Consider the following 922,746-nt stretch of genomic DNA (forward strand, 5'->3'; position numbering starts at 1 on the left):
TAAGCACTCTATCTCCTGCAACCACACAGTCTAGTACCCCGCCACGTTTTGACGCTTGATAAGCAACCAATGTATTTTTACCCAGTCGCTGTGCCCATAATGGCGCTAGTCCAGTATGAGCCGAACCCGTAACTGGATCTTCATCACCACCATTGGCAGGCCAGAAATAACGTGAAATAAAATCGTAGTCTTTGTAGTCAGCAGATTTAGCCTGACAAGTGACAACCACATCGAGAGGCGCAAGTTGTTTTAGCGCGTCATTATCACGCTCTACATTTAACACGTCAGATTCCGAGTCATAAATCACAAAATATGCCTGTGAGTTTTTATAGACTTCAATAGGGACAATAGACAATCCTGCCAGCAAACTATCAGGGATATCACTGACTTTCTCAGGCTTAGTATTGGGAAAATCCATCTGTATTTTATCATGATCGGTTTGCTTGACCGCTAAAACCCCAACTGCTTCAGCTGAAAACTTAATAGACGTCAAAGTAGGGTTTTTCTTAAACAGTACAAAGGCAGAAGCCAAGGTCGCATGACCACAAAAATCAATCTCCGTAAGCGGTGAAAACCATCGAATATGACAAGTGCCTTTATTATCCAAGACTATAAAAGCCGTCTCTGATAAATTATTTTCAAAAGCAATAGATTGCATGAGTTTCTCAGACAACCAACTTTCTGTGATAATCACTGCCGCTGAATTGCCTTTAAACACAGTATTAGTAAAGGCATCGATAACATTGATTTCTAATTGCATATTACGCTCTTATTTTTATGATAGGGATATCGCTGATTTACGGTAAAAAACACACTACTGTTAATAGAAGTAGAATGAAATTTCACAGCCTTTATAAGGCTCTATCTAAAGGATTGTCGCATCGGTTTGAAGAGCTTATATTTGTAGAAAATAACTTGGTATTTATCATCCTCTGTATTTTCCTACAGACTCTCGAGCTTATCTTTTGCACATCAGTATACATCTTTGAAAGATTTGCATTTACTATTTGGCGATTATAGACAGAGTACAATCATAGCTAAGGCAATATCTGAGGCGCGATATAATCGGTCAAATTAATAGTGGCTATTTTCTCAGCCCAATCTGACTCAGTTGGATGCGGTAAACTATCTAAAACCGTCAAAGGCTTCTGATAAATTATTTTAAAAGCATCCATAAACCCAATTGCGGTATCGCCGCAAGGTACGATGATAATATCAGGTGGCGCTTGCTCAAGTACTTCAGTTAATCGGCTCACAAAGTCTTTAAAAACACCGTTTTTCTTCAAATCCACAGGTACTTTATTCGGATTACTTTGATTTAAATTTTGTTTGATAGCTGCCAATTCATTCACTTTTGCTAAGTCTTCACTATTTAGAGCGCAAGGGTAAAACGCTTTATTTAGTGGCAATGTAGAGCAGTTCAAAATACCCAGTGGCTGATAATTTAGTGCTTTGATATTACAGCCTAATGGAAATTGGGCATCAAAATCCTTTAAATACCCTTGAGTCATCAAAAATTGAGTGAGCTCAAGCGCCGACTCGCCTGCCGCTGGATGCTGATGGAGATATTCATTGATATAGGGAGATTCTAGAATAAATAACACTTTTAACTTTTTCACATCCTCAATCAAGTTAAATACTTTATATTTTTCTAAAGACATAGCCATTCTCCTTATGCCATTGATAGCTATCAGTTTTATGATATTCGTTTTTATTATAGAAGCAGATACGTAAAAAAGCACCCTATCGAGTCTGCCTCAATAGGGTGCTTTTTATTTAACGAACAATAAAAGCCAACACGAGAATTTAGATATCAAACTCAAGCGCTCTATCGCCCTCGCTATCTTTGATGCGCGTAGGCAGACCAATTTTATTCAATAGATTGATAAATGGCTTGGCATCAAGCTCTTCAACGTTGACCATTTTGCCTGCATCCCACTCGCCTGTAGCAACTAGCATCGCCGCGGCGACTGGTGGCACGCCTGCAGTATAAGAGATACCTTGACTACCAACTTCATTATAGGCATCTTTATGATCTGCGATATTATAGATAAATATCTCACTATCGACGCCATTAATCTTGCCTTTGACCTTGTCACCGATACAGGTTTTACCGGTGTAATTTGGCGCAAGTGAACTTGGATCTGGTAGGACCGCTTTTACTACTTTTAATGGGATAACTTCTTGTCCTTCAGCAGTCATCACTGGCTGCTCAGACAATAAGCCCAAGTTTTGTAGAACGGTAAAGACATTGATATAGTGCTCACCAAAGCCCATCCAAAAGCGAATATTTGGCACGTCTAAGTTGGCTGATAAAGAATGCACTTCGTCATGACCACTTAAGTAACTGTTTTGCACACCAACAACAGGCAAGTCATCTGTACGCTTTACTTCAAACATCTTGTTAGACTGCCACTTACTGTCCTGCCAAGAATAAACCGTACCAGTAAATTCACGGAAGTTAATCTCAGGATCAAAGTTGGTGGCGAAGTATTTACCATGACTACCAGCATTAATATCAATAATATCAATATCAGTCACTGAACCTACATCCATCATGTCATAACCAAGACGTGCATAGGCATTGACCATACCAGGATCAAAACCTGCACCTAAGATCGCAGTGACATTATTATCGGCACAACGCTGTTTACGCTTCCATTCATAGTTGTCATACCATGGCGGCGTCTCGCAAATCTTGCGAGGATCTTCATGAATAGCGGTATCAATATATGCTACGCCAGTCTCAATACAAGCTTCCAATACGGTCATATTCACAAATGCCGAACCGACATTGATAAGGATTTGAATACCCGTATCTTCAATCAGCTGTATCAGCGCTTGGGTATCCATGGCATCGACTTCATGCGTATGTAGTACCGCTGGTTGCTTAAAGCTGTTCTTTTCTATAACGCTCTGAGCGATGGCATCGCATTTATCTTGGGTACGTGAAGCGATATGAATCTCGCCAAGTACGTCATTATGCATCGCACATTTATGCGCGACTACTTGAGCGACGCCGCCAGCACCGATAATAAGTACATCTTTTTTACTAGGCTTAACTTGTTGGTTTGTGTTCAAAGAACAATCCTCCTTTGTGTCCCTGTCGATACCATTGATATTGGCTATGCAAAACAGAAACGAGTGAATGATATGCGTGAATTAAAAAGGAAGACCGAGGAAAACCCACGCACCCGTTAGACAAATCCTACTGTGTTTGCCAGTAGCAATTATAACAATTTTTACTGACTTTTCGGCAAAAATTACAACATAACTTAAAAACGTCAAAGCGAATAAAGATTTATAGATAGTTGTTTGGCATTACCATTTGGTCATGCCAAATATGCGTCTAATAGCGTTATGACAAGCTTGCCTTATAATCTTGATAATCAAACTCGCGTTGGATATCGATACTGCCATCTAAGCGGCGAATGACAATCGCTGGCATATTCACGCCATTAAACCAGTTTTTCTTCACCATGGTATAGCCTGCTGCGTTACCAAAGGTAACGGTGTCACCTACTTTTAGCTTATTTGGCAAGGCATATTCACCAAAGATATCGCCTGCCAAACAAGAACGACCATAGATAATCGTATTATTAGCTGATTTAGCGTTCTCGCTTATGGGTGCAATGTTGGTAGGGTCGATATCAAGAGAGGCGATATTAATTAAATCACTATTAACAGCCGCTATCGGCGCTGACTCACGGTAAATCAGCAAATCAAGCATATGTGCTTCAATGGATGAATCTACTACTGCTAGGTTTTTTTCATTGTGCATCGTATCTAAAACGCTTGTGACTAGCGTACCAGCACCATGAATACTTGCCTCACCCGGCTCTAGATAAACTTGTACGCCATATTTTTCACTAAAGCCTTTTAACCTGTCAGCCAGTTTCTCTAGTGGATAATCAGGAGCAATAAAATGAATACCACCGCCCAAACTGACCCATTCAAGCTGCTGCAAAACATCACCAAATCTGGTTTCGATATCAGCTAAGCTGTCACTAAACGCCTCAAAGCTGTCATTTTCACAGTTGTTATGAATCATGACACCGCTAATATCACTCAACACGGCTGCAATTTTATCTTTATCATGCTCGCCAAGACGACTAAACGGACGCGCAGGATCGGCAATGATAAATGACGAATTACTGGTCTTTGGATTTAAGCGTAGTCCGACTGGGATGTTTTTTGCTGATGCTTCACCTTTAAAAGCATTTAACTGCGCGATTGAGTTAAAGATAATCTTATCGGCGTAGCTGAGCACTTCAGGCATCTCATCCGCGCTGTACGCCACGCTATAGGCGTGAGTTTCTTTTTTATCTTTGCTACTAGCGTCGCTATTATTACCAAAAGTCTCATAACCCAATCTGACTTCATTTAGCGAAGATGACGTTGTACCATGCAGATAAGGCTGCATGATATCAAAAACGCCCCAAGTCGCAAAACATTTGAGCGCAAGCAGTGCTTTTGCGCCAGACAACTCGCATAGGCGAGCGATAATCTGCATATTGGCGACGATTGCGGCTTCATCAAGCAAGTAATATGGCGTTGGTGGTAATGATGACTGAGTGTTTTGTAGCGAATTTTTTGTATTCATAAGGTTTACCTAATAGCTGCTGCTCGTATCATGACAGACATAAATATTTGCGCTATAGTAGACTAAATCTATCATAATTAGAATAGCTTATGTCTCTCTCAACCGATTATTCCACCTCAAAAAGCCATGCCAATTTATCGTCACTTGATCCAAAAAACATAAGTTTAGAGTATCTCGATTCAGAGGCGTGTGCCGTATTGGATTTTTGGTTTGATAAGGACAATGAACAGTATTGGTTCGAGCAAAGCCATGAATTTGATCAGCAAATAAAAGAGCGGTTTGGTAAAATTTGGCAAGCAGCAAAGCAAGGGGAATGCGTCACTTGGCGCATTTCAGAAGCAGCAACCGACTGCAATAGCTCCATTACCGCTTTGGCTGGGCGTCTGGCAGAGATCATCGTTTTAGATCAATTTTCACGCAATTTATGCCGCAATAAAGCGGAGGCGTTTGCGCAAGATGGTATGGCGCTGGTGTTGGCTCAAGAAGTCATATTGCAGCCACATTTTTCTACCTTACCAATGACATGGCGCAAATTTGCTATTATGCCGTTTATGCATTCAGAATCTTTAAGGATTCATAGTCGCTATCTGCCATTATTTGAGCAGCTCGATGATGCCATTACGTTAGATTTTGAGCAGCAGCACAAAGAGATTATCGAGCAGTTTGGGCGTTACCCACATCGCAATAACACGTTAGATCGCGAGTCAACAGATGAAGAAGAAGCCTTTTTGCAGCAGTGGAACTCGTCGTTTTGACGCGGTAACGCTTTTATAGTGGATTGGCCATTATATAAAACAAGGGCTGAATCAGATAACTGGTTCAGCCCTTGTTTTATAACTTATTCTATAATAAGTCTTTTAGATCACGCAATTAATTGTTCACAGCACCAGTTTTAAAGGTAAAGCTCTCACGCTCTGTGGCTTTGCTATCGACTAAGATATCAAAGCTGACACGGTAATCACTATTGCCATGTAAACCACAATTTGCGTCTTTTTTACTGGTGCTTGTACAGCTTTTCAAATTGTCCGTAATGGGCAAGATGAACGCTTCGTTCGCTGGTAGCTCATATATGGTGTTTTTATGGGGATCTTGGCGATAATCTAATATCTCAATGGGCACATCCATATTACGCTGTATATCATGGAATTTAACATTGCTGATATCAATCGTTTGAGCAGACGGCATACTGACATAAATAGGCTGTCCGATAGGATCAGTTTGTAAGTCACGACCTGTTCCTTTGACCGGACTTGGCGTTTCGTTATACAACGCAGTGACGGTACCGCTGACCCCTTGGCATGGATAAGTGAATATTCCTGCTACCGTATTATCTTCGGTCGCCTGCGTCGCTGAGGCATGGTTGACTAATATATAACCTTGATTATTAGCCGTATCCTTACCAAAAGGCTTATAGGTGACCATGCCCGTCCCTGTCAAACTTGAACCTGGTAGCATCAAAGAACGCAGATGATAAGGCGCTGCCAATAACGACTTAGCCATTGAGCCTGCCATTATATCAGAGCCTATAATATTGCCTACCGAGCTATAGTAAACCGATTGGGCAATATTCTCAGTCACCCCATATCGGGCGTTGCCATATTTTGCCTGTAATAACCGGTCTGTGAAGCTAACGCCCCTAAAGAACGGGTTATTATCACCTGTGACGTTTGCGATATCCGCAATCTTATTTTCATAATGTGGACTAAAAGTAGTCGGTGTACTGTTAGCAAATACGTGCTTGATGTATTTGGCATGTTGAATCGCAATATTATCCAGTGCGGTGTCAGCGGACAAGCCACCAAGACCACAGCTGGTACGCGCTAGACTAAAGGTATTACTTGCGATTAATGCTGCTTGTGCCTCATTGTCGCTTGCCACATTATCAGGCTTATCAGTCGAGGTATCATCAGGGCTAGCAGCAGGTGCTGTTGGCTCTGGCGTAACGTCGTTAGCGCTATTATCTGAGTCTCCGCCACCGCCACAGGCCGTTAAAAAAGCCGTTAATAATATGATTGCAGCGAGGTTTTTTTCTGGCAATTTAAGGGTCATCTCTTATCCTGTAAGATAGTGCCGTGGTTATTATGAACAATCATTCGGGTATAACGGATATTATCGAATGTCATTTAATAAAAAGTATAAAGCTTTAGGAAATTACTATATTTGACCAAAATACGTTTATTATAAAATTAATAGATGTTTTTACTTAGGCTATTTATTTAGATAAATCAGCCACTCTCTATCCACTCTTAACTCTCTAACGCCTTTCTCACTGGTGCAAAGCTGCGTCTGTGCGCGGCTAATACACCATAAGTTTCGATTGCCTCCATATGTGCGCGTGTTGGATAGCCTTTATGCTTGGCAATGCCATATTCAGGATGCTTAGCGTCAAGCGCGTACATGGTTTTGTCACGGCTAACTTTTGCCAAAATACTGGCAGCGGCAATACTGGTATGACGAGCATCACCCTTGACCCATGCTTGACAGTCAACTACTTCTTCTTCGACACCAAGTTCTACGAGCCTTGCATAATTCAATTCAGGACAGCGATTCCCATCGAATAAAACTTCAGCATGCAGCTGATGTATGTCTTGTGCCATGTCATTCAAATGATAAGCAATGACCTCTAACATTATCTCAGTACATAAACGCATCCCAAGCATGGTAGCTTGTAAGATATTCAATTGGTCAATCACTGCCGCTGGAATATCAGCAATGACATAACCAATGGCATATTGCTGAACCAAGGGATACAGCATATCGCGCTTTTTTTCGCTCAACTGCTTGGAGTCCGTCAGTATCGATAAGGGCGTATCTTTGAGAGGCTGCCCTTCAATCAGTCCTGACCAAACACGTGGTAATATTGCCGACGCAACATTCACACTACCCAATAACGGTCCACGCCCTGCTTCATCGACACCAATCTGAAGCACTGAGCTCGTATCACTCTGTGCAATAGTGTTCGAATATTGCGCAAGTAATTCGTTGATATTAAGTTGACCAGATAAATAAATGGGAGATGCCAAATTAATATATTGTCCTTTTATATCAATCTGTTCGATACTGCGTTCAATTTTTAAAAGGTTACTCTCTATATGTAGCATGCTATTCATTAATTTTATTGTCTTATTTTATGAAATGAAAAGGTATGTAATGAATTTTCTTACTAGATCTGCGGCGTTTTCGACAGATAATTTTGCAGATACCATTGTTCAATCACGCTATTGGCAGGTTGATGATTGCTTTGCTGTTGCAAAAGATGCTTGGTCTGAATCAGCGCATTCAATTGCTCCGCATAAGCACGTGGCTGCAAAAGGCGCATGACGGTACGGCAGATATTGTCACCACTTGCCTGCTCTTGAATAAGCTCCGGTACGATCGCGGTAGCTGCCAAAATATTTGGCAAACCCACATAGGGCACTTTGACTAGACGTTTAGCAATCTGATAGGTTAGCTGATTCAGCTGATAGACGACGACCATCGGACGCTCAAGTAGCATCGCCTCAAGCGTTGCGGTACCTGAGGCTAACATCACAATATCTGATGCCGCCATCGCCTGCTGACTAAAGGTTGGCTGGCTATCATCATAGACCACCACGATGGCGGCACGCAGCTGCTCTGAGCGCTGATCAATCACATCTTGGACGATATATTGATGGTTTTGATCGACAGTTGGGATGATAAAGCAAAGCTTTGGGTCCAATAAAAGCAGCTTTTGGATACCGTCCAGCATCAAGGGTAAAATAGCCGTTATTTCACCGCGGCGTGAGCCCGGCATCACACAAATAAGCTGACTGACCTCATCAAAGCGTTCGATAAAAAACTGCTGTAAGCCATCGTTGTGCCAGACCAGCTCACTACGGCGCTGATTGATTGGTATGTCGAGCAGTGACTGGTCAATGGTATGCATCAGTGGATGCCCAACGCATATCGCCGGATGCTTATAACGCTCGTAAACAGGCAGCTCAAACGGAAACAGGCACAATACCAAGTGGGTTGCCGCTTTAATATTATGAATACGTGACTCGCGCCAAGCCCAGATAGAAGGACTAACATACTGCACGCAAAACACGCCTTTAGGCTTTAATTTTTTAGACACTCGTAGATTAAAATCAGGGGCATCTATGCCAATAAACCAATCAATATCCGCCTTTTTAAAAGCAGCCAGCAACTCACGACGCGCCTTAAGCAAATCAGGCAATTGCCCCATGACTTCTACCAGACCCATCACTGCCAAACGGGACAATGGAAAAATACTATTAAGCCCTTGTTCCTGCATTTTGGTACCGCCCACTCCGACCCAAACGATGTCATCACGTATATTGTTCATCTGCTGCATAAAATCTGCACCCAGACTGTCTCCTGATATTTCACCAGCGACGATACCGATAACGAGCGGCTCACGCGCTACATTAGCCATCTCGTGAGTATCAAATGGCACAGTTATATCAGTCTGAAGCGTATGGTTATCGGTCATGAAAAGCTCTTAATAATAAAGTGTTACAGTGAAAGTCGTACAAGGGGAAAAACATGGATATTATAAAATATAACATGGGGTATCTATTATAGGATACGCACCATCATAATCAGCGGCGTTTGTGGTGCTCAAATTCAGCTATTTATACTGCCATCATACGTGACGATGATAAAAATAGCGAAGCTGCCCGAAGAAATACAGTGGCATAAACGTCTCTTTATCCTACCTATAATCATCAAGTATAACCAAGTTTTCGCATCAGCATTCCAGTTATCAGTCAATTAACTGCTTGACTGCCCTTGTCAACTGGTACTTTTGTCCGCATAATGAAAGTCCCTATAAATCAGCTAGACGATATATAATCATGATAACAACCGCTACCCATAATGCAGAAATTGACGACGTGAATATTGAAAAATTTATTCCATTAATCACACCCAATGAGCTAAAAACCGAACTTCCTTTATCAAACGAAGCCTATAAAACCGTTTTAAATGGTCGTCACACTATCCAAAACATCTTGGATGGCAAAGACAAGCGTTTGTTTGTGGTTATTGGTCCATGCTCTATTCATGACATCAAAGCCGCTCATGAATATGCTGATCGCTTAGCCATATTGGCGAAAGAGATTGAAGACAGCGTATTCGTTGTGATGCGTGTCTATTTTGAGAAGCCGCGCACGACCGTTGGCTGGAAAGGCATGATTAATGACCCTGATATGAATGACAGCTTTGATATCGAAAAAGGTCTGCGTACAGCCCGTAAGCTACTGCTTGATCTCAATGAAAAAGGACTACCTTGTGCTACTGAAGCGCTTGACCCGAATACACCGCAGTATATGCAGGACTTGATCAGCTGGTCAGCGATTGGCGCACGTACGACCGAGAGCCAAACGCACCGTGAGATGAGCTCAGGCTTATCATGCCCAGTCGGCTTTAAGAATGGTACTGATGGTGGCATGACTGTTGCGGTTAACGCCATGCAAGCGGTAAAAGCGGGTCATAGCTTTTTAGGTCTTTCTTCAGATGGTAAAGTGTCTATCATCAAATCTAAAGGCAATCCTTATGCTCACGTGGTATTACGCGGTGGCAATGGTAAGCCTAACTACGATGAAACAGCAGTCGCTCAAGTAGAAGACGCGCTTGCCAAAGGTAAAACCAGTAGCAAGATTATGATTGACTCAAGTCATGCCAACTCTGGTAAAGACCCTTACTTGCAACCGATGGTGATCCAAAACGTCGCAGAGCAAATCAGAAATGGTAACAAGTCCATCATTGGTATGATGATTGAGAGTCACTTAAAAGGCGGTCGCCAAGAGCTGACTGCTGATTTGGATGCGCTCGAATACGGCATGTCAATTACTGATGGTTGCCTAGATTGGGACAGCACGGTCACAGCACTACATAACTTACGTGATATGGTCAAAGACATCCTACCTAACCGTTAATAACTGCTTATCCAATAATAGCTGCTTATTAAAAAAGCCCGTTTGACACTAAATTGTCAGACGGGCTTTTTTCATGTTTAAGATTATGACTTTAGTTTTCTAAGACAGCTCTATGCAGTCGCTGTACCCAGCACACTGCTTAGACTCTCATGCACATGCTTAGAGGATACTTGCTGCTGCACATCGAGCAGCTGCGAATGAGCCATTTGACGGCGTGGCTCAGCTAACGTATTCCAACGTGCCAATACTTGTAGTAGGCGCGAGGCTATCATCGGGTTAGAATCATCTAGTTTCTTAATCACGTCTGTATAGATATCCAAACCTTGTTGCGTCCATAATGCAGTTGGCTGCGAGGTAAAAGCGCTGATAACTGAACGTACGCGATTGGGCGTATTCCAATCGAAATCTTCATGTGCTAATAGTGATTTAATAACATCAGCATTGACGTTGTCAGCAGATGCTTGGACACTAAACCATAAATCAATCACCAAATCATCGGCTTGAAAACGCTGATAAAAATCTGCCAAGTACGCATCAGCATTTGCCACTTGATGATTGACCATGGCCTTTAGTGCCCCAAAACGTTCCGTCATACAGCTGGCATTATCATACTGCTGCTGTGCCCACTCTACAGCGCCTTCCACGTTCGCGCTCAATGCCATATCTAGCACCACATTACGTAGTGCCCGTTCACCACGGGCTTCTGCACTATCTTCATAGGAGTGCAATGGCAGTTGCTTGTAAAGCATTTCCCATTGATCTTTTAACGCCTCTGCTAGCTGCTGATACAAACCTTCACGCTGCGCTTTGACCACTTCTGGATCATAATCTTCAGGAATAGCAGCCGCCAACTCTTGAGCTGATGGAATATCAAGTAAACGCGCTGCTAGCATTGCATCTTCACCTGCGAGCACTGGCAATGTCTGCGCCAATGCCGCTAGATAAACATCAGGATTGCTCTTTGTGCCTTGGGTGGGCAACAAAATACGGTTGACCAGCATCTGCGTCACTTGCCAACGATTGAAGCCATTGGTTTCATGTTTAAGTAAAAATGCCAAATCTTCATCTTGATAATCATAATTCAGCTGTACAGGCGCACTAAAATCACGTAGCAAAGACACCACAGGCTCAGCACTTACGCCTTCAAAAGTAAAGGTTTGTATAGCTTGGTCTAATAGCAACATACGCTCAGCAATAATTTTGCCGCTTTCTTTATCAAATAATGCCGTTGCAACTGGAATTGGCAAGGGTTTTGGCGTATCAAAGCCGCTGACATGGCGAGTTTTCTGATTTAATGTAATAGTTAACGTTTGCGCAGCACTGTCATAGTTTTGATGACCGGACACCACTGGCGTACCTGGCTGGCGATACCAATCGATAAATTCTTCTACTTTACCGTTAGTAATACTAAGCGCAGATAAAAAGTCTTCAACCGTCACCGCTTGACCATCATAACGACGGAAATACTCGTCCGTCCCTTTTCGGAAATCATCAGCGCCCAAGGTATTGGCTATCATACGTACAATTTCAGCGCCTTTTTCATAGACGGTGGTGGTATAAAAATTATTAATCTCAACAAAACTCTCAGGACGTACAGGATGGGCAAGTGGTCCTGCATCCTCTGCAAACTGATGGGCACGCAAAGTCGCGACATCATCGATACGTTGCACCGCGCTTGATTGCTGATCCGCTGAAAACGATTGATCGCGGTAGACGGTAAAGCCTTCTTTTAAACATAACTGAAACCAGTCACGACAAGTAATCCGATTGCCTGTCCAATTATGGAAATACTCATGGGCGATAATAGCTTTTACGCTAAAGCTACGGGTATCAGTAGTGGTTTCGGGGCTCGATAATACACAGGCAGTATTAAAGATATTTAGCCCTTTATTTTCCATCGCACCCATATTAAATTGACTGACCGCAACGATCATATAACGGTCTAAGTCATAAGCACGACCGTAATTGACTTCATCCCATTGCATCGAATCTTTGAGTGCTTGCATACCAACATCACACTTATCGATATCAGCTGACTTTGCATACACTTCAAGCAAGACTTCTCGACCTTCACTGGTCGTATAACTATCCGCTAATACATCCAAGTCAGCGACCACACAAGCAAATAGATAGCTTGGCTTATTGGTCGGATCATGCCAAATCGCATAATGGCGGTTTGGCGCATCGATCATCTCCCCCGCTTCAACCAAATTACCATTGGCTAGTAGTGTTGGATAGCGCTTGTCTGCTTCAAGGCGAGTGGTAAATATCGCGAGTACGTCAGGGCGGTCTGGATAAAAGGTAATTTTACGGAAACCTTCCGGCTCGCACTGGGTGACAAACATCGTCTCATCACCACTGCCCGCCATATAAAACCCCTCAAGGGCAGTATTGGTCTGTGGACAGATACGCACTTGTAGCGCCAATGTCAACTCATCAGGAGCATCACTAATCGTAAGCTTACCTGCTGACAGCTCATAGCGTTCAGCACTCAATGCCTCACCATTCATCATAAGAGCCAACAGCTCTAAATCTTCACCAAATAAAACGATATCGCCTGCGCTTTGACGTACCATCTTTAGAGTACTGTCTACCTGTGCATGGTCTTCAAATAACTTGATATCTAAGCTGACAGTTTCAACATCGAAGCTTGGCTTTTGATAGTCTTTTAAATTGATTTTACTGGGTGCATGGAGAGGTACATCAGGCATTTCAGCATTGATGATTTGCGCATCGTTTTCAGCGGTAGACATATAGATTCCTATTGGTTTTTATGATGGTTATATTTATAACAGCCTTTATAGCGAGACTTAAGCGACACTTCGATACTGTCGCAATACCTATGTAAGATACCTAAATACATTGACTTAAAGCGCCAAATTTCAAGGTGACTACTAAATTAAAATAAGAAAGGTAACGATGGTAAGAATCCCTATATAATGGCGTAAATATTGGCGTAATGCGCATTATATCTATTTGTAAACTCTAGAATTATTTACAGTAATAGTACTTACATAAAGTAACATTTAGTATATTATAGATAGCAATTGCCTAAGTTTTATCGTAAGCAGTTTACAACAACAAATCTAATTCATTAAAATTTTTGGAGCTTATTATGTCAACCAGTTTTTCAAAAATCGCTGCCCTCGCTGTATTATCAAGTGCTGTTGTTCTAGCATCAGGTTGTGCCACTAAGCGTGCCACTTCTGAAGTCGTCGTTGCCCCTCTAGGTATCCCAGGCGGTCAAGTTGGCTACAATGGTGCTGTTATCGTAGACAACTCAAACGCAGTTATTACCGGTGCTGAGAACATCCAAGCCGTTGTATACTTTGCCTTTGACAGCAGTGCGATCACTTCACAATCTGCAGGTGTCTTAAACCAACACGCGGGTCTGTTAAAATCTAACCCAAATGCAGGCGTAGTTATCGCGGGTCACACCGATGAGCGCGGTAGCCGTGAATATAACATCGCATTGGGTGAGCGCCGTGCCCAAGCAGCACGTGATTATCTTGCAGCACAAGGCGTTGCAGCAAATAATATCCGTGTCATCAGCTATGGCGAAGAGCGTCCTGCTGCTGCCGGTACGAACGAAGATGCCTATGCCCAAAACCGCCGTGCTGAACTGTCTTACTAAGCATATAGCATAAGACATTATAAGCATTCAAAAGCCCAACAAGCCTATTGTTGGGCTTTTTGTTAGGCTAAGATAAATCACGATATAAACCATAAGTTTCTACAATATACAGACTATGCAAAACTTAATGCTACACGATATTCTCTATACTCAGCTCGACCCCATGACAATGACATGGTGTGCGACTGCTCAAGTGCGCCCTATCCAGCCTTACTATGATCAAGCAGCCGATGCTCACTTATCTGCTCCTCAGATTGCTCGTCATCAGCGCCAGCAGCAACGTGCAGGTGTAAGGCTATTATTGCAGGCATTGCTCAAAAGACTGGATATCGTCGATTGTTTAGATGAATCAAATTTTCCTTATCGACTCACTCATAGCCAATATTATGTGTGTTTTAGCCATACCAATGGCAATAATAAAAATGCTACTCGAATACAAAATGATATAGAAAACTCAGACATACCATACGTCAAGGTCGCTGTCGTTATCAGTCGCCATCGTCCCTCGGGTATTGATATCGAAGTCAATGCCGTGAAATGGCAGGTAGCAAAGCGGTTCTATCATCCAAAAGAGCTGGCTATCTTGCAAGCATTGCCAATGATACAGCGTAACTCTGCCATAAGATGGCTGTGGCAAATAAAAGAGAGCTTTATTAAGATACATCAATATACGCTTGCCCAAGGTTTAGGCATGGATTATTCCGCCATCATTTACGATTTACTCAATCAGCCTATAGAAACCCTACCCTTGCTTACTCTGACTGACGATAAGACTAATTATCGCATCTCTGTTATTTCCTCACAGCAAACTGTTATTGTTTATTGATAAATCTCAAATACATGATAATAAATGATATTTATTACTTTATTTTAGACATAAAAAAACGACCCTCAAAAGGATCGTCTTTTTATACTTATTCTTCTGTTAACAACAGCACTCAGACTGTCATTAAATTAGAAGCGGTAAGTTGCACCAACTTTAACAATTGGCAACCACTCAAGAAATTTTTCGTCTTCCAATTCTTTCTTAATTTGAGCTTCAGCAGCTGCACCGTTTGCGCCAGTGGCATTAACAGTAGCAGTCGTTTTACCCATATAAGCTGCACCTAGCTCACCGAATAAACCAAAGTTATTAGTGATATTAGGACGGAAGCCAATAGTAGCATAAGGAGCTAATTTATTACGATGCTCTAAATCAGCTGAAACACTACCAACATTTAATTGGTCACCACGTGAAGCATCATAGTCACCATTTGTAGGAGTGCCAACAAAATATTTTTTGCCATCTACAGGATAATATCCATTAGGACCAGCATCTCTTGCATTAGCTGTGGCAGTGATTTCGTTATCAGGAACGATGATACCAGCACCCATAGTGAACCAGTTCGCCATAGGACGTAATTGGACGCCTAGGTACGGGTTGCTAAAGTCAGTATCTACATCGTAGTTTACATCGTTAGCATCAAAGTCACCGCCGAATAATTCAGCAGCATCGCCACCTGCCCAACCAGCTTGAATTTCAGTTTTGTCGTTTAAGCCCCAAGCGATGTTAGCACCATAACCTAAAGTACCAGCTTCAGCACTGATCGCTGCTGGATGAGTAACAGTTTGGAAGAAAGTCTTAGTACCGCCAACAACTGCACCAGTGGTGTTACGTAACACACCAGCATCTGCATTATAGGCATAACCAGCGTCTGCTTGATAAGCAACTGCTACTGGCTCAGCTTCGTATACAACAGCGTCATTGCCATCAATAACAATAACTGGATCAGCTGCAAGAGCAGCAGTTGAGGCTAAAACGGCAGCAGTGATTGCTGTTAATTGAATAAGTTTCATAATTACTCTCCTAAAGTATGAAATAACGCGCCCATAAAAAAATGAAAATCTAACTTTTTAAACAATCATTTTGATGCGAGGATTAAAACAATTTTGGCTCAAAAAGTCACCCCTAAAGATGCACTTTTTATTTACCATTATGTAAAGATTGCATAGATATTGTAATAATTACTACACCAGCCCGCAATACTTCGCCCTTTTGTTACACAATGCTATTAAAGCCACCGCGCAGCCTACACATGATTATTGGAATGCTTAATGCTCATGTAAAGGTATTACAAAATATGTCTACATGATGAAGCATCTTGAGAAATAACGCAATAACAGTTATAGAGTTAATTACTACAGATTGTTGTACTTTGTGACTGAACGTATCTAATCTTGCTAAGAAAACCGAAAAATTCTCAGATAATTTTGTTATAAATCCACGCAATGTAAATACGTTACTATATAATGAGAGGTAGGGTTGTCTAAGGGTTATATTGTGCTAAATTAGAGTCAGTAAGCCAATTACTGTATGCCTTTGCGCTTATTCATTTTTAGCCTTATCGCCTTGACTGTTCTGCTCTATTTTTAGAGGCGATTATATCTATAATGATATAACTACTTGCTTTGTTTTTTTATTATTACTGAGTCATTTATATGCCTAAAGTATCATCGATTACTCGTGTGCTAGAGATTATTGAGGCGGTATCTTATGCCTCAAAGCCGATTTCGCCACTGGAGCTATCGCAGGAGCTTGATATTCCGAAGCCAACCATTCATCGATTGATTCAAAATCTGGTTGATGAAGGGTTTGTGACAATTGATATTGGCGGCGGTATTATACCGGGTAAACGCGTACGCAATTTGGGTGTTGAGCTTTGGCAGCAGCGACTGTTCTTTAATGAACGTCAAATGATTTTGCAAAAACTGGTCGATGAGCTAAAAGAAACCTGCGGTATCGGTGTTCCTTATCACATGAATATGATCTATACCAACCGCGCACAAACGACCTTGCCGATACAGATTTATTTACCAGTGGGCGCAAAGTCGCCAATGTGGTGTACAGCAACTGGGAAGCTGTATTTAAGTCAGTTGCCGAGTGCAAGCCGCGAAAAAATACTACAAAATTTGTCACTAGATAAGTTCACTAAAAACACCATCACTGATATCGACAAATTAAACGCTGAGCTTGATCGTATCGCTGAAACAGGCATAGGTATCGATAACGAAGAGTTTATCTCTGAGATGGTGGCAATCGCCGTACCGATACGGGATAGGAAATCACGCTACCTTGCTTCGCTATATCTGCATGCACCGACCATACGGGTGTCTTTAGATGATCTTTTAACCTATGTGCCACGACTGCAAAAAGCGGCGCAAGATATTCAGTCTCTGGTCTATGAGCTGCCAAGTTAAATGCCTTGATATAAACTAGAAATAAGTCAAAAAAAAGGTCTGCACTATTACCACAATGCAGACCTTTTTTATTTGTGTGCTTGATAATTTAAGACAATACAGAGCTGTCGTGACGCGCCATAATGCTAGAAAAATCTCTATCGCCATTCTCGATCGTATGCGCGGCATAAAGCTCAGTTGCTTTAGCGCCCATTGGTGTCTCTACATGCGTATCTTGAGCGGTTTGCATGGCAAGGTTAAGATCCTTTTGCATCAGCTTACTCATAAAGCCGCCTTGATAGCCATTGCTCGATGGGACATTTTCCATCACTTGCGGATAAGGATTGTAGACCTCTAGCGTCCAGTTACGACCGGAGCTTTGTAGCATGATATCGGATAGTACCTTTGGATCGAGACCATTTTTGACACCCAGATTAATCGCCTCTGCCGTTCCTGCCATCAGAATTCCAAGCAGCATGTTATTACAGATTTTAGCCACTTGTCCTGCGCCATGCTCGCCTGCGTGGAAGATGTTTTTACCCATCACAGCCAGTATCGGCTCAGCTTTGGCGAAGGCTGCATCGTCTCCACCAACGATAAAGGTCAATGTGCCAGCGATAGCGCCACCTGTACCGCCAGAGACTGGCGCATCTAAAAAATCAATACCAAGCTTACTTGCAACTTCTGCTACTTTCCTAGCATCAGCTGCTGCTATGGTACTGCTATCGATAACCAAAGTACCTTTTGGTAAGTCTATAAGTAGACCGTCAGAGCTACCTTCTCCTAGATAGACAGAATGCACGTGCTTGCCAGCAGGTAACATACTGATAATTACTTGGGCATTTTGAGCAGCATCTTTCGGACTCTCTGCTATATTGGCACCCGCTTGTTGCAAGCGCGCGGTCGCCTCTACAGATAAATCATAAACCGAAAGCGTATAACCTGCCTTTAACAAGTTTTCTGCCATTGGACCGCCCATGTTACCTAGTCCAATAAAGGCAATATTTGGCTTTGCTGTATTACCATCATTATCAGTCGTAGTTGTACTACTTGAACCTGTATCCTTTGTAGCCATCTCATCGCTCCTTGATGATTGATTATGCAATTAGTTTTAATTTTTCAAATTTCACTTAATCTAGTCACTTAATCCAGTTAAGTTGGCTTAAATCAGATGCTAAATATCTGGTTAGCGAACCGCTTCATTACCCAATGCAGCAGCGCTAAGCCAATCGTCTAAAGGATGCTCGCCTTTAGCATATGGATTGGTAAAATGCTGCTGGATATAATCTTGTCCCTCTGCGCTCAAGCAGTCCGCTAACGTACGAGACCAGTTTGGCGTGCGATCTTTATCAATCAATAACGCACGTACGCCTTCCTTAAAATCAGGGTTAGCCGCACAATGTACAGCGACATTGGTCTCTAGGTACAAGACTTGCTCTAGCGATAAATCCGTCACCTTATGATATAGCGCATAGGTCAATGCCGCAGTCACTGGACAGCCATGTCGATAGGTTGCAATGGCTCGTTGTGCCCAACTGTCGGCAGCAAAATCTGTATCAAGCTGTGTGAGCGCCTCATCACTTTGTAATAGCGCATCGATATCACCCAAACCGCCTCTGTTCATTAGTTGCTGAATAGCACACCAATGCTGCGCAAGCTTACTAGCAGGCAATTCAGCAACAGGCTGCGCCGCCAATGCTCGACTCACGATACTATAGGCGCTATTGTTGTCACATTTATCCGTACTATTAGCTGCAACCTGCCAATCGCTCTGTTTTAAACTTTGTATGACGGCATCATAATCACTACTGGCGACAGCATACTCTGCAAGGTTAGCCAACATTGCGTCGCTACCATTACACATTGCACCTGTCAGCCCTAAGAATAAACCAGTTTTGGCCGGCATGCGTTGCAAAAACCAACTGCCAGAGGCATCAGGGAATAGACCAATGGTAATCTCAGGCATAGCAAAACGGGTACGCTCAGTGACCAAGCGATGGCTACAGCCTGCCATCAAACCCATACCGCCGCCCATAATGATGCCGTCACCCCACAAGATTAACGGTTTAGGATAAAAGTGCATTTGTCGATAAAGACTATATTCATGACCAAAAAAATCTGTCGCATAAGGATTTGGCATAGGCGCTGTTGCTGACATACTGTCATATAACCTACGAATATCACCGCCTGCACAAAACGCTTTGTCGCCTGCGCCTTTTAATAGCAATGCCACCACTTGCTCATCACCTTGCCACTGCTCTAGTTGTTGCGATAACAATTGACACATCTCAACGCTCAAGGCATTAAGAGATTTGGGCATATTTAACGTCATTATCCCAATAAGGTGATCACAATCTGTCGGCTCGGTGCTGAATAATACCGGCGCGTCTGATATGCCTTCTATAGCTGCTGTCATAAATGTGACCTACAAATATTAAAAGAAAAATAGTATCATTAAGTTTGATTTTATGGCGTTTATTTATTTTGCCAAACAGGCTTAAGCTTCTCTAAAAATGCTTGCACACCTTCGCGCTGATCTTCAGTATCGAACAATTTAATAAAGGCTTCACGCTCATGGATAAGGTTTTGCGCAGGCGGCGTGTGTCTTGCTGCTTGAATAAGTGTTTTGGAATAACTGACTGCAACTGGTGATTGTTTAGCGACTTTTTTCGCTAATGCCTGAGCTGCTTGCAACCCCTCACCTTTTGCAGCAACTTCTTCGACTAAGCCAATGCGTAGTGCAGTCTCGGCATCGACACGCTCGCCGCATAATATCATGCGCTTTGCCCAACCCTCGCCTACTAAAGCTGTTAGATTTTGAGTGCCACCGGCACACGGCAACAAGCCAACACCTGTCTCAGGTAAGGCCATTTGAGCATGATCTTCTGCGATACGGATATCACAAGCGAGCGCACACTCAAGACCACCGCCCATCGCATAGCCATTGATGGCAGCGATGCTCACGCCACGATAAGCTGACAGTGCTTCGAACGCTTCACCAAACGCTATCGCCATACTGATTGCGCGACCTTTATCGCCATCTGCAAAATTATTTAGATCGGCGCCCGCTGAAAAGAATTTCTCACCATCACCATGAACGATTAGTGCATATACCTCATCATTAGCATTGAGGTCAGTGACCAATTGCTTAAGCGCCTTAAGACTGTCCATCGTCCACGTATGAGCAGGTGGGTTGTTTAGGGTTAATGTCGCAGTATGACCATCAATCGATAGTTTTAAGTTGGTATAATCCGTCATGAGCAAACATCCTTATCATAAAATCATTTTATTCATATAAATAGTTAGCGCAGTTGGCTCAATGCATCATCTTGTAATAGCTGGCGCGAGACAATCACGCGCATAATTTCATTGGTACCTTCCAAAATCTGATGCACACGCAAATCTCGCACATGACGCTCAAGCGGATACTCATTGAGATAGCCATAGCCACCATGTAATTGTAGAGCTTCATTGGCTACATCAAAACAAAGATCGGTCGATAAACGCTTTGCCATCGCACAATAAGTAGAGGCTTGCGCATCCTTATGGTCGACTTTGCTCGCCGCTAAATACAGCATTTGCCGTGCCGTGATGGTTTGAGTCAACATATCGGCAAGCTTAAACTGTACCGACTGTAAGCTGGCAATCGGGCTGCCAAACTGACTGCGCTCTTGTACATAATTGGTCGCTGTTTCAAGCGCCGCTTGCGCCGTACCTACCGCACAGATACCGATATTAATCCGGCCACCATCAAGCCCTTTCATGGCGATACGAAAGCCTTGACCTTCCTCGCCAATGAGGTTCTCTACTGGCACTTTGACGTCTTTAAAGCTAATGGTACGCGTCGGCTGCGCTTTCCAGCCCATTTTATGCTCGTTTTTGCCGTATTCAATACCAGCACTATCGGCATCAACCACAAATGCTGAAATCCCCTTTGGTCCTGCAGCGCCCGTACGTGCCATCACTACCAACACATCAGTTGAACCTGCCCCTGAAATAAAGGTTTTTTCACCGTTAAGGACATAATACTCGCCTTGCTTCTCCGCTTTAGTACGTAATGATGCGGCATCAGAACCGGCATTAGGCTCCGTCAAACAGTAACTGCCTAGCCATTCACCACTAACCATATTGGGCAAATATTTCTTGCACAACACATCGCTACCAAACTCACCAATCATCCAGCCTGCCATATTATGAATACTCATATAAGCAGCTACTGCGGTATCACCCCATGCTAGCTCTTCAAAAACCATGGCAGAATCTAAACGCGGCAAGCCCAAGCCATCATACTCAGGGTTGGTGTATAACCCTAAAAAGCCAAGCTCGCCTGATTTTTTGATGACATCAATCGGGAAATGCGAGGTGCGATCCCATTCAGCAGCATTGGGCTTTAGCTCTTTTTGGGCAAACTGTCTGGCGGTTTGGCGAAAGGCAATTTGGTCATCGGTTAATGAAAAATCCATGGGGTCATCCTTTTGCATGCAAAACAAATATGGTGGAGAGAACTGAATAAATCATCAGTTTAATATTATTCATACCGTGTATTTTATACAGTATAGCAGCGGTATAACGACAATCATAAAATCATACTTTTCTAGCAAAAAATCTATTAAGCAAGATTGACGTTAGACCGCAAATATAGTGGATTGATTATTAAATTGAAATAGTTGTATTGACGCCGCGACTTGCTTCATCATCAAACCAGCGCGCCGTCACGGTTTTAGTTTGGGTATAAAATTGCACCGCTTGCTTACCATAAGGACCTAAATCACCAAGCTTACTAGCACGTGAACCTGAAAACGAGAACATCGGTAGTGGCACAGGAATTGGCAAGTTAATACCGATTTGACCGACTTGGATATCTTGCTGGAACTTATGCGCGGCAGCCCCTGACTGAGTAAAGATAGCGGTACCATTACCATGCGGGTTGGCATTGAGCAGCTCAATTGCCTCATCTAAGCTATTGGCACGCATGATGCACAGTACAGGTCCAAAGATTTCTTCTTTGTAAATTTGCATGTCGCTTGTGACGTTATCAAAGATAGTTGGACCAACGAAGTTGCCTTTCTCATACCCTTCAACCGTAATACCACGACCATCAAGCAATAGACTGGCTCCCTCTTCTACACCAGTACCAATCAAATGCTCAACACGCGCTTTTGCTGCAGGAGAAATCAGTGGACCCAAATCTTTATCGTGCTTACCGGCTGAGACGATTAAACCTTCTGCTTTGGCCTTGATGTCATCAATCCACTCACCAGCAGCACCGACAAGGACAACGACAGACAATGCCATACAACGTTGACCAGCAGCACCAAATGCGGCACCTGCTAGCTGATTAAGAGTCTGCTCTTTATTGGCATCTGGCAGGATAACGCCATGGTTTTTTGCGCCCATCATACACTGAGCACGTTTACCTGATTGACTGGCACGCTCATAAACGTGTTTACCAACGTTGGTCGAACCTACAAAAGAAACTGCTTTGATATCGGGATGATCACAAATGGCATCGACAGTGGCTTTGCCGCCATGTACGACGTTTAGCACGCCTTCAGGTACGCCCGCTTCAATAGCAAGCTCAACCAAACGCATGGTCACCATCGGATCTTGTTCAGAAGGTTTTAAGATAAAAGTATTACCCGTGGCAATCGCCATTGGAAACATCCACAGTGGAATCATCGCTGGGAAGTTAAATGGTGTGATGCCAGCACAAACGCCAAGCGGCTGCCAAATGCTATAGGTATCAACGCCTGAGGCAACGTTTTCAACGAAGTCGCCAATCTGCAGGTTTGCAATACCTGCTGCATGCTCAACCACTTCTAAACCACGGAACACATCACCGCGCGCATCAGCAATAGTCTTGCCCTGCTCTGCAGTCAAGATCTCTGCTAATTCATCCATATGGTCGCGAATCAGTGCTTGATACTTTAAAAAGATACGGGCACGAGTGGTAATTGGTGTTTTGCGCCACGTTTGAAAAGCCGTTTGAGCGGCAGCGACTGCTTGATTGATTTCATCGTCTGTCGTTTGCGGTACCTTGGCAATGACTTCTTGAGTGGCAGGATCGGTAATATCAATCCATTCGCTAGTATTAGAATCAACAAATTGACCATTGATGAGCTGCTTGACGTGGTGCATAAGATATCCTTATCTTGTTTGTAAGACCGCCATTAGGTGACGGCTTAGAATTTTGAAGGCTTTGAGTTTTAAAACTTTAAATTTAAAAACTTAGAATTTATCATTCTGTCATATAATTTTAAAATGATTTATTTCGTATCATTATTGACTATAACAATAAAACAATTTTAGGGTCAAGCCCTTTATGCTGCTTTTAGTAAAGTTAACGTTAATGTCCGATTTATCTACCATAACCCATAAGCTATTAACGACAATAAAAAAGCCCATGAGCATTCATGAGCTTTTTTAGATAAAGGTAATTTTAAAACGTGCCTGAAAATGCGCCTAGTAATCTTTCATAGATTGCTTGACCGCATCAATAGCCGTTGGATTATCAAGGGTAGACATATCACCAGTGGGTTTATCCTCTGCTAACGCCCGAATGGCACGGCGCAATATCTTACCAGAGCGCGTCTTTGGCAATGCTTGCGGGAAATAGATCGCAGCAGGTCGTGCGATACCACCCAAAGATTTTACTACCGCGCCAATTACTTGCTGCTCAAGGCGGAAGCGGTTTTCAGTGGTTGCCACCAGTTCATGATCTTTTAACACACAAAAAGCAATCGGCAGCTCGCCTTTTAGCTCATCTTGAATACCCACGACCGCACACTCTGCGACCTCTGCATGCATACTGATCGCCTCTTCAATCTCTTGGGTGCCCAGTCTATGACCGGCGACGTTAATGACATCATCGGTACGCCCAAGAATATGAAAATAACCGTCCTCGTCAACGACTGCATAGTCTGACGTCGAATATTGATTGCTATCCGCTAAGCTAAAGTAGCTATCAATAAAGCGCTTATCATTACCCCAAACTGTGGTCAAACAACCCGGTGGTAAGGGCGCACGAATCGCCAGTAAACCTTTTTCGCCTGCTTTACACGGCTCGCCAGTTTCTTCATTGATGACCTGAGCATCGTAGCCATACATAGGATAGCCAGGTGAGCCTTGTTTGTGCGGTTTATCAGCGAACCTAGGAGTATTACTCAAAATAGGCCAACCCGATTCTGTCTGCCAATAATGGTCTAAAATCGGTACGCCCAAATGCTTGGTCAGCCAGCTGGCAGTAGACTCATCTAGTGGCTCACCTGCCAAAAAGAAGGATTTGACGCTTGAGACATCGTAGCGCGTCATCCATGTCTCATCTTGCTTTTTGAGCATACGCACACCAGTCGGTGCAGTAAACAAAATATTGACCTTGTTGGCTTCCACAATTCGCCACCAGATACCAGGGTTTGGCAGATGCGGTAAGCCTTCATACATAACACTGGTCATGCCAGCGAGCAATGGCGCATAGATGGTATAAGAATGCCCAACGGCCCAACCGATATCAGATATCGCCCAAAACGTCTCGCCTGCCTTACCGTCGTAGATATAGTCTATTGATGTGGTCAGTGCTACTGCATGACCGCCCGTATCACGCTGCACGCCTTTTGGTGTGCCCGTCGTACCAGAGGTATAAAGCAGATACGATGGCGTATTAGACTCAAGCCATACAGGCTCGACGATAGCATTGGCTTCACAGCTGATACGGCGCTCAGTGGCATAATCCACATCTAGCTCTTTTACGTCAAACGGCAAAATACCACGATTAACCACTACTACATGCTCAGGCTTGGTGGTTGCTTGCTCAATACCTTGATTGACAAGGTTTTTATAATTGACGACTTTACCACCACGCAAACCTGCATCCACTGTGATGACCATTTTTGCTTCAGCATCATCCATACGAATGGCTAAATTATGGGCAGCAAAGCCACCAAACACCACTGAATGCACTGCACCGATACGCGCGCATGCCAGCATTGCATAAGCGGCTTCTAAAATCATCGGCATATAAATGATGACACGATCGCCCTTCTCAATACCGTGACGCTTTAATACATCGGCAAAATAATTCACTTCTTTATAAAGGTCGTTATAAGTCAGGCGGCGCTTAGTATAGTCGGTATAGAACTCAACGTTATTACCCAAGTCTTTAAAAGCATCGACTACAGCAGGATAGGTTTCTACGAGTTCTTGATTAATCTCTGATGACAGCCAAATAAAAGCATCCTGTTCTGCACGTTCTGCAAGATGACGATCGACACAGTTATAGCAAAGATTGGTTTCGCCGCCAACAAACCACTGCGCAAATGGCAAATTACTATCATCAAGGATTTGTTCAGGCTCTTTATGCCAATAAATACGCTTGGCTTGCTCAGCCCAAAACTCTTCTTTATTTTCAATAGAAGACTGATAAATCTCAGCAAAGGTTTGAGTCGTATTTAGTGCTTGAAATGTTGGGGCTGACGTTTGATTGGTCACTGCGGTGGCGGTTTGCGCGCTCATAATAGCTGTCCTTAGCATAAATGATGGGTAATGCGATGTGATTTGTCCGATAATATCATAATATAAGACTGGCTATCCCGGCCAGCTATCCTTACTAAATCAAAAAAACCGATACACTACGTATCGATTTAGTGTGTATCGGTTTAAAATGTAGCAGAGCCAATCATAAAGGTCAACTATTAAGCCTGTTATCTGCTTAATAGTTGAATTAGTTTAAAAAAACTATACCTCGCTCTGATTGGCATACATCTCACGCATCACTTTTTTATCGTGTTTACCAACAGAGGTCTTTGGTAGTTCATCGACAAACTTAAACTGACTAGGTATACCGTATTTTGGAATGATACCACGGGCTACTGCCTGCTCTGCCAGCGCTTTGATGTCATCAACTTTGGTATCTTGGCAATTTGGTTTGAGTACTACTAATGCTAATGGACGTTCGCCCCATTGCTTATCACGTACCCCAATCACAGACACATCCGCCACCGAAGGATGTAGCGATAGAATCGTCTCAATCTCTAGTGAAGATATCCACTCGCCACCTGACTTAATCACATCTTTTAAGCGATCGGTGATTTTGATATAGCCATCAGGGCGTATGTAGGCGATGTCTTGGGTATGCATGTAGCCGTTTTCCCATAGCTCTTTGCCAGCGTCATCATTTTTTAAATAGCTTTGGGTCAACCACGGTGCGCGTAATACCAGCTCGCCAGTATTGTCCTGACCTGTACCAACTGGCTGATTGTTCTCTCCCCATACTTGAGCATCAACCATAAGTACAGGCTTACCCGTCATACAGCGGCGAGCAATATCCTCTTCTTCACTCAGCTGGGGCTCATTGAGGCTAAAGTCAGTCAGACTGATTAGAGGTGCGGTCTCCGACATGCCATAACCGGTATAAACTTCAATACCCTGATCCATCGCCGCTTTTGCCAAGCCTTCTGTCAATCGTGAACCACCAATAATCATTTTTAGACCATTAAAGCTGGTACCGCGGTCTTGCGCTTCTTTGAGTACCATTTGCAAAATTGTCGGTACACAGTGGGTGATGCTGACCTTTTCATTGATAATCAAATCCATCAACAAATCGGGTGCATAACGACCAGGATATACTTGCTTTAGACCTGTCATAGTAGCTGTAAACGGAAAGCCCCACGCATGGACATGGAACATCGGGGTCATTGGCATATAGACATCACCATAGCTGACGCCTTGTTTATTTGGCAACATACCAATCGACGCTGCTTCCGTCAGAGTATGCAGTACTAACTGACGATGGCTAAAGAACACGCCTTTCGGATCACCTGTCGTACCTGAGGTATAAAAAGTTGTAGCAATGGTATTTTCATCAAAATCTGGGAAATCAAAATGGTCATCAGCAGCATCAAGTAGCGCCTCATATTCACCTTTGACACGGTTCTGGTTACCCCCGAATACGCCCTCAGAGGTCACACCATTATCATCTAACCAAATAATATGCTCAATGCTGGAGTTTTCAAACTGATAATCTTTGACCAACGGCGCAAATTCAGAGTTGAGTAGCAGCACCTTTGGTTTCGCATGATTAATGGTATAAAGGATTTTGTCAGGTGATAGACGAATATTGACCGTTTGCAAAATATACTCTGACATCGGCACCGCAAAGTAGGATTCAAGATAGCGATGACTGTCCCAATCCATCACAGCGACCACATCACCAGCATCCAGATTTAAGCCGTCTAAAACATTCGCCAAACGATTGATACGGTTAAATAAGTCTTTATAAGTAAAACGTTTTTTATCTGCATAAACGATTTCTTGATCTTGTGATACGGTTTTGGCGCGGTTTAATAACTGCTTAACCAATAGCGGAAAATCATAGGCGGATGGCGCACTGTGATAGATATTTGACATAAGTTTGACGTCCTTGTTTATAGTATTTTTGAGTGCAGATAAAAACCAATTGATTGGATATCAGTCGTGATTACATAGTGATGTTTTTATCAATAACCTCTTGATAGTAAGAAAAAACCAGCTTCATGTAAAGGCATGACACATAAGTGGCACAATACTCATTGTTCGAAAATAATCGTTTCTCGATTGCTTAGCTTGTGATAGCTTATTTTATCTCTTATGTTGGTTTGTCTGGTGTTAGCTTGTCTGGCATTAAGCAGGACGCGGTTTTGTTTTTATCATGCCAAAACTTGCGACCAAAATTGCCAATACTTGTACGAATAATAATAGCCAAACGGTTAATGACCATTGTCCACGTGCATAAACGATACCGCACAGCCATGCACCCATCGTGCCGCCCGCATAATAAGCCATGTAATATAAACCTGAGGCTAATGAACGTCCGTTTTTGACATTGACGGCGATATAGCTAATGGTTGCTGCTTGGGTAACAAAAACACCTGACGACATAATGGCAAGCCCAATAATAATGCCCCATAATGGCGTGACCAGCGTTAATAACGCTCCAAGCATCGAAAAAATCACTGCCACTCGAACGGTGCGGGCTGCCCCAAATCGACGTAATAATGTCGTCGACAATGGCGTGATAATCACTCCGATTAAATACACCGCAAAAATATTGGCAAGCGCGCCAGTGCTAAGCTCGTAAGGCGTGCCAGCAAGATGTAGATTGATAAAGGTAAAGCAACCAACGAGCGAAAAAAGCACACAAGCACCGAGCAAACATGCGGTTACCACATAACGATTGGTCAAATGCTCACCAAGCGTCTGCATCGCTGAGCGGAAATTTGGATTGGCTACAAAATGCCGCGACGATGGCAACATCTTGCCAACCCATAGTGCACCGATAAGCGTCATCGCTGACATCACATAATAGCCTGCACGCCAGCCAATAAACTCGTGCAGATGCCCCAGTAAGAACCGCCCCATAAAGCCGCCAAGTACCGAGCCTGAGACATAGAATGACATCAGCTCTGTGACAGCTCGCCCCTCGAACTCCTCACCGATATAGGCAATGGTCACAACCGTAATGCCTGGGACAGACAATCCTTGCATAAAGCGCCACATACCAAGCCAGCCAATACTAGGACTTTGGGCGATTAAAGCAGTAGGTATCGCTAAAAACAACAGTGCCCCAACGATAAAAGATTTGCGCCCGACCGCATCAGATAGCATCCCTAAAAACGGTGACATAATGGCAATCGCCATCACTGTTGCGCCAACAACCATCCCTGCCTGCACTTCAGTCGCTGAAAAATCTACCATCAATACTGGCAATACCGCTTGAATAGAATACACCTGCAAAAAGGCGAACATCCCAATCAGACCAATAGTTAACTTCAGCACCCATGAGGGCGAATCAAAGGGTATCTTTGTCGTGTTATTATTTATATGATTATTCAAAAGAGTACTGACTATAAAAAGGCTCATTTAGCTTAGGCTAATTGGGCGTGGGTGATAGAAATATGGCAATAGTACACAAAATATCTAACCTAATAACTGTAAAAATCATGACTCAACATCAAAAAAATTTAATGAATAAGACTTTAATCACAATATTGTCTATTAAAGTCTTATTCATTAAAGCAGCTGGATTTCAAAGCCAATAATTCTCAAAGAAGTTAAGTTGCATTTTATCACAGCACATAACAAACACAGGTTGCGCTATGTTACAAAACAGCATTCAACACCATAATGGCAGTAGCCTGCAAATATAAGCCTATAACTATAAAAAGGGCTTATAAAGTGCTCAATAGTAAACCGTGAATAAACTCAATCGTCTCTTGAGTCAGCGCAGGTAGGGTGCTATTTTACAGTCCCTTCCAATGTATGGCGTTCAGCAGTAACACAAATGATGTTAAAATAACGATTTGTCCGTATTTTACCTACAGTGTTGCCCGTAATTTCAGCCATATGTTGCCTAAAACGCTATGCTTAATTTTAAAAAGGATGTAAGTCATGATTAACACCAAAATATACAAGTCCGTTTATACCTTGGCTGAAAAGCTACTAGAAGCCGATAGAAAAGGACATCAAGAAGCCTTTAATTGGCTATATAGCGAGTTAAAAGCGATTTGTGTCGATAATGAAAATACCGATAAAGACCATCCAGAGCAATGGGAAACGCTAGCCGACTTCACTGCAGAGTTAGATGAAGCGTTGGTCATTTATGATAAGGCACTTGAAAAAGCCAAAGCCATCAACTCAAAAGACCATCTGTCATCCATTGCGTTTTCTATGGCAGTTATCCAAGTTGAATTGGGGCAAAAAGAAGCTGCAATTACCAGCCTGCAGAACGCAAAAATTACCGCCAATAAAATCGAAGATAAAGAGTTTAAAGCGGAAATAGATGAATTACTTACCAAATTGTTAGCAGAGTAAACAACTCAAACTTTCGATCCGGTGCCAACACAACATCAAATCAATACATTTCTACATTCGTATATTGATACACATCCTGCTATCTTTTTTATGGCAAACTTTGTATACCTATACATAGGCATAAGCGTTTATATATCAGCAGCCGTATAACCACTAAAATAGTTAAAAAAATAAACCATAAGGACGAGTATTAATGAGCGATAAAATCATAGATTTGGGTGCAGGATTTTGGAACATTCGTGGTACGTTTCGTTTAGGCGGTGTGCTGAATATCGGTACACAATGCTCATTGGTTAAGCTTGCCTCTGGACGATTTGTTTTTTTAGACAGCTATACCTTGACTGATGACGTGCGAGCGCAAGTGATGGCACTGACTAATAATGGACAAGATGTCGAAGCGGTACTTAATTTGCACCCCTTTCATACTGTCCATTGCGCGCAAATGGCAAAAGACTTTCCGCAAGCGACTTTTTATGGCAGTAGTCGGCATCAGAAAAAAGTACCTGAAGTACAGTGGGCAGACGATTTGGTCGAAAGTGATGCGGTCGCTGAGCGTTATCCTGAGCTTAAGTTCTCATTGTCACAAGGGGTTCACTATATCGCACCTAATGAGATGATTCATGCAGGTTCGCTGCTGGCATTCCATCCTGCTAGCAAAAGCTTACACGTCGATGATACTTTTATGAGTCCGCCTACAAAGCTATTAGAAACAGTGTTACCTGAATTATTGCTACATCCTACTACCAAAAAAGCACTAAAAAATGAGTCAAATGCTGGCAAATAGTATTGTGATTGGGCGAGCAACTTGGCAGATGACTGGCGCGATGTACGCAACTTTTGCGCAGCACATTCTTATTTAGTAAAGTTTAAAAACGGTGAGTTTGAGAAAGCATTATTAAAAGCGATTGCAAAAGCACGACCTAAGCTTGAAAACGCGTAATGGTTGATTGGATAAACGATAAAAAAGGCTACTAAAATAGGTAGCCTTTTTTATTGCGAAACCCTGTTTGCAACGTCGGGTAACTTATATGGTACTGTCTTGAGTGGCGTTGCTAACCATATCTAAACTTGAGCAACCTGTTAATAACATAACTGCCATAACAGCTGATGCGCTCATTTTGCAAACGCATTTTATAATATGACTCTTTAATAATCTTGAAGTTAATTTAAATAGTTTTCACTAGAACAGCATAATATTAATCGTAAATTAACAATGATGCTAAGTAGATCACAACATCCTGTCTTATTTAAATTGCCTTTCAAAATAGAGAAAATATGTTATGAAAATTATGATAATAACGCTGCAAGCTCATCCTTATTCTCGATAATGTCTGCCAATGTATAACGTTCAAGCACGGCAATAAATGCTGTCAACGCTTCAGCAAGCACCTGTTTTAGCTGACAGACCGGACTGATAATACAGCCTGAAGCTATGTGACTTACAGTTTCATCAATCAGTTTTAATGACATATCGTTGACGCTAGCGTTCTTTTCATCATTTATTACAGCACTATTAATATCAGCGATCGAGCTGTCCGATGAGTTTGTAGAAAAGCACTCAACCAAAGCAAAATCCGGCTCTATCTGTTTAATCAATTCACCCAAATTAATGTCTTTTGGCGCGTGCGCTAAGCGAATACCGCCATTCTTACCGCGCACACTATCGATATAACCAAGCTGTCCGAGCTGCTGGATAATCTTGGTCAAATGACTTTTAGATATATGATAGCTATTGGCAATATCACTGATATTTGCCAATAGCGTCGGCTCGGGCTTAGTCGCCAAATATATTAACGAGCGCAGTGCATAATCACTGTAATTGGTCAATCGCACCTTAAAGTGCTCCTATTTTTAATGGTTTATTCATTTATTCTAAGGGCTGTGCTAGATAAGTAAAGTGATTTAAAATCGCTTTATAAAAAGAAATGGATTGAATGTGGAATAACGCCCCAAGCTTATCGAATCAGTTATTATCCGCTCTCACAAAAGCAGTAGAAATCCACTGCTTTTATCGACTTAGACTATTTATGTATAAAAACCATCAGGAGTCTAAAGAGAGAAATAGAAGTTAATGAATGCTATTCTGTCAACAAAAGCACCCTATCGTTGTCTATTTTGAAGTGCTTTAACTACAGTAGCTTAGCATAATAATGAGAACCAAAAAGGCAGCTAATACTGCTCGATGAAATTCCAATTAACCAGTATAACAACCTCACCCATATTCGGTTAAATTTGCTACAATACGCCCAATTTTGATTTACTATTTTACTAAGTCTTATATCAACTGATTTTATCAATATATTGAGAGCATGTTATGGGTTTTAATTGCGGCATCGTCGGTCTACCAAACGTGGGTAAATCCACCCTGTTTAACGCCTTGACCAAAGCGGGTATCGCCGCTGAAAACTTTCCATTTTGTACCAAAGATCCCAATACGGGTATCGTTCCAGTGCCTGACCCACGTCTAAAGAAACTGGCGGATATCGTTAACCCTGAGCGCGTACTACCAACGACGATGGAATTTGTTGATATCGCAGGTTTGGTCGCTGGTGCGTCAAAAGGCGAAGGCATGGGTAACCAATTCTTAGCCAATATTCGTGAGACCGATGCGATTGCGCACGTGGTACGCTGTTTTGATGATGACAATGTCGTACACGTTGATGGTCGCGTTAGCCCTATCGACGACATCGAGACCATCAATACTGAATTGGCATTAGCCGATTTAGAAGCGGTTGAGCGCGCGATCTTTAACTTGACCAAAAAAGCCAAAGGCGGTGATAAAGACGCTGGCGCTATGCTTGATATCTTCAAAAAAATTGAGCCATTATTAGCAGAAGGTCAAGCCGCACGCGCCGCCAATCTTGATGCTGATGAGAAAAAACTCATCAGGAGCTATGGTTTAATTACTCTGAAGCCTACCATGTATATCGCTAACGTCTCTGAGGACGGCTTTGAGAATAATCCTTACTTAGATGCCGTACGTAACTATGCGACTGGCGAAGATTCTATCGTTATCGCATTGTGTAACCAAATCGAATCTGAAATTGCCCAGCTTGATGAAGATGATAAAAAAGACTTCTTGGCTGAAATGGACATGCTCGAGGCCGGTCTTGACCAAGTCATTCGCGGTGGTTATGATTTGCTTGATATGCAGACTTACTTTACCGCTGGTGTGAAAGAGGTGCGTGCATGGACAGTAGCCGTTGGCGCAACCGCACCTCAGGCAGCTGGCGTGATTCATACTGATTTTGAGCGTGGCTTTATTCGTGCTGAAGTCATTGCTTATGACGACTTTATCGAACATAACGGCGAAAAAGGTGCTGCTGCTGCCGGTAAATCACGCTTAGAAGGCAAGACTTATATCGTACAAGATGGCGATGTGATGCATTTCCGTTTTAATGTTTAAAGCTTAACCTTTAATACTAGACAGCATGTTTACACAGTCTTAGCATAGAACAACCAAAAGCCAGCCTTGATGCTGGCTTTTTTTATTATACTGGGAGCGACAACAGTTAAATAATAAAAATAACGGACTATAAACTATGCTCACTCCTATCAATAAACCACTTAATAGCCGTAGCCATTGGGCAAAACTATTTAGTGCCCAGCGTTTAGGCAGTCATAAAAAAGCCCCTGCTCAAGATACTGCGCGCTCTTCTTTTCACAAAGATTATGACCGATTGGTGTTTTCGCATTCCTTTCGTCAACTCAATCAAAAGACCCAAGTCCATCCATTGACCAATCAATTGGGCATTCATACCCGACTTACACATTCACTAGAGGTTTCTTGCATTGGGCGCTCTTTAGGGATCATGGCAGCCGAGAAGCTACATGACAAACTAGAAAGTGGTTTACCTGATGGTGTCACGCCAGCTGATGTGGGTGTGATTGTACAAGCAGCGTGCCTCGCCCATGATATCGGCAATCCACCCTTTGGGCATGCAGGAGAATACGCCATTCGCGATTGGTTTATGCATCCTGACCGTCAGGCTATTTTGCAAAATCTGAATAATAATGAGCAATTAGACTTGTTGGCTTATGAGGGTAATGCGCAAGGATTTCGCATACTCATCCGTAATGAGCATCACCCTGATGCAGGTGGTATGCGCTTGACTTGTGCCACGCTAGGCGCGTTTATGAAATATCCTTGGCTTGCGACGCATAGTAATAATGACACTCAAAGCATTCATCAAAGTACTCCGCACAGCAGGATATCAGCTAAGGCACAAAAATTTGGCTGCTTTTATAGCGAAGTCGTACAGTTAGACGAGTTAGCAGCATGCTTGAATCTACCTCGCTCAGAGCAGCATGACGGTTATGCTCGCCATCCCCTCGCCTATTTGTTGGAAGCTGCTGACGATATTTGTTATGCGCTGATAGACTTAGAAGATGGTATCAATCTAAATATGCTTACCTACAATGAGGTGGCTGCTATCTTCTATGAGCTGATTGGCGAGCGTCCTAGCACTATCAGCCTGCCTACACATATGTCCGTCAGGCAGCATCTGGCATCACTACGTGCACGGGCAATGATGCGATTGGTCAATACCGTCACCGATGCGTTTGTTGATAATAGTGATGCGATGCTAGCGGGTACACTGCAAGGCAGTCTATTTACCCATTGTGATGCGACCGTTCGGCATGGTATTACCCAAGCCAAAGAGTTAGCACGTGAAAAAATTTTTAACCACCCAAGTAAAGTGCGCATGGAACTAATGGCCAATCAATGTCTACATCGCCTGTTGGATGCTTTTATGCCGTTAGCTTGGACAAATGAGACAAGCACACCGATGTCCTTTGAACAACAGCGTTTGCTCATGTTGCTAAAGCCACATCTTGATGAGCATCACCGTGTTTTAACAGATAATATTTATCAAAATATGCTCAATGTCTTAGACTTTATAACGGGCATGAACGACCATGAAGCTTATCGACTGGCTCAAGAGCTACAAGGACATTGGGGGACTGTTGTTTAAAAGCGACATTTAAGCGTATTTCATTCGTATTTTTGCAATGAAATGAGTATGATAGACATCTATCAGTTAATTTTGAAATATTATGAGCAGTCGCGAACAAAAAAAACTTCAAACTCGGCACGCCTTTTTTAATGCAGTGCTTGATTTATGTATGACAGGACAATCTTTTAGCTCTATTAGCCTCAGACAAGTCACGCGCGAGGTTGGTGTCGTGCCGACCGCATTTTATCGCCATTTTGATGATATGGAATCGCTCGGTCGCGCTTTGGTGATTGAAGAGTTAGGTGGTACATTAGCCACTTTGAGTGAGAGTTTGCATATTGGACGTAAACGAAGCTTTGAGCGTCAAATCGCCAAAAGTATTCAGCTATTCTTGCATATGGTCAGTGAGCAACCCTACTATTGGCAGTTTTTGGTCAGTGAGCGCTATGGTGGCTCGGACGCCGTCCGTAAAGCCATCAATGAGCTTATTAAACAGCATGGGGGAAGCTTAGCAGACGATTTGGCGTTACAGCCTGCTTTTACACACATTAATACTTATGATCGTAGACTGCTGGCTGAGGCTGGGGTCAATATGTTTTTTTCTTGGATTATTGATTGGCTAGAGCTGACTTATACTGAAGATCATGATGATGAAGTCGACTTGGCTGAAATTGAACAACGAAAGCAACTGATGCTACATAATTGTACACGCCAAGCACAGATGTTGTTTTATGGCGCTTATAATTGGAAATCTACTGAAGAAACTCATTTAAGTGATTAATAAGACATATATTTGGTTGTTTTTGATGATTATCGTTTAGTGGTAATCATCAAAAATTCGGTCGAAATGCCCAAAGTCGTTGCGTCACCACGCGGACCTCTTTGGGCTTTTTGTTATCAGCATTATTGCTATTTTCCGTAACATCAGGAGCAGTCTTGCTAATCATGATGGTTGCATAGCGTTGTCTTGCTTGACCAACAGTTGCATTATCCGTAGCAGTGATCAGTGCGGTAAAAGCTTGGCTATCAACTGCCAGGAGTGGCGCTAGTGCTTTTCGTTGCTTCTCATTTAAACTACCTAATATTGGCAGCTGCCATATCTCATCAATAGACTCGACTACTTGCTTTTCCCGCAGGTCAACGATGGTTTGCATTTGCTGGCTAGTCGCGCCGTCGATTAGAGCAGCAAGTATCACCGGACTGGCTGTATTCATATTAATAGGTAAATAATGTGGCACTACTGTGATGTAAGGTCGTAGCACTGCCAATACTTCCACATTGATGCCTTTCACATTTTGCAGCTGATCAATATTGACCAATCGTTGATTGGGCACGTCGCTATCTGCTGAGCTATTAGACTGCTGGTTATAAACCGTACTTTCATCGCCGCCATCTTGATAAACCTCACTGTCTGCATCTTGATAATCAAGAACAGCAATAGCAATATCTGGCGCCAAATTCAATTGGGTTAATAGCCGTTGAAACACTGCCAAAGCATTACTATCAACTGCGCCGTTTTGATATAAATTATTGATATTAAAGCGACTGGCTTCATCACGTATTTCAATGCCAATACTATGTGTGCCCAAGGTATAAGGGGGTACAGGCTTTGCCCAGATATCTTGCGTACTATCAGTGTCATTTAGATTAGCATCGGCACGAATCATCGTAACCGCTAGTTGCTGACCAGCATCGATATCTTGTAAGAGCTGGTTTTGATCAAACAACAAACCGCTGCGTCTAATCGCAATTTTTTGGCTGGCAAGCATCGCCCCTGCAACCACCGTAATACTAACCACTAATAACAAAATGGTAAGTAGCGCGACACCACGCTGAGAGTCGGCTTTCATAGGCATAACTGGCATGCTTGGCATATATTAAATTCCATTCCCTGAATTATTATCTACATTGCCATTGGCAGCATCATTGTTACTTGCGCCATTACTATTGCCATTGCCATTGCCATTGCCATTGCCATTGCCGTTAGAATTATCAGGAGTATTATTTTTATTGGCACTATTATTTGGTATTGGCTGAGGAGCAAGCGCCCATTGCCAAGTGATCGGCATATCTTGATAAGTGAAAGTGATAGCAACTCCTTTCGGTAGCAGCACACTCTCAGGCTGAGCAGTGATTGACGCCGCCCCTTGTCCAAATTGGCTATTCAAGCTGGCACTGTTACTATTACTGTCTTCATTAGGAAACTTTGTACTTATTTCTGGCAAATACGCTTGCCATTGCCCTGCTGTCACTCCTTCCAGCAAGACACTATCCAAACTGGTGCTATCACTACCTCCGCCTATACTGGCATATTGACGGCGAATCAAACGCTCATCAGCAAAAATATATTCGACATGCTGCATACTAGGACTGCTTTGATATCGAGGATCAGGATCAGCAAAACGGACAAAGCTGACACGTGCCCTATCCAGATTCATAAAAGGTTCAGGCGCAGGCTGTAGTGCATTTTCTTGATTGCTATTATTTGCATTATCAATATTTAAAGCACTGGCAATTTGAGTATCTACTGCTTGATAAGGAACGATTTGCCCCATATCTTGCTGTAGCTGCAGATAAGCATATTGCAAAACGGCTAAATTATCTGCATGGAACTGGGCACGTTCTCGAGCACGGTTGACGCTATCAAACACCTGCCAGCCTGCCACTGCTAGCATCGCAAATATTGCCATGGCGACCATCAGCTCAAGTAAGGTAAATCCATGCTGCGATTTCACAGACTACCTCCATTTGGGTTTGAGCCAGTCAAGTCCAAACTACCTATATCTTGCTTTGAGTTGCTCAGTATCACATTGATATCATTGACTGCGGTACGCGTTTGACCATCTATGATAGGTGCAACGGCGATATTCACCTCTTTTAATGCTGGCGTTATACCCTGACTCACAGTCATCGTAATTTGCCAGTCGCGACCTTGGGCATTGATTGTCTGGGCACTATTAGCAGTTAGCCAGGTGTCTTGAATACGTAAGTCAGCAGCAGCGTTTTGGGCAACAAAATGCGCAAGCGTACGTGTCCGTAATACATCGACTGAGCTTAAATAAGCACTACTGGCACGGCTCGCAGCCACTGCCACAACCGCTAAAATCGCTAGAGCAACCATCACCTCAATCAAGGTAAATCCGCTCTCATGCTTTGGTAGGTTTGGCTTTCGGTTTACATGGTTAGGTTTGGCTCTGTCATTATTTATCATCAGTTATTGCCCTTGACCTATCGATATACTGCCATCGGGCATAATCGTAATGACCTCACCTACCAGACGCGAATTATGGCGCACTTCAATGGTCACCGGTGCTGCTTGCCCTGTGCCAAACCATAATACTTGCGGCACTGTTTGATCTGTAAACCAAGGTTGCAGTGCTTGGATTTGTCCTCTATTTGACATATTACCAGCATCTAGGCTTTGTATGGCTAAGCTCACCCCAGCAGGCAGCTCAAGTAAAGTGACTTCGGACTCAAGCTCCCAGCTTGGTGTTGGTAATTTATCTTTAATCCCACTAGACATACTGGATAAATCGGCAGATAGCTCCATTGAATTTTTAGGCGTGCCATTTGTATTAGAAGATATAGAAGCGTCAGTTTGATAAGCCACATAAGGATTAGATAAAGTGACTATAACCGGAGTTACTTGACCTTGCTTATTGGCTTGCAGACTCAAACCCATCGGCTGCATACGTTCAGCCGATAACAGCCTAACATAGCTTAATGAATCCGTCAGATGCTCATAAAAAGCGCGATTTTTACGCGATTCACTACTACCTACTGATAAGCTCATTATGCCAGCGAATATAGACAAAATAACCACGACGACGACGATTTCAACCAGTGTAAAGCCAGCTTGGGTATGATGATGTTTCATTGGTGATGAGAGTTTTGACATACAAAAGTCATCTTGAATGGCGTCATTCTTTTAAAAATGACGTTATATTGGGTGAGATATAAAACAGGAGAGAGGATTGATCGTATCAAGTAAAAGTTAATGTGCTGCTATATAGCATATAACAACACAGATTTTTATAAAATAACGACTCATGGTTTTCACGTTACAGTAAAAACCTAATAATTGGTGTTGCGATGTTCCTCTGACTCAGTATCAATCTGTTCGACCAATTCCTGCATGTCCTCATCCATCACTTCATCCTCAGCCGCCGGGTAATGGCTTGGCAGCTCTAGCATTTGTTGGACAAAGGCATAACGCAGAGTGTCGCGGCGTCCCAAATAACGCTGATAAAAACTTGAGTTCAACAGCCCTGCACCGCCCTGACCCATCGCCCAGATAGAAGATAGATAATCACGCGTGCTTAAGCTACTGTGCTCATCCTTCAGATAAGCACTGATGATATCAATCAAGCGCTTCATGCGCTGACGGCGAATATCATAGAGCTCACCAAATAAGCGATTAAGACCTGTCACTGATGCCGCCAAACGCTCTTCGATTTGATTAAGTAGCATGGCCTTTTGTGGATTAAATAATTGCTGGAAAATCATACGAGCGACGCCTGCTGATGGGCAATCGTCAATACGATTAATCTCAAACAGCTGCTCTTCATAACGAATGATAATACGCAGATAGAGCTCATCTTTACTAGAGAAATGCTTATACAATGTGCCTTTAGCCAAATCAAGCTGGTCTGCCAAGCTGTCTAAAGTGATGTCGCCATCGCCTGACTCAAGTAGCAATTGCTCTGCCATTGCTAAGATATTCTCTTCTCGTACCTTGAATTGATGCTGACGACTCATAACTTCTCCTAAAACTTGACAATATCATGCATATGACCACAGTTCGTATTGGCATATCGGCATTCGGAGTATCAAATACTTCAAAGACTGCTTGACGAACACAATAAAGAAATATGCGTATGTTTGCTAAATAATCATTTATAATCATGTACTTATATTTAACGTTGCAAGACGGCATGCATAAAACAGCTGCCACTTGCAAGAAATGACTGAGTGGTCATAGCATAACCATTTTAATGATACTGTGCTAGTAAATTCTCAAAGTTTTTTGCAGTTAGTGTACCGACCTCTGCGCTACTGCAGCCATACATCTCTGCAATACAACTGGCGACATAAGGCACGTAAGCTGGTTCATTCGGGCGACCACGTTTGGGGACAGGCGCTAGATAAGGGCTATCCGTTTCGATCAATATCCTGTCTCTTGGCATATTTTTTGCCGCATCTTTGATATTTTGCGCGCTTTTAAAGCTGACAATGCCTGAAAATGAGATGTAAAACCCTAAGTCTAAGGCATGTTTTGCGGTTTCCCAATCTTCGGTGAAACAATGAATAATGCCATGCTCAGCACCTTCTGCTTTTAAAATATCAATCGTATCTTCTTTAGCATCACGCATATGGATGACAAGCGGTTTTTTTAGACTTTGGCTGGCATGAATATGACGGGCAAGGCTGGCTTGTTGCGCTTTTTTATTTTCTGTCGACCAGTAATAATCAAGTCCCGTCTCCCCTATTGCCCACACATGGTCAGCGCTAGCCGTTTCTATCAAACGTTCAACGGTTGCAGATTGTAAAACGCTGATATCTTCACAAGGGTGAATACCAACGCTCATGCCAAGATTGAGCGTTTCATCGCCATAAATCTTGACGATATTGGCAATCTCATCATATTCAGCAAAATCACACATAATTGCCATCGCGCGAGTGACATTGGCTTCTTTCATCGCGGCAATTGCGCCAGACAATTGACCATCGTATTTGGTCAAATCTAAACGGTTAAGATGGCAGTGGCTATCGGTAAACATAAACAATCTCGTTATAGTCATTTTTAAAAATTATTGGGATAAAAATTTCAATTTGTATGGTATTTATTGTTTTGAAGCGGGCACTTTTCAAGCGCTGCTTAACAAACTTACTTTTAAGGCAATGGCATCTTTTAATATAGCGGCACTACTAATGCAAAGGTACCACGCGCATCACCTCTTCCATGGTCGTTACCCCTTCACTAATACGCTTCGCACCCGATAAGCGTAATGGCTGTACACCTTCACGGTATGCTTGCTGCTTAAGCGCATCTAAATTGGCATCAGCAGCGACCAGTTTTTTCAACTCATTTGATAATGGCATAATCTCATAAAGACCAATACGACCTTGATAGCCAGTATGACGGCAATGCTCGCAACCCTGTGCCTTATAAATCTGCGCTGGCACGGACGCGCGCCACGGCTGTACTAATTCTTCCCATTGAATGGCAATCTCGCTATCTGCCGTAACATCCACGGCTTGCTTACAATGTGGACATAATGTCCGTAACAGACGCTGTGCCATGATGCCCAAGATAGTCGCTGAGGTCAAAAAAGGCTGAATACCCAAATCGTGCAGTCGAGTAATTGAACTTGGCGCATCATTGGTATGTAAGGTTGAGAGCACCAAATGCCCTGTCAAAGACGCTTGGACTGCCATATTGGCGGTCTCAGCATCACGAATCTCACCAACCATAATAATATCAGGGTCTTGACGCATTAAAGAGCGAATACCATCAGCAAAATGTAAATCAACCCCTGGATTGACCTGCATTTGGTTAAAAGCTGGCTCAATCATCTCAATCGGATCCTCAATAGTACAGACATTGACTTGCTCAGTGGCGAGCTGCTTGAGCGTACTATATAAAGTGGTCGTTTTACCTGAACCCGTCGGACCGGTAACCAATATAATGCCATTTGGATGCGCGGTCAGCTCGTGCCAAGTCTCCAGCTGCTTACCTGACAAACCAAGCTGAGCAAATGAGCGTACTAGTACCTCAGGGTCAAATACCCGCATAACCAACTTTTCACCAAAGGCAGTCGGCATCGTGGATAAACGCAGCTCCGTCTCTAAGCCTTTTGGTGTACGTGTTTTTAGTCGCCCGTCTTGTGGTTTGCGTTTTTCTGCAACATTGAGCCGTCCCAAGATTTTAATACGTGCCGTTACCGCCACTATAATAGCGAGTGGCATCTCATAAACACTATGCAGCACCCCATCAATGCGAAAACGCACCTTGCCCGTCTCACGACGTGGCTCTAAATGGATATCACTGGCGCGCTGCTCAAAGGCATATTGCAACAACCAATCGACGACTTTGACAATATGTTGGTCATTGGCATCGGGGTTGGTATTGTCCCCTAGCTGTAATAGTGCTTCAACATTAGTGATATCAGATGCGGCACGTTTATGTAGTGAGTTCGCCCCTGCAATCGCTTGCGTGACTTGGTAAAATTCTTGCCGATAGCGATTGATTTGTTCAGGATTAATAAAGACTGTACGATAGCTTTTTGACTTAATGAGCTTTTCAATATTGCCATGCCAATCGGTATAAAATGGCTGATCGGTACCTATAACCACCTCATCAAGCGTTACTTCAATCGGCAAAATATGCTGCGATCGTGCATACTCAAACGACATCAGCTGCGTCACTGCCGGTACATCGACTTTTAACGGGTCAATACGGACAAGCGGCATATCTGCTTTGGCAGCCAACCATTGATTGAGCCATGCCAAAGTTAATTTATTTTCAGTATTATTATCAAGTGCATGACTATTAGGCAGACCAAACTCACTTATAGTCAATAGCGGATGCTGACCCTTAGTGCGGCGGCTGGTAATGACGAGATTATAACCCCGTTGGTCTATCACTCGATCTGCCAGCAACTCATCAAGGCACCAACGCAAATCAATTACTATCGAATACTGTTGAGCAGGCATATTTTTTCTTCTTTTATGGTTTAAAGCATTTGTGCAATGTCGATATTCATCTTACCTCTTAGACTATATTGTGTCGATATCCGTTATCTGTAATTCACCTGGATCTATCAACCGAAAACTTACATCAACAGATTTATAGCGCATGATAAATGGTGTATGTGTCTCTTTACGACGATAGGCAGGGCGTGGGTCTTGGGCTATCAATGCTTTGATATTATCGAGATCAGATATAAGTAACTGTTTCTGTATTTTATCAATGACCGCTTTTATCGTTGCTTTTTCATTGTGAGCGGTTTTTTCTGCTTCATTATGAGTATGTTGCTTGTCTATAATTTGCACAAACTGCTCATAGGCAACTTTAGTGACAGTCACATCCAACAAATGCGGCGCAGAGGGCGCAAAGCCGCTTTGTGCATCAGGTAACGCATCACTATAAGCCACATAAGGCTTGATATCGATGATTGGCGTACCATCTATCATATCAGCACCGCTAATGATAAGTAGCACCCGTCCTTCTACAATCTCAATAGCTTCAAGCTTAACCACAGACAATCCAAGCGCTGAGGGTCGATACATACTGCGACTGGCAAACACGCCTATCTTTTGATTGCCGCCCAAACGCGGCGGTCGCACTTGCGCACGAAAGCTGCTATCCGCTTTATTAGCCTGTTTATCTTTATACAAATAGTTGTGATGAAACTGCCAGCTGACCCAAATATGGCTAAAATCTTCCAAACCAACAAACGCAGCTGGCGTATCATAAGGCGCAATCATCTCAATCACGCTGGTCAATGCAACCAGATTTGGCTGTCTTGGCGCGCCAAACTTCTGTGAAAGCGGCGCACGATGGTAGCCGATAATTGGTGCTATATGATTACTCAATGAAGAAGCAGTCTGACAAGACATAAATCAAATCCAAAAAACAAGGTTTTATAGTTCCACATAAGCGCTATACAAGCCATCTGTGACTAATTATAGATAATAACTCACTAACGATATTCCATTTTATCATGCTATACCAAAGCCGCTTGACGGATTTTTATTTTAAAGTTTGTTATGATGAGCGAGAAATTTATTGAGAATGGCTTGCATTCATCATTAATGGCTTAAAAATCGCGGTCATGCGCGCCGCATCACCTTATAACGCCGAATAATAATGTTAAAATAACAGAGTGATGGCTTAATTAGCATTGATAGCATTCATCTTCTATTAAAATTTTGCACCATTTTGACTTTATCATGAAAAATGGGTATTCAGCATTTATTTAGATTGATACAGATTACCACTTACTAACGAGGAATTTATGTCAAAACTTCGCACCGAAACGGTTACAGAGGTTCATCATTGGAATGATGCACTATTTAGCATCAAAACCACACGCGACGACGGCTTGCGCTTTCGCAATGGCGAGTTTGCGATGATTGGTTTGGTCGTTGATGGCAAGCCGTTGCTGCGCGCTTACTCGATTGCCAGTCCTAACTATGAAGAGCATTTGGAGTTTTTCTCCATTAAAGTGCAAGACGGTCCTTTAACGTCTCGTCTGCAACATATCAAAGTTGGTGATGAGCTATTGGTCAGTAAAAAACCAACGGGCACTTTGGTATTAGATGATCTATTACCGGGTAAAAACCTTTATATGCTCTCAACTGGTACAGGTGTTGCACCATTTTTAGCATTAGCACGTGACCCTGAAGTCTACGAGCGTTTCGAAAAGGTCATATTAGTGCATGGTGTGCGCGGTATTAGTGACTTGGCTTATCGTGACATGTTCGAAAACGAGCTGCCGAATGATGAAATTTTTGGTGAAGATTTCCGTAAGAAATTCATCTACTACCCAACGGTCACTCGCGAAGAATTTAGAAACACTGGTCGTATTACCGACTTAATGAAATCTGGCAAATTTTTTGAAGATATCGGACTGCCTCCGATGAACAAGGAAGATGATCGCGTCCTAATCTGCGGTAGTATGCCATTTAATGCTGAAGTCTCAGCTATTTTGAATGATTTTGGTCTAACAGTATCACCGCGTATGGGTGTTCAGGCAGATTATGCGGTTGAACGCGCCTTCGTTGGTTAAAATCTAAACTTTTATTCAAAATACAATAAATAATTCTTGACGCTCAAAAATAGGCTGCTATAATACGCAGCCTATACAGAGATAACCCTGTAGCCCAATTCGATAATGTTTGCAGTATATAAACTTTATCACCTAACACGCCGGTGTGATGGAATTGGTAGACATGACGGATTCAAAATCCGTTGCCTTTAAAAGCGTGTCGGTTCGAGTCCGACCACCGGTACCAATTAGCAGTACAAGTAAGTTCGAGAATGACCAATTAGCCCATACGTTTAAAGCGTTTGGGCTTTTTTGTGTCTGTAGTTATCTGTATAAAACTGAGATTAATAACAATAAACTTAACAGTAATGACCCTTTTTACTGTTTTCATTAGTTAAAATGACTGTCTAACGATAAAAGTTAAGATTGGAGACGCTGTTAGAAAGTCAGGTTCTAATATGGTCTAGGCGATAAACCATTACACTTTCTCTGTTTCAGGCTTAGATATCGCTCGCCATAAAATCACAAATAGCGCGTCAAATTCTGTGTTTATCGGCGTATTGGTCTGCCGCATAATATGCATAAAACCTAGACGGCTGATAAAACCCATAAACACATCAAACAAAATATATAGCGGCACACTGTCATTCAATACACCCCGTTTTTGCCCATCTTCTAATACATCCAAAAATGCACCAATCAGCTCTTTATTCTCATAAATAGCAATACTGCGAATGCGGGATACCGATATCGAGGACAGCACCATCACTGCATCTGGATGGCTGTCGACAAAATCAAAACATACCCAGAGTGTCTTGCGCAATCGATCTTTTACGCTATCAATCCCTTGTAAGTGATCCATGATTCGCTCAGCCAGCCTACCAAGCACGATATCCATAATTGTATTAAACAGGGTTTGCTTATCACCAAAGTATTTATAGAGCGTTTGCAATGAAACGTTGGCAGACTTTGCAATTTGAGCCATCGTTACTTCACTAGGGTCGAAGCCTGCGAACACTTTACGAACCGCTTGCTCAATCTTATCCAAGGTGGCAGGTCGCATATCTGATAAGGGCGCTAAATGTTGAGAGGTCTCAATACCATCCTTTCGCTTGACTGTCCTCATTGTCATTACTATTTACTCCCTTGTAATCTACTTAGACTAGAGTCAATCTCTTCACTCAATAAGCCACTTTTATCTAAGGTAAGATGTATTACCATTTATTTTAAACGTATTGAATAAAGCAGTTTGGTCATCTAGTATATCTTCTACAAGTTTTTATTTTAAAGAGTTTTTAATACCTAACTAAAGGGTAATATAAATTACCCTAAATTCAATTTCTATATAATTACTGTCAAGGATGGACAACATGAGTATTGAAGCATTTACCTCAAACTGGATGACCGAAGAACACAGCATGGTATATGACAGTGCTTTGAAGATGTTTAAAAGTTGGGAGGATAAAGATGAGCAGTGGCGTGAAAACGGCATGATTGACCGTAAAGCTTGGAACGAGGCAGGCGATATGGGGTTTTTATGTGCGTCAATGCCTGAAGAATATGGCGGTGGCGGTGGTGATTTTGGTCACGAAGCCGCTATTTTGTTAGCTCAGGCACAGGCTAACCAAGCTGGTTTTGGTGGTATGGTCCACTCAGGTATTGTAGCGCCATATATTTTAAAGCACGGTACTGAAGAGCAGAAAAAAGCATGGCTACCTAAACTGGCTACTGGCGAATCTGTTGGCGCTATCGCAATGACAGAACCAACGACAGGCTCTGACTTACAGGCAGTCAAAACCTACGCGGTGAAAGATGGTAACGACTACATTATCAATGGTTCAAAAACGTTTATTACTAACGGTCAGCATACCAACCTTATCGTTTTAGCTTGCAAAACGGATCGCGATCAGGGTGTTTCCCTGATTGTGGTCGAAACTGACGCTCTAGAAGGTTTCTCACGTGGTCGCAACCTCAAAAAGACCGGTCTATCTTCTCAAGATACCTCAGAGCTATTCTTTAGTAACGTCCGTGTCCCACAGAAAAATGTATTAGGCGGTGTTGAAGGTCTTGGCTTTATCCAAATGATGCAAGAGTTGCCGCAAGAGCGCCTGATTATTGCGCTAAGTGGTTGCGGTGCTATCAAACTGGCTTTAGAGTTGACGCTTGAGTACGTAAAAGAGCGTGAAGCTTTTGGAAAGTCAATTTGGAAGTTCCAAAACACGCGCTTTAAGCTGGCTGAAGTTCAAGCTGATTACCTAGCCGTAAAGGCTTTGTGTGACTCTGCTGTTGAAGCGATGATTAATGGCACTTTAACTGCACCGCAAGCGTCATTAATCAAGTATTGGGTGACCGAAAAACAGTGCAATGTCATGGATGAATGCTTACAGTTATTCGGTGGTTACGGCTATATGACAGAGTACCCAATCGCTCGTATGTATGCTGATGCTCGTGTCCAAAAAATCTACGGCGGCACTAATGAGATTATGAAGGAGCTTGCCTCACGCTTTATGTAATAGGACTGGGTGAAACCAAATCGATATATGAATGTTATTAAGCATTATATGAATGTTATTAAGTATTGAATTGAGGAGAGTACGTTCTCCTCAAAACTTTATTTAACGAATATCCAATGAAATATTAAAGGGATTTATTATGACTGAGATCGCTTATATTTATGATGCTATCCGCACCCCACGCGGCAAAGGTAAAAAAGATGGCTCCCTCCATCAGGCGTCACCTATCTGGCTTGTACGCACGCTACTAAAAGAGATGCAACAACGCCATAATTTAGATACCAGTTTGGTAGACGACATCATTTTAGGCTGTGTGACACCAGTCGGTGAGCAGGGTTCTGATATCGCACGCATCGCCGTTATCGACGCCGATTGGCATGAGAGTGTGGCAGGGTTAACGCTGTCACGCTTTTGTGCGTCTGGTCTCGAGTCAATTAACCTTGCGGCAACCAAAGTCATGTCTGGTATGGAAGACTTAGTCGTTGCCGGTGGTGTTGAGTCAATGAGCCGTGTACCAATGGGTATGGATGGCGGCGCTTGGTATATGGATCCACGAGTAAACGATGCCGTTCAGTTCGTACCTCAAGGCGTTGGCGCTGATACCATCGCAACGCTAAAAGGCTTTAGTCGTAAAGACGTTGACGAGTTTGCATCAGAATCACACAGAAGAGCCGCGGCGGCATGGGAAAAAGGCTACTACGATAAATCAGTGGTTCCAGTCAAAGATTTAAACGGTTTATTGCTATTAGATAAGGACGAAACCATTCGCCCAAACACGTCAGTAGAAACTTTGGCTGGCTTAAAACCTTCATTTATGATGTCCGGTAAAATGGGCTTCGATGGCGTTATTCTTGATAAATACACCACTATTGAAAACGTCAACCATGTTCATCATGCGGGTAACTCATCGGGTATCGTTGATGGTTCAGCATTGTGTCTTGTGGGTAGTAAAGCTGCTGGCAAAAAAGCAGGTCTAAAACCACGCGCTAAAATAACGATGGCATCTGTGATTGGTTCAGAGCCAACCATCATGTTGACTGGCCCTACCCCTGCCTGCAAAAAAGCACTGGCTAAAGCCGGTATGACTGCTGCTGATATCGACCTTTGGGAAATCAACGAAGCATTTGCTGCTGTGCCGCTTAATACCGCTGATGACTTTGGTCTCTCGCTTGATATCGTCAATGTTAATGGTGGCGCTATCGCTATGGGTCACCCACTGGGTGCGACAGGCGCAATGCTGCTGACCACGGTGCTTGATGAGCTTGAGCGCCGCGATTTAAAAACAGCAATGATCACACTGTGTGTCGGCGGTGGTATGGGTATTGCTACCATTATTGAGCGTGTTTAAGCCTCAAATATTACCTATATATGGACAAACCTACGCATAGAAAATAAGGATATCGAATGAACACAAACAGCGTAAATGCCATTAATGAATTAAACAGTTTTTCAGCAGAATCAGACAACGGTATTATCACGGTTACTATCGATCAAGCAGATCGTAAGATGAATGTCATCGGTGATGGCTTTAATGACGCCTTTGCCAAATTGACGGATGCTTTTGTCAATGACCAAGAAGCAAAAGGTTTGATCCTCACGTCTGGTAAATCAACCTTTGTAGTTGGCGCAGATATCGACCAACTAGCCACTATTGAAACTGCTGAGCAAGCGTTTAACTTGGTTGAGGACTTAAAAACTAGCCTACGTACACTTGAAACGTCAGGTAAGCCAGTGGTTTCTGCTATTACTGGTACGGCATTAGGTGGTGGTTTAGAGCTTGCGTTAGCCTGTCATTATCGCATCGCCATTGACTCTCCAAAGACCGCGTCTAAAACCCAGCTGGGTTTACCTGAAGTTAAACTAGGCCTATTGCCTGGTGGCGGCGGTACTCAGCGTCTGCCACGTCTGATTGGTATTCAAAAAGCACTTGAGATGATGACGCAAGGCAAAGCGCTTAGCCCACAGCAAGCCGTTGACATTGGTCTTATCCATGATGTGGCTCATGACAGTGATGAGCTTATCAGTAAGGCTAAAGCGTGGATTAATGACAATCCAAAAGCTCAGCAACCTTGGGACAAAAAAGGCTTTAAAATCCCAGGTGGCGACAGCAAACATCCTAAAGTAGTACAAGTATTTTCGGTTGCGCCTGCGATGGCAAATCAAAAGTCGCACGGCAATTATCCGGCAATCACCCATATCTTATCTAGTGTCTTTGAAGGCTGCCTAACTGATATCGATAACGGTCTTAAAATCGAATCACGCTTTTTTGTCGCTTGTGTATTATCAGACGTGTCCAAAAATATGATCAATACGCTTTGGACACAGTTAAATAGTATTAAAAAAGGTCAGTCACGCCCAGAAGGGTTTGAGCGTTCTAAAGTAAGCAAAGTCGGTATCCTTGGTGCTGGCATGATGGGTGCTGGTATCGCTTACGTCTCAGCTAAAGCGGGTATGGACGTAGTATTATTAGATACGGCTATCGAAGGCGCTGAAAAAGGCAAAAACTATTCTACTAAGTTGCTAGACAAGGCGATCAGCCGTGGTCATTCAACATCAGAGAAAAAACAAGCACTGTTAGACCTTATTAAAACCACAACGTCTTATAACGATTTAGAAAGCTGTGATTTAATTATCGAAGCGGTATTTGAAGATGTAGACATCAAAGCTGAATGCACGCGTAATGCTGAAGCAGTAATTCCAGAAAATACCGTTTATGCGTCAAACACGTCTACATTACCTATTACTGAACTTGCCAAAGCCAGCAAGCGTCCAGACCAGTTTATCGGTCTACATTTCTTCTCGCCAGTAGATAAAATGCCATTGGTTGAGATTATCGTGGGTGAAGAAACGGACAATGCAACGTTAGCCAAAGGCTTTGATTATGTCGGTCAAATCGGTAAGACACCTATCGTTGTCAATGACAGCCGCGGCTTCTACACTTCTCGCGTCTTTGGCACTTATGTCTCAGAAGGTATTGCCATGTTAAGTGAAGGTATTCACCCACGCAGCATCGAAGTGGCTGGTATGAAATCAGGTATGCCGATGCCACCACTCGCACTGCAAGATGAGGTGTCACTGAGCCTGTCATTACATGTCATGCAGCAAACCAAGCGTGCCTTAGAAGCGCAAGGCAAAACCTTTACACCGCATCCAGCCATGCCAGTGGTAGAAAAAATGGTCAAAGAACTTGGCCGTGAAGGTAAAAAGGTTGCTAAAGGCTTCTATGAGTATCCAGAAAATGGTGAAAAGCATCTATGGCCTAAGCTCACTGAGTTATATCCAGCGACAGATGAGCAGCCGTCTCAGCAAGACTTGGTAGACCGCCTACTTTACGTGCAAGCCAATGAGACCGCGAAGTGTTTCGAGGAAAACGTCGTACGTACGGTAGCTGATGCAAACGTAGGTTCAATCTTCGGTTGGGGCTTTGCACCGAACCAAGGTGGTACGCTTCAGTTTATCAACTCAGTAGGCGTTGATAAATTTGTTGAACGTAGCCGCGAGCTTGCTAGCAAATATGGTAAACGGTTTGAACCGGCTCAAATATTAGTGGATATGGCTTCAAGTGGTGAGGAGTTTGTTGATGGCTAATCAAGTTGATACTATGAAAAACTGCCTACAGGGGCTGCGCGTTGTTGATTTGACGCGCAACCTACCAGGGCCTTTTGCCACGCGACTGCTTGCAGACTTAGGTGCAGAAATCATCAAAATCGAGCCAAAGAATGGTGATCCTGCCCGTGCCTTTGGCGAGCTGTTCACCGCGTTAAACCATGGTAAAGAGACTCAAAAAGTTGATTTTCGTGATCCAGCAGGTATTGAAACAATCAAAACGCATCTTAAAGATGCCGATGTGATGCTTGATAGTTTTCGCCCAGAAGTGCTTGAAGGTATGGGGCTGGACGCTAAGACCCTGCATGCTATTAATCCAAAGCTGGTCATGGTATCGATTACGGGTTATGGCGTTGTTGATGGCGAGAGCATTATCCATGATTGGGCTAATAAAGCTGGTCATGACATCAACTTTATGGCGATGAGCGGCGTGCTTGATCAGCTCAAAACCGCAGATGGTGATCAAGCAATGCCTAATATCCAGTTTGCAGATTTGGCAGGCGGCAGTGATACGGCAGTCATTACCCTTTTGGCTGCCGTGTTGTCAGCACAGCGCACGGGTAAAGGTCGTCACGTTGCGGTCAGTATGACCCATAGCTTGTATCAACATCTGGTCATGCCAAAAGCGACTGGTAAGTTGGTTGCAAGCTTTTCTAGTAAAAACCCAAAGCCGGAGCATGATTTTTTAGGTGGTCTACTACCCTGCTATCGTTTGTACAAAACAGCAGATGATCGTCATATGGCAGTCGGCTCTTTAGAGCTAAAGTTTTGGCAAGGTTTATGTGACGTATTAGAATTACCTGAGCTCAAAACTAAGCATTGGCAAATGGGTGTCATGCCTAATACCAGAGACAGCCAAGAAGCGGCGCAATTGGTCGCTGATACCTTTGCCAGTTATGGTCTTGCTCACTGGCAGCAGGTTTTTGAATCGGCAGATGTGTGTGTTACGCCAGTCCTGACGCTAGAGGAAGCGCGCGCGCACCCTTTATTTACGCACCAAGATGAGCATGGTGCAACATTAGGCTGGCAGTAAAATGATATACTAAGGACGCTGTTTTAAAGTTAATCGTCAAAAACAAAAGAAGGTTTAGGCTGCAAAAAATCGTTCATGATACCAACATTAAAAATATCAGCAGCAGCAGTATCGACACGATGGACACAAAAGGCTATATAAAATCTTTGTCGTTAAAGCAGATCTAAGTCTGACTAACGAGGAAGGCTTGCAATTTTGCAAAGAAGATTTGACGGGATGTAATAGTTATCGCGGTGATAGCAATGAGACACCGCACGTTAACCTAAAACATTATTTGCATTGTTGTTTTTAATTATCTTTATTCAGGCATTTTGAGACATCAAAATAACCACTAATAATTACTCATTTAGTTAAAAGCAGTCGTTGTCAGTACCATGGGCAAGTATTTAATACCTATTAAGTTGCTCTAAGCGAATCTATACAGGCATTACAAACTTAAGCAAAACAAATACCAACGCATAAACAAAGTTAAAAACGATCCCAATAAGGATCATCGCCAAAACGCTCAGCGATAAAATCGATTAGATAACGGCAGCGCTGCGATAAGAAACGGTTTTTGGGATAAACAGCATAAGCATTTAAAGTCGGCAATTGATACTGCTGCATGATGGGCACAAGTGCACCACTGGCTAAGGTTTTGTAAGTAATAAAATTGGGCAAAAAAGCGATTCCATGACCTTTTACCGCCATTTCTCGTAAAAAGTCGCCATTATTGACCTTTATTTTTGAGTTGATAGCGACTTGGTGCTTTTTACTTTGCTCATCTATGAGCTCTATCGTGCTAGATTTGTTTAGACCGTATTGTAAAAACTCATGCTTGGCAAAATCTTCTAGAGTAGTTGGTGTGCCCATTTTACTCAAATATTCAGGGCTGGCACATAAGGTATAGCGAATCAGCGCCAGACGTTTGGCTTGATAGCTTGAGTCCTGCAGTTCTCTAATACGAATCCCCAACTCAAACCCTTCTTCAACCAAATCTGTATGCCGATCAGAGAAATCGAGCTCAAAGTTCAAATTGGGATGCTGATTGGCATATTCATCAATGACATCATTTAGATGCATCAAGCCAAATGACAATGGCGCGGTTACTTTTAAGGTGCCCTCGATACGCGTGGGCGCACCACTGGTTTCTTCGTTTAGGGCGTCAACTTCGCTCAGTATATTGTTCACCTTTTGGTAATACTGCTCACCGGCTTGGGTTAAGTTGGATTGGCGCGTGGTGCGGCTAATAAGTTGACTGCCCAAGCGCGTCTCTAAATCCTTGAGACGACGGCTAACCGCTGATTTGGCAATATTTAGTTGTTCGGCAGCCTTGGTAATGCTGCCAGCTTCAACAATGCGTACAAACATTGCCATGTCTTCTAATTGTCCCATATAAAATGCTCCTTAACTGTTCTCTAAATAAGAACTGTTATTTGCGATTATTACGGTTTATCTATACGTGGTCAACAATTAAAATATAATCATTACTTAGCGACATATACACGATTTAGATCCACATTGTGACATTTTTGGAGAATCACTATGGATAAATTACAAGAGCTTAGCGCCCCAATTGGTCGCCTATTTTTATCAATGATTTTTATCTTTTCAGGCTTTACCAAAATCACAGGCTACGCTGCTACTCAAGGTTATATGGAGTCGATGGGCGTACCGGGTATGCTATTACCGTTGGTGATTGCCCTTGAGTTATTTGGTGGCATTGCTATTTTGCTTGGTTTTAAAGCACGCCTGATTGCGTTATTGTTCGTGGGTTTTAACATTATATCAGCACTGCTTTTCCATCAGTTCTGGATTGATGAATCACAAATGAACCCGTTTATGAAAAACATCGCGATAGCAGGTGGTTTCTTGATGATTTTTGCTCATGGTGCAGGCGCTTATTCGATTGATCACAGCAACACGCGTAGATAATTGCCTATAACTAAAAATAAGAAAACAATGGTTAAACGTGTATTTATACTCACTTATACTTATGACAGCTCCTTATCATGACAACTAACGCTCACAGCCCATCTAATGATAACTTACCAAGTTTTTGGCAGCGTCATCAAACGCCTGTGTTATTGACAGTGGTTGGCGGTGCCATTGATACCATTGGTTTTATCACCTTATTTGGTTTCTTCACCGCACATGTCACGGGTAACTTGGTAATCGCGGGCAGTGGCTTGGTTAAAGGTGAAGCCGGTCTATGGATTAAACTTGCCGCCTTACCGTTATTTATTTTGACGGTCATGGTGACCAAGATATTTATTGACCATAGTAAAAATAAACAGCTAACGCTGAGCCATTTATTCTTAGCGGAAGCATTTTTTCTGACCACTTTTATGATTGCCGGTTTGTACTATCAGCCTTTTGTCGATGCTGGTGATATAACCGTGGCGATAACGGGTGGATTAGGTTTAATTGCGCTGGCGATTCGTAATACCGCTAGTAAAACGGTGATTAAGCATATGAGTCCGACAGTATTGATGACAGGTAATACTACGCAACTGGGTATCAATCTGACCGATTACTTGGTCAATCGCACAGCGGACAATCGCAAAAAACTGGCACACAGCTCAGTATTGGTATCTAGCTTTTTAGTAGGCGCATTAGTGGGTGCGTTGTTATATATGCAGCTAAGTTTTTGGGCAGTAGGCTTATTTGTTTTGCCCGTGCTGTATCTATCAGTTAGGGCGCGTGATAAAGACTTTTTACAACATATTGCGTAATGGATTTTTGGGCTTAATAACAACCGTTTATGCAACTGACCCTGTTATAGATTTCATGATTCTACTATGAATATGTGGCGCTATCTCTGCCATCCAATTGTTATAAAAAAAAGAATAGTTAATTGCAGTTAACGTTGTTTATCTATTAGAGGACAACAATTATAATAGACCCATTGTTTAAACAAGTTAATTAATAATAAATTTATAGACATTTAACCTATTAATATCTAAGGATAAATTATGAAAACGATCTATCATGCAGCAGACTCTCGTGGCGATGCCAACCATGGCTGGCTAAAAAGCAAGCACACTTTTAGCTTTGCTAACTATCATAATCCAGAACGTATGGGTTTTGGTGCGCTACGCGTCATCAATGATGACTTCGTCATTGGTGGTCAAGGCTTTGGTAAGCACTCACACCGCGATATGGAAATTATCAGTATTCCTTTATCAGGTAAGCTCGGTCACGGCGATAACATCGGTAATAATGGCATCATCGAAACCGGTGAAATCCAAGTCATGTCAGCGGGTACTGGTATCACGCACAGCGAAATGAATGGCGATGACAAAGAAGAGGTGAAGTTCCTACAGATTTGGGTTATTCCAAATAAAATGAACGTTGAGCCTCGTTATCAGCAAGTTCGTATGGACGATATCCTAAAGCCAAATGAGTTCAATCAAGTATTGTCACCCAATGCTGACGATGCAGGCGTATGGATTCATCAAGATGCTTGGTTTAGCATGGGTGATTTCGATAAAGGTGTTACCCATACCTATCAGCTAAAAGATCCTAACAATGGTGTTTATGTCTTTGTCATTAGCGGTAAAGTTGTCGTAAACGGTAACACTTTGGATACACGCGATGGCCTTGGTGTTTGGGATACTAAGAACTTTACGATGGACGTCATCGATGATGCTAAAGTATTGCTAATGGAAGTACCAATGAGCTAATGGACGCTTCAACGCATTTTAATTTATCTATACTAAAAGATAATTATTGGAAGTGTAGATACTGGATATAACCATTAATAGTACCGATCATTTATTAGTTCGAATCAATTTATATTAACCATGTGGAGAAATACTATGTCAGACCTAAATACCTTACAACAACTTGCTGAAAAACGCCGTTCTATCTATGCGTTGAGCAATCAATTACCCGTATCGAATGACGAAGTCGTTAAGTTGGTTGAGCATGCAATCTTGCATACGCCGTCGTCGTTCAACTCACAATCGACGCGTGTTGTCGTATTGTTTGGTGAAGAGCATCAGAAACTGTGGAATATCACTGAAGAGACGTTACATGCAATCGTTGGTGATGAAGAGAAGTTTAAATCAACAAAAGACAAAATCGCGGGCTTTAAGGCGGGTGCAGGTACAATCATGTTCTTTGAAAATCAAAGTGTCGTGAAAAGCATGCAAGAAAACGCGCCGTTATATGCAGATAAGTTCCCCATTTGGGCACATCAAACCAACGCGATGCATCAGTATGTTATTTGGACGGCTTTGGCCAGTATCGACGTTGGCGCAAATCTGCAACACTATAATCCTATTATCGATGACAAAGTTGCTGAAGCATGGAATATTGACAAAGACTGGACGCTAAACGCTCAAATGGTATTTGGTGCTATCGAGCAGCCTGCAGGCGACAAAACGTTTAAGCCTGTTGAAGAGCGCATGAAAGTATTCGGTTAATATCGCATAGTTTTCAATACTAAGCTGCTCACAATATAGACAATAAAACCGCTATCGAAATATCTTAGCGGTTTTATTGTTTTGACATTCTTTATTGGCTTAAAAAAGCCTCCTTATTGGAGGCTTTTCTGTGTACAGATTTTGAGCATTATTGCGGTAACAAGACATGCTTGCTCTTTTGATAAGCTGATAGACCACCTGCGCCCAACTCTCGACCAATACCACTTTGCTTAAACCCGCCCCAGCCTGCTTCTGCCAATACTATTTGTTGCTCATTTATCTAAATACGACCTGCTTGGATTAATGTCACCTCAGAAGGTTTTAACAGTACGGTACAGCCTGCAGCCAATGCAAAGGCTAATTTCCAAGAGTGGCTACCATTGGAAAATTCCACGGGACAATAAGCATACAGATATCAACGGGTGTAAGGTCGATAGGCTTGAGTAGCGACATCTACTGCTATATCTACGCGGGTTTTTGTGCTCAGTCTGGTCGTAGTAATCACCTCTCCTGAATTTGGGTAATATAATGCATAAGTATCTTTCTCATCATCTCGGTCTACCGCTTCAATAGCTACCTTTAATCAGGCACAACCGACTGCTGGCATAGCATTACGCACAAGCACATTTTTTAATACAACAGATGCGCCACAGTGGTAATGACCACCAAACTGATCAGCGTGCGCAGAATAAAAATCATAAATAGCTCTAGCACATTCAGCTTAATGTTTGATTTTAGAATCAGCGCCCCTACTTCAGACATATAGATAATCTGGGTAATAGAAGCTGCACCAACGATAAATCTTGTCATCTCACTCTCAATACTTTTACCGACCAAAGCAGGCAGATACATATCGGCAAAGCCCATAATCATCGCTGGAGCCGCTTCAGTAGCCTCTGGAATTTGCAGCAATTCAAGCACTGGTACGAGCGGTGACGACAACCAATTAAATACCGGCGTGTACTCGGCTAAGCCAAGACCGATGGTACCGATAGCAAAAACCACCGGAATTAAGCCAAAATAGATATCAAACAAGTTCTTTAAGCTGTGTTTAAAAACTTTACCCAAGCTTGGCATAGAGTGCGCGCGCGTAATTGCACGGTTGAGCGCCCATTGATAGGTGGTGTACTGAGCCGGAATCTCCTCATCAAGCATGCTTTTGCCAGAGTGATAAGTATCAGGCTTTAGCGACAGTGGTGGTAGGCGCGGCATGATAATGGCAGCAATAAAGCCCGTTAAGGCAATGGTCAGATAAAAATATACAAAGTTATTGTCAACGCCGATGGTTTTGGCTACCACATAGGTAAAAGCGATGGAGGTGACCGAAAAAGTCGTTGCGATAATGGCTGCTTCGCGCTGACTGTAGTAGCTTTTATCGTACTCTTGCATGGTGACAAGCAAACCGATAGATGCGGCGCCAAACCAAGAAGACATAGCATCGACAGCTGAGCGACCCGGCAACCGGAACAGTTTGACAAACACCTTACTCGACAAGGTACCCAAAAATTCCATCAAACCAAAATCGGTCAAAAACGGCAATGATAAAATGGCAAAAAAGAACAAAGGAATCAAAATAGGAGTCAGGTCTTCAAAAATCACGCCGCCAGTATTGCGGTTGATAATAAACTCAGGTCCGATTTGTAGGTAAATCATCCAAACAAACAGCGCCCCTAAAAACCGCGCGGCTAGCCAAAACAAATCAACATCAAACAACTTTGCGCGCATAGAATCTGCTGGCATATTAGGCTTCAAAACTTTGACCGCTAATGCCCCTAAAAAGGAGACTGTAACAATCGCTAATGCAGCATAAACAACATGACCTCCGATCAATGCTTGCAAGGTATCGGTCAGTACGCCCAATAAAATAGTTACCTTGCCGTCCCATTGAAACGGGATGATAAATAACGCAATACCCAATGCTGAAAACAGCAAGAACTTTCACATTGCGGCGCGCCACTGTGCGCCTTGCGGGGTCTCTGACACATTAACATGATTGCCCAATATGGGCTGCTGCGATTGATCAATAACATTTGACATCTGATTCCTCCTTGATAAGCGACGATCGCCAATTTTTCCCTTTGGCGGTCTGACCAATGCTCGGATTGAGTGAATTGGTCGGATCTAATTTTATTAATTATTTTTAGTACAAATCAATATTCAGCTAAAGCAGGTAAACGTCTTACCCATTTCAAGAAGAAATTCATCAGCTTCATCAATTTCATAAATCATCGGTTGTGTGCCTTTAATGTCTTTTTTTAAAGCGTCGAGCAGTTGCTGTTTGGCTGTGATTCTGCGATAGCCTGCGCCAAATCCTGCGGCTAATGGCTCAAAGTTCGGGGTTTTAATATTGACCCCAATCAATGGTAAGCCGCTCTCTTCCATATAGCGGCGAATCTCACCGTAACCTTGGTTGTTCCATAACAGTACAATCAACGGTAGCTCAAGCTCGGCGGCGCAGATTAATTCTGCGATGGTAAACTGAATGCCACCATCGCCAATCAGACTCACAACCGGCGATTTTGAGCCAATCATGGCACCAATCGCAGCAGGCAAACCATAACCCAAGGTGCCAAAGCCAGTCGACGAGTTAAACCATCGGCGCGTGGCTAAAGCCTCAAAACCAAGGTTGCCACTATAGACAGGCTGGGTTGAATCGCCAACGAAAATGACGTCTTTCACTTCGTCTCTGATCAGCTTTAGTAATGCATTTTGACCAGCAAAGTCTGGCGTCATTTTTTCTATCAACGCCTGCTTTACCTTTGCTACTCGCGGTGCGGCTTGATGATTCAGCGGTTGATTTTCTAAGCGCGTACATAAACCGCTGATAGCCATTTGCGCATCAGACAATAGCGCAATATCTGCTCGAAAAGGACGCTGTAATTGCTGAGCATCGCAATCGATACGAATCAGCGTACCATTGATTTGGAACCCACCATTAAAGAAAACGTCATAATCAGTCTCGCCAAGCTCCGTACCAATCGCCAATACTAAGTCGGCCTCGCTAATGACAGCGCGACCAACATCCAATGACTGATTGCTACCCAAACTCAGCGGATGAGCAGGCGGCAGTAAACCTTTGGCATTGATGGTCAAAAACGTCGGTGCATCGATAAGTTCTGCCAGTTTTTGCGCGTCATGATTAACATCAACGCAGCCACCGCCATAGAGCAATACTGGATTTTTTGCGCTTTTAAGCTGCTCAATAATCAAATCCAATTGCGCAGGATGAGGTAGCGGTTTGTTTGCTTGTAATTGCGCCAAAATATTACTAGCAGATTGGCTGTTTAGAGAAGCATCTATCTTATTTAGCTTAGGCGGCTTGGCGACATGACTGGCATCAGCAGTAATCACATCAATAGGCAGCTGGATATGCACCGGTCCCGGACGCGTGCCATTAAATAACGCAAAAGCTTCAGCGATGACTTTGGGTAATGACTCAGGCTGCCAGATGGTTTTGCTCATAAGCGCAACCTTACTGACCATACCTTGCTGATCATGCAGCTCATGCAAGTGCCCTTCACCGCTACCGGTATGCTGCACTTTATTGACACTAGATATCACCAGCATCGGTATAGAATCTGCCAATGCTTGCGCCATCGCCGTCATGATGTTGGTCATGCCGGGACCGGTGATAATAAAGCATACCCCAACTTTACCAGAAGCGCGGTAATAACCATCCGCCATAAAGCCTGCGCCTTGCTCATGACGCGGTGTCACGTGGCGGATATCGGTATTGGGCAGGCCACGATATAGCTCGACCGTATGTACGCCCGGAATACCAAATACCGTCTCCACCCCATAATACTCTAGCCACTGTACGAGTAGCTCACCGCAAGTTAGAGATGAGGTAACTAGCGCAGATTTTGGCAATGAAGAAGGCGTTTGTGGAAAATGCGTCATGAGTTAATCATCCTAAAAAATTCAATAGCAATTAAATAAGTCGTTCAGTATCAAATCCAAGCTAAACCCAAACTGACCTTTAATTCCTTATAAAAGGCAATTTAAGATTATAAGTTATGCTCAATAAATGGCTTTGACCTTATCGTCATAGCGCACGCCCGGTAGGATACATAGCATCTCAAATAGCAGGTTCGCGGCTAGTACCGAGGTGTTACCAAACGGGTCATACGGCGGTGACACTTCTACTAAATCGCCACCGACCACATCAAGGCCACGCATACCGCGAATGATTTCGATACCTTGAGTTGACGTCAAGCCACCGATTTCAGCGGTTCCCGTACCCGGTGCAAAAGCAGGATCAATCCCATCAATATCAAAACTTAAATAAACAGGGCCAGCGCCTAATTTTTCGCGCACTTCTGCCATCAATGGCGTCAGCGACTTGTACCAGCATTCCTCAGCAGGCACTACGCGAAAGCCTTGCTCGGTTGACCAATCAAACTCTTCAGCACTATAACCCGTACCACGTAAACCAATTTGTACCACACGATTACCATCGATGAGGTTCTCTTCAACTGCGCGGCGGAACGGCGTACCATGGGCAATTTTTTCGCCAAACATCTCATCATTGATATCAGCATGCGCATCGATATGCACCATGCCGACAGGGCCATGTTTTTTGGCGAGCGCACGCAAAATAGGCAGTGCAATCGTATGATCACCGCCTAACGTTAAAGGAATAGCGCCATGACTGACGATTTTATCGGTATAGAATTTCTCAATAATATCGACGCTTTTTAGCAGGTTAAAGGTATTGATAGGAACGTCGCCAATGTCAGCGACTTGCAAAGACTCAAAGGGAGCGGCACGAGTGGCGACGTTATAAGGACGAATCATGCGTGATTCATCGCGAATCTGTCTCGGACCCAATCTTGCACCGCTACGGTTTGATGCGCCAATATCTAAAGGCACCCCAACGAAAGCCACATCCAGCCCTTCAGCATCGGCTTGGGTTGGCAGGCGCATCATAGACGCAAAGCCGCCAAATCTTGGCATGTCGTTGCCGCTTAATGGTTGATTGAATTTCATCACTCACATCCTTGTATCGATTGGTCAAAACAGACAATTTGTCTATATTACTTTTATCTATGCCACTTTTTATATACTTCTGACAATACCTAAATATCAACAGGTAGACCATGGTAAAATTTAGAAGTAAACTTCTGATTTTTCGTAGTAACTTTGATTTATTCGTTATTTATAGAAGTTTTACAGAAAATTGGTTAAGACAATAGATACGGGGACATGACTTTCGATGCTAGATGAATTGATAAAAATAGACATCAAAACCCTGCGGAGCTTTATGGCCATCGTGGAGTGTCAGGGCGTGACAGCCGCACAGTCTCGCTTAAATGTGACGACCTCTGTTATTAGTGGTCATTTGACTCATTTAGAAGACCGCTTGGGAATGACACTTTGTCATCGTGGGCGCGCGGGTTTTAAGCTCACCGAAGATGGGGCAGCGGTTTACGAGGCTTGCTTAAGTTTTACCGAAGCGGTGGCAAGCTTTCAGCATCAACTGCATTATATTCGGCAACTGGATTCGGTGCGTGGCGGTCATATTCGATTATGTTTGATCGATCAGATGCCAACGGTTTTTTATGATGCGTTACGTCAGTGCTTGGCTGCGAGCTATCGTAATAATCCATTGATACATTTTTCTATCGATGTGCAAAGCCCTGAGAGTATGCTTGATAAGCTTTTAAGTAATGAAAGTGATATTGGCGTGGGATATTTTGGCAGCTTCCCACCCCTATTAACTTTCCAGCCAGCATTTATCGAAAAGCAAGTGGTTTGCTGTGGACGTGAGCATCAGCTATTTTATGAGGCGGAAGGGTTAACCTTTGAGGGTTTGGAACAAAACTATCCATGGATAAAACGAGGCTATATTACTGATTTGAGTATCAATCATGTCCGCCCAAAAACTTTAAGCGCCACCACTTACCATATGGAGGCGACCGCGCAATTAATTTTGGCAGGTCATCATGTCGGCTACTTGCCCAATGATTTGGCAAAGCGTTATGAAGAGATGGGGATGATGAAAATACTACTGCCCAATGAGGCAAGTTACGAGGTCAAGCATCATTGGGCCTATCGAGAAAACTTACATAAGCACGTCGCTGATTTTTTAGAGCAGATGATTAGCCTATTACGAAAAAACCCCTTTAAAGAATGAATATTCTTTAAAGGGGTTTATGTAGCCGTTATTTAATTAACTGCTTGCGCTTTTTGATGCTTACGGACGCTAGACCCATCTTTGCGCGTAATCGTTATCCCTGTAAAGCCAAACAATATCGTCAGTAGCAGTGATAAATAGCAGAAGAACGCATAAGGTAGATAATCAAGCACTGGCACACCTAACGCTTGGCTGATAAACACACCGCACACACTCCATGGTACAAGTGGATTGATCACTGTACCGGCATCTTCAATGGTGCGCGACAGATTTTTTGGATGCAAGTTCAAGCGCTCAAACGTCGGACGAAATGCTGTACCCGATAAAAGAATACTCAAATACTGCTCACCGATGAGGACATTGATACTGAGTGCTGACATGGCAGCAGCAAAAATAGCACGTCCTGCTGTCGTTAAACTGTCTTTAATACCAGATAACAATGCTGGCAAGATACCCAACGCCGTCAGCAATCCGCCTAAACTCAGCGCCAATATTACGATGGCTTGAGTAAAGAACATACTTTGCACACCGCCACGCGACAGCATACCGCCCACTTCACCAAGCTCCAATGACTCTGCGGGTGTATAACCTGCAAAGAAATAACCGCCCAACTGCCCAACGTTTGGCGTGCTATGCATATAAGTAATGATAATTGCCACAGCAATGGTACAAATAATGGTGTAAATGGCATTAACTCGAAATAGAGCCAGCGCAATCAAGACCACAAATGGCAATACCGCATAACCATGTACCAAACCACTGTCAATCAATTGTCCTTTTAGCACCGTTACTTGACTTAAATCTGAGCCAGCCGTCTGTCCAGAGAAAAACCAAAATAATATAACCGTTAATATCCATGCCGGCACTGTGGTATACATCATATTGCGTATATGCTCGAACAAATCGATGCCTACAACGGCTGAAGCAATGGTACAAGTATCCGATAATGGCGACATTTTATCACCAAAAAACGCCCCTGATACTACAGCGCCTGCCGCTATCGCAACATTAGCATCAAAGGCATCACTCATACCAATGAAAGCCACGCCAAGCGTCGCAGCAGTCGTCAAACTACTGCCTAGAGCAATACCGATAATAGAGGTCAACACAAAGGCGGAGATATAATAATATTGCGGAGATATCAGCTCAAAACCAAAATACATCAAGGTTGGAATAGCACCAGACATCATTAAGGCGGCGACCATCAAACCGATAAAGAAGAATAAATAGATCGCACCAATACCGCGCATAACGCCGGATGCCATTTGCGCTTGCATGTCATCAAAACTTAATCCTTTAAATATACCAATGCCTAGCAGGACACAGATAGCGAGGATTAATGATAAATGCGGTACCCAGCCAAAGCCAATCATGGTAACGCCCATGATAGCAATGACAATGGCTGAAATCATAAATGCCAATTGCGGTGAGATTTGGGTTAGAATTTTTGGAGGCATCACACATCCTTAGAGTGCCAGTAGAGTCTGGCAACAGGGTTTGATTTTAGGGTGACAAGTTTAATCAGTTGCTAGCAGTATTGCTACTCTGATTATTTGGTGAGTAAGCTGTCGGTCTTGGCTGCCATGACAAAATCATTGCGATGCAAACCTTTAATACTGTGCGACCACCAAGTGACTGTCGCCTTGCCCCACTCTACCAATATGCCCGGATGATGCCCTTCTGCCTCAGAAATCTCAGCAAGCTCATTGGCAAATGCCATTGCTAAGACAAAGTTCTTAAATTTATATTGACGCTGTAATTGCTTGATGCCATCGATTTCAATCAACGTCCACTCTGGAATTTGTTGTAATAACTCTGTTGCTTCGCTGTCGCTGACTGTTGGTGCGCCAATACGGCAGGCTTCACAGCTGGCTTGTGATAATGTCGTCATGATAATATCCTTTTATATTAACTATTGGTTTTTTAATAAATGTACGTCCGTGTTGACGTTGGTTCCTTTTTTACTTATAAAAAATGCACTATCTATTAAGCGGTTTTGATAGCATATGTTGGCTCAAACAGTCCTAAACTCATCGCCTTTTTTACAGCGCCCATAATGTCGCTATTCACGATATCAAATAACGTATCCAAATCGTTAATTGCATAATAGATAGGCTGAATTTGATCAATACGGTAAGGAGTGCGCAATACGTCAATCAAATCAAACGCACGACAGTCCGGTTCATCGCTTAGGGCATAGATGGTTTCAGACGGCGAGCTTAAAATGCCGCCACCATAAATCTTGCGGGTTTCTTTGGTCGCGCCCATTAGACCAAATTCGATAGTGAACCAATACAGGCGTGCTAAATAAAGACGCTCTTGCTTAGTCGCATTGAGACCAAGCTTGCCATAAGTCTCATTAAAAGTTGCAAACGCAGGATGGGTCAGCAGCGGACAATGTCCGACGATTTCATGAAAAATATCTGGCTCTTCGATATAATCCATATCATCAAAGCGACGGATAAAGGTCGCAACCGGAAAGCGTTTATCAGCTAAGAGTTTGAAGAATTTACCGAAGCTGATTAACGCTGGTACAGCAGCGGTTTGCCAACCAGTCGTCGCTTGCAATACTTCATCAATATCTTGTAGTTGCGGAATATGCGTACGCGATAGCTTGAGTTTCTCTAAACCCTCAAGATAGGCTAAACTGGCACGATTGGGTATTTGCTTGGCTTGACGTTCAAGCAGTGCTTGCCACATCGCGTTTTCATCGTCACTATAATGAATATGACCATCTGGCTGACGTGATACGTAAGGTTGCTTCTTCTGAGTTAAATGATGAGTAGAAGCTTCAGTGCTTAAAGAATTGCTACTGAGAGGCTTTATGTACGCAGTTGTCTGGTGACGGCTTTCCATGCCTAGTTTCCTTATATTGCAATGAGTCCAATACCTTGGTATCAGTCATTTGCTTTATCTACTTTGTCTGCCTCGCTTTTAACGTTTATTATTAATAGCAGAGTAACAAAGGTAGTAAGGACAAGATAAACCCCTTTCATCTTGCCCTTTTGATACTTGTTTAAAAATGCTTTTTTAAAGGCACTTTTAAGAAATCTCTGAAAATTATGGCGCTTCTGTCTCTATCTCTGTCTGACCAACCATACCGCGGCGTACTTGGTCGCGCTCGATTGATTCAAACAATGCTTTAAAGTTACCTTCGCCGAAGCCTTCTTCGTAGTCGCCTTTACGCTGGATAAACTCAAAGAATACTGGGCTACCTAAGATAGTTTCAGAGAAAATCTGTAGTAGCAGACGCGGAACATCGCCCTCGGTCGTGCCATCTAACAAGATACCGCGCATCTGTAGCTCAGAGATATTCTCGCCATGACCTGGTAGACGCTCATCAAGCATCTTATAATAAGTATCATTTGGTGCCGTCATGAGTGGAATGCCCATCTCTCGCAATTTGTCGATGCTAGACAATAAATCATCACTCAATAGCGCGATATGCTGGATACCTTCGCCATTAAATTGCATTAAGTACTCTTCGATCTGACCGCCGCCCTGCTTCGACTCTTCGTTCAATGGGATACGAATTTTGCCATCAGGCGCCGTCATGGCTTTACTGGTCAAGCCAGTGTATTCACCCTTAATATCGAAATAACGGATTTCACGGAAGTTAAAGATACGCTCGTAGAAGTCAGCCCAGTAAGCCATGCGCCCACGGTAGACGTTATGCGTTAGATGGTCGATGACTTTGAAGCCAAAGCCTTTTGGATGCTTATCAACATCAGGCAGATATTCAAAATCGATGTCATAGATAGAATTACCAGCGGTAAAGCGGTCGATAAGATAAATGAGCGAGCCACCGATACCTTTGATTGCTGGTAGACGTAACTCCATCACCCCTGTTTTTACATCGACTGGTTCAGCACCGTTTTCGATCGCCAAATCATAAGCTTGTTGGGCATTTTTTACACGAAAACCCATGCTACAAGCACCGGCGCCATGCTCACCTAAAAAGTAGCTGCCATGGCTTTTTGGCTCACGGTTTAATATGAGGTTGATGTCTCCTTGGCGAAACAAGGCAACATCTTTTGAGCGGTGATTGGCGACATGGGTAAAGCCAAGGTTGCGAAACAGCTCTTCGACAAGCTCAGGCTCTTGTGAGACGAACTCAACAAAATCGAAGCCTTGTAGGCCCATAGGGTTGTCAAATAAATCTGCCATTGTCATCATCCTTAATTGCAATTGGTGGTATAAAGCGCTAAAAATCAGCTAAAAATAGATTTCATCAATCATTCTTATTGACGATGCATTTATATTAGATTAGCTTGATTTATAAGACTAATCGTATTTTTTGATTTATTTATCAGGTTTACTTATGAATATTAGCATTCGCCAACTCACCGCTTTTATCAGTGTCGCTGATAATGGCAGTTTTACTCGTGCCAGTGACCAAATGCATTTGACCCAATCTGCGGTCAGTGGATTGATAAAAGAGCTCGAATCTAGCCTTGGCATCGTATTATTTGATCGCACCACACGCCAGCTGTCTTTGTCGGCAGTCGGACGTCATCTGTTGCCGCAAGCGCGGCGCATTCTGAATGAGATGCAGCTGTTTGAAAATGAAGCCAGTAGCTTAACGAGCTTAGCGCAAGGTCAGGTCAGGCTCGCTGTATCACAGTTTGCGGCCTCCTCTATGCCAGCGGTTATCGCTCAGTTTGCCAAAGAATATCCTGAGATTAGCGTGTCTTTGCTCGATTGCTCAGCAGAAAATGTCTTAGAACACATTCAAAACATTGAGGTGGATTTGGGCGTGGGCACTGAGCTTGAATTTATGGACGCTGAAGATGACATCAGCGCCGATTTGTTATATCAGCTGCCATTCTGTGTGGTCATGCCTGATAGTCATGCTCTGGCACGTAAATCTGAGATTGTTTGGCAAGATTTGATTGATACGCCGCTCATTACCCTGCAAGGTCCATTTATTGAGCAAGTGACCGCAGAGCTTGATGAGCGTATCGCAAACCACATACAACAAGCACGCTATAAAGTAAATTTTATGTCGACAGCGCTCGAGATGACCCGTCAAGGCTTTGGTATTACCTTGTGTCTGCCTTATATGCCTGAGGTGATAGACTGGGTCAGCGCTAATGGTTTGCAGATGCGACCTTTGACGCAACCTGTCAAAATGCGCCGATTCTTTATTTACCAACGTTCATCGCGAGCTTTATCGCCGGCGAGTATCGCTTTTAAGCATTTTTTGCAGGGCTACTTTGCGACCCATTTTGATGATTTGCAAAATATTTAACAGCCAGCTTTATACCCCTTATCAAAGCAATTTAAACCATGATTCAAGAAAAAATGATATCACTAGGCAAAAAATGCATGAATTGGTGAGGATAATGGAATCTAACATTGAGTTAATGCCCAAACTGGTTTATGCTTTTTAGCGCCTCAACTTATACCTTTGTACTTATATCCCTTGTAAGGAAAACACATGTTTGAACGTATCGATTACTATGCCGGCGACCCAATCTTAGGATTGATGGACAAATTTGCAGCCGATAACAACCCAGATAAAGTCAATTTGGGTGTCGGTGTCTATTATGACGAAGATGGCAAAATGCCAGTACTTGAGTGTGTGAAAACCGCTGAACAACGTATTGCTGACCCTATCTCGCCGCGTCCGTACTTACCAATGGCAGGTTTACCAGGACATCGCAAAGGCTGTCAAGAATTGCTGTTTGGTAAAGACGCTCAGATTTTACAAGATGGCTTAGTGGCTACTATCGCGACCATCGGTGGCTCTGGTGCACTAAAAGTCGGCGCAGAATTCATCCACGAATGGTTCCCGCAGTCTAAGTGTTACGTGAGCGACCCTACATGGGGCAATCACATTGCTATTTTTGAAGGGTCTGACGTCGAAGTCGGTAAATACCCGTACTACGATACTGCTACTGGTGGCATCAAATTTGATGAGATGATCGCGTTTTTTGAGACATTGAATAAAGATGATGTTCTGCTGCTTCATCCTTGCTGTCATAACCCTACGGGCGTTGATTTGACTCGCGAGCAATGGGATCAAGTCCTAAACGTCATTCAAGCACGCGAGCTGATTCCGTTTATGGACATCGCTTATCAAGGCTTTGGTGAAGATATGGACAGCGATGCTTACGCGATTCGTAAAGCCGTCGATATGGGTCTGCCATTGTTTGTGAGTAACTCATTCTCTAAAAACTTATCGCTATATGGCGAGCGTGTCGGTGGTCTATCAGTTGTTTGCCCAACGGTAGATGAAACTGATCGCGTCTTTGGTCAGCTGAACTCTACGGTACGTCGTATCTACTCAAGCCCGCCATCACATGGTGGTCGCGTGGTTGATATCGTTATGAACGACGAAGCGCTACATGAGCAATGGGTTGGCGAAGTATATGCGATGCGTGACCGTATCAAATCTATGCGTACCAAACTCAAATCAGTATTAGAAGAAAAAATCCCAGGTCGTAGCTTTGATTACTTGACCGCCCAGAACGGTATGTTTAGCTTTACAGGTCTAACGCCTGAACAAGTTGCACAACTACAAAGCAAGTATGGTATCTACATGGTATCGAACTCGCGTATGTGTGTTGCCGGCTTAAACAGTACCAATATCGACTATGTTGCCAATGCGATGGTTGACGTTTTAAAAGATTAATTCCCTCATCGCTTTTATTAAAATATAAACAAAGGCTAAGTATCATTACTTAGCCTTTTTTCATGCGTTGGATTTCGTAGTGGTGATATTTTTAGCAAAAACAATAACCAAATAGCTTTTAGTCTCGGTCAAAACTCAATCAATTTATAGAACGAGCACATAAAAAAACTTGCAATCGATTACGCTATAAATTACATTATACGTAAGTAGTTAATTATAACGTAATTTAATATTCGCTTTAGCAAGGAGCCGATCATGTCAACGATTGACAAAAACCTCTCATCTTTCCTCGATATTGCAACCGATTCTGACTTCTCTATTCATAATCTGCCTTATGGCATTTTTAGTGAAAGTACTGACGGCAAACGTCGCGCTGGCGTGGCTATTGGTGAGCAAGTATTAGACTTATCGGTACTTGAAGCTGAAGGGCTATTGAGTTTAGACGGTGGTTCATATTTCGATCAAAACACGTTAAACGCCTTTATTAATTCTGGTCGAGACAATTGGAGCAAAGCGCGTAAAACGATTCAAACGCTACTCTCTAGTGATTGCGATACTTTACGTGACAACACAGATTTGCAGCAAAAAGCCCTATTTCAACAATCAGATGTCACTATGCATTTGCCGGTTCAAGTGCCCGGCTTTACCGATTTCTATTCGTCTAAAGAACACGCAACCAACGTCGGTACTATGTTCCGTGACCCAAGTAACGCCTTATTGCCTAACTGGACTGAGATGCCAGTAGGTTATAACGGACGCGCCAGCACCGTCATCGTCAGTGGTACAGATGTGATACGTCCATCGGGTCAGCTAAAACCCAATGCCGATGACCGCCCTATTTTCTCACCTTGTAAGCGTCTGGACTTTGAGCTTGAAACGGCATTTGTCGTTGGCAAAGGTAATAATATTGGTCAACCAATTGCCGTAGATAATGCTATTGATCATATTTTTGGTATGGTTTTGCTAAACGATTGGTCAGCTCGTGACATTCAAAAATGGGAATATGTGCCGTTAGGTCCATTTAACGCCAAAACTTTTGCCTCTGAAGTGTCTCCTTGGATTGTGACGATGGAAGCCTTAGCACCGTTCAAGATGCCATGCCCAACGCAAGAACCAAAGCCGCTTGCTTATCTAAACGAAAAAGACAGCAATAATAGTTATGATATCCATTTATCAGTAGAACTATTGCCTGAAAATGCTGAAGAAGCAACGGTGGTTTGCGAAACCAATTTTAAATATATGTACTGGTCAATGGCGCAGCAGTTGACTCACCATACTATTACTGGCTGTAAAGTAGAAGTGGGCGATATGATGGGTTCAGGGACTATCTCAGGACCGACGCCTGATTCTTATGGCTCGATGTTAGAGATTGCGTGGAATGCAACCAAACCTGTCACCCTCCAAGGCGGTAAGACACGCAGCTTTATCGAAGATGGTGACACGGTCATCATGAAAGGCTATAGCGAAAAAGATGGTATTCGTGTTGGCTTTGGTGAAGTACGCGGCAAAGTATTGCCTGCCCTTACCTTCGATTTTGACAAATAGTACTTATTTGTCGACCTTTATATAGTAAACGTTTATGTATAAAAAGGCGTGCAAACGATAGCGTTACGCTGTTAGGTGTCAATGATTTATATTCATAATTACTAACAGCCAACCGATTGATACAAATTGTACGCCCTATCAAAAGGAGTTTGATATGAGTTTTAAAATTGAAAAAATCCATCATGTGGCCTATCGCTGCAAAGACGCTAAAGAAACCGTTGAATGGTATAAAAAATATCTGAATATGGATTTCATCCTAGCATTCGCTGAGGATCATGTACCTTCGACCAAAGCCTTTGACCCTTATATGCATGTGTTTTTAGATGCGGGCAATGGCAATGTATTGGCATTTTTTGAAGTGCCTAATCAGCCTGAAATGGGCTTTGACCCTAATACGCCAAGCTGGGTACAACATCTAGCGATGAAGGTAAAAGACCGTGATGCCTTAATGGCAGCTAAAAAGCATTTGGAAGAAAACGGCATCGACGTGGTCGGTGTGACGAATCATGGCATCTTCCATTCTATCTATTTCTTCGATCCTAATGGACATCGTATGGAGCTTACTTACGATGATATTACCTCAGAAGAAAAAGTTTCGATGATTACTGAAGAGATGAAATATGAGATGCTGGACGAATGGTCACGTACCAAACGTGCGCCAGCACATACTCAGTTTTTACATGCAGAGGAGCTGGCTGAAGCACGAGAAGTCGCGCCTGCCGGTGAGTAATATTTTTTAGCGTTTAGATTATTCTTTATAAAATAGCTAAGATAATTTTTAGCTATTTTACGAGCTACACTATTTGATAACGTTGTGCAATTGCTAATATTTGCTCGACCACATTACGCTGATCACTCATGGGCAACTGCTCTGTGGTACCAATAATAGTAATGGCATACTCTAATGGCACGCTATCGGTTGATAGCTTGCTATTACTTGATGGACTTATATTGTTATCACGCTGCGGTATGATAACGGGAATAGTAATCGCATTAATCCCCATTAACATATCACCAGTAACAGTCGCATAGCCTTGGGTACGAACTTTCGCTCGCAACTGGTTAAAGTGCTGCCATTTCTCCGTTATTGCTTGCTCTTGCTTCGCCTGCCATTCTGCGATGACCAAGGGTTTGATAATGGTATCTGGCTGATAGCTTGCGAACAAATGGCCTGTAGCCGACGTGGTCAAGGGCATACGCGATCCGATACGAGTAATAATACTAATAGCGCTATCTGGTTCAACAGATTGAATGATAATAGGACCTTCGCTAAACCATTTAGCGATTTGTACACCACAATTAAGCGTGTCTTTGATCTCATTAGCAATATGCGTCAGACGATCCAAGATATTATTTTGATTAAACCCACTATGACCTACTGCTCCTAGCGCGCCCATTGCATGAACTCTATCACCAAGTCCATAACGTCCATCACTGAGCTGGCGAGCATAGTGTTTACGAATAAGACTGACCAAATAACGGTGGCACTTTGCTGGATGCATTTGCATGGCTTGTGCAATATCCTTTAGCATCATCGGCTCATTACAATCGATGAGCACGTCTAATATCGACAGCCCAATCTCAAGCGATTGTACGCCGCCTTGGTTTTTATTCATCGTAGGAAGATTTTCTATCAGGTTTTCAGCTGCTGGCATGGTTTACTCTGTGAATGATTAACTGAATGCGTTATCAATACAATATTAGAAAATTGAAATAAAGACTTAATGTCATAATAGGTATCTTTTACTCTTTAAGACATTAGTAAGCTCAGTAATTATAACCCTTTATCTTACTCACAACACAGCATAATAAAAGGAATGCATATGATGACACTTTATGGCTACTTTCGCAGTAGTACCTCTTACCGTACACGTATCGCAATGAATTTAAAGCAGTTAGATTACGATTACATTGCGGTTAATTTAGCAAAAGATGAGCAATTAGAAGCCGTCTTTCAATCTATTAATCCTCAAGGCTTGGTACCCGTCGTACAAGTAAATGATTTATGGTTGTATCAAAGTCCTGCTATTTTGGAGTGGTTAGAAGAGGTCTACCCTGAGCATCCTCTGTTGCCCAAAGACGCAGCAGGTCGCATGCAAGTAAGGGCTTTGAGCGCTATGATTGGCTGTGATATCCATCCGCTAAATAACCGACGTGTTTTGCAGTATCTACGTAATGAGCTGTCAGTAGATGAAGATCAAGTCATGGCTTGGTGCCATCGCTGGATGAGTGAAGGTTTTGACGCTCTCGAAAAACGCTTGGCACAAGACAAAACACGCGGTAAATTCTGCTATGGCGACAGCCCTACTTTTGCAGATTGTTATCTGATTCCGCAGGTCTCTTCTGCCGAACGCTTCAAGGTAGATCTCAGTGCTTATCCAAATATCGTTGCGATCGACGCCCACTGTCGAACATTAAAGGCTTTTGCCGACGCCGACCCTATGGTGCAGCCTGATGCACCAAATGCTTGATATAAGCTGCAAAAAAGCCTCCTAAATCGGAGGCTTTTTTCTGAAAATATAGTGGTGCTATTGCCATTTATACTCTCTAACTTAAAGTATGGAAAATAGGCTATTCAAATATTCATATCATATTGTGTTGCAGCCACTGTTTTTATGGGTACTGCGAACAGCCAAGCCGTACCACAATTACAGTAAAAACAGCCATCTTTAAATTCGACAATATAAGCGGTAAAATCGTTACCACAATGATCCATCATCGCTTGTTCGTCACTGTCATCATCGACTGCGCACCATATTTGTTTGTCACCTCGTGCAAGCAATGCGCGTGTTAAATCGCTTCCTCTCAACTCATTATTCATACCCAGCTCCTTAACTTCTCTCACCATAGTTTGAGCTATTCGTCATGAAATATAGGGTTTTCTATACTGATATTTATTAATGATCTTTATCGTTGCTAAAGCGATGAGCTTAATATAAGCGATGCAAATCCATTTGCTACTCATCTGTACCCATCAAAAATTATGCCTATATTTAACGATGATTTACCTTTCTTGCTCTATTCTATAAACGCTTTGTATCCTAGCTGTCTTATTGTAACGCTATGCAAGCAAAAGTGTAACAACCAGATATAGTATTTCCGATGAATGGTCAAGATATGAATATGAACGGTCAGTACATTTAAAAATATTACTAAGTGGCATGCATATTTATCAGATTTGGCACCTTATAACCTAATAGTTCTTTGAATATTATCGATTAAATGAACGATGATGATGCACTATCGATATTAAATTTTTAGAATAGTTTTCAGTAGTTAAAAACCCTAATGAAAATCTTGTTTTTTATTAACCTATGTAACATTTCTCAATTTTTGAGTGAGTATTAGAGACCAAAATCGGTGCGAAAAATCAGGTAAAATAGTTTTATGACAATACATGTTACAACAACAAACACTAAGCCTGCCGTTAGCCAATCTAACCTTCGCAAAATCATTCATATCGATATGGATGCTTTTTATGCCAGTGTAGAACAGCGCGATTTCCCTGAGCTACGTGGCAAGCCATTGGTGGTTGGCGGCGATCCCAATGGTCGCGGTGTGGTTGCGGCAGCCAGCTATGAAGTTCGTAAGTTTGGCGTACGCTCCGCCATGTCATGCTATGAAGCCAGAAAGCGCTGTCCTGACGTGATATTTGTATCGCCGCGCTTTGATGTTTACCGTGCTGTTAGTGTTGAGATACGTCGTATCATGCACAGTCTGACCCCACATGTTGAGCCGTTATCATTAGATGAAGCCTATTTGGATGTTACTGGATTGTCTGTTCATCAAGGCTCAGCCACGTTAATGGCAAATTGGTTACGAGCGCAGATTTTAGAACAAACGGGTCTAAACGCCTCTGCCGGTGTCTCATTTAATAAAATGCTGGCGAAAATTGCCTCTGATATTAATAAACCTAATGGCACAGCGGTCATCACGCCAGCGGATGCTGATGCCTTTATCAGCACTTTGCCTATTGAACGCTTCCACGGTATTGGTAAGGCAACGGCCAAACGCCTGCATGCAATGGGTGTTAGTAACGGCGCTGACCTTCGGCGTACGCCAGCTGCCATACTAGTCAATGAGTTCGGTAAGCGTGGACAGTTTTATCATGATATCGCTCATGGACGTGACGAGCGTGCGGTCAAGTCTGAGCGTACACACAAATCGGTTGGCTCTGAGACTACGTTTAGAGAAAACTTAACGGATGATAATGAACTAAAAATACAAGTCTATGAACAAAATGCTGATGCCTTTAGTCAGCTGCACAAAAAACAGCTCATTGCCTATACTATTACTCTAAAGGTCAAATACGCAGATTTTACTCAAGTCACGCGCTCGCATACCTTATCGAAGGCATTTGATAGCGCAGAATCCGCTCACTTTTGCTTAGATAAGCTATTTTTGGACATTCCGCGTACTCTTCCTATTCGATTGGTTGGTGTGACATTTTCCTCACTGACATCTGCAACGCAAGTCACGCCACAATTAAATTTATTTGAATGATTTTTCGCCTGAATTCTTTAGAGAGTTTTCCTAAATAAATATCTCAATTTTTTACTTAGGCTATTTTATTTATATTTAGAGGTAAATAAAAAAGTCCTACTTAGTAAAACATTCTTTCATATCCTCATTTCTGCTACAATTGCCTTCAAAATTCCCACCTATCGAAAGACTTTCTTATGACTGATTCTGAACCTCAAACCTTAAATAATAACTCTGAAATTACTGCCAGTCATAATGACGATATTTTAGAGTATCTAAGTGTTGATGATTATGATTATGAACTACCAGACCAGCTGATTGCCCGTTATCCATTGGCACAGCGCTCCGCGTCAAAGCTACTTTATTTGCCTGCTAACAATGCTAATCGTCAGGTTGAAGTTGAAGATAAGCTGTTTTCTGAGTTGCCAGAATTACTTAATGCAGGCGACTTGATTGTTTTTAACGATACCAAGGTGATGAAAGCGCGCTTATTTGGTCAAAAAGATACCGGTGGAAAGATTGAAGTATTAATAGAGCGTTTGGTCGCTCTATCCGACTTAAATAGCGCGGATCTAGACACAATAACGTCAAACTCTGACATCATAGACATGAAGGTTATTGCAAAAAAGCATATCGCTCTTTGTCATGTTAAAGCCAGTAAAGCGTTGAAGCTTGGACAAGGTCTTGTACTTGCTGATAGTCATATGACTGGTGTCATGATTGGACGCCAAGAGAACTTATTTATCTTGGCTTTTGATACGCCCATTTTGCCTGACTTAGAGCGTTATGGTGAGCTGCCTATTCCACCCTATTTCGAACGCCATGCCGATGCGACCGACAATACTCGCTATCAGACTGTTTTTCATGACCCTGCTAAGCTTGCCAGCGTCGCTGCCCCGACAGCAAGCTTACATTTTGACGATATTGTATTAGAAAAGCTGGCGGCAAAAGGTATTCAAACCGCTTTTGTTACACTGCATGTCGGCGCAGGTACTTTTGCTCCGGTAAAAACAGAGAACCTGCTGAATCATACGATGCATAGCGAATATGCACACCTGCCTCAAGCCACTGCCGACCTTATCAATCAGACCCATGCCAATGGCAAGCAAGTCATTGCTATTGGGACTACTGTCACACGTGTCCTTGAAACGGCCTACCAACAAACTGCAGTCGATGGACAGCCGCTCTCTGGCTGGGCAGGTGATACCGAGATTTTTATATATCCCGGTTTTGAGTTTGGCGTCGTAGATAAGCTACTGACCAATTTTCACTTGCCAAAGTCTACGTTGCTGATGCTAGTATCCGCATTTGCGACAAAAAAATCTATTGAAGAAGCTTATCAACATGCCATCGAATCCGAGTATCGATTTTTTAGTTATGGTGATGCCATGCTGCTTGATAAAAAAGTTGACTGATGTGTGTAAATATTAAACATGCAATTGAACTATTGGTCACAACAGCAGTGGAATAAACTGGTAAACTAAACAGTATTTTGTTATAACAACACAGACAACTTCTACTCCAAAGGGCTGCATATGTCTTGTCATTTATCTTATCGCTTGACTAGCATACATCGCGCAGTATCGATGGCATTGTTTTATTCAATAAGTTATGCAGCCTTAGTATCTAGCGCCCAAGCAGCAAACATTGGCAAAACAGTTGTTATTTCAGCTCAGCACGAACCTTTAGTTGCCAGTATTATGGTCACTGATATTGAAAACACGGATTTTTCAGCCAGTTTGGCAAATTCTGCCATTTATCAGCAAATGGGTCTAACCCCAACTGATTCCATGATCGTACGCTTTCATCCGACTTCAGCTACAAGTGGTCAAGTTTTTATTACCACCACCAAGCCTATGTCCAAACCCTTTGCTGATGTGGTTCTAGCAATTAATGATGGCAATCAGCGTAATGTTATTCCAAAAACATTACTGATGCCGCTTAATGATAGCTTGCCGATTGCGACTTCTAAAAATATCGTAACAGGCGCAAAAAAGCCTAATTTACCCGTGGTTTCTACAACTAACGCGCAGCCATTGACGGTTAGAAATGGTGCACCGCCACCTTTATTATCATCTGGTTCATCGAAACCTACACTAAAGGCTGAAACATTACCCGAGCGCAATGTTCAATCGCCGAATATACGAGTACCTGTTATTCAAACGCCAAGTATCCAAGCGTCAAGCTCACAAATACCAAGCCTTCAAGCAACAGCTATACCCTCTGGCTTACCAACAGCAGTTGCAACAACGACACAAAGCAATATCACAACCTATGCGCCTAGCCGTTTAGAAAACGGTCGATTAAATAATCCTATTGATATAAAAAACGATAGTGTCATGGCGGGCGCAAATAATGACAATAATACAGCTTTAACCGTTTCATCAAATAGTACGCTTTCTGCTACTAGCGAGATTGATAAACAGTTCGATATTTTAAATATACAAATTACTCGTCAGATACAGCCGAAGAGTCAAAACAATACAGATATGATGGTTGCTAGTCCTATGGCGCTCAAAACCCTGACGCCGAATGAAGCAGCTTTCACCAATAAAAATAAAGCTATTATCCCAAATGATAGTAATAATATGGTCGCTACAGCCCCACTCAACAATATTCCCCCTAACTCGAATGTTTGGCAGAAAGCAGTGACGCCTAAAACGTCGGCCGCAGCAAAAAACACTTCAAGCCAAGTATCAGATGAGTCAGCTAGTAGCGAGATCAATTATACCGTGCAGCGTAACGACAACTTGTGGGTGATTGCACAGCAAATCGCAGAGAAGAACAATATCGACGTTCAAACCGTTATGAAAGAAATTCAGACGCAAAATCCTGACGCTTTTATCAATAGAAACGCCAATCAATTAAAAGCAGATGCACAGTTGAGTTTACCTAATTATGATGCGCTACCTTCCCAGCAAAAACTTGAAGCTGCTATCAGTGCTCAAAGGCAATATAGAGGCGCCAATACACCTGTCGCAAAAAAACCAACTGCATCAAATCCTGTGTCCAAAGGTGACAATACGCAAGCAACAAAACATACTGAAAAGCCGGCGACCACTAAGACTCAAATTTTACCAAAGGCGCAGTTTTCTGTCCTTGCTCCCGGTCATGAAGGCAGCGCAGATGGCACTAAAACCAAAGCAGGCATGGCAACAGGTAACGGACTTAGCATGGAAGTGTTAAGCCTGCTTAAATCATCAAGACAAAGTACCGCTTCACAAGCGCAGCAGTTATCAAAAACTAGTGGTACGCTTGAGAGCTATACTCGCAAATTACAATTACAAAATCGAAAACTGGCTGAGCTGCAAGCTCGTCTCAAAAAATTACGCAATCAATAACTGCCTAACAGATCAATGCAAGCAGCTCTGATCGTAGGCGTGGGAGTAACTATGGACAATATGCTATATATCATCGCCGGATTGGTGGTTATTTTACTCGTTGCGGTCTTGGTCATGCGCAAAAACAAAGCGCAAAAGCCATCAGAGCATTTGAGTACAAATACTGGCAAAATTGAGCCCTTATCGAAGCATGCTGCTTCTAGAAGTACGCCTACTCAAACAGCTATCAATCATGAGAAAAGGTTTGATCATATTGAGATTGCTCAACGTTTTATGGACCAACAGCGCTATGATAAAGCGATTGAAACGCTCAATCGCGGCTTAAGCGAAAAGCCAAATGATAGCCAATTATCTCTCAAGCTCCTTGCGGTATATGCCACGATAGATGAGTCTGAGAATTTTAATAAAGTCTATGATGCTATTAAAGCAAATAATGATGACAAAAGTATCGCACAAGCTGATGAGTTAAAAGCTTTGCTGACTGAAGAACAAAACCAAGTCGATAAGCGAACATTGCCAGCAGATAATAGTCAAAGCGCTAAATTTGAAAAACGTATATTAGCAAATAATAATCAAAACGCTGGATTTGAAAGTTTAGATTTCGATTTACCGACCAATAAAGCGAGCAGCAATAGTCCCGTCCTTGATACTAATACGGTTCAAAATGTTGAATACAAAAACGACTTGTCAGAGGCTACTAATGAAACCTTAGCAGCTTCGAATGCTTTTGATGATAATAATTTCGATGATATTGAGCAAGCGTTTGATCTTAGTCTGAGTGATTTAGAAGATGGCACTAATAAACCTGTCCATACTAGTAATAACTCGGTATCTGTCACCACGCTTGATGTAGTAGATGAAGATATTTTTGCGCCTGCAACTGTGGTTATAGACACTGACAGCGACACTGATAATAGCCCTAGTACTGACAGCGATTTTGATTTTGAGTTATCTGAGCACAGTCTTGCATCTATAGAGGCTCCCACCAATGACGCTACCGATGACGCTACCGATGACGCTACCGATGATAGTTTTAACAGCAGCTTAAATGAGCTATCATTAGAAGATGACTTTGTCTTAGATTTAAACAGTGACGCCGATACCAATAACGTTATCAATAATGCACCTGCCACAACAGAGACAATTTATTTAGATGATGACCATCTGACCTTATCTTTACACAGTGATGATGTGTCGAATGAGACGCCAGATCAAATAGAAATTCAGCATTCTATTGTCGAAGATAATTTTGAAGATTTTAGTTTCGAAGATATCAGTATTGAAGATGCAAATATTGAAGATACAAGCGCTGAAGAAATAGATATCATAAAAAATGAGTCCGACGCTTCTAGCAGTGCCCCTACTACTCTGATGTTCGATGATGATACGGTAATAGACGATGATTTTGACTTTGATTCTTTATCTTTATCAGAGTCTACAACAGCAAGCACGCCAGTTGAAGTTGATAGCGAATATGCCAATACTCATCTCGACAATGCTATTGATATAGCTCCTGCAGCTGACACTAGCAGTACTGAAGATTTTTCGTCACGGTTCGCAGCAGATTTTGATTTTGTTAAATCCTTAGATAGCAATCAAGTCACGCTAGATTTAGCAGGTCAATACGTGCAACTTGGCGAATACGATAGTGCCAAACGCCTACTCAATGAAGTCATTGCTAAAGGCAATAGTGAACAGCAGCAGCAAGCACAACGATTGCTTGATCGCACTGCTTAAAATGACTGGTGTGATAGCGAGTATTCTAGCCACTTAGAATACTCGCTGCATTTATAATAATGGTGCTTTTTCTATCTCTTTTCTTTCAATAATTCTGCTCTATCGTCTATTCAATTTAAAACCAATACAGTGCACTCATCTATGACAAATACAATCCCTGCACCTATTCAACTTATTTATGCTGGCGGCACTTTTGGGAGTTATGGTCGTCCATTAGCGCCGCTATCAGCAGAGGTTTTTTTGCCAACTTTGCAGCAACTACTGGCAGAATCGGATAATGCGCTTAATCTATCGCCCATTGCTTGGCTTCACAATACTCTAATTAAGGACAGCAGTCAGTTTACACCCAGTGATTTTGTGCATTTTTACCAGCTTTTACTGTCGGCATATCAACAAGGCAGTAGACGTTTTGTGTTAATTACGGGCACGGATACACTCAGTTATTTGGGAGCGTTCTTAGCAGAAGCCTTTGCAGGTAGCGATATTTGTATTGTCGTTACTGGTAGTATGCGTCCGCTCCTAGATAGTGAGGAACTGCACTCTTATAAAGTAGATGCACAGAGTGATGCTTGGAACAACCTTACTGACTCGTTAAAGCTAGCAAGTGCAGGTGAATCTGGGGTGAAGATTGCCTTCGGCGGCGAATCATGGCCAGCGCAAACAGTACAAAAAATACATAGCCATGACTTTATGGCATTTACTGGTCACTCTAGAGCGGCTTATCCTGCCAATAGTTATGTCAAAAGCTTGCCAGATACTCATCGGCAGCATTGGCTTGATGACCAACAAGATATTAGTGCTGAGATTGCAGTTCGTGCCGAGCACGCTTACGTTCATGCATTGTACTGCTTGCCCAATGCAACCGACGCATTAAACCAACAGCTGCGCGCCTTATTATCACAGCCGCCTTGTGGCATTATTTTATTAGGCTATGGTGCTGGCAACGTTCCTTACTCAGTAGAGTTGGCAGAAGCCTTGCAACTGGCTTATGAAAAAGGTCATATGGTCGTATGCGCTAGCCAATCGCCGTTTGGCGGCGTAAGTGACACTTATGCTGCGGGCAGTTGGCAATACGATTATCAAGTGGTTGCAGGCGGTCGTTTAACCATTCCGGCCATTTATGCACGCTTGCTATGGTTACTGCTACGCTACGATAGCCCAGCAAGGCGTCGACAACGCTGGTTAAATAACGTCCAGCAAACGAGCACCAGTATCAAAAAACGCTAAACCATCACTCATAAACTTTGTATAAACTCCAAAATGACCATATCCGTAAACGCAAGTAACGAAGCAAAGCGTCCAACCTATACCTTAGCCATTGCTATTGAATTTTTGGGTACTCACTATCATGGTTGGCAACGCCAAAGAGAGGTACTTGGCGTACAAGAAGCGTTAGAGACCGCCATTAGTACTGTTGCCAATGAACCAGTAGAAGTGATTGCTGCAGGGCGCACAGACTCAAGTGTTCATGCTGGTAATATGATTGCCCATTTTGTTACTCATGCTTATCGACCCTCGCACAATTGGCTACGTGGTGTAAATAGTCTTTTGCCTGATGATATCGCTTTACGCTGGGTTCAGCCGATGCCTGCTGACTTTCATGCGCGTTTTGCCGCAATTGCTCGTCGTTATCGTTATGTTACTCTCAATCAAACTCAGCGTCCTGCCATCCTCAACCATCAAGTGACACATATTCACGAGCCGCTTGACCTAAAAGCCATGCAGCTTGCAGCATCTGATATCGTTGGTACACATGATTTTAGTAGCTACCGTGCTGCCGCTTGTCAATCTAATCAGCCCGTGCGCCATATTAGCCATGCCAATCTTTTTACTCATGGTCAGTTTATCGTCTTCGATATTCAAGCTGATGGATTTTTGCACCATATGGTGCGAAACCTGATGGGCACGTTATATGCTATCGGCAGACACGAGTTAGAACCGGCTGACTTCTTAAAGATTTTGGCTAAAAAGAATCGGACGCTCGCACCACCAACTGCTTCAGGTGATGGCTTGTATTTCATTAATGCCTATTATCCTGAGCATTTTCAAAACTTACTGCCCGATGCGCCGCTCACGCCTATTTGGCTCAACCTTCCCGATTAAATTCATATAATCTGACATACATATCACTTACAGGCTGTCAAGTAAAAATCAGGTTCCGTATTGCTTTAATCTGCTAACTTACGTATAATATGGGCTTATTTTAAATTGATTGATGATACAAATTATGGCAAAAGACGAGATTATTGAATTTGAAGGCGAAGTCATTGACACCCTTCCAAATACTTTGTTTAAAGTTCGTTTAGAAAACGGACACGAAATTATTGCGCACATCTCAGGTAAGATGCGTAAGCATTACATCCGAATTTTGACTGGTGATAAAGTTAAGGTTGAGATGACACCTTATGATTTGTCTAAAGGTCGCATTACTTACCGTGGTAAAAACTAAATTCTTATCTACTAAGATAGTTATAAGAGCATATGTATAATGCTTGAGTGGTTTAACTGATAATAATAATGATACTGCTAACCTACTCATTATTGCCTATCATATTTTAGTAAGTTAATATGTTTTTTACCATAAAAAATACCGCTAGATATCAGCGGTATTTTTTTGTCTAAAATTTAGCCGTTATTTAAATTCAACAGTTGCACCACTTTGTATCACCCCAAGTAATGCAAGCGCATCCCAATTGGTTAGACGTATACATCCCGCTGATGCCTGACGACTGATACGAGCAGGATCAGGCGAACCATGAATCCCATAAGACGGCTTACTGAGTCCAATCCATACCGAACCTACAGGGTTGTTAGGACCGGGTGGTAAAATAGACTTGCTGCCGTTCTCTGCTGTATAAGTATAATTGGGCTCGTGTACCTTAACTGCAACTGTATGCGTACCTGTTGGTGATGGCGTCGCTGTACTTCCTACTGTGGTTGGATAGCTAGCAACCAAGATGCCTTTATCATCATATGCATACAATGTTTCGGTAGTCTTATCAGCAACCACTCGACTAACAGGTTTGATATTAGGATTGCCTGGATTGTAGACAGTAATGGTTTCGCCTACTGCAAATTTAGCATTAGGATTGAGCGCCTTAAGATAACTTTCACTGATATGAAACTTTTCCGCTAAACCTTCAATGACAGTTTCATAGTACATCCCTTCAAGCTTGGATTTGGCTTCTGCTCCTGCTGGAATAACCGTGGTTTTTATATTGATATCTGCATCAGTGAGCTGATAGTTGACCAATACCGGTTGTGCCATAAGCTTATCATTCTTGGTCAATGCCTGCCACGTCTCAATATTCAATGTATCGGTCACTGCCAACCCATTTGCCATCTGAAAAGCCTGCATCGCCTTACGAGAGTTCTTTCCCCAATAGCCATCAACTGCACCAACACCATTTTGATGCCAGTTTAATAGAGCTTGCAGCTTAGTGGTAGTATCACGATTTCTCTTCATACCTTGTTTCCAAGTAGCACTATTTACCTTTTGCGCCTCCATTGGTAGATTTTCAGTGGTATATTTTATGGTCGGTAAATACTTATTCAACGATACTGCTGTCTTACTTTTACCAGCAACTTTTTGACTTACGCCATTGGTTACTGGGCTGACATCGTTGTTATTACTAGTTACTTGATTTGTATTATTGGACTCTATGCTCTTAGTGGCAGTACCTTTTGCACTTCCTTCGACCGTGTCATTTTTGACATCGCTCGTTACTGCAATACTTTGCCCCATAAATAAAATGGTCGATAGACCAAGCGCTGCGATTGCCGTGCTGATTTTGGTCAATTGATACATGTATTACTCCAATTTGTTAAGTTATATTTTTTATTACAAACAACTTATAAGTAATTATAAAATTATTACCATTAATGCCCAATTAGGATTATATAATTAGTTCAACATACCATATGTCCATGTCAAAAAGCCTGTGACTAGTATAGGACTGATTTTACAATGTGGATTGAGCCAGTAGATATTAATTTATCTAAACCAGTTATAGATAAGCTATGGTGACATATTCCCATGTGAGCATATAACAGCATTGTGTTAATAAGCGCATTAGACTGCAGTATCTGTGTTAAAACAAATGCTTTTATGCAGCTTTCTGTTTAAAGACGTTAACATTAAAAGCGAACAGTAAAAAACCCACAACTTGCTTAGCAAATTATGGGTTCATTATTATAAATTTTCAAAAATTCAGATTAGGATAAAGTAATCTCTATTAAATCAGTTTTGCCAATACGGCTTGCCCCATTTGCTGACAACCGACTTGTATAAGTCCAGCTTCATTACGATCCAAGATATCGACCGTACGTAAACCATCATCAAGCACATCACTGACCGCTTGTTCAATCGCTTGTGCTGCTGCTTCTTGTTTAAAAGTATAACGTAACATCATAGCGACTGATAAAATGGTCGCTAGTGGATTGGCTATATCTTGTCCTGCGATATCAGGCGCTGAACCATGACAAGGCTCATACATGCCTTTGCCCGCTTCATCAAGGCTGGCTGATGGCAGCATGCCAATAGAACCCGTCAGCATCGCTGCTTCATCAGATAAGATATCACCAAACAGATTACCAGTGACCATAACATCGAACTGTTTAGGGTCTTTAATCAGCTGCATACAAGCATTGTCAGCATACATATGAGATAACGCCACATCGCTATACTCTGACTGCTGTAATTCAATCATCGTCTGTTTCCAAAGCTCAGTAACTTCCAATACATTGGCTTTGTCGATAGAGCAAACTTTGGCAGCGGTTCCTGCTGCTTGCGCGCGTGTTTGCGCCAATTCAAAAGCAACTTTGCCGATACGATTGATTTCGCTGGTGCTATACACCATAGTGTTATAGCCTTGCTGCTCACCATTTTCTAGTGTACGAATACCGCGCGGCTCACCAAAATAAATACCACCAGTCAGTTCACGCACGATCAGCAAATCTAAGCCTGAAATAATCTCAGATTTAATGCTTGAAGCATTCACAAGCTGCGGATAAAGTTTGGCTACACGCAGATTGGCAAACAAACCAAGCTCACTACGGATTTTTAGCAAACCGCGCTCAGGACGTTTGCTACGTTCGATACCATCCCACTTAGGACCACCAACTGCACCTAATAACACTGCATCTGCTGCGCGTGCACGTTGTAGCGTCTCTTCTGGCAAAGGTTCACCTGTTGCATCAACTGCCACACCGCCGATCAATCCAGACTCAAGGGTAAAACCTAACGCAAACTTATCATTGACAGCGTTCAGCACATCAATGGCCTGAGTCATGATTTCAGGGCCAATACCATCGCCCGCTAATGTTAAAATCGTTGCCATACTGGTCCTTGAGGTTGAGTAAATTTATATTTCTATAACTTATTTTATGCTTGCTTTTGTTTTTAGCTAATAACGACAGGCTTTTAATAATTATACTTTGGCTTTTACCTTTACTTTTGATGGCACTGATGCCGCCTTAACGATACTGGCTTCTACAAACTCTCCTTGATGCTCAGTGCCAATCTGCTTGCAAAAGCGGCGCTGCACGGTATTGCCTTGATAAAGCTCAACACATAAAGGCTCTGGCGATGCTGTATCTAACAAGCTACCGGAGCTCTGGCCAGACTTTTTTTGATAAGCACGCAGCTGATAAGTGCCGGGGCCAGCAAAGTCATGAATCATAGCAAAACGCTCGACATAACCTAGATTATTTTCTGGATAAAAATTAACGTGCACTTCACGTTTAGCGGGTTTGACCCGAGCATAATAGTTAATAAGATTTGGCATAGCAGACGCTGATAATGGCACAATCTTAATGGCATTATTATGAATAAGCGGCGTCATATCCATCGTCATAGCAGCTTGAGAATGCTTACTTCCTGTACGAGTTTTATTGTTTTGGCTCACAGCATTCATCGCAACCACCATGGTGGCATTCACAGGTTTATGATTTTCAGGCGATATCACCATCGTGCGATCTATCTTTACAATCTCACAGTGGTAGGTGCCGACACAGGCAATATTTACCTCGCCAGCAATGGGCTTAATAGTACCCGTCCATACCTTTGCGCTTTCTGCTTTATCTATCTGTTGATAGCCTGTCAATGCCTGACAACCAGATAATAAGGTTATGGCAATAGCTGTACTTGTCCATACCGCAAAACGTATTTTATTCATAATGGTGGCTACTATTTATCAGATGGAAATATATAATATAAGAATAGATTACCGTTCATTTTAGCCACTTAGTCGCCATAACTCAACGCTGTATTAGCGCTAAGCTCGTTTTTATGGCGATTCATATTCGTTATTAATCGTTTGCCATTAGCGGTTTTATTTCATGCTTAAACACTAGGCTCTGACTTCATTAAATATCCAAGGCGTTTTTTGCATCATTTTTTGCTCGTATTCTTTAATAGCATCGCTTTGCTGCAACGTCAGTCCAATATCATCAAGACCATTTAATAGGCAATGCTTACGGAAGTCATCGACTTCAAACGCATACTCTTCGCCAGTTGGGGTGATGACCACCTGACGCTCAAGATCTGCAGTCAATTCATAGCCTTCGTTGGCAAACGTGGCTTTCATTAGGCTATCAACGATTTCTTCATCCAATACAATCGGTAGCATGCCATTTTTAAAACAGTTGTTATAAAAAATATCGGCAAAGCTTGGTGCAATGACTGTACGAAAGCCATACTCTGAAAGCGCCCAAGGCGCGTGTTCACGGCTAGAGCCACAGCCAAAGTTACGGCGCGCCAGTAAGATACTAGCGCCTTGATATCGTGGTTTATTTAAAATAAAGTCAGGATTAATAACACGTGTGCTATTGTCTTGACCCGGATAGCCTTCATCCAGATAACGCCAATCATCAAATAAATTGACGCCGAAACCGGTACGCTTAATAGACTTCAAAAACTGTTTTGCGATAATCTGGTCGGTATCAACGTTTGCGCGATCAAGTGGGCAAACGATACCTGTTTGGGTGTTATAAGCTTGCATAGTATTTCCTATCAATATTGTGCTTATTATTAAATGACGCGTAATAACTAAAAAGTTCGCACATCCACAAAATGACCCGCCAATGCCGCTGCCGCAGCCATTGCTGGACTGACCAAATGCGTACGACCACCATTGCCTTGTCGACCTTCAAAGTTACGATTGGATGTCGAAGCACAATGCTCTTGTGGTTCAAGCTTATCAGCATTCATCGCAAGGCACATCGAGCAGCCAGGCTCACGCCATTCAAAGCCTGCATCCGTAAACAAAGCATCTAGGCCTTCTGCTTCTGCTTGTAATTTAACTTGTCCAGAGCCCGCAACGACGATGGCTTCTTTAATAGTATCAGCCACTTTACGACCTTTGATCACGGCTGCGGCATCACGCAAATCTTCGATACGTGAGTTGGTACAAGAGCCAATAAAGATACGGTCCAGCTGAATATCGGTAATTTTTTGACCCGCCTCCAAACCCATATAGGTATAAGCACGCAACCATCCTTCTTCTTGTGCTTCATCTATCGCTTGATCAGGCGTTGGCACTGACTGTGTGATATCAACCACCATCTCAGGCGAGGTACCCCAAGATACTTGCGGTGCAATTTGGCTACCATCAATCTCAATCACGCTATCAAACACAGCGTCATCATCTGAGTAAAAAGTACGCCAGTAAGCTTCTGCTTGCTGCCATTGTGACTCGTTCGGCGCATATGGACGACCTTTAACATAGTCAATCGTCGTATCATCGACTGCAACCATACCCACGCGTGCGCCCGCTTCAATCGCCATATTACAGACGGTCATACGACCTTCCATGCTCATGTCTTCAAATACTTGACCAGCAAATTCAATCGCATGCCCTGTTCCGCCAGCAGTACCGATTTTTGCAATGATAGCAAGCACCACATCTTTTGAGGTTACGCCAGCGCCAAGCTCACCCGTGACGCGGATTTGCATATTCTTTGATTTCTTTTGAATCAAACACTGGGTTGCTAATACGTGCTCAACCTCAGAGGTACCGATACCATGTGCTAAGCAGCCAAGTGCTCCGTGCGTGGCAGTATGCGAGTCGCCGCAAACAACTGTCATACCAGGCAATACCAAGCCTTGCTCAGGACCGACGACATGCAAGATCCCTTGACGAGCATCATTAATCGTAAACTCAGCGATATCAAATTTGCTGCAGTTTTCATCTAAGGTCAGTACTTGTAAGCGCGAGACCTTATCCTTGATACCTGCTACACCTTCTGAGCGCTCTTTAGTGACTGTCGGTACATTATGGTCAGGGCTTGCAATATTAGCCGACAGACGCCACGGTGCTCTATTAGCCAACTCCAAACCCTCAAATGCTTGCGGACTTGTTACTTCATGTAGCAAATGGCGGTCGATATAAATCAGGCTCGAACCATCATCACGCTTGGTGACTTCGTGAGCATTCCAAAGTTTGTCATATAACGTTTGACCGGCCATATTGCTATCCTTTTTAGTGGCTAATGACTTTATTCTCATTTACTAAAACCCTAGTACTAGGACCATAGTTTGCTATGGTTTTATCTGTTACTTACTAATGGTTGCGATAATAGATGCCTAAAATAAGATTTATGGCGCAGATTATCAAGTAAATACAATAAATATGTCTAAAATACGTTTCGATGTCTTGTGATTATAGCAGGCTAATCCTATAATAATAATTGATGATTCTTTCATAGTTGCAAACTTTTATTTCTAATACATTATGATTGGGTCAGCCAACTTTTATTTATAGCTCGTTATGTAGCTAAGGACATCGGTGTGAATACCACAAATTTGACGACATTCGTGACTGTGATGAATACAGGTAGTATTTCGGGTGCAGCAGAAAAGCTTTTTATTACTCAGCCTGCGGTCAGTAAACGCATCAAAAACTTAGAAGATGAGTTTAATATCACGTTATTTGATACGGTGGGTCGCGGTATTGTCCCAACTCAAGCAGCCAGTGAGATGTTACCTCATGCCAAACGATGGCTTGAAGACTACGAAAACTTTAAAATCAATCTACAGCACTCTAAGCATATTGTATCCGGCAAACTTGTCATTGGTACTAGCCATCATATAGGCTTACACCATCTCGCCCCTGTTCTTAAGCATTTTATCCAAGCCTATCCTGCCGTACAGCTAGAGGTACATTTCGTCGATTCAGAAACCGCACATAAAGCGGTACTTGATGGTGACTTATCTCTAGCCTTTTTGACCCTACCACCCGTTTATGACAAGCGTTTAACCTATCATACCCTGTGGTCAGATCCACTTTACTTTATGACTGGTACCTTATCACCTTTGGCCAGTAAATCTAATGTGACACTAGAGCAATTGGCACGTTACCCTGCTATCTTGCCATCTGCCAATACCTTTACCAGTCAAATTACCTTGGCTGAATTTGCCAAACACAATCTAAAGCCTTATGCCACTATGAGCACCAACCCACTTGAATCTATTCGGATGCTAGTGTCTGTAGGACTTGGTTGGTCAGTATTGCCGCAAACGATGATTAGCCAAGACTTAGAGCGTATTGATATGGCAGATAATATCGAATTACAGCGTCATTTAGGCGTGGTAATTAACCCAAAACTGACCCAATCAAACAGCGTAACTGCACTATTAGATTTGCTAGCACCCATTGAATAACGGTGCTATGAAATAACAGGTCATTCAATAAAAACTCCTAGTCTAGTGTGGTTGGATAGCTAAGATAAAATAACTTTCTAAAATATTACTCGCTGAAAGATACTGAGTTAGCATTTATGACGCTCATACGTTATAATGCCTCTGACGTTTTTTATAACATAATTTTACCCAACTGGCACTGATAATCATATATTGAACATCTCTAGTAATATATGATAGTAAACAGTAGGTTTAATGGTTTTAAATGATTGGTTATATAAGCGACTAATATTTGGCAAGTGATGAAGAGATGATGGCATTTAACATAGCAACACAGAAGTATATTTGCCCTTTTCTATACAACATTGTTTGATAAGTATTGGTCCTAAAACAGCATCAATCATATAAAACTAACAGAAGATATTGAATAAAAGCCATTATGTCCTACTTAATGGCTTTTTTTGTCTTTAGATATTGTTTCTAAACATCGTCTTGCAAGACTTAATTTTTCTCGTTAAAAATAATGACAGCCAACAACGTTGGTTAAGGACTATTTATATGAACGGAGTTTCTAGTGGCGTGCTGATATCACTTGGCGCCTATTTCTTAGTGATGATCGGGATTGGGGTTTATGCTTATTTTAAGCAAGCCAATGATACCGAAGGCTATATGCTTGGTGGTCGTAGTCTCGGTCCTGCGGTAACCGCTTTATCCGCTGGCGCATCAGACATGTCCGGTTGGTTATTACTTGGTTTACCGGGTTATATGTATGCCGATGGCGTCGTGAGTATCTGGATTGCCCTCGGTTTGACATTGGGTGCATTTTTAAACTATATCATCGTGGCACCGCGCTTACGTGTTTACACTGAAATTGCAGATAATGCCATCACATTACCTGACTACTTTGCAAATCGATTCGAAGATAAGTCGCATATGCTGCGTGTTATCTCAGCAGTTGTAATTATTTTATTCTTTACTGTTTATACAGCAGCTAGCTTAGTTGGTGGTGGTAAACTGTTTGAAAGCTCACTCAACTTATCTTATACCACAGGTTTGTGGGTGACTGCTGGTGTGGTTGTCGCCTATACTCTATTTGGCGGCTTTTTAGCAGTGTCAATGACTGACTTTGTACAGGGCATTATCATGCTATTTGCGATGGTTATCGTACCTGTTGTAGCCTTCACTGATCTTGGCGGAATTTCAGCCACAACTGAGGCGGTCAGGAACATTGATCCAAGCTTACTTAATGTCACCAGTGGTATGACGATCCTTGGTATTGTTTCGTTAATGGCTTGGGGTTTGGGGTACTTTGGGCAGCCGCATATTATTGTACGCTTTATGGCTATTCGCTCAGTCAAAGATATACCAACGGCACGTAACATTGGTATGAGCTGGATGATTGTGAGTCTAATTGGTGCATTGATGACTGGTTTTGCAGGTCGTGCCTATGTACAAAAAACAGCAATGACTTTAGATGATCCTGAAACTATCTTCTTAGTATTCACCCAGTTCTTATTCACGCCATTAGTTTCAGGCTTCTTGTTAGCCGCTATTTTAGCCGCGATCATGAGTACAATCTCATCACAGCTATTGGTCGTATCAAGCTCACTAACCAAAGATGTGTACAAGCTATTTTTTGATAGAGACGCACCAGAAGCCCGCCAAGTAATGGTCGGTCGTCTTTCAGTTATCGTGGTCGCCGTCGTTGCTATTTTGCTGGCTTCTAATCCTGAAAGCTCTGTATTAAGTTTGGTCTCTAACGCTTGGGCAGGATTTGGTGCGGCATTTGGACCGTTGGTTATTTTCAGTCTTATCTGGCGCGGTATGAACCGAAACGGTGCGGTTGCTGGTATGGTCGTTGGTGCATTAACTGTCATCTTATGGATCTATGGTCCTTTCCAGATGAATGGTATGGCACTAAATAGCTGGTTATACGCTATCGTTCCAGGCTTTATCTTAAGTACTATTGCCATCTTTGCTGTAAGTATTATGACAGGTGGTCCAAAAGCCTCAGTCTCAGCGAAGTTTAAAGAAATGGAAATGAACTTAGATCAATAAGCACTTTTTAATTACTGCTGTTAAATTAGAAAACCTCGCTACTGTTATAGTAACGAGGTTTTTTATTGTCTGATTAAATATCACTGGGTTATTTCAATGCTAACTGCCTCTATATCATCAATTTGCGTGATAAAAAGGCAGTTAGCAACCCTCTACGTCTATTACTCTGACAGTTACTACTTATTTATTTTTAAATAGATGCAGTATCACTAGGCTACTTCTTGCAAATCTCTATACTACCTAATAATAGCAAGTAGTAAATCTTTATATAAATAGCATTCAAATCTCAATATTAACGTACCGTTTCTATCTATTTCTATAGCTATAGAAATAGCTATTAGGTTTTTCCTCGATTCATATATATAAGAAAGCGACCCTTAATGGATCGCTTTCTTATGTCTAACTCAGTTGTCTATAATAACTTTTTACTTTCCTTGATAAGAAAGCTTCATACCAAGAATGTAACCATCATTATCTTGGAAATCACCAACGATTTGTTTGGTTGGTAATTGACCTTTGGCATCACCGAACCATAAGTATTTACCACCGGCTGATACCGCCCATTCAGGAGTAACATTGTATTTAGCACCTAAACCAACACTGTAGTAGCCATCAACAGGACCTAGTGACGTTGTTGGATCACCAGCACCGCTATCCCAACCAACCGTACCACTAACCGCTAAAGCTGGCGCTAAACGCTTGGCAATACCAAGCTCTACTTGCCATTGATCTTCGTCATACTCTACTAAGGCTAAGCCATCAGGACCATATGCAGGGTTGTTTTTGCTTACTTCATTATACAAAGGTGGAGTAATTTTGAAGTCGCCCCATGGCACCCAACGTACTTTTGCAGTGGCTAAAGTTGTTGGATTAACACCTGTTTGAAAATCGAAGTTTACCGATTTTGGAGTGGTGATTTCCATAGTATTGGTTTGAGTTGCAGCAGCCGGATTACCCGCTAATAGACCTGCTAATGGATATGTTTCAGAAATATTCATATCATGGTCAATCTCTGAACGGTAGGTAAGTGCCGCTTTTAAAGCAATTTCGGGTTTACTATAGGAAGCGCCTACTATATAACCATAGTCCTGATCTGGACTGATATGTGAAGTATAACCTGTAGCAGGTCCATAAGCGCTACCGCGTAATTTTACATCAGCTTGCACACGCTGAGCGACTGGACCGCCATAGATTTGAAAGTTTTTAGTGGCGCCAAGTTTCATGCCCATGATAGCTGTAATACTCTCAGAACGAACTTCAACATTCGTGCCTTCAGTATTGGCAAGTTGACCAGCAGCGTAACCATTTAAACCCACTAAAGGAGCCAATTGCGCCTCACCAGCAGCAACTTGCGCTTTACCAGCATTGATTTGAGGACGTAAAACGGGTTCAAGAGCTGGGTTTGCTGCAATTGCTGCTTCACCTTGCCTGATTTGTTGTCTTCCTGCTTCCAACTGTTGCTGCACACCTTTAACGTATGTGTCGAGTCCTGCAGCGCTAGTAATCGTTTGCCCTGGAACTTTTCCATCTAGCTGTTGTGCAATAAGACCATCTATTGCTGCAGTTGGCGCACCAGTAAAGTTATTATCTCCAGTATAAGCAGCAGCAGCACCAAATGGCTCATCATATAAGATACCGACACTAAAAGTATCGTTAACATCTGCTTTTACACCATAGCGAAAGAAGTCATAAGATTCAGCGATATCACCTGTACTATTACCTTGAATATAGCCTGCATCATCACTAGCAACACGTCTGTTATCAAAGCCACTAACGTCTGCGTCAATATAGGTATAGACTGCTTCAGCGTAGGTGCCATCTTGTAGGAATGCTGTGATATCTTGACCTGAGCGATCAAGACCTGCAGCGTTAGACATACTGGCTATAGAAAGAGTAGCTATCGCTACAGCAAGAGTTTTTAAATGAAAAGTAGCGCGCATTGGGTATCTCCAAACATCCTAGTTGTTAAATCATTTTCATAACTCATATTCAGCATTGTTGCTTAAAATATAAACTTATGTAAACGACGTCCTGAATGAATAGTAATCACTTTTTGACACTAAAACAACACTTAAAACACTTTATTTCTTAATAATGACTGTTCAGTACATTTATCTAGACCTAAAGCAAACGAACAAAAATACAAAACAAATATTCATAAAGTAATTCATAAATTGTAATTTTAGCAAACTTAAATCTAATAGTTAGTAATTCTAGATTTTTAATTTAATACATAAAAAAACGACCCCTTAAGGATCGCTTTTAAAATTGTTAAAACAGTATTATTTAAAGTAAAGGCATAAGCGCTTAGTTAAAATTTTGCTTGGCTTGATAAGATAATTTTACACCAAGAGCAAAGCCATCATTATCTTCAAAGTTACTGACAACAGTTTTACTAGGTATCTGACCTTGGGCATCACCAAACCACAGGTATTTACCACCAGCAGAAATAGCCCAGTTATCGGTCAAATTATACTTTGCACCAAGACCAGCGCTATAGTAACCTTCAATAGGACCTAGTGACGTAACTGGATTGCCAGCACCACTATCCCAGCCAACCGTACCGGTCACTGCTAATACTGGTGTTAGACGTTTAGCAAGACCTAATTCAACCTGCCACTGATCTTTATCATAGCTAACCAAATCTAACCCTTCAGGAGGAATACCAGGCTGACCTGCTAATTTTTGGCTAGTCTCATTGTATAATGATGGTGTAATCGCAAAATCACTCCATGGTACCCAGCGTACTTTTGCTGTAGCTAGCATCGTAGGATTAATACCCGTTTGGAAATCAAAATTCACTGATTCAGGGGTAGTGATCTCAATATTATCGATTCTATTTGGCGAAAGACCAACTCTCTGAGCGAAAGGATAGATTTCTGCAGCCTGTGTATTATGCTCAATTTCTGAACGATACGTTAGAGCAGCTTGTAAGGCAATTTCAGGCTTACTGTAAGCGACGCCAGCTAACCAACCATAGTCCTGATCAGCACTGATATTGGTAGTATAACCATTAGCGATACTATAAGCAGTTCCACGCAATTTCACATTGGCTTTCACACGTTGAGCTACTGGACCACCATATACCTGGAAGTTCTTATTTTCGCCAAGTTTTGCGCCAACAATGCCAGTGATGCTTTCAGTACGAACTTCAACATTGGTACCTTCACCATTTCTAGGTGAAAGAGGGTTTTGATCTACAAAGTCATTCTTACCACTATAGTCAGCTGCTGCACCAAAAGGCTCGTCATATAAAACACCAACACTAAAAGTGTCGTTGATATCCGCTTTTACACCATAACGAAAAAAGTCATAAGACTCAGCAATATCATCAATCTCTTTACCTGACGAATCTTTACCAGTGACATCGCCATCAATATAGGTATAAACCGCTTCAGCATATACACCATTTTGTAAAAACGCCGTGATATCTTGACCTGAACGATCAAGACCTGCAGCACTCGCAACACTAGCAATAGAAAGAGTAGCAATAGCTACCGTGAGGGTTTTAAGATTAAAATTTGCGCCCATTGTGTATCTCCAAACATCCACGTTGTTTACCGCTATCCCGAACTTTGTTAGGTAGACGGTACTTAAGGGGAAGGATACTAATGTTTTTAATACACTAAAACAACATTATTTCTCTAATATGACTGGATAGTCACTGCAAGGTAGTTTTATTCGAAAATACACATATAAATTCATTCAAAATAATTCAGTTTAGTCGCTGTTTATGTATGGCATATTATGGTTAATAATGGGGTGGTCTGTCTGCCATAACGTCAAAAGGTGCCACGCCTGCTTCTTCATCTTGGCTTTCAACTTGTTTATAAATAAATTGTAATTGTCGTTGTAGCGTTTGGATATGTTTGTCTTGACGAGTAATGACGTCGTCAAGGCGTTCTACGGTCAGCTCAAGATGAGACATATTCATCTGCAGTTCGACTAACTGTAATTGTAAATCAGCTTGTGTGGCTAAGCTGTCGATTTGCGGCTTGGATACACTGTTATTTTTTGGATTTGCTTCATTCATATTTTTCTCAATACTAGATGCTATGGCTAACGATGGCTAAAGCCTTGATAAGATGTTCTACATTGCTTAATAAATTAATCGTCATAAAATCGTGCTGATAAATCTATTTACGCACGCTACAGTTACGTGGCAGCATGTTATACTGCTACAAATTTTGCAACAACCCCTACCTCACTATTATATAAGCTTAAGATACTCTATGGCACTGATACATTTAAAAGATATTCACTTAGCCTTTGGCGTCGCTCCTGTCCTTGATGGTATTGACTTTGCTATCGATTCAGGCGAGCGCGTGTGTTTAATTGGTCGCAATGGCGAAGGCAAATCCACCTTATTTAAACTGATTAATGGCACATTGTTGCCTGATAGCGGCGAAGTTATTATTAACAATAGTGTACGCGTCGCTATGCTCGAGCAGGATGTACCTGAAACCAGCGGTAGAATTTTAGATATCGTTATGGGTGGCAGCAAACGCACTGCCGAGCTGCTGATTAATTATAATGTGCAAACTGATTTATGTGCCAATGGTGACATGGATGCCTGCGAGCGTATGGCAGACTTGCAGCATGATATCGATGCGGTACATGGTTGGGATTTAGAGCGCGAAGCAACACGTCTTATCACGACAATGGGTCTCGATCCAGACGATGACTTATCATCACTATCTGGTGGTCGTAAGCGCCGTGTTTTATTAGCACGCTCGTTAGTAACTAAACCTGATGTACTGCTTCTCGATGAACCGACCAACCATTTGGACGTTGATAGCATTGAGTGGCTTGAGCGCTTTTTATTAGATTGGCAAGGTCTGACATTATTGTTCGTTACCCATGATAGAGCATTCGTGAATAAATTATCGACTCGTATCATTGAGCTTGACCGTGGTCAATTGACCAGCTATGACGTCACTCAAGGTGAAGGTGGTTATGCACGCTATCAAGAGCTAAAAGAACTACAGTTACTAGCTGAAGAGAAGAACAATGCCAACTTTGATAAAAAATTGGCACAAGAAGAAGTTTGGATTCGCCAAGGTATCAAAGCACGCCGTACCCGTAACGAAGGTCGTGTCCGTGAGCTCAAAGCGTTGCGTGAAGAGCGTAGCGACCGCCGTGAGCAAGTCGGTAATGTCAATATTACCATGGGTCAAGGCGAGAAAAGCGGCAAGCTGGTCTGCAAAGTCAAAAATCTACACCTACAATATGATGACCATGTATTGGTCGACAATTTTAGCACTACCATCATGCGCGGTGACAAAATCGGTATCGTCGGTCCGAATGGCGCAGGTAAAACCACGCTTATTAAAGCCCTACTCGATATGTCAGACGATGATGTGATCAAAACAGGCAGCGTTGAATTAGGTACTAACTTAAAAATTGCTTTCTTTGACCAGCTGCGTGATCAGTTAGATTTGGAAGCCAGTGTGGCGCAAAACGTCTCAGAAGGTTCTGACTTCGTCGAAGTCGGCGGTCGTAAGACGCACATTATGAGCTATCTACAAGATTTCTTATTTGCGCCAGAGCGTGCCCGTACGCCCGTTAAAGCATTATCAGGTGGTGAGCGTAACCGCGTGCTACTTGCTAAGCAATTATTAAAACCTGCAAATATCCTCGTACTCGATGAGCCAACCAACGACTTGGATATGGCGACACTTGAGCTACTAGAAGAATCAGTCGCCAGCTTTGGTGGTACGATTTTGCTCATTAGCCATGATCGCTCATTTATGGACAATGTCGTCACTTCTACTTGGGTATTTGATACTGATGAAGATGGCAAAGGGACGGTCAGCGAGTATGTCGGCGGCTATCAAGAGTATTTGGTACAAAAGAATCGCGAAGAAGCTTCTAAAGCAGCTAAATCTTCTAATAGTAATACTACTGCCAACAGCAAATCTGTTAATAAATCAGCAGCAGTAGCGAAACCTAATACTGCTGCTAAAAAGCTTAACTTTAATGACCAGCGTGAGCTTGATGCGTTACCAAAAGAGATCGCTGCTTTAGAAGCGGAACAAATGCAACTAGAAGAAAAGCTAGCCGACGGTACTTGGTTTAATCAAGATTTTGATGCGGCAACAGCTGCTAGTGAGCGACTGCTTGCCATTGAAGATGAGATGATGATTAAGCTTGAACGCTGGAATACGCTTGAGAGCTAATCTAAATCTTTATGCATGTAATTATCATCATTTTATAATATAAAGTGGTGATAATAGCGTCACAGCGACTTACAAAGTAGTGATGTGCTGAAAGTTAGTGAACATTGTCGTAATTTCAAGTATCATTCGCTATTGCCGAATACCCTTATCATTTATAAGGTCATTATCTATAACATTTTTGTTGATATAAAGCTGTTATTAAACATTGATAATTAAGGTGTTATGTCTTAATTACTTTGTTTAACGCTGAAGCGTGCCCTATCAAGGTTGCTTTATTTTTAACACAATAATTTATTTTATGACCAAAATAGCTTAGAATAGCAACAATTAGCAAAATTAGGCACAGCTAACGTGGCTTGATAATTGTTTCTATTCTAAGTCACAAACCCAGTGTGGGATAATCCCATTTCATTCACCTGGAGGAAGTATTAATGAGCCATGCCGAAGGCGTTAACGTACAACGCCGTAGAGTTCTGATTGCCTCGACTGCCGTAATTGGTGCAGCTGGGGTAGCTGCTGTGGCAACACCTTTTGTCCGCTCTTGGACCCCAAGTGCTAAAGCTGAAGCTGCTGGTGCAGCAGTGACCCAAGATATTGGTTCTATCGAAGCAGGACAGATGATTGTCGTCAAATATCGTGGCAAACCCATCTTTGTGGTTAAGCGTACTGAAGAGATGCTGACGTTGCTTGAGTCAGTAAAGCCATTATTGTCTGACCCTGATTCTAGTGCCTCTTTGCAACCTGAGTACTGTAAAAATCCTGAACGCTCTATCTCACCAGAAGTATTGGTGGTAGAAGGCGTCTGTACACATTTAGGCTGTGCACCAAACTACCGTCCTGATGTTGGCGCAGCCGATTTAGGTGGTAATGACTGGTATGGCGGGTTTTTCTGCCCCTGTCATGGCTCTAAATACGATTTAGCGGGTCGCGTTTATAGTGGCGTACCTGCACCGCTTAACTTACCTATCCCAGAGTACAACATGGATGGTACCATCTTGACGATTGGGGAGGCTTAATATGAGCATGGGTAAAAAGTTAATGCATTGGGTGGACGCGCGCTTTCCTGCGACTGAAACCTACGAATATCATATGTCAAAGTACTATGCACCAAAGAACTTTAACTTTTGGTACTTCTTTGGCGTGTTATCAATGGTCGTGCTGGTCAACCAATTGGTGACTGGTATTTGGCTAACAATGATGTACAACCCAAGTGCCGAAGGGGCATTTGCGTCTGTTGAATATATCATGCGTGATGTTAAGGGTGGCTGGCTCATCCGTTATATGCACTCGACTGGCGCATCTGCGTTCTTCGTAGTTGTTTACTTGCATATGTTCAGAGCCTTGCTATATGGTTCATACCAAAAACCGCGTGAACTTATTTGGCTTATCGGTATGGGTATTTACTTAGCATTGATGGCAGAAGGTTTCTTCGGTTACCTACTTCCTTGGGGCAACATGTCGTTCTGGGGTGCTCAGGTTATTCTAAACCTACCTGCGGCTCTACCAGTCATTGGCGATGGTCTTGCTGAATGGGTTCGTGGCGATTACATTATTTCAGGTATCACGCTAAACCGCTTCTTTGCTCTACACGTTGTGGCGATTCCGCTTGTACTTGTCGGCTTAGTCTTTATGCATTTAGTGGCTCTGCATCATGTGGGTTCTAATAACCCTGATGGTATTGACATTAAGAAGCTAAAAGACAAAAACGGTGTGCCATTAGATGGTATCGAATTCCATCCGTACTACACCGTACACGATATGGTTGGTATTGTTGTCTTCTTTATCTTATTCTTTGCTGTGGTATTCTTCTTCCCAGAAGGCGGCGGCTTCTTCCTTGAGCCACCAAACTTTGAAACTGCAAACTCACTAAAAACACCAGCGCATATTGCACCGGTATGGTACTACACGCCTTTCTATGCCATCTTACGTGCCGTTCCTGATAAGCTTGGTGGTGTGATTGCGATGGGTGCTGCTATTGCCGTATTGTTCTTAATACCTTGGCTTGATAGATCGCCAGTACGCTCGATACGTTATAAAGGCATTTTATCTAAAATCGCTTTAACCGTGTTTGCTATTAGTTTCTTAGTATTGGGTTATTTAGGTGCGACACCTACCACCCCAACAGCAACTATAATGGCTCGTATCTTTACCATATTGTATTTCTTGTTCTTCTTATTGATGCCGTTTTACACTGCCATTGAGAAGTGTAAACAGCCACCAGAACGCGTTACCGGAGGTCACTAATGAGCACGCTAATTAAATCCCTAGCAGGTTTGGGCTTAGGCGCGGCATTAACTTTGACTGCTGGTAGCGCTCTAGCAGCAGGTAGTGGCTGCGGTACGTTTACCAATGCTGAGGGCATTGTAGAGCATTTGGCTTGTAGTACAGCGCCTATTGATTTTACCAATAAGGGCTCACTACAAAACGGTGCTAAGACGTTTATGAACTACTGTGCTGGGTGTCACTCAGCCAAGTACGTTCGTCACTCACGCATCGCTAAAGATTTAGAGATTCCACCTGAGCTGGTCGAAAAGTATTTGATGGTGACGACCGATCAGATCGGTGATCATATCGATGCTGAGATTGACCCTGAAGTACAAGCCTCATGGTTTGGCGCGGCTCCTCCAGATTTGTCGCTTGAAACCAGACTGCGCGGCGATGATTGGGTTTACACTTACCTATTGTCTTTTTACGAAGATCCAAGCCGTCCTTGGGGTGCTAATAACTTAGTCCTCGCAAATGCGGCAATGCCTCACGTTTTGCATAACATGCAAGAAGAGCTGAGTCAGGAAGAGTTCGAATCTGAAGTAGGTGACTTGGTTAACTTTATGGCATGGATGGCAGAACCTGTTCGTCATGACCGTAAAGTGATTGGTTTCTTTGTGATTTTATTCTTACTTGTCTTATTGATTCCAGTTTACTTGCTTAATAAAGAATTCTGGAAAGATATCAAATAAGCGATATTGATAATCGAGCAAGATATTAGTATAAAAAAAGCACTGCTTCGGTAGTGCTTTTTTATGCTTTAAACATTTATAAATCAGCCACAAAAGCGAGCTAAGCGCCAATTTTTTAAGCGACAGTGTTTACGTACGCTACCTTGATAAACACAGCAACATTGTTTACGATGGCAGGCTTTACTATTAACATTAGGCTTTCATGATTGATGCGAATGACATTCCAAGTAGTCAGCTAATTTTATACGCTGATGACGGCTACGACAGTCATGTGGTGCGCCTATTGCTTGAAGAAAAGAAGCTCGCTTATTATTTATCACGTTTGCATTCTGAGCGTCCTGAGGATTTAACCGAGCTAAACCCTTATCATACTTTACCTGTCCTACAGCAGCGTGAGATTGCGCTTTATGAGATTAACGTCATCTTTGAGTACCTTGAAGAGCGTTATCATGCCAATAAGCTCTTGCCTGAGACGCCACAAGAGCGGGCACAATTTCGCCAGTTAGCATGGCGTATTCAGCGTGATTGGCTCTCACTCGGTAAGCGATTGCTTATGCATCCAGACAGCTTTAATAAAGCTCAAGCGGTTATGGCTAGAAAACAGCTGAGCGATTCGCTCATCACTATATCACCATTATTTGCGCACAAGTCTTACTTTATGGCAGATGAGTTTGGCTGGTGTGATGTGCTGCTAGCACCTTTATTATGGCGATTGGAAGAGATGGACATTGAGCTACCACGCGCTATCAGTCGCCCTATGTTTGACTATCAAAAACGGGTCTTTGAGCGAGATAGCTTTCAAAAAAGCGTGCGTTAATTAGACAACAGTCAAATGCTGCCTTAAAATAACAAATAATGAAGCGCAAATGAATTTCTGCAAATAATCTTTTGCCGCTGATACCTTTTAACCCTTACTTAATACCGTCAATATAGGAAGCCAAAGATGAGCGAAGAAACCACATCTATTACTCCAACACGTCCTTATATGATACGTGCCTTGTACCAATGGATAGAAGACAATGCGCTTACGCCGTATCTGATGGTCGATGCAACCGCCGATAATGTTCAAATTCCAAAAGAGCATGTGCAAGATGGTCGTATCGTGCTCAATATTGCTAGCCGTGCCACTGGTAATATGAGTATGGAGAATGACTACATTCATTTTAGTGCGCGATTTGGCGGTGTATCACAAGAGATCTGGGTACCGCTCACAGCAGTGCTGGGTATTTATGCAAAAGAGAATTCTCAAGGGATGTTTTTTGACCCCAATGAATATGACAATTATGTGCCTGAAGACGATGCTGTTGCGAGTAGCAGCTCTAAAACAAACGTAGCAGCTCCTAAGCCCAAACGTGATAATAAAGCCGGTTTAAAAGTATTAAAATAACAAAATATATCGTATAAAAAAGCTGAGCATATTAAATATGTTCAGCTTTTTTTATTGCCAGCCCAAAAGTGGTGATAACCTTAAACGATTAGGTTCTTGGTAAGGTCACACCGCGCTGTCCTTGGTATTTACCGCCGCGATCTTTATAACTCGTCTCACAGACATCATCAGCATCACTTTGGAAAAATAGCATTTGCGCAACGCCTTCGCCAGCATAGATACGCGCAGGAAGATTGGTGGTATTACTAAACTCTAAAGTCACATGCCCTTCCCACTCAGGCTCAAGTGGTGTGACATTGACAATGATACCGCAGCGGGCATAGGTTGATTTACCAAGGCAAATAGTCAATACATCGCGTGGAATACGGAAATATTCCATCGTACGAGCCAATGCAAAAGAATTAGGCGGAATAATACATTCGTCACCGATGACATCAATAAAGCTTTTTTCGTCAAAGTTTTTAGGGTCCACAATTACTGAATGTACGTTGGTGAAAACTTTAAATTCAGGCGCGCAGCGTACATCATAACCATAGCTTGAGGTACCGTAACTGACCAAACGCTCACCGGCATCATTAAAACGTACTTGACCGGCTTCAAACGGCTCAATCATGCCATGTTCTTGAGCCATTTTACGAATCCAGCGGTCAGACTTGATAGACATTGTTATTCCTTAGCAGATATAAAATAAAACTTATAATATGAATGGTGTTTTGATAGCGACGATTATACGGAATTGAGCGCTCAATTTATAGGCTTGGCTACGTTTAAAATAAATCTCTGGTCAAAATGATAATCGCCTACCATTTTGCATAATGATCTTCTGCCAGTCCCATCACATTATCAAGCTTAATCACCTCTTGTTTGATTCGAATCTCACCATTATAAAAACCAAGCCATTGCTCAAAAATACTGGCAACGATACCAAAGTTATCGGTCTTCTTATAAACCGTCATAGGTGTAAAGGTTAAATCAATATCAACATTGCTCCAGCCAAGGTTTTGATGATAGATATGCCAAGGCTGCGGTGTGTCATCTAACCTATTAGCAACAGTGTCTTGCTGATTGGATGGCAAATTTAGTGCATCACGAAGAAACATAACAGGCGGTAAATAACATATCTGCCCATCTAGCCAGCACGCATTTTCACTAGTGCCCGTTTCATTAACACCCATCGATAAGTTCAATGTGAAATGACGACCATCTGGCAAATAGCTATTGATACATGTCCAAAACCAATTGGTCTCATGACGCATATATCCAAGTGTCCAATCTAAATTGGCAATAGTGTCATCATTGAATGATATTTTCTGAACTTGTTGTCCATTATTAAACGTTGAATTGGCCTTAATAGCTAAGTGACCTACGATTTTGGTAAGCGGCTCTTTTTGCGTAAAAGTCCAGCCACGCCTGCCAGTCGGTGTGCAGACCGCCAAAGGCTGCGACTGCCGCTGTAACGTTGCTTCAATAGCCAGATACTGACTATCTAACACAACGTTGACTTGTGGCGGGGTAAAATCTAACGTCAATGTCAGATTGTTATGTCTAAATGCCATCTGCCCTTGATAGCAACTACCCTCTAAACGCGTATCAAGCGTCAAAGGCTGCAAGGCTTCACACACCTCTATCTCGTTTGTTTCATCATTATAAAGATAAACAAAAGCACTCGTCGCAAGCTTAATAGTCGCCAGTGCCAAGCAGACTCGATAAGGTGGTTGAATGATTTGAATAAAGCAGAATTGATTGGCTTTTAAATCTTTACGCCAATTGGGCAGAGGTTTTTGTGAGATAAGGTGACTGTGATAATCTAAATAATTGATGTTTTTAACTTGGGCAAAAATACCAGAATAAGGCTGACCGTTTTGGACTAGTTGGTCGAGCACCGCTGGTTTCAATTTATTAGAGATATCAGCAAAAGGTTGATGATGATTGTTTTGAGTCATAATGGCAGCGTCCTAGCCAAATTTATACCAAGAGTTAAGCAGTTTGTTATGTAATGGCTATTGCTAATTAATACTTTATTATAATAGCAAACAATAGCCCATTAAAAATAAAAACGCTGTGATTCCTAGTAGGAAACTATAACCATTAAAAAATACGCTTATCATTAACCGGTTTGGCAAACTTATTAATATTGGTTTCAATATTTTTGGCAATACTCAGATAGTAAGACGCAAACTCATCGTTGACTAATACGCTTGGCTCACCTTTATCTACCTGTGCACGAATAGCACTTGCCAGTGGAAGCTGTCCTAATAGCGGCACTTGATATTGCTCAGCGATCTTTTCGCCGCCGCCCGTACCAAAGATAGCTTCAGTATGATTGCAGTTACTACAAGTGTGCAGCGCCATATTTTCAACCACGCCAAGCACAGGAATATTGGTTTTGTTAAACATCTCAATGCCTTTTTGGGCATCAAGTAACGCAATATGCTGCGGCGTAGTCACAATGACAGCGCCCGTCACCGGAATACGCTGAGCAAGGGTGAGCTGAATATCACCGGTGCCTGGTGGCATATCAATGACTAAGTAATCTAACTGTGGCCAATTGGTTTGATTATATAGCTGCATCAACGCGCCGGTCGCTTTTGGACCGCGCCATGCGATAGGCGTATTATCACCATCAAGCAAGCTGCCAATCGATAACATCGCTAGTCCATGCGCATTAATTGGCACAAACTGCTCATTTTCAAGCTCAGGTCTGACACTATTCACACCTAGCATCGCTGGCATACTGGGTCCATAAATATCAGCATCTAATACACCAACGCGGTTGCCGAGCTTTTGTAATGCCAAGGCGATATTGACAGTAGTGGTTGATTTTCCCACGCCGCCCTTACCAGAGGCAACGACAATGATATGACGAATACGCGGATGAGCGGACAACGACGCTTGGGTAGGAGCTTGCTTAGTGATAGGTGGTTCAGCATTTACCGTACTATCATCGCTTTTGGCAACAGGTTTACTATGACTATCCATCGCATTGGTGGTTTTTGGCATTGCTTTTGGCAAACTTGAGCCTTCACCTTTCATCGGCGCTGGTATCCGAACATTCATATGAATGCTTTGAATACCATGCGGCTGTAATAACTGCCCAAGCGCTTGCTGAATGGCCTCAGGATCGCTTTCATGTGGCAGACGCAACTCTAATGTCAGCTCACCACCATTACGCTCAAGCCCAGTGACCATCGTAGCAATACTGCTATCCCCAACATGATAACCCAGCAATACTTTATCAACAGCGCTATCAAGCGCAGCTTTATGCTCTGGAGTTTCCTTTTGTGCGGTGGGTTTTTTCTTCATAAAATTAAACATAGCGACCGTGACTGCCTATACAAGTGGGTTGGTATGCTAAAAAGTATTATTAATACTATAACGAGAATAATTAACGATAGAAGCCATAAGCTTTTTAGCCAAACCTTTTATCGTGTCAGTGTAGCTCAATTGCAAGCATAAAAAAACCATGATGCCAGTAAGACAGCATTTTGCGTACAGCTTTGAGCCTACGGTATCATCGATATCAAATAACATAGATGAATTACTTTATGACACGAGACAAGGATAAATTTGTTTAATAAAAAAGACAAGCTTGCAGCTTATCATCACCACAGACATCATACTCATTACCAATACCAATACCAGCGACACTATGAAATCACCGCGAACACAGCACGAGGGAATACCGAAGCAAGCGTCCCCTGAATATCGGTATTTATATACACAAATATCGTCGAGCGATTGGGCAGCTGCTCTAATAACTGCCAAGCAAGTTTGGGTTTAATCAGCGCGATGATATCAGCGATATCTATAGGACGTAACGTCTGCACCGCATCAATCGCGCGCTTAAAATCCTGTCTTTCAATAGTATCGCTTAACTTTATTGATATGTCTTTATTATTCATCACCTTATCCCTGCGCCCAAGATAGCCCAACGAGCGCTCATAAAAAAGAGCCAATATCATTGGCTCTGGTCAATATAAAGATAAACCCTAGTCGATTGGTCTTTTTTAGCAAGCTCATACAGTTAAGCTGACTGACCAAACAAGTTCTTAATTCGTACTATTAATTCATAAACCAGCCGTGGCTTGCGACAATCGATTGTCCGGTAAAGACATTGCTTGGAAATGCAGCCAAAAATAAAGCCAGTTGAGCAATGTCATCAACCGTAGTAAATTCTTTATCAACCGTATTAACGAGCATAATATCGTTCACTACTGACTCTTCGCTAATGCCTTTTTCAGCCGCTTGTTGAGGGATTTGTTTTTCGACTAAAGGCGTTTTAACAAACCCTGGGCATATCACATGCGAGCGTACATTATGGGCAGCGCCCTCTTTTGCCAATACGCGACATAGACCTAGCAAACCGTGTTTGGCTGTGACATAAGGCGCTTTAAATAATGAGGCTTCATGTGAATGCACAGAACCCATATAAATCACTGTGCCACCTTTGTCATCTTTATACATATGCTGTACGGCAGCTTTGGTGGTCAAAAACGCCCCATCTAGATGAATGGCGAGCATTTTTTTCCAATCTTCAAACGCCATTTTATGGATGGGGTCAATGATTTGGATACCGGCGTTAGATACCAGAATATCAATACCGCCAAAGGTATCGACCAGTTTCTGAACACCGTCATTAACAGCAGTTTCAGACGTTACATCCATCGCAATTGCAACGGCACGCCCGCCTGCGGCTTCAATAGCATCAACGGTTTTCTGAGCCGCTTCAATATTAATATCAGCAATACCGACTGCAGCGCCCGCCTTGGCATAAGTTTCGGCAATATCACGTCCGATACCGCTGGCAGCGCCTGTGACCAATGCTACTTTGCCGGTCAAATCCTGTTGTAATTGGGTCGCCATATATTATCCTTAATAATAGGTGATGGTGTGTAGTGATGAGTAGTAATGAATGAAGCCTATAAATAAGCCACTAAAATATAGTGGCTATTAAACAATTTACTAATCAGTATTTGAACTATTGAGTGGTTTATCAAAGCTATTGAGCAATGCTCACTGGTGTTTTTTCTTGTAGCTCATCGAAGCTAACACCATCTGCAAGCTCAACCAATTTTAGGCCATTATCAGTCACATCAAGTACCGCAAGCTCTGTGATAATACGATCAACCACGCCTTTCCCGGTCAGTGGTAATTCGCAATTGGCAAGGATTTTTGGCTCGCCGTGTTTATTAACTTGCTCCATGAGCACAATCACACGCTGTACGCCTGCGACCAAATCCATCGCGCCGCCCATGCCTTTAACCATTTTTTTGGGAATCATCCAGTTTGCCAAATCGCCTTGCTCTGAGACTTCCATCGCGCCCAATATCGCAAGGTTAACATGACCGCCACGAATCATCGCAAACGACTCTGAACTACTAAAATAACTCGCACCTGATTCGGCAGTGACCGTTTGTTTACCTGCATTGATCAAATCTGCATCGACGTTTTCTGCAGTAGGAAACTCGCCAATACCTAATAAGCCGTTTTCTGACTGTAGCCAGACATCGACGTCTTTAGGGATATAGTTTGCAACGAGTGTCGGTAGACCGATGCCTAAGTTAACATAATAACCGTCTTGTAACTCTTGTGCGGCACGCTGTGCCATCTGCTCTCTTGTCCATGCCATGGTAGCTTCCTTAATTTTTACAATATTCTATTACTATAAATTTAATAATTTATTAATCATGCTGTAATCGCAATGACTAAACACCTTCAACCGCTTTAGTCGTGGTTTTTTCGATACGCTTTTCAGGACTGCTGTTCAATACGATACGCTGCACAAAGATACCCGGCAGATGAATCTCATCAGGATTTAAAGTGCCAGTTTCTACAATTTCTTCAACTTCAACAATGGTAATCTTGCCCGCCATCGCGCAGTCTGGGTTAAAATTACGCGCTGTTTTATTAAAAATTAAGTTGCCTGCCTTATCGGCTTTCTGCGCTTTAATCAATGACACATCAGCGCGTAATGAATGCTCAAGCACATAAGTACGACCGTCAAATTCGCGGGTTTCTTTACCTTCAGCAACTAAGGTGCCAACGCCAGTTGCGGTATAAAATGCCGGAATACCTGCACCACCTGAACGCAGTTTTTCTGCCAATGTCCCTTGCGGAGTCAGCTCAACTTCCAACTCGCCTGCCAAGTACTGGCGCTCAAACTCTTTATTTTCACCCACATAAGATGAGATCATTTTTTTAATTTGGCGCGTCTGTAATAACAATCCCAAGCCAAAGTCATCGACACCAGCGTTGTTACTGATGCACGTCAAATCTTCAACACCACTATCCCGCAATGCTTCGATTAACGCTTCAGGAATACCGCATAGACCAAAACCACCGATCGCCAGCGTTTGTCCGTCACGCACAACACCACTCAGCGCCGCATCTGCGCTGTCATACACCTTTGATTGACTCATGCTTATCTCCTTGCACGTCTCATTTTTATTATTTACATTGATTCATTATAGGTTTTGCTTATTCAAGCGAACACTAGACTACCAATCAGTTTTATATTTAAAGCAATACAATTTATATCACTATAAAATCTAGAGTACAGCTGTAATAACTTAACATATAATTCTAGCAGCGACTAGACAATAATATAAAGCGCGTACAAGGCAGCGCAGCTTGAGCAATATGGGTAAGGTTACCATTCTAATTGTCTAAAATAATGTTTGATAAAATACGTTAAATCGCCCGTTACGTTTAATTTTATTGACCTATTTCTCTATGCCCTGCATACTCTCAGGCTTAACTTAGCCAAGGAGGGCGGTCATGTTTAGCACACTTGCTATTATTATTACTTTACTACTTTTGATGTTCTTTGCTTATCGCGGTTATTCCGTACTGATTTTAGCGCCAATTATGGCTGCTTTAGCCGTACTGCTTTCAGGTGATTTTTTAAGCAGCATTCCTGCTTATACTGATGTCTTTATGGGCGCATTGAGTGGCTTCCTACTCAAATTCTTTCCTATATTCTTACTGGGCGCACTCTTTGGCCGTTTGATGGCAGATTCTGGGGCGGCAACAGCGATTGCCAAAACGGTGGTCGAAAAGCTTGGCGCCAGTAAAGCGATTTTGGCGGTTATCTTAGTTTGCGGTATTTTGACCTATGGCGGTGTGTCACTGTTTGTCGTGGCATTTGCTATTTATCCAATCGCCAAAGACTTGTTTAAAGCTGCTGATATTCCTAAGCGCTTGATTCCAGCAGCGATTGCCCTAGGTTCGTTTACCTTTACCATGACAGCATTACCTGGCACGCCTGCCATTCAGAATGCTATTCCGATTCCTTATTACAATACCAACGTATTTGCCGCACCTGTCTTGGGACTTATTGGTGGTACGATCATGTTTGTCTGTGGTTGGTTGTGGTTGCAATCGCGTGCCAGAAAAGCGAATGCCGCTGGTGAAGGGTATGGTCAGCACGATGAGAGCGATGTAGGCGGTGTTGGTGGAGGCGCAGCAGAGACCAACTTGCTTAGTACACATCATACCTCATTCACCGTTGCGATGATTCCTCTGATACTGGTCATCAGTTTGAACGCTTTACTGACTTACTTTGTCTTCCCATCGATGGATTTTAGTAGCCTACAGACTCAGTTCCCAGATTTGAATATCGCAGGTTCACTTGGGCTATGGTCGATCATCCTATCATTGGTTGTAGCTTGTATCGTGCTAATCGTCATGCGTCTCGGTCATTGGACCAACCTACAAAAAACCATCAACCGCGGTACTTATGACTCGATGTTACCGATCTTTAATACCGCGTCGGAAGTAGGCTATGGTGCCGTTATCGCGTCATTAGCAGGCTTTCTTCTCATTCGTGATAGTATCTTGAATCTAACGCCAGACAATCCACTCATCTCAGAAGCAGTCGCTATGACCACGCTGGCTGGCATTACTGGCTCATCATCTGGTGGTTTGAGTATCGCACTTTCAACCTTGGGTGAAGACTATCTAAGAATGGCAGTAGCAGCTGGTATTGATCCAGAACTCATGCATCGAGTGGCGGTAATGGCAGCAGGCGGTTTGGATACCTTACCACACAGTGGTGCGGTCATTACCTTGTTGGCCATTTGTGGTCTGACACATAAACAGTCCTACTTAAACTTGGCAATGGTCACCATGATTATTCCACTGATTGCTGTTGTCGTTGTCATTACCTTGGGCACGATGTTTGGTTCATTTTAATTGGGTTGAATCAGTAAAGCATATAATGGATTCAATCTAAAAAAGGGACAGCTTCCCTGTTGTAAAGCGCTCATAAAACCCCCGCTAAGCAAAAGCTTAGCGGGGGTTTTATGAGCGCTTTATAAGGATTTACTATGTTGGACTTTTATCATAAATATCAATAAATACATTACACTTATCATAACGTACTACTGGTATAAACTTTTCTTGCTTGCTGTGCCTACGCAGACAGAGTCTACGAATAATTAATACCAGTAGCGCTGCACTCTTCTAAAAGTGAATCAACTATAGCGCTTATTACCATATTAATTCGTAAGCAATATCACAAATTTAGCCGAATTACGGTATCATAGGCACACTTTTTCAATTTCTATTGATAACCAACCCGTTTATATAAGAATATAGGTGATGAAAGTGCGTGAGATTTTAGTAACCAGTGCCCTGCCCTACGCCAATGGAGACATCCATTTGGGGCATCTTGTAGAGTATATCCAAACTGATATTTGGGTGCGATCGATGAAGGCGCAAGGTCATAAGGTGACTTATGTCTGTGCGGATGATGCTCATGGTACTGCCATCATGCTCAAAGCCGAAGACAATGGCGTCACGCCAGAACAGCAAATTGCCAATGTGCAAGCTGCTCATGAAGCCGATTTTGCTAAATTCTTGATTAATTTTGACAATTATCATTCAACGCATTCAGAAGAAAATCGGGAATTTTCTGAGCTAATTTATCGCCGCCTTAGAGATGCAGGTCATATCTCTACTCGTGATGTGGAGCAGCTATTTGACCCTGAAAAACAGCTGTTTTTAGCCGATCGTTTTGTTAAAGGTACCTGCCCTGAGTGCGCCGCTACCGACCAATATGGTGATAATTGTGAAGTTTGTGGTACGACTTATGATGCGACAGAACTTAAAGATCCGTACTCTACGTTATCAAATGCGACGCCTATTCTAAAGACTTCAAAGCATTATTTCTTTGATTTACCAGAGTTTGAGCAATTTTTAAAGGATTGGACGCGCAGTGATAATCGCTTGCAAACCTCAGTTGCCAATAAGCTACAAGAGTGGTTCGATGCCGGCTTGACCAGTTGGGATATCTCGCGTGATGCGCCTTACTTTGGCTTTCAAATTCCAGACACGCCAAGCGATGAGCCAGATAAATACTTCTATGTATGGCTAGATGCGCCTGTTGGCTATATGGCAAGCTTTCAGAACTTGTGTGATAAACGTGCAGGTACAGAAGAGGCTCTAGACTTTGACCATTATTGGGCGCAAGAAAACGAGCATAAAACCGAAGTGTATCACTTCATCGGTAAAGATATTGTTTACTTCCATGCGCTATTTTGGCCTGCCATGCTTGCTGGTAGTGAACTCCGTACACCAACCGGCGTCTTTGCTCATGGCTTCTTGATGGTCAATGGCGAAAAAATGAGTAAGTCGCGTGGCACCTTTATTAAAGCCGACACTTATGCTGAGCATTTGCATCCTGAGTACTTGCGTTATTACTTTGCGAGTAAGTTATCTGACAAAGTCGAGGACATTAACCTTGATTTAGAAGACTTTATGCAAAAGGTTAACTCTGATCTCGTTGGTAAAGTAGTCAATATCGCCAGTCGCAGCGCTGGGTTTTTGGTCAAAAAGTATGATGGTATTCTGACAGATGTCTGTGCTGAGCCAAGCCTATTAGAAGACATCACCAAGACGGGCGATGAGATTGCTGCGGCTTATGAAAACCGTGAATTTTCTCGTGCCATGCGCCTGATTATGCAGTGTGCTGATAAAGCCAATGAATACATCGATGACAAAAAACCGTGGGCGCTTGCCAAGGTTGAAGGCGCAGAGCAAGAAGTTCAAGATATCTGCTCTGTGGCAATCAATATCTTCCGTCAATTGATGGTATATCTTGCGCCTGTATTACCTGAGCTGACTGCCAATGCTAAAGAGTTCTTGAACATTGATGATTTAAGTTTTGCCAGCCGTAATGAGTGGTTGCTTGGTCATCAAATTAATAAGTTTAAACCACTGATGCAGCGTATTGAAGAAAAAGATATTGCAGCGATGGTTGAAGAGTCTAAAGCCTCATTAGGCGTAATGGCGACATCAACCGCTAGCCAAGACGAAAAACCAGCGACCAAGAACACGCAACCATCAGCGAAAGATGTCGATGCAACTACAGACCAAGAAGACTATATTGGTATCGAGGACTTTGCCAAAGTCGAGATGAAAGTCGCTCATGTGATCGCTTGCAACCATGTCGAAGGCGCGGACAAACTGCTTCAGTTCACACTAGACGTTGGTGAAGTACAACCTCGCAACGTCTTTAGCGGTATTAGCAAATTCTATGAGCCTGAGCAACTACAAGGTAAAAAGGTCATTTGCGTGACCAATCTGGCACCGCGTAAGATGAAATTTGGCATATCAGAAGGCATGATATTGTCGTCAGGCGACCCGAAAACAGGTCTGGTGGTAATTACCTTACCTGATGAAGCCGTTATCGGTGATTCACTTGCTTAAAAACGTTAAATTAATTAAGTAATAATAAAAGAACAAAACAAAAAACGGTCTAAATAGACCGTTTTTTATGTTAAAAAGAATAGAAAGTAAGCTTGCTGTTTATCTGGTCAAAATATCAATGATCTGCAACGTATCATTAACGACCGTCACAATTTTATTTTCTGGCGTGCGAATACGAACGTAACGGTCATCATAACGGTCTAAAATTACCGAACGATCATAAATATCTCTATCAATTTTGCCGACGACTCTGTAACCGTATTGATCGAGATCACGCTTGAATGAGGCGTTAGAGTTAGCATGACGATAAGCATTAATGTTAGGCTGGGCATTGCTGCTATAACCATTTTTAAATTTATATTTTTCTGACTGATGCCCCTTGATCTGTACTTGTTCATGCTTATCTTTACCGACATACGCAGATTTGCCCTTGCCATGATTATTACCGTGACCCTCTTTTGCCATAGCAGGTAAGGAAATCAATGAGATCGCTGTAATGCCAGCGATGGTTAATAACTTAAGATTAGTAGTGTTCATAATGTCATCCTTAAAATATTCATTTGAAAAAGATTAAGTAGATGGTAGAGTCTGTTGAACATTCACTAATGTCAGCATGATTAATGTCAGCATGATTAATGTCAGCATGATTAATAATGATATGGATTTCAGACTCACTGTAACTTTCGTATAAAAATTAGCTTGCGTTAATTATAAAGTGCGTTTGTAATCGCTGAATTGCTGGTTTGTGCGTTTTTTAAGCAGAGTTTTGCCGAATAAAGATGATTTTGCCAAATAAAACAGTCAATACTTGCTTTAATAACACTGGTGACGCATACGCTTTAATTTTTTATTGCGATAAGTTACATTACTGTCATAATATGAACATAATGATCAATGGATTGATTACTTTGATGTTAGCCCGTTATCTCAGCATTCACATAACATTGACTCGGGTAACCTGCACTTTCTAACCTACGAGCCACTATAAAATGATTTTTGCTACTACTTTACGCTTTAGCCTACTTGGTGCTGCGATGAGCGCCGCGCTTGGATTATCAGCCTGCTCTAAACCTGCAGATACTACAACGACTACCGATGACAGTACCACTACTGCTCAAAAACCTGCCAAAACATTGGCAATCACTCAAATCGTTGAGCATCCCTCATTGGATGATATGCGTCGTGGCATTATTGATGAGTTGGCGGATAACGGTTATGTCGAAGGTCAAAATCTAAAGGTTAATTTTCAAAGTGCGCAAGGCAATACGGCAACCGCAGGACAAATTGCCAAGCAGTTCGTCGGCGACAATCCTGATGCCATCGTTGCTATCTCAACCCCATCGGCACAATCTATCGTCTCTGCAACCACGACCATACCAATTATATATACCGCCGTCTCAGACCCACTGGGTGCCAAATTGATCACTGCAGATGGTAAACCCTTTCAAAGCAATTTGACCGGATTATCAAGCCAATTGCCATTAGAGCCACAGATAGATTTGCTACAAAAAATCAAGCCTGACCTCAAAACCATTGGCTATGTATACAGTCCTGGTGAAGCCAACTCGGTATCATTGCGTGATGCGCTTAAAAAAGCGCTGCCAGCACGTGGCTTATCATTACTAGATATTCCAGCCAACCGTCCAACAGATATCGGTATGGCGACACGTAGCTTACAGGGTCGCGCAGATATTATTTATACCTCGTTTGACAATAATGTTGCCTCAGCCTTTGAAGCCATGGCACAAGCTGCCAATGAGCTAAAACTGCCTATTGTTGCCTCTGATGAATTCAGTGTCCAACGCGGCGCCACAGCAGCACTTGGTGTCAATGATTATGACTTTGGTCGTACAACAGGTAAGATGGTTTATCGCATTTTAAATGGTGAGGCGGTCAGTACCGTTAAGCCTGAAGTGATGAACGAATTGACGCTCTACGTTAGCCCTAAACATGCTAAAACGCAAGGTGTAGTACTGTCAGATGAGCTGTTAAAAAATGCTATTAATGTCGATGAAAAAGTAAAAACTGCCAGCAAATAATCGCTGTTAGATAAGAGTGAATACGCAGTAGATAGCTTATAATTTATAACAAACACTGTTTATAACCGCAGTACGTAAGACCTTCTATCTATCTTTTATATAATGTACGGACACATTATTACTTTCAGGAGTAAGACCCATGTTGTATCAGAATCGTTTTGCCAAAGCTCTTTTATGGGGCGGTATATGTACCGCTATTTTGACTGGTTGTAATCAGCCAGCTAAAGAAGGTACCGCGACTGATGGTACTGCGGGCACCGATACCACAACAGAAATGAAAACGGTGGCTATTACCGCTATCGTTGAGCATCCAGCACTTGATGCCGTACGTAAAGGCGTAATCGATGAGCTAAACGATGCCGGCTTTAAAGATGGTGAAAACCTGAAAGTTAACTTCCAAAGTGCTCAAGGTAATACTGCCACTGCTGGTCAGATTGCCAAGCAATTCGTCGCCGACAATTCAGACGTTATCATTGCTATTGGTACGCCATCGGCTCAATCAGTCGCTGCTGCAACCAGCAGTATCCCGTTAGTGTTTTCAGCAGTTACTGATCCGGTTGAAGCCAAACTGGTCTCAAAGCTTGATGGTTCTGGCACCAACGTCACTGGTGGTTCTGATGCGCTTCCTTATGAGCCACAAATTGACTTGATGCGCCAAATTATTCCTAGTCTCAAAAATGTCGGCTACGTCTATAGCCCAGGTGAAGTTAACTCAACGATTATCCTAAAAAATCTAAAAGAAAAACTGACGCCACTTGGCATCAAAGTACATGAAGCCCCTGCCCAGCGTAGTACTGATATTGCGATGGCAGCACGTAGCCTAGAAGGTAAGGTCGATATGATCTATACCTCAACGGATAATAACGTGGTTTCAGCTTATGAGTCACTATATCAAGCCGCTAAAGAAAGTAAGATTCCGTTAATTGCCTCGGATACCAGCTCAGTTGAGCGCGGTGCCATCGCAGCATTGGGCGTCAACTACTATGATCTTGGTCGTGAAACTGGCAAAATCGTTGTACGTATCCTAAATGGTGAAAAAGCAGGCGCAATTCCCGTATACACGCCAAAAGTTCTTGACTTATATGTCAGCCCAAAACATGCTAAAGAGCAAGGCATCACTTTGCCACAAGCGGTTATTGATAAAGCGAAAGAAGTGGTAGAGTAACTGCCTTTTACCTAATCAGTATAAAACAAACAGTAGATGATAATGTTGATTGCGCAAGCTGTCATTATCGTCTACATTAGCTTTACCTTGCTATTTATTGGTGCGAATTATTGCTACAAACAAAACCCAGCTATGTGTCAGTAGGCTGGGCTTGTTGTTTAAAGGCTTTCAATAAGCAAAGATTATGATCATTTATGACAGTGATCGGTTGCGCTTTACCCTAGCTGCAGATTATACAATCTGTTAAATTCACCGCCTAAGTGTTTGGCTTGTAGATGATGCTGATATATGCCACTCATCTCAACCTCATGGTTCTCTAAACACTTGGTTATGACTTACTGATCTCTTATGTCTTTAATTGCTTTTTTTGGTGCACTTGAAAGTGGTCTGATTTATGGCCTAGTGGCGCTTGGCGTCCTTATTTCATTTCGTACCCTCGACTTCCCTGATTTGACCGCTGACGGCAGTTTTCCATTAGGTGGTGCGGTCGCTGGCATCTCTATCATCGCTGGTGTCAATCCATGGCTTGCTTGCGCCTTTGGTATGCTAGCCGGCTCAATTGCCGGTATCGTCACTGCTTGGTTGCACGTTAAGCTTGGCATATTACAGCTCCTTGCCAGTATCTTGGTGATGGTTGCGCTCTATTCTATCAACCTACGTATTATGGGTGCGCCAAACTTGCCGCTGTTGGGTGAAACGACTGTCTTTAGTACCTTGGTCAATGATGGCAATGGCTATTGGATGCGCTGTCTGATCATTGGTATTGTCGTGCTATTGGCCATGTTATTTTTAAATTGGTTTTATAGTACCGAAACCGGTCTCTCTATGCGAGCAACCGGCTCAAACCTACGTATGGCGCAAGCACAAGGTATCAATACCTCATGGATGACCATCATTGGTATGGCAATCTCTAACGGTTTGATTGCTTTAGCTGGCGCGCTTTTTGTCCAGACCCAAGGTGGCGCAGATATCTCAATTGGTATCGGTACTATCGTTATTGGTTTGGCAGCGGTCATTATCGGTGAGACGATTATTCCAGCTAAACGCATTTGGCTGATTACTTTTGCGGTGGTCGTCGGTGCGGTATTGTATAAGCTGTTTATTCAAGTGGCACTATCGAGCGATACGCTACGTAGTATCGGCTTTGGGCCGCAAGATTTGAACTTGATTACTGCCCTACTCGTGGTATTGGCATTGGTATTGCCAAAAGCTAAAAATAAATTCTTAAGTCGTAAAGTTCGGGCTTAATGTCAATGTGCACCCATAAGGAATAATAATTATGATGCAAGCTACAGATTTGCGGTTGACCTTTAATCCTGGAACGCCCATTGAAAACCCTGCCCTACGTGGTATCGATTTAAATATCGCTGATGGTGAATTTGTCACTGTCATCGGTACCAATGGCGCGGGCAAATCGACCTTTTTAAACGCGGTCAGTGGTACCACTCGCGTCGATAGTGGCTCAATCTTACTAAATGGCATTGATGTCACCAAAAAGACCGCGCACCAGCGTGCTCATTGGGTGGCTCGTGTATTTCAAGACCCAATGGCGGGAACTTGTGAAGCGTTAACGATTGAAGAAAACATGGCGCTTGCCTATAAACGCGGTGGCAAACGTGGTTTAAACTTTGCTCTAAACCAAAATAACCGTGACTTATTTCGCGAAAAATTGTCGGTCTTAAAACTTGGGTTAGAAAATCGTTTGACTGACCGCATGGGTCTGTTATCCGGTGGTCAGCGCCAAGCGGTTAGCCTATTGATGGCATCACTACAGCCTTCTAAGATTCTTTTACTGGATGAGCATACGGCGGCGCTTGATCCTAAAACTGCCGCTTTTGTGTTAGAGCTAACCGATAAAATTGTCACTGATAATCAGCTTACCACTATGATGGTCACGCACTCTATGCAGCAGGCATTGGCGCATGGCACGCGTACCGTGATGCTACATCAAGGTCAAGTGGTATTAGATGTGGCTGGTGATAAACGTCAAGGCATGACTGTGCATGATTTACTCGATATGTTTGAGCAAACGCGCGGCGAGAAAGTTGATGATGATAGTTTGATTTTGAGCTAACCGATAACACGTATTTTTTCGAGTATAAATAAAAAACGCCTACGATGAAGTAGGCGTTTTTTGCTTTTGGTTTACGATAAAAATAATAGCTGATCGTTATTCCCAATTGAGAATCTAACGTCACTATAGTTAAAATACCCTAAAAACGCTACGGTACTGCGGGTACAATTTTTTTGCAGCCTCTGTCTGCGTAGGCACAGCAAGCAAGAAAAATTGATGCCAGCAGTACATAATATGTCGATATTACTTTTCATTGACTATATCTTTTGAATCAGCTCGCTTTTTATATACCAAAGCCCTCTACTCATCAGCCAAGCCTGATTTTCTTTGAGGTTTTTGTTATTGATAAGTAATGATAGCACCACTTTGCCACTAGCCATTATATAGTAAGCGTTTATACATCTGCTCTTAGTAAAATGACCGTTATCTATCAGCACTCGCTTATAAGGTTTATCATGCGCAAAATTCCTGTTTATATACACCCTGCAGCGGGTTGGCCTGCACTGATTGCCTCTACGCGTACCTTAATGGATTACAAGGCTTTTTTGCGCGGCAGTATCAGCGTCTTACATAGCAATCAGCCAAAGGACGGCTTTGATTGTCCGGGCTGCGCATGGCCGGATCACAAGTCAAATAAGGCCATAGATGTCTGTGAAAACGGTATCAAAGTCATCGCCAGTGAAACGATGAACAGACGAGCAGACGCAACTTTTTTTGCTAATAATACAGTCACAGCGCTACAAGGCTGGTCAGGCTATGAGCTTGAACACAGTGGACGCTTATCAGAACCACTCTATTATGATGCTGCTCAAGACCGCTATCTGCCGATTTCTTGGCAAGCGGCTTATGAGATTATCGCTGAGCAATTAAAAAAGCTTGATTCGCCAGATGAGGCACTATTTTATACCTCAGGACGGGTGACCAACGAGCCTGCTTTTATGTTTCAACTATTTGTGCGCTGTTTTGGCACTAATAACCTACCTGATTGCTCAAACATGTGTCATGAGCCAACGTCAGTGATGCTTGGTAAGCAGTTAGGCATCGGCAAAGCAACCGTAATATTGGAAGATTTTGAGCAGGCTAAGCTGATCTTATTGTTTGGGCAAAATCCTGCAACCAATCACCCACGTATGCTTGAAATGCTCGCCCATGCCCATAAGCAAGGCTGCCGCATTGTCTCTATCAACCCCATGCGCGAACAGGGTCTAAGCAAGTTTAGAAACCCACAAAAACCCTCCCATATGGCAGCAGGTCAAAGTGATGAGATGGTCGATGAGGTTATCCAAATACAAATCGGTGGCGATGCGGCTTTATTAACCGGCATGGCTAAATGGCTCACCAAAAACGGTAAAATGAACAGTGGTTTTATTGAGCAGCATACCTCAGGCTATGACGCTCTGGATGCTTGGTTACGTCAGCAATCTTGGACGGATGTAGAGCTTGGCTGTGGCATTAGTAAAGCAGAGATTATTACGCTTGCAAAGTTGGTTGCTGAGAGTCCAGCAACGATTTGTACATGGGGCATGGGCATCACTCAGCATGTCCAAGGCGAGGATAATGTTGCCATGATTACCAACTTGCTGCTGCTAATGGGTATGATTGGTATCGATGGTGCAGGCGCATCGCCTGTACGTGGACACTCAAACGTGCAGGGTGATCGTACCATGGGTATTCATGAACGTCCTAAGCAGAGCTTGCTTGATAGTCTTGAGCGCGTTTTTAAGCAGCCGATGCCACAAGAAGATGGGCTTGATGTCATCGCCGGTGCAAAGGCACTAATAAAAGGCGACATCAAAGCCTTTGTTAGTATGGGTGGCAACTATGCGGTTGCCGCGCCAGATAAAAGTGCGATTCAAGCGGCGCTGACTACCACTCAGTTAAATGTCTTTGTCGCAACCAAGCTTAACGAAACCATGCTCTATCCGGGTAAAAATAACCTTATCCTGCCTTGCATCGGTCGTACCGAGCGCCTCATCACTGATAAAGGTGAGCAGTTTGCCACTATTGAGGACTCAATGTGTCAAGTTGTGGCGACCAGAGGACGCATAAATCCTATCAGCGACGCGCTAAAATCCGAAGCGCAAATCGTTGCAGATATGGCAACTCATGTACTTGGAATTGAATCCTCAATTCCTTGGCAAACGATGAGTAAGGATTTTGATATTATTCGTGATTATATTGCGCAAGCGATTGAAGGATTTGAGGATTTCAATCAGCGTATTCGTGCTGCTGAGCGTGGTTTTCACTTGTATCATGCGGCGCGCCATCGGATTTGGAATACGGATAGTGGCAAAGCACAATTTGAAGTACCGCAATATCCGATTACCTACGTTACCGCGCAAATGGCACAAACGACATCCGATTATCAAAATAATTCAGTAAACAATCAAACCTTTGATATGAACCAGTCTGCTGAGCAAAACTTCTGGCAACTAACCAGTGTCCGTAGTCATGACCAATTTAATACCATGATATTCGGCTTTCAAGATCGCTACCGACAGACTGATCGTCGTGATGTGCTCTTTATGCATCCAGATGAAATCAGTCGCTTAGGTTGGCAAAAAGGCGATCAAATCATGGTATCGCGCCAAGACAGTCAAAATGCTGAGCGCACGTTAGGACCTTTAATACTGACAGAGATGGATATTGCAGCGAATGCAGTGGCAACCTATTATCCTGAATGTAATGACCTGCTTGATTTGGACAGTCATGCGCCGGAATCCAGAACACCTGCTTATAAGTCTGTTACCGTGGTATTGAAGTGTCTTGAACAAAGCAGTATGGCAACTGCCATATGATGGGTGTCTCGGCACCAGGACTTTTATTTTATTAATAACACAGGCTAATAAGCACTCACAATGGCAAACAAACCTCACTTGGCTGCAGAAGATAGCTTTAAGAAAGATGCGCCATTGTCACGGCTACATGTGGCATATAAACACAGCTATACATCAGATGCATTTTTAGATGCTGCTAAGAATGCGCCGCTGGATATTGATACCAAGTCAGGAATGTTGGCTGTTGAGGCAGCTGTAGCCATTGTGATTAATGGCATTCACTACGCTGTCTTGATGGCAAGTCCTTATCAACTCGAATACCTTGCCATCGGCTTTTTATATAGTGAAGGATTGATTCAGCATAGTCATGAATTACTAGATTGGGATATTACTCAATTAACAGACGATGAAAGTTATCAAGACTTTACTCCTGATTCTTTCATTCAAAATTCTTCTAATAAAGATTCTCTTAATTCTAATTTGACTGATGAGCTTATAAGCTTGGATCAGCTCTCAGAGCAGCTACAAGACTATGATATATACGTGGTCGAGCTAGTCTTAAACCAGCGCTGTCATCAGCGTATTCAAGCGCAAAAACGCCAACTGGCAGGACGCACAGGATGCGGTATGTGCGGCATAACGGGTTTAACACAAGCACTACCCGATCTAAGTAAATATCAGATAAACAAGCCATTGCTTAGTAGAGCGATGCCTAGTCTTGACGATTTACTGAGTATACAGGCACAAATCAATGTAGCCCAGCACACCCATCAGCTCACAGGCGCTGTCCATGCTGCTGCAACCCTATACGAGCAGCAGCTGTACCTATTTGAGGACGTAGGGCGCCATAACGCCCTCGATAAGCTCATAGGATGGCAGTTGCATCATAAGGCAGAGGTTGACTATGTGCTAATGACTTCGCGTTTATCGATTGAGCTGGTACAAAAATCCATTCGTAGTCGTATACCTTGGCTGATTGGTATGTCTGCACCGACCAGTACCGCGGTACGTGTTGCCGAGCGTTATGGCTTAGGCCTAGCAGGATTTTTACGTGATAACCGCGTGACTTACTACGCAGGTTATGCCGACTCTTAAAATACGTAGGCCCTCTTCTACTCTAATGTTTGAACACATTCTTTGTCTAACCACTTCCATCAAACTTTGTTTTTTAATATCTTCCTCATCTGTCGAACAGACTTTTCAATGGTCAGATTTATATATCATTATTTATAATAATTGACCATAAAATTTGTGATTGATAGCAGAATAGGTTAGTCTTAAGGCACAAACATGTTACTAATATTTAACATTACTGTAGTTTTAATTATCAATGCTACGTATGTCAGGTTAAATGCTTAGACATTTATCACCTGCCATCACGATTACGGATTATGTGTATAAGACCATAGATGAGTAAAACAATACTCGATCCATGGTTATATATATCTGATACACGCTATCTAAACCTAGCATAAGTCAAGCAGTTGCGACTTACCGCTCATCCGTATTATTGCTATAGATGCTTGTACAAGCCTTTATCAGCAGCCAGCTATATCACGTATGCATCATTCGTAGTGTAATGGTTCAGCCATTTACAGACGCATATCGAGCGTTGCCCCTATGATTTTTGACATATCTTTCATAATTTATGATGAAGTCATAAAGAGGCAAAAGCCATCCGCTTTCAATTTTTTTTGTGACGTTTCATCTCGTTGCGTGCTACCGATAATTGACCTATAGGCTTAATAGGTCGTTTTTGCATACCTCATAGTTTGGGAGAATACGTTTTAATCTACATTTTACTTATAACAATTGCGAGGTAGGAATTTGAAAACTGAGTCATTGTTCCAATTTTCAGCATTAACCATCATTTTGCTATTACTGGCATTTTATGGTGGTACTTATCTGCTGTCATTATTAATAAAAAAAGATAAGGAGACGACCTCAGGCTTTATGGTCGCCGGTCACAACGTCGGTTTTGGTATGGGTGCTGCTAGTATGACCGCTACTTGGATCTGGGCAGCGTCATTTTATGCAGCTGCCACATCCGGCTATAAATATGGCGTCTCAGGACCATTGCATTATGGTTTTTGGGGTGCCTTGATGATTTTATTCATCTACCCTTTTGGGATGCGATTTCGTGAACTTGCCCCTAATGGACATACCTTGGGTGAACTTATTCACGCCCGCCACGGCTCATCAAGCCAATTAATTTTAGCCATATCTAACCTTATGGGCAGCTTAATTAGCTTGATGGTCAATTTCACCGCTGCTGGCGCATTGGTATCAGTATTATCACCTTTGTCATTCCAAACAGGGGTGATTATCGCTGGCGTCGGAGTGCTAAGCTATACCTTAACTTCTGGATTTCGTGCTTCAGTGTTCACCGATTTTGCCCAATTGGTCGCGTTAATGGCGATTGGTGTCATCATTATACCAGCGGTACTGTTTTCCATGGGTGGTCCTTCTGTCATGGTCAGTGGACTTTCAAATCTAACCTTGCAGCAACAAGACTTCTTTTCATCTGAAGCCTTTTTTCAGCAAGGTGCGCCTTACTTCGTCGCAGTATTGGCTTATGCTATTGGCAATCAAACCATTACCCAGCGTCTATTTGCCATTGATAAAAGCAAAATTAAAGCAACCTTTATTACTGCTACTGTCGGCTATGCCGGTATTGTAATTGGTCTCGGCATGATTGGACTTATGGCATTAACCATAGGTATTGAGCCGCTTAATGGCAATATGAATAATTTGATTCCGCAAATGGTCAGCACTTATCTACATCCGGTATTCATTGCCTTATTCTTTATCTTGGTTATTGGTGCCCTGTCCTCAACGGCTGATTCAGATTTATCAGCACTATCTACCATTATGATGGCTGACATTTATGGCAAGAATATTGCCAAAAAAGGCGGCGTAAACCCAAAAACCATGATGCTTGTCGGTCGCGGAACCATGATTGTCGCTACGGCTGCCGGATTGATTTTTGCCAGCTTTAAGCTTGATATTCTCGTGATGCTGGTTTTCGTCGGTGCATTATGGGGTGCGATTGTATTCCCAGTGATTGCCAGTGTGTTCTGGAATCGCGTGACAAACACTGCCTTTACCTCAGCCGTCATCGTCGGATTATTATTATTCTGTATCGCTCGCTTTGAGCTCATACCTATCATTGGCGTTACGGCGCTATTTTTTGAAGTATTGGCAAGCGTTGGTGCTGCTGTGGTGATTGGACTCATGGTATTTGGCTTTTTAGGTCGAAAAATGGCTGTAGCAGCTGCCGCCCTCACACTGATACTGATGCTGATATTTGCCACTGGTTTCTTACGTCAATATATGGTGCTGCTTGCATCACTGACCGCTTATGGTGCCAGTACAATCGTCTGCGTCATTATCAGCCTCATGAGCAACGAGCATTTTGACTTTGACCTTATTAAACAGCGCGTTGGCGACTATGACAATAAACCCAACATACCGCCGACAACCAACGTTCAAAACTAGATTTATATCTTATCGACGTTTTAATGAGTTTTTTAATGGCTTGATGTATTCATCATTCATTTTTAATACCTAAAATAAAGGAGTTAATATGGAAACCACGTTTTTTTATGGGCTTTATATCTTAATCTGGCCAGCAATCACGCTGGGTGTACTGATACTTATTTGCACTGCGACTTATAGAGATGTAAAAAAGGCTGTAGATAACAATAAAAGTATCGTTTAGCGGCTTAATTGAGGCTAGGATTTATCGTGATATGACGCTAAATAGACCTAACCTGATAAATAATTGGTCTTTATATCAAAAAGGGCTTGTAATTTAAATTATATTTGCTAATATAGGCGTCCTTGATTGGCTGGGTGGCAGAGTGGTCATGCAGCGGACTGCAACTCCGTTAACGCCGGTTCGATTCCGACCTCAGCCTCCAATTATTTAGGTTAAAAATTTATTAGGATTTATATTAATTTTAGCTTGCTTTATTAATGTAAATGCTTATAATAGCGACCACTATCTAACAAGTAGAAAGCTTACTTATTAGATAATACAAGTTTTGCCCGGGTGGTGAAATTGGTAGACACAAGGGATTTAAAATCCCTCGCTAGTAATAGCGTGCCGGTTCAAGTCCGGCTCCGGGTACCATTACATAGTCCTATACTAACTTATAGAACAGCTAAAGCCCCTGATATCAGGGGCTTTGTTGTATCTGGCGTTCTATACTGTCCTATGAATCTATCCTAATCCATGCACTTTGAGTATACTGTCAAGTATACCGAGTTTTGAGTCTACTCATGGAGACGTAGGATATGGAAAGAAAAGCGATCAGTTCAGACCGAAGCATTAGCAGTCATAAACCTGAAGATAAGAAGTACTTCGTTGCTGTCAAAAATCATCCCAAACTCTTCTTAATGGTGCGTCCTACTGAAACCAAATCATGGATGTATCGCTATTACCCACCTTCAAACCCCAAACAAAGTATTATCTCCATCGGTATATATCCAAGTATCTCATATGCTCGTGCCTGTGAAGTTTGGCGTGAGTATGAAGATCTTTTAAGCAAAGGCATTGATCCTAAAATCCACCGTGAAGATATAAAGAAAAGTTTTATTAGTAAAACTAAAAACTCTTTTAATCACTTTGCTTGGGAATACTTCGATACTCTTGAACAGAGTCAAAAAGGTAATACGCTCATTCGTAAGAAGGGTCGCTTGGAGCTTATATGCTCCTACATAGGTAATGAGCCAATTAGCGAAATTGGCTCTCCTAGAATGCTTGAAGTGCTTTTAGATATTCAAGCCAAGTCTTTAAATAAAGACGACAAGCCTACTGACAAAGCTGAACGCTGCGCAGGCATCGCTAGTGATGTATTTGTTTATGCTAATGCTCGTGGGTTTTGTAGTAGCAACCCTGCGGCGCTTATTAAAAGCCAATTAGCTAAATCTAGTTACGGTCATCGTCCAGCTGTTACCAAGCCGAAAGACTTAGCCAAGTTACTGCGAGCTATTGAAACGATAGAGGGTGATCCAAACACCATTAACTCCCTTAGGCTATTAGCGCTTCTCTTTGTTCGCAATGGTGATTTAAGACGTATGTGCTGGATTGATCTAGACCTAGAGGCTGGCAGGTGGCGGTTAAAGCCATTGAAAGGACAAGGCAAGGTAAATATGGTCAAGGACATGGTTGTTCCCCTACCTCGTCAAGCCGTAGCTATATTGCGTGAGCAACAAAAGATTAATGGGCATACCGAGTATGTCTTTTTTAGCCAGACGGCAAAAAAGCATCAGATCATATCTGACGCTACTGCTAATAAGCGTTTAAAGGATTTAGGCTATAAAGACATACATTGTGCTCATGGCTTTAGAGCGACAGCGAAGACCATCCTACAAGAGCAGTTAAAGTATCCGCTTGTTCTTGTTGAGATGGCTTTAGGTCATACTACTAAAGACCCTAATGGAACTGCTTACGGTCGGTTTGAATACATCGACGATCGTAGCGACATGATGCAGAAATGGGCAGACTATCTAGATGCTTTACGAGAAGGTAGAGATACGGCAAAGTTTAAAGCAGATGCAGAAGATAAAGCTAATCCTACCACCCAGCTGCAAGCATTGATCGCCCAGCTAGGAAAGGATAAGGTTTTAGAGCTATTGTAGAAGAATAAATAGCTCATATTAAACTTTCTTTGAAGCACTCACTTTTAAAAGTATTGAATTATATATCATATACGAAAAGGCTATTTTCTATTTAGAACCACCAGTGACGAATATTTAAGCGATGAATTATGTCAGATCATTATTACGATATAGTCTAGTTACTTTAAAAACGATACAGTACTGCTAGAATGAATTTTTTGAAGCCTCTGGAGTGCAAAGCGCACAGCAAACGAGGAAAATTCATACCAGTAGTACGTCGCTACTAACGTATCGATTTTATTTGGTACAGACTATACTATTAATAAACACTTTCGCCCATCTGCTTTTCCAAGCCCTGTCTAATAAGCCCCATTACATAGGGTAAATCAGAAATATCGCTCAGCCCAATCTCAGCATCACCATTACCCCAGCGACCAAGACTGCTAACATCTCTAGCCATTTCTTTAGGATCATTTAGCTCATGAAAACGTAGGTTAATAGATAATCTCAATTTGCTTTTTAGTGGCACTACATCAACAAAATTAGTTTCTGCTTTGAATGCGACATATAGCTTTAAGATATCTTCAGTAACGCTAGGATCAAGAGCCATTACTTCTTTACGAAGCTGCTGAAAGAGATCATACATTGGCGCATCTTCAGCAAGATGAACATGGTCTGCCAGCGTATAGCCTTCATGCTGTAAAGGTATATCAATATAAGCCTGTAATATACTCTCTGGTAAATGAGGTGCCACCCATACTTCAATAGCGCGATTGGCAAGTTTTCTAGCTCTCGCGCTAATTGCGCTTTCATTCCATACGCTACAGCTTCTTAGATCTTCGTTAAGTACAAGTGGACTATTTTTAAAACCACCTGTCATATCACGCTTTTCAATAAATGGGCGGTCACTGTACTCAGAGTTATAACCAGTTAGTGTTAGGTTGCCAAGTGTATGCAAATAGGTTGCATGCACTTGTTGCCAGTCAGCGCCAAGCTCTTCTTGCCACTGCTTCGAAAGCCTTTCATTCTGAGGCATGATATGCTCAATAGTATATTCATCTACTAAAACATGCTCTTTGCGCTCAAAATTCTCGAAACGACGTAACCAGTAAGTGCGGCTACGGAAGTTATATAAGTCACGAATAACGAGTTCACGCTTAAATTCATCGTCATTTGGGAATCTTTTATAAGAACGTAATCCGATCAAGTGAGCTTTGATACTCTCTAAATAACGATCTTTATCAAGCGCTTTATGAAAAGTTGCAAAGGTTTTATTTAATGAATTTGTAGGGATTGCACATACCGCACGACGGAAAACATACGATTCAATCAGGCGTACCGCATTATAGAAGTCATCTTTGCTAAGCTGTTCTAGACTATAGTCATGATAAAGTTCAAGTAAGAAAGGATAAGCAACATCAACTTTGAGCTCACGCAAATCTTTAAATGCCACTGCTAGTTGTTTATCAGTTTCTTTGTCTAGTGCCATTGCACAGAAGTATTTAGCGAAAGAGTGAATGTCGGCAACCAGTTGATCTACATTTGATCCTTTTGCTTCAAGTCTTTGAGCATGCTGTTTAAAGGCCTCATATACACCATCAAGCCTAGGAATATCACCTGTTTTTACCGTCAAATAGTGACGCATAAAGCTATCGAAGTAATCACCATAGCTCTCCTGACCAAACTCGACCTCCATAGGCCGCCAATGGTCATAATAGAGATCAGCTTGATGATCTGGCTCCAACCCCATCAATACAAAGTTGCGAATTAAATCAGCTTGGCTCAGTGCTTTGCCAGTAGAGTTCATGCTCTCAAAAATCAACTGTGGATTATCTTGATCTCGACTCAAAGCAATATCAACAATAATTACCTTTGCTAGACCACGGCAGAGCTGCTCTAAATTGCCATTTAGTTTTGCTATCTGTGTATCAAAGAAATCGAAGTTCTCTTTAATTCGTAAAGAGAACTTCTGTGGCAGTGACTTTTGTGTCACTAGGGATAAGAAACTATCTTTGTCAGTCTGCGTTAAAATCAGTTTATATCCACGCTCACCGTCTTCTAATGGATTTAGCAGATAGTAATTGCGCAGTTTTTTAGCAGAGAATCCCTCAACAGGTTCAGTATCGCCAAGGTGACGAGATAAAGCTTCTAAAAGAAGCATAGCTGTTGTTAATCTTTGCTGACCATCAATTACCAGTAAAGGTGACTGGCTAGAAACCTGATATAAGCCCTTCTCGATATAAACTACAGAGCCAATAAAATGAGCCCCAACAGCATCATTATTGCCTGCGCGCATGATATCATCCCACAATTGACGGCACTGCTGTTCAGTCCACGAGTAGGTGCGCTGATATATAGGAATAATAAATTGTGGTGATTTCTTTAAAAAATCGAGTAGTTTGGCTTCTGTTGCTTTCATAATAGTGATCCTATCCTCAAATCCAACTTATCCATTGTTTTTATAGTTGTCTACTTAGCTATTAAATTATTTCAGTGATTATTTTAAAAATCAAAATCACTACTAAATGAACGTCTTACTGTATATTTAAGCGATTTGTATTCTTTGTAGTGAGAAGTTCCGCCTACTTTTTCTTCTAGCTTTAAAATAACCTCTTGACCGTTAAGCTCATCGATCCTACGTGTGAAAATCAAGTTTACCTGCTGCTCACGCGCGCGTGGGTTTTCTGAGCGTAAATCGAATGTCATCTCATAGCTATCTGAGATCAACTCACCTGATTCAGTGTAGACACCTACTCTCAGTACGCGAGGCTGATTTTTTTCAGTGACAGGGGTACTTTGGTATAAGCTAACGGTAAGCTCCTCTGTAGTAATTAAAGAGTTCGATCCGCGTAAAATATCCACTTCAACTGCTGTAGTATCACTTTGCCTTTTTTTATTAATGCTAACGACGGGCACGACAACTTCCTGTAATGATGCTCCGCCATGTACAAATCGACTTCCCGAGCCACTAAGTCTTAAGCGATTAATCGACTTAGGTATCTGCACTTCAACATCACCAATTAAACCGAGCGCTTCAGAGCTAAACTTATGCAAGCTTGGTGAATCAACTAGCCCCTTACCCAGTATAAATCGACGATCTCGATATAGTATTTCTTTACCTTTGGGCTCTGCGCTCGAAAAGTCGCTCTCTTCTATGGCACGGTTTTGGTATATAAAGCCATGATCAGCCGTTATTAAAATGTTATTAGCATTAGCTGCTGCTAATTTCTTAATGATTTTCATTAAATCGCTAAGCGTCTTTTCTGCCGCTTCAAACGCTTGCCCTTCAGAGTGCATTTTATCGCCAGTATGATCAATCCGATTATGATAAATATAAATGACGTCATTAGCTTTTAACAGCTCTCGACTACCCTCTCTATTGAGCTGCATAAAATTATCGGCAGTGATCGCATCTCCTCGATCTTGCAACGCAGCTTTAAGTATCTTACTTCTGTTAGATGTCCCCTGAGAGCTTTGTCCATTCACAAGCACTGTGCCTGAAGTGTTGTCTGCTATGGATAATGTATCGTTCGGTAGGAGCGCTGCCATACCAAGCTGAGTATAGCTAGGTAGCATAGACAACATAGGCGCTATATCAGCACTGTAGCGATCTTCTTGACGTATTAAGCTGACTAGTTCATCCGCTATCTCATAGCGCATGGCATCTGAGATAATGACGTATATCTTGTTGTTGTTATCTAGAAACGGTTTCACCCAATGACCAAAAAAGTTATCCTGTCTGAGAATTGGCGCAGCATTCCATTGGCTTTCAGATTCTACGAATTCCTGAAAGCGATTACCTAACTTAAGCAAATAGTTATTAGAGTATATATTCTCTATTTTATCGTTGAGGTGGTTGAGAAGTGATACTTCTCCAGACTCAAGTTTGTGGTAGATAAACTTACGATAAAGTTGATCAAGCTTGTACCAAGACTGGGTATAACGCTCTACCCCTTGTACAAGGCTATCCATATCGATTTTGACTTGATTAAAAGTAGCTATAAACTGCGCTGCATTATCAAGGGCTTGATAGGTATGCTCAAACTCAGCGTACCAGTGACTCTGACGACGCTGGCGAATCCAAATAGCCATTTGTTCAGCGGTAAAGTCACTTTGTAAGACTGCATTAGCTAGCGCGCTAATTATCTTGTTATCAATTAAGCGGAAGTAGTCTATATCGATGAGCTGTTTAAAATCTCTACTACTAAGATCATCTCTAATATCAAGATCATCAGAAAATTTATCGGATAACATCTCAAAGCTGTCTTTATATTGTCTACTGTCTTTCCAACGTTTCAGAAATACCAAAGCATCATTGGACAGCTTTACCTGACCATCAGTTGCCATTGCATAGCTAGATTTAAAGAGTTCAATGGCAAAATCATGAATACTAGGCTCAGTAGAGTTATAGCCATAGTAGCGATTCATTTGCTCCCAGAAAAAGCCATCAAGAGCAGATCGACTAATCAGGCTCATTTTTTCACCTTTATCATTGGCCAAGTCCTGCAACAGACTCTCAACGACTGTGTCCATTTTAGGCTCGCTCTTAGCACAAACAGCCAGCATCTTTAGCTGAACCATACCTGAGCTATCACTGGGCTCTATAAGCTTACCTAGAGCATCTTTACGGCTTTTAGCGCGAAAGAACTCTGCATGATCTTTTAAGACCTCTGCAAACTCAATACCTAATGATAGCTCCGAGAGCCAGATAGCAACTTGGTCAGTACGAAATTCGCCGTGAGCCAGCTGCACATCCAATAGCCAATTATCTAATAGCGCAGGCTGAGCACCTGCACGATAAAGCAGAAACTTTTGATTTGGCTGCTCACGTATTATTTTATATTTAACACTGAACTCATTATTATCTAGGACAATTTTTTCAATATCTTCTAGTACTAGACTGTCAAAGTCATCACGCAGCTCATGCTTGGCATCGTACCAAAAAACGATACGATGTCTTTTGAAGAGCTGCTGTAATGCGTTGATGATGCGATCATTCATTAGCTAAGCCCCGTTACTTTCTTTAATGCCTTACCAAATTTAGGGTAGTTTACTTTTACACCATCATCTAGGTCTATCTCTATCTGTTTGGTCGCTAACGGGTACAGTACGTCGCGCTCATAATCTTCCATCTCTGTGATCATTTTATTAGTGACATCTAGTTTCTTTTGTGCTTTTGTCTTTTCACTTTGGCTTTGACTGGCACTAATATTGATCGCACTAAGCTGGTCTTTATAAGCATTAAGCTTAGTACGGAACTCACGTAGATAGTCATTGAGCACGACACTCACCGTATCTGGCTGATAGCGATGCATGTAGATAAGCGCACTGAAGTTGCCACTGCTGAATAGCCAATATATCGGACGTTTCTTATAGCGTTTTACGTGATCGTCATAGAAGTCTTTTAGGAAATAGTCACGGATATCGCGCGGCTTGTCATTCTTACCAAGTGACTGCTCAATGAATTGCATATTGCTTTCATACTGCTCTTCACCAAAAGCCACTTTGATGAATTTACGGAAGCGTTCAACAATATCATCACTGAACCAACCATCGTCTAAGATAGGAATGACATTGTTTTTATCAGGTGTGAAGCTTGGATTAGGTATCTGTTCAAAATACTGCTCTATTTTGTCACCTTGATTGGCAAGTATCAGCCCAGGCTTGTCTAAGCTATAGCGACCAAACATACAGCCGACGGCATACGAGATCAGCTCACGCATGGTATCAGCTAATAATAAGGCTTCTAGCTCTGCGGATGTCTTATCACCACCGTAACGATAGTACGGATTACAAGTCAAAGTGATTTCTTTAAGAGGCACTTCTGGTGTTAACTCATCTTGTAGACCATAAGCGTTTATTAATATATGGTTATTTTTCTCTTCTAATCTTTTAATCTTATCTGTCATTGCCTTGCTATGTTTGCGTACTTCTGCATAAGCATCCGCTAATGCTAGCTTTCGATACTGCCCTTCAAGTAATGGTAAAGCTGTAAACTCCCAAGATGTTTCGAAAGTGTCCCAATCAAATTTTGATAGAGAAATACATACTTTTACATTTGAAGATATGTCTTGTTGAATACTTTTACTAAATGGCATTACTGGGATACGTCCAACATCTCTAGGTTGATAATTTAACGTATCATTATACGCAGCTAGAAAAAGATCAGATATTTTTGAGCATAATATTCCAGTATTGATCTCCATATCTAGTTCTGCATCAGAAAATATAGAAGACCCACCCGAATCAAATAAAAATCCTTTCCGAGAAACTCTAGCTGAAAAATTATCGTCCCCAATAGCTGAATATGTTATTGCTGGTTTAAAATAAAACTCTTCTGCTCGAACTGAGGCTTTAGATTTTCCTCTACTGTTAATATTCCCTTTTATTTCTCTACCATTATATTCCCAGTTTATTAGGCTCTCATTAAAACCGTACCACTTCCTGAAGCCACCACCCTTATTATAAGGAAACCACTTCTTCTTAGAAGTTTCAGCCTCAAAACTATCAGCTATATTAAAACCTACTTTATCTATCGATATTTCAGTCCATATACGTAAAAAACGCTCATTATCTGCAGTTGTCATTCCAGTCTTAACCTCAGCAATGTCATACAGCAATGATGCCTTATAAAAAACATCTAAAGCGCTATTAGACAACCAATATGCAATAGGGTTGCCAGGTATTTTTTTAAAATTTAAAGCTGAGGCATTGAAAACGCATTCGTAATCAACATTGCTAATGCAATTTTGTAAAGCCTTCTCTTTTTCATGTTCATTCATACCTTTAACTAAACGTAAATATCTACCACTATAATTTAAATGCTGTAAATTTTTTATAATAAATGCTGTTGTCTTTACTACCTCTCCATCAATACTATCGAAAGCTCTTGCTCCTAGATGAGCCATAGAAGTAATGGCAGTTTGCTCCAGAATTTTTTCACGTAAGGCTTTGTATGCAGCTATAAACATCCAACTGTGCATAGTTATCATTGCTATTAATCCTCTCTTTTTCACGAGAGTAAGATTACGCTCTATAAACATTGCAAATAAGTCTTGCTTACTTATAGGGTATGACTTTTTTGCCCAATCTCTTAATCTTTTGTTCATGCCAGTACTGCCCATGTAGGGCGGATTCGCAACGACAACATGATACTGTGGGCTTAGATATTCTGCCTGCTTTAAAAGCTTAAGCACCTTTTGATGGGTATGACCTAAGAATAACTGCCCTGAGACATCAGTCGCTTCTAACTGATCTAAGATGCTAGCAACGTCTTTTAGCTTTGTTCTGATCAACGAGCCAAAATTATCCACCTCATCAAACTGGCGCAACGTTTCCTTTAAGTCAGCCGTAAATAAATCACGACCGATAAAGTCCATATACTCATCAAGCTCATCATCAAAACTAATAGGCTCAAGCACACAGATATTTGGACGGATACCCGTACTAAAAAATCGACGGTGGCGAGCTCTTGCCTTCATAGTTAAGGTAAACGCCGCTAGCTCACCTGCTCGTTCATCAATCTCAATGCCATAAAGGTTGTGAGTTAAGATAAGCGAAGGTATTTCTGCTGCATCATAGCCTTGCTCTTCATAAATGGCGTATAGCAAATCAAAGGCATAAGTCAGCATGTGACCTGAGCCACATGCTGGATCACAAATTTTGAGATCTTCTGGACGCTCTACCTTTAGATAATCGGAGTCATCATTATCATCAGCAGGCTTTATGTAATACTCCATACTGTCTGCTAACTTGGACTCTGGGTGATTAAGCAGCCATAAGCGTCCAAGTGAGTTCTCTACCAGATAACGTACGATCCAATGCGGCGTGAATAGCTGAGTAGCCGCTGGAATATTTTCTGGTGTCACTTTCTCATTTTTCTTTAGTCTTGCAAATACATCGTCTTTTTTATCTGATATATAAAACTGATACAACCAACCGATTATTTCAACATCTTTACAAGCGCTCGCTGGCATGGCCTCACGCATCTCAGTCAATAACGAGCTACTAGATAATAAATCATCAGGCATTAGCAGCTCTGTAAAGTCGTCGATACGCTGAAATAGGAATGGCATGGACTTATGCCACTGATTACAGTAAGCGACCAGTAGCAGACGATATACCTCTGCTTCAGGATTTTGACTAGGTGCTCTACCATTTAATAGATTAAGAATTTTCTCACGGGCTGCTTCTGATACCACTCGCTCATCGATTTCTCCAGCTTTTGCAAGTGCCAACACTTCAGGCTGAGTATCTTCGGCAGCAGCAGAAACCACAAGGGCTCGATTATAGCGATTCATATCCATGAAGCGAAGTGCACAGAATCGATTAAACCAGATGTATGCGATACGCTCGACAACTTCCTGTTCGGACTGTTGCTTAATTAGATCCTCTAGCTTTTTAATGGCGCTAGGATTCTCACGTCTGGCTAGGCTTTCTTCTGCGCGTACAAATCTGAGCTTAGTGGCGACTTGTTCAATCAATGTGACGCGAGCCTGTTGAGCAAATTTCTTTAGTCTATTGGTTTCCATTAAACGTGAATCCTTTTGCCTTTACGTATTTCATTTAGCAACGTTTGACTCATGACTTGCAAATAGCGTTCTACATCCGCTTCAGTTTCTAACCACGCTCGGTCATAAGGTACATTTATTTGACTTGCAGCTACGTACTCAATTTTAGGCTCGCTAACTTGCGGAGGTTCGGGTGTGTAGATCTCATTTTCAGTGACGCCTGTAGCACTTGGCTTTACTGGCATTGGTTTAGGCTTAGGTGTCGCCATCACTACCATTTTTTGTAATAGGTTTGGATAACCTGTTTCTTTGAAAAAACGTAGTCTTTCATTAATCGTAGCAATTAATGCTTGCTCATTAATGCTTTCAATAACTCTACTATACGGAGCATCGAGATCTGCCTTTCTAACATCTGGTAGTATTTTATACTCGTCCATTTCTTGCATACGTGACTGCATTTGTTTGACTGATTCAATAGATTCAACCCGAGCTCGATTCAAAGCCTCATCAACTTTAGCTTTAATGCCATTTAATAAAGCTTTTATTTTTAGGATTTGACCACTTTTATATACGGAGCTATCACCTAGGGCCGTTTCGAGCACCCTCACCTGATCTCTTTCTATGTAATCAAAATTAGCAGACTGATCTTTCAAGAAATTCTGAGCGTTATCATATATTTCTCTTTGAGAGCCATTCATAAAATTGTAAATAGGATCTATCAGCTGCTCTTTCATCTTCAAAAGATCATCTTCAATATCGTCATTAAGATCAGTTAAAAACCATGCATAGGACGATTTTGAAAGTTTTTTGATGCGCTGAATAGCGGGTTCTAATGCCCTCAGGAACGGATATCTTGTAGACTGGGCATACCAACCCTCTAAATCTTGTAACATCTCTTTGAAAGCATCAATGGTCTCATTGCCTAGTGCTTTTGCCTCATTGTTACTAGCAGGTTTAGCAAAAAAATCTTCATAAAACTCTTTGAGACGACGAACTTGTGACGAAGAAAAGTCAACTTGAGGCTCTAATACCAAATTGCTTTGACGTTGACTATTTACTAAGGCACGCGCAAGCTCTCTATCCTCAAGTATGCTGCCATCCATTCGAACTTCGACCTTGCCATTTACACATAGCTTTGCAAGGGTGCTGAGTACAGCAGCGTATGACCATCCGTATGGTTTTTTTTCAAACTGTTCTAATAATCCTTTTACTGTCGTCCGTATAGCCGCACTAGCATTTCTTTGGATAAAAGATAATACATCACGCTCTGGCTCGGCTAATGCCGCCATATCGGCACCCAGCATGTCTTGTTGGGTAGAGTCGAGAATCTTAGCAACATCAGCCTCTGTGTAAGATGCATCGCGTAGCATACGTAGATGAGGGTATGATCTAGAAACAAGCTCATTGAAGCCTTTCTCGATACGTAATTGGGCGTCTTCTGAGCTAACATTGATCTCTGTACCTGCTACGAGCAGTTTTGCCTGACTCATGAGACTTTTTATTCGCTGTAGCAACTCGGCCTGGCGCTTAGTATTTTGTTGTCCTTTCTCGCCTAAGATACGTTTTACCGTCTCTTGCTGAGCAATAGAATAGTTTTGCCTGACATATTTCTCTGTACGTTTGTACATCGTTATATCACTCATCAAGCGAGAGTCGGCTGGCAAGATTACAAATAACTCATCGCTAGAGAAGTTAGATTTATTAGACATCATCTCGTCATTTTCAGCATGCTCATAAAACGGGCTAATGACATTGATACCTATCTCGTATTCACGACCGTATAACTTATCATCAAGCTTTCGTGAGAAAGAATAGTCTTGTCCTTGGCTACCTGATGCGCCGCTACTGTAACGAATCTTGCGACTTTTAATCACTTGATCAAAGATTATGCTTTCAAGCTCACTAGCCACATCAGCTGCTTCTACTTCCGTATTTTTTATCTCTTCTTCAATATCTTTTTCTTCGTCCGTCAAATACTCGTACATATCTCCTGTACGTTGTACATAGGTCTCGTCCTCTAGTAGATTAAGCGCCTCTTCAACACGCTGACGGAGTACAGCTACATCCTCACTAAAGCTACTTAGCATTAAGACACAGATATTACGAATTGTGGATTTGAATCCATCAACATATTTCACTAAAAACAAGGCTTTTAAAACTTGAACAGCGAATTTATTATCTAAATGGGTTTCTGCATTGATGACAGCTCGTTGGATGTTGGACTTCAATGCGGTACGAATACCTTCAAACATTAAATCAAAAGTTGCTAGCTGACCTATGTCATGATCACCTACTTTTATTGCTACTTGTTGAAACACACCCAACATCGAACGCTCACCAACTGAGCTATGCTTACCCTCAAAAGCATTATGTAATGATAGATCAGCAATCGCAGACTGAAACAAGCTGAACTGGTAAGGGATGAATGGATAGCTGTTTATAAAGTGTTCTTTGTCTTTAAAATTTCTATATGTCTGTGATCCATCAGCGAAATCAAATAGCGTTTTGAAATTGTTTGACTGATTATCATATATGCCTGATAACAACTGAGCGCCTTCATCAGTCTTAACGAGAAGACGCTTTTGAATAACCTCTGCTACGTTGGCACTGGTTAGCTTCATACGGTTAGCAAAGCGAGCTTGAATTTTTGAAAAGTCATTACTTTGTTGCTTACCCATCTCACCAACAACAGTTCCCATATCTTCTTGGGCGGTCACAATAATCCAAGAACGCCCACGAGACTTGGTCGCTAAGCTCTCAGCGATAGTCTGAAGGTTGGTCATAAGCTTGACGTTTTCAGCTATATATTGCCCCACCTCATCAACAAAGAAATTTAGACGAAACTCAGTGTAGCCATGTTCTTTAATCTGACGCTCAATATAGTCATCAACTTGAGAAGCAAAATCTTCAATCGATACATGATACTGACTACGGTATTTATCTAAAATACCCATAGCTAGTGCCTGATCTTCTCCAGTAACCTGACTATAAGCTTGAGCAATATTCTTTGCTTCAAGTATTGCCTGCTCACGTCCTTTTTCCCAAGGCTTTTTAGCGATAGGTTCATATGCCTCTTTGAAGCTACCATAAAGTTTTCGACTATCGAGGTCACGTTCAAACTGAGCAATATGTCCTTGCTTACCGTAGTAGCCACACATTTCATCAAAGACTTTAACAAATACTGCCAATAAAGCATCAACCTGTGTCTTACTAATGACGTCTGCTTTTTGATCAATGTTAAACAAAATGCTTTTAGAGGGAATCGCAACAGCGTTTTTGATACCAGAGCTCAATGCATCATTGTCACCACATTTAGGTAAGAATAACTCCAGTGCTGATGTGTTATCTATTTGGCGATTCTCAAGTAATAGCGCCAACATTTTTAATAAGTGAGATTTTCCCGAACCAAAAAACCCAGAAAGCCAGACACCATTAGCAACCTGATAATCATTGTAAGCATCAAAAAATGATATTAGACGATTCTCTACCTCATCTGTTAATACGTACTCTTCTAACTCTAGGCGTAGGCTGGCTTCATCGTCAGCTTTAATTACACCTTCAATTGGACGGTTTACTGGTTTTTGAAATATTGTTTTAAGGGCAGTCATATCTGTCTCATTATGCTTCACAGTGATAAATATTGAATGCTCGATAGTATTTGTCATCATGCAGTCTGCCAAATAAATCAAGCGATGCGCCAGACTCTAAAGAATGAGTATAGGCTCCTGGAAAAAAGATAACGGTTGGTTTTTCTTTTGCTGTACTTTGTAAGTTATTTAAAACGTTATGTGAACGTATATATGGGAAAACCTCGCCAACACCAGATAGAAAAAGAACATCGTATTCTGTACTACTTAGCTTGTTAGCAATCGCTGGTGCCAAATGAGACTCAGGATCTAAGACTCCTTGAAGCAGCTCTTTCAGCTGTTCTTTGTCAATCTCCTGTTCCATTTCTAGTATCTGATCAAAAATCTCGCGTTCTTTAAGTAGCTCTATAGACAGATCGTACAAATTTATAGCCAAGATATTGATACCATTCTTCTGTAACTGCTTAGTTAATTGATCTTCAAGGCGCATCATCTCGTTTGATTCTTCAGGCCTAAAAGGACAAATGAAAAATGGAACCTCATTACCTAGACCTTGCATCTTAAGGAAATGCTCACTTGAAATAACAGAAAAAAGATGGTCATAACTTTTTTTATCACATGCTTGTACGTTGCTCATAGTCATGACAGCACTCCCTTATATTGCATTTTCAGAAATCGTGAAGTATTTGATATCTCTACTATCATTATGCTTTATGGTTTCTATTAGTCTTGAGCTCAACATAGTGGCTTGAATGTTGTTTTTGCTATCTAAGAAATTGGCATCACGAAGCATTTTAAATAATACTTGTCTAAGCTTTTTCCTCGTACTTATACTTAAGCTATCCAGCTCACTATGCCAGTCACATTTTCTATTCAGAAACGTATCAAAATCTGAGTGCTGAAGGTCTGGTTTGAAAGTGATAAAGCGCTCTCGTAGCACTTCAGTAGCAAAATCAGCAATGAAGTGATAATAACGACAAATTGCAATCCACAGTATATAGGCTTGTTCTTGGCGCTCAGACTCTATAAGTAACGTAAGCTCATCAATATTAAGTGTTCTCAAGCGAGCTATAATTTCATGGCTCAGCCTTTTAAGTGTACTTAATGCTCTAGATTGAAGTAAATTCTCAGCAATCACTTTATCTTTCACTAAACCCCAGTCGCCTAATTCAAGATATAACTTGGCTATCGTTACTGACTCTGGCTGTAGCAGCGCACCAGCTGTAAATGACATATTGTATTTTTGGCTATTCATCTATTTTTAACCTGCTTAAAAAAACGCTTAACCTGCATTTAGAGGTTGAACGTTTTTGATAATGCTTATTGTTTATTGCTATAAAGTAACGCAGGCCAGTATTGTACATGGTTCTGTATATTGCTTAAACATTATGTATATAATTGAGGTATGCTGAAGAAACTGTAGAGCTAAACTTAGTAAACTAAGAACTCGACAAAGAGTTTACCATCACAAAGAAAATTAGAACTTATAGTACAGAATTTAAAGCAGAAGCCGTTAAGAAGATAGTGGACAATAACGGTAATATTTCAGCGACTTCAAAACAGCTAAGCACAGCCATGTAAACGTTATCCAACTGGCATAACCAAGCCAATCAAGACAAGCTTGTCGGTACGGAACAATATGATCCGCTTATGGCGGCTCTTCTGTTATCTGTTTAATAAGCGTACTGATCACAGCTAGGTTGATCGCCATTATCACAAGCTTTACTATACCAATCTCTTGACTGCTTTTTATCTTGAAGAACACCTCTGCCCTCAAAGTACATTAAACCAAGACTATTTTGAGCTAAGGCATATCCTTGATTGGCCGCCTTCAAATACCATTTGGCTGCTTTTACGTTATCCTTACTAACGCCAGCACCTTTTTCGTACATATCACCGATATTATTTTGAGCCCCAGCATCTCCTTGATAGGCAGCTTTTAAATACCAATCCATTGCCTGATCATAATCCTTTTTAATGCCTCTACCGTTATGATACATCCATCCAAGATTGTACTGCGCATCACCATACCCTTGATCAGCAGCTTTCCTGTACCATTCAACTGCTTTAACAGAGTCTTGACTAACGCCGTCAGCGTGCTCGTACATCCACCCAATATTAAATTGAGCCGATGCATTGCCTTGTTCTGCTGCCTTCTGATACCACTCAAATGCTTTAGCAGTGTCTTGAGCAATACCACTACCTTCGTCGTACATCACACCAAGGTTGAATTGAGCTGATGCCCTCCCTTGATTAGCTTGTACACTCGTCGTAGTAAAGTCTGCTGCAACAACAGGTACTTCAAGCCCTACTAACAAGCCTAAAACTATTAACCTGTAAAGAAACATCTGCCTTAGCGTTTGTAGATTCATATTTATTCCTTTTCAACTATCCAATATCTGGTCTGCTAAATAATCTGGCACACCTAAGAAGTATCCCTTCATCGTCATCCGATCAAAGCTATAAATATGAGCGTGAGGCGCTTCTTTACAGCGCCCTACCAACGGCGGCATTTGATCTGGCTTACCGTTAGCAAGCTCTATCAATCCTGAGCAAATTGGACAAGTTGCAGTAAACTCTGTGACTCTCGCTACATTCAGCCTATCTTTATCCCAATACATCTCAATATCCGCATTAACGACATTAATATTTGCAAAGAACATAGGCGCTTTAATAACACGGTAATAAGGCAGTCTATATAACGGCACAAAGAAATATCGCCAATTAAGGTAAGCCAAAGGAATGAATACCACAAAAATTATGGCTTGCCAAAGCTTAAAATTTGGCAAATCGCTTAGTAATAAGATAACGAGTAACGAAAATATAGCAATAAGGATATCTACTAAAAAACTCAGCATCAGCAGAATCATTAGCAAAACGCCTCGAAAGCTTAAGATCTTTAGCTCACCCTTTTTGAAGAAAAGACGAGTGAATAAAGATGGCTTAATCTCAGAAGTCGCTTTGCGCTCATAAGTAATACTACTTAAATCCTCATCATCCTCATCATTCTTATCAGACTCAAAGACAGCAGATCCAGCTATCTGCTCTTCATCTACTTCCTCATTTTCAATAGCTTTAATGCTCATCCATACTAGGGTTCTGTTCTTAGCACCACCCTCTGACACAGATGAGATCACTTCTGGCAAATAACCTATATCATTAAACGCCTGTTCACAGTCTGGTTGTGACTCAATAAACCTTATTAACTCTACATTTAATCTATCCGTTTTTATTTTGGTTTTAGCAATTTCACTGCTCACAGTATTTTCATTTACGCCTCTAGCTTTGGCGTAAATAACTTGCCTCGATAACTTCTCAGGCTCAAAATCTTCGTCCGAATATTTCAGTTTGTTGAGCTGTGCGTCAACTATTATTCTTAGACAATGATCATAAAAAGTATTTCTTGGGAAATTAAGTAATTGTTTCTTGAGCTCCTCAAAGACATCTAAGTGTATGTTTTTCATAGGTAAGTACCGATTAAGACCCTATTATACCCCCAATAGCAGTCTGTTTTAGAGGCAGAATTCTTCTCATAATTACCTCACTCTTAACCAACTAACAAGAGGATGGTAACTATGTCAATGTCAATCGCTGTTAATGAGCAAAAGCAAATCGTCAATGTTAAGCAAGTCGAGCGAGGGCTGGCTTGTATGTGTTTTTGCTTTGAATGTGGTGAGCCTGTAGTGGCTCGTAAAGGTGACAAGAATGAGCATCATTTTGCGCATCTTAACAATAAAGAAAGCTGCACTATTCACCCTGAAAGCATCCTACACAAGTTTGCTAAGCAAGTCATTATGCAAGAGAGGTATTTAACGCTACCATCCCTACCTGATGATGAAAATAGCGAGGATAAAACTTGGGAGTTTGACCACCTAATCGAAGAGCAAGCTGTTAGCTGTATTCGACCGGATATAGTCGCAACGGTAGACGGGGAAATGATGTTTATTGAAGTTGCTGTGACTTCTTTCATCGATACTGATAAATCAGATTTTATTAAGCAATTGGGTATCAAGACCGTTGAAATCGATTTGAGGGAAATCATCGCACAAGGTATTGAGTTGCCGAGTGAGGAAGCAAAGGTTCATATTTTAGACTGTGCCAGTAATAAACGGTGGATATTCCCAGCACCGAAATCTTTAACAATACCAGTAGCCCCTACACCATTACCTGAGCCTCTCTATAATTGCCAGAGCAGCACTGATGAGAATAGCAATGGAAGCTTTGACAAAGGCTATACGATCTATCGCTTTACCATCAATCATGCTTGGGTCGACGTCAGAGTCTTTAATTCAGGCATGGTATCTATTAAGTGTGTGACCTACAACCATGATGTTATTGAAATACTAAAGCAATGGCGTAACGAAGGCGGTGGTCAGTACAATCAAAAATATAAGTCATGGAATTACTTCAAACCATTTTCAGACACCGTCTTTCAGCGACTGCAAGAAATGGACATGACCCCTACTGCTTAAATATGATTCTATTTGATAATACGGAGAATAAAACTATGACACTCACTACTATGCTACTAATTACAATACTGCTGATATTAGCCATGCTTGTATGGGCTATACAACGGATACAATTACAAAATAAGGCTTTGCTACAAAGTGAACGAGATGTTGCGCAAATTAGGAACGATATGCTCGAAAGAGAAGCAGGCTTTCAACAGCAATTAGCAAAAGACATTAAAGAGGCTCAAAAGCGTTCCAACAATATGCAGCGCAATGTGCTAAAAGGTCAAATTGGCGAACAGTTCACGCCCTTTATTACTGACTTTCCTTACAACCCTTCAGACTGCCGATTCATGGGTGAACCGATTGACTACGTCATCTTCCAAAACTTGCATGAATGCGCCGATGGCAACGTGCCTATCGAGGACGTGCATCTCATTATTGCAGAAGTTAAAACAGGGAATGCTAGGCTAAACCAACGGCAGAAGATTATTAAACAAGTAATCGAAAATGGGCAGGTTAGCTTTAAAGAGCTTAGGATAAAACACTGTGAAGATACGGAAGATATGCGTGTGAATGTTAGTGCCTAGTTCAGTCTTTCTATTCACTCCAACCTTTATATATACAGTCTCTATAATCTTCTTAAAACATATTTACTGGAAAAATAAAGACCATTCATTAATCTCTAGGGAGACACTTAAGTAATTGTTTTATATAGATATTTAATGATAAAAATTCCATTAATAGTCTTTTTTAATGAAAAGACTATTTTTGCAACAGCATTAATCCTAAATAAAACACGATACATTCTTAGTCAAAATGTATTAATCATAGAAGCATGACAGTTGCAAGTATATGACATTCATTACCAGCAAATTCAATTTCATATAAAGGGGATTTTCATCAATGATATATATAGGGGCTATTTAAATAGTACAAACAATCGTATAAAGTTATCCAAGGTAGAAGCTGAAAATTTATCATACTTCAATAAAATTAAACGACCAGCGCTAGATCTTATATCAAATCAAATACATGTTGAGTTGTTGGAAAAACCAGCACGTGAACAGTTATCTATCTCAAAGTCAGCTTAGTGACCTAATACTAAGGATTTCTATCTAACTCCGAGCATTCTACTATTAACTTGTCAGATTCTTATCTACAAGTTAATACATCTGAAACACCCTACAAAAACTCTTTCCAAGATTATATTGAGCTATTGCAAGTATTATAACAAAGTGAACCTTAATACACTCAATAATACTACATGTACATTAATATGCTATATTATCATGGAAACCACAATATTTTGTTAAAAGTGACTTAATATGATTACTTATATTCGCTTTAATAATTTTTACTCTTACTCAGAGTCTACTGAGGTGTCATTCTCTTTGGGTAAGCAACCTACTAAGACTGACTATGATTTTTATGTTGATACCACGCAAGACCAGTATCGACTAAATAAAGTCACAGCTGTTCTTGGCGCGAATGGCTCCGGTAAAACGCAGCTATTAAAAGCCATTGCTTTTCTTCGTTGGTTTATGTGTGAATCTACTAGCAGCCTTGACTCAGAGCAACCTATTTCTTTTAGCCAATTTGCGCTAAGTAATGATGAATTTTCTGAATTTGAATTTGGTTTTTTACTTAAAAATGCTGATGGCATTTATGATGAGTATCGCTATGAGCTAACGTTGACACAGCATAGCGTGGTTAAAGAGGCATTATACAAAAAGACCAGTAGCCAATTTAGCTATGTATTTATACGTCATCATGACGGTGACAAGCTTAGCTATAAGCATCGTAACTTTGTCATTCCCTCTTTAGCTGATGATGTGAAAAAAAACGCCTCACTTATCAGCTATGCCAATTTGCTCGATGAGCCATTGGCAGAAGCCATTTTTGATATGTTCAATCACTATAAAACTAATGTAGTCTCAATGGGTAGGCTTGGTAGCCTTAGCCAATCTATACCTGAAATGACAGAATTATTTGCTAGAGATGATGGTTTAAAACAAACCGCTGAAAAGCTACTTTGTCAGTTCGATACGGGCATCGATGAGATTAATATAAAAAGCGTGATGATGGTAAACGAGGGTAAACAGCAAGAAGTACTGCTACCTTTTGGTGTTCATAAAGTGGGTGATGAATCATTTGAGCTTATGATTTATGAAGAGTCTAATGGTACACAATCAGCCTATAGCTTGCTTGGGCTCATATTGCCAGTGCTTAAGAATGGTGGTGTGGCCATTATTGATGAGCTTGATAATGACTTACACCCCCTACTGTTACCTGCCATTTTTGATTTGTTTCGCTCATCGCATCATAATCCTCATAATGCTCAGCTTATTTTTAGTTGCCATACCCCTGAGGTGTTCAACTTATTAAACAAGCATCAAATTTATTTGGTCGAAAAATACGAGCAAGCTTCAGAATCTTGGCGGCTTGATGAGATGGAAGGGATTCGTAATGATGATAACCTTTATGCAAAATATATGGCTGGCGCATTTGACGCGATACCAAATCTATAAGGGGTTAGATTATGGCAAAGCGCAAACCTACTAGATCAGTCAACAAAACCACCCTACTCGTGATGGGTGAAGGTGAGCATGACAAGGCATTTTTAAGTCACATGAAAGGTATCTATCATGAAAGGCGCTCTGGCAGTAAAATTACGCTTGATTTTTCGAGTGGTGGCTCTCCACACGATATCATCAAGGACACAGTTAAAAAGAGTCGTCACGTTGATTATGATCAGAAGTTTATTCTGATGGATAGTGATGTTCCTGTTGAGCAACAAGATATTAAAGTAGCTAAAGATTCAGGTATCACCATGTTATACTCAACACCACTATGCCTAGAAGGCATGTTGCTTAGCATACTGAAACAGAATATTCCTCATACCGCGCAAAAGTGTAAGAGTCTGTTGCATCCACAATTATCCGATAATCCAGCGTTACCGAAAAGCTATGATCCCTTATTCGCTAAGCCAGTGCTTGATGGGACCAATCATGCCACAGTCGTAACGTTACGCTCATTATTAGGCATTAAACAAAAAAAATAACCGTCTCACTTTTAAGTAAGACGGTTCACTTAATAACTAAGCTGATCTTGCTTCAATTTTTTCATTAATCCACTCTGCAATCTCACTTGCTACCCAAGCTACCCTCACTTGTGTCAGTTGCACCTTTTTAGGGAACGTTGGATCATATTGAGCAGAATTTACATCGGCCATTGCATAGATAGTCGAGCGGCTGATACCTGTATATTCTTTAACGGCTTTGAGGCTAAGTAGCTGAGGAATATGGTTGCATTGCTCAATAAATGGTTGTGCTATATTTAAGTTTTCCATGATTATCTCCTTGTGAGTGAATGAGAGCGTCTGTTCTCATACAGTTACGGAGTCCCATATTTATTTACGGCGTCCTATGCTGTCCTAACGCTTCCCTTATTTAAAGCAATAAAAAAAAGAGCTGGATCATCCAGCTCCCTCTTATGTTGCATATGAGCTTTAACCACTTCAGCTCACAACAGTCACGCTCTGCCGTAGACCTTGTTCAATGCTATTCACGTTATGAGTTACTAACCCATTCTGATAGCTACCCTGCTGATTGCTACTGACGTCATCTGTCTCAACTGGATAAAACTCTTCAGCGACTTCTGCTAGATCATCAGCATCAATCTCAAAGCATGAATTCACATAGCCTTGTCTTGCAGCCTGCTCTAATGCAGCCTGATCAAAGCCGTGTTCACTAAGCTCTGCATCTATCGCTTGCGCATCCTGCACCGCTTGCTTAAGTGTCACACCATCACGCAAGGTTAAATCCACAAAGTAAATTGGGGTGCGATAGCTTTGTGTCGTGCTTTTGCCTCTCAAGGTTAATTGCAGTGGCAAGCATGAAAGCTTATTACCGGATACTGCTGCAAAGTAGCTGAGCCTTGCTGCTAGTGTGCGAATACTATTAAAGCCAGTTGTCCGAAAGATGAATGTGCCCAGCTCATCGTCCTCAGAGAGATTGGCGTACAGTCTGCCATACGGCTTACAAGCACCGCCTTGCGCCAGTGGACAGCGATCAGGCGATGGGCAGGGATGGCTTTCAACGCCTTTACTGGTGCGCCGCTGACACTGCTCACCGTCACCGACGCATAGTGGGCGTCCGGTCTGTCTATCAAATAGCGTGTACTCAGCTCGTAGATTAAGCTCAGGATCGTTAAACAGCATGCGAACTGGTATTTGCCGCAGCTTGCCTTCATTATTTGCGCGTAGCTTTTCATCGAGTGGATGATTGATCCAGCCATCCTTGTTTTGAACTTGGCTGGTAATCGTAAATTGATCGTCTTTAGCAGGTAAGCGTTTGCCATCTTTTACAATGACACGCCCAATGCTGATACGACCTAAAACTGGCGGGGTAATAGTGAGACCTTTAATCATGGTGATATTCCTTTTGTGTTTTATTTTAGCCATAAAAAAGCCCACCTGTGATAGGTGGGCGGTTATGCGCGTATTTGATTGAGTGGATTAATTTATGGATTATGATTGATGACGGATTATTGGCTCAGTTATCGTTAAGGATGACAAAGCGACGACTGCCTTGACGGGTTTTACTAAACTGCTCGAGCAACTCAGGATGCGCTTTGGTTAGTGCTTTACTATCAAGACTGACACTGTCTTTAGAGCGCTTCCAAGAGATAGCGCCTTTCTTAAATACCGCAATCTCATTGTCTTGAATTAAGCTTTGCAGTTGATGCTTCACTTGGTCATGACGCTGCTCTAACTCTTGCATATAGTCACGGTAGCTAAGCAATTGCTCAAACAGTTTATTAGCACCGTCATCATCCGTTAGATCAACTTTGCTTGAGGGCTCAGGGGTTGGATAAAGCTGTTTTAATGCTCTTGCTGCGGATTCCGAATGATCAGGAGTTGGAGGCGTGTCCGTTGCTACGTATTGCCAGAACAGATGCTCATGCTCCATGATGGATGCAATCAAGTATTCATCACGCTCAACTTTATAAATCTTCGCTTCGTGTCCACAAAGCAGAACGCAAATATGCGCCGCAGCTTTACCCGTGACCGCCAGTTGATGTTGTACTTGGCAAGTGACATAGAGCGGTACGCCATGCTTCCATAGCTTGGCACCATGTTCACCAGCAGTTTTACATTCCAGTATCTGTACCTCGTCATTACCAGTGATTGCATAGTCTAAGTTCGCCAGCATAAATGGCTGCTCAGGATGCTGCAAGATGGCATTGACGCGGCGCACCTTATTGCCGGTATACTCTTGATAGTATTTAGCGACCATCGGCTCTAAGGTATTGCCCCAATACAATGGCGAGTACCCTTCGATGCTCTCATCGATATCAGAGTCGATACGACCGGTCTTAATCATCCATAGCTCCAGCATAGACAAATAAGGATGGATACCACAAGCGGCAGCAGCATCAGAGCTGCCAATACCTTGTCTGCGTACTTGTAGCCAGTCCTCATGGCTCAAAGATTTGGTATTGACCAAACGTTTAGCAGTGGTTGATTGATGAGCAGACGGCTTAACGGGTTTGCTCTCTAGCTTGGACTTCGGCATATCTTCGATACCATGCTTAGTCTTTATTGGCGTCTTAATCTTAACAGTAGTGCGCTTGGTGTGTCTTGGCTGAGTCGTCGTGTTTAATGCGATCATGTTCATAGTGAATTCCTTCGTTAGATTTATTATTGGTTAAATAAACGGCATAAAAAAACCACGCTTGAAGGCGTGGTTGATTGTTTTGTCAGATTTTAAACGTCGATAATTAGGCAAGCATTAGCAGCGATTGCTCTAAACCTTTTTGCTTAAGCTTAGCCCCAGCACCGAACCATGCTGAGTTCAGGCGATTGTCCGTATTCATCGCACGCCTTTCATGATCAACGTACTCCGTAATGCTGCACAGCAAACCGTAAGCCGTATCACGAGCGGCGTCGAGTGTGGCACCGCGTCCTTGACCGTTAAACATCTGCATCACTTGATTCATCGCTTTAGCATTAGGCACAGCGTCTTTCTCTTTCTTAGCACGGTTAAATAAAATGATGTCATTGTCCTGATCATTGAATACACGGCTAAGATAATTGGCTGCTTCTGCTTGGGTGACACGGCGCTCTGATAGCTGCTTCATCTCATAAGCGTGCTCATCCCATTGTTTGACGGATACACCTAATTGCTGCTTAACCTTATCGGCATCAAAGGAGGTGGAATGCGGTACTTTCACCATGCCGCCATTGCCGTTGGCAAGGCTGATCGCTAGAGTGTTATTACAGACCACACGAATAGAGGTGAACTGAGCAGTAGTCGCTAACGTCCCATCACAAGCCGTTGCCAGCAAGAGATAGCCATTACTGACATCTTTACCTTTAAGCGTTGCTGACTGGCCTGTACGTGCTAATGCCCATAGCTTACGCCCGCCCTTTAGAACACCTGCGGTCTCAAGCTCAAAGTCCGATTGCTCGGTAAGATCACGATAGAATTCTAAAATCTCACGCGGCTGTACTTCTTGATAACGCTGACTGACCACTGATAACGGCTCAAAGTTATCGCTACGGTACAACACCTTTTGCTCGGCAAAGGGCAGAATCAGATTGTGCCCTTTATCATTACTAGCCATGTAGCTGACGTCCGATGATTCAATACGCCAGTCCATACCTGCTTGCTTTGCCCAGATCTCGATAGGCTGCTTGGGAGCCAGCTCGTTTCCAAGACCGTGCCAGGGCGTGTCACCGACGTAGGCAATTGATTCTAATAAATGTGCCATTATAATTTTTCCTTTTAGATTTGATTATGAGTATTGGTTATAGGGGTGCTTTAGATGGTGAAGGTTCTTGAGCAGGTATTGCAGGTATAACTAGGCTTTACTGCCAAAACGAGTAAGGGTGGCTGCTGTAGCTTGTCTTTGGCCAAGCTGATTGCTGAGGCAAGGGCCGTACCTACCACCACACCGATAGCTGAATTGATTTTGTAGTACCTGCAGATGCTTACACCAAGCCCTGATAGGGCAGATTGTGAGCACAGTTGCTCAAAAATACTAAAGGGACTGTCAGTAACCGTATTGCTTGTGACGTTGGCTGAATGACAGTGTGGACAGATCGGTCTCATAGAGAACTCCATAAGTTAAGCGCATAAAAAAAGGCCTGCAATTAAGCAGACCTTTGACTAGGATGAATTAGGGTTAAACAGACAGGTAAGCGAGGCTACCTGTCTTATCTCATAGGGATAGTATATACCTGAGATTATTTTACTATGGGCGGTAGTCCGCGACGTTTAGAGGTTCTATAAATACCATGACCAAAGGTGCGCATGTTTGGTAGCCACAGTTTAAGTTGCTGCTCATCTTTACTTGGCTTAGTTAAATATAAAGCTGAAGCTATAGCGTTTTCGACTTCCTGAGGGTTATCACGATGAATCATGCCGATACCTAATTTGCCGTATTGTTGGTACTTCTGCTTACGCTCTGGATCGTGGTAGTTATAGTACTCACCTAAACCCGCTGTAATCATTTTCCATTTTTCACCAATCTCTTTAGCTAGATACCAGTCATTGTCCCTTTTCGAGCCATCGAACATCAACAGTAAATGACAGTGTAATCCACCGTTCACTCCTCCTTGCTCAACTGCCCAAGCATTGCCATGCAAATGCTCAAAGCAAGTTTTCTTATTACCGATAAGCTCCCGTAGCTTATTCATGTGATCATCAAAGTTCTCGATAGATACATGGTGGCTCGTCTGCTGTGCGTATTTTAAATCGATACGCACAAATAGTAGTCTTGAGTAGTGAGTAGTCAGATTACCTACGTAATTCGCTAAATTATTTCTATTTTGCGACTCCTGATAGCTAAACGTAATGCGTTCACGCTCAATATCATTTCTATAGCAGGATAACGTAGCGATAAACCGCTGGGTTTTATCATGATCCCAGACGACGTCAATTGGATATGATTCACCAACTATAGCGTTGGTGCTATATACAAATGCGACAACCGGCTGTGAATAAAATAGCTCAGTATTGAAGTGTGTCATGAACGGATAATACAATCCGTTCAGTTGAGTTTTGACATCATCAAAGCTTATGGTATTTGCCAATATGGCTGTGACCAGATTATGGACATTAGCAACAACTTGAGGTTGGTTGAAGTTTGAATACGGCATGATTGTGATCCTATTAAGTTAATGTTCATAGGGTCAGGTCAGTCCGTATTTTTATAATGTTGGCTGCTGAGAGGTCAGCTCTCAGCATTAGAATAAAGCACCTAGTATATTCAATAATATAAATAACCCACTAAGCATGAGCTGCTGTAGTGCAGCTATTTTCCAACTAGCATTGGAGAATGACGTAAGGACTAATTGGAAATTGCCTTATGCTACAAGCCGATGGTTTGAATGGAGTTAGCATTTTTAGATATGTAACATTTTAGGTATGTTTTATAAGCTCAAGCTCTTATTCTGTGGTAGGATACCTTGAGAATACAATACGTTTTAATAACGTTTTAATAACGTTTTAATAACGTTTTAATTGCCATTTTTTAGTTAACTAAAGTCTGGTTTTTATTATTTTGGAGATAGAAAGATGAGTGAAGCTGAGGCTCGAACTGAAGTTAAGCGGTTAAATCGGACTCAAAAAAATGCAGAATATATCGAAAAGAAGATCAATAGTCTTAGTTTTTATAGCGCCTATTGGTGTTTATTTGAATTGCGATCTTTATATGCACTCCCTGAAAAACAGATTTTAAGAGACGACACTCGCGTTAAATCAAAGTTAATTCATATCTTAAAAAAGGCAAACTGTAACCCTAAAAAATTGGATGAAATCTTACAGACGAGCGCTGACGAAAGCATACCTCTATCCTACGTCAGATGGTTTTATGAAGACGACAGAGCGGCTTTATGGATAAATATGGTTTTGAAAAAATATAATGCAGCGAGCGATTATATACAAACAAAATCAGACATTGCGATTTTTGCCCATAACCTTATTTTCAATTCAAATATTCGTATTTCAGGAAGAGAAATTCATATAGGGTCTGATTCTTACAACGACGCTTTAGTACTGAATAAAAAACAAGTTTTAGGTTTTTTAGAACAAGCTTACGTTCGTAGTAAAGTTGGCTTAGGGAAAACAAAATGGATGGATAGTCGCAATGATATTCAGGTTAATCATTTATACCAGTATATGCAAAAACCCTGCGAACTTATTAAGCTAAACGTTGTTACGTTCAGTCCTAGCCAAGCTTTGATTTGTGCTGATACTATTGCTATAAAAGAATCAGATAGGGTTAGTAGGCTTAACCATATGCTGGCTTCACTAGATTATTGGATGTTTGATACTTATTGGTTTAATGAAGATGGTGTCGTGCTAGGCAAGGACAATAACAGAAGTAAGTTTCTAGAGATGATGAAGAATGTCTCCAATTCAAAAGCTAACCGTATTAACGATAAAAATATAAAGAAAAAAGGCTTAGTACTTACCAGTGCAAACAAGAAAACCCTCAGTCTGATTGCTAAAAGACAAGGTAAAACTCGAGCGCAAATGCTTAACGATATCGTTGCCAGCTACAACCAAACTTTTTTCTCCGAAGTACCTAAAACCACTAGAGCTACTGGTGCTTATATAACGGGCGACTATGGAAAACCATATACAGACACATTTGAAACGCAGCAAAGCCTAAAAGCTAAACAGGCTAGCTCTGAGACTATGTTAGTAGATAGTGATAGCGAGGAGAATACAGAAGATGTTCCTGGCACTGATATATTAGAACCAGCAACAGGCATTGAACGTAAAAACCGCAAGTGTGTTGAATATGCTGAGATTGATGAATGCGTTAAGAACGATGAGCAAATCGAGAATGACAAGCAAGTCAAAAATGCTAAACCAAAGGATTTCGATAATCGATGTAAAAACTTAGAAGACGCTGATAATAGTGCTACTGGCAAATTAACAGATGAACTCATTCTTGCTATCACTCCAAGCAAAAACATTGATACACCTGTAGACATCTCTACAATTGAAACTGTACAGCCTGTGACTAGCTCACATGATACTGAACATATTTCAGCTTCAGATGAGAATCTTCACAACATTGATGATAAAATATATGATGACGATCCTTTTTTGATAAACGCCAGGCTTATAAGCAAAAGGCTGGAAGAACATAAGCAAACCAATTAGTACTGATAGTAAAGCTATCAGATCTCTGTTACGAAATTACTATAAAACTGAAAAACTAATCTTAAGTATACTCACAAGTATACCGAACTATACTTCTAAATATTTATCCTTATATATCAAATACTTAATATCATACTACCGTTCCGGCTCCGGGTACCATTATATTGAAAGGCTTCCAAGAAATTGGAAGCCTTTTTCTTATTGTATATTATTAACTTTCTGTAGCTACCTCTTACCTCTACTATCAGCAGATTATGCTGTAATTCTAATGAGAAATTCAGGCATAAAAGCCACCAAGCGCTTTAATAATATCGTATTCTTTGTCGTTACGTGTTCCATGAATAGACATAGATTATATCCTCTAAATTATTAATCGATTGAAATAGCATCACTTTATTTATTTAGAAAGCACTAGCTAATGATAGTCGTTAGATAACACAAGTCCTTATTCAACCTGCTTGTTTCATACAAGTTTTTTAGCTACAGTTAAAATTCTTATATTAAATAATGACGATGAACCGTCAAATAAAAACAATCTTTCATAAGCTGGAGTACATTATGGAGCTAAATCTGAATGAGCTCTCCGATAAAAACAATTTAAATAGTCATCATGGCGAACATATTATCCTGCGTCTGACTTATGTTAGCCGCTATAACACCGAAAATTCAAATATCGAAGTAGCACGTATTCTTGAGCAGGCGCAGCGTAATAATGAGCGCAATGGTATTACTGGTGCATTAGTAATTAATGAAAACTATTTTCTCCAAGTTATTGAGGGCGCAAGACCAGTTATTAACAATCTGTTAAAAAAATTGATTGAGGATAAGCGACATTTTTCTTTGCAAATTATTGAGTGCCGTGAAATTGAGGAACGGCATTGGAATAAATGGTCAATGAAATATTTAACGGCTAATGATCAGAATAAAGAGTATGTTCTGAAATACTCAGCCAGCAATGAATTCAACCCTTACCTAATGAGTACTTCTCAAATTACAATGTTTATAGACAAGCTATCAAAACTTCAAGAGCGACAAGAAAAACGTGAGTCTAAGATGAAAAAATCTTAGTCTTTGACCAGACGATTAGAATGGGTATATTTTATAGGTAAGAAGAAATTAATCGTCTATTGTATAGCCTACTATATAAGATGCTATACCTAAAAAACGCCCAAAATAAAGGGCTGACAGTCTATGACGGTCAGCCCTTTATCGTTGTTTGGTGGAGATGGCGGGAGTTGAACCCGCGTCCGCCAGCATTACGCTCATGAATCTACATGTTTAGTTTCTGTCTTTAATTTTAGTCTGCACCGATCCGACAGTCAGGATGGATTAGCCGATTCTCTACTTTTAAACCCAAGCAATTGAGACAATCACTTGTGGCGCTTCTACATGCGGACGCTTCAACTTAGTTGACCAACTGTAGATGATCAGCAACCAAGCAAACAGGGTTTAAGCTGCTAGAGCGTAATTTTCGTCGTTTGCGACTATAACAATATATGTTTGATTAACGAGAGGACATATACTCTCGACATGCATCATTGAGTTTCATCACCAGCGTCGAAGCCAGAACATCCCCAATAAGGTCGATGATTATATAGCATATATACGGCTGCTTGCAACCTATTAGAGCTCTGTATTACATTACGTTACAGCTCAACCATCTAAGCCAGTATGGTATTTAACCATTTACCGATATTTTGAATCTGCGGCATACATACCTGATGTGCCATAGGATAGGTATGATAAGCAACACTATATCCTTTCTCTGATAATAACTGCTTTGCTTGTTCGCCTAGTATAACGGGAACAACTGGATCATGCGTACCATGCTCAATCAAAATGGGCATATCTGTGTTGGCAGCACTATAGCGAACGCTGTCGTTGGTTGCAAAGTAGGTAGAAAGCGCCATCAAGCCAGCCAAGCGCTGTGGGTAACCGAGTGCCACATGATACGCCACTGCCCCGCCCTGCGAAAATCCTGCAATCACAATATGTTCAGGTTTCACACCGCGCTCGATTTCACGAGCAATCAAGTCATGGATTTGTTGTGCGGACTCTTCAATCTGCGCAATATCAACTTTGCGCTCAAGGCTCATCTCCAAGATGTCATACCATGCGGGCATGACCATACCGCCATTGACCGTCACTGGGCGGTTGGGTGCATGCGGAAAGATAAACCGCACTGCCATTCCATCCGCTAAGCCGAGCTGCGGTACGACTGGCTCAAAGTCATGACCACTAGCACCCAAGCCATGCAGCCAAATGACAGCTCTATCTATTTTTTTCTGTGAGGGATTGTGCTCGACAATAACGGCATCTAAATACTTATTCATTAATTATCCTTAATGAGAGTCAAAATTTAAACAAAATTAATATTACAAAATTACTTTGGTTGTCATCATTCCTTAAACATAACCCTATATTTTAGGAACTAAGTCAGTAACCATAAAATTAGTAATGATGATTTATGCACATTTATGAGGGTAGTTTACATGACAATTTCAAAAAATTCAGCGAATGAGCGGGCGAAGCTGCATAACGCAGTGATGAATAGATTCAGACGCCAAGGTTTTACTTTACCTTTAGCCATTATCAGCACTTTTTTATTAATAGGCTGTAATGAAGATGACGGTTCATCAATGATCGTACCACCTACTCTACCGCCAACGATTGAACCTATACAGTCGCTAGCTTATACCTATGGTGTTCGACCATTTTATCTGGTCAACGATATGGATGACAGCCCGCTAAAAGATGAGTTGCTGGCATGTAAGGGTCAAACACCTAGCAAGACAGATTTCTCTATCGCCCATCGCGGCGCGCCTCTACAATTTCCTGAGCATACTTATGACGGTTATGTAGCGTCAGCACAAATGGGTGCAGGCATTTTAGAGTGTGATGTGGCTTTTACTAATGACGGTGAGCTGGTATGTCGCCATGCCCAAAACGATTTGCATACTACGACCAATATTGTCGCCACGCCATTAGCGAATCAATGTAGTGTCCCACCTATAATAGATGCTAATGGAACTCTCACCAATGCGGCCGATATTGAATGCCGAACTTCAGATATTAGCGTAACAGACTTTAAAAGTCTGACGGGAAAAATGGACGCCGCTAATCCAAAAGCCACCAGTATTAGCGCCTACATGGATGCGACAGCGCCATGGCGCACCGATTTATATTCACAAAATGGTGAGGTATTGACATTAAAAGAGCATATAGCACTTGCCAGTAGCTTGGGCATGAAGCATACACCTGAGCTCAAAGAACCCGTGGTTACTATGCCATTTAATGGATATAGTTTAGATACTTATCGTCAACAGCTAATTGACACTTATAAAGTTGCAGGCGTGCCCGCCAGCGATGTATACCCGCAGTCATTTAATCTTGCAGATATTGACTATTGGATTAATAACGAACCGAACTATGCCACCAATGCCGTCTACCTCATCGATGATAGCAACGAGAGCGCGGCGGGTAAAATATTTGATAAAAACGACCCAACGACGTGGAAGCATTCATTGGCTGAGCTGAAAGCGCGCGGCGTTAATATCATTGCCCCCGCAACTTGGCTATTGGTTACCAGCGATGGTAATGGCAAGCTGCTACCGTCGGCATATGCCTTGCAAGCCAAAGCCAATGGCCTCGACATTCTCACGTGGTCGCTTGAACGGTCAGGGCCATTAAAAAGTGGTGGTGGCTGGTATTATGGTGGGCTTAGCGACGCCATTAATAATGATGGCGACATCATGAATGTCATTGATGTGCTGGCGCAAGAAGTTGGAGTGAAAGGCACCTTTTCAGATTGGCCAGCAACGGTCAGTTACTATGCCAACTGTAAAGGTTTGAAGTAATATAAAGGGTCAACCCTACTCATATTTTAAAGACATAGAGACATTAAGTAATCGATTGGACTGGTTGCTTAATATCCGCATTTTGACCACGATGACGCAGATAGTGATCCAGTAACACAATCGCTAACATAGCTTCGGCGATAGGTGTTGCACGTACACCAACGCAAGGATCATGACGACCTTTGGTCAGCATCTCAACCGCTTCCCCCTCTGTATTGATACTCTTGCCAGCCGTAGTAATACTAGAGGTTGGCTTCAATGCAATACTGACACGGATATCTTGTCCTGACGAGATACCACCCAAGATGCCGCCTGCATGATTGGCAGTAAAACCCTCTGGCGTCAGCTCATCACGAGAGCTATGCCCAAATTGTCCTGCCACTGCCATACCATCACCAATCTCAACACCTTTAACAGCATTGATACTCATCATGGCATGGGCAATATCGGCATCTAAACGGTCAAAGACAGGCTCACCAAGTCCAACTGGTACGCCGCTTGCAATAATCTCAAGACGGGCACCACAGCTCGTACCTTCACGGCGTAAACTATCTATCAAGGTCTCAAAGCGACTGACAGCATCCGCATCCGCACAGAAAAACGGATTACTATTCACAAAATCCCAATCGATTGTGCTTGAGTTTAGGACATCACTGTACTCATTACCAATTTGGGTCACATGACCACGGATTTGCACACCTAAGCGCTCTAGCAAGTATTTCTTGGCGATAGCACCAGCAGCGACACGCATGGCAGTCTCACGCGCCGATGATCGACCACCGCCACGATAGTCGCGAAAGCCATACTTCATACTATAAGTATAATCGGCATGACCGGGGCGAAAGGTATCTTTAATTTCACCATAGTCTTTAGATTTTTGATTGGTATTACGAATCAGTAGACCGATAGAAGTACCTGTCGTTTTACCTTCAAAAACGCCAGAGATAATCTCGACTTCATCAGATTCACGGCGCTGGGTCGAGTACTTAGAAGTACCCGGTTTACGGCGATCCAAATCTATTTGCAAGTCGGCTTCGGATAAGGCTAAACCTGGTGGCACGCCATCGACGATTGCTAACAAACCTGCACCATGCGACTCACCGCAGGTGGTGACGGTAAAGACCTGACCAATACTGTTGCCTGCCATATTTATCCTTAAACAAATGAAGTCGATTTTTGACTGTTTTAATTATAGTATCAATCGTGATTTATTGATTGCTATCTAGTAACTGTACATAATTGGCGAATAATGAGCGATAGCTCATAAGCTCATCATAGGTAATCGCAAAGATGCCATGACCGCCATGAGCAAACCTTAGCCAATCAAACTGAATCTCAGGATAAGCTTGTTTTAACGCCCACTCGCTATCACCCACTTCACAGACTAGCAAACCTTCGGGGCTTAGATAATCGGGTGCTTCAAACAAGATACGATGTACCAAGTCTAAACCATCTTGACCAGCAGCAAGCGCATGCTCAGGCTCATATAAAAACTCTGGTGGCAAATCTGCCATGATAGCGGCATCAACATAAGGAGGATTGGTTACAATCAGCTCATATTGATTTTCGGCAGGGATTTTGGCAAATAAGTCAGACTCAATTACATTGACTTGATGACCAAGGTCATGATGATCGACGTTGACCATCGCGACTTCTAGCGCGCCTTTATCAATATCTACAGCATCAACCAGTGCATCGACAAAACGGGTCGCCAGCGCGATAGCAATACAGCCAGAACCGGTACATAAATCTAAAATACGCTCAGGCTGTGATAGCTGTTTAATTTCTAAGCCATGATCATAAAAAGCTGGCGCTTGATTATTGACACTTACGCCTATTGGTTTTGCCAGCTCGCTCACTTCAAAATATGGGTGGAACTGCTGACGAATCAATTCAGCAATAGGTGAGCGAGGAATCAATACGCGCTCATCGACATAGAACGGCAAATCACAGAAATAAGACAGATTAATCAAATAGCTTAATGGCTTACGCTCAGCGATACGCTCTTCTAACAAGCTTAAAACCAATTGCTTCTCTGAAGTGGTCAAACGACAGTCCAGAATCTGATCATTGGCGGACCAATCCAAAGACAAAGAATGCAATACAATCGCAGATGCTTCAGCAAACTCATCGGTGGTGCCTTGGGCGACAACCACATCATAGTTACGTAATTGCGTCACTGAAAAACGAATAAAGTCACGAATAGTGACCAGTTGCTCACGTGCCTCTTCAAGCTCCGCACGCAAAGTCGCAAATTCATCGTGCTCACCGACCAGCCCTGTCTCTAAATCGTATTCCATATCATCATTGATACCTTGTGACTCATCATCATTAAAGTATTGATTTTGAAATTCTTCTGCGCTCATTACTTGGTCTTCTGACATATCGCACCTTGCTGATTACATGCTCACTGACTACATGCGGATGGGTTAAATCGCTTTCAATGATTTCACTGAACAGCCAATTTATTAAATAAAAATCTCGTTCCACATTATAGACGGAAACAAGATGATGCGCCAATGACTGTGTTTTTTACTTCAACAAAATCTCCAGCAGTATTTACAATTAAGTAGCCCATGGCTTTAACAGAAGGGTTAAAAAGGCTGATTTAGCATAGCCATATAACACTATCTTAAAGCTCATAACGTATTGTGGTAACTGTTAATTGAGTGGAAAAGGCAACCCTACCCTGACTCAACTCTTGCTTAATTGTAGTGAATACGTCAACTGTTGACGTTTGGCAAGTCTTAAACGAAAAAATATGTGTCAAAAGTTTGCGAAGCATCCAAATTATGCGCATAATAGCCTCATTAGCAGCCACCACAAGTATATAAATATGATGAAAATAAAACCTCTTATCACCGCTATATCTATCGCTGTTGTTAGTATGAGTGCTATTGCTGCACCTACTGATGGTACACGCACTTTACCTGTACGCACAGCTGACTCGCTTCCTAGTATTGCGAAAAAAGTCAGTCTGAATGTGCAAGAAAGCCGTAGTAGCTCAGTCGTCGACTCTAGTACGACCGTAAAGCTAGATACGAATAAAGCCAAATCAGCGGACCGTATGACCCAGCTGATTGATGCCAAGCAGGACGCTGAAGTGAAAGCATCGGTCGCCGTTACCGCTGACAATATGACCGTAGAGGAATTGACTCGTAAGGATGAGCAATCAGACAGTGACGATATTAGCGAAGGTCAAGCGGTATCAGCACCTAGCTCTGCGATGGCTGATAGTGCAACGGATACTTCTATCAAAAGTATCGCCGATGTTGATGGTAAAAAACATACCACGCTGAATTTGTCTAATTATGCCAAACAAGTAAACGGTGCCACATGGACACCGAGTATGAAAGTTAACTCAGCTATGACTATCAAAATGCAGGCGCTGCTCGATTGGAATCATGCGTCTCCGGGCGCTATTGATGGCGGTTGGGGCATGAACAGTAAAAAAGCACTGATCAACTTTCAAACTATGCAAGGCTTGCCAGCAAACGGTAAGATGGATCAAAAAACATGGGATGCTTTAAATAAAAATATTCCAGCTAACAAGCCAGTTTTAGTGACGTATACCATCACTGAAGATGATGTGAATACCAATTTTGCTACTATGCCTGCAGGCTCAGAAGCCAAGTCAAAAATGAAAGGCTTGTACTATCAAGACATCAAAGAGATGTTTGGTGAGCGCTTCCATATGGATGTGCGTTATTTAGACAAGTTAAATAAAAACAAACAATATAAAGCGGGTGAAACCATTACTGTGTTAAATACGCGTGCTCCGCTTAAGCAGCGTATCAATCGTGTCGTCGCCAATAAAGCCGATAAAACCCTTTATGCTTATAATGATGACAAGCTGGTTGCAACCTATCCTACAACCGTCGGTAGTGACAGCACGCCATCACCACAGGGCACCTTTAAAATCGTTAATAAAGTAAAAATGCCGTGGTATAAAGCAACTGTTGGCGAAGGCGCAGATAAAAAAGTACATATGTTACCACCAGGACCGAACAGTCCCGTAGGTGTGGTATGGATGGGCTTATCTAAACCTTCTTACGGTTTACATGGCTCACCTAAGCCAGAAGGTATCAGTCGCCAAGCATCAGCAGGCTGTGTGCGTTTGACTAACTGGGACGTTTTAGAGGTTTATGCCAATATCGAAAATGGCGCAACCGTTGAGCTAAAATAGTTCAATAGATAGTACGCAATAAAAAAGACCTTGATCATCGTATCAAGGTCTTTTTTTATTATATTCCAAAAGATTCAGTACCAAAATTTTAGATGTAATAAATAAAATGAATAGCATATATAAAATGCTCGATTAAATGATACTACGATCTTTTTTACCACGAACTATGCTTTGTAACCCTCTTCATTACCTGTAATGCTGCCAATTTTTTTGGTGAAAAATAATGCTGTGGGAATAGAAACTAAGAAACCGATAGCGACTGCTATTTGAATATGCGGAATCTGGTTAAAACCCATGACCAAAGCGCCGATCATAAAGAGACCGATGATGACAGTTGCTGCCATTGAATAGACAACAGAAAAAAGTGGCCAGTTCATAACTTATTCCTTACTTTTATTATGGGTATAACTACTTTATACACTATATCCACACTAATAGTAAGTCTTTTATTATTTATGCTCAGCCTAATCATAGTAAATAATTACTATTGATAACCTTATTATAAGTATTGACTTATAATAAGTGTTTTTACTAACCTCAAACCGCCTTTTATTTAAAAGTTTTCCACCCTTTGTACTGGTCTAATTTTATTCAGGAAGACCTATGACTACGTGCTTATTTATCCTTGCTATTGAAATATTCGACTGACAATCTAAATAAAATTGTCTGGTTTATAATAAAAAATGAATAGGGTTTACCATGTATTTACTTAGGAATCTTCAACACCCTTGGCACGTTTGTGCTAAAATCGCTTGCAAAATTATTTTACTTATTCTACTAAATACATCCGTCAGTAAGGAGCCGCTGTGAGCCAGCCATTTCGCTCAGCCGATATTCGTCAAGCTTTTATCGATTTTTTCATAAGCAAGCAGCATACCCCCGTCGCCTCATCGAGTTTGATTCCACACAATGACCCGACATTGCTATTTACTAATGCTGGTATGAATCAGTTTAAAGAGACCTTTTTGGGTATGGAGCCGCGTGATTATACGCGTGCGGTAACCTCGCAAAAGTGCGTACGTGCTGGTGGTAAGCATAATGATTTGGATAACGTCGGCTATACGGCGCGCCATCATACGTTTTTTGAAATGCTTGGTAATTTCTCTTTTGGCGATTACTTTAAGCAAGCCGGTATTGGTTATATTTGGGAATTTTTGACCTCGGACGAATGGCTAGCAATCGATAAAAATCGCTTGTATGTGACCATTTATGAGACTGATGACGAAGCCTTTGATATTTGGCATAAAGACATCGGTATCCCAAGCGAGCGCATTATCCGTATTGGCGATAATAAAGGCGCGCCTTACGCCTCTGATAACTTTTGGACCATGGGCGATACCGGTCCATGCGGTCCTTGTACCGAAGTATTTTATGACCATGGCGCTGATATCGAAGGCGGTTTACCGGGTACGCCTGAAGAAGACGGCGACCGCTATATTGAGATTTGGAACTGCGTCTTTATGCAGTTTAATCGTCAAAAAGACGGTACTATGCTGCCGCTACCAGCCCCAAGTGTTGACACTGGCATGGGACTTGAGCGTATCAGTGCCATCATGCAAGGCGTACATGGCAACTATGAGATAGATTTATTCACTCATTTAATGGATGCGGCGGCTGAGATTTTAGAAATTGAGAATCAGCAACAGTCATCATTAAAAGTCATTGCTGACCATATTCGCGCTGTTTCATTTTTGATTGCTGATGGCGTCACTCCAAGTAATGAAGGTCGCGGTTATGTGCTACGCCGTATCATTCGTCGTGCAGTACGCCACGGTAATAAGCTTGGTGCCGATAGCGATTTCTTTTATAAAATGGTCGCACCGCTTGTCGCTGAGATGGGCACTGCCTATCCTGAGCTAAAAGACAAACAAAGCGTCATTGAAAACGCCATTCAAAAAGAAGAAGCCCAATTTGCTAAAACCTTAGCACAAGGTTTACGCCTGCTTGCCAGCGAACTTGAAGGCTTACAAGATGGTGACACCCTCTCTGGCGAAGCGGCATTTAAGCTATATGATACCTATGGCTTCCCTGTTGATTTGACTGCTGATATCACCCGTGAGCGCGGTATCGTAATTGATGAAGCGGAGTTTGATGAACATATGCAAGCACAGCGTGAACGCGCGCGTGATGCAGGAAAATTCGACGTCGATTATAGTAGTGTCATACAAGTAGAAAACCCAACCACCTTTATCGGTTATGAGCAGCTTGAAGAAGAAGGTGTCACGATTGATGCGCTGTATCAAGATGGCAATCCAGCCGATAGCCTAACTGAAGGTATGGAAGGTGTCGTAGTACTTGACCGTACACCGTTTTATGCTGAAGGTGGTGGTCAGGTTGGTGAGCTTGGTGAAATCCGCACCGCGACTGGCGTTTTTGAAGTGCAAGACACCAAAAAATCTGGTCAAGCCATCATTCACTATGGTGTCGTGACCATGGGTGACATTAGCACTAAGCAAACCGCTGAAGCACAAGTACTCTCTAGCATCCGTGCGGCCAGTGCCAAAAACCACTCTGCCACGCATCTCTTACATGCTGCATTAAGAGAAGTATTGGGTGATGAAGTTACGCAAAAAGGCTCGCTAGTATCAAGCGAAGTATTACGTTTTGATTTCTCCTATGACAAGCCCGTCAGTACTGCTGAAATTACGCGTATCGAACGCTTAGTCAATGAGCAAATTCAAGCCAACACCCCTGCTCGCATCGAGAATATGTCCATCGACGAAGCGATGAAACAAGGTGCAATGGCATTGTTTGGCGAAAAATATGGCAGTGACGTTCGCGTCTTAACCATGGGCACTGACAGTATCGTCGATGGTCAACGTAAGCCCTTCTCTATTGAGCTTTGTGGTGGTTTGCACGTTAAACGTACCGGTGATATTGGTGTGTTAAAAATTACCAGTGAATCAGGTATTGCGGCTGGCATCCGCCGTATTGAAGCCGTCACTGGCATGAATGCGATTAAAAATATCCAGCAAAGTGAGCAGCAGCTGAGCGAGCTTGCCAGTCAGCTAAAAGTAAAACGTCCAGAGGTTGCACAGCGCGTGCGTACCATGGCGGATAAGCAGCGCGAACTTGAGAAACAACTAGAGCGTTTAGAGCAAAAAATCGCCAGCGCCCAAGCTGCAAACTTGCTTGATGACGTGCAAACCATCGCTGGTACGCCAGTACTTATCAGTACATTAAGCGGTATCGATGGTAAATCTATCCGTACGCTAATGGACGATATCAAATCAAAACTACCAGATAGTGTGATTGTATTGATTGGTGATAAAGATGAGCAGTTAGCACTAGCCGCCAGTGTGGCAAAGTCTGTGACTGCGAAAGTAAAAGCCGGTGACATCATTCGTCATTTGGCAGGTGAGCTGGGTGGTAAAGGTGGTGGTAAACCTGACTATGCTCAAGGCGGCGCGCCAAAAGCTGCCAATACTAGTGCGGTTGTCAATGCCCTACCTGCTTGGATTGCGGACCAGCTTGGCTAATACCTTAAGCTGAGCAATATTGTACTAAATCAGAGATAAGATACGCGATTGGTTATAACGGTTATAACCAATCGCCATGTATCTAATGTCTTCTGATACTTAAATTTACGACGCTAATATGATATAAAGGTCAACGCTTAGACTTATTTCAGCGTATGAAGTCTATTGGCATAATAAGACAGTAAACCATCAAAAAGTAAAACAAAGGGCGCAGTTCTTATAATCTGGCTTTATCGTTATTAAAATCAATCTAGCACTTAATTTAGACAGTGCCATGATGAATTGATGTCTCTCAATAACAGATAACCATTGGTGAATAATAGGTAGATTTTTATGGCGTTAATAGTACAAAAATATGGCGGCACCTCGATGGGCAGTATCGACCGCATCAAAAACGTCGCCAAACGAGTCAAACGCTGGCATGACAATGGTCATCAAGTGGTCGTTGTCGTGTCTGCCATGAGCGGTGAAACCAACCGTTTGATTGATTTAGCACGCCAAATCAGTAGCCAGCCCGATCCTCGCGAATATGACCAAATGGTCTCAACCGGCGAGCAGGTGTCTATCTCACTGCTTGCCATGGCGATTAAAGAGTTAGGTATCGGTGCACGTTCATTTACCGGTCGTCAAGTCGCTATTAAAACCGATAATGCTCACAATAAAGCGCGTATCGAAAGTATCGATGACAAAAACATCCGTGAGCAGCTAGATGCCGGCAACGTCGTTATTGTCGCAGGCTTCCAAGGTATCGATGAAGAAGGCAATGCGACGACATTAGGGCGCGGCGGCTCTGATACGACAGGCGTGGCGATTGCCGCGGCTTTAGGCGCGGATGAATGCCAAATCTATACTGATGTTGATGGCGTCTATACCACTGACCCGCGCGTCACCTCAAAAGCCAAAAAACTTGAAAAGATTACTTTTGAAGAAATGCTTGAGATGGCAAGTCTTGGCTCTAAGATTTTACAGATTCGCTCAGTAGAGTTCGCTGGCAAATACGGCGTACCGCTGCGCGTATTATCTAGCTTTGATGAAAACAACGATGGTAGCTTCGACCAAGAATTTCAAGACAATGTCGGCACCCTAATTACGATAGACGAAGGAGACAATATGGAACAGGCAATCATCTCAGGTATCGCTTTTAATCGAGACGAAGCAAAAATCGTCGTACGCGGTGTCCCTGATCACCCTGGCATTGCTTCTGCTATCCTCAGCCCTATTGGCCGCGCCAATATCGAAATTGACATGATCGTGCAAAACCTATCTACCAATGGTATGACTGATTTTACTTTTACCGTTAATCGTACAGACATGGAAAAAACCATGAAAGTACTAGAAAGCGAAGTCAAAGATGAAATCGGTGCTAAAGAAATATTGGCCAATGATGAGGTGGTTAAAGTCTCATTAGTCGGCGTCGGCATGCGCTCGCACGCAGGTGTTGCTAGTCTTATGTTCCAAACCCTTGCGGAAAACAACATCAATATTCAAATGATATCGACCAGTGAAATCAAGGTATCTGTTCTTATCCAAGAGCAGTATCTGGAAAAAGCGGTAAGATCACTGCATACGGCCTTTGGTCTTGATCGTGAAGACGGTGAAAGCAAAATCGCTGGTTTATAAGAATGAGCGTATGAACACTTTACTAAAGCCGTATAAAAATAATAGGCTTTAACATTTGTTCAATAGACTGCGATTTATTATTTTTAATAATGCTTAATACTTAATTAAATAGGGTCTTATTAAGACCCTATTTTCTTTTTTTATTATTGCTAAGGTTATTATAAAACCAATAGTTTTGTGAAAACCCGTGACAGTATCTGTTATGCCCCCTATAATGAGGGTTTCATTTGGGCTAAATGAATTTATCTATCATTATCGCTATTAGCATCCTATTTTGGGTAAAATTTATAAAACAATGTTTATGACATTTACTTTATAACAGCTGCCTATTTTGTGCAGCGATAATGTCCTGTAATTGAGACGCAATCTGATGAGTAATAATCTGTTGATGCGACATAAGGAGTGTGACGCATGTTAATTTTGACACGCCGCGTGGGCGAAACGCTAATGATTGGCGACGAGGTCAGTGTGACTGTCCTAGGTGTCAAAGGCAATCAAGTACGTATCGGCGTTGATGCGCCAAAAGATATTGCCGTACACCGCGAAGAGATTTATCAGCGCATTCAACATGAGCGCACGGTACAGTCGCAAATGCAGCATCTTGAGCAAGGCAGCTTTGCGCCTTCATTTGATGATGAAGACTATTTTAATCGCTAACCTGTTAGCTTCATATCCAACTATCAATAATCATTAAGCTTGTATCAAGCATGCTAGTTTTGGCTTTTTAACAGCTTTGAGGTCATTTATTTATGAGTATCCGCCAATCAGATGTATCGGCTCTACTTAATGGTTTGAATAAAAAAGCCATTGGATTCAATGATGTCATCAGTTTTATTGATGATTTTTATCGTTATGCGCCAGCGCCTTTTGTGAATGGCATGGCACATAATGCTGCTGGTGAAAACGAAGGCAGCGCCAAGATTTTTGGTTTTGCAAAGCATCACGGCTTAAATCAATTAGATACGCTAAAGTTGTTTGGTGAGCATTACCAAACGGTTCAAGCGACGCCTAAAGGAGTTGATCATCCCAATATTCGCAATTTTTTACATTGGGGCTGGCAAGGTTTTTTAATGGAGAAGAATCCATTAACACTGCGCCCCAGCGTAGATACCAGCACGCTTTAATGGTTTATGATTGACGATTATAAAAAAGCCACACTATGATGATAGCGTGGCTTTTTTTATGCTTCATTTTTTATCAGTGCATTTACATAGTAAGTCTATTTATCGCGAAACTTCACGGGCTGTACCGCGCCTTTCGGATTGGGCATATTGGGATAATGATGTTCATGTTCAACATCACATTCAGCACCAACGACCGAACCATCTTCTCTGACCGGCTTATGAATATAGCCAGTTCGCTCAGCAGGCGCCAGATGTTCATGCTCCCATACCATCACGGCTTGCATACAGGTATCGCGCTGCTCAGCAGTCAGCTTACGACCGTCTTGCCATTTGCCAAGCTCAATTGCCATACGAAATTTATCGACCACTTCAGGTGTTAGGCTTGCTAATATCGTTTGTTTATCCATCGTGCCTACTCTCCACTACTATTTTTTATATCACATTTTTGTCTAATAAAGACGCTTATTCATCGTCCATGATATCATCATCAGCGTCGAGACTGAATTCCTCAGCATGCACATTCCAGTGTAACTTCGTCCGGCACGCTTCATAAAAGTCAAACCCTGGCGGATGTAGCAAGGTTAATTTGTCCGGATGCTTACGAATATATAGACGCTGCTCTTGTTCAAGCGGCGTGCTGGGTTTACCGTCAGCACTGACCATCGGCTGGGTGCGGTTGTCCTCATGAATACGAATACAAATTTCGCTGGTGCCACTGACCACAATAGGGCGACTTGACAGCGTGTGCGGGTGCATAGGCACCAAACATATGGCATCCATGCTTGGATGGATAATAGGACCACCACCAGAGAGCGCATAAGCTGTCGAGCCCGTCGGTGTCGCTACGATGAGACCATCACTATGCTGCCGATAGACATCATGCCCATCGATTTTCATCTGAAAATCAATCATATGGACAGACTTACCAGCGTGCAATACGATATCATTGAGTGCCATGTCTTCATGAATAATCTTACGACCTTCACGAATCTCCATCGTCAGTAAAAATCTATGGTCTAACTGATAATCGCCCATCAGTACTTGTCGTAGCTTGAAAGCAGCCTCATCAGGTTTGACATCGGCTAAAAAACCAAGGCGACCACGGTTAACCCCCAAGACAGGTACACGATAGCGCGCTAGTGCTTCGGCAGCATGGAGTATAGAACCATCACCGCCAACCACGATGACCAAATCACAAATCTCGCCGATAAGGCTACGCTTAACAATTTTGACTCTCTCAATATCAGTGAGATTCAGAGTTGGCAAGTTAGCGGTTTGCACATCCATAATCAACGTAAGGTTCATGTCGTTAATTATCTGGGCAATCTGCCCAAGACTTTGGGTTACACTGCGCTTTCCGGCACGACCCATCAAGCCAATACGGCGAAAAGCTGGATTTTTGATAGCGTGGAACAGCTCTGATTCATGTAGGTGCGGCAATCTTGCGGACTGCGCTGAGGTTTCCATAAAACGACTCGGCATGATGGTAAATTACAGAGTAATGATAACGAGAAATGGGCGTTTAGACTAGCCTGTTTATCAATTATCGTTGTTAACGGTCGTAATTGACCCCATATAAAAGCCAACATGCGCTGTTTCGGGCGTATCTATTTAGCTATTTGATATCGCTGTGTATAGGAGCAATAATCGACTCAATAGTTGCGCAAAGCCTTATACGCTGTCACGTAAACACCGTTGACAATAATGGCGATTTTGCTAAAGTAGCTGACATAACTATTATTTATATTTCATTGAGGACAACTTTATGGCCAATCCTATTGTCAGTCGCGCAGAGCTTGCCGTCGGCGGTGCGCCGATGACAGTGAAGGGCGTGATTCAAAAAACCAGTTTATTGCTTGGCTTATCGGCGATTACTGGTATTGGATTTTTCTTTTATGCGTTGATGGCAGGTTTATCACAAGGTTTTATCACGATGGCAGCCTTTGGTAGTATGTTTGCTGCTTTCGGCTTAGCGATTTTCATTACCTTTAAACCGCAAAAAGCTAAGACGCTCGCCGTACCTTATGCTTTATTAGAAGGTATCTTTTTAGGTGGCATCTCGCTATTCTTTATGCGCATGTACCCAAGCGTGCCTGTCACTGCGATGTGTGCGACCTTTGTCACCGCAGCCGTAATGCTAGGGCTATACCGTTCAGGTTTGGTTAAAGTGACTGAAAAATTCCGCTCAATCGTCACCTCAGCCTTGATCGCTATCATGCTAGTTTATGTGGCGCAGTGGGTACTTTCTTTAGCATTTGGTTCAAGCTTGCCTTTCTTGTTTGAAGGTGGCGCTATCGCTATTGGCTTTAGCTTATTTGTGATTGTTATCGCCTCTTTTACGCTGTTATTAGATTTTGATAATATTGAGCGTGGTGTGGCAATGGGTGTGTCAGAAGACTACGAATGGTTATTCAGTATTGGTCTTCTTGCAACGCTAGTGTGGATGTATATCGAATTTATGCGTCTATTAAGCTATCTACAAGATTAGTCAAATAGCTGTTCGATAGTCATTGAAATAAAAAAACCGTCTTTTATAAAGGCGGTTTTTTTATGGGTAATCTTCAGAAATTTGTTTAAATGAGTTTAAGCTGGTTTAAATTAAGCACGTTTTAGACGCAGCGCGTTTAATACGACAAATAACGAGCTTAGTGACATGCCAATAGCAGCAAGCCAAGGTGGCACATAACCCAAAGCTGCTGGTATCAATACACTACCATTATAAATAAGTGCCCAGCGCAAGTTTTGTTTGATAATACGTTTGGTTTTATCAGCGATACGTTTCGCCGCAATAATAGCTTCGATTTGTCCGTTTAGGATAATACTATCACTAGATACTTGCGCCAAATCTGCTGCACCGGCAATCGAGGTTGAAACGTCTGCCGCTGCCAATACTGGCGCATCATTAATACCATCACCAACCATCAATATTACTGCACCTTGAGCTTGTAGCTGTTGAATATGTTTGACCTTGTCCATTGGCGACAGACCGTTATACGCAGACTGCATACCCAAATTTTCAGCCATTACCAAGGCTTGCGGACTTGGGTCACCTGTGAGCATGACAGGCTCGATACCTAGTGCTTTCAGGCTATCGAGCATAGATTGAGCGCTATCACGTACCTTATCATTAAAATAAAAACATGCCAGTGCTTGCCAGCTTGCTGATTCATCCTTTTGATAAGATAAGACTACCGCTGAGCTGGCGCGCTCGGCAACTAAATCAATCATTAAGTCGTTATCCGCATTGGCAGCATTATTCATTATGTCTAAAGCAAAATCTACATGACCAATACGATATAGCACACCATCGATCATTGCTTCCACGCCACCTGCTGGATAATGCTGCAGCGCTTGTGTCGCTGGCAGATGCAGCTGATAGGCAGCGGTCAGTAGCGCATGAGCAATCGGATGGCGACTGCCTACCTCTAACGCCGCCGCAATGGCCAATACATTGTCTCTTTGCTCATCTGCCTTTGTGATGACACCTGTATCAGTAAGTAGCTTAATGTTTAATAAATTGGGCTTACCATAGGTCAAGGTTCCCGTTTTATCAAATGCCACATGGGTAATTTCAGCAAGCGTTTGTAGGGTATGCCCGCGCGTCGTCAAAAACCCATAACTAGCCAATCTATTGGTCGATACAGTAAGCGCAATTGGTGTTGCTAAAGACAGCGCACAAGGACATGTCGCGACCAATACCGCCACCGTTGCCCAAATCGCTTGGCTTGGGTCAACGATATACCAGCCAATAAATACCAAGACAGATAATACTAAAATACGCGCCACAAACCAACGTGCTAGCTTATCTGCTTGCTGGGCGAGTTTTGGCTTTTCACTCATTGCCCGATTCATTAGCCTGTCAATCAAACCGATTTGGCTGTCTTCTGGTAGCGCTGTGACCAACATCTCAAATGGTTGGCTGTCGTTTTGTGCACCGCCGACGATATAGTCGCCTTGGGGCTTAGTGATTAAATCACCTTCACCTGTCAGTAGGCTTTGAGAAACTGTGGCGGTTGAACTGAGCAAGATACCATCACTGATAATCTCAGAACCTGCCTCAACCATGATGATGTCGCCCACTTGCAAGCTATGAGCGGTCACCATCTGCTTTTCTTTTGCCTCATCGTTTGTATTTGAGACAGTTAATCGTTGCTGACGAGTCTGCTGCCATTCTTGAGCAATACGTGATGTTAACTGATAGACATTAGCATCCATACTTTGCGTAAAATTAGGCGTAGCACTCACTGTACTTTGACTATTTACCTCATTACCAACTACGATAACAGCCCCATTAACAGCTCCATCATCAACCTTATTAACAGACTCTTCGCTTTCTTGTTTAAGCGAATTTTTCTGAACGCTATTTTGTTCTAATAGCTGCAAAATACTTGCAGCAGAGTCTTTGTCTTCAGCAATTTTCTGTACCAATACTGGCTCAACTACCACCAAATCGTTTGCCATAGTTGCCGCTTTTAGGCGCGCATTGTGCTCAATATAACGACCTGCCAGCAAGAAGAAAATAAACATACTGACTGAGTCGTAATAGGTCTCCCCTTGTCCAGTAATGGTGGCAAATAGACTGGCAAAAAATGTGACAATCAAGGCAATACTAACGGGCACGTCCATATTGACTTGGCGAGCACGAATCGCTGACCATGCTGACGTAAAAAATGGTACACCGGCATAAAAGAATACTGGCGTACTGACGAATAAAGACACCCAACGCAAAAAATCGCGCTGAAATATCAGCATATCGCTATATTCACCGAAATAAATTGCCACGGCATACATCATCGCTTGCATTGAGCCGAGTGCCGCGATGCCAAGCCTTATTAGCATTTGGTTGTTATGACGTGCTAGCATGGCTTCGTGGGTATCTTGCCGATAAGGCTTGGCTTCATAGCCAATTTCATTGATAACCGCAAGAATCCGGCTAATCGGTAGCTTGGTCTCATCCCAAATCACCCGCATGCGTTGATTGGTCAAATTAACCTGACATTTACTGATGCCATCCAACTCATCCAGCCGCGATTCAATCAACCACGTACAAGCGGCGCAGCGCAGATTATTGACAGACAACTCTGCTACCGACATACCGTCTTGGGCGTAGACAAACTGTGATTTTATTTCATCATGGTCATAAGCTTCAAGGCGGGTCATCTGAACGGGTAAGCTTGCCGTACGGTTAATCTCCGAGCGATCAAGATAATATTGCTCAAGCCCCGCTTCCACGATACTTTGTGAAGCTAACTGGCAGCCCATACAACACATCTCACGCGATTTACCTAATATATCGGTATGAAACGGCGGCTGCGGCACGGGATCACCGCAATGAAAGCAATGACCCGCCAGCGGCAATACCAGACCGTCAATAATAGAATTGTCTTGATAATGAGTATTGGTTTTTGATGACCTTGGTAATGTCGGTGATGTTGGCGGCATAGGAGATGGAATACTGGACATAATCGCACTTATTTCCTTTAGACAGAACATTGAGTAAATAGCTTTAAATCAAGGCTCTATCATCTGATCTACTCGATATCGAGAAAACCACTATGTTTGATGTATATTGGTTAACTGACTACTATATTTGGGGCTACGCGACATTGATGGTTATGCTTCTTTAAGATAGTGCGTGTTAATGCAAACCATTACTCTTATTCAAAATTGAGACAGTGTTACGACAATAAGAGGTGGCGGACACTTTCAAATAACCATCATTGCTTTTATAAAGATTATACTATAAGCACAGGCTCTCAGCAGTATAACTCCTGAGTGCTGAGAGCAAATGAATGCCTGCGTTGATGATGATAGATTGAAAAATTTGTCAATTTGCGTCATTATGAGGCAGTTTTTCATCCCAAAATGGTGTGTCATCAGTGCAAAAATCTAATTCTAAGCAACCACAGTCCTCTAAGCCTGCTATCAATACGCTACCTTCCCAGCAGCGCGGTGTGGTGTTTAGTAGTATTTTATTAATTGTTGTCATCGCTGGGATGGTGCTATTAGCACTATACTTGGTCAAACTTGATCGCACCATTACTCACAAGTTTGAGGGTAAACGCTGGGATATTCCTGCCAAAGTATATTCGCAGCCATTAGAGCTGTATCAAGGCGCCAACGTCGATAAAGACACGATGAAGAAGTGGCTTGAGCTACTTAACTATCAAAGTAATAAAGCCTATGATCGCACGGGTACTTATCATAAATCAGGTAATACCTATTTTATTCATACACGTGGATTTACTTATAGCGCTAATGATATAGACCAAGAGCAAGTCATCAAAATGACTATTGCTGGTGATAAGATTGAGTCAGTACAAAGTACTGTGGCGGCGAAAACCGGCATTATCCGTCTTGAACCGGTGAATATCGGTGGTATTTACCCAGATAGTAATGAAGACCGTATGGTTGTCTCGTTAGATCAAGTACCGCAGCCGCTTATTGATGCGCTGATAGCGACAGAAGATCGTGGTTTTTATGAACATAAAGGGGTATCGATACGTGGTATCGCTCGTGCAGTCATCAATAACTTCTCTGGTGGATCACGTCAAGGTGGCTCGACCATCACCCAGCAGCTGATCAAAAACTTTTATCTGAATTCAGACCGCACAATGAAGCGTAAAGCCAATGAAGCCTTGATGGCTGTGCTACTTGAGCTGCATTATAGTAAAGATGAGATTTTGCAAGCATATCTCAATGAGATTTATCTGGGTCAAAATGGCAAACGCTCTATCAATGGTTTTGGGTTGGCATCACAATTTTATTTTGATAAGCCGCTCAATGAGCTGCGCCTAGATCAGCAAGCACTGCTTGTCGGTATGGCAAAAGGACCGAGCGTTTATAATCCGCGCCGCCATCCAAACGATTCAAAGGCGCGTCGCGATGTTGTGCTTAGCAATATGTTGGCCGTCGGCTCGCTCAGTCAAGAAGAATACGATAAAGCATTAAAAAATTCACTTGGGGTAGTTGATAAGCCTGTTGAAGGTAAAAGCCAATTCCCTGACTTTTTAGATATCGTCAAGCGTGAACTAAATAAAGTCTATTATTCCGATGATCTCAAAAACGAAGGTCTGATTATTATTAGTACGATGGACCCTATTGCCCAGTTGGCAGCGGACAAAGCGGTTGAGAGAAAGCTTGGCGAGCTACGCCGTAGTGGTAGCAAAACCAAAGATTTACAAGGGGCGCTGGTCAGTGCCAACCCTGAGACGGGTGAGCTGGTTTCTGTTGTCGGTAGCGGCAGCGAATTTACTGGCTTTAACCGTGCGGTCGATGCCAAACGCCAAGTGGGCTCATTATTAAAGCCGATTATTTATATGACCGCTCTCGAAAGTGGTCGCTATAATTTGGCAAGTTCGGTTGATGACTCCCCTATTACGGTCAGTCTAAGCGACGGTACCGAATGGAATCCCAAAAACTATGACAATCGTGATCATGGGTACATACCCTTTACCACAGCGCTGTCGCAATCTTATAACCATAGCGCTGTTCGCTTAGGGATGGAGTTTGGAGTCGACACCTTTGCCAAGCAATTAAAACGTATGGGCGTTAAAGAGAAAATACCCCCTTATCCTGCGGCATTATTGGGCTCAGTCAATCTAAGCCCGATGGACATGCTTGGTGTCTATCAAGTATTTGCAACGGGTGGTTTCCGTACGCCTATTCACAGTATCCGTAGTGTGATTGATGATCGCGGTAGTATTTTGCAGCGCACAGGCTTAAATACTCAGCGCAGCATTCCGCCTGAGACCAACTTTTTAATTAATTATGCGTTGCAAGATGTGGTCAAGAACGGTACAGCTAGACGCGTGCAATCGCTTGGTAGCAATCTAAACCTTGCGGGCAAAACAGGTACTACCAATGATTACCGCGATGCGTGGTTTGCCGGTTATAGTGGCAACTATGTCAGCGTGGTTTGGGTTGGACGTGATGATAATAAACCGATTGGGCTTAGTGGCGGCAGCGGTGCTTTGCCAGTTTGGGTTGATTATATGAATCGTCTAAAACTGACACCTGTTGCGCTACCAGAGCCAGAAGGCATCGAATGGCTATGGTTAGAGAACAACTCAGGCAAGCTGTCTAATGAGCGCTGTGCCAGCGCACGCTACTTGCCTGTTATGTCAGCATATTTGCCTCAAGAAGCCAGCAGCTGTGCGATTGGCTTATACCAACAGGATCGTGCGCGCGAGCAGATGCAGTGGCAAAATCAGCAAGGCAATATCAACAAGCAACGTCGCCGTGAAGGATTAGAGATTCCAGATGGTGAGGCTATTGATAATAACAGCAGTGATGCCGAGCAAGACGGTGATACACCCAATCGTGTAGATACTTGGTATGATCGTGCTGTTGAATGGTTTTAGTGAACTGCTTCTATTTCAGTCGTGATAGCTGAAAATTCGACTTTAAAGGTTAGTAGCTGAACGATTTTAAGATTTTTAAAACTTAGAAAGGGTTCTAATATGGCGTTATCTATATTGCAAGCGTTGTTGACTCAGCAGACGATTGAAGCTCAGTCCAAAAAACAGCCAAAGCATTTGCATACAGCTCTTTTAATTAGCGCTTGTTTTGGCATGCTAAGTTTAAGTGCTTGTCAGACTGCACCAACTTCAATAAAATCGCCTTCTGCTCAAACCTTACCATCAACCAGTAGTCAAAAAACGACGCAACCTGAACAATCCACAATAGTGACGCAAACCCCTCGCACTGATCATAGTGGTTATGAAAGTGTTGAGAGTACTGAAGCTTATAAGACTGACGATAATTATCCTATCGAGCCTTATCATCCACCTGTATCAATAGAGTCGCCAACGGAATCGGTAACAGAAAAGCCACCTGTAATCTTGGGGTCTAATCAAAGCACGAGTCAAACTCCGATCGTAACTCAGCCTGATACCGTGATCCTTACGCCTGCTCGTGAAGATGAAGTGATATATGTGCCATCTATCCCGTCGCATAATGAGCTACTAGAGCGTGCGCGGCAGAACTCGCAGCGCAGTCAGAAAACCACCAACAATAATAGCAACTTGCCCGCCTTTCGTAACCTGATGCAAGTGGGCACTGAGCAATTAAAGGCAGGCAATTTAAATGGCGCTGAGAGCAGCTTTACCCGAGCTCAGCGCCTAGCACCTAAATCATCAGCGGTATATTTTTATCTTGCGCAAGTGGCACTCAAAAAAAACCAACCGCGTAAGGCTGAAGCAATGGGACGGCGTGGGCTTAGTGTTTCTCAAGACAGCAGTCGCCGCCGTGCGTTATGGCAAATTATTTTACAGTCTGGACAAGCACAAGGTAATGCACGGGTCATAAAAGAAGCCAAACAAGCATTACGCTAACAGTATTATCTTTTTGATTAACCATGACGACTGACTATATAAGCACTAAAATAGGCTTTTATAGTCGGTCGTTAATTTTTATTATCTATTTTTTATTTTGAAACAAGGTTACTTTTATGGCATGGCAACAACTTCACTTACAATGTGAAAAAGACAACGTAGATCTTGCTGAAGCACTACTATTAGAAGCAGGCGCGCTATCTATTGCACTTGACGATGCAGGCGACCAACCTTTATTTGAGCCACTTCCTGGTGAATCACCACTATGGGACGAGGTAATTTTAACAGGGCTCTTCGATGCTACGATAGAGACTGGAACTCGTGATGTTATCGAGCAACTCAGTCATGAGATTGCAGCCCAAGTACAGGCGAGCCGTAGTTGGGTAAGTGCTGTCGATGACAAAGATTGGGAGCGTGAATGGATGTCCAATTACAAACCCATTGAGTGTGCCAATGACTTGTGGATTGTACCTAATTGGCTGACTCCGCCTAATCCTGAAGCGACAAACATCATAATGGATCCAGGCTTGGCATTTGGTACTGGCTACCATGCGACCACTCGCCTATGTCTTGATTGGCTAACTGAGCAGGACCTTACAGATAAAGTAGTGATTGATTATGGTTGCGGCTCAGGTATCTTGGGTATCGCTGCCTTATTATTAGGCGCGCGCCATGTTTATGCGGTGGACATTGACCCGCAAGCGGTACTGGCAACCAATCAAAATGCAGCACGCAATTCGGTCGACAATCGTTTGCAAGCGTTTTTACCAGAGGACTTTACTGCCTTTTGGCAACAGCAAAATATAGCGCCTGTAGAAGTGATGGTTGCCAATATTTTAGCCAAGCCACTGATAGGTCTAGCGCCTTATTTTGTCACCTTGATGGCACCAAAAAGTCGTATCGTCCTTGCCGGTTTGATTGAATCACAAACTGAGCAAGTGACCGAAGCGTATCAGCCTTATTTTGCGCTTGATCCTAAGCATGCTTTTACTGCACAAGAAGATCAACATTGGCAGAGATTGTCTGGTACATTTACAGGCTAGCAACATTAAATTACATCTGTTACGATAGAGTAGTAGTTAAATGTTGTGTATTTGGCGCTACTCTAGAGTTGCCTGTAGTTTATAATTAATAATACTTCAACAATGACATTGAAGTAATTGGCAGCGGTTGGTGAGTGGCTATACGGTATTCCTACTGATACCTTTTTGGATTCAACTCTATGACCACACCCATTAAAACCCAGTGTCCTCATTGTCATACCATTTTTAATATAAAAAATACCCAGTTAAATCAAAAAACCGCGACAGTCTGTTGTGAACATTGCCAGCAAATGTTTTTGGTGAATAACAATCTTATCGTCACTGCTGATATAGACAGCAATCATAAGCTGACAGGTACAGAAGTTTCTAGCGAGCGTGATAAGAAAATTAATGACAGAACCTCTCATAAGAAACATTCTATTTTAGCTGCTGCAAACTCAAATGATACAGATATCCTAATTCATGACGATATGATACATGATGACATGATTCATGACGATATCGATATTGATATTGAGGCATCTGCTGACAAGAGTCTAGAATACGACTCACTAGATAGTATGGATGCGTGGCTTACACAAGCCACTGATAACAATAACGCTACCCAAAGCGCTCTATCAGCAAGAAGTACTGCGAAAAAATTAGATAAACATTCAGATACATCTATTGATTTATTTGAAGAAACTTCTACCTCTACTAAGCATTCAAACCGTTCTCCTTCATCCGCAGAAGTGGCTTTAAGCTCAACGGCGGCTAACAGTATTCATGCCAATATTGATAATGATGCTGATGACTCGTGGCTCGAAAAACTGCTGAAAGAACAGCACCCACCCGAAGATACGCCAACCAATGATACTGATTTATCGCAATTACTCATTAGTATGGGCGTCGACTTTAAAGAGGAAGACCGTAGTAAAGCGGCATATGCCAAAAGATTACAAGCGCAAGCCAAATTCTCACCAACACCATCCCATCGTTCAGTAGCTTCATTACTATGGACATTAGGCTGTTTGGTGCTAGTACTACTACTTTTTGCTCAGTACATTATGTTTAACTTAAATAACTTAGTTAAAAATCCTGCACATGCTCAGCGCTTACAGACGATATGTACGATTGCAGCTTGTAGCCTGCCCAGTGCTGACTTGACTGCATTAACTCTGAGTGACATCAGATACCGAGCCGGTCAAATAAACAGTGCAGCTGATTCTAGTGATATAAGTGCTACTCTAAATAACCAAAGCTCACAAGCACAGCTATATCCTCATATAAAAGTCAGTGTATATGGTGCCAATGCGCTGATTGGTGAGTTTATCGCTCCACCAGATAAGTACTTGGTTGGTAAACAAAGTCAATTAGCTTCTAATGGTCATAAGCAGTTACTCTTTACGGTACCTATTGCCAATGCTCAAATTAGTAAAATTGCTATTAATCCCATTTACTGATGTTCGCTGACTGATATTCGCTCATTAACCTCATCTTCTTAAGATGATCGCTGCTGATTTTGATATAATAGCCAACGAGAGCCTCATGGTTTTACTCTTTAACCCCAAGGACATTATCTTATGACACCACAGGCACAGTACAATGCCAGTCATGTTAACAAAAGCGCTGGTAATCTTGATTATTATGAAGAGGACTACCATCGCTCAATCCGTAATGTGGAATCTGCTTTAGATGACACAGGTCATGCGCATGAGCCATTACGGATACATGTTGAACGTGTGGTGCGTCAATATTTTGCAATGTTAGGTGATGAGATACCAACTGAATTATATGAGCTTATTTTAAAAGAGATAGAGCAACCTTTGCTGTCTGTGGTGTTAGAAAAGAGCCGTGGTAATCAAACCAAGTGTGCGCAGATTTTAGGTCTAAATCGCGGTACACTACGCAAAAAGCTCAAAATATATGGTTTAATGTAATACTATAAATAATGTTTTTGATAAATCTGACTTATTAATAAGTACCATCAATCCTATTTATGAAACGCTTACCTACCCTAACTGATATTATGTATGGCAGTTTGTAGTTTATGATCTTATCACTCACGATATGCTCTATACTGATTGTCATTGTTACCTTGCCAGACGTTTACGTCAGGCTTTTTTTATGGAAATTTTTTTATGAGTAAAGCCCCACTAGCACTACTGTCGGTCTCCGATAAATCCAATATCGTTGAGTTCGCTCAAGGTCTGATTAAAGCAGGTTTTGGTCTGTTATCGACTGGCGGTACTTTCCGTTTACTCACAGAGCATAATGTCGCTGTCACTGAAGTATCAGACTATACGGGTTTCCCTGAGATGATGGATGGTCGGGTCAAAACGCTTCATCCCAAGATTCACGGTGGCATTTTGGGACGCCGCGGCACAGATGATGCGGTGATGAGTGAGCACGAGATTGAGCGTATTGATTTGGTAGTCGTAAACCTTTACCCATTTGCAGAAACGATTGCCCGTAGTGACGTTACCATGAATGATGCCATCGAAAATATCGATATTGGCGGACCTACGATGGTACGTTCAGCGGCAAAGAATCATGCACATGTTGGTATTGTGACTGATCCAGCTGATTATACGCGTGTACTTGAAGCCTTGGGTGATGGTACGACACTGACCCATGCCTTACGCTACGATTTAGCGGTCAAAGCGTTTGAGCATACGGCACAATACGACGGGATGATTGCCAACTTCTTAGGCAGCCGTGTTAACGAGAATCAAGAACCGGAAGATTTTTCACGTACCTTTAACGTTCAGCTAGAAAAACTGCAAGACCTGCGCTACGGTGAAAACCCGCATCAAAAAGCAGCGTTCTATGTTGAAAACAATGCTTTAAAAAGCAAGCAAGCATCTATTGCTACTGCTAAGCAATTGCAAGGCAAAGCATTGTCTTATAACAATATCGCCGATACTGATGCCGCGCTTGAATGTGTGAAAGCTTTTAGTACGCCTGCCTGTGTGATTGTAAAGCATGCCAACCCTTGCGGCGTTGCTGTCGACACTGATCAAGTAGCAGCATATCGCACTGCGTTCAGCACCGATCCTGAATCTTCTTTTGGCGGCATTATTGCTTTTAACCGCCCATTAACACTTGCCGCTGCTAAAGCCATTATCGACAATCAGTTTGTTGAAGTCATTATTGCCCCAAGCATTGAAGACGGTGTCCTTGAAGCGACAGCTAGCAAGAAAAACGTGCGCGTTTTGGTCTGCGGCGACTTGCCAGCACCTGAATTACGTGACCGCCAGCTTGATTACAAGCGCATCAATGGTGGCTTACTGGTGCAAGAGCAAGATTTAGGGTTAATTACTGCCAATGACTTAAAAATCGTCACAGACGTGCAACCAACCGAAGCACAAATTGCTGACTTACTGTTTAGCTGGAACGTTGCAAAATACGTCAAATCTAACGCCATCGTTTATGCTAAAGGTCAGCGTACCATTGGTGTCGGCGCAGGTCAGATGAGCCGTGTTAACTCAGCTCGTATCGCTGCTATTAAAGCGGAGCATGCTGGACTTGCAACCGAAGGCGCGGTTATGGCATCTGATGCTTTCTTCCCATTCCGTGATGGTATCGATAACGCTGCCGAAGTAGGTATTGCGGCGATTATCCAGCCGGGTGGCTCTATGCGTGATGATGAAACCATTGCTGCTGCAAATGAGCACGGTATCGCCATGGTATTCACCGGTATGCGTCATTTCCGTCATTAATTTGTGATTGAGCGCTATTCTCATTAAAAACTCATCCTCTTGAATAAAAAAAGCCACTGTATGATTACAGTGGCTTTTTTTATGTTTAAAAATAGATTTATTTAGAATGGATAGCGCACAAAGTACTTATCGTCCTTGAGCATTTTCCATATTGGCTTTATTAATCTCAACCTTATACACCAAACGCAAATAGTCTAAGTAATCTTGCAACTGATCTTGACCTAAATTATCACGGATAATCGCTGCCGTTTGCGCTCTTTGGTCTGCAGATAATGGCGATTGCTGGTCTGTTTTGATACGATCACCAACCAATACGGTTGCACCCATCTCTGTTTTGCTTGCCACAGCAACCACAGCCTTCTCAGGTGCTTGCTTACTAAACGCTAAGCCGCGCTCTTTTTCTGTCAATTGCGTGGTCTGACGGTTGACTTTACCAAGTGCCTGGAACGTTACTGCCTGCTTATTGATATCGGCGGTAGTTTTGATGCCGGTGGCAAGTTTTTTCGCATCATTTAATGCTAAATCACTGGCTTTTTGCTGACGCAGTAGCTGCGTAATTCTAGGGGTTGCAGCAGATAAAGACAGTGTTTTGGTCGGACGATAGTTACTTGGCTGTACCCAGACTGTGCCATTACCAACCTCGATGCCTGCTGTGACCGCTTGATCTTGAATGGTGAACTCATCAAACGCTTGTTTAATCACGGCTGGCTGCGCTAGAACAGATTTATTGTTCTCTTTGCGGTAATCTTTAAGACGTTTTAATGACACATTTTCTTGCTGAGCAATATCTTCAATACTAAACCCATCTGCCGCTAAATCGTTAATTGCCGTTACTTTGTCAGCGTAGATTTCTTGACGCTTGTACTCTTTTGCTTTGGCAGTTAACTCATCACGCATACTCTCAAGGCTTGGTATTTTTTTACCATTATCTTCAGTCACCGTAAATATCTGATAACCAAAGCTGGTCTTCACCGGTACGCTGACATCACCTACACTCAAGCCTTCTAACGCTTTCTCTACCGCAGCAGCGTCGTTGCCAAATACCGACGGATTAAAGCGTCCGATATCACCGCCTGTTTCCCCTGATGGGTCATCTGACTCTGTCTTAGCAACCTTTGCAAAAGCTTCACCTTTGGCAAGACGCGCTTTAATTTTATCAGCACGTGCTTTGGCATCGCTACCAGTCAATAAGATTTGGCTGATCTTACGCTCATCGACGACAGCAAGGCTTTGCTTATAGGCTTCATATTGCTGCTGTAAATCCTCTTTAGTGACTTCGTTTACTTGGATGGTCTGAGGGCTAAGCTGCAAATAAGCCAAATCGACCATAGCGGCACTTTTTAGCGTGTCTTTATTGGCATCATAATACGCTTGGATGTCGTTTTTGTTTAATGTTACTTTTGATACATAATCTTGCCAGTCAAAACGATGTAGCCAAATATTGCGCGACTCTAGCTGTAAATCAATCAGCTGGCTGACCGCTTTCATAGGATAGGCAGCAGTACCAACGATACTGGCATTCAGCTGATCTAAGCTCAACTGATTGCGGAACTCATCAAACAGCTGGGTTTTTGTCATATTACGTTGACGTAAAAAGCTTGCAAACTGATCATTTGAAAACTCGCCATCTGCACCTTTAAAGATCTCTTCTTGACGCAAAAGACGATTGATGGTGTCATCAGAGACGGTCATGCCAAGCTTGCCAGCCTGCTGCTCTAGCAAGGTGCGATCAATCAGACCTTTTAACACCTGCTCATGTAGCACATCTTCATTTAATAAACTGGCATCATCAACTTGGTCCAAAAGCTCAGTACGGCGATTGTTTACCGCAGTCTGATACTCTGATAGGCCGATACTCGCGTCCCCTACCTGAGCGATCTGATTGGGATCGACATTACCCCCAAAGTAGCTTTCGACGCCCAATAGAGCGAGCGGCGATAGGCATAAAATCAATAAAATGCGACCCGGCCAGCTTTTTAAAAAATCGCGCAATTTATCCATAGTTATCTCTGCTTTATTAACCTATATTGATGAAAAACCATTGTAATACTATTAATAATATCAACGCTCTACAAGCTGGCAATGGTAAGAAAATGGTAAAACTAACAAGGGGTGCATTTTATTATGGTCGCTCAAGGTGGATAACGCCGTCTTGATTCGAACAACATCTCTATCGCGCGCCCTATGATACGTGATTTTTCATGCAGACTCAAAATATTCAGGCGATATAATACAAACTATAGCACTAAAAAAAGCACCTAATATCTAGGTGCTTTTTTGATGAGTCGCTCATAGCTGTTATGAGGTGTCACCTTTTATTACTTTATCATCAACAAACGCAGTTTTTATTCGTGTATCACGTCATAAGCTGCGACTGTCTTTAAATAGATACGGCTTAGTTCAAGCGCTCTTTTAGGTTTTTACCAGCTTTAAAGCTTGGTACTTTGCTGGCTGGGATGCTTAGCTCTTCACCAGTCTTAGGGTTACGGCCAGTACGTGCTTTACGATCTTTTACGCTAAAAGTACCAAAACCAACCAGTGAGATGCTATCGCCAGCTTCTAGAGCTTCGCCAACGCTTTCCATAACGGCATTCAATGCTTCGCCAGCTTGAGTTTTATTTAGACCACTTTTCTCAGCAATGCTATCAATTAATTCTGACTTATTCATAAAATTTCCTTCAAGTTTTAGGGGGTAAAAAAATGCTCACGCCAAGCATTGTATCGCTCTCAGAGTACTTAAGCAATAAAAACCACTTGGCTCATATATAAACAGGTTTTGCTTTGTTATCGCCTTTATAGCAAGGCAACATAAGGAGCGCAAGCAATTTTACATATTTTTGTGCACTCTACAACGTATTTGACACCCAATGTTACCTAAACCTGCTGCAATATGATGACAAAAACGCTATTTTAGCTTTTAATTTGTGTCTTAGCTTTTATTTACTGAACGCTTATCTAGACGCTGATGTTTATCAACACCAACTATAATACTCAACGCATAAAATAAAAGAATTATTGTCAGGTAATAATTTTGCAACTGACAGAAACCCGCGTTACTTTTTATCATAAAGGCGTTACTATAAGCGCAATGTCATTGCACACTTTGGGTCGGTTTCAACCCTTACTTATCTTCTTATGTTTTATTTGAACAATAAAAACGGATTATCTACATGAAGCGTTCTACGTTGTCTCACTCTTTTCTTAATGTCATTTTGGTGTTTATCGAATCGGCGCTGACCCTATTGTTACGTTTAGATCCAGAACTCCGTAAAGCCGCTTATCCACTTGCTAAGCAAGAAACTGTCGTTGCGCTTAGATTATATCTACCACACGTAGAGGTGTTCGCTACTTTTAGTACCAAAGGCGTGTTATTAGATGACAGGCTACCTATTGGTCGCAGTGAGCCTGATGTCGTGATCAATGCTTATAGCCTGCAAGTGATTAACGCCATTACCACGCATGATAGTGAAACAACTGAAAAGCTGCAAATGCGTGGTGAAACGGTACAGGTTCAGCTAGTTAAGCAATTTATTATGCAACTTGGTCTAGGTAGCTTAATTCAAGGCTTAATCAAAAAGATTAAGGGCGGTAAAAGCAAGCCCAAGCCGACCGAAGCGGAAATGGCAGATAAAAAAGAAAGCTATAAGCTACGTATTAAAGAACAGCAAATCGAAATTACCACTTTGACCATCAAAAATCGTGAGCTCGAAATCGCTGTCAAAGAGCTACAAAGCAAACAAAAGACTTTTATCATCACGACAATAATTGCTTCTATCATTGCTCTTGCTGCCATCATTGCACTGTTTGTGATGAATTAATGTTCAAAAAATAACCTGATGTATAGATGATTTATTAAAAATATCTCTTAAGAGCGTTTGATATGACAGATCGTCTATCAAGCGCTTTTTTCGTTTTATCTTCAATCATTGTTTTTATCAATCATCGTCATTAATATCACTAACCATTCAACCACACTTTAATCTTGACTAAATTACTCGGGATTGAGTATAATTACCTTATCGTTGCACACATCGGGTAAACCATCTGTTGTTTAATAACGATAAGACACACTTAGTCGACAGATGATTTTTCTTATTAGCAGCATAGCTATTTATATGTGACTGGCTATATCTTAACCATCTGACCGATACTAAGATCGTTGTTAAATAAAATTATCCTTAAAAAGTTTGGAGATAACACATGCGTTTAACTACTCGAGGCAGATATGCCGTGACCGCTTTGCTAGATTTGGCATTACAAACCAGCCAACAAGAAAGCGCGGTGTCTTTATCCGACATTGCCAAGCGACAGTCCATTTCTATATCCTACCTTGAGCAGTTATTCTCAAAACTTCGTAAGCGTGGTTTGGTCACTAGTATTCGCGGCGCAGCAGGTGGCTATTATTTAGCAAAGCCACTTGATCAGATTGATGTGATGAGTATCATTTCTGCTGTCGATGAATCGGTCAATGCCATGCAGTGTGAAGGACGCGGCGACTGCCAAGGTGGTACAATGTGTCTGACCCATGATTTGTGGTGTGCCTTATCAAATCATGTAGAGCAGTACTTGAAAAATATAACATTAGCGCAATTATTAAACATGGAGCATGTGCAGTCTGTATCAGATCGGCAGCACAGCGATGCTCTAAAAGATATTTCTATAAAAGACATTAACACTATTACTTTATCGACCAGCGAGGCAAACCCAGCATGAGCCAACATAACACCCTTATATATTTAGATTATGCCGCCACGACGCCAGTTGCTAAGTCAGTCGCTGCCAAGATGAGCGAATATCTGACGGTAGATGGCATCTTTGGTAACCCAGCATCACGCTCGCATGGCTACGGCTGGCAAGCAGAAGAAGCGGTAGAAACGGCTCGTCAGCAAGTTGCTGAGGTCATCAATGCTGATCCTCGCGAAATCGTCTTTACCTCTGGTGCGACAGAATCTGATAACTTAGCCATCAAAGGTGCTGCTCATTTTTATCAGTCTCGTGGTAAGCATATTATTACCAGTAAAATTGAGCATAAAGCGGTATTAGATACCTGCCGTGAGCTTGAGCAAGAAGGTTTTGAGATTACGTATCTTGAGCCGCAGCCAAGCACTGGCATGATTTTACCAGAGCAAGTAAAAGAAGCTCTGCGTGAAGATACTATCTTAGTGTCTCTCATGATGGTGAATAATGAGCTTGGTACGGTGACTGATGTTACAGCGATTGGTGAAATCACGCGCGAAGCGGGTGTTATTTTTCACGTTGATGGCGCACAGTCTGTTGGTAAAGTACTTATCAACCTTGCAGAGATGAAAATTGATTTAATGAGTTTCTCAGGTCATAAAGCTTATGGTCCTAAAGGTATTGGTGCTCTATTCGTTAGTCGCAAGCCGCGTATTCGCCTAAAAGCCGAGCAGCATGGCGGTGGTCATGAGCGCGGTATGCGTTCAGGTACTTTGCCGACTCACCAAATCGTAGGTCTTGGCGCAGCATTTGAGTTAGCTAATCAGCGCTATCAAGAAGACCATGCTCATGCGGCAAAATTACGCCAAAAACTGTGGGATGGTCTACAAGATATTGAAGAGATTTATCTAAACGGTGATTTAGAGAATAGTGTCCCTAATATTGTAAATATCAGCTTTAACTTTGTTGAAGGTGAGTCTCTGATGATGTCGCTAAAAGACTTAGCTGTCTCATCAGGTTCAGCGTGTACCTCAGCGACTCTTGAGCCATCTTATGTCTTGCGCGCTATTGGTCGCCCAGACGAGTTGGCACATAGCTCAATCAGATTTAGCTTTGGTCGTTATACTACTGAAGAAGACATTGATACGGTTATCACCCAGATGCATCAAGCTGTTGATAAATTACGTGCGCTATCGCCACTTTGGGATATGTATCAAGAAGGCGTTGATTTAGATTCAGTAGAATGGTCTGAGCACTAATACTACATTTAAGCTTTATAATTTAAAAAATAATGGCAACAGCGATATTTTTATTTACTTTTTTTACTAAACATAAAAATATCGCCATAGCTAATGAATCAGACAATTATACATTAAGTGTTTGACCCCAATTATCGATGAGCCAGTAACCCATTAACAAAGACAGTCATTAAATGACAGCTCATCATCTAACCAGGAGAAAACCCCATGGCCTATAGTGACCAAGTTATTGATCATTACGAAAATCCACGCAACGTTGGCAATCTTGACAAAAATGCCAAAAACGTCGGCACTGGTATGGTCGGCGCACCAGCCTGTGGTGATGTTATGCGTTTACAAATCCAAGTCGATGATAACGGTATTATCGAAGATGCACGCTTCAAAACTTACGGCTGCGGTTCAGCCATTGCTTCAAGCTCGCTCGTTACTGAGTGGCTAAAAGGCAAAAGCTTGGATCAAGCTGGTGAAATTAAGAACAGTCACATTGCTGAAGAATTGGCATTACCACCAGTAAAAGTGCATTGCTCAGTCCTTGCAGAAGATGCTATTAAAGCGGCTATTAGCGACTATAAAGGCAAGCATGTTCCTGCTTAAGTATAGTCGTCGTGAAAATGACCGGCTATATTAAGCCATGTATAAGCGGTTTGATATATAGTATTTAGCAACTTGTTCTCTGTATGAAAGCGCAAGCTGCCAAAAAGCGGCTAACGCCAAGGAGGTGACAATGACGCTTATGTAATTGTCACCTTTTATTTATTTCGTTATTTATTTTGAATTTTTATCCCTATTATTGATAGTCAATGGGAGTTGGCATGATTGAAATGACAGAACGCGCCGCCCAACATGTGCGTGAGTTTTTGGACAATCGCGGCAAAGGCGAAGGCATACGCGTGGGTATTCGCACGGCAGGATGTTCAGGCTTGGCTTATGTTTTAGAGTTCGTCGATATCCCTGATGAAAACGACACCCGTTATGAAAGCCTTGGAGTCAGTATTTTTATTGACCCTAAAAGCTTGGTATATCTCGATGGTCTATTAATGGATTATGAAAAAGAAGGTCTCAATGAAGGCTTTAAATTCAGTAATCCTAACCAGAAAGGCGAATGTGGCTGCGGTGAGTCTTTTACGGTGTAACCGTTTTTACTATACAAAATAGAAGTCCTTAAAATAATAAATAAAATAAAGGCAGACGATATGACAGACAACGTATTAGAACCACAGTTTGATAATTTTTTTGCCTTATTTGAGCAGCCTGTACAGTTTGAGGTTGTACAAGACAATTTGGATCAGCGTTTACGTTTTTTGCAAAAACGCTATCATCCTGACAATGTCGCAAAAAATATATCCAATATTGCAAAAGCACAGCAGCAATCTGAGCAAGCATCAGCGCTTATTAATCAGGGCTATCAAACTCTGAGTTCGCCTGATAGTCGAGCCAGCTACTTGTTAGATATGGCAGGTCAAGCGCAAAGTCTAGAGCATTCCATCGCAGATCTGGACTTCTTAGAAGACGCTATGGAAATGCGTATGGATTTGGATGACGCTATTGGTGCTCAAGACATAGCAACGCTAAAGCAGTTACATCCACAGATTATAGAACGTCTAGCAAAGCAGTCAGCAAGCTTTAAAAACGCTTATGAGTCTCAAGACTGGCAAACCGCTATTGATTCTACCCAAAAGCTGAAATTTCTGGTGAAGTTAAATGCTGACGTCGTGACAGCCATTGATGGAATTTCGGCAGCTACACATTTAGATGATGATGATTTATATGTGTAATTAATGCGCTTATTAGTAGCGTTATTATTGAATATAATAATAACGGCTCAATTTATAATACGTTTTAGAAGTTTTAAAAAGCGACGGTTAAAGTAAGACCAATTATCTCGTATAATCTTGACTCTAAAAGCCTTTAATGGCTAGTTTCTATATTCAAACATTTATAGCAAAACTATTTTATGTTGTACTAACGATAGTCTATTTATCGCCTTTGTATCATTTCACTTATTCATTTTATCTTTGAGTTATCTTATGTCCTTAATGCAAATTGCTGAACCCAATCAAAGCACCCGACCTCACGAGCATCGTTTTGGCCTAGGCATTGACCTTGGTACCACGCGATCATTGGTCGCCGTGGTACGCTCAGGCAAGGCCCAAGTTTTGCAAGCAAGCACAGCGACAGATACCTTGTTGCCTTCTGTGGTGTATTATCCAAGTGAAGGTAGCCCATTGGTTGGTTCGGATGCCCTCGCCCACGTAGTAGATGATCCAAAAAATACCATTATTTCAGCCAAGCGCTTTATGGGTCGTAGCCAAGCTGATATCAAATTCTCTCATCCTTATGAGCTAAGCGGTGGTAAAGATGAGATGCCAGCTTTTGTCACTGCGCAAGGAGCCGTATCTCCTGTTGAAGTATCAGCGCGTATCTTAGCAGCGCTAGAACAGCGTGCTGCTCACGCATTGCCTGAGGATAGCATTCAAGGTGCGGTCATTACCGTGCCTGCCTATTTTGATGAAGCACAGCGTCAAGCTACTAAAGACGCCGCTCAAGCAGCTGGCATCAAGGTACTGCGTCTGTTGAACGAACCTACTGCAGCTGCGGTTGCTTATGGACTCGACCAAGCAACTGATGCAGGTATCGAGAAACATTACCTTATCTATGATTTGGGCGGCGGTACGTTTGATGTGTCGATTTTGAAACTAAACGATGGCGTTTTTGAGGTGCTAGCAACAGGTGGTAATAGTGCACTTGGTGGTGATGATATCGATCGCTTATTGACCAATTGGCTGATCAAGCAGTTGAATATCGATCCTAAAGACGTCAGCCTGCATGATAAGTCAATCCTTGCTCAGCAAGCCAAAGCTTATAAACAAGCACTGACGGACACTGAGCAAGTCGATATTGATATCGTCGTGAATGAGCAATCTTTTAAGGGCATATTGCGCCGTGAAGATTTATTAGTCATTGTAGACCCAGTGAGTCGCCGCACCTTGAGCGTTTGCGAACAAGTCTTACGTGATGCTAAACTTTCAACATCTGACTTAGATGAAGTTATTTTAGTTGGCGGCTCGACCCGCATGCCTGCTGTTAAACAAGTGGTTACTGATTTTTTTGCAAAGCAGCCCCTTTGTCGATTAAATCCAGATGAAGTCGTTGCTTTAGGTGCTGCACAAACTGCGCATCAATTGGTCAACGGTGATAGTGATAATAATTTATTGTTGTTAGATATCACTCCGCTATCGCTTGGTCTTGAAACCATGGGCGGTTTGGTTGAAGTGCTTATCCCGCGTAATACCCCTATTCCAGTTAAGAAACGCCAAATATTTACCACTTATCAAGATGGCCAGACTGGCATGATGATTCATGTGGTACAAGGTGAGCGCGAGACTGTCGATAACTGCCGCTCACTGGGACGCTTTGAGCTATACGGTATTCCGCCTATGAAAGCGGGATTTGCGCGAATCGAAGTGACTTTTAGCATTGATGCTAATGGGCAACTGACAGTGAGTGCACAAGAAACCACTACCAAGACCGAAAGTAAAATTGAGATTGTGCCCTCTTATGGCTTGTCTGATGAACAAAAAGAACAGTTACTCATTGCAGGATTTAAATACGCTGAAGAAGACAAGAACGCGCGCTCATTGATTGAAACCAAGGTTGAATCAGAACGTGAGATACTGGCACTGCAATCGGCATTGAAAGATTTTGATGCTTTACTTTCAGAAGATGCTAAGCAGTCTTTGGCACACACTATGCAAGACTTGCAAGCTGCGCTTGATACCAATGACTTAACCCTTATTGATGCAAAAAAGCTGGCGCTTAAACCGCATAGCGACGCCTTTGCTGCTCTTATCATGAATCAAAGCGTCAAGACCAGTATGGCAGGTACCAGCGCCAAAGACTGGTAAAAGAAATGCTTTACCATATTACTGACGTGTCGAATTAAGCATATTTTTATACTTTTAGATGTTATTTTAAATGGATTAGCACCGGATAGACTACCTTATGCCAAAAATCACTGTACTACCCCATCATGAAATTTGCCCCAAAGGCATCGAAGTTGAATTAGCAGCAGGCGAAAACTTATGTAAAGCCTTACTCGAAAAAGGCATCAAGATTGAACATGCTTGCGAGATGTCAAAAGCTTGTACGACTTGCCATGTCGTAGTGCGTAAAGGTTTTAATAGCTTAGATGAGATGGATGATATCGAAGCTGACTTACTCGACCGTGCTTGGGGGCTGGAACCTGATTCACGCTTGTCTTGTCAGGTAATGCTTGAGGATGACGATTTAACCATCGAAATTCCTAAGTACACTTTGAACCATGCCAAAGAAAATCACTAATTATTGATGACTTTATACTCATAAAAAAGCCAACTATATCTTATAGCTGGCTTTTTCCTATTCCAATATCTGATACTTTAAATAATCACAATCTATTCATGAGCAAAGAAAATTATTTACTATCATTATAGTATTGCTATAAATTATTTATGCTTCCCTTCTTTTTTGCTGGCTGCGTCAATTTTAATAGCGACAGATTTTTCTTCTTGCTCAATACGTGCAAGTGCAAGATTAAGACGACTTCTAATATCTTGATAATCGTTATCTTGCATGTCTCTAAAGTTCAAATGCAGATTAAAACCTGGAAGCGTGTGGTCTACCCATTTCGATAACTTGCCTTTATTTTCATCTGGATCTAATACTTTCCAAGCACTTACTTTATCATCAAAACCTTTTAGCGGGAAAGCACCTGCGTATTCGCAGTCAAAATCATGAGCGATATAGTCGTGAGTGCTCTCGCTAATGTATATTTCACCCTTACCAGCGACAGCTTCAAGCCTTGAAGCCAGATTGGCCTCTTTGCCAATCAGCGTATAGCTCAGACGATTATTACTACCAAAGTTACCAACATGACAGTAGCCTGTGCTAATACCTACGCGTATATATAATCCCTCAAAGCCCATCAGTCGCCATTTTTGCCTCAATGTGCGCATTTCACGGCGCATATCTATTGCCATAGCTACACAATCTAGGGCATCTTGACGCGGACCACGGCTATTTGGCTCTCCAAAAAAACACACCATGCCATCACCAATAAACTTATCTAATACTGCCCCATGTTTATTAGCGATCAAAGTCATACAGTGCATATAAGTGTTTAAAATATCAGCCAAATTATCTGCACTTAAGCTATCAGACAGCTCAGTGAAACCAACGATATCTGAAAACATAATCGTCAACTTAGCGCGTTTATTAGCGACAGTAACTGGACCGTCCGCTTTGACAATAGGCTCCCATACTTGCGGTGGTACGAAACGTGTCAACTTATTGATTACCGACACCATCGTACTTAAGCGCCCAACCACTTGCTCAGCCCGTGCCTCATAATGGATATACTCATAATATATATGGCGAAAGTGACAAAGCATTACGATCATCGTTGCTAGCAAGATGATAGGCGTTATCCAAGTGGTGTGACAATCTATCTCGGCACTACTCAAAATGACACTAACGTAGTAAAAAATAATGATGGTAACGATGGATACAGAAACCAGCTTTAGATGATTCTCAGGGCTGCTAATAATAATACGCAATCCGATCAACGACGCTAAACTTAATGAGATAATAGGACAAAGCTGAATGGAACCAATAACAGAAGACAATAAAATAATAACTATATTAGACGTCCAAAAGCTTTTTTGACGACGAAAGTTATAAACTAAAATCATCAGGCTAGGTAAGCAGACGACGATTAAAAGTGCCATTGAAGTTGGACTGAAGTCAAAATGGATAGCGAGCAGTATCACGCTGAGTATGAGAACAAAGATTTCAGGATAATCAAATCGACAGACATCTGTACCCTGTATAGATTTTTTTGGGCTAAAGGTGTCTAAAAGTGCCATGAGAGCTATTCGCTTAAATCAGTAAAATCATTGAAAGTACTCATAAAGATAGTATAGATAATGTACCTTATCCTTATAAAAAATATTTATGCTTATAAATAATATAAGAGAAATTAAACAGTTAACTTGCATATTATACGTTCTAATCTTAGTAACAGCTATGTCATTGAGTCCTCAAAGTATACCGTTTGTCATTTATTTTGTTACCAAAGCCAATGAAATCATCATCTCAAGACCTTTGTACTAAACATAAATATCAAGTTAAAGCTAATGGCAAAAAAGCCAGATAATATATCTGACTTCTTTTAACTGACATGTACCAAACAATGTTAAAACTATCAATAAGTAGTTAATTACATCTGCCAATCAAACGGCATTTGATGATGACCGCGCAGTGCCATCATCAAAGTCTGTTGCATTTGCGCCAATACTTCTTTGCTATAAGGCACTGCAGGAACGCCCCATACCGGATTTGGCCACTGCATATCGTTTTGATAGCGGACAATATGATGAAAATGAAGCTGTGGTACTTGATTACCGAGTGCTGCCACATTCATTTTATCTGCCTGAAAAGTTTTAGCGAGCTGACTTGATAACCAGCTCGATTCACGCAAAAACTGCGTTTGGTCTGCCTCAGACAATTCATACAATTCTTTGATGCCTGATACTCGTGGCACCAATATCAACCATGGAAACTGGCAATCATTGATTAAGCGACAGGTTGATAGTGGAAAATCACCCACTAAAAAACTATCGGCAGCAAGTTTATGATGAAGTTGGAACATAATGGCGGTTCTCTTGTTATGAAACTCAAGTAAAAGAATAAGAAAGATTAGGCTTAACATTTAAAACAGATATTTAAGGTAAAAATACAGTGACGCTATTTTATCAGTTATCCAATCGATAAAATAGCGTCATGATTTATTGTCTAAATGTCCTGCTTTTTAAATCTCTTAGTCTATAAGGTAAAGGTTAAACAGCTATTTTCCATGGTATATAGTGATGATTGAATATCCTAAACCGACTCTACCACCATATGCTTGCTAAAATAGCTTAATAACTCTTGAATCACCGTGACACGCTGCTGCGGTGTTGCCAATTTATCAGCATCCTGATAGCGAATGCCAGAAGCACCATTCATACGATAGTGCTGCCCATTTGCTTGAATTAGTTTAATAATCGCCAAAGCATCGACCGGGGTATCGGGTGCAAACTCTAATGTCATGCTATTACTATTGGCATCAATTTTATTAATTTTCAAAGGCTCGGCTTGTATGCGTAGACCATGAACCGCAAATAACTGCTTGGTCTGCTCTGGCAAAACACCAAAACGATCAATCATTTCAGTTCGAATATCAGTCAGTGCCTCTTTATCATCGGCATTACCAATACGTTTATAAAATAACAAACGCTGATGCACATCATGCAGATACTCTTCTGGTATCAGTGCCGAGCTATGCAGATTGATTTCGCTGGTTAGCGATAATGGTGTACTTAAATCAGGCTCTTTACCGGCTTTAATCGCCTTCGTTGCTCGCTCTAGCATATCCATATATAGACTGAAACCCATTGCCTGCATATTACCACTTTGCTGCTTACCAAGTATTTCCCCAGCACCGCGAATCTCTAAATCTTCACTTGCCAGCATAAAGCCTGCACCTAATGTGTTAGCACGCTCAATAGCATGCAATCGGCGCTTGGCATCTCCTTTAAGCCCCTTGATAGACGGTACAAGTAAATAGCAATAAGCTTGATGATGACTACGACCCACGCGACCACGCAGCTGATGTAATTGAGCCAAACCAAACTTATCCGCGCGCTCAATAATAATGGTATTAGCATTCGGTACATCAATACCCGTTTCGATAATGGTCGAACAAATTAGCACATTGAATTTTTTATGATAATACTGCTGCATGACTTGTTCTAGTTGACGTTCTTGCATTTGCCCATGAGCGACCCCTACTCGCGCTTCAGGCACTAGTTCACGTATGGTCTCTGCCATACGCTCAATACTGGCCACATCGTTATGCAATAGATAAACTTGACCACCACGCAACAGCTCACGCAAGATAGCCTCTTTCATCAAAGCGTCGGTCTTCTGCATGACAAAAGTCTTAATCGCAAGACGACGGGCTGGTGGCGTGGCAATAATCGACATATCACGCATACCCGAGAGCGCCATATTGAGCGTTCTCGGGATGGGCGTCGCTGTCATCGACATACTATCAACATCAGTCTGAATCGCCTTAATACGCTCTTTATGGCGCACCCCAAAGCGATGTTCTTCGTCAACAATCATTAGACCTAGATTAGAGAACTTTACATCGGGCTGTAATAACTTATGCGTACCAATGACGATATCAACCTTGCCTGCCTCAAGGTCTGTTAGCACAGTGTCTTGATGTTTTTTACCGCCAAAGCGCGAAAGCGTTTCAATACGTACTGGCCAATCAGCAAAACGATTGCGGAAATTGTCTTCATGCTGACCGGCTAGCAAGGTAGTCGGCACCAGCACCGCTACTTGATAACCAGCACTGACCGCAATGAATGCCGCGCGCATGGCTACTTCCGTTTTACCAAAACCTACATCACCACAGATGAGACGATCCATGGGCTGATTCTGCTTCATATCTTCCATGACTGCATGAATAGCGCTGGCTTGATCCGGTGTTTCTTCAAAGGCAAACTGACTAGCAAACAGCTCGTATTGCGAGATATCTATTTTAAAATGAATCCCGACCTTTGCCTCACGCCGTGCTTGTATATTAAGCAACTCAGCGGCGACATCATGGATTTGCTCGAGCGCTTTCTGTTTAGCTTTATCCCATTTTCCACTACCAATCTTGTGCAATGGTGCAAGCGCTGGGTCGCCGCCGCTATAGCGATTAATCATTTGCAGATTGGCAACCGGCACGTAAATACTGGCATCATCAGCATATTTTAAGTGAATAAATTCTTGCTCACCATCTCCGACATCTAAAGTTATTAAACCATTATAACGTCCAATGCCATGCTCAATATGAACGACTGGACTGCCATCAGTTATTTCAGTCACGCTTTTAACCAAGAACTCTTCTGATACACCACTTTGACGACGGCGGCGCGTTTGCAGCACTTGCCGACCAAATAATTGCGTCTCACTAATTAATACCAAACGCTCTGGCACATAGACGCCACGTTCAATAGGCGCAACCGTTAGCCCAACTTGTGGCAGCTTTTTAGCATTAAGACCAGTAGTTTTATCGGCAGCTAAAAACGCCTCAAAGCTGTCATAAGCCTTGATCTCAATCTTACCCTTAAACAGCTCAATAAGAATCTCACGACGACCTGCTGTCTCAGATACTATTAATACTGGTGTTGCTGTTTGCGCTTGTAGATCTAAGAACGCTAGCAGCTCAGTAAGTGGCTCTGCTTTTTGATGATTGACAGCCAACTGTGGTGGCTCTAGCGCGCTTAATGTCACCAATCCTTGTTGCTTATTCTGAACAAAATCTAACTGTGGTTGCTCAAATAACTGTAATTGACTCTCCAATACTGTCTCGTCAATCGCAGACGCATCATTCATTGTCGACAGTTCATTACGTGCACTCAGTATCACCCGTGGATAATGATTGAGATGCTCGTTAAGAGTGTTTGACAATAAATACAGCAACTCAGGGGCGACAATAGGTTTATCGATATCATGACGGCGCTCTTCATAGCGGCGCTGGATTTGCGACCAATAATCCGCCTGTTTCTCGTTAATTAGCTCATCAGTGATGAATAGCGTATCGCTTGGCAGATAAGCAAATAAACTACTCTCTACCGTCCAATCTTTTAAATCAAAAAACAGTGGCTGATAATATTCCAGTCCGCTACTCGCAATGCCCGCCATCACATCTTTATGTAATTCGAATTTACGGCTATTGCTATTGGGGAACATGGCAGCAAAATTGGTGCGAAAGGTTTCACGCCCTTCATCAAGTGGAAACTCTTTTGCGGGTAGGATCTGAAACTGTTTAATAGGCTTTGAGATATCTGGCAGTTTATGCAGTAGCGACAATGACTCTTTGCCCATACTACTATCGTTACCACTCATCATTGACTTTAAATCATCAACGGTCAATGTCCGTTGGGTCTGCGGATTAAAAAAGCGAATGGTTTCAATTTCATCGTCGAATAAATCTAGACGTAGCGGGAATGGCTGACCCATGGCAAAGATATCAATGATACTACCACGTACCGCAAATTCCCCCGGCTCAAAGACATTATCTACCGCTCGGTAACCTGCTTTTGCTAATAAGCTACGTTGGGTATTGATATCAAACTGATCGCCAACACTTAAATCAAAATGCTGTCCAATTAACCAGCTTGGTGGCGCAACACGGTGCATTAATGCTTGCACAGATATCAATAGCACGCCTGACGTTGGCATATCGGTTAATAAATTGATACGCTCGCTGACAATATCTTGATGCGGTGACAACTCATCATAGGTCAGTGTCTCCCAATCAGGAAATACATGAGCATCCACGCCGCAAAACGCCAACTCTGTCTCTATTTGATTCAGCTGATTTTGGTCACGCGTCACTACGACTTTTAGACGCTCGGCAACATTCCATATAGGTGCTTGTACTAAACTTGCCAGCCATAAGCTGCTGACTGCACCGTGCACAGGTGCAAGCCAGCGACGCTGGGCATTTTGGATAGGGAATAATTGCTGGTTAATCGGGGCAAAGGCGTCAGTCAAAGCAGTGATAGGCATAAAGGGTAAGATCAAGGTTAAGAGTCAGAAAGCTATTATACGAATATTTGCGCAATTACCAAAATTTATGCCGTAACGGTTTGTCACATAGCATTATTATAGATAACACCAAGAGCAAAACACTTTATAAAATAAAGATTTATGGCTAAGAATAGGGCTGATAAACGAAAAGACCTTAGCTTGCGAGCCAAGGTCTTTATAGGGAACTCTTCAAAAACAGACTTTGTCTTTAAATTAATGGCTTGTCACTAGCGATAATGCCGTTATTGTCTGCGTAGACAAACATACCAGAATTTAGCGTTAAATCACCAAAGCTGATTTCAAGATCGGTTTGACCTTCATCGCGGCGATTTGATTTACGCGGGATACAACCAAGCGCCATTACCCCGATGTCCATTGCTGCCATATCATCAACATCACGAACACAGCCATACACCACAACCCCTGCCCAGCCATTATCAATAGCCGACTGTGCAATCATGTCACCTAACAGCGCACAACGCATCGAACCACCGCCGTCAACGACCAACACCTTGCCATCACCGTCTTTGTCTTTACCATCACTGTTAAGCAACGATTTGACGCGACTATTATCTTCAAAACATTTGACGGTCACAATCTCACCGCAGAATTTGTCTTTACCGCCAAAACTATAAAACGATTTACCTTCGATATTAGGCAGGCATACCTGTGATTCAGGATTGGCATCTAATAAATCACAAGTTACAAAGTTTTCTTTGGTCATTGTTACTGATTCTGGCATGGTGAGACTCCTTGTCTGTTATGGTTAAATTGTTCTGACTTATTAAACTTAAACATTACTTAGGCTATTTATTATAGTAGTAACAAATGTAAAAGTTATCTAATTAATAGCTTAATGTTTTACACGGGTCATCGCAAGCATCTGTTTATTTTCGATAATATCAGTGGTTTTAATTGCGGGTTCGCTGCGGTATTTACTGCGATGATAGATATCATGGGCACTCATCGCCATGGCACTAGCGACACGCTTAGCTGAAATAGGATGTAAGGATAGTGACTCGGACACCAATGGCGATATAATCTGAAAGGCTTTTTGTCCCAGACTTTCAAGCGGGCGACCCTTATGTTTACCAAGTAGTAACGACGGACGGAAAATAACCAATTGGGCAAACCCTAATACCATTATAGACTCTTCCGTTTCAGCCTTTACTCGATTATATAAAAAGCGACTGTTTATGTCCGCATTCATTGAGGACAATAAAAAGAAGTTTTCAACGCCTTTCTCTTGGCAGAGTTTGGCAAAACCAACATTATAATCATGGTCAATCTTGCGAAAAACTTCATCACTACCCGCTTGTTTTTTGGTGGTGCCCAAGCAACTAAAAGCATCCGTTTTTCGATCAGCGCCAATGCTTGCAAAGATTTCGGCTAAGTTGTCAAAATCATTCACCTGATAAAAACGCATGCTCGCATTGATGTAGCGAGGCGGACGCCGTGCAATCACAATCAATGTGTCATAAATCTCACTCAGCTGCTTTACAAGATGTTGCCCGACCAATCCCGTTGCACCTATTACCATTGCTTTTCGCTGCATATCCTATCCATTTATAGAGTGTTGGAATACTTATGATCGTCAACAATGTGACTTTTTAAAGCCCGTCGGTGACGCTGACCACTGTAGTATCATACCTAAATTAATCAATCATCGAGGCTATTATGCATGATTTATTGTAAGAGATTTTATCAGCAAACAGTTTCACTTAGTTCATACGCTCGTTTGGACTCAAATACTCATTCAATATTATGATAAATACCTATTAAAGGCATAAAATCCCGCTCATTCACGTAATGCGGTAACTTCTTTGAGCATTAATCATCAAACTTATTGTCCTAAGGGCGATAATTTGCTAAGATAACCGGCTTTACACGTCAACGCTGTTTAATTATTCCAAACAGTTTTGGCGCTTGCGATGATTTATTACTATCAGATACTTTAATAGTAGGCATCGACATCATGTTCGGCGAGACGGCTGCTCGTTATCGATGATGGTTAAACCCTTTATTGCAATCCACATTCATAATTTTATCTGTCTTTATCAAGGAGATTCGCGTGGCTAATACTGCACAAGCTCGTAAACGCGCCCGTCAAAACACTAAACGTCGTCAGAACTCTGCGTCACAACGCTCTATGGTTCGTACTTATTTGAAACGTGTTGACGCGGCTATCGCTGCTAAAGATTATGACGCGGCTACCGAAGCTTACAAAAAAGCGGTACCGGTTCTTGATCGTATGGCTGACAAAGGTATTCTTCATAAGAATAAAGCTGCTCGTCGTAAGAGCCGCCTAAACAAAACCATCAAAGGCTTACTAGCTTAAGATTGGTTGCGTTTAGACCGTATGATGCTTCGATAACATCATAACTAAAACCTTGTTACTGGTTCTAATACTGGGGCAAGGTTTTTTTATGCCTGCTCAAAAGTAATTAATAATTTCGTAAATAGCGCTTATGTCCATTTTACTTCTGGTGGCAATAATAGTTTATTTGGATGAAAGCCAGCAGTACGGTAGGCTTCAAGCAAAGTGTGTATTGGACGTACATAAACTTCACCGCGCCAGACAAAATACGCACTTGCCTGCTCGAATGGCTTGTCATCAAACCACAAAAATACCCCTTCCATCATTTTTGGCCAATCGTTCCAATCAATCTCAACAACATCAAACATCACCGCTAAGAATGCAGATAACAAAGTGTCATGGCTGACAGCGAGCATTAGATGCCCGTGTTGCGGCTGATTTTGATAAAAAAGCGATAGAATATCGAGACCGCCCTGATAAGCGTTTTTAGTGCCTTCAAGATTGCCTTGCAAGAATCGATTGATAAAATTGAGAACACCAATCTCTTTAAAGATGGGATTTGCAATATCAGGTTCAGTCACTAAGCTACCAGGCTCAACCAACAATGACTGGTGCGCGATATCACGCCTTAGTCCTGCCCCTTCTTGCATCAGCTGCGCCGTATCAAGACAGCGACCAATCGGGCTTGAGATGCTATCAACATCGAGCGAATACGGCAGATGTCCTGCCAACCAACGACCCCAAGATTTTGCCAATACGCGACCTTTGGGTGTCAATGGCAGCTGATAACTGGCAAAGCCATTACCATCAGAGCGCTCACGCAGGGAATGTCTGGTAAACAAAATCAGGCGCCTATCTTCAGGCAACAACCTGACCGACGACATCATACTATCAGGAAGATGTGAGGGCGCTGGTGCACTTGGATTATGACTCGCAAGCTTCTCAGCGGATAGGCTCGATGTGGTGTTATTAGGAAGTTTACTCATCACATAAGCCTATCAGATTTTTCGACAGGAATGAACCAAATATAAGTCCAATTGCAATATAATCTAAAGCAAATATATTGAGAGCAGACCCGTTAATTTTATTAGAAATAAGACGCTATGACACGGTGAAATCAAAAAAGAAATACTCATATTTATTACGTTTGACTAACCGATATCAATTACTCTATCCCATGTAAACGATAATGCCGTACTACTAACCTCATTTGGATAAGCACGCGGATTGACGATAACGCGCGTATTATGAATGTGGTAATCAAATGCTTCATGCGTATGCCCATGCACCCATAGTGCTGGTGCCCACTCTTCATACATCCAGCTTGATAAATCACTGATAAATGCGGCATTACTTGGTAGCTCAGCATACTTCTCAGAGACAGATAATGGACTGATGCTATGATGACTCATTACCACGGTTTTTTTGCCCAGTGCTTTTGCCGTTATCAACGCTTGTTTAAGCCATTGACGCTGCTTAGCATGAATCTGTATCGACATTTCAGGTGAAAACAGCTCGCTGCCGGCATAGATCTGTTTGTAGTCACGCATAAAGCGCATTGCCACTGCCCTAGTCTCTTCATTGGCTTGATATTGATAATCTGTCCAAAGCGTACAACCTAAAATGCGCACCTCTCCGATATCAATATGCTGACACTGCAAAAATCGTACGCCCTGCTTTGATTCACCATCATAATTGTCCCAAGTCGCCAGCTTTTTATCAAAATGCAGCACGTCTTCATTAAAGTACTCATGATTACCAGCGATAGTGATTAGAGGGACTTGTAAGCGCGCTGCTTGCTCTTGTAGCCATGGCATACCAATATCGCTATTTGCTGTATCTCCTGCCACCAGTACGATGTCTGCGTCGGTTTTGGGGATATGCCCTATCGGATGGGATTGACGTATATAACTGTCAATATGTAAGTCACTCAAAATCTGTAATTTCATAGCAGCCTATATCATTAAATAAACATAAATAGTTTAGCACCTTTTCATCTAGGGACAAAAAGTAAAAAGACAGCGGATTAGGCTGTCTTTTTACTTTTTGACTGAAGTATCTGATTGAAAAGTTAGAGACTTTGGAGTATTAACTGTAATTTCGCTGCAGGATCTACTGCTTGAGTAATTGAGCGCCCAATCACCAGATAATCAGAGCCATCAAGTAATGCCTGTTTTGGCGTACAAATACGCTTTTGATCATCAGCATTATCATCTAGCAGACGGATACCAGGCGTAATCAGTTTAAAGTCCTGACCACATAATGCCTTTAATGCCTTTGCTTCTTGTGCTGAGCATACTACACCATCGAGACCTGCTTGCTTGGTTAATTGTGCTAAGCGGCTCACTTGTGCCTCTAAGCCGTCGGTGATGCCCGTTTGTATGAGTGCTTCATTGTCCATAGATGTTAAGACAGTCACTGCAATCAGTAGCGTGTCAAAATCATTGTCTAGCAAGCGCTGTTTTGCCAATGACATCGCATCGTAGCCAGCACTTGCATGGACGTTGACCATCCATATACCAAGCTCAGCGGCAGCCAATACTGCTTGTGCAGTGGTATTGGGGATATCATGAAATTTAAGGTCTAAAAAAACCTCAAATTGGCGCTGATGCAATGCTTTGACTATCTCAGGGCCACAGCGGGTATACAGCTCTTTACCTACTTTCAATCGGCATAATGCCGGATCTAATTGGTCAGCTAATGCAAGAGAGGCATCCTTTGTCATATTATCTAATGCAACGATGACAGGAGAATTAATTGCGTTGTTCATTGTTATGCTTCTTTATATCAGGTTTATCAAATTATTATATTTATAATCAGCAGTGAAAATGCATATTACAAATTATTAGTAATCGCGTTTTTGCTTGGTCAAACTTGACCCATCATGCACATTGGCGTTGGGATGAGCATTGGGCATTGTCGTATCCTGTACATTAACCGCTGTTGCACCATAAACAGCTTCTTCTACAGTAGGCGCATTCGCTTGACGATCAATCACCATATTGGCTTGGGTTATCTGCTCTTGCAAATTGGTATTTGCCTTTTGTAGACGCGATATTTCCCACTTGTTTTGCAAAACACGGAAAATTAGCAGTGCTAACAAGATACCTATAACGATACCAAGTATGAGACAAAGTATCATTAGCAAGCCTAAATTCATCGTTGGTGCTTGTGAAAACAAAAGATTGACGCCAACTTCAGTATTGTTTGCCAATACCAAACCTAGCGAGTAAGCGAAGCTCAAAAATAGCAGCACTAATAATAAAATACGCATCAGACGTCTCCTTAAGTTTTTAATAGAACAGATAAATGGATAAAAACTAAGCCATACTGATTGATATTACTACGTTATAAAAGGGTTAGTATAAATAAGAAAAATCGGCTCATACTTTAGTAGTAGATCGGTAGAATATCTTATATTACTTCAATTGGCTTACTGTCCGCCTGCTACTTTTTCGTTTACAGCTTCACGTAATGCCTTGCCTGGCTTAAAGTGCGGGATTGCTTTTGCAGGTACTGGTACGCTTTCACCCGTTTTAGGATTGCGACCCATACGAGCACGGCGATGATGAAGACAAAAACTGCCAAACCCACGAACTTCTACTCGACCATCATTGGAGAGCGTATGAGTCATCAAGTTTAATATCTCGCGTACGGCGTCATCGACAACGGTATCTGTCATCGTGTCACAATTTGCACTCAGATTACTAATAAATTCGGACTTATTGATTGTTTGCTGCATTATCATACTTGCCTTGTTCATTGATAGATAAGATGATGGAAATAACTAAAATGATCACCACAGATATTATAAAATATTAGCTGACAACCACGCGATTGTTGACTAAATATCTGTTCATTTATAATGACTTGGATCTGATTTTACATCTCGTTACTCGATGTTGTAAATGATAGCGGATATTGAAGGAAATTGGAAACAAGAGTTCCTCTATCAAGGAAAAAACTGTATCAATTATCGTTAATACTAAAATTTAGCCATAAAAAAAAGCGACCGGAGTCGCTTTCTTTTATAAGATCATAACATTAGCGGTAAATAGCTTACTGCATTTGTTCTTTGATCAAGTCACCAATCGTTTTTGGTTGTGCATCAGAACCAGCAGCAGTACTAGTCGTAGTTGTGCTACTTAACTCTTTAATCGCTTGACGCTCTTCAGCTTCGTCTTTCGCTTTGATAGACAGGCTGATATTACGTGTTTTACGATCAACACTGATGATTTTCGCTTCTACATCATCACCAACAGTTAGATGCTTAGTCGCATCTTCAACGCGGTCACGTTGAATCTCAGAAGCACGTAGATACGCTTCAACTTCATCAGCAAGTTCGATAGTAGCGCCTTTAGCGTCTACTTCTTTTACTTTACCATTAACGATAGCACCGCGGTCATTGTTGACTAGGTATTCGTTAAATGGATCTGACGTTAATTGTTTCACGCCTAGGCTGATACGATTGGCTTCTGAATCTACAGACAATACCATTGCTTCAACGGTGTCGCCTTTGTTGTAGTTACGGATAGCATCTTCGCCAGTTTCATTCCAAGAAATGTCTGACAAGTGAACTAGACCATCAATACCGCCATCTAGACCGATAAAGATACCGAAGTCAGTGATTGATTTGATCGTACCAGTGATTTTATCACCGCGCTCATGTTTCTTATCAAACTCATCCCATGGATTGGCTAGAGTTTGCTTGATACCTAAGCTGATACGACGACGTTCTTCGTCGATATCAAGGATCATTACTTCAACTTCATCACCCACTTGAACAACTTTAGACGGATGGATGTTTTTGTTGGTATGATCCATCTCTGATACGTGTACTAGACCTTCAATACCTTCAGAGATTTCAGCGAAACAACCATAATCAGTTAGGTTGGTTACGCGAGCTTTAACCACACTACCCACTGGGTATGTGCCGCCAACGTTATCCCAAGGATCAGTACCTAGTTGTTTTAGACCTAGGCTGACGCGATTGCGCTCACGGTCAAATTTAAGTACTTTAACTTTAAGATCTTGACCAACTTCAACAACCTCAGATGGGTGCTTAATACGGCGCCATGCCATATCAGTGATGTGCAATAGACCATCAATACCACCAAGATCAACGAATGCACCATAATCAGTTAGGTTCTTAACGATACCTTCAATCTCGATACCTTCTTCAAGCTTGTTCAATAGCTCTTCGCGCTCAGCTGAGTTTTCAGCTTCCATAACGGCACGGCGACTAACGACAACGTTGTTACGTTTTTGATCAAGTTTGATAACTTTAAATTCTAACTCTTTACCTTCTAGATGCGTCGTATCACGGATAGGACGTACATCTACCAATGAACCTGGCAAGAAAGCGCGTACTGAACCGATATCTACAGTAAAGCCGCCTTTTACTTTGCTAGAAATAATACCTTTTACAATCTCATCATTGTCAGAGATTTTTTCAAGGAAATTCCAAGTTTCAACGCGTTTGGCTTTTTCACGTGACAGTAAGGTTTGACCCATACCGTTATCAACCGCTTCAACCACTACGTCTACTGTATCGCCAACTTCAACTTCAAGTTCGCCTTCTTCGCTTAAAAACTCTTCACGAGCGACGATACCTTCAGATTTTAGACCCGTATCAACAGTGATCCAGTCGTTATCGATGGCGACAACAGTACCGGTGATAACCGAGCCACGCTCGATATCCAGACCTGTTTCTTCGATGCTCGCTTCAAATAGTTCAGCAAATGATTCCATTATGTCTACCTTTGTATAGCCGTATCCTGTCCAGCACAGTACGGATCAAATTTATGACTGTATAAAACGAGAATACTGGTTTTATATCCTATGCAGTCATATATAAAAACGTTTGTTGCTAATAAGCGAATGCGTCAGCAAACTCACTAGCAACAACTGTCTTATATTAAAATGCGTTATATTTTTTAAATTATGACCTTTAAACAGTAGATTCCATTATTTTCTAAAGATTATTGGCGTCTACTACTGTAATTTTATACTAAAATCAATCCTATAGGAAACCTTTTCATACTTACTACCTTGTTATTATTAGCTATTGAAGCAAATACCTTTATCCTGACAATATTGTTTTACTTGCTCATAAACCGCATCAGCATCTAAATTGGAGCTGTCTAATAGTAGCGCATCTGCTGCAGGCTTTGATGGTGCCGTTGTACGGTTTTCATCACGATCATCACGGGCTTTAATCGTTGTTAATATTGCATCAAAGTCTGCTATTTGACCAGCATTTAATAGCTGTGTTACACGGCGCTCGGCACGCGCTTCGGCACTGGCTGTCAAAAACACCTTAACGTCAGCGTCTGGAAACACGACTGTACCCATATCACGACCATCCGCAACCAATCCTGAACGAGTTGCCATATCTTGTTGCAGCGTTAGCAATGCTCGACGAACTTTTGGAAATACTGCTATCTGTGATGCGTAACCGCCAACCGTTTCATTACGAACTTGCTCACCTATTGCATCACCATTCACGATAATATCGACACGTCCTGATGCATTGTTGGGTACAAAGGCAATCTCTAAGCTTTGAGTTAACGCTAATACAGCCATCTCATCAATGGTTTGGCTTGCATCAGCAGTAATCAATCCAGCTTCAAACGCCTTAAGTCCAACGATACGATATAACGCACCTGAATCAAGTAGCTGATACCCTAAAGCTTGTGCTAAGCGCCATGTAACTGTGCCTTTACCTGCGCCACTTGGCCCATCAATACAAATAACAGGATAACGCAATGAGGGCTTCTCTCTGTTAGTAATCGCATTAGGGTTGGCAACAGTCATAATACTCACTTAAAGTCGGCAATTTCTACAACCACATAAATAATCATAAAAGTATCAATAAAGCATTTTTCACTTACTTATCAAAGCATTATAAGGAAATCACTCTATTAACAAGTAAATAGGGCGATATTATAGCAAACAAAGCGACCTATCACTAGCAGCAAGAATCATATCTTGTTAATCACTGCTGTTACACTTAGCTTTTGCCGCTTTTCTGCGCTGACGAAAAAAATCTTTTAGCATCTGGCTGCTGTGCTCACGGCACAAGCCTGCATCGACTTGCATACGATGATTATAAAAAGGCTGTTCAGCCAAGTTCATTTGACTACCAAGCATCCCTGCTCTCGGCTCATGCGCTGCATATACTAGCCTATCTACACGTGCATGAATCATTGCACCTATGCACATGGTACAGGGTTCTAAAGTCACATATAAGGTCGTCTTTAGGGGCAAACGATAATTCTTTAAGCGTGTACAAGCATCTCTTAACGCTACGATTTCAGCATGAGCCGTCGCATCACAGCGTCCAATCGGCTCATTAAATCCCTGACCAATAATTTGCTGGTTATGTACCAAGACAGCTCCTACTGGCACCTCTTCTTTCTCAGCGCCTTGCTTGGCAAGTTTTAGTGCTTCTTTCATCCACTTGATATCCTCAACTGACCAAAATAGAGCTGTTTTGATCTGTTCACCTATTAGCGGATTACCATTAGTAAATGGACTATGTATTAGCTGGTAAGGCAATAAATTAGTGTTTAGAAAATTTTTCATTTACTGTGGTAATTGCCAGTCGATAGGCGTTTGACCATATTGCACCAGATAATCATTGGTTTTTGAAAACGGCTTAGAACCAAAAAAACCACCACGGTTAGCAGCAAGTGGTGATGGGTGTACTGCCGTCAAAATCAGATGTTTATCAGTATTGATATACTTGCCTTTTTTCTGAGCTTTACTGCCCCATAAAATAAACACAGTATGTTCAGTCTGCTCATTAATAACATCAATAACCGTATCAGTGAACTTCTCCCAGCCTTGATTTTGATGACTGTTTGGTTCGCCTTCTCTTACTGTCAAAGAGCTATTTAACAATAATACGCCTTGCTGTGCCCAATACGTTAAATCACCATGTGCTGAAGGTTTGATGCCAATATCGTCCGCCATCTCTTTCAATAAATTGTTAAGTGACGGTGGCTTTGGGATAACTTTAGGGACAGAAAAGGACAGCCCCATTGCCTGTCCAGGACGATGATAAGGATCTTGCCCTAAGATAACAACTTTCACCTGTGATAAAGGTGTCAAATTAAACGCATTAAATATCAGCTGTGCTGGGGGATAAATACCATCCTCTGACTGATAGGCTTCTTTTAAAAAAGCTCGCAAGCTATCCATATTGTCAGAAGTTAATTCTTCTGACAACGCCTGCTTCCAATCTTCTGGCAAGCGTACATTGTCGAGAATCGCTTGCTTTTGCGCGACTGTTTTTGTGGGTTGTACGTCAAATAATTCCATGATGAATCCTTTTTTATTTGTTATCAGGATGCGTGAAGGGTGATATTAACAAAATATTAGGGTTGCGTTGTCATATATATTAGCAATAAAAAAACGGTTACCGCAGTAACCGTTTTTATCATAGTGCGAAAAATAACCTAACTGGCTAATGATTCGGAGTCTGGACGTGGCTCATGAGTCTCAACAACAGTCAATATAATACGGCTATCCGCTGACCCTTTATCTGACAACTTATCAAGCTTCACAGTCTCACCATCTGATGCCTCTGGCTCCAAGGTTAAATGTACAACCCCGCCATTCACTAAATCACCAAATAGAATCATATTTGCCAGAGGCTTTTTGATTTCGTCTTGAATCAGGCGCTGCATTGGACGTGCGCCCATTAAGCGATCATAGCCTTTAGCTGCCAGATAATCACGTACCTCATCATCAATCTCTAAAGTAACTTGCTTATCGTCAAGTTGTACCTGTAGCTCAACCAAGAATTTATCAACCACGGATACAACGACTGAGGTATCAAGAGGATTAAACTGGATAATAGCATCAAGACGGTTACGGAATTCCGGAGTAAACACACGCTTGAGTGATTCTGTATTGTCACGGCTATGATCTTGCTGGGTAAAGCCCATAGAAGATCGACTGATACTCTCAGCACCGACGTTGGTCGTCATAATAACAATGACCTGCTTAAAGATAGCAACCCGACCATTATTATCTGTCAATGTACCGTGATCCATCACTTGTAATAACAAGTTGAAGACATCCGGATGCGCTTTTTCGATCTCATCAAACAATAACACACAATGCGGATGCTGATTGATTTTTTCAGTCAATAGACCACCTTGATCATAACCCACATAACCTGGAGGCGCACCAATCAAACGTGAAGCGGTATGTGCTTCCATGTACTCTGACATATCAAAGCGCACCAGCTCAACACCCAACAGATTTGCCAATTGACGAGAAACTTCCGTTTTACCAACCCCTGTCGGACCAGCAAACATGAATGAGCCGATTGGCTTATCTGGTGCTTTCAGACCAGCACGAGACAGCTTAATCGCATCTGCTAGAGTCGCAATCGCTTCATCTTGCCCAAATACCAGATGCTTAAGGTCACGATCTAGATGCTGAAGAATACTCTTATCATCACTAGATACTGACTTGGGCGGAATACGTGCAAGCTTGGCAACAATCGCTTCGATATCTGCTACATCAATTTTTATCGGAGCGCGCTTCCCTTTTGCTTTCTTATCAACAGACGATTTTGCACGATCATTGGCTTTCGCAACATCTGCCTCATCCTGCATTTCGTTATCACTATAAGTATCACTGTCGAGACCGTCAATATCAGCCTCAATCTGTGCATCAAACTCTTGCTCTATATCAGCAATAAAACTTTCTTCCGCTTCTATATCGTCTGCATCAGCCACGACCCCTAAACGCTTATAAGCGCCAGCCTCATCAATAACATCAATGGCCTTGTCCGGCAAAAAACGCTCATGGATATGTTTCGCTGATAATTGAACGGCAGTAACCAGTGCTTCATCAGTATAGACAACATTATGGAACTCTTCGTACCGCGGTTTAAGACCACGCAAAATATCAATCGTATCATCAACACTTGGCTCTTTCACGTCGATCTTTTGGAAGCGACGCGATAAGGCATGGTCTTTTTCAAACACTTGACGGTATTCAGTAAAAGTGGTTGAACCGATACAACGCAGTTCACCATTGGCAAGTGCTGGTTTAATCAGGTTGGACACATCCATATTACTGCTCATTGATGAGCCAGCGCCAATAATCATATGAATCTCATCAATAAACAAGATAGCATTGGGTTTTTTCTTTAATGCATCTAATAGCGATTTCATACGTTTTTCAAAATCGCCGCGATATTTAGTACCCGCAATCAATGAGCCAATATCAAGACTATAAATCACGCAACCATTCAGTGGTTTCGGGGCTTTATCATTGATAATCAACCACGCCAACCCTTCAGCAATAGAGGTTTTACCAACACCCGGCTCACCGACCAATAGTGGATTATTTTTGCGGCGGCGACACAAAACTTGCGCGGCGCGTTCAATCTCAGGACCTCGCCCAATCAATGGATCTGTTTTACCTTCAGCAGCACGCTGATTTAAATTGGTCGCAAACTCAACCAACGGATCTTTACTGGTTTTTTCTGAGGCACTACTACGGCGCTCACCCGTCATAGAAGCACGCGGCTCAGATGGCTCATCTTTATCTTGACCATGTGATAGATACTGAGTCAACTCAAGACGACTGATGCCCTGTTTTTTGAGCAAATAAACCGCATAAGTATCATGTTCTGAAAACATCGACACCAGAATATCCGAACCTTCAACCAAACGACCGCCACCAATAGACTGCACATGAAAAATTGCCCGTTGTAGAATACGATCGAAGCTTTGGGTCGGCTGCGGGGATTGCTCAGTATCAGGATCGACCGTTGGAGTATGCTTATTAATATAAGCCTCAAGCTCAGTACGTAGTGCTGAGACATTTGCATTACAGGCCGTCAATGTGTTGGCAGCGTGCGTATTTTCTAAGAGTGCCAGTAAAAGATGTTCAACAGTGAGATACTCATGCGATTTTTGGCGCGCAAGTGTCATTGCTAAACGCAAAGAAACTTCAAGATGACGACTTAACATAACGACTTCCTACGGTTATACCTATCTTTATAATTGATAGCTTTATGAATGAGTTAGTAAGTAAATCAGGGCGGTGGATGGATTGTTCAAGGGCAATATGAGTATTATTAAATGACGCTGTTAAATAATGGCTTCTATGGCTTGGCTATGATCCTCACTTTTCTTTATCTCAACATGATACTCAGATATAGTCAATCTATTAACACATACTAAAATGTATCGAAGTGTCCCTAGACCATTTTTCAATGATAATATTCATTCAACAATAATAGAGCGCATGTACTAAAGCTACAGATAATTCAAGAATTTGAATAATGCAAAAAGAGAATAAATACAGGCAATAATGAGAAAAGCGGTTATATAAGAAAGTCTAAGCTAGTTTAAAAAAGAGAGGTGTAGAGCAAGTTTGTGCTTAAATAAACTTGCTCTAAAAACACTAGAAGAATATATTTTATTGAAAATATTAAAGATATATGGTTAAAATATAGTGAACTTGAGATAAACATACGTCATCAAAAATTAGAGTAAGGCTTTACTCGCCTTGATGCGGTTCGATTTGGGTCAATAATGGATAGCCTTCGCGATGTGCCAGACTGTTAACTTTTTTGGCCTTGGTCTCAGCAATGTCTTTAGGATAAATACCAGCAATACCCTTGCTGCTATTATGAATCGTCAACATAATCTCAACGGCCGAATCCATACTATGACGAAATTCAGATTGTAAAATATAGACGACAAATTCCATCGGCGTGTAATTGTCATTATACATCACCACAGCATACATAGGCGGCTTGGCGACTTCCGGCTCTGCCACCAATACATCAGCCTGCGGGGCTGTTTCACCTTCAGGCTCACCCACTTGCGCAAGACGCATGGGTATATGTGGAAAGTGCCAATCTGATGTGATTGGCGTCGCTCTTGCTATCGTTTGTTTTATCATAATTGGAATACAGATGAATCAGTAGGTTTAATGAATAGTTATCTTTAAGAGACTATAAAATCGTTAAAAATAAGGGGTAGCACTAGATATCTGGCTAGCAGCTACGACAACTAATGCTCAATAAGACTTAAGGCTCAATAGGACTTTCATCGACGTCTGGCAAATCTAACAGTGATAATGGCATATTGTCAACTTTAGCACCAAGCTTCCAATCATACAGCTGCTCGACTTCTTGACCAGCGGCTTTTAGATTTAGTTTAATTTGTAACGGCTTAAAACCCGCTGGCATTGTGAAGCGACCACGTATACGCGTCACGCCTTCAATAGTGTAGCTGACGGGCTCTAATGGCACTTCTACAAAATCATCATCATCAAGCAAAGTCAGCGTTGGATTCAAACGTTTGGCTTTACCATCACTTGCGAGCATACCTATATCGAAACCATATTCAAAGGCATTTTCAGGTAAAGGCTCAATCTTTGCACCTAGTATCTGTAAAGGCATGCCGCCCTTCTCACTCACAATCTCAGCATAAAGGTCATTGAGCTGCGCTACCTGTCTATTTTCAACCATGATGGCTTGCTGATTTTCGCGTAACTCTTTTAAGTTTGCCAAACTTATTTCTAGCTCTTGTTTAGAAGTAGCAACTTCATTGGTCGCTATTTTATGACTGACGCGTAAATCTTTTAGCTCTTGGAGCGACTCTTTGCTGGTAATGACTGCTTGCTGGGTTTCATTTTGCATTGAATAATAGCCACGTTGATAACCAAGTTTGTGACCAAATACTAATGCCACAATTGCTGTCACCAATATCGCAATCACAAATAACGCTAACACCAATGTGGAAGCGCCCTGCTGCGAGCGAGCAATGCTGTAATGCTTCATAACACTACGCTGAGTTTCAGTATTCAGAGATGAACAATGTAAGCTACGCTCCAATTTATACGAAACAGAGTCTTGGCACGATGGGCGTGCTGGCAGTGAGCAAAAGCGTAGTACACTCTTAAAACGCATTTAGGCAGTATCTCTTAACAGGAAAGGCAAGTTATTATAGCGGAATTTATAATCAATACCTAGTATCATAAATGAGGATAATTTAGTCATAAGTAAACATCTGTTAAGGAACGATGGGCGCAAAATTTAAACCAAGAGACTCATCAAGTCCAAACATGACATTCATGTTTTGTACTGCTTGCCCAGCTGCCCCTTTGACTAAATTGTCTTGTACGACAATGACCGTTAATTCGGCACGCTCATTGTCTTGATGAACAGCAATACGCAATCGATTGCTAGCGCGCACACTACGGGTATCGGGATACAGCCCTTTTGGCATAACATCTATAAATTGTTCTGATGCATAGCTTTGCTCAAATACCTGTTGCCAATCCACTAAAGCACCTGCATCGGTCAGCTCCATATGGATAGAGCTCAACATACCGCGTATCATCGGTACCAGATGCGGCAAAAAACGAATACGATGGTTAAACTGACTGTCTAGTAACTGGGCAACACCTTGCTCAATCTCTGGCAAATGGCGATGACCTTCAACGCTGTATGCTTTAAAATTGTCTGTGCTTTCAGCATAGTTAAGTGCAAGACTGGCTTGGCGACCAGCGCCAGAAACACCAGATTTGGCATCGATAACAATGCGTGATTCAATAAACTGTTTAGATTGCTTATTTTGCGCTTCAATTATCGGCTTTAAACCCAAGATAGCTGTAGTCGGATAGCAACCTGGGTTGCCAACCACCAATGCCTCAGCAATTTTGGCGCGATTGACTTCAGGCAAGCCGTAGACGGCAGCTTTTAATAACTCAGGACAAACATGTGGTTGTTGATACCAGTGCTCAAACTCGCTCAATGACTGCAAACGAAAATCTGCCGCCAAATCAATGACTTTTACCCCAGCTTGAGTCAAAGCCTCTGCTTGCTTCATTGCAACGCCATGCGGCGTGGCAAAAAACACCACATCACATTTTTGCAACGTCGTTAGCGTCTCCTCCCCTAGATCACTAAACACAATATCTGAGATACCGCGTAAACTTGGGAATATCTCATCAGCGCGAGTGCCCGCTTCGCTACGGGAGGTCAACAAATCAATAGACACTTTAGGATGGGCAGATAATAGACGTATCAACTCAATACCTGTATAACCTGTCCCACCGACAATCGCTGCTGAAATCATAAGATATCCTTTTCTGCTACTTTACTATTACTTAATAAATATGAGATATAAACTCAGTCCAATAACTAAGAACATATCTCAAATCGTACTTTTTAGATTTTATAATCATGTACTGCATCGATAAACACTTTGGCATTGTCAGGATTGACCCACTGGGTAATGCCATGACCTAGGTTTGCAACATAACCGGTCTTTTCACCATTGGCATAAGCACTATCGAGCATCGCATTGACTTCAGCACGGATAGTCGCTGGAGAGCCGTACAAAGTTGCTGGGTCTAAATTACCCTGAATGGCTTTGCTACTTTGTAGTTTTTTATGGTGCTTGGTTAACTGACGCTGACTTTCGGTCAAAACTTGACGGGCACGATCAATCGGCATTGTCCAGTCTAGACCCAACGCATCCGCTTCACTATCTGCTTGCACATCAAGCCATAGCCCGCCGCCTTTAGTAAATAATACTACCGGTATTTCAGGATGACGTACCTTTAGCTCAGCGACAATACGCTTATTATAAGCATGTGAGAAATCAATAAATTGACGATGACCCAGCGCGCCGCCCCAACTATCAAATATCTGTAGTATCTGTGCGCCTGCCACGACTTGGGCATCGAGGTAATCAATTACTGACGTTGCTAATTTATCTAATAACTGATGTAAAAACTCAGGATTGCTATACAAAAAGCCTTTGGTATAGCGATAATCCTTTGAGCTACCACCTTCAATCATATAAGTGGCTAGTGTCCAAGGACTACCAGAAAAGCCAAATAACGGCACTTGCCCATTGAGCGCGGTACGAATACTGGTTACCGCACGCATTACGTAGTCAAGAGAGTCATTGACATCGAGCACAGGCAATCTATCCAAATCAGCTTGCTGGCGAATAGGATGTTTAAACTTAGGACCTTCACCCGCTTCGAAATAGAGACCCAATCCCATGGCATCAGGAATGGTCAATATATCACTGAACAAAATAGCCGCGTCTAAATCATAACGACGTAATGGCTGTAAGGTGACTTCTGTCGCACGCGCGGTATCTTTACACAGGCTCATAAAATCACCTGCTTCAGCACGGGTCGCTTTATACTCTGGTAAATAACGACCAGCTTGACGCATCATCCAGACAGGTGTGGTATCGATCGGCTCAAAACGAAGTGCTCGTAGCAATCTATCATTTTTCAAAGGCGCAAATTTTTGCTCAAGCGAATTATTATTGTCTGAAGCACTCATGTACAAATCTCCAAAACAGCACTATATGTCACCAAAGCGCATATAACACTGGATAAATTACGTTAAAGGAAAGAATAGCAAAGCGCTTATTATCAAGATATTTATAGCTCTATAGATATTAATTTTTTTACATCGTCAATGCTAAGTTATCACGGTGTACCATGACAACACGTTCTTCATTGTTACCAAGGATACGATCGAACTGCTCAGTACGCTCACGAGCAACGCGGCAGGCATCGCGAGAAGAGAAGTTGACTTGACCAACGGCGATACGCTCACCAGTATCCTGATGGACGATTTCGACCACATCGCCTTCATCAAAATCCCCACGCACTTCAGACACGCCAACTGGCAATAAGCTTTTTTGATGTTCGACCACCGCTTTTGCTGCACCTGCATCAACAATTAAAGAGCCCGACATACGCAAATGCGCGGCAAGCCACTGTTTGCGAGCAATGATTTTGTCTTGATCATTGGTGGTCAGCAAGGTACCAACTGCTTCGCCTGACACTACTCGAGTGATCACATCATCAATAGCGCCACTCACAATCACCGTCGGACAGCCACCCATAGCAGCAAGACGACCAGCACGAATTTTGGTTAACATACCACCACGACCCAACTTGCCACCATCACCTGCAATATCAAATAAATAATCAGCCATCGCACGCTCTTGACGGATCATTCTGGCATGAGGGTTGTTGCGTGGATTGTCAGTAAAGACACCTTCTTGATCAGTTAAGATAATGTACAAGTCGGCATTGACCATCGCCGCTGCCATCGCTCCTAGAGTATCGTTATCACCAAACTTAATCTCATCAATAGTAATGGTATCATTTTCATTAATGACCGGCAGCACACGCCATTCTAGTAGCTGCGTAAGCGCGCCAGTAGTATTAAGATAGCGACTACGGTTAGACAAATCATCATGCGTTAGCAGCAACTGTGAGCTTTGAATACCATATTGAATCAATGCTGACCACCAGGTTTCAATCAAACCCATCTGTCCGACAGATGCACAGGCTTGTAATGCCGCCAGTTTTTTAGGACGCTCCTCAAGATTCATACGCACCACCCCTTCAGCGACAGCACCTGAAGATACGAGCAGTACCTCTACGCCTTGCTTATGGAGTTGCGCGATCTGCTTTGCCCATTCGTAAATGGCAGTTCGATCAAGCCCTCGACCATTATTGGTCAATAACGATGAGCCAATCTTGACAATAACGCGCTGAATATCAAAGTTACGAGCTTGCTCAACAAACCTTGCTTCTTCTATCGTGTTCTCTATGCCAACTGCCATATAAACTCCTGTTGCTATGGTAAATTAATCATGGGGATACATCTAAAAAATATGTGCAAAGACCAATCAGATTAAGGGGCGTAAACCACTTCGACGCCATCATCATCGTCATCGCTATCATCAAAATCGTCATCCGACAAATCCGTACCTTCACGCGCCGCTTTACGAGCAGCACGATACGCTTCACGCTGGGCTTCAGTGTTTAGACGAACTTCTGCCTCTAAACGCTCAAATCGTGCTTTTTGTGCATCAGCAAAGATAGGATCTTCGATTTCACGTTCGCGTTCACGCTCAATCTCATTCATCAAGTGGTACTTGATAGCATCAACACCCTCACCTGTTAAGGTGGCGGTACGGAAAACAATACCTGTCCAGCCAAGCTCTGCCACAATATGGGTACAAAGCTCATTTAACTCTTCTTCAGGCACCTGATCGATTTTGTTTAATACCAAAATCTGTGGCAAATTGGCCAATTCAGGTGAAAAACGCTCAAGCTCATTTAAGATAACGCGAGCGTTTTCGACCGGGTCGCTGCCATCGATAGGCTTGATATCAACCAAGTGTAACAGACGACGCGTACGAGCGACATGCTTTAAAAAGCGAATACCAAGTCCAGCACCTTCTGAGGCACCTTCAATCAAACCTGGAATATCGGCCATAACAAAAGAGCGATGACGACCAATATCAACCACACCCAGATTAGGAACCAGCGTGGTAAATGGATAGTCAGCTACTTTTGGTCTAGCAGCAGAGACTTGGCGGATAAAGGTCGATTTTCCTGCGTTAGGTAAACCAATTAAGCCAACATCAGCCACTACTTTTAGCTCAAACTTAAGAACTTTTAGCTCACCTTCAAAACCTGACGTCGCTTTACGCGGCGCTTGGTTGGTAGAGCTTTTGAAATGGGTATTACCCAAACCACCATCGCCACCTTTGGCAATCAGTAAAGTCTGACCAATTTCAATCAAATCACCCAATACTTCATCTGTCTCGGTATCAACGACCGTCGTACCAATAGGCACTGGTAAGAAAAGGTCATCAGAGCCTTTGCCTGAACAGTTTCTACTATGACCGTTCTCAGCACGCATAGCGTCGTGGCGACGGGTATAACGATAGTCAACTAAGGTGTTGGTATTATCCTCTGCAATGACATAAACATCGCCGCCCTTGCCACCATCACCACCATCAGGACCACCGCGCGGGACATATTTTTCTCGGCGAAAACTGGCGATTCCGTTACCACCGTCACCTGCTTTTACCGTTACGACGGCTTCATCAATAAATCGCATCTTACTTTCCTTTATTTACACTCTAGTTTATAAGCTTAATGACAGTCATAGACTGCTTCTTTTGCCTATAGTTATCTTTTAAAAAAATGGCAGACTTTCGTCAATATTGCTCTACATCATTGCTTTATTTATGACAATAACACCCGATAACCAATCGGACTATCGGGTGCTGTAGATATTACCGCTAAAACCATATCCGTTTGTTTATATAACTAATGACCATCGCTCTGCTCTTTGAATCAAAGCATTATGACCGAGTCATTGCTGCTATACAAACGTATTAAGCTGGAATCTGCGCATAGCTGATACCTGCCATTTGCGTTGCCAAACGTAATACTTGCGTGCTATAACCAACTTCGTTGTCATACCAAATATAAACGATAGCATGATTATCCGTCAAAATAGTCGCTTGGGCATCAACGATACCTACATGTGTATCACCGACAAAATCCGTTGATACCGCTTCTGTAGAATCCGTGTAAGCAATTTGTGTTTGCCACTGGCTACTATTTGAAATTTTGCGCATAAACTCATTTAACGCATCAGCACTAGCTGGCGCAGTTTTAAGATTTAAATTCAAAATCGCTAAGCTAACGTTTGGTGTCGGTACACGGATGGCATTGCCCGTCAATTTACCACTCAGCTCTGGTAGCGCTTTCCCGACTGCCTTTGCTGCACCAGTACTGGTGATAACCATGTTCAATACCGCACTACGACCACGGCGATCTGCTTTATGATAATTATCAATTAAGTTCTGATCGTTAGTGAACGAGTGAATGGTTTCAACGTGACCATTTTCAATACCGTATTCGTCATTTAATACTTTTAATGTTGGGGTAATTGCGTTGGTCGTACAGCTCGCCGCACTAACGATAGTGTCATCGCCGACCGTATCGTTATTTACGCCATATACGACGTTTTTAATCTCGCCGCCAGCAGGTGCCGTTAATAGCACTTTTTTCACACCAGTCGATTGTAAATGCTTACCAAGACCAGCCTCATCTTTCCAGATACCCGTATTATCAATGACCAGTGCATCGTTAATACCATAAGCCGTATAATCAATCTCGCTTGGGTCTTTGGCATAGATAACTTGCACAAAGCGACCATTAATGATCAAACCATTGTTTTCATCATCAACAATCACGCCGCCTGCAAAACTACCGTGAATCGAATCGCGCTCTAGCAATGACGCACGCTTAGCCAAGTCGCCTGCTGCTGCGGGACGTACTACGATGGCTTTTAGCTGCATGCCCTTGGCACTTGACGCTTGCGATAACAATAAACGAGTTAGGATACGACCAATACGACCAAAACCATATAGCACCACATCCGCTGCGCCATTGATAGCCGCTTTAGTATTATCAACAGACTGTAATGCCGATTGAATATCACTGTCATTAGCGATTAGCTGACCAACATCAATACGTACAGCTGACAGATTTTTATTCTCTGCTAACACTTTAACCATCGCTAAAGTATCAGCGATATCAATCGCATGAGCACCTTGATCACGCAAAGCAACTTTTTGATGCAGCGCCAATATTTGACCCACAGAATTGCTATCTAGCGTATCACCGAATAAAGTCACTTGCACATCTTGCTCATTGTAGAGCTTGTTCAATAGCCCCATGAGCTCAATCGCTTGTTGCTCCTGGGTGTTATAGTTGCTCAAATGGTCTTGATGTAATTGGCGTAAGGTATCAGCGTTACTCACGAGAAACATCCTTATGGTCAGTATTGGGGAATCAGTAAAATAGGAAGAAATATTATTGAATAAGGTATATACAGTCTATGTACTCACTCAGATATGCTAACAGACGACTGCTGTCATCGATTATTATCATAGGAGTCTGTAGATAAGCTAGATTTTAGCTTAAAACGCCTTATTTTGCTAGTGATAACAAATTTGTATGAGTCACAAGCTATTTGATGACTACCGATTTAGCATAATAAAACGGGTTATTACGATAAAGGCAGCATATTATGCTGCCTTATTATCAATCCACTTAAACAATGATAAATACAAGAGCCATGATAAATAAAGGCAATATAAACCATTATCAGACTTTTATGGAATCAAATCCACCGTCTGCTTACTCTGCGACGTTAATTTAAATTCTTTCAAATCATAACCCTGTTGCTGGGCAATTTGACGGTATTTGGCATAAGTTTCTTGGCTTACGTTTGGCGAACGAGCCAGCAGCCATAAATACTTTTTATCAGGTGTACCAACCAGAGCAGTTTTATAATCGGGATCACGTGCCAATACCCAATAGTCAGCTCGCCCTACCGGCAACCAACGAATCCACGATGGCAAAAAGGTAACTTTTAGTTTGCTTCCTGTCGCATCAGCAGGTTTTGCTAAGCCTTCAGCAATAATGTTCGAGCCATCTTCAGCCTTACACTGATTGATAACTTTGATACCTGAACCATCAGTTTTTTCAACATAGTTAGCCGTCACATCGCTGGCACAGTTGCGCTGAAAATACATCGGCAAACGACCGATCTCATACCAAGCACCAGCATATTTATTGAGATCAACGCTATCTACCGTAGTCGGTGTACTAGCAGATTTATGAATAATACTGCTAGGTTTAACCGTGAGCACCTCTGCCGTTACATTGGTCATGTGCTTGCTAGCAACCGCTTGAGTCATAGACGGTGTCGCTGCATAAGCAGAAAATGCTGCTAACGGTATGATAATAGCTAAGGCTATTCCAGTATGCTTAATAAGACCATTCATAAATATACGCTCTGGTATCTCTGCAACGCTTGCTGCGTTTTTAGGAGATATGATGTGAGGTGGCTCGACTATGGATTGCTCAAATTCTTTGAAGATACTTGTCTTAATACAATCAACTTCAGCTGTACTGGCGTTAAAGGTGCTGTTATCAATTAAATTAGAGTTAAGTACACTTACATGAGTTTTTTTGACACATTTATAATCAAAAAAGCTGGTTTGTTGTGACATATCTTGTGCCAGAGTTTCTAAATATTCTTTACTAAAACCTACATTATTATAGCTGGCGTCATTACTTGCACAGTCAATATTACCTGCTGGTGTTGCCTGATCTTTATTCATCTTATACTTAGGTAGCTGGTCAGTATGCGGTGATTGAGAACCAGCTGCCTCAGAATCAGACCATACTGACTTCGGTAACTTATTGGTTTTCATAGGGATACCATTTTATTAACAGTGATTATTAAGAGCGATCTATCTACTTATAGGCATTTATTCATACCATTGTTATTTATCAGAGCAGCACAAAATGATTTTCACCCACTGGCCCTACAACAAAAAATGAATGGAAGTTAAATTGGCTATTACTTTTAACATCATAGTCATTAAAAGTCTTAACAGTTAGTAAGTCTATAAAAGCTTGATTTAGCGCCCTTCGATAATTAATGATTCATAGTAATAGCAAATCCCTAACCAAAACAGTGTGGCAATGTAGGAAAACGCAACGGTTTGTAAGTAATTCTGTTTATAAGATATGCGAAGTTACATTTTTATTAACCGATAAAGAATATTCAAATCAATTACTTATCTAGTGCTATTTTTCCTCTGAGAATTTTTTTATTTGACCTATCGTACTCTGGTTTTAGCGGTATTCAAATGGCAGCTTGATGCCCAAAATTATTATAAAAATGCGGGTAACAATAGTACCAAAAACTATTTTAAAAACTGGCGAATTCCAGCAACAGCAACGCCTCCATGTAGCACGGCTTGTTTATACATCATAGGTGATAGTCCACCTAAGCCGATAACTGGCATATCCGCTAATTTTGCTAAATTTGACCACGCATCCCAACCTAATGCCGGTGTATCAGGATGGGTTTGGGTACACTCAACAGGTGCCAAGAAAATACCGATAACGGGTGGCAACTGCTGCTGTAATCGAATATACGCCAGTTGATTGGCAGCATTGATGCTATCTACATCATGACAACTAACGATTAATGGCAAGCTTGTAGACAAGGCAGAGTACGACATGGGCTCCTTAGCTACTCCGCTTGACCATTGCATAAGCTGTGTCTGTGTTAAATGACTTGCTATTATTTGATTATTTGCTTCTACATTGTCTGTTTTATCGATATCTAAGTGGTCAGGAGTAATCGCTTGAATATCAGGACGTAGTTGTAATAGCTGCTTGATACTGTTTTCTGTCCCTGCTGTTTTTGTCCGTATATAAACCCAAGCGCCAGCCGTTATATGCTCATGATGATACTGTAACCATGCTGCCATAGGATTAGAGGCAGCATCAAAATGCGATAATGGATAAGTAACTGTTATCTGCATAGGCAGCTGTAACCATGCAAGGATTGTCTTATTGGCAGCAGGCAAGTCATAATGTCCTGCTAGCAGCTCGGCCTTCTCTACCCATGTCAGCTTTTGACCTTCTAGACCATAGCTTAGGTTTTTATATTGTGCATATTGTTGTGCAGTCACTTCAATACGGTAAACTTGTAAGCAGACCTGCTTATCACCATAATCATGATGCAATCGACCGAGTTTAACTGCCGTATTATTAGCAATACTGATGCCTGTCTCTTCGGCAACTTCTCGTATCAGTGCTTGTTTTGCTGTTTCATGAGCGTCTATCTTTCCGCCTACAAACTCATAGCGGTTCCCTTGGTGTTGAGAAGCCGCCCTAAATCCTAGTAAATATTGATCCTTATAATGAATAACGGCAACCGCTACATTGACTGTCGTTATTGAAGTGTCTTTTATAGAGTTACTTTGTTCAACTGTCATCCTATTTTCCTTTAATGCTACTAAGATTGATGGCTAAAATTGTTTGAATGAAAAAAAACGGTTAGATAAGTTTACATAATCGCTGTTATTTATTTTATAAATTTGCTTGCAAAATTATTCAATCTAAATGATAATTATTATCGTTAATAAATTATATTCTATTAGTATTTATTGTTTTGAATATTTGCTACTTTGCTATCAAAAGGAATTTACCATGAGTCTTGTAATCTCTCGTCATTTGAACTTCCGTGAAAATCGTCTGCCTACTTTGCAATCACAGCACTTGTTTGCTTTGACTAAAGAAGTACGTATTGAACATGAAGGCGAAGAATATCGCCTACGCTTAACACGTAATAATCGATTAATTTTAACCAAGTAAATTCTCTTAATGCTCATAAAAAAACGCCTTTTCATAAAGGCGTTTTTTATTTGATCAAATATCGATAATGGATTAATTTATAAATAGTTATTTCCAGTCAACCAATCTGCCAATCTGCCAATCTGCCAATCTGCCAAAATCACAGCAAATATGAGGGTAGATATCTAAGTACAATCTTTAGAACTGCCAACTATAAACCACATCCACGGCATTTTCTGCTGCTGACGTTGCCTCTACATAGATACGGCGGGTCAACTGGTAACGTATCGACAAGCTGTTCTGCGCATTAAAAACGCCCACACCATAGCGGATATATAAGTCAGGGGTCACATAACCGGTGACATTGACATTGGTATCTTCACTGCTGCCTGAAGCATCAACCGTTAAGCTTTGGAAGCCAAACGCTTGACCGATTTGATTGGTCAAATTACGTGTACCGCTCAGCCCAAAGCTCAGCCCAGCGGCCGCTAAGTTATTGGTGACTTGAGATTTAAAGCCTTGCTCACTGATTTGAGTAGCACTCTGATTATTAATACGACCCGTGACCAAGGCATTCATCGCTTGCTGCTGCGTAAGCCCGGCATTATTGAAAACGATGATATTAGGGCTTTCAGTATTACCTTTGACACGGACACCGACTGTTTTACCACTGATATTTTTGACCGCTTCGATACTTAAACTCGGTTTCATCACATCGCCGTTGAAGCGCACTTGACCATAGTTAAGCTCTAGGTTTTGACCAAAAGCATTAATATTGGTACGACGTGAGACCTGTACCACCCCTTTTGCACGCATGATGCCTGTACCGCTTTGCGTGACATGAATGGCACCTGCTAGAGGAATCACGGCACCAAAACCACGGAAGTTGATGTCATTACCCAAATCGATACCGATATCAGCATTGATTGACCAAGGTTTTGAGATAGCTAAAACTTCATCAATATTGCCAATAAGACGACGATCGAGTACGACAGCGTCTTCGGTCTGAGTAATGATATCTTCACTGGCCTCTGGCGGACGAATGGTCGCTGATGGCACACTGACTGCCCCAGTGATATTGACGTAGCGATCGGAAGGACGCACGATAATATCGATATCAGGATCGACACTCGCCACCAATAATGGCGGCTGGGTCAATATCAAACCTTTACCATCTATACTCAGCTTAGCCTGTAGCTTTTGCTGCCAATTGACAGTGCCAGCAACCGTCCCTTTCCCTGTACCACTATTGAACCTACCATCGATCGTTGCTTGAGTACCACGGATTTTGGCAGTGGCATTCACTTTGGTCAAATTGACCGGCAAATCAAGCATCGCCATGCGACCATTGGCTAACTTCACATCGCCATAAAACTGTGGCTTATCCAGTGTGCCGCCCAAGCCGCCTGCCATAGTGATGTTGCCTTCGAGCACGCGCATACCAGGAAAGAAAGGTTTAAAAATAGCCAAATTAAGCTCATTGAGCACCAACGCACCTGATATAGGTTTGGGCGTCTTATATGGATCGACGATCACTTCTGCATAACCACGAGCACCATCACCCGTATTGATATCTGAGCGTATTTTTAGACCATTTGGTACAGACACCGCAATGAGCGAGATGCGCTTGTAAGGTAAGGTGACAGGCAAGCTATCACCATCTTGAATCAAGCCAATTTTACCGTTGTCAGAATACAGCGTGGTATTAATCGTTGGTGGACGACCACGTTGCCAACCAACAATCGCTTTACCGTTAATCTTGCCATGCCAATCGATATCTTTTGGCAAAAACGCTGAAAATAGTGAGGTGTCTATTTTTTGTATCGCCAAATCAACTTGACCACCAGCAGCTGAAGCAATAAGGTTTTCACGTAAGCAGAGCTTTCCTGTTTGATCAGTCGCCTGCCAACAATGTGCCGCCAGCTGTACTTTTAGCTCTGTGCTATTTTTACCTTGCTTCTTAGGCAAATTAACAATCAGCTGCGCTGGCTGCAATTGGTTTAAGGTTGCATATTTGGACTTAACTTGACCCTTGCCAATAACACCTGACCAGCTGAGCTTATCTCGATTAAAGCCACCCTTAAGCCTTGCTGAGATACTGAGCTTCTCATTAAGCAGATCAAAATCTGCTACGTGAGCTTGTTCAGTACCATTAAAGGTTGCATTAAAGTTTTTAAAATTTTGCCCCGCCGCTTCTAAGCCTTCGGCAGTGATAATAAACTGGCTTGGACTATTTGCCAAGTTAACCAGTTTGCCACGTATGCGACCTTGACGTAATATAAAGCCTGGTAGCGTAATACGCTCACCAACCAAATCAACATAAATCGTCGGCAATGCTTGTCCTGCTGGCTGTGACAAGGTAGCACCGCCAGAGATTTTACCACCAAGCTTGTCTGAGAGCTGATCAAGGCTTGTGATATTGATTTTGGCTTGTAACTGTTTGGCATTACCATTAGCGGTGATGTAATTATTACCCCAACGCAGTACCAAATTATTGGCATTTAAGCTTTCGATCAAAGCGTTCACTTGCTTATATTGTGCCTGCGCATCTTGCTTCTGCAAACGTTGAAAATAGCTTGCCAAGTCTTTTGGTAGATGTAGTTTGGCTGTCAAGCTGCCTTTGGCACTAAGTGGTTGACCCTTTAGCATCCCATTCAAATTCACTTGCTTGATATTAATCGTCTGTTGGGTATCGCCCCAACGTCCACTGGTATCAATAGTGCCGGTAATCGTACTCGGTATGTCTTTGAAGAAATAACCCAAATTAAAGCGATCCATGACCGCATCAATATCCCAAGCAAGACCTTGGCGCACATCAACGGTGCCTTTAGCATCAATACTGCCTGCTGCGCCCACATGTCGGAAACGCTTGATTCGAATGAGCTGTGCATTACCACTGGCATCAATAGTCAGTTTACCTGCTGGCAATTGCTCAGCGTCTAAGACACCATCAAAGTTTACGACGAAGTTTTTCAGTACGCCTTTTGCCTTAGCATTATTCTTTGGCGGACTTTGCCACTCGCCAGTGGTTTTTAAATCACCAGTAATAATGGCGGCATTATTGGGCAAGAAATAACCCAAATTAAACTTATCAAAGCGCCCATCTAGCGTCCAGCCGATATTCTTTCTTAGGTCAATGACACCCTTGGCTTTGACCGCACCTGCTTCACCATTATAATTTAACTTGCGAACACTAATCAGATTTGGCGTACCAGCGGCATCGATTGATAAGCGACCTTTTGGTACATCAGCCGTGTCAATTTGACCATCAAAACGCGCATCAAAGACCGATAGCTTACCGCCGATAATATCAACACTGGCATCGCCGCCACCAGTAATGCCGATAGCACGACCTTTTTGCGTGGCATCCAACTGCGCCTGCAAAGCCGTATTATTGAAACTAATAATATGCCGCTGACCTTTGACACGGTTTTTAGTGATATTCAGCAATCGTCCGTGGGCACTGATACGCCCAGTTAGGCGCTCAAGCGGTATATCACTGCGGTATTGCTTGGGCAATAAGCCATTAGTACGTGCATCAATCTGCCAAGTAAGCGGACGTTTTTTAGTGGCTAATTGAATCTGACCTGTCCCTGACAAATCGCCCACTACGCCTTTATAGTTTAGGCGGTTGATATCAATGATATTGCCAGCCTTTCGAAGCCTGACATCGTAATTGCCTTTAGGCGCAGCATTCAGCTCATTAATAATGGCTTTGCCATCGACAGAAAGATTTGAGCCGCGAACAATCACCTTCGCTTGCCCACTAGGGCTATTGATGTTGCCGATATTAGGGATGTTTTTACGCACAAGGTTCTGCCATTTTGCATCAATATACAAAGGGGCGATTTGTTTAGATTTGGCTGAGGTTTTTCCACGGACAATATTGGCATTGACTTGCTCGCCATCACGCTGACGTAATGCGGCATCCATTTCCATATTACCGGCAGTATTTTTATGCTGATAATGAACGGATAATCGACCGTTTAACTTTTGCGGGGCATATACTTTAAAGTCCGCATATTGTTTAGGAATGACGCGACGTACATCAAAATTACTGCCGCTCGCTCTTATCTTTGCATCAAAGCTGCTGTTCCAATCCAAGATACCTTGCAATATCAAGTTGCCAGCAGCCACATCTGCATCTAGGCGATCAACACGTAGCTGACGATTGGCAAGAATGGCGCGTCCTTGGTAATGTCCTGAAGGAATGTCTTTAGCAGTCAATTCAGTGTTGATACGTAGGCGTATCTCTGAGATAACACCTGATGCGGTCGCGATGCCACTCTTTAAGTGAATGTTTTGACTGTCCGCATAAGGAACCAGAATGTCATCCCATTCAAGTTTTGCTTGAAACGGTGCATCAGGATCCAATCCCTGCACTACAAAGTCGCCACTAACCGCACTATCATTGTAGCGGCTACTAACCTTGCCAACAGTGCGCTTTAACGTGCCTGTTGCGGTGATATTCAAGGGATCAATATAGGCTTTTTCTAAAGCACTGACCTCTACAATGGCACTCAAATCTAAAGGATAGTCGCCTTGCAAATCGGCATGACCCTCTAAAGCACTGACTTTAACAATATCGCCATATTGCAAACTACCGCGACCCACCGTCACCATACTGCCAACCCACGTCAAATCGCGGGCTTCAACATCATGCACAACAATGGGGTCACGAGTTACTTGCTTATAAATGATGGTTTTTACTTTTGCATAATCAAAACGTAGATTAACCGGTAAGCTTAAGGTTCTATAATCGAATGCCTCACCTGTTGGCGGTTTTTTATTGATAATTTCAATGGTTTGTATATCCGCATCACGCAAATGTACTTCTTTGGCAAAGACGGCGCGCCAGCCTATTTTAACGTAAGCTTTATCTACCAATATCTCAAGATCTTCATTGGCAACAATATCGATATCAGTGAGCCATAGACCTTCGCGCAGATTGCCGCTACCGTATTTGAATTCAATACCAGTTTCTGCACTGATTTTCTCTAAGATAAACTTAGTTCCTGACTCAGTACCCGCCGCATATAAGAAGATGGCAAACATAATCGCTAGCACGATAAGAATCAGTACCAGCAATTTGAGCACAAAAGACAACGGATACCAACGTCTTACGGCGCGGGCATCTCGTTGTGCTGGATCTTCATCTAATGGCTTATTAGGCAGGGTATTTTTGGTCGACATGACACTCAACTACGTTAAAGAATGATTACCAGCAATCGCTAGAATAATAAAAAGAAACGGTTTTGTTTATAGACTTTTATAAAGGAGAGCCAATAAACAGATGCAACCTAACTGGAATGCTCTCTTCTGTCACGCCAGCTGCAACATCGACGCGCACCACGCCAACAGGTGACGCCCAGCGGATACCAACGCCGACACCAACTTTGGTATCTGTCTCAAAATCTTTGTCATAAGCATTACCAGTGTCAGTAAAAACAGCACCGCGAAAGCCGGGTTTAAACTCATAGTTATATTCTGCACTACCAACCGCGAGGATTTGTCCACCAGTCAGATAGCCTTTATCTAGTGGCGATAAGCTTTCATAGTCATAACCACGGATACTTTGATCACCACCAGCAAAGAAGCGCAGCTTATAAGGCACCTCATCAAAGTCATCTGCCCAAATATAACCAGTATTGATACTGCCAAGCACTTGATGCTTGTCATCAGCACCAAAGCTATAAATACCGCTGACGCCAGCGCGAGCAATTGCTAGATTGGTATCGCTAAACGCTTTATCAGCCCCCGCTTCAATCGAATAGTATTGGCGGATACCGCTAGTGGGATTGGTCACACTATCTACATCTGTCTTACTGATGCCATAACCAAGTAATAATGCTTGCTGTCTAGGCTGTGAAGACGTAAAGCGAATAGGAAGATCGTTTAACTGCGCTTCATCATCAATACCCGTTTCTAACTCATCTAAACGGTAGCGCAGAGAGTAGCTGCGATTCCAACCCGTTTCACGGCGGATATTACGCGCTAGCGACCCTTTTAGGGTTTTGGTAGACAAATCGAAATTGCCTTCACCTTGATTAATAGCTTCTTCTTCATAAGTTAAGCTTGCTTCAAGCTTATCATTCAAAGGATGCTTCCAAGGTCCGCTAGCATAGACACCGACATTTTTAGTAATTCTTGAGACTTCTGTCTCAAGTCCTGCCTGATAGCCTTTACGATTGAGTAGATTATAATCTATTTTCGCGGTTGCGCGGACACCCGTATCGGTACCATAACCAATACCCACCTGAGCATCGCGCGGTTTATTCGCCGCCACAAACACGTATAGCGGTACTTTCTTACTCTCTAATACTTCTTGCGGTGTTTTACGCCCTGCCAATGTTGGTGGTACGAAGTTCTCATCCGCCAATATACTTTTCTCATCCGGGAATATCTTTTGTGCAATGTCGCTGATAGCATCACTAATTTTACCTAAAATACTGTTTGAATCTTGGTCTTTTTCATCCAATACCCGATCATTTGGCAGACGGCTTAAGCGTTCTGCTTTTTGCTTAATGGCCTGCAGCTTCTCAAGCGTCTCTTCATCGGCTTCAAATTCGATAGCAGCAATGTCAGCCGCATTTACTTTCTCTCCGCTATTAGCATAAAGCTCGCCGTCATTACTAACACCTTCTATTTGACGCGCATTAACATCGGAAGCATTGTTTACTTCGTCATCCATTGTTTCAACAAAATTGTCTACATTTGGTGAGTTATCAAAGGCCAAAGTAGCACTTTGTGTGCGCTCATCTGGCGGCAAAATCGACTCAACGTTGATGGTATTAAAATAACGGGTCGCCGATAAATCGTTACTGAATTTGGTGACAGCGGGACGATAAAAAGGATCGCCTTCTTTAAAGTCGAATAACTGCCTTAACAGTGACAATTCAACGGGCAGTTTTGCAGGATCACGGGTCAGTGTCCCTGATTCTCTATCATAAGTAAAAAATACCACTTCATCAAACTCATAGCGATTGCCAGTATTGTAAACCAGGGAAACATCTGCTGTGTTATCAGGCAAGATAATATCGACGGATTTATTTAACCAATATTGATCAAAGTAACCGTAAGTATTACTGAGCGACTCAAGGGCAGATTTACTGTCTTTATAGACGCGGTGGTTAAAGATATCGCCTTCTTTTGGCGGCAGATCTTTTTGAAGCTCAGCGAACTCTTTTTGCTCACTGCCTGCACCGCGAATGTCGACAATCCGGCTATCGACACGTACGGGCTCACCCAGCTTTTCAATAATGACATCGATCGTGTCTGTATAAGGCTGGCTTAGACGCAAAGTCACATCATAGTAACCAACTGCTTTTGCAGCATCTAATGCGGTTTGACGTAAACGCGGTAATGCCGCTGTAAAGTCAACGACAGACTGCACAGTGGTATCATCAAGCGCCGCCTTGATATTCTTAATAGGCTGCACATTGTCATCAGCTTTGACTAGTATCGGCTTGGTATTGACAGCATTGCTATTGTTAGCTGCGACTTGTTGTAAGTAAATCGTAGTATCTACATGTGGTAGCGCCAGTGAGCCTGAATTAAACAATCGATTATAGAGACGCTTGACAATATTGCCTTTGTTGCGCGCCATTGGACTCGGCGTTTTGGCTTGCTCGATACTTTCGCTAACGGCTTCGGTATCGTTTTGATAATCTGGCAAATAGTCATCAGGATTGATCGAGTTTTCTGTATTCTTTGATTGATTAACGTTGGCTAAAATATCGTTATCCATTACCTCACTGGCATTACCACTGCTGACAGCATCGCTAACAGTAATAGGACGCGCCATGATCTCTGCAGTCTCAGCTCGCTCAGCAATGCTTTCATTGATGCCTAATGTGTCTAAATTACTGGGTGTAGGCAGATTGGTCGCGTCTAACTCCACATCCAGCCCAATCGGCGGCGTACGATCGTCTAAAGTGGCGACAGGCGCATCAAAACCACTATTATTACTAGTGCCAATCCTATCGATATCTTGCGCGTTTTGTCTGTCCATCGCCGCAAGCTCACGATCAATCTCTTCAGGCGTCATCATCTGATAGCCCTGCTGCTGTATCGCTGCCGCTTGCTGCTCTAGATCTTGATCTTGATTTGTATCAAAATTTTGCGCATCCTCGAAATCATTATTAAAGCTATTGGCATTTTCTGGAGTAACATTACTGTTAGTCTTGCCTGCTGAATTTTTCGCGTTTGGATTCTTAATACCTAGCGTCTGCTCACTATAGTCATCCAATATAGATTGCTCAATAACACCTTGCTCGACCGCTTTTTTTAGGCGCAGCGCATCTAACGCCATATCCAGCTGACGGTCATCATCAGAAATAGCCGCTTTGGGGGTTTTTGGTGACGCTGCTGTAGCAGTTTTTGCTGTTATCTGGCTGCTTATAGCGCTATTATTTGAATCAGTAGTAGCGGCAAAAGCAGCAGGGGCAAGACTACAGCCAAAACCGACCAAGCTGGTGGTCAATGCACTAAAAAGCGCTGTGCGGGTAAAATAAAGACGCGGAGTGTCGTTAGCACTAATAGTAGCACTAGATTTGATTGAGCTATTTTGGCAACCTAAGAGGTCAGGCAACTTAACAGGTACGTTATGCACTGGCGTTGAAGGCTGATGTTTCATATTCATTCCTATTCCCTCACGCAGTGCAAGGTTGCTGACGCTGACGACTGCTAAGTCTTAGCGGTAAATACAGTGATGACAACAATTATAATGAGCTAAAACAATTTTTTAACTTGCAGCTTTACTTTTTGTCTGACGATTTAGCCTACGATTGAAGCATTAATATGTAATTAGTATATAAAAAATTACTTACATCAGACTATTTAAGCATCGGCAAACCTTTGCTATTGGCCACTTTATTAGGATTTAGTCGGCTAAAATTTACAAATCATAACTTAGTTAATTATGAAATCATAGCATTGGACGTATGTATTTTTGCCAAAGCCTTGCTATTATACGGCTTAACATTGATAAAACCTATGCCATATTTAGTTAAGTTTTTGATAGCGTTGATAATTACCCTAGTATTAATGACTATTTTCTCCGTCTTGCTTCACTTTTACTTGTCTTGACCCATTTGTAGGAATTTTCATGGCCAATCAGTTTCAGTTATTTAAGCGTCGCCGTTTTAGCGCCATGTTTTTTACCCAATTTTTGGGAGCGTTTAATGACAATATTTTTAAGCAAGCGCTGATATTAGTCTTGACCTACACGGCGGCGAGCCAGCTTGGCGTTGAGGTCAGTATTTTAAATAACTTGGCGGCCATGTTATTTATTTTGCCGTATTTTCTATTTTCGGCGCTGGCAGGGCAAATCGCTGACAAGTTTGAAAAGTCTAAATTGACCCGTTTAACCAAGCTACTTGAGCTGTCCATTATGGTGATTGCGGCAGTGGGTTTTGTATTTGAGTGGTATGCACTCTTATTTGTCGCGTTGTTTTTAATGGGCACACAATCTACCTTTTTTGGGCCCATCAAATATGCCTATTTACCACAAGCGATGCAAGAAAATGAGTTAGTCGGTGCCAATGGTCTGTTTCAAATGGGTACGTCATTAGCGATATTACTTGGTATGATTATCGCTGGCGTCTTAACCCAAGTGCCACAGCCGCTATATTGGATTAGTCTGACCGTATTAGTCGTTGCGATATTAGGTTATTTCGCCGCCCGATCTATACCCACCATGCCAGCGATGCAGCCTGATTTAAAGATTAATTGGAATATCTTTACCACCAGTGTGTCAACGGTACGTTATTTATATTCCTTACGGTTTTTGTTCTTCGTTATCTTGGGCAACAGCTGGTTTTGGTTTTATGGCGCGACTTTTTTGACCCAAACACCTGAATTCAGCAAAGTCATTCTTCATGGCGATGAATCAGTGGTAATTTTCCTGCTGACTTTATTCTCAGTCGGTGTCTCTATCGGCTCATTATTATGCAAAAGGCTTACCAAGAATCAGGTCAGCTTACGTTTATTACCCTTTGGTATCGCTGGTTTGAGTATCTTTGCTATCGACTTGTATTTTTCTCTATCAGGATTATCGATTGATGGGAATACTGAGACGTTAATCGCAGTGAGCGGATTATTTGCTATCCCTGGTAGCTGGCGCGTCTTTGTCGATTTATTCTTTTTGGGTTTTAGTGGCGGCTTATATATTGTCCCTTTATATGCATCTATGCAGGCGTATGCACCCAAAAGCCATCGTGCACGTATTGTTGGTGCCAATAATATTTTCAATGCCATATTTATGGTTGGCTCTGCTATCTTCTCTATCGTTGTCTTAAATAGCTTGGGTATGTCACTACCGCAGTTGTTCTTAGTCACGGGCTTGCTCAATATTGCCTTTGGGATATTTTTATATGCCAAGCTGAACAAACATATTAAACATGCCAGCATCCAAACTCATGATGATGAGTTGAACAGGCACGATTAAAGGGTCTTAGGATTTGCACCAATAGCATTAATAACGACTGTTATTATAAGTCGATTGCTGAGCGCCTCATTATTATGATGCCGACTATTGATATTGTTTGCTATAGTAAGCTATAAGATTAAATAGTGGCCGTTGCAGCGCTCTAAAAGGCTCATAGCAGCCCGTCATTTATAATAAATAATGCCATCAGGAGTGAATCATGGCTTTGCGTTCCTTATCTAAAATCGATCAATTACTGCTTGGGGTAGACAAGGCATTGCGAGCAGTCGTACCGCATTCCAATCCGAGTACTCGCCCTCTTCCTGTGAGTAGTGATGAGATTCCTGAGCTGAGTATTACAGAATCGCGGCACGTTGCAGGGCTGATGCGTATCAATCATACCGGAGAAGTATGCGCGCAAGGGCTGTATCATGGGCAAGCATTTACGGCAAAAGATAATAGTGTCAAACAAGCCATGCAGCAATCTGCCGAAGAAGAAGTCGACCATCTGGTCTGGTGTGAGACGCGTCTAAGCGAGCTTGGTAGTCATCCAAGTGTGTTTACACCTTTATGGTATGGCATGTCTTTTGGTCTCGGCGCAGTAGCAGGTGCCATCTCTAACGAGTTTAGCTTGGGGTTTGTCGCTGAAACAGAAGCACAAGTTAGCGAACATCTGCAAGATCATATTGGACAACTGCCCCCACAAGATCAGCGCTCAAAAGAGATATTGGCACAAATGGATAGCGAGGAATTACACCATCGTGAGTTGGCACTTGCCAATGGTGGCGCTGCATTGTCGCCACTCATGCGTCATACCATGCGCTGGATGGCAAACCGCATGAAAGCCACGGCTTATCATTTTTGATTGATTTACTTTGACAAACACAGGGCAGCAAAAAATGCCTCAGTAATGACTTTTAACACTCCTACTACTGTTCGTATTGAGATTAATTTGCTAGGGTATAAAAAACTGTACGATTTTGCCATAACTATATGAGTACAACGTCAATGTCTAGCAGATATCAAGCAGCTATTAAGCAATGGATTTATCAATAACGACCAAATAGACAAAACAACGATTAAATAAGGTAACTATCTTTATGAACGCCATCAGTCAACCGACCCACTCTCAAAAATCGCCTAAGTTTGCGACTTTAACCGCATTGGCCGCAGCTTGTGCCATGATGTTATCTGCGCCTGTGAATGCTGCCGAAGTTGATGCTTCAGCGACTGCAACTACTTCTGTACCGAGCGCGATTGACTCAAGCAAACGAGTGATTCGTCTTGCTAGACCGAATGCAGCTGTCAGTGCTACTCAGGCAGCAATCAATGTTCAACCAGAAGTGGCAACAAGTACTGCAGCACAAGTGAGTGCTCAAGCAAATATCAATACGAATCAACAAAGCAGTGCCCAAGTTACTAATACTCAAATAAACAATACACAGCCCACTCCCACTCGTGCGCCTCAAAGTACTATCCAAAATCAAGCCATCCAAACCAATCAGAATACTGAGCTTACAGGGACGACACGGGTTTATGAGCGTGGACCGATGGTTGCAACGGGTATCGATTTACGTGGTGGTCAGCTGTCAAACATTCCAACGCCACAAGTGCAACTTTCAGACATCAGCTTTATACCTACCATCTTGATAGCGCAGCAAACCGGTCTTGGTACAGACAAATTGGATGTCAGTCTACTCGATGATTTTATTAAAGACACATCACCATATGCACGCCATTATCCACCAAACTTCCCTAACCGCACCCAGCGTCATTACGCTCGTGAAAAAATCAAAGTACTAACTGACTGGATTGAACCTTATGCCAAATCGCCTAAGGCTTCTTACGATGTGTTACTGCGTGCTGCTAAGCTAAATGGTATGGGACGTAACTTAGACTTAGGGTCAGAATATACGGTACGTGGTGGGCAATATATTGACCGTGCCATCAAAATCAAACCGGATAGCGGCGAAGCCAACTTTATATATGGCATGATGCTCTCAGAAGGCGGTGGTTTCAAAGAAGGTCAAAAGTATCTTGATCAAGCGGTTAGCTTAGGTTATACCGAAGCAGAGCAAAGCTTGGCACAATCGGATGTCTTGAGTGATCGCCGTGAAAAAGCGCTAGAGCGTTTGCGTCGTTTAGAGCAGAAAGTCCCAGACAATACGGTTATCCGTCAGCAAATCAAGCTAATCGAAGACGGTAAGTTTTATATTTGGGATATACCAGCATCAAATATCAAACCAAATATGTAAATCAAAACCTTATAAAGATGATGTATGACAAATACGTCATCAATATTAGATAAACATAGTTAAAAATTAAAAATCTAGCGCCTTTTTTTATATTGAGAAATTAACGATATAAAACTAAGGCGCTTTTTTGTACCAAATATAAACGCGTATTATGAACGTCAAATAAAATATCATCATGCTCTTACATTCACTTTTATTTGAAGCGCTGTCCTTCTTTATTATTCTATCTTTTCAGTAAGGCTATTTTCTCTAGCGTCGTATCCAGTAAGTTTAGCAAAATTTGAATATAAGGCGATAAATACGATAGTCGAAGCACCAAACTTCCGCTACACTCATCCTAATATAATTGCTATTTGATAATACATGCCTGCCCATTATTCACTGGAATTACCTATGATTTTCGCCGACCCTGTCAATAATGCGCCAAAAGCCACTCATAAAAATAAGATGCCTTTGGCTGTATTGGCACTGCTATCAGCTATGGCAATATTACCTGCCTGTAGCACGGTCTCTGTCAATAGACAGGCCTCTGCCAAGACGATTTCGGCGCAGCGAGGTAATATTGTCACTGATAACAAGCTCAGTAGTGATACGGCATCATTATTATTGTCAGCAGGGCTCAATGAGCAAGCCTGTATGCAGCAGTTTGAGCTTTGCTTAACACAGCTTGCTGATAGCATGCTTAATAGGCACTATCGCCCAGCACTGGCCGCCTTTTCAGAGTTACACTATGCAAAAGCGCGCCAACTCGCTACCTCAAAGAGCTGTAGCAATGCGCTTGCCCGTCCGCCACTTGATCCCTATTATGCCAATGCACCTTTAGATGATGCTGAAGCTAAAGCGCAGCAGAGCAAAACCGAGATATGTTTAATCGACTATCAAGAGCGTCTCTTTGATGCCATCAAATCCAGCTATACCTACTTATTCTATGACAGTCTAGAGCATGATTTTGAAGGAGCCGATGAAAAAGTAAGTGGCGGACGGGCAAAAAATCGTATCCCAAGCGATATCGATATCCAAACTCAAGATATCTATAATGCCGCGAGCAATGATGTTATTACTCAGCTTTATCAATCAACAGGCGACATGAACCAATTGATGCGCAATGTAAAAGTAGAGCATCTTGCCACGACCGCTAATACCAGCAGGCGTGATAGTAGTGAGCTTGCCGTCAATGCAGCCATCGCCAATAGTTCACCCGTCAAAGGACAGCCAACCGATCAAGTCAAAGTAATGAAGGTGCAAGTAGACAACTATCATTTAAATGTGTATTTGCCAAATGAAAACAACTATCTTAAAAATGCCAATGAGAAAAATTCTGCGCTAGCAGACTTAGTGTCTACTTATGAGCTGCGCTTGTCGGGGCTAAACTCCATTAGCAAGCGACCGGGTTTAGGTATCAGTTTGGTAGCGTCATTGGACGATCGCTATACCACCACTATTCGTCAATTATTACTCTCTTCGCTCTCAGGTCAAATCGGTCAAGAAGCGGCTAATAGCAGACTTGGCAACAATAGCACAAGCAACGCCGCAAAAATTGCTCAAGAAGAAGATGCCAGCTCACGCATTTATCCTACTGGGCATCTATTGATGACAGGACTGATTAAACCTACGGGCACTAGCGTACTCGACACCCTAAGTAGCGAGCAGCTAGATATCCATTTATATAACCCTTACCGCAGCGAGAGCGCCTCTATCTTAGGTGATGACTATCCACTGGCCGCCAACTTCTCTGCCGGTTATGGACTCTGGTTAGCAGAAAATCAGCTCGATGGTGTCGGCTATCTAAACCTTATTACCCGTCAAAAAGAAGCCAGTTTACCCAAACTTTTTATGCTTGAGCCCTATGACCCTAATAAACGCGTGATTATCATGCTGCATGGTCTGGCATCAAGTCCGGCAACGTGGGTCAATTTGACCAACGATATTTTTAATGATGATAAATTACGTAATAACTATCAGGTATGGCAGATTTTCTATCCGACCAATCTGCCTATTTTAGAAAATCGCTATCAAATCCAAAAATTAATCACTGCCACTTATCAGCAAACAGATCCTACAGGGACAAATCTTGCCAGCAAGAACAGCGTCATTATTAGCCATAGCATGGGCGGCATCATTGCTCGCATGATGTTATCTGATGATAATTTGGCGAATAATCTGGATGCATTAGACGATAACAGTTTATTAGCCAACAGCAGCCAGCGTCAGGTTGACGCCATGCTCAAGCAAGCACTTACCAATAAAGAGCTACGCAACCGTTTTGAATTAAAGGCGCTACCGCAAGTTGATACAGCAGTCTTTTTATCTTCGCCATTCCAAGGTACTGACTATGCCGATCGCTGGTTTACCCGTGCGCTACGCCGCATTATTTATCTGCCGGTGGGCTTAGTAAAAACTGTTACGGACAATTTGGCAACCATTGCTATAAAAGGCGACTTGGCGAATAACCCTCTAGGGGCGTTATACCTGCAAAATGGTGCTAGTCAATTGAGCGACAAGTCTTCTTTTATTCAATTAACCAAAGACATTAGCATCAACAAACGTATTACTTATCATTCGATCATTGCCAATAACGATTCTGATATCACAAGAGGTCTGGCAGCAATGCAGCCGGCAGGCGTCAAACTTGATTTGTCGCAAGCAGTCATAGAAGATGACGATAGCGTGATTGAGACTGTCGATACCAGTAGTACCAGCAATGTAGAAAACTCAGATAATTTAAACGTTTCAGCTGCCGTAGTTGATGGAGAGACTGCAAAAGATGTGACTGCTAAGACAGATACCTTGCCACCTGAAGCACTGGTCGCTGCTGTTATCGTCAATGAAGAAATTAGTCAAGCATTAACTGAGCGTTTGTCAGATGGTATCGTCCCCTATACCAGTGCGCATCTTGATGGTGCAGCGTCTGAGACGGTTATCAATGGCGGCCATAGTATCCAAGAAAATCCACAAACCATTCTGACCTTGCGACGTATATTGCATAAACAATTACAGCAATAGCTCAAACTGAATGACAGGTTGGTTATTTTCACAGTAGATTTTTTACAATAGATAGCAAAAAAATATTATTAAAAAGTATTGTTTTATATTACTGTTCTGTATCTATTGATAACCTTACTTAAACAATAGCCATGGCTTGAAAAGCACAATATTACATTGTTAATCATTTGTGACCAATAGGTGCGTGATATGGCTGGATAGCAACTTGCGCGTAAGCAGACTCAGGCGCATAATGCTGAAATAGAAAATATTTTAATAATGCCATAAGAGACATATCTTATAGTTTATAAGGACATAAATTATTTACTTTAACTAAATAGTAGTGCTTAGATTATCATAGATAAGGTGTTGTCTAAATGACAACGATAGCCAGTTTACATTGACTATTGTTCGTAACACTTATTATCCTACTGACATCCGTATCGACGGACAGCTACGAACAATGATTTCAGCGTAACATGGAAGCAAGCGCTATTCAGCTAAAATATAAGGGTAACCGCTTATGTTCGCTACATTTATGATTGACCAGCTTGATGCGCTGATGCTTGCGCGTATCCAGTTCGCTTTTGTTATTTCATGGCACATTGTTTTTCCAGCTTTTTCAATCGGACTTGCCAGCTTCTTGACCGTTTTAGAGTTTCGCTGGTTAAAAACTGGTGAGCCTATCTATGCCGAAGTCTACAAACACTGGGTAAAAATATTTGCCGTGGTATTTGGAATGGGTGTCGTGTCAGGCGTGGTAATGTCCTACCAATTCGGCACCAACTGGGCAGTGTTTTCCGATAAAGCGGGTAACGTGCTGGGTCCCTTGCTTGCTTATGAAGTATTGACCGCCTTTTTTTTAGAAGCCTCATTCTTAGGGATTATGCTATTTGGCTGGGGTCGTGTCAGTAAACGTATGCACCTTGCTTCAACGGCGATTGTCGCTATCGGTACGCTGATATCAGGGTTCTGGATTTTGGCTGCTAACAGCTTTATGCAGACGCCACAAGGCTTTATGGTTGGCGCAGATGGTCTACTGTATCCCACCAACTGGTTAGAAATCATTTTTAACCCCTCCTTCCCCTATCGCTATGCCCATATGATGACCGCGGCTTTCTTGACGACTGCTTTTGTTATTGGCGGTATCGGTGCGTATTATCTACAATCCAAAAAACATGTTGAACATCGCAAACACGGTCGTGTCATGCTCGGTATGGCGATGGTGATGGCGATTTTTGTTGCCCCAGCACAAGTACTTATCGGCGATATGCATGGGCTTAATACATTAGAGCATCAACCTGTCAAAGTCGCAGCGATGGAAGGGCTTTGGGAAAATGAGCGCGGTGCACCGCTGGTATTATTCGGCATTCCAGATCAAAAAGCAGAAAAAAATCACTATGAAGTTAAAATACCTTATGTGTCCGGTTTAATTTTAACTCACTCATTTGATAAAGAAGTGAAGGGCCTTAAAAACTGGGCACCAGAAGATCGACCATTCGTTCCCATTGTCTTTTGGGCTTTCCGTATTATGGTTGCCATTGGTATGCTGATGGTATTGGTGGGACTATTTAGTCTATATAAATACTTCAAAAAACAACAATTTAATTCTGACAGTATCTGGTTCCACCGCTTATGGATGATGATGACCCCGATGGGTTTTATCGCCCTACTTGCTGGGTGGTTCGTCACTGAAACCGGTCGTCAGCCGTGGACAGTTTACGGCGTCATTCGCACGGCAGAAAGCATGTCTCCGGTTGCGGCACAACAAGTGGCAACGACACTGATTGGCTTTATCGTACTATATGTCTTTGTGTTTGGTGCAGGGAGTTTTTATATTTTACGCTTGATTGCAAAGGGTCCACAGCCGTATGAAGACCCTGCTGATGATAACTTCTATGAGCACTCTATCACTGAAGGTCAAGGTCGCACGTTAAGCGGTGATAGCAATGCCAGTGAGAAAGTAGAAGATTTGGATCAGCCTGCCGATGACGTCGAAGATGGAGGATTACGCTAATGTTTAACTTTGGTAACGTATTAGATTTACCCCTCATCTGGGGCGGCTTAATTGCTTTAGCTGTCTTCGTTTATGTGTTACTTGATGGATTTGATTTGGGCTGCGGTATTTTATTCCCGTTTGCGGGTTCCGACAAAAATCGTAGCCGCATGATGAACTCTATCGCCCCTTTTTGGGATGGTAATGAGACATGGTTAGTATTGGGCGGTGGTGGTTTATTTGCCGCCTTCCCAGTCGCCTATGGCATTATTATGACAGGGCTTTATCTGCCGGTGACCTTTATGCTGTTCGGTTTGATTATGCGCGGCGTAGCATTTGAGTTCCGTTTTAAAGCAACCTCACATCGCTATGTATGGGATACCTTTTTCTTTATCGGTTCTGTGGTTGCTACCTTCTTCCAAGGGATTATGCTTGGCGCGTTGGTACAAGGATTAGAGGCAAGTAATCGTTTATATACCGGCGGCCCTTTTGATTGGCTCACGCCATTCTCTGTGGTCTGCGGTATCGCTCTGATTATCGGTTACGCGCTGCTTGGCTCGACGTGGTTGATTATTAAGACTGAGCATAAGCTGCAAGTTTGGGCGCGTAAAGTTTCTGGTTGGATGCTATCAGCATTGGTAATCGCAATGATTGTCGTGACTGCCTTTATGTATTTCTCAGACATTGATGCGCTTGAAGGTTGGTTTAGTTTCCCAGGGTTATTGTATCTTGCACCGATACCGATTATCGTCTTGGCGTTATTTTTCTTTATGCGTAAAGACTTGACCTCAGAGCGTGAATATCGTCCGTTCTTATTGACCGTCGTGCTATTTTTGATGGGTTATATCGGTGTTTGTTTTGCGATTTTCCCTTACATCGTGCCGTATCAAATGACCATTTATGAGGCAGCAGCAGCAGATACTTCATTATCATTTATGCTTATTGGTGCTGGCATTATGCTACCCATTATTTTGAGCTATACCGCGTTTGCCTACTATACGTTTAAAGGTAAAACGGATCACGAGCACATGTATTAATAGCTATTGAGCAGTATTCTATATCCTATAGTTTTCAGGAGAACACTGTTTAGGAGAATATCATGAAAAATCTTAGTAAAAAACAATCTCAGTGGGCATGGTTTATTGGTTTATATATCGCAGGTTTTCTGACGATTTTTACCATTGCCCAGCTGATTAAATTGGCAATGGGCGTATAACGTATAATATAAATAGTTATCCCATGAGCTATTCATAAAAAACCGCAGCGCTAATCAATAATTAGCGCTGCGGTTTTTTATGGCCTATTACTACTAGATATTATAGATTAAGCACCGCAATGTTCGCTTACACCTTTATTTTCTATAAAGGTATTTACCTGCTCTAGGCGTTCAGGCGTGCCAACATCTATCCAATTATCATGCATGATCTCAGCCGTTACTTGGAATTTTATCATTGCTTGTCTAAGTAAGGGTCCAAGGGCGGCAGATTGACCTGACACCAAGCCATCAACCAATTGTGGCGACACAACACTGATGCCAGCAAAAGTATATTTATCGGCGTCACCAATGGCCTTCTCGCTTGCCAAACCATTATTAATAGCAAAGTCGCCACCCTCATTATGCTCAGGATTATCAATCAACAATAAATGGGCGCGCTGGTCTGCGCTTAGCTCATACGTGACCAACTGACTAAAATCAAACGTCGTCCATACGTCAGAGTTGACTAAGATAAATGGTTCATTTTTCAACTTTCCAGTTTGTAGCGCTTTAAAAATACCACCTGCTGTCTCTAATGGCTCATCTGCTTCAAGTGACCAATGCAACTGTACGCCAAACTGCGTGCCATCGCCAAGCGTATCCATCAACTTATCAGCCAGCCAAGAGGCATTAATCGTAATATCAGTAATACCAGCGGCTTGTAGCGCTTTAATATGCCAAATAATAAGTGACTGCCCACCTACTTCCACTAACGGCTTTGGTGTCTCTAAAGTTAATGGACGCAGGCGCGTACCCTTACCGGCTGCCAAAATCATGGCTTGCGTTATTACCGACATAGATAATCCTTATTCTTGGCGAAATTTATACGAGGCGACTGATAATTAATAGCTTTGAATACATTGGCATTAAATATATGAGCGTTAAATATATTGCTGCACAAATTTGGTTTGATAAGCAGGCAATACTGTATCCATTATCCATTGATTAAATGGCAAAACGACTTGTTGCAGACGCGCACTGCCTTTTGTACTTAGCCATTCTAATTCAAAAAGAAAATCACGCATGACTTTAGGAATATCCGCTAAATAACGACTTTTACCATCGCGCTCATAAAGCCGGATAAAAATACCAAGCACTTTTAGGTGCCGCTGTACGCCCATGATATTGACCTGACTTTCAAGTTGCTCAGCATTGTCTGCTGTTAATAGCCCTGCTTGTTTTTGCAATTGCCAAAAATCAGAAATCCACTGCGTTACTTGCGGCTCTGACCATTCGACATAGGCATCACGTAGCAATGATACCAAGTCATAGCTATGCGCGCCAATCACTGCATCTTGAAAGTCAATCACCCCTAATCGCGTGTTATCTGCCTGATCCTGCATCAAATTGCGGCTATGATAATCACGATGGACGATGACTTGGGGTTGTAATAGAATCTCTTCTATCAAGGCTGATTTTAGGTTTTCCCATAATGACGTATCAAGTGTCACTCCGATATGTGGAATAAACCAGTCGCTAAATAAATCCATTTCACGGTTGAGCATTGCGGCATCATAATCAGGCAATTGATGCTGAGATTTTGCTGTCTCTACCGGTATCTGTTGCAGCGCAACTAGTGTCTGCATCGCTAATTGATAGTAGTCATTTACTTGCGCAGGCGTAGCACCAACTAATAAATGAGCGAACTCTACCGCGCCAAAATCTTGCAAGACCAAAAAGCCTTTTGTCACATCTTGCGCGATCAGCGTCGGCACATTGATGGCTTGCGACATGAGCTTTGCCACATTAATAAACTGCTGCATCGCGTCTTGCTCATCAGCCGAATCCATGACAATATAACGCGCTATTTTTGTCGTATCATCCGTACCACCAGCTACTAGCTGAATACGGTGATAACGGCGAGCACTGGCATCACCTGGTAAGCTTTCAAGGGTAAAGGTTTGATTCTCGAACACTTGCTTTAACCAGCACTCTAATGACTCTTGGCGCGTATTAATGGCAGGTATCGCAAGTTCTAATATTCGTTCGTCGGTAATAGTTTTTTCGGTCATAAAAAGCATCGCAGGTTAAATATAAGTCGTAAATGACTAAATGAGTGATAAGTAGGACAAATACTTGCTAAAATGGTGAGCGCTTATTGCACAGTCGCTGTTGTCTTAAAAATAGCATGGCTATCTAATAAACTTTGATAATTTGATAAATAGTGTAGCTGATTTGGTTTTTTTTGACTATGATTAGTCGTCATTATATGTAAAACGTCCCAACTTTTAAGATTATATTATTTATTATTCGTTTATAAAGCGCTGTAGCTGTCTAAAACAGACTTGCTAGACGATTATTGCAATCCAATAGGCTCTACAAATCATAGGTGTGCCCTTGTTATATTCTCCGCTTTACCAAAGCATCCGTTTGATTTTATTTGGCGCGCTAGGCTTATCGAGCCTGACCGTTAGTGCCGCTATCAATCAGACTGACTCGATAATGCCTGAGCCATTGGTGACTGATAGCTTAAACCAGTATGCCGATGACGTAACAACTGATGCTGGTTTTAATAATGAAATCAATCAAGACATCAGCTATCAAAGCGACAGTCAGCAGTCAGCAGCCTATAAAAAAGCCAGTTTGAGTAGTGATGCTACTCTAGGTAATGACGCGGCTGTAAATAACAATAATATCACTGCGATTAACGATCGTACCAAGACGAGCCAAGATAGCCGCGTTGCCCCAGTAAATACAAGCAACCCATCAAAAGCTGGTAATCGTCGAATTGATACCAATGATGAGAGTATTCAAGAAAGCCTTAAACGTTTAGCAGAATTTTATGAGCTGACGCCAGATACGAATGTTGCAACATCAAACAATACAGGCACTAGCGTAAACGATGAACAAAATAATATTCAAAACAGTTTGACGCCTGTAACGACTAATATCCCAACCGTAGGTAGCAATCTGCGCTTGCTGCCACATACCGTCGATAGTGCGGCGCGCTGTGAAGGACAATGGGTTTATCCTAAGAAAAACCCTAACTATCAACGGGCTGTTAATGAAGCAAGCGCCAGTAGTGGGCAACCAGCACCCAATTTAAATGGTCTGCCCAATAATCAAGCGCCACTATTTGCAGAGTCAGATTATGGCTACTATGATAATGTCGATTATGCCGAACTATCAGGTAATGTCATCATTGACCAAGGGACTCAGCATATTGAGGCTGAAAAAATCGTATTGGACTTAAGCAACGGGGTGGCAGCGGCGCAAGGTAAAGTGATGTTTACTGACCAAGCTACTGGCAATGTCTCTGTAAATGGGGAACAAGACCGCATTCAGCAAAACGGTAAAACCAGCCTTACTGATAAAGCAACACAAGGTGGTCTCATTGGTGTTGCTGACAATTTGAATTATAATACTGAAACAGGGCAATCTACTGCTACAAATGTTGCCTTTGCCAGTGTTGAGCTACAAGCACATGGTTATGCCAAGCGCTTAAACCGACCGAATGAGAGCCAATATGAATTGGATGAGGTCATGTATAGCACCTGCCCTCCGACCAATCGTAAGTGGCAATTTGATGCCAAAAGCATAGATTTAGACACTGAGACAGGACGCGGTGAAGCTTACAATACCACCTTCCGTATTGCTGATGTGCCTGTATTTTATCTGCCCTATTTTAACTTTCCAATAGACAGTCGACGCGGTAGTGGCTTCTTATTGCCTAATGCAAGTATCAGTAGCGAAAACGGACTTGAAATTGATGTGCCTTATTATTTCAACCTAGCTCCCAACTATGATGCCACGCTAAGCACGCATATTTATACCACTCGTAATCCTATGCTATCTGGAGAGTTTCGTTATTTAACAGAAAATTATGGCGAGGGTATCTTTAATGGTTCGTACTTGCCTAATGATAAAGAATACGATGGCGAAGACCGCCGCAGTTTGTTCTATGATCATTATTGGTCATCTACCAGCATCCCACGCCTAAGCGGTGAGGCCAAATACAGCTACGTATCTGATGCCGACTACCTTAATGATTTTGATACGCTAGGTTTATCAGATAACACCTTAAACTTGCCGCGCCGAGCGCAACTGAATTATTATAATGACTATGTCGACGGCGAGCTAAAAGTAGAAACCTTCCAAACACTTGATGCGTTGAATAACAATGGGCAGATGTTGCAAGATAAAGACAAGCCTTACTCGCGCCTACCGCAGCTCAAACTTGATTACCGTCTACCTTGGGCAAAGCATTTTGATATCACTGGCGTCAGTGACTCCGCTTATTTTAAAAAATCTATCGATGATGGTTCTGAGAATGAAAAAAGTGGCACACGTTTTTATAATAAACTCAGTGCATCTTATCCTATGGAGAACTCATGGGGTTATATCAAGCCAAAGCTAAGCTTACAACATCTGTTTACCACTTATGATGAAGATAGCTTAGTTGACAATTCACTGGATAAAGATGATGGCAGCCAGTCAGTGTTTGTCCCGCAAGCCAGTATTGATGCAGGTTTACATTTTTATCAAGCCGGCTCACCGTTTGGCGCATTTGATGACACGTTAGGTGGTTATCGTTTACTTAGCCCGCGCCTGAAATATACTTACTCGCCTTATAAAGACCAAAACGATATTCCTAACTTTAATACTCGTATTGCCTCTATTAACTATGAGCAGTTATTCTCAGACAGCTGGTTTTTAGGGCATGATCGCTTACAAGATTTACATGCTTTTACCCCAGGTATTAACTATCGTTACATCGATGCAACGGGCGTGACACGTTTTGATGGTAGCATTGGTGAACAATTTTATCTCGATGATGGACGCGTTACGCTTGATAATACAAAACCTGTCTTTACCTCATCCTCTTCAGGGCTAGTTTGGGATACTAGCACACAGCCGTATAATAATGTCTGGGTCGATGTGAGTGGCGCGCTGACCAATAGCTACGATTTAAATTATATTACTACTGAGTTACGTTACCAGCCATCTGATAATAGCTTGTTTAATGTAGGTTTTATCAAACGTCAACGTGATGAAAATACCAACCAGTTACCACTGTCTGCATTGACAGCGTCAGCAGTTTTCCCAATCAATAATAACTGGCGTGTACTGGCTCAAGGTCAATACGACTATAATCGCAACCAAATGCTCGATTCATTGATTGGGATCGATTATGAAGATTGCTGTTTTGGCTTTGCGGTTTATGGTCGTCGTTACTATAATGACTTGAATATTGCTGAAAAACCCACACAAGCGATTATGGCAGAAGTAAGATTAAGTGGTCTTGGCAGTGGTAGTAGCCGTTTGACACGCTTACTTGCTGATAAAGTATTAGGTTTTGAACCTGTTCAAAATGCATGGAAAGACTAATAACATGATAAGAGACAAGCCTAATTTATAGCCTAGTATGTATGGTATAAACTGGTTTGCATTCTATTATAAACAACCCTAGCCACTATTTTAGTATTAACATTATTTGATGCTAAAGCAGTGGCTAGTGGATTTAACCGATTACCATCCGATGCAATGACATTGATGAGGAGCATCATGAGATTTTTTTCTTTACGCCAGACAAGCCAAGCAGTATTCCTATCGATGGGCTTAATGACTGCTCTTGGTATGAGCGTTAGTGCCCAAGCAGCAACGGTGAACTCTGCAAAAGCGCAAGCGACGACGACTCAAAAAAACAACGTGGCTCGTTTAACGCCTGCCAATAGTACAGATGGCATCATTGCATTGGTGAATGAAAATGCGATTTTAAAAAGTGATCTCATTGCTGCCATTGCTCAGACACAGGCACGTGCAAAAGCTGCGGGTGAACCTATTGCCAATTCAGCACAGTTACAGTCAGAAGTATTAAACGCCCTTATTTTGCGCGAACTACAGCTGTCCTTGATCAAACGTGTTGGTTTAAATCCCGATGAAGCGTCTATCAATAAGCGCTTAGAACAAATAGCAAAAGCAGAAGGTTTAAATAGCATCGCCGCTTTACAACAGCGTTTAGACTCAGCGCAATCGGGCAGCTATGCGACTTTGCGCGCGCAGTTGATTGAAGATGCCGCTATTCAAGCCTTACAACAGCGTCAAATCACCAATCGTGTGCGTATTAGCGAGCAGGACATCGATGCATTTTTGGCATCACCTGAAGCCAAACGCTTGAACCAAAGTGAGTATCAGACAGTCCATGTCCGTGTTCCATATATGGATGACTATAGTCGCCTATCAGAGGCACAGCGTAATGACGCTTTAAAAGTGGCACAAAAGTTACGTACACGCCTTCTTGTGCCAAATGTCAATGTCGCTGAAGCGATTGCAGCCAGTCAAGGCAGCTACCCTATCCCATTACAAGGTGGTGATATGGGCTTTCATAAAGCCGCTGCCCTCCCAACTGAGCTATCGAGCGAGATTACCAAACTTGAGGTTGGCGCTGTGAGTGCGCCTTTAGTCACCCCTGAAGGTATCGATATTATTAAGCTTGCCAATAAAAAAGCCAATGATACCATGCTTGTTCCTCAGTGGAATACTCGTCATATCTTGGTTAAAGTTGATGAGCTACAAACAGATGCTCTTGCTGAGCAAAAAATTAACGACCTATATAGTCAGCTACGTAATGGTGCTGCCTTTGATAGTCTAGCATCAACGTATTCAGACGATCCTGGTTCAGCAGGGCGCGGCGGCGATTTAGATTGGGTTGGTGAAGATCAAATGATTGCGCCGTTTGAAGCAATGATGAAAAACACAGCTGTCGGTGACTATTCTGCCCCGTTTAAAACGCAATTTGGTTGGCACATACTTAAAGTTGAAGGTAAGCGTCAACAAGATGTCAGCGATGAGTATCGTCGCACTATGGCACGTCAAGCTCTATATCAACGCCTAGCACCACAAGCCAAAGAAGACTGGCTACAAGAGTTACGTGCTGGCGCTTATATCCAAGTGCTTGGTTAATGATCAAGTGAACTAAATAACCAGTCAAAGTATTTTATAAAAAAGGGTATATGCCAGTGCGTATATCCTTTTTCTATGCCTTTTGATTTGTTATTTACTTGAAAATAATAGCAGATACATAAATGCTCAAGCATAAAAAGAACGAGTAAAAATATATAAATTAATAACTTAAGCACAAAGAAAAGCCCCGAACCTAGGGTATATTATTGATAACCCCTAGTAACTTCTAATACTCCTTATTATCCCCAAACCTATTGTAAATAAAGGATTTAGCCAGTATCATATAACCTATGGTAACGCGTAGTAACTTGTCTAAACGGCAATTATCTATGTACCAAACTATGTACCAATTATAACTGGTACATTCTAGATAGGGGAAAGACATGGCAAGCAAGTACAATCATTTACCGTCAATCAAAGATGAAGCCAAAGCTGAGCGCCTAGAGCGACTGCAGCAAATCGAATACGATAAGCAGATAAAAGCCAAACCATTACAGCAAGAGGATTATGGCGTTAGAGTTGCTGGCTGTGAGGGCTTATACCTTAGAGTTAGACCTAATGGCACACGTGAGTTTAGGCACTTCTACCCCCACCCATTCATTAAGAATAAACAAATACGCTTAACCCTAGGCGAATACCCCGCTGTCAGTCTAAAACGTGCGCGTGAAATTTATTACGATAACCTATCTTTATTAGCTGATGGTATCGACCCAAAAGAATACCGCGAACAACAGAAACAAGCACTTGAAACGGGCTATAACAACACCTTTCAAAAAGTCGCTGAACAATGGTTAGAGCGTAGATTATCAGTAGGCAAAAGACCTAGCCAATCGACAATAAAGACTTACAACCGAATGTTGAAATACATCAATGCTAAGCTGGCTAGTGTACCTATCGACCAGTTAAAAATGACTACCCTATTAACTTTCTGCCAAGACTTACAAGATGAACGCGGTATAGAAGTAGGACAAGACGCAAAAACGGTGCTGAACTATGTCTTTGACCATGCTGTCAATCGTGGGCTGGTAGAACTAAACCCAGTAAGAGCATTCCCTAGTAGAAGCTTAGAGCCTTCAACCAATAAGCCAAAACCAGCTATTACCACGCCAAGCGAGTTTGGGCAGTTGCTTAGAGATATTGACCAAATGACACCTAGGCAGCCTGACACTATAACAGCACTAAAACTATTAGCATTGACCTATGCGCGTGTAGGCGATATATGCAGTATGAAATGGGCTGATATAGACTTTCAAGCTAAGCTATGGAATTTTGAGCCGCTAAAGGGCAAAGGACGTAAGGACATGGTGGACGAATTAGCCATACCACTAGCACCGCAAGCCATTGCCATATTGCAAGAACAGCATAAAAAGACGGGCAACCATGAATTTGTATTTCATAGCCCAAAGAATAAAAAAGGAATACTACCCACTGGCAGGATTAACTACGCGCTCAATCATTACGGTAATGACGGCAAAACCTATCTAAACATACATACGCCCCACGGCTTTCGAGCCAGCGCAAAAACAATGCAGATGGAACGCCTAGGCTATGATGAATTAATAACTGAGATGCAGCTAGGGCACAAGATGATTAATAAGTACGGTAAAGCATATAGTCGCTTTAAGTTTATCGAAGTAAGAACCAAGATGATGAATGAATGGGCGGATTATATAGACAGTATGCGAGCCGACAAGATAGACAATATTATCTATGCAAACTTTAAACATGCAGAACAAAAGCAGGGCTAAAACAGCCCTAGCATAACCTTACTACTAACCACGATGGAGATATTACTATGATGACACTAGACACCAAACCAACACGCCAGCAATTAGATGACCGCACATTTTGGGATAACCTACCGCCTGATGGTGCAGAATATGACGGCTTTATGTATGTGCCTACTTATTCTATTTTGCGTGATGATGAGCCTATCAATCTTAAGACAGATAGCGGCAAAATATTAAGAAACTCGTTACCTTATGAGTTGGCAGTTACAGAGGTGCAACGCCTATCTAAAAAGCATGACAATATCACCTTAAAAATTACTGGGTATGGTCAAAGCCTTGTAAGAATGGATAAACGATTAACAGCATAACCCTATCTAGCGGATAACACCGCTACAATGACCATGCAAGGCTAGGACTAATTACCCGAACGATAGCTATTTACACACCTTTAAGCTATCACTGCCTTGCACCTATTTTAAACCAAGGGTGTAAAGGTGTTAACAATGATTGATATGGAACTTATTAAAAACTCACGTTTTCATGAGTTGAATGTATATTTTGAGGCTCTAGATGGAGATAACCTAACTAAACAAGACAGGTTAATGCTTCAAGTGGCTATGGTTCAAAGAGGGGGTGGCTTACTTCTCTCTAATTGTGCAGATAGAGATCAAAGCACTTTGCTTGAAAAAGCTACACGCTTTCAACTTGAATTACATAGCGATCTACAATATGGAGATGATGAGGCTGCATACTCTGAAATACTAATGGATAAATTCCATTACGCTAAATATGCCATTGCGGAATACTTTTTCAATAACTACACGGTTTTAGATAGGCATGAAATGATAGACAAACTATTTGAAATCAACAGGAAAGAGCGATTTTTTGAAGTCTTGCATGAAAAGCCAAATAGCTACTTACAGCCCGACCTATGTTACAGCATAATTTTGAGCTCATTATTAGGTCAGTTTTATGTCATGTTAGAGGATTTAGACAATGCAGTATCAAGCATAATGAACGCAGCATATTTTTATGGTGCATCAATAGAAAGAAACACCTTGCCGTCCGATGAACGGATAAAAAAGTTTATTCATGATGATATTAACAAAAGAACCCAAAAGGCAAATGAAGTTAGATGGCAAGGTCATGTAGAACAGCAAAGACGAAAATATTTAGAGCTAGATAAGCAACGTCAAAAAGATTTAGGTAAAAAGCAAAGTATCAAAGATGTGGCAATGTGGATTTATAACAACCGCAATGAATTTGAAGTAGAGTATGAAACCATTAGAGATCATCTAAGCAAAGCACGTAAAGACATTTTCACGAACGCTTAAAGTAGGGCTTGCATCGCAAACACTACTATATCCATCGTAAGCAATACTACATACATAGTAAGCAGTACTGTTTGCAATGTATGGATATTCCCCATAAACGGACATAATCCTACTATATCACCTGTTATCAATCATTAACTAACAGGTGATATTCTATGACACAAGCCAATCCAGCCATCAATGACAGCAACCAAGCTAGAGATGAGCAACCTACCCCGTTAAACCCTCAAGGCTATTCACGTATCAAGCCTACAGCCGAACTTATCGGACTTCATCATCAAACGCTAAGGCGTTGGTGGAAAGTTGGCAAATTCCCCAAACCAGTAGATGTAAACGGCATTCCTATGTTTAAGAATGCTGACCTTTTGGCATTCCTTGACCGCCAACATTCTGCCAGTGGGGTGTAATCATGACTACACGGCAACCACCACAGACTTATAGCAAAATTATCCATAATCACATGCTGGCAGGTCAATCTATATCAACACTTCAAGCTTATGACCTGTATAAAATCACTTGTTTATCCCAGCGTATTAGCGACCTCAAAAGAGCAGGCGTAGCTATTCAAAGTCGCATGACTAAGCAGAACGGCAAGCGGTTTATGCTGTACTGGATAGAGCAACCGAACGCTGATAATGATGAGGGGGTTTAATCATGAGCCAATCAAACGACATATTAGAGCCGCGCCTAGTGGCAGTGGATAGTTATTACTTGTCTGTCCTTGATGATCGCATACAAGACATATCGAACGACTGTGAAAGCCTATCAATGGCACTTAGCGCAATCAAAACCGATGATGATACCAGCAAGGGCGTGATAGTCGCTGTAAGGGCTGCCCTACTCGCTAACAGTGAGCTGGCAAGCATTATTAGTGAGCAGATGAGCGCGTTAATACTACAGCCACGCGTTGAGGTGATAAGCCATGAGTGAAAAAGAATTTATAGATCAAGTGATGAACGGGCTGAAAAAAGAGGGTTTTTTGATGATACCTGATGACTTTATCGACCATCTAATCATTACCTTGCATGCCAATGTGACCGCCATTAACAGCTTGATAGAAGTGGTAAAAGTAGAGAATAAAATGCTATCTCTACGCGGCTCGCTACCTACAGGTAATAGGCAAGTAAATTCGCTCAAAGGGCTATCCACACGCATAGCAGAAATAGCTTTCAACGTGGAGGACGTACGAAATGAGCAACGATAACAAAAGCAATCTAAAAGCAAACCACGGGGCAAATAACGCCCATTTTAAACACGTAATAATTATTCCATATGTCCCGTTACAGCCGAATTTAAACAGCTTTTTAGAGCGTTATTCTTACCCCTTAATGAACGTGTTTTTAAAGCGTATAGATAGGCTAAAACCTATCGTTATTTGTAGCAGCTGGAGGGTGCAGAAATGAAGCAATTTCCACAACCAAAGCAAAGCCGCAAGTATGCCAAGCGTAAGAGCTATTACAAAAAATACAGATCAACACGCCAGCCCAAAGAGGCACAGGCAAGGGGGAACAGATGAACACACCAAAAACCACCAGCCATGAAAAAGCCCACGCATTTAGCGCAGGCTTTACACTGGTAATGAATAGTTTTGATGCAGTCACACGGCAAGGACTGGCAGACGATAAGCTATTGCTTAAAATATTTGACTTACTACCGCCTAATAGCTTGTTAAGCGTTACTGATAATCTTACTACAAATGACGCATCTTTAGTACCGACAGCTGGCACGATAGCACTACGATTGCATGACAAACAAGGCGATATTGTAGGCGCGGTATTCTACACACCAAATAGCAAAGCCAAGCCCATTGTTATTGATCCTACAGGGTATGGCGCTATCGTCATTGGTGACACTAACAAAGCTAATGAGGTGATAGCTTTTGATGATGCAGAAAATGGCATTGATGCTTATCAGTGTATGGCAGACGATAAAACCACTTTTATTATCAGCCCTCAAAAAACAAAGCAATGCTTTAAAAAGATGGTGCAGCACTGGAGTAGCGGATCACTGCTAACCGTACCAATGACCATAGATAACAAAGGCATGATAAACCTATTGGCAGGCGTAAATGCTAGAGCATTGGTTACTATGGCTGATATTGTCACGATGCTAAATGCCAATCATAGTTATGAGGCAATACTGGCAGCTGATGACAGCCAAATCATTAATTTAAAAGATACCGCTTACTATCCTGAATGGCGTGATGATCCACAGCTGAATGAACCGATGATTTATGCTGATGGACGTTTTGAGCTATACCACGATGGACTGTTTTTTGTGAAGTATAACGATGACGACCCATCTAATATATTATTTAAGTTAAAAATGCGTGTTTGTTCGCCATTGGAGGTCATTGCCAAGACACGGGACACAGGCAGCACCACATGGGGGCGGTTATTGCAATGGCGTGATGATGATGGTGTGCTACATACGTGGTCAATGCCTATATCCCTACTTCAAAGTAGTACAAGCGAATACCGCAAGGAGCTTGCCAGCCAAGGCTTAGATATTGAGTATGCTATTACTGCTACGTATCGCAGCTATTTGGATGTTTATATTCAAAAATACCCCATTCATAAACGGGCGTTATGTGTCGATAAGCTGGGCTGGCATGATGAGCAATATGTATTACCTGATGGTTCAATAGGTAACGATAGTAAGGAATTGATTGTTTACCAGTCTGCCCATTCAATCAATAGCACCATAGCCCAGCAAGGGACATTAGCCCAATGGCGTGATGAACTATGCAAAAAGCTAGCAGATCAAAGCCGTTTTGTTTTCTCTATTGCTTGCGCGTTTGCTGGTCAATTACTGGAATTGCTCGATGATGACGGGGGCGGTTTTCATATCTTGGGATCATCAAGCATGGGCAAGTCTTTATCGCTTAAATTGGCTGCTAGTGTATGGGGCAACCCTGATAAGTACGTTAAGACATGGCGCAGTACAGATAACGCATTAGAGGGCACAGCTAGCGAGCACAACGACAGTTTCTTACCACTTGATGAGATTAGTGAAAGCGACCCTAAGATAATAGGTAAAGCGGCTTATATGCTGGCTAATGGAAAGCCTAAAGGTAGAAGCACCACTACAGGGCATAACCGTACTGCTAAAACATGGCGCATTATCTTTTTGTCTAATGGTGAGGAGTCGCTGCAAAACTTCATGGCACAAGCAGGACAGAAAACGAATGCAGGTATAGAGGTTCGCGTGGCACATATAGATGCTGATGCTGGCAAAGGCTTAAAGACGTTTGATAGTTTGGTACTGGCAGACACAGGCGCAGCACAAGCCGATAAGATAAAAGAGTTATCACAGGCTTACTATGGTGTGGCTGGTATCGCATGGCTAGAACATATCACCACAGACAAGGCAGCAACCACAGCCACCGCTAAGCAGTTTGTGAATGATTTTATGAGTAACTATAGCGACCTTGCCCCACAAGCGCACAGAGTGGCTAAACGGTTCGCTATTGTGGCAACAGCTGGAGAAATGGCAACACAGGCGAATATAACAGGCTGGCAAGCAGGACAAGCAACCACAGCCGTTATGACATGCTTAGATAATTGGCTTGATAACTATGGGCGTGATGGTGAACACGAACAACGCCAAATCATTAAACATATTCAAGCGTTTATTGAACAGCATGGATCAAGTCGTTTTGAACCGCGCCATAGCCATAAGTGTGCAGACTTTGAACCCAAAACCTCAAACCGTGTAGGCTATCGCAATATTAAAACAGGTGATTATTATTTCATGATAAACACATTTGATACGCAAGTATGCCAATCCTTTAGTAGTAAAGCGGTTTTACAAGTATTAGATGATGCTAACCTCTTATTGCGTAATCAAGGTGACCGTAAAGCATACAGATCACCTGAAACACTTTTTATAAACCGTGACCCCTTTTATGTGGTTAAAGCCAATATATTAAGTTATGAAACGGATAAAAGCATTGTGACAGACGTGACGGACGTGACAAACCATAACCAGCATGGGCTAGACCCTGTCACGCATACCAAAACATCAACGGGACGAACGGGACGGAAAACGGCAATTTGCTAATCCTGTCACGCTTGTCACGTTAGCATAAAAACCACGTGACGGCTGTAAGTCAATAAAGACAATGGTTGTCACGCTGTCACGCTTGTCACAAGCAAAAAACTAGGTTACGGATAAATAATAGAATGAAGGTGGGCGTTAAGCGTCTGCCTTTTTTATTGCCTGATGTTGAGAAATGTTAAGGTTTAAAGCTGAATAAGTGTCATTCATTAGACAAACGAAGCCTTTTTATAATGCTCAATAACCTGAGGTTTCCCCTAGGTTTTAGATAATCACCTGTTAACTATTGTTAAGGTTTTAAACTACTTCTACGATTTAGCATGTTGTCATTTGTTTACATTCAAACCAGCATAACGGCAAGGTTAGAACCTCATAAAACTTCATATCAATATTGCTCATTGGCAGCACCTAGCCGTCATGGCGAACCCCAAGATAACCACAAGTTTAGAACCTGATAAAACATGAGGTTTTAGCACCGCCGCCAACCTGTCAAAACCTGTCATTTAAAACCTAAATAGAGATCTAAACAAGTAAGTCATGATAGAGTTAGGCAAACCTCACTAATGATTTAGACAACCTATGCCAAAAACTGCTATAGCCGACTGTTTAAACCGTCATCAAAAGTTATCAATAAATAACTACAAAGGTCATATTAAGGAGGCAAGTAAACAAGGCACTATAAGTCACTTTGATTTTTCTTATAACTATAGAGGCAAACCCTACAGCTACAAATTACAGATAACTACTACGCCTTGTCATTTTGGTGGGGTTCGTTATTGGTGGCAATGCCCGAAGTGTGCCAAGCGTGTAGGCGTGCTGTATTGTGCTGGCTTGTACGTTTGTAGGCATTGCTTAGGGCTTAGTTATTATAGCCAACTACAACATACCTACCAGCGACCCGATAACCGTATGGAGAGTATTAGAAGGCGTTTGAAGTGGCATGAAAACCCTTATCGAAAACCTAAAGGCATGCATTATAAAACCTATAAGCGGCTATTCAATGAATATCACGATATAGAGGATTATTACATGAGCTGCTTAACTAAGTTTGATGGGGTTACTAGTGTTAAGAGAATGAAATAAAGATAGTTTTGAGAGTATCAAGCAAAAGAGCGACCCTTGCCTACATTGAGAAACGATGACGTAAAAAGAAAATTGTTAATATAAATTAGAGCCAAACAAAATTTATTATGTACCAAACTATGTACCAAACAATAAAACCAGCGAGTTAAATACTTATAAATCAACAACTTACACACAAAGAAAAGCCCCGAACCTAGGGCGATTGGTTCGGGGCTATGGTTTTTCATATTATTATTGTTATCTCTTCCGTGTTGACTCATCCTAAGTCATAAACAGTAATCCATGAGACAGTGGGCTGTCCTGTCCTATTATTGATACTGTCTCAACACTACATCCTTGCGTATCCTTGTGTTGATGGATGTATTCTAAGACAATTGATGTGCAGCGACTAGAGGCTAAAGACCTTATTTAACGTAAGCATTTGCTTACGTCTGAATTACTTCGTTAGCAGGTATTCTTTGCTTATTAGGATTCTTCTGAATCTTACTTCTATTCCGATTCTTCATGCTCTTTAGACACCTTGCAACCTTCTTTTTTGCCTGCTTCGATCTTATTTTCAGCCTCTTGAAAGTCGGCTGCTTGTGCTGTAGGAGCATTTCCTTTTTGATTACTCTCCTCTTCTGGCTCATATTGCAACGTTGTCATCACAGGAAAGTGGTCAGAGCCAATCGAAGGTAAACGTTCAATATCAATCACTGTGAAGCAAGCACTATGGAAAAGATGATCCAATGCCCAACGTAAAAACGGATAGTTAACATGAAAAGTATTGATAAAATGTCGCCCAATACGGGGATCTAGTAGCCCTGAAATACGTTGAAAACGCCGTGTGGTCTGTGACCAAGCAACGTCATTAAGATCACCTGCCAATATGGCCGTTTGCTTATTGTCTTTAATATGCTTACCAACCATCAATAGCTCAGCATCACGGGTCGTAGATTTATCAGCTTCTGTTGGACTGGGGGGCATAGGATGCAAGCAATAAAGCCAAATGACGCGCCCACCTTGCAACTGTATCTGAGTGTGAATAGAAGGTATATCATCAATGATTAAATATTTAATCTCAGGGTCTATCAGCTCAAGCTTAGAATAAAGATGCATACCATATAAATTATCTAAAGGCACTTTTACTGTATAAGGGTAATCAGACTCAACTTGATTAAGCGCTTTTTCCCATTTTTCATCACTTTCTAAAGTAATTAAGATATCAGGTTGTTTCTGTTGTACCAACTCAACCAATTTATAAGTATCATCATTGGTGGTCAACACATTTGAAACCATGATTTTTAACTGATATTCCTCAACATCCGGCTTATCTTTGGCATTTTTTACTTCTTTCTTCCATAGCAGAGTATAGGGCAATACCATTCTGAGTTGAAAGGCTAACGTAATACTCAAAGCCGCAAACAACAGCCATTGTTCTAGCTGCCACTGAGGTCCAAATATCACCATACCAAGCCAAGCAATGATACCAAGTATCATGATTTGAATACGAGGGAAATCCACACCGCGTACCCACCAATTATCAAGTGGTAGCCATCCCCAAATAGTGATAAATGCGACGAGCCCTGCCAGTCCTTGCGCACCGTAATATAGAAAGGAGAAATCCATCATGTGTATCGACCATTTATCAAATCAACAGTTATACCATTGATTATGTTCGTTATTATTATGGCTTAGCGTCTATAATAGCTAAACGATAAATTCTCTTAATAAAATGCATATAAAAATATTTAAATAAAAAACATAAAAACGAAAAGTGCTTAAGATAAGCATTATATATAAGGGCTTACTTTAGCATTCCAGACAACCTGCGCCTACTATTGAACACTACTTACCTAATAGATACTATAAAACATTACAAAGATCAGGCTTACGTCTGTGCTTACTCTGTTATCAAAGTCGATATTTCACTCATGATGAATATCATTTCTCATTCATTAGCAGAGCTAGAAGAATGACCATAACTCAAAGTTATAACTATCATAGTTAATAGTGCTAGTAAAACCCGCGAAACCCATCAAAAAACCTTGCTTTTTGGAGCTATTCACGGCATTGTTATTGGTTGGCGATGCAACAATTTATTGTAAAAAAGGATTGAGTTTGATGAGTGATTTAACAGTAGGTTTGGTAGGCTGGCGCGGTATGGTCGGGTCAGTATTGTTACAACGTATGATGGAAGAAAAAGATTTTGACGGTATTACGCCAGTATTCTTTTCAACCAGTAATGCAGGCGGTGATGCGCCAAGTTTTGATGGTATTAAGACCAGCCAACTACAAGATGCTCATGATATTGACGCCCTTACCGCTTGTGATGTGATCATTACCTGCCAAGGTGGCGACTATACCTCAAAAGTACATCAACCACTGCGGGATAGTGGTTGGACTGGCTACTGGATTGATGCGGCAAGCACCTTACGCATGGAAGATGACAGCATCATCATTCTTGATCCGGTTAACCGCACCGTTATTGATAGTGCACTCGCTGAGGGTAAAAAAGACTTTATCGGTGGCAACTGTACTGTGTCACTGATGCTGATGGCAATTGGTGAGCTGTTTAATAAAGGCTGGGTAGAATGGGTCAGCGCCATGACTTATCAAGCCGCTAGTGGTTCTGGTGCTAATAATATGCGTGAGCTGATTGAAGGCATGGGTGTATTACGTGATGCTGTTAAAGATGAGCTTGCCAATCCTGCTAGCGCCATTCTTGAGATTGATAAAAAAATCGCTCAGACTCAACGCTCAGACGATTTTCCTAAACAATACTTTGGCGTGCCATTAGCCGGTAGCTTGATTCCTTATATCGACTCACAATTAGAGAACAAGCAGTCTCGTGAAGAATGGAAAGGTGGTGTTGAAACCAATAAAATTCTTGGCAACTCTGAAGCAGATAAGATTGCTATCGATGGTATGTGTGTTCGCGTTGGCGCAATGCGCTGTCATGCACAAGGCTTAACCATTAAGCTTAAAAAAGACATTCCATTAGAAGAGATTGAAGCGGCACTGAAGAATAGCGGTAATGAATGGTTAGACGTGGTTGAAGACAATAAAGAAGCCACTATGAACCGTTTAACGCCTGTTGCAGTAACCGGCACCTTAACGGTTGCACTAGGTCGCCTGCGTAAGCTTAATATGGGGCCTGAGTATTTAGGCGCATTCACCGTTGGTGACCAACTATTATGGGGCGCGGCTGAGCCATTACGCCGTATGCTGAACATCATTCGCGAGCAAAATAGCTAAAGCTAATACTCTGAATTTGGATATAAAAAAGACAGCGCTTGCTGTCTTTTTTATATGTTATTCTTGCTGATAAGCAATCATGACTTCATTGCGGCGCATAAATGGCAGTGTCCATGGTGGATTGTAACGTGCCAATTCGGATTCACCTGTCATCATTAATTTTTGCGCCTGCATCCAAGACCGTAATTCTGCCGTTTTCGCAGCCGCCTTTTCACTGCCAGCAAGCCCTGAAAACTTAATAACACCGTAAGTCTTAGCGGGTACTTTCACAATTTCAATATTTGAATTATTTGGTTTTGGTAGCGTTTGCAGCGTGTATTGGCTTGGCATAATAAATTGCACACGCCACTTTCCATCGTTTTGTTGCATACTCACTGGCGCTGTCATGGCTATTTTTTGCGACTCATCACTGGTATTTTTATTTTCAGATTGCATCGTCACAGGGGCAATCATGCTGATTTTGCTACTCTCGCCACTTGGCGCAGTATTGTTACCAAATATATAATCTGCTAACACCTTAAACCCTGCACGACTGGCCATATTTTGATCACCAGAAACCCAAGTTTGCGCTACCAATTGCTCATCATAACGACGCAATTCAAAATTTTCAGTTTGCGACAAGACAGTATATTTCGGCTCTTCGGTAGCCATAGCTGCTCCTGATATCGATAATAAGCTACTTAACAATAAGCTGCTCTTTAAGTAATTTCTTTTGGTCATGACTTATCTCCATTGTCCAAAAGCATATAAGGTATTAATACTTGGGTTTTGGTCTGTTCTCTACTTTAGCAATGACTTAATAACAATGTCTGTAGCTTTTAGTTATAGTCGACTAAAAACACCCCGTGAAATCTAAGCTAAATAAACATCAATAACCAAAAAAAGCCTAACAATGCTATAATTAGCGCCATTTTCATAGCTCATATAGCGGTTACCTTATGCAATTTGTCTTACATAAAACAGCCAGTGGTGTCACTCGCGCACGCCGTGGTACAGTCCACCTCAATCATGGCGATGTACAAACGCCAGCCTTTATGCCAGTAGGTACTTACGGTACCGTTAAAGGCATGCTACCACGTGATATTGAAGCAATTGGCGCAGATATCATCTTGGGCAATACTTTTCATTTATGGTTACGCCCTGGTACCGACATTATTGATAAATTCGGTGGCTTACATAAATTCATGCATTGGGATAAGCCTATTTTGACTGACTCTGGCGGATTTCAGGTATTCAGTCTTGGCGCGATGCGTAAGATCACTGAAGAAGGTGTGACTTTTAAATCACCTATCGATGGTGCTAAAGTCTTTTTATCACCAGAAAAATCGATGCAGATTCAATATAGCTTGAATTCAGATATCGTGATGCAGTTTGATGAGTGTACGCCCTATCCTGCCACTCACGATGAAGCTAAAAAGTCTTTAGAGTTGTCACTACGTTGGGGACAACGCTGCGTTGATGAGCATAAAAAGCTTGGCAGTACCAATGCGTTATTTGGCATCATTCAAGGCAGTATGTACGCTGATTTACGCAAGCAATCACTAGAAGGCTTGCTTGAAATTGGCTTTGATGGCTATGCCATTGGCGGTTTGTCTGTTGGTGAGCCAAAAGAAGAGATGATAGACGTCCTAGATTATATCGCAGATGACATGCCTGCTGATAAGCCGCGCTATCTGATGGGTGTCGGTAAGCCTGAAGACCTCGTTGAAGGAGTACGCCGCGGTGTCGATATGTTCGATTGTGTCATGCCAACCCGGAATGCGCGTAATGGTCATTATTTTGTCACAGGCGACGCCGACAATGCGGGCGTGGTACGTATACGCAACAGCCAATACCGCACCGATGAAGGTCCATTAGACCCTGAATGCGATTGCTATACTTGCCAGAATTTTAGTCGTGCTTATTTATCGCATTTGAATAAATGTAAAGAGATGCTTGGCGCGCAGTTAGCGACGATTCATAACTTGCGTTACTATCAACGTTTGATGCAAAATATCAGAGATGCCATCGAACAGGATAAATTTGATGAGTTCGTGAATGAATTTTATAGCAAACGCGGACAGACGGTGCCAGAGCTGAATATGCGTTAATAGTAGTGGTAATTTGACATTAGCTATTCATATATAAAATACCAAAAAGGCTTAAGATTAATCTTAAGCCTTTTTTGTTCACTAAATTTTGACAATCTAACTATTAACAGGATACATATCAAGAATAGATGATTAGCCTACCAATGCAGCCACAAATACCACAATGACTGCGATTGGCGCTACAAATTTAGTAACGATTTGCCAAATCTGCCAAGTACCGTTTGATAAATTAAGCTCTTGCTGAATGCTACGTTGGTCCATTCTCCAAGCAAAGAAGATAATGCCTGCAAGACCGGTTAGCGGTAATAAGAACTTACTGGTAAGTTTGTCTAGTGCATCAAAGATGCCATTACCCATGATAGTAAAGTCGCTCCATAAGTTAAACGACAATAGCGCAGCGATACCCAATAGCCAAATCACAGTACTAGCAGCAATGGTAGACATCGTACGGTTCATCGATGTACGCTCTTCTAAGAACTCAACACTTGGCTCTAGCAGTGATATCGACGATGTCACAGCAGCAAAGGTAATCAATAAGAAGAACAAGGTACCGATAATCGTACCACCAGCCATGCTACCAAAAGCAATCGGTAGACTGACAAAAATCAAACCAGGACCTGATGCAGGATCAAGACCATTGCTAAAGATGATTGGGAAAATGGCCAAACCAGCTGCTAAGGCAATAACTGTATCTAAAATAACAACCGTACGAGCTGTTTTTAGTAAGTTCACTTCACGACCTAAGTATGAACCATAAGCCACCATGATGCCCATACCAATAGATAGGGTAAAGAAAGCATGACCCAATGCCGCTAGCATTACATCAACGGTCAACTTGCTCAAATCAGGTGCAAACAAGTAATTAACCGCTTCACCAAAACCACCATTTATCACGTTATAACCAACAATGATAAATAAAATCACACCCAGTAATGGCATCATGATTTTAGCAGCGTTTTCAATACCGCGCGTCACACCAATACCGACGATAAGTGCGGTAATGATCATAAATACCGTATGCCAAATCGTTAGCGTACCTGCTGATGCTAGCATTCCATCAAAGGTTGCAGCGACAGAGTCACTGTTTTGACCGGCAAAACTGCCCGTGCCAACTTTAGTGATATAGTTCAGCGCCCAGCCACCGATGACACTATAAAAAGAGAGAATTAAAAAACCACCTAAGATACCAGTTGCGCCGACAATACCCCAGCTACTTGACTTACCTTCACTAACAGCAACATCTTTAAAGGTATTAATAGGATTCTTTTGACCACGGCGACCAATGAGCCACTCAGCGACCAATACAGGAAAACCAACCAAAGCAATACAGAACAAATAGGCAATAACAAAAGCTGAACCACCGCTCTCACCTACCATATAAGGGAATTTCCAGATATTCCCTAAGCCGACTGCCGAGCCTACTGCTGCAAGTACGAAGCCAAAACTTGAGCTCCACTGCGCATGATCTTGTTTATTACTAGCCATTTTTCCTTCCTCATGCTTCAATTAATATTGCTTATAATCATCCTTGATTATTATAAATAGCTGTCCATAATATTTGACTATTTACTCTATGCATCAATGTGATGCATCCAGCAACATTAAGAAAGAATTGTTTACATTGTTGTAGAGGCTCAGTTTCTGCTAAGCAACTAAAAAAGTCAAGTAATCATAAATATAAAAAGCCATAACTAATAGTTATGGCTTTTTATATTTATGATTACTATTTATAACATTTAGTTTCGATGGTAAAAACTATTTAAAATGAGCTACCGATGTATTAAAACAGAATTTAGCGCACGACTCCGCGGCGACTTTTCTGTAGCGAATCAATTAAAAATTCGATTTTTGACTCTTTTGGCAGCAGGTCTTTTTTCAATACTTCAAGTGCTTGCACTGTCGTTAAACCAGATCTGAATACCACACGATAAGCTTGGCGCAGCACGTCGATGCTATCTTTAGACCAGCCTTTACGGCGCATACCCTCAATATTAAGACCATGTGCCTTAGCAGGATTACCTGAAACCATGGTAAACGCCGCTACATCTTTTAAGACCAACGTTGCACCACCAACCAAACTATAATCGTCAATTGTACAAAACTGATGAATGCCTGAGTTACCACCGACAATAATATGATTGCCAATGGTAACATGACCTGCGACGCCCACATTATTAGCCAATACATTATGGTCGCCAATCAAGCAATCATGAGCCACATGAGTGTTAACCATGAGCAAGTTATGGTTGCCAATTTTTGTCAACCCACCATCTTGCTCAGTACCACGGTGCAAGCTACAGGCTTCTCGAATGGTATTATGATCGCCAATCTCAAGCCAAGTACGCTCACCTGCGTATTTGAGGTCTTGCGGGTCTTCGCCAATGCTTGAAAATTGATAAAACTGATTGTATTCACCGATACGAGTCAATCTAGTGACGACCACGTGGCGATGCAATACAGTATGTGCACCAATCGTAACCTCATCACCGACAATACAGTAAGGGCCAATGGTTGCGGTTTTATCAATCGTAGCAGACGGTGAGATGAGTGCTGTGGGATGGATCTGACTCATAATAGAGGCCTTTGTATCATCGAATGCAATTAAATTAGTAAAACAAATACAGACAGCTTAGTGAAATTAACTAGCCTAAAGCTGCCTTTGTTAAAAAATAAGATGATGCTAATAAATAAGCATTCACATCATGGTTTAAATGTTTCATGCATTATTCAAAGTGACTAATGCGGTTTATTGCTCTTGACGCGCAATCATAATCTGCGCACTAACCGCAAGCTCATCTTCGACATGTACAGTACAATCAAACTTATAAATACCCTGCTTTTGCATCACAATTTTAGAGCGGATAATCAGCTGATCACCAGGGATAACACGGCGCTTAAAGCGCACTTTATCAACCCCTGCGAACAAGTATAAATAGCCATCTTCTGCCGTCAGTCCTGCACTAATAAAACCCAGAACACCTGATACCTGAGCCATGCACTCAACCATCAATACGCCTGGCATGATAGGCTCATCAGGGAAATGCCCATTAAAAAACTCTTCATTAATGGTGACATTTTTTATGCCCGTGATACATTCGCCTGGTGTACAAGCAACTATCTTATCCACCAATAAAAATGGGTAACGATGTGGCAAATAATGCTTTAACGTATGGTAAGTTAATGGCAATGTTAACCCTTGTTCAGCCAAGCTTTTAATGTCTTCTGCCGTTGGGTTATCAATATTGCTAGTGCTCATAGTAACGCTTCCTTGCTGTATTTAAAGTCTTGCTTGAGAGTAAAGCTTTGCTGAGTTTTAATATTATAAATAATCTAAGTATTAATTTTCTTTAACTATGAACCTTTAAACGCTAATCACGACCAAGCTGGCGAAAACGGACAGCCGCACGGCGCCAGTTAGCAGTTGGCATAGCAGCCGTGCCAGAAGAGTAAGATCCGGCAGTGGTGATTGACTTAGTGACCATAGTCATACCCGATAAGGTAACATCATCTGTGATATCAATATGTCCGGTAATACCGACCGCCCCGCCAATAATGCAGCGTTTGCCAATTGTAGTACTACCTGCGATACCTGTATGAGCAGCGATAGCCGTACCATCACCGATACGGACGTTGTGTGCTACTTGTACGAGGTTGTCAATAATAACATGATTTCCAATCACCGTATCATCGATGGCACCGCGATCTATACAGGTTTGACTGCCAATGCGTACATGATCACCTATCAGCACACGCCCTAACTGTGCAATACGCTCCCAACCTGTGACACTAGGATTGGCAGTGGGGGCAAAGCCAAAGCCTTCCGAGCCTATCGTCACCCCAGCGTGCAACCTAACATGACTACCAATAATACAGTCATGTCCTATCACCACTTGTGATTTGATAACACCATCTGTACCAATGGTAGTATTATCCTCGATGACTACATGAGCCTCAAGCACGCTGCGATCACCAATCTGCACTTGCTCACCGATGACACAAAAAGCACCGATAGTCACTTTATTGCCAATAACGGCACTGTCGGCGATGACGGCTGTCGGATGAATACCGCTAAAGGAATGTTGGCGAGCGAAAAGTTGACTCACACTAGCATAAGCCAAATAAGGGACAGCAACAATTAAAGCTACCGTATCATTTGGCACTTCTTTATGATGCTCTTCAGTGATGAGTACTGCCCCAGCATCAGTATTAGCTAGACTAGAAAGATAGTGAGGATTGGCCAAAAAGCTCAACTGCTGCCGATTGGCCATCGTTAAATTACCAATACCCTCTAAGGATAGACGGCGCTGCTCAGCGCTAAGCTCAGCCTTGTTAAGAACAGGCTGACGCTGCTCAATCTGGGAGATGAGTTGCTCAATCGTTATCATAATCAGTATTAGTATTAGCAGGAATAAGAGGGTCGTCAAGTTGAGATATCATCTTGACGACCGGCTAAATCTAACGAACGCTTCAATTACCTAAAGGGCTGAATAACAAGAATCAAACCCTTTACCTAGTAACAGGCAAGTAGCAAGCGCTTAGAAAGTGTTACCAATTTGGAACTGGACTTTTTCAGTCTCATCGCCTTCTTTGTCACCGATAGGTACAGCATAGCTCAAAGAAATCGGACCAATTGGCGTATACCAAGTGACGCCTAAACCGGCACTAAAACGTAGACTGCTATCTTGAGTCAATAATTTCACAGGGCTACCGTCTGGATTAACAGTTGCATTTCCAGCTGGATCAACAAAGTTACGATCTTCCTTATTTGTAGTATCAAATACCTGACCACCTTCAGCAAATAGTACTGGACGTACTTGATCTGCCCAGTCGCCTTTAAATGGCATTGGTAAAATCAATTCAGTACCAAAGCTGACTAGCGCATTACCACCAACTTCTTCATCTTTAAAACGTGCTTTAGGATCTATAGCATCATTGTAGCTTTGTGATTTAGGTCCAAGTGTTGATGCTTCATAACCACGTACTGAACCATAACCACCAGCATAGAAGTTTTCATAAAACGGTAAATTGTTACCATAACCAAGCTTGGTATAACCGCGAGCGACCCAGTCTTTATAGATAGGTTGATAAATGTTACCACGATAAACCAGTTTCTGATAACTGGCATCACCTAAGCCAATGGTCGCATCGACTGTATGGCTCATGCCTTTATTCGGAAATACGGGACGATCTAAAGTGCTGTAATCCCAACCGAATAGTAAGTTGTAGCTTTGATATTCATTTTTAAAACCAGTACGTTCAGTATCAGTAAAGTTTTCGAACGTACCACCGTCATCTATAATCTGCTGAACGCTTGATACACCTAGACGGCTACCGCCACGTACTGTGGTGTTATCAATATTTAAGCCTGCACTCACGCGTTTGGTTTCATCAACTGGATAGCTATAGTTCAGCGTCGCACCATAAGCGTCGGTAACATAGTTACTAACGTTTCGATCATCGTATTTGGTTTCACGGTAATAAGCGCTGATACCTTGTGATACACCATTTTCTGTGAAGTACGGATCGGTATAACCCAAGCTATAAGAATCACGCGTCTCTGAGCGTGACAAAGAAGCTTTAACACGGTCACCAGTACCCATAAAGTTGTTTTGGGTAAGATCTAACTGGAAGGTAACACCGCCACTTTGTGAATAACCAGCAGCAATGGTTGAGCTACCAGATGGCTGCTCTTCAACCGTATAGTTTACATCGACTTGGTCTGGTTGATTAGGAACCGGCTTCACATCAACGTTAACATTTTTAAAAAATCCTGTGCGCATCAAACGCGTACGTGACAGCTGAATCTTATCACTAGAAGCCAATGACCCTTCCAACTGACGCATTTCACGGCGCAGTACTTCATCTTGGGTTTTTAAGTTACCAGTAAAATTGATACGGCGCACGTAAATAGGACGTGCAGGATCAATATAATAATCGATATCGACGACTTTGGTCTCATCATTGATACGGGGTACTGGTCTGATTTGCGCTAAATAATAACCCTCATTACCATAACGACTCTTAAGAGCGGCAGTGGTGGCATCAAGCTTGGCTTGTGAGTACTTTTCTTTAGCATCAAAAGTGACCAGTTCTTTTAATTCACTGGTTTCAAAAGTTGGCTTACCTAAGAAATTAATTTCGCCAAACTGATATTGCTCGCCTTCGCTAAGACTTACTTCGATAAATACACTGCTCTTATCTTCACTGATATTGAGCACCGCATTGTCTACCGAAAAGCGTACATAACCATCATTTAGGTACAGGGCTTTTAAATTTTCTAAACTTGCCGCGAGCTTCTCTTTCGCATAACGATCAGATTTAGATAATAAACGCGTCCATGAAGACTCTTTTACTGCAAAGACTTCTTTAATTTCTTTATCACTAAAGTGCTTATTACCAATGATATTGATATCAACTACTTTGGCCGGCTTGCCTTCGATAAAGCGCACATCAAGTTTGACACGGTTGCCATCAAGCAGCGTCTGATCGACTTCAATATTACTATTGTAATAACCTTGGCTGATATATTGCTGTTGTAGCTCGTTTGCAACGCCTTGTAGGGTTGCTTGCTTAAGTACATTACCAACAGCAAGACCTGCGTTATTTAAGCCTTGCTCAAGCCCTTCCTTGGGAATAAGTTTGTTGCCATCAAAATTAACTTCTGCAATCGTCGGACGTTCAACGACATCAAAGCGCAGCTTGCCGCCTTCAATACGGCTTTGAATGTCAGCAAAGTTTTCGGTCGCATATAGTGCTTTGATACTGGCAGCCAGATTTGCATCATTGACCGTATCACCTATTGTAATAGGCAGTACTGGATATAAACTATCAGGTGTTAGGCGTTGTAGACCATTAAAGCCAATATCAGTGACCACAAATTCTGCAGCCTGAACCGGCATACTCATCATTGCTACAACTAACGGCAACCCAGCCGCGCTCATAAATAAAGGCGTACGCATAAACACTATCCGTCAATAAAAAACTTGCTTAAGTTAAGTTGAAAAGCACATCTTATCTGGTCTCTTTTGTGTCATATCGTAACCACTTAGGGAACAGACTCAGAACACTTTATATAAAACGCGTCATAAAATAAACTAAAATATAAAATTAGTACAGCAGCACGGCGATAAAAGAAATTGCTTATCAGCCTAACAATAGATACAGGATAAGCATAAAACCATTAGTCTATCGCATCTTACCGTGCAAGAAGTATGCTATATCATCAAAACAGCCGACTGATATCATTACCAATTGCTAACACCATGAAACCTGCCAGCAAGAGTAAACCAATATTTAAGCCTACCATTTGCACGCCTTCAGAGAGTGGCTTGCCACGTATCAGCTCAATCAGATAATAGACAATATGACCGCCATCTAATACTGGAATGGGCAGCAGATTCAAAACCGCAAGGCTCAAACTGATTAAGGCTGCGGTAGATAATACCATTTGCCAACTGATATCAAAACTTTGCTTAGCGACTTTGGCAATGGTAATCGGACCTGATAAGTTATCAAGACCTATCATACCTGATAGCATCTTGCCCATTGAGCTGACAGTCATAACAGCCAATTGCTCAGTTTTCTCAAACGATTTGATTAACGACTCAGCTGGACCATAGACCACCGTGGTTTTGTACGCATCAGGAATGACAATCTCAGACTGTGCCACCATAGCACCAATTTGTCCATAATCGTTACCTAAATTGTCTTTTTTACCTTGCGGCATAATCTGCAATTCAATTGGCTGATCATCACGCAATATGCTAAATGTAAGCAAAGTCTCAGGATTGTCGCGGATAATACGAGTGGCGCTAATCCAGTCATTGATGGCTTCATCATTGATAGCAGTGATGCGGTCGCCAGCCTTGAGACCTTGACGACTTGCCGCGCCATCAGGCGTTACATCACCTACTATCGGTGCAATATTTGGTTGCCACGGTATCATACCAAAGCTTGATAAGGCATCTTTACCTTGTGCGGCACCTTGCATAAATTCTTTTATAGGTGCTTGATAAGTTTTGGTTGCATTATTATTGGCTTCTGATTGCAACGTCACGCTTATATTGGCTGTCTCACCCATGCGCCCAGCAAGGCGATAATTAATCCCTTCCCACGTCTGTACGTCATGACCGTCAATCGCAACGATTTTATCACCGGCAGGCAACTGTGCTATCGCGGCAGGCGTATCCGGTAATACTTGACCAATCTTGGTGGCAAGCTGCTCTGAGGGGGTCATAAATAACACCCAGAACAATGCAATGGCAATAACGAAGTTCATGATAGGACCAGCAGCCACAATAGCTATTTTCTTAAGCGGATGCTGACGATTAAATGCTAAATGCTGCTCATCTTTTGCCACCTCACCTTCACGCTCATCAAGCATTTTGACATATCCACCAAGGGGTAATGCCGAGATACGATAATCAATGCCACTTTTTTTGCTGGTCCAGCCAAAAAGCTTAGGACCAAAACCAATAGAATACGTAAGTACTCTAACGCCGCAAAGACGCGCTACAATATAATGACCCCACTCATGCAAAGCAATAAGCGGACCTAAGACAAATATTGCCGCAAGGAGTGTTAATAGAAACGTCATGATCTTTTCTCAGTAGGTACTCTTAACATCATTATAAAGGCGATAGTGCTTGATACATCTAGACCAGTCTTGCCACCAGCTTCTCAGTATGCTGACGCGCTAGGTTATCGATTGCCAAAATCTCATCAATATCGGCAGTCTCAGTTAATGCCGAAACTTGTATCTCATTCAATGCTTGCTCATTAATATCAGCAATATCCGTCAAACGAATTTGATTATTCAAAAATGCGGCAACTGCAATCTCATTCGCCGCATTTAGAATAATGGTCGCGTGCGTACCCGCTTGCATCGCCTCTCGTGCCAAACGTAAGCAGGCAAATTTTTGCAAATCAGGCTCGATAAACTCTAAACCACTTAAGGCAAATAAGTCTAATGGCTGCGAGCCACTGTCAATACGGTCAGGGTAGCTTAGCGCATGAGCGATGGGCGTTTTCATATCTGGGCTGCCAAGCTGCGCCAAAAAGCTGCCATCGCTATATTCTACCATTGAGTGAATGATACTTTGTGGATGAATCACCACATTTATCTTATTTTCAGGCAAATCAAATAAATGACAGGCTTCAATCAGCTCAAGCCCCTTGTTCATCATCGTGGCAGAATCAACGGATATCTTTTGCCCCATCGACCAGTTTGGGTGTTTGACCGCTTCAGCGACACTAGCTTGCTGCATCTGCGTAAATGACTGCTGTAAGAACGGTCCACCAGAAGCCGTTAGCCATAGCTTACGCACGCCATGATTTGGTCGGTGAATTTGGGTATTATCCTGCTGAATGGCAAATGGCAAGCACTGAAAGATAGCGTTATGTTCAGAATCAAGCGGCAGCAAGGTTGCATGATGCGTTTTGACCGCATTAATCATCACTTGCCCTGCCATCACCAGCGCTTCTTTGTTCGCTAGTAAGATACGCTTGCCTGCACGGGCAGCAGCTAGAGTAGAAGGCAAGCCTGCGGCGCCAACAATAGCAGCAACGACAGTATCAGTTTGTGAATCGGTAGCGATATCCACGAGGCCTGTTTCGCCGCCGACTACTTCGATATCAAGTCCTGCTACACTCAGACGCTTAGCGAAGTCATCAACCGCGGCTGTCGGTACGCCTACCCGCTTAGGAGCAAACTGCTGACAAAGAGCAAGCAGCTTGTCTAAACGGTGATAGCCAGATAAAGCATAAACATCGTAATGCTGTGGTTGTGCCGCCAAGATGGCTAACGTACTGTCGCCAATCGAGCCTGTCGCGCCTAATACGGCGATACGTTGGGTCATAACCATGGGTGCCTATAAATGATACGGTAGTAATAAGATGAAATTAAATGAGCAGCTAAGCTTATGTTCTGTCAGATAACTACATAAGCGATTTTGATAGTATTAGGCAAGTCAAACGACTATCAAACCAAACTGCTGTATTGCCCAAAAACCAAGCGCAAATATCGGCGTAGCAGATAGCAGTGAATCAATACGGTCAAGTATTCCACCATGGCCCGGTAGAATCGTTCCTGAATCTTTAACATCAGCACGGCGTTTGAGCATAGACTCAAACAAATCGCCCAGTACGGAAGCTAAAATCGTCAGAGCCGATAATGCCACAAAGGCGATGAGCGCTGCACCCGTCAATTGTAATTTAAAGACACTTATAATTACTACGACCAGTAGTCCTGTGACTAAGCCACCCGCCAGCCCTTCCATACTCTTATTGGGTGAAACGTTCGGTGCCATTTTTCGGCGCCCAAGCTTGCGTCCGACAAAGTAAGCACCACTGTCTGCACACCAGACCAATAAAAACACATATAGTAGCCACCATGGCGACAATTGCCATAAGTAAAACATAGCCGTAATTGAAGCCGTTAATATCACTGCTCCCATTAGCGCCAACTGCTTACCGTACCATTTGGTAGACGTTGGGAAAACTCGTACCCAAGACAGCGCCATTAACCATATGACGAGAGAAGCTGCCCACCAAAAAAGCCACGTGACTTTAAACATGAGTGACACTAACGTCAGCAGCAATACCAATACTACGAAGACCGCAGGCTGACGCCACTTTGGCATCAATTTAGTCCATTCATGGGCGGCAATAATCACCCCAATCCCTAAAAGTGGTGCAAATAATATAGGGGTTTGGCTCGCAAACATTGCAATACCAACGATAATAACGAGAACAATTGCCGTCTTAATTCGTTGCCACATACTTATTGAGCCTTATAATAATGAAGAACATTTGGTCAAATTGCGCGATAAATATTTACTATAGATAATGACGTATCATAGCCAGCTGCTGACTATAATAACGTATTGATAGTGACGCACGCTATTGAAAGTGCTCCAAATTGACAAAAGTCGTCTAATGCTCTTAACATGACCTCTAAGATATTTGCTGAGCCGTCACTATTTGCTCGCTGGTTTTGCCAAAGCGGCGTTGACGTTGAGCAAAATCCTCTAGCATTGCTGCTAGCTCATTGACTCTAAAATCTGGCCACAATGTTGGGGTAAAGAACAGCTCTGCATAGGCTGACTGCCACAATAAGAAGTTGGAGAGACGGTACTCGCCGCCAGTACGTATCAGCATGTCTACTTCTGGCGCATCTGCCAATTGCACATACTCTCCAAGTTTTTCCTTATCAATATCATCGATTGATAACTGACCTGCCTGCACTTGCTGTAATAGCTGCTTTGCTGCATGAGCGATATCCCACTGTCCACCGTAACTGATGGCGATGACCAATGTCATAGCATCAAAATCAGCCGTTTTTGCTTCAGCATCTGCCATCAATAATTGCAAATCATCACTAAGCTGACTGCGGTCGCCGATAAAACGCAAACGAATACGGTACTTAACCATACGAGGCATCTGCTCATTGATGGTTAAGCTCAGCAAATGCATCAGCAATGCCACTTCAGTCGGTGGGCGCTGCCAATTCTCACTGGAAAAGGCAAAGACGGTCAAAACCTCAATACCCGTACTGACGCAATACTCAACAATCGGGTCTAGCGCATCTTTGCCAGCGATATGACCCTGACCTTTACCTAAATTATGGACTTTACCATAGCGGTTATTGCCGTCCATAATAACAGCGATATGGCGTGGAAGAAGGGCTGGAGCTAAATTCTCTGACATAGACATAGGCTAACTTGCTTGTTGTTTAGGTAAAATAATCATAACGCGCGCCATACTTTATAAAAACCCTAACTCATAATTTATATAAAGAGATTCATATAAAGTGCTTATAAAAAAGGACAATATAAACAAGCTATAGAGTAAGATTAATTGTCTACACGGCAACAAACAGCCAATAGCACTTTGATATTGGCTGTTTGTTTTTAGCGACTTGTTATATAAAATATTGATAGCGCATCATTTTTGACAGCAGAAAAATGTACTTATACTGCCATCAAATCGGTTTCTTTTTTGCTTAAGCGGCTATCGATTGTTTCAATATATTTGTCAGTGATTTTTTGAATGTCGTCACTGGCGCGGCGCTCGTCGTCTTCAGAGATCTCTTTTTCTTTGGCTAACTCTTTGATGTCATTCATCATATCACGGCGGATATTACGAATAGAAACACGGCTGTTTTCTGCTTCGCCACGTGCCAATTTTTGCATATCTTTTCGAGTTTCTTCTGTCAATGCTGGCATAGGAACACGAATCACATCAGCAGTCATTGGATTAAGACCCAAATCTGCTTCGCGAATAGCTTTGTCAATCGCTTGCACCATGGTACGGTCAAATGGCTGTACCAGTAGCGTACGCGAATCTTCAACGTTAACACTCGCTACTTGATTTAAAGGCGTAGGCGAACCGTAGTAGCTGACCATCACACCTGTCAACATACCTGGATGCGCGCGACCCGTACGAACTTTACTAAAGGTGCTTTCAAGCGCTTCCAAGGTTTTTTGCATGCGCGCTTCGCCGTCTTGCTTAATTTCTTGAATCATGAGGTATCCTTATTTATCGCTACCGACAAATCATTTATTGTTTATTATAAAAACTATTCAGGTGTTTTCACAGATAAGCAGCTGTCTTACTTCTGCCTATCTTTTATCATATTTTTGGGTACGTTATTAATGATAGACGCGTGTGCCCTCATTCTCGCCCATCACAACATTTAATAAAGCATTAGGCTTATTCATATCAAAGACTTGTAATGGTACATCGTGCTCACGACATAATGCGATGGCAGTCAAATCCATAACTCCAAGCTTTTGCTCTAACACCTCATCAAAGGTCAGACCATCATATTTTACCGCATCGCTATGTAGGCTTGGGTCTTTATCATAAACACCATCTACTTTGGTCGCTTTTAGAATCAAGCCTGCTTCAATTTCAATACCACGTAAGCAAGCAGCCGTATCAGTGGTAAAGAATGGATTGCCCGTACCCGCGACAAAGATACATACTTCGCCATTTTTAAGATAACGAATCGCATTACGGCTGCTATAACTTTCAGTGACTTCACCAATCGGCAGGGCTGACATTAGGCGCGTTTTGATATTACGGCGCTCAAGAGCATCACGCATTGCAAGGCCATTCATAACGGTTGCAAGCATGCCCATTTGATCGCCAGTGACGCGGCCGACCAAACCCTCTTTTTGTAATTGGGCACCGCGATATAAGTTACCACCACCGACCACGATACCCACTTGGACACCAAGCCCGCGCAAATGGGCGATAGATAAGCTCATCTTATCAAGCACTTCAGTATCAATACCCATATCTTTCGTACCCGCTAAGGCTTCACCAGAGAGTTTTAGCAAGATACGAGAATAACGCGGGTTTTTGTCAGACATGAGGTCACCTTGTCAGTATTGAATTATAATTAAAGTTATCGGTAATATACAAATAGAGTTTACTTTGAGACTTGACGGCATTGCCCAACTTAAGGATAAGCAGGTACAAAGGTCAAATTGCGCTAATTGTAGCAAAAACTGCCCACGATTGGGCAATTTTCATGCGCCTATTACAGTGACTGCTTAGCCTTTGTAACTGGCAAACAAATCATATTCACTAGCATCGTCGATAGTAACCGTTAAGAACTGCCCAACTTTGACGTGAGCGTCAATATCATCGACATAGACATGACCGTCAATCTCTGGTGCGTCAGCATAGCTACGGCAAATCGCAACACCTTCTTCTCTATCAATTTCGTCGACCAATACCATCAAGGTTTTGCCAATTTTCTCTTGCAGTTTTTGGGCTGAAATATCTTGCTGTAACGTCATCAAACGCTCGTAACGTTCTTGCTTGACATCTTCTGGCACATGATTTGGCAAGTCATTGGCAACCGCACCTTCAACTTCTGAATAGGTAAAGGCACCAACGCGATCAAGACGGGCTTCTACCAACCAATCAAGCAAGCATTGGAAATCTTCTTCTGTCTCACCAGGGAAGCCAACAACGAAGGTTGAGCGAATGACGATATCAGGGCAAATCTCACGCCATGCATGGATACGCGCCAAGGTATTTTCGCTGTGCGCTGGACGTTTCATGGCTTTTAGGATGCGATGGCTGGCATGTTGGAATGGAATATCAAGATAAGGCAATAATTTCTTCTCGCCCATTAATTCTACGACTTTATCCACATGCGGATACGGATACACATAGTGTAGACGCACCCAAATACCCAAATCGTTTAACGCTTGGCACAAGTCATAAAATTTAGACTTCAGCGGCATACCATTCCAAAAGCTTGTCTTATACTTTAAGTCCAGACCATAAGCAGAAGTATCTTGCGAGATAATCAATAGCTCTTTCACACCAGCCTTTTTCAGCGCCAGCGCCTCATTCATCACGCTATCAATCGGACGTGAAACCAAGTCTCCACGTAAGCTTGGAATGATGCAGAAAGTACAACGGTGGTTACAACCTTCTGATATTTTTAGATAAGCATAATGGCTAGGCGTTAATTTGATACCTGCCTCATTAATCAAATCTATTTTTGGGTCGTAACTGGCATCCAAACCACGGTCAGGCTTTGGTACATGCAACGCGACGGCTCTAATGACGTCATCATAAGCATGAGCGCCCGTCACTGCTAGTACAGCAGGATGCATTTCACGGATTTTATCTGCCTCTTTACCCAAGCAGCCTGTCACAATCACCTTACCGTTTTTACTGATAGCTTCACCGATTGCATCGAGCGACTCTTGTACCGCAGATTCGATGAAGCCGCACGTATTGACCACTACTAAGTCGGCGCCTTCATAATCACTGGCTACTTGATAGCCATCACGGCTAAGCTCTGTGATAATGCGTTCACTATCGACCAAGGCTTTTGGACAACCTAGAGACACAAATCCAATCTTTGGCGCGGCATTGACAGGGGCATTGGTCGTTGCTGTTGTCGTTTTAGCTGAAGCCGCTGAAACTACCTCGCTGCTTTGTTCGACACTACGATTTTGATTATGATTGGCTTTATGATGGTAAGGTTGAACACTGTTCGTCGAGCTTTGCGCAGGCATTGCTGTCGGCTTAGCAGGATTAAAGAGAGTGGCAGTGTCTTTTGGTATAGAAGCTGGCTGTGAAGGGGCTATAGTCGTATTAACGGACTCGGTAGAAATATTGGGCATGGCTAACCTTGCTAGAGATAAATTGGCTGTGCGCATTGTACGTTTTTTTTACAAAAATCGCCAGTTTTGCCGCTCTATAGTGTTGATTTATGGTTAAATATTATATCGAGCCTCTATTTATCTAGGTATTAATCATGACCGCTGATTTTATAAGCGCAAAACCAACGCCTGACTTAACCTTTATATCGCAGCATTTGTTCACGGCTATCTTGTGGGTCAATGATGAATTGTCTATTACTTGGCTAAATGCCCAGGCTGAGCAGCTACTGGCGATCAGTAGTGGACGATTGCTTAATCAGTCGGTATTGATGTTGCTTGCGCCCGAAGAGTTGAAAACCAAAAGCAGCACACTTATTGACAGTCCAAAAGACAAAACCTGCTCTTTGACTGAACGCTTTTTTCAAGCGAAGCAGTATCAACAACCTTTTATTGACCATGACCATCTGATAAACAGCCCATTAAATGGCAAATTATCACTCTCGATTGACTATAGCGTCACCCCTGTTATCTATCAGCAGCAAAATTACTTTATTATAGAGATATGGGGCAAAGACCGCCAAAGTCGTATCTCAGAAGAACAGCGCCAACAGCAGCAGTACAATGTTGCGCGTCATATGCTGCGCTCGGTTGCCCATGAAATCAAAAATCCGTTGGCTGGTATTCGCGGTGCCGCGCAATTATTGCAGCGTCAATTTATCAAATTTAGTGAGCGCTCTTTTAATACTCACACTACTGATACTGACTACCCTAGCCTTATATCGAGCCCGACTTTAAACCCTGATAACCATCTACAGAAAACCGCTGACAAATTACGCAGCTATACCGATATCATTATCTCAGAGACAGATCGCCTAACTCAGCTGATTGGGCAGTTTCTTGGTTCTAATCAATTACCACATTGGCAAATGCTCAATGTTCATGAGCCAATAGAGCATGTTTTGGCATTGATCATCCACCAATATCCGCAAGTTTTATTACAGCGTGACTATGACTTATCGTTACCTGAACTCTGTGCTGATAAAGACCAGCTGATTCAAGTCTTCTTAAACTTAATTAATAATGCTTGCGAATCCATGACGGAATTTGCACAAACACTGCAGCAAAGCGTGCCAGCCGTATCCAGTCAATCAACATCAGATAGTCCACTTAATAATCTTGATTTTGACGATGGCTATCAACCCAAACTCCATATTCAAACACGTGTTGCCTTTCAACATACGATTGCTGGGCAGCAACATAAACAAGTACTACAAGTTGCTATCACCGATAATGGTTCTGGCATTCATCCTGATATCATTGGGCAGATATTCTTCCCTATGGTGACCAGTCGCGCGCTAGGAACTGGGCTTGGTTTATCCATTGTGCAAGATATTATCAGCCGTCATCATGGTATGATTGATGTCAGCTCTACTCAATCGCAGGGCACCAGCACGAATACTAATGTCGATAATAAAAACAGCCATTATAGTCAAACCCGTTTTACCCTTTATTTGCCTTTTCATCAGCCAATTGCTGAAAATTAATGCCTTCACCTCAATTCTTCTCACTGCTTATTAGGCTAAATACATGACCCAGTATAATGACACCCAATCTCTTACAAGCAATGAGCGAACGCCAATGGTCACGGTCAATAACAATCCTGATAATGAGCCTGCCACTTTATGGCTCATTGATGATGATGCGGCGCTGCGTATGGTGCTTGCAGATACTTTTGAAGACGCTGGATTGACAGTTATCAGCTTTACCCAAGCACAAGCAGCGTGGACACGCCTCAATGATATTCTAAAATCGTCAGAGTCAACCGCCTTGTTACCTGATGTGATATTGACCGATATTCGTATGCCGATGATGGATGGTCTATCCTTTAGTGACTGGGTACACAAGCACTTTCCTAAGCTTCCGATTGTCATTATGACAGCGCATTCAGACCTTACTTCTGCCATTAGCAGCTATCAGACTGGTGCATTTGAATATCTACCCAAGCCGTTTGATTTAGATGATGCGGTCGCAACGATTTATAAAGCCATTAATTATCAGCCGAATCTAGTCATATCAAACCATTCAATCGAGTCTAATACGAATGTAAGTACCGATACCAAAGAACAGCCTGTGAACAAATCAAATGCAGCCAAATCAGCTAGAAAAACCTCTAAAGCTGCTGAAAGTAAAACTCATGAAAAACCCAAACCCCAAACTAATAACAATCCAAGCGGCATCATTGGTCAATCACAAGCCATGCAAACGGTATTTCGTGCCATTGGTAGACTTGCGCACTCACCGATTACTGTTTTAATCACTGGTGAATCAGGTACAGGTAAAGAGTTGGTCGCTAGCGCCTTACATCAGCACTCACCGCGACACAATAAAACCTTTATTGCACTAAATATGGCAGCAATTCCCCATGATTTGATTGAGTCTGAATTGTTTGGTCATGAAAAAGGCGCATTCACTGGCGCCACAACTTCACGCCAAGGTCGTTTTGAGCAAGCAGATGGCGGCACGTTATTTTTAGATGAAATCGGTGATATGCCTTTTAGTACCCAAACGCGGCTGCTACGAGTGCTGGCAAATGGTGAGTTTTTTCGCGTGGGTGGTCAGCAGCCCGTCAAAGTAGATGTACGCATTATTGCCGCTACCCATCAAAACTTGGAAGAATTGGTCAAACAAGGCAAATTCCGTGAGGATCTATTTTATCGCCTGAATGTCATTCGCCTGCCATTGCCGCCCTTACGGACTCGCCGCGAGGACGTACCAGCATTAACCACTTATTTTATGCAGCGCGCTGCTGAGCAGATGAATACGGCACCAAAACAACTACATCCGGCAGCAATGCAAATGATGCAGTCTTTTGAATGGCGCGGTAATGTCCGTCAACTTGAGAATGTCTGTCTCTGGCTGACAGTAATGGCGACTGGCGACACCGTTATGATCGATGACTTGCCTCCAGAGTTGCTCGAAAACATCCCCTCTACTCTAGACAATCAACAGCAGCATGTATCCTCACAAGACGCTATTGAAAATAATCATCTACAAAGTCAGGATACTTTTGGCACCCAAAGCTGGCAACAAGCTTTAGGTGTTTGGGCGAAGCAGTCACTACAAGCTGGCGCAACCGATATTTTACAGACAGCAACACCTGAGTTTGAACGGGTCTTGCTAACCGCAGCGCTCCATCATAGCGGCGGCAAAAAGATAGCTGCTGCCAACTTACTTGGCTGGGGACGCAATACGCTGACACGTAAATTACAGCAGCTGAACCTCTCATCATATCAAGAGTAATATTAGTGTGAATAAAGTGATAAAAAATATGAATTAAAAAAATCAGTAATATCAATTGTTTATGATATTCAGCAAAAAAAATTGATAAATAATTAAAAATAAGTGCAAATAGGGCTTGCCAAACTATTCAAACTCTATATAATAGCCAACCACTGAGACGCACTACCGAATCAGTTATTTATCTCAATGGGGTTTGAATATCAACACCAAAGATGATAAGGTAACGAAAATGGGGCTGTGGCGGAATTGGTAGACGCACCAGATTTAGGTTCTGGCGCCGCAAGGTGTGAGAGTTCGAGTCTCTCCAGCCCCACCATTTTTCGATAGTGATTAGATTGTCTCAAACCTATACTAAACCTGCCTTCGGGCAGGTTTTTTTATTGCCTAAAATTTGACGAGTATTTATTAAAGGTGCTGTTGGCGCAGTTTTGGCGCAGTTTCTGCAATTCAACTACCGATTAAACCTCGGTAGTTAGTCGCCATAATCCAGCTTCATCATCTCAGCTTGCATGCGCTCGGTATTAATCCACTTTGCATAGATTTTGGTGAACGTAATAATATCGTGGCCCATCTGATACGCAGCAGCAGAAACATCGATCATACTATTGAGCATTGTAGTCGCATAAGTATGACGGCAATTATAAGCAGGTCGCATTCTTATACCGATCACTGGTAGCACTTCCTGAAACTTCTCAGACAATTTGTCCGGTCTTGTCCATGGCTCATCGGTGTGTAAGCTGATAAATAGGCGTGACTGGTGGCCAGTGAGGACCTTGAGTCTATCCAATACGACCAATATCTTATCATTGAGATAGATATTGCGGATTTCATTAGTCTTAGTTGATAGCTGCACTTTTCCACTGCTCAACGTCTTACTTACTTTTGCCAATCGATTGGTTATATCTATGTCAGCCCAGTCTATGGCCAATGACTCACCAGGGCGACAACCGGTCCAGAACTGCCATACAAAATATAGATACCAAATCTCTTTATCATCTGTCCAATGGCTTTGCATATAATCAAGTATGGCCATACGCTCATTAGGCAAAAAAGGATCTGGCTCATCCTTTTGAGTCTTCTTATTACGAATACGTTTAGTGGGCAACTCTTCAATAATTTCATCAATAAATGCTAAATCAAACACTCCGCGCAGTGGCGTGAGTGCGTCATTAGCAGTTTTAGCGCTGCTAAAGTCATTCTGTGCGAGTGCAGTGCGTACCATTGCCGGGGTTATATCTGCAATTGCCATAGATGCAAAAAAAGGCATCCACTTATTTTTGAGGATGCCTTTATATTTACGTCTAGTGCCTGTATTTCCGCTATCTAAGCTATCAAGATAAAGCTGCGCATAATCTGCAAAAAGCGGTCTATCATCTGCTGTCGTCTCATCAATAATATTACAAGCCAATTCGATATCTGTTACCGTCAAATTCTCCCACTTTCTACGAGCCATCAAACTAGCTCGTAGCTTTCCCGCTTGGGCAATATTCTTTGGCGTCGCCGTGTACGGGAGGACGAAGTACCTGCGCCCTTCTCCTTTGATTGGGATATTAATTTCGACGCTGCCGCTTCGCACTCTAACGCCTTTTGGATACCCTGTTGGTCCAGCCATTCATTCCACCCATTTAGACTAAAGTAAATCTTATTATCAATCTTTTTCCACACCATACCTTCAGGCCATTTATCTTTTGCCATGTATAAGCGTTCATGTGGTAGACCAATAAGTTTACCAAATTGAGGGAGAGTTACCCAGTCCAACGGGACATTTGATTTGATAATTTCAATGACATCCATCTCACTCAACCTCCCTGTCTATGGCGCTGTTTTGCCAGTCCGTTGTGTCGTATCCCGAATCCCATATGCCACAGTTCCATGGCAGTAATATCTCGTTGTTTAATATTCGAGTGACTGTTGCTGCGTTCAGACTATAAACAACCAGTTTTCCTTTCTTATCTATTCGAGCACTCTTAATCCATTTCGGCATACCGTCAAAAACAGCTTGAGTTAAGTTACTCACAATCATTCTCCTTATTCAATTCAATCGACAACAACCAAACCACTGCGACCACCAACATACCAAGCAAGATAGCAGTACCAGCGATCACTAAGAGTTGCTCATTATTGGTTAACATCACCGTCCCCTTCTCTCAAATACGCTTTGGCAGTCTACACAGAGCGTTACCCCGCCCACGGCTTGGCGTCTAGCCGGTATATCTTCGCCACATTCCAAACATTCTGTCAGTGACGGTTTATCAAATTTTGGCGCGCGACTTAGGCAGTGAGCCAGTGTTAAATCAACATAGTCGTTTGCGCGATCAGCATCATCAGCCATTACTTACCCCATCTTCTCAACGTTCGCTTCGATACGCTTATAGCCGATACCGTAGCGATATTCTATTTTCATCCCACGGTCAGCCAAGCGACATGCCCGACCAACCAGGTGACGACCAGCACTGCATGCGTCTACAATTTCCCAGCAGCTTGTGTCTACTTCTAGCCAACTCAGGCCATAATTATTTGCTGCAAACGTGATTCTTTTAATCTTTTTTGACATTACTACTCTCACTTGCTTGGATCATTGCATCTGCCCAGTCACGTATGTCTTTTAAGCGGTCGATGCTGAATTTTTTAAGGATATAAATATCTGCTTTGTCTGGCATTTTGTTATGCGGCGTTTGCAGCTTGATAAATAGTGCGTCATCTCTGACAAATAAATGAGCACGGCGGTTAAGGGATAATGTTTTACTCATCGCTATCTAACTCCTTGAATGCCCAATCTGCATTCCAATCATGTACACGCTTGCGATATTTCGATGGTAAAAACATCATTAAAGGATGCACTACCCCGCTGTGTACAAACTCTTTCAAGTACTGTTTAAATTTCCTCATCGCCGCAGCTCCCGTAATATCAGACTTTTAATCGTACCGGCTGCGTATAACTGCCCATTTTTACCATCGATGTTGACGACATGATGATTGCGCGTACCATAATGCTCTCTGCTGATTTCCAAGTAATAACCGTGGTGCTCAGCTTTTTTACGCTTATCGATACGATTGCGGATTTGACACTTATAGTTATCAGGTGTGCAGCTGAGTAAGACACTGATATCGGGTACGACGCCCTCAGCGTCCCAAAGCGGCTGAATCATACGACGTTTGACAGCAGAGTCAGCATTACGATGCTTATCAAACAAGATGACGTCCAAGTGACCATAGTTGCCAAGCAAATAATCATCGTCAAAGTTGACTACATCGATACCGCGCTCAAGTTTAATGACGTCAGTGATAATGCCTTGAGCATTTAAGCAGCGCTGCACGCGTTCGCATGCAGTTGTCACTCCAATATGAGGCGCACCGCTGACATTAATCAGCAAAGGCCCTTTACGTTTTTGGTTATTGATAGACATTACGCCACCTCACTGTGTTCGCTATTGGCAGCTACAGTGTCAAGTAGCGGCTCAAGGTTGATGTTATGAGCAAACGCCTTGCGTAAGTCAGCTTCTAAATGTACCAATACAGCCCAATACATTGGATTGATACGGCAACGACGCTGTGACACTTGCACGATTACTAGGCGCAGTTGCTCAGCGACATCAAGCATAGTGTGCTGGTCGCGGAGTTCGATTGGCTTGGTGATATGCTTGCACCACTGATTTTCGGCATCGCGTAAAGCGGTACGGCTGACAGCGTTGCTAAGTTTGGCATTATGGATAAGCGATACGAGGATAACGCTCGGCTTGATATTGGCGATATTACGCATAGCAAGCCTCCAGCGCAGCACGGAATGCTGGTAGTTCGGCTTCGGTGATGGTGCGGTATGTATTATTTTCACTGAAATAGACCGCCAAACTTTCACCACGACTATTGCAATAACTTTCGTTAAAACTGAGCACTTCCAATACTTTTAAATCGCGTGACTGGCAACTAATGACGCCAAACCTCACAACGTTATGATCTTCTTCTTTAGTCTTATAAGGCTTACCGACCACGATATCCCATGCCATCAACTTATCACCACCCATCGCATAGTCGTCTTCACTAAAGCGGTCCATGCTATGCATGCGCTGGATAAGTGTTTCGGATAGGTTTTTGATAAAGATAAGCTGCATATCAGCTTGGGTGATTTGTGGTACTGATTCAGATAGCCAATTAGGTTGGTCTAATACATCATCGATATGTGGGACGCATTCGTCTAAGTCGTTGCCGCTTAGATAATCGACATCGTTGATGGTTTCGCGGGCAATGGCGCTGTTTTGCCAGTTTGTGGCGTTAAACTTACCTTTAAGCGCTCGAAATAGGCATGTTGGTATTCTCACCTGCGCATCTTCTGTAACTGCCCAAGCATCATCGCTCGGCTCAATATCACTAATTTGCATACTTGATATAGCTGCTTTGCCGTATGAGTTTACATGAGCTGTTACAAACTTTTTAGGTTGCCCTTCAAACACCCATTGCCCAAGCTGCAAAAACTCAGGCTGTGGCGCATCATTAGCTGCTTCAGCTTGCATAGCTGCAAGTAAGCGGTCGCCGTGACTGTCATTTTTAACTGACAGCGCGCGAGTCACTTCGTCTAGTTTGCCTTTTAAAGAATCAATTGCGACTTTGGTTTCATTATCAAAACCGATTTCAAAGCGCGTGATTATCTTGCCTTTGTTGGTTAACTTGCTCACGCAGCACCTCCAAACGACATAACTATAATCAATATGGTGCAAAGCCCCATAAACCAGCGTGTATTTCTACGCGCTAATTTGTTGGTTATTTCGGTTTGAGTAAGTTTCTGCTCAGCGGCTTGGAGTTGCTGGTTACGTTCAGCTAGGATTAGTTGTAGGCGCTCAATCTGTTGTTGAGCGCGCGTTGGTGGGACCGTTCCGTTGGTTTGATATTGAGACATGACGTTATACCCGTTTTGTTGATTACGGGTATATAATTACATTTGTAATTCACACTGTCAATTACTTTTGTAATTTAAAAGCAGAATAAGTGTTTTTTATAATTACAATTCAACTATTTTTAGAAATTCCTTTTCTGTAATTATTTGTATATTTAAACCTTCCTTGACTAAATCCTCTGCTTTGCGGTGTTTGCTGCTCTTCTCATGTCCAGCTAATAGAGTTAGATCCTGTACACCAATCACTAAGTAGTTTAGTTTTTTTGACACGCCTGACTTAACATCGAATCCATGTTTGGCAGCTAAGTCTGAAATCTCTCCGCGCCCCATACCTAGTTCACCAGTAAAGCACATCGATAAGCCTGAGAAACGACCATTGCTATCTCCATTTCTTGCCTGTGTTCTAGCAGGATACGCCTTTGATTTTTTATTAGTAGATAATTTCTTAACATCGATCCAGTCATTAATACTCTGTTGTTGCTCGCGCAAAATGGTCTTAACAACGAACCCACAGGCCTTAGCATCTTCCAATGCATCATGATGTGAAAAACTATATCCCCATTCATTACAAACATTACTCAAACTATAGCCACTATAAGCCCATTTTTCGCATGTTTCTCGAACCATAAGACTGCTATCAACCCATACCCAATTAGGGATAGGGAGATTAGATGCCGTTAAACACTGGGATATAGCTTTGTAGTCAAAACCCGTATGACTAACAACAGGCAAATCGCTTATAAACTTTAGTATATTTCCATATATATCAAATATAGTAGGAGCGTCTTTCACCATGTCACGAGTTATACCGTGAATTTCAATATTTTTTTGGCTAAATGAATCATCAGGATTAACATAACTGACGAATGTATCTACCAGCCTCCCTTTCATGTATTTAGCTAAGCCTATTTGGCAGATTGACCCTGCATTATAGTTAGCTGTTTCCACATCTATTGCTATGAAATCCATAAATACCTCATTGTTTGCTAAAAGTGTATCTTACTCGGGCTTCCATGCTGAAATCATAGAACTTGTCTTTATTGACTATTTGATCTGGATATCTATTTTTGTCAGCATTATCAGAAACTAAAGTCACTGTTCCATCTAGATTTTTAAAAGCACGCTTACATATAGATTCTCCATCAGCATTAAACACATAGATTTTATTACTGATGAAATTATCATATTCACGTTCGCTAGTATTTACTAGCATCAATGTGCCGTGTGGAATCGTATATCCCATACTGTCGCCACAGGCATGCATCAACATAAGACCTTTGCCGTCAATCGGCATATCATTTTCACGTAGAAATTCTACTGTAAAAGCGATCATTGCCTTCTGCTCAGGATGCTCTAAGTTAATATAGCCTCCGCCGCAGCTCGCTTGGAGGTCTTTATAAGGCACCTCAACCAACTGATAGTCAGTATTACCTCCTACCACCACGTAGTCACTCTGTTTCATTTCGCTGTTAACAGGCTCATCACTTGTTTCACTAGATGCATCCCCCGATCCAGACATTAACCATGAAAGATTCACGCCTAGCGCTTTTGCCAAAGCCTCAGTATAGCTACTACTTTTGCCATTACGTCTCTCTAAATTACCTATAACAGACTGATCAGCACCGATCATCTTACCCAACTGCGCTTGAGTAAGACCTTTTTCGTTTCGTATAAACCTTACACGTTTTGCCAGTGTGTCTAGATCCGGTTCCATATGCGCCTCCAATAAGTATAAAAACATAATAATTACAAATGAAATAACGCGCTACTTACAAAAGTAATTGACAATTTAGATTACAAATGTAATTATACAAAGACAAATTAAAGACAAAGGTAATTATATGAATAGCTATCTACCTGACCACTCTATGTTGCTAGCCTTGCAAAAAGCTATTGCTATTGCAGGCGGACAAGCAGAACTATCAAATAAAATTGGTCTTAAACGCACTTCATCAAATGTCGGTGTAATGCTCTCTAGAGATAGAAAAGCGTCTGCTAAATATGTTGCAAAGATTAGCGAAGTTACTGGAGTGTCATGTCACGAACTACGGCCCGATATATTCCCCGCTCCAGCCAACGATCCAGGTAATCAACAATCAATAGCTTAACGCTACAGCCGAAATAAAAGAACGACAATAACGGGGGCAATATGTCGACCACAATATTTACATCAGCTCAGCGCGCAGAACATTGCGTATTATCACTTGAACAAGCCGTCTACCACGCTTGCAAAAAAGAACGCGGAGCGCTGGGCAAGATTGCTGATATCTATGGCGTTAACTACAACACGCTTGCTTTACAAGTGAATCCAAACCGTAGCAGCCACACACTAGCGCCTGAGACGATTGAGCTAGTACTCGAACATACCCAGTCGTCATTAATTATGGATGCTATCTGCTGTGCTCACGGCAACGCTGGATGGTTCTTGCTGCCAAGTAGCGATAATCAATGTGATGAGATGATTGATATCGCCCTGCTAGGTCAAAAGTTTGCAGACTTAAATAGCACCTCACTGGATGCTTATGCTGACAAAGTTATTGAGCCTGATGAATACGCAAGTATGCAAAAGGATGGTCATGCATTAATCGGTCATATTCAAACGATTTTAGAAAATGCAAAGCGCAATATGGAGAGACACAATGACAGATAAACGCACCCCGCTAGATTTCGAAGCCATACGTGCAGCAGCTGTCGGCAATTATGTCTCGACCATATTCCCCGCTGCTGGTATCAGCTTTAGTAAAGTGGCTCATCAGCATCAGTCATGCCCTATGTGCGGCGGCGAAGATAGATTCCGCTGTGACGACAAACGCGGCGAAGGCACTTGGATATGCTCACAGTGCGGCGCTGGTAACGGCTTTATGCTAGTCAAAGACTTTACCGGTCTTGATGTTTATGAAACCAATAAGCTCATAGCGGGCGCGATTGGCCTTGATGCGACCAGCACAGTCACAGATGAGCAACGCGCTCAATGGCAATCACAGCAAGTCGAGCGTGAAGCAGCGGAGAAAGCTGAAAAGCGCCAGTCGCGCATTGATGCCGCCAGTCGAGCGCAAAGCATTTGGGATAACTCAAAGCCCGCAGCTGACGATCATCCTTATTTACTACGCAAAAACGTCTCAGCGATTGGATTAAGCCAAGACGCTAATGATAACTTAATCATCCCCATGTATTACTACAATGCTGAAAAACAACAAATAACACTGGTCAACGTGCAAACCATTGCACCTGATAGCGAAAAGTTGTTTTTAAAAGGCGGCTTGGTAAGCGGCGCTTACTTTACGATTGGCAGTCCTGCTATGTTTGGCGGCGGCGTTATACTCATCTGTGAAGGTTACGCAACTGGCGCTACTGTGTTTGACGCAATGAGTTATAGCTTGCCTGTGATTGTGGCTTTTAACGCAAACAATCTAATACCGGTCGCCCAATCTATACGCGCTCAATATCCCGATCACCGCATTATTATTGTCGCTGATGACGATACTGCTACAGCTATTAAGATGCGAGATAAAGCCATTGCAGAGGGTAAAGAACCCAAGCCTTTGATTGAGTACAATACGGGTATTCGTGAGGCACGTAACGCCGCCATCGCCATTAGTGGCGAAATGGTAGTACCAAGTTTTGATTTACTAGATAAGGATGCGGCGTAATGCAAGGCAAACAACACACAGACTTTAACGATCTAGCCGCTGTATCTGGACTTAATGAAGTAGCACGTCAAATCAAGCATGCGCTAGCCAATAAATCAATCGTGACTCAAGCTGCCAATGACGACCATAGCACTACTGCTACACCTATCGCGCAGCATAACGGCAATGTACCTGCTGACGTTGAGCAAGAAATGCGCTTAGCAGCAATGCTCAAGCGATACGCTCAAATCACTGATATTGGTAAAGTGACCAATAAAGTTTATGACACTGAGCAAAAGATTGAGTATACAAAGACGCAGTTTGCTAATGAAATTGGCAATAAGAAATTAGCAGCGCGTTGGTGGGAAACGAAGCATCGTAAGATTGCAAAGTCAGAGGTTGCAAAAGACCTTGATGTAATGATGGCTGTCGAAGCTCAATCGATGTTTCAGCGCTACTTCCTTATCTATGGCACCAAAGAAGTTTGGGATGACGTTGAGCGTATTCGTTTGCCCGTTGATACCATCAAACTAGCACGCCCTAATGAGTATGAGATTTGGCTTAAGTCAGAGGCGCGTATTACTATCAAAGCGGATAACATCTGGTTTGACCCTACTCGCACTAAATCACCCAAGCATGACAAAGACATTGCTATCAATACATTTGACGGTCTACCACTAAAGCCTATTGAAACTGAGCTCAGTGACGCCGCCGCCATGTGCAAACCTATCACCGACCTATTGCTGCATTTGTGCGAAGGTAATAAAGAAGTGTATGAATGGGTACTTAGATGGCTAGCCATTCCATTGCAGCAGCCTGGTACCAAGCTTGATACCGCTCTTATCTTTCACGGCGAAGTGCAAGGCGCAGGTAAGTCGTTATTCTTTGACCGCATCATGTCACGTATCTATGGCGATTATGCTGTCACACTGGGACAAGGGCAGCTTGACTCTCAATATAATGATTGGGTGTCGAATAAGTTATATGCACTGTTTGAGGAAATTTTTAGCGGCAGCGATAGCTATTCACAAATGGGCATGGTCAAGCAATTGGTAACAGGCAATACAATTTATATCAGTAAAAAGTTTATGAGCGGCTGGCAGCAAGATAACTTTGTTAATGCAATATTCTTATCAAACAACATGAAGCCCTTAGCACTGGAGCAAAACGATAGACGGCATGTAGTCTGCTATCCACAACAAAAGATTCCCGAACCCATTCTAAAAAATGTCGCGGCTGCCTTATCCGATACCGATGACAAGATGCTACGTGCTTTTTATACTTTACTTCTAATGACGGACTTAAAAGACCAGACAGCACATACACCGGCTATCATGACTCAGAGTAAGCGTGAAGTAATTAGATTAAGCCAGCCAAACTGGGAGGTTTTCTACGACGATTGGTCGAACAATAACTTAGAGATACCTTACTGCTGCTGCCTTAGTAGTGACTTATATTTTGTTTATCGTCAGTGGTGCCAAAGAGGCGGCGAACGGCCAACCTCTGAAACTAAACTTATGACATATATTGGTAGACGCGAAGCTAAATCACGGCTAAAATACAGAACGCCTAACATGAATGCCGCAAAACAAGCCATGATCTTAGCTATAGCTATGCCGACATCTTATCCAGCTGACAAGTTTGGTAGTCAACAAGACTGGATTGGCGGACAGATTCACCGATTCAAGCTCGCAATCAATAATGTTTACGACCCAAAACAATAATTAGGTGCAGGGTTTAAGGGTTAGGTTCACAGTTAAAACCAAACCCTTAACCTCTACAAGCCAGTAACACCAAGCGATACAAGACCCTGTAGCAGACGTTGCAGGGTTTTTTCTTGTGCGCGCGCGGGAAATAAATAAATAACTTAAATGTATTTAGTATTAATCACTATATAATTTTTATCCCGTGCGTAAATATAACCCTTAAACCCCTTAAACCCTTAACCTTTCATCTATAAGTATTATAAATAAAGGGCTGTATAGGTGCAGGGTTTGAACCCCAACCCTTAACCTTTGACACAACCCTGAACCTATATATATATTGGCTATAAATAACGGGGGATATTTATCATGCGCCAAGAATACTTAAGAGCAGCTGCTGAAGCTTATGCAAACCTTAGCGAACTACAATCAGACTGCTATCACTATCTAAACGATGGCTTTGATACAACTATCCAGGCTCGACTATCAGATACTTACTCAGCTAAACTTTCGAGTGCGGTAATAAGAAAAAGGTATATTGATAAGGTGGTTTGCACTGCGTTGGCCGAATGTCAGTATCCGATTAACGAAGCCATTGGCTATGCTTGGAATGATAGTGAGCGAGCAGCGTTTGCAGCAATCGCCAAACAAACTTGGTCTGACAATAAACTATCTGATCACATTGATTTCATACTAAATGACATGAGCCAGAACGCAGCAGCAGCAAGGGCTAAGATAGAGTTACAAGTGGTAGGCTATTAAAAGCCTACTTGTAGTTTCGGACAGATTGACCTAATATTTCTCATATTCGAAGTTCCTGCCAAATCATAAAGCAGACGTAAACAAACATCACCAGTTAAGCCCGTTGCCCCCGCAGCGGGCTTTCTTTTTGGAGGTAATAAAGCATGGCGCTCAAAACCCTACGCCCACGCCTCACAACCATCGGCACCAAAGCAGTCAATGATACCCATCAACCCAAATCAAGATGGGGACACGGACGCGGTGGTCGACCTTGGCGCCGCAAGCGCGAAGAGATATTCAAGCGTGACAAATATACTTGCCAAGTTTGCTGCCGTGTTGGCGGTGAGCTTGAGCTAGATCATATTCTCAACGTCGCTCGTGGTGGTACTGACGATGACAGCAACCTCCAAACCATCTGCACTGCTTGTCATAAGCCGAAAACGCATGCAGAAAGCCAAGAAATTTAAGATATTTTCTTGGAAAAAGCCCGGGGGGAGGTGTTTTTATTTCTGGGCAAACCCAGCGGACACCACTCCCCCTCCCACGCACAAAAAAAATTCTAAATTGAAATTATTTTTCCATTTTTCCGATTATGTTTAATTGAGAAAGGTTCTCATTATGTCGCTGACTAAAAGACAAGAGGCGTATTGTCAAAATGTCGCTGAAGGTCTTGATGACTTAGAGGCAATGGCAGACGCTGGCTACAAAGCTAAGAATCAAGCGAACGCAGAACGCTCGCTTAAGAATCTAAAAGAGAATGAGGCGATACAGAATCGCATCATCGAACTAAGGGCCATCAACCTTTTAGAATCGGGCGAAAGTCCTGAAGGCGAAACCGCTGAAGTCGTTGAGCTGGTTAATGCACTACACTTCTTTCAAACTATTTATAAAGACCGTGGCAAGTCTATGAAAGACCGTATCAGCTGTGCTGCCATTGCCATCCAATACGAAGAGCCGAAGCCCGCAGCGATTGGTAAAAAAGAGCAAGGCAAGCTAGATGCTAAGACTGCTACTAATACTGGTAAGTTTGCGACGCTTAATAATCAGCCAGATATGTATACTTCAAAAACTACTCAATAAGAGCCTGCCATGCTAGACACCTGGAGCACAGCCTTGCCCGACTGGGAGAAGCGTATAGTCGCCGGTGAGTCTCTCATGCCGTGTAAGCCGCTTAATCAGGACGTGGCTGATATTGCACTCAAGATATTTGACAGTCTAATACTTGTCGATATGATTGGTAGCCCTGCCGCTGGCGATGTCACTCGAGAATGGGCTCGTGAGTTTATCGCTGCTATTTTTGGCGCTTATAATACTGAGAGTAAAGAGCGCCTGATTACTGAGTTCTTTTTGCTTATCAGTAAAAAGAATACCAAGTCAACGCTTGCCGCTGGCATTATGATGATCGCGCTAGTGCTCAATGAGCGATTCAGTGCAAGCCTCGCGATTATTGCACCGACAAAAGAAGTCGCAAATGCCAGTTATGGCCCCGCAAGCGATATGATTAGCGCTGACCCTGAATTGTCCGCTATGTTCAACGTATCGCCGCACACGCGCACTATTACGCATTTAGGTACCAATGCCACTCTAAAGGTTTACGCGGCTGAATCTGACACGTTAGGCGGTAGTAAATTCAGTTACGTGCTTATTGATGAGCTTTGGTTATTCGGTAAACGTGCCAATGCTGCATCGATGCTACGTGAAGCAACAGGCGGTCTAGCATCGCGCCCTGAAGGGTTTGTGGTATACCTAAGTACTATGCCCGATGAGCAGCCTGCTGGCATATTTAAACAAAAACTAGACTATGCTCGCGCAGTACGCGACGGTAAAGTCGTTGACCCACAATTCTTGGGTTTGCTCTATGAGTTCCCAAAAAAATACATCGATGATGAGTTATATCTTAATCCTGATAATTGGTACATCACCAATCCTAATCTTGGCGCGTCTGTCAGTGTCAAATTCTTAGAGCGTGAATTTAAAAAAGCAGAAGATGAGGGAAAAGAGGAGCTGCAAGATTTTACCGCTAAGCATTTAAACGTACAAATCGGCATATCACTACGTGCCAACCGTTGGGCTGCTACTGAGTTTTGGAAAGCAGCAGCTGCTCCTATGCCATTTACTTTGGAAGAGCTGATTGAGGCATCAGAAGTTATCACAATCGGTATCGATGGCGGTGGTCTTGATGACTTACTAGGATTTGCTGCTGTTGGTCGATTGCCTATCGTGCTGAGAGAGTATGAAGACAGCATCACAAAACAAAAGGTGCAAATTAAACCATGGTGGGTATGGACGCGCGCCTGGTGCCATACGATTGCACTAGAACGTCGTATGTCTATCGCGCCCACGCTAAAAGGGTTTGAGAAAGACGGTGACCTTATCATTGTAAAAAACATCGGTGATGAGTCAGAGCAAGTCGCGCAGCTGTGCAAACAAGTATTTGATAGCGGTAAGCTTGACCAAATCGGACTTGACCCACTTGGCATTGGCACACTCATAGAAGAGCTTGATGCGGTAGAGATACCTAGTGATAAAATAATCGGCGTCAGTCAAGGTTTCAAGATGTCAGGCTATATCAAAACCGCTGAAAATAAGATTGCACGTAAACATCTTATACATGCTGACCAAGACATGATGGCGTGGTGTGTTGGTAACTCTCGAACCGTAGTACGTGGCAGCGGTACGATGATTAGTAAGGCCGAGTCTGGCACTGCTAAAATTGACCCTGTCATTGGCATGTTAAATGCCGTCGCATTGATGAGCCTGAATCCAGAGCCACCAAAATCTGGCGCACCTACTATGTTTTTTGTTTAGTGCCTTGAAATATTACTCACATCCCCAACATAAGTTAATTCAATCAAAATGATGTTTTAACATGGAGTGTGATGCTATGAGTGCAGATGTAACGTTTGAGGAATTTGAGAACACAGTTTTTGAATTTACCAAAGTTTTGGTCGTTAACGATAATAACGGTAGCGTATCGAAGAGAGTTTCGGACAAAGCCCGAAAGCTTACTAAAGAATGGTATAAAGCTAAAGAAGAGCGTGAGACAGCGTTTCAAGAGCTTTTATCTGAGCTATCTAATGAAACTGAATTCACTAAGCCAGAGAAAGGCCTTTATGACAATACGTAGCTCAAAAAACTTTTAATATAAAACAATTTATACATACTAATAAAACCCACCAATCGGTGGGTTTTTTACATCTAGGATTTAACTATGTGCATCTATTTAAGCGATAACGCTATCTTTGTGCTTATCTTCATTGCAGGTTTAGTCCTAGGCGCGATTGTACATCGAATAATTACAGCACCTAGCAAACCTCCTAAACCTATTGATTACGATGGCACCAATGGCAAAGGCTATCAGCCGAGACCATCGCCGCCCCTTCCATTGTACAATCCGAATAAGTGAGCAGACACCATGAATAAATCACGAATACTGAGAGCTGTTTTGATAGCAATTGATATAGCTCTCGTTGCCTATACCAAGCGACGTAAAAAAAGATAACCAAGACCGCCGATAAGGGCGGTTTTATTTTGCCCAAAATAAATAGAGAACGACTATGTCCAAAGCTTATAGCACGCTGAAAGTCAAAGCCGTCACTGACGATGGCGAAACGCGCACCATCACTGGCATTGCATCGACACCGAAGCAAGACCGTGATAACGACATCTTGGATATGGTTGGCGCTAAATTCGCTTTGCCTATTCCCTTACTTTGGCAGCATAACCACAACCAACCCATTGGCGAAGTGACTGATGCGACTGTCACCGACGAGGGTATTGAGATCACCGCCACCATCGTCAAAATCGCGGAAGAAGGCACTCTTAAAAATCGAACTGATGAAGCTTGGCAGTCCATCAAATCGGGATTGGTCAAATGCTTATCTATTGGTTTTAGACCGCTTGAATATAACTACCTTGAAGACAGCTGGGGTCTGCACATTAAAGAGTGGGAATGGTACGAATTATCCGCTGTTACCGTCCCTGCTAACCCCGATGCAGTGATTACTAGCGTCAAAAATATCAAGCAAGCATTTTCGGACGCTCAAAACCCCACGCCCACGCCCTCAAACGCAGCGCCCGACCCAGTAGTACCAGACACCCAAAAAAAAGCACCTAGCAGCACCAGCGCTCCAAATCCACCACCACAAACTATTACCTTAGTTGCCACCAACCAAGGCAGCATACAATTACTATCCGGAGATTAAACCATGTGGGAAAAACAACGCGCGCAACTACTTGCGACGATCAAATCTAAAAAAGGTCAGTTAAAAACCTTGATGACAAAATCTGCGGAAGAAGGTCGCACGACTGACGATACCGAAGACGCTGAAATCAAAACAGTCGAAGATGACCTTGCTAAGCTCACCGAAAACCTATCACGCGTAGAAGGCATCATCGCTGACATTGCAACAGCTGCATCGTCAGCTACACCAGCTGCCGGTGAAGACCCAGCCGAAGCAGGCGCAAGCGCTGACGGTGCTGCTGACCCAGTAGCTGCTGCCAAAGGAGTCACCACTGTGAAGCCAAACCATGCTAGAAAAGGTATCGGCTTTGCTCAGCTTGCAAAAGCTAAAGCACTTGCTGTGCTACAACAAAAAAACGGCAACTATATCAGTCCTCTTGATATTGCTAAGTCACAAGGCATGGACCCACGCGTTATTCAAGCGCTCGAAAAAGCAGTCGTACTCAATACCACCAACTCAAGTGAGTTGATTGTTGAAAATCAGCTCGCTAATGAGTTTATTGAGTTGCTACGCGCTGAGACCATTGTTGATAAACTCGCGCCATTAATGCGCGCCGCGCCGTTTAATGCCAAAATTCCCGGTATGGCAAGCGGCAGCGTGGCAGCGTGGGTTGGTGATGGTGCAGCAAAACCGGCTACCAACCCAACCTTTAACTCAGTCACTATCGGACATCATAAACTAGCTGGCATTATTGTGCGTACTGATGATTTGCTAAAACTGGCGTCACCAGCTACTGATCAAATGCTGCGCGATGATCTAATCGAGGCGTGTGCGACGCTAATTGATAATACCTTTATCGATACCGCTGCCGAAACCGACATCCGACCTGCTGGCATCCTCAATGGCGCAACTAAAATTGACCATACGGGCGTGGGCGTTGCTCAGTATAACGCCGATCTTGCTGCGCTCCGCAAAACATTTATCAGCAATAATCTATCTCTCAATGGCGCTCAATACGTCATGAGCGAAACACGCGCTAGTGACATGGCTGAGCTACGCGACGCGCTAGGCAATCCCTACTATCGTGGTATGGACGCCCCAGCTGGCAGTAAAACACTGAACGGACTACCCGTTATCGAGTCTGAGACCGCTGCTGATGTAATCGCTTTAATTAAACCGTCTGAGCTATATTTAGCCGATGACGGCGCTGTTGAGGTTGCATTTAGTGACCAAGCAACTATTGATATGGGCGCAACCACACTGGTCAATTTGTGGCAACAGAATATGACTGCTATTCGTGCTGAGCGTCATATGACTTGGTCTAAACGCCGCCTAACTGCCGCTGCTTATATTAATTACAGCAATGTAATCCCATAAGCCTAAATACCATTTAGCTTAAGACTGACCAAAACCTCAACCATGTGTTGGGGTTTTTTACGAGTAGGTATTGGTAATGCCCTTCCTTCATTGTCAGTATCTACTCCTAAAAAATACGAGGTCACTATGAAAATTAAATATATTAAAGACGCACCAAATGGTCCTGCAGGAATGCTAGATGAAGTCACTGAGTTTGAAGGCAATGTTTTAGTATTAACTGGCTTCGCTGAAGTTGATGACGGCACTGACCCTGAACCACCACTTGACCCCAATCTATTTGTCGTACCGCCAACCGAGCCAAAGCCTAAAACCAAATTAAAGGCTAAAGCAACCACTAAAACTGATAGCGAGTAATAATTATGGGCATGCTTGATTGGTTCACTGGCAAAAAATCTGCAAGCACTGCCCAACCGGTCGTTGGCGGCGATGTTTGGCATACCATACATGAGCCATTCACCGGCGCATGGCAACGCAACGAAGAAATCGAAGTCAGTAAAAACGACCAAATGCGCCATCATGCCGTGTTTGCTTGCGTGTCATTGATTACCCGTGATATCGGTAAGCTTAAGATTAAGACTAAAAGAAAGGTTGATGGTGTCAGTCAGGTCTGTACCAGCTGCGTCAACCCTTTACTAGCCAAGCCTAATGACTTTCAAAACTGGCAACAATTTGCCGAAGCGTGGGCGACAAGTAAGGCAACCAGCGGCAACACGTATGTGTGGAAAGTCCGCAATATCTATGGCGAAGTGTGGAAGTTACAGATTCTTAATCCTGAACGCACCAAGCCATTGGTCGACCCAAACGGCAATGTGTTTTATCAAGTCCGCAAAGATCGTTTGTTTGATTTGGATGAGGATGTTGTATTCCCTGCGTCTGAGATTATTCATGACCGCTTTAACTGCTTCTATCATCCGTTGGTTGGTCTATCACCTATCGTTGCTTGTGCGTTGTCTGCCAGTCAAGGTATCAGCATTCAGCGCAATGCCCAAGCATTTTTTGCGAATGCCTCGCGACCATCTGGAATATTGGTTGCGCCGGGAGCAATTACTGAACAGACCAGTAACGAGTTAAAAGAAAACTGGCAAAAAAACTATTCAGGCAAAGGTAATGGCGGCACAGCGGTAATGGGTGACGGCATGAATTACGTGCCAATCTCAGTCGCTGCCAACGACGCACAATTGGTTGAGCAGCTAAAGATGTCAGGCGAAATCGTCTGTACAGCGTTTAGCGTTCCCGCTTTCAAGATTGGTCTTGCACCACTGCCCAGTGGCAAGGTCAGCGACCATAACGACATCTATTACAGCGACTGCTTGCAGCACTATATTGAAAGCATCGAAACATTGCTTAATCAGCACTTAGATTTAGAAGATGGTGTCGAAGTTGAGTTTGATTTAAAAGCCCTACTTCGTATGGATTCAAACAGTCAGATGTCGTTCCTTAAAGAAGGTATTGGCGCCGCCATACTATCGCCAAATGAAGCGCGCGCTGAGCTTGGCTATGCAGCTGTATCAGGCGGTGAAAGTCCAATGATTCAGCAGCAGAACTTTAGCCTTGCAGCCATTGCTAAGCGTGATGGTAGTGCTGACCCATTCGCCAAAGCCCCTGCTCCCACTCCCACTGATGACCAACCCAAAGGAGATGATGATGGCTTGGGTAACGCTTGAGGAAGTAAAACACCATCTGCGCTATGACGATGACGCCAACGATGCGACATTAACCATGTTTATGGCAGCGGCTGAATCTGCCATATCGCGTTATGTCACTGAAACTATACCAGCTGAAGGCACGCAAGATATTAAAGTCGCCACGCTTATGCTGATTGGCTACTTTGATGATAACCGTAGCCCAGATAAAGACACACCAACCAATGGCAACTATTTACCGCAGCCGGTTGTATCTATGCTCTATCCGTACCGCCGCCCTACTGTCACATAAGGAGCTGCCATGCTTGCATCAAAATTACGCAACCGCATTACTGTCTATAAATCAATCAATACGCCATCACCGATGGGCGGTACCAGTAGCACATCATGGACGCCAACTGTCGTGCTATGGGCAAATTTTACACCACTGTCCGTTAAAGACGTCATCAACGCCCAAGCCGCTGACAGTGAGACGCGCGCGCGCTGTCAGCTACGATATCGCACTGATATCGATAGCAAAACCCGTATTGAGCATCGCGGCAAAATGTATGCGGTCGATGGCGACCCGCTCCCCGATGATCGCAGTGGACTTGAGTACATCACGCTGATGTTAAAGAGTGTGTCATGAGCGACGACTTTACTAGCGTGGAAGTCTTGGGGCTTGATGAAATGGAACGCAAACTTGGTGAATTAGATAACAAACTTGCGGGTAAGGCGATATACGGCGCATTAGGTTATGCACTTACACCAGTTGTAAAAGACGCTAAGAAATTTGCGTCAAAAGCTAAAGAGCCTCATACCGTTGTTTACTCAAACGGCAAAAAAATAGAAGTTAAGCCAGGTCTATTACGCACAGCAATCAAGAAGCGCCGTGTGCCAAAGTCAGAAATGAAAGGCGAATTTGCCCAAGGTGCCGCAATGGGCATGTACATCGGCACTGGCCGTAATAAAGTTTACCCAAATTATTGGCACTTCATTGAACGCGGCACATCTACTCAGCCTGCCACACCTTTTATCCGACCAGCATTTGATAACAACATTGACTTAATGCTTAGTCGCTTTAGCGAAAAACTGAACGAAAACATTGATAAATATAGGGAGTAGTCATGATTGCAGGCGTACAACTGGTACAGACGCTAGGGTCATTGGTCAACGCCCGCATTTATCCTATGATTATTCGCGAGCATGATGATGCGACTGCACCCTATATCATTTACCAAACCATCAGCAGCGTGTCTGAAATCACTAACGACGGTATAACCGGGCATGAGTGGGTACGAGTGCAAATAGATGTCTATCACGATGATGCTTATCAGTGCACATTACTCGCTAACAAAATCATTAATGCCATTAACGACCAAATCCAACACAGCATCTACGGTGGACAGGAGCAAATGTACGACACCGCCAGCGACCTATTTCGCCAGTCTATAGATTACGAATTTAGCCAAACCACCCCAACCACGTAAAGGAGCCAATTATGGCGATTATTGACGGCTTATCTGACAGCCAGCATTTCTTAAAAATCAGTACTGACGCGGGATTGACGTTTGTCAAAGTACCTTTGTTAACCAACATCGATATGATTGATCAAAAAAAATCAATCGATGAAATTACCACGACTGACGCGCGGAACACGCAAAAAGCGGTTGTCGATTTTACTGAAATCAATGATTTGGCATTTGAGTTGGTATTTAAACCCACTGACCCTCAGCACATCAAATTAAAAGAAGCATTTGACACCAACGAAGTGGTGCAATGTGAGATTCACTTTGTCGATGTTGCGGTGTCTGGCTACAAATTTGACGGCATGATCTCAGAGTTCAGTAACGTCACTGATCCGAAAAAGAAACTCCGTAAAAAAGGCGTTATCGTTATCGGTAGTGACGTGACAGAGATTGTCTCAGCACCATAGCCATTGAGCAATCCAACCTATTAACTAAGCCCACGACTATGTGGGCTTCTCTTTAACCAATTATTAATTACTGAGACTCTTATTATGGCCAAAACTGCCGCGCAACGTAAAGCTAATCCTCTTGGACGTACTACCCTACTTGCAGCCATTGCTTCATCAGCGATGCTAGCACCCTCACGGCTCACTATCAAAGAGCTAGATGCTGACGTATTCGTCAAGCGTATGACGCTTGGAGAACGTGAAAAATACTTTGAAGACATGAAAGAAGTCGTAGGCAAAGGTAATGTTGAAGCTTTTATCATCGCTATCGTCGATGAAAATAACGAACCGCTATTCACACTGGATGATGTCGAAGTCGTCAAAACAATACCACCAGTGCTGTTTGATGCTGTGATATTTGAATTTAATGTAATCAATCGCTTTATTGTCAAAAAGCCGGTCAAACAAGATGACGAAACCGCTGACGAACCGGAAGATGAAGACTTAAAAAACTCCTAACCCAGCGAGATAAATTTTTTAAATTTAAACTCGCTGGGCATCTATCCCATACTGTCGCAGAGCTTGATGCAGCTATGAGCATTGACGAGCTACGTGAGTGGCAAGCATTCGACCGAGTTAATCCTATTGGCGATTATCGCACGGACTTAAACTTTGCGTCGCTCGCGCAGCAAGTCGCTGCATGGTCAGGTCATTGTAAAGAAGTGCCAAGCTTAAAAGAACTGCTTGCTGTTGATCCTTTCCCATTAACCAATGAGCAACGCGCTGCTGAGAATGCGGCACAAGATGCGGCACGCAGTCAAAATTACACTGAATCACTGATAGCTACTCTTAAAAGACGCGCTAAAAAATAAGGATTGCATCATGGCAAAGGTATTACAGCGTTTAGATATTCTACTCTTTGCCAACACTGCGCAGTACCGCAGTGAGATGCGTGATACACAGCAAAGCACCACGACAATGATGGGCGCTATTAAAGCCGATGCCGCAAATATGGCAAAAGTGGGTGCAGCAGCATTTGCAGGAATGGCAGCTGCTGGGACGGCTGCTATTGGCACGATGATCAAAGAACAAGCTGAGCTTGCTAGTGAAATCGTTAAGCTTGCAAAGGTATCAAATACCAATATCGATGTGATGCAAAAGCACATCGTCGCTGCGCGAGCTATGGGCGTCGAACAAGAGACATTGGGTGACATTTACAAAGACACTCAGGATAAAATCGGTGACTTTTTAACCACCGGTGGCGGTGCGATGGCTGACTTTTTTGACAGTATGCCTGCAAGTGTAGACATGACTGCTGACAGCTTTAGAAACTTATCAGGTCCAGATGCTCTCCAGCGATACTACAACGGTTTACAAGAGGCAAATCTCTCTAACTCTGAATTAATATTTTACATGGAGTCTATCGCATCCGATGCGTCGCTATTGATACCACTGTTGCATGACAACGGCGCTGGGTTTGACGTATGGGCGGAAGCCGCTGAAAATGCTGGCGTCATCATGGATGAAAAGACGGTTGCCGCCACTCAAGACTTAATAGCAGCAACTGATTTACTAAAGTTGTCTGCTGAGGGCGCAAAAACACAGTTTACCAGTGCATTTATCCCAGTGCTGGCTGATCTCTCCGATGAGCTTGTAGGCTCAGCTGGCGCCGCGGACCTCGCGCGCGAAATGGGCAATGATTTAGTTGTTGCATTTAAGAGTGTAGCAATAGTAGGTATCGGCGTCGCAGCTGTATTTGACGTGGTTGGTAGTAGTATTGGCGGTGTGGCAGCTACAATCGGCGGTCTACTCAACGGCGTTAGCATGATGGACAGCGTCTGGGTTACGTCTCTCAAGATTGCTAAAAACTTTAGCTCTGCAAATGAGATCGCAAGACTGGCAGACCAAGATATATCGGCATCCCTTTCCAATTACTCAGCTCAAATCAACTTTATTAAAAATCTAGGCGAAGGCAAGCGCGAAAGCCGGTTTTTAACCGCTGCTAAACAACAAGAGGAGATGCGTCGGCAACTGGGTTTGACTGGTCAAGCGGTGCAAGCCAACGCCGCCGCTGAAGAGGAAGCAGCTAAAAAAGCGGAAGCCAATGCTAAGAAACAAGCGTCTGCTGCAAAAGCAGCCAGTAAAGCCGCTGCCCTCATACCAAAAGCAGTCAGTGACGCGATATTAGACGGTGCTAAAAAACTAGGTGTTAATCCAAACGACCTCGCTGCCGTCATCTCTTTTGAAACTGCAGGTACATTCAGCACTAATGCACGCAACCCAACCTCATCAGCAACTGGTCTTATCCAATTTATGGAGGGCAGCGACGGTAAGGATGACGGTAAATATTTTGGTATGACTCGGAATCAATTTGGCAATCTACTGCCCTTACAACAGATGGACCACGTTGTCTCTTATCTCAAAGGCCGCGGCATCAAAGCAGGTTCAGGTGTTGGAGAGATTTACGACGCCGTAGCAGGTTATGGCTACAAAAAAGGCAGCAAAGCTTACGCGTCCAATCAAGTATGGGATGTCAATAACGATGGTGTCGTCGCTAAAGGTGAAGCTGTCACCGGCAAACGCTTTAAGCAACATATCAAAGACTACTACGGCGATGGCGTTGCAATCGCTCAACAGTCAATCAGCCAGATAATGCAAAACGAAGTCACTGCTGCCGCTGAGCAAGCGCGCCTTGCGGAACAACAAACCAAAGAGCGTAACGCAATCCGCTTGGAATATGCAGACGAAGCCACACGCATCGAAGAGCAGCTTAAGACAGATATATTACGAATCAGTGCAAGTGGTTTTACTGACGATGAGCGTGATGCCCTTATTAGTGACGCAATCGACATCGCTAATAATAAACTTGCGCAAATGCAGCTTACGCACGCGCAGCAGATGCAGTATGCTCAGCAATCTGAACAAACAGACGCTGAGCGTATCCGCAATCAGTACGCCCTTGAGCGTCGAGAAATCCAATTAACAGTAAAAATGGATGAAGAGCTTCGCACAGCTAAAATCGATGCGCTGAATCAAGCTGAACAACTGGCACTTGATGAACGTCGTTATGCTTTCGAGAGCGAACTGCGGCAACTAACCAGTATTGGCCAATCAGATTTAGCAGCCTTGCGGCAATCTTATGCGGATCAACGCCGTGCCCTTGATATGCGCACTGACATTAATGGTGCGCAAAAGTCTGACTTGCGCAATGCGATGGCTGGTGCTCAGGTATATGACACCAATCAGATACAGAAAGGCGCGCGTGACGGATTGAATGCTCAGCAAGCAGAAATGGGCGGTACAAGCGAAGAATATGGACTTACCCAACACTATCAGTCGCGACTTGATGTCATCCAAGAAGCCCTGAAAGCAGAGGTCATCACTAAGCAGCAGGCATTGGATGCTGAACTCGAAGCACAAACACAACACGAAATAGCTATGAGTGATTTGCGCTTAGGTCAGGCTGAAGGCGTCGCTGGCAGCCTATCTGCTATTACTAAAAATATGTTTGGCGAACAATCAAAAGTTCACCGAGCTATGTTTATCGGCGAAAAGATACTTGCTGTTAGTCGCTCAGTTATGAACATCCAAGTTGCTATGTCGTCCGCAGCAGCATCACTACCCTTCCCTGCCAATCTTGGCGCGATGTTAACGGTTGCATCCAACGTCGCCGGTATTGTTAGCACGATCTCAAGCCTGAAACCACCGCCGGTACAGGGTCAGGCGCATGATGGGCTTGATTATGTACCAAAAGAAGGCACATGGATGCTTGATGAAGGCGAACGAGTCGTTAAACCTGCTGATAATCGCAAGCTAACTGATTTCTTGAATTCAAAACCAACACAAGCAGCTGCGCCTCAAGCGCCGGTTGTCAATATGACTATTGAGAATTATGCAGGCGTCCCCGTATCGCATCGTGTAGACGATGATGGCCGTATTCGTGTGATTGTCGGCGAAGAGCTTAACAAGCAACTGCCCAACCATATAAATGACCCGTATAGCGCCACCACCAGAGCATTGAAAGCCAACTATCACCTACAGCGGGACCTATAGTTATGACTGAAATACCCAAGCTCATGCTAAAACCGCAGCGCGACGGCTATAACTTTAGCCTCGCACGTAGCGTGACCAGCACTGAAACCATTGTCGGTTTACCTCGTGAGCGCAAAGACAGCGTGGGTAAAGTCCATCGCCCTAATGTCACTTATAAATGCACTCGTGCTCAGTGGCAGTACTTTCTAAAGTTTATGCGCGCTTACGAGGGTTTGCCATTTTTGGCATACCTACTACTTGATGATATCGACCACCAATGGTACGAATGCCGTATCGTTGGTGACTCACTGCCGGTCAATACATTGGGCGACCAAATATTTACCGTGCAGTTATCACTGGTTGCTAAGCCCATTAAATATGACGTTGAAGCCGACCTTACCTTTTTAGAAATCTACAAGATGACAGATGGTCAGGTCGAGCGATATTTCAATCTACTGGCAAAACTGGTCAATGAAGACCTGCCAGATGCTCTTGGAGGTTTGTAGTGGCCAATATAAAAGAAATGGAGTATTGGCTGCGTGGTCGCCATGATGACGTGCGCCTTGAATGTATCGAAATCAAACATCCATCATTCAGCCGTGACTATCGTTTTGTACGCAATCACGCAGATGGCGTGCGTGTAAAGCACGAAGACGGCGTTTACCGTGATTATCAGCCATTACCTTTAACCATCAAAGCCGCCAAAGCTGCTGACGACTTACAGCAAAAATTCACCATCGGCATCGGTGATGTCGGTGAGATTATGCCGTATGAGATTGACCGCTTAAGACGTGGCACCCATTCAACGGTACGACCAACCTTAAATTATCGGGTGTTTTTAACCAGTGATTTAACAGAGCCCATGACCAGTGTGCGCGGTTTAGAGATAACCGATAACCAACCTCAAAAGCGCGGCGCGGTATTCTCCTGCCAAGCTAAAGAGCTCAATAAAACTAGCACTGGCATCCTATTTACCATCGATTTATTTAAGTCACTGCGAGGATTTTAGCCCATGCTTGATTTATCTAAATACGACAGTAAACGTTATGACGATGACCTTTATAACTGCTTGCATTTCGCCGTTGATATTTACCGTGACATCACCGGTCGTGACATGGGCGTCTATGTTAACGACCTCATGACAGGGCGTACCAAGCGCAAGGTGAATACGGCAAAGCTTAAAGAGTTTGCCCAGCTTGATAACCCTATCGACCCGTGCTTAGCCTTAATGCATGGCAAGGAGCTACACGCGGGTATTTACCACCAAGCCAAAATCATACACATGACTGAATCGGGACCGCAGTGCGTACCACCGCATATCGCAACGCTGAAACACGGACGGATAAAATATTATGCACTCTAATATCGAACTGATCGTTGTCCGCAATCCTATGGCTTATGCTTGCGACAACTCCGACTGCAAAATCGTGCGCGGTGAAGATTTGTTTGAGCTTGTCACTGGCATTTATCCAAAAGGCATGCCGCCAAACACCTATTGGTATCATGAGACTTGGGACACTGAGTGCGATGTGACGCCTGAAACGGCTGAAGATATCATCGCTTTAAATGATAAAGGCGGCTCATTTTATATCGTCACCTATCCTGCCGGACCTGAAACATGGATACCGATATTGGTATCGGCGTTCATCACCGTCGCCGCCGTCTTACTCATGCCAATGCCGGTGATACCAAACGGCTCTGCTAATGCCCCGCCAAGCCCAAACAATGCCTTGGCTCAGCGCACCAACCGTCAGCGCCAAGGCGGTCGAACTGCTGATATTTATGGTCAAGTGTGGTCGGTACCAGATTTGGTTGCCGTCACTTATACGGTCTATATTAATAACCGCGCCATTGAGATGTCCTACATGGTCATCGGCCGTGGTTGGTACTTGGTCACTGAAGCACTGGATGACACCACGCCCATCAATCAAGTGTTTGGCAGCGGCGTGCTGATTTTTAACCCCGATAGCACCCTTGATGATACGCCCACTTATCAGTTTGGTAGCGCCTTTACCCCAGATGAGGCGGCATTATCGCGGCTTACGACCAAACGTTATACCTCGGTCAATGGGCAATTACTACCACCAACTGATAACTACCTGACACTAGACAAAGCTGTGTTTAGAGCAGGCGGCATCATAGAGCAACCAGGGTTTAATTTTGTAAATCAGTTTAAGGTAGGAGACGCCCTCACAGTTGTACAAACAAATCCCGCCGAATCTGCAAACGGCATCACTGACCCTGTGGATCAAGGCGAGCCACCTGCGAACCCGCCCATTGTAGGTCCAATTACCACCTATAGTTTGAGTGGCGTTTATACTATAAGCGCATTGTCTGAAGCGCAAATTACATTGTCAAATCCCGCTAGTATCAATCCAGATTGGCAAAAGCTGTCAGATAATGCTGATTATACGGTAGAGCAAGAAGCGACTATCTCTACCCAATCATCTAGCTTATGGCAGGGCTATTTTTATACCAGTGAAAAAGACCATGAGTTTGTGATGGTCAATTTTATGTCATCAGGCGGTCTTTATATTACTGATGGTCAGACGTTTGAGCCCATTGGTATTGAAGTCGAAATTGAGTCAGAGATTGTTGATGTCACAAACAATCCGGTGCCGGGGACACTTCAGCTCGATACTCATATCATATACGGATCAAAATATGACAAGTACGCCAACAATAATGGTCTAGGCACATGGCGTGATGGCAATCACTGGTGGTCCGGCGCTCATGTCAGTAACCCTGATGCGGCGCAAACGGCCGCAAGTACCATTAAAATTGAAAATACCCATATGTCAGAAGGCAAGCGACTACGTTGGCGTGCACGCCGTAAGCATGGAAGAGTCAGGGTGTCTAAAGGCTTTAGCGTCGTACAAGACATACGCATTGCGGACTTTTATGGCGCTAAGTTGATGGGTGCGGATTACAGTCCACCAGGGTTCACCAAGGTATATAGCAAAACGTTGGCAACTGAAGGAGCGTTGTCACTTAAAGAGCGCAAACTTACGGTACTTGCGCAGCGACTTGAACGTGATTGGCAAAACAATGATGCGCTTATCCCGTCCAAACGTATCGATGACATCATTTATGATATCGCCACTGATCCAGTAACCAGTAACTTGACCGCTGACGACTTGGACATGGTACAAATCAAAGCAGAGGTCGATGCGCAAATCGCCTACTTTGGCACTGACTTGTGCGCTCAGTTCTGTGGGACCTTTGATAGTAAAGACATCACCACGGAAGAGATGATACAAACGGTCGCTATGGCGGGATTCTTTACCGCTTATCGCATCAATAATAAAGTCTGTCTACATTTTGAGCGACCTGAAGCTTATCCGGTCGCCACTTTTAATAGTCATAGCATCACACCGGATAGCTTTGAGTATAGTGAGTCGTTTGGACCGCGTAATGATTATGATGGCATTGAAGTCACTTACACTGATCCCGTCGATGATGCCAAAGTAACACTGTGTTATCCAGAAGATGGCTCAGCGACCAATCCTGATACTAAAAATAAGGACTTGGTTGGCGTGCGTAATAAAGTGCAAGCACACATGCACATGATGCGCCGGCACTGGAAAAACCAACATGCTTATAAGACTTGCTCATTCACCGCCGCTGATGAATCCGGCATTGTGCTACCAACCAATCAAATCAATGTGGCTGACCAATACCGCGCTGATACTCAGCAAGGTGCGGTCGAAGCCTTGCAAGTGAATGGCAACGGTCAAGTCGTTCTGACGCTAAGTGACAGTGTTGATTTTGGCGGTAAAGCGCAAGCAACGGTGTTTGTGCAAACCGTTGCCGGTATCGTTGATAATATCCGCTGTACTCCAAGTGCCAATCCGAATGAAGTGATACTGACCCGCGCGCCATCACAACCGATCAGTACATCTTGGGATGCAGTGGTGCGAGCCACGTATCAGTTGGTATTGCATGATGACCTTGATCGCGATAACTATATCGTGACGACCAAAGACCCTGGCGATAATCCAATGTCTCATCGCTTGTCGTGTATCAACTATACAGATAAGTATTATCCAAACGACAAAGACTACCTAAACGGCTTAATAACCTAACCAATAACAAACAATCACTCAAAGCCTCGCATCTAGCGGGGCATTTTTATGGGAGCAATAAACGTGGCTGATATACTCACGATGCAAGATTTGGCTAATGGCCACTTAGATGTTAAGGCGTTGGGCGAAGCTGCCAATGGCGATGAAAATACAATAGTGACAACGCGCACTGGGAATACATACCCGTCTGCTGAAAGAGCCATTAATATAATGTTTCAAAATGGCGGTTTGCCTGCTGCGCCTTTTGCAACGCTTGCAAAAATGGAGACAGACGGAGCGAGCTTAGCTGATGGCGACCTTGCAATAGTCTATAACGAAACTGCGAATAATGGGTTGTACGTTAAGACAGCAGGGGTTTGGGTTAAGAGTGGTTATGACCCGCTGGCGCAATCTAAGACCTACACTGACACAAAAACAATAGATAAACTGACTGCTTTTAATACACTTGCGCTATTAACAGCATCAAGTTTAGCTAATGATAGTTATGCGCTAGTTGCTAAAGATAATGACGCCGCTAAAAACGGCTATTATCAGAAACAAAGCGGAGTTTGGGTTAATTTGGGCGGCATTAGTAGCGTACTACTCAACCAGGAGTACAAGAGCGCAGCGTTCGTCCTTGCGGATACTTATATCAACATAACATCGGGCGTAGCTACAACAAACACAGCATATAAAGCAACAACTAAGCTACCTGTGCAGCCAAATACTGTTTATAAAGTGTTATCTCCGAACGCTGGTAATGCTGCTAACGCGTGGTTTGACAAATCAGGTAAATACATATCAGGCTTTAACACTGGGCTAGTTGCAGAGAGTGTAACATCGCCTGCTGCTGCTGCTTTTGTAGCGCTATCTGTAAAAAATGCAGATGCTGTCAATGCGTACTTTAAGTCAGTAGAGCCAAAATTTAGTATTGCTGATTTAATGTCTGTCGTAAACACCCACAAAGACGACAGTGAGCTAAACAGTAAAATTGCAGTCAATACAAACGATATAGCGTTGCTAAAAAAACCGATGTCTAGCGTTACTGTTGTTAACTCACTCAAAGAGCTTATCGCACTAAACCCAGAGGGCGAGGCTGACAAAGCATACCCGATAGGTCGCAGAGTGTATGACCATGGTCTTAGAAAAACGGTGACGGCTGACGGCTCATTTTGGCGCTTAGAAGATGGTAGACCCGCTAATGTCGCGAGACGTGTTTATGTATACCCTGATTGGCTTGAGATTAAAAAAGCGTTGCCGACTTACGCTAAGAAACACACTGCTGTCTACAATGTAAATAGTGATAGTTTTGATGTAAGCTCAGGTGACAAGTGGGGTTTATCAGCAGGAATATCTTATGCTTTTGGTGATAAGCGGTTGCACCTAAGACGCGCTGGCGCATCAACTTTTGGCAATGTTGTTTTCGCAGACTTGACTACAGTACGCACGCTAAATGATTACGTTATTTTTGACTATCATATTAGCAGCACGAGTAAAACGGTGGTAACAGTCAACTTGTTGGACGCAGCAGGTAATGTCTTATTTTACAACACGCTGAATTATGCAAACAGCACAGGCGAGTTTGCACGTAAATTTTACGAGATAGACCACGTTAGAGCTGAGATTAAAGTGAGTGATTTTACTGCCAAATCTGGCAGTCCGTCTTTAGCAAATGTCAAAAAAATAGGTATAAGCATAGCTAACAGTACAGATTCGCTGTCTGAGATATACCTTGGCAGTGTTGATACCGCTACGTTTAAGCCCATGATAACTCTGAGATTTGATGACCAGAGACAAAGCGTCTATGACAATGCTTATCCAATTATGGAGGCAAACGGCTTAACTGGCTTAATAGCAGTGATCACGGGGGTGCCAAATCTAGGTAATTCGCCTAACTACGTTTACGGCGGTGGTGGTATGTCTAAAGCTGAGTTGTTGGAAGTGCAGACAAAGGGTTGGGATTTAGTCAGTCATACTCATGTGCATGACAATTTAGCAACTAAATCTTATGATTACGCAAGGGCAGACTACAAAGCATCACGAGATTATCTACGTGACGAGCTAAACGTAGGAGACATTGCAAGCTCTTTTATTGTCTCACCATTTTCCGTTATTGGTGCATCTCAAGCAGCAGCACAGCGCGAATTTTTTGATGCACAGGTTTCAGGAGGTCATCTTAACAGTCACATGCCAAGGCAGCCTACCGGTACTTGGCAGCTTGGTAGTTTGTGGCAGTCACTAGGTTGCGATGTTGGCGACAATATTGATGATGCTAATGCACTCATAGCAATCGCACAAAACGCTATTGATAAACAACGTTGGTCAATTGTGATGATGCACGATGTACTACCTGCGCTACAGGGCACATCATCAACGACAATCGCTGCATTTACTGGTTTTTGCGAATGGTTAAATGCTAATAGAGATAAGATTGATGTTGTGACGGTCACTGATGTTGTTCGCAGAATTAGACCAGTTGACTAATATTGCAGCTTGCAAACAAGCCTCACTAACGTGGGGTTTTATTTTATCTAAAATTTGAGGACGGCGTATGCCAAATAACACACCCTTTTGGGACATCATCTTATTAAAGCTATTGGTATTCCTGCCGAAAGTTTTTGCCGCAGTCATCGGCGCTATTCTTGGCCTGATGCTCTCAGGCGACATCGGTAGGGATGGTAAAATACAAGTTAATATTTCGGTCATCGTTAAGTTTACGATTGCTGTCACGATAAGCTTGTATGGGGGTGAGGCGTCTATTGAGTATTACGAGCTGCAAAACTATAGCGTTATGACCCATGGGTTTGTCATGCTCATGTGGGCAGTATTCGGAATGCTTGCAATCGGCATTGTTTATCAAGCTATAGCATTGTGGCAGGGCAAGACGCTCGCTGAGGTCATCAAAGAAATTAAAGATGCAGCGTTTGCGATATTTGGCAAATAACAATCAGTATTAAATACAGCCCCTTTTTAGGGGCTTTTTTTGGAGCTAAATAAATGAGTTACTTTGATAATTTCTTTGACCGCTTAATGAAACATGAAGGTGGTTACGTCAATCACCCTAAAGACCCCGGCGGTGAAACAATGTGGGGCGTGACTAAAAGAGTAGCAGTTGCCCACGGTTATGCTGGCCCTATGCATCAATTACCAAAAGCCACAGCGCAAAAAATTGCTGATAAAAGCTATTGGCAGGCAATCCATGGGGACGAGTTGCCGCGTGCGGTCGCTTGGCAAGTGGTTGATGCTGCCTATAACCACGGAAACCGTAACGCGGTTAAGTTTCTGCAGCGAGCTATTGGCGTAAATGACGACGGCATTATTGGGCCCAAAACATTAGCCGCGGTTAAAGCAATGGACCAAAACGACATTGTATTTAAATTCAATGCTGAGCGGTTAGAGTTTTACACCAAACTTGGCACATGGGCGACTTTTGGCCGTGGTTGGACTCGTCGTATTGCAGGCAACTTGCGTTGGGCGGCTAGTGATAACTAGAATCCAATATGTAGCTAATTATTATCCTAATTTCGTAGCATGAGATAGTTATAACATAATTGAAAGATTGGAAAGTAAGTTATAACTATCTATAATACCCCAAATAATTTGACTGATAAAATCTAGGCTTTTATGAAAGAATTGGGTGTCGATTTAAGCGAGTACAGTAAAGTATCATATAGATATGATATACAGGGGGTTCGTGCAATAGGCGCAATTCTTATTATGATCTATCATATCTGGTTCAGTAAGGTCTCAGGAGGGGTTGACGTTTTTTTTGTTGTTTCCGGATACTTTATGGCAGGTATGCTTGCGAGATCATATTTAAGAAGCGGCAAAGTAAAGCCTTTTGAATTCTGGGGAAGGATTATTAGGAGAATAGCTCCCTTAGCCTACACAGTGATTGCTACGACTTTTGTAGCAGGATTTTTTTTAATGCCTCCCAGTCTTTGGCGAGGTAGTATCAATGAAGTTTTGACAAGTGCTTTACATATCGAGAACTGGCATCTTATTCGTGTGGGAACTGATTATCTTGCTAGTAGCAATCCTCCAAGCCCTTTACAGCAATTCTGGGCGCTATCTCTTCAAATGCAGTTCTATATTTTTTTACCCTTAATCTTATTTCTTAGCATCTCGCTATCAAAACTAGCGGGGTCTTATAAAGTAGTCTTGTTTATTGTTGCCTTAGTCATAGTGTCGTCTTTTGGGTTTTCTATATATTATACGGATGTCAATCCAGCAGCAGCATACTTCCATACAGGGACCAGAGCTTGGGAGTTTTTTGTGGGCGTTGCTATATTTATAGCATCACCTTTTATTTCTCTCTCATCAACAGTTTCTCGAGTTTTAATGTGGGTCGGATTCTTACTGATTTTAGCCGTTGGAGTATTTGTTCCTGATAGTGCTACTTATCCTGGTTATATAGCTGCTCTTCCAGTAGCTGCTGCTGGAATTATGATTATAGCTGGGATTTCCGATAAAGCAGGTTATGTATATCAGATGCTCTCATCTAAGGCATTGGTATATATCGGAGGGATATCTTTCTCTCTATATCTTTGGCACTGGCCTATTCTTATATACTTTCAATACTACTCAGGTGTTATGCCAGGTGAGATGACTTTAATTGAAGGCCTTCTTGTTATTGCTTTAGCTTTTACTTTGTCTGTTATCTCAAAAAACTTAATTGAAAACCCTTTTGCAAAAATAAAGAATGAAAATATAATCGCTCCATATTTTATTGGGCTCGTATTTTTTATACCTGTGTTTGCCTCTAGCTACTATGCTCGTTCAGAACTAATTAGGGTGTATAATATTGCTGAAGCAACTGATTATGTAGCTGGGAAACACTATGAGGGTGATAGTGCTTATATACAGAGAACCCCATCAGGGATCGGCTTAAAAAGAATAATTCCTGTTAGGATGGATATTACACCTGCCTCTTTAAATGGGTGTAGTGAAGGGTTAATACAAGGAAATATTTCCACTTGCGAGTTTGGTGATAAAAACAGCGAAACCTCTATCTTATTAGTTGGTGGTAGCCGTATGGCCCACTGGGAAACTCTTTTTTCTTACATGGGTAGGAAAGATAACTTTAAGGTTATAACGGCTACGATAGATGGCTGCTCGTTTGGCTATCACCCTTCATTAGAAAATAATATAAAATGTCAAAATTGGAATAAAAAAATTATTAGCTTTATATCAGATCTAGAGCCAAAACCAAAAGTTATTGTTGTTAATAGCTCTAGATCAGAGGGTGATGGCGAATACACGCCTTCTGGATATATTGAAAATATTAAAGAGGTGTTATCTCTTGATATACCAGTCATAGGGATTCGTATAAATCCAATGTTCAACGATCCTGATGCGTGTCTATGGAGAAATAGTAATGATGTCTCTAAGTGTGCAGCCAATGCGTCTCTATCTCTCAAAAGTCAGAACCCAGTTATTGATATTAAAAACAAAGAGGGATTAAAGAGCTTTTACCCAGTTGACTTTACAAATGTAATTTGTAACGATGGATTATGCCCAGCTGCATTTAACGGATACCCAACAATGAGGGATAAAAACCATTTCACTGAGAGTTATATCCTATATATGGCACCTGCTTTAGAAAAAGCAATTAATAATCAAGTAGGTGGGTTCTCGAAGCTGCTGGAAGATTAAATACTCCAAGACTTACAAAACACTGTGAGTATTATTTTTATGTTGCAGTACTTAGACCAGACGTGCTATAGGTAACTTAATGATGTGCAGCATTACGCAATTAAGCTGTGACATGATTCTTGACATCCTATCGTCATACGCTATCACATCTAATCACATTGCATAATCGTAAGTCATTGATATTGTTAAGAGTGAATTTGATAGCGTGTGATAGTGTTTGATGTAATCGGGTTCAACTCCCGCCATCGCAGCGTACCATATTACCTTGGATACAAAGCGTAAAATTTGACGCAGTTTTTGGCGCAGTTTGCAGTAAATCAGTTTAAATCAACCAAAACTGTTTTTGATAAACATATGATTTAATTATGTTTATTTTTAACTGATTTATATTAACTGCTATCAAAAAGAGTTCGAGTCTCTCCAGCCCCACCATTTTCGGATAGTACATCTTAGACCAAATATTAAAGCCTGCTTTTAGCAGGTTTTTTTGTGTCGGGAATTTACTAGATTTATATTTTCAACCTTAGTTATTGAGCTCAGTTACCTTGCCACTCCATACTTTCTAAATCTAAAAGCACCTCACCCATACTCTGATACCTTTTCTCTATCTGCTTCGCCAATGCCTTATCAACAACGTCCTGATAGCGACTATATTCTAATGGCAAGGTCGGAACAGACTGTTGGCAATGTTGTGTCGCCCAATCAATCATTGGATCACTACTTCGAGCATCAACGGCAAATGGTCGCTCGCCGACTAATATCTCATACAACATAATCCCAAAAGCGTATATATCGCTTTGAACCGTTGAGCCATACCCTTGCCAACGCTCAGGAGCAAGATAGGCAGGCGTGCCAGCAATATTTGCTACACTTGGCTGATAAAGCGTGCGCGCTAAAGCAAAATCCGTTAATAATAAATCAAAGGTGATACGGCTATTATCCGCATTATTTGGCAAAAAGCCTCCTAGCAAGATATTACTGGGCTTAATATCATTATGTAACCAGCCGATATTATGTAAATGGTAAATAAGATTAGCAGATTGTAGGATAAATTGATTTTTTTGTGCCTGTGTTAATAAGAAATGCTTTTGAGCGCTCAGCTGATTTGCCAAGCTGCCATTTGGATAATAAGGCATGACCAGGATAGTCATCTGCTGCAACTGCGCTAATATTTTCGAAGTAATATTTTCATAAAACAATAGTGGTGGTACGATAGCAGAAAGGCTATTTTGAAGATTGCTTTGATTATTTGATAAGTTGTTTATAGATGTTAGGACGTCAGCTTCATAGATTAAATCAGACAGGTCTTGATGAGCATTAGCATATAACTGCCATTTAATCATCACATTCCCAAACTGCGAATGTTGGGCGTGCGTCAAGCCCTGATAATCAAGGTCACTACCATGATTTTGCTGACTGAGTCGTTGATGCGAGATCTCGCTATAATGTAAGTCTGAGAATAATACGGTCAATACTGGCAGGATTTGCTGCGCTTGCACTCGTAACGCTTGTTTTGCACCTGTTTGTAATACACAAGGAATACTGGCACTATTTTTCATGGTAAAGTGATGCCTTTATATATCTAGTAAGCCAAACGTCATTTTAATTTTTATAAGCGACTGAGTATTATGCCTCAATCTACTAAGCCCGTTATGAATTATGCTCTGCCAGACCATTTATTAGATTTACTCGGACAGTATCTGCAAGAGCAGATCACGCCAACCATTGAGATTGATCCTGCGCAGTTGGCTTATCGCTGGATCGGTGGGCAGACTGGACATTTAGAGCCGCTGGCGGTTAATTTGTTTTTAAATTTAGACGACCTACATGGTATCGACACGCAAAAATCAAAACTGGTACAGAACACGCGTCAATTCCTGAAGGGCTATCCTGCCAATCACGTTTTGATGACAGGGACACGCGGCGCTGGTAAATCATCGCTGATTAGAGCATTGCTACAAGCCTATCATAATGAAGGTCTGCGCATTATTGAAATTGCCCGAGACGACTTACGGATGCTTGATAAAATACGGGCAGCGATTAAAGCCTTACCAGCTGACTGCAAATGTCGCTATGTGGTGTACTGTGATGACTTGGCATTTAATGGTCAAGATGAAAGCTACCGCACCTTAAAAAGTGTGCTTGATGGTTCTCTAGATTCAGAGCAAGACAAATTATTGGTTTATGCAACCAGTAACCGCCGCCATCTACTACCGCAGCTCATGAAAGACAATGTTAATATTTATAATGGTCAAACCGATGAGGTTAATCCTTATGAGACCATTGATGAGACGGTGTCTTTATCTGACCGTTTTGGTTTATGGCTGTCCTTTCATCCAATGGATCAAAATACTTATTTACATATCGTGCGACATTATTTATCTATTCAACAAAAAGTCGATGCTGGAAGTAGTCATGATGACATGCACGGTGATGCAGCAAATAAAGGTGCAGATAGCATTGATGAGTTACCCACCCATATCAGATCAGCCGCATTACGCTGGGCATCAGAACGCGGTGGACGCTCTGGTCGAGTGGCGTATCAGTTCAGTCGTTATTGGATAGGACAGACCCAATTGGCAGCTGAAGACAGTCAGTCTTAAAAACTCATATCATGTATTTTTATGGTCGCGTGCAGAGCCTAAATACTGTACGCGACTGCCTATATCATCACCCACTTCTTCCGCTGTTCCATTCACCAGATATTGGTCAAAATCTGCTGCCAGCCATAGATTACCTTGGTAAACACTTTCGGTATCCAATCGAATATGCGCCATATTTGGCGTGCTGCTATTTGGATTGTCAAAGCTCTGATAACGGGCGCTAAAATGGGTGAGAACTAGGTTTTTAAGCCCATTGTCTTGGGCAAATCGACCCAATAACTGCGCGCTACTATGCATTGGATCAAAATCTGGATTTTTTGCCTGAATCTTATTCAATAACTCATGAGTATATGTAGCTTCATGAACGAGTAAATCCGCATCAGCTATAGCATTGTTAAGACACTCTGGCGTATCGTTATCTCCAGCCACCACTACCCTTGTACGCTGACTCTCATTATCGACATAACCTGTTGAACGAAGCTTGCGACCGTCTTCGGTCATAACATCTTCGCCCTGTTGCAGTCTGCCCCACAGCGCGTTGGCTGGAATATTATCTGCTATCAGCTTGTCCTTATCAAGATGGCGATGACTGATCGTCTGGCTGATACCAAAGCCATAAGAGGGAACGCGATGCGATAACGGCGTGATATCAATTTCAAGCTGATGTTGATTGTCTAAGCTGATAGTTACCTGAGCTTTATTTTTACTATCTTGCTCAGATAGCAAATCTTCTATCGCCATAAAGTTAATAGCAAATGGAAAGTGCAATTTGGTAGTCAAAATAAGAGCATCAAGCAGTGTGGCAATCGCTTTTGGCGCAAGCAGTATCAGCGGCGCAGTACGTCCTGACATTGCCGCACTCGCTAACAACCCCGGCAAACCATAGCAATGGTCGCCATGCACATGAGTAATGCAAATCGCTTGTAACTGATGTAAAGATAACTTGGTATGTAAGAGCTGATGCTGCGTACCTTCACCGCAATCAATCAATAACCACGGCCGTGATTTCTTGTTTTGCTGTTGATTTGTCCCTGAGCTATAAGGGTTGATGCACTCGATGGCAAGCGCCGTTACATTACGTTGCTTGGTTGGCACACCTGCTGAGGTACCCAAAAAAGTGAGTTTTAGCATCGCTTATCTCTGCTGATTATCATTACGAGCTGTTATGGCAACTGACATATCATAGTTTTTTTGCCTTCAATCATCTGTCCGCCATTTGCCGTACATTCATTGACCATATTGGATTCATACGACTTCCAGCCACCATAGAAGCTGGCAATGCATAGAATCACTACCAACAGTTTTTGTGACCATGCTTTAATGGAAACTTGCTGACTGTTCACATTATTAACAAACTCATTAAGTGGTTGTTCATTAGCACTGTTGGTATGGTCAGTATTATTCGACTTATTCAAATCTGTCATTTTTCATCCTAAAAAAAGGGTTTGTCTATAAATAAACAAAGCCCTTTATTGTTATATTAAATCAATAATTAATAATAAGCGTCGCACTTAAAACTGTAGACGACCGCCCTTTTCTTCTGCACGCTTAAAGGCATCACGTTCTTCACAACGCTTAAGCCAAGTTAAGACATTGGTATATTTACTACTGTCTAAACCTGCGCCTGCATTGGCACCGACCACAGCCAGATGCATCTGAATATCAGCGGCGCTAAATTCTGCTCCGGCAAACCAATGGTTGTCTTGTAAATGCTGCTCCATCATATCGAGTATGGCAGTCAAGCTTTTGCTTATCATGCTTTTTTCGACTTGCTTTTTGATGCTTTTACTCACAGTTTTGATCAGCATCGGCGACTGCTCAACCACTTTAGTAAATACCAAACGCATGACCAACGGCGGCATCACTGATGCTTCGGCAAAGTGTAGCCAAAACGTATAGGCCTCCCACGCCGCTTCATTGTCATCAGCAGGCTTAAACTGCCTTTCTTTATCATAGTGCTTTAATAGATACTCGATGATAAAGCCTGACTCAATCAGCACACGACCATCGACCTCTAGCATCGGTGCATGACCGAGCGGGTGTATTTGCTTTAAGCTGTCAGGGGCACGGTACGCTTTGTTACGCTGGTAGCAAGTCAGTTGGTAGTCGGCATTCAGCTCTTCTAATAGCCATAAGATACGAAATGAGCGTGAGTTTGCCAAGTGATGAAGGTGTAGCATAAACCATCCTTATAATAAGTTTTTAGTATTCAATAGCAGATTTTATAAGTCAACTCTTCAATATTCTGTTTAAATAAAGGAGTTTAATAAATCAAACAACCCGATTTAAGTCAATAATAATGCTTGATAATAACTCACTTATTGTTTTTATTATAGCTTTACTATGTAGCTTGACTTATCAAACCACTTTTATCGGGCCACACTACTTATCATTACATCAATAACTACTTTGAATCTAACGCTTGGATTTTACGCGTGATTTTATCTATTCGCTGTTGGTATTTCCTGATTTTACGAAAACGGTGCGCCTTTAATACCCCTTCTATACGATGGTCGATAAAACGGCGACGCGGTGGAAAACTCCCAACTTGCGGCTCTCGGTAACCATGCAAATGATTGTCACGGCGTCGGATAAGAAAGCCTTTCATACTATCAGCAATCATAATAAACAATGCCAGTGTAATCATGCCATACATGAATAACGAGCCTCCTTCATCCAGACTTTGATTTAACACAGTAATAGATAATACAAATAGCAGCATAGGCTCTATGTAGCTGAGCGCGCCAAATAGCGACACTGGCAGCTTACTACTAGCAACCATAGTCAATGACATGGCAAGCGCACTAAAAGCGCCTAGCAGCGGCAATATGTACCAAAATTTGGTATTTTGCGCCGCCACACTAAAGCCGCCGCTGCTATAAAGCATAATCAGCACCACTGGCGTCAGTAACGTCAAATCTGATAACAGACCTGTAATAGGCGGCACAGCAAGCTTACGACGTAGCAAATAATAAGGCGGATAACCCAAGCATGCAAATGCGGTTACCCAAGATATACTGCCATATTGCAATATATCATAGCCGATACCGAGCGCAGCACATATCGCTGCTAACCATTGCAAAACACTCATATGCTCATGATAGAAAAAACGCCCAATCACAATCATGACCAACGGCAATAAAAAATAGCCCAAGGTCACATCAAGACCAAAGCCATTGACCGGTCCCCACATAAACAGCCAAATCTGCCCACCTAAAATTGGGGTTGGCAGTACAAAAATAATCCACTCTTTTGGCGTCTTTAGTGTTTTGAGATAATCAAATACATGCTGCCACTGTTTTGTAAGACTGACCAATAGCACTAGGCTCAGGAGCATCATCAATACACGCCACGAAGCCACCTGCGTACCCGTTAATGGCAGCATAAATAGCCCAAATAGAAACATCAAAGAAAACAAAAAACTTGATGATACTGAAGCCAAAGTTCCCTGAACGGTCTGATTGGTCGTAAGCATAACAACAGCCTTAAAAAACAGAAAAAAAACAAAGCCTCCAACGATAACGTCAGAGGCTTTTTTTATAAAAGGTAATAAAAGAATAGACCAAAAAGCTAACTAATAAAAGCGTTATTCATCAGTCTCAGTTTCTGTATGACTAGTATCATCAAAGTCTGTCTCTGTAGCATCACTATTCGCCGCATCAACATCCATCTGTTCTTGACCTTTTACTTCAAACGTTCCATCTTCTCTCATTGCATCAATCAGCTCATTGTTACCCTCTTCGTGCTCAACACGCGCCATAGCAACCAGTTTTTCATCTTTTGATAAACGAATCAGCGTGACGCCTTGAGTATTACGACCAGAGCTTGCTACATGCTCAACTGGGGTACGTACTAAAGTACCTTTGTCTGAAATTAAAATAATATCGTCTGTAGAGTCCACCTTGGTAGCACGAACCAGCGCACCATTACGCGTGCTAGTTTTAATAGCGATAACACCGCCACCGCCACGATTTTGCGTGTTGAACTCATCAATAAAGGTGCGTTTGCCAAAGCCGTTTTCACAAGCAATTAAAATTTCGCGGACGTCATCTTCAATCACTACCAACGATTTGATAAATTCATCAGCAGTCAGGCGCATACCGCGGACACCTTTCGCCGTACGACCCATCGCACGAGCATCCGTCTCATTAAAACGAATGGCTTTACCACTTGACGCAAATAGCATGACCTCTTGGCTACCATTGGTGATACGAGCGCTCACCAATTTATCGCCTTCCTCTAGACCAACGGCAATCAAGCCATTCGAGCGAATATTGGCAAACTGTTTTAGCTCGACACGCTTCACTGTACCATTTGCCGTTGCAAAAAATACAAAAGGCGGCTCTGCTTGCGTGCTATCGTCTAATAGATCATCACTATCTAGTGTGACATCTGCTGATGTCTCACCTTTGCTAGATAACTCTTCTACGATTTTTGGGATAGGCAATATCGTTGTGACCGTTTCATCAGCATTTAAGCCAATAAGATTGACCAGTGGACGACCACGGGCGCCGCGGCTGGCAATTGGCACTTCAAAACCACGTAAACTAAAGACACGACCCGTATCGGTAAAGCACAGTACGGTTGCGTGCGTTGAAGTCACGATTAAATGATCAATCACATCGTCTTCTTTCATCGCCGTCGCTGATTTGCCTTTACCGCCACGTTTTTGCGCCACATAGTCGTCAATGGGTTGAGTTTTGGCATAGCCAGTACGCGATACCGTCATTACCACGGTTTGCTCTGGGATCAAGTCTTCACGGTTAAAGTCCATACGCGAATCAATAATATCAGTGCGACGCTCATCACCAAAATTATCACGGATTTCAATCATCTCGTTTGAGATAATGGTCATTAACTTATCAAAATCACCAAGGATAGATTCTAAATGGGCGATCTCACGCAACAAGTCTTGGTATTCTTCAGTCAGCTTGTCTTGCTCAAGACCCGTTAGGCGATGCAGTTGCATGTCTAAAATAGCATTGACCTGCTCAAGCGATAAGCGATAGCTTTCTTGATTATTAATCAGACCAAACGGCGCTTTTGGATCTTCGCCCTCGATAAAGTCAGGACGTACCGACTGGCTGCCTGCAGCGGTTAGCATCGCTACAACGCTGCCTGAACCCCAGATATTACTGAGTAAGTTTTCACGAGCCAAGCCGCGGTTTGCAGACGCTTTAATCGTCGCAATAATTTCGTCAATATTGGCAAGTGCAACGGTCAGACCTTCAAGCAAATGACCTCGTACACGGGCTTTATTGAGCTCAAAAATCGTACGGCGCGTCACTACTTCTTGGCGATGGCGTACAAATGCTGCAATCAGCTGGCGTAAGGTCAATAGCTTCGGTTGACCATTGTCAAGCGCCACCATATTGATACTAAAGCTCGATTCTAGCGGCGTTTGCAGGAACAAGTTGTTAACGATCACTTCCGCTGTTTCGCCGCGACGTAAATCAATAGCGATACGCATACCGTCTTTATCAGACTCATCACGAATCTCGGTAATACCTTCGATTTTTTTGTCACGCACAAGTTCTGCAATACGCTCAATCAGCTTGGCTTTATTGGTTTGATAAGGCACTTCGGTGAAAACAATACGCTCACGGTCACGGTTGACACCCGTCTCACTCATCGGCTCAATAATATATCGACCACGTACATGCAAGCGACCTTTACCAGTACGATAAGCATCTAAAATACCGGCGCGACCATAGATAATACCGCCCGTTGGGAAATCAGGACCTGAGATATGCGACATCAGCTCTTCAGCAGATATTTGCGGATTTTCAGCATAAGCTAAGCAAGCGTTAATCACTTCCGTCAAATTGTGCGGCGCCATATTGGTCGCCATACCAACTGCAATACCGGTAGCACCATTAATCAATAAATTAGGAATACGCGCAGGCAACACGCTTGGCATACGCTCAGAGCCATCGTAGTTGTCTTCCCAATCGACGGTATCTTTATCCAAGTCAGCAAGCATTTGATGGGTCAACTTGGTCATACGCACTTCGGTATAACGCATCGCTGCCGGAGGATCATCATCAATTGAGCCAAAGTTACCTTGACCATCAACCATCGGGTAACGCAAGCTAAAATCCTGTGCCATACGTACGATGGCATCATAGACGGCACTATCGCCATGTGGGTGATACTTACCAATGACATCGCCAACCACACGTGCAGATTTCTTGTAGGCTTTGTTATAGTCATTAGACAATACATGCATCGCATACATCACACGGCGGTGTACTGGTTTGAACCCATCACGCACATCAGGCAGCGCGCGCGAGACGATCACGCTCATCGCATAATCCAAATAGGACTGCTTTAATTCGTCCACAATGGCAATAGGACTGACCGATTCGCTCATATACACTCCCTCACTCACATCTACTCTCTAGCATTGGCATATCTAAGCCATAATGGGCAACAATAACGGCACCAAAGCGCCGTTATATAATAAATACAGTGACCATCAAAAAAGGCTTAGCAATCATTCAAATCTATAGAGAATTAGCGATAGTTTTAATGTTGAATAAAAGAAGCTATTTTAGCACAAATTTGTTGATTTAGGGGGTTCTAGGTGCTATTAAAATCAAGCAAAACAGTTCAGTAATTGCTACTTTTTGCATCAATTACCATGATTCAAAAACCTTTCCCAACAGCATTGATATCACTGGCTAATTTTGCCATTGATATATATATAAAGACCGTTTTTTAGCAATACCATTTAACGCCCACTTTTTTCAAATAGCGCGTCATCAGAGTTGGGTGTTAATGCAATTTAAAAACAATCCTAAAAAGACGTCAACGCTAGATTAGCGCCCTGCTTTATTGTACGATACGCCACCATACATCCTCCGATATAGACAACTCTTTATGCCAACCAATCCTCAATATATTAATAATAGCGATGCGGTAGACTCTACAGAAAATGTGACAGTACAAGCGTTAAAAGAAGATGTGCGTACTGACCGCAGCTTTGATGCGATTGCCGATCATTTTGAGAAAAAGGTCTATGGTGGCTTAAAGGGAGACATTCGATTAGCAGTATTGCGCCGTGATCTTTTTGAATACTGCGCGCAGATGAGCAGCACTCTTGGGCGACCTTTACGTATTTTGGATGTGGGTGCAGGGCTTGCGCAAATTGCGATTGAGCTTGCGACTCAAGGACATACACTGGTCATCAATGATATCTCGGCCAATATGTTAGAGAAGGCGCAAGAGAGCGCTGCACAAAGTAGTGCAAACGATGAAAAATTGAATATTACGTGGTATGTATGCCCGTATCAAGAGCTTGAAGAAAAGCTGGCTGATGAGACGGAGAAATTTGATTTAATCATGTGTCACGCGCTACTTGAATGGTTGGCAGAGCCTGCCGCGGTAATGGACTTTTTTGATCAGCAATTATCCGATAATGGAGCATTATCGCTGTGCTTTTATAATCCAGCGAGCTTTGATTATCGTAACTTGATAATGGGCAATTTCAACTTATTAGATAACACTGAATATAAAGCCGACAATAAAAAAAGCCTGACGCCCAATCATCCGGTTGCAAAGGAAGAGGTTGAAGCTTGGCTACAGGCGCATGATTATCAGACTCTGATCGCCAGCGGTCTGCGCGTATTCCATGATTATTCGCCGCTAAAACGTGGTGGGCATAACGATCCTGAAGCGGTCATACGTATGGAGTTACGCTACTCGCAACTGGATCCCTATAAGTGGCTTGGGCGCTACTTACATCTTCTAGCGACACGTGTCTCTTAAACACATGCCTCTTAAAAGCTTTAAAACTTCGACACCATGCGTCCTTTCGGTAAAGACAACTTAATAAACGCTATCATATGTCCTCAAACCGCTCTGACCTATCATACTCTGACCACGTGGTAGCGTTGATATCCTTTTCGTCAAATACCACCACATGCTCCAGTATCGGCAAGATACCGATTTGGGTGCCGACTTCATGATTATGATGACTGGCGACCAATGACAATACCGTTTGACCATCATCTAGTTGCAAGCGATAGAGATAATTGGCACCGCGAAATACCCGACCAACCACTAAGGCGGTCTGCGTACTGTCATCATCATGGATAATGTCATCGGGACGCACCAATACCTTAATCGGCGTACCATTCGGATAGTCGTACTCACAATACTGCGGCTGACCGGACGCATCGTAGACTTCCATCCGTCGATAAATATCACCAAGCGCCGTCTCAACATGACCTTCTTTGATAATGCCGTCTATCATGGCGCCTTCACCGACGAACTCAGCGACAAACGGGCTGACCGGTTCATGATATAGCTCACTTGGGGTTGCCCACTGTACCAGCTTACCTTTATGCATGACGCCGACTTTATCAGCAAGCGCAAACGCTTCATTTTGATCATGAGTGACCAAAATGGCAGTGGTATTGGTACGTTTGAGAATATCACGAACATTCATGGCCAGTGACTCACGCAATACCACATCCAAGTTCGAAAACGGCTCATCGAGCAGTAATAACTTAGGCTTTGGAGCCAATGCACGAGCCAATGCCACCCGCTGCTGCTGTCCACCTGAGAGCTCGCTTGGGCGTTTATCGGCATGTTCAGACAATTCTACCAGCGCTAGCATCTCAGCAACACGGGCTTTTTTGTCGGCAGCAGACCATTTATTGAGACCAAAGCCGATATTTTTTGCCACGCTTAAATGACCAAATAGCGCATAGTCTTGAAATACCATCCCCATGCCGCGCTTGGCAGGCGCAACAGCAAATGAGAGTCGCGCTGCTTGCTCTGTGAGTCGCTGATTGTTAAGCGTGATTTTGCCGCTACGACTCTCTTCTAATCCGGCAATCGCTCTTAATGCCGTGGTCTTACCACAGCCGCTATAACCTAAAAAACAACCAATTTCACCTTGCTGTAGGTTTAGTGACAAACCATTGACTACTATGGTGTCGTCATAGCCAACCACCAAGTCCTGTACACTAAAATATGGCTGAGTGGCAGCGGTTTCATGATTCTGAATGAAGGTACTATCTAAGTTAGCAACACCTTGTTGTAATTCTCTTTCCGCTACAGCTTGCGCCATTTGCGCTTTGGTTATGATAGTCATAGGTGGCTTTTTCACATTACTTTGTCGTGCTTTACTCTGAGGCTCTACAGAATCAGAGTCTGCTGGATTTATTGAATCGTTCATCAAGTCAGTATACATAGACAGTACCAATAAGCTATTAGTGAAGAAAATCCAGCGTCACAACATTCAAAATATTAGACGTTAAAAACATGAAACTTTAAAAGTGTGAATAACGTGAGAAGCACCAATTAGAATCCGTTGATCATTTAAGCACAATATTTTAATTAAAAAATATCTTAACCCTGCTTATCGCTTTGACGCAGTAATATCCAAACAGGAATAAGACCGACCAATACAATCAACAAACTTGGTAATGCAGCGCGACCCCACATGCCTTCACTGGTCATCTCAAATACCCGAACGGCTAGCGTATCCCAACCTTGACGCCGCGTCATCAAAGTAATCGGCATCTCTTTCATCACTTCGACAAAACCCATCAACAAACCCGTTAACACCCCTGGGCTCAATACGGGCAACATCACTTGCCGCCAGCGCTGAAAAGGGCTATCGCTAAGCAATTTAGCAGCCGCTTCTTGATTGACGGTCAAGCGCTGAAGCTGACGGTCTACCGGCTGAAAACTGACCGTCATAAAACGGGTCGATAGAGCCAGCAGCATCACAATCACACTCCCAGATAAAAACTGCGTGGAGGTTATGCCATAAGCAATCAGCTGATTATCCAGCCACGCAATCGGAATAAAGATCCCGACCGCTAATACCGTACCCGGCACCACATAGCCCAAATTAGCTAAAGTAGTCATAAGCTTGGTAGATTTGTCCGGATATTGACGCTTAATCCACGCAATCATAATCGCTAAGACCGCAATAAACGCAGTGGTAATACTAGCAATCATGAGGCTGTTGGTGACAAAATCAATATAGCGGGCATCAAAATCTTGCTGAAAATTTGCCGCTGTCCAATAGATAAGCTGTGCAAACGGGATCAAAAATGCTATCAAAAATACCAGCGTACAAAGCAGCGTCATAGCAAGCTTAGCTGGTTTACTGACCTCAAAACGTTGGCTACTACCTTGGGTAATAATATTACCGCGTTTTGCTTGCCAATATTGTTCAAACAAGACAACAATGAAGACCACACCAATTAATAGTGCTGCCAACTGTGCCGCTGTCGTCAAGCTAAAAAACCCAAACCAAGCTTTATAAATGGCAGTAGTAAAGGTATCAACATTGAATACTGACACCGCGCCAAAGTCTGCTAGCGTCTCCATACTTGCCAGTAGCAAACCACCGATGACCCAAGGTAATGCTTGCGGTAATGCCAACCGAAAAAACACTCGACCACGACTTAAGCCAAGCATCTGCCCAGCTTCAATAGCTCGCCTACCTTGAGATAAAAAGGCTTGGCGCGCCAGCAAATAAACATAAGGATAAAAAGCCAATGACAAGATCAGCCCTGCACCCCAGACGTTACGTACCGACGGAATGGCAGTCGTAAAACCAAAATCTCTTAATGCCGTTTGTAATGGTCCACTAAAATCAACAATACCAACTGTGACAAATGCTAAGACATAAGCTGGCATAGCAAGCGGCAACATCAGCGCCCACGAAAAAAACCGCTGTCCAGGGAAGCGGTACATACTCGTAAGCCATGCCAATGCCGTGCCAATCGTGCCAGAAATTACTGTGACCATTAATAATAAAATAGCCGTATTTTTGAGGACTTGCGGCAATACGTACTCACGCATATGCCCCCAAATATCAGCGACGGGCTGTGTCCATGACAATAACACGATTAAAATCGGTACTAGCATAAACAACGAAATCAGTCCTAAGACTGATTTCGAGATGACACGTTTACGGGTAGCATGGTCTTGGCGAATAGATTTACTCGTATTGCCTGTCTCATTACTTTCATTGACAGTATTGTTCTGACTTGCAGACGATTCTGGCATTGTTATCATAAGTTGTTACCGTGTCATACGCATCATAACCCCATTAAATGACTGGCAGACTTTTATTTATAGCCTGCTTTGTCCATCATTTGAATGGCTTGGGTTTGTAATGCACCAAATTTCTGTACATTGATATCGTCTGGTTTGAACTGACCCCAAGATCTAAGCATCTCTGACTCATCAATCCCAACTTTGACTGGGAATTCTTTATCAGCGCTAGCATAAAGACCTTGTGCGTCATCAGAAGACAACCATTCCATCAGTTTCAATGCGCCATCTGCATTGTCTGAACCCGTTACTACGCCAGCACCTGAGATATTAACGTGCGTGCCTGTCGTACCTTGGTTTGCCCAAAATATTTTTACTGGGAAATCAGGCTTTTCATCAAGCAAGCGACCATAGTAGTAGCTATTGGCAATACCCACTTCACACTGACCAGCAGCGATAGCTTCTAGTAGATTGGTATCATCACTGAAAACATCAGTAGCTAAGTTAGCAACCCAACCGCGGATGACCGCTTCTGTTTTTTCAGCACCTAAATGCTCCATCATGCTCGCAACCAATGACTGGTTATAAACCTTTTTCGAGGTGCGTAGACATAATTTGCCTTTCCACTTTGGATCCGCCAAATCTGCATAAGTGGATAATTGATCAGCGCTTACTTTACTTGGGTCATAAAAAATCGTACGGGCGCGCAATGACAAACCTGTCCAGCGACCTTCTGGATCACGATACTTAGCCGGTACATTTGCTTCCAAAACGCTAGAAGCAACAGGTTGCAGTAAACCTTGCTCAGCTGCTTGCCATAAGTTACCCGCATCAACTGTCAAAAGCATATCAGCTGGGGTATTCTGACCTTCAGCTTGCAGACGCGCCATCAGTGGACCATCTTTGTCTGTAACCAGCTCAACCTTCACACCCGTCTGTTCAGTATAACGATCTAACAATGGCTTGATTAGCTGCTCATTACGTGATGAGTAGATAGTCACTGTCTGTCCATCAGCACTCGCTGCGTTGTCTTTTGCTACTTCTTGCTCAGTGCTTGGTGCTGGCGTTTCGGCATCAACACTTTCTTCTGGCGTCGATGATTTACTACAGCCAGCCAGCGCCAACATCATGCCAAATACGGCAACCGGTAAAGTAAGTTTAGCAGAAGATAAATTTGCACTGATTACATTCAATGACATGGTTTTCCCCATAATAGCGCGGCAGATAGGTAGAATAAAAAGACATTAAAAATCATGGATTGATAGGATTAAAAAGACCCTAATGTCTGGAAAGCATATACTAATGGAAATGATATTAATTATCAATACATTTATTTAGCCCGATTATTTAGTTAAATAATCGACAATTAATGCTGTGTATAGTGGTTTTTTAATGGGGTTTTGATGCCGTTGTAATGAATCTTGCCGCATTTCCAACTAAGACTTATATCAGTTATTATCTTACAATAGCCATTGGCCCAGAATAGCATTGACTGCCGCTTCGGTGCGCAATATTCGCGCACCGATATGTACCGCTTGGCAGCCTTGCCTTGCAAGCAGCTCAACTTCATAATCAATCCAGCCGCCTTCTGCACCGATAAAAACCATGCTCGGTAGTATCGATTTCTGAGGTGATTCAGAGCTTTCTAATTGTTGTTGCACATACTCTGAAAACGATAATTCCGCATAAGGGTGAGCGACAATAGCTCGATTGGTGATTAAGTTTGCCAACTCATCTTCAACAAAGGGCTTAAAGCGTTTTTGCAAACTGATACGCGGCGCGACGGTATCAATGCCTTGTTGCAGCCCTTCTAATACGAACTCATCAAGGCGACTCAGCATCGGGCTTTGCCAGTAGCTTTTTTGCGTACGATAGCTGTTAATCAAGATGATATCGCGGACACCAAGCGCGGTCATATCCATAATCAGACGGCGCAATACTTTTGGGCGTGGCAATGCTAATACCACAGTGAGATCAAGCTTAGGCGGCGTTGCTGTGACCAAACTTATCTCACATAAATCAATACGCTCAGGCGTTATATCAGCAATGACAGCAGTGCCAAGATTGCCTTCTAACTGCCCAATTTTTAGGGTGTCGCCTACTTTCGCTCCCAGAACTTGGTTGACATGCTCAATTTGCGCCACTGCATTGATATATGCAGATTCATTAGAAAAGTTTGCAGCTGGTAATAAGATACAGTTCATAGTGGCTCTTAATTTAAATCTTGGCTAACACTTTGAAGAGCATGCTGCTCGATGATTTTTTCTATCATCGATAATTGACGACTCAATACGGCTTGCTGCTGATCGGTCATCCGCGCGCCTGCTTGTCCTGCTTGCTTAGCCAACGTTAAATGACTTAGCCAATATTTTAGCTGTTGATAAATCAGTGTCTCATTATCGATAGATTGTGGGTTTTCGTTCTCTTGCTCAGTATTATCCATAGCCTGATAAAAAGGGTTGTTTGGCTGATATAACGCCCCAACGCTTGCTAATTTATCCACGACGCTTTGGCAAGATTGCGTATGGACACCCATTAAAACCGGTGTCGCCACACTTGCAGGCTCAACTGGATTATGTCCGCCCACCTCGACCAATGAGCCGCCAACCACTGCTACATCGGCAAGAGCATACCAATTCATTAACTCACCCATGCTATCCGCCAGATAGACTTGGGTAGTTATGTCGATAGCTTCTGCTGCACTGCGCCGTGCCATGGTCAAGCCTGAATTTTGAATCAGTGCTGCCACTTCATCAAAGCGCTCTGGATGGCGTGGGACGATAATAAGTAGCGCCTCTGCCAATGCAGGGTTTGACAGTAATTGCTGCTGCCATGACAGCACAATGCCTTCTTCACCACCATGAGTGCTTGCTGCCACCCAGATTGGGCGATTGACCACGCCCAAATCACTCGCCGTCACACTTGTTTTTTCTGCTAACTCTGTCTGCTCGCTATTTTCAATATCGACATCAATCGCCTTATCATCATCTGGCTCAGACACATTAGACAATTTAGGCATATTAATGACCCACTTTAGCGAGCCTGCCACACGGATTTGGGCGCTATGCGCACCCAATTGTCGAAAGCGTTTGGCGGAGTCATTATCCTGCGCAATGATTAAACTCAAATTTTTCATCATGCTGGTGCTAACTGCGCCAATTTTTTGATAGCTTTTAAAAGAGGATGCTGACAGTCGCCCATTCACCAAGATACTCGGGATATGATGCTCAGATAATTTGGTTAAGATGTTTGCCCATAGCTCTGTTTCTACAAATAAAGCAGCAACAGGTTGTACATGAGTCAAAAACTGCTCAATCACCGCCGGACTATCGACCGGCACATAGCTGTGACTCAATCGACCTTGCGCAATCTCTTCTGCAAATCGACTGGCACCGCGCGCAAAACCAGTCTGGGTAGTATTGGTCAGCCATATCCGATAACCACGAGCCAATAGCGCATCCAATAATGGCGCAACGGTATTGGTTTCTCCCAAAGAGACCGCGTGGCACCAGATGGTTTTATTTTGCTTATTAACATTGATGCTGCTGTTTAAATCCGCAGCTGGTAGATACGTTTCTGTGGCTATAGGAGGCGCAGGATAACGCTTACCAAAACGCTGTTCAACTTCTTGCTGATAATTATCCCGCGCATGCGAGCGGCGCCATACTTGCAGGCGATATAACGGCTTTAATAAGCTTATGCCGACTTGATAATACACAGGCGGCTTATATACCGCATGGCTTTGCAGAGGCTGTGCCTGAATAGAAAGATTTTTTGAGGTGTCAGAAGATGGCATGCAAAAGCCCAGATAATTAATGGAGCAGATAATAGGAGTCGCGCACAAAAAACGCACCAATTCTACCTGAATTTATTGCCAAACAATACGTTTTTAAATTCAAGGATGTTGGTCATCGTTTTTTAGACCAAAATAATAATGAGTAAGGCTATTACGATAATGACTGCAAACAGTAGCTGATAGCGCTTAAGGCTATGCTGCTCTTGCTTTTGGGTGTTGATTAACGTTTGTGCTTGTTGCCACTGACCGACCAAGCTTGCCGCTTCGATGTGCCCATTTTCTGCCGCTTGCTCGAGCCAATATTTACCGACCTTAAGGTCTTGCGTAACCCCTACGCCTTGATAATACATTTTACTCAGTAAGCGCTGAGCGCGGCTGTCATTTTTACTTGCCGCTTGTTGCACCCATTCGACCCCAGCCTCTATACCAGCGACTTTATCAGCGCCTTCGTTTGCTATCAGACCTTCGCCGAGCAGCTCATACATCGCAAAGCGCAACATCGCAGCACTGTTTCCTGCATTTGCAGCGTCTTCTAATCCCAACAAAGCCTGCTGCTTTGCTTGCAGATGCGCCTCTGAAAAGACGACTTGCTTACGGGGTTTTTCTTGCTTTGCAATATGACGTTCAAACTGATCTAAAACCTTGCACGCCTTCTCATATTCAGTTTCGCCCGTGGTCTGTGTTACTTCTATCTCATGTAGCTCTGTTAATAGTTGGCTAAAAATCTCTGGCGTGGGTGGTTTTTTTGCGACTGCCGTGGTTTTTACTGGTTCTACTATAGGTACTACCGTTGCGTTTGTTATTTCTATATATTCTGCTAATGGCACTGATGTAATTGTAGTAGCTGATATAGAAGATACATTACCCATTTTGTCATCTGAAAGTTGAGTTGTCGCCATGTCTATGGACGACTTACTATTCGAGTAAAGGGATGTGCTACTATTTTCAGGGCTTACTTTCTCAATAAATGCCTTTTCATTTGCTGTTTGAGTGTTTGGTTTATCTGCTATGGTCGTATCAACCAAATGAGGCTGATGATTTACAGCTTTTGGTAATCTGGCGCTCACCGCTTGATATAAGCCACTAGCGACTTGATCACCTTGCGCCGATTTAAACGCGCGGTCGATATGACCAAATAAACGCATCCCTATCGGTTCTAAAGCAAAGAAAAGCAGGATATTATCTTTATCACTGCTATCTTTGGTATTAACATCAGTATCAGCGCCATAAAACATTGCCATATGCTGATAAAAATCATCGGTCGTCAGTACTAACTCAGGATAGCGGGCATCTAGCTCAAACTGACCAAACCAACGCGGCGATTGTTGCCATTGCTGCGCTAATACTCGCCCTGCATAAAACGCCAAAAACACCATAAAGTTACGATAGCGCTCATCTTTTAATAACGTTGCTTCATCCCAAATACCTGCTTTGACCATATCGCGGCGTATCTGAGACAGTAGCGTATCTATGCGCTGCAAGCTTGCCAGCGATTCATCCAAACCACAGTGATGCAAATCCACTTCGTAAGCGATACCGCCTGCGACAGCACGCCTTGCCAAAAAATCTTGCCAATAACCTGTTGCAATATAATCAAGGGGCGTTAAGGGCGATGCAGACATAAGAAACGCGTATCCTTTAAAAAAGTAAATTAATCATAGAGGCAATGAACTACAGGCAGTTGTGCAAAATATAGTGCTTACCTTAACTTAAAATATGTAGGGCTACAATAATGGACTAAATAAGCGTATCACATTATCAAACAAGCGTTCAGCCTTATGACGCCGTTGCCACTGATCCAAGGTTAAAAAACGACAGCTTTGTAAATACGAGTCTTGACAAGCGGCAACTTGCGCGACCATTTCAGGCGTATAAATCGCCAAACTGACTTCCATGTTCAGATAAAAGCTGCGCATATCGATATTGACGGTGCCAAATATACAGTAATCGTCATCTATAACTACTGTTTTGGCATGCAGCAGACCACCCTTAAACAGAGCAATGGTAACGCCCGCTTCTAACAACTCTTGGTAATACGCTTGCGAGGCGTGCTGAACTAAGAATGAATCAACCTTTTCAGGGATAATCAGCGTAACTTTGACCCCGCGTTTGGCTGCCGTCACTAGCGCGCCTGACAAAGCTTCATCCGGTACAAAATACGGCGTTGTGATACAAATACAGTGATTAGCACGATGTAAAACGGTTACTAAGGTATTATAAATAACGTGAGCGGTCACTTGTGGCGCTGAAGGAATCAGCTGCGCGACCACGCCTTTTACCACCGGCATCTGCGGAATCACTGTTGACATCGCACCAGTACAGGGGTTTTCTACATTTTCTAGCCCATCATCCAATACTTTGATGCGACTATTGATGTCATTAATCGTCGGATTGCGCACATATAGCTTACGTGTGTAGCTGTTGACTCGTTGATGCAGCGCATCTAGATTGTCACTGTTTTCCGCCCCGATATCGGTCACCACCACTTTTGCCATTGCAGTCGCAATGCTAATGTCATTATCACTGACACTGCGTATCGCCACATCAATCCATTCACCGACGTCTTTATTCTGCTTAAAAAACTTAGGATCAACCAAATTGAAGCTACCGATATAGCCGATATAACCATCAATAACCACGATTTTACGATGATTACGCAAATCTGAACGCTTAAATAACGTTTTAAACAACCCTACTGGCAATGACTGATGGACAAAAACCCCTGCTTTTTCTAATTTTCGATGGGCCTTACTGTTAAAAAAACTAAAACTCCCCACACTATCAATCAGAATATGACACTCAACTCCGCGTTGAGCGGCTGCCATTAACGATTCTATAACATCAAGCACCTGCCCCTTAGGGTAAATAATATAAAACTCCATCAAGATACTGCGCTGAGCGGCATTGATGTCATCAATCAAACGTTTAAAAATAATATTGGCGTGTGTCAACAGTTGCATATCATGGTTTGAGAATACCCCAAACCCTGTCCAGCGCGTACCAATATGACTGACCCCACGGTAATGAGTCGGCAATACCTCTTGCCCTTCATCAAACACCAAGCGCTCCCGTTGTGCCATCTCATTCATCAGTAGCCGCGCTTGATCCATTCGCTGGCGATAACGTCGACCTATCATCGGCTCACCCACCAGCACATAGGCAATTAAGCCGAATACGGGCAAAGTAAACAAAACCGCTATCCATGCAATTGCCACCCCAATATTGCGCTGTACCGAAACAATGCGCAACGTCATCACAATCATAAGAATAATATGAAATATCAGACCTAGCCCAGCAAAGTCTGTCCAAGACCATGCTGCCACTTGCTGCTCAGTAGTAGATAAAGCTTCTATTGTTTTCGCCTCCAACTGGTAATAGTACAATATAATCAAATACGACCAATCCAGTATAGTAGCTTTTATCCGCCGCGCAATAGGTAACTATTCGTTGACTAGGTAGTTGCCATATGGGCTGTCACATCATCTAGCCATACTCTCAAAAGCCTTTTTAATAATCATTTTTTAAAAAATGTAAAATAGTGTTTGACAGCCATGTGTAAATCTATATAATACACACCCACAGCAGCAGAGCTTAGTGACAAACTTAGAGCTCAGTTGATGTTGAATAAATTGCCTAGCAATTGTTCGAAGGGTGATTAGCTCAGTTGGTAGAGCGTCTGCCTTACACGCAGAATGTCGGCGGTTCGAATCCGTCATCACCCACCACTATTTAGTATAGCGTTACTCTAAAGTAGTAAGCTAAGTGGTTAAATAAACTAAGTACGACCTAAGCAGCGGTAGTTCAGTTGGTTAGAATACCGGCCTGTCACGCCGGGGGTCGCGGGTTCGAGTCCCGTCCGCTGCGCCATATTTAAAACTTAGTTTTAATACAAAAGTTTCAACCTCAAGTATTTATATTTGAGGTTTTTTTGTGTTTATTATTTACCTAAACCTCTATTATATATAATCCTCGCCTTTTAAACCTTCCGTCCTCCCGTGGTTCACTGGCTCCTTACTCTCCTCCGTTATCTATCTTCAATAATAAATATCACTATTCTTAAAGTCGCCATTTGAATAGTCGGTGTTTAAACGGTGACCATCCTTACACGTTTACATGACATACTCATGATATGGTCAATTTTCATGGAAAAGAGTCTTATGCTAAATGTTGCTAAAAATAATTTTTATACCGGTCAATCGTCGACCCTATTCATGAGGACAGTACTTGGAGTCGGCTAACCAATACTAAGATCATATGCCCACCTGTGCTCATATGACTGCCTCAGACAAATACAGAATGAGCATACTGTACCGTGACAAATAATGAATAAAGTATAATCTATTGAATCATTACGGGTTTTTATTATGAAACGCGCCAATCAATTACACCCTTTATCTCGCCAACATCACCTTGGACTTAACCTGTCTCGCCATGCTAAAGAATGTCCTGAAGAGCCTGCTGAGATTGCCAAGCATTGGCATTATCTCATGGCTTATATTAAAGATATGCAAGCTCACTTTAAGATTGAGGATACCTTAATCGCTCATGTTTTAGAGCCTTACCGTGCCTCTCATACTAAGGTTGCCTCAGTACTTGATACTTTAGATGTTCGACATAGACAGCTATATAAACTAATGGATGAAACTGAGCGTTCACATAAATTTATCAATAAAGAGGTAACCGCTGCGCAAGTTCAAGCATTGGGCACGCTTTTATACGACCTTATTCGTTTTGAAGAGCGTGAATTATATCCAGCTGTTGAAAAACACCTGACGGAAGCAGAGCTCAATGCCATTTATGAAGCGAGCCATGACAGTATCAAACGTACTGATGAGCTGCGTTAAAAACTAAGACAGCCTTATTAATCATGACTCAAATAACACCTCTAAATTATAATTTGGATTATTTAATACAAAAAAGCCTTCAAACAAATTAGCCCAATCGTAGCGCTTGATTCATCTGAAGGCTTTCTTGATACCTTTTTTTCTAAGGTGCCGATTTTAAGGTATCTGCTTTAAGGTATCAGTTTAAAGAAATGCTGACGATAGTGCTTAAGCTCACGAATTGAGTCACGAATATCATCTAACGCTAAATGACTGCCGCCTTTCTCAAAATTCTTGAGGACATCAGGACGCCAGCGGAAGCAAAGCTCTTTAATAGAAGACACATCAAGGTTTCGATAATGAAAGAACCGCTCAAGCTCAGGCATTTGACGCGCCATAAAGCGGCGATCTTGGCAGATTGAATTGCCGCACATTGGCGACTTACCACTATCGACCCATTTATTCAAAAATTTAATGGTTTCAGCTTCCGCCTCAGCCAATGTCACCGTACTACGGCGTACACGGTCAACCAACCCTGATTGCCCATGCTGCTTGGTATTCCAGTCATCCATACCATTTAACTTTTGGTCTGATACTTTAATCGCAAAGACAGGTCCTTCGGCAAGGACATTCAAATCTTCATCGGTGACAACAGTCGCTATCTCGATAATCTCATCATTTAGAGTATCAAGACCGGTCATTTCTAAATCAATCCATACCAGCCCTTTTTTGCCTTGGTTTCTGATTTTAATTTTATTGGGATGGTCGCCGGTGGTCATAAAATATCCTATGGTCAATAAAGTTTGAGACAACTTACAAGCAATGCTTTAATAGCAATGTGAATAAGATAATGCGCCTATCTAACTATCTTAGTGCAAAAAATGTTTGTACTTAGGCAGCTGTGAATTTCACTTAGAATTTATGAATACTAAAATATTACAAAATCTCTGCCCAGTGCAGGCGCTTTAGGCTGTATGTTAGCAAATTTTCACGCTACACTGAGCAATATTTTATAATAGGTTACCAACCCATGGCATTAATCCGACAACGCAAACTAACGAAACAACAGATTCGGCGCATCGATAAGCAGCAATTATTAAGTCAAGATAGTATCGATGACAGTTTGATGGATGGTGTGGTCATGGCGCATTATGGCAAGCAATTGGAAGTGCAAGTGACCAGCTTACCAGCATTCATACCTGTGCAGCCTGAGGTTGCACCTGATGACCCTGAGCCGTTTTGGCAAGAGTTGGCACTCGGTGATATTTGGCGCTGCCACGTACGTACCAATCTACCAATGCTAGCAGCAGGTGATCAAGTGCGCTGGAATGCTGACTCTAATACAGGATTTGGTCGGATAGAATCAGTCAAACCACGTACGTCATTGGTATCCCGACCTGACCGCTATCATAAGCTCAAGCCTGTCGCCGCCAATGTCGATATTTTGGCAATCGTATTTGCGCCCTTACCTGCTGCCGCGCCAACGCTAATTGATCGTTATTTAGTTGTTTGTCATCATGCTGGGGTCAAGCCTTTATTGGTGCTGAATAAAGCCGATTTATTGGCGCAAGAAAAAGGCGTCGATACCAATGAGTTATTGGCGCAATATGCCGCACTTGGTTATGAGAGCGTTTTGACCTCAGTTGACTGTCCTGAAAACGTCGCGGATAGCGACGACCAGGAAGGACTTGATGAACTAAAACGCTATATAGATAAAAAGCTGGTTATTTTTGCAGGGCAATCTGGCGTCGGTAAAAGCAGTTTGATCAATGCGCTGCTACCTGAATCAGCACAAAGCGTCAATATTATCTCTGATAATTCAAAGCTTGGTCAACATACCACCACCACCAGTCGCTTACTGCCCTTTAATCCAGCCGATTTGACCCAAGGCGGCATCGTCGATACCCCTGGTATTCGCGAGTATGGTATTTGGCACTTGACGCCTGATGACATTATTTCTGGCTTTGTTGAACTTGCACCATTATCTGGTGAATGTCAGTTCCGCGACTGTCGCCATACTCATAACAGTAAAGGCTGCGCGTTATGGGAAGCAGTTGCTGATGGCAAAGTATTGCAGCGTCGCGTTGAAAACCTCGTGACGCTAAGAGAAGAGGCAGATACTAAGCCTTATTGAGCCTTATTAATTCTTATCCACTGTTAATCACGATGATGACCATCACACGTTTACTATGGATAGGCTAATCGGTATAATAGCGCCTTGTTCAATCCATTAGGCTGTCTTCTCAGCGTAATAGAACACTTATTTTTTTGGAGGTATGGTTTGGATCGTGCGCTGGAATTTGTGGGCAACCACCCGTTTTTATTTGGTATATTAGCCGTACTAGCCGTGCTATTTTTTGCTATTGAAAACAAACGTAGCGGTAAAAAGATTTCACCCAATACCCTTGGTATGATGGTGAACTCGCAAAATGCGCAGCTTATCGATATCCGTGCCAAAAAGAAGTTTGTCACCGGTTATATCCAAGGCAGTCGCAATATCCCATTTACTGAGCTAAAAGACCGCATTGAGGAAATTCGTGCGATTGAACAGCCAGTGATTATTATCTGCGATATGGGCGTACAAGCAGGTGCTGCCATTCAGATGATTGGTAAAGAAAACGTCTATCGCTTAGAAGGCGGTGTTGGTGGCTGGCAAGCTGCTGGGATGCCACTTGTTGGCATAAAGGATGCTAAGCCGAAGACTAAAGTCAAAGTAAAACCGAGCTTGCATAAGTAGTTTGATAGCGCACTTTATTAAACTATGACTTACTATCTATCGGTAGTGAATAAAAAAGACACCTCTTCATAGGGTGTTTTTTTTATGTGGCATTTATGATACTGACGACGCTTTTGTATTTATTTGGCTTGAATTTATATTGCCTATCCCCACTTTATAGTGAGCATAATAGAATATAGGCTTGTGATTTACTTGATTGCAGCCTCTATAGGCAAATTTTATAATACTACTTTCCATCCTATAACCTATCCGATAACAATTGCTCTATACATTTATAAATAAGGATTTATCATGACTGTATCTGTTAAAGTTTATACTACTCCTATCTGCCCATATTGCTCAAACGCTAAGCAACTGCTGAAATCAAAAGGCGTTGATTATGAAGAGATTGGCATGCACGATATGAGCAGCGATGATCGCCGTGCTTTAATGCAAAAGACCAATAACTATCGTACCGTGCCACAAATCTTCGTCGGTGAGACTTTTGTCGGTGGTTTTGATGAGCTCAATCAAATGAACCAACAAGGCAAACTTGACGAGCTATTAGCGGGTTAATTTGCTATCTTGCTATTCTGGCTGTCTTTATTTATTTTACTAGTCTATGTGAGTCATTTATATAAGTAACGATAGGGACAGCTATAAAGGGCTTTGATGAAAAATATCGAGCTTTTGTCTCGAATTATATTACAATGCTATTTTACTAAAATAACAGTTTGCCCAATCATTTGATTAACTTTTAGAGGAATTATCATGGCTGAAGAACAAGCACAACCGCAATTAGCACTAGAACGTATTTATGTCAAAGACATGTCACTTGAAGTCCCAGGCGCTGGCGTATTCACCAAAGAGTGGAACCCTGAGCTTGATATTAATCTCTCTAGCAATGCCGAAAAACTGGATGATGACCATTATCAGGTTGTATTAACCGTTAGTGTCACTGCGAAAAATGCTGAAGAAGCGGCGTTTATCGCGGAAGTTCATCAAGCAGGTATCTTCTTATTAAAAGACATCCCAGAAGATCAAATTGGTCAAATACTAGGTGCTTATTGCCCGAATGTTTTGTTCCCATATGCTCGTGAAGTCATCAGCGACATCGTAACGCGTGGTAGCTTCCCGCAGTTATTGCTTGCACCAGTTAACTTTGACCAAGCTTTTGCGCAAAGTCAGCAGCAAGCACAAGTTGATGCTGAAGGTAACGCTTAAGTTTTAAATTAAACGCTACTGGCTGTATCAATAAGACGTTTTAATAAAAAAGCCGTTTACTTATTATGAGTAAGCGGCTTTTTTATGGAAATTTTTAGAGTTTATTTTTAATCATTTAGATTTATGTTGCTATTGGTCATTATTTTTGACCCATTAAAAAACCCTGCTGATTGCTATTACTAGCGGCAGGGTCTTTCATAACACTATTCGATTAATCCGCTATATTCTAGCGTCAGTACAAATATTAGCCTTTTAGGGCAGAAAATATTTGTTGCTTAACGTCATCAATACCTTGGGTACCATCGAACTTATCATACTTAGGTGCATCGCCGCCTTCTTTAGCTTTGTTCTGATAAAAGCCAACGAGAGCTGATGTTTGCTCATGATACGTAGCTAAGCGGTCGCGAATGGTTGATTCTTTGTCGTCTTCACGTTGGATAAGCGCTTCACCAGTAACATCATCGATGCCTTCTTGCTTTGGTGGATTGTGATCAATATGATATACACGACCAGAGCCAGCATGTTGGCGACGACCTGATAATCGCTTGACGATTTCATCATCAGGTACACTGATTTCAATTACATGATCAATCGTCACGTTGGCATCTGCAAGCGCTTGAGCTTGTGGAATGGTACGCGGGAAACCATCTAAAATACAGCCGTTAACACAATCAGGCTTAGCGATGCGTTCTTGCACGAGGTTAATGATTAGATCATCAGAAACCAAACCACCAGCGTTCATCACGTCTTTGGCTTGTTTGCCAAGCTCAGTGCCTTCTTTGATTGCTGCACGCAGCATATCACCCGTTGAGATCTGCGGAATATCATATTCTTTAGAAATAAACTGAGCTTGGGTACCTTTACCGGCGCCTGGTGGACCTAGCAAAATAATACGCATCATTACACGATTCTCCTTAATAAATAGGATTTTGGGACTAATAAAACTTAGGGATTGGTGGTTTGCAGAGCTTACCTTACCTTGTGGCTTTCAAAACCTCAAGTATTTTTAGTATTGATGCAGCAACATATGATGACTTATCTGTTCATGAGAGAAGGTTGCGCGCCATAGATGAGACAATAGCGCGCACTAAATGTAGGATGATATTCTGGACTCAGCGAGTTAAGGAACTTGCTGATTAATGGCCACATTGACTTGATTCTGCTCGACGCTTATCACCACAGGATTACCTGATAGATCACCTGACTCGGCAATAGCAGTACCACTATGACTGATGCGAGCAATGACAGCGAGTTGAACTTTTCCATCACGCGCAGATTTTAATGTGCGCTCTGGCATCATCGCATCTAAATCACTTAGACTAACAGTTGCTTCGCCTTGCTTAATCACGCTAATCGGTAAACGCTTGGCGGCAAATGGCGGACCACCTTTCACATCACGTATCGCGACAAACAATACATCTTCAGCTTTCACTAGTGGCAACAATGAACGATCAATAGAGACGGTAACTTCAATACCTTCAGATGCTTGCTGCTCTTGTGCCGTGACATTGGCACTTAGCTCATCAAGACTGCTCAATGCTTGGGTATGGTCACCTGGTTTGGCAGCAATGCTCTTACGTAACCGCTTAATCCAACCTTGCGCTTGCTCAAAATTATTACCGCGAGCTTCGCCCATTGCCATCAGCATTTGCGCACCTTCGTGCTGCGGATTTTTGGCAAGAACATCTTGCAGCACACGGCGGCTATTGGCATCAAGCTGACCTTTATTAGCAAAAAAGCTAATCTGCGCATAAGTGGTGGCGATTTCTTCGTTGTCAGGCGACAGACGATAAGCACGAGACAAAGCCTCAATCGCTGAGTCAGTGGCTTCCAAAGATAAGAACAGCTCTGATAAACGCATCCAGCGATCAGGGTCATCGGCATGACGATAGACGTTGGTCTGCATCGCGCTGATCAACTGAGTACCATCTTCAATCGCCCAAGCGGGTGGCTGGTCAATCTTACCGGTCAATAAGTCATCTGCCACTTGAGCAACTTTGTCTTCTGCTGCCCACAAATCAAAGACTGGCGTACGATCACCGACCAAGAAATAAGCCAATGCTGCCAGCACAGGCACCCATACCATGATAATCAGACGACTCTTAATACCAGGCGCGACCATTGGGGTAACTTCACGCTGAGCATCCAACAGCTGACGCTCAAGCTCGATCTTTTGATTTTGATAATGGGCGTCATCAATCGTGCCGTTGTCTTTGTCTGATTGTAATTCTGTCAAACGCTCACGAAATACACCGATATTGATGTCTAGTAGCTGATTGTCAACAGGATTTTCTCGTAACCTTGAAGCTCGTAGCCAAGGTGTGATAACGATCACTGCCAATACGAGTGCAATCAGTAAGCTTAGGGCAATAAATAAGCCAAAAGTAGAAAATAGGGTCATTTTTTGTCCTCTATGCTTGTGATGTCATGATCTGTTTTATTGCGATCAGCTCGTGATAACAGACGATCAAGTTCCGCTTCTTCTGCTGCTGATAACACAGCAGCGCTGTCTACCAAGATGCCACTTTGACCACGGGCAATACGCTGACTGCGTTTGCTTTGCCAAAACCAGCCAACGATCAATACAATTAATAATAATGGCGGAAAGAACCATAATATCCACGTTGAAGGACGTACAGGCGGCTTATAAGTGATAAAGTCGCCATAGCGCTCTTGCATATAAGCGCGAATCTCACCATCACTACGACCTTCTTTAATCATGTCATAGGTTTTTTGCTTTAAATCTTGGGCAATCGGCGCATCAGAACCTGCCAAGTTTTGGTTTTGACATTTTGGGCAACGCAGCTCTTCGATAAGACCACGGTACTGGGCTTCTTGCTGCACTGAGTCAAAGTCGTAGACGTCAATGGCGGCATAAGCATTGATACTAAGCACGCCAAAAAGACAAGCAATGATCAAACTTGCCAAATTTTTCGTGATAGATTTTAATGGCATCATAATCATTTGCACGCCTCCTTAACTTGGTCAAGATCAGGGCTGACATTACTTTTATCAGCCTCATTGAGCACCATCAGACAAGGCGTGATACGGCTCTGCCAATTACCCTCATTAATCTCACCAACAATGTGCTGACGAATAACACCTTCACCATCGACCACAAAGGTTTCAGGTGCACCGGTCAAACCCAAATCTAAGGCAAATTGACCAGATAAGTCTTGGATAGACATTGAAAAAGGGTCACCGCCACGGTTTAAATAACCGAGGGCGTCGCCAATATCATCTTTATAATTGACGCCTACCAGATTGACGCCACGTTCCTCTAACTGCATTAAAAAAGGATGCTCAATGATACAAGTTGGGCACCAAGAGCCCCAAATATTCATCAAAAATGGCTGATCTGGCAGGTTGTCATTGGTCATGATACGGCTGGTATCGGACAATAACGGCAGCTCAAAAGCGGGCACTGGACGCTCAAGAGCGGTATTGGTTACGATTTCGGTCGGCTGACCTAAACGAAAATACAGCATGACTATAAAAGCGGCAAAGATGATCAACGGAATCAAAAACCATATCCTGATTTGGCTTTTTTTCATCGTTTGATTGCCTTTTTTATTAGTACCTTTTTGAGGAGACTTCTCTGATTGAGTCATCTTATTTCTCCCCTATTGTTGCCGTGGCATCTGTCGCATTGTTGCCATCTAAGTCAGCAACGGTCGCGAAACCTGACTTGCTCGCTGCAATTTGAGCGGGCGTCTTAATTGTTTTGAGACGATAGCGCCTATCAAGCATACTCAACAGACCACCCAATGCCATAATAATAGCGCCGAGCCATATCCAGCGAATCAGTGGCTTCACGTAAATACGTACTGCCCATTGATTGCTGCCCTCAGCGATAGGCTCACCGAGTGCGACATACAAATCACGCATGAGGTTGGCATTAATTGCCGCCTCAGTCGTCGGCATCGTACTAATGATATAAGTCCGTTTTTCAGGATGAAGTATCGTTACTGCCTTGCCCTTCCTAGTGACTGTGACCTCAGCTTGCGTTGCGTCAAAGTTACTGCCTCTCGTCTCTCTTAAATCGGTTAATGCAAAGTCATAACCTTGTACATTAACCGTTTCGCCAATTCTTAATGCCACATCGCGCTCAATACTTAAAGTACTGGTAAAGGCCACACCGATGACCGCTATAATAACGCCGATGTGAGCGGTCTGCTGACCCCAGTAGCTTAAACGGAGCTTAGCTAAGCCCTTGAATAAGCTTGGGGCGTTTTTGGTTTTGTCTTTAAAATCAACCACCATCCAGAACAATACCCAAAAGCTCACCGCTAGCGTCACGCCAATATTGAGCATGGCAGATGGGCTAACAAAATAGGCAATGACTGCAGCTAAAACAAGGCTACTTGCCGCAATGACCATGCCAGCGCCTAAGAGCGGGCGACTGTCTTGTTTCCAGCGGATATTGGAGCCCATACCCATTGCTATCATCAATAGCCAAGTCAGTGGCACAAACAGTGCATTAAAGTACGGAGGACCTACGGATACCTGACCTAAATTAAAGGCATCGGCAATGATAGGATAGAGCGTACCAAGTAATACGACTAAGGTCGCAATCAAAATGATGACGTTGTTAATGACTAAAAACGACTCACGTGAAATCAGCTGATATTGACTTTCAATCGTGAGACGCCAGCCACGTACAGCGAACATCAAGAGACCACCGCCCACAATAATGCCAAGAATCGCTAAAATCACTAAACCACGTGTGGGATCAGCGGCAAATGAATGCACTGAGGTAATAACCCCAGAGCGAACTAAGAATGTCCCGAGTAAGCTTAAGGCAAAAGCAAAAATGGCCAGCATAATCGTCCACGCTTTAAAGACACCGCGCTTTTCAGTGACTGCAAGCGAATGTAATAATGCTAAACCTGCCAACCAAGGCAATAGCGAAGCGTTTTCTACTGGATCCCAAAACCACCAACCACCCCAACCAAGCTCGTAATACGCCCACCAAGAACCCAGTGCAATACCAATAGTTAAAAAGCCCCAAGCAGCCAATGCCCATGGACGTGACCAACGTGTCCATACCGCATCTAAGCGACCTTCCCACAGTGCTGCCATACAAAAAGCAAACGGCACTACCATACCGACATAGCCCATATACAGCATCGGCGGATGGATAATTAAACCAAAATCCTGTAAGACAGGATTTAAATCAGCACCATCCACGGGCAAGTTTGGCAAAGTGCGGTCAAACGGTGACGAGGTAAAGATGAGCATGGCCAGCATCATCATCTGTACAGCAGCTAATATCACCAATACACGCGCCCGCATCGACAATGGCAAACCACGACTAAAGTATGAGACCAAGGCACACCACGTTGCCATGATAGTCATCCATAGTAGCAGCGAGCCTTCATGCCCGCCCCACGTCGCTGATAACTTATAATACCAAGGCAGCAAGGTATTCGAGTGCTGCGACACATAGACAAGGCTAAAGTCATTAAAATAAAAGCCTGCCATCAATGCGCCAAACGAGGTAATCATGGCGGCAAACTGCGCCCATGCCAAGCTCGGTGCCAAACGCTGCCAAGCAACATGGTCACGCATAACGCCTATCGTTGGTAATACTACCTGCAAAATCGCCAACATAAAGGCGGCTAGCACGGCAAAATAACCCAATTCTGTGATTAACATACGGTCTAACCTTGTTTACCTTAATACGGTCATTGTTTATTTTAGGGATTGGTATTGCAGGATAATCGAAAGTATCCAGTACTTGTTACTGCTTGTAGTTTAAGCGATTGTTATTATCTAGATAGCGCCCTAAGCCATTGCAGCTTAGGACGCTTACAACATGGTACATTAGCGTCAACTTGTCACGTTTCTGTATCCACTCTGTATGCGATGTGTGTAAAGAACCTAAAAAGTGCTCATCACTGCATGGATGGGAAAAACACCAATACCAGATGTAGCCAACCTGCCAAAAATCCCGTTAAGCCGCCAAGCACAATTAGCGTCATCTCATCTTCACGAAAGGCAGGACGTAATAAGTTTTGGAATTCATCAGGCGTCAGCGCTCGGATGCGATCACGAAACAGTCCAAATATCTTACTGGCACGACTTTCATTGAGCTCAGGGTCCCTTAGTGGCACCATCGTTGCAACGATAGATTTATCAATGATGGTATTTTTTAATTGCCCAAACTCGCGGCGACCCAGTCCTAATCGTAAAGTCGTATTAATCACTGGTGACTCTAAGACTTTATACAGATGCGACTTCATCAATTCACGCGTCTCAATAGCGCGGTCACCATACATCATCTCATTCATGATGTTCTCAAGCGTCACCAAATCTTTGACCACAATCTCAGCAAATACTTCAGATACCTCTTCTTGGCGCTTCATAAAGCCGCCTTGGAGTCGATATCGAGCGATATGCGGTAATTGTGGCTTAATAAAAGGAAAACCGCTCTGTAGCGCAAAAAACTTCACATAACGGATAAAATGCGGCTCTACAGGATTAAATACCATCCAAATCGCAATCCAATTGGTCAAAAAGCCCCAAATTGCCGCAAAAAACGGTACTGTCCAATGTTGCGGCACTACCAAGAATATAAACATTTGGATAATGCCAAAAATCAGCCCAATCAAAGCACTAATATGCCAAATAAAATTGATTTCTTTTTGTCCGACTTTTAAGAACATATTGACCATCAAACGACGATCACTTTCCATCTTATTGACAATCATCTTGCGCATATCGACCAAATCTTCGACATGATAGGTCAAGTCAGTCACCAAAGATTGCATAATACTTGGCAGCTCTTGGTGCGCTTGGGCATAGACACGGCGCTTGAGTGCATAAGGCAAATTGCCCCACAGTGCTGGCGAATGATCAAGCATAATTTCATCAATCAAGTTTTCAAGGTTTTTATCAACCGCCTCAGTGATGAACAGCGCCATCTGATCTGGTTCCATAGCCTGAAAAAACTCATCAAGCGAGCCAAGCTTAGATAGCGTCTGATCAACAATCACGCCAGATATCTTACCCGCTTTTCTTGGCACAATACCTTGCCAGCCAATACCCGGCAGCCCAAAGAATGGGAAATTAGGGATGCGTATACCGCGAAACTTAATCGGATAAAACAACATCTTGAGCGCCATCCAGACATGAATCCATGTCACAAATGCTGTCACCGGCGGAATGGTAAGCATGGCAAAAAACTCAGGGTGCTCAGCGATTGTTTGCCACAATGAAGTTACATCCATGACTTTATGTATCCTTGCCGTGATGATCGATGTTGACCAAATATTCTGAGCACATTAACAATGCTTAGCAATAAGAAGCCCTCTCCCCAATAACTACTACAAAATAAATCGCCTGATTTTAGCATACTTGCCATCCATTAGCACATGTAGACCCTAGGCAAGTTGTGACTAGAGATGACACGTTTTACACTGCTACTGTGGCACAAAAAATCCTTAAAATAATCTACTGGCGTATGACCAGTAACCGATTTAATAACTACTTCTTTCGAATTTACTCGGTGATTAGATCCGTTGTGAAATGAGTCACCAACCACAGTCGTATACATAATGATGCCACCTTTTATAACAGCGATAAAATAAATGACTGTCTACTGCGTCATCGCTTTTGATCTGTTATAATTTGCCGTTGTCGTTTGCGAGATGTTTGTAGATCTATTATGATAATATTTCAGATATTGAATGCTTCTTATATCACGCTATGTTGTTGAAAGTCCTTAGCTTATCCTTTATGCTCACCTCGCTTTGTCTACATGATATTTGACATGGTCGACTGCTACTTCATAAATACCTCCTTTGATAACTTTTTGATTTATTGTCTCACTGACTGTTTGGGTACTGACTTTATATGAACAAACCGCTCACTCCTGATACCGAACAGGTCAATCGCATTTTTACCAGTCGCATTCTTATTCTTGGATTAATCATATTTGTGGGCTTGTTAGGGCTAATAGTACGTTATGGATTTCTGCAAGTTTTTGCTCACGATAAATATACGACCCAAGCAGACAACAATCGCATCAAATTGATTTCTGCCCCACCAAGTCGTGGTTATATTTATGATCGCAATGGCGTTATCCTCGCTGACAATCAGCCGGTTTTCACCGCTATGCTCAGCCCTGATGAAGTCGAAAACCCTGAGCGTACCTTACGATTACTCGCGCCCATCTTTGATTTGACGGATGAAAATATCACCGATATTTTGGCGCGTGTGAGTAAAAGTAAAAATGATCCGGTAACCATCAAGATTGACTTAACCGAGGCGCAGTTGGCGCAGTTTAGTGAACGCAAACCCTTTTTTCGCGGTGTTAGCATCCAAAGTAAGCTCACACGCTCATACCCGTATGACGAACTTTTTGCCCACGTTATTGGCTATGTCGGACGTATTAACGACAAAGAATCGAAGAGAATCAATAAAGATCGCTATGCCGGTACCGACCTTATCGGTAAGATTGGGATCGAAGATTATTACGAAGATATTTTACTTGGGCAACCCGGTTATCAGTCAGTAGAAACCAACGCACACGGCAATGTGCTGCGTCAACTCGATACTAAGCCACCAATCGCCGGTAACGACATCACCTTAAGTTTAGATTATGGGTTGCAGGTTGTGGCGCAGCAGCAGCTTGATGGCAGGCGCGGTGCCATTGTGGCAATAGACCCCAAAACCGGCGATGTACTAGCCTTTGTCAGTAATCCAAGTTATGACCCAAACCCCTTCATCTCCGGCATCTCATTTAAAGACTATGATGATCTGCGTGAAGATTTGGATCAGCCACTTTATAATCGTGCCCTACAAGGTACTTATCCACCGGGTTCAACCATCAAGCCCTTTGAAGCCCTAGGCGGTATTCATTATGGTCTACGTAACTGGGAAACCACTATCTACGACCCAGGTTACTTTAGCTTACCGGGTGACTCACACCGTTTTCGTGATTGGAAAAAAGGTGGTCATGGCACTGTCGATCTCAAAAAATCCATCGTGATGTCAGTCGATACTTATTATTATAAATTGGCGTATGAAATGGGTATTCAGCGCTTACATGACTGGATGGTACGTTTTGGCTTCGGCGAAGAAACTGGCATTGACTTGCCCAATGAAAAATCTGGAATTATGCCTTCACCAAAGTGGAAAAAAGACACGTACGATAAGGGTTGGTTACCGGGTGAGACCATCTCTGTCAGTATTGGTCAAGGCTATTTCCTAGCGACGCCACTACAGATTGCCAATGCAACGGCCATGACAGCGAGTAAAGGTCTTCATATTACTCCGCATCTCTTAAAGAGTAGCGACGGTGCGGCAGCAGTCGATGTCATCACCAAACCGGATGGCAAGATTGATTATAATGGCAAACCCTCTGATTGGCTGCGTATGCATGATGCTATGGAGCAAACGGTCAAGGCCGGTACTGGACGCGGTATATACACACCGCGCTATCGTATCGCCGGTAAAACGGGCACCGCGCAAGTAAAATCCATTGCTCAGGGTAAAAGCTATAACAAATCCGCGCTGGATAAGCGCCACTGGGATCACGCTTGGTTTAATGGCTTTGCGCCAGTAGAGGATCCACAAATCGCCCTAGCGGTATTGGTCGAAAACGGCGGTGGTGGTAGTGTCGTTGCTGCGCCTATTGGGCGAGCCTTGTTTGATTATTGGGTATTACAGCGCGACACCAATCCTATTTTGCCGCCCACTGCTGATCAGCTAAAGGTTATTAAACGGCAAAAAGCATTTGAGAAAGCCATGCGTGATGCGATACGTGAAAAAGAAGACAAAGCACTAGAAGCCGCAAAAGAACAGGCTCAAACCGCTACAACGACAGCGACTTCTGACTAACATATTCAGTATAGAGTAGATAACTAAGCTAATTTTATGAAAAAATCTTCAAGCGCGCGTAAGCCCAATAAAAACCAAAAAACCAAATCTACTGCAGCTGGTGATGTACGTATTATCGGTGGTCAGTTTAAACGCCGTATCGTACGTTTTATTGATGCAGAAGGATTACGTCCGACCCCAGACCGGCTACGTGAGACCTTATTCAATTGGCTGATTTCTGATATTCATGACGCTCAAGTGCTCGATAGCTGCGCCGGTAGCGGCGTCTTAGGTTTTGAAGCCTTATCGCGCGGTGCTGCTCATTGTATTTTTATTGAAATGAATGCCGCCCAAACTCAAATGCTACGCCAAAGTGCCGAGATGTTACGTCTTGATAGTGACAGCCATAAAATCATTCAGGGTACAGCCGAACAAGTTCTACAACAAAAGCAGCTTGTAACGCGTCCCTTTGATATTGTTTTTATAGATCCACCTTATGCTAAGGATTTATGGCAATCTATTTTGACCACTTTGTTTACCCAAGATCTAATCAATACAGACACGCTTATCTACCTAGAAGCGGATAAAGATTTAGATGAGCAATTGAGCCAACTGGCAACGGTTTTTAATACCACGCTAGCGCTGCAAAAAAACGATGAATCACAAACATTGTATTTTGATTGTCTGAAACAGACCAAAGTTGGACAAGTTGTTGCTGGACTTTATCGCCTATTATCGTCATAATTGTCCGGTTAATGAATTCTGTTAATAAAATTTATAAATGTTTAAAACCGCTAAAAAACTGGCCAACGCTGCAGTTTAATGTATATAAGGCGAAAATAAACCCCAATGCAGCTTGCAAGCGTAGGCGCTACTGCTTATAATGTGCAGTCTGTTTTTTGAGAGCCCCGTTCCCAGCTAAACTCTCAACGAATTCTAATTTTAAGGTTTTATCATGAAAACACTTAGTGCAAAACCAGCTGAAGTGACCCATGACTGGTATGTCGTAGATGCTGACGGCAAAACCCTTGGTCGCTTAGCCACTCAAATCGCTACTCGCTTACGTGGCAAGCATAAGCCATCTTTTACGCCGCACGTTGACACTGGTGACTTTATTGTTGTCATCAACGCTGACAAAATCACGGTAACGGGTAAAAAAGCGCAAGATAAAAAGTACTATCGTCACAGTGGCTACCCAGGTGGTATTAAAGAAACCAACTTCAGTAAACTGCTTGCACATAAGCCTGAAGATGTTCTACACAAAGCGGTTAAGGGTATGCTTCCAAAAGGTCCTCTTGGCTATGCGATGATCAAGAAGCTGAAACTATATGCGGGTACTGAACATCCACATGAAGCACAGCAACCTAAAGCACTAGACATCTAAGGATATACTTATGGAACGCAATTACGGAACTGGTCGCCGCAAAACTTCTACCGCTCGTGTCTTTTTAGCGAAAGGTACTGGTAGCATCGTTGTTAACGGCAAACCACTTGATGAGTATTTCAGTCGCGAAACGTCGCGCATGGTTGTTCGTCAGCCTTTAGAATTACTTGACACACCTACTGCTTATGACCTTTACATCACTGTAAAAGGCGGCGGTATTAGTGGTCAAGCTGGCGCAATCCGTCACGGCATCACGCGTGCATTGATTGAGCTTGACGAATCTAACAAACCTGCTCTAAAAGCAGCTGGCTTTGTTACTCGTGATTCACGTCAAGTTGAACGTAAGAAATTGGGTCTACGTAAAGCACGTAAACGTCCACAATTCTCAAAACGTTAATCAAAGCTATCTCTTATATTTCTGCAACTGTTGTCTTTATCTCAGAGCAACAGCTGCAGCATTAAATATAAGAATAGATTTGCAAAACCTTATAAGCTGTCCGCAGCTTATAAGGTTTTTTTATGCTTGATACTTTTATAAAAAACGATTTTCATATATAACTATCTTGCCTATAAATCTGTCTTAACAAAGGATAAATCACCTTGCAAAGTCTCGCTTACTACCCCATCATAATCATAACTTTTCATTACTAGTAACAGTCTTATGAAAGCGCCTGAACAATACGATCCTAGCAAATCTGCCTCAAAGAGCAGCATGCCGCCACCAAGTATACAGCCGCCTGCTAAGTCTCCGGCTCTACCTGTTGGCACACCGACGATTACCCAAACGCATAAGCAGACCGATCAAGCAGAAAAGAAACCTTTTGAATGGCAGTTTTTAATGCCTAAATATTGGGGTATTTGGCTATTATTTGCTATTTTTTTGCCGCTGATTTATCTACCGCTACGGTGGCAATTTTGGCTCGGTCGCAAGCTTGGTATTTTGATCTATAGTGTCGTAGGCTCACGCCGCCGTGATACCTTAATTAACCTCAAACTGGCATTTCCAGAAAAGCCAGAAGTGGAACGTGAGCTCATGGCAAAACAAGTCTTTGTCAATCAAGGCATTGGCGTATTTGAAACCTTATGCGCTTGGTTCCGTCCGAATGTTTTTACCCGTACAGTATCTATCTCAGGGTTACAGCATCTTGTTAATGCACAAAATGAGGGTCGCGCGGTCATCTTATTGGGTGCCCATTATACGATGCTTGATCTAGGCGGTATGCTCTGTACCCAGTTCTTCCCAATGGATGGTATGTATCGTCCGCAAAATAACGCATTGCTTGATTGGTTTATTTATAATGGGCGCACAAGTATTCTGAGTAAACAAATCTCCAACCGTGATATGCGTAGCCTTGTTAGCTCTCTTAAAAAGGGTCGTGTGATTTGGTATTCACCGGATCAAGATTATGGTCTAAAACAAGGGGTCATGGCGCCATTCTTTGGCGTACCAGCAGCAACTCTGACGGCAACGCGGCGATTGGCAACCTTAGGCAATAAAGTGCATCCACCAGCCGTAATGGCGCTGCATACTTATCGACAGACGCCAGATAATTTGCCACGTGGCAAACGCCCCCATTATCATCTAACAATTACGCCAGAGCTAGAGAACTATCCAAGTGATAACGAAGTGGCTGACGCGACTCGCGTTAATGAAGTACTAGAGGGCTTGATTCGTATTGATCCCACTCAGTGGATGTGGTTCCATCGCCGTTTTAAAAATGGTCCCGAAGGTCGTAGAGATATCTATAAGTAAGCTTTTATTCCAACGAAAATCACTGGCAAAATTTGCTATAATTTACAGCTAATATTTTTTGCTATTATCAGCAGATAAATAATCATAAATTTATAATAATTTGATCAATAAATAACGGATTTCCCATGAGTAATAATCAGATTTCTGACGGCCAACCTACTATTAATAGCTCAGCAGCAGCCAAACGTATCCTTACTGGTATCAAACCGACTGGCACCCTACATCTGGGTAATTACATTGGCGCGATTCGTCCAGCGATTCAGTCTATCCAAAACAGTGATGATGAAGCATTTTTCTTTTTAGCAGATTATCACGGTATTATTGGTTGTTATGACCCTGATATTATCCATGAATCGACCAAAGCCATTGCAGCAACTTGGATTGCCTGCGGTCTTGACCCTGAGCGCGTGACTTTTTATCGTCAATCAGATGTGCCTGAAATCCCAGAACTTGCGTGGATATTGAACTGCTCATGTGCAAAAGGTCTGATGAATCGTGCGCACGCTTATAAAGCGTCAGTCGATATCAATATGGAAAAGGAAGATGTTGATCCCGATCAAGGTGTTAACATGGGGCTGTTCGGCTATCCGGTACTGATGGCCGCCGATATCTTGATGTTCAATGCTACGCATGTGCCTGTTGGTCGTGATCAAATTCAGCATATCGAGATGGCTCGTGATATTGCTGGTACTTTTAATCATCGCTATAAGCCACTGTTTACGCTACCGTCTGCTGTTGTAGATGATGATATCCCACTACTTACAGGTCTTGATGGTCGTAAGATGAGTAAGAGCTATGGCAATACCATTCCGCTATTTGGTGAGCTAAATCCACAAGTTAGCGCTGAAAAGCAGATGCATAAAGCCATCATGAAGATCGTCACCAACTCGCAGTTGCCTGCTGAGCCAAAAGACCCTGATGACTCTGCTATTTTCGAGATTTATAAAGCCTTTGCAACGCCTACTGAGATTGCCGATATGCGTGCGCAGTTTGCCGCTGGTATTGGCTGGGGCGATGCCAAACAAGCGTTGTTTGATAAAATCAATGATGAAGTTGCCCCATTCCGTGCACGTTATGAGGAACTGATGGCAAATCCAAAAGAGCTAGAAGAAATCCTACAGATGGGTGCAGAAAAAGCCCGCCGTCATAGTCGTAAGCAACTGGATAAGACCCGCCGCGCTATTGGTATCCGTCCACTTGCCAAACTTAAATAAATTATTATTTATGATGACCATAGATTGCTATCATGCAAAGTAAGCGATTAATTGAGTCTAGCGCAGAGATTCATGATATGTCTCTGCGTATCTATCAGACGCCTGTACAGCATTTGCCAGAAGATCTGTATGTGCCGCCACAAGCGTTTGCTATTTGGCTTGAGCAGTTTGCAGGGCCATTGGATTTCTTATTGTATTTGGTTAAGAAAAACAACGTCGATTTGACACGAATGCCGATATTACCGATTACAGAGCAGTATTTGGCTTATATCAGTGAATTGGACACCAATCATTTTGAGTTGGCCGGTGACTATCTACTAATGGCATCAACCTTGATTGCGATCAAGACTGAGTTGTTACTTCCTAAACCAGAAACACCTAGTGATGAGCGCGATCCAAAAGCTGAGCTGATTGAGCGTCTTGAAGAATATGCCCAAGTCAAAGCTGCCAGTCAACGTTTAGACAATTTAATCCGACTAGAGCGCGATGTGTTTCTGGCGATGGTCAGTATGCCAAGCCAAGACATTATGAATGCTGAGCTGCCAAGCTATTCACCTACTCTATTGATTGATAGCTTGTTTAAGATGCAGCTGCAACCCGACTATCAGATGCATAGCATCAAGGTCGATGCTGTGCCACTTGCTGATCGTATCGCTAGTATCAGTCGCCAACTGAGTATGGACGGCGCGCGCTCTTTTTATGAACTATTAGATAAAACACAAGGAAAAATAGGTGTGGTTGTCAGCTTTGTCGCGGTGCTTGAATTAATCAAGCGCCAACTGATTGGTGTGGTTGCTAATAGTACGGACGGTCGTGTTAACATAGCAAATAACGCTGATATCAGCCTGCCGACTCATAGCGATTTACTCGGAAAATTGACGTTAGAATGGTTAGCATAATCCTAACTGGCTTTATAGTAAGTCTAAAATCATTAAACTGAAGAAGATTATATTGAAATGGCAGATATAGACGACCCTAAAGACCACCTCCTATCTATTGAAGACATAAGTAAACAGATTGAAGTTTTACTTCATGCTTCAGAAGCACCATTAACTACTAATCACTTAAAAAAACACTTATTCTTAACGACTAATAAGTTAGAGCAGGCACTAGAACTGCTAAAGCAACGCTTAAATCTTGGCGTATTAAGTTTGCATCATACTGCCAGTGGTTATCGCTTACAAATCGCTGATAGCCATAGTGCATTAATACAGAGTGTCTTTCCCCAGCGTCAAGAACGTCTCAGCCAAGCCTTGCTAGAGACTTTGAGCGTGATTGCTTACAAGCAACCGGTGACACGTAGCGATATAGAACATGTGCGCGGCGTGACGCTATCGAGCAACATATTGCGTCAATTGTTTGATAAAGGCTGGATTGAAGAAAATGGTTACAAAGATACTTTGGGTCGTCCGGCATTACTGCATACTACGTCTCAATTCTTAGATGCTTTTGGACTGAGCCATTTAGATGAGCTACCGCCCATGCCAGAGATAGACAGTATCAGAGCATCCTCTTAAATAAATCCGATAAAATACTCTTGCTCAATAAAAAAGGACACACCTATTAGGTATGTCTTTTTTTATGATTCTAATCAGCTAGTTTAATAAATAAAATGCTGATCACTTCTACTGATTGATAATATCAACACCTTTTGGCGGCGTAAACTTAAACTGACTGCTGCTAATGCTTGGGTTCATTTTGATACCGCTAAACTTAATAGAGGTAGTCTGTCCTAAGCTATCATTTAACACCATCATCACAGGCTTGCCACCGCTAAAGCTCATTGACAAGCTTTTAAAGCTAGCACTATCTGACTTTGGATACAGCACATAGTAGTTTTTATTGGCATACGGCTGGGTGATTTTAAAGTTCTTATCGATTTTACTTGGATCACCTGATAGTAATAGCGCTGGCGTATTACCCACTTGGCTGTCTACATTTTGTTTAGTAGCTTGCTCCAAGTCCTTATCATAAACCCACATCGAGCTACCATTTGCCACAATCAGCTGCTCTGATGGAGATTTGGTTTCCCAACGGAAATTATTTGGACGTTGTACGCTCATGGTACCACTGAACGTACCGCTATTAGCGCCCTTAGTCGTCTGGCTAAAGTTGGCCGTCATGCTCTTAGTATTGGTCAAAAGCTTATTTAAGCGCTTAGCTGCCGTTATATTGTCAGCTGGCGCTGCTGTCGCCGATTGCGTTATCGCCATCATAGGCGCTGCGACGCCAAGCGTAGTCATTAAGACGCCTGCCAATGCTCCGCCCATCATCTTTTGTTTTAGCGTTGTTGTCTGTTTAGTCGATTGATTAGTCAGTAAAGTCATTATAAATCCTCTCTAAAAATGCAAAATAGCATAAAAATAAAACGTTTTATCAAATTTTTGTTTTCGGTAAATGTTCATCATACGAGTACAAAACCGGTGTGATAAAACAATGAGGACAGTGTGCCAGTTTTTTTATTACGCGCCTAGTCATGATTTGCAATCATTACTACTGCTGGCATACAGGCTTGTAAATACAACAGTTACAAAGTAATAAATAGCCTTTATTGTAGTTTTAACCGTTTTAATCAGTGGTTAACATAAGCTTATAAGCATAAAAAACCCCTACTACCAAACGGTAATAAGGGCTTTTTTAGTCATCAAATTATTTTATCTAAAAGATAAAATAATCTAGATGGGCAACTAGGCGCTTTCAACCATCACATAACGACGGTTAAATTTACCTTTGGTCGCAAACTTTACCACACCGTCATTTAGTGCAAATAAAGTATGGTCACGACCCATGCCAACACCTTCGCCGGCGTGGAATTCTGTACCACGTTGACGAACGATGATGTTACCAGCGACGATGGCTTGACCGCCAAAGATTTTTACGCCTAGCATTTTTGGGTTTGAATCACGACCGTTACGGCTTGAACCGGCAGCTTTTTTATGTGCCATGAGAAAATCTCCTTGTTAATGTGACTTATCGCTAATGCGACAACTCTTAAGCTTTTAGTGCGTTATTAATCATCAATAAACTGACAATCGTTAATTAAGCATTAATCGCTTTGATTTTTAACAAGGTGTACCATTGGCGGTGACCTTGCTCTTTGTGATAATGCTTACGACGGTTGTGCTTGACGATACGGATTTTTTCGCCGCGACCATGCTCAACCACTTCAACTTCAACACTAGCGCCTTCAACGATAGGCTGACCGATCTTGACAGTTTCACCATCAACAATCATCAACACATCTTCAAATTTGATTGTTTCGCCTGTTTCTGCTTTAAGTAATTCAACTTTAAGCAATTCATTAACGACTACACGGTGCTGTTTACCACCAGTTTTGATTACTGCGTACATTGTATGACTCCGTTTAACCCGTGTGCCGTGGCTGATATCATACCAACACTTCGACGACGAACACGACAGGGAAAAATTAAAGGCAAGATTTTACGGCTTTTTGCTGATAAAAGCAAGCCGCACCTCTTGTTTTTGTATGGTGGTGATACCAAAAATCTATACTCGTATCAGACACAATGTCATTGATTAATCAGCGCAATGTATATCGCTATTAATATAGACCGCCTAATAACACGCAGAGATAGTGGTTAAAATCCAACAGCGGCTATTATAGCTTATCTAATCAGATACTTACAGTTTTTTGTAAATAGACATGTAATAAGTATCTATTCATTAGTCATCTTTGTTTAGATCACTTAGCTGCTAATAGCTACTTACCAGTGATTTGCTGATTTTCACCATAATAAACGCTGTAATATTCGCCTGAACCTCAAGCGCCGTATCGCATTTTGCTATACTTAAATCAACAATATCACTAGACAGCTATGCTATCATGCATAAAACGCTGGCTTTGCTAAGTATCACTATTAAAAGTATCGCTATTAAAATATTCTTTATTTTTATTGGTATGATTATCTATTATGACTTGTACTCCTTTATCTAAAACCGCTGCGCCATTGTCTACCGCGCCATCAGTCAATCTATCGTCTACACCAACCTATGCTGACATCCAGAGTATTGTGGCTGATGATTTCGATATTATGGACAAACAAGTATTTGGCAGCCTTAATTCCAAAGTTAAGCTGGTGATGAATGTCTCACAGCACGTGATTAATGCAGGCGGCAAACGTATGCGCCCATTAATTACCTTGTTATGCGCGCGAATGCTTAATGATGAGCCATCGAAGCAAGCCATGCATTTGGCAGCGATTACTGAGATGCTGCATACGGCAACTTTGGTACATGATGATGTTATTGATGAATCAGGACAGCGCCGTGGTAAGCCTACTGCCAATGCCACTTGGGATAATGCGACAGCTGTCTTGGTCGGCGATTATTTGATTGCTCGTGCTTTTAATTTGTTAGTGGGCTTTCAAAGCTTGCAACTATTGCAAGTGTTTTCAGACGGTACTTGTGATATTGCTGAAGGTGAAGTATTACAACTGCAGCATCAGCATAATCCTGAAGCAACTGAGCAAGATTACCTCAATATCATCGATGGTAAGACTTCACGGTTATTTATGATGGCAACTCAAGGCGCTGCGATTTTGCAAGGTCAAACGCAGCATTTGCAAGCATTGGCTGATTTTGGTCAGCACTTTGGCAATGCTTTTCAAATTGTCGATGACGTGCTTGATTACAGTGGCGATAGTGCGCTGATGGGTAAAAATCTCGGCGATGATCTAGCTGAAGGCAAACCTACTCTACCTACTATTAAAGCACTCGAACTACTCAAAGATAGCAACAAAGAAGGCTATGAGCAGCTGCGTATCGCCGTCCAAACGGGCAAAACACCCAATGCAGAACAGTTAATCGACTTAGTACGCCATTCAGGCTCACTAGATTACTGTAAACAGCGGGCTTTAGAAGAAACCAAGCTTGCCCAACAAGCACTCAGCAGTTTGCCGGATAATCGCTATCGTCAGGGCCTATACCAGTTGACTGAACTTGCCAGCGCTCGCTTATTATAACTATCAAATAACAACGCTTAGTTATTATTTATATTGCTACTACATTGATAAGACTCAAATCGATACTGCTTATATTGATATAAGCAGTTAAATGTTTTTATTGCTAAATTTTACTTAATTATTGCTATAGCAATGTTTTTCTGAACAGACTAAATATTGCTTCTTATGTGTCTCCCTTTATTAATAATGCACTTCTATATTTTTTAAATAAACAAAATTTAACAATGTTATCACTGAATAGCCAATGTAAATTTTGCCCTTCATTTTTAGCGTAATGCTTGTGTTTTCAATAGGTTCTAATCTTTTATTACTATAAACGGCAATTATAGCCGCCAGAAACGGTTTTTTTCGCCTTGACTGTGGGGTATACCCTATAGTTTATAATCTCTTATTAAATTTACTTATCCGGTTATTGAGCATTCAATGTACTGTGATAACGATAAATGCCTAATAGTTTTTTATATTTTCTACGTTAAGATGTATCCATAAACTTTTTATACTGTCACTATTTATTATTATATGATATTTATATTGCCGAGGACATTGATGAAGCACTCTTATCTTGCGCTTGTAATAGCAACTGTACTATCTGGAGCTGTACTGGTTGGCTGTGACAAAAAAGAGGATGCCGCTGGCGACGCGGCGGCGGCACAGCAACAAATGCCGCCCTCCGTCGTCAACGTTCAGACTGTTACTTTTGATACCGTACCACAAGTACAGACTTTTGCTGGACGTACAGCGGCTTATCAAACCGCTGATGTCCGCCCACAGGTGAATGGCATTATCGACGAAGTGTTGTTCCGTGAGGGCAGCAACGTCAAAAAAGGTCAACCTTTATATCGCATCAATACGGATAACTATGCGACGTCTATTACCAGTGGTCAGGCAGCAATAGCCCAAGCAGAAGCCAACTATCAGACGGCATTGGCTAATAATGCCAATGCAAAAGCGGATTTGGCCAGCCGTCAAGCGTCATTATCACAAGCACAAAATGATTTGCAACGTCTGCAAGGTTTGGTGGCTATTGATGCCATCTCAAAGCAGCAATACGATCAAGCACAAACCGCTGTGCGTACTGCACAAGCAGCTGTCCAAAGCGCCAATGCTGCTATCGGTCAATCACAAGCCGGTATTGAAAGCGCAAAAGCAGGTATCCAAACGGCGAAGGCTGGCTTGCAAGCGAGCACTTTAGATCTCAATCGTACTATCGTACGTGCGCCTATCTCAGGTCGTACAGATCGCTCGAGCGTCACTGCCGGTACATTGGTTAGCTCAGGTCAACCTACTCCTTTAGTGACTATCTCACGCCTAGATCCTATCTATGTCGATATCAGTCAATCATCCTCTGAGCTGCTTAAATTGCGTCAGCAGATCTCTGCAGGCAAAGCAAAAACTGGCATGAACTCAGTTGAATTGGTGTTAGAGGATGGTTCAACCTATCCTGTACGTGGCGAGTTGGCATTGTCAGAGGCGAAAGTCGATGAATCAACAGGGGCAGTGACCTTACGTGCCATCTTCCCAAATAACAGCAATATCTTATTACCCGGTATGTATGTCACTGCGCGCTTAACCCAAAGCGTCATTACCAATGCGGCATTAATTCCGCAAAGCGCAGTCACACGTACACCTAAGAGTGAAACGCAAGTCTATATCGTCGATGAAAACAACAAAATCCAAGTTCGTCCGGTCACGATTAATGGTACTTATCAAGGACAATGGGTAGTCACTGACGGTCTTCAAGCTGGCGACAAAGTCGTGATTATCGGCGGCGCAAAAGTGAAGCCTGAACAAGAGGTTATTGCGAAGCCATTAGAAAATCCAAACCCTGCGCCTGCTGCAAAAGAGGCTGCTGCCAAAACACCGCAGCAAGCTGCACAATCAGCCGCCAAATAATTCCATTCAAAGCTAGGAAGACTTAGGGATTTACTATGTCACGTTTTTTTATTGATCGCCCTATTTTTGCATGGGTGATGGCTATTTTAGTCATGCTTATCGGGATAATATCGGTTATTAACCTACCAATCGAGCAGTATCCACGTATTGCACCACCGACCATCTCAGTCAGTGCCAGCTATCCTGGTGCTAACGCACAAACTGTCGAGAACTCAGTCATACAGATCATTGAACAACGTATGAAGGGTCTTGATGGTCTGATGTATATGTCGTCATCGAGCTCGTCAAATGGTAGCGCCTCAGTGACGCTTACCTTTGAGAATGGTACTGATTCTGATACCGCACAAGTACAAGTACAGAATAAACTGCAAGCAGCGATGAGCTCCTTGCCTGAGTCTGTTCAGCGTCAGGGCGTCAACGTCAATAAATCGTCTAGCAGTTTTTTGATGGTGCAAGCATTTATTTCTGAAGATGGCACTATGGATCGAGCGGATATTGCCGATTACATTAATTCCAATGTCGTCGATTCGATCAGTCGTGTAGAGGGTGTGGGGGAAGTTCAAGTCTTCGGTTCTACCTATGCGATGCGTGTATGGCTTGACCCTTCACGCCTACGCAGCTATAACATGGTACCGTCTGATGTCGTCAATGCAATACGAGCGCAGAACGCGCAAGTATCTGCTGGTCAGCTAGGTCAAGCACCTGCTGATACCGATCAACAGGTTATCAATGCCACCGTCACCGTGCAAAGCTATCTACAAACACCTGAAGAATTCCAAAATATTCTGTTAAAAACAGATACCTCAGGCGCCCAAGTACGCTTAGGCGATGTGGCAGATGTCGAAATCGGTAGTGCAGACTATAGTGTAGTATCGCTATATAACGGTCAAGAAGCTGCCGCTTTGGGTATTTCACTCGCAGGTGGTGCTAACGCGCTTGAGACTCGTGAAGCCGTTGGCGCACGTATGGCGGAGCTAGAAAAAAACTTCCCAATTGGTCTAGTCTCAGTCGTTCCTTATGACACCACGCCATTCGTACGCTTGTCTATCGAACAAGTCGTCATGACCCTCATTGAGGCGATTGTGTTGGTATTTATCGTCATGTTCATTTTCTTACAGAACTGGCGTGCAACTATTATTCCAACGCTTGCCGTACCTGTCGTTTTACTGGGCACGTTCGCAGTGCTTTATGTAGCGGGCTTTAGTATCAACGTGCTGACCATGTTTGCGATGGTACTATCCATCGGTCTATTGGTCGATGATGCGATCGTTGTGGTAGAGAACGTTGAACGTATCTTAGAAGAAGATCCTCATATTTCTATTAAAGACGCGACTATTCAATCGATGGGTGAGATTAGTAAGATTGTTATCGGTATTGCTTTGATTCTATCAGCAGTATTTGTACCGATGGCCTTCTTCGGTGGTTCAACGGGCGTAATTTACCGTCAGTTCTCCATTACTTTGATTACTGCTATGGTGTTATCAGCCATTGTCGCCCTTGTTTTCACCCCTGCGCTATGCGTGACCTTATTAAAACGTGGCAAGAGCCATGAAAAAGGCAACGAAGAAAAGCAAAAAGGCTTCTTTGGCTGGTTTAACCGCTCATTCTTTAAGCTTAGTCATTCATACGAAGGCTTTGTCGGTAAAAGCTTTCGCTTCAAATGGTTATATTTGATTGGTTATGCGGCCATTATTGGCGTCATGGTGGTGGTATTCTTACGTATTCCCGGCTCATTTTTACCAGAAGAAGATCAAGGTATTATGTTTACCTTGGTTCAGCTTCCTGCCGGTTCGACGTTAGATGAAACACAAGAAGTGCTCGATAAAGTGAGTAACTACTACACCACACAAGAAGCTGATAATATCGCCTCCGTCTTTACCATTGCAGGCTTCAGCTTTGCAGGTCAAGGGCAAAATATGGGACTGGCATTCGTTCGCTTGTCAGATTGGGAATCGCGTTCCGGTGATGAGAACACCGCTCAGGCTGTTGCTGGTCGAGCAATGGGTTACTTCTTTACCCAATTAAATGAAGCGCAAGTTTTTGCGATTGTACCGCCAGCCATTACCGAACTTGGTAACGCCAGTGGTTTTGATTTAATGATTCAAGATAATGGTAACCTTGGTCACGACGGGCTACTTGAAGCACGAAACATGCTGCTAGGCATGGCAGCGCAAAACGATCAAGTCGCTGGTGTACGCCCTAACGGTCAGGAAGATTCACCGCAGCTTAAGGTGAATATCAACCAAGAGCAAGCCGCCGCTTATGGCTTGTCACTAGGTAATATCAATAGCGTTATCTCCACCGCTTGGGGCTCAAGCTACGTGAATGACTTCATTGATCGTGGCCGTATTAAACGCGTCTTTGTTCAAGGTGAAGCGAGTAGCCGCACCAATCCGGATGATATTGGTAAATGGTACGTACGAAATGAAATGGGCGATATGATCTCATTTAATGCTTTTTCGACCAGTGAATGGCAATCAGGCTCACCACGTTTGACTCGCTACAACAGCTTACCGTCTATGAACATCCAAGGTAGTGCTGCGCCCGGTCTAAGTACTGGTGAAGCGATGAGCTCGATGGAAGCGATGATCGAAAAGCTACCTGAGGGTGTCGGTTACGAGTGGACGGGTATGTCACTAGAAGAGCAAAAGTCAGGCGCGCAAGCACCGATGCTCTACGCGCTTTCAATCTTAGTGGTATTCTTATGTTTGGCCGCTTTGTATGAAAGCTGGTCTATCCCCTTCTCTGTCCTACTGGTCATTCCACTTGGGGTATTAGGGGCAGTCATATTTACGTGGTTACGAGGTTTCGCCAACGATATTTACCTGCAAGTAGGTCTATTGACGGTGGTTGGTCTATCGGCCAAAAACGCCATCTTGATTATCGAGTTTGCTAAAGAGCATCAAGAGGAAGGCTATAGTCTAAAAGAGGCAGTCATGACAGCAGCACGCCAACGTCTGCGCCCCATTATCATGACCTCGCTTGCCTTTGGTCTAGGTGTTGTGCCATTATTCTTGGCGAGCGGTCCAGGTTCAGGCAGTCAAAATGCCATTGGTACCAGTGTGGTTGGCGGCGTCGTAACGGCGACCCTCTTAGGCATCTTCTTTATCCCGATGTTCTACATCTGGATACGCAGTGTGTTCCCTCACAAGTATGACAACAATAAGCCAAATAATGGTGGGAGTACGCCTGGCGGCTCTAATCCGAACAATCCAGACAGTCCAGTTGGACCAACAGAGTATAATGAGCCACCGATCATACACGTTGACGACGATATGCAAAACATGACGCTCTCTAAGAGAGCTCAGCCTGCAAGCTTTGGAGATAATACACAATGAGTTTAAGTTATTTTGTTACCCCCAACTCAGCAACTAAGGCAGTCTCTTTGACTGCCCGCGTTCGCCAAAATAGCGGTCGTTTGCTTGGCTTAACGGCTTTGGCATTCAGCATGGCGGCTTGTAATACCATTCCAAAGGCTGATACACGTCCTATATTGGCGGTGCCTAATATTCCGATCGAACAAACCTATGGCGCGTTTGATAAAGAGACCGTTAGTAGCGCTGAGCAAGCCAGTCTTGCTAGTCAACGCTGGCAGAACTTTTACAGCGATGAGCGTTTAAAGGGTCTGATTGCTCTAGGTTTAGAGAACAATAAAGACTTTGAAAGTGCTCGTTTAGCGATTGAAAAAGCCCGTGCACAATATCAAATTACTGATATCAATGATCTACCTCGCATTGATGGTAATGCTGGCTATTCACGCGCGCGTCAACGCGGACAAACAGGCGATAACTATAACGTTAACCTTGGTCTTACCAATTATGAGCTCGACTTTTGGGGTAAAATTGCCAGCTTAAAAGATCAAGCGTTGCAGAACTTTTTATCAACGACAGCGGCAAAAGACGCGACCCAGATCAGTCTGATTAGTAACATTGCTCAAAGCTATGCCAATTTGAGCTATAGCTTGGCGCAGCTACAACTGGCAGAGGCGACTGTAGAGAGCCGTGAGAAATCGCTATTTATTGCTAGCAAACGCTTTGAAGCTGGTATTGATCCTAAGCTGCCCTCTTTACAATCTAGTGCCTCACTTGAGAATGCCCGACTTGCCGTTTTACGTGCCCAAAGCAGTATTTTAAAATCACGTAATGCATTGCAGTTCTTGGTTGGTGGACCGATTCCAACCAATCTGATTCCAACGCCTGCGGTCAGTAATATCACAAGTCAGCAAGTATTTAGTGCTGGCTTGCCAAGTGAGCTGCTACGCTATCGTCCTGATGTGTTGCAAGCAGAATATAATCTGAAAGCAGCTGGTGCGAATATCGAAGTGGCGCGTGCGTCTTACTACCCTTCTATCAGCTTAGCCAGTAATGTTGGTTTAAGCAGCGGCAGCTTAAATGACCTATTCAAAAGTGGTTCTGTCGGCTGGTCATTCGGTCCAAGCGTTAGTGTGCCTATCTTTGATGCTGGTCGTTTAGATGCCAATTATGATGTGGCACAAATCGAGCGTAAGCAGACCCTTGCAGGCTATGAGCGCTCAATTCAAACCGCTTTCCGTGAAGTGTCAGATGTACTAGCCACCCGTGCAACTTTGGGCGAGCAGTTAGAGGCGCAGTATCGTTTGCAAGACAACTTTGAGCAAACGTATCAGATTGCTGATGCGCGATTTAAAGCAGGTATCTCAAACTATTTAGACGTTCTTGATGCTCAGCGTTCGTTATTTTCAACGCAACAAGGCATTTTGGATTTAGAGCTACAGAAAATCATCAGTCAAGTTGAGCTTTATCAAGTGTTGGGTGGCGGTGCCAATCTAGATGTACCAACCGTGATTCCTGTACCGCAACATAGAAATCTGGTACAAGTAGTCAATGCAGCTACCAATAGCAACAAGGCAAAAGCTACTGATGCTATCGATGCGGCAAGTTCTGCGCGTGTGGTTTCGGCTCAAGAAGCCCTCGCTATTAAACAGGCACAGCCAGTAGAAAAATCGACCTTTAAGCCAACGGCTGTAGTCGATGTCAATAACGATGGCAAGACTGATGCCGCTATCGGTGTAATCACCGAAGAGACTATGCTTAAAGAGAACAGTGTCGAGCAAGTACCAGTCACGCAGATTATTGAGCCGTAAATCTTTCTTTATAAAGCCCTAAACGCGTGACGTACTTTTATCACGTTGATAGTCGATAACTACAATCAGCCCTACCGACTCATTATAGTAAGTCGGCAGGGCTTTTTGCTTTTGATAGTGCTTTTGCTTTTCATAGCTGGTATTGGGTATAGTATCGACATTGTGTGACGTACCTTTTTAAAAACCTTAGTAGTAACCTCATTAAAAATTTCAGTAATTAAAAAAATAACCGTGATTGCCATTCAGATAAGGAAACAATATGACTTATACTTTTAACCGCCAATTCCCTGAAACTCGCCTACGTCGTTTGCGTTATAACGACAATATACGGGCAATGATTCGCGAAGTTGAGTTGCATCCCAAGCACTTTATCGCCCCCGTTTTTGTATTAGAAGGTACTAACGAGCGCCAACAAATCGCTAGTATGCCGGGGGTTGAGCGCTTGTCGATAGACCTGCTCATTAAGCACGCCAAAGACTTGTTGAGCGAAGGCGTCACAACTATCGATATCTTCCCAGTGATTGATAATTCACTAAAAACCCCTGATGGTAGGTCTGCTTATGATGAAAACGCTCTCACTGCGCGTGCGGTAAAAGCGGTCAAAGATGCTGTGCCAGAGATGGTCGTCATGACCGATGTGGCATTGGACCCTTATACTTCACACGGTCAAGATGGACTACTCGATGACTCAGGTTATGTCGTAAACGATGCAACGGTTGAAGTATTGGTCAAGCAGGCATTGGTTCACGCCCGCGCCGGTGCCGACATCATATCCCCTAGCGATATGATGGACGGTCGTATCAAAGCCATGCGTGATGCTTTTGAAGCCGAAGGTTTTGTGAATACCGCTATCATGGCGTATTCAGCAAAATACGCTTCTGCTTATTACGGTCCATTCCGTGATGCGGTCGGTAGTGCTGGCAACTTAAAAGGTGGGCATAAGAAGCAGTATCAGATGGACTTTGGTAATCGCGCTGAAGCGCTACACGAAGTTGCCATGGACATCAATGAAGGCGCGGATATGGTGATGATTAAACCGGGTCAGCCATACTTAGATTTAATCCGTGAAGTCAAAAACACCTTTGGTGTACCAACGTTTGCCTACCAAGTCTCTGGTGAATATGCCATGCATATGGCAGCGATTCAAAACGGTTGGCTGACTGATGCGGTGATTTTAGAATCACTCATTGGCTTCCGCCGTGCAGGTGCCGATGGTATCTTGACCTATTTTGCATTAGAAGCGGCAAGACAGCTGAATAACGCTTAATTTCAGCATATTTTTATATATAGTTAATCCACTTTTAAAAGGGTACAGAACTACTGAGGCTAATTATTCGCAGCCTCTGTCTGCGTAGGCACAGCAAGCAAGAAAAATTAACCCCAGTAGTACCTTATTATATTTATATTTCTTTTATTTAGGACCGACTAGACTAAAAAAACCGTACCCACGACTTTATAGCAGCGGGTACGGTTTTTTATTTCTTTATCACAAAAACTCAAACAGCATTTTATAAAATAGCACTCGATAAATGTGCCCGCCCATGCGGCTTATCAAAGTCAATAACAGGACCAGCCGGTATCACTCCAGTTGGATTAATCGTTGCGTGGCTGGTGTAATAATGTGCTTTGATATGTTCCATATTCACGGTGTCTTTAATACCCGATACTTGATACAAATCACACAGATAGCCCCAAAGATTGGGATAATCAACGATGCGGCGAATATTACATTTAAAATGTCCAACATAAACGGCATCAAAACGCACTAAGGTCGTGAATAAGCGCCAATCCGCCTCAGTTATTGTGTTACCTATTAAGTAACGTTGGTCTGCCAAACGCACCTCTAACGTATCTAGCGCAGCGAATAGCGCAACGACCGCTTCTGTATAAGCAGCTTGCGTGCTCGCAAAACCAGCTTTATAGACGCCATTATTGATAGCATCATAAACAAACGTATTTATCTCATCAATGTCTATTATTGCATCGGATGGTAAAAAATCGCCAGCTACTGCCCCAACGCCATCAAAAGCTGAGTTAAACATACGAATGATCTCAGCAGATTCATTGCTGACGATGGTATTGATCTTTTTATCCCATAATACTGGTACTGTCACCCGCCCCGTATAATTTGGCTTTGCCGCGAGATAAACTTCATATAAATAACTTGCATTGATAATAGGGTCAGCGATAACACCTACACCCTCTGCAAACGTCCAACCTTTATCGCCCATAAAAGGATGAACCACAGACATCGAAATAATATCTTCTAGACCTTTGAGTCTGTGGTAAATCGTGGTGCGATTTGCCCATGGACATGCCAAAGAGACATATAAATGATAACGGTTGGCTTCGGCTTGAAAGCCACCTTGACCCGATGGACCAACACTACCATCTAACGTTACCCAATTTCTAAAGCCTGCATCTTCTCGCTCAAAGCGTCCACCGTTAGATGCTGTATCATACCATTTATCCTGCCAGTACCCATCGACCAATAAACCCATACGGTGCTCCTAACCCTTTCACTGTTAACTTAACTTAACTTTATTAGATACTATTCGATTATCATCAGCGTTGTTTTCTATTATCTGCAATAGTGTTACTAGATTGCCCAGTACGAAGCGACTCATCGCTATTGACAATAAAAACTAAATTATAATTCTATTATAGCAATTAAAAATACATAAAAATCCTTATTTGACTGTCGATACAAAGCTAAATCGCAAGATCACAATAATAAGGCAGTTTTATTATAAAAAAGGCTTGCAAAATAGTGGAAACTTGATAGAATACTCAACCTAAATAGGCGTATAGCTCAGTTGGTTAGAGCGCTACCTTGACATGGTAGAGGTCAGCAGTTCGAGTCTGCTTATGCCTACCAAATATTTAGAAAGCCCCGGTCTAACGACTGGGGCTTTTTTTGTCCGTAAAATATGGGCTGTAGGTGAAATATAAAGCTAGGCTTGATCAAAACTTGCCCAATTATAGCCATAGCCAAACTGCATCAAAAAATCTATGTGCCTAAATTGTGCCTTCTATCAATTCTACCTGTCTTTTAAAATAGCATTTTTGACCTTCACTCTAGTTTGCCTAAAACGTTCTTAAAATTAATTTACTTCTCTTTCTCTACCGACTCGTTGGGTACGTAAGTGAACAAACCACCCACTCCAATCTCCAATGCCTCACAAATTTTATCCATAGTCTCGAAGTCTATCCTTAAAGTTTGTTCATTATAAATTTTGGGCATAGTCGATTTACTGATACCCGTTATTCTTATCAAATCTGCAACTTTCATTCTGCACGCAGCTTAATTCTATTTGATAAATGTCTTATGATTGGGATGATTACCATACCTATCAATTCAGATGATGTGGGCATTTGGTTGCCTGTTTATATTGGTGAGACGCTCGCCATGACCACACGCTTTGTATTTACTTGTGATGGATTACTGGAAGAATTGTGAGGTACCACATGATGACAAAATCATTGCTACAATCACTGGTCTATCTGCTAATAAATCTAAAATATTTATCAAATTGCTTTTGAGTATTCAGCTTTTTGAAAGCAATGGCGAGCTATTATTCAGCTCATATCTTAATGATAAAAAAGAAACCGCGACAAATAATAGGAAAATAAAATCAAAACTAGGTAAAAAAGGTGCTGCTGCTCGGTGAGGTAAAAATGAAAGCAGTGACAGTCAAAACTCTAAGCCTGCTTATGATAAAAGTAATGCCCAAGGAGTATCTGCGCCATGCTAACGCCATACTTGATCAAGGACAACAAGACGTTGATACTTACTTCGACCGCATGGCATGATGACGATGCTATTGATGGTAATCAACAGATGCGAGAAATAACCAAAGAGCTGGTGAGGTTGTTTGGTGAATGGCAGCTAAACTTTGGTAATAAAGCAAAAGCTAAGGACTATCCTATACACAAAGCCATATTATGGGCAACGGTCATCATGCATTTTCAGCCAACTGGTAAGAGCTCGGCAGCGCTCTATCCTTGAAGAATGGCCACCAAGCTCAGCACGTGACTTGCTGGCATTAGCGGATGCAAGTGAGCAAGACTATCCAAACAGTCGCCACGCTTATCTTGATGCCGCTCAGCAAAAGTATGTCCATGCTGTGGTTTATGAGACGGCTCGAAGGATTGGCTTTTCAGACATAAAAAATAAAGCAGAAACCGTTACCCATCCCTCTTGGCAGCAAATATATCCAAAAGTATGTCAAGAATATAGCAACGGCGCGACATTCGTATTACCTCAATCACGACAAATTGCCCATAAACACATACTTATGTCTAATGATAGCCCTATGGCAGCAACCGTTGATAAATTCTTAAAAGGGTTTGGACGGCAAAGTATTTAGTACTATATATGAATAGGTTGTAATAAACTTAACTAGTTTAGCGGTCTTTTATAAGTGATTTACAGCGATCAACGAGATCACACAATATATAGAGCTGTACTATAATCAGACTAGGACTCAAAGAGTTTAGGCTATCGATCGCCAAGACAGTTGTGGTTTAACTTTTATCATCAAGCTGCGTAACTAAAATCTCCCAAGTTTAACTCTACAGATTTGACGGCAGGGGTCATTATCGCCTCAACATAAAAAAAACGAAAGAACCAGAGAGGTATCTTTCGTTTAGGACTTGCTTAGCTATACTTAGTGAAACTCATACAGTATAGAAAATATAACACTACAGTAGTGCGGCGTGGCTTAAGTCATATCATAACACCTAGACAAACACGCTCTTCCTTGCTTTATTTTTTATAGTTTATTAACTTGGTTAACATACAACTACATCATCTCCTTATTAATACAATCATCCTTATGTAGTGCGTTGTAGAGCTTCGTCTCTGCAACTTTTATCAATGCCTCACGCTTAGCATAATCGTAACTTTGGGTAGCATTGGCATCAACTAATCGGTCTTGATTGTTCTCTTCTTGCCACCCAATGATACTCTGCAAAAGCTGGGCACAATAGGCTTCGTGCGCCTCATCAAACAAGGGCGTATCGGCGGTAGGTGCACTACCAATATTATCTGAGACCGTAGTGATTGCTAACATCATGATAGCGTCAAAACTTTGCTGACTAACTTGTATATCACTTTGCTTTTTTGTGGCGAACATTATCTTTCCCGCTGTCTTGTACTTAAGAGTTTATAACTCGCTATACTAGATTTCTGATGTGACAAACTAATGACATCATCACAATTAATGTAATTAATTACAGCTTTCAACTGAACCGTTCCAGTATTGCCGGACGCTCAACAGGGACGCGTATAAAGCCCATGAGAACCTATTGAACCTCAATTTTAGCCCAACTATGCCCAATCAAATTTGGACGGGCGACGTGACTTATATTCGTATCAAAAGCGGCTGGTGCTATCTAGCCGTTGTTTTAGATTTATATGCCCAGCATATGATGGGCTTTACTGTATCAGACTGCCCTGACAGTATGCTGACCGCTAAGGCGCTACAGATGGCATATCACACCAGTCAGACATTCGCTGAAGCTAGGAGTGCCATTATTGATTATATCTGAGGCTATATTCTATCTAATAATGCGCCAACCTCTGAACTTAGCAAAGAAACCCTTAAGTCTTTCAGAAAAATTCAAAGCCTCCGATTCTGTTACCTCCTCGACATGATGGCGAGCCGCCAGTATCGGCTGTTCTAGCAATCTTTCATGATGATCAAAAGCGCGATCCAGACTGATACTCATGATAGAGAAGTTGGTCGGCCGTGGTAGACAGCGATATACTTGACCTTTATTAATTAAATCAATGACCATATGGGCATCTTTGAATTCAGTCAACATAAGAACCATCAAATCTGGCTGAATATTCTTTAAAGCATAAACAATGGGGGTAATATTTTCTTTATTGAGTGTCGAATCCGTAATAGTGACGCCAAAGCGTTTTTTTTGTAATAACTTTGCTGCCTGTTCAAGGTTACTGGCCCAACTCACGGTATAAGCACTCTTAAAGTGACTTTTTATTTGCTGATAGACGCTCTCGTCGTCATCTAATACCAATATATTACGATTGCTACCAGTGATGCCACCACTAACTTTTTGAGTATCATTACCTTGCATAGTGTTTTGGGTGATTTCTTGAGTTTGCTGAGCAATTTCTGTGGCTTTATTGACGATTTGTTTAAGCTCATCATTTTGCCATGGCTTTGTGATATAACGATAAATTTCGCCCTCGTTCACAGAGTCAATCACTGCATTCAAATCAGCATAGCCAGTCAGTAAAATACGCAGTGTATTTGGTGAGGCCGCTTTGATATCACGTAACACTTCTGTACCTTGCTTATCTGGCATGCGTTGGTCGCTGATGACCACTTGCACATCATGCTCGCTGACATACTTCATCAATTCGCTAGCATCAGTGGTGATAAATACATCATGTGACTGGCGAAAATGCATTTTTAAACTGCGTAAAATGCGTGGCTCATCATCGATAAAAGCGATTTTTGGTTTTTGCATGACGCTCTCTTTAAATAAGTGATGGGAAGTCTCTTAACTTTCAAATAAGGCTTGTGAAGGTTTAGGTTCATGAGCGCTAGACTGTATCGGTAACTTAATAGTAAACGTCGTGCCCGCGCCAACGATTGAACTAACCTCGATATATCCACCATGTTGCTCGATAATTTGTGCCGTAATAGCTAACCCTAGCCCCGTGCCATGGCCTGCTTTTTTGGTAGTAAAAAATGGCTCAAAAATCTTCGCCAGCGTATTTTCTTGGATACCGACACCATTGTCTTTGACGCTCACGATAATGTGCTGCTGCGCCTTATCAATAGAAGAGCTGACTTGCAATGTCCCTTTATGATCAGCTGGCATGGCTTGGGCGGCATTATTAAATAGGTTCAATAATACTTGATTGACCTGTGAAGGGTTGCATTGAATCGGCGGTAGTTCGGCTAGATTGGTTTTGACGTCTAGAGTTTTTAAATTATTGCGCGCCATAATCAATGAGGTATTGATGCAATCATTGATATCAACATCCTTTACCTTAGATTCATCAATTCGAGAAAAGTCGCGCAAGCTGACGACCAGCTCGGCAATCTGATCGACGCCGTAAAGTCCATCTTTAATCAAATCGGCCAAATCCTCACTGACCTCATCTTCTTTAATTTCCTCGCAGCATTGTAAGGTTTGCTCTATCAGTTGCTCGACTTGTTCTTGATTGATAGTTGGCGCTTTTAAGACCTGCAATAATTGATCAGTATGTTGTAGTAACTCATCAAAGCGCATGAGATTATCGCCAACCAATTCCATGTTACTTCGCACGTAGCCTAGCGGCGTGTTGACCTCATGCGCCACACCTGCCACCATTTGGCCAAGCGTAGCCATTTTTTCAGAACGCACCAGATGCACTTGTGAGGCTTTTAACTCATCCATGGCTTGCTGTAAATCTTGTGTGCGGGCGGCGACTTGTTTTTCTAGATGAACATTGATTTCAGCAAGTGCGCCTTCATTCTCGACGACGCGATCAATCAATTGATTGGTCTGCTCACTAATAACTTGAATCTCACTGACATTTGAATGAGGAAGTTTGTGCGCGCTTAATTGTTGATATTTTTTTTGCTCAATTAACATCCCCATGTCAGCCACTGACTGTGCCATGTGCTTTAGCGGCCGCGTAAAGTAGCGACGAAATACCCATGCGGTCAACAACAAGATAGGAATGAAGCCCAACAGCATGGCTTGAATCAGTTTATTAGACAGGGCATTTGCCACGCTCATCAGGTCATTATCAGGCTTGACAATGACCATCTTCCAATACGTAAAAGGCATGCGAAACACGAAGGCGGTGGCGGGCTGCTGCAACACAAAATCATTGGGCACAGCGATGGTATCGACCAAATGACTGTCTACCAAATTAAACGTTTGATCGATATTTAACAGCAATAATGCTGAGAGTAATTTGGACTCTTGCTCGCTGATTTTATTCAGATTGGTCGTACTTAGAATACTACGAGCAGCGAGCGTATAGCGGCTTTCATCTTTAGTTACTGCCTCATCTATCAGTGTCTGATTAATACTATCTAGACTGTCCGCAATAGGGGCAAAGCTAGGATGTTTCTCGGCCAATTGATACGCGGTTACCATTTCGCCTTGGGGATTATCTTCAGTCGCTTGCGTAACCATAGATTGATCAGGAAAGGTCAAAAACCGATTATCCAAGTCTACTAAAAAGACATAACCACCGAGCTTATCTTGCCACTTTTTCATCGCCTCACCGAGGTTGTCTAATAGCAGATTGAAACTCACCACTCCATCAAAAGCCTGATTGCGACTATCGTATAATGCCTTGGCACACGTCATCATCGGCTGATTACTCATCGGATCGACATAGGCACGACTCCAAACACAGTGATCATGACGCGCGTACATTGCAGGAATGTACCACCAATCACGATAATAGGGATTCGGGGTTTGGCGCGCTTGATTATAGCGCGCTAATGGCTGCATATTGCCTGAGCTATCGCGCGCCCACACAAATGACTGCCGCTCTCTACCCTCAGCGTACATATTTGGATCAAACCATACGCCACCGCCTACAATCCGTTGATCGATTTGTTGCATGAGATTACCAAAGGTTTCTTTATAAAGAGCGTCTTGTTTTGGTAACCCGCCCGCCATCGTACTGGTGGCTTTGGCCAATCCGTCGACATGGTTGATACTCGCCATAATGCTATTGATGGCTTCATTACCTGTTTCAACCACTGTCTCTGAGGTCATCTCCAGTATGCGCGGCTTAGCTTGGGTTTCGATGACCCAGTACACCAGCAAAATAATGAGTAAAAAAGCCAATGTTAAAATAATCAGTATACGGGTGGAGATACTACCAAACCGATCAACAACCTTCATAAACACACCTGATATCTATGCGCTAACTGTTATCAACAAATCAGTGAATGACTAAAGATATGAGTGATACGCAACCGCTATTTATAGTGAGCTCAAGAATACGATGCCGTTATGACAATACGATGACAATAATCGTGTTTTACCGTATGGTAGCTATTATCTGTCTATACGCAGCAGCTATATGATTTCTTCATTGTTTATTTTTGCGACTTTTTTAGCATAAACGACATTCCGCTTATTGCGAGCCTACGTCAGGCTTGGCAATGCCATTATTGCTTTAGATAAGGAAAAAAATATAGCTAAAGAGACAGTCCTTATTATGGGAAAGCCCACTCTAATTGGACCATGGAGAAGAGAAGCGACTATAGTCAGTTTAATATAAAATCGATACAGCCCATATCATGAAATAGTTTAGGTAGATTATTCTCTATCCATCCTTAGCGTAGAAATTTAGCTTGTGCCCACTTCTTCTGGATAGGATTTAGATCAGGGCTATATGGTGGTAAAAATAACAGGCGATCGCCGTGCCTATTAATTAGCTTTTGCACGCGTTTATGAAAGCTTGCGTTATTGACCTATGCTGACAATACTGTAGAAACTAACTTAGGAAATTTTAATAATAAAGCTTAATGATGATGACCCATGCTATCGACCTCATAGCCATTAAATTCACATCCAACACTAGAATTTCGATTCCCATATAGGGAATTGAACCCAATTAAAGCACCATAACAAGTATTATGTTATTCAGTGATTTCGGTACCCTAGTGAGGACTCAAATGTTTAGCTGTAGGCTATCTATATCAGTAGTCAAAGTTATTTATGGTAGCTCAGTGTACATAGCAGTGTAATTTTCAATATAAAATGGCGAACCTTCATGTACTGATTCAAAATCAACGACCTGAGCTTGGCCAACGAGGATGATAGTCATCGACTACGAAAGGATGGGTATGACGTATCCCATTGGGTGTAGGAGATCCAGTAGCATGAGCATGACCTTCTGGCAAATCCGAATGCTCGTGTTCAATCTCTGTTAAATCAATAGACGGCCAGACTCTAAAAGCCGCCCATACTGCTAGTGCAGCAGCACAGCCTAATACCGCAAAAGCTACCGTCATACTGTAGCGAGCACCTAGCCAACCAGCCAAAGGATAAAATACTAACCAACTCACATGAGATAAAGCAAACTGAGCGGCAAACAATGCAGGACGATCTTCCTGATGTGAGGATCGCCATAGCAAGCGTCCAGAGGGAGTTTGGGCAGCAGAATAACCCAAACCTAGCACGAACCATAAGGCCATAAGCGAGTTTTGTCCCATCATCAATGTACCAGCAAACATACCCACCACTAACAACCCTACACCGCTTAACATGACCCTACGGTCTGTCAGCTTAACCAGTAGGCTTGGCAAAGCCAATGCAGCAATCATAGAGCCTGCACCAAAGCTTGCCAATGCTAATGCGACTGCGCTCTGAGTCAGTCCCATCCCACCCTGAATGATTACCACTGTATTCACAAAGACCATAGACGCAGCGGCAGACACAGCAACGTTGACCGCGAGTAATCCGCGCAGTCGAGGGGTAGCTAAATAGATACGAATACCGCGTGTGGTTCTATCATAAATGCTACGACGCTCTGGCATAGCATGCGCTGGTAGCGTGACCGATACGACCAATAAGGCAGAGACTAAAAATCCCAACACCGTTCCCGTAAACAGATTATGAAAGCTCATTACTGTCAGCAATGCCGCCGCTAACATAGGACTGACCAGACTCTCTATATCGTACGCAAGGCGTGAGAGTGATAAGGCTTTGGTGTAATCCGCTTCATCAGGTAGAACATCAGGAATAGTGGCTTGAAAAGTAGGCGTGAAGGCTGCTGAGGCAGATTGCAAGACAAAGATCAGCACGTAAACCTCCCAAATCTGGGAAACAAACGGCAAAAGCAGAGCTACACCTGCTCGTATCACATCCAGCGTTACCAACATCGTGCGTTTGGGCAACCGTTCGGCAAAGGCCGCTGCAATGGGTGCAATACCAACATAGGCAATCATTTTGATAGCCAATGCCGTTCCCATAACAACCCCAGCATCATTGCCAGCCAAATCAAAAGCTAGAAGCCCAAGCGCCACGGTAGCCAGACCAGTACCAATCAGGGCAATGACTTGCGCGGCAAATAAATGACGATAAGTTTGATTTGCAAAGATACTAAGCATGGGAGGCTCTTTAGATCAGTCGATTGATCTTATAGGTAACGGGTTATCTCCTTAAACTCCTCGATAGAATTCTGCTGATCTTTATCAACAGAACCTAACAAATCTTCAAGGCAATGATCTAAATGGTCTTGGATTAAAATTTTCTTGGCTTGGTGAATCGCATTCTCTACCGCTTGTAACTGTTGGGCTACATCAAGGCAGGTTCGACCCTCAACCAACATCTCTATCGTACTGCTTAGATGACCATTCGCTTTTTTAAGGCGTGTGATAACGGCTGGATGAGAAGCGTGTATGTGCGGTTTTTTCATAATGACAGTATCCTTCCTCTAGAGAGCGCAATTATACCCTATAAGACTTGAGTTTTTACGGTTGACATTATCCCCCCCTAGGGGATAGTATCTTACTCCTTAATCGCTTAGTTTGCGTTCGAAAAATTCACGATTTTACTTACTAGTCCATAAAAAAATGCTTAGTAACACAAATCATACTTACTCCATTGGTTAGGATTAACTGTTCTTATCGCATTGCATCACGCAACACAACGCAACGCATTCATTATTTTCAGACCACAGGATTCTTAATGTATAGCCATGTTTTAAATAGGCTTTCAAGCTCGCCATGGGCGACTTGGCAGACCCGTCTGTTAGTGTTCTCAGTACTTCTTATTTGTCTTCTTACTGGCAGTAATGAAGCGCTTGCTCATGCTGTAACCGCAGGGGATAAAGGGTATATTCAGGAGATTTCAGGGGTCAATATTTTGCCCTTTATGTACTTGGGCGCTAAGCATATGATAACGGGGTATGACCACATACTGTTTCTCTTCGGGGTCATCTTTTTTCTCTACCTTATGAAGCACATTGGTATCTATGTGAGCCTATTTGCATTAGGTCACTCCACTACGATGATTTTAGGCGTGTACTTCAACATCGGTATGAACAGTTATCTGATTGATGCCATTATTGGCCTCTCTGTTGTTTACAAAGCTTTAGATAACATTGGTGCGTATCAAACATGGTTCGGGTATCAACCAAACACCAAAATAGCAGTGCTTATATTTGGCCTTTTCCATGGCTTTGGGTTATCAACTAAAATTCTTGAATATGAGATGTCACCTGACGGTCTACTTCCTAACCTGCTCGCATTTAACGTGGGTGTGGAAATTGGGCAACTACTGGCTCTAGCGATCATATTGATTGGTATGAGCTACTGGCGACGCACGTCAAGTTTCATCCGTAACGCCTATACAGCCAACGTTGCCATGATGAGCGCAGGATTTATTTTAGTGGGCATGCAGCTCACTGGCTATTTAATGTCTCAATAATCTAAGGATTTCTAATATGTATAACAGTGATACCCCCTTGCAGGCTGAACTTCCCTCTTCAAAGCAGCTTATGAAATCTACTGTTCTGGCTGTAATTGCAGCAATCGTTCTTTTATTTACGGTGGTTCTCCCAGCTGAATATGGTATTGACCCAACTGGGGTTGGTAAACTGCTTCGTTTGACGGAAATGGGACAGGTTAAGCAGCAATTAGCAGAAGAAGCCGCCGCCGATGCTGCTGGTTTATTAGCAACTGATACACTGGCGTCTGAAACACCAGATATTGATAATGTGGCCGAACAAGCAGTGAGTGCCACACTTTCTGATACTGCTGTCGCTAACGGACAGTGGCGCGATGAAATTCCCTTTACTTTGACACCAGGGGAAGGGTTAGAGATTAAGATGAAAATGGCTGCAGGTGGCAAGTCTGAATACTCTTGGATCGTGACAGGCGGTGATGTTAACTTCGACACCCATGGTGACGCACCAGGCCAAGCGATTAGCTATGAAAAAGGTCGCGGAATTGCCGCTGATGAAGGTGTTCTAGAAGCCGCATTTACAGGTAATCACGGCTGGTTCTGGCGCAACCGAGGACAATCGGATGTTCAAGTTGTTTTGCGTACCCGTGGCGATTACAGCACTATTAAAACGATGTAAAAAAGTAGCAGTTAGTTTTTGCCGCTACTACCTGATTAGAAACAGAGCTGTCTCACTAAGCTTAGAGTAACAAGCTAGACAAACTCAATCCTCGAATTGGAACACAAGCGGTCTAATGCGAGGACTTATTTAGGATTGGATAGCGATATATCTACTTCTAGGAGTTATTGAAGATATGATCTATGAGAGAGGCACAAAAAAATGTAGTCACAGCCGTATCAAAACTTAGTGGCTCTGCCTAACCACGTTGCCAACTCACGGGCAGGAGCCTGACTCAAACACTGAGGACAATTAATATAAGTCATCACGCAGTCATTCAAATCGGTTAGCATATGTAGAAGTAACCCTAAACCAATTATTTTATAGGGCCTTGGTAGAAATAGCATAGCCGCATATGCCGCCATTGCATAGTAAGTATGCAGCGGATGAAAGTTAATACTGCAACGATCGGGCGAAAAGATAGGTGTCGCTAGCAGATGATCTAAATCAACTAGCATGGTTGCTAAAAGAATCAAATATACTCGTTTATAGTCGTCACGAAAAAATATATAGGCGATGACCAATGGCATACCAAAATGTAGAAAATAATGGATAACGGTTTGAATCATCGCTTTTTCCGATTTAAGATAGTTTGTAGTGGAAAATCAATTTCATATAAAACATAAGATATTTTTTCTTTAAAGTGCATGTGAAATATATGCATCATACACTCACTCTCTTATCATTGTATCTGTCCAAAAAATTAATAGTTAATATAGGGCATACCCAAGTGGAACCAGCTATTTCACCCTTCATACCTATTAATAGACCACTTAAAATAGACTGCTATCACAATGCTGAACTAGCTCGTCTATTGCGTTACGCATCATAGAACCACATGTTCTTTATTACAAAGCCACCTCGTAACTCGTACTACGCCCCGAAGCCTCGGATTTTTTCAGCATCCCCCTCTCTATCAGATCATTGATATCACGCAGTGCTATGTCTACAGAACACTTGGTCATCACTGACCATTTTTTAGTAGTCAAGTTGCCATAAAAGTCTGTGAGTAAATTATTTAGCATAGTGACTTGTCTGGTGTTCAATGCATGCTGTCGATGGTTCTGCCAAAAACTCGCTTTATCAATGATTTTATCTGTGGTCATTTGAGCAGCAATGAGTGCTTGTTCTAGTGTTTGTAGAAACCAGCACAGCCAATCAGTGATATCAGTATCGCCTTTTTGTGTTCGTTCCAATATTTTATAGTAGTCATTGCGCTGTTTAAGAATCTGCGCTGACATACTATAAAAACGTTGGGCGCTATCCTCGCTTTGTGCCAGTACTCTCTCAGTAATGGCACAGGTCAATCGCCCATTGCCATCATCAAAGGGATGGATCGTCACAAACCATAAATGAGCGATACCTGCTTTAATCACCAGATCTATGTTCTCTTGCTCATTTGGTAACGTGTTAAACCAGGATAAAATTGTCTATCATATTGGCGACTGGTCACTTGTCGGCAACGTTCGCTATGACAATATGCGCTGTAGCGGAAATATAAAGCTAGGCTTGAGCAAAACTTGCCCAATTATAGCCATAGCCAAACTACATCAAAAAATCTATGTGCCCAAATTGGGCCTAAGTTGTGTCTTCTATCAATTTTAACTATAGTCAATCCACTATAAATCAACCACAGTGCTACTGGGATAAGTTTTGCGCCGCCTCTGTCTGCGCAGGCACAGTAAGCAAGAAAAATTTATCCCAGTAGCGCTTTATAATATTTGTACTTATTTTATTTAGGACTGACTATATCTTTCAAAATAGCATTTTTGACCTCTACTTTAATGGTATCAATGTTTTTACTCTCTGAAATAGCTACGGTGTATTTCGTGATATACATGCCATACATATACTATTCGTAATCGGTTCGCTGTGTACGTATCAATCAAACTTTAGCATCAATGAAATCGAGCATAAAAAAGACAGTTTATACAAGGTTCATTAAGGTATATATTAATATCAATGACTCGAATTCGGGAATTAAGCCATGTTAACTTTTCATTCAAAATCATCATTGCCGATAATTAAAACGGCAATGGCTTCTACTTTATTAATCGCTGCTGTACAACTGATGACAGGCTGTGACTCACAGCCCTCATCTTCAAATAATGACGGCACTGCGCAAACGAATACTGTAGATAAAGACATGGCTAAAAATGGTGAGATATCTGTCAATTCAGCACCTCCAGATACGAGTGCTACGGATAAAACACAAACTAACGACGCAGCATATCTATCCGATGAACAAATCGTCAGCCCGTTAGGGTATCAGAAACTAAGCTTCGGTCAGATGATTACTCCTGAACTGCTAAGTAGTCTAGGAATGACCAAAGCCAAGAGCGATAACGAACAATGCTATTACGTCAGTAATCCAGCACTGAGTTATATCGATAAAGAGTACGGTGAACGTGCTGCTGTGCTATATCAAATCATAGACAACAAGGTTGCCCTGATCAGTATTCAGGATCCAAGCATACCGTTTTATAAAGACATCAATGTTGGCAATTCAGCTACAGCGGTTATGAAAGTGCATGATGACGAGCTCACTTACGAGGTCGATAAATATGCGGTTGATGGTGATTACTATAGCTTGATTGCTAATGTTAATTTCAAAGTAATAAAAGAAAGCCCACTTGGAGAATCATTAAAAGACGAAAATATTGAACTCAATAATAAACAGGATAAGCTGCCTCTACAAATTGAATATCATATCAAGGGCGGTCAAAAGCTGAGTGATTCTACAATTAAGGCGACTGAGTGGACAGAAGACAATGAAAGCTTATTAAAAGGTGAGGTAGAAAGCATCGATATCGGTATACCAGAAGCGATTTATTTGGTCGAAGGCTGCTCTTAAAAAATGAAAATAAAAACCCAGCATCTAGCTGGGTTTTTTACGAAAGGCTATTTTCTATAAAGTTGCTTTGTGATTCATGCTTAATCAATGAGTTATCGCACTCTCTAAAATCGTATACGCTGCTTTAACCCTATCTGCATTTGGATAGTTTTTATTTGCCAGAATGACAATGCCTGATTTTTCGGCAGGAATATAAGCGATATAACCACCAAACCCATTAGTAGCGCCTGTTTTGTTGACCCAGACGTTATTTAAAACAGCCGTTGGATGATTGTCTGTTTTAATGGCTTGAGGCTTTAGTACCACGTCCATTGAGTTGCCTTCAAGCAAGGTATCTAGCTGAGTAGGATAAGGGTACATCTCCCATCCTAACCCTTGGGTAAAAGTGCTCGCCTGATAGTAACCCTTTCTATTATTGTCTAACGCTTGCTGAATATCTTTATCCAGCGGTACTAGCCCCATATTAGCCGCCATAAAATGCGTCATATCTTTAATGGTGGATTTAATACCATAGGCTTCGGCGTCTAACATGCCAGGATTGACTCGGATAGCATCGCCAGCAGCGTTATAACCAAATGCATAATCAGACATCTTGTCACTAGGTACATTAATAAAGGTATTGGGCATATTGAGTGACGGCAGTATTTTTTCTTCCATCAACTGTGTGTAATCAGCGTCCATGCTCAATGCAGATATATAACCAAACAGACCGATACTGGCATTGGAATACAGACGCTTTGAGTTGATAGGGAATACAGGCTGCCAAGATTTATAATAACGAAGCAACTCTTTATTGTTTTTGACGTCATCAGGGACTTGTAGTGGTAGACCACCAGCTGAATAGGTGGCTAGGTTTATCAGCTTGGTATTGCCAATGGCGCTGTTTTTTAGGTAGGGAATATATTTATCAGCGGTATCTTCTAATTTAAGTGTGCCATTTAATTCTGAATAACTGGCTAAAGTAGCAGCAAACGTCTTACTGATTGAGCCTAGCTCAAAAATAGTGTTTTCTGAGACAGGTATTTTGGCTTTCTTATCAGCCAAACCATAATGATAGAAGTGTGATTTACCATCAATAATAATACCAAAAGCCATTCCTGAAATATTATGCTCATTCATTAGTAATTTGGCTTGTTGATCAACAGCGCTCTTTAGATGGTCATTGTTATCCGCTGCTTGTACGGTTCCAGATAGTAATGATGCTGTCACTAAAGCGGTAAATCCCACTTGATTTAAAAAGGTTTGAAAGGGTTGTTTCATTATAGGGTTTCTCATTTATTCTGATAGATGTACTGATAATTTAGTGAGCATGCAAATAGCGCTTTGCTTTCAGTTCGGGTATGCCGTTTTACATTATCTCAGAATGCTGAATCCCCGACAATCTTGGCGATTTAGTATCATAGAATGGATCTTTTAGAATGTACCTCAAAGGGATCATTGAAAACTGGCTTCTTCTATCTAAAGCCATTTTTCATAATATTTATTACTGGAACAAAAGGCGCGCTTCATACTTTGTGCTGATGATCAGCGGTAACAGGGCTAATCTTTATATCTTCAGCCTGAGTACCTACCTGCGTATTTAAATCATTACTTGCAGCGGGCGTACTATTTTCATGGCTAAGCACACGATTCTTGCGAGCATGCTGGGCTCCTTCATCTTTGACTGCTTCTTTAAAACCCTTTACCGCACCGCCTAAATCCTTGCCAGCATTTTTAAGCTTAGCAGTGCCAAATACGACAACAACCACAACCAATAAAATCAGCCAATGTGTAATAGAAAAACTGCCCATAACGGTATCCTTATATCTTAGGCCTTGATAAGACCAGTATTTGTAAGTGTGCTTTAAAACCCTCTTCACCGTACCAGAATTACAACTTCAAACGGCGCAATCGCAGCGCGTTACCAATAACAGATACTGACGAGAGACTCATAGCCGCCGCTGCTATCATTGGACTGAGTAAAAGTCCGAAGAACGGATACAGCACACCTGCCGCAATCGGCACACCAAGGGCGTTGTAGATAAAGGCAAAAAACAGATTCTGTCTGATATTGCGCATCGTAGAATGGCTCAGTTTATGGGCTCTTACGATTCCCATCAGATCACCTTTCACTAACGTGATCCCAGCACTCTCCATGGCCACATCTGTTCCTGTGCCCATAGCGATGCCGACATCTGCTTGGGCAAGAGCGGGAGCATCGTTAATACCGTCACCCGCCATAGCCACAACCTTGCCACTACTTTGCAACTCTTTTATGATACGATTTTTGTCTTCTGGAGAGACGTCAGCATGTACCTCATCAATATTTAACTTACTAGCAACCGCTCTAGCCGTTATCTCATTATCACCTGTCAGCATGACTACCCGCAGTCCAGCTTTGTGTAATAGCGATATTGCCTCACTGGTACTCGGCTTGATCGGATCAGCGACCGATATGAGACCAGCAGCTTGCCCATCTACTGCGACAAACATAACAGTTTCACCGTCCTTCCTGCGTTTGTCGGCGCGTTCTGAAAGCGTACTGTCAAAACTATTGAGGCGTTGCATGAATTTTGAGTTGCCTACGGCGACTTGCTTGCCATTGACCAGCGCCTGCGCGCCTTCACCGGTAGTTGAACTAAAATCGCTTGCCTTAACCATATCGAGAGATTTTGCCTTTGCAGCCTTGACCAATAGCTTCTGCCAGAGGATGTTCGCTGGCAGTCTCTACCGCTGCGACAAGTATAAGCAGCTCATCCTCGTCTAAGCCGCCAAGCGCTTCAATAGCGGTAAGCTCTGGTTTGCCTGCTGTCAGCGTTCCGGTTTTATCGACAACGATAGTGTCGACTTTTTCCATGCTCTCTAACGCTTCAGCATTCTTGATAAGCACCCCATTTTGCGCACCCTTACCAGTGCCCACCATGATTGACATCGGTGTGGCGAGCCCTAACGCACAAGGGCAGGCAATGATTAATACAGCGATAGCATTGACCAGCGCAAAAGCCATTGCAGGCGTAGGCCCAAATATCGCCCAGACAATAAAGGTAATGACAGAGCAAATAAGTACGATGGGCACGAACCATCCAGCTACCTTATCAACCAGTTTCTGTATTGGCGCGCGACTGCGCTGGGCTTCAGCAACCATCTTGACGATCTTGGACAATACGGTATCATCGCCAACATCGACCGCTTTGATCAGTAGTGTCCCAGTACCGTTGACTGTGCCGCCGGTGACCGTATCCCCTTGTGCCTTTAACACTGGGATGGGTTCACCAGTCACCATCGATTCATCAATGCTACTACTACCATCAAGTACCGTACCGTCTACAGGAAGCTTCTCTCCTGGCTTCACTCGCAATCTGTCGCCGCTGATCACTTCATCAAGTGACACTTCGGTTTCGACATCGTTCTCATCCACACGTCTTGCCGTTGGTGGTGCTAGCTCTAGTAACGCACGGATTGCTCCTGAGGTCTGACTTCTGGCTTTGAGCTCTAACACTTGACCCAATAGCACTAAGGTCACAATGACCGCTGCCGCTTCGTAGTACACCCCTACTTGGCCAGTGGCGTCCCTGAAGCTATCTGGAAAAATATCCGGAAGGAAGGTTGCTACCAGACTGAAACCAAAAGCTGCGCCTACACCCACTGCAATCAAAGTGAACATGTTCAGGTTTCGGCTTTTTATTGATTGCCAGCCACGAACGAAGAATGGTGCGCCTCCCCATAACACCACTGGTGTTGCAAGCGCTAGCTGAATCCACTGAGCGATCTGTCCAGAGATATCACCTTGTCCAAGGTTGTCTAAGCTTAGACCTACCATGTCACTCATAGCATACAGAAATAGCGGTATGGTCAACACCGTACAAATCCAGAAACGGCGTGTCATATCGTCGAGCTCTGAGGTGTCCTCCTCACCAATGGTAACCGTCTCTGGTTCAAGTGCCATTCCGCATATTGGACAGCCACTATTCTTCACGTCCCTGACTTCGGGATGCATCGGACAAATATAAACGGTACCCTTATAATCAGCTGGCACTTTGTCGTATTTGCCGCCTTTGACAGATTTTACCTTAGTACGGTCAGTATCTTTGCCATGACAATGTGAATGACTGTCTTCATCAGTAACCTCGTCCTCAGGTTTGAGGAACATACCACATATTGGGCAATCGCTTTTTTCAACATCTCTCACTTCGGGATGCATCGGACAAGTATAGACTGTACCGCTATAGTTCTCTGGTACTTTGTCGTACTTACTATCTTTAGTAGGGTGAGTATCGGTATTCGACGCGATGTGGCAGTTGGTATGGTCATCTTTCACTGCTGCCATCTTAGCAACAGTGTCTTCAGGTTTAAGAGACATGTTGCATATTGGGCAGCCGCTATCTGTAACGTCTCTCACCTCTGGATGCATCGGACAGGTATAAACGGCGCCATTATAATCAGCTGGCACTTGGTTATACTCTTTGAAGGTAGTATGGGTTTGATTAGTATTCTTTGAATCTTGGCCACTAAGGCCATTATTTTTATCGCTATTATTAGGATTCATCAGATAACTCCTTCACTTATATTGAGTAAAGATTGCGCTCTAACTCAATGGTTAAGAGATGCCCGTTATCATGATTACTATTTGATAAAATCTTAATTTTGATGTTAGAGACGGATGTTAAAGAAAAGGTAATATGTACCAATAGCACTTAAAATTGGGCTACTGTTAGGCTACTGAAGAAAGGCGTATAGCGAAAGTCTCAGTCATCCAATAATATATTTGTACCTAACCTTAAAGAGCAATAACTCTCTATTGGATAGTTTTATCTAAAATATAGATTCAGACTCTACGAGATCGCTACTCAAAAGCCATTTCCCGACGACTACACGCATCTCTTTATTACAAGCTTTAATCTGGTTTACGCAGATATTTCAGAATTGCCATCAATATCAACACAATTACAGCAAAAAGAAGTAGCGCAAACAGTAGGCAGAGAATCATCCAGCCCATCCCTTGCATCATCGTTCCCTGCATCATTTCTCCATTCATTATGCCGTTCATAATAGTATTTCTCCGTAGATTATAGTATTGGCATTAATAGTAGTGTGCGCGCTAAGCATGGGAATATCAAATGCTCATTAATTACATCTCTTCAAGATCAGAGCCGATAAATTAACCATCGTTAAACGTCGACTCTTTTAAAATCAGTAACGTTATCCTTGAGGGCTCTGCATCATCTGGCGACAGTAAGTGGCTAAATTTTCTGGTAAATCCTCTGGGCAGACGCCACACTGCTGGTTGCCAGGGACAGCATAATCAATGAATTTCGGATATGATAGATTTAGGTTGCTCATGATGACCTTGAATTCTTCGAGTGTTATGTCCTCGCCAAGCCGTGGATTGCGCTTTTTTTCCTGCGCGATTGAAGAAACAAAGCGCTCCTTGTAGTCGTGCGCAGGATAGACCAGCGTGTCGTCTGGTAAAGAAAAAAGTTTCTGCCGCACAGATTTATACAGCGCATCGGCATCGCCATTCTGGAAGTCGGTCCGGCCACATCCATCGATAAGTAAAGCATCGCCAGTGAATACCCTCTCATTAAAGAGATACGCAAAATGACCATCGGTGTGTCCCGGCGTATGCAATGGGTGCAGGGTAATACCAGCAACCTGCAAAGGTGTTCCTTCTTTCAGCCCGACATCCACACATGGTAGACGGTCAAAGGCAGGCGCTGCAATCTTGCTACCGACGGCACGCTTCATCTCTAATGCTGCAGTAATGTGGTCTGCATGGATATGCGTGTCAACTGTGTAGACCAAATCCAGTCCCAATCTATGGATTTCAGCCAAGTCACGATCCATAGTCGCGATGACCGGATCAATCAGGATAGCTTGACCTGTATCCTCATCCCCTAACAGATAGGTATAAGTGCTCGAAAGGGGTTCGTACAATTGACGAAATATCATGATTATTCCTTGTATAAGGTAAGGGGTGATGCCCAACACACTGGTTATTGCACCTATTTTTTATATATTATGTTCTAATATAGTGTATTCATAAAGCATTACTCTGTATGGTTTTTATGTGACATTAGCAGACCAAAGCTGTTGGACTCGTGGGTCTTCGATATTTGCTCTTGAGCTGGTCAATACGGCAAGCGAGTGATGCGGTATCATCAATGAATTGCTGTATTAAATAACCATAGTGTTAAGATTGGTTTTTAGGTTATTACACGCCCTTTCATAATCTTCTCTCTTTATATAATCTTCCGTAATACTAAACATCATATCTTCAGTATATGAATTTAATAATTATGACATCGACAGCACGGTTCATTATCATCGAGCTGACTGATTAAACTCTCCCAAGTTAGTGCCTAAAGATTTGATATCATAAAATCAAATTATTCACTCGGATCAGAACTCGGTGGAAATTCATGACGGAGCTGAGCAACGTTGGCAGCAGTGACCGTATCGGTAAATTTATTAAGGTCACTATGCACATATTGAGTGACCGCTGCTATTTGTTCATCATTCATCATACTTTGAAAGGATGGCATACCGCGTAAGCCATTCATCACAACACTAATGATATAGTACTTTGATTGCATCTTACTGTTATCAGCAAGCGGCGGATAGTAACCTGCCCCCTTTGCGCCCTTACCATCTTGCATATGACAGCCAGCGCAGGAATCATCATACAGCTTTTTACCATTGGTAGTAATAAACCCCTTTTCACCTTCAGAGCTACCTTCGAACTTTGCTAACCACTTTTGCAAGCTAGCATCTTCTACCATTTTCGGTAGTGAGCTGACATCGACGATATTGGCTGTTGGCGATCTAAGCGCTTCTCTAGTCATATACACTGCACCCCATGCACCATTATTGCGACTGGCTTGATTATCAAAGACCATTTGCGTGGTTTGTTGCTGACTGGCGAGAGTAACAGCATTGGCATTAGTGGATTGGCTACAGCCTGATAGCGCGACTGTGCTTCCGATACCTAATATCATTACCACAGCAAGCAGGTTTGGTTTGATCATGTCCATGATTACCTCTGAATTTATTATGATTAATTTACTGTAATAATCACTTCTACTAACCAAGTTTTTTTGCCTTTTGATGTAGTCGCTGAGCGGCATCCATGCCAGATAAAATTGCCCCTTCTTGCCATGCTGGGATATGTGAGCAGTGCTCACCTGCTAGTACGATACGGTGGTCAATCGCGCATAGCGTAGCGTAGTACTGATCACGGCTTGACTCGCTCCAAATGCCATAGCAACCGAGCGACCATGGAATACGGTGCCAAGCGACGGACGTTCCAGAGCGGAACTCTTTGGTATATTGCGGATGAATATACTTACCATACTGTAGTGCCGCATTAATACGCTCTTTTGGATTCAGCGTATTAAATCGATAAGAGGCTTCTCCAAATCCATACGCGCCGAGTAGCACCCCTGAGCCTGTGGTAAACATATCGTGTGAAGGATAGGATATCTGTGAGATAGGCATATCGGTATAGCTGATACCGCCATAAATCCATTCGTCTTCTTCCCAAAATCGGCGTTTGAACTCTAAACCTACTTTATAAGAGGTGTCATAAGGTACCGCTGCCATCGCTTGCTTCATCGGCGCTGAGACGTTAATGTCAATTTGGGTTAATACGGATAGTGGAATGTTGCAGATACACCAGTCAGCACGCACGGTTTTAGTTTCGCCATCTAGATTGTTACTAATGCTATTGCTATCGACATAATCGACAGTGACGCCAGTCTCATCTTGATGAATCTTAGTGACCTTAGCATTAAACGTAATCATGTCTCGACATTCGCGAGTGAATGCATCACCGATTTTTCCCATACCACCGACAGGCTGAAACATCGCTGGTTGATGGTCATATGTCGTATAGTTGCTATAAATATCTGACCACATCCCTGAATTTAAGAGCTTGTCCATCGGTATCGGTGTCGAGGGTTTGGCATCAGGCATCAAACCGCCACCCGGATAAACGCTATAGCCACGATGCTTGCTGGTTTCGTGGCTTTTAACATAGCGATAATTATTATCAAGGACGCCCCAACCTTTTAAGCCTTCTAAGAGCTTCTCTTTATCCTCTTTATTAACTGTCTTATCAAGGCTACCGGTATTGACTGCTTTGGATAATAGCTCTGAGACATAGCCACGTATGTCACTTTGTACTTCACCCAATCGCTGCGGTGCACCATTAAAATGAGTGGTACGGTGCAAATAGGCGCGGTCATTGGTTTGGATAAAAGGCTGCAGTGCCACACCGAATTTTTTACAATAATGGAATACCGCATAATGATGAACGGGCAATCGCCATGGTCCACCATTAAAGTAATTGCCTTTTTTAAAGTCACAAGTCACCTCGCCGCCACCAAGCTCGGTATATTTATCACCTGCGTTTAGTGTCCAACTGCGACCACCACCGCGATTTTGAAACTCAAGAACAGTGACTTTATAGCCGGCTTTACGTAGCTCATAAGCAGCGGTGAGTCCGCCCAATCCTGCGCCAAGGATCACAATGCTAGCGCCAGCAGGCGCACCCTTTAAATTCATCTCTTGTTTAAAACTAGATTCCGAAGCAAATCCTAACGTAGTCATCGCCTGATACATTGCTGTAGCCCCTGCGGTCTTACCGATCATTGATAGCAGTTGCCGACGGGTGGGCGATTGAAGCACATCATTCATTTTATTATCCTTATTATAGAACCGTCATCCATGTCATCAGGTTGCATTAAGTATTTTTATAGCTGTATCGATAGTGGGGTTAATGGCACTTACTTTAAGATGCGTTTAACGTCAGCAGCACTAACATCACTACTTTGTAGACCACCGAAACTTACCCGCACGTAATTGGTAATACTGGCAATCTGCGCATGACTTAACTCTTTCTCGAAGCCTGGCATTTTGGGTGCTGTGTTTAACGCCCCTTTTGCACCATAAGCAATAACGTTAATCAGTGCGTCTGGCTTAACGCGACGAATACTACTCAGTCCTACGATAGAGGCGTAACGAGCATCGGGCTGCGCGTAACCATCGACCCCATGACAGCTGCCACAGGCAGCAAGATATAGCGCTTTTGGTGAGTTTTGGTCATTATTAAAATGAGCATTCGTGGATGTTTTTGCCTGCGCTAAATAGTCTTTTTGCTCTATTAAATTATAAGCAATAGAGCTGCTGACCGGATTAGGCAGCCGTGATGTATCTATAGGTATCACGTAATCGTCAGTCTTGAGGATAGGTACGACTTTTAGATAAGCAGCCATTGCAATTAAGTCGCCATCGCTTAGATAGCGTGTACTATGGGCGACGGCTTCAGCCATTGGTCCACCTGCATAAGCCCGTTTGTCGAGCATGCCAGTACGTAGATAAGTGACGATATCACTCTCGCTCCAACGACCGATACCGCTGTCATTATCTGGAGTGATGTTGGGTGCATACCACTTACCAAGTGGCGCACCGGATAAATACTTGTCTTTATCAAGACCTTGCGTGAGATTGCGCGGTGTGTGACAAGTACCGCAATGTTCCAAGTTATTAACCAGATATTCACCGCGCTGCTGGGTTTGGGTAAGCCCTGCACGATTTTCGGTAGAAGGCACGTTAAGCACATTCCAAGCCAACATTAATGTTCGGATATTCAACGGGAATGGTAGCTTAGTGGTATTTTCAGGTGGCTCCTCTACTGGAGGTACGGTTTGAAAGTAAGCAAATAATGCACTGATATCCGCATCAGCCATACCATGATAAGAAGGATATGGCATCGCAGGATATAGCTGATGCGTAGGCGCACGACCTTTTTTCAGGGCTTTTTTAAAGTCAGTCTCAGTATAGTTACCGATACCATAACGTGTGGAGGGCGTGATATTGGTCGAGTAAATATTACCAATGGGGGTTTCAATCGCGACGCCGCCGCTATAGTCCTCGCGATGACACGCCATGCAATCAGCAGTACGGGCAATGTAGGCACCGCGATTAACCAAATCGCTATTGGCAGGACTGACATTGGGTAAGCTGATAGCAGGATTGACATTGGGTAAGCTGATAGCGGGACTGATATTGAATAGGCTCGTCGTATTAGATAAGCCTGCACTATCAGCCATGACAGCGCTGGAAGCCATACTAAGTGCAAGTGCTGATAACAGCATATAACTTGATTTCATACTATCCTCACTAGGCTGGCAAAAACTCATTTTTAATTATTTTAGCCATGACTTTATGACACGTTTATTATTTATCGACGCTAAAAAGGCTATTGTTTAGCCGCTTCAACTTTGATATTTAAAGTCAGATTCTTAGTCATACCGAACAAGACATATTTTTTGATATTCCACTGAGTACGGTCAATAGTGGCGGTAAAATTGCCTCCGCAGATATTCTTCTTAGCTAGAGCGGTCAGATAGCAACTAAATTTGGTCGTCAATAAGCTAATAGGATGGGTCTGACCGTTTAAGGTTAGCTTGCCATCCACTTATGTGACCTTTGGATTTTCTGTGTCAGAGGTAAAATGCCATTTGGTAGATTCAAAATGAGCCAATGGAAACTGTTCCATATTAAAAAAATCAGAGCCCATCAGTTTGAGAGTGAAGCTTTTATTGCCTGTGTTTAAGGATTTTATGGGGATAATAAGAGAGATGTCGCCAGTTTTTGCGCTCGGATCATACTGGAGTATTCCCGTCACATTATAGAAGCCGCCAGTGGCGGCAGAGGTTTTGAGGTGGTCAATAGCGAAGCGTACGTTAGAGGTGTCAGGCTCAATTTTATAGGTGGCGGCAAAGCTACTAACCGTACAACCTACCAGCAATAATAGTGTCCCTAATGGCTTGTAGTAATGCAATAATACTTTGTCAAATACAAGCTGGCTCATGACAACATTCCTTTGTTGTGTGATCTTACTTATGACACGATTTCTAAGCGTTTACTAGCATTGTTTTATTTGGAGGAGTTTTTAAGATTAGTGCTGTGTCTGTTATTGAACTGCCTTACTATATTGATCGAAAACTATCAGAATATGATAACCAAACGGTTAAATGAATTGTAGCAGAGGGTTGGACTCATAATTCCCAACCATAATCACTAAGAATATCTTTCAATAAATCAACTTATACCAACCAGTTATACCACAACCGGCTTGCTGCTTTTTTTAGTCAATACGTAGTGAGCAATCATACCGATGCAAATACCCCAAAACACCGAACTTAATCCCAAAAACTGCATACCGGATGCCGTGGCTAAAAAAGTAATCAGTGCCGACTCTCTTTGACCATCATCTTTCATGGCAATAGTAATATTGGCTGAGATAGCACCTATTAGCGCCAGACCAGCTAGAGCGGCGATCAGCTCTTTAGGTAATAAGCTAAATACCAGCACAATACTACTAGCAAACAATCCCCCCAATAAGTAAAAAATACCATTAGCGACACCGGCGATATAACGCTTTTCTTTGAGCTCATGCGCATCTTTTCCCGTACATAGTGCAGCGGTGATTGCTGCTAATGTAATGGTGATACCTCCTACGCAAGCAACCGCTAATGAAGCAATGCTAGTGGCCATGACAATAGGTTTCGCCGGCGTGTCATAGCCACTTAAATTCAAGATAGCCATGCCGGGTAAAAACTGTCCGCTTAAGCTCACGAGAATAAGAGGAATTGCAAGGTTAAACGTTGCGTGCCAGGACCATTCTGGCCAAATGAGGGTGGGTATGGTCATCGTGAAATTGATATCAACAGGATTCATCTTGCCAAATACCAAACTTAAGATGACGCCACATAATAATACCCAAATCATTGTATAGCGCGGTGACAAGCGCTTGGCCAATAAATAACAGCCCAACATACTAAAAATAATAAATGGCATGGTGTCAGTGGCGACGAATAACCCTAAGCCAAATTGAAATAGGATACCTGCCATCATACCGGCGGCGATACTGTTAGGAATCCACTGTAAAACCTTATCAAAACAGCCAGTCGCGCCGACCATAAAAATGACAATGGCTGAGATAATGTAAGCCGCAACGGCCTCATTAATACTCATCTGTGGAAACAATGTCACGAGCAGCACGGTTCCTGGAGCAGACCAAGCAGTCACTATCGGCGCTTTATATTTGATAGAAAGATAAATACCAGGTATCGCAGTGCCTATCGATATACCCCAAATCCAAGACGCCATCATGGCCTCTGACACTTGTGCTGCTTGTGCCGCTTGAAAGAAAATAACCAGTGGCCCTGCATAAGCAATGAGTACCGCTAAAAAGCCAGCAACAGACGCTGAAAGTGACCAGTCTTGTTTTAAACCTTGTATTATAGTTACCATCTTACGTTCCTAAAAACTCTATAATTTTATCAATTGATCATCTTTAGGATAAATATGACCTCTTATACGAGTCATTACTGGTCGATAAAACTTTATCTATAGAAACTAAGAAACTCTTAATTTTAAAAAATTAAGAGTTTCTTACTACATATCATATCGACAAGAAAATAGATGTCCCTTATATTTTTACGACATACCTGCCCACTGACTTTCCCTCTAGCATCAATGCGTAGGTGTCTTTGATATCTTCTAGGCCAATCTCGTTAGTGATACTATCTAGAGTAGCTATTTTAAACTCACCAGCCAGTTTGTCCCATGCTGCTTGCTTCTTCTCAAGCTTACATTCAACCGAGTCGATACCTATTAGTCTGACGCCCCTTAAAATAAATGGGAATACATTGGTATTGAGTTCATGTGACGATGTTAACCCACAGCAAGTAGCAACCCCATCATATTTTATATATTTTAGGGCATTGGCCAAAATATCACCGCCTACCGTATCGACAACCCCTGCATATCTTTCAGCCATAATGGGTTTTTTAGCATCCTCATTAAAAGTATCTCTAAGGATGACTTCTGACGCGCCAATTTGTTTAAGATAATCAATTTGTTCCTCTTTTCCTGATACGGCAACGACAGTAAAGCCAATTTTATTCAGGATAGAAACCGCTAAAGAACCCACGCCACCAGTAGCACCAGTGACTAAAACCTCACCATCTTCTGGCTTGACACCGTTATCTAATAATTCATTAACACTCAAAGCTGCGGTTAATCCTGCAGTACCGAAAGTCATCATTTCTTTATCAGTTATTGTGTCAGGAATACGAGCGACCCATGACGCTGGCACTTTGACAAATTCTGCATGACCGCCATCAGTATTCATCCCTAAGTCATAGCCAGTCACCAATACTTTTTCTCCGACTGTAAAGGCATCAGATGTCGTTTCGTGTACCACTCCGGCCACATCGATACCGGTAATATGCGGGAACTTTCTAGTCACACCCGGATTGCCTACGGAGCTTAAAGCATCCTTATAATTTAATGATGAATAAGTTGTCTTTATGACCACTTCATCTTTATCACATTCTGGTATAGGAACTTCTTGTATTGCGCAAGAAAACGCTCTGTCCGCTACTTTCTCTACTACAAAGGCTTTCATATTTATTCCTTATATATTCTTAGGCCTACAAACCTCAATCTTTGCAACGAGAGGATTGTTCGCCTTTAATCACTTAAATTAGAAGTTAGCATGTCACCAATATATTTTTTATGCTGTATTAGTTTTCATATATCGATAGATAAATTATCGTTATGTAAAATAACATAATTGATTTATCATAACAAGATGTAAACGCTCAAGCCTTCTCGTTATAATGGACGTAGCTATGCGGCGTTGTGTCGCTAAGGATATGAATCAAACCATGAATAATGCTAAAAAAAAAGGCTCAAGCGTTGAGCGTGTTTTGCAGATAGTTGAAATGTTAGCCAAGTCTCAAAGACCTATGAGCGTCAGCGACTTAGCAGAAGCGTTAGACATACCGATACCAAGTATGTATCGGCTGCTAGAACAATTACAGAATCTCGGATTCGTCCAATTAGATCTGCCTGGAAAAGTAACATGCGGAAAACGGACTTATCAGCTAGCCATAGATTTATGGCAAAACAATCACTTTAAAACTGAAAGGCTGGCAATCTTGCAACAGCTTTCGGCACAAATAGGCGAAACGGTAGGCATTGCGATTATGCAAGATTTAGATGTGGTTTACGTCGATCGCGCATTGTCTGATTGGCCACTGCAAATATACTTACCTGCGGGTTCTCATATTCCAGTTTGGGCAAGTGCCAGTGGTAAGTTACTTCTAGCACAACTACCTACAGATAAGTGCGAACGTATTATTGATAAAATGTCGATACATGCCTTGACCACCAATACACAGACCGATAAAAATCAGCTACTGCAGACCATCGCTAAAACGCGTGATACTCAAATAGGGATAGATAACGAAGAGTTTATTCCAGGCATGGTCGCCTGTGCGGTACTCATTCCAAATGGTGAGCAACAAGCATTTGCCACCGTATTTACTCATGGTCCCACTGTCAAAAAGTCTTTGGAAGAATTATTAAGCCATGTACCTCTTTTACAGGAAGCTGCAAATGAGCTGTCTGTTGTTTTTAATCAAAACTCTCTATAGTCATTTGTCCAATTAGGTCACTAGCAAAACACCATAGCCGTTTTTTTCTTCTTGATTAACAGGGTATAGATCATAAGTAACATAGTTCAAGCAGAGCCCAAGTTACTTAATAATTGACAATACGGTTGTTTTTTGCCAAGATATTTATGAACAATGATTTGGAGGCGATCATTAAATAGCCGTGATTTTAAATCAACTACTATTCACACCTTTCCGGTTTGTGTGTTAGTAGCTCCTACATCCGGGTTTAAGCGATTAAGATTTTTCTTAATCTTTTCTAAACCTGATGACTAATAGGAGTCACTATGCAGGTTAAATCTCAAAGAACTTGGATCAAAAACCCCCTCGACTGTTTAGACCCCGCTTATGCTGGCGGTATCGTTATTCAAAATGATCTTATTGTCGAATTAATAAGGGCTGGTGAACAACCCTTACAAGCGGTTGATGAGGTAGTGGATGCTCATGAACACGTTCTTATACCCGGCTTAATCAATAGCCACCATCACTTTTATCAGACATTGACCCGTGCTTTTCCTGCTGCCTTAAACAAAAATCTCTTCCCTTGGTTACAAAGTCTTTATCCCGTTTGGGCCAGACTAACCCCTGAAATGATAGCAACATCTACCCAAATAGCGCTTTGCGAATTACTACTCTCTGGTTGTACTACAGCCAGTGATCATCATTATTTATTTCCTAATGGTTTAGAGCATGCTATTGATATTCAAGTAGAGCAAGCGACCGAACTGGGTATCCGCGTTCACCTTACCCGTGGCTCAATGAGCTTAGGTGAAGATCAGGGCGGCTTACCTCCTCGAACCACCATTCAAACAGATCGCGAAATCTTAGATGATAGCCAGCGATTGATTAAAGCCTATCACCAATATGAAGATGGCGCGATGACCCGCATAGCACTAGCCCCATGCTCCCCATTTTCTGTTAGTGAAGAACTGATGCGAGCAACGGCTGATTTAGCCCAAGAGCTTGATGTCAGATTACATACCCATTTGGCCGAAACCCATGATGAAACAAACTTTTGTATAAAAATGTTTGGCGTGCGTCCCGTTGATTACCTTGAGCGCGTTGGTTGGTTAAATAATCGTACATGGCTTGCGCACGGTATTCACTTTAATGATGAAGAAATAGCACGATTGGGTAAAGCGAATGTGGGTATTGCCCACTGCCCTTCATCAAATATGTTATTAGCATCAGGACAATGCCCTACCATTGCCCTACAAGAGGCGGGTTGCCCTGTCGGTCTTGGTGTTGATGGCTCAGCCTCAAATGACGGCTCGAATATGATTGGCGAAGTCCGTCAAGCATTATTGTTACAGCGCTTGCGCTATGGTGCTGAAGAAACAACCCATCAAAAAGCGTTTGAATGGGCAACTATAGGCTCAGCAGGATGTTTAGGTCGTAATGATATTGGCGAAATAGCGGTCGGTAAACAAGCCGATATCGCGCTATTTAAACTTGATGAAATACGCTTTGCAGGCGCAGGTTCTCCTGTTGCAGCAATACTACTTTGTGGTGCAACCAAAGCAGATAAGGTAATGGTTGCCGGTAAATGGCGTGTATTAGAGGGTCAAATAGTCGGTGTCGATATGAATCAATTGATGGCGAAACAAATTACGCTAGCAGCGAATTTAGCCCGTGCTTAAAAATATGTGAATGTAAACTATATTGATGGAAATAATAGTGGCTCCCTAATTATGATTCAAACATTCTGGTATGCGGTATAGATAGTAATATTAGATTCACTAAAATACAGAGAACCTGATATTACTATAGTCAATCCACTATAAATCAAACACGGTGCTACCGGGATAAGTTTTGCGCCGCCTCTGTCTGCTCAAGCACAGTAAGCAAGGAAAATTTATCCCGGTAGCACGTTATAATATTTGTACTTATTTTATTTAGGACTGACTATAGAAGTATTTCAAGCCCTTGACTTAAGACAATCAAATTTTAGTGCTTTTCTAGTAAAGTCATCTTTTATTGGCGTAATAATTTTAGATAACGTACAAGATATTTTTTGACGCCAAACCATAGAATATTATCTATAACAAACACGTTCACAATTTTATATAGAAGATTCTTTAAGAATACTTTATATTTTATTAAAAATCACACATGGAAAAGTGGCTAGCGATAGCCACTTTTTTTATGCTGCGTCTATAATAGACAACCTTAGCTTTACGCAACCAGACAGGATGTGTCATGAGACATTTTTATTTAGACTTCATCTTCACAGCTATCGCATTGATGGTAGCTGCATGGTGGGGATATTCACATGGCGGTATGGGCGGTTTGATAACCACCCTTTCTATTACTGCTATTTTGGCCGTCATGGAGATTTCATTATCCTTTGATAATGCGGTGGTCAACGCCTCAGTCCTTAAAGGCTGGGACGAGTTTTGGAAAAAGATATTTTTAACCGTTGGTATTTTAATTGCTGTATTCGGTATGCGCTTAGTATTCCCAATTGTCATCGTTGCGGTTACCGCAGACCTTGGCATGATGCAAGTGATAGATTTGGCATTGAACGACCCTAAAGAATACTCAGCAAGACTGATGGCGCATCATGCTGAAATCTCAGCCTTTGGTGGTATCTTCCTGTTACTTGTCTTCTTAAACTTTATCTTTGATGATAAAGAAGTGCATTGGTTTAACTGGCTTGAGAGCCGCTTAGCAAAGCTTGGCAAAGTCGATGCCATGAGCGTCTTCGTTGCGCTTATTGTCCTGATGTTTGCTGTATCTTGGGCAAGTGCGGAACAAGCTTCTGCCGTATTGATTGCAGGTGTATGGGGTATCTTGGTCTATCTTGGCGTCCAAGTTATCTCTGGTATGCTCGAGGGTGACCTTGAGGAAGACTTAGAAAATGAAGAGAAGGGTTCAGGCGCCGCAGCGACCAGCGCGATTATGAAGGGCGGTATTATCGGTTTCTTATACTTAGAAGTTCTTGATGCTTCATTCAGTTTCGATGGTGTGATTGGCGCATTTGCAATCACCAATGACGTTATTGTAATTATGCTTGGTCTGGCGATTGGTGCGATGTTTGTGCGTTCGATGACTATTTTCTTGGTAGACAAAGGCACACTTGATGAGTTCATCTATCTAGAACATGGTGCGCATTATGCCATTGGTGCTTTGGCAATTATTATGCTGCTATCAGTGAAATTCCATGTACCAGAGATTATTACGGGTTTGATTGGCATTGCCTTTATCGGTTGGGCATTGCTTGCTTCACTTAAGCATCGCAAGCAACAAGCAAAGGCGATTACTTAGTGTTGATTTTAGCTTACGTTTAAACGCTACGTTCAAATTAAGAAAAAGCGCTTTGGTAGAAAATCGTAGTCATGACAGGTTATATCAAGCGATTGGTATGACCTGTCTTCTGTCACGGATCACTTTCTATTGCCTAAAATAAGCATCTTACTTTATAACGCATATTCCCAAAAACAAGAGATATACATGCTAAAGAAAGCTGAACAAACATTAGAGAAAACCATATTTAATAGTCGTTGGCTACTAGCCCCATTTTATTTGGGGCTAGTGATCGGTATTGTTTTACTATTTATCAAGTTTTTCCAAGAACTATGGCACATGATTACCCATGTTTTTACTGCTTCTGAAGCCGATGTCATCGTCGGCACGTTGGCTCTTATTGACATGTCACTGGTCGCAAGCTTATTACTCATCATCATATTTAGTGGCTATGAGATCTTTGTCTCAAAAATTGATACAGGTGATCATGAAGATCGTCCTGAATGGATGGGAAAAATTGATTTCTCTGGTCTGAAACTTAAAGTAATCGGTGCCATCGTTGCCATTTCTGCCATTGATCTTCTCAAATCATTTATGGATATACCCAAAGAGATGAGCGATGCTGATGCTGATGTATTGATGTGGAAAGTCATTATCCATATGACGTTTGTATTATCTGGCTTGTTGTTTGCTTTGATGGATAAGATTGTCGGTGATACCAAAAAGCACTAAAAAATCTTTCAGTACAAAGTGTAGTGACTAATATATGGCACAGTTTTCAGAAAATCCACCCGTACAAGCAATGAGTCTTGTTGTAACGGGTATGCCTGTCGGTAGCCCCAGTATGGAGTACCAAGATAAGTTTGAACCGTATCAGATTATGCAGCGTAATAAGGATAGCATCACCTAAGCCTACGCAGATATCGACTCGGTTCAGCAGAAATTATAGTCGGGTAAATATTTTTCCTATTGTCTGAATCTAATCGCTATAAACCAAGAGTATCCATTCAATTAATTGGTGAATTGAATGGATACTGATCAGAGGTCTTACTCTTTATATATATAGACTTCATAGCTGTGAATGCCATAATATTTAACTGGTAATTTTACGAACCAATAAAGTAAGTTTATTTTTATCATTGTTAATTGTAGCTTCCTTATCATAGGCGACGGTCGTTTCATGTTCCGCAACATCATCACCAACTTTAAGAGCCGTAACGACTTTAGCAGTATGTTCATTATAGGGCTTTACTGTCAGGTTATACTGCAACGCAGTGTCAACAGCGATCGATGCCATCTCTTCAGCATTTACAAGCATCACAGGTGAAGCAATTAACTCACCATCTTTAAATACAGAGGTAGAAACTTTATAAGCATCAGCAGCAAAGCATGATCCTGACGCCAACACGGTAGCTACTAACAAACCTAATTTTGCTTGCATCTTAATTTCCTTATCTATAATCAATGTAACTATTCGACAATATTTATAGCCAACTAAAAATCTGATATTTCATGCATTCTATAACGGAAGCGCTATACGTTGAAAGTGACACATTACTTATGTAGCGCAGTCGCTGTCTCTTTTAGCCAAGCAACTGCTTCACTTAGTTAGTTTCTATAGGTTTAACATATATCTGCAGGTATTCACGAAAAAAAACAGTCAGCCTTCAAGTTTGTGAAGTTCGGCAAACTTGAATTAAGACGGCGTATCATTTGGCAGTAGCTCCGCTATTCGTTTTTGCCATTCATCTTTAGAAAGAAGCGTATTATTATTTGATTTCATTTCTTCTAATACCCTATAACGAGTAGTAAGCTGATTAATGACGTTGGTAAGAGCCGCTTGTTCGCTTTTCGCTTGAGCAAGCTTTTCGGAAACGGCAAGCATTCGTTTATCGATACTGAAATTGCCATCGTAATAATCATTAAGACCATCCTTAATTTCATTGAGACTAAAACCGACAGCTTTTATGTTTTTAATTATTTCGATACGCTCAATACATTCTGGATGAAACTCTGTATATAATCGTGACCCTGCCTGACGTTTACGAGATCTCAGCAATCCCAATTCATCGTAATGGCGAATAGTATCTTTAGTCGTATTGGCTTGTTTTGCCAATGCCCCTATCAATAAAAAGGCTAGATCAGATTTCATGTAATAATCTCGAAAAGGTACGTTTGTCTTATTTCAGACAAGTATACCTCAATGAAACCAGTGTAAACCGACTTCTTCTATCCAGAGTCATTTGCCATAACATTTATTATGGCAAGAAGTGCGGTTCACGAGCCATGTCATGGTATTCCTTTATGTAATTTCATAACCATTTTCAATTAATACTTTATAGATTTCTAGAACCTCATCTAGAATCTTTGTAGCCATAGTGTCATCTTTCATCATTTGCCACGGCTTACTAGAGTTTCTCCAATCGAAAGGCTCAAACTTGTCCTTAGCTGGCCACCAGTTAGAACTTTCAAACTGCTTATTTTTAATATTCTCGTTTAGTAATCTATTTATTTTACTTTTATGTTCACTTGCAAATTCAGAATGTCTGAATTTTCCTAAAAATCTTACACCTAAGCTTGGTTTATTATAATAATCTTGAAATTCAAAACAAATAATTCCAATTTTTTCTATACTTCCGAAGCTAAATTTTTCATACTTATTATCTACTTTCATATTTCTTAGAATAATTTTTTGAGGATAGCATTTAGGTATAAATCTAATTTAAGCTTTCCGACAAACTCTTTTTTCATTTTTTCAACATTATTATGGAAAGCCAGGCTAGCCTCTATAGTATTCTTATTTCGGCTCATAATTTCTAAAGCTGTTTTACACTCATTCATATCTCCAACCTCCGTAAACTGTTTTTTCTTGATACTCGTCTGTGAGGTAATATTGATTTTCTTAGAGACCGCGTCCTTGCGCACATGGTTACCCATTCTTTTTGGGCTGATAATGCTAAAGCTGTCCAAGTTATTTTGCCATATAGCGTCGTATACATTACAGACTGCTCTATTGAGCAAAACGGTGTCTTGGCGCGGATAATAGCAACCAAACTTATGCAGTTGTAGTTGGTCAGATACCTGTTGCACGATGTGTAATTGACCTTGCAAAACGATGATTTTATGAATAGCTTGGTATTGATAGCAAAAGACCACCTTGATAAGTGATCTTTTGCTGCTTATTCTTTTTTTCAGATATTCTTTTTTTCAGATATAGTGCATTCAGTTTTCATGAAACCCCATTTAAAAAATCATATGCGCACATAGTGCAATAATCGGTAATGAAATAATGGTTCTTAATAGAAAGATGATTAACAACTGAAAAAAGCTCACTGGAATTTTTGTGCCTAAAATTAATCCGCCTACTTCAGACATATAGATCAATTGAGAAACTGACAAGCAAGCGATGACAAACCGAGTTAACTCTGATTCTATTGAAGAACCGATAATCGCAGGCAAGAACATATCTGCAAAACCTACCATGATCGTTTTTGACATTTCTACCGCAAAAGGTATATTCAATAGCTCTAAGAATGGGATAAACGGCATGCCTAAATAATCAAATACAGGGGTTTCTTCTGCAACGATTAAACCCATTGTCCCAATTGCCATAACGACAGGCAATATCCCGATCCACATATCTAAAATATTTTTTAACCCATCATTTAAGAAAGTAGAAAAGCTCGGACTCTTTTCTGCTCTGTGAACGGCTTTATGCAAGCTGTGGGTAAATAACGTTTTTCCTTCAGGGATGGTTTCATGATCTCTATCACTATTTTCTACTACATACGTATCGTCAATTTTAGATAAGGGAAATAACCTTGGTACGATTAAGGCACAAACAATCCCGCATAAAGCAACCACGCCAATCATATTGAGAAAGTAAGTTTCTAGCTTGACCTGAGAGATGACAACCAAACAGAATGTAATCGAAACTGCTGAAAAGCTGGTAGCAATAACGGCTGCTTCTTTTTTGGTATAAAATCCGCCTTCCAATTGTTTATCGGTCAATAATACACCAATCGTTCCATCACCCAACCATGATGTTAGACAATCGACAGATGACCTACCGGGCAAACCGAATAGAGGTCTCATTACTTTACTTAATAAAACACCAAAAAACTCTAATAAGCCAAAATCAAGTAGTAATGGTAGCAATAGGCCAGCTAAGAAAAATACGATGAAAAGTATTGGCATTAATTCATATAATATTAAGCCGCCAATATTCTCTGAATATATTGCCTCAAACCCAAATTTAAAATAGGTAACGACAACAAAAAACGCACCAAGCATTCTAATAATAAGCCAAGGGGTTGTGACGTTCAGTAAGTTGTTTAAAAATGCATTATTCAAAATCAATGAAGGCTTCATGATTTTAGTATATAGCGTACAACACAGTGTAATCATAATAGAGATTACAACAAACAATGGCAAAAGGTCACCCATATACCCTTGTATATAATCCTTTAACACAGAGATAGGAATGGTAAACCCTTCTGCATATGATACAAATTTACCATCTACATAGGGAATTGGAAATACAAAGAGCATCAAACCTATTATAGAGGGTATAAAGAATTTCAAAAATTGTCTGATACTGATACTGCTGACAGCTTGACTTGAAGCATTGGCTTTAATAATGTCCATATTATTTTTACTCGCAGTCCATTTTTTAACTAGCATAAATAGATTTTTTTATGCTAGATTCTTTAACTCATTTTAAATAATTTATACTAATAATTATTTAAAAGAGACTGTGTCACTTTTTCTAAAATTTTAAATATTCTGGTTGAGTCATCTTTTGAATTATTATACAAAGGATTGATTTCTGCCATTTCCCAACAGCATACTTTCTTATTCTTGATTAACTCTATGTTAAGTTGCATGGCTTGTTCATATGACAAACCATTCATTGCAGGCGTACCGGTTCCTGGCACATACAAAGGGTCAACGCTATCAACATCAAATGAGACATAGATATGATCACAATATTCCAATTTTTTGAAGATTTCCTCTACTGTGGAACTGATGCCTTTTTGAGTAATCTCAGCAACGCTATATAAAGGGATTTTATGTCTTCTAATTAAATCCATTTCTTCTTCTTGATAATCCCTAACGGCACAAAAGACCACATTTTCTGGCTTGATTGAGGGTTCATCAGATGCCATAAATTTCAATTTTTCCCAATACTCTTTTTCTTTTTCAGAAAGCTCATTGCGCTGGCATTCTAGATTGTCAATGGCACAAGCCATCGCCAAAGGCATGCCATGCATGTTTCCTGATCCACTGGTATATGGTGAATGAAAATCAGCGTGTGCGTCTATATAAACCACACCAATTTCAGCATCAGGATGCGCCATTTTTAGGCCATGCATCGTTCCTGCACAGCTAGAATGATCTCCAGCTAAGACAATTGGGAATTTATTCTCATTTCTTATATCTTTTATTTTGTGTGCTAACTTAGAGATAATCGGTTCAATCACATCAGCATATTTTGCATGCGCAAATTGTGATTCCCCTTCACTGTTGCTATTATCCTCAATACTGTCAAATTGCAATTTTTCAAAATAATCTGCATTAAGTTCTTTTGATGATGCTTTTAATGCATCAATACCTAAAGAGGCGCCTTTTTTATATCCTGCGATATCTGAATAAACTTCTACTATTCTTATATTTTTCATCATATCAGTCATGATTTTGTCTCTATTAAATAAAATAATTTTTACATCATTTAAATTAAATTCATTTTTATATACTAAAGCTCTTGAAAATTAGCAGATAGATTTAAAACAATAAACATATCCATAACTATCCAAGAGCTTTGCTAAATATAGATAAAGTTTAAAAAAATGATGCAGATTTTAAACGCTACACAAAATGAGAAGTGCTTATCATTTTTTTGTATTAATTACTGTTGCATCAATAACCATTGTATTAATCACTTACTACATAGCCGCAGCCATCGATTCAGCTTCATTCGTCACTAGGCTATGATTTTTGCTATGGCCTTTCACTACCGAATATAAGTTTTTAGGGTCAGCTTGCTGAGGTATCAGATCTAAAACCTCATACCCTCCCTGCTCTCTGATCAAGTCACGCAAAAATACCAAAGCTGTAAAGTCTTCTGATGCAAACCCAACGCCATCGAACACGACTAGATCATCATCTGAAGTTCGAGCTTGCACTTCACCTTTGAGAATGCGATGAAATTCAGTAACAGGGAAATCGCTTGATAAATTTTGGATCTCTCCCTCAATGCGTGTTTGAGGCTCAAACTCTACAATCACATGATCTGCGCGCATTAATATGTTGCTATCCAGCTCTGTCTTACCAGGACAATCACCGCCTATCGCATTGATATAAACACCTTTGGTGATTATATCGTCTCGTAAAATAGTGGCATTGGTTTTATCAGCCGTACAGGTAGTAATAATCTCTGCACCTAAAACAGCTTCTTCTAACGTGCGACAAACAATGACTTTCAAACCTGAGTCTGAAAGGTTGTCAGCCGTTTTCTGCGAGGCCGCTGGATCAATATCATACAAACGAACTTCTGAGATACCCATGATGGCTTTCATACCCAATGCTTGAAATTCAGACTGAGCGCCGTTTCCTATTAACGCAAGTTTTTTGACGCCCTTTGGCGCGCAATGTTTGGCCAGCATGGCTGATGTGGCAGCCGTACGTAATGCCGTCAGGATACACATCTCTGTCAGCAAAATAGGATAGCCAGTTTCGACGTCAGACAAGATACCCATCGCCGCCACGGTCTGCAAGTTTCGTTTGGTATTGATTGGATGACCATTGACATACTTGCAGGCAAACATTTCTCCATCGCTGACTGGCATCAACTCGATGACCCCGTCTTTTGAATGCGAAGCAAAGCGAGAAGATTTTTCAAATTGATCCCAACGAAGATAATCTTGCTCTAAAGCATCCACTAGATCTGTAATACATTGCTCAACACCATACTCATGAATCATTTTAGCCATCGCTTGTACACTAACGAATGGCACGCCTTCCTTGGGTGATACGATAAATTTAGACATTGATGCTGTTCCTTTTCATGAATATTGTTTATTGAACCGACAATTAATATCCTACCAACTATAATTGTCAGTTAAAATGTCAATAACTTATTAAATATGGACGTATTTTTGACATATTGTTAAGTACTACTTAGCATAATGTCAAAATTCAATGGAGGAAGCATTTTTATGGCGTATTACACTTATGATTCTTTAGATAGCGAACTGATATCTGAACTTCGACAAGATGGTCGAGCAACCATCTCAAACCTTGCTAAAAAACTCAAAGTCTCTCGTGCCACTGTCCAAAACAGATTGGATAGACTGATGCATAACGGCGCTATTTTAGGATTTACGATTCGAGTGCATGAGGCATTAGATAAAGAAACCGTCAAAGCGATGATGATGATTGAGGTAACAGGAAAGTCTACGTCACAAGTGATTAGGAAACTGCGAGGTATCCCACAACTGATTAAGCTACATACGACCAATGGTGCGTGGGATTTAGTAGCAGAAATACACACCACAAGCTTGAGAGAATTTGATGAAGTGCTACGTCAAGTCAGAGAGATTGATGGCATTCTGAATAGCGAAACCAGTGTTCTGCTTTCGAGTTTGTAATATAACTATACCCAGAAAAATATGTTCAGCACAGCCAAAGGTTCAACTCCCTAGTGAGGACTTGAATCTTAGGCTGTGGGCTAAGGGTATCAATGGTTTGATGTAGTGGCATAATAAAACTGGACAGCTTCTAAGAGGTTAGATAAATCCAGAGAAGGAAAATAGCATAACCAATAAACGCGACCAATATATCCAAGAATTCAAACTTGAAGCTATCAGCTTAGTGGTTGATCACCAACGTAAAATACTCGATGTAGCAAACTCACTTGGTATTGGTAGATCAACTGTAGTGGTCAAATAATTTAGAACATCTGACCACTACAGTACAGTCTCATATTGCATATCTTAATATATATTGTTTTGTTCTAAACGAGTTAGAAATGCTGCAAAACCTTCGGTTGCTCGAGCCTGTAGTCGGCTACTGGTAATTACACGGACACGATTGCTCCAAGTGATGGCATAGCTTTGAGCTTCAAATCTACTGACCAAGTCCACATCCTCATGACAAGGTATAGATGCAAAGCCGCCAACAGCCAGATAAGCCTCACTACTAAAACTTAAATTTGCTCCATGAATATGATGGTGTCCCATTCTATCTTGGTAATGAGCGATATAATCCTTTCGAGTTTGCGGTGTTAACCGTGCCCAACTGTCAACTTGCACTACGCCGCAAATCATATCTGTCGGCTGGTGGCTAATATGTTCAATCTGCTGTGCCAACCAATCCACAGTTACCACGGAGTCAGCGTCTGTACAGGCAATCCATGTGGCACCATTTGTGATCGCATGACGAATACCAATATCTCTCACCCTTCCCACACATTGATAGTCACAGCATAAGTAATCAATGCCAGCGGCTTTGACGATGGACTGCGTATTATCAGTGCAGTTATCCAACACCACTAGCGGATACGCTTTAATCGTTGAGGGCAATTGCTCGATAGCGGTCCGTACTGATGCCAAGCATTTAGCGATGGTCATTGCCTCATTATGAGCGGGAATCACAATGCCAATTTTCATAGCCTATTTACCTTTCTACTCAGTTTTTTAAAACTTACACTCTGTTATATCAAGTTTTCTTGCATAGCTACCGAGCTTGGAGAACGTTGCCAAATATCTAATAAGAAATCATCGTCTATCACTTGGCTTTGATGATTGAACGCAACGTGATGCTTCTCATTATTTGCAAAGTTAAAGGCATGGTGCAGGCGCTGATGTACAGTTTCACCTGTCATAGCAAAGCCATCAATAGCATAGCGCCAATGACAGCATAGCAATGTACCGCCTATAACGAGGTTTTGCTGAGTCCAAGCGATCACTGTATCAATATCATTGGGTGATAAATAATATAAAATCTCACTAATGACAATTAAATCAAAGGCTGGCTCTATAGTAGGCGTATCGTTTGATAAAGGATAAGCCTCTATAATTGCCTCCTTTAAATTTAATAATCTATTAGGAACCACACCTTGAATGACCTTAACATGAGACAATTCTGCCAAGCGCTCTTTGGCAAGTTGCACTGCCCGTTCATTACCATCGATACTCACTAATGCCCGACAACGTTGAGATAATAACTCACTAAGCACGCCGTTTCCGCAGCCTAGTTCAATGGCATTGTTATATTGAGATTGGGGTAGTATCGCTAGACAAATATCACGTTTTCGTTTTTCATACCAGCGAGTTTGATACTGCCATGGGTCTGTGTTGTCATTATATAATGCGTCAAAATACGATTCTGAATAAGCAGGTGATTGGCACTTAGTAGCAGAATTATCGTCTAAGACAGTTTTAGCATAATCTAAACTGTCGACTAAGTTATCGGCATTCATTAATGGCTTAGGTTCAGAGGTGTGATTCATATAAATAAACCTCCCAAGGTTGGCTGATTCTAGCGATCGTTTGCGCGGATAAAATAGGCGGATTGCCCGTGCTGTCATCAGCAGTGATTTGACTTTCAAAGCAGGCAATGGCCTCTATTTTACGCTGTAGCTGCTCAGTGGTTAAGTCAACTCTCATGGCACAGTGCCAAGGAATACGGCTATCCGCAGGTTTTGCCCAATGCCATGCCCAAATCAACACTTGATAACAGACTAAATGATGCTGCTTGGCAAATGAGACCACCACTTGTCCAGTTGCTTCATGGTCAGGATGCCCGTCGTGCATAAAAGGCGTTATTAAAATATCGTTAGGTTGAATAATGGTGGATAGTTTCTGGTGAAACTGATCTTGTTGGGCAAAGACATTGCCATCTGTTAAGTCTAAAGCAACAGTCGTGACCTGATGGGCCACACTCAATACTTCTAGCGCTTTGACACTTTCTTGTGGACGGATGATATTAAGCTTTTCTTGAGAATAAAATTGCGAGTTTGGATGACTTTGTGTGCCATTAGTCACGTGAATAAGAACGATAGGATTGCCATTCGCCGCCAGTTGTTGCAACAGACCGCCACAGCCTAGCACTTCATCATCAGGATGCGGGGCGAAGATACAGACACGCTGATGCGGGGCAAAGCTTTTTGCAATATCAAATCGAGGCATGTCTTGCAGTCCTGACCAGTTTTTCCAAGCATCTTGACTGGTGCCATCACCTTCAATAACACGGTCACCTACAATCGGATGGTTGCCTTTAGGAAAAGCAACATGGGTAGCAGCATTATCTTTGGTGGCAGGTTCTACAGCCTTATTAGATATTATAGTTGCCATATATTGTCCTGCCCATCAGTTAAGTCATTGGCTAAAATACCAGTTAATTCGCCGATTTTCTGTAAGTCAAAAGCGCCATGACTTTGGCGGATAAACACGGGCAAATCGGCTGACAATCTTGCAAAATGGGCATTGCGACAAAATGGTGCTGCTCCCAATGCCTGCCCGACAACCTCCATTACTTGGCGAGCGACTTTCTCAACTTGTAATCTTAGCTGGCGTATGGCAAGTTCATGACTCAGCTGTGGCTGGCTATCTATTAAATCAGCAACATAATGAAAATACTGCTGAGTGACTGCCAATGCCGTACTAATTTGACCCAAATACATGGCTTTATAATCGTTTGGTTTTTGCTCATAGGCGCTGATTAAATAGTCTGCTAGATAAGCGGTTGCCCCATACCAGCAAGCAGCAACGCCCGCCGCCCCATGCCAAAACCCCACACGTTCTAGATAAGCATTGGCTGTCCCAACTTGATTGGCTGTCACCTTACAAAACTGTAAAGTCGCTGTATCAGTGGCTTGCATCCCTATCGCCCGCCATTCCTCATTATCAATCTCAATGCCAGTTTGCTGCATATCTACAATAAGTAATTGCGATTGTCCGTTCTTATCACGATAGGTCATTAGCGCGCGATCAACAATGTTGGCTCCGGAACACCACTCTTTTGTACCGCTGATTTTACCCTGCTGATAATGAATAGGATCGGAGTGACCCTCTGCTGCCCAAACAGCCCACAACCCTTGATCCGCTTTAGCATAGCCCACCTCATATAAAATGCTTAGCGCATCCAAGTGCGACTCAAACCATTTTGCAATCGTTAAATCGATTCCTGCAACGTAGGCCAAGATCTGCCAACGGATCAATGTGCTTGATATTGCACCATTTACATTGGTAGCACCACTTGCCGGATGCGGGACTTTCTCGCTATAGGTGATTAAGGCTTTTAGAATGTCATGACGTAATGTATCAGTTAAGCCAAGCGTCCTAATGGTTTGATTATTAGTATGTATGATATTGTCTATACTGGCTTTAATCTCTGATAATAAAGGATTTTTTGCATCTAACGGTAGCATGAGGGTCTCCTAATCGTTCTTATGAGTCAGACATTTGGACTGTGACAGGTTTCAAAATATCTGTTTGTCGCCTTTTAACATCATACAGATCATCTAAAAAACTCTGCTGCCAAGCTTGCAAATTATCTTTTTGCAGTCCTTGCAGTAGCGATTGATAGCGCGACTGCCGCTCACCTAATGGCATTGTCAAAGCAATCCCTAAACCGTCTGTCATACTTTTTGGTTGATGTGGGTCGATAATGACTGCGGCTTGCATTTGCGCCGCTGCCCCAGCGTAACGTGAGAGCAATAGCACGCCAGGATTATCAGGATTTTGAGCAGCAATATACTCTTTGGCAACCAGATTCATACCATCTTTAAGCGAATTGACCCAGCCGATATCACTCTGCCAAAACATCGTCATCAATGTCTCGTGGCTTATTACGCTTTCGTCATAGTTGATAGCTTGCCAAGTATCTGTAGAAGCATCTTTTGTATATTTACTAGGCAAAAACTGCTGATTAATATCATTAACAGCAGTTTTAACATCATGATGAAGTTGTTGATAAGCAGGCACATCTAAGCGACTAGGACAGGCGATTTGTAATAATTTCAGTTGATTCTGATAGGACGGATTTTGCTGTAAAAAATTGCGATATGCTGAAAAACGTTTTAATAAACCTTTTGAGTAATCAATTCTATCTACTGCAATAATCTGCTGGGCGTTATACTTTATGCCTTTTTTGCTCTGATGAGCTTTGACGGATTGTACTGAGCACTGCGAAGACAAGGGACTGACCTGTTGTTGGATTCTCTCCACATTCACACCGATTGGATAAGCCTTAACCATTAAAGAATGCTGGGATTTTAAATCTAAATTGAGCAGTAACTGCACATCAGATGATTTATATAGAGTAGCAGCATGTTTGTCGTGTAAAACATTTATTGGTGAGAGCTCTAAAGAACAAACTTCTAAAATCTTATCTGTTAAATAATATCTGCAAACCGCAAGGCAGTTGGCTCTACCTTGATGAGTTTGTGTACCAAGTACGTCATAATGAGCAAGGTGCCTAATGAGCTCATCGCTTTTATCAAGCGATTGCCAAAATGGCAATGAGACAAATGGGATGTGTAAAAAAAATCCGATACGATTGTGAATACCCAACTGCCTACAATGATATGCCACACTTAAAAAGTGATAATCATGAACCCAAATCACATCATCAGGCTTAATAATCTTCTTTAATTGCTTAGCAAAAAGACGGTTTACCTCTTGATAGCCTGCGTAATCCTCTGGTGTTTCATGAATTAAATCAGGTCGCTCGTGCAATAATGGCCACAATACATTATTGGCAAACCCACAGTAAAACTGCTGATATTGCTCAGTCGTAAAAGCAGTGGTCATATAGGTAATAGAAGTCTTGCCCTGTGATATATCTATGCCTGATAAGACAGCTTGTTTGGTAATACTAAATTCATGAGAGAAATCTTCATCAAGTCTATTAACAATTTCACCATTCCAGCCCATCCAAATGACTGATTTTTCCATTAACACGTCTTGCAGTGCTATCGCCAGTCCGCCTGCCATTGGATTTTTATCAGGCATTTTAACCCGATTAGACAAGACGATTAAGCGGCTCATATCACGTGCCTCACTGTTTCTTTTGCTAGCATTGAATGCTCTTGGCAAAAGCTTAAAAAGCTATTCAGTAATATGGTGACCTCATGAGTATTACGTACATAGTAATTGGCATGCGTAGCCTCACTACCAACCTTAATCCCCATCCCTTTTAATGGCTGTGGTTGACTGGCTATTATTTGATTTTCACCTTGTACAGCCACAAACCCTACTTCATCCGTAATATCATCACCGATAAAAATAGGGAACATATTATTACTACTCTGCATTCTTTTTAATAAAGTCAGAATTGCGCTACCTTTATCCACTCCTTTTGGCACTACCTCCCAAACATATTTACCAGATTTCAATGTCCAGTTAGCATAAGTTTTTAAGGTTTCTATCATGATGGTATAAGCCGCATCAGCCAAAACAGGGTTCTTTCGGAAATGGAGGGCGACAGAATAGGGTTTATCTTCTACGGTGAGGTCATCAAAAGGAATGCAAGATTGGATAATAGACTTTCTTATTACAGCAAGTTCCATGATATCAACAGATACAACATGTGTCTCATTATGATCACTGATATCATCAAACGCTATTTCTAGTCCATGCGTTGCGGCAATCGGTAACACTAAAGGAGACAGCATTTGCCTTGCTTCAGCCAAACTGCGTCCTGTTACGACAGCAAGTTTTACACCATGGCTTTGTATTTTTTGTAGAAGAGTTAAGGTTGATGTTGGGATAACGCTGTCTTTTGGATTCAGTGTGAAATCCGCTAACGTACCATCTATATCTAGAAACAAATAATAATTTTGCTGAGGGCATAAATATTCAGCAAAGTTTTTTGGCAGAATATAGATAGGTCGCCTATTTCTGCTGGGATTTCTTCCTGAAGTCACGTTTATTCCCTTTTAGTATGAGACCATTTTTCGCTCTAACACCACCTAAGTTTGAAATAATTTAGCTGCTAAAAGTTACTGTCGTTTTTAATATAGATCTATAGGAAGGCCACTATTAAGCAACTAAACCTAATAAGAAGTGTGCCATAGCTCCAGTAAAAATCTAGTGACCAGAGTGTGCTATTTGACGTGAGTTCTGTAACTCATTGAACACGGTTGCCATTTATAGCAGGCCGCTATACATTGTATGTAATTCAATGGCGCTTAGCTTTTCGCGTAGTGCGCTCATTTGTAACTTGCAGCTCTTGTAATACGCTACTTTGTCTTTTTCTTTGTCCTCTAAGTTTTTTTGATAAGTAAAATCGTCCAATAGCATTAGACAATTTGTAATTAGCTTGAGATTATTTAATGATAGATCCTCATACTTACCTAAAGTATGCGACTTGATTTTTGAGCGTAATTCAAATAATCCCAAATTACTGTCTTGATAATATTTTTTAATCAGTTCGTCCCTTGATTCTACGCTACTCTTATCATTTTCTTTCATCGCAATCCTCAAACTATATACTCCTGTGCTTATAATTACCCATTTTTTATAAATGACTAAGCATCAAGCCAATGCTGTTGTCTGGCATAAAAAAGCTGTTTGGGCGTATCGATATCATAGCTAAGTTGATGGTTTATGACCGTACTTAACTGATTGGGCGGTAAGGCTCTAATCAAATAGCGCAGACCTTTATCCCCTCTCAGTGCTGGTTGCCATTGTTTGAGACGCTCAACATTAATAACTATCGGAAGACCGATGATATTATTCTTACCTGTATCAGTAGAATACGCTTTATCTAGATATTGATAACTACTAGCGACCACTGTGCTTTTGAACGCTAATAATTCTTTCAAATGCTCACTATCTAACAATACTTGATCTACCCCCATGATTAACACCCGATTAATCAACGAGACTTTCAAGTTAGTTAGAGCTTCAATACCAAGAGACAAGCTATGCGCCATACCCGTTTTAGGTATTAAATTAATCACGGTATAGATTATTGGATTTTGACGGACCAACCCATTAATCGCATCAGTGATTGCTGGTTGTTCTTGAGGAATGACAACAATAACGGCAAGAGGCTTTGTGGCTAATGCTATTTTAGTCATATAACAGATGAGCGGTTCGCCATGCTTGCTGAGCAGTTGCTTAGATTGACCAAGACGCTGGCTCAGACCACTTGCCAAGATAATAACAGCGTGGTCTTTTTTATCATTTTCTGTACTGCTGGGCAATGAATTTTTGGTTGGTAAAATAGAATTATTAGTATCAACATCGCTAGTCATGGGCGTAATCATTTTTATAATTATTGAAGACTGATTGCTCTGAGGTTTGAATAGTATATTGACTATTTGGCAGTGATGTTTGCGGCGCGTGCCCATGAATCACCGCGCTCATTTGTGCCATGATACTGAGTGCCAATGCTTCAGGTCCATCCCCACCCAACTTATAACCGATAGGATAATGCAGTTTACGAATACCATCAGCTAAAATATGTGGGTTAGCACTTGTCTCACTAATTTCTTTGATTAAACGCTCAGTACGATAGCGAGGTCCCAGTTGTCCAAGATAACGATATTGAGCAGAATGCTCTAGTAGTACGGCTAGTCGGGCGCGGTCTTGAGCCAGACTATGAGACATCACAGCAACGGCGGCGCCAGCACTGAGATTGAGCAATGTTTCGCTATCATCCAAGGCTAAACACAATACTGAATCTGCTTGGCTAAAGCGCAAACGTGTCGCATATTGGGGTCGACTGTCTATGACGGTGACATGCCAATCTTGTAGCTTTGCCATTGTCACCAGCGGTATAACATCGTTACCTGCCCCGCAAATCAGTAATCGTGTCTGTGGGCAAATGCGCTGCAATAACCACTCACTCTCATGCTGCCGATCACCTGTAGGTTGTAACTCTAAATCGCTCGTTAACTTAATGTATTCAGCATTTTTTTTATGAAACTTATGGTTTGATAGTTTTTGAATGGTATTTAACAACATATCATCTATAAACGTATTCGAATCGCTTATCGTGTTGCGGTTCAAATATAAATCGGTCAGACTTCCTGTCTTTAAATACGTATCTAAATAAATGCGGCTACCAACTTGCATCCCCATTCCTTTAATCTTTGCACTATCCGACCTAATAAGAGTGGCAATTGTTACTGGCTGTTGAGTATTACGAACCTGACGAATTAGATCCAATAGCGGTATTGCTGTCGCTAAACGCTCAAACAATACATGCACTCGTCCATTACAACCCAAGCCAAAATTGAGCTCGCCCTCTAAAAGACTGTCTTCAGACATATCTGCATCTTTAATACTAGAATTATCATCTTCTACAATAGACAAATCAGAGTCACCATTTTTATGATACTCAATGTCATCCCCTGTTTGGTATATCTGGACACTCGCGCCATGACGGGTCAGCCAAAATGCACGTTTGATAATATGCGGCTCAAGGCAGCCGCCGCTAATCATCCCAACCGAACGTCCATCGGCGCAGATAAGCATCTTCGCACCTGGTTGCCGATACGCCGAGCCTTCTGTACGAACTACGGTAGCTAATACAGCATCGATGTTTTGTTGTATCGCTTGCGCAGCAAGGTCAAGGATATCAGCAGCTTGATTCATAACGTTCCTTATAGACTTATCAGTAAGCTTAGAGAATAAGCTAAAAAAACCCTCTGTTTAATCGGGTTTTTTTAAGCAAAACAGTATTTGATAAGAATCAATCTGGCAGTTGGTCAATAAGCTTATCTAGAGTAATGGGGAAGTCTCGAACCCGGATACCGACTGCATTATAGATAGCATTTGCAATCGCTGCTGCTGCGCCTGAAATTGCTGTTTCGCCAATCCCTTTGATATGCATTGGGTTGGTATAACGATCATCTTCTTCTAGCAAAATGACATCCAGTTGCGGTACGTCAGCATTCACAGGAATATGGTATTCAGAGAGGTCATGATTACACAAGCGTCCGTCATGCTTATCATGGATAACTTCTTCCATCAACGCCGAACCTATGCCAAAAACCATACCACCATAGCATTGTGAAGTAGCAGTTTTGTGATTGAGGATACGCCCTGCGGCAAACACACCTGTCATACGCTTGACTCGAATCTCACCCGTCACTCGGTGCACAGCGACTTCCGCAAAATTGGCACCGAATGAAGATTGGCGATGGGTTTTTTCGTTTTTACCCGGTTTAATACTGCCTTTAGCACTTAACTTTTGGTCGTCATATTGCGCAACAATATCGGCTAGTGAATAACTATTATGGCCACTAAAATCATATCTGCTTTGTTTAGCCTTCTGCTTCTCCGGCAAGCGTTCCAATACAGATTTAGGGAGAGGCACGCTCGTTTTTTCTGCTAACTTCTCTACAAGTTCAGTGGCGACATCCTTACCAGATTCAATGATAGTCTCTGTTACTGTAACTTCATGCTCTCCTATTTTGCTAATCTGCCCGTCATTTAGCTGGATGGTGTCGGAATATAGTCCAACTTTGTCTGCCAGCATTTCACGCAATTGCTGACACGCCAGATAAATACTGCTACCTGAGCTTGCCGCACCCATGCTACCGCCTGAACCAACGGCTGGCGGCATACTGGTATCGCCAAGTTTCATCTCAATATGGTCAACCGGTAGACCAAGTAGATCAGCAGCAATTTGGGTAAATACGGTATAAGAGCCCGTACCAATATCGGTCATATCCGTTTCAATAATGGCTTTGATCCCAAGCGTTTTTGAGTCATCGATTTGTAGGGTTGCTCTTGCTTCAGAAAGCTTTAACTGATTACCACGGACAGCGGCAGCCATACCAATACCCAACCACCAGTCTCCTTCTAAGCACTTAGCAGGCATTTTATTGCGCTTCTCCCAACCAAACTGCTCAGCCCCTTTTTCCATACAGGCGATCAGCTGCCGAGTTGAAAAAGGTATTTCTTTACTAGGATCCTGATGAGGCTCATTACGGCGGCGTAGCTCTATAGGATCCATATCTAATTGAATGGCCAACTCGTCCATTGCACATTCAACAGCAATTAACCCCACAGCCTCCCCAGGGGCACGCATAGAACCTGATAATACTTTATTGACATCAACCATCTGATAGTCGACCTGACGATTTTCACCGCGGTATAGATAGTGAGTAGACAGCGCTGCAGGCTCAAAGAAGCTCTCGCCGGGTAAGTTACTAGTGATGGTATTATGGATAAAAGTATTAATAATACCGTTCTTATTACAGCCAATGCCAATCCGTTGACGCGTATCTGAGCGCCTTATGGTGGTTTCCATGACTTGCGGGCGAGTCATCACAATCAATACCGGACGCTTAAGCTCTTTTGCAGAAATGGCCGCGGCAATCGATTCAGGTGTAATACCAAGTTTACTGCCAAAACCGCCACCAACGTAATGAGCAATCAGTTGCACATCATCTGGATCCAAATTTAAGGCATCCGCCACTTGTTGTTTGCAAGATGACAACATCTGATTGGCCGTATACAAGACTAACTTTTCATCCTCCCAATAAGCCAATGTAGCATGTGGCTCCATGGGCGAACTACTCTGGCTTGGCGTATGATAAATCTGATCAAACGAAATCTCAGACTCTTTAAGTCCTTGCTCTGGGTAGCCCTGCTTATAATTCTTGTCCGAGCCTTTTTTTTCATCAACCGAATGCGCATTTCCCAATGCTGAGCTGAAATCTATCACAGCATTTGCTGTTTCATCTTCATAAGTCACCTTGAGGGCTTTTGCGCCTTCAGTAGCCGCTTCAAAGGTTTCAGCGATTACGGCAGCTATGGGCTGACCATGGTAAAAAATCTCAGCGACTCCTTGAGTGGGTGCTTTTTTCTCTCCGCCTTGCTGGGCGTTACGCAAAAAATGCTCGGGATCAGTAACCACTTTAATAATACCTGGAATCGCCTCTACTGCATGGCTATCGATGTACTTTACCTTGCCTTTAGCAATGGTCGCACCAACTAAAACGCCGTAAACCTGTCCTTCAATATAAAATTCTGCGCTATAAGTCGCTTGTCCACTGACTTTTAAGGAACCGTCTACACGGTTGATAGGTTTACCAACCAATTGACTGGCAGTTTTATCAAAAAGAGTATCAACTGGGTTATCCATGGTCAGTTTTTTTGTGGGTTCTGATGGCAGTACTGCGTCCAATAGTGACATGATTATGCTCCCTTACCCGTTAGTGCGCGCTCAATAACTTGTTTTAACAAGCGACGCGTCAGCGGTATCTTAAAGTCGTTCTGACCACTACCCTTGGCATCTTTTAATAGCAAATCTGCCGCTTGCGAAATAATGTCGACGTTACCGTCTGTACCTATGAGTAATGCTTCAACCGCTTCATTACGCCAAGGCTTAGTACCAATACCACCAAATGCCAAACGTACCGTTTCTAATTTTCCTTGATTATTAACATTGATTACTGCCGCGCAGGACACTAAAGCAAAGGCGTAAGAGGCGCGATCACGAACTTTGTCATAAGTGTGCATGCCTTTCACTGGAGCTGGGAGAACAATATGAGTAATCAGCTCCCCTGTCTCTAAGACAGTTTCGATATTTGGCGTGTCTTTTGGCAAGCAATAGAAGTCTTTAATCGGAATCTGGCGCGAGGTGCCGTCTGCTTTGAGCGTCTCAATAGTGGCATCAAGTAAGCGCATTGCTACCGCCATATCTGATGGGTGCTGAGCAATACAATCATCACTCGTTCCTAAGACAGCAAGCGGACGATTTTCACCTTTAATAGCGGGACAACCAGAACCAGGATTGCGTTTATTACAAGGACTATCGGGCTGATAAAAGTAGTAACAACGGGTGCGTTGTAATAGATTGCCGCCTGTGGTCGCTTTATTACGCAATTGTCCTGAAGCCCCTGCTAGCATCGCCCGAGCTAATACAGGGTAGCCTGCCGTAACCGCTGGGTGCGCAGCCAAATCACTATTTGTCACCAGCGTACCGATGCGTAACCCACCATCAGCGGTAGTCTCTATTTGTTGCAGCTCTAAGCGCGTAATATCAACCAATTTTTGAGGAGTCTCAATCTCAATCTTCATTAAATCTAGTAAATTGGTGCCACCGGCAATAAAAGATGCATCCTCAGGCGTGGCAAACATCACGGCTTGTTGCGGTTCAAGGGCACGGATATATTCAAAGCGTTTCATAAACGTTCTCCCTTAGCACTGGCCGCATTGGGAACATTAGCAACATTGGCAGTTTGCTTTACCATTGAATGACCGCCAATTTGTGCCTCGCTAGGCGGCGGCGACCAAACCCCACTAATAGCTGCATCGGCTGGGCTATTATTAGGCGCATCTTCGGTCACTGAAGAAGAGTTTAATACTTGCTTTTCAAGTACCTGTGAGATGGCTTTGATAATATTAGGATAGGCTGAACAGCGACAGATATTGCCACTCATGCGCTCAGCAATTTCTTGTACTAACAGTCCATTAGGATTTTGCAGATCAGTAGTTACATGACTTGGCCACTGTTGTTTGATTTCCTCTATCAATGCCGTTGCAGAACAAATTTGTCCCGGCGTGCAATAGCCACATTGAAACGCATCATGATCTTTAAAAGCCTGTTGCAATTCTGATAGCGATTCAGGTAGTCCGATACCTTCAATGGTGGTAATCTCATCACCATCGTGCATAACCGCTAATGTCAAACAAGAATTGATTCGTCGACCATTAATAATCATAGTACAAGCGCCGCATTGCCCATGATCGCAGCCTTTTTTTGGTCCTGTGATATGTAGATGGTGACGACATACATCCAGCAATGTCGTTCGCGGGTCAAGATTATCAAACTCATAATCCTGCTGATTAATCGTTAACGTTAAATTAGACATGCTGGCTTCTCGCTGGCAAAAGATAATAAAATATTAGATTAGGTCTTGTAACTAGTCTATAGATTAAATGTTAACTGTTAACTACATTCAGTTATTGCTGTTGTATTTTTCGGGATCATGAGATTTTGGTAATTTGAACTACGAACCCATAATGGGCGCAGTTCGATTAATTTCCGACTGCGCTACTTGTTCAGATGATCCTTGCGCTACATTTTTCCACCTTCATCACCAGCGCTCGGACCGATATCAATAATCCAATCGCTATTTATGACAACCTGCATATCGTGCTCAACCATAATAACCGTATTGCCAGCGTCAACAAGAACCTTACAATCACCTAGTTAGCTCTATCAGTACCAGTCAAAATACAAGAAAATCGTATTTCTAAAGAAGATTGGAGCAGTTAGTAACAGTCGTAACCTTTCGTCAAGTTTCATAAAGCTACGCAACGTCATAATCCTTTATCATTCCCTTTGTCGACAGAGTAAGGCTTCATCAAGACATTTTGTTTGATGGTAAGTCTTGCTTCTCAATCAATAATTCATGTTTGAATACGAATTTGGAAGGAAATGATAATGAAAAATACAATGATAAGCGCTATTGTAGCTGCTACCGTTTGTTTTGCTATGATTGGTCAAGCAAGTGCTGCACCCGCGCCGCATGTTGCAAAACATCATGTTACCCATCCAAAGCAACATAAAGCTCCTCAGAAAGTAATGGTTAAAAAAGTTGCACATAAGAAGGTTGCACATAAGAGAGTTGTGGCTCAACACCATAAACCTGCACCTAAAGTCGTATATGTTCAAAACCGTCGTTAATTAGCATACATTTAATGGTATTATTTGATGAAAAAATAGCTCCTAGTTAGGAGCTATTTTTTATTGTGTTGCAGGTTGTAATTTCATCTATGGTCGTTTGAGCAGCAACGCGTGCTTGCTCTATAACCTATATACCTCCTGCCCCTTTACTTGATGCCTCACTGTTTTCGACCAATATTGCTGCAGCGCTTTTTTTAAGAGTTGCCCACTGCCCATCATCAACATAAATACCTTCTTTCCATGCCCTTTGATGGGTTGCATACAACTCATCTGTTGATACTTTACGATCAAAGTACTGAATATCCTGTTCAATATCAAAGTTGGTTGTTGATAACTCAATGACCATGTCATTGGTATTATAATTTGCCTGCGCTTCATTAAAAAATATAGATCAGGATAAACAAATCTTTTATCTAAAGTAAATATCGTATGCTTGGGTGCGCTACCATTGTCCCACTTCGCCAAACAAGCAATGCCTTTTGCTGCCAGTTTTGCAAGCTCACTATAAGCCAGCCAGCGGTTATGACAATTTTGCAAATACACTTTAAAATGATTTCGACTGCCCATCTTTTCAATCATATAATCCATCACTGCCGGTAAATGACAGACCAAACTGCTCCCATGCAAGTCTAGTCTGACTTCACCCTCGCCTTGATAGATGATATCAATCGCAACATCACGTTCAGACAAAATAAAAGGACTGGCATTATTGAAATGCAAAATGCCATTTAGACCAGCCATCTGTAGCTCAGCTACCATGGAAGCAATAAGGTCAGCTTCACCTACTTCACGTTGCATGCCCAAAAAAGCTTTATTCACCATGGTCACTATTTCGTTATGCGATACAATCATGGGTTAGCCCTCTTTTCGGTACAGATAAATTTGGTAATAAAGGAAACAGCCACTCATCGCTGTGTACTTCAGCAAACAAAGGCGCACCTTGGAATAGCGTGACACGCACCCAGCGATCTGATCTTGGATCGAACTTAGTGGCGCCAAACATAGACAATTTACAGCGTAACAAATGCATTGGTAATGCCGTTTTTTGTAGCACATTAATCTGAATATCGCCCATCTTTTTATGCCCCATTGTCCAGACGCGCCGAGCAATAGAACGATACTTTGGTTGCTTTAAGATAAATTCTGATAACAATTGCTGTGGATCCGCTTGTTGTAATGCCAGATATAAAGTATTCGCCTGCCTACCAATATCTAATAGGAATTCCTTATCATCGCCACGCTCTTGTCCGCGCACACCCATTCTTGGCTCTTCTTTATCTTCTGAGCGATACCAGAACCAATAGACATTATCTTCTGCCTCAAAATCAATACTGATCGCCCATTGATAACGCGCTTCTAATACGTCAATCAAATCTTGTACGACTTTGCCACCGAGCAGCGACATGGTTTCATCAGCATTGGCTTGCCCTGCAAACGTATCAACAAGCTCAGGATAAAGCTCCATCAGGCAAGAAGTAATGACCTCTTGGCTCTCAAAACTAAGGTGTGCCTGACGCTGTAAAAAATCAGCCCACGTAACACATCCTTCAATCTCGCTCATAAAGTTGTTTTGTAACTTATTCAGCTCATCAACGACGGTACTATTCAATAGAATTTGCGGCTCATTAATAGTCACCACTTCAGAGAAATGCTGGATAGCGCGCTTCATTAAATGTGAAAGCTGCTGGATTTTATTATTATTACGATCATCTTCAATATCACAGACCAACACCGCTTGTAGCGCTCCTTCACGCGCACTCAGCCATTGATCAACGACACAAGGATGATTAATGAGATAAGGTGCCATTCCAAGACCAGTCGCATTACCTATGCCCAGATACTGCTTAATCTCCGGATGCAAGCTGACTGCTTTAGCACCGCCCTTTTTTTGAGCCAAGTAATCGACCCAGTCAAGGCTAAACTCTCGAATGAGATACACGGCACACATCTGGGCGCGAAAAGATTGATTAAAATCCTCGCTGTGATCTAGTGGTTTAAAGTCATAAATACCAAATTTACCATTACCATAAACTGCCGTGGTACGCAGGATATAAACCACTTGCGCCAGTACGTCCAAATCAGGCTGTTGACCTTCAGCAAGTGAGCTGACAATATGATCAAAGACCCGCACGCTTTTGTTGGCACGTGCCAGCACCATCACCATATTAGAGTTACGACCCGCTTCTTGTAATGGCACATTGGCTTTTAGATTTGCCAGTAGCTCGTCTCCTATTTCCCCGTAAACGAGGGCAAAGGTGACATCCCATTTTTGCGCAATGACGCGATCATTACGTTCTTCATCAGCAATCTGATTGCAAAATACCACCAAGTGATAGACGTGTTCAGGCGTTTGTAAACGATAGATGACCTGTCCATAGCCGTCGTTATCTAAATCCCACAGATGCTTGCTTAATGTCCAATGCTCTTTGTCGATTTTGCGCAATAACGTACGGACGAAGCTAATACGCGTTTGGTGCATAGCGCCGAGTCGTTCAGAATGCATCACCACCTCGGGTGTACGGAAGCTGACTGCATCTAGCTTATCGTTGTTTGGCAAAGTATGTTCCATATAACTATCACCTTCAATAATGTGTTGAACCAACCACCTTTTAATACTGTAGATTTGCGGTTTTTATGAGCAAATAAACTATCAGCGATAACAAAGCGCTACCTAATCAACTTCTTTACCAATACTTTTTTCGACAAGTTGCTCTTCGATAAGCTGATGGGCAGTCTCCACCCTATTAGGGCGATAAAGATCTTGATCTCTTGCCATCTGCTTGGCAATTTTTGGTCCATTCCACAATGATGGCAGCAAAACAAAGGAGACAGGCACCGCCGTAATAACAATAAAGGATTGTAACGCCGTTACCCCGCCTGCACCAAGTGAGATAAGAACAATCGCCGTGACCCCCATCATGATGCCCCAAAAGGTACGAATGATAGCGTTCGGCTCTCTCTCACCACTTATAACGACACTGATGGTATAGGTCATCGAATCACCGGTGGTAACAATAAAAACCATAGTTAGAATGATAAACAATAAGGAGGTTATCAAAGGAAATGGCAGCTGCTGAGTAATGGCAAGCAGTGCACCTGGAAGATTAAAGCCTTCAAATGCTGTACTCACACTACCAGGATTGGCAATCTCAAACGCAAGACCCGAACCGCCGATGACCGTGAACCAAAAGCAGGTAACCAATGGCGCCAAAATGCACACGGTCGTAATCAATTCACGAATCGTGCGACCGCGTGAGATACGAGCAATAAATATCGCCATCATCGGGCCATAACCCAAAAACCAACCCCAAAAGAAAACCGTCCAACCACCAAGCCAAGCTTCATCACCGCGATATGTTGCCATCGGGATAAAGTTTTGCACCATGGTACCAACACCTTGAATATACCCATTAACAATGAACTTGCTAGGACCAAACATCAAAATAAAGACCATCAGACCAAAGGCCAATATGACATTAAAGCGACTGAGCAGCTGCATACCTCGAGCAAGACCACTAATGGCTGAGAGCGTATAAAGTGCAATAGCAAAGATGATAATGATAAGTTGGGTAGTAAAGGTATCAGGAATACCAAACAGCGTATTTAATGCATAGCTGGTTTGTAAACCCAAAAATCCAATAGGACCGATCGTACCGGCAGCAACAGCGACAATACAGCAAGCGTCAATAATTGCTCCCGTTTGACCTGTCAGCACGCGCTCACCAAACATAGGGTATAAAAGCGTACGCGGTTTAAGCGGCAAGCCTTTATCATAATGTAGATGCATCGCCACAATAGCCGTCAAGCTACCGACAATTGACCAAGCTAGAAATCCCCAATGCATAAAGGACTGAGATAGCGCATTGAAAGCGCGTTGTTGGATATCAGCAGATTCGCCATACAGTGGCGGTGCGCTAACGAAATGAGCGATAGGTTCAGCGGCTGCCCAAAAGACGCCGCCGCCAGCGAGCAGCGTACAGAATAAAATCGCCATCCATTTAAAACCGTCCATCTCAGGCTTCGCTAGATTACCTAAAATGACGCGTCCTGTGCGACCTGCGCCGACTGCGAGTGCAATCACAAAGGTCGCTAACAATAAGATTTGCCAAAAAGGACCAAAGACCGTTGCCGACCAAGAAAATCCGATATTGATGAGTTTTCCCAAACGCTCTTCGGCAAAGATGGCCATAAGAACAAAGGCAATGATAAAGCCGCCACTGTACCAAAATGCTGGGTTTTTTAGCCCTAAAGTATCTAATGGATTTTCTGCATGCGCTAAAGCATCTGCTATCTTATCGGTTTTGTGAGAGCGTCCTTGCTCATGTCGCTTACTGTTAAATCCTTTTAAATCAGCCATGATGTGATTCCATATGATAATGTTGCGTCATTTAAATTGGCGTTTTATCTAAACCGTCTTACCCATCTATACTTTGATGCTTGTTACTTTCATGCTCGTGAATTTGAGTTTAGCCAGCATTTTAGAAGGCTACATCTGTGCCTAGCATTTATACTAAAGGCTTAATGCCACTCTTAAGAAAATCAAACCAGTTTTGTCCAATGACTTTTCCAGCATCAGCATCATTAAAACCATGTTTGAGCAGACCGTTATAAATATTCTCCATACCATCCTTGCCTGCAAACCATGGCAAAGTATCCGGCCAACCTGAATTGTTGGCATTACCTTCGCCATAATCCATTGCCTTTGACCAGCGTCCATTGCGCATCCATTCAAGTACCGCTTGTGGTTGGTTCAGGCACAAATCACTACCAATTGCTAAATGCTCAACCCCATATTTATCAGCACAATCAGCAACCATGCTGCAAAAATCATTGAGCGTACAATCACTACCATTCGGCAGATGAAACGGATATAGGCTAAAACCTAACAGCCCGCCTGCTTTGGTTAAGGCACTAATAACGGTATCAGATTTATTACGCAGTGCATCGTGTGCAGCCGTTGGATTGGCATGACTGATACATATCGGGCGCGTAGAATGCTCAATCGCTTCAAGCGTTGAACGCTCTGCGCTATGCGACATATCGATAATCATCCCAACTCGATTCATCTCTGCTATCGCCTGCTGGCCAAAGCGCGTAATGCCACTATCATTCTTCTCATAACAACCGGTTGCTAGTAGGCTTTGGTTGTTATATGTCAGCTGCATAATCAGTAGTCCTAAGCGGCGCATCACGCTGATAAGACCAATTTCATCATCAATCGGCGAGCAGTTCTGTGCCCCAAAAAGGATACCGACTTTACCTTGCTGCTTTGCCATCTCAATATCAGTAACTGAATACACTGGCAAGATAAGATCCGAGTTTTGCTCAAAGCGTGCATGCCATTCCGCAAAACGCGTCATTGTCTGCCGTGAATCCTCGTGATAAACCAAGGTGGCATGTACCGCATTAATACCGCTGGCTTGCAGCATTTTGAAATAGTCACGATCCCAATGGCTATACTGTAAGCCGTCAATGACGATATGGTCTTGATACATAGTTAATTCCTTTTATACTTTTACAAATGCATTATGGCGGGATAAGCTTTGGCAGCCTCTATCAGGGTTTCAAGCAGCATGTCAGAGAATCTTTACCAGCCACACATCACTATTAGCACATGTCACTATCAGCACATGTCATTAACTGACTTTTAATAAGCCTTTTGATAAGCCGTTTTGACAATGGTATAAAACTCTTTAGCATACTGACCCTGCTCACGCGGGCCAAAGCTGGATTCCTTACGACCACCGAAAGGCACATGATAGTCCGTACCAGCAGTTGCTAGATTGACCATGACGCAACCTGCTTGTACTTGCTCTTTGAACATTGAACTATTACGCAAGCTTTGGGTAATGATGCCGCCGGTTAGACCAAAGCGCGTATCATTGGTCATCGCAATCGCCTCTTCCAAATTTTTGACGCGCATGACACAAGCGAGCGGCGCGAATACTTCTTCTTGATTGATATCCCAGCTGTTATCGGTTTCAGTAAACAAGGTCGGCGACATATAATAACCATCATGCGGCATTGATAGGCGCTCACCACCAAAGGCTAAATTGGCACCGGCTTGCTTGGCCTTTTCGATCCAGTCTAGGTTAGAGGCAAGTTGCTTATCATCAACCACAGGACCCATAAAGATACCGTCATCAAGCGCATGACCAACTTTTAGGGTTTTCATTTTTGCGATGACACCATCGACGAAAGCATCATGAATGCCATCCATGACAATCAAGCGTGAAGATGCCGTACATTTTTGTCCTGAACCGCCAAATGCACCAGCAACCGCCGCATCAATAGCGACTTGTAAATCAGCATCATCAGCGATAACCAAGGCATTCTTACTGCCCATCTCAAGCTGGCAGCGCACAAAGTTTGGCGCGGTTGCAGCGGCGACCTTGCGACCGGTTGGCACAGAACCTGTGAAGCTAACTGCATCAATATCTTTTGAATTAATGAGTGCATCACCAACTGATGAGCCGCCACCCAATACCAAGTTGAATGTGCCTTCAGGCAACCCTTGACGATGAATGATTTCAGCTAAGGCGACCGCACTGGCTGGTGTTAAATTAGCAGGCTTCCAAATGACGCTATTGCCGAATGCTAAGGCTGGGGCGATTTTCCACACAGCGGTTGCGGTTGGGAAGTTCCAAGGAGAGATAATCGCGACGACACCGACTGCCTCACGCGTTACTTCCACTTTAACCCCTGGACGTACTGAATCCGCAGTATCGCCCATTTGACGCAACACCTCAGCGGCATAATAATGGAAGAACTGACCTGCACGATAAATCTCACCACGACCCTCAAGAAATGGCTTGCCTTCTTCACGTGACAACAAAGTACCTAATTCATCGCAGCGGGCAATCATCTCATCGCCAATTGCCTGCAGAATAGATTGCTTCTTCTCTAACGGCGTTGCCTCCCACTTTGGCTGCGCTTGACGGGCAGCAGCAATAGCATCCTTAACTTGATCGCTACTGGCTTGGGCGAACTCGCCGATAGTTTCAGTGATATCAGAGGGATTAATATTAGCAATGGTATCGCTACCCGCTTGCCATTCACCATTGATATAAAGTGATTGCTGTGGGTCTTGCTGTGATACTTTTTGTGTGTCTTGAGCTGACATAGTGGCGTCCTCAGTTTATTAAAATTTACGTTATCAAATGATTTAAAGAGCTGTATAAATATAGTGAAAAACTATGGTACGTTCGCATAAACGACTAGCTCAACCAACATCTCTTCACGAGCAAGTCCTGCTATCACTAAAGCCGCGCGATTTGGATAAGGTGCTGTAAAATATTCCGCATAGACTTGATTGACCGTTTTTAGATATTCACGATCAGTAACATAAATGAGTACCTGTAAGACTGAGTCCATGCCTACATTGGCACATTCTAAAGTATGCTTTAAATTATCAAGGGTTTGCCGGGTTTGGGCTTCGATACCACCTGCGACCACATCACCGTTTTCATCAATAGGAATCTGCGCGGTGTATAACGTGCCATTACTCGTGACTGCCCATTCAAGAGGTGCTTTTGAGGCATAAAGTGAAGTCTGAACCGCTTGTTTGGTTGAGGGAGTCGTCATATCGTCATATCCTTTGAATGAATGGTTTGGCAATTTCTGTGTTATTGATTATCCTACGCAATAAACAATGACAAATCTAACTAATTAAATATTAAATATGATAGATTTAATCTATCGCTATAATAAATAGTATCTGATCAACGGCAGCAAGCATAAAGGCACTAACGATTATGAAACTACAACAGTTACGACATTTTTTGTTTGTGGTAGAAGAAGGGGGTTTTCGTGTGGCAGCCAACCGCGCCAATAGAACACAGGCCGCATTATCCGCCTCTATAAAAGAGCTGGAAAAAACACTGGATCAGCGTTTATTCGAAAGTGGCAATAAAGCAACACTGACGCCGTTTGGGGAAAGTTGCTTGCCAAAGATTCAGCAGTTCATTAGTGTTTATCAAGCGTTTGAAGAGGACTTAAGAGCGACCGCAGCAGGCGATAAAGGGAAGATAAGAATTGCTAGCGTGCCATCACTGGTTACTAAGTTACTGCCTAGTGTATTGGTCGCCTATTCAAAGAAATACCCTGATATTGAAATTGTTTTGATAGATGATAACGCGGTTGGAGTCGCAAATCGGTTGCTCACGGGCGAGGTGGATTTGGCATTAGGTAATTGTACGAGTATCAATCAAACAGATATTGATTTTACCCCACTTATATCAGATCCTATCGGTGTGGTTTGTCTTAAAAGTAATGTGCTGAATCATGAATCACATCACTCTCAAGGGCTAAAATGGCAACAACTCATGGCAGAGCCTTTTATTTATAATGGTACCTGTCGACTACTTGAGAACACACCTGCAGAAGTGCTCAACCGCAAAGCTCGCTATACGGTAGAAAATATCACCTCACTGTTCTCATTGTTAAGAAACGATCTTGGTATCACCACCCTACCGAAACTCGCCTTTCCTTCTAATGAGCCCGAGCTGGTTTGGATAAACTTACTTGACCCTTCTTTAAACAGACAAATCGGTATCTTTAAACTGGCTGAAAAATCTATTTCCCCGCCCGCTCAAGCTTTTTATGAGCTATGTGTGACCTATGTCCAAGAGCACTATCTATTGTAATGCATCCAATAATAAAGCTACTGATTGCGGTATTGTTGTTTTAATTAGTGAGTAGTGACAGACTGAATAAGTCATCAAAGACGAAGACTTATAATGAAAGTGACTTCTAAAGATGGAGTGAACTCATTGATACCAGCGATACGTGATAGCGCTAGTTGTAACTGCCGGAAGTATGGCTGGAGCGCGGCATCTACTTGTGATAAATATGATAGGTGGTCGAAATACTGTGAGTGTGATGAAAAGTAAACAGCGTTATCACTTTAAACCTTATAATGCATAGCCATGTACAATATCGATGACACATAAAAAGCAGCCTCTAGAATCAATTCTGTAGGCTAATAAAATCAATACATATAAGATATTGTCGTATTATGATATTTGGTTGATCTACTTTGAACGATATAGGGTGTTATCAGCAATTCAAGTCTGCTTATGCCTATCAAACATTAAGAAAGCCCCAGTCTAACGACTGAGGCTTTTTTTATTAGGGCAATATGGGATGTACCGGAAAATACTAGATTGATATCAATCAAAGCTTCGACTCTAACTCTTACGTTCTGTAAAGCACTTTAACCACATGCCAGCCAAATTTGGTTTTCACTAAGTGTGGGGTGAGAAGTTCGCCGCTGAAGCAGATTTTATCAAATGGCGGTACCATATCGCCTTGTTTAAACTCACCTAAGCTGCCGCCTTTTTTAGCTGATGGGCAGGTTGAGTATTTCTTAGCCAACACATCAAACATGTTGCCTTTTTTAAGCTTGGCAAGGATATCTTCAGCTTGTTCTTTGTCTTTTACTAAAATGTGTAATGCGCTAGCTGTACGAGCCATAAGGTAAACCCTTTATAAAATATCGATTGTCGGGGCATTATATCATTACTTACCTTGGTTGCTAACTTTACTGGTCTGCGCTACTTCATCAAAAGTCATTATCTGCCTTTTGAGTGTCAGTACCATATATCTAGCAGACGCCCATAAACAGTTTAATCTGAGCTAAAAGTAATTGGCAGCTTATGTACCCAGTGCTTATACAGTCGATTTATTAATTCGCTGCTGGCCATTGCAACTCCCTCAGTGGCAATCAATGAACTGGTACTTGTGTAAGAATTTTAGTATTTATATTACAGTATTTATATTGCTTAGTACCATAAAAAATTGCTTGGCTACTCTAGTTAGCCAAGCAATTTTAAATTTTATTATTGTTGTATGCTTGTTGTATTATTTTTTATAGTTATTGGCTTTTAATGACAAACGCTATTTAAACAACCGTAACATGCAAGCGCACATCAACATTGCCACGAGTGGCATTAGAGTATGGGCAAACTTGATGAGCGGTCTCGATTAGAGTTTGTGCTTGCGATTCATCAATACCAGATACTTCGACAGACAGCTCTATATCTAAGTTATAGCTATTATCAGCTTTCATACCAATACCAACTTGAGCAGATGTTTTCGAAGCGGTTACCGGTAGTTTCATTTGTTGTGCTGTCATGTTCAAGGCACTATCAAAACACGCTGCGTAACCCATCGCAAACAGCTGCTCTGGATTCACCCCCTCTTTATCTTTTTCTTGAAAGGATACCAAATCAAAACCGAGCGAACCATCGTCAAGACCTGTATGTCCAGAACGACCACCAGTTGCTGTAGCACGAGTTTTATAAAATATTTTCATTATGCGTTCCTTATTTAGATTTATTGAATATGATTAAAATCAGACTTGATGCGTCGTGATAGGATTATTATAGATGCACAACCAACAATTCGTTAGAACAGTCCTACGAAACTCTTGCCTAATTATCCAAAAATTTGTATTATCAAGCAAACCTAAAAGTAAGCAAAACGTCATGCAGACAAAAACCATTGAACAATTACTTAGACTATTACCCAAAAATAAAACGATCGAATCTACTATTCCAAACTTATTTTTCTATTGCGCTGATAGACCAAGTAAAACCGTCAGCTACATTCAAGAGCCTAGCATATGTATCGTCCTACAAGGCGAACGCGAGATTTACTTAGGAAAAGATTGCCAAAAATTTAACAATAGCAGCCTGATGTTTTGCCCTGTCGATATTCCTTTAAGTATGCATATTAAGCATGCTTCGTCAGACCATCCTGTCATCGTTTTATCAATGAAATTAAATCTTGTGATGATTCAAGAAGTACTCGCTAGAATACCGCCTCAACAACAAGTAAAAGAAGGTTATTTGGGAATAAAATGGCAATTAGATGACGCTATAATGCAAGCGTTTGAGCGATTGGTAAACTTACTTGATTGTCCAAATGATACTGATTTTTTATCTTCTTTAATACAGCAAGAAATTTATTATCGCATGCTCTCGGCACAACAAGGAAATAAGTTGCGACAACTGGTCATCAATGGCAGTCATACTCACCGTATTTCACAAGCAACCGATTGGCTAAAAGCGCATTTAGACGAACCTGTGGTGATTGGAGACTTAGCGAGCCGATGTGGTATGAGTATCTCAGGTTTTCACCAACACTTTAAAGAGATTACACAGTTGAGTCCGCTACAGTATCAAAAAAAATTACGATTAATGGAAGCGAGGCGTCTGATCATAACCAATGACTCTCAAATATCACAGATTGCCATGCAAGTAGGCTATGAAAGCCCCAGCCAATTTAGCCGAGAATATAAACGATTATTTGGAAACAGTCCAAATAGCGATTTGAGTTAAGGGGTTGAAAAACTGGTGAAGTTATTACTACAAATGAGTATTTTTTGAAATGGTAATCTTCCAGGTTACTGCCTACGAATTTGACAGCAAATGTCAGTTCAAGTCCTCACTATGAACCTAAACCTAAACCTAAACCTTCGATTGCAGCACCCGTATTTTCGGTCTTTATTATTTTAAAACCCGCTAACTACACTAAGACCTGTATGTCGACTGCTTTGATATGACTTTTGAAGATAAACCCTAAACTTTAGGCTGGTTGATCTTTGGCACTCTCTATCCAAGAAAACTCTTCCAAAATGCGCAGCCATTGATCGTCTAATCCTGCTTTTAGTAACAATGGCTCACCAGTGACCGGATGGCTGAGCGCTAAACTCTGGGCATGTAGCAGCATGCGAGTACAATCATAGTGAGTACGAAAAAATCGTGTGTGACGTATATCGCCGTGGCTGGTATCACCCACGATATGATGGAATAAATGTCTCATATGCCGACGCAGTTGATGCTTACGTCCGGTCTCGGGGGTTAAGCGCATTAGACTATAGCGGCTCGTGTCATGCTTTTTTGACACCGCAAATGGCAACTCAATTTGTGCCAAACTTTGCCAATGGGTCACCGCCTCTTGAGCAGGTTTATCCAAATTAGCGAACTTATCGGCAATAGCATCGGGCTGAAAGCTCAACGCATAATCAACGGTGCCTTGTTCTGACATATAGCCGCGCACCACAGCTAAATATTGCTTGGTCACTTTGTGTTCAGTAAAAGCCTCCATAAGGCTGCGCGCCACGGCTGAGCTCTTGGCAAACAACAACACGCCTGACGTAGGCTTGTCTAACCTATGCACCGGAAATACATGGCAACCTACCGCATCACGGGTGAGCTGCATGGCAAAGCGTGTCTCACCTTTATCCAGCCAACTGCGATGCACCAACAGCCCAGCCTCTTTATTAATCGCCACTAGAAATTCATCTTCATAGATGATTTCTATTTGATTAGCGATTTGATTGGCGGTGTCGCTTTCGATATTCATGTTTTCAGTGCCTATATTTTAGATATCATAATTATATATCTTTTTTAGCAAACGCTACCAATTCACGTATAAAAGGTATTCCAATAATTTTGCCCATATTTCTTGCCTATCATATAACTTTCAATCTCACGCGCTTTTAACCGCCTCGGTATTGCCGTTAACTTAATCCGCTAACTTCTTTAATATGCGAAGTCACCCATGCTACACTTTAGAAGATAGCTTACCAGCCTTTATCGTCTCATTATTGTGCTGATTCGCTTTTATCAAAGATACTAAGTCTTTGATAAAATTGAATATTAGTCCTATTCACTGCTCATTACTAAACATTATATTAAGCAGTATTTTTCTTTATACAAAATTACAGATTTACTGCTTCACTATTTTTTAATTAATTTAAGGAGAAGGTCAAGGATGATAATAGATAATGACATATTACGTGAACGCATTAGTTTATTAGGTTCCTTCCTAGGGGATGCGATTTCTCGCCAGACTGGTGAACAAACGCTGCATACTATTGAAACTCTGCGCAAAGGTTTTATTCAACAGCGCCGTGAGCCTAATGAAGCTCATAAGCAGAAGCTCATCGATTTTATTGCCTCTTTGGACAATCAATCCTTAAAAAATGTCATCCGCAGCTTCTCTATCTATTTTTTCTTAGCCAATCTAAGTGAAGAGAATTATCTACGTGAAGAGCGCCATGCATTACGTATGCAATCAGAGCAGAGCTGGGAAGGATCGTTTCGCCGTACTTTACTAGAGTGTCGTGAGCGCAATATTGAGCCAGCACAGATGCAAGAGCTCATTGAGCAACTAAAATTCATGCCTGTATTTACCGCGCATCCTACTGAAGCGCGTCGCCGTACAACGATGAACTTATTACAAGGTTTATTCACGCATAGCGATGCCTTAAATAACGTTGCACAAAACAGTTTTGCCTACGAGCAAGCCAGAGAAAAAACGGCGCAATCGATTGATCTGCTATGGTCGTCTGATGAAGTGCGGACGCGTAAGCCTTTGGTCTATGACGAAATAAATAATGGCCTGCATTATTTCAATGCCAGTTTATTCAACGCCATTCCTAAGGTTTATCGTAATATTAAAAACGCCATTATTGATATCTATCCTGAGCTAACAGACTACCCTCTACCTGCTTTCATAAGCTTTGGCTCTTGGATTGGTGGCGACAGAGATGGCAATCCCTTTGTCACTCATGACACCACAGAAATGGCCGTATTGATGCATGCAGATACTGTATTGCGTCACTATCAAGTGCTGCTCAAGAAACTACGTCGTCAGCTTATTCATAGTAATACGATTGTTACTATCGAACCTGATGTGTATGCCAAGATTGAAAGTTATAGTGAGCTCGACAGACGAGTCTTCGATTACAATCTTGATGATTACGGCAATGAACCTTATCGCAGATTCCTCTCCTTAATCCTGAATAAAGTCAAAGCCACCAATCTTTTAATCCAAAGCAAAGGGAATGATAGTGCGGCTAAAAAAGATGCCTACGCCAATCCACAAGAACTATTAGAAGACTTACGCATCATCCGTCAAAGTGTGAATACTCATGATACTGCACATGGCGAAGGCTTATTGCTCGATATAATACGTTTGGTCAAAACCTGTGGCTTCCATTTGGCAGCGCTCGATATTCGCCAAGAGTCGTCTTATCATAGCGAAGTGATTGCCGATATTTTTGCCAATGCTTCTAACTTGCCTGACTACCAAAGACTCAATGAAACCGAGCGCCAAGAGTGGTTGACGCGCTTGCTTGAGAAACCAGGCACACCGCTTATTTATACCGATAATTTAACGGATAAAACCCGTGAACAATTGGCCTTGATGCACTCAGTAGCGACTTTACGCAAACTGGTTGGGCAAGATACTTTTGGCAGTTATGTTATCTCGATGACCAATAACGCCAGTCAATTATTAGAAGTATTGCTACTCATGCGCTTTGCAGGCTTATGTAGAGTGGATGACGAAGGGCGACTGTCTGCCGACTTGCCAGTAGCACCCTTATTTGAGACGATAGAAGATCTTAAAAACATCGATCAGATCTTACCTGCAGTTTTAGATAATCCGCTTTATCGAGGGTTGTTGCAGCATTCAGATAATACCCAAGAAATCATGCTGGGTTATTCGGACTCTTCAAAAGACGGAGGCATCATTACTTCTGCATGGCAGCTTTATAGCGCACAGCAGACCATTAACCGTATCGCTGAAGAATATGGCATCAAAACCCGATTATTCCATGGTCGTGGTGGCTCAGTCAGTCGTGGTGGCGGCTCAACGCATAAAGCGATTGCTGCTCAACCCGCCGGTACACTGCACGGACAAATTAAAGTAACCGAGCAAGGCGAAGTCCTTTATGCCAAATATGCCAACACTGATACCGCTGTATTTGAGCTAACCATGGGCATCACTGGCACGCTTAAAGCTTGCTCCTCAAGATTCGTGGTGCAACCGCCTGAACTGCCACATTATGAAGCGCTCTTTGCGCGTTTAGCAGATGCAGGTGAGCAGCGTTATCGCAAGCTAACTGATCATACTGAAGGGTTTTATCAGTTCTACTCTCAAGCGACGCCAGTGGCAGAAATCTCCTTATTAAATATTGGCTCACGCCCAGCACATCGTAATAAAGGTCTACCAAGCAAGACGACTTTGCGCGCAATTCCTTGGGTATTTGGTTGGTCATTAGCGCGCTTTACACTGCCCGCTTGGTATGGTGTCGGCAGTGCGTTGCATAGCGTCATCGATGATGAAGCACTGATGAAAGAAATGATTGACTGCTGGCCATTTTTTAACGTGTTTATTAGCAATATTGAAATGGCGTTTACCAAGTCTGATATGAGTATTGCTCATGCTTATAGCCAATTATGTGACGATGAGAGGTTACGTGAACAGATTATGACAGCGGTGACGGATGAGCACGAGCTGACCCATTCAGGTTTAAACTCTTTGCTTAACCAAGAGTCGTTATTGGAGCATCAGCAGAATCTTGCCGCTTCTCTTGAATGGCGTAATGCGTATTTAGATCCAACCAACTATATCCAAATTGAGCTATTGAAGCGTGCCAGACAAAAAGACGCTACAAGCGATACCAATCATGGTGAACTCGACGTTGAAGATCCATTAATCCGTAGTATTAATGCCTTGGCAGCAGGTCTACGCAATACAGGGTAATGGATAAAACAGAAAAATATATGCAAAAAAGACAGTGCTTTTAGTATTTACTAAAGGTACTGTCTTTTAATCTGTTTATCTGAAACCATCACTTAATTATTAATATAGGTTTAATAAACGCCTAAATAATATTAATCTCATAGCTGAACTTCTCTGCCAGCCCATAGGATTCTCTATATTCGATAGGATCACCTTCTAGATTCTTCGCAATGCGGCATACCTTAACTAAGTTTTCTTGCTTAGTATTGCCCAAATAATCGTCGCTGTGATCGGTTATAAAATACAGCGTCTCTACAGCAGACGACACAAACTGACCACACTTGGTATAGTAAAATGGATAGAGAAGATTCTCGAAATCTTCAGGATTTAAGGTTGCAAAAGCTTGGAAGCGACTCTTAGGTAACCAAATCTTTTCACTTAACAAGACTCTATCTTCAACCATACGCGTACGCTCTATATAAATGAGCGCTTTGTTTTTACCTATATTTAGTTTTTTATTAATGTCATCAATACCGTCTATAACTATGATTTTTTTAATTATGCCCGTCGGCGTGACATAGCGAGCATCTTTATCACGGAACTTAAAAAACCTTAATAATGAGCTTGCAAAATCTGGACGTTTTAAGAAGGTGCCTTTGCCTTGCTGCTTTATTAACACCCCATCTTCTACCAATTTTTCGACAGCTTTTCGGACGGTTCCTACAGATACTTCATACTTATCTGCAAACTCCTGTTCCGTAGGTAAGGGTGTGTTTTCATCCCATTTACTCTCTGTCAGTAAGGTCTGTATATGCCATCGCACTTGCTCATAACGTGGCATTTTAAATTCTTTGAAATTATTTAGCATTTTTTTCACCACAGTGGAAAGGTTTTTATTAACTGTTTCAATCTCGTCAAGCACTGCTATTGCTGTAAAACTACGTTATCTCTGATCAACTTCTCTTAAGCTTTCAGCGCATTCGATCGGTATCACATTAATATTAAAGCATTATTATATTTTTATGATTAATCTTTCCTAATTAACGCCAACTTTTTTGCTATCATTCTATTCAAACAAGTGCACTTTGAAGATTTATAAGGTCTTCTAGTCCAGAAAACCCTGTGTCAATATTAGCGTAATACTCTTTACTCTGTAAAAACTGCTATGGTTTTTTATAGAATTCATACAGTTAAGGTCAAGGAGTAGTCGTGACTCTTTATATTCTAGCCGCCATCGTGATATGTATCATTTTGGGCTATACCACTAAGATTAATATTGGCCTATTTGCTATTGCATTTTCATATCTGATCGGTTGTTTCGGTATGGGGATGAAGGCACATGAAATTGTTGAGCTATGGCCTCTCAAAATTTTCTTTGTTATCTTTGCGGTGACTCTTTTCTATAACTTTCCCCTAGCTAACGGTGCTTTAGAAAAGCTATCCAATCATTTAATCTATAAGTGCCGTCACTTTCCCGCATTCCTACCTTTAGTCATTTTCCTTGTGGCCACGATTATTGCGGGCTTAGGCGCTGGTTATTATACGGTCTTAGCGACGATGGCACCGATGATCCTGCTGTTGTCTAAACGCACTAACTTAAATCTTGTCATTGCTACTTTATCAGTGAACTATGGTGCCTTAGCGGGCGCTAACTTTATCACCTCACAAAGCGGTGTTATTTTTAGAGAGCTGATGCGCGGCGCAGGCGTCGCAAATGATAATACCTTTACTTATGTGTTAGGGATATTCGCTGTCACTTTTATAATGCCTATGATTGTATTGGGTGCTTATAGCTTTATCAATGCCAAAAACAGCAAAATCGCGATTCAGACGACCATACCAGAACCCTTTGACAATAAGCAAAAACAGTCTCTTATACTGATTTTTATTATGATGGCTATTGTACTTATCGTGCCCATTTTAAATTTACTCATGCCACAAGTATCAGCGATTCAGTTTTTGAACGCTCGGATTGACATTGGTTTTATCGCCATATTTTTTGCTTTAGTGAGCTTATTTTTAAAATTAGGCGATGAAAAAGCAGTGATTGCTTTAATACCTTGGAATACCCTCATTATGATTTGTGGTGTCGGTATGTTAATCAGCCTCGGAGTAGAAATAGGCGTTATTTACGAGCTGACAGAATGGCTAAGTACCAATGTACCTATCTGGATGATACCGATTTTAGTCTTCGTTATTAGCGCCATTATGTCGATATTTGCTAGTACCCTTGGGGTAGTCGCCCCTACTTTATTCCCTATGGTCCTGCCCCTAGCCGTTGCCTCTGGACTAAGCCCTTTATTACTATTTACCTGTATTGTTGTGGGGGCGCAAAGCTCATCACTCTCGCCTTTCTCATCAGGAGGTAGTCTGATGTTAGGCGCTTCTCAAGTCGTTATAAACAAAGACAAGCTTTTTAATGCGCTATTATTCAAGGCAGTGCCCTTAGATATTGGTATTGGAATACTCGCAATTTTACTTATCCAGCTGATATTTTAACGGCTCATAGGCAAAATATACTGTGATTTTTTAATATTTTTACACCTGCTTGCTATATTTTGATCCCAATATATCTATTTTTCTCATTAAATACATAACTTCTTAAATCGTTGTCATAGCCTCGTAATGGTATTGATATCAACGTGATTTTTGGTACATCTAAATCATCTCCGCCATCACTAAATTTTTCTATCTATCTGTTTTAGTTAAATTAAATATTTTATTTTGAAGGTATTCATATCATTTATTCATCCTGTATATTGCTATAACAGGAGACCCTATGCCGCCTTCAATTTAATATATTACTATAAAATTCATATATACATACATATGTTTCTTGTTATTTTTAAAATATTCTGTTACTTTTGGCAAGTGATAAATCTCTACTGTTACGAAGTTTAGACATCTCGTTAATCGAGTCTTCACTTCACCTGTAATAACTTTATATTTTGGCCAAAATTCTATTGAATTTTTACTGTAAAAATACACACAAGGAGTGTCGTGTGAAAAAACTATCCTATCTGGCTCTTGGCCTGTCTATCCTATCTGTGACCGCTTGTAACAATGCGAACGAAACTGCCAGTACAGATGCGACTGCCGCAGATGGCTCAAGTGAGCTCACTGCCCCTTCACGTCCAGAATGTATTGCGCCTGCCAAACCAGGTGGCGGTTTTGACTTGACTTGTAAGCTTGCCCAAGCTGGCTTAAGAGATACTGGTATCTTAAAAGATCCTATGCGCGTCACCTATATGCCAGGCGGCGTCGGTGCTGTTGCTTATAACAAAATCGTTGCCAATGATCGGGATAATGGCGATGCTATTATTGCCTTCTCTACTGGCTCTATCCTTAATTTATCGCAAGGTAAATTTGGTAAATTTACTGAAAAAGACGTGAAATGGCTAGCTGGCGTTGGTACTGATTATGGCGCTATCGCAGTCAACGCAGACTCTCCTATCAAAGATTTAGCTGGCTTAGTTACTGAACTCAAAAAAGATCCAAAAGCGATCAGCTTTGGTGCTGGCGGTAGTGTTGGCGGTCAAGATTGGATGCAAACCGCTATTTTAGCTAAAGCCGTTGGGGTTAAGCCTAGTGACATGACTTATGTTGCCATGGAAGGCGGCGGCGAGGCGATCACAGCAGTGATGGGCAATCATATTACTGTTGTTAGTGCCGGTATTGCTGAGATTATGCCGCAAGCCAATGCAGGTAAATTACGTGTATTAGCAGTATTTGCAGATGAAAGATTGGGCGGCACGATGACCGATATCCCTACTGCGAAAGAGCAAGGTTATGATGTGACGTGGCCAGTCGTTCGTGGTTACTACATGGGTCCAGACGTAAGCCCTAGTGCTTATAACTGGTGGAAAGAGGCTTTCGATAAGATGCTTGTTGATCCGAAATTCGCTGAAATACGTGAGCAACAAGAATTGCTGCCTTTCTCTATGACTGGCGATGAGCTACAAGCCTACGTTTATAAACGTACGGGCGAACTACGCGTGTTATCTGCTGAATATGGTCTTGTTGAAGCAGCACCAACCAAATAGTTACGTTGAGATTTGATAACTTTTAGTAATTGAATATCAAATGTTTTGGTATTTCTCAAAGGGCTGGCAGGATGTCTATCTGTCAGCCTTTTGCCCCCAAAATTCAAGGAATGCTCCTTATGACAATGGAACGTTTGTTTTCCGGGCTGATGGCACTGGTCAGTATATTCTTAATATACTTAGCCATTGGTTATGTTGCCCCTATTGCTTATGACCCAATTGGTCCTCGTCCTTACCCTATTTTAATCTTTTCACTGCTTGCCTTTGGCTGCTTAGTCGTTGCTTTTCGTCCCGCCAGTTTTACTAAAGCGATTGAATTGGGTTTAAACAAAACGATCATCCGTAATCTTATTTTATGTGCGCTTACCTTATTGGTCTATGGTCTCATTTTTGAAGTATTGGGCTTTATTCTTGCCACTATTCTGATGTCTTTCGCCGTAGGTTTACTGTTTGCAGGTAATCCTCTAAAGAGTTTTATCTTTTCAGTGTTAATCAGTATTGGCTTATATGTCTTATTTGACCTGTTTTTAGATGTCAAATTACCACTCGGATTGTTGTCAGGGATAATAGGATAGCCAATATGGATACTTTTGATTTTTTGATGCATGGCTTTGCTGTTGCATCTACCCCAAAAAACTTACTTCTTGCACTAATCGGAGCTTTTTTAGGTACGATTGTTGGCATGTTGCCGGGTCTTGGCCCGATTAATGGTGTAGCGATATTACTGCCATTTGCTTTTGCGCTTGGTTTACCGCCTGAGAGTGCGCTCATTCTGCTTGCAGCCGTGTATCTTGGTTGTGAATATGGTGGTCGTATTTCTGCCATTCTCATTAACGTACCCGGTGATGCCGGCGCCATTATGACGACTTTAGATGGCTATCCATTGGCAAAACAAGGCAAGGCTGGTATTGCACTGTCTTTATCTGCTGTCAGCTCTTTCGTTGGTGCCACTATCGCGACAATCGGCGTGGTGCTATTTGCGCCATTATTAGCCAAATGGGCAATCTCATTTGGACCTGCTGAATACTTTGTACTAATGGTATTTGCTATCACGTGTTTAAGTGGTTTGGTAGGTGATCAACCAGTTAAGACGGGTATTGCCGCATTAATTGGTCTTGGTCTAGCAACTGTTGGGGTTGATGCCGTTACGGGTATTTATCGCTTTACCTTTGATTCCGTCAACCTCTCTGATGGTATTCAATTTACTACCATTGTTATTGGTTTCTTTAGTGTGAGTGAAATTCTAATCTTGCTCGAAAAAACCACAACGGGTCACAAGGTTATTGAACAAGGTAAACGCAGTCTCTTAAACTTTAAAGAGTTTACTTTTGCTTTTGGAGCCATGCTACGTAGTGGTCTCATGGGCTTTGTCGTTGGTATCTTACCAGGTGCAGGCGCAACGATTGCCAGTGCCATGACTTATGCCAGTGAACGTAAAATCGCTGGTGATACCGGTACTTTTGGTGATGGTGATCTTCGCGGTGTTGCATCGCCAGAAGCGGCAAATAATGCCTCAGCTTGTGGCTCATTTGTGCCAATGTTGACGCTAGGTGTGCCAGGTTCTGGTACGACAGCAGTCATGATGGGTGCGTTGACGTTATATAATATTACGCCGGGTCCGCAGTTATTTACTGAGCAGCCAGATATCGTATGGGGTCTGATTGCCTCACTATTTATCTGTAACGTGATTTTGCTAATCATGAACATCCCTTTGGTGGGTTTGTTCGCCAAACTGCTTGATGTGCCGAACTACATCCTGATACCAGCCATTGCTGCGGTCAGTTTCGTTGGCGTATATTCTATCCATAGCACGACTTTTGACTTGGTCTTTATGGTGGCACTTGGTGTATTTGGTTACTTCTTGCGCAAACTAAATTTTCCCTTATCAGCGCTTATTTTGGGCTATGTATTGGGTGAGCTCATGGAGTCTAACTTAAGACGTGCCCTGTCTATCTCTCAAGGCGAGCTTAGTATCTTATGGAGCAGCCCTATCACAGTAGTGCTATGGTTGTTGGCTATTTTGATGATATTCATGCCTGTAATACGTAGTATCTACCGTAGAAAATTTAAGCCTGCTATTTAAGTTTTAGTTACTCTATTCTCAAAATACTTCTCCGGTGGTGGTTATACTCTATGTATGACCACCATTTTTTTAGGTCGTATCACTGAAATACCTCAACTTTTTCCAAAGTAGGTTTTATACCAATATAAAAGTAAATAGCAGTAGCTCGCCGAGACTGAGTCATTCGCATTTATAGCTTATAATTATAGGAAGTCCGTATGACTTAAATTGTTATTATGGTCGGTTATTATTAAAAGGTATCTGTAACTTACCTTATCTCAGAGAGGATGAATAATGCAAAATAAATCTATACCAAGCCTGCCGAGTATGAATCGGCAACCTTTAGGGTTTTTCCCAACGCCGTTGATTGAGCTGACCAGATTAAGCAAAGCACTCAATGGTCCTAAAATTTATATGAAACGCGATGACAATACGGGACTGGCATTGGGCGGTAATAAAACTAGAAAGCTTGAGTTTATCATTGGGGACGCCCTTGCTAAAGGTGCGGATACAATCGTGACAGCAGGTGCCGCGCAGTCAAACCATTGTCGCCAGACCGCAGCTGCCGCAGCCAGTTTGGGACTTGAATGCCATCTGGTTTTGGGTGGACAAGAACCAGAACAGTTGCAAGGCAATCTCTTACTGGATAAGATTTTTGGCTGCCATATCCACTGGGCAGGCAGCAACCGTAAAGGGGAAGACATTCCTGATATCGTAGAACAACTCAAAAAAGAAGGTAAGAGACCCTATATTGTCCCTTATGGCGGCTCAAGCGAGCTCGGTGCTTTTGCCTTTGTTGAAGCGTTTAAAGAGCTTGAATTACAACGTCAAGAGAGGGATATTTCATTCACGCATATCGTTTTTGCCTCTAGCTCCGGCGGGACACAAGCGGGCTTGATGCTGGGTAATAAAATCTTTGATTCACCCTATCAGGTAGTGGGTATCAATATTGATAAAGGTGAAACCGATAAAGTGCCGTTTGATCAGTATATCATCTCCCTCACCAATAGCACGGCGGCATTGATTGGGGCAGATTACACCTTCTCAGAGGCAGATTTAGTGCTTAATTCTGATTATGTGGGAGACGGTTATGGAGTGATTGGTGCACTAGAAAATGAAGCCATTGCCATGACCGCGCAAATGGAAGGGATATTATTAGATCCTGTTTATACAGGTCGTGCGATGGGCGGACTACTCGATATGATTCGTACCAGTAAAATCAAAAAAACGGACAGTGTGTTGTTTTGGCATACTGGCGGCGCGCCCGCTTTATTTGCTTATGCTAGTGATTTAGCAGTATCTCAAAGCGATAGTTAATCTGTCTAGCGCTATCAAAAAGATCGGCTAATTAAGGCTAGCCGACCTTTTTACCAACCTCTCAATCATTATAAAATCTAAACTTTAATTTTTAGATAACACCACCATGGGTATTTTATTCGCACAGTCGTTATCTACCTCAAAGAATGACACTCTTGCTTAATTTTTTAACTGAGCGGTTGTCTGCTTAAAAATGCTATCTAAACTTATCTGCTAACCATATTACCAGTTCACGAGCAGGCGCATTATCGAACGCTTGGGGGATGTGAGAATACGTCATGACGCAGTCGTTTAGGTCAGTTAGTATATGTAATAGTAAGCCCAAACCAATGATTTTATAGGGCTTAGGTAGCAGTAACATACTCACATATACTGCCATTGCATAATAGGTATGCAGTGGATGGAAGTTGATACTACAGCGATTGGGCGAGAATATTGGCGTCGCTAGCAGATGATCTAAATCAACCAGCATAGTAACCAGCAGTATTAGATAGGCTTTTTTGTAATCATTACGGAAAAATACATACGCAACGATCAAAGGCATGCCTAAATGAAAAAAGTAGTGAATCAATGTTTGCGTCATTGTCTGCTCGCCTATCTGATAGTAACTACAAATTTTTCAAATTTACTTTATTTGATGCTTGGTAAAATCGATCTGCTGACATACATTTATCAATGCACAACAGGCGTACCCTCTGTACTAAAAGCAAAACCTTTATTGCTAAAATTACCAATCATGACTGCCTCAATGACAGGCGTAACGGTGTCGTCCACCCCTTCTACTTCAATGATAAAGTTGGCACCAGAACCCCCTTTATCCTCTTCTTTTTCGACAATATAATTTAGAGTTGCCATCGCTGGTAGCTCAATAGGAGCTCTTAAGTAGGACTTTACTAAGGCACCATCAGTATCATAATAATCAATTTTATTGATATACAATGATTTTTTTAACGTGGTATTACGCACGCTGAGTGTTGCAGAAAGCAATACTTTGCGATTGTCTCTATCAGTATAAATGTCTGAATATATGGGCACATAAAACGTTTGTTTGTAGCCAAACTGGCTGTGATCCGTTTCTTTTGACGTTTTTTCCAACTCTTGAATTGGGTCCTTATGCTTCTCTGAAAACATCACATTTGGATCTTGTATAGACCGATCACAGCCTGAAAACAATATCAGGGCAGTCAGACATAGCATAGATACTCGATATTTTCTCATGGCCTCTTTCCTTATTTAACGGGCTTTAACCCCAACACTACGTAAAAACTTATTAATATGTTCATTAGCACCATAAATGACCAGTACATCATTATCTTGTAGTACTTGTTCAGGTGCTGCCAAGCCTTGTATATTTGGTTTGGTTTGCATACGACCGAAGCTGTCTTCATAGTGTTCATAACGCATGGTGCTGAGCAATTTGATACTAAATCGGTGTTCAAGCTGTAGCTCGCCGATGGTTCTACCAATCAAATCAGTAGGAATGCTAATCTCGACAATACTAAAGTTGTCACTTAACTCGAACGAGTCTACAAAATAACGCAAGGACAGCCGTTTTGCCCAGCGCATTGCCGCCTCTTTCTCAGGATGAAAAATATCATCAACCCCAATCGCTTGTAGGACTTTTTCGTGTAGTGGATTGATACTACGACTGATCAAACGCCGTGCTTTTAGCGTTTTAAATAGCGCTGTCGCCATGACATTGGCACCTTGGTCTTCACCAATAGCTACCACGACAATATCGGTGTCTTTAATCGGTAAACCATTGACCGTATATTCATCGGTCGCATCCATACAGATGGTATGAGTAATCACTTCTTTATAGGTTTCAACCTTTTGCATACTGCTATCGATAGCAATGACCTCATGACCTTGACTGGTCAGCGCCATACCAAGCGAAGACCCAAAACTGCCCAAACCTGCGATAATGAATTTCATAATACTCCTACTCCTTGTCACTCACTTCTATACTATAGTGGTAGTGATGGGACGGGTTAGTTAATAGTAATCTCTTCCGTTGGATAACGGTAGTTACGCTCATGTCTATTTTTGAGCAAGGCAATAAAAATCGTCAGCATACTGACACGCCCAACGAACATAATGAATGAGACCACAAGCTTGCTAAAAGTAGACAGCTCCGTGGTGAGATTTAAGCTTAATCCCACCGTGCTATAAGCCGAAAAACACTCAAATATCACTTTAATCAAATCAAGCTCAGGCTGATCATAACTGATCAAAGTCACGCCCAGCCCAATGACCAACAAGGACAGCCACATAACAGAAAACGCACGGCGAATTGAGTTATCTGCAATTTCGCGTTTGAATACTTCGACTTTGGTCTGTCCACGCGCCAAACTCAAGCTATTTAGGAAAGCAATGGCAAAGGTGCTGGTTTTAATACCACCACCAGTAGAGTTTGGAGATGCCCCAATCCACATCAAAAAAATGGTCAGCATGATGGTTGGAAAAGCCAAGGCATTCATATCGATATTGTTAAAGCCTGCGGTTCGCGGTGTCGCAGCAGTAAAAAGCCCCGCTACCAGCTTGCCATACCAGCTGCTGTGCTCAGCCAACACACCATGATATTCAAACATCATCACCCCAATCAGCCCTACTAACAGTAAAGCGCCAGAGGTGATTAAAGTGATCCGACTATTGATACTCAACAGCCACGGCTGGTAGGCATAGCGCTGTCCATCACGACACAACGCTCTTTGCATACGATGACGCAGATAACGGAGCAAGTTAACGACAATCAAAAAGCCCATACCACCAAATAAGAAGGTAATACTGATAATCAGCTGTAAAGGATAATTAAAGCGCAGTGATTCATCGTATAACCCTGCACTAAAAGTGGAGAATCCAGCATTGCAGAATGCCGAAACGGCATGAAATATAGAGAAGAATAAACGCTCAAATATGCTCATGCCTGCCAAATCATAAACACTTATATAAATCAGTATTGCTGCCAATGCCTCAATACCAAAGGTGACATATAAAATAGACTTTAAGGTTGTCACCATATCGCCCATACGTGGCGAATATGTCATCTCACTGATACTAAGCTGGGTCTCGTAACTGATACCACCCTTAAAGAAGTAGCTAAAATAAGTCACAAACGTTAGGATGCCAAGACCGCCAATTTGGATAAGACCTAGGATAATCACTTGCCCAAAGGTAGTAAAATGGGTTGCGGTATCGACGACGATGAGCCCCGTCACACAGACGGCACTGGTCGCGGTAAATAAGGCATCTATAAAGGAGATGGGTTGATTTGTAGCATTTGGCATCATTAGCAATAATGATCCGACCAGTATCACTGATAAAAAACTTAAGATAAAAAATTGACCGGGGTTTAAAAAGGCTCGGTTAAGACTAAAATTATTATCTGATATTTCACGGATGAAAGTGACTAGTACGGCAATCTTGATGGCAATAAAACCATCAGCGGGCGTAGACAACCCCGATTGAAACAATTCAGTAAAATGTAGGACGAGCAAGATTAAAATGGCAATGCTGGTCAGCAAATCAAAGACAGCTACTTTATTGACCGTCAGGCGTATTTTTGGACGTATATAACGTCTTAGCGTAGTGACAAAACTGAGTAAAATAATACTCATATAAAACAGGTGAAACACTTGTTGTAACCATGCGGATAATGTAAAACCACTATCAATTAAGGCAACACCGACACCAATAAGGCTTATTACAACGATAAATTTATTTAATAACCGATACGGTATGCCCACATACATAGCTTAGGTCCAGAAAAGGAATAACCAGAATACTTATACTCCTTTTTTCTGTCATATACTAAGCGTGGTTTTAGATAATCGTAACCAGTTATGTGCTCTAACATCAGCCACTACAATATTCGTCATAGTTACTTATCTAGCGGTTACTTTAACAAAATCATCTCTACCGTTTTATCAGCAGAGCACCTATGTTAACGGGCACTATTTATTATAATGTATTAACAATAAAACCACTGATTGCGGTAGCGATTATTGCCAGACTGAATAAACGATCAAGGAAGAGGATTTGTTATGAAAATGACTTCTAAAGATAGCGTACACTCATTGATACCGACCATCCACTATAATACTGGCTGTACCTGCCCAAAGTGCGGCTGTAGCGCGGCATCAACTTGTGATAAATGTGATCGCTGTTAGAAATGCTGTGAGTGTGGTGAAAAGTAGTCATTCTTACCATAGCCTTTTGAGCTACTCATATTAAAAAAGCAGCCTTTAGAGGCTGCTTTTTTATATTTCGAATTGCAAAATACTTAGTAAATATAGGGTCTACATTTCATTATAGTAAGGTTTAAGTATTAAATTTACTAGGATTATATTTAACTTTTATTTGCTGCAATCCAGCTTTGCATCTGCTCAATTTCAGGCTGTTGTGCATCGATTATTTCTTGCGCCAGCTTACGCATCTCAGGATTTTTACCATATTTAAGCTGCGTTTCTGCCATATCGACTGCCCCAGTATGATGAAGTAACATGCCACGAGCAAATGCCATATCTGGTACTGGGTCAGCAATACCTTTCATCATGTCACCATGCATCGCATCCATACCCTTAGCATAAGCTTGCTGCATGGCTTTGGTATCCGCTGTTGGCATTTTGCTATCAGGATTGTTGGCGAGCCATGTTTTCATCTGCTCAATCTCAGACTGCTGGGCGTCGATGATTTCTTGCGCCAGCTTACGCATCTCTGCATCGGTGCCGTATTTTAGTTCAATCTCTGCCATATCTACCGCGCCAATATGATGAGCAAGCATGCCTTGAGCAAATGCCGCGTCTGGATCGTTATAATCCATACCAATCATATCTTCATTCATTTTAGTCATTGAGTCAGTGTATTCTTTGAGCATAGCCGTCATTGGTGTTCCGTCTGCTACCATAGCGCCTGCACTCATATCATGAACTGCATGCGGGTCCGCTGCAGCAGTATTTTCTTGTACAGCCTTTTGCGATGCAGCATCCTCTGGGGCAGTCACGTCAACCTTATCATTGGCTGGTTGACAGGCGCTTAGTGCCAATAAGGCACTGGTAGCGAGAGCAAAGGTACTTAATTTATTATTCATGGTACCGCCTTGTCTGATAATGATTTAATTTAGGTATTACAAAGCAAAAAAGCGCTAGCTTATAGCTGTTGCTCGGTTGAGACAATATCAGCATAAACCTCAGTAGTACCATCTTTATTAAGCTGCATAATCTGATAAGGCGCAAATTTATTTTGATACTCCATACCTGGACTACCAACTGGCATACCAGGTACCGCAAGACCTAAGGCTTGTACTGGTGGGTTTTCTAAAAACTGCGCTACATATTTGGCTGGTACATGACCTTCAAAGACGTAACCGTCGGTTGTGACAGCAGTATGGCAAGAGCGCATCTCAGTTGGTACGCCGTAGCGCTCTTTAAATACTGCCAAATCCGTAACATCGTGCGCAGTGGCGCTCAGACCATTGTCTTCTGCATGACTTATCCAGTCTTTACAGCAGCCGCAATTGGCATCTTTGTAGACCGTTGCTGAGACGTTTTTTAATAAATCTGGATTGCTGGCTGGCGTTGTTATTGCCGATTCCGTTTGAGCGTTTGATTCAGCAACATTTGCGGTGACTGCTGCGCCATCGTCATTTTGTAAGGAGCTTGCATTGGACGCGCTACTGTCAGGTTGGCTACAGGCGAATAAGGCGGATGCAGCAACTAACCACACGGTACTTTGCAAGAGTTTATAAGAATGACGTTTGAAGGTAGGGCTAGAATCGGATATAAAGGCGTTCATAATGCGATCTCATGTATTTTTTGCATTATACCAAATAACACTTATACTCAATCAAGACAGTCAGGCGTTTAACATAGTGACTTTAACAAAACATGACATTCAGATAACAATGCTGGCAGGTTGGCATATCATTCACTTACTGACCCTTTCTCTGCTCTCATCATCTTTACACCACCATAAGTGACTAATATTACGCCAAGTGCAATCAATGAAGCACCTAAAATCAGCCCTTCTGGTGGGCTTTCATTTTGTAAAAAAATAGCAATTGGCACACCGACTACCGCCCCTACTGCCCCTAATAAGCTCAGCAGCACAGGACCGCCTGTTTTTTGCAGTAAAAACAACAGTAAAAACTGCGCAGCAAATACAAATGCTTGTAGCACAATTACACCAAGCGGTAAAAGCGCTGTCATCGGAACCGCTAAAGAGTAATGAGGAACGATACTGACCAGAGCTAGCAATCCTGATGCAGCAATCAGCATACCAGGCGCAAGCGCACTAGCAGAGAGATTGGCTGGCCAATATAGCGTCCGATAAATATTACCAATGGCAAGCAAAACAGGACCACAAAGCGTCAAAACGATCCAAAATACACTGGCATCTGGCGCAGAAAACTTACGTGCTGCCAATACGCCTGCTCCCGCAAGTGCTGCGATCACGCCAAGTGCGCGAAGCTTAGTAAACGGCTCAATACGCAACACGATGGCGGCAAGATAAGTAAGCAGCGGCGGCAAGGAGATAATTAAGGCGACAAAACTTGCGCCCACGTGTGGAATCGCTGAGAAAAATATTAAATTGGAACCTGCAACACTGACCAATGCTGCAACAAAATAATAGCTGAGGATAGGTTTGTTTAAAGGCGGTAGCTCACGACGCCACAGTGCATAAACAAATAAAATAACCGCAGCACCTGTAATGGACCAAAACAGAAATGCCAGTGGCGTCAGACCAATCTCACCTGCATATTTTGCCAAATTGGTAGAGATACCGATTAGAGCGCCGCCAGTGAGCAGACAAAGCAGAGGAATGAGCCATGCTTGGTTATTGCCTAAAGTCCCTTGTTGCGCTGACGCCACCATAGCTTATCCTATTCATTCACCTTATTATGCCAACCACGATAGATTAGCATTCGCGCCATTGCAACCACAAACGCGTATCCAGCTCCAACTGATGATAATCAGGCTCCATATGACAGCAAAGCTGATAGAACGCTTTGTTATGCTCCTGCTCCTTAAAGTGCGCCAATTCATGAACAACAATCATCCGCAAAAACTCAGGCGGTGCCTCTTTGAATAAGCTTGCGACCGTAATGCTATTGTGCGCTTTAAGCTTACTGCCTTGCACGCGAGACTGGTAAGTATGAATACCCAGCGCATGTTTGAGCACGGTGAGCTTACTGTTATAAGTCACTTGAGACAATGGATTGCTTTTGCGCATATACTGATTTTTTATGTCATTAATATAGTGATATAACGCTTTGTCGTTTTGGATTTGGTGTCTCTCGGGATAGTTTTTATCCAAATAATCGCCCAGTTTGCCACTACTAATCAACATGGCAGCTTGATTTTGGATGTTCTCAGAATAATGAGCAATATATTTTAAGGTGGTCACTGCTTTTGTCCTTTATCTTGATGCGCGATATTTATCTATATCAATTATACGGTAAGGATATTTTTTTGCTTTAATAGTTTGCTCAAATAGATAGTGGTTGTTCTATTATTGAGTCATCAACATGTTATTAAAGTAGATAAAATAATAGTGTTATGGTCGATATTTAGACAATTATGATTAGATTTATAATTAATCTCATAATAAGGTTGACAGCTCATGACTACTTGGCTAAAATGTGCCCCACATAACGCAAACAAGACAAGCAATTGGGCATATTAAAGCCTTTGTAAAACTTGATGTTATTACCAATTATTCTCCAATAGCTCAGTTGGTAGAGCAACGGACTGTTAATCCGTGTGTCCCTGGTTCGAGCCCAGGTTGGAGAGCCATATACGAAAAAACCTTCATCACTTATTTGATGGAGGTTTTTTTTGCTTCGCATTTACTAACACATCATTAATATGGCTATTAATGCAGCTTCGGTGTTCTTTTGGGGACTTTTGTTGTATGGTAAGGGTAGATATGACTAAGTCAGTTTTGCTTGAGTGCTTTATTCCTACTCACTAATAGTAATGGTTTATTATGATACCTGCACGTATAAAAAATAAGTTTTCTGATCATCCGCAAAAAATCATGCGCCCTATCAGTATTCGCCTCTCTGAAGAGATGATTGAGCTTTTAACGGCGACAGCATCAGAGCTTGGATTTAAGCGTATTCAAGGCTTGATTCGCCTATATATCCGTCAAGGTCTTGATCGTGACCATCAAGACTATACGCTTGCCCATGATGAAGTTTTTATTGAGACATTACGCAAAAAAGGCGTGAGCCAGCGTATTATTGATGAGGCGATTGTGGTGACTCACAATAACAATATCACCCATTCATTGTCTGATCTGCAAGAAAATAAATAGCAGTAGCATTTGAGTATTTAACCGCTTGAGTAGCTAATATTCGAAGCCTTAATAAAGACTAAGTTAACCTAACGGTGCTTGGTCTTTTTTTGCGATTGATAATACTGTACTCACCTTTATTTAGCGATAAATAAACATACACAACTGTGAGATACAATACATTAAGATAACAACTATCACGGCTCATATGGAGGTATCAGATAATGGGTTTATACAAGCGTTTAAACAAAGTTGTGTTATTGACTGTGACCTTGGGGCTGTTTCCTGCCCTGTACGGTTGCTCGCAGCCGCAAGTAGATCCTAGCCAGCAAACCATACCGACCAACTCTGATCAGTGGCAAAAGACACTGGGCGATACCTTTGAGCGTCTATCTGAAGCAGATAGAAAGCTGCTAAGTCGTTATATGCTACGTATGAAGCTCAGTAGCGCCTATGAATCAGGCGCGATGCCGCGTATTACTATTAAACAAGCTTTGATGCAACAGCGCGAATATGAGCGCCTACATCCAAACAATCCAACGGGTAAGAAAAGTCCCATTGTAACCAGTCAAAAGCTCGAAACTGCCAATCACCTCAATTATCCTGTTGCCCTATTACCAGTCAAAACCAGCGATAGTGACAGCTTAAACCAAGTCAAGCTACAGTTTATGCTGTCAAATCATGGCAAAGTAGCTATCGAAAGTTTTCAAGGTACTCTCACGATGAAAGAGAAACGTTTGACCAAAAGTAAACGCTTCAATGTGCCATTAACCCAGTTTGAGCCGCCTATCGCTCCAGAACAATCTGGCAAGATAATCATTGAGAGCAGTATTGAAGACATCAATGTTATGCGTGCTATTAAAAATAACACAGGAGTGAGCATTGAAATCACTGAAGGTAAAATGATATTAGCGGATGGGCAGGAAATCAAATTTGACGAGTTACTAGCCAAATAAAACAAAGGTTTTAAAATCTATAGCAATATAAAACAGCAACATAAAAAAATCCCCAATCAGCAATGATTGGGGATTTTCGAATTTGGCGGAGACGGAGAGATTCGAACTCTCGAAGGGCTATTAACCCTTGTCGGTTTTCAAGACCGGTGCATTCAACCGCTCTGCCACGTCTCCATTTGTGCATCATTATAGCGATCTGAAATGAGAATGCAAGCAGTTATGTCAAAAAATTTAAATTATTTTTTAAACGGCTTATAATCATGAGTCTAAAGCTTGTTTGAAGCAAGATGCAAGCACATATCAAGCATGCGATTGGCATAGCCCCATTCATTGTCGTACCAAGCAAAAACCTTGTATTGATTGCCGACTTGCATCAGTTGTTGCCCATCTATAATCAATGATTCAGTCTGATGGATAAAGTCACTTGAGACTAGCGGTTCGTCCGTATAGTCCATGATCGTCGCTAAATGCGCCTGACTCGCTGATTTTAAAACGTCACGTATTGCTTCAATACTGACATTTGGCGTCTCAAATACAAACGTCACATCAATAGCGGCGACATCAATAGTTGGCACTCTTATTGAATGACCATTTATCTTGCCCACCATATTTGGTAACACGCGTTCCGTAGCAGCGATACTGCTGGAAGTCGTCGGAATGATATTATAACCAGAGGCGCGCGCACGCCTTAGGTCACGGTGCGCTTGGTCAAGTACGGTTTGATCAGCCGTCACTGCATGAATCTCAGTCATCATCGCCGACTCAACGCCAAACGCCTTATCAAGGGTATCAATAAGCGGTACGAGCGCCTGAGTGGTACAAGAGACGCTAGAGATGATAGGCAGATCACGCGTCAAAGCATCGCTATTGACGCCCATCACGATACAAGCATCGACATGGTCAAAGGGTGCGGCACCGATAATCACTTGTTTGGCACCCGCCTCTATGTGCAAGTTTGCCTGCTCATATGAGCGATAGTGTCCGGTGCACTCAAGCACCACATCGACCTGCAACTCTTTCCATGGCAGTGACTCTGGGTTTTCTCTTGATAATAAACGAATGCAGTAGGTAAGATTATTTTTGGTCAAGCACAGCTGAATATCATTTTTTGCTGTCGCACAGGGCTTTTGCTGATGATCGGTGAAGCCATCTTGTACGATATCCGCTGTCACGCCAAGCTGGCTCAAACGCCCATGTGTGCTATCGAACCTCAGTAAATGTAATAAGGTTTCGGCAGGTGCCAAATCATTAATCGCGACCACATGAATAGCACGTCCTAGCACCTCAAAGCGCTCTAATAACGCACGCAATACGTTGCGACCAATACGACCAAAACCATTGATAGCCACTCGCAAAGGCTGAGTCTGGTCACTGGTCGTATGAAACCCTGCTGTAGCAGGATTAGACGTCAAACGGTAGGTAGCACTAGAAAAATCAGGCATAACAAGTTATCGCTGTAATAGAAATAAAAAATGAAGGCTTAAATTGAATGCCATCGGCTGATCAAAAAAGCGCCACGCAAAATATAGTCGTTTGCGAATAAAAGAAATACAAATGTTATAAAGTACTACTGGGGTTAATTCTTCTTGCTTGCTGTAGCTAGCCGACAGAGTCTGAGAATAATGAACCCCAGTAGCTCTGCACCCTTTTAAAAGTGGATTAACTATATAGGCAGTCGCGAATAAAACAGTTACAGATGAAAGAATCATCTGTAAAAAACGTACTTATGACTTAAGAATGACTACGGAGTAATAAATATCAATGCCAAACGAATGGTATTGTAATCAGCGCTTTGTTTTAAATGCTCAAATATCGGACGCAGCTTGATACTACCATCATCATTAAAGTCGTTCGGGTTATTAGCGACTTTAATCGCCACATAAGCATTACCTACTGCCGTCATCACCTCATCCTCTGGACGCAAATGATCACAAGCAAGGCTAGGATCTTGAGATTTCAGCTCAGCAATATGACGCATAATGGTAGATTGTGACAGCTGACGCGCTTGCGAAATCTCTGCAATGGACAAACTTTCCTCTAATAATAGTCGTGTCGCGAGCAAAGTACTGTCTGACTTATCAGAGATTTGATTGCCAAGTTTCTGTTTTTTTCCTATTTGCGCTTGCTGCTGTTCACGGCGCTTTATTTGTAGGTTTGCATAGGCGTCAATCACTGACTTGCTTAATGTACCGCCCGATTTTAAAATAAACTTCTCATGCGCCTGTGTCATACTTTCTTCATCAAGCATTGCATAATTGGCATCCGCTTCATCAGATAACACCAAAAAGCGCTTATCTGCACCGCGTGCGAGTGGATCGAGTTGCAAGCTCATGTCATTCATACCAAGCAGTTGCAATCCTGCCAGCGATTTTAGCCGTGATAATGCCACATATCCTTGCCCAAGCTCAAAGGTACGTGACAAGTCAATCTCAGCAGCTTCAAGCGTCATACCTTGCGACTTATGAATGGTAATCGCCCAAGCTAGACATAATGGCACTTGCTCATAGCTTGCCAGCACATCGCCCGTCTCGTCCTCGATAATCCATTCTTCCGGTTCAGCGATAACCTCACGCCCAGTATTTAACCTAACCACTGGCATTTTTTGTGTCGTCGGCTTTTTAATTCTTGCTTTATCTTTTTTGGCTTTTTCTTTTGCGCTTTTGGCAGCCTGCTTATCGTTACCAACATCACTGTCTTTATCGCTACCAATATCATCGTCTTCGATTAAATTGTCACTACTGTCTTTGCTATCATCAATTTTGACAGCAGCAAAGCCAATCAGCTCACCCATCGTACCGTTAGACACGCCAAGCTCGGTATTGTTTTTGATAAACATCACTTTTGAGCCAACTTTTAATACCAAGTCATCTTGAGTACGAACCGTCTTCTTTAGCGTCTCAACCAGTTTACTATCGCCAACAGATGTGGCTTCAAAGCGCATCATCTCGCCAGATAAATCAGCCAACTCTTTATCATTGATCTTATTGACGTTGAGATTGTGGGTATAAAGGCGCGTGCGCTTGATATCGACGTTTTGATCAAAGGTAGCTTCTAAGGCAGCAATCGCCTCAAAGGTGACTTCTTGGCGACGGATTTGATTGAGAATATCGTCCAAATCAAGCCCACCATTCGCCGCTTCACTGACCTGTCGATGTTGCTCAGATAAGTAGCAGATGTGAAACTTGGCATCAAGCCATGCTTCTGACATAAAAGCAAACTTCTCACGATTGCTCTCGCCCTTGCTGCCAATCGGTGGTAACTGAAAAAAGTCTCCTGCAACAACGACTTGGATACCACCAAAAGCTTTGTCATTTTTGCGTACATGCTTAAGCACTTGGCTGACCAAATTAATCTGCTTGGCATGTAGCATGGATATCTCATCGATGATAAGTACCGCGGTATCTTTTAATCTATCTGCCAAAAACTGCTTACGTGATAAATTGGTTAAATCGCGATCCGTTAGCTCATCCTTAATACCAATGCCCGACCAACTATGGATCGTCGTGCCATTCATATGAGTGGCGGCAATGCCCGTACTCGCGGTGACGGCAACAGGTACACGGCGCGCGCGTAGATAATCAATATATTGGTTAAGTGTATAAGTCTTACCTGAACCTGCTGAGCCCGTCAAAAAGACGTTTTGACCTGTTTTTAAAATATCAAGAGCAGAAGATTGACGCATATATCCAAACCAACCAAGAGTATAAGAAAGAAAGCTGACAGGATTAAATTCATAACCATGACGAGCTAAAAGTATTTGACCTCAATTATAACAGCTACATCCATTTTGCGAACCACTTTAACCGTCCTACCTCGCATAACTTTAAGTTATGTGATACAAAGCATATCATTATAAAAAGTCATTATCGCTTGAAGCAAAAGCTCAGTACGATAGAGTCATAGCTTGGTCAGGATGGTCAAGTAAGGCTACATAACTATATTACACAACAAGGAATCGTTCATGTTATACGCTTATCCCAATACTGAAAACAGTCCCGTCCAATTCCGCAAAAAATATGATAACTTTATCAATGGTGAGTGGGTCGCGCCAATCGATGGCGAGTACTTTGACAACTCAAGTCCAATCGACGGTAAAATCTTCTGCCAGATCGCACGCTCAAAAGAAGCAGATGTCGAAGCAGCGCTAGATGCGGCTCATGCCGCCAAAGACGCATGGGGCAAAACCAGTGTCACTGAACGCTCTAATATGTTGCTTAAACTTGCCGACGGTATCGAAGCCAATTTAGAGGCTATCGCTATCGCCGAGAGCTATGAAAACGGTAAACCGGTACGTGAAACTCTAGCCGCAGATATTCCAATCGCCATTGACCATTTGCGTTACTTCGCTGGTGTGATTCGCGCGCAAGAAGGCGGCATTAGCCAAATTGATGAAGATACGGTCGCCTATCATTTTCATGAGCCACTTGGCGTCGTCGGTCAAATCATTCCTTGGAACTTCCCTATTCTAATGGCAATTTGGAAAATTGCGCCTGCTCTCGCAGCGGGTAACTGTGTCGTTCTTAAGCCTGCCGAGCAAACTCCTGCTTCTGTTTTGTATATGCTGGATTTAATAGGCGCGGCGGATATTCTTCCTAAAGGTGTTCTTAACGTCATTAACGGCTTTGGTGTTGAAGCTGGTAAACCAATTGCTTCTAACCCACGTATCGATAAAGTGTCCTTTACGGGTGAGACCACCACTGGTCGCTTAATTATGCAATACGCCAGTGAAAATATCATTCCAGTGACTCTAGAGCTGGGTGGAAAAAGTCCAAACATCTTCTTTGCCGATATCATGGATGAAGACGATGACTTCTTAGACAAAGCCGTCGAAGGTTTGGTCATGTTTGCGCTCAACCAAGGCGAAGTTTGTACTTGCCCATCACGCGCGCTCGTCCACGAAAGCATCTATGATGAATTTATGAAACGCTGTATCGCTCGCGTTAAAGCCATCAAAATGGGCAATCCGCTTGATACCGACACCATGATTGGCGCGCAAGCCAGCTCAGATCAGTTAGAGAAAATCCTCTCCTATCTCGATATCGGTAAAAAAGAAGGTGCAAAAGTCCTTGTCGGCGGTGAACTTGCCAAACATGATGGCGACATGGCAAACGGTTATTATGTACAGCCAACCATCTTTGAAGGCACCAATGATATGCGCGTGTTCCAAGAAGAAATCTTTGGTCCTGTGCTTGCCGTTACTACTTTTAAAGACGATGAAGAAGCGATGGCGCTCGCCAATGATACCTTATATGGTCTAGGTGCTGGTGTCTGGACACGTAATGGTACGCGCGCTTATCGTTTCGGTCGTGGCATCAAAGCCGGTCGCGTTTGGACGAATTGCTATCATCTCTATCCTGCGCATTCAGCGTTTGGCGGCTACAAACAGTCAGGTATTGGCCGCGAAAACCATCTGATGATGCTAGATCATTATCAGCAGACCAAAAATATGCTGGTATCATACAGTCCTAAAGCGATGGGCTTCTTTTAATCTAAAAGCATGTACTGATTTTAGATAAATAAATGCAATCTATCGTAAGGTAGATTGCATTTTTGCTTTAGTAAAGCATGAGCTATCCATAAATGATAAGGAAATTATTATGAACGTCACGCCGACAGAATCCTGTAAAGAGCTAATCGAACTATTAAAATCCAAGCATGGCGAATTGATGTTTCATCTATCAGGAGGCTGCTGCGATGGCAGCTCACCGATGTGTTATCCATTGGGCGAATTTAAAGTGGGCGGACAAGATGTGCTGGTCGGTGAGCTCAGCGGCTGTCCGTTTTACATGGGCAAACCTCAATACAAATTGTGGCAACATACCGATCTGACCATTGATGTTGTCAATGGACGTGGTGCCAGTTTTTCACTTGAGATACCCGAAGGCAAGCGATTCATTGTGCGTTCAGAAGTCTGTTCGGTCTAACATTTAATAACAGACAATAAGATATCAGACTTACTACGCCGCCCTTTTTTATTACCCAAACAATTGATATATATGAAAATTTATAACAACCTTATACCTTGTAGTCATTTTTACTTCATTATTGCAGCAAAATAATAGATACTCTAAAGCGTAACCTATTTCAATAAATACGTTTTAATGAGCATGGATGCTACAGGGAATATAAAATGGAACTTGATGGAAACTTTGATTACGTCATCGTTGGTGGCGGTTCAGCTGGCTGTGTGCTTGCCAGCCGATTAACAGAAAACCCAGACATCAGTGTCTGCTTGTTAGAATATGGTGGTGAGGGCAAAGACTTGGCAGTTCGCGTACCTGCTGGACTGATTTTGATGGTGCCGGGCAAGCCACTAAAATTAAACAATTGGTGCTTTCACACTACTCCGCAAACACATCTCAATAACCGACGCGGCTTTCAACCGCGCGGTCAATGTTTGGGTGGCTCATCTGCCATCAATGCCATGATTTATACTCGTGGCAGTGCGCTTGATTATGAACGCTGGGTTGAGCAAGGTTGCACAGGTTGGGGTTTTGATGATGTACTGCCTTACTTTATCAAATCAGAAAACAATATCCACGGCGCGGACGAGCTGCATGGTGATAGTGGACCACTGCATGTCAGTGATTTACTAAGTCCACGTGATATCTCAAAAGCCTTTGTAGAAGCTGCCATTGCCAATGGTTTAGATCAAAATGATGACTTTAACGGCAAAAAACAAGACGGTGCAGGATTATATCAAGTCACCCATTTTCATGGGGAAAAACAAGGTCAACGCTGCTCTGCGGCGGCGGCTTATTTACATCCAGTACAAAGCCGACCTAATTTAACCGTTATCACCCACGCACAAGCCAATCGCGTCATCTTTGATGGCAAGCAAGCGACTGGTGTGGCCTATGAAAAGGATGGTGTCGACCATACCGTGATGGCACGTCACGAAGTCATCTTATCAGGTGGTGCTTTTGGCTCACCCAAAGTTCTGATGCTATCAGGCATTGGTCCTGCTGAACATTTGCAGTCTCATGGCATCGATGTATTGGTAGATGCACCCGACGTTGGCGGTAACTTACAAGATCATTTAGATGTCGTCTTTGATTACGAGGTCAATACTACCGATGTCATTGGTCTTGGTATAGCAACTATTTCAACCTTGACCAAAAGTATTCGGCAATGGCGAAAAGATGGCACAGGTCTGTTATCTACCAATTATGCAGAAGCAGGCGCGTTCTTTAGCGTCGGTGACGACCCACAAGAATGGCCAAATACCCAGCTGCATTTTGTGATATCTCGCGTGATTGAACACGGACGTGATCTTAGACGGGGTTTTGCCGTTTCTTGTCATACCTGCTATTTACGCCCTGAAAGCCGTGGTACGGTCAGACTCGATTCTGCCAATCCCTCTGACGCCGTATTAATTGATCCAAACTATCTCTCGCATCCGAAAGATGTAGAGTATATGGTCGCTGGTGCAGAGCGTACGCGCGCCATTATGCAAGAGTCGCCAATGGCTGAATACATCACTGAGGACTACCCTGCGCCCTATATCGAAAAAGATGGTATGCTTGGCTATATCCGTAATAAATCAGACACTATCTACCACCCTGTAGGCACTTGTCGTATGGGCTCAGACAGCGATTCAGTCGTTGATTTAGAATTAAAAGTACGCGGCGTAAATGGACTAAGGGTCATCGATGCTTCAGTGATGCCAACCTTAATTAGTGCCAATACCAATGCACCGACGATTATGATTGCTGAAAAAATAGCAGACCTTATCAAGGCGAATCACGTGCATGCTGAGTCAGTCTCTGCTTAACATAGTCCAAGATGATTATTTGAGCCCAAAATCAAGTTTCATTTGGGCTCAATTTGTGTTGACTACTCCGCGACATTTTGGAAATTGGCTACAACCAAAAAAGGTCTGCCCAAGATGTGCGCCTTTTTTTGCAACGCGTTTGACCATCTCACTATTACATCTCGGGCAAGTTGGTGCTTGGATGAAATTAGCTATATTGTCTATCGCCACAAGTGTCGCAGGGTAATGCACTTGTGGCTCAGTCTCTATAACCTCAAAGGGTGTGAGAAAAACCTTATCAGTAATATCATGCGGCGAACTTATCTGCTGAGTACTCAAACTATCAATTGGTAAATTGCTAGATTCAATCTCAGTTTGACCAGACCATCGATGCACTTCTCTGCTTTTTAGCCTGGCTCGTTTAGCGGTTTCTTTTACTATCGGCTCAGATGTAGACTTATCAGTAGTTGTAACAACTGACTTACCATTAGAGTTATTGCTAGACGACTTACTTGGATTGCTATGCTTATCCTTTAGATAGGCTTTGTGCTCTCTATTAGTGCGCCACGACTTACTAAATCTATTGCTTTCAATCTGCTCAACGATAGATTGAACCTCATCTTCGCTTAATATCTTATCCTGCTTTCTTTTAATATAAGACACCATCCCACTCGTCAATACGTGCTCCGGCAACTCATCGCGAGTTTTTAGCTCACATTCACCGATGAACGCAATCATCGAATGAAAGTAGCTCATATCTAATGCTAATAAATCCGCCAGCGTTTTAATATGCAAATAATTCTGACGTAATGGGTTTTGGAATTTATACTTGCGACCCATAATGACTTGCGTCCACTGTCTTTGCGCCTCATTACCAAATATCCAGCCTTTATAATTTTTGGTTTCGATGACAAAGATGCCGTATTTAGAGACAATGACATGATCAATTTGGGTACTACCACCATTGGCTAATGGTAAAGTAATATTATTTAAACGATGATAAAGGTCTTTTTCTAGCTTCAACCACATGGCAACATTAATGACTGTTTCACCTAAAACACCTTTGAAGCTGGACATGAGGGACATAATCGTCTTCCAATGAAAAAGATAAAAACACTTATGATTAAAATAGCATGCTGTCTGTCTTAAACCATTTACCTAACACGCCTCAAGCGCTTATAACTTTAATAGTACATTGAAATCGCTTAATTGTAGTAGGATATCACCTTACTATAGTCGATTGATTTTAAAAAGAATAGAGCACGGATTAATTACTATAGAACCACTTAAATTAAATTATTTTAACTACTGATATACCTCCTATTTCTCTTTGGATCAGACATATGACCACACCTGTCACCTCTTTGCTGAAAATCACACTCAGCAGCTGCCTACTATTATCATTACCAGTCATGGGATTGGCGGCGACCGTTCCGCAAAAATGGAAACTGGACGTCCCAAAGACCAATGTCGAGTTCGAGGTCAAGTATTTGGGGAAAGCCACGACTGACGGCAGGTTCAATAAGGTCAATGGCGCCATCAATTATGACGTCAATAAACCTGCAAGCACGACCATTAATTTTACCGTTTTTACCAATAGTATCGATACTGATCGCAGCTTGAGAGATTCATTTTTGCGTCGAAAGGAGCTTTTGAATACGAAACAATATCCGACGATGACTTTTGTTTCTAAAAAAGTCAGCATGATAAATGCTAAAGAAGCTAATGTGACTGGTGATTTTACGGTATTAGGTCAAACCAAACCTTTGACGGTGAGAGTAACGTTATCAGATGTAGAGAATGATCCTGTCACCTCTAGACCTACCTTAAAATTTCGCGCGACGGGTTTGGTAGATCGTTACAACTACGGGGTTACTGCTTTTCCAAAAGTGATTAGCAATATTATCCCGCTTGAGATATCAGGGAAACTGATTGCTGCTAATTAAGCTTTGAAAGACTTAAAAGAACATAAAAAAAGAGTTGCTAGAAATCCTAGCAACTCTTTTTTTTGGGCAGTCTTAAATACTTACACCAAACTATTTACCGCCTCAACTACCGCGTCAGTCGTGATACCAAACTCTTTATATAGCTCATCAGCAGGTGCTGATTCACCATAAGTCGTCATGCCAATCACTTTACCGTCTAAACCAACGAACTTATGCCAGTAATCGACGTGTGCCGCTTCTACAGCGACGCGGACACGGATATTGGCTGGCAATACCGCTTCACGGTAGCTAGTATCTTGCTCAACGAAGATTTCTGCACACGGCATAGAGACCACACGTACACCGACGCCATTTTCGCTCAACGTCGCGTAAGCTTGCATAGCAAGACCGACTTCTGAGCCAGTTGCGATGATAATCGCTTGTAGCTCGCCTTGCTCTTTTGCAAGTACATAACCACCTTTGGTGATGTTTGCTACTTGCTCGCTGTCACGCGCTTGGTGTGGCAAGCTTTGACGGCTGAAAATCAAGGCAGATGGATTATTTTCTGATTTAATTGCCTCAACCCAAGCGCTTGCTGATTCGGTCGCATCACAAGGACGCCATGTACGTAGATTTGGCGTGGTACGCAAGCTGGTCAATTGCTCAACTGGCTGATGCGTTGGACCATCTTCACCCAGACCGATTGAGTCATGGGTATAGACATGAATCACACGCTGCTTCATGAGCGCGCCCATACGTACCGCATTACGTGCGTATTCCATAAACATAAGGAAGGTCGCAACATAAGGAACAAAGCCGCCATGCAGTGCGATGCCGTTAGCAATCGCCGTCATACCGAATTCGCGCACGCCATAATAGATATAGTTGCCAGCGTCATCGTCTTGGATGCCTTTGGCGTCTTTAAATAGCGTGAGGTTTGAGCCTGCTAAATCCGCCGAGCCACCAAGTAATTCTGGCAATAATGGCTGTAAGGTATTGATGGCATTTTGGCTGGCCTTACGACTGGCAACATCACCGCCCTGCTCTTGAGTTTGCTGGATATACTCTTGTGCTTTTTGCTCAAAATCAGCTGGTAAGTCACCCTCTAAACGACGAAGTAACTCAGTTGCTAACTCTGGATAAGCCTTCTTATAAGCGTCAAAGTTCGCGTTCCAGTTTTTCTGTAAGACGTCGCCTTTCGCTTTACCATCCCATGCTTGATAGATTTCATCATCTAGCTCAAACGGCGCATGCGTCCAAGATAGCGCATCACGGGTTAAAACGATTTCATCATCGCCAAGTGGCGCACCATGACTGGCTGCTAAGCCTTGTTTGTTTGGGCTACCAGCGCCAATAGTCGTTTTGCAAATTATTAAGCTTGGCTTAGTCGTTTCTTCAATCGCTTGCTCAGTCGCTTGCGTAATCTCATTGGTATCATGACCATCGACCTTGATAACTTGCCAGCCATAAGATTCAAAGCGCGCTTGCGTATCATCAGTGAACCAGCCGTCGACATCACCATCAATTGAGATGCCATTGTCATCATAGAAAAACACCAATTTGCCAAGCTCTAACGTGCCAGCCAATGAGCAGACTTCATGACTGATGCCTTCCATCAAACAACCATCGCCTAAGAAGGCATAAGTATGATGATCGACAATATTATGACCATCACGATTAAATTGCGCTGCCAACGTTTTTTCTGCAATTGCAAAACCAACCGCATTGGCAATACCTTGCCCTAATGGACCAGTGGTGGTTTCAACACCTGGCGTATAGCCAAGCTCTGGATGACCCGGCGTTTTCGAATGTAATTGACGGAAACCTTTTAGGTCATCAACGCTAACGTCATAGCCTGATAAATGTAGCAACGAATAGATAAGCATCGAGCCATGACCGTTTGATAAGACAAAACGGTCACGGTTGTGCCAGCTTGGGTCAGCAGGATTATGCTTTAAAAACTTGCGCCACAAAACTTCGGCAATATCAGCCATGCCCATTGGTGCACCCGGGTGCCCAGAATTGGCTTTTTGAACCGCGTCGAATGACAGTACGCGGATGGCATTGGCTAATTTACGTTCGCTAATTGGAGCTGGCATAGAGTGTCCTAATATTCGGGTAGAATTATGGAGGATAAGAGGAGAGTTTACTCAGAGGGTCATAAAATAAGGACGCAATGGGCGCCCTTAACGAATAATCTGTAAATACAGGGGTAATATTAACATATTTGCACTCTATCTAGCGCAAAAATGCGCTGACAGAACCGTTCGTATTTAATAATAATTTGTATCAGTTTTATCAATTTGACGGATACCTACTGTAATAAAACACAATCGGCGAGCCTGAATACCAACTCACTAATTGCATCACTCATCAAATAACTATATGTCAAAAACCCACATATCAAAAAACTATAATAAAATGGTGTCAGCACCGCCCATAAACGGACGCAATACTTCTGGAATCGTAATACTACCATCAGCATTTTGATAATTTTCCATCACTGCCAATAATGTACGACCTACTGCTAAACCCGAACCGTTTAAGGTATGTGCAAGACTAGTTTGTTTACCATCTTTAACACGTGTACCCATACGGCGTGCTTGGAAATCGCCACAGTTTGAGCAGCTTGAGATTTCACGATAGGTCTCTTGGCTTGGCAACCAGACTTCGATATCATAAGTTTTTTGGGCGGCAAAGCCCATATCACCGGTGGACAATTTGACGGTGCGGTATGGCAAATTAAGCTGCTGTAAAATAAATTCTGCTTGTCCAGTCATCGCTTCAAGCAGCTCATCTGATTGCTCAGCTGTGGCAATATTAACCATTTCGACTTTTTCAAACTGATGCTGACGAATCAGACCACGGGTATCACGACCATGCGAGCCAGCTTCACTACGGAAACACGGCGTATGCGCGGTGAACTTTAATGGCAGCTCTTTGATATCCAAGCGCTCACCGCGTACCAAGTTGGTCATCGGTACTTCTGCGGTTGGAATCAGATAAAAATCCATGTCACCATTATTCGTATGATTGCTTAGCTTAAACAAATCATCTTCAAACTTTGGCAGCTGACCTGTACCCTTTAAACTTTCAGAATTAACAATATACGGCACATAAGTTTCAGTATAGCCATACTTGATCGTATGGGTATTGAGCATGAATTGAATCAAGGCGCGATGCATCTGCGCCAATTGTCCTTTTAAAACATTAAAGCGACTTCCTGTAAGCTTGGTTGCTGCTTCAAAATCGAGCATACCCAGTGTCTCACCAATATGCGTATGATCTTTAATCTCAAAATCAAACTCACGCGGTATGCCCCATTTGCGTACTTCGACGTTATCGTCTTCTGATGTACCAACTGGCACATCTGCTGCTGGGATATTTGGAATTTGCATTGCTGCTTGGCTAATGCGCTCTTGTAAGGTACGTAGCTCGTCTTCGGCTGTCTTAATCTCACCACTGACACTTTGCATCTCAGCAAGCAACTCACTAGCATCTTCGCCAGATTTTTTAAGCACGCCAACTTGTTTTGCGCCTGTATTACGGCGCGACTGCAACTCTTCGGTCTTTACTTGTAGCGATTTACGTTCGTTCTCAATATTTTGCCAGAACGCTATATCAAGCGTATAACCACGGGTGGCCAATTGCTGCTGTAAATCTGTCAAATCGCCGCGTAAGAGTTTTGGGTCTATCATAGTAGGTGCCTGTCGCGCTAAAAGTGGATAAAAGGTGTGAAAATAATGAAAATCTGAGCTCTATAGCCTGATTTTGCTTAAAATTAGGTGGTAGACGCTATAATACCAAGCTGCGGCTGTTTTGGCCATGTTTTGGCAGTTTTTTACCCATCTCTTGACTGAGTTTTGAGTTTCTATTCTCTTAATTTTTAAATAGGAAATAGTTATTCATATTAACGTGCTAATAATATAATTTAAGGTCGCAAGCTCTCTATAAATGTGACTTACCTTTACTAATGGCTTAAATATGGTGTCTATTAGCGAACAGAGTGGCTTATATGTTTCATTTAAGGGCGATTTTCGGTAAGATAAGCGCATATCTTTATTCTATTTCCAGCCAAATATTACCTTGTTATCGACGTTTGGCGCTTTTAATTTAACGTTTTCACTATAAGTCTTTGAGAAACCTTTATGGCTCTGTACCCCTACACGCTGCAACCTGTTGCCTTAAACCTAACCGAGGCAGAATTCCACCAAGCACAGTATGAGCTATTTTCTAGTGCCAGCCCGTCATTTGGTCTGTCGAGTATCAAGCTTAAAGAATGGATTATCATGGCAGTCGCTGTAGTTTTAGCCGTTGCTGGGCTGGTTTTTTTGACCGGTTATTCGACCATTATTTTTTGGCTGATGCTAGCAGCCGTTGTTATTTACCTACTGGTTCGTACGCTTGGTTTTAAATGGTATGTGAAAAGAGAGTTTGAAAAGCAAGTCGCTGAGCAAGAAATGCCTGATGAGATGCGCCAAATGAAACTAGGTGTACAGAAGCATGGTCTGGTAATGGCAGTGCCGGTCAATCAGTCAGATATGTTTAGTAGCAATCAGATGCGCGGTATGCAGATGCGTGCAGGCAGCACCCAACAAGCGGTGATTCCTTGGAGCGCTGTGAAGAGCTGGGATGAGACCGACGACTATATCTTTATGATGTTTGAGATGAAAGGTCAGCAAGGCAGTCAGATTATTCCTAAACGCTTGCAAGCTCAAAAATTCCCTATCGATACAGTACGCCAGCATTTATTAGAAGTAGTCGCAGTAAAAGGTCTGAACTCTGAAAGCTTACAGATACCTGCTAAATAGGCTTATTGCTTTCTGTTAGACCAAGGATTTAGTTGTTTTATAAAATATATTACAAATTTTAATTTGATTAATTTAACTTATTTTTGCATGCTTGCTACAATAGTAAGCATCGAAGGTTGAGTAACGCGTAGTAAGCGGTTATTTAGGCTTTAGTTTAATAATCGCTCGCTATAAATTGCTTAAGTTTAAAGGTTTAATAACTTGATGTTTGAACCCTACACTCAATGAAAAGGATAATATAATGAGTAACAATAATAACGACACTAACCAGATCGGTCTAGAAAAAGCAGATATGAGCGAAGTCATCAGCAAGTTAAATGGTCTGCTATCTAGCTATCATATGTTTTATATCAATGTTCGTGGTTATCATTGGAACGTCAAAGGTGAGCATTTCTTCACTTTACATCCAAAGTTTGAAGAGCTATATACCGCGCTGCAAATCCAAATCGATGAAATCGCTGAACGTATTTTGACCCTAGGCGGCACACCGTTACATGCTTATAGCGATTTTGCTGAGCATACCAGCATTCAAGAAGATAAGAACGTTAAAGACGGCACTACTTGTGTTAAAGGCGTTGTGACAGGTTTACAAGAGCTAATTGAAGAACAACGTCAAGTATCGACTCTAGCAGCAGAAGCAGAAGATCAGGGTTCAGCGGATCTTGTTGATGCTTATGTACAAGAGCAAGAAAAATTAATATGGATGTATAATGCTTTTTTGGGCTAAAAGCTGAATAGTCACAAAATCTAAGATATAAAAAAAGCACCTAATATAGGTGCTTTTTTTATGTGCAATCTTTTTACTTTTTTATCTCAAAGCTTACTTTTGCATCCATTGACGCATTTTTTCACGCTCAGCAGGTGTGGCTTGTAGCCAAATTTGCATAAACTGATCAAGTGAACTGGTAGATGCGTTGACACTTGTCGTTTGCGTCACAGTAGCACCTGTAGTTGCTGACTTGTTAGTACTTACGGATGGCTGATCGAGTGCAGCTATCGCACGCTGGTTTTGTAGCTCAACATCACCGCTACCACCGAATACGCCACCTAATGCTTTACCAAGACCTGAGAATAAGCTATTGCTATTACCACCGACACTTTCTTGACTGGCAATGATGGTGTTATTACTTTGTATCGCAAGCGTTGGACGCTCAGCATACTTCTTGGCAGCTGCATAGTCTTCTGGCTGATTTGGCATGGTTAAGCGATAGGTCTGATTGTCTGCCAATTCAGCGGCAACACTGACGTTACCTGAACGCAAATAATCATGCTCATCACGGCGCAGATCATAAAGACGATCATATTTAGCGGTAATCACATGCTTACCTGGCTGCAAGGTAAATGACTTGGTCAATGGCTGAAGAAGACTCTGTGTCAGCTCTTGACCATTAATTGCCGTCACTTTAATATGATCATCGACCACTAAAGTAACTGCTGCTTGAGACAGCATAGACACAGAAGCTGCCCCAACAAACACAGCGCTGATAGACAGTTTTTTTAGCAAAGACGCATTTGATTTCATAATTTTTCCAATAGTAGTAAAAAGCATTTCGGATAGAAAGTTTGTGTTCTGACTGCTAAAAATCAAGTGGCATCGTATGCTGAGTATGATGGTCTTGATCAGCGGCATCATTGTCTACTTGCGATTCCTGTGCGATATCAGCAAGTTCAGCAGCAAGCGTCTGCTCATCAATCGTACGCAGCGCGTCAGCAATGACCGCTTTTGATATATTACTACGACCCAAGTTGGAAAACATGGGTTGAATGTAATTGAGCACCTCCATCATTGCGCCAATACGATGCGGTCCTTCAGTGAGCAGATAATTGGTAATACGTTCATCAAACTGCCAACCACGCCTGCGCAATATCGACTGTAATAATGCTTCGCGGTCTGCAAAATCATGTCCTGTCGGTACTTTGAATGAGGGCGCTTGTGCCAAACGGGTGAGCAAATCCCTCAATTGAAACGGCAGCTCGGATGCAGGCTTATTAGCGGCAAATAAAAGTTGGCGCTGCCCTTCGCGGCTACGATTGATCAGATGAAATAAAGCTTCTTGCCATTGACTGTTTTGTTCAATGACTTCCAAATCATCGATCGCAATCAAAGAGAAATTTTCTAGCGATGATAATACATTGACATCGGTATGAATCAACTCGTTTAACGACAGACAAATCGCTGACTTGTCCATCTCAATAAACGACTCACAAATAGCGGATAATAAGTGCGATTTGCCAGTAGCAGGACTGCCAAATAGGTACAGCTGACCTATCAGGCCGACATGGAGCTGCCGTACTGCATCGATAATAGACATCCAACCCGGACCGGCGAAGTCGCTGAGACTTGCATCATGCTTTATGTCCAGATTGAGACTTAGCTGTGCTTCTGCCATGAATCATCAACTCGGTTTGCGTAGCACAATCAATAAAAAGGCTAAACGACTAATATACTTATAAACTGACTTTGGTAAAATTCATTTTAACCAAAGCCAACCTAGTAAAGGTCAATACCGTTACTACTGCGCCTATATATAACATATTTGCAAAATGACTGACAAGTCTTTTACCCATAACACCCAATCAATCCTGTTTTATCACGCAGGCAAACGACTATGATATGCCCTGTCACATCGAGAACTTCATGGCAGTTATACATACAACAACATTATTTTTTTTCAAACAATGCCAACTGCTTACGACCTTTATAAAAGTCAGTCGTTTGATAATGAGTATAAAAATGACGGAATAACACGTTCAAGACAGCAGACACTGGCAGCGCAATCAGCATACCAACGAAACCGAGCAAACTTGCACCTGCCAGTACCGAAAATATTACCCATAATGGCGATAGACCAATTTTGTCGCCCAATAGTAGCGGTTGCAAGATATAGCCTTCAGCAGCTTGTCCAATCAAGAATGCGCCAGCAATCAAGGATAAATACGTCCAATCTAGGCCAAACTGGAACAGACAGGCAATAATCGCGGCAACGAAACCAATGCCAAAGCCCAAATACGGTACAAAGCTAGCAATACCTGCAACCATACCAATAATCAGCCCAAGCTCAAGCCCGATAAGCTGCAATTGCACAGCATAAATAGCACCCAGTAAGACCATCACCAATAGCTGACCTTTAATAAAAGCCATTAACGCACGGTCACACTCTTGCGCAATTTGAATCACTTTTTTACAGTATGGCGCAGGTATCGCCATTTTCCATGTATGTAAGCGTTGATCCCAATTAAATAAGAAATAAAAGGTCAAAATCGGCACCAGTACAATCAGCCCAGCATTATTGATAAAGTTCATGCTAGACGCCAGTATTTGGCTCATCATGGTACCGGCATCTTCAAACTTATAATTGGTTTGCATGTATTCAACCAAGGTCTCAGAGAAGCCCTTAGACTCAAGCTCTGGTAGACGAATACGGCTATTACTAGCAAACCATTCACGGACGACTTCGTTATACCAAGTTAAAAGCTGTGGCAGATAATCCCATGCTGCTTGCAGCTGATGCCACAATGTCGGTATCAACCACCAGAGTAGTAGCACCATACTCAACGTAATCGTCGAATACACAATAATAATGGCAATCCAACGTTTGATATATTTTGATAAGCGTTTAACCAATGGATTAAACAAATAAGCCAATACAAAAGCAAAGACAAACGGCACAATGACCGGCATCATTAAATACAATAAAACCATAGCCACAACAATAGCAACGACGATAAATAGGCGTCGAAAAAAGGGGTCTATTGATTGGTTTGTCATGAAGTCTAGTCCTACGAATGGGCTTATTTAAAAGAGTGATTTGATTTAAAGTTGATGATAGATCTTATTGAACGACAACATTCCAATAGCAAACAGTTATTGACCATAATTTTAGCCTTCTATTATCGCAGAGTCCTATAAAAAAGCCGTCATTTTTTGTTTCTTAATTTTCATGTCATCTTTATTGCCGTCTTTCTGAAATATTAGATAGATATCAAGCAAATTTAGGTCAAATAAAAGTAAGTTGTTTTGCGAGTAAGGGTGATTTTTGGGTATAATGCGCGCACAATCTGCAAAATTCACCCGATCGACTCGCTTTTCTACTGATTGACCTTCATTCCCTACAAAATTTGTGAGATGACCATGAGTAACAAGCCTTCTTTAAGCTACAAAGATGCTGGTGTTGATATTGATGCTGGCGATGCGTTGGTACAACGTATCAAATCCGTGGCAAAAGCCACCTCGCGCCCTGAAGTGGTGGGCGGACTTGGCGGCTTTGGGGCGCTTTGTCGTATTCCGACTGGTTATACCTCACCTTTATTGGTTTCTGGTACTGACGGTGTGGGCACCAAACTTAAACTGGCATTACAATTAAATCGCCATGACACCATCGGTATTGACTTAGTCGCCATGTGTGTCAACGATTTATTAGTCTGCGGTGCCGAGCCATTATTCTTCTTAGACTACTATGCAACTGGTAAGCTTGATGTCGATGTTGCGACTACTGTCGTGACTGGTATTGGCGAAGGCTGTAAATTATCAAACTGTGCGCTTATCGGTGGTGAAACTGCTGAGATGCCAGGCATGTATCAAGATGACGATTACGACTTGGCTGGATTCTGTGTTGGCGTGGTGGAAGAAGCAGAAGTCATCACTGGCGAAAATGTCGCTGAAGGCGATGTACTTATCGCCCTTGCCTCGAGTGGTGCGCATTCTAATGGCTACTCATTAGTTCGTAAAGTTATCGAAGTCAGCGGCGTTGATGTGACTACTAGCGATGAGCAATTAGACGGTCAGTCTATTCAAGACGCATTGATGGCGCCTACCCGTATTTATGTTAAAGCGATTAAAGCGCTACAAGATACGCTTGGTAGCTCAGCCTTACATGCGATGTCACACATTACTGGTGGCGGCTTAACAGATAACTTACCTCGCGTTCTTCCTAAAAATCTAGCAGCTAGTATTGATACGGCTAGCTGGAAGTTCTCAGAGCTATTCACTTGGCTGCAAACCCAAGGCAATATCGAGCAAAGCGAGATGTATCGTACCTTTAACTGCGGCGTTGGCTTTGTCATTGTCGTACCAAAAGGTAAAGCTGAAGCTGCTATCAAAACCTTAAACGATGCCGGTGAAAAGGCTTGGCAAATTGGTGAAATGGTTAGCCGTGAAGCGGACGCGGTGGTGTACCGTTAATGTCAGAAATATCGCTAACATCAGCTCAAACAAGTCAAGATAGCAAGCCTTTGCGCATTGCTGTCTTGGTATCTGGTAATGGCAGCAACCTGCAAGTATTAATCGATGCGATGCAAGCAAGTGCGCTACCGATTGAGATTGTCGGTGTCATCAGTAATCGCGAAGATGCTTATGCCATCACACGGGCGAAAGACGCTGACATTCCCGTGGCGGTGCTATCTCACGTGGTTAGCGGCAAACGTATGGGTATCAAAACCTTTGAGACTCATGCCAGCGCGCAGCTAACAGAATGGCAGCCTGACTTGATTGTCTTAGCAGGTTTTATGCGTGTCCTTAGCGCACCCTTTATCGATAGCGCACCAGCACCGATGATTAATCTACACCCTGCGCTACTACCTGCTTATAAAGGCTTAGATACTCATCAGCGTGCCATCCAAGCTGGCGAACGTCATCATGGCTGTAGTATTCATGTCGTAACTGCAGAGCTTGATGCTGGCGCTGTTCTGAGCCAAGCTCTGCTACAAGTAAATCAAAAAGATACGGCTGATAGCTTACAAGCACGCGTGCAAAAGCTTGAGCATCAATTACTACCTTGGACGATATTACTAATTGCAAAGGAAGTGATAGCGCTTAATAGTCAGAGCAAAGAGACTTTTTCTATGTTACCCACTTTGCCTTTAAAGCTATATTTAAACAGTTAAAGCAATGGCAACAAGCACAGAAAGATAGCACTCATTTCAAACTATCGACCAAAAAAAGCCCAGTCACTCAATTTATGAATGACTGGGCTTTTCGCTATTTAATACTTAAAGCGTTTTAGCTTTAAAAGCTGTATACAGTCTTAGCTGTTATGAACGTGTACACCTTTGATGTTTACGAACTCTTTGATACCGAAACCACCATGCTCGCGACCATGACCCGAGTTTTTCACGCCACCAAAAGGTAATGCTGGATTTGCAAGGCCATAACCATTGATATAGACCATACCCGTATCAAACTGCTCATTGGCTAGACGGATAGCTTTGTCTTCGTCTTTAGAGAAAATAGCGCCACCTAAGCCATAACGGCTGTCGTTAGCAATACGTAACGCATCGTCTTGATCTTTAGCACGTATTAGTGATGCTACTGGACCAAATAGCTCATCATTATAAGCTGGTTGACCTTTTTCGACATTTTCCAAAATAGTCGCTGGATAAAAGCTCCCTTTACCTTCTGGCAATTTACCACCAACAGAGATAGTAGCGCCTTTATTGACACTCTCCTCTACTTGCGCATGCAATTTTTCTTGCAGATCTTTACGCGCTAGTGGACCAAGATCAGAACTGTCATCCATAGGATCGCCAGCTTTTTTACTTGCAAACTCTTCAACGATGCGCTTACGGAACTCGTCATATAAACTGTCCACAACGATAAAGCGTTTTGCCGCAACACAAGTTTCGCCGTTATTTATAAGACGCGCTAAAGTACAAGTTTGTACTGCAAGCTCTAAATCGGCATCTTCTAGAACGATAAATGCATCATTTGAACCCAACTCTAAGACTGCTTTTTTGATTGCTTTTGCTGCTTGCTGACCGACGATGCTACCTGCACCATCACTACCAGTAAGCGTGACACCGCGTACTTTATCATTACCAATTAACTCTTCTGACTGATCATGATCAATGAGAATCGTACGGAACAAATCGTTCGGTAAGTCAGACTCATGGAAGATTTTTTCAATTAATAAGCCAGAACCAGTCACATTTGCTGCGTGCTTAAGCAAAATACTGTTACCTGCCATCAAATTCGCGATGGTATAACGGAACACTTGATAAGCTGGAAAGTTCCAAGGCTGCATACCATAAATAACGCCAATAGGCTGATAAGTGACAATACCCTTTTTGAGACCTTCTATATCACGTTCATCATCAGCAAGTGCTGCCACACCTTTCTCTGCGGTGTAATCACAAATCGCTTTACATAGATCAATTTCTTGTAGACTCTGACTATATAGTTTACCGCGCTCCTCAGTCATAAGACGGGACAGCTCCTCTTTGTACTTCATCAAAGTCTCGCCGATAGATTTAATAACCTTCGCACGCTCTTCATGGCTAGTTTTACGCCATTCTAGAAACGCTTGGTGCGAGGCTTCAACGATATCGTTAACCTCATCGTTACTCATATAGTTATATTCTTTAATGTCTTCGCCTGTTGCTGGGTTTACAGTAGTAATATCTGCCATGATTGTTATCCTTATTTATTAGAATGTTTTTAGTCTATAAAACAACCTATTGCTAACAGCTCAACTTTATAGAAAAACTTAACAATAGATATTTTATTCATCATTTTTCTTAATGTTTGACTATCATAACAAAGTGCTTGGTGAGTAGGTTTACAAGTTATAAAGAATTGTGCGTAAGATGTTAAGAATGTGACGGTGTTATTAAGCAAACCTAAATCTTGTATAGAGCCTCTCATGCAGAGAGTTTTGACAACTTTAGACAAATAAAAAACCAGCACGATGGCTGGTTTGATATTGTCAGAGAAAAGTAATATCGATACATCAAGTACTGCTGATATTAATTTTTCTTGCTTGCTGTGCCTATGCAGACAGAGGCTGCAAAAAATTTATACCAGCAGCACTGTAGCGTTTTTGAGATATTTTAACTATACATAATTGAGCTTTAGAAGACCATATACAGTTGTACAATAAACAACCTAAAACAAGTGATTGATCACAGGGATTTCTTGTGGTGGATTTTCTTCATCATTAACGATTTGACGTGCCACATGCATAATCAGCTGACGTAACCAGCGATGCGCCGGATGATGCTGCAATAACGGCGACCACGCCATCGTTAGCTCAAATTCTGGTATAAAAAACGGTGGCTCTTCCATAATAATGCTGTCGTTATTAGCCTGCATTTTTGCGACACGAGTCGGCAAGGTTGCAATCAAATCTTTGTTTGCTGCTAGCATAGCAGGCATTTGATAGTGACGGGTAAAAACGCTGATTTGGCGCTTTTGACCTAAACGTTGCAATGCTTGATCGATAGAACCTAAGCCACCTGATTTTTCTGGATTGACACCGAAGCCCACGCCCATACCAGTTTTTGATACCCAAACGTGCTGCGCTTTAAGATAATTTTTAAGATTAAAGCGATGAGCATAAGGACTTTCAGAAGATAATAGGCAGCTAAAGGTATCACGCCATACCAACACTTGATGGAAGCTTTGCGGGATCTCGTTAAAGCGGTTGATTGCCAAATCTACACGCCCCTGCTCCATATCACGATAAGACACATCCGATGGCGTTAAGAAATCCAAAATGACATTGGGTGCCTCTGAGCGTAGCGCTTTCACCAATTTTGGTACCAAGGTCGCCTCAGCATAATCTGAGGTCATAATACGAAAAACGCGTGAAGTACTATAAGGGCGAAACTCGGTACGTGGCTCTAACACTTGTGTCAAATCGGCAAGTATCTCACGGATACGAGGCTGTAATTCAAGAGCGCGCTCGGTCGGTGTCATCCCTTCTGATGAACGCACCAATAAAGGGTCGTTAAATAACTTACGCAAGCGGCGCAAAATATTACTCATCGCCGGTTGAGTAATGCCTAGCTGCTCAGCAGCGCGCGTTACGTTTTTTTCTCGCAACAACACATCCAAATGTACCAATAAATTTAAATCAACCCGCTGCAAATTCATATATGTGTCTCTTTATCTTAGAATAAATACCATCATAAACGTGATATTTTCTATCCTATCATTTATTGCAATTCATCCCTAACAGCATGATATAAGGATATTTTTATGTTAATTATTTTGGAATATGCTTATTATAACTGAATCTACCCATCACAAGCCATTGTTTTATATATACTATAATTAAACGAAATACCCAAGATAACAATCATAAACTAGATAAATCAAGGTAACCTAGCTATAGTGGCTAGCAAGCGCTCATTAGGGACTATTCAACATTAGACTGTTAATACATATTTCAATTAATGAGTAACTAAGTGCATTTTATCGTATTTTCATGCTGAAATACGGACATAAAATTTATAACAGCGTCTTATAGAAACTTAGTTTTTTGTGCTTATTTTTCAGCCTTGGACAAATATCTTATACGCTTTAAGGTAATAGTTACTTCAGTAGCAAAACATACTTATAAAACAACCAATTAACTCTGAAATGATTGTTCAAAAAAGAGACTTAAAAATAAAAGCTGACCAAAGAGACAGGTTTTAATTGCTTTTATCACCATTTTCTTATAGTTTAGTAGAGACTGCTCACGGAAGAAGCTTATATTTCAAATTTTTACTTCTGCCAGCATCTTTCTATATAGACCAAAATTATTTTAATTTACTTATTTATTCACCACCAAGGAGACTATAGATGTCAACTGCATATAAATCAGCGATCGACTTAGTACGTGAACTAAAACAGAAACACGGTAACTGGCAGAACATCAGCGAAACTGATGCGGCACGTATGATGGCACAAAACCGCTTCAAAACAGGTTTAGATATTGCTAAGTACACCGCAAAAATTATGCGTCAAGACATGGAAGAGTATGACAATGACACGTCTCAATACACCCAGTCTCTAGGTGCATGGCATGGTTTTGTTGCACAGCAAACCATGTATGCGAAGAAAAAATATTTTGGCACAACATCTAAAACTTACATCTACCTATCTGGTTGGATGGTAGCAGCTCTACGTTCTGAGTTTGGTCCTCTGCCTGACCAATCTATGCACGAAAAAACGTCTGTACCTAAGCTGATTGCAGAGATCTACACTTTCTTGCGTCAAGCAGATGCAAAAGTATTGAATGATTATTTCCGCGAGCTAAACGCTGCTGAAGAAGCTGGTCAAGATACCTCAGCTATCTTAGAAAAAATCGAAAACTTTGATTCACATGTTGTGCCAATCATTGCAGATATCGATGCAGGTTTCGGTAACGAAGAAGCAACGTATCTATTGACCAAACAAATGATTGAAGCGGGTGCTTGTGCCATTCAGGTTGAAAACCAAGTATCTGATGCCAAGCAATGTGGTCACCAAGCGGGTAAAGTTACCGTACCGCATGAAGACTTCATCTCTAAAATAAACGCGATTCGTTATGCATTCTTAGAGCTTGGTGTTGAAGACGGTGTTATCGTTGCTCGTACTGACTCTGAAGGCGCGTCATTAACGCAAAAAATCCCAGTATCAAATGAGCCAGGCGATCTTGCTTCTCAGTACATCGATTTTATCGAGATGGAAGAAGTCACGCTAGAAAACGCCAAAGAGAATGACAGCTTACTTAAGCATAACGGCAAATTAGTACGTCCAGTTCGTTTGCCTAACGGTCTCTATCAGTTCCGTGAAGACACGAACATCGATCGCGTGGTCCTTGACTGTGTAACTGCTCTAGAAAACGGCGCTGATCTATTATGGATCGAAACACCGACTCCAGACGTAGCACACATCAAAATGATGGTTGACCGTATTAAAGAGCAACAGCCAAAAGCCAAGCTTGTATACAACAACAGCCCATCATTCAACTGGACGCTGAACTTCCGTAAGCAAATCATCGCTCAGTGGGAAGAAGAAGGTAAAGACCTATCTGCCTATAATAAAGCTGACTTGATGAGTGCTGATTACGATGGTACTGAGCTTGATACAGCAGCTGACGAAGCGGCTAGAAACTTCCAACGCGATGCAGCACGTGAAGCAGGTGTATTCCATCACTTAATCACGCTACCTACTTATCACACCACGGCTCTTAGCGTTCATGAACTTGCTAAAGGCTACTTCGGTGAAGATGGTATGCTTGCTTATGCAGCTGGCGTACAACGTAAAGAAATCCGTGAAGGCATCGCTTGTGTTAAACACCAAGCAATGGCGGGTTCTGACCTTGGTGATGATCATAAAGAGATCTTCTCTGGTGAAAACGCCCTTAAAGCTGGCGGCGGCAAGAACACGATGAACCAGTTCTAATGTCCGACCACTTATAAGTACATTTTATAAGTAAAAGTTTTGAGAAAAGCCGTCCTACATGGTAGGGCGGCTTTTTTGTGCGCTATAAATAACGATATCTACCCAAATAACAGAGCTATTCAGTCACTGTTTTAATTAACTGATGTTCATTTACTCAATAATTATTTGGCTCGATTTAGCCAACCAAAACGAAAGTTTTACTTGTTATTCACTGATAGCTTTCATACGATGGTAATAATATAAATTTATTAAAACAATCAGGAGCCATCATGCAAGAAATAGAGCTGAAATTCTTGGTACCAGAGTCGCGATTAAAGGGTCTTATGCGCCAAGCGAAAGTCAAATCATCACAAGTAACACAACTGGCTGCGCATTATTATGACACCCCTGACCAGCAGCTTGCACAGGCTGGTATTGGCCTGCGTATTCGTCAGGAGGGTGATGCTTGGGTGCAAACTATCAAAGCGGGTGGCGATGGTATTGCAGCGCGCCTAGAGCACAATGCCACATTAGATAATGAGCAGGTACAAAACATGCTCGAAAATAACGCGCTGATGCCTGATTTAACGATTTATAAAGATAGCCTTATTGCCCCAGCATTGACAGATTTTAAGCTCAAAAAACTGGCTAAAAAACTGACCCGTTTATATGTGACTGATGTAGAGCGTACCACCCGCTTATTGATAGAAGATACGAGCGATGAAGTCGTTAACAGTATTGAGATGGCTTACGACTATGGAGAAATTATCCATGGTACTGATGATACTCAAAGAGACGCCATTCAAGAAGTTGAATTTGAGCTCATAGCAGGTGAGTTAGATTTTTTATTTACGACGGCTAAAACATGGTGTCAGCGTCATAAATTGTGTCTCTCTACCGTGACCAAAGCAGAGCGTGGCGGCTTGCTTATTAAGGGACAAAATTATAGCTCAGCCACTGCTGCTGACTTGAGCACTCTTAGTATCAATAAAAAAATCACTATGCCTGCTTTTTTACGCGCTGTCTTGCATAACTGCTTATTGCAAATACTCCCAAATAGCAGCGCCATCGTGGCAGGCAGTAAAGACGATAGTCACCTTTTACAGCTATCTATCGGTATAGAGCGCTTGCACACTGTACTACAAGCCTTTGATAGCTTCTCAGATGAGATCCATCCGGATTGGTCAGCCATACTGCAACAAACTGCTACTTTACTCGCTGATTATCGTAAGCTTACTCATCTTAGTACTCATATTGAACCAATGTTACAACAGCACGATGCACCTATCGTTGATTGGACAGCGGATATTGATGCTATCAAAATTATACCAATGACTGCAATCAGTGCTAACGACTTCCAGATCATGTTGCTTGAGCTCATCGCCTTTACTATGAGCGACCCTAGCCTTGAGCCTCAAGCAGATAAGCTGGCTATCAATAAGCTTGAAAAAGTACTTATTAAATACTATGACAAATTACTTGAAGCTGAGCAATATTTAGAGGACAGCTATGATGATTCAGATAGTGAGTTAGAGAAAGAATCTATCATAAAAGCATTGTATAACCTACATGCTCATCTAAAAAACCTATGTTCTATCAGCGAATTAGTAGCACCTTTATATAGCAAAAAGAAAACCAAGCGTTGGCTAAAACGTGCCGTAAAAGCACAGAAAGCACTGGGTCAACAGCTCGATATGATTGACTATCAGCAGTACTATCAAAGTAAAGCCAGATCTGACTCTGCTGCTTTATATGCGGCAGGCTGGTTGAATGCTGCTTCGATACCAATAGAAAAAGCCACAGAAAAACATTTGGATAAATTTTATGATTGCTCTGTATTTTGGTAATTGAGTATATTGTCATTTTATGTTTATCAATATTAGAGAAAAAGACAGCTCACTGAATAAGGGTTGTCTTTTTTATATCGTCGACTCAATTTATAATCCATACATTACTACTACAGCTACTTAATACTACTTTTATTGGGCAATAATAGTCACTGGTGTCCTTTCCTCAATCTGCTCAAACAATTCGATAATATCTTGATTGCGCATACGTACGCAGCCATGTGAGAGTGGCACGCTCATCGGCTCACTGTCAGGCGTTCCATGAATATAGATATAGCGATGATAAGTATCGCAGCTACCTTGACTATTACTGCCTTTATTAAAGCCTTCCTCAAGACCGCTTAGCCAAAGAATGCGGCTTAGTATCCAATCACGTTTAGGGTTCAATGCCCCAAGCTCAGCATTATATATTTCTCCCGTCGCTATACGTCCAATAAATACCGTATGACTTGGCGCATTGCCGCCTATTTTTTCTGCAATGATATGCTGACCAAGTGGTGTACAACCACTGTCTTGTTGACTGCCTATTCCATTTTTGGCTGTTGATATAGGATATTCAGCAATAACTTTTTGCCGCCTATAAACGGTCAAAGTTTGCTGAGCAATGCTAATCACTATCTGGGTCGTAATATTTTCGTTATCTGTCATAGCAATTTTCCGGCAGTTATTTCGATTATGGCTGTTATAGTCGATTCAATTTAAAAAGAATACAGTACTGCTGGGATAAATTTTGCGAAGCCTCTGGAGTGCGAAGCGCACAGCAAGCGAGAGAAATTTATCCCAGTATAATGCTATTCTGAACGTAACTCTTTTATATTGAACTCACCATAGCAGCATAAAAATGAGTGAGTCTTTCTATTACCAAGGGATTGTATCAAGACATTTGACACCGTAATATAGGGGCACACTTTTTGATGCTAGCAGATTATGACGACTATTTCACCGACACGGGTGTCGATGTATGATTTTCTATATCAAGATACTAAGCCATTGGTGTCATTATTAGCAGATGCAGCAGCACTGTCATTGCCGCAAGCGCGTTTGGCAATGACAGCCAGCTTGCAGGCGATTATCAGCGCTCTTCTCGCTTATCAGCAGCGCCATCAAGGACAAGCTCTAAGCAAAAAGCTATTTGGTCGCAGTGCCGTCAAAGAAATGCGCCAGTACAATTCTATGAATTTTGCCACTCTAAATACAACGTTGTACCATCGCCATGATGCCGCCGATGCGATATTCCATGATAATGCACGGGTGAGCAAAGCCAGTGAGTATATTGCAGCACAGATTGACGCGACAGCGCCACAAGTACAAATCTTGCTTACTACCCTATGCGTCATTGTGCTACGTGAGCTTGCTATTTTGGTTGAGTATAGCCAACTTGATCATGATGAGGTGAATAAATGGTTCGCCTTACAGCCACAATTTTTGTCCAAAGCGCGTTTTGCTATCCCTGTCTCAAATTTAGCTGTTAACGAATCAGCTGATGATAGCGATGAGGCACAAACCACATTGTCGGCAATAGAAGCGGAAAAAATACAGTCAGTAGCTAGCGACGAGCGTTACTTAATAATCACTGAGCAATTGACAGATAACCCGCCAGCTTTTGATCCTTACTGGTATGAGCTGACAGCATTCATACCCGAACAATTTGAGCCAGTAAAAGACATGCAGTTAGCGACTGGTAACTACTTAAAAGCCATTGGACGCTCAGCTGAAAACATTCAACAAGGTAAACACAATGACTTATTGATGTTTGCACCGATGACGGCTATTGGCTTGCCACATCAACGCTGGCTAGTACAACTGGCTAAAATATCAGAGATATATTTGCAGCGTAATCGATTACGCATTACTTCTGAACCTATCAACCCACCAAAGCCGCCGTTGGTTAGCTCAGGATTGCTGAGCAGTAATAGCAACAATGATAATACACCAAGCACCCTTAGCGAAAAGCCGATTGAATACGAGGCATCACTCCCCCTATGGAAAAATCCCGTCATTCTGCTGATTATTCTCGTGATTGGTGGGCTTGGAATATTGGCAACCATCAAATATCAAACGCAAAAATCTAACGGTGTCATACTTGCTACAGAGGAAGTGTTAGAAGAGCGACAGCAGCAAGATGTGGCTATCGTTATGGTGAACGAAGATACCACTGCTGATGATAAAAAATCAAAAGCTGAATAAAACATAGCTATGTTTAAAATAGTATCGTAGAAATCGATCAGCAAAAAAAAGAGGCGCTATTTATATAGCACCTCTTTTTTGATCGGTCATTTAACAAAATGATTTAAGAAATCCTTTAGTCAAAAATACTTATTTTGACAAATCACGACCACGGCTGGCTTCAATTGCCAAACGTAGACCATTCAGACGAATAAAACCTTCTGCATCTTTTTGATCATAGGCGCCCGCATCATCTTCAAAAGTCGCAATTTTTTCATCAAATAACGAATCATCTGACTTACGACCAACCACGCTCACAGCACCTTTGTATAATTTGACACGTACTGTACCATTAACATATTCTTGTGACTTATCAATCAGCGCCTGTAGCATCATACGCTCAGGGCTGAACCAATAGCCGTTGTAAATAGTCTTAGCATAACGTGGCATTAGCTCATCTTTTAGATGCGCCGCTTCACGGTCAAGTGTCAATGACTCAATACCGCGATGCGCTTTTAACATAATGGTGCCCGCTGGCGTCTCGTAGCAGCCGCGCGACTTCATACCGACGTAACGATTTTCAACGATATCCAAACGTCCGATACCATGCTTGCCGCCAATCTCATTAAGCTTAATCATTACTTCATATGGCTTAAGCATTTCACCATCGATGGCAACGATGTCGCCTTTTTCATACTCTAATTCCAGATATTGTGCTTCATCTGGTGCTTTTTCTGGGCTTACTGACCAGCGCCACATGTCATCTTCTGCTTCAGCATACGGATCTTCTAAGATACCGCCTTCATAAGAGATATGTAATAAGTTGGCGTCCATTGAGTATGGGGATTTTTTCTTATTGCCCGCATAGTCGATGGCAATATTATGCTCTTTAGCATATTCCATCAAGCTTTCACGGCTCGATAAATCCCACTCACGCCAAGGCGCGATAGTCACGACGTCTGGAGATAAAGCGACGGCACCAAGCTCAAAGCGTACTTGGTCATTACCTTTACCGGTTGCACCATGGCTGATCGCATCAGCATTATGTTCTTTAGCGATTTCAACCAAACGCTTAGCGATGAGTGGACGCGCGATAGAAGTACCAAGCAGATACTCCCCTTCGTAGATGGCATTGGCACGGAACATTGGGAACACGTAATCACGAGCAAATTCTTCGCGCAAGTCTTCAATATGGATATGTTTGATACCCATGGCTTCAGCTTTGGCACGCGCAGGCTCAACTTCTTCACCTTGACCAATATCCGCAGTGAAAGTAATCACTTCTGCATCATAGGTTTCTTGTAGCCATCGAGCGATGATTGAGGTGTCAAGACCCCCTGAATATGCCAATACGATTTTATTAATAGTTTTTGGATCAAGCTGAGCCATGAAACACTCCTAGTATGAGGAATTTAATGATAGGTAAATCGACTATATCACGAGGAAGATAGATTGCTCGCTCAGTGTACATCATATTTACCATTGGCAAAAGTGGCACTGCCGTTAGGCATGAGGTTTTTGCCCAAGTTTAGTTGCCACTAAAGCAATAATTTTCTCGCCAATAATAGAGTGAACATGGCATCTTACTTCTACAGATGAATAAATTACCTACCATTTCTGTAGAGATATTATGTATAGATATTCAGCCACATATTTAGTCAGGTAAGCAAATCTGTTATGATAGCCGCACAGCAAGACTCCCTTTTACTCCCAGATATGACGATATAGAGCGCGACGATACTATGACTGATTCAATTAGAGAATTGACCATCCTACAACCCGATGATTGGCACATTCATTTGCGTGACGATAAGGCGCTAGCAACCACAGTCCCTCATGCGGCAGAGAGCTTTAATCGCGTTATCTGTATGCCAAACCTTGTACCACCAGTCAAAAACGTCGACGATGCGCAAGCATATCGCGCGCGTATCATGCAACATCTAGAAATCAGCAATCTGAGCGCTGAGCGTAAAGCATCATTTGACCCGCGCATGACCTTGTATCTCACCGATCATACCACCGCACAAGATATTGAGCTGGCAGCAAAGTCTGGCATCGTACAAGCGGTCAAGCTCTATCCTGCTGGCGCCACTACCAACTCTGCTGATGGCGTCACCGACATCAATGCCTGTGTCAATGTCTTTGAAGCGCTTGAAAAATATAATCTACCTTTGCTGCTACATGGCGAAGTCACTCACGACCATGTTGATATTTTTGATCGTGAAAAGCGCTTTTTGGATGAAGTGATGGTACAAATCATCGCAAAGTTTCCAACCATGAAAATTGTAATGGAGCATATCACCACCAGTGATGCGGCTGATTTTGTCTTGTCACAAGGCAATCAAATTGCTGCCACTATTACGCCGCAGCATTTGATGTTTAACCGCAATCACCTATTGCTTGGCGGTATTAAGCCGCATTTCTATTGCTTGCCTATCTTAAAGCGTGAAAGCCATCAGAAAGTATTGCTTGATGTCGCTACCAGCGGTAACCCAAAATTCTTTTTAGGTACTGATTCTGCGCCCCATGCGACCGATAAGAAAGAAGCGGCTTGTGGCTGTGCTGGCTGCTATAGCGCGGCGACTGCACTACCTTTATATGCCACAGCGTTTGATAGTGTTGGTAAAATTGACAGATTAGAAGGGTTTACCAGTCGTTTTGGTGCACAATTTTACGGTTTGCCCGTTAACGAGAGCACTATTACGATTATCAATACGCCGATGCAAATACCAGCAAATTATCCTTACTTTGATGGTAGCTCATTGACTCCACTGATGGCAGGCGAGACATTACCTTGGTCGATCAAAGGATAATTTTGATACTTTTTAATTAAAACCCTTTTTTATAAAGTAAAATTATCTGTATTTTATCCTATGATAGCAATGCTATCTTTCCATTGAAAAATAGTATGAGTGTCATAGGATGTTTATTTTTTTATTAAACACAATAGCCCGACTGATAAAAGCGATTTAACCTGATATGACCATTAAAAAAGATACCGCTTTACCCAAAATAGATGTAGCCGTTCCTATAGATTCGACGACAGAAACGCTAGCACCTATGAAACTAAAAGAGCGTTTTCGGAAATTCCTACCAGTAGTAGTGGATGTTGAAACGGCAGGCTTTAACGCGCAAACTGATGCCTTGTTAGAGATTGCCTGTATTCCTGTACTACTGAATGAGCAGGGTGTTTTTTATCCGGGTGAGGCATTCAATGCTCATATCGAACCTTTTGAAGGGGCAAATCTTGAGCCAAGTGCCCTCGCCTTTACCGGCATTGACCCCAACAATCCGCTACGTAAAGCCATTGCTGAAGACGAAAAAACGGCGCTACGTCGTATTTTTAAAGGGTTAAAAGAAGTACGCCGTACTGAAGACTGCCGTCAATGTGTGTTAATCGGACATAATGCACATTTTGATTTGGCATTTTTAAATGCCGCGGTATTACGTACCAATAATAAGAGCCACAATCCTTTCCATAACTTCTCAGTCTTTGATACGGTGACTTTATCAGCACTTGCCTTTGGTCAAACGGTGCTAGCACGCGCCTGTAAAGCTGCAGGACTTGATTTTGATGGTAATGACGCTCATTCTGCACTCTATGACACGCAAAAAACCGCTGAGCTATTTTGTTATATCTTAAATAATTATCCTATGCTCGCTAATGCCATGCACAGCGAGCCTGAAATCACAGAAACTGCGACTGATAATAGCAAATAAATCAGTTATTACAGAGTACTTGTTGCTCGCTACCCATAATAGTGCTATTTGTAAGGTCTGCTAACTTTAACCTTGCAATTTAACAGGACGATTTAATCATTTTCGTACATCTTGCTCAAGCGATGATTAGATCTATAGATGGTTTAAGTTACCTATTGTGCTTTTAGCGTCTGTTATAGACGATCAAAGCTTATTATGAGGGACTTTATGATGGAACCACAGTTTAAATTATGGGCGACGATCATCGGCTATATGCTGCTTGCATTAACGATTAGTACTTGTACTTCGTTGTGGATTCGATATCATTTGAAGCGTAATGACCTGCATCCACGTCGCGCGCTTAAAAAAAGATATTTAATTTTAAAAAGACGTAGAAAAAGGCTTGACAGCAAGCGCAGACCCCATTAAAATACGCACCACTTCAGCATAAAGGTGAAAGCAGCTGAAGCGTTGTACTAGTCCCCATCGTCTAGAGGCCTAGGACACCGCCCTTTCACGGCGGTAACGGGGGTTCGAATCCCCCTGGGGACGCCACTATTTGGCGTCACTTATTAGCAAATACGCTTGTTAAGCGTTAGATAAGACTAATTAAGCGTACCACTAAAACCCTATCACAACATACTGTGATAGGGTTTTTTTATGTGTATTAGTTTCTGCTTTTCAGCATAAAATATATCTATTACGCCTTGTCCGTGCAGCCTAACAACCACTTAACACCTGATTGTAAAAACAAAAAAAGCCAGCAATTTATGCTGACTTCATGAATACATATATAGATATTTAGAAAATCTTATCGGCTAAAATCAGCCACAGTAGCGCTAACACAATCAATCCACCCAATATGGTTTGGATCAAGAAAAATGCTTGGTGCTGCCCTACTACTTTGCCTAATGTTAACCCTAGCGTGCTGTATTTTATCGGCTGAGAATCAGTATCACCAGTCACTTCCTGCGCTTCATAATAGCCTTGCAGAGTATCTAGAAACTGCTGCCATTCGTTTGACTTCCAGCTATCAGGTCTAAAAGGCATAAAGGCTTTTAGCTTAGGCTCATTAACCATCCAGCGCTCAAGCGTAATAGAGCGTAATGACCATCCTTCAAAGCGGCGTTCATCAATCGCTGAAAAATCCAATATTTTTAAATCTTTGTGGCGATCATCTATTAACAAGCGATTTTTAAGGTTGGTCAGTGCTTGCTCAGTACCTTCAACATATTGAAAAAAGTAACCATTGCCGTAGCAAAGAATACCCGTAATATCATCAATTTTATTCAGCTTATTTGCAACTTCTGCGATATCGTTAAGCGTACTAGAGTTGGATAGACCAGTAGACGTAATGTGGCTCAGATATACAAGCTGGCATAGATCTGGCATTACTGGGTTTGTAGAATCAATCGTTGGTGACAATCAGCTTCTCCCTATAATTAGGTAAATGTAGCTAAGACAACCATACTCATTTTTAGAAAAAAACATAGAAGCAAGACGTTTCTAAACACAAATCGGCTTGGTATATTATTGATTTTATAAATATTTATATTAATTGTATTAAGTTGGTTACATTATAGGCTGTTTTAGTGATCAAAGCAATATATGTTTATGGCAAATAACAAGTTGTTAATATTGAACAATATTTAGGTAATATTCATATAAAAAATATCTACAGCTATAAAAAATATTATAGGAAAAATAAACGGCCATTTAGTAAATATAAACAATAAAAATCTATGAATATAATTTCATGTCTCAGATTTAATACTAGCTATAGAGCTTGCGACACAAGCCTTACAGAGATAGATAAAATGAATATTCGATATTTTTATGACAGAGTAAAAAATCTATATAAAATTTATAAAGTTAAAAAATACAGAAAGCAGAGTGTGATAAGAATTTTATGAGCTAGGGGCAAATTGAGCCTTGAGAATGGCTGTCAGTAAAATAATATCATCAGGATAAGTCAGTTTGATGTTTTGACGGCTGCCTGTTACCAATCGAATTGGTAGTTCTAAATGCTCAAAAGCACTGGCTTCGTCAGTAATAGCCAGATTATGCTCAGTGACATAGTTCAAGACTTGTTGCAATTGTCCAAGCCTAAATACTTGCGGTGTTTGTGCCTGCCACATATGGCTGCGATCAATAGTTTTTTGAGCATAAGTATGAAGCGTGTCATAACCGCTTTGACTATTAGCAAGCTCCGGCTGAGTATTCAGTTGCTGATGGGATAGTGGAGCTTCATATGCTGGCGTTGATAGTGTGTTAGATGCTATGTAAGACTGTTTTAGGGTATCAGCAACCGGTGTCGCTAAAATAGCACCATAAGGCTCTAGCATCGCTGCTTGAATGACGGCATCAATATCATGCGTTGGCACTGCAGGACGAGCTGCATCATGGATCACAACCAAATCCGACTCATCTGCGCCCGCATTAATCATTGCCTCGACTCCTGCCTGCACCGATTGCCAACGTTCAGTACCGCCAATAGCATAATAGATAGGAAGCGCAAAGCTCAGTGTCTGGGCAGTGCTATCATCTTGAGCCACAACCAATAGACATTGATCAATATAATTACTCTCAGCCAGACGTGCCACACTATGCTGTAATAAGGTTTGACCTTGCAGTAAGGTATATTGTTTAGCAATAGACGCGCCAAAACGACTACCGCGTCCAGCAGCAACGATCATGGCATGGATGTTAGGAGTGGTATTCATAATGCAGTACTCATGGGTTGATTCCATGAAAATAGGATAAGAAAGATGGGAATTAAGAGGTATAAAAATGAAAAAAAACTATTATTATCAATAATAGCTCATTGCAACGACTGTAGAATCAATACCGACTTTACGTCAAAATCAATAACGACTATGAGTAGTAGGCGCGGTTGATACTTGTACAAAAGTCTCATTTGGCTTAATCAAACCCAAATCCAAACGAGCATGCTCCTCTACCGCTTCGAGACCAGTCTTTAGATCATTAACATCGGTACGCAGTAAGTTATTTGCTGAGACTTGGTTGTCATTTAAGCGCTGCTGCTCAGCCACTTCAGTCAGAAGCTTACTGTGCTCGACGCGACCATTTTCACCTAGCCAATACTGATATTGCAGTCCTGACAGCACGGCAACGGCTAACGCAAGTAGTATAAATTGGCTAAAGTATTTCATAATATAATAACGCCAAACGATATAAAGAGAATATAAACTTGCTGAGCGATATATTTATATATCGCCCAGCGTAAGCGACAATTTTGGCTGATTAACCACGTAGACCAATGAACTCTTCGCGACCACGATAGCTTGCACGTACTTGCTGCTCGATACGAAGCAATTGGTTATACTTTGCAACGCGATCTGAGCGACATAATGAGCCAGTTTTGATTTGACCAGCCGCAGTACCGACCGCTAAATCTGCAATGGTGCTGTCTTCCGTTTCGCCTGAACGATGCGAAATAACCGTCGCATAACCGTTTTTCTTCGCCAGATAAATCGCATCTAGCGTTTCTGACAAGGTGCCGATTTGGTTAAACTTAATCAAAATCGCATTGGCAATTTTCTTATCAATCCCTTCTTGCAAGATAGCAGGGTTGGTTACAAACAAATCATCACCGACCAGTTGAACCTTATCACCGATTTGCTCAGTTAGGTATTTCCAGCCATCCCAATCTGACTCATCAAGACCGTCTTCGATAGAGATAATAGGATATTGACGCGCAAGACCCACTAAATAATCTGAGAACCCTTGGCTATCAAAGGATTTGTTGCCCTCGCCTGCCAAGACGTATTTACCATCTTTATAGAACTCAGTAGCAGCACAATCTAAAGCTAAGTGAATATCTTTACCAGCTGTGTAGCCTACTTGCTCAATGGCTTGCATGATAACTGTAATAGCTTCTTCGTTGCTGCGAAGATTTGGCGCAAAGCCGCCTTCATCGCCAACAGCAGTATTCAAGCCTTGCGACTTTAAAACAGACTTTAAGCTGTGAAAGATTTCGGTACCAGCACGTAATGCTTCTGAGAAGCTGCTAAAACCAACCGGCTCAATCATAAACTCTTGAATATCGACGGTATTGTCCGCGTGCTCACCACCATTAATGATATTCATCATCGGTACAGGCATCGTAAGCGACGTCTGGTTGCGCAGATCAGCGATATACTGATGTAATGGCAGACTTTGTGATTTAGCAGCCGCTTTAGCAACCGCAAGTGAAACCGCAAGTATGGCATTGGCACCGAGATTGTCTTTATTTTCTGTACCGTCTAGCGCAATCATTGCATCATCAATGGCTTGCTGAGCAGTAACATCTTTGTCCATCAAAGCACTGCGGATTTGGCTATTGACGTTAGCTACTGCCTTTTTGACGCCTTTACCCATATAGCGGCTTTGATCGCCATCACGTAGCTCAAGCGCCTCACGTGAGCCAGTCGATGCGCCGCTTGGAGCAGCAGCACGGCCAATAGTGCCATCAGCTAAAATCACATCAGCTTCAATCGTTGGGTTACCACGCGAGTCTAAAATCTCACGAGCGCGAATGTCTTTAATTGCGGTGACGTTGTTGGTTTCTTCAGCGTACATAATGTCTGTTAATTCCTTTGGTCATGCCAAGTTTATGAGATAAATAACGGCAACTAGAATACAAAAAAGATAAAGCAGAATATCGTATAGTAATGCGCAAAAAAAGCTTTAGTGATTAATACAATCGGCTCATTTTAAACGTAATCAAAGGTTTATTTCATCCCTTAACCATTAGCTATAGTGCTTGGTATCATAGCATAAATTTTGCCAAACTTCCCTTATCTTAAAGCAACGGACGGTCATAAAATCGCCAATCAATAGTCAAATGAGTCACTATCAATCTATCTCATTACCTATGATATCAAACGTCATATAACTCTTACGCTTTTGTTAGACGATCTGCTTTAGTGTGGGAGTCTGATACAGTATTATTCAGTTCAACCTTTGTCTTAAAACGCGTTAAACGCAGCGCATTCATCAGTACTGAGATAGAGCTAAGTGCCATAGCAGCAGCGGCAATCATAGGATTCAAAAAGCCAAAAGCAGCGAGCGGAATACCAAGACAATTATAGATAAAGGCAAAAAACAAATTTTGTTTGATATTACGCAGCGTGGCATTCGCAATTTTTTGCGCTGCGTCGATATGCATCAGCGACTCACCCATCAAGCGCGCAGAGGCACTATGTTGGGCGACATCCGTGCCTTCAAACATGGCAAAGCTGGCATCGGCAGTTGCCATCGCTGGTGCATCATTGACCCCATCTCCTGCCATAGCGACTTTATGACCCGCTGTTTGCAGTAGAGCAATTTGGCTGGCCTTGTCACGTGGACTCATCTTTCCATACGCTTTTTCGATACCAAGCTGTCCGGCAACGTGATCGACGACGGATTGTTTATCACCGCTCATCAAAATGACATTAATACCCGCATCTTGTAGCGCAGTAATCGCCTGCGGCGTATCTGATTTTAAGTCATCTGCTAAAGCAAATGCGCCTAGTGCTTCATCGTTAATACTAATCGCAACAGTACTGGCAATTTGCCATACCTTTGGCATCAATTTAGGCAATACAAGATTGGCAAACTCTGCTGTGCCAACCTTTACCACACCTAAGCCTTCAATATTTGCCTGTATACCTGCGCCTTTGATAACGCTGATATCAGACACATCGAATAAGGATAAACCACGTGCTGTCGCTGCATTAACCAAAGCAGTTGCAAGCGGATGACTGGCATGTACTTCAATACTTGCGGCAATCTGTAGTACATCATCAACCGCTATTGATTTATCAACCATAACTTCATCGACGATGGTCGGTTTGCCAATGGTTAAGGTACCCGTCTTATCAAGTACCACCGTGTCGATATTGCCTGCCGCTTCTAGGCTTTGCGCATCTTTAAACCAAACACCGTGACGCGCAGCCACGCCCATACCTGCCATGATTGCGGCTGGTGTCGCCAAACCAAGCGCACAGGGACAAGCAATGACCAATACAGATACCGCGTGCATCAAAGCGGTATCGAGCATACCGGTTAGCCACCACGTCACACCAAAGGTAACCAGTGCAATCACTACCACAACGGGCACAAAGACCGCAGTGACTCTATCAGCAAGGCGTGCCAAATTGGCTTTTGAGCCTTGGGCATCGCTTAATGCTTGTACCATATCACCAAGCTTTGTATCGCTACCCTTGGCATTGACGCGATATAACAAGCTACCGTTTTCGACCAAGGCACCCGCTAATAATCCATCGCCTACTTCTTTCTTAAGCGGTACTGACTCACCGGTTAAATGACTCTCGACACACCAGCCAGCACCATCGATGACCGTCCCATCGGTTGCAACGCGGCTTCCTTGCTTAGCACGCAAGATATCACCCACTTGTACCTCTTTGAGAGCGATATTTTTAAACTCACCATTTGGCTGCTGTTGCTCAACTTCGTCTGGTGTCAGCGATAATAGTAAATCAATACTATTCAGACTGTGCTTTTTAGTGCGCTCTTCAAGGTATTTACCCGTGCGCACAAAAGCAATAACCATCACACCTGCTTCAAAATATACCGCAGGACTGCCACTCGCACCATGACCGCCAGTATGCCCACTTTGCAACAGACTATTTAAGCTACCATCACCATGGGTCAGCCACAGATACGTTGAATACGCCCAAATGGTTACCGTACCGATAACGACCAATACGTCCATATTGGCAAGACCGCCTCTAATAGACGCCCAAGCACTTTTATAAAATGGTAAAGCAAATCCAAACTGTACAATGGTCGCTAGGATAAACTGCATCCAAATCGGCGGCATCCATGCCATACCCTGCCCAAAGAGCATGCCAGCCATACCAACTAAAAACGGCACCAAACAGACCCATAGTCCAATCAAACGCCATGGATACTGAGTGCTCGCATCGTCATCTTTTTGAGCAAACAAGCTATCAGCCGCCTGCAAATTGGCGACAAAACCCGTTTTGTTGACCCATTCCGTCACCTGCTCTGCCGTCGTCTGTGTCGGATCATAATCCACATTGGCGGTCTCGCCTGCGAAGTTCACGCTGACCTCATAGACTGATGGCTTTTTATTCAAAACCTTTTCAATCCGTGATGCACAGGCCTGACACGTCATGCCCTCTATCGCCAGCTGCAAGTGTGCACGCTGCGGGGTAAGCGGGGTATTAGACTGAACATCAGTCTCCACATCATAAGAATTATGGGTATTGGTACGGGTAGAATCATTCATAAATAAAACTCGTTATGGCGTTTATAAATTTGTATGAGCTATAAAAATCTATCAGTGGAGGAATAAAAACCCAAATCAAACAAGCAGTACATTCTAAAGATTAATATCTTATTGTTTTTCAGAGCATTTAAATAGTAGTCATCTTAGTGTATCAACCTATATATTAAATGGTCATGATTAGCGCCAATTCAACTATTTCAGCCGACCAATTATTTCAGATTAAAAGGACATGTTGCAGAAATAAGAGAGCTGAGAACACTACTCTGATAGCCATAGTTTTTCACCATTAAAAAACCAGCCACAATAGCTGGTTTGTTTATAACAAAGCATAAAATTAAGCGTTGGTAACAGTGGCATCAAAGCCTGCGTCATCAATAGCAGCAGCAATCGTCTCTGCACTGGTTTTGCTATCATCAAAGGTGACTGTCGCTTGATTGTCTGCAAGCTCGATACTGATGTCATCTAAACCATCGATATCAGCGGTGGCGTTATGGACGCTTGCCACACAGCCACCACAAGTCATGCCATCAATTTTAATGATACGGGTTTGGTTTGCCATGAGAGGCTCCTTATTTTTATCTGTGAATAAATGGTTTGTATACTTTAACGGTATAAGACTTTATTAAAATAGCCAAGACCAGCATAAGAGCTATTGGCGTTGACCACAAGTCAGTTTGGTTATACTTTTATAAATCTAATCATGATAACGTGGATTTTGCGGGGCATCGATAGGAAATGGCTGAGTGACATAATCGACCATACTAATCGCAGCAGTAAAGGCATGGATACTGGTTTTGGTATCATCATAACGCACCAACGCCATATGACTGTTAGCATCTAACTCAATAGCGGTGACGCCCGTTATATTCTTTAAAGCGGTCATGACGCTATCTAAACCTTCTGAATCATTGATGTTTTCAATGCTTACTTGTGCCACTTTAATCGCCACTGTTTTATCCTCACATTACTTATGATATTAATGAGTATCCAAAGTCTCAAAGCCTTTGACCAAGTCATCAAGCTGTTTAAGTTGGCGTAAGAAAGGCTCTAATTGGCTCATACGTAGCGCACACGGACCATCACATTTTGCCACTTCTGGATTTGGATGCGCCTCTAAAAACAATCCTGCCAATCCAGTTGCCATACCTGCACGTGCAAGCGTTGTGATCTGCTCACGGCGTCCTCCAGCACTGTCGCTACGCGCGCCCGGCTGCTGCAAACTATGCGTCACATCAAAGAACACGGGTATCTCCATCTGCTTCATGGTATCAAAACCCAGCATATCAACGACCAAATTATTATAACCAAAGGCACTACCGCGCTCACACAGGATAAGCTTATCGTTACCGCCTTCGAGACATTTATTGACGATATGACGCATCTCATGCGGGGCTAAAAACTGCGCTTTTTTGATATTAATAATCGCATCCGTCTTCGCCATCGCATGCACCAAATCTGTTTGACGGGATAAAAACGCAGGCAACTGGATAATATCAGCTACTTCAGCAACTGGTGCCGCTTGATAAGGTTCGTGGACATCCGTAATAATCGGTACTTGAAATTTTTCTTTGATTTGCCCAAGCCAATCGATACCTTTCTCTAGCCCCGGACCACGATACGAGGTCAGACTTGAGCGATTGGCCTTATCAAAGCTGGCTTTAAACACATAGCCGATACCCAAACGCTGGCAAATATCGACATACTGCTCAGCGATCTCAAATGCCATCTCTTTAGACTCTAAAACATTCATGCCACCGAATAAGACAAATGGCTGATCATTACCGATACTGATGTTTTTATTATCAGGTGTATTAAGCTGAATATGCGACTGCGCGGTTAGTAGGTTTTCCATCGAGTAGGTATCCTCTTTATTGTTATCTCTTATTGTAACCGATAGGTCAATTAAAAAAAGGCTATAAGCGTAATTAGCGGCAAACCATTAGAAAAATCTGCATGCAAACCACTGCCAAAAAATCAGCCAAAAAAAAGACCAATCCGAAGATCAGTCTTTTTATATCAAAAGCACTTATAACTTAACCATTATTTCGCTTCACTATAATTCTTCGCCGCTTTTACAAAGCTATTGAACAATGGATGACCACCGCGTGGCGAGCTGGTAAATTCTGGATGGAACTGTACCGCAACAAACCATGGATGATCAGCAAGTTCAACTGACTCAACTAGGTGCTGCTTAGCAGAATAACCTGATACCGTCATTCCTGCTTGCTCTAATGGCTCGATATAGCGGTTATTCATCTCATAGCGATGGCGATGACGCTCAGTTATATTGTTAGCACCGTAGATTTGTGCAAGCTTACTACCAGCGACCAGCTCAGCTTGCTGCGCGCCTAAACGCATCGTACCACCAAGGTCTGAATCATCACTACGAATCTGCAATTCGCCGCGCTCATCTAACCACTCTGTAATCAAGCCAATAATAGGCTCAGCTGTTTTACGATCAAATTCAGAAGAGTTGGCATCGATATGTAGCACGTTACGCGCATATTCAATCACTGCAAGCTGCATACCTAAACAGATACCTAAATAAGGTACGTTGTTTTCGCGAGCATAGGTAATGGCTTTGATCTTACCCATAGTACCGCGCTCACCAAAGCCGCCTGGCACCAAGATGGCATCAGCATTATGCAGTTGCGCTAGTAAGCTGTCATCGTCTTCTAAACGCTCAGCATCGATATAATCAATCTTGACGTCGGCTTTATGAGTAATACCAGCATGTAACAATGCTTCATTGATTGATTTATAGGCATCTGGTAATTCAACATATTTACCAACCATGGCTACTGTTACCGTCGACTCAGGATTCAACTGCGCTTCGACAACCTTATCCCAATCGCTCAAATCTGCTTCTGGTAAATCAAGACCAAAACGCTCACAGATTAAATCATCGAGATCTTGTTCATGTAACGTACGTGGAATCTGATAAATGCTTTGCGCATCTTCACACATAATGACCGCACGCTCTTCAACGTTGGTAAATAGTGCAATCTTGCGACGATTGTCTTGTGAGATATGATGATCCGAGCGGCAAATCAAGATATCAGGCTGCAAACCGATAGAACGCAGCTCTTTGACTGAATGCTGCGTTGGTTTAGTCTTAGTTTCACCTGCACTGGCAATATAAGGCACCAATGTCAGATGCATAAGCATGGCACGATTGCGACCAAGCTCGACTTGCATTTGACGTACTGCTTCCATAAAGGGTAACGACTCGATGTCACCTACGGTACCGCCAATCTCGATGATAGCGACATCATAGCCTTCGCCACTGGCAAGAATTTTGCTCTTAATCTCATCCGTAATATGCGGAATCACCTGCACCGTACCGCCTAAATATTCTCCACGGCGCTCTTTATTTAAGACATTTTGATAGATGCGACCACTGGTGAAGTTGTTACTTTTGCTCATCTTTGAATGGCGTAAAAAACGCTCATAATAGCCCAAGTCCAAATCTGTCTCAGCGCCATCTTCGGTCACGAATACCTCACCATGTTGAAACGGGCTCATCGTGCCTGGATCAACGTTGATATACGGATCCATTTTGGTCATGGTCACGTTTACGCCACGTGCTTCTAAGACGGCAGCAAGGGAAGCTGCGGTAATACCTTTTCCTAGTGAGGACACTACCCCACCGGTCACAAATATAAACTTGGTCATAGTACTCTGTCGGTAATTGGTAAAGAAGGATTTTACTAAAAATACGTCAAAAAATATAGGGCAAAAGCACAAACTATTTGAAACTCTTCATTTTTAGCACATGTCTATTATAACTCACTACAGCGTTAAAAAAGCCATAACAAAAAAACTCACCCCGAAGGATGAGTTTTTTATTCAGATTCTAATGGTTAGATTAGAATTTGTATTCTAGACCAGTACCAACTACGAATACTTCAGCATCACCACGTACATTAGTATATGAAGTAGCATTTGGTGTAACTTTATATGCATAGTTAACATTATCAGCTTTGTTCATACCAGCATAGGCATGAGCAATGATGTTGTCTTTATACATGTATTTGCCACCAACAACGATTTGATCTGAATCAGCATTATCAAAACCATTTAAATTGTCAGTTTTGTTATACTGAGTATAGATAGACGCTGGGCGAGCAAAGTTAGCTAAAGGCATCTCAGCACTTACAACCAAACCTTTCTCTTTAGAAGTACCAGCGTCGTAATCAGCTACTTGATATAACGCACCCAAAGTTACTGGAGCTGCCATGTACTTGCCTAGATCTACAGTAGCAGTACCACGGATGATATCACCGACGATGTTTTGATCTTTGTCATAAGCAACACCAGCAGTAAAGCCAGTACCTTGATCAAACAACATTGCTACGCCAAAGCCAGCATTGTCATTACCATTTACATCATCAGAGCTGTACATAGCTGATAATTGTAATGGTAGACCGTTATACTTAGGTGCAGTCCAGATGATTGAACTTGCGATACGGTTACTATCAGCCATGTTTAATGCATCAATAACTTCATTCTCATTTTGAGTAGTACCTAAGTTATCAAAGTAACCTTGGTTAACAACAACGTTATCAATACGAGCAAGCGTTGATTGGTTTTTACCAACACGGAACTCACCGAATTGTTTGTTGTTTACACCAAGGAATGTATCACGGTTAGTGAAACCATTTTTATCACCATCAATCTTTGTGCCATACTCTAACTGATAGATAACATCAGTATTAGCAGTCATAGCTTCAGAACCTTTAAAGCCTAAACGTGAAGCATGAGAGTTGATCTCTACTGTATCTTCATCATACATATTGCCAGCAGGGCCATCAAATTCAGCATTAACATAGTCCATAGCAACGAAAGCTTTACCATAAACAGTTGGTGCTGCATTGGCTGCAGATACAGATAGGGCAGCGATTGCTGTAGCTAAAAGTAGTTTTTTCATGGGGGTATCTCCACTTTACAATTTTAGTAATGAGCGAGCTATTATTAGCCGTTGCCCAAATGGTATCGTCACAAATCCTCAAAGATATAATGTGTAACTGGCTACCGAGATTAGTCAGAAACAAGTGTGGCGAAGTTCTATTACCGTAAGATGAAAAAAACCATGACTTACATAACTGGGATTAAAAAAGTAACTGCCATGTAAACTTTGGTCTTTATCGCTCTGTTGCGTAACATCCGTTACCAAACTCATACTTCAGCTACAAGCATAACAACTTTGACATAATTTGCAACATTTTTTTGAAGCTTTAGTTGGGAAAAACTTTCAAACCCACCCTCTGTATAAGGTTTTACCTTAAAGAAAATTTTGACAAAAAACACCCCTACTCGTTTAAAACGAATAAGGGTGAGAATTACAAAGGAAATCAGAAACGCTAAAAATTTTGGCAATTAGCAGTGTGAAAACTTGACAGTTACTTACCTCTTTTATTGGCAGTCACTTACCTCGCTTAAAGGGTGCTTATTGCTAAATTCAGTCTTGTTTTAACTTTTAGCAGCCAACACTGGCTTTTAGATCTAGACGTGCTTGATGCAATAATGGCTCAGTATAACCACTTGGCTGCTCGCGACCTTTAAACACCAAATCACAAGCGGCTTTGAAAGCATAGGAATTGTCCAAGTCAGTCGCCATTGGTTGATAATCAGCATCACCAGCGTTTTGCTCATCGACGATTTTAGCCATACGTTTCATAGCGTCCATCACTTGCTGCTCGCTGACCACATTATGGTGTAACCAATTAGCAATATGCTGACTTGAGATACGTAATGTCGCACGATCTTCCATCAAGCCGACGTCATTGATGTCAGGTACTTTAGAGCAACCAACGCCTTGGTTTACCCAACGTACGACATAGCCTAGGATGCCTTGAGCATTATTATCAATCTCTTGCTGTTTTTCTTCTTCAGTCCAATTGGTGTCTTTTGCCAATGGAATGGTTAAGATATCATCTACGCTAGCGCGCGCACGTGATTTTAGGCTGTCTTGAACTTCAGCAACATTGACTTGATGATAGTGCATGCTGTGCAAGGTAGCGCCCGTTGGAGATGGCACCCACGCCGTATTAGCACCTGCCTGTGGATGGGCAATTTTGGTGTCCATCATCTCTTGCATTTCATCAGGTTTTGCCCACATGCCTTTACCAATCTGCGCGTGACCTTGTAAGCCTACTTCAAGACCGATATCGACGTTCCATTGCTCATAAGCAGGCAGCCACGTTTGCGACTTCATATCACCTTTGCGGACAAATGGACCTGCATTCATACTGGTGTGCATCTCATCACCTGTGCGATCTAAGAAGCCAGTATTGATGAAAATAACACGCTCTTTTGCTTGGCGAATGGCTTCTTTTAAGTTGACCGTCATACGGCGTTCTTCATCCATAATGCCGATCTTTATCGTATAACGCTCTAAGCCCAGCAGGTCTTCTGAGGCGTTAAATAAGTCATTCGCCATCTTCACCTCATCAGGACCATGCATTTTTGGTTTCACAATATACATTGAACCTTTACGTGAGTTTGATAGCTCGGTTTTACCCTTTAAATCATTCAATGATAATAAAGGCGTAATCAAACCATCCATTAAACCTTCGAAAACTTCTTCTTGACCATTGCCTAAATCTACCAAAATCGATGGATTTTGCATGAGATGGCCGACGTTACGTAGCAATAAAAGCGAGCGACCTGGCAAGGTCAGCGTATCACCCTCTGGCGTAGTATATTCGCGATCAGGATTCTGTTTACGCGTACGGGTCTTGCCGCCTTTCTCAAAGGTTTCTTGCAAATCGCCATTCATCAAGCCAAACCAATTGCGATACGCTTCAACCTTCTCTTCTGCATCAACAGCAGCGATGGAGTCTTCACAATCTTGAATCGCAGTCAGCGCCGACTCTAATAACACGTCTTTGATATGTGCAGGATCATCTTTGCCAATGGGATGATTGCCATCAATTTGAATCTCAGCATGCAAGTTATTGTTCTTTAGTAACACAGCGCTAGGACTATCAGCGTCGCCTACGAAACCTGCAAACTGTCCGGCATCTTTTAGTTGCGTGCTGCTATCGCCTTGCGCAATTTCAAGCTTACCATCCACGACTCTAAAACCTGTTACATCGCTATAAGAGCCTGATGCTAAGGCAAAGTTTTCATCTAGGAATTTTTTGGCATAAGCGACGACGGCTGCGCCACGTGTTGGATTGTAGCTACCTTTTGCTTCTTGACCATTTTCATCACTGATAACATTGGTGCCATATAAAGCATCATATAAGCTGCCCCAACGCGCATTATTGGCGTTCAACGCATAGCGAGCGTTACGTACTGGTACTACCAGCTGAGGTCCTGCAATACGGGCAATCTCATCATCGACGTTTTCTGTGCTGACACTGAACGCTTCGCCTTCTGGCAACAGATAGCCAATTTCTTGTAAAAATGCTTTGTACGCTGGATAATCAATGTCGCCATTTTTGGTAGGATGTTGCAGGTGCCATTGGTCAATCTGTCCTTGAATCTTAGCACGCGTTGCAAGCAGCGCTTTGTTGCGTGGCGTAAACTCTTTGATGACCTTTTCGAAACCTGACCAGTAACCGCCTGAATCAATACCGACTTTCGGCAGCACTTCATTTTCGATAAAATCGAACAGCTGCTGATCAATGGCAAGAATGCCTTTTTGAACGCGATTGGCATTAGAAGACTGGCTCATACTGTTATCCTTATCTGTTTGTTAGATTTGTTGATACTGGGCTGCTAAAACATACCTCGTCCATGTACACAGCCATGCAAAAGGGCGCATAAAGCAGGGTTGCAAAGTAATAAATAAGCGACAAGCCAAGTAAATTTACTACTGCGTTACCTCGGCTGTCATTATTTGAGCGGTATTTAACGTTGTATTATCTAGATAGGTTTTACATAAAGGTAGGCTATAAACCTTAGATTTTGAGACGCGATTGATAGTTGATATACTATTGGCTACCTGCTATCAGCTGACAAGCAATAGTAAGACAAAATACGTTAAAAGCAAAATATTATCCTACTACCAAATAAGGCAATAAACAAGGAAACCTCATTTAGTAACTAAATGCTTGGGCTGTAGATAAATGATAATCTATATACCATATGCGCCAGCAGCGATTATCTTGCTATCCTATCCTCCTGAGTTACTCACAAGTATAAACTGTAAGTAATCATTACGATATTAATTTATGCGTAATGGTTATCTATCATATCAAAGTATTTTAGAGAATTTAAATACATATCGCGCGTATATATCTACTTTTTTTCATTATTTTATTCATCCACTCATCGATAAAGTCTAAGCAAACCATGACCATAAACCAAGAAAATACATCCATACCTAAAACTACTTCTAATTTGCAATCTGAGCCTTCAACTACAGTAGGGAGTCAATCTGTAATAGATTCTGAAGATAGCAGTAGAAATGATAGCGTTGATATCATTTCTATCACCCAACTCAGCACGCCACTAAAGGTAGATTTATCGCCTATTTTTGATTTCTTGGGCGCACGAACCTCACAAGCTTGGGTCAACGCCGCTGTTAATAACTTACCGCTGATTATTCAAGACCATGCCAATTGTGAAAAAAAGGCCGCCGGTACCGCGATGAATCTCATCTTTCGCTATGAGTTCTCTTATGATTTACAGCGTAAATTGGCACAATTGATACGTGAGGAAATGCTGCACTATGAGCAAGTGCTTGGCATTATGAATGAGCGCGGGCAAGCATGGAAATATCTAAGTGCGGGACGCTATGCCAAAGGGATGCTAAAACATAAGCGCACTTATGAACCCGCTGCAATGGTAGATGTGCTGATTATTGGTGCATTTATCGAGGCACGTTCTTGTGAGCGTTTTGCGGCACTTTCTGAGGTTATCAATGATGAGCGTTTGGCAAAATACTATCGTTATTTATTAAAATCAGAAAGCCGTCATTTTGAGGATTATTTGGCACTAGCGCAGTCATTGTCTGAAGACAATATCGATGATCGTGTGGCATTCTTTAAAGAAGTGGAAGCAGAGTTGATATCAACTCCAGATACTGAGCTGCGTTTTCATAGCGGCGACCCTATTGCTCTCTAATTTATTAAATCTATAGTGAGTTCAATATAAAAGAATTACGCTCAGAATAGCATTATGCTGGGATAAATTTCTCTCGCTTGCTGTGCGCTTCGCACTCCAGAGGCTTTGAAAAGTTTATCCCAGCAGTACGGTGTACTTTTTAAATTGAATCGACTATGTTATCAATAAAACGAAAAAAAGTGCTGCAAGCGACGTATCGTACGTCATTACTTGCAGCACCTTTTTCAAGTTATCTGAATTGTCTAAATGTTTTAAAAATCTTTTTCATCTGGATTTAACACACGGGTTTGAGCATTATCAATATTTGCATAGCGATTTAAATCATTAATCCCTACGCTTTTAGCTCCTTGATCAATAGTGGTATGTTCATTGATACCATCATCAAAAGCATTGCCCTCTTGATCGCGGCGGTCTGGCTGACGGGCAGCATTATCGCCATCATTGACATGTTCTGAGCCTACAACACTTTCTTGGAACGTATCTGTTCCTTTATTGATAGTGGTATGATTTTCAATACTATCATCGGTAGACATCACGTTATGACTATTATGATGAATGTCTTCATGCCTATGGTCACCATGCTCGATATCATCGCTCGCATATCTGGTGCCAATGACTGTTTCTTGAAATGTCTCGGTACTTTTTTCTGTACTATCATTAGCTGCGCTGGTGTCGACCGTGCGCGCAGGCGTATTTTCGATATGACCGTCATTACTGTTGATAGGCGTTTTGGTTAATGCCGGATCTTTCGTTTCCATCGTAATATCCTTATTTTTAATTTATCTTTCTTGTTATTTCTTCATTATCAGACATCTGACAATAATCATTTATATGAGAGTTAAGAGAGTCACGACGATGAAAAACTATTCATTGCCTTTTTGCGATAAATCATAGGCGTTTAGATCGCCAACATTTTTTCCACCTGGAGGCAGATTTTCTTCTTTGCGTGGGTCAGCGTATATCTCATCTGTCTCCTGCGACTCCTGCTGAGGTCCATCAATTTCGGGTTCGTGCTTACGACCTTCATAACTGTCCGATGGATTATCTGGATGCAGCTTCGCTGGATCGTTGACGGATACGGGCTTTTCATTATTTGGGTGCATGTTGTTAGTTTGAATATTGTCTGACTGACTATCATGTGACATGGCATTTCCCTCGCTTTATTAGTATGGGGCTCAATATTTTTTTGCTAACTATTTGTCAGTACGCAAATCATCGTTGATAAAAGAGGTTTGCTCTTCTTCTGTTAATAATTCTGGTGCATCAACTGACTTGCCATTTTCTAAATTTTTCTCAATCTGCTGGCTATCTGATTGCTCAGCGGCTTTTTTGATATCTGAGCTATTATTATTGGTGTGACTCATGGTGAAATCCTGTTTTCTTAGTGAGATACTTTATAAGGGTGAATTTTTATATCTATCTAATTATAAGAATAAATTTGATACGCTCACCAGTGTACTGCCGTATAAATATGTGAATAAGTGTGAGCTTACCAGACAGTTTGTAACCAGAAAGTAGAATTGGTAGGCAAAAAAAACCAAGCACGGAGTAATCTCTATGCTTGGCTGTTATATTTGTTGAAAAAAGTGGATAACATTAAAAATACTAAATGAGATTAATCGACTTAATAACCGCTAATAAACAAGACAGTTATACCGGCTCGCCAACACGATTAATCACCTTTAATAAATGCTCTTGAGCAATGTGAGGCGCTTCATCCGCCGCTGGCTTGGTTCGTTGCCAGTTACCGTCACCGCTGAGTATCCACGCTTGCTTATTGTCTTGGAGGTAACTCAACAGTCCATCTTGATAAATTTTCTTAGACAATTTTTTATCTTCAATGGGAAACGCTACCTCTACACGGTGGAACAAATTACGATCCATCCAATCGGCGCTGCCACAGTACAAGCGCTCATCACCATCATTATAGAAGTAATAGATGCGAGTATGCTCCAAAAAACGACCGATAACAGAACGTACGGTGATATTCTCAGACAGACCCTTCACTTGCGGACGCAGACAGCATATGGAGCGCAAAATCAGTTCAATTTTGACCCCTGCTTGTGACGCATCATATAGTTTATCAATCAAACGACGTTCGGTTAAGGCGTTTACTTTAACAATAATATGAGCGCGCTTGCCCGCCTTGGCATGAGTAATCTCATCATCGATAAAGCTCATCAATTTATCATGCAAGGTAAATGGTGCATGCAATAGCTTTTTGAGATTAGCAGGTTTACCCATGCCGGTCAGCTCTTGGAATATCTTGTGGACATCTTCTGAGATATCAGGATCCGCGCTGAATAATCCATAATCGGTATAGACTTTAGCATTTGCTGCGTGATAATTACCCGTGCCTAAATGCACATAACGGCGCATTTTCCCCTCTTCGCGGCGCACGATGAGCATGAGTTTAGCGTGGGTTTTGTAGCCAACAATGCCATATACTACTACCGCCCCTGCCTCTTGCAGATAGTTGGCAACAGCAATATTAGACGCCTCATCAAAACGCGCGCGTAACTCAATGACTGCTGTCACTTCTTTACCATTACGTGCTGCTGCGGCTAGCGCTTTGACAATTTCTGAATTGGTGCCTGAACGATAAAGCGTTTGCTTAATCGCTAATACTTTTGGATCACTGGCAGCTTGCCAAAGCAAATTAATAATCGGCGAAAACGCATGGAACGGATGATGCGCCAATACATCGCCTTTACGCATGGCAGCAAACATACTGGTTGCTTTATCAAGCTTGTCGACTTCGCGGCGAAACGGTTTTGGTATCACATGCGTAAAGGGCTGATAACGCAATGATGGGATATTAAAATCAAACAGCAAACGCGTTAAGTTGACAGGTCCATTGACGCGGTATAATTGGTTGTCATGCAGCTCAAACTCATTAAGCAAATAATCACTAATTGGCGTTGGGCATTCAGTAGTGACTTCAAGGCGCACTTTATCACCAAAGCGGCGGTTTTCAAGCTCACCTTCTAAGGCTTTGGCAATGTCATCAACATCATCTGCCAAGTCCAAATCCGCATTACGCGTCAGCCTAAATTGATGACAGCCCGTGACATTCATACCAGGGAATAGCTCACCGATATGCTCATGAATAATCGCTGATAGCATCACATGGTGCTCTTTGCCACCAGTCAATTCATCAGGCAGACGAATCACGCGCGGCAAGCTACGCGGCGCGGGTACGATAGCCAAATTGATATCGCGACCAAAGGCGTCTTTGCCCTCTAAAGTCGCAATAAAATTCAAGCTTTTATTCACCAAGCGCGGGAATGGATGCGCAGGATCAATACTAATAGGTGTCAATACCGGCGAGACTTGCTCAGTAAAATAGCGCTTCATCCATGCGGATTGCTCAGCATTAAGCTCATCGCGCTTTAAATAACGAATATCCTCAAGCGCCAGTGCTGGCAAGATATCTTCATTTAAAATACGGTATTGCTCAGCGATGGCATCATGAGTCACTGCTGATATTTCATTAAGAATTTCACTAGGACGCATACCATGTACACTGGTCGACACATCACCCAGATTGAGCTTTTGCATGATACCAGCAACGCGAATCTCAAAAAACTCATCGATATTGGATGAAAAAATCATTAAAAAGAATAAACGCTCAAGCAAAGGATGGTGGGGATCTGCCGCTTGTGCTAAGACTCGCAGATGAAACTGCAATAAAGACAAGTCACGATTGATATAGCTGCTGGGTGAATAATTGCCATCTTCCGAGCGTTGCCAATCAATCTCGGTTAAAGCCTGGTTGCCATACGGATTAATAAGGCTTTCATCGGTAGGAGGATTGCTGGTATTAATGGCACCGTCTACTTTATCTGTGTCACTCTCTATATTGACATTATTATTCGCATCAATATATGTCTCAATAACATCAGCGGTCTTATCACTATTACTGTGCTTATTATCCATCTCTACCACGCTCCACTCCTATGACTGTTATCAAACTGCTATCATTTTTATATCAATCTTATCCTATCAGCATTTTTATACTATACTTTTTAATTATTATTCTATTGTTACCGTTAATTCTAGCTACATTTAGGCAGACTGTGGCAATACAGCATTTTTCATACGTTTTTTGATGATACGTTGTTTATTACGCAGGCGTTTATCGCTTTGATGACTTTCATAGTATTTTGGATTGGTTAGCATGGCAATCAATAAGGCTGACTGATCACGATTGAGATTAGCCGCTGACTTATCAAAATAATACTGCGCTGCCGCTTCAACACCATAAATACCATTGCCAAACTCTGCTACATTCAAATACGCGGTCAAAATCCGCTGCTTATCCCACAATGTCTCAATCATTATGGTAAGAACAGCCTCTTCAGCTTTACGCGTATAAGAGCGATGCGAAGTCAAAAACAGATTTTTAGCCAATTGCTGAGTGATGGTTGAGCCGCCTGCCGACATCTTGCCAGTCGCTTCATTCTTTTTCTGTGCCGCCTTAATGCCTTTCATATCAAAGCCGTTATGTTGGCTAAACGTCGAATCCTCACTGACAATCGCCGCTTGCTTCGCAGATTTGGCAATCGCGTCATATTCAACCCAAGTTTGGCTAACATCACCGCCCATAATGCGATGGGTGAGCATAAACATGCTGTTATTAATCGGCTGCGTTTTCCAAATTAATAACAGCCCTGCAACCAACACATGGAATGCGACGACCAACACCATCAATGCCAATAAGAGTCGTTTGATAAATTTGCCAAAACTTGTCATGCGTGTTGTCCAAGTGATTGAAAAGATAGTTAGAGGAAGTAAGGAGCGCTTAGCCTAGCAATATAGGTCAGCAATTATAAATAGCAGCTCATCTTACCTAATCTCACAATCGCTGTCATTATTTACCCCACTTCTTTATCATGTCACATGAGTACACGTAAAAAATCAGCAAAAATGAACGTTGAATTTGTAAGCTTTGCCTTTAGGATTAATATAAGAGAGTAGCTATGTACGAAAATAATAATATAAGCACATTGCGTGCTCATATGATTGAAGAAAAACCTGAGCTTGGTTCTCCTGAAAATATAACCAAATGGTGGCTACTCGGCACCTCAGGTTGTCATTTATGTGATATTGCTGAACAGCTGATAACACAGCTACAAGTGGTGCAACGCGTTACTTACGAGTCTGTCGATATTGCCGATTTCTCTGAACCGCTTATGATGGCCTTTGCGACGACTATTCCCGTCATCTTGACACCGACAAAACGCTTAGATTATCCATTTTCAGTACTGGATTTACAGCGTTTATTGTAACTCTGCCAGCCCCTGCTCGCTTATTCAATACAGCCGCAAACAAGCTTAATTCCTACTAATTCAAAACATTACATATCATTTTATTCAGTTTTAGCTAATATATTGATAGCTAATCTTTCCCTTTTTATTATAAGCTTAAGGTCATCTGTATAATAATGCAGTGAGTGTCGACAATTTAGTGAGCAAAGGAATGCCACCATGAATCAGAGCCAAAGACCTGATAAAGCTGCTTTAGTAGAGCTATTTCGCGATTTTATTGAGCCTCAGTACGTGATCAATGATGAGGAGACTCAAAAGCCTTTTGAGTGTGATGGCTTATCGGTATATTGCGATATGCCACTCATTACGGTGCTCCCAAAAACCGTTGAGCAAGTTTGTGAGGTCATGCGAATCTGTTATCGCTATCAAATCCCTGTGGTTGCGCGCGGTGCCGGTACGGGTTTGTGTGCAGGCGCAATGCCCAACCCTGATGGCGTCTTATTGGTGTTGTCACGATTTAAACATATCCTTGATATTGATCCACTTGCCCGTAGCGCACGTTTGCAGCCAGGTGTCCGTAACCTTGCTATTAGTGAGGCGGCTAGACAATATGGCTTGTATTATGGCCCAGACCCCTCCTCACAGATTGCCTGCTCCATCGGTGGCAACGTCGCCGAAAACTCAGGCGGCGTCCATTGTCTCAAATATGGTCTGACCACTCATAACTTATTAAAAGTTGAGATGGTCACAGTCGAGGGGGATCTCATTACTATTGGTAGTGAAGGTCTTGATAGCAACGGCTTTGATTTGATGGCTCTGATTACTGGCTCTGAAGGTCTACTTGGGGTGATTACTGAAGTGACGGTCAAGCTGCTACCTAGCCCTGAAAAGGCTCAGGTCATTATGGCCGCTTTTGATAATGTTCAGACCGCAGGGGATGCGGTCGGCGGCGTGATTGCCAAAGGTATTATTCCAGCCGGACTTGAGATGATGGACAGCCCTGCCATCATAGCCGCCGAAGCATTTGCTCATGCAGGCTATCCAATTGACGCCCAAGCTTTGCTGCTGTGTGAGTTAGATGGTAGCGAGGCGGAGGTTCAAGAACAGATTGCAGAGGTTGAGCAGCTGTTTATTGAGCTTGGCGCAACCACAACACGTGTCTCACAAAGTGAGGCGGAGCGCGCCTTATTGTGGAAAGGTCGAAAATCTGCATTCCCCGCTGTCGGACGAATATCCCCTGACTACTACTGCATGGATGGCACGATTCCGCGTAGCCAACTTGCCCATGTCCTAACCGAAATGCAAAAACTCTCAGATGAATACGGTCTGCGCGTCGCCAACGTGTTTCATGCTGGGGACGGCAATTTGCACCCGCTTATCTTATTTGATGCCAATGTCCCAGGAGAGCTTGAGCGCACTGAAGAGTTCGGCAGCCGTATTTTAGAGCTTTGCGTCAAGGTAGGCGGCTGCATAACTGGTGAGCATGGGGTTGGCGTCGAAAAAATCCGCCAAATGACGATTCAGTTTAACGATCAAGAGCTGACACAATTTCATGCAATCAAGCACGCCTTTGACCCAATCGGTACGCTAAATCCAGGTAAGGGCATTCCAGTGCTCAAGCGCTGTCAAGAGTACCGTACCCTTGACAGAACGCAACACAACCATGACTCTCAACCACAGCAAGGAGATCTGGCATGACAGACATCAGTCAAGAGCTGATTGCGCGGGTAAGACAAGCCAGCCATGACGGCACAGCCCTACAAATCATGGGCGGGGGCAGTAAGCAGTTTATGGGACGTGAGCCAATAGGCGACCCCATCAGTCTTAGCGAGCACAAAGGCATCATCAGTTATGAGCCGATCGAATTGGTGCTGACTGCTCGTGCTGGAACCTCAATTACTGAGATTAATAGCGCCTTAGCAGAACACAATCAGTGCTTAGCATTTGAGCCACCGACATTTGACGGACAAGCAACCTTGGGCGGCACATTGGCTTGCCACTTATCAGGCCCAGCAAGACCTTGGAGCGGCTCAATAAGAGACCATGTCTTAGGCATTCGCCTGATTAATGGGCATGCAGAAGAGCTGCGCTTCGGCGGTCAGGTAATGAAAAACGTCGCCGGTTATGATGTCTCACGGATGCAAGCAGGCGCGATGGGCACTTTGGGTATCATCACTGAAGTCAGTCTAAAAGTCATGCCTAAGCCTGCCGCCACTGTGACTATTAAGCAGGAAATGGACGCTGCAAAGGCTATTGAGACCATGAACCGTCTCTCAGGAAAATCCAAACCCTTGACAGGGGCGTGTTGGTTTGACAATCATTTGTATTTGCGCTTGGCAGGCGCGCGAAGTGCTGTAGACAGTACTGTCAACCAGTGGCAAGGCGCGATATTAGAGGATACAGATACGTTTTGGTCAATGCTTCGTGAGCAACAATTGGATTATTTCTTAGACGCGTCCTCATTGTGGCGGTTTTCTGTAAAAAGTAGCGCGGCGCATATGCTACCAGAGGAAGATTGGCTGATTGATTGGGGAGGATCACAGCGCTGGCTTCGTGGCGACTTTACCGTGGACAAATTAGAAGCGCTCGCTGAGGCTGCAGGTGGTCAGGTCAGCCTTTATCGCGGTGGTGACAGGAGTCAGGAGGTCTTTCATACTCAGTCTGAGGCGCTCCAAAAGCTCCACCAACGCCTCAAACACGCCTTTGATCCGAATGGTATTTTCAATCCCAATCGTTTATACAGCTGGATGTAAATTAGCTCGATGACAAGGAAGTCGTAATGCGAACTCAAATCAATATAAAATATCTGGATCACCCAGATATTCAAGAAGCCGATGATATTTTGCGCACTTGCGTTCACTGTGGATTTTGTAATGCCACGTGTCCCACGTATCAAGAGCTTGGCGATGAGCGTGACGGTCCTCGCGGTCGTATTTATTTACTAAAACAAATGCTTGAAACTGGTGATGTTAGCGAAAAATCCCAACTTCATTTAGACCGTTGTTTGACTTGTCGTAGCTGCGAAACCACTTGCCCCTCTGGGGTAAAATATGGCCGCTTGGCTGAAATCGGCCGTGATATTATGGAAGAACAGCTGTCGCGACCTGCCGATCAAAGGCTTAAACGTTGGCTTATCAGAAAGGTGTTGCCCTATCCGCATCGCTTCGGGTTTCTTTTAAAACTCGGGCAATTGTTTCGCTCCTTTTTGCCTCGCGACTTAAAAGCCCAAGTCCCTGTTAAGCAAATCACCCGTCCGCGACCATCACAGCAACACTCGCGTCAAATGCTGGTGCTAGAGGGCTGCGCCCAACCTTCTGCCACTCCCAATACCAACAATGCCGCCGCCCGAGTACTTGATAGGCTAGGCATCAGCTTGATCGCTGCACCAGAGGCCGGATGTTGCGGCGCTGTGAGCTATCACATACCTGCTCATGAAGAAGGACTTGAGTTCATGCGGCGCAATATTGATGCGTGGTGGCCATATATTGAGGCTGGGGCTGAAGCCATTGTCATCAGTGCCTCAGGCTGCGGCTCGATGGTCAAAGAATACGGCGAAAAGCTCAAACATGACGACGCTTATGCGGCTAAAGCCAAACGTATCAGTGCGATGACCCGAGACCTGAGTGAGATTTTAATCAAAGAGGACTTGAAGAAGTTGGTAGTAAAACAGACGAATCGCAAGACCGCTGTCCACTGCCCATGCTCGCTACAGCACGCTCAGCAGTTAGGCGGTCATGTTGAGCAGATATTGCAACGCGCTGGGATTGAGCTCTCTAAAACCCAAAACGGACATTTATGCTGCGGCTCTGCTGGTACTTACTCGCTCCTTCAGCCTACGCTTAGCCAGCAACTACTCACCAATAAAATCAACGATCTTACCATCGATAACCCAGATCAGATTGTGACAGCCAATATCGGATGCCAATTGCATTTAGGCAGCCATGCGTCCGTCCCAGTCAAGCATTGGATCGAATTGTTAGACCCACAATAAAACCAACTATAATGAGTTAAGCGGATTGTAAAGGACAATCATAATCAGCTCTTAACTACTTTAATAAAGAATACAAGGTCTCAGCTAATTTTTGAAATAAGTTCTCTACTGCCATTTGAATGACGCCCGCAGCACCAAAAAACTACGGGCTTCTTTTGGCTTAATACTGATAAAGAAAAAAGAAATATCCTTCAATGATATTTCAAAGATGACTTCAACTACATATACCAAGGACGGTTTATTATGTACACTTTTTTGGCCTTAGCGCCTATTCTGGTAGTACTCGTTTTGCTTGTAATGTTGCGGCTCCCTGCCAAGATTTCTATGGGCGTTGCCTATTTAGTAACCGCGCTATTAGCGTTGTTCGTTTGGCAAGCCAGTGGCGCCCAAGTCGCAGCCGCGACTGTAAATGGCATCATCGTCGCACTCACGCTTTTATTTATTGTATTTGCGGCTATTTTATTGCTGAATACTTTGAAGGAAGGGGGTGCTATTGTCGCTATTCGTAAAGGCTTTATGGATATCTCGCCCGATAGACGCGTTCAAGTTATCATTGTGGCGTGGTTATTCGGCTCGCTGATAGAAGGCTCATCAGGATTTGGTACGCCATCTGCTATCGGTGCACCGTTGTTGCTCGCTTTAGGTTTCCCAGCGATGGCATCAGTTATGGCTATGTTAATTATTCAGTCGACGCCCGTATCATTTGGTGCCGTTGGTACGCCAGTATTACTTGGCGTTTGGACTGGTATCAATGATAAGCCAGATATAACGCAAGCGATTGCGCCACTCTCAACTGAAAACTATCTATTACAAATCGCGGGTAACATCGGTCTGATACATGCGCTGGTGGGTTTTCTAATTCCGTTACTTTTGAGTGGATTTTTGACTCGGTTCTTTGGTAAAAATCGCTCCTTCGTTGAAGGGCTCAAAGTATGGCCTTTTGCAATTTTTGCTGGTCTCTGCTTTACCGTTCCTTATTATTTAGTGGCTAGATACCTAGGTCCTGAGTTCCCATCATTGGTCGGTGGTTTTATCGGTCTTATGATTGTACTTCCTGCAGCAAAGCGCGGCTTCTTGATGCCTAAAGAGATTTTTGATTTTGCGCCACGCGCTAAATGGGATAAAGACTGGCTAGGCTCGTTACCTGAAGAAAAGTTTGATGATTCCATTGCACCAAGATTTTCTTTGGTTCGGGCATTTTCTCCTTATCTCATCGTTATTGGTCTACTAATCATCACTCGAGTCATTGCACCGCTGAAGGCATTTTTGACTGGAGATTTGACCACTATACAATTTACCAATCTTTTTGGTACAACTATTTCTAGTAAAATCCAACTTGCCTATTCTCCAGGTATCATTCTAATTATTGTTGCCTTAATCTCTATCTTGTTGTTCAAAATGAACGGACAAGCCGTCAAACGTAGTTGGAGTAGTTCTGCAAAAACCATGATAGCCGCCGCACCAGCCTTGCTGTTTTCGGTACCGATGGTACAAGTATTCATCAACTCCGGGTCAGCTGCTGAAGTCGCAAATTCGCTACCCGCTATGCCCATCTTACTGGCTGAGAGTGCCGCTGGTGCCTTTCAAAATGCATGGCCACTCGTGTCTCCGTGGATTGGCGCGCTGGGTGCGTTCATTGCAGGCTCAAATACCGTCAGTAATATGATGTTCGCTTACTTTCAGTGGTCAACCGCTAGTCAAATTGGCTTAGATGTCAATCTTGCTGCACAAGTAGTAGCACTGCAAGCGGTCGGTGGCGCTGCTGGTAATATGATTGCGGTACATAACGTCGTTGCTGCTTGCGCGGTGGTTGGTCTGATGGATAAAGAAGGCTATGTTATTCGCAAAACCTTAGTCGCAATGACATACTATGTTATTCAGGCAGGATTGATCGGTATGGGTATTATTTTCGGTCAAATGTGGTGGTGGATATTGGCTGTCATTTGGCCAATCGCATTTTTTGGCATCATGGCAATGACGAGTAAAAAAACCGTTACTTAACATGAGTTAGCTGTACTAGTAAATCTGTGAATCTGCACTCAGTACTTGAACTGACGCTATTATACTAACTATGATAGTGTCAGTTTTATGTCACGGTTAAGATAATATTATCTAATAATTAACGACAAAAAATGAATGACCACAGCATCATAATGAATAAACGGTTACCAAATAAGCAACAAGGAAGACCTTATGAAAAATTTGAGCAAAATTACTGAAATTGAAGACTTACGACGGGTCGCTGAGCGCAAAGTACCTCGCATGTTTTATGATTATGTCGACTCAGGATCATGGACTGAGACCACCTATCGCAATAATGAAACCGACTTTGACCGTATCAAACTGCGTCAGCGAGTATTGGTTAATATGGAAGGGCGCTCGCTTGCTACCGAAATGCTGGGCACGCCAGTAAAAATGCCTGTTGCGATTGCGCCAACAGGCTTTACTGGCATGATGTGGGCAGACGGAGAAATCCTCGCGGCACAGGCAGCAGAAAAGTTTGGTGTACCGTTTTCCCTATCGACCATGAGTATTTGCTCTATAGAAGATGTAGCAGAAAATACCAGCCAGCCGTTTTGGTTTCAGCTATATATGATGCGTGATATGGACTTTATCGCCAATTTGATTCGCCGCGCCAAAGAAGCCAATTGCTCAGCGCTCATCCTGACCGCCGACTTACAAGTACTCGGTCAACGTCATAAAGACATCAAAAACGGTCTATCTGCGCCGCCAAAACCGACGCTTGCCAATATCTTAAATCTGATGACCAAGCCAGAATGGTGTATGAATATGCTGGGTACCAAGCGTCGCACCTTTGGTAATATCGTCGGTCACGCTAAAAACGTCGAGGATATCTCATCGCTATCCGCATGGACAGCTGAGCAGTTCGATCCAGCACTTAGCTGGGATGATGTCGCTCGTATTAAAGACATGTGGGGTGGCAAGCTGATTATCAAAGGTATTATGGAGCCAGAAGACGCTGTACTGGCAGCTCGTAGCGGTGCCGATGCGCTAGTAGTCTCCAATCATGGTGGACGCCAATTGGATGGTGCGCCCTCTTCCATCTCATCTCTAGCCGATATCGTACAAGCCGTGCGTGCTGAAGACAGTCAGATTGAAGTTTGGCTCGATAGCGGTATTCGTTCTGGGCAAGATGTACTCAAAGCGATGGCATTAGGAGCCAATGGCACGATGATTGGTCGCGCTTTTCTTTATGGTCTTGGCGCGTATGGCGAAGATGGTGTCCGCCGCGCGCTTGAGCTGATTTATAACGAATGTGACATCAGCATGGCGTTTTGCGGTCATACCGATATCAATGAAGTGCGCGATGATATCTTAGTCAAAGGTACCTACGAGCATCTTAAAACTGCCTTGCCATACGTAGCGCCAATGCGCTGGTAAGTGTAGACGATATAACTACTTAGACTTGTTGGTCGCTTTCTTTATACTATCTATACCCTTTATACTGTACTGATAATTTTTTATTGATAATTAGATGTTATGACTATTCAACAATTATTAAAGACAGCGCCTGTTACCACCTTGTTATTAGTCAGCTTTATCGGGCTATTTATCATGCAGGTATTAACGGGTGTCGATGCCAATAACCCCTCAACTGAAGCGCTGATAAAATGGGGTGCCAATGCCTTGCCTTTTACTATGGATAATGAGCCATGGCGCTTGGTGAGCAGTGCGTTTTTGCATATTGGGCTGATGCATTTATTGTTTAATGGTTTTGCCATGTACTTTTTTGGTCAAATCGCCGAGCCGATGTTTGGCTCTGCGAAGTTTTTGGCGCTACTTTTACTGGCAGCAATCGGTGGCAACTTACTAAATAATTACGTCACATGGCAAGGTATTGTGGACGGGACAGGACAAGCCGGATTATCTGCAGGCGCATCGGGCGGTATCATGGGTATTGGCGCAGCGTTATTAATCGCCGCGCTGTTTAAGATATCAGTCAATGGTATGGTGCTGAATCTTAAAAGCCTGATATTTATTATGGGCATCAACTTAGTCTATGGTTTTGCGGTGCCAGGTATCGACAATGCTGGTCACATTGGCGGTGCGATTACCGGTCTTATCATTGCACTGGCTTTTGCGATTGCCTATCGTCAAAGTATGGCAGCTGTCATACAGAATATTGCCACTTACGAGAGTAATTATTTACCCCGTTATCAAAGTGAGCAACAAAACGAATATCACACCACTTATATTAATACGCCAGTGAATAGCGTCACTGACTTTGATAATGATGTTCACTCAACCAACCCTCATTTAAATCATGACAGTTTGCATAATGAGAGTCATGTAGATAATAATAGTGGTGTAAACTCAAACGTAACTGTTAACCCTACCAATCCTATTCGCCCTACTCTTAACGAAACCCTGAATGAGAAAAGCACAGCCATTAAACCTGCGCTTATTTGGCAATTGCTGCCGTGGATTGTGATGTTATTTATTAGCATTGGCTTTATGTGGTGGTGGCAAGATATCCATCAACAATTAATAGAAGTGCTCAATGCCATTGAGCAAAGTACTGTTTAGCCTATAGCTCTTTTATTTTTACCTGATTCTAATGTACAAAATCCTTACGTGTTTTACTATTTTTATCCCTTTGTTTCACCCACTTATGAGAGCAAATCATGTCTACATCATCATCGCTATCCCCTACTTTTAAGCGTGCTTTGCTTAGCACGTTGACAGCTACTGCCATGCTTGGCGCAGCTAGCCTATCTAATGCAGCACTCTTCAATAAAAACCTACCGAAAGATCCTGATGCTGAGTTAAGCGTCGGCGTCAACGTCATGGCAGTCAAATCTGCTTATGATTTGGAAGAAAGCACCGAGATAAAAGTATTGCCAGGCGTATTCTATGACAATAATAAAATCTACGCACGTGGTGCTCAAGCGGGTGTATACCTTATCAATGACGGCAGCAATCAGCTAGCTGCTTATGCTCAGCTTGCTGGCAATTCATTTGATCCTGATGATGCTACTGGCGCACTAAAAGGACTTGATGAGCGTAAAGCCTCTGCTGCTGCAGGACTAAGCTATACGCGTCTGACACCGGTTGGTGGCTTTCGTGCCCAATACGCAACAGATATCTTAGACCGTAGTGGCGGTAATACTGCCCGCTTAAGCTATCTTGGTAAAATTAGCAAAAACAAGCTAACGGTCTATCCAAGCGTTGGATTTGAGTACAATGATGCTGACTACAATGAATACTACTACGGCGTGAGCGATACAGAGTCAACTAGAACGGGCGTCGCTGCTTATACTGCCAACTCAAGCTTGAATCCTTATATTAATGTTAGTGCCAACTATGATTTCAGTAAGCGCTGGGCAGGCTTTGCCAATCAAAGCTTAAGCTATCTGCCAAATGAGCAATATGACAGTCCAATGGTTGACTCGCGTACTGATGCTACGACGACGCTTGGTTTGCTTTATAAGTTTTAATGAGACTTAAATTTTTGATATAAATAAAAGACCTTACTGCGTAATGTGGTAAGGTCCTTTTTATTGAATAATTTTGAATGCAGGGTGTGCTTAGCGCACCGATAATATAGCTATTTCTTGAAACTAGTGTGTGGGATGCAACCTACAATATACAAAATATCAATCATAAAAACGAAGTAGACGATAACCCTATTTTTCAGAAGACTCAATATTAGAAAAAGATATTGGAATCTGTCTTTTCCCTTCTAATACCTCTAACAAGCCACGTCTCAAGGCCACCTGTTCATCTTCAATGGCACCATGAGCCATTGGGGAATAAAAAGAGTTCTTAATATGAGTCTTGTCAAAATCGTAGTCAAGTACTCGAGACATTTTATGTAATAGCTCTACCATTAAATCAATTCGTTTCATACCCCATTGTTCAGGGCTAATTGAGCTATTACTCAATATATCAAGATATTCTTTCCATGCGGCAATTACAGCTTTCTCTTTCCTATTATTATGGTCAAACTCCAAATCAATACGATTAAGTGCTTCAACATGCGTCCATGAAACGTTGTAAGCTCTGGTTGCCATCAACACTTTGAATATTGCTAACTTTCTCTCCTTTCTCTCCTTCAAATTATCGAGGTACCTAGTTAGTTGAACAGCTATTATCGGTCCAACTAAGACTGCAATTATCATCAGCCAATCAGCTATAGCCATATCTCAAATCCTTTTTTATAATAAATAATGTAACTACTAGAAACTTACTCTAAGGTATATTCAAGATTATCAGCTGAACTTTTAACGTAATCTAAATGAAACCTAACTAAATCAACTTCAGAGATTACATTCGGCACAACATCAGCCCAGTCATTATAGCTAAATTCATCTACAGCAAACTCTAGATCTGACACTGATGCCTCTAAATCAACTATTTGACTTTGAAGATCAGCTATTTCATTTCTTGCATCTTCTAAACTTACTTCTGTATCAGAGTTATAAGAATCTTCATAACCATTATTACTATCACAGGCTGATAACACCACAATCATCAAAGTTAAAAAACCTACCTCTAAAATTTTCATAATTTTGTTCCATCAAATATAGATAAATATCAGTATTTAATAAATATTTTTACGTTGGCAACCTTATCATTATGTAAAACTACAGACTAAAGTACTACGCTGTAATATAAAGCATGACTTATTTTTAATGTAAAAGCTCCAACAATACGTAATAAGTATAAGCAAAAAAAAGATATCACTGTTAGCTATAATTAGAGCGGTATACTGTTGATTTAGATGAGCAAAAAAAGAACCATCTTTAAAAATGTAAATAAAAAAAAGACCTTGCCACATGACGTGACAAGGTCTTTTTTATTTCTAACTTCTCAATAGAATCTAAGCATTACTTTTTAAATACGCTAACATAGTGTCTGCATCTGATACTTCAAATGGGTCTATTGGACAGTTGTCGCCAAAATCAGCTTCCTTAAACACTTTTTTAACTTCTTTATTGTCGACAACCATCGAATAACGCCATGAGCGCATACCAAAGCCAACATTACTCTTATCAACAAGCATCCCCATTTTACGAGTGAACTCACCATTACCATCAGGAAGTAAGAAAACGTTTTCACGGTTTTGCTTCAGACCCCATTGGTACATGACGAACGCATCATTGACAGAAATGCAAACTATTTCATCTATGCCTAATGCCTTAAACTCATTATAAAGCGCTTCATAACGAGGGAGATGGCTGGTCGAACAAGTTGGCGTAAACGCACCTGGTAGAGAAAACACAACCACTTTTTTATTGGCAAATAACTCATCTGTGGTTAGATCATACCATGTGAATGGGTTGTCTCCTCCAATAGAGTCATCACGAACACGAGTTTTAAAAGTCATATCAGGTACATGGGTAATCATTGTTTACTCCGATTTAGGTTATTGTCTTTTTTTCCAAAATTCTGCATGTATATGATAATAGTTATAGTAGTCTATAAGCAATCTTTGAGATTACATTCACTATATAAGATGTAGATCTAGCTTTAAAAATATAAACCAAAAAAAACCTTGCCACATTCTCGTATAAGAAGTGACAAGGTCTTTTTTATGTCTAAATTTTCAGTGGAACAAATATGATGCTGCTACTAGCAGTACAAATGGTACCTATCGTACATTAAGTAAGTCTGACACCGTAGCAGGTCATTATTTGGTCTACTGCTTACTTAGGATTTACCATATCAGCAGGAATAACCCACTCATCAAACTGTGCTTCAGTTAATAGCTCTAACTCAACCGCAACTTGCTTCAAAGTTTTATTTTCTTTATAAGCTGTCTTAGCGATTTTCGCGGCATTCTCATAACCAACATGACGGTTAAGCGCAGTCACTAGCATCAATGAGTTGTGCAAGAAGTCATCGATTTTGTCTTTTACTGGCTGGATACCAACAGCACAGTTTTCGTTAAAGCTATTGCACGCATCGCCAAGCAGTTTGATAGATTGCAACAAGTTAAACGCGATAACTGGCTTATAAACGTTTAGCTCAAAGTTACCTGACGCGCCTGCCATGCTGATAGTGACATCGTTACCCATAACCTGAGCGACAACCATGGTCATTGCTTCTGACTGCGTTGGGTTTACTTTGCCCGGCATGATAGAAGAGCCTGGCTCATTTTCAGGAATCGTCAACTCGCCCAAACCACAACGCGGACCTGATGCCAACCAACGTACGTCGTTAGCGATTTTATTCAAGCTACTTGCTAGCGTTTTTAGTGCGCCTGAAGCAAATACTTCGGCATCACGAGCGGCTAGTGCTTCAAATTTATTCGGTGACGTCACAAATGGAAGACCAGACAATGTCGCCAATTGCTCAGCTGATTTTACCGCATAATCAGGATGAGCGTTTAGACCAGTACCAACCGCCGTACCACCTAATGGCAATTCATACAAGCCTTGTAGCGCATTATCAATACGTACCAATGAATGATCAAGTTGGCTAACATAGCCGCTAAACTCTTGACCTAATGTCAAAGGCGTGGCGTCTTGTAAATGCGTACGACCGATTTTCACGATGCTATCGAATTCTTTTGCTTTAGCATCTAGCGTATCACGTAGCGCTTTTACTGCTGGAATCAATAAGCCGTTGATTTCACGAGCAGCGGCAACACGAATGGCTGTTGGGAAGCTGTCATTGGTAGACTGAGCATGATTGACATGATCATTTGGGTGAATTGGCGTGTAGCTACCGCGCTCAGAACCAGCGATTTCGTTGGCGCGATTCGCAAGCACTTCATTCATATTCATGTTTGACTGCGTACCAGAACCGGTCTGCCATACCACTAATGGAAACTGATCGGTTAGACCACCGTTGATAACTTCATCAGCAGCTTGTACGATTAAATCGCGCTTATCATCTTCGATACGCTCAAGGCTTGCATTGGTAATCGCAGCGGCTTTTTTGACCAGTGCCATCGCTTCAATCATCGGACGCGGCAAGGTCTCGCCACCGATTTTAAAGTTTTCGCGGCTACGCTGAGTTTGTGCACCCCAATAAGCGTCAGCTGGGACTTCTACATTGCCCATGGTGTCTTTTTCGGTACGAGTTGCCTGATTCTGTGTTGACATAACTACCCTCTTTGATGGTTTGGTAATGAATGGTTTGTCATAAAAAGTGCAACAGCTGCTGCACACAAAGAAAAATACGCTGTAAAGTGGCGTTATGATAGCATGACTTATCACAAATTTCTCCACGTCCGTGAGGGTAACTGATGTCTAAGAGCACCAGCCAACAACAATCTACCAGTTCGCTACCTGAGTTATCTACCGTGAGCAGTCAAGCTACTAATAATGTGCAAATAGCTGATACCATTAGCAACCCACCCAGACGCCATTTTACTCGCCAGCGTCGTAGGCTCTTGGATAATGAGCGTAAACAATATGCACGCATGGCAAGCTTGCATTTAGTCAAGCTACAGCAACGCTTACCGCCAAATGCACGTATCGGCTTATATTATGATGGCTTTGGTGAGCTACCCACTCAGCCAATTTTGGATTGGTGTCAACGCTTAGGCTATTTTCCGTATTTGCCGGTGGTCGGCTCATTTGGTCGTACTAGCAATGGCTTGGAAGATAAACGATTGCGCTTTGTGCCTATTTATCATGCAAAGTTATTAAATGTACCGACACGCATTCATAGCTTAGGCATGAAACAAAACCATCATCGCCGATTATTATGGGCAGCAGAATTAGATGTAATTATTTGTCCGTTAGTAGCAGTAGATAAAGATGGCAACCGTATGGGCATGGGTGGTGGCTTTTATGACACAACTCTAGGTAATAGCTATCGGTCTGGCGCTAAAAAACCGCTAAAGATAGGCTGGTGCTATGACTTTCAAGTGGTTGAGCAACTAGAGCGTCAATCATGGGATGTGCCGTTAGATGCCATAATTACGCCAAGTGGCTTGAGGTGGTTTCGATGAGTGATAATAAGAAATCTCTAGATACTAACTCTAGTGCAGAGAATGTCGAACAACATTTGCAAGAGTTAGAAAAAGCGGATTATGAGCGGCTTTATTATAGTCAAGAGCAGACTTTTAGCGCTGACGAGTTAGCAAATACTATCAATGAACGCCGTTTAAATGAATTAATGGCGCAAAGTGATGAGTTTTTGAGTGGGTTAAATAGTGAGATTGAGGATTTTGATGAATAGTATTAAGAAAGGCATAAATCACATCATCATATAGTTAAAATATCTTAAAAACGCTACAGTACTGCTGGTATGAATTTTTTGTAGCCTCTGTCTGTGTAGGCACAGCAAGCAAGAAAAATTAATATCAGCAGTACATGATGTATGGATATTACTTTTCCCTGACTATAAAAAACCAAAAAGGCGAATGATTATGAAATCACTCGCCTTTTTATATCGACATTAAGATTTTATATTGTTAATTAAAGCACCATCGCCGCAATCCAACCAAAGATCAATAACGGAATATTGTAATGGATAAAGGTTGGCACCACGCTGTCTTTGATATGGTCATGCTGTCCATCAACATTTAGACCAGAGGTGGGACCCAATGTTGAATCTGACGCTGGAGAACCGGCATCACCAAGTGCGCCTGCTGTACCGATAATCGCAACCGTAGCAAGGGGCGAGAAGCCTAACGAAATACAGAGTGGTACATAAATCGCCGCCAAAATAGGAATGGTCGAAAAGGATGAGCCAATACCCATAGTTACAATCAAGCCAATCAATAGCATAATAAATGCGGCCATCGCTTTATTACCCGCAAACAATGACGCCGCGCCATCAACCAATGGTTGAATTTGCTCAGTCGCTTTCATCACTTCGGCAAAGCCTTGGGCGGTAATCATAATAAAGCCAATCATCGCCATGAGCTTGATGCCGTCATTAAAGACCGTATCGGCATCACGCCATTTAACCACGCCCGTTGCCATAAAGACGCCAAAACCAAACATTGAGCCTAGCAATAATGAATCAGTATAGAGCTGTACCACAAAGGCAGTGACAATCGCTGCAATCGCCACTAGCGTCTTCATTTTACTTTGTGTTTGTGCAGTAGCCGCAGTTTTGCTTAACTCGTCGCTTTCTAACACTTCTTCATGCGCAGCTTTATCAATTGCTAGCTGCTGATACTGACGCGGTTTACGATAGCTGATAAATACAGCAATCAGTAAGCCCACGAACATACCCAAAGCGGGAATCGCCATGGCTTTGGTCACCGAGATATTACTGATATCGATACCGGCTTCACCAACATTTTTGAGCATAATCTGATTCAGATAAATATCACCAAACCCATACGGAATAAACATATAGGTCGTGACAAGTCCGAAGGTAATCAGACAAGCAATCAGGCGTCTATCAATATGCATGCGGTTAAATGCCAATAATAATGGCGGCACAAGCAAGGGAATAAAGGCAATATGAATGGGGATTAAGTTTTGGCTAAAGCAGCTCATAGTAACAAGACCTGCAAACAGCATGTATTTAATCATGCCACTGGTGCCGCCTGCATCAATGCGCTTAATCACTGCCCCTGCCAAAGATTGTGGCAAGCCGGAATGCGCAATTGCCACTGCAAACGCACCTAGCAGCGCATAAGACAGCGCAATTTGCGCGCCGTTTTTAATCCCTTCTTGAAAGGCGTTCAAGGTATCAGTCATACCGAGACCAGCAATGAGCCCACCTGCCAGCGCACCGATTAACAAACTGAGTACCACGTGTACCCGCGCCAAAGACAGCCCTAGCATGATGACTACCGCCAGTAGCACCGCATTGATGGTCATATTCTCGCCCCTTATCCTATATTTTTTAGCCTACTATCGACCCATTTTGGTATGCTGCCAATTTACTTATGTCGTCTCAGCCTTTTAATCCACATAGCTATTATTTAAGCAGAGCTGTTTAGACGCGCGCTATTCTACCTGATTTTACGACTAAAACCCACGCGCAAAGCCAAATAGCCTGAAGAGAAAAAGTAGATAAAGGAACAATATTCTCTCAACTGTTGATAACAGAGCCTTGCAATTTTATATAGCAGCACCATTTATCTAAACATGAACCACTAACTTGACTTTACAAGTCTGGTGAACGAGGAAGAATATATGAGTGAACATAAAATTGATAAAGACAATATCGACATCGATGTCGACGTATCACCTAACGTTGTTGATGACAACAAGCAGCAAAGTGAGCTAGAAAACGAGCAACAGAACGAGCTAGAAACCTCGTCTGATAACGCAGTAGAAAACAAGTCAGCGTCTGACGCTGCTCAAGAAGATGACACTGCGAAAGACAGTAAAGAAGATGCTGTTGAAGATTATCTGCCATTATTGGCACTGCGCGATGTCGTTGTTTATCCGCATATGCAAATTGCCTTGTTTGTCGGTCGTGAGCCTTCAGTCAAAGCGGTTGAATTGGCGCAAGTTGAGTACGGCAATAAGGTTTTGGTCGTTGCTCAAAAAGACTCGCTCACCGAAGATATTGATCACGATAACTTATATCAATACGGCACAGTATGTCGTATCGTCAGCACCATGCCACATGATAGCGATGAGAATTGCATCAAAGTATTGATCGAAGGTCAATATCGCGCTCGTGTTGATTCGATAGAGAGTCATGATGATTTATTGATGGCAAGCTTTGAGCGTGCAGACCTTGATGTCAGCATGGATGAAAGCCAGCAGAAAAACACGATTCAAGCTTTAACCTCGCTGTTTGAAAGCTATGCCGATGCACGTCTACGTAATGCGCGTGAGCTAACGCGCGTTGCAAAACGTATCGATGATTTGCTTGAGTTGGTCTACTTTATCTCAACTCGTGTGTCGATGGATCTTGATATCAAACAGTCATTTTTAGAGCAAAATGATATCAAAACCCATATCAACACTTTGACTGAATATTTGGTCAAGCAAAGTGCTGAGCAAAACATCGAACAAGATATCCAAGAAGCTGTCCGTCAGCAAATGGAAGACAATCAGCGCGAATACTTCTTAAACGAGAAGATGAAAGCCATTAAAAACGAGCTGTCAGATATGAATGACGGTGCGTTCGATGGTGAAGATGACGTGGCTGAGCTTGAACAACGTCTTGATGAAGCTGACTTGCCAGAAGATGTGCGCAAAAAAGCTGAGCAGGAAATGAAAAAGCTCAAAATGATGCCGCCGGCTTCGAGTGAATCTTCAGTAGTGCGCAACTATATTGAATGGATTTTGGACACGCCGTGGAATGCGACGACTAAAGTTTCTATCAATTTAGATAAAGCTAAAACTGTTCTAGACGAAGACCATTATGGCTTACAAGATGTCAAAGATCGCATCTTAGAGTATCTCGCTGTACAGTCTCGAGTGAAAAAACTGCGCGGCCCGATTCTTTGCTTAGTCGGTCCTCCGGGTGTTGGTAAGACTTCATTGGGCGAATCAATTGCTCGTGCAACCGGTCGCAAGTTTGTACGTATGGCGCTTGGCGGCGTACGTGATGAAGCGGAGATTCGTGGTCATCGCCGTACGTATATCGGTGCAATGCCAGGTAAAATCGTGCAGTCATTGGCAAAGGTAGAAGTCAAAAACCCGCTATTCTTATTGGATGAAATCGATAAGATGGCGCATGATTTCCGCGGTGATCCAGCATCAGCATTGCTTGAAGTGTTAGACCCATCACAGAATGATACTTTCAATGACCATTATTTAGATATGGACTTAGATTTATCACAAGTGATGTTTATCTGTACCGCTAACAGTATGGATATTCCAGCTGCGCTACTTGACCGTATGGAGGTTATTCGCCTACCGGGTTATACCGAAGCAGAAAAAGTGAATATCGCGCAGAAGTATCTAGTGCCAAAAGCCATTAAAAATAATGGTCTCAAAGAAGGCGAGATTGAGATTGTTGAAGCGGCATTGCATAGCATCGTCCGTAGCTATACGCGTGAAGCCGGTGTACGTAATCTTGAGCGTGAAGTGAATAAAATCTGCCGTAAAGTGGTTCGCGGTTCGGTTGAAACGCATGGTGCCCGCGCTCCGAAAAAAGCAGAACGTGAGCTGGTCGTGGTCGATGACAAAAACATCGATGACTATCTAGGTGTCCATCAGTATGACTATGGTCTAGCGGAAGAAGAGCCTGAGATTGGTCGTATTACTGGGCTTGCATGGACACAAGTCGGTGGTGAGCTACTCACTATCGAAGCGGTTGCGATGAAAGGCAAAGGTGAGCTTATCTTTACCGGTTCACTCGGCGATGTGATGAAAGAATCTATCCGTGCAGCGATGAGTGTGGTACGTGCTCGCGGCGATAGCTTAGGGATTGATTACGAGACCTTTAAAACGACTGACGTCCACGTACATATGCCAGAAGGAGCCACTCCAAAAGACGGTCCATCTGCTGGTGGTGCACTAACGACAGCGCTGGTCTCTGCCTTAACTGGTATTGCTATTCGTCCAGATATTGCCATGACAGGTGAGATTACCTTGCGTGGTAAAATCTTACGTATCGGTGGTCTTAAAGAGAAGCTGCTCGCAGCGCATCGTGGTGGCATCAAGCATGTGTTGATTCCAGATACTAACGAGCGTGACTTAGCCGATATCCCTGATAACGTCAAAGAAGGCTTAACCATTCAGCCAGTCGCGACGATTGATGAGATATTAAAAGTAGCGTTGGTCAGTATGCCAGTACCAATTAAACCTACCAAAGTAACGGTTGATAAGACCAAAGGTAAAGCGCTACACAATTAATAAGTTAACGTAAGAAAAAGACCGTAATATTAGTTACGGTCTTTTTTTTGTTCAGGATTTTTAAATTTGCTATTTATTTTCTCTTGGATTAAATCCCTTCAAATGTGATAGGAAGATACCCTGCTTGAGTTAACTTCTTTTAAAAATCATATGATACTTACATTTATTAACCGATTGTTGCGCTTTTAGTGAATAACTCCTTCAAGCGCCTAGCTATACTGATACAGTAAATCATTGATGATATCAAAAGCAAAATTTAAAACGGAGATAATAATGAATAAGACAATACTTGCAAGTACTTTATTATGTGGCTCTGCTTTAGCAATGACGGGTTGCCAAACGGTAGAAGGTCAGATGCAAACAGGCAATCCTCTAAACCAACCTGTTTTAAAGTCGACCATTAATGCTGTTAGTGGTGATAAAAATGAAGTCGGGCAAATGTTTTTACGCCCCGTTGATGGCGGTGTACAAGTATATGGTAAGCTGATGAACTTGCAGCCGGGTCAGACCGTGTCGCTACATATTCATGAAACAGGAAGCTGTGGCAATATGGGTAAAGCAGCAGGTGGGCACTTTAATCCAGATAACAAGCCACACTCTAACCCAGATGACATGAATGGTCATGCAGGCGACTTACCTAATCTAACGGCTAATGCGGATGGTGTCGCAACCATCAATTATGTGAATAAGAAAATTTCTGCCGCTGATGCTGGTAAATACAGCGTCAATCGCCTAGCCTTTATCGTGCATAGCGGCGTTGATGATTACATCAGTCAGCCAGCTGGTAATGCCGGTGATCGCGTCGCTTGCGGCATTATCGAAAAAAGATAATCCATAATCATAACTTCGATTTTAAATCATAAAAAAACCTCTTAGATTGTCTAAGAGGTTTTTTTATAGCCTGAAACTATTGACGGCTTAAAGGTAAAAGAAATTTACTCCTCTACCCACTCGCCTTTACGCCAGTAAACGCCCCAGCGTGTGGCTTTACCGTTTTTCTCAGAGCCGATATACTGCTCTTTTTTCTTACGCGACCAACGTAAAATCGTCGGATTACCATCTGGATCTTCATCTGGACCTTCAAACAAATACTGGAACTTGTCTTCCATTTTATCTTTAATCTCTCGCAGCTCAGCAAGCTTTGGCGGACGTGTCTCCCTTACTTTAGGGAACTTAGAGGCCGCTAAGAACATGCCTGCTGCGCCTTCACGTAAGATAAAGTAATCTTCATGCTTAACAGATTTTAACTCTGGTAGATGAATAGGATCCATGCGCGGCGGTGCTGCTTCTCCTGTTTTCAGCACTTTACGCGTGTTATCACATTGCTGACACGCAAAGTAAGGACCAAAACGTCCCGTCTTTAGCTCCATCTGCCCATCGCACTTATTACAATCAATGGTTGGAGAGTCAGAGCCAGGCACTTCGAACTTACCTTCTTCTAAGACATAACCATCACAATCAGGATTGTTACCACACACATGCAGCTTCAGACCGCCATCAACGATATAACCATTCATTGCCGTACCGCATTTTGGGCAGCGTTTCTTCTCCATCAAATCTCTGACTTCGGCCGCTTCGTCATCACCTTCGGCATCATCAAGATTGGCAAAAGCTTCGACTGGCATTAAGTTCTTAGTGCCTTTACAGCGCTCTTTTGGTGGTAAGTTATAACCAGTACAACCTAAGAATACACCCGTTGAACCGGTACGTAGCTGCATTGGACGAGCACAAAGATCACAATGGACATCTGGTACATCGGTTGGATCATTGGGGCGCATGCCGTCTTTTTCTTTAGCACGATCAAGCGTTGTTTTGAAGTCACCATAGAAATTATCGAGCACATCTTTCCAATCGGTATCGCCTTCTGCCACATGGTCAAGCTTGTCTTCAAGCGCCGCAGTAAAGGTATAATCCATCAAGTCTGGGAAACTTGCTGTCAGTCTGTCGGTGACGATATCACCCATTTTTTCGGCAAACAGGCGCTTGTTCTCTAACTTCACATAACCACGATCTTGAATGGTCGAGATGATAGAAGCATAAGTCGATGGACGACCGATGCCTTTTTTCTCAAGCTCTTTGACCAAGCTTGCCTCAGTAAAACGCGGTGGCGGCTTGGTAAAATGTTGACTCGGATCAAGCTTATCTAGTATTAATTTATCGCCTTTTTTCACATCAGGTAATAAGTTATCGTCGGTCTTGGCAGGTGGCATCACTTTAGTATAGCCATCAAATACCAAGGTGCGACCGCGTGCTTTTAACTCAACGTCGTCAGCAGCAACGAATAAATTCACTGATAGATATTTTGCTGGTAGCATCTGACAGGCCACAAACTGACGCCAGATTAGCTCATACAAACGTATCGCATCACGCTCAACGGCTTTCAACTGCGTTGACTTCATATTGACGTTAGACGGACGTATGGCTTCATGCGCTTCTTGTGCGCCTTGTTTATTACCATAGAAATTCGGCTTTTCTGGCACGTATTTTGCGCCATAGCTGTCTTCGATATAGCCACGTACCGCAGCAAGCGCATCACCTGATAAAAAGGTCGAATCGGTACGCATATAAGTAATATGACCCGCTTCATATAAACGTTGCGCTAAAATCATGGTTTTCTTAACTGAGAATCCCAGACGCGTGCTGGCGGCTTGTTGCAAAGTCGAGGTAATAAAAGGCGCGCTTGGTTTCGACTGCGTTGGCTTCTCTTCACGTTCTTTGACGATAAAGTCATTTGCTTTTAGGACATCTAATACTTTATCGGTCTGCTCTTTATTGACAAGCTTTAGCGTTTTGCCGCCTTGCTTAGTGGCTTCTAAACGAATACCAATTTGCTCAGCGTCTGTAGCTTTTTTGGCTTTGCTCTCAGCAATATGGGTATCGGCATGAATCTGCCAATACTCTTCTGGAATAAAGGCGCGGATTTCATGCTCACGCTCAACGACCAAGCGCATGGCAACAGACTGGACGCGACCCGCCGATAGACCACGAGCGACTTTTTGCCACAAGAGTGGCGATACCATAAAGCCAACGACACGGTCTAAAAAGCGACGTGCTTGCTGGGCATTAACTCGGTCAATATCAAGTTTAGACGGTTGCTTAAAGGCATTTTGAATGGCAGATTTGGTAATCTCGTTAAAAACCACACGCTCATATTTACTGTCAGCGCCGCCGATGACTTCTTTAAGATGCCAAGCAATCGCCTCTCCCTCTCTATCCATATCCGTTGCGAGATAGATTTTGTCAGCGTCTTTGGCTAAAGCTTTCAGCTCTTTGATGACCTTGGTCTTATTTGGCAAGACTTCATAGACTGCCGCCCAATCATGCTCAGGGTCGACACCCATACGCCGTACCAATGCTTGCTGGGTTTTTTCTTCTTTGCTTAGACTGTCATCTTTTTTGGTCGTTGCTGGTTTCTTTGCGCTTTTGCTAGCACCGACTGGCAAATCTCGGACATGACCGATACTTGAGCGCACGATAAAATCATCACCCAAGTATTTATTGATGGTTTTTGCCTTGGCGGGTGATTCAACAATCACCAAAGATTTGCCCTTTGGACTGGCTTTTGGGCTGCCTTTAGGTTTGTCAGCAGCGGGCGCTGCACTTTTTTTAGCTGCGGGTTTTGTCATAGGTGACGACACCATAATAAGTAAATTAAAATAAGAATTGTCTAGCAGCATGCCATTTATAGGTTTGGTTATAAGGGCGTGGCAAATTATTGTAGTAATGGCTGCTAGTAAAATCGGTTATAAAACAAATGATAACCATAACGAAAGGTTTCAGTTATAAAGACGTTACACTGCTAAGGCTCAAACTGTCAACTGAAAATGACTAAGTGTCTGCCAAAAGCACTTGCATATCGCTCGTTTATGGAGACGAAAAAACAATTTGCTACCTTGTGGCGATTTTTATAGGATCTTTTGCATCTGCAGCGCCCACTCTTCAAGCTTTTCTTTGAGCGCTAATAAATCGCTCTCAATCAATTTTTGCTGATAAGTAGGATTGGTCGCAGGGCGTACATAAGCGATATCTTCCCAATAAATCACGATACTATTTGCCTTAGTCAATAGCCCCTTTACGTAGGGCTCAATACTGACTGGCAAATCAAGTGGCATCTTGTCCAAACTGACATTGGGCTTCTTAATTGCCGTATGGGTATTGCTTTGATTCGCACGAATAGCCGTTGGCACGATAAGCTTATTATCATCTGTAGTCGTATCGACAAAGCTACTATCTGGTCGCCATTGCCCATCAATCACTTGATAGCGGGTAAACGGCAGATTGGTATTTTCTAATATTAAGCAATACTGACCCATCATTCCGCGACCATACTCGTTGTCTTTACCCTTTATCCAGTCAGGACAAGTGACCAGCTTTGGATTGAGCTGCAAGCGGCGCGCGGTCATACGCAGCTTATCTAAACGCTGATCGATACCGCTCGGCTTGAGCGCCATCATACTCCCTAATACGAATAGTACAATGAGAATAGCAATCCACATACCCATGACAATCTGACCTTTTAGCTAATAAGTTCGCTCATAGCAGCGATTATTTTATACGTGACTGACCTTGATAACTGTATTTATAATGCGTGTCAGCTCTCAAAAATCAAGAACAATAGAGCGCAAGTACACAAATTACCGCATGCTAGATTATCTATCGTTATGAGACAAGCCACCAGCTAATCTACAATATCGCTGATATTTATAGTGGCATATCAAATACTTAGTACAGAAAGCTACTCGTTCGATAACAAGATACAAAAAGTCGGGCATATAAAAAAGTGCTATGATAAACCATAATTTTAAACGCGCGCAGGTTTATTATGAATAATCTTATTAAGCGAAACTCATCGAGTGCCAATTTTACTCAAAAATCGCGCAGTCCAATCATGAGTAGGTCCAACGTTGCATTAACACTAATCGGTGTTGCCTTATTTACTTTATCAGGCTGTGCTACCACCCAAAAAAGCCTGACGCCGCAGCAATGTCAAAGCAGCAACTGGCAAGAAGTGGGCTATGCCGACGGTATCAATGGGCGCTCAGGGGATTATTTCGGTCATTATGCTAATAGCTGTGCTCGTGCTGGCGCTCCCATGCCAAACCGTATTCAATGGGAACAGGGTCGCCAGCTGGGGCTAAAAAAATACTGTACCGAGCTAAATGCTTATAAGCGTGGTCGTGAAGGTTATGACTGGCAGCCTGTCTGCCCGCTTGAAGGCATTGAAAAGCTCGAAGAAGCTTACGCGCAAGGTCGCTATTACCATATCCGCCAACGTGACCTTGATTACTTGCGGTCGCCTTATCCGTTTGGTTATGGTCCTAGACGCTATGGCGGCTACGGCTATCGCCCGTTTGGCTACGGCTGGTAAGCATTTATCAAGAATAAAAGCCAAATAATACATTAATAAAATAAAGGAAACCTCACAAGATTACCTTGTGAGGTCGGAGAGAAAGTTTATTATTTTAATGGTTCTTATTATTATTCTGCTGATTTTTCTGTTAATAAGCTTGCTGATACTTCTAGCAAGTATTATGGCTTTAACGATTATTCATTAACAAAGGCTATTTTGCTTAGTCCCGCTTCACTCGCCGCTGCCAACACTTGAGCGACGGTATCATATTTACTGTCTTTATCAGCACGTAGCTGTACGGAAGGATCTTTGCCAGCGGCACTTTGCTGCTGCAAGCGTACTTCTAGCTCTTCCATACTAATAGGATCGCTGTCCCAAAATATTCCTGCATCTTTATCAATACTGATTTGAATCGCTTCGGGCGGGATTTCATTTAACATCGCACTGGTCTTTGGCAAATCTAATGGCACTGCCGGATTCAATACGCTCGCCGTCAATAAAAAGATAATCATCAATACCAGCATGATATCGATCAGCGGAATGAGGTTCATCTCATTCATGCTTTGACTACTATCATCACCCAATTGAAATGCCATTATATTCTCGATACATTTTGTATAATCATCAAAGCTATTACTTTCTAGCTTATCTGTCGCTTCGCTTTCTTTTAATGTAAAACCCTATCAATAAATAGAGTTACGGCTGTGATGGTGCTGATTCATGATAATGTTCTGTTTGTTGAGGGGCTTGCGTCTCTGTATGATTACCTTTTACTAACTGAGCTTGAGTCACGGCAGGTTCATTATTTATTAATGATTGTTGTGTGACTGCTAGCTCAGCAGATTGCGCCAGTAAATCATGGGCGCGATCATTTGCATGGTACATGATGCTACGATTAATACGTACAGCAAGGTTATAGAACACTACCGCTGGAATCGCTACGGCTATTCCTAAACCGGTCATGATAAGTGCCTCTCCGACCGGTCCCGCTACCTGCCCAAGTCCTGCTTGTCCGCTCATACCAATATTACGTAGGGCATGGAAAATACCCCATACTGTCCCAAACAGACCAATAAACGGTGCAATCGCTGCTGTCGTACCAAGGATAGGCAGACCACGCTCGCTAGCAAAACGGTAGCGACCAATGTGCTTTAGCAAGGTTTGCTCAGTAATCAAACGCCGCGTCGCTGCATCTGCCACGCTTAGATCTGAGCGTTTTGTCTGCATCTGCTGGCTCAAATCATCAGCAACAGTCGTCACCAATTTTCGGCTTTGTAGCACCCGAATGATGCCCGTGACCCAAGAGATGATAGATAAAGCGAGCAGTAAAAAGAACAAGGTTCTAGTCACCATGTCGCTATATTGCCAGTAAGTTGTAAAGTCCATGTCAGACTCCCTAGTAAGTTGTGCCATCACATAAACCTGCAGCGACTATCGCATTTAGTCTTATCGTGAAAAGATTAGAATGTATGTTTTTATAGATGGATAATCATTAAGGTACTGCGTAGCTCACAGGCAAGGTCACATTGCCAACCACTGGTACGCCAGCATTATTAGTAAAGGGTTTAAACTTGCCTGAGCGCACTTGCCGCGTCGCTTCTTTATCCAATGCCGCATTTCCCGAAGATTGAGCGATACGCACATTATCGATCCCGCCCTGCTTATTTACCCTGAGTATCAATACTACGTTGAGCGTATCACCCGAATTTGCTCGTCGTGCAACGCGCTCAGGGAAACTGAAGTTTGGGGCTGATACCCAATTTGCTGAGCTGGCGGTAAAATTGACAGGCTCATTACTTTCAGCAGCTGCTTTAGCGGCCTCTTCTGCTTGCTTAGCCGCTCTTGCTGCTTCGGCACTCGCTTTAGCTTGGGCATCTCGAGCGGCTTTAGCATTTGCTACTCTTTGCGCTTCCTGAGCCTGTTGCAGCTGTACTTCTTGCGCTGCTTTTTCCGCTTGTGCTGCTACAAGTCGACGTTGCTCAGCTTGCTGATTGTTAAGCTTTTGGTTATTAGCAAGCTGCTCAGATATGGCTTTATCAATGGCGGGATTTGGCTCTTCTTGCTTAGTCTGTTTTTGTGACGGCTTTTCTTGAGCAATCGACGTTGTCTTTTCTTTTTTGACTAGCGGTGTAATATCAGGTTTGCGTTCTTGTACCACTGGTTGTTTTGGCGTCTCTGTGACTGGCTTTGGTTTTATTATAGCCTGCGGTTTTGGCGCTGGCGTGCTTTTATCTATCACAACCTTAGTCACTTCTTTTTCAACAGATTTCACAACTTTTACCGGCTCTTTAGGTAACGCAGCAGGTAATGATACCAGCTCTATTTCAATAGGCGGCGTCTGTTTGGGCAGCGCGACTTTGGGTGCAGACGGTTTCATTGCCACCAATGCCACTGCCGTGAGCACGTGAAGCCCTACTACAACTAGTATCGCTATCAAGATTGATTTAAGTGGGGGCGTCTCTAAATCCGTTGAACTCATAATACTCTAGCATTTAACCGTCATAGAATGGTGGTGATAATAATGCAAACGATAATTATTATCAATAGTAAATTTCTAATATTTCAGGCGTTATTGTGAATTTTTTAAGTTCAATCTAGGTCAGTATGCGAGTCTATTATAACCTGAATACACTTAGTTAATAAAAATCATTATCATCTTTATTGATAATACGTCTCAATTACTTTATGATGGCGGCTGAATTATTTACCCAATTTATAATAAAACACCGAATCATTTAACCTGCCGTTAAATGAAGATTTTTATCGAGCAGGTTGTATAAAACTGCCAAAACCCGTCCTATACCGAGTTATCTATGTCTACTACCTCACTCTCTAGCCACCGTGCTACTCCTGTTTTTAAACGTCCCTTAATAGCTGCACTCATGACAGCACTGCTTACTAGTATTACTGTAACTGGCTGTAGCGCTCCTGAATCTAATGACTCAGAACCCGCAGATAGCAACACCGAAAATAAAACCGCTGATAAAGCCAAAAATGTCGCCACTAACGAGGCGGCTTCTGTGACCACTATTAGCGTTGATACCATCAAGGGATCTGTTGATTTGGCAATCAACCCATCGCCGCTAGTGGTTTATGACATGACCTTGATGCAGGATTTGGCAGCGCTCGATGTCGCTGTTGATGGCATGCCGAGCGGTCTAAAATTGAATAATCTGCATTCAAAAACTCAACCAGATCCGAAAGAAGTCGGCACGGTATTTGAGCCAGATCTTGAAGCATTAAATGCAATGCAGCCACAAGCTATCTTGGTCGGCTCGCGTATGGCAGAGAAATATAATGCGCTCTCAAGCATCGCCCCAACGCTTGATATGAGTATTGATACTGCCAATATCTATGAGTCTAGCAAACAGCGCTTGCATGATTTGGGTGCGTTATTTGGCAAGAGCGATCAAGCCTTGAAGCTGCAACAGGATATCGACGGTCTTATTGATGAGACGAAAACAGCGACCAAAGATAAAGGCAATGGCTTGGTCATCATGGTTAATGGTAATAAGTTGTCTGCTTACGGTGCTAAGTCACGTTTTGGCTTTATCCATACCGTACTCGGCGTACCGATGGTAGATAATCAGATAAAAGACGCCGATCATGGTCAGCCGGTTTCCTTTGAATACTTGCAAAAAACCAACCCTGACTGGTTGTTTGTAATTGACCGTAGCGCGGCTATCGGTGAAGAAAACGTTGGTGCAAAAGCCGTCTTGGACAATCCATTAGTCGCGCAAACGACAGCTTGGAAAAAATCTCAAGTGGTTTATCTAAGCCCAGATTCATACCTTGCATTTGGCGGTTATTATCAGTGGATGCAAGATTTGACCGCGATTAAAACGGCATTTAGCCAAGCAAAGTAAATATTTTTATTCGTTGAAAACCAGACGTAAGTGCCCATTCTTGCGTCTACCCTTTACGCTAATCATAAGTTAACAGTCGTTATGTCGTTATTTTCTAATCACGCTACCAATATAGATAAAGTTAATAGCGATAAACCCCTATCTTCTGCACCATCACAACGGCAGCAGAAGATAAATGGTCAGTTAAACTCTAAATCACGACACGCAAAAATAGCACCTTGGTTAATAAATACCGCAAGCTTTGTCATCATGGGAATGTTGGTATTGCTAAGTTTATCTATTGGGGTTGCTGACTTTTCATGGTCAGGTGTTTTTCATAGCCTCATCAATCATAGTGCAAACTCAGACAGCTCGCTGATGCTGGTCAGCCGCTTACCACGGACGATTGCTATTATTTTGACCGGTATCGCCATGGCAGTGGCAGGTATGATTATTCAAGTGGTACTCAAGAACCGCTTTGTTGAGCCGTCTATGGTGGGCGCAACTCAAAGCGCTGCCCTTGGCTTATTGGTGGTGAGTCTATTCTTTCCGGCCAGCGCGCTAATTGTAAAGATGAGTGTGGCAACCATTGCGGCGGTATTTGGCATGATGCTCTTTATGCTGCTGATTCATCGTATTCCGCCGACAGATTTCTTGATGATTCCGTTGATTGGTATTGTCTTTGGCGGGATTATTGATGCTATTACCACCTTTATTGCCTATCAAACAGAAACGTTACAGATGCTCAGCGTTTGGCAATTTGGTGACTTCTCAAGCGTGTTGTCAGGACGGTATGAGCTGTTATGGTTGACTGGCGTGCTATGTATTATCGCTTATATTATCGCCGATAAGCTGACCATTATTGGTTTGGGCGATAATATTGCTTTAAATTTGGGTATTAGTAAGCGTCATGTGACGTGGATTGGCGTTGGTATGGTCGCCATGATGAGTGCCGTGGTCGTGGTTACGGTTGGAATGATTCCTTTTATTGGTTTGGTCGTGCCGAATATCGTTAGTCGCATTATGGGCGATAAGCTCAGGCGTAGCTTGCCAGCGGTAGCGTTATTGGGCGCTTCAGCGGTATTACTTTGCGATATTATCGGGCGCTCGATTCGCTATCCGTTCGAGATTCCGGTAGCGACCGTCTTTGGCGTGGTCGGAACGGTGGTGTTTTTATGGCTATTATTACGTGCGCCTGCTGAGTCCTAAATGAGTTAGATTATCTAAGTTATCATTGTTTTACTTGCCATTCTCTTTTATAAGATTAGCGTATGTTTTTATCTTCTGCCTCGTCTGGTCAAACGACTGATGCTACTATTGATAGTGCTGCTAAGAGTGCTACCGCCAACCTGAACCCATTGGCAAAATTCTGGGCAAGGCTATGCTTAGCTATCAGTCAACATCCTAAATCTGTTGCTGCTCTTGTTTTATTAATCTCCGCCATATTATTTTTAACCGTCAATGTCCATGGGCATTGGGACTTTGCCCTGCCACTACGGGGTAAAAAACTATTGGCGCTGATGGTGGTCGGCTACGCAATTGGGGTCTCTACTCTGCTTTTCCAGACTTTAACCCATAACCCTATCCTCACGCCCTCATTATTGGGCTTTGATTCGCTTTATGTATTATTACAAAGCGTATTGGTATTTTTCTTAGGGGCGATTAGCTTTACTAGTTTTAATCCGATTGCCAAATTTTCGCTTGAGATTGTATTGATGTTTGGTTCGTCGTTGCTGCTGTTTAAATTACTGTTTTCCAAAAGCATTCAGGACTTAACGCGGCTGATATTGGTAGGGGTTATTTTTGGCGTCTTGTTTCGCAGCTTATCAGCCCTGATTGCGCGACTGATTAATCCAGATGATTTTGTGGTGGTGCAATCGGCAAGTTACGCGCAGTTTAATACGGTCAATCCGCAGCTATTAAGCATTAGCCTATTTATTTGTGTCGTAAGTGCGCTATTTATTTGGCGCTGGCGGTATCAATGTGATGTGCTCATGTTGGGTAAAGCGCAGGCAACTAATCTCGGTATTAACTATCAACGTTTGGCATTTGGGCTATTAACTGTCATCGCGGTATTGGTTGCTACGGCTACCGCATTGGTTGGTCCAGTGACCTTTTTTGGCTTACTGGTCTGTGCCTTAACCAATCGAATGGCGCGTCATATGTATCACAGTGAGCGGCTTATTTTAGTGAGTTTAGTAGCGATGATTTGCTTGGTACTTGGGCAGAGCATATTTGAGCAAGTGCTCGGTATGGCGGGTGTCCTGTCCGTCGTGATTGAGCTGGCAGGCGGCTTGGTATTTTTAGCCTTGATATTTATGAGCCAACGGCGCTTGAATTAAAAACTCTAATCACTTATTAAACATTCAGCTTAAAAAAGAAGCATTATGATAAAAATAACGGGTGTATCGCATCATATTGGCAAGCAGCAGATTTTGCACGATATCAACTTATTATTGCCACCGTCACAAGTCATCGCTTTAATTGGTCCCAATGGTGCCGGTAAATCGACGTTATTTTCGGTGATGGCGCGGTTGCAATCCTTGCAAAGCGGACAAGTGAGCTTTGCTGTAGATAATGAGGAACGTGATATTGTTCAATGCGATGCGCGTACCCTTGCGACAACAGTAGCGATGCTCAGTCAAGACAATCAAGTACAAGGGCGGCTGCGGGTGCATGAATTACTGATGTTTGGGCGCTATCCGTATCATCAAGGTCGTCCAACGGCAAGCGATCAGGAAAAAGTGGCTGAGATTATCGAACGCTTTGAGCTAGAGCCATTAGCGGAGCGTTTTTTATCTGCCTTATCGGGTGGACAGCGGCAACGGGTGCTGATTGCGATGATTGTTTGCCAAGATACACCGTATTTATTGCTTGATGAGCCGCTAAATAATCTCGATATGTATCATTCAGGTCGCTTGATGCGTGAGCTGCGTGAGTTAAGTCATAGCCAGCAAAAAACCGTGGTCATTGTCCTCCATGGCATCAATCAAGCCGCCCAGTTCGCTGATACGGTGGTGACCATGAAGGACGGTCAAGTACAAGCTATTGGATGCCCTATCGATGTCATTACCCAAGAGACCATGAAAGATCTCTATAACGTTGATGTCACTGTAATCAATCACCAAGGTCGACCAGTGATTATCGATACGGTTTAAAATTGTACTTGTAAACGGCTTTGTCACTTTAAGACCAATTTTATCTCAGCTTTCGCAAAGATTTTAAGCGTTGCTGTCGACCTTTCCACCACAAATATATCCCAGTACCAGACAAGACGGCAACGGCTAGTCCAATCAATGCCAAGAATATTTGATATGCCAGATGACCGGCACCATGACTGATATGTCCCATATGTAAGGTGGATAGCCATTGGTCAGCTTTATGACCAAATGAGGCGTTTTGATAAGCAAAATTTATTTTCTCAACACTACCATCTCTTGCATTGACTGCAATTGAAGACGCGCCACTTTTCTTGCCGATGTCTTGATTGGTTTTAAAGCGCATCTGCCACTGCTTATCTTCCTCAACCCAGCGAATACCCAATAATTGCTGTACGGTCAGTCCGTTTTCTTGCGCGGCAATAGTTGCTTGCTTGCTTAAATAATTGATACTATTGGCTTTATTAACAATATTAGCAGTGATCATTTCAGTGCTAACTGGCGCGCTAGATTTATCTGCTTTATTTGATTTACCTTCTTTGCCTTTGTTACCGTCAAGACCGACCACCGCTTGCATCACTGGCTTATAGATCTGCTGCAAATTAAACCCCACACTTGACCATGCAATCACAAACAGCATCAGCCACAACCATAAACCAAACGCATGATGCGCGTCATAATTAAGCTTAAAGGTATTGGTTTTGGTGCGGATTTTCCACGCAGGCAGCCAGCGTTTTAATAAAGAAGCCCGTTTTTTAGTAGGATATTGGGGCGGTACCTGATTCTTTTTAACCGCTCTTGGAAAGGTTAAATAAAATCCAATAAAACAATTAATCGTCCAAACAAGCGCAATAATACCTAGTACTAACTTACCAATATCACCAAGCAACAACTCACGATGCAGCCAGAACACCTTCCACATGGTATTGCGCCATGCCCATTCGTCTTTATCACGCGTGCCAATGATATCCGCAGTATAGGGATTGATATAAACCTCTTGAAATAAAGGCGCAGGTTCTACCTTTACATCGCCTTTATATTTATCAACCGCAAAGACGACGGCGCGGTTAGGCTCGATTGCTACTGGCATGGTCGAAAAACTGTATTCTGGATAATGGCTAATCACCTTGTCATGCAAGGTGGCGATAGACAATGGCGGTATCTGCGCTTGCTCAACAACCGCCAAACGCTGATTAAATACCGCGTCCAGCTCATCGTGAAATGCCAATAGCGCGCCCGTTATACCAGCCATAAGTAAAAAAGCGGCCATCACAAGTCCAGTATAACGGTGAATCCATAGGCAAGTTTGGCGTGAGTTAAATGAAATCATTGATTATTATTCTTTGTTAATTTTAGCGTTAGAATAATGCGCTAAATGCTGATGTGTTAAAGACGCATAAAACGATTTAAAAAAGACATCTGGTTTAAAAAAGAGGTTTCAACATAAAAAAGCCAGCTCTTATACAAAGCAGCTGGCTTTTTTGATACTCATTTTTTACGCATGATCAGTATAAATTTAGAACTGATAGGTTAAAGATGCTTTGATATTGCGACCGGGTTCAAAGTCGGTACGCAAACCATCTGCTTGTTCTGCAAGCGAACGTGACGCATGGCTGGCATAGGTTTCATCAAAGATATTATAAACCCCAACAGTCGCTTTTAAACCCTCGACTTGTTTTGGCATATAGCTCATAAAAATATCATGCACATCATAGTTAGACTTTTCAGGCTGGGCAGATTCAGTTTTGGGCGTGATGGCAGCCACATAGGTACTGCGCCAGCCCAGCTCGGTGGTGTCTGTTGGTACGTAGGCCAAGTTCACCATATATTTATCGCCTGAGTCGGCACTGCCACCCGTTACTGATGGGATGCTATAGCCCGTTTTATCACCTTTGCTACGTGCATGGGCATAGCTTAGACCCATGCTAAAATTATCCATTTTATAGTCAGCAGCGAGCTCAATACCTTTAATTTTAAAATCTTCGTTACTATTAACAGCGCCTTGACAATCACCACCAGATTGTCCAGTGGCACAGTCTAAGCCAACGCGAGTACCACCAGAACGGACAAATTCAATAAAGTTTTCGATATCAGTTTCAAAATATTTTCCGCTAAGTTGTAGCGCATCGCCCGCTACCGTTAGGTCACGCAATGTCTTAACGATACCAATCTCAGCATTTGATCCTTCTTCTGCTTTTAAGTCTTTATTGACGTAGGTTTTGTCGCCGTCTGAGTTAAAGATCGCTTGGCTCAAATCAGGGCCATTAAATAACTGCGTATAACTGGCAAATACTTGCGTTAACGGTGCAATCTCATAGCTTGCTGCAAGCGCACCAACGACATTGTCATAAGTTTTGCCACCAGCAACAAATTCAGGCGACTCATAACGGTCGTAGCGTACGCCCGGCGTTAAGGTTAATTTGCCATTTTTCCACTGATCTTCTAGATAAATAGAGGTATTCTTGGCTTCATCGGTGCCTTTTTTAACAAAGTCACGCTCTAGCTCAGATTCTTTTTTATAGTGTTCAATACCAGCGATTAGCTTATGGCTGCCGACATTGGTATCAATAACACTGGTATTTTGAATTTTTGCGCCGGTGGTTTTTACGCCCGCTTCCCAGTTATAACCTGGCTTTGTCGTATAGTCGGTATCGCGTGAAATCTGCGTTTCGGTTTGATAAACATTGGTATCGACATTGACTAAGTTACTGGCAGGATTGTAGCTATAGTCTAAACCATAGGTATCACGCTTAACCTTTTGCGGCAGAATTTCATTCCAACTGCCAACGCCTGGGCTTGCTGGGAAATCTGGACGTAACGGGAACATGCCTTCGTTTTCGGTACGGCTAAAGCTAGCCCCTACGTGATGATCATTGGCAATATACGCACCTGCCTTTAATAAAATATTCTCGCCTTTGCTATCTTCCGTTTGGATCTTACGACCTTCGCCATCTTCACCCGCATTGGCATTACGCTGACCATAATAAGCCAGTAAGTCTATATTATCTGTTGGGGCAGCAAACACAGTTGCTGAGGTGAGCAATTCATCATTATTACTAGCATAACCTGCATGCAATTTGGCACCGATTTTTTGCCCCGGTTTTAGCAAATCAGCGGCATCAACGGTTTTAAAAGCAACTGCGCCACCTAGCGCATCGTTACCTAGTGTCACTGAGTTATTACCGACCGATACTTCCGCTTGTTTTAGCAAATCAGGGTCAATGGTCACATCGCCCATATGATAAAACAGCGTGCCTTCTTGGCGAGCGCCATCAATAGTGACTTTTAGATTGGTATCATCCAGTCCACGTACGCGAATGCGTTGATTAACTGCTGACGTACCACCTACCGTAACACCGGGTACGACATTTAAAAAATCACTTAAGTGGCTTGCCTGCGTAGCTGGGGTATAGCCTTCAACATCAACATCGCCCTCTTGCACGCTTTCACGTACTGAGCTGTTTGCCGTCACTGTGATAGTCTGTAAGGTAGTGCTCGGCATATCTGCTGAGGTCCCAGCACTCGCCGCTTGTGCCCCTAGTACTGCTGCTACGCCCATAGACAATACGGTCAATCGACTAGAAAATCTTGCTAATTTTACTTCGCGCATAACATACTCACTTTATCTAGTATAAGAATTTTAAAACTCGTTTAGTAAACCAATAATCAGTAATTTTTGCCCAAAATCACTTTCTAAAAAGCTTGATGCTTTAATAATTATTAAGTTTCATATAAGAATGACATTATTAATGTTAATGATAATGATTAGCGTTTAAATATTGACAGGCATAATAACGAAGTATTAACAATTTGGCAATATTTAAACTGAAAAATTTTCTTTTAATATCTTTGTACGCTTGTATCAGCACCTGCACATCTGATGAATACCTTTAGTCTATTGCTGTCTAGATAAGTTCCACCTATATGCGGAGGCGGTTATCAGCGACTGAGTGATTATTTATAAACGCTGAATATCAAAAAAAAGTATTGCAATATACTGCCAATTACATATACCCTAAGATAGTTGACTATTTAGTCAGGTTTGTACATACGACTATCGGTCAGACTGAGAAAGACTGGTTATTTGCTTGCATGTATTTGCATAAGGATCATGCGACTCTGTGTTTGATACTGTGTAAACAGCAATCTGCGATAAGGGCTTAGAGAGACCCTCATATGTCTCCTATTTATCAACGTAACGCTGTCTCTAAATATCTTTACAGAGCTTGGACTAAAAGTCACTTTAGGAGAAAGCCAAAATGAGTGAGCATACTCAAGGAAATCCCGATTTATTGTACGGACTGCACGACCGTCCTGCGCCTGCAAAAGCATTTTTAGGTGCGGTACAGCATGTACTCGCCGCTTTCGTTGGTGTTATTACGCCCTCATTGATTATTGGCGGTGCTTTGGGTCTAGGTGAGCATATTCCCTACCTGATCAGTATGGCGCTAATGGTATCTGGGGTTTCAACCTTTATTCAAACCCGTAAATTTGGTCCTGTCGGTTCAGGGCTAATGGCTCTGCAAGGCACCAGCTTTGGTTTTTTAGCGGCAGTGTTAGCAGCAGGTTTTGTAGTAAAAAACCGAGGTGGTAGTCCTGAGGAGATTCTCTCTGTTATCTTTGGCGTGACATTCTTAGGCGCCTTTGTCGAGATATTCTTGAGTCAGTTTATTACTAAACTTAAATCCTTGATGAGCCCTATCGTCACCGGCTGTGTCATTGTCACTATTGGTTTGTCCCTAACCAAAGTTGGTCTAACCGATCTAGCAGGCGGTGTTGGCGCAGAAAATTTTGGTAGCATGGAGAATTTGCTACTGGGTGGCGGGGTCTTAATCAGTGTCGTGCTTATTAGTATCGTACCTAACAAAGTTATTCGCTCAAGCGCTATTTTTATTGGTCTGATGTTAGGCTTGCTGGTAGCAGCATTTATGGGTCGTATTGACTTCTCATTAGTCTCACAAGCCCCGCTACTGACTGTACCTGTGCCTTTTAAGTTTGGTTTTAGTTTTGATTGGCAAGCGTTTATACCGATTGCTTTTATGTATATCATTACCAGTATCGAGACTGCTGGTGATTTGACCGCGACGTCGATGATCTCAGGTGAGCCTATCAAAGGTCCACTATATGAGAAACGTATCAAAGGTGGGGTACTAGCCGATGGTGTCAACTCTGCCATTGCTGGTATCTTTAACAGCTTCCCAGTCACTACTTTTAGCCAGAATAATGGCGTTATTCAGATGACGGGTATCGCTAGTCGCTATGTGGGCTTCTATGTCGGCGGTATCTTATTTTTTATGGGTTTATTCCCTATCCTAGGTGCTATCTTCACTCAGCTACCGAAACCAGTAGTTGGTGGTGTGACACTGCTTATGTTTGCAACCGTAGCGACTGCTGGTATTCGCATACTTTCGACCGTAAACTTTACCCATCGTAATATCTTAATTATTGCCACCTCTCTAGGTTTGGCGATGGGTGTTGCCTTTGTGCCTGATGTCTTTGCACAAATGCCGCAGATGTTCCGTAATATCTTTGGTTCAGCAGTGACCGTATCGGGTATTATCGCGATTACGCTTGATATGATTTTACCAAAAAGTTTTGGTGCGGAGTTTGATACGGCTGACCAGCATGCTGAGGATGACGTGAAGCCTGCTCGTGAAGCCGCTTAAGAATCAAGGGTTAGATGATTTTCTAAGACAATGTAAAAGACTTTGCTGAGTGACAAAAGAAAAGGATTGCCTTGATGATAAAGCGCTAATTAGCAGCGATATCGTTAAAGCAATCCTTTATGCGTCAAGCCATTTAGTAATAGCAGTTGTTCCAATCTACCACTACTCGAGTCCACAACCTCGTAGTATAAAAGGTATTAAGAAGTCAGCAGCGCGTGCCTCGTCTGTCTCATCATACGCGCTCTTTTGCATTAAGCCCACGATTTCTGTTTCAAACTCTGCATAGCGCTGCGTGGTTGCCCAAATCAAAATCAATAGCTGTAAAGGGTCAGCAATGGCGATTTTGCCTTGCTCATGCCATATCTTCATGACTTGTGTTTTATCCAGTGCCCAATCTTTCATCGCCGTCGACATAAAATCATGTAAATGCGGGGCACCGCCGATGACCTCTAACGCAAATAGCTTATGGCGATTTGGGTTTGCAAATGCTTGATGCAATTTGGTGCGGACGAACTTTTCGATAACGGTTCTCGGATCGCTGTCTACTGTCATCGTCACCAAGCCATCATTCCACTCTTGAATGATGGCACGCAAAACTACTTTGTACAGATTGGTCTTACTTTTAAAATAGTAATGCACATTGGCTTTTGGCAGCCCTGCTCGATCGGCGATACCTTGCATGGTGGCACCGCGATAGCTTTTCAGCACAAACTCTTCTTCAGCGGCAGTCAAAATCACCGCTTGGTTTTGGGCACGAATATCATGCTGATTGCGATGAACCACGCTCTCAGAGGCGGATGAAGCTTTTGCTTTAGAAATTTGAGTCATAGGTTGCACCATTAGACATTTATATCAGTAAGTACCATATTCTAGCGTGACTTTAAGATAAACTGTGAATAAACACACTGATTATTAGCATATCTAGTAAAAAATAAAAATATTTTGCATAAAGTAGTTGACCATTTAGTCAGGTTTAAGCAGAATGGATATATATTAACCAATTATGACTCAATCGATACTACTTTCACCTGAGTTTTTCCCTGAGTTAAGTAATCAACAGACTAATATCAGCACACGATACTGTCTGTACCTTATAAATTCATATCACTCAAATGATAAATGTGTATCCGTCAACACTTTGTGTCAACAGATAAGGATATCACTGTGAGCTTATCACTAGCGCAACTGAACGCCCTCTCGCAAGCCGATGCGACCTCAGAATTTCTAACATGCTGTACCAGTAGCCAATGGGCGCAAACCTTGGCAGACGCACGTCCGTTTGCAGATATAAAAGCACTATTGAGTGCAAGCGATGACGCATGGCAACAAGCTAAAGCGGATGAAGCTAACTTGCTAGAAGCCTTTGATGGTCACCCACAGATTGGCAATGTCGACTCATTAAAAGAGAAGTATCGCAATACGCAAGACAGTGCTGCTCATGAGCAATCAGGCGCCAATGACGCTGAAGATGCGGTACTTGAAGCGTTAGCACAAGGCAATCAAGACTATCTCGATAAATTCGGCTTTATCTTTATTGTCTTTGCAACTGGTAAAAGCGCGCAGCAAATGCTTGATCTATTGCAAGCACGCCTGCCAAATGATCGCGAGACTGAATTGCTCAATGCGGCTACTGAACAAAATAAAATCACGCGTTTGCGTTTACAAAAACTGTTAGGCGACGCTTAAATCTTGCTTTGTCTCTCTCATACATAAAAGGAATTATTATGTCAGGTACTCTTTCATCACATATTTTAGACACCCATCTTGGCAAGCCTGCCGCTGACATCGCAGTGACGTTACATCGTATTAGTGCCAGTGGCGAGCCATCATTATTGGCAAACGGTGTCACCAACGCTGATGGTCGCGTGACGCCAGATAGCTGGGCATTTAACCCAGAAATTGATATTGCCGAGTATCATTTAGATATCGGTCGCTATACGCTGACCTTTGATACCCAAGCATATTTTGATACGCAAAACCTCACAGTATTTTATCCGCAAGTGGTCATCGATTTTATGATACAAGATAACGGTCACTACCATGTGCCGCTACTGCTTAGCGCACACGGCTACGGCACTTATCGCGGATCATGATTTTATAGCTTTATGACTCGAAACCTTATAAAACAAGGCTAAACGAGTGCTGGAAACTTTAAACACCTGACAATGAGGTCAGTGATTTAAGACCAAATGAATAATGCTGGTATCGCTACGTTGTATCACAATCTTTTATAATAACGAAGGTGAGCAAAAGTCGTTACGAGTTACCAAGATATAATAATATAAAAGGACATTGACAACATGGGTGCATATCTTCTCGATTGGCTAAGCTTATTTTTCCGCTGGTTTCACGTTATCGCTGGTGTAGCATGGATTGGCGCATCATTTTATTTCGTATGGCTAGATATGAGTCTTCAGAAGCCACCAGAATGGAAAGCCAAAAAAGGCATTTCAGGCGATCTTTGGGCAGTACATGGTGGTGGTTTCTATGAAATTGCCAAATACAAGCTCGAACCTGAAGAGATGCCAAAAACGCTGCATTGGTTTAAGTGGGAAGCCTACACCACATGGCTAACCGGTATGGCGATGCTCATTATCGTCTACTACATCAATGCCACAGCTTACTTGATTGATCCGAGCAAAGTTGATTTTGGTAGCAGTGTTGGTGCTATATCGACCAGTCTACTGTTCTTATTCGGTAGTTACTTTATTTATGAAGTCATTGTCCGCAGCAATGTCGGCAAAAATAAACTGGCTTTCAGTATCACTATCTTTGTACTCATGATTATCGCCACTTGGGGCTCATACCAGCTGTTTAGTGATCGTGCATCCTTTATCCATGTCGGTGCCATTTTAGGTACTATCATGGCAGGTAATGTCTTCTTCGGTATTATGCCGGCTCAGCGCGCACTTGTAGATTGTGTACGCCGCGGCGTAAAACCAGGTCCAGAAGTAGCAGATTTGGCATTGATGGCCAGAAACCGCTCATTGATGAATAACTATTTTACCTTGCCGCTCATCTTTATCATGATTAGTAATCACTATCCAATGATGTATTCACATGCGCATGGTTGGTTAATATTGGTATTCATTGGTGTCATCACGGCAACAGCTCGTCATTACTTCAACGAAAAACACTTGGGTCGCCATAGACCAAAATTCTTAGTGATTCCTGCGATAGCAACCGTACTATTGATTATCTGGATGCGTCCAGCACCTATCGAGCCATTACCAGTTTCTCCAATCAAGACGCCTGCTGTCACTGAAGTAGCACCGACAGATACACCGCCTGCTGCTGTCACTCAAGATACAAATACGGTAGCACCTGCTACTGCTACAGAGGCTGATCCCAATGCGGTTGCTGGCGGAACTGCCGCTACCGACGAAGTAATAGCTGTTGCTCCTTCAGCTGACAACGCTATCATGAAAGTAGTAGAAGCAAAATGTAGCGTTTGCCATGCGGCACAACCAACACAAGCTGGATTTAATGCGCCGCCAGCGGGTATTATTATCCAAACCCCTGCAGACATAAAAACTCATCAAGCTAAGATTGTGACTGCCGTACAAAGTGGCTATATGCCACTGGGTAATATCACTCAGCTAAGCGATGAAGAGCGCCAACAACTGGTCGCTTATGCTTCAGGGTTATAAATGAGCATTCTAGACAAAGAAGAGTAAACGCTGATCAAACAATTATCTTGACCAATGAGCTAGACATCCTTAAAGTGTTAACAATAAACATTAATAAGTGTTAACAATGTTTATTTCGATTGATTCCAATCTAAAGGGAGAAAAGGATGTCCACTGCGAATAAGCAAGGAAGTCAGCTCAGTACTCAATCTAATAGCGCGCTCTATGATTGCAATACCTTTAATCCAGAACGCAAAAACTCAAGATTATATAATGAAGATCTTGCCCCACTACAGCCTGAACAGCGTAATTGGGGTTGGTTTGCGATATTTAATGTTTGGTCCAATGATATTCAGAGCTTATTCGGTTATACCTTAGCGGCCTCCTTATTTTTGAGTTATGGACTGAATGGGTGGTGGGTCATGGCAGCGATTATCTGCTCAGGATTCATCGTCATGCTGATGGTCAACTTAACTGGTAAACCCAGTGTCAAATATGGCATCCCTTTTCCAGTCTTGATACGTGCCAGCATGGGTATCAATGGCGCTAACTTACCTGCCATCTTACGCGCTATTATCGGTATCTTTTGGTACGGGGTGCAGACCTACTTTGCCTCAACTGCAGTTGCCATCTTGTTGACTATTGTCATAGGTAGCCCAGATACGACATTTTTAGGCTTGAATAGTACCGCTTGGATTGCCTTTGTCATCGTTTGGGTATTTCAGATTTTACTGTTTTGGGCAGGCATCGAGCCGATCAAGCACTTTTTGAATTGGGCAGGACCGCTAGTCTATGTCGTTATGGTCATCTTGATGGCCGTCATCTGGTATCAATCAGGCTCTGAGTTGTTACCTGCGATTAACTCTATCTTCGCTAGTGGCAGCGATTATAGTGGAAATTCCATACAGGCATTTACTGCTATCGTCGGTACGATGGTTGCTTATTTCGCAGCAGTCGTCATCAACTTCGGTGATTTCTCACGATTTTTGCGTAGTGAGCGCGATATGCGCTTGGGTAACTTACTCGGTTTGCCGATTAACATGGTATTTTTCTCGTTCATCGCCTTGGTCATTACCGCTGGAACCCTAGTAATATTTGGCGAAGCATTGACCAATCCATCGGATATTGTTGATCGTGTGGATTCTCTACCCTTGACCATCATTGCAGCGCTGACCTTCTTTGCCGCAACCGTCGGTATCAATATGGTTGCAAACTTTATTCCCCCTGCTTACGATTTGGCTAACTTATTTCCTAAGCATATTAACTTTCGCATGGGCGGTTTAATTACTGCTGTTATCGCCTTTTTCGTTGGTGCATTGTGGCTATCATTCATCAGTAAGATCGGTATTGTCGGTTTTGTAAATACTATTGGTGCGGTTATCGCTCCATTCTTTGGTATCTTAGTCATCGATTATTACCTAATTAAACGTCAACATATCGATATGAATGACTTATTTTCCGCTCAACCAACTGGTGCTTATTACTACTACAAAGGCTGGAACATCCGTGCGCTTATCGCCTTTGCAATCGGCGCTTTATTCTCTATCGCCACGGTATTGATACCCGCACTGACTAAGCTTGAAGGTTATGGTTTCTTATTAGGCGCGGCAATAGGTGGCATCGTGTATTGGGTATTGATGCGCCCTTATGCAGTAGATCCTGACACCATAGTAGAATAAGGCAGTGAAGTCAGAAAGATGAAGTGCAATAGTAGAATAAAAAATAGTTATTACATTTCTAATAGATCTATTACTCTGTTTTTATAAAGGATAAAACACCATGAAAAAAAAGATAACCAGCGACTTTGATCAAGCCGCTTATCCACGCGATTTAAAAGGCTATGGCGACCATCCACCCAAAGCCAATTGGCCGGGCGGCGCTAAGATTGCCGTACAGTTTGTGCTAAATATCGAAGAAGGCGCAGAGAACAGTGTCTTGCATGGCGACGGTCAGTCAGAACGTTTTTTATCAGATGTTTTAGGTACGCCAGAATTTAACAACCGCCATCAGTCGATTGAGTCAGCCTTTGAATATGGTAGCCGAGTGGGTGTTTGGCGCGTACTAGATACTTTTAAAGAATATGGTTTACCTATTACTACCTTTACTTGTGCAGCCGCTGCCGAAAAAACACCGCATATTGTCGAGCGCATTCTAGAAGATGGTCATGAAATTGCCAGTCACGGACTGCGCTGGATTACCTATCAATATATGTACCGCGAGACCGAGCGTGAACATGTACGCCGCGCCACTGAAATATTTGAGCGGATGGTCGGCAATCAGCCTCTTGGCTGGTATACCGGTCGCGATAGCCCAAATACTCGCGAGCTGGTCGCAGAACAAGGCGGCTACATTTATGACTCTGACTCTTATGCTGATGAGCTGCCGTACTGGCTCAACGTTAAAGTAGAAGAAGGCAACAAAATTGCTCGCAAACCGCATCTGGTCATTCCTTATACGCTTGAGACCAATGACATGCGTTTTTCTTCAAGTCCTGGGTTCACCAATGCTGAACCTTTTTATCAATACTTAAAAGACAGCTTTGACACTCTATATGAAGAAGGTCAAGACACTCCCAAGATGCTAACCATTGGTTTGCATTGCCGCATCATTGGTCGTGCTGGTCGCATTAAAGCGCTTAAACAGTTTTTACAATATATCACCAGTAAACCCGACGTTTGGATCTGCCGCCGCGATGAAATCGCCAAGCACTGGTATGAAAATCATCCAGCCACGGCTGATAACACCGCCAACTGGATGTAGCCGTAACAACAATCATAAGACGTATAATCATATTAATAAGCACGTACGTAGTAGCAACCACGTAAGCTAACGGATGATACGCTCAAGGTAGTTGATACCTGAGTGCTGTAATTGCTTAAAAACGATATCTTATGTCCGGTATTTTCTTATCTCAAATAGATCTATCACTTAATAAGTTGCTAGAACAAATAAATAATATTGCTAATTAATCTAAAGGTGAACTTATGAAAACCACAATCATTGCTAAACCTTTAACTAAAGCTGCTTTTGCTCCTTACGGCTCAGTGATTGAGCCTTATGATGATCAAGAAAAGTGTCCTGAAAACAGCTGGGATATCAATCGTGGCTTTGCGTGTCGTCATAATGCTATCTCAAAAGTCACTCATGATGGCGGAGAAGTCGGTTTTAGTATTTTCCGTACTAAAAGACGTGACTGCCCTATTACGTTATCGGTGATGGAATACCATCCATTTGGCACGCAAGCGTTCTTTTCTATGAATGGCACAGACTATATAGTGGTTGTGGCAAAAGCTGGCGATGCGCCTAAATCAGCTGATGATTTAGAAGTGTTTTATGCTCATTCGCATCAAGGTGTACAGTATGATGCCAATGTTTGGCATCATCCGCTACTGGCGCTAAAAGCGGATTGTGACTTTTTAGTGATTGATCGTATCAACGGCGAGGGTAATAACTGCCATGAATTCGAGATTGATGATTGGGAAGTTTGCATTGATATATCTGCTGAGCAAGCTAAAAATCAGGCTTAATGGCTATCGTCAACTGATGAAAAATTGTGCTAATGTCAGAGCATTAATCGCATAAAAAATCAAAGGTTCAGACACAAATTTATCGCGGCACCAAACCCCTAAGGAACACGAACCATGACAACAAAAAGTACTTATTACGCACCAACTGGCGGATTGCCTCCACAAACACAATTACTATCCGATCGCGCTATCTTCACCGAAGCTTATGCGATTATTCCTAAACGTGTACTAACCGACATCGTGATTAGTTATTTACCTTTTTGGACAGGCATGCGCATGTGGGTGCTTGCACGTCCTTTAAGCGGTTTCTCTGAAACCTTTTCACAATATATCGTCGAAGTTGCGCCTAATGGCGGCTCAGAAAAGCCTGAGCTAGATGCAAATGCCGAAGGTGTCGTATTCATCGTTGAAGGTGAAATGGATATGACTATTGAAGGCGTGTCGCATCATCTTGAAGCCGGTGGTTATGCATTTTTACCACCTGGCTGCAAATGGATGCTGAAAAACAATAGCGATAAGCACGTTAAATTCCATTGGATACGTAAAGCCTATCAGCACTGTGAAGGTATTGATGTGCCTGAAGCGTTTGTAACTAGCGATCACGATGTTGAAGCTATTGAGATGCCGGGTACTGATGGCGTATGGACAACCACCAGGTTTACCGAGCAGTCTGATATGCGTCACGACATGCATGTGAATATCGTCACGTTTCAACCAGGTGGCGTGATTCCATTTGATGAAACGCATGTTATGGAACATGGTTTGTATGTATTAGAAGGTAAAGCCGTCTATCACTTAAACGGTGAATGGGTAGAAGTTGAAGCAGGTGACTTTATGTGGCTGCGTGCATTCTGCCCACAATCTTGTTACGCTGGCGGACCGGGTCCATTTAGATACTTACTATATAAAGATGTGAATAGACATATGCCGTTTATTCGTCCAGTAAAATAAGCAATATAAAGGCATAATCGTTCATTCGAATCTATCATTCATTGTCCTTTAGAACACCAGCAAAATTTTTAATAGTAAAGCCAGCTCATTACGATTAGCTGGCTTTTTATTTTTATGCTGAAGTTAATATTTTTAAACAGCGCTTTAATCATGCAATGCTAAAACATTCATCACTTTACTTGTTTTTTATGTACTACTGTACTAGAATACTGAAACAAGATAGCCACTTACCTTTTTTTTATTAAGATTAAATATTATGAGCACTGACCCTTATCGTAGCTTGTTGACGCATTTAGCCCATTGCAATGACAGTAATGATATCGATGAGCTATTAACAGCGCTACTAACGACTAAAGAGCAACACGAGATTGCCAATCGTATCTGTATTTTTGATTTGCTCGAGCGTGGCATCACCCAGCGTGACATCTCCGAACAGTTGGGCGTTGGCATCGCAACGGTCTCTCGCGGCGCCAAAGCCATGCAAATTCACGATGTAAGCGCACTGCTAGCCACCCACAGACAAGACAATTAACGCCAAGAATGTTAGCTGAATTTATTTTATAAGACCTATTTGAATTACTTTGGACCTCATTATGACCTCTCCTACACTACAATATGACCAGCCTGCTACTATTGATATTCCAAGCAAGCCGCAGCGGATAAAGCTGACGCAAGATATTGATTTTTTCGCGTTATTTAAACGTATTGAACGGGTTTTCGATACCTGTTATTTGCTCGAATCCTTGGGTGAAGACAGCCATATGTCACGTCACCATGCCATTGGTTTTGATCCGGTGATGACCATTGCAGCCATCGACCGCACAACGCTTGCTATTACCGATAATAAAACCGCTGAAACCAAACATTATCAGACTGACAATCCTTATCAGCTTTTACGTACTATTACTCCGCAGCACGTCATCGCCCGTGAGCAAAGTGGCGGTCTTGTCGGCTATCTAGGCTACGACTGTGTCAATTTCTTTGAGCCAAGTCTTAATGCCAAGCCAAGCGATGATTTTGAACCTTTCAAATTTGGTGTTTATCTAGATGGCTTGACGCTCGATAAAATGACCGGTGAGATATTCTATTTTTATTACCCAACCGCTCAGCAAGACAATCGCATCGAGCAAATCAAAGCCTTACTTGATGCACCTATCCCAAGCTATAAACCGCCTACCGTAGAGTTTTTAGGTGATGGTATGAGTCAAGAAGAGCATGCTAAAGTCGTCATGCAAGTCAAAGAAGACATCATCTCTGGGCGCATCTTTCAATGTGAAGTCGGCTTTAAATCCAAATATCGTATTGCGGGCGATAAGATGCCAATTTATGAAAAGCTACGGGCAGTCAATCCATCACCCCATATGTATTTTATGAAATTTGCTCAGCAATGCATCATCGGTGCCTCACCTGAATTGCTATTTCGCTTGCGTCAGGGCGAGATGGAGACCTATCCGCTCGCAGGTACAGCCAAGCGCGGTGTTGATGTTGCCGAAGACCGCAAACTTGCGCGTGCCCTACTGAATGATGCCAAAGAGATTGCTGAGCACAATATGCTGGTCGATTTGCATCGCAATGATATCGGACGCGTCGCACAATTTGGTACGGTAAAAGTGCGTAATTTGATGGATATCAAACGCTTCTCACACGTACAGCATATCTCCTCTGAAATCGTCGGTATTCTGCATCCCGATGAGGATATGTTTAGCGCACTTGCCAGCAACTTCCCTGCCGGCACATTGTCAGGCGCACCAAAAGTTGAAGCGATAAAAGTCATCAACGAGCTTGAACCAGATGGTCGTGGTGCTTATGGCGGCGCATTAGGATCCTTTAACTTTAACGGTGATTGTATTTTTGCTATTCCTATTCGCAGCTTATTTATCAATGGTGAATCGGCCTATGCACAGACTTGTGGCGGCAATGTGTACGATTCCAATCCTGCTGATGAATATCTAGAAATCCAGCGTAAGCTTTCTGCTATGAAAGTGGTACTAGACAGCTTTATGAACCCATAACCACATATAATTTATCAAAGAGTTGGCTACCCATGAATGTTTTAATTATCGATAATTACGACTCATTTACTTTTAACCTTTATCAATATATCGGTGAGATCTTGCAGACGATGGACAGTGATAAACAAGCAAATGTCATCGTCAAGCGTAATAATGAAATCACCTTAGCAGACGTACAAGCGATGAGTCTTGACCGTATTATTATCTCACCCGGTCCTGGGTCACCTGATGATCCTGCCTATTTTGGCATTTGTGCCGAAGTGATTGAAGTGATGGGCAAAACGACGCCACTACTGGGCGTTTGCTTAGGCATGCAGGGCATTGCTCATGTATTTGGCGGTGATGTGATACGCGCAAGTGTACCGATGCATGGCAAGGTTTCAGCCATTCGTCATGATGGTGCGGGCATTTATAATGATTTGCCGCAGCATTTAGAAATCATGCGCTATCATTCATTGATGGTACAAGCAGATACGCTACCAAATTGTTTGACTGTCACAGCTGTCGTCGCTAATGATGAACATAACGATTTAGAGTTGACTGAATCGGCGCTGGCTGGTGATGAGATAATGGGTGTGCAGCACAAAGACTATCCGATTCAAGGCGTGCAGTTTCACCCAGAGTCATTTGCGACCGAAGGTGCCAAGCGTTTATTGACGAATTTTTTACTTCAGGTGTAAATCACGATGCTTAAGCTGGTTTGGAGGATATAACGCTAAAGGGTAATAAGCTGAAGTGAAGCCTGCATCTAACTCAAATAAATTGCATTTTATGCCTAACTGACTTGTGTTAGTACTTAATTAACGCTTTAATGATAGACTGAAAAAATAAACAAAAGGCAGCCTTTAATCAGGTTGTCTTTTGTTATTTCAGCATATTATTAAGTAATGAGCCAGAAGGCTTGGACCGCTTATCCTTTGAACCTGGTAACAAATAAAAATAGAGAGCGATATGGCACATACCGATAGCGCAATGTCAGCACGGCAGTCATGGATAGGCACCATTCAAATCATTACAGCCGCTGTCTGCTGGGGTACTTTAGGGATATTCTCAACCTACCTAAACCAAATCGGCTTTAGTGGCTGGCAAACGACCATTTTACGTATCGTGACCGCCGCTCTTATTATCCTCGTTATGCTACCAAAACTATGGCCAAAGCTAATAAAGTTGCGTCCAAAACAGTGGCTCGGACTGGCACTACAGTCGTTGATTGGTGTACTCGGTATGTCGGTTTGCTATTTTTTTGCCGTTATCTATGTCGGTGCTGGTCCTGCCGTCGCCTTGCTATATACTGCGCCCGTTTTTAGCTTATTATTTTCCGCATTCTTACTTAATGAATCCATTACTCGGCAGTCAGCCCTACTGGCACTCATGGCAGTATTTGGTGTCGGCTTGAAGATGTTAGGTGAGCAGGCGCAAGTCAACTGGGGTATTGCATTAGGTTTATTATCAGGCGTATGTTATTCCCTATATGGGGTATTGGGTAAGCGCGCTATGCATGACGCGCACCCTGCTCCTTTAGTATTTTTTACCTCTATTATCATCAGTGCTGGCATACTGCTACTACTACTACTACTACCTGAAACCTATAACACTTATGGACAATTACTAACTTTACCTTTATCTACTTGGGGCTATGCATTAGGATTGTCTTTGATTGGAACCGTCGTACCCTTTGCACTTTATATGAAGGCATTAGAGAAGCTCCCTGCCACCCGTGCATCAGTGTTTACTATCTTTGAGCCTCTAACCGCGATTGCTTTGGCAACGCTATTACTGCATCAATCATTATCTTGGATTCAATATGTCGGCGTCATACTCATACTGCTAGCAGCTTTATTTAACGCTGTGCTAAATGGTACTACTACTCGCGTACCACGTTGGCTAAAAAGACGGCAAAGGATTTAGTCGATATCCTATAATCACTTTTAATAGCCTTAGATTTCTTTCTGTTGAATCAAAAAAAAGCCCCTACTATGAATATAGTTGGGGCTTTTTATTTAGCATCTTTTAAGCTTATTACTGTTCAATACGCTGTAAAAACGCTTGCGTACGCGGATGCTTAGAGTCCTCGAATAACTGCTTAGCACTGCCCTCTTCGACAATTTTACCATCTTCAATCAAAACCACATGATCAGCGACATCGCGGGCAAAATTTATTTCATGAGTAACAACAACCATCGTCCAACCTTCTGATGCCAGCTGTTTCATGGTTTCAAGCACATCTTGTACTAGCTCAGGATCAAGCGCAGACGTTGGCTCATCGAATAGTAGTAAAGACGGCTCAATCGCCAATGCACGAGCAATACCAATGCGCTGCTGCTGACCACCCGATAGCTGAAACGGATAGAGATCTGCCTTATCAGACAAACCCACTTTATCGAGTAATGCTAATGCCTGCTCGCGTGCTTGCGCTTTACTTTGCCCTTGTACCACCGTAGGTCCAAGCATTAAGTTTTCGATGGCTGTCTTATGTGGAAATAAATTATAAGATTGAAACACCATACCCGACTTACGTTGCAGCGCAAGTAAGGTTTTTTTCTTAGGTTTAGTGGCAAAATCGACCGTCAGGCTGCCATCATCAAAAGCGATGATACCTTGATCTGGAATTTCAAGCGCATTCAAACACCGCAAAAACGTCGTCTTACCAGAACCTGATGGTCCTAATATGACCACCACTTTGCCCTTTTCGATGGTCAAGTCGATACCTTTAAGCACTTGATTGCTCCCAAAGGCTTTATGAATATTGGTGACTTGAATCATAAGACGTCCACTTGCAAATTAAAAAACACATGGGTTAAAGGGGCGAGAAATATATCATGGGTTGATAGCGATATTATTTGGCAACATAACGATCAAGACGCGTTTCAAGCCTACCTTGGATAAAGGTCAAAAACAGACAAATACCCCAATAGATAATGGCCGCTTCGATATAGACCAACATAAACTCATAGTTACGCGCGGTGATAATCTGCGCTTGTTTAAACAGCTCAGTCACCAATACGAGCGATGCTAGCGAAGTATCTTTTACCAGACTGATAAAGGTATTAGATAGCGGCGGTACGGATACGCGTAGTGCCTGCGGCAAAATAACATGGCGAAAGGTCTGCAAATACGTCAAGCCGACAGTCGAACCAGCTTCCCACTGTCCTTTTGGAATAGACAAAATGGATGCGCGCACCGTCTCTGACGCATAAGCACCAATATTTAGCGAAAAAGCGATGATCGCTGACGGAAAAGGATCAAGCTTGACCCCAACACTCGGTAAACCATAAAAGATAATAAATAGCTGTACCAGCATCGGCGTGCCGCGAATGGCAGACACATAGATGCGAGCAAGTCTATAGACAATCTCATGAACCCAACCAGCACGCGGCACGATACGAATCAGTGCCACGGTCAGCGCAATTGCCATACCGATCGCAAACGATATCAATGCCAGCGGTATCGAATAATAGATACCGCCTTTAAGCATCGGCCAAAAAGACGAGATAACAATCTGCGCCCGATCAGGACTCATAAACGGCAATAATGCCAATAAATCTGCTAACACTGACGTTATAGAAGCTAGCATTATTTTTGTTGACTTATATCAGCACCAAAGAATTCTTGGCTCAGTTTGGTGAGCGTTCCATCAGCGGCCAATGCTGCCATGGCTTCGTCTAATTTTGCCAATACCGCATCATCACCTTTTATCAATACCAAGCCTGAACCGGTTTGCTCACTAACAGGGGCCGTCAATTTAATCTCAAGCGCCGCATCTGGGAATTTTTTTAGATAATCCAAAATGGCAAGATTGTCATTCATGGTAAAGTCAGCGCGATCTTGTTTGACCAGCTGGATCGCTTGAGCCATACCATCAACAGGGATGACTTCAGCTTGATAACGCTCTGCAAGCTCACCATAGTTGCTGGTCAAGGACTGAGCACTACGTAGACCTTTTAAAGCCTCCCACGAGCTATAACGGTTATCATCTTTTGGCGCTAAAACCACTGCGCCTGACCAGCTATACGCTTGCGCTTTATCATATTTTGCTAAACGCTCAGGCGTGGTCAAGCTGACTTGGTTGGCAACCATATCAAAACGCTTGGCGTCCAAACCTGCGAGCATTGCATCCCACTGGGTTTCTTGAAACTCAACTTTAACGCCCAGTTTGTCAGCAACGGCACGCGTCACTTCGACATCATAGCCGGTCAGTTTGCCGCTCTCATCATGATAAGTGAATGGAGGATAAGTGCCTTCGGTACCGACGTTGATAGTGCCGCCGTTATTGATACGCTGTAGCAAATCAGAACCGCCACTTGCAGCGGTATCAGTTGCCTTGGTTTCAGCATCATTGGTAGGTGATTGACCACAAGCGGCAAGCAATACGGTACTTGCGGCAAGGGCTAAAAGCGTGCGACGTTTCATAAGACGTCCTTATCATAGTGAGTAAATAAAAGTGACTGAGTCAAATAAAGCAAAATATGTCCTGCCAATAAAATCGTACTGAAGAACAAGCAGATATCATCATAAATATCTGCTTGGTATTATTTGACTGTGACTGCTCAATTTGAGGATACACAGCATATTTTTCAATGCTGGTTTTATTTTATTCTTGAAAATTTGAGGCATTTTATGACAAATACTTATTCTAAATCTGCCCATTAGACACCTGCTCATGTGTATATTAACGCAATTTAGAAAGAATAAACGTACAAAAATAGTGAATATGCGTAAGGTTGTTATAGTTCACCTGAAAACTGGTATCGCTCACCTGCGTGCCACATTTTGACAAAAGTCAGTACTTGACCCGCTGAGTAAGTTTGACGACAAAGTACCAATGTAGGCGACTGCGCGGTAATCTGTAGTAACGCTGCAATCTCATCGGGTGCGGCTAGTGCTCGAATAGTATAGCTACCGCGCTCCAATGGGCTTTTTGCAATGAGATAATCACTGGTATTGACCACGCTAAAATCTTGCTCGATAAACTCTGGGACCTTTAGAGCATCCACCCAGCGCTCTTCAAACTGTATCGGCTGACCATCCGCAAAATGGATGATCTTGACCTCATATAAAACAGCGGCTTCGCTATCAATACTTTTACCTTTTTTCGATTCAGAAGTTTCAACCACCTTCTCAAGACCAAATTTACGCCGTAGCTCATCATTGAGCATAGAAGCAGTAATGCCACGCTTACTGACAACTTTTGCTTGATAATCACGATTGGCAGACTTTAAATCTTGAGCGATATTACGCACTTCTACAAACGTATGATTAAACTGCTGCTGCGCAACAAACGTCCCCGACCCTTGACGGCGCTCCAATACTCGCTCTTCGCTCAATTCCTTTAAAGCACGGTTGACCGTCATACGAGAGACACCAAACTCTTCTGCCAACGCCATTTCGGTAGAAATCGCATTGCCCGCTTGCCATTTACCTGAATGAATATTGTCCAATATCGCATTTTTAATGCGTTGATATGCCGGAATCGCCTTTATCGTATCCATTTTTAACCGTTAGTTTTACCAATAAGAATAGCGTCATAGTAACACGAGATAATCATACAAACCTCAGCAAAACCATATGGCAGCTGCCTGTTTGTCTAATCACTCACAAAAATAATGCAGCAACAAAGAAAAAAAACTTGCATGAAAAAATAATTCCTGATAATTTGTATATACAACTTTACGGCAGTGTAAATAAATTTAGCAGACTGACCGTATAAGACTCACTTTGATTACCCTATTGCCTCAACAGATATCACAAGGATATGATCATGACTACTGATAATGGATTGAACAAAACCCCCGAATATACTCGCCGTGACGAAAGCCGCGAAATCGCCGCGCCTACTGGCAGCACCCTACATTGCAAAAGCTGGCTGACCGAAGCTCCTTATCGTATGCTGCAAAACAACTTGCATCCTGATGTGGCGGAAAATCCAAAAAGTCTAGTCGTATACGGTGGTATCGGACGTGCAGCCCGTAACTGGGAAAGCTACGATCAAATCCTAGAGTCATTAAAAGAATTAGAAGATGACGAGACATTATTGGTGCAATCTGGCAAACCCGTCGGCGTGTTTCAGACACATGAAAATGCACCGCGCGTCTTGATCGCCAATTCTAACCTTGTGCCCCGCTGGGCAACGTGGGAGCACTTCAACGAGCTCGATCGTAAAGACTTAATGATGTATGGCCAAATGACCGCCGGTAGCTGGATTTATATCGGCACGCAAGGCATTGTCCAAGGTACTTATGAGACTTTTGTGGAAGCAGGTCGTCAGCATTATGACGGTAGCTGGGCAGGCCGTTGGATTTTGACCGCTGGTCTTGGTGGTATGGGCGGCGCGCAGCCATTAGCTGCAACCTTTGCTGGTGCAACCTCATTAAACATCGAGTGTCAGCAGTCTAGTATCGATTTCCGTTTGCGTACGGGCTACGTCGATAAACAAGCTGACAATCTTGACCATGCCTATGAGCTGATTAAGCAACATACTGCAGCTGGTGAAGCCGTTTCTATCGCCCTACTTGGTAATGCAGCAGACATCTTGCCTGAGATGGTAAAGCGTGCCAATGCAGGCGAAATCAAACCTGATTTGGTCACCGATCAAACCTCAGCACACGATTTAATCAATGGCTATTTACCAAGCGGCTGGACGGTTGAAGAATGGAAAGCGGCACAAGAAGACCCAGAGCAACATGCTACCTTAACCAAAGCTGCTGCCGCATCTTGTGCCGTACACGTACAGGCGATGCTAGACTTGCAGGCAATGGACATCCCAACGACCGATTATGGCAATAACATCCGTCAGGTGGCGTTTGATGAAGGCGTAAAAAATGCCTTTAATTTCCCAGGTTTTGTCCCTGCTTATATTCGTCCACTGTTTTGCCAAGGCAAAGGCCCATTCCGCTGGGTAGCGTTATCAGGTGATCCAGAAGATATCTATAAGACCGATCAAAAAATCAAAGAGCTATTCCCTGATAATCAGCACATTCATCGCTGGCTCGATATGGCAAAAGAGCGCATTCAGTTCCAAGGTCTGCCAGCACGTATCTGTTGGTTAGGTCTAGGTGAGCGTGATAAAGCAGGTCTTGCCTTCAATGAGATGGTCAAAAACGGCGAGCTTAAAGGTCCTATCGTCATTGGTCGTGACCATTTGGATACCGGTTCTGTTGCCAGCCCAAACCGCGAAACAGAAAGTATGAAAGATGGCTCAGATGCGGTATCGGATTGGGCATTATTAAACGGTATGCTGAATGTCGCAGGCGGCGCCACGTGGGTATCATTGCATCATGGCGGCGGTGTTGGTATGGGCTACTCGCAGCACTCTGGCATGGTTATCGTCGCTGACGGTACTGATGCCGCAGCCAAGCGTTTAGCGCGAGTACTGGTCAACGATTGTGGTTCTGGCGTTATGCGTCATGCCGATGCGGGCTATGAGTTGGCGATTAAAACTGCTAAGGATTACGGTCTAAATCTTCCTATGATTAAGTAATTCTCCATAGACACATAGATCACATGATTTTATCAAGGAAGATAATATGACCAAGCAAGATACCCTACAACTAGAGAAAACTAAGCAAGTTGCTAACACCGTGCCCGATACGACAACGCCAGAGACATTACTGTCAAAACCCATTGCACTACTGCAATTGACTGTCTTTAGTATGATCGGTTTGGTGATGTTTTTTGTGCCATTTACCATTGGTGAAAAAAGTACAATTTTGTTCGACCATGGTGCAACTTATCTGGTCAATCAGCAACATACTTTATCTGTAACGTTGTTATTTATGCTGATGATATTTGGAGTAAGTAAACCGTTTATTGATGGCTCATGGCGCAAAAACATCACCCATAAAATCCTAACTGTCTTTAAAGTACTGGGACTGGTATTAGCTGTGATGTATATCACTGGTAACGCTCCAGCCTTTATGATGGAAAAAGATATGCTGCCGTTTTTATTTGAAAAACTGGCGCTACCCGTTGGTATGATTGTGCCGCTTGGGGCTTTGATTCTGGCGTTTTTAGTGGGTTTTGGTTTGCTTGAGATGGTTGGTGTATTGATGCAGCCGATTATGAAACCTATCTGGAAAACGCCGGGCGCATCAGCGATTGATGCAGTTGCTTCTTTTGTGGGTAGTTATTCGATTGGCTTACTTATCACTAATCGTGTGTATCTGCAAAAGCAATATTCTGCGCGTGAAGCCATTATCATTGCGACTGGTTTTTCAACTGTATCAGCTGCGTTTATGGTAATTGTTGCCAAAACACTGGGATTGATGGAATTTTGGAATCTGTTTTTTTGGTCAACGCTAGTGATTACCTTTATTGTCACCGCTATCACTGCCCGTATTCCACCAATTAGTCGGTTTGATAATGAGGTTGAGCGTCCAAATTTAGACTACAAAAGAGGCACGCGTCTAAAAGCGGCATATGAGCTAGGTTTGTCCACGTCACGCCGTGCATCAGATTTTAAACAGATTCTATGGACCAACTTTCGTGATGGCTTGACAATGGCAGCCGCTATTGTGCCCTCTATTATCGCCGTTGGACTCACTGGTTTATTATTGGCAAAGTACACGTCAGTATTTGACGCTTTAGGTTTACTGCTTTACCCCTTTACTTGGTTGGGCGGTTTGCCAGAGCCGCTCGTCGCTGCCAAAGGCATGTCTGCAGGATTGGCTGAGATGTTCTTGCCCGCATTATTGCTCAGTGAAGCGGATATGTTGACCCGTTATGTCGCAGGCGTCATCTCTATTAGCAGTGTGCTGTTCTTTTCTGCCATGATTCCTTGTGTACTAGCAACTGAGATTCCTATCTCTGTTGGGAAAATGGTCATCGTTTGGTTCCAGCGTGTAGCACTTAGTATCTTACTGGCAGCAGCTTTTGGACATTTGGCAATGTCTTTCGGCTGGATAAGTTAGGATAGATTGCACCTATTAATACAAGCACAACATCAATACTCCACCATATAATAAATACAGCTAATAACATTTAACCCTAGGATTACCACCATGACTGCTATCAAAAAATTAACCCTACAGCCACGTCAGCTTAGCTTTGAGATACTACGCGATATCTATGAGCAGCCCGTCATATTGACCTTGCCTGATAGCGCTTATGAGGCAATAGACGCCTCGCACGAAGATGTACAAACAATTATCCGCCGTGATAAAAGCGCTTATGGTATCAATACAGGTTTTGGTCTGTTGGCAAAAACCCGTATCAGCGATGATCAGTTAGAATTACTACAGCGTAACCTTATCGTGTCTCACTCGGTGGGCACTGGCGAAGCATTACCAGCCAATGTGGTTCGCCTGATTATGGTGATGAAGGTGACCAGTTTGGCACAAGGTGTTTCTGGCGTCCGCCGCGCCGTGGTCGACAGCTTACTGGGCTTAATTAATAACCAAATTACCCCAAATATCCCTGCCAAAGGCTCAGTGGGTGCTTCAGGAGATCTCGCACCTTTATCGCATATGACACTGGCGATGATGGGCGAAGGTCATGTTTATGTTGATGGTAAAAAAGTACTGGCCGTTGATGCTTTAGCACAGCATGGTCTTGAGCCAATCACCCTTGCGGCAAAAGAAGGTCTTGCCCTGATTAATGGCACTCAAGTATCAACTGCATTGGCACTACGTGGTTATTTCTTAGCACGTGATTTGCTTGAGACGGCAACCATCGTCGGCTCACTGTCTATCGATGCGGCTAAAGGCTCAGATGCGCCATTTGACGCACGCATTCACGAAGTACGTGGTCATCATGGTCAAATTGAAATCGCCAAAGCGCACCGTCAGCTGATTAAAGGCAGTGCCATTCGCGCCTCACACGATGGCGAGCAAGACGACAGAGTACAAGATCCTTACTGCCTGCGTTGCCAGCCACAAGTGATGGGCGCTTGCCTTGATATCATCAATCAAGCAGGCAAGACACTGCTAATTGAATCAAATGCTGTAACCGATAATCCACTTATCTTTAACAATGAAGACGGTCCAGTTGCTATCTCAGGTGGTAATTTCCATGCTGAGCCAGTAGCTTTTGCTGCTGATATTTTAGCCTTGGCCATTGCTGAGATTGGTTCTATGTCTGAGCGCCGTATCGCTTTGCTGATCGATGCTACTTTATCAGGTGGTTTGCCGCCATTCTTAGTTGATAATGCTGGGGTCAACTCAGGCTTTATGATTGCCCATGTCACTGCAGCAGCGCTCGCTTCAGAGAATAAATCTATCGCCCATCCGGGCAGTGTCGATAGCATTCCAACTTCTGCCAATCAAGAAGACCATGTATCGATGGCAACTTATTGCGCCCGTCGCTTATATGAGATGGCGCAAAATACCGCCACCATTATCGGTATTGAGCTATTAGCCGCTGGTCAAGGTATCGACTTCCATCGTGGGTTAGAGACCTCAGAGCCTTTAACTTTGGCACATCAGAAACTACGCGACCAAGTAACTTTTTATGATAAAGACCGCTACCTAGCCCCTGACATTGAAGCGGCAAAGCAGCTGGTATTAGATGGTACGCTTGCTGAGCATTGGCAGTCATTGCGTAGTAATTGGTACGACTCTAAATAAAGGCTGATTGCAAAAAGGAATCTGGCGATGACATCTCTAACAAATAAAGCAGCAAGCACGATTACCCATACAGAAGCCGTGAGCCATACGGCAGCTAATATGAGTCGCTGGACAGGACGTGCGGAGCCGTTTGAGACAGCTCGCGCTCGCTACTGGTATCAAATAGCGCAGCCTTATGCCTTTGATAGCACCAGTCAGCAAAACGGCCAGCGTATTGGGCTGGTCGGTTTCGCTTGTGACCAAGGTGTCAGGCGCAATCAAGGACGTGTGGGCGCAAGAGCCGCACCGCCATTGATTCGTCAGGCGTTTGCTGCACTGCCAGTCATCGCTGAGCTACAGCAGCGCTTTGACAATCAACTGCCAACCTTACTGGGTGATGCGGGTGATATTCACTGCCATGATCATGATGAATTTGCCGCAAACATGCTAGAACAAGCACAACTCAATTATGCCGATAAGGTAAGCCAGATTATCAAGCAAGGTGGCTTACCCATCGGTCTTGGCGGTGGTCATGCTATTGCTTATGGTAGTTTTTTAGGATTGTGGCAAGCGCTGCAGCAGACAGACGCTACCAATAATACAGACGCGCTGCTGCGTATTGGCATTATTAACTTTGATGCTCATCTTGATATTCGTCAGTCTGATGTCGCTACCTCGGGTACGCCATTTCGACAAATTGCCGAGCATCTTGACGAGCAAGGTCAGCCATTTAATTATTGTTGTATTGGCGTCAGTCGTTTCTCTAACACCGCTGCGCTCTTTGATCGTGCTGAGCAATTGGGCGTGCATATCATCAGTGATGAAGAGTGTACCAATAAAAAATGGAAAAAAATTGCTGCTCAAATAACCAGTTTCATCGAGAGCGTCGATATTATTTATTTAACCATTGATATGGATTGCTTACCATCTAGCGTCGTACCTGGTGTCAGTGCACCTGCTGCCTATGGTATTGAGCTCAGTTTCGTTGAGCGCGCGGTCAAACTTATCTTGTCCTCTGGTAAGGTAAAAGTAGCCGATATTGCTGAGATCAACCCTACTTTTGATATTGATTCGCGTAGCTGCAAAGTTGCCGCTCGTCTTTTGGCTACTATTATCGAGCAGCATTTACTAAATTTATAGATAAAGGCTTATAAGTTTAACTTTAGAAATGAATTTTATATATTTACCTGATTATCAGTATTAAGCAGGAGCTTATTATGAACAACTCTAGCGAACAGATACTTGACGACTCTATCAACACTACCGATGCTATGGATGCCTTAACAACGTTTGACCATATTATTATCAATGCCAATCTTGCGACTTTTTCAGCGCAATATGGTTTCGATACTTATGCTGAGAATAAAAACAGTATATCCACAGCCGCAAAAAGCATGCCTTATGGTCAATTAGAAAACGCTGCTATCGGCATCAAAGACCGCAAAATTGCATGGATTGGGGCGCATACGCAAATAACACCCTCTCTCACGCATTATCAAAGTCAGCAAATCACTGACGCTGATAATCATTGGATAACGCCTGGATTGATAGATTGCCATACTCATATCGTCTATGGCGGCAACCGCAGCAATGAGTTTGAAGCGCGTCTACACGGTGCCAACTATCAAGATATCGCTGCCCAAGGTGGCGGTATTGTCTCAACAGTTCGTTCCACTCGCGAAGCCAATATCGAAGAATTGTTTGCACAGAGTGAAAAACGACTGCTGGCGCTTATCAAAGAAGGTGTGACCAGTATCGAGATTAAATCTGGTTATGGACTAGACTTAGACACTGAACGTAAGATGCTGATTGTAGCGCGCGCACTCGGTGACAAACACAATATTCATGTCAGCACCACTTATTTAGCTGCTCATGCCCTACCACCTGAATACAAAGATCGTGTCGATGACTATATTGAGCAAGTTTGCCAGTGGTTACCAATCTTGCATAGCGAGGGCTTGGTCGATGCAGTCGATGGCTTTTGTGAAAACATTGCCTTTAATGCTGAGCAGATTAAGCGCGTCTTTGAAGTCGCACGCTCATTAAACTTACCGATGAAACTGCATTCTGAACAACTATCAAATATAGGCGCTAGCGCCTTAGTTGCTGAATATCAAGGATTATCAAGCGACCATCTTGAGCACTTAGTAGAAGACGATATCAAAAAAATGGCAGCAAGCAATACCGTTGCTGTGCTGTTGCCAGGCGCGTTTTATACCTTACGTGATACCAAGTTGCCACCGATCGAAGAACTGCGTAAACATCAAGTACCAATGGCAATTTCGACTGACTGTAATCCAGGTACCTCACCGCTGACCTCACTGCTATTAGCGATGAATATGGGCTGTACGCTATTTTATATGACCCCTGAAGAAGTATTGGCAGGGGCAACGGTTCATGCAGCTCAAGCGTTAGGTCTAGCTGATAAAGGGCGTATAGAAGTGGGCTGTGATGCAGACTTGGCACTTTGGGATATCACTCGCCCTGCTGATTTAGCCTATCAAATGGGGTTAAATCCTATTGAAGGTATTATGATCAAAGGTGCATGGCGTTAAACTTCACCACTCGTTTTTGACCACGCTCTTTTAAATCCTAAAAAGCCCCAATCAATGAACGATTGAGGCTTTTTGGTTTATGAAAAGAATTTATGACATTAACAACTTATGTCTTATATTGAGTTCAATATAAAAGAGTTACGTTCAGAATAGCATTATGCTGGGATAAATTTCTCTCGCTTGCTGTGCGCTTCGCACTCCAGAGGCTTCGCAAAATTTATCCCAACAGTACTGTATTCTTTTTAAATTGAATCGACTGTAGTATGATCTATAAACCGCTCTTAGTTCAAGATACCATAAGCAACTAAGGCATCGGCAACACGTTTAAAGCCGACGATATTAGCGCCAGTCATATAATCGATATAACCTTTATCAGTTTGATGGTATTTTTCTGAGGCTTCAGCAGCGCCGTCATGAATATTTTTCATAATAACTTTTAAACGTGCATCAATCTCTTCAAAAGTTTTGTACTGACGTACTGAGTTCTGTGACATCTCAAGACCAGATACTGCTACGCCGCCTGCATTTGCCGCTTTACCTGGAGCATAGTGCACACGGTGCAAGCGGATATGATCAATTGCTTCTGCAGTCAATGGCATATTAGCACCTTCAACCACATACTTAATGCCGTTCTCAACCATCAGCTTAGCGTCGTCTGCATTCACTTCGTTTTGCGTGGCTGATGGGATAGCGATATCGCCTTTGATATGCCAAGGCTTTTGTCCAGCAAACCATTCACCGCCATAGACAGCTACATAATCTGCTAATGGTTGGCTTTTTGCTTTTTGCGCTTTTAACCAGTTGATTTTTTCTTGATTTAGACCCGTCTCATCATACAAGGTACCTTGCGAATCAGATACGGTGACCACAACACCGCCCAGCATATGAGCTTTTTCAGCAGCATGTAGAGAGACGTTACCCGCGCCTGAAACCAGTACTCGCTTACCATCTATGCGCTCATTTTGAGCCGTTAGCATATTTTCTAAGAAGTAAACCGCGCCATAGCCCGTCGCTTCCGTACGCATCAAACTTCCACCAAACCCTACGCCTTTACCAGTCAATACACCGCCGTATTCGCGGGTCAGGTTTTTATACATGGCAAACATATAGCTGATTTCGCGTCCGCTAACGCCGATATCACCTGCCGGTACGTCCGTATCTTTATTGATATAGGGATGCAGCTCACGCATGAAAGCATAGCAAAAACGACGGATTTCGTTGTCTGACTTGCCCTTTGGATCAAAATCAGAACCACCTTTAGCGCCGCCCATTGGCAAACCAGTCAAGGCATTTTTAAAAATTTGCTCAAAACCTAAGAACTTTAAAACCGATTGATTGACGGTTGGGTGAAATCTAATACCACCTTTATAAGGTCCTAACGCGTTACTAAATTGGACACGCCAGCCGCGATTGACCTGTACTACACCTTTATCATTTTCCCAGTTGATACGGAAACCCATCACGCGGTCAGGCTCAACCAAGCGCTCAAAAACTTTGAAAGCATCATATTCAGGATGAGAGTCATATAGTGGCGCAATCGTGATTGCAACTTCTTTTACTGCCTGAATAAACTCAGGTTGATGGGCGTAACGTGCTTCGATTTTTTCGATTGCCTGACTGATACTCATATAGGTTCCTTAGGGTAGAAATTGTAATCGTGCTGATTTACACCGGCGCACTATCGCATACCCGAAAATGATAGGATGGTGAACACAGATGTAGGATTGATGTCGCTGCTATACGCTATCTGGTATGACAACTGGTGGGATTAGAATCCAACGGTTTGGGTCGCTAAATTATGATAAAGAAGCCCAGACTATTTTTATCTCATAACTGTATATCATTTTTTTGATGTATACGTCTAGTAAATATCAGCATCATCAAAAGTTATGGATAAGTTTTTATCATTAAAATATCTGAAAATAGTGCGTAGTAAAAACTTAATAATTAAAAAAAGGTGATTAGTTTAGAAAGCTTTAGACAACTAAAGCAAATATTGAAGCATTTGTCTTTAACAATGAATAATGATTTCATTAGCACTATCAAAAGACGTCGATGAAGAGCGCATTCGAGCTATGCAGCTTTTATTGTCACTGGGTGATCGTATAGGCCGCGAATTGGCTTGTGGTAGCACCGACCGTATCATGATTCAAAGTGTGAAAAACTATGTAATCATGACTTCATCAGGTTATAAGACTGCAATGAATATTAGGGCTAAACTGAATGCCAAACTTGGCTTAATATTCTTAGATATTGAATGTGCTTTGGAGGCATTGATGAAATTAATGGGATAAGTGGTGTTAAAGAACCATCAACGCTGTTTGATACCTCATCTAGCTATCAATCGCTTTATCAATAACACTTTAAATGAAAATAGGCACCTTGTCTTATAAAAATTATTTAAGGCATTGCACACTGTTTATATGCAATGAGTCGTTAGTACATTTAAGTAATGGAAATAGCCATTCACAATGAGATGGTAATACATCAAGGCATCTGATGTGGCAACGCTCATTCTAAAGCTACTCAAACTGCCTGCCACTGCTGCCGAGTGATCTTATATAGCACATGTTCAGCGAGTAAGTGATTTGACTCAAGTGCAGGATGATAAAAATTGTTTTGCGTATCAGTCATCCTGATACGCTTCATAAGCAGTTGAGAGCGCTTATTAATCACAGCAGTAAATGCAACCACCTCATCAAGCTCTAGCTCGCTGAAAGCAAAATCTAAAGACGCACGAGCAGCTTCAGTTGCATAGCCTTGTCCCCAAAACTCCTTACGCAGTCGCCAAGCAATCTCGACACAAGGAGCAAAAGACATATCAGCATGCGTCTGATTTAAGCCAACAAAACCAATAAAGGCATCATTTTTGTTTGAACCCTTTTTTAGACTGAGCGCCCAAAATCCCCAACCATTATCTTCAATCAGCTGCTGGCATTTACTCGCAATAATATCGCTCACTTTAGCTGGTAAAAGCTTGGGAAAATACTTCATAACCTCTGGATCGGCATTCATAGCAGCAAATATTGCAAAATCGCTTGCTTGCCACTGTCTAAGATACAGACGCTCTGTTTCTATACAAGGTTGCATTTGGTACTCTATAAAGCTCATTAAATTGCCTATTTACATAATTTCTCAAGTCATTCTTATGATGGCTACCCAGTTTAAGCCGCCATAATCAATAGTCGGCTTATGATTATGGCTGGTAGTTATCATTAGTAACTTATCCGCCATTGTAATCACCTAGCCTTTCTCTTAGTATCGTTTGATAAGTATCGTTTGATAAGTATCGCTTAATAAGCATATTGATTACAGTCAGCTTCAGGTAAGAAAGCTTACTTCAAATGGTACTTCATTAGATAAAAACAGACAATAAATTAGGTAAAACATATGGAAAACTCAAAGCAGTTAACATCAGAGCAGCCACTACGCATCGATATCGTATCAGACGTCGTTTGTCCTTGGTGTGTCGTCGGCTATCGCCAACTAGCAGCAGCACTAGAGCAAACCAATACTGATCATGAGATACATTGGCATCCGTTTGAGCTAAATCCTAATATGCCAAGCGAGGGTCAAAACATGCGTGAGCATATCATGGAGAAATATGGCTCAAGCAAAGCCGAGTCAGATGCTAGCCGCGCCAGAATAGCCGAGGCAGGTTCTGATGTCGGCTTTCAGTTTAATTTTAATGATGACTTGCGTATGCACAACACCTTTAATCTGCATCAGCTTTTGCATTGGGCTGAGCAGCAAGGGCGCATGCATGAGTTAAAGCAGGTATTATTTATCGCGCATTTTACCGATAATAGAAACCTCTCTGATATCAAGGTACTTGCCGATATTGCTGCAGAGATTGGGTTAGATGGTAAAGAGGCGCTGACGGTTTTAGAAGACCAGCGGTTTGCCAATGCCGTACGTGAGGTAGAGCAGCATTGGCGAAGGCAAGGTATTCAAAGCGTCCCTGCTATTATTTTTAATGAGCAGCACTTGGTTAGTGGCGCGCAAGGCGTGGACAATTATGTCAATATTTTAGAGCAGCTAGCCAATATGAAAGAGTAAATTAAGATTTTTTAGTAGGATCATTTATATGAATAAAGATAAACCAATCACCCTATCAGATGAAACTGAGATCCTTATCTTAGATCAACTACGGGTTTATATGAATGAGGAATTCGATATCGATATTGGTAATTTGCCCGCTAAGTTCTTATTGGATTTTATCATCGAAACTGTAGGTCCGCATTTTTATAATCAAGTGGTCGATGATATGGAGCCATGGCTATACGAGAGGTTTACGGGGATGTTAGAAGATATGCATAGCTTTAAAAAGGACTAAAAGATAGACAGAAAAAAGCCGCTCCTATGATACCTATGATAGGAGCGGCTTTTTCGTATTCTATGATGCTAATTTTATAACTGTTACAAGTTAAAAATGAATAACCGTACGAATACTCTCGCCTTTATGCATTAAATCAAACGCTTCATTGATGTCCTCTAATGGCATCGTATGAGTGATAAAGTCATTTAATGGAATATCACCTTGCATATAACGATCGACATAGCCGGGTAATTCCGTGCGACCTTTGACGCCCCCAAAAGCTGAACCACGCCAGACGCGACCAGTCACTAGCTGGAATGGACGGGTTGAGATCTCTTTGCCTGCACCAGCGACACCGATGATGACCGACTCGCCCCAACCTTTATGACAGCACTCAAGCGCTGAACGCATAACATCGACATTACCGATACACTCAAATGAGTAATCTACACCGCCATCCGTCATCTCAACGATAACCTCTTGGATAGGTTTGTCATAATCTTTAGAGTTGATGCAATCAGTCGCGCCTAGCTTTTTGGCGAGCTCAAATTTATCTTCGTTAATATCAATACCGATAATACGACTGGCTTTTGCCATTTTTGCACCGATAATAGCCGCTAAGCCAATACCACCAAGACCGAAAACCGCAACGGTCGCGCCTTCTTCAACCTTAGCGGTATTCATGACTGCACCCAGACCAGTGGTCACACCACAACCAAGTAAGCAAACTTTTTCTAACGGTGCATTGGCGTCAACTTTGGCTAAAGAGATCTCTGGCAATACCGTATATTCAGAAAAGGTTGAGCAACCCATATAATGGTAGATTGGCTGACCGTCTTTATAAAAACGGGTGGTGCCATCTGGCATCAAGCCTTTACCTTGGGTCTCACGTACCGCTGAGCATAAGTTGGTTTTACCTGAAGTACAGAACTTACATACGCCACATTCTGCGGTATATAAGGGAATGACATGGTCACCCACTTGCACGCTAGTCACGCCTTCGCCGATTTGCTCAACGATACCGCCACCTTCATGACCTAGGATAGCTGGGAATACGCCTTCTGGGTCTTCACCAGATAAAGTAAACGCATCGGTATGGCAGACGCCACTGGCGATGATTTTGACCAATACTTCGCCTTTACGCGGTAGCATGACGTCCACTTCTTCAATCGATAATGGCTGATTAGGGCCCCAAGCAATGGCAGCTTTTGATTTGATAAATTTATCTGACATAAAAGTGTCTCTTTTTAATGGTTGAATTTTAATAGTGTGATTATTTTATATTACTTCCCTGCTAATGATAATATAGCATATTTGCAAATATCTTTTACACAGTGGTAATAATCATGAAGTGGGATGGTATCAGTGAGTTTGTCTATGTGGCAGAATTTGAGAGCTTTACTAAAGCGGCGGCAAAGCTTGCCATCTCGACAGCGCAAGTAAGCCGGCAGGTCACTGCACTGGAGAAGCGGCTCAATACCAAGCTGCTGTATCGGACCACGCGTAAAGTGTCGCTAACAGAAGAAGGGCGGGTGTTTTATCAGCATTGCCGCAGCATCCTTGATGGACTTGATGCCGCAGAGCAAGCGGTCAGTAATTTGCAGTCCAAACCGCAAGGTCGAATCAATCTGACAGCTCCTGTCACCTATGGAGAGCAGCAGCTATTACCACTGATAAATGATTTTATGGTGCAATATAGTGATATCGAAGTGACGGCTTTTTTGAGCAATCAGAAGATTGATTTGATTGAAGGTGGTTATGACTTAGCAATACGTATCGGTAAGCTGAGCGACTCTACGATGATGGCAAAAAAACTCAGTCACCGTACCAACTTTGTCTGTGCATCGCCCGCTTATTTTGAGAAATATGGTCGCCCAAAAACCTTGGATGAACTCAGTCAACACAGCTGCTTATTGGGTACACTTGATTATTGGCATTTTAAAGAAGCGGATACAGAGCGCAATATACGCGTGAGCGGTAAGATACGGTATAACAGCGGTTATAGCTTGGTTGATGCCGCGCTAAAGGGGCTTGGTATCGTACAACTGCCAGATTATTATGTACAAAAACATCTAGCAACCGGTCGTTTAATGACGGTATTGGACGAATATAGAGAGCAAGAAGAAGGGATATGGGCAGTCTACCCGCACAACCGTCATTTATCGCCAAAAATTAGGCTGTTGGTGGACTATCTAGCAGATCATTTGGCTTAATAATTCGTTAAGGCATGTTGCAAAGCGACTCTTTACTATGCACCGTTTATTACGCACAATGTAAAGATGCACTATAAGGACTCGATGTTGCCAACCATCACTCATTGAACAAACGACCACTATAAAAAAGGATTTTTTATGCTTAAGATTATCTCTATTGCTGCCTTAGCTTTGGCTGTATCCTCTTGCGCCAGTGTTGAAAATATTTTAAACGCACCTGATAAGATGCCATCAATGCCAGACACGATGACTGCTATCAATGCTAAAAAAGGTTTGGTTACGATGCAAAGTAATCATTCCGTGCAAGATACTGCTGATAAGCTGGCAGCGATTATTGAAAGCAAAGGCATGAAGGTGTTCGCACGCGTCGATCATCAAAAAAATGCACAAAGTGTCGATTTAACATTAAGACCAACACAAGTTATTATGTTTGGTAATCCAAAAGCGGGTACGCCATTGATGCAATGCGAGCAAAGCGTCGCCATCGACTTACCGCAAAAAATTCTCATCAGCGAAGATGCCGATAAAAAAGTATGGCTGTCATATAATAATCCTGAGTATTTAAAAAATCGTCATAACATTAAAGGTTGCGATACCGAGATTGCTAACATCTCAAAAGCGCTCAACAGTGTTAGTAAGGCAGCTATTGCCAAGTAAATTTCTAGCAAAAAATTTAATAAATAAAAAGGTGGGTAGCCAAATCGCAACCCACCTTTTTTCTATCTCTAAAATATTAATTTATTTATTAGCAATGCTCAGAGCGTGCTATTTGCTCATGCAACTCTACTTTTAATTTCTTTGCACATTCGATAATCTTTTTTCGATCGGCAGGGATAGCACCATACTCAATGGCAATTTCGCGCATTTGTACGGTGACATCGTAGTGCGGGTAACTGGCATGGCGATGGAATAAGCGCGCATCCACTTCAATCAGCGCAGCAAAATCATGCAGCTCTTGCAAGGTATCTGCCAGCAGATGGCACCACTTATAGCCTTTAAACTCTATCTGCATAAAATCGACGTATATCGCCATAGAGCTATCCCTTTATTTATTGCTTTAAAATAATCTAAGTACTTTTACTCTAGTGCATCTACCACACACAAATCAGTATAACCTTGGTAATTCCCTTACGTTTTTCTTTAGCTGCTTAAGTACTTGCTGGTACTCATTATTACTCAGATCTATCGTGCTCAAACGCCCATAACGCAGCTGGCGATAATCCTTTTTAATCTGCTCGATTTTCATTTGAGCCACTGTTAAAGCATTGCTGTCTACCAACTGACTAGGACTACTATTTTGAGTGTTTGTTTCAGGTTTTGGACGAGCACTTGTATCAATTGACATTGCCAAGCGTTCAAGCCATGCCAATTGCCCTTCACTCTCAAACCTAGCCAACGTTTTATTATTCTTGCCAATACGTTTTGATAGCTGTGCAAGTGGCAGATCTGCTGGATGCCAGCGCTTGCGGCGGCGTTGCCAAATGACAAAAACGAGAATTACCATGACGGTAATAGCACTTGCTGCCAACCAAATAATTTGCTGCATCACTGAGCGGATGTTGAACCATTTGAGTAGCGAGTCCGCTTGCTTGTCCTGATCGTAACCGACGACGTCTTTTTGCCAATAGTAGCTGGCTTGGTCTGACAGGCGGCGCAAGGTTTGTAGCATCTGATACTGCTGATAGCTGATTTGCGCGCTAGCCCCATCGCCAAACATCGTAGCCCCTTGTGACTGCGTCAGCGCATCCATGCCTTGCTCGACGCGCTCAGGCGCTACAAACGCAGTCGGATCGACACGTACCCAGCCTTGACCCTCAAGCCAAACTTCCGTCCAAGCGTGCGCATCCTTTTGTCGCACCTCCCAAACATTCCCACTGCGGCTTAGCTCGCCACCTTGATAGCCTGCCACGACCCGTGCAGGTATGCCAGCGGCGCGCATCATAAAGGTAAAGCTGGAAGAATAGTGCTCACAAAACCCCGCTTTGGTCTCAAATAAAAACTCATCAATACGGTTATTATTCAGCCGTGGCGGAGATAGTGTATAACGAAAGTCTGTTTTATGAATCCAGCGCTCAATAGCTGCCATATAGCGTAGAGGATCTGAGCCTGACTGGGCAAAAAGCTGCTGGGCTAATGCTCGTGCTTGTGGGTTGCCTTTATTAGGCAAGGCAAGATTTAGTCGTCGCACCTCGTCAGTGAGTATAGGGTCAATCTGCATCGGCGTAAACTGTGCTACATCGTAGCGTAATTGCTGGGTAACAGGCTGGTCTTTTAACAGGGTAAAGTCTGAGGTGACACTGACATCTTGCTGCTGGGTAAACGGATAATCGAGTCCAAATAACCAGTTCTGCTGAGTAGGTTCTAAGATAATCTGATAAGTGTTGGGGGCAGCTTTCACCGCATCAGGAACAGTCGAAAATGCATTTTCAATCCAAGTAGGTATAGGTAACGTAGGCTGCCATGTTCGCTGCTGAGGGCTTTGACGCCATGTAACCCCGTCAAAATCGCTAAATACCAATCCTCGCCAATACAACTCCTGCTGCGGGGGTCGATTGTCTGTAAACTCTACGCGGAAAGCCAATTCGGTTGACTGACCTAAATTAGCAAAATCGCCTGGCGACATACTATCAGAGACGCCTGTGGTCGCTTGCTGACCTGATAACTGTACTGACCACAGTGGGGGCAAACGCGGAAAGAATAGGAATAGCACCACCAATAGTGGCAATGCTCCAATACCCAATACACCCAAGGTGCGCAGACGACCATCACCGCGACTATTCCCATCATCATTTAGCGCGATAAATGCCAGCAACACAACAATCGTGCCAACAATCACTTCTAAAGTCGTTATTAACCCTTGATCCATCAAAAACAACGCTGCAAGTACAAACAGTGAAAGATTCAACACCACATAAGCATCGCGGCGCTTGTAAAGCTCCCACAGTTTACTGATAAGGCAGAGCACTAAAAATGCCACACCCATATCCAGTCCAAATGCAGTATTGTAGGTCAGCCACAATCCTGCCAGCCCCAATAAGAAGCCAAGCATTTGCATGCCTTGATAGACGCGTTTTAAATATGCTATTTTTTTAAACCGCACTTTGATGCGTGGCAATTGGGCAATAATACTGACGACAGCAAAACCCATTAGCCATAATGGTAAGTGTGCCGCATGAGGTGAAATAACAATGACTTGGGCAATTAATACCCAATAATAGGCTGGTAGCGCTAAAAAATTGCGATACCATTTTCTAGCGTAACCGTGTTCAACACTAGCGCGGGTGCTTTGACCCGTTGCCAATTGCTCAAAAATGGCTGTCTCTGTAGAATTTTTAGTAAGAAAATCGATCGATACATTTTCAATATCATTTGAGGAAGATCGTTTAGAATTGTTCATGGCGCTTTTGCCAATCTTAGCAAGCAAGCCTTTGCAAAGCTGTCGCCCTCGCCCGTCATTACCGCAGAGGAAAATTCAGACGGTGCCTCATTTGGTAAGCACATATTAAACGGCACACCCAATTGCCCTAATATGAGCGTGCCGTGAGCCAGTTGTGCCAGCTTCTGTTCATGCTGCGCAGCTGGCATATCGGCATAATCCAAGGTTTGCTCGTGACCAACAGGATCGGCAAAATGCTTGGTAAGCATACCCTGACCGCGCGCTACGTGACCCCAAGAAACCCGTGCCAGTGACTCTCCTTCGATATAGCCATCTAGCCGCTCAAAGTCATCTTGACCTTGCCGATATTGCCCGCCTATAGGTAAATCCTCCAAACTGGCAACTGCATACTGCGCTTGCCAATCAAATACTTCAGGTTTTGGATAGACCCAAACCTTACGGGAAAAATACACGTAAGACCATGCCCGCATGATACCCAAAGGGTAAACCGTTTTTATTTTTAACCGTGGTAATTCAAACTGCCCACGATTCTGCGTCGGTACAGGCAAGCGAATAATTTGCTCGTTTTGCAGTCGTGTCACCAGTATTGACTGTTTATTATCAGCGTTATGTTTAATTTTTTTACTGGTTTTTTTATCTTTTTTGCTATTAGCCTTGCCATCAGTCTGCTCAAAGCTAAATAACAACTGCCGTCTTGGTTGACGGCTCTCACTGCGCAGCTGCAAAGTCACCCAAACAGGCGCACCTGCTTCTGCCATAGTCACCTCAAGTAAACGTATTTGCAGGCCTGAAATGTGCGCAAAGGTTACATGAAAGCTGATCAGCCAAACGCTAATCAAATAAAAACATAAACCTAACACCAAGTTATTGCCATAGTTAATACCGGCAATAAAAGTAATGATCAGCAGCACCGCAAATAGCATGCCTTCCCGGCTAAAAAATATATAGACATTACGCAAATTGAGGGTGGCGCTGTCACTTTTGGGCGCACGCGAAGCGAACCATCGATTGGCTGCTGAGGCAGCTGTTACGGTGAAAGCTTTTGGCAAAAGGCTCATGGCTACCCTATCGTTACCATAAAATTGACAATATCATTGATATTCAGAGAAAGCGTTCGATACCAATATGTTGAATAACCACTTAGAGAATCGCCTTCAGTGTTAAATGATTTTAGATGAGCATTTATCGAATCATAAACATTTAAACAATAACTGCTACTTCTGCCAAAATACGTTGAGAAATGGTCGGGGTAGCTTGCCCGCCAGTGACATGGGCTGGCACAAAACGCTGACCCAAACGATGGTCAGTGACTGCAGCAAATACCGCTTGAATATCTTCAGGCGTGACCTCCATATGTCCTGATACATAGGCGTAAGCCTGCGCGGCGCGCTGTAGCGACAATAAACCGCGCGGCGACAGCCCATGATACTCTTGGCTTGCTCGCGTCTTTGCGACCAGACGCTGAAGATAATCCAAGACCACATCTGCGATGTATACCTGCTTAACCCCTTGCTGCGCCAATAACACCGCTTCCGTATCAAGCACCGCACCCAAACTGTTTAAAAGCTCGCGGCGATCTTGACCTTTTAACAATGCCCGCTCTGCTGCAGCTGATGGATAACCAAGCGATAAGCACAATAAAAATCGATCTAGCTGCGACTCAGGAAGTGGGTAAACACCTGCTTGCTGCAAAGGGTTTTGAGTGGCTATCACAAAAAATGGCCTGGGTAAGGGATAACTTTGCCCATCTTGTGTCACTTGCCGCTCCTCCATCGCTTCAAGTAAAGCGCTCTGGGTTTTGGGACTTGAGCGATTGATCTCATCAGCGAGCAGCAGCTGGGTAAAGATAGGACCTGCTCGAAACTCAAATTGGCGCTTATTTTGATCATAGATACTCATGCCCAATATATCGGCAGGCAGCATATCATTGGTGAACTGCACACGGCTAAAGCTTAAGCCTAATAACTGGGCTAAACCTTGTGCCAAGGTCGTCTTACCCATACCCGGCAAGTCTTGTAGCAATAAATGACCGCCTGCTAAAATACCACTAAGCGCAAGCTTAACTACTTGCGATTTATCCAATACGATTTGATTCAATTGCGCCATTAACTGAGCAATTTTTTGCTGATTATGGCTATAATCAGCAGCACTAGGCACCGTTTGAGGACGCGTTTCTGATATCAGCTGATGTTTCGATGAAAGGGGCATATTAGTGGCTGCGTTAAGGCGATTATGGGTTTAATTTGTGAGGAAAACAAAAGGTATCAAGTAAGGTTTATTTGTCATTTTCAACGCTTGGGGCAGCTGCGCGAAGGGTAGACAAGTAGGCAATCACATCAGCGCGCTCTTTAGAATCTGGCATCGGGTCTGACAGCATTTTTGAATCTGGCATGGCTTTTTCAGCATCCGCAATATAAGTATCAAGGGTTTGAGAATCCCATACCCAACCCGAGGCTTTAAGTCCTTCACTATAAGTATAATCTGCAAGTTCTGCTGCCGGCGCGCCGTAAATATTCATCAGCTGTGGGCCTTTTTTATTGAGACCGGGGTTTAACTGATGACACTGACCACAAGCATCTTGATATATGAGTGCACCATTATCGGCATCGCCTTCAATGTAAAGCGGTAGCGTGACAGTAGCACGATAATCAGGCGGCGTTTTCTCGCAAGCACTTAGCAGCAAAGCGGCGACAAGCATACCGACCAGTTGATATTTATTGACTATAGACATGGTGTCATCTTTAATTAATAGGTATTGATGTCGATGAGTCTACATCAAACATCCTATAATGCAAAGGTTGATAGACATCGATAGCCGTCTGTAGACCATAAATGCAGAGTATCTATATAGTATTCATGAATATAAAATAAGACTTAACTCTCATTAGAGACTTTGATACTGTTACTCGGCATTTCTAAATAATTGCCTTGTAGGTAGCGTGCGCCGACACTCCATGCAACAGACATGGTTGCAGCATCTTCAATATAAGGCATCAATACATCAACATTAATCCCATTGATACGTACGATAATTGATTTGACCGTTTCTAAATTGTCAGAGGCATCAATCCCTTCGACATAATTATGGGCTAAACGCACCATATTAGGATGAACAAAATTGGCAAGCTCCACAGATTTTACGGATGAGCCAAAATTATTGATGCTAAGCTGGCAGTTTACCTGACTGAGTGCGGTAAATTGAGATTTCGCTACTGTTAAGTAATCTGAGATGTCTTTTTCATTGAACTGCAGTGTCAACGCCCCAGCTTTACCACCGATGGCATTGATGAGCTGGCTTGCAACACTGGGCAGTTTTTTATCGATTAAAGACGCACTGGTTAGCTGTACCAGTAACCGCGCCTCTGGATGGGTTTTACGCACTTCATTGATTCTCTTACAGGCATTAATCAATACCCAGCGGTCTATTTTTTCTAATAATTGATGAGATTTTGCAACCGCCATAAACTGTTCTGGCGTCAATACGGTATTCTCAGCATCTGCTAGCGGTAGCCGCAGGAATACTTCAAAGAAATCACTACGGTCATTATTGATGTCATATATGGGCTGGAACAATAACTCAAAGCGATTATTGGTAATGGCATCAACCAGAGATTCTGCTAGCGCATGATCGTCACTATTGGCGTGTTCACTTGCATCATATAAATGATAGCGGCCGCCATGATTGGAGGTCTCTATCATGATTTGATTGATGGCATCCATGGCGCGCTCAAGCAGCACTCTAGGCTCAGGCGTATTTTTTTCAATTTTAACAATAGCAGTACTTGCTGTCGTATTGGTTGTGCGCTTATCCACTTCAATAAGCATCTTACTGATACTCATACCAATCTGTTCAGCCAGCTTTTCAAGCGCAGCTGTCGTCTGATTTTCGACCAAAATAGTGAATGCTGTATCACTAAAGCGGCTGACATGACCATCGACTACCAGCTCATCTAAGGTATTAGCGACTTGTTTCACCGTGCTATCAATACCTTGCAGACCTAAACTGCTTCTAATTTTTCCGACATTATCGAGTTGCACATACAAAAGTGCCGCCGTCAAAGCCCCTTTTCTTGCCTGCTCATATGCTGCCGCCAGCTGCTCTTCAAAGCTGTGGCGATTATCAATGCCCGTTAAGCTGTCTTTACGCTCAGCTTCAGCCAAACGTTTGGCGACCTCAATGCTATTGCTATTATTTTGTTGAATAATAATCTGGGTGACCGGCTCACCATCTAGTGTCGCTATTGCCAACTGTAGCTTTGCTTCAAACGTACTGCCATCCTTACGTCTACTCTCAAAATTAAACTCAACGTCTTTACGGTTCCCTTTGTCGAACTGACGTAAAAACTGTTTAACAGCTTTAACATTATCACCGCCTGCAATCAAATCAATCACAGGTATACCGATAATATCGTTCATCGCCTCAAAACCAAATAACTGCAGATACGGATCATTGGCAAAGATATGAATCCCTTGATCAATGTATGCGACTGCACTTTTTGAGTTTTTAATCAATACGTTTGCGCGCTGTTCTGCCTCAGAGAGCACAGATTGCAATGTCTTAAGCTGTTGGCGACTGTGCAAGTTTTCGTGCAATAAGCGAATAGCCATGATGACTGCCATTTCTTGCTCTACATAGAGTGCCTTAACCATCGTACCATTCATGATAGACGGTAAGCCTTCGTCATTGTGAGCGTTGGCTACCGTGTTTTTACTTATCAAACAAACCGATGGTAAGTCAATATCTTGCTCTTGAATGATAGCAACCACGTCGGTAAAATTCATATCATACGCTTGACCAAAAACCAGCACATCCCATGATTGACGCAATGATTTTAGCAACTCATCTTTATCGTCCAAAAAACCTAAATTCACACTGTCATAGTATGAACCGAGCAAGTCTACAAGGCGCTCAGCATAAAGCTGATCAGCATCGATAACCAATAAGTTCAAGAGAGACTGAGTACGCATAGAAAGCCTTTTTAATCTTAAAAAATAATATGAATCGCCGCTGAGCTGTCGTCAAATATATAAAAGATAGCAGAATATTAAGAAACAGCGCCGTAGTTATTGTTGTCATTATAAACAATAATTTAGCCGACTGTTGCTTAACTTACTATGGTAATTGTTAAATAATTCGACGCAATAACTGCATTCTATGACACGAGTGACTAGGTTTTTAGAGGTCCGGCTTTTATGTAGATTGACATCATTAACCCTGCACCCCTTCATATTGGCTAAATTCATCAGTCACTATTAGACTACGACCCAAGCGCAAAGATTTCTGTTGGTCATTAATACGCATGAGAACCTTATCATCTGTTTGAAAATGAGAGGTCGGTAACAATAGACTATAAGACGTTTGTAGGTGTTCATCAGCTCCGATGACAAACGCTGGCACAAAATGCTGACTGCGATTCTGTCTATCTTGTAGACAAATTCCACAGGCGATTATCTTATGACCAAGGATTTGCCATTCAAGCTCGAGTTTTGCGCTATCCAAATTAAGCCAACGCACCACTCCCATGGACCATTTAGGCGCGGTAGCCTTATCTTTGTGGCACAATAAAAAAAGGCTCATTATTTGTAAAGGTGGTGCGATGGAAGTGAGATCATCAATTTTATCAATTGTCTCAGATGAATCTAGAAACAAGCGTAGGGTACGAAAGTGTGACAACTGATTATTACCCTCAAATATTTCCGCTAATGATTCTTTATGGGCAGCATTATTTTTTGGTAAGGTATCATAACGCGGCTGCTGATACTCTGGCAGGTTTTTAGATGCTATTAAACTGCTGAAAGCTTCACCGTTACTGATACGGTAATGCATCTCATTAAAACCCGATATTAGCGTTACCGTCTGCTTTGTATTGTGATTGATAGGAGGCATGCGCTTTGGTTGAATATAACGATATCTTATCGCCATTGAAACGGTATTAATCAAAAAATATTCAACCCCTCTTCGAGCAGTATCGATTAAGGTTTTCATACGCGATTGTAAATACGTCACTAAAGGTTCAAGCTCTATAAATAAGCAGGTGTGATGAGCATCATATGGGTTGATAGTAGATAATGCAGTTAAGTAAGTAGGCGGCTCTTTACTCTGCAGATTGACGAACACTCGCGTTGCTGTGCGCGGCTCTATGGTAGCAATTATATGTGCACTCCACGCTGGCAGCAGACGCTGTAGTAGTAGGATATGAGGTCGACGCAGTGCACGTACATTTAGCAACTCATGCAAGCATATTTGGCAATATAAATGATGGATAGTATCACCTTGCTGCGCTGGAATGTAAGCACTCAGTACAATATGTGAGACTCGCTGCTGGCATGCGTTAAGATGTAAGTTATTTACATTGGCCCATATATAGGCTAGCGACTTTTGATAACAAAAGCCATCTTCAAATAGCAGTTTTTGATACATCAGTAGCGTTTGGTAAGTGGCAATCGCCAAGGTAACAGGAGATGATTTTTCACTGGTAAAATAGCGCTGCAACAGATTACTTGAAGGTGCTTGCTGCTTATCCTTTAAAAGGGTAATTTCGCGGCGTATCACGCCGTCATAGGTCATAATCAATGAATAGTACAGCGACTTAACCCGAGCAACATAGCCAAGCTGAGCTTCATTGAGCGCCCCTGTCTCATAAATGTACTGTTGGCGTAGCGCCGCAATTAGCTGACTGGCGGCATTAGTGACAATCTTAATCAATCTTAAACGCTGCCTATCATCAATAGGAATCAGACGCAATTCTGTTAATACTTTTTCTATTTGTTCGACTTGCTGGGCCTCTGTTTGCGCTGGCAATAGTGCCGCCCATTTATGCAAGTGCGGCTCATTGCTACTCTTAGACTTATTGCAAGCTTCTAACAAAGGGGGTTCAGCCGCTAAATACGCTTGAAACGTCGATAAATTTACCATTACCATCCTTAGTAATTGCGTAAGTTATCCATGAGTGTAGAAGGATATATTCTTAAAAAAGAATATTGCTATCATACCTAACCATTCCTCTATATATGTTGCTTATTTATAATTTTCTCAAATCTATTTCTTGTTATGTATTTGCCAAAATAAAAACCCTATCATAGTGCACAATTTACTTATTATTGTAAACATTAATTGGCACCTTGAAAGGTTCGTTTGGCAACTCTCTGACCAGTTTGGGTACTAGGTAGCCCGGTAATTTAGCCAATAGCGACCAATAAAGCTCAATGACAAATTTCTCATCACTGTCAAAATGAGCCGCGCCCGCTACTTTATCTAGTACATGTAAATAATAGGGCAACACGCCCGCTGCAAATAAACGCTGACTCAAAGCCGTTTGCGCACTAACGCTGTCATTGATACCTTTTAAAAGTACCGCTTGATTTAATAAAGTAATTCCTGCGGCACGAGCGCGCTGCAAATACTCTGATGTCAACGCATCAATCTCATTGGCATGATTACCATGAATGACCATGACGATTTGACAGCGGCTTTGTGCCAAACGTTCTAATAGCGCATCATCAAGCCTTGCTGGAATCACGAGCGGCAGACGGGTATGTATACGAATGGTTGTCAGTTGCCCAATCGCCTCCAAAGTATCTAGCCAAGCAAATAGACGTCTATTGGTCACATTTAATGGATCACCGCCACTTAAGATAACTTCATTAATCTCAGGATGGGCGCTGATATAATCGATAATATCCTGTTTTGCGCTGGCAGTTGGCATATTGGCACTATAGTCAAAATGCTGACGAAAGCAGTAACGACAATGAATCGCGCAAGCACCAGTAATGGTTAACAGCAGTCTTGATTGATATTTATGCAGCACGCCTTTGACAGGATTATGCGCATTTTCGTCTAGTGGGTCAGCCACATAGCCCGCCACTGCCATTTGCTCTTTATGATTGGGTAATACCTGTCTTAACAAAGGATCCTCACGATCACCAACGGTCATTTTTGCCACAAAGGCACGCGGTACTCGCAGCTCAAAATGCTTAGGCACGTAGACCTCTGAGCGCAGAGATTGTAGCTCTAATATCTCAAGCAGCTCATCGATAGAGGTAATGGCTTCGGATAATTGCGTTTGCCAGTTTTTTTGTGTGATTAAATGGTTTATCATGACAACCTAATACCTGTGCCCAAAAGCCGATATTATACGCTGTTAGGGCGTCGCCTATCAAAGCAAACGTCCTATCGTTTATGTACCAGAATGGCTCATATCTTTTAGCACGGTAAATCTGGCACTCCATTTTCACTAAAAATATTTACCATCCTTTTTTTCAACCCTTTTTCTAAACCCTTTTTCTAAACCCTTAGGAGTCTTCCGTGGCAAGTTTTTCTACCAATGAATTTAAATCTGGTCTCAAAGTCATGCTCGATGGCAACCCTTGTGCCATTCTTGAAAACGAGTTTGTCAAACCAGGTAAAGGACAGGCCTTTAACCGTGTTAAATTGCGCAATCTTCGTAGTGGTAAAGTATTGGAACAAACCTTTAAGTCAGGCGATAGCTTAGAAGCTGCTGATGTCATGGACACTGAAATGAACTATCTCTATAACGATGGTGAATTTTGGCATTTCATGCATCCTGAGAGTTTTGAGCAGATTCAAGCGGACAAAACAGCGATGAGCGATTCAATAAAGTGGTTAAAAGAAAACAGCAATGCACTATGTACCATCACTTTATTCAACGGTGCTCCTCTTTCAGTAACACCGCCAAACTTCGTTGAATTGCAAATCACTGAAACCGATCCGGGTGTACGTGGTGATACCTCAGGCGGCGGCGGCAAGCCTGCAACGTTAGAGACTGGCGCTGTGGTACGTGTGCCATTATTTGTGCAGCAAGGTGAAGTAGTACGTGTAGATACTCGTACTGGCGATTATCAAACGCGCGTTAGCTAAAGCTATTAATAGATAGCTCTAGTCTGTCTGTAAAAACAAAAAGCTTAACCGCTCAGATAGAGGTTAAGCTTTTTTAATGGCTAGCAAATAAGTCATGAATAATAAAGGGTGGAATTAGACTGCCAGTTATTGTTCTAATGATTGCTTATGCATCAACCAATATTGCACCAACGCATTCAGCTGCTCTTGTTTGAAAGGCTTTGTACAATAATCCTGCATACCCACATCAAGGTATTTTTTACGCTCGCCATCCATTGCATTGGCAGTCAACGCAATAATAGGCGGCAAGTCTTGAGGAGCATAGAGCTCGTGAAGTTTGATGGTTGCCTGTACCCCATCCATAATCGGCATATGATGATCCATCAAAATCACATCATAGCGCTCAGGATATAACGCAAAAATCTCGATCGCTTGTTGTCCATCATCGACGTGAGTGACCGTATGACCACCATTATTAAGGGCTTTTTTGGCAATCATCGCGTTCACACTATCATCTTCAACCAACAAGATATGACCGACCAGCTCATCACTCGGCAACGTTATTGTAAAGTCATTGTCCGTTTGCCATATCTCATAATCTTCTGCAGCAATACACGGTAGCGGCAATAATACTCTAAAGGTTGTGCCAATGCCGACTACGCTATCTACTTCAATATAGCCACCCATTAGCTCCACTAGAGACTTACAGACAGACAATCCAAGTCCGGTACCACCATAAAGCCTGTGGGTATATTTATTTGCTTGATCATAAGCATCGAATATTGCCTCTAATGATTCAGACTTAATACCGACGCCCGTATCCGTAACCTCAATACATAAAGTCATTTCTTGATGAATCGTTGTACTATTTTTATCATCAATGGCAAAATCTAAACGACTATCATTACTGCCTTTAGTCTGATCGCAATCCTTATTATCTAGACAAGGATTGTCTTGCATATGTTTAACATCAATCGTTACACGCCCGCCTTCACGGGTAAATTTAATCGCATTATTGACCAAATTTACCATGACCTGCTTAAGACGTACGGGATCCCCTTTAACATAAGGCGATAGTGACTCGGTATAGTGATAGTCTAAAACTAAGCCGCGTTGGCGAGCTTTGATAGCAAATAAGCTAACGACCTCATTACAGAGACTAGATAGATTCATCGGGATAGAATCGATAGTCATTTTACCGGCTTCGACTTTTGATAAGTCTAAAATACCATTGATAATCGCGAGCAAATGCTCATTTGATACTTTTATATTCTCGATATATTCTCTTTGTTCAACGCTCAGCATGGTGTCACTGAGCATCTCAACCATACCGATGATACCATTCATCGGTGTGCGTATCTCATGACTCATATTGGCCAAAAACGCTGACTTCATCTCATTGGCATATTTGGCATTACGCTGCTGCTCTTGTAGCTTTAAAGCGTCGGCTGCCATCGTCGCAAATTGGGCTAGTATGTTGGCTTTTTCATCACTGAAATCATGATGAGGCTCTATATCCATCAAACATAAAGAGCCAAAACGATAATTTTTACCGTCTTCATGCGTGATGATGGGTGCACCAGCATAAAAGCGTATCTTAGGCCATTGAGCGACAAATGGATATGTATTGAAGCGCTCATCGTTTGCCAAATCAGCTACCACAAAAATACTATCAGACAATATAGTATAATTACAAATAGCCACATTACGTGTCGTGGTACATACCTCGTCAAGACCAATACCAGATTTTAGGTACTGAGTTTCTTCATCTATAAAAGTAATCGCCACCATCGGCACATTAAAAAACAGTTTCGCAAGCTCAGTCAAACGTGCAAAAGAAGACTCTTGATTGGTATTAAATACCTGATATTTTTTGAGCCTATTGATACGCTCCGCATCATCTTCTGCGATAGGGTAATCAAAGTCTGGTACGTTGGATATAGACAAGGTGGACTCCATAAATTCATATCAGAGGCTTGGTTTAACAGCCGCCTGCTTAAGCAATAATTGTAATGCCTCACTCACCATAAGCATGGCAACCACTGAGGTGACGACGACCGCCGAGCCATAACCACCACAGTGCAAACCACCTGTTTGACAGCTCTTGTCTACGCGCGGTGGTTCTGTCGAATAAACACACTTGATACCAAATTTCTCTTTTAAGGCACTATTAATGCCCTTTTCATGGCGCAATTTATTACGTAATTTGGCCAATAATGGATCTTGATAAGTGTCTCGTAAATCGCCGACTCTGATCTGACTGGGGTCTATTTTACCACCTGCCCCGCCAGCACAGACCAATTTTAGTTTGTTAAAGCGGCAATGCAAAGCAATGGCAAGCTTGGCATCCATATCATCGATACAGTCTAAAATCACAATCGGAGCGGTTTGTGCCGCCGTTTTTGCTTCTTCACGACTGGGCAGCAATGTTGCGACATTTTCAGTAGTCAAAAAATCATCAACCAAATGCAATGTAGCTTTTGGATTGATTTCACGAATACGTGCTGCCATCGCCTCAATTTTACTTTGCCCAAAGGTACTATCTAAAGCAGGCAGCTGCCGATTGACATTGGATGCTACCAATATATCTAAATCAATTAATGTAATAGTACCAACAGCCGTACGCGCCAAAGCCTCTGCTGCCCAGGAACCGACACCGCCAATACCAATAACATAAACATGCGCAGCAGAAAATGTATCTACTGCAGCATTACCATACAGTGTCTGAGTACCTTTAAAACGGCGCTCATACTGCTCGGCATCTCTATCTCTATCAGGTATCTCTAATATTTCAGGTACAAAAATCGGCTCTTCGATAGGCTCTGGTTGGATAATATCTGACTGCATGTGTGTGTCTTCATTCATAACGATGTAGAAACTCTTTTAAAAATTTTATTGTTAAACCAACTATATATTAATTAGTATGCGCTAAAAACTTCAAAGCGTATAAGACCACTTAGTTTGCAAAGCATTACAACTGTTGAGCCACAATTGCTGAGCGAGAATAGCCGCAGGAACATTTAGTAATTCGCTCAAGCTATGTAATACGTAAAGCAAATTAGCAGGAACATTCCTACTATGCATAGATGTATCACCCCATTCGCTATTTTTATCTCGTCCAAGCACAGACGCGTTATTAGATGACGCATCTTCTAAATTATTATCTAGCGTCTGGCCTAGGATAGGCATCATATCGGGGCAATCTGTCTCGATAACCAAACAGTCAATACCATAACTCTCAACCGCAGCTTGAATGGCAAGGCGCAGTTTTTTCGCATTGGGATTGGTTATTTGCCCAGTCACGCCAAGCTTAAACCCTAATTTCGCAAAGGCTTTGGCTTCTTGTACACCACCACTAAAACTATGGGCAATGCCGCCAAGCTTATGCGCGTCATAATTATGTGCTTTTAGTAAAGCCAGTGCTTCGGCATGTGCTTTACGAATATGCAGCATAACAGGTAGCTGATGTGCCACTGCCATATCTAACTGCGCAATAAAAAACCGCTGTTGTTTGGCAAACGTTTCAGGCTGCTTCATGGCATCGGTAAAAGTATCTAAACCTATTTCACCAATGGCCAATGGACGCTGTTCATTTAGCATTTGCGCCATTTCTTCCAAATGGGCTTCTGTATGCTGCTCAATATAAAAAGGATGTAAACCTAGCGCAATATGTACTTTAGGAAAACGTTTTTTTTGGTTCAAACAATTTTTTTTATCCAATTGACAAAGATCATTTATCTGCTGCTGATTCTCATAAAGCCGTACAAAATATCGGTGCAAGTAACCAACCAAAACTAAATGGCGCACACCTTTATCATAGGCAAATTGCGCCTGCTCACCTCTATCCTTATCAAACACAGGAGCATCAAAATGCGTATGAGTATCAATTAAAGGAAAAATCTTCGTTCTTACTTTATTATTGATAGCTGATGTATCAATCCCCGTCATCAAGAAACTCCAAAATTCATCATTGCTATGATAAGTCAGCTTTCCCATTAACTACTTTCTAAATAATCATTTTACTCACTATCTGTACTTTTAGCTTTTTCTATAGGGTCATAATTTTCAGGCACTGGTTTGTGCGCCTTTTGACTACTGCGTCTTGGTATCAGTACCAATGCAATACCCACTACGCTTAATGCCAGCCACTTTTTTTTATTATTAGTGCTTGCCATTATAGTTACCTTTTAAAATTAACTGACGAATAGTACTTAGCCGATATTTGATAAATACGGCTTTATAGGTGACCTTTATCTATTTTAACAAATATATCGTACTATCAGCAAAAGCGTGACATACCCATGTTATCTGTTTTTATTATACGCGTATAGCCAAGGCATATGTTTATCTATTATATGAATACGCAAACTAAAGTACGGTGTATGTAATACACCGTACTTTTAAGTATAGTAAAACTTTAAGAGAGATATGAAAGCAGAGTTTGGTAAACGCTAAAAGCCTAGATAATTTATTAGCGAACAGCCATAAAAGCGCTTAACGATTTAAGGGATAAGTTGTGATACCTGTGCTTGGACTATCAACACGAGTAAAACCTTTGGAAGTTGTTTTTGGCTTTTGATCCCGTTTAGGAATCAAAGGATTGAGTGGCATAAGCTCGTAATCAGCACTAATATCACCATTCCAACCTTCGGTACCGCTTAATGGCAGCTGTTTAATCGTACCGTTTTTATCAATAACCAGCTGAAGGACGCGCATCTGATTGTATTTACGCTCTGTCACGCTTGCTACTGCACCGCCATCACGGAGGATAGTCGGCTGTAAAAATATGATTAAATTGCTTTTTTGGCTATTGTCATTGTCCGAGCGGAACAGTCGACCGATAAGAGGTACATTACCCAAACCTGGCACTTTTTGTTGGCGCGTAGTTGAGTTGTCGCGCATCAAGCCACCTAAGGCAATGGTCTGCTGATCATCTGCCAAAATGGTAGTATTGATCAGGCTTTTATTGGTGATAAGACCGCTGGCATTCCCAGCACTACCCGGTACGACTGAAGAGACTTCCTGTGATACCTCTAAACGTACGGTGCCGTTTGCACCAATATGCGGGATGACGTTTAGATTGATACCAATATCTTGGCGATCAATGGTTTGAAAGGGATTCGTCGAAGAGTCACTACCCGTGGTGTAGGAGCCTGTCACAAACGGTACGTTCTGACCCACTAAGATACTGGCTTTTTCATTGTCCAAGGTCAAAATCGATGGCATAGATAGTAGATTGGCACTGGTAGAAGAATCAAGCGCTTGCAAGATAGCACCATAGAATTGCGCATTGCCTTTGCTGTCTTTACTACTACTGCCTATACCTAACAAAGCACCAGCAATGGAGCCTGCTGCCGCGCTTATCCCTGTACCACCTGACAAAGCAGCAGCGGCAAGTGAAACTGCACTTGCGCCCACGTTATTGAAGTTCACCACGCCATAACCGCTATTGGCATTACCTAGCGCCCACTGAACCCCAAGCTGCGTTGCATCATCGCCTGATACTTCAACAATGGCTGCTTGAATCAATACTTGCGAGCGGCGGCTGTCTAACTGATTGACAGCGTCTTCGATCTCAAACATCAGCTCAGGTGCTGCATTAACAATGACGGCGTTTTGAGTTTCATCAGCGATAATACTAAAAGGTCGACCATCGATACCGATACTTGTACCCGCTGAACTATTATTCGGTAAAGGCGTAGCAGCAGTACCACCGATACTATTGCTACCTACCTTACTATTAGCACCACCAGTTAGCGACGACCCTGTAGCAGCGGCATCATTCAATGATGCTGACTCTAATGTTGAAGAACCACCAGAGCTATTGATGGATTGGCTGGCAAGGAGACCGCGCAGCATCTCAGCAATATGACCGGCACTGGCATATTTTAGGCGGAAAACACGCAGACCACTTAAGCGCCTTGAAGGCGTTGTGTCCAACTGATTGACCATCTCTTGAACTTTGGCAATCATCTCAGGACTGCCTTTAACCAACAGTCTGTCGCTCGCCGTGTCGGCGATAACCTTTAGCTGATTGTTGCCACCTTGCGCTTGCCCGCTACCAGCACTCGCCACCAGTGCGCTAATCAACTCCATCATACGTTCGGCATCGACATGACGTAGTGGTATGACTTGTAAGCTGTCATTCACATTACTGTCTAAATCACGGATAAGCGCTGTCAGCTGATTTAGGCTATCAGCACGATCGGACAGCACTAAGGCATTGACTCCAGGCACAGCAGCGGCATGTGCAGACGGTGGCATGAGCGGACGGATAACGCCCAAGACTTCTGCTGCTTGGGTATTCGTCAGATAAATCACCCGCGTTGCCAAGGTTTCACCGACGCTCTCACCACGTAAATCAACAGCAACACCGGTTTGTTTGGCGACGTTATCTGGCACCAGTTTAATCGTTGTTCCTGAATCGATAGCAGCGATACCGTTGACTTGCATCACGCTCAAAAACAGCTGATAAATCTCATCACGCGACAAAGGCTTGTTGGAGATCACAGTCACATTACCGTTGATGCGCGGATCAAGGACGAAGTTTTGATTGGTAATCGTCGCCACTTCATTGATAAAGGCTTTGATATCAGCATCTTGCAAATTGACTTTCCAGCTTTCAGCACTCACCAGCCCAGTACTAGCCGCCCATAGTGGTATGGCCAAGCAAAGAGGACGGCACAATCGCATCAAACGCTGCAAAATATGATGCAAAGGTGTGACTGAAAAATTATGAGAACTGACCATATTGATGATTACCTACAGTGATGGCGCTTGGTATGTACTGAATTCAATGACTATTGAATTTAATGGTTACTGGATTTGATAAGTCCTGATTCTTTAATGCTTTTGATAAGTCATAATTTTAATTGATACTAAGTTATGTTGGCCATCATATCGTCAATCATATCAACCAACAAATATTTATTTTGAAGAATTATTTTTGTCACTTATATATGCTAAAACTGCTGCCGAATCGTAATGACTTGATCGCCACGTTGTACTTCTATCTGTGCTTCCCCTGATTGCTTCACTTGTTGTAATACACGAGCATCTTGAGCAGGATTACTACCGACGCTTTGCCCGTTGACTTTCAGTACTCGATCACCAGATTCAAGTCCCAAGCGATTGCGTATATTAGCAGGCATCGCTGCTGTGACTTGATAGTTATCACCTCCTGCCATTACACCCATTCTACTTAAATAACTGGCAGGGTTTTCTTGTAATTCAGTCACTGCTTCGTCAATTGCAGATTTGGGCGCACTGTCGCTAGGTGCTTCGGCAGCCGGTTGATTACCAGTATTACTTAGGTCAGGCACAGGCGCATTAGGTAGCATATTGCCATCTTGCAAGCGCTGATTACTGACCCCGCTTGCGATCATCGCACTTTGATCAAGTGGCATGGCTTCTGGCATACGAATCACCGTTTCCTTGTCAATAGTATCAGCGATAATAATCTCGTTCCAAGCAACCGCAACCAACGTGTAATCGCTGTCTTTTAACGTGTCACCAATTCGGTAGTTTTTGACTTCACCGTTGACCTCTAGAAGTGCCGAAGACAAACTCTCTGGAATGGCCAGCAATACACCCTTTAGCACAATATTAGGCGGCGGCTGCACTACAGCAGCGATAGGATCAGGGTCGGCAAAAATAGCAAATAGACTACTATAATCTGGAGCGGATAAGGCGTTATCCTGTAAAGGTACCAGTGGTAATGCAGGCGCTAACGGTGGCGCAAGCAGTAGCCATAAGAGTCGCGCTGCCGTCCAGCTTAACCAAGTGATTGCCAATAATAGCAGCCAAACGGCAAAGCGGTTAAAAATATTTAGCACAGGTTTTAAGCTTGTAGGGAGCGTCATCATCTAGCGTGTCCCTAGCCCATTTAACAGTGGTTGACGCACACTAACCACAGGCGTATCTTGCGGCGCTTTCCCCTTGTATTCAGGCATACTCTCGAGCAGACGCTGGGTCAAGCTGACATCCAACATATTATCGCCATCAAGATACAAGTCGCCTAAACGCTTGTCCTGATTGTTGACAAGATTGATATGCAGCAGATTTTTGTTATTTTTTTGCTCGGTGCTCAGCTCAGCACGCAGCGCCGGTATGGTGAGATAAAATATTTTGCCCCCGCTAGGATAACCAAGCTCGCCGCCAATCCATGTCAGCTGACCTGACGCTTGACGAAAGCCGGATGTGTTTCTATTAGAGTCACTGTTTGAGTCACCATCGTTTGAACCAGACTGACGTTTGAGCGAGATATTATTGACCTGAATTGGCGTATTTGGTAATTGCCAATCGACAACCCGAGTCAAAGTTTCAGGCGCAATTTTACCGCTCATGTCTTTTACTTCCCAAGAATTTGCGCCTATTTTTACCTGCCCATTGAGGCGAGTTTGCTCTGATAAAATATCAATCTTCGCACCAAACTTACCCAATAATAAATGCCACGGCTGCCACGACCATTCAGCCGCCCCGATCAATGGCGTCGCTGACAGAGGTATCTGCCAAATTGCAGCGCCCTGCCATACATTACCGGACACGTGCTGTATATAAGGCGTCTCTGGTGCATATTTTTCAAGTAGCCATGCTGCCGGCATTTGCAAAACAGCAAATAGCGCGAACAAGACAAGCCCAATCAACCACCACAGCTTACGGGGATGCTTATGAGACGAGGCAGATACTTGGGGCACGATGGCATAACTCTTATATCAGGTAAAAACGTCATTATCATAGCAAACAATAGCATACAGATGACAGCAAAAAAGCCAGTATCTTTTTACCAAAATAGTGGTAAAAAGATACTGGCTTTTATCTGCCTATAAAGGTTCGATCTACTTGTTAATCAAACAGAACTTTATAGACAGAGCGTTCGTTGCTAAATATAACAGCGACTATCCATTAGAAAATTAAATAGCAAAATCTTCAAGACGACGACCTGCGGCTAATGCCTCTACTAACCATGTTGGTTTACGTCCGCGACCAGTCCATGTTTCTTCGTCATTGTCGGTATTACGGTATTTAATGCTACGCTTCTTTTCTAGTTTTTCGCCCGCTTGTAAAATCTCCTCGATACTGGCATTGCTTTCTTCAGCGATTTTTTCAAACTGCGTATAAGCATCATACAAGCGCTGGTGTTGCTTTTGAGCAATAAGCTGCTGTGCATTTTCAGTAATAGCACGTAGCTCATCAACATTTAAGCTGTTTAAATCAATAACATTACTTTTGTTCATAGTATTTTCCACATTAAAATAAAGGGTATAAATAAATAGCATTTATACTAAAAATAGATTTATCAAGAATTACTAAATACAGTAATTATTAAATAATAAATCTTTCGAATATTGATAAAAATTTGATTGTCTACTGATAAATATGGTGTGAATGCTTAAAATTATAAGCAACGCTAATATAAACAAAAATATTGACAATAACAATGACTTATCGTTATTTTCTACTAAAATCAATAAATGGTGGTTAATTCGATGACAATCAGAGATATTAAATGAATAGCTTTATTTATTAATATTTCTTTAAATAGCCTCCGTAATGATTAAGACTGTATAGCTATTATGAGGCATCATTGATGCACAGGTTCTGTTGGCATATCGGTTTTAAAATGACTTAATTATATAAATGACTCCTTACACTTTCATTATCTGTACATACTAAAAAGCCTTGCATTAGCAAGGCTCTATCTAACTTAATCAACATTACTTAATCAGGTGTATCCTAAAACGGAATGTCATCGTCTACAGGGCCATCTGGCATCGCTGTAGGCTTCGACTGCGCTGGTGCTTGAGTCGGTTTATTAAATTGATTCTGCTGAGCGGGCGCATTCTGATTGTTAAAGCTATTTTGATGACCACCCTGTGACGCACCGCCGCCTTGATTATAACCACCTTGTTGAGCGGGCTGATTGCCTCCTTGCTGACCATAGTCGTTCTGGCCACCTTGGTTACTAAACCCGCCACCCTGATTACCATAGCTACCTTGGTTGCTTTGACCACCTTGGTTATTGCTACCAAAACCACCACCAGCATCATTACTACCACCTGTCGAGCCATCTAGCATTTGCATTTGTTCAGCACGAATTTCAGTGATATAACGGTCTTGTCCGTTGGGATCTTGATATTTACGGGTACGTAAGCTGCCTTCAATATATACCTTACTGCCTTTACGAAGATACTGCGCAGCGATTTCACCCAAGCGATTAAACAACGAAATGCGATGCCATTCCGTTGCTTCTCTTTTTTCACCGCTTTGCTTGTCTGTCCACTGCTCTGATGTCGCAACCGAAATATTGGTCACGCTACCGCCGTTATTGAATTGACGTGCCTCAGGGTCTGCACCGAGGTTACCGATGATGATAACTTTATTAACACCGCGCATGATATCGTCCTTTTACTTATGAATAATTTTATTACCAGCTTTAATCGAGTCTTTAATATAAAGCCTCAATCTTAGCAGTAATATACTTTTACTTTAACCATTTTTCTGTTAAATATCTAGAGGACTTTGCGCCAAATGCGACAGCTCCTGTCGCGAAGTATCTGTGAGCTGTGTCTTGTCCAATTTTAAATAAGCGACCTGTTCTTTTGCCATGACCACCAGCTCATCAACACCCTCTACTGCCAGCATTTGCCGTGACCAGTCCTGAATATCGATATTCTTTGGTATCGTCACAGTCGTACTTGACAAATATGGTGGATCAGCAATAGGAATAATCAGCAATAAAGAGGCGGCCATTATAATTGCCAATATGCCCCATGCCAACAAATTAGGCTGACTCAATAACAACCCGCCCATTGCGCCACCAACAAAAGCACCAAAGAACTGACTGGATGAATTTAACCCCATCGCAGTGGCTTTATTGGCGACTGGTGCGCGTTTAGATATCCATGAAGGAATCGTTGCTTCAAGTAGATTAAAGCCCATAAAGTAGAGCAATAAGCCTAATATAATACCGACGCCAACCTGACCACCGAGCGCCAATAATGCTAAGGCAACCGTCATCAGTGCAATCGCGGCTAAAAATACTTGGCGCATTTTGCGTTTCTTTTCGGCGATGATAATAAAAGGTATCGCGACGGCAAAACCGATGAACAATAAAGGTAAATAGACCAAGCCTTGCTGACGTACCGACAATCCTAGTACGTCATTAAGCTGATGCGGTAAAATAACAAAGATAGCGGTCATGGTCAGATGCAGAGCAAATATGCCAATGTGCAAGCGATTTAGATCACCAATTTTTAGGACTGTTGCCAACTGCTGACCAATCGATTTATTGTCTAAATTGTGCTTAAGTACCCGTAGCGGTGTCGGGACGAACAGTAACAATAACATCGCCAAAACTGCAAAGCCTGCAGTCAACCAAAACAATCCTGAGATGCCAAGCGAGCCTACTAATAGAGGCCCAAAGGCAAAAGCAAGCATGATAGAGGTTGCAATGGTCAAACCCATCGTCGCCATCGCTTTAGTGCGCATCTCCTCACGAGTTACATCAGCAAGTAACGCCATCAATACCGCAGAGACCGCGCCACTACCTGCCAGTGCTCGACCAATAATAACCTCGTAAATATCTGTGGCATTGGCAGCAATAATACCGCCGATGGCAAACAAGACAAGACCTAAAAATATAATTGGCTTACGCGGGAACTTATCCGCGGCAAGGCTCATTGGAATCTGAAATATCGCTTGTCCTAGCCCATAAATACCGACTGCCAAACCAATCAGAAACGGAGTCGCATGCGCGTAATTATCACCATATACAGAAAATACTGGCACAATCATAAACAAACCAATCATCCGCAAGGCAAAGATACCACCGACCCCGAGGATTGCCCGTTTTTCTACGCTATTCATACTTGCCTCACTGGTTCATCATTGCTGGTTTATCACGGCAGCTCTGCTTGTATTATTACGACTGTATCAAGGGTTTAGCCTACAAATTAAGCTCACTAGTATAAGACATTCGCCGTTTGCTTGCCGAGACTTTTGCCCTCCTACTTCAGCATCATAGCGGACACCGACTTAAGCCATTCATTTTACGCGTTAATTTTGTTACCAAGTGCATCTGATGGGTCATTGCACCTTGAATAATGCAGCTATCATGACAATAAAGTAAGACGTTGAGAACGTTGTGGTCTGAAAAAAATTATGATAAATCTTTTTACAAAACGACGTTATTCTGCCAAATCTATAACAAACCACTCATATTAGTTAATCTTTATTTAGATTACCTTTATCCATTTCAAGTATTAAAAGCATATTCTAATATAGACAGCCATTACTATCGCTTTGTGAAAACTGCATATTTTTATAAAGCCATATTGATTTGAATAGCAATTTTAAAATTATCCACGTTTTTGATGAATCATTTGACTCATATTGATTGACCCTTTTATTTTTTTTGAAAATATCATTTAGCAAATAGGAAACCTATCACCGATGGCACACGAGTATATTAAGGTTCGCGGCGCACGCACTCATAATCTAAAAAATATCGATTTAGACATTCCACGAGATAAGTTTGTGGTAATTACCGGTTTATCAGGCTCTGGTAAATCGTCATTGGCATTCGATACGCTGTATGCCGAAGGGCAACGTCGTTATGTCGAAAGCTTATCGGCCTATGCGCGTCAATTCCTCTCACAAATGGAGAAACCTGACGTCGATAGTATCGAAGGCTTGTCACCGGCAATTGCCATCGAGCAAAAATCAACCAACCATAACCCGCGCTCAACGGTTGGTACGATTACCGAAATTTATGACTATCTGCGCCTGCTCTATGCGCGTATCGGTACGCCCTTTTGCCCTGAGCATGGCGAGCCAATGGTCGCGCAGTCGGTGACTGAAATGGTCGATCAAGTCATGGCGCTGCCTCCTGACACCAAGATCATGATACTTGCGCCGGTGATTCGCGAGCGTAAAGGCGAGCATACCGTGTTGCTTGAGCAGCTGATTGGACAAGGCTTTGTGCGCGTGCGTGTCGACGGCGATGTCTACGATACTGATGAATTACCGACACTCGATAAAAAGAAAAAACACACCATCGAAGTGGTGGTTGACCGCTTTAAAGTCCGTGACGACTTAGGTAACCGCGTCGCTGAAAGTTTAGAGACAGCTTTACGTTTGGGTCAAGGTCTGGTCACGCTACACTTTATGGACGGCAATCCAAAAGAAGGCGGTGATGACAACCAAGTGATGTCAGCTAAGCACTCCTGCCCTATCTGTGATCGCGCCGTACCTGAGCTTGAACCACGGATGTTCAGTTTTAACAATCCATACGGTGCGTGCCCAAGCTGTGACGGTCTCGGTAAACGTCAATACTTCGCAGCTGAAAAACTCATTACTCATCATGAAAAATCGCTCAATCAAGGGGCGATTAATGGTTGGGATAAACGTCATGCCTACTACTTTGGTTTGCTCTCTACCGTCTGCAATCACTTCAAAATTGATATGGATGCGCCGTGGCAAGATCTGACCAAAGTGCAGCAAGACCTCATCATGCAAGGCTCTGGTAAAGAGAAGCTGACTTTTAACTTTACCGATGAGCGCGGTCGTAAAACCAATAAGACCGTGCCATTTGAAGGGGTGCTTCCATACTTAGAACGCCGTTATGCCAAAACCCAAAGTAATCTGGTGCGTGATGAGCTGGCTAAATATTTAGCGGATACCACTTGTAACGTCTGTGATGGTGCGCGTCTCAATGAGATTTCACGTAATGTCCGCGTAGACGATCAAACCATCGCCCAAATCGTTAAACTCTCCATCGGTGATGCGGCTGAATATTATAAGACTATTAAAATTAGCGGTCATAAAGGCGAAGTCGCGGAAAAAATCTTTAAAGAGATTAATGAGCGTCTAAACTTTCTCGTTAGTGTCGGACTTGATTATCTATCCCTTGCCCGCTCTGCTGAAACCCTATCAGGCGGTGAAGCACAGCGTATCCGTCTTGCCAGCCAAATTGGCGCAGGTCTGATGGGCGTGATGTATGTACTTGATGAGCCGTCCATCGGTCTGCATCAGCGCGATAATGATCGCTTGCTCAAAACCCTAACGCGCTTGCGTGATTTGGGTAATACTGTACTGGTCGTTGAGCATGATGAAGATGCGATTCGGCAAGCGGATCACGTCATCGATATCGGTATCGGCGCAGGTGTACATGGCGGTCATATTATCGCTCAAGGTACGGTCGATGACATCATGGCAAACAAAGATTCGCTAACTGGACAATATATGTCTGGTAAGAAGAGAATCGAGATTCCAGCCATTCGTCATAAAGCCAAAACGACCGATATGGAAGTCAAAGGTAAAGCCAAACCCAAACAAGTTCCGATGACGATTGAGCTAAAAGGTGCCTCAGGTAATAACTTGGATGATGTAGATTTGACCATTCCCATTGGTATTATGACTTGTGTGACTGGTGTCTCAGGTTCGGGCAAATCAACTTTGATCAACCGTACCCTTATGCCACTTGCCGCGACTCAGTTAAACAATGCTTCGACGCTCATCGCGGATAAGCATGACAGCATCAGCGGTCTTGAGCATTTGGATAAAATGGTCGATATCGATCAAAGCCCGATTGGTCGTACACCGCGCTCAAATCCAGCGACGTATACTGGCGTGTTTACCCCAGTACGTGAAATGTTTGCACAAACGCAAGAAGCACGTGCCCGTGGTTATAAAGCCGGTCGCTTTAGCTTCAACGTAAAGGGCGGACGCTGTGAGATGTGTCAAGGTGATGGTCTTATCAAAGTTGAGATGCATTTCTTACCTGATATGTATGTGCCGTGTGATACCTGTGAAGGCAAGCGCTATAACCGCGAGACTTTAGAGATTCACTATAAAGGTAAAAACATCGCTGACGTCCTAGATATGACCGTTGAAGATGCCACTGAGTTCTTCTCAGCCATTCCAGCGATTTATCGTCGTCTGCAAGCATTGATGGATGTTGGTCTCAGCTATATTCGTTTGGGTCAGTCTGCACCAACGCTATCTGGCGGTGAAGCGCAGCGTGTTAAGTTAGCGCGTGAGCTTGCCAAACGCGATACCGGACAGACGCTTTATATCTTGGATGAGCCAACCACTGGCTTGCATTTCCATGATATCGATAAGCTGCTCAATATCTTGCATGCGCTACGTGATAAGGGTAATACCATCGTGGTCATCGAGCATAACTTGGATGTCATCAAAACGGCAGATTGGGTGATTGATCTTGGCCCTGAAGGCGGTAAAGGTGGTGGACTGATTATCGCGGAAGGTACGCCTGAGGAAGTGGCAGAAGTCAAAGAATCATACACTGGTGTATTCTTGAAGCCGATGCTTAAGCAAGCGATGAAAGAAGTAAGTTAATAGAACTTAGGTAATAATGAATGAAAGGCTACTCTTTATAGGGTGGCCTTTTTTGTTGTGTGACAGTTAAGCTATCAAGTTAGATAAGGGGTAATTAAATATTGACTTTTAAAGCTATTTAACAAAATTAACACCATTTATAGTTGGACTCTTGAGCCGTTTTTTTCGGAAAAACGTTTTATGATTTAACTTAGTTATTCATTAATATATGATTAAGATGTTTTAATACATTCTATAACTCTCTATTAATACAGCAATAGGAACCTCTATGAATCAATCAAATGTCTTAACCTCAGATAAATCAACTGAATCCTTTATCATAAAAGTCATTCTACCTATAGATAAATGTCCTAAGGTTAAGAATCGTTTTACCAATAGTGATAGAAGTCTATATAACCAGTAAAACGACACAAAAAGACGCTTTAGAAGGAGACAATGTATATGCTCTATCAGGCTACAAAGGATTGATAGTACTAAATTACGCTAACTCTCAGACCAAAAATGAAATTGAAAATTATTTGAACAATAGATTTGGTAATGATTGGGAGGTTAAATTGGAACTAATATAAAGTATATTTAAAAAACTGGAATTTATTATGGATAAGCATACTCGCATTCGATTGAATAACCTTGCTATTAGGAATTTTAGAGATACAGCAGATTTAGACTATATTCACGCTAGACTAGCTTTTAAACACAATCTTATTCCACAGTTTTTATGGTCTTCACTACAGGCTTTAGAGAAATATGGTAAGAGTATGTTATTACAAAATCTTATCAACGGTAAAAAGATAAGACATGAAGTTCTTCCGTCAGTTCAAAGGTTTGAGCAAGAAATGGCAGTTTCCTTAAACTTGTCTGAAGATGTTCTTAGCTTCATAAAGCGCTTGGACGCAAGGGCAAGACATAGATATTTAGATGTGTCAGATTACTCTCTTAACAAAGATATTGTGACTCTCGATAGAAGTGTCCATCAAGTTCGAAGATTCTGCCAATATTTTGACCACTTTAATCAGTTCGACATTGACCCTCAAGCAAAGATAAAAGAATTAGCCTCTATGATAGAAGGTGAAGATAGATTTGAAGACGTTACACCTATAAAAATACGTGGAGGACAACTTGAGAAAATTTTAGATAATAAGAACCATCCAGCTAGAAGTGCTTTAATATATAACAACCCTTTTTTTTATACGCGTAAAAGGAAAAAGATACCAATTGATTTAGGTGGAAGCTGTTCGTATATTTCTCAATATGAAATTGAACCAGATATAATTGATATTGCTAGGAAATATATTTTTATAGACAAAGACTCATAAGACCGCTTCTTTTATCACGTAGTATTTATCCTTGGCAAAGCGCAGAGATTCAATAGATTTGCTCTAGAGCAATGGTACTCGACTAAATAAACTCCCTCTCAACATTCATCACCCGCGCATCTACCGTACGTTCTAGCTTTTCCTCAATTTGACTACATTGCGACTCAACCTCACGTTTGGATAGCCCGACGATCACAAACGTCCATTCGCTGGCATCATGCCGATCTCGCTCGCCGCTCTCACAGACTGCGACGCTTGGCGTATTGCCAAAGCGTGCGTGCAAGCCGCCCATACGTTGGCGTTTCTCCTTTAATGAGCTACAACCGGGCAGAGCAAAAGTCAGCGTTAAGATAGCGATATGCATTTTATTCTCCTTGCGACAGTGGTTTACGCTTTATAATAGTAGCAAATAAGTACGGCAAGTTATGCTATCGTTACCTTGCCGTATCGATATCCTATAACCGCTCACACTATTTATAGTTATAGCATTCATAAAAATCATAATAGCCAACATGCGTATCTAATCAATGACCTCTATCAGCTACGTACAGCAACAGCACATTACTCGATTATGCGTGCGCTGCGGACTACTCCTTATGCAATATGGCGCTGAGTCTGCCGTGGTGGTGGACTTATCCAAACGCTTAGGGCTTGCCTTGGGGATGAACAGCGTAGAATGTTCGCTGAATTTTAATGCCATTACCTTAACCACTATCTGTGATGAGCGCTGTATCATCACCACCAGAGACACGATCAATCAGAGCATCAATGTCAATTTATTGGTACAAATTCAGCAAATCGTCAATAAAACCGAAGCCACTGTCGATGATAATGAGTTGACTCAACGCGCCACCCTTGCCTTTGATGAATTAGATAAGATGGTTTATCCAACGTGGTTAGTGAGCGTGTTTGTTGGTGCATCTTGTGCTGCATTTGCTTATCTAAACGGCGGCAGTTGGTCAATTACCGCCGTGACCTTTATCGCGGGTATGGTGGCGATGCTCACCCGTATTTATCTGTCCAAGCACCATTTTAATCCCTTTATAGCGGTCATCGTGACCGCTTTTATTGCCTCTTTAATTGGGTCGACTACCTATTACTTTGATATTGGTAATAATGCCGATATTGCTGTTGCCTCCAGCGTTCTGTTACTAGTGCCAAGCTTCCCTTTGATCAATTCTTTCTCAGATATCCTAAAAGGCTATGTCAATATTGGGATTGGCCGTGCCGTTTTTACCTATATGCTGACTTTGTCCGCGTGCGTTGGTATCGTAATGGCGCTGGGATTACTTAGAATACAGCACTGGGGGTTTTGACATGTGGTTCATTGAAACCGTTGCGCTGTCGTGTATTATTACCCTTGGTTGGACGCTGATGTTTAGCGTGCCCAAACGTTACATTTTGCCTTGTTTGCTGATGACCGCGTTTGGATTCGGGCTAAAGACGGCTCTCGTTTATGAACATGTACATATCGTGGTTGCCAGCTTTTTCGGGGCGATGCTTGCCAGCTTTTTGGGGGTGTATTTTTCTAAAAAGTACACGCTACCGCCCAAAGCATTAATTTCGCCCAGTGTCATCTGTATGATGCCAGGTATCGCTGCTTATAAAGCAATGGTCAGTATGGTACAGATTGGCTATTTTGGCTTTTCCGACGAGTTATTTAGCCAAATGATGGTGTATTTATTTGAGGCCCTATTTGTGACCTCAGGATTGGTACTCGGCTTATCTATTCCTGGACTGTTATTTTATAGACGTCGTCCCATCGTATAGATGGTGGACTGCTCTTGGCTAGGCACTGTTTTCAATTAACGTTCAAAATTACATTAACAACCCCTTAATAAAGAGACTCAATATGACTAAACACTATGATTATATCGCTATTGGCGGCGGTAGCGGCGGTATTGCTTCCATCAACCGCGCAGCGAGCTATGGCAAAAAATGTGCCATCATCGAAGCCAACCAATTGGGCGGCACCTGCGTGAACTTGGGCTGCGTACCCAAAAAAGTGATGTGGTATGGCGCACAAGTTGCTGGAGCCATTCATAAGTATGCGCCAGATTATGGCTTTGACGTTGAACTAAAAGGCTTTGACTTTCAAAAACTGGTACAGAGCCGTCAACAATATATTCAAAACATTCACCGCGCTTATGACAATAACTTGGCAAAAAACGGTGTAGAAGTAATCAAAGGCTTTGCCAAATTTGTTGATAATCATACCGTAGAAGTGAATGGCGAGCTTATTACCGCTGACCATATTTTGATTGCTACAGGCGGTCATCCTATTAAGCCAATTATCAAAGGCGCAGAACATGGCATCGATTCTGATGGTTTTTTTGCCTTAAATCATTTGCCAAAACGGGTCGCTATCGTTGGAGCGGGATATATCGCCGTTGAGATCGCTGGTGTGATGAATAGTCTTGGCGCTGAGGTACACTTGTATGTCCGTCAGCACTCGCCGCTGCGCTCGTTTGATCACACCATTGTGGAGACTTTGCTGATAGAGATGGAGCAAGACGGCATTCAATTGCATACCAACACCATGCTCACTGAAGTTGTTAAAAATGACGACAGTAGCCTGACTTTGTGTACCACAGATGGTGCTCTTGATACCGTAGACTGCTTGATTTGGGCGATTGGTCGCGCGCCTTCGACGGACAATATCAATTTGCAAGTGACGGGCGTGGAAACGACCGAGTTTGGCAAGATCATAGTCGATAAATTCCAAAACACCAATGTTAAAGGGATTTATGCGGTAGGCGATATTATCGAAAACAGTGTTGATTTGACGCCAGTGGCTATCGCAGCAGGTCGTCGCTTGTCAGAGCGCTTGTTTAATAACAAACCTGATGAGCATCTAAACTATGAGCTGATACCGACGGTTATCTTTACCCACCCTCCTATTGGCACCATTGGTTTGTCTGAAATCGATGCCGTAAATCAATTTGGTAAAGACAATATCAAATGCTATACCTCCACCTTTACGGATATGTATAGTGCGGTGACTCAGCATCGCCAAAAGTCTACAATGAAGCTGATATGTTTAGGCGAGGAAGAAAAAGTCATTGGCTTGCACGGTATCGGCTTTGGCGTGGATGAGATGATTCAAGGCTTTGCGGTAGCGATCAAAATGGGCGCAACCAAAGCTGACTTTGATAATACCGTTGCCATTCATCCAACTGGCTCAGAAGAGTTTGTGACGATGCGTTAGCAATGGACTAGGTAATATTAGTAATAGTCTTATCTATTATATAAAAAGGATACCGTTTGGGTATCCTTTTTTATTATCAGCAACCAATAGAAGTGCTTATTTATTAGCCCTTATTTATTAGCCCTTATTTATTAGAAAGTATCAAAGCCTCTAATTACCCAATACCCACTTATCATTGACTAGATAAACTTTAAATCCCGTCTTGTTGGTTTGGCTATTACCCGCTATCGTTTGGGTGACATCAGCGCTACAGAGATAGGCGTCTTCACCCTCAATAGCATCGCAGTCGATATTCTCAATGCGCTCAAGCTTTGGCATCATGGTCTCCATCATGCCGCTCATGGCTTTTGCCATCTTATCATTGCCTGCGTTAGCCTTTGCGTCCTCTACTATCTTGGTAGTTTGCTCATATTGCGCTTCGATCAGCCCTTCAACCGTATTTTCAGGAGGCGCATTAGAACACGCGGCAAAAAACGGCATGAATACCATAATGAATACCGATTTTTTGAAATTTCTCACGTCGTCGTCCTGATATGTTTATAAAATTTAAGGTGCGGATAATTCAGACAGTACAATCGGGATGCTGCTATGATGTGCTTAATAATGATGGTTGCGAGATAATCATGTGGCAGGCGTATTTTTTTATATTACCGATTGGGCTTGGCATTTTAACCTTGGTTGTCAGTCTGATATTTTTATTTGCCTATATCACCTCTAATGACAATACCACACGCTTACCAGCATTTAACTGGTTTAAGCGCTTAATTGTGGTGGCATTTTTACTGCTGAGTATAGGACTGTTTATGACTTTCAAATATTTTTGGGGTCGATAATATTAGCTCTACATATTTTTTAACTGACTGGTTTTTCTAATTCTAATAATTCCAAATCCTGACGCTTTGGCTCGCCATTATTACCATCATTTGGAAAAGGCATTTTATTGCCATTTAGCTGATAACCACGGCGCTGATAATAAGATAGTAGCTCAGGACGATGACTTAAAATAGACATGGTTAAACGCGCCGGTTTTTTATCCGTTGCTTGTTCATCTGGTTGTAGATGACGACCTGCAAATGTCTCGGCTGCTTGCAAAATCACATTGCCAACGCCCTGTCCTTGTAACTCAGGATGGACGGCAAACATACCGATATAGGCTTTTTTATCACCAGCAGCATTAATTTTCATATCTACTCCGATACATCCTAACAGCTCACCCGTTTCTTCTCCATCACGCTCGCCTGTTATGGTTTTTGGATAAACAAAGAAATAATGTTTTGGATTGGCGATGGTACTAGCCAGCTCATCTTGAGTGATACGAATACCACCGATTAATTCTGCTTCATTGGTCCAGCCTTCTGTCTGCCGATAACAACGATTCAATAGCTGCTCAAGTGCGTCGATATCACTAGCTTCTGCTTGACGTAAGAAAACAGTTTCTTTATTGGCATTGTCGTTATTAATATTGTCGTTATTAGTCTGGGCTTCATTCATATTATTTCGTCCTTTTATTATCCGTATATTCAGTTCATTACAAAAAGCTCATAAAGAGGCTGATAGAATTTTTTGCAGCCTCTGTCGGCGGAGGCACAGCACGCAAGAAAATTTCTATCTGCCTCATGTATTGATAAAATACGTGAGATTTTTATGTGATATCTATCCTAGATTAAAAAGCTGACCTAAATAAATAGCTCAGCTTTAATAGTAATATTTATCCGTTTTCATTACTAGCTCGATAAAGCCTGCGCTTGCTCGATGATATCAAACCCTGCGTTAATTTGTGCACGCGTTGGCGCATGACCTTGGCGTAATAACTCAGAGAATGCCACCAGCTCCTTATCACGTTCAAGCGAGCTTGCTGCACTGGCACGCGTGTTTTCATCCTCGTCAGCGAAGTAGTATTCTATGTAGTTAAAACTATCTGGTGAACCCATTAGAATGCCATGATCTGGCGTCGCAGCATGTCCACTATAACGCAAACTTTTGCCATATTGCATCGTCCAAAAGAAAGGAATACGCTCCTGAAGCGATTTGACGTTATCGTCATTTAATATCGCTGCAGCCGTCACCATGCCATGTTGCAATGCAACCCGCCAGTGCTCGATACGCATACGCCCCAGCTTACTAGGCGCTTTGGCGATATCGCCCAGTGCATAGAGACCATCACGCAATTGCAGCTGCTCATCAACTTGTACCCCATCTGGATGATTAGTGTCCTGTAATAGCTCGATACGCGGTGCGACACCTGTTCCTAAAATGACGATATCAGCATCGATTTGCTCACCATTGGCTAATTTGACGCCAGACACTTGTGAGAAGTTATCTTCGTTATTGTCAGTAGTATTTTCAGCTGCAATGATTTCAGAGACACTGGCATCAAACACGAATTCAACACCATTTTCTTTATGCAATTTAATCAGCGCCTTACTGACCGTTTCTGAGACGATATTGCCCATCACGCGATGGTCTTGACCGATAACGGTGATAGAAGCTGTGGTGCCCGATTGCGCCAATGCTGACGTGACCTCCATACCGATAAAGCCCGTACCGACGATGACTACACGCTGATCATGACTGGCGGCTTTGATTAATTTGGCATCATCCATACTACGCAAGGTATAGACACCATCAAGCGTTGCCCCTTTAATAGGTGGAATCTTGGGCTCAGCACCGGTTGCCACAACTAAAAATTCCGCTGTGAGCTTGTTGTTATCACCCTTTTCATCTGTTATCACGATACTACGCTCATTGAGCAACACTTCACTGACCGTTTGGTTTAAGCGTAGCTCAATATCGTGTTTACTTGCCCAATCTGTACCGCCCAGTAATAGCTTTTCTTCTGGCATATTACCGGCCAAAAAAGCCTTGGATAATAAAGGACGATTATAAGGGGCTTTGTCCTCGGCACTCACCAAGGTAATCTTGCCGCCGTAGCCAGTATTGCGCAGCTGATGGGCAGTCATAAACCCTGCTCCACCGCCGCCAACGATAATAGTATGAGTATCAGTCAGCTTATCATTTTCAACCTGCTTATCTATCTTGGCTGAGGTATCAACCGTTAGGCTGTCGCCATTATCTATGATTTGATATTGAGTCAAGCCTGTTGTCGCGATTGGCTCCAGTAATGCGCCGTCGCTGCTGTCAAAAGTTGCATGATGCCAAGGACAAATAACGCGATTACCACAACGCAAACCTGTACCCAAATCTGCTCCAGCATGCGGACATTTGCCATCAAAAGCACGAAACGTGCTGTCGTCGCGGGTAATTAAAATGATACTATCATCATCTTGCTTATACGATTTCATACCGCCGCTGATAATGTCGGCTTTGTTTATAGTGACTGTATTTATAGTAGCTGCCTTACTCATAAGTCATCCTTAACGGTTATAATGGTTCCTGTTTAAAGCGTGTCGAGACTTATCGATAGTAGCAAGCCTCCTTCACTTATGCTGTTCTTTTGTATATTGACCACGTTGCAAAACGTAATGACTGCTTTTTTAATCCCTATTAATGTTCTATAAAACGTAAAAGACTATCTTATGACTGTTCAAGACCATGATATTACCGCTGATACTGATACTGATACTGATACTGCCAATTTACCGCAGCCGATACAGCCGCTGTTAAAGCATGCTACTTACAAGGCTCATACCACGGATTTTATTGTTAACGAGTTGCTACCATTAGAGTTCACCGGTGAGGGTGAGCATCTCTGGCTACATATCCAAAAGTCAGGGATGAATACCGCTTATCTTGCCAAATTATTGTCCGAATGGGCGGATATTCCTTTACGTGATGTCGGCTTCTCAGGACTGAAAGACCGTCATGCGCTAACAACGCAGTGGTTTAGTCTGCGCATACCAAAGAAGCAATTACCAGACTCTGAGTTTGCGCCCGTAGATATCGGTGCTAATGAGTCAATCACTATCCTTGAGCAGCAGTGGCACAATAAAAAGCTCAATCGCGGCACGCACCGCGCCAATCAATTTATTATTACCTTGCGTGATATTGAATTTGTAGGCTTTGATACACCATCACCATCATCTGAACAGCTATTGTCTGCTAAGCAAGCCGTCGAGCAGCACTTAGTGATTATTAGTCAAAGTGGCGTGCCCAATTATTTTGGGCCGCAGCGCTTTGGTCGCAGTGGCAACAATATTAGAGAAGCATTGTCGTTGTTTGCGCGTCCTGTACCTGAGGCCCGTCCGCCGTCTAATAAAGGCAAACGTAAACGCGTGCCTCGTGAGCAAAATACCATGGAGCTGTCGGCGGCACGCAGTTTGATATTTAATGAGATATTGGCAGCACGTGTCCGTGATGGTAGTTGGAACAACGGACTTGCAGGTGAAGTATTTAATCTAGATGGCTCAGGCTCGATATTTGCAAGCGACGAGATAGACGATACCTTACGAGCCCGTCTTGAATCAGGCGATATTCATCCGACTGCCGTGCTGTGGGGTACAGGTAATGAGAAGGTCAGCGGCAAAGCGGCAGCCATGGAAGCGGACACCGTAGCGCATAGTCCATTGTTAACGCAGCTAGCCACAGGTCTAGAGCAGCGTGATATCAAGGCGCAAAGGCGAGCACTGCGATTACCTATTGAAGCATTAAGTTGGGAATGGCAGGATACAGAAGGTGGTCAGATACTGATCTTAAATTTTACTTTGACGACCGGTAGCTTTGCGACCAGCGTATTAGCAAGTTTGGTACAAGAATTAAATACTTAGATATTATCTATGTCATAACCGGTTAAGGACCTAAAAGATTAGAGTACTGATTTATTTGCTAGCGGTATAAAATCAGATAACCGTGCTATTTTCTGCTGCTAGTACCTCGTTGGCACTAACGACTTGATTACGTCCGCGATCCTTGGCTTCGTATAGTGCTTTATCAGCGATACAAATCAAGCGCTGGCAAATGTCGATGGGCAATTGCGCCTTCGCGATTTCTGTGGCGACTCGTTTTCTTCTGTGAGCAATTCTTCGTTGCGAGCTGTTTTGTATTGGGCTACTTTTTTGCAATTCTTTAATAGATAAACGGTCTTTTTTTGAATTATTTGGCGATTGTATATTCTCTTTTGCCTCATCAGCCCTATATTCACTTTGAATATCAATACGCTCAGCATGCGTCAAGGTATAAACCCCTAAACTTGCCGTAACATTAAAATCTGTATGGTTGTCGCCACTGATGACTTGCTCAGCAATATCTCGTCGCAGCTGTTTAGCAATCGTCATGACGCTATCATGCGAGGTATCTGGGAGCACGATTAAAAACTCTTCTCCACCATACCGACTCACAATCGCCTCTTCTGTCAATGAATTCAATAAGGTCTGTGCAACTTCTGACAATACTTGATCGCCAACATCATGACCATAATTGTCATTAATGTTTTTGAACCAATCTAAGTCTAATAATATAATACTGACGTCCTGCTGATCTCCCATTGCCAAAAGCGCCTGCTGCATTTGCGTTAAGCCATAACGGCGACTTTTCAGCTGAGTCAATTCGTCATGATTGGCATACTGCATAATCTCCGCTTTACTGTTATCCAATATCAACAGTAGCGTGCGAAACATATAGATGATAAAAATCGCTTTTGGCAGCGACATATAAATATGTGTGCTGCGCCAAAAAAACGCGGAAGAAAAACGCAGTTGATTAAACGTATCCCAGCTAAGTGTCCCATTTTGGAATATGGACGCAGAGATGGCATTTTCGATAGCCGTGGTCTCGCTATAGGTCAAATAGTTATAGCTATCCAAGGGAAAAGAGGTCGTTGTCATTTGTTGCAGGTTGGGAATCGTAAAGCCGAAATAGGGAATTAATGTAGCCGAAAAAATCAGCATACTATGAGCCAAAAAAGCCTTCCATACATAACGCCGCCGTATGAGCATCATACCCAGCATCGCCCCGCCCACCAGCGACACCCCAGCCACCAAGCTGCTATGCCCCATTACCAAAATAACCACCGCAATATAAGTACTATAAAGTGTGATTAATACCGCCTGCCACGTATGTAGCGAGCCGTGACCGGTTTTGATAGGCGATGAGCGACTGATCATCCATAAAAAGAAGAGTCCAAGCAGCGTAATGCCAATCCATAAAGGATACAATAGCGCCATGTCAACATAGGAGCTATAGGTCTCTCTACGAAACCAAACATACAAGCACCAGATCCAATGCAAGGTAATTTCCATCAACACAAACAATGCTAGCAGCAATGCTCTATCAGCAGCCTGCCACTCGAAAATAACTCGAGAGAGTTTTCTATAGCCTAGATGAGATATCGAAAAAGCCATAATGGGCTACCGAAAACAATGAAAGTGATTGAGTTAAAACCAGAGCAATCCATCCGGTGTCATGATTGATACTAAATCTGAACTTATCATTGAGTGTGGCAATTTTTGATCTATTTATCAATCCGTTTAATTGATTCATCGGTCAATAAGTGCAGCTGTGTTCTATTTAAGATAAAGCCGCAAAAGATTGCCAGATACCTTGCTGTTCGGGATGCATGTTGGGGACATCGCCCAAGCGTCGCCATGGCATATTACTCCCATGAAAGTCACTACCTATCGATGCAGCAAGCTTGTGCTCAGCAATACTACGGTCAACCATTTTACGCGTACTGACAGGCTCACTATTGGCAGGTAACTCACAAGCATCACCACCAAGCTGCGCAAATTCTTCGATAAGCTTACGGACGCGCGTCGCTGACAGCTGATACCTCGTTGGATGTGCCAACACCGCTTTGCCACCACATTCCTGTATCAGCTCAATGCCGCGCTGCATCGTCAGCGCCTCGATCGCCACATAAGCGGGTTTATTGTCTGCCAAATACTTGTCAAAGGCTTTTTGTACCGTCTTTACTTCACCGCGTTCAAATAACACTTGCCCGATATGTGCGCGCCCAACTGCTTGCGGGTTGCCACTAGCTTTAGCAAGAACAGCTTGCCACAGCTCATCATAATCGATACCAATCAGCTTACTGAGTTTTTCTGTAATACGTTGACCGCGAGTCGCGCGGCTGTCTTGCAACTGTTGTAGGGTGGCGTGCATTTTCTCGCGGTCGGTAAAATCAAGCCCAAGTACATGAATAATTTTATTGGTAGATTTATTTTTACCGTAGCCGCCGCTCAAGGTATGCTCACAGCTGATTTCTACGCCATTAATCAGTTGTATATTGCAAGCTTCCGCCGCGGCGCGTGCCTCATCGATCCCTAGCAAGGTATCATGATCGGTTAAGGCCAATACATTAATGCCAGCCGTATGGGCGCGCTGTACCACTTCTGCCGGCGCATAAGTGCCATCAGAGCAGGTACTATGACAATGTAAATCGATTTTCATAAAGCAAGCCTTAGAGTTTTGAATATTCTTGAGTAAAATTAGGTTAAAAGCGCCAAAGTAGCTCATATCAGAGGATTATAGTGTTGATTGCTTTTTTTTGGCGCAGTAGACGTGTAAACTAGCGCATACGTTTTAGTTGGACATTTTATTTGCTATGAAAGCCTTATTAGACTTCATTCCTTTGATCGCGTTTTTTATTGCTGCTCGTTACAATGGTATTTTAGCAGCAGCTGGCGCATTGCTAGTTGCCACTATCATCGTCTATGCGATTCACTTTGTGCGTCAAAAGGGCAAGTTCGACAAACAGCAATGGGTCGTCTTATTGTTAACCATCGTTTTTTGCGGTGGTACCCTGCTGTTGCGTGACGATATTTACTTGCGCTGGAAATCACCGATTATTAACGGTATTTTTGCGCTAACGCTGTTGGTCAGTGCCGTAATCAATAAACCTTTGATGCAATTGGCAATGAAAGATGTTTTTTCGCTCACAATGAGTGGTTGGAAAAAACTGACCATTGCTTGGGCAGTGTTTTTTGCGATGATGGCTGTCCTACATTATATCACGGCATTTACCATGTCAGATGAAGCTTGGATTAACTTTAAAACTTATGGCTGGATTCCGCTGATGCTGGTATTCGTAGTTGCTCAGTTTTTGTTATTGAAAAAGCATCTGAACCCTGCATTGACGGATAAGTCAGCTAAATAAAAAGTTAAATAGCAGCTGATAACTTAATAGTAGATATTTTGTTATCTCTGAATGCCAATGATAACTATCATGCTTTATAAAGTCTGATAAGACAAAATGACGCATGATAGTTATTGATTCTAACGCTCTATTTTTATTATTAATTGGGGAAGCAACATGTCTTTATTCGCCATTATCGGTCATGACGTAGCAGGCAGTAGCGCGCAACGTCAGCTGACACGCCCAGAGCACGTTGAGCGCTTACAAGTATTGAATCGTGAGCAGCGCTTGATTATCGCAGGACCAACCCCTATCGAGCACGGGAAAAGCGAGATGTCAGGCAGCCTGATTATCGCGGATTTTGACTCGCTTGAGGCAGCTCAAAACTGGGCAAGCGCTGAGCCGTATTTGCGTGACGGTGTTTACAGTCATGTCGACATCAAGCCATTTATTCAAGCGTTACCAGCAGTGAATGTCAGCACAACAAATGAGGTAGCATCATCGTGATTCAGCGGTTACTCTCATTAAAAAGTCATAAAACTGGTCTTGCAAGTACTGCTTTTGCGGGCATAGTATCGATTACTGCCCTGTCAGTACATGCAGCGCCAACACTGACTACTCAAACCGAGCCCGCAGCAGGGATTGTGCCAGCACTAATCGCAGCTAACAACGCTCCTCAATCGAGCGACCCTCAAACAACTGCTCCGGTCATAGAAATGGCTACCGCAGCAAAGCCTGCTACCGATATTAACGATACCTTGGCGGCACAGCTGCAACCATCAAATAAAGCTTTATCGGCTGCCAACCAAGAATTACTAAGCCGTAATGCCCAGCTGCAACGCCAAGTCAATGATTTGCAGACGCAAGCAAACGTCTTGGTTTATGAAAGTCAAGGTCAATTATTTTTATATGGTGCATTTACTGTTTTGCTTAGCCTATTGGTCGGTATTTTCATCTCATGGCTGGTATTTGTTCGCCGTGAACGCTGGTAGTTGCATTTTTATCGATTGAAATCATCTATTGGATTGATGTCTACCGATTTGATGCTCCACTTCCTACTTGCTTGACCACTGTGGGGTTGATAAATAATTATGCCCAAACCAGCTTCTATGGCTATTAATACAACCAAAAGCACGACACCAGCACATGTTATCTCTCCAGCCAACATTGAGTGGCAAACTGATGACGCTGGTAATGAAGTGCCAATATCAGGTGAGTTTGGCGATGCCTATTTTTCGCAAGCAGATGGTTTAGCAGAATCTCACCATGTATTTTTGGCACATAATCAGCTGTCCACGCGATTGGCAAACCTTATTCCTAAGCAATGCTTTACGATCTACGAACTAGGTTTTGGTACAGGACTTAATTTACTCGCGACTTGGCAGTTGTGGCGACAGCTTCGATTAATACATCCGCACTTAGCAAGCGCCCGTTTGCACTTTATTACTACCGAAAAACACCCCGTCCCCTTTAGTGACTTAGCAAAGATACTTGCCCCACTGGGACAACGTACACCTGAACTGGCACTGTTGATTGAGCAACTTTTAACCAGTTATCCTCCTCTTATCGCTGGTTGTCATCGGCTAGATTTTATTGATGATAATTTAACCCTTGATATTTGGCTAGGTGATGCTAGTGATAGCTTAGCAAGTTTAGATAGTACAGTAGCTACTCAGTGTCCGTACATCAATGCCTGGTTTCTAGATAGGTTTGCGCCTTCTTGCAATGAGATCTTATGGACAGAGCGTATCTTTAGCCACATGCAACGCTTATCACGTGCTGGCACGACTGCTGCTACCTATAGCTGTGCAGGTATCATCAAACGTGGATTACAGTCGCAGGGTTTTGTCGTTAAAAAGAGCAAAGTGCTTGGGTCTAAGCGTGAGATGCTCACGGCCGTTATGAGCGAGATGTCATCTTTAGATAAGCCTATTTCAACCTTATCTAATAAGGTGCCTTTGTCCAACTATCCTAATAATGCAGTCGTTATCGGTACTGGTGTGGCAGGACTACTGACTGCATGGTCACTTGCCAATCGTGGTATAAGCGTGACAGTGCTCGATAAAGACGCACCGCTGGCTGGTGCATCTGGTAATCCGCGCGCTTTACTCGCCCCGAATATGACGCCTATTCATCATGTTTATGAGCATCTGCATTCTATTGGCTATTTATACAGTGGTCGATTATATCGACACTTTAATCAGCAAGCCGCTTTGCAAAAATCGCCGCTGATACTTGAGCAGACCGGCACATTAGACTTACTGGTAAAAACTAATATTGGTACGGAGCAGATTTTAGATTATCCAGATACTATGGTAACCACTATTAGCCCCGAAAAAGCACAGGATATCAGTGGTTTAAAAGATAAAGACTTAGCTCATAACTTGTATCTGCCACAATCCGGTTTGGTCAATCCACAAGCCTTAAAAACTGTTATTCTTGCGCACCCCAATATCACCTATCGGCAGCTCAATATTATTAATATTAAGGAAACCGAGAACAGTATCATTTTGACAGGTTCTGAAGAGGATAAAAATGCGAGCCAAGCCTCTTTGACTATCACAGCTGACCATGTTGTGATTTGCGCGGCTTATGAAAGCCATCAATTGGATAAACGTATCGTTAAATGCCGTACGATCCGCGGGCAACTGTCTTGGTTTATGCCAACTGCGCAGCAACTGACTCAATTGCCTAAATTGCCGCTCAAATACAGTGGCTACTGTGCGCCATTTATTGGACAGAGCGGTGATGCGGAACTGAACCATATTAGCGAAAATCAGCCACAGTTTTTACTTGGTGCAAGCTTTATCGATGGCGATACCAATATCGATGTCCGAGATGAAGAAAATCAGCAAAATTATGACAAGTTGATTGAAGATATGCCTGAATTAAGCAGCGTCTTGCCAAATGATATCAGTACATGGCATGCGCGTGCTGGCATTCGTACTCAAACGATGGATTATCATCCTTTGGTCGGATTACTTGCACAGAGTCAGCGTTTATGGAGCATGTCAGCAATGGGTGCAAAAGGTTATGCGATTGCACCCATATGTGCCGAAGCCTTAGCAGATATGATGTTAGGCTGTTTTACACCTTTATCTGCCGCTATGTTGGCGCGCCTATCGCCCAATCGGGCGCGGCTACATAAAGTACATAAGCATAAAACACGTCAATCATTAATTTAGGTTCAATACCTTAGCTATATGCCTAATTATGACCCTCACTAATGGATAGCTGTCTTATTATGAAAACTCTTCCCTCTACCTTTATAAAATCAAAACCATATTTTCAGGCTGTATCTGCCATTTTTTTAAGCTTATCACTGTTGATTGCCTGCAAAAAAACACCAGAGCCTGAGACCACTAATGAAACAGCCACAGAAGTGGCAGTTCAAACGACACCTGTGACTTCCAACATTAATGCACCCCATGTTGCTGATGATATTAATGCCAACGCGTCTGCTACGAATCCAGAACCAGATGTGAACTTAACGGAGCTAGAGGATCATCTTGGCACAACGGATACCTCAGTCATTGACCCTGCTCCAGCGCCCAATCCAGAGCAAGCCATTAAAGGCGCGCAAATCACGGACGTTAAATATCGAAGTGCCTCGGGCGAATCATTATCAGTCGTTTTTGAGACTTCAGCAGCGGGCATGCTTAATGCCATCATCACCTTACCGAACAAACCTAAAATGACCTTGAGCGCGCCTGAAGGTCAAGGTAATAATCCTACCTATCGCTCAAGCGATGGCAATGTTCAGCTAGTTAGTCATGCTGGCGGTGGTACGGTAGATTTTATTCAAAATAATAAAATAACAAGCTTTGATGCCATTAGTGCCGATGCAGAAGTGATTACTGAATAAGCTTTATAAGTATAAAAACATGTCGTAAAGTTAGTGGAAATGGCAATAAAAAAGGCTGCAAACGTTGATATCGTTGCTGCCTTTTTTATTGCCTAACTGACCTATTTTTCTATTATTTAACCAAATCCAGTAGTTTTACCAAACAGACTCACCAGCCAGCTCATCAATGACCACAAACCCCAACCGATAATAACAATGACAATGAGCCCCAACATATCAGGAATATGCAGATACAGCCAAGCAACTATTGGATTGCGCCAAAAAGCGCCAAAACGACTCTGTTGCTTATCTTCAAGTGATTGATGCAAAAACGGTCGATCCATATGTATGGTTTCAGTGATGCCATACTCGTTTTGTAGATGCTCATGCACGATGCCTAAGGTCTTACGACTAGGACGAATAAAGATGTCAAGCAGCGTCCCGATACCCGGTACGATACCAACTACCATATCAATCAGTGCCAATCTAACAGCGGGCGTCATTTTATGCGCGGGTACACCGAGCTGACGACCCAATATAAATGCATAACTTGTTAATGCCAGACCTGCTAAATCTCCTGCCAGCGGAATGATCGAAAGTGCAGCATCTGCGCCCATACCTTGCTTGGTAAAAGGCACACGTACGAGTGAATCCATGGTATTGGCAAATTTTGCCAATTTACGCTCCGTCTCAATCACCTGCTCGCGCGTCAAACCATTCTCAGCCAATCTTGCCTCATAATCTATCTTAGAAGCACTATGCGCAGATGATTTCTTGGTCTTTAGTCTCGAAAATTTATTGAGCTTATCCATTAAAAGTCGTCCAGATACAAGCGATGGCTATAAGAACAAAAACGTAACGTCCTACCCATATATTGGCTAAAAATGCTTTAAAACAAGCCAAAGCATTACGACTGGCACACGCACTGTTTTGCTTAGCAAACATCATCGCGACTAACGCCAAGCCAAAGACTGGCGTAATACCTAAACTGGTCGGCGCAAAATAATGCCACATGACTGCGCCCATGATAACTAAAAACAACGTCTGTAGTAACGAGATGATAATCACATCATAACGATCAAATAATATCGCGGTTGATTTAACCCCTATCTTTATATCATCCTCTCGGTCAGCCATTGCATATTGAGTATCATAAGCAACTGTCCAACACATATAAGCAAGGAATAACAACCAACACCAGATATCAGGCGCGCCTTGTATCGCGACATATGCCATCGGTATCGCCCAGCCGAAAGCCGCTGCCAAAAACACTTGCGGCAAATGCGTATAACGTTTCATAAATGGATAAATAAACGCCAATATGACGGCACCAAACGACCAATAGAATACTTGAATGGGTAAAAACAGAAGCAAACTTGCACTTAATAATACTAATACTAAAAAAGCTGCAATGGCCTCTTTAGCAGACAGACGTCCATCAGCTAACGGACGACCTTTAGTACGGCTTACGTGACCATCGACTTTACGGTCAGCAAAATCATTAATCGCACAGCCTGCTGCCCGCATCAATATCGCTCCAAGGGCAAAAATCACAAAGATACTTAAACTGGGTAGCCCTGCCGTAATGCCTGCACCTTGTTGCTGCGCCTGCCCCATCGCAGCGAATAATACACCCCATAATGTTGGCCATAGTAGCAGTTCAATACCTACTGGCTTATCAAAACGTGTCAGCTGAATATAAGCTTGTAGCTTGTCGTTAAATGTCATGGCGTTTTAATTATCATGGATAGAAAATAGTAAATAATGAGTTGGGTGTATAGCAATTTAAGTTATAGAACTTGGCGTACGCTATAGTGAGTTCAATATGAAAGAGTTACGTTTAGAATAGCATTATGCTGGGATAAATTTCTCTCGCTTGCTGTGCGCTTCGCACTCCAGAGACTTCGTAAAATTCATCCCAGCAGTACTGTATTCTTTTTAAATTGAATCGACTATAATTTTTTTGATACTAATAATGCCACTAAACTTGTTGCCACATCTTATTGGCTTCAATGAGTGATAGCTCGGGATACTGCTTGCGTAAGGCTTTAATCGCAGCAACTTTCTCTTTTTGTGCAGCTTGCTGGCGTAAAAATGCCAATTGCTCTTTAGGATTACTTAACTCTTTTAGACGTGCTTCAAGGCGCAAGATTCTGGTACGTAGCATAATATTGATTAACAATAACGCCGCACCCATCACCCAAATGATTAATACAGACATTCCCTGCTCCTAAATTTATAAGTTGTCTTATTTGATATTATTAAACGAAATAACCGTCAAAACGTACTGCTTCATTATTCCAGCTTTCACTTGGCTGTTGATCAGCAAGTAACGGCGCAAATTGTGGACGCTTAACGATGACGCGACCTTGTTTTTGACCGTTTTGACTGACAACGGCTTGTGCAGATTGTAGTAATTGCTGCTCTTCATCTAACGTTGGCGGATGCGCTAATTGATGCAACGCTTGCATACGCTTACCGACTTTCGCGCCTTTCCCCGTCTTGCTATCTTGATAACTGTCTTCTGGAAACATAGGGTCAAGATATATCACATCAATGGCTTGCTCGTTATCAGCCCCTAGATAGTTATTAAACCTTTTAAAATAAGTGAGCGCATCGGTATTAATAATCTGCAAACGTGACATCAGCTTTTGCCAATTTGGCAGCGTACTCATACGCAGTTGCTCTACAAGTAATAATAACGCCATCAATGGCTGCTGCTCAAGCATGGTAACTTGGGCACCAGTACTCGCCAGTATTAGACTATCATGACCAAAACCAGCAGTTGCATCAATGACCTGACTATCTGCGGTCAATTTCGCGGCTTGTAATAACAGCTCCGACTTACGCCCTGCACTGACTACGCGCCGCTGCAGTTTATCCCATTCGGGGGCAACGCTTAACCCCTCACTCAACCATGAAAGTTTATCTTTTTCATCTAACAGCAATATAGGTTGGGTAGCTATCTGGCTTAACTGCTGGCGACGTTTTTGATTTAATTTCTCTGTCACCAGTTCAGTATTCAAGATAATGGGTAGCTTATGCTCAGCTATGAGTGCCTGCAAGCTTTCGACTTGACTTGCCTGCGTTTCATTAACATAAAGTAGTTGGCAGCTTATATCAGCAGTCAGCACTTGCTTCAAATTGGTCATGACTGCCATTCCTTTTTAATACTTATAACATCATGAATCTCTATTAAAAACCATTCCATCATGAAGTTTAGCCTGCCATCTGATAACCAAAACCCCAAGCGGCTATTAAAACCAACACACCAGTGATAATACGCAACCATGCAAAAATTTTAAAGTCACGGCGACTGACCCAAGCGACCAATAAGCGAATACAAAGCAAGGCAACGATAAACGATACGATAGTACCAATGCCTAGCACTAACCAATCTTCACTACTGGTTAAAACGTCACGATGCTTAATAAAATCTAGTAGAGCCGCACCAATAATGACTGGAATACCTAAAAAGAATGAAAATTCAGCAGAGGCTTTACGTGAGACGCCAAGCCACAGTGCACCAATAATCGTCGCACCTGAGCGCGATGTACCGGGTATCAATGCCAAACATTGCAGCAAACCTATCATCAAAGCTGTTTTTAGGCTGACGTCTTCTGCTTCTTCTGCAATAATGGTTTTCGGGCGATTTTCAACATAAAAGATCAGCAAACCGCCGATTATTAGCATAATCGCCACGACGATAGGGTTAAATAAATAGGCTTTTATCTCATCAGCAAAAGTGAAACCAACAATCATTACCGGAATAGTCGCGACAATTAGGCTAAGTCCAAGCTGGCGTGGATTACTCGTGCCTTCTGCTTTACCCGTCAGCAAACCCATCAGTGCCTGCCAGAGTCTGCCCCAATAGTCATATATGACCGCTAAAATAGCACCAAACTGCACCACCACCACAAACAAATCGACTTTTTCTTTGGTCCAAAAACCCATCAAATCAGCGGATAAAATTAAATATCCCGTGCTAGAGATGGGCAAAAACTCAGTGATACCCTCAACGATACCCATGATGACAGCTTGAATTAATAAAATAATATCCACAAAATTATTCCTAAGAAATTCCGAAAACAGTAAAGGCGTTTGTTTTATATTGTTATATTCATAATACTGTTATTGTCGCGTGCGACACTTGAAAGCTTTATAAGCACTGAATATAGAAAGGGTACACTAAGACTTACCTTGCTCTTTGAGCGTTTTCCACGCTTGATTGCGTAAGTATTTGGGTAAAGCTTGCGCCGCTTCTGTTCCGCCATTGACCATAAACTGAGCCATACCCAGTTGTCCTATCACGGTCGCATCAGGATGGATATCAGCATAAATAATCTGACCGTCATGCAAAGTTAATAAACCGGCACCATTGCCAACGATAGGAATCTCTAGCGCTGTCTGGCTATCATAATCAAGTAGCTGCTCAGTATCTTCGCCATTGTCGTGATTAACGGGCTGCATGATATTATCTATTACCTCATAATGCCCAAAATATACCTGCTGCATACGCGCATCAAGGGCACTATATACTGAGCTTAAACTCTGTTGCTGATACGCCGCTTGCGCAATCGCCTGTAAGCTAGAAACACCCACACAAGGAATATCATGCGCGACAGATAGCGCCTGTACCACTGCCGTATTGATTCGTATACCACTAAAGGCACCAGGACCACGATTAAAGATAAGCGCTTGTATGTCAGCCAGTTTTAGCTGCGCCTCAGATAATGCCGCGTCAATCATCGGTAAGATTTGCTGGGTCTGCTGGCGCTTACCTGTCTCGGTATGACTCGATAACGCTTGACCGCTGGCATCTAAAATGGCGATCGAACACTGATCGAACACGGTATCCATTGCTAAAAACATCATAACCTCGGCTTATTCTCTTGACATCGTAAAACAGCGCCTATCATAGCATTTAGGACAGATTAATTGACTTACTTTCTATATTTTTCATGCATTCTTTGTGAGAATTCACTCAAATATCCAAAATATGAAAAAACCTCAAAGCTCATTTAGCTTTGAGGTTTTTATTATCAATATTTCCCAGTAGCACTAAATCATTTAAAAACGTGTTTTAAACTTCTTCGGCGCTTGGTTTTGTAGCTCTTGCATCTGTTTTTGCATCTCTTCAGTGCTTGGCATGTTATTTGGGTCAAGTCCCATTTGCTTTGCTATTTGCTGTGGGTTCACATCTTTAACACCCCCTTGCTGACCGCCACCGCCGAATAATGGACCGCCGCCGCCTGCTCCACCGCCACCGCCCATCAATCCTTGCATCGATTTCATCATTTTACTGATGCCTTCAGGCTTAGAGATCATTTTCATCATTTTTGCCATTTGCTTGTGTTGCTTGAGCAAACGATTGACGTCTTGAATCTCACGACCTGAGCCTGCAGCAATACGGCGCTTACGACTTGGATTGATTTTATCAGGATTTTTGCGCTCAAATGGTGTCATCGAATTGATCAGTGCTTCCATCTCACGCACTTTTTCTTCAGGCTTGGCATCTTCGACGGCTTTTTGCATATCAGAGCCGCCCATACCTGGCATCTTATCTAAGAAGCCTGCCATGCCGCCCATGCTTTTCATTTGCTGAAACTGGGTCAATAGATCTTCAAGGTCGAACTCGCCGCCCTTTTGCATCTTTTTCGCCATTTTTTCGGCTTTATCACGGTCAATTTTTTGCTCAACTTCTTCGACCAGACTTAAGACGTCACCCATACCAAGAATACGCTGGGCAATACGTTCAGGATGGAACAGCTCTAGCGCATCTAGTTTCTCACCGCGACCCAAGAATTTAATTGGCTTACCTGTGATGGCGCGTACAGAAAGCGCCGCACCGCCACGAGCATCGCCGTCAGTCTTGGTCAAAATAACGCCCGTTAATGGCAGCGCATCGTTAAAGGCTTTGGCAGTATTTGCCGCATCCTGACCGGTCATCGCATCAACAACAAACAGTGTCTCAGAAGGATTGACCGCAGCGGTTAACGCCTTGATTTCATCCATCATGGTTTCATCAATAGCCAAACGACCCGCTGTATCAATAATCAAGATATCTTGATATTGAATTTTAGCTTCCTCGATAGCACGCAAGGCGATATCAATCGGGTTTTCGTCGCTACTTGAGTTGACGAACTTGGCATTTACTTGCCCTGCTACTTGCTCAAGCTGGGCAATCGCTGCGGGACGATAAACGTCAGCAGACACCAACATGACTTTTTTCTTATGGCGCTCTTGTAAAAACTTTGCCAATTTACCAGCCGTGGTGGTTTTACCCGCCCCCTGCAAACCTGCTAGCAGATAAACAACTGGCGGCTTACCCGTCATCTCAAGCTGCTGATTGGCACTACCCATCATTTCGGTCAGCTCGTCATGGACGATTTTGACAAATGCTTGACCTGGCGCCAACTCTTTGAGCACTTCAGCACCAAGCGCTTGCTCTTTGACACGCTTTACAAAATCGCGGGTCACTGGTAGTGCGACATCGGCTTCTAATAGTGCCATACGCACTTCGCGCAAAGTGTCTTTGATATTGTCTTCGGTCAATTGTCCTGTGCCTGCGATATTGCGCAGACTCGACGATAATCGTTCTGTTAAAGTATCAAACATAAATAGCTCTCAGTTAAAATAATGCTGTGTAAAACTTAACTCTTTATCAATGAAAGAGCTGGTACATAAGATTTGAGTATGCGATGGCGGGCATTTAAGCCCAATTGCCAAGCATTTATCAGGAATACATAAGATGGTGCTCAATTGACTGCCATTTTATGATAAATTGGATAATTATTCTAATAATACCACTTTAGCATAAAATTAAGCGCGTATTTTGTGCCCATTATGAGATGAGGTTCTTTATCTTGCAACTTGCATTCTTACTTGCTGTGATGGCTTACTTTTTAGTCAGCACCTATATTGGTTGGGCGCTGATTCAAGATAGACCTATCCATAAAGGCCCAAGCTTAGGCTTATTATTTGTGGGCATGTTGGCACACGCAGGGCTACTTTATCCACACATAGTCACACTCTATGGGCTAAATTTCAATCTGTTTAATATCATCAGCTTGATCAGCTTATTCTTTTTGTTTTTTTACGTCATGTTTTCTCTGTATCGACCTATTGTCAGTCTGGGTATCCTTGCGGCACCGACCGCTCTTGTAGGTATGCTAATCGGTTATATTGGACGCGCGCCTTATCGTCCGATTACGGATATTAGCATTGGTCTTGAGTCTCATATCTTGCTGTCGCTTGCCGCATATTGTGTGCTGCTGATGGCAGCGGTACAAGCACTGTTTTTGCGACTACAAATACGTGAGCTTAAGCATCAATCGATTCACCGCTTTTGGGTCAACAAGCTGCCGTCTCTTCAAAGTATGGAGAGCCTATTATTCGATATGCTATTGGTCGGCTTTGTCCTGCTGAGCGTTGCACTGGGAATTGGCTTTATTTACGTAGATGACTTGATGGCGCAGCATCTTGTGCACAAAACAGCCTTTAGCCTGATGTCTTGGCTACTGTTTGGCGCGTTACTTATCGGTAATTGGCGTGCTGGATGGCGCGGAAAACGTGCCGCTAATATGACTATCTATGCTTTTATTTTATTAGCGATTGGCTTTGTCGGTAGCAAGTTTGTACTAGAGATGCTGTTATAGAACCAGTTCCACAATAGTAATATAGTAAAAAGCTGCGAGTATTAAATAATAATACTCGCAGCTTTTTTATTAAATATCTTTTAATACTCTGTTCTAAATTTCAAACCACTCTAATGAAAACCTAATTAAATACTACCGTCTTATTCCCTGCGACAATCACGCGATTTTGTACATGCCAATTGACTGCGCGTGCCAATACATTACGCTCGATATCACGACCAATAGCGCGCAGTTCAGTGACACCTTGACGATGGGTGACGCGGTGCACGTCTTGCTCAATGATAGGTCCTTGATCGAGCTCAGCAGTCACATAATGGGCGGTTGCGCCAATCAACTTCACCCCTTTATCGTAAGCTTGACGATAAGGGTCAGCACCAACGAACGCAGGCAAGAATGAATGATGAATATTGATAATCTGCATCGGCCAGCGCTTAACAAAGTCTGACGACAATATCTGCATATAGCGCGCTAGCACCAATAAATCATTACCCGCCATCAATGTATGGATCTTCTCTTCTGCGTCTACTTTATTATCTTTGGTCACTGGAACGTGATAAAAAGCGATACCAAAGTTTTCTACGGATTGGCGTAAAGCAATATGATTACTTACCACGCAGGTAATCTCGCAATCGAGCAAGCCGCGCTGATGACGCCATAATAAGTCTAATAAGGCATGATCAAATTTAGATACCAAGATACCAACTTTGGTCTTAATCGCATTGTCATGTAAGCGCCATTCCATATTGTGGCGTTTGGCAACGGTATGCGCAAAACTGGCTTCAAAGTTATCGATAATCTCGCTCAATCCTGCTAAAGCGAACTCTAAACGCATAAAATATTGACCGCCTTCGTGGGCGGTTGAGTACTGATCTAACGTAATGATATTGCCGCCATAGCGATGAATAAACTCAGATACGGCTTGTACGATACCGGCTTGGTCACGGCATTTAATCAATAGGGTCGCTGTAGCAGTAATAGTAGGAATCTCTCTAGGTGTCATTTGAAGTGACGTTTTTGGTGAAGCAATCGTTGCGGTGTCTGACATAATACGCTCAATTAAAAATAAAACTTGCTGCTTACTTTGAATATAGCTAACAGCATAGGAAACCGACTATTCTAATCGTTTTTGCAAGAATTTGCTGATTGAGTTGGTTGTATTTAATTATTGAGATTATAAATACAAAAACCCCCAACGCGAGGGTTGGGGGTTTTTGTATTTATAATTAATACTATCTAGAACTAGAACAGTTTAATTCAGTGCCAAAAGGGCTATTAGTATTTGGACGTAACGGTATACTAATATCAATATCATCTACTGAAGCTGGAAAATCAATCACTCTTGATTGTTGTGATTCGCTCCCATCTACTCGAGTATTCACGGTAACCTTAGCTCTGTACCAGTTTGCATATTGTTTAGGATAACGTATTGAAAAATCAACTCTACCAGTATTATCTGTTGTAAAGTTCTGATTAGGTTCAGCCTCCTGACCGCCTTCTAAAAGTACTGCTGCTACGTTTATAGGGTCTAAACGTCCATTCCCGTTAGTATCCTCGCCTTCATCTAGAATACCATTATTATTTAAATCTTCATTTTCACAGGTAACATCATTTCTGCCCCAAGACTTATTTCCAGAAATATCATTAATGATTTCAAAAAAGCCTTTAAGGTAGGTGTCAGGATTTAAATTAATAGTAACTTGCTGGTTAATAGCAGGCTTACCTGTGCTGTTTAGGACACTGATTGATCCTTTTCGGAAATAATATATCTCACTAGAATCAGTAGAAACTTTATCCGCAAAAGCAAAGCTAATAAAGGTGGATTTAGTTTGAACAGTAATTGATGAATTAGCTATTGGCACACTTACTGGTTTTTCCTTACCGTCTGGTAATTTGACAGCTTGTACTTCTGCCTTAATTATTACTCCATTTATACTAGTCGGGCTCTGTCCTGCATTATAAGTTACCATAGCAATACCATTGCTATTAGTATACGCAACCCCTTTACTTATACTACCAGCTGATGAATCATTGATCACAGTAAATTGCACAATGGCATTTTTTACTGGTGTATCATCTTTATCAAAAACTTTGGCAGTGACTTGCGTAGAGTCGCCAACATTAATAACCGCACGATCAGTTTGTAGAATCAGCTTAGTCGCTTCAGTTGACACAAAGTTTAATATAGTTTCTTTAGTTTCATTACCATATTGAGCACTAATAGTCGCATTACCAGGTACTTTTGAATCAATATAAAAGTCTACTTCTTTATTATTTACCGTAGATGTAATGCGAGAGTTGCCTTGATTACTAACATTAGTAGTAAAAAGTTCACCTTTGTTAGTTGATATAGTTACAGTATCCCCATCCACAGCACTTGGAACGTTTAATGTCATTTTCTTCCTATTTCCAACAATAATATCAGGTGTTTCCGAAAAGCTCAGACTTGAGCTGGTCGTAGATACTACTGTTAGAATATCAGGGATACGTTGACTAATCTTAATTCCTTTAACTTCTATACTGAACAGATAGTTATTGTTCACTGCCACTAAATCAGAAGCTTTTAAGTCAAAAGTAAAATTACCATTATTATCCAGTTTTCCAGTTCCGGCTTGTTTGTCATTACTGTATAAAATAACGTCTGTATTAGTAACAGGCGTTGCAGTCCCATCTAAAACCCTTCCCGACACGCTAAAGTTTTCTGAGGTAGTCACTATGTTCTTAGTTGATAAAACATTAATAGCGTTAGTACCAGAAACTATAATTGGCATTGTTTGTTTGACAGTACTATTATTCTTAATAAACACAGTCAATAGAGTTTCATGATCCAACTGAGAGTCAATATCTGCTTTACCTTGAATTAATTTAACAGTAACTAGTCCATTATCATCAGTAACCTGTTCGGATGGTTTGTCTAAAGATAATCCATACAATCTAGCGTCAGCAATACCTATGACAACAGGTACTCCAGCGACGATACCACCATTCTTATCGGTTACCCTAATATTTACAACAGTCTCATCTTTGCCTGTTAACAGCTGAGTTTTATCAGATGATATATATACTTCAGTCGCACTAGCTGAAGAGTCATCTGGGTTTTGATTGCCATTTCCATTTTCTAATACTGGCGGTAGTGAATCTACGCCATCTCCACCACCACAACCAGCCAGTGCCAATGCGCAGGTTAAAAAGGTGAGCTGAAATAATTTAGAGGTAGGTAATGAAGAATATGACATGTTTGGAACTCCGCAACGGCAATCATTTATATAAGTAAACAGGCAAAATCACTACACGGAATCCTAATAGATTGGTAATGATACATACATTTACAATAATGCCAATAGTATTAACAGATTGTATTAGATATATAACTGAGACTTTACTGACTTTTGTCATAACTTACAACTAAAAAGTGAATCCTCATTATTAAATAATCAATAACATAGGGCGCTCATTTCAGGGTATAATAGCTACCCTTTAAACCAACAACTATCACAAAAATATTTGAGTATTCATTACTTTTATGGTATAAATGTCGGCTTTAAAATTTTCTGATTTGGTTTGCCTGTTATTTGCCTTTAGATGACAGTAAATCAGCTCAACCTTCATATAGTTTTGTTTGGTGCAAAGCTGCCGCTTGCTGTGTCCATGCCGCAAATACGTGCAACTTGCCCAGACTGGTATGAGAAAAACTCATACCTCATAGATTAGGAGTTCGCCATGTCTAGAGTTTGCCAAGTGACTGGAAAGCGCCCTATGGTGGGTAATAATGTTTCGCACGCAAACAACAAAACCCGTCGTCGCTTTCTACCAAACCTTCACAACCATCGTTTTTGGGTAGAGTCTGAAAATCGTTTTGTACGTCTACGTGTGTCTACCAAAGGTATGCGCATCATTGACAAATTGGGTATCGATAAAGTGCTAGTAGATCTACGCGCACAAGGTCAAAAAGTTTAAGTAAATATTGGCAGCCTAATTTATCGATGAATGTCGCTATTTAGGCTGCTGTTATGCTGAATATTTACCAGCTCATATATTTATGACTGGATACTATCTACAGCAACTTAATACTTTAGACCCACACCTATCGATTGAAGACCGCTCATTTACAGGAAAGCCATCATGAGAGATAAAATTAAATTAGTATCAACTGCTGGTACTGGGTATTACTATACCACTACCAAAAACAAGCGCACTATGCCTGGCAAAATGGAAATCAAAAAATTTGATCCAAAAGTACGCCAGCATGTGATCTTTAAAGAAGCAAAAATCAAATAATCTCCATTTTTATAAATGGTTTTATTTGAACAAAAAAAGGGTTTATCAATTGATAAACCCTTTTTTATTGTCGTTATTTAGACTGACTACTATTTATCTATTTGCTATTGATTTATACATCATTAACTATAGTGCGTCGGCTCTTTGTCATAGACATGCGCATGCCATTGACTCATCTGCTTTTGCATAATCACTTGGATTGCAGCATGAATCATATGCTGCCCAATCGCTTGGGTATCACTACCTAATATCTCTTTTAACTTATCAGAAAAATCAATGGTCATCAGCGGCGCATCATCTTGTTCAGCATCACGTAAGAGCAATTTGCCATCGTCTGCTTCTACCAGCTCAAGGGTCGTCTCTTTAGCAAACCCTGCAAACTGATCGGTACTGTCATTATCTACTTCAATCTCATTATCGATATCGTATGGCATTCATTGTATCCTTATTATCCCGATTTATACCTGTAAAAAACGCGCTGATTCCACTTACTAAAGCTACTGTCTTACAGTCATGCGGGCAAAACTATCTTATTCATACAATGGACGCTTTGGCGCTATAATTCAAGGGCTATCCTATAAGTCTTTTGCACAACCTACGTTCGATGGTCTTAGTTTTATAGAAATTACCAACGTTTAACGCCAGTAACGCAGTTTTGCTAGGGTAAATAAGAAAGCAACAAACATACCCAGATAGTACATGAGCTTTAACTCTAATGTTGGATCGCGATATTTGAACGGTAACGCTACTGTCGCAGTCGCGGTTGGCAGTATCAATAACATGAGCAGCCAGTTTTCAAAGACGTGTAGCCAACCTTGCAAATCAGTTCCATGACGAAGTGAAGACAGTCCTAGCAGCAGGCAGGCAATAATTAAGCTGGTAAATAAACCATTTGGTAAATCTTTTGGATAAATGATATTGGCAATACTGGTCGGTATGATTCTCATGTAGAATTCCAGTCAAGCTTATAAAGCATGACTTAACGGTGAAAAAGTGTATCAAAAAACAACTTATAAAAATATTACAAGGTTATCTTCATTAAGAAGTTTTATCTTTACTAATAAAAATTTAACTATAAGTACCCATTAACCACAGCATTGAGATACAAGAGGTCAAATACCCCAAACTAATGGCATTCCAGCTCTCTATATGCATATCTTTAACCTTGTTAAGTAGGCGTGAACCTAGCCAAAATAAAAAGGGAATGCCTAGCATAAATGCGGGTACGATCACCGCCGCATGGCGTAATACTTCACCGGCATCTTCACCAACCATCAGGCGAAAGCCATAACCAGCTAGACTCAGAACAAGGGCGAACATGGCTAAGCCAATAGTAATACCTTTTGGCACTAAGCTACGTGATTGCGAGGCTTGCTGGGACTCGGCTCGATGTTTTGCATTTTGCATATTCATATTTTACCTTTAGCTGACATGTCGCTTAATATACTCAGTCATACAGCGGCTATTAATAATAGGTAACTTTACTACTTAATAGTATATAACTTACTATATGGGGCGTTACTCCCCATTTGCCAAGGCAAGCTCTGCACGCATGGCATCGATTGCTGCTTTATAATCTTCTTGATTAAATATCGCTGAACCGGCGACGAACATATCAGCACCTGCTTCGGCAATGGCGCGGATATTACTGGCTTTGATACCGCCATCTACTTCTAATCTAATATCACGACCGCTAGTAATGATACGCTGACGTACTTGGCGAACCTTTTCTAGCGTCCCTTCAATAAATGACTGACCACCGTAGCCAGGATTGACACTCATCAGTAGGACCTGATCCACTTTATCCATGACATAGTCTAAATAATGCAATGGTGTTGCTGGATTCAATACCAAACCACACTCAGCGCCGCCATCTTTAATCAACTGCAAAGAACGATCGATATGCGAGCTTGCTTCCGGATGAAATGTGATAATGCTGGCACCCGCCTCTAAGAACTGCTCAATCATACTATCAACAGGGCTCACCATTAGATGCACGTCAATTGGTGCATCAATCCCATAATCACGCAGCGCCTTACAAATCATGCTACCAAACGTCAAATTGGGTACATAATGGTTATCCATCACATCAAAATGGATGACATCAGCACCAGACGCCAATACACGTTCTACCTCTTCACCTAATTTGGCAAAATCAGCAGATAATATAGAAGGGGCGATTAGATACGGCTTAGAGGGACTGATCATAATTGAGCTACCTAATGGATATTTGACTAAGGATTTAATATATAGATGTATGCATAGCACGAATAATACGTATGTCTATTATAACGGATAATCAGGGTCTATAATGGGTACTGAGTATCGATATTATAGGTAGACTCAGCAGATACAGACACATGCAGACAATTAGCGCGGTTTATATTGGGTTTTGCAATAAGCACGACCTACCGTAAAACCTCGTATCGCTTCATGCTTAGTAGCGCGATTGCTCACACGTTGACGCCATGAGCGAAACGAGGACGGTTTTAGCACCTGACGCATAAGTGTAATGACGCCGGACTCATTGAGACCATAGCTATGCTCTATCGCCTCAAACGGTGTCCTGTCCTCCCACGCCATCTCTATCACGCGCGACACTTGTGACTCATCGAGGGCATGAACAGTCATATCATTGCTAGAAGCGGCGATAACTGAGCTTGATTTGACTGCATGAATTTGAGGATTACTTAAATTGGTACTGGTATGGTCTCGCTGTTTATTCTTTAAAGCAGCATCCATATCCGCTTGCATGGTGGCAAGCGTGGCTTTAGTAGCAACAGAATTATCCTCTACTGATGGAGTATCGGCAGTAACGGTACTTAAGTCTTGATAACTTGCCATAGGTATGACCTTTTAAATCTAAAATACTATAACGAACAATATAAGAGCAAATTTTAGCTAAGCTGTGCCATACGCCAGTGATGTTCAATATGGTCATTGATCACTGTTTGGATAAAATAATAGCTATGGTCGTGACCGGCTTGATAGCGCAATGTTAATGGCTGCTTGGCCTTTGTACAGGCTTGTTGTAACTTTGACGTTTGTAATTGACCATCGGCTAAAAACTCGTCGGCAGCGCCTTGGTCAACCAAGATGCTTGAGTATTGCTGACCGACTTGTTCAATCATCTGAGAAGCATCTGATTGCGCCCATAAGCTCTTGTCATCACCAAAATACTCTGTATAAGCTGCTTGACCCCATGCCGACTCACTAGCGGCGCACACAGGTGATAAAGCTGACACACTCACAAACTTGCCTGGGAACTTAAAACCCAATAATAAGGCGCCGTGACCACCCATCGAGTGACCCGTGATGCCGATACTATGAATCGGAAACTCTGAGCGTAATAAATCATATAGCTCATCAACGATGTAACTTTGCATATTAAAATGCTCAGCCCATGGTGCTTGCGTCGCATCGACATAGTAGCTTGCACCTTGACCAACAAAATAACGCTCATCGTTTGGTACTTCACTTCTTTCGATACCTTCACTACTTCTAGGAGAGGTATCTGGCGCGATAAATATCATGCCAAGCTCACTACATTTTTGTTGAAAATGCGCTTTGTGCGTCACATTATCCGCATTACAAGTGAGACCTGATAAATACAAAATCGCCGGACAACGCTGCCCTGCTAGTGCCTCATCAGGCAGATAAATACTAAAGGTCATCGGCGTCTTGGTAGCCGCTGATTGATGACTGTAATAACGCTGCTCACCATCAAAACAGCGATTGACACTTTTTTGCGTAAGCTGGGTGCTGGCTGAGAGACTGTGGTTATAAGAATTATTCATGAGCATTATCCTTTTTAGCTAAGATAAAATAGTTGAAAACAGATGCTTATTTAAAAAAGCATCAGATTAAAAATGGGATAAAAATCAGTTCGCTGTGTTCTTATTATCTACAACTGTATCTGCGCCCGTATCCGGTGAAATATTGATAGTCGTTGTCGCATTCGAAGTATCTATAATGCTAGCAAGCGGCGGTCGTGTTTTATCAAATAACACTTGCTCAAATGCTGGCAACGCCGTTTCCATCAAACTACCGATCACCATTTGCGGCTCTGATGGCTCAAAACCCATAGAGATCTCACGCTCTTCTACTCGATAAGCGGCGTCTTTAAAGGCAGCAGAAAAACTGGTGTTTTCTCTTAAGCTTTCAGCAAAAAATGCTTGACCAAAATAGGTCATCTCAGCACTATTGGTACAGCCAAATGACATCTTGTCCGTTGCCGAAGCGGTAATCACCACCGTCGTCGGTGACGCCAATTCATCAATAAACGAACCTGAATAACAAGCCGATACCACGATAACACGCCAGCGAATACCTGAGGCATCTAACGCCTCTCGCAGCCATGTCGCATCCAGATTATCCATCGCAAGCGGTGGATTAGATAAATGGATAAAATCCTGATCGCCATGTGACGATAGTGCCATAAATAACACGTCTTCATCAGCGTTCATCTGCTGACCAATTCTTTTTAAGCCGCGTAAAATACTGGTTTTGGTGGCAATTGGCTCATCTAGCCAAGTGTAGTTATTATTAATCAGTGCCAATGAATGCCCGCTAGTACCAAAACGCACATCAAACAGCTCACGTACTTTATTAATCTCAGAGCGGAAGACGTTTTGATCAGAGAATCCCGCCACACCCATAAAGTACCAATCACTTTTGCCCGGTATACTAGGATCTATACGAGCCAGCGCCTCTTGTAATAAACGCGGCTGCTCATATAATGCCGCTTCTTCTAACACCGGCTCTACCGGTATCTGCTTAAATATGGGCTGGTCAGCGACGTTACGCTGCCATATCGTCAATAGTGCAACGGCACCGATGAGGACGATGATCCGCTCCCACCACGGTATACGCAGGCGACGAGAAAATATCCATAACAATGCCAAGGTCTGCCATAAAAACAGCACCAAAAATAGCGTTGGTAAAAACGAATAACTCCAATCGGGCAACCAGCTATAACTGCCTAAAAACTGTACTAAGCTTTGTAATAGAGCAGATAAAGTATCAGCAACCAACCACAGTACGACAGGCACAAAAACCAGTGCTTGATTGCCTGCGCGCCGTGCGAGAATAATGCCGCCAAGCAGAATAATCATCGGCCATATAAGATAGCTTACTAACCCTTGCTCATTAAAAATACTGCCGTCTGGAGCGGCTAACCAAGAAAATAGGACATTACTACCCAAAGCCAATAGCGCAAATACAGCGAACTGAACAAAGGTAGGTTTAACCCAAGAGAATGCCCGTGTTGAGCCTACTAGCATCCACAAGGTTGCAATAATATTGGCAGCGAAATTGAGCGAAAAGCGCTGCAGCGAGACGGTTTTTAACGACGCAAGTGACAAAGACTTAGACCTCTAGCCAGTCGAGAGAAATAAAACAAATCAATGATAAAATATTTTGATAACCATGCCGTTTACTGTCTTTCATTTAATTTTTTTACATGGCATAGGGATATCAATTTTATATTTAATTCACTATGAAATGGATATAAGAGACGGATAGCGCACATCAATATTATTGACTAATATTTTAGCTCGCTAATCTATCGCGATTGTAACGGATTGTCGGTCAAGAGCATAAGGCTGAATTGTAAAATTCGCTTAAAAACCCATCAAAAAAGGAGGTCCTAAATTTAAGACCTCCTTTTTTATCAAAACCTTCTATCAAACCTTGAACATTATCTCATTAATAACTCATTAACACGTCTGAGATAAGCGGCTGGATCATCTAACTGACCGCCATCTGCTAGTAATGCTTGGTCAAAAATAACTTGCGCCAATTTGTCAAAATCTTCGACTGACTGCTCGCTACTTTCAAGCTTTTTAATGAGTGGATGATCAGGGTTAACCTCAAGCGTCGGCTTGCTTTCTGGCACATCTTGACCCATTTGCTTCAGCATCTGAATCATCTGTGGTGATAACTCACCTTCACCAACGACTAAGCAGGCAGGACTATCAACCAAACGCGTCGATACTTTAACGTCTTTGGCACGTTCGCCTAACGCCGTTTTTAGCTTATCAACGACAGGCTTCATAGTTTCTTGCGCTTTTTCAGCTTCAGCTTTTTCGGCTTCGTCTTGCAAGTCGCCCAAATCAACTGCACCTTTAGCGATGTTTTGTAGCGATGTCTCATCAAATGAGGTCAAGAAATTCATCGCCCACTCATCAACACGGCTAGTCATCAAGATAACTTCGATGCCTTTCTTTTTGAATAGCTCTAACTGTGGGCTATTTTTAGCAGCCGCTAGATTGTCAGCAGTTAGATAATAAATGGCTTTTTGACCGTCTTTCATACGCGCTTTATAGTCTTCAAAGCTGGTCGTCACACTATCTTGAGTACTGGTTGCATAACGCAACAATTTGGCAATACGTTCTTGATTGCCCATGTCTTCGCCAACGCCTTCTTTGATAACATCACCAAATTCAGCGTAGAACTGCGCAAATTTTTCTTGCTTATCACTGTCTTCACTGTTGGCTAGGCTAGCCAGCAAAGTCAAAATACGACGCGCGTTACCATCGCGGATAGATTTTACATCACGCGACTCTTGTAATAGCTCGCGGCTGACGTTCAATGGCAAATCGGCTGAATCGATGACACCTTTGACAAACCGCAGGTACATTGGCAACAGCTGCTCTGCCTCGTCCATAATAAAGACGCGCTTAACATAAAGCTTTAGACCATGCTGCTGCTCACGAGTATATAAATCTACAGGGGCTTTTTTCGGAATATATAGCAGCTGAGTATACTGAACACGACCTTCGACACGGTTATGCGTCCATGCTAGTGGCGCGTCCATGTCATAGGTGATATTTTTATAAAAATCGATATACTCTTCATCTTCAATCTCAGAGGCTGAACGTGTCCATAAGGCACTGGCTTTATTAATGGTTTCCCATTCGTCTGTTAAGACCATTTGACCATTGGCAGGCGTGTCACTTCCTTCTTCAACCTCATCTTCTTGCCAGACTTCTTTACGCATCTGAATCGGCAGGCTGATATGGTCAGAGTATTTATTAACCAACTGCTTAATTTTTCCCCGGTCTAAATAGCTGTCTTCGCCCTCACTATATTGCTCTTTTAAATGCAAAGTGATGGAGGTGCCACGAGTTTCTTTCGTGATAGGCTCAACAGTAAAGCTACCCGTACCATCTGATACCCAGCGTACGCCTTTATCCGCAGGTTCGCCAGCTTTGCGGGTTTCAACACTGATCGTATCAGCAACGATAAAGCCCGAATAAAAGCCAACCCCAAATTGACCAATCAACTGACCATCTTGCTTCTGTGATTCAGACAGCTTGTCTAAAAATGCTTTAGTACCGGACTTGGCAATCGTGCCTAAGTTTTCGATGGCATCAGCTTCGTTCATCCCGATACCGTTGTCGGTAAAGGTGATGGTTTTGGCATCTTCATCGACCGCAATGCGAATTTTTAGCTCGCCATCGTCTTCATAAAGGCTGTCATCATTGGTGGCTTCAAAGCGCAATTTATCACAGGCATCAGAGGCGTTTGAAACCAGCTCACGGACAAAAATATCGGAATTAGAATATAGCGAGTGCGTCACTAAGTGCAATAATTGAGCTACTTCTGCTTCAAAGGTATGTTTTTTTAATTCTGGGCTGCTTTTATCAACATTGATGCTATCAACTTTTTGATTATCAACTTTTTGATTATCAACTGGGTTCAGTTCACTCATAAAAAACTCCTTCAATTTATGTTAAAAACTTATTATAAGATAGCAGTCCTCAAACGAAACTTACTCAATGAATATTAGAGAGCTTACGTTTTGAACACTGCTAAGCTGTTTATACTAATAGGGGCGCGAGAGAAAATTTCAAGCGTAAAAACTTGATTCAATAAAAAACACCGCTCTAGTTTCCTGAGGCGGTGTCATTGTAATGATAATAGATTTAGCAAGTATATTTAGTAATACGTTTTTAGATAAACCTATCAGCTATAAGCAGCTAGGCAAGTGACGAGCAGGATCCGAATCACGGGCTGCCATTGCATCTTCAACACTTAATCCTAATGCTTTGGCAACGCCTTTGCCATAAGCGGCATCACACCAGTTACAGTTGCGAATGTGGCGATACTGAATAAAGTCCGGCACACCCGCCATATTGTTCGCTGTATTTTCAAATAGCACTTGTTGTTGCTCAGCACTCATCAAATTAAACAACGCTCTCGGTTGACTGAAATAATCGCTATCGTCTTCACGGAAATCATAATGCGCCGCATAGCCGTCAATTTTTAATGGTGGCTCAGCATAATCAGGCTGCTCTTGCCACTGGCTAAAGCTGTTTGGTTCATAGTGTGGGCGGCTGCCATAGTTATCATCGACACGTCCTTGACCATCACGATGATTGCTCATCACAGGGCAACGCGGCTTATTCACCGGAATTTGCTGATGATTGACACCAACACGATAACGCTGAGCATCGGCATAGTTAACCAAGCGATTTTGTAGCATTTTATCCGGTGAAACGCTGATACCCGGTACTAAATTACTTGGGGCAAATGCTGCTTGTTCCACATCGACAAAGTAGTTATCAGAGTTTTTGTTTAATTCAAACTCACCCACTTCGATCAGTGGGTAATCACCTTTTGGCCATACTTTGGTTAAGTCAAACGGATGATAAGGAACGGTATCCGCCTCAGCTTCTGGCATGATTTGCACATACATTTTCCACTTTGGAAAATCACGATTTTCGATGGCATCGTACAAGTCTTTTTGATGACTTTCACGATCCGAACCAACCACCTCTGCCGCTTCTGCATCGGTCAAGTTCTTGATGCCTTGTTGCGTGCGGAAATGGAATTTGACCCAGAAACGTTCTTTGGCCTCATTCCAAAAACTATACGTGTGCGAGCCAAAACCATGCATACTTCTATACGATGCTGGCAGACCGCGATCACTCATAACGATGGTGACTTGATGTAATGCTTCAGGTAATAAAGTCCAAAAGTCCCAATTGTTGGTCGCTGAACGCATATTGGTACGTGGATCACGTTTGACGGCTTTGTTTAGGTCTGGGAATTTGCGCGGATCACGTAAGAAGAACACAGGCGTATTATTACCCACCATGTCCCAATTACCTTCTTCGGTGTAGAATTTCAAAGCAAAACCTCGAATGTCACGCTCGGCATCAGCCGCGCCGCGCTCACCTGCGACGGTACTAAAGCGAGCGAACATCTCAGTTTGCTTACCAATTTCGCTAAAAATATCCGCACGGGTATATTTAGTGATGTCATTGGTCACAGTAAAAGTACCAAATGCGCCTGAGCCTTTAGCGTGCATACGGCGCTCTGGAATCACTTCACGGGCAAAGTTGCCTAGCTTTTCATTTAGCCAGATATCTTGTGCTAATAATGGACCACGCTTGCCTGCAGTGAGACTGTTTTGATTGTCTGCAACTGGTGCGCCGTTGCTCATCGTCAATTGGGTCGGTGCATAGGGACAGTTTTTGTCGCTGCTATTATTACTGTTGTTGTCGCTCATAATCATATTCCTTTGGATAGCAAATGGATGAAAGTACAAAACCTATTCTGAATAAGCCTCTAATAATATATCCAGAATAGTTGTAAATGTTTCTGAAAAACGGCTATTTTTATTCATAGTAACCTGTAAACACAGTAATCTTGCCTTGTTAGACACCATTACAACCGATCAGCATTGATTTGTATAATTAATTAATTACATGCTTTCGTTTTGTTTTTCAGAATTACTCAAAATATTGTCTAACTCATCCAAATGCCTTTCATTCATAGGGCGATCTCAAACAATGACTACCTATTGGATACATCTTTTCATTAGCGCGGCATGGGACGAATGGTCAGAATTTGCTCACTACGACCAAAAGGTCCTTGCGTATCATGTAATATCGCGCTGCTAATCCCTATGCCATCAGCACCGTATTGCTGCACTGCCTCAATGCCAAGCCAGCGACCTTGCGGCGCGCGGTGCATATGAATTTGCAAATCAGTATTGGGGAACATCCATTCCAGTTTTGCCATCCCCAGTCCAAGCCTTGGTACAACCCCATTGGCAGTATCGGCCATGCCCAATAAATGCACCATGTCATGGGTAGGCATACCCTCTACCATGTCGATATCATTGGTCATCCATACCATACCTTTACCAGGACGACGATTAGGTTCAGCTACCAAACGTACGCTTTCAATGAAACCGCCGGGCCAACCTTTCATACCATCCCAAGCGGGTAACGCTTCAGGCTTATATATGGATTTTTGATCTTCAAGCCCTGCAATGACACTGGTATCTTGAGTAATCAAGCGCCATGCACGCGCAATGATGGCATCGCGACCACGACTGCTCATCACTGCTTCGATAAGCTCAATGGTCCTACCCGGACGGATACATCGCGTAGTCACGATAAAATCGTCAAGCGGTATCAGCCCTAAAATATCTAAACTGATACGAGCAATGCGCATATTTTCTTGTGGTATAAAACTTTGTAATTCGGCAGTGAGCAAGCCGGTGGCTGGCGCCATATGTTGCTCATGCTCGTTCCAAGCGCCTTGCGCATGCTTCGTTGGCTGATAATAAGCAACACTACTACCATCTGCTTGCTGCTCACGTTTTATAAAGGTGTAATAAGCTGACATGAATGTCCTCGAATGCTTTTTAAAATATATGAATTATGTATAAAAGTAGGCTTTCTTTGTTTAGCGCATAAGGGCTTGTTTTTGCACCGTCAGCAGCGTGCGGCTTTTGGCCATTATAAATAATAGAAAAACCATAACAGCAATAAGCGCGCCATATAACAGACTGTAGTCTCTCATAAACTGGGTTGCATTTAACATCAGCATCCCTATCAGGATGACAATCGTAAATGTATTGATCTTTAATTGCTTGTTGATCTCATCAAGACTGGCTTCTGCCAACACAAATCTTTTTTTCTGCTTTTTCATTTTACGTCACCTATCTAACGCTATATATAAAGCTCTCTTATTTTATTTGCCAACTTGAGTCATTGGAATCCGTAACGCTTTTGGCAAGCTAAAGGTAACATTTTCCTCAATACCCGACAGCTCGCTTGGCAAATCGCCACCCCAATCTTGCAGCTGCTGTAGTACCTCTTGAATCAATACTTCAGGCGCTGAAGCCCCAGCAGTCACGCCTACACTTTGTATACCATCAAACCAATTTACATCCATTTCAGTGGCATTATCAATCAAATAAGCACGGCAATTCATGCGCTCTGCCAATTCGCGCAAACGATTAGAGTTTGATGAGTTGGGTGAACCAACCACCAAAACCACCTCACAGCGACTGGCCAAATCTTTGACCGCATCTTGACGGTTTTGAGTGGCATAACAGATATCGTCTTTGCGCGGACCTTGGATATGCGGGAATTTTTCACGTAGCGCATCGATCACGCGCGCGGTATCATCCATCGATAAAGTCGTTTGGGTCACAAATGCCAAACGCTCAGCATCTTGTACGCTCAAAGCTTCGACATCGGTCTCGTTTTCGACCAGATGAATCTGTCCACCATGACGGTGGTTAAAGCGTCCCATAGTGCCTTCTACTTCAGGATGTCCCGCATGTCCAATCAATACCGCATCCATACCATCCTGCGCAAACTTAGCGACTTCGATATGCACTTTAGTGACCAAAGGACAAGTGGCATCAAACACCGTCAAATCACGGCGCTCTGCCTCATCTTCAACGGCTTTTGAAACCCCATGAGCGGAAAAAATAACAATAGAGCCGTCCGGTACTTCATGCAGCTCTTCGACAAAAACAGCGCCGCGGTTGGCAAGATCTGAGACCACGAATTTATTGTGTACCACTTCGTGACGGACATAAATGGGTGGCTCAAAACGTAACAGTGCTTCGTTGACAATCGCAATCGCGCGATCCACACCAGCACAAAATCCACGTGGATTGGCAAGATAAATTTGCATAAGAAGGCCTATCATTAGATAATTTATATAAAAGCCTAGGCTTAAAGCTTAAGCCAGCGAAACTTTTATTCAAAAGTTGGGATAAAATCAATAGCCTACTTTAGCATAATTTGCTTTTAAAGCAGTTTATAATGAGGCATCGATTAATATTTTTACCACCATAGATGATGGTGTTTTTTCTTTTTACCAGCCTTTTATATTAATTCGAATACTTTTGTTTATTTATCAAGACACAATTCACTAGGACACACTGTATGACAGGTTCATTATTTATTATCACCGCCGCCTCAGGTACGGGCAAGACCTCACTGGTAAAGCAACTACTTGCCACCACCAATGACTTGACTGTCAGTGTTTCACACACCACACGCACGCCGCGCCCAGGCGAGATTGATGGTCATCATTATCATTTTACTGACGTCGATAATTTTGTGACCGCTGTGGCTGAAAATAAGTTTTTAGAACACGCTGAAGTGTTTGGCAATTACTACGGCACCTCAGAGCGAAGTGTGCGCACGCAGTTAGAAGCAGGCGTTGATGTTATCTTAGAGATTGATTGGCAAGGGGCGCTGCAAGTCAAAAAAATCTTTACCGATGCCATCATGATTTTTATTTTACCGCCAAGTATTGCCACTTTACGTCAACGCTTATCAACGCGTGGACAGGACAGTATGGAGGTGATCGAGCAGCGTTTGGCTGGTGCTGTTAATGAGATGGCGCAGTACGTCAATTTTGACTATGTCATTATTAATGACAGTTTTGAGGTTGCTTTAACTGAGCTTAAAGCAATTATCGTTGCCGATAGACAGACTCTAAAGCGTCAACAGCAGCGTTATCAGCGCACGATTACCAATCTACTTAGCAATACAGTAGACGAGTAAATAAAGCGTTGATATGTCTTAATGCTTCATCTTGAAAATAGTTATCAGCAGACAAGCAAAAAGCAATTACGCCTGCAAGCAAAAAATGCTATAATGTCTAGCTATCCCCCTTTATATTTTTGATATTATTTTTATTGAGTGGCGTGCCATGCTCGCAACCAGTAAAAACAACCGAGGTAGCTATTTATGGCACGAGTGACGATTGAAGATTGTTTGGATAATGTTGATAATCGCTTTGAGCTGGTTCTGGTCGCAAGCAAGCGCGCACGTCAGTTGGCTAAAGGCATCGCAGAGCCGTTGGTTGATGTTGATAACGACAAGCCAACAGTATTGGCATTACGTGAAATCGCTGCTGGTAAAATTACCCGTGATATTTTAAATCAGCCAGAGCATAACTTTGCTACTAGCTCGTTAGATCTAGCATTGTCAGGCGATCATAGCTTCTAATAAATTACCGTAAAAAGTATGAATTTAGCAAGCATACGAGTATTGACTGACGATAGAGACCACAGCATAGGCTGTGGTTTTTTGGTTGTAATGATACTGGCTTTACTGTTTTAGTAACCGTTTGGCTTTTAAAACCTAACCTTAAGTAAGAATTCTCCAGTTTTTACACTAGCTTATTGCTTAGCGGTTGACATTGGCGGCGATTTACGATTAATTAGAGGGTAGTCTGCCCATTTTTCAGCTTTATTCTTAAGCTCTATATTAATAGCTCAGCACTTATTCAGCCATTCTTTACCTTGCTAAATCATCATTTAAGCAGGTAAAAGAACATAGGATCGTGACTTTATGATTCAAAACTTGCCCAAACTCAGTCATCCGTTAGTTGATGACGCTCAATATAATCTGCTGCGTTCAGTAGGTTACCTCACGGGCGCTGAACGCCGTGATATTGTTGATGCCTGTGAGTTCGGTGATGTTGCGCATATTAAAGACAAGCGCAAGTCAGGAGAGCCTTATATCACGCATCCGATTGCGGTCGCTGAAATACTAGCCGGCTTTCGCTTAGATCGAGATACCATCATTGCGGCAATTTTGCATGATACGGTTGAAGATACGGAAGTGAGCGATGAGCAGATAGAGCAGCGTTATGGCAAAGTGGTTTCTAGGCTGGTCGATGGTGTGACCAAATTAAAATCATCGACGCATAATAAACAAGAAAATAAAGCGGCGACCTTTCATAAAATACTGACTGCTACCCTCGCAGACCCACGTGTATTGATTATTAAGCTTGCTGACCGTTTGCACAATATGTCGACCCTAGATGCGGTACGTCCTGAAAAACAACGTACCACCGCGCAAGAAACTTTAGACTTTTATGTGCCCTTTGCACGGCTCATGGGTCTCAACGATATTGCTGATTATATCGAGGTACTTTGTTATCGCAATCTTAACTCTGAGATGTATAACAAGATCTCTGATAAATTGCTACAACATGGGCTTGGGCGCAATTTTCAGAGAGAAGCCATTCATCGTTATTTGAGTATTGTTCTCAATAATCTTGATCTTGATGGCATGGTTAAAGTCTTAGACAATCGCGTGGTTATCTTCCGGCAATTTTTCCGTAATCGCGGCGAGATTAATGCACTGCTACGCCATTACGCGTTTGAGATTGTGCTAGACAATATCGAAGCTTGTGACAAACTTGCCTACTATCTCATTAAAAAATATCAAATTGCGGACAGTCATATCGCGGACAATATCCGCAGACCTTTACCCGGTGGCAATCAATCGCTGACGCTTATCTACGAGCGCGACAATGATTTTGTTAAAGTAACGATTTTGACTAAGCAGATGCAAAGTGCTGCAAGGCTTGGGGTTATTGGTGCAGAGCATGCCTCTGATGTCAGTCAATCAGTCATTCAGGCGTCATTACGCAATATGAAAGATTTGGTCGATGAGGACTGTTTAAACGAAGGCAATCCTGATTTTGCCGCCGCGGTATCGACCATTAATGAGCTGATGGATTACCTGCATTCTAGTAAAATCATCTGTTATAGCCCGCAAGGTCGCGCTTATGAGTTGCCACAAGGTGCGACTGCGCTAGACTTTGCTTATGCCGTTGGTCCGATGGTTGGCAATGTCGCGGTTGGCGCTAATATTGATAAAAAACATGCCAAGCTTGGGACGGTAGTCAAAAATGGACAGTTAGTAGAAATCGAGGTTAATAGCCATTCTGAGCCAAAAGCAGAATGGCTTGGGTTTGTGGTTACTAATAAAGCCCGTGTAGAGATTTTGCGTTGGTTCAAAGATTTATCGGCGGCTGATAAGCAGCACCATGGTAGACAAGCACTAGATCGCGCACTGAAAACTTATCAAAAAAGCTTGGACGATCTAACCGATAGTGACTGGAAGAATCTAACAGAATGGCGTGGACTGACTGAGAAATCAGCGCTATTTGAGCAAATAAGCTCCGGTACGTTATTACCGCAACTCGTGGTCACGCGTTTGTTTAGCGATGAAGTCTGTGATATCCAATCGCAAGAACGTATCGATGACATGACCCAACCACAGCAACTGATCGTCAATGCTTCAGGCGTTGAGCTTGATTTTGCCAATTGTTGCCATCCGATTTATGGTGATCCTATCGTTGGACATTTATCCCGTCATGGTCTGGTCGTGCATCGACATAAGTGCTTTTCACTAGACGATATTCGTAAAGACAATCCCTATCAAGTCATCCAATTACGTTGGCGCAATGATAAGGCGATCAAGCAAAGTGACTCAGAAGATCACGATAATAAAATTCGTTTTCCTGCTTATTTAAAACTGTCTATAGCACTGAGCGACGAGCAAATCAGTAAAGTTATTTATAATCTGCGGCAGTTAAATATAGGGGTTGAAAAGGTCGACGTACGTAGCAATGATACTATCATTCATATTGTTGTTCGTAGTCGCAATCACTTAGCCCAAGGTATTCGTGAACTACGCTCCTTACTTGGTTTCCCCAATATTATGCGTTTATATCAACTATAAATACTTTTATAATCATAACTGTTAAAATATATGCCTTTTAAATTATCTCTTAACGCATAGATGATTTTGAAATATGTAAAAATTTTAATCGTGCTAAACGCTTCTATTAATTTTTAGAAAATAGCTTTAGCACATCAAACACCAAAAAATATGATAAGGATATATCATGACACGTCAAACCATCCAAACGGATAAAGCACCTGCAGCCGTTGGCACTTACTCACAAGCGGTAAAAGTTGGCAATACTGTTTATATTTCAGGTCAGCTAGGTTTTGACCCTATCACCATGGAATTAAAAGAAGGGTTTGATGCACAAGCGAAGCAAGTATTTGAAAACATCAAAGCCATCTGTGAAGCTGCTGGTGGCAGCTTAAATGACGTGGTCAAATTCAATGTATCGTTAACTGATTTAAATGATTTTGCAGCATTAAACGAAGTATTCATGGCTAATTTGACTGAACCTTATCCTGCCCGCGCAGCGGTGCAAGTAGCGGCATTACCTAAAGGTGGCGTGGTCGAAATTGAGTCTATTCTATATATTGAATAAGTTAGATATTCAATACTGCTTGAATAACAATATTTCATATTAGATCACCATAAGCTTAGCCTCATGCTAAGCTTATTTGTCTCTCCCTCTTTATTTTTATTCCATATTGACTTAATCAAACTGCGAAGCCTTTTTATGTTGGTACAAGTTGCTCTGCCCGTGCCCCTTTATCGGGTATTTGACTATAGCCTACCGTCCGATATAAGTGCTTTTCCAAATGCTTCGCCAAACAACAGCTCAATACAACTGCCGCAAATTGGCAGTCGTGTTGAGGTGTCCTTTGGTCGTCAAACTTTAATCGGAATCGTGGTTGCTCATATTGCGCAAGCAGATACCAGCGTACCACTCAATAAGCTGAAACTCATTAATAAGTGTTTAGATGCTGAGTCTATTTTAGATAACAGCATGCTAAAGCTCGCCTATTGGCTTGCTCGTTATTATCATTATCCGCTTGGTGAGGTGTTAGCGGTCATCTTGCCCACCTTGGTTCGTCAAGGTAAACCACTAGATTTACTCATTACCCATTGGCGGATTCTGCCACATATCACTGATGACGACTTTCGTACTAACGCCAAAAAGCAAAAGCAGCAGTTTGATATGCTAAAGCTACATGGTCAACATGGTGCAAGTGAAGATGTACTACTATTAGAAGGTATGGCGCGTGCTTTTTTAAAAACACTAGAAGATAAGGGTTTGATTGAGCGCTATATTCAGCCAAAACAAGCACCTACTCCTGTTAAATTGGCAAAAATGCCCCTTGATCTTAATGAGGAGCAACAGCTTGCCGTTGCAGCGATTGTTGCTGCACATGAATCCAAATGCTACACGGGCTTTTTATTAAATGGCATTACTGGTAGTGGCAAGACTGAAGTCTATCTACAAGCCATGCAAGCAGTATTGGAGGCTGGCAAGCAAGTGCTTATTTTAGTGCCTGAGATTGGGTTAACGCCACAGACGCGTGCGCGTTTTGCCAGTCGCTTCGCTGCGCATATCGTCCTGCTACATTCTGGTATGAACAATACTCATCGATTGCAAGGTTGGCAAGATTGCCGTACTGGTCATGCTCAAATCATTATCGGTACGCGTTCGGCAGTACTATATCCGTTTGCAGATTTAGGCTTAATTGTCGTTGATGAAGCGCATGATGGCTCCTATAAACAGCAGGACACCTTGCGCTATCATGCTGCTGATGTCGCACTTTATCGAGGATTCCAAGCCAAAATACCGGTGGTCCTTGGTACGGCTACCCCTTCTCTTGAACATTTAAAATTAGTCGATGAGGGCAAGCTAGTAGAGTGTCAATTATCGACGCGCCCTGGTAATGCTAAACCTGCGCCCATGCAGCTGATTGATGCGCGCTTGCAAAGTACTCATCAGCAAACGCAAGATGATGGCGCGCGCTATGATACCGGATTGACGGATGCGCTTATCGGCGCCATAAGGCAAACCCTAGAAGCCGGCGATCAAGTTTTGATATTTTTAAACCGTCGCGGCTATGCGCCTGTTTTATTATGCGAGGCGTGTGGTTGGCAGGCAGATTGTCCGCGCTGCGACGCGCATTTAACCGTTCATTATAATAATCAAGCCCAGCGTAGCAATTATTCAAGCAACTCTTATTTAAAATGCCATCATTGTGATTGGCAAGCCTATATTCCGACTGTATGCCCTGATTGTGGCAGTCAAAATCTAGATGCCAAAGGGATGGGAACAACAAGGCTAAGCGAAAATTTGCACGCTATCTTTGCCAATCCGCAAACCAGTAAAGCGCTTTATACCATTATTCAAATTGATCGTGATACCACTAGGCGTAAAGACAGCTGGGAAAATATCTATCAGCGTATTAATGAAGGAAATCCTGCCATATTGGTCGGTACGCAAATGGTTGCCAAAGGTCATCATTTTCCCAATGTCACGCTCGTTTGCTTACCCAACGCTGATCGTGGCTTTTTGTCTGCAGACTTTCGCTCGCCAGAGCATACTGCCCAATTGATGATCCAAGTAGCAGGGCGTGCAGGACGCGGGGATAAATCAGGACGGGTATTGATTCAAACGCTGCAACCGGACAATGCGTTATTATTAAAATTGGTGAAAGACGGTTATTTGTCTTTTGCTCGTGAGCTGTTGCAAGAGCGTAAAATGATGGGACTGCCCCCTCATAGTCATGCCGCGCTGATACGCTGCGAAGGTAAAACCCTTGCTGCCACCACACAAGCACTCAAAGATGCCATTGCCGTTCTGCCAACAGGGCACAGTTTAGCCGTTCTTGGTCCTATCGATGCGCCCATGAGTAAAAAGAACAGTCGCTATCATGCCCAGCTTTTGCTATTGGCCAAGGATCGGCAGCAACTGCATCATGTTTTAAATCATTGGTGGCAACCCGTCCTTACCCTACCGAGCGCTAAATATCTTAAGCTTACTTTAGATATTGATCCTGTCGGCTGGTAATGAGAATTTGCGAGTTATTGCTAGGATAATCATTTGTCGCATTACTCCTTTATCTTTACTTCGTCAGTACAGTTTCTAATATTTGACTATGATAAATTTACAATAACAAGTTGATCATTGTTATCAAAAACCATCCTACCTTATGTAGAGTAGATATTGCTCATCAAATCCATTATCAGCAAAATTGAGTGTTGTTATGAATCCAGACCATCCAAACTCCAAAAAAAATGACCATGCTCATCAGAGCATACCGGCTGATACGCATGGACACATTAAGAAAGGTGAGGAAAGTGGTGGAAAAAGTAATAATGCTTATAAGAATCAAGACAGCCACGATCATGATGAACATCTAGAGCAAACAGTCGCCACGCGAGATACCAAAGGCTATCAGCGCACTTTACTGATAAGTTTTTTAATTATTACAGGCTACATGTTTGTAGAAGCAATCGGCGGTTGGCTCACTGGCAGTTTGGCATTATTGTCCGATGCCGGTCACATGCTGAGTGACGCGATAGCACTTGGCGCCACCTTAATGGCATTTAAAATTGGGGAAAAAGCAGCTACTCATCAAAAAACGTTCGGTTATAAACGCTTTGAGATTTTAGTTGCCTCTGTGAATGGGGCGACACTTGTCATTATTGCGCTAATGATTTTTTATGAGGCCATTAAACGCTTTAATTCACCACCTGAAATTGCGACCCAAGGCATGCTGATCGTCGCCACTATCGGTATGCTGATCAATATTTTGGTTGCGTGGCTTATGCACCGAGGTAGCCGTAGTGGCGATACTCACGGTCATGATCATGGTGCCAATGAAGGCACAGCAACGGTCAAAACATCGGATGATAAAGAGCCGGTCAATCTCAATATGCAAAGTGCTTATTTACACGTATTAAGTGATTTAATGGGTTCAGTGGCTGCCATTATCGCCGCATTATTAATGATGAGTTTTGGCTGGGTATGGGCAGATGCGGTAGCGTCCGTAATTGTGGCAATACTTATTTTATTTAGTGGCTACCGTGTGGTGCGCGATTCTATACATATTTTAATGGAAGGGACGCCAGAAGGTATCTCTCTAGTGAATGTCGAAGAAAAACTTCTTGCCCACCCGCAGGTGCAAAAAGTGCATGACCTACACGTTTGGAGTATTACCAGTGGTTTAAACGCCTTATCTTGTCATGTGGTCGTCGATGGTGAAATGAGTATTCATGAGTCCAGTATATTGATTGGCAGTCTAGAACAAAGCCTGCTTGAGCTCGGCATCCATCACGCTACTATTCAGGTAGAAAGTGCGGCATACCCACAAACGAGTACCCATAGCGATACCCTAGTCTGCAATATCTCAGAGCGACCAGCAGAGAATAACCATATCGGGCACAATCATTAAAATAGTTTGTCATTGAAAAAGTCTGGTTTAAAAAAAGCTGCCAGTCATCTAGACGTCATTAATTATTAAAATATCGTCAATTGTTAATGATGTCTAATCAAATCATGAAAATAACACAGTATAAGCCACAATAACCATACGGCAATGCTTATCCAAATACCCAATCCCACTCCTAGCAAAGTCATGCGAATCCAAAAATCCAAGTCACCATTCATGATATGAGGCAAATAAGCGGGTCCCATATTCGATGCCATTATTAGCCAAAGTCCAACTATAAGTGCCAATCCTGCACCTATAATTCTTAATATTATCTTTCCAATATTTTTTAATAAGCTAAGGCGATTAAGTATAGCAAGCTTATTTTCTAGAGTATTATTCATAAGTCTTCTCTTTCTATTTTTTCATTTAAGCCATATTTAATGCCCTATCTTGCGATTAATAGTAATAAAATATAGCAAAATGAAATATCTCTATAGTGCATATATCAATATCACACTGACTTTTATCAATGTAATCACATGTTAAAAATGATGAGAAATTTAGCCTCGCTGTCATATTTTTAATATAAATTCTGTATACTGAAAATTGAAACGCCAAATTTGCCACCAATGGATGACCTTCTGCTATGTCTAGACGCTCAGCGCCATTCGTCGCCCCAAGCTATATCGATGACCCGATTTCAAAGGATGGCAAAAAACACGCCAAAGTTTTATTATCGACGCTGCAAGAAGACATTGCTCGCTTTCGAGGCGCACAGTTTCCACCTGATATCTTACGTCAAATTCGTGACATGCCTATCTATGAAGGTAACTTAGCAGAAGTCCAAGCCTATCAGCAACGTTGGCACAATTTGCTTGAACGCGCCATGGCGTTTTATCCTGCTGCCAATCTGCCGCCTGACTATTTGCCACTGCCTGCCAGCCTTGAGATACCGCAGTTTATATATCATGTGCAGCGCCTACATCTGACCAAAACCCATGCAAAAGAATCCAAGAGTTTCGGCTCGGTCGGGGCGCTTACGGATAAATGCGGCGATTATAGTGCTGATGACATTGCACGTATGACTGCTGCGTTTGATAAGGATGATGAGACGCGTTTGGTCGCGCACCGTGAGTTTATTGATTTGCGTGCTTATGTATTTTGCCGAGATAATAAGGGTGAGATGCTAGAGCCTGAACGGGTACGGTTTTATCGAACGGGACTTATTGTCCATGCCCTACCCGATTTTAAAATCGTAGACAGTCGACAGACACCACGCAAGCGCCGTAACGATGCTTATAACAATCCGCTGGCAGATAATGGCATATGGAAGATTTATCGTAAAAAATAATCGTTATAAAGTTGCTTTCTATTTTTAATACTGCTGTTGTACTGCCCATTTATCGTCATTGCTAAGGATTCCAGATGTTCGCTGCCGCCGCCAGCTCACCAAATTTAATGTTACAAGCGACAATTTTCTTGGGAGCAGCCCTGCTCTTTGTACCCCTTGGTAAACGTTTTGGTATTGCGACGGTTTTAGGTTATCTGATCACAGGATTGATATTAGGTCCAAGTGTACTGGACGTGGCAGGTGACGCTGAGAGCTTATTGCATTTCTCTGAGTTTGGCGTGGTGATGCTGCTGTTCATCATTGGGCTTGAGCTGCAGCCATCAAGGCTCTGGGCACTCAGGCGTTCAATATTCGTCCTTGGCGGTTTGCAAGTTGGTTTGACTGGTGTCTTATTGATGGGGCTGTTACATCAGATTTTTGGCTTGCAGCTCGATACTGCTTTTATCGTTGGCTTCGGGCTTGCGCTCTCATCCACTGCCTTTGTCCTACAAATTCTGACTGAAAAACAGCAGCTATCGAGCACTCATGGCCGTGAAGCCTTTACGATTTTATTATTCCAAGACATTGCGGTTATCCCTCTATTAGCGGTCATTCCTTTCTTATCAGGGGTGCGTGAACAAAGCTATGATTTGATTTATTTTGGTAAAGTTTTTGCGGTTTTTGCTGGGCTTATTTTTGCCAGTCGCTACGTCGTTCGTCCATTTTTTAAATTTGTCGCCTCAAGTGGTGCGTCAGAATTACTAACGGCAGTCGCGCTATTTATCGTAATGGGTGTATCGATTTTGATGGGTCAAATCGGGCTCTCAATGGCGTTGGGCGCATTTTTAACTGGTGTATTGTTGGCAGATTCTGAATACCGCCATGAGCTTGAAGCCAGTATCGAGCCTTTTAAAGGATTGTTATTAGGTCTGTTCTTTATGTCAGTCGGTATGTTGACCGATGTGAAATTGATATTAGCAAAACCCATTTTTATCATCGGCTGTGCGATGGCACTGATGTTTATCAAGTTCGGGGTGATTACAGCGATTGCAAAAATTTCAGGTAATCGCTGGCCAACCAGCATTCGACTGGGGGTTACACTGGCTCAAGGTGGTGAATTTGCTTTTGTCTTGTTCAGTGTTGCGAGTGCCCAAAACGTCTTACAACCTGAACTTGCCAATACGTTAAACCTGATCGTAACCATCTCTATGGCACTCACTCCTTTGGCATTCTTGTTATTAGAAAAAGTCGGCGAGCCATTATTTGCCAAAAGCAAACCAAGCCGCGAATACGACACGATTCCAGATCATGAGCATCAGGTGATTATTGCTGGCTTTGGGCGAGTCGGTCAGATTATCGGTCGTGTGCTACGTATGCACAATATTGAATTTACCGCGATTGAACGCTCGGCAAACCGCGTCGATTTTGTCCGTAAATTCGGTAACCAAGTCTATTATGGTGATCCAAAAAACCCTGAAATCCTACGTGCAGCAGGTATCAAAAAAGCACGTGTCTTTATCCTTGCCATCGATGATTTAGAGCGTTCTATCACCACCGCCCAATATTTACGTAAAAACTATCCAGATTTAATTATCTTAGCACGGGCACGTGACCGCCAGCATTACTACCGATTACGTGAGGTTGGGGTTCGTCATATCTGGCGTGAGACATATTTGTCCTCGCTAGATATGTCGCGTGAGTCGTTACAACTGCTTGGCATCTCACCAGAAAAAGCGCGTGAGACAGTGCAAACTTTCCGTGATTACGATGATGATCTGATTGAACGTCAACAAGCTATTTATGATGATGAGGCCAGTATGATTGAGTCGGCTCAATCATCGATGGCGGAGCTTGAAAGCTTATTTGATGAAGATATTGGCAAAGCCCGTAAGATGGACTTGAGCGATTTTTATGAAGCGCTAAAAAGCCAAGCCATATCAGTCGATGATGAAAATAATCATACGACTGAATCTAAGCATTAATTTTTTCAACTATAGAAATTGTTGTCAAAAATAATTCTCAGTCTTTGTAGCCACCTAATCAGGGCTACAATTTTCCGGCGCTTGTTTCTTATTCAATGAGCTGATGCATTCCCAATCATCACTGTTTGGCAGATGATAAAAGACCAGTGTTTGATCATTGAGATAACGTATAGGGAGTTTTACATTTTGAATGGTCGCAATCACTGCACAATCAGTTTCTGCAACGCCAGCTGCGCTACGATCGATCTCAATATGCACCTTCTCAGTACCGCTATCGATAGGCAGATCCAGCGGACATTGTCCTGTTTGCCGATACGCTAGCGCCACATGATTTTGCGTGGTTTTAACGGTATCATACGCATCAAACAGTACTTCGTTTTCTTTTGGTTTGGCGATAATGGGTAAGAACTGCACTTTAATGACCATTAATGTAAAGGCAAAAAATCCAAAACCCCATCCTAGCCCAAATAAGCTCACCCCGCCCTCTTGGCGCAGATGCGCTTGTTGCAAACGCTCATCTTGTGGATAGTCATTAATCGCGTCGGCAATCTCACGTCGTGCCATCCGGTAATAATAAGCATCCGTCCAGCGTGCCACCATAAACGACCAAAACAGCCAAATCAGCGCGGCAATACTAACGCGTATCGTCATCTGATAAGCATCAGCAATATAAGGCATTACTAAGAACTCAACCGCTACCAAGACTAGCGCGATATTAAGCTGAATAAACGACCATCCTGCCACGCTGTAGACGAGCGCATCCATATAACGCTTACGATAGAGCAACCATGGAAAGGTCACAAAAAATGCTGCCCAATGCCATTTTGGCGACAGATAGCCTTGTTCATCAAATTGCTCAAAGCGTTTTAGATAATAGCGTTGGCTACGATGTCCGATAAACCATTTATCCAGTTGTGTGCGTCTGGCAGGAGGCAATTTTTCTTGGTAAAAAGGGGGCGGCGAATCCGTCTCAATAAATAACATAGTGACAAGCCTTACAGGCGATTAAAAAGACATTTAATTTAACTATTGGGATTATATGATAACGCTAATAGCATTGCATGGGCCAGAGAAACACTAGATAAATAATGTACCTAAATTACAAAACGCGCTAACATTATTAAAAAAGTATTGTTCATTCACAGCCGTACAGATTTCACTTATAATAAGCGTACTACCCATTTATTAAGCCTTGTTAATCCTATGAGTCAACATCCTGATATTAATACCAACGTCGACGCCACCAGCCTTACCGATGATCAAAAATCTTTAGACACTAATGCTACTAGTGGCAATGAGGTCGCACCTGACGGCAGTAAGCATATTCGTATCGTCAACACCTTTATGAAACGCCGTACGCACATGAATAAAAATGCCGAGCTGGCATTGACGGCGCCTGAATTTGCGCATTACTTGGTTAATAACAGCTTTGGTGATGGTAATCTTGAAGGTATTGACGATTTGCGCACACTGTTTGCTGAATTGCCAAACGGCAGTGAGGCACCCTTGACCCTTGAGATTGGTTTTGGACTTGGAGATTCATTCATTGAAATGGCAGCAGCCGAGCCAAGTCGTAATTTTGTTGGCATTGAAGTCCATGAGCCGGGTATCGGCAAATGCGCTTATATGGCTGGTACTCAAAATTTGAGTAATGTCAGAATCATCAATGGTGATGCCATTCAACTACTAAAACAGTTACCAGAAAACCATATCGATCGCATTCAGCTCTACTTTCCTGACCCATGGCAAAAAAAGCGCCATCATAAACGCCGCTTTGTTAGCCCTGAGCGTATGGCGATTGTCACCCGCAGCCTAAAGCAAGGCGGCTGGTTCCATACCGCCACTGACTGGGAACATTATGCCTTTTGGATGGTAGAAGTTTTGGATGGTTTTGCAGGCTTAAGCAATCAAGCAGGCGCAGGCAATTTCACTGACCGTCCTGACTTTCGTCCAATGACAAAATTTGAGCGCCGCGGTCTAGCAAGCGGACATGGGGTTTGGGATTTAATCTATTTAAAAGACTAATCCCAAACGCATTATGTCGGCTTCCTCTAAAGCGGCTAAGATATTTATCAGTATCTTAGCCGCTTTTTTATATCTGTCAGTCTTCAAACATTTTACTCATAAGGGTTAAAGACTGATATAACTGACTATAAATATGTTTGATGCGTATCAACAGCTTTCAATTCGAAAAAAAATTATCAGCACAGATGTGAAACATAGGCATTGCCCATACTAAAATCCTGCTAAATTTAAACTTGTAAAATCAGAAATAGCCAAATTTTGTAAATTAAATGATAACTCTTGTCTGCGCAATCATTGATACCGTAAGGGCTTGGTGAGTTCTCCCCATAAGCTGTGGATAACCCTGTGCATAAGTCGCTACTTGACAAGCATTTGCATAGATAGCTTAAAGGCTTAGGTAAAATCGTTCATTTTTTGTACGATTTAAAAATTTATTAAAATCAATAGGTTAACGATAATTTAAAAGCAAAATAATTTATTTATAAAATTTTTAATATTAATTTTATCCTATGATATGTTTCACACTGGCTAAATAAAATTTATTTATTTATTGTGGATAACTTCCAAAACTATTGACAAATAGCATGCTCATCAGGTTCAAATATGAACAGCAATTTTAAGCATTATATACAAATATTTTTGTTTTCTCATACGACATCTATTGTCGCCTAGTATTCAGTTATGATCAATATATACCTTGGATTTTGTTATAATTACCCTATCTAATAAACAATGATATAAAGTTAGAGGAAGACATAATCTGGTGATATAAGTGGCAAGCACTATGAGCCTCATTAAAATCTCTAAACTTTTTTTCGCTTTTATCAGCATCTAATTTTACTGTATAGTAGCGTGATGTAACTGACATCGCGATCTACAAGACTCATCTCATTGCCTACTCTAAGCTTAGTTCAAAATGCTATCAGCGATAGTTGCCATTGATAGCATTGAACAAGCCGTTTTTGATATTAATACAACTTATCCTTATAAATGATTGATAACAAGGAGTCCTACATGGACGACAATAAAGCCAAAGCACTTAAAGCTGCACTAGCTCAAATCGAAAAGCAGTTTGGTAAAAATACCATCATGCATTTGGGTGACAACTCAGCAACGCTTGATGTCGACGTGGTATCGACTGGTTCATTAGGTTTAGATATTGCACTCGGGATTGGCGGTTTGCCAAAAGGTCGTATCGTTGAAATTTATGGCCCTGAAAGCTCAGGTAAAACGACTATGACATTGCAGGCAATTGCAGCGTGCCAGAAACAGGGCGGCGTTTGTGCCTTTATTGATGCTGAACATGCCTTAGACCCTGTATATGCCCGCAAGCTTGGTGTGAATACGGATGACTTGCTACTTTCACAGCCTGATAATGGTGAACAAGCACTTGAAATTACTGATATGTTAGTACGCTCAGGTGCAATCGATATGATCGTTATTGACTCGGTCGCAGCCTTGACGCCGCGTGCCGAGATTGAAGGCGAGATGGGCGATTCACACATGGGTCTGCAAGCCCGTCTGATGAGCCAAGCTTTACGTAAAATCACTGGTAACGCCAAACGTTCAAACTGTATGGTGTTATTTATTAACCAGATTCGTATGAAAATCGGCGTTATGTTCGGTAGCCCTGAGACCACAACTGGTGGTAATGCACTTAAGTTCTATGCCTCGGTACGTATGGATATTCGCCGTATCGGTGCAGTCAAAAATGGTGATGAAATCATTGGTAACCAAACTCGCGTTAAAGTCATCAAAAACAAGATGGCACCGCCATTTCGCCAGGCCGAATTTGAGATTACTTACGGTGAAGGCACCAATCACTTAGCCGAAGTGATTGATTTGGGTGTTGAGATTGGTGCAGTTGGTAAAGCGGGCTCTTGGTACAGCTATGGCGATGAGAAAATCGGTCAAGGTAAAGCCAATTCTGTACTGTTCTTAAAAGAGAATCCTGCTATTGCTGAAGAAATAGAAGCCAAAATCCGTGCTGAAAAACTTGGCGTAAAGGATGACAGCAAAGCAGCGGTCGTGGCTGAGACTAACGAAGAACTAGCCTCTGAACCTGTACAATAACGGTATATGTTCAGACCGTTATCAGCAACTATGATGTCTTATGAAAATTAAAACGTTAGCTGAAATACTCGCTGAGTCGGATACTGATTCAGCGAGTTCTACGCATAAAAACAAGAAATCCATTGAACAACATTCATCTACTAGGTACTCATATAAAGACAAGCCTAAAAGTACCAGTAAAACTGGCAAGCGCTCTCAGCATCTAAATACATATGATTTAGATGAGAAGTGTACAATAGATAACCATACTAACTTTACGGCAGATTCGACTGGCGCCTCTTCCTCTTTAAAAATTTCATCCAAATCCAAAAAACGTAAAAAACACTTTCATCCAGCTGCTACCTTTCACGCTGAGCCTAATAGTGTACCTGCTTATCAGCCACCTGCTGCGCAAAGTATCAAAGAGATGCTCGCTGAAGTTAAACATGCGGTTCATGACAATGAAGAAGATAGTGTCTCTATTAATGAGACTGGCGTTGATTCAGCTTTGATGAACTCAGAACCAGCATTTGAATCGGTAGCTGCTCATGATAGTGAGGCAGACAACCAAAATAGCCAAATCGACAACCTACCAGCTGCTCTAAAGGCATATTTGCGCACGCCTGAGCAGCGCCAAGCGGAAATGGATGCCATCAAAGCTGAAAGTCGCTTACGTTGGTTGGCGTTTTATTATTTGTCACGCCGCGAATACGGTAAGGCTGAGCTTAAGCAAAAATTGCTAGATAAAGAGCAAGAAGCGGCTAAAATTGATGCCCTACTCGATGAGTTCGAAGAAAAAGGCTATCAAAGTGATTACCGCACTACTCTAATGCTGATTCGTGAAAATATCAGAAAAGGACGCGGCAGAGGTCGTATCAAGCAAGAATTCCATCGTAAAAAGATGGCGATGCCCGATAATATCGATGAACTTATCGATATGGCTAATGCTGAATCTGATGAGTTTAGTGAATTTATTGATGGTAACGCAGATAATTTGGTCGAAGGTATAGACTGGCTCAAACTGGCAGTCACAGCGCGTATCAAAAAATATGGTGATGATATACCCACTGAACAAAAAGACAAAGCAAGGCAGCTGCGGTTTTTACAATATCGCGGTTTTAATAGTGATATTTGCTTTGCGGCATTGAACTATACGTTAGATACTTTAGATGAACGTTTTTAGCAATTTTTAATGCAACAGTCTTAACCTTTGTCGTTCGCTATTATATTTTAGATATAAAAAAGCGCACCTAATCAGGTGCGCTTTTTTATCGTTTTAAATGCTATAAATAATAACCTGATTATTTTAGTGCCCCTAGACGGCTTGATAGTTGACTAATAATTTGATCAATTTCTTCATTGGCTTCAGGTTCGTTATCCAAATTACCGTTTGGCGTCAATTGGTTCATGACTTCAGGTAATAGCTCAGCCAACCCTTGACGCACCTCTATCTCGTTAGCGCCTGTATGAGCAGCGACTTGCTGTATTTCACTGTCATCAAACAATCGATTGATGTCGTTAGGATCAAGATTATCGTTAAGCTCATTAGTACTCAACCAAGAGCGCGCTTGTTTTTCATAGCCCATACCGGTAATTTTCGAGAGAGCACCACTTAACCCACCATTGCGCTTTATCCAACTCAGTACCATAGGCATAAGGGCAGCGATAAGCATACCTTTACCACCGAAGCCACCTCTCGTCGTTTGACCACCAAGTACACTACCTAGAATATCACCAAGTCCACCAGTACCTGAACTCATGCCACCGCGCTGTTTGCCACCTGTTAACCCGCCGATAATATCGTCTAACCCAAAACCATTGTCTGCTGAGCGGCGCTCGTACTGTTGTGGATTATAACCCGCTGACTGATTGCCACCACCAAGCACACTCCCCAATATATCACCAAGACCGCCGGTACGACGCGGATTGATACGTTGATTAACTGGATTACGCTGTGCGTCCTCTGGATCCATGGCACTACGTGCTACTTGACTCACTAAATTCCCTAGCAAACTCATAACTTTATCCTTTTTATTATAATAAAATTCGTCGATACAGGTTTTGGTATAGCAAAGTAACGACTGCTACCATCACCTACTATTTAAACCGACCTATAAATATAAATTCCAATATAGCAAATCTATTTGCCTCTCTAGATAGGCATTTTGTTATGAGATGTAGTAGATAATTTAGTACGGTAAGATAAGGCAGGTAAGCATCTACAATTAAAACTAAGTTCAATTAAACGGTTTTGTTTGCAATCATATTTGACAAGATGGTCAACTCGCGCCATTGCTCAGGGCTAACCTGATCACGGAATATAGCCACAGAAAATCGGCGTTGATAAGGCTCTACGATATTAAAATCAAAACAGATAACCCAATGAGAATGACTGACCGTATCGAGCTTTGCTTGCCACAAGGCATCCCCACGACTCGTACGTATTAATAACTGCCAATCTTGATAAACACTTTTATCAAGTGGCGGCTGGCTTAGATGCAATAGTATGGGCCGTGATAATGCTAAATAGCCAATGACTGCAGCACTGATTAGGAGTATAACGACATATTGCCATAAAGCTAATGAAGCAAGCGCCCCTAATACCATGACGATACTGGATAATGCCATATAAAATAGCAGATATAAATAGCTTATAGGTTTAATAGCAGTATCGATACGTAGCGAGGTTAATGCTGTCATAGTGAGCTACCAAAGAATATTTCTGATTAATAGAAAAGACTCAATACTACTTTAACAATTAACTCAGATTTTTACTGTGACGCCATGTCTTAATCTTATTAACCAACTCCCATATCGCCTCATCTTCTGGTCGGCTTTGATTGGTAAAATAATCTAATAAATCAGGGTCTTCATGAGTCAGCATTTGCGCAAAGCTTTCTTGTTCGGCAGCTTCTGCCGTTAAATAAAGCTCTTTAATATAGGGTTCAAAATAAAAATCTAACTCTTTAAGACCACGGCGGGCTTGATAAATAATACGACGTTGCTCATTGGTGGGCTCTGGCTGGTTACTAATGGTCATAAAAGTATTCTCATCCGTTTAAAAGGGCTTTAAATAAATATTAAAGTGCCAAAATTCTATTATTCGCAATTGTTATCATCGATAAATCTATTTTTGATCATAATTACTTAAGTGTAGCCATCTAGTGATAGCGATTGGTGTTTATCATATGCAGATAGCTGGCTCCAGAGCGCCACGGCTTGCTGCATCATAGCGACATTATGAGTACGAATGATACTTGCCCCCTGCTGCAATGCAAAAAGACCAGCCGCAGTACCCACAGTATCACGCTCAAATGGCTTTGTAGTAGCAAACGCTTGCATACCCGTTTTAATCAACACTTCTGCTAAAAATCGCTTGCGTGAAATACCAAACATCATTGGCAGCCCAAGTTTTTGTAAGCTTTTAAGCTCACTCAATAATGCACAGTGATGCTGATAGTTTTTAGCAAAGCCAAAACCGGGGTCAATAATGATATTTTCGCGCATGACACCAATACTTGTCACTTCATCAATACGCACCTCTAGCTCTGTCATGACTTCCCTAACCACATCATCATACTGTGCCAGATTATTCATTGTAGTTGGCTCACCGCGCATATGCATGAGCATAACAGGAATATTAAGCTTAGCTGCCATCAGCGCAGCTCCCTCACGCTTGAGTGCCCGTACATCATTCCAAATATCCGCGCCTACTTCAAACGCTGCTTGCATAACCTCAGGACTACTGGTATCAATGGATAGCCATATGTCATTGCCTAGCTGCTGCCTAATTGCTGTCACGACTGGCACCACACGCTGTAGCTCATCAGAAGTCGCTACCACTTCAGCATTTGGACGGGTAGACTCGCCGCCAATGTCGATGATGGTGGCACCTGCTGCCATCATCTCCTTACAATGCGCTACCGCCTTATCAACTGCATTAAACTGCCCACCATCTGAGAACGAATCTGGCGTGACATTTAAGATGCCCATGATATGAGGCTGTGATAAATCTAGAACCTTATCACGGCTGGTCACAGCGTAAGCAGCTAAAGGTTGGAATAGTGACATAACTTATCCATGATAATTTGAATTCGTAAAATTGATTTTAGCTCTAACTTATAGTGCTTATGATACCAGTAAATCTGATGTCATTCTAAATTGGTAATAAAGAAAAAGCCCTTTGTAAAAAGGGCTTTTTTTATTCAAAACTTAAGAGTAACTTTTACATCGCTGGTAATGGCGGAGGGGTCATTCCGGTTGTTTTCACATCATTTTTTGATAAGTTCACTTCGTGATGCTGATAGACTCTTGGTGGACGAGGTTGTTCGCCCGCTAAGATATCTTGCAGCTGATCGCGGTCAATGGTTTCCCATTTCATCAAGGCATCAACCATAGCATGCATCTTTTCTTGATTGCCTTCAATCAATTCACGAGCGATATCATATTGCTCCTCTAGCATACGGCGTACTTCTTCATCAACCTTTTGCTGTGTTGCTTCTGAAATCGTACGACCACCGCCACCGAAGTAACCTTGTGAGCTGTCATCATCTTCATAGACCATGATACCAAGCGCATCAGACATGCCGTATTTGGTTACCATTGCTCGTGCCATTTTGGTCGCACGTTCAAAGTCATTTGAAGCACCTGTTGACATTTGATCGATGAAGACTTCTTCAGCGATACGACCACCAAATAAAATCGCAATATCACTCAGCATTTTTGATTTATACATACTGGTTTGGTCGTGCTCAGGCAACTGCCACGTAACACCAAGCGCAAATCCACGCGGCATAATAGTGACTTTATGCACAGGATCGGTACCCGGTAGCAGCTCGGCGACTAGCGCATGACCTGCTTCATGATAAGCAGTAGCACGGCGCTCTTCTTCACGTATGACCATTGATTTACGCTCAGGACCCATATATAGCTTGTCTTTCGCATCTTCAAAATCATTCATATCGACGCTGCGCTTGTTACGACGCGCGGCAAACAATGCCGCTTCATTAACAAGATTAGCAAGCTGGGCGCCACTGAATCCTGGCGTACCACGGGCTAAGGCATGAGCGTCAACACCAATAGTATTAGGCAGTTTCTTCAAATGCACTTTAAGAATTTGCTCACGACCTTTGATATCTGGCAGCCCTACTTGCACCTGACGGTCAAAACGACCCGGACGCAATAGTGCTTTATCAAGAACATCTGCACGGTTAGTGGCAGCAATGACGATAACGCCTTCATTACCTTCAAAACCATCCATCTCAACCAACAATTGGTTCAATGTCTGCTCACGCTCATCATTACCGCCGCCCATACCGGAACCACGATGACGACCGACAGCATCAATCTCATCAATAAAGATAATACATGGCGCGCTTTTCTTCGCTTGTTCAAACATATCACGCACACGTGAAGCACCAACACCGACGAACATCTCAACGAAATCAGAACCTGAAATCGAGAAGAAAGGTACTTTAGCTTCACCAGCAATAGCTCTTGCTAATAGCGTTTTACCCGTACCTGGAGGACCTACCATCAAGATACCGCGTGGAATCGTCGCCCCAAGCTTGGTAAATTTATCAGGATCACGTAAGAACTCCACCACTTCGACGACTTCTTCTTTTGCTTCTTCACAACCAGCAACGTCTTCAAAATTTACTTTGATTTGGTCTTCGGTTAGCATTTTGGCTTTTGATTTACCAAAGCTCATCGGTCCACCGCCTTTACCGCCAGCGCCGCCTTGCATATTACGCATAAAGAATAAAAACAGACCAATAATCAGCAAAATTGGGAAACTGGCTATCAGCAATTGCATCAATACGCTTTGGCGCTTCGGTGCAGTGCCTTGGACTTCAACTTTATTTTCACGCAGCAATGGCATCAGCTCGTCATCCATCACAGCTGGACGAATGGTTTCAAATTCAGAACCATTTTTCTTCTCGCCGGTGATTTGCTCGCCATCGATCTCAACACTGGCTACTTGATTTTCTGACACAGCGGTCACAAATTCAGAGTAGTTAAGGTTATCGGGCTCAGATGATTTATCAAAGCCACTAAACACCAGCACTAAAACGCCGATTACCACCAGCCACAATAAGGTATTTTTTACCATGTCGCTCACTAGTTATTCCCATCCCATACTTATTGGTGTGTTTACTAAACACGTGACGTCTATATATAAACGTATGTCTCGCTATTCAAGGTCTATTGCCGAATTATCATTTCTCATTGCAAATCTAGGGTATAAAACAACCTTATATTTTTATTAGAGAAATAAGCCGCGCAATAACGATAAATAACTGAGTTTATAAGGCGCTTACTGTCAGACGACTTTGCTAAAAATATCATATAAGCACTTAGAAAAATGCTTAAGAGTTGATTTCAAACAAAGTTAATATATCATGATATGTGGTATTAACCTGAATAATTCAAGCAGCATTCCCATTTATTCAGTTAACGATTGTAGCCGTTTTCATTCAATGATTTTAACTGGCTAATTTTGAGGTGAGAGTTTCATTTCATATTACTTAATTGCGATCCAAAATATCTCTTTTGAGCGCGGTCTAGAAGCACCAGGCTTAATACTACGGATTTTACTAAAATCCGCCTGCATCTGCTTGCGTAATTCTTGTGTACCCTCGCCTTGAAACACTTTCATAATAAGCGCGCCACCTTCTGGTAAGGTTGCCAGCGCGAAATCGACCGCCAGCTCACATAAGTACATCATACGCGGCTGGTCAATAGCACTATTACCTGCTGTATTGGGCGCCATATCAGACAGTACCACATCAACTTGTCTATCACCAACCTCCGCCATGATACGGTCAAACACTTCTGGCTCGCGAAAGTCACCTTGGATAAAGGTAACGTCCGGCAAGGTATCCATTGGCAAAATATCAGAGGCAATCAAGATACCTTTTTCCCCAACCAAGTGACCAGCCACTTGAGACCAGCTGCCAGGGGCACTACCTAAATCAACAACGGTCATACCTTTTTTGATCAGATTGGTTTTTTCATTTATTTCTAATAATTTATAAGCAGCACGGGCACGGTAGCCATCTTTTTGGGCCTTTTGCACATAGTGATCATCAATGTGCTCTTTCATCCAAGCACTACTGCTCTTTGACAACTTTTTGTTTTCAATACGTGTGGCCAAAATTCCTGCTCCTATAACGTGCTTTTCTATATGCGCATATGTATTTATTAACTAATGTTTTAATAGACTTTTTGCTTTATGCCACTTTCTACAACCATGCTATCAAAAATACTATTAACTACGATTTTCAGTACTATCAAGCTATTTATTAGCTTCAAAAGGCTAAACCGTTAATTTTTCTTAGTGAAAACACTGCTTTATAAGAGCGTAGCGTTTATAATGTACCCATAATGGCAGTTTAACATTTTCATCACGTAAAATCGTGCAAAATCCTGCTGATCTCATGCAAGATGATCATAGATTAATTATGATGGTCATCAATTGCTCTCAATTTTATTATATTTTGTTTTTACCAACCCCTAGGAATTCTATGCAACTTGATAACGCAACCATCAAACGCTTAAAAGGCATTGGTCATGATTTGAAACCGATTGTCATGATTGGCAATAAAGGTGTTACGCCAAGCATTACTGAAGAGATTGATCGCGCCTTATCAGATCATGAACTGATTAAAGTAAAATTGCCTGCTGGTACCAAGGAAGAGCGTGATGTCATCGGTGCTGAGCTTGCTGCTACTGCAAAGGCAACTTTGATTCACTCAATTGGTCGTATGGCGCTATTGCTACGCAAAAACCCAAATGCCAATCCTAAGCTTTCAAATCTTGCTCGTAATGTGTAATGCCTCATTACTTGCTAAGTTTATATCGTCTGTTGTATATAAAGTGGTTTAAAATAGCCTGCTGATTTATTTTTAGACAGATGATGACGGTGAATAATAAAAGCCGCGATGCAACTTTGCTCGCGGCTTTTATGTCATTTATAGTTCACTATTTAACATGCGATATTCGTTAGCAGCTATATCATGTTTTATGATGCTAATACTTTTTGAGATAATAAGATAATGAGCCAGAGTTTTGATTTATACCTAGCAACTGAAACCTTAGCAGATGACGCGCAGCAACTTGGCGTGACGCCAGAAGCTTTACAGCAAATTAGCGTACAGGTAAGCGCAACGCTTGTAGCGCAGCCAGAAGCTTATTTGCAGCTAGAATATCGTGTGACGTTACCTCTTAAGTGCTTAGCTGCTCAATTGACTTGGCCAAAGTGGCAAGCAGATAAAGTAGGCTTTAAGGATTATCTGTGGGAACAAACCTGCCTTGAGTGCTTTTTAGCAGGTTCCTTAATCAGTAGCAGCAGTTCAAAAGATAATGATAAGTCCCCCAAAACCAATATGACAATGTCCTATATTGAGATCAATGCCAGTCCTGAAGGTCAGTATGCGCTTTATGAGTTTGACAGCTATCGCTCTCCTACAACACTACCGCCAAGACCTCTTATGTACGCTGACGGACAGACACGTGCTGCTATCAATTGGATAGACGGTAACAACCCGAAACTGCTAATAGACTACCTCATATCAACGCATAAACCTTATCACTACCAACGCAGCTTTAGAATGCCATTAGATTCATCGACGTCATTGAATCGCAAGTCAGATTACAGTAATGATGCCCTTATCAAATACATACATCCTTGTGTTATTTTATCCTTTGGCGCTACGATTCTATACTTTGCGCCCAAACATGCCTCGCCACCCGACTTTCATAATCGTCAGTATTGGACACCATTTGATAGGCTAGCAGCCCTTGCCAAGTAAAAATATCAACTTAATAGCTAGCCTTATTTAAGACATAAAAAAACTCAGTAATGTCATAAAGAGCATTACTGAGTCCGGAGAGAGCGCTTAACTGATACTTATTTGTCAGCCATAGCAAGGTAGATACCACGATCTGAAGCATCATCAACGTATCTAGCATCGCGCCACGTCGTATAGTTGTAATGACCGCTGTATGGGCTGATGCTGTTTTGACGGAAGTCAGACACCCAGTCATTACCATCAAATATTTGAATATGGCCATGAGGACGACTTGAGGTACGGTCATAAACAACCACATCACCAACCTGTGGTTCCATGTTATTACTGATTTTGGTAAAACCCGCTTGTGACAGTGTGCCACGAGACGCATATTGATACGCTGAAGGATTAGGCGTGAATTCGTAGCCCGCTGATTGTAACGCTTTACGGACATAACGAGCGCAATAGCCTGTGCTACTAGATAAAGCGACTCGTGAAGCATTCGCTGCTGCAATAGCAGGCGCCGAATAACGATCTGGCACTGAACTTACTTTCTGCTGACGCTGCTCATAAGACAAACGATTGGTTAGCGAAGCAAGCTGATATTCTTTTTGTTTTGCATGCGCGCTTAAATTATCGATTGCTTGGCTGATTTCATCATTGCTAGAAACATATGCACCGCTGTTGGTGCTGTAGATGTTACGACTAGAACCGTAGTTCGCAGAAGTAGTGATATTGGTGATGGTATGACTCAAGGTATTATTTGATTGAAAGGTTGTTTCGGCAGCACCACTTGTCTGTGCTACGCCCATTCCCAATACTGATAAAATTAATAAAGCTTGTTTCATAAATTTACTACCTATTGTGAAAACAGAATTGCTCGTCATCCGTGACAAAGCATGAATTAGTTTAGAGAATATAATCATGAAATAAACATGATAAAATATTTAGTACAATCGCTCTTTTACTTCTTAAGTAGCTGATGCTGATATCATTAGCAGCTTAATCATCTACTACATAAATCGTTTGCTACGTCATACCTTGCTTTAAAAATGAGCGTTTAGAGCCTGTTTATTATGAGTATCGATTTTTCACCTATTAGATGAGTCATTACGATGTCCAAAAAAAACCCTAACCGCCTTGCCACTCTCATCGATCATCAAGCTTTTGCTGGTAGTGCGCTACCTCAAAGCCTATCTGATAGTATGCGCTTATATGTGCAAGCGACCACTGAAATAAAAGCGCTTTTGGTAGATTGTCTACCTGAGGAAATCCTCAATAACTGCTGGGTCGTAGGCTTAACGTCTGAGCAATTGACACTCAGTGTCGAGTCCGTCACTGCTGCCAATCATATTCGCTATTTGCAGAGCGCGTATTTGCAAGTGTTAACAGAGCAGTCAATTACATTTAAACAACTCAAGCAAATTCGCGTCGTCATAGCCAATAAATCTACCAATAATAATTATTCTAAATCATCATCAGGCTTGTCAGCATCACGCTCAATGTCCGTTAAAGCCCATGAAAATCAGGCTCTTAGCCAAAACACAAAGCGGACTATATCACAGGCAGCAGAGCATGTCACCACTGATGAAAACCTCAAAAAAGCACTATTACGCCTTATAAATCCTTAAAAAACCCCTGCAGATAATGTAAAGTTATGTAAACCAATCCGGTAAATGATACGATTCAGGCTGGGTTTTTGTAATTTCAAAAACAAAAAAAATCATCTGTCAGTGTCATTCACATTGTGAACCTCACTGACAGATGATTTTGCTATTCGCTACAGCTTTTATCTCATCTACTATACAGGCAAGTTATCATAAAATAAAGAAATATATATCCACTTATATGAATATTATTTCACTCTACTTATAACCATTTTATGTAATATTGCGTAAATGTTTCGATACTTCGTGTATATTCCTGTATTCATCCTTCGACAGTTATACCATTCAAAGGTAAATATTCGATAGGACATGTTACATTGTCATCAAAAGTTACAATTTCAAAGTTATTATGGTCAGATAAAATCTCACGTACCAACAAGTTATTTAAAGCATGACCGGATTTATAAGCATTAAAACGACCCAAAATGGGATATCCAATCAGATATAAATCACCAAGTGCATCTAAAATTTTATGACGAACAAATTCGTCATTAAAACGCAGACCTTCTTCATTCAAAATATTACTTTCATCGATAACAATCGCATTGTCCATGCTACCGCCTAATGCCAAATTGTTCTGACGCATGGCTTCGATATCACTTAAAAAACCAAAAGTGCGTGCTGAACTCAGCTGCTCAATGAAGTTTTGGGTTGAAAACTGCAATTGGGCATGCTGAAAGTTTTTATCAATCGCAGGATGATCAAAATCAATCTCGAAATTAAGCTCAAATCCATTATAAGGACGTAGCTCTGCCCATTTATCGTCAACTTTGACACGTACCGTACGTACAATCCTGATAAATTTCTTTGAAGCATCCTGTTCGCAAAAACCAGCTTGCAATAACAGTCCTACAAAAGGTGCAGCACTGCCATCCATAATAGGTATCTCTGATGCCGATACACGAATTAATAGATTATCAACGCCAAGTCCCGCTATCGCGCTGAGCAAGTGCTCAACCGTGCCGACACGTGTACCACCAAACACCAGATTAGATGACATCATGGTATCTTGTACCAAAAAGGCACTGGCAGGAATTGGCGTGCTGCCAGTAATATCAGAACGCTCAAAGACGATTCCAGTATCGATTGGTTGCGGATGAAATTCTAAATCAACAGGTTGACCACTATGAAGACCAGTACCTGTAACAGCAATTGCTGTTTTTATGGTTCGTTGATTCATGGCTGTCTTCTCACATATTTTGTTACAATTGCCATAGTGTATCATTACCCGAACCCTGTTCGCTAGCGATAAAAAGCGTTAATTTACCTATCTCTTTGATTGATAACACTTATCGAAGCATTATTATCGGTGACTGTTTAGTCGCAATCACCAACAGACGGCTATGAAATATCGGGCTTTGAAAGGCTTCATCTCTTAAAAATACTGCCTAAATTATTAGGCTGAGGTAGTATTTTCTTATAAATAGGAATAACCAATATATAAGTAGTTGGCAAATAGCAGAAATTATGAATAGGCACAAAAAAGCCAGCGTTTGAACGCTGGCTTTTTTAGAGAGCAATATTTATACGAATGATATCTATTTGTTCTGCTGACGCTTTAGGTAATCTTGAATGCTATTGGTCTTAGTTTTAGTCTGTTCAGGCACAGTATTAGAGCGAATTGGGTTTTCTTGATATTGAGCTTGAGACTGTTTTTGACTGTTCAAGGCACTTGTATGCAAGTTTGGATCAACAGGTTGCGTACTATTTACAGAAGGCACAGGTTGCTCAACCACTTCAGGCTCTTCACCAGCGTTTTCATCTAATGTTAAACCAGTTGCAATAACCGTCACATGCAAGTCGTCGCCCATTTTTTCATCAATCACTGAGCCATAGAAGATATGCGCTTCATCGATATCAGTAATTTCTTCGACAATCACACTGATCTTGCTCATCTCATCTAGAGATAAGGATTCAGATGAAATCACGTTGACGAGTAAGCCTTTGGCATTCTCTAGGCGCAAATCATCAAGTAATGGCGATCTGATGGCTTTTTCAGTCGCTTGACGCGCACGATCATCACCGCTGGCACGACCGATACCCATCATAGCATGGCCCTTAGCGGTCATTGCGGTACGGATATCGTTAAAGTCAATGTTGATCATACCTTCGCTAGCGATGGTCTCTGCAATACCTTGGACTGCATGCAATAGCACATCATCTGCTTTTTTAAACGCATCTTGCATAGAGATGTTGCCGTAGACACTCATCAACTTATCATTTGGAATCGTAATGATAGAATCTACAAAGTTAGTCAGCTGCTCGATACCCGCTTTGGCAGCCTTGATACGTTTGCCGCCTTCAAATTTGAACGGCGTGGTGACTACAGCAACGGTCAATACTTCCATTTCTTTGGCAATACGCGCTACGACTGGTGCAGCACCAGTGCCCGTACCACCACCCATTCCAGCGGTGATAAAGACCATATCTGAATGCTCAAGCAGTGCACGAATTGCTTCTTCGTCACTTTCTGCTGCTTCACGACCCACTTCTGGATTCGCTCCTGCACCAAGACCACGGTTGGTTTTTGCGCCAAGTTGTAGCTTATGCGGTGCGGTCAAACGATCAAGCGCCTGTTTGTCCGTATTGGCACAGACGAATGTTACACCTCTAATCCCTTGCTGTACCATGTGTTCAACTGCATTACCGCCGCCGCCGCCTACACCGAATACAGTGAAGCTTGCTTGGCCATTATTTTGAAGCTGATTATCATCTGGCATGGTGTATTTTGACATAAAAAAGTTTCTCCAGTTGCAGATAGCGTGATGGTCGATACGTGGTAACACACGCATATGGCGCGCTATCGACTTACTATATATAAATGTATTTGATTAAAACAGGGCCATGGCTTAAATAGTAATGCTTAACCAAGATATGCCGTTATTATACAGGGTATTGCTTTTAATATGCTTGCTTGGTCTAGTTGACAAACCGCTTATCTAATTGGGTAAATAGATTTTCAGCAAGATTACAGGACGATTATAATATCTTTTTCAGTACACTGGCAAAACGTTGACCAGCACTTTGAAAAACACCCGTCACACGATTTTTTTGAATCGCTTCAGGCTCGCTTTTTTCACTGCGCCGAAACTGCTCGCTTTGGCTATATAATAGTGTACCAAATGCCGTTTGATAAGCCCGATCATTAACCTGAAGATTCAGCTGCTTAAAGGATTCATCATTATCAAAATGATTATAAGCACTAATCGCAGGATGCGTATTGGTTAATACCACTGGCATTTTTAATAGTTTTTTCGCAAACGGTATCATGCCTTTAATCGCACTACCGCCACCTGTGAGCACAATGCCCTTATCAATATAGCCTAATAAGTCCGCTTCATGTAACTGGCGTACTACCTCAGTGAAAATCTGCACGTAACGGGCTTCGATAATACGCGCAAGGTTATAGATACCAATGTTGATTTCATCACCTGACCCTTGGGGTTTAAATAGGAAAAATGAGCTTGGATCTACGCTGTTCACATCCACTGTACCATGCGATTTTTTCAGCTTTTCAGCCTCTATCATCGAAATACCAACGTCTGCCGAAATATCCATCGTCACTTCATGGCTACCCGTTGCGATACAATGGGTAAAAATCAGCTTATTTTCTTTATAAACGCAAATACTTGTGGTGCTGGCACCTATATCTACCAAGCAAACACCTTGTTGGCGCTCTTCGCTCATCAAACTATATTCGGCACTGGTTACCGCATCGAAGACAATATGATCAATACCCACATCACAGCTTTGCAATAGTTTTTGGATATTTTGACGACCAGCAACTGGCATCATCATCATGTGATACATCACAGCTATATTGTGCGCCACCATATCAATGGCATCATCAACCATAAACTCTTGGTTATCGATATAAATACCTTGCTGACAACAATGCATCAAATAATAGTCAGATGACAAATCTTGCGATTTGGCATTTGAGAGCGCTTGCACCATATCTTTAGCACGAACGAATTCGTCTTCTACTCTAACATCGCCCGCACTATTTTTGCTCAATAGCTCAGGAGTCGCCAGCGTAAGCCAGACACTATGCACGCGGCAATTAGCGGTATCCTCCGCTTCTTGAATAGCCTGTTTGATAGCGCCTTGCAAGCGTTCGCGATGCTTGATTTGACCTTGATAAAAGTCGCTATTCTTAACTTGCCCCACACCCATAATACGGATGTCTTTTGCAGACACAATACTACCAATGACGACATAAACTGCCGTGGCACTTAAGTGGACAACAACCAAATTTTCAGTATTTTTCATGGTACCAGACAAATTATCGCTAAACAGGAGAACAAATGATGTCTCCATTAAATCATTAAAATAAGTCTATTATCAGCTGATAATAGCGTATGTATACTCTGTATAAAAAATAAAGCAGACAAGTTTAGCGTGTTGGCTACTTTATATATTACTTATAGAGGTGCTTCAGTTGATGGTTTTTCGTTTACGGGTGTGTCATTATCTTTTGGCACTGCTATATTCCATGCAATCGTAAATCCATTTTTGTAACGAAGATCTACTGATTGTATCTCATCACGGCGGTTTTTTAATTGATTACCCAGCAGCTGGCTTAAGTTCAGTAGCTTTTGCGCTGTATTCTCATTATCAACGATAATACGTAACCCATTATCAAAACGAATCAGCCACGTCATTCTTGGCGACAAAATAATATCTTCAACTTGTAAGCCAAGCGGAGCATACCAGTCATTGACTTGCTGCATCTGTTGCATAATAACCGGTGCTTGAGTCATATTGCCTTGCAAAGTTGCAAAGTTCTCTTGCGTTAAATCTCTACTATCAGCAGGGACAAACACATTGCCTGTTGCATCCACTAGACGCTCAGTACCAAAATTTGCCACTGCTTGCTTAGGCAATACAGTAACCACAATACCTTTTTGCCAGTCACGACTAATACTGACTTGATCAACCCAAGCCAAACCAGTGGTAATATCTCTCAGCACTTGCAAATCAGAGGTGAAAAAGCTGCTCACACTTTGCTGATTCATGACATGCTGTAGCGCCCGATATTCGGCAACCGTCAATCCTTGATGATCGACATGAATAGCTGCTGGAGGTGCGTCACGTAAAGCCTTACCGCCCATTATCAATATCAGCACTAATAACCCAAGCACCAATACGGTAAAAAAGTATCTAACCGCAGTAGGTACTTGAAAGTTTGATTTTGGGTGACGGGTTTTATCACTCATCAAGTCAGCGACGTCATTGACAGTTTGAGCCATATTAAACTTCGTCCCTATATTTAATCAAAATAATCTGTATATTTCATACATTCGATTCATATTTACGTAAATCGAGGATTTTTTTTATTTATGCAAAAGCGCTTATCACCTTAGTAGACGTAAAATCTACTTAATAGATATGCTATCAATTCGTAACTTTAAATGGCAATATAAAGTGTGCTTATCGGCCTTTAAATGTAACATTTCTCTTATTTAATGAAGGACTTACCAAAGCGTTGCATAACTATCACCAAAACCACTAGATAGTTACAATATTAACGCATTTTACCTTCAAACAATAGCCTAACCCCTACTACTACTAACGAATTTACACAAGTTTACACGAAGCTGTGGTATAGCAGCTATAGCGATACATTACGAATAATGAGAAGCTACTATTCAACAATGATAAATAGTTTAAATACCTCATTTATTGAAATAATCACTCTTGTATAATTACTAAGAACAGCTTGTTGTATATAGGCAGTGACTCATTTAATAAGGTGTTACACCGTTTGCGCCAAAATATGCCAGCACAAGCTCTCGAAATCCATGCCACGAGCTTTGGCTGCCATGGGTACCAAACTATGACTGGTCATGCCCGGTACGGTATTAATCTCAAGTAGCCAAAAGTTGCCCGCTTCGTCTTGCATCGCATCGATACGTCCCCAACCTTTTGCATCAACGGCACGAAACGCCGATAAACTTAGATCTTGCAAATGCTTTTCATCCGCAGCACTTAAACCACAAGGGATATAGTAGCTGGTATCGTTACGATTATACTTGGCTTCGAAATCATAAAAATTGGTGATATCCGCAGGCTCTAAGCGAATGACAGGATAAGCTTCATCATCAATGATAACGATAGTAAACTCGCGACCAGTTATCCAGCGCTCCGCCATCACTACATCGCCACATTGTACGGCGGTTGCATAGGCAGCAGGAAGCTCATCAAGGTTATTAACCTTAGTCATACCAATGCTTGAGCCTTCATGAACAGGCTTGATAATCAGTGGTAGTCCTAACATATTAACCACCTGCTGCCAGTCGGTATCAGCGGTTAGCAGTGAAAACGGTGCAGTCGATAATCCGCAGCCTTGCCACAGCTGTTTGGTACGTACTTTATCCATACCAAGTGCTGACGCTAAAATACCTGAGCCAGTTTGAGGAATATCAAACCACTGTAGTACGCCTTGCAGCAGACCATCTTCGCCACCACGACCATGTAAGACATTAAATACACGATCATACTGACGTAGTTCAGTAATGTCTTGATGCTTAGGATCAAAATGCGTGGCATCAACCCCTTGGTTTTGTAGTGCTTGCAATACAGCTGCACCGCTGTCTAAAGACACGCTACGCTCATTACTATTACCACCGTAAATGACAGCAACTCTACCAAACTCACTCGCCTCTTTTACTTTACTTTCTTTAATAGCGGGTAACGTATTAGCGCTTTGGCTATTGTTATTTACTTTATCCTGCTCTGCTTGTGCAGCAGCTGCTAAAGCTGTTTCTGGATTGATAATAGGGGCAGCGTTATTTTGAACATTGCCTTTAATGTTGTTTTTACTGTTATCTGTAGCGTTTTGCTCAACATTAACGCCATCTTTATCAATATTATTATTTTCTTTAGTATTATTCATGGTCATTGTTAGTGCTCCTAATATTTTTAAAGCAATGCTTCTAAGGCTTATTTGATATAAAGATTATTCGCGGCGAGATCGATAGCTATTTGCCCGACATTACCCGCGCCTTGGGTGATCAGCATATCACCTGCTTTCAATAATCGCTGCATGACAGGGGCAATATTATCTTTATCCACTATCGTTGGCTCGACGGCACCGCGCAAACGTATACTACGTGCTAAGGCTTTAGTGTCCGCACCGGCAATAGGGCTTTCACCAGCAGAGTAGACATCCAACAATAATAACTCATCAACACTTGAGAGTACTTCGACAAAATCATCGAAGCAGTCACGGGTACGGCTGTAACGATGAGGCTGGAACATCATCACTAAGCGACGCTCAGGGAAGCTTTGACGCGCCGCTTTGATGGTGGCATCAACTTCTTTTGGATGATGACCATAATCATCAATCAGCAGCACATTACCATCATCTATCTCCACAGAGGCATGTTGCTCAAAACGACGACCAACCCCTTCAAACTTCTGTAGCGCACGGGTAATTGCCGCATCATCCACGCCTTCGTCAGTCGCCATAGTAATGGCTGCAAGCGCATTGTAGACATTATGCACGCCCGGAATATTCAGTGTCAGACGCAATGGCTCATGATCACGACGTAGTACTGTAAAATGGGTTTTTGTACCTTCGGTGACCAAATCAACGGCTTGTACATCATTAAATGGCTCAAGACCAAAGGTCAATACTGGACGCCCAATATCATCAATCATCGCGTACAGCTCAGGATCATCACCGCAGACCACTGCCAAACCATAAAACGGCATGTTTTGTAAAAACTGAATATAAGCTGCCTTTAATTTATCAAAACTATTACCATAAGTTTCCATATGATCTTGATCAATATTGGTGACAATCGCCGCCATCGGATGCAATGACAAGAATGAAGCGTCAGACTCATCAGCCTCGGCAATTAGAAAACGACTGCTACCAAGCGCGGCATTTTTACCCGAAGCATTAAGCTTACCGCCAATCACATAAGTAGGATCTAAATTTCCTTCTGCCATCATAGTGGTCAGCAAACTGGTCGTGGTGGTTTTACCATGCGCCCCAGCAATAGCAATACCGTGACGATAACGCATCAATTCACCAAGCATATCGGCACGGCGCACTACCGGAAGACGTGCTTCGAGTGCTGCTTTTACTTCGGGATTGCTACGATCGATGGCAGACGATACAACGATGACATCAGCATTGGCAATGTTTTTGGAATCATGACCGATAGCAATATCAATACCAATCTGCGCCAAACGTTTGGTCACTAAGCTCTCAGTAATATCAGAACCACTGACTTGATAGCCTTGATTATTCATAACCTCAGCGATACCGCACATCCCTGAACCACCAATACCAATAAAATGTAGATGCTGAATACGGCGCATTTCTGGTATTTCAATCAAACGTTTGGTTAAGGCTTTAGCAGAGGTTGGCATAAGGGTTTCTCTTTTTATAAGACGGATAAAATATAATAAGGCAAAAATATCGGGTATTTATTTGTTTATCTATAAAGCTTGCCAGATAGTATTGGCAACGTGTTGGCAGGCTTGGCGATTGGCAAGCGTATGACCTTTTTTTGCCATCTCTAAGCAAGCAGGTCGATCAAGGGCTGCAAGCTCTTCACTCAAGCGTTTGGGCGTCAATTCATTTTGCGGTAATAGAATCGCCGCTTTATGTAATGTCAACGTCCGCGCATTTGCCGTTTGATGGTCATCAACTGCACTTGGCAATGGTACAAAAATCGCGGCAATACCCACATTTTGGATTTCAGTAACGGTCAACGCACCAGCACGGCAAACAATAATATCTGCCCAGTTATAAGCCGCTGCCATATCATCGATAAATGGCTGTACGGTAAACTTGTGCATACTCAAATCTTGCTCATCGTAAGCTGCTTGTGTGGCAGCCTCATTATTACGCCCGCATTGGTGACGTACCTCAAACGGACTTTCTATTAACGCCAGTGCTTTTGGCACGGTCTCATTTAGCACTTGTGCACCCAGTGAGCCGCCAACCACTAGCAGTTTTAATGCTGAGCAGTCATTTATATCATAACGCGCTATAGGTTCAGCAACACCAGTAATCGCATTACGTACTGGATTACCAACTGTTTCAAGTTTTGCATCAAGCTGACTATTACCAAAGGTATTTTCAAACGCTTGCAAGACTTTGGTCGCCATCTTCGCTAAGTAGCGGTTACTCATGCCAGCAATGGCATTTTGCTCATGGATAATAAGCGGTGTCTTGGTCAAACGGGCTGCTATACCGCCGGGTGCGCTGACATATCCGCCAAAGCCAACCACTATATCAATATTATTACCACGAATGATTTTGATCACTGCCATAGTCGCAGAAAGCAATGTAACTGGCATTTTAAGCAAACGCCCAATCCCTTTACCGCGTAAGCCTTGCATCTCAATCGCATGAAAAGGATAACCGGTTGGCGCCACCAAACCATTCTCCATACCGTTTGGTGTGCCTAACCAATGAATCACCGCACCGCGCTTAGTCAGTTCTTCACTAACCGCAAGTGCTGGAAATACATGCCCGCCAGTACCAGCAGCCATCATTAATATGTGCGGTGTCTTCATGAAACGCCTGCCTATCTTTTTTGTATTGATATGAAGGACTTATTGTCCTATAGCCATCTTACTCATCGGGTCATTAGAGCTGTTTAAAAGCCCGCATAGTATAGTGTAAATCGTGGTCTGATATATAGTCATTTCTGCCCGACCAATAACAAAAATCCAAGCCGTGAATAATCGCGACTTGGCTTTGGTAAATACCGCGAAATCGTTATCAAAACGCTAGTTCCCTGACGTTTTAACGATCTATGTTAGCACAACTATTTTTACTCATTGTGCCAGTAGATGAGCATTACATTACTCTATCCTTACAGCTTATTTAACTAACAAACTTTAGCAGCCTATTAGATTAAAAGTTTTCGCTCTATTGCGATGATAAAATCGGTCGCAATGTCTGTACCACATTGATCATCAATCTCACGTACACAGGTTGGACTGGTGACATTAATTTCCGTAATGCGTCCGCCAATTAAGTCTAAACCGACGAACATCAGCCCTTTTGCTTTGACAATAGGCGCGACCACTTCTGCAACTTGGCGTTCGATATCGGTCAGCGGCATGGCTACACCGCTACCACCAGCGGCAAGATTCCCACGCGTTTCACCCTTTGTTGGAATACGAGCCAAGGTATAGTCAACCACAGTGCCATCGACAATAAGTACGCGCTTATCACCTTCTTTAATCTCTGGTAGATAACGCTGCGCCATAATTGGCAGCGTTTCAAGCTCAGTCAACATCTCAAGCGTCACGCCAATATTTGGGCTATCAGCAGTCAAACGAAATATACCCGTACCGCCCATACCATCTAATGGCTTGACAATAACGTCTTGCTGCTCAGCGATAAATTTGCGAATGTGAGCCTGTTTACTGGTCACAATCGTTGGGCTCATATAGTCACTGAACCAAGTAGCAAACAATTTCTCATTACAATCACGAATGGCTTGTGGGTCATTGACGACCAGTACACCTGCGGCTTTGGCATGATCAAGCATGTAAGTTGCATAAATAAAGCGCATATCAAACGGTGGATCTTTACGCATCAAAATCACATCATAATCGCTGACCGAACCTGTCGTCTTATCCCCTAACGTATAAAAATCCTCAGGATCACGCTTGACAGTGACTGACTGCGTATCGACCATCAACTGCCCACGATCAAGCCATAAATCATGAATCTGACAGTAACCCAGACGATGACCGCGATCTTGCGCCGACCACATCATAGCCAGACTGGTGTCTTTTTTATAATTAACTTGCTCAATGGGATCCATAATCACAAGTATGTTCAAAGATTTTTTTGGCTGTTCTAGGCTCATAAGAATACTCATTTACAGGATGTTATTAATAGATAAAATATACACAAATCACATATCAGCATACCCATATAGACAAGTATAGATAGCAATAGTTACGCTTAACTATACGCCATACTGGGTACGGTAATGCTGCATTTTTGCAAGTTGGGTTGCATCTTTGTTCGGATCATTGCTCTCTGCTAAATAGCTAATCAAGTCATCAATATCAATAAGGGCGCGCACTGGAACGTTTAACGTTGCCGCCAGTTCCTGAATCGCAGAGTGCTCAGCTAAGCCTTTTTCCTTACGGTCAAGCGCCACAATAATACCGGCAACCTGCGCCCCAGCTTGTTCTAAAATCTCAACCACTTCACGCATCGCTGTGCCAGCGGTAATCACATCATCCAATACCCAAACCGCCTTGCCACTGACGTCAGCGCCGACCAAATTACCACCTTCACCGTGTGTCTTGGCTTCTTTACGGTTGTAGCCCCAGTTGGCATTGATACCATGATGTAACCATAAAGCCTGTGCGGTTGCTGCCACAAAGGGAATACCCTTATAAGCCGCACCAAAGATAACCAGTTCTTGTGCGCCTTTACCCTTATTTGTAGCAGCCATCTGTTCAGCTAAGGCATCTGCATAACCACGTGCTAATAGCGACAACATCTCACCTGATGCAAGCAAACCTGCATTAAAAAAATACGGGCTAATGCGACCAGACTTTAAGACAAACTCACCAAACTTTAAGACTTGGTTGTCTAACGCCAGTTGAATAAAGGCATGAGATGAAAATGGGACATTGTTAGCGTATTGGGCATGGGGCATTAGAGAATTCCTATGAACAAAAAGAAAGGTTTAAAAATGATTATCATGACGCGCATTATAGGCGTTGGCGCTTAACTTGACCAACCATTGATATCATAATCTTGCATATTGGGATATCGGGTCAGAAGACCGCAACGTGAAGAGAGGTCAAAATAACAGTGACCATCACGACTCACTTGAATGTTCCAGCACAAATGATGAGCGGCTATGATCACATGCCCTGCAAAAATTCGAATTTGGCGATAGGCATGCCGCTGAGCAGGCTCACAGATACTCTGACTGAGTAAGTAGCTGCGTATATGCTGGCAAATTTGCGCGGCACTATAACTATGGTTGATACTTTTGCGACGGCTGCACTGCTTTAAAGCATGAACAGCAACGCTACACGCCATAATATCAGTCGCTAAGCTGCCCTCACCTAACTCGAACTGCTGCGGCTGCAGTATTACGTGCCAGTCATCAGCATACATACTATTTAAAAGCTCATCAGGGTTATAGCGTTTGGTCAGGGTGCGCAGAGATAGTGCAGCAGATACTTTGGTTTTAGCATTAATATCTTTATCACTCTCTTCGCTCTCTGTCTCTGAAAATCCATAACGATTCAATCTTGGATACGCCCGAATTGCTTGTTGAATATCTGACATATCTAGTAAAACCATCTCATTTAACGACGACATTAATGGCTGCTCGCTCTGATTGTGATAAAAACTATCAGGCAGCGCTATCAATTTAGCAGCGTTTAGTAATGATAAATGTTCTGCTAATGCCTCTGACGCAATAAGCGACCATTTTGACAAGCTGTCCTTATCAGGCTGATAAAAACGGGCAGCATTGCCATATAATCGGCGTAATTGCCCATTTAAGCGTCGCGCTGGTTCTGGAATATCCGTTAGCGGTCTTGCAGGATCTAATGGCACTTGCGTCGGATCAAAATTAGGATGGACAATCGCAGGCTGGTCACTACTGAATAAAACGGCTGATTGCGCCGCATTATTATTTGCAAACTGACCCTCTGCCACAAGATCAACACTGAATAAACCCTCATCAGAAGTAAAAGGCTGGGTCATGAAATCTCCCTAAGTGAGTGCTATTATAAAACAGCATCCATGAACAATATATTTGAAAACGTATTTGAGCACTATAGCTAATTTATTAATTCTGATGACGCAAAATATCTTCATATCCCATTTGCCAATCAGGATACGTCAGCCACGCTAACGGAATATTGCTATGCAAGCGCTTTCCGGTCATGGCGCTATTCTTATCATCAAGTACTGGCAGCGCTTCACCCAGTTGCTCACATAGCCAAATGGTCAGCGTAAAGGAAGTCACTGGCAAATAATCGGTTGCAATATAAACAGGCTTTGGTACCTCTATCGTCAGTACTTTGGCGATAATATTGACCAAATCAGAGTCCATAATGCGATTGGTCCACACGCCAGCTGCTATCGGCTTTTTCTCTGACTCTTTAGCTTTACGCACACGCATTAAGCGCTCGCGCCCATAAATACCACTTGGGCGGATGATAATTGTTTTATTATCAAAACCTTGTTTCAGCATTTGCTCTGCTTGCAATATCACCTGTGATGCTTCGCGTTTAGGCAGCATCGGCACGGTATCTTTATCGATCCATTCACCGTTATCTTGCCCATAGATGCCAGTTGAAGAAATAAAAACAATGCGCTGAAGATTGGATAGTTTATCCGCAAGCAACGCTAGATGCTGGTTAATCGCCAAGTAGCTATTGTGATAACCATTGGTTGAGTACTCATCAGGGGTGACGATGATAGCAATATGAGTAAAGTCTTGCAGTTGCTCAGCGCTAAGCGTCAACGCATCTGCTTGCATAAATTTAGCTTTATCATCCAGTGCGTAATGCTGTCGCTCATTACGTGCCAGCCCTGTGACATTTAAGCTATCTTGCGCAAGCTTATTGGTCACTGGTAATCCAATGTCACCTTGACCGATAATTAATATATTATGCGTATTCATCATAATTCCTGCCTGCCTTTGAAGATGCTGCTAAAAATAACGTCGATATGACAGCTGTACATCGTCATTAGCATCAATGCGATCTTGCCATTCATAATTGGCATTGATACGTAATGCTTGTTTTTTATCGATATCGTATTGTAGCCCTAAGCTTGATATCGGCTGCCAATAATGACCGCGCACATTAGAGTCGTCGCTGCTGCCATGATACCAATATGGCAATTGCAATTCAGCCTGCGCACGTAACCGATTGTTAATCTGATAACGACAGCCAGCGTTTACGCCTGCGCCGACACGAAAGCCTTTATTAATACCACGCCCCGTTTGCGCGGTACCTGCCAAAAAGGTATAACAAAGCTGCGGCGGCATCTCGCCTGTACCTGCACTAGGCGTACCAAATGCCCATGACCAACCAGACTCATAGCCCAAGCTACCAACTAAATGGTCGGTACCGTCTTGCTGCGAGCCATCGTTTACACGCGTGGCCTCTATACTCGCGCCCCAGGTTTTGCCCTTCTTAGCCGAATTGACAGGGTTAAAAGAACGCCCTTTAATCAAAGTCAAATTCTGTAACACCACACTTTTTGGCTGATTGGCTTTATCATTATCTGTGTCATACAAACGCAAAGTCGCAGAAGCACCTTCTAAATCAAAGAACTGCGGAAAACCAGATGGATTATCAAGGGTATCGTGATAGCCTGCGCGTGCGCCAAGATCGATGTAATTATTATCGCCGCGCTGACCGATACCAATACTGCCCATTTGCAGCGAATGTCGATTGAGAGGATTGGTATCTGAGACCGCAATCTGATGAGGGAGTAACGTCTGACCATCAGCTGACATGCTCGAAACTTTATTGAGCTGGGCCGACTTAATCTCATTAAGCATCTGTTTGGGGTTGTTATGGTAGCCGAGCTGCTCACGCTCCTGTTTGACTTTGTTCAATTGCGCTTGGCGTAAGGTACTATCAGCCGGCGTATAATTGGTGCTAGCAAGAAAACCTTCTTTGTTCAGCAGCTGTACCACATCTGATGGAATAACGGCATAAGGCAGCTGACTTAATAAATGCTGCTCTGGACGTACCACATCTATCAAGCGCAAAATCTCAGAGGCGCAGTTGTCAGAGGTAAAGTAATAGGGCAATTTTAAATCTTTGGTTTCCCAAACGTGCAATATGATTTGCTGTACTTCCTCTGGGGTCAAATCCAATTGATATGTCCACGCATCACGCTCATCGTCTTGCAGATATTTAGCAAGCTTTTCTGGATAAGGGTCAATCTCGATCAGATTGTTATAGCCGCCCGTCATAGATTTGATGGCGTACAATACAAAGTTATCTTTGGTATCGCCATCGACCGTATCATTTAGCGCATAAGCATGATGAATTTGGCTTGGATCAGCCACACTTGCTTTTGAATCGATACGCAACAAGGTATGCGCAAAGGCAGACAAAGGATTGTCTAAGTACTCTTGGGCAAACATAATAGACAGCTGCTCAGGGGCAAGCTTTTGCATCCATTCCGTCAGCTCTGGACAAGTTACCTGCATCGCTGACTTATCAATAGCTAAGGTATCACTTAGCCATTTTGCTCTTGCTGGGAAACGGCATAGCGCAGAGCTGCTATTACTAGCTTGAGCAGTATGATTAGTTTTAGAGTTATTGGTTTTATTAGCCATCTCATCAGCAAAGGCAACAAGCATCGCATCAAGCTCAGCACCTGAATCCTCACGCCCATTTGAGCTCAAAAAGAAGCGAGCGTCATCGACCGCACTGATATTTTTATTTTTGCTAAACAAGCCTTTTTTCTCATCAGAGAAATATAATAAGCGGCGCCACGTCGTATCTTGGGCAAGATTTTTTGTCTTAGCCTGCTCACGCCATAGATTTAGCAGCTGATTTGCATCTGTTTCGGCTTTAGCCTTGTTATTATTGGTATTGGCATCGGTATTAAGTGCAAGCTCACCAGTCGTAACCAGTGATGCAGGCGTTGGTAAAAATGCCTGTGCTTGCGCAGTTAGCAGCAGTCCAGCTATCGCCAGTGGCAAACGTGCACGGCGGCTAAGCTGTATTGGCGTACCATCTAGCGCAATACGATTTGAAACTGAGTGTATGGACATAAGTAAAATCTCGCACTGTAAAGGTGATACGCTTATCGCGTGATGGACGCTCATTAAAAATTTGAACATTTATGAGTAACAATAGACTTTTAGCAAAATATTATTGACGTCTCTCTTGTTTATACTGAAATGACGATATATTTGCTATTTATTTATACCAAATTTACGATAAAACGCATTCTTCTGCTGATTAATAACCACGATAAAAGAGAGCATTATGTCTATAGCATCATCAATGACTATCAACGAGGGTCAATTATCTGCCGCCATGTGGCTTGCATCGCCAAACACTAATAAAAGACCTGAACATACCAGCATTGATACAATTGTTATTCACAATATTAGCCTACCGCCTAACGAGTTTGGCGCGTGCGGTTCTGATGGCAACCACTACGTCAAAGCCTTGTTCACCAATCAATTAGACTGGGACGCCCATCCTTATTTTCAGACAATAAAAGGCGCTGAAGTTTCCGCACATTTATTTATCGAGCGTGACGGTACGATGACGCAGTTTGTGAACTTTAACGAGCGTGCATGGCATGCCGGCAGGTCGAGCTATCTTGGTCGAGCCGAATGTAATGATTATAGCATTGGCATTGAGCTTGAAGGGTCAGATTTTGTGCCCTTTAGCGCGGCGCAGTATGAGGCATTGGCAAACGCAATCGTCGCAATCTATGACGCGTATCCCAAAACCCGTCGGCATCTGACTGGTCATAGTGACATTGCACCTGTTCGCAAGACTGACCCCGGTGATTGTTTTGAATGGACAAGATTGCGTGAAATGGTAGCCCGCCTTCTTGAGGGCTAAAACTTACTTCAGTGAGGATAAAGTCTCAAGAAATAGAAGAATACATATTCCATATTCAATGCATTTACCTAGGTTATGAAAGTGCTATAATCTGACAGTTTTTTTGACTCTCGTAAATCAGCAAGCAACCATCACTAAACAAATTGGCATAATAGGTTCTCATGGCAAAAAGTCGGTTATTTCGTTCAACCATGGTGGTCAGTAGCATGACCATGCTGTCGCGTATTTTAGGTCTGGTACGCGATATTGTGTTATTAGGCGTCTTTGGCGCTGGCGGTCTGATGGACGCTTTCTTGGTCGCCTTTAAGATACCGAACTTTCTGCGACGCCTGTTTGCTGAAGGCGCATTTAGTCAGGCCTTTGTACCTGTTTTATCTGAATATAAAGAAAAATATAGTCTACGAGAAGTACAGATATTAGTCAGTCGCACGTCAGGTGCGCTGATGTTAATTTTATCGATGCTTACCGTAGTGGTTATTTTAATGGCACCGTGGGTCGTGACTTTATTTGCGCCCGGTTTTGCTGATCAACCTGATAAGTTTGCGATTACCGCTGAGCTGTTGCGCCTAACCTTCCCTTACTTATTATTTATCTCAATGACCGCTTTTGCCAGTGGTATTTTACAAAGCTACGGACGTTTTGCGGCACCAGCCTTTGCACCTGTATTACTCAATCTGTGTATGATTGGTGGCGCGCTGGTTTTTGCACCTATGTTTGAGACGCCCATTATGGCGCTCGGTTATGCGGTCGCTATCGCTGGTTTATTACAGCTCCTACTGCAATTGCCACAGTTATCCCAGCAAAAACTACTGGTGATGCCCAAAATTGACTTCCAGCATGAAGGCGTCAGACGCATATTAAAGCTGATGCTACCTGCTATCTTTGGGGTGTCGGTTACTCAAATTAATCTGCTATTAAATACTATCTTTGCCTCTTTGATGATTGGCGGCTCAGTCTCGTGGTTATATGCCGCTGAGCGTATGAGCGAGTTACCCCTTGGTTTAATTGGTGTGGCAATTGGTACAGTCATTTTGCCAAGCCTATCAAAAAGTGAAGCCCAAAAAGACGATGTCAGTTTTAAAAAGACCATCGATTGGGCAGCTCGCTTAATTATCTTAGTCGGTGTACCTGCATCGGCAGCACTGTTTATTCTGTCTGACGTGCTCATGCAAGCGCTATTTTTACGTGGCGAATTTACTTTACGTGATGCGCAAATGAGTTCGCTTGCGCTAAAAAGCATGGCGGGTGGCATCTTAGGCTTTATGTTGATTAAAGTCTTTGCCCCTGCGTTTTTTGCTCGTCAAGATATCCGTACGCCCGTCAGAATCGGTATTATTTCCGTTTTTGCTAATATGATCTTTAGTGTTATCTTCATTGGGATATTTTACTTCCTTGAGATTCCATTGCATGGCGGTCTGGCACTTGCGACAACTGGCGCATCATTTGTGAATGCAGGCTTACTGTATTACTTCTTGCATAAGCGTGATATTTTCCGTTTTGGTAGTCACTGGAAAAAACTGTTTGCGCAGTTTGCAATCTCTACCAGTGCCATGATCGCTGTGCTTTATGTCATGCTACCGTACTTTCCAACTGATAAGGCACAGTGGCAACGTTTGGTTGCGCTGCTGATTATGTGTGTGGTCGGTGCGCTGGTTTACGGCGGAGTATTATTAGCAACAGGCTTCCGTCCTCGCCAACTCAAACATGGTTAAAAGGGTGTGACAAATTATTGGTTTACCAAACCAAAACAAGCTCAATATGAGAATTGACAGTGCATACTGCTGATAGTTGCCATAATGGCTTATTGTTAAATTACTCAATATTAAGGTTTTATATGACTACTCAGCAGCTTGCAGCTCAACGCTTACCTATGATTTTTGCGACCGGTCTACTCAGTGCTGGACTATTAATAAGCGGCTGTAGCGATAATAACAAGGTAGAGACCCAGCCAGCAGACGAGACAACGGACAGCTCATCTGCCATAAATACTGTTAACAGCACGGATGATGTCGATAGTACTCCTGATGTTAATAAGACTGATAGCATAGCTAACAGTGATACGGCTAAGACAGATAACGACATCGTCAGTCAAGATATCAGCCCTATCGCAGCGGCTGTAAAAGAGCCAAGTATACTAACCAATCGAACCGAAGCAGGTACACCAGAAAATACGGTGAAACTAGCGCTTGATACCTTATATTATGGCGACGTTGAGAAAGCAGCGTCATACTATAAAGTCGATATGGAGAATTTCGCTGAAGAGTTAAAAAACACCCAGTTTGCCTTTAAGCAGACGGTTGAAGCGGTCACTATTATTGATACCAAGTACAATAGCGATAAAACAAAAGCCACGGTCACAGGTGAGCTAAGATTAAAAGGTCAAAGTGAGCCTGCGCCTTTGGCTTATGAGCTGCAAAAAATCAATGGTGAATGGAAAATATTGGGGTAAAAAATGCTTGTTTAAAGCAGGAATGTCACCATAGTTATCTTAGATATTATTGTCATTATCTATCACCCGTTTACCCAGCATCACCACATCAGCGATAAATCCATCCATATCACAGACTTGTGGCATCAACCCCCATTGCTCAAAGCCAAGCTTACGAAATAACCCCAAGCTTGGCTGGTTATGGGCAAAAATAAGCGCTGCAACATTACGAATACCGAGGCTTGGCGCTTGCTGCAACATCCAGCGAAGCAATAAACTGCCTAGACCTCGACTATGATAGTTGTTGTGAATATAAATGCTGATCTCGCTACTAATATGATAAGCCGGACGCGCATACAAATCACTAAAGCTGCCCCATGCGACAATTGACGGGCGTTTTTTATGCATATCGTCTTCCATAGCTATATCTATCATTCTAACGACATAGATAGGTCGTGTTGCACTCTCGATATGTTCTACAAACCAAGCTGCCCGCTCTTCATAAGTCACTGGTTCTAGATTGGCTGTTGCCTGCTTACCAGCAATACTTTGATTATAAATGGCTAAAACTTCAGATAAATCATTTGCAGTCGCATACTGCACCATAAATGTATCGCCAAACTTATTCGTCAATATAGGCAAATTAGTCCGATCAAAAATAGGTTTAGAATGTGGGTTAGCTGTTATTGCAGACATAGCACCTCCGTAATGGGTTATTCATCGTTAATAGTTTGATCACCCTATAAAGCGATCTCTAGGTAATCAAACAAGCTTCAGTCAGTAAAATAACTGTGATATAAAACGGACAATACCGTTCTGCCATTATCAGCAGACTATAGGATGTTAGTCTGGCTATTTTACTTTATAATGGCTGATTTTAAACACATCGATTTTATATCCAAATGTGTTTTTCATTTTTTATCTGGTTTCATCTATCATAGCTGAACATTTATGAATACCTATTTTCTTGAGCAACTGCTGGCGTCATCAGACGCTTCGCCTACCAATACCAACCCAGTAGCTTTAGCGCCCTGTGTGCTCACTATTGGCAATTTTGATGGCGTGCATTTGGGACATCAAGCGATGCTTACTCAAGTGCGCGAACTTGCAAAGGCGCGTAATCTTGGCTCTGCTGTGATGATATTTGAGCCACAGCCAAGAGAGTTCTTTGCTCCTGCTGCTGCCCCAGCCCGTTTAACCAATCTTGCCGAAAAGCAAGCGTTGCTAGCAGAATATGGCGTTGAAACCTTGATTGTGGCAGGCTTCGACAACGAATTTCGCTCATTATCAGCGCAGGCATTTGCAGATATTTTAGCACAGCGTTTAAATGTACAAGCCTTAGTATTGGGTGATGATTTTAAATTTGGGCATGATCGTACTGGTGACAGTCAGTTTTTACGCGATTATGGTTTGCATGTAACCAATCTAGATACGATTACTGACGATAATCATAAAGCAGCACGCATCAGCTCCACTCGTATTCGGGATCTCTTATTGGCAGGTGATATCGATGCGGCTAATGCATTACTTGGTCGAGATTACGCTATTACTGGCACGGTCGTTGGCGGTGATAAAATTGGTCGCACCATGGACTTCCCGACCGCTAATATTGACCTAAAACGTATTAAGCCTGCCTTACATGGTATTTTTGCGGTCGATGTGGTTAGCCTAGATAATGATGGCAATGTTATACCAAGCGATTTAGTCAAACGTGCAGATGATGGTCATAAAGGCATAGCAGGTTTGCAGGCACACAGTTTGTTTGGTACTGCTAATATCGGCACTAGACCTTCCGTCGACAAAACCCATGATTGGCGTTTGGAAGTACACTTTCCAAAACTGCAAGCCGACTTATATGGTTTAACCTTGCAGGTGCGTTTTTTGCATTATTTGCATGGAGAACGTCATTACGAAAGTTTGGATGCGCTAAAAGAAGGTATTCATCATGATGTACAAGAATTGATGGAATGGCGAGACAAGCAAACGGACGGTTAAGTAGTGACCCTTTTAAGCAAATCATTGATAAATAAAAACCCACAACCTTTGAAGTTGTGGGTTTTTTAATGGCTGGTTTATTATCAGGATATTTTTTATTGCCTAACTGATAACTTACGCCTGTGGGTGCAAACGTACATTCAACTCATCAATCACTTCTACCCACGCTGCATCTTTTTCCCACTCTTCTTGTAGGAACATACGTTGGTTGTCATTCCAGATACTGGCTTCTGTCAATTTTTCTTCTTTTACTAATTGATTGTTTTCAATAAAACGATCAATCGCCTCATCAGAGCTATCAAGACCCAACTGAGCGAATAACTCACTCATACTATATTCAGGTTCGCCTAACATACATTTTCTCCTTAAATGGCAAAATTTACTTATGCTTATTATTTAAATGAACCTGATTATTGTAGCAAGCTTTATAGTAATAGCTGTTAATCAACGTTTATCTAACGTTATCAATTGTATTAACCTTTAAGCATTATACGGAAATAGGCATCATAAATAGGCTATTTACCGATACAACATAAACATAAACAATGCTGACAGCACGCTAAAATTCAAACAAAAAAAGCCCTCATGATAAATGAGGGCCTTTTACTTAGTGCTGAATATAAACAGCCCTAATATGACAATAGCCTAAAAGCTTACGGTAATAAGTGTGCTACTGCATCACGCTCTTCGCTCAGCTCTTGCTCAGTGGCTGCCATTTTCTCTTTTGAGAAATCTGATGACACATCAACGCCATCTACGATAGACCAATCGCCGTTAGCACAAGTCACTGGGAATGAGTAAATCAAACCTTTAGCAATACCGTACTCACCGTTTGAATAGACACCCATAGATACCCAATCATTCTCATCAGTACCCATTACCCACGTACGTACGTGTGCGATAGCTGCGTTGGCAGCAGAAGCAGCAGATGATGCACCGCGTGCTTTGATGATTGCAGCGCCACGTTGTTGTACTTCTGGGATGTAAGTACCTTCATACCATGCGCGATCAACCAAGTCTAACGCCGGTTTGCCATTTACAGTGCTCGCCGTCAAATCAGGATACTGAGTTGATGAATGGTTGCCCCAGATGATCATTTTCTTCACGTCATTAACCGTGCTGTCAGTCTTGCCAGCTAACTGTGCCATTGCACGGTTATGATCTAGGCGAGTCATGGCAGTGAAGTTACGTGGATCTAAATCTGGTGCGTTACGCTGAGCGATAACAGCGTTGGTGTTAGCAGGATTACCTACTACTAATACTTTAACATCACGGCTTGCAACATCATTCAATGCTTTACCTTGCGCTGAGAAAATCGCAGCATTGGCTTCTAGCAAATCCTTACGTTCCATACCAGGACCACGAGGGCGTGAGCCTACGAGTAACGCATAATCGACATCTTTAAAAGCCACGGTCGCATCATCAGTTTGGACGACACCAGCCAATAATGGGAATGCACAGTCTTCTAATTCCATGACCACACCCTTTAGGGCGTCGAGTGCTGGAGCGATTTCAAGTAATTGCAGAATCACTGGCTGATCTTTACCTACCATCTCGCCAGAAGCAATACGAAATAACATAGCATAGCTGATATTACCAGCGGCACCAGTCACGGCAACGCGTACAGGCTGTTTCATTGACATTGAATACTCCCTAATTATTGATTAGATATTCACGATTCTAATTGGTGATTATCGATTTAGATAGCGATTTACTCGCTGAATGCTTACTCGATTAATATAGTAGTCATAAACCGAGAGCTAGTGTAGCACTTCAGTCTATTAAGCGTCTAGATAAAGCAAGAAACCTATCCCTAACTATATTGTTACATTTTATACGATGATATATTGGCAATTTATATAGCAGGATAGAAACAGGTTAAACGTAGGGTATGCGATGTAAAAGGAGAGATAATCAAACCAGATAAAGACGGATTATTTACCGCCTGAAATAACGAATTTACTGCCACAATTGTCCACGACATTATGACAGTTGCCAAATTCACTGCCTTCATAACAGACATGTACATCCGTCAATATCATTTGACGTTGCGTACCTGACTGACAAATCAGATCGACACTAGCAGGAGTCATACCACTATTTAAGCTGGTCATTTGACCGATAAAACGAGATTTTAATACCGTATAACTATTGCCCGTGTTTAGCTCATTTGGCAGCTTGAGAGCGCCCGCATAGTTAGTGATTTGGCGGAAGTAATTACTGGAGCTTAATGGACTACAAGCGCCATAACGTTGCCACGCTTGGGTACGCACTGTGGTATCGGGCATAATACGGTTGACGACTTTTAACTGTAGCGGTGTGATACGCGGTTCACTACCACGTCCGCAGCGTTCTCCATAACCCATGTCTAAACCTGACACAGTCAAAGAATAGCCTTCTAGGCACTGACGCATACGCGAACGCGTTGGTTGCAAGTTACATAATGCTGGTGTCATCTCAATCATCAGCACGCGATGACCACTTTTACTAGCGTTAGCCGCTTGAGCAGACATAGCCATTGTCCCTTGCAACAGTAGCAAAGTGGCGATACTAAAAGCTGTCCAACCGCTATAGTTATACTGTTTACTTGTCATATTGTCACTTACGTACTCTGATATCACTGTTTTTTGGCATCAAGCCCAGTTTGGTTTAAAGAGTTCACCGATGCCTAATGTGCAACGATATAGACAGATTGAGGTGTTTTTTATTATGTGAAGGTAAAGTATTGAGTAATGATAAAGACCAGCTTTTGCAAAATAGCTTCTAGATTCGGGTAGTATTACTCAAATTGGCTAATTAAGCTCCAAGCATCGATTGAGGACCTCAAAAACACCTTGTGAAAAAATCACTCATAATGACAGCAATGGTAGCAAAAACCCTCTTTTAATCTATAGCAAAAACGTAAACATGCATGATAGATGAATCATCTGTGTTGACCATTGTCATTATTGAAAAAATTTGGTCGTCAAAATACGATTGCTAAGCTAACAAATTGCAGCTGTAAAAAAACCATTAACGATAAAAGGTTAATGGTTTTTTGCTATTACTCAAATTAAAATGCGGCAGGTACGGTACCCATACGCTGAGTGATTGGCTGACCATTACCCAATAAGCTGCTATAGATGGTGGCATTTTCCATCACGTGTTTGACATAATTCCGTGTTTCAGGAAAAGCAATAGACTCAACGTACTGATCCGCTGCCAGTGAGCCATAGGTTGGCTGCCAACGCTTGGCATTGTTTGGACCAGCATTGTAGCCCGCCGTTGCCAATACAGGCTGACTGTTTAGCTTCCCAAAGATATCACCCATATACCATGTACCATAACGGATATTGGTATCACCGCTATTGGCACGGCTTGCGCTATATGTCTCGCCCAAATTACGGGCAATATATTTTGCGGTATCCGGCATGACTTGCATCAGTCCACTTGCCCCGACATTTGAGCGCGCAGAGGCTACAAATCGGCTCTCTTGACGCATGATGCCATATGCCCAAGCGGGATCGATACCAGCTGACTGACTATAGCGTACTACAGCATCTTGGTGCGGCATCGGATGCGATATCGCAAGGCTATTAACGTTGTCAGTATTGTCAATGGCATATATCGCACGGTCTAGCCAGCCCATATCATAGGCTTGACGCGCTGCTGCAATGATTAATTTTTCATCACGGTTATCACGTGCTTTTTTGACCGCCCAGTTCCACTCACGATTGGCATAAGCTCGGCTGGCATCAGCGTTATATAACGCAAATGCACGGGCAAAATGTGGATTCTGCATGACGCGCGCACGATCCGCGCTACTGATATTAGGTAAATTACTACCCCCCAAACGGCTGGCATCAAAACGTTGACCAACTTTTTCCTTTGCCATCAAACCATAATATTCGTTACTTTTAGCGAGATTTTGATACATTTTCTTAGCAGTATTGCGCTTGCTGCCATCATTTGACTGCTCATAAGCGCGTGCCAACCAATACTGCCATTGATTGGCTTTTTGGGTTTCGGCATCCATTCTTGAGATGGCTTCGACCACATCATCCCAGCGACTAAAACGAATCGCTGCCATGGCATAATATTCTGCTTCTTCAAAACTAAAATCATTGTCTAAGCTGTTACGGAACCAGTCGACGGCTTCAACGTTAAAGCCATCATCGGTATTGTGATTCATGCGTTGCACACCAAGAGTACGATAAGCTGCGCGGCGAGTATCATCGGTTAACAATTTGGCTGAACGCTGATTGTCTTGCTTTATATCAAACTCTAACTGCAACGCCGCCTCACGATAAGACTTTTCGGCGACACGTCCCATCGCATAAAGATACAAATATTGATTGGTTTGGCTGGCAGGTTCGCGGGCGAAACGACTAAAAAACGATGATGGATTAAGCTGGATGTCACTCAGTGATGCATAAGGAATGGGCATACCTAAGCGCGAAGATAACGCCATGATATCACCGGTTTTGCCTTTACGCAGCATACGTTTGAGGCGAGAAACTCTCTCTGGGTTGCTAATTAAGGCATTGTTATTCATCTCAAGCGCTAGCTGATCACATAGAGCTGGCTGTTTTTTGGTGGTCAACCAGACATCAGATTTGGCCGCCATAGCGCGCATGGTATCACCGCCATTATTAAACCCAAGCGCAACCGCACACTTCTCACTGTCATCAGCATTGGTGATCAAATTTGCCACTTGGCGCACGGCAGCATAATCATTTGAACCCGCTTTGGTTTCAGCAAAATCAGCGGCCAGTTTTTCTGCCATGACCGTATCTGGATATTGGCGCACAAACTGCGACACTGCCGCAGGGCTTTGCGAATTCAAATCTACATTCATCCGCCAGTAAGTAGGATACATGGCAAATAAGCCACCGCTCATAGCTTGCTCATAATTATAAAGCGCATTGACATCACCGCGCTCTGCCGCAATGGCTGCTGCAGTGAATGAACCCACGCCATTGTCTGGTTGATAAGCATTGTTTTGTTGAAAAGTACTTTGTTGAGAAGTGTTTTGTTGACTGTTGGGTTGATAGCCATCAGGCTGATAGCGCTCTACTTGATATTTGCCTTGTTGCTCAGAACTGCCGCTCTCACCCCATGTCAATTCTGCACAGGCTACTTGCGAAAAGCCCAAAGCACCGACAGCCGCTGCCAAGCTCAGCGCGCTTTTTTTAAGCGTCATTGTTTTAGAACTCTTATGCGTATTATTTTGATATATATTTTTATCAATCATATCAGGAGCAACCTGCGGCTTTTTCATACTGACTCTCTTTTATAGTGGGTCTTATATAATGGGTCTTAAATAATATTTTAAAAAGGCTTTTAAAAAAGTGACTCTAATCAAATGATTCTAAAATATAGGTTTAAAAAATACATTCCTAAATCGATATTTTAGACAGATAGAAATCAGGATTTATTCAATGACGCTAATAGGATGACATTCATCATACTATACTCGTTGCACTTTCAACTATAAGCTTTACTTTTCATTAATAAATTGGATAGCACCGCGTAACACGAAGGTGTTATTGCGTACAAATCGGCATCAATCATTATGCATCTTATTTATAACCAAATAATGATCGATAAGCAATTGATAATATTATAAATAATTCAATCTACTTACAATAATGAGCAGACGCTAACTTTTCACATTAGCGCGGGGTTGTGATAAAATACGTCACCTGCTAATCGGCTAGCCCGCTATATTTTTGGTCAATCATGGACTTATCCTTATGAGTGTTACTGTATTCAATCCCCGCATCGATGACGCTGCTGCCTCTGACATTACCGCTGTCACGCCTGTGATCACCGCACTCAATGAACTAAGTTCAGCACAAGCTCCTGTAAAATCATCTACCAAAAAGGTTTTTGTCACCACCCAAGGTTGTCAGATGAATGTCTATGACTCGGGCAAAATGCTTGATGTGCTTGGTGACTCACATGGCATGGAAGTGACGCATAATATCGACGAAGCCGATGTACTGCTGATGAATACTTGCTCCATTCGCGAAAAAGCCCAAGAAAAAGTCTTTTCAGAATTGGGTCGCTGGCGCAAATTGAAAGAAAAACGCCCTGACCTTGTCATCGGTGTTGGTGGTTGCGTGGCTTCGCAAGAAGGCGATAACATTCAAAAGCGCGCGCCTTATGTCGATATGGTATTCGGTCCGCAAACGTTGCACCGTTTGCCAGAGCTGTATGACCAATCACATCAACAGCGTGAAATTGCGCCTAAGAACCGTATTGGTACGGTGGATGTATCCTTCCCAAGTATCGAAAAATTTGATTTTTTACCAGAGCCAAGAGTAGAAGGATTTAAAGCTTTTGTTTCCATTATGGAAGGCTGCTCTAAGTATTGCTCATTCTGCGTCGTGCCTTATACACGTGGTGAAGAATTGTCACGTCCACTGGACGATGTATTGGCTGAAATTGACAGCTTAGCGGCACAAGGTGTACGTGAAATCAATCTACTCGGTCAAAACGTTAATGGCTATCGCGGCGAAAAAGACGATGGCAGTATTTGTCGTTTCGCAGAGCTCCTGCACTATGTGTCACACGTCGATGGTGTTGAGCGTATTCGCTATACAACCAGCCATCCGCTAGAGTTCACTGATGATATCATTGACGCTTACGCGCAACTGCCAGAGCTGGTATCACACTTGCATCTGCCTGTACAAAGCGGCTCAAATGCGATATTGGCAGCAATGAAGCGCAATCATACGATTGATGTTTATATTAATCAAATTAATAAGCTCAAAGCCATACGCCCTGATATTCACTTATCAAGCGACTTTATTATTGGCTTTCCCGGTGAGACTGAGCAAGACTTCCAAGATACGTTAAATCTAGCAAAAGAGTTAAACTTCGATCACTCTTACAGCTTTATTTACTCTAAACGTCCGGGCACGCCAGCAGCAGAACTGCCGGACGATGTGAGCTTCAAAACTAAGAAAGAGCGCTTGGCAGAATTCCAAAAAGTTATTATCGACTCAACGCTTGCTAAAACTCATGAGATGGTCGGCACCACGACTCGCGTATTAGTTGAGCAAGTCGCCAATCGTCATCCTGATTGTTTAATTGGTACAGCAGACAATACCCGTACCGTAATGTTCCCTTATGCGATAGATAAAATGGATGAGATGTTGGGTAAAATTGTGAGCATACGCATTACTGATTTTGTGAGTCCGCACATGGTAAAAGGCGAGATTGAAGCAGTTTTAGCTTAATCATTGTTTCAAATAGAACATAGAAAAAGCCGTTCACTATTCAATAGTAAACGGCTTTTTTATGACTAAATATCAGCTTTTATATGAATATAGTCAAACCACTATAAATCAAACACAGTGCTACTGGGATAAGTTTTGCGCCGCCTCTGTCTGCGCAGGCACAGCAAGCAAGAAAAATTTATACCAGTAGCGCGTTATAATATTTGTACTTATTTTATTTAGGACTGACTATAACTAATAGCGACTTTTAAATCATAAAACTATTGAACACATCAGCCAATAAAGCGACTGCAATTAATATAAATATAATGCCGCAACCACGATTGAGCCAAGCTAAACGCTTACCAACATCTAACCACCCTGCCAGCTTTTTACCGCCTAATGTATATATTATCTGCCAAATCGTCTCACTGAGAAACAGTCCTAAGGTAAGCACAATATATTGCGGCCATAGTGGCGCACCAAAATTAATGAATTTAGGAAAGAAGGCTGCAAAAAATAAAATTGCCTTTGGGTTAGAAAGTGATACCCACATCCCTGTGCGAAATAGCATAGCATTACTAGGTGCCATCTTGACCGCAGCACTAGAGAGCGAGCGCGGCTTGAGTGTCTCAGATTTATGAATGCTATCAGGGCGATTTGAGCTTGTTGCTAACTCTGCGCTAATTTCTTCACTCATAGCATTGGCGTCATTCATTAAGCTACTATTGCTGCCACTATCACGCCACGATGCAACACCCAAATAAACAAGGTAAAGGGCACCGACTGTCTTAATTATCGTCAATAACCATGGCGACTGACGGCTAATGACATCCAAGCCTAGTAGCGTCGAGAGCAACAGGATAAACAGCCCAAGGCTGAGACCTGCTAGCGTCCATAATGTCCGCTTGACTCCGTAATTAATCCCATATTGAAATGCCAGTAGCATATTCGGACCCGGTGTCGCTGAGATAAAAAACGTACTTGCAAAAAATACCGCAAACAGATGCCAAGACATCAACCAACCCCTACTTTTTTATTTTAAACTGACTAAACGAAAAAATAAACACCGCCATAAAGACGGTGTTTATTATACCAACCACGACCTAAACCTTGCGGTTTATTTATCCATAGTACAACTTTCTAATAGACGCTGTAAGAAGCTGTCACAGCGCTCAATCTCATTTAACTTAACATATTCATCGGCTTTATGCGCCTGTTCAATACTGCCAGGACCACAGATAATCGTTGGGATACCGTTATTAGTAAACTGTCCGCCTTCGGTAGCGTAAGCAACTTTATGGCGTTGAGTGTCACCTGTCAGTGCCGCTATCAATGCTTGTAGCTCGGCACTATCATTATCTGTCATTGCCGGTACGCTTTCTTCTTGCATCAGCTCAATGCCGGTATCGGCAGCGCGCGCTTGCATTTGTGCGCTTAGTTCTGCGACTTTTGCTTGAATCGGTAGCAGAATGTCGTCCTGTGTCATGTGTGGCAGGTTGCGATAATCAAAGGTGAACTCACACAGATTGGGCACAATATTGGTCGCTGTACCACCTTGTATGGTGCCCACAGACAATGTCGAATAAGGGACATCGAACAGTGCATCATTATCATCGCGATGGCTTATTTCTTCTGCCAAGCTATCAACATAGCCAATCAAACGACTGGCATAACTGATGGCGTTTACACCTGTTGCTGTCAATGACGAGTGCGCTGATTTGCCGTGGACGCGGCAGCGATAAACAGCAATACCTTTATGCGCCACGACCATCGCCATATTGGTGGGCTCACCGACGATACAATAATCAGGAGTGATACCGCGAGCTTTTAAGTCTGCCAAAATTAATGGCGCACCTAGACAGCCAACCTCTTCATCAAATGACAATGCCAAATGAAGAGGACGACTCAGCTGACCACTATTCGATAACTCCACCGCTTTTGGTAATAAAGTTAGCGCACACGCAATAAAGCCTTTCATATCGCAAGCACCGCGTCCATATAGCTTGTCACCACGAATCGTCGCAGTAAATGGCTCTGATGTCCATGCTTGACCATCAACTGGTACAACATCAGTATGCCCTGATAGCACCAAACCATGATTGATGATATCAGCACTGTTATTAGCATTGCCACCTGCTGCTACGGTGACAAATAAATTGGCTTTATTTTTGGCATCATTAAAGGTCAAATCTACGCTTAAGCCTAACTGCTCACAATAGCTTTGTACGTATTCAATCAATGCCAAATTTGAATGGCGACTGACCGTATCAAAAGCAATCAGCCTTGTAAGCCAGTCAATGCTATTCGATGGATAATCAGTATCCATTACAGCGTGAGATAAGCCATCAGTACGAGTTGATACAGTCATAAAAAATCCTTAATACGATAAAGATAAAAAGAGCTTAGCGTCTTTGAAATGCACGTTGTTGCAGCATTTTTACTTCTGCATCTAATCCAGCAATCGGACCTTCAACTGGCACATTTGGTGCTACCTCTTGAATACTTAATGAATTGATTGGTGATGAAGATTTTACACCCATCTCCTGCATCCATTCATCCAACTGTTTTGAGGAGCTAACATAAACAATGCGACCAAGCCCTGACCACGCATGAGCAGCGGAGCACATAGCACAATGCTCACCGGAAGTATAAACCACTGCTTGCGCACGCGCTTCAGCCGTCATATGCTTTGCTGCCCATTGGGCAACAGCAATCTCAGGGTGATAAGTAGCATCGACGCTATTGGCGCGATTACGGTCTTCGTGCAACACTTGACCATCACCAGCGACCAACACACTCCCAAATGGCTCATCACCTGCCTCTAAGGCTTCGGTAGCAAGCTCAATAGAGCGGCGCAAATGAATCATATCATCGGCTTTATCATCATTGTCAGTTATCATCTCAATCTCCTTTTTATTACCTTATAGCAAGTTACAGTCCTTTATTAGGCTTTATAGTACCCCATATCTTACCAAACCCTTTATGACGGATCTGACTTACGATGGATGATTCTGATTCATCACATCAATAACAGGTGGCATAGGTTTTGGCTTAGTATTAGAAGCCTTACCTTCTGATTGTAACTCTTTAGTGGTTTTGGCATCGATAGCCAGTCCCGCAATCAACGCAATGTCTTTCACAGGCTTACGCTGACGAGTAGCAAAGCTCACTGGTACCATACGGGCAAATTCATAAATGTACAAATAAGACTCTTCGCCGCCTTCAAAATCTTCATCGTCTTCTAAACGAATACCACCAATTTTTGCCAAATCGGTAAGCATCTCGTTTTCTTCACTGCTCAGACGACAATCAGTGATACCAAAGCCGGTCATAAAACCATTTGCCCACTGTTTCAATGCCATTACGCGCTCGTATAGGTCATGTTCATCATCTGGCACAAGCGGCGTATAAGAATAAGCATCATCCTTGTCTTTTAGCTGGAATACGGTATCTTCGGCTTCTTCAGTCAGCAAGGTCAACGCTTCGTCAGGTAATGGCGCAAAACTCAGTTCTTCAAATACATTGGCCCATACTTGTTCATCAGGCGCGTCGCAAGCAGTCATTAGCCCCGTCATTAGACCATGTACCTCACTGATAGACACATCAGTCCAGTCGTCAAAAGCCTTTAGCCACGTATTCCAGCCAGAGATATTGTCATTCATAATAGATGTCCTAATAATTAATAGTTAATGATTGCTTATAAAATAAAATCAGTACAATGTTATCGATGAGGCAGTGATTCATAAAAAATAAAGAGATCAAGCCCAATGCTGGTAATTACTTTGTTGGTATAGATATTATGCGGTCACCTATGGCATTATTAAACGCAGACAACAACATTCATTTACGCTTATTTGTTAAGGATAAAAACTGACTATGTATGACCAACTTAGAATATTAGAAAAAATGATACTCGACATCAAAAAACAGTATCAGCTTGTCAGTGCTGAACTTAGCAGTCTCAAGCAACAACCATTAACCGACCCGAAAGAGCTTAGCGCCCTAAAAACTAAGTTAGATAGCAGCTATACAGAACGCGATGGTGCCAAAAAACAATTTAATGACCTTGATAAACGTTACCAAAGCTTGGCTGAAGCGCACCATATGATCGGTGAAGAGCAAGATAAACTTCATAAGCAGATTGATCTACTAGCACAACAAAACCATGACCTAAAACAGCATAATAATGAATTAAAGCAACAGTATAGCGATATCAAGCAGCAAAACAGTGACTTAAAAAAGAAGAATGAATTGGCAGCGGAGCGTACACAAGTGGTATTACAACGCTTAACCCGTATTGATCAAACAGAAAGCCAGTAGTGTCTTATAGTCAAAAGCTATCACTATTTTCGTTAATGAAGCTCACAAACGCTCACGATGACAGCATCCCTCTTCCCCTCTATTGACCAGACATTGTAGGATTTATCATGACCGACAACCATAACAAAATCACTGAAAAACAGAAAAACAGCCCAGTAAAGAATGCTCAAGTAGAAACCAACCAAGTAAAAAATAGTCAGGCACAGAAAACTGTATCAACTAATGCAAATACGCAAAGCAGCCCCACTGCTAAAGTAAATAGCGCACCTGAGCCGCAAATCAAGAAAGTCGATATTGCGATTGCTGGCATTACTTATCCTATCTACTGCCCAGTACATGAACAAGAAGAATTGCGTTCAGCGGTATCTTATATCAACGATTTTGCTTTAAGTTTAAAAAGAGACGCACCAAGTCTTAGTCAAGAAAGCTTACTGGTATTATGCTGCCTAAATTTATATGAAAAAATCCAAACTCATGAAAGAGGTGAAGAAGATCGCGGGCAACAGGATAAGCAGTCTATGGCTTTGCTAAACAAAGTTATTCAAGATGCTCACTCTATTTTATAAGCCAATGCATTTCTTGATACTTATAAATATATCAAACGCTTAGTTTATGAAACTAAGCGTTTTTTATGGTCATTAGATAATGCTGTTTTTAGACTTATGGCTGATGAACCTTACCTGCATGAAAATCTGCTTGGTGCTCATAATTGCAAAAGAAAAGCTCACCAGATGTTGGTTCATCCGTAATCTCTGACGCCATGTTGGCATCAGCATCAACGCTGATATCAATCGTTTTAGCGTTAATATTGCTTTCAAGCACGCCACGATATTCAGCCAAGCTATTGCCACAAAAGTCACACTGACGCGGTGTAATAACATCGCCTTTTTTGGGCATCATGCTTTTGGGTGCACGCGGGTACATGAACTTATAAAATCCCCACATCGAAACCCAGATAATGATGATGATAATAATAACAGCTAACACGGCAGCGCTCCTTCAAATATGGCTGAATACATTATAAACGCAACGCTTCAGAATAATCATATAAAAAACTGGCTACAGTGAGCCAGTTTTTATTTTATAGAATACATTATTTGGCCGTCATAGTGACTAAGCTATCAGGGACCAAACTATAACTGTAGCTCACTGATATCAGCCACAGTTAAAAACAATGCGCGTACTTGCTTAAGCAACGCTAAGCGGTTGGCTTTAAGCGCCGTATCTTCACTGTTGACCATCACACTATCGAAGAATTGCGTCAATGGCTCATCTAAGCTAGCAAGCGTTTGCAATACTTGCGTATAGTCAGCCTGCTCAAGTAATGGTTGTACCACTGTCTGTGCTTGCTTCATACTCGCATATAAATTTTGCTCAGCAGGTTCAGACAATAGCGCTTCATCAACAGTGTCAGCAACGCTCACTTCTGACTTGGCTAATATATTGGCAACGCGCTTGTTTGAATCAGCAAGCATCGACGCTTGAGGTAAGTCGCTAAACGTTTGAACGGCACGAATACGTTGATCAAAATCAAGCGGCATATGTGGATTAATCGCCTGTACTGCCTGAATCGTATCGACGCTAACGCCTTGCTCGGTATACATTGCCCGATAGCGCGAGTTCAAAAATGCCATCACTTGGGTAAATGTATCGCCCATCTTGGCAATCTTGCTACCTTCCGCGGTACTATAGCCCTTAATGGCTTGCTCAACGAGAGCAACTAGATTAATTGGCAGCTGCTTCTCAATCAAAATACGCAGAATACCAATAGCAGAACGACGTAGGCTGAACGGATCTTTTGATCCTGTCGGTGCTTGGTCAATGGCAAAAATACCGACGAGCGTGTCCAAACGATCTGCTAATGCTAAGCAAATACCAATTGGCGTCTGTGGTAATACGTCACCGCTGAACTTAGGCAAATATTGCTCTTCTAAACTTGCCGCGACTGCTTCTGGCTCATCATTCAAACGTGCATAATAAGTACCAGCGATACCTTGTAATTCAGGATATTCACCGACCAATGAGCTTGCCAAGTCTGCTTTGGACAAAATACCTGCACGCACTGTTTGATCGATATCAATCTGCTGACCTTGCTGTTGCATTAAGGCGGCAATAAAGGCGGCAAGCTTAGCAATGCGCTCAGATTTTTCCCAAATCGTACCCAGCTTGTCTTGGAAGACGCGAGTTTTTAGGCTTTCTGTCAGCGCAAATAATGGCTGCTTTTGGTCTTGTAAGAAGAAAAACTCTGCATCAGCCAAACGTGGACGCACGACTTTCTCATTACCTTCAATGATTTGGTTCGGGTCTTTTGACTCAATATTGGTAATAAAAATAAAGTATGGCTGCAATTTGCCTGCTTTATCGGTTAAGCAAAAATACTTTTGATCCGCTTGCATAGTAGAAATAAGCGCTTCTTGTGGCACTTGCAAAAAGCGCGCTTCAAAGCTTGCACGCAGGGCAATAGGGAAATCAACCAATGCAGTGACTTCATCTAATAAACTCTGCGGCACGATAGCGTCAGAACTAACCTCATCTGCCAATGCCTTGACTTGGTTTTTAATCAGCATTTGACGCTTATCAAAATCTACCACCACTTTTAAACCATCAAGCAGTTGCTCATAATCATTGGCGTGCGCAATGTTATGGTAATCAGGGCTATGGAAGCGATGACCACGAGTTTGCGTCCCTGTCTGATGACCTTGAATGGTCGCATTAATGACAGCATGATCTTGCATCAAGACTGCCCACTGTACGGGACGCACGAACTCATTGCGGCTCGCGCCTGAACGCATACGTTTAGCAATCGGCAAATTATCAAGTGCGGTTTGAAAAATAGCAGGTAGCAGCTCAGTGGTCGCTTGACCTTGAATCGTTTGCACATAACCGACGTAATCACCTTTATCGGTATTAATAGTGGTCAACTCGCTGGCTTCAATACCCAAGCCTTTTGCAAAGCCCATCGCCGCACGGGTAGGATTACCATCAGCATCAAAGGCAGCTTTGATCGCAGGTCCACGTTTTTCCTCAGTACGATCCGGCTGTTTATCGCTAATGCCTTGAATCTGTATTGCTAAACGACGCGGTGCCGCAAAGGCTTTGATACTATCGAAGCTGATATTAGCGTCTGCTAATTGCTCGGTAACACTTTCTTGTAATGCGTCACGTAAAGGTTTTAGACTTTTTGGAGGCAGCTCTTCACACCCCAGTTCAAATAGAATAGTACTCATGGGATGCTCCTATTTATTATTGTTAGTTGATTGGTTTGTGTTTAATTCTTCAGTTGCCATGTCAGTGTCTTCTTTTGGCAAATACTTATCGAGCGCCGCTTGACGATGCGCCTCATCCGCCAACGGGAAGCCCAGATTAGCGCGTGCTTCAACATAACCAAAGGCCACTTTCCGTGCTAGCGTACGTACTCGTAGGATAAAGCGCTGACGTTCGGTCACTGAAATCGCCCCACGAGCATCGAGCAAGTTAAAGGCATGTGAGGCTTTTAGTACCATCTCATAGGCTGGTAGTGGCAAACCTTCAGCCACAAGCTTATCTGCTTGCTGCTCATAAAAGTCGAACATCTGACCCATCATTGGCACATCGGCATGTTCAAAGTTATAGGTAGACTGCTCAACTTCGTTTTGATGGAAAACATCACCATAAGTGACACGACCAAACTCACCATCTGCCCAAACCAAATCATATACGCTATCGACGCCTTGCACATACATTGCCAAGCGCTCAAGACCATAGGTAATCTCGCCAGTCACAGGGAAACATTCAATACCGCCCACTTGCTGGAAGTACGTAAACTGTGTGACTTCCATACCGTTTAGCCAAATCTCCCAACCAAGTCCCCATGCACCTAGCGTTGGCGATTCCCAGTTGTCTTCCACAAAACGCACATCATGCACCAATGGATCAATACCAATTGCCTCAAGTGAACCTAAATACAGCTCTTGGATATTAGGCGGATTGGGCTTAAGCACCACTTGAAACTGATAATAATGTTGTAAACGATTTGGGTTATCACCGTAGCGACCATCGGTTGGACGACGTGATGGCTGCACATAGGCCGCGTTCCAGCGCTCAGGACCTAATGAGCGCAAAAATGTTGCGGTATGAAATGTACCTGCGCCGACTTCCATATCATAAGGCTGTAAGATCACGCAGCCCTTATCCGCCCAATAATTCTGCAAGGTCATGATTAAATCTTGAAATGTCATCGGTTGAGAGTCTTTTTCTTGTGTCATCGAGGTTGTCGCTTGTGATGTCATAGTTTGGATTGTCATAGTTTGGGGCATCGTAATAAAGCCACTGTGGAATTAGTATTATGAAATAAAATATTGATAGCGCTCGTATCGCCTATATAGCAACGAGTCTATTTGACTGCTCACCTTACTAAAAATTGACTATTTTATCTATATTTACCTGAACTAAATTTACACCCTATGCCGAAATATTCAGTGTATGGATCATCAATAAGTAGATTTATGAGTGAATTCTAATTTTAAAAGCAATCAATGGTATGGATAAAAAAATACCCAAATGCGTGAGCATTTGGGCAGGAGGAAAGGTATGTCTTGGGCATCCTGATTGTTCAGGCTTTTTGTTTTTTGGGGTATTGCAATTTCTTATTGAACTATTTTACTTTATCACTGCTCTTATAAATCAATACTTTACTGATAAGACTGACCATTTGCCTTCGGCATGATGATCCATAATATGATATAGATCAAAATACCAGGTACTGCGGCACTCAAAGTTGAGACAATAAAAAACAGTAATCTCACCCAGGTTGGTGACCAACCAACATATTCTGCAATGCCACCCATCACGCCCGCTATCATGCGATTATTCTGTGAACGATGTAATTTTGCTAGCTTAGCCAAATCAAATACCTCTTTTTATTATTTATTTTAATATTACTCTTATAAACTGCTTTATGATTTTATTTTGAATACAGTAAAGACGTTTTACGTTTGTCTTTAAACTTATGAATAAGTATAGCAATTATTTCTCTTATATCTGTTGGCTGTGTAGACGTGCTTTGTGAATTTATGCTACTTAAGCTTACTCTAACCTCTCATTAACACCCGTAAACCTCTGATTTTAAATAGTTATTTCAAATTGTTTCAAAGGCGACTTTGTTTCTCGCATATTACACCTTTTGTTACATGTGCTATATTCTTTAATGAAACCAAATGCTTAGACATTATTATTCTATCTTAAAAATAATCACTTATTTATTAGAATCATAATCTAGTAAAACGAAAACATAATAAGCAGATAAATCATTATTTTATTGATGAATACATCATAAAATAGGGACTATTTACAATAATCTACGGGTAAGTATTCACGAACCTTTATACCATGCTTATAAAAACTCTAGACAACTAAAAATAAATTGCACTCAGTAAGTGTGAATAAGGACAGCTATGTACGAGTCAGGATTGATGATTGGACATTTTGAGCCGCTACATTTGGGGCAAATGCGCAGTATATTGGATGCAGCAGGACAAGCAAAAAACTTACATCTTGTCATTATGACCCACCCGTCGCCGCATCCAGATTTTAAAATCACGTTGCAAGATAAAGCGCGTTGGTTACAAATGGCTTGTGCTGATTTACCTTTTATTCATATTCATACCACTGATGAGATTGAGCTACCAGTACATGAAAGCTTTGCAGATGTGACGATTGATATCACTGCCAGTAACGCTAAGCTGCAACATTTGATAGATGCGTTAAACTTGCCTGCTGAAACCGTAGTATTTGTCGCAGAGAACCACCCTTTAGCACAGTCTGATATTTGTAAGCAGCTAATCATGCAGGTGGTCACAACACCATTACAGCCTGACTTTGACTCTTATGCCATTGCACGAAATCCGGTCGCATATTGGTCAGCGCTACATCCGCAAGCACGCAGTAACTATACTAAGACGGTTGCTATTGTCGGCGGCGAAAGCTCAGGTAAGACGACCTTGGTGCATAAGCTGGCCAATTATTATGGTGCTAGCTTTGCGCTTGAGATGGGACGGGTTTATGTCGGTACAGATTTGGGCGGCACCGAAATTGGACTACAATATAGCGATTATGGACCGATTGCCTTGCACCATGCGCAAGCGATTCGTGATGCAACAAGTATAGCCACGGTGCCAGTGACGATAATTGATACCGATTTTGTCACGACCCAAGCGTTTTGTGAAGAGTACGAGGGCCGCACCCATCCTTTTGTGGCTGCTTGTATCGATGAGTTTCGCTTAGACCATACAATTATGCTCGATAACAATGTGCCTTGGATTGATGATGGTATGCGCTCTTTGGGTACACCTGAGGCACGTGGTCGTTTTGAGGCGCGTCTATTGGATATTTTCGCCCGTCATGATATTAAGCCGCACATGATTGATCAACCAGATTATGAGGCGCGCTATCAGCAAGCATTGTTATTTATCGACCAGTATATTTATGGTCAAAAGCCGTAAAAGATAACCCAAATTAAAAAAGCATCACTGACACTATTATTTATTTTAGGAATATAACGCCATGCGTATTCAGCTACTAGACAATATCACTGGGAAATGGGCCATACAATGGATTGTCATTTGGTTCATTTGCGGTGTGCTTGCCTTATCTATAGGGTTTTGGCTGACCACCGAACATACCACGCTCGATTGGTTCTACTTAGGCGTGTCTTTTATCGGACTGGTATGCGTGGTTTCATTATCCTTTCGTAAAAACATTTTAGGCAATGGCTTTGGTATGGGCGCGACAGCCGGTGAAGTGGTCGTACAAGCGACCTCTGGCGCTGTTGGTCTGATGCTTGCGCCTTTGTTCAACTTCTTTACCCACGTCTATGGTATTTTTTATTGGTCAAAGCATACTGATGCTGATGGTGATATGGTGCCCAAATCTGCGAGCAAATGGATTTGGCTACTGACCATTAGCTTCATGGTGATTGGACTTGCCTTATTCCCAACGGTAAATAATTTACTAGCAAGCTATGGTTATGCGGTCGTTGAAGATGATAATAGTAAATTTTTAGGCCTTATCTCTTTCTTTTGGATTAACGTCATTGCCTTCGTACTGTCTATTACCGCTCAGGCAGCGATGATTCTGCGCTATTCGTTTAACTGGTGGTTATGGATTTTATCCAACTTCGTTTGGTTGACCGTAAACTTGATGTCAGGCAATTACATATTTGCCATTCAGACCATGGTCTATCAAGTAAACTCGTTTGTCGGGCTCTATGAATGGTACCGCAGCGAGCAAGAATCGGTCGAGACACCGACACACATCAGAAAATAAAGACTAATAGGCCGATTCTATATGAAAAATAATGTGGCACTTCAGTTTGAGTAGATGAAAGGATTTTAGATGAGAGTATTTGACTCTACGGTCTAACAGATAAAATGGCGAATTACTCAGATTAGTGCTACAACTGGTAGTCGTAAGTAACTTTATTTATCTATTAATCAGTCATTCATTTACTAACAAGGAGGTTGGTATGTCTGTCACTCAGAAAAAACGAATGTCCAAGCGCACGCTTGAGCAATGGCTCAGTGAGTATTCAGTCAGTCATCAAAATCTTATCAATAAAAAAATCCATTGGCTGTGTGTTCCGGCTATTTTTGTCAGTCTACTTGGGATGGGGATGTCGCTATCCGTTTGGTTTACCTTAATAATGAGTGCCTTGGTATTGTTATTTTATATGCGCTTATCAACGCCACTATTTATGGCAATGGGTATTTTTATTCTTATTTGTCTTTCAGTAATGACTCTATTCCCTTGGGGTTTTAAAGTTTGGGCGGCTGTCTTTGTGGTGGCATGGATTGGGCAGTTTATCGGTCATAAGCTTGAAGGTAAAAAACCTTCTTTTTTTGAAGATTTACAATTCTTGTTGATTGGTCCGGCATGGGTTGCAAATAGTTTAATGGGACGTAAGCGAGCTAGTGAATCATAGCTAAATCAGATAATGAGAGTCGATATTATTTTTAAATGGAAACGACTATACAATAAAGAAACGGCACCCAATCTCTTATTAAGTGCCGTTCCTATAGTCAGTCCTAAATAAAAGAAATACAAATTTTATAAAGCACTACTGGGGTTAATTTTTCTTGCTTGCTGTGCCTACGCAGACAGAGGCTGCGAATAATTAAACCCAGTAGTTCTGTACTCTTTTAAAAGTGGATCACCTATATCATAAAAACTACTGTCTATTAATCCAAAGTCTGTACACCACCGCCATTCACAAATGTGGTTTGACCACTGACCCAAGTCGATATTGGCGCAGCAAAATACAACATAGCACCAGCGATATCATCAGCCTCACCCAAACGCTTAATAGGCGTATTTGCTAGCATTTTCTTCTCAATCTCTGGCGTTAGTACCGTCTTCAAAGCATCAGTACGCGTCGCCCCTGGACCGACCGCATTGACGCGTACTTCAGGACCGAAATCATGTGCCAAGTTTGCTACCATATGATTGACAGCCGCTTTTGAACCTGCATAGCCGCTCATATTCGGGCTTTTATTAACACTTGACATCGAGGTAGTAAATACAATCGAGCCATATCCTGATTTTTTCATATGCGGCGCGCACAGTTGACTTAAGCGCCAGCCACTAAAAACGTTTAACTCAAAATCACGGCGAATGTCATCGATCGATGCTGTGGTTGGGTTTTCACGACCGCCACCACCGCCGCCCACATTGTTGATTAAGACATTAACAGTCCCAAACTCAGCGACTACTGTATCGACCATAGTGACCAAATCATCATCTTTTAGAATATTACATTCTACGGCAAGTGCTTTTACCCCAAGCGCCTCAATATCTTTTAGTGCTGCTTGTGCATCTTCAAGTTTTAAATCAGCAATGGCAATGTTAGCACCTGCTTCTGCCAAACGTAGCGCCGTGGCTTTACCAATACCATTTGCGCCACCCGTCACAATGGCAACTTTACCTGACAAATCGAATAGTTCGTTAAAGGCTTTATGTTGAAATTCTTGCATAATGATTCCTCAATATAGATGTACTCAGCTCGTTTACAGCACTATTAAATGCATAGCTATTGAAAGCGTGCGGCTAATACCTGCATTAATCTTAAGAATAAGCAGTGGCCAGTACGACTATTTCAACGCAATTGTAATCGAAGCGCTGACTAAAAATAATTATGCGTGGGATAGTTTGTTCTAGTGTGCTAAGTTCACGCAGTTTTTGTAATGATTTATATTTGACTGAGTCTCATGCCACTCTAGGCATTGTCATTAGCTACAGATGCTGCTAACTGATTGCTAACTCAAATTTTAGACATAAAAAAAAGCCTCACTTCTTATAAGAAGTGAGGCTTTAGTGCTTTTGCAAGCCATATTTGGAGCGGGAAAAGAGATTCGAACTCTCGACCCCAACCTTGGCAAGGTTATGCTCTACCACTGAGCTATTCCCGCTGAATCAATTCGTAAGTCATTTACTACTACGTCTCGATAGGCTGGCTATTTTAGCAAATATTCTGAGCGTGTCAACAGGTTTTTTTAACTTTCTTATAGATATCACAAATTTTAGGTATTTATTAGGACAATAATTCTCATATACAATTGATTTTATGGTTTATTTTTCTAACCATTGATATTCAATTATTTTTATAAATAATTGCTCAAATGTTCTCTTTAACATATTTTCTGATTATTCAAGCAGATTTATCCGCGAGTTATACATGAAGGCCACTTACAATCCTACCTTGTATTGTTACTTTTCCTCTATTGGTTTTCGACAGTTAACATAATTATACTTATGCACAAGGACGGTTCAGGTAGAATTTTACTGTTTTAGTAGATTGAGAGAAGGTAGTAGAACGTCAATAATAAGCTTCCCTTACCTCTACTGCATCAACATTGCTGTTATTTACTTTAATTTTCTTATTTATAGCGAGGACGTTTACTATGAAAAAACTACTTACCACGACAGTCATGGCGGCTTCATTGTCAGCATTGGCATTAACAGGTTGTACTAGCACGACCAGTACAGGTGCCGTTGGCGTTGATCGTCAGCAGTTGCTACTCGTATCAAGTGAGCAAGTATTGCAACTATCCGCTCAGAGTTATAATAAAACGATACAAGAAGCACGATCAAAACGTTTGCTTGATACCAACACCGCTCAGCTGAATCGCTTAAAAAACATTTCTAATCGTTTGGTCAATCAAGTTGGCGTCTATCGCCCTGATGCGGCAAAATGGCCATGGGAAGTGCATACGATTAAATCTAACGACTTGAATGCTTTTGTGCTGCCGGGCGGTAAAATCATGTTCTACACAGGCATTATCGATCGTCTGAACTTAAGTGATGATGAAATCGCTGCTATTATGGGTCATGAGATGTCTCATGCCTTACGTGAGCATTCACGTGAGCGCCTATCGCGTCAATATGCAACTCAGACCGGTATCGGTGTCGCAGCCAGTATTTTTGGTCTATCACAAGGTCAAGCTCAGCTTGCAAACGTCGCTGGTGACCTAGGTTTGAGCCGTCCGCATAGTCGCACCCAAGAAGCTGAGGCGGATCAAATCGGTCTTGAGCTAATGGCACGCGCAGGCTACAACCCACAAGCCGCTATTACCTTGTGGCAAAAAATGCAGCGCGCCAGCCAAGGCGAGCCACCACAATTCTTAAGCACTCACCCAACCAGTAGTAATCGTATCGCTGAGTTGCAGTCACTGATGCCAAAAGTAATGCCGCTCTATCAAAGAGCACGTCGTTAATAGTGCTTTTTAGGCAGAATTTTTGAAGTAGACACTCATAAATAATGACAAGCAGAGCCCATATCATCATGTGGCGCTCTGCTTTTTTATACCTGTTACTCATAGAATGCATTCCATCAATACCATGCAGACTCGATATCGGCGTCTGCTATAATGGTGACGATATATTGTCTAACGACAATGAAGCTTAATAGAATAAAGGATTGTTATGACTACCATTACCTCTACCACCAGTAGCACCCCTACTGCCGACGCACTTAGTCAGCAGTTGCAAGAATTACAACCGCTGCATATGCAACTCGTTAACGAATCAATGAATCATGCCGGTTACTTTGACGGTAAAGAAAGTCATTTTAAACTTATTATGGTCAGCGAAGCGTTTACAGGCAAGCGCTTGGTTACCCGTCACCAAATGGTTTATCATTTGGCAGATGCATTGTTAACCTCAAAAGGTGGTCAAATCCATGCCTTAGCGATTCATGCCTATATACCGACAGAGTGGCAAGGTCAAAACCCTGATAGCCCGTTATGTGCTGGACAAAATAAAGGCTAAATGATATTTATTTTTTGCAATAAATAATAAAATGCTATCGATGAAAAATATAATTTTAAAGGGAACCATATTTAATGAAACATTTACATATGCTCATGGCCGTCCTGTTGATTGTGCTGTTTTTATATCAAAGCTATCTGGTATTAAGCGCAAATAAGCCAGCACCACGCGTGGTCAAGATATCGTCGCACATCCTCTACGCTGTTATGATTCTTTCGGGCGTTGGTATGCTGATGCAATTGATGAGCGCCAATGCACCTGTACAATGGGTATTTGCCAAAATCATCTTGCTTGTGGCTGCTATCAGCGCCAGTATAAAAGCCTTTAATAATACTGCAACACCGAGCCAAAGAAAAACCGGTATTCTCATTGCTGGGGCAGCATATGTGGGTATTGTGATACTTGCCTTTACCAAACCGGGTAACTTATTCTGATGAGCACAAATACTCCTGCAATGAAGATGACGAAATATTCTATGCATTTTCAATATCTTAATGAAATTATTTTTGCTATCTTAAATAAATAAAAACGCAATATTAGCTTACTGGAGCCGCTATGAAAACTCTTACTGTAACAGCATTACTAGCAACCGCTGGCATTTTTGGTCTCTCAGGCTGTGCTTCTACGGGTAATATTACGCCGCAATATATCCCACCAAGCACCTATCAGAGCTATGATTGCCAAGCATTAAATCAAGAATATATCCGTGTTAATAGTTATGTGAATGCTGCCCGTAACGAGCAATCAACCTTAGCATCGACAGGTGTGGGTGTTGGGATATCTGCAGGGCGCTGGGGCATCTCCCCTAATATCAGCTTTGGGGTTGGTCAAAGCAACAACAATAAAGCGCGTGATGCCAAGTTATCGCGTCTATACGGCGAACGTGATGCGATTATCCAGTCAGCACGTATTCAACGCTGTAGCTTTGCTAATGGCATCAAGATTTATGGTGAGTAGGCTAAAACTGCTCTAATTCATCCAGCATAATAAAAAAGCCAATACGCGATACACGTATTGGCTTTTTGTTGAATTCAATAAAGTCAGACTTATGAGACAGCATTTATTGCAATAACAACTACTTTAAGCTTTGTACCCATTGCACGATTTGATGGCTTGGTAACGCTCCCGACTGCCGTGCTATCTCTTTACCATTTTTAAACGCTACCATCGTTGGTAAACTGCGAATATTATAAGGCGCCGCTGCTTGCTCATATTTATCGGTTTGTATTTTAGCAAACACGATTTGTGGCAACTGGCTGGCAGCTATCTTGAACTCCGGCGCCATCATCAGACAAGGTTGACACCAACTGGCCCAGAAGTCCACGATGGTCAGCACTTCATTTTTTTGAATGACTTTACTCACCGTTTGGGCATTCAACTCATGCGGCGTTGCAGTCAGTAAAGGCTTCGCACATTTACCGCAGTTTGGTGCAGCACTGAGTTTGGAATCTGGTACACGATTCGTTGCTTGGCAATGTGGGCATACTACATGAGCATTTTTTTCACTCATAATAAGACTCCGCTAAATTATCATAAAAATGCATGAATTAGATAACACTGTACTAATACGATGTTTATTCTCCAAGGACATTGATAGGTACTTTTAGATAACGTGTACCATTATTCTCAGGTTTTGGAAAATGACCGGCATCGATATTGACTTGTACTGCTGGAATAATAAGCCTTGGCATCTCAAGATTGGCATCACGGCGCTCACGCATCTCTACGAACTCAGCTTCGTTGATACCATCTTTTACATGAATATTGCCTAATTTTTGCGCAGCGACCGTCGTAGTTGGACAATGTTTACGACCCTTACTGGGATAGTCATGGCAAAGATACATCATCGTATCTTCGGGCAGTTTGAGCAGTTTTGTAATCGACTGGTATAGAGTTTTCGCATCCCCACCTGGGAAGTCACAGCGCGCCGTACCCACATCAGGGGCAAATAAAGTATCACCGACAAACACCACGGTTTTTTCGTCGTCAGTGGCAAGATAAGCCATGTCAGCACGCGTATGACCGGGGACATACATAGCAGTAATAGTAATGCCGCCTAGTGCTAAAGTGTCGCCATCATCGGTCAAAACATCAAACTGACCGGCATCGGTACGAAAACTACTATCAAAGTTAAAAATCTGCTTAAATATTTTTTGTACTTCCGTGATGTGCTGACCGATCACTAATTGCCCGCCAAGTGTCTCTTTGACATGAATAGCTGCCGATACATGATCAGCATGGGCGTGAGTTTCGATAATATAGATCAGCTCCCAACCATGCTCTTTGACAAATTCAACTACTTCATCGACGCTCGTTGTACTCGTACGTCCTGACTTGGCATCAAAATCCAATACGGGATCAATAATCGCACACACTTGCTGCTCAATGTCGGCGAGCACATGGGTATAGGTTTCTGTATCGCTATGTAAGAATGAATGAACTTGCATGGCTACTCTCCATTTTTATATGAATGTTTTAATTTTCGATGAATTGTTACGTATAATAGGACGATATCTATCGTATTTAAAATAAGTCTATTAATTGGCTATGAGCATCAATATAGCAATTATTTTATAATATATCAATTTATATAATGTAAATAATGATAACTTGCTATAAATGGCGATATGATTGATAATTGACCCTATACAGTTATATACAATTTTTTCATTTATATTTTTATCTCTTATTTAAGGAGCTCGCTCTGATCACTTCTACTTCAGTACTGAGCACATTTGATACCAATGGTGACAGCAATGACGGCTTTGCGCCAAAGGACCTTGCTGAAAAAATGCAGCAAGCATCGATGCAAGCCAGCCAACTGCTTAAGTCACTCTCGCACCCTGATCGCTTGCTCCTCCTCTGTCAGCTAACTCAAGGAGAGTACTGCGTCAGCGAGCTTGAAAGCTTAGTTGGCGTTGGTCAGCCAAGCTTATCGCAGCAGCTTGGTATTTTGCGTAAAGATGAGCTAGTGACGACACGCCGTGAAGGCAAGCAGATTTACTATAGTATCGCTAGTGATGATGCATTAGCCGTACTAGAGCTGTTGTATCAGCGTTTTTGTGCCCCTGCTGAGGCATAGATGATTGGCTAAATCTCATTGATTAAATTCTGATGTTCATGAACATTTTTTATTGTGAGGACGTACTGCCATGCCCTCTATTGCCACTCGACTGATACCTGTTTGGTTACGTCAATACCAGATGTCTGCCTTGCCAACCGATATCATTGCAGGGATAGTCGTTGGCGTGCTCGTTATTCCGCAAAGCTTGGGCTATGCGGTCTTGGCAGGCTTGCCTCCGGTCTATGGCTTATACGCGGCTATCGTGCCTGTGGCGGTATATGCGTGGCTCGGCTCTAGTAATGTACAAGCCGTCGGACCTGCTGCTGTGACCGCCATTATGACTGCAAGCGCGCTACATCCTTATGCGGATAAGGGCGCTGAGCAGTATATATTGATGGCAGCCCTACTAGCACTCATGATGGGTGCGATTTTGTGGCTGGCAGGACAGCTGAAGTTGGGCTGGATTATGCAGTTTATCAGCCGCGGCGTCTCTGCTGGATTTATCAGTGGTGCCGCTGTGCTTATCTTTATAAGCCAGCTTAAATATCTAACCGGCATACCCATTTCAGGCGATGGCTTAATCGGTTATTTATCGAGCATGCAGATGTATGCCAATCAGCTGCATCCGTTGACGCTAGTAATTGGTATCAGCGCCTTTGCACTCATGCTTCTTAATCGCTATGGTAAAAAATGGGTTTGGCAGTCTTGGTTATCCGCCTCTTATGCGAAATGGGCAGAGCGCCTGTTTCCTCTTATACTGCTGACCGCTGCAATCGCTCTCAGTATCGTTTTACATTGGACGACAAGCGGTGTGGCAACGATTGGTAATGTACCGAAAGGACTGCCAAGCTTTACAGCGCCATATCTGCCAGACTTTCATGAAGCGCTCAATTTATTACCGACTGCAGGACTGATGGCGTTGATTGCGTTTGTATCGAGCAGCTCAGTTGCCAGCACTTATGCACGTTTGCGCGGTGAGCTATTTGATGCCAATCGCGAGCTGACAGGGCTTGGACTGGCTAATGTTGCCGGTAGCTTTTTTCAGAGCTTTCCTATCGCTGGCGGATTTTCGCGTACGGCTATCAATGTCGATTCAGGTGCCAAAACGCCTTTAGCGAGCTTGGTCACAGTGTTAGTTATGATAGCTGCCTTGATAGCATTCGGGTATCTGCTTGCCCCGCTGCCCTATGCAATTTTGGGCGCAACCATCATGGCAGCTATCATAGGTCTTATTGACATAGCGACGCTAAAGTCGGCATGGCACCGCGACCGCTTAGATGCAGCAAGTTTTATCGCCGCGTTTGTCGGCGTATTGATATTTGGGTTAAATACAGGGCTCGTGATTGGACTTATGGTGTCGTTTGCTAGCTTGATTTGGCAGTCAAGCAAACCGCATGTCGCTATCGTTGGGCAGCTCGCAGGGACAGGTCATTTTCGTAATATTAATCGTCATGATGTAGTGACCTTTCACAATCTATTGATGCTGCGTATTGATGAGAGCTTGTTTTTTGGTAATAGCGAATCAGTGCATCGTCACGTGGTACAAGCCACGCGTCAATATCCAGAGGCAAGCGAGATTATTCTTATTATGTCGGCCGTTAATCATATCGATTTGACCGGACAAGAGATGCTTATTAGCTTAAACCAAGAGTTATTAAATCAAAATAAGCATTTGAGCTTTAGCTTTATTAAAGGACCTGTCATGGATATCATTGAGCACACACCGGTGATTACTGATTTATCAGGACACGTTTATTTAAGCACTATGGATGCAGTTAATGGTTTAAAAGACACTCATTAATGTCATTTGTACTGTTTATTAGGCTAAGAATAATTAATGGATATCTATAACATATAGATATGATAAAAGCTGTGTTATGCTAAATTATTAGGACTACTAAAAAAACTACTAGTCTGTAGCGCTTTTTTTGAACTCATTATATCCTCTACTTTTTTTATAACCTTTATTGATATTACTTATGACCGATGACTTAACTATCTATAAGCAAATTTACCCAAGCCAATGTATCAAAATTGCAGAGCTTGGCTACCGCTCTGTGCTCAATATTCGTCCTGACGCTGAGGTTGATTCGCAGCCTAATAGCTGTGATTTTAGTAGTGCAACGGCGAAAGCCAATTTGAATTATCAGCATTTACCCTTTGATGATGAGCGCTTGAGTATGGCGACTGTGGAGCAGTTTGCTGCTTTTTATCGTACGATGCCAAAACCCATATTGATGTTTTGTGGTACAGGCGCACGTGCAAAACTGTTGTACCAAAGCGCATTGATGCAAGGGCTGCTATAAGCGTTGATATAAAAAAGTAATAAAGCTTACATACTTTATCTTTAGAAAACTATCCATTGCGCTTAGGCTTTGTATTCTTGTACTATCCATTTAATTTTAATATAAAAAATAAAAGGAGCTCTTATGAGCCATCAAGTAAGTATCACCGGACAAATCACCCCTGACCAAGTACCGATGATTGCAGAAAATGGTTTTAAAACCATTATTAATAATCGTCCAGATGGTGAAGAGCCGAACCAGCCAACTAGTGCTGAGATTGCTGCTGCCGCCGAAAAAGCAGGACTTGCTTATAAAGAAGTGTCCTTTGCTGGTAGTGAGCTAAATCAAAACCATGTTGAAGAGTTTGCTGACTTTTTTAATCAAGCTGAGCAACCAATGTTGATATTCTGCCGTACGGGCAATCGCTCAACTGGCATCTATGAAGCGGCTAAGCGTATGGATTTGCTAGACGACTGATATCATAATCAATAATTTAAAGCAATAAACCAAGAAGCCCATATAAATATATGGGCTTTTATAATATTTAAGACTATATTTTAGATGCTGTAAAGCAATATATCGCCACAAGGAGTGGGCGTTATAAATATAATGCAAGTATAACCGTTAACTTTACAAGGAATGTTCCATGAGTAATACCGCATTAGCTCTGCTGCCACTAGCCCTTGCTTATATTATGTTTACCTTAGGAACTGGGCTTAAGCCCAGTGACTTTAAGGTTATCGCAAGTCACCCCAAAGCATTCTTTATAGGGTTGATTAACCAAGTTGTATTTGTACCACTCGTGGCTTTAGCAGTCGTCTTACTGATGTCGCCACCACCTGCCATCGCCTTTGGTATTATGCTGATTAGCTTTTGCCCCGGCGGCGTGACCAGTAATATGCTCACCTACTACGCCAAGGGTAACGTAGCACTGTCGGTCGCGCTCACGGGCGTAGTCAGTCTATTATCAGTGGTGACCCTGCCTATCTTAATCACCTTGGCTTTCAATCACTTTATGAAAGACCAAGCAGGCTCTATCAGTGCGGTCAAAATCGGCGTTGTCATGTTTTTATTGACCACCTTGCCAGTGACGATAGGTATGCTCGCCCGTTATAAATTCACTGATTTTATGGTACGTAGAAGCGGCATCTTAAATGGCTTAGCCAGTGTCTTTTTTGTCTTAATCGTCCTTGCTGCTATTGCTACCAACTGGCAATTACTACAGGAGCAATTGGCTTCTATTGGACTTGAGCTTGTGCTGATTATTGTCACCTTATTTATCATCAGTATTTTGACGGCAAAGGCGTTACAGCTAAGCTGGTTTGATACCAAAACCATCGCTATAGAAACCAGTATTCAAAACAGTACGACCGCGATTACCTTAGCCCCTATTATTATGGGCGTGAGTACATTGCCAGTTATTGCCTTACCTGCTGCCTTGTATGGCGTACTAATGTATGTGATTGCACTGCCGATTATTTTTCTAATCAGGAATAAAAACTGATTGAACAAGTAAGCCTTAATGGGACTATAAAGCTATGCCCGTCTATATCGGATGGGCATTTGCACAATGAAATACCTAAATAACGAGATCGTTTAATTCAAGTAGCATATAAGTGCTACTTTTCAAAAAACTATAGAGTATGATTATGAAAAAACCGCTACTCATTATCGGTAATAAGAACTATTCATCATGGTCACTGCGAGCTTGGCTACTACTCAAAGCTTTCAATATTGACTTCGATGAGCAACTTATTGAGCTGTTTCATCCATCAGCGACACCCATTCTCAATGAACATGCGCCAACAGGAAAAGTGCCGGTTTTGATCTATGGTCAAGGTGATGAAAAAGTTACGATATGGGATACTTTAGCGATTGCTATTCATGCCAATGATTATCTGACAGACTTAGATATTTGGACAGGGTTGAGTAAGTCTCATACTGAGAGCAATAATAGCAACAGAATAAATAGTGCTTATTGTCAAAGTATCATTGCTGAGATGCATTCAGGGCTAATGGGTATCCGTAGTGAGATGCCGATGAACATTCGAGCGATTGCTAAAATACGTCCGAGTGCAGCATGCTTAGCTGATATTGCCCGCATTGAGCATATCTTTGCAGAGTGTTTAACAAACAGATCACCAGATAGCTATTTATTTGGTGATTTTACTGCCGCTGATGCGTTTTTTGCTCCTGTTGTTTTACGGCTGCAGACCTATGCCAAGGCTTCAGAAATAATATTAACACCGCTTACTGAACAATATTGCCAGACTCTTCTAAACAATCCCTATGTCCAAGCATGGCAAAAGTCAGCACTTAAAGAAACTCGCATCATTGAAGAAGATGAAGCAGGTAAGATACTATCTGTAGAAGGGGTATTGGCTAAATAGCATTTGCTTAACGTCTATAAGTAATAAAGCTCCGACACTTATTAAGATATCGGAGCTTTTTATTTTAGAAGATATTAAAGACTGGCTTACTGCATAACCAAGTATTCGAAAGCTGATAATGCCGCTTTACTACCTTCACCCATCGCAATATTAATCTGCTTAAAGGGTACAGTCGTAACATCACCACAAGCAAAGATACCTTTGCGATCTGTACGGCAGCGCTCATCAATTTCAATCTCGCCAAAGCGGTTTAAATCGACGAAGCCTTTAACGAACCCAGTATTTGGTATCAAGCCAATCTGTACAAACACCCCTGCAACATCAAGCTCTTTATTCTCGCTGCTATTGCGATCTTGATAGACGATAGACGATACTTTACCATCAGTCGCTTTAATTTCTTGGGTCGCTGCACTGGTAATGATATCGATATTCGCCTTTTCTTTGGCTTTATTAATCAATACCTGATCCGCTTTCAAATCATCAGCAAACTCAAGCACGGTCACATGCTTCACGATACCAGCAAGGTCTAATGCCGCTTCGATACCAGAGTTACCACCACCGACGACGGCAATATCTTTACCTTTGAAGAATGGACCATCACAGTGCGCACAGAAAGCCACGCCTTTACCGATGTTTTCTTCTTCGCCAGCGACCCCAAGCTTACGCCACTGAGCACCAGTCGCCAAGATAATACTACGCGTCTCAAAGGTCTCACCGGTATTTAGATGAATGCGATAGTTTTCATCAGCTGTCTCACTAATCTCTTTGACGCTGACATGCTCTTTAAGCGTAATATTATATTCGTGCAAATGCTTTTCGAAATTCACCGAGAGCTCGCCACCTGTGGTTAAAGGTACTGAGATTAAATTTTCAATATCTTGCGTATCTTTTACTTGCCCACCGATACGGTCAGCCACCATGGTGACTTTTAAGCCTTTACGCGCGGTATAAATCGCAGCAGCAACCCCTGCAGGACCCGCACCAATAATCGTCACATCTTGTTGCTCTAACTGTTCAGCATCATCTTCAGCTTCTGCTAACAAATCAGGAAATTGTTCTTGTAACTTCTCAATCAATTTAGCCGTGTCAATCAGACCATTAGCAAATGGCTTGCCGTTTAAGAATACTGCTGGTACGCCTTGGATATTATTCGCTTCTACTTGCTCTTGGAATAGTGCACCATCGATCATCTCATTACTGATGTCATCGTTTAGCAGCGCGAATTGGTTTAGCGCTTGCACAACTTCTGGGCAGCTGTGGCAAGAAAGCGACACGTAAGTTTGAAACTGTAGTGGCTTATTAAAGCGTTTAATCAGCTTTTGAATGCCTTCGTCAAGTTTTAAGGTATGACCACCAGCCTGTAAAATTGCCAATATCAGCGAAGTAAATTCATGACCGCCTGGAATACCACTAAAGACAATACCTGTATCCGTCAAAGCACCATCGATGTGACTGATTACTTTAAAACTGATTGGGCTTGGCAAACTGTCATCGTTAGCTTGTGCGTCAAAATTAATCTTATCTGTCGTACCAGCGATTTTGCTCAAAAAATCAATCAACTCAGCACGCTTGCTATGCTCGCCACTACCTAAGACAAAGCTGATTGGGCGGGTCATATTTACACTATAGCTCTTTACGGCATCTAATAAGCTTTGGTCTATCATAATTGTTCCTTGTTATTATCGAATATGTAACGTCAGCATCAGTGCTGCGCGTTTAAATGAGTAAGAGTCATATGCCAATACTGCTATTTATATGCGGCATATAACCTTTGATACGTCTATTATCAAAGGTTTGAGAGTTTTGAGCAAGCGGATAAACTCAAACCTTATGTTTTATAAAACCTATCATAAATCAATATTTTTATTTAATTTCAAAATTACTTCTAAATGATAATCAATACTAACTATAGTATCTAAGTATTTTTTTCGCTACAATCGAGTGAAGCGGATAGAAGAATTCTATGCGTGTTATGGCAGATTTACTTTTATAAGTATTGGATAAATCTGTTTATTAAATATACTTTTTAAAAGTAGATTTGCTGGCATTAATCCTCATCGTTATTCAGTTAAATAACGGTTCGGTTCCATAAAATCTAAGTCTCATAATTATAGTAATTCATCAAAACAATCTTAAGACCATGCGCGGATGCTTATACAAGCTTGCGCTTCATAACAAGGATGACAAGATGAGAAAGACAGATACATGGCAAGATAACAAAGATATTATTGCTGAGCTTAAACAAAAAGACAGTCACTTTGCGACTATCTTTGATGAGCATACCCAGCTAGACCAGCAAATCAATCAGCTTGATAAAGATATGGTCACGCACGCTAGCCGTGAAGAAGAAATCGAGCAGATGAAGCGTCGCAAGCTGCATCTAAAAGATGAGATTTATAAAATAATCGATAAAAATAAATTAGGATCTCATGCCTAACTAACAGCTATTTAGACCATTAGCTATCATGAAAAATGATAAAATTTAGATAAGAAAAAACCCCATTAGCATAAGTTAATGGGGTTTTTTCTACTTCATTTAGTATGACGAATAAGCAGATACTGCCTTCTGTCACACTATCCAAGCAATAGCTGCTTAGATTTTACCAACCAGATCAAGACTTGGTTTTAAAGTCTCTTGACCAGCTTCCCATGCTGCTGGGCAAACTTCGCCGTCGTTTTCACGAACATATTGTGCCGCTTTTACTTTACGTAGCATATCTTTTGCACTACGGCCAATGCCGCCTGCATGGATCTCAGCAACTTGAATTAAGCCGTCTGGATCTACTAAGAATGTACCGCGCTCAGCTAGACCAGCTTCTTCGATCATGACGTTAAAGCCACGAGTAATACGACCAGTAGGATCACCAATCATTGGGTATTGTACTTTGCCGATTGCTTCTGAAGAATCATGCCATGCTTTATGAGTGAAATGTGTATCCGTTGATACCGAGTACACTTCTACGCCTAAACCTTTTAACTCGTCGTAATGACCTGCCATGTCTTCAAGTTCAGTTGGGCAAACAAAGGTAAAATCGGCTGGGTAAAATAGGAAAATTGCCCAGCTGCCTTTTACGTCTTCTGAAGTAATGGTTTTAAATTCACCATTTACAAACGCATCTGCTGAAAATTCTGGAATTTCTTGATTGATAATAGACGCCATGAGTGGCTCCTTTTTTTGATTGATTAAAGTTTCGTTAATTGAAATTTATTTATAGATTTGTATCTATTAACCCTTACACTATCGGGGCTACCTAACAAACTATACGCGAATTCTATGGTTAATCCAGTTAAAAGTTTTTAATGTGATGTTTTGTTTTATTAAACTTGTTAAACTATTCTCTCTACTTTTTATATCTATAGATCAGTGAACATTGATAGTGTACACAAGATAAATAAGTAAAACAAATTACATGAAAAACTCATTATTAGAGAGGTTTTATGATTACTTTACGTCAACTTGAGTTCGCCTTAGCCGTCGCCAAACACCGTCATTTTAAACGTGCAGCAGAAGATTGTAATATCTCGCAATCAGCGCTGAGCTTGGGTATCGCTGAGTTGGAAAAACAGCTTGATACACAGATTTTTGAGCGAAATAATAAACAAGTCTTGATCACCCCTATCGGTGAAGATATCTTGGTGCGGGCGCAGCGGGTGTTTTCTGAAGTCAACGACTTGACCACCCGCGCGCATAGCCATCAATCGCCCCTTGCCTACCCTATGACCGTTGGTATTATTCCAACGATTGCACCTTATCTGCTACCAAAAGTGTTGCCTGCGCTGCGTGAGCACTATCCAGAATTTCGTATGACTATCGTCGAGCAACAAACCGAGCGCTTACTTGAGCAAGTGCGTTATGGACATATTGATACCGCTATTATTGCCCTACCTTATGCGGTAGATGGTTTACATAGTTTTGAGTTTTGGAGCGAAGACTTCTTTGCCGTCTTTCCAAAAAATGATGTACATGCCAAGCTCAAAACGATCAACGCTGATGAGCTGGCAACGGCAAATCTCATGTTACTTGGCGAAGGGCATTGCTTGACTGACCAAACGCTATCTGTCTGCCATTTTGACCGTGCGCAGATGAAATCCAGCTTTTCAGATGCCAGCTTAAACACACTTATTCAAATGGCACTTGCTAATATGGGTACGACGTTAGTGCCAGAAATGGCGTTAGACCAGCTGCATCTGCAAAACCAAAATGCAGTCGCGATACCACTAGCTGAGCAAGGCCCTCATCGTCATATTGCCTTTGTCACCCGTCTAAATTATGCCCGTGTCGATGATGTCAATTTGCTTGGCAAAGTGTTTAAGCAGGCATTTGAAGACGCTGCCAATAAGAAGTAAGTAACAATTTCTAAATGATAGACAATCATCAAACGAAGGTTGAATATGGACGGATTGTCACAAATAGAGACTGAGCTTGGTAAGGTTTTTGAGTGGAATTTAACAGCTATCAATAATGCTATCAAGCCCGCGAAAGTTAATGCGCTTTGGCAAGATATCGCCATTCGCTATAATGAAACCCAGCGTGCTTATCATAGCTTGCAGCATATTCAGCAATTATTTGTGCAGTTCGAACAGATTAAGCATCATTTGAATGAGCCGCATATCATCGCTTTGGCGCTCTATTATCACGATATCATTTATGATCCAAGGCGCTCAGATAATGAGCTTAAAAGTGCAGAGTATATAGTAGAGGCATTAAGATGCTATCTGAGTGATGAGCAATGTACCACTATCTATACGCTGATTATGATGACTGCATCTCATGAGCTGCATGAGTGTCTAGATACCGATACCGTTAGTGATGCGGCTTATCTCTTAGATATGGATTTAAGTATTTTGGGTACGCCTTGGTCTGAATATCAGGTCTACGCACAAGCGGTGCGTCAAGAGTACCGCCATATAACAAACGAGGATTATCGTACTGGGCGTATTGCGGTCTTGAAGAAATTACTCGCACACCCAGTACTTTATTTGACAGCGTATTATCATAACTACTTCGAAGTGCAAGCTCGAGACAATATCAAGCGTGAAATCAGTCTTTTACATGCATCTCAATAAAAAGCTCACTGCCTTGCCGTGCTGGGTGTGAATTGTAACTCGGCTCCATAATATCAATGTTAAAATGAGTCGCAAAACGCTGCTGATATTCATCTTTTGTACCGCCAAACGGCGGCTCATCTCGCCCAAAATCTTTGTCGAATAGCAATCCAATCAGCTTACCATTGGGTTTCAGTAATGCTGCCATCTGCTGCATATACTCGTCACGGCGTGATGGATTTATCGCACAAAAAAACGTCTGCTCAAGCACCCAATCAAACTGATATTGCTCAGGCGATAACTCAAAAAAATCGGCACAGATTAGATGCTTAGCTGGAAAGTCAGGATAACGCTCAGCAAACGCTGCAATCGGCGCAAGGGCAAAATCAACCAAAGTCACATTGGTAAATCCTTGCTCATGCAGATAACCGACCTCGTAAGCGTTACCTGCTCCCGGCACTAAAACAGCCTGACTTTTAGCAGATTCAGGCAATTGGTCAATATAAGCTTTGAGCGGTGGTGACACCTGTCCCATATCCCAGCCGATACTATCCTCTTCATAACGCTGCTGCCAAAACTGCGCTTGATTAACGTTTTCCATATGACATCCCTGTAGATAAATCTATTATTTAAACGACACGATTCGTACCGTTATGTCTTATCATATCAGGCTTATCGACATTACTGAAACCACCTAAGTATTATCTCTAATCGAGCTGACCACCTTTACCTGCCAGCATATCATGCCAATGCTGATAGTCAGGCATGGCAGTCGCCACCGTTTGCCAAAAAGCTGCACTATGATTGGGATGATGTAGATGACACAGCTCATGGACGATGACGTATTCGGTGCACTCGATAGGATAAGCAGGCAAATAGATGGATAGCCAAATACGGCGTGCGCGAGTGTTACAGCTGCCCCAGCGCGTATGCATCTTTTTTAAGCGTATCTCGTTGGCTGTCGCACCGACAATCGGTTGCCACTTTGCAAATAATGCAGGCATTGCTTCAAAGAGTTGTTGCCGATAGTAGGCAATCTTTTTATCGTGGTTTAAGGTGAACGACTGTTTTATACCCCACAATAGCAACGTGCTGTCAGCCGTTAAAGATTCCTTTGAAGCAAATTGTTGGCGCTTATATTGTTCTAAGACTTGTGAGTGGTTTTCTATCGCCCATGGCACACGCTTCGCTATAGCCTGTGCGACTTGTGCTGAGCTAATAAACGATGGTACAGACACCATTAGCTTATGTGGCTTTAAGCGAAAATTAATATTTTTAACCCGCTTTTGGCTTATTTGTAATTCAATGCCTGCCTCTGACAAACATTGAATAGTGTTTTGCAACAAAGGACTATGGTACTCATTTGTCACATTCATATCATAGTGCTTGCAAATGATTATCAAAAGACATTGTATGGCGTCTGCTATCTGTGCCGATATTGTCATTTTTGGCGATAGCGTCTGTTTTTAGTTCTGAGTCTAATATTGTTAAATCATTGACAGTTAATCTGGTTAATTGACCTTGCCCATCACTAACGATAAAGCCAGATTGTTGCTCTATATTAGTCTTAACAACATCGTTACCACTGCATATATTACGGCTATAAACGGAGGCACCTGCACAATCTGGCAAACTGACAGAGTTGATTAGAGCTCGAGTCGTTAAATCAAATATTGCCGCACAGCCGCCCATTGGCGTGGTTACACATAGTAAATTGCTTTTACTATCAACCGCGACGCTAGCGATATATTGGTGGAAGCGTTGCCATTGGTTATTTGGCATAATAAAGGGTTTAAAATCAGCATCACCGCGCTTGTGCGTCAATACTAATGGCACATTGATATGCTTTTCACCTTGGAACTGGATGCCTATCATCACTGTGCCATCATCGTGCATGGCTAGATGACGCACACTCATTTGATTATGCTCAGGAATAATTTGTTCAAGTAAATTACCAGTATGACGGTTTAGGTACACCAATGATGGGTACATAGTATCGAGATTAAGCTCTTCACGCGATGCTCTCTCGGTCTTGATACCGCCATTAGCAACTACCAACGTTTTACCGTCTGGATGCATAATGAGCTCATGTGGACCGATACCATACGATTCAAATTCTGCTATTTTTTGATAACCATTTTTAACATCATAAACACCGATTTTGCCGTCTAGAATTAGCGTGTCATTTTCAGTCACGTATAACTTTGAGCCATCTGAGCTATAGCAAGCATGACCATAAAAATGACGGTTGTTTGCAGCGTTGATCACAAATTTTACTTGTCCTGTCGCAGTATCAAGCACCCAGAATTTTTCACTAGGACGACGACCCATGACCACTACATCACGATTTTGGTTGTGATTAACAAAGGTGTTTTGAGAATCAAAGGCAGGTTGGACGACAATATCATGGACACGTTCAGGCATGGTCGTTTGCCAAACGATTTGTCTATCGGCATCAATACCGACTACACCAAAATCGTTTTCATCACTCTCACTTAGCAGTGAGATGTCTTTTGGCATAGAAGCCACGCCACTGACCCAGTATACAGGGCGAGTCAGCATAGTAGTGGTATGCATTGACCTAAAATCATTTGCAGACAAATCACGGCTACTAGGCTGGTTATCATCCATTTGCAGGCGATACGCTTGTTGCCACGTTGACGCTGCCTGCTGGCAGGCGTAGCGCAAACGTCTAGGCGTTGACTTGGAACCAGTAGCAGCTGATTGCACAGCATTCAATTGAGCATAAATACCGCTCACATAATCTTGCAGGCGAGCATCAACTAGGCGTTGCTTACGATAACGATGATGAATACCGACGAATGTTGCCGTACCAAGCGCTGTCAATAATGAGGTTGTCAGCAGCTCATGGCTAAACGGTTTTGCTTTTAGCACATACGACTGCCTATGATTTTTATTCACTGAGACCTTTTGACTCGCTTTGATAATAGCCATTATTTAATCACCGTCGTTACTGTTAAAGCCGACACGGAGACCAAGTGCCGGAATCAATTGACGCTTAATTAAGCGCGTAACGCTAGTAAGATGATCATACAACTCTTGCTGGGTGGCTTTATCAGCAGTGGCTAAATCTTCTGGCATTTGTGCCAATAACGTAGTGGTATCAGCGAGCGCAGTCGATAGATTGTCAGCCACGTTATTTTCACTGTTGCTGCCCAAGATAGCAGTCAGTACCGGATCGGTCATGGCTTTATTTAAAGTCGCTAATTTTGCATTGATAATCGCGCGGCTTTGCTCTGCGGTCGCAGCAGGTAGATGACCTTTGGCTTTACCGCTCAAGCCTAATGGCTGATCAATGGCGTTAGATTTCATCGTCTCAACCAACGACAGTAGGGAATTAATCCATTGGTTCAATCCTTGGTCGCTTTCAGCAGTTTTATCAATTGCTAATAGCTTAGTCGCATTTTGTTGCCAGTTTTTCTCAATAGCTTTTAAGCGTGTGCTCAGCGCACTACTCGCGCTTATAACATACGCACACTGACCAGCGTCCAAGCTGTCATTGGCATAAAGCACCTCTTCTAAACCGGGCACACCTTGGACAACGGCACTTTCGTTAGCAAGTTGTTCGGCGGTCAGTTTTGGATTGGCAGCGATAAGATCCGCCACTCCGCTATGTACCAAGCCGCGCTCGTCAGGGTAATAATTGATATAAAGATTACTCATACTGGCGGTAGCAGGACCGAAGTTGACCATTTCAGCACTTGCCCATGCTTGTGCCAATACTAGCCACTGGTCACGTAGCGCTTGCAATTCATCACCGCTGACTGGCGCTTGTTGACAATGTTTTTGTGCCAAATCATGCAACAAATCACTTTGTTTCGCCGCGTCAGCGTAAGCAGGTATGACAATCTCATTAGCTACATGGGTCAAATAGGTCTTTTCAGTCTCAGCACTGATATCGACAGCGACTATTTTTTCAACATTCTTATCTGTATTGCCATCAACTGCAGCATTTTCGCCAGTTTTCAGCTCAGCACTGTCTTGTGCAACTTGGCTATCTACTTCAGCCGCTTTATTGTCATCAGCCGGTTTGACGCAGCTAATAAGTATACCAGCACTTAATGCCGAGAGCGCCATTGCTAGCGCATGGTTTATTTTCATAGATTTCTCAGTAATATTATCAATCGTTATCGTCGAATATCAGTATCGCAATGACAGAGCCATCAGGCGGATAACCTTATCTATCTGTCATTGAAAGATTAAAAAATACACAGTCAGACGCTTATAATGACTGTAAAAACGTACTCAATTCAGTACGTCCTTGTTTATCAAGCATCAGCACTTTTTGCTGCTGTTTTTTTGCTTCGCCGCCATGCCATAATACCGCTTCCATCAGCGTGCGGGCACGTCCATCATGTAAAAACGTCGCTTGTGGATCGACGGTTTGAGCGAGTCCAATTCCCCATAAAGCGGGCGTACGCCACTCATAAGAATTGGCTAAAAACTCAACTTGCCAATTTTTTGGCGGCAGTTTGCCAGCGATAGTGCGATCCGCAAGCTCATCACCCATGTCATGTAACAGCAGATCTGTATAAGGATAAATCACTTGTCCATGCTGCTCAAGATGATCATCAGCGGTTTTTGGCAGCTGATATCTTGGCGTATGGCAGCTTTGACAGCCCATATCGTAAAAGCGTTTTTTGCCTGCTAATACCAATTTATCCTCTGCATTACGGCGGTGCGGTACTGCCAAATTGCGCGTATAAAATTCTACAAATTTTGCCACCTCATCATTGACTTCAACCGCAGGCTTACCATTGCCTTGCTCATCAGCGCCTGTTGTCGCATTCTTACAAGCGGTTTGTGTTGGCATGCAGGATTCATGTGGGCGGATATTTGAAGTTAAACCCATGTCTTCATTAAAGGCGCTTTGATTTTGAGTAATCAGCTTGGTTTGCCCTGCTTTCCAGCCAAAGCGACCTAAGGCAACTTTACCCGTTTGTGGATCCATGACCCAGTTAAATTTACCCTTAATATCATTGCTGTTTTTATGATTGCTAGCCGCTTGTTTCTTAATATCCGCATCAGGTATTTGTTCAAGTAGCCCAAGCCCAATCATAGGTAAAGCAACACGTGGCGATACCATCATCTCATCATCAAACGCACCATACCCCGGATTGGTCAAGTTAAAGGTTGGTGCGCGCAAGGTTTCGATATGTCCATCGGCAAAGGTAACCGGTTTATCTGTCCACTGCACGGCAATTCTTGCTTCTGCTGGCACGCCTTGAATACCGCGATCTTGCAATTGACCACCATACATAGGATGAGCAACTTTCTCAATAAGTGAATCTTTTAACTGCTGACGCTGTTCATCCGTGGTCGCTGGCATCGCCAAACGAATCAGAAAACTATCGGCATCGTCCTCAGCAGTCATAGGAGCATGACCACGACCGTCTTTGACATGGCATGACTGGCAGGCAGCGACGTTAAATAACGCACCAAGACCATCACGGCTATCCGTACTGGCAGGCGCAATTACCCACGGCTGACGGAAAAACGCATTACCAATAAAGAACGAGCCTTTGCGAGATGCGGTAATGTTCGATGAAGGTTTAGAGTAGCTCTCACTACTAGTAATACTAATCCCAGTATCACCGCCTTGCTTGATTTCTTGCGGATCAAAGCTTGCAAGCTGCTGCATAGGTACGCCAGCGAGTGTTTCGATGGTTCTGAGGCGTTCAGGAGTCAACACTTCTGATTGCAAGCTGTCTTTATTGACTGCATTATCATCAGTGTCTTTGACTGGCTGACAGGCACTGAGTGACAAGGCACCTACTAATACCAGTGATAAGGTAAATAGCGCAGACATGCCGACAGATGCAGTTTTAAACTGGGATATAAGAGAAGAGTGGAGTATGGGGCGTGGTTTGCTGATAAAACCTTTCTTGACGTGCATAGAGTACCTTAGTTCTGGTATAGAACCATTAAAATCGCATGCTATAAAATTTTTTATTGCTAGTCGATAAGTGACAGCGACACACTGATTTATCTGGCTATTTTAATACGCTATGAAAAAACACGTTGCCAAGCAAAATTGACAACGTGTTCATTATACCTATATTGTTTTCTTATGAAAATAAGTCTCATTCACTGTTAGCGACTCATTAGGCATTATCGATCAATGCTATGTCAATCACTGCTATGCTTGCTGTTAAGACAGTAAATTAGTGAGCAATTAAAACTGCGAACCTGCATCTGCATCTAAATTGTCAATACCGACGGCTTTTGCGGCATTTTCAATACCAGCTGTCAGCTCTTGCAGACTTGTGATACTGGTTTCAATCCAACCGCGACGCTTGTTTTGCTCTTCAGCAGAAACACCATGTTTACTCGCCTGTCCTACAGTGGCAATCATCTGATCAATCTTGATATTTTCTTTTTCACCTTTTTCAACAATGACATTAAAGGCGGCTTCTACTTTTGCAAAATCAGCAGCCAATTTATCAGCAGCTTCAGTATTTCCTGTATCGATAAGATAGTTTTTCAGTCCATAACCACCTACGGTTTTGCCCGCGACTGTTTTGTAGCTACCATTAAAGACATTTTGGATACCGCGAGCGTTATTGGCATAGCTTAAGTGTGTCAAATCACTAAAACACTCATGCTCATCTTCAGTAGAGCCAGTGACGAACGCTACTTGGATGCGCTGAGAGGCAAGCTCCCCAAGTGCTAAGCTGCCCATTTGATACATAATTTGGCGCAAACTATTGCTATCCCTACGTGCCATCATGTCGCTACGCAAGGTGTTTTCACTGTCAGGTTGCCACTGCGCTTCCATCGCGGTCAAATCATCAACCAGTAGTTGAGTTGCTGCTTTTAGATACTGTCCGCGGCGCTCACAGATACTAGCGTCAGGATTGACACTCTCGCCGCTAGTGCATTGACCATCAGTCGTTAGATAATCACTGAACGGGCGGTTGCCAGCACCTTCAGCGACGCCATTGGTATCTTGACCCCATAGCATAAACTCAATAGCATGGTAACCTGTGGTCACATTGGATTCACTACCGCCAATCTCATTCATCTCTGCGAGTAGCTCAGGCGTGATGGTACTGGTATCTTGCTTGAGGCTACCAACGCTAATGCTATCGCTATTAATGATGTTGTCTTTACTATTGTACTCGCCTTCATAGTCAGCGCTTACGTAGTCAATCAATGCTTCATCTAAAGGCCAAGCATTCACCTGCCCCTCCCAGCTGTCCGTACTACCAATATTACGATTGTCGTTGGCAGTCACAAAACCTTCATCGAATCTAAATACTTCAGTCTGTGAGTATGGCTGGCGCGCGGCTTTATAAGCAGCTTTTGCAGCATCCAAATTTGCTTGCGTTGGGGTTTCTACATAAGCATCGACGGCGCTCTGTAAAAGCTTTGCCATCTCTAACGAATCTTTGTATGCAGCATGTGCCATATCCGCATAACTGATAAGCAAGCGATCCATATGAGCTTTATCAGCAGCTGATGAAGTTTTGCTAGCTGTCTTCTCTGCGGTTTCAACTGGTGCATCTGTGGTCGCTTTTTCATCAGACTGTTTGCTACAACCTGATACCATCAATATCCCTGTCAGTGCAGCAGCTAAAGTAGTCGGTAAGATTTTACGGCTTGTCACTGTCGTGATATTCATAGATGTCCTTGATGGGCTACAAAATAAAGAAGATATAAGATAAATCTTTCACATCGATACTAGTAATGAAAATAGGCGAAACCAACACTGTATCGGGCATTGAAACAGCTTGATTATAGATAATAGCAATGATCAGTTTGCTATTGAAAACTGAAAAAATAGCTATCCGCAAAATAAATGCATGGGAATTATAATGTTATTGATAACTATTATCAAATATAATTTCTTAATGAAAGACAAAATTCAAGCCAAAAAAAAGGCCAGCTTTATGCTGACCTTTTTTTGATATTAACTATTAGCTAATCATTTAAAATTAACGAACGCTTTGTGGTGCGTTAACTGTCAGCTCAACACGGCGGTTCTGTTGACGACCAAATTCGCTATTGTTATCAGCAACAGGACGTGACTCACCATAAGCAACAACATTGATACGGTTAGATGCTACGCCACGCGCACTTAAGTAGTTCGCTACTGCATAAGCACGGTCACGTGATAACTTCATGTTATAAGCATCAGTACCTTTGCTGTCTGTATGACCAGCAATAGTGATGGTGTTTTGGTTATACTCATTCATTGTCGCAGCAAGTTTATCAAGCGTTGGCTTAAATGAGTTGTTCAAAGTCGCATCATCAAACGAGAACGTGATGCTACCTGGCATAACCAGATCAATGTTACCGTTAGCGTTTGGCTTAACCGTTACGCCAGTACCAGCCATTTGTTGCTCAAGCTGACGAGCTTGACGCTCCATATAGTAACCAACGCCAGTACCTAATGCAGCACCAATAGCAGCATCACGACCAGTTTTATCACCACCAGTCGCTTTTGAGATAGTCGCACCACCTGCAGCACCAGCTAGAGCGCCGATAGCAGACTTGTTAAGACGTTGTTGTCCAGTGTTAGGATCAGTGACACAGCCAGTAAGAGCCAAACCTGAAGCGATTGCTGCAACCATTAATGTATTACGCATAATATGTCCTCTTAAGTTGAAAAAATAATCGTACTTTTATAAAAGACGCTAACGACAAATTAGCCATTAACTATATTGTTTGGGTGTTTATCGACACTAAAAGTATTATGGCAATCTCATTCTAATTCTGTGTAATATTTTGTCACATCTATGTATGAGAAGTGCATAAGTGTTGATAAATACGATTTTGTTAAATGCATAATTTGCTATCGCAAGTCACGTTTACAGCCGTACACTCTATTTTTTTCTGCTAAAATCACTCAGCAACATTAGAAGAATAAAAGTAAGGGTCTTATCACTTAAACGCTCTTTTATTAACAGCCAGTGCGAAAATATAAATATGAAATCACTCTACATAGAAGACTCTTTACTTATTAAAGCCTTATCTATATAAGGCTGCCGTTAACTATTAATATTAGCAATATCTGTAGGCTAAGTGAATATGACTACACTATCAAGAGTCTAGCAAAGTCAAAATGCGTAAAAATAAGACTTATTATGTGTTGTCTTATTACCTGCAAGCTAAGCCTTCGAGGCTATGTAGTGTTAGAAATACTTAAAACATACTATTGATATATTTGTAAAATCAACAGAGAGGAATGGGTCATGCGCTTAAACGCCACCATGCAAAAACTCCATCAGCGTGCCCTTAAATTGGGCAAAGCGGTTTCGCTAGCAACGGCAACGGGTGTCATTGCTGCCAATAGCTTTGGTGGTAGTATTCCCTTGTGGTTGATGGGTATGGGCAAAATTATCACTGGCGCACCTATTGCAGATCAAACAGTGATTAAAATTACCAATCACTGGATTAGTAGTAACAATGCCTTAATAAAAAACCTCTTACCAAGAAAAGATTGGCGTATCACGCTACCTGATGATGTACATGTGCATGGCAAATATCTGCTCGTCAGCAACCATCAGTCTTGGGTTGATACCAGTATTGTGCAGTACATTAGCGAAAAACGCTTACCCCTCACGCGATTTTTTACGAAATTTGAGCTGATTTATATCCCGATTGTTGGTCAGGCTTTTTACTTCTTAGATTTTCCGATGATGCGTCGTCACTCTAAAGAAGCAGTTGCCAAAAACCCTGCTTTAAAAGGTAAAGATATCGAAGAAGCAAAGCGTGCTTGTGCGTTATTAAAAGACAAACCTTTTACCTTGCTGAACTATTTAGAAGGCACACGCTTTACCAAAGAAAAGCATAATAAGCAAAACTCGCCTTATACCCATCTACTGAAACCAAGAGCTGGCGGTTTATCGCTGGCGATTAGTGCTTTAGGTGAACACATCGATGGTATCTTAGATATGACCATTGTCTATCCTGATGGGGTACCAACTTACGGGGATTTGTGGAAAGGCAATATCAAACGCTTAGGCGTTGATGTGCGCTATCTTGAAATACCTGATGATTTATTTTCTGGAATCAAAGAAGGTGGCTATGAAAACGATGAGGATATAAAAGCACAAATGTTTGATTGGGTAGAGCATGTTTGGCAACAAAAAGATCAGCGTATCACCACTATGTTGGCTGAGTTTGAAACCAATCCTAAGGTTGACAATTCGAGCAATTAAATGACAGGATTCTTTGAAAGAAGATAAATGGCAAAATACCAAATTATAATGGTTGATGGGTTGTTTTTTGGCATTATTCATTGATAATGTGAATGACCGTTAGAACGCTGTGTTGATTTTGTTGTGATTGGTGTAATACCTCTCATGACTGCTGCCATTTATTACTTATAAGGACTGACTGTGCCCGCCTCTTCCATTACTCGCCCGCCCATAGAGTCAACGTCCACGCTCAATCAGTCCTTAGCAGGGTCAGAGCCACCAACAGGGTCACCAGAGACTCCGCCTTCAAGACCAAATCGTCCTAAACCAAATCGTTTAAAGCTTACTTATGATATCGTGATGATTATGGCCATCAGTATTGATTTATTGGTTATCAGTACTGATGCTATTTTGATGAGTAGTTTCAGTAGTGACGCGGCAAACTGGCTTGGAATTTCCAATCAATTAATCTGGTATCAAAGTAATATCCATGACTCATTACGTACCGTGGGCGGCTTTTTTACCTTGTTTTTGATTGCAGAGCTGCTATTACGCTGGGCGATTGCCATCAAAGAAAAAATCTATTATCGCTGGTTCTTTTTTCCTTTTGTGCATTGGTACGAGGTATTAGGCTGTTTTCCGCAATTGCGTGCGCTGCGATTATTTCGCGTTGTTATTATCGGACGACGCCTATATCAACTAGGCTATCAAGTATTGCCCCAGCCATGGATCAATAGAATCAACTTCTATATCGATGTAGTATTAGAGGAGTTGTCTGACCGAGTTATTTTAACGACCATTCAGACCTTTCGGCAGGAGCTAACTGATCCGAAGAGGCAAAAATCGTTTATCGACTCTACCATCTCGCGCAATCGTGATGAGATTGAAGCCGCTATACTGTCGCTACTGCGTAAAGAGATGACACCAAAACTACAAGCACTCACCGAGTCAGCAGGTGGCGGTGCTATCATCGCTAGTGAAGTGGGCCATGCGATCCAAGATGGGCTTGCCAATACGCCAGAATTGCGCCGCTATCTGCGTATGATACCTATTGCAGGTAGCTTGATTGAATCACAGCTACAACATGTGGGGCAAAATATTGGTGAAAATGTGGTTTATGCGCTCAACGAGCGTCTGCTTGACACCGAACGCCTTGATGCATTGATGGTCGCTATCGCTAGTGGTATCGCTCAAATCGATACAGACAATCCGGCATTAGACCATCTCATTGCTAGCATTATCGATGATGGTCTGACAGAATTTGAAGCGCAAATAAAAGTTCAACAGTGGAAGCATCAAGACTTGCTTAAATTATAGAATCTTTAAAGCTTTAAAATAATGATTTGATAAGAAAAATATCACCACGAATATAGCATTACGATTACCTTTTGAGGATGTAGATTATGACCATTGCCGACAACTATACCGACACTTCGTCAGCCACGCCTGCTTTAGCCTTTTATGGCAAAATGCTGACCTTTTCACGGGTACAGTTTAGTACCGATGACTTTGTGGCGATTGCTGCTCAATTACAAAGCACGTTGAGCAATAAGAGCAGTCATATTCCTGTGTTGATTGATAGCGAGGTTGAGCAAGATCTATCAGCACTGGTCGAGTTGCTATGGTCTTGGGGTTTACAGCCTATCGGCGTCGTGACAGGGCTACTTGACGCGCAAGCACGTGAGCTACGCTTGGCAATATTTCCAGCAGATGGCAAGCGTATTGAGCGCATTTTACCCAGTAAAAAAGCAGTAACGCAACTAAGCCAAGTTGCTGCTCCTACAACGGCTGCTACTGATAATAGTGAGTCTAAGACGGATAACGTGAGTGCTCAGCAAGCGCTACAAACAAGCGTGGAAATGCAAGCTGATTTATCTGTAGAAACAGCAGAAACCCTTATCAGTACTGAGCATATTACCAGTCTTATCTATGATCAAATGCTGCGCTCAGGACAAAGTCTCAATCATGTCGGTGGCGATTTGATTTTGACCAACAGTGTCAATAGTGGTGCTGAAGCTATTACTGATAATAACTTGCACGTTTATGGTCGTGCTCAAGGTCGCTTGGTCGCAGGTGCTACGGGCGATAAAGACGCACGCATTTTTTGCCAAGTTTTTAACCCCTCTCTGGTGTCAGTCGCAGGTACTTATTGCTTACGCGACAGTCTGCCTGAGCATGTGATTGATAAATCGGTCGAAGTGCGGTTTTTAGAAGGTCAAGGTTTGGTATTTACGATCATTGATGAATCTCAGATTAATAAAGGCGTTAAACCCTAGTCATTTATATAGATATTGTTAAGGTTAAAAAGTAAATATGTCAGAAACCCTTTTAATTCATATTGTAGTAAGTTTATTTAACAAAACTGCGCTATGATGAATTATTAGCTCTGCCACTATTTACCACACCTACGTCCTTATATATCAGTTAGGTAATCGCTTAATTTTATATCTTAGCCGTTTGTATGCTTTAATAGAGACTTGCTATAAGTTCTGCTAGATTTATGCTAGGCTTACGCTCGCAGAGAGTATATATACAGCGTATGGACGACCAGAAAGCATAATGCTTTATATATAATATATCTCATCAATTCATCAATTTATAGGAGTGTGCCATTGTGGCGAAGATTGTTGTAATCACTTCGGGTAAAGGCGGTGTGGGTAAAACCACGACCAGTGCTTCTTTTGCCGCCGGTTTAGCATTACGTGGCTATAAGACAGTTGTTATCGATTTTGATGTAGGCTTGCGTAATCTAGACTTGATTATGGGCTGCGAAAATCGAATTGTTTATGACTTTGTCGATGTAATCAATGGCAATGCACGTCTATCACAAGCGCTTGTCAAAGATAAGCAATTGGAAAATCTTTACATTCTACCTGCCAGTCAAACGCGCGATAAAGATGCGTTAACAGATGACGGTGTGGCAGAGATTATGGAAGAGCTTTCTAAGCAATTCGATTACATTATTTGCGACTCACCTGCAGGTATCGAACGCGGCGCGCAGCTCGCCATGTATCATGCGGATGAAGCTATCATCGTTACCAACCCTGAGATTTCATCAGTACGTGACTCAGATCGCATCATTGGTATCTTGCAAAGCCAGACGAAAAAAGTGGCTGAAAACCAAGGTTCTGTACGTGAGCATCTGATTATCACACGCTATAATGCAGAGCGCGCAGCAGCCAATGAGATGATGGATATTGAAACCATCTCAAATGACATCTTAAAAGTTCCATTACTGGGCGTTGTTCCTGAGAGCCATTCCGTGCTGGAAGCTTCTAACCACGGTGAGCCCGTGATTCATTATACCGACTCTATTGCTGGTCAATGTTATGATGATATTGTCGCTCGCTTCCTAGGGGAAGAACGTCCATTACGTCATATTGATGTGAAGAAAAAGAGTCTATTACAGCGCTGGTTTGGGGGTTAATAATGAGTAAGAAAAAAGGATTTTGGAGTAGCTTATTTGGTACTGACGACAGCAATGCAGGCAGTGCCAATATGGCAACTGAGCGCTTAAAGGTTATTGTCGCAAGTGAAAATCGCTTAAACAATCGCTTGACCGCAGACCGTATCGAAAAAATGAAACGTGAGATATTAGAAGTGGTCAATAAGTATGTCAATGGCGTACAGATTGATGATGTCAATATCAATCATCGTTCTGAAGATAGCTTGGACGTGCTTGAAATGAATATTAATTTACCTGAGCATAAAAAGTAAATTTATAGTTAGCTCATATTTATTTTGATCACTAAAAAAAGCCCTGTGTATGATACGCAGGGCTTTTTTACGGGTATATTTTACACTGTGGAAATTAAGAAATAGATACCATTTCTTAATACAAAAGTGCTATAAGCAGCATTTTTGATATGTCGTAACGATATTAAAAGTCTATTACTTGATACGTGCTATGAGGTTGTCTTTTTTCACAAACTGATGATACAAAGCCGCTCCGATATGAAGCACAGTAAAGGCGATAATCATTGGCCAAATGATATCTACATGCCAGTCATTAAAGAGTCGAGCCAACCCTCTATCTGGGGTTACTAGTACAGGTATTTGAAATATACCAAATATATCAACCGGACGGCCACCATACAAAGACATCATTAACCCTGCTATTGGCATCGCAATCAACAGAGCATAAAGTACAAAATGCGACAATCGGGAAAGCAGCATTTGCCATTTCGGCATCAATACTGCTGGTGGCGCTTTGGTAAAGATGCGATTAATGACTCGTGCTATCATCCAAAATAACAGGCTAACCCCAAAGGCTTTATGTAGCCCAATATAGAGATTGCTATCTAGGTTGTCATATAAAAAAATCATGGTCCATGTAATCAGCAATAAAATCGCGCTAATCCAGTGAAAAAATCGACTGGCAAAGGACCATTTTTTTAGGTTGGAATGAGTAGTATTCATAAATTTACTGTGTTACCTCTGTCGCTACTGATTGCTTAATAAGCGCTTAGGCATAGATATAGACAGTGACTATCTAATGAGCAAACTAGCCGTCTAAATCTACTAGCTGATGCGCAATTTTATCTAAATCTGGCACCAAATACAGCATATTATCAATCATGACCGTCTGAAAAAGATAGGATAGCACAACCTCTTCTTTTACACGTTCATGAACCGTATCGATATTGCTATTTGACTTGATAAAATGCTCAGGCAGCTCAACATCTTTCACATCAGAGATACGCGCCTGTAGTTGGCGCACCTCACCTGAAGTTTGCAAAGCAATACGATGCGCTGATGTATTTCCTTCCAATATAACCATCTTATCTGGCGTTTGATGGCTTGGCAACATATGGAACACAGCGATTTGTTGCTGTTGCCACTCATAAAATTGTGTATATTCGCTGTACTCATCTATACTCAAAATCAAACCACTAGGAACAAGCCAATCCGGCTGATCAAGCGCTGGAATGATCGTCACATCGAGCATACCATTAGTGGTGGTCAGTAAGCTTACTGCCTCAAATGAATGTTTTAACATCTGTCTCATAAGTCGCTCACAATAAATGAATGTGGAGTGTCGTTTGTCGCTTTATTAGCAATATAGTTGGTCAGCTTTTCTGCCAATGCTTGAGGACTGCCGATAAAGGTACAATATCCTGAGTCAATGATAGCCTGTGGCTGACTGGGACAAGTACTCAAAATTGGGTCTTGTGCCCATAATTGACTGTCATTATCTTGTATCAAATCTAAATACTGCGTGCCATCATTGCCCATACCTGAAAAGATAATGTTTATCAGCTCGCTACCATAAACATCGCTGGTGTTTTTGAGAATCTGACCAATAGCAGGTTTATAATCCCCTACCCAAGCCTGATCTAATAAGATAATGCGACCAGTTGAGTCACAGACAATCTGTTGATCGATAGGTACGATCAGACATTGACCTGTACGCATGCGCTGCGAGGAAGTAATCATCTGGCAGTGCCAGTCATTATGGCGACTTAATATACGTGGCAAGGTACTAATCATGGTTTGATTAAAATGATGCGCTAGTAAAATACTTATCGGCAGTGTTGGCGATAGGTGATCTAAGAACGCTTTAACCGCACTAGGACCACCCATAGATGCCCCTAAGAACACCACATAACGCCAATCACTAATATCATCCTTATAGACAGAATTATCGATAAGATTTGGCAAATCCAGCAGTTGCGCAAGCTTACGTTTGAATTTACGTTGCCATTTAGCGTACTGCTGCGCCTCATTAAGATAAGGTGCTTGACTAAACCCGACCAACATCGCTACAGGATTGGAAGCAGCTGTCATGGTCGCTAGATGCTCATCGTAATCACTGTCTATCAACCAGATATCAATAGCGCTTTCATAACCATCAAACTTATCCTTCAACTGCGATGGTGTAACGCAATCCACCAGATGAAAGCCACAGCTCCGCACTGTATCAGAGAACGCCATCCGCTGCTGATGGTCTTCTGCCACCACCAGTACTTTAATCTCATTTTTATCTTTTAACGCCAAGGCACGTATGTTACCCATGATGAGTTAGGTGGACCTTTTCATCCAATAAACTTTGGATTTTATCAAGCAGCTGGTTTTCTTGGAAAGGTTTGCCCATATAGTCATTTACCCCAATCTCAAGGGCACGTTCACGATGCTTCTCACCGGTTCGTGAGGTAATCATGATAATAGGCAAATGCTGCAAGCGTCCATTATGTCTGACTTGGGTAGCAACTTCAAAACCGTCCATGCGCGGCATTTCAATATCAAGCAGCATTAAGTCAGGCGTCATCTCTTGTAGTATCTCAAGCGCATCGATACCATCTTTGGCAAGTACCACATTGAACCCTTGACGCTCTAAGAATCGTGAGGTTACTTTTCTGACGGTGACTGAATCATCAACGACCAGAATCGTGGTATTGGAATCCATATTTCTTTGTTCAGTAGCTTTAGAATGCGTGACGTCTTTGACTAAAGCCGCGTTACGCATCAAGGCTATCAAGTCTAGAATGAGCATCACTGAGCCATCGCCCATAATGGTAGCCGCTGAGATACCAGATAAATTTGAGAACTGTTGCCCCAAAGGTTTTACCACTACTTCAATACGTGAGCCTGCTATTTGATCGACTTGTAAGGCCATATTCTGACCACTGCGGTTTTTGATGATAATAAGCGGCACGCTAGTATTGGTATTAACGACCAGCTCATTGAGCTTATTACCAGATAAAATCTCATTTAAATAGCGTACACGATAGTCGGTATCTTCAAAATTGAGAGTCGCCTTACCCGATTGATAATAGTCATAGACTTTTTCTGGATTGATACGTACAACGCGTTCAATCTGCACCAAAGGTATGGCATAGTAACGATCAGCTGCTCGAACTACCAAAGCATCGGACACAGCTACCGTTAATGGTACACGGATGGTAAAGCTCGATCCTTTGCCAAGCTCTGATACCACGGATACAGCACCACCTAGCTGACGAATCTCACTGATAACAACGTCCATACCGACGCCGCGCCCTGATATCTGCGTGACCTGTTTGCTGGTACTAAGACCAGCATTAAATATATATTGCATGATATCAAGGTCGCTAAGATTCCTATCTTTGGCGTCGATCAAACCCTGAGAAATGGCTTTTTCACGTACCGCCTCTACATCAATTCCTTGTCCATCGTCATTGAGCAAAATGACAATTTCACTTCCTTCACGTAGTACTTCTAGCGTGATTTGACCGCTGCGCTCTTTACCTGCTGCCAGCCTTGCTGCCACATTTTCGATACCATGATCGACTGCGTTACGTAACATATGCTCAAGCGGTGAGGTGATACGCTCTAGAATGGTTCTATCCATCTCATCATCAGCATTGATAATTTTTAGCTCAACCGACTTATTCAGCTCATTAGCCGTTTGGCGGACAATACGCTCAAGCCTTGGTGTTAATCGCGTAAAAGGAACCATACGTGAGTTCATCAAACCATCTTGTAATTCAGTCTGCGTCCGAGATAACTGGAGCAATAGACTTTCACTATCACGCGTTTTCTCTAATAAAGTATGGTTAATTTCGACCAAATCCGATGCCGACTCTGACAAAGATTTTGACAGCTGATTCAAAGAAGAGTATTGATCCATCTCCAGCGGGTCAAAACCTTCATGATTGACCAGATCTTCATCAATCTGCGATAAAATCTGTGCCTCAAGCTCAATTTCCATACGGCGCAACTGATCCGCTAGACGCTGTACGGTAGTACCCATCTCTTCAATACTGTTGGTCAAGCTACTGATGCCCATATCTATACGAGCACGGTTAATCGCAGACTCACCTGACAGGTTAATCATATGCTCAATCAGACTGCCTGAGATACGAATCATCTCATTATTATTGGTATTTTGCTCTTGTTCAGTCGCATCGTTAACCATCAGCGGCATGGCGCTGATATCTTCTTGGATGTAGGTTGTTTCTTGATTTTCTTTGGCAATTAAAATCGTTTCACGCTGAGCTTGCAGGGTTTCTGCTGGTACCTGCTTTAAACTATTAGGGTTTTTACTAAATTGCTGTAATGCCTCAATTAGTAAACTAGGTGTTGGCGGATTCACTTGCTGCGATAGGATAAAAACAGCATCTGCTAGCCAGTCATAACAAGCAGCCAACAACTCCAGCACTTTCGTGGTTGCAGGGCGGCGCTGAGCAACAAAGTCTTGATAAACTGATTCCATTTCATGAGCCAAATCAGCAATACCAGTAGCAGTAACCATACGTGCACCACCTTTTAAGGTATGCAAGTCGCGCTGTAGTGCTTGCAGCGCAACCATGTCACCAGCATCATTTAAGAATAACTGTAGATATTCATTACGATTGGTGAGCGCTGTGGCCTCTTCTAAGAAAACTTCTAAAATATCGGCATCAGGTAAACCATGCGCCCACGATTGCTGAACGATTTTATCTAAACTTAACGCATCTGCCTCATTTGCTACATGTTGGCTATCTTGATTGGCAAAGATTTGAGGCTCAGCTGCCACATGGTTATTTGGCATAGGAATAATAAGCTGTACCGTTTCTGGCAATGCTTGTGCTTTTAAGAACTGCTGTAATTGAGCCATGAGCTCAGGCGCAAAAAAAGATTTTTGATAACGTACAATGTGTGCTACCTGCAGCGATAAGGTATCTTGCACCACTTGCATAATCTCAAGCCACTGCGCGGTTGGCTCGCGTTTAGATTCTACAAACGCCTCATAAACGCTTTCTGCTTCATGAGTCAAGTCGCCAATACTGCGGATACCTGCCATACGCGCACCACCTTTGATGGTATGCAGATGGCGTTGGAGCACCTTTAAGGTATTGATATGGGTGATGTCTGCACGCCACTTACTGAAACTATCGACCAGCGCATCATCAAGCTCTTGCGCTTCTTCTAAGAAGATTTCTAGTAGCTCAATATCCGTATCGATAGTTTCAAGCTCTAGCTCAGGTGCGGCAATACTTTGTACAGTAGCCTGTTCTTCATCGGCTATATTTTCATCACTTTCATTCTTATCTTGCACAATATTGTCTTGCACTATACTAGCTTGCACGGTGTTGTATTGCTTGATACTCTCTAACTTCTCTAGTACTTGCTCATCAATTTTTAATGACGTACTGCCTGCTAAAGCATCAAATAAACCAACTAACTGCGCATGACCTGCAAGTAGGATTTCTTGGATATTAATATCTGACGCTTCTTTTGGATACTGGCTCAAATAATGATAAGCATCTTGTAAGGCATCAAGAATAGAGACGAATTTTGGAAAGGCTTGTGCTTTGTCAGTTAAATATTTAATTTGTAAAATTTGCTCAGCGATATAGGCTTGGATTTGCTCGATATCAGCACTGTTAAGCGCTTCATCTAATTGCCACTCGGCGTCTAATAACTCATCAATATTGCCATCTAACAAGTCATTAATCGTTGGTTTATCCTCAGTGCTTGCCTCACTATCGTCATCTTGCTCCTCAAGCATCGCCTGTAACGAGGCGATATCCTGCTCGCTTTGCATATGCTCTGCCGACATATCTTGCTGGTTTGCATGTTGTTTATAGTTATGGAGATAACCATCAATAAGCGTGACAGATTGGGCCAGTGCAGTTAAATGGCTTGCATTCATCGGTATATCCTGCTGCTGTAGAAGCTCTAAGCTTTGCTCTATCGTCGCACTCACGTCGCTAATAGCAGTCAATGCACTAGAGCCAGAAGCTGCTCTCAAAGTATGGAATGCGCGCACAATCTCGTCACTTACCTCGACATATGGCTCATTTTTATGATGACGTACAAAGTCATTAACGCCTTCTAACAACTCTTCTGCCTCTTCAATAAAGATGTCAAAGAACGCCTGTTCTTCTTCACTTTGAGGCATCACAATAACTGGTGCTTCTGCCATTTTTTCATTGACCGAATAAATCGTCTGCAAGGTGCGATCAATGGCTTCATCATTCTCCAAATCTTGAATATGACTGTTTAAATCAATGTGACTTGGCGTATGCTTAGCAGGCTGTAACCATTGATTGTATAATGCACAGTAACTAAATTCATCACCTAATTGTTTGCTATAAGCATTAGCACAGGCAACCCACAATGGCATTATAGTAGGATAATCTTGGCTTTCACGCTCGAAAGTGCTTAATAACTCAGGATACACGGCCAATACATCACCAATCAGCTGCTGTATATCCGCTGAGGCTGTTATGCTCTTATCTAAAATGCGGTTTAGCATGTTTTCTATAGACCATGCTAATTCAGCACTGTAATGAGCACCGACCATCCGACCAGAGCCCTTCAGAGTGTGAAAGCCACGGCGTATTTCTTTCAGTTCAGTCAAATCAGTAGGTGAAAGCTGCCAATGTCCATATAAAGGGAGAATTTCATCTAAGACTTCATTAGCCTCTTCTATAAATGTCTCTTTAATATCAGGATCAGCATCGTTTGCATCTGCCGCTAGCGACTGTGCTTCCAAAATAAATGGCTGTAATACCAAAGGGAGCTCTAAATCTGACAATGCATCCAAAGTGTTAGCTGGCTCAGAGACTGAGCTTATGGCTTGCACGTGTAAATTATGGTCAAGTACATAACGATCTGATGCAAGGTCCGATTCTTCAATATCAGCTGTTAATGACGTAGGCGCAGCTACTGGTAAACCTGTATTTAGTGGTTGCTGAGTCATCAAGTTATGACTTTGCAAAAGAGTAATAGCAGGGTCAAAGCTTGGTGGCTGTTGTGCTGCAAAGTCAAATAGCATAACGGGTAGGCGTTTGGTGGTTTCTGTTATCAACGTTACTACATCGTCCGTTACGGATAAGGTTTTATCCAATAAACGGTTGAGTAGATTTTCGATAGACCATGCCATCTCGCTGATGCTAACAGCACCAACCATACGTCCCGAGCCCTTTAAAGTGTGGAAACCGCGACGTAGTTCCGTTAATGGTGTTAAATCTTGCGCATCTTCCTGCCATATTGGTAAAAAGTCTTCTAGATCACCAATTACTTCTTCAACTTCTTCAATGAATATTTCTCGAATGTCTTCATCGATATCGAAGGTATCAGGATCTAGCTGTTGGCGCATTTTCAATAAAGCTTCGCTTGCCCCTGTCTCTATAGACTGTTTATTGTCTAATAGTGAGTCAGTCAACGTCTCAGTATCAAAAGACGGCACAGTGACAGGCGCAATCTCACCGCTGTCGTCATAGCGCAATACATCATTGGCGGCTGGTTTTTGGGTGAAGAAAGTATCGTTGACTGCTTCAGGCGCATCGATATATGCATTAAGTAGCTTGGCTGCCGTATCAATATAAGCATTTGCTTTTTCTAGTAGTGTTTGATCAACAAACTGTTGCGCAAGATAATCCAATAATAGCTCAATGGCACTCAAACTCTCTGCCAACGCCTCGGTAACGTCCCAGCGCAATATGGCAAGGTTATGAGTACGTATCTGTACAAATATATCAGCTATCTTGTTGACTACTTCACCAATCGCTGGCAGCCCCATACTATTAAAAGTCTGGCTCATGCCCGCAAGACTTGCCTGCTCTGGCAATAATTCTAACTGTTGGCGTTGTATATAGTTGTGAAAATCTTGCTTAACTTCTTCAGCCGTAATACGTAGCTCACGTAAATCCACATTAACAGAACCAACATCTAAACTGTTTGCTGGTTGCAAGTCATTATCAGTGCGAGCAGAAATAGTGAATGCAGCTACATCATCCATTTTGATAGAAATCATTTGTTCTGTATTATAGACAGCGCTATACAACTCTTGTAGCTGACGTTCAATCTGCCATTGTTCTTGCGTAAAATCCTGCTCTGATAAGAGGCTACGCTCTACATTAGTCGCAATAGCATCGATTTGTGAGGCAAATAATGTCCAGCCACGACTTTTAAGCTGGTTATTTATTTTCGCTAAAGGTTTTAGCAAAGTATGAGGCTTATCAAGTGCAAAAATAATCGTCTCAATCTCACTCAATATACGAGGTAAGAGACGTACTTCAGCGTCTATCTGTATACCGCCATTCAATAAAGATTCAGCATTATCACTGTTATGAATAAGGCTACTTAATTCGCTATAAATATGACTAACGAGACTTTGTATCTCGCTTATAGGTGGCTCAATCTGATCTTTATGACTGTCTATCAATTGATCCAGCTGACTTAATATTCCTGCATACTGCTTAGGTAGTGGTATTTCATTTTGCCCAAGATCCTGTAGCCATAGCTCAGCCAGATACCACAAGCGCTGCAAATCAGCTTCTTGCGCCGTTTGCCATAAATAATGGCTGACCTTTTGTAGCACAGTCAGGATAGCAGGCTTATTGATATTGGCAGCGAGCAATTTTTGCGTCTGTTGGCGCCACACTAATAGCAATTGCCGATGCTGTTGACTATCTAAATCTGACACTGATCTACTCACAGGTAGAGTTATGTCAATATCATCATAATCCGATAAGCTAGCCAAATGACTGTCTGTCGTCAAGGATAAGGTATCTGCAAGCGGCTCTGTGACTATATCAAACTGCGATAAGACTTGTGCTAGATCAGTCAGCGTTTTATTCATTGAAACACTATGATATCTACCTGTGCGCACATAATGTTCCAGCTCACGCTGTAACACTTTATGAGCAATCTGCCCTATTCTGAGTTTCTCAGCAGCCAAATTTATATCTAAGCTGCCATTATCTAAACCATCAAAAACAGTGGCTTCTGCTAATAAGCTAAGCTTATTAGCTAAACTTGCTAGAGCAGGCAAATTAATCATGATCAGGGCACCAGCAATTTCATGATAGTACTGTGCCATTTGCTCGTCATTAGTACGTGCTGTCTCTAATTGCCAGCCATCAGCTACCTGTGTTAATTGCTGAGTAAACAGTGGCAATAACCACTCAAGCGTTACCATGTCATTGGGCTGGTTTTTCATAGATTCATCCTGACTCTTTTAGGCGCTAATTTAGGTACTGATTTTTTGCCACGCATTGAGATGTGGGTGCGCAATACGGCGCATATTTGAAGGACGCCAAAATAGCGCCTCACCTGGAGCCAATATAATATAACCACCCAAGGCGCATTGTTTTGATAATCGAGCTAAAATATCACGCTGATCAAACTTGCGAAAATATAGCAGCATATTTTGACAAACAATCACCTGTTGTAGATGTGCGGTAGGCGGTTTTTCATCCATAATATTGTGTAAAGCAAAACGGACCTGCGATTTCAACGTTGCTGCGACCTGCCAGTAGCCATAGCTACTTCTTGCCGTGGTTCTATTTAGATAAGTGTTACCAATACTCGCTTCGTCAGCCATGATTGCTGGTGATAATGGTTGCACAAACTGCTGGCAATATGGCGGGATTAATGATTGCTGTTTAGCGTCATATTGACCCAATCGCGCCTTTGCTAGTACTTGTTGACTGACATCTGTACCCAAGATCGTGTAATTGCTCAATTGCTTTGCAGCCAAACTCATTGCTAGAGACCACGTCTCTTGTCCGCTCGCGCAGCCCACACTCCATATGTGAAACATCTCACTAGTATCAGCAGCTATCCACTTGCGGCGCTGATGCTGCTCTGCACATTCTGTGACAAAATTAATAGAAGGCAGATGACGGAAAAATCGGCTTTCATGGATCAATACTTTATCAAGCAAATGCTGGCGTAGCTCATTGTTAAACGGCAACTGCTGCCATAACTGGACGGTAGTCAATCCATAAAACAATGCCGTGTGAATCACCGCGTTTTCCAACCAATTACATTGAATATTAGGTAAAATAAAACCAATCTCACACTCTATATAGCGTTGCCACTGTCTAGTATCAGAATAATCGTCATGCCGTATCATTTTCACATTATCTTGCATGAGGCTGTCTATTGATGTAGCTTCAATTATATGAATACTGCCTTTTTGAATATGATGATTCATGCGACCTGCTATTAATGTTGCTGCTCCAAATTTTATAATGTCTGTTTAAAGCAGCAATTTGGTTAACATTTCCATAGGAAAGATCATAGCTATTATCGACAGTTATTACATACTGGCTGAGACTCTCTCATCCATATCGAGATATTCATGATCCATGCTTTCATGATTCAACTGCTCATCATCATTTGATATTTTAAAGCCGGTGACTGATTCTTGTAGTGCTGCAGCCATTTCGCTTAGCTCACCAATAGAACGTGCAGTCGCCATCGTACCAGAAGACGTTTGAGAGGTAATATCTTGAATAATGTTCATGGTATGAGAGATATGACCTGCTGACTCTGCCTGTTGCAGAGCAGCATTTGAAATATTCTGAATGAGATCAGCCAAAGTATTAGAAACGGTTTGCACCTCTTCTAGTGCTTCACCCGCATCTTTTGCCAACCGCGCACCACGTACGACTTCAGACGTCGTTGATTCCATCGACATGACCGCTTCACTGGTGTCTGCCTGAATGGTTTTTACCAACGTCTCAATCTGCTTAGTTGCATTTGCCGAACGCTCAGCAAGACGCTGAACCTCATCAGCAACGACCGCAAAGCCTCGTCCTGCTTCACCTGCCATCGATGCCTGAATCGCTGCATTTAATGCCAAAACGTTAGTTTGGTCTGCAATATCATTAATCAAACCAACGATATCACCAATTTCCTGCGAAGACTCACCAAGACGTTTAATACGTTTTGAGGTTTCTTGAATCTGATCACGGATAACGTTCATACCTTCAATAGAGCGCTGTACTACTTCTGCTCCATTGTAAGAGATGGCAACCGAACGCTGAGCAACCGTTGCAGATTCTGCAGCGTTATTCGAAACTTGGTCAATGGACACCGTCATCTCATTAATAGCCGCAGACACACCAGCGATTTCTTGTGCTTGATGCTCAGAGGCTGCCGCAAGCTCGACTGCATTCATCTGTGTTTGCTCTGATGACTGCGAAACGCGATCTGCGGTACTGTTAATAACCAGTACCAATTGGCGTAGTTGGTCAATAGCAAAGTTAACAGAATCGGCAATTGCACCCGTGAAGTCTTCTGATACTGTTGCATTAACCGTCAAATCACCGTCTGCCAAATCACCCAACTCATCAAGTAGGCGCAAAATAGCAATCTGGTTACGCTCATTTTCTTCTTGGATTTGGCGCGCACGTTCAGACTCAGCTTCCGCTTCTTGACGACGACGTAAGGTCTCTTTTTCGATAAGGAGACGTTCTGAGCCACCGCGCTGCTGTAGCAACTTATAAAAAGCGAAAAAGATACCCAGTACACTGAGCACAAAGACAACTACCGGTATTATGACAGCCTGATTAAAATCGGTTAAATACTCACTGACCGAGGATATGGCATTGATCAGCGCCAATAGAGCACCCATAGCCACTAGAGCACAACCGCCTAGTAGTAGTTTCCATTGACTGTTTGCATTTGTCGCGGCTTTATTTACACCGCTTACAGGGTTATTTATAGCATCACTCATCGCACTTATTCCTTTCAAACAATCATCAAAGTCTTATTGTGACTGACTCTGAAATCATAGTGTTATCAAAACAACCGTGATGAACAAAGCCTGTATGAATGCTGACACACCACCGGATCATGTCAGCTATGATTCTTCTGCCATCGTTTTAATGAACACCTCATGATCAAACATGACGGGTCATTAAAGACAGTTATATTGCAGCATCGGTATACTGTAGATCCTGTGTCAGTAAGCTTGGCATAAACACATACCAATCTTGTTCATCTTTGAAAAACTTGCCGTGGTTATAAGGTGCAAATGGTGAGTTTGGCTCAATGGCTTCTGGACGATATTGGTCTTGAGTAAACTGCTCGATACCAATCACTTGGTCAACAAGTAACCCTGAAAACACACTATCATAGTCAATGACCATCACCTTACGCTGACTCATTTGCGCTAACCGACTCGGCACTTGTAAAAATCGAGACAAATCGGTCAACGGCAGTAAACGCCCACGAATATTAGCAATACCAAGCATCCAAGGCTTTACTAAGGGCACGCTGGTATATTCTGGCATGGATAATACTTCTGCTACTTGACCCATTGGCGCAACCAAGCGTTGACCGCCAATCTCAAATACTACCCCTTGCCAGTCAAATTCTTGTCCGCCGCGGCGTCCGCTTTTACGCGAACGTGCCATATCTGCTATACGCAGAAGCTCAATAAATCCTCTCGATGCCACAAGCTACTCCATTACTTTACGAATGATCTGGACCAGACCGCTTTCATCAATAGGCTTGGTAAGATACTCTTTTGCACCTTGACGCTTGCCCCATACACGATCGGTTTCTTGATTTTTGGTACTGATCATGATGATAGGAATATGTGCTGTTGCCTTATCACGAGTGATTTTACGAGTTGCCTGAAAACCATTCATTTCAGGCATGACCACATCCATCAAAATGACGTCTGGTAGATGAGCAATGGCCATCTGGCAGCCTTGTTCACCATTGGTCGCTTCCAATACTTGATAGTTATTTTTAGAAAGCATGTCGCGAAATTTCGCCATCTCAGATGGTGAATCGTCAATGACTAATACAGTAGTCATAGTTATTTCCTTTATTTTCGATGATATCTGTTAGATATAGAGTGTTAAAACAAACCGATTGAAGTAATATTTCATGCTGAACTGAATGCATATTACTGATTATGACAACAATATTTTATCGTTATATGAAAAAGCCTTGACCACTTTTTATGATCATATTACAGATTAACGATACTGATTAATTGCCTCAAAAAGCTCATCCTTACTAAACGGTTTGGTCAGATATTCATCAGAACCTACAATACGTCCACGGGCTTTATCAAATAAACCATCTTTAGATGACAACATAATCACAGGTTTACTGGCATAGTCAGGGTTATTTTTAATCAAGGCACAAGTTTGATAACCGTCCAAACGTGGCATCATGATATCCACAAAAATAATATCTGGATTGTGGTCGACAATCTTAGCCAAAGCATCAAATCCATCAATGGCAGTGACAACTTCACAGCCCGCTTTTTGCAGCAAGGTTTCTGCGGTACGGCGAATGGTTTTTGAGTCATCAATAACCATTACTTTTAAACCATCAAAATTATTTTCCATTCTTATTGTCCTATTAACGACTGTTTATTCATTATGCGATATGTTCACAGTACTACTCACGCGTAGTACTGTTTACTCACAATGAATTATCTTAGTATGTTGGGCGTTATGCTAAATTTCTTACAGCGTTATTATAGCCATAAATTCAATGATTACTCATACTCTGCAACCATTAATTATCGCAGGCAAATTTAATGAATAATGTAATCGAATCCTCTGTCAATAAACGAGTATCTCTTATTCAATATTGCTTGCTATAAGAACAGTTGAATATTTAGTCTCATCAAAAACCTACTATATTGAAAACCAAAACAATCAACCAAGTTGCAAGTGAATAGCTTCGTTGTTAAATGTCGTCTTTCCAATCGTAGCCATTATATAGAACCAGCATTCATCTTACTGAATAATTTACCTTTGTGATAAAAATGTATCAATATATTTTGATATGTTCGTTTTAGCATAGTTACCAGCCATTATCCAGTAATTAGTGAAATTATGTTCTAAATTTAGCCACTTAACGACTATTCTCTATATAAAAACGGCGTTTTACAGCGTCTCATCTAGCGCTTAAAAAAACCAGTTAAATACAATATGGTAGAACCATTTCCCATACTTGTAATTCCCTATATAATAAAAAGTCGTTTATGATGGTGATTGGTATGACATTTTTTATGCGCTCGCTGCATTACATGCGTTTTATATGCTTACAGACTGCGCCGTTAAAAAAGAGCGTCTATATATTGAGCGCCCTATTTCTTATCGCCTGCCAGCCAACATCTCCTACCGAAGTATTAAGTAGCGACAATAATGAGCCAGTTGATATACCACTCATTAGTGCCGATAGTGTCACCATCACACCTGATCATATTTTAAGCATCAAACCTACCCGTTATCAGCCGAGCCTTGGCTTACAAGGTCGTATCGAACCTATCAAGCAAATCAACCTTATGGCGGCGCAACCGCTGACGGTAGAGCAAGTATTAGTCAGTGACAACCAATGGGTGAAAAAAGGCACGCCACTACTCACAGTTCGACGTCAGGAAATTTTAAACAAAGCAATAGGCTCGGATAATACTGAAACCAATATAGAAGCAGAATTAAATACAACTGCTAGTAATGCTGATGGAGCTAGCACTTCTGACAATACTAGCCAGACCTTCGTCTTAAATAAAAAATCTAATGTTATTAATGATAATAATAGAGCCGAGCTTGCTAGTAATAGCAAAGGCAGAACAACGGCAAAGCAGTCCTCTGATTTAATCACATTGCGTGCCCGCTTTTCAGGACGCGTAGAGAATCTGTCGGTGCAAGCTGGACAAAAGATAGAAGCTCAAACAGTGTTATTGAAGCTCAGTGACGAAACGGAATTGCATTTTATCTCAACGTTGCCGATTGAAGCTGAATCGCAAATTTCTGTCGGTCAAACCGTCAACTTTACTGCCGAAGATAGAGTAGATAAATTTACCGGTCAGGTCAGTAAAGTGCAGGCGGTAAAACAACCGATGCAGCTTTTGGTCTATGTAAATGTGATCAACAATGAAGTCAGTCGCAATCAGCTAGCGCCTGATATGCAAGTCACTGGCAGGGTTGACTACGGGCAGATAGAAGTGGGTACTATTGTGCCTAAAATTGCCCTACATAATGTTGACTTGACACAAATACAGGTGCCGCCTTACAAACCGCTGCGTTCTTTGACTGCCAATATCTGGATTATAGGACAAGACCAACGCTTAACCCGCCAGCCTATTGAAGTGATTGAGTACGATCCACTGACCAAACAATATTTAATCGCAGGTATCAGTAGTGACAGTTTGATTTGTTTGGCGAACTTACCCATTGAATCTAAAGGCAAAAAAGTAGTGGTGTCATAAGTACAGAGACATGCAGTTACATTGTGTAGAAACATTAACAAAGCACGCCTTGTTTAATAACATCCTGTTTAGGCAATATAGCGTATTATGGATAGTACGGATTGCATACTTTTATTGCATAGCATTAAAGCATGGCTTGTATGGATAGCTACTTTTGATTTACATATTTATTATATGAGCATTTGGGATAATTGAAAACTAAGGGCAGACGCCACTTTTATAAATTGTAAAAGTGCATTAAGACAAATTATAACAACAACTAGAGGAAACATTATGAGTAAGCAGATTTTGTTAATTGAAGATGATCCAGATTTAGCAGAATTAATCAGTGATTATCTGACCATGAATTATTATGATGTGCATCATGCAGGTCTTGGTCAAGAAGGTCTGGATTTATTAGACACCAAAGAGCGTGATATTGACTTGGTAGTACTTGACCTCATGCTACCCGACATGGATGGTATGCAAGTTTGCCAAAAAATCCGTGGCAATAAAAACAATATGACCAATAAAGTGCCGATCATTATGTTGACGGCAAAAGGTGATACCACAGACCGCGTATTGGGTCTTGAGATGGGCGCTGATGACTATATTGCCAAACCGTTTGAGCCGCGTGAACTGCTAGCCCGTATTCGTGCGGTTATTCGCCGCCATGAGCAGCCAAATCAAGCGGACAGTCAGTCAGATAGCTTAACTTTTGGTCGTTTGAGCGTGTTCCCTGACAGTCATGAAGTGACTATCGATGATTTACCTGTACGTTTGACAACGCATCAGTTTCAATTGCTGCATTATTTTGCCACTCATTCAGGCAAAGTACTAAACCGCGAGCAATTGTGGCAAGCTATGCCAAATGATGACAGCTCAGACAATATTGATCGCGCCATTGACGTACATATCTCGCGTCTTCGTGCGTTGATTGAAGACAATCCACGTCAACCAAAGCGTATTATTACAGTGCGCGGCGTCGGTTATCAATTTGCCACTGACCAAGTGTAGTCAGTAGTAAACTGTTGGTAAATAAACAGTCAAACAGCTTTAAAATAGTTTATTAAAAGGGGTATCATATGTATGATAACCCCTTTTATGTTTGACCATACAAAGTGGCTTAAGTTTTTGATAATAGAGATTATTTAATGCAGCAATTGGGTTTTCGTTCCGTATTTGCCAAGCTATTTGCCAGTGTCATGCTGGCGCTTATCTTGTTTGCTGTTGCGATGGTATTATTGACACAGCTGGTACATGATAAAGATGCGGGCATTCGCTCAGAGGTATTGGCAACGCAAATTTTAGGACAGATCGATCCTTTTTTGCATGAGCTAAATATTGCAGTTAGTAAGGAAAATCGCCTACAATCGCGTTTTATGCTAGCCGTAGTCAAAAAAAGCTTCGATATCTTTGATGAGTCATTGCAGGCAAAAATGGGCTTATATGACAGCGAAGGTCATCTGCTGATGCAAACAGATAATAGCGATTTGCCGCTAGAACTTCCTGCTACGCCTTCTTTGTTCTCACGTGTTTTCCCCTCTTTTGCAGAAACGTCACCAACCAAGCAAGCTCAAGTTTATAGCAGTACTGGCTATACGCTATTATATGAGTCACGCTTGCCACCCAAAAAGCCGGTTCTCTCTGCGGCGCTTAACTTATTTACTGGCACGCTCTTATTGCTACTCATTATGGCAGGCGTCCTTTGGTGGATTGCCCGGACCATTACTTGGCGTATTAATCAGATGAGTCTACAGATGGCTCAGCTTGGCGATGGTGACTTTACGGTACGGGTAAATGCACGCGGCAATGATGAAATCGCCTCACTGGCACGTGGATTTAATCAAGCAGCACAAAAGATTGAACACCTTATTGATGCCAATAATTTATTACTGGCACATGCCTCTCATGAGCTGCGTACACCCATAACACGTATTCGCCTACAGATTGAGATGATGGACATGCTGACAGGTCCATTGCCAAGTGACAACAAAGCCAAATTTGATAAGCGCGCTCAAGCCATTAATCGCGACCTCTCAGGTCTCAATGATTTGGTTGAAAGTATTCTATTAGTGAGCCGTTTGGATGCCGGTCATGCCTTACAGCAAGTTGAAAATTTAGATTTATATGATTTGGTGAATCAAGAACGCCAACACTATCCTGAAGCAACGTTAATTGGCGAGCACATTGTAATTGACGGTCAATCATCAATGCTCACCCATCTAATTCGCAATCTATTAACCAATGCCATGCTGCATGGAAAACCCCCAGTCACTGTGCTACTGTATGGCGTGCAGACCCTTGAAGAAGCTGAAGACATCCCTGATTTTTTATTGCAGACAGTCCTATGCAGTAGCTTTATAGACTATAACAGCTCAGACTTTTATTCTGATGAGTCATCTTATAGTACAAATCCGCTTGCTCATCAGCAAGATACAGTATCAGAGCCGAATAATTCTATTAGCGCAGCGCTTCCAAAGCCAAAAGCAGCAAATAGTGAGTCTGTAGTGATATTACCAGCACCAGCTATTTATCAAAATGGTGAAAATTTGGTGAATGATGCTCATATTAGTACTGACAATGAATCTGATAATACTGTGAATCAAGATAGCGATAGTACTATCTTAGAGCAAGTAGAGCCTACGAATACGAGCGAGACACTTGAAAAGGTTGGTAATTCTTCATTGTTTGATAATTATCATAGTTTTACATCAGATTTGACCGATAAGCTAAAGAAAGTGATGTGGCGTGCCGTGCCTGAGAAGCAACGGTCTTCTGAAGATCCTGACCATGCTATTGATGACATCTCTGGTAAAAATGCTATCAATAGCAATAAAGAAGATGCCAATAAAGTGAATAAAAATAGTGATGTGGCGATAAAAGAAAGTGATAAAGCAATTGATAAAGAAAGTCCTGAAACGTCAAATACCACCCGTAAAGAAAGCCTATTTAGCAAACATCTCAAAAAATCTAAACCGGAGCCAACACGTCTGCTTCCGAAGTATGTGGTATTGGCAGTGATTGATGAGGGTGATGGCATCCCTGAAAATAAACGTGAAGAAGTTTTTAGTCCCTTTGTGCGTTTGCAGCAAAAAAATAAAGGCTCAGGTCTTGGCTTGTCCTTAGTATCACAAATTGTCACCGCCCATCAAGGAAGAATCACTACTGACACTATCAATGGTCACACGCGATTTTTGGTAGTGTTGCCTGTTAAACTCGATCCGCATTACCATCATCATGACAATCGTGACTGATTTTATTCATTCATATCATAAACAAACTTTCAGAAGTGCTATAGCATAAGAACTACAAGCCTTTAGCGTGCATAGCGATCAATAAGTCAGAAAAATATACCATAACGACATCCTACCTACTTCATTCTATATATCTTGATATTGACTAAGCTAAGTTCAAAGTCAATCATCGATGCCTGTATCAAAAACCTTCCATAATATGCTATATTAGCGCCCCTTATTATGGGGTTATCGAATGTGGTTTTAACTCAACTGCTCAGCAGTCAGAGAGACGACGACCACTTCATAACCACTAAAACATTTATTGAATTTTGAGCCTTCCATGAGTGACATGATTGTCTTAAACGATGTGACCAAGAGTTTTTTGAGTGACCGGTCTATAAAAGATAAAAACGGCAAGCCGCATTGGTTTACTGCTGTCGAGCCGACGTCACTAACCGTCCAGCAAGGTGAGATTTTTGGCTTGATGGGCTATTCAGGTGCGGGTAAATCAACGCTTTTACGCCTGATTAATTTGCTTGAACGTCCTGATTCAGGTCAAGTAATTATCGATGGTACAGACCTGACTTCTTTGTCTGCCAGTGACTTGCGTATCGCCCGTCATAATATCGGTATGATTTTTCAGCAATTTAATCTGATGTCTAATCGCACCGTCTTTGACAATGTTGCTTTTAACTTAACGGTTGCAGGCTACCCTCGCGCTGATATTCATAAGCGTGTCATGGATTGTCTAGAAATCGTTGATTTAATCGACCGCGCTAGCCACTATCCTGCGCAGTTGTCAGGCGGACAAAAACAGCGTGTTGGTATCGCCCGTGCGATTGCGCCAAGCCCAAAAGTACTCCTTGCTGATGAGCCAACCAGTGCGCTCGACCCTGCCACTACGCGCAGTTTGTTGACTTGCCTGCGTGATATCAATGAGCAGCTTGGCGTCACTATCGTCATTGTAACTCATGAGATGAGCGTCATTCGTAGACTATGTGACCGTGCAGCCTTGTTACATCAAGGACAATTGCTCGAAGTAGCAGACATCCGCGATGGTCTCATTCAGGCCACCACCCCAATTGGCAAAGGCTTAGTCCACGAAGACTAATGAGGCAGGAGAAATAAACATGATAACCGGTGCAGAATTATCCGCCTCGATAGACAAGCTACTCGCCCTGCGTAAAGAGATTTGGCAGGCATTTTTAGATACTTTTATTATGCTTGGTATCTCAACGACAGTTGCCATTCTTATCGGCGGTCTGTTTGGCGTCTTCTTATTTTTATCTAGTGATCGGCAGTTTTTACAAAATAAAACGCTCTATGCTGTACTTGGTGGCATCACAAACTTTATGCGTGCCTTTCCATTCGTCATTTTGATGATTGCCATGAGTCCCTTTACCAAGGCTATCGTCGGTACTGGTATTGGTCCTATCGCCGCATCATTGGTGCTTGCGATTGCTGGCTCATTTTACTTTGCGCGCTTGGTTGAGCAAAACTTACGTGAAGTGCCGCGCGGTATTATTGAAGCAACTGAATCGATGGGCGCCCGTCCCTTTACCATCATCAAAGTACTGCTTAATGAAGCACGCTCTGGCTTGGTCTTGTCCGTGACCATACTTTGTATCAGCTTGCTCTCTTTTTCAGCAGCGGCTGGTATGATTGGCGGCGGCGGTTTAGGTGATTTGGCAATTCGATATGGTTACTATCGTTATCAGACTGAGGTGATGGTATTCATCGTCATTATGCTGTCAATCATGGTCATCGGTATTCAAGCCTTAGGAAATTGGGTCGCGACTCGATTGGATAAACGTTAAAAACCTGTGATCACTTGGCTCATTAAAATTAGATATTGATGACTGAGTGATGCTTGATATGAATAGTTTACAGGGTCTAATGTTGATTCATCCTAAGCAAATGCTTGACTTTGTAACTGATTCCCTTTAATTTTGATACTATCTTAACACTCGTTAACTTAGCAGCATTACTATTCATAATGTTGCTTTTTTAATGCGGTTTTTTAATTCTATTTTTAATCTCAGGATTTTATACTTTGACTCCTACCCTTATTAAGGAAGTTCCATGAAATTAACAGATATCAGCCGTCAAGTAGCGACTGCATTTGCTGCTGTTGGCGTATCAGGCCTAGTGTTGGTCGGTTGCAATAATTCATCAGCACCAGAAGCCACCAAAGAGCCAGTTACTGAAGGCGCAACCGAAACTACCAATACAGAAACCACTGCGACCAGTGATATTGATCCTGAACATAGCAAAATCGTCATCGGTACGACCGAAGGTGACTTTGCAGATATGGTTCGTAACCAAGTAAAAAGTTCATTAGAAGCACAAGGCTATGAAGTTGAACTGGTAACCTTTACTGATTATGTCCGTCCAAACGTTGCGTTAGCAGATGGCGATTTAGACATCAACATCTTTCAACATAAGCCTTATCTAGATACCTTCAAAAAAGAAAATAACCTTGATTTGGTAGAAGTCTTCCAAGTTCCTACTGCCCCATTAGGTATTTACGCTGGTAAAAAAACCAAAATCGAAGACGTTTATAAAGGTATGAGCGTTTCTGCGCCTAATGACCCGAGTAACTTTGCTCGCGCATTAGTCATGATGAATGAGCTTGGCTGGATTACGCTAAAAGACAATATCGATCCATTGACTGCCTCAAAAACTGATATCGCTGATAATAGCAAATACGACATAAAAATCGTTGAGCTAGAAGCGGCGCAGTTGCCTCGTGCGCGTGACGAAGTAGACTTTGCTATCATTAACGGTAACTACGCGACCGATTCAGGTATCAAGCTGACTGAAGCGCTATTCCAAGAGCCAAGCTTTGCTTATGTAAACTGGTCTGCTATCAAAACTGCGGATAAAGACAAGAAATGGGTAAAAGACGTCACTAACGCTTATAACTCAGATGCCTTTAAAAAATATGCTCACGACAGCTTCCCTGGCTATAAATATCCAAAGATTTGGGGTGCTGACACTACAAGTACCGCACCTGTAGAAGCTGCTAAATAGTGAAAACAGTCATGAATAGTTAATAGATTTAATACGACTCATCTATTCAAATGATTCCGTTTTAAGTAATAACAAAAAGCCCATTATTGATAAATAATGGGCTTTTTTTGATCTGTATTTTAGTAATGATAAGCAAGAAATAATTTAAATGACGTTACAGCCTGTTTGTCGTTTGTAGGAAAGCGTCACCTACTCTTTCACTTACCGCCATTTCTTTTTATAGTGGTTAAGCTTGATAGAGATTGAGGCTTAATAGAGATTGAGAACACTATATTTCTGATTAAACCCTCTATTAATATATACACGGGCTATTAATAAATACATGAATAACAAGGACAATAACATGCGTGCTAAAACTTATAATATTCGCACCGCTGGACAAGCAAACATTCCGGTACTAGGACTGGGTACTTGGCAATCAACCGGTCAAGACTGTATCGATGTCGTCAGCCAAGGTCTAAAAATGGGCTATGAACACATTGATACGGCCCAAGCATATGGCAATGAAGTCGAGGTTGGTAAAGGTATTAAGCAATCAGGTGTCGCTCGCGATAAGTTCTTTTTAACGACCAAAATATTCCCTGATGACATGAAGTTTGAGCCAGAAAAACTCGTTGCCGCTGCTAAGCGCTCATTGGAAAATCTAGATACCGATTACGTTGATTTACTGCTACTACATTGGCCTGATGATCGCGTGCCCTTATCTGAGACTATCCCCGCGCTTTGTGAGCTGCAAAAACAAGGGCTGACTCGCAATATTGGCGTGTCTAACTTTAATATCGCTAATATCATCGAAGCCAAGAGATATGCTGACGTGCCGATTGCGGTCAATCAGGTTGAGTTTCATCCTTTTATTAAGCAAAAAACGTTGCAGACCTTTTTAAATAATCACCATATTTTATTAGAAGCGTATTCGCCGCTTGCCCGCGGAGATGTTTTTGATCATAAAATCATTAAAGACATCGCTGATAAACACGGTATCACCGCCGCACAAGTGTCGCTGGCGTGGATTCTATCCGATAAGCACCGTATTGCGATTCCAAAAACGTCTAATCCTGGGCACTTACAAAGCAACTTAGATGCCATCAAAGTAGAGTTGAGTGCGGATGAACTTGAGAAAATCGGCAGCTTAGCGCGTAGCGACGGGCGTAAAATTAAGCATCCAGATTATTCGCCAGAATGGGATGATTAATAAATAACTCATACTTATTTAAGTATGAGTTTCGTCAAAAAAAAGCCAGTGATAAGATATCGCTGGCTTTTTTTATGTTTAACGCTTTTTACGATAATTATCATTTATTGTTGCCAGCGCAATTACTGCTGTAAAGTCTTGGTCTCATGAATTTTTTCAGCAGGATTGTATTGCTCAGAAGAAGGGACTGCACCATTGCGATTATTTTCTTTCATCGATTTAGCAACTTCTGGCGGCATATAGTTCTCATCGTGTTTTGCCAGCACTTCACCTGCGACAAAGGTATCACCTTGCATTTTACCCGTCGCGACAACACCTGAGTTCTCAGCAAACAAATCTGGCAAAATACCTTGATAAGTCACGGGGACGGTCGATTGAAAGTCTGTGATGGCAAATTCAACGCTCAATGGGTCGTTTGGCGCACGCTGTACACTACCAGCAACCACCATACCACCAGCACGAATACGTTTGTCTTGTGGCGCTTCACCTTGCGCAATGGCGGTCGCGTCAAAGTAGTAGTCGGTCTGTTGCCCTATAGCATAAATCACCAACACTACGGCTATGGCTGCCCCTGCAAGCGTAAACATAACCCACATCAGTTTTTTACGACGAACTGCGTTCATACTACTACCTCATTGATGAGTCGCTGTTTTAGACATTATCCATCTATAAAACAGAAAATATTAAAGAAACTACCATTAGAAAAACGTCCTAAAAATGTCTTTCTAATCGTACTCTTCTAATAACTATATGGTAGCATTTTATGAATAACTCAATAAGGTTACCCACCTTGATAGAAATCCTTTATCTGCTCATTTATGTATCAGCGCAATGTATCAAATCCAGATATTAAGGGTATGAGATAAAATGATTTCTAGTGAGTATTTTTAGTCACCGGTGTTGGCGTTTTGGTCGTGCGCTGTGCCTGACGGGCTTGTTGAATCGCCAGCTGCTTAATAAGAGCTTGTCTTTGACGACGGCTATAAAATACAAAAGCCAGCATCATGCCAACGGTAATCGCCCAGCATGACCAGACAAAAACGCCATGCTTACCCATTGCAATAAACTCAGAAAAACTATAAAAGTAAGGCTGCATCATATTTTCCTAGCCATTATTTAGTTGGTCGACAGTCATTACAGTCATTTGGCTTGTCCACGGATGTATTCTTTCACCCACGCTTTACCTTGATCACGATGCAAGATTAAAGTGTTGGTACGGTAAATCGCTAAGGTTGCGACCAATAGGTAACTACCGATAATCATCAGTAGTAATGGCAGCCACATATCTGCTGACATCTTAGGTGCCGCAGTCAAGGTAAAGGTCGAGCCTTGGTGTAAAGTATTCCACCACTCTACTGAATACTTAATAATCGGCAGATTCACTGCGCCAACGATAGACAAAATAGCGGCAGCTTTACCGCGATTTGCTGTATGTTCAAAGGCGGCAAACAATGCCATCACACCGGCATATAAAAATGCCAAGATCAGCATCGATGTCAGCCGCGCATCCCAAACCCAGTAGGTTCCCCACGTAGGTTTTGCCCAAATAGAACCCGTCAGCAAACTAATCACACACAATAAAAACCCCAGAGGAGCAAGTGCCTGCGCCACAAGGCTAGCGGTCTTGATTTTCCAGACTAAGTAAATCACCCCAAGTACCGCTAAGGAAAAATAAATTGAAATAGCAAGGCTTGCTGCCGGTACGTGGATAAAGATAATACGATAGCTATTGCCTTGTAAGTAATCAGGCGGCGCAAAAGCCAGCCCCCAGATACTGCCGATGAGTAGGCAAAGACTTGCTAGTATCGCCAACCACTTGACCCAAGGCGAAAAGATGCGAAAGAATTCCTTGGTACCCACCGTGGTCAGGAAAACTTGCCAAATGCGTTGCCACAGGCTAGGAGATGAGACATTATTTAGGTTGGGCATGGAAATAAACCTATTACGCAGCTAGTGATTATCAAGTTAAACGCATGATTCATACAATTATCCGCTAACCTGCTGGCGTTAAACGCTGGATAGAATCTACACGTGAGTGTGTGTTTAATAGACTATTATAGCAAAGTTGCCAGTTTTCATCATGTTGTTAATATAAAAGGCTTTAATAAGAGAAGGAACACCATGCCAGTGTAAACTTTAATTCAACCAAGACATTTTTAACGTCATAGCAATCACCCATGGCATCACTAGCACTGAGATAATACTACCTGCCAGCAACAACGCCAAAATAGGCAGACCGTTAAGACCCGTAGCAAATAAATCAACCGCACCGGTGGCAAAAATCAATACCGGCAACTGCATCGGCAAAGCGATTAAAGGCACTAGCACAGCGCCATTCTTCAATGATAACGTCAAACTACTAGCAACCGCTGACAGCATTAACAGCATCGGACTACCCGTAACAATTGATGCCATCAATATCCATGCCTCAAACCAACTCAGCTGAAATAAAGGCACAGCAAGCAAACTTAATGCGGCCACAATACCACTGCTAAAAATCCAGTGAATCACCAAACGGATAAGCACCCACAACGGCAGCGAGGCTTTGGCGACAACCAATTGCGCCAATGTGCCATTATCAAGCGCCGGCTTAAACAAACCATCAACGCCCATCACCAATGACAATAAAGCGGCAATCCACACTGCCGACACCCCAAGGCGCTGTAATAGTGCAGGCTCGCTTCCAACCGCTAGCGGAAACAAGGTAATAATCACCAAAAACAGCACTAACGGATATAACCACTGTACCGCTCCCTGCTGCTTTACTTGCCACTCACGGCGCCACAGCTGCATAAAACTGATACTGCGCACATCAGCTGTATGAGCATTTATGATTGATAATGAACTGTCTGTTTCTATCATTTATACGCTCTTCCACTGATGCTTATCGCATTTATACTGACAATGATACTGACAATTACTGATAGCGTTATACCATGTAATCGGACAAATCAAGCACTTGATTGGCAACGCCGACTGCTTGGTGACTGGTCATTAATATCGCCCCACCTTCATGAGCAAACTCGCGCAATCGATCTTCCATGCGGACTACCATATCAACATCGAGTGCGGTGAATGGCTCATCAAGTAACCATAATGGCGTCACTTCAGGCGTCAGTAAATATAACCGTGCAAGGGTAATTCGCCTTGTTTGACCCGCAGATAAATGACTTGAGCTTATGGTCTTAAATCCTTGTAATCCTACCCAAGTGAGGGCGTCATCAATATCAGCAGCGCTTGGTGTGATACCATATAAATTCAGCAAAAAGGTGAGGTTTTGAGCAACGGTGAGATTGGGATGAATACCCAATTGATGCGATACATACAAAGGCTGAATCGGTAAACGAACTGCCCCTTGATAATAAGTCTCACCTGTTAGCACTGGCAATAATCCAGCCAGTTGCATAAGTAACGTGGTCTTGCCGGTACCATTGGCACCAATTAGATGGCAGATGCTGCCTGCAGACAACTTGAGTGACACCCCTTCACATAGAGGGATTTCACCACGCTGAACGGTCAGCTCATCAAGCGCAAGTAAGGCGGTATTCAGAGCCGTCATTACAACCTCTCATTATTTATTGACCCGCAGTCAATATTCATCACAAACCAAGACGATGTTCGTGGCATAATACTTTATGCCCCATAACCATACAGTATAACAAATTGTCGATTACTATGACCTCAAAACCTATGCAGACTTCAAAAGATATTCAAACCCCAAATACGCCTATGCTAACGATAAACAGCTTAATTGATGCACAAGTCACGTTTATGCAGCAATGGTTACGTAAGCAAGCTGAACCGCTGAGCATGGAAGCTTGGCAGTGGTTTGGTGCGCAGCCATTGGACAAATATATCAGTAGCGATGATTTACAGCGCCTACTTAATGATTGGCTACTAGACCATCCTTTAAGCGAGGTCATGCGTGCCGATATCCGTGATATCTTGCATAGCATTATTTATCATCCAGCCAATGACAATGTGCCGTTATCAGAGCTTATCGATGATACACAAGTTGAAACGCTAGCGAACTATGTCGGCAGCCATGAGCAGCAGCGTAATATCTTGATTCATACCTTGGTTGGCAACGATACATTTGCAGATTTGTTGACCCAAACGCTATACCACGCCATCAACGACTTTATGGAAAATACGCTAGAAAAAGCGGGCGGTGTTGGCAAACTGATGAAGCTTGGGCGCAGCTCATTTGAAAAGGCAACCAACAGAAATCTTGATGAAAAATTGCAGACTTACCTGCATCGTAATATTAAAGATTTGGCGCATCGCGCTGAAGCCAACGCCCAACAACATTTATCCAATGAAGAGGTGGCGCGATTATTGGTCACTGGTTGGGCGCGCATTAAAGCGCAGCCGATTAGCCATCTTCAAACCTATTTACGTGATGAGCCTGATAATAGCAGCATCGATCATATTGAAGCGAGTATTCAGCAGAGTTACAACCGCTTACGCATCTCCCCTTATTTACATAGCCTTGTAGCAGCGAGCGTTGATACTTGGTATCGCAACCATCAGTCCGATACCATAGCACAGGTGGCAGAAAGCTTACATATTAATGAGGCAGCAATGATGCAGCTGTCCACTACCCTAATGCCTATCATCAATGATGCGTTTGAGAGCGTATGGTTGACCGCGCATCTGCGTGAAATGCTACAAGCGTTTTATAGCCAGCCCAATATCAAAGACAGTTTGAGTTTCAGCAACCAGTAATTTATTTTTGCCTGCTTCTTTATGTGTATTTTTTCTTAATCTTTATATTTCATTTGTTGGTTAGCACACTATTTATGAGTCAACGTAATAAACTCAGCTTATGGCAAAAAATGAAGCAGCTGCTAACCACATCCACTGTGCGCTCTGTTATTGATCATATTAAATCATCTAAGAATTTGCCAAATGCTGACTTTGGTGAGATTGATGCTCAGGTGAGTGCTTCACAAGTAGCTACTGACAATGTTAGTACGGATAATATTAATACTAATCATAAAGAGACTGACTCTAACAATATTGACAGCACTGTCAGCGACAAAAATGCCCCTAGCACAGACGCAAATGTCACCGATAACAGCGATACTACGAATAAACCTATCGAAGTTGAAACCGATATTGATACAGCTATTGGCAAAGATTTCGAAAATAGTGCAGAGCAAAAAAGTGAGAGCAATTTATCCATTGTCGATTATCTAAAGCAATACTTCGACGATAAAGGGTGGCATTATAATCATTATCAGCCCAAAGCAAGAGACAGCCAAAAATCCCATTATTTGTCTTTAAGAATGCGCAATAAGCAGCTTGATTGTGGTTATCTATTTCGAGTACAAGAAAAAAATAAGCTGCTGGCAGTCTATGGTATTTTGCCATTTTTGATACCAGAGAGTCATCAAAGTGCCGCTATGCTACTCATTACTCAAATCAACTATGACATGATGGTTGGCAATTTAGAGATGGATATCAATGATGGTGAGATACGCTATAAAAACGCCATTGATGTCGAAGCAGTCGGACTTGACGACGATATTCTTGAGCATTTATTACAAAGTATCATTGCCATGACGACGGTTGCGCATGAGATATTTAGTGATTTGGTCAATAACCAATACCCTGCTGAAGAATTATCCGATCTACTTTTGCAGCTACGTCAACAATCCGATTCAAGAACCTTCTTTTTGCCCACTCAATTTGTACAGTGAGAAGTCGCTACTATTAATATACTGAATTCAGTATTAAAACGATACAGCGGGACTGGGATGAATTTTACGCCGCCTCTGTCGGCGTAGGCACAGTAAGCCAGAAAAATTTATACCAGTTCCGCGTTGCAATATAACGTATCGGTTTTATTTGGAATTGACTGTGGCTAATCTACTCCTGAGAAAACAAGCATCTAAGATGACTGCTTTAAAACACCTCATTCGACAACGATTTCTTTAGAAAAACAATACGATATTAAAAATACTATGTTAAAAATTGCCTACTCCGATATTTTTCGTTATTCAGTACCCGAAAAACATCGTTTTCCGATGCAAAAATACACCATGATTCCTGAGCGCTTATTAGCGGAAAAGACTATTAGTGCAAATAACTTTTTTGCGCCCACACGCTTAAGCGAAGATGAAATCTTAACGACGCATACTGCTGACTATTGGTATCAACTTAAGACCCAAACGCTACCAAGAAAAGAAGCACGAGCGATCGGCTTTGAGATGACGCCTGAGTTAGTAGAGCGTGGGCGCTATATTGCTCACGCGACTTATGAATGCGCACTTTTTGCACAGCAATACGGCGTCGCGATGAATGTCGCGGGCGGTACCCATCATGCCTTTGCCGATCATGGTGAGGGTTTTTGCGTCTTTAATGATGTCTGTGTCGCGAGCAATTTACTATTAAATCGCGGACAAGCACAAAGGATATTGGTCGTTGATTTAGACGTCCATCAAGGCAATGGCAATGCCAGCATCATGGCAGATGAGCCACGCGTTTTTATCTTTAGTATGCATGGCGCAAAGAACTATCCATTTCGCAAGCAAGTATCAGACTTAGATATTGAGCTAGATAACGATACTGGTGATGAGCAATATTTACAGATTTTAGCGCAGACCTTGCCAAGACTGATAACGGATTTTGCACCTGATATGATCTTTTATCAGTCGGCGGTGGATGTACTAGCGACGGATAAATTAGGCAAGCTTGGATTAACCATAGAAGGCTGCAAGGCGCGTGATGAATATGTCCTACGCCAAGCCAAAACTGCCAATATTCCAATCGCTATCGTCATGGGCGGCGGTTATTCAGAAGATATTAATGATGTGGTTGAAGCACATTGTAATACCTTTCAACTGGCGCAGCAGATATTCTTTGATAAGGCGACTGACTAAAATTTAGCATCAATTATATTCTGGCTTCTGCTAAGCCATAAATGACATAATCCCCTGCCAGCCGATACGTATACCAAGTACTGTGAGGATCACTAAGATAAGCTGACGAAAGCGTGCTTGTGGTAGATAACGTCGTAAGCGGATGCCAATTAAGAGCGCGGTGATTGACATGACACTAAGTAAAGCAATCAGTTGCCATTCACCATTGCTTAGTGCCATGATAGGCTCACGCAATACAATGATTTGGGCAATTTTACCCAAGAAATAGCACATATTACCGACTTTAGCGATAGTATGCTTATCGTTGCTTGCAGACAATAAATACATCATCAATATGGTCGACATAGCATTGGTCGCGCCGCCAATCACGCCTGCACTAAAGCCAACGATGATTAACACAGGCTTGGTAGCAGGTAGACGAAGTTGCTTACCAAGCAAGCTGCTTACGACGTAAAAACCAATAACGGCTGCCAATAACAATAAAATATATGCGCTATCGACCCATAGTAAGAGCTTCGCGCCTAGAATACTACCGAGTAAGCTGGTCAATGCCAGTAACCAATAGCGCCTGCCGTAATAGATGAAATTTTGCCAAATCGTGCGACCACCACCTGCCAGCCAAGTCATCGCATTGAGTAATAACGATGGAAAAATGACTAATACAATAGCATGTGGTAAAGGATACATACTGGCAAGCGCGGTAGTAGTCACCAAGGTGATACCTAGGCCACTAATACCGTGTAGTAAGGATGCCAGAGCAAAAATCGCAATGAGCAATAACGTTTGAGTACTATCGCCATCTATCATGTTAGCCCTACTAGTCAAAACTTCATATCTTCTTCGATATGTATTATGCTTATGCAACAAGTAATCATACTAATCGTCACTACAATGCGTACTGTAATGAGCAGCACTGAGCATTACTAAACACTATGACGTTGCCAAATCGCCTCACCAATGATCGTCGTTAGCTGCTCAGCAATTTTATCCTTACTCGCTTTATCAAGTATGATGCTATCGTGCTCATAATGTGTTGAGAAAAAAACCTCCATTGCATTGTCATCACTGGCAAAGCCGATATCAGCACGTGAGACGTCATTGCAAGCAATCAAATCTAAATCTTTAGAAAGCAGCTTACCACGAGCATAACGTTCAACATCTTGAGTTTCTGCTGCAAAGCCAACGACAAACAACTCAGGATGAGCAAGCGAAATCGTCGCTAAAATGTCAGGATTTTTGACCAAGCTTAGCGTCATTGCGTCTTGGGTTTTTTTAATTTTTTGTGGTGCCGCCTCTTCCGTTCGATAGTCAGCCACCGCAGCGGTGGCGATAAAGATATCAGCCATTTTCACGCTACCGTCATCGATAGCATCAGTATGCTGATCGTCGCAATCACAGTCGCCATGGTCATGGCTGTGCTCGTGCATATGATCGTGAGAATGATCATGTTCATCTTCAACCATATACTGTAGTGTACTATGCGTGCCTGTCACACACTGCTGCGCGACCGTCAACATCTCTTTAGCTGACAATACATCAATGCGTGTGACATTGAGCGGTGTTGGCAAAGCAACTTTGCCACCAGCAATCAAGATAACGTCTGCACCAGCAGCAACACAGGCACGCGCCAAAGCAAAACCCATTTTCCCAGTAGAGTGATTAGACAAATAACGCACTGGATCAATTGCTTCAACGGTCGGTCCTGCGGTAATCACGACTCTTTTACCTGCCAATAACTGAGGCGTCGTCTGCATTGCTTGAAACAGTAAAATTCCTTCTAATAACTGTTCAGGCTCAGGTAAGCGTCCTGCACCCACATCGCCACAAGCTTGCTCACCACTAGCAGGCGCAATGATTTGATAATTCATATCACGCAAGGTTTGCACGTTTAAGTTAACGGCAGGATGCGCCCACATCTGTTGATTCATCGCAGGCGCGATAATGACTGGCGCTGTCGTTGCAAGACAGACCGTGGTCAGTAAATCATCTGCCATACCCATTGCCAGCCGCGCTAACGTATTGGCAGATGCCGGCGCGATGACCATAAGGTCTGCCCATTTTGCAAGCTCGATATGACCCATGCCCGCTTCCGCTTTTTCATCGAGTAACGAGATATGCACCTCATTACCCGTCAAAGCTTGTAGGGTTAGTGGAGTGATAAAAGCCTGTGCACCTGATGTCATAACGACGCGCACCTCAAAGCCTGCCTTGATTAATAGACGGGCAAATACAGCAGATTTATAAGCGGCAATACCGCCAGTGATAGCAAGCAGGATATTTGACATAAGCGTGGCATCAGCAAAAAATTGAAAGATAAAATTGCGCTTATAGTAGCAATTATGCGATAAGTTAGGGAAAGTTTTCTAAATTTATCTCGTCGCAAGTGCCTCTTAAGGAATAAGCATGGCAATCAAAGACTGGCATGAGGATGATAGACCGCGTGAGAAGCTATTAAAATTTGGCGCCGCGCACTTATCCGACGCTGAGATATTGGCGATATTTCTGCGCACGGGCACACAGTCGCAGTCAGCCATTGAGCTGGCTCGCCATCTGATCGAGCAATTTGGTAGCCTAGCAGAGCTGTTAGCAGCGCCACAAGAAACTGTCCTTGCTTGTCACGGCATCGGTCCTGCCAAATACGCGCAGATACTCGCCTCACTTGAGATGGGCAGACGCTATTTGGACAGTCAGCTTAAAACGGGTCAAGGACTTGGACGCTCGCAAATGGTCAAAGACTATATCAGCACTCAGTTGCGCGGTGAGCCGCGAGAAGTGTTCGCTGTGCTATGTTTGGACAATGCCTTGAATCTAATCAATTTTGAGATATTGTTTACAGGTGGCATCTCTTCTTGCTCCGTCTGTATAAAGCATGTGCTACGTCATGCGTTAAGCCATGCTGCAAGCCAGCTCATTATTGCTCACAACCATCCGCATACCGATGCTAAACCATCAACGGCGGATAACTTGTTAACCTATGAGCTCAAAAAAGCTTGTGATCTTATAGATTTGTCTTTGATTGACCATGTCATCGTTGGGCGCAATGAGACTTTATCTTATGCTGAAAACGGTTTACCGCCTTTTAACTAACGTTTAATGACTCGCATTTGGTTATATACACAAATCTTGATACATATTATCGACACAGCGTAGCGTTTTCGCTCTTGATAGTTATAAACAACTGTTTCATATTGGTAGTTAACTTCATTTTTGGGAGAGCCTTTATTCCCGATGCGAAGTTTTTATTTTATATCAGCTCTATTTGAAATCACTAATGTCAAAAAACTAAAACTATTTTTCACTATAAAAAAGGAAGCTTGGAATATAAAACAACAATCATAGTTATTTCAAACTTTCTTATTCACTTATATTTTGACGCTTTTTTATTAAGCGTTGCAAAGGAGGCAGTTATGGCCATTGGCTTATTTATTTTGGCAGTCATCATTCAATTAGCCATGGTCTTGGCCATCTTTTTGTTGTCATTATCGCGTGTCACAGGCAGCATTGTTGCTTTAATTACTGTCCTCGTTACGGCTTTCATCAGTCCATGGTCGCTTATCCTAGGTCTACCCATTGCCCTACTTTGCCTGATGTTGCTGATCACCCCTATTCGTCAAAGCATGATCACCAAGCCTGTTTATAAAGCCTTAGGCGGTGCCATGCCAAGCATGAGTGACACCGAGCGTGAAGCACTTGATGCTGGTACTAGCTGGTGGGAAAAAGAGCTGTTTATGGGCGCGCCTGATTGGGATACGTTTGCAAAATACCCCTATCCAGAATTGTCAGAAGAAGAGCAAAGCTTTATAGATAATGAAGTAGAAGTGCTCTGTGCAATGCTTGATGAGTGGCAAATTCATCATGAAGATAAAGAGCTGTCACCAGAGGCGTGGCGATTTATCAAAGCCAATGGCTTTTTGGGTTTAATTATTCCCAAAGAATATGGTGGATTAGAATTTAGCTCATATGCCCAAAGTCGCGTGATGAGTAAGATTGCCTCACGCTCGCCGACTGCTGCAGTGACTTGTATGGTACCAAATTCACTCGGTCCTGGTGAGCTGTTGATGCATTACGGTACCGATGAGCAAAAGCAGCGCTGGCTACCGGGTCTAGCGAAAGGTGAAGAGGTTCCGTGCTTTGGCTTGACAGGTCCAGAAGCGGGCTCTGATGCCGGTGCGATTCCGGATACTGGGGTGGTTTGTTATGGCATGCATGAAGGTGAGCAAGTGCTTGGTCTACGCATGAATTTCTCTAAGCGTTGGATTACTTTAGCCCCTATCGCAACAGTAGTAGGTTTAGCATTTAAAATGCACGACCCCGAAGGTTTACTTGGTGATCTTGAAAAAACCGATTACGGTATTACTTGTGCGCTGGTTCCAGCCAGCCACCAAGGGGTCATTATCGGTCCACGCCACAATCCAATCGGTTCGCCATTTATGAATGGCACAGTCGATGGTCAAGATGTCTTTATACCGCTAGATTATATTATTGGTGGAGTGGAAAATGCAGGTCGCGGTTGGCGCATGCTGATGGAATGCTTGGGTGTCGGTCGCGGAATCTCATTGCCTGCCCTATCGACTTCTGCCAGTGAAATGAGCTATTTGTCGGTTGGTGCCTTTGCAAAGGTTCGTGAGCAATTTAAAATATCCGTCGGAAAATTTGAAGGCGTGCAAGATGCCACCAGCCGCATTGCCAGTAATACTTATATGTTAGAAGCTTTTAGGCATCTGGTGACTTGTGGTCTAAACCAAGGTGGTACACCATCAGTGATGACAGCAATGGCAAAATACTATGCCACTGAGACCATGCGTTCAGTGATTAATGATGGTATGGATGTCGTTGGTGGTCGCGCAGTACAAATGGGACCACGCAACTTTTTAGCAATTCCTTATCAAGCGATCCCAGTATCAATTACCGTTGAGGGCGCAAATATATTGACGCGCTCGTTGATGATTTTTGGTCAAGGGGCGATGCGCTGTCACCCTTATCTATTCGATGAGTTGCAGCTACTACAAAGCGAAGATAAAGAAGGCGCACTCAAGCAATTCGACAATTTATTCTTTAAGCATTTGGGCTATACCTTTAATCGCGGTGCGAAAGCGTTCGTAGCAGGCTATGTTGGTGGCAGCAATGATGCGCCAAATTTTGCAGATAATTTTACCCGTCCCTATTACAAAGACATTAACCGCTTAAGCGCAGGCTTTGCTTTAACTGCTGACATGTCTTTAGGGTTATTGGCTGGTGATTTAAAACGCAAAGAGATGCTATCTGGGCGCTTAGCAGACATCCACTCTCATCTATTTATCTGTACAGCTATTTTGCAGTTCTATGAATATGGCAGCAAATCAGTCGCTGAGCGCTTGCATGCTGAAGTGGCGCTAAAAAATAGCCTTTATACTATCCAAGAAGCATTCCTATCTTTATTTGCCAATTTTCCAAATCAGTTTGCAGCCAAATTAGTGAGCTTTGTGACTTTTCCCAGTGGTCGTATCTTTGCCCCAGTGAGTGATGAATTAAAACGCCAACTGGGTGATACGTTTATGGATGATTTTGAAGCAAATCCCTTCCGCGACTATCTTAAAACCATGGTTTATTATAATACTGAGCCGGATGATGTCACAGGGCGTATGGAGCATGCTTATCAAATACTGCTCGAAGTCGAACCTTTATGGCAGAAATTTAAAAAAGCAGAACATAAAGACAGTTTTGAAGGTTTAACTTTTGAAGATCATGTGGTCTATGCCAGTCAAAATGGCGACATTACTGAAGAAGAAGCTGAACAGTTAATAACCTATAATTCTATACGCTATGATTCCTTATTGACCGATACATTTGATAAGCATTTATCAAAAGTTCAAGAACGTGCTAACCCACACAGTTTAGAGAACGCTGTACATAGGCTAACTGACTATGCTGAACTAAAAAGCGATGCTCAGTTAAAAAACAATGCTCAGTTAAATCAGGTATTGAACCCTGATAATCTGCAGCAGACCTCTGAAAATATCGCATCAATGGATTCAATGCCAGACAATAACCAACCAACAGGAGATGCTAACCCTGATCATGGCTATGAGAGTGATGGCGATGTAAAAATGGTCAATGAACAAGATACCGCCAAGGAAATTAATGCACAGACTGATTTTCAGGATTCACATCCTGAAATAGAAGCCCTTGGCTCGCGTCACCGTGATGCAGCATCGCATCTAAATGAACGTATGAGTTATAACCATAGATTAAACAAAGATAAATTTGCTAGCACAAGTAGGGAGCAAGACAATCACGAGCAGCAAACAGAAACCAGTGACCCTACATGGAAAGATGGTTTGCGCCGTGGCGAAAACGACAATGTCTAACTAGGATTGATCTACCTATCGCCATTTATCTATATTGATTGAAGCAAGTGAGGTGGTCTCATCAGAGTCATCTCGCTTTTTTATTTTATCGCTCATATTATTTTTTTATGCTCCTTCAACAACGCTTCATTCAGTCAAATTCATATGAATTTTTGACAGATGAAAAATCCGAACATACTAATATTATAATGTCACGTTATTTAAGTCATAAAAAAATCTTGCAGTATCCCTAGCTATTCTTTTATATTGTCCCCCAAAATCTGACTTAAAGGTCAGTTCATATATTTATAGACGTCACAGTAACAGTCATGACAGCAATCTTGCACTCATATTGAGCGCGCTATTGTGTCTATTGCTGTGCGTAACGGACACCAAGGATAGCGTTTATGTGGAAAAATATGGGTTTGACCGGCAAAATTATTGTTGCCATGGTGCTCGGTATTATACTGGGTCTATTTATAAACTACTCTGGCTTGAACACGGAAGGCAGCTTTGTTAATAATTATGTCACCAACGGTTTTCTTGCCATTGTCGGTAAGCTGTTTGTTAACTCGCTAAAAATGCTCGTCGTGCCACTGGTCTTGATTTCACTGATCTGCGGCGTATGCGGTATCGGTGATATTCGTCTATTAGGACGTATTGGTACCAAAACCTTTTTCATCTATATGGTGACGACAGCACTGGCGATTGCAACTGCTATTGGGCTTGGCGTACTGTTTGGTATCGGCAAAGGCATGAATATAGCAACAGAGGCGGCGTTTGAAGCTGAGAAAGCGCCACCACTACTTGATGTATTTTCCAATATTATTCCCTCTAACCCCATCAGTGCGATGGCAAACGGCGACATGCTATCAATTATCTTCTTTGCCGTTCTGATTGGTATTAGTATTTTGATGGTAGGAAAACCCGCTAAAGGCTTGGTTCAAAGTTTAGAGCTAATCAATGAAGTCATCTTAAAAATGGTGACTATCATTATGAATCTTGCACCATATGGTGTCTTTGCGCTATTGACCAAAGCCATGGCAGAGCTTGGCTTAGACCTGATTTGGTCATTACTTGGTTATGTTGCGGTACTGGTTGGCTCACTTGCATTCCATTTCTTTGTGACCATGATGATTGTCCTCAAGCTGTCTTCAGGCTTGTCAGTCAGAACGTTTTTGGCAAAAATGCGCGAAGTACAGATTTTTGCTTTTAGTACTTCAAGCTCGAATGCAACGATTCCAATTACCTTGCGTACGGTCACCAAGCGCATGGGTGTTAATAACTCAGTTGCTTCATTCACTATCCCTTTTGGCGCGACGATCAACATGGATGGTACAGCCATCATGCAAGGCACAGCGACCATTTTTATTGCCAATATTTATGGTATCGACTTGGGTATAACTGAGTATTTGACCGTTATTTTGATGTCAGTGCTCGCCTCTGTCGGTACGGCAGGTGTTCCGGGTGTTGGTCTAATCATGCTGTCAATGGTATTTGCCCAAGTCGGTCTACCGATTGAAGGTATTGGTCTTATTTTAGGGGTCGACCGTATCCTTGATATGTTACGTACAGCAGTCAATGTCGGCGGTGATGCTGCGGTGACCGCTATCGTCGCAAAATCAGAAGGTAAAATGGATTTAGCGATTTATAACGATCCTGATGCTGGCTCAAAAGATGTCTTTGACGGTCATATCGATGAGAACAGCGAACGCGAATTCTCTGAAGTCTTTAGTGATGGCATTATGGGCAGCGAGTATGACGATGTTAAGCGCGGCTAATCGTGATCAGTGACTGCCTATAAATAAGTCATAAAAAAACCTCAGCCGATTGGTCTGAGGTTTTTTTATGCAGCAAGTACGTTTTTAGACCAAGAGTTGCATTCTTCTTTATCAATCTACCCTCCACTAACCGAGTACATATTTAGTCACCATCACAAGACAAACCAATACAATCATGGGACGAATGAGTCTACTGCCACCTTTTACTACCATATGCGAGCCAAAATACGCCCCTATAGTTTGCCCTACCATCATCGCCAGCCCTACTGTCCACAATACATTACCGCCCAATATAAAGAAGATTAATGAGCCAATATTGGTCGATAAATTCAGTACCTTTGCCGCACCAGTTGCTTCGATAATTTTTCGACCACGTAATGCCACATTGCCAAGCGCAAAAAACATACCTGTCCCAGGCCCCATATAGCCGTCATAAAAACCAATTAAAGGGGCGGCAATTTTTTGCCAAGCACCTTCTGAGATACGAGGGGCAGCTTCCACTTCACCAAGTTTGGGAGCAAACAAAGTATAGATACCAATGGCTGCAATCAAAAATGGAATCAGCTTTTCTAACAAGTCAGGTGGCGATAACTGCACCGCGATTGAGCCAAAGATAGAGCCAATAAAAGCCGCAATAATCGCTGTTTTAATATTCTTGGGTTTAACCACACCCTTTCTAATCATGGTAATAGACGCTGCTAGTGCCCCTGATGCTGCTTGTAGCTTATTGGTACCCAGTGTCAATACAGGCGGAATATTGGCAAGTAGCATGGCAGGAATGGTCAACAAACCACCGCCACCAGCAATAGCATCGATAAAACCTGCCAACGCGGCTACAGCGGTCAACATTAAAATAACTTCAATAGAAAGGGATACGTCCATGACACTGACCTGCAAAATTTATGATATAAGAGACACAAGCCTTAAAACATTCAACCAATTCTACTTTTTAGCAGCATTTTTTTAGCAATATTTTTTGATAGTATGTTTTTAGAAACGCTCATTTAAAAATAGTTGGATGAATATCAGGCAAAAAATATGGATAGATAATGTGTATATTATTTTGATAACGGCTAATGCTATAAGAGTCAAATCCAATGCTAACCGTTACGTAAAGCGGCTTATTATAAAGATAAAACTGCGAAAAAAGCCATAACCCTAGCAAAGTCTGCTAGATTTATCGCACAAGGTACTTTAAAAAAAGCTTTTTTCGTCATGAAGCTTTCAAGTTAAAAGGTAAAACCGGTAACCTATTTCATTTGTTTATATGAATAAGAATATGAGAAACTAGGGATATACGTCTATTACACTGGTATTATAAACATCAGTGCTAACAAAGACTCGTCCCCATATGTGGTCGCGTACTTAAGGCGGAGCCATTACAGACATACAAGAATACTTGAGCTTTTGAATACTTTCGCACGTTTTATTTAGTTAATGAGGACAATATGGCAATACATAAAATCAGAGCGTTTTTTAATCTCGAGGCTTCGGGCGGTATCGTCCTAGCGCTGGCAGCTATCGCAGCAATGATTATTGCTAATACTTCTCTAAATACGTGGTACGAATCCTTTATTCACGCACCTGTCGCTATTCAAATTGGCAGCTTCTCAATCGCTAAAGATGCGCATCATTGGATTAATGATGGCTTGATGGCAGTGTTCTTCTTTTTAGTGGGACTTGAGCTTAAGCGTGAAGTGTTAATCGGCGAGCTGTCCAATGTAAAGCAAATTATCTTGCCAGCAGGGGCGGCTCTTGGCGGCATGATCATGCCAGCCATCGTCTATCTGTTTTTTAACTATAATGAACCTGAGTTTTGGCGAGGTTGGGCGATTCCTGCCGCAACCGATATCGCCTTTGCTCTTGGTATTTTGAGTTTACTTGGTAATCGCGTACCCAACTCATTAAAAGTATTCTTAGTCTCGATTGCTATTTTTGATGATATCGGCGCGATTATTATCATTGCTTTATTTTATACCAATGATTTATCGCTTGGTTCACTGGCTATCGCGGGCTTATGTCTGCCGTTTTTATATCTGCTTAATCGCCGTAACGTTACTAGCATAACTCCTTATTTGCTAATTGGCGTTATCATGTGGGTTGCCGTACTCAAATCCGGTATCCATGCAACATTAGCTGGGGTTGTATTGGCGCTATTTATTCCTTTATTTGATCGCACTGACCCTGAGCATTCCCCGCTTGAAGAGCTTGAGCACGACCTACAAAACACCGTTTCTTACGGTATCCTGCCATTGTTTGCTTTTGCCAATGCGGGCATTTCGCTTAAGGGCGCAGGGTTTGGTGAGCTGTTTCATTCTGTGCCGCTTGGTATTGCCGCCGGACTGTTCATCGGTAAACAAGTAGGCGTCATGCTGATGTGCTGGTTAATCTTTAAACTGGGCATTTCTACTATGCCAAAAGGCATGAACTTTAAGCAAATCTATGGCGCAGCATTGTTATGTGGTGTGGGCTTTACCATGAGTTTGTTTATCGGTGGGCTTGCATTTGCCGGTGAGACGCCATTATTTGATGAGCGTTTGGGTATCATTATGGGTTCAATCGTCTCTGGTATCGCAGGTTATATGATGCTCAAAGCCACTTTAAAAGATGAGGTTAATGTAACCTCTGTAGACTTAACGCGCCATTCTTAATGTACGATTGAGCTACTTTATCCCAAAGTAGTTCAATCAACTTAATAAAAAGCAGTTGCTACAGAGTTGCTCATAAATATGCATTCCATCGACATCTCTAAAAAAATCGCTAAAACAAGTGCAGCCAGTGCTCGGCAAGGTGCAGGCTGTCATCAAGCGCCTGTTTCTTATCAGCGTCATGGACGCACCACTGCCATTGATGATCATAGTGATCTGCAAGTATTAAAACGCATTAAGCACTATCTACTGCCAAAAGACTTTGTCATATCGCAAGATTTGTTAGAGGAAATAGTTGCAGGCTACGATATTGGCGATCCAATAGCAGATGATCTAGCCTCTGATGGCATTCGTTTTGCCAAGCCATTACAGCAGTTTATTCTTGATAAGAAAGCGGACTCTAACCTCAAGAATAATTCCTCATTCAACGCATTAACTGAACAATTTAGTCGCCATCCCGATTGGTTTGATCCTAAGCTTGCCCAAATCGGCGCGGTTGCCTATCGCCGTTATCCACTGATGCTGATTTGGTTGTTGCGTAATGTGGCCCTTATGGCAGGCTATAGTATACCTGCCTTATCGCTACCGCTGATTCAGACTGGCGCACTGATGCATGACGCTTTACCAAGATTGATGCGTACCTACGCCTATATCTTGGCGGTCTCTGAGCACCCTCAATTACATTTAGATTCAGAGCATAGCAAACCTAATATTGAACGAGTATTGGCTATTGGCTCTGAAGGTTGGCAGCAGTCCATTAAAGTACGTCAAATACATACCTCAGTACGACAGAACTTGCTCAAAGGTAAAGGCAATGCTGCTAAAGGCGTCATACCAGATGCCAACCAACATCACAACCCAGATGGCAGCTGGAATACCGCATATTGGGGTATTCCTATCAATCAAACCGATATGATTGCTACTCATTTGCAGTTTTCACTGTTGATTATGCGCGGATTAAGATTGCTTGGCGCCCGTATTAGCACTGAGGAAGCAGAAGGCATTTTGCATTTATGGAATCTTGCCAGTTATTGGATGGGAGTTGATTTGCAGCGACTGCCAAAAGATGAAGCCGCCTGTTGGGAATGGCTCTATACCTATTTGTCGATTCAGCAGCTTGATTTTAAAATGGGACGACCACTGGCAAAAGCCCTACACGATTTGCCACGTCAGCTGATGGGTGAGGACAATCGCCGTGGGCGTTTTGTTGAGATGGTCAATGCCAGCGTGACCCGTACCTTGGTTGGTGATGATATTGGCGATGGGCTAAACCTGCCAAAATCAAAAATACGCTTTGGCGTATTGTCATCCGTGCCGATTCTATTTGCCCTCGATACTGCCCGTCAACACAATAGTAGAGTCGCCCACAAGCTAGAAGCATTTCGTGCTAAACGCCAAGACAATATGAACTGGTGGTTAAAGAAAAATGATGAGTATTATAAATAGAATGCATTCATTTATTATCACTAACATTTATAATAACGATCCTCCTTCGCCAAAAACATGATTATTAGCGAGTATCTAACACTTCTATGATCGAGTATCTTGTATGCGGTAATACCACTCTAGCTGCCGATCAAACCCTGTTTCTAATAAACTGGCAATGACTCGTCCCGTCAGACCCCACACTGTTTCGCCATCTACTTGCCAGCTTGGTGTCAGAAGCGTTGCTGCCTGATCTTGCAATGTATATTCTATAGAATATTCGACTGTCGGCTGAGTTAATAAAGTCTCAAAATCTGCCCAAAAAATGCGTGATATCTCCCCAAGCTCTGGCACCAAAAGCAGATCTGGCGCAATCAGTGCCACAATAGGACGTACACTCATACCACTTTTAGAGGTTTGGATAGGCAATTGACCAAGCAGCTGAACTTTATTAGGCGGTAGCGCAGTTTCCTCGCAAGCCTCACGTAGGGCGGTAACGACATTGTTACCATCACCTACTTCATGTTTGCCACCAGCACAGGATACCTCGCCAGCATGACTGTTCATATGAGCAGCGCGGCGAGTCAGCAGCAGCTTAGGATGGCGCTCATGAGTGATAGCGACCAAGATAGAGGCATCGGCGATTGGGGTTTGATAAAGACTATTTAAAATACGGGCACTGCGCGAATGGTCGTGAGAGTCATAAAGTGCGGGACTAGCAATAGCTTTTAAGGTCTCGTGCTGCACCCGTTCAGCCAACTTTCTGATCGTGGGATAACGTATAAAATCTGGTACAGCGACTGTCATTTCATCAAAACGTACGGACTGTGAGGGATTTAGCATTATAATTGCCCTGTTTTTTTATCAGTATTAGCCATCAAAGCGTTGAATCGTTGCAGCAAGCAGATTGCGACAACCGTCAGACAGACATGGTCTTTTATCATTGTACGACTACAATTGGTCCTCATGGATCAAGGGTGTCGTTCATATATTATTTAGGAAATGCTCGTGGATAAGATTTTTTCATTACATAAAATGCAGGGCAAAACTGATGATTGCCCGCAAAGATTGCCATTAGTCATCATTGCTATTGCTTGGGCTGGCGGAACATTTGCCACTGCTGTATTGGCATTACTGGGAAATTGGCAAAATATCGCGATGATTTTGGGCTCATTTGGCGCCAGCTGCCTGCTTATTTTTGCTTATCCAGAAAGCCCTTTTGCTCAACCAAGAAACATTGTCGGTGGTCATCTTATTACTACCTTTACTGGCTTAGCTTTTATGTCTTTATTTGGAGTTGAGTGGTGGAGCTTGTCCCTTGCCGTTGGTACGGCAATTGCTCTCATGTTACTGCTGCGCGTACCGCATCCACCTGCAGGATCCAATCCATTGATTGTGATGCTCGGCGGCGTAAAGTGGCATTTTTTGCTCACTCCGACGCTAGTAGGTGCCCTTGCCTTAGTAGTGGTAGCGCTCATTTACAATAACATTGGTCGTGGCAGACACTACCCGCGCTATTGGTAACATAGTCAATTTAAAATAGAGTCACTTATAGCCTAGCGCAATCTGATAATAACTGCATACCTTTTGTGTGACTGATAGGCTTGGTCCATTCTGTTAGCACACAAGGAATTCCAACGGTGATTCAACTCACAAAATACGCTGTTATTATCATTGCCAGTATGAGGAAGATTTGTGTTATCTTAATATAAACGGCGATTGTCAGATAATAATCTGATATTCGATAGCCCTAGTATCTGATACAACAACCTGATACAACAACAATTATAAATCTTAAAATTATACGTCTTAAAGTAACCTTATCTCTCTCATTTCATTATATAAGGCAGTCGATATGCGCTATTGTCTACAATGCGGTTGTGAAGCAGAACGCAAAATACCAGCTACGGATAATATACCGCGTTTGGTATGCCCAAACTGTCATTATATTCATTATGAAAACCCAAAGATAATTTGTGGTTCACTGGTCGTCCATAAACATCGGGTGCTGCTCTGTCGACGCGCAATCGAGCCGCAGTATGGCTTGTGGACGTTACCTGCAGGCTTTATGGAAAACGGCGAAACCATGGCCGAAGGTGCAGCGCGTGAGAGCTTTGAAGAGGCTGACGCGGTCGTGATCAATCCACATTTATATTGCTTGTATGACATTCCAGATATTGGTCAAATCTATAGCATCTATATCACCGAACTAAAAGACGGTGCTTATGGTATCGGCTCTGAAAGTCTTGATTGTGCGTTATTCACAGAAGAAGACATTCCTTGGGATAAGCTTGCGTTTGAAGCGGTACGCCGTACCCTAAAAAGCTATTTTGCAGACCGTCAACATTACGACAGTTATGATCAATTCCCAATTCATCAAGAGATCATTGGCAAAGACCAAGCCATTAAGCGCTATTAATAACGAAGCTGGCTAAAGAGCTGACTTACAAAAGCAAGTAGTAAAGACCGTTGATAAGAATTAAGCTCAAATCTTATCAACGGTTTTTTATTGCCTAATGTTAACCGCTTAAGCTAAGTCGCGAGGATACCATGCTGACACTACAACACTCTTTTGCCCTATTACCGCTAACTTTAGCCCTAGGGCTGACGAGTGTAAGCGGTCATGCTGAAAGCACTTCTTTAACCGCCAAAGAATCAGACCCGCAAAAGCTCGGCTGGATGCAAGGTTTCCCGCCTCCAAAAGACAAGCTAATCACTCAACCACAGTCTGACTTTTTTAGCTTTCCCAAACTGCGTTGGACAGTCTGTCATATTCGAGAGCTAATGCCCACTACCGAAGTCAGTCGCGGTATCGGTGCACCATCCAAACTTGACTATGCACTCGATAAAAATATTGATGCCATTACCTTTACCCCAACCAATAGCAAACGTCCTATGACATGGCGGCAGTCACTTGATGCCAACTATACAGACGGCATTATGATCATGCATCATGGCAAGGTCGTCTATGAGCGTCAAAATGGTTGCCTCAATGAGCTGGGTAATCACGCCGCAATGTCTATGACCAAGTCAATGACAGGACTACTAGCAGAAATCCTCGTCACCGAAGGTAAGCTTGATGATAAGGCATTGGTTGCCTCTATTATTCCTGAGCTGGCAAAAAGTGGCTTTGGCGATGCCACCGTACGTCAAGTGATGGATATGACCACGGCACTCGATTATAGTGAAGACTATGCCGATCCTGGCGCAGACATCTGGAAGTATTCAGAAGCGGCAAGCCCGTTACCAAAACCCAAAGGCTATAGCGGACCCAATGGCTATTTCGAATATCTGCAAACGGTACCTAAAAAGGGCGAGCACGGTGTAGAGTTTAACTATCGAACCATCAATAGTGATGCACTCGGCTGGATTATTTCACGCACCACTGGCAAGGCAATCGATGACCTGCTCTCTGAACGTATCTGGCAAAAAATCGGTGCCGAACAAAGCGCGTATATGACGGTCGATGCTAAGGGTACGCCGTTTGCTGGCGGCGGCATCAGTGCAGGTTTGCATGATATGGCACGTATTGGCAGCTTGATGCTCAATAAAGGCGAGATGAATGGTGAGCGCTTATTCCCAACAGCGGTAGTCGATAATATCGAAGCTGGCGGTGATAAAGGCGCATTTGCAAAAGCGGGCTATAAACAGCTCAATAATGGCAGCTATAAAAGTATGTGGTGGCTGTTTAATAATCCCACGCCTATTTATGCAGCACGTGGCGTCCACGGTCAAACGGTCTATGTTGATCCAGCAGCCGATATGGTCATCGTTCGCTTTTCCTCATACCCTGAAGCCAGTAATGGTAAAATCGACCCAACTTCGCTACCTGCCTATAAAGCAGTCGCTAATTACTTAATTAAAAAGTAAGCCTTTAAGAAATAGCGCTTTAAAATACTCAACCAAAACAAAACCGCCGCTTTCAATATAAATACTGGAAGCGGCGGTTTTTTATATAGATACTGATTTTTTACAAGTTAAAAGCTAGCTTTTAATTTTACAGACTTTAAAGCCAAGCTCTTGTACTGCTGCTTCTTTATCATAAGGCGCTAATACCGCGCGGACATGCTTTTGCCCTTGCAGGTATTGCTTAGCAACACGTTGCAAGTCAGCTACTGTTACAGCCAAAATTGCTGCACGCATTTTACGTTGCCAGTCAACACCGCGATGATGCAAATCAGCGAAGCAGGCTTTAATTGCCTCACCTGCTGGAGAGCCTGGCTTATCCATACCTGAGATAATACCTAAGATAGCTTCTTCTAACTGCTCGTCCGTTTGCGGCTCATTCAATAGCCACTCGATACTGGCGTCAAAATGGGCAAAAGTTTCAGCACACTGCGGATCACGGTAGCTAAAGAACTTAAAGGCACAGGCATTGGCATCGTAGCCCGCACCACCGCCATAAGCACCGCCGCGCTCACGAATGGCGCTATGCAGATAGCCATTGCGCAGGTAAGGCGCTAATACCATCAGGGCTACCGTATCAGGATGATCAGCCGTAGGAACGGTATAAGCACTGGCATTATGATAGACATTGGTTGGAACCAGCCATGCCAAATCGTCAACGGCTACTTCTTCTGTTGCAGCTGTGTTTTCACCACTTAATGCAGCATTTAGCGATAATTCCGTAAACTCACTTGGAATATTTGCTTCGATACTCGCATCAGAATTTTTTAACTGCGCTGCAATCTTCGGCGCTTGACTGTCTTTCCAACTCTCAACGATTAAGTTACTCAAGCGTTCAGTTTGTTCGGCTTCGCAAATAATAACCGCGTGCTTAGGCAAACTAATCAAACGCTGATGTAAGTCCATCAAACTCGTCGCAAGCTTATCCCACTGTGCATCATCGCTACTGGCATGGGTTAAGAAGTCTTTTAGCGCATTCAATGCTGGCAGACCACTGCGTACATATTCTAATTGCGCTTGTCGACTCATGCCGCGACTGGCGGTTTGCATGGCATAAGAATGGCCTGAACCAGCAAGGTTTGATTGCCAACCTGCTTGACGCTGCTGCAAGATTTCTTTGATACGATCATGCTCACTAAAGATACTGTGTTCCATGACTTCTTTGAGTAAATCAATCGCTTCAGGTTTACGATTCAGCGCGCGCGTTGCCACGACGAAATAGCTGCTAATCGCTTGGCTGTCATCGACATTGGTACGCTGACTAACACGCGCCGTCACCCCTGATGAATGCGCCGCTTGTTTGGCCTGCATTTCATGGGCACTAAGAGAATCTGTACCTAGCTCTGATAACAAGCTTAAATAAATAGGCAATAACGGATGATTAATTACTTCATTAACGGGTAGCTCTTCATTCTTATTCTTACCAACCTCATCGGTCAACGGTACGATGATTTGATAATAATACAAGCCGTTAGTGCCCGCTTCATATTCGAATAAGGTGCTCTCTTTGCCGCTTAAATTTACTTGTTTTTGCGTGCCTTGTTTAAAGCTGATATCGGTCGGTACGTCTTCTAGACCTACTTTTGGTAATAAGCTTAAATCATCAGGCGCTGCTTGGCGCACTGCCAAATCAAGCGCTTGTTGTTTTAAGATAGCTTTATCATCAGTGGTCAAATCCATCTCGATGGTATCAAGACGAGTCTGCTCAGCTGCTGCCAAACGGGCTGTTTTTTCACTATCAGGCGTCATTGTGACGCGCACACGATGCTGATTATCAAGCAAATGAGTCTTGATTAAATTCGGTAACCATTGCGCGTCTTTTACTTGCTCGCGTAGCCATTGCAAATGCTCATCAACTTCCCAGACATCGATAGGATTACCATCGTGAATGGCAGTACTAAAGCCTTCTAGCATGAGATTTAGACCATAGGGCATACTATCGCCGCCGATATGACGCTGATCTATCTCAATCTGATGCAAGATAGTTTCAATGGTTTCATCATCAATCGGTTTGCTGGCGACCTTTTCAAGCAAATCAATAATACCCTGCTCTACCGCTTCGGCGTGTTCAGGGTTAGAGCCGCGTAAACCAGTATAAAAGACCATCTCATAATGACTGTCATCCAATCCCAATAACGGACTTGGTGCTTTGCCTAGTGGGTGGCTGTCCAAATACGCACGCAACGGCGAGCCAGCATGCTCAATCAATACACCTTCTAAGAGACGCAGTGCCAAACGCTGCTTCGGATCAGTAATCGATGGTAATAACCATGCAAGTACGTGATGCGTTTGATCGGGACCCGCTTCATCAGCCGTATAAGTATCGACCGCGCTAATCGGCGCAGACAAACGCTGCTCTGGACGCGAAACATGTTTTTTGCCCGCTTCAAACTGAATCAAAGCATCGTCATGGATTTTTGCTTGCGTTTCAGCGACTGGAATATTACCAAAGCTCATAATCACACTGTTTGACGGATGATAATGGCTCTGATGGAATTCAACCAGCTCATTATGAGTCAAGTCTGGGATATCAGCAGGATCACCGCCCGAATTATAATGGTACGTCGTCGTTGGGAACAGATGATGGGCGACCGTATGATACAGCTGGTCAATCTCGCCACTCATTGCGCCTTTCATCTCATTAAAGACAATACCTTTAAACTGTGGCTTGTCATTTTCGTCTAACTCAACACGGATACCTTCTTGGGCAAAATCAAGCGGATGAATATTTGGGAAAAATGACGCGTCAAGATAAACGGCAAGCAAATTAAAGTAGTCGTTTTTATTTTGCGTGGCATACGGATATGCTGTCCAATCAGCCGCCGTCATCGCATTCATAAAGGTATTTAACGAACGCTTAATCATCGAAAAGAACGGGTCACGAACGGGGAACTTCTTCGAGCCGCAGAGTGCCACGTGCTCTAAAATATGCGCTTCGCCTTTTGAATCCATAGGCTGGGTACGAAAGCCCACCAAAAAGGCATTTTCATCACTCGGATGCGCCAAGTGATAATGCATCGCTCCGGTTTTGATATGCTGACTGATCAGCACATCCATCGATAATGCATCGATATGGCGGTGCTCAATCAGCTCAAAGGCAGGATGCAGGGTTAAATCAGCAGTAAATAGCGTGTCAGTCATGGTTATCCTTATGCATTAATTACTTCAGTATCATCTTAGCCAATAACCAAGGTATGAAATCGATATCAGCAATTAAAATAGTAAAATTTATATTTATAAAAAGATCGCTTTGAATAAACAATTAAAGTTATCAAAGCCTCATAGTTCATCTTCGAATTGAATGGCATTTATCAGCTAAAAAGAATTTGCCTAACGACAGTAGATGGGGCTAATACGCTAGTAAGTCAAGACAGTGGGTGGAGAAAAACACTAAGTCATCAAGAATAATGGATAAAGATAGCGCCCGATTTAACAAAGCCTACTTAACAGCAGTCATTAGTAGTGCTATAGTTAAAATCATCTGCCACAAGGAAGGAGCCGCTCATGAGTTACCAACATATTTTATTGGTCACCGATTTACTATCCGATGCTGACTTGGTTGCTCAAAAAGCCAAGCGTATCGTTGATAATCGTCCTGACTCCAAATTATCGGTATTACATATCGTAAAAGATACCATGGTTGGCTTTGGCTACGAGCTGGTGCCTGCCTCAAGCTTATATGATGAGATTGATGATGAGCGTTGCCAAGAAGCGCGTGCAAAACTGGCGCAGTTTTTGGATCGTAATGACTTACATGTGGTCAACTCTGAAGTGACAACTGCCATCTCAAATAGTGAAGGCATCGTCAACTATTGCCATAAGAATGACGTTGATTTATTGGTTATTGGTCGTCATGAACGTCATGGGATAGCAGCTTGGCTTAGTGGCGCAACGGCAGATAATATCTTGCCAAATGTACCTTGTGACAGCTTAGTTGTGAGACTTGATAAGCCGGTCAATAAATAAGTATAAGCATAGAATTAATACAGTCGATACTAAATAAGGTGAATGCACTTTATTATAGGGCGAAACTGGTACAAATTTTTCTTGCGTGCTGTGGCTGCGCCGACAGAGGCTACAAAAATTTATTCCAGTTTCGCCATATTTTTTAATACGGAATTGACTATAGCTACCTTTAAACACGATCCTCTTGAATAATATCAATAAAGCTTTGCCAAATCGGGCTTTGATGGCGCGCTTTATGCCATAACAGCCACCATGTACGTGACAAATCAATTCCTGCAACCTGTACTTGTACCAACTTCCCTGTTGCAAGCTCTGCTTCAATGACGTGCTGTGACAGGCACCCAAGTCCAATATCAGCGCTGACCATATGCTTAATCGCCTCCGACTGCTGTATTGCCATAATCACCTCAGCATTGGGCAAATGCTGCAATAATTGCTCATCGATGATCTGCCGCGTACCAGACCCCGCTTCTCGTACCAATAGTGGTAGCGTTGATAATTGCTCAATGCTCAACTCATAACAATGATTGGCATCGTTATAGCTAGCCACATTCTTAAGCCATTTGCTGTTGTGCTTAGCAAAAATCATCAATGTATCAGTGCGCCACACGCGCTGCTCAATCACCTTCATATCTACTGGGCGCGGCATACCTTCGACCAAAGCAATATCAATATTCAGCTGCTCAATCTCTGCTACCACTTCTTGGGTATTGGCAATATACATATCTACTTGCGCATCTGGTAGCACCTTATAAAGCTCCGCTAATAGCGGCGGCAGTACATAATTGCCAATGGTGGTACTCGCACCAATGTGAATCTGCCCTACTTGCGATTTATGATAATTCTCAAGCGTCAACGACTGCCCCAAGATTGATTGCGCCTGTATATAAATAGGATGGGCATTGGGATGCTGATTAAGCCGGCGCCCGACGCGCTCAAACAATGGCATCTGTAACCTTGACTCAAGCTCAGTCAGCGCACTACTGACCGCTGATTGTGACAAATGCAGTGCTTCACTAGCACGGCTGGTGCTACCTGTCTGATAGATACTGACAAAGACCGCTAACTGCTTGAGGGTAATCTTCGGTACTGTCTGTACGGCTTTTTTCATGAGAACATCTACCCCTTACCTTTTTTAATAGTCTTTTCATTCTCAAGTTAAAAAATGACTGAAATCAATTTATTGACCTATATATTACTGACCCATAAAATCGATAATTTCTATCTTATTAATCTGTTTTTATTATATATAGCACTGCATTATAATGCATATTCATAAGCTTATGCTATTTTCGATTAACGAGAATAACAGCCTTATAAAGATTAGTAGGAATACCTAGAATTCTATCAATAGGACCGTCCGTCATGAACGCTTTAATGCAGTCAGTAAATAGATATGTTCCACACAGACGCCATTTTGCAGGGCTTATCGCTGTGTTAATTGGGAGCTTATTTTGTTTGTGGCTGAATAGCAGTTTGAACATCTGGACGAACGGGCGTATCGTGGGACTGTCATCGCTCACGTTAGCGATTTTAATCGGCATGATACTTGGCAATACGGTCTATACCAATTTTTCTGAGCGTTTGAACGAAGGGGTTTGTTTTGCTAAAGGGCACATTTTAAGACTCGCTATTATGTTCTATGGTTTTAAATTAACCCTCACTCAAGTAGCGAGTGTCGGTCTACCGGCGGTGATGAGCGATGCGCTAGTACTAACGTCGACCTTCCTCCTAACCTATTGGATAGGTATCAAATTATTAAAAATTGATAAACAAACCACGCTATTGATAGGCTCAGGTGCCAGTATCTGCGGTGCCGCAGCTGTTATCGCTGCCGACCCAATCGTCAAAGCAGAAGCGCATAAAGTTACTATTGCGGTCGCTACAGTGGTCGTCTTTGGCACAATTTCTATGCTGCTCTACCCCTTTCTCTATCATCTTGGTTGGTTGCAACCTTGGCTGAGTGCCAAACAGTATGGGATCTATACTGGCGCAACCATCCATGAAGTGGCGCAAGTCGTCGTCGCTGGTAACGCAGTCAGTCCTGAAGTGGGTGATACAGCTGTTGTCACCAAGATGATTCGCGTCATGATGCTCGCCCCTTTCTTACTGGTATTGTCTTTTGCTCTGACCAAAAGCTGTAGCGAAAATGGTGAAAGTGCTTCATTTATGAGCCGTATTAAAGAAGTCAAAGTCCCTTGGTTTGCCTTTATATTTATTGCCATCGTCTTATTGCACACTTGGGTGCCGATGACCGCAAGCTTTGAGCGTAGTATGGTCATGCTAGATGATGTGCTGCTCACCATGGCGATGTTTGCGCTGGGCTTAACGACTCATCTGAGCGCTATTAAACAAGCTGGCGTGAAGCCACTGATCTTGGGTGCTATTATGTTTGCTTGGCTGATCGTTGGAGGTGGTCTAATTAATATTGGTATTAGCTTGATTGGCTAAAGTAAACTACCAAACATCCTTGCCGCTCGTTATCATTCTTGCTGTGAGTTATATAGATCAAAAATGCCGACGACCAGCATAGTCATCGGCATTTTTGGTTTATCGGCTGATTTAAAAGCCACTCAACATAAAGCGCACGTTATAGATATTAAGCCATTAATTGTAAATAGCTTATACTAAATCGTGGACGAAAAAAAACGAACCCGAAGGTTCGCTTTTTTTTCATCTTGCTCTAAGCGTCTATAAAGACAGATTAGATAGCAACGATGTTATGGGCTTGTGGGCCTTTTTGACCTTGAGTTACAGTGAACTCAACTTCTTGGCCTTCAGCTAAAGTTTTGAAACCTGAACCAGTGATTTCGCTGTAATGAGCAAAAACGTCTGCGCCAGTTTCTGGAGCGATAAAACCAAAGCCTTTAGCTTCGTTGAACCACTTAACTGTACCTTTTTGAGTATCTGACATATTGATAATCCTACTTTTAAATTTATTAATGGTCTAGTGACCGGTAACGCTTGCAAATAGCTACTGAACGATAAATATTAAAACGAAGGATTATAACTAATACTACGAGGTAATGATTTGGTGCAGAACTGCTCTTAAGCTTGGAAGTATTATAAGGGCAAGATCCCATTTTCGCAAGTATTATCTTAGGTTTCATGTAACCAAAGCCACTTTTTGACTGTTTTTCGCCCTAAAATCAACGCATTTTAGGCATTTGGCAAACGGAACAAATAGACCGCTACCCCAGTACAGACCGTGGCTACCAGCCAAGCTACCCACATCATATCAGCAGGAATGTTAAAAAATAACATTGTTGTTGAAATTGCCATCATTATCGTCGCTAGCCACTTGCCATATAAAGGTACAGCATGGCGGTCTTCCCAATCTCGGACGAATTTACCAAAATATTTATGATTAATCAGCCAAAAATGAAAGCGTCGTGAGCTACGCGCCCAACACCCTGCCGCTAGTAAGATAAAAGGTGCGGTCGGCATGACAGGTAATAATACGCCAATGATACCCAAGGCAAAAAACAACCAACCAAATATCAAAAACATCCAACGCACCGTTGGATTGTTATGTTGATTGGTCTTGGGTCGATAATAGAAAGATTTTTTTGATTGAGTCATGATAGTTTTATCAGTCAGTGTGAGACATTAGGTCATCAGGTATGGACTACCTATATAAGCTATCAAAGATAAAGAAATTGAAACCTAGGTTCAAGACTGATTTTGCACGGTTTTGCTACCGATACGTAGCTTGTTTAGCAGTTAGGTAAATATCGGCCACTATTCACTATGGTTTGGCAGGATAGCTTTCCCAGTAGTCTGCGATTGCCTTTGGAAAACAGTATTCTTTTGGCATCACTGTAATCGCGATGGGTACTAATATGGATTTGGTCACACCGCCGATACTGTCACAAGTGGCATCGGTAGGTACGTCATAATAAATCACGCGCAACGTATTCTGCGGACAGAGGTCTGAGCACTGAAAGGATTTGACCACTTCGATACCGTTATGCACGCCAATGATCCACTGCTGCGCGCCTTCGGTTGGCGCTGATTCTTTTTGCTGGGCAACTCGAATAAGATCAGCATCTGTTAAGGTGTTTTCATTGGTAGGTAAAGAGACACAAGCGCTTAGAATTAAAGACAAGGCGCTTAAAGTGAGGACTTTTGTAGTTGATGTTGTTTTCATGCTGAACATGGCGGTTACTCCCCATTTATGATGTTATCAATCCAATCTTACGAGCTTCTTTGAGCCATGTCGGAAACTTTTCTAGCATGTTTTCATATAAGGCTTCTTCGCTAATATCATCCAAATCATCGAGTTCAAAAAAGTCGCAATTATCAATCACGCGCCCTGCCATGTCGTCTAGTTTTTTTAGGATGCCATAACCACGACCACCCAAGCCCACGAACTGCCAGAATATCGGTAGTTTCGCCGCGTCAGTCATGACTCTCGTGATACCGCGATTGTCATTTACCCCGCCATCACTGATAAATAGCACGTATATAGGCACATCTAAGCCGTCTTTTTGATAAAATTCAGTGACGGCCTTCATGACCTCTGCTTCATTATTGATACGCGGGCCGAGTGCCCATTTGCGCCAGCCGCCATGAGCGTTGTCAATGAAACCGTCATAGTTGCTCAGCCCTATCTCACCCAAATACTGCGGATCTCGGGCAAACGCCCAGCAGTCTAGCGCCTGGTCGTCATCAAAGCTCACTGCCAATGGCAATATGCGGTTGACCACCTCTTGCACGCGGCCTTTTTTGTACTGTCTGTTCATTGAGCCTGAGGCATCTAACACCAATGCTACCTTTGCGGTTAATTGCTGCAATTGGCGTTTCTCAAGTGATATGGTGGCTTTTTTGGCCAGATTGACCAGTTTTGGCGCTTTGTCTAGCATGACCTTCTCTAACGATGGTTTTGCTTGCACTGGCGTTGCGGTCATCTCTGCTGCTGTCGAGCTACTCTCTTCTACATCGCCACCGAAATGCTGCACGATTGCGGCTAGGCCACCATTAAAGCCTTGCGCGACGTTAGATACTCGCCAAACGCCACTCTTACGATACAGCTGCATCAACATACTGGCTTGCTGCTGGGCAAAATCTGCTGCTTGATATTCTGCCTGCACTTTTTGTGACTGCTGCCAAATGCCAATCTCTAAGGATTGAATTTGATTGAGCGGCGTGTCGGCTGATAATACAAAAAACAAGCTGTCTATATCCGCAGCCAGTTTGGATAAATTAACTTCAAACTCGGCTTGAATACCTTTATTCGCCGTTGGCTGCGACTCATAATGGGTGAGCCTGATTTGCCCGCATGGTGAGGTTGGCTGATTATAAAACACCATGTAATCATCATTGATCAGTTTGCCCGCTGCGTCTAAGGCAAAGCAGCTGATGTCCATTTCTATCGGACTTTGACGAGTGAACTTGAGCGTGATGGGTGCGGTATCGTCAATAGCAAGGTTGCTTAATGGCGCGCGTTGTCCGACGGTGAGATGGTTCATGGTGTTCCTTAACGTTGAGTGTGTCGTTTAACAGATACAACAATTTGCCAAATCAGTATGCCAAACCAAATGTAAAATAATAAGCTGACAAACTCAATACCACTCTTTTTCTCTAAAAACCTGCTGAAAGGTAGTAAATTTTTTGCAACTTCATTAGCTTGAATTGATAAACAGTCCACCCAAGGATGTAAGAAATAATTATAATGTTCAAAGAATGATTCATGAATAGACAATAAACTTGTATAAATTATTAAGCTTAAAAATAGTAAAACACTGGGCTTGATATAACTTCGTCCAAAGTCTGAAATTTCTTCGTTTGCCCGATAGACTAATCTGTCCCATTTGTCACCTTCATCATCAAGCTCTTTTTTATAAACTGCCATTTCTTCAGCAAAAAATTTATTTGCTTCAAGCTTATTACCTACGTCATCAAAAGAATTTTTAATAATTCTGAATGTTTCGCGATTAGTGTTATCTTTTTCAACAATAGCTTTCAGGAAGTTAGGTTGCTCTTTCAGATTAACTCTTTCAAAATCTAACCCTGAATAGAACTTTGCCTCTCTGAAATTTGAAAAGCTTTCAAATGTAGTATATTTAAATACAGCAGTATATTTTTCCTCAGTATTACCCTTTATACCAAATTTAACTTGTTCGAACGCAGCAAAATCCTTAAAAATACTTTTATAAAAGTATGCTTCTATAATTTCACTCTTAAAAGAATCAAAAATACCTTCCACATTTGAGTTTTCAAATTTAAAATCTTCAATTATCCTACTCTTAATTTCAAACTTTGACTCAAACTTAGAATCTATAATGCTAATATTGGAGATAGTCAAATCTTTCCTTTCAAAAATATGACCTCCTTGTTTTATTTCGTCTATATTATCTTCATTAAAACCATTCAATTTTAAACTTAGCTGAAAATAACATTTTTTAATCGATATCTGGTTTATAGTGTAGTATCTTTTAAATTTTAAGAAGTTATTACTCTCTTCTCCTGCTATAAAATCTTTATTGAACTCAGGAAAGTAAAATACATTCTTATTAATATTAACATCCAACATAGTTATTTTTTCATCAAAAATACACTCGTAGAATAAATTTGAATTTATTTCTTTAGAGTGTATTGAGCTCATAACTTCAACATCAGACTGAAAACTGCAGTACATATATCGATATTTATGATCATCCTTCAAATCTGGAAAAGGAGTTATTCTCGCTCCTCTTCTAAAAATACAATGCTCATAGTAAAACTCTGCAAATAGAATCGTACTAGGTGAATTGAATTCACAACTTTTAAATATAACCCTACCTAAATTCTTTAATATCAATATTGCATTTGGGCTCAAACCTTGCATAGCTATGTCTTTAGGAAACTTGATTTCATCCAAAATCAAATCTGTTTTTCTCATATACTCCTTTAAGTTTGAGCTAAGCTCAGTCTCTTTTACCCCTCCTATAAGTCTTAAAAATTCATTACGATCATTACGCTGAGACTCTTGTTCAGCAATAGTTTGCAGGTCACTTGTCTTCCAAAATTTTTGGAAGTTTTTATCAACTTCTTCAAAAATATATTCAGACAGAAAATCGTAAAAAGCTTTTCTGTAATTCCCATACCCGTCATTATGTATTTCTCTTTCAGTGCAGTGCAAGACACATTCCTTCAAATCCTTAAAGCTTTCCTCTTCACACCTAATACCAAATTTATTAATATAAGTACATTGCATAGTTTAATTCTCGTATCTGCATACCATCTAATTATAGTGAATGAAATAAAAAAATACGTCACCATAAGGATGGCAACGCACTATACAATATCTAAGATTACTAATGGAACAAGCTAAGTCATTAAAGAATATCGAGAAATGACTCGCATATTTGCCCATTTTTAAAGGACTCCGATGCTAAGGCCATGCTATTTAGGATTTTGCTTTTTTTACAAAGCCTTCAACTGCTCCATCTGCGCCGTCATCGCGGTCAACTGCCCTTCTAACTCAGCCAGTTTAGCCTTCTCAGCATCGACCACTTCTGCAGGGGCTTTGCTGACAAAGCCTTCATTACCTAGCTTACGTGCGATGCCTTCGGATTGACCTTTCAACTTATCATATGACTTACCCAAACGTGCCAGCTCAGCCGTTGGGTCAATTAGACCTTTCATCGGTACGAGTACCCGTAGCTGACCAACCATACTTGATGACGATAGCGGCACTTCATCACCTTCTTTGACGATCTCTAAGCTCTCGACTTTGGCAAGCGCTTTAAACTGGTTTTTGATACGTGACAGACGCGCATCTTCATCGGCAGAGATATTTTGTAGTAGCACTGGCAGACGTACGGCATTGCCCAGTTTCATCTCACCACGGATGTTACGGACGCTAGCGATTAGCTCCTGTAGCCACGCCATATCCGCCTCAACTTGCTCACTGATTTGTGCCTCATCCGTTTTTGGATAGTCAGCGACCACGATGCTATCGGTGTCTTTGCGATTCAGTAGCGGTGCAACCGTCTGCCAGATTTGCTCGGTCAGATACGGCATGATTGGATGGCTAAAACGTAGCGCCGTCTCTAGCACATGCAGCAATACATAGCGGATTTGCGCTTTGCGTTCGTCAGACACCGAGTCATCATTTAGACTGGCTTTGGCAAGCTCAACATACCAATCACAGTACTCATTCCAGATGAACTCATAGATATCTTGGCTGACCATATCGAGACGATACTGGGCAAAATGCTGATGGATATCGGCAACGGTAGAGTTCAGACGACTCATGATCCATTTTTCTGGTAATTCCCAAACGTCAGGATTCGCCGCTTGGTCGATAGGCTTGGCATTACCTTCGCTATCGACACAGTTCATGAGTACAAAACGGCTGGCGTTCCAGATTTTATTACAGAAGTTACGATAGCCCTCGACACGCTTTAGATCAAAGTTAATATCGCGACCGGTACTGGCAAGGGAGGTAAAGGTAAAGCGCAGTGCATCCGTACCAAAGGCTGGGATGCCTTCTGGGAACTCTTTACGTGTTTGCTTTTCGATTTTGGCCGCGTCTTTCGGATTCATCATGTTGCTGGTACGTTTTTCTACCAGCGCTTCTAGATCGATACCGTCGATTAGGTCAATCGGATCTAAGACGTTACCCTTTGATTTTGACATTTTTTGACCGTTGCCATCACGTACTAGACCATGCACATAGACGGTCTTAAACGGTACTTGCGGCGTGCCATCTTCGTTTTTCACGAAGTGCATGGTCATCATGATCATGCGAGCAACCCAAAAGAAGATAATGTCAAAACCTGTCACCAACACGCTGGTTGGGTGGAAGGTGTCCATTACGCGTGGATCGGCGTTGACGTCTGCCCAGTCAAGCGTACTGAACGTCCATAGACCAGAGCTGAACCATGTATCGAGCACGTCATTATCTTGGCGCAATACGATATCATCGCTTAGATTGTACTTGCTACGCACTTCCGCTTCGTCACGGGCGACATAGATTTCACCCGTCGCATCGTCATACCATGCAGGGATACGATGTCCCCACCACAGCTGACGGCTGATACACCAGTCTTGCAGATCGGTCATCCACGACATATACATGTTTTTGTACTGCGCAGGGACGAACTCGATGCTGCCGTCTTCTACCGCGTCAATCGCAGGCTTGGCCAGCTCTTTAACAGCGACATACCACTGATCGGTCAACCACGGCTCAACGATCGTGCCGCCACGCTCAGCACGCGGGGCTTTTAGTGCGTAGTCCTCGATATCTTCTAGCCAGCCCTGCTCGCCTGCTTGCTCTACAAGGAACTTACGCGCTGCAAAACGCTCAAGTCCTGCATACTCACTAGGCGTGGTCTCTAACGTTGGCTCACGTGTTTGCAAGTCAGGATAGACTTCCATCGATGATAAAATATTGGCGCGCTCATCAAGGATATTAATCAATGGCAAGCTATGGCGACGACCCAATTCATAATCGTTAAAATCATGCGCTGGGGTAATTTTTACGCAGCCCGTACCAAAGTCTTTTTCGACATAATCATCAGCAACGATAGGCACGACACGACCAGTGATTGGTAAAGTAATGGTTTTGCCGACCAAGTGTGCATAACGCTCATCGCTAGGATTGACCGCTACAGCGGTATCACCAAGCAGTGTCTCAGGGCGTGTGGTCGCGACCACTAGATAGTTTTTGCCATCTTGAGTCATCAAGTCTTTGTCAGTGAAATGATAGCGGAAATGCCACAAGCTACCTTTTTCATCATGGTTCTCTACTTCTAAATCAGACAATGCCGTTTGGAACTTAGGATCCCAGTTCACCAGACGCTTACCACGATAAATCAAACCATCGTCGAACAGACGAACGAACACTTCTTTTACCGCATTAGATAGACCATCATCCATGGTAAAGCGCTCACGCGACCAATCAACCGAGCTGCCCAAACGGCGAATTTGGCTAGTGATATTGCCGCCCGACTCTTCTTTCCACTCCCACACTTTATCGATGAAGTCTTCACGCGTCATATCACGGCGCTTAATACCTTGCGCCTCCAAACGACGCTCAACGACCATTTGAGTCGCGATACCCGCATGATCCGTACCTGGCTGCCACAGCGTGTTGTCACCATCCATGCGGTGATAACGGGTGAGCGCATCCATGATCGCGTTGTTAAAACCATGACCCATGTGCAGCGAGCCAGTGACGTTCGGCGGTGGTAGCGCGATAGAAAACGACTCTTCTTTGTCAAAAGTCGGCTGAAAATAGCCGCTTTCTTCCCAACCTTTGTACATACCGGCTTCGACTTCCGCAGGATTATAGGCGCTTTCTAATTGGCTTAGCGCCGCTTGGATCGACTGGGTCAGGTTGGTTTTCGCATTGCTATCAATGCTGGTATCGGTATTAGGATTGCTCATAATAGGGTGATCTTATTGTTGATAATGAATGTGGTCAAAATGAGATAGCGCAAAACGCTATAAAAACAGGAAAAATAGTTGATAGTGTGATTTTAACGCAGATAGGCAGATTTTGTTAGATGCTAAGGTAATTTATCAGCCTTACAGCGCGTCATTACGCCCCTAACACCAGCAAATAGCAGAAAATACCAATAAACAACTCCAATCGGCTGAACTTCCCACAAAATAAATCCTAGTCGTGTTATAAAATACAGGTGATGCGAGAACTTATATAGTTATCGTATAGCATAATAAATGGCGTTTTATCCTAAAATGATAGCCTGATAAATAGCGAGCCAACTGTGTCCCAAGATACTGAGCACAACAATAACAGCCACTCTAAAGCTGACAAGATAGATGATCAGCGCTTGATTGATGAGAGCGCTAATCATCTATCTAGTACTAAAAATAAAGATATTAGCGATGCGGATACGCCAGACGATACTAATGCAAAAGAAAACTTGGAATACGAAGACTTCTCTGAGGATATTAGCAAAGAAGACCAAGAAACCATCAAAAAAGTTGCTAATGATGACAATTTAAGTCAAGCAAAAAGCTATGCCAGTATCTTAGTTGAGCAAGTGATGGATGCCAGAGAAACTTTTGAGCGCTCACTTGGCTCACTATTTACCAGTGCTTTTACCGCTGGCCTTGAGATTGGCATCAGCTTCTTTATGATTTTAGCGGCTTTTGCGCTTTTGAGTGGCGTGCTACCGAGCCATTATGCGGTTGTACTCGCCTCCCTACTTTACCCGATTGGTTTTATCATCGTCGTCATCGGTCAGTCGCTATTATTTACCGAACAAACCTCACTCTTAAGCCTACCTGTGCTCAATAAAATCGAACCTCTCAATAAGCTGCTACGCCTGTGGGGCATTGTCATCGCTGGCAACGTCGTTGGTGGCTGTTTATTTGCGGCATTAATGATAGGTTTAGGTTTAAATATGCAGCTATTTAGCGTCAGCGACATTGATATTTACGCCGAGCATATCTTAGGGTTTAGATGGTGGGTAATATTTGGCAGTGCCATCTTGGCAGGTTGGATGATGGGCGTCACCGCGTGGCTTGTGACCTCAGCGCGCGATACCCTTAGCCGCATCGTCTTGGTGACGCTTATTACTGGCAGTATCGGCTTTTTGGGTTTGCATCATAGTATCGTGGGTAATATCGAAGTATTCTCAGCCTTGCTCTATGGCAATACTGTCAGCTTGGGCCGTTATTTGCTGTTTTTAGCCGTGGTGTTGGTCGGCAATACCGTCGGCGGCGTGGTGTTTGTCGCGATACTTAAAAACCGTACCTTCCTATTCGAATTAGCCAAAGTAAAGGAAGAAACAGCTAAGGATAAGTTAGAAGCACAAAACAATATCCGTGGACCTTACTAGAGATAATTAGTACGGTATTTTTAAATCGGGCGCGTAAATTCCACAACCGCTTTTAACTATAATAATTCCATTGAAAAACAGTACAAGGCTGCTGGGATAAGTTTTACGCCGCCTCTGGCGTGCAAAGCACACAGCAAGCAAGGAAAATTTACCACAGTAGCCCTTTATAACCTTTGTACTTATTTTATTTAGCACTGACTATATCGAAAGCGGTTATGCAGCTTTATAACTAAAAAATTATAATCGAGCAATTGTGAGTGCTTAATTATGATAAACCACACATTTCCGCTTACAGCATACGCGCTGCCAACACACTACTTTCTATCTCAGACTTTCTCAGCTTATTGTGCCGAGCGCTAAATATACGCACCAAAATGCCTGCCGTTAGGAACATTACCAAGGTATAAATAGCTGGCATCATCGACATATCGTAGTTAGATAATAGCGTTAATGCCATAAATATCGACAAGGTACTGTTTTGTAGACCGACTTCTAGCGTCACCGAAGTCCTTTGCGCTAAGTTAAGACCGAACCATTTGCTACTATAATAACCGAGCGCCATGGTTGAGACGTTTAATAATACCGATACAGGGCCGGTAGCGATAAAGGCATCGACAATGATATCGCGTTGTACATAACACAAAAACAGCACTAAAAACGTTAAAAATATCACCCCAAATCGAGACACATAGACTTGTGAGCGATCGGCGACTTTTGGTGCGTAGCGTTTAATCAGCATCCCAATGCTAATAGGTACAATCGTCAGTACCACTAAGGTAAGCACGGTTTTTACTACCGGCAATTCAAACTCACTACCGCTGCCCATAAAATAAATCAATGAAAAACTCAGTACAATGGGAATGGTAAATACCGTAATAACGCTGGCAATCGCTGTCATCGTCACCGACAGCGCCACATCGCCTTTAGCCAAATAGGTAAATAAGTTTGAGGTAGTGCCGCCCGGACACAGAACGAGGAGCATAACTCCGACGGCGTATTCTGGGCGTAATGGCATGATATTAGCTAGGGCAAAGCCAATAATTGGCAACAGTATCAGCTGATTGGTCAAGCCAATACCAACGGCTTTTGGGTATTTTAATACCCGTTTAAAATCATTGGTAATAAGGGTCAAACCCATACCCATCATGATTAAAAACAAGCAAATAGGAATAACAACGCTATTTACTAAGGTGACTAGAGCCAGACTTTCCATAACTACATCCCTGTAGATAAGACCTATTGCTAGGTCAATTTATAATGATTCAATGATGCCTGATTAGCAATCCTTGCTAATACGCTTGTCACTACCTGCTAATGCTTATAGATAACGGACATCACCCGTTTTAAACCATTCTTTTATAGCATATCTCATAGCATGCTATTGCTAACTATCAACAATAATTAAGAATTGATAAGGGGAGTATATAGGGCAAAAGCTAGGTTTAGCTGTTTTATTCAACAACTCGCCAGTCAAATGCAGAATATAGAGATTGAGTAGGAATAAAAGGGATTGTAATGAGATTAAATGAGAGTGTTTAACGTGAGCTTTTGGATAATTTGGATTTTAATAATTGGCGTTAAATACTTTTAGTTAAATAGCTATGACGGTATAAGAAGTTATATTTTGGAAGTATTGATTGAGATTTTGGCAGGAGTATTGCTGAAAGCGTTATTGGGCGCTTTAGCAGAATTTTCAGTACTAAGCACTGCCGTACCGTAAGCGATCGCTTCGACCATACTACCCAATTGATTGATATTACTGACTTCAAGACGCAAACCATAAATATGATTGTAGCCTTTTGCCTGTGCTTGAGTGCGCATACGTACTAGAGCTTCACGGCGGGCACGATCAAGCAAGGTCTCATAGGTGGTGAGATTTTTGCCAAAGAAACTCAGCACTTTGGCAATGACCATTTTAAAATAATCCTGCGCAATAACGACGCTACCAAGCACCAACTCACCCTCAGACTGCGACACTAGTTTTGGTACATAAAAACGCTCATTTGAGACAATAATATGACTCAACTCAGCTTCGGCAATCGTCAATCTTGCCAAATGCTGACGCTCATGACGCGCACCAAAAAACCAGCCAACTATAAATAATACCAGCAGCGGCGCATAGTTCATCAACATTTGGCTGAACGATTGATTCATGGAACGTCTCTTATCATCAAAAAGGCTACCTGTCAGTACTTGAGCGTAGTCTTATTCACCAAAAGGATTAAAGCGCGGTAAATCATCAGGTGACTTTACTGTTGAAGGCTGAGCAACTGACGCCACAGGCTCTTCATATTGAGAATGATGAGTTGATGACTGATTCGGCGGTTGATTCGTTGATTGATAGACAGGCTGTTGTGGCATCCGTACGGCTTTGACCGCTGTACCGTAAACAAATAGCTCAGAGGCACCTTGTGCAATACTAGAGGTCGAGAAACGCAGTCCAACCACTGCATCAGCGCCCAACGCCTCAGCTTTGACGATCATACGATCAATCGCCTCTTGACGCGATTCTTCTAACAGCTCCGTATAGGCAGTGAGCTCACCGCCTACGATGTTTTTTAGACCCGCAAATAAATCTTTACCAACATGCTTTGAGCGCACGGTACTGCCGTATACCACATCCAAGCGCTCAGTAATCTGATAGTTGGGCAAGTGCTCAAGATTGGAGAGTTGGACAGTCATAGTACAGCCTTATTGGTAACTTACAGAATTAGTGACTTACAGAATGATAAAAAACATATCGCCCGTTCAAGATAAAAGCGCGATACTTTAAAACGCATTAAAAAGCACATTGCTCAAATAATTTATATTGAGCAAACTCTTTAGTCGTTAGTATGGAACAACAAAAACAGCTCAGTTAAGTTGCCTTCGATGCTGTTTACCATTTGTACCATTTTATCTTGATCTTTACGCATCTCAGCAAGCTCAGGATCTTCATCATCGATACCACTCAGCACAATCATCGGCAAGGTCAAAACAGCCACATCTTCTGCAGTCTCTTCGTTTTCCATCCAATCACTGGCTTCATCACCATACATTGCATCCACAAAGCCAATCGACCAAGCAACGATATCTGAATCATCAGAAAAATCGACCGCCACTTCTTCATTACCCGCATCTTCACCAAATGGTAGCTCAATAGGCGTCTCGTTTTTTAGCTCAGCGATGATCGACTCGCGCCAGCGCTGAATACCATCAATCACGTTTGCTGGAATCTCGCTCACATTATCTTCAAACAGTGCTTCTAACCAATTAGGCAGTGGACGCCCAATAACCGTCGCAGTCAAAAAACCATGAGTAGCAACACTATCAAGTACAAATGCGCTTTCTTCGTTGTCTAAATAATCGAGTAGTTCATCGAAACTAAGTTGGTTGGTCATGGTGTCGTTGTCCTTAAAAGATGGATTGCGCCATGCGCAATAAATAAGAGTTATATAAAATAACGAGAGGTATAAAGATGACGATTATCTTGAATAAGTCAATCTACCCAAAGATTTTTTAAATCAATTATTGCTAAAGTACAGCTGTGAGAAATAGCTGGTTAAATAGGTGCCGTTTACTATTGATACTATTAAAATCAGAACCCAACCAGCTTAACACAGCACACTTAGGATAATTAGTTAACGATGGTTAGCTAATAGCCATAAGAGTGCAAATCAACACTTAAAAATTATTCGCAAAATATTTGCCTGATAACCTCATTATAGCGATGACGAATTAAAGTTCGTCATCATCCCAATCATCGCCATCTTCATCAAAATTATCGATATCGTCTAGATCATCTTTTAGCTCTTTAGCCAAACGTTTTTCTTCTAGTAGATTATCAATTAGACGACGCTTCTCAAGGCTACTTAAGCGTGTACGTACACTCGTCTCTGCTTCTTCAACCATCTTTGCATCATCATCATCAACGAAATCATCATCAAAATCGTCATCAATATCAGCATCACTCATGACCAACTCCTATCTTTTTTGGCAAAATTACTGAAAAGTTATCAATATATATATGCCTTATAAAGTCTCTATTAAGCCTTGTCAATGCTTTTTATTACTATGACGCATTTACAAGTCAACAACAAGACACTATTGGTCATTATCGCGCAGGCAATTGTAGACAATTTCTGCAAGTTAAATAGAATATCTAATCCTACTCTTCTGAGTCATCGATCATCAATACCGCATTACGCACATCGGCCAAACGCTGAATCATCGCATCATTGCCACCATCGAATATTGCACACTCACGCTCATAAACTGTCGTTGGACGCATGACGCTTTGTACTTGTACATGATGACTGATTTGTTTAAGACCACCATTTGGCAATAAAATCAGCATCTGCTCTTTTTTGCCGACGCTATCTAGCAGATGCGTCATGGCATCGACTTGGGCATTGTCACTCACACCAGCTTTGGCTGGCAGCGCAAATCGTGACAGCTCAATATGCTTATCATGAATAATTTTATTCAGCATCAAGTATAGCTTGGCTAGCATCACGCCTGCCAATGCAACTTTTGCATGGCTATTCTCTGCTTTAAGCATCACATAAGCACCACTTTCATCAAATTGTGGTTCATTGAGTGCGCTTACACCCAACAACAATGGCTGTTTCAGTAACTCAGTCACCGCTTGGTTTAGTAGCTGCGTACAGAGTGCCAAATACGGCAGACGTTGAGACGGTGCCAAGCGCTCAAGCATATTAAACTCATCATGAAAGACAATCTGGACGCTGACACTATCAAATGCTCTGGTGGCAGACAATCGAGAGACATGATTGTTAGCATGCTGGCTACTGTCTTCTGCTTTATAAGCAGTATGATCATTGACATCACTGTCTGTCATATTACTGGCAGCATCCGCAGTTGTACCGTTAGTATTATCATCGAGCGTCGAATCTTGATTCTGCTGGGTTCTGACATACTGATTGACAGCACTATGAATATCTAATTTACGCGTATTAGGTTGCTGGTTATACGCTGTACTGGCAGCTGCTTGAGCAGCATTGACTAAACGATCACTTTGGCTAGTACCTGTCTCACCATTATCACCATCATCAGCAGACATTGATTGACGACGTTCTCGCTCACGAGCATAACCACGCTGATCGAGCTGCGTATATTGCTCACGATGCAAGTCTTGAACATCGCGGCTGATGGCATTGATTTGCTCTCTAGTTGGACGAGCGATATAGCTGTAAATCAGCCACAGCAATAAATGCAGCACCATCGAACCAATCACAAATGGCCATTGCATGGCGATGATTTCACCCTTGCTAATATCCTTTAGAGTCAATGCCACACTACCAATGACCGCATCGCCTTTGGTTGCAATTTGGCTAATAGTATCACCCTGCTGCATCGGCGCATTGCCGACAGGCACCAAGATATCGCCATTATTGTCTTTAATCAGGATACGGGTTACGTCTTGTTCGCTGGTATAGCGATTGGCAATAACGCTTAAGCTGACGCGGTCTTTATTTTCTAAGGACAGGCGCGCTTCGTCAATGAGCTGAGCAACCATTTGCTCGCCTTTTTGCGCACGACTGTTGCTCAGCTGTTGATCGGTACTGATGACCAATAATAGGGTTTGCAAACAAAAACTAACCAGAAGAATGATGGCAAACAACCCTTGCCGCGGCGCTAAATAGGTCATGATATGGGAAACTTTTTTGGATAAATGGAGTTAAAAAACGAGGCTATTGCTCATTCGCTCATTTTTGCAAGAGTATGCAGCTATATTTGTTCAATTCAATACCGCATTGTTTAAATAATCTTTTTTTAAGAGACTGATTATTTAACGCTGCCATCTTACAGTAGTTATGTTGTGCAATTATGTGTGGCGCAAGCATTTAAGCAGTATTTACGACTCGCTTACCCACTCATTGACATCTACTATATCACCATAGTAAGGGTTATGGCGTTAGCGAGTATCATAATTTTTTTGTAATGAGTCATTTCAATTTTACTGAGATTTTTTTGCAACAGTCGCCGTTTTATTTGCCGTTTTATTCGCCACTGATACTTTGCGTCTCATCTATAGTCGCTGCTTACTAAAGCTGTTATTATTCCTAATCTTATATCAGCATACAAGGGACAATTGAGCGATGCCAAACAATACCTCTTACTCGTTACCAAAAGACAGCAAAGCATGGCAACAGGCGGTTGATTCCGTGGCCTCGTTACTACCAGAGGGTACCAATTTACAGGATTTTGATGCACTACAATCCTTGCCTATTTTTGCTTTGATTGTGGTATTGCCGACGCATGTATCTTCACTTGATATCCACCAGTATGTACAATCATGGGTTGATGAGCAGCCAAATTGGCATCTGGTCACGGTTGCAGAAGATGCTGATGCCAATTTTGTAGATGTTGAAATTGCTGATGTAGATACGGCGCAACCTTTTGCCAAACGCTCATTTATCGATGTGCAAGTATTCCGTTATTTATTGGTGCCCGTGACTGATACCCTGATGCATCCTGCCAAAAAAACTGCCGCCGCACATATCATTGATGACCAATTGACCACGCGTTTGCATCGCGACTTGACTGAAGCTTATAACAACGCTCAAAACGCCGTCTTAAGCGATCATTTGGATGTCGTCGATTGTCATATCTTATCGGTCGGTCATATGCTGCGCACTCATAAGCTTGCCTGCTTTGATATGGACTCTACCTTGATTGAACAAGAAGTCATCGTTGAGCTGGCAAAAACGGCAGGTATTGGCGAGCAAGTAGAAGCCATCACTGAAGCCGCTATGCGGGGCGAGATGGATTTTGATGAATCTTTTGCGCAGCGCGTGGCGTTATTGCAAGGTATTCCAACCAGCGTGCTTGATGAAATTTGCAATCGCTTAACATTATCGACAGGTGCCTTGGCTACCATTAGCGCTCTAAAAGCTTTGGGCTATCATACGGTCCTTGTATCCGGTGGCTTTACGTACTTCGCTCGCTATATCGCCGAGCAATTGGGTATTGATGAAGTACACGCCAACTCATTGGATATCGAAGAAGGTGAAGTCACCGGTCATATACAGTTGCCTATCGTTAATGGTGCTAAAAAAGCGGCTATTGTCGCCCATACGGCTGAGCGCCTAGGTATTACGATGTCTCAAGTGGTTTGTGTCGGTGACGGCGCCAATGACTTACCGATGATGGCACTGGCCGATTTGGGCGTGGCTTTTAATGCCAAACCTATCGTACAAGCGCGCGCCGATGCCGCTGTGAATGTCACAGGGCTTGAAGGGGTGCTCTATGCGCTAGGCTATCCTGCATTTGTACGCAGCAGTGAACGCAAAAAAGTTTAGCTAATTATAAAAGATATCGAACCAAAAGCTGGGCTGATACATTTTAATTGGTCCAGCTTTTATGGTTTATTCTCTGCTTTACAGTGTTTTTTGGCGCTACTATACTGCCATACGCGATTGTCATTTCATATTGCCACTTTTATCTTATCCAGTAACTTTATCTTGTCCAATAAAAAGGATTGTCCATGACGGCATCACAATCACCACGGCCAGATGCCCAGTCATCTTCCACCCAGTTAGATAACCAACCTGCGGCTGACGAAAGCAGCCCGATTTATAAAAATAGCCCCAAGGAATTACTGGGTGTCTATGTGCGAGGGTTGGCAATGGGCGCGGCTGACATTGTACCGGGCGTCTCTGGTGGTACGATTGCATTGATTGCAGGTATTTATGAGCGCTTAATTAACGCTTTGAGCAGTGTGGGTCCCAATCTTTGGCAGGTCTTTCGCCAAGAAGGTGGTATCAAAGGTTTAATTGCAGTATGGCGACAAGTCGATGCCACTTTTTTATTGTTTTTGTTGATGGGTATTGCCACTAGCCTTGCAACGCTTGCCGGTGTTATTAAGCATTTATTAGACAATCAGCCTTTAATGATTTGGTCTTTCTTTTTTGGTTTGGTCATTGCAACTGTTTTTCTGTTATTAAGTGAGATTAAGCGCTGGAATATCGGACGGGCGCTATTGTTCCTGCTTGGAGTAGCCAGCGCCGTTATTATTAGCAGCTTGCCTCTGATGAATACGACCCCAAGTTTGCCGTATTTGTTTGTTGCGGGTGCTATCGCTATTTGCGCGATGATATTACCAGGCATCTCAGGATCTTTTATTTTATTGTTGATGGGTGCTTATGATACGGTACTCGAAGCGGTTCATACTTTAAACTTTGCTATTATCTTTACATTGGTCGCTGGCATGGCAACAGGATTATTGCTCTTTACCCGTATGCTCAAATGGTTATTGTCCCGTTATTATCAAGCAACTTTAGCGCTACTTATCGGCTTTATCGCAGGCTCGTTGGTCAAAGTCTGGCCTTGGAAAACAGATGCCCTAGGGACATTAAATAGTGAAGCCATTTATAACGTCATGCCATGGCATTACCCTACCGGCGCAGAGTGGTTAACGACCTTGAGCTTGATGCTATTAGGTGCCATTCTAGTGACTGCCTTATCGCTTTGGGGTCGCCGTAGCCCTCGCCCTTAGTATCTGTCTACTCTTGCTATAGTCGATTCAATTTAAAAAGAATACAGTACTGCTGGAATAAATTTTACGAAGCCTCTGGAGTGCAAAGTGCACAGCAAGCGAGAGAAATTTATACCAGCATAATGCTATTCTGAACATAACTCTTCTATATTGAACTCACTATATTAAATCTTACCATCAAAAAAAAGCGCCCATATCAAGGCGTTTTTTTGTTCTCTAAAACTGTAAGATTTACCATTTATTTTGCTAAATACTTTTAAAAAATCAAACGTCAGCTGTTGTCGCAAAGTCGCCTTCAGAGGCTTTAGCTTTCTGCTACAAACTTCCATAATAGCCTTGTTGGAATTCACCTTATGAAGAGCGAGATGAACAATGTTATTAACAATATTTTCTACATTTGGTAGCGAGGCGTTGAGTACAAGTGCCATATTGGGCTATGGTTTATTTTTAATCGCAGTTGTTGCTATTGCTGTGTCATCACAGCGCTGGTTGCTTTGGTATTTGTTTGGCGGCATGGGATACTGGTTTGCCGTAGAAATGATTCATAGTTTAGTGACACATTGGTTCTTGTGGTCAGAATGGCACAATTATGTAATTGCTATGGGTATCAGTTGGCTGCCTTTGGGCGCATGGGTCTTATATCGAGCGTTACGTTATGAGGATGTCAGTCGCAGCATGATACAAGAGCGTGAGCTGCAAGCAGCGCGCTATATAGAGCATACACCCGTCTATGACGATGACTATCAGCCACGCTTTCATTAAACCCTGCGTTATCATATTGCTGTCATCGAATGTTACAAGATACTTAAGGCTCTCTACGTAACTCCTAAAGAATTGACACCTAGCAATCGTTTATAATCTACTTATATATTTGTCACAAAAATTGTTATAAAGTACGCATTATTTGCGTCTCATTTTTTAGGAGTTTGTCTATGTTTACTGTACCGATTTTGGATATTAAGTCTGATCCATTAGATGTTTTATTAGCTGTGATTGGTTATCGTTTGTCTATGCTAGCTGATAGCGATAATGAAGATGTTAAAAAAATACTTGCAGATCGCAAGGTTATCATTGAGCTTGCTAGCACTGAAGCAGATGTGGCACGTTATTATAGCTTTGATAATGGTGAATTTAGCCAACATAGTGGTCATGCTAAAGAAGCTGACCTGACTATCAATTTTAAAGACTCTATGACAGGCGTTAAGCTTTTAACTAAAGGCAGCTTGCCTGCCTTTATGACTGCCGTACAAGAAGGCAACTTAAGCATCGAAGGCGATTACAGCCTAATGATGTGGTTCAATAAACTTGCTAAGCATATCGTGCCAGCCATTCCAGAAGAATGTAAACCTTATATCCAAAAAGCCAAGCCATATGCTTATAAAGCTCAAAAACTTGCCAACCATTGGGTCGGCGTTGCTAAGCACAAGTTGGGTAAATAATCGAATAATCAGAAGCGATAGATAGATAGCTGTTACTGATAGCTGAATGACTGCTTCGCTAGTTTCTGATTTTCTAAAAAGGTTGCGCTATACTATAGCGCAACCTTTTTTATTGTAGATAGTACTACTAAAAAATTAAAACAGATGAGCGACATCCGATGTTTATCTTCTATGACCATGCCTAATATCTTTATAAAAGGATTTATATTATGTCAGCACTACTAAATATCACAGAGCCAAATAACAACGCTAATAGCAATGACAACGATTTTTTAGCATCACTACCGACCGATGCCACACAAGCCACTGCCAGCAAATGCAGTCGCGAGCAAATTGCCCAATTGTTCGATTTGCCATTGATGGATTTATTATTACAAGCGCAAACCATACATCGTCAGAACTTCAATGCCAATGAAGTACAAATCAGCACCTTGTTGTCTATCAAGACTGGCAACTGCCCTGAAGATTGCGGCTACTGCTCACAATCCGGTCATCACCGCGATAAAACCAAGCTGGTCGCTGAGAAGCGCATAGAGGTGGACAAGGTGATTGCCGCTGCCAAACGCGCAAAAGCTACTGGCTCATCACGATTTTGCATGGGCGCAGCATGGAAGCACCCTAGTGCCAAAGACATGCCTTATGTGGTCGAGCTGGTCAAAGAAGTCAAAGCCTTAGGGCTTGAGACCTGTATGACTCTAGGTATGCTAGATACTGATCAGGCCGCGCAACTGGCAGACGCAGGACTGGATTATTACAATCATAATTTGGATACGTCTAGAAGCTACTATGAGCAAGTAGTTAGTACGCGCAGCTACGATGAGCGTCTAGATACCATCACCAACGTACGCAACTCAGGTATCAACGTCTGTAGCGGCAATATCGTCGGTATGGGTGAGAGCCGTGATGACCGCATTGACTGGGTGCATGAGCTACTAAAAATGCCTAAAGCACCAGAGTCTATTCCAGTCAACTTATTGGTGCCGATTCAGGGCACGCCAATCGGTGATAAGGTCTTGGCAGAAGGTCAATTGTCAGTTCTTGAGTGGATTCGTACCATTGCTGTGACACGTATTTGCTGTCCAAGTAGCTATGTACGTTTATCTGCTGGTCGCGAAAGCTTATCTGACGCTGAGCAAGCATTAGCATTTATGGCAGGTGCCAACTCATTCTTTTATGGTGACAAACTGCTGACCACGGGTAACGCCAGTCAATCAGGCGATGATAGACTCATGCGTGAGCTTGGCTTAACCAAGCAATTTGCCGCTCCTCGCGCACCAAAGCAAGTGCCCGTCATGGATGCTATGAGCGGTCATCAATCACAAGTAGTTTTGGCTAGTTAGGGCTGAGTAGTTTTGGCTTAACGCTACCATTATCAGATAATCTGCGCTAAGCTTGCTCGCGTTTATCATTGCTTAAAATAACCAAAGAGACTTCAGCATGGCAGATTATTTTAATTGGATTAAAGCGGCACACATTATATCCGTGGTGTGCTGGTTTGCAGCGATTTTCTACTTGCCGCGCCTATTTGTCTATCATGCAATGAGCGATGACAAGATCAGTCAAGAGCGCTTTACTATCATGGAGCGCAAGCTCTATCGCGGCATCATGACGCCAGCTATGATAGCGACTTGGGCTTTTGGGTTATGGATGGTGTTTTTGGGTTGGGACGTCTATAAAACCCAAGGCTGGCTACACGTAAAGATATTCTTAGTTATTCTATTGTCCGCTTATCATGGTGCCTGTGGTTTTTATCGTAAAAAGCTGGTCGATAACCCGCAATATAAGTCGCATGTATTTTGGCGCTGGTTTAATGAAGTACCCGTATTTGCTTTAGTCATTATTGTGATTCTAGTGGTGGTTAAACCGTTCTAAAATTGGCTCTAGTATAGGCAATGCTTAATAAAAAAGCGTCCCTCACTTCATCAAGTGAGGGACGCTTTTTTATGTTTGAATAAACTATATTAAGAAGGTCTGTATTAAACGTTCGGGCGCATAATTTGATAGACATTGCTCAAATCATAAACACGATAGCGCGCAGGCTCGCGGCGGCTCTCGCCAGCATAGCTTAATATCAGCGCTTGCTTTGCTTGCTCATCAACCCAGCCAACAAACAATCCGCTGTGCTCGACACCGTTATAACCATGATTGATATAGTAGAGCCAGTCACCAACTTCGATTTCACCACTATTGGCATAAGGACCTTGACCATAGGTACCTTTATGGATGGTATCGCGCGTCACCCCGGCTCGTTTGAACACCGCATTCAGATAATCCCAGCAGCCGCCTTGAATAATCGTACGCTCGTTCAGCGCCATTTTACGGGCAGTGCTGATGACTTCACGGGCAGCCAGACTACTTTGCGTTTCGGCATTGCTGAGTAACGGTAGATACTCGCTATCGACATTATCATAGTTGCCTGATAAAAATGCGGGTAGAACTGACGATACTTGGCGTTGTACTTCAGGATAACGATAATTAGGTTGGTTTCTGCTAACATAAGCATTTTGGTTAGAGTAGGTTTTATTAGCATAGCTACTATTAGAATAACTTGGTTGCGTATTACTTGTATTCGAACGATAACTATTAGAAGTACCAGCACGTTGGATAGTGGATCGCGTACTGATTTTAGCAGCAGGGACAGCGGGGTACGATGGTGTATAGCGGGCGCTATAATCAGTTAGAGAAGATTTTTGAGCAATCAAGCTGCTCATACTATCGGCGTGAACTTGACCGACTGCACCCAGAGTAAGTAATAATGCACTGCACGACGTTGTGATTGACCAAATGGGCAAACGCGACATGACTAGCTCCTTGTCAATATAGTATCAATAACCATAGTAGCGATAACCGTATTCATTATAAGTATGATGAGATTTTTCAATCTTACTTATAAACCATTTGGACAAGATTCTGCAAGCCTTATCACGCTTAAATAAACGATAAAAGGTATAAACATAAGGATAAGCGGTAAATAAATGATATAAGATGTGCAGGTTAAAAATCTAAAACATTAAAAAAACCTTTAATAATAAAGGTCTTAATCGCTGCTCATTTTGATATTAACATGACGTTTGGTCAGTGTTTGACCTTGTAGAATGGCTTTGGTAGCAGTGGCTTCTTGGATATTATCAAAGCCACTAATACAATATTTACGTTTAGAATCGCCATCAGTAATCTCTAATTGCTCGCCTACTAGACTTATCGTATCGCTGTCAGTTAGCTTGATAGGCATACGCTTGCCTTGGTTGTCATGTACCAGCTCACCAGCACGCACCCATAAGATGCCGCTACTAATATTACCTGCCATGGCTTTTTTATGCTGTTGACGCTGCCGATTAAAAAAGAAGCTACCGATAATCAGCAGTGCAAGCGCACCAATTGACCATCGTACCGGCAACAGACTCATTGCCAGCGCGACGCATACTGCGCCTACCAATAACGCCGCACCAAACCAAAACAACCCATTGTCTAATGCTTGGGGCTGTCCTTGTAAGGTAATTTTGGCGCCGTCATCAGTCAGCTTAAGCATGCACGTTTACCTATAAAAAAGCAGTGAAAGTATTATAAAAATATGAATAGTAAGCCGTATTGCGGTCTTATATGACTACCAACCTAAGGCAGTTTTTTGCATAGCAATCAGCTCAGCGATACCTTTTTCGGCTAGAATAAGCATGTCATCAGCTTGGGCGCGAGTAAATGGCTTTTCTTCCGCCGTCCCTTGTAGCTCAATAAATTCGCCTTTTTGGGTCATCACCACGTTCAAATCCGTATCACAGCTGGCATCTTCTTCGTAGTTTAAATCTAAGTACGCTTTACCATCTTTCATACCGACAGAAACGGCAGCAACCAAGCCAATCAATGGATCCGCTTTTAGTTTCTTAGTTTTTTGGATGCTCTCTAAGGCATCGATAAGGGCAATCGCGGCACCGGTCACACTAGCAGTACGAGTACCACCATCCGCTTGCAAGACATCACAATCTAGGTAAATGGTATTTTCACCAAGCTTACTCAAATCAATCATGGCGCGTAAACTACGGCCGATTAAACGCTGGATTTCTTGGGTACGACCTGATTGCTTACCGCGAGCCGCTTCACGTTGATTACGAGTATTGGTCGCGCGTGGCAACATGCCATATTCAGCCGTGATCCAGCCTTTGCCTTTACCTTTGAGCCAACGCGGTACGCCAGACTCTACACTTGCGGTGCACAGTACTTTGGTGTCGCCAAAGCTGACCAATACTGACCCTTCAGCATGCTTAGTGTAATGGCGCTCAAAGCTGATTGAGCGAAGTTGATTAAGCTCACGGTTGTCAATACGCATAAAATTCCCTAGTACGAAGTTGTAAAAGCAGTGTTATAAAATAAGAGGTTTAGATTTAAATTTATGGTTATGTGGTTAGCCAATCAGTATTTCCAGCAAATTTATTTATTAAAATAAATGACAGCTGAATGCTCTAGCAGGGCTAAATGTTAGGTTATCCTAACGTGACAACGGTGCAATAGCAAGATTCACACAAGCTATCGCACCGCTGTATTGATTAAAAATAGCTGTAAAAGTTATTCTAAACCTTCCATCTTACGCAATTCTTTACGCAGGATTTTGCCCACGTTTGATTTTGGTAATTCGTCAACGAATTGAATATGACGTGGACGCTTATAGCCGGTCAGTTGTTTTTTGCCAAAATCAAGCAGCTCTTGCTCGGTCACATTGCCTTTTTTGACCACATATAGCTTTGGGTCTTCGCCGCGATCATCATTTGGAATCCCGATCGCGCCGCACTCTACTATCCCTGGATGCTCGCTCATGGCTTCTTCGATTTCATTTGGATAGACATTAAAACCAGAAACCAAAATCATGTCTTTTTTGCGGTCAACAATTTTGATAAAGCCTTTTTCGTCCATAATGCCGATATCGCCTGTTTTAAGATGACCACTGGCAGTAAAGCTTTCAGCCGTTTCTTCAGGACGGTTTTGATACCCAATCATGACTTGTGGACCTTTGACACAGATTTCACCACGCTCACCGATAGCCACCATTTTTTCATCATCATCAATCAAAATGACATCGGTACTAGGGGCAGGGATACCAATCTTCCCAGTAAATTCAGCAATGGTCATTGGGTTAAAGGCAACCACTGGTGAGGTTTCAGACAAGCCATAGCCTTCAACGATAGGCAGACCAGTGATCTTATGCCACTCTTTTGCCACGCTTGGTAGTACCGACATACCGCCACCGATAGAGGCTTTTAAACTAGAGAAATCCAAATCTGCAAAACTTTCTTTATGTACCAAGCCATTAAACAAAGTATTTACTGCAGGGATAAAGGCCGGTTTGTATTTGCCCATCTCTTTAATCAAACCATCAAGATCACGCGGATTTGGAATCAGCAAACCAGCACAACCTTGGTACATGCTATACATCCCGCAAACCATAAACGAGAACACATGGTATAGCGGTAGCGCGGTCAAAAGCACATCAGTAGCGTCTATATCTTCTTCAAAAGCGCTGTCCATGAGCGCGCTAATCTGTAACATATTGGCGATTAAGTTACCATGAGACAGCATCGCACCCTTAGCTACCCCAGTCGTACCACCAGTATATTGCAATAATGCCACATCGCTTAAGTTCAAATCAGGACGCTGATATTTGCTAGCTGATACGGCACTTAATGCCTGCTTAAAGCTCGTGCTCTCTGGCAAACGATACGCGGGAATCATTTTTTTGACATGGCGCGCGACCAGATTGACCACGTGTCCTTTAATCGTACCTAACATATCGCCAATTTTACAGACGATAACATGCTTCACTTGACCCTTATCTTGCGCATCTTGATAAGTTTTTGCAAAGTTTTCGACGATGAACAATGCTTTGGTGCCACTGTCATGCAGCTGATGCGATAACTCGCGGCTGGTATACAAAGGATTGACATTGACCAGCACCATACCTGCGCGAATGATACCCAAAGCCACCACAGGATACTGCAAGATATTGGGCATCATGACACCGACTTTATCACCTTTTACGAGCCCTAATGACTGTAAATAACTGGCAATTTGACGACTGTATAAATCTAATTGCTTAAAGGTAATAGAAGCACCCATGCAGATATAGGCAGTTTTCTGTCCATAACGGCTGAAATTACGCTCGAACACATCAAGTAAAGAGGTACTGTCATCTGGCATCTCAATGGTAGGATTAATGCCATAGCGCTCATAAGCACTTAACCATGGACTGTCACTCGCTATCGTCGGCATAGTAGGAAATGCGTTCGTTCCAGCCTTTGATTGAGTATTATTCGCAGCTTTATGGTCTGTCATCTCTTTATTGATATTATCAGTCATAATTTTCCTTAAATGTGGCCGTTAAAATATAGAATATGTCTAATTAAATCACCGTGGTCGTTAGTCACTCATTTGCAAAATCAAAAACTTGTGAATAAGAAGTCTTTTCGCTCATAAGCAAACAGATCTTATCATTCACAAATCTTTTAAATCAAAATTATCACCTTCACACTCCACTCTATTATTTACTATAAAACCGTTAAAGCTAACACAGCTACAGTGCTTTATAGTGATCATTCTGTGAAAGCTCTGGGCTAAAAAATCCACACTTTTATCGTTAAGTGCAAAAAATATCGATACGGACTATATCAGCTTTATGGAGAATTCTCTATGAATACCACCAAATCATAATAGGAAAACAAAAAAATGATAAGGCCCTATATAAGCGACCTTATCATCATTGATAACCATCTTTTACAACAATATATCATAGCTATTTTTACTGGCTGTTTCTACTAACTGCCACATCAACTACTAAGCGGTTTTCATCCCTGCTTCTTACTAACAGATAAAGATGAAAGCAGATAAAAAGCGCTTTGAACTTGATGGTAAATATTCTAACCGTGGTTCTTTTCTTCAAGTACGCGTAGATCTTTATGTAAAATCTTACCGACGTTCGATTTTGGCAACTCATCGATGAACTCAACGTAACGCGGACGCTTATAACCGGTTAGGTTTTCTTTGCTATAGGCAAGCACTTCTTCTTTCGTCAAGCTGTCATCACTACGCACCACATAAATCTTCGGTACTTCGCCACTCTTTTCGTCTTCGACACCGATGACACCACATTCCAAAATCTTTGGATGGGCGGACATCACATCTTCTACTTCGTTTGGATACACGTTAAAGCCTGATACCAAAATCATGTTTTTCTTACGATCAACAATTTTAAAATAGCCTTCTTCATCCATCACACCGATATCACCGGTACGGAAATAACCGTCAGACGTCATGACTTCAGCCGTAGCATCATCACGTTTCCAGTAGCCTTTCATCACTTGCGGACCACGAACACAAATCTCACCGCGCTCACCAAGGGCTACTTCATTGCCTTCTTCATCCAAGATAGCCATGTCAGTCGCTGGCATCGGCAGACCGATATTGCCTGAGAATTCACCATTACCCTGTGGGTTTGCAGACGCAACCGGAGAAGTCTCTGACAGACCATAACCTTGTACAATCACGTTACCAGTAATTTTTTGCCATTTCTCAGCAGTATCTTTTAGAACCGCCATGCCACCGCCCATAGACATCTCAAGCTTGCTATGATCTAAGGCTTTAAATACCTCACTGTTCGCCAATGCATTAAACAGGGTATTAACTGCTGGGAAAAACGCAGGTGGGTAATCTTTATAAGCCTTGATCAAGCTTGCACCATCACGTGGATTCGGCACCAGTAGACCGATACAGCCGCGATATAAGCCGAACATGCCACAAACGGTAAATGAGAAGATATGATACAGCGGCAATGCCGTCATGATAACGGGTTGCTCAGCCATACCGTCAAATTTATCGAAAGCGTCACCAAGATAGGTATCACACTGAATCAGGTTGGCAACTAAGTTGCCATGGGTAAGCATCGCGCCTTTGGCCACACCTGTGGTACCACCGGTATATTGCAGAACAGCAATATCATCAAGGCAGATATTATCTGGACGTTTATAATTTTTCGCCGGAAAGCGATTCAGTGCCGTTTTAAAGTTGGTGCTGCTTTTAAGATTATAATCAGGTACCAGTTTTTTCACATGGCGCACGACCATATTGACAATAAAGCCTTTCAACGGGCTCATCAAGTCGCCCATCGAGGTTACAACGACATGGTCAACCAAGTCTTTACCAATCTCTTCATAGGTTTTGGCAAAGTTCTCTAAAATAAATAATGCTTTGGTATCAGAGTCTGTTAGCTGATGCTCAAGCTCTTTTGAGGTATAAAGCGGATTGACGTTGACCAAGGTCATACCCGCACGCAGCACACCCAATACTGCAACTGGTAGCTGCAAAATATTTGGCATCATAACGCCGACTTTATCGCCTTTTTTCAGCCCCAGTGACTGCAAGTAGGCAGCAATTTGTTTACTATAGCGATCTAAATCTTCGTAGGAAAGCTTGACGTCCATACACACAAACGCTGTTTTACCAGCATGTTTAACAAAATTCCGTTCAAATATATCGATTAAAGAAGTATTAGCGGCTGGCATATCAATATCATATTGAATACCAAGCTTTTCATAAGTTTTTACCCATACTTTATCGTTACGACGGATCTGGTTACCTTGATTTTCCATAATCTTACTTCTCCTAATAAATAATGCGCTACTGTAAACCCATAATTATCACAATGTGATAAACGTACAAAAACTCGGTGCGCAAGCTCACCACAGTGATGGCAAGCAAGGCTGGCGGTGCAAAGATATTGTGATGAGTCAACAATTTAGCGGTAAATAGCCCTTTATTGTTTAACATACACACTTTATACAAACTACTCAATACAAAAAAATGCTACTTGAGTTCGTAAAGTAACTTGACGGTCAATATTTACATTTATATCAGTGAGTTAATTAGGATTCCGAGGAATTAACCCACTTTTTGTTGATAAGTATTTATCGTCTATTCGTAGATAGAATCCATTAAAATCTGGAAGTGACATTGAGCAAAACGATAAGCGCTTAGCCTGTACACTGCTTGCCTGCATCGATTTTATGATTATGAGCATTGTTAAGGCTATATGGATGAAAACGTTAATGTGATAAGTAAGAGAATAAAAACAGTAACATGAACGACACTCATCTTATATTCTAAAAACTATCGACCAAAACGTTATAGGATCATCATGCTTAATAAGACCATTAGCTTAAGCACGTCATGCACTGTCGTTTATACTGAGTAGTGGCTTTTTAATTGCACCAATATCCTTTAGGATAGCACTATCCTATTTGCACGATTGCACCGATTTTTTATACCTATTAAAACTGATAAGTGAACCCTATTTTATGTCCGATGTTATCGATCACACGCTTGACCCAATCCTTGCAAATGAACCAATGGATACGCGCTCAGTGGCAGAGTTCGCTGAGCAAGCCTATCTTAATTATGCCATGTACGTCATCATGGATCGGGCGCTGCCAAATATTGCTGATGGTCTAAAGCCTGTCCAGCGCCGTATTGTTTATGCCATGAGCGAGCTTGGGCTAAAATCGACAGCGAAGGCGAAAAAATCTGCGCGTACAGTCGGTGACGTGTTGGGTAAATATCATCCGCATGGCGACAGCGCTTGTTATGAAGCGATGGTACTGATGGCACAGCCTTTCAGCTATCGCTATCCACTCATCACTGGTCAAGGTAACTGGGGTAGCCCAGATGATCCGAAATCATTTGCGGCCATGCGTTATACCGAAGCCAAAATGTCTGCTTATGCCAATACCTTGCTCGCGGAACTTGGTCAAGGTACGGTTGATTGGCAAGATAACTTCGATGGTACGATGTTGGAGCCAACCACCCTGCCTGCCCGCCTGCCCAATATTTTATTAAATGGAACAACTGGTATCGCCGTCGGTATGGCAACGGATATTCCGCCGCATAACCTGAATGAGGTGGTACGCGCAGCGATTCGTCTGCTCAAAAACCCTGAGCTATCGGTTAAGCAATTAACTCAATCGATACCAGCGCCTGATTTGCCAACCCCAGCTGAGATCATCACCAGCAAAAAAGACTTGCAAGCGATATACGAGACTGGACGTGGCAGCTATAAAATGCGGGCGACCTTCCATATTGATCCGAAAGAGAAAAATCTTGTCATCATCAATGCCCTTCCTTACCAAGTCTCAGGCAATAAAATTCAAGAGCAAATCGCCAAGCTGATGACCGATAAGAAGCTGCCTTGGATTGTTGATATTCATGATGAGTCAGACCACGAAAACGCTTGCCGTATCGTGCTTGAGCTAAAATCTACCCGCGTCGACGTGCAGCGAGTAATGAGCCATCTGTTTGCCAGTACGGATCTAGAAAGCAATTATCGCGTCAACATGAATATGATTGGCCTAAACGGTAAACCGCAGGTCAAAAACCTAAAAGAAATCCTTGATGAATGGCTAGTCTGTCGCCGCTCAGTGGTTACGCGCCGCTTGCAATATCGTCTTGATAAAATCGATAAGCGCTTGCATATCCTCGCAGGTTTGCTGATTGCGTATCTGAATATCGATGAAGTTATTCGCATCATTCGTGAAGAAGACGACCCAAAATTATCATTAATGCAAGATTATGACCTGACTGAGATACAAGCCAATGCTATCTTGGATATTCGTCTGCGTCAGTTAGCTAAACTCGAAGAGATTGAGCTGCGCCGCGAGCAAGATGATCTAGCTGCTGAACGCGCCATCATTCAAGAATACTTGGACAATCCAGATAGCCTGACCAATTTGATGATTGATGAGCTCACCGCCGATATGAAAGAACACGGTAACGAGCGCGTATCGCAATTGGCAGAACGCGAAGAAGCGCAAGCCCTCAAAGAATCTGACCTCGTACCAAGCGAGCCTGTCACCGCTATCCTATCGAAAGCGGGCTGGATACGCGCGGCTAAAGGTCATGACGTTGATGCTGCTGGCATGGCTTATCGCTCAGGTGACAGCTATCAAGCGCACGTCCGCGCTAAATCTAATGAGAAGATCTACGTGCTCGATAGTACCGGACGCAGCTATAGCATTGACGCGCATAGCCTTGCTTCGGCTCGTGGTCAAGGCGATCCTCTGACCAGCGTCTTAAAACCGCCAGCAGGTGCGACTTTTGAGCAATTGCTAACCGGTGATAATGACCAGCGTATTATTTTAGCCAGCTCGCAAGGCTATGGTTTTATTAACACCATTGGTAATCTAGATAGCAATCAAAAAGCCGGTAAAAATATCATTAACCTAGCTGCTGATAGTCGTTTATTACCTATCGCCCGTATTGATGCTCAAACTGAGGTGATTGTAAGCTCTGAGAATAATGGCATCCCTGCTAGCGAAAATAGCGCTACTCTCGATCATATCGCTGTGGTCACCAATGCTGGCTATTTATTAATCTTTGCGCTTGATGACTTACCGGAACAAGCTCGCGGTAAGGGCAATAAGATGATTACTCTAAAAGGTGATGAAGAAGTACTTACCATCACGCCACTCAGTAAACGAGACAGCTTAATCATTACTGCTGGCAAGCGTCATGTAACCTTAAAGCCAATGGACTTAGCAAACTATACTGCTAAACGTGGCAGTCGTGGTGGTCAGCTACCAAGGGGCTTTCAGAATGTGACGAGTGTAGAGGTTGTTGGGTAGTTAGAGTGATATAACTACTAAAGAATGAATCTTAATTAAGGACTTATCATGGAAGACTTAACCATATTTGAGAACTGGCTCGAAAAGCATTTACCTGAGGTTGTGAAAGATTTGAATCCACCTGCTACTATGGAAGAAATTCAATTATTAGAGAAAACAATTGGTAGGAGCTTACCAGAAGATTTTATTTCGTTATATCAATGGCATAATGGACAAATGGGTAATGCGCCTACTGGACTTTGGTATGGCTTAGAGTTTATGTCTATCAAAGGAATTATTAGTCATATTGAGTTAGAAAAACAGATAATAAAAGAGATAGGAAAAGATGTAATTAATTCAATGAGTGAATGGATGAAATCAACTCCCGATGGTTTTTTCAAAAAAGCTAGTAATAATCAATTTTGGATTCCATTTGCCTACGACTATGGTGGAAATTTTTTAGGAATAGATTTAGATCCAGATAAACTTGGCATAGTTGGGCAAGTAATAAACTTTGGTCGCGATGAAAATAGAAAAATAGTAGCCAACGAAAGTATTAGTGATTTTCTATTTTGGCTAATAGAAGAACTAAGTGATGGTAATTTCAATATAAATATTGAAGATGATGGAGGTAGAAGTTTGAATATGCTTACTCCCAAGAGCGGACATTTTTTAGATGCTTTAGCAAAAATTTATCCTGGGTAGAAGTGATAGCATATGATGGATAGCTCCATAACATTAGCAAAACTACATGAATTCATTTTATTACAACCCTGCTACTTCCTTATAGTTAATACGTTTCAAATCAGTAGCGATGCTAATCTTTAATATAATAGGACTTTGAAAGCCACTATGAATAATAAAACCCCCACCCCAAAAATCATATTTTTTGATATCGATGATACCTTAAGCCGTAACGGTATTATCGCCGCGCACAATCAAGCAACGCTTGAAGCGCTTGCCCAAACTGACATTAAACTGGTGATTTCAACCGGACGTTCCAAAGCCATATTGCCTGCTGATATATTAGCCTTGCTTGAGGCTGATGTATTGGATGCCATTATCTGTATGAATGGACAATATAGTTTTAATAAAGATGGCATGATTAGTCATTATCCTTTAACCGATACGCAGACCAACAAGATTGTAATGCTATGCCAAAAAAGTGAACTCATTCACAAATTTGACTCCGCAACGCATATTGCATGGTCACATGAAAACGCGCGCCTGCGTGAATACAATGCGATAACGCCTAATTCTATCCTTGACCCAGATTATCATAAGGCAAATACGGTTTATCAATGCTCTGTATTCTTTAACACTCAAGAAGAGAAAATGCAGGAAATTGACTTTGCCCAAGATGATTTGAAACTGGTGCATTGGCATCATATTGGCGCAGATATATTACCAATCGAGGCATCTAAAGCACGCGGTATCATCGATTTATGCCTGCATTACGATATTGATGCGAAGGATTGTATGGCATTTGGTGATGGGCTAAATGATTTAGAGATGTTTGATTTGGTCGGCTATGCGGTGGCAATGGGCGATGCAAAGCCTGAACTGATCGCGCGTGCGGATTTTGTCACTGGGACAATTGAAGAATATGGAATACAAGCGGTACTCGATCATTTGCATATAGCATCGTGACAGTGTGGGCTTGAATAAGGTCATTTATCAGTTTAATCAAGCAGATGAATGGTCTGCAAATAGGCAGGTTGAACCATTCATCTGATCTATCACTACATTTAACTGCGTTTAAATACTAATCCATAAAGCCAACTACCTATTTTATAAAGTGCGACAGCGATCAAAACAAAGATCAATGCAGCGATTAAATAAGCCAAAAAAGCGGGTAAATTGGTCAACCAGCCAATAGTGAATGCCACGCCAAGATAAGCTTCCCATGGCCAGCTTAACAAGGGCGTGTTCATACCATCATTGAAAAAAGCGATGATGGCGCACAGTCCTATAATAGCAGTAATAATGCCAGCGATTTTACGGTTCGTCATCTCGTCTCTCTTGTACAATCAAGTCAATTTATTTAGTAAATAATGCCATTATTAAGGCATGGTCAAGCCGCCATCAACGGCAATAGATTGACCAGTAATAGCTGAGCTTAAGTCAGATGCCATCAATAGTACTGAATTTGCAAAGTCGGCAACTGAGGTTGCTTGGCGTAGTGGTGTGGTGGTGGCGATATAATCAAACACATCTTCAGTGGTTAATTTACTAGCGTCAGTCGTTTTTAATAGTCCACCTGCTAGCAAGTTCACACGAATACCATATTGCCCAAGCTCCGCTGCTAGATTACGCGTTAGACCAATAAGCGCTGATTTTGCCGTCGTATAGTCGTAATAAGTGACCACCGGATTGTAAACCAAGTTGGTTGAGATATTGATGATCTTACCCATCTGCTGAGTTTTCATTTGCGGTAATACCGCTTGTACTGTATTGACGGCACCTTGGACAATGCCGTCAATTTGCTGAGAAAAATGTGCCCATTTCACAGTCTCGATACTGGTGTAATCAGCACTCGGGTTAAACTGATAGCTCGGCAAGGCATTGTTGACCAATATATCAATACATCCGAAACGTTCTATAACTTTTGCTGCCATTGCTTGCATTTGTGCTAAATCAGTTACATCCCCTTGATAAGTAAAAGCACGCCCGCCTTCTGCTTCGATATCAGCAACCACTTTTTCAGCCGCCTCTTTACTATGCAAATAATTCACGCAAACGCTCGCGCCTGCCGCTGCCATCTGCATGGCGATTTGAGTGCCGAGACCACGACTGGCGCCTGTAACGATAGCAACTTTATCAGTAAGAAGTGCCGGAATAACGGTTTGAGCCATGATGTTGTATCCTTTATTATTATGTTATGGTTAGAGTATGACTATACTTAAAGAGCTCTGGCTAAAGACCAAGTCACGCTTATCATAGCATGATTGATTGCTATCATTTCATGAGCAGTACTTCTAGCATTGGCTAGTGCTGAACTCAGTTAAATCACTGCCCTGTAAATTTCGACTTACCATGATCATAACCGTATAATGAATTAATTTTATGACGGATCATGCGCCCGCTTTTCACCTTTTGCCCTAATTTAGGAGAGACATTTTGTCCCATTTATCTTCATCCAATTGGTCTACTCACGCCTCTATTAAAATACTGCCTAAAGCATTACTCTGTGCCGCCATCGGACTCTCTATTACCAGCTGTAGCAAATCTGATAACGCGCCTATCGATAGTTCTGCTACCAGCGATGTCACGTTGAACCTTTATAACTGGTCAGAGTATATGCCGCAAGAAATACTTGACGGCTTTACTGAAGAGACCGGTATCAAAGTCAATTACACCACCTTTGACTCTAATGAAGCCATGTATGCCAAGCTAAAGCTGCTTGATGATTCTAGCCAATACGACTTGGCGATTCCATCGACGTATTATGTCGAAAAAATGGCAAAAGAAGGTCTGCTACAAGAGCTTGATAAGTCTAAATTGAGCAATTTTAAAAACCTTGATACTTCTTTTACCAATACCAAGGTTGACCCAGAAAACAAATACTCGATTCCTTATATGTGGGGCAGCACCGGTCTTGCTATCAATGGCGAGACGGTTGATCCAGCCACGGTCAATAGTTGGAATGACTTATGGCGTCCTGAGTATAAGGGTCAAGTGATGCTGATGAATGATATGCGCGAAGTGTTTGGCATGGCGCTATTAACCCTAGGCTACTCTGGCAATAGTAGAAATCCTGACGAAATTAAAGCCGCGTATGAGAAGCTCACAACCTTGATGCCGAATGTAAAAACCTTTAACTCAGATGCTTCACGTATGCCATATATGGAAGGTGAAACCAGCGTCGGTATGACGTGGAATGGTGAAGCTATCATTGCTAATAGTGAAGGTCTCACCAGTTTGGTGTATAAATACCCAACCGAAGGTGCGATATTATGGATGGACAATTTTGTCATTCCTAAAAACGCCACGCAAGTCGATGCAGCCCACAAGTTCATAGACTATCTGCTACGTCCTGAGAACTCCAAAATTGTTAGTGAAGAGATAGGTTATGCGTCGCCTAATAGTGCGGCACGTGAAATGATGCCAGATGACGTCAAAAATAATCCAACCATCTACCCTAGTAAAGACGTATTGGCAAAAGCTGAATTCCAAGAAGATGTTGGTGATGAAGCATTGCAGGTGTACCAACAGTATTGGGATAAGCTAAAAACTGGTCGTTAATCGTTGTTTATTAATGGCCGATTTTTGATAGCCGTTTTTAATAATTATGATTGTAAAAAAACGCTGACTTTATAGAGTCAGCGTTTTTTATTTATAAATGCAAATCTGTTTCACCGCCATGCTCCTCTATACGTCGTTGTTCACGGCGCTGGTAGCGCAGACCAGAAGCCGCAAACCACTGCGGCTTAGTCTCTTGTAATAAGTCACTAAGCTGCTGTAATTGCACTTGTAAAGTTTGTGTCAACCAAAAGTAGCCCTGCCATTCAAAGCCTAAATTTTCTACGCTTGGATATTCTGATAAGGTAATACGCGTAATGGGACGAAACACCTCATCACTTGGGCTACGCAACACTGCTGCCATATGTTGCATCACTTGGGTTAATTCATGCTGATAATGTATGAGCAGGATATGATTATCCTCATCGATCTCGATACTGGCTAAGCGCGGTGCTGCCGTTAGCAGCAGATCAATCGTACCAATAATATTTCGGTGGGTACGTTGAATACTCTCAATTGTCTCTTTATCGATACCAGACTCGCTCGTTGTTGCTGCTAAATGGGGGCGTACCGCTAAGAGTCTTTTATTGATCTGCTGTAGCTCTATCACTAAGGCTTTGTTAACAGGTACGGCAAAGACTGTTGGATTGACGTACTGAACAGCACCATCAATCAATTCTTCAGCAGTATCGATATGATTGCCTACTCTAGCATAAAGATTACTACAAGCATCGAGGTTACTAGCCAGTAAGAATCGCCACATCAATGTGGACTTCAATGGCAAAATCAATGTCGCTGCAACGGCAAGGCCAGTACCAAGTAAAATATTGAGGGCACGGTAGATACCATCTTGGCCGATAGTGCTTTGACCCAAATCTGAGACAATCATCAACATGGTTATACCAGTCAATAACCCTGTGTAGCCAAGATTCCTAATCGCCAGATAGCCAATAATACCACTCATCAGTCCGATGATGACATAATCTACCCACAACCATGTCCCTACGCCTTGACTAAACCATACAATACCGAGCGCAGCACCAATACCCAATAAAGTACCAAGTACTCGTTCTTTAGCCTTAGTATAAATTGCACCTTGATACTGTAGCAATCCTAGAATAATAAAAACAGTGATAGTCGTCCATTCTCCATGTGGAAAATTGGTGACTTTATTGACTAATAAAGCGAGTATAACTGCCACGCCCAAACGTATAGCATGCAGCACATCAGCATGCTGATAGCGAGCGTATGGCTCTATCACAGGAGCGGTAAATCGTTGTAAAAAAGTCGGCTTCACGCAGCACATCTCTTATCATTAATGAGAATTAAAATTAAAAAAAGCATAAAAATAACGCCTTTTACCTATTAAAAGATAAAAGACGTTAAGTGTCAAAACAAGCTCGCACATCACCAGAAAAAGGCAAAGTTAAGTGAGCATTTGGGTGTCAATCAGTCTAATTACTACACTTCTAAATAATCTAAAATCCCTTCAGCCGCTTCACGACCTTCCCAAATGGCAGTGACTACCAAATCAGAGCCACGTACCATATCGCCGCCGGCAAAGATCTTAGGATTATTGGTTTGGAACTTAAAGGTTTGTTTTTCCGCTGCCAATACTCGACCAGATTTGTCCATAGAAATTTGCTGCGCGTCAAACCAATCCGCAGGGCTTGGACGGAAACCAAATGCCATAATCACTGCATCACAGGGTATAATCTCTTCTGAGTTGGCAATTGGCTCAGGATATTGACGACCGTTTTCGTCTGGTGCGCCCAGATGCGTCGTTACTACTTTTACCGCATTGACCTTACCGTTTAAGCCAATTATTTCAGTCGGTTGGCGGTTAAATAAGAACTCAACCCCCTCCTCGCGTGCATTGACCACTTCACGACGTGAGCCTGGCATATTTTCCTCATCACGGCGATAAGCACAGAATACTTGCTCAGCACCTTGACGAATACTGGTACGATTACAGTCCATTGCGGTATCGCCACCACCCAACACCACGACTTTTTTGCCTTTTAGGTCGATATACTCGCCTGAGTCTTTTTCCCAATCATTACAGCGATTTACGTTGGCAATCAGGTAATCCAGAGCGTCATACACACCCTCCAATTCTTCACCAGCAAAGCCGCCACGCATATAGGTATAAGTACCCATACCCATAAATACAGCATCATACTCACCGAGCAGCTCATCAATACTGACATCGGTACCAACTTCTGTCTCGAGGCGGAATTCCATGCCCATGCCTTCAAAGATGACACGGCGATTACGCATGACGTCTTTTTCCATTTTGAACTCTGGAATACCGAAAGTTAATAAACCACCAATCTCTGGACGTTTATCAAAGATAACGGGTTTGACGCCATTTCTGACCAAGATATCTGCGCAGCCAAGACCTGCAGGTCCTGCTCCAATGATGGCAACCTTCTTGTCTGTCCAAATAACCTTAGACATATCAGGACGCCAGCCGAGGGCAAAAGCGGTGTCATTGATATACTTCTCGACATTGCCAATCGTCACGGCACCAAAGCCGTCATTGAGTGTGCAAGAGCCTTCACATAAGCGGTCTTGCGGGCACACACGTCCACAGACTTCAGGCAAAGTATTGGTTTGATGACACAATTCTGCAGCTTGGAAAATTTGACCCTCAGCGGCTAGTTTTAACCAATTAGGAATGTAATTATGTACGGGGCATTTCCACTCACAATACGGATTGCCACATTCTAAACAGCGATGCGATTGCTGAGCGACTGATTCACTTTCAAACGGCTGATAAATTTCAACAAACTCTGTTGAACGCGTGGCGATGTCTTTTTTGATCGGCTCAAGCCGTGGCACATCTAAAAACTGAAAACTATTTTCTAAGCGTTTTGCCATGGTATTGTCTCTTTTATATAGGGGTCTTTTATAGTGGTTAACGACAGTCGATATAGGCAGCCTCAATGAGGCAAATTTACTTATATAGGCTGTCATTTACCTGCTCAAAACATCTATAAATTCATTTTTAGAATAACGTCGTGCACCTCTAATATCTATATATTATGGTACACAACGCTATCAATAAATCAGATCAATTATTGCGGATCGGCGGTCGTGGTTTTAAGCAAAGTTGCAACGTTTGCTGCTTTTGGCTTAACCAAATAGAACTTACGCGCATAATGCTCGAAGTCCGCTAATATGGTCTGCCCCCATGCGCTACCCGTTTTATCGACATGCCTTTCGATGACCTGCTGTAAGTAGATACGGTGGCTTTCCATCTGCTCGCTTGAAATACGATTTAAATCAATCAACTCATGGTTGCAGCGATCAAAGAAATCACCTTCTAAATCGAGTACATAAGCAAATCCACCCGTCATGCCTGCGCCAAAGTTAAGACCAGTACGTCCAAGTATGGTGATGATACCGCCCGTCATATACTCGCAGCAATGGTCGCCTGTGCCCTCGATAACAGCATGAGCACCTGAGTTACGAACACCGAAACGCTCCCCTGCCGTACCAGCAGCATATAGCTTGCCACCTGTTGCACCATACAAGCAGGTATTACCTACAATGGCAGTATCTTGCGTCACAAAGCTTGAGTCTTTTGGTGGATAAATTACAATCTCACCGCCTGCCATGCCTTTACCAACATAATCATTGGCATCGCCTTCAAGCTCAATATGCAAGCCACCAGCATTCCAAACACCTAGACTTTGTCCTGCTGTTCCGGTCAAATGCAGCTTAATAGGTTTGTCACTCATGCCAAGATTGCCCCATAACTCTGCAATCTCGCCTGAGATACGCGCCCCAATCGAGCGATCACAGTTACCAACGTAATAACTATAGTCGCCACCATTGCCTTGACGAATATTCAGCAGCATATCACTAATCATCTGCTCAGCAAGCAAGCCTTTATCAAATGGCTCATTGCGCTCAACTTGACAAGTCTGCGCTTTGCCGCTACTGGCAGGATGACTAAATAATAGAGGCGATAAATCAAGATGCTGTTGCTTAGCAGTATTGCCTTCTAATATATCAAGCAAGTCAGTACGTCCAACCAACTCTTCCATCGTGCGCACGCCAAGCTTTGCAAGCCATTCGCGTGTTTCGGTTGCGACAAATTTAAAGAAATTAATCAGCATTTCAGCTTCACCGATGAAGTGATCATCGCGTAGCTGGGCTTTTTGAGTGGCAACGCCCGTTGGACAGTTATTTAAATGGCAAATACGTAGGTATTTGCAACCGACCGCTATCATCGGCGTCGTGCCAAAACCAAAGCTCTCAGCACCAAGAATGGCGGCTTTGACCACATCAAGTCCTGTCTTTAGACCGCCATCGGTTTGGATACGAACTTTATGACGCAAGCCATTAACGCGTAATGATTGATGAGTTTCAGCAAGACCTAGCTCCCAAGGCGAACCAGCATGATGGATAGACGACAGTGGTGATGCTGCCGTACCGCCGTCATAACCTGAGATAGTAATCAAGTCAGCATAGGCTTTTGCCACACCTGTTGCAATCGTGCCAACACCCGGACGCGAAACCAACTTAACTGACACCAACGCATCTGGATTGACTTGCTTAAGATCAAAAATAAGCTGCGCCAAATCTTCAATCGAGTAAATATCATGATGCGGCGGCGGTGAAATCAACGTCACTCCAGGCACAGAGTAGCGTAAGCGGGCGATTAAAGCATTGACCTTACCACCTGGCAGCTGACCACCTTCACCAGGTTTTGCCCCTTGAGCAACCTTGATCTGCATGACTTCTGCTGAACGCAGATAGGCGGGCGTTACCCCAAAACGACCAGAGGCAACTTGTTTAATTTTTGAGTTACGCAGTGTCCCGTAACGTACAGGGTCTTCACCGCCCTCACCTGAATTTGAGCGACCACCAATGGTATTCATAGCGATAGCGATGGCTTCATGCGCTTCTGGCGACAGCGCGCCTAGCGACATGCCAGCAGAGTCAAAACGCGACAAAATGGCCGAGATATCTTCAACCTCATCTACTTCAAGAGGATTATCCGTTTTAAGCTGTAATAAATCACGTAAAGTAGCGACCGGACGGCTATTAACGATTTCTGCATACTGACGGTAATTGTCATAATTACCAGTTCGTACCGCCAAATGTAGGCTATTAATCACATCAGGATTAAAGGCATGATACTCTTTATTAAAGACAAATTTTAATAAGCCGCCTTGGTCAAGTGGGGCACGACGCTTAAAGGCATTTGCCGCGAGCTGTGCTTGATCCGCTGCCAAATCAGCAAAGGTTGCGCCTTTAATACGACTTTGCACGCCTTTAAAGCACAGATTAACCACTTCTTCAGAAAGACCTACCGCCTCAAATAACTGCGCACCGCGATATGACACGATGGTAGAGATACCCATTTTTGATAAAATCTTTAGCAGACCTTTATCTAAGCCTTTACGGAAATTTACCCGTGCCTGAATCGGATCACCAAGCAGCTCGCCAGTCGCAACCAAATCATCAATCACGTCATAAGCTAGATAAGGATAAACGCAGGTCGCACCAAAGCCAATTAATACCGCGACTTGATGTGAATCACGTGCCAGACCGGTTTCAATAATTAAATTGGCATCAGTACGAATACCTTGTGCAATCAGATAATGATGCACCGCCCCTGTGACCATTATGGCGTTGGCAGGGACTTTATCTACCGCAATGTCTTTATCAGATAAGACAATCAAGGTATGACCAGCACGAATGCTACTGGCAACTTGCTCGCAGATAGAGATAATGGCAGCGGAAAGTTCTAATGTACGGTCATAATTTAAGTCGATACGTGCCATCTTAAAAGCAGGATCATTCACAGTTTCAAGTTGCTGCATCTTACTTGCTGAGAGCACCGGCGATGACAAGATAATACGATGCGCGTCGCGGGCTGATGGCGCAAACACATTGGTTTCAGCGCCGAGGCACGTCTGTAGCGACATTACAATAGATTCACGTAGTGGATCAATCGGTGGATTGGTCACCTGTGCAAATTGCTGGCGGAAGAAATCACCGACATGACGAATCTGCTGTGACAGTACCGCCATTGGCGTATCATCACCCATCGAACCAACTGGCTCTTGCGCATTTTCAGCGTTAGGGCGGATGATTTCTGTACGCTCTTCATTGGTGATGTGATACATTTTTTGCAATGCTTTTAACGGCTCACCGCGACATGCCTGTGCAGCTATCTCTTCTTCTAAGCGCTCATCATCACGGATATGAGTCGCCTCGTCACGTAACCATTTACGATACGGATGCGCCTTTTTAAGCAAGGTCGCGATGGCTTTGGTATCCATTATTTGACCGGTTTGAGTATCAATGACTAGCATCTGACCGGGTCCAACACGACCTTTAGCGAGCACGTCTTTTGGCTTATAGTCCCAAACCCCTACTTCTGAGGCGACCGTAATATAACCATTCTTCGTCGTCACCCAGCGCGATGGACGTAAACCGTTCCGATCCAGCATACAGACGGCATAGCGACCATCTTGAATCACGAGACCTGCAGGACCATCCCATGCTTCCATATGCTGCGAGTAAAACTCATAAAATGCCCGCAAGTCCATATCCATGCTATCGACATTCTGCCAAGCAGGTGGCACCAGAATCGACATTGAATGAAACAAGCTCATACCACCTGACATCAGAACTTCTAGCATATTGTCTAAGCTAGATGAGTCTGAGCCACTACTATTAACTAAGGGCGTTAGCTCATTCAAATTGGGTAATTTATCTGATTTTAATTTTGGCGTACGCGCCTCAGACCAGCTGCGGTTGCCGGAGATGGTATTTAGCTCACCATTATGCGCCAGATAGCGGAAAGGCTGGGCTAGTGGCCAGCGCGGTAGCGTATTGGTTGAAAAACGTTGATGGAATACCACAATATGCGACGCCAAACGCGCATCTTGCAAATCTAAGAAGAAAGCTGGCAAGTCTGAAGGCATCACCAAACCTTTATAAATAATAGTCTGACAGCTCAATGAGCAGACATAAAACAGCTCATCATCAACCAAGCGTTGCTCAGATTTTTTACGCGCTACAAACAGCTTGCGATTAAAATCATCTGCCGCTAAACCATCCGGCGCATTGACAAATACTTGCTTAAAATCTGGTAATGTCTGACGCCCAATTTCACCGACAATGCTTAAATCAAGTGGTACATCGCGCCAGCCGGCTACCTCTAAGCCTTGCGCGGTAATCTCTTCATTTAATACCTGTAGGCTATGCTGAGCCGTTGCCGTATCTGGATTGACGAATACCATACCAACCGCGAAGTTATCCGTTATCTCAAACTGTTGCTCTGCTGCAATGTCTCTAAAAAAGGCAACGGGCGTCGCTAATAATAAACCACAACCATCGCCGGTTTTGCCATCAGCTGCCACGCCGCCACGATGGGTCATACAACTTAGGCTGTGAATGGCTGTTTTTACCAAGTCATGACTGGCCTGACCCTCAATATGAGCAATCAAACCAAAACCGCAATTGTCAGAAAAGTCATCTGGCGAGGCCAAATGCGTATGGGAGGAAATCATTGACATAGCTGGTCCTTTTAAGTAAGCGGAAGTTTATGCAACCAATGTGATGCACAAACCGTTTTCCGCAAGCAGAACGGGCTGGATTATATTTACATATCCGGATTAACAAAGCGCGAGCAGAAAAATTATTGCCAGTGCGCTGGGTATGATAAGAACAATTATCAAAGTACCCTGTATGCTAGCAACATTTGAGCCATCAATTTAACGCGGATTGATAGGATAACTTGGTGAAAGTATTCAATGGCAATCGTCGCAAATCAAAATATTAAGCACTTCAACGTGACTACTTGTCGATCTTATGTTGGCTATAGGTTTCAATATGAATCTTATAATCTTCAATGACCAAACTAGTAAATAGCTGAAAAAACGCAGTTTATCCATCAAATGTGAATATAAGACGCATATATTCAAGCGCCTTAACAATCCTAATAAGGATGATAGTAAGAGAAGTTGCGCCACTTGCGATATGCTGATCGTAGCGGATAACTAGTAACTAGCTAACAAGTAGCAGCGCTTGAGATATGATGTTTTCTGTTAATCATTTATCCTAGATCTAATAAAATTAGAAGCTAACAAATGACCATTTACGATAACTATACAGAGCGTCACCCATCCTTATATTAGTGAATGATTAACAAAAAATCTAGTCTTTTCTGCCGATTCATCCGTCAGATTTTGTAAGTGTTTATATTGCTATTGGTTATATAAGATATCATAACCCATAAGTAAATGATTCATAAAAAAGCCCACTGTATTTTTTAGTGGGCTTTTTGACGTATATGCTTACTTAAAATTAGTCTTTCTTTTCTTCGATGAGCTCTTTTATACTGTCGTTTTTGGCTTTTGGCGCTGCCGTATTGTTAGAGCTATTATTGGCATTTTTATTCGCCGAGCTTGCATTTGAATTTTTATTATCCAAATTTGTACTGTTGGGATTGGTAGTGTTATTCGGCGCCTTAGGCGTGGCAACCACTGGTGGTTTTTTCGCTGAATTAGTATCAGTACCAGATACAACAGGCTTTTTGCTTTCTTGCTCAGGCTTACGGTTATTATCAGTACTTTTAGGAGCTGAGGTAGTAGGAGATTGCTCTTCTATACCGAAAATACGCTCCTCATTAACTGTCAAGGTATCAGAGGTATCAACGGACTGACGAATGCTTTCAGTCGCACTGCTATTGGTCGATTCTTGAGGAGTACGGTTGGTCGCATTGCTTGCGGATTGCTCACTGTTATTTACCGTAGGTGTTTTTTGACGTAGCGGCACTTCACGCTTGGTTGGTCTCAGATTGACGGCACGGGTACGTTTTGTACTCAAATCTTTTACAGGATCAGGGCGCTCATAATTATCAATGATGCTGACGTAGCGATTGATCTCTTCAGGCAATACTCGTACATTGGCAGGCAGCTTAAAATCTATCAGCTTAGCCGCACCAACTGCTTCTTGTGGACTACCCATCAAGCCATAAGTCAGCATATAACGGACTTGCTCGTTTTCATCAAGGTAGCGGAAATATGTAAATTTGCTACGGTCTTCACGTCCTTCTAGATAACTGACAATCACCTCATTTTCAGCGACATTCATGACCTGTACTGTCCACTTGCCTTTGTTGGCAAGCAGATAACGCTTATCTTTAAACTCATCAGGATAGCTGCGCAAATCACGAACCGTTTCATCAAAACTTATCGGTTGTACGTCAGTATCAAGCTCATGCAGCGATTCAATTTTCAATGGCTGCTCAAGCTCCGCACTCAGTGTTTTCGGCGCTGCTATGGGCGCGTTTTCTATCTTGGCACCCATCGCTGGCGTTTGGCTAAACATCCATACCAAAGCGGTGGTCACACCCAACATCAGAGTCGCTATCAGCCAAATCAGCGCTTGACGGCGATAGGATTGACTCGCGGTGCGAGTCGTCGAGCGAGATGCTGCCATGGAGGTGTCCTTGGTAAAGATATGCTTAGGATAGGGTCATAAAAATTATACAGATAAAACCAAGCGCTCTATACTCACTTCAAAATAAAAGAGAATCGCTTTTAGTACCGTGCTATTTCTATATTGAAAAATTAACTGCTCATAGCCATTTATAATGTATGTTCTTTTATAGCTTACGGTGCATGCATGGCTAGCACATCGGTGAGCAGATGCGGGTCAAAATCATTGGTTAATACTGCTTCACCCAATGATTTTAACAAAATAAGGCGGATTTGTCCGTGTTTCACTTTTTTATCATGCCCCATTAAGTCCAAAGCGGTCTGAACTTCAATAGGCGGCGGCGTGATCGGTAAATTGGCTAATGACAATATGCGCTTAACACGAGCAACCTCATCGCTCGTTAACCAGCCGATTTTTTGCGACAGCTCAGCCGCTTGTACCATGCCCGCAGCGACTGCCTCACCATGTAGCCAACTACCGTAACCTTCATGAGTTTCAATCACATGACCAAACGTATGACCAAAATTTAATAAAGCACGTACACCTGATTCTCTTTCATCTTGGGCGACAACATCAGCTTTGTACTGGCAGCAGCGCTTGACCGCTTCACCCAGTACCGCTAGATCTAAAGCCATCATCGCAGGCAGGTTGTGCTCAAGCCAAGTCAAGAACTCGGCATCCATAATCAGCGCATATTTAATAACTTCAGCAAGCCCTGCTGACAGCTCGCGCGCTGGCAGGGTTTTGAGTGTACTCATATCTGCCAATACCATTTGCGGCTGCCAGAATGCGCCAATCATGTTTTTGCCTTGCGGATGATTGATACCGGTTTTGCCGCCGACACTTGAATCCACTTGAGAAAGCAAGGTGGTTGGTATCTGAATAAAATTGACGCCGCGCATAAAGCTTGCCGCTGCAAATCCCGTCATATCACCAATGACACCACCACCAAGCGCAATCAGAGTCACATCACGATTAAAATGCGCTGCCATCAGCACGTCATAAATCTGATTGATACTCGACTGGTTCTTATATTGTTCACCATCTGGGAGCACACAGACTTTGACGGTAAACTGCGCTTCAAGTTCCTCTTGTAAAGCCTTTAAATATAAAGGCGCAACCGTTTCATTGGTGACGATAAGGACTTGACGACCTGTAATATAAGGGGCAACTTGGCTAGCCATACTGCTATTTTCTGCTATTGCGTTTTCAGTAATGACGATTGGATAGTCATGACTTTGCGTATGTACTGTCAAGTCAGCATGAAACAGTGGCGTTGCCATGAAAATCTCCTTAATTCTTACGAGTAAAATTTAACTAAATAGGTATTCGATAATATTGGTCATACTAGTCATTTTTTGACATCAGTCTTTTTCAGGCTCTGAATCGACAGACGTAGAGATACAAAATGAGTTAAGCTGCTGTAATAATTGATTGACCATGTGCCGTGGATACGTATGTCCTGTTGGCATAATGATATGCGCTACTTCCCTGTACAATGGATCGCGCGCGCTATATAAACCTTGCAGTATTTTTCTAGGGTTTGGCTGCTGTAATAAAGGACGCGACTTGTCTTTCGCAGTACGAGCCATTTGTACACCGACAGGCGCATTGAGATAAATAACGATACCGCGCTGCTTTAAATACTCACGATTTTCAGCGGCCATCACAGCACCGCCGCCAGTCGCTAAAACAATTTGCGGTTGCTGTGTTAGCTCATCGATTGCACGCGTTTCCCGTTCTCGAAAGCCTGCTTCACCTTCTTTGGCAAATATCCAAGCGATATCGGCACCGGTCTGCGATTCGATATACCAATCGCTGTCTACAAACGAGCGCCCGAGCTGCTTTGCCAGTAATCTGCCGATTGTGGTCTTCCCTGCTCCCATCGGCCCTACCAAAAATACCGACGGTAATTCCTCAACCATAGTACTCACTCAGCTAAATTAGGTATGATACAACGTCATTGATATTCTGGCTAGTAATGAGCTGTGATTATTGTTAGTAAAATCCTTGCCAGCCTAAAAATCAACCATTAAAAAAGCAAGCACTAAGGCTTGCTTTTTATGACTCAAAACCAACTAAAATCTGACTAATCTAAGCGACTAATACCATCATTGATCAGTTTCGGCGTGATAAATATCAGCAGCTCTTCTTTGGTATTGCTGCGCACGTCTTTACGGAAGGCACGACCGATATAAGGCAAATCACCTAAGAAAGGTACTTTATCGACGCCATTATTAGTACGGTTTTTAAAGACGCCGCCCAATACAATGGTTTGACCATCTTCAACAATAACGTTAGTAGAAATCGAGTCTTCAGCGATGGCAACCTGATTATTAATAATGGTCGGTGTGCCATTGGTGATTAGCAGCTGCAAACCAATCTTACCATCTGGAGTAATATTTGGCGTGGCTTCCAAACTTAAAGCAGCTTCTTTAAAGCTAGTAGTAGTCGCACCACTTGCTGATGCTTCTTGATAAGGAATCTGCGTACCAGAAGATACTTTTGCCGTTTGCTTATCAGAGGTCAAAATCTTTGGCGTAGAAATCACTTCACCGCGGTTGTCTGCTTGCATGGCTGACAACTCAAGATCGAGCATAAAATCAGAAATACCTAGCAGACCAAAGGCAATACGACCTGCTGGATTATCAACGCCTAAATCAACGTTTAGATTGTCAGGACGAGTAATATCGTATTTAGGATAAGAGACGGTCTGACCATTAATAGTCGTGGTCTGCACATCAAAATCTTTTAAGTCCCATAAAGTTTGGTTACTGCCACCGACCAACAAGTTCCGATTATTGGCAGCGCCATTTGACAAGATACCCCAACGCACTCCAATCTCTTTACTAAAGCTATCAGTCGCGCTAACGATACGCGCTTCAATCATGACCTGACGGACAGGAATGTCGATTTTACCAATCAGCTTATGGATATTTTCAATGCTGGCTGCCACATCTTTAACAATCAAAGTATTGGTACGCTCATCGACTGTTACCGTCCCACGATTAGAGAGCAAGCTATTGCTATCTTTAGTATTAGCATTGGCGCTGCCAGTATTACTACCGCCAGAGGCGCCACCACTACCTTGAGAGATCAGGGTTAGGACATCTGCCGCTTTTGCGTAGCTTAGACGGATATATTCAGTACGTAACGGTGCATAAGACTCAACCGCTTGCTGGGCTTCAAGCTCACGTGCTTCTTGTTCAGCAAGCTCAGTTGAAGGCGCAACCAAAATTACGTTACCGTTTTCACGTTTGCCCAAATTTTTACTTTTAAGAATGATATCAAGTGCTTGATCCCAAGGTACGTTGATAAGGCGCAAGGTAATATTACCGGCGACCGAATCACTAGCAACGATATTCATCTCTGTAAACTGCGCTAAGATATCTAGGACACTACGAATCTCAACATCTTGAAACTCCATAGATAGCGCTGCACCGGTATAGACTTTTTCTTCAAGCGTCGGCTCACGTAGCAGCTCAGGTCGTCTGATACCAATATTTAGCTGACTGCCTGATTGATAGGCTTGATATTCAAAATCGTCTTTCATATTGATGGTAATAACACCATTTTGACCTTGGTTTTTAGTATCAATACTGTCTACCAAACCACCATTAACATTCAATCGGCGTAGCAGATTTCTAGGTACGGTACTGCCTGTCAAACGCACAACCAGCTTATTACCTTGACGCTGAACGTCTACAGGAATCGCTTCATTGGCAAGTGAGATACTAACGTTACCACCGCCATCATTCCCTGCTGAAAAATTCACAGCGCTTAGCCCATCATAGCTATACTGCTTGCTGACTTGTGCAGAGGCAAGTTGTGGGCTTAATAAAGGGTTGACACGTACGACCATGGTGTCAGCAGGTACTTGGTTTTTTGTGACTGTGGTTCTAATAGGCGCGACAGCAACGCTACTGGTTTCAACAATGGGCGTAACCACAGCCGTGGTAGTAATAGCCGAATTGCCATTTAGGACATCTTGTACAGGGTCGTTGGTAATGACTTTCGTGACCACCGGAGCAATCACTGGACGATTAGGGTCCGTAATCGTCAGCAATAATTCATTGCCATCAATCGCGGTGGTATAGTTGCCCGTCTTTTTTAGCCCAACGATAAGACGGGTGGTATTGTCACTATTTAAGGTGGTGACCTCATTGACCATACCGATATTATATTCTTTAAAGCGACTAGCAAGACCGTTTTGCACCTGTTCAAAATCCAGCACCAAACGGCTAGGATTGTCGAGCTGATAAGCGGCTGGTAATACTGGCGCACCTGAAAACCCTAAACGCATTTGCGTTACGGCTGGCGCAGTCTGCACCACAGAGACATTGTTGATGCGCTGCTCGGCATGGGCAATGCTACTTACAGCTACCATACTCATTGCCAATGCAGAGATGGCAAAAGTAGAAGATACGCGGTTGCTCATCGTCATTACCTTGTTATTGCGTACTGTCATTATTTATTCCTCAAAAAATCTGCCGACTTAGCTTATAGGGGACACCAGTGACTGGGGTTTTTCAACAAACCCAGCACGGCTGTCTGGCACAATTTCAATCAAGTTAATCTGAGTCGGTGTGATTTCAACAATACGACCGTCATTCAATCCAAGATAATTACCCACTCTAACACTAGCAACTGAGCCATCAGGACGCTGTACTAAAGCATACTGTTGACCTTCAGGCGAGATAACCACACCGCGAAAAATCAGTTGTGTCAGCTCGTACTGTTCAAGCGGTTCTTTGACTCGGGTTATATCAGGGCGTACCCCATCAATAAAGGTGGTCGGACCTTGTACGTTCACTAAACTCGGTGGCAAAAATGGACTACGCTGCGCACTGGCGCTATAGACAAAATCTTCTACCAGCTCGGCCTGAGGAGGAGGCTCAATCGGCTGCGCAGGCTGGTTACGGATATCAGCCATTGCCTGTTCTGCTAAACCGATACGATCCGTACAACCCGTTAGAGATAAAACAGTAGCGCTTAACAGCAATAACCTTAACTTAGGCAGTTTGTAGCTAGTCATTAGTTGCCTCCTGCAGCAGCATCGGTGGGTACAGCTTCAGCCGCCGCTGCATCACCTTCAGGGACCGCTTCTTTGGAGCGATAGGTTTTGGTTTGCAATACCAAATTTAGCTCGGGTAAAACATCCAAGGTTGGCTGCGGATTACTGACTTCGAAGTCGTGCATGGTGATAATCCTTGGTAAAGCTGCCAAACCACTAATAAAACTACCAAATTGATGGTAGTCACCCAACGCTGCAATACGAATAGGCTGCTCAATAAAGAATTCATTTTCAATTTCAGGCTCGACAGATATGTCCTGAAAACGTATGTTACTGCCCACGCCCGTCATATTGATACCCTCAACCAATTCTGATACACGGGTATCTTTTGGTAGCTGGTCAAGCAAAGTATTAAACTCCGCTTCCATTTGAATCACTTGAGCTTGATAAGCTTGCAGATGGCGCGCGCGCGATTCTTTTTCACGGTAGCTATCGAGCAAGGTTTGTTGTTGGCTTTCTGCTGCTGTAATTTCATCGATTTTACTGCTGATTGGTAATGCCCATGACAAAGCAGCAATCAAAGCAATAATAAAACCAATGACAGTGACTTTAACAGGCAGCGGCCAACTGCCATAGTTTTCAGAATCCAATGACTCAAAACTGCGGCGAAACTCATTTAAATCAAACTGCTTTCTTTGTCTTATCACTGTCTTTTTGATTTTAATGCGGGTTTTTTTACGGGTCAGTTTCATAACTCACCTCCAGGTACAATAGCGCCATCAGCACCTTCGACAGGCACGGCAGTTTCAGACTGTACTTTAGTCGTGATCACAAACTGCACATAGCTGTCTTCAGGATAAATAGGACGCGGTTGTTCACCTGGCGTAGTGACCGTATTTTCCAAAACGGGGGCTGCTTGATAAGCGGTAATATTTTGCTGAATATTACTTACGGCTGAATCGCCCATCCACTTACTGCTATCAAGATTACGAATCAAACTTGATACCACATTTGGATTGTCAGCAAGACCTGTCAATGTTAATACATCCCCTTCACGTTTTAGATTATTCAAATAAAGCGCTGGCGGAATGGCTTTAGCAAGATCATCCCATAGACGTACAGGTACAGGACGTCGACCTTGCAAGTCTTGAATAACTTGCATACGTGAGATGATATCTTCACGGCGCTGCTCTAAGCTATCAATCTCGACCAACGCTTTATCCAAGCGAGCGTTTTCTTGTTCAATCAGTGCATTGGCATCTAATTGTTCAGCAAGTTCGTTATTAAAATAACTCCACGTCGCAAATGCTGCAAGCAGAGACAACAGTGTCACTGCCACCACCAAGGTGATAAACTCTTTATTGCGGCGGGCACGCTCTTCTTCTCGCCAAGGCAGTAGGTTAATACGAGCCATTAGTCAAAGCTCCTTAACGCCAGACCGCAAGCGGCCATTAAGCTGGGTGCATCAATCGCCAGTTGCTCATGATCGATATGCGGCGCAATAGTCATATTAATGAACGGATTTGCAATACTCACAGGCACGCCCAATCGCTGCTGCGCCATACCAGCAAGACCCGCAATAGAGCTACTGCCACCAGCAAGGACCACATGATCGATACTACTATATTGACTTGAGGAGAAATAAAACTGTAAAGAGCGAGTGATTTGTTGGATGGTATTTTCTATAAATGGTGTTAAGACATCAGTATAGTAATCATCAGGTAGAGCACGCTCGCGCTTACTAATAGAAGCTTCTTCAGCAGACAAACCATAGCGGTTTTGGATGGCTTCTGTCAGCTGACTGCCTCCAAATAACTGCTCACGACTATAGATAAACTCGCCATTTTTGGCGACATATAGTGTTGTTTGATTGTGTCCGATATCAACCAGCGCCACCAAATCTGGCAAGTTTGGCAGACTGTCTGCCATCAAGCCAAAAGCACGCTCAATGGCATGCGACTCAATATCCATTATCTTGGTTTGCAGACCACCAAAGGTTAAGGCATCAACTCTTTGGTCAACGTTTTCTGAACGAGAGGCGGCAAGCAGTACTTGCACCATGTCATCATTAATAAGAGAGGGACCCAATACTTCAAAGTCCAAATTGACGTCTTCTAGCGGATAAGGTATGTATTGGTCAGCATCCAAACGAATTTGAGCTTCACGCTCAACGTCACTTAGCACCATATCCATATCGATGATTTTAGTAATCACCGCTGACCCTGAGACTGCTGTGGCTGCACTACTACCCGCCGCTTGGCAACGCCTTGCTAAGCCTGCTATAGTATTGCCTACCACTTCCGTGTCTACAATGAGTTTGTCGATGACTACGCCTTCAGGTAATATTTCAGTACCATAAGATCTTAGGTGAAAAACGCCTTGTTGGCGCTGTATGTCAACCAACTTCACTGAGGTGGTACAAATATCCACGCCAATCAAATGTCGACTCTTAGAAGTAAATAGCCTCACAAACTCTATACCTTATATTAAGTGTACAATCTGATAGTTATTTGTAATAATTTAGTACAATACTTTACTTAACAGATAGATTCAAGCATTTAAATGTCCTGTAGAGGCTAACTTACACATTTATTATTACTTGGCTATTTTGTTCAAGGTATAATGTTTTTTATCTGTTGCAAACCTTAATCGATAAGTCTGACTATGACCAAAAAAAATGCCACCGTTCGTCTCATTCACTTTTTGGTGGGGCTTTTCATTGCCTGTCTAGCGTTGGCGGTTGTATTAGCGCTTGCCGTCCCTATTGGCTTCTATGGTATGGCGATGTATTTATCGCCAACGTTGCCAAGCACGCAAGAGATTAAAACAGCAACTTTAGAGATGCCATTACAGATATATAGTAGTGATGACAAATTGATTGGGCAATATGGCAACCGTTTATCATTACCTATTACCTTTGAAGAGATACCGGAAGACTTGACCCATGCTTTTTTGGCAGCAGAAGATTCTTCATTTTTTCAGCACAGCGGTATTAGTATTAAAGGATTAGGGCGGGCGGTCACCGAAGTGGTGACGGATGATGAAAGCCAAACAGGTGGCTCGACCATCACCATGCAGGTCGCCAAAAATTATTTTCTAAGCTCAGATCGCACGTTAAATCGCAAACTAACGGAATTATTTTTAGCCCGTAAGATTGAAGACGAGTTGAGTAAAAACGATATTCTTACCCTTTATGTCAATAAAATTTACTTAGGTGAAGGCGCTTACGGTATTCGTGCGGCTGCCAAAAAATATTATAGTAAATCATTAGAAAATCTCACCATTGCTGAGATGGCAATGCTTGCAGGTTTGCCGAAAGCACCCTCTAAATACAATCCTGTTGCCAATCCAAGCCGTGCGCTCACACGCCGTAACTGGATTATTGGTCGCATGCATGAATTGGGTTACATCGACAAAACCCAATATGACGAAGCCATTAATGCGCCCATCGGTATTAAGCTTTATCAAGAAAAGCTGGATGTTAATATGCCGTATTTGGCAGAAATGACGCGCGCAGCTTTGGTTGATCGTTATGGTGAGCAAGTTATGCATGGCGGCTGGCGTGTACGCTTGACGGTTGATAGTCAAGCACAAATAGATGCAGAAAAGGCAATTTTATCTGGCTTGGTTGCTTACGAGCATCGCCATGGCTGGCGCGGCGCCGAAGCAAATGATGAACCGCTAAAGAATTTTAGTCGCTATAGCAATATGTCGCCTGCCAAAGTGACTAAAGTGAATAGCAGTAGTTTTGAGGCAACCATGCTTTCAGGAGAAAGCGTGACCGTTAATTGGTCTGGTATGCGCTGGGCACGTAAATATATCTCTGCTGATCGCATTGGTTATTTTCCAAGTAATGCCAGCCAAATAGTGAGTAAGAACGATATTATCCGCCTGATACCGACTGCTAGTGGTGGCTGGCAGCTTGGTCAAATACCTGAGATACAAGGTAGTTTGGTTTCTCTGAATCCTGATACCGGTGGCGTTCGTGCCTTGGTCGGTGGCTTTGATTTTAACCATAGTAAATTTAACCGTGCTCTGCAGGGCTGGCGTCAACCGGGTTCTACCATTAAACCCCTTGTCTATACAGCAGCATTAGAAAAAGGCTATCGTCCAGATAGTATAGTTTCGGATCGCCCGCTGCAAGTAGGTGACTGGAAACCAAAAAACTCTGATGGTCGCTTCTTAGGTGATATTACGTTAAGCCGCGGACTTTATTTATCACGTAACTTAGTATCTATTCGCTTGCTGCAAGCAATTGGCATCTCTGACGCTCGCAACTTATTAGATGAATTTGGTCTTGATAAAGAGAAGCTGCCAACTACTTTGTCTTTAGCGTTGGGTACAGGTCAAGCAACCCCATTACAAATGGCAACCGCTTACGCCACCTTTGCCAATGGCGGGCATCGCATTCAACCTTATTTTATTGAACAAATTTATAACTATAATAATAAGCTTTTATTTCAAGCCAATCCTCAGCAAGCTTGTGCCCTATGTTTCAATGAGCAGCTCGACGATGTCAATAAAAAACTAACAGAAGAATATGATGCAAAAATTGAGGAGAGTAAAAAAGTAGCTGAAGACGATAAAACAGGCGACGCTAAAGAATCGCCGGCAAGTAAAAATACAGAAACCGATATAGAGGCTGACAAGAGTAAAACCCCTACTAAAGACAGTAACAAGATTGATTTGAGTATTTATGATGCCAGCCCAGAATCAGATCGCCTAAAAGCACCTGTTGTACAGTACGTACGCGCTGAACAAGCTCCGCGTATTTTAAAGCCTAAAGTCGCTTATGAGATGGCAGATATTTTACGTGATGTAATACAGCGTGGTACAGCGTTTAAAGCAAGATCTTTGGGACGTGATGATATTGGCGGCAAGACAGGAACCACCAATGAAGCGAAAGATGCTTGGTTTGCAGGCTTCCATCCTACCAATGCAACCGTCGTCTGGATGGGATTTGATCAACCATCAACCATGGGTCGTCGCGAATATGGTGGTGTGGCAGCCCTACCCGTTTGGATGGATTTTATGAAAGCCCAACTTAAAGACACGCCTAGCCAATGGGTCTCTATTAATAACCGTGCCAAGTCCAAGAAACAAAAGCAAAACATTATAGAGATGATGGATGAAGGGGTCATTGAACTTGATGGCGAAGATATTGATACAGGCAAATCGGAAAAACCAGTAAAGACATCTATTCAGAAGCGCCAGCCACCTGCTCCAAAACCTGTTGAAACGCCGGCTGTTACGACCGATGTTAAACCTGCTAATAATGGTATTACTAATAGCCCAGCGCAGAAACCAAAACCATTAGTAGTCAAGCCTGTAGAACGTATGCCAGCGATGCCTGAGTAATAGACTGCTTAGAGCGTCTGCTTTCTGTATTGATACATTTAAAAAGGCTGGTTCAGTAAACACTGAGCCAGCCTTTTTTATAGGACATATTTCAATTGCATTTAATTTTATGCCCTACTCAGCTTAAAGGTAGCAGCTAATCATTAAGTACTCATAACGAAGCTTTGAAAATATAATCTAAGCCATAAGAACTAAAATTCCACCATACCAGCACGTAGCTGCTCAATCAGCTCCAAAAACTGTTGGCGCCATTCACGTATGGTCGCATCATCTGGCAACCATTGATTGGAAAGTGTCACTACATTGACAATCAAATCAGGCACTTGTTTTTTGTCGTCAGCCGCTTTATCCACCGAATGCTCAGATATCACGGCATATAGACAACGCTGATAGGCATGTTCTATATCAGCCAGAAATCCTTGCTGCTGTAACTGCTTTAGACGCTGCACTTCAGGTGATACTTGCGTACGCTCGATCAGTGCTTCTTCGATATCTAGCAACGTCGGCGTCGTCAGCGTTATATTATAAAAGTGACCAAGCTCTTGTAAAAAAGCTAAAAACGTACCGTATAGATGAAAAATAGCGGTCTCACAATGTGCTTGATATAACTGCTTGTCAGTTGTGTCTGCAGCGGCTTGACAGGCAAGGCGGCAAAAATATAGCTTTTGATTGGTACGGTCAGCTTGATATTTGGCAACGCGAGTTTTATCTGCCATGCGCTTATCCTTTTTAGTGAGTACTGCTAAAAATAATCGGAAATTATGAATACTTATGAATACTTATGAATACTTATGAATACTTATGAATACTTATGAATACTTATGAATACTAGAGCCAAAATCTCTGACTATTTAAGTAATGCGGTTATGCAGTGTACTATTTTATCTCATCATTTCCCAAGAAAAAACTTGTTGTGATGGAATTTTAAAGCAAAAAAAGCCAGCAACTTAGGCTGGCTTTTTATTTATTCAAATAACTAAATGCTATCTAGTTTAATGATTACCTTGATTCAATTCTTGAGCAAAGGCTTCATCGAAGCTTGCAAAGTCTGTCGCATCAGTCGTTGCTGACATATCAAACGCCGCATTTAAGTCTTTATCTTGCAGTTTTTGCTCTGCTTTTTCTTTACGAGCTTTATGATAAGCAAGACCAGTACCAGCTGGAATCAAGCGACCAACGACTACATTTTCTTTCAGACCACGTAACTCATCCACTTTACCAGTGACCGCAGCAGCCGTTAGGACACGAGTCGTTTCCTGGAACGATGCGGCTGAGATAAAGCTTTCGGTTGCCAAACTTGCTTTGGTAATACCAAGTAATTGACGTTCAAACTGAACTGGAAATTTGTCTTCCGCTTCTAGCTTGGCATTCAATGCTTTGATATCAGCATATTCTACTTGATCACCTTTAAAGTGGTTTGAATCACCGCCATCAGTAATTTCAACTTTACGCAACATCTGACGAATAATAACTTCGATGTGCTTGTCATTGATTTTTACGCCCTGCAGACGATAAACGTCCTGCACTTCGTTAACGATATAATCAGCAAGCGCGGTTTGTCCTTTCAGACGTAAGATATCATGCGGATTTTGTGGACCATCAGCAATAACCTCACCACGAGCAACAGTCTCGTTTTCGAAGACGTTAATCTGACGCCATTTCGGGATCAGCTCTTCATGAATCTCGCCATCTTCATTAGTAATAATGAAGCGATTTTTACCTTTGGTTTCTTTACCAAAGCTAACAACACCCGTCATTTCAGCCATGATAGCGTGATCTTTTGGACGACGTGCTTCGAATAAATCAGCTACACGTGGCAGACCACCGGTAATATCTTTGGTACCTGAAGACGCTTGTGGTACACGACCTAGAATCGAACCGGCCGCAACTTTCTCACCGTCGCTAACGCGAATGATGGTTTCAGCAGGTAAGAAGTAAACGACTTCTTTACCTTCGTCTGTGTTCAAGATAATCGCCGGACGTAAGTCTTTTGCTGAGCTTGAACGATCTCGAGTAGCTAGAATCTCAAACGAGCTCATACCAGTCGCATCATCAACTTTTACGGTAGCAGTTAAGCCATCAGTAATCTCACTGAAACGTGCGGTACCCGCGAATTCTGTAATAATAGGATGCGTGTGCGGATCCCACTTAGCGATGGTTTGACCACCTTCAACTTGGTCTTCATTTTTTACAAGAACGCTTGAACCATAAGGTACTTTATAGCGCTCACGCTCACGACCAAGCTCATCGGTCAAGGCGATTTCAGCTGAACGCGATACGATAACCAAATGACCATCGGTATGCTGTACAGTCTTCATGTTTTCAAAATGCGCTTGACCAGCACTACGGACTGAAATGCTGTTGTCCACAGAAGCAGAACTTGCCGCTCCACCAACGTGGAAAGTACGCATGGTCAACTGAGTACCAGGCTCACCGATAGACTGCGCCGCCATAACACCAACAGACTCACCGATATTCACTTTATGACCACGAGCAAGGTCACGACCATAGCACTGTGAACAAACGCCATGTTCGATATTACAAGTAATCACTGAACGTACCCAGATATCATCGATTGCATTGTTATCTAGTACTTTAACCCAATGCTCATCGATCAACGTACCCGCTGGAATCAAGATTTTTTCAGCATTATCGTTATAAGTGACATCACGTGCCGTTACACGACCTAGTACTAGCTCGCCGAGCTTCTCAATGATTTCACCACCTTGGATATGTGGCTTCATGAGCAAGCCTTGCTCAGTACCACAGTCATCACTGGTAATAACCAAATCTTGTGCTACGTCAACCAAACGACGCGTCAAGTAACCTGAGTTAGCTGTTTTCAATGCCGTATCCGCAAGACCTTTACGCGCACCATGCGTTGAGATAAAGTACTGAAGTACGGTCAAACCTTCACGGAAGTTAGCTTTGATCGGTGTTTCAATGATTGAGCCATCTGGCTTAGCCATCAAACCACGCATACCAGCAAGCTGACGAATCTGTGCGGCACTACCACGAGCACCAGAATCTGACATGATAAAGATAGAGTTAAATGACTTCTGCTCTTCTTCTTCACCTTTAGCGTTGATAATTTTATCAGTCGCTAAGTTGTCCATCATCGCTTTAGCGACTTTGTCATTAGTACGTGACCAAATATCGACCACTTTATTATAACGCTCACCAGCCGTTACAAAGCCTTGCTCAAACTGGTCTTCAATTTCACGCACTTCAGCTTCAGCGACTTCGATGATTTGCTTTTTCAGTGGTGGAATAACCATGTCATCGATACCGATAGACACACCAGATAGTGTCGCTTGTGCAAAACCAAGATACATCAATTGGTCAGCAAACATAACACTTTCTTTTACGCCCACTTTACGGTAGCAAGAGTTGATCAGTTTAGAGATATTCTTCTTAGTCATCTCTTCATTACATTCATCAAACGACATACCAACAGGCATGATGTTCCAGATTAACAAGCGACCAGCAACGGTATCTTTGATACTCGTCTCTTTAGTACGATTGCCATCATCATCAATATGCGTTTCAGTGACACGAACTTTAATCTTGGCGTTAACATGTAAATCGTTTGAACCAATTGCACGTAATGCTTCATTAACGGTGGCAAAAATCATGCCCTCGCCTTTGGCATTTACTGACGAGCGGCTGATGTAATACAAGCCCAATACAACATCCTGTGATGGTACAATGATTGGCTCACCGTTCGCAGGAGACAAGATGTTGTTGGTCGACATCATCAGCGCACGTGATTCAAGCTGAGCTTCTAGTGTCAATGGCACGTGAACGGCCATTTGGTCACCATCAAAGTCAGCGTTGAACGCGGTACAAACTAGAGGGTGAAGCTGGATGGCTTTACCTTCGATTAGTACTGGCTCAAATGCTTGTAGACCTAAACGGTGAAGTGTTGGCGCACGGTTAAGGAGTACTGGATGCTCACGGATAACCATGGCCAGCATATCCCACACTTGTGGCTCTTCACGCTCTACCATCTTTTTGGCAGCTTTAATCGTTGTCGCTAGACCATGAGATAACAGTTTGTTATAAGTAAATGGCTTGAACAATTCAAGTGCCATTTTCTTCGGTAGACCACACTGATGTAGACGTAGTGTTGGACCTACAACGATCACCGAACGACCAGAGTAATCAACACGCTTACCAAGTAAGTTTTGACGGAAACGACCTTGCTTACCTTTGATCATATCGGCCAAAGATTTCAATGGACGCTTATTACTACCAGTAATAGCTCGACCGCGGCGACCGTTATCAAGCAAGGCATCTACTGACTCTTGCAACATACGTTTTTCGTTACGTACGATGATATCAGGAGCGCTTAACTCAAGTAGGCGCTTTAAACGATTATTACGGTTAATAACGCGGCGATATAAATCGTTAAGATCTGATGTTGCGAAACGACCGCCTTCTAGTGGTACTAGCGGACGCAAATCTGGTGGTAGTACTGGTAAGATATTCATTACCATCCACTCAGGCTTGTTATTAGAATCACTGAATGCTTCTAATAATTTAAGACGCTTAGACATCTTTTTAAGCTTGGTTTCAGAACCCGTTTGCGGAATCGCTTCACGCAGCTCATCAATCTCTAAATCTAAATCGATATCTTTTAAAAGGTCTTGAACCGCTTCCGCACCCATTTTGGCAGTGAATTCATCGCCAAATTCTTCAAGGGCTTTATAATAATCTTCGTCATCAAGCAGCTGATACTTCTCCAAAGAAGTCAGACCTGGCTCAGTCACGATGTAGCTTTCAAAATACAAAACGCGTTCGATATCACGAAGTGTCATGTCTAGCAATAGACCGATGCGGCTTGGCAATGATTTTAAGAACCAAATATGCGCAACAGGGCTCGCTAAATCGATATGACCCATGCGGTCACGACGAACTTTAGCGGTCGTGACTTCAACGCCACATTTTTCACAGATAACGCCTTGGAACTTACGACGCTTGTATTTACCACATAAACATTCAAAATCTTTTACTGGACCAAAAATTTTGGCACAAAAAAGACCATCACGCTCAGGTTTGAACGTACGGTAGTTAATAGTTTCAGGTTTTTTTACTTCACCATGCGACCATGACTTAATAACGTCAGGCGATGCCAAGGTAATTTGGATGCTATCAAACTCATGGTTACCATTGCTGGTAGGGCTTTGCATGATATCGAGTAAATCTTTCAAGTTGCTTCTCCGTTATCTTTATAATCATCTGACAGCGTATTATGAGCGCGGCCACGATGAATGAAGGCAATGAATAGGGTTGAGACAAATTACTAAAAGCAGCAGCAATGAGCATACTGCCTTTAGTTGACAACTAAGTTAAACAACGGATTTAGTTGCTTTGTTTTAACTCAATATTGATACCCAGTGATTTGATTTCTTTGGTCAATACGTTAAACGATTCAGGCATACCTGGATCCATATATTGCTCACCATCGACGATGTTTTTGTACATACGCGTACGGCCTTCAACGTCATCCGACTTCACAGTCAGCATCTCTTGTAGCGTATATGTCGCGCCGTAAGCTTCTAGTGCCCAGACTTCCATCTCACCGAAGCGCTGACCACCAAACTGAGCTTTACCGCCCAATGGCTGCTGCGTCACTAGTGAGTAAGAACCAGTTGAACGCGCATGCATTTTGTCGTCAACCAAATGGTTAAGTTTGAGCATGTACATATAACCGACCGTTACTTTGCGGTCAAACTTCTGACCAGTACGACCATCATACAACGTCTGTTGACCATCGCGATCCATACCAGCAAGCTCTAACAGATCTTTAACTTGGCTTTCTCTTGCGCCGTCAAATACTGCTGTGCCCATTGGTACACCAGCACGCAAGTTGTCTGCTAGCGCCATGATGTCATCATCACTCAAGCTATCAAGATCAACTTGCTCACCGCCGACTTGGTTATAGATTTTGTCTAAGAAGTCACGTAAGTCTTTGATTGCTGCTTGCGATTTGAGCATACCATCGATCTTCTCGCCCAAGCCTTTTGCCGCCATACCCAAATGCGTTTCTAGAACCTGACCGATGTTCATACGAGATGGTACACCAAGTGGGTTCAAGACGATGTCAACGGTATTACCATTTTCATCATAAGGCATATCTTCAACTGGCATAATGCGTGATACCACACCTTTGTTACCATGACGACCAGCCATTTTATCACCAGGCTGAATACGACGCTTAACCGCTAGATATACCTTAACGATTTTTTGTACGCCATGTTGTAAGTCATCACCAGCGGTTAGTTTGCGTTTTTTCTCAGCAAACTTCACATCGATATCTTTTTGCTTATCAACCAAATACTCAGCGATTTGCGTTAGACGCTCAGAGATTTCTTCTTCAACAGGCTGAATATCAAGCAAGGTCTCAAGGCTCATATCTTTCATATCAGCCAATGCCATCACTGTACCGGCTTTTAAACCTGAACCACCACTGACTTTTTGACCATCTAATAGATTACCAATACGACCACGAGCCGCTTCTTCAAAGATACGTAACTCTTCTTTTAAATCTTTACGGTAGCTATCAAGCTGTGATTTTTCAATCGCTCTTGCACGTGCATCTTTTTCAACGCCGTCACGAGTAAAGACTTGAACGTCAATAACCGTGCCTTTGCTTGATGTTGGTACACGTAGCGACGTGTCTTTAACATCAGCCGCTTTTTCACCAAAGATAGCCCGGAGGAGTTTCTCTTCTGGCGTTAGTTGCGTTTCACCTTTTGGCGTCACTTTACCAACTAGAATATCACCAGCATCAACTTCAGCACCGATATAAACGATACCCGCTTCATCAAGGCTTGATAGAGCTGCTTCGCCAACGTTTGGAATATCAGCAGTAATCTCTTCAGTACCTAGCTTGGTATCACGCGCTACACAAGTCAATTCTTGAATATGAATAGTGGTGAAACGATCTTCTTTAACCACTTTTTCAGACAGCAAGATTGAATCTTCAAAGTTGTAACCATTCCACGGCATAAATGCGATACGAATGTTCTGACCCAATGCCAACTCACCAAGATCCGTTGATGGACCATCAGCCAAGATATCACCTACAGCAATAGCATCACCTTGGTTGACGATAATACGTTGGTTGATACAAGTGTTTTGGTTAGAACGCGTATATTTAACTAAGTTATAGATATCAATACCGGCTTCACCAGCAATCATCTCATCTTCATTTACACGAACCACAACACGTGAGGCATCTACATCTTCAATCACACCGCCACGCTTAGCGATCACACAAACACCTGAGTCACGAGCAACGTGACGCTCCATACCGGTACCTACTAACGGCTTATCAGCACGTAGCGTAGGAACTGCCTGACGCTGCATGTTCGAGCCCATAAGCGCTCGGTTAGCATCATCATGCTCTAGGAATGGAATCAGACCTGCGGCTACCGATACAACCTGACTTGGTGACACATCCATATGCGTCACTTTTTCTGGCGGCATACGGACAAACTCACCATAGCTACGCACACTAACCATTTCATCAGATAACGCCCCATCGGCAGTTACTGGTGAATCAGCCTGTGCAATGACCGTACCGACTTCTTCAATCGCTGACAGATATTCAATAACGTCCGTTACTTTACCATCAACTACACGGCGATAAGGTGTTTCCAAAAAGCCAAAGCTGTTGGTTTTAGCAAAAGTCGCTAATGAGTTAATCAAACCAATGTTTGGACCTTCAGGAGTCTCAATCGGACATACGCGGCCATAATGGGTATCATGTACGTCACGTACTTCAAAGCCTGCACGCTCACGGGTCAGACCACCGGGTCCTAATGCAGACACACGGCGTTTATGCGTGACTTCAGACAATGGATTATTCTGATCCATAAACTGAGACAACTGGCTTGAGCCAAAGAATTCTTTAACCGCAGCAGCAACAGGTTTTGAGTTAATCAAATCTTGTGGCGATAAATTATCAGATTCTGCTGAGCTTAAACGCTCTTTGACCGCACGTTCAACACGTACTAGGCCAACACGGAATTGGTTTTCTGCCATCTCGCCTACTGAACGAATACGGCGGTTACCTAAATGGTCAATATCATCGACTTCACCGCGACCATTACGAATCTCAATAAGCTCTTTTAGAACGTTAACGATATCGGCATTGGTCAATACGCTACGTTCACGCTGAATATCAGCGTCATCGGTATCTACAAAATCAAGACCTAAACGACGGTTAAACTTCATACGACCGACATTTGATAAGTCATAACGATCCGCGTTAAAGAACATGCTATCAAACAGTTTCTCAGCAGTTTCAACCGTTGGTGGTTCACCTGGGCGCATGACTTTATAAATTTCAATCAAAGCTTCTTCACGGCTTGATGTGCTATCAGCACGTAGCGTGTCGGCAATGTAACTACCTTGGTCGATATCGTTAGTGAACAGGATGCTGAATTCTTTGATAGATTCACTGGCTTCAAACGCACTTAATTTAACCAATAATTCATGGTCAATGAGCGTGTTAGCGCGAGCAATAACTTCATCATTAACGATGATGTCTTCGGCTAAAATGCGCTCATATAAGTATTCATCAGGAATAGAGATTTTAGTCATACCCGCTTCTTCAAGCTGACGGATACGGCGAGCATTAATACGTTTGCCCTGCTCAACAACCACGTCGCCTGCAGGCGTGACGATATCGAACTGTGCCATCTCGCCACGTAAGCGATCGGCAACCAGATCAATCTCGAACTGCTCTTCGCCTTTATAAACTCGCACTTTATCAAAGAATAAATCTAAGATCTCAGAAGTGCTTAAGCCTAAAGCGCGTAAAATAATAGACGCCAATAGCTTACGACGACGGTCAATACGAGCAAAAACCAAGTCTTTTGCATCAAATTCAAAATCTAACCATGAACCACGGTAAGGAATGATACGCGCGTTATAAAGCACTTTACCACTTGAATGCGACTTACCTTTATCATGGTCAAAGAACACACCAGGTGAACGATGTAATTGAGATACAATTACACGCTCAGTACCGTTAATAATAAAGGTACCGTTAGCAGTCATTAATGGCATCTCGCCCATATAGACGCTTTGCTCACGGATATCTTTAATAGCCGCTTTGCTGTCTTTATCTTTGCTGTCTTTGTCTTTGATGATTAAGCGAATTTTGACACGCATAGGCGCAGCAAATGTCGAACCACGTAAGATACACTCACGCTCATCAAATTCAGGCGTACCTAAATAGTATTCAACGAATTGTAGCTCTGCGTTACCAGAGTGACTCTCAATTGGGAAAATAGAAGAGTATGCAGCTTGCAAGCCAGTATTCTCACGAGCTTTTGGCTTTTTATGCTCTTGCAAAAATTGCTCATAAGAATCTACTTGGATAGACAACAAATAGGGAATGTCCATCACAGTAGGCAATTCAGCAAAACTTTTGCGAATACGCTTTTTTTCAGTATAAGAATATGCCATCGAGAGTCCTTACAGTAAACGTGGAAACAAATTAAAATCGCGGCTGGCGTGCATAAATACTATGCAAACTAAGCGACGTAAACGATAATATAAAACAGGTGTTCTTTTTAAAGCACAGTTAATCTTTTTAGGGCGTTGTATCAATTACTATCTTAACAATCAGTGCTTGCTTTGCACTCTAAATACGATCTTGCTATCGTTATTTAAGTCAGCCTATATGACTGCTCAGAGCGAAAACTTCAATCTTAAAGTGTTGCCAATATGTCACTTTTAAAGCTTAAGTGACAGTTGCTTTATCTAAATATAAATGCGACTAGCATTGTGTATAAACGATTTAACATCCAAACTGGTTACTGCCAAAATCAATATCGTCGCTGATGTATACCGTCTACGAGACTATATACTGACAGTAAAATCACGCTAGAAAGCTTATTCAATAGTTTTTGATTAGTAATAAATAGGACAATTATAATGCTTATAAATAATAATATTCAGAGTCAATATAAGTGATAATGTTAATAGAAAACGTGCAGACACAAAAAAATGCCAAACATCTATTGACGTTTAGCCACATTATCTGATTTCAATAACTACTAAGTGTGCTTGCATGTATATCGTCTGTCCTTTTGATGGGTATCCACCGTGTTGTTGCTTACGACTGTTGGCAGACACAAAAGGTCAAGCTACGAATTATAGTAAAAAAAAGCTGATAATGCAAGGCATTACCAGCTTTTTTTCGTACTGCCGTTAAACTATTTTAGTTCAACAGTTGCACCAGCTTCTTCAAGTTTCTTTTTCAACTCTTCAGCTTCAGCTTTGTTAACGCCTTCTTTGATTGGAGCTGGAGCGCTTTCAACCAAATCTTTCGCTTCTTTCAGGCCAAGACCAGTAGCTTCACGTACGGCTTTAATTACGCCAACTTTCTTCTCGCCAAAGCTGGCAAGAACAACGTCAAACTCGTCTTTTTCTTCAGCAGCAGCAGCAGCAGGACCAGCAGCAGCAGGTGCAGCGGCAACAGCAGCTGTTACGCCGAATTTTTCTTCCATAGCGCTGATTAATTCAACGATATCCATTACTGACATTTCAGCGATTGCGTTTAACACGTCATCTTTAGATAGTGCCATGAGAACTCTCCGTTATCTGATAAAAATTAATTGATTTTAAAATCGCTTGGATTGCTTGCCAAATTTTCAAATAGTGTTGGCAATAAAGTGCAATCGGCGATGTCAAAGTTACGTTAAAACAAGCAATTAAGCAGCTTCTTTTGCGTCTTTGATTGCTGCAACAGTGCGAACGAACTTGCCAGGAACTGCGTTCATAGTCTGGACAAGCTTGGTCACTGGTGCATTCATAGTAGCCATCAAGATAGAGATTGCTTCGTCGCGAGTTGGTAGCTTCGATACGCGCTCTAGCTCTTCTGGACCATAAACAACACCACCAACTGATACCAATTTGGTCTCTAAAGCTTTGTGATCTTTGCTGAAGTCAAAAATGACTCGAGCTGCAGATCCCAAATCTTCCATAGAGAAAGCCAAAAGTAATGGACCAGTCATACGGTCTGACATGCTCTCAAACTTAGTGCCTTCAAACGCGCGTTTTGCTAGGGTATTTTTTACCACTTTCAAAACGACGCCTTTTTCACGGGCTTGTTCGCGTAGCTTAGTAAGCTTTGCAACACCAATACCATGATATTCGGCAGCTACTGCTGAGTAAGCATTAGCAGCAACTTCAGACACTTCAGCCACAACTTGTTGTTTTTGCTCTAGCGTTAATGCCATAAGTTGACTCCTTTAATCTAATCAATCATCCTGTAATCTAAATTACAAACTAAGATTGACTTGATACGACACGTTACGAGTGTATTTGTTAAAAACAAATGTACTCATAACGACTGATTACGGCACCGTTATCAGAATGACATCAAGTGATAGGTTGCCCTATCGGCTCTTATCAACAACTGGGTGGGCCACCGTCTGCGTAGGACAATTAAGATTTTCATCTGTCATCGATTAACAACAGCAGCTCAATGTAATAAATTTTGATCTACAAGAGTCATAATCCATTTTACCAAACCGCTGTCTACCTACGGTCTTAGACAGCATAGCGTTTGCTACGCTGACCTAATTCTTTAAAATATTTTGTCCCATTATTCAAAATCGTTGAATAACAGATCATACTTAATTATTTCGCTGTGCGGTATGGAACTGGATCGATACTTAGACCAGGACCCATGGTGCTAGACAAGGTAATTTTCTTAATGAAAGTACCTTTAGAAGTAGCAGGCTTAGCACGTCTCAAATCTGAAATGAGTGCTTCAGCATTCTGGATTACTTGCTCAGCAGTAAAACCAACTTGACCGATAGTCGTGTGAATAATACCTGCTTTGTCTACACGATACTGTGCTTGACCAGCTTTAGCGTTAAGAACGGCTTCAGCAACGTTAGGCGTAACCGTACCGACTTTAGGGTTAGGCATTAGACCACGTGGGCCTAAGATAGTACCTAATTGACCAACAACACGCATTGCATCAGGAGCAGCGATAACCACATCAAAGTCCATGTTACCGGCTTTGATTGATTCTGCTAGGTCTTCAAAACCAACGATGTCAGCACCAGCTTCTTTGGCGGCTTCAGCAGCAGCACCTTGAGCAAATACAGCAACGCGTTTGGTTTTACCAGTACCAGCAGGTAGGTTGGTTGCGCCACGTACGACTTGATCAGATTTACGTGGGTCAACGCCCAAGTTTACAGCGATATCAATAGACTCTTTAAATTTAAGAGCTGGCAAATCGTTTAGGATTTGAACCGCTTCTTCGATCGTGTATTGTTTTTCGTGCTCAATACGGCTATTGATTTCTTTTTGACGCTTAGTAAGTTTACTCATTTACACACCCTCCACGGTAATGCCCATTGAACGTGCAGTACCAGCGATGGTACGAACAGCAGCGTCAAGATCAGCTGCAGTCAAATCTGCATCTTTAGTCTTAACGATGTCTTCTAACTGAGCACGGTCAACTTTACCGACTTTAGCGGTGTTAGGTGTACCAGAACCTTTAGCAATACCAGCAGCCTTACGCAAAAGGTAAGCAGCTGGTGGTGACTTCATGATGAAGGTAAAAGACTTATCGCTGTATACAGTGATCTCAGTAGGAATCGGTAAACCCGGCTCTTGGTTTGAGGTCGCAGCGTTAAATTCTTTACAGAACGCCATAATGTTCACGCCTTTTTGACCCAATGCTGGACCAATCGGTGGTGAAGGATTTGCTTTGCCTGCAGGCACTTGCAGTTTGATGTAACCATCAATCTTCTTAGCCATGATACTCTCCTAAATGGGTAATAGCGCCAAATCAATCTGGTATAAACCTTATTGACTAACAGCTCCCCGGTTGATGAACTTTTTTGCTGATTTAATCTAGCTTCTCAACTTTACTAAACTCAAGCTCAACCTGAGTCGGTCGATTAAATACGTTTACGGTTAAATGTAATTTAGACTTTTCGTAATCCACTTTTTCAACCAACCCTTTAAAGTCAGTGAATGGACCATCGATAACCAACAACTCTTCGCCCGGCTCAAATAGAGTCTTAGGACGCGGGTCAGTTTCAGTCTGATTTAAACGGTTTAGAATACGATCAGCTTCTACTTCCGTAATCGGCGCAGGCGTCTCTGGCGTACCGCCAACGAAGCCCATAATACGTGGGCAATCTTTAACGATGTGCCAAGTATTGTCGTTCATATCCATCTGGATCAATACATAACCCGGAAAGAACTTACGCTCGCTTTTACGTTTTTTGCCGTCTTTCATTTCGACGACTTCTTCAGTAGGTACCAATACATCGCCGAAAAATTCAGCGAATTCACTACGATTAATACGATCAGTTAATGAACGCTGTACTTGCTTTTCATATCCTGAAAATGCTTGGACAATATACCAACGCATATCACGCTCCTGATCATTATAAGTAAGTCGTTATCCATAAATCTTGGCTAAACAGTCGCTAATACGCGCCATTAACCAATAAATATGCCAACGAACCAATTAAAAAAGTTATCTAATAGCCAAACTAATAAACCAACAACCGCAATCATGACAATCGTTTGCCATGTATATTGGAAGGTTTCGTCTTTGCCAGGCCAAGTAACGCGGCGTAGTTCTACAGCAGCGTCTTTCAATAAAGTTTTAAATGCACGGCCCTGATTCGTCATTGCAAGACATAACAGCGCAAATACAAAAAGCGCAACGATAATACCAATACGTACCCAAAGGTCATTAGCAGGTTGCCAATAGCCGGGCAGATATTGATTAACTAACGTTGCACCAATTAAAACAACTGCGGCTAGTAACCACAAAATCACATCTTTTACTGAACCCGTCTTAGCAATCTCAACAGCAGTCGTTTGATTACCCGCTGAAATATGCTTATCTTTGGACAGCATTCCACCAGCAACTGCCTTGGCATCAGATAACTTAGTCTCGAGGTTATCTTGATTATTGCTCATAAAGAACTCACTTCGGAGATGGTGGGGTATAACAAAGATGTGATAAGAAGATGGCAGGCGATGTAGGACTCGAACCTACAACCCTCGGTTTTGGAGACCGATGCTCTACCAATTGAGCCAATCGCCTAGGGGTGTTAAGGCTGATAATTATACAAGGTTTTACTAAGAATGCAAGTTTTAAGACGATATTTTATTTGCTTAATACAATGAATCATTACTTTAATGAATAAAAGTCAGAAAATTCTGTTTAAAATCAAAAATAGAAGTCAAAATCTGAGATAGATTTATTGCTTTAAATTTTTAAACATACAGACCTTATTTTTACAAATACTAAATTGATTAACACTGTCATTCTATTAGCAAACCATACCCAAAAAAAAGCCACCCTCTTTCGAGGATGGCTTTTGACTAATTATTAACAACGATCAGATTGCTCTGACAGCGTTAAGTATTAGTTCAATACGTTAGCAACAACACCAGCGCCTACAGTACGGCCGCCTTCACGAATAGCAAAGCGAAGACCTTTGTCCATAGCGATTGGGTGGATAAGCTCTACGCCCATCTCAACGTTATCACCAGGCATAACCATTTCAGTACCGTCTTGTAATTGGATTGCGCCAGTTACGTCAGTGGTACGGAAATAGAACTGTGGACGATAGCCGTTTAGGAATGGTGTGTGACGACCACCCTCTTCTTTTGACAATACATATACTTCAGCGTCAAACTTGGTATGAGGAGTGATTGAACCTGGCTTAGCTAGTACTTGGCCACGTTGTACGTCTTCACGTTTAGTACCACGTAGTAGTACGCCACAGTTTTCGCCTGCACGACCTTCGTCAAGCAGTTTACGGAACATCTCTACACCAGTACAGGTGGTTTTTTGAGTGTCACGGATACCGACGATTTCGATTTCGTCGCCAACGCGTACGATACCAGATTCAACACGGCCAGTTACAACAGTACCACGACCTGAGATTGAGAATACGTCTTCGATTGGCATTAGGAATGCTTTGTCGATGTCACGCTCTGGCTCTGGGATGTAGGTGTCAAGAACGTTTAATAGTTCTACAACGGCTGGTTGACCATATTTTTCTTGTGAGCCTTTTAGGGCTTCAGTCGCAGAACCATGGATGATTGGGGTGTCATCACCTGGGAAGTCATAGTCGCTTAATAATTCACGAACTTCCATTTCTACGAGTTCAAGCAATTCTTCGTCATCAACAACGTCGCACTTGTTCATGAATACGACGATGTACGGTACGCCAACCTGACGTGAAAGCAGGATGTGCTCACGGGTTTGTGGCATAGGGCCGTCAGTTGCTGATACAACTAGGATTGCGCCGTCCATCTGGGCTGCACCGGTGATCATGTTTTTAACATAATCGGCGTGACCTGGGCAATCAACGTGAGCATAGTGACGTGATGGGGTGTCATATTCTACATGTGAGGTGTTGATGGTGATGCCACGTGCTTTTTCTTCTGGTGCTGAGTCAATAGACGCGTAGTCTTTGGCTTCGCCACCTGAAGTAATTGCAGCTACGGTTGCGATTGCAGCGGTAAGGGTGGTTTTACCGTGGTCAACGTGTCCGATGGTACCGACGTTAACATGTGGTTTTAGACGTTCAAACTTGGCCTTTGCCATGGGTATTTCCTCTTTTTTTAGGGTCAACTGCTTAATTTATATAAAGTAATTAAGTGAATACTGACCACATTAAGATAACTGTTAAAAGGGTGCACATACTAATGTGCAGATATTATAAGAAAATCACGAGCAATAACAAGTCTTTTAACCAATTATTGCTCGATTATCTACTGACAATATAAAGATATGTCCTATATTGCCATTATCGATAGATTTTTGCTTATTCGTCATCATCTTTATTGTTGAATTTAGAGATGATAGCTTCTGCAACTGATTTTGGAATTTCAGCGTACTTTTGGAATTCCATAGAGTAAGTTGCACGGCCCTGTGACATTGAACGCATTTGTGTGGCATAGCCAAACATTTCCGCTAATGGTACTTCAGCACGAATCTGCTTAGTGCCGCCAGGTAAGTCTTCCATACCTTGAACCATACCACGACGACGGTTAAGATCGCCCATGATATCGCCCATATAGTCTTCAGGTGTTTCAACTTCTACTTTCATCACTGGCTCAAGTAGCGTTGGGTTTGCAGCCATGAAGCCTTTACGGAATGCGATAGAACCAGCCATTTTAAATGATAACTCATCCGAGTCAACATCATGGTAAGAACCATCATACAAGGTCGCTTTTACGCCAACGATTGGGTAACCTGCAAGTACGCCGTTTTTCATGCGCTCTTGAATACCTTTATCAACCGCACCGTGGAATTCTTTTGGTACCGTACCACCAACAACTTCTTCTTTAAATTCATAAAGAACATCGCCAGCTGGATCCATAGGCTCAAGACGTAACCAAACGTGACCGAATTTACCACGACCACCAGTCTGACGTACGAATTTGCCTTCTTGCTCAACCGTGTTACGAATCGTTTCGCGATAAGCAACCTGAGGTGCGCCGATGTTAGCTTCAACACCAAACTCACGCTTCATACGGTCAACAAGAATCTCAAGATGCAGCTCACCCATACCACTGATGATAGTCTGACCAGATTCTTCGTCAGTATGTACACGGAACGATGGATCTTCTTTCGCCAAACGACCTAAAGCGATTGACATTTTTTCTTGGTCAGCTTTGGTTTTAGGTTCAACCGCTAGACTGATAACTGGATCTGGGAATTCCATACGCTCAAGCGTAATAACATTTTGCTCATCACACAACGTATCACCAGTGGTTACATCTTTCATGCCAACTAAGGCTGCGATATCACCAGTACGGATTTCTTGCAACTCTTCTTGAGAGTTTGCCATCATCTGTACGATACGGCCAACACGCTCACGTTTCATTTTAACTGGGTTATAAACGCTGCTACCTTGCTTTAGAACACCTGAATAAACACGAACGAAGGTTAAGTTACCAACGAACTTGTCATTCATGATTTTGAATGCTAAAGCTGAGAACGGTGCTTCGTCTGACGCTTCACGAGTGCCTTCAGATTCATCTTTATCATCAAGGATACCTTTAATAGCAGGTACATCCATTGGTGCAGGAAGATACTGAATAACAGCGTCCAACATCTTCTGTACACCTTTGTTTTTAAAGGCAGTACCACAAAGAAGTGGAATGATTTCGTTATCAATAGTCAACTGGCGAATAGCAGAGTTAATTTGTTCAACAGTTAATTCACCGTTCTCAAGATACTCATTCATCAATTCTTCAGTCGCTTCAGCAGCGCTTTCTACTAGATACTCACGATATTCTTCCGCTTTTTCTTGTAGTTCTGCTGGGATTTCACGCTCATCATATTCCATACCTTGAGACGCTTCGTCCCAATAGATGGCTTTCATCGTTACTAGATCTACAACGCCTTCAAAGTCGTCTTCTTTACCAATTGGGATAACCAATGGTACTGGCTTGCCGCCTAGACGAGTTTTAATCTGTTCTACTACGCGGTAGAAATCAGCGCCAACGCGATCCATTTTGTTAATGAATGCAAGACGTGGAACTTTATATTTGTTTGCCTGACGCCATACGGTTTCAGACTGTGGCTGAACGCCGCCTACTGCACAGTAAACCATGCAAGCGCCATCAAGAACACGCATAGAACGTTCAACTTCAATCGTGAAGTCAACGTGACCTGGGGTGTCAATGATATTGATACGATGTTCGTCAAACTGTTTTGCCATACCTGACCAAAAACAAGTTGTCGCCGCTGAGGTGATAGTAATACCACGCTCTTGTTCTTGCTCCATCCAGTCCATAGTGGCTGCGCCATCATGTACTTCACCAATCTTGTGGCTAACACCGGTATAGAACAAAACACGTTCAGTAGTGGTCGTTTTACCAGCATCAATGTGCGCAGAGATACCAATATTGCGATAGCGCTTTAGGGGAGTTTTACGAGCCATAGTGTTTTCCTAGGGAAATTCGTGTATATATTAATGTGTTGTGTCTCTACCTCTACTCTATGACAAAGCCATTCAGCCTTGCAATATTACTAATCATTGAACCTAATACGGGCAAAAAAGAGTAACTACTAAGAATAGTGCGGCATCAAACTCAGGAGACTTTCTTTACAGAATAGCATCCCTTTTCAGAACAGCATCTTGACAGATGTCCGCCATCTGAAATGAGTGTGTCTGTTATTATATTTCAATAATTACAAGCAAATCATTTATTAACAATGGCGACAATCAATAGAATAAATAAATTATATCTAGATGACTGGCATACACCAGTCATCCAAAACTACTTTTAAAAAGCTATATTTAAAAGAACAGCTTAATTAAGAGTAGCTTAGAAACGGTAATGAGAGAATGCTTTGTTAGCATCTGCCATGCGGTGAACTTCGTCACGCTTCTTCATAGCATTACCTTTGCCATCAGCAGCATCATTCAATTCGCCAGCTAAACGCAAAGCCATTGATTTTTCAGAACGCTTTGCAGCAGCTTCAGCTAACCAACGCATAGCCAAGGCGGTACGACGGGAGGGGCGTACTTCCATTGGCACTTGGTAGGTTGCACCACCAACACGGCGAGCTTTTACTTCAACCATTGGGCGAACATTTTCCAATACTTCTTCAAAGAAAGAAACTGGATCTTCGATGTTACGCTTTTGGCTTACTGTCTCAAGTGCACCGTAAACGATACGCTCAGCAGTAGATTTTTTACCATGACTCATGACATGGTTGATGAATTTTGCAACAGTTTGGCTACCAAACTTAGGATCCGGTAGGATCTCACGGGTAGCAACGACGCGACGTCTTGGCATAATAAATATCCTTTTCTTCAGGAGTGTCTGACATTCACAATCTCGCACCAATTAATATTGGATGGCGTTATATCGAGTTGTCAGTCAGCCTTACTGCATGGCGGTGTGTGATAAAGGTTAATGACTCATTTGGTCAAAAATTACTCACATCAGACCCATGCACAGTTAATGTTTGATACAAAGAAACTCATTTAATAACGGTTAGTTATTAAACTTTAGGTTTCTTAGCACCATATTTAGAACGACCTTGCTTACGGTCTTTAACGCCTGCGCAATCTAGTGCACCACGAACAGTGTGATAACGTACACCTGGTAGATCTTTTACACGACCACCACGGATAAGAACAACACTGTGCTCTTGTAGGTTATGACCTTCGCCGCCGATGTAGCTTGATACTTCATAACCTGAAGTCAAACGTACACGACATACTTTACGCATGGCTGAGTTAGGTTTTTTAGGGGTAGTAGTATATACGCGAGTACATACACCACGGCGTTGTGGGCACGCTTCCAACGCAGGAACTTTTGACTTTTCCTTGATGGTTTTGCGACCTTTACGAATCAATTGGTTAGTTGTTGCCATGAGGCATCCTTCTCCCGTTTGGTAAAAAACAAAAAAATAGGTAAACGCACCATCCATCTGACTTTAACGACAGATTTTGGCACACCCATTTTTAGGACAGTGTATTATAAAGACTTGTTGCTGCTATTTCAACCACTTATGAGCAGTTGGACTTTACAGCAGCGGATAGATATGTATTCAGTCTACTACTATACCACTTTATCTGTTTTTAACGGCATAACCGAAAAAACAGCTAACTAAATACGGTATCAAAAGTAGATGCTTACATCATTTAGATAAGATATTTAGAGATAAAAAACAGTCATTTACCTGAGCTATATGGCGATATCGGTTTAATTTTCAATAGAAGTAAGCCGATATCGCCAACATTAAAGATAAATAGCAAATACGTAGAGCTTTAATATTCTAAAACGAAGTAATCAATAAACCTTAATGGCTTATTATTTACTCGACTTAGCAGCGGCTTTTTTTGTTTGGCTGTCAGAAGATTTAACTACACTACTCTGCTTATCATTCTTGGTGCTGTCGACTTTCTTTTCGTCAGCTGTAGTATCAACATCGTTTTCTTTATCGTCAGCTTTTTTCTGAGTATCTTTTGCATCCTCTTTTGCAGCATTAGCGTCTGACTTTATGTTTTTTGATGCTGCATCTTTTGATTCTTTTTCTTTCTGCTCAGTGCTGCCCGTTGCCTTACTAACCTTTACTTCGCTGCTACTGTCATCAGTAATAGCGCGATTGGCAAGCTTAGCTTCTGGCGCAAAAGTTGCTTGAGCAACGCCAATGACCTCATCAATCAGCTGACTGTTATAGCGCATACCAACGATAACGGCAGTGGCTGGTAGGAATCGGCGTATCCATGTTAAGTTAATTTGATCCAAATCAACACCGACCTGACTAGCAATACTGTCCACTTGCTCTGCGTAAAAATTAACTTTTTTATTCTGCAAGCCTAAGTTTTTGAGCTCATTGTGTAAACCGCTGCTTTGGGCGCTATCCAGTAAACCGTTACCAATACCAATACCTGCCAGCAATGCTTGCTTCTCTTGCATTTTGCTGAGATCTGCATTGGCAAGTAACTCATAGGCCATTTTGACGCCTTGCTTACCAGTCAACGGCTTATTATAAACAGCGCCCAATTGATAAACGGTGCGTAGAGAAACCAACAATAACCATAATGTATCCGCAAGCAAGCCCGGCAAACCTGCCAAACCTGTAACACCGCCAAGCGTCGCTAATGCACGGTTTTGATTGGCAATATCGGTCGCTAACGCGTAACGCTGCTCGTCGTCTAAGCTCACAATATTGGCAAAGCGATGCTGATTCGGTAAATCAATCTGACTCCAGTTGTCGGCAAGCTTAGCAATTTGAGCAAAAGCGCCATCAACGGTCGACTCAAAGAAGCTGTTCGGTACCACTTTTTTGGCATATTTACCATAAGCAGCAAAGCGTGTGCCCAATAACTGCTGAGTGGCTTTTAACGTTTGCTCACGGAACAAATCTTGTTGGTAATCTTCATCGCCTAAGTTCACCGCTTTAAATTGACGCGGTTTGCCAGTTTTTGCATTCGCGCTATCAATCATGGCACCCATACGCTCTAGATTGCCACGCGTAAAAGAGCCAACCATACTAATACCTTTCGATAAAGTGCTACGCTTTCCCATCTTGATATCCTTAATATGATGTTTGTTATAAAGTAATATAGTTAAAGTACTAAGTGTTAAATCACCATTGTTAAAATGCTGCTCTAACACCCTTTTTATAATAATACGCTGTTTGCCATTCTAGCGAACCCCTATTGTGAGTGTCAGTGCGAACAATGTTATCGCTATCAGCCCTTTTGTATCTAAAAGTGTCATTTATCGATAACAACTTAACCATCATAGTATATCTATTACATTGGCTCATATTAAAGAAGCTTGTACCATGGCATGCATCGCCCTTATTGTTTGCTTCTTAATAACAAACTGCATAAAACTATAGAATAACCATTGTTGCTGATAAGCCCTATTTTATTATTATTTTGCATTTACTCAAACATTTTGCCACCTCGATACGGTATCATATGCCATAATTCAAAGTACACTTGTACCATTATTTACCTGCACTCTATTTCTCTCAACTCTCTATGAATCCATGATAGCGTTAGAGTCCGCTTCTAGCACTTAAATGCCTTGATATAACAACACATTATATTATCAAAGACAGATAGAGATGAAGTGATATGGTAGAAGCAGATATTTTAAAACGATGATTAAAAGTAATTATCAAAAAAATCGTTACTAATAAGGAATATTGTATGCGCCGCGTTGTTATCACTGGAGCAGGGATTGTCTCTTGTATCGGACATGATTTGGCTACTGTCACAGAGGCTCTTAAACAAGGTCGCTCTGGCATCACGTTCAACGAATCTTATGCTGAGCACGAGTTCAAATCACACGTCAGCGGCAGTATTGATCACTCAGAGCTTGATACCTCAGCTATTGACCGCAAACTAAAACGGTTTTTTAGTGACGCAAGCCTATATGCTTATGTCAGTGCGTTAAGTGCAATTGAGCACGCTGGACTCTCTTTAGAAACCATCAATAACAATCCGCGTGTGGGCGTGGTCGCAAGCTCTGGCGGCGCGTCAACAGAAAATATCGCCAATGCAATAGACGCCATGCGAGAAAAAGGGTTACGCGGCGTTGGTGCAATGGCTGTACCAAAAACAATGGGCAGCTCAGTATCGGCGGCGCTCGCTACTGGTCTAAAAATCCAAGGTATCTCATACTCATTAACCTCGGCTTGTGCCACGTCAACGCATTGTATCGGTCATGCTGCCGAGCTTATTCAATTGGGTAAAGCAGATGTGATACTCGCTGGTGGTAGTGAAGCAGAACATTGGACTCAGTCTTGTATGTTTGATGCCATGGGCGCTGTCAGCACTCAATACAACGGTACCCCAGAGCTTGCCTCAAAAGCTTATGATAAAGACCGTGACGGTTTTGTTATCGCGGCAGGTGGCGCGATGGTAGTCGTTGAAAGTCTTGAGCATGCCCAAGCACGCGGTGCCAATATTTTGGCTGAAATTGTCGGTTATGGTGCCAGCTCTGATGGCGCAGAAATGGTTGCGCCAAGCGGTGAAGGCGCAGTACGCTGCATGAAGCTAGCACTTGCTGAAGCGGGTTTAGAAAGCGTAGATTATATCAATAGCCATGGTACCAGTACGCCACTTGGTGACATCACTGAGCTTAAAGCTATTGCTAAAGTATTTGATAACGATATCAGTAAAGTGCCTGCCATTAGCTCGACTAAGTCTATGACAGGTCATAGCTTAGGTGCGGTTGGTGCACAAGAGCTTATTTATTGCTTACTGATGTTACAAGACAGCTTTATTGCACCAAGTATCAATATTACAGAATTAGATCCGGCTGCCAAAGGCTTTGATATCGTCACTGAAAAACGCGATGTTGAGCTTGAAACTCTTATGAGCAATAGCTTTGGCTTTGGCGGTACCAATGCAACACTGATCATCAAAAAGTTTGACGCTTAAACTATGGTTGTCATAGATACTCATACCACTGTGCAGACAGATTCTGCCCTACCGCCAGCTAGCAAAACTAGCTGGCGTTTTGGTGACTTATCTGCTGCCGAATTAATGCCGCACCTGCAACGACATTTGTTAGAACAAAATAGCAAAGCAAACTGGCAATTGGTTTGGCTCAATAATGATGGGCGACCTGTGATTGGCTTATTACCAAAGACGAGCTGGTGCGTTTATCCTGTGACTAATGACACGCTGCATGCTACTAAACAGGGAAACCTTTGTAAAATCGAGAAAACACGGCGTGGGCATGTTCACCTTTATAGTAATTCCAGTGATAGTGCGGCTACAAGCTATATGAGTTATAGCGACTGGCAAGAGGAATTAATTACTTACAGTCGGGCTCATGAAATAGATGGCATTCACGGTAACGGCTCGTTCTCAACTAAAGACGTCGATCAACAACCAAGTTATCAGCACGGCTTAATAGGTTTTATCAGTTATGACATTAGTGCTCATGAACTCAGTCCAACCGTTAATATAGAGATGGCAGCACAGCCGTGCGCGTTATTGGGGCATTATGATATTTACTTAACCGCTGATTCAGACAGTCAAAGCAGTTGGCAGTTAAAGGTAAATAATGATAATAACCCTGACAGCAGCTCAGTCCAGCAGGATACAAATGCACTAATCAGAGTGCTAACATCTTATTTAAATAGTTTGGATAATCAACTATCGAATGAGAATGTCACTAAAAAATACTCCTGTAAAACGCCGCCTTTATTACTAGAAGCTCAGTGGAGCAAACGACACTATCAGCAGGCGTTCCATCAAACGCAAAATTATTTGCAACAAGGCGATTGTTATCAGATTAATTTAACCCAAGCATGGAGTGGCTATTTAAGCGCTTATGAAGATAATTCAGTCACAAGCCTCATTGACTATTTACCTGCTTTGAACGCTAATACCCAAGCACCTTTTGCAGGATATATAGCCATTGATAGCTATAATCATGAAGGTAAAGTAAATACATCAAACCATCAGTTTGAATTATTAAGCTGTTCGCCTGAATTATTTTTTACCTTTAGCAAAGATATTGAGACTGGCAAGCATCATATACGTACCAAGCCAATCAAAGGAACCATGCCGCGCGGCTTAACAATCGAACAAGATAATTACTACAAGCAGCAGTTAATCAACAGCGAAAAAGACCGTGCAGAAAACGTTATGATTGTGGATTTGTTACGTAATGACTTGGGTAAATACGCCAAAATCGGTAGCGTAAAAGTGCCACAGCTATTTGCGATTGAGAGCTTTAGTAATGTACATCATATGGTCAGTACCATTACCGCCGAGCTCAAGACAGATACTCATCCGTTAAGCGTCTTATTTGGCAGTTTGCCTGCAGGATCAATTACTGGCACGCCAAAGAAACGGGCGGTGGAGATTATTGCAGAATTGGAAGCGGCACCGCGTAGTGCTTATTGTGGCACCATGGGCTATATGAATTTTGATGGTAGCGGTCAGTGGAATGTACTGATTCGCACACTACAAACAACCAGCACAGCTGACAATAGCAAACAAGTCAGTTTATGGGCAGGCGGCGGTATCACCGTTGCCTCTGACTGCGATGCTGAATACCAAGAGTGCCTAGTTAAAGTCGGTAACCTATTATCCGTCCTTGCTAACGACTCAGGCTTAAGTTAAAAGACAGCTTAAAGCGGCGCAAAAGAGCCTGCTGACATCATGTTAGCAGGCTCTTTTTATTACTTATGGAACATTCTTTTAGTACTATAGTTGAGCTAGGTATTAATTAACTTCAACATCTGCCACTGCTTGCAGCGCTTTTAATGCGTTAATTAAACGCTCGTGCTGTGCAGGAGTACCAATCGTGATACGCAGATACTCATTAATACGCGGCTTATCAAAATGACGAACAATGATACCTTGCTCACGTAATACTTCTGCTACTTGACTGGCAGCACCATCATGAGGACGCGCAAAGACAAAGTTGGCATGTGACGGCAGTACGTCATAACCTAAGGCCGTCAACTCAACCGTCAACGATGTACGCAAATCAATGACCTGCTGGCGGGTTTTCTCAAAATATTCAACATCTAAGACGCTAGCTGTTGCACCAGCTTGTGCCAACTTATCAAGTGGATAGCTATTAAAGCTGTTTTTCATACGCGTTAATGCTTCAATCAAAGAGGCATTACCAAATGCCATACCGACACGCAGTCCGGCAAGCGAACGCGATTTTGAAAAGGTCTGGGTAACTAGCAAGTTATCAAATTCATTAATAAGGCTAACCGCTGATACTTCTACGTCTGGACTACTCTCTTCTAGCTGAGCAAAATCGATATACGCCTCATCAATCACAATCACTGAATTTGAGTGCTCGCCTGCAAGCTTACGGATATCAGCAAGCGACAATAATAAACCAGTTGGCGCATTTGGATTGGCAATAATGATACCACTGCAAGGTCGACGATAGGCATCAGGACTGATACTAAAATCTGCTTCTAATGGGATTTGCACAAGCTCTATACCAAAGGTATTGGCATAAACGGGATAAAAGCTGTAGCTAATATCAGGCGCTAAAATTGGGCGCTCTTTTAAGAAGAAGCTGGCGAATACCAATGCCAATACTTCATCTGAGCCATTACCAACGAACACTTGATTGATATCAAGATCATAAAGCGTGGCCAATGCGCCGCGCAATTCTTCAGACTCAGGTGCAGGGTACAAGCGCAAATCATCCGCTTGCTGCGCTAAGACTTTAATAATCGCCTCACCTACTTTTGGTGAAGGTGGAAATGGATTTTCATTGGTGTTCAACTTGCACAAATCGTCATGCTGGGGCTGCTCACCAGGAACATACGGCGATAAATTACGCGCTTTAGATGACCAAAGTCTGTTATCTATCTTTGATTCACTCATAAGTTATCCTACTATTAATCACAGAAATGGTTATTTCTAAAACTGTTATTCTAAAAGTTGTTATCCAAAGACCTGTTATTCCAATAATTGTCTTTGAAAAAATTAGGACTGGTAACGATAACGGGCTGAACGTGCATGGGCTTCTAAGTCCTCATGCTGCGCTAAAATATCTGCCGTCTCAGCCAAAGGCTTACTGCCCGCTTCACTACAATAAATAATGGATGACTTCTTTTGAAAATCATAGACGCCAAGCGGTGACGAAAAGCGTGCTGTACCCGATGTCGGTAGCACATGGTTCGGTCCTGCACAGTAGTCACCGATTGCCTCTGGCGTATGACGTCCCATAAAGATAGCACCTGCATGACGAATACTACCAAGCAACGCGTCTGGATTATCAACAGACAGCTCCAAATGCTCAGGCGCAACGCGATTGATCACCGCCATGCCTTCTGCACGGTCTTTAACCAAGATAAGCGCGCCACGATTTTTTAGCGAATCACGAGCGATATCTGCCTTGGGTAATTCAGCCAAGGCTTTTTCAATCTCAATGGCGACTTCTTTAAGCTGTTTTTCACTTGTGGTCAAAAAAATCGCTTGGGCAATACGGTCATGCTCTGCCTGTGATAATAAATCCATCGCTAACCAATCAGCACGGTCTTTCGCCGTGCCTTCTGCATAAACCAGAACCTCAGAAGGTCCGGCAATCATATCGATACCGACTTGACCAAATACCGCGCGTTTGGCGGCTGCAACATATTTATTGCCCGGTCCAGTGATTTTATCTACTGCCGGAATCGTTTCAGTACCATATGCCAATGCCGCTACCGCTTGTGCACCACCAATAGTAAAGACGCGATCAACTTGTGCCAAATGCGCCGCCGCTAATACCAAGGGATTGAGCACACCTTTTGGCGCTGGCACAACCATGATGACTTCTTTGACGCCAGCAACTTTGGCAGGGATGGCGTTCATTAATACTGAAGAAGGATAAGACGCCAGACCGCCCGGCACATAAATGCCGACACGGTCAAGCGGCGTGACCTTTTGACCTAAACGATTGCCGAACTCATCTTCATACTGCCATGACTCTTGTACTTGGCGCTCATGAAAGCTCTGCACGCGCGTCGCTGCTGTGGTCAGAGCGCTTTTCACGACATCATCAAGATTGGCAAATGCTTCAGCAAGTGCCTCTTTGGATAATTCTAAAGCCTTCATCGTCGTTGCTGGATGTTGATCAAACTGCTGCGTCAATTCTAGCACCACACTATCCCCGCCATGACGCACTTTACTAATAATGTCATCTACCGTTTTGAGTAAATCGGCATCATTAACGGTTTCAAAAGCAAGCAGTTCTGTCAACTGACTGTCAAAATCGGCGTCTTGCGTACTTAATTGGCGCATGGCTTTGTCCTATATTTGAGCATGAATACGGCGGTAAAAAGGATGATATGAGGGCTTAAATGCCAGCTTATTTATAACAATCACATTCAGACTATACGGTGCTTTTATTAGCTGACATGCAAATACAATAAAACCAGTTTAGCACGCTATGTTCTCCTTAGAGCGCTAAACTGGTTTGGAATTTTGTATAACCATACTTGATATTATCAATCTACGATACGCTTTTATCATGTACTGATTTATGGAGTACTGCTGATACTATTTTTAAAACTATCTAATATCGGCTCAAGCAGTGAAAACTTGCGCTTATAACTGACTTGGTTGACGATAAGACGGGAAGAGACATCACATATATGATCGCGCGCTTCGAGTCCATTGGCACGTAAGGTATTGCCCGTATCAACGACGTCGACTATCAAATCACCTAAACCAACTAAGGGCGCAAGTTCCATCGAGCCGTACAGCTTGATCACATCAACTTGCTGTCCTTGACTTGCAAAATAAGCACGGGCAACATTCACGTATTTGGTGGCAATACGTAGGCGACGGTTTGGCAAAGGTGCATCCTTTACGCCAGCGGTCATGAGCTTACACTGAGCAATCTTCAGATCTAATAATTCATAAACATGATTGGCGCCATGCTCAAGCAACACATCTTTACCTGCCACACCAAAGTCCGCTGCACCGTGTTCAACATACGTTGGCACATCGCTTGCGCGTAAAATTAATACTCGGACATTGGGATTTGAGGTTGGAAAAATAAGCTTGCGTGAGGCTTCAGGATCTTCCAATAATTCAACGCCAGCGGCACGCAAAAGTGGCATCGTCTCTTCTAAGATACGACCCTTGGATAATGCCAGTGTTAAGCCTGAAAACTCATCATTTACTTCGTTTAATAAACCACTGGTTGGTAAGCTGTTGGTTACTTCAGTCATAGTGACGCTGGTCCGTGTGCTGATGGTGCTGAAAGTTGTCGCCGTCAAAGGGCATTTTTAATATTACACTAGGCTTAAAATTTATTTTGATTATAACGCCAGTGTTAATACTAGCGTTATAACTTTTAGCAAACCATATTAATCGTTGCTGTTAATACGCTCGATATTGACACCAAGCGCACGCAATTTGTCTTCAACGTGCTCATAGCCACGGTCGATATGGTAAATGCGGTCAATTAAACTCTCGCCTTCTGCTGTTGCGGCTGCCATTACCAATGACATCGAAGCACGCAAATCAGTCGCCATCACAGGCGCGGCTGTAAAGCACTCAACCCCTTTTACCACAGCCGTATGACCGTCTACTTGGATAGAGGCACCCAAACGATTAAGCTCAGGGACGTGCATATAACGGTTCTCAAAGATATTTTCGATAAAGGTACTGGTGCCATCAGCCAAACAAGCAATCGCCATCACCTGTGCCTGCATATCCGTTGGAAAACCTGGATGCGGCTGGGTACGAATATCGACCGCTTTTGGTCGACCTTTCATTTGTGCGCGAATCCAATCATCACCCGTAGTGATAATTGCACCCATGTCTTCAAACTTTTCTAGCACAGGTGTTAATAGTAGCGCAGAAGTATTCTTAGTCAATACATCACCGCGTGTCATCAAAGCACCTGCAAGGTAAGAGCCTGTTTCGATACGATCTGGCACGACCGAGTACTCACAACCATGCAAGCGCTCAACGCCTTCAATCGTCATGGTTGCTGTACCAATACCACTGATTTTAGCACCCATTGCGACCAGCATATTAGCCAAATCAACCACTTCTGGCTCAAGCGCACAGTTGCCCAAAACAGTCGTGCCTTTAGCAAGTGCTGCTGCCATGATGACGTTTTCAGTACCGCCTACCGTCACCATGTCAAATGAGAACTTACAACCTAACAGCTTACCGCCCTTTGGTGCTTGCGCAATTACATAGCCGTTTTCCACTGTAATACTAGCACCCATTGCTTCAAAGGCTTTAAGATGCTGATCAACGGGGCGCGAACCAATCGCACAACCACCCGGCAAGGATACTTCTGCCTCACCAAAACGTGCCAACAATGGACCCAATACTAAGATTGAGGCGCGCATGGTTTTGACTAAATCATAGGGCGCATAAAAATTATCGATACTCTTGGTATCGCAAGTGACGGTATCACCCTGCTTTTGGATTTTGATACCCATGCCACCGATCAACTCAATCAAAGTGCGCACATCTTGTAGCGATGGCACATTGTGCAATGTCGTCGGCGTCTCAGCCAATATCATAGCCGCAAGCAACGGCAACGCGGCATTTTTAGCGCCTGAAATGGTGACTTCCCCTGCGATACGACTACTACCAGTGATTAAAAATTGATCCATAAAGGTGACAACCTAACGATAAGTATAAAAATAATGAAAAACCGAATCGGTTATTAGCGGCAAAAATACTTGCTCGTAATAAACAATCCAGTCGTAAATAAAAAGCTTTAACCTACTCTAGCCTTGCGATTGAACATCCCATTCAGCAGGCGTTAACGCTTGAATATTGAGCGCATGAATATCACCACTGGCGATTTTATCATTGACCAAAGCATAAACTGCTTGCTGACGCTGCACAGCGCGTTTGCCCTCAAAACTGGCATCAACCACACGCACATCAAATTTAGTTCCTTGATTGGCAGCTTGAATAAAGGCATCTGGAAAATGCGTTTGTAAAAATGCAATCAAATCGTCAGCGTTCATGCTCATAGAATATTCTGCCTTAAGGTTTTAGATAGGGTATAGAGGTAAAGTGACGACATTATAACAAGAGTTTGACCATCTTACAGCACTGTCTTACACAACGATGCTTAACCATTATTAGCCTAAAATAGAATCAATACCCATGTCGGACTTATTAATTGCAACCCTTATTTAAGGGTTTTATCCAAATAACTTAATACTTGTGCGCGTACATCATTGACCCAGCGTAGAGGTGGTGCCATCGCGCCAATACTGGTGGCATGACTGGCACCGGCAATTTCACTTGTCTGCACGGTAACACCTGCCGCTTTTAACGCCTGTGTCATTTTGATGGTATTGGTTGCATAGACAACTTTGTCTTTTTCAGCAGTCAATAATAAATACGGCGGCTGCTGCCCTTTGATCTGACGATCTGGCATTACCTCATCAGGTGTCGCGTCGGTAGCAAAAGCGGTGACGCTACTAAATTTACGAAAGTCATAACTATAAGGACCTGCAATACCAATCACTGCCGTGATATCTTTTGGCTTAATACCATAAGGCTTTAAAAAATCCTCATTGGCGACCGCAGCAACAGCGTTAAACGCTCCGGCAGAATGACCAACGACTGCAAAACGCTCTGGATTGGCATGGAAACGCTTGGCATTTTTATAGCTCCACGCAATCGCTTGCGCCGTATCTTCGACATAATCAGGATAGACATGCTCAGGGGCTTTACGATAATTAATCACTGCAGTCACATAACCTGCTTGCGCCAAACTCTGCCCGACAAAAGCATATTCTTCCTTACTACCACTCTCCCAAGAGCCGCCATGGACGAATACCACCATCGGATAATCTTGTTTGATGGTGGTATTCGTTTTCATAGCCTGCGCTAAAGGTTTTGGATAGTAAATATCCAAATCTTGTAATGGCTCGTCACCATACAGAATGTCTTTACTAACCCCAATGCCGCCATTTGAAGTAATACCATTAACGATAGCAAGCGCTGATAATGCTTGTGCTTGCTGCGTCGCTAGCGCAATACTGCCCACTGCCAACGCAGTAGTAACCCCTACACGTACGAGTTTGGACATACCTACCTTAGGTCGCTGTACATCATTATTTAAAGCCTTCATAGCAGTATCCCTGTTATATGTCAGTCAGTTATAGATTTATAATCTTACCTACACTGCATTAACTATATTTGCGATTAATATTTTTTGACTGTACATATTTTACGGAATAACAGGGAATTTATCGTGCTTCTACTGTTATGGGTATTTAGTGTTCTTGTGAGTGATATTTGGGCTACTTTAAGATAAAATCAGCATTAGATAACAATATCTTATCAAGATTAATCACTCATCTAATTCACTACAATCTATGGGTTTTGATACAGGTCAATGTAAGGGCTGGATGAAGGCTCGGTAACTGGTGAGCCATCTTCGGTCACTATAATAGGTGTGGCACTGATAGTCGCATCTGCTGCGATAGAACCACTGGTATTAGATATTGCTCTGTTATTCACGACTGCAACTCTAGTTGGATGGGCTGAATTTGCAGCATTGGCCTCATACATGATGTCATCGTTACCCAGCTTTACGCCTCGATCATCGACGACAGTAGTCAGTAGTACCAATTCTGTAACACCAACCGTGCTATTGGCAATATCAATCAGATGGCTTTGCTGCGTCGGTGTCATACGACCCATGATATAAACCACGCCATTATTGGTCACTGCTCTAATTTGTGACGCTTTCACCCCATCAGCAGCGGCCGTTTTTGCCATCAGCTTTGACGTGATATAACCGTCATGAACAGTTTGGCTATAGCCTTTTGAAGCACCAACTGTCAACTCATTATAGACTTGACGAACATCTGGCATAGAGCCTACGACTTTACTGACTTCTGCCTTAACTGTCTCAGTCGGCACTTCGCCGGTCAGTAATACAATACTATTGAAGCTATCAATACTCATGCGACTGGTTTGCTGCAAATTTTCCTGCAAACCATAAACGTTAATCTTGACGGTATGCTCAATACTACGATCAAGCAGACGCTGCGGAATAGTACGCTCAGTCATGGGCACGCCATAAGTACCTTCTGTACTATTGGTCAAATAATTGGTGGTACAGCCGGTCGTGACAATGCTCGACATTAATATAATGCCTATCGCGTTACGGCGCGGTGAGCCAAAAATAGCAGTGCGCAGATTCATCTGTGTCATGATTTACCTCTTTAGTACATGAGTATTCATAATAAATAATAGCAACAATCAATGGTTGTAATTTTAACAAATATGACAAAAACCTGATTCAATAAAATTATTTTAGTGCCGCTACTCTACTGAATTTTTACTGCTTACAGTTAGGCTTTTGGTAACGACAACTTCATTTCATTTGACATTATAAAATTAGCCACGCTTAAATAAATCATAAACAAGTTTTATTACCAAGCCGACGCGATAAATGCGCCTTGTAGCCATTCAGGCTGATTAATTTCTAACCGTTGATTTGGTTGATTGTCCAACGTGATATTGGCTTCATTTTTATTTTTTTTATTCATTGTATTATAAGCAATCACATCAAACCGGCATTCATATTTATGATATTGAGGGTTTTGCTGTAAAAAATGACGCGCTGCTTTGATAATTTTACGTTGCTTGCCTGCTGTGACGCTGAGTGCCGCATCACCAAAATATGAGTGCTGTCTTTGCCGCACTTCCACAAATACCAGTGTCGACCACGCCTGTCCCTTTTCTAACATTACCAAATCAAGCTCGCCAACTTTAGGCTGCTGCCAGTTTTGCGCAATTAATATCAATCCTCGCTCTTGCAAAAACTCACACGCCTGCTGCTCAAAATAACTACCTTGGCGCTGCTTTGGGGAGGTTAGCATTAAAGGTTTATCATTTGCCATGACGTCTATCAGTCTGCTCAACATTTCAGAATTATCATAGCACATCATGCTAAACTAACCACTTTCGCGTGTTGATACTGCTAGGATTTTTTCGTTGTTGCTACAGTCTTATTTGATAAGGCAGTTTTGCCTTTAATGTTGAATGTTGTTAGCCAGTTTTATTAGTCAGTGCGCCATATCCCTTTATTTATTATCTTAATGACCCGAGGTTTTCATGTCTAGCCCTACCGCGATGCCAGCTTGTCTATATATCGTTGCCACGCCGATTGGCAATCTGAGCGACATGACACCGCATGCCATTGACGTCTTAAAGCAAGTCGCTATCATTGCCTGTGAAGATACGCGCACCTCAGGTAAGCTGTTGTCACACTTTGGCATTAACACCAAAGGTAATAAGGATGATGATACTGAAGAGGTAACCGTACACAATAATAAGAATGATGGCGAAAACGACTCTGATAGCACGGCTAAACAAAAAGGTCATAATAAGCTTTGGGCTTATCATGAACATAATAGCGCCATTCAAACACCCAAAATTATTGAGATGATTGAACAAGGTCATTCTGTTGCGTTGATTAGTGATGCTGGCACGCCACTGATTAGTGACCCAGGTTATCAATTGGTACAAGCAGCACATGCTGCTGGCGTTCGCGTATCCCCTATTATTGGCGCCTCTGCTGCTATTGCCGCACTGTCTGTTGCAGGATTGCCCTCAGACCGCTTTAGCTTTATTGGTTTTCTACCAGCAAAAACACATGGTCGTCAAAAGCAGCTGGCAGCATTGCACTCTCGCACTGAAACCCTAATATTTTACGAAGCGCCGCACCGTATTATTGCCAGTTTAGAAGATATGGCAACTGTATTTGGTGCTGAACGCGAGGTCACATTTTGCCGTGAATTGACCAAAACCTTTGAGACTGTCAATAAGAGTACGCTTGGCGCTTTGGTTGAATTTGTTAAAGCGGATGACAATCAGCAGCGCGGCGAAATAGTGGTGGTAGTCGCTGGAGCCAATGTTGCCCAAGACGATGATGACATCAGTATTCATGATAAATTACTGCAACGGCTGCTAGAGGACTTATCAGTGAAAAAAGCCGCTGCTTTAGGTGCTGACATCACCGGTGTCAAAAAGAATGCACTCTATCAGCGCTTACTTGAGCTACAAGCATAATAATTTTTGGATATTATAACCAAACAGACGCAGTTATAAATTCTTTGAGGAGAGATAATCAATGTACGATGTGATGGCGATAGGTAATGCTTTGGTTGACCACGAATATCTGTTATCAGATGCTGCACTAGAAGAAACTGACCTGACTAAAGGTAATATGACGCTGGCAGGTATTGAAGAACAACAGCAATTATTGGCATATTTTAAGCTGGCAGAAATAGAACCATCAAAACAAGCGGGTGGCGGCTCAGCTGCCAATGCCATGTATGCGTTTTCAAGTTTGGGCGGTAAACCTTTTTATGCCTGCCGCGTGGGCGACGATAAGCAAGGTGAATTTTATTTAAAAGACTTACATGAAGCAGGTGTTGCCACCTCACCTCAGTCCATTCATATAGGCGGTGTAACCGGCTCATGTGTGGTTGCTGTAACTGAAGATGGCGAGCGTACTATGCAGACGTTCCTAGGTACTTCAAGCGATATAACCGCTGATAACGTTGACTTTGACGCGTTAACTCAAGCTGAGTGGTTGTATTTGGAAGGCTACCTTGCGATGTCTGCAGGTATTCAGCCAGCGATGGATCAATTGCGTCAGCAAGCGACTGTAAACGGTGCCAAGATTGCCGTTAGCTTTGCTGATCCAGCCGTTGTAAAATTCGCCAAAGAGGGTTTGCTAAATATGCTCGGCAATAAAGTTGCGGTGATATTCTGCAATAGTGAAGAGGCACGTTTATTTACAGATGAAAAAGAATACAAGTCAGCGGCGCGTGCGCTACTTGAATACTGCCAAATTGCAGTAGTCACTGATGGTGCTAATGGTGCGGTGATTGCACATCAGCCAAATGATGAGTCCGACATTGAAATTCATGATATCCCTACGCCAGCAGTCGATAGTGTCATCGATACCAATGGTGCCGGTGATAACTATGCGGGCGCATTTCTATATGCTTTGTCACAGCAATATAGTTTGCTAGAATGTGGTCGTCTTGCCAGCGCAGTTGCCGCGCAAGTGATTCAACAGCTCGGTCCACGTTTAGCGTCAGAAGATTATCAGAATATTGCCAAACATGTACTGACTGCTTAAAAAATTAAGCCTAATACTTAGCAGTGTTTAGATAGCTTAGAAAATATAGTTTAGAGAATAAAAGAAGCCCATATCGATTTGATATGGGCTTTCTGCTTTATAAACTATTATTTAATTAAGCCGCAGCCAATGCTTGCTCTAAATCGGCTTTGATATCTTCGATATGCTCAATACCAATTGATAAACGAACCATATCAATGCTGACGCCTGCCTTTTCGAGCTCTTGCTCATTGAGCTGGCGATGGGTGGTCGTTGCTGGATGACAAGCTAGTGATTTAGCATCACCGATATTCACCAAGCGTGTAATCAGTTGCAGTGCATCGATAAAGCGCGCGCCTGCTTCAAGACCACCTTTCACCCCAAAAGTCAAAATAGCAGATGGCGTCCCTTTCATGTATTTTTTGGCAAGTTCATGCTCAGGATGGTCAGGCAGACCAGCATATTTTACCCAAGCAACTTTATCATGATCACGTAGATACTCTGCAACCGCTTGTGCGTTTTGAACATGACGCTCCATACGTAAACCTAGCGTCTGTAAACCTTGCAAAATACTAAAGGCATTGAGCGGGCTTAACGCTGCGCCAGTATTTCGCAGCGGTGCCACACGAGCACGGGCGATAAATGCCGCAGCGCCAACGTCTTTGACGAAGTTTACGCCATGATAGCTAGCATCTGGGGTATTTAATAACGGAAAACGTTCAGGATAATCGCCCCAAGGGAAAGTACCACTATCGACAATAGCGCCACCAATCGAGGTTCCGGTACCGCTCATATATTTGGTCAATGAATGAATGACAATATCCGCACCAAACTCAAATGGACGACATAATGCAGGTGTCGCAACGGTGCTATCAATCACCACTGGCACGCCATATTCATGCGCGATATCACTGAGTGCTTGGATATCAATAATATTGCCGAGTGGATTACCAATACTTTCCGCAAAGACCATTTTAGTCTTATCATCGATTAAATCACGTATCGCGGCAGGATTTTTATGGTCAAAAAAGCGCACCTCGATACCTTGGCGTGGTAATGCATGAGCGAATAAATTATAAGTACCACCATATAGTGTCGATACCGCAACGATATTGTCGCCTGCTTCACAAATGGTTTGAATCGCATAAGTGATGGCAGCCATACCAGAAGCCACAGCAAGCGCGCCGATACCGCCCTCAAGCGCAGCAACGCGCTCTTCTAGTACCGCATTGGTCGGGTTCATGATACGGGTATAAATGTTGCCAGCAACTTTTAAATCAAACAAGTCTGCACCATGCTGAGTATTATCAAAGGCATATGAGCTGGTATGATAAATGGGTACGGCGACTGCTTTGGTAGTCGGTTCTACAGTATATCCGGCATGAATCGCCAAGGTTTCAAGGCGTTGATTATTTTGCTTAGCTGGTTGTCCGTCACTCATGTTGTGCTCCTATATATTTATTCGCTATCAAAAAATACTTGTTGATTAAAATAGCTATCGCTAAACGATAGGCATAAAAAAAGCTGAGTTAATCATAACTCAACTTCTTTATGAAAAGAATAGCAAATTATCCATCGCTTAATGACAAAAATTCATAAGCAATAAAAAACAAGCATCCTATTCGTACTTATAACCAGCGATTAGGTTTTATTAATCAAAGCATTCTTATTTATAATACGCGTTTTCAGTACGAGTATGATCGGTCTCATCAATCACTTGAGTAAGCTCTGGTATTTGCTGTTTTAGTTGCACTTCAACACCTTGACGCAAAGTCATATCAACTGCTGAACAGCCTTGGCAACCACCACCAAATTTCAATACGGCAGTCAAGCCAACGCCTTCTTCATCAATCAATTCAAGCAATTGCACATCACCACCATGCGCCGCTAGGCTTGGATTGATCTCAGACTGCAACACATAGTTGATACGCTCTTCCACACTGGCATCAGCGCCCACTTTTGGCACTTTGGAGTTTGGTGCACGGAAGGTCAACTGACCACCAAAACGGTCTTTATTATAGTCAATCACCGCATCTTCTAAATAAGGTACTGATGCCGCTTCAATAAAAGCAGAGAAATTATCGTAGCTGAATTTCAGGTCAGCACTATCCTCTTCGCCTGGCTGGTTATAAGCCATACAGCACTCAGCACGTGGTGTACCCGGATGTTCAACAAAAATACGTACGCCAATACCATCGGTGTCTTGCTTCGATAACAAATCCGCTAAGTAACCTTGCGCCGCTTCCGTGATGGTAATATTGCTTTTAGCTTCGGTTTGCTCAGTATCAAGCGCTGACTCGTAATCGGCAGCAGGTTCTACTTGAGTATCCGTTGGGTTATGTTCACTCATAATGCGTCCTATCTGTGTTATGACACCAGCGTGCTGTGTACCCGCTTCTTGTGTCGTCAATGCAAGGGAATATGTGTCAGTGACTATCATGCTTATCGCTTGTTGCTTTGACCATGACAGCTATCTATTTATACGGCTCATTATAGCGCACTTAGTCGACTATTCCGACTGCAGCGGTGTGAATTAGCAGTGGCTATCTGTAATGATCCTCACTTATAGTGAGCTGACCGTATCTTCATTGTATATAAAGACAGTAAGCTGACTTATCAAGTCTATGATGCATTCAGTGTAGTTAAAAGCTGTTACAAGCAATGAGAGCAGCTAAAGAAATTTGCTCAGAAAACTTAAGTCTTAAGAGAGCCCTGTATGTTGACTGAAAATCTAAAATTTGTGAGCACAAAAGATAATGTACAAATTGCTATTTGGCATATATTTTCTAGTGAAAAACAGCAATATTTATCTAACAACTCTACTTATAGAGCCCAAAATATCTTTTTAACTCATGGTACATTTTCAGACAAAAAAACCTGCTTAAGAATCGCTGAATACTTAGCAATACTCGGACATCACTGTTATATCATGGAATGGCGCGGTCATGGTGCAAGCTCAGCATCAAAAGATAAATTTAACTTTGAAACCATTGCCACTTATGATTTTGCTGCGACGTTTGATTATTTATATCATCAATTAGACCTCGATAATCTGCACTGCGTCACTCATAGCGGCGGCGGTATCGGCTTAACCATGTTTCTCATTCAAAACCCAAACTATATCGGTAAAATAAACAGTATCAGCCTATTTGCCTGCCAAGCCTATGGCGCCGCCTTGCACCCTATTAACCGTGTCAAAATATTTATCGCCAAATATCTCAATCGCTTATCGGGCTATATTCCTGCGCAAAAACTCAAACTGGGTCCTGTCAATGAAAGCTACCATACAATGAAGCAGTGGTATGACTGGAACTTACAGCAAAACTTTCATAGTAGTTTTATCAAGCAAGGCGATATGAATAAAAGCAATGTGAATAAGAACAGGACGCCATATATACTTGCTGATTCTGAGCCTTTTGATTACCGACAGCATATGCCAAAGATTACCATACCCATATATGCTATTAGCGCCAAAGGTGACCAGTTTATCTCCCCCACTTTGGGTTGTCGCGCACTGTTTAATGATTTTAACAATCATGCGAATATCTTTCGTGAGTACTCGCTCAGCAATGGCAATTTAGACGACTATACGCATAGCCGCATTTTAAATAGCCGTCATGCTGCCAAAGAGGTTTGGCCAACAGTTGCGGCGTGGATTGACAAGCATAGCGACTAACTTTATATATTTACCTCTAGCTTGATTGCTCAATAATATAGATACAGCCTTAAACATCTTTACACTTGCCAGCCAGTTGCAGCCTGTGTCAGTATTGATGTCTTTAAATTATTTTGAATTGATAATATTTTGAATCCTAGTTAATAACCAATAATTAAAAAATCCATATTAATAATTGATAGCAGTACGGCAGGAGCTGGGCGTTTATGAGTGAAGCATCAGAGCAAACTTCAAATAAAAACAATACACATTATCGCTATTTGGTGTTTATCGGGCGTTTTCAGCCCTTTCATTGTGGTCATAAAGCAGTTATTGATGAGGCACTCAAGCGGGCTGACAATGTGATTATGCTCATCGGTTCTGCTAATCTGCCACGTAGTTTGCGAAATCCTTTTAGTGTTGCTGAGCGCGCGGCTATGATTAAGGGCGCCTATTCAGTAGAGGAAGCTGCGCGTATCCACTGCGTTGGACTCGATGATGCACTCTACAATGACACGCGTTGGCTACAATACGTGCAAGCAGGCGTCAAATCCGTCACTGGTGACTTGCAGACTGATATCGGTCTGATTGGTCACTCAAAAGACAGCTCATCGTATTATTTATCTTTGTTCCCCAACTGGGCATCTGTCTCCGTACCTAATTATCATAACTTATCCGCAACGCCTATACGTGACAGCTACTTAATGGGTGCTACGCCAACACCTGAGCGTACCCCTGAGTCAACGCGCAACGTATTGGATGAATTCAAGAAAACAAGCGAATATCAACAACTGCACGATGAAGCCGATTTTGTTGATAAGTATAAAAGACAATGGGAGTCTGCTCCTTATCCGCCAACCTTTATGACTGCCGATGCCTTAGTCGTACAGTCAGGACATATCTTGCTGGTTGAGCGCCGTAGTATGCCAGGGCAAGGATTGTGGGCACTGCCGGGTGGATTTTTAAACCCAAAAGAGACACTATTTGACGCCTGTATCCGTGAGCTCCGTGAGGAGACTCGCCTCAAAGTCCCTGAGCCCGTATTGCGTGGCTCTTGCCATAGTCAGCATACCTTTGATGATCCTTACCGCTCAGCGCGTGGGCGTACGATTACTCAAGCATTTTATTTTCAGCTCAAAAATGACCCAAAAGGCCTGCCAAAAGTAAAAGGCGGCGATGACGCAACCACAGCGTTTTGGTTACCGCTCGCCGAGCTTGATGCCAAAATGATGTTTGAAGATCATTATGCCATTATCACCAAAATGGTCGGCTTATAGTATTTTGTCAGACGGCTATGCGATCCTTTATTAATAATTTCCTAAACCGATAGACGGTAAAGGCTTCGCGCCGCCATCGTTGCGGCATCTCAAAGCAGAGGAGTTCTGTGATGTACACCAGTAATTTAAATAATTTAATCCTAAATAGCGACAGCTACAAAACCTCACATTGGGTGCAATATCCAAGCGGTAGTGAATATCTATCGAGCTATATTGAGGCACGTAAAGGCGACTACGATGTGATGTTCTTTGGCTTGCAAGCCTTTATCAAAGAATATCTAAGCACGCCAATCACTCATCGAGACATTGATGAAGCCGAAATGGTCATTCAAGCACATGGCTTAACCTTTAACCGTGCTGGCTGGGAGCGCTTGGTTGATAAACATGGTGGTTATTTACCACTACGTATCGAAGCCATACCTGAAGGTAGTATCGTGCCTGTATCCAATGTCGTCTGCCAAATCATAAATACCGACCCTGAGTTTTATTGGCTACCAAGCTATATCGAAACGGCGCTACTCCGCGCAATTTGGTATCCATCAACGGTCGCTAGTGTCTCGCACTATTGTAAAAACATCATTCGTCAAGCACTAGAGAAGTCTGCGGACAATACAGAATCACTAACCTTTCGTTTGCATGATTTTGGCTCGCGCGGGGCATCTAGCCAAGAGTCTGTCGCCCTCGGTAGTCTTGCACATTTAGTCAATTTTGCCGGTACCGATTCGATGACGGCTTTGGTGGCTGCCAGCCGCTGGTATCAGATGGATAAAGACATGCCAGCATTTTCTATCCCTGCCGCTGAGCATAGCACGATGACGGCATGGGGACGCGACGGTGAAACTGCTGCCTTTGCCAATATGATTGAACAGTTTGGCGGGGCAGGTAAAAGCTTTTCTGTGGTCTCTGACAGCTATGACTTATGGAATGCCATTGACAATATTTGGGGCGGCAGCCTAAAAGACGATGTGAAAAATATGGGCGGTACCTTAGTTATCAGACCAGACAGTGGCGACCCGGCCAAAGTCGTGCGCGAAGCCTTGGAGCGTCTGGCAGTAAAGTTTGGTACGACAGTCAACAGTAAAGGCTACAAAGTCCTGCCCGATTATGTGCGTGTTATTCAAGGTGATGGCATCAGTCCACAAAGCTTGAGTAAGATTATCGATGTGGTCATGAAAGCAGGTTTTAGCGCTGATAACGTGACTTTCGGTATGGGTGGTGGATTGCTACAACAAGTCAATCGCGATACCATGAGCTGGGCAATGAAAGCCAGTGCCATCTCTATCAATGGTATATGGAAAGACATCTATAAAGACCCGATCACCAGTCGTTCAAAGCGCTCGAAAAAAGGGCGTTTGGCATTAATCAAACACAGTAATGGACAGCTAAAAACCATTAAGGCTGATGAGCTTACTGCTGAGAGCGATAACCTACTGCGTAATATTTATGTTGATGGAAAATTACTTATAGACGAGAGTCTAACTATTATTAGAGAGCGTGCAGGATGGTAGCTACTAGCAAAATACAGAATAAAATAGCCGCTGCTGCAAAGGATGTTTTATTTGCTCCTGTATACCTTTATCAAGGTCGAAAAATCAAACGAGATACGGTCCGTTTGCCTGAGCCAAATGGAGAAAGACATGGGTCTGTGCAACTGGATCATGCCAGTAACGAGTTAGCCGCTCAGAATAAGCCCGCACTACATATCATGATCGTTGGTGATTCAGCAGCGGCTGGAGTCGGTAGTGAAACGCAGCAAGAAGCGCTCGTTGGTAAGCTCATTCCAATCTTGCAGCAGCAGCCCACTATTAATGAGCAGTTTGCGGTATTGAACTGGTCATTGCAAGCGACAACGGGGCACACCAGTTTTGATATTCTACGCAGGCTATATATTATGCCAGCACCAAACGAGCCTATCGATGTGATGATACTAAGTGTTGGGGTCAATGATACGACATCGAGTGTTACTGTAAACAAGTGGCAACAGCAAATCAAAGATATTATTGCCATCGCTCAGCGTAAGTTTGGCGTGCGCAAGTTGGTTTTTTTAAGTCTACCGCCTATGGCACAAATGCCAGCAATACCTGCTCCGCTAAATAACTTTGTTGGCGCAAAAGCTTCTATTCTTGACGGAATATTGCAGCAAATCTGCAGGGCTCATGATAACGTCACTTATATGGCAACGGATTTCCCACGCATGATCGCTGAGCACTCTAACGGTACGCCTATCGATATCAAGGTAATGTTTGCGAGCGATGGCTTTCATCCAAGTAGCCTGATGTATGGCTATTGGGCACAGCAATTGTCAGAGCTGATTGTAGATTTACTTGATTCATCAACCCATTAGCCAAAAGCTAGCACAAAAAAAACCGCTGAATAGTCAGCGGTTTTTTATATTCTTAATACCATCACTGTGCATGCTTGAGAGAACACATGCTCAAAATAATATCACACAATACGTGTGAATTATTCTGCAGCGTCAGTATCAGCAGCTTTCTTACGGCCACCAAACGCACCAAAACGTTTGTTGAAGCTTGCAACACGACCTTCAGTAGAAGTTTTACGTTGCTCACCAGTATAGAATGGATGCGACGCACTTGAGATATCAAGTGGGTAGTATGGATATTCTGAACCTTCGTATTCACGAGTGGTTTTGGTTTTAACAGTTGAACGAGTCAAGAAGAACACGTCAGCGTTAGTGTCGTGGAATAAAACTTCTTGGTAATTAGGATGGATATCTTTACGCATAATAAACTCTCTATGTCCGATGTATGTATAACGACTTTGCAAAACAGCATTTTTAACGATGCGTTCAGCAAACGATGACATACGTAACTGAGGCACTAAGGACATTGATAAGTATGGCAGCTGCGTCACTGGCTTATTCCAGCACCCAACACCATTCCTCTGCTCGCTTAGCCTTTCCCCAGCGGGAAAATCAAACCGCGATTTTACCGGTTTTTGGGGTTTGATGCAAGCAGCAGTTGTGAGGGTTATCAGTGCTAATTTGTCACTGCAGCATCGATAGTATTGAGGCAGATAGACAAGCTGCGTATAATGATGCGTTAGATAATATAATCAATAACTATTAATTTTTAAGATTAATTTAATAATATTCAATTAGTATTGGTGATTTAATTATCAATACTAATTGAATACTAACATTTAATGAGGATAAGACAATGAAAAATACAATAGCGAAAAACAGTATAAAAGCTGTTCTATTTGGCTCAGCAATTGCTATAACAACGCTGGCAAGTGCGGCGCTACCAACTCAATGGCAGCTAGATGATGCACATACGCGTGTCGGATTTTCAGTCAATCACTTAGGGTTTTCGACCACCATGGGTCACTTTAATGATGTCAAAGGCATGGTCAATTACAATATTAAAGCACCTAATAAAGCCAATATGAATTTCACTATTGTTACTGACAGTATCGATACCAATTGGGATGCTCGCGATGCTCATCTAAAAAAAGATGAGTTTTTTAATGTGGCAAAACATCCAACCATGACTTTTAAATCGACTAACATCACCTTTAAGAATCCACAACAAGCCACAGTCACAGGTGACTTCACTCTACTGGGTCAAACCAAGCCACTGACCCTAGATGTGACTTTGAATAAAATAGCCAATAGCCCGATGACCAAAGAGCCAGTTATTGGTTTTCGTGCAACCGGTGTGATTGACCGTGCCGCTTATGGCATGACCGCTTTTGCAAGTGGCATTACGACTGAAGTACCCATTCAAATAGACGGTGAGCTGATTGAGAAAAAAGCGGCGACGAAGAATAAAGCAAAATAGCTTTATACATATCAATGTTATGCTTTTATGAAGTAAGTTTGCAGTTAAAAATATCGTAATAAAAAGCAGCCACAATGATGGCTGCTTTTTTATGGTAAAACTTAGTCTTTATATTCAGACCTTACTTGGTTCTAACGATATGCCAAACACCAAGTTTATTGTCGCCATCTTTATCCCCAACATTGGTGTCATTGGCATAGAAATACAGCGGCTTGCCGTTCATGGCCCATTGATACTTGCCGTCTTCACGTTGGAAGGCAGCAAACTGCCCTGAGGCTTTGGCATTGCTAGGTGCCATAAATGCCGGCCAAACTAGCATACAAGCGCTACCACACTCTGATCTATTCATCGAATCTTTATCAAAAGTATACAAAGTCATATGGTTACGAGAATCAACCAACATGCCGTTTTTACTCATGACAGGCGCAGTATTTTTATTGGTTGCTTGCACGTCATGCATACCAGAGTCGTCATTACCGACCATATTGTTTAGCGTTGAACAACCGCTAAGAGCCAACACACCACTAAGAGCGGATAAAACTAAAATATGTTTCATAATAACTTCCTTGTCATTGTCATCATAGATTGTTAATTGTTATTAGATCGTTCTTATCACTCTAGGATTTAAGCCATAATAAATTGCAAGCAAATATCTTAAACCCATTATTGAGATTTTAAATATAGCATAGGATTTATAGCTGTTATTCTTGTCCTCATATAAATTTACAAAAGCCCATAAACATTACAATTTCGCCAAACAAAAATACTTAATACCATCAGTAATTAGCGGTTTTAAGAGGAATTCAATCTGCTCGTCCCTATGGTAATAATAGGATGACACTTTTAAATTGAATTAAAAATATTATCTTAATTGAGTAAGTTTATGCCCAATAGAATTTTGGGTTAAACGTTGACAAAAATCATGTATGCACTTACCAATTTGCCGTTCTATTCCCCAACGTTTTTTGTAGAATAGCGCTATAGAAATTAAGCATGACTACACAATGGCGAATGTGACCATTGAGATTTATAATCACTGTTGAACTTGACTGCCTCTGCACGCATATCAATATCCATAAGCCACCTCATGCCTATGCCAAGTACCCCGTTAAATACTGATTTAAGTACCACTTGATGCAAATGCTATTAAGGATATAACCTCGACAATGACTCACTCTCTCATGAATAATCAAGTAATTGCTACTCAACGTGTCGGTATCCTCGGTGGTGGTACGGCGGGGGCAACCATTGCCATTCGATTGGCAGCGTTAGGGCTTGAAACTTACGTGTTCGAAAAAAACAAATCGCTGATTGATGGTCCGCCTATGTGCCATTTGCATGCCGGCGGCAATCTCTATCGCGAAATCCCTGACGAGGACTGCGTCGCTCTGCTTAAACAGTGCATCGATATTTTACGTCTTTATCCTTATACCATTGATGTACGTCCAACGGTATTTGCGGTGCCGACTCGTGATGACGGCTTGCCTGAAGACTTGCTACCGCGGCTTGAGATATTGACCGATGCGTATCGTGAGCTGATTGCTCAAGATGCCAATAACAAAGTACTGGGCGAACCAGAAGATTATTATCAGCTCTACAGCCATGAACAACTGATTGCATTGTCTGAGCGTGAGCAAGTGACTGTGCCAACTACCGTTGATGAATGGATGATACCGGTTGCAAAATACCTGGATTTAAATAAAGTTAAATTTCCGCTGATTGTGGTACAAGAATATGGCTGGAATATTTTTCGCTTGGCAGCATCGGCGCAATTGGCATTAGATGGTTATGAGCATGCGCATGTCTTTACTGATACTCAAGTAAAGCAGGTCATGCCAGTTGATTGTGAAAACTGTTCAAACGCTGATCATCATGTGACCAAATGGCGTATTGATTATCAGCAAGGCGCTGGTTTAGATCCTGAAGCGCAATCTAATAGCAAAATCGAGTCCATCGAAGTCGATTACCTCGTCAATGCCTGTGGTTTTCGTACAGGGGTTATTGATGATATGGTCGGTGTCAAAGTCACGCGTATGGTAGAGTTTAAATCCTCTTATATTACTCATTGGGAAGATACCGGTGGACAGATACCAGAGATTATTGTCTATGGTAATCGCGGTACACCTGAAGGGATGGCACAACTAACCCCTTATCCGGGTGGTTATTTTCAGATACATGGCATGAGTAATTTTATCACGCTATTTAATGATGGTTTGGTGGCTTCAAGCAAAGACAGCGCCCAACCAAAATTACCGCCGCAATATGTGCACTATATCGAAGATGGTTGGGACAAAGCACCACTACAAGCGCGTAGCCAACAAGCGATCGATTATGTGGCAGAATTTGTACCGACCTTCCATAGTGCCCGTACTGTCGGCAATGCTTTATACGGTGGGCAGCAAATTCCTGGTGAGGATGACACACTGCGGGTCGCTGATGTGAGCTTATACTCTAATATTCGCTATGCCCGTGCTGAAAACGTCAAAGCATCTTCAACTCTAATTGCAGCAGATCAAATCGTTGACGAATTGAGTGAGCTTGGTTTGATTGAACTTGATACGCCCGTGAACCGTAATCGCTATTCTCATGAGTGGGCGTATCTGGCGCACAACGACAGTCTGGCTATTGAGACAGTCGCCCGTGATTTGGCAAAAGAGCGTGGCTTTCCGCAGGCAATGGCAGGCGTCAATCGTGGTATTCGCGAAAAAGCGTTAGAGGATTTAAATATTAATAATAGTTCAGATAATTATAGGACTTAAGAAAGATATTTTTAGTTAACGGACAAAAAAAGGGAAAGAATTGCTTTTGTTAGCCATTCTCTCCCTTTTTTCATATTTGCTTATATCTGCTTTTAGTTGCCAGCCATCTTTTCTGTATTGACAGCAGCATCTATTTTGACCATCGTCTGCAGTAAATCAATGGCATCACCAATCGTGTTACATACTACCAAGCGCTCAAGATCTTCTTGCTTCATAAAGCCTTGCTCAGTGGTATATTTTAAATGCTCAATCATACGATCATAAAAACCATTAATATTCAGAATAATCATTGGCTTTTCATGTTGATATAGCTGGCGCCATGTGGCGATTTCCATGATTTCCTCTAAAGTACCAAGCCCACCCGGTAAAGTAATAAAGGCATCAGCATATTCTGCCATCACTGTTTTACGCGTGTGCATGGTATCTGTGAGATGTAAACGGGTCAGCTGCTCATGAGCAATTTCGTGTTTGAGCATAAAGGTTGGAATCACACCGACTGCTTCTGCACCACCTCGAATCACTTCATCAGCCACTGCGCCCATCAGCCCGATACTCGCGCCGCCGTATACTAAACCCATGCCATTGTCTGCTAATGCCACACCAAGCTCTCGTGCGGCTTGCTCATATATGACATCATTACCCAAACGCGACCCACAATAGACCGCAACTAGCGGCATAGTTAACGCTGATTTATCCACGGCTTTTTCGATATTAGTAATATCTTGACTGGTAATCACTTCATACGTGTCATTGTTGATTTTCATTTGCATATAGCTTCCTTAACTTTTATATCAATTGTTTTTATTAAGAACTTGTTTGTTAAAGCGTTTTTTATCCGTGCATGTTGAATAGTGAAGATAGTTATTCAGTCCAGTCTTAATGGATCATATCATGCAAGATAAATTGGGATAGAACTTAGAAGTCATATTTGAGCGCCTTCCCTACTGAGATTTATTTTAACATAAGCAATGCTATCACGCGGTCGCAACCATTTATCACTACGCAATTACTACATTTTTAAGGCTACACATTGGCAGCTTATTGCAAATTAACGCCCTCTCTTTGCTAACAAAGCTCATTTATAAAAACGATAACAATATAATAAGGTTCAACCATGGAAAACAGCCCTACTATTACTCAAACAGAGGCTTATTCATTAAGCATTATGACCGATCGCAATCAGGCATTGGCAGCGACTGTCTATCGTCCCAAAACGCCTGTAAAAAAAGCCGTCATGATAGCACCAGCAACAGGTATCAAACGTCAGTTTTATCATAACTTTGCCACTTACTTAGCCGAGCATGGCTTTGGCGTACTGACATTCGATAATGAAGGTATCGGTGAGTCACTCTCAACTGACTTGGCAAAATGTGACGCATCTCTAATCAGCTGGGGTCGCCATGACATGCCAGCCGTCCTTGATGCCTTGCAAGATGAATTTACCGATGCCACTTATCATTTGATTGGTCATAGCGCTGGCGGTCAGCTCATTGGTTTGATGCCAAATTCCCAGTCTATTGCTTCAGTATTTAATGTCGCCTGCTCATCGGGTCGCATCAAAAACATGGACATGCCTTATAAGCTTAAGGCCATAGGTTTTATGGAAGCATTTATTCCTCTCACTAATCTGACGTTAGGCTACACGCCATCGGATAAAATCGGCATGGGCGAGCCGCTGCCGCGCGGCGTCGCTCGTCAATGGCGTGAGTGGTGTAATGGCGCAGGTTATATCAAGACCGCTTTTGGGAAAAGTATACACACGCATTTTTATGATGAGATCGATATGCCAGCATTATGGCTAGGGTTTAGTGATGATGAGATTGCCAATAGCAAAAATATGGATGATATGATTCGCGTTTTTACCAAAATGCCAGTAGAAAAACGCTTTTTAGATCCCAAAGATTTTGGTGTTAGTAGCATCGGTCACATGCGTTATTTTAGCAGCAGAACCAATGCTAAAGCGCCTAAGCTGTGGCAAATGGCGATTGATTGGTTACATAATCAATAGACTTCAGCGCTTATCTAGCAAAGAAGCCGTCTATTTATTCTTTTGCATTGTCTGCCGCTTCTGCCTTGATGCGTTTGGTCAATGCAGAATAAAGCGACGGCTGCATGTTATGGATATTACCCAGCATCCATTTTACATAGCTAATAGGCACCTCTTTAATCACTTTCCCTTTATATTTACCAAAGGGCATTTTACTGACTGGATTGGCTTTATTGGCAATAGCATGCGCTGCGGCAAAATCAGTTGGTGCAATCTCTAAACGCTCGCAGCAAGCCTGATACAGTAGATAACACATACGGGCATCGCCGAGCGCATCATGAGCGGCAATCGTCATCCTACTAGCCTCACCCTTGCCCAATAACTGCTCGATACACTTGGACTGACCATAGGCGCTCCATTCAGGAAACGCGACGCGCGCCAGCCTAACGGTGCAAATTAGCTTAGCGGAAGGACTGCCAATCACCCGCCAATCAAAGCGTACATTATGCCCAATAAGATACTCAGGCAAATCAAATTGCTCAAGCTCAAACCGCTCAAGCCCCGCTACATCGTCATCGGTAATGCCATGGACTCTAATCACAACCGGCGATATCGAGCGCCCACTATTAAAGTATTTCATCCATTCAAAGCCCGTAGCTACATTAATCGTCGCCACTTGGATAGGACGTGGATCACGACCTTGATCGGTTTCGGTATCGATAATCAGCGCAGTATCGACCATATTAAAAGCAGCAGCCATAAAAATTTAACCATAGCAAGTTGGACATAAATGACAGATAGTTTTGCTCGTTTAAAAGGAGCAAAACACTACTGGGGTTAATTATTCGCAGCCTCTGTCTGCGTAGGCACAGCAAGCAAGAAAAATTAACCCCAGTAGTGATTGATAATCATTTGTACTTCTTTTATTCAGGACCAACTACATAATAGATGCAATTAGATTCAGTAGCTTTTCATTTATGGGGATAAAAGTCAGATATAACAATGCTATACGAAGAGCCAAAGGTATTATCTATATAATATTAGTGAAAGCAATAATAAGACAAAGAGATGTCGATGCGACCAGATGGCAATCACGAACAACCAAATCCTACGTTTATCAGCCGTGCAATTAGCGTACTTATCAAGGCCGCAGTATTGCTGATGCTATTATTCGTATTTGACAGATTATTACCGAGTATCAGCCAACAAACTCAATCATTTTTCATAGCAAAATGGCAGCAGCTTAGCCTATTGCAACACCCGCTACCAACAGAGAATAGCCTGCCAAATCCGCTACCCAAGCAGCATCTGACTGATACATGGGGCGCTGCTCGTAGTCAAGGTCGCTCACATGAAGGGATTGATATTTTTGCAGCGCGCGGCACGCCGATTCAAGCGACGACCCAAGGTATCGTCAGCAAGGTAGGCGAAAATGCGTTAGGCGGTCGCGTCGTTATGATAGTGGGACCAGGCGGCGCAGGACACTATTATGCGCATTTGGAAGACTATGCTGACATTTCTCCCAATGACTGGGTAAATGCTGGTGATACCATTGGTTACGTGGGCGATAGCGGCAATGCTAAAGGCACACCGCCGCATGTTCATTATGGAATTTATATTAATGGTAATGCGGTAAATCCTTATCCACTTTTGCAAAAGGATTAAAGTATATTAAGCATTAATTCATTGCGGCAGATCGTACATGGTTATTTGGAAACACGGCACTAAATGTCGAGCCAATGCCTTCTACAGACTCAATTTGCAAGCTCGCTTCGTGCTGATATAAGACATGTTTTACAATCGCCAGTCCAAGCCCCGTACCACCTGTTGCTCGGCTGCGCCCGCTGTCAACGCGATAAAAACGCTCAGTTAAACGGGCAAGATGCTTTGGTGCGATACCGATACCATTATCTTCAACAGCAAATCTGCAGCCTTCAGCAGTCTTAGTCCAACTAATAGAGATATTGCCACCTTTTGGTGTGTATTTAATCGCGTTAATCACTAGATTGGACAGTGCGCTATTTAGGTACATCTCTGAGCCATATAGCCCGTCATAGGTATCAATATGCAAGTGAATCGTATGCTTATATTCTTGATTATACGCCTGCGCATCATCATAGACATGAGTGAGCAGCTTGGTCATATCGATTTCATTAAACGCATGGGTTTCTTCGATTTCGATGCGAGACAGTAGTAATAAGTCATTGACCACCCTATTCATGCGTGCCGTTTGCTGAGTCATCAGCTCAAAACCGCGACGCCAATTCGCAGGCATATCTGGCTGATCAGAGAAATTCTCCAGATATCCCATCAAGACCGTCAATGGTGTACGTAGCTCATGCGAGACATTGGCCACAAAGTCGCGGCGCATCGCTTCTAAATGCTGCAAGCGGGTCACATCATAAATGATCAGTAGTTTTTCATCGCCAAATGGCGTCAGCTCACACTTTAAATAACGATTTGGGTCTTGCCAAGAGACGATATGCACACTCTCATCGGCATCGGCATCGGCATCGGCATCGATATTAATCATTGTTGCTTCCTGATAATACTTAATAAATTCAGGCACTTTAATGAATTCAAAAATACGCCTGCCTTTATCTGAGGATTGCAACAATAATAAATCCTGCGCCGCTTGGTTCCACCATTCAAGTCCATCATCGTCATTGAGCAAAATCACGGCATCACGTAATGCTCGTAAAGCACTTCTGATTTTTTTAAGTTGATTTGTGGCACCTTGCTCATTATCTTGGATAGGCATTTTTATTTATCCATTATTTTTTATAATTTTTCTACTATTGGCCGCTCCCGATAAAAGGCGACACTATTAAAAGGTGACACTATACAATATTCATATTACTAGCGATTACCCTTTTTCGATACGGCTAGAAAATCGATAACCTGTACCGCGTACCGTTTGTATCAATGTATCACAATCATGTGGACGTAGTAATGTGCGCAAACGCTTTACGTGAACATCAATGGTTCTATCTTCGATGTAGACGTTACCGCCCCATACTTGATCGAGCAGCTGGGCACGGGTATAAGCGCGCTCAGGATGGCTCATAAAAAACGCCAATAAGCGATATTCTGTCGGACCCATATCGATAATGTCATCACCCACCATAAAGCGTTGGCTTTTGGCATCTAAAGTTAGCCTGCCTATATTGATAGGTTTGTCGCCGCTTAGCGCGTTACTACGTCGCAATACCGCTTTGATTCTTGAGATAAGCTCACGGGTCGAGAACGGCTTGGTCATATAATCATCAGCGCCTGCATCAAGACCATGCACTTTACTGTCTTCTTCACTTTTGGCGGTCAACATAATAACCGGTATCTCGGCGAGCAGGGTATCGCTTTTTAGCATACGGCAAAAATCGATACCACTTTTATCACCGGGTAACATCCAGTCCAATAAAATCAGCGCTGGACGATGATCGACCACTTGTTGGTGCGCCTCTGACACATCCGCTGCCTGCAAACTATCAAAGCCTGCCATCTCTAGGGTCATGACGACCATTTCCCGAATGGCGTCTTCATCTTCAACAATCAAAATTTGCTCTTTAGACATAATGTATTCTTAATGTTAGAGGACAAAATAGCGTTTATAAAAGCAGTAACAAACGCAAATAAGCGTTTCTTTATTAAAGGGCTTAATTATGACAGCTTAATGACATTTACTCTTAAATTTATAATACTTAGTAGCCATGCTAATGACTTAATGCACTTCTAATAAAAAGTTTAATGGTCCATCATTGACACTCAACACTTGCATATCAGCGCCAAACTGACCCGTTGCAACCGTTAAATACTGCGTCTTTGCGTAATCAACTAATTGTGCAAATAAAGCTTGTGCCATATCAGGTGCCATTGCGCTACCAAAGTCAGGGCGGCGACCTTTATCCGTCTTTGCCATCAGAGTAAATTGTGAGACCAATAATAGCCCACCACCGACTTGCTGGATATTTTTATCGAGTTTACCGTATTTGGCTGGATCGTCATCATTGTCAAAAATACGATAGGTGAGGATTTTATCAATCATCCGCTGCGCACTTTGTAAGTTATCATCGTGTCCCAAGCCGATATATGCCAGCACACCTTGCTCAATAGCACCAACCTCCTGCCCATCAACGCTGACACTGGCATATTTGACTCGCTGAATAAGAGCTCTCATTGCTTACTTCCTTTAACGATTATGGTCATACAGTCTGCTGCGGACCATGATAAAATACAATTATCTGTGCAGGTACTTATGATTATGTTTATAAATAAATCTAGCTATAAAACTGCCTATCTATGATTTTTTAATACAACTTTTTATTTTAATAACTATTTTTAATCCCTACTTTGGTCATCTATTATGAATGTATTTACTACCTTACAGCAATTTGTCCCGCAGCAAAAAATCAGTAAAGTCGCAGGGCGCTTAGCTGCCAGTCGCCACCCTTGGGTTAAGCGTACGTTTATCCGCAGTTTTGCCAAAGCGTATGATGTTAGCTTAGATGAATATGAGCGTCAAAGCCTAAACGCTTATGAGAGCTTTAATGATTTCTTTACTCGTGAGCTCCAAGACAATGCCCGTATTATCGATGCCAGTATGAATGGTATTGTTAGTCCTGCAGATGGCATGATTTCGCAGCTTGGGCAGATTCATGACCATAAGCTACTGCAAGCCAAAGGTCGTGACTATGATATCGGTCAGCTCTTAGCTGATAGCGCAGATGGCGATTATTTTGCGGATGGTAGTTTTGCTACGGTCTATCTTGCCCCAAGCAACTATCACCGTGTGCATATGCCATTTGACGGTATATTAACCAAAACCCGCTATGTACCTGGTACACTATTTTCGGTCAATAATACCACGGCTGCTAATGTACCGGATTTGTTTGCTCGTAACGAGCGCCTCGTCTGTCTGTTTGATACCGCCTATGGTAAAGCGGCAGTAGTGATGGTTGGTGCGATGATTGTCGCTGGGATTGAGACAGTGGCGACGGGTAAAATTAGCCGTACCGATGATATTCAAGAAGTAGGCCATGATATGAGCTTTAAAAAAGGTGACGAGCTTGGTCGTTTTTATTTAGGTTCAACCGCAATTGTAGTACTGCCAAAAGCAGCAAAAACGGATTGGCAAGATACCATGCAGCATGGCTCAATCGTTCAAATGGGGCAACTGTTGGGTAGCGCTAAAACCTAATACCATTTATCTAAGTAAAAAACTTGTGTAATAAGTAATATTGAAAAAAAATGAGCATAGACAGTAATCAGAATACTGCCTATGCTTTTTTTGTGCCCACTCCTTTCTTATGTTTTTTAACACTTTCTTTTTTCAGTCGTTTTTTGTGATAGTAAGGCTTTATGTCATCAAACTGTCATATTTATTTGGCACAATCTCCTTATTAACCGCAGAGCATCATTTCAGCAAACCCCAGAAAACCATTGTCATTGTTATTTATAAATGCTTGATACTCAAAATTGATTAATTTTAGGAGAAATAATGCGTTATTCATTCATGGCAGTAGCAATCGCTAGCACTTTGACATTAGCCGCTTGTAACCAAACGACTAGCAACAACGAGAGCGATAAAACCGACGAAGCAGCCACAACAGCACCATCAAACACTGCTGTGAGTAGCGACGCTAGTGCTAGCTCAGCTGAAAGTGCATCGATGAGTATTACCGGTGCTGGTGCTTCTTTTCCACAGCCTATCTATGCTAAGTGGTCAGATGCCTACAATAAAGCCACAGGTGGTCAAGTGAACTATCAGTCTATTGGCTCATCGGGTGGTATCAAGCAAATCGTTGCTAAGACTGTAGATTTTGGGGCATCTGATGCGCCGATGACACCAGAAGAGTTGAACGAAGCCGGTCTGATACAGTTCCCAAGCGTCATCGGTGGCGTGGTACCTATTGTTAATATCGATGGTATTGAGCCCGGTCAGTTAAAGCTCGATGGCAAAATGCTTGCTGATATTTATCTGGGTAAAATTAGTAAATGGAACGACCCTGCAATCGCGGCTATGAATCCTGAGCTTAAATTACCAGACGCTGCCATTACCACAGTGTTTCGCTCAGATGGTTCTGGTACAACCTTTAACTTCACTGATTATCTAGCCAAAGTATCAAGCGATTGGAATGACAGTGTAGGCGTCGATAAGACCGTTAAATGGCCAACGTCGGCTACCGGTGCGGGTGGTAAAGGTAATGAAGGTGTGGCGAGCTATGTCACGCGTATGAAAAACTCTATCGGCTATGTTGAATACGCTTACGCTAAGCAAAACGGTATGGCACACGTTGCCCTGAAAAATGCTGCGGGCAATGTCGTACAACCTTCTGCCAAAACCTTTGCAGCAGCAGGTGACATCGATTGGTCAAAGCAAGAAGGCTTTTATAAAGTCATTACCAACTCTGAAACAGCACAAGCTTGGCCAATCGCCGCAGCCACTTTTATCTTAGTACATAAGCAGCCACAAGATGCCAAACAAGTCGCTGGTGTATTGAAGTTCTTTGACTGGGCTTATGCCCAAGGTGATGACGACGCTATGGCGCTTGATTACGTACCGTTCTCTGATACTGCGGTTGCCTTATTTAAAGCAAAATGGAGTGAGGTCAAAGGCAGCGACGGCCAACCTGTCTATAAGCCTGCACAGTAACCTGTTTATCCTAGTGATTGCATAATCACTGTCGAGCCAACCTCTCAAACCACTATTCTCCGGTAGGGGTTTGAGAGGTTTTATCACAGAAAATTTAAAGATTTTTTTAAGTTTGTTGTGATAAAACCTCTTTTACTATTTTGACTTGATTCTATTCAACGCTGAGACACTTATGAATGATTTAAGGTCCCAACTGGCTAAACAAAAACGTTACGATGCTATCTTTGTCAATGCGACTAAAGCATTTGCAATCTTGGTGCTATTGTCACTTGGTGGCATCCTGCTCTCATTAATCGTAGGCGCTTGGCCCAGTATCACTGAATTTGGACTGGGATTTTATACCAGCAATAACTGGGATACAGTGAACGATCAATATGGGGCACTTGCACCTATTTACGGTACGATTGTCACCTCCCTTATTGCGATCGCTATTGCTGTGCCAGTGAGCTTTGGTATTGCTATCTTTTTGACCGAACTGTGCCCTAACTTCTTAAAAAAGCCATTGGGCATCGCCATTGAGCTGTTGGCAGGTATTCCTTCTATTATTTATGGCATGTGGGGTTTGTTTGTCTTTGCGCCGTATTTTAGCGAACACATTCAGCCATGGTTGATTGAAAACATCGGTCCTCTGCCTATTATCGGGCAAGTATTCACTGGTGCACCGATGGGGCTTGGTATGTTTACCGCCTCCTTGGTACTGGCAATTATGATTATTCCTTTTATTGCCGCCACCATGCGGGATGTTTTTTCTGTGGTGCCTGATTTATTAAAAGAATCTGCGTATGGCATGGGTGCGACGACGTGGGAAGTGATGTTCAAAATCATCTTACCTTATACTAAAGCTGGCGTGGTCGGTGGTGTGATTTTAGGGCTTGGACGCGCATTGGGCGAGACGATGGCTGTGACTTTCTTAATCGGTAATGCCTTTAATATCAGCCCAAGTCTGTTTACCTCTGGGGTGACGATTACCTCTGCGCTCGCCAATGAATTTGCCGAAGCATCAAGTGAATTGCATTTGGCATCCCTACTACATTTGGGTTTAATCCTATTTGTTATTACCTTTATTGTCTTGTCCATCTCTAAGCTGATGCTTATGCGTATCGACCAAAAAGCTGGTCACTAAGTAGCGCCAATATCCTGTTATAAAGCAAGCATGTTAATCAACCACTTAACCCAATCCTTCGACCAACAAAGGACAAACGCCTAATGACTTTAGCGACTGTCACGACTGATAACGACCAAACCAGCCAGCCGACTTTACGCTTTGAAGACCGCTACAACAAGCGTTTATATCATAAGCGTCGCCTGATCAATAGATTGGGGCTTGGTTTTGCCATCTCAGCCATCGCTTTTGGTTTGTTCTGGCTGACATGGATTTTGCTGACGCTTTTTGTTGAGGGTTTTCAAGGGTTAATCGAGATGCCGGTATTTATGGCAGATACACCACCGCCTATGGGCGACGGCGGTTTACGTAATGCTATTATTGGTTCATTGATGATCGCCTTGTTAGGTCTCGCTATTGGTACGCCGGTTGGAATGATGGCGGGCATCTATTTAGCGGAGTTCTCACAAGGCAGCTGGTTGGGTAAAGTTACTCGCTTTTTAAACGATATCTTGCTGTCAGCGCCCTCTATCGTGATTGGTCTTTTTGTTTATGCATTGATGGTGAAAGGTCAAAGCTTCTCCGGCTGGGCTGGTGCAGTTGCGCTTGCTTTGATTGTGATTCCAATTGTCGTGCGCACCACTGAGAATATGCTCAATCTGGTACCAAATACTTTACGTGAAGCGGCGTATGCACTCGGTACGCCAAAGTGGAAGCTGATCAGCACGGTCACACTTAAAGCGGCTAAAGCGGGTCTAACCACAGGGGTGCTATTGGCATTTGCCCGTATCACTGGCGAGACCGCGCCGTTACTATTTACTGCGTTAAACAATCAGTATTTCAGCACCGATATGAGCCAACCGATGGCAAACTTACCGAACACTATTTATCAGTTTGCGATGAGCCCTTATGACAACTGGCATGCATTGGCATGGGCGGCAGCATTACTGATTACCATGACAGTACTGATAGTCAATATTCTCGCGCGCTTTATTGGCGGTAAAGATCATACAAGATAGCTGATTTAAGAATTGACTAAGCAGCCAATTTATAGCGCACGTTTAGCACTTATGTTCAGCACCTATATTGACAACATTCTAAAATAATTGGATATGATGATGACAGACTTACTAGAAAGAAAAGCGGTTAAGCAAGAGAATAAGCAAAACGTCAGCCAACGTGGTTTATTTGGTCAATCATTTTCCAATATAGATCAAGGAAGTCAGAAGCATCAAGGGCAGCAGCCTGACAGTGCTTTTTTGACTCAGCAAACAGTAGCAGATATCCCTCAGCATATGCCGCCTGCCAAGATGAGTATTCGAGATCTCAATTTCTATTATGGTGACTTTCAAGCGCTAAAAAATATTAATATTGATATTCCAGACAAAAAAGTGACTGCTTTTATCGGGCCTTCAGGTTGCGGTAAATCCACACTATTACGTACGTTTAATCGTATGTATGATCTATATCCCGGTATGCGTGCAGAAGGTAATATCAACCTCGATGGCAAAAATATCTTGGGCAAAGACATCGATGTGAACTTGCTACGCGCACAAGTCGGTATGGTCTTTCAAAAACCGACGCCATTTCCAATGTCCATCTATGACAACGTGGCATTTGGCGTACGCCTCTACGAGAAGCTAAGCAAAGCTGAGATGGATAATCGTGTCGAATGGGCACTCAAAAAGGCGGCTTTATGGCTTGAGGTAAAAGACAAACTTCGTGCATCAGGATTGTCGTTATCCGGTGGTCAACAGCAACGTCTTTGTATCGCTCGCGGTGTGGCGACAAAACCTGAAGTATTGCTCCTAGATGAGCCAACCTCAGCGCTCGACCCTATCTCGACAGGCGCGATTGAAGAGCTCATTACCGATTTAAAAAACGACTATACGATTGCTATCGTTACCCACAATATGCAGCAAGCGGCACGCGTCTCTGACTATACCGCCTATATGTATCTGGGCGATATGGTAGAGATGGGTGAGACGGATCAGATATTTACCAACCCCGCTCAAAAGGCGACTGAAGACTATATTACTGGTCGCTATGGTTAAAACAGTTTGTATAAATATAGTCAGTCCTAAATACAATAAGTACAAATATTATAACGCGCTACTAGGATAAATTTTTCTTGCTTGCTGTGCCTACGCAGACAGAGGCGGCGCAAAAATTATCCCAGTAGCACTGTGTTTGATTTGTAGTGGATTGACTATAGATGTATTTTTTATGCTTATATCCTATTTAAATCTACAAGAATAAGGAAGCCGCCATGCTAATAACGCAAAAACATTTATCAAAGGGTTTTGATAATGACTTACATGATGTGATTGAGCTGTTTATGCAAATGGGTTACATGGCAGCAGAGCAAGTCATGGTTGCAACCCGCGCTTTGATAGCTGCAGATGAAGCGACCGCGAAAAAAGTGATTGCAGACGACCAGCTGATTAATCAGCTAGATATTAAAATCGATGAGCAAATCATTTTGTTAGTCACCAAGCGCCAACCCGCAGCAAATGACTTGCGTTTAGTGATGGCGGTTAGCAAAGGTATTGTTGACTTTGAACGTGTGGGTGATGAAGCCGAAAAAATCGCTCGTATGGCCTGCAAATTAATTAAAGACGGCGCTTCTCCAAGAGGATATTCAGAGGTTCAGCATTTATCCAATAAGGTGCACGTGATGCTACTTGATGCGATTGACGCCTTCTCGCATATGAATCCTCAGCAGGCATTTTCGGTATTGCAAAGTGATGTGGCGGTTAATGAAGAGTATCAATCTGCCACTCGAGCCTTGCTGACCTATATTATGGAAGACAGCCGCCACGTGTCCAGAGTGATGAATATACTTTGGGTATTGCGCGCCCTAGAACGTGTGGGCGATCATGCTAAAAACATTGCTGAGCTGGTTATTTTTTGCACCAGCGGCAAAGATGTGCGGCATACAAATTTTATGCAAGTAGAAAAAATCGTCCAGCAAACCACGGATGCTAGTAGTAATAAATGACATTTTAAATAGCATTTTCTTTATCGCACACGATGGTCCGTTTAAAACATAGTCCGTTCAAAATAAAAAATACACGCTTTTAGTATTGCGATACTGCTATAAATTTAACCATCAATCAACCAGCCCTGCGCGGTGGCAAATTCAATCTGCCGTGCCTGCCACTCATAAATACTCGGAAAACTGTCTTTAATAAAGGCATGCGCGCCAGCTACTTGCGAGCGCGTAACATTACCCTCAAGCCACGTTTTTCCGTTGGTATTTAAATTAAGCAAAAATGGCAACAAGCGATCAACCACTTTCAGCAGCTGGGTTTCTTTGCTGCTGCCAGTTTCCTGCTCTTCCCAAATCTCATTTAAATCTTTAATGCCATTACCATGCTCAGCTTGTAAGCGCGCAATACCAGCCCGTTCTTCAAGATGCGCATCACCACGCTTCTCAGCATATAAAAAAGTATCACCAGCGTCAATTTCGCCTAAGTCATGTACTAGCGCCAGCTTTAGTAACTTTTCATGATTGACGTCCAACTCAAACAATTCAGCGATTGACCAACATGCCATAGCGAGATGCCAAGAATGCTCGGCTGAGTTCTCCAAGCGAGTCGTACCTGTCACATAGCTACGTCGATTGACACGTTTAAGCGCATCCAGCTCTAATAAGAAATGAGTGACATGATCTATATCAATGTTTGAGGCAAGCGTTGGGTTAGTGAATGACATGGAATTAGCTGATGACATAATTTTTCTCTTAATTTTTCTACTAATGTATAGCGCTTCATTCTACTTTTACGCATAAGCATTTATTATACATTTTATAAACGCTATACAAGAAGACGCTAACCTATCGTTAATTGGCGTTATCATAAAAATAAAATAGCGCTTATGTTAGTAAGCGCTATTTTATTTTAAATCGAGTGAAAAGACTATTTAATCAAGTTACTAATGGTTTTAAAAGCAGGGTCTTTGCTACTACGGCAAAGCTCAAACAAAATGGTTTCAACCGTCGTAATCACCCCGCCAGCACGGCGAATACGGCGAATTGCTTGCTTTTTATCATACGGAAAACGCGAACCGACGGCATCACCAATAATAACCGGCTGCATACCGTTATCAAGCAAATCAAGCGCGGTTTGTAGCACGCAGACATGTGCTTCTACACCGAATAATAAAATGATGCTTCGATTCTGCTGTGCAAGATGATTCCATGAATCGTCATTGTCGCAGGCACTAAAGGTGACTTTTTCAAAACCTTTAGCATTATCGCCTTCTAATAACTCACAAATTTCAGGCAATGTCTCGCCTAAGCCCTTTTTATATTGCTCATTAAGCATAATGGGAACGTCAAGCGCTTGCAGACCTTTAATCAAAGTCGTTATTTTTTTGAGAATATTTTCATGATCATAGATATGCGGAGTCAGACGTTCTTGGACGTCGATTATCATCGCTTGGGTATTTTCACGGTCAATACGGTAGGTACGATCAGTAATCATGGTGGACATAGTACACTCCTTGTACGGCTGAAGCTGACGGCTCTAAACTGATTTAGAATGAATATCAGACTTAAAATTATAATGATTAATTACTCTCTTATTTAGTCACAGTTTAGCGAATGCGTCAATGGAGATAAGCGATAGTAACAACTTATGACCTTTTTATTCTAAGTAAATCACTATGATTAATAAATACAAAAACCCCCAGTTATGATAACTAGGGGTTCATATTGGAGCGCTTAACTATTTTAAAATTATTGCAATACTATAGGCTTAAACACGCTCAATAATAGTCGCGATACCTTGGCCAAGACCGATACACATGGTCGCAAGACCGATTTCAGTATCTGACTGCTCCATGGCATTTAGCAAAGTTACCGTGATACGAGCACCTGAACAACCTAGTGGATGTCCTAGCGCAATTGCGCCACCATTGATGTTGACGATGTCTTGCTTGTCCGTCAAGTTCAAGGCTTTAAGTACTGATAAGCCTTGCGCTGCAAACGCTTCGTTTAGCTCAATGGTTTGCATATCATCGATGCTCATGCCAGCACGCTTAAGTGCTTTTTGCGTCGCAGGTACTGGACCATAACCCATGATAGCGGCATCACAACCAGCAATTGCCATGCTACGAATGCGAGCACGTGGCTTTAGACCTAGTTCTTTGGCTTTTTGGGCGCTCATCACTAGCATTGCAGATGCACCGTCAGATAATGCAGATGATGTTGCAGCCGTTACCGTACCACCTTTAGGATCAAAGGCTGGACGTAGATTTTGCATTTGCTCCATCGTCGCGTCTGGGCGAATCACTTCATCGACGGTACATAGTTGCAAGCGACCAGCAGCATCATGACCTTCGATACCGATGATTTCATTGTCAAAACGACCTTCAGTGGTCGCAGCCCATGCACGGCGATGTGACTCAAGACCAAAGGCATCTTGCTCTTCACGGGTGATGTTGTTCATACGACCTAGCATTTCAGCGGTCAAGCCCATCATGTTTGAGGCTTTTGCATAGTGCTTTGATGCTTCAGGATTCAGATCAACGCCATGCATCATGCCGACGTGACCCATGTGCTCTACACCACCGATGATGAAAACATCACCTTGACCGGTCATGATTTGAGCAGCGGCAGTGTGTAGCGCCTGCATAGAAGAACCACATAGACGGTTAACGGTTTGACCGCCCGCAGTCTTTGGGATACCAGCCAGCAGACCGATGTTACGACCGATGTTTAAACCTTGCTCTAGAGTCTGATTGACACAACCCCAGATGATGTCTTCGACGTCACGTGGATCGAAATCGTTACGCTCAACCAATGCACGTACCAATTCAGCAGACATGCTATCAGCACGGACATGACGGAACATACCGTTTTTAGTTTTACCCATTGCTGAGCGTACACCATCTACGATGACCACGTCTTTTGGACTTAAAATTGTCATACTATCTTCCTTTTCAATTTTTATTGTCAGTGGCAGTACCGTAATGCTCGCCTATCTAATTTAGAAGGTTATTGATAATAAATAAATTACCAATCATCTTATCGAGCATGTGTACTGCACTTCATCCTAGTAATGACTGCCTATTACGCGATAGCGTAAAAGGTCTCGCCTGCTGCTGCCATATCGCGAATTTTTTGCGGGGCTTCATAGGCTTTGCCAAGGTATGCGTATTTTTCACACAATGCCAAGTAATTATCTAGACCCATTTGGTCGATATAACGGCAAGGTCCACCGCGGAACGGCGGGAAACCAACGCCCATAATCATCGCCATATCGGCTTCTGACGGCGTGCTGACGATATTGTCTTCTAGGCAACGTACGGTTTCATTACAGAAAGCCAGCATGGTGCGGTCGATAATCGCTTGATCTTCAAACGTTTGCTTGTCGCTATCAGTCGTGGTTTTTAATAGCTCATAAGTCGCTTCATCAGCCACTTTCTTTGGCTTGCCGCGCTTGTCCATTTCATACTTATAGAAACCAACGCCGTTTTTCTGGCCTAAGCGTTTGTTTTCATATAAAAGCTCAATCGCGCCTTTATAATCAGGCTTCATGCGGTCAGGGAAACCTTCTGCCATCACTTCAGCACCGTGTACGCCAGTATCCAAACCAACGACGTCGATTAGATAGGCAGGACCCATCGGCCAGCCGAATTTTTCCATGACTTTATCGACATGAGCAAAATCAGCACCTTGTTTAAGTAGCAAGTCAAAGGCACCAAAGTATGGGAACAATACACGGTTTACCAAGAAACCTGGGCAGTCATTCACGACGACAGGCACTTTGCCCATTTTTGTGGCCAAAGCAACGGTCGTTGAAATAGCTTCTTCAGAAGATTTTTCACCGCGAATAACTTCTACTAGCGGCATACGGTTTACTGGGTTAAAGAAATGCATACCAACGAAGTTTTCTGGACGCTCAAGCGCTTCCGCCAAGAAAGTAATAGAAATCGTTGAGGTGTTTGACGCTAGGATACAATCGTCTTTAACCAAGCCTTCAACTTCTTTTAGTACCGCACGCTTCACGTTTGGATTTTCTACAACTGCTTCGATGACGATATCAGTTTCAGCAAAATCACCATAGTTTAGCGTTGGGCGGATACGACTTAACGTTTCGCCCATTTTTGCTGGGGTCATTTTGCCGCGATCGACCATTTTGCCAAGTAACTTGCTGGCTTCACCCATACCAAGGTCTAATTGCTCAGACTTGATGTCTTTCATGATGATTGGCAAGCCTTTGCTGGCTGCTTGATAAGCGATACCGCCGCCCATGATACCAGCGCCTAGTACTGCCGCTTCATTGATTTCATGTGCTTTTTTGCTGTGCTGTTTGGCTAACTTTTTAACCAACTGATCGCTTAAGAATAAACCAACCAAGCTTTCTGCTTGTGGGGTTTTCGCCGCTTTTGCAAAACCTGCCGCTTCTACTTCAATCGCTTTATCACGTGGTAAGTTAACGTGTTTTTCGATAGCAGCGATAGCAAGTGCTGGCGCAGGATATTGCTTAGGATTGGCTTTGGCAAAGATCATACCTTTTGCACTATTGAACGCCATCGCTTGCTCAAGCTGATTTAGCTTAACAGGAACGAGCTTTTCTTCTCGTTTCGCTTGCCAATCAAGCTCACCTGAGATACATTTTTTGACCAAATCAATGGCAGCATCTTGCAAGTCATCAGCAGCAACAGTCGCATCAACCAAGCCTAGTTTTAGTGCATCGAGTGCTTTCTTTGGTGTACCAGTCGCAATCAGCTCAAGCGCATTATCAATACCAATGACACGCGTACTACGAACCGTACCACCAAAGCCTGGGAAGATTCCCAATTGAGTTTCTGGTAAACCGATGATGGCTTTGTCGCTCATGACGCGGTATTCACAAACTAAGGTCATCTCACAACCACCGCCAAGCGCTGCGCCATTGATAGCAGCTACTTTCGGGAAAGGCAAATCTTCAAAGCGATTGAAGGCGTCATTGATATTAATAACCCAATCTTTGATTTCTTCTTCTGATTGCTTAAAAGAAGCCACAAACTCTGTGATGTCCGCACCAGCAATAAAGACGCCTTTGCTTGACGTGACGATTAAGCCTTTAACGTCATCCGCTTTTTCTAATGCATTAACGACTTCAGCAAACTGCTTATTGGTCTCAGTGTCAAACTTGTTCACGCTCTCATTTTCGGCGTTGTATTGCATGTTGGCGATGCCATCCTCTAGCATTGTCACCGTAATGCGATTTCCTTGGTATACCATTTGGAACTCCTTGCTATATAACGAAAGCTACGTCTTAAAATTAAAATAAATAGCCAGTTATTGTTAGAAAAATGGGTAATAGCACCGCTAATCTGCCCTTTCATCCTAATCAACAATAATGACGTCATTGTGATAATGGTGATAAAAGTTAGCCAAATTAAACGGTGAAGATATCTTTATTATCTAGCGCTTATGCCTGTAACTTTATAGCTATGTACTGGTGTTCTATGTACTTATATTATATTACTACTATTGTCGCTATTGACTGAGATTTAGTCTTATAGTCGTTTTTCGATTGATAAATGGTGTAAAACCTCAGTTATCAATCGCTAGACCAATTTCACGCCAATTAGTGTAGGGGATTATGCCCCCGACTGTCACAAGCTAATACCATACTCGCAAGTCACTCTTAAATCCACAGCAGCCCTTTACCTGACTAGCAATCTGCCTTAAGTGATTGTTTGTATACTGGAATTAGACCGTGGTGATTAACCTTTAAATGCAGCCTCTTATCAAAACATATTTAACCACTAAGTTAAATCGCCAATGCGTAACGAGGGCTTGTTGCATTATTTCATGCCGCTTTTCATATTAAGCTTTCTGTTTTTGATATCAAACCTTCTATTTTTAATATACAACTTTAAAAAATACATTAGGGATTATGCATGTGGCATAAGGAATATAATCTATCATGTTACACTAACGATATTTTTATTATTCACCTGATAGAAGGTTGGGTTATGTCTGTTTCTTCTACGTCGAGCGTTGCTCCTATTAGCTTTATCCCTTTTAATAGTACAGAGCAGTTTCACCATGAGGTGCGCGCGCAATTAGCCAAAGATATCGAAGTGTTGTTTGATTATGCTGAGCTGCCAAGCCCGCTGCTTGACGCTTGCCGCTACGTAATGACAGGTACAGGGAAATTGGTACGTCCACTACTGGTTGCCAGCGCTTTTTCCAGCACTTATAGCCATAATGACACAATCACCGATAAAGACAATGCCTTGGCATCTTTGTTAGAAAACGACTCAGATTATGATATGTGCCGCCGTGCAGCGTTGGCGGTGGAGCTGCTGCATACTTATTCGCTGGTGCATGATGACTTGCCATGTATGGACGATGACGAGCTGCGCCGTGGTCAGCCAACTGCTCATATCGTCTTTGAAGAATCGACCGCCCTGCTCGCAGGTGACGTATTACAGACGCTAGCCTTTGAAGTATTGACGGCTGAGCTGCCAACCTTTGCACCTTTTGATTCAGCTATCGCAAGTCAGTTATTTGCCATCTTTGCCCCGCGTGCACGGCGCATGGTATCGGGTCAAATGCTCGATCTGAATGCTGAAGCCAGTAACGACATCACACAAGATGATTTAGAAGCTATCCACCGTGATAAAACCGGCGCATTAATTGAAGCGGCGATGTTGATGGGCGGTATCTGTGCTGGCGCGACGGCTCTGCAGCGCATGGCTCTACAAGAGTGTGCGCAGCATATAGGTCTAGCCTTTCAGGTACAAGACGATATTTTAGACGTAACTACCTCTACTGATACCCTTGGCAAACCTGCTGGCAGCGATGAAAAGTTAGACAAATCTACCTATGTAAAATTGATGGGTGTCAATAATGCGACAAGCTATGCGCAATCACTATTTGATGACGGGCGTGCAGCCATTTCTCGTGAGCTTGACGACAGCTCAGACACTGATGCACTGATGGCACTTATCGAATGGCTTTGGGCACGTAAGAAATAGACAAATAAGAAATAAGCTTAGAAACAACACGCCCAATATTTTAATCATTAAAAACAGCAAAGGGTGATCAACATGGATAGTGCCCCTACTCCGCGTATTTACCTCGGTACTGGCGGTTATAGCGATACCGATTTGCTCGGTACGCTGTATCCAACGGGTACCAAAAAAACGGACTTTTTACGTGAATACGCCAAGCAATATGGCGCAGTTGAGATTAATAGTACTTTTTACGCGCCCATTGGACAAAAAGCCTTTGCAGGTATGGTCGATAAAGCCTATGTGCAAGCAGACAGTGAGTTGAAGTTCGCCGTCAAACTGCATCAAGACTTTACCCATGCGCGTAAAGGCACTAGCGATCACGCGCAAGCTTTCCTTACTGCCCTCACACCACTTATTGAAGCCAATGCGCTCGCGCCATTACTACTGCAATTCCCACATGGTTTTGATCGTACTCGCGAGCATCGTCTATATCTCGCAAACCTTGTCAGTTGGTTTAAGGACTACCCACTCGCTATTGAGTTTCGTCATAACGGCTGGCATACCCCGCAAGTGGTTGATAGTTTTGTTAAACAAGGCTTGATTTGGTGTAGCGTCGATTACCCCAAAGTCAGCGGTCTACCACCGTCACGATTGATATTTACCGAGAGAACTGGCTATCTACGGATGCATGGTAATAATCTAAACTGGTGGGATGCGATGAGTGCTGCTGACCGTCATGATTATCGTTATAGCGAGGCGGAGATGCAGGACTGGGCACAGGCGATTGCCAATCAGCGTCAGCATTTTGATACGCTGTATATCTTCTTTCAAAATACGGTCAATGCGCACGCTTATTATAATATTGCGATGTTACGTGAGGCGTTGGGTAAGTTTGGATTTGAGGTGTTGTAATGTCGATAAGACTAGCGAGTTTAATTGGTTTTTTTCGGTCTCATAAAGAACCAGATCATGAGCAAGCAAAAGCTATTCAGCTTTTACAAACGATGCAATGGTCAAAGTTATGTTGGGATGCAAGTTGGGAAGATACTATCGAGCTAGAGGATTTACTACCAGAAGTTGGAAAAACATATCCTATAAAACTCGAAGAAAACGAAGATTTTACTCAAGATGGACAAGCACTCATATTATGGCAACCGCCTCATTCCGATCTTAATGGCTGGTACGACAAGCGTCCTTCTGAAATTTTGAAGTCCTATGTTATAGAAGGCATTTTAACCGATCGTTACTCAGATCATGAAACCCGTGAAATAAATTTTAACTTTAAAGTCAGCAAACGTTCAAGTCTAGTTGATTACTTCTTTGAAGCGCCTTTAAATAGAGTATCTTCTTTATCTTCGGTCGGTCAGGGTGATGGTTCTTCAAGAGTTCAATGGCAAGATGCTCAATATATTCAAAAATACTCTTTAGGAAAGTTTTTATATCTTAGCGGATCAGAGGGCGAGACTGGTTTAGAGCTTATCCTTTCATGTGAAGAGAGCAAGATATGTATTCATTATTCGGCAACGCTACATTATCCTGCTCATTACGAAACCGTTATTACCAAACATTATTTAGATAGAAAAGAGCAGAAAATAATTGAAAGTATAATTGATAAAGCTACTGAGATAATTGATACCTCAGACAAGTACCTTACTGATACTCAGATTCTTGGCGCTGAGTACTGGTAGTTACTTTTAGTCAAATTTCAAACAAAAAAAAGGACGCCTCTCAGCGTCCTTTTTTATCAATCAAATACTTGAGTTAAAGATTACTCTTCAACACCAGCATCTTGACCTTTATATTTCGCATTTGCGTAGTCCCAGTTCACTAGCTTGTCTAGGAACGTATCGACGTAATCAGGACGACGGTTACGATAATCGATGTAGTAAGCATGTTCCCATACATCACAAGTCAATACCGCGATTTGGTCATGTGCAAGTGGCGTATCAGCATTAGCAGTTTTGGCGATAGACAATTTGCCACCGACTTTATCAGCGACTAGCCACGCCCAACCTGAACCAAACTGAGTCAATGCTGCATTTTTGAACTCTTCACGGAATTTGTCATAGCTACCGAAGTCTTCTTCGATTTTAGCTTTTAGATCGCCAGTAGGTTCGCCGCCGCCGTTAGTTGGCGTCATGCAGTTCCAATAGAACGTGTGGTTCCATACTTGGGCTGCTTGGTTAAACATACCTTGCTTGCTGTCATCTTTAGCTGTTGCTACGATGATTTCTGACAACGTTTTGTCTTCTAGACCAGAACCTGGTAGCAATTCGTTAAGCTTAGTCACGTATGCATTGTGATGCTTATCATGATGGAACTCTAAAGTTTCAGCACTGATGTGCGGCTCTAAAGCATCTTTTGCATATGGTAGGTCTGGTAAAGTAATCTTTGACATAGTTATTTTATCCTTGCTGTTTTAGCTGTTATTTTATGGAAACTGAATTTTACGCTATTTTTAACACGCAAAAAACCCTATAAAATAGCTGGCTAAATTGGCTGAGTTTATTGTTTAAAATGAATTTTATCGATTAATACATTGTATTGCTGAACACAGTATCACGTATTATTATGAATCCAAAATTAACTATTATTCTTTTCTTGCTCTTGGCTCAAAAGCCAAACACTTGACTTTGTCAGCCTTTATTAACCAAATATTCACAAGCTATAAGATATAATTCACTGTAGCTTGGCAGCTATTATAGCAATAGTGGCGACAAATATCAGTTACCAAATGTTATGCAAAGCGCAATCAGTATTGCTTGCGAACAGCAAACAAAAAAATTATAAAAATAGCACCTTAATATGAATCACCCTCTTTTTTATTTAGACTTAATTACATGACGGAATATTAACTATGAGTGCTATCAATACACTATACACATCACGACCCTTGACCCAATCTACATCTCACAAGCAATGGATACTCGCCAGCAATAATAAAGGCAAGCTTTCTGAGTTCACAAGATTGTTTGCCGAAGCAGATTTGGATGTGACGATTGTCCCTCAAGGTCAGCTCGATATCGACGATGCGATTGAAGATGGCTTAAGTTTTATCGAAAATGCCATTATAAAAGCCCGTCATGCTAGCCGTATTAGTGGATTGCCTGCGATTGCCGACGATTCTGGACTTTGTGTGCCAGTATTGGGTAATGCACCTGGTATTTTTTCGGCGCGCTATGCCGGTGAGCATGGTAACGATAGTAAGAATAATGAAAAGCTTATCGCTGACTTGCAGCCTATCCGCGCAGCGCAGCCTGATACTGCTATTAAGGGCATGTTCGTTTGCGTACTAGCGATGGTGCGTCATGCTGATGATCCGCTACCAATTATCGCGCAAGGTTTATGGCACGGTGAGATTTTAGAGTTGCCACATGGTGAAGGTGGCTTTGGTTATGATCCACTGTTCTGGTTACCAGAGCTGCAGGCGACGGCTGCAACCCTCAGCGCTGCGGATAAAAATAGCATCAGCCATCGCGGTCAGGCGATCAAGCAGTTATTGGCGCAATTGCCTTTATAAGACGCTTATCTCTTGTAGTTATCCAATTTGATGCCATTTAATCCTCACATCAGTAAATCAGGCGTAGACATACAAGACGTACTTTAAATGAGATGACTGATATAGTAAATTGATACCGCGTAAACGACAAAACAGATAATTTTTACTTTAATAAACAGATAGATTATACTGTTCTACTTTTAAAATTTTGTTGAAAGCCGTTAATTGTCTGTATTATTCGCCAAAAAGCGTTATTATGCGACCTATTGACGGTTTATTATTGATATTTGATAGTATCGACTAAGATTAAACATGTCGTTTTTCAGAGCCAGCAGCGATTGCTAAAGGCATTGATTTGAGAATGACTTGCTATCACTATCCCCTATTTATTCCAACGGCAACCAGTCATAAACGCCCGTATTTTGAGGCATGGTTGTCTATTATTCAATCCTAAAGGTGTAATGATCATGGCTACAGATTTACAAGTCACAACCAACAAGCTATCTAACAAAGAAACTCAGTTAACGGTTAAAGTACCCGTTGAAAAGATTCAAAACAAAGTTGAAGGCCGTATTCGCCAAGTAGCGAAAACTGCCAAGATTGACGGTTTCCGTAAAGGTAACGTGCCTATGTCACATATCCGTTCACAGTACGGTGCTGGCATTCAACAAGAAGTGATCAACGACGTTATTCGTGATACCGTTTTTGAAGCGATCAAGTCTGAAGACATCCGCGCCGTTGGCATGCCGAATATCGACGACGTAAAACTTGAAGATGATTTCTTGGTTTATCAAGCCACTGTTGAAATCTTCCCAGAAGTTGATGTACAAGGTATCAATGAGATCGAAGTTGAGCGTCATACCGCCAAGGTTGATGAAGCTGATGTTGACACTATGATCGAAAACCTACAAAAACAACGTGAAGAATTCGTTGAGAAAAAAGGTAAAGCGGACAAAGGCAATCAAGTCACTTTTGACTTTGAAGGCTCTATCGATGGCGAGAAGTTCGAAGGCGGATCTGCTGAAGACTTCAAATTGGTTATCGGTAGCAATCAGATGATTCCTGGCTTTGAAGCAGGCATCAAAGGTATGAAAGCTGGCGAAGAAAAAACCATCGACGTGACTTTCCCAGAAGATTATCAAGCTGAAAACTTAGCGGGTAAAGAAGCTCAGTTCAAAATCAATGTAAAATTGGTTGAAAAATCTAAGCTACCAGAAATTGACGATGCATTCCTTGAGCTATTTGGTGTTAAAGAAGGCGGCGTTGAGAAGTTAAAAGATGACGTTCGCAAAAACATGGAACGCGAAATCAAAAATGCTGCTCGTAGCCAAGTAAAGCAAGCAACGTTTGATGCTTTGTTAGAAAAGAACGAGTTTGACGTACCTAATGCTATGCTAGAGCAAGAAATCGAGCGTCAACGCAACATGATGATGCAACGTTTTTCTCAGCAGTTCGGTGCGAATGCTGATAGCTTCGATAAAGACATGCTACCAAATGAGTTATTCGAAGAGCAAGCACTACGTGCGGCACGCCTTGGCATCATCGTTGCTCGCGTTATCGATACCAAAGGCTTAGAAGTTGACCAAGCTCGCGTTGAGACGTTCATCAAAGAAGCGGCTGAAAACTACGAAGATCCAAGTGAGGTAATCGAGTACTACACCACTGATAAGCAACAGCGCGCGAACATTGAGTCTGTTGTATTAGAAGACCAAGTGGTTGATTATCTAATCGAGCAAGGTAAAGTAACTGACAAAGAAGTTAGCTACCAAGACCTATTAGCTGCTCAGCAACAACAACAGCAAGCAATGTAATCTAGCTAAATCTTTGCCATTAACTGGTACTGACTGCTAAGATTGCTCTAAAAATGCCCTAACAAATTTGTTAGGGCATTTTTATTGGTGGCTTATATGCTATCTTTATGGCTAGATTATAGACAGCACCCTTGATAAGTACGCACAAACGCCCTATTAATAGGAAGTCATTTATCATTTGTCACATTAAAAAGTTACTATTACTCTGATAAAAAAGTTACCATTAGCTCAATTATTTTAAGCTAATAGCCTTTATTACCGCTATTTATCAACTATTGATGCGATACCCGTCTCATTTAGCGTAATAGGTTTTATTATAAACCGACAATGTTTACAATGATAAACACCAATAAAAATTTAACGATTTTCTACTTTTTATCTTCTATCTTTATAAACAGGATATTTTTATGACAGATTATGATCGCATCACTGCCAACCCGCATTTTGATATGCTGATGAGCGCACACACTACTGCCCAGAGCGCACAGTATAATCAAAGCGCAACCCAAGCAGCATTAGTCCCTATGGTAGTTGAGCAATCAGCTCGCGGCGAACGCTCGTTTGATATTTTCTCGCGTCTACTACGTGAGCGCGTTATCTTTTTGACCGGTCAAGTTGAAGACCATATGGCCAATCTTATTGTGGCGCAGCTGCTATTTTTGGAAGCCGAAAACCCTGATAAAGACATTCATTTATATATCAACTCACCAGGCGGCTCGGTCAGTGCTGGTTTGGCCATTTTTGATACGATGAACTTTATCAAACCTGAAGTATCAACTATCTGTATGGGCGGTGCGTATAGCATGGGCTCATTCCTGCTGGCTGCTGGTGAAAAAGGCAAACGCTATGCCTTAGCCAATGCTCGCGTCATGATTCATCAACCTTCAGGCGGCGCGCAAGGTCAAGCAACAGATATCGAAATCAATGCACGTGAAATCCTAAAAACTCGTGCGCGCTTAAACGAGATTTTGGCTGAGCGTACGGGTCAGCCAGTAGACAAAATTGAAAAAGACGTCGAGCGTGATTATTGGTTAGATGCTAAAGAAGCCAAAGAATATGGTCTGATCGATGAAGTATTAGAGCATCGCCCTGCTTCTTTATAATAGCCAGTCTATGAGCAGCTGTATCGATGTAGCTAGTAGCGCTGCTTATGCTTAAGTGCTCTATATTAGGCACTTAAGCGTTGATACACACATCAGAATATTTATAAGTATAAAATTTTAGGAGTGCCTGTATATGGCAGAAGATAACACCCCGCAGTGCTCGTTTTGCGGCAAAGAAAAAAGTGAAGTGAAGCAGCTGATTGCCGCTGACGATGCCAATATCTGTAATGAATGTATTGAGCTATGTACAGACCTTATCGCCGACAGTGACGAACATGGTGATGACGATAGCGATATTGATACCTCTTGGGTCAATAAAAAACTGCCAACACCAAAAGAATTGCGCGCCAAGCTTGATGAATACGTCATCGGTCAGGATGCTGCTAAGAAAGCTTTGGCTGTTGCCGTTTATAACCATTACAAACGCCTAAAGGTCAGCCAAACTTTAGCCAATGATAGCAAAAAAGCTAAAATTGGCGCTGATGATGCAATGGTAGAATTGGCAAAGAGTAATATTTTGCTGATTGGTCCAACAGGTTCTGGTAAGACTTTACTTGCGCAAACGCTAGCACGTCTACTTGATGTTCCTTTTGCGATGGCGGATGCCACGACTTTGACCGAAGCCGGTTATGTCGGTGAAGACGTTGAAAACATCGTACAAAAGCTATTACAAGCATCAGATTATGATGTTAGTAAAGCGGAGCAAGGCATCATCTATATTGATGAGATTGATAAAATCAGCAAAAAAGGTGATAACCCTTCTATCACGCGTGATGTGTCGGGTGAAGGCGTACAGCAAGCATTGCTAAAACTTATCGAAGGTACGGTCGCGGCTATTCCGCCACACGGTGGTCGTAAGCATCCGCAGCAAGAGTTGATCCAAGTCGATACCAGCAATATTTTGATTATCGTTGGCGGTGCGTTTGCCGGTCTTGATAAAGTCATTCAGCAGCGTACTGAAAAGACAGGCATTGGCTTTAATGCTGATGTCAGCTCAAAAGATGATAGTCGTCGTAGCTCAGAACTACTGCAACAAGTAGAGCCTGAAGATTTGATCAAGTTTGGACTTATTCCGGAGCTTATCGGTCGTCTTCCAGTACTTGCTGCGCTTACAGAGCTAGACGAAGATGCATTGGTTCAGATTTTGACGGAACCTAAAAACGCCTTGGTGAAGCAGTATAAGTATCTGTTTGATATGGAAGGCGCTGACATTACGTTTACCAAAGAAGCGCTTGATGCGATTGCTAAAAAAGCGATGGCACGCAAAACCGGTGCTCGTGGACTGCGCTCTATCGTTGAAAATGCTCTGTTAGAGACGATGTATGAGCTGCCTTCTATGAAGGATGCTAAGACTGTACTCGTTGATGAGCAAGTGATTAACGAAGGCAAGACGCCTGAAATTGCTTAACTGTTAACTTGCTACATCACTCGTTTTAATTAGCGAAAAGTTAGCTAAAATTTAAAAAAAGCGCTCAAACATGATTTATGTTTGAGCGCTT

Annotated in this window: 777 protein-coding genes, 12 tRNA genes, 1 other RNA gene and 8 pseudogenes (1 of these 798 only partly in view); 355 read left to right on the plus strand and 443 right to left on the minus strand. The window is 42.5% G+C overall.

The genetic code is table 11. The features are described 5' to 3' along the window. The 4 genes from VLA57_RS00735 to VLA57_RS00750 form a co-directional block, all read right to left on the minus strand. Positions 1-760, minus strand: partial view of a PhzF family phenazine biosynthesis protein gene (locus VLA57_RS00735; protein ID WP_333954037.1) — the 5' portion only. 53 nt of this gene lie to the left of the window's left edge; only the first 760 of its 813 coding nucleotides appear in the window; it begins with the start codon at positions 758-760; its stop codon lies off the left edge, out of view. Positions 761-1,037: 277 nt separating this feature from the next. Next, positions 1,038-1,661: a hypothetical protein gene (locus VLA57_RS00740; RefSeq protein WP_333954038.1), complete on the minus strand. Its 624-nt coding sequence runs from the start codon at positions 1,659-1,661 to the stop codon at positions 1,038-1,040. Positions 1,662-1,806: 145 nt separating this feature from the next. Then, a complete protein-coding gene (locus VLA57_RS00745; protein ID WP_333954039.1) occupies positions 1,807-3,081 on the minus strand; it encodes a saccharopine dehydrogenase family protein in 1,275 nt (424 codons plus the stop codon). A gap of 277 nt (positions 3,082-3,358) precedes the next feature. Next, the gene (locus tag VLA57_RS00750) at positions 3,359-4,603 is read right to left on the minus strand and encodes a carboxynorspermidine decarboxylase (protein ID WP_333954040.1); all 1,245 of its coding nucleotides are present in this window, start codon (positions 4,601-4,603) and stop codon (positions 3,359-3,361) included. 89 nt (positions 4,604-4,692) lie between these two features. Here VLA57_RS00750 and VLA57_RS00755 point away from each other — a divergent pair, with 89 nt between their 5' ends. Then, on the plus strand, positions 4,693-5,358 hold the full coding sequence (locus VLA57_RS00755; RefSeq protein WP_333954041.1) for a DUF924 family protein: 666 nt from the start codon (positions 4,693-4,695) through the stop codon (positions 5,356-5,358). Positions 5,359-5,473: 115 nt separating this feature from the next. Here VLA57_RS00755 and VLA57_RS00760 read toward each other — a convergent pair whose 3' ends face one another. The 3 genes from VLA57_RS00760 to lpxB all read right to left on the minus strand — a co-directional run bounded on the left by VLA57_RS00760 (position 5,474) and on the right by lpxB (position 9,077). Beyond that, entirely contained in the window at positions 5,474-6,652 is a 1,179-nt protein-coding gene (locus VLA57_RS00760) for a CAP domain-containing protein (RefSeq protein ID WP_333954042.1), read from the minus strand. Between the two features lie 197 nt (positions 6,653-6,849). After that, positions 6,850-7,626 (minus strand): ribonuclease HII, encoded by a 777-nt coding sequence (locus VLA57_RS00765; RefSeq protein ID WP_442968854.1) that lies wholly within the window; start codon positions 7,624-7,626, stop codon positions 6,850-6,852. A gap of 140 nt (positions 7,627-7,766) precedes the next feature. After that, positions 7,767-9,077, minus strand: coding sequence for a lipid-A-disaccharide synthase (gene lpxB / locus VLA57_RS00770; RefSeq protein ID WP_333954043.1), 1,311 nt, complete (start codon positions 9,075-9,077; stop codon positions 7,767-7,769). A gap of 364 nt (positions 9,078-9,441) precedes the next feature. Between lpxB and VLA57_RS00775 the strand changes: the two genes are divergently transcribed. After that, entirely contained in the window at positions 9,442-10,524 is a 1,083-nt protein-coding gene (locus VLA57_RS00775) for a 3-deoxy-7-phosphoheptulonate synthase (RefSeq protein ID WP_011513838.1), read from the plus strand. Between the two features lie 110 nt (positions 10,525-10,634). On the opposite strand, the gene pepN is transcribed toward VLA57_RS00775, so the two are convergent. Continuing rightward, positions 10,635-13,235: an aminopeptidase N gene (pepN, locus tag VLA57_RS00780; RefSeq protein ID WP_333954462.1), complete on the minus strand. Its 2,601-nt coding sequence runs from the start codon at positions 13,233-13,235 to the stop codon at positions 10,635-10,637. A 404-nt stretch (positions 13,236-13,639) separates the two neighbouring features. On the opposite strand from pepN, the gene pal reads away from it, so the two are divergent. Together pal and VLA57_RS00790 are read left to right on the plus strand one after the other, a co-directional pair. Further along, positions 13,640-14,158, plus strand: coding sequence for a peptidoglycan-associated lipoprotein Pal (pal, locus tag VLA57_RS00785; protein WP_011513840.1), 519 nt, complete (start codon positions 13,640-13,642; stop codon positions 14,156-14,158). Between the two features lie 127 nt (positions 14,159-14,285). After that, positions 14,286-14,984, plus strand: a complete 699-nt coding sequence (locus VLA57_RS00790) for a 4'-phosphopantetheinyl transferase family protein (protein WP_333954044.1) — start codon at positions 14,286-14,288, stop codon at positions 14,982-14,984. Positions 14,985-15,112: 128 nt separating this feature from the next. On the opposite strand, the gene VLA57_RS00795 is transcribed toward VLA57_RS00790, so the two are convergent. Then, positions 15,113-15,994 carry a hypothetical protein gene (locus tag VLA57_RS00795; protein ID WP_020443660.1) on the minus strand — a complete coding sequence of 294 codons (882 nt, stop codon included), beginning with the start codon at positions 15,992-15,994 and terminating at the stop codon, positions 15,113-15,115. Between the two features lie 642 nt (positions 15,995-16,636). On the opposite strand from VLA57_RS00795, the gene VLA57_RS00800 reads away from it, so the two are divergent. Further along, positions 16,637-17,395: an IclR family transcriptional regulator gene (locus VLA57_RS00800; protein WP_149409501.1), complete on the plus strand. Its 759-nt coding sequence runs from the start codon at positions 16,637-16,639 to the stop codon at positions 17,393-17,395. Positions 17,396-17,483: 88 nt separating this feature from the next. Here the strand turns inward: VLA57_RS00800 and mmsB are convergent, their stop codons facing one another. From mmsB to VLA57_RS00840, 8 genes are all read right to left on the minus strand, one after another. Next, the gene (gene mmsB / locus VLA57_RS00805) at positions 17,484-18,449 is read right to left on the minus strand and encodes a 3-hydroxyisobutyrate dehydrogenase (protein ID WP_333954045.1); all 966 of its coding nucleotides are present in this window, start codon (positions 18,447-18,449) and stop codon (positions 17,484-17,486) included. Positions 18,450-18,560: 111 nt separating this feature from the next. Beyond that, complete coding sequence (locus tag VLA57_RS00810) at positions 18,561-19,790, minus strand: enoyl-CoA hydratase/isomerase family protein (RefSeq protein ID WP_201532277.1); 1,230 nt, start codon at positions 19,788-19,790, stop codon at positions 18,561-18,563. Between the two features lie 59 nt (positions 19,791-19,849). Continuing rightward, positions 19,850-20,632 carry an enoyl-CoA hydratase gene (locus VLA57_RS00815; protein WP_201532278.1) on the minus strand — a complete coding sequence of 261 codons (783 nt, stop codon included), beginning with the start codon at positions 20,630-20,632 and terminating at the stop codon, positions 19,850-19,852. A 44-nt stretch (positions 20,633-20,676) separates the two neighbouring features. Beyond that, a complete protein-coding gene (locus VLA57_RS00820; protein ID WP_201532279.1) occupies positions 20,677-21,837 on the minus strand; it encodes an acyl-CoA dehydrogenase family protein in 1,161 nt (386 codons plus the stop codon). Positions 21,838-22,027: 190 nt separating this feature from the next. Then, positions 22,028-23,512, minus strand: coding sequence for a CoA-acylating methylmalonate-semialdehyde dehydrogenase (locus VLA57_RS00825; RefSeq protein ID WP_333954047.1), 1,485 nt, complete (start codon positions 23,510-23,512; stop codon positions 22,028-22,030). 324 nt (positions 23,513-23,836) lie between these two features. Beyond that, positions 23,837-25,882, minus strand: a complete 2,046-nt coding sequence (locus tag VLA57_RS00830; RefSeq protein ID WP_201551045.1) for a propionate--CoA ligase — start codon at positions 25,880-25,882, stop codon at positions 23,837-23,839. A 222-nt stretch (positions 25,883-26,104) separates the two neighbouring features. Beyond that, positions 26,105-27,775 (minus strand): fatty acid--CoA ligase, encoded by a 1,671-nt coding sequence (locus tag VLA57_RS00835; RefSeq protein ID WP_201551044.1) that lies wholly within the window; start codon positions 27,773-27,775, stop codon positions 26,105-26,107. A gap of 252 nt (positions 27,776-28,027) precedes the next feature. Next, positions 28,028-29,266 (minus strand): MFS transporter, encoded by a 1,239-nt coding sequence (locus VLA57_RS00840; RefSeq protein ID WP_333954048.1) that lies wholly within the window; start codon positions 29,264-29,266, stop codon positions 28,028-28,030. Positions 29,267-29,794: 528 nt separating this feature from the next. Between VLA57_RS00840 and VLA57_RS00845 the strand changes: the two genes are divergently transcribed. Both VLA57_RS00845 and VLA57_RS00850 read left to right on the plus strand, forming a co-directional pair. Next, positions 29,795-30,217: a hypothetical protein gene (locus VLA57_RS00845; protein WP_020443668.1), complete on the plus strand. Its 423-nt coding sequence runs from the start codon at positions 29,795-29,797 to the stop codon at positions 30,215-30,217. Positions 30,218-30,410: 193 nt separating this feature from the next. Further along, a pseudogene (locus VLA57_RS00850) lies at positions 30,411-31,157 on the plus strand (hypothetical protein). A gap of 347 nt (positions 31,158-31,504) precedes the next feature. Here VLA57_RS00850 and VLA57_RS00855 read toward each other — a convergent pair. Beyond that, positions 31,505-32,050: an Rrf2 family transcriptional regulator gene (locus VLA57_RS00855; RefSeq protein ID WP_333954049.1), complete on the minus strand. Its 546-nt coding sequence runs from the start codon at positions 32,048-32,050 to the stop codon at positions 31,505-31,507. Between the two features lie 481 nt (positions 32,051-32,531). On the opposite strand from VLA57_RS00855, the gene ychF reads away from it, so the two are divergent. The 3 genes from ychF to VLA57_RS00870 all read left to right on the plus strand — a co-directional run bounded on the left by ychF (position 32,532) and on the right by VLA57_RS00870 (position 35,956). Continuing rightward, positions 32,532-33,623: a redox-regulated ATPase YchF gene (gene ychF / locus VLA57_RS00860; RefSeq protein WP_011513855.1), complete on the plus strand. Its 1,092-nt coding sequence runs from the start codon at positions 32,532-32,534 to the stop codon at positions 33,621-33,623. Between the two features lie 136 nt (positions 33,624-33,759). Continuing rightward, a complete protein-coding gene (locus tag VLA57_RS00865) occupies positions 33,760-35,193 on the plus strand; it encodes a deoxyguanosinetriphosphate triphosphohydrolase (RefSeq protein WP_333954050.1) in 1,434 nt (477 codons plus the stop codon). A gap of 82 nt (positions 35,194-35,275) precedes the next feature. Further along, positions 35,276-35,956: a TetR family transcriptional regulator gene (locus tag VLA57_RS00870; protein WP_011513857.1), complete on the plus strand. Its 681-nt coding sequence runs from the start codon at positions 35,276-35,278 to the stop codon at positions 35,954-35,956. A gap of 49 nt (positions 35,957-36,005) precedes the next feature. Here VLA57_RS00870 and gspK read toward each other — a convergent pair whose 3' ends face one another. The 8 genes from gspK to tsaA form a co-directional block, all read right to left on the minus strand. Beyond that, positions 36,006-37,049 carry a type II secretion system minor pseudopilin GspK gene (gspK, locus tag VLA57_RS00875; protein WP_333954052.1) on the minus strand — a complete coding sequence of 348 codons (1,044 nt, stop codon included), beginning with the start codon at positions 37,047-37,049 and terminating at the stop codon, positions 36,006-36,008. Between the two features lie 3 nt (positions 37,050-37,052). Then, positions 37,053-37,910: a type II secretion system minor pseudopilin GspJ gene (gene gspJ / locus VLA57_RS00880; protein WP_333954053.1), complete on the minus strand. Its 858-nt coding sequence runs from the start codon at positions 37,908-37,910 to the stop codon at positions 37,053-37,055. Beyond that, positions 37,907-38,386, minus strand: coding sequence for a type II secretion system minor pseudopilin GspI (gene gspI / locus VLA57_RS00885; RefSeq protein ID WP_333954054.1), 480 nt, complete (start codon positions 38,384-38,386; stop codon positions 37,907-37,909). Before gspI ends, gspJ begins: the two co-directional genes overlap by 4 nt. A gap of 3 nt (positions 38,387-38,389) precedes the next feature. Continuing rightward, entirely contained in the window at positions 38,390-39,073 is a 684-nt protein-coding gene (locus VLA57_RS00890) for a prepilin-type N-terminal cleavage/methylation domain-containing protein (protein WP_333954055.1), read from the minus strand. 176 nt (positions 39,074-39,249) lie between these two features. After that, entirely contained in the window at positions 39,250-39,933 is a 684-nt protein-coding gene (locus VLA57_RS00895; RefSeq protein ID WP_011513862.1) for a TetR/AcrR family transcriptional regulator, read from the minus strand. Positions 39,934-40,166: 233 nt separating this feature from the next. After that, positions 40,167-40,955, minus strand: a complete 789-nt coding sequence (locus VLA57_RS00900; RefSeq protein WP_333954056.1) for a TatD family hydrolase — start codon at positions 40,953-40,955, stop codon at positions 40,167-40,169. A 148-nt stretch (positions 40,956-41,103) separates the two neighbouring features. Beyond that, on the minus strand, positions 41,104-42,891 hold the full coding sequence (locus VLA57_RS00905) for a GspE/PulE family protein (protein WP_333954057.1): 1,788 nt from the start codon (positions 42,889-42,891) through the stop codon (positions 41,104-41,106). Positions 42,892-42,954: 63 nt separating this feature from the next. Further along, on the minus strand, positions 42,955-43,797 hold the full coding sequence (gene tsaA / locus VLA57_RS00910; RefSeq protein WP_201551041.1) for a tRNA (N6-threonylcarbamoyladenosine(37)-N6)-methyltransferase TrmO: 843 nt from the start codon (positions 43,795-43,797) through the stop codon (positions 42,955-42,957). A 398-nt stretch (positions 43,798-44,195) separates the two neighbouring features. Here tsaA and VLA57_RS00915 point away from each other — a divergent pair, with 398 nt between their 5' ends. Together VLA57_RS00915 and VLA57_RS00920 are read left to right on the plus strand one after the other, a co-directional pair. After that, positions 44,196-44,969, plus strand: coding sequence for a ferredoxin--NADP reductase (locus VLA57_RS00915; RefSeq protein WP_011513866.1), 774 nt, complete (start codon positions 44,196-44,198; stop codon positions 44,967-44,969). 139 nt (positions 44,970-45,108) lie between these two features. Then, positions 45,109-45,195, plus strand: a tRNA-Leu gene (locus VLA57_RS00920). A 231-nt stretch (positions 45,196-45,426) separates the two neighbouring features. On the opposite strand, the gene VLA57_RS00925 is transcribed toward VLA57_RS00920, so the two are convergent. Next, positions 45,427-46,080, minus strand: coding sequence for a TetR/AcrR family transcriptional regulator (locus VLA57_RS00925; RefSeq protein ID WP_333954058.1), 654 nt, complete (start codon positions 46,078-46,080; stop codon positions 45,427-45,429). A 238-nt stretch (positions 46,081-46,318) separates the two neighbouring features. On the opposite strand from VLA57_RS00925, the gene VLA57_RS00930 reads away from it, so the two are divergent. From VLA57_RS00930 to VLA57_RS00945, 4 genes are all read left to right on the plus strand, one after another. After that, positions 46,319-47,461: an acyl-CoA dehydrogenase family protein gene (locus VLA57_RS00930; protein ID WP_333954059.1), complete on the plus strand. Its 1,143-nt coding sequence runs from the start codon at positions 46,319-46,321 to the stop codon at positions 47,459-47,461. Positions 47,462-47,600: 139 nt separating this feature from the next. Further along, on the plus strand, positions 47,601-48,809 hold the full coding sequence (locus tag VLA57_RS00935) for an acetyl-CoA C-acetyltransferase (RefSeq protein WP_333954060.1): 1,209 nt from the start codon (positions 47,601-47,603) through the stop codon (positions 48,807-48,809). 56 nt (positions 48,810-48,865) lie between these two features. Further along, positions 48,866-51,049, plus strand: a complete 2,184-nt coding sequence (locus tag VLA57_RS00940) for a 3-hydroxyacyl-CoA dehydrogenase NAD-binding domain-containing protein (protein WP_333954061.1) — start codon at positions 48,866-48,868, stop codon at positions 51,047-51,049. Continuing rightward, the gene (locus VLA57_RS00945) at positions 51,042-52,100 is read left to right on the plus strand and encodes a CaiB/BaiF CoA transferase family protein (protein WP_333954062.1); all 1,059 of its coding nucleotides are present in this window, start codon (positions 51,042-51,044) and stop codon (positions 52,098-52,100) included. Before VLA57_RS00940 ends, VLA57_RS00945 begins: the two co-directional genes overlap by 8 nt. 468 nt (positions 52,101-52,568) lie before the next feature. Here VLA57_RS00945 and VLA57_RS00950 read toward each other — a convergent pair whose 3' ends face one another. Beyond that, the gene (locus tag VLA57_RS00950) at positions 52,569-53,474 is read right to left on the minus strand and encodes a LysR family transcriptional regulator (RefSeq protein WP_201532044.1); all 906 of its coding nucleotides are present in this window, start codon (positions 53,472-53,474) and stop codon (positions 52,569-52,571) included. Between the two features lie 150 nt (positions 53,475-53,624). Between VLA57_RS00950 and VLA57_RS00955 the strand changes: the two genes are divergently transcribed. From VLA57_RS00955 to VLA57_RS00970, 4 genes are all read left to right on the plus strand, one after another. Further along, positions 53,625-54,014, plus strand: a complete 390-nt coding sequence (locus tag VLA57_RS00955; protein ID WP_011513873.1) for a DoxX family protein — start codon at positions 53,625-53,627, stop codon at positions 54,012-54,014. A 77-nt stretch (positions 54,015-54,091) separates the two neighbouring features. After that, on the plus strand, positions 54,092-54,814 hold the full coding sequence (locus VLA57_RS00960; RefSeq protein ID WP_333954063.1) for a YoaK family protein: 723 nt from the start codon (positions 54,092-54,094) through the stop codon (positions 54,812-54,814). A gap of 240 nt (positions 54,815-55,054) precedes the next feature. Next, a complete protein-coding gene (locus VLA57_RS00965) occupies positions 55,055-55,765 on the plus strand; it encodes a pirin family protein (RefSeq protein ID WP_011513875.1) in 711 nt (236 codons plus the stop codon). A gap of 135 nt (positions 55,766-55,900) precedes the next feature. Continuing rightward, entirely contained in the window at positions 55,901-56,509 is a 609-nt protein-coding gene (locus VLA57_RS00970; protein WP_011513876.1) for a nitroreductase family protein, read from the plus strand. Between the two features lie 148 nt (positions 56,510-56,657). Here VLA57_RS00970 and VLA57_RS00975 read toward each other — a convergent pair whose 3' ends face one another. The 5 genes from VLA57_RS00975 to speB form a co-directional block, all read right to left on the minus strand. Then, positions 56,658-56,789 carry an aldehyde dehydrogenase family protein gene (locus tag VLA57_RS00975; protein WP_133104532.1) on the minus strand — a complete coding sequence of 44 codons (132 nt, stop codon included), beginning with the start codon at positions 56,787-56,789 and terminating at the stop codon, positions 56,658-56,660. Further along, positions 56,790-56,903, minus strand: coding sequence for an aldehyde dehydrogenase family protein (locus VLA57_RS00980; RefSeq protein WP_201532045.1), 114 nt, complete (start codon positions 56,901-56,903; stop codon positions 56,790-56,792). A 236-nt stretch (positions 56,904-57,139) separates the two neighbouring features. Further along, positions 57,140-58,441 (minus strand): YjiH family protein, encoded by a 1,302-nt coding sequence (locus tag VLA57_RS00985; RefSeq protein WP_333954064.1) that lies wholly within the window; start codon positions 58,439-58,441, stop codon positions 57,140-57,142. Positions 58,442-58,666: 225 nt separating this feature from the next. Then, positions 58,667-60,409 (minus strand): 5-guanidino-2-oxopentanoate decarboxylase, encoded by a 1,743-nt coding sequence (locus tag VLA57_RS00990; RefSeq protein ID WP_333954065.1) that lies wholly within the window; start codon positions 60,407-60,409, stop codon positions 58,667-58,669. 120 nt (positions 60,410-60,529) lie between these two features. Further along, a complete protein-coding gene (gene speB / locus VLA57_RS00995) occupies positions 60,530-61,498 on the minus strand; it encodes an agmatinase (protein WP_011513879.1) in 969 nt (322 codons plus the stop codon). Positions 61,499-61,724: 226 nt separating this feature from the next. Between speB and VLA57_RS01000 the strand changes: the two genes are divergently transcribed. Beyond that, the gene (locus VLA57_RS01000; protein WP_333954066.1) at positions 61,725-62,645 is read left to right on the plus strand and encodes a LysR family transcriptional regulator; all 921 of its coding nucleotides are present in this window, start codon (positions 61,725-61,727) and stop codon (positions 62,643-62,645) included. Positions 62,646-62,677: 32 nt separating this feature from the next. Here VLA57_RS01000 and nhaC read toward each other — a convergent pair whose 3' ends face one another. The 4 genes from nhaC to hppD all read right to left on the minus strand — a co-directional run bounded on the left by nhaC (position 62,678) and on the right by hppD (position 66,812). After that, positions 62,678-64,102, minus strand: coding sequence for a Na+/H+ antiporter NhaC (gene nhaC / locus VLA57_RS01005; protein WP_333954067.1), 1,425 nt, complete (start codon positions 64,100-64,102; stop codon positions 62,678-62,680). 92 nt (positions 64,103-64,194) lie between these two features. Beyond that, positions 64,195-64,536 (minus strand): 4a-hydroxytetrahydrobiopterin dehydratase, encoded by a 342-nt coding sequence (locus tag VLA57_RS01010; RefSeq protein WP_011513882.1) that lies wholly within the window; start codon positions 64,534-64,536, stop codon positions 64,195-64,197. Between the two features lie 95 nt (positions 64,537-64,631). Continuing rightward, positions 64,632-65,501 (minus strand): phenylalanine 4-monooxygenase, encoded by an 870-nt coding sequence (gene phhA, locus VLA57_RS01015; RefSeq protein ID WP_333954068.1) that lies wholly within the window; start codon positions 65,499-65,501, stop codon positions 64,632-64,634. Between the two features lie 204 nt (positions 65,502-65,705). Next, positions 65,706-66,812 (minus strand): 4-hydroxyphenylpyruvate dioxygenase, encoded by a 1,107-nt coding sequence (gene hppD, locus VLA57_RS01020; RefSeq protein WP_020443699.1) that lies wholly within the window; start codon positions 66,810-66,812, stop codon positions 65,706-65,708. 154 nt (positions 66,813-66,966) lie between these two features. Here hppD and VLA57_RS01025 point away from each other — a divergent pair, with 154 nt between their 5' ends. From VLA57_RS01025 to VLA57_RS01040, 4 genes are all read left to right on the plus strand, one after another. Next, positions 66,967-67,896: a LysR family transcriptional regulator gene (locus tag VLA57_RS01025; RefSeq protein WP_333954069.1), complete on the plus strand. Its 930-nt coding sequence runs from the start codon at positions 66,967-66,969 to the stop codon at positions 67,894-67,896. A gap of 189 nt (positions 67,897-68,085) precedes the next feature. Then, a complete protein-coding gene (locus VLA57_RS01030) occupies positions 68,086-69,282 on the plus strand; it encodes an amino acid aminotransferase (RefSeq protein ID WP_011513886.1) in 1,197 nt (398 codons plus the stop codon). A 255-nt stretch (positions 69,283-69,537) separates the two neighbouring features. Further along, positions 69,538-70,827, plus strand: coding sequence for a fumarylacetoacetase (gene fahA, locus VLA57_RS01035; RefSeq protein WP_333954070.1), 1,290 nt, complete (start codon positions 69,538-69,540; stop codon positions 70,825-70,827). A gap of 154 nt (positions 70,828-70,981) precedes the next feature. Then, a complete protein-coding gene (locus VLA57_RS01040; protein WP_020443703.1) occupies positions 70,982-71,557 on the plus strand; it encodes a VOC family protein in 576 nt (191 codons plus the stop codon). Between the two features lie 64 nt (positions 71,558-71,621). Here the strand turns inward: VLA57_RS01040 and VLA57_RS01045 are convergent, their stop codons facing one another. Further along, positions 71,622-72,482 (minus strand): IclR family transcriptional regulator, encoded by an 861-nt coding sequence (locus VLA57_RS01045; RefSeq protein ID WP_333954071.1) that lies wholly within the window; start codon positions 72,480-72,482, stop codon positions 71,622-71,624. Positions 72,483-72,653: 171 nt separating this feature from the next. On the opposite strand from VLA57_RS01045, the gene maiA reads away from it, so the two are divergent. Next, positions 72,654-73,298 (plus strand): maleylacetoacetate isomerase, encoded by a 645-nt coding sequence (gene maiA / locus VLA57_RS01050; RefSeq protein ID WP_333954463.1) that lies wholly within the window; start codon positions 72,654-72,656, stop codon positions 73,296-73,298. A gap of 104 nt (positions 73,299-73,402) precedes the next feature. Here maiA and VLA57_RS01055 read toward each other — a convergent pair whose 3' ends face one another. Further along, entirely contained in the window at positions 73,403-73,648 is a 246-nt protein-coding gene (locus VLA57_RS01055) for a hypothetical protein (RefSeq protein WP_227673011.1), read from the minus strand. Positions 73,649-74,214: 566 nt separating this feature from the next. Between VLA57_RS01055 and dinB the strand changes: the two genes are divergently transcribed. The 7 genes from dinB to infA all read left to right on the plus strand — a co-directional run bounded on the left by dinB (position 74,215) and on the right by infA (position 82,836). Beyond that, positions 74,215-75,330, plus strand: a complete 1,116-nt coding sequence (dinB, locus tag VLA57_RS01060; protein WP_333954072.1) for a DNA polymerase IV — start codon at positions 74,215-74,217, stop codon at positions 75,328-75,330. A 176-nt stretch (positions 75,331-75,506) separates the two neighbouring features. Then, positions 75,507-76,724, plus strand: coding sequence for a tRNA preQ1(34) S-adenosylmethionine ribosyltransferase-isomerase QueA (queA, locus tag VLA57_RS01065; RefSeq protein WP_333954073.1), 1,218 nt, complete (start codon positions 75,507-75,509; stop codon positions 76,722-76,724). Positions 76,725-76,844: 120 nt separating this feature from the next. Then, on the plus strand, positions 76,845-78,650 hold the full coding sequence (locus VLA57_RS01070) for a type IV pilus assembly protein FimV (protein ID WP_333954074.1): 1,806 nt from the start codon (positions 76,845-76,847) through the stop codon (positions 78,648-78,650). A 51-nt stretch (positions 78,651-78,701) separates the two neighbouring features. Next, the gene (locus VLA57_RS01075; RefSeq protein WP_333954076.1) at positions 78,702-80,387 is read left to right on the plus strand and encodes a FimV/HubP family polar landmark protein; all 1,686 of its coding nucleotides are present in this window, start codon (positions 78,702-78,704) and stop codon (positions 80,385-80,387) included. A gap of 141 nt (positions 80,388-80,528) precedes the next feature. Further along, positions 80,529-81,614 carry an asparaginase gene (locus tag VLA57_RS01080; RefSeq protein WP_333954078.1) on the plus strand — a complete coding sequence of 362 codons (1,086 nt, stop codon included), beginning with the start codon at positions 80,529-80,531 and terminating at the stop codon, positions 81,612-81,614. 33 nt (positions 81,615-81,647) lie between these two features. After that, complete coding sequence (gene truA / locus VLA57_RS01085; RefSeq protein ID WP_333954079.1) at positions 81,648-82,490, plus strand: tRNA pseudouridine(38-40) synthase TruA; 843 nt, start codon at positions 81,648-81,650, stop codon at positions 82,488-82,490. 124 nt (positions 82,491-82,614) lie between these two features. Then, positions 82,615-82,836 carry a translation initiation factor IF-1 gene (gene infA / locus VLA57_RS01090; protein WP_010199824.1) on the plus strand — a complete coding sequence of 74 codons (222 nt, stop codon included), beginning with the start codon at positions 82,615-82,617 and terminating at the stop codon, positions 82,834-82,836. A gap of 183 nt (positions 82,837-83,019) precedes the next feature. On the opposite strand, the gene VLA57_RS01095 is transcribed toward infA, so the two are convergent. The 5 genes from VLA57_RS01095 to leuC all read right to left on the minus strand — a co-directional run bounded on the left by VLA57_RS01095 (position 83,020) and on the right by leuC (position 88,854). Continuing rightward, complete coding sequence (locus tag VLA57_RS01095) at positions 83,020-84,195, minus strand: L,D-transpeptidase family protein (protein ID WP_333954080.1); 1,176 nt, start codon at positions 84,193-84,195, stop codon at positions 83,020-83,022. Between the two features lie 427 nt (positions 84,196-84,622). Further along, positions 84,623-85,726 (minus strand): 3-isopropylmalate dehydrogenase, encoded by a 1,104-nt coding sequence (gene leuB, locus VLA57_RS01100; RefSeq protein ID WP_333954083.1) that lies wholly within the window; start codon positions 85,724-85,726, stop codon positions 84,623-84,625. A gap of 90 nt (positions 85,727-85,816) precedes the next feature. Further along, positions 85,817-86,563: a hypothetical protein gene (locus tag VLA57_RS01105; protein ID WP_201532066.1), complete on the minus strand. Its 747-nt coding sequence runs from the start codon at positions 86,561-86,563 to the stop codon at positions 85,817-85,819. A 174-nt stretch (positions 86,564-86,737) separates the two neighbouring features. Further along, positions 86,738-87,388 (minus strand): 3-isopropylmalate dehydratase small subunit, encoded by a 651-nt coding sequence (gene leuD / locus VLA57_RS01110; RefSeq protein ID WP_011513901.1) that lies wholly within the window; start codon positions 87,386-87,388, stop codon positions 86,738-86,740. Between the two features lie 47 nt (positions 87,389-87,435). Continuing rightward, complete coding sequence (leuC, locus tag VLA57_RS01115) at positions 87,436-88,854, minus strand: 3-isopropylmalate dehydratase large subunit (RefSeq protein WP_020443717.1); 1,419 nt, start codon at positions 88,852-88,854, stop codon at positions 87,436-87,438. Positions 88,855-89,175: 321 nt separating this feature from the next. Here leuC and VLA57_RS01120 point away from each other — a divergent pair, with 321 nt between their 5' ends. Beyond that, the gene (locus VLA57_RS01120) at positions 89,176-90,048 is read left to right on the plus strand and encodes a LysR family transcriptional regulator (RefSeq protein WP_020443718.1); all 873 of its coding nucleotides are present in this window, start codon (positions 89,176-89,178) and stop codon (positions 90,046-90,048) included. Between the two features lie 537 nt (positions 90,049-90,585). Beyond that, the gene (putP, locus tag VLA57_RS01125) at positions 90,586-92,085 is read left to right on the plus strand and encodes a sodium/proline symporter PutP (protein WP_011513904.1); all 1,500 of its coding nucleotides are present in this window, start codon (positions 90,586-90,588) and stop codon (positions 92,083-92,085) included. Positions 92,086-92,510: 425 nt separating this feature from the next. Here putP and VLA57_RS01130 read toward each other — a convergent pair whose 3' ends face one another. The 3 genes from VLA57_RS01130 to VLA57_RS01140 all read right to left on the minus strand — a co-directional run bounded on the left by VLA57_RS01130 (position 92,511) and on the right by VLA57_RS01140 (position 96,118). After that, positions 92,511-94,025 (minus strand): outer membrane protein transport protein, encoded by a 1,515-nt coding sequence (locus tag VLA57_RS01130; RefSeq protein WP_333954087.1) that lies wholly within the window; start codon positions 94,023-94,025, stop codon positions 92,511-92,513. Between the two features lie 367 nt (positions 94,026-94,392). Next, the gene (locus VLA57_RS01135) at positions 94,393-95,616 is read right to left on the minus strand and encodes an OmpP1/FadL family transporter (protein ID WP_333954090.1); all 1,224 of its coding nucleotides are present in this window, start codon (positions 95,614-95,616) and stop codon (positions 94,393-94,395) included. Between the two features lie 220 nt (positions 95,617-95,836). Then, positions 95,837-96,118, minus strand: coding sequence for a SlyX family protein (locus VLA57_RS01140; RefSeq protein WP_333954091.1), 282 nt, complete (start codon positions 96,116-96,118; stop codon positions 95,837-95,839). 199 nt (positions 96,119-96,317) lie between these two features. On the opposite strand from VLA57_RS01140, the gene VLA57_RS01145 reads away from it, so the two are divergent. From VLA57_RS01145 to VLA57_RS01170, 6 genes are all read left to right on the plus strand, one after another. Continuing rightward, positions 96,318-98,264 (plus strand): ATP-binding cassette domain-containing protein, encoded by a 1,947-nt coding sequence (locus VLA57_RS01145; protein ID WP_149409547.1) that lies wholly within the window; start codon positions 96,318-96,320, stop codon positions 98,262-98,264. Between the two features lie 431 nt (positions 98,265-98,695). Then, positions 98,696-99,280, plus strand: coding sequence for a ubiquinol-cytochrome c reductase iron-sulfur subunit (gene petA, locus VLA57_RS01150; RefSeq protein WP_011513909.1), 585 nt, complete (start codon positions 98,696-98,698; stop codon positions 99,278-99,280). Between the two features lie 22 nt (positions 99,281-99,302). Beyond that, entirely contained in the window at positions 99,303-100,508 is a 1,206-nt protein-coding gene (locus VLA57_RS01155) for a cytochrome b (RefSeq protein ID WP_011513910.1), read from the plus strand. Continuing rightward, positions 100,508-101,221 carry a cytochrome c1 gene (locus VLA57_RS01160; RefSeq protein WP_011513911.1) on the plus strand — a complete coding sequence of 238 codons (714 nt, stop codon included), beginning with the start codon at positions 100,508-100,510 and terminating at the stop codon, positions 101,219-101,221. Before VLA57_RS01155 ends, VLA57_RS01160 begins: the two co-directional genes overlap by 1 nt. Before the next feature lie 202 nt (positions 101,222-101,423). Then, positions 101,424-102,038, plus strand: a complete 615-nt coding sequence (locus VLA57_RS01165; RefSeq protein ID WP_333954093.1) for a glutathione S-transferase N-terminal domain-containing protein — start codon at positions 101,424-101,426, stop codon at positions 102,036-102,038. Between the two features lie 126 nt (positions 102,039-102,164). Further along, positions 102,165-102,608 carry a ClpXP protease specificity-enhancing factor gene (locus VLA57_RS01170; RefSeq protein WP_181210060.1) on the plus strand — a complete coding sequence of 148 codons (444 nt, stop codon included), beginning with the start codon at positions 102,165-102,167 and terminating at the stop codon, positions 102,606-102,608. Positions 102,609-102,696: 88 nt separating this feature from the next. Here the strand turns inward: VLA57_RS01170 and dcd are convergent, their stop codons facing one another. The 7 genes from dcd to VLA57_RS01205 all read right to left on the minus strand — a co-directional run bounded on the left by dcd (position 102,697) and on the right by VLA57_RS01205 (position 109,027). Further along, a complete protein-coding gene (gene dcd, locus VLA57_RS01175; protein WP_020443725.1) occupies positions 102,697-103,272 on the minus strand; it encodes a dCTP deaminase in 576 nt (191 codons plus the stop codon). A 136-nt stretch (positions 103,273-103,408) separates the two neighbouring features. After that, a complete protein-coding gene (locus VLA57_RS01180) occupies positions 103,409-104,551 on the minus strand; it encodes a DUF2804 domain-containing protein (protein WP_333954094.1) in 1,143 nt (380 codons plus the stop codon). 145 nt (positions 104,552-104,696) lie between these two features. Then, positions 104,697-105,923: an iron-sulfur cluster carrier protein ApbC gene (gene apbC, locus VLA57_RS01185; RefSeq protein WP_333954095.1), complete on the minus strand. Its 1,227-nt coding sequence runs from the start codon at positions 105,921-105,923 to the stop codon at positions 104,697-104,699. Positions 105,924-106,255: 332 nt separating this feature from the next. Beyond that, a complete protein-coding gene (locus tag VLA57_RS01190; RefSeq protein WP_333954096.1) occupies positions 106,256-106,510 on the minus strand; it encodes a hypothetical protein in 255 nt (84 codons plus the stop codon). Positions 106,511-106,670: 160 nt separating this feature from the next. Then, positions 106,671-107,471 carry a 3-hydroxybutyrate dehydrogenase gene (locus tag VLA57_RS01195; protein WP_333954097.1) on the minus strand — a complete coding sequence of 267 codons (801 nt, stop codon included), beginning with the start codon at positions 107,469-107,471 and terminating at the stop codon, positions 106,671-106,673. 136 nt (positions 107,472-107,607) lie between these two features. Further along, complete coding sequence (locus VLA57_RS01200) at positions 107,608-108,237, minus strand: CoA transferase subunit B (RefSeq protein WP_011513919.1); 630 nt, start codon at positions 108,235-108,237, stop codon at positions 107,608-107,610. A 76-nt stretch (positions 108,238-108,313) separates the two neighbouring features. Next, the gene (locus VLA57_RS01205; RefSeq protein WP_333954098.1) at positions 108,314-109,027 is read right to left on the minus strand and encodes a CoA transferase subunit A; all 714 of its coding nucleotides are present in this window, start codon (positions 109,025-109,027) and stop codon (positions 108,314-108,316) included. A gap of 358 nt (positions 109,028-109,385) precedes the next feature. Between VLA57_RS01205 and VLA57_RS01210 the strand changes: the two genes are divergently transcribed. Both VLA57_RS01210 and metG read left to right on the plus strand, forming a co-directional pair. Next, positions 109,386-110,801, plus strand: a complete 1,416-nt coding sequence (locus tag VLA57_RS01210; RefSeq protein WP_333954099.1) for a GntP family permease — start codon at positions 109,386-109,388, stop codon at positions 110,799-110,801. A gap of 408 nt (positions 110,802-111,209) precedes the next feature. Continuing rightward, complete coding sequence (gene metG / locus VLA57_RS01215) at positions 111,210-113,318, plus strand: methionine--tRNA ligase (RefSeq protein WP_333954464.1); 2,109 nt, start codon at positions 111,210-111,212, stop codon at positions 113,316-113,318. 99 nt (positions 113,319-113,417) lie between these two features. On the opposite strand, the gene VLA57_RS01220 is transcribed toward metG, so the two are convergent. After that, positions 113,418-113,855, minus strand: a complete 438-nt coding sequence (locus VLA57_RS01220) for a hypothetical protein (RefSeq protein WP_333954100.1) — start codon at positions 113,853-113,855, stop codon at positions 113,418-113,420. Between the two features lie 452 nt (positions 113,856-114,307). On the opposite strand from VLA57_RS01220, the gene VLA57_RS01225 reads away from it, so the two are divergent. From VLA57_RS01225 to VLA57_RS01275, 11 genes are all read left to right on the plus strand, one after another. Beyond that, a complete protein-coding gene (locus tag VLA57_RS01225; protein ID WP_333954101.1) occupies positions 114,308-115,357 on the plus strand; it encodes an ABC transporter substrate-binding protein in 1,050 nt (349 codons plus the stop codon). Between the two features lie 139 nt (positions 115,358-115,496). Then, positions 115,497-116,522: an ABC transporter substrate-binding protein gene (locus VLA57_RS01230; RefSeq protein WP_011513925.1), complete on the plus strand. Its 1,026-nt coding sequence runs from the start codon at positions 115,497-115,499 to the stop codon at positions 116,520-116,522. A gap of 348 nt (positions 116,523-116,870) precedes the next feature. After that, positions 116,871-117,770, plus strand: a complete 900-nt coding sequence (locus VLA57_RS01235) for an ABC transporter permease (RefSeq protein WP_011513926.1) — start codon at positions 116,871-116,873, stop codon at positions 117,768-117,770. A 31-nt stretch (positions 117,771-117,801) separates the two neighbouring features. Next, complete coding sequence (locus VLA57_RS01240) at positions 117,802-118,596, plus strand: ABC transporter ATP-binding protein (RefSeq protein WP_011513927.1); 795 nt, start codon at positions 117,802-117,804, stop codon at positions 118,594-118,596. Positions 118,597-119,051: 455 nt separating this feature from the next. Continuing rightward, a complete protein-coding gene (locus VLA57_RS01245) occupies positions 119,052-121,394 on the plus strand; it encodes an FdhF/YdeP family oxidoreductase (protein WP_333954102.1) in 2,343 nt (780 codons plus the stop codon). 60 nt (positions 121,395-121,454) lie between these two features. Next, entirely contained in the window at positions 121,455-122,468 is a 1,014-nt protein-coding gene (locus tag VLA57_RS01250; RefSeq protein ID WP_333954103.1) for a formate dehydrogenase accessory sulfurtransferase FdhD, read from the plus strand. 747 nt (positions 122,469-123,215) lie between these two features. Continuing rightward, positions 123,216-124,871, plus strand: coding sequence for a sodium:solute symporter family protein (locus tag VLA57_RS01255; protein WP_220432393.1), 1,656 nt, complete (start codon positions 123,216-123,218; stop codon positions 124,869-124,871). 88 nt (positions 124,872-124,959) lie between these two features. Beyond that, the gene (locus VLA57_RS01260) at positions 124,960-125,094 is read left to right on the plus strand and encodes a putative transporter small subunit (protein WP_223145227.1); all 135 of its coding nucleotides are present in this window, start codon (positions 124,960-124,962) and stop codon (positions 125,092-125,094) included. A 128-nt stretch (positions 125,095-125,222) separates the two neighbouring features. Next, a tRNA-Cys gene (locus tag VLA57_RS01265) sits at positions 125,223-125,296 on the plus strand. Between the two features lie 125 nt (positions 125,297-125,421). Then, a tRNA-Leu gene (locus VLA57_RS01270) sits at positions 125,422-125,508 on the plus strand. A 164-nt stretch (positions 125,509-125,672) separates the two neighbouring features. Then, complete coding sequence (locus tag VLA57_RS01275) at positions 125,673-127,019, plus strand: tyrosine-type recombinase/integrase (RefSeq protein ID WP_333954104.1); 1,347 nt, start codon at positions 125,673-125,675, stop codon at positions 127,017-127,019. Positions 127,020-127,317: 298 nt separating this feature from the next. Here the strand turns inward: VLA57_RS01275 and VLA57_RS01280 are convergent, their stop codons facing one another. The 6 genes from VLA57_RS01280 to VLA57_RS01305 form a co-directional block, all read right to left on the minus strand. Further along, positions 127,318-129,417: a DUF262 and DUF1524 domain-containing protein gene (locus tag VLA57_RS01280; RefSeq protein WP_011513932.1), complete on the minus strand. Its 2,100-nt coding sequence runs from the start codon at positions 129,415-129,417 to the stop codon at positions 127,318-127,320. An 83-nt stretch (positions 129,418-129,500) separates the two neighbouring features. After that, positions 129,501-131,999 (minus strand): BREX-1 system phosphatase PglZ type A, encoded by a 2,499-nt coding sequence (pglZ, locus tag VLA57_RS01285; RefSeq protein ID WP_333954105.1) that lies wholly within the window; start codon positions 131,997-131,999, stop codon positions 129,501-129,503. Beyond that, on the minus strand, positions 131,999-135,529 hold the full coding sequence (gene pglX, locus VLA57_RS01290) for a BREX-1 system adenine-specific DNA-methyltransferase PglX (protein WP_333954106.1): 3,531 nt from the start codon (positions 135,527-135,529) through the stop codon (positions 131,999-132,001). The genes pglZ and pglX overlap by 1 nt, the downstream gene beginning before the upstream one ends. Beyond that, positions 135,529-139,176, minus strand: coding sequence for a BREX system P-loop protein BrxC (gene brxC / locus VLA57_RS01295; RefSeq protein ID WP_333954107.1), 3,648 nt, complete (start codon positions 139,174-139,176; stop codon positions 135,529-135,531). The genes pglX and brxC overlap by 1 nt, the downstream gene beginning before the upstream one ends. Next, positions 139,127-139,738, minus strand: a complete 612-nt coding sequence (locus VLA57_RS01300) for a DUF1788 domain-containing protein (protein ID WP_333954108.1) — start codon at positions 139,736-139,738, stop codon at positions 139,127-139,129. Before VLA57_RS01300 ends, brxC begins: the two co-directional genes overlap by 50 nt. 12 nt (positions 139,739-139,750) lie before the next feature. Continuing rightward, positions 139,751-140,350 (minus strand): DUF1819 family protein, encoded by a 600-nt coding sequence (locus tag VLA57_RS01305; protein ID WP_333954109.1) that lies wholly within the window; start codon positions 140,348-140,350, stop codon positions 139,751-139,753. Positions 140,351-140,559: 209 nt separating this feature from the next. On the opposite strand from VLA57_RS01305, the pseudogene VLA57_RS01310 reads away from it, so the two are divergent. After that, positions 140,560-140,760 (plus strand): annotated as a pseudogene (locus VLA57_RS01310) (transposase); the annotation flags it as partial. A gap of 8 nt (positions 140,761-140,768) precedes the next feature. Here VLA57_RS01310 and VLA57_RS01315 read toward each other — a convergent pair. Together VLA57_RS01315 and VLA57_RS01320 are read right to left on the minus strand one after the other, a co-directional pair. Next, positions 140,769-141,467, minus strand: a complete 699-nt coding sequence (locus tag VLA57_RS01315; RefSeq protein ID WP_011513938.1) for a tetratricopeptide repeat protein — start codon at positions 141,465-141,467, stop codon at positions 140,769-140,771. Between the two features lie 12 nt (positions 141,468-141,479). Then, positions 141,480-142,559, minus strand: coding sequence for a hypothetical protein (locus tag VLA57_RS01320; protein ID WP_333954110.1), 1,080 nt, complete (start codon positions 142,557-142,559; stop codon positions 141,480-141,482). Between the two features lie 111 nt (positions 142,560-142,670). Here VLA57_RS01320 and VLA57_RS01325 point away from each other — a divergent pair, with 111 nt between their 5' ends. The 4 genes from VLA57_RS01325 (at position 142,671) to VLA57_RS01340 (ending at position 146,613) form a co-directional block, all read left to right on the plus strand. Continuing rightward, entirely contained in the window at positions 142,671-143,567 is an 897-nt protein-coding gene (locus VLA57_RS01325) for a competence protein CoiA family protein (protein ID WP_011513940.1), read from the plus strand. An 83-nt stretch (positions 143,568-143,650) separates the two neighbouring features. Further along, a complete protein-coding gene (locus tag VLA57_RS01330) occupies positions 143,651-144,139 on the plus strand; it encodes a Holliday junction resolvase-like protein (protein ID WP_226939366.1) in 489 nt (162 codons plus the stop codon). A gap of 738 nt (positions 144,140-144,877) precedes the next feature. Beyond that, complete coding sequence (locus tag VLA57_RS01335) at positions 144,878-146,080, plus strand: AAA family ATPase (RefSeq protein ID WP_011513942.1); 1,203 nt, start codon at positions 144,878-144,880, stop codon at positions 146,078-146,080. Positions 146,081-146,091: 11 nt separating this feature from the next. Continuing rightward, positions 146,092-146,613, plus strand: a complete 522-nt coding sequence (locus tag VLA57_RS01340; RefSeq protein WP_011513943.1) for a hypothetical protein — start codon at positions 146,092-146,094, stop codon at positions 146,611-146,613. A 36-nt stretch (positions 146,614-146,649) separates the two neighbouring features. On the opposite strand, the gene VLA57_RS01345 is transcribed toward VLA57_RS01340, so the two are convergent. The 6 genes from VLA57_RS01345 to VLA57_RS01370 form a co-directional block, all read right to left on the minus strand. After that, on the minus strand, positions 146,650-146,901 hold the full coding sequence (locus VLA57_RS01345; RefSeq protein WP_011513944.1) for a helix-turn-helix transcriptional regulator: 252 nt from the start codon (positions 146,899-146,901) through the stop codon (positions 146,650-146,652). A gap of 168 nt (positions 146,902-147,069) precedes the next feature. Then, on the minus strand, positions 147,070-147,981 hold the full coding sequence (locus VLA57_RS01350; RefSeq protein WP_041753147.1) for a recombination directionality factor: 912 nt from the start codon (positions 147,979-147,981) through the stop codon (positions 147,070-147,072). Positions 147,982-148,105: 124 nt separating this feature from the next. Then, on the minus strand, positions 148,106-149,230 hold the full coding sequence (locus VLA57_RS01355) for a YqaJ viral recombinase family nuclease (RefSeq protein WP_442968855.1): 1,125 nt from the start codon (positions 149,228-149,230) through the stop codon (positions 148,106-148,108). A 103-nt stretch (positions 149,231-149,333) separates the two neighbouring features. After that, on the minus strand, positions 149,334-150,326 hold the full coding sequence (locus tag VLA57_RS01360) for a DUF932 domain-containing protein (protein ID WP_333954112.1): 993 nt from the start codon (positions 150,324-150,326) through the stop codon (positions 149,334-149,336). A 50-nt stretch (positions 150,327-150,376) separates the two neighbouring features. Continuing rightward, complete coding sequence (locus VLA57_RS01365) at positions 150,377-150,667, minus strand: hypothetical protein (RefSeq protein ID WP_333954114.1); 291 nt, start codon at positions 150,665-150,667, stop codon at positions 150,377-150,379. Between the two features lie 134 nt (positions 150,668-150,801). Beyond that, positions 150,802-151,716 (minus strand): YagK/YfjJ domain-containing protein, encoded by a 915-nt coding sequence (locus VLA57_RS01370; RefSeq protein ID WP_011513949.1) that lies wholly within the window; start codon positions 151,714-151,716, stop codon positions 150,802-150,804. 418 nt (positions 151,717-152,134) lie between these two features. On the opposite strand from VLA57_RS01370, the gene VLA57_RS01375 reads away from it, so the two are divergent. Together VLA57_RS01375 and VLA57_RS01380 are read left to right on the plus strand one after the other, a co-directional pair. Beyond that, positions 152,135-153,733: a hypothetical protein gene (locus tag VLA57_RS01375; protein WP_333954115.1), complete on the plus strand. Its 1,599-nt coding sequence runs from the start codon at positions 152,135-152,137 to the stop codon at positions 153,731-153,733. Positions 153,734-154,291: 558 nt separating this feature from the next. Further along, positions 154,292-154,801 (plus strand): BLUF domain-containing protein, encoded by a 510-nt coding sequence (locus VLA57_RS01380; protein WP_333954116.1) that lies wholly within the window; start codon positions 154,292-154,294, stop codon positions 154,799-154,801. A gap of 149 nt (positions 154,802-154,950) precedes the next feature. On the opposite strand, the gene ssrA is transcribed toward VLA57_RS01380, so the two are convergent. Together ssrA and VLA57_RS01390 are read right to left on the minus strand one after the other, a co-directional pair. Beyond that, positions 154,951-155,309: a transfer-messenger RNA gene (gene ssrA, locus VLA57_RS01385) on the minus strand. Between the two features lie 85 nt (positions 155,310-155,394). Beyond that, a complete protein-coding gene (locus VLA57_RS01390; protein WP_333954118.1) occupies positions 155,395-156,066 on the minus strand; it encodes an alpha/beta hydrolase in 672 nt (223 codons plus the stop codon). A gap of 159 nt (positions 156,067-156,225) precedes the next feature. Between VLA57_RS01390 and VLA57_RS01395 the strand changes: the two genes are divergently transcribed. Continuing rightward, positions 156,226-157,590: a glycerophosphodiester phosphodiesterase family protein gene (locus tag VLA57_RS01395; RefSeq protein WP_333954119.1), complete on the plus strand. Its 1,365-nt coding sequence runs from the start codon at positions 156,226-156,228 to the stop codon at positions 157,588-157,590. 43 nt (positions 157,591-157,633) lie between these two features. Here VLA57_RS01395 and aroC read toward each other — a convergent pair whose 3' ends face one another. Together aroC and prmB are read right to left on the minus strand one after the other, a co-directional pair. Further along, entirely contained in the window at positions 157,634-158,737 is a 1,104-nt protein-coding gene (gene aroC, locus VLA57_RS01400) for a chorismate synthase (protein ID WP_333954120.1), read from the minus strand. Between the two features lie 61 nt (positions 158,738-158,798). Beyond that, positions 158,799-159,974, minus strand: a complete 1,176-nt coding sequence (gene prmB, locus VLA57_RS01405) for a 50S ribosomal protein L3 N(5)-glutamine methyltransferase (RefSeq protein ID WP_011513962.1) — start codon at positions 159,972-159,974, stop codon at positions 158,799-158,801. A 377-nt stretch (positions 159,975-160,351) separates the two neighbouring features. Here prmB and VLA57_RS01410 point away from each other — a divergent pair, with 377 nt between their 5' ends. Next, the gene (locus VLA57_RS01410; RefSeq protein ID WP_333954121.1) at positions 160,352-161,776 is read left to right on the plus strand and encodes a L,D-transpeptidase family protein; all 1,425 of its coding nucleotides are present in this window, start codon (positions 160,352-160,354) and stop codon (positions 161,774-161,776) included. Positions 161,777-161,940: 164 nt separating this feature from the next. Here the strand turns inward: VLA57_RS01410 and VLA57_RS01415 are convergent, their stop codons facing one another. Next, positions 161,941-162,153 carry a hypothetical protein gene (locus VLA57_RS01415; RefSeq protein ID WP_133104485.1) on the minus strand — a complete coding sequence of 71 codons (213 nt, stop codon included), beginning with the start codon at positions 162,151-162,153 and terminating at the stop codon, positions 161,941-161,943. 429 nt (positions 162,154-162,582) lie between these two features. On the opposite strand from VLA57_RS01415, the gene alaS reads away from it, so the two are divergent. From alaS to VLA57_RS01435, 4 genes and pseudogenes are all read left to right on the plus strand, one after another. Next, positions 162,583-165,255 (plus strand): alanine--tRNA ligase, encoded by a 2,673-nt coding sequence (gene alaS / locus VLA57_RS01420; RefSeq protein WP_333954122.1) that lies wholly within the window; start codon positions 162,583-162,585, stop codon positions 165,253-165,255. A 333-nt stretch (positions 165,256-165,588) separates the two neighbouring features. Further along, the gene (locus VLA57_RS01425; RefSeq protein ID WP_011513965.1) at positions 165,589-166,875 is read left to right on the plus strand and encodes an aspartate kinase; all 1,287 of its coding nucleotides are present in this window, start codon (positions 165,589-165,591) and stop codon (positions 166,873-166,875) included. Between the two features lie 411 nt (positions 166,876-167,286). Then, positions 167,287-167,454: pseudogene (csrA, locus tag VLA57_RS01430) on the plus strand (carbon storage regulator CsrA); the annotation flags it as partial. A gap of 170 nt (positions 167,455-167,624) precedes the next feature. Then, positions 167,625-167,999, plus strand: coding sequence for a HopJ type III effector protein (locus VLA57_RS01435; RefSeq protein ID WP_011513967.1), 375 nt, complete (start codon positions 167,625-167,627; stop codon positions 167,997-167,999). A gap of 95 nt (positions 168,000-168,094) precedes the next feature. On the opposite strand, the gene VLA57_RS01440 is transcribed toward VLA57_RS01435, so the two are convergent. Both VLA57_RS01440 and VLA57_RS01445 read right to left on the minus strand, forming a co-directional pair. After that, positions 168,095-168,406, minus strand: a complete 312-nt coding sequence (locus tag VLA57_RS01440) for a YeaC family protein (RefSeq protein ID WP_333954123.1) — start codon at positions 168,404-168,406, stop codon at positions 168,095-168,097. Positions 168,407-168,461: 55 nt separating this feature from the next. Continuing rightward, entirely contained in the window at positions 168,462-169,466 is a 1,005-nt protein-coding gene (locus tag VLA57_RS01445) for an NAD(+) kinase (protein WP_020443747.1), read from the minus strand. Between the two features lie 298 nt (positions 169,467-169,764). On the opposite strand from VLA57_RS01445, the gene VLA57_RS01450 reads away from it, so the two are divergent. Further along, positions 169,765-170,487, plus strand: coding sequence for a Bax inhibitor-1/YccA family protein (locus tag VLA57_RS01450; RefSeq protein WP_011513970.1), 723 nt, complete (start codon positions 169,765-169,767; stop codon positions 170,485-170,487). A 110-nt stretch (positions 170,488-170,597) separates the two neighbouring features. Here the strand turns inward: VLA57_RS01450 and VLA57_RS01455 are convergent, their stop codons facing one another. Beyond that, positions 170,598-173,462 carry a heavy metal translocating P-type ATPase gene (locus VLA57_RS01455; protein ID WP_442968856.1) on the minus strand — a complete coding sequence of 955 codons (2,865 nt, stop codon included), beginning with the start codon at positions 173,460-173,462 and terminating at the stop codon, positions 170,598-170,600. A gap of 416 nt (positions 173,463-173,878) precedes the next feature. On the opposite strand from VLA57_RS01455, the gene mrcB reads away from it, so the two are divergent. From mrcB to purH, 6 genes are all read left to right on the plus strand, one after another. Continuing rightward, a complete protein-coding gene (gene mrcB, locus VLA57_RS01460; RefSeq protein WP_333954124.1) occupies positions 173,879-176,362 on the plus strand; it encodes a penicillin-binding protein 1B in 2,484 nt (827 codons plus the stop codon). A 99-nt stretch (positions 176,363-176,461) separates the two neighbouring features. Next, positions 176,462-177,334, plus strand: coding sequence for a tetratricopeptide repeat protein (locus tag VLA57_RS01465; RefSeq protein WP_333954125.1), 873 nt, complete (start codon positions 176,462-176,464; stop codon positions 177,332-177,334). A gap of 116 nt (positions 177,335-177,450) precedes the next feature. Further along, the gene (gene prmA, locus VLA57_RS01470; protein WP_149409569.1) at positions 177,451-178,377 is read left to right on the plus strand and encodes a 50S ribosomal protein L11 methyltransferase; all 927 of its coding nucleotides are present in this window, start codon (positions 177,451-177,453) and stop codon (positions 178,375-178,377) included. Between the two features lie 179 nt (positions 178,378-178,556). Next, entirely contained in the window at positions 178,557-179,819 is a 1,263-nt protein-coding gene (locus VLA57_RS01475) for a DUF3426 domain-containing protein (RefSeq protein ID WP_333954126.1), read from the plus strand. Positions 179,820-180,035: 216 nt separating this feature from the next. After that, a complete protein-coding gene (locus VLA57_RS01480; RefSeq protein WP_201551075.1) occupies positions 180,036-180,296 on the plus strand; it encodes a helix-turn-helix domain-containing protein in 261 nt (86 codons plus the stop codon). A 201-nt stretch (positions 180,297-180,497) separates the two neighbouring features. Next, positions 180,498-182,078 (plus strand): bifunctional phosphoribosylaminoimidazolecarboxamide formyltransferase/IMP cyclohydrolase, encoded by a 1,581-nt coding sequence (purH, locus tag VLA57_RS01485; RefSeq protein ID WP_201550986.1) that lies wholly within the window; start codon positions 180,498-180,500, stop codon positions 182,076-182,078. A gap of 126 nt (positions 182,079-182,204) precedes the next feature. Here the strand turns inward: purH and VLA57_RS01490 are convergent, their stop codons facing one another. Together VLA57_RS01490 and VLA57_RS01495 are read right to left on the minus strand one after the other, a co-directional pair. Then, positions 182,205-184,079, minus strand: a complete 1,875-nt coding sequence (locus tag VLA57_RS01490) for a SurA N-terminal domain-containing protein (protein WP_333954127.1) — start codon at positions 184,077-184,079, stop codon at positions 182,205-182,207. A gap of 394 nt (positions 184,080-184,473) precedes the next feature. Next, positions 184,474-184,746 (minus strand): HU family DNA-binding protein, encoded by a 273-nt coding sequence (locus tag VLA57_RS01495; protein ID WP_068404475.1) that lies wholly within the window; start codon positions 184,744-184,746, stop codon positions 184,474-184,476. Between the two features lie 502 nt (positions 184,747-185,248). Here VLA57_RS01495 and VLA57_RS01500 point away from each other — a divergent pair. The 8 genes from VLA57_RS01500 to fdx all read left to right on the plus strand — a co-directional run bounded on the left by VLA57_RS01500 (position 185,249) and on the right by fdx (position 192,355). Then, positions 185,249-185,896: a hypothetical protein gene (locus VLA57_RS01500; protein WP_133104474.1), complete on the plus strand. Its 648-nt coding sequence runs from the start codon at positions 185,249-185,251 to the stop codon at positions 185,894-185,896. 382 nt (positions 185,897-186,278) lie between these two features. Continuing rightward, positions 186,279-186,791, plus strand: coding sequence for an Rrf2 family transcriptional regulator (locus VLA57_RS01505; protein ID WP_011513981.1), 513 nt, complete (start codon positions 186,279-186,281; stop codon positions 186,789-186,791). After that, positions 186,788-188,014 (plus strand): IscS subfamily cysteine desulfurase, encoded by a 1,227-nt coding sequence (locus VLA57_RS01510; RefSeq protein ID WP_333954128.1) that lies wholly within the window; start codon positions 186,788-186,790, stop codon positions 188,012-188,014. Before VLA57_RS01505 ends, VLA57_RS01510 begins: the two co-directional genes overlap by 4 nt. Positions 188,015-188,221: 207 nt before the next feature. Continuing rightward, positions 188,222-188,608 carry a Fe-S cluster assembly scaffold IscU gene (gene iscU / locus VLA57_RS01515; protein WP_011513983.1) on the plus strand — a complete coding sequence of 129 codons (387 nt, stop codon included), beginning with the start codon at positions 188,222-188,224 and terminating at the stop codon, positions 188,606-188,608. 218 nt (positions 188,609-188,826) lie between these two features. Next, complete coding sequence (iscA, locus tag VLA57_RS01520; protein WP_011280745.1) at positions 188,827-189,147, plus strand: iron-sulfur cluster assembly protein IscA; 321 nt, start codon at positions 188,827-188,829, stop codon at positions 189,145-189,147. Positions 189,148-189,207: 60 nt separating this feature from the next. Further along, the gene (gene hscB / locus VLA57_RS01525; RefSeq protein WP_333954130.1) at positions 189,208-189,789 is read left to right on the plus strand and encodes a Fe-S protein assembly co-chaperone HscB; all 582 of its coding nucleotides are present in this window, start codon (positions 189,208-189,210) and stop codon (positions 189,787-189,789) included. Between the two features lie 252 nt (positions 189,790-190,041). Then, the gene (gene hscA / locus VLA57_RS01530; RefSeq protein ID WP_333954131.1) at positions 190,042-191,919 is read left to right on the plus strand and encodes a Fe-S protein assembly chaperone HscA; all 1,878 of its coding nucleotides are present in this window, start codon (positions 190,042-190,044) and stop codon (positions 191,917-191,919) included. A gap of 97 nt (positions 191,920-192,016) precedes the next feature. Then, on the plus strand, positions 192,017-192,355 hold the full coding sequence (gene fdx / locus VLA57_RS01535) for an ISC system 2Fe-2S type ferredoxin (RefSeq protein WP_011513987.1): 339 nt from the start codon (positions 192,017-192,019) through the stop codon (positions 192,353-192,355). A gap of 143 nt (positions 192,356-192,498) precedes the next feature. Here the strand turns inward: fdx and VLA57_RS01540 are convergent, their stop codons facing one another. The 5 genes from VLA57_RS01540 to VLA57_RS01560 form a co-directional block, all read right to left on the minus strand. Next, positions 192,499-193,917 (minus strand): adenylate/guanylate cyclase domain-containing protein, encoded by a 1,419-nt coding sequence (locus tag VLA57_RS01540; protein WP_333954132.1) that lies wholly within the window; start codon positions 193,915-193,917, stop codon positions 192,499-192,501. Positions 193,918-194,270: 353 nt separating this feature from the next. Further along, entirely contained in the window at positions 194,271-194,702 is a 432-nt protein-coding gene (locus VLA57_RS01545) for an HIT domain-containing protein (protein WP_011513989.1), read from the minus strand. Between the two features lie 230 nt (positions 194,703-194,932). Then, entirely contained in the window at positions 194,933-198,664 is a 3,732-nt protein-coding gene (mfd, locus tag VLA57_RS01550; RefSeq protein WP_333954133.1) for a transcription-repair coupling factor, read from the minus strand. Between the two features lie 229 nt (positions 198,665-198,893). Beyond that, positions 198,894-199,409 carry a ribonuclease E activity regulator RraA gene (gene rraA / locus VLA57_RS01555; RefSeq protein WP_333954467.1) on the minus strand — a complete coding sequence of 172 codons (516 nt, stop codon included), beginning with the start codon at positions 199,407-199,409 and terminating at the stop codon, positions 198,894-198,896. 129 nt (positions 199,410-199,538) lie between these two features. Beyond that, complete coding sequence (locus VLA57_RS01560; RefSeq protein WP_333954134.1) at positions 199,539-200,240, minus strand: NAD-dependent epimerase/dehydratase family protein; 702 nt, start codon at positions 200,238-200,240, stop codon at positions 199,539-199,541. 516 nt (positions 200,241-200,756) lie between these two features. Between VLA57_RS01560 and rpsT the strand changes: the two genes are divergently transcribed. Then, positions 200,757-201,023, plus strand: coding sequence for a 30S ribosomal protein S20 (gene rpsT, locus VLA57_RS01565; protein ID WP_011513993.1), 267 nt, complete (start codon positions 200,757-200,759; stop codon positions 201,021-201,023). A gap of 128 nt (positions 201,024-201,151) precedes the next feature. Here the strand turns inward: rpsT and VLA57_RS01570 are convergent, their stop codons facing one another. From VLA57_RS01570 to VLA57_RS01660, 19 genes are all read right to left on the minus strand, one after another. After that, on the minus strand, positions 201,152-201,988 hold the full coding sequence (locus VLA57_RS01570; RefSeq protein WP_333954135.1) for a histidine phosphatase family protein: 837 nt from the start codon (positions 201,986-201,988) through the stop codon (positions 201,152-201,154). A gap of 165 nt (positions 201,989-202,153) precedes the next feature. After that, positions 202,154-202,951 carry a metallophosphoesterase gene (locus tag VLA57_RS01575; RefSeq protein ID WP_333954136.1) on the minus strand — a complete coding sequence of 266 codons (798 nt, stop codon included), beginning with the start codon at positions 202,949-202,951 and terminating at the stop codon, positions 202,154-202,156. A gap of 122 nt (positions 202,952-203,073) precedes the next feature. Then, a complete protein-coding gene (gene pyrF, locus VLA57_RS01580; protein WP_333954138.1) occupies positions 203,074-203,772 on the minus strand; it encodes an orotidine-5'-phosphate decarboxylase in 699 nt (232 codons plus the stop codon). A gap of 75 nt (positions 203,773-203,847) precedes the next feature. After that, complete coding sequence (locus VLA57_RS01585) at positions 203,848-204,276, minus strand: LapA family protein (RefSeq protein ID WP_133104463.1); 429 nt, start codon at positions 204,274-204,276, stop codon at positions 203,848-203,850. A 159-nt stretch (positions 204,277-204,435) separates the two neighbouring features. Beyond that, complete coding sequence (locus tag VLA57_RS01590) at positions 204,436-204,744, minus strand: integration host factor subunit beta (protein WP_020443770.1); 309 nt, start codon at positions 204,742-204,744, stop codon at positions 204,436-204,438. A gap of 317 nt (positions 204,745-205,061) precedes the next feature. Further along, a complete protein-coding gene (gene rpsA, locus VLA57_RS01595) occupies positions 205,062-206,753 on the minus strand; it encodes a 30S ribosomal protein S1 (protein WP_011513998.1) in 1,692 nt (563 codons plus the stop codon). A gap of 309 nt (positions 206,754-207,062) precedes the next feature. Next, the gene (gene cmk / locus VLA57_RS01600) at positions 207,063-207,818 is read right to left on the minus strand and encodes a (d)CMP kinase (protein WP_333954139.1); all 756 of its coding nucleotides are present in this window, start codon (positions 207,816-207,818) and stop codon (positions 207,063-207,065) included. 177 nt (positions 207,819-207,995) lie between these two features. Continuing rightward, the gene (gene tadA, locus VLA57_RS01605; RefSeq protein ID WP_442968857.1) at positions 207,996-208,589 is read right to left on the minus strand and encodes a tRNA adenosine(34) deaminase TadA; all 594 of its coding nucleotides are present in this window, start codon (positions 208,587-208,589) and stop codon (positions 207,996-207,998) included. Then, on the minus strand, positions 208,590-209,327 hold the full coding sequence (locus VLA57_RS01610; protein ID WP_181210106.1) for a uracil-DNA glycosylase: 738 nt from the start codon (positions 209,325-209,327) through the stop codon (positions 208,590-208,592). A 137-nt stretch (positions 209,328-209,464) separates the two neighbouring features. Further along, complete coding sequence (gene clpA / locus VLA57_RS01615) at positions 209,465-212,002, minus strand: ATP-dependent Clp protease ATP-binding subunit ClpA (RefSeq protein WP_442968858.1); 2,538 nt, start codon at positions 212,000-212,002, stop codon at positions 209,465-209,467. Between the two features lie 532 nt (positions 212,003-212,534). Next, positions 212,535-212,942 carry an ATP-dependent Clp protease adaptor ClpS gene (locus VLA57_RS01620; protein ID WP_011514003.1) on the minus strand — a complete coding sequence of 136 codons (408 nt, stop codon included), beginning with the start codon at positions 212,940-212,942 and terminating at the stop codon, positions 212,535-212,537. A 127-nt stretch (positions 212,943-213,069) separates the two neighbouring features. Continuing rightward, complete coding sequence (locus tag VLA57_RS01625) at positions 213,070-213,825, minus strand: hypothetical protein (protein WP_333954140.1); 756 nt, start codon at positions 213,823-213,825, stop codon at positions 213,070-213,072. Between the two features lie 232 nt (positions 213,826-214,057). After that, a complete protein-coding gene (gene argC / locus VLA57_RS01630) occupies positions 214,058-215,125 on the minus strand; it encodes an N-acetyl-gamma-glutamyl-phosphate reductase (RefSeq protein ID WP_201531247.1) in 1,068 nt (355 codons plus the stop codon). Between the two features lie 92 nt (positions 215,126-215,217). After that, positions 215,218-216,354 carry a uroporphyrinogen decarboxylase gene (hemE, locus tag VLA57_RS01635; protein WP_333954141.1) on the minus strand — a complete coding sequence of 379 codons (1,137 nt, stop codon included), beginning with the start codon at positions 216,352-216,354 and terminating at the stop codon, positions 215,218-215,220. 127 nt (positions 216,355-216,481) lie between these two features. After that, positions 216,482-217,654, minus strand: a complete 1,173-nt coding sequence (gene proB / locus VLA57_RS01640) for a glutamate 5-kinase (RefSeq protein ID WP_011514007.1) — start codon at positions 217,652-217,654, stop codon at positions 216,482-216,484. A gap of 71 nt (positions 217,655-217,725) precedes the next feature. Next, a complete protein-coding gene (cgtA, locus tag VLA57_RS01645; protein WP_011514008.1) occupies positions 217,726-218,943 on the minus strand; it encodes an Obg family GTPase CgtA in 1,218 nt (405 codons plus the stop codon). A gap of 280 nt (positions 218,944-219,223) precedes the next feature. Continuing rightward, positions 219,224-220,669 carry a glyceraldehyde-3-phosphate dehydrogenase gene (locus VLA57_RS01650; protein WP_133104454.1) on the minus strand — a complete coding sequence of 482 codons (1,446 nt, stop codon included), beginning with the start codon at positions 220,667-220,669 and terminating at the stop codon, positions 219,224-219,226. 345 nt (positions 220,670-221,014) lie between these two features. Next, complete coding sequence (locus VLA57_RS01655; RefSeq protein ID WP_333954143.1) at positions 221,015-222,121, minus strand: lipocalin family protein; 1,107 nt, start codon at positions 222,119-222,121, stop codon at positions 221,015-221,017. Between the two features lie 498 nt (positions 222,122-222,619). Next, complete coding sequence (locus VLA57_RS01660; RefSeq protein ID WP_201531241.1) at positions 222,620-223,702, minus strand: NUDIX domain-containing protein; 1,083 nt, start codon at positions 223,700-223,702, stop codon at positions 222,620-222,622. 214 nt (positions 223,703-223,916) lie between these two features. Here VLA57_RS01660 and hemP point away from each other — a divergent pair, with 214 nt between their 5' ends. Further along, positions 223,917-224,081, plus strand: coding sequence for a hemin uptake protein HemP (hemP, locus tag VLA57_RS01665; RefSeq protein WP_020443783.1), 165 nt, complete (start codon positions 223,917-223,919; stop codon positions 224,079-224,081). A 177-nt stretch (positions 224,082-224,258) separates the two neighbouring features. On the opposite strand, the gene VLA57_RS01670 is transcribed toward hemP, so the two are convergent. Together VLA57_RS01670 and VLA57_RS01675 are read right to left on the minus strand one after the other, a co-directional pair. After that, positions 224,259-229,253 (minus strand): translocation/assembly module TamB domain-containing protein, encoded by a 4,995-nt coding sequence (locus tag VLA57_RS01670; protein WP_333954145.1) that lies wholly within the window; start codon positions 229,251-229,253, stop codon positions 224,259-224,261. Positions 229,254-229,329: 76 nt separating this feature from the next. Beyond that, positions 229,330-232,701 carry an autotransporter assembly complex protein TamA gene (locus VLA57_RS01675; protein WP_333954146.1) on the minus strand — a complete coding sequence of 1,124 codons (3,372 nt, stop codon included), beginning with the start codon at positions 232,699-232,701 and terminating at the stop codon, positions 229,330-229,332. Positions 232,702-233,166: 465 nt separating this feature from the next. Between VLA57_RS01675 and VLA57_RS01680 the strand changes: the two genes are divergently transcribed. The 7 genes from VLA57_RS01680 (at position 233,167) to VLA57_RS12550 (ending at position 242,935) form a co-directional block, all read left to right on the plus strand. Then, positions 233,167-234,507 carry an MFS transporter gene (locus VLA57_RS01680; protein WP_133104449.1) on the plus strand — a complete coding sequence of 447 codons (1,341 nt, stop codon included), beginning with the start codon at positions 233,167-233,169 and terminating at the stop codon, positions 234,505-234,507. A gap of 205 nt (positions 234,508-234,712) precedes the next feature. Next, complete coding sequence (gene coq7, locus VLA57_RS01685) at positions 234,713-235,351, plus strand: 2-polyprenyl-3-methyl-6-methoxy-1,4-benzoquinone monooxygenase (RefSeq protein WP_263242467.1); 639 nt, start codon at positions 234,713-234,715, stop codon at positions 235,349-235,351. Positions 235,352-235,586: 235 nt separating this feature from the next. Beyond that, positions 235,587-236,741: a tetratricopeptide repeat protein gene (locus tag VLA57_RS01690; protein ID WP_133104447.1), complete on the plus strand. Its 1,155-nt coding sequence runs from the start codon at positions 235,587-235,589 to the stop codon at positions 236,739-236,741. Between the two features lie 393 nt (positions 236,742-237,134). Beyond that, positions 237,135-239,744: an esterase/lipase family protein gene (locus VLA57_RS01695; RefSeq protein ID WP_333954147.1), complete on the plus strand. Its 2,610-nt coding sequence runs from the start codon at positions 237,135-237,137 to the stop codon at positions 239,742-239,744. 502 nt (positions 239,745-240,246) lie between these two features. Next, positions 240,247-241,740 carry a cytochrome ubiquinol oxidase subunit I gene (locus VLA57_RS01700; RefSeq protein ID WP_020443790.1) on the plus strand — a complete coding sequence of 498 codons (1,494 nt, stop codon included), beginning with the start codon at positions 240,247-240,249 and terminating at the stop codon, positions 241,738-241,740. After that, on the plus strand, positions 241,740-242,756 hold the full coding sequence (gene cydB / locus VLA57_RS01705; protein WP_333954148.1) for a cytochrome d ubiquinol oxidase subunit II: 1,017 nt from the start codon (positions 241,740-241,742) through the stop codon (positions 242,754-242,756). The genes VLA57_RS01700 and cydB overlap by 1 nt, the downstream gene beginning before the upstream one ends. Positions 242,757-242,818: 62 nt before the next feature. Then, entirely contained in the window at positions 242,819-242,935 is a 117-nt protein-coding gene (locus VLA57_RS12550; RefSeq protein ID WP_020443792.1) for a hypothetical protein, read from the plus strand. A 107-nt stretch (positions 242,936-243,042) separates the two neighbouring features. Here the strand turns inward: VLA57_RS12550 and murU are convergent, their stop codons facing one another. Both murU and VLA57_RS01715 read right to left on the minus strand, forming a co-directional pair. Continuing rightward, positions 243,043-243,771, minus strand: a complete 729-nt coding sequence (gene murU / locus VLA57_RS01710) for an N-acetylmuramate alpha-1-phosphate uridylyltransferase MurU (RefSeq protein ID WP_133104444.1) — start codon at positions 243,769-243,771, stop codon at positions 243,043-243,045. Between the two features lie 84 nt (positions 243,772-243,855). Continuing rightward, the gene (locus VLA57_RS01715; protein WP_133104443.1) at positions 243,856-244,995 is read right to left on the minus strand and encodes a phosphotransferase; all 1,140 of its coding nucleotides are present in this window, start codon (positions 244,993-244,995) and stop codon (positions 243,856-243,858) included. A gap of 316 nt (positions 244,996-245,311) precedes the next feature. Between VLA57_RS01715 and VLA57_RS01720 the strand changes: the two genes are divergently transcribed. The 10 genes from VLA57_RS01720 to VLA57_RS01765 all read left to right on the plus strand — a co-directional run bounded on the left by VLA57_RS01720 (position 245,312) and on the right by VLA57_RS01765 (position 257,003). After that, complete coding sequence (locus tag VLA57_RS01720; protein WP_442968859.1) at positions 245,312-248,302, plus strand: LPS-assembly protein LptD; 2,991 nt, start codon at positions 245,312-245,314, stop codon at positions 248,300-248,302. A gap of 177 nt (positions 248,303-248,479) precedes the next feature. After that, positions 248,480-249,877, plus strand: coding sequence for a peptidylprolyl isomerase (locus VLA57_RS01725; protein ID WP_011514024.1), 1,398 nt, complete (start codon positions 248,480-248,482; stop codon positions 249,875-249,877). Positions 249,878-250,260: 383 nt separating this feature from the next. Beyond that, positions 250,261-251,625, plus strand: a complete 1,365-nt coding sequence (locus VLA57_RS01730) for a tyrosine-type recombinase/integrase (protein ID WP_333954153.1) — start codon at positions 250,261-250,263, stop codon at positions 251,623-251,625. A 47-nt stretch (positions 251,626-251,672) separates the two neighbouring features. Beyond that, positions 251,673-251,975, plus strand: coding sequence for a hypothetical protein (locus VLA57_RS01735; protein WP_333954154.1), 303 nt, complete (start codon positions 251,673-251,675; stop codon positions 251,973-251,975). Between the two features lie 135 nt (positions 251,976-252,110). Further along, positions 252,111-252,941, plus strand: coding sequence for a hypothetical protein (locus VLA57_RS01740; RefSeq protein WP_333954156.1), 831 nt, complete (start codon positions 252,111-252,113; stop codon positions 252,939-252,941). Between the two features lie 155 nt (positions 252,942-253,096). Next, positions 253,097-253,348 (plus strand): helix-turn-helix transcriptional regulator, encoded by a 252-nt coding sequence (locus tag VLA57_RS01745; protein WP_333954157.1) that lies wholly within the window; start codon positions 253,097-253,099, stop codon positions 253,346-253,348. A gap of 2 nt (positions 253,349-253,350) precedes the next feature. Continuing rightward, positions 253,351-253,593, plus strand: coding sequence for a helix-turn-helix domain-containing protein (locus tag VLA57_RS01750; RefSeq protein ID WP_333954158.1), 243 nt, complete (start codon positions 253,351-253,353; stop codon positions 253,591-253,593). A gap of 2 nt (positions 253,594-253,595) precedes the next feature. Beyond that, complete coding sequence (locus VLA57_RS01755; protein WP_333954159.1) at positions 253,596-253,871, plus strand: hypothetical protein; 276 nt, start codon at positions 253,596-253,598, stop codon at positions 253,869-253,871. Next, positions 253,864-254,145 carry a hypothetical protein gene (locus tag VLA57_RS01760; RefSeq protein ID WP_333954160.1) on the plus strand — a complete coding sequence of 94 codons (282 nt, stop codon included), beginning with the start codon at positions 253,864-253,866 and terminating at the stop codon, positions 254,143-254,145. The genes VLA57_RS01755 and VLA57_RS01760 overlap by 8 nt, the downstream gene beginning before the upstream one ends. A 308-nt stretch (positions 254,146-254,453) precedes the next feature. Then, positions 254,454-257,003 carry a DUF927 domain-containing protein gene (locus VLA57_RS01765; protein ID WP_333954162.1) on the plus strand — a complete coding sequence of 850 codons (2,550 nt, stop codon included), beginning with the start codon at positions 254,454-254,456 and terminating at the stop codon, positions 257,001-257,003. 1,569 nt (positions 257,004-258,572) lie between these two features. Here VLA57_RS01765 and VLA57_RS01770 read toward each other — a convergent pair. Then, the gene (locus VLA57_RS01770; RefSeq protein ID WP_020443799.1) at positions 258,573-259,694 is read right to left on the minus strand and encodes an endonuclease/exonuclease/phosphatase family protein; all 1,122 of its coding nucleotides are present in this window, start codon (positions 259,692-259,694) and stop codon (positions 258,573-258,575) included. A gap of 492 nt (positions 259,695-260,186) precedes the next feature. Here VLA57_RS01770 and asd (VLA57_RS01775) point away from each other — a divergent pair, with 492 nt between their 5' ends. Further along, positions 260,187-261,320, plus strand: coding sequence for an aspartate-semialdehyde dehydrogenase (asd, locus tag VLA57_RS01775; RefSeq protein ID WP_333954163.1), 1,134 nt, complete (start codon positions 260,187-260,189; stop codon positions 261,318-261,320). Between the two features lie 57 nt (positions 261,321-261,377). Here the strand turns inward: asd (VLA57_RS01775) and VLA57_RS01780 are convergent, their stop codons facing one another. Continuing rightward, on the minus strand, positions 261,378-262,040 hold the full coding sequence (locus VLA57_RS01780) for an SOUL family heme-binding protein (protein WP_333954164.1): 663 nt from the start codon (positions 262,038-262,040) through the stop codon (positions 261,378-261,380). Between the two features lie 218 nt (positions 262,041-262,258). On the opposite strand from VLA57_RS01780, the gene tgt reads away from it, so the two are divergent. Then, positions 262,259-263,410, plus strand: a complete 1,152-nt coding sequence (tgt, locus tag VLA57_RS01785; RefSeq protein ID WP_333954165.1) for a tRNA guanosine(34) transglycosylase Tgt — start codon at positions 262,259-262,261, stop codon at positions 263,408-263,410. Positions 263,411-263,542: 132 nt separating this feature from the next. On the opposite strand, the gene VLA57_RS01790 is transcribed toward tgt, so the two are convergent. The 12 genes from VLA57_RS01790 to rimO form a co-directional block, all read right to left on the minus strand. Then, entirely contained in the window at positions 263,543-264,895 is a 1,353-nt protein-coding gene (locus VLA57_RS01790; protein ID WP_011514029.1) for a sodium-dependent transporter, read from the minus strand. Positions 264,896-265,202: 307 nt separating this feature from the next. Then, positions 265,203-265,982, minus strand: coding sequence for an acyl-ACP--UDP-N-acetylglucosamine O-acyltransferase (gene lpxA / locus VLA57_RS01795; protein WP_133104437.1), 780 nt, complete (start codon positions 265,980-265,982; stop codon positions 265,203-265,205). Positions 265,983-266,156: 174 nt separating this feature from the next. Further along, on the minus strand, positions 266,157-266,666 hold the full coding sequence (gene fabZ, locus VLA57_RS01800; RefSeq protein WP_011280792.1) for a 3-hydroxyacyl-ACP dehydratase FabZ: 510 nt from the start codon (positions 266,664-266,666) through the stop codon (positions 266,157-266,159). Between the two features lie 112 nt (positions 266,667-266,778). Further along, a complete protein-coding gene (gene lpxD, locus VLA57_RS01805; RefSeq protein WP_133104436.1) occupies positions 266,779-267,795 on the minus strand; it encodes a UDP-3-O-(3-hydroxymyristoyl)glucosamine N-acyltransferase in 1,017 nt (338 codons plus the stop codon). Between the two features lie 150 nt (positions 267,796-267,945). Beyond that, positions 267,946-270,369 carry an outer membrane protein assembly factor BamA gene (gene bamA, locus VLA57_RS01810; protein ID WP_333954167.1) on the minus strand — a complete coding sequence of 808 codons (2,424 nt, stop codon included), beginning with the start codon at positions 270,367-270,369 and terminating at the stop codon, positions 267,946-267,948. A 263-nt stretch (positions 270,370-270,632) separates the two neighbouring features. After that, complete coding sequence (gene rseP / locus VLA57_RS01815) at positions 270,633-272,006, minus strand: RIP metalloprotease RseP (protein WP_133104434.1); 1,374 nt, start codon at positions 272,004-272,006, stop codon at positions 270,633-270,635. Positions 272,007-272,064: 58 nt separating this feature from the next. Beyond that, the gene (gene ispC / locus VLA57_RS01820) at positions 272,065-273,273 is read right to left on the minus strand and encodes a 1-deoxy-D-xylulose-5-phosphate reductoisomerase (protein WP_133104433.1); all 1,209 of its coding nucleotides are present in this window, start codon (positions 273,271-273,273) and stop codon (positions 272,065-272,067) included. A 105-nt stretch (positions 273,274-273,378) separates the two neighbouring features. Beyond that, positions 273,379-274,188, minus strand: coding sequence for a phosphatidate cytidylyltransferase (locus VLA57_RS01825; RefSeq protein WP_333954168.1), 810 nt, complete (start codon positions 274,186-274,188; stop codon positions 273,379-273,381). A 175-nt stretch (positions 274,189-274,363) separates the two neighbouring features. After that, entirely contained in the window at positions 274,364-275,122 is a 759-nt protein-coding gene (gene uppS / locus VLA57_RS01830; protein WP_413786625.1) for a polyprenyl diphosphate synthase, read from the minus strand. 257 nt (positions 275,123-275,379) lie between these two features. Further along, complete coding sequence (gene frr / locus VLA57_RS01835) at positions 275,380-275,934, minus strand: ribosome recycling factor (RefSeq protein ID WP_011514038.1); 555 nt, start codon at positions 275,932-275,934, stop codon at positions 275,380-275,382. Positions 275,935-276,060: 126 nt separating this feature from the next. Beyond that, positions 276,061-276,786, minus strand: coding sequence for a UMP kinase (pyrH, locus tag VLA57_RS01840; protein ID WP_011514039.1), 726 nt, complete (start codon positions 276,784-276,786; stop codon positions 276,061-276,063). A gap of 183 nt (positions 276,787-276,969) precedes the next feature. Further along, positions 276,970-278,565 carry a 30S ribosomal protein S12 methylthiotransferase RimO gene (rimO, locus tag VLA57_RS01845; protein WP_333954169.1) on the minus strand — a complete coding sequence of 532 codons (1,596 nt, stop codon included), beginning with the start codon at positions 278,563-278,565 and terminating at the stop codon, positions 276,970-276,972. A gap of 134 nt (positions 278,566-278,699) precedes the next feature. Here rimO and VLA57_RS01850 point away from each other — a divergent pair, with 134 nt between their 5' ends. From VLA57_RS01850 to VLA57_RS01860, 3 genes are all read left to right on the plus strand, one after another. Beyond that, positions 278,700-280,088 (plus strand): two-component system sensor histidine kinase NtrB, encoded by a 1,389-nt coding sequence (locus VLA57_RS01850; RefSeq protein ID WP_333954170.1) that lies wholly within the window; start codon positions 278,700-278,702, stop codon positions 280,086-280,088. Positions 280,089-280,131: 43 nt separating this feature from the next. Then, positions 280,132-281,844 carry a sigma 54-interacting transcriptional regulator gene (locus VLA57_RS01855; protein WP_333954171.1) on the plus strand — a complete coding sequence of 571 codons (1,713 nt, stop codon included), beginning with the start codon at positions 280,132-280,134 and terminating at the stop codon, positions 281,842-281,844. 231 nt (positions 281,845-282,075) lie between these two features. After that, positions 282,076-282,160, plus strand: a tRNA-Leu gene (locus VLA57_RS01860). A gap of 156 nt (positions 282,161-282,316) precedes the next feature. On the opposite strand, the gene VLA57_RS01865 is transcribed toward VLA57_RS01860, so the two are convergent. The 12 genes from VLA57_RS01865 to VLA57_RS01920 form a co-directional block, all read right to left on the minus strand. Beyond that, positions 282,317-283,456, minus strand: coding sequence for a tyrosine-type recombinase/integrase (locus VLA57_RS01865; protein ID WP_333954172.1), 1,140 nt, complete (start codon positions 283,454-283,456; stop codon positions 282,317-282,319). Between the two features lie 183 nt (positions 283,457-283,639). Beyond that, positions 283,640-283,861, minus strand: a complete 222-nt coding sequence (locus VLA57_RS01870) for a hypothetical protein (protein ID WP_333954173.1) — start codon at positions 283,859-283,861, stop codon at positions 283,640-283,642. Then, positions 283,854-283,976: a hypothetical protein gene (locus tag VLA57_RS01875; RefSeq protein WP_333954174.1), complete on the minus strand. Its 123-nt coding sequence runs from the start codon at positions 283,974-283,976 to the stop codon at positions 283,854-283,856. The genes VLA57_RS01870 and VLA57_RS01875 overlap by 8 nt, the downstream gene beginning before the upstream one ends. Next, positions 283,976-284,176 (minus strand): TraR/DksA C4-type zinc finger protein, encoded by a 201-nt coding sequence (locus tag VLA57_RS01880; RefSeq protein ID WP_198328436.1) that lies wholly within the window; start codon positions 284,174-284,176, stop codon positions 283,976-283,978. The genes VLA57_RS01875 and VLA57_RS01880 overlap by 1 nt, the downstream gene beginning before the upstream one ends. A 3-nt stretch (positions 284,177-284,179) precedes the next feature. Beyond that, positions 284,180-284,398 carry a hypothetical protein gene (locus VLA57_RS01885; protein WP_198328435.1) on the minus strand — a complete coding sequence of 73 codons (219 nt, stop codon included), beginning with the start codon at positions 284,396-284,398 and terminating at the stop codon, positions 284,180-284,182. Continuing rightward, the gene (locus tag VLA57_RS01890; RefSeq protein WP_093071442.1) at positions 284,382-284,594 is read right to left on the minus strand and encodes a hypothetical protein; all 213 of its coding nucleotides are present in this window, start codon (positions 284,592-284,594) and stop codon (positions 284,382-284,384) included. The genes VLA57_RS01885 and VLA57_RS01890 overlap by 17 nt, the downstream gene beginning before the upstream one ends. Further along, positions 284,587-284,733, minus strand: a complete 147-nt coding sequence (locus VLA57_RS01895; RefSeq protein WP_333954177.1) for a hypothetical protein — start codon at positions 284,731-284,733, stop codon at positions 284,587-284,589. The genes VLA57_RS01890 and VLA57_RS01895 overlap by 8 nt, the downstream gene beginning before the upstream one ends. Beyond that, positions 284,730-285,251: a hypothetical protein gene (locus tag VLA57_RS01900; RefSeq protein WP_333954178.1), complete on the minus strand. Its 522-nt coding sequence runs from the start codon at positions 285,249-285,251 to the stop codon at positions 284,730-284,732. The genes VLA57_RS01895 and VLA57_RS01900 overlap by 4 nt, the downstream gene beginning before the upstream one ends. After that, positions 285,251-285,604, minus strand: a complete 354-nt coding sequence (locus VLA57_RS01905) for a hypothetical protein (protein ID WP_333954179.1) — start codon at positions 285,602-285,604, stop codon at positions 285,251-285,253. Before VLA57_RS01905 ends, VLA57_RS01900 begins: the two co-directional genes overlap by 1 nt. Next, on the minus strand, positions 285,597-286,514 hold the full coding sequence (locus VLA57_RS01910) for a hypothetical protein (RefSeq protein ID WP_333954180.1): 918 nt from the start codon (positions 286,512-286,514) through the stop codon (positions 285,597-285,599). Before VLA57_RS01910 ends, VLA57_RS01905 begins: the two co-directional genes overlap by 8 nt. A gap of 323 nt (positions 286,515-286,837) precedes the next feature. After that, positions 286,838-287,701 carry an exonuclease domain-containing protein gene (locus tag VLA57_RS01915; RefSeq protein WP_333954181.1) on the minus strand — a complete coding sequence of 288 codons (864 nt, stop codon included), beginning with the start codon at positions 287,699-287,701 and terminating at the stop codon, positions 286,838-286,840. 7 nt (positions 287,702-287,708) lie between these two features. Next, complete coding sequence (locus tag VLA57_RS01920; protein ID WP_333954182.1) at positions 287,709-288,446, minus strand: XRE family transcriptional regulator; 738 nt, start codon at positions 288,444-288,446, stop codon at positions 287,709-287,711. A gap of 127 nt (positions 288,447-288,573) precedes the next feature. On the opposite strand from VLA57_RS01920, the gene VLA57_RS01925 reads away from it, so the two are divergent. The 30 genes from VLA57_RS01925 (at position 288,574) to VLA57_RS02070 (ending at position 315,654) form a co-directional block, all read left to right on the plus strand. Further along, positions 288,574-288,840, plus strand: coding sequence for a transcriptional regulator (locus VLA57_RS01925; protein ID WP_333954183.1), 267 nt, complete (start codon positions 288,574-288,576; stop codon positions 288,838-288,840). 41 nt (positions 288,841-288,881) lie between these two features. Then, positions 288,882-289,382 carry a phage regulatory CII family protein gene (locus tag VLA57_RS01930; RefSeq protein WP_333954184.1) on the plus strand — a complete coding sequence of 167 codons (501 nt, stop codon included), beginning with the start codon at positions 288,882-288,884 and terminating at the stop codon, positions 289,380-289,382. After that, entirely contained in the window at positions 289,372-290,382 is a 1,011-nt protein-coding gene (locus tag VLA57_RS01935) for a primase-helicase zinc-binding domain-containing protein (RefSeq protein WP_333954185.1), read from the plus strand. The genes VLA57_RS01930 and VLA57_RS01935 overlap by 11 nt, the downstream gene beginning before the upstream one ends. Next, complete coding sequence (locus VLA57_RS01940) at positions 290,382-292,085, plus strand: primase-helicase family protein (RefSeq protein ID WP_333954186.1); 1,704 nt, start codon at positions 290,382-290,384, stop codon at positions 292,083-292,085. Before VLA57_RS01935 ends, VLA57_RS01940 begins: the two co-directional genes overlap by 1 nt. A 348-nt stretch (positions 292,086-292,433) precedes the next feature. Beyond that, positions 292,434-292,826, plus strand: coding sequence for a hypothetical protein (locus VLA57_RS01945; RefSeq protein ID WP_333954187.1), 393 nt, complete (start codon positions 292,434-292,436; stop codon positions 292,824-292,826). Positions 292,827-292,969: 143 nt separating this feature from the next. After that, complete coding sequence (locus VLA57_RS01950) at positions 292,970-293,272, plus strand: HNH endonuclease (protein WP_333954188.1); 303 nt, start codon at positions 292,970-292,972, stop codon at positions 293,270-293,272. A 151-nt stretch (positions 293,273-293,423) separates the two neighbouring features. Beyond that, positions 293,424-293,885, plus strand: coding sequence for a hypothetical protein (locus VLA57_RS01955; RefSeq protein WP_333954189.1), 462 nt, complete (start codon positions 293,424-293,426; stop codon positions 293,883-293,885). Positions 293,886-293,894: 9 nt separating this feature from the next. Continuing rightward, positions 293,895-295,613, plus strand: coding sequence for a terminase large subunit (locus VLA57_RS01960; RefSeq protein WP_333954190.1), 1,719 nt, complete (start codon positions 293,895-293,897; stop codon positions 295,611-295,613). Between the two features lie 76 nt (positions 295,614-295,689). Further along, complete coding sequence (locus tag VLA57_RS01965) at positions 295,690-295,932, plus strand: hypothetical protein (protein ID WP_333954191.1); 243 nt, start codon at positions 295,690-295,692, stop codon at positions 295,930-295,932. A gap of 84 nt (positions 295,933-296,016) precedes the next feature. Continuing rightward, positions 296,017-296,211, plus strand: a complete 195-nt coding sequence (locus VLA57_RS01970) for a hypothetical protein (RefSeq protein WP_333954193.1) — start codon at positions 296,017-296,019, stop codon at positions 296,209-296,211. Positions 296,212-296,362: 151 nt separating this feature from the next. Next, complete coding sequence (locus VLA57_RS01975; RefSeq protein WP_333954195.1) at positions 296,363-297,010, plus strand: HK97 family phage prohead protease; 648 nt, start codon at positions 296,363-296,365, stop codon at positions 297,008-297,010. 3 nt (positions 297,011-297,013) lie between these two features. Next, the gene (locus tag VLA57_RS01980) at positions 297,014-298,366 is read left to right on the plus strand and encodes a phage major capsid protein (protein WP_333954197.1); all 1,353 of its coding nucleotides are present in this window, start codon (positions 297,014-297,016) and stop codon (positions 298,364-298,366) included. Positions 298,367-298,492: 126 nt separating this feature from the next. Further along, a complete protein-coding gene (locus VLA57_RS01985) occupies positions 298,493-298,720 on the plus strand; it encodes a hypothetical protein (protein ID WP_333954198.1) in 228 nt (75 codons plus the stop codon). Between the two features lie 5 nt (positions 298,721-298,725). Beyond that, a complete protein-coding gene (locus VLA57_RS01990; protein ID WP_333954199.1) occupies positions 298,726-300,030 on the plus strand; it encodes a phage portal protein in 1,305 nt (434 codons plus the stop codon). Continuing rightward, positions 300,011-300,301: a head-tail connector protein gene (locus tag VLA57_RS01995; protein WP_333954201.1), complete on the plus strand. Its 291-nt coding sequence runs from the start codon at positions 300,011-300,013 to the stop codon at positions 300,299-300,301. Before VLA57_RS01990 ends, VLA57_RS01995 begins: the two co-directional genes overlap by 20 nt. A gap of 9 nt (positions 300,302-300,310) precedes the next feature. Continuing rightward, positions 300,311-300,637, plus strand: coding sequence for a phage head closure protein (locus tag VLA57_RS02000; RefSeq protein WP_333954202.1), 327 nt, complete (start codon positions 300,311-300,313; stop codon positions 300,635-300,637). Next, positions 300,634-301,113, plus strand: a complete 480-nt coding sequence (locus VLA57_RS02005; RefSeq protein WP_333954204.1) for an HK97-gp10 family putative phage morphogenesis protein — start codon at positions 300,634-300,636, stop codon at positions 301,111-301,113. Before VLA57_RS02000 ends, VLA57_RS02005 begins: the two co-directional genes overlap by 4 nt. Positions 301,114-301,115: 2 nt before the next feature. Next, positions 301,116-301,478 (plus strand): tail completion protein gp17, encoded by a 363-nt coding sequence (locus tag VLA57_RS02010; protein ID WP_333954205.1) that lies wholly within the window; start codon positions 301,116-301,118, stop codon positions 301,476-301,478. Between the two features lie 11 nt (positions 301,479-301,489). After that, a complete protein-coding gene (locus tag VLA57_RS02015; protein WP_333954206.1) occupies positions 301,490-301,924 on the plus strand; it encodes a hypothetical protein in 435 nt (144 codons plus the stop codon). 84 nt (positions 301,925-302,008) lie between these two features. Continuing rightward, positions 302,009-302,422, plus strand: coding sequence for a hypothetical protein (locus VLA57_RS02020; RefSeq protein ID WP_333954207.1), 414 nt, complete (start codon positions 302,009-302,011; stop codon positions 302,420-302,422). A 74-nt stretch (positions 302,423-302,496) separates the two neighbouring features. Next, positions 302,497-302,775, plus strand: a complete 279-nt coding sequence (locus tag VLA57_RS02025; RefSeq protein WP_333954208.1) for a phage tail assembly protein T — start codon at positions 302,497-302,499, stop codon at positions 302,773-302,775. A gap of 10 nt (positions 302,776-302,785) precedes the next feature. Further along, positions 302,786-305,956, plus strand: a complete 3,171-nt coding sequence (locus tag VLA57_RS02030) for a hypothetical protein (protein WP_333954209.1) — start codon at positions 302,786-302,788, stop codon at positions 305,954-305,956. Between the two features lie 2 nt (positions 305,957-305,958). Then, positions 305,959-306,441, plus strand: a complete 483-nt coding sequence (locus VLA57_RS02035; protein ID WP_333954210.1) for a hypothetical protein — start codon at positions 305,959-305,961, stop codon at positions 306,439-306,441. After that, entirely contained in the window at positions 306,441-306,944 is a 504-nt protein-coding gene (locus VLA57_RS02040; RefSeq protein ID WP_333954211.1) for a DUF1833 family protein, read from the plus strand. The genes VLA57_RS02035 and VLA57_RS02040 overlap by 1 nt, the downstream gene beginning before the upstream one ends. 3 nt (positions 306,945-306,947) lie before the next feature. After that, complete coding sequence (locus VLA57_RS02045) at positions 306,948-307,298, plus strand: hypothetical protein (RefSeq protein WP_333954212.1); 351 nt, start codon at positions 306,948-306,950, stop codon at positions 307,296-307,298. After that, entirely contained in the window at positions 307,288-310,020 is a 2,733-nt protein-coding gene (locus VLA57_RS02050) for a host specificity factor TipJ family phage tail protein (RefSeq protein ID WP_333954213.1), read from the plus strand. Before VLA57_RS02045 ends, VLA57_RS02050 begins: the two co-directional genes overlap by 11 nt. Positions 310,021-310,083: 63 nt before the next feature. Continuing rightward, the gene (locus tag VLA57_RS02055) at positions 310,084-312,483 is read left to right on the plus strand and encodes a polysaccharide deacetylase family protein (RefSeq protein ID WP_333954214.1); all 2,400 of its coding nucleotides are present in this window, start codon (positions 310,084-310,086) and stop codon (positions 312,481-312,483) included. Positions 312,484-312,550: 67 nt separating this feature from the next. After that, a complete protein-coding gene (locus VLA57_RS02060; RefSeq protein ID WP_333954215.1) occupies positions 312,551-312,943 on the plus strand; it encodes a hypothetical protein in 393 nt (130 codons plus the stop codon). Positions 312,944-312,996: 53 nt separating this feature from the next. Next, positions 312,997-313,491 (plus strand): glycoside hydrolase family 108 protein, encoded by a 495-nt coding sequence (locus VLA57_RS02065; protein ID WP_333954216.1) that lies wholly within the window; start codon positions 312,997-312,999, stop codon positions 313,489-313,491. Positions 313,492-313,623: 132 nt separating this feature from the next. Next, positions 313,624-315,654 carry an acyltransferase family protein gene (locus VLA57_RS02070; RefSeq protein ID WP_333954217.1) on the plus strand — a complete coding sequence of 677 codons (2,031 nt, stop codon included), beginning with the start codon at positions 313,624-313,626 and terminating at the stop codon, positions 315,652-315,654. Between the two features lie 536 nt (positions 315,655-316,190). On the opposite strand, the gene VLA57_RS02075 is transcribed toward VLA57_RS02070, so the two are convergent. Beyond that, positions 316,191-317,213 (minus strand): serine/threonine-protein kinase, encoded by a 1,023-nt coding sequence (locus VLA57_RS02075; RefSeq protein ID WP_333954218.1) that lies wholly within the window; start codon positions 317,211-317,213, stop codon positions 316,191-316,193. Between the two features lie 69 nt (positions 317,214-317,282). Between VLA57_RS02075 and VLA57_RS02080 the strand changes: the two genes are divergently transcribed. Next, positions 317,283-318,257, plus strand: a complete 975-nt coding sequence (locus VLA57_RS02080) for an ATP-binding protein (RefSeq protein WP_011514044.1) — start codon at positions 317,283-317,285, stop codon at positions 318,255-318,257. A 9-nt stretch (positions 318,258-318,266) separates the two neighbouring features. On the opposite strand, the gene VLA57_RS02085 is transcribed toward VLA57_RS02080, so the two are convergent. The 5 genes from VLA57_RS02085 to gyrA all read right to left on the minus strand — a co-directional run bounded on the left by VLA57_RS02085 (position 318,267) and on the right by gyrA (position 324,630). Beyond that, positions 318,267-319,388: a ribonuclease Z gene (locus VLA57_RS02085; RefSeq protein WP_011514045.1), complete on the minus strand. Its 1,122-nt coding sequence runs from the start codon at positions 319,386-319,388 to the stop codon at positions 318,267-318,269. Between the two features lie 32 nt (positions 319,389-319,420). Further along, positions 319,421-319,681, minus strand: coding sequence for a hypothetical protein (locus tag VLA57_RS02090; RefSeq protein WP_011514046.1), 261 nt, complete (start codon positions 319,679-319,681; stop codon positions 319,421-319,423). A gap of 87 nt (positions 319,682-319,768) precedes the next feature. Next, entirely contained in the window at positions 319,769-320,437 is a 669-nt protein-coding gene (locus VLA57_RS02095; RefSeq protein WP_011514047.1) for a glutathione S-transferase, read from the minus strand. 224 nt (positions 320,438-320,661) lie between these two features. After that, entirely contained in the window at positions 320,662-321,732 is a 1,071-nt protein-coding gene (rarD, locus tag VLA57_RS02100) for an EamA family transporter RarD (protein WP_011514048.1), read from the minus strand. Positions 321,733-321,843: 111 nt separating this feature from the next. Further along, entirely contained in the window at positions 321,844-324,630 is a 2,787-nt protein-coding gene (gene gyrA, locus VLA57_RS02105) for a DNA gyrase subunit A (protein WP_333954220.1), read from the minus strand. 509 nt (positions 324,631-325,139) lie between these two features. On the opposite strand from gyrA, the gene VLA57_RS02110 reads away from it, so the two are divergent. Beyond that, positions 325,140-326,027: a methyltransferase domain-containing protein gene (locus tag VLA57_RS02110; RefSeq protein ID WP_020443819.1), complete on the plus strand. Its 888-nt coding sequence runs from the start codon at positions 325,140-325,142 to the stop codon at positions 326,025-326,027. A gap of 73 nt (positions 326,028-326,100) precedes the next feature. On the opposite strand, the gene VLA57_RS02115 is transcribed toward VLA57_RS02110, so the two are convergent. The 7 genes from VLA57_RS02115 to VLA57_RS02145 all read right to left on the minus strand — a co-directional run bounded on the left by VLA57_RS02115 (position 326,101) and on the right by VLA57_RS02145 (position 336,446). Further along, positions 326,101-327,360, minus strand: coding sequence for an ABC transporter ATP-binding protein (locus VLA57_RS02115; RefSeq protein WP_442792453.1), 1,260 nt, complete (start codon positions 327,358-327,360; stop codon positions 326,101-326,103). Positions 327,361-327,617: 257 nt separating this feature from the next. Continuing rightward, positions 327,618-329,303, minus strand: coding sequence for an ABC transporter permease (locus tag VLA57_RS02120; protein ID WP_133104421.1), 1,686 nt, complete (start codon positions 329,301-329,303; stop codon positions 327,618-327,620). A 53-nt stretch (positions 329,304-329,356) separates the two neighbouring features. Continuing rightward, positions 329,357-330,481: a Fe(3+) ABC transporter substrate-binding protein gene (locus tag VLA57_RS02125; RefSeq protein ID WP_020443822.1), complete on the minus strand. Its 1,125-nt coding sequence runs from the start codon at positions 330,479-330,481 to the stop codon at positions 329,357-329,359. 261 nt (positions 330,482-330,742) lie between these two features. After that, complete coding sequence (locus tag VLA57_RS02130) at positions 330,743-331,486, minus strand: 16S rRNA (uracil(1498)-N(3))-methyltransferase (protein WP_133104420.1); 744 nt, start codon at positions 331,484-331,486, stop codon at positions 330,743-330,745. An 8-nt stretch (positions 331,487-331,494) separates the two neighbouring features. Beyond that, positions 331,495-333,078: a 3-deoxy-D-manno-octulosonic acid transferase gene (locus VLA57_RS02135; protein WP_333954221.1), complete on the minus strand. Its 1,584-nt coding sequence runs from the start codon at positions 333,076-333,078 to the stop codon at positions 331,495-331,497. Between the two features lie 122 nt (positions 333,079-333,200). After that, positions 333,201-334,700, minus strand: coding sequence for a tetratricopeptide repeat protein (locus tag VLA57_RS02140; protein WP_133104418.1), 1,500 nt, complete (start codon positions 334,698-334,700; stop codon positions 333,201-333,203). 102 nt (positions 334,701-334,802) lie between these two features. Further along, the gene (locus VLA57_RS02145) at positions 334,803-336,446 is read right to left on the minus strand and encodes a cardiolipin synthase (protein WP_133104683.1); all 1,644 of its coding nucleotides are present in this window, start codon (positions 336,444-336,446) and stop codon (positions 334,803-334,805) included. 281 nt (positions 336,447-336,727) lie between these two features. Here VLA57_RS02145 and VLA57_RS02150 point away from each other — a divergent pair. The 3 genes from VLA57_RS02150 (at position 336,728) to VLA57_RS02160 (ending at position 337,922) form a co-directional block, all read left to right on the plus strand. Beyond that, positions 336,728-336,803: transfer RNA gene (locus VLA57_RS02150), tRNA-Val, on the plus strand. A 65-nt stretch (positions 336,804-336,868) separates the two neighbouring features. Continuing rightward, positions 336,869-336,945, plus strand: a tRNA-Asp gene (locus VLA57_RS02155). A gap of 497 nt (positions 336,946-337,442) precedes the next feature. Continuing rightward, the gene (locus tag VLA57_RS02160; RefSeq protein WP_333954222.1) at positions 337,443-337,922 is read left to right on the plus strand and encodes a hemerythrin domain-containing protein; all 480 of its coding nucleotides are present in this window, start codon (positions 337,443-337,445) and stop codon (positions 337,920-337,922) included. Between the two features lie 170 nt (positions 337,923-338,092). Here VLA57_RS02160 and orn read toward each other — a convergent pair whose 3' ends face one another. Then, on the minus strand, positions 338,093-338,680 hold the full coding sequence (gene orn / locus VLA57_RS02165; protein ID WP_011514059.1) for an oligoribonuclease: 588 nt from the start codon (positions 338,678-338,680) through the stop codon (positions 338,093-338,095). Between the two features lie 251 nt (positions 338,681-338,931). On the opposite strand from orn, the gene rsgA reads away from it, so the two are divergent. The 4 genes from rsgA (at position 338,932) to secB (ending at position 341,841) form a co-directional block, all read left to right on the plus strand. After that, the gene (gene rsgA / locus VLA57_RS02170; RefSeq protein ID WP_133104416.1) at positions 338,932-340,035 is read left to right on the plus strand and encodes a ribosome small subunit-dependent GTPase A; all 1,104 of its coding nucleotides are present in this window, start codon (positions 338,932-338,934) and stop codon (positions 340,033-340,035) included. A 147-nt stretch (positions 340,036-340,182) separates the two neighbouring features. Continuing rightward, on the plus strand, positions 340,183-340,638 hold the full coding sequence (locus VLA57_RS02175; RefSeq protein WP_133104415.1) for a rhodanese-like domain-containing protein: 456 nt from the start codon (positions 340,183-340,185) through the stop codon (positions 340,636-340,638). A gap of 291 nt (positions 340,639-340,929) precedes the next feature. Next, positions 340,930-341,193 (plus strand): glutaredoxin 3, encoded by a 264-nt coding sequence (gene grxC, locus VLA57_RS02180; RefSeq protein WP_011280820.1) that lies wholly within the window; start codon positions 340,930-340,932, stop codon positions 341,191-341,193. Between the two features lie 195 nt (positions 341,194-341,388). Continuing rightward, positions 341,389-341,841: a protein-export chaperone SecB gene (secB, locus tag VLA57_RS02185; protein WP_011514062.1), complete on the plus strand. Its 453-nt coding sequence runs from the start codon at positions 341,389-341,391 to the stop codon at positions 341,839-341,841. Between the two features lie 244 nt (positions 341,842-342,085). On the opposite strand, the gene adk is transcribed toward secB, so the two are convergent. The 6 genes from adk to VLA57_RS02215 form a co-directional block, all read right to left on the minus strand. Continuing rightward, on the minus strand, positions 342,086-342,739 hold the full coding sequence (adk, locus tag VLA57_RS02190) for an adenylate kinase (RefSeq protein ID WP_187289141.1): 654 nt from the start codon (positions 342,737-342,739) through the stop codon (positions 342,086-342,088). 222 nt (positions 342,740-342,961) lie between these two features. Then, positions 342,962-344,242 (minus strand): c-type cytochrome biogenesis protein CcmI, encoded by a 1,281-nt coding sequence (ccmI, locus tag VLA57_RS02195; RefSeq protein WP_133104414.1) that lies wholly within the window; start codon positions 344,240-344,242, stop codon positions 342,962-342,964. Next, entirely contained in the window at positions 344,239-344,805 is a 567-nt protein-coding gene (locus VLA57_RS02200; protein WP_133104413.1) for a cytochrome c-type biogenesis protein, read from the minus strand. Before VLA57_RS02200 ends, ccmI begins: the two co-directional genes overlap by 4 nt. Continuing rightward, on the minus strand, positions 344,802-345,452 hold the full coding sequence (locus VLA57_RS02205) for a DsbE family thiol:disulfide interchange protein (protein ID WP_133104412.1): 651 nt from the start codon (positions 345,450-345,452) through the stop codon (positions 344,802-344,804). The genes VLA57_RS02200 and VLA57_RS02205 overlap by 4 nt, the downstream gene beginning before the upstream one ends. A 1-nt stretch (position 345,453) precedes the next feature. Then, positions 345,454-347,499 carry a heme lyase CcmF/NrfE family subunit gene (locus tag VLA57_RS02210; protein WP_133104411.1) on the minus strand — a complete coding sequence of 682 codons (2,046 nt, stop codon included), beginning with the start codon at positions 347,497-347,499 and terminating at the stop codon, positions 345,454-345,456. A 239-nt stretch (positions 347,500-347,738) separates the two neighbouring features. Then, positions 347,739-349,073, minus strand: a complete 1,335-nt coding sequence (locus VLA57_RS02215) for a hypothetical protein (protein WP_133104410.1) — start codon at positions 349,071-349,073, stop codon at positions 347,739-347,741. 625 nt (positions 349,074-349,698) lie between these two features. On the opposite strand from VLA57_RS02215, the gene mrdA reads away from it, so the two are divergent. From mrdA to scpB, 8 genes are all read left to right on the plus strand, one after another. Further along, entirely contained in the window at positions 349,699-351,687 is a 1,989-nt protein-coding gene (mrdA, locus tag VLA57_RS02220) for a penicillin-binding protein 2 (protein WP_201531199.1), read from the plus strand. Positions 351,688-351,723: 36 nt separating this feature from the next. Next, positions 351,724-352,410, plus strand: a complete 687-nt coding sequence (gene rsmD, locus VLA57_RS02225; RefSeq protein ID WP_133104408.1) for a 16S rRNA (guanine(966)-N(2))-methyltransferase RsmD — start codon at positions 351,724-351,726, stop codon at positions 352,408-352,410. A gap of 211 nt (positions 352,411-352,621) precedes the next feature. Further along, positions 352,622-353,050, plus strand: a complete 429-nt coding sequence (gene rplM, locus VLA57_RS02230; RefSeq protein ID WP_010199223.1) for a 50S ribosomal protein L13 — start codon at positions 352,622-352,624, stop codon at positions 353,048-353,050. A gap of 10 nt (positions 353,051-353,060) precedes the next feature. Continuing rightward, positions 353,061-353,447, plus strand: a complete 387-nt coding sequence (rpsI, locus tag VLA57_RS02235) for a 30S ribosomal protein S9 (RefSeq protein ID WP_011514071.1) — start codon at positions 353,061-353,063, stop codon at positions 353,445-353,447. A gap of 264 nt (positions 353,448-353,711) precedes the next feature. Then, positions 353,712-354,803, plus strand: coding sequence for an LpxL/LpxP family acyltransferase (locus VLA57_RS02240; RefSeq protein WP_133104407.1), 1,092 nt, complete (start codon positions 353,712-353,714; stop codon positions 354,801-354,803). A 125-nt stretch (positions 354,804-354,928) separates the two neighbouring features. Further along, entirely contained in the window at positions 354,929-356,017 is a 1,089-nt protein-coding gene (locus tag VLA57_RS02245; RefSeq protein WP_133104406.1) for a tryptophan--tRNA ligase, read from the plus strand. 32 nt (positions 356,018-356,049) lie between these two features. Continuing rightward, complete coding sequence (locus VLA57_RS02250) at positions 356,050-356,916, plus strand: segregation and condensation protein A (protein ID WP_133104405.1); 867 nt, start codon at positions 356,050-356,052, stop codon at positions 356,914-356,916. A gap of 57 nt (positions 356,917-356,973) precedes the next feature. Further along, the gene (gene scpB, locus VLA57_RS02255; RefSeq protein WP_133104404.1) at positions 356,974-357,534 is read left to right on the plus strand and encodes an SMC-Scp complex subunit ScpB; all 561 of its coding nucleotides are present in this window, start codon (positions 356,974-356,976) and stop codon (positions 357,532-357,534) included. 108 nt (positions 357,535-357,642) lie between these two features. Here scpB and lolA read toward each other — a convergent pair whose 3' ends face one another. The 3 genes from lolA to rplU form a co-directional block, all read right to left on the minus strand. After that, on the minus strand, positions 357,643-358,344 hold the full coding sequence (gene lolA, locus VLA57_RS02260; protein ID WP_133104403.1) for an outer membrane lipoprotein chaperone LolA: 702 nt from the start codon (positions 358,342-358,344) through the stop codon (positions 357,643-357,645). A 360-nt stretch (positions 358,345-358,704) separates the two neighbouring features. Continuing rightward, on the minus strand, positions 358,705-358,962 hold the full coding sequence (rpmA, locus tag VLA57_RS02265; RefSeq protein ID WP_010199200.1) for a 50S ribosomal protein L27: 258 nt from the start codon (positions 358,960-358,962) through the stop codon (positions 358,705-358,707). Between the two features lie 94 nt (positions 358,963-359,056). Beyond that, positions 359,057-359,368, minus strand: a complete 312-nt coding sequence (rplU, locus tag VLA57_RS02270) for a 50S ribosomal protein L21 (protein WP_011280837.1) — start codon at positions 359,366-359,368, stop codon at positions 359,057-359,059. Positions 359,369-360,069: 701 nt separating this feature from the next. On the opposite strand from rplU, the gene VLA57_RS02275 reads away from it, so the two are divergent. The 5 genes from VLA57_RS02275 to hemB all read left to right on the plus strand — a co-directional run bounded on the left by VLA57_RS02275 (position 360,070) and on the right by hemB (position 369,281). Next, positions 360,070-360,999 carry a polyprenyl synthetase family protein gene (locus VLA57_RS02275; RefSeq protein WP_333954469.1) on the plus strand — a complete coding sequence of 310 codons (930 nt, stop codon included), beginning with the start codon at positions 360,070-360,072 and terminating at the stop codon, positions 360,997-360,999. Positions 361,000-361,545: 546 nt separating this feature from the next. Further along, complete coding sequence (locus VLA57_RS02280) at positions 361,546-362,892, plus strand: efflux RND transporter periplasmic adaptor subunit (RefSeq protein WP_020443844.1); 1,347 nt, start codon at positions 361,546-361,548, stop codon at positions 362,890-362,892. A 35-nt stretch (positions 362,893-362,927) separates the two neighbouring features. Next, on the plus strand, positions 362,928-366,230 hold the full coding sequence (locus VLA57_RS02285; protein WP_133104401.1) for an efflux RND transporter permease subunit: 3,303 nt from the start codon (positions 362,928-362,930) through the stop codon (positions 366,228-366,230). After that, complete coding sequence (locus VLA57_RS02290; RefSeq protein WP_133104400.1) at positions 366,227-368,014, plus strand: efflux transporter outer membrane subunit; 1,788 nt, start codon at positions 366,227-366,229, stop codon at positions 368,012-368,014. Before VLA57_RS02285 ends, VLA57_RS02290 begins: the two co-directional genes overlap by 4 nt. Positions 368,015-368,273: 259 nt before the next feature. Next, entirely contained in the window at positions 368,274-369,281 is a 1,008-nt protein-coding gene (hemB, locus tag VLA57_RS02295) for a porphobilinogen synthase (RefSeq protein WP_133104399.1), read from the plus strand. 241 nt (positions 369,282-369,522) lie between these two features. Here hemB and VLA57_RS02300 read toward each other — a convergent pair whose 3' ends face one another. Continuing rightward, the gene (locus tag VLA57_RS02300) at positions 369,523-370,515 is read right to left on the minus strand and encodes a glutathione S-transferase family protein (protein ID WP_011514082.1); all 993 of its coding nucleotides are present in this window, start codon (positions 370,513-370,515) and stop codon (positions 369,523-369,525) included. A 300-nt stretch (positions 370,516-370,815) separates the two neighbouring features. On the opposite strand from VLA57_RS02300, the gene VLA57_RS02305 reads away from it, so the two are divergent. Continuing rightward, positions 370,816-370,892 (plus strand) — tRNA-Val (locus VLA57_RS02305). 231 nt (positions 370,893-371,123) lie between these two features. Here the strand turns inward: VLA57_RS02305 and VLA57_RS02310 are convergent. Next, on the minus strand, positions 371,124-371,306 hold the full coding sequence (locus tag VLA57_RS02310) for a helix-turn-helix domain-containing protein (RefSeq protein WP_049751814.1): 183 nt from the start codon (positions 371,304-371,306) through the stop codon (positions 371,124-371,126). 45 nt (positions 371,307-371,351) lie between these two features. Between VLA57_RS02310 and VLA57_RS02315 the strand changes: the two genes are divergently transcribed. The 4 genes and pseudogenes from VLA57_RS02315 to VLA57_RS02330 all read left to right on the plus strand — a co-directional run. Next, complete coding sequence (locus tag VLA57_RS02315; protein WP_264623020.1) at positions 371,352-371,474, plus strand: hypothetical protein; 123 nt, start codon at positions 371,352-371,354, stop codon at positions 371,472-371,474. Between the two features lie 288 nt (positions 371,475-371,762). Further along, complete coding sequence (locus VLA57_RS02320) at positions 371,763-372,023, plus strand: hypothetical protein (RefSeq protein ID WP_041753175.1); 261 nt, start codon at positions 371,763-371,765, stop codon at positions 372,021-372,023. A 28-nt stretch (positions 372,024-372,051) separates the two neighbouring features. After that, positions 372,052-372,384 (plus strand): hypothetical protein, encoded by a 333-nt coding sequence (locus VLA57_RS02325; RefSeq protein ID WP_041753176.1) that lies wholly within the window; start codon positions 372,052-372,054, stop codon positions 372,382-372,384. A gap of 58 nt (positions 372,385-372,442) precedes the next feature. After that, positions 372,443-372,567: pseudogene (locus tag VLA57_RS02330) on the plus strand (IS3-like element ISPar1 family transposase); the annotation flags it as partial. Between the two features lie 252 nt (positions 372,568-372,819). Here VLA57_RS02330 and VLA57_RS02335 read toward each other — a convergent pair. After that, positions 372,820-373,152, minus strand: a complete 333-nt coding sequence (locus VLA57_RS02335; protein ID WP_011514085.1) for a hypothetical protein — start codon at positions 373,150-373,152, stop codon at positions 372,820-372,822. A 196-nt stretch (positions 373,153-373,348) separates the two neighbouring features. Between VLA57_RS02335 and VLA57_RS02340 the strand changes: the two genes are divergently transcribed. After that, complete coding sequence (locus VLA57_RS02340; RefSeq protein WP_011514086.1) at positions 373,349-373,567, plus strand: DDE-type integrase/transposase/recombinase; 219 nt, start codon at positions 373,349-373,351, stop codon at positions 373,565-373,567. A 9-nt stretch (positions 373,568-373,576) separates the two neighbouring features. Here the strand turns inward: VLA57_RS02340 and VLA57_RS02345 are convergent, their stop codons facing one another. The 5 genes and pseudogenes from VLA57_RS02345 to VLA57_RS02360 all read right to left on the minus strand — a co-directional run bounded on the left by VLA57_RS02345 (position 373,577) and on the right by VLA57_RS02360 (position 379,430). Next, entirely contained in the window at positions 373,577-374,515 is a 939-nt protein-coding gene (locus VLA57_RS02345) for a response regulator (protein ID WP_333954226.1), read from the minus strand. A gap of 33 nt (positions 374,516-374,548) precedes the next feature. Then, positions 374,549-376,906: a sensor histidine kinase gene (locus tag VLA57_RS02350; RefSeq protein WP_333954228.1), complete on the minus strand. Its 2,358-nt coding sequence runs from the start codon at positions 376,904-376,906 to the stop codon at positions 374,549-374,551. A gap of 437 nt (positions 376,907-377,343) precedes the next feature. Next, positions 377,344-377,466, minus strand: a pseudogene (locus VLA57_RS12555) (transposase); the annotation flags it as partial. 333 nt (positions 377,467-377,799) lie between these two features. Further along, entirely contained in the window at positions 377,800-379,122 is a 1,323-nt protein-coding gene (locus VLA57_RS02355) for an MFS transporter (RefSeq protein WP_133104398.1), read from the minus strand. A 29-nt stretch (positions 379,123-379,151) separates the two neighbouring features. Beyond that, positions 379,152-379,430 carry a metal-sensing transcriptional repressor gene (locus VLA57_RS02360; protein WP_011514090.1) on the minus strand — a complete coding sequence of 93 codons (279 nt, stop codon included), beginning with the start codon at positions 379,428-379,430 and terminating at the stop codon, positions 379,152-379,154. 272 nt (positions 379,431-379,702) lie between these two features. Here VLA57_RS02360 and VLA57_RS02365 point away from each other — a divergent pair, with 272 nt between their 5' ends. Together VLA57_RS02365 and VLA57_RS02370 are read left to right on the plus strand one after the other, a co-directional pair. Beyond that, positions 379,703-380,443 (plus strand): HupE/UreJ family protein, encoded by a 741-nt coding sequence (locus tag VLA57_RS02365; RefSeq protein ID WP_133104397.1) that lies wholly within the window; start codon positions 379,703-379,705, stop codon positions 380,441-380,443. Between the two features lie 121 nt (positions 380,444-380,564). Next, positions 380,565-381,098, plus strand: a complete 534-nt coding sequence (locus VLA57_RS02370) for a transmembrane anchor protein (protein ID WP_262881095.1) — start codon at positions 380,565-380,567, stop codon at positions 381,096-381,098. A 218-nt stretch (positions 381,099-381,316) separates the two neighbouring features. On the opposite strand, the gene VLA57_RS02375 is transcribed toward VLA57_RS02370, so the two are convergent. Beyond that, a complete protein-coding gene (locus VLA57_RS02375) occupies positions 381,317-381,706 on the minus strand; it encodes a DUF6122 family protein (protein ID WP_133104395.1) in 390 nt (129 codons plus the stop codon). Positions 381,707-381,985: 279 nt separating this feature from the next. Further along, the gene (locus VLA57_RS02380; protein WP_410477365.1) at positions 381,986-382,564 is read right to left on the minus strand and encodes a Fic family protein; all 579 of its coding nucleotides are present in this window, start codon (positions 382,562-382,564) and stop codon (positions 381,986-381,988) included. Between the two features lie 560 nt (positions 382,565-383,124). On the opposite strand from VLA57_RS02380, the gene VLA57_RS02385 reads away from it, so the two are divergent. Next, positions 383,125-383,991, plus strand: a complete 867-nt coding sequence (locus tag VLA57_RS02385; protein ID WP_333954230.1) for a hypothetical protein — start codon at positions 383,125-383,127, stop codon at positions 383,989-383,991. 84 nt (positions 383,992-384,075) lie between these two features. Here the strand turns inward: VLA57_RS02385 and ampC are convergent, their stop codons facing one another. The 11 genes and pseudogenes from ampC to VLA57_RS02440 form a co-directional block, all read right to left on the minus strand. Beyond that, positions 384,076-385,251: a class C beta-lactamase gene (ampC, locus tag VLA57_RS02390; protein WP_333954231.1), complete on the minus strand. Its 1,176-nt coding sequence runs from the start codon at positions 385,249-385,251 to the stop codon at positions 384,076-384,078. Positions 385,252-385,496: 245 nt separating this feature from the next. Beyond that, entirely contained in the window at positions 385,497-385,781 is a 285-nt protein-coding gene (gene tatA, locus VLA57_RS02395; RefSeq protein ID WP_333954232.1) for a Sec-independent protein translocase subunit TatA, read from the minus strand. A gap of 79 nt (positions 385,782-385,860) precedes the next feature. Further along, positions 385,861-388,516, minus strand: a pseudogene (locus VLA57_RS02400) (copper-transporting P-type ATPase). Between the two features lie 348 nt (positions 388,517-388,864). Then, entirely contained in the window at positions 388,865-389,017 is a 153-nt protein-coding gene (locus VLA57_RS02405; protein ID WP_333954233.1) for a hypothetical protein, read from the minus strand. A gap of 152 nt (positions 389,018-389,169) precedes the next feature. Continuing rightward, positions 389,170-389,919: an MBL fold metallo-hydrolase gene (locus VLA57_RS02410; RefSeq protein WP_333954234.1), complete on the minus strand. Its 750-nt coding sequence runs from the start codon at positions 389,917-389,919 to the stop codon at positions 389,170-389,172. Positions 389,920-390,356: 437 nt separating this feature from the next. Continuing rightward, complete coding sequence (locus VLA57_RS02415) at positions 390,357-391,001, minus strand: c-type cytochrome (protein ID WP_333954235.1); 645 nt, start codon at positions 390,999-391,001, stop codon at positions 390,357-390,359. Between the two features lie 49 nt (positions 391,002-391,050). Continuing rightward, positions 391,051-392,664: a flavin monoamine oxidase family protein gene (locus VLA57_RS02420; protein WP_333954236.1), complete on the minus strand. Its 1,614-nt coding sequence runs from the start codon at positions 392,662-392,664 to the stop codon at positions 391,051-391,053. An 89-nt stretch (positions 392,665-392,753) separates the two neighbouring features. Further along, on the minus strand, positions 392,754-394,139 hold the full coding sequence (locus tag VLA57_RS02425; RefSeq protein ID WP_333954237.1) for a cytochrome c: 1,386 nt from the start codon (positions 394,137-394,139) through the stop codon (positions 392,754-392,756). 89 nt (positions 394,140-394,228) lie between these two features. Then, positions 394,229-394,843, minus strand: a pseudogene (locus tag VLA57_RS02430) (YceI family protein). Between the two features lie 248 nt (positions 394,844-395,091). Further along, the gene (gene benE / locus VLA57_RS02435) at positions 395,092-396,288 is read right to left on the minus strand and encodes a benzoate/H(+) symporter BenE (RefSeq protein WP_333954238.1); all 1,197 of its coding nucleotides are present in this window, start codon (positions 396,286-396,288) and stop codon (positions 395,092-395,094) included. Positions 396,289-396,466: 178 nt separating this feature from the next. Then, positions 396,467-397,447, minus strand: a complete 981-nt coding sequence (locus VLA57_RS02440) for a YhdH/YhfP family quinone oxidoreductase (RefSeq protein WP_333954239.1) — start codon at positions 397,445-397,447, stop codon at positions 396,467-396,469. A 262-nt stretch (positions 397,448-397,709) separates the two neighbouring features. Here VLA57_RS02440 and VLA57_RS02445 point away from each other — a divergent pair, with 262 nt between their 5' ends. The 5 genes from VLA57_RS02445 to VLA57_RS02465 all read left to right on the plus strand — a co-directional run bounded on the left by VLA57_RS02445 (position 397,710) and on the right by VLA57_RS02465 (position 402,654). Then, on the plus strand, positions 397,710-398,480 hold the full coding sequence (locus VLA57_RS02445) for an IclR family transcriptional regulator (protein ID WP_333954240.1): 771 nt from the start codon (positions 397,710-397,712) through the stop codon (positions 398,478-398,480). 305 nt (positions 398,481-398,785) lie between these two features. Further along, entirely contained in the window at positions 398,786-400,138 is a 1,353-nt protein-coding gene (locus VLA57_RS02450) for an 8-oxoguanine deaminase (protein WP_133104384.1), read from the plus strand. A 559-nt stretch (positions 400,139-400,697) separates the two neighbouring features. Further along, positions 400,698-401,765 carry a DUF475 domain-containing protein gene (locus VLA57_RS02455; protein WP_011513117.1) on the plus strand — a complete coding sequence of 356 codons (1,068 nt, stop codon included), beginning with the start codon at positions 400,698-400,700 and terminating at the stop codon, positions 401,763-401,765. Between the two features lie 186 nt (positions 401,766-401,951). Then, positions 401,952-402,476 (plus strand): TIGR00645 family protein, encoded by a 525-nt coding sequence (locus VLA57_RS02460; protein WP_133105000.1) that lies wholly within the window; start codon positions 401,952-401,954, stop codon positions 402,474-402,476. A gap of 34 nt (positions 402,477-402,510) precedes the next feature. After that, entirely contained in the window at positions 402,511-402,654 is a 144-nt protein-coding gene (locus tag VLA57_RS02465; protein ID WP_201532248.1) for a hypothetical protein, read from the plus strand. Positions 402,655-402,837: 183 nt separating this feature from the next. Here VLA57_RS02465 and VLA57_RS02470 read toward each other — a convergent pair whose 3' ends face one another. From VLA57_RS02470 to VLA57_RS02500, 7 genes are all read right to left on the minus strand, one after another. Further along, positions 402,838-403,185, minus strand: coding sequence for a hypothetical protein (locus tag VLA57_RS02470; RefSeq protein WP_333954241.1), 348 nt, complete (start codon positions 403,183-403,185; stop codon positions 402,838-402,840). A gap of 255 nt (positions 403,186-403,440) precedes the next feature. Further along, on the minus strand, positions 403,441-403,896 hold the full coding sequence (locus VLA57_RS02475) for a MerR family transcriptional regulator (protein WP_133105002.1): 456 nt from the start codon (positions 403,894-403,896) through the stop codon (positions 403,441-403,443). Between the two features lie 150 nt (positions 403,897-404,046). Continuing rightward, positions 404,047-404,418, minus strand: a complete 372-nt coding sequence (locus VLA57_RS02480; RefSeq protein ID WP_333954242.1) for a hypothetical protein — start codon at positions 404,416-404,418, stop codon at positions 404,047-404,049. A gap of 5 nt (positions 404,419-404,423) precedes the next feature. Next, positions 404,424-404,834, minus strand: coding sequence for a hypothetical protein (locus tag VLA57_RS02485; RefSeq protein ID WP_333954243.1), 411 nt, complete (start codon positions 404,832-404,834; stop codon positions 404,424-404,426). Between the two features lie 153 nt (positions 404,835-404,987). Continuing rightward, a complete protein-coding gene (locus VLA57_RS02490) occupies positions 404,988-406,391 on the minus strand; it encodes a YjiH family protein (protein WP_262880867.1) in 1,404 nt (467 codons plus the stop codon). An 86-nt stretch (positions 406,392-406,477) separates the two neighbouring features. Beyond that, on the minus strand, positions 406,478-407,437 hold the full coding sequence (locus VLA57_RS02495; RefSeq protein WP_133105004.1) for an arginase: 960 nt from the start codon (positions 407,435-407,437) through the stop codon (positions 406,478-406,480). A gap of 252 nt (positions 407,438-407,689) precedes the next feature. After that, complete coding sequence (locus VLA57_RS02500) at positions 407,690-408,793, minus strand: ornithine cyclodeaminase (RefSeq protein WP_133105005.1); 1,104 nt, start codon at positions 408,791-408,793, stop codon at positions 407,690-407,692. A 168-nt stretch (positions 408,794-408,961) separates the two neighbouring features. Between VLA57_RS02500 and VLA57_RS02505 the strand changes: the two genes are divergently transcribed. Beyond that, entirely contained in the window at positions 408,962-409,393 is a 432-nt protein-coding gene (locus VLA57_RS02505; RefSeq protein WP_010199089.1) for an Lrp/AsnC family transcriptional regulator, read from the plus strand. Positions 409,394-409,738: 345 nt separating this feature from the next. Here VLA57_RS02505 and VLA57_RS02510 read toward each other — a convergent pair whose 3' ends face one another. From VLA57_RS02510 to VLA57_RS02565, 12 genes are all read right to left on the minus strand, one after another. Then, complete coding sequence (locus VLA57_RS02510) at positions 409,739-410,413, minus strand: glycosyltransferase (RefSeq protein ID WP_133105006.1); 675 nt, start codon at positions 410,411-410,413, stop codon at positions 409,739-409,741. Between the two features lie 44 nt (positions 410,414-410,457). Then, complete coding sequence (locus VLA57_RS02515) at positions 410,458-411,255, minus strand: class I SAM-dependent DNA methyltransferase (RefSeq protein ID WP_133105007.1); 798 nt, start codon at positions 411,253-411,255, stop codon at positions 410,458-410,460. After that, positions 411,239-412,099 (minus strand): PIG-L deacetylase family protein, encoded by an 861-nt coding sequence (locus VLA57_RS02520; RefSeq protein WP_333954247.1) that lies wholly within the window; start codon positions 412,097-412,099, stop codon positions 411,239-411,241. Before VLA57_RS02520 ends, VLA57_RS02515 begins: the two co-directional genes overlap by 17 nt. Further along, positions 412,087-413,175, minus strand: a complete 1,089-nt coding sequence (locus tag VLA57_RS02525; protein ID WP_133105008.1) for an acyl-CoA dehydrogenase — start codon at positions 413,173-413,175, stop codon at positions 412,087-412,089. Before VLA57_RS02525 ends, VLA57_RS02520 begins: the two co-directional genes overlap by 13 nt. A 19-nt stretch (positions 413,176-413,194) precedes the next feature. Beyond that, positions 413,195-414,796, minus strand: a complete 1,602-nt coding sequence (locus tag VLA57_RS02530) for a trehalose-6-phosphate synthase (protein WP_133105009.1) — start codon at positions 414,794-414,796, stop codon at positions 413,195-413,197. Further along, on the minus strand, positions 414,793-415,674 hold the full coding sequence (gene otsB, locus VLA57_RS02535) for a trehalose-phosphatase (RefSeq protein ID WP_133105010.1): 882 nt from the start codon (positions 415,672-415,674) through the stop codon (positions 414,793-414,795). Before otsB ends, VLA57_RS02530 begins: the two co-directional genes overlap by 4 nt. A 223-nt stretch (positions 415,675-415,897) precedes the next feature. Continuing rightward, complete coding sequence (locus VLA57_RS02540; protein WP_041753183.1) at positions 415,898-416,221, minus strand: hypothetical protein; 324 nt, start codon at positions 416,219-416,221, stop codon at positions 415,898-415,900. A 56-nt stretch (positions 416,222-416,277) separates the two neighbouring features. After that, positions 416,278-417,009 carry a nucleotidyltransferase family protein gene (locus VLA57_RS02545; protein WP_333954248.1) on the minus strand — a complete coding sequence of 244 codons (732 nt, stop codon included), beginning with the start codon at positions 417,007-417,009 and terminating at the stop codon, positions 416,278-416,280. Beyond that, positions 417,002-418,354: an XdhC family protein gene (locus tag VLA57_RS02550; protein WP_333954249.1), complete on the minus strand. Its 1,353-nt coding sequence runs from the start codon at positions 418,352-418,354 to the stop codon at positions 417,002-417,004. The genes VLA57_RS02545 and VLA57_RS02550 overlap by 8 nt, the downstream gene beginning before the upstream one ends. Before the next feature lie 97 nt (positions 418,355-418,451). Then, positions 418,452-420,905, minus strand: a complete 2,454-nt coding sequence (locus VLA57_RS02555; RefSeq protein ID WP_333954250.1) for a xanthine dehydrogenase family protein molybdopterin-binding subunit — start codon at positions 420,903-420,905, stop codon at positions 418,452-418,454. A 2-nt stretch (positions 420,906-420,907) separates the two neighbouring features. Then, positions 420,908-421,900 (minus strand): FAD binding domain-containing protein, encoded by a 993-nt coding sequence (locus tag VLA57_RS02560; RefSeq protein ID WP_333954251.1) that lies wholly within the window; start codon positions 421,898-421,900, stop codon positions 420,908-420,910. Then, entirely contained in the window at positions 421,897-422,586 is a 690-nt protein-coding gene (locus tag VLA57_RS02565; RefSeq protein WP_333954252.1) for a 2Fe-2S iron-sulfur cluster-binding protein, read from the minus strand. Before VLA57_RS02565 ends, VLA57_RS02560 begins: the two co-directional genes overlap by 4 nt. A gap of 575 nt (positions 422,587-423,161) precedes the next feature. On the opposite strand from VLA57_RS02565, the gene VLA57_RS02570 reads away from it, so the two are divergent. After that, the gene (locus tag VLA57_RS02570) at positions 423,162-423,404 is read left to right on the plus strand and encodes a hypothetical protein (RefSeq protein WP_333954254.1); all 243 of its coding nucleotides are present in this window, start codon (positions 423,162-423,164) and stop codon (positions 423,402-423,404) included. A 120-nt stretch (positions 423,405-423,524) separates the two neighbouring features. Here the strand turns inward: VLA57_RS02570 and VLA57_RS02575 are convergent, their stop codons facing one another. The 6 genes from VLA57_RS02575 to VLA57_RS02600 all read right to left on the minus strand — a co-directional run bounded on the left by VLA57_RS02575 (position 423,525) and on the right by VLA57_RS02600 (position 430,988). After that, positions 423,525-424,256, minus strand: coding sequence for a DUF3726 domain-containing protein (locus VLA57_RS02575; protein ID WP_333954255.1), 732 nt, complete (start codon positions 424,254-424,256; stop codon positions 423,525-423,527). After that, complete coding sequence (locus tag VLA57_RS02580) at positions 424,240-425,973, minus strand: hypothetical protein (protein ID WP_333954257.1); 1,734 nt, start codon at positions 425,971-425,973, stop codon at positions 424,240-424,242. The genes VLA57_RS02575 and VLA57_RS02580 overlap by 17 nt, the downstream gene beginning before the upstream one ends. Before the next feature lie 102 nt (positions 425,974-426,075). Continuing rightward, on the minus strand, positions 426,076-427,761 hold the full coding sequence (locus VLA57_RS02585; RefSeq protein WP_333954258.1) for a BCCT family transporter: 1,686 nt from the start codon (positions 427,759-427,761) through the stop codon (positions 426,076-426,078). Between the two features lie 148 nt (positions 427,762-427,909). Then, positions 427,910-428,899, minus strand: a complete 990-nt coding sequence (locus VLA57_RS02590; RefSeq protein ID WP_333954259.1) for a membrane dipeptidase — start codon at positions 428,897-428,899, stop codon at positions 427,910-427,912. Between the two features lie 152 nt (positions 428,900-429,051). Continuing rightward, positions 429,052-430,527, minus strand: a complete 1,476-nt coding sequence (locus VLA57_RS02595) for an aldehyde dehydrogenase family protein (RefSeq protein WP_333954260.1) — start codon at positions 430,525-430,527, stop codon at positions 429,052-429,054. 71 nt (positions 430,528-430,598) lie between these two features. Then, positions 430,599-430,988, minus strand: a complete 390-nt coding sequence (locus tag VLA57_RS02600; RefSeq protein ID WP_011514136.1) for a RidA family protein — start codon at positions 430,986-430,988, stop codon at positions 430,599-430,601. 170 nt (positions 430,989-431,158) lie between these two features. Between VLA57_RS02600 and VLA57_RS02605 the strand changes: the two genes are divergently transcribed. Next, the gene (locus VLA57_RS02605; RefSeq protein WP_333954261.1) at positions 431,159-432,049 is read left to right on the plus strand and encodes a LysR family transcriptional regulator; all 891 of its coding nucleotides are present in this window, start codon (positions 431,159-431,161) and stop codon (positions 432,047-432,049) included. 550 nt (positions 432,050-432,599) lie between these two features. Here the strand turns inward: VLA57_RS02605 and VLA57_RS02610 are convergent. Beyond that, complete coding sequence (locus VLA57_RS02610; protein WP_011514138.1) at positions 432,600-432,878, minus strand: peptidylprolyl isomerase; 279 nt, start codon at positions 432,876-432,878, stop codon at positions 432,600-432,602. Between the two features lie 427 nt (positions 432,879-433,305). Continuing rightward, positions 433,306-433,719, minus strand: a complete 414-nt coding sequence (locus VLA57_RS02615; RefSeq protein WP_020443961.1) for an organic hydroperoxide resistance protein — start codon at positions 433,717-433,719, stop codon at positions 433,306-433,308. Positions 433,720-433,792: 73 nt separating this feature from the next. Here VLA57_RS02615 and VLA57_RS02620 point away from each other — a divergent pair, with 73 nt between their 5' ends. Next, positions 433,793-434,746, plus strand: coding sequence for an AraC family transcriptional regulator (locus VLA57_RS02620; protein ID WP_333954263.1), 954 nt, complete (start codon positions 433,793-433,795; stop codon positions 434,744-434,746). Positions 434,747-434,993: 247 nt separating this feature from the next. Here the strand turns inward: VLA57_RS02620 and truC are convergent, their stop codons facing one another. Continuing rightward, positions 434,994-435,773, minus strand: coding sequence for a tRNA pseudouridine(65) synthase TruC (truC, locus tag VLA57_RS02625; RefSeq protein ID WP_333954265.1), 780 nt, complete (start codon positions 435,771-435,773; stop codon positions 434,994-434,996). A 411-nt stretch (positions 435,774-436,184) separates the two neighbouring features. Between truC and ppc the strand changes: the two genes are divergently transcribed. Next, the gene (gene ppc / locus VLA57_RS02630) at positions 436,185-438,965 is read left to right on the plus strand and encodes a phosphoenolpyruvate carboxylase (RefSeq protein ID WP_333954266.1); all 2,781 of its coding nucleotides are present in this window, start codon (positions 436,185-436,187) and stop codon (positions 438,963-438,965) included. A gap of 121 nt (positions 438,966-439,086) precedes the next feature. Here the strand turns inward: ppc and VLA57_RS02635 are convergent, their stop codons facing one another. Beyond that, the gene (locus VLA57_RS02635; protein WP_011514143.1) at positions 439,087-439,812 is read right to left on the minus strand and encodes a GntR family transcriptional regulator; all 726 of its coding nucleotides are present in this window, start codon (positions 439,810-439,812) and stop codon (positions 439,087-439,089) included. A gap of 341 nt (positions 439,813-440,153) precedes the next feature. Here VLA57_RS02635 and VLA57_RS02640 point away from each other — a divergent pair, with 341 nt between their 5' ends. From VLA57_RS02640 to VLA57_RS02660, 5 genes are all read left to right on the plus strand, one after another. Beyond that, positions 440,154-441,443: an SLC13 family permease gene (locus tag VLA57_RS02640; protein WP_333954267.1), complete on the plus strand. Its 1,290-nt coding sequence runs from the start codon at positions 440,154-440,156 to the stop codon at positions 441,441-441,443. Between the two features lie 503 nt (positions 441,444-441,946). Then, complete coding sequence (locus tag VLA57_RS02645) at positions 441,947-442,987, plus strand: Bug family tripartite tricarboxylate transporter substrate binding protein (protein ID WP_333954269.1); 1,041 nt, start codon at positions 441,947-441,949, stop codon at positions 442,985-442,987. Between the two features lie 119 nt (positions 442,988-443,106). Then, positions 443,107-443,562, plus strand: coding sequence for a tripartite tricarboxylate transporter TctB family protein (locus VLA57_RS02650; protein WP_133105027.1), 456 nt, complete (start codon positions 443,107-443,109; stop codon positions 443,560-443,562). Between the two features lie 5 nt (positions 443,563-443,567). Then, the gene (locus VLA57_RS02655; protein WP_011514147.1) at positions 443,568-445,070 is read left to right on the plus strand and encodes a tripartite tricarboxylate transporter permease; all 1,503 of its coding nucleotides are present in this window, start codon (positions 443,568-443,570) and stop codon (positions 445,068-445,070) included. Positions 445,071-445,343: 273 nt separating this feature from the next. Beyond that, entirely contained in the window at positions 445,344-446,366 is a 1,023-nt protein-coding gene (locus VLA57_RS02660) for a D-cysteine desulfhydrase family protein (RefSeq protein ID WP_333954271.1), read from the plus strand. Between the two features lie 196 nt (positions 446,367-446,562). Here the strand turns inward: VLA57_RS02660 and VLA57_RS02665 are convergent, their stop codons facing one another. The 4 genes from VLA57_RS02665 to VLA57_RS02680 form a co-directional block, all read right to left on the minus strand. Beyond that, the gene (locus tag VLA57_RS02665) at positions 446,563-446,949 is read right to left on the minus strand and encodes a DUF6122 family protein (protein ID WP_149492194.1); all 387 of its coding nucleotides are present in this window, start codon (positions 446,947-446,949) and stop codon (positions 446,563-446,565) included. Between the two features lie 89 nt (positions 446,950-447,038). Next, the gene (locus VLA57_RS02670) at positions 447,039-447,584 is read right to left on the minus strand and encodes a DUF3124 domain-containing protein (protein ID WP_149409190.1); all 546 of its coding nucleotides are present in this window, start codon (positions 447,582-447,584) and stop codon (positions 447,039-447,041) included. Between the two features lie 15 nt (positions 447,585-447,599). Beyond that, entirely contained in the window at positions 447,600-448,301 is a 702-nt protein-coding gene (locus VLA57_RS02675) for a potassium channel family protein (RefSeq protein ID WP_011514154.1), read from the minus strand. 56 nt (positions 448,302-448,357) lie between these two features. Beyond that, positions 448,358-450,118 carry a TrkH family potassium uptake protein gene (locus VLA57_RS02680; RefSeq protein WP_333954275.1) on the minus strand — a complete coding sequence of 587 codons (1,761 nt, stop codon included), beginning with the start codon at positions 450,116-450,118 and terminating at the stop codon, positions 448,358-448,360. 291 nt (positions 450,119-450,409) lie between these two features. Between VLA57_RS02680 and VLA57_RS02685 the strand changes: the two genes are divergently transcribed. Beyond that, a complete protein-coding gene (locus VLA57_RS02685) occupies positions 450,410-450,535 on the plus strand; it encodes a hypothetical protein (RefSeq protein WP_333954276.1) in 126 nt (41 codons plus the stop codon). Between the two features lie 179 nt (positions 450,536-450,714). On the opposite strand, the gene copM is transcribed toward VLA57_RS02685, so the two are convergent. The 4 genes from copM to VLA57_RS02705 form a co-directional block, all read right to left on the minus strand. Continuing rightward, a complete protein-coding gene (gene copM / locus VLA57_RS02690; RefSeq protein WP_333954278.1) occupies positions 450,715-451,455 on the minus strand; it encodes a CopM family metallochaperone in 741 nt (246 codons plus the stop codon). Between the two features lie 59 nt (positions 451,456-451,514). Further along, on the minus strand, positions 451,515-452,159 hold the full coding sequence (locus VLA57_RS02695; protein ID WP_333954279.1) for a DUF411 domain-containing protein: 645 nt from the start codon (positions 452,157-452,159) through the stop codon (positions 451,515-451,517). Positions 452,160-452,287: 128 nt separating this feature from the next. Continuing rightward, on the minus strand, positions 452,288-453,238 hold the full coding sequence (locus VLA57_RS02700; RefSeq protein WP_333954280.1) for a DMT family transporter: 951 nt from the start codon (positions 453,236-453,238) through the stop codon (positions 452,288-452,290). A gap of 43 nt (positions 453,239-453,281) precedes the next feature. Then, the gene (locus VLA57_RS02705) at positions 453,282-453,770 is read right to left on the minus strand and encodes a M48 metallopeptidase family protein (RefSeq protein ID WP_201532215.1); all 489 of its coding nucleotides are present in this window, start codon (positions 453,768-453,770) and stop codon (positions 453,282-453,284) included. A gap of 313 nt (positions 453,771-454,083) precedes the next feature. Between VLA57_RS02705 and VLA57_RS02710 the strand changes: the two genes are divergently transcribed. The 3 genes from VLA57_RS02710 (at position 454,084) to VLA57_RS02720 (ending at position 455,617) form a co-directional block, all read left to right on the plus strand. Then, positions 454,084-454,159, plus strand: a tRNA-Asn gene (locus VLA57_RS02710). 193 nt (positions 454,160-454,352) lie between these two features. Then, positions 454,353-454,682, plus strand: coding sequence for a hypothetical protein (locus tag VLA57_RS02715; RefSeq protein WP_011514160.1), 330 nt, complete (start codon positions 454,353-454,355; stop codon positions 454,680-454,682). 203 nt (positions 454,683-454,885) lie between these two features. Then, entirely contained in the window at positions 454,886-455,617 is a 732-nt protein-coding gene (locus tag VLA57_RS02720; protein ID WP_333954282.1) for a hypothetical protein, read from the plus strand. An 83-nt stretch (positions 455,618-455,700) separates the two neighbouring features. Here the strand turns inward: VLA57_RS02720 and VLA57_RS02725 are convergent. The 3 genes from VLA57_RS02725 to VLA57_RS02735 form a co-directional block, all read right to left on the minus strand. Continuing rightward, positions 455,701-455,791, minus strand: a tRNA-Ser gene (locus VLA57_RS02725). A gap of 92 nt (positions 455,792-455,883) precedes the next feature. Continuing rightward, positions 455,884-457,059 carry a type I glyceraldehyde-3-phosphate dehydrogenase gene (locus VLA57_RS02730; RefSeq protein ID WP_333954283.1) on the minus strand — a complete coding sequence of 392 codons (1,176 nt, stop codon included), beginning with the start codon at positions 457,057-457,059 and terminating at the stop codon, positions 455,884-455,886. Positions 457,060-457,358: 299 nt separating this feature from the next. Then, on the minus strand, positions 457,359-459,299 hold the full coding sequence (locus VLA57_RS02735) for an AAA family ATPase (RefSeq protein WP_333954285.1): 1,941 nt from the start codon (positions 459,297-459,299) through the stop codon (positions 457,359-457,361). 279 nt (positions 459,300-459,578) lie between these two features. Between VLA57_RS02735 and exaC the strand changes: the two genes are divergently transcribed. The 3 genes from exaC (at position 459,579) to VLA57_RS02750 (ending at position 463,391) form a co-directional block, all read left to right on the plus strand. Next, the gene (exaC, locus tag VLA57_RS02740; protein ID WP_333954286.1) at positions 459,579-461,105 is read left to right on the plus strand and encodes an acetaldehyde dehydrogenase ExaC; all 1,527 of its coding nucleotides are present in this window, start codon (positions 459,579-459,581) and stop codon (positions 461,103-461,105) included. A gap of 109 nt (positions 461,106-461,214) precedes the next feature. Further along, positions 461,215-461,541, plus strand: a complete 327-nt coding sequence (locus VLA57_RS02745; RefSeq protein ID WP_333954287.1) for a DUF779 domain-containing protein — start codon at positions 461,215-461,217, stop codon at positions 461,539-461,541. Between the two features lie 206 nt (positions 461,542-461,747). Then, positions 461,748-463,391: a GMC family oxidoreductase gene (locus VLA57_RS02750; protein WP_333954288.1), complete on the plus strand. Its 1,644-nt coding sequence runs from the start codon at positions 461,748-461,750 to the stop codon at positions 463,389-463,391. A gap of 48 nt (positions 463,392-463,439) precedes the next feature. On the opposite strand, the gene VLA57_RS02755 is transcribed toward VLA57_RS02750, so the two are convergent. Beyond that, positions 463,440-464,456 carry an NERD domain-containing protein gene (locus VLA57_RS02755; RefSeq protein WP_333954289.1) on the minus strand — a complete coding sequence of 339 codons (1,017 nt, stop codon included), beginning with the start codon at positions 464,454-464,456 and terminating at the stop codon, positions 463,440-463,442. Positions 464,457-464,713: 257 nt separating this feature from the next. On the opposite strand from VLA57_RS02755, the gene VLA57_RS02760 reads away from it, so the two are divergent. Then, positions 464,714-465,316, plus strand: a complete 603-nt coding sequence (locus VLA57_RS02760) for a YceI family protein (protein WP_133105044.1) — start codon at positions 464,714-464,716, stop codon at positions 465,314-465,316. Between the two features lie 80 nt (positions 465,317-465,396). Here VLA57_RS02760 and tkt read toward each other — a convergent pair whose 3' ends face one another. After that, positions 465,397-467,394, minus strand: a complete 1,998-nt coding sequence (tkt, locus tag VLA57_RS02765) for a transketolase (protein ID WP_333954291.1) — start codon at positions 467,392-467,394, stop codon at positions 465,397-465,399. Between the two features lie 312 nt (positions 467,395-467,706). Beyond that, positions 467,707-468,993: a serine--tRNA ligase gene (gene serS, locus VLA57_RS02770; protein ID WP_333954292.1), complete on the minus strand. Its 1,287-nt coding sequence runs from the start codon at positions 468,991-468,993 to the stop codon at positions 467,707-467,709. Between the two features lie 450 nt (positions 468,994-469,443). On the opposite strand from serS, the gene VLA57_RS02775 reads away from it, so the two are divergent. Together VLA57_RS02775 and VLA57_RS02780 are read left to right on the plus strand one after the other, a co-directional pair. After that, positions 469,444-470,106, plus strand: a complete 663-nt coding sequence (locus VLA57_RS02775; protein WP_011514171.1) for a YcxB family protein — start codon at positions 469,444-469,446, stop codon at positions 470,104-470,106. A gap of 241 nt (positions 470,107-470,347) precedes the next feature. Beyond that, positions 470,348-470,833, plus strand: a complete 486-nt coding sequence (locus tag VLA57_RS02780) for a Dps family protein (RefSeq protein ID WP_020444039.1) — start codon at positions 470,348-470,350, stop codon at positions 470,831-470,833. 93 nt (positions 470,834-470,926) lie between these two features. Here VLA57_RS02780 and VLA57_RS02785 read toward each other — a convergent pair whose 3' ends face one another. The 3 genes from VLA57_RS02785 to VLA57_RS02795 all read right to left on the minus strand — a co-directional run bounded on the left by VLA57_RS02785 (position 470,927) and on the right by VLA57_RS02795 (position 473,875). Beyond that, positions 470,927-471,628, minus strand: coding sequence for a DUF2057 family protein (locus VLA57_RS02785; protein ID WP_333954293.1), 702 nt, complete (start codon positions 471,626-471,628; stop codon positions 470,927-470,929). A 55-nt stretch (positions 471,629-471,683) separates the two neighbouring features. Further along, positions 471,684-472,496, minus strand: a complete 813-nt coding sequence (hda, locus tag VLA57_RS02790) for a DnaA regulatory inactivator Hda (protein ID WP_011514174.1) — start codon at positions 472,494-472,496, stop codon at positions 471,684-471,686. A 272-nt stretch (positions 472,497-472,768) separates the two neighbouring features. Beyond that, positions 472,769-473,875 (minus strand): AI-2E family transporter, encoded by a 1,107-nt coding sequence (locus tag VLA57_RS02795; protein ID WP_020444042.1) that lies wholly within the window; start codon positions 473,873-473,875, stop codon positions 472,769-472,771. A 363-nt stretch (positions 473,876-474,238) separates the two neighbouring features. Between VLA57_RS02795 and purM the strand changes: the two genes are divergently transcribed. Together purM and purN are read left to right on the plus strand one after the other, a co-directional pair. Further along, positions 474,239-475,288, plus strand: a complete 1,050-nt coding sequence (purM, locus tag VLA57_RS02800; protein WP_133105047.1) for a phosphoribosylformylglycinamidine cyclo-ligase — start codon at positions 474,239-474,241, stop codon at positions 475,286-475,288. Continuing rightward, positions 475,288-475,989 carry a phosphoribosylglycinamide formyltransferase gene (gene purN / locus VLA57_RS02805; protein ID WP_133105048.1) on the plus strand — a complete coding sequence of 234 codons (702 nt, stop codon included), beginning with the start codon at positions 475,288-475,290 and terminating at the stop codon, positions 475,987-475,989. The genes purM and purN overlap by 1 nt, the downstream gene beginning before the upstream one ends. A 140-nt stretch (positions 475,990-476,129) precedes the next feature. On the opposite strand, the gene VLA57_RS02810 is transcribed toward purN, so the two are convergent. Together VLA57_RS02810 and VLA57_RS02815 are read right to left on the minus strand one after the other, a co-directional pair. Next, the gene (locus VLA57_RS02810; RefSeq protein ID WP_133105049.1) at positions 476,130-477,509 is read right to left on the minus strand and encodes an NAD-dependent succinate-semialdehyde dehydrogenase; all 1,380 of its coding nucleotides are present in this window, start codon (positions 477,507-477,509) and stop codon (positions 476,130-476,132) included. 476 nt (positions 477,510-477,985) lie between these two features. Further along, complete coding sequence (locus tag VLA57_RS02815; RefSeq protein WP_011514179.1) at positions 477,986-478,975, minus strand: LysR family transcriptional regulator; 990 nt, start codon at positions 478,973-478,975, stop codon at positions 477,986-477,988. 693 nt (positions 478,976-479,668) lie between these two features. On the opposite strand from VLA57_RS02815, the gene VLA57_RS02820 reads away from it, so the two are divergent. After that, positions 479,669-481,255: an isocitrate lyase gene (locus tag VLA57_RS02820; RefSeq protein ID WP_011514180.1), complete on the plus strand. Its 1,587-nt coding sequence runs from the start codon at positions 479,669-479,671 to the stop codon at positions 481,253-481,255. Between the two features lie 269 nt (positions 481,256-481,524). After that, the gene (locus VLA57_RS02825; protein WP_133105050.1) at positions 481,525-483,081 is read left to right on the plus strand and encodes a CYTH and CHAD domain-containing protein; all 1,557 of its coding nucleotides are present in this window, start codon (positions 481,525-481,527) and stop codon (positions 483,079-483,081) included. Between the two features lie 132 nt (positions 483,082-483,213). On the opposite strand, the gene VLA57_RS02830 is transcribed toward VLA57_RS02825, so the two are convergent. Then, positions 483,214-483,729 (minus strand): L,D-transpeptidase family protein, encoded by a 516-nt coding sequence (locus tag VLA57_RS02830; RefSeq protein WP_133105053.1) that lies wholly within the window; start codon positions 483,727-483,729, stop codon positions 483,214-483,216. A 279-nt stretch (positions 483,730-484,008) separates the two neighbouring features. On the opposite strand from VLA57_RS02830, the gene VLA57_RS02835 reads away from it, so the two are divergent. Further along, positions 484,009-485,268, plus strand: a complete 1,260-nt coding sequence (locus tag VLA57_RS02835) for a hypothetical protein (RefSeq protein WP_333954296.1) — start codon at positions 484,009-484,011, stop codon at positions 485,266-485,268. Positions 485,269-485,397: 129 nt separating this feature from the next. Here VLA57_RS02835 and VLA57_RS02840 read toward each other — a convergent pair whose 3' ends face one another. Continuing rightward, positions 485,398-486,636 carry an argininosuccinate synthase gene (locus tag VLA57_RS02840; RefSeq protein WP_333954297.1) on the minus strand — a complete coding sequence of 413 codons (1,239 nt, stop codon included), beginning with the start codon at positions 486,634-486,636 and terminating at the stop codon, positions 485,398-485,400. A gap of 353 nt (positions 486,637-486,989) precedes the next feature. On the opposite strand from VLA57_RS02840, the gene pyrC reads away from it, so the two are divergent. The 3 genes from pyrC to VLA57_RS02855 all read left to right on the plus strand — a co-directional run bounded on the left by pyrC (position 486,990) and on the right by VLA57_RS02855 (position 489,501). Further along, positions 486,990-488,060, plus strand: a complete 1,071-nt coding sequence (pyrC, locus tag VLA57_RS02845) for a dihydroorotase (RefSeq protein WP_133105056.1) — start codon at positions 486,990-486,992, stop codon at positions 488,058-488,060. Between the two features lie 166 nt (positions 488,061-488,226). Next, a complete protein-coding gene (gene rnt, locus VLA57_RS02850) occupies positions 488,227-488,967 on the plus strand; it encodes a ribonuclease T (RefSeq protein ID WP_020444050.1) in 741 nt (246 codons plus the stop codon). 458 nt (positions 488,968-489,425) lie between these two features. Then, a tRNA-Glu gene (locus tag VLA57_RS02855) sits at positions 489,426-489,501 on the plus strand. A 246-nt stretch (positions 489,502-489,747) separates the two neighbouring features. On the opposite strand, the gene VLA57_RS02860 is transcribed toward VLA57_RS02855, so the two are convergent. From VLA57_RS02860 to VLA57_RS02910, 11 genes are all read right to left on the minus strand, one after another. Further along, complete coding sequence (locus tag VLA57_RS02860; protein ID WP_333954299.1) at positions 489,748-490,371, minus strand: BLUF domain-containing protein; 624 nt, start codon at positions 490,369-490,371, stop codon at positions 489,748-489,750. A gap of 482 nt (positions 490,372-490,853) precedes the next feature. Next, positions 490,854-491,696 carry an IspD/TarI family cytidylyltransferase gene (locus VLA57_RS02865; protein ID WP_333954300.1) on the minus strand — a complete coding sequence of 281 codons (843 nt, stop codon included), beginning with the start codon at positions 491,694-491,696 and terminating at the stop codon, positions 490,854-490,856. 114 nt (positions 491,697-491,810) lie between these two features. Next, the gene (locus tag VLA57_RS02870) at positions 491,811-492,119 is read right to left on the minus strand and encodes an FtsB family cell division protein (RefSeq protein ID WP_133105058.1); all 309 of its coding nucleotides are present in this window, start codon (positions 492,117-492,119) and stop codon (positions 491,811-491,813) included. Positions 492,120-492,210: 91 nt separating this feature from the next. Next, positions 492,211-493,527: a phosphopyruvate hydratase gene (gene eno / locus VLA57_RS02875; RefSeq protein ID WP_011514190.1), complete on the minus strand. Its 1,317-nt coding sequence runs from the start codon at positions 493,525-493,527 to the stop codon at positions 492,211-492,213. A gap of 319 nt (positions 493,528-493,846) precedes the next feature. Beyond that, the gene (locus VLA57_RS02880; RefSeq protein ID WP_333954301.1) at positions 493,847-496,207 is read right to left on the minus strand and encodes a heavy metal translocating P-type ATPase; all 2,361 of its coding nucleotides are present in this window, start codon (positions 496,205-496,207) and stop codon (positions 493,847-493,849) included. A gap of 334 nt (positions 496,208-496,541) precedes the next feature. Beyond that, the gene (locus VLA57_RS02885; RefSeq protein WP_020444055.1) at positions 496,542-496,766 is read right to left on the minus strand and encodes a heavy-metal-associated domain-containing protein; all 225 of its coding nucleotides are present in this window, start codon (positions 496,764-496,766) and stop codon (positions 496,542-496,544) included. A gap of 135 nt (positions 496,767-496,901) precedes the next feature. Beyond that, on the minus strand, positions 496,902-497,156 hold the full coding sequence (locus VLA57_RS02890) for a hypothetical protein (protein WP_011514193.1): 255 nt from the start codon (positions 497,154-497,156) through the stop codon (positions 496,902-496,904). 27 nt (positions 497,157-497,183) lie between these two features. Then, entirely contained in the window at positions 497,184-498,059 is an 876-nt protein-coding gene (gene kdsA / locus VLA57_RS02895) for a 3-deoxy-8-phosphooctulonate synthase (protein ID WP_133105060.1), read from the minus strand. Positions 498,060-498,247: 188 nt separating this feature from the next. Then, positions 498,248-499,882, minus strand: coding sequence for a CTP synthase (locus VLA57_RS02900; protein WP_011514195.1), 1,635 nt, complete (start codon positions 499,880-499,882; stop codon positions 498,248-498,250). A gap of 193 nt (positions 499,883-500,075) precedes the next feature. Next, positions 500,076-501,137 (minus strand): porin, encoded by a 1,062-nt coding sequence (locus VLA57_RS02905; RefSeq protein ID WP_020444057.1) that lies wholly within the window; start codon positions 501,135-501,137, stop codon positions 500,076-500,078. A 549-nt stretch (positions 501,138-501,686) separates the two neighbouring features. Next, positions 501,687-503,891 (minus strand): malate synthase G, encoded by a 2,205-nt coding sequence (locus VLA57_RS02910; RefSeq protein ID WP_333954302.1) that lies wholly within the window; start codon positions 503,889-503,891, stop codon positions 501,687-501,689. Positions 503,892-504,511: 620 nt separating this feature from the next. Here VLA57_RS02910 and VLA57_RS02915 point away from each other — a divergent pair. Then, entirely contained in the window at positions 504,512-505,285 is a 774-nt protein-coding gene (locus VLA57_RS02915) for a tRNA-(ms[2]io[6]A)-hydroxylase (RefSeq protein WP_333954303.1), read from the plus strand. A gap of 251 nt (positions 505,286-505,536) precedes the next feature. Here VLA57_RS02915 and VLA57_RS02920 read toward each other — a convergent pair whose 3' ends face one another. The 5 genes from VLA57_RS02920 to mtgA all read right to left on the minus strand — a co-directional run bounded on the left by VLA57_RS02920 (position 505,537) and on the right by mtgA (position 510,040). Then, positions 505,537-506,043, minus strand: a complete 507-nt coding sequence (locus VLA57_RS02920; RefSeq protein WP_333954304.1) for a hypothetical protein — start codon at positions 506,041-506,043, stop codon at positions 505,537-505,539. Positions 506,044-506,148: 105 nt separating this feature from the next. Next, positions 506,149-506,430 carry a hypothetical protein gene (locus tag VLA57_RS02925; RefSeq protein ID WP_011514201.1) on the minus strand — a complete coding sequence of 94 codons (282 nt, stop codon included), beginning with the start codon at positions 506,428-506,430 and terminating at the stop codon, positions 506,149-506,151. Between the two features lie 48 nt (positions 506,431-506,478). After that, positions 506,479-506,649 carry a hypothetical protein gene (locus VLA57_RS02930; RefSeq protein ID WP_333954305.1) on the minus strand — a complete coding sequence of 57 codons (171 nt, stop codon included), beginning with the start codon at positions 506,647-506,649 and terminating at the stop codon, positions 506,479-506,481. Positions 506,650-506,935: 286 nt separating this feature from the next. Continuing rightward, the gene (ppk1, locus tag VLA57_RS02935) at positions 506,936-509,224 is read right to left on the minus strand and encodes a polyphosphate kinase 1 (protein ID WP_333954470.1); all 2,289 of its coding nucleotides are present in this window, start codon (positions 509,222-509,224) and stop codon (positions 506,936-506,938) included. Between the two features lie 129 nt (positions 509,225-509,353). Continuing rightward, positions 509,354-510,040, minus strand: a complete 687-nt coding sequence (gene mtgA, locus VLA57_RS02940; protein ID WP_011514203.1) for a monofunctional biosynthetic peptidoglycan transglycosylase — start codon at positions 510,038-510,040, stop codon at positions 509,354-509,356. A 227-nt stretch (positions 510,041-510,267) separates the two neighbouring features. On the opposite strand from mtgA, the gene VLA57_RS02945 reads away from it, so the two are divergent. From VLA57_RS02945 to VLA57_RS02980, 8 genes are all read left to right on the plus strand, one after another. Then, positions 510,268-510,576, plus strand: a complete 309-nt coding sequence (locus VLA57_RS02945; protein ID WP_333954306.1) for a glutaredoxin family protein — start codon at positions 510,268-510,270, stop codon at positions 510,574-510,576. Between the two features lie 198 nt (positions 510,577-510,774). After that, complete coding sequence (locus VLA57_RS02950) at positions 510,775-512,253, plus strand: FAD-linked oxidase C-terminal domain-containing protein (RefSeq protein ID WP_011514205.1); 1,479 nt, start codon at positions 510,775-510,777, stop codon at positions 512,251-512,253. After that, positions 512,250-513,308, plus strand: a complete 1,059-nt coding sequence (glcE, locus tag VLA57_RS02955) for a glycolate oxidase subunit GlcE (RefSeq protein WP_333954307.1) — start codon at positions 512,250-512,252, stop codon at positions 513,306-513,308. The genes VLA57_RS02950 and glcE overlap by 4 nt, the downstream gene beginning before the upstream one ends. Before the next feature lie 26 nt (positions 513,309-513,334). Further along, positions 513,335-514,546: a glycolate oxidase subunit GlcF gene (gene glcF / locus VLA57_RS02960; protein ID WP_333954309.1), complete on the plus strand. Its 1,212-nt coding sequence runs from the start codon at positions 513,335-513,337 to the stop codon at positions 514,544-514,546. Between the two features lie 243 nt (positions 514,547-514,789). Then, the gene (locus VLA57_RS02965; protein ID WP_133105072.1) at positions 514,790-516,547 is read left to right on the plus strand and encodes an L-lactate permease; all 1,758 of its coding nucleotides are present in this window, start codon (positions 514,790-514,792) and stop codon (positions 516,545-516,547) included. Between the two features lie 192 nt (positions 516,548-516,739). After that, positions 516,740-517,948, plus strand: coding sequence for an alpha-hydroxy acid oxidase (locus VLA57_RS02970; protein ID WP_333954311.1), 1,209 nt, complete (start codon positions 516,740-516,742; stop codon positions 517,946-517,948). A gap of 99 nt (positions 517,949-518,047) precedes the next feature. Further along, positions 518,048-519,094, plus strand: coding sequence for a rhomboid family intramembrane serine protease (locus VLA57_RS02975; RefSeq protein ID WP_333954312.1), 1,047 nt, complete (start codon positions 518,048-518,050; stop codon positions 519,092-519,094). 98 nt (positions 519,095-519,192) lie between these two features. Next, positions 519,193-520,005 carry a MipA/OmpV family protein gene (locus VLA57_RS02980; RefSeq protein ID WP_333954313.1) on the plus strand — a complete coding sequence of 271 codons (813 nt, stop codon included), beginning with the start codon at positions 519,193-519,195 and terminating at the stop codon, positions 520,003-520,005. A gap of 189 nt (positions 520,006-520,194) precedes the next feature. Here VLA57_RS02980 and VLA57_RS02985 read toward each other — a convergent pair whose 3' ends face one another. The 4 genes from VLA57_RS02985 to fumC form a co-directional block, all read right to left on the minus strand. Further along, positions 520,195-520,710: a DUF6680 family protein gene (locus tag VLA57_RS02985; protein ID WP_333954314.1), complete on the minus strand. Its 516-nt coding sequence runs from the start codon at positions 520,708-520,710 to the stop codon at positions 520,195-520,197. A gap of 44 nt (positions 520,711-520,754) precedes the next feature. Then, positions 520,755-521,075: a hypothetical protein gene (locus VLA57_RS02990; RefSeq protein WP_333954315.1), complete on the minus strand. Its 321-nt coding sequence runs from the start codon at positions 521,073-521,075 to the stop codon at positions 520,755-520,757. A gap of 315 nt (positions 521,076-521,390) precedes the next feature. Beyond that, positions 521,391-521,918 (minus strand): peroxiredoxin, encoded by a 528-nt coding sequence (locus VLA57_RS02995; protein ID WP_020444073.1) that lies wholly within the window; start codon positions 521,916-521,918, stop codon positions 521,391-521,393. Positions 521,919-522,216: 298 nt separating this feature from the next. After that, positions 522,217-523,620, minus strand: coding sequence for a class II fumarate hydratase (gene fumC / locus VLA57_RS03000; RefSeq protein WP_133105078.1), 1,404 nt, complete (start codon positions 523,618-523,620; stop codon positions 522,217-522,219). 143 nt (positions 523,621-523,763) lie between these two features. Here fumC and VLA57_RS03005 point away from each other — a divergent pair, with 143 nt between their 5' ends. Together VLA57_RS03005 and VLA57_RS03010 are read left to right on the plus strand one after the other, a co-directional pair. Further along, a complete protein-coding gene (locus VLA57_RS03005; RefSeq protein WP_133105079.1) occupies positions 523,764-524,474 on the plus strand; it encodes a 5-formyltetrahydrofolate cyclo-ligase in 711 nt (236 codons plus the stop codon). Continuing rightward, entirely contained in the window at positions 524,471-524,704 is a 234-nt protein-coding gene (locus VLA57_RS03010) for a hypothetical protein (RefSeq protein WP_133105080.1), read from the plus strand. Before VLA57_RS03005 ends, VLA57_RS03010 begins: the two co-directional genes overlap by 4 nt. A 239-nt stretch (positions 524,705-524,943) precedes the next feature. On the opposite strand, the gene VLA57_RS03015 is transcribed toward VLA57_RS03010, so the two are convergent. Next, positions 524,944-526,305 (minus strand): Na+/H+ antiporter family protein, encoded by a 1,362-nt coding sequence (locus tag VLA57_RS03015; RefSeq protein WP_133105081.1) that lies wholly within the window; start codon positions 526,303-526,305, stop codon positions 524,944-524,946. A gap of 318 nt (positions 526,306-526,623) precedes the next feature. Between VLA57_RS03015 and lon the strand changes: the two genes are divergently transcribed. After that, a complete protein-coding gene (gene lon, locus VLA57_RS03020) occupies positions 526,624-529,248 on the plus strand; it encodes an endopeptidase La (protein WP_333954317.1) in 2,625 nt (874 codons plus the stop codon). A 273-nt stretch (positions 529,249-529,521) separates the two neighbouring features. Next, positions 529,522-530,079 (plus strand): superoxide dismutase family protein, encoded by a 558-nt coding sequence (locus VLA57_RS03025; RefSeq protein WP_333954318.1) that lies wholly within the window; start codon positions 529,522-529,524, stop codon positions 530,077-530,079. Positions 530,080-530,183: 104 nt separating this feature from the next. On the opposite strand, the gene topA is transcribed toward VLA57_RS03025, so the two are convergent. Further along, positions 530,184-532,874: a type I DNA topoisomerase gene (gene topA / locus VLA57_RS03030; protein WP_333954319.1), complete on the minus strand. Its 2,691-nt coding sequence runs from the start codon at positions 532,872-532,874 to the stop codon at positions 530,184-530,186. 279 nt (positions 532,875-533,153) lie between these two features. Next, complete coding sequence (locus VLA57_RS03035; RefSeq protein WP_020444081.1) at positions 533,154-533,750, minus strand: hypothetical protein; 597 nt, start codon at positions 533,748-533,750, stop codon at positions 533,154-533,156. Positions 533,751-534,070: 320 nt separating this feature from the next. On the opposite strand from VLA57_RS03035, the gene VLA57_RS03040 reads away from it, so the two are divergent. Beyond that, on the plus strand, positions 534,071-534,616 hold the full coding sequence (locus tag VLA57_RS03040) for a DUF2799 domain-containing protein (RefSeq protein WP_262880874.1): 546 nt from the start codon (positions 534,071-534,073) through the stop codon (positions 534,614-534,616). A 176-nt stretch (positions 534,617-534,792) separates the two neighbouring features. Here the strand turns inward: VLA57_RS03040 and VLA57_RS03045 are convergent, their stop codons facing one another. From VLA57_RS03045 to VLA57_RS03055, 3 genes are all read right to left on the minus strand, one after another. Next, positions 534,793-535,194 (minus strand): ExbD/TolR family protein, encoded by a 402-nt coding sequence (locus VLA57_RS03045; protein WP_011514224.1) that lies wholly within the window; start codon positions 535,192-535,194, stop codon positions 534,793-534,795. 100 nt (positions 535,195-535,294) lie between these two features. Further along, a complete protein-coding gene (locus tag VLA57_RS03050) occupies positions 535,295-535,984 on the minus strand; it encodes a MotA/TolQ/ExbB proton channel family protein (protein WP_133105085.1) in 690 nt (229 codons plus the stop codon). A gap of 106 nt (positions 535,985-536,090) precedes the next feature. After that, the gene (locus tag VLA57_RS03055; RefSeq protein ID WP_133105086.1) at positions 536,091-537,077 is read right to left on the minus strand and encodes an energy transducer TonB; all 987 of its coding nucleotides are present in this window, start codon (positions 537,075-537,077) and stop codon (positions 536,091-536,093) included. A 334-nt stretch (positions 537,078-537,411) separates the two neighbouring features. Here VLA57_RS03055 and VLA57_RS03060 point away from each other — a divergent pair, with 334 nt between their 5' ends. The 4 genes from VLA57_RS03060 (at position 537,412) to VLA57_RS03075 (ending at position 541,601) form a co-directional block, all read left to right on the plus strand. Continuing rightward, positions 537,412-538,464, plus strand: coding sequence for a siderophore ABC transporter substrate-binding protein (locus VLA57_RS03060; protein WP_133105087.1), 1,053 nt, complete (start codon positions 537,412-537,414; stop codon positions 538,462-538,464). A gap of 81 nt (positions 538,465-538,545) precedes the next feature. Further along, complete coding sequence (locus tag VLA57_RS03065) at positions 538,546-539,652, plus strand: ABC transporter permease (RefSeq protein WP_133105088.1); 1,107 nt, start codon at positions 538,546-538,548, stop codon at positions 539,650-539,652. 62 nt (positions 539,653-539,714) lie between these two features. Beyond that, positions 539,715-540,785 carry an iron chelate uptake ABC transporter family permease subunit gene (locus VLA57_RS03070; RefSeq protein WP_333954322.1) on the plus strand — a complete coding sequence of 357 codons (1,071 nt, stop codon included), beginning with the start codon at positions 539,715-539,717 and terminating at the stop codon, positions 540,783-540,785. Between the two features lie 45 nt (positions 540,786-540,830). Continuing rightward, positions 540,831-541,601 carry an ATP-binding cassette domain-containing protein gene (locus tag VLA57_RS03075; RefSeq protein WP_333954323.1) on the plus strand — a complete coding sequence of 257 codons (771 nt, stop codon included), beginning with the start codon at positions 540,831-540,833 and terminating at the stop codon, positions 541,599-541,601. A 40-nt stretch (positions 541,602-541,641) separates the two neighbouring features. Here the strand turns inward: VLA57_RS03075 and VLA57_RS03080 are convergent, their stop codons facing one another. Further along, positions 541,642-542,931, minus strand: coding sequence for a PepSY-associated TM helix domain-containing protein (locus VLA57_RS03080; RefSeq protein WP_333954324.1), 1,290 nt, complete (start codon positions 542,929-542,931; stop codon positions 541,642-541,644). Positions 542,932-543,117: 186 nt separating this feature from the next. Then, complete coding sequence (locus VLA57_RS03085) at positions 543,118-545,211, minus strand: TonB-dependent receptor domain-containing protein (RefSeq protein ID WP_333954326.1); 2,094 nt, start codon at positions 545,209-545,211, stop codon at positions 543,118-543,120. A 649-nt stretch (positions 545,212-545,860) separates the two neighbouring features. Between VLA57_RS03085 and VLA57_RS03090 the strand changes: the two genes are divergently transcribed. Next, positions 545,861-547,267: a uracil-xanthine permease family protein gene (locus tag VLA57_RS03090; protein WP_011514233.1), complete on the plus strand. Its 1,407-nt coding sequence runs from the start codon at positions 545,861-545,863 to the stop codon at positions 547,265-547,267. 162 nt (positions 547,268-547,429) lie between these two features. On the opposite strand, the gene VLA57_RS03095 is transcribed toward VLA57_RS03090, so the two are convergent. Further along, positions 547,430-548,095, minus strand: coding sequence for a TetR/AcrR family transcriptional regulator (locus VLA57_RS03095; RefSeq protein ID WP_011514234.1), 666 nt, complete (start codon positions 548,093-548,095; stop codon positions 547,430-547,432). 336 nt (positions 548,096-548,431) lie between these two features. Between VLA57_RS03095 and uraD the strand changes: the two genes are divergently transcribed. From uraD to VLA57_RS03150, 11 genes are all read left to right on the plus strand, one after another. After that, entirely contained in the window at positions 548,432-548,953 is a 522-nt protein-coding gene (uraD, locus tag VLA57_RS03100) for a 2-oxo-4-hydroxy-4-carboxy-5-ureidoimidazoline decarboxylase (protein WP_020444093.1), read from the plus strand. Between the two features lie 38 nt (positions 548,954-548,991). Beyond that, a complete protein-coding gene (gene uraH, locus VLA57_RS03105; RefSeq protein WP_011514236.1) occupies positions 548,992-549,360 on the plus strand; it encodes a hydroxyisourate hydrolase in 369 nt (122 codons plus the stop codon). Between the two features lie 207 nt (positions 549,361-549,567). Next, positions 549,568-550,917, plus strand: a complete 1,350-nt coding sequence (locus VLA57_RS03110) for a urate hydroxylase PuuD (protein WP_133105093.1) — start codon at positions 549,568-549,570, stop codon at positions 550,915-550,917. Between the two features lie 146 nt (positions 550,918-551,063). Further along, complete coding sequence (locus tag VLA57_RS03115; protein ID WP_133105094.1) at positions 551,064-552,575, plus strand: NCS1 family nucleobase:cation symporter-1; 1,512 nt, start codon at positions 551,064-551,066, stop codon at positions 552,573-552,575. A 100-nt stretch (positions 552,576-552,675) separates the two neighbouring features. Continuing rightward, positions 552,676-553,656, plus strand: a complete 981-nt coding sequence (gene puuE, locus VLA57_RS03120) for an allantoinase PuuE (RefSeq protein ID WP_011514239.1) — start codon at positions 552,676-552,678, stop codon at positions 553,654-553,656. A gap of 224 nt (positions 553,657-553,880) precedes the next feature. Then, positions 553,881-554,423: an ureidoglycolate lyase gene (locus VLA57_RS03125; protein WP_011514240.1), complete on the plus strand. Its 543-nt coding sequence runs from the start codon at positions 553,881-553,883 to the stop codon at positions 554,421-554,423. 114 nt (positions 554,424-554,537) lie between these two features. Continuing rightward, entirely contained in the window at positions 554,538-555,374 is an 837-nt protein-coding gene (locus VLA57_RS03130) for a bifunctional allantoicase/(S)-ureidoglycine aminohydrolase (protein ID WP_333954332.1), read from the plus strand. A 256-nt stretch (positions 555,375-555,630) separates the two neighbouring features. Beyond that, positions 555,631-555,906: a Trp family transcriptional regulator gene (locus VLA57_RS03135; protein WP_011514242.1), complete on the plus strand. Its 276-nt coding sequence runs from the start codon at positions 555,631-555,633 to the stop codon at positions 555,904-555,906. A 61-nt stretch (positions 555,907-555,967) separates the two neighbouring features. After that, entirely contained in the window at positions 555,968-557,386 is a 1,419-nt protein-coding gene (locus VLA57_RS03140; RefSeq protein WP_133105097.1) for an anthranilate synthase component I family protein, read from the plus strand. A gap of 32 nt (positions 557,387-557,418) precedes the next feature. Beyond that, positions 557,419-558,066: an anthranilate synthase component II gene (locus VLA57_RS03145; protein WP_133105098.1), complete on the plus strand. Its 648-nt coding sequence runs from the start codon at positions 557,419-557,421 to the stop codon at positions 558,064-558,066. Positions 558,067-558,337: 271 nt separating this feature from the next. Continuing rightward, the gene (locus VLA57_RS03150; protein ID WP_333954333.1) at positions 558,338-559,294 is read left to right on the plus strand and encodes a DMT family transporter; all 957 of its coding nucleotides are present in this window, start codon (positions 558,338-558,340) and stop codon (positions 559,292-559,294) included. Positions 559,295-559,405: 111 nt separating this feature from the next. On the opposite strand, the gene VLA57_RS03155 is transcribed toward VLA57_RS03150, so the two are convergent. From VLA57_RS03155 to VLA57_RS03170, 4 genes are all read right to left on the minus strand, one after another. After that, positions 559,406-560,149: an amino acid ABC transporter ATP-binding protein gene (locus VLA57_RS03155; RefSeq protein ID WP_011514246.1), complete on the minus strand. Its 744-nt coding sequence runs from the start codon at positions 560,147-560,149 to the stop codon at positions 559,406-559,408. 73 nt (positions 560,150-560,222) lie between these two features. Continuing rightward, entirely contained in the window at positions 560,223-560,960 is a 738-nt protein-coding gene (locus tag VLA57_RS03160) for an amino acid ABC transporter permease (protein ID WP_133105100.1), read from the minus strand. Then, positions 560,960-561,796 carry an amino acid ABC transporter substrate-binding protein gene (locus VLA57_RS03165; RefSeq protein ID WP_011514248.1) on the minus strand — a complete coding sequence of 279 codons (837 nt, stop codon included), beginning with the start codon at positions 561,794-561,796 and terminating at the stop codon, positions 560,960-560,962. Before VLA57_RS03165 ends, VLA57_RS03160 begins: the two co-directional genes overlap by 1 nt. A 314-nt stretch (positions 561,797-562,110) precedes the next feature. Beyond that, entirely contained in the window at positions 562,111-562,875 is a 765-nt protein-coding gene (locus VLA57_RS03170; protein ID WP_133105101.1) for a UTRA domain-containing protein, read from the minus strand. Between the two features lie 269 nt (positions 562,876-563,144). On the opposite strand from VLA57_RS03170, the gene hutU reads away from it, so the two are divergent. The 5 genes from hutU to hutI all read left to right on the plus strand — a co-directional run bounded on the left by hutU (position 563,145) and on the right by hutI (position 570,479). After that, complete coding sequence (gene hutU, locus VLA57_RS03175; RefSeq protein WP_133105102.1) at positions 563,145-564,863, plus strand: urocanate hydratase; 1,719 nt, start codon at positions 563,145-563,147, stop codon at positions 564,861-564,863. Positions 564,864-564,909: 46 nt separating this feature from the next. Continuing rightward, a complete protein-coding gene (locus VLA57_RS03180; RefSeq protein ID WP_133105103.1) occupies positions 564,910-566,292 on the plus strand; it encodes a YjiH family protein in 1,383 nt (460 codons plus the stop codon). Positions 566,293-566,382: 90 nt separating this feature from the next. Next, the gene (hutH, locus tag VLA57_RS03185) at positions 566,383-567,945 is read left to right on the plus strand and encodes a histidine ammonia-lyase (RefSeq protein ID WP_133105104.1); all 1,563 of its coding nucleotides are present in this window, start codon (positions 566,383-566,385) and stop codon (positions 567,943-567,945) included. Positions 567,946-567,972: 27 nt separating this feature from the next. Further along, on the plus strand, positions 567,973-569,064 hold the full coding sequence (gene hutG / locus VLA57_RS03190) for a formimidoylglutamase (RefSeq protein ID WP_133105105.1): 1,092 nt from the start codon (positions 567,973-567,975) through the stop codon (positions 569,062-569,064). Between the two features lie 77 nt (positions 569,065-569,141). Further along, the gene (gene hutI, locus VLA57_RS03195) at positions 569,142-570,479 is read left to right on the plus strand and encodes an imidazolonepropionase (protein WP_133105106.1); all 1,338 of its coding nucleotides are present in this window, start codon (positions 569,142-569,144) and stop codon (positions 570,477-570,479) included. 281 nt (positions 570,480-570,760) lie between these two features. Here the strand turns inward: hutI and gdhA are convergent, their stop codons facing one another. Next, a complete protein-coding gene (gene gdhA, locus VLA57_RS03200; protein ID WP_133105107.1) occupies positions 570,761-572,107 on the minus strand; it encodes an NADP-specific glutamate dehydrogenase in 1,347 nt (448 codons plus the stop codon). Between the two features lie 396 nt (positions 572,108-572,503). Between gdhA and VLA57_RS03205 the strand changes: the two genes are divergently transcribed. Continuing rightward, a complete protein-coding gene (locus VLA57_RS03205) occupies positions 572,504-572,773 on the plus strand; it encodes a hypothetical protein (protein ID WP_149492119.1) in 270 nt (89 codons plus the stop codon). 232 nt (positions 572,774-573,005) lie between these two features. Here VLA57_RS03205 and VLA57_RS03210 read toward each other — a convergent pair whose 3' ends face one another. Beyond that, a complete protein-coding gene (locus VLA57_RS03210) occupies positions 573,006-573,569 on the minus strand; it encodes a GNAT family N-acetyltransferase (protein ID WP_333954337.1) in 564 nt (187 codons plus the stop codon). Between the two features lie 300 nt (positions 573,570-573,869). Here VLA57_RS03210 and VLA57_RS03215 point away from each other — a divergent pair, with 300 nt between their 5' ends. Together VLA57_RS03215 and VLA57_RS03220 are read left to right on the plus strand one after the other, a co-directional pair. Further along, entirely contained in the window at positions 573,870-574,538 is a 669-nt protein-coding gene (locus VLA57_RS03215; protein WP_333954339.1) for a DsbA family oxidoreductase, read from the plus strand. Between the two features lie 28 nt (positions 574,539-574,566). Beyond that, on the plus strand, positions 574,567-574,815 hold the full coding sequence (locus tag VLA57_RS03220) for a DUF2164 domain-containing protein (RefSeq protein ID WP_149409261.1): 249 nt from the start codon (positions 574,567-574,569) through the stop codon (positions 574,813-574,815). A gap of 90 nt (positions 574,816-574,905) precedes the next feature. Here VLA57_RS03220 and VLA57_RS03225 read toward each other — a convergent pair whose 3' ends face one another. Continuing rightward, positions 574,906-576,015: an S-(hydroxymethyl)glutathione dehydrogenase/class III alcohol dehydrogenase gene (locus VLA57_RS03225; RefSeq protein WP_442968862.1), complete on the minus strand. Its 1,110-nt coding sequence runs from the start codon at positions 576,013-576,015 to the stop codon at positions 574,906-574,908. Positions 576,016-576,143: 128 nt separating this feature from the next. Here VLA57_RS03225 and VLA57_RS03230 point away from each other — a divergent pair, with 128 nt between their 5' ends. Together VLA57_RS03230 and VLA57_RS03235 are read left to right on the plus strand one after the other, a co-directional pair. Beyond that, the gene (locus tag VLA57_RS03230; protein ID WP_181209758.1) at positions 576,144-577,010 is read left to right on the plus strand and encodes a LysR family transcriptional regulator; all 867 of its coding nucleotides are present in this window, start codon (positions 576,144-576,146) and stop codon (positions 577,008-577,010) included. Between the two features lie 138 nt (positions 577,011-577,148). Continuing rightward, entirely contained in the window at positions 577,149-577,667 is a 519-nt protein-coding gene (locus VLA57_RS03235) for a DUF302 domain-containing protein (protein WP_333954343.1), read from the plus strand. A gap of 88 nt (positions 577,668-577,755) precedes the next feature. Here the strand turns inward: VLA57_RS03235 and VLA57_RS03240 are convergent, their stop codons facing one another. The 8 genes from VLA57_RS03240 to epmB all read right to left on the minus strand — a co-directional run bounded on the left by VLA57_RS03240 (position 577,756) and on the right by epmB (position 588,506). Beyond that, positions 577,756-578,043: a DUF4031 domain-containing protein gene (locus VLA57_RS03240; RefSeq protein ID WP_020444115.1), complete on the minus strand. Its 288-nt coding sequence runs from the start codon at positions 578,041-578,043 to the stop codon at positions 577,756-577,758. Between the two features lie 72 nt (positions 578,044-578,115). Further along, the gene (locus VLA57_RS03245) at positions 578,116-580,407 is read right to left on the minus strand and encodes a transglutaminase family protein (protein WP_333954344.1); all 2,292 of its coding nucleotides are present in this window, start codon (positions 580,405-580,407) and stop codon (positions 578,116-578,118) included. Continuing rightward, positions 580,404-581,465, minus strand: coding sequence for a hypothetical protein (locus VLA57_RS03250; RefSeq protein ID WP_333954345.1), 1,062 nt, complete (start codon positions 581,463-581,465; stop codon positions 580,404-580,406). The genes VLA57_RS03245 and VLA57_RS03250 overlap by 4 nt, the downstream gene beginning before the upstream one ends. Before the next feature lie 142 nt (positions 581,466-581,607). After that, positions 581,608-582,615: an AAA family ATPase gene (locus VLA57_RS03255; protein WP_201531011.1), complete on the minus strand. Its 1,008-nt coding sequence runs from the start codon at positions 582,613-582,615 to the stop codon at positions 581,608-581,610. Between the two features lie 67 nt (positions 582,616-582,682). Beyond that, positions 582,683-583,138, minus strand: coding sequence for a c-type cytochrome (locus VLA57_RS03260; protein WP_333954346.1), 456 nt, complete (start codon positions 583,136-583,138; stop codon positions 582,683-582,685). Between the two features lie 143 nt (positions 583,139-583,281). Continuing rightward, positions 583,282-585,375, minus strand: coding sequence for an EAL domain-containing protein (locus VLA57_RS03265; RefSeq protein ID WP_333954347.1), 2,094 nt, complete (start codon positions 585,373-585,375; stop codon positions 583,282-583,284). 241 nt (positions 585,376-585,616) lie between these two features. After that, positions 585,617-587,323, minus strand: a complete 1,707-nt coding sequence (locus VLA57_RS03270) for a hypothetical protein (RefSeq protein ID WP_333954348.1) — start codon at positions 587,321-587,323, stop codon at positions 585,617-585,619. A gap of 175 nt (positions 587,324-587,498) precedes the next feature. Continuing rightward, positions 587,499-588,506, minus strand: a complete 1,008-nt coding sequence (gene epmB, locus VLA57_RS03275) for an EF-P beta-lysylation protein EpmB (protein ID WP_333954349.1) — start codon at positions 588,504-588,506, stop codon at positions 587,499-587,501. A gap of 206 nt (positions 588,507-588,712) precedes the next feature. Here epmB and efp point away from each other — a divergent pair, with 206 nt between their 5' ends. Beyond that, positions 588,713-589,285, plus strand: coding sequence for an elongation factor P (gene efp / locus VLA57_RS03280; protein WP_011514270.1), 573 nt, complete (start codon positions 588,713-588,715; stop codon positions 589,283-589,285). Between the two features lie 126 nt (positions 589,286-589,411). On the opposite strand, the gene VLA57_RS03285 is transcribed toward efp, so the two are convergent. The 10 genes from VLA57_RS03285 to VLA57_RS03330 form a co-directional block, all read right to left on the minus strand. Then, complete coding sequence (locus VLA57_RS03285) at positions 589,412-591,211, minus strand: GAF domain-containing hybrid sensor histidine kinase/response regulator (protein ID WP_262498146.1); 1,800 nt, start codon at positions 591,209-591,211, stop codon at positions 589,412-589,414. A gap of 21 nt (positions 591,212-591,232) precedes the next feature. Then, a complete protein-coding gene (locus VLA57_RS03290) occupies positions 591,233-592,129 on the minus strand; it encodes a tRNA threonylcarbamoyladenosine dehydratase (RefSeq protein WP_133105122.1) in 897 nt (298 codons plus the stop codon). 72 nt (positions 592,130-592,201) lie between these two features. Further along, positions 592,202-593,212 (minus strand): TatD family hydrolase, encoded by a 1,011-nt coding sequence (locus tag VLA57_RS03295; protein WP_133105155.1) that lies wholly within the window; start codon positions 593,210-593,212, stop codon positions 592,202-592,204. A gap of 71 nt (positions 593,213-593,283) precedes the next feature. Then, positions 593,284-593,439, minus strand: a complete 156-nt coding sequence (locus VLA57_RS03300) for a hypothetical protein (RefSeq protein WP_020444125.1) — start codon at positions 593,437-593,439, stop codon at positions 593,284-593,286. Positions 593,440-593,758: 319 nt separating this feature from the next. Next, entirely contained in the window at positions 593,759-596,014 is a 2,256-nt protein-coding gene (gene gspD, locus VLA57_RS03305) for a type II secretion system secretin GspD (protein WP_133105123.1), read from the minus strand. A gap of 212 nt (positions 596,015-596,226) precedes the next feature. Further along, positions 596,227-597,129 (minus strand): type II secretion system protein N, encoded by a 903-nt coding sequence (locus tag VLA57_RS03310; protein WP_133105124.1) that lies wholly within the window; start codon positions 597,127-597,129, stop codon positions 596,227-596,229. Beyond that, positions 597,130-597,960, minus strand: a complete 831-nt coding sequence (gene gspN / locus VLA57_RS03315) for a type II secretion system protein N (RefSeq protein WP_133105125.1) — start codon at positions 597,958-597,960, stop codon at positions 597,130-597,132. Positions 597,961-598,176: 216 nt separating this feature from the next. Next, positions 598,177-598,500, minus strand: coding sequence for an H-NS histone family protein (locus VLA57_RS03320; RefSeq protein ID WP_020444129.1), 324 nt, complete (start codon positions 598,498-598,500; stop codon positions 598,177-598,179). A 499-nt stretch (positions 598,501-598,999) separates the two neighbouring features. After that, positions 599,000-599,659, minus strand: coding sequence for a single-stranded DNA-binding protein (ssb, locus tag VLA57_RS03325; RefSeq protein WP_133105126.1), 660 nt, complete (start codon positions 599,657-599,659; stop codon positions 599,000-599,002). Positions 599,660-599,767: 108 nt separating this feature from the next. After that, entirely contained in the window at positions 599,768-601,132 is a 1,365-nt protein-coding gene (locus VLA57_RS03330) for an MFS transporter (protein ID WP_133105127.1), read from the minus strand. Between the two features lie 585 nt (positions 601,133-601,717). Between VLA57_RS03330 and uvrA the strand changes: the two genes are divergently transcribed. Together uvrA and VLA57_RS03340 are read left to right on the plus strand one after the other, a co-directional pair. Then, positions 601,718-604,624 carry an excinuclease ABC subunit UvrA gene (uvrA, locus tag VLA57_RS03335; protein WP_133105128.1) on the plus strand — a complete coding sequence of 969 codons (2,907 nt, stop codon included), beginning with the start codon at positions 601,718-601,720 and terminating at the stop codon, positions 604,622-604,624. Between the two features lie 596 nt (positions 604,625-605,220). Beyond that, the gene (locus VLA57_RS03340; RefSeq protein WP_133105129.1) at positions 605,221-605,940 is read left to right on the plus strand and encodes a HEPN domain-containing protein; all 720 of its coding nucleotides are present in this window, start codon (positions 605,221-605,223) and stop codon (positions 605,938-605,940) included. Between the two features lie 82 nt (positions 605,941-606,022). Here VLA57_RS03340 and VLA57_RS03345 read toward each other — a convergent pair whose 3' ends face one another. Next, positions 606,023-606,304: a DUF503 domain-containing protein gene (locus VLA57_RS03345; protein ID WP_020444135.1), complete on the minus strand. Its 282-nt coding sequence runs from the start codon at positions 606,302-606,304 to the stop codon at positions 606,023-606,025. A gap of 163 nt (positions 606,305-606,467) precedes the next feature. On the opposite strand from VLA57_RS03345, the gene VLA57_RS03350 reads away from it, so the two are divergent. The 3 genes from VLA57_RS03350 (at position 606,468) to gorA (ending at position 609,148) form a co-directional block, all read left to right on the plus strand. Beyond that, positions 606,468-607,256 carry a threonine/serine ThrE exporter family protein gene (locus tag VLA57_RS03350; RefSeq protein ID WP_333954351.1) on the plus strand — a complete coding sequence of 263 codons (789 nt, stop codon included), beginning with the start codon at positions 606,468-606,470 and terminating at the stop codon, positions 607,254-607,256. A gap of 1 nt (position 607,257) precedes the next feature. After that, on the plus strand, positions 607,258-607,710 hold the full coding sequence (locus VLA57_RS03355) for a threonine/serine exporter family protein (RefSeq protein WP_333954352.1): 453 nt from the start codon (positions 607,258-607,260) through the stop codon (positions 607,708-607,710). 82 nt (positions 607,711-607,792) lie between these two features. Beyond that, positions 607,793-609,148: a glutathione-disulfide reductase gene (gene gorA / locus VLA57_RS03360; RefSeq protein ID WP_133105132.1), complete on the plus strand. Its 1,356-nt coding sequence runs from the start codon at positions 607,793-607,795 to the stop codon at positions 609,146-609,148. Positions 609,149-609,298: 150 nt separating this feature from the next. Here the strand turns inward: gorA and VLA57_RS03365 are convergent, their stop codons facing one another. Continuing rightward, the gene (locus VLA57_RS03365; RefSeq protein ID WP_333954353.1) at positions 609,299-609,667 is read right to left on the minus strand and encodes a hypothetical protein; all 369 of its coding nucleotides are present in this window, start codon (positions 609,665-609,667) and stop codon (positions 609,299-609,301) included. 104 nt (positions 609,668-609,771) lie between these two features. Between VLA57_RS03365 and VLA57_RS03370 the strand changes: the two genes are divergently transcribed. After that, positions 609,772-609,981 (plus strand): hypothetical protein, encoded by a 210-nt coding sequence (locus tag VLA57_RS03370; RefSeq protein ID WP_020444139.1) that lies wholly within the window; start codon positions 609,772-609,774, stop codon positions 609,979-609,981. Between the two features lie 19 nt (positions 609,982-610,000). On the opposite strand, the gene VLA57_RS03375 is transcribed toward VLA57_RS03370, so the two are convergent. Continuing rightward, on the minus strand, positions 610,001-610,639 hold the full coding sequence (locus VLA57_RS03375; protein ID WP_133105133.1) for a GNAT family N-acetyltransferase: 639 nt from the start codon (positions 610,637-610,639) through the stop codon (positions 610,001-610,003). 233 nt (positions 610,640-610,872) lie between these two features. After that, positions 610,873-612,513: an FAD-dependent oxidoreductase gene (locus VLA57_RS03380; RefSeq protein ID WP_133105134.1), complete on the minus strand. Its 1,641-nt coding sequence runs from the start codon at positions 612,511-612,513 to the stop codon at positions 610,873-610,875. A 171-nt stretch (positions 612,514-612,684) separates the two neighbouring features. On the opposite strand from VLA57_RS03380, the gene truD reads away from it, so the two are divergent. Further along, complete coding sequence (truD, locus tag VLA57_RS03385; protein ID WP_333954355.1) at positions 612,685-613,872, plus strand: tRNA pseudouridine(13) synthase TruD; 1,188 nt, start codon at positions 612,685-612,687, stop codon at positions 613,870-613,872. A gap of 72 nt (positions 613,873-613,944) precedes the next feature. Here the strand turns inward: truD and VLA57_RS03390 are convergent, their stop codons facing one another. Both VLA57_RS03390 and VLA57_RS03395 read right to left on the minus strand, forming a co-directional pair. Next, positions 613,945-615,444, minus strand: a complete 1,500-nt coding sequence (locus tag VLA57_RS03390; protein ID WP_333954356.1) for a GGDEF domain-containing protein — start codon at positions 615,442-615,444, stop codon at positions 613,945-613,947. 166 nt (positions 615,445-615,610) lie between these two features. Further along, complete coding sequence (locus tag VLA57_RS03395) at positions 615,611-616,492, minus strand: PHP domain-containing protein (RefSeq protein ID WP_133105136.1); 882 nt, start codon at positions 616,490-616,492, stop codon at positions 615,611-615,613. Between the two features lie 154 nt (positions 616,493-616,646). Between VLA57_RS03395 and ispZ the strand changes: the two genes are divergently transcribed. The 5 genes from ispZ (at position 616,647) to VLA57_RS03420 (ending at position 621,042) form a co-directional block, all read left to right on the plus strand. Then, complete coding sequence (gene ispZ / locus VLA57_RS03400; protein WP_133105137.1) at positions 616,647-617,198, plus strand: septation protein IspZ; 552 nt, start codon at positions 616,647-616,649, stop codon at positions 617,196-617,198. 156 nt (positions 617,199-617,354) lie between these two features. Beyond that, a complete protein-coding gene (locus VLA57_RS03405) occupies positions 617,355-617,684 on the plus strand; it encodes a YciI family protein (RefSeq protein WP_011514295.1) in 330 nt (109 codons plus the stop codon). Next, complete coding sequence (locus tag VLA57_RS03410; RefSeq protein WP_133105138.1) at positions 617,681-618,169, plus strand: hypothetical protein; 489 nt, start codon at positions 617,681-617,683, stop codon at positions 618,167-618,169. Before VLA57_RS03405 ends, VLA57_RS03410 begins: the two co-directional genes overlap by 4 nt. A gap of 99 nt (positions 618,170-618,268) precedes the next feature. Further along, a complete protein-coding gene (gene mnmC, locus VLA57_RS03415; RefSeq protein ID WP_333954357.1) occupies positions 618,269-620,362 on the plus strand; it encodes an FAD-dependent 5-carboxymethylaminomethyl-2-thiouridine(34) oxidoreductase MnmC in 2,094 nt (697 codons plus the stop codon). A gap of 59 nt (positions 620,363-620,421) precedes the next feature. After that, the gene (locus VLA57_RS03420) at positions 620,422-621,042 is read left to right on the plus strand and encodes a hypothetical protein (protein ID WP_333954358.1); all 621 of its coding nucleotides are present in this window, start codon (positions 620,422-620,424) and stop codon (positions 621,040-621,042) included. A 116-nt stretch (positions 621,043-621,158) separates the two neighbouring features. Here VLA57_RS03420 and VLA57_RS03425 read toward each other — a convergent pair whose 3' ends face one another. The 7 genes from VLA57_RS03425 to ffh all read right to left on the minus strand — a co-directional run bounded on the left by VLA57_RS03425 (position 621,159) and on the right by ffh (position 627,639). After that, on the minus strand, positions 621,159-621,833 hold the full coding sequence (locus VLA57_RS03425) for a DUF4112 domain-containing protein (RefSeq protein ID WP_133105141.1): 675 nt from the start codon (positions 621,831-621,833) through the stop codon (positions 621,159-621,161). After that, entirely contained in the window at positions 621,826-622,749 is a 924-nt protein-coding gene (ubiA, locus tag VLA57_RS03430; RefSeq protein ID WP_011514300.1) for a 4-hydroxybenzoate octaprenyltransferase, read from the minus strand. Before ubiA ends, VLA57_RS03425 begins: the two co-directional genes overlap by 8 nt. Before the next feature lie 253 nt (positions 622,750-623,002). After that, positions 623,003-623,242 carry a hypothetical protein gene (locus tag VLA57_RS03435; protein WP_011514301.1) on the minus strand — a complete coding sequence of 80 codons (240 nt, stop codon included), beginning with the start codon at positions 623,240-623,242 and terminating at the stop codon, positions 623,003-623,005. Between the two features lie 40 nt (positions 623,243-623,282). Further along, entirely contained in the window at positions 623,283-624,173 is an 891-nt protein-coding gene (locus VLA57_RS03440) for a class I SAM-dependent methyltransferase (protein WP_133105142.1), read from the minus strand. Between the two features lie 67 nt (positions 624,174-624,240). Further along, positions 624,241-625,083: an undecaprenyl-diphosphate phosphatase gene (locus VLA57_RS03445; protein WP_333954359.1), complete on the minus strand. Its 843-nt coding sequence runs from the start codon at positions 625,081-625,083 to the stop codon at positions 624,241-624,243. 126 nt (positions 625,084-625,209) lie between these two features. After that, a complete protein-coding gene (tsaB, locus tag VLA57_RS03450) occupies positions 625,210-625,893 on the minus strand; it encodes a tRNA (adenosine(37)-N6)-threonylcarbamoyltransferase complex dimerization subunit type 1 TsaB (RefSeq protein WP_333954472.1) in 684 nt (227 codons plus the stop codon). Between the two features lie 198 nt (positions 625,894-626,091). Further along, positions 626,092-627,639 (minus strand): signal recognition particle protein, encoded by a 1,548-nt coding sequence (ffh, locus tag VLA57_RS03455; RefSeq protein WP_333954361.1) that lies wholly within the window; start codon positions 627,637-627,639, stop codon positions 626,092-626,094. A 233-nt stretch (positions 627,640-627,872) separates the two neighbouring features. Here ffh and VLA57_RS03460 point away from each other — a divergent pair, with 233 nt between their 5' ends. Beyond that, on the plus strand, positions 627,873-628,679 hold the full coding sequence (locus VLA57_RS03460) for a cytochrome C assembly family protein (RefSeq protein ID WP_333954362.1): 807 nt from the start codon (positions 627,873-627,875) through the stop codon (positions 628,677-628,679). Positions 628,680-628,800: 121 nt separating this feature from the next. Here the strand turns inward: VLA57_RS03460 and purU are convergent, their stop codons facing one another. Continuing rightward, positions 628,801-629,679 (minus strand): formyltetrahydrofolate deformylase, encoded by an 879-nt coding sequence (gene purU / locus VLA57_RS03465; protein ID WP_223145226.1) that lies wholly within the window; start codon positions 629,677-629,679, stop codon positions 628,801-628,803. A gap of 229 nt (positions 629,680-629,908) precedes the next feature. Next, positions 629,909-631,912, minus strand: coding sequence for a hypothetical protein (locus VLA57_RS03470; RefSeq protein WP_333954363.1), 2,004 nt, complete (start codon positions 631,910-631,912; stop codon positions 629,909-629,911). A gap of 484 nt (positions 631,913-632,396) precedes the next feature. Here VLA57_RS03470 and rpmB point away from each other — a divergent pair, with 484 nt between their 5' ends. Both rpmB and rpmG read left to right on the plus strand, forming a co-directional pair. Further along, positions 632,397-632,633, plus strand: coding sequence for a 50S ribosomal protein L28 (gene rpmB, locus VLA57_RS03475; RefSeq protein WP_011280972.1), 237 nt, complete (start codon positions 632,397-632,399; stop codon positions 632,631-632,633). Positions 632,634-632,798: 165 nt separating this feature from the next. Then, entirely contained in the window at positions 632,799-632,954 is a 156-nt protein-coding gene (gene rpmG, locus VLA57_RS03480; protein WP_010201403.1) for a 50S ribosomal protein L33, read from the plus strand. A 122-nt stretch (positions 632,955-633,076) separates the two neighbouring features. On the opposite strand, the gene VLA57_RS03485 is transcribed toward rpmG, so the two are convergent. From VLA57_RS03485 to ispH, 12 genes are all read right to left on the minus strand, one after another. After that, the gene (locus VLA57_RS03485; RefSeq protein WP_011514309.1) at positions 633,077-633,388 is read right to left on the minus strand and encodes a hypothetical protein; all 312 of its coding nucleotides are present in this window, start codon (positions 633,386-633,388) and stop codon (positions 633,077-633,079) included. A gap of 201 nt (positions 633,389-633,589) precedes the next feature. Further along, positions 633,590-633,901 (minus strand): hypothetical protein, encoded by a 312-nt coding sequence (locus tag VLA57_RS03490; protein WP_011514310.1) that lies wholly within the window; start codon positions 633,899-633,901, stop codon positions 633,590-633,592. 121 nt (positions 633,902-634,022) lie between these two features. Further along, a complete protein-coding gene (locus tag VLA57_RS03495; RefSeq protein ID WP_149409298.1) occupies positions 634,023-634,367 on the minus strand; it encodes a hypothetical protein in 345 nt (114 codons plus the stop codon). Positions 634,368-634,472: 105 nt separating this feature from the next. Next, on the minus strand, positions 634,473-635,162 hold the full coding sequence (rpe, locus tag VLA57_RS03500; RefSeq protein WP_011514312.1) for a ribulose-phosphate 3-epimerase: 690 nt from the start codon (positions 635,160-635,162) through the stop codon (positions 634,473-634,475). Positions 635,163-635,324: 162 nt separating this feature from the next. Further along, the gene (locus VLA57_RS03505; protein ID WP_201765233.1) at positions 635,325-635,585 is read right to left on the minus strand and encodes a TIGR03643 family protein; all 261 of its coding nucleotides are present in this window, start codon (positions 635,583-635,585) and stop codon (positions 635,325-635,327) included. 266 nt (positions 635,586-635,851) lie between these two features. Then, on the minus strand, positions 635,852-636,751 hold the full coding sequence (gene fghA / locus VLA57_RS03510) for an S-formylglutathione hydrolase (RefSeq protein ID WP_333954369.1): 900 nt from the start codon (positions 636,749-636,751) through the stop codon (positions 635,852-635,854). Between the two features lie 84 nt (positions 636,752-636,835). Next, positions 636,836-638,317: a C13 family peptidase gene (locus VLA57_RS03515; protein WP_333954370.1), complete on the minus strand. Its 1,482-nt coding sequence runs from the start codon at positions 638,315-638,317 to the stop codon at positions 636,836-636,838. A gap of 335 nt (positions 638,318-638,652) precedes the next feature. Continuing rightward, positions 638,653-640,668, minus strand: coding sequence for a molecular chaperone HtpG (gene htpG, locus VLA57_RS03520; protein ID WP_333954371.1), 2,016 nt, complete (start codon positions 640,666-640,668; stop codon positions 638,653-638,655). 258 nt (positions 640,669-640,926) lie between these two features. Next, complete coding sequence (locus VLA57_RS03525; RefSeq protein WP_333954372.1) at positions 640,927-642,471, minus strand: catalase; 1,545 nt, start codon at positions 642,469-642,471, stop codon at positions 640,927-640,929. A 311-nt stretch (positions 642,472-642,782) separates the two neighbouring features. Next, the gene (locus VLA57_RS03530) at positions 642,783-643,598 is read right to left on the minus strand and encodes a thioesterase family protein (RefSeq protein WP_020444166.1); all 816 of its coding nucleotides are present in this window, start codon (positions 643,596-643,598) and stop codon (positions 642,783-642,785) included. 60 nt (positions 643,599-643,658) lie between these two features. Further along, entirely contained in the window at positions 643,659-643,904 is a 246-nt protein-coding gene (locus VLA57_RS03535) for a hypothetical protein (RefSeq protein WP_333954373.1), read from the minus strand. 42 nt (positions 643,905-643,946) lie between these two features. Then, on the minus strand, positions 643,947-644,903 hold the full coding sequence (gene ispH / locus VLA57_RS03540; protein WP_333954374.1) for a 4-hydroxy-3-methylbut-2-enyl diphosphate reductase: 957 nt from the start codon (positions 644,901-644,903) through the stop codon (positions 643,947-643,949). 254 nt (positions 644,904-645,157) lie between these two features. Between ispH and gmk the strand changes: the two genes are divergently transcribed. The 6 genes from gmk (at position 645,158) to VLA57_RS03570 (ending at position 653,142) form a co-directional block, all read left to right on the plus strand. Then, positions 645,158-645,784 (plus strand): guanylate kinase, encoded by a 627-nt coding sequence (gene gmk, locus VLA57_RS03545; RefSeq protein WP_333954375.1) that lies wholly within the window; start codon positions 645,158-645,160, stop codon positions 645,782-645,784. Positions 645,785-645,970: 186 nt separating this feature from the next. Further along, positions 645,971-646,231: a DNA-directed RNA polymerase subunit omega gene (gene rpoZ / locus VLA57_RS03550; protein WP_011280985.1), complete on the plus strand. Its 261-nt coding sequence runs from the start codon at positions 645,971-645,973 to the stop codon at positions 646,229-646,231. Positions 646,232-646,576: 345 nt separating this feature from the next. Beyond that, positions 646,577-648,763, plus strand: coding sequence for a RelA/SpoT family protein (locus tag VLA57_RS03555; protein WP_020444169.1), 2,187 nt, complete (start codon positions 646,577-646,579; stop codon positions 648,761-648,763). A 166-nt stretch (positions 648,764-648,929) separates the two neighbouring features. Next, complete coding sequence (locus VLA57_RS03560; protein WP_011514323.1) at positions 648,930-649,310, plus strand: RidA family protein; 381 nt, start codon at positions 648,930-648,932, stop codon at positions 649,308-649,310. Between the two features lie 63 nt (positions 649,311-649,373). Further along, the gene (locus tag VLA57_RS03565) at positions 649,374-651,755 is read left to right on the plus strand and encodes a primosomal protein N' (RefSeq protein WP_333954376.1); all 2,382 of its coding nucleotides are present in this window, start codon (positions 649,374-649,376) and stop codon (positions 651,753-651,755) included. Between the two features lie 196 nt (positions 651,756-651,951). Continuing rightward, positions 651,952-653,142 carry a cation diffusion facilitator family transporter gene (locus tag VLA57_RS03570; protein WP_333954377.1) on the plus strand — a complete coding sequence of 397 codons (1,191 nt, stop codon included), beginning with the start codon at positions 651,952-651,954 and terminating at the stop codon, positions 653,140-653,142. A gap of 83 nt (positions 653,143-653,225) precedes the next feature. Here the strand turns inward: VLA57_RS03570 and VLA57_RS03575 are convergent, their stop codons facing one another. Then, positions 653,226-653,522, minus strand: coding sequence for a hypothetical protein (locus VLA57_RS03575; protein ID WP_333954378.1), 297 nt, complete (start codon positions 653,520-653,522; stop codon positions 653,226-653,228). A 245-nt stretch (positions 653,523-653,767) separates the two neighbouring features. Between VLA57_RS03575 and VLA57_RS03580 the strand changes: the two genes are divergently transcribed. Both VLA57_RS03580 and VLA57_RS03585 read left to right on the plus strand, forming a co-directional pair. After that, positions 653,768-654,472: a hypothetical protein gene (locus VLA57_RS03580; RefSeq protein ID WP_333954380.1), complete on the plus strand. Its 705-nt coding sequence runs from the start codon at positions 653,768-653,770 to the stop codon at positions 654,470-654,472. 74 nt (positions 654,473-654,546) lie between these two features. After that, entirely contained in the window at positions 654,547-656,433 is a 1,887-nt protein-coding gene (locus VLA57_RS03585) for a monovalent cation:proton antiporter-2 (CPA2) family protein (protein WP_201531085.1), read from the plus strand. A 54-nt stretch (positions 656,434-656,487) separates the two neighbouring features. Here the strand turns inward: VLA57_RS03585 and VLA57_RS03590 are convergent, their stop codons facing one another. Further along, a complete protein-coding gene (locus VLA57_RS03590) occupies positions 656,488-657,417 on the minus strand; it encodes a DUF2628 domain-containing protein (RefSeq protein WP_333954381.1) in 930 nt (309 codons plus the stop codon). A 219-nt stretch (positions 657,418-657,636) separates the two neighbouring features. Between VLA57_RS03590 and trmB the strand changes: the two genes are divergently transcribed. From trmB to VLA57_RS03605, 3 genes are all read left to right on the plus strand, one after another. Continuing rightward, the gene (gene trmB / locus VLA57_RS03595) at positions 657,637-658,458 is read left to right on the plus strand and encodes a tRNA (guanosine(46)-N7)-methyltransferase TrmB (RefSeq protein WP_333954382.1); all 822 of its coding nucleotides are present in this window, start codon (positions 657,637-657,639) and stop codon (positions 658,456-658,458) included. A 1,014-nt stretch (positions 658,459-659,472) separates the two neighbouring features. Then, entirely contained in the window at positions 659,473-660,531 is a 1,059-nt protein-coding gene (gene recA, locus VLA57_RS03600; RefSeq protein ID WP_020444176.1) for a recombinase RecA, read from the plus strand. Between the two features lie 40 nt (positions 660,532-660,571). Then, positions 660,572-661,693: a regulatory protein RecX gene (locus VLA57_RS03605; protein WP_333954383.1), complete on the plus strand. Its 1,122-nt coding sequence runs from the start codon at positions 660,572-660,574 to the stop codon at positions 661,691-661,693. 118 nt (positions 661,694-661,811) lie between these two features. On the opposite strand, the gene VLA57_RS03610 is transcribed toward VLA57_RS03605, so the two are convergent. The 6 genes from VLA57_RS03610 to VLA57_RS03635 form a co-directional block, all read right to left on the minus strand. Continuing rightward, a complete protein-coding gene (locus VLA57_RS03610) occupies positions 661,812-662,528 on the minus strand; it encodes a YidB family protein (RefSeq protein ID WP_011514333.1) in 717 nt (238 codons plus the stop codon). A gap of 223 nt (positions 662,529-662,751) precedes the next feature. Next, positions 662,752-663,210 (minus strand): hypothetical protein, encoded by a 459-nt coding sequence (locus tag VLA57_RS03615; protein ID WP_333954384.1) that lies wholly within the window; start codon positions 663,208-663,210, stop codon positions 662,752-662,754. Between the two features lie 58 nt (positions 663,211-663,268). Continuing rightward, on the minus strand, positions 663,269-663,550 hold the full coding sequence (locus VLA57_RS03620) for an FAD assembly factor SdhE (RefSeq protein WP_020444180.1): 282 nt from the start codon (positions 663,548-663,550) through the stop codon (positions 663,269-663,271). 107 nt (positions 663,551-663,657) lie between these two features. Beyond that, positions 663,658-664,581 (minus strand): dihydropteroate synthase, encoded by a 924-nt coding sequence (gene folP, locus VLA57_RS03625; RefSeq protein ID WP_133104710.1) that lies wholly within the window; start codon positions 664,579-664,581, stop codon positions 663,658-663,660. Positions 664,582-664,735: 154 nt separating this feature from the next. Beyond that, a complete protein-coding gene (ftsH, locus tag VLA57_RS03630) occupies positions 664,736-666,631 on the minus strand; it encodes an ATP-dependent zinc metalloprotease FtsH (protein ID WP_020444182.1) in 1,896 nt (631 codons plus the stop codon). Between the two features lie 402 nt (positions 666,632-667,033). Beyond that, positions 667,034-667,666, minus strand: coding sequence for an RlmE family RNA methyltransferase (locus VLA57_RS03635; protein ID WP_011514338.1), 633 nt, complete (start codon positions 667,664-667,666; stop codon positions 667,034-667,036). Between the two features lie 370 nt (positions 667,667-668,036). Between VLA57_RS03635 and VLA57_RS03640 the strand changes: the two genes are divergently transcribed. Both VLA57_RS03640 and VLA57_RS03645 read left to right on the plus strand, forming a co-directional pair. Next, on the plus strand, positions 668,037-668,345 hold the full coding sequence (locus VLA57_RS03640) for a YhbY family RNA-binding protein (RefSeq protein ID WP_011514339.1): 309 nt from the start codon (positions 668,037-668,039) through the stop codon (positions 668,343-668,345). Positions 668,346-668,567: 222 nt separating this feature from the next. Next, entirely contained in the window at positions 668,568-669,323 is a 756-nt protein-coding gene (locus tag VLA57_RS03645) for a DOMON-like domain-containing protein (protein ID WP_133104711.1), read from the plus strand. 98 nt (positions 669,324-669,421) lie between these two features. On the opposite strand, the gene VLA57_RS03650 is transcribed toward VLA57_RS03645, so the two are convergent. Beyond that, positions 669,422-670,150, minus strand: coding sequence for a CHAP domain-containing protein (locus tag VLA57_RS03650; protein WP_011514341.1), 729 nt, complete (start codon positions 670,148-670,150; stop codon positions 669,422-669,424). Positions 670,151-670,417: 267 nt separating this feature from the next. Between VLA57_RS03650 and VLA57_RS03655 the strand changes: the two genes are divergently transcribed. Further along, complete coding sequence (locus VLA57_RS03655) at positions 670,418-670,933, plus strand: DciA family protein (protein ID WP_020444186.1); 516 nt, start codon at positions 670,418-670,420, stop codon at positions 670,931-670,933. Positions 670,934-671,231: 298 nt separating this feature from the next. Here the strand turns inward: VLA57_RS03655 and lpxC are convergent, their stop codons facing one another. The 12 genes from lpxC to VLA57_RS03715 form a co-directional block, all read right to left on the minus strand. Continuing rightward, on the minus strand, positions 671,232-672,149 hold the full coding sequence (lpxC, locus tag VLA57_RS03660; RefSeq protein ID WP_333954387.1) for a UDP-3-O-acyl-N-acetylglucosamine deacetylase: 918 nt from the start codon (positions 672,147-672,149) through the stop codon (positions 671,232-671,234). 358 nt (positions 672,150-672,507) lie between these two features. Continuing rightward, a complete protein-coding gene (gene ftsZ, locus VLA57_RS03665; RefSeq protein WP_011514344.1) occupies positions 672,508-673,704 on the minus strand; it encodes a cell division protein FtsZ in 1,197 nt (398 codons plus the stop codon). 244 nt (positions 673,705-673,948) lie between these two features. After that, positions 673,949-675,241, minus strand: a complete 1,293-nt coding sequence (ftsA, locus tag VLA57_RS03670) for a cell division protein FtsA (RefSeq protein WP_333954388.1) — start codon at positions 675,239-675,241, stop codon at positions 673,949-673,951. A gap of 152 nt (positions 675,242-675,393) precedes the next feature. Beyond that, positions 675,394-676,221, minus strand: coding sequence for a cell division protein FtsQ/DivIB (locus tag VLA57_RS03675; protein ID WP_201551243.1), 828 nt, complete (start codon positions 676,219-676,221; stop codon positions 675,394-675,396). A gap of 506 nt (positions 676,222-676,727) precedes the next feature. Beyond that, entirely contained in the window at positions 676,728-677,873 is a 1,146-nt protein-coding gene (locus VLA57_RS03680; RefSeq protein WP_263241575.1) for a D-alanine--D-alanine ligase, read from the minus strand. A gap of 41 nt (positions 677,874-677,914) precedes the next feature. Next, positions 677,915-679,354, minus strand: a complete 1,440-nt coding sequence (gene murC / locus VLA57_RS03685) for a UDP-N-acetylmuramate--L-alanine ligase (protein ID WP_011514348.1) — start codon at positions 679,352-679,354, stop codon at positions 677,915-677,917. A 69-nt stretch (positions 679,355-679,423) separates the two neighbouring features. Beyond that, positions 679,424-680,509 carry an undecaprenyldiphospho-muramoylpentapeptide beta-N-acetylglucosaminyltransferase gene (gene murG / locus VLA57_RS03690; protein WP_201551245.1) on the minus strand — a complete coding sequence of 362 codons (1,086 nt, stop codon included), beginning with the start codon at positions 680,507-680,509 and terminating at the stop codon, positions 679,424-679,426. A 338-nt stretch (positions 680,510-680,847) separates the two neighbouring features. Further along, positions 680,848-681,819: a glutathione synthase gene (gene gshB / locus VLA57_RS03695; protein ID WP_333954389.1), complete on the minus strand. Its 972-nt coding sequence runs from the start codon at positions 681,817-681,819 to the stop codon at positions 680,848-680,850. A 102-nt stretch (positions 681,820-681,921) separates the two neighbouring features. Beyond that, positions 681,922-682,626, minus strand: coding sequence for an orotate phosphoribosyltransferase (gene pyrE / locus VLA57_RS03700; RefSeq protein WP_333954390.1), 705 nt, complete (start codon positions 682,624-682,626; stop codon positions 681,922-681,924). A gap of 71 nt (positions 682,627-682,697) precedes the next feature. After that, positions 682,698-683,693: a hypothetical protein gene (locus VLA57_RS03705; RefSeq protein ID WP_201551251.1), complete on the minus strand. Its 996-nt coding sequence runs from the start codon at positions 683,691-683,693 to the stop codon at positions 682,698-682,700. 85 nt (positions 683,694-683,778) lie between these two features. Beyond that, positions 683,779-684,618, minus strand: coding sequence for an SDR family oxidoreductase (locus VLA57_RS03710; protein WP_133104719.1), 840 nt, complete (start codon positions 684,616-684,618; stop codon positions 683,779-683,781). A 30-nt stretch (positions 684,619-684,648) separates the two neighbouring features. Next, positions 684,649-686,736 carry an Lnb N-terminal periplasmic domain-containing protein gene (locus VLA57_RS03715; protein WP_333954391.1) on the minus strand — a complete coding sequence of 696 codons (2,088 nt, stop codon included), beginning with the start codon at positions 686,734-686,736 and terminating at the stop codon, positions 684,649-684,651. 217 nt (positions 686,737-686,953) lie between these two features. On the opposite strand from VLA57_RS03715, the gene ampD reads away from it, so the two are divergent. The 3 genes from ampD (at position 686,954) to VLA57_RS03730 (ending at position 689,993) form a co-directional block, all read left to right on the plus strand. After that, on the plus strand, positions 686,954-687,544 hold the full coding sequence (gene ampD, locus VLA57_RS03720) for a 1,6-anhydro-N-acetylmuramyl-L-alanine amidase AmpD (protein WP_133104721.1): 591 nt from the start codon (positions 686,954-686,956) through the stop codon (positions 687,542-687,544). Between the two features lie 161 nt (positions 687,545-687,705). Then, positions 687,706-689,256, plus strand: a complete 1,551-nt coding sequence (gene murJ, locus VLA57_RS03725; protein WP_011514356.1) for a murein biosynthesis integral membrane protein MurJ — start codon at positions 687,706-687,708, stop codon at positions 689,254-689,256. Positions 689,257-689,378: 122 nt separating this feature from the next. Next, entirely contained in the window at positions 689,379-689,993 is a 615-nt protein-coding gene (locus VLA57_RS03730; RefSeq protein WP_333954392.1) for a hypothetical protein, read from the plus strand. Positions 689,994-690,032: 39 nt separating this feature from the next. Here the strand turns inward: VLA57_RS03730 and VLA57_RS03735 are convergent, their stop codons facing one another. After that, positions 690,033-690,668, minus strand: a complete 636-nt coding sequence (locus tag VLA57_RS03735; RefSeq protein ID WP_133104723.1) for a GNAT family N-acetyltransferase — start codon at positions 690,666-690,668, stop codon at positions 690,033-690,035. A gap of 255 nt (positions 690,669-690,923) precedes the next feature. Here VLA57_RS03735 and ribF point away from each other — a divergent pair, with 255 nt between their 5' ends. Then, positions 690,924-691,967, plus strand: coding sequence for a bifunctional riboflavin kinase/FAD synthetase (gene ribF, locus VLA57_RS03740; RefSeq protein ID WP_133104724.1), 1,044 nt, complete (start codon positions 690,924-690,926; stop codon positions 691,965-691,967). Between the two features lie 114 nt (positions 691,968-692,081). On the opposite strand, the gene VLA57_RS03745 is transcribed toward ribF, so the two are convergent. The 4 genes from VLA57_RS03745 to VLA57_RS03760 form a co-directional block, all read right to left on the minus strand. Next, positions 692,082-692,321: a DUF2789 domain-containing protein gene (locus VLA57_RS03745; RefSeq protein ID WP_133104725.1), complete on the minus strand. Its 240-nt coding sequence runs from the start codon at positions 692,319-692,321 to the stop codon at positions 692,082-692,084. 299 nt (positions 692,322-692,620) lie between these two features. Further along, positions 692,621-693,610: a malate dehydrogenase gene (locus tag VLA57_RS03750; RefSeq protein ID WP_442968860.1), complete on the minus strand. Its 990-nt coding sequence runs from the start codon at positions 693,608-693,610 to the stop codon at positions 692,621-692,623. Positions 693,611-693,901: 291 nt separating this feature from the next. Further along, positions 693,902-694,561 (minus strand): ribonuclease T2, encoded by a 660-nt coding sequence (locus tag VLA57_RS03755; protein WP_133104726.1) that lies wholly within the window; start codon positions 694,559-694,561, stop codon positions 693,902-693,904. 458 nt (positions 694,562-695,019) lie between these two features. After that, entirely contained in the window at positions 695,020-697,227 is a 2,208-nt protein-coding gene (locus tag VLA57_RS03760; protein ID WP_133104727.1) for a lytic transglycosylase domain-containing protein, read from the minus strand. A gap of 475 nt (positions 697,228-697,702) precedes the next feature. On the opposite strand from VLA57_RS03760, the gene miaB reads away from it, so the two are divergent. Beyond that, entirely contained in the window at positions 697,703-699,193 is a 1,491-nt protein-coding gene (gene miaB, locus VLA57_RS03765; protein WP_333954393.1) for a tRNA (N6-isopentenyl adenosine(37)-C2)-methylthiotransferase MiaB, read from the plus strand. A gap of 247 nt (positions 699,194-699,440) precedes the next feature. On the opposite strand, the gene VLA57_RS03770 is transcribed toward miaB, so the two are convergent. The 4 genes from VLA57_RS03770 to VLA57_RS03785 form a co-directional block, all read right to left on the minus strand. Then, positions 699,441-700,190, minus strand: a complete 750-nt coding sequence (locus VLA57_RS03770; RefSeq protein WP_333954394.1) for a LysE family translocator — start codon at positions 700,188-700,190, stop codon at positions 699,441-699,443. Between the two features lie 102 nt (positions 700,191-700,292). Then, positions 700,293-701,543 carry an acetylornithine deacetylase gene (gene argE / locus VLA57_RS03775; protein WP_333954395.1) on the minus strand — a complete coding sequence of 417 codons (1,251 nt, stop codon included), beginning with the start codon at positions 701,541-701,543 and terminating at the stop codon, positions 700,293-700,295. Positions 701,544-701,577: 34 nt separating this feature from the next. Further along, positions 701,578-702,075 carry a nucleoside deaminase gene (locus tag VLA57_RS03780; protein WP_263241550.1) on the minus strand — a complete coding sequence of 166 codons (498 nt, stop codon included), beginning with the start codon at positions 702,073-702,075 and terminating at the stop codon, positions 701,578-701,580. Positions 702,076-702,171: 96 nt separating this feature from the next. Further along, positions 702,172-702,837 (minus strand): UPF0149 family protein, encoded by a 666-nt coding sequence (locus tag VLA57_RS03785; RefSeq protein WP_333954397.1) that lies wholly within the window; start codon positions 702,835-702,837, stop codon positions 702,172-702,174. Positions 702,838-703,051: 214 nt separating this feature from the next. Between VLA57_RS03785 and VLA57_RS03790 the strand changes: the two genes are divergently transcribed. After that, complete coding sequence (locus VLA57_RS03790; RefSeq protein ID WP_333954398.1) at positions 703,052-703,495, plus strand: hypothetical protein; 444 nt, start codon at positions 703,052-703,054, stop codon at positions 703,493-703,495. Positions 703,496-703,602: 107 nt separating this feature from the next. Beyond that, entirely contained in the window at positions 703,603-704,061 is a 459-nt protein-coding gene (locus VLA57_RS03795; RefSeq protein ID WP_201531126.1) for a cell division protein ZapA, read from the plus strand. A 94-nt stretch (positions 704,062-704,155) separates the two neighbouring features. On the opposite strand, the gene VLA57_RS03800 is transcribed toward VLA57_RS03795, so the two are convergent. From VLA57_RS03800 to VLA57_RS03815, 4 genes are all read right to left on the minus strand, one after another. After that, on the minus strand, positions 704,156-704,482 hold the full coding sequence (locus tag VLA57_RS03800) for a hypothetical protein (protein ID WP_413786622.1): 327 nt from the start codon (positions 704,480-704,482) through the stop codon (positions 704,156-704,158). A 146-nt stretch (positions 704,483-704,628) separates the two neighbouring features. After that, positions 704,629-706,722 (minus strand): glycine--tRNA ligase subunit beta, encoded by a 2,094-nt coding sequence (gene glyS / locus VLA57_RS03805; protein ID WP_333954400.1) that lies wholly within the window; start codon positions 706,720-706,722, stop codon positions 704,629-704,631. 9 nt (positions 706,723-706,731) lie between these two features. After that, positions 706,732-707,712 carry a glycine--tRNA ligase subunit alpha gene (gene glyQ / locus VLA57_RS03810; protein ID WP_333954473.1) on the minus strand — a complete coding sequence of 327 codons (981 nt, stop codon included), beginning with the start codon at positions 707,710-707,712 and terminating at the stop codon, positions 706,732-706,734. A gap of 453 nt (positions 707,713-708,165) precedes the next feature. Next, entirely contained in the window at positions 708,166-708,378 is a 213-nt protein-coding gene (locus VLA57_RS03815) for a PspC domain-containing protein (RefSeq protein ID WP_133104735.1), read from the minus strand. 549 nt (positions 708,379-708,927) lie between these two features. Here VLA57_RS03815 and nadR point away from each other — a divergent pair. The 3 genes from nadR (at position 708,928) to VLA57_RS03830 (ending at position 711,452) form a co-directional block, all read left to right on the plus strand. Continuing rightward, positions 708,928-709,974, plus strand: coding sequence for a multifunctional transcriptional regulator/nicotinamide-nucleotide adenylyltransferase/ribosylnicotinamide kinase NadR (gene nadR, locus VLA57_RS03820; RefSeq protein ID WP_133104736.1), 1,047 nt, complete (start codon positions 708,928-708,930; stop codon positions 709,972-709,974). Between the two features lie 61 nt (positions 709,975-710,035). Next, on the plus strand, positions 710,036-710,797 hold the full coding sequence (pnuC, locus tag VLA57_RS03825; RefSeq protein WP_181209682.1) for a nicotinamide riboside transporter PnuC: 762 nt from the start codon (positions 710,036-710,038) through the stop codon (positions 710,795-710,797). Between the two features lie 199 nt (positions 710,798-710,996). Continuing rightward, positions 710,997-711,452, plus strand: coding sequence for an Mpo1 family 2-hydroxy fatty acid dioxygenase (locus VLA57_RS03830; RefSeq protein ID WP_011514377.1), 456 nt, complete (start codon positions 710,997-710,999; stop codon positions 711,450-711,452). A 256-nt stretch (positions 711,453-711,708) separates the two neighbouring features. On the opposite strand, the gene VLA57_RS03835 is transcribed toward VLA57_RS03830, so the two are convergent. Further along, positions 711,709-712,500, minus strand: a complete 792-nt coding sequence (locus VLA57_RS03835; protein WP_333954401.1) for an SDR family oxidoreductase — start codon at positions 712,498-712,500, stop codon at positions 711,709-711,711. A gap of 360 nt (positions 712,501-712,860) precedes the next feature. Then, positions 712,861-712,935 (minus strand) — tRNA-Gly (locus VLA57_RS03840). 492 nt (positions 712,936-713,427) lie between these two features. Between VLA57_RS03840 and VLA57_RS03845 the strand changes: the two genes are divergently transcribed. From VLA57_RS03845 to VLA57_RS03860, 4 genes are all read left to right on the plus strand, one after another. Further along, complete coding sequence (locus tag VLA57_RS03845; protein ID WP_011514379.1) at positions 713,428-714,240, plus strand: M48 family metallopeptidase; 813 nt, start codon at positions 713,428-713,430, stop codon at positions 714,238-714,240. A 208-nt stretch (positions 714,241-714,448) separates the two neighbouring features. After that, the gene (locus VLA57_RS03850) at positions 714,449-714,793 is read left to right on the plus strand and encodes a BolA family protein (protein WP_133104739.1); all 345 of its coding nucleotides are present in this window, start codon (positions 714,449-714,451) and stop codon (positions 714,791-714,793) included. 74 nt (positions 714,794-714,867) lie between these two features. Next, positions 714,868-715,227: a SirB2 family protein gene (locus VLA57_RS03855; protein ID WP_133104740.1), complete on the plus strand. Its 360-nt coding sequence runs from the start codon at positions 714,868-714,870 to the stop codon at positions 715,225-715,227. 121 nt (positions 715,228-715,348) lie between these two features. Continuing rightward, positions 715,349-715,750: a hypothetical protein gene (locus VLA57_RS03860; RefSeq protein ID WP_011514382.1), complete on the plus strand. Its 402-nt coding sequence runs from the start codon at positions 715,349-715,351 to the stop codon at positions 715,748-715,750. 118 nt (positions 715,751-715,868) lie between these two features. Here the strand turns inward: VLA57_RS03860 and trxA are convergent, their stop codons facing one another. Next, a complete protein-coding gene (gene trxA, locus VLA57_RS03865; protein WP_011514383.1) occupies positions 715,869-716,303 on the minus strand; it encodes a thioredoxin in 435 nt (144 codons plus the stop codon). Between the two features lie 64 nt (positions 716,304-716,367). Next, positions 716,368-717,240, minus strand: a complete 873-nt coding sequence (locus VLA57_RS03870; protein WP_133104741.1) for an MBL fold metallo-hydrolase — start codon at positions 717,238-717,240, stop codon at positions 716,368-716,370. 344 nt (positions 717,241-717,584) lie between these two features. On the opposite strand from VLA57_RS03870, the gene VLA57_RS03875 reads away from it, so the two are divergent. The 6 genes from VLA57_RS03875 to VLA57_RS03900 all read left to right on the plus strand — a co-directional run bounded on the left by VLA57_RS03875 (position 717,585) and on the right by VLA57_RS03900 (position 722,532). Continuing rightward, a complete protein-coding gene (locus VLA57_RS03875; RefSeq protein ID WP_041772646.1) occupies positions 717,585-717,875 on the plus strand; it encodes an ArsR/SmtB family transcription factor in 291 nt (96 codons plus the stop codon). Between the two features lie 70 nt (positions 717,876-717,945). Next, positions 717,946-719,658: a SulP family inorganic anion transporter gene (locus tag VLA57_RS03880; protein ID WP_133104742.1), complete on the plus strand. Its 1,713-nt coding sequence runs from the start codon at positions 717,946-717,948 to the stop codon at positions 719,656-719,658. A 178-nt stretch (positions 719,659-719,836) separates the two neighbouring features. Next, complete coding sequence (locus VLA57_RS03885; protein ID WP_020444227.1) at positions 719,837-720,163, plus strand: beta-lactamase hydrolase domain-containing protein; 327 nt, start codon at positions 719,837-719,839, stop codon at positions 720,161-720,163. A 123-nt stretch (positions 720,164-720,286) separates the two neighbouring features. Beyond that, positions 720,287-720,619, plus strand: coding sequence for a TIGR01244 family sulfur transferase (locus VLA57_RS03890; RefSeq protein ID WP_011514388.1), 333 nt, complete (start codon positions 720,287-720,289; stop codon positions 720,617-720,619). Positions 720,620-720,788: 169 nt separating this feature from the next. Next, a complete protein-coding gene (locus VLA57_RS03895) occupies positions 720,789-721,646 on the plus strand; it encodes a bile acid:sodium symporter family protein (RefSeq protein ID WP_011514389.1) in 858 nt (285 codons plus the stop codon). Positions 721,647-721,791: 145 nt separating this feature from the next. Further along, the gene (locus VLA57_RS03900) at positions 721,792-722,532 is read left to right on the plus strand and encodes a glutathione S-transferase family protein (RefSeq protein WP_333954403.1); all 741 of its coding nucleotides are present in this window, start codon (positions 721,792-721,794) and stop codon (positions 722,530-722,532) included. Between the two features lie 86 nt (positions 722,533-722,618). On the opposite strand, the gene ahpF is transcribed toward VLA57_RS03900, so the two are convergent. Next, entirely contained in the window at positions 722,619-724,196 is a 1,578-nt protein-coding gene (gene ahpF / locus VLA57_RS03905) for an alkyl hydroperoxide reductase subunit F (RefSeq protein ID WP_133104744.1), read from the minus strand. 524 nt (positions 724,197-724,720) lie between these two features. Between ahpF and VLA57_RS03910 the strand changes: the two genes are divergently transcribed. After that, positions 724,721-724,969, plus strand: a complete 249-nt coding sequence (locus VLA57_RS03910) for a YdcH family protein (RefSeq protein WP_011514392.1) — start codon at positions 724,721-724,723, stop codon at positions 724,967-724,969. Positions 724,970-725,125: 156 nt separating this feature from the next. Here the strand turns inward: VLA57_RS03910 and ahpC are convergent, their stop codons facing one another. Further along, entirely contained in the window at positions 725,126-725,692 is a 567-nt protein-coding gene (ahpC, locus tag VLA57_RS03915) for an alkyl hydroperoxide reductase subunit C (protein WP_133104745.1), read from the minus strand. A 278-nt stretch (positions 725,693-725,970) separates the two neighbouring features. Between ahpC and VLA57_RS03920 the strand changes: the two genes are divergently transcribed. Both VLA57_RS03920 and VLA57_RS03925 read left to right on the plus strand, forming a co-directional pair. After that, complete coding sequence (locus tag VLA57_RS03920; protein ID WP_133104746.1) at positions 725,971-726,879, plus strand: hydrogen peroxide-inducible genes activator; 909 nt, start codon at positions 725,971-725,973, stop codon at positions 726,877-726,879. A 45-nt stretch (positions 726,880-726,924) separates the two neighbouring features. Then, positions 726,925-727,599 carry an HD domain-containing protein gene (locus VLA57_RS03925; protein ID WP_333954404.1) on the plus strand — a complete coding sequence of 225 codons (675 nt, stop codon included), beginning with the start codon at positions 726,925-726,927 and terminating at the stop codon, positions 727,597-727,599. Here VLA57_RS03925 and VLA57_RS03930 read toward each other — a convergent pair. From VLA57_RS03930 to VLA57_RS03960, 7 genes are all read right to left on the minus strand, one after another. Further along, entirely contained in the window at positions 727,574-728,179 is a 606-nt protein-coding gene (locus VLA57_RS03930) for a methyltransferase domain-containing protein (protein ID WP_133104748.1), read from the minus strand. The genes VLA57_RS03925 and VLA57_RS03930 overlap by 26 nt on opposite strands. A 106-nt stretch (positions 728,180-728,285) precedes the next feature. Next, entirely contained in the window at positions 728,286-728,954 is a 669-nt protein-coding gene (locus tag VLA57_RS03935; protein ID WP_133104749.1) for a M48 family metallopeptidase, read from the minus strand. A 1-nt stretch (position 728,955) separates the two neighbouring features. Further along, entirely contained in the window at positions 728,956-730,473 is a 1,518-nt protein-coding gene (locus VLA57_RS03940) for a DUF1513 domain-containing protein (protein ID WP_333954405.1), read from the minus strand. Positions 730,474-730,536: 63 nt separating this feature from the next. Continuing rightward, positions 730,537-731,700: an imelysin family protein gene (locus tag VLA57_RS03945; protein WP_263241520.1), complete on the minus strand. Its 1,164-nt coding sequence runs from the start codon at positions 731,698-731,700 to the stop codon at positions 730,537-730,539. Positions 731,701-731,821: 121 nt separating this feature from the next. Beyond that, on the minus strand, positions 731,822-733,495 hold the full coding sequence (locus VLA57_RS03950; protein ID WP_333954406.1) for a di-heme oxidoreductase family protein: 1,674 nt from the start codon (positions 733,493-733,495) through the stop codon (positions 731,822-731,824). Positions 733,496-733,774: 279 nt separating this feature from the next. Further along, the gene (locus VLA57_RS03955) at positions 733,775-735,223 is read right to left on the minus strand and encodes an imelysin family protein (RefSeq protein WP_333954407.1); all 1,449 of its coding nucleotides are present in this window, start codon (positions 735,221-735,223) and stop codon (positions 733,775-733,777) included. Between the two features lie 313 nt (positions 735,224-735,536). Further along, a complete protein-coding gene (locus tag VLA57_RS03960; RefSeq protein ID WP_133104754.1) occupies positions 735,537-736,190 on the minus strand; it encodes an OmpA family protein in 654 nt (217 codons plus the stop codon). Positions 736,191-736,796: 606 nt separating this feature from the next. On the opposite strand from VLA57_RS03960, the gene VLA57_RS03965 reads away from it, so the two are divergent. The 5 genes from VLA57_RS03965 to minE all read left to right on the plus strand — a co-directional run bounded on the left by VLA57_RS03965 (position 736,797) and on the right by minE (position 741,461). After that, positions 736,797-737,765, plus strand: coding sequence for an acyltransferase (locus tag VLA57_RS03965; protein WP_333954409.1), 969 nt, complete (start codon positions 736,797-736,799; stop codon positions 737,763-737,765). Positions 737,766-737,945: 180 nt separating this feature from the next. After that, positions 737,946-739,061: a hypothetical protein gene (locus VLA57_RS03970; protein ID WP_333954410.1), complete on the plus strand. Its 1,116-nt coding sequence runs from the start codon at positions 737,946-737,948 to the stop codon at positions 739,059-739,061. Positions 739,062-739,147: 86 nt separating this feature from the next. Then, positions 739,148-740,020: a septum site-determining protein MinC gene (minC, locus tag VLA57_RS03975; protein WP_333954411.1), complete on the plus strand. Its 873-nt coding sequence runs from the start codon at positions 739,148-739,150 to the stop codon at positions 740,018-740,020. 338 nt (positions 740,021-740,358) lie between these two features. Continuing rightward, complete coding sequence (gene minD, locus VLA57_RS03980) at positions 740,359-741,171, plus strand: septum site-determining protein MinD (RefSeq protein WP_011514406.1); 813 nt, start codon at positions 740,359-740,361, stop codon at positions 741,169-741,171. 2 nt (positions 741,172-741,173) lie between these two features. Next, positions 741,174-741,461: a cell division topological specificity factor MinE gene (gene minE / locus VLA57_RS03985; protein WP_011514407.1), complete on the plus strand. Its 288-nt coding sequence runs from the start codon at positions 741,174-741,176 to the stop codon at positions 741,459-741,461. Positions 741,462-741,635: 174 nt separating this feature from the next. Here the strand turns inward: minE and VLA57_RS03990 are convergent, their stop codons facing one another. The 9 genes and pseudogenes from VLA57_RS03990 to pilG form a co-directional block, all read right to left on the minus strand. Continuing rightward, positions 741,636-742,163, minus strand: a complete 528-nt coding sequence (locus VLA57_RS03990) for a cytochrome b (RefSeq protein WP_041772309.1) — start codon at positions 742,161-742,163, stop codon at positions 741,636-741,638. Between the two features lie 85 nt (positions 742,164-742,248). Beyond that, entirely contained in the window at positions 742,249-742,743 is a 495-nt protein-coding gene (locus tag VLA57_RS03995) for a hypothetical protein (RefSeq protein ID WP_020444247.1), read from the minus strand. Between the two features lie 5 nt (positions 742,744-742,748). Continuing rightward, the gene (locus VLA57_RS04000) at positions 742,749-743,759 is read right to left on the minus strand and encodes a chemotaxis protein CheB (protein ID WP_333954412.1); all 1,011 of its coding nucleotides are present in this window, start codon (positions 743,757-743,759) and stop codon (positions 742,749-742,751) included. Continuing rightward, on the minus strand, positions 743,752-750,657 hold the full coding sequence (locus VLA57_RS04005; protein WP_333954413.1) for an Hpt domain-containing protein: 6,906 nt from the start codon (positions 750,655-750,657) through the stop codon (positions 743,752-743,754). The genes VLA57_RS04000 and VLA57_RS04005 overlap by 8 nt, the downstream gene beginning before the upstream one ends. Before the next feature lie 30 nt (positions 750,658-750,687). Further along, on the minus strand, positions 750,688-751,656 hold the full coding sequence (locus tag VLA57_RS04010; protein WP_333954414.1) for a CheR family methyltransferase: 969 nt from the start codon (positions 751,654-751,656) through the stop codon (positions 750,688-750,690). A 189-nt stretch (positions 751,657-751,845) separates the two neighbouring features. Beyond that, positions 751,846-752,850, minus strand: a pseudogene (locus VLA57_RS04015) (methyl-accepting chemotaxis protein); the annotation flags it as partial. Between the two features lie 526 nt (positions 752,851-753,376). After that, a complete protein-coding gene (locus VLA57_RS04020; RefSeq protein ID WP_333954415.1) occupies positions 753,377-753,907 on the minus strand; it encodes a chemotaxis protein CheW in 531 nt (176 codons plus the stop codon). 3 nt (positions 753,908-753,910) lie between these two features. Then, a complete protein-coding gene (locus VLA57_RS04025; RefSeq protein ID WP_011514415.1) occupies positions 753,911-754,273 on the minus strand; it encodes a response regulator in 363 nt (120 codons plus the stop codon). Between the two features lie 165 nt (positions 754,274-754,438). After that, entirely contained in the window at positions 754,439-754,816 is a 378-nt protein-coding gene (gene pilG, locus VLA57_RS04030; RefSeq protein ID WP_011514416.1) for a twitching motility response regulator PilG, read from the minus strand. Positions 754,817-755,475: 659 nt separating this feature from the next. Between pilG and VLA57_RS04035 the strand changes: the two genes are divergently transcribed. The 7 genes from VLA57_RS04035 to VLA57_RS04065 all read left to right on the plus strand — a co-directional run bounded on the left by VLA57_RS04035 (position 755,476) and on the right by VLA57_RS04065 (position 764,130). Beyond that, positions 755,476-756,687 carry an efflux RND transporter periplasmic adaptor subunit gene (locus VLA57_RS04035; protein WP_333954416.1) on the plus strand — a complete coding sequence of 404 codons (1,212 nt, stop codon included), beginning with the start codon at positions 755,476-755,478 and terminating at the stop codon, positions 756,685-756,687. 273 nt (positions 756,688-756,960) lie between these two features. Continuing rightward, entirely contained in the window at positions 756,961-757,683 is a 723-nt protein-coding gene (locus tag VLA57_RS04040) for a response regulator transcription factor (RefSeq protein ID WP_011514418.1), read from the plus strand. 137 nt (positions 757,684-757,820) lie between these two features. Beyond that, complete coding sequence (locus VLA57_RS04045) at positions 757,821-759,923, plus strand: ATP-binding protein (protein WP_333954417.1); 2,103 nt, start codon at positions 757,821-757,823, stop codon at positions 759,921-759,923. A 322-nt stretch (positions 759,924-760,245) separates the two neighbouring features. Further along, entirely contained in the window at positions 760,246-761,016 is a 771-nt protein-coding gene (locus tag VLA57_RS04050) for a methionine ABC transporter ATP-binding protein (RefSeq protein ID WP_188004083.1), read from the plus strand. A gap of 19 nt (positions 761,017-761,035) precedes the next feature. Then, on the plus strand, positions 761,036-761,722 hold the full coding sequence (locus tag VLA57_RS04055; RefSeq protein WP_011514421.1) for a methionine ABC transporter permease: 687 nt from the start codon (positions 761,036-761,038) through the stop codon (positions 761,720-761,722). 265 nt (positions 761,723-761,987) lie between these two features. Further along, positions 761,988-762,938: a MetQ/NlpA family ABC transporter substrate-binding protein gene (locus VLA57_RS04060; RefSeq protein ID WP_333954418.1), complete on the plus strand. Its 951-nt coding sequence runs from the start codon at positions 761,988-761,990 to the stop codon at positions 762,936-762,938. A gap of 343 nt (positions 762,939-763,281) precedes the next feature. After that, positions 763,282-764,130 carry an aldo/keto reductase gene (locus tag VLA57_RS04065; RefSeq protein WP_333954419.1) on the plus strand — a complete coding sequence of 283 codons (849 nt, stop codon included), beginning with the start codon at positions 763,282-763,284 and terminating at the stop codon, positions 764,128-764,130. Positions 764,131-764,252: 122 nt separating this feature from the next. Here VLA57_RS04065 and ccmE read toward each other — a convergent pair whose 3' ends face one another. From ccmE to ccmA, 5 genes are all read right to left on the minus strand, one after another. Beyond that, positions 764,253-764,753, minus strand: a complete 501-nt coding sequence (ccmE, locus tag VLA57_RS04070) for a cytochrome c maturation protein CcmE (protein ID WP_133104766.1) — start codon at positions 764,751-764,753, stop codon at positions 764,253-764,255. Between the two features lie 251 nt (positions 764,754-765,004). Then, positions 765,005-765,226 (minus strand): heme exporter protein CcmD, encoded by a 222-nt coding sequence (gene ccmD, locus VLA57_RS04075; RefSeq protein WP_011514425.1) that lies wholly within the window; start codon positions 765,224-765,226, stop codon positions 765,005-765,007. A gap of 44 nt (positions 765,227-765,270) precedes the next feature. Continuing rightward, the gene (ccmC, locus tag VLA57_RS04080; RefSeq protein WP_011514426.1) at positions 765,271-766,059 is read right to left on the minus strand and encodes a heme ABC transporter permease CcmC; all 789 of its coding nucleotides are present in this window, start codon (positions 766,057-766,059) and stop codon (positions 765,271-765,273) included. Between the two features lie 207 nt (positions 766,060-766,266). Continuing rightward, on the minus strand, positions 766,267-766,923 hold the full coding sequence (locus tag VLA57_RS04085; protein WP_188018904.1) for a heme exporter protein CcmB: 657 nt from the start codon (positions 766,921-766,923) through the stop codon (positions 766,267-766,269). 136 nt (positions 766,924-767,059) lie between these two features. Continuing rightward, entirely contained in the window at positions 767,060-767,689 is a 630-nt protein-coding gene (ccmA, locus tag VLA57_RS04090; protein ID WP_333954420.1) for a heme ABC exporter ATP-binding protein CcmA, read from the minus strand. Positions 767,690-767,820: 131 nt separating this feature from the next. Here ccmA and VLA57_RS04095 point away from each other — a divergent pair, with 131 nt between their 5' ends. From VLA57_RS04095 to VLA57_RS04105, 3 genes are all read left to right on the plus strand, one after another. Then, complete coding sequence (locus tag VLA57_RS04095) at positions 767,821-768,858, plus strand: hypothetical protein (protein WP_333954421.1); 1,038 nt, start codon at positions 767,821-767,823, stop codon at positions 768,856-768,858. A 74-nt stretch (positions 768,859-768,932) separates the two neighbouring features. Next, the gene (locus VLA57_RS04100) at positions 768,933-769,835 is read left to right on the plus strand and encodes a YbjN domain-containing protein (RefSeq protein ID WP_133104770.1); all 903 of its coding nucleotides are present in this window, start codon (positions 768,933-768,935) and stop codon (positions 769,833-769,835) included. A 264-nt stretch (positions 769,836-770,099) separates the two neighbouring features. Further along, on the plus strand, positions 770,100-771,017 hold the full coding sequence (locus tag VLA57_RS04105; RefSeq protein ID WP_333954422.1) for a histone deacetylase family protein: 918 nt from the start codon (positions 770,100-770,102) through the stop codon (positions 771,015-771,017). 30 nt (positions 771,018-771,047) lie between these two features. Here the strand turns inward: VLA57_RS04105 and VLA57_RS04110 are convergent, their stop codons facing one another. Together VLA57_RS04110 and coaBC are read right to left on the minus strand one after the other, a co-directional pair. Further along, a complete protein-coding gene (locus VLA57_RS04110; RefSeq protein ID WP_333954423.1) occupies positions 771,048-771,824 on the minus strand; it encodes a sulfite exporter TauE/SafE family protein in 777 nt (258 codons plus the stop codon). A 116-nt stretch (positions 771,825-771,940) separates the two neighbouring features. Further along, positions 771,941-773,302: a bifunctional phosphopantothenoylcysteine decarboxylase/phosphopantothenate--cysteine ligase CoaBC gene (gene coaBC / locus VLA57_RS04115; protein WP_333954424.1), complete on the minus strand. Its 1,362-nt coding sequence runs from the start codon at positions 773,300-773,302 to the stop codon at positions 771,941-771,943. Between the two features lie 118 nt (positions 773,303-773,420). On the opposite strand from coaBC, the gene radC reads away from it, so the two are divergent. From radC to VLA57_RS04130, 3 genes are all read left to right on the plus strand, one after another. Next, positions 773,421-774,104 (plus strand): RadC family protein, encoded by a 684-nt coding sequence (radC, locus tag VLA57_RS04120; protein WP_333954425.1) that lies wholly within the window; start codon positions 773,421-773,423, stop codon positions 774,102-774,104. A 320-nt stretch (positions 774,105-774,424) separates the two neighbouring features. Further along, on the plus strand, positions 774,425-777,364 hold the full coding sequence (locus VLA57_RS04125) for an acyl-CoA dehydrogenase (protein WP_201532512.1): 2,940 nt from the start codon (positions 774,425-774,427) through the stop codon (positions 777,362-777,364). A 386-nt stretch (positions 777,365-777,750) separates the two neighbouring features. Further along, a complete protein-coding gene (locus VLA57_RS04130) occupies positions 777,751-779,124 on the plus strand; it encodes a dicarboxylate/amino acid:cation symporter (RefSeq protein ID WP_011514436.1) in 1,374 nt (457 codons plus the stop codon). 126 nt (positions 779,125-779,250) lie between these two features. Here the strand turns inward: VLA57_RS04130 and VLA57_RS04135 are convergent, their stop codons facing one another. Next, entirely contained in the window at positions 779,251-780,006 is a 756-nt protein-coding gene (locus VLA57_RS04135) for a TSUP family transporter (protein WP_011514437.1), read from the minus strand. 566 nt (positions 780,007-780,572) lie between these two features. On the opposite strand from VLA57_RS04135, the gene nhaA reads away from it, so the two are divergent. Further along, a complete protein-coding gene (nhaA, locus tag VLA57_RS04140) occupies positions 780,573-781,775 on the plus strand; it encodes a Na+/H+ antiporter NhaA (RefSeq protein WP_011514438.1) in 1,203 nt (400 codons plus the stop codon). Between the two features lie 78 nt (positions 781,776-781,853). Then, the gene (locus tag VLA57_RS04145) at positions 781,854-783,218 is read left to right on the plus strand and encodes an oxygenase MpaB family protein (RefSeq protein WP_333954426.1); all 1,365 of its coding nucleotides are present in this window, start codon (positions 781,854-781,856) and stop codon (positions 783,216-783,218) included. An 84-nt stretch (positions 783,219-783,302) separates the two neighbouring features. Here the strand turns inward: VLA57_RS04145 and VLA57_RS04150 are convergent, their stop codons facing one another. Beyond that, positions 783,303-784,040, minus strand: coding sequence for an NUDIX hydrolase (locus tag VLA57_RS04150; protein WP_020444274.1), 738 nt, complete (start codon positions 784,038-784,040; stop codon positions 783,303-783,305). Positions 784,041-784,199: 159 nt separating this feature from the next. On the opposite strand from VLA57_RS04150, the gene VLA57_RS04155 reads away from it, so the two are divergent. The 3 genes from VLA57_RS04155 to VLA57_RS04165 all read left to right on the plus strand — a co-directional run bounded on the left by VLA57_RS04155 (position 784,200) and on the right by VLA57_RS04165 (position 787,067). Further along, positions 784,200-784,721 carry an HPP family protein gene (locus VLA57_RS04155; RefSeq protein ID WP_133104776.1) on the plus strand — a complete coding sequence of 174 codons (522 nt, stop codon included), beginning with the start codon at positions 784,200-784,202 and terminating at the stop codon, positions 784,719-784,721. Positions 784,722-785,052: 331 nt separating this feature from the next. Next, complete coding sequence (locus VLA57_RS04160) at positions 785,053-785,616, plus strand: NUDIX hydrolase (RefSeq protein WP_011514442.1); 564 nt, start codon at positions 785,053-785,055, stop codon at positions 785,614-785,616. A 131-nt stretch (positions 785,617-785,747) separates the two neighbouring features. Next, positions 785,748-787,067, plus strand: a complete 1,320-nt coding sequence (locus VLA57_RS04165; protein ID WP_133104777.1) for a serine hydrolase domain-containing protein — start codon at positions 785,748-785,750, stop codon at positions 787,065-787,067. A gap of 114 nt (positions 787,068-787,181) precedes the next feature. Here VLA57_RS04165 and VLA57_RS04170 read toward each other — a convergent pair whose 3' ends face one another. Continuing rightward, on the minus strand, positions 787,182-790,244 hold the full coding sequence (locus VLA57_RS04170; RefSeq protein ID WP_333954427.1) for an insulinase family protein: 3,063 nt from the start codon (positions 790,242-790,244) through the stop codon (positions 787,182-787,184). Between the two features lie 363 nt (positions 790,245-790,607). On the opposite strand from VLA57_RS04170, the gene VLA57_RS04175 reads away from it, so the two are divergent. Next, positions 790,608-791,069, plus strand: a complete 462-nt coding sequence (locus VLA57_RS04175; RefSeq protein WP_011514445.1) for a universal stress protein — start codon at positions 790,608-790,610, stop codon at positions 791,067-791,069. A 169-nt stretch (positions 791,070-791,238) separates the two neighbouring features. Here VLA57_RS04175 and VLA57_RS04180 read toward each other — a convergent pair whose 3' ends face one another. Next, complete coding sequence (locus VLA57_RS04180) at positions 791,239-792,180, minus strand: LysR substrate-binding domain-containing protein (RefSeq protein WP_333954428.1); 942 nt, start codon at positions 792,178-792,180, stop codon at positions 791,239-791,241. Positions 792,181-792,434: 254 nt separating this feature from the next. On the opposite strand from VLA57_RS04180, the gene VLA57_RS04185 reads away from it, so the two are divergent. Next, a complete protein-coding gene (locus VLA57_RS04185; protein WP_333954429.1) occupies positions 792,435-793,520 on the plus strand; it encodes a YeiH family protein in 1,086 nt (361 codons plus the stop codon). 253 nt (positions 793,521-793,773) lie between these two features. Here VLA57_RS04185 and VLA57_RS04190 read toward each other — a convergent pair whose 3' ends face one another. The 6 genes from VLA57_RS04190 to VLA57_RS04215 form a co-directional block, all read right to left on the minus strand. After that, positions 793,774-793,983 (minus strand): cold-shock protein, encoded by a 210-nt coding sequence (locus tag VLA57_RS04190; protein ID WP_010201661.1) that lies wholly within the window; start codon positions 793,981-793,983, stop codon positions 793,774-793,776. Positions 793,984-794,228: 245 nt separating this feature from the next. Then, positions 794,229-794,651 carry a YbaN family protein gene (locus tag VLA57_RS04195; protein WP_020444281.1) on the minus strand — a complete coding sequence of 141 codons (423 nt, stop codon included), beginning with the start codon at positions 794,649-794,651 and terminating at the stop codon, positions 794,229-794,231. Between the two features lie 166 nt (positions 794,652-794,817). Next, positions 794,818-795,228, minus strand: coding sequence for a hypothetical protein (locus tag VLA57_RS04200; RefSeq protein WP_333954430.1), 411 nt, complete (start codon positions 795,226-795,228; stop codon positions 794,818-794,820). Between the two features lie 16 nt (positions 795,229-795,244). Next, positions 795,245-796,540 (minus strand): VWA domain-containing protein, encoded by a 1,296-nt coding sequence (locus VLA57_RS04205; RefSeq protein ID WP_333954431.1) that lies wholly within the window; start codon positions 796,538-796,540, stop codon positions 795,245-795,247. An 8-nt stretch (positions 796,541-796,548) separates the two neighbouring features. Continuing rightward, positions 796,549-798,192, minus strand: a complete 1,644-nt coding sequence (locus VLA57_RS04210; RefSeq protein ID WP_333954432.1) for a hypothetical protein — start codon at positions 798,190-798,192, stop codon at positions 796,549-796,551. 284 nt (positions 798,193-798,476) lie between these two features. Further along, positions 798,477-801,446 carry a valine--tRNA ligase gene (locus tag VLA57_RS04215; protein ID WP_333954433.1) on the minus strand — a complete coding sequence of 990 codons (2,970 nt, stop codon included), beginning with the start codon at positions 801,444-801,446 and terminating at the stop codon, positions 798,477-798,479. 341 nt (positions 801,447-801,787) lie between these two features. On the opposite strand from VLA57_RS04215, the gene VLA57_RS04220 reads away from it, so the two are divergent. Beyond that, the gene (locus VLA57_RS04220; RefSeq protein ID WP_149409386.1) at positions 801,788-802,867 is read left to right on the plus strand and encodes a formate/nitrite transporter family protein; all 1,080 of its coding nucleotides are present in this window, start codon (positions 801,788-801,790) and stop codon (positions 802,865-802,867) included. Between the two features lie 289 nt (positions 802,868-803,156). On the opposite strand, the gene VLA57_RS04225 is transcribed toward VLA57_RS04220, so the two are convergent. The 6 genes from VLA57_RS04225 to VLA57_RS04250 all read right to left on the minus strand — a co-directional run bounded on the left by VLA57_RS04225 (position 803,157) and on the right by VLA57_RS04250 (position 808,517). After that, on the minus strand, positions 803,157-804,080 hold the full coding sequence (locus VLA57_RS04225) for a bile acid:sodium symporter family protein (protein WP_020444287.1): 924 nt from the start codon (positions 804,078-804,080) through the stop codon (positions 803,157-803,159). A 404-nt stretch (positions 804,081-804,484) separates the two neighbouring features. Continuing rightward, positions 804,485-805,021, minus strand: coding sequence for a YbjQ family protein (locus VLA57_RS04230; RefSeq protein WP_333954434.1), 537 nt, complete (start codon positions 805,019-805,021; stop codon positions 804,485-804,487). A gap of 51 nt (positions 805,022-805,072) precedes the next feature. Then, complete coding sequence (locus tag VLA57_RS04235; RefSeq protein WP_149409388.1) at positions 805,073-805,549, minus strand: YbjQ family protein; 477 nt, start codon at positions 805,547-805,549, stop codon at positions 805,073-805,075. A 140-nt stretch (positions 805,550-805,689) separates the two neighbouring features. Next, the gene (locus VLA57_RS04240) at positions 805,690-806,247 is read right to left on the minus strand and encodes a UPF0149 family protein (RefSeq protein WP_020444290.1); all 558 of its coding nucleotides are present in this window, start codon (positions 806,245-806,247) and stop codon (positions 805,690-805,692) included. A gap of 337 nt (positions 806,248-806,584) precedes the next feature. Further along, positions 806,585-806,821, minus strand: a complete 237-nt coding sequence (locus tag VLA57_RS04245; protein ID WP_011281113.1) for a PA3496 family putative envelope integrity protein — start codon at positions 806,819-806,821, stop codon at positions 806,585-806,587. A gap of 193 nt (positions 806,822-807,014) precedes the next feature. Next, positions 807,015-808,517 (minus strand): hypothetical protein, encoded by a 1,503-nt coding sequence (locus VLA57_RS04250; RefSeq protein ID WP_333954435.1) that lies wholly within the window; start codon positions 808,515-808,517, stop codon positions 807,015-807,017. A gap of 451 nt (positions 808,518-808,968) precedes the next feature. Here VLA57_RS04250 and serB point away from each other — a divergent pair, with 451 nt between their 5' ends. The 6 genes from serB to hemJ all read left to right on the plus strand — a co-directional run bounded on the left by serB (position 808,969) and on the right by hemJ (position 814,678). Beyond that, on the plus strand, positions 808,969-810,171 hold the full coding sequence (gene serB, locus VLA57_RS04255) for a phosphoserine phosphatase SerB (RefSeq protein ID WP_333954436.1): 1,203 nt from the start codon (positions 808,969-808,971) through the stop codon (positions 810,169-810,171). 185 nt (positions 810,172-810,356) lie between these two features. After that, on the plus strand, positions 810,357-811,367 hold the full coding sequence (locus VLA57_RS04260) for a DUF368 domain-containing protein (protein WP_333954437.1): 1,011 nt from the start codon (positions 810,357-810,359) through the stop codon (positions 811,365-811,367). A gap of 372 nt (positions 811,368-811,739) precedes the next feature. Further along, on the plus strand, positions 811,740-812,129 hold the full coding sequence (gene aciT, locus VLA57_RS04265; RefSeq protein WP_333954438.1) for an AciT family ciprofloxacin tolerance protein: 390 nt from the start codon (positions 811,740-811,742) through the stop codon (positions 812,127-812,129). A 170-nt stretch (positions 812,130-812,299) separates the two neighbouring features. After that, the gene (locus VLA57_RS04270; RefSeq protein ID WP_133104790.1) at positions 812,300-812,806 is read left to right on the plus strand and encodes a hypothetical protein; all 507 of its coding nucleotides are present in this window, start codon (positions 812,300-812,302) and stop codon (positions 812,804-812,806) included. Between the two features lie 209 nt (positions 812,807-813,015). After that, positions 813,016-814,146 carry a biotin synthase BioB gene (bioB, locus tag VLA57_RS04275; RefSeq protein WP_333954439.1) on the plus strand — a complete coding sequence of 377 codons (1,131 nt, stop codon included), beginning with the start codon at positions 813,016-813,018 and terminating at the stop codon, positions 814,144-814,146. A gap of 97 nt (positions 814,147-814,243) precedes the next feature. Next, positions 814,244-814,678: a protoporphyrinogen oxidase HemJ gene (hemJ, locus tag VLA57_RS04280; protein WP_011514464.1), complete on the plus strand. Its 435-nt coding sequence runs from the start codon at positions 814,244-814,246 to the stop codon at positions 814,676-814,678. 104 nt (positions 814,679-814,782) lie between these two features. Here the strand turns inward: hemJ and VLA57_RS04285 are convergent, their stop codons facing one another. The 6 genes from VLA57_RS04285 to VLA57_RS04310 form a co-directional block, all read right to left on the minus strand. Next, positions 814,783-815,607, minus strand: coding sequence for a hypothetical protein (locus VLA57_RS04285; RefSeq protein WP_133104792.1), 825 nt, complete (start codon positions 815,605-815,607; stop codon positions 814,783-814,785). 236 nt (positions 815,608-815,843) lie between these two features. Next, the gene (locus tag VLA57_RS04290) at positions 815,844-816,335 is read right to left on the minus strand and encodes a hypothetical protein (RefSeq protein WP_133104793.1); all 492 of its coding nucleotides are present in this window, start codon (positions 816,333-816,335) and stop codon (positions 815,844-815,846) included. Between the two features lie 75 nt (positions 816,336-816,410). Beyond that, entirely contained in the window at positions 816,411-817,127 is a 717-nt protein-coding gene (gene rph / locus VLA57_RS04295) for a ribonuclease PH (RefSeq protein WP_011514467.1), read from the minus strand. A gap of 236 nt (positions 817,128-817,363) precedes the next feature. After that, a complete protein-coding gene (locus VLA57_RS04300; protein ID WP_133104794.1) occupies positions 817,364-819,148 on the minus strand; it encodes an AMP-binding protein in 1,785 nt (594 codons plus the stop codon). Between the two features lie 557 nt (positions 819,149-819,705). After that, positions 819,706-821,433: an AMP-binding protein gene (locus VLA57_RS04305; RefSeq protein WP_133104795.1), complete on the minus strand. Its 1,728-nt coding sequence runs from the start codon at positions 821,431-821,433 to the stop codon at positions 819,706-819,708. Between the two features lie 28 nt (positions 821,434-821,461). Beyond that, positions 821,462-821,611: a hypothetical protein gene (locus VLA57_RS04310; RefSeq protein ID WP_188004084.1), complete on the minus strand. Its 150-nt coding sequence runs from the start codon at positions 821,609-821,611 to the stop codon at positions 821,462-821,464. Positions 821,612-822,138: 527 nt separating this feature from the next. Here VLA57_RS04310 and parC point away from each other — a divergent pair. From parC to VLA57_RS04325, 3 genes are all read left to right on the plus strand, one after another. Further along, positions 822,139-824,457, plus strand: coding sequence for a DNA topoisomerase IV subunit A (gene parC / locus VLA57_RS04315; RefSeq protein WP_333954440.1), 2,319 nt, complete (start codon positions 822,139-822,141; stop codon positions 824,455-824,457). Positions 824,458-824,505: 48 nt separating this feature from the next. Beyond that, a complete protein-coding gene (locus VLA57_RS04320) occupies positions 824,506-825,141 on the plus strand; it encodes an SMI1/KNR4 family protein (protein WP_133104797.1) in 636 nt (211 codons plus the stop codon). A gap of 147 nt (positions 825,142-825,288) precedes the next feature. Next, on the plus strand, positions 825,289-826,086 hold the full coding sequence (locus VLA57_RS04325) for a Cof-type HAD-IIB family hydrolase (RefSeq protein WP_333954441.1): 798 nt from the start codon (positions 825,289-825,291) through the stop codon (positions 826,084-826,086). 98 nt (positions 826,087-826,184) lie between these two features. Here VLA57_RS04325 and VLA57_RS04330 read toward each other — a convergent pair whose 3' ends face one another. Then, positions 826,185-826,448, minus strand: coding sequence for a hypothetical protein (locus VLA57_RS04330; protein ID WP_333954442.1), 264 nt, complete (start codon positions 826,446-826,448; stop codon positions 826,185-826,187). Positions 826,449-826,499: 51 nt separating this feature from the next. After that, positions 826,500-827,291 (minus strand): 3-oxoacyl-ACP reductase, encoded by a 792-nt coding sequence (locus tag VLA57_RS04335; RefSeq protein ID WP_133104800.1) that lies wholly within the window; start codon positions 827,289-827,291, stop codon positions 826,500-826,502. Positions 827,292-827,556: 265 nt separating this feature from the next. Here VLA57_RS04335 and VLA57_RS04340 point away from each other — a divergent pair, with 265 nt between their 5' ends. Then, on the plus strand, positions 827,557-828,681 hold the full coding sequence (locus VLA57_RS04340; protein ID WP_333954443.1) for an ABC transporter substrate-binding protein: 1,125 nt from the start codon (positions 827,557-827,559) through the stop codon (positions 828,679-828,681). A 91-nt stretch (positions 828,682-828,772) separates the two neighbouring features. Here VLA57_RS04340 and VLA57_RS04345 read toward each other — a convergent pair whose 3' ends face one another. From VLA57_RS04345 to pilM, 11 genes are all read right to left on the minus strand, one after another. After that, a complete protein-coding gene (locus tag VLA57_RS04345; protein ID WP_133104802.1) occupies positions 828,773-829,984 on the minus strand; it encodes an FUSC family protein in 1,212 nt (403 codons plus the stop codon). 155 nt (positions 829,985-830,139) lie between these two features. Next, a complete protein-coding gene (locus VLA57_RS04350) occupies positions 830,140-831,561 on the minus strand; it encodes a glutamate synthase subunit beta (protein WP_133104803.1) in 1,422 nt (473 codons plus the stop codon). Positions 831,562-831,758: 197 nt separating this feature from the next. Further along, complete coding sequence (gene gltB, locus VLA57_RS04355) at positions 831,759-836,222, minus strand: glutamate synthase large subunit (RefSeq protein ID WP_133104804.1); 4,464 nt, start codon at positions 836,220-836,222, stop codon at positions 831,759-831,761. 790 nt (positions 836,223-837,012) lie between these two features. After that, on the minus strand, positions 837,013-838,149 hold the full coding sequence (locus VLA57_RS04360) for a hypothetical protein (RefSeq protein ID WP_133104805.1): 1,137 nt from the start codon (positions 838,147-838,149) through the stop codon (positions 837,013-837,015). Between the two features lie 173 nt (positions 838,150-838,322). Next, a complete protein-coding gene (aroB, locus tag VLA57_RS04365) occupies positions 838,323-839,432 on the minus strand; it encodes a 3-dehydroquinate synthase (protein WP_133104806.1) in 1,110 nt (369 codons plus the stop codon). An 81-nt stretch (positions 839,433-839,513) separates the two neighbouring features. Beyond that, positions 839,514-840,074 carry a shikimate kinase AroK gene (gene aroK, locus VLA57_RS04370; RefSeq protein ID WP_133104807.1) on the minus strand — a complete coding sequence of 187 codons (561 nt, stop codon included), beginning with the start codon at positions 840,072-840,074 and terminating at the stop codon, positions 839,514-839,516. Positions 840,075-840,238: 164 nt separating this feature from the next. Beyond that, on the minus strand, positions 840,239-842,617 hold the full coding sequence (pilQ, locus tag VLA57_RS04375; protein WP_133104808.1) for a type IV pilus secretin PilQ: 2,379 nt from the start codon (positions 842,615-842,617) through the stop codon (positions 840,239-840,241). Between the two features lie 27 nt (positions 842,618-842,644). Continuing rightward, positions 842,645-843,184, minus strand: a complete 540-nt coding sequence (locus VLA57_RS04380; protein WP_133104809.1) for a pilus assembly protein PilP — start codon at positions 843,182-843,184, stop codon at positions 842,645-842,647. Next, positions 843,184-843,915, minus strand: a complete 732-nt coding sequence (locus tag VLA57_RS04385; protein ID WP_133104810.1) for a type 4a pilus biogenesis protein PilO — start codon at positions 843,913-843,915, stop codon at positions 843,184-843,186. The genes VLA57_RS04380 and VLA57_RS04385 overlap by 1 nt, the downstream gene beginning before the upstream one ends. Then, on the minus strand, positions 843,912-844,577 hold the full coding sequence (locus tag VLA57_RS04390; RefSeq protein WP_133104811.1) for a PilN domain-containing protein: 666 nt from the start codon (positions 844,575-844,577) through the stop codon (positions 843,912-843,914). The genes VLA57_RS04385 and VLA57_RS04390 overlap by 4 nt, the downstream gene beginning before the upstream one ends. Next, entirely contained in the window at positions 844,577-845,632 is a 1,056-nt protein-coding gene (gene pilM, locus VLA57_RS04395; RefSeq protein WP_133104812.1) for a type IV pilus assembly protein PilM, read from the minus strand. Before pilM ends, VLA57_RS04390 begins: the two co-directional genes overlap by 1 nt. Before the next feature lie 195 nt (positions 845,633-845,827). On the opposite strand from pilM, the gene VLA57_RS04400 reads away from it, so the two are divergent. Then, on the plus strand, positions 845,828-848,521 hold the full coding sequence (locus VLA57_RS04400; RefSeq protein ID WP_133104813.1) for a penicillin-binding protein 1A: 2,694 nt from the start codon (positions 845,828-845,830) through the stop codon (positions 848,519-848,521). Positions 848,522-848,712: 191 nt separating this feature from the next. Here VLA57_RS04400 and VLA57_RS04405 read toward each other — a convergent pair whose 3' ends face one another. The 15 genes from VLA57_RS04405 to VLA57_RS04475 all read right to left on the minus strand — a co-directional run bounded on the left by VLA57_RS04405 (position 848,713) and on the right by VLA57_RS04475 (position 869,596). Beyond that, complete coding sequence (locus VLA57_RS04405) at positions 848,713-849,237, minus strand: DUF6586 family protein (protein ID WP_133104814.1); 525 nt, start codon at positions 849,235-849,237, stop codon at positions 848,713-848,715. Between the two features lie 276 nt (positions 849,238-849,513). Further along, positions 849,514-853,734, minus strand: a complete 4,221-nt coding sequence (gene rpoC, locus VLA57_RS04410; RefSeq protein WP_133104815.1) for a DNA-directed RNA polymerase subunit beta' — start codon at positions 853,732-853,734, stop codon at positions 849,514-849,516. Between the two features lie 151 nt (positions 853,735-853,885). Beyond that, positions 853,886-858,004, minus strand: a complete 4,119-nt coding sequence (gene rpoB / locus VLA57_RS04415) for a DNA-directed RNA polymerase subunit beta (RefSeq protein ID WP_011514490.1) — start codon at positions 858,002-858,004, stop codon at positions 853,886-853,888. 752 nt (positions 858,005-858,756) lie between these two features. Next, complete coding sequence (gene rplL, locus VLA57_RS04420) at positions 858,757-859,128, minus strand: 50S ribosomal protein L7/L12 (RefSeq protein ID WP_011514491.1); 372 nt, start codon at positions 859,126-859,128, stop codon at positions 858,757-858,759. Positions 859,129-859,254: 126 nt separating this feature from the next. Then, complete coding sequence (gene rplJ / locus VLA57_RS04425; RefSeq protein WP_011514492.1) at positions 859,255-859,782, minus strand: 50S ribosomal protein L10; 528 nt, start codon at positions 859,780-859,782, stop codon at positions 859,255-859,257. Positions 859,783-860,185: 403 nt separating this feature from the next. Beyond that, positions 860,186-860,887: a 50S ribosomal protein L1 gene (gene rplA, locus VLA57_RS04430; RefSeq protein ID WP_011514493.1), complete on the minus strand. Its 702-nt coding sequence runs from the start codon at positions 860,885-860,887 to the stop codon at positions 860,186-860,188. After that, entirely contained in the window at positions 860,888-861,319 is a 432-nt protein-coding gene (gene rplK / locus VLA57_RS04435) for a 50S ribosomal protein L11 (protein WP_010201717.1), read from the minus strand. A gap of 91 nt (positions 861,320-861,410) precedes the next feature. Further along, a complete protein-coding gene (gene nusG / locus VLA57_RS04440) occupies positions 861,411-861,941 on the minus strand; it encodes a transcription termination/antitermination protein NusG (RefSeq protein ID WP_011514494.1) in 531 nt (176 codons plus the stop codon). Positions 861,942-862,012: 71 nt separating this feature from the next. After that, on the minus strand, positions 862,013-862,501 hold the full coding sequence (secE, locus tag VLA57_RS04445; RefSeq protein ID WP_020444319.1) for a preprotein translocase subunit SecE: 489 nt from the start codon (positions 862,499-862,501) through the stop codon (positions 862,013-862,015). 51 nt (positions 862,502-862,552) lie between these two features. Continuing rightward, positions 862,553-862,628 (minus strand) — tRNA-Trp (locus VLA57_RS04450). 324 nt (positions 862,629-862,952) lie between these two features. Continuing rightward, positions 862,953-864,143, minus strand: a complete 1,191-nt coding sequence (gene tuf, locus VLA57_RS04455; protein ID WP_011512793.1) for an elongation factor Tu — start codon at positions 864,141-864,143, stop codon at positions 862,953-862,955. Between the two features lie 220 nt (positions 864,144-864,363). Then, entirely contained in the window at positions 864,364-866,490 is a 2,127-nt protein-coding gene (fusA, locus tag VLA57_RS04460; RefSeq protein WP_133104816.1) for an elongation factor G, read from the minus strand. 388 nt (positions 866,491-866,878) lie between these two features. Then, the gene (gene rpsG, locus VLA57_RS04465) at positions 866,879-867,352 is read right to left on the minus strand and encodes a 30S ribosomal protein S7 (RefSeq protein ID WP_011514497.1); all 474 of its coding nucleotides are present in this window, start codon (positions 867,350-867,352) and stop codon (positions 866,879-866,881) included. Between the two features lie 208 nt (positions 867,353-867,560). Further along, complete coding sequence (gene rpsL / locus VLA57_RS04470) at positions 867,561-867,935, minus strand: 30S ribosomal protein S12 (RefSeq protein ID WP_011281154.1); 375 nt, start codon at positions 867,933-867,935, stop codon at positions 867,561-867,563. A 440-nt stretch (positions 867,936-868,375) separates the two neighbouring features. Continuing rightward, a complete protein-coding gene (locus VLA57_RS04475) occupies positions 868,376-869,596 on the minus strand; it encodes an EcsC family protein (protein ID WP_333954447.1) in 1,221 nt (406 codons plus the stop codon). Positions 869,597-870,231: 635 nt separating this feature from the next. Between VLA57_RS04475 and VLA57_RS04480 the strand changes: the two genes are divergently transcribed. Together VLA57_RS04480 and VLA57_RS04485 are read left to right on the plus strand one after the other, a co-directional pair. Continuing rightward, positions 870,232-871,467 (plus strand): beta-ketoacyl-ACP synthase II, encoded by a 1,236-nt coding sequence (locus tag VLA57_RS04480; protein WP_333954448.1) that lies wholly within the window; start codon positions 870,232-870,234, stop codon positions 871,465-871,467. A gap of 3 nt (positions 871,468-871,470) precedes the next feature. Continuing rightward, positions 871,471-873,165 (plus strand): anthranilate synthase component I family protein, encoded by a 1,695-nt coding sequence (locus VLA57_RS04485; RefSeq protein ID WP_133104819.1) that lies wholly within the window; start codon positions 871,471-871,473, stop codon positions 873,163-873,165. Between the two features lie 102 nt (positions 873,166-873,267). Here VLA57_RS04485 and hisC read toward each other — a convergent pair whose 3' ends face one another. From hisC to VLA57_RS04525, 8 genes are all read right to left on the minus strand, one after another. Further along, complete coding sequence (gene hisC, locus VLA57_RS04490; RefSeq protein ID WP_133104820.1) at positions 873,268-874,401, minus strand: histidinol-phosphate transaminase; 1,134 nt, start codon at positions 874,399-874,401, stop codon at positions 873,268-873,270. 102 nt (positions 874,402-874,503) lie between these two features. After that, entirely contained in the window at positions 874,504-875,802 is a 1,299-nt protein-coding gene (hisD, locus tag VLA57_RS04495; RefSeq protein ID WP_133104821.1) for a histidinol dehydrogenase, read from the minus strand. A gap of 239 nt (positions 875,803-876,041) precedes the next feature. Further along, a complete protein-coding gene (hisG, locus tag VLA57_RS04500; RefSeq protein ID WP_149410001.1) occupies positions 876,042-876,737 on the minus strand; it encodes an ATP phosphoribosyltransferase in 696 nt (231 codons plus the stop codon). A 138-nt stretch (positions 876,738-876,875) separates the two neighbouring features. Beyond that, entirely contained in the window at positions 876,876-878,144 is a 1,269-nt protein-coding gene (murA, locus tag VLA57_RS04505; protein ID WP_020444326.1) for a UDP-N-acetylglucosamine 1-carboxyvinyltransferase, read from the minus strand. 117 nt (positions 878,145-878,261) lie between these two features. Continuing rightward, positions 878,262-878,507, minus strand: a complete 246-nt coding sequence (locus tag VLA57_RS04510; RefSeq protein WP_187289149.1) for a BolA family protein — start codon at positions 878,505-878,507, stop codon at positions 878,262-878,264. 167 nt (positions 878,508-878,674) lie between these two features. Further along, positions 878,675-879,625: an alpha/beta hydrolase gene (locus VLA57_RS04515; RefSeq protein WP_149493238.1), complete on the minus strand. Its 951-nt coding sequence runs from the start codon at positions 879,623-879,625 to the stop codon at positions 878,675-878,677. Positions 879,626-879,870: 245 nt separating this feature from the next. Next, entirely contained in the window at positions 879,871-880,716 is an 846-nt protein-coding gene (locus VLA57_RS04520) for a BON domain-containing protein (RefSeq protein WP_333954449.1), read from the minus strand. Positions 880,717-880,937: 221 nt separating this feature from the next. After that, positions 880,938-881,456 carry a YraN family protein gene (locus VLA57_RS04525; protein WP_333954450.1) on the minus strand — a complete coding sequence of 173 codons (519 nt, stop codon included), beginning with the start codon at positions 881,454-881,456 and terminating at the stop codon, positions 880,938-880,940. 166 nt (positions 881,457-881,622) lie between these two features. Here VLA57_RS04525 and rsmI point away from each other — a divergent pair, with 166 nt between their 5' ends. Together rsmI and VLA57_RS04535 are read left to right on the plus strand one after the other, a co-directional pair. Continuing rightward, entirely contained in the window at positions 881,623-882,579 is a 957-nt protein-coding gene (gene rsmI / locus VLA57_RS04530) for a 16S rRNA (cytidine(1402)-2'-O)-methyltransferase (protein WP_133104827.1), read from the plus strand. A gap of 61 nt (positions 882,580-882,640) precedes the next feature. Beyond that, a complete protein-coding gene (locus VLA57_RS04535) occupies positions 882,641-883,660 on the plus strand; it encodes an adenosine kinase (protein ID WP_333954451.1) in 1,020 nt (339 codons plus the stop codon). A 115-nt stretch (positions 883,661-883,775) separates the two neighbouring features. Here the strand turns inward: VLA57_RS04535 and VLA57_RS04540 are convergent, their stop codons facing one another. Continuing rightward, positions 883,776-885,080, minus strand: coding sequence for an O-acetylhomoserine aminocarboxypropyltransferase/cysteine synthase family protein (locus VLA57_RS04540; RefSeq protein ID WP_133104829.1), 1,305 nt, complete (start codon positions 885,078-885,080; stop codon positions 883,776-883,778). A 225-nt stretch (positions 885,081-885,305) separates the two neighbouring features. Next, positions 885,306-885,989: a Fe-S biogenesis protein NfuA gene (nfuA, locus tag VLA57_RS04545; protein WP_041753256.1), complete on the minus strand. Its 684-nt coding sequence runs from the start codon at positions 885,987-885,989 to the stop codon at positions 885,306-885,308. Positions 885,990-886,355: 366 nt separating this feature from the next. Between nfuA and VLA57_RS04550 the strand changes: the two genes are divergently transcribed. The 4 genes from VLA57_RS04550 (at position 886,356) to VLA57_RS04565 (ending at position 890,915) form a co-directional block, all read left to right on the plus strand. After that, the gene (locus VLA57_RS04550; protein WP_133104830.1) at positions 886,356-887,315 is read left to right on the plus strand and encodes an alpha/beta fold hydrolase; all 960 of its coding nucleotides are present in this window, start codon (positions 886,356-886,358) and stop codon (positions 887,313-887,315) included. Between the two features lie 206 nt (positions 887,316-887,521). Beyond that, positions 887,522-888,571 carry a bifunctional nicotinamide-nucleotide adenylyltransferase/Nudix hydroxylase gene (locus VLA57_RS04555; RefSeq protein WP_133104831.1) on the plus strand — a complete coding sequence of 350 codons (1,050 nt, stop codon included), beginning with the start codon at positions 887,522-887,524 and terminating at the stop codon, positions 888,569-888,571. Between the two features lie 110 nt (positions 888,572-888,681). Then, positions 888,682-890,079 carry a nicotinate phosphoribosyltransferase gene (locus VLA57_RS04560; RefSeq protein WP_333954452.1) on the plus strand — a complete coding sequence of 466 codons (1,398 nt, stop codon included), beginning with the start codon at positions 888,682-888,684 and terminating at the stop codon, positions 890,077-890,079. Next, positions 890,073-890,915, plus strand: coding sequence for an SGNH/GDSL hydrolase family protein (locus VLA57_RS04565; protein WP_333954453.1), 843 nt, complete (start codon positions 890,073-890,075; stop codon positions 890,913-890,915). Before VLA57_RS04560 ends, VLA57_RS04565 begins: the two co-directional genes overlap by 7 nt. A 119-nt stretch (positions 890,916-891,034) precedes the next feature. Here VLA57_RS04565 and VLA57_RS04570 read toward each other — a convergent pair whose 3' ends face one another. Next, positions 891,035-891,316, minus strand: coding sequence for a type B 50S ribosomal protein L31 (locus VLA57_RS04570; RefSeq protein ID WP_011281173.1), 282 nt, complete (start codon positions 891,314-891,316; stop codon positions 891,035-891,037). 434 nt (positions 891,317-891,750) lie between these two features. Between VLA57_RS04570 and VLA57_RS04575 the strand changes: the two genes are divergently transcribed. Next, entirely contained in the window at positions 891,751-892,374 is a 624-nt protein-coding gene (locus VLA57_RS04575; RefSeq protein ID WP_333954454.1) for a YceI family protein, read from the plus strand. 121 nt (positions 892,375-892,495) lie between these two features. On the opposite strand, the gene VLA57_RS04580 is transcribed toward VLA57_RS04575, so the two are convergent. After that, on the minus strand, positions 892,496-892,930 hold the full coding sequence (locus tag VLA57_RS04580; RefSeq protein WP_020444339.1) for a COG4315 family predicted lipoprotein: 435 nt from the start codon (positions 892,928-892,930) through the stop codon (positions 892,496-892,498). A 610-nt stretch (positions 892,931-893,540) separates the two neighbouring features. Between VLA57_RS04580 and VLA57_RS04585 the strand changes: the two genes are divergently transcribed. Continuing rightward, positions 893,541-895,133 (plus strand): FAD-dependent oxidoreductase, encoded by a 1,593-nt coding sequence (locus VLA57_RS04585; RefSeq protein WP_133104835.1) that lies wholly within the window; start codon positions 893,541-893,543, stop codon positions 895,131-895,133. Positions 895,134-895,225: 92 nt separating this feature from the next. Here the strand turns inward: VLA57_RS04585 and VLA57_RS04590 are convergent, their stop codons facing one another. Then, complete coding sequence (locus VLA57_RS04590) at positions 895,226-895,903, minus strand: TIGR00730 family Rossman fold protein (protein WP_133104836.1); 678 nt, start codon at positions 895,901-895,903, stop codon at positions 895,226-895,228. A gap of 344 nt (positions 895,904-896,247) precedes the next feature. On the opposite strand from VLA57_RS04590, the gene VLA57_RS04595 reads away from it, so the two are divergent. Next, positions 896,248-897,141 carry an alpha/beta hydrolase family protein gene (locus VLA57_RS04595; protein ID WP_133104837.1) on the plus strand — a complete coding sequence of 298 codons (894 nt, stop codon included), beginning with the start codon at positions 896,248-896,250 and terminating at the stop codon, positions 897,139-897,141. Between the two features lie 34 nt (positions 897,142-897,175). Here VLA57_RS04595 and VLA57_RS04600 read toward each other — a convergent pair whose 3' ends face one another. Continuing rightward, complete coding sequence (locus VLA57_RS04600) at positions 897,176-897,880, minus strand: putative quorum-sensing-regulated virulence factor (RefSeq protein WP_133104838.1); 705 nt, start codon at positions 897,878-897,880, stop codon at positions 897,176-897,178. 314 nt (positions 897,881-898,194) lie between these two features. On the opposite strand from VLA57_RS04600, the gene VLA57_RS04605 reads away from it, so the two are divergent. After that, positions 898,195-898,785, plus strand: a complete 591-nt coding sequence (locus VLA57_RS04605; RefSeq protein WP_133104877.1) for a M23 family metallopeptidase — start codon at positions 898,195-898,197, stop codon at positions 898,783-898,785. Between the two features lie 13 nt (positions 898,786-898,798). Here VLA57_RS04605 and phoR read toward each other — a convergent pair whose 3' ends face one another. From phoR to dtd, 3 genes are all read right to left on the minus strand, one after another. Further along, positions 898,799-899,881, minus strand: a complete 1,083-nt coding sequence (phoR, locus tag VLA57_RS04610; RefSeq protein ID WP_133104839.1) for a phosphate regulon sensor histidine kinase PhoR — start codon at positions 899,879-899,881, stop codon at positions 898,799-898,801. A 105-nt stretch (positions 899,882-899,986) separates the two neighbouring features. Beyond that, positions 899,987-900,691, minus strand: coding sequence for a phosphate regulon transcriptional regulator PhoB (gene phoB / locus VLA57_RS04615; protein WP_011514526.1), 705 nt, complete (start codon positions 900,689-900,691; stop codon positions 899,987-899,989). A gap of 147 nt (positions 900,692-900,838) precedes the next feature. Next, positions 900,839-901,294: a D-aminoacyl-tRNA deacylase gene (dtd, locus tag VLA57_RS04620; protein ID WP_333954455.1), complete on the minus strand. Its 456-nt coding sequence runs from the start codon at positions 901,292-901,294 to the stop codon at positions 900,839-900,841. Positions 901,295-901,480: 186 nt separating this feature from the next. Between dtd and asd (VLA57_RS04625) the strand changes: the two genes are divergently transcribed. From asd (VLA57_RS04625) to phoU, 6 genes are all read left to right on the plus strand, one after another. Beyond that, positions 901,481-902,314 (plus strand): archaetidylserine decarboxylase, encoded by an 834-nt coding sequence (asd, locus tag VLA57_RS04625; protein ID WP_133104841.1) that lies wholly within the window; start codon positions 901,481-901,483, stop codon positions 902,312-902,314. Positions 902,315-902,614: 300 nt separating this feature from the next. Beyond that, positions 902,615-903,769: a phosphate ABC transporter substrate-binding protein PstS gene (pstS, locus tag VLA57_RS04630; protein WP_333954456.1), complete on the plus strand. Its 1,155-nt coding sequence runs from the start codon at positions 902,615-902,617 to the stop codon at positions 903,767-903,769. Positions 903,770-903,941: 172 nt separating this feature from the next. Further along, positions 903,942-904,892, plus strand: a complete 951-nt coding sequence (gene pstC / locus VLA57_RS04635) for a phosphate ABC transporter permease subunit PstC (protein ID WP_011514530.1) — start codon at positions 903,942-903,944, stop codon at positions 904,890-904,892. Between the two features lie 83 nt (positions 904,893-904,975). Beyond that, a complete protein-coding gene (gene pstA / locus VLA57_RS04640) occupies positions 904,976-905,890 on the plus strand; it encodes a phosphate ABC transporter permease PstA (RefSeq protein WP_133104843.1) in 915 nt (304 codons plus the stop codon). Between the two features lie 99 nt (positions 905,891-905,989). Beyond that, on the plus strand, positions 905,990-906,925 hold the full coding sequence (gene pstB / locus VLA57_RS04645; RefSeq protein WP_020444347.1) for a phosphate ABC transporter ATP-binding protein PstB: 936 nt from the start codon (positions 905,990-905,992) through the stop codon (positions 906,923-906,925). 215 nt (positions 906,926-907,140) lie between these two features. Next, positions 907,141-907,872, plus strand: a complete 732-nt coding sequence (gene phoU, locus VLA57_RS04650; RefSeq protein WP_133104844.1) for a phosphate signaling complex protein PhoU — start codon at positions 907,141-907,143, stop codon at positions 907,870-907,872. Positions 907,873-907,976: 104 nt separating this feature from the next. On the opposite strand, the gene VLA57_RS04655 is transcribed toward phoU, so the two are convergent. The 4 genes from VLA57_RS04655 to fadB all read right to left on the minus strand — a co-directional run bounded on the left by VLA57_RS04655 (position 907,977) and on the right by fadB (position 913,107). After that, entirely contained in the window at positions 907,977-908,606 is a 630-nt protein-coding gene (locus VLA57_RS04655; RefSeq protein WP_133104845.1) for an HD domain-containing protein, read from the minus strand. Between the two features lie 185 nt (positions 908,607-908,791). Then, entirely contained in the window at positions 908,792-909,367 is a 576-nt protein-coding gene (locus VLA57_RS04660; RefSeq protein WP_011514535.1) for an isochorismatase family protein, read from the minus strand. Between the two features lie 264 nt (positions 909,368-909,631). After that, positions 909,632-910,804: an acetyl-CoA C-acyltransferase FadA gene (fadA, locus tag VLA57_RS04665; RefSeq protein ID WP_133104846.1), complete on the minus strand. Its 1,173-nt coding sequence runs from the start codon at positions 910,802-910,804 to the stop codon at positions 909,632-909,634. A gap of 143 nt (positions 910,805-910,947) precedes the next feature. Continuing rightward, complete coding sequence (gene fadB, locus VLA57_RS04670) at positions 910,948-913,107, minus strand: fatty acid oxidation complex subunit alpha FadB (RefSeq protein ID WP_133104847.1); 2,160 nt, start codon at positions 913,105-913,107, stop codon at positions 910,948-910,950. Between the two features lie 740 nt (positions 913,108-913,847). On the opposite strand from fadB, the gene VLA57_RS04675 reads away from it, so the two are divergent. From VLA57_RS04675 to VLA57_RS04685, 3 genes are all read left to right on the plus strand, one after another. Then, on the plus strand, positions 913,848-914,855 hold the full coding sequence (locus VLA57_RS04675; protein WP_133104848.1) for a polyprenyl synthetase family protein: 1,008 nt from the start codon (positions 913,848-913,850) through the stop codon (positions 914,853-914,855). Between the two features lie 72 nt (positions 914,856-914,927). Beyond that, on the plus strand, positions 914,928-915,746 hold the full coding sequence (locus VLA57_RS04680) for a DUF72 domain-containing protein (RefSeq protein WP_133104849.1): 819 nt from the start codon (positions 914,928-914,930) through the stop codon (positions 915,744-915,746). Beyond that, positions 915,746-916,522, plus strand: coding sequence for a hypothetical protein (locus tag VLA57_RS04685; protein ID WP_133104850.1), 777 nt, complete (start codon positions 915,746-915,748; stop codon positions 916,520-916,522). Before VLA57_RS04680 ends, VLA57_RS04685 begins: the two co-directional genes overlap by 1 nt. Before the next feature lie 80 nt (positions 916,523-916,602). Here VLA57_RS04685 and VLA57_RS04690 read toward each other — a convergent pair whose 3' ends face one another. After that, positions 916,603-917,232 (minus strand): superoxide dismutase, encoded by a 630-nt coding sequence (locus tag VLA57_RS04690; protein WP_133104851.1) that lies wholly within the window; start codon positions 917,230-917,232, stop codon positions 916,603-916,605. A 459-nt stretch (positions 917,233-917,691) separates the two neighbouring features. Between VLA57_RS04690 and rdgB the strand changes: the two genes are divergently transcribed. The 4 genes from rdgB to clpX all read left to right on the plus strand — a co-directional run bounded on the left by rdgB (position 917,692) and on the right by clpX (position 922,655). Next, entirely contained in the window at positions 917,692-918,354 is a 663-nt protein-coding gene (gene rdgB / locus VLA57_RS04695) for an RdgB/HAM1 family non-canonical purine NTP pyrophosphatase (RefSeq protein WP_133104852.1), read from the plus strand. A 446-nt stretch (positions 918,355-918,800) separates the two neighbouring features. After that, a complete protein-coding gene (gene tig / locus VLA57_RS04700) occupies positions 918,801-920,144 on the plus strand; it encodes a trigger factor (protein ID WP_011514543.1) in 1,344 nt (447 codons plus the stop codon). Between the two features lie 455 nt (positions 920,145-920,599). Then, entirely contained in the window at positions 920,600-921,247 is a 648-nt protein-coding gene (clpP, locus tag VLA57_RS04705; RefSeq protein ID WP_188004114.1) for an ATP-dependent Clp endopeptidase proteolytic subunit ClpP, read from the plus strand. A gap of 133 nt (positions 921,248-921,380) precedes the next feature. Beyond that, positions 921,381-922,655, plus strand: a complete 1,275-nt coding sequence (gene clpX, locus VLA57_RS04710) for an ATP-dependent protease ATP-binding subunit ClpX (RefSeq protein WP_020444354.1) — start codon at positions 921,381-921,383, stop codon at positions 922,653-922,655. Positions 922,656-922,746: the final 91 nt, after the last annotated feature.

The sequence above is a fragment of the Psychrobacter sp. S4(2024) genome (genome assembly GCF_036861305.1).
GTDB lineage: Bacteria > Pseudomonadota > Gammaproteobacteria > Pseudomonadales > Moraxellaceae > Psychrobacter > Psychrobacter cryohalolentis.

Excerpts from the sequence above, each read along its gene's own strand:
- VLA57_RS02285 (WP_133104401.1), top strand. The coding sequence starts at position 362,928 with ATGTCACGTTTTTTTATTGATCGCCCTATTTTTGCATGGGTGATGGCT.
- VLA57_RS02990 (WP_333954315.1), bottom strand. The coding sequence starts at position 521,075 with ATGAAAATTTTAGAGGTAGGTTTTTTAACTTTGATGATTGTGGTGTTA.
- ppk1 (WP_333954470.1), bottom strand. The coding sequence starts at position 509,224 with ATGGATAATAAGCACAGTAATAGTGATAAGACCGCTGATGTTATTGAG.
- VLA57_RS02525 (WP_133105008.1), bottom strand. The coding sequence starts at position 413,175 with ATGCTACCGTTAGATGCAAAAAATCCTTTATTATCAGAGATTAAAGCC.
- VLA57_RS03170 (WP_133105101.1), bottom strand. The coding sequence starts at position 562,875 with ATGGATACGATAAAGGCGATTCCGGCATATCAACGCATTAAAAATGCG.
- lpxC (WP_333954387.1), bottom strand. The coding sequence starts at position 672,149 with ATGAATCAACGAACCATAAAAACAGCAATTGCTGTTACAGGTACTGGT.
- VLA57_RS00965 (WP_011513875.1), top strand. The coding sequence starts at position 55,055 with ATGAAAACGATCTATCATGCAGCAGACTCTCGTGGCGATGCCAACCAT.
- VLA57_RS04160 (WP_011514442.1), top strand. The coding sequence starts at position 785,053 with ATGCGCTATTGTCTACAATGCGGTTGTGAAGCAGAACGCAAAATACCA.
- VLA57_RS01305 (WP_333954109.1), bottom strand. The coding sequence starts at position 140,350 with ATGAATAGCCAAAAATACAATATGTCATTTACAGCTGGTGCGCTGCTA.
- VLA57_RS04185 (WP_333954429.1), top strand. The coding sequence starts at position 792,435 with ATGAACGCTTTAATGCAGTCAGTAAATAGATATGTTCCACACAGACGC.
- VLA57_RS03910 (WP_011514392.1), top strand. The coding sequence starts at position 724,721 with ATGAGAAAGACAGATACATGGCAAGATAACAAAGATATTATTGCTGAG.
- ampD (WP_133104721.1), top strand. The coding sequence starts at position 686,954 with ATGTCTATAGCATCATCAATGACTATCAACGAGGGTCAATTATCTGCC.
- folP (WP_133104710.1), bottom strand. The coding sequence starts at position 664,581 with ATGTCACTATTCCAACCTTTAGCTGCTTACGCTGTGACCAGCCGTGAT.
- VLA57_RS02465 (WP_201532248.1), top strand. The coding sequence starts at position 402,511 with ATGGCACAGTTTTCAGAAAATCCACCCGTACAAGCAATGAGTCTTGTT.
- VLA57_RS02635 (WP_011514143.1), bottom strand. The coding sequence starts at position 439,812 with ATGCTAAATAATTTCAAAGAATTTAAAATGCCACGTTATGAGCAAGTG.
- VLA57_RS02675 (WP_011514154.1), bottom strand. The coding sequence starts at position 448,301 with ATGAAATTCATTATCGCAGGTTTGGGCAGTTTTGGGTCTTCGCTTGGT.
- VLA57_RS02545 (WP_333954248.1), bottom strand. The coding sequence starts at position 417,009 with ATGACTAGCGATGTTGATACTAATAATTCTATTTTACCAACCAAAAAT.
- VLA57_RS03780 (WP_263241550.1), bottom strand. The coding sequence starts at position 702,075 with ATGATAACTGACAATGATGATAAAGCCGATGATATGATTCATTTGCGC.
- VLA57_RS02410 (WP_333954234.1), bottom strand. The coding sequence starts at position 389,919 with ATGATATTTCGTCAATTGTACGAACCCCTTTCGAGCACTTATACCTAT.
- VLA57_RS01225 (WP_333954101.1), top strand. The coding sequence starts at position 114,308 with ATGATTTTTGCTACTACTTTACGCTTTAGCCTACTTGGTGCTGCGATG.
- VLA57_RS02575 (WP_333954255.1), bottom strand. The coding sequence starts at position 424,256 with ATGATTGTATCGCATAACGAAATAGTGACCATGGTGAATAAAGCTTTT.
- VLA57_RS01490 (WP_333954127.1), bottom strand. The coding sequence starts at position 184,079 with ATGGATAAATTGCGCGATTTTTTAAAAAGCTGGCCGGGTCGCATTTTA.
- VLA57_RS02200 (WP_133104413.1), bottom strand. The coding sequence starts at position 344,805 with ATGATTATGATGCCATTAAAATCTATCACGAAAAATTTGGCAAGTTTG.
- VLA57_RS01275 (WP_333954104.1), top strand. The coding sequence starts at position 125,673 with ATGGAAAGAAAAGCGATCAGTTCAGACCGAAGCATTAGCAGTCATAAA.
- VLA57_RS02070 (WP_333954217.1), top strand. The coding sequence starts at position 313,624 with ATGAAAGAATTGGGTGTCGATTTAAGCGAGTACAGTAAAGTATCATAT.
- VLA57_RS02880 (WP_333954301.1), bottom strand. The coding sequence starts at position 496,207 with ATGAATGATTCTACCCGTACCAATACCCATAATTCTTATGATGTGGAG.
- VLA57_RS02970 (WP_333954311.1), top strand. The coding sequence starts at position 516,740 with ATGAAAAATTTGAGCAAAATTACTGAAATTGAAGACTTACGACGGGTC.
- hppD (WP_020443699.1), bottom strand. The coding sequence starts at position 66,812 with ATGGCAGATTTATTTGACAACCCTATGGGCCTACAAGGCTTCGATTTT.
- frr (WP_011514038.1), bottom strand. The coding sequence starts at position 275,934 with ATGATTCAAGAAATTAAGCAAGACGGCGAAGCGCGCATGCAAAAAACC.
- VLA57_RS01585 (WP_133104463.1), bottom strand. The coding sequence starts at position 204,276 with ATGCGTATTTTATTATTAGTGCTGCTATTTTTGAGCTTCGCTTACTCG.
- VLA57_RS01750 (WP_333954158.1), top strand. The coding sequence starts at position 253,351 with ATGACTACACGGCAACCACCACAGACTTATAGCAAAATTATCCATAAT.
- VLA57_RS01250 (WP_333954103.1), top strand. The coding sequence starts at position 121,455 with ATGGCAAACAAACCTCACTTGGCTGCAGAAGATAGCTTTAAGAAAGAT.
- VLA57_RS04580 (WP_020444339.1), bottom strand. The coding sequence starts at position 892,930 with ATGAAACATATTTTAGTTTTATCCGCTCTTAGTGGTGTGTTGGCTCTT.
- VLA57_RS04245 (WP_011281113.1), bottom strand. The coding sequence starts at position 806,821 with ATGAGTGATGCTGATATTGATGACGATTTTGATGATGATTTCGTTGAT.
- VLA57_RS03990 (WP_041772309.1), bottom strand. The coding sequence starts at position 742,163 with ATGAATACTACTCATTCCAACCTAAAAAAATGGTCCTTTGCCAGTCGA.
- VLA57_RS01655 (WP_333954143.1), bottom strand. The coding sequence starts at position 222,121 with ATGAAAACCAATAAGTTACCGAAGTCAGTATGGTCTGATTCTGAGGCA.
- nhaA (WP_011514438.1), top strand. The coding sequence starts at position 780,573 with ATGGCAATACATAAAATCAGAGCGTTTTTTAATCTCGAGGCTTCGGGC.
- VLA57_RS04190 (WP_010201661.1), bottom strand. The coding sequence starts at position 793,983 with ATGTCAGATACTCAAAAAGGTACAGTTAAGTGGTTCAACGAAGCTAAA.
- VLA57_RS03005 (WP_133105079.1), top strand. The coding sequence starts at position 523,764 with ATGTCTAAGAGCACCAGCCAACAACAATCTACCAGTTCGCTACCTGAG.
- VLA57_RS03855 (WP_133104740.1), top strand. The coding sequence starts at position 714,868 with ATGAAACATTTACATATGCTCATGGCCGTCCTGTTGATTGTGCTGTTT.
- clpA (WP_442968858.1), bottom strand. The coding sequence starts at position 212,002 with ATGTTAAGTCGTCATCTTGAAGTTTCTTTGCGTTTAGCAATGACACTT.
- VLA57_RS03370 (WP_020444139.1), top strand. The coding sequence starts at position 609,772 with ATGTGGCAGGCGTATTTTTTTATATTACCGATTGGGCTTGGCATTTTA.
- VLA57_RS02010 (WP_333954205.1), top strand. The coding sequence starts at position 301,116 with ATGATTGCAGGCGTACAACTGGTACAGACGCTAGGGTCATTGGTCAAC.
- VLA57_RS04145 (WP_333954426.1), top strand. The coding sequence starts at position 781,854 with ATGCATTCCATCGACATCTCTAAAAAAATCGCTAAAACAAGTGCAGCC.
- VLA57_RS01260 (WP_223145227.1), top strand. The coding sequence starts at position 124,960 with ATGGAAACCACGTTTTTTTATGGGCTTTATATCTTAATCTGGCCAGCA.
- mmsB (WP_333954045.1), bottom strand. The coding sequence starts at position 18,449 with ATGGCTACAAAGGATACAGGTTCAAGTAGTACAACTACGACTGATAAT.
- VLA57_RS01075 (WP_333954076.1), top strand. The coding sequence starts at position 78,702 with ATGGACAATATGCTATATATCATCGCCGGATTGGTGGTTATTTTACTC.
- VLA57_RS03355 (WP_333954352.1), top strand. The coding sequence starts at position 607,258 with ATGTGGTTCATTGAAACCGTTGCGCTGTCGTGTATTATTACCCTTGGT.
- VLA57_RS02870 (WP_133105058.1), bottom strand. The coding sequence starts at position 492,119 with ATGAAATACTTTAGCCAATTTATACTACTTGCGTTAGCCGTTGCCGTG.
- VLA57_RS04065 (WP_333954419.1), top strand. The coding sequence starts at position 763,282 with ATGCGTGCTAAAACTTATAATATTCGCACCGCTGGACAAGCAAACATT.
- VLA57_RS01570 (WP_333954135.1), bottom strand. The coding sequence starts at position 201,988 with ATGAGTAAACTTCCTAATAACACCACATCGAGCCTATCCGCTGAGAAG.
- VLA57_RS01320 (WP_333954110.1), bottom strand. The coding sequence starts at position 142,559 with ATGAAAAACATACACTTAGATGTCTTTGAGGAGCTCAAGAAACAATTA.
- rpoB (WP_011514490.1), bottom strand. The coding sequence starts at position 858,004 with ATGGCATATTCTTATACTGAAAAAAAGCGTATTCGCAAAAGTTTTGCT.
- VLA57_RS04215 (WP_333954433.1), bottom strand. The coding sequence starts at position 801,446 with ATGAGCAATCCTAATACCGATACCAGCATTGATAGCAATGCGAAAACC.
- cmk (WP_333954139.1), bottom strand. The coding sequence starts at position 207,818 with ATGACTGTTGCCAACCCTAATGCGATTACTAACAGAGAGAAGCCCTCA.
- orn (WP_011514059.1), bottom strand. The coding sequence starts at position 338,680 with ATGACCACCGGCGACCATCCCAATAAAATTAAAATCAGAAACCAAGGC.
- aroB (WP_133104806.1), bottom strand. The coding sequence starts at position 839,432 with ATGGCAACGCCACTGTTTCATGCTGACTTGACAGTACATACGCAAAGT.
- VLA57_RS03460 (WP_333954362.1), top strand. The coding sequence starts at position 627,873 with ATGAGGTTCTTTATCTTGCAACTTGCATTCTTACTTGCTGTGATGGCT.
- VLA57_RS04660 (WP_011514535.1), bottom strand. The coding sequence starts at position 909,367 with ATGTCCACCATGATTACTGATCGTACCTACCGTATTGACCGTGAAAAT.
- serS (WP_333954292.1), bottom strand. The coding sequence starts at position 468,993 with ATGATAGACCCAAAACTCTTACGCGGCGATTTGACAGATTTACAGCAG.
- VLA57_RS03330 (WP_133105127.1), bottom strand. The coding sequence starts at position 601,132 with ATGAATAGCGTAGAAAAACGGGCAATCCTCGGGGTCGGTGGTATCTTT.
- gdhA (WP_133105107.1), bottom strand. The coding sequence starts at position 572,107 with ATGAGTATCAGTCAGGCAATCGAAAAAATCGAAGCACGTTACGCCCAT.
- VLA57_RS02490 (WP_262880867.1), bottom strand. The coding sequence starts at position 406,391 with ATGGACATTATTAAAGCCAATGCTTCAAGTCAAGCTGTCAGCAGTATC.
- VLA57_RS02045 (WP_333954212.1), top strand. The coding sequence starts at position 306,948 with ATGCTTGATTTATCTAAATACGACAGTAAACGTTATGACGATGACCTT.
- VLA57_RS03880 (WP_133104742.1), top strand. The coding sequence starts at position 717,946 with ATGCCCTCTATTGCCACTCGACTGATACCTGTTTGGTTACGTCAATAC.
- VLA57_RS03890 (WP_011514388.1), top strand. The coding sequence starts at position 720,287 with ATGAGCCATCAAGTAAGTATCACCGGACAAATCACCCCTGACCAAGTA.
- VLA57_RS04010 (WP_333954414.1), bottom strand. The coding sequence starts at position 751,656 with ATGAATCATCATATTCAAAAAGGCAGTATTCATATAATTGAAGCTACA.
- VLA57_RS02745 (WP_333954287.1), top strand. The coding sequence starts at position 461,215 with ATGAACGTCACGCCGACAGAATCCTGTAAAGAGCTAATCGAACTATTA.
- fabZ (WP_011280792.1), bottom strand. The coding sequence starts at position 266,666 with ATGAGCACTAGCAATATTGATAACCCAACGGCAGAAGACATTAAAAGC.
- purM (WP_133105047.1), top strand. The coding sequence starts at position 474,239 with ATGAGTAACAAGCCTTCTTTAAGCTACAAAGATGCTGGTGTTGATATT.
- VLA57_RS03680 (WP_263241575.1), bottom strand. The coding sequence starts at position 677,873 with ATGACCATGAATAATACTAAAGAAAATAATAATATTGATAAAGATGGC.
- rplM (WP_010199223.1), top strand. The coding sequence starts at position 352,622 with ATGAAAACACTTAGTGCAAAACCAGCTGAAGTGACCCATGACTGGTAT.
- VLA57_RS03240 (WP_020444115.1), bottom strand. The coding sequence starts at position 578,043 with ATGGCGATATACGTCGATTTTATGCAGATAGAGTTTAAAGGCTATAAG.
- dinB (WP_333954072.1), top strand. The coding sequence starts at position 74,215 with ATGACAATACATGTTACAACAACAAACACTAAGCCTGCCGTTAGCCAA.
- rpsG (WP_011514497.1), bottom strand. The coding sequence starts at position 867,352 with ATGCCAAGACGTCGCGTCGTTGCTACCCGTGAGATCCTACCGGATCCT.
- tgt (WP_333954165.1), top strand. The coding sequence starts at position 262,259 with ATGCAATTTGTCTTACATAAAACAGCCAGTGGTGTCACTCGCGCACGC.
- VLA57_RS02250 (WP_133104405.1), top strand. The coding sequence starts at position 356,050 with ATGCAAAGTAAGCGATTAATTGAGTCTAGCGCAGAGATTCATGATATG.
- VLA57_RS02915 (WP_333954303.1), top strand. The coding sequence starts at position 504,512 with ATGACCATAAACCAAGAAAATACATCCATACCTAAAACTACTTCTAAT.
- VLA57_RS02060 (WP_333954215.1), top strand. The coding sequence starts at position 312,551 with ATGCCAAATAACACACCCTTTTGGGACATCATCTTATTAAAGCTATTG.
- VLA57_RS02080 (WP_011514044.1), top strand. The coding sequence starts at position 317,283 with ATGCCTCAATCTACTAAGCCCGTTATGAATTATGCTCTGCCAGACCAT.
- apbC (WP_333954095.1), bottom strand. The coding sequence starts at position 105,923 with ATGTTTAATTTTATGAAGAAAAAACCCACCGCACAAAAGGAAACTCCA.
- VLA57_RS01505 (WP_011513981.1), top strand. The coding sequence starts at position 186,279 with ATGCGTTTAACTACTCGAGGCAGATATGCCGTGACCGCTTTGCTAGAT.
- gorA (WP_133105132.1), top strand. The coding sequence starts at position 607,793 with ATGACTAAACACTATGATTATATCGCTATTGGCGGCGGTAGCGGCGGT.
- VLA57_RS03425 (WP_133105141.1), bottom strand. The coding sequence starts at position 621,833 with ATGGATAAGCTCAATAAATTTTCGAGACTAAAGACCAAGAAATCATCT.
- VLA57_RS01880 (WP_198328436.1), bottom strand. The coding sequence starts at position 284,176 with ATGGCTGATGATGCTGATCGCGCAAACGACTATGTTGATTTAACACTG.
- VLA57_RS02385 (WP_333954230.1), top strand. The coding sequence starts at position 383,125 with ATGTTAACTTTTCATTCAAAATCATCATTGCCGATAATTAAAACGGCA.
- VLA57_RS03390 (WP_333954356.1), bottom strand. The coding sequence starts at position 615,444 with ATGGCTTTTTCGATATCTCATCTAGGCTATAGAAAACTCTCTCGAGTT.
- VLA57_RS03135 (WP_011514242.1), top strand. The coding sequence starts at position 555,631 with ATGAGCACTGACCCTTATCGTAGCTTGTTGACGCATTTAGCCCATTGC.
- VLA57_RS03535 (WP_333954373.1), bottom strand. The coding sequence starts at position 643,904 with ATGAAAAAGCAGAAAAAAAGATTTGTGTTGGCAGAAGCCAGTCTTGAT.
- rpe (WP_011514312.1), bottom strand. The coding sequence starts at position 635,162 with ATGATCAGTCCCTCTAAGCCGTATCTAATCGCCCCTTCTATATTATCT.
- pyrH (WP_011514039.1), bottom strand. The coding sequence starts at position 276,786 with ATGTCTGACAAAAACCCGCGTTATTCTCGTATCTTGCTAAAACTCTCT.
- VLA57_RS04225 (WP_020444287.1), bottom strand. The coding sequence starts at position 804,080 with ATGGAAAGTCTGGCTCTAGTCACCTTAGTAAATAGCGTTGTTATTCCT.
- aciT (WP_333954438.1), top strand. The coding sequence starts at position 811,740 with ATGTTATTAACAATATTTTCTACATTTGGTAGCGAGGCGTTGAGTACA.
- VLA57_RS00950 (WP_201532044.1), bottom strand. The coding sequence starts at position 53,474 with ATGGGACAATTAGAAGACATGGCAATGTTTGTACGCATTGTTGAAGCT.
- VLA57_RS01300 (WP_333954108.1), bottom strand. The coding sequence starts at position 139,738 with ATGACTATGAGCAACGTACAAGCATGTGATAAAAAAAGTTATGACCAT.
- VLA57_RS01010 (WP_011513882.1), bottom strand. The coding sequence starts at position 64,536 with ATGACGACATTATCACAAGCCAGCTGTGAAGCCTGCCGTATTGGCGCA.
- VLA57_RS02530 (WP_133105009.1), bottom strand. The coding sequence starts at position 414,796 with ATGAGCCGCTTAATCGTCTTGTCTAATCGGGTTAAAATGCCTGATAAA.
- VLA57_RS04150 (WP_020444274.1), bottom strand. The coding sequence starts at position 784,040 with ATGCTAAATCCCTCACAGTCCGTACGTTTTGATGAAATGACAGTCGCT.
- VLA57_RS04040 (WP_011514418.1), top strand. The coding sequence starts at position 756,961 with ATGAGTAAGCAGATTTTGTTAATTGAAGATGATCCAGATTTAGCAGAA.
- VLA57_RS03140 (WP_133105097.1), top strand. The coding sequence starts at position 555,968 with ATGACCTCTCCTACACTACAATATGACCAGCCTGCTACTATTGATATT.
- VLA57_RS01475 (WP_333954126.1), top strand. The coding sequence starts at position 178,557 with ATGACCACACCCATTAAAACCCAGTGTCCTCATTGTCATACCATTTTT.
- VLA57_RS03655 (WP_020444186.1), top strand. The coding sequence starts at position 670,418 with ATGTCCAAAAAAAACCCTAACCGCCTTGCCACTCTCATCGATCATCAA.
- murG (WP_201551245.1), bottom strand. The coding sequence starts at position 680,509 with ATGAAGACACCGCACATATTAATGATGGCTGCTGGTACTGGCGGGCAT.
- VLA57_RS00865 (WP_333954050.1), top strand. The coding sequence starts at position 33,760 with ATGCTCACTCCTATCAATAAACCACTTAATAGCCGTAGCCATTGGGCA.
- VLA57_RS03935 (WP_133104749.1), bottom strand. The coding sequence starts at position 728,954 with ATGAATGTGACAAATGAGTACCATAGTCCTTTGTTGCAAAACACTATT.
- VLA57_RS02660 (WP_333954271.1), top strand. The coding sequence starts at position 445,344 with ATGCAAAATAAATCTATACCAAGCCTGCCGAGTATGAATCGGCAACCT.
- VLA57_RS01715 (WP_133104443.1), bottom strand. The coding sequence starts at position 244,995 with ATGCTTTTTATGACCGAAAAAACTATTACCGACGAACGAATATTAGAA.
- VLA57_RS02000 (WP_333954202.1), top strand. The coding sequence starts at position 300,311 with ATGCTTGCATCAAAATTACGCAACCGCATTACTGTCTATAAATCAATC.
- VLA57_RS00740 (WP_333954038.1), bottom strand. The coding sequence starts at position 1,661 with ATGTCTTTAGAAAAATATAAAGTATTTAACTTGATTGAGGATGTGAAA.
- VLA57_RS02995 (WP_020444073.1), bottom strand. The coding sequence starts at position 521,918 with ATGATTACCCATGTACCTGATATGACTTTTAAAACTCGTGTTCGTGAT.
- VLA57_RS02865 (WP_333954300.1), bottom strand. The coding sequence starts at position 491,696 with ATGGAATCAACCCATGAGTACTGCATTATGAATACCACTCCTAACATC.
- VLA57_RS02290 (WP_133104400.1), top strand. The coding sequence starts at position 366,227 with ATGAGTTTAAGTTATTTTGTTACCCCCAACTCAGCAACTAAGGCAGTC.
- lolA (WP_133104403.1), bottom strand. The coding sequence starts at position 358,344 with ATGACTTTACTGACTAATCAATCGACTAAACAGACAACAACGCTAAAA.
- VLA57_RS01760 (WP_333954160.1), top strand. The coding sequence starts at position 253,864 with ATGAGTGAAAAAGAATTTATAGATCAAGTGATGAACGGGCTGAAAAAA.
- VLA57_RS01885 (WP_198328435.1), bottom strand. The coding sequence starts at position 284,398 with ATGTCAAAAAAGATTAAAAGAATCACGTTTGCAGCAAATAATTATGGC.
- pglX (WP_333954106.1), bottom strand. The coding sequence starts at position 135,529 with ATGGAAACCAATAGACTAAAGAAATTTGCTCAACAGGCTCGCGTCACA.
- VLA57_RS03895 (WP_011514389.1), top strand. The coding sequence starts at position 720,789 with ATGAGTAATACCGCATTAGCTCTGCTGCCACTAGCCCTTGCTTATATT.
- VLA57_RS02300 (WP_011514082.1), bottom strand. The coding sequence starts at position 370,515 with ATGGGTTTATTGGTCGATGGGTACTGGCAGGATAAATGGTATGATACA.
- VLA57_RS02085 (WP_011514045.1), bottom strand. The coding sequence starts at position 319,388 with ATGCTAAAACTCACTTTTTTGGGTACCTCAGCAGGTGTGCCAACCAAG.
- topA (WP_333954319.1), bottom strand. The coding sequence starts at position 532,874 with ATGACAAAACCCGCAGCTAAAAAAAGTGCAGCGCCCGCTGCTGACAAA.
- VLA57_RS03270 (WP_333954348.1), bottom strand. The coding sequence starts at position 587,323 with ATGGTAAATTTATCGACGTTTCAAGCGTATTTAGCGGCTGAACCCCCT.
- VLA57_RS03785 (WP_333954397.1), bottom strand. The coding sequence starts at position 702,837 with ATGAATGACAATATCTCTGGCTGGAATACGTGGCTAAAGGCTTTTGAC.
- dtd (WP_333954455.1), bottom strand. The coding sequence starts at position 901,294 with ATGAGAGCTCTTATTCAGCGAGTCAAATATGCCAGTGTCAGCGTTGAT.
- leuC (WP_020443717.1), bottom strand. The coding sequence starts at position 88,854 with ATGGCCGGTCAAACGTTATATGACAAACTTTGGAATGCTCACGAAGTC.
- VLA57_RS03420 (WP_333954358.1), top strand. The coding sequence starts at position 620,422 with ATGAAAACTCTTCCCTCTACCTTTATAAAATCAAAACCATATTTTCAG.
- VLA57_RS03260 (WP_333954346.1), bottom strand. The coding sequence starts at position 583,138 with ATGTCTATAGTCAATAAATATCAACTGGTCGGTATGCTTGTCGCCGCT.
- VLA57_RS03070 (WP_333954322.1), top strand. The coding sequence starts at position 539,715 with ATGTTTTTATCTTCTGCCTCGTCTGGTCAAACGACTGATGCTACTATT.
- VLA57_RS03165 (WP_011514248.1), bottom strand. The coding sequence starts at position 561,796 with ATGAAACGTCGCACGCTTTTAGCCCTTGCCGCAAGTACCGTATTGCTT.
- VLA57_RS01155 (WP_011513910.1), top strand. The coding sequence starts at position 99,303 with ATGCATTGGGTGGACGCGCGCTTTCCTGCGACTGAAACCTACGAATAT.
- VLA57_RS01890 (WP_093071442.1), bottom strand. The coding sequence starts at position 284,594 with ATGAGTAAAACATTATCCCTTAACCGCCGTGCTCATTTATTTGTCAGA.
- VLA57_RS04165 (WP_133104777.1), top strand. The coding sequence starts at position 785,748 with ATGCTGACACTACAACACTCTTTTGCCCTATTACCGCTAACTTTAGCC.
- VLA57_RS01875 (WP_333954174.1), bottom strand. The coding sequence starts at position 283,976 with ATGTTAACCAATAATGAGCAACTCTTAGTGATCGCTGGTACTGCTATC.
- VLA57_RS00835 (WP_201551044.1), bottom strand. The coding sequence starts at position 27,775 with ATGTCAAATATCTATCACAGTGCGCCATCCGCCTATGATTTTCCGCTA.
- VLA57_RS00955 (WP_011513873.1), top strand. The coding sequence starts at position 53,625 with ATGGATAAATTACAAGAGCTTAGCGCCCCAATTGGTCGCCTATTTTTA.
- fdx (WP_011513987.1), top strand. The coding sequence starts at position 192,017 with ATGCCAAAAATCACTGTACTACCCCATCATGAAATTTGCCCCAAAGGC.
- VLA57_RS01865 (WP_333954172.1), bottom strand. The coding sequence starts at position 283,456 with ATGGCTGGACCAACAGGGTATCCAAAAGGCGTTAGAGTGCGAAGCGGC.
- VLA57_RS01315 (WP_011513938.1), bottom strand. The coding sequence starts at position 141,467 with ATGAATCTACAAACGCTAAGGCAGATGTTTCTTTACAGGTTAATAGTT.
- VLA57_RS02735 (WP_333954285.1), bottom strand. The coding sequence starts at position 459,299 with ATGCGTCAATCTTCTGCTCTTGATATTTTAAAAACAGGTCAAAACGTC.
- VLA57_RS01975 (WP_333954195.1), top strand. The coding sequence starts at position 296,363 with ATGTCCAAAGCTTATAGCACGCTGAAAGTCAAAGCCGTCACTGACGAT.
- iscA (WP_011280745.1), top strand. The coding sequence starts at position 188,827 with ATGATTGAAATGACAGAACGCGCCGCCCAACATGTGCGTGAGTTTTTG.
- VLA57_RS03065 (WP_133105088.1), top strand. The coding sequence starts at position 538,546 with ATGTCGTTATTTTCTAATCACGCTACCAATATAGATAAAGTTAATAGC.
- VLA57_RS03950 (WP_333954406.1), bottom strand. The coding sequence starts at position 733,495 with ATGCACGTCAAGAAAGGTTTTATCAGCAAACCACGCCCCATACTCCAC.
- VLA57_RS01080 (WP_333954078.1), top strand. The coding sequence starts at position 80,529 with ATGACAAATACAATCCCTGCACCTATTCAACTTATTTATGCTGGCGGC.
- VLA57_RS03850 (WP_133104739.1), top strand. The coding sequence starts at position 714,449 with ATGACTACCATTACCTCTACCACCAGTAGCACCCCTACTGCCGACGCA.
- VLA57_RS01365 (WP_333954114.1), bottom strand. The coding sequence starts at position 150,667 with ATGAGACCGATCTGTCCACACTGTCATTCAGCCAACGTCACAAGCAAT.
- ccmA (WP_333954420.1), bottom strand. The coding sequence starts at position 767,689 with ATGACGGCTCTGAATACCGCCTTACTTGCGCTTGATGAGCTGACCGTT.
- VLA57_RS01825 (WP_333954168.1), bottom strand. The coding sequence starts at position 274,188 with ATGTGGCAACGAATTAAGACGGCAATTGTTCTCGTTATTATCGTTGGT.
- VLA57_RS02885 (WP_020444055.1), bottom strand. The coding sequence starts at position 496,766 with ATGGCAAACCAAACCCGTATCATTAAAATTGATGGCATGACTTGTGGT.
- VLA57_RS01915 (WP_333954181.1), bottom strand. The coding sequence starts at position 287,701 with ATGGATTTCATAGCAATAGATGTGGAAACAGCTAACTATAATGCAGGG.
- VLA57_RS01140 (WP_333954091.1), bottom strand. The coding sequence starts at position 96,118 with ATGAATGAAGCAAATCCAAAAAATAACAGTGTATCCAAGCCGCAAATC.
- VLA57_RS01900 (WP_333954178.1), bottom strand. The coding sequence starts at position 285,251 with ATGTCTATCAATAACCAAAAACGTAAAGGGCCTTTGCTGATTAATGTC.
- VLA57_RS04310 (WP_188004084.1), bottom strand. The coding sequence starts at position 821,611 with ATGTTAAACAATAAAGGGCTATTTACCGCTAAATTGTTGACTCATCAC.
- VLA57_RS01415 (WP_133104485.1), bottom strand. The coding sequence starts at position 162,153 with ATGAACTGGCCACTTTTTTCTGTTGTCTATTCAATGGCAGCAACTGTC.
- VLA57_RS03960 (WP_133104754.1), bottom strand. The coding sequence starts at position 736,190 with ATGCGTAATACATTAATGGTTGCAGCAATCGCTTCAGGTTTGGCTCTT.
- VLA57_RS02135 (WP_333954221.1), bottom strand. The coding sequence starts at position 333,078 with ATGCCATCTTCTGACACCTCAAAAAATCTTTCTATTCAGGCACAGCCT.
- cgtA (WP_011514008.1), bottom strand. The coding sequence starts at position 218,943 with ATGCGATTTATTGATGAAGCCGTCGTAACGGTAAAAGCAGGTGACGGT.
- VLA57_RS03050 (WP_133105085.1), bottom strand. The coding sequence starts at position 535,984 with ATGGACTTTACAACTTACTGGCAATATAGCGACATGGTGACTAGAACC.
- parC (WP_333954440.1), top strand. The coding sequence starts at position 822,139 with ATGTCCGATGTTATCGATCACACGCTTGACCCAATCCTTGCAAATGAA.
- copM (WP_333954278.1), bottom strand. The coding sequence starts at position 451,455 with ATGAATAATAAATTAAGTACCTTTGCTCTCGCTACCAGTGCCTTATTG.
- VLA57_RS03130 (WP_333954332.1), top strand. The coding sequence starts at position 554,538 with ATGACAACAAAAAGTACTTATTACGCACCAACTGGCGGATTGCCTCCA.
- lon (WP_333954317.1), top strand. The coding sequence starts at position 526,624 with ATGAGTGAACATAAAATTGATAAAGACAATATCGACATCGATGTCGAC.
- pglZ (WP_333954105.1), bottom strand. The coding sequence starts at position 131,999 with ATGAATGATCGCATCATCAACGCATTACAGCAGCTCTTCAAAAGACAT.
- pnuC (WP_181209682.1), top strand. The coding sequence starts at position 710,036 with ATGCGTATTCAGCTACTAGACAATATCACTGGGAAATGGGCCATACAA.
- gltB (WP_133104804.1), bottom strand. The coding sequence starts at position 836,222 with ATGTCAATGATTTCCTCCCATACGCATTTGGCCTCGCCAGATGACTTT.
- VLA57_RS04045 (WP_333954417.1), top strand. The coding sequence starts at position 757,821 with ATGCAGCAATTGGGTTTTCGTTCCGTATTTGCCAAGCTATTTGCCAGT.
- VLA57_RS03155 (WP_011514246.1), bottom strand. The coding sequence starts at position 560,149 with ATGATTCAAGTCACCAATATTCATAAAGCCTTTGGGAGCAATCAAGTG.
- purN (WP_133105048.1), top strand. The coding sequence starts at position 475,288 with ATGTCAGAAATATCGCTAACATCAGCTCAAACAAGTCAAGATAGCAAG.
- VLA57_RS04485 (WP_133104819.1), top strand. The coding sequence starts at position 871,471 with ATGGTTGTCATAGATACTCATACCACTGTGCAGACAGATTCTGCCCTA.
- VLA57_RS01575 (WP_333954136.1), bottom strand. The coding sequence starts at position 202,951 with ATGAAATTACAGATTTTGAGTGACTTACATATTGACAGTTATATACGT.
- VLA57_RS03010 (WP_133105080.1), top strand. The coding sequence starts at position 524,471 with ATGAGTGATAATAAGAAATCTCTAGATACTAACTCTAGTGCAGAGAAT.
- VLA57_RS02565 (WP_333954252.1), bottom strand. The coding sequence starts at position 422,586 with ATGTCTAATTTAACGTTAACGATTAATCAGCAGGATTATGAGTTTGAT.
- fahA (WP_333954070.1), top strand. The coding sequence starts at position 69,538 with ATGTCAACGATTGACAAAAACCTCTCATCTTTCCTCGATATTGCAACC.
- VLA57_RS03235 (WP_333954343.1), top strand. The coding sequence starts at position 577,149 with ATGCTTAAGATTATCTCTATTGCTGCCTTAGCTTTGGCTGTATCCTCT.
- VLA57_RS03350 (WP_333954351.1), top strand. The coding sequence starts at position 606,468 with ATGACCTCTATCAGCTACGTACAGCAACAGCACATTACTCGATTATGC.
- VLA57_RS02920 (WP_333954304.1), bottom strand. The coding sequence starts at position 506,043 with ATGGAAACGAAAGATCCGGCATTAACCAAAACGCCTATCAACAGTAAT.
- VLA57_RS01200 (WP_011513919.1), bottom strand. The coding sequence starts at position 108,237 with ATGGCATGGACAAGAGAGCAGATGGCACAGCGTGCCGCACAAGAGTTA.
- VLA57_RS04535 (WP_333954451.1), top strand. The coding sequence starts at position 882,641 with ATGTACGATGTGATGGCGATAGGTAATGCTTTGGTTGACCACGAATAT.
- VLA57_RS04675 (WP_133104848.1), top strand. The coding sequence starts at position 913,848 with ATGTCTGTTTCTTCTACGTCGAGCGTTGCTCCTATTAGCTTTATCCCT.
- hemB (WP_133104399.1), top strand. The coding sequence starts at position 368,274 with ATGACTTATACTTTTAACCGCCAATTCCCTGAAACTCGCCTACGTCGT.
- VLA57_RS01095 (WP_333954080.1), bottom strand. The coding sequence starts at position 84,195 with ATGTATCAATTGACCAAAATCAGCACGGCAATCGCAGCGCTTGGTCTA.
- glcE (WP_333954307.1), top strand. The coding sequence starts at position 512,250 with ATGACAGACATCAGTCAAGAGCTGATTGCGCGGGTAAGACAAGCCAGC.
- VLA57_RS04050 (WP_188004083.1), top strand. The coding sequence starts at position 760,246 with ATGAGTGACATGATTGTCTTAAACGATGTGACCAAGAGTTTTTTGAGT.
- VLA57_RS02500 (WP_133105005.1), bottom strand. The coding sequence starts at position 408,793 with ATGTCTAAATTTATCGTATCACCCAAGGAAGGCGTGCCATTCGTTAGT.
- infA (WP_010199824.1), top strand. The coding sequence starts at position 82,615 with ATGGCAAAAGACGAGATTATTGAATTTGAAGGCGAAGTCATTGACACC.
- VLA57_RS02350 (WP_333954228.1), bottom strand. The coding sequence starts at position 376,906 with ATGAAGGTTGTTGATCGGTTTGGTAGTATCTCCACCCGTATACTGATT.
- pal (WP_011513840.1), top strand. The coding sequence starts at position 13,640 with ATGTCAACCAGTTTTTCAAAAATCGCTGCCCTCGCTGTATTATCAAGT.
- VLA57_RS02470 (WP_333954241.1), bottom strand. The coding sequence starts at position 403,185 with ATGCAAGCAAAATTAGGTTTGTTAGTAGCTACCGTGTTGGCGTCAGGA.
- ftsZ (WP_011514344.1), bottom strand. The coding sequence starts at position 673,704 with ATGTCAAAATACACCATGCCAGATGATAATCAGCTTCAAAATAATGGC.
- truA (WP_333954079.1), top strand. The coding sequence starts at position 81,648 with ATGACCATATCCGTAAACGCAAGTAACGAAGCAAAGCGTCCAACCTAT.
- ahpF (WP_133104744.1), bottom strand. The coding sequence starts at position 724,196 with ATGATAGACCAAAGCTTATTAGATGCCGTAAAGAGCTATAGTGTAAAT.
- VLA57_RS03575 (WP_333954378.1), bottom strand. The coding sequence starts at position 653,522 with ATGAATAATACTCTAGAAAATAAGCTTGCTATACTTAATCGCCTTAGC.
- VLA57_RS01690 (WP_133104447.1), top strand. The coding sequence starts at position 235,587 with ATGAACGCCATCAGTCAACCGACCCACTCTCAAAAATCGCCTAAGTTT.
- htpG (WP_333954371.1), bottom strand. The coding sequence starts at position 640,668 with ATGAGTGAACTGAACCCAGTTGATAATCAAAAAGTTGATAATCAAAAA.
- VLA57_RS04085 (WP_188018904.1), bottom strand. The coding sequence starts at position 766,923 with ATGCAGCTGTGGCGCCGTGAGTGGCAAGTAAAGCAGCAGGGAGCGGTA.
- VLA57_RS01770 (WP_020443799.1), bottom strand. The coding sequence starts at position 259,694 with ATGATGGATTTCTCCTTTCTATATTACGGTGCGCAAGGACTGGCAGGG.
- VLA57_RS02075 (WP_333954218.1), bottom strand. The coding sequence starts at position 317,213 with ATGAAAAATAGTGCCAGTATTCCTTGTGTATTACAAACAGGTGCAAAA.
- VLA57_RS02760 (WP_133105044.1), top strand. The coding sequence starts at position 464,714 with ATGACCACACCTGTCACCTCTTTGCTGAAAATCACACTCAGCAGCTGC.
- VLA57_RS01970 (WP_333954193.1), top strand. The coding sequence starts at position 296,017 with ATGTGCATCTATTTAAGCGATAACGCTATCTTTGTGCTTATCTTCATT.
- VLA57_RS02315 (WP_264623020.1), top strand. The coding sequence starts at position 371,352 with ATGATTACCATACCTATCAATTCAGATGATGTGGGCATTTGGTTGCCT.
- VLA57_RS04585 (WP_133104835.1), top strand. The coding sequence starts at position 893,541 with ATGACTCACTCTCTCATGAATAATCAAGTAATTGCTACTCAACGTGTC.
- VLA57_RS01545 (WP_011513989.1), bottom strand. The coding sequence starts at position 194,702 with ATGTTCCAACTTCATCATAAACTTGCTGCCGATAGTTTTTTAGTGGGT.
- VLA57_RS02460 (WP_133105000.1), top strand. The coding sequence starts at position 401,952 with ATGCTAAAGAAAGCTGAACAAACATTAGAGAAAACCATATTTAATAGT.
- VLA57_RS03245 (WP_333954344.1), bottom strand. The coding sequence starts at position 580,407 with ATGAACAATTCTAAACGATCTTCCTCAAATGATATTGAAAATGTATCG.
- VLA57_RS02730 (WP_333954283.1), bottom strand. The coding sequence starts at position 457,059 with ATGCCTGATTTTTCTAGTGCTACCTACCGTTTGACGTCTAATCCTGCT.
- VLA57_RS02475 (WP_133105002.1), bottom strand. The coding sequence starts at position 403,896 with ATGAAATCTGATCTAGCCTTTTTATTGATAGGGGCATTGGCAAAACAA.
- VLA57_RS02825 (WP_133105050.1), top strand. The coding sequence starts at position 481,525 with ATGCAAGAAATAGAGCTGAAATTCTTGGTACCAGAGTCGCGATTAAAG.
- VLA57_RS02030 (WP_333954209.1), top strand. The coding sequence starts at position 302,786 with ATGGCAAAGGTATTACAGCGTTTAGATATTCTACTCTTTGCCAACACT.
- VLA57_RS02360 (WP_011514090.1), bottom strand. The coding sequence starts at position 379,430 with ATGAAAAAACCGCACATACACGCTTCTCATCCAGCCGTTATCACACGC.
- VLA57_RS01680 (WP_133104449.1), top strand. The coding sequence starts at position 233,167 with ATGGCCAATCAGTTTCAGTTATTTAAGCGTCGCCGTTTTAGCGCCATG.
- brxC (WP_333954107.1), bottom strand. The coding sequence starts at position 139,176 with ATGATGACAAATACTATCGAGCATTCAATATTTATCACTGTGAAGCAT.
- rdgB (WP_133104852.1), top strand. The coding sequence starts at position 917,692 with ATGAGTGCTATCAATACACTATACACATCACGACCCTTGACCCAATCT.
- VLA57_RS03205 (WP_149492119.1), top strand. The coding sequence starts at position 572,504 with ATGATTTCATTAGCACTATCAAAAGACGTCGATGAAGAGCGCATTCGA.
- VLA57_RS01855 (WP_333954171.1), top strand. The coding sequence starts at position 280,132 with ATGACCCAGTATAATGACACCCAATCTCTTACAAGCAATGAGCGAACG.
- VLA57_RS04005 (WP_333954413.1), bottom strand. The coding sequence starts at position 750,657 with ATGAAAAACCAGCCCAATGACATGGTAACGCTTGAGTGGTTATTGCCA.
- VLA57_RS02275 (WP_333954469.1), top strand. The coding sequence starts at position 360,070 with ATGGACAAACAAGTATTTGGCAGCCTTAATTCCAAAGTTAAGCTGGTG.
- VLA57_RS02810 (WP_133105049.1), bottom strand. The coding sequence starts at position 477,509 with ATGGCAGATATTACTACTGTAAACCCAGCAACAGGCGAAGACATTAAA.
- glyS (WP_333954400.1), bottom strand. The coding sequence starts at position 706,722 with ATGAGTACTATTCTATTTGAACTGGGGTGTGAAGAGCTGCCTCCAAAA.
- clpX (WP_020444354.1), top strand. The coding sequence starts at position 921,381 with ATGGCAGAAGATAACACCCCGCAGTGCTCGTTTTGCGGCAAAGAAAAA.
- rsgA (WP_133104416.1), top strand. The coding sequence starts at position 338,932 with ATGGCATTAATCCGACAACGCAAACTAACGAAACAACAGATTCGGCGC.
- rseP (WP_133104434.1), bottom strand. The coding sequence starts at position 272,006 with ATGACGTTTCTATTAACACTCCTTGCGGCAATATTTGTCTTAGGTCCG.
- hisD (WP_133104821.1), bottom strand. The coding sequence starts at position 875,802 with ATGCGCCAATTAAGTACGCAAGACGCCGATTTTGACAGTCAGTTGACA.
- VLA57_RS02550 (WP_333954249.1), bottom strand. The coding sequence starts at position 418,354 with ATGAATCAAGCTGCTGATATCCTTGACCTTGCTGCGCAAGCGATACAA.
- VLA57_RS03055 (WP_133105086.1), bottom strand. The coding sequence starts at position 537,077 with ATGAGTTCAACGGATTTAGAGACGCCCCCACTTAAATCAATCTTGATA.
- VLA57_RS04175 (WP_011514445.1), top strand. The coding sequence starts at position 790,608 with ATGAGTTACCAACATATTTTATTGGTCACCGATTTACTATCCGATGCT.
- VLA57_RS04270 (WP_133104790.1), top strand. The coding sequence starts at position 812,300 with ATGTTTACTGTACCGATTTTGGATATTAAGTCTGATCCATTAGATGTT.
- VLA57_RS01445 (WP_020443747.1), bottom strand. The coding sequence starts at position 169,466 with ATGGAAACCTCAGCGCAGTCCGCAAGATTGCCGCACCTACATGAATCA.
- VLA57_RS02005 (WP_333954204.1), top strand. The coding sequence starts at position 300,634 with ATGAGCGACGACTTTACTAGCGTGGAAGTCTTGGGGCTTGATGAAATG.
- VLA57_RS02355 (WP_133104398.1), bottom strand. The coding sequence starts at position 379,122 with ATGCTTAGTATCTTTGCAAATCAAACTTATCGTCATTTATTTGCCGCG.
- VLA57_RS04380 (WP_133104809.1), bottom strand. The coding sequence starts at position 843,184 with ATGACTAGCTACAAACTGCCTAAGTTAAGGTTATTGCTGTTAAGCGCT.
- VLA57_RS03590 (WP_333954381.1), bottom strand. The coding sequence starts at position 657,417 with ATGTTATTTATTGAGACGGATTCGCCGCCCCCTTTTTACCAAGAAAAA.
- VLA57_RS04260 (WP_333954437.1), top strand. The coding sequence starts at position 810,357 with ATGACGGCATCACAATCACCACGGCCAGATGCCCAGTCATCTTCCACC.
- VLA57_RS03760 (WP_133104727.1), bottom strand. The coding sequence starts at position 697,227 with ATGAAAAAGCCGCAGGTTGCTCCTGATATGATTGATAAAAATATATAT.
- VLA57_RS00990 (WP_333954065.1), bottom strand. The coding sequence starts at position 60,409 with ATGACGCATTTTCCACAAACGCCTTCTTCATTGCCAAAATCTGCGCTA.
- VLA57_RS04515 (WP_149493238.1), bottom strand. The coding sequence starts at position 879,625 with ATGAAGGCTTTAAATAATGATGTACAGCGACCTAAGGTAGGTATGTCC.
- glyQ (WP_333954473.1), bottom strand. The coding sequence starts at position 707,712 with ATGACATTTCAAGATTTAATCATGACCTTGCAGAATTATTGGGCGGAT.
- prmB (WP_011513962.1), bottom strand. The coding sequence starts at position 159,974 with ATGTCAGAAGACCAAGTAATGAGCGCAGAAGAATTTCAAAATCAATAC.
- VLA57_RS03265 (WP_333954347.1), bottom strand. The coding sequence starts at position 585,375 with ATGCGTACTCAGTCTCTCTTGAACTTATTGGTTATCGATGCTGATCAG.
- VLA57_RS01925 (WP_333954183.1), top strand. The coding sequence starts at position 288,574 with ATGAATAGCTATCTACCTGACCACTCTATGTTGCTAGCCTTGCAAAAA.
- scpB (WP_133104404.1), top strand. The coding sequence starts at position 356,974 with ATGGCAGATATAGACGACCCTAAAGACCACCTCCTATCTATTGAAGAC.
- nfuA (WP_041753256.1), bottom strand. The coding sequence starts at position 885,989 with ATGAGTGAACATAACCCAACGGATACTCAAGTAGAACCTGCTGCCGAT.
- VLA57_RS02125 (WP_020443822.1), bottom strand. The coding sequence starts at position 330,481 with ATGTCATTGAATGTAATCAGTGCAAATTTATCTTCTGCTAAACTTACT.
- VLA57_RS04595 (WP_133104837.1), top strand. The coding sequence starts at position 896,248 with ATGGAAAACAGCCCTACTATTACTCAAACAGAGGCTTATTCATTAAGC.
- VLA57_RS00935 (WP_333954060.1), top strand. The coding sequence starts at position 47,601 with ATGACTGAGATCGCTTATATTTATGATGCTATCCGCACCCCACGCGGC.
- VLA57_RS03405 (WP_011514295.1), top strand. The coding sequence starts at position 617,355 with ATGTCTTTATTCGCCATTATCGGTCATGACGTAGCAGGCAGTAGCGCG.
- VLA57_RS02405 (WP_333954233.1), bottom strand. The coding sequence starts at position 389,017 with ATGAACGGCATAATGAATGGAGAAATGATGCAGGGAACGATGATGCAA.
- VLA57_RS01205 (WP_333954098.1), bottom strand. The coding sequence starts at position 109,027 with ATGAGTCAATCAAAGGTGTATGACAGCGCAGATGCGGCGCTGAGTGGT.
- pstB (WP_020444347.1), top strand. The coding sequence starts at position 905,990 with ATGACAGACTTACTAGAAAGAAAAGCGGTTAAGCAAGAGAATAAGCAA.
- VLA57_RS03620 (WP_020444180.1), bottom strand. The coding sequence starts at position 663,550 with ATGACCATTAGTAACCAGCCAGAGCCCACCAATGAGCAACGTCGTATT.
- VLA57_RS01765 (WP_333954162.1), top strand. The coding sequence starts at position 254,454 with ATGAACACACCAAAAACCACCAGCCATGAAAAAGCCCACGCATTTAGC.
- VLA57_RS04525 (WP_333954450.1), bottom strand. The coding sequence starts at position 881,456 with ATGATGTGCTATGATAATTCTGAAATGTTGAGCAGACTGATAGACGTC.
- nusG (WP_011514494.1), bottom strand. The coding sequence starts at position 861,941 with ATGCGTTGGTATATTGTCCAAGCATTTTCAGGATATGAAAAGCAAGTA.
- VLA57_RS03675 (WP_201551243.1), bottom strand. The coding sequence starts at position 676,221 with ATGGCTCAAACTGTCAATGACGTCGCTGACTTGATGAGTGATAAAACC.
- VLA57_RS02900 (WP_011514195.1), bottom strand. The coding sequence starts at position 499,882 with ATGACCAAGTTTATATTTGTGACCGGTGGGGTAGTGTCCTCACTAGGA.
- VLA57_RS02510 (WP_133105006.1), bottom strand. The coding sequence starts at position 410,413 with ATGAAAATTGGCATTGTGATTCCCGCTCATAATGAGGCAATGACCATC.
- cydB (WP_333954148.1), top strand. The coding sequence starts at position 241,740 with ATGTTTAACTTTGGTAACGTATTAGATTTACCCCTCATCTGGGGCGGC.
- VLA57_RS00970 (WP_011513876.1), top strand. The coding sequence starts at position 55,901 with ATGTCAGACCTAAATACCTTACAACAACTTGCTGAAAAACGCCGTTCT.
- metG (WP_333954464.1), top strand. The coding sequence starts at position 111,210 with ATGAAAGTGCGTGAGATTTTAGTAACCAGTGCCCTGCCCTACGCCAAT.
- VLA57_RS03870 (WP_133104741.1), bottom strand. The coding sequence starts at position 717,240 with ATGCAAGTTCATTCATTCTTACATAGCGATACAGAAACCTATACCCAT.
- VLA57_RS02540 (WP_041753183.1), bottom strand. The coding sequence starts at position 416,221 with ATGAAAGAAAATGATAAGAGTAGCGTAGAATCAAGGGACGAACTGATT.
- ffh (WP_333954361.1), bottom strand. The coding sequence starts at position 627,639 with ATGTTTGATACTTTAACAGAACGATTATCGTCGAGTCTGCGCAATATC.
- VLA57_RS04305 (WP_133104795.1), bottom strand. The coding sequence starts at position 821,433 with ATGGAAAATCAAGGTAACCAGATCCGTCGTAACGATAAAGTATGGGTA.
- VLA57_RS04330 (WP_333954442.1), bottom strand. The coding sequence starts at position 826,448 with ATGACGAACCGTAAAATCGCTGGCATTATTACTGCTATTATAGGACTG.
- VLA57_RS03645 (WP_133104711.1), top strand. The coding sequence starts at position 668,568 with ATGAGCCAGAGTTTTGATTTATACCTAGCAACTGAAACCTTAGCAGAT.
- VLA57_RS02750 (WP_333954288.1), top strand. The coding sequence starts at position 461,748 with ATGGAACTTGATGGAAACTTTGATTACGTCATCGTTGGTGGCGGTTCA.
- rpmB (WP_011280972.1), top strand. The coding sequence starts at position 632,397 with ATGTCTAGAGTTTGCCAAGTGACTGGAAAGCGCCCTATGGTGGGTAAT.
- VLA57_RS03560 (WP_011514323.1), top strand. The coding sequence starts at position 648,930 with ATGACACGTCAAACCATCCAAACGGATAAAGCACCTGCAGCCGTTGGC.
- VLA57_RS03920 (WP_133104746.1), top strand. The coding sequence starts at position 725,971 with ATGATTACTTTACGTCAACTTGAGTTCGCCTTAGCCGTCGCCAAACAC.
- VLA57_RS01950 (WP_333954188.1), top strand. The coding sequence starts at position 292,970 with ATGGCGCTCAAAACCCTACGCCCACGCCTCACAACCATCGGCACCAAA.
- VLA57_RS02570 (WP_333954254.1), top strand. The coding sequence starts at position 423,162 with ATGAAAAATACAATGATAAGCGCTATTGTAGCTGCTACCGTTTGTTTT.
- VLA57_RS02115 (WP_442792453.1), bottom strand. The coding sequence starts at position 327,360 with ATGACTATCATAACCAAAGCGCAAATGGCGCAAGCTGTAGCGGAAAGA.
- VLA57_RS02120 (WP_133104421.1), bottom strand. The coding sequence starts at position 329,303 with ATGATAACAATGCCAGAATCGTCTGCAAGTCAGAACAATACTGTCAAT.
- VLA57_RS03730 (WP_333954392.1), top strand. The coding sequence starts at position 689,379 with ATGACTACTCAGCAGCTTGCAGCTCAACGCTTACCTATGATTTTTGCG.
- VLA57_RS01465 (WP_333954125.1), top strand. The coding sequence starts at position 176,462 with ATGGCGTTATCTATATTGCAAGCGTTGTTGACTCAGCAGACGATTGAA.
- VLA57_RS02925 (WP_011514201.1), bottom strand. The coding sequence starts at position 506,430 with ATGTCACATGATAGTCAGTCAGACAATATTCAAACTAACAACATGCAC.
- VLA57_RS03180 (WP_133105103.1), top strand. The coding sequence starts at position 564,910 with ATGACCAAGCAAGATACCCTACAACTAGAGAAAACTAAGCAAGTTGCT.
- VLA57_RS01325 (WP_011513940.1), top strand. The coding sequence starts at position 142,671 with ATGTCAATGTCAATCGCTGTTAATGAGCAAAAGCAAATCGTCAATGTT.
- VLA57_RS03320 (WP_020444129.1), bottom strand. The coding sequence starts at position 598,500 with ATGAACAAAAGTAATGTTATTGATTTAAACAGCTTAAATGTTGATGAG.
- VLA57_RS00905 (WP_333954057.1), bottom strand. The coding sequence starts at position 42,891 with ATGCCTGCTCAACAGTATTCGATAGTAATTGATTTGCGTTGGTGCCTT.
- argE (WP_333954395.1), bottom strand. The coding sequence starts at position 701,543 with ATGACTGTATCAACTCGTACTGATGGCTTATCTCACGCTGTAATGGAT.
- VLA57_RS02650 (WP_133105027.1), top strand. The coding sequence starts at position 443,107 with ATGACAATGGAACGTTTGTTTTCCGGGCTGATGGCACTGGTCAGTATA.
- VLA57_RS01965 (WP_333954191.1), top strand. The coding sequence starts at position 295,690 with ATGAGTGCAGATGTAACGTTTGAGGAATTTGAGAACACAGTTTTTGAA.
- VLA57_RS04565 (WP_333954453.1), top strand. The coding sequence starts at position 890,073 with ATGGTAGCTACTAGCAAAATACAGAATAAAATAGCCGCTGCTGCAAAG.
- pstC (WP_011514530.1), top strand. The coding sequence starts at position 903,942 with ATGAATGATTTAAGGTCCCAACTGGCTAAACAAAAACGTTACGATGCT.
- rpsI (WP_011514071.1), top strand. The coding sequence starts at position 353,061 with ATGGAACGCAATTACGGAACTGGTCGCCGCAAAACTTCTACCGCTCGT.
- VLA57_RS04405 (WP_133104814.1), bottom strand. The coding sequence starts at position 849,237 with ATGGCAGATAAAACTCGCGTTGCCAAATATCAAGCTGACCGTACCAAT.
- purH (WP_201550986.1), top strand. The coding sequence starts at position 180,498 with ATGAGTAAAGCCCCACTAGCACTACTGTCGGTCTCCGATAAATCCAAT.
- VLA57_RS02985 (WP_333954314.1), bottom strand. The coding sequence starts at position 520,710 with ATGGCTATAGCTGATTGGCTGATGATAATTGCAGTCTTAGTTGGACCG.
- tuf (WP_011512793.1), bottom strand. The coding sequence starts at position 864,143 with ATGGCAAAGGCCAAGTTTGAACGTCTAAAACCACATGTTAACGTCGGT.
- VLA57_RS02655 (WP_011514147.1), top strand. The coding sequence starts at position 443,568 with ATGGATACTTTTGATTTTTTGATGCATGGCTTTGCTGTTGCATCTACC.
- VLA57_RS02515 (WP_133105007.1), bottom strand. The coding sequence starts at position 411,255 with ATGAATCACACCTCTGAACCTAAGCCATTAATGAATGCCGATAACTTA.
- VLA57_RS02090 (WP_011514046.1), bottom strand. The coding sequence starts at position 319,681 with ATGACAGATTTGAATAAGTCGAATAATACTGACCATACCAACAGTGCT.
- VLA57_RS01695 (WP_333954147.1), top strand. The coding sequence starts at position 237,135 with ATGATTTTCGCCGACCCTGTCAATAATGCGCCAAAAGCCACTCATAAA.
- VLA57_RS03040 (WP_262880874.1), top strand. The coding sequence starts at position 534,071 with ATGAATAATCTTATTAAGCGAAACTCATCGAGTGCCAATTTTACTCAA.
- murU (WP_133104444.1), bottom strand. The coding sequence starts at position 243,771 with ATGTCGGTAATAACGCAAGCCATGATTTTGGCAGCCGGTAAGGGTACG.
- fusA (WP_133104816.1), bottom strand. The coding sequence starts at position 866,490 with ATGGCTCGTAAAACTCCCCTAAAGCGCTATCGCAATATTGGTATCTCT.
- VLA57_RS04135 (WP_011514437.1), bottom strand. The coding sequence starts at position 780,006 with ATGGACGTATCCCTTTCTATTGAAGTTATTTTAATGTTGACCGCTGTA.
- VLA57_RS01160 (WP_011513911.1), top strand. The coding sequence starts at position 100,508 with ATGAGCACGCTAATTAAATCCCTAGCAGGTTTGGGCTTAGGCGCGGCA.
- VLA57_RS01455 (WP_442968856.1), bottom strand. The coding sequence starts at position 173,462 with ATGTCCAGTATTCCATCTCCTATGCCGCCAACATCACCGACATTACCA.
- VLA57_RS02215 (WP_133104410.1), bottom strand. The coding sequence starts at position 349,073 with ATGGATGTAACTTCATTGTGGCAAACAATCGCTGAGCACCCTGAGTTT.
- VLA57_RS01210 (WP_333954099.1), top strand. The coding sequence starts at position 109,386 with ATGTTTAGCACACTTGCTATTATTATTACTTTACTACTTTTGATGTTC.
- VLA57_RS00810 (WP_201532277.1), bottom strand. The coding sequence starts at position 19,790 with ATGACAGCAGCTATAGAAGGCATATCAGACGCGCCGGTATTATTCAGC.
- mrdA (WP_201531199.1), top strand. The coding sequence starts at position 349,699 with ATGAACAAACCGCTCACTCCTGATACCGAACAGGTCAATCGCATTTTT.
- VLA57_RS03610 (WP_011514333.1), bottom strand. The coding sequence starts at position 662,528 with ATGAGTTTGCTAGGGAATTTAGTGAGTCAAGTAGCACGTAGTGCCATG.
- VLA57_RS04475 (WP_333954447.1), bottom strand. The coding sequence starts at position 869,596 with ATGGGAAAGCGTAGCACTTTATCGAAAGGTATTAGTATGGTTGGCTCT.
- VLA57_RS02665 (WP_149492194.1), bottom strand. The coding sequence starts at position 446,949 with ATGACGCAAACATTGATTCACTACTTTTTTCATTTAGGCATGCCTTTG.
- VLA57_RS01675 (WP_333954146.1), bottom strand. The coding sequence starts at position 232,701 with ATGAATATGAAACATCAGCCTTCAACGCCAGTGCATAACGTACCTGTT.
- VLA57_RS02095 (WP_011514047.1), bottom strand. The coding sequence starts at position 320,437 with ATGCTACACCTTCATCACTTGGCAAACTCACGCTCATTTCGTATCTTA.
- VLA57_RS04155 (WP_133104776.1), top strand. The coding sequence starts at position 784,200 with ATGCTCGTGGATAAGATTTTTTCATTACATAAAATGCAGGGCAAAACT.
- VLA57_RS02560 (WP_333954251.1), bottom strand. The coding sequence starts at position 421,900 with ATGAAACGCTTTGAATATATCCGTGCCCTTGAACCGCAACAAGCCGTG.
- VLA57_RS01360 (WP_333954112.1), bottom strand. The coding sequence starts at position 150,326 with ATGGCACATTTATTAGAATCAATTGCCTACGTCGGTGACACGCCCTGG.
- rplA (WP_011514493.1), bottom strand. The coding sequence starts at position 860,887 with ATGAGTAAACTTACTAAGCGTCAAAAAGAAATCAATAGCCGTATTGAG.
- VLA57_RS04385 (WP_133104810.1), bottom strand. The coding sequence starts at position 843,915 with ATGAAACTGACCCGTAAAAAAACCCGCATTAAAATCAAAAAGACAGTG.
- VLA57_RS00840 (WP_333954048.1), bottom strand. The coding sequence starts at position 29,266 with ATGAGCCTTTTTATAGTCAGTACTCTTTTGAATAATCATATAAATAAT.
- VLA57_RS03380 (WP_133105134.1), bottom strand. The coding sequence starts at position 612,513 with ATGAGTAAGGCAGCTACTATAAATACAGTCACTATAAACAAAGCCGAC.
- rplK (WP_010201717.1), bottom strand. The coding sequence starts at position 861,319 with ATGGCTAAGAAGATTGATGGTTACATCAAACTGCAAGTGCCTGCAGGC.
- VLA57_RS04325 (WP_333954441.1), top strand. The coding sequence starts at position 825,289 with ATGAATAATAAAACCCCCACCCCAAAAATCATATTTTTTGATATCGAT.
- VLA57_RS00820 (WP_201532279.1), bottom strand. The coding sequence starts at position 21,837 with ATGGATTTTTCATTAACCGATGACCAAATTGCCTTTCGCCAAACCGCC.
- VLA57_RS03835 (WP_333954401.1), bottom strand. The coding sequence starts at position 712,500 with ATGCAAGAATTTCAACATAAAGCCTTTAACGAACTATTCGATTTGTCA.
- VLA57_RS01740 (WP_333954156.1), top strand. The coding sequence starts at position 252,111 with ATGATTGATATGGAACTTATTAAAAACTCACGTTTTCATGAGTTGAAT.
- VLA57_RS03295 (WP_133105155.1), bottom strand. The coding sequence starts at position 593,212 with ATGACGGGGATTGATACATCAGCTATCAATAATAAAGTAAGAACGAAG.
- VLA57_RS01145 (WP_149409547.1), top strand. The coding sequence starts at position 96,318 with ATGGCACTGATACATTTAAAAGATATTCACTTAGCCTTTGGCGTCGCT.
- VLA57_RS04350 (WP_133104803.1), bottom strand. The coding sequence starts at position 831,561 with ATGGCAAAACGCTTAGAAAATAGTTTTCAGTTTTTAGATGTGCCACGG.
- VLA57_RS03755 (WP_133104726.1), bottom strand. The coding sequence starts at position 694,561 with ATGACAAGTAAACAGTATAACTATAGCGGTTGGACAGCTTTTAGTATC.
- VLA57_RS01450 (WP_011513970.1), top strand. The coding sequence starts at position 169,765 with ATGGCCAATCCTATTGTCAGTCGCGCAGAGCTTGCCGTCGGCGGTGCG.
- VLA57_RS01345 (WP_011513944.1), bottom strand. The coding sequence starts at position 146,901 with ATGGAAAACTTAAATATAGCACAACCATTTATTGAGCAATGCAACCAT.
- VLA57_RS02455 (WP_011513117.1), top strand. The coding sequence starts at position 400,698 with ATGAGACATTTTTATTTAGACTTCATCTTCACAGCTATCGCATTGATG.
- VLA57_RS00895 (WP_011513862.1), bottom strand. The coding sequence starts at position 39,933 with ATGAGTCGTCAGCATCAATTCAAGGTACGAGAAGAGAATATCTTAGCA.
- maiA (WP_333954463.1), top strand. The coding sequence starts at position 72,654 with ATGACACTTTATGGCTACTTTCGCAGTAGTACCTCTTACCGTACACGT.
- VLA57_RS02945 (WP_333954306.1), top strand. The coding sequence starts at position 510,268 with ATGTACGAAAATAATAATATAAGCACATTGCGTGCTCATATGATTGAA.
- VLA57_RS03580 (WP_333954380.1), top strand. The coding sequence starts at position 653,768 with ATGTCTAGACGCTCAGCGCCATTCGTCGCCCCAAGCTATATCGATGAC.
- VLA57_RS00755 (WP_333954041.1), top strand. The coding sequence starts at position 4,693 with ATGTCTCTCTCAACCGATTATTCCACCTCAAAAAGCCATGCCAATTTA.
- murJ (WP_011514356.1), top strand. The coding sequence starts at position 687,706 with ATGGCAAAAAGTCGGTTATTTCGTTCAACCATGGTGGTCAGTAGCATG.
- VLA57_RS03570 (WP_333954377.1), top strand. The coding sequence starts at position 651,952 with ATGAATCCAGACCATCCAAACTCCAAAAAAAATGACCATGCTCATCAG.
- mtgA (WP_011514203.1), bottom strand. The coding sequence starts at position 510,040 with ATGACAAGTTTTGGCAAATTTATCAAACGACTCTTATTGGCATTGATG.
- VLA57_RS02520 (WP_333954247.1), bottom strand. The coding sequence starts at position 412,099 with ATGGCAACTATAATATCTAATAAGGCTGTAGAACCTGCCACCAAAGAT.
- VLA57_RS04345 (WP_133104802.1), bottom strand. The coding sequence starts at position 829,984 with ATGTGCTGCGTGAAGCCGACTTTTTTACAACGATTTACCGCTCCTGTG.
- pstS (WP_333954456.1), top strand. The coding sequence starts at position 902,615 with ATGCGTTATTCATTCATGGCAGTAGCAATCGCTAGCACTTTGACATTA.
- VLA57_RS01540 (WP_333954132.1), bottom strand. The coding sequence starts at position 193,917 with ATGGCACTTTTAGACACCTTTAGCCCAAAAAAATCTATACAGGGTACA.
- VLA57_RS03640 (WP_011514339.1), top strand. The coding sequence starts at position 668,037 with ATGCAACTTGATAACGCAACCATCAAACGCTTAAAAGGCATTGGTCAT.
- VLA57_RS04550 (WP_133104830.1), top strand. The coding sequence starts at position 886,356 with ATGTTGACTGAAAATCTAAAATTTGTGAGCACAAAAGATAATGTACAA.
- VLA57_RS04250 (WP_333954435.1), bottom strand. The coding sequence starts at position 808,517 with ATGACCTATTTAGCGCCGCGGCAAGGGTTGTTTGCCATCATTCTTCTG.
- VLA57_RS04285 (WP_133104792.1), bottom strand. The coding sequence starts at position 815,607 with ATGTCGCGTTTGCCCATTTGGTCAATCACAACGTCGTGCAGTGCATTA.
- VLA57_RS03790 (WP_333954398.1), top strand. The coding sequence starts at position 703,052 with ATGTATGACCAACTTAGAATATTAGAAAAAATGATACTCGACATCAAA.
- VLA57_RS03255 (WP_201531011.1), bottom strand. The coding sequence starts at position 582,615 with ATGCCCCTTTCATCGAAACATCAGCTGATATCAGAAACGCGTCCTCAA.
- VLA57_RS01170 (WP_181210060.1), top strand. The coding sequence starts at position 102,165 with ATGAGCGAAGAAACCACATCTATTACTCCAACACGTCCTTATATGATA.
- argC (WP_201531247.1), bottom strand. The coding sequence starts at position 215,125 with ATGATTTCAGCAGCGATTGTCGGTGGGACAGGTTATACAGGTATTGAG.
- grxC (WP_011280820.1), top strand. The coding sequence starts at position 340,930 with ATGACTGTATCTGTTAAAGTTTATACTACTCCTATCTGCCCATATTGC.
- VLA57_RS00945 (WP_333954062.1), top strand. The coding sequence starts at position 51,042 with ATGGCTAATCAAGTTGATACTATGAAAAACTGCCTACAGGGGCTGCGC.
- rimO (WP_333954169.1), bottom strand. The coding sequence starts at position 278,565 with ATGCCCAATATTTCTACCGAGTCCGTTAATACGACTATAGCCCCTTCA.
- VLA57_RS01045 (WP_333954071.1), bottom strand. The coding sequence starts at position 72,482 with ATGCCAGCAGCTGAAAACCTGATAGAAAATCTTCCTACGATGAATAAA.
- minE (WP_011514407.1), top strand. The coding sequence starts at position 741,174 with ATGAGTAAGAAAAAAGGATTTTGGAGTAGCTTATTTGGTACTGACGAC.
- VLA57_RS04200 (WP_333954430.1), bottom strand. The coding sequence starts at position 795,228 with ATGTTCAGCATGAAAACAACATCAACTACAAAAGTCCTCACTTTAAGC.
- phoU (WP_133104844.1), top strand. The coding sequence starts at position 907,141 with ATGCTAATAACGCAAAAACATTTATCAAAGGGTTTTGATAATGACTTA.
- VLA57_RS02685 (WP_333954276.1), top strand. The coding sequence starts at position 450,410 with ATGAAAATGACTTCTAAAGATAGCGTACACTCATTGATACCGACCATC.
- VLA57_RS00800 (WP_149409501.1), top strand. The coding sequence starts at position 16,637 with ATGCCTAAAGTATCATCGATTACTCGTGTGCTAGAGATTATTGAGGCG.
- VLA57_RS03845 (WP_011514379.1), top strand. The coding sequence starts at position 713,428 with ATGAAAAAACTACTTACCACGACAGTCATGGCGGCTTCATTGTCAGCA.
- VLA57_RS02980 (WP_333954313.1), top strand. The coding sequence starts at position 519,193 with ATGTCTACATCATCATCGCTATCCCCTACTTTTAAGCGTGCTTTGCTT.
- VLA57_RS04680 (WP_133104849.1), top strand. The coding sequence starts at position 914,928 with ATGGATAGTGCCCCTACTCCGCGTATTTACCTCGGTACTGGCGGTTAT.
- hscB (WP_333954130.1), top strand. The coding sequence starts at position 189,208 with ATGACAGACAACGTATTAGAACCACAGTTTGATAATTTTTTTGCCTTA.
- VLA57_RS02580 (WP_333954257.1), bottom strand. The coding sequence starts at position 425,973 with ATGGAACATACTTTGCCAAACAACGATAAGCTAGATGCAGTCAGCTTC.
- VLA57_RS03995 (WP_020444247.1), bottom strand. The coding sequence starts at position 742,743 with ATGTTAAAACATTCATTTGAGGCAGTAAGCTTACTGACCACCACTAAT.
- VLA57_RS02830 (WP_133105053.1), bottom strand. The coding sequence starts at position 483,729 with ATGACAGATAACGAAAATATTACGACCCAGATAGTGATTAGCATTGCT.
- VLA57_RS01230 (WP_011513925.1), top strand. The coding sequence starts at position 115,497 with ATGTTGTATCAGAATCGTTTTGCCAAAGCTCTTTTATGGGGCGGTATA.
- VLA57_RS01990 (WP_333954199.1), top strand. The coding sequence starts at position 298,726 with ATGGGCATGCTTGATTGGTTCACTGGCAAAAAATCTGCAAGCACTGCC.
- VLA57_RS02495 (WP_133105004.1), bottom strand. The coding sequence starts at position 407,437 with ATGACTGATATGATGAAAAATATAAGAATAGTAGAAGTTTATTCAGAT.
- VLA57_RS03525 (WP_333954372.1), bottom strand. The coding sequence starts at position 642,471 with ATGAGCGACAACAACAGTAATAATAGCAGCGACAAAAACTGTCCCTAT.
- VLA57_RS00815 (WP_201532278.1), bottom strand. The coding sequence starts at position 20,632 with ATGACGGATTATACCAACTTAAAACTATCGATTGATGGTCATACTGCG.
- VLA57_RS02310 (WP_049751814.1), bottom strand. The coding sequence starts at position 371,306 with ATGAAAGTTGCAGATTTGATAAGAATAACGGGTATCAGTAAATCGACT.
- VLA57_RS02620 (WP_333954263.1), top strand. The coding sequence starts at position 433,793 with ATGCACAACCAACAATTCGTTAGAACAGTCCTACGAAACTCTTGCCTA.
- VLA57_RS03080 (WP_333954324.1), bottom strand. The coding sequence starts at position 542,931 with ATGATTTCATTTAACTCACGCCAAACTTGCCTATGGATTCACCGTTAT.
- rpsL (WP_011281154.1), bottom strand. The coding sequence starts at position 867,935 with ATGGCAACAACTAACCAATTGATTCGTAAAGGTCGCAAAACCATCAAG.
- rpsA (WP_011513998.1), bottom strand. The coding sequence starts at position 206,753 with ATGGAATCATTTGCTGAACTATTTGAAGCGAGCATCGAAGAAACAGGT.
- VLA57_RS04290 (WP_133104793.1), bottom strand. The coding sequence starts at position 816,335 with ATGCTTAAGCTGACTGATGACGGCGCCAAAATTACCTTACAAGGACAG.
- VLA57_RS01920 (WP_333954182.1), bottom strand. The coding sequence starts at position 288,446 with ATGGAACCGGATCTAGACACACTGGCAAAACGTGTAAGGTTTATACGA.
- VLA57_RS04540 (WP_133104829.1), bottom strand. The coding sequence starts at position 885,080 with ATGAGTGACGGACAACCAGCTAAGCAAAATAATCAACGCCTTGAAACC.
- putP (WP_011513904.1), top strand. The coding sequence starts at position 90,586 with ATGAACGGAGTTTCTAGTGGCGTGCTGATATCACTTGGCGCCTATTTC.
- VLA57_RS04510 (WP_187289149.1), bottom strand. The coding sequence starts at position 878,507 with ATGAACGCTGACGATTTGATTGCATTTTTACAAACGCATTTTCCAGAT.
- benE (WP_333954238.1), bottom strand. The coding sequence starts at position 396,288 with ATGGTAACTATAATACAAGGTTTAAAACAAGACTGGTCACTTTCAGCG.
- VLA57_RS01330 (WP_226939366.1), top strand. The coding sequence starts at position 143,651 with ATGCTTGTATGGGCTATACAACGGATACAATTACAAAATAAGGCTTTG.
- VLA57_RS02505 (WP_010199089.1), top strand. The coding sequence starts at position 408,962 with ATGGCGTATTACACTTATGATTCTTTAGATAGCGAACTGATATCTGAA.
- exaC (WP_333954286.1), top strand. The coding sequence starts at position 459,579 with ATGTTATACGCTTATCCCAATACTGAAAACAGTCCCGTCCAATTCCGC.
- VLA57_RS00845 (WP_020443668.1), top strand. The coding sequence starts at position 29,795 with ATGATTAACACCAAAATATACAAGTCCGTTTATACCTTGGCTGAAAAG.
- VLA57_RS00795 (WP_020443660.1), bottom strand. The coding sequence starts at position 15,994 with ATGAAACTTATTCAATTAACAGCAATCACTGCTGCCGTTTTAGCCTCA.
- VLA57_RS04690 (WP_133104851.1), bottom strand. The coding sequence starts at position 917,232 with ATGTCAAAGATTACTTTACCAGACCTACCATATGCAAAAGATGCTTTA.
- VLA57_RS02965 (WP_133105072.1), top strand. The coding sequence starts at position 514,790 with ATGTACACTTTTTTGGCCTTAGCGCCTATTCTGGTAGTACTCGTTTTG.
- VLA57_RS02835 (WP_333954296.1), top strand. The coding sequence starts at position 484,009 with ATGACGACTATTTCACCGACACGGGTGTCGATGTATGATTTTCTATAT.
- VLA57_RS03345 (WP_020444135.1), bottom strand. The coding sequence starts at position 606,304 with ATGCATATCGCTATCTTAACGCTGACTTTTGCTCTGCCCGGTTGTAGC.
- VLA57_RS04000 (WP_333954412.1), bottom strand. The coding sequence starts at position 743,759 with ATGGGTAACATACGTGCCTTGGCGTTAAAAGATAAAAATGAGATTAAA.
- ppc (WP_333954266.1), top strand. The coding sequence starts at position 436,185 with ATGATAATAGATAATGACATATTACGTGAACGCATTAGTTTATTAGGT.
- VLA57_RS02020 (WP_333954207.1), top strand. The coding sequence starts at position 302,009 with ATGGCCAAAACTGCCGCGCAACGTAAAGCTAATCCTCTTGGACGTACT.
- tkt (WP_333954291.1), bottom strand. The coding sequence starts at position 467,394 with ATGCCAGCTCCAATTAGCGAACGTAAATTAGCCAATGCCATCCGCGTA.
- VLA57_RS01370 (WP_011513949.1), bottom strand. The coding sequence starts at position 151,716 with ATGCCGTATTCAAACTTCAACCAACCTCAAGTTGTTGCTAATGTCCAT.
- VLA57_RS04520 (WP_333954449.1), bottom strand. The coding sequence starts at position 880,716 with ATGACACAGATGAATCTGCGCACTGCTATTTTTGGCTCACCGCGCCGT.
- ccmI (WP_133104414.1), bottom strand. The coding sequence starts at position 344,242 with ATGACCCTATTTTCTACTTTTGGCTTATTTATTGCCCTAAGCTTACTG.
- VLA57_RS01380 (WP_333954116.1), top strand. The coding sequence starts at position 154,292 with ATGGAGCTAAATCTGAATGAGCTCTCCGATAAAAACAATTTAAATAGT.
- VLA57_RS03750 (WP_442968860.1), bottom strand. The coding sequence starts at position 693,610 with ATGTCAATGAAACAGCCTGTACGCGTTGCCGTGACTGGTGCCGCTGGT.
- puuE (WP_011514239.1), top strand. The coding sequence starts at position 552,676 with ATGAAAAAAAAGATAACCAGCGACTTTGATCAAGCCGCTTATCCACGC.
- proB (WP_011514007.1), bottom strand. The coding sequence starts at position 217,654 with ATGGCAGTTGGCATAGAGAACACGATAGAAGAAGCAAGGTTTGTTGAG.
- VLA57_RS02785 (WP_333954293.1), bottom strand. The coding sequence starts at position 471,628 with ATGAAATCAAATGCGTCTTTGCTAAAAAAACTGTCTATCAGCGCTGTG.
- VLA57_RS03945 (WP_263241520.1), bottom strand. The coding sequence starts at position 731,700 with ATGAAAATAAACCATGCGCTAGCAATGGCGCTCTCGGCATTAAGTGCT.
- ahpC (WP_133104745.1), bottom strand. The coding sequence starts at position 725,692 with ATGGCGTCTATTATCAATCAAGAAATTCCAGAATTTTCAGCAGATGCG.
- VLA57_RS00760 (WP_333954042.1), bottom strand. The coding sequence starts at position 6,652 with ATGACCCTTAAATTGCCAGAAAAAAACCTCGCTGCAATCATATTATTA.
- gspD (WP_133105123.1), bottom strand. The coding sequence starts at position 596,014 with ATGGTCAGTTCTCATAATTTTTCAGTCACACCTTTGCATCATATTTTG.
- queA (WP_333954073.1), top strand. The coding sequence starts at position 75,507 with ATGACTGATTCTGAACCTCAAACCTTAAATAATAACTCTGAAATTACT.
- VLA57_RS03125 (WP_011514240.1), top strand. The coding sequence starts at position 553,881 with ATGAAAACCACAATCATTGCTAAACCTTTAACTAAAGCTGCTTTTGCT.
- VLA57_RS02780 (WP_020444039.1), top strand. The coding sequence starts at position 470,348 with ATGAGTAACAATAATAACGACACTAACCAGATCGGTCTAGAAAAAGCA.
- VLA57_RS04320 (WP_133104797.1), top strand. The coding sequence starts at position 824,506 with ATGGAAGACTTAACCATATTTGAGAACTGGCTCGAAAAGCATTTACCT.
- VLA57_RS02335 (WP_011514085.1), bottom strand. The coding sequence starts at position 373,152 with ATGTTCGCCACAAAAAAGCAAAGTGATATACAAGTTAGTCAGCAAAGT.
- VLA57_RS12550 (WP_020443792.1), top strand. The coding sequence starts at position 242,819 with ATGAAAAATCTTAGTAAAAAACAATCTCAGTGGGCATGGTTTATTGGT.
- secB (WP_011514062.1), top strand. The coding sequence starts at position 341,389 with ATGGCTGAAGAACAAGCACAACCGCAATTAGCACTAGAACGTATTTAT.
- VLA57_RS01105 (WP_201532066.1), bottom strand. The coding sequence starts at position 86,563 with ATGAATAAAATACGTTTTGCGGTATGGACAAGTACAGCTATTGCCATA.
- VLA57_RS01940 (WP_333954186.1), top strand. The coding sequence starts at position 290,382 with ATGCAAGGCAAACAACACACAGACTTTAACGATCTAGCCGCTGTATCT.
- rpmG (WP_010201403.1), top strand. The coding sequence starts at position 632,799 with ATGAGAGATAAAATTAAATTAGTATCAACTGCTGGTACTGGGTATTAC.
- ubiA (WP_011514300.1), bottom strand. The coding sequence starts at position 622,749 with ATGACATTTAACGACAAGCTACAAGCTTATATTCAGCTGACACGTTTT.
- VLA57_RS03230 (WP_181209758.1), top strand. The coding sequence starts at position 576,144 with ATGAAGTGGGATGGTATCAGTGAGTTTGTCTATGTGGCAGAATTTGAG.
- nhaC (WP_333954067.1), bottom strand. The coding sequence starts at position 64,102 with ATGCCTCCAAAAATTCTAACCCAAATCTCACCGCAATTGGCATTTATG.
- coaBC (WP_333954424.1), bottom strand. The coding sequence starts at position 773,302 with ATGTCAAATATCCTGCTTGCTATCACTGGCGGTATTGCCGCTTATAAA.
- VLA57_RS00790 (WP_333954044.1), top strand. The coding sequence starts at position 14,286 with ATGCTACACGATATTCTCTATACTCAGCTCGACCCCATGACAATGACA.
- hemE (WP_333954141.1), bottom strand. The coding sequence starts at position 216,354 with ATGAGTGCTTCAGACAATAATAATTCGCTTGAGCAAAAATTTGCGCCT.
- VLA57_RS01425 (WP_011513965.1), top strand. The coding sequence starts at position 165,589 with ATGGCGTTAATAGTACAAAAATATGGCGGCACCTCGATGGGCAGTATC.
- VLA57_RS00890 (WP_333954055.1), bottom strand. The coding sequence starts at position 39,073 with ATGTCAAAACTCTCATCACCAATGAAACATCATCATACCCAAGCTGGC.
- gspI (WP_333954054.1), bottom strand. The coding sequence starts at position 38,386 with ATGATAAATAATGACAGAGCCAAACCTAACCATGTAAACCGAAAGCCA.
- iscU (WP_011513983.1), top strand. The coding sequence starts at position 188,222 with ATGGCCTATAGTGACCAAGTTATTGATCATTACGAAAATCCACGCAAC.
- VLA57_RS02015 (WP_333954206.1), top strand. The coding sequence starts at position 301,490 with ATGGCGATTATTGACGGCTTATCTGACAGCCAGCATTTCTTAAAAATC.
- VLA57_RS03440 (WP_133105142.1), bottom strand. The coding sequence starts at position 624,173 with ATGACCAATTTGAAGCAAGTGCTGACTGCTGATATAAGCTGCCAACTA.
- phoR (WP_133104839.1), bottom strand. The coding sequence starts at position 899,881 with ATGCCTATCCAAGATAATGAGCAAGGTGCCACAAATCAACTTAAAAAA.
- VLA57_RS03340 (WP_133105129.1), top strand. The coding sequence starts at position 605,221 with ATGGATAAGCATACTCGCATTCGATTGAATAACCTTGCTATTAGGAAT.
- VLA57_RS02450 (WP_133104384.1), top strand. The coding sequence starts at position 398,786 with ATGCAGGTTAAATCTCAAAGAACTTGGATCAAAAACCCCCTCGACTGT.
- VLA57_RS02205 (WP_133104412.1), bottom strand. The coding sequence starts at position 345,452 with ATGACTCAATCAGAGAAGTCTCCTCAAAAAGGTACTAATAAAAAAGGC.
- trxA (WP_011514383.1), bottom strand. The coding sequence starts at position 716,303 with ATGAGTGAAAAAAATGCTCATGTAGTATGCCCACATTGCCAAGCAACG.
- VLA57_RS03830 (WP_011514377.1), top strand. The coding sequence starts at position 710,997 with ATGTCTGTCACTCAGAAAAAACGAATGTCCAAGCGCACGCTTGAGCAA.
- tatA (WP_333954232.1), bottom strand. The coding sequence starts at position 385,781 with ATGGGCAGTTTTTCTATTACACATTGGCTGATTTTATTGGTTGTGGTT.
- leuB (WP_333954083.1), bottom strand. The coding sequence starts at position 85,726 with ATGGCAACGATTTTAACATTAGCGGGCGATGGTATTGGCCCTGAAATC.
- VLA57_RS03290 (WP_133105122.1), bottom strand. The coding sequence starts at position 592,129 with ATGAATGAAGACACACACATGCAGTCAGATATTATCCAACCAGAGCCT.
- VLA57_RS03310 (WP_133105124.1), bottom strand. The coding sequence starts at position 597,129 with ATGATGACGCTCCCTACAAGCTTAAAACCTGTGCTAAATATTTTTAAC.
- ssb (WP_133105126.1), bottom strand. The coding sequence starts at position 599,659 with ATGCGCGGTGTTAATAAAGTTATCATCATCGGTAACCTCGGTGCAGAC.
- VLA57_RS04390 (WP_133104811.1), bottom strand. The coding sequence starts at position 844,577 with ATGGCTCGTATTAACCTACTGCCTTGGCGAGAAGAAGAGCGTGCCCGC.
- VLA57_RS02340 (WP_011514086.1), top strand. The coding sequence starts at position 373,349 with ATGCCCAATCAAATTTGGACGGGCGACGTGACTTATATTCGTATCAAA.
- ispZ (WP_133105137.1), top strand. The coding sequence starts at position 616,647 with ATGAAAGCCTTATTAGACTTCATTCCTTTGATCGCGTTTTTTATTGCT.
- VLA57_RS03710 (WP_133104719.1), bottom strand. The coding sequence starts at position 684,618 with ATGAATACGCATAATATATTAATTATCGGTCAAGGTGACATTGGATTA.
- pilG (WP_011514416.1), bottom strand. The coding sequence starts at position 754,816 with ATGGAAAATAATTTTGATGGTTTAAAAGTAATGGTTATTGATGACTCA.
- epmB (WP_333954349.1), bottom strand. The coding sequence starts at position 588,506 with ATGATAAACCATTTAATCACACAAAAAAACTGGCAAACGCAATTATCC.
- VLA57_RS04590 (WP_133104836.1), bottom strand. The coding sequence starts at position 895,903 with ATGCAAATGAAAATCAACAATGACACGTATGAAGTGATTACCAGTCAA.
- asd (WP_333954163.1), top strand. The coding sequence starts at position 260,187 with ATGAGTGATTTAACAGTAGGTTTGGTAGGCTGGCGCGGTATGGTCGGG.
- VLA57_RS01985 (WP_333954198.1), top strand. The coding sequence starts at position 298,493 with ATGAAAATTAAATATATTAAAGACGCACCAAATGGTCCTGCAGGAATG.
- VLA57_RS04480 (WP_333954448.1), top strand. The coding sequence starts at position 870,232 with ATGCGCCGCGTTGTTATCACTGGAGCAGGGATTGTCTCTTGTATCGGA.
- VLA57_RS02025 (WP_333954208.1), top strand. The coding sequence starts at position 302,497 with ATGAGCATTGACGAGCTACGTGAGTGGCAAGCATTCGACCGAGTTAAT.
- VLA57_RS00830 (WP_201551045.1), bottom strand. The coding sequence starts at position 25,882 with ATGAGCGCGCAAACCGCCACCGCAGTGACCAATCAAACGTCAGCCCCA.
- VLA57_RS00870 (WP_011513857.1), top strand. The coding sequence starts at position 35,276 with ATGAGCAGTCGCGAACAAAAAAAACTTCAAACTCGGCACGCCTTTTTT.
- VLA57_RS01280 (WP_011513932.1), bottom strand. The coding sequence starts at position 129,417 with ATGAAAGCAACAGAAGCCAAACTACTCGATTTTTTAAAGAAATCACCA.
- murC (WP_011514348.1), bottom strand. The coding sequence starts at position 679,354 with ATGCCAACCTCTGCTAAAGCCTTAACCAAACGTTTGATTGAAATACCA.
- VLA57_RS03215 (WP_333954339.1), top strand. The coding sequence starts at position 573,870 with ATGGAAAACTCAAAGCAGTTAACATCAGAGCAGCCACTACGCATCGAT.
- VLA57_RS04685 (WP_133104850.1), top strand. The coding sequence starts at position 915,746 with ATGTCGATAAGACTAGCGAGTTTAATTGGTTTTTTTCGGTCTCATAAA.
- VLA57_RS01620 (WP_011514003.1), bottom strand. The coding sequence starts at position 212,942 with ATGATAAAACAAACGATAGCAAGAGCGACGCCAATCACATCAGATTGG.
- trmB (WP_333954382.1), top strand. The coding sequence starts at position 657,637 with ATGAGTCAACATCCTGATATTAATACCAACGTCGACGCCACCAGCCTT.
- VLA57_RS01220 (WP_333954100.1), bottom strand. The coding sequence starts at position 113,855 with ATGAACACTACTAATCTTAAGTTATTAACCATCGCTGGCATTACAGCG.
- VLA57_RS02245 (WP_133104406.1), top strand. The coding sequence starts at position 354,929 with ATGAGTAATAATCAGATTTCTGACGGCCAACCTACTATTAATAGCTCA.
- VLA57_RS02065 (WP_333954216.1), top strand. The coding sequence starts at position 312,997 with ATGAGTTACTTTGATAATTTCTTTGACCGCTTAATGAAACATGAAGGT.
- VLA57_RS01995 (WP_333954201.1), top strand. The coding sequence starts at position 300,011 with ATGGCTTGGGTAACGCTTGAGGAAGTAAAACACCATCTGCGCTATGAC.
- VLA57_RS04600 (WP_133104838.1), bottom strand. The coding sequence starts at position 897,880 with ATGGCTGCTGCTTTTAATATGGTCGATACTGCGCTGATTATCGATACC.
- gshB (WP_333954389.1), bottom strand. The coding sequence starts at position 681,819 with ATGAGCCTAGAACAGCCAAAAAAATCTTTGAACATACTTGTGATTATG.
- hutI (WP_133105106.1), top strand. The coding sequence starts at position 569,142 with ATGAACAACTCTAGCGAACAGATACTTGACGACTCTATCAACACTACC.
- VLA57_RS04025 (WP_011514415.1), bottom strand. The coding sequence starts at position 754,273 with ATGACTACTGTATTAGTCATTGACGATTCACCATCTGAGATGGCGAAA.
- secE (WP_020444319.1), bottom strand. The coding sequence starts at position 862,501 with ATGAGCAATAATCAAGATAACCTCGAGACTAAGTTATCTGATGCCAAG.
- VLA57_RS03490 (WP_011514310.1), bottom strand. The coding sequence starts at position 633,901 with ATGAGAATCATACCGACCAGTATTGCCAATATCATTTATCCAAAAGAT.
- fadB (WP_133104847.1), bottom strand. The coding sequence starts at position 913,107 with ATGGTATACCAAGGAAATCGCATTACGGTGACAATGCTAGAGGATGGC.
- VLA57_RS03795 (WP_201531126.1), top strand. The coding sequence starts at position 703,603 with ATGACCGACAACCATAACAAAATCACTGAAAAACAGAAAAACAGCCCA.
- VLA57_RS01070 (WP_333954074.1), top strand. The coding sequence starts at position 76,845 with ATGTCTTGTCATTTATCTTATCGCTTGACTAGCATACATCGCGCAGTA.
- pilQ (WP_133104808.1), bottom strand. The coding sequence starts at position 842,617 with ATGACAGTACGCAATAACAAGGTAATGACGATGAGCAACCGCGTATCT.
- hutH (WP_133105104.1), top strand. The coding sequence starts at position 566,383 with ATGACTGCTATCAAAAAATTAACCCTACAGCCACGTCAGCTTAGCTTT.
- glcF (WP_333954309.1), top strand. The coding sequence starts at position 513,335 with ATGCGAACTCAAATCAATATAAAATATCTGGATCACCCAGATATTCAA.
- bamA (WP_333954167.1), bottom strand. The coding sequence starts at position 270,369 with ATGCGTACGCCTTTATTTATGAGCGCGGCTGGGTTGCCGTTAGTTGTA.
- VLA57_RS01165 (WP_333954093.1), top strand. The coding sequence starts at position 101,424 with ATGATTGATGCGAATGACATTCCAAGTAGTCAGCTAATTTTATACGCT.
- speB (WP_011513879.1), bottom strand. The coding sequence starts at position 61,498 with ATGAAATTCAATCAACCATTAAGCGGCAACGACATGCCAAGATTTGGC.
- ribF (WP_133104724.1), top strand. The coding sequence starts at position 690,924 with ATGAATACCTATTTTCTTGAGCAACTGCTGGCGTCATCAGACGCTTCG.
- VLA57_RS01560 (WP_333954134.1), bottom strand. The coding sequence starts at position 200,240 with ATGCAGCGAAAAGCAATGGTAATAGGTGCAACGGGATTGGTCGGGCAA.
- VLA57_RS01355 (WP_442968855.1), bottom strand. The coding sequence starts at position 149,230 with ATGAACATGATCGCATTAAACACGACGACTCAGCCAAGACACACCAAG.
- ampC (WP_333954231.1), bottom strand. The coding sequence starts at position 385,251 with ATGAAACAACCCTTTCAAACCTTTTTAAATCAAGTGGGATTTACCGCT.
- pyrC (WP_133105056.1), top strand. The coding sequence starts at position 486,990 with ATGACTGATTCAATTAGAGAATTGACCATCCTACAACCCGATGATTGG.
- VLA57_RS03650 (WP_011514341.1), bottom strand. The coding sequence starts at position 670,150 with ATGAAACAAGCTTTATTAATTTTATCAGTATTGGGAATGGGCGTAGCA.
- VLA57_RS02425 (WP_333954237.1), bottom strand. The coding sequence starts at position 394,139 with ATGAAATCAAGTTATATGCTGTTATCAGCACTTGCACTTAGTATGGCT.
- VLA57_RS02670 (WP_149409190.1), bottom strand. The coding sequence starts at position 447,584 with ATGAGAAAATATCGAGTATCTATGCTATGTCTGACTGCCCTGATATTG.
- VLA57_RS02605 (WP_333954261.1), top strand. The coding sequence starts at position 431,159 with ATGAAACTACAACAGTTACGACATTTTTTGTTTGTGGTAGAAGAAGGG.
- rpoZ (WP_011280985.1), top strand. The coding sequence starts at position 645,971 with ATGGCACGAGTGACGATTGAAGATTGTTTGGATAATGTTGATAATCGC.
- VLA57_RS03925 (WP_333954404.1), top strand. The coding sequence starts at position 726,925 with ATGGACGGATTGTCACAAATAGAGACTGAGCTTGGTAAGGTTTTTGAG.
- VLA57_RS04555 (WP_133104831.1), top strand. The coding sequence starts at position 887,522 with ATGAGTGAAGCATCAGAGCAAACTTCAAATAAAAACAATACACATTAT.
- VLA57_RS01390 (WP_333954118.1), bottom strand. The coding sequence starts at position 156,066 with ATGAATAAGTATTTAGATGCCGTTATTGTCGAGCACAATCCCTCACAG.
- VLA57_RS04605 (WP_133104877.1), top strand. The coding sequence starts at position 898,195 with ATGCGACCAGATGGCAATCACGAACAACCAAATCCTACGTTTATCAGC.
- VLA57_RS01135 (WP_333954090.1), bottom strand. The coding sequence starts at position 95,616 with ATGGGCGCAAATTTTAATCTTAAAACCCTCACGGTAGCTATTGCTACT.
- VLA57_RS03860 (WP_011514382.1), top strand. The coding sequence starts at position 715,349 with ATGAAAACTCTTACTGTAACAGCATTACTAGCAACCGCTGGCATTTTT.
- VLA57_RS01955 (WP_333954189.1), top strand. The coding sequence starts at position 293,424 with ATGTCGCTGACTAAAAGACAAGAGGCGTATTGTCAAAATGTCGCTGAA.
- VLA57_RS03705 (WP_201551251.1), bottom strand. The coding sequence starts at position 683,693 with ATGACCCAGCCTTTTACTTCTGATGAGGGTTTATTCAGTGTTGATCTT.
- VLA57_RS03930 (WP_133104748.1), bottom strand. The coding sequence starts at position 728,179 with ATGGAAAACGTTAATCAAGCGCAGTTTTGGCAGCAGCGTTATGAAGAG.
- rplL (WP_011514491.1), bottom strand. The coding sequence starts at position 859,128 with ATGGCACTATCTAAAGATGACGTGTTAAACGCAATCGCTGAAATGTCA.
- pstA (WP_133104843.1), top strand. The coding sequence starts at position 904,976 with ATGACTTTAGCGACTGTCACGACTGATAACGACCAAACCAGCCAGCCG.
- ychF (WP_011513855.1), top strand. The coding sequence starts at position 32,532 with ATGGGTTTTAATTGCGGCATCGTCGGTCTACCAAACGTGGGTAAATCC.
- VLA57_RS01240 (WP_011513927.1), top strand. The coding sequence starts at position 117,802 with ATGATGCAAGCTACAGATTTGCGGTTGACCTTTAATCCTGGAACGCCC.
- pyrE (WP_333954390.1), bottom strand. The coding sequence starts at position 682,626 with ATGCCCCATGCCCAATACGCTAACAATGTCCCATTTTCATCTCATGCC.
- VLA57_RS00825 (WP_333954047.1), bottom strand. The coding sequence starts at position 23,512 with ATGCACCACGTCAAGCAGCTCATCAATGGTCAATTTGTTGATTCTAAT.
- VLA57_RS01500 (WP_133104474.1), top strand. The coding sequence starts at position 185,249 with ATGAAGCGTTCTACGTTGTCTCACTCTTTTCTTAATGTCATTTTGGTG.
- rpmA (WP_010199200.1), bottom strand. The coding sequence starts at position 358,962 with ATGGCACATAAAAAAGCTGCCGGTTCAAGCCGTAACGGTCGTGATTCA.
- VLA57_RS01025 (WP_333954069.1), top strand. The coding sequence starts at position 66,967 with ATGAATATTAGCATTCGCCAACTCACCGCTTTTATCAGTGTCGCTGAT.
- kdsA (WP_133105060.1), bottom strand. The coding sequence starts at position 498,059 with ATGGAAAACCTACTAACCGCGCAGTCGCATATTCAGCTTAATACACCT.
- VLA57_RS01745 (WP_333954157.1), top strand. The coding sequence starts at position 253,097 with ATGACACAAGCCAATCCAGCCATCAATGACAGCAACCAAGCTAGAGAT.
- VLA57_RS02720 (WP_333954282.1), top strand. The coding sequence starts at position 454,886 with ATGGGTTTATACAAGCGTTTAAACAAAGTTGTGTTATTGACTGTGACC.
- VLA57_RS03885 (WP_020444227.1), top strand. The coding sequence starts at position 719,837 with ATGACCGATGACTTAACTATCTATAAGCAAATTTACCCAAGCCAATGT.
- VLA57_RS01030 (WP_011513886.1), top strand. The coding sequence starts at position 68,086 with ATGTTTGAACGTATCGATTACTATGCCGGCGACCCAATCTTAGGATTG.
- VLA57_RS03715 (WP_333954391.1), bottom strand. The coding sequence starts at position 686,736 with ATGTCCATACACTCAGTTTCAAATCGTATTGCGCTAGATGGTACGCCA.
- ccmE (WP_133104766.1), bottom strand. The coding sequence starts at position 764,753 with ATGAACGCAGTTCGTCGTAAAAAACTGATGTGGGTTATGTTTACGCTT.
- VLA57_RS02320 (WP_041753175.1), top strand. The coding sequence starts at position 371,763 with ATGCTAACGCCATACTTGATCAAGGACAACAAGACGTTGATACTTACT.
- VLA57_RS02795 (WP_020444042.1), bottom strand. The coding sequence starts at position 473,875 with ATGACAAACCAATCAATAGACCCCTTTTTTCGACGCCTATTTATCGTC.
- VLA57_RS01395 (WP_333954119.1), top strand. The coding sequence starts at position 156,226 with ATGACAATTTCAAAAAATTCAGCGAATGAGCGGGCGAAGCTGCATAAC.
- VLA57_RS03530 (WP_020444166.1), bottom strand. The coding sequence starts at position 643,598 with ATGTCAGCTTATTACACCTTTATAAAACGTGAGCAGCAAGCAGATGGT.
- VLA57_RS04300 (WP_133104794.1), bottom strand. The coding sequence starts at position 819,148 with ATGACTGATAATATCAATAAAGAGATGACAGACCATAAAGCTGCGAAT.
- asd (WP_133104841.1), top strand. The coding sequence starts at position 901,481 with ATGAATGTATTTACTACCTTACAGCAATTTGTCCCGCAGCAAAAAATC.
- VLA57_RS03045 (WP_011514224.1), bottom strand. The coding sequence starts at position 535,194 with ATGGCATTTCAATTGGGTGATGATAGTAGTCAAAGCATGAATGAGATG.
- VLA57_RS01945 (WP_333954187.1), top strand. The coding sequence starts at position 292,434 with ATGCGCCAAGAATACTTAAGAGCAGCTGCTGAAGCTTATGCAAACCTT.
- VLA57_RS01130 (WP_333954087.1), bottom strand. The coding sequence starts at position 94,025 with ATGCGCGCTACTTTTCATTTAAAAACTCTTGCTGTAGCGATAGCTACT.
- tsaA (WP_201551041.1), bottom strand. The coding sequence starts at position 43,797 with ATGTCTTGTCAGACTGCTTCTTCATTGAGTAATCATATAGCACCAATT.
- VLA57_RS00925 (WP_333954058.1), bottom strand. The coding sequence starts at position 46,080 with ATGACAATGAGGACAGTCAAGCGAAAGGATGGTATTGAGACCTCTCAA.
- VLA57_RS03115 (WP_133105094.1), top strand. The coding sequence starts at position 551,064 with ATGTCCACTGCGAATAAGCAAGGAAGTCAGCTCAGTACTCAATCTAAT.
- VLA57_RS01190 (WP_333954096.1), bottom strand. The coding sequence starts at position 106,510 with ATGAATAATAAAGACATATCAATAAAGTTAAGCGATACTATTGAAAGA.
- VLA57_RS02700 (WP_333954280.1), bottom strand. The coding sequence starts at position 453,238 with ATGGTGGCGTCAGCGCAACAAGGGACTTTAGGCAATAACCAAGCATGG.
- VLA57_RS01440 (WP_333954123.1), bottom strand. The coding sequence starts at position 168,406 with ATGGATAAACAAACGATATTAGCAAGCCTAACACCTGAAGTGGTCGAT.
- VLA57_RS02445 (WP_333954240.1), top strand. The coding sequence starts at position 397,710 with ATGAATAATGCTAAAAAAAAAGGCTCAAGCGTTGAGCGTGTTTTGCAG.
- VLA57_RS00775 (WP_011513838.1), top strand. The coding sequence starts at position 9,442 with ATGATAACAACCGCTACCCATAATGCAGAAATTGACGACGTGAATATT.
- ftsA (WP_333954388.1), bottom strand. The coding sequence starts at position 675,241 with ATGAAAAATACTGAAAATTTGGTTGTTGTCCACTTAAGTGCCACGGCA.
- VLA57_RS03735 (WP_133104723.1), bottom strand. The coding sequence starts at position 690,668 with ATGTCTGCAATAACAGCTAACCCACATTCTAAACCTATTTTTGATCGG.
- tig (WP_011514543.1), top strand. The coding sequence starts at position 918,801 with ATGGCTACAGATTTACAAGTCACAACCAACAAGCTATCTAACAAAGAA.
- VLA57_RS04205 (WP_333954431.1), bottom strand. The coding sequence starts at position 796,540 with ATGAACCATCTCACCGTCGGACAACGCGCGCCATTAAGCAACCTTGCT.
- hisC (WP_133104820.1), bottom strand. The coding sequence starts at position 874,401 with ATGAGTGAATCAAAGATAGATAACAGACTTTGGTCATCTAAAGCGCGT.
- VLA57_RS04575 (WP_333954454.1), top strand. The coding sequence starts at position 891,751 with ATGAAAAATACAATAGCGAAAAACAGTATAAAAGCTGTTCTATTTGGC.
- VLA57_RS01235 (WP_011513926.1), top strand. The coding sequence starts at position 116,871 with ATGTCTTTAATTGCTTTTTTTGGTGCACTTGAAAGTGGTCTGATTTAT.
- VLA57_RS02415 (WP_333954235.1), bottom strand. The coding sequence starts at position 391,001 with ATGGACATGATCAAACCAAACCTGCTTGCTGTGGTAATGATATTAGGT.
- VLA57_RS04360 (WP_133104805.1), bottom strand. The coding sequence starts at position 838,149 with ATGGCAGCATCTCGCTCGACGACTCGCACCGCGAGTCAATCCTATCGC.
- VLA57_RS03565 (WP_333954376.1), top strand. The coding sequence starts at position 649,374 with ATGCTAAGCTTATTTGTCTCTCCCTCTTTATTTTTATTCCATATTGAC.
- VLA57_RS02615 (WP_020443961.1), bottom strand. The coding sequence starts at position 433,719 with ATGAAAATATTTTATAAAACTCGTGCTACAGCAACTGGTGGTCGTTCT.
- VLA57_RS01435 (WP_011513967.1), top strand. The coding sequence starts at position 167,625 with ATGAGTATCCGCCAATCAGATGTATCGGCTCTACTTAATGGTTTGAAT.
- VLA57_RS02035 (WP_333954210.1), top strand. The coding sequence starts at position 305,959 with ATGACTGAAATACCCAAGCTCATGCTAAAACCGCAGCGCGACGGCTAT.
- tsaB (WP_333954472.1), bottom strand. The coding sequence starts at position 625,893 with ATGTTTTTAGCAATGGATACCGTGTTCGATCAGTGTTCGATCGCCATT.
- VLA57_RS01055 (WP_227673011.1), bottom strand. The coding sequence starts at position 73,648 with ATGAATAATGAGTTGAGAGGAAGCGATTTAACACGCGCATTGCTTGCA.
- VLA57_RS03090 (WP_011514233.1), top strand. The coding sequence starts at position 545,861 with ATGAGTGAGCATACTCAAGGAAATCCCGATTTATTGTACGGACTGCAC.
- VLA57_RS03025 (WP_333954318.1), top strand. The coding sequence starts at position 529,522 with ATGAATAAGACAATACTTGCAAGTACTTTATTATGTGGCTCTGCTTTA.
- VLA57_RS03495 (WP_149409298.1), bottom strand. The coding sequence starts at position 634,367 with ATGAATATGCAAAATGCAAAACATCGAGCCGAGTCCCAGCAAGCCTCG.
- rplU (WP_011280837.1), bottom strand. The coding sequence starts at position 359,368 with ATGTACGCAGTAATCAAAACTGGTGGTAAACAGCACCGTGTAGTCGTT.
- uvrA (WP_133105128.1), top strand. The coding sequence starts at position 601,718 with ATGGCACACGAGTATATTAAGGTTCGCGGCGCACGCACTCATAATCTA.
- VLA57_RS02160 (WP_333954222.1), top strand. The coding sequence starts at position 337,443 with ATGAAACGCGCCAATCAATTACACCCTTTATCTCGCCAACATCACCTT.
- VLA57_RS03160 (WP_133105100.1), bottom strand. The coding sequence starts at position 560,960 with ATGCTAGCTTCTATAACGTCAGTGTTAGCAGATTTATTGGCATTATTG.
- VLA57_RS02130 (WP_133104420.1), bottom strand. The coding sequence starts at position 331,486 with ATGAACTGTATCTTATTACCAGCTGCAAACTTTTCTAATGAATCTGCA.
- VLA57_RS01410 (WP_333954121.1), top strand. The coding sequence starts at position 160,352 with ATGTGTCAAAAGTTTGCGAAGCATCCAAATTATGCGCATAATAGCCTC.
- gmk (WP_333954375.1), top strand. The coding sequence starts at position 645,158 with ATGACAGGTTCATTATTTATTATCACCGCCGCCTCAGGTACGGGCAAG.
- hutG (WP_133105105.1), top strand. The coding sequence starts at position 567,973 with ATGACATCTCTAACAAATAAAGCAGCAAGCACGATTACCCATACAGAA.
- minC (WP_333954411.1), top strand. The coding sequence starts at position 739,148 with ATGACCATTGCCGACAACTATACCGACACTTCGTCAGCCACGCCTGCT.
- lpxA (WP_133104437.1), bottom strand. The coding sequence starts at position 265,982 with ATGAGTCAGATCCATCCCACAGCACTCATCTCACCGTCTGCTACGATT.
- rph (WP_011514467.1), bottom strand. The coding sequence starts at position 817,127 with ATGCGTATTGACAACCGTGAGCTTAATCAACTTCGCTCAATCAGCTTT.
- VLA57_RS04235 (WP_149409388.1), bottom strand. The coding sequence starts at position 805,549 with ATGACTGTCCAACTCTCCAATCTTGAGCACTTGCCCAACTATCAGATT.
- VLA57_RS03150 (WP_333954333.1), top strand. The coding sequence starts at position 558,338 with ATGGCACATACCGATAGCGCAATGTCAGCACGGCAGTCATGGATAGGC.
- fadA (WP_133104846.1), bottom strand. The coding sequence starts at position 910,804 with ATGACAATTTTAAGTCCAAAAGACGTGGTCATCGTAGATGGTGTACGC.
- VLA57_RS03900 (WP_333954403.1), top strand. The coding sequence starts at position 721,792 with ATGAAAAAACCGCTACTCATTATCGGTAATAAGAACTATTCATCATGG.
- VLA57_RS02375 (WP_133104395.1), bottom strand. The coding sequence starts at position 381,706 with ATGATTCAAACCGTTATCCATTATTTTCTACATTTTGGTATGCCATTG.
- VLA57_RS03250 (WP_333954345.1), bottom strand. The coding sequence starts at position 581,465 with ATGAGCCTTTTGCCAAAAGCTTTCACCGTAACAGCTGCCTCAGCAGCC.
- VLA57_RS00915 (WP_011513866.1), top strand. The coding sequence starts at position 44,196 with ATGTCAAAACTTCGCACCGAAACGGTTACAGAGGTTCATCATTGGAAT.
- VLA57_RS04125 (WP_201532512.1), top strand. The coding sequence starts at position 774,425 with ATGGCCATTGGCTTATTTATTTTGGCAGTCATCATTCAATTAGCCATG.
- VLA57_RS01340 (WP_011513943.1), top strand. The coding sequence starts at position 146,092 with ATGGCAAAGCGCAAACCTACTAGATCAGTCAACAAAACCACCCTACTC.
- VLA57_RS04130 (WP_011514436.1), top strand. The coding sequence starts at position 777,751 with ATGTGGAAAAATATGGGTTTGACCGGCAAAATTATTGTTGCCATGGTG.
- tadA (WP_442968857.1), bottom strand. The coding sequence starts at position 208,589 with ATGAAAAATTTTCTAAACACTAATTTATTGCCTTACCAGCTAATACAT.
- VLA57_RS01180 (WP_333954094.1), bottom strand. The coding sequence starts at position 104,551 with ATGACTCAAAACAATCATCATCAACCTTTTGCTGATATCTCTAATAAA.
- fumC (WP_133105078.1), bottom strand. The coding sequence starts at position 523,620 with ATGTCAACACAGAATCAGGCAACTCGTACCGAAAAAGACACCATGGGC.
- VLA57_RS01195 (WP_333954097.1), bottom strand. The coding sequence starts at position 107,471 with ATGGCGACCCAATTACAACAGGATTTGACCGGCAAAGTAGCATTGGTC.
- VLA57_RS04110 (WP_333954423.1), bottom strand. The coding sequence starts at position 771,824 with ATGATAGATGGCGATAGTACTCAAACGTTATTGCTCATTGCGATTTTT.
- VLA57_RS04095 (WP_333954421.1), top strand. The coding sequence starts at position 767,821 with ATGCAGACTTCAAAAGATATTCAAACCCCAAATACGCCTATGCTAACG.
- recA (WP_020444176.1), top strand. The coding sequence starts at position 659,473 with ATGGACGACAATAAAGCCAAAGCACTTAAAGCTGCACTAGCTCAAATC.
- rsmI (WP_133104827.1), top strand. The coding sequence starts at position 881,623 with ATGTCTAGCCCTACCGCGATGCCAGCTTGTCTATATATCGTTGCCACG.
- VLA57_RS01905 (WP_333954179.1), bottom strand. The coding sequence starts at position 285,604 with ATGCGTAATATCGCCAATATCAAGCCGAGCGTTATCCTCGTATCGCTT.
- VLA57_RS02840 (WP_333954297.1), bottom strand. The coding sequence starts at position 486,636 with ATGGCTCAGCTTGATCCAAAAACTATTAATAAAATCGTATTGGCATAT.
- VLA57_RS03745 (WP_133104725.1), bottom strand. The coding sequence starts at position 692,321 with ATGTTAGGCGAACCTGAATATAGTATGAGTGAGTTATTCGCTCAGTTG.
- VLA57_RS02755 (WP_333954289.1), bottom strand. The coding sequence starts at position 464,456 with ATGTCCCTCATGTCCAGCTTCAAAGGTGTTTTAGGTGAAACAGTCATT.
- VLA57_RS04230 (WP_333954434.1), bottom strand. The coding sequence starts at position 805,021 with ATGAATCAATCGTTCAGCCAAATGTTGATGAACTATGCGCCGCTGCTG.
- VLA57_RS01755 (WP_333954159.1), top strand. The coding sequence starts at position 253,596 with ATGAGCCAATCAAACGACATATTAGAGCCGCGCCTAGTGGCAGTGGAT.
- rraA (WP_333954467.1), bottom strand. The coding sequence starts at position 199,409 with ATGACCAAAGAAAACTTTGTAACTTGTGATTTATTAGATGCCAATCCT.
- truC (WP_333954265.1), bottom strand. The coding sequence starts at position 435,773 with ATGAATATCGAAAGCGACACCGCCAATCAAATCGCTAATCAAATAGAA.
- VLA57_RS01245 (WP_333954102.1), top strand. The coding sequence starts at position 119,052 with ATGCGCAAAATTCCTGTTTATATACACCCTGCAGCGGGTTGGCCTGCA.
- pepN (WP_333954462.1), bottom strand. The coding sequence starts at position 13,235 with ATGCCTGATGTACCTCTCCATGCACCCAGTAAAATCAATTTAAAAGAC.
- VLA57_RS03470 (WP_333954363.1), bottom strand. The coding sequence starts at position 631,912 with ATGTCATATTCTTCATTACCTACCTCTAAATTATTTCAGCTCACCTTT.
- VLA57_RS02240 (WP_133104407.1), top strand. The coding sequence starts at position 353,712 with ATGAAAGCGCCTGAACAATACGATCCTAGCAAATCTGCCTCAAAGAGC.
- VLA57_RS02140 (WP_133104418.1), bottom strand. The coding sequence starts at position 334,700 with ATGTCTGCATCGCCCTTAACGCCCCTTGATTATATTGCAACAGGTTAT.
- VLA57_RS03395 (WP_133105136.1), bottom strand. The coding sequence starts at position 616,492 with ATGAAAATCGATTTACATTGTCATAGTACCTGCTCTGATGGCACTTAT.
- VLA57_RS03110 (WP_133105093.1), top strand. The coding sequence starts at position 549,568 with ATGGGTGCATATCTTCTCGATTGGCTAAGCTTATTTTTCCGCTGGTTT.
- VLA57_RS03485 (WP_011514309.1), bottom strand. The coding sequence starts at position 633,388 with ATGCCATACGATATCGATAATGAGATTGAAGTAGATAATGACAGTACC.
- lpxB (WP_333954043.1), bottom strand. The coding sequence starts at position 9,077 with ATGACCGATAACCATACGCTTCAGACTGATATAACTGTGCCATTTGAT.
- VLA57_RS01980 (WP_333954197.1), top strand. The coding sequence starts at position 297,014 with ATGTGGGAAAAACAACGCGCGCAACTACTTGCGACGATCAAATCTAAA.
- VLA57_RS02440 (WP_333954239.1), bottom strand. The coding sequence starts at position 397,447 with ATGAAAGCCTTTGTAGTAGAGAAAGTAGCGGACAGAGCGTTTTCTTGC.
- VLA57_RS01375 (WP_333954115.1), top strand. The coding sequence starts at position 152,135 with ATGAGTGAAGCTGAGGCTCGAACTGAAGTTAAGCGGTTAAATCGGACT.
- miaB (WP_333954393.1), top strand. The coding sequence starts at position 697,703 with ATGAGTGTTACTGTATTCAATCCCCGCATCGATGACGCTGCTGCCTCT.
- VLA57_RS03060 (WP_133105087.1), top strand. The coding sequence starts at position 537,412 with ATGTCTACTACCTCACTCTCTAGCCACCGTGCTACTCCTGTTTTTAAA.
- VLA57_RS04570 (WP_011281173.1), bottom strand. The coding sequence starts at position 891,316 with ATGCGTAAAGATATCCATCCTAATTACCAAGAAGTTTTATTCCACGAC.
- hutU (WP_133105102.1), top strand. The coding sequence starts at position 563,145 with ATGACTACTGATAATGGATTGAACAAAACCCCCGAATATACTCGCCGT.
- VLA57_RS02480 (WP_333954242.1), bottom strand. The coding sequence starts at position 404,418 with ATGAAAGTAGATAATAAGTATGAAAAATTTAGCTTCGGAAGTATAGAA.
- VLA57_RS02905 (WP_020444057.1), bottom strand. The coding sequence starts at position 501,137 with ATGAAAAAACTACTTTTAGCTACAGCAATCGCTGCCCTATCTGTATCT.
- murA (WP_020444326.1), bottom strand. The coding sequence starts at position 878,144 with ATGGATCAATTTTTAATCACTGGTAGTAGTCGTATCGCAGGGGAAGTC.
- VLA57_RS00960 (WP_333954063.1), top strand. The coding sequence starts at position 54,092 with ATGACAACTAACGCTCACAGCCCATCTAATGATAACTTACCAAGTTTT.
- VLA57_RS01930 (WP_333954184.1), top strand. The coding sequence starts at position 288,882 with ATGTCGACCACAATATTTACATCAGCTCAGCGCGCAGAACATTGCGTA.
- pyrF (WP_333954138.1), bottom strand. The coding sequence starts at position 203,772 with ATGAACAACGCAATTAATTCTCCTGTCATCGTTGCATTAGATAATATG.
- gspK (WP_333954052.1), bottom strand. The coding sequence starts at position 37,049 with ATGCCAAGCATGCCAGTTATGCCTATGAAAGCCGACTCTCAGCGTGGT.
- VLA57_RS04560 (WP_333954452.1), top strand. The coding sequence starts at position 888,682 with ATGTACACCAGTAATTTAAATAATTTAATCCTAAATAGCGACAGCTAC.
- VLA57_RS02715 (WP_011514160.1), top strand. The coding sequence starts at position 454,353 with ATGATACCTGCACGTATAAAAAATAAGTTTTCTGATCATCCGCAAAAA.
- VLA57_RS02420 (WP_333954236.1), bottom strand. The coding sequence starts at position 392,664 with ATGAATGATGTGCTTCAATCGCCCACCCGTCGGCAACTGCTATCAATG.
- VLA57_RS01850 (WP_333954170.1), top strand. The coding sequence starts at position 278,700 with ATGACCGCTGATTTTATAAGCGCAAAACCAACGCCTGACTTAACCTTT.
- adk (WP_187289141.1), bottom strand. The coding sequence starts at position 342,739 with ATGCGTATTATTTTGCTAGGTCCACCAGGCGCCGGTAAAGGTACCCAA.
- VLA57_RS03955 (WP_333954407.1), bottom strand. The coding sequence starts at position 735,223 with ATGAATATCACGACAGTGACAAGCCGTAAAATCTTACCGACTACTTTA.
- VLA57_RS04035 (WP_333954416.1), top strand. The coding sequence starts at position 755,476 with ATGACATTTTTTATGCGCTCGCTGCATTACATGCGTTTTATATGCTTA.
- VLA57_RS00930 (WP_333954059.1), top strand. The coding sequence starts at position 46,319 with ATGAGTATTGAAGCATTTACCTCAAACTGGATGACCGAAGAACACAGC.
- VLA57_RS01590 (WP_020443770.1), bottom strand. The coding sequence starts at position 204,744 with ATGCAGCAAACAATCAATAAGTCCGAATTTATTAGTAATCTGAGTGCA.
- VLA57_RS00900 (WP_333954056.1), bottom strand. The coding sequence starts at position 40,955 with ATGTTTACCGATAGCCACTGCCATCTTAACCGTTTAGATTTGACCAAA.
- VLA57_RS03035 (WP_020444081.1), bottom strand. The coding sequence starts at position 533,750 with ATGGGTATGTGGATTGCTATTCTCATTGTACTATTCGTATTAGGGAGT.
- VLA57_RS04400 (WP_133104813.1), top strand. The coding sequence starts at position 845,828 with ATGACCAAAAAAAATGCCACCGTTCGTCTCATTCACTTTTTGGTGGGG.
- dcd (WP_020443725.1), bottom strand. The coding sequence starts at position 103,272 with ATGTCTATCAAGTCTGACCGCTGGATTCGTAAAATGGCTCAAGAACAT.
- VLA57_RS01725 (WP_011514024.1), top strand. The coding sequence starts at position 248,480 with ATGAGATTTTTTTCTTTACGCCAGACAAGCCAAGCAGTATTCCTATCG.
- rarD (WP_011514048.1), bottom strand. The coding sequence starts at position 321,732 with ATGCTTACGACCAATCAGACCGTTCAGGGAACTTTGGCTTCAGTATCA.
- aroC (WP_333954120.1), bottom strand. The coding sequence starts at position 158,737 with ATGGCAGGCAACAGTATTGGTCAGGTCTTTACCGTCACCACCTGCGGT.
- ccmC (WP_011514426.1), bottom strand. The coding sequence starts at position 766,059 with ATGCCCAACCTAAATAATGTCTCATCTCCTAGCCTGTGGCAACGCATT.
- VLA57_RS03505 (WP_201765233.1), bottom strand. The coding sequence starts at position 635,585 with ATGACTGTTCATGCCCTCGATGAGTCACAAGTGTCGCGCGTGATAGAG.
- VLA57_RS04180 (WP_333954428.1), bottom strand. The coding sequence starts at position 792,180 with ATGAAAAAAGCCGTACAGACAGTACCGAAGATTACCCTCAAGCAGTTA.
- rsmD (WP_133104408.1), top strand. The coding sequence starts at position 351,724 with ATGAAAAAATCTTCAAGCGCGCGTAAGCCCAATAAAAACCAAAAAACC.
- VLA57_RS01700 (WP_020443790.1), top strand. The coding sequence starts at position 240,247 with ATGTTCGCTACATTTATGATTGACCAGCTTGATGCGCTGATGCTTGCG.
- aroK (WP_133104807.1), bottom strand. The coding sequence starts at position 840,074 with ATGGTTGAGGAATTACCGTCGGTATTTTTGGTAGGGCCGATGGGAGCA.
- VLA57_RS01000 (WP_333954066.1), top strand. The coding sequence starts at position 61,725 with ATGCTAGATGAATTGATAAAAATAGACATCAAAACCCTGCGGAGCTTT.
- mfd (WP_333954133.1), bottom strand. The coding sequence starts at position 198,664 with ATGCCTATCACTGCTTTGACTGACGCCTTTGCCCCGATTAACCAGCAA.
- VLA57_RS04055 (WP_011514421.1), top strand. The coding sequence starts at position 761,036 with ATGATAACCGGTGCAGAATTATCCGCCTCGATAGACAAGCTACTCGCC.
- VLA57_RS02910 (WP_333954302.1), bottom strand. The coding sequence starts at position 503,891 with ATGAGCCAGTCTTCTAATGCCAATCGCGTTCAAAAAGGCATTCTTGCC.
- VLA57_RS02950 (WP_011514205.1), top strand. The coding sequence starts at position 510,775 with ATGAATCAGAGCCAAAGACCTGATAAAGCTGCTTTAGTAGAGCTATTT.
- VLA57_RS01960 (WP_333954190.1), top strand. The coding sequence starts at position 293,895 with ATGCTAGACACCTGGAGCACAGCCTTGCCCGACTGGGAGAAGCGTATA.
- rplJ (WP_011514492.1), bottom strand. The coding sequence starts at position 859,782 with ATGGCATTAACGCTAGAGCAAAAACAACAAGTTGTGGCTGAAGTGTCT.
- VLA57_RS01730 (WP_333954153.1), top strand. The coding sequence starts at position 250,261 with ATGGCAAGCAAGTACAATCATTTACCGTCAATCAAAGATGAAGCCAAA.
- clpP (WP_188004114.1), top strand. The coding sequence starts at position 920,600 with ATGAGCGCACACACTACTGCCCAGAGCGCACAGTATAATCAAAGCGCA.
- truD (WP_333954355.1), top strand. The coding sequence starts at position 612,685 with ATGACTGTTCAAGACCATGATATTACCGCTGATACTGATACTGATACT.
- VLA57_RS03585 (WP_201531085.1), top strand. The coding sequence starts at position 654,547 with ATGTTCGCTGCCGCCGCCAGCTCACCAAATTTAATGTTACAAGCGACA.
- VLA57_RS01670 (WP_333954145.1), bottom strand. The coding sequence starts at position 229,253 with ATGTCGACCAAAAATACCCTGCCTAATAAGCCATTAGATGAAGATCCA.
- fghA (WP_333954369.1), bottom strand. The coding sequence starts at position 636,751 with ATGAATAATTCTTATAACCACAGTCTCTCAGCCAGCACCCAGCTTACG.
- VLA57_RS02610 (WP_011514138.1), bottom strand. The coding sequence starts at position 432,878 with ATGGCTCGTACAGCTAGCGCATTACACATTTTAGTAAAAGACAAAGAA.
- VLA57_RS01610 (WP_181210106.1), bottom strand. The coding sequence starts at position 209,327 with ATGGAATTATTTGACGTACAACCCACAAAAACAGTCGCGCAAAAGCAA.
- serB (WP_333954436.1), top strand. The coding sequence starts at position 808,969 with ATGCCAAACAATACCTCTTACTCGTTACCAAAAGACAGCAAAGCATGG.
- VLA57_RS01040 (WP_020443703.1), top strand. The coding sequence starts at position 70,982 with ATGAGTTTTAAAATTGAAAAAATCCATCATGTGGCCTATCGCTGCAAA.
- VLA57_RS02930 (WP_333954305.1), bottom strand. The coding sequence starts at position 506,649 with ATGAGTCACACCAATAATAATAGCTCAGATATCAAAAAAGCCGCTGAG.
- VLA57_RS03965 (WP_333954409.1), top strand. The coding sequence starts at position 736,797 with ATGCGCTTAAACGCCACCATGCAAAAACTCCATCAGCGTGCCCTTAAA.
- mnmC (WP_333954357.1), top strand. The coding sequence starts at position 618,269 with ATGCCCAAACCAGCTTCTATGGCTATTAATACAACCAAAAGCACGACA.
- VLA57_RS02280 (WP_020443844.1), top strand. The coding sequence starts at position 361,546 with ATGAAGCACTCTTATCTTGCGCTTGTAATAGCAACTGTACTATCTGGA.
- VLA57_RS02050 (WP_333954213.1), top strand. The coding sequence starts at position 307,288 with ATGCACTCTAATATCGAACTGATCGTTGTCCGCAATCCTATGGCTTAT.
- VLA57_RS04240 (WP_020444290.1), bottom strand. The coding sequence starts at position 806,247 with ATGACCAACCAACTTAGTTTCGATGAACTACTCGATTATTTAGACAAC.
- VLA57_RS04060 (WP_333954418.1), top strand. The coding sequence starts at position 761,988 with ATGAAATTAACAGATATCAGCCGTCAAGTAGCGACTGCATTTGCTGCT.
- VLA57_RS04100 (WP_133104770.1), top strand. The coding sequence starts at position 768,933 with ATGAGTCAACGTAATAAACTCAGCTTATGGCAAAAAATGAAGCAGCTG.
- VLA57_RS02680 (WP_333954275.1), bottom strand. The coding sequence starts at position 450,118 with ATGTATGTGGGCATACCGTATCGGTTATTAAATAAATTTATCGTTGTA.
- gyrA (WP_333954220.1), bottom strand. The coding sequence starts at position 324,630 with ATGAGCGAATCGGTCAGTCCTATTGCCATTGTGGACGAATTAAAGCAG.
- VLA57_RS02590 (WP_333954259.1), bottom strand. The coding sequence starts at position 428,899 with ATGTATCAAGACCATATCGTCATTGACGGCTTACAGTATAGCCATTGG.
- VLA57_RS03015 (WP_133105081.1), bottom strand. The coding sequence starts at position 526,305 with ATGACCATCAATGCGGTGCTACTGGCGGTAGTCATCATGCTAGGGCTG.
- VLA57_RS03085 (WP_333954326.1), bottom strand. The coding sequence starts at position 545,211 with ATGCGCGAAGTAAAATTAGCAAGATTTTCTAGTCGATTGACCGTATTG.
- VLA57_RS04195 (WP_020444281.1), bottom strand. The coding sequence starts at position 794,651 with ATGACTCAATCAAAAAAATCTTTCTATTATCGACCCAAGACCAATCAA.
- VLA57_RS03770 (WP_333954394.1), bottom strand. The coding sequence starts at position 700,190 with ATGTCTTGGCATCTGTTTGCGGTATTTTTTGCAAGTACGTTTTTTATC.
- VLA57_RS03220 (WP_149409261.1), top strand. The coding sequence starts at position 574,567 with ATGAATAAAGATAAACCAATCACCCTATCAGATGAAACTGAGATCCTT.
- VLA57_RS01935 (WP_333954185.1), top strand. The coding sequence starts at position 289,372 with ATGACAGATAAACGCACCCCGCTAGATTTCGAAGCCATACGTGCAGCA.
- VLA57_RS04655 (WP_133104845.1), bottom strand. The coding sequence starts at position 908,606 with ATGTCATCAGCTAATTCCATGTCATTCACTAACCCAACGCTTGCCTCA.
- VLA57_RS03375 (WP_133105133.1), bottom strand. The coding sequence starts at position 610,639 with ATGAATGAAGCCCAGACTAATAACGACAATATTAATAACGACAATGCC.
- VLA57_RS02345 (WP_333954226.1), bottom strand. The coding sequence starts at position 374,515 with ATGCAAAAACCAAAAATCGCTTTTATCGATGATGAGCCACGCATTTTA.
- hemP (WP_020443783.1), top strand. The coding sequence starts at position 223,917 with ATGAGTCTTGTAATCTCTCGTCATTTGAACTTCCGTGAAAATCGTCTG.
- lpxD (WP_133104436.1), bottom strand. The coding sequence starts at position 267,795 with ATGATAACGATTGAGCAACTCATCTCCCAGATTGAGCAGCGTCAGCCT.
- ispC (WP_133104433.1), bottom strand. The coding sequence starts at position 273,273 with ATGGTTATGACCCAACGTATCGCCGTATTAGGCGCGACAGGCTCGATT.
- VLA57_RS02815 (WP_011514179.1), bottom strand. The coding sequence starts at position 478,975 with ATGAATTTGCAGCGGGTTGATTTAAATTTATTGGTACATTTGGATGTG.
- VLA57_RS04105 (WP_333954422.1), top strand. The coding sequence starts at position 770,100 with ATGTTAAAAATTGCCTACTCCGATATTTTTCGTTATTCAGTACCCGAA.
- VLA57_RS02110 (WP_020443819.1), top strand. The coding sequence starts at position 325,140 with ATGCCAACCAATCCTCAATATATTAATAATAGCGATGCGGTAGACTCT.
- VLA57_RS01625 (WP_333954140.1), bottom strand. The coding sequence starts at position 213,825 with ATGAAGCATTACAGCATTGCTCGCTCGCAGCAGGGCGCTTCCACATTG.
- hscA (WP_333954131.1), top strand. The coding sequence starts at position 190,042 with ATGTCCTTAATGCAAATTGCTGAACCCAATCAAAGCACCCGACCTCAC.
- VLA57_RS03555 (WP_020444169.1), top strand. The coding sequence starts at position 646,577 with ATGATTCAAAACTTGCCCAAACTCAGTCATCCGTTAGTTGATGACGCT.
- ccmD (WP_011514425.1), bottom strand. The coding sequence starts at position 765,226 with ATGCAGCCTTACTTTTATAGTTTTTCTGAGTTTATTGCAATGGGTAAG.
- radC (WP_333954425.1), top strand. The coding sequence starts at position 773,421 with ATGGCAATCAAAGACTGGCATGAGGATGATAGACCGCGTGAGAAGCTA.
- VLA57_RS02600 (WP_011514136.1), bottom strand. The coding sequence starts at position 430,988 with ATGACGACTCCCTCAACCAAACAAGCGGTTCAGACTTCACTTTATGCC.
- VLA57_RS03075 (WP_333954323.1), top strand. The coding sequence starts at position 540,831 with ATGATAAAAATAACGGGTGTATCGCATCATATTGGCAAGCAGCAGATT.
- eno (WP_011514190.1), bottom strand. The coding sequence starts at position 493,527 with ATGTACGCTGAAGAAACCAACAACGTCACCGCAATTAAAGACATTCGC.
- VLA57_RS03605 (WP_333954383.1), top strand. The coding sequence starts at position 660,572 with ATGAAAATTAAAACGTTAGCTGAAATACTCGCTGAGTCGGATACTGAT.
- VLA57_RS02555 (WP_333954250.1), bottom strand. The coding sequence starts at position 420,905 with ATGTCACTATTGGACGCAGTACTGCCATCAGAACCCACAAAAAAACTG.
- ispH (WP_333954374.1), bottom strand. The coding sequence starts at position 644,903 with ATGCAAATTTATCTTGCCAATCCACGTGGATTTTGTGCTGGTGTGGAT.
- VLA57_RS01510 (WP_333954128.1), top strand. The coding sequence starts at position 186,788 with ATGAGCCAACATAACACCCTTATATATTTAGATTATGCCGCCACGACG.
- hda (WP_011514174.1), bottom strand. The coding sequence starts at position 472,496 with ATGGCAGAAGCACAGCTAAGTCTCAATCTGGACATAAAGCATGATGCA.
- VLA57_RS03210 (WP_333954337.1), bottom strand. The coding sequence starts at position 573,569 with ATGCAACCTTGTATAGAAACAGAGCGTCTGTATCTTAGACAGTGGCAA.
- VLA57_RS01895 (WP_333954177.1), bottom strand. The coding sequence starts at position 284,733 with ATGAGGAAATTTAAACAGTACTTGAAAGAGTTTGTACACAGCGGGGTA.
- VLA57_RS01660 (WP_201531241.1), bottom strand. The coding sequence starts at position 223,702 with ATGACAGTTGAACAAAGTAACTCTATAAAAGACACTTCAATAACGACA.
- phoB (WP_011514526.1), bottom strand. The coding sequence starts at position 900,691 with ATGTCTAAAGAGCAAATTTTGATTGTTGAAGATGAAGACGCCATTCGG.
- VLA57_RS01650 (WP_133104454.1), bottom strand. The coding sequence starts at position 220,669 with ATGTTTCTCGTGAGTAACGCTGATACCTTACGCCAATTACATCAAGAC.
- VLA57_RS03435 (WP_011514301.1), bottom strand. The coding sequence starts at position 623,242 with ATGTCTGTATTAATCATTTGGGTGATGGGTGCGGCGTTATTGTTAATC.
- VLA57_RS00940 (WP_333954061.1), top strand. The coding sequence starts at position 48,866 with ATGAACACAAACAGCGTAAATGCCATTAATGAATTAAACAGTTTTTCA.
- VLA57_RS04170 (WP_333954427.1), bottom strand. The coding sequence starts at position 790,244 with ATGACTGACACGCTATTTACTGCTGATTTAACCCTGCATCCTGCCTTT.
- bioB (WP_333954439.1), top strand. The coding sequence starts at position 813,016 with ATGTCAGCACTACTAAATATCACAGAGCCAAATAACAACGCTAATAGC.
- VLA57_RS02595 (WP_333954260.1), bottom strand. The coding sequence starts at position 430,527 with ATGTCAGCTCAAGACACACAAAAAGTATCACAGCAAGACCCACAGCAA.
- VLA57_RS02820 (WP_011514180.1), top strand. The coding sequence starts at position 479,669 with ATGTCAACTGCATATAAATCAGCGATCGACTTAGTACGTGAACTAAAA.
- phhA (WP_333954068.1), bottom strand. The coding sequence starts at position 65,501 with ATGGAAAGCCGTCACCAGACAACTGCGTACATAAAGCCTCTCAGTAGC.
- VLA57_RS02210 (WP_133104411.1), bottom strand. The coding sequence starts at position 347,499 with ATGTTAATCACAGAATTGGGTTATTTTGCCGTGCTAGCCGCCTTTATG.
- VLA57_RS01790 (WP_011514029.1), bottom strand. The coding sequence starts at position 264,895 with ATGGCTAGTAATAAACAAGATCATGCGCAGTGGAGCTCAAGTTTTGGC.
- VLA57_RS02775 (WP_011514171.1), top strand. The coding sequence starts at position 469,444 with ATGGCTCTGTACCCCTACACGCTGCAACCTGTTGCCTTAAACCTAACC.
- leuD (WP_011513901.1), bottom strand. The coding sequence starts at position 87,388 with ATGCAAGCTTATAACACCCAAACAGGTATCGTTTGCCCACTTGATCGC.
- rnt (WP_020444050.1), top strand. The coding sequence starts at position 488,227 with ATGACCATTAAAAAAGATACCGCTTTACCCAAAATAGATGTAGCCGTT.
- prmA (WP_149409569.1), top strand. The coding sequence starts at position 177,451 with ATGGCATGGCAACAACTTCACTTACAATGTGAAAAAGACAACGTAGAT.
- VLA57_RS03615 (WP_333954384.1), bottom strand. The coding sequence starts at position 663,210 with ATGACAGCATTAACCTCGCTACGTATCGATACTGCTATTAAACCTATA.
- purU (WP_223145226.1), bottom strand. The coding sequence starts at position 629,679 with ATGACACCTAGAGAGATTCCTACTATTACTGCTACAGCGACCCTATTG.
- VLA57_RS03095 (WP_011514234.1), bottom strand. The coding sequence starts at position 548,095 with ATGACTCAAATTTCTAAAGCAAAAGCTTCATCCGCCTCTGAGAGCGTG.
- VLA57_RS01735 (WP_333954154.1), top strand. The coding sequence starts at position 251,673 with ATGATGACACTAGACACCAAACCAACACGCCAGCAATTAGATGACCGC.
- hemJ (WP_011514464.1), top strand. The coding sequence starts at position 814,244 with ATGGCAGATTATTTTAATTGGATTAAAGCGGCACACATTATATCCGTG.
- uppS (WP_413786625.1), bottom strand. The coding sequence starts at position 275,122 with ATGTCTATGTCAGAGAATTTAGCTCCAGCCCTTCTTCCACGCCATATC.
- VLA57_RS03875 (WP_041772646.1), top strand. The coding sequence starts at position 717,585 with ATGCAGCAAGCATCGATGCAAGCCAGCCAACTGCTTAAGTCACTCTCG.
- VLA57_RS02975 (WP_333954312.1), top strand. The coding sequence starts at position 518,048 with ATGACTATTCAACAATTATTAAAGACAGCGCCTGTTACCACCTTGTTA.
- VLA57_RS00750 (WP_333954040.1), bottom strand. The coding sequence starts at position 4,603 with ATGAATACAAAAAATTCGCTACAAAACACTCAGTCATCATTACCACCA.
- VLA57_RS01350 (WP_041753147.1), bottom strand. The coding sequence starts at position 147,981 with ATGATTAAAGGTCTCACTATTACCCCGCCAGTTTTAGGTCGTATCAGC.
- hisG (WP_149410001.1), bottom strand. The coding sequence starts at position 876,737 with ATGACTGAAGTAACCAACAGCTTACCAACCAGTGGTTTATTAAACGAA.
- VLA57_RS02695 (WP_333954279.1), bottom strand. The coding sequence starts at position 452,159 with ATGAACGCCTTTATATCCGATTCTAGCCCTACCTTCAAACGTCATTCT.
- VLA57_RS01495 (WP_068404475.1), bottom strand. The coding sequence starts at position 184,746 with ATGAATAAGTCAGAATTAATTGATAGCATTGCTGAGAAAAGTGGTCTA.
- nadR (WP_133104736.1), top strand. The coding sequence starts at position 708,928 with ATGTACGAGTCAGGATTGATGATTGGACATTTTGAGCCGCTACATTTG.
- VLA57_RS02365 (WP_133104397.1), top strand. The coding sequence starts at position 379,703 with ATGTATAGCCATGTTTTAAATAGGCTTTCAAGCTCGCCATGGGCGACT.
- VLA57_RS01780 (WP_333954164.1), bottom strand. The coding sequence starts at position 262,040 with ATGACCAAAAGAAATTACTTAAAGAGCAGCTTATTGTTAAGTAGCTTA.
- VLA57_RS01335 (WP_011513942.1), top strand. The coding sequence starts at position 144,878 with ATGATTACTTATATTCGCTTTAATAATTTTTACTCTTACTCAGAGTCT.
- VLA57_RS03145 (WP_133105098.1), top strand. The coding sequence starts at position 557,419 with ATGAATGTTTTAATTATCGATAATTACGACTCATTTACTTTTAACCTT.
- petA (WP_011513909.1), top strand. The coding sequence starts at position 98,696 with ATGAGCCATGCCGAAGGCGTTAACGTACAACGCCGTAGAGTTCTGATT.
- VLA57_RS02585 (WP_333954258.1), bottom strand. The coding sequence starts at position 427,761 with ATGGCTGATTTAAAAGGATTTAACAGTAAGCGACATGAGCAAGGACGC.
- VLA57_RS03300 (WP_020444125.1), bottom strand. The coding sequence starts at position 593,439 with ATGGCAAGCACTAATAATAAAAAAAAGTGGCTGGCATTAAGCGTAGTG.
- uraH (WP_011514236.1), top strand. The coding sequence starts at position 548,992 with ATGTCAGGTACTCTTTCATCACATATTTTAGACACCCATCTTGGCAAG.
- VLA57_RS04335 (WP_133104800.1), bottom strand. The coding sequence starts at position 827,291 with ATGGCTCAAACCGTTATTCCGGCACTTCTTACTGATAAAGTTGCTATC.